This is a genomic window from Gallaecimonas kandeliae (assembly GCF_030450055.1).
Taxonomy (GTDB): domain Bacteria; phylum Pseudomonadota; class Gammaproteobacteria; order Enterobacterales; family Gallaecimonadaceae; genus Gallaecimonas; species Gallaecimonas kandeliae.
In genome coordinates this window covers 1,784,865-2,674,115 of the sequence record NZ_CP118480.1, presented here as the reverse complement: position 1 = coordinate 2,674,115, position 889,251 = coordinate 1,784,865, and the positions used below count along the sequence as shown (strand labels likewise).

The following is an 889,251-nucleotide window of genomic DNA, read 5'->3' as shown; positions in this document are numbered from 1 at the left end:
CGGCCGCTTCTTCCCCGACGCCGCCAGCCGCGAGTACCAGTACCACCTGGAGCCGATCCACATCCTGATGAAGGTGGAGACCCACAACCACCCCACCGCCATCTCCCCCTTCCCGGGCGCCGCCACCGGTTCCGGCGGCGAGATCCGTGACGAAGGCGCCACCGGCGTCGGCGCCAAGCCCAAGGCGGGCCTGACCGGCTTCACCGTCTCCAACCTGCGTATCCCAGGCTTCGAGCAGCCCTGGGAGCAGGATTTCGGCAAGCCCAGCCGTATCGTCACGGCCCTGGACATCATGCTGGACGGCCCCCTCGGCGGCGCCGCCTTCAACAACGAATTCGGCCGCCCGGCCCTGCTGGGTTACTTCCGTACCTATGAAGAGGAAGTGAACTCCTTCAACGGCCTGGAAGTGCGCGGCTACCACAAGCCGATCATGATCGCCGGCGGCCTTGGCAACATCCGTGAGGACCACGTCCAGAAGGGCGAGATCCCGGTGGGCGCCAAGCTGATCGTCCTCGGCGGCCCGGCCATGAACATCGGCCTCGGTGGCGGCGCGGCCTCATCCATGGCCTCCGGCCAGTCCGACGAGGACCTGGATTTCGCCTCTGTGCAGCGTGACAACGCCGAAATAGAGCGCCGTTGCCAGGAAGTGATCGACCGCTGCTGGCAGCTGGGCGGTGCCAACCCCATCTGCTTCATCCACGATGTGGGTGCCGGCGGCCTCTCCAATGCCTTCCCCGAGCTGGTCAACGACGGTGAGCGCGGCGGCGACTTCGAGCTGCGCAATGTCCCCAACGACGAGCCCGGCATGAGCCCCCTGGAGATCTGGTGTAACGAATCCCAGGAGCGCTACGTGCTGGCCGTGCCGGCCGAGAAGCTGGCCCTGTTCGGCGCCATCTGCGAGCGTGAGCGCGCCCCCTACGCCGTCGTGGGTACCGCCACCGCCGAGAAGACCCTCAAACTCAGCGACAGGCATTTCGGCAACGACCCCATAGACCTGCCGCTGTCCGTGCTGCTGGGCAAGCCGCCCAAGATGCACCGCGACGTCGAGAGCCGCAGCGCCGAAGGCAACGAGCTCAGGTTCGACATAGAGGTGCGCGAGGCGGCCGAGCGCCTGCTGCGCCTGCCCACCATCGCCGAGAAGACCTTCCTCATCACCATAGGTGACCGCACCGTCGGCGGCCTTACCGCCCGTGACCAGATGGTCGGCCCCTGGCAGGTGCCGGTGGCGGACTGCGCCGTCACCGCCGCCAGCTTCGACAGCTATTTTGGCGAGGCCATGGCCATGGGCGAGCGCACCCCTGTTGCGCTCTTGAACCACGCCGCCTCCGCCCGCCTGGCCGTGGCCGAAAGCTTGACCAACATCGCCGCCGCCGCCATCGGCGATCTGAAGCGCATCAAGCTTTCCGCCAACTGGATGGCCGCCGCCGGCCACCCCGGCGAAGACGCCGGCCTCTACGCCGCCGTCAAGGCCGTGGGCGAAGAGCTGTGCCCGGCGCTGGGCATCACCATCCCCGTCGGCAAGGACTCCATGTCCATGAAGACCCAGTGGGACGACAAGAGCGTCACGGCGCCCCTGTCCCTCGTCATCACCGCCTTTGCCCGGGTCGAGGACGTGCGTTCCACCCTGACCCCGCAGCTGCGCACCGACAAGGGCGCGACCCGCCTGCTGCTCATCGACCTCGGTGCCGGCAAGCAGCGCCTGGGCGGCTCCTGCCTGGCCCAGGTCACCCGCCAGCTGGGTACAGAGACCCCGGATCTCGACGACGTGGCGACCTTCAAGGCCTTCTTCGAGGCCATCCAGGCCCTGAACCTGGACGGCAAGCTGCTGGCCTACCACGACCGCTCCGACGGTGGCCTCTTCGTCACCGCCGCCGAGATGGCCTTCGCCGGCCACTGCGGCATCGACCTCGACATCAGCAGCCTCGGCGGCGACGCCATGTCGGCGCTCTTCAACGAAGAGCTGGGCGCCCTGGTCCAGGTCCGCGAGAGCGACCTCGAGGCCGTCATGGCCCTGTTCGCGGCCAAGGGCATCCAGGCTCTGGTGCACGACATCGGTACCTTGAGCGGCAACGACAGCATCCGCATCAGCAAGGACGGTGCCGAGGTGCTGGCCGCCGCCCGCGGCGAGCTGCGCGCCATCTGGGCCGAGACCAGCTACCAGATGCAGAAGCGCCGCGACAACCCCGTCTGCGCCGAGGAAGAGTTCGCCCACAAGCAGGACGATCAGGACCCCGGCATCAGCCCCGTCGTCACCTTCGACATGGGCGAGGACATAGCAGCGCCTTACATCCTCAAAGGTGCGCGCCCCACTGTGGCCATCCTTCGCGAGCAGGGCGTCAACTCCCACCAGGAGATGGCCGCCGCCTTCACTCGCGCCGGCTTCCGCGCCATAGACGTGCACATGTCCGACATACTGGCCGGCCGCGAAGATCTGACCAAGGTCCAGGGCCTGGCCGCCTGTGGCGGCTTCAGCTACGGTGACGTGCTGGGCGCCGGCGAGGGCTGGGCCAAGTCCATCCTCTTCAACGAGCGCGCCCGTGCCGCCTTCGAGGCCTTCTTCGGCCGCGGCGACACCCTGGCGCTCGGCGTCTGTAACGGCTGCCAGATGATGTCCAACCTCAAGGACATCATCCCCGGCGCCGAGCACTGGTCCCGTTTCGTGACCAACAGATCCGAGCGCTTCGAAGCCCGTTTCGCCACGGTGCGCCTGGAGAAGACCCCCTCGCTCTTCTTTACCGACATGGAAGGCTCCCGCCTGCCCATCGCCGTCAGCCACGGTGAAGGCCGCGCCGAGTTCCGCGATGAGAGCCACTTCCAGGCCCTCGACGGTTCCGGCCTGGTGGCCGCCCGCTACGTGGACAACCTCGGCGAGGTCACGGCCCAGTACCCCCTGAACCCCAACGGTTCGCCGGCCGGTATCGCCGCCCTGACCACCACTGATGGCCGCGTCACCATCATGATGCCGCACCCGGAGCGGGTGCACCGCACCATCGCCAATTCCTGGCACCCCGATGAGTGGGGTGAGAATGGGCCCTGGATGCGGATGTTCCAGAATGCGCGTAAGGTCATCGGCTGACCTTGACCGCCTTCAAAGCAATAAAAAACCCGCTTCGGCGGGTTTTTTATTGGGTGTGTGGGGGAGGGGCGGTGTTCTTTTCGAAGCTGCTTTAAAGCTGATGATTCCTTTATTCGCCGGGTCCCGGCCCGGCAGCCGGGTTACTTTTTTTTCGGAAAAAGTAACCAAAACCACCGCCCCAACGTTACGCGGTGTCCTTACCTCTGGTCGCTTGCCGCTGACCGCTGCGTACGGTTCCCGACGCGTCCTCCGCTCGCTCGACATCCCTGTCTCGCGTCAGCTCACGCTCCCGACGGTAAGGCGCTCCACTTAAAGGGGCTCCAAGGGCAGGCAGCTTCGGATAATTCTGCTGTCGATTTAGTAATAGGCAGATAAGGGATTAGGGTTTCGGCATGGGTCCTTCTATGAGTTGGTTAATCGAGAATAATCAACCGAGTGACAGGAGGTCGTCATGCATACACCAGTAGAGTTTTACGTAACATTACCTGCCGATTTATTCCGCTCTGGTACCAAATCAAAAGCCAAGTTTGACTACATTCGGACTATGCCGCCAAGGACTGATGATCAGACTTGGGATATTCGGATCTATGACAAAAATGGAGTTCAGTTCGTTGATGCAAGGTCAGGGGGACTGTCTCTCTTTAACTATCGCAATCCACGTTTTGGCAACTTCTGGTGGAAGCTGCCTAAGGGGACTAAGGTACCGTCAGGGCTACATATATCGCTCGACGACGGTGGACGGGATGGCAAGCATCACTTCACTGTGAGGCCCCTGATGGATATGGCGCTGACGACTTTCATAGAAAAGCTGAAAGCCCTAGAATCACAAGCTATTCCAAGCTTTTTAAGTGCTTCGAACGAGAAGGCCAGCTGATGAAACTGACACCGCCAGAATTGAGGATGTTGAGACTCTGCGTGAAGAAGGTCATGCAGCTGGACGAAGCCCGTTTGAAGTCGTTGGATGATGAGTCTGACGCATATGTAGAACTGAGCAACGATCTGATGCTGATGGATACTCTTGTGAGCAAGCTGGAGCATGAGATCAAAGAGCCATCTTGATATTGCTCCGAGCCAGAACGCCAGGAAGTCTATTGGCTAACGCCTTGGGACGATAAAAAACTGCTTCGGCGGGTTTTTTATTGGGTGAGATGGGAAAAACTGCTGTTCTTTTCGAGGCTGCTTTAAAGCGGAGAATTCCTTTATTCGCCGGTTCGCGCACCGGCGGGGCTGCCCAGGCAAAACCATTGCCCTGCGTACTCAGACCATCCATGGTCTTCGCCCTTCGGGCCATCGCAAGCGATGTTCAAACCTGTTCCAGACAGCTTTGTCGCTTATTCTTCGCCTCTGGTCGTTCCCAGGCCACCGGCTCATACGTGCTCCCGGCACGTACTCACCTGCACCTGGGCGGCCCCCTGCCATCCTGTCTCGGTTGTCCTTCCACGTCAGTTCGCGGACAAGCCGCTCTCGTTCGCCAGCTAAAATCAGTCCGCCGGACTGATTTCTTAACGCGCTCACCCCGTCAGCTCAGCGCTGCACTTAACGGGCTCCGGGGCCTTACCAGCAGGACTTGAGAGGTTTGAAAGGCCGCAGCTCCATTGCATCGCTGGCAAGTGCATGATTTTTAATAAAATTGAAAGTGGGTGTCCCATTTAGTGTTCTTTTCGAGGCTGATTTGAGCCATATAGTTCCGTTGTACGCCGGTTCTCGCACCGGCGGGCGAGGCACTTTGTTTTCGCACAAAGTGCCCAAAGGCACCGCCCACGTTACGCTTAATCTTCGCCTCTGGTCGTTCCCAGGCCACCGGTTCATACGCGCTCCCGGCACGTATTCACCTGCCTCGACGTCCTGTCTCGGCTGTCCTTCCACTCCCGCCGTCTCAGCGCTTCACTTAACGGGCTCCGCGGCCTCACCAGCAGGAGTTGAGAGGTTTGAAAGGCCGCAGCTCGGCGTTGTTTCCCAAATCCGGTGAACCAATCCGCCTGACTGTGATCCGATCCCCGACGTATCGATGGGGAACAGCAGATGGGTCAGGCTAAACGCACTATCACCAATTGGGCAGACTACAACCGCGCCTTGGTTAACCGAGGCTCATTAACCTTCTGGATGGATGAAGCGGCTACCCGCCATTGGCATTGCCAACAGCATCACGGCGGTCGGGGTCGTGGTTTCGAATACAGCGACACCGCCATCGAGACAGCGCTGATGCTCAAGGGCCTGTTCGACCTGCCGCTGCGTGCCTTGGAAGGCTTTATCAACTCGCTATTCCAGTTGATGGAACTGCCGTTGACCTCGCCCAGTTACAGCTGCATCAGCAAGCGCGCCAAGACGGTCAACATCCGCTACCGCCTGCCCAGCAAGGGCCCAGTTGCCCACCTGGTTATCGACGCCACCGGGCTCAAGGTCTATGGCGAAGGCGAGTGGAAGCAACGCAAGTACGGCAAGGAGAAGCGCCGTGTCTGGCGCAAGCTACACCTGGCCGTCGATGCGCAGACCCATGAGGCTATCGCCGCCGAAGTCAGCCTGGAAAACGTCGGTGATAGCGAGGTACTGCCCGGCCTGCTCAATCCTCTGCGCCGCCGTATCGACCAAGTCAGCGCCGACGGGGCTTACGACAGCAGAGCCTGCCACCGGCTACTGCAAAGAAAAGGCGCCAAAGCCAGCATCCCGCCTCGCAAGACAGCGGGGTACTGGGAGCAAGGTCACCCAAGGAACGAGGCAGTGGCGGCGCTGAAAGCCGGGCAACTGGCCGAGTGGAAAAGGGAAAGCGGCTATCACCAACGCTCAAAAGCGGAAACGGCTATGTCGCGATACAAGCAGCTCATCAGCCCGAAGCTGAGTCTGCGCGACTACAACGGCCAAGTGGCAGAGGCTTTGGCTGGGGTGAAGGTGATGAACAAAATGCTGGGCCTCGGCATGCCTGTTCGCCAGGTCAGTTAAGGGCAGCAAGCCCTTTAGGAGCAGGCTTTCCAGGCTCTGATTTGATCAACAACGCCCCGCAGCTCCGTTGCATTGCTGGCAAGTGCATGATTTTTAATAAAATTGAAAGTGGGTGTCCCATTTAGTGCCCCGATTAGCTTGGCAGTTTTGAAATGTCTGAATACAGCCGATATAAGCGATGGGCTGACATATCCAGGATAGGCTCGTACATGAACGAGTTGAGGTGAATATTCTCTGGAGTCATCAGGTTTACCTGGTCCAACAAGCTTATAGTTTCTTCATCACCTAGTCGGTCCTCCACATATCGATCAAAGAGTGCCCGTGTCTGATTGGATGTTATGGACTTAACAAAGTCATCGTCGCCGATGCTGTTAATCATGAATTCTTCAGCCTTAATTCTAATCGCCATGGCCAAAATGACTTTGCATTCAAGTTCGGGAGAGTCATTGCTGGCAGCAGTGAGTTCGTCGCTATATTTTAGGATTTTATCAAAAATGCGTTCGTCACCATTCGGGATTACGATCTCTGATAGATCTGTGAATATATTACGGTATACTTCCTGTAAGTGAATTAATTTCATTTCTCTGGTGTCTTCTTTTAAATGCAGCAATGATGTGAGAGTGTTGAAATGATCGTCATGGCCACAATAGTCAGCTATGTTTCTGGCAAATGGTATACTAGCGAGCATATAGCTTTCATTGGTATGTAGTTCTTGCTTCCATGCTTTGAAAACATCGTTCTGATACTTTTCTTTTACAATTTTTATGCTGTCCGGCGACTTTATCGCCATTAGCCGATTGTTTCTTTTTGCACCCAACCTGCTGCTAATAATTCTGTGGAAGTCAAAGTTGTGAGTAAGTAGCAGTAGGTGGAAATTCTCGAACTTGGAAATGTCTCTCAAATATTCAACAATTGCATACTTATTTTTATAGTCAAAAGAATCAGCTATATCATCAATGATAAGAAGAATGGGGTGAGTGACCTGTTTCCGTATCTCTATTTCAAATAGAATGTTAAGTATATAAAGCGCTCGCTTTTCCCCTTGGCTTAGAGCCTCAATAAGGCTCGATTGTTTTACCTGCTTAATTTCTCCTCTACCGTCGTCGAAATCAAATTTTATCGCAGGTGCAGCGCTGTTAAGGATAACTTCATCTTGGTTTTCGATACTTAGTTTGAATGGAACGCTGAAACGTTTGTTGAAAGTATTGACGACCGTTTCCCATGTGGTCTTCTGTTGCCGGGCTTGGACAGTAATCTCTTCGACAATGGTTTTGTTTTGCTTATAGGTGTCAACCAAATCATCCCATAATGCCTTTTGTGATTGCAGATAGGCAATGATTATCTTCTGCTTAAATAACGGGATGTCTTTGTACTCAGGGAGAAGATTTTGATGTTCTGTTATAAAGTCTCTAAAAGCTTGAGTGTCTTTTGTCTTGAGCTTGCTATCTACCTTTCCAAATTTTTCTCTTAGCTCAGGGCTTTGTATAATTTTTTCCTGTTCAGTTTTTAATAGCTCGTTTAGCTTTTCATTTGAATCTACTTCTTGTTTTTCACCCCTGATAGTTAGGTTCACACTGTGTGAAGCTTGAAAGAATCCTGATTCGCCTAAGTTTTTAGATATGTCACCGGCCCTTTGATGGTTAAAGGTCTTCGACAAGATTGTAGATTCGCTGATAAGTTTTTCGTAAGTGTCAACGTATTCTTCTAAGTCTTGGCTGAGGCTGCCTGTGGATATTAAGTCAATAACTTTTTGGTTGAAGAGGTCGCCATATTTCAATCCAGATAATTGAGTATAGTCAGGCTGATCTTCCTGTGATATTTCAGTGAGTAGATCGAGAAGGTTTTTTTCTGACCTATTGAATGCATCACATATGATTTCAGGTATGTTTTTAGCTTGCTTGCCAGAGAGCTTTGAGATGGATTTTATTAATGCTGAACGCTTATCATCAACTTCTTTCAGAGCTAAGTCGTATTGCTGTTTGAGTTCCTCATTAACAAGTAATGTTGAAATTTGCTGAGAACTGTAGCTTTCGTTGTATGAGTCAATGACCATGACTTGGCTAGATTCAATATCTGAGTCATTAACTTTTATATCTCTGGTGCTTGCTCGGTCTGGAAATATTAGATCTTTGCTTTCATTGCCGCTTTCTATGTCTTTAAATATTTTGGCTAGCGATGTTTTTAGAGTGCCGTTAGGGGCATAAAGAGAGTTGACGCCATTGTTGGTATCTGATTTTGTTAGATTTATTTCTTTTGTTAAATGGTTGATACCATAGCAGTTCGCTAGCTCTAGGTTTATTTTCATGAATCATCCTTGGAAAATGTTTATGGATTTTTGTAAGTCAATGGTAGCAAAACTCGTAGGGTACGCTAAATAACTGATCGTAATTGTGCTCCACCTTGCGGATACCGTGATCACTGCCAGGGAGCGGTGAAACGTGCACAAGAGTTGTCACATCGTTTTGCATAGGTGATTGCGGTTGGTGGTTTCGAGAGACCCAACGGGACACCTACCTCAAACTCAACAAACTCAACAGGACACCCACTTTGAGTCTTTTTTGATATCAACCTCTTACCAATTATGGGACGAAGCTGCAGATCTTCTTACCTGCATCCACATCCTGTAGGTGAGGCCCTGGAGCCCCTTTTAAGTGGAGCGCCTTACCGCCGGGAGCGTGAGCTGGCGCGAGACAGGGATGTCGAGCGAGCGGAGGACGCGTCGGGAACCGTACGCAGCGGTCAGCGGCAAGCGACCAGAGGTAAGGACACCGCGTAACGTTTGGGGCGGTGCCTTTGGATACTTTGTGCGAAAACAAAGTATCACGCCCGCCGGTGCGGGAACCGGCGAATAAAGGCGCTTGCAGCGCTAAAGCAACCTGGCGGGAAGGCCAATCCTTGAAAGCCGACAAACTGCTACCATTCCTCCACAAAGCAAAAAAACAAACCGGAAACAGCAAGAACTCAAGAGGACACCCATTTTGAGTTTTCAACAATATCAGGTGCTTAGGGAGTTGCTGGGCGAAGCTGCTGCTTGCTCGGGAACAAACACGCTGGGCAGTTTTACTTGGCCACTACACAACTACGGGACGAAGCTGCAGATTGAATCCACATCCTGTAGGTGAGGCCAAGGAGCCCCTTTTAAGTGGAGCGCCTTACCGTCGGGAGCGTGAGCTGGCGCGAGACAGGGATGTCGAGCGAGCGGAGGACGCGTCGGGAACCGTACGCAGCGGTCAGCGGCAAGCGACCAGAGGTAAGGACACCGCGTAACGTTTGGGGCGGTGCCTTTGGATACTTTGTGCGACAAAATCGTCTGGAACGGTTTTGAATATCGGAGCTTGCTATGATAGCCCGAAGGGTGAGGACCATGGATGGTCCGAGTAAAACAAAGTATCACGCCCGCCGGTGCGGGAACCGGCAAATAAAAGCGCTTGCAGCGTTAAAGCAACCTGGCGGGAAGGCCAATCCTTGAAAGCCGACAAACTGCTACCATGCCAGCCAAAGCAAAACCCAAACCGGAAACAGCGGCATGACAATAGAGCGCATCAACCCCTCCCAACGTTGGTCCGACATCACTATCTACAACGGCATCGCCCACTTTGTCGAAGTGCCGGAGTGCGAAGAGACCGACATCGAAAGCCAGACCAAGGCGGTGCTGGCCCAGGCCGAGGCGAGCCTCGCCAAGGCCGGTAGCGACAAGAGCCGCCTGCTGTCGGTGACCATCTATATCACCGACTTTGCCGATGTGGCCGGCCTCAACGCCGTCTGGGATGCCTGGTTCGAACCCGGCACGGCGCCGAGCCGCGCCTGCGTCAAGGTGGAGCTGGCCGACCCGGCCTGGAAACTGGAGATGGCCTTTGTGGCCGCCGTATAAGCATTCTCGCGGATCAGCAGAGTGCATATAAGCACCACTCTTAAATGGCAATGCCTTTTCAGGGGCGGTGCTCCCTGCATTAGGATCGGTCGCGTGATTTCCCTTCAATGGAGGCAAGGATGCCAGCCATCAAAACCCCAGTTGCGCCCAACGGGTTGCAGAACCGCCAACAGTTGCAAAAAGACTTTGCCGAGAACCAGGTCAACATCTACGCCTTCAACGCCCGCGAGCTGACGGCCCTTTGGGCCGGCATCCAGAGGGCCAAGGGCAAGAGCCAAGAGCAAATCGAGGCGGCCTTCCAGAGCCTGACCGCCATGGACATGACGAAGTTCTCCCTGGGAGTGGCGCGTGACTATGGTTCCTCCATTGCAGACAGCAAGGTGCTGGCAGCTCTGGCCATGGACATGAGGCGGGGTGGCAGCATCCTGGGCAAGTACTACTTCAAGACCACCAACGGCCAGACCTATGTGGTCTTCAAAGGCTATGCCGGCCTTCGCAAGATCCTCACTTCCACCCGCTACCTGGCCAGCAACAGCAAAGTGGTGCAGCTGGGGATCACCGGTCAGACCCTGCGCTCCAGCGTCAAGGGCGGCGTCCTGATCACCGTCGTCTTCTCCATCGCTTTCAATACCATCGACTGGATCTTCAAAGAGAATTACCACTGGAGCAACTGGCTGGGCACCTTGGCGACAGATGTAACCAAGGCAGCGATAGCTAGCACTGCGGGTTATTTTGCCGGTGTAGGAGCTGCTGCCGTGAGCACCGTATTGGCGGGAGCTACTGTCGCTGTAGCGCCGCTCATTGCTGGTATTGTCATAGGCATCGCTGTTGGCTACCTGCTTAATCAGTTAGACGCCAATTTTAAAATTACTCAGTCTCTTATCAATGCCCTGGACAGGGCACAAGCGCAGATTAGTCAGAAAGTAGGAGATACCAAACGCGGCCTTCTAGATGGTGTCTATTACATCGTCAGCGAAGCCGGCCAGGTATTGGTTCGCTCGGCCCAGCAATGGACCAATGAACAGATCCGTGGTTTGCTGCGGAGGATAGAGGGATACCCGATATTAAGATGAAGAAAACTCAATCTCCTGTCCGGATCGCCCTGCTGTTTGGCTTCAGTATGTGGCTGGTGGCCGCTTTGTGTTACTGGGTCTACAGCCTTGACCGGGCAAACAGCCAAGAAGCTTTGGCTAGTGGCAGGCAACTCATCATTCATAGCAGTTCCAACGGTTATATACCTGGGGTGCTGTTAGTGCTTTTTACTTTCGGTTGTTATGCCTTTGCCCTTTTGGCGTTACGCCCCGACAAAGGACGAAACAGGAAAGCCGCCGAGTGGGTACAGAAGGTGACGACCTATGTCTCAGTGGCGGGCTTGATACTGGTTTTTGCAGGCCATTCCTGGTTCTCAAATCGCTGGGAGGCCAAAGCCGAGGCCTTGGGTTACCAGCCCTGTCCGTCCCTGACCTTGCTGATCAACCGCATGACCTACCAGGCCTGGACCAAGAACCTCGACCTCTGTTTCGACCCCGAGGTGTCACGCCTGGTGCAGCGGGGCGGGCCTGAAGAGTCCAAGGCAGTGGAAGCCATGCTGGCCCAACGTCGGCGCCCTTGAGTCCCTCAGCCTGCAAACAAAAAGCCCCGCCTTGGCGGGGCTTTTTGTTGCTTCTTCTGCCCGTCAAGCAAGGAACTCAAGAGGACACCCATTTTGAGTTTTCAACAATATCAGGTGCTTAGGTGGCTTCTGGGCGAAGCTGCTGCTTGCTCGGGAACAAACACGCTGGGCAGTTTTACTTGGCCACTACACAACTACGGGACGAAGCTGCAGATTGAATCCACATCCTGTAGGTGAGGCCAAGGAGCCCCTTTTAAGTGGAGCGCCTTACCGTCGGGAGCGTGAGCTGGCGCGAGACAGGGATGTCGAGCGAGCGGAGGACGCGTCGGGAACCGTACGCAGCGGTCAGCGGTAAGCGACCAGAGGTAAGGACACCGCGTAACGTTTGGGGCGGTGCCTTTGGATACTTTGTGCGACAAAATCGTCTGGAACGGTTTTGAATATCGGAGCTTGCTATGATAGCCCGAAGGGTGAGGACCATGGATGGTCCGAGTAAAACAAAGTATCACGCCGGCCGGTGCGGGAACCGGCAAACAAATAGCCCGTGCCCGCAGGGCATATCTATTGCGCTACCATGCCGGCTAGGAAATCCCAGAACGGCAAACAGCATGACCATTCAAAGAATCAACCCCTCCCAACGTTGGTCCGACATCACTATCTACAACGGCATTGCCCACTTCGTCGAAGTGCCGGAGTGCGAAGAGACCGACATCGAAAGCCAGACCAAGGCCGTGCTGGCCCAGGCCGAGGCGAGCCTTGCCAAGGCCGGTAGCGACAAGACCCGGCTGCTGTCGGTGACCATCTATATCACTGACTTTGCCGATGTGGCGGCCATGAACGCCGTCTGGGATGCCTGGTTCGAACCCGGCACGGCGCCGAGCCGCGCCTGCGTCAAGGTGGAGCTGGCCGACCCGGCCTGTAAACTGGAAATGGCCTTTGTGGCCGCAGGAGGACATGCCAGCGATGCATCTGGGCCCAAGTGACACTGAAGGCCAGAGGCTGGAGTGGAGGCGGGGAGGGGCATCAGATGAGGCGGCCTAAAGCGGCATGCGGCCTCACTTGGACACAGACCCCAGGGGGGCAATATCAAAGAGGCCAACCCCAGTCCTCTCAGGGACGGGGGCTGGCCTTGCTAGACGATCACCAATCCCTAGACTTGAAGACTTTGAGCAACTCAAGAGGCGCATTCTTGCTGCGCCGGGTAAGAATAAAGGCATAGCTCGCATCAAAGGAACCGCCCTCGACACTGTTGTTGAGATTGACGACCAGGTCCTCAATGCCGTCACCGTTGTAGTCACCGGTGGCAAGTACCGAGAGGTGCTGTATGCCACCGGAGCCATCGTAGAAGACTGCCTCATGGTCGTTGATCTTATCGACCTTCTTGATCTGGCTGAATGCGTTCCAGCTCTTGGCGGACTTCGCTTTGGCCTTATCCTCATTTGATATCTGCATGCCAAGGGCGGCAGGGGCCAACCTGGCGAAGCTCTCATCCAAGGGCAGCCCCCTGACAAAGGATCCCTGTGCTTCTCCAAGCTTCAACAATTCTTCATTGACTCGGCAGTTCAGGTCGGTGCCAAAGATATGCTGATTGCTTGGGTCGTCTTCACCTTTCATTCCCTTCTTCAGTGCTGCGATCAACGCTTGGCAGTTGTCGACCGTCATTTTTTTCTTTCCATCCTGGTAAAGGTCGAAGGAAAAATCCCATTTTGCGGATTGAAGGGCCGCAACGTCTGCCTTGGAATGGATGCTGAAGGGATCGGGGTAGCGATAATCAGCCAGCTGTGTGCTGATATAACTGGGTGGAAAAGTTGTTGCACAGGCATTCAGGCTGACAAAGAGTGTGACTGGCAGCGCCAGCCTGGTCAGAGGCAGGATCATTCTTCTGCTCCAAGGAGTAGCTGCTTAACGTAGTGGTTTCTATTGGTAAGTCAATGGGATAGTAACTCAACGGGGCCTCGCTTTTAGTTTTTATCTAAATAAGGCATTTGGACTAAGTGGCTGTGCTCTTGTTTATTTCTGTTCATGATTAGGATGCTTTGATAGAAAAGACAGCCGTGATATCTTGTATTTCATCATTCTGGAAGCAAGGAAAGCACAGTGAATGTTAAGTTTATAAGGTATGCCTATATTTGGTGTGGGGTGATGGCCCTTGCCGGCTTGACTGCATGCAGCAGTGCCGCACCTTCTTCATCCTGCCGCTTGGAGCCTGGATTTTCGGCTATTCAAGTCCTCTCCGCCACCGATTTGTTGGATATGGCGTCAATCGCCGATACAGACAAGCCTATAGGGGAAAGCTACAGCAGTGAACTTGGTGGAGCTGTCCTCACGCTTCATATTGATAAAGAAAAGGGCTACCTTGAGCGGATATTTCAAGAGCCTGGGGACGTTGCAGTCCGTCAGCGTTATCAATTAGATTGTATTAGCGACCTTTACCTGAAGGGTAAAACGATATCTGGGAAAGCCGTCAGGGATGGGCTGATATTGTTGGAGGAGCACCCTAATACAGAGGGGATACCAAACGATATTGGTATTTTATACAAGCGAGATTGATTTTAAAAAAGCATAAGGAGATGCGATCTATGAATCAGACATTACGTAAGGGTATGAAAGGGCTGGAAGTGAAAAAGCTTCAGCTGCTTTTAAATGGTCTTTTGAAGCCGTCGCCGAAACTTTTTATCGATGGTGACTTTGGTAATAAGACCCTTGTTGCCGTGAAGCTGTACCAAAAAGAGGCCGAGCTTGTTGTGGATGGTGTCGTTGGTTCGGCCACATGGAAAGCGCTTGCTCACTCTTCTGCAGAGCCGAAAGATAATAGAAATATCGCCACACCATATGTCCAACTGGTAGACATTGCCAAGCAGTACATAGGTGTGAAAGAAACTGGCAATAATAAAATCGGCAAAAGCGAAAAGATGAGAGAAATCTTCGAGGCTGATGACCTCGCTATCAACGGCGAGACAGACGGCTACCCTTGGTGTGCCGCCTTTGTATCGCTATGTGTGCAGAAGTTGTGCAAAAAATCGAGTTATTTCAGTGCGCTGGTGCCGCCGAGGGAACCCTCTGTAAACCGCTTCCTGACGCAGTGGGCGAAACAACAAGGTTGCTTGATTTTTTCTCCTCACAGTAAGACCTATGCTCCCAGAGCCGGAGATATTGTGGTTTTTACCTTCTCCCATATCGGTATTGTGGAAAGCAATAATGGCAAGCTTGTGTCTACGATAGAAGGCAATACCAATGCCGCAGGGAGCCGGGAGGGGGTCTGTGTTGCGAGAAAGAGCCGATCCTTGTCCATAGTGCGCAAGTTCATCCGACTGCCAATGACCACATCGGCCCTGCTTTCAGATATGGAGCGTTTTCTAAGGACCTGTTGATGAAATAAAAGATGACAATGTGGGACTAAGAGGCGTTGTTGATCAAATCAGAGCCTGGAAAGCCTGCTCCTAAAGGGCTTGCTGCCCTTAACTGACCTGGCGAACAGGCATGCCGAGGCCCAGCATTTTGTTCATCACCTTCACCCCAGCCAAAGCCTCTGCCACTTGGCCGTTGTAGTCGCGCAGACTCAGCTTCGGGCTGATGAGCTGCTTGTATCGCGACATAGCCGTTTCCGCTTTTGAGCGTTGGTGATAGCCGCTTTCCCTTTTCCACTCGGCCAGTTGCCCGGCTTTCAGCGCCGCCACTGCCTCGTTCCTTGGGTGACCTTGCTCCCAGTACCCCGCTGTCTTGCGAGGCGGGATGCTGGCTTTGGCGCCTTTTCTTTGCAGTAGCCGGTGGCAGGCTCTGCTGTCGTAAGCCCCGTCGGCGCTGACTTGGTCGATACGGCGGCGCAGAGGATTGAGCAGGCCGGGCAGTACCTCGCTATCACCGACGTTTTCCAGGCTGACTTCGGCGGCGATAGCCTCATGGGTCTGCGCATCGACGGCCAGGTGTAGCTTGCGCCAGACACGGCGCTTCTCCTTGCCGTACTTGCGTTGCTTCCACTCGCCTTCGCCATAGACCTTGAGCCCGGTGGCGTCGATAACCAGGTGGGCAACTGGGCCCTTGCTGGGCAGGCGGTAGCGGATGTTGACCGTCTTGGCGCGCTTGCTGATGCAGCTGTAACTGGGCGAGGTCAACGGCAGTTCCATCAACTGGAATAGCGAGTTGATAAAGCCTTCCAAGGCACGCAGCGGCAGGTCGAACAGGCCCTTGAGCATCAGCGCTGTCTCGATGGCGGTGTCGCTGTATTCGAAACCACGACCCCGACCGCCGTGATGCTGTTGGCAATGCCAATGGCGGGTAGCCGCTTCATCCATCCAGAAGGTTAATGAGCCTCGGTTAACCAAGGCGCGGTTGTAGTCTGCCCAATTGGTGATAGTGCGTTTAGCCTGACCCATCTGCTGTTCCCCATCGATACGTCGGGGATCGGATCACAGTCAGGCGGATTGGTTCACCGGATTTGGGAAACAACGCCGGACTAAGATGGAAAAGCCCCAATCTCCTGTCCGGATCGCCCTGCTGTTTGGCTCCAGCATGTGGTTGCTGACAGCTCTCGCTGCTTGGATGTACCAGTTAGATTATTTGGAAAGCCAGGAAGCTTTTGCCAGCGGCCGGCAGCTGATTGTCCACAGCAGTTCAAGCGGGTACATCCCTGGAGCAGTCCTTGGGACCTTTATCGGTGGGTTTTATGCCTTTGCCCTTTTGGCACTGCGCCCCGATAAAGGACGCAACAGGAAAGCCGCCGAGTGTGTACAGAAGGTGACGACCTATGTCGCCGTAGGGGCGGTAGTGCTGATCTTCGTAGGCCATGCTTGGCTCTCAAACCGCTGGGAGGCCAAAGCCGAGGCCTTGGGTTACCAGCCCTGTCCGCCCCTGACCTTGCTGATCAACCGCATGACCTACCAGGCCTGGACCAAGAACCTCGACCTCTGTTTCGACCCCGATGTATCTCACATAGTGCAGCGGGGCGGGCCTGAAGAGTCCAAGGCAGTGGAAGCCATGCTGGAGCAGAGAAAGGTCAACTAGCCCCTCGGGACTGGTGCCTGCAAAGTGATCCATGAAGAGCAAGTTGAAACTCTTTTTCCTCGCCCTGGGCCTCGGCACTGTCTTCATGCTGCTGGCTGCGGTGGCCTATTGGCTGTGCCTGGACGCCGCAGACGACAACAGCGAGATGTTTGCCAGCGGCAGGCGGCTCATCATCCACAGCAGTTCCAGTGGCTACCTGCCTGGGGTGGTAATGGGGCTCGTGATCTTTGGGCTGTTTTTCCTGTCGGTGATCGCGTTTTTGCCTCTCGACGAGAAGGCGCGCAAGAGAAAGGGCATGAAGTTGCAAAAAGCGGTGGCAGTAGGGGCCATTGCCTCTTTGGTGCTGACCTTTGCCGGTCCTTTCTGGTTCTCCCATAACTGGGAGGCCAAAGCCGAGGCCTTGGGTTACCAGCCCTGTCCGCCCCTGACCTTGCTGATCAACCGCATGACCTACCAGGCCTGGACCAAGAACCTCGACCTCTGTTTCGACCCCGAGGTGTCACGCCTGGTGCAGCGGGGCGGGCCTGAAGAGTCCAAGGCAGTGGAAGCCATGCTGGCCCAACGTCGGCGCCCTTGAGTCCCCTCTACTGGTAAACAAAAAGCCGCCGCCTAGGCGGGGCTTTTTTCGCCGCTCTGATTCTTCAGCCCGTTAAGTGCAGCGCCGAGCCGGCGAGAGCGAAAGGTCAGGCGAGCCAGGAAGGTCGAGGCAGGTGAGTACGCGTCGGGACACGCGTATGAACCGGTGACCTGGTAGCGACCAGAGGCGAGGATAAAGCGAAACGCAGGGCTAATGCTTTTGGGTACTTTTGGCAAAACAAAAGTACCCCGCCTGCCGGTGCGGGAACCGGCAAACAACAAGCCGTGCCGCAGGCACATTATTTGACCTTAGATAGCCTTCATTTATTAGGAACTGCCCAGTTAGAGCAACCAGTGCCTGGTTCACCTGCTCCAAGGCGCAGTCCCGGCTACGAGCCTTATTTCAAAATCGCGCAATCATGATCCTGCAACTCCTCGGCAGAGGCGTTGCTGAAAAGCCCTGCCTTGGTGGCCATCAGCACCAGTTGGCCGGAGGGCAGGGCGGCCATGGCCATGCCGTAGTCGCCCATGCTTTCCCGGGCGCCGGGCACTTCCTTGGCGAGGCGGATAAAGACGCTCTCCTCGGCCAGCTCTTCGGTGCTCAGGGTGCGCAGCAGGTAGTGGTGGCCTGCCAGCCGTGTCTGCCGCCAGGTCTGGCCCAGGCTGGGGGCCTGGCGGTCCAGGGCCGTACGAACTTCGGGCAGCAGGCAGGAGATGTGGACGTGCAGCTGGTTCTGGGTGCGGCCGCGCTCTGAGTTGATGGCGAGGGAGATGGCCTCTTCCGGCACGGCTTTGCCGCGCTTGGCCGCCATCAGGCCCCTGTGCTGCCAGGCCAGGGCGAAGAAGCGGGGCGACGTGGGCTCGAGGAGTTTGGGGCTTTCCATGCCGGTTATCTTGTTGGTGGGCAGCAGCAGGTATTGCAGGTCACCGTGCCTGTCCTTGATGGTCACATAGCCCCTGGCCAGATCCACCTGCTGGCAGGGGGCCGGCTGCTGGTGGTGCTGCTGGTCCGGTACGCACTGCTGGCTGATGAGCTGCCAGAGGGCGTCGGGATTGTGGGTCTGGGCGCAGCCGGCAAAGAGGGCGGCTAAGGCGACGGCGAGGTACCTGGGGCGGAGCAAGACAGACATGGGTCCTTCCTTATGGCCAAAAAAGGCGCGGCCTTGGGCGCGCGTCGCCGCCTATGGTCCGAAAAGCCGGGGCCTGGGTCCAGCGCCCCGTGGTGATTTTGTTAACTTTGCCAGTTCTTTAGCGCCTCTGGCTGCCTAAGAGCGGGGCACGCCTGAAATATTTTCAGAGGGCCATTTCCTTTGCCGGCGGCGGCGTTATGCTGGGCCATCCGTGGTGGCGGGAGTAGCCATGCATCGCATCCTGTTAGTCGAAGACGATCCCGAAATAGGCGCCCTTATCGCCGGCTGGCTTGGCAAGCACGAGATGGAGGTGCTGATAGAGCCGCGGGGCGACCAGGCCCTGGCCAGGACCCTGGCCGAACAGCCCGATCTGGTGCTGCTGGACATACTGTTGCCGGGGCTGGACGGCCTCTCCGTCTGCCGTGCCCTGCGGCCGCGCTTTGCCGGGCCCATAGTGCTGCTCACCTCCCTCGACAGCGACATGAACGAGGTGCTGGGGCTGGAGCTGGGGGCCAACGACTATATCCTCAAGACCACGCCTCCCTCGGTACTGCTGGCCAGGCTCAGGGTGCAGCTGCGCCAACAGGGCAGGCCCAGCGAGGCGGCGGCCCCCAGCCACCAGCGGCTGCAACTGGGCCGGCTGCATATCGACCAGGGGGCGCGCCAGGTGCGGCTGGACGGGGCGCCGGTGGTGCTGTCCACCAGTGACTTTGACCTGCTCTGGGAGTTGGCCAGCCATGCCGGCCAGGTGCTGGGGCGCGACCAGCTGTTTCGCAGCCTCAAGGGCCGCCCCTACGACGGCAGCGACCGCAGCATGGACGTGGCCGTATCCCGGCTGCGCCACAAGCTGGGGGACAGCGCCGAGGCCCCGACCCGCATCAAGACGGTGCGCCAGAAAGGCTACCTGCTGGTGCCCGGCGAATGGGACTGACCGTGGCCCCGCCCACCGGAGGGGCCGCCTGAATGCGCCGCCTCTTCATCCAGTTCTACCTGCTGCTGATGGCCGGCTTCATGGCGGCGGCGCTGCTCATCGGCGCCCTCTACCAGGGCACCGCCGAGCGGGCCAGCAACCGCTACCTCGAAGGGCTGGTGCAGGATTTTCTCGACCGCTTCTCCCAGGAGCTCTCGACCCTGCCCCAGGCCCAGTGGCCGGGACGCATGCAGGATTTCAGCCGCCAGCTGGGGCTTAGCATGCACAGCGCCGCCCTGGCCGGCCAGCCCTTGGGCCAGGCTGACCTCGATTTCCTCACCGAGGGCAATATCGTCATAGTGGAAGACGACGACACCTTCAGGCAGCGGATCCCCGGCACCGAGACGGTGCTGATCGTCGGCCCCGTGCCTTACCTGTCCTTCCAACACGAGCTGCGCTGGTTCAACATCGGCCTCTTGTTGCTGCTGGGGCTGTCCCTGGCGCTGCCGATCCTGCTCTGGCTACGGCCCCACTGGCGGGGCCTGCAGGCCCTGGTGACGGCGGCGCAGCGGCTGGGGGCGGGAGATCTCTCGGCCAGGGCCCGGTTGCCGGCCAAGAGCAGCCTGGCCGAGCTGGGGGCCACCTTCGACCAGATGGCCCAGCGGCTGCAGGCCTCCATCAAGGGCCGCAAGCAGCTCACCGACGCCATCGCCCATGAACTGCGCAGCCCCCTGGTGCGGCTGCGCTACCGCCTGGCCCTGCTGGAGGCCCCGGCGCCGGCCAAGGCCGACTTGGACCGGGATCTCGATGCCCTGGAGCACCTCATCGAGGAGATGCTGAGCTACAGCCGCCTCAGCCAGCCGGAGCTGCCCCTGAACCTGGGCCTGCATGAACTGGGCCCCTGGGCGAGGGGACGCCTGGCCGACTGGCAGGCCCTGGGGCCAGAGCGCAGCCTGCTGCTCGAGGAGCCCAGCGCCCCCCTTTATTGGCAGGGAGATCTGCGGCTGCTGGAGCGGGCCATGGACAACCTGGTGGCCAACGCCCTGCGCCACTGCGCCAGCGAGGTGCGGGTCCGCGTCGAGGAGGCCGGCGGCCAGCTGTTGCTGACCGTCAGCGACGACGGCCCCGGTATCGCCGCCGACCAGGCCGAACGCATCTTCGAGCCCTTCGTGCGCCTCGACCAGAGCCGCGACAGGCGCACCGGCGGCATAGGCCTGGGCCTGGCCATAGTGCGCAGCATAGCCCTGGCCCACGGCGGCGAGGTGATGCTGCTGCCAAGCCCCAAGGGGGCCCGCTTCCGCCTGGCCCTGCCTGTACATTTGGATACAAACCGTCACCAGGGGCTAACGGAAGCGGGCACCCAGACCCCCTAGAATGGGAACCGTTGGAGCCCGGCTCCTACCCACAATCGAGGTTTGTATCATGAAGAAACTGCTTCCCCTGGGCCTGGCTGCCGCCTTCGCCTTCAACAGCATCGCTGCCCTGGCCGCCGACACCAGTGTCCAGACCCCCGCCAAGCCGGCCGCCAGCCAGCAGATGAAAAAGGCCGAGCACACCGCTGCCACCAAGGCCGAGAACAAGGCCAACAAGCACAAGCCCCAGGTCAAGAAGGTGAAGAAGCATCACCACAAGAAGGCCGCCAAGAAAGCCAAGGCAGCCAAGAAGGCCGAGCAGGGCACCAACTCCTAAGCCCGGTGCATTGAAAAACCCCGCCCAGGCGGGGTTTTTTGTTTGGATTTGGCGATGGTGCCGAGCCAACCAGAGCCGAGATAAAGGCGCTTCAGCAGTAGTTTTTCGCAAATCCATGCTGGTCGAAGCTGGAGGCTAGAGGTGATAAAGGCGCAAGTTGAGGAAGGGGCTTTTGGAGCCCTTTTAAGTGGAGCGCCTTACCGCCGGGAGCGTGAGCTGACGCGAGGCAGGACGCCGAGCGAGCGGAGGACGCGTCGGGAACCGTACGTAGCGGTCAGCGGCAAGCGACCAGAGGTAAGGACATCGCGAAACGTCGGGGCGGTGCCTTTGGATACTTTGTGCGAAAACAAAGTATCACGCCCGCCGGTGCGGGAACCGGCAAACGATAAGCCATGCTGCAGGCGTACCGTTGCTTCGAGTTGGGCCTGGGTTGGGAGCCTTCCCTGGCACCCAGCCCGGCTCGCCCATCCAGAGGCTCGCGTGAAGATGCGCGAAGGCGGCGTCTTCGCTTCGGCCCTCACCCATCCATGGGGCCACATTCCGGCCCGCACTTCCTGTGTGCGGGCGCTCACCTGCGCCTGAGCAGTGCTCAGCCTTCTAGGTTCGCCCAGCTGATCTCCGTCACCAGGCTATGTTGCTGGCCAGGGGCCAGGGTGACGGCGTCTTCCCGCACATTGGCCGCTTCCAGGCAGAGCATGGCCTGGTAGCCGTCGTCGGGGAACTGGCCCAGGGCCTTGGCCTTGTCCACCCAGGGGTTCCAGAGCACCAGGCTGGCGCTGCCCTCCCGTTTGACTTCGATGACGCCGTCGCCCGTGTCGATGCGCTGGACGGGGTTGGCGGTCAGGTATTGGCGGTCCACTTCCCTGTCGATGACCACCTCCCCTTGCTGGGGGAGGAGGCCCTGGCCGAATTCCAGGTAGTCGGCACCTTCCAACCCTTGCACCCGCACTTGCTTGATGTCCGCCACCGGGAAGTAGCTGTGCAGGGCCTGGGTCAGGCGAAAGGGTTGGTCGCCCAGGTTGGTGGTGGTCAGGGCCAGGCGGGCGCTCTTGCCCAGCACTAGGCTCAGGCTCAGCTCGCAGGGATGGGGCCAATGGGCGGCGGGGACGGCCTCCATGGGCAGGCTGAGCTGGATAAGCACTTCACCGTCCCTGTCCTCCACGTCGTCCAGCTGCCATTCGCAGCTGCGGGCATAGCCGTGGGCCGGGGCCTCTGGGGTCGGCTTGTCGTTGCCGAACCAGGGCCAGCAGATGGGCACGCCGCCGCGGATGGCACGGCCGCGGGCGAAGTCCTCATCGGGGGACAGCCACAGCAGCGGCCCCTGGCCCTTGGGCTGGAACTGGGCCAGGTGCGCCCCTTGCAGGAAGACCCTGGCCTTGCAGAGGCGGGAGTCGATATCCAGGTAGGCGAGATTGCTGTCGGTGTGGCCGAGGCGGACGGAAGAAGGCAGGCTCATGGTGGCTCCCTTGCCAGAAACGAGGGCCCATTGTGCAAAGGGCAGGGGCCCTCGGCAAGGGGGGCTTGGGCCGCTTGTCCGACGAGCCTGACGGTGGCTTGAAAATCTGTTAGCGTCCAAGGACTTGCCTTAAAACCAGGAAGCCGCCATGGCAACGGAAAGCAAACTGTCCCGCCCCCAGCTCAAGGTGCTGGCCCTCTCCGCCCTGGGGGGCGCCCTGGAGTTCTACGACTTCATCATCTTCGTGTTCTTCGCCAAGGCCATAGGCCAGCTGTTCTTCCCGCCTGAGATGCCCGACTGGCTGCGCCAGTTGCAGACCTTCGGCCTTTTCGCCGCCGGCTACCTGGCCAGGCCCCTGGGGGGCGTCATCCTGGCCCACTTTGGGGATCTGGTGGGGCGCAAGAAGATGTTCACCCTCTCCATCTTCCTGATGTCGGTGCCGACCCTGCTGATCGGCTGCCTGCCCACCTATGGCGACTGGGGGCTCTGGGCGCCGTTGGCGTTGCTCTTTATGCGCATCTTGCAGGGGGCGGCCGTGGGCGGCGAGGTGCCTGGGGCCTGGGTCTTCGTGTCCGAGCACGCCGGGCGCCGCCACCTGGGCCTGGCCTGCGGCAGCCTGACGGCCGGCCTGGTGGGGGGCATACTGCTGGGCTCCTTGATGGCCGTCTTCATCAACGGCCGCTTCGGTGGCGAGCTGCTGACCTGGGCCTGGCGCATCCCCTTCCTGGTGGGGGGCCTGTTCGGGCTCTTTGCCGTCTACCTTCGCCAGTACCTGCACGAGACCCCCGTCTTTGCCGAACTGGAGGCCAAGCGGGCCCTGGCCGCCGAGCTGCCGCTGAAGCTGCTGCTCAGGGGACACAAGGGGCAGGTGCTGCTGGCCATGGCCGTGACCTGGCTGCTGACTGGCGCCGTGGTGGTGGTGATCCTGATGACCCCGACCCTGATCCAGGCTCAGGCCGGCATCGGCGCCGTGGATGCCTTCAGCGCCAACGCCCTGGCGACCCTGGCGGTGATGCTGGGCGCCGTGCTGGCCGGGCACCTGAGCGATCGCCTGGGCCCTGGCCCTGTGCTGGCGGCCTTCAGCCTGCTGCTGGTGGCCAGCTATGGCCTGATGATGACGCTGTTGCCCTTGCATCCCGGCTGGCTCAAGCCCCTCTACGCCTTGGCGGGCTTCGGGGTCGGCATTACCGGGGTGATCCCGGCCATCGCCGTTGCCGCCTTCCCGGCGCCGATCCGCTTCACCGGCCTGTCCTTTTCCTACAACCTGGCCTACGCCATTTTCGGCGGCTTCACCCCCATACTGGTCTCCCTGCTGGTGGCCTGGCACCCCCTTGGGCCTTTGGCCTACCTGGGCGCTTTGGGGCTGATGGGGCTGGGGTTGGGATTTTGGCTGTGGCCTAGGGGCAGGGCCGCCGAGGCTGGGCTAACCTTCAGGTGAAGTTGCCACCGGGAGAGGGATATGTCGGTCGCCAGCATCATGGCCAGGGAGCTGGTCATAGCTACCATGGATACCAATTTGGAAGAAGCGGGTGCGCTCTTTGCCCGCCATTCCTTTCGCCAGCTGCCTGTCGTGGATGATCTTCACTGTCTCGTCGGGCTTTTCTCCTTCGCCGATTACCTGGCCCAGCTCAGCCCTTTCCTCAATACCCCTGCCGAACGGGGCATGGACAGGGAGCTGCTGCGCCGCCCGGTGCACCAGTTCATGCACCGCTATGTGCCGCTACTGGGGCCGGAGCAACCCTTGCGGGAAGCGGCCAGGGCGCTGCTGGACAGCGACTTCGGCTGCCTGCCTGTGGTGGGTGAGGAGATGCGGCTGCTGGGGATGCTGTCCTGGCGGGACCTGATGCGCTACGGCCTGGAAGGCGCCAAGGCGGGTGCTACCGAGCGGCGGCCTGCGGCTAAGGCAGGCTGACCACCTGGTTGCGGCCGGCGTCCTTGGCCTGGTAGAGGGCCTTGTCGGCACGGCCGGTCAGGGCTGACAGGCTTTCCCCTTTCTGCCACTGTGCCACCCCGAAGGAGGCGGTGAAAGGGATGGCCTTGCCTTCGAAGGTCAGGGGGTTGTTCACCAAGGCCAGGCGCAGCGCCTCGGCCAGTTGGTCGGCCTCCGCCAGGTTGGTGCCGGGCAGGAAGATGACGAACTCCTCGCCGCCGAAACGTCCGAATATATCCCCCTTGCGCAGCCGGCCATTGACGATGGCAGCCAGGTGAGTGAGCACGGCATCACCGCCGCCATGGCCATGGCAGTCGTTGATCCTTTTGAAGTGGTCGAGGTCCAGCATGATGCAGGACAGTTCGTTGCCTGTGCCCAACGCCCTGTCGGCCAGGAAGAGGCTGGAGCGGCGGTTGCGGACCCCGGTCAAGGGGTCCAGGGTGGCCAACTCCTTGAATTTTTGCTGGGTACGCTCGGTGCAGAGCAGGAAGAAACCGACCGTCAGCAGCGGCGGCGCCAGCACCAGCACGAAGGTGGTGATCTTCAGGCCCAGGTACTGCACCGGCAAGCCCTGGTAACCGTAATTGTCGGTGACATAGGCCAGGGCCAGGCGCACGAAGCTGACCAATATGATCGACAGCAATACCAGGGTCATGGCCGCCACATGGGGGGAGGGCCGGCGCCGGTATTCCTGGAAGCAATGGAGGAAGGACAGCACCCATACCACTATGGTCAGCAGCGCCAAAATCGGCATGCGGTAGGCGGCGCTGCCCTGCACTATCTCTGTCCAGTAGAGCAGGGCCGTCCCCAGGGCGATGCTGGCCACCACCAGGCCGAGGATGGTGCGCTGGCCGAACATCCTGGCCAGGGCGATGCTGTAACCGCCGAAGCCGCAGGCGAACAGGAAGTTGCCCAGCACCAACGACAACAGCAAAGGCAGCTCACCGCGGGTGGAAAAGAGGCCGTAGGCCAGGCCGATCAAGAGGTTGGAGGCCGCCCAGATCCGCAGTTCCATGGCGTTTTGCTGCTCGTGTGTGTAGCTGGCCACCAGCATCCAGAGCCCCTTGAACAGGAGCAGGTAGCCCAGGGCGACCAGGGAGGTGACGATATCCAGCTGCATGGCGGCACTGCCGATTGTCTTTGTTGCCTTTTTTGTAACACGGGCGTTAAGGGACCGCCAGCGGGTTGGACCTGTGCCTGGCAAGGAACCGATGGTCGCAATCGCACCAATCAAGTTGATAATCATTATCATTTTTGGCTAGGCTGATAGCATTACCCCTGCTCGAGGTCAGGCCATGGACAATGCGGTTTCAAGCGGCGTCGTGAGCAGTCCCGGCCGGCGCCTGCGCCTGTCGTTGCTGGGCCCTGCCTTCATCGCCGCCATCGGCTACATTGACCCCGGCAACTTCGCCACCAATATCCAGTCCGGCGCCAAATTCGGCTACCAACTGCTGTGGGTGCTGGTCTGGGCAAACCTGATGGCGATGTTGGTGCAGTGGCTCTCGGCCAAGCTCGGCATAGTCACCGGCAAGAACCTGGCCGAGCAGCTGCGCGACCGGCTGCCCCGGCCCTTGGTCTGGGGTTATTGGCTGCAGGCGGAGATCATCGCCATGGCCACCGACTTGGCCGAGTTCGTCGGCGCTGCCATCGGCTTCAAGATATTGCTCGGGGTCAGCCTGCTGGAAGGGGCGGCCCTGACCGCCGTGCTGACCTGGGGGCTGCTGATGCTCCAGGGCCGTCAACCGATGCTGGAGCGGGTCATCGGCAGCCTGCTGCTGCTGGTGGCCGCCGCCTTTATCGTCGAGCTCTTCATCTCCAAACCGGCGGCTGGCCCTCTGCTGGCCGGGGCCTTGATCCCGGGCATCGAAAACGGCGACGCCCTCTATCTCGCCGCCGGCCTGCTGGGGGCTACCGTCATGCCCCATGTGATCTACCTGCATTCGGCCCTGACTCAGCACCGCTACGGCGGCGACAAGGCCCAGAGCCTCAAGGCGAGCCGCTGGGACGTGGCCGTGGCCATGACGGTGGCGGGCTTCGTGAACCTGGCCATGGTGGCGGTGGCCGCCGCCAGTTTCCATGCCAGCGGCAACCAGCAGGTGGCCGAGATAGAGCAGGCCCACCAGATGTTGGCGCCCTTGCTGGGCAGCCATGCCGCTACCCTCTTTGCCCTGGCCCTGATCGCGGCAGGGCTCTCCTCGACTGTGGTGGGTACCCTGGCCGGCCAGGTGGTGATGCAGGGCTTCTTGAATTTCAGCATCCCCTTGTGGCTGCGCCGCCTGGTGACCATGAGCCCTGCCCTGGTCGTCATCGCCCTCGGCTGGAACCCCACCCGTATCCTGGTGGCCAGCCAGGTGGTGCTGAGCTTCGGTATCGCCCTGGCCCTGGTACCGCTGCTGAGATTCACCAACGACAAGGCCCTGATGGGCGAACACGTCAACAAACCCTGGACGGCGCGCCTCGGCTGGCTGACGGTGGCCCTGGTGCTGGGCTTGAACGGCTACCTGTTGCTGAACCTCTGATAATAAAAAGCCCCGCGATGCGGGGCCTGGAATTATCTAACAGCTGAGTCTTGGCTTAATTTGCTTCCGAGCAGCTCATGCGACAATCCCGATACATCTCTAGGCAAAATGCCGAGTTCTCACCACTTGCCAAGCAGGCTTCGGACGCACTTTCACAGTTATTCAGGCAATTTTGATCGATGGTCACGGCATAGGCAGCAGTCATCCCAAAGCTCAGGCCAGCACCTATGAGGCCAAGAAGTACTTTGCGGTTTACCATTTTACTCTCCTTGTTAATTAATTGGGGCACATCATTCGCCCTATTGTTGACCAGTCAGGGTCATCCTTGACGTTATCGACAGCCTTGTTGATAGTCAATAATCGCTTTCAATTCAATCGATTGTTTTGATTTCGCTCTGAGCTGCACTATCCACCGCCTGCCCCAAGTTGCCTCTAAACGGACTCAGGGAGGTCATACAACAACTCCAAGCCCCTTCTATCGTTATTGGCATCTCAGCGCAGCAGATCGGGGCGGTTGAGATCCCTGTCCCGCACGGCCGGCGGCGTCCATTGGTAGAGCCAGGTCTCGGACAGCGCCTGGTCCCCCTTGCGGATGAAGAGGCGCAGGTCCACCGGGGCCTGGTTGTCTTCGGGGGCCAGGTCGAAGCTGGCCCTGTAGCCGCCGTGGCCGGCGATGGGGCGCACCGAGACCAGCTCCACCTTGCCGCTGGACGCGCTCACCTCGGCGGTCAAGTCCGGGTGCTGGCCCAGCATGTTGAAGATGTCCCCTTCGAAGTCCACCACGAAACGGCGGCTGTAATGGCTGCGTTTCTGGCCCAGCACGCCGCCGAGGCCGGTGCGGGTGGCCACCACCTGGGCGAGACGCGGCTGCACCGGCGGCTTATTGCCCCAGTAGAGGTTGTAGCTCAGCAGCAGTTCCTGGCCGGGCTGCACCGCCTGGGCCGGCTGCCAGAAGGCGACGATGTTGTCGAAGGTCTCGTCATTGGTGGGGATCTCGGTGAGATCGACGCTGCCCTTGCCCCAAGGGCCTATGGGCTCGACCCAGAGGCTGGGGCGGCGCTCGTAGAAGACGCCGTCATCCTGGTAATGGTCGAAGTTGCGGTCCCGCTGCAGCAGGCCGAAGCCCTTAGGATCCTGGTCCTGGAAGCTGTTGAAGCGCAGGGTCGCCGGGTTGGTCAGGGGCCGCCAGATCCATTCGCCGTTACCGTTGTGGATGGCCAGGCCGTCCGAGTCGTGGATCTCCGGGCGCCAGTCCCAGGCCATGCGGTGATCGTTCTCCCCCACCTGGTACATGCTGGTGAGCGGCGCTATGCCGAGCCGCTCTATGGGCTGGCGCGGGTAGAGGGCGGCGTCGATACGCATCTTCAGGGGTTCCCCCGGGGTGATGCGGAAATGGTAGGCGCCGGTGACGCTCTTCGAATCGAGCAGGGCATAGACCTCGACGCTGTCTTCCCTCGGCTGGGGCCTGACTAGGTAGAAGCGGGTGAAGACGGGGAACTCCTCGGGGCGGGGCAGGGCGGTGTCCACCGCCAGGCCGCGGGCCGAGAGGCCGTACTGCATGCTGGAGCCCACTGCGCGGAAGTAGCTGGCGCCGAGGAAGGCCACCAGATCCCGCTGCCAGTCGGTCTGGCCGTGCAGGCGAAAGCCGGCAAAGCCGAGATCTCTCGGCAGCTGGCCGGCCTTGAGGCCGGAGCGGCCGTAGTCGAAGTAGCGCCTGGCGTAGGGGATGGGACTGGCCTTGCCGCCGGCCACCTCGAACAGCTTGACCGGGGTGCGGGCGTACATGCCGAGGTGGAAGAACTCGGCCCGGAAGTGGCTGGGCAGATCCCGCCACAACGCCTGGTCGTGCCTGAAGCTGATGGATTGCTGCTGGTCCCAGTTGAGGGTGGCCAGGGCCTTGGGCAATTGGTCGCCCGGGGCCTGGTAAGGCTTGGCGGCCAGGGCCTTGGCCTCGCCCTTGAGCTGGGCGTAGTCGAAGGCGGGGGCCTCGCCGGCATAGGCCTGGCCCAGCAGGGCCAGGGCCAAAAAGGACAGGGCTTTCATCTAGGGTCCTTTGCAATATCAAGGATGGCTACTTTGCCAGATCTGCCTTGCGGATAAATGAATTGAGCATAGGAAAAAGCCCCGCGCTGCGGGGCTTTTTTATCAGTGCCTGTCTTTGGCCCGGGCAGCCTTGAATTCAGACCCCTGGTACCACTTGGGCCAGTCCTGGTTGTTGGCCAGGCGGTCGGCGATACCGAAGATGAGTTTGAGATCTTCATTGAGGCCGGTGAGGTCCCAATCGGGGGAATACTCGTCCGCCGGCTTGTGGTAGCGGTGGGCGATGTAGTCCGGGCTGTTGGCCCCCAGGCTCATGAACAGCAGGCCCGGCACCCCTTTGTGGGCCAGGGCGAAGTGATCGGAGCGGAAGTAGTAGCCATCCTGGGGCTTGGGATCGTCCTTGATGACGCGGCCCTGGGCCTTGGCACCCTTGGCCAGGTAGCGCTCCAGTTCGTTCTGGCCGCGGCCGAACAGCAAGGCGTAGTCCACCTTGCCGGAGACGTTCATGCCGTCCATGTTCAGCAGCGCCACCATCTCTTTGGTGGGCACCGGCGGCTTGGCGGCGAAGGCGGTGGCCCCCAGCAGGCCCTGCTCCTCGCCGGTGAAGGCGACGAAGATCACCGAGCGCTTGGGCGCCTTGTGCTGGAAGGCCTTGGCCAGGCTGATAAGGGCGGCGGCGCCGGTGGCGTTGTCCACGGCGCCGTTGTAGATCTGGTCACCCTTGAGGTCGGGGTTGCGGCCCAGGTGGTCCCAGTGGGCGGAGATCACCACATACTGGTCCGGGTGCTGGCTGCCCTTGATCATCCCCACCACGTTGTGGGAGGTGCCTTTCTTGAGGCTGTTGTTGAGGGTGAGGTTGACCGGCTGGTGCAGATCCACGGCCTTGAAGCCGGGCTTGGCGGCCGCGGCCTTGAGGGCTTCATAGTCCTGACCTGCGGCCTTCAGGATGGCCTCGGCGGTGGCCTTCTGCACCCAGCCGCGAACCGCCAGCGCACCGGCGTTGTCATTTTTATCCACCAGGCTGAACTTGGCACCGATGGCGCCACTTTGCACCACGCCCCAGGGGTAGGCGGCGGGGGCCGTCTCATGGACGATGAGCACCCCGGCGGCGCCCTGGCGCAGGGCCTCTTCGTACTTGTAGGTCCAACGCCCGTAGTAGGTCATGGTGTTGCCGCGAAAGACCTTGGGGTCCTGGGTGGCAAAGCCCGGATCGTTGACTAGCACCATCACCGTCTTGCCCTTGACGTCGATGCCCTTGTAGTCGTCCCAGCCCTGTTCGGGGGCGTGGATGCCGTAGCCGGCGAACACCAGGTCGGAGTCCTTGAGCTGGGTTTGGGGGGCGAAACGCTGGGTGACGGCCACGAAATCCGTGCCGGGCTTGAAGCTGAGATCGCCCACCTTGAGGGTCATGTCCTGGCTGGCCGTGATCTGGCCAAGCTCCACGGGCTGGAAGTAGCTGCCCTGGTAGCCGGGCTTGAGGCCGGCCTGCTGGAACTGGTCCTTGAGGTAAGCGATGGTCTTGGCTTCCCCTTCGCTCAGGGGGGCGCGGCCCTCGAAGGCGTCCGAGGCCAGGGTCTTGACGGCCTGGCGGTACTGGTCGAGGTTGAAGTCCGGGCCCTGGGGAGCTGCGGCCATGGCCGACAGACTGAAGCCGGCCAGCAGGGCGGCGATACGGGAGTAGTGCATGGTGACTCCTCTTGGTGTGTTGTCCTGCCATTGGAGCAGAAGGGGGCGGGAAGTGAAACCTTGGCTTGTCGCGAAAGCCTGGCCGTTGGCCATAAAAAAACCGCGCCAGGGGCGCGGTCTTTGCCATCCAGCCGATGCTTATTCGAACATGGCGGAGATGGATTCTTCGTTGGAAACGCGGCGGATGGCCTCGGCCAGCATGCCGGACAGGGTCAGCTGGGTGACCTTGCCGCAGGCTTTCATTTCGTCACTCAGGGGCACAGTGTCGGTGACTATGACCTGGTCGATGACGGACTCGCTGATGTTCTTGGGGGCGGAACCGGAGAACACAGGGTGGGTGGCGTAGGCGAAGACGCTGCGGGCACCGTGTTTCTTCAGGGCCTCGGCGGCCTTGCAGAGGGTGCCGCCGGTGTCGATCATGTCGTCGACGATGATGCAGTCGCGGCCCTGGACGTCGCCGATGATGTTCATCACCTGGGCTTCGTTGGCGCGGGGACGGCGCTTGTCGATGATGGCCAGATCGGTGTCGTTGAGCAGCTTGGCCACGGCACGGGCACGGACGACGCCGCCGATATCGGGGCTGACCACAACAGGATTGTCAAAATTCTGTGCTTTCATGTGCTCCAGCAGCACGGGGGTGCCGAAGACGTTGTCGACGGGGACGTCGAAGAAGCCCTGGATCTGCTCGGCGTGCAGGTCAACGGTCAGCACCCTGTCCACGCCCACGTTGGACAGGAAGTCGGCCACCACCTTGGCGGTGATCGGCACCCGGGCGGAACGGACGCGGCGGTCCTGGCGGGCGTAGCCGAAATAGGGGATCACGGCGGTGATGCGGCCGGCGGAGGCGCGGCGCAGGGCATCGACCATGACCACCAGTTCCATGAGGTTGTCGTTGGTGGGGGCACAGGTGGATTGGATGATGAAGACATCCAGGCCACGGACGTGATCGTTGATTTGAACGCTGATCTCGCCGTCGCTAAAGCGGCTGACGTCGGCATCCCCCAGGGGGATGTACAGGCGTTCGGCGATCTTTTTCGCCAGTTCGGGGGTAGCGTTACCAGCGAAAAGCTTGATGTCAGGCACGGTAAGGACCTCAGGGGCATTGTGTGTTCAGTTTTGACCGGAAAATCCGGCCCTGCAAATCATGCGCAGACTGCAAGCCGCTCGTGCAAAGGCGAGCGGTTCACACCCTTGGCGACGAAGCCCTGCCAATGGGGCGGTAACAGGGCTTGGGTGGCGGTGGCCGCGACTTGGCTGTCGAATCGGGCGAAAACGCAGCAGCCGGTCCCCGTCATTCTTGCCGGCGCGTATTCTAACAACCACGAAAAAACCTTTTCAATAACGGGGTAGTGCTTAAAAACCGCTGCTTCGCAATCGTTTGCCCATTCTGTGGGCTCGATCGCTGTGATGAGCCGCTTGGGGCTATCCCTTTTCAGATCAGGGGACTGGAACACCAGGCCGGTGTTCACCGACACCGGCGGCCTCACCACCAGGTACCAGGATTCAGGTGGCGCGGCGTCGGTAAAAATTTCTCCCACCCCTTCGGCATAGGCGGCGCGGCCACGCACGAAGATGGGCACGTCGGCCCCCAGGGCCAGGCCCCACTGGGCCAGCTGCTCCAGGGATACCCCTGTGCCCCAGAGATGGTTGAGGCCCACCAGGGCGGTGGCGGCGTCGGAGGAGCCGCCGCCGAGGCCGCCGCCCATGGGCAGGCGCTTGTCGACGCTGATGTCGGCGCCCAGGGGACAGCCGGTCTTTTCCTGCAAAAGTCGGGCGGCCCGCACTATGAGGTTGTCCTCGGCAGCCACCCCTTCCAGCTTGCTTTCAAGGCAGATCTGGCCGTCGGCTCTTGGGCTGAAATGCAGCTCGTCGCCGAAATCGAGGAACTGGAAGAGGGTCTGGAGCTCGTGGTAGCCGTCGGGACGACGGCCTGTGATGAAGAGGAAGAGGTTCAGCTTGGCCGGGGCCGGCAGGCTCAGAGTGGTAGCCATTGGTTTATCTGCAGTTTGATTCGGATGTCGCCGTTGGTCATGTCCATCAGCTCGGGCAGGTAGCGGCCCCCTTCGCGGGTCCAGCTCTTGTAGCGCACAGTCCAGCCCTCGCTGGACAGCTCGCGGATGCGGCCCAGTTCGTCGCGTTCTTTGACCATGCCGCGCTCGCCGCTCTGGCCTTTGAGCCATTGCGGGAAGTCCGCCACCGGCAGCTGCCAGCCGGTCAGCTGGTAGAGCAGGTACTGGGCGTCGGTGTCTTCGAAGGTGCCCTTGTCGTTGGTGAGGCTGACCTTGCCGGGTTGGCCTTCCATCGACAGCACGCTGGTGCCGATGAAACTGGTGAGCTGCAGCTTGAAGTGCTTGGCCTTCTGCTGCCAGAAGAGGTTGGCGGAATTGCGGCTGTCGGGGCCCAATACCGCCACCTTGCCGCGGACCAGATAGCTGTCCAGGGGCTGGTTGGGGGCTGGCCATTGGCCTTGGGGATGGCTGGTACAGGCGCTCAGCAGCACCAGGGCCAGCAACAACAAGAGGGTCTTTTTCATAGGCCGCCAGTATAGCGAGGCTTGCCCCCTTGTTTCCATGGCCGCACAATTTTCAGTAGAATTGCCTCGCCCATTGCAAGAGACCCGCCTCTTCATGACCCTGCTGGCTATAGGCCTCAATCACAAGACAGCCCCGGTGGACCTGCGCGAGAAAGTCGCCTTCGGTCCCGACAGCCTGCCCCGCGCCCTGGCGGAGTTGCCGTCGGTGCCGGGCCTGAGCGAGGCCGTGGTGCTGTCCACCTGCAACAGGACCGAGATCTACTGCCAGAGCGAAGACGCCCAGGCGGTGGAACGCTGGCTGGCCGACTTCCACCAGTTGGAAGCCGAGGCCCTGGGCGAGCATCTCTATGTCTACCGTGGGGACCAGGCCATAGCCCACCTGCTGCGGGTGGCCTGCGGCCTCGATTCCATGGTGCTGGGGGAGCCGCAGATCCTCGGCCAGCTCAAGCAGGCCTATAGCCAGGCCCGCCAGGCCGGCACTGTGGCGCAGCTCCTGGACAAGCTCTTCCAGCACGGCTTCAAGGTGGCCAAGGAAGTGCGCACCAGGACAGAGATCGGCGCCAGCGCCGTGTCCGTGGCCTATGCCGCCGTGTCCCTGGCCAAGCACATATTCCCGGCCCTGGACGATACCAAGGTGCTGCTGATCGGCGCCGGCGAAACCATAGAGCTGGTGGCCACCCACCTGCGCGAGCAGGGGGTGGAGCAGCTGATGGTGGCCAACAGGACACTGGCCAGGGCAGAGAGCCTGGCCAGCCAGTTCGGCGCCAAGGCCATGACGTTGGAGGCTCTTCCCGAGCACCTGCACCTGGCCGACATCGTCATCGGCTCCACCGCCAGCCCCCTGCCCATCATCGGCAAGGGCATGGTGGAGCGGGCCCTGAAGCAGCGCCGCCACAAGCCCATGTTCTTCGTGGACCTGGCCGTGCCCCGGGACATCGAAGGGGAAGTGGCCGGGTTGCGGGATGCCTTCCTCTACACGGTGGACGACCTCCAGCAGATCATCGACGAGAACCGCGCCAGGCGGGAAGCGGCCGCCCAGGAGGCGGAGACCATGGTGCTGGAGCAGGTGCAGGCTTTCGCAGGCTGGATCAAGAGCCTCTCTGCCGTCGACCATATCCGCGACTACCGGCTCCAGGCCGAGGGCATCAAGGGCGAACTGCTGCACAAGGCCCAGCAGCAGCTGCAGGCCGGAGGGGACCCTGCGCAGATCCTCGACCGTCTGGCCAGTCAACTGACCAACAGACTCATTCACGCGCCGACCAAGGCCCTGTCCGAGGCCGGCGCCCAAGGCGATTTGGAAAGGCTGGACGCCATCGCCGGCGTCCTGGGCCTGGACCCTAGAGACAAGACATGAACCCATCCATATTGGCGAAACTGGAAAGCCTGCAAGAACGTTTCGAAGAAGTGCAGGCCCTGCTTTCCGAACCCGCCGTCATCAACGATCAAAAGCGTTTCCAGGCCCTTTCCCGCGAGTTCGGCCAGCTGGAGGAAGTGACCAGCTGCTTCGGCCGCTACCAGGGCGCCCAGGACGACCTGGCCGTGGCCCAGGAAATGCTGGCCGGCGACGACGCCGAGATGCGCGAGCTGGCCCAGGACGAAGTGGCCAGCGCCAAGGAACAGATCCTCAGCCTGGAGCACGAGCTGCAGATCCTGCTGCTGCCCAAGGACCCCAACGACGAGCGCAATGTTTACCTCGAGATCCGCGCCGGTGCCGGCGGCGACGAGGCCGCCATCTTTGCCGGCGATCTCTTTCGCATGTACAGCCGCTACTGCGAGGCGCGCCGCTGGCGGGTGGAAGTGGTGTCCGCCAACGAGGGCGAGCACGGTGGCTTCAAGGAAGTCATAGCCCTGGTCAGCGGTGACGGCGTTTACGGCCGCTTCAAGTTCGAATCCGGCGGCCACCGGGTGCAGCGGGTGCCGGCCACCGAATCCCAGGGCCGCATCCACACCTCCGCCTGCACCGTCGCCATACTGCCCGAAGTGCCGGAGGCCGAGGCCGTCAATATCAGCACGGCGGACCTGCGCATCGACACCTTCCGCGCCTCCGGCGCCGGCGGCCAGCACGTCAACAGGACTGACTCGGCCGTGCGCATCACCCACATCCCAACAGGGGTGGTGGTGGAGTGCCAGGAGGAGCGTTCTCAGCACAAGAACAAGGCCAAGGCCATGTCGGTGCTGGCATCCCGTATCCAGGCCATGGAAGACGAGAAACGCCGCCTGGTCGAAGAGGCGACCCGCCGCTCCCTGGTGGGCTCGGGGGACAGATCCGAGCGCATCCGCACCTACAACTACCCCCAGGGCAGGGTCACGGACCACCGCATCAACCTCACCCTCTATCGCCTTGACGAGGTGATGGAAGGGGGCCTGGACGCCCTCATCGAGCCCTTGATGCAGGAACACCAGGCCGACCTGCTGGCCGCCTTGGCCCAGGGCCAGGCATGACCCTGAGCGAAGCCCTGGCCTGGGGAAGGGCGGCGCTGGCCGGCGGCGAGTCCCCGGCCATCGACACCCAGCTGTTGCTGATGCAGGCCACCGGCGTCAGCCGCACCGCCCTGCTGGCCTTCGGCGACAGGCCCCTGAGCCCCGAGCAGCAGGCCGCCTTCGAGGCCGCCATAGCTCGCCGCCAGGCCGGCGAGCCCGTGGCCCATATCCTCGGTGAACAGGAATTCTACGGCCTGGCCTTGGAAGTGACTCCTCACACCCTGATCCCGAGGCCCGACACCGAGACCCTGGTGGACCTGGCGCTGGCGCTGCCCGAGGAAGCGCTGCGCTTTCTCGATCTCGGTACCGGCACCGGCGCCATCGCCATCGCCATCGCCCACCACAGGCCCCGCTGGCAAGGCGTCGCCATCGACAGGGTGGCCGAGGCGGCGGCCCTGGCGGCCCGCAACGTGGCCCGCCACCAGGTTGCGGTTGAGGTGTTGGCCGGCAGCTGGTTCGAGCCCGTTGCAGGCAAGCGCTTCGGCCTTATCCTCTCCAACCCGCCCTATATCGATCCCGTCGACCCGCACCTTGGGCAGGGGGACGTGCGCTTCGAGCCCCTGTCGGCGCTCATTGCCGAAGAGGCCGGCCTTGCCGATCTCAAGCACATCATCGAGCAAGCGCCCGCTTACCTGCAAAGTCCCGGCTGGCTGATGCTGGAGCACGGCTATGACCAGGGCCAGGCGGTGCGCGAGCTGATGCAGCTAAGGGGCTTTGTGGCGGTGCGTACCCAGCACGATCTGGGCGGCCAGGAGCGGGTCACACTGGGGCGCTGGCAAGACAACTGAGCCCCTTTTGGGGTACAATGGCCGCCTGTTTCAGGCAAAGGCCCTCCCATGGCATTTCTCTATACCGTCCTCAAACATCTGCACGTGCTGGCCGTGTTCGGCAGCCTCTTCCTGCTGACGTTGCGCTTCATCATGGACTGGCGCGGCCGTGACTGGCGTGGCCAGAAGGTGCTGCGGGTGCTGCCCCGGGCTTTTGACGGCGCCCTGCTGCTGAGCGCCTTTGCCCTCTGTGCCGTCATAGGCCAATATCCCTTCCAGACGCCCTGGGTCACCGAGAAGCTGCTGGGCCTGATGGCCTACGTGCTGCTGGCCGTCATCGCCCTGCAGGCCCATCGCGGCAAGCTGATGCGCAGCTTCGCCCTGGGCGGCGCCTACGGCTGGATCCTCTTCAACGCCAAGCTGGCCATCACCAAAGTGCCTGCGGTGCTGGGATGATGCTGTCGGCGGATCTCAAGGACAGGTTAGGCACGGCTTCCGCCAAGCCGGCCATGACCGCCTTGCATCTGGCGGCCGAGCTGGCCCAGGTGGACGTGCGGGCCTTCGAGGGATCCCTGCTTGAATGGCGGGACCTGCTGGCTTTGCGCCTCAAGGATTGCCGTGAGGGGGATCGCCTCGAAGCGCTGCTGGACTTCTTCTACGGCGAACTGGCCTTCTCCAGCAAGGACAGCGTCTTCACCAGCCAGGGCTGCCTGCTCACCTCTGTGATCCGCGAGCGCCGCGGCGGCGGTGCCGCCCTCGGCCTGCTGCTGCTGTTTTTTGCCGACAGCCAGGGCATAGAACTCAGCGCCATCGACTTCCCCGGCCAGCTGTTGCTGACCAGCCCCAAGCGCCCCGGCCGCTTCTTTGACCCTGTCTGCGGGTGCTGGCATCCCCTGGCCGAGCTGGAGCTCTGGCTGCGCGGCAGCCGCGGCAATTGGCAGCGCCTCAAGGACAGCCATGTGCAGCCCCTGGACAACCAGGCCCTGCTGCTGCGCCTGTTCAAGGCCACCAAGGGCGCCCTGACCCGGGACGGCCGCCTGATGGAGGCGGTCAAGGTCACCCAGGCCATGGTGGAGTTGAGCCCCGGCAATCCTTACTTCATCCGCGACCGGGGCTACCTGCTGGCGGAGTTGGACTGCGTGGCGCCGGCCCGCCAGGATATCAACTATTTCGTGGAGCATTGCCCCGACGATCCCGCCTGTGCCCTCCTGAAGAGCAAGGTGGATGGCCTGTCCGGGGGCAGCGCCACCCTGCATTGACAAGGGCGGCATGGTCCGGCCTTTTTTAATTTTCCCTGAGGACGCGCAATGCAAGAGAACATTCAACTGGGCAGTTTCGAGGTGGGCAACCACAAGCCCTTCACCCTCTTCGGCGGCATGAACGTGCTGGAGTCGCGGGAGCTGGCCATGCGTATCTGCGAGCACTACGTGGAAGTGACGACTCGCCTCGGCATTCCCTATGTGTTCAAGGCCAGCTTCGACAAGGCCAACCGCTCTTCCATCAACTCCTACCGGGGCCCCGGCCTGGAGGCAGGGCTGAAGATCTTCGAAGAGATCAAGAAGACCTTCAAGGTGCCTGTCATCACCGACGTGCACGAGCCCTGGCAGGCCGCCCCCGTGGCAGAGGTCTGTGACGTCATCCAGTTGCCGGCCTTCCTGGCCCGCCAGACCGATCTGGTGGTGGCCATGGCCAAGACCGGCGCCGTCATCAACGTCAAGAAACCGCAGTTCCTGGCCCCCCACGAGATGCGCCATATCCTTCGCAAGTTCGCCGAGGCCGGCAACGACACCGTCATGCTCTGCGAGCGGGGTAGCAGCTTCGGCTACAACAACCTGGTGGTGGACATGCTGGGCATGGACGAGATGAAGCACTTCAACGTGCCGGTGATCTTCGACGCCACCCATGCCCTGCAACGCCCCGGCGGGCGCAGTGACAGCGCCGATGGCCGTCGTGCCCAGGCTACCGAGCTGGCCCGCAGCGGCATGGCCCTGGGCCTGGCCGGACTCTTCATCGAGGCCCACCCGGATCCGGACAAGGCGCTCTGCGACGGCCCCTGCGCCCTGCCGCTGGCGAGGCTGGAGCCTTACCTCAAGCAGATGAAGGCGGTGGACGACCTGGTGAAATCCTTCGAACCCTTAGATACCAACAACTGAACACCAGCATCTGAAAAAGGGGGCTCCGGCCTCCTTTTTTCATGGCAAAAAAAAGCCCGGCAGAGCCGGGCCAAGATCACAACATTGGATACGACAGCAGCGTTTATTCGCTCATGGCCAGGGCCGGCAGGGAGGGGCCACCCTTGGCGTTCAGGCTGGCCGTGGTGAAGGCCTGGCCTTGTTGGGGTTCGATGCTTTGCACATCGATGGCGGCCAGGGCATCATGGATGCTCAAGGCCAGTTCCGCCACGGGTGGCGTCAGGGGAGCCTGGGGCTCAGGTTGTTGTACCGGCATCATCAGGGCGGTGGCGGCAATCAGTCCCGCAAACATAAGTCACCTCAAAAGCTTCAATCCGAGAAGACCCTGGAGCCCTTTGACTGGCACAACGAAGCGGTATCCTAACCACTCGTTTTCAAAGACGTTGCTCCAGGAAACGCGCTCACTATAGTTTTGGGTTGGTGGTTTTTCAAACGATGAAATATAATGCCTTGGCATTAGAAAAATTCATGTATTAGCCAGGACTGGACCATGGCCCGCCAACTGCCCCCCCTCAACGCCTTGAAGGCCTTCGAAGCCGCGGCCAGGCACCTGAGTTTCACTCGCGCCGCCGAGGAACTCTTCGTCACCCAGGCGGCCATCAGCCACCAGATCAAGACCCTGGAAGACCACCTGGGGTTGAAGCTGTTTCGCCGTCGCAACCGCTCTTTGCTGCTCACCGAGGAAGGCCAGGGTTACTACTTGGACATCAAGGACATCTTCTCCAATCTGGCAGAGGCTACGGCCAGGGTCCTGGCCCGCAGTGCCAAGGGCACCCTGACGGTGGCCATGCAGCCCAGCTATGCCATCCAGTGGATGGTGCCGCGCCTGGCCCGCTTTGCCGAGGCCCACCCGGACATAGACGTGCGTATCAAGGCTACCGAGACCGAAGAAGGGGGCCTGACCGACGACGTGGATATCGCCATCTATTACGGCCGCGGCTACTGGCCGGGGCTGAGGGCCGACCGGTTGCAGACCGAGTACCTCATTCCCGTCTGCAGCCCCGTGCTGCTGTCCGGCCCCAAGCCGCTGGAGAGGCCTGAGGATCTGGCCCAGCACACCTTGCTGCACGACGGCAGCCGCAAGGCCTGGCAGACCTGGGTCAAGAACCTGGGGTTGTCGCACCTCATCAAGGTCAACCAGGGGCCCATCTTCTCCCACTCGGCCATGGTGTTGCAGGCGGCCATGTACGGCCAGGGCATAGCCCTGGCCCACTCGGTGCTGGCCGAGCCTGACATCACCGCCGGCCGCCTGGTCTGCCCTTTCAAGGAAGTGCTGCGCTCCCCCAACGCCTATTTCCTGGTCTGCCAGCAGTCCCAGGCGGAGCAGGGCAAGATAGTGGCCTTCAGGGACTGGATCCTGTCCCTGGTCAAGGCCGAGGAAGAGCGGCTGCTGCCGGAGGACGCCCATGTCGCAGGCTAAGCTGGTGCTGGCCCACGGCAGCGGCGCCGGCCAGGATCATCCTTTTATGCAGGCCATCAAGGCCGGCCTGGTGGCGGGGGGCGTCGAGGTCGTGGCCTTCGACTTTCCCTATATGCAGAAGGCCATCGCCGCCGGCAAGCCGCGGCCGCCGGACAAGATGCCGGTTCTGGTGGCGGCCATGGCCGAGCAGTGCGCCGGCATCGAAGGGCCGCTGTTCCTGGCCGGCAAGTCCCTGGGGGCCAGGGTCGCCATGACCTTGGCGACCGAACTTCATGAAGCAGGTCAAGCGGTTCGGGGGGTGATGGCCCTGGGCTATCCCTTCCACCCACCTGGCAAGCCCGAACGGCTGCGCCTGGAGCCTATCGAAAATTTGACCCTTCCCGCCTTGATCCTGCAGGGGGAGCGGGATACCTTTGGCGCCCGCTCGGAAGTGGACGGCTACGGCTTGTCCGTTCCGGTGCAATACCTGCCGGACGGCGACCACAGTTTTGTGCCTCGTAAGCGCAGTGGCCACACGCAGGCTAGCAACCTGGATGCGGCGCTGCGTGCCATGCTGGCTTTCATCAAGGAGAACTGCTGATGCGCTTTATCCTGGCCCTGGCGGCCTTCTACGGCGCCACTGGCGTCGCTCTTGGGGCCTTTGCCGCTCATGGTCTGAAGAAGGTATTGAGCCAAGAGATGCTGGCCGTGATGGAGACAGGGGTTCGCTACCAGTTGCTCCACGCCCTGGCCCTGATTGGCCTGGTGGTGCTGGGAGACAAGCTGGCCGGCCCCTGGCTCAATGCTGCGGCCTGGCTGATGGCCGTCGGCATACTCTTCTTCTCCGGCAGCCTCTACCTGCTGGCGACGGCGGGTTGGAAATTTTTGGGCCCCATCACCCCGTTGGGGGGCCTTTGTCTGATCCTGGGTTGGCTTGCCCTGATGGTGGCCGCCCTCAAGGAGACGCTGTGAAGCACCTTTTGCTCTATTGCCGCCCCGGCTTTGAAGGGGAATGCGCCCAGGAGATCGAGGCACGTGCCGCCGAGCGTGAGATCTATGGCTTTGCCCGACTGAAGGGTAATACCGGCTATGTGCTCTTCGAATGCTACCAGGAAGGAGACAGCGCCAAGCTGCTCAACCAGCTGCCGGTCAACAAGCTGATCTTCGCCCGCCAGATGATCCGGGTGGCGCCCCAGGTGCTGGACATGCCTACGGATGATCGCCTCAACCCCCTCTACATGGCGGCCGCCGAAGGCCTGCCCGAGTGTGGACGGCTCTGGGTCGAGACCATGGACACCAATGAGGGCAAGGAGCTCAACCGCCTCTGCCGCTCCATCGCCACCCCCATGAAGGCCTTCTTCAAGAAGGCCGGCAAGCTGACGGCCAAGGATGATCTGGAAAAGCCGGTACTGCATGTCTGCTTTACCGGTACCGACAGCGCCTTCATCGGCTACTCGCTGCCGCGCAGCCATAACCCGCAGCTGATGGGCATCATGCGCCTTAAGTTCCCCAAGGACGCCCCCAGCCGCTCCACCCTCAAGTTGGAGGAGGCCTTCCTGACCTTCCTGTCCAAGACGCAGCGGGAAAAGCGCATGGAGTCGGGCATGAACGCCGTAGACCTGGGCGCCGCCCCCGGCGGCTGGACCTATCAGCTGGTACAAAAAGGCATGATGGTCACGGCCGTCGACAACGGCCCCATGGATCAGAAGCTGCTGGACACTGGCCAGGTCAAGCATGTGCGGGACGACGGCTTCAAGTGGCTGCCCAAGAAGCACAATGTGCACTGGTTGGTGTGCGACATGATCGAAAGCCCCAAGCGGGTGGCCAACCTGATGTGTGACTGGTTCATCGGCGAATGGTGCGTCGAGGCCATCTTCAACCTCAAGCTGCCGGTCAAGCGCCGCTTCCATACCGTCGAAGAATGCCTGGAGCTTATCTATGAGCGCCTGGACGAGGCGGGTATCCCCTATCGGCTGGTGGCCAAGCACCTCTACTATGACCGTGAAGAGATCACGGTGCATTTGAGCCGCAAGTAAGAAGAGGCCCGCAGCAGCGGGCCTCTTTCATTCCAGCATGACGTGGATTTCGTCCAGGTAGTCGAGCAGATCTTCGCTGTCTTCAGCCAACTGTACCCCCAGGCGCAGGCCATAGTCCGTATTGGTGATATAGCTGATGACGCCGGGGAATGACTTGGACAGGTCCTCGTCGAAGATCTCTATGGTGCAGCAGGCCTGCTCTTCCAAGGCCTGGGTCACCAGTATGCCCATGCCCTGTTCATTGACGTCCAGCAGCATCCCATCCACGGGAACAGCGCCAGGATTTTTTAGGGATAGCCGGACTGGCAGGGGGTAGCAGAGAGATTGTCTTGGAGAGTCGCGGAACTGGTGGCTCATGAATCGATTTTATTATTTTCAGCTGATTTAGCGATTGTACATTTTTTTTGCGCGATTTTAAAAAGGCCTTTCGTCTGTTGCTTTGCCATTGGTGTTTGGGAATGGGTCTTTAAAGAGGCGGCAGCTAGCCTTGGCGTCCTCTATAGTTGGCGCCGCGAGCAGGCTAGGTACCGGATGGCGATAAAAAAGCCCGTCTGCGGGCATTTTCATGTCATTTCGACGTAGATCTGTTCCAGATAATCAACGACGTTTTCATTGCCTGGAGTCAGGTGCACGCCGAGACGTAGGCCATATTCGGTTTTGGCGACATAGCTGATGACGCCTTCGAAGGACTTGGTGATCTCCTCATCGAAGATCGACACTGTGCAGTGTTCAGCCGGTCGCCTAGGGGTTGTCACCAGTATACCCATGCCTTCATCACTGGCGTCGAGCAACATGCCTTCCTCTACCTTGGCGTCGCTGTTGTAAAGCGTCACTGGTAAGGGCTGGCAGAGTGCATGCCTTGGAGAAACACGAAACTGTTGAGCCATTGTCTGCTGCCTCTGGTTGAACAGTAAGCCTAATAAACTTACTCCTTGATATTTTAGGATGAGGTCGAGGGTTTCAAAAGTTTGGGGCTGATCACGGTTATTCAGCATTCACTTCAGGAAGGGGGACTACCCCCTTCACTCAAACTCTACCTGAAGCTCTTCCAGGTAGTTGATGATGCTGTCGCTGCCGGGTTCCAGATGCATGCCAAGGCGCAGGCCATACTCCGTCCGAGTAACGTAGCTGACGGTGCCCTCGAAAGACTTGGCCTTGGCGTCGTAGACGATCTCCAGAGTGCATCGTCCAAGGGGTTCCATTGGCCTGTTGATGAGGATGCCCATGCCTTCTTCGCTGACGTCCACCAACATCCCCTCTACCCTTTTGAGCTCGCTGCTGTACAGCGTTACAGGAAAGGGATGACGAAGGAAGTGCCTGGGGAAAACACGAAACTTTTGTGCCATAAACTGCTGCCCTGCATGGAAGTGCTAGTCCTTTAGCCCGCTCCAGGAGTATCTGGGAACAGGCCTGCCCTTGTGCCGAGCCGCCCCTGCTTGGCCGGCTCCCTGCCTATTTCAACTGTGTCTGGAGGCTGTCCAGATAATCCAACACATCGCCCCTGGCTTCCTTGTCCAGTTTGACCCCCAGGCGCAGGCCATATTCGGTCTCGGTGAGGTAACAGCAATCCCCTTCGACATAGCGGGCGTTCTCATCGTCGTACAGTTCGACGGAACAGCGGCTGGCCAGGGGGACTTGCTCCATCACCAATATGCCGAGGCCTTCCTCACTGACGTCCAGCAGCATGGCTTCCACCGACTTGACGTCGTTGCTCTTTTGGTTGCGGTAATAGACCATGACGGGCAAAGGCGTGCCCAGGGGATGCCGGCTCTGTTCTCTGAATTTCTGGTTCATGGCAATAACCACTGCGAGGGGTTTTATTTGGAGTGTAGCCTCCCCTCCTGGCCCTTGCCGGCCACAATCATTACCTTGTGATAAAGAACAAACTGCTTACCATTGGGCGCCGATGCTCTTCAAATAGCCGAGGATGTCGTCATCTTCCACCCAAATACCGAGACGGATGCCATAGTCGGTACGCTTGGCGTAGCAGATCTCTCCTTGGAAGCGCCTGGGACGCTCTTCGTCGCAAAGCTCCAAGGTGCAGAGGCTGGCCAGGGCCACCGGCTCGGTCACCAATATGCCCAGGCCCTGTTCGCTGGCATCGAGCAGCAGCCCTTCGACTGTCTCTACATCCTCCCTGCGTAGGCTCTTATGGTGCAGCAAGACGGGCAGGGCATGGCGCAGGGGATGGCGCAGCTGTTGGCGGCGTTTGTCGTGCAAGGCGGGGTCCGGGTAATGAAGCTGTTTTTGGATAAAGCGGCCGGCCGGTTACAGAACTTTAATGACCGGCGATTGATCCCGGCCACCGCTGTCTATAGGGTGGAACTGGTATGGACAGTTAGGAGAGGGCGTATGAACCGATTTCAACGGTGGAGCCGGGACGGTCTGGCGGTGGTGCAGGATCTGGTGCTGGCCATAGTGGCCGTAGCGACCCTCATCCTCATCGTTTCCGAGGTCTGGTTGATGATCTCCGCCCGGGCCGTGACCCTGGCCGATCTGCTGCTGCTGTTCATCTACCTGGAGGTACTGGCCATGGTCTCCCTCTACCTCGAGTCCGGCAAGCTGCCGATCCGCATGCCCCTCTATATCGCCATCGTCGCCCTGGCCCGGTACATCACCCTGGACATGAAGGAGATGGACAGCCTGAGGGTGCTGGCGGCAGCCACCGCCGCCTTGGTGCTGGCCTTCACCGTGCTGGTGATCCGTTACGGCCACCTCAAGCTGCCTTATCCCTACAAGGATTGAGCCCAGTAGTCCTTGCAGACCCCGATGAAGTCCAGGGCCGCCGGGCTCAGCTCGCGGCCCTTCCGGAAAAAGATCCCCACTTGCCGCTGAATGGCGGCAAATTCGAACTCGCTCAGCGCGCGCAGGTGCTGCACCTGGGGTAGCTCGCAGGTCACCCGGTCACTGACGTAACCCACTGCCAAGCCCCTGTCGATAAGGTTGAGGCGCAGGTTGAGGCTGGAGATCTGCCAGATCATCTGGAAGCGGTCCCGCAGTTTTTCCTGGTAGGGGCGCTGGTCTGGCTCGTCCAGTGACGACACCACCAGCGGTATCTTGCGCAGCTGCGACAGGCTCATCTGCTGCTGGTGCAGGGGGTGGGTGGGGCTGACCAGCAGCCGCCGCGTTTCCTCGTAGATGGGGATGCACTCGAATTGGGGCATGCGGGTCTCGAAGGGCCCCAGCCCCAGCTCCACCTCGCCGCTCATCACAGACTGCACTATATCGCGGGACGGCTGCTCTATGATGCGCAGCCTCGTCTCGGGCCACTGCTGGCTGAACTGGGCGATGAGATCGGGGCCGGCGAACCTGTTGTTGGTGCTGTCGATGGCCACGCTCAGCTGCTGGTTGGCGCCCCTGGCCAGGCGGGCCAGATCCCCCAGCACCAATTGTTCCTGGCGCAATTGGTCGTCGGCGTGGCGGTACAGGCGCCGGCCGGCTTCGGTGAGCTTGATGGGCCTTTCCCGGATCAGCAGCGGCTGGCCCAGCTTGGTTTCCAGCTGCTTGATGGCCTGGCTCACCGCCGACTGGGTCAGGTGCAGCTCCTTGGCGGCGGCCCTGAAACCGCCGGTGCGGGCCAGGGTGTGGAAGGTGCGCAGCTCACCGTTTTCCAATCTCATGATAAGTATGTCTAATCGTTTGTTTATTTAGTTTGATTAGATTAACAACGGGGGCGCGCCTTTAATAGGGCCTCATTTTTCTAACCAGAACAGAGGACCCTATGACCACAGAGATCAATATCGGCCTGGAAGGGGTATTGGTTGGCGCTACCGCCATCTCCAACGTGGAAGGGGACATTGGCCGCCTGAGCTATCGCGGCCAGGACATTCATGCGCTGAGCCAGCAGTCCCTGGCTGCCGTTATCGCCCTGGTGCTGGCCGATAAGCAGCTCACCGAGGACGAGGCCAAGGCCTTCGACGCCTGGCTGGCCGCCGAATCCGAACTGGGCGCCGTGGAACTGCGGGTCCTGGAGCAGTTGGGCCGTGGTCTTCACCCCATGGCCGTACTCCAGGCACTGGCCCCCATCACCGACACCCAGGCCCGCAACCCTTTGCCGGCCTTCCTGCCCAAGGAACTGGAAAAGGCCCTGGTGCTGGCGGCCAAGCAGTCCGCCATTGTCCGCGCCTGGCACAACCTCTGCCAATTCGGCTCCCTGGTGGAGCTGCCGGCCGGCCTCGGCTTTGCCGAAAAGCTGCTCTACGCCTTCAACCGCGCCCAGCCCTCTGCCCATGCCGTGCGGGCACTGGAAACGGTGCAGATCCTGCAGATGGACCACAGCTTCAACGCCGGCACCTTTGCCGGCCGGGTGGTGGCCTCCACCAAGGCCAGCCTTGCCGCCAGCATAGGCGGCAGTCTGGGCGCCCTGTCGGGCCCGCTGCACGGCGGTGCTGACGAGGCTGCGGTGATGATGGCCCGCGAGATCGGCAGTGCCGACCAGGCCGCCGCCTGGGTTAGCACTGCCCTGGCCAACAAGGTCAAGATCATGGGCATGGGCCACCGCGAATACCGCCGCCTCGACCCCCGCGCCGCCATCCTCAAGCCCATGGCCCGCCAGTTCTGCGAAGGCACCCAGTACCAGGGGCTGATGGATACCCTGGTGGCCGTGGAAGAGGCCTGCCAGGACGAATTCGGCAAGAAGGGCAAGGAGATCCACGCCAACTTGGAGTTTTACAAGGGCGCCGTCTATCTGGCGCTGGGGATCAGCGAACCCTACTTCACGTCGCTCTTCGCCTGCGCCAGGGTGTTCGGCTGGACGGCCCATTTCTTTGAATTCAACCAGGATCCGCGCCTGATCCGGCCCCGCGCCCTCTACATCGGCAAGTAAACAAAAGGCCCGCAACAGCGGGCCTTTTTTGTCATTGCTCGAAGGCGTCGGCAGTGCTGGGACAGGCCGGGATGGGTTTGGGCTTGTTGGCGATATCGGTGGCCCAGCACTCGTCGTAGATGGAGCAGTAGCAGAGGTCGATGGTAAGCCGCTTGGCTTCGTTGCCGAACCAGGCCTTGATGAAGGGCTGGTTCTCTGTGCCGAAGGCGGTGATGCTCTGCTGGGCGGGTAGGGTACGGCCGTTGATCTGGGATTGATTCAGCTGGTTGGCGTTACCCGCCACGGCCTTCATGAGATCGGCCCAGTTCTTCACCGCTTTGCCGTCCAGGGTCACCTTGGCGTACTTGATGATGGCTGGCCCTGTGCCGTTGTTGTTGACGCCGTATTGCAGCAGAGAGCCCGCCTCTTTGCCGTCTTCTTTTTTCTGGGTGTAGTTGCGGTAGATCTCCAGACGGGGCCAGACAGAAGCCCTGGCATAGGCCCTGTCGATGCTGGCCGAATAGACCCCGACGAACACCGCCACCAGGCTCACTATCAAGGCCGAAAGGCCGACGATCATCTCCGGGTTCTGGTACCACTTCTTGTGCATTGCTTCCATGACTGTCTCTGGCGGGTTTTGCTGGCCTTAGCTTAAAGCTGCCTGTTTTCTTTGAAAAGCAACCGCTTGATAACCAAGCGCCGAGGGGACCTTCAAGGCCAGGTTGGTTTTCGTTGGCGTCGACGCCGGTAAGCCTCAGCGGCGCTCCAACTGGTGGCGCAGGTGGCGGCGCACCATGGGCCATTCCCCTTCGATGATGGAGAACACGACGGTGTCGCGGTAGCTGCCGTCGGCCATGATCTGGTGGTTGCGCAGTATGCCGTCCTGCCTGGCGCCGAGGCGGGCTATGGCGGCTCTGGACTGGTGGTTCATGAAGTGGGTACGGAATTCCACGGCGATGCAGCCCAGGGCCTCGAAGGCATGGGTCAGCAGCATCAGCTTGGCTTCGGTGTTGATGGCGGTGCGCTGGGCGCTTTTCGCCAGCCAGGTGTAACCGATCTCCACCCGGCGGTTCTTGGCGTCGACATTGGTCAGGGTGGTCATGCCGCAGAGCTGGCCGTTGTCCGTGCGGCGCAGGGCGAAGGGCAGCATCAGGCCTTGCTCCAGCAGCCCCAGGCGCCTTTCTATCTCGGCGGCCATCCGCTCCGGGTGGGGCGCCGAGGTGTACCAAAGCTGCCAGAGTTCGCCGTCGCTGACAGCGGCCTTGAGGCCATCCAGGTGTTCCAGGGACAGGGGTTCCAATACCAGATGCTGCCCTTCCAGGCGGACGGGTTCGATAAAGGCCATGAGGATTCCTATTCAGTGGCGGTAGGAGCCGGCGCGAAGATGGCCCTGAAGGCCAGCAGTGCCGCCGGGTGGTAGATGGTCTGGTGGCGCTCCTTGGGGAAATGGTGGTACTGCCACTGCAGGCCTTGGGGCGCTTGCTTTTGCCAGTCGGTCACCAGCTTTTCGGTGGGCGCCAATATGGTCGGCTCGCCGCTGGTGGCGATGAAGAGGTGCTTGCCCTTGAGCGCCTTGACCGAGGCGGCCTGGGCCACCAGCTGTTCGTGGTTCCACCAGAGGCTGGGGTCCAGGGCGATGTAGTCGTCGAAGAGGCTGGGTTCCTTGACCAGGGTCTCTAAGATGAAGAGCCCGGCCAGGGACTCGCCGACGATGGCGGTTTCGTCCCGGGTAGGATAGCGGCGGCGCACCTCGGGCATCAGCTCGGTGCGGATGAAATCGCGGAACGCCTGGGAGCCGCCCACTACCGGGGCTATGCTCTCGTCCCTGGGGTCGGTGGTGGGGCCAGTGAGGTCCCGTCGGCGCTGGGTGTTCTGGATCCCCACCAGCAGGAAGGGCCTCATGGTGCCGTTCATCACCGACACCTGCAGCAGCCCCGCCACGTGCAGGAAGTCCTCGCCGATGCCGCCGTCCGGCATGTAGAGCACCGGCAGGGGCGCGTCATCGGCCAGGCCATAGGCCTTGGGCCTGAAGACGTTGATATGGCGGCTCTCTCCCAGCACCTTGGAGGGGATGTCGAAGCTCTCTCCTATCACCAGGGGCTGGGCCCAGGCCAGCAGCGGCAGCAGGGCAAGGATAAGGGCGAAGCGGCGCAGCCTGGTCATGGTCGTTCCTGTCGTTGTTGCCAGCGCGCCAGCGGCAGCTGATAGCGGTACTCGGTGCAGAGTTCGCCCTTGAAGGGAGCCGTTTCCTGGCCGGTCCTTTCGAAGCCGAGCCGCTCCAGCACCCGGATGCAGGGGGCGTTGCGGCTGTCCACCCAGGCCTGGAGGCCTTTTAGTCCAAGCTCGGTGAATAGGTAGGCCACCAGGGTGCCAAGGGCCTCGGTGGCATAGCCTTGGCCCTGGTGGGCAGGGGCCAAGGTCAGGCCCAGTTCGGCTTCGCCGTCGGCCAGCCGTTTCAGGGCCAGATCGCCCAGCAGGGCACCGCTGGTTTTGTTTCTTACCGCCAACTGGCACCAATGGTCCAGGCTGGCAAAGGGCTTGGCCTGGACCTCGGCCAGCAGGGCCTTGGCCCTGGCCAGGTCGTAATCTTCCCAGCTCTGGTAACGGGCCACCTCCGGCTTAGCCCTGTAGGCGGCAAAGGCCGGCAGATCCCTTTCGTCCATGGGAAGGATGCACAGGCGGGGGCTATGCAGCATCAGCGTCATTGCCTGGCCTTGCCCAGGGCCCGCTTCAGGGTCCAGCTAATGAAGGGCAGCATCAGCAGCGCACCGGCCGCCATCAGGGCGATATCGAAGTGGGGGAAACGCAGGGATGGGGGCACCAGGCCGAGGTCACCGAAGTGCTCGCCAAGGCCAAGGCCCAGCAGCAGGACGCCGACCATGTCCAGCAACAGCAAGGGGATGGGGGGCCTGGGCTTGGCGCTTTGCATCACAAAATCCCTTTGGTAATGAAGTTGTTAAGGAGCGCCCTTTTTACCATTGTGGAGGCTTTTTGGCCAGGGTGGCGAAGTGCCCCTGGGTCAGGAAACACAGCACCTGGCGGATGACGGCGGGGCTTCGCATCATCAGCGGATGGGTGACGGCAAGGGTGATGTGGTCGGCCATGCCGGCGAGGCGGGTGCTGGCCACCGTCACCTTGCCGTCATTGGGCCATTCAGCCTCCCTGAGCCGGTTTGGGCTCAAGGCTGGCGCCGTGCTGGTGCAGCCATTCCACGCCTATGACCACCACTGTCGCCATCAGCCACCAGACCAACCACTTGAGGCAGTTCTGCACCAGTACCACGGCCAGGGGGTTGCCCACCAGCCAGTCCATCAGGGGTTGGCGCAGCAGGGCGCCATGCAGCGCCGTGAGCAGCACGGCCAGCAACGCCACCCTGGCCGCCAGGCCAAGCCGGTTCCGCATCAGCCAGTAGAGGGCGACTGTGGGCAGGCCGTATTCGAGGCCGCTGGCGAGGGCCGCGTAACGGAGATCCCAGGACGGCTGGATCTGATGCCCCTGCCTCTGGGCGGCGATCCAGGCGTTGAGCCATTTGGCAGAGACGAGGTGGACCACAAAGCCGCAGTTGGCGGCCAGGGCGGCGATAAGCAGTAGCGAGAGGTAGCGCATGGAGCCCCTTTCCTTTTGTTTTCCAAGGTCTTAGAGGGGGTGAGGTTCCCCTAGAGCCAGCGCCTTGTCCGCTTCTGGTAATGACGGTATTGGTCGCCGAAGGCCGCCTCTATCCGCGATTCCTCGGCGGGGATCTGTCGCCAGTTCATCAAGGCGAAGAAGGCGATGGGGAAGAGCAGGCCCAGCAGGGAGTCCAGCGCCAGGGCCAGGCCAAGGAGCATCAGCAGCATGCCGAGGTACATGGGGTTGCGGCTGAAGCGGTAGAGGCCGCTGGTGACCAGCAGATCCGGTGCCCGGGTGGGATCCAAGGTGGTGGCGCGGCGGCGAAAGAGGCCGGCCGAGAGCAGGAGCAGCAAGGTGCCCACTGCAAAGAGGGCGCCCCCGACCAGCATCAGGCCGAGGCCCAGGCCGAAGGAGAGGGGCAGCAGCAGCCACAAGAGGAGGGAGAGGCCCAGCAGGGTCAGCATCAGCAGCAGGGGGTAACGGGTCATTTGGTTTGCTGTTGCTCCGGGCGCCATTCGTAGGCTTTGGTGGGGTGATAGTCGAAGGGGACGAAACGCTTGCCGAGGATCCGCGCCGTGGTGCCGTCGTCGTGCATGGACACCAAGGCGGGGGAGATGGCGTTCACGAAGGCCTGGCCTTCGGGGGTTTTCCAGACCGTCATGTAGTCATATCCCTCCCAGAGGGGGAAACGTGGATCCCAAGAGAGCTTGTCGAGCACCGGCACCAGATCGGGGATGAAGCCGACGAGGGCCGCGATGCGCCCCGCCTCCAGCTTCTTGAGCTGTGTGCTTTCATCCGCCAGGTATTCCACCTTGATGCCTTTTTCCTTGAGCGGCCGGTAGAAGGCCTCGTTACCCAGGACGCCGCCGACGGTCTTGCCGGCCAACTGGGCATAGCGGCTGATGGGGGCCTGGCCCTTGAGGGTAAAGAAGTAAATCTTGAAAGCGCCGACCGGGTAGCTGGCCAGGATCTTGTCCTCGCTTTCATGGGCAAGGATGGCCTCCGTCATCCCGTAGAGGGCCAACACCTGGTGCTCGCGAAAGAGATGCTGGGCCCTCTTCATGGGGTAGACCCGCTCATCCAACTTGATGCCGGCCCGCCTGGCCGCCTCGTGGAGCACCTGCTGGTAAGGGCCTGTACCTTCTGCGTTGGTGAGGCCGGTGAAAATGCCGGCGGCAACAGGGACGCCTTCTTCTGCCATAGCTGGCGGCAGCAGCAACAGCGCCGCCAGCAGGCAGGACATCAGGTTTCGCATCGCGACTCCAAGCTGACCGCTGTCACACCCATGGCTATGACCATAGGCGATGCGTGCTGCCGGGCCAAGTGCGAAAGACGAACTTCGGCTCTGAGGCAGGGGCCACTGAAAATGGCCATCAGGGCCGGGGTGGTTGCCATTCGTAAGGCCGGGATGGACGGTAGTGGAAAGACATGAAGCGTTTGCCCAGCAGCCGTTTCAAGGTGCCGTCCCTGTGCATCTGCTGGAGGGCGGGGGAGATGGCATCGACAAAAGCCTTGCCCCGTGGGGTGTTCCAGACCGTCAGGTAGTCATAACCGGTCATGACGGGGAAGCCGGGATCCCAGGCGAGTTTGCCAAGGTAGGGGATCCAGTCCGGCATGAAGCCAAGGACGGCCGCTACGCGCCCGTTTTCCAACTTCCGCAGTTGGGCGCTTTCGTCCGCCATGAAGTCAATTTGCACTGCCTTGTCCAGCAGGGACCTGTAGTACCTCTCGTAACCCAGCAGGCCACCGACCCGCTTGCCCTTGAGTTGGGCCAGGCTGGAGATCGGCGCCTCGCCTTTGCGGGTGAAGATATAGAGCTTGTAGACCCCTAGCGGGTAGGTCGTGAGGATCTTGTCTTCCCCAAGCAGCGGTGCCAGGGCCTCCGTCATGCCGTAGATGGCCAGGGCCCGGCCATGGCTGAATTCATTGAGCGCCCTCGGTAGCGGATAGACGCGCTCGTCCAAGTGGAGGCCGGCCCGTTCAGCGGCTTCGTGGAGGATCTGCTGGTAGGGGCCGGTACCATCCTCCTTGATGATCCCCAGAAAGAGGCCGGCAGCAACGGGCACACCTTCCTCTGCCCTCGCTGGCGACGCCAGCAACAGCACCGCCAGGAGGCCGAACATCATCATTTTCATTACTGACACAACCCACAGCGACAACAACCTACGTCATTAACATTAGGTGATGCCCCTCGCCGGGCCAAGAGCAAAAGTGCTGCCCTGGCCCTCAGCCCAGGTGGGTGCCCAGCCACCAGATATTGCCCTGGGGGTCCAACACCCCGGCGCTGCGATCGCCGTAGGCCTGGTCCCTGGGCTCGCTGAGGGAGCTGGCGCCGGCGGCCAGGGCCCGCTGGTAGCAGGCGTCCAGGTCCGGCACATAGAGGTGGGTCGAGCAACACAAGGGCTCGCCGGGGCGCTCTCCCATCATGATCACCGAGTCGTCGATGCGGACCTCGGCATGCTTGATGCTGCCGTCCGGCAAGGCCGAGCGGTAGAGCTCTTCGGCGCCGAACGCCTTGACCAGGAAGTCGAGCATGGCGCTGGCATCACTCACCAGCAGGTAGGGGGAGACGGCGTTATGGCCGGCGGGTTTGAAACTGTTCATGGGTTCGCCTTATCAAGGTGGGCCAAGCTGGGCCCTGGGTCATTGCTCGTCCTTGGCGGGGAGCTTTCGCATCGCCTCTTTCCAGGGCGCGGCCTGCCATTCAGGGTGTTTTCGCCAGATGCCCTTGAGGGTGTCGAGCCAGGCCCTGTAGCTGGAAAGGGAGGGCAGCATGGGGGTGTGGCTGAGTTCGAAATGGATGCCCGTGATGGGGTCGTCGAAGAAGACGGCGTAATAGCCGGGGGTATAGGTGGGGTACTCGGCCGGCGGCTCTGTCACTGGTATCTGGTTCTTCAAGAGGAAGTCCCGGTAGAAGGCGTCCACTTCCCGCCGGCTCCTGGCCCAGAGGGCGACGTGGTGGATGCCGGTGGCCCGTTCGCTGTGGTCCAGCTTGCCGCCGCTCTGGGCCGGCTGTATGCCGATGTAGCTGTGGAAAAAGGGGAAACGGGCCATGTAGTAGGTGGAGCGGTAGCCGATGTCCAGGGTCCAGAAGCTCTTGTAACCGAGCCAGCCGAACAGCTTGTCGAAGAAGGCCACAGAGGCGTCGTAGTCCAGTACCGACAATTCGATGTGATGTAGGCCTTTGAATCTCATAGTTTCCTGCCCAGGTTGCTGTCCATGCCCCACCAGCATAGCGGCCCCTTGGCCCTTGGCGAAGAAAAAATCGTCAGCCGGCCTTCTCCTTGGTGAAGTGGATGCCGTCGTAATCCAGGCCTTCGACCTGGCCGCCCTTGACGTCGAAGCGCAGCCACTGGCCCTTGGTGGGCCTGAACTTCACCCGCAGCCGATCCGGCTGGCCTGAGGCCGTGCCCAGGGACTTCACCCGGCCCCAGCGCAGCAGCAGGAACCGGCCGTCGGAGGTCACCTCCATGGGGCCCGCCAGGGGGTGGCGATAGCGGCCGAGGTAAGCGCCGAGGGGCAGGCTGAACTGGTAGGGTTGGGCCTGGTAGGCCGCTTCCTTGGCCAGCAGCTTGTCCCTGGCGGCGAAGGCCATTTTCTTGAGGGCGGCCACTCGGCCGGCCAGGCGCTGGTCCAGCCCCGGCTCATCCAGCATCAGGCCGTAACCGTAGTCGGCGACCAGGTCGGTCAGCTTGTCGTTGAGCTCGCTTTCGTTGTCGAGGATCACCATCCCGAGCTTGGGGGCCGGCATGAAGGACAGATGGGGCCTGTAACCGTCAAAGCTGCCGAAGTGGTGGTAGGTCAGCTGCCCCTTGTATTGGCCCAGGAACCACCCAAGGGCATAGCCGCTACGCTGGAAGTCCCCGTGCTTGTCGTCCAGCGCCACCTGTTGTTGCTGGCTGAGGGCGACGACCTTGGCCGGGAGGCCCTGGTGGCCCTCCACCTTGCCGCCGTTGAGTTCGGCCTCGAGCAGGCGGGCCATGTCGCCGGCCGTGGCGAAGACGCCGCCGGCGGGGTGCTGGGTGCTGTCGGCCTTTTCCAGGTACAGCGCTTTGCTGGGGTGAGGGCTGAAGAAGGAATAGGGGCGGGCGATGTGCCAGCCCTGGCGGCGGGCCTCGGAGAGGGAGGCGGTGCTGTGGTCCATGCCGAGCGTTTTGAAGACGGCCTTTTTCATGGCCTGCTGCCAACTGGGGGCCAGGTTGTCTCCCAACAGGTCGTAACCGAGGTTGGTGTATTGGAATTGGCCAAGGGGGGCCTGCATATTGGGCTCGAGCTTGGCCAGCATCAGGCGCCGGCGCTGGCGGTCGTGGAGCCCACTGACGGCCATGGCGTCCTGAAGCAGCACCTCATCCAGGCCGGCGCTGTGGCTCAGCAACTGGCGCACCTTGACCTGGCTGGCCTGGATGTCGGCGGCGAAGGGGACGCCTGGGTAGAGCCCGGCCAGGCTTTCATCCAGGCTGGCGGCGCCTTTATCTTGCAGCCAGGTCAGGGCGAACAGCGGCTTGGTGATGGAGGCGATGTAGAAGAGGGTCTGGTCGTCCACCTGTACCTGGTGTTCGACGTCGGCGTAGCCGAAGTTGCCCTTGTAGATGACCCTGTCTCCTTCCACCAAGGCGATGGCCATGCCGGACTGGACGCCAAAGCTGTCCCTGAGCGTCGCCAGGAAATGGTCCATCCGCACCTGGATCCTGGCCTGCTCGGCCTGGGGCTCTGCGTTGGGGCCTATGTCGTCCACTGGCGCCAGCATCAGGGCCGTGGTCAGGGCATAAAGGGGCAGGGACAGGGGCATGGGTGAAATCCTTTTTCGCAAAAAGATGCAGTTCTGCAAGGTCCGGGCCAGTCAGTTTATTTCTTTATAATCAATGCATTGTTGCTGGCGCCGTGGCGTGGGCCTGGTATTCTTGGCCAGCTGTTGGCGAGATCCGCCACCGCCTTGTCTGCCCCTTCGCCTTGAGGTTCAATGGTCCGGCCTAGCGTGAAGAGACCAAGAGGAAAGCCGCTTGCAGACAACAGGTTTTGGGGATCCAGGCTTTCGCCTCGCCGTCTATGTGGCCAAGGGCCCCAATATGGCCGAATACCGGGCCCTTAATGGTGTCAGAGCCCTGGTGTCGGGGGAGATAGATCACATCAACAGCCATTGCGGCAACGGCTGGCGCAAGCTGTTCAATGTCTACGCCAAGCTGCTCTATGCGCTGCCGGCCGAGCATTTCCCCCAACGCAGGTTGGAGGCCAGCTGGCAGCAATACAGGGACAGGCACCTGTTGCAGGCGGATTCAGGCACGGCGCTGCTGCTGAGCCCGCCGGATCTGGCCAAGCCCGGGCTGCATGTCATCGCCGGCCGCACCCACGCCAAGGCGCTGCTGGCCAATGGCGAGCTGGCCGCGCAGTTGCAATGGCTGGACGAGGAGTTTGCGGTGGACACCGAGCAGCGGCTGCTGGTCTGCCCCTATTTCGATTACCGCCAGCTCAGCAACCAGAAGATAGACAGGCTGAGTGCCCTGGTGGCGCAGGTGATGGCCTAGACCCGGATCTGGAAGCCGCGCTTGCCGGCCTTTTTCACCTGGTACATGGACTGATCCGCCCTGGCCAGGGCACTGGCGAAATCCTCCCCCGCCGCCACTTCCTCCACCCCCATGGATAGCCCCACAGAGGCCTGGCCATTGGCCAGTTGGAAGGGCTTGTCCAGGGCGTCGATACAGGCTTGGGCCAGGGTCAGGGTGCGGGGGTCTCTGGGCGGCCAGGGCAACAGCAACAGGAATTCGTCGCCCCCCAGCCGGCCCAGCTTAACCTCCTTTGGGCAAGTACTCCTCAGGCGGTCGGTGAGCTGGATCAGCAGCTCGTCACCGCTGCGGTGGCCCAGGCTGTCGTTGACCTGCTTGAAATCGTCCAAGTCGATGAAACAGAGGCTCAGGTGGCCCAAGCCGCGGTGCTCGTCGAAATGCTGGATCAGGGCGGCGCGGTTGAGCACGCCGGTCAGGGGATCCTGGTTGGCCAGGATGGCCAGTTGCAGTTCGTATTCCTTTTCCTGGGTGACGTCGATATGGGTGCCCATGACCCGCAGCGGCTGGCCTTGTTCGTCCCTTTCCACCACCCGGCCCCTGTCCAGCACCCAGCGGACCCCGTTTTTACCCAGCATACGGTGCAGGGCCTGGTAGGAGGGGCTCTTGCCCTGGATATGGCTGTAGAAGGCGTCCAGCACCGTTTCCCTGTCTTCCGGGTGCAGGTGGGCGCGCCAGGTGTCGAAATGGGCTTCCAGCTCCTTGGGCTGGAAACCCAGCATGGCGCCCCAACGGCGGTTGAAGATCACCAGCTTGCCGCTGGGCACATGGAGTTGCCAGATGCAAAGGCCGGTGCCGTCCATGGCCGCATCCAGCTTTTCCTTGGCGTCGTCGGCCAGGCGCTTGAGGCGGGCATTTTCCTGTTGCAGCTTCTGCAGCGCTTCGTGCAGGTCATCCTGCTCCATGGCTATCTGGCTCCTGTGATCCGGCTTGCGGTCCTTTACCCTTTGTCTGGAAAGTGTAACTTGCCTATTCGTTCCTTGTTTCCGGTTTGCCCGGCGGGCTGGACATTTTGACCACAAAAGGAGAATGGCCTTGAGCCAATTTATCGGACTGGTGACCCTGGTGGTGCCGGATTACGACCAGGCCATCGCCTGGTATTGCGACAAGCTGGGGTTCGAACTGGTGGAAGACAGCCCCCAAGGGGAAGGCAAACGCTGGGTGGTGGTCAGGCCCAGAGGCAGCCAGGCCGGCCTCCTGTTGGCCAAGGCCAAGGGCGATGCCCAGCAAGCCGCCATAGGCCAGCAGGCCGGGGGCCGGGTCTTCCTCTTCCTCAACACCGACGATTTCTGGCGCGACTACCAGGCCATGGCGGCCAAGGGCGTGCATTTCGTTGAACAGCCCCGGGAGGAGCCCTACGCCACTGTGGTGGTGTTCGAAGACGGCTTCGGCAACAAGTGGGATCTGCTCCAGCCCAAATAAAAAGCCGCCCTCTTGGGCGGCTTTTTAGTGGCGGCGAGGAAGGCCGCTGTCAGGTTTTATTGCCCCATCAGGACTGGCGGCGCCTGAACAGGCGTACCAGGCCCAGCAGCGCCGTTGCCCACAACGGCAGGGAGCCGCCGCCGGACTTGGGCTGGGTGGCCGGCTCGACAGGCTCTGCCAACACCTGGACCTGGGCTTGGCCCTGGGCGGTGCCGCCCATGCCGTCGCTCACCACGTAGCTGATGGTGGCGGTGCCGGTAAAGCCGTAGGTTGGGGTATAGACCAGTTTGTTTTCGCTGGTCACCGCCACGGCGCCGTGGTCGACGGTCGCCTCGGTCAGGCTCAGCTTGTCGCCGTCCTGGTCGCTGTCGTTGGCCAGCACGTCGATTGAGACCGGGTAGCCGCCATGGGTCTGGGCCGCGTCATCCACGGCCACGGGGGCGTGGTTGGGCGTCTCAGTGGTGATGGCGCCGGGGTCGTCGATGGCGCCGTTGGCGCTGAAGTCGGCGTCGTTGGGGCCGCCGTCCTCTATGACCAGGCGGATACAGGCATCACCGGCGTTGAGGCCCTGCACATAGGCGCTGGCGTCCGGGGCCGGGCACTGGCCGCTGGCGTCAAGGGGCGCAGAGGCGATGCTGTTGCGGGCATCTTCGACGAAGCTGAACCAGCCTTGGCTGCTGTTGTACTTACGGTACTGGGCCCCTTCCGGCAGTTGCTGCCCCTTGGCCAGGGGGATCACCACGGCGGCGGAGTCACCGGCCTGGGCCAGGCCGCTCAGGCTGAAGTCCAGCAGCGGCGTAAAGGGGGCGAAGTGCACGTCGCTGGTGTCGGCGGCGCCCGGTATCTTGGCGGCGAGGGCGGCCAGGGTCTCGGTGGTCATGGCGGCGCCGCTGCTCTGGCTGCCGCCCGCTTCCCTGGCCAGGTTGCCCAGGGACATCTGGATGCCGGCCGCGGCCTGCATCGGCTCGTGGTTGGCGTCCATCGGCAAGCGGCTGCTGTTGCTGTCGTTGTCCAGGTAGTCGGCGATGCCGTCACCGTCGCTGTCACCGTAGCCTTCGTCGGCGTCAGAGATGCCGTCACCGTCGCTGTCGCTGTCCGGGCTCAGGGCCGGCAGGGACTGGACGCTGAAGTGGACCAGGCGGCTGCTGGACAGGGGCGTGGCCCTGTTGGTTTCGGTGGCGGTGACGTTCACGGCGTAGCTGCCGTCGGCCAGGTTGCTGGGGTCGAAGCTGAAGCTGAAATCCCCGTTGCCCTCGTCGGTGGCGGTGCCGGTGAAGGCGCTGTCAACCACTTGCCAGTTCACGGTATGGCTGTCGCTCAGGTTGACGTCGCTGACATGGACGCTGAGGGTCACGGTGCCGGCGGCCGGGTCGATAAGGCTGCCAGCCTTGCCCTGTTGCGCCAGCTTGGTGCTCAGCAGCGGTGCCAGGTCCTGTTCCACCAGCTTGAGCTGGGCACTGGTGCCCTCGGCCACGAAGGCGTGGGACAGGGAGTCGACGGTGACGCTGAGGCGGCTGCTGGCGCTGACGCCGGCAGGGATGCTCAGGGCCAGTTGCCCGGCGGTGCCGCTAATGACGCTGCCGTTACCCTGGCTGACCACTTGGCCGTCCACGGACAGGCTGTAGTTCACAGTTACCGGATAGGCCGGGGCCTCACCGCTCAGCTCCACGGGTAGGCTGTAGTCGCCGCCCGCTTCTACGGCCAGGCCCTGGGCCAGTTTCAGCTCGGGCAATATGCTGACCTGCAACTGGGTGCTGGCCTTGTTGCCGGCGGCGTCTGTGGCCTGCAGCTGCACCTGGTGCAAGCCGGAAACCAGTTTACTGTCGCCTACGACGGTGGCGCTCAGCTCGCCGTCCACCAGGTCGTCTGCCTTGACGGTGATGGCCGGGGCTATGTCGGTGAGGCGGCCTGTGGCATTGAGCTCCAGGGGGGCCGGCTGGGCCAGCTCGGGGGCAGTGGTGTCGGTGATGGTCACCTTCTGCTGGGCCTGGGTCTGGTTGCCGTCATGGTCGGTGGCGGTCCAGGTGACCAGGTGCTCACCCACGGCCAAGGCGCCGCTCAGATCGGAGACCACAGTGGGGGCATAGAGGGTGTTGTTGTCGGTCACCACCGGGGGCGGCAGGGTCACGGATGTGGTGGGGCCAGTGGCCTCGAAGGTCAGATCCTGAAGCTGGGCGATGACGGGGGCCTGGTTGTCACCCTTGGTGGGATCCAGGGGCGCACTGTCCTGGGCATCGGGAATGCCGTCGTTGTCGTCATCGGTATCGGCGTTGTTGCCGATGCCGTCGCCGTCGGTGTCGGCAGACTCCTTGATATCCAAGGGGAAGGCGTCGACGTCGTCGTTGACGCCGTCACCGTCGGTGTCGGCCTTGGTGTAATCGGTGCCTTGGGCCAGCTCGTCGCCGTTGGAGATATGGTCACCGTCGGCATCGGCGTTGAAGAAATCGCTGGTGGCCGTGGTGACGGCGCTGGTCACCGACTCGGCCTGGCCGAAGCCATCGGTGTAGCTGGCGCGGACGCTGATGTCCTGGCCCCTGTCGGCCAGCACCAGGCTGTATTGGTCGCCGGTGGCGATAGCCTGACCGGCCCGCAGCCAGGTGTAGGTCACGGTGCCCATGCCATCGAGGTCGGCCAGGCTGTTGCTGGCCACCAAGGTTGGGCCGTTGGGGCTGCTGGCGGCAATGCTGACGCTGCCGGTGGGGGCGTCGTTGACGTTGGCGACGGTGATGTTGAAGGCCGCCAGGCTGGTGGTCGCCCGGCCGTCGCTGACGGAGATGACGACGTTGGCAGCCGTGCCCACATCAGCCTGGCCCGGGGTGCCGGTCAGGGCGCCGGTAGCGGTGTCGAAGCTGGCCCAGGCCGGCTTGTTCTGGATGCTGAAGCTGAGATTGTCGTTTTCAGGGTCCGAGGCCGTGGGGATGAAGCTGTAGGCCGCGCCCTGGTTGACCGAGGTCGCCGGTGCGCCGCCGATGACGGGGGCCGAGTTCTCGGTGAGGTTCACCAGCAGGGCGCGGTCGTTGGTGAAGTTCAGGTAGGACGCCACCACCAGGTCGCCGTTGGGCTTGAAGGCCATGTCGTTAAAGTCGGCGCCGCCGCCGAAGTCGAAGGTCTGGACGCCGCCGGGTGCATAGCTGTCATCGCTGCTGCCATCGCTGTTGATGCGTGCGACGAAGGAAAAGTCGTAGTTCGAGCGGCTGACCCAACCGCCAACCACCAGGCGGCCGGCACTGTCTTTTAGCATGGTCAGGGGATAGAGCTGCTGGCCGGCGCCGAACTTAGCCGGGGTACCGCCGTTGAAGGTGCTGTCGACGGCGCCGCTGGCGTCGAGGCGCAGCAGGTAGTTGGGGTTCTCGGTGTTGGTGCTGGGTCCAGCCACCGCCAGCCACAGCTTGTCGCCGTCCAGCAGGGCCGTTTGATAATAGGCATCGCCGTTGGCGGAAAGCGTCGTCGGCAGGCTGATGGTGGCAACGCCGCTGGTGGCGAAGCCGGTATCCAGGGTGCCGTCGGCATTGACCCGCATCACCTTGGAATAGCTGTTCGCGCGGCCCGCCAGCACGATGCGGCCCTGGCTGTCTTCGCCGGCGTACTGCAGACGGTCAAAGGTACCGAGGCCGGTGGCAGCGAAAATACCGCCGCTGCCAAAGCCGGTATCCAGGCTGCCGTCGGCATTGAGGCGCGCCACTTGGAACCGGTCGCCGGCCACCATCATGCTGCCATCGCTGTGCAGCATCAGCGCCTTCGGGAACAGGCTGGTGGTGACGGTGGCCACGCCATTGGTGCCGAAGCTGGCGTCCGGCTGGCCGCTGGCGGTCAGCTTGGTCACCACAAAACTACTGGTGTTCGAGCTCGACGTCGGTGTTGCCAGCAGCCAGATATTGCCGCTGGCGTCTATCTGCACATCCTTCGCAGAGTCGCCGATGCCCAGATCCTGCTGGTAAATGCCGCCGGTGCCGAAGCTGGTGTCCAGGCTGCCATCCACGTTATAGCGGTAGACCAGGAGGTCGCTGCCGTTGGTCTTGCTGTCCTGGCCGTCACCTACTGCCAAGGTGCGCCCCTGGGCGTCGACCCTGACCAGATTGAAGTCTTCGTAGTTGTCAAAGGGCAGGGTCAGGTTGTCGGCACCGGGGATCACCACGCCGTCTTTGGGGAAGGGGGTGGTGGCATGGCCGTCGCTATCGACCTTGCTCCAGCCCAGGTCGTCACCTCCCGAGCCGCTCTGGTGGGAGAAGATGTCCAGGTTGCCGTTGGATTGCTGGTGGATGAGCACCGGAGAGTTGTTGGCGTTGCCAGGCTCCAGATGGTAGCTGCCGATGCCATTGCTGCCGAAACTGGTGTCCAGCTGGCCGTTCGCACTCAGGCGCAGCAGCGCCATGTGTGAGAGGCTGTTGTTGTTGCTGCTCTCATAGACCTGGCCGCCGACCAGGATACGGCCCTGGCTGTCGAGGCTGACCTGGGTAGCGGTGTTGGAACCGGTGGTGCCGAGGCCGGCCACGTCCAGGCTAAAGCGGCCGCTGTCGGCAAAGCTGCTGTCCAGGGTGCCGTCGCTGTTGTAGCGGTAAAGGTTGAAGACCTGGGTGGCGTCGCTGTCGCTGACCTTGTCGTCGGTGGTGACCAGGATCTTGCCGTTGGCGTCCAGGGCCAGGCTGTAGGCCTGGCTGGACGGGCTGGTCATTTGGCTGACGCTGACCTGGCCATTGCCGCCGAAGCTGCCGTCAAGGCTGCCGTCTTCGTTGAAGCGAAACAGGGTCGGCGTGAAGTCGAGGTGGCCGGCGGCCAGCAGCTTGCCGCTGCTGTCGATGGCGAGATCATTGATGAGATCGTCACCGCTCGCCCCCAGCAACTGGTAGCCGCTGCTATTGAAGCTGGTGTCCAGGTAGCCGTCGGCGCCAAAGCGGGCGATAAAAGCATCGTGGCCCGTTGCAGATTGATAGAGGCGTCCGCCGACGTACACCCGGCCCTGGGCATCACTGAGGATGCTGGTCACATCGGGAGCCGTGTTATTGAGGGTAAATCGGGTCTCGCCACCCTCGCCGAAACTGGTATCAATGCTGCCGTCCGCCAGCAGGCGGTACAGGCGTAGTTCGTTGTCGTTGCTAAAGCCGGCCACCAGAATGCGGCCCTGGTTATCAACGGTGACAACCGCACCGGAGAGTGAATAATTAGCGTCGCTGAGCTGCACCTTGCCGCCGTTGCCGAAGCTGGTGTCCAGGCTGTAGTCAGGCAGGCGCCGTTCGATATCGATGACGTTGTTCTGTTCGGCAGCCGGCGTCGAATAACCCACCACCAGCACCCGGCCTGCACCGTCCACCGCCACCCGGTCGGACACGTCAAAGCTGCTGTCGAAGCCGCCGTTGCCGCCGTCGAGGGTCACCATCTTAAAGGAGCTGCCGCCGATAGTGGGGTCGCCGTGGATGGCCGCCAGGGCGGCGGGGCTGGCCAGGGCCGCCAAAACACTGGCCGCAACCAGGCTGCGCATTAAAGGTCTTTGCTTACTCAACGACATAGTTCCTCCGCTGGGTGCCGCTCGTTACGGCGCCTTGGATCCAGGTGGTTATCGATAACAGGGGCCTCTGCCTAGTGCTGAACATTGGCAAGAGACGGGCTTATTCCCATAAACGGATTGGCTTCGGCAAAACCGCCAAAAAAAATCCACTTTTTTGCTTTCGGCGCTGAGGCACCGGGCATGGTGCCTGTTGGTCATATGCCTTGATGGCGAATTGGAACAAGGAAATATGCAGTGAATATGCAGAGGGTCCGAGACTGCCGACTGGACAAACCAGAAGGCGCGAAGCCGGGCTTGAAGGCGGCGCTTAAAAGGGGGCGGGGGACATCCCCGGCGCAACGGGAACCTTGGGTTTGCGGGAGATGAGAGCGGGATCACGGCCCTGACGTTTGGCCAAGAATCGCGGGCGCCTAGCTCCTGTCCGCCTGTGGTATTGGCCTTGGCCTTATGCCAGACTGGCCACATCTCAGGCCAGTTAATTTCTTCATGTCTCCTTTCTCATGCCTTGCCAGGTTATGCGCTTGTTTTTTATTGGTTTTTTGCGCAGCAGGCCAGGCGGAAGAGCAGTTTGACGAAAGCCTGTTCGCACCGACCCTCTTTACCGCCGATACCGCCGATACCGCCTTGGCAAGCCAGGAATTGTTGAAGCTGGCGCAGGACGACAGGGGCTTTATCTGGGTGGGAACCCAGCGGGGCCTGTACCGCTTTGACGGCTATGAAAACCGCAAGATGACCTCCGAAGGCATGCCCTTCGACGTCTCCAACATCTACGTCCGTTCCCTCTTGGCCGATGGCGACTTTCTGTGGATCGGCACCATGGCCAGCGGCCTGTTCCGGCTGGACTTGCGCAGTTACCGGTTCGAGCAATTCAAGCCAAACAAGCAAAACCCCGACGGCATCGGCGCCAGCCAGATCAACGCCATCAAGAAGGACAAAGAAGGCAACCTGTGGCTTGCCCACAGCTTCGGCCTCGACAAGCTGGACCTTTCCCGCCGGCACTTCGGCCACTTCGTTTCCGCCGACAACCCCAAGGACAAGTACTTCAATTACCTGCTCGACCTGGCCTTCGACGGCCAAGGGCGGCTCTGGCTGTCCTCGGCCAAGGGCCTGGCCCGCTTCAACCCCGCCGAGGGCCACTTTGCCCTGGCCAAGGGCGGCGACTTCGAGGCCCTTAAAGGGGTGGTGGTCAGGCGCATTCACAGGGCCAAAGACGGCCGGCTCTGGCTGGCGACCCAAAAACAGGGCACCTACCTGGTGGCGCCCGGGCCAGGGACTGTGACCCGGTTGGAAACGCCCGCGTCGCGGCAGGACGCCGCCAATACCGACATCGTCGAAACGGGCAAGGAGGTCTGGCTGTCGGGCGCCCTTGGGGTGGAGATCCGCGACGCCGGCACGGGGCGCCTGAAGAAGGTCTTGCGGGGCAACCTGCTGGATAAACATGGCCTGCGCGGTGACATTGTCCTCCCCATGCTCAAGTCAAGGTCGGGCCTTGTCTGGCTGGGGGTGTCCAACGTCGGCCTGCAGTTCTACAACCCCCAGACACGGCGCTTTCGCTATTTCGACCGCTATGCCCCCCAACTGGAAAGCGCCTTCAGCGCCTACCTGGCCGGCGTCTTGAAGATCGACGATTCGCAGCTGATCGTCATTAACCAGAACCAGACCAGCCGGCTCGACCTGGGCTCAGGAAAGAGCGAGCCCCTGCTCACCTCTCCAGCCTTCAAAAACACCCCCTTCTTCTGCGGCATCAAGGCGCCCGATGGCCATTATTGGTTCGGCGGCGGCAACGGCGATATCTTCCGGGTCGATTTGGCCAGCCAGGACGTGAAGGCTTTCACCTTGCCCCTGGCCAAGACGGCGGGGGTCTTCATCCGCCATTTTGCCCTTGGCAAGAAAGGGGAGCTCTGGATAGGGTCCGACCGCGGCCTGGTGAAGCTCGACCTCAACACCCTGAGTTTCAGCCTGCCGAAAAACCAGGACGGTTCACCTTTCATCACCTATGCCAGGCGGCTGACGGTGGACAAGCAAAACCGGCTTTGGATAGGCACCACCAGCGGCCTAGGGGTGATCGACAGCGGCCAGGACCGGGTCCGCTTCTATTCCCAGGCCGAGGGCACCCAGGGCACCTTGCGCAGCAACCTGATAGTGCAGGTGCTGCAAAACCGTAAAGGCGAGATCCTGGTCTACCACAGGGCCGGCATCGACCGGCTGGTGTCGGAGGATAAGGGCCAGCTGCGTTTCGTGCCTTTCGCCGAGCAGGCGACGGCGCAGGCCGACAGTGAAGACGGCTTGCTGCAACTGGACAACGGCCATTACTGGCTGGGCACCCGCTACCTGCTGGGCGAGGACGGGCAGCTGCTGCAGGCGCTGTCCGAAGCGGACGGTGCCCTGGGCCAGGGCCTGGACAGGGACTTCTTTGCCTTGAACGACAGCCTCCTGCTGCACGCCTCCATGGACGGCCTGGCGCTGATGGACAAGGCGGCGGGACCTGCCTGGGGTTACCTGGCTCCCCTGGCCGTCACCGACCTGGAAGTGGGCAACAGGCGGCTGACCTATGACTATTCGCACCCCGAGATCCGGGTGCCCAGCGACGCCGGCCAGTTTTCCCTGCGCTTTGCCTCCCTCGATTATTCCGATCCCAAGGCAAACCGTTACCGCTACCAACTGGTCGGCTACGACCCGGATTGGGTTTCCACCCCGACCGATGTCCGCCAGGCCAAATACACGGCCCTGCCGCCCGGCGACTACCAGCTCAGGATCGAGGGCAGCAACCGCAAGGGGCAATGGAGCGGCTCACCCTTGACCCTGAAGGTGGTGATAGAGCCCAAGTTCTTCGAGACCCTGTGGTTTCGGCTGCTGATGTTGCTGCTGGGCACCTTGATGCTGGCCTGGCTGTTCCGCTGGCGCTTGGCGGTGGCTAAGGCCAAGCAACAGGATGCCTTCGAGAAGCGTGAAGCCATCCGTAAGGCCGAGATGATGACCGAGCTGATGGAGCAGAAGAACCAGATGCTGGCCGAAGTCACCCATGACCTGCGCACTCCCCTGGCCATGGTCAAGGTGCAACTGGAAGCCATGCAGGACGGCGTCTTGCAGCCCGACGAAAGGTCCTACGAGGCCCTGCAGGCCCGCCTGGCCGGCCTCAACCACCTGGTGGGGGACATCTACCAGCTGTCGCTGATGGACTCCGGCGCCCTGGTGCTGCACAAGGCGCCTGTTGAGCTTGGCAAGCTGGTGGCCTCGGTGGTGGACGCCTTCCAGGCCATGATGCAGCAAAAGCAGCTCCGCCTGGCGCTGGTGGACAGCAGCTCGCCTGGCCTCGAGGTCATGGCTGACGAGGGCCGCCTGGTGCAGGTGCTGAACAACCTTTTGAAAAACAGTTACCGCTACACCGACAACCAGGGCCTGGTGCAGGTCAGCCTCGGTGAGGAAGGGGCCTGGGCGGTGTTGAGGGTCGAAGACAGCAACCCGGGGCCGAGCAGCGAGGAGCGCGAACGCATTTTCGAGCGGCTCTACCGCGCCGAATCCACCCGCGCCCAGAGCCAGTCCGGCTCTGGGCTGGGGCTTTGGATCTGCAAGTCCATAGTCGAGGCCCATGGCGGTGAGATCTCGGCCGACGCTTCCGCTCTCGGCGGCCTGGCCATTACAATCAAGCTTCCCCTGTGAAAGCCCCATGCCCATGACCGACACCATAGTCCTGGTCGAAGACGACCTGGAAATTGCCGACATAGTCCTGATGTACCTGAAGGCCGCGGGCCTGCGGACGCAGCACTTTGCCGACGGCGTCGGGGTGGCCGACTGGGTGAAGGCGCACCGGCCTGCCGTGATGCTGCTGGATCTCGACCTGCCCACCAAGCAGGGGCTGGCGGTTTGTGAGGAAGTCAGGGCCTTTTCCGACATGCCGATCATCATGACCACGGCCAAGATGGAGGAGGTTGACCGGCTGGTGGGCCTGGAGATAGGGGCCGACGACTATGTCTGCAAGCCCTATTCGGTGAAGGAGTTGGTGGCCAGGGTCAAGGTGCAACTGCGCCGCCTGCAGCGCAGCCCGGCACAGGAGCCGGGGCTGAGGGTGGATGCCGACAGCCTCCAGGTGGGCTTCCAGGCCGGCAGCGCCGTGCTGACGGCCATCGAGTTCAAACTCTTCCACCTGCTTTACGCCAATCCCAGCCGTATCTATTCCCGCGGCCAGATCATGGATCTGGTCTACCAGGATTATCGTGACGTCTCTGACCGTACCGTGGACAGCCATATCCGCAACCTGCGCAAGAAGCTGTCGGCCCTGGGCCTTGGCCAGGATGTCATCCACTCCGTCTACGGCGCCGGCTACAAGTTCGAGATGAGCTGAGCCAAGGGGCGCCCCCCTTCTGCATATTCACTGCACATTTTCCTGTTCCAATCCGTCCCCAAGGCGTTTTGCCAACGGATGTGCACCGCGATGAAAGATCCCAAAGGAACACCGCTCGATTTGACGGAGCGCATTCGGCAGCGCTCAGAGGATAACGCTATCCCGTTGAGCGAAGAGGAAATAAAGGACATACAGGCGCAGTTCCTGGCCCAGGTGCTGCACCAGCTGCGCACCCCGCTGTCGGTGATCAAGCTCTACGTCGAAGCCATCCAGGACGGGATGTTCGAGGACAACAACGCCGCCTTCGCCAAGCTGGATGCGAAATTCCAAGAGTTCGAACACTTGATGGATACGCTCTTGAGCAAGGCCAAAGGGCCGAAACATTGATAGCTGCGGCGAAGACCTTTTTGTGAGACCAGGGGAGACTGCTTTTGAACCAGCCTTTGACTTCAGCAGACCTGACCATAAGCCCGGCCCTCTACCGGGAGCTTAAAGCCTGTGCCAACCGGATCCTGGTCCAGTACGGCCACAACCTCACCTTGCAGACCACGGAAGTGGTCCATGAGGCCTGCGTCAGGCTTATCGAATCGGACGGCCACTACCACAACAAGGAACACCTCTACCGCACCGCCGCCAAGGCCATGCGGCACCTGCTGATCGACCATGCCAGGGCCAAGATGGCGGACAAGCGCGGCGGCGGGGCCATCCGGACCCAATGGCTGGACGAGTTGCTGAGCGAAGCCTGCGAGAACGAGGGGCTGATCGCCGTCGACCAGTGCATAGCGCAGATGAGCTGCCTGGGTGAGCGGATGGAAGCCATAGTCGAACTCCATTACTTCGCCGGTTTTCCCCAGCAGAAGGTGGCCGACACCCTGTCCTTAAGCCTGCGCACCGTGGAGCGGGAGCTGACTTTTGCCCGCGCCTTCTTGCAAGACCGCCTGGGCCAGGGAGGCACTGCCGTTTATGCCTGATCTGGTCCGTATCAAGGCCCTGTTCGATGCCTGCCTGGACCTGGCCGCCGAAGCCAGGGCCGGCTTCCTGGCTGAGGCCGACTGCAGCGAGGATGAACGCCAAGAGGTGCTGCGCCTCCTCGAACACGCCACCGCCCAAGGCAGCCAGGCCAGCGTCGCCCAGGCGCTGATCGGCAGCCAGGTCCGCGACTGGGGGGCGCAACTAGAGCCCGGGCAGATGCTGGGCCCTTACCGCATCCTCGAAGAGATAGGCCGTGGTGGCATGGGGGTGGTCTTCCTGGCCGAAAGGGCCGACGGCCAATACCAGCAGTTGGTGGCCATCAAGCTGGCCGCCGCCTTTTCCAGCCACGATGAGGCCGGCCTCTTCGCCGCCGAGCGCCAGCTGCTGGCCAAGCTACAACACCCCCATATCGCCATGCTGCTGGACGGCGGCCTGACCGAGGACCAGCGCCCCTACCTGGTGATGGAATACGTCCAGGGGCAGAACCTGCGGGACTATTGCCAGGCAGAGGGTCTCAAGCTTGCCGATCGCCTGGAGCTCTTCTTGCGGATCTGCGACGCCGTCGGTTATGCCCACAACCGCTTGATCGTCCATTGCGATCTCAAGGCCGAGAACGTGCTGGTCAACGGTGAGGGCCTGGTCAAGCTGCTCGACTTCGGCACCAGCAAGGCCCTGGGCGCCGACAGCCGGGATCCCAAGGACCAGGGCATGACCCTGAGCTGCGCCAGCCCCGAGCAGATCCTCGGCCAGCCCGTCACCACCGCCACCGATATCTACGGCCTGGGGGCCTTGCTCTACCAGTTGCTGACCGGCCAATCCCCCCACCTCCTGGAGGGTGACAGGGCCGCGACCCTGGAGGCCATCTGCCAGCAACAACCCCTGGCGCCGAGCCAAAGGCGCAAGGGCATAGCCCGGGATCTGGACAACATCGCCCTCAAGGCCCTGGCCAAAAAGCCAGAGGACAGGTACGGCACCGTCAGTGAGCTGGCCCGGGACATCCAGCGCTTCTTGAATAACCTGCCGGTGTCGGCCAGCCGCGCCACCCCGAGCTATCGCCTCGGCAAGCTGCTCAAGCGCCATCCGCTGGTCAGTGCGCTGGCAGGGGGCCTGCTGACCAGCTTGATTGGTGGCCTGGCCATCAGCTTTCACCTTACCCACCAATTGGGACAGGAAGCCGCCACCGCCAACCAGGTCATCCAACTGCTGACGGATACCTTCGAAGAAGCCTCCCCCAAAAAAGCCCAGGGGCAGCCCATAGATATCCAGCAGTTCGTGAAGACCATGGTCAAGCAAACCACAGGCGCCCTGGAGGAAAGGCCTGAGGTGAAGATCCGGCTGCTGCAAACCCTGGTGGCCGTGACCCAATCCGTGGGCCAGGTCCAGGAGGCGGCAAAACTGCAAAAAGCCATTGTCGGTCTCAAGGATCAGCATGGCATCAGCCAGGATCTGGCCTTCGACAAGGCCAAACTCGGCAACCTCTATTTAAGTACCAACAGGGTCGAAGAAGGCAGGGCACTGCTGCAACAGGCCCATAGCGAATTGGCTGCCGGCGGTGGCAACAACACCCAGTTGGCCATGGTGAAGGCCTTCCTGAGCCGCGACGCCATCAACCAGGGCAAGCTGGACGAGGCCCTGGCATTGGTGAACCAGGCCTTGGCCCTCTACAAGCGCCTGCCCCAGAAAGATTACCTGGTGCTCAAGCAGTTGCAGCTCGATCTCGCCGCAGCCTATTACCACAAGGACAGGTTTAAAGAGGCGGCGCAGACGGCCCGCGCCCTGGTGACGGATCTGGAGGCGACCCTGGGCGCCAAGGATCCCTTCCTGGTCACCGCCTATGCGGATGCCGGTTTCTTTTCCTTCACCGAGGATCCCGGACTGGCCCTGCAGCTGGTCGAGAAAGGCTACCGTTTGGCGCTGGCTGCCTTGGAGCCCAACAACGGCGCCCGCATCACGGCCGTCACCCGCTATGCCGACGTGCTGAAAAAAAATGGCGATGTACTGGCCGCCATCGCCGTGCTTGATAAGGAACTGTCCCTCGCCCTCGACGAGGACAATGTCTCCTTGCTGTTGCGCCAGCGGGCCCCCAGCTACATGTTGCTCGGCTACTACGACAAGGCCCTGGCGGATCTGCAGCGAGCCTACGACATCAATGCCAGGAAATTTCCGCCCGAGTCGGCCAAGGTCTTCCCCCTGATCGGCATGCGCGGCATAGCGACGGCCATCCTTGGCCAGCCCGCCGCCGGCCGTGAGCTGATCGACCAGGCCATCAAAGACAACAGCATCAGCTACGGCAAAGACACCCCGGGTGTGGCCACCAGCGAGATGTACCTGGCCCATGTGGCCGTCATGCAGCAGCACTATCAAGAAGCCGAGTCCCTGCTGCAGGGGGCCGATAAGATATTCGCTACAGTGGTGCCGGCGGATGCCTTTATTTTCGGGCAAACGGCCTCGGTGTACGTGCTCCGCTATATGGCCCAGGCCAGGTGGGCCGAGGCCAGGCCCTATGCCGAAAAAAGCCTCGCCATCTTCAATAAACGCTATCCCCCCGGCACCCCCACCACGGCACAGGCGGAGTCGCGCCTGGGGGAAATACTCTGGCATCTGGGCGAACGGCAGCAAGGTGCCGAACTTATCGAGCAGAGTTTTGCCAAGGTGCGGTACCTGGGCAGTGAGTCGACCATTTTTTGCGAGCTGCAGCAGCGCAGGGAATGGCTTCAAACCGCCAGTGGAGACAGCAAGGCAGGCAGCGCGGCGGCCCCCTGAGTCGGCGCCAGACGGCGTTCCGTCGACAAGTTCTTGAAGCCACTAAAGCCGCCCACGAGGCGGCTTTTTCATGACGCCGCCCCTGCTAAAGCCCCGGCCGTATCCCCGTGGCTGTGGATGACGCAGCCCAGATCCAGGTGGTTACCCTATTTCCATCGACGTGCTGGCCAACGACAGCGACCCGGACGGCGACGCCCTGACGTTGGCCCAGGCCAGCGTCGACCAGGGCACTGTGGTGGTGACGGGCAAGAGCCTGACCTTTACCCCAGCGGCTGGCTTCACCGGCACCGCCATCATCAGCTACCTGGTGAGCGACGGCCTGGGCGGCACCGCCCAGGGCCAGGCAAGGGTCCAGGTGCTGGCGGCCCCCGAGGAGCACAAATCCAAGGGCGGTTCACTGCAGCTCTGGTCAGTGCTGCTGCTGGGCCTGGCGGGCCTGTTCAGGCGCCGGCTTCGCTGAGGCAACCCCCATTGAAGAAAAGAGCGGCTTTGGTCGCTCTTTTTTATCCATGGCTTAAGCCGTGGCGGTTTTGGCGCCGGGATCCGTAATAGTTTCTGTCGGCCCGCCTTGCCGGGCTTGTATGGATAGACCTTGCAGTGGAGGCGCGCTGTGCCTTGTAGTTTTATCACCGGCTTGGGGGCCGGTTTAGGGAAGGCCTGGCATGGGCTTCTGGCCCTTGACGGCGGGCAAGCTGTGCCAGCGAGCCCCCAGCTTGAAGGGGGCTCGCTGAGCCTCTGGTTCCTGGTGCTGCTGTGCCTGGCATTGCTGCTGAGGGAGCACCGCCGGGACGCCAGGGTCCTGGCCCTGGCGGCGCTGCTGCCGGCCTCCCTGGCGCTGCTGGCGGCCGTGGTTGCCAGTACCGCCTAGGCAGCCGTTTCATGTTTGGCCTTTGGCCAACAAAAAAGCCGCCCAAGAGGGCGGCTTTTTCATGGTGCCAGCTTAGATCTTGCTGGGGTAGATGGGCTGGATGTCCACCGGCACGTCGCTGATGCGCTTGTTGACGGCGCGCACGCCGTCGTCGATATGGGCGTACATGTCCAGGAAAGCCTTGGCTTCCTTGTAGTTGCCGTCACCCTGGACCACCACTACGTCGTGGACCAGGCTGGTGATGGCCTGCTCCAATTTCACGAAATCGATGCGGTAGAGGCCGCTCGGCTCGCGCTTGAGGGCGCCGTGGTCGACGAAGTAGCTGTACTGGTAGGCGGCGCCTATGCCGTGGGCCTCATGGACGCCGAAGCGCATGGAGCGGAACAGGCCGGCGGCGTAGGTGGCCAGCAGGTTGTTCTTCTCCGCCATGGGCAGCTCGCCCTTCTTCATCAGGAAGAGGATGTTGTAGGCGCCCATGACGTCGGCCTTGCCTTCCTCGATGCCCGAATAAAGCTCCTGGAGCTGGGCGGAGACGGTGGTGGGCTTGCCGTCGACGACGATGCTGCCGGGGCCCAGGCTGTGGGACATCTCGTGGAAGAGGGTCTCGAAGCCGAAGTACTTCTGGTCCATGAGCTTGGCCTGCTCGGGCACCAGGATCTGGGCGGCCATGGGTTTGAGGATACGCTCGAACTTGGCGCCCATGACGTTGTTGAGCAGCACCTTCTTGGCGCCCTTGGCCTCGCGGACCCGCTCGTCGTTGGGCAGGTTGAAGGCGATGGTCTGCACGCCCGGGACGTTGTCACCGCCGCCCTGGATCTGGTCGGCCACGGCGATGGGGGAGGCGAAGCCGCGCTTGAAGTTCTTGTAATGCTCCGGCACCGGCAGGTTGGCTTCCATGTCGCGCAGGTACTTCTTGAAGCGGTCAAGCTTGGCGGAGGCCTTGGGATCCTTGATGGTGACGAAGGCCTCGAAGGCGGTCTTGTAGCCGAAGAGGCCGTCGGTGTAGGTCTCGTAGGGGCCTATGGCCACCTCGATGGGGGTGTCCTTGAGGTCCATCCAGGCTATTTCGGACTGGAAGTAGTCGTCGGTGCGGAAGGCCTTGGCGCGCAGGCTCAGGAAGCGCTTGAGGCTGGGGTTGGAGGTGATGGCGGCCGCTTCGTCCAGCAGCTTGGCGGCGGGCTCCAGCCACTCTTTGTAGTACTGGGAATAGGGGATGGCCACCAGCTTGTCGCCGTCACGGCGGATGACGGTGTAGAGGCTGGTGAAGGCGGCCTTGTCTTCGGGGTGCTTGGCAATCCAGGCGTTGAATTCTTCCTTGGTCATGTCTTCGGGGTAGAAGCCGGAGCCGGGGGCGTTGGCCTTGGTACCGAAGAAGGGATGGCCGGCGGCCAGGCTGTCCCAGGGGCCGAAGTGCTCGTCGAACATGTTCAGCAGCAGCGTTTTGTCGGCGCTCTTGGAGTCGGCGATCTGCTGGCGGATCTGGGGGTTGTGCTCGTTGACCTGGCGCAGGTAGATGTCGCTCATCAGGCGGGCGGCCTGGATCAGCTTGTTGACCACGGCCTTCTGTTCGGCGTTGAGGAAGCTGGTGTCGGCCTTCATCTGCACCGGCACTATCTTGTCGCGCTGGGCCTGGAGGTTGTAACTGCTGTTGTCCTGGGCGCTGGCGGAAAAGGCCGGGGCGGCCATAAGGCTGGCCAGGGCCAGGGCGAGGGCGGTTCTTTTCATGAGGTCTTTCCCCTTCTTTTGGTAAACCCGCAGGGTTGTGGCGGCTGACAACATGGCTGAGATAGGCCGCCACTGCAAGGAAAAGGGGCCGAACTGCGGCAATGGTCCTGCCAGTTGTCGTAAAAAAAGCCGCCCGAAGGCGGCTCTTGCTTAAGCGCTGCTCAGCGCTGCTCGCCCCGCAGCTGCTTTACCTCGGCTTCCAGGGCGGCGGCACTGGCGGTCGCGCCGTCCAGGGGCTCGCCCGCCACCAGGGCTATTTTGGACCAGAAGCGACCCTTGCCGGGCTTGAAGGCGCCCTTGCCCTGGTGGCTGAAGAAACTGCCCCAGAGGCCCTTGAGCGCCATGGGCACCACGGGCACCGGGCGCTTTTTCAGGATCCGCTCGACGCCGGGGCGGAAGGGCCCCATGTCGCCGTCCTTGGTCAGCCGGCCCTCGGGGAAGATGCAGACCACCTCGCCGTCCGCCAGCTCGGCGTCGATGCGCTCGAAGGCCCGCTCGAAGGTCGCGGCGTCGTCCTTCTGGGAGCAGATGGGGATGGTCTTGGCGGTGCGGAACAGCCAGTTCAGGCCCGGCATCTCGAAGATGCCCTTTTCCATCACGAAGCGCACCGGCCGGCGGCAGGCGCCGGCGATGAGCAGGGCATCGACGAAGCTGACGTGGTTGCAGACCAGCAGCGCCGGGCCTTCCCGCGGTATGGCCTTGAGGTTGCTGCTGGTGACCCGGTAGAAGCTGTGGCTGAGCAGCCAGATGCAAAGGCGCAGCACGAATTCCGGCAGCTGGCCGTAGACATAGAAGGCCACCACCAGGTTCATCACCGCCAGCACCGCGAAGTACTGGGGGATGCTGAGCTGCATCACCGATAAAAAGAGGATGCCGAACAGGGCGCTGGCCACCATGAAGAGGGCGTTGAAGACGTTGTTGGCGGCGATGACGCGGGCCCGCTCGCTCTCCTCGGCACGGGCTTGCAGGAGGGCGTAGAGGGGCACTATGAAGAGGCCGCCGAAGACGCCGATGAGGGTGAGATCTACCAGCACCCGCCAGCCGAAGGGCTGGGCCAGGTAGCTGCCGATCCCCATCAGGCTGGCGCCGACCTGGTCGGGGGCGGCGAAGGCCAAATCCAGGCCGAACACCGTCAGGCCCAGGGAGCCGATGGGCACCAGCCCCAGCTCGACGTGGTCGCCGGAGAGCCTCTCGCAGAGCAAGGAGCCTGCCGCCACCCCCACCGAGAAGGCCACCAGCAGCGCCGTCACCACGGTGTTGTCGCCCCCCAGCACCTGCTTGGCGAAGGTGGGGAACTGGGTCAGGTAGCCGGCGCCCAGGAACCAGAACCAGCTGATGGCCATCAGGGACAGGAAGAGGGTGCGGTTCTTGCGGCCTATGTGCAGCATGGCCTTGGTCTGCTGCCAGGGCTTGAAGCTGAAACTGGGCGCCTTGGCACCGGCGGGGGCGGCGGGGATAAAGGTTGCGGCCAGGTAGCCGACCACGGCCAGGGCCAGCAGCCCCACTGACAGCCACAGCAGCACCTGCTCGAAGCCCACCACCAGGCCGCCGGCGATGGTGCCCAGCAATATGGCCACGAAGGTGCCCATCTCCACCCAGGCGTTGCCGGCCACCAGCTCTTCGGGTTTGAGCAGCTGCGGCAATATGGCGTACTTGACCGGGCCGAAGAAGGCGGACTGGGCCCCCATCAGGAAGAGGACCCCCAGCAGCCAGAGGTACTGCTGCTGCCAGAGGGCCAGTACCGCCAGGGCCATGATGGCTATCTCGGCCAGCTTTATCTTGCGGATAAGCCAGGCCTTGTCGACGGCGTCCGCCAACTGGCCGGCCGGGGCCGACAGCAGCAGGAAGGGCAGTATGAAAAGGCCGGCGGCGATGTTGACCGTCAGGGAGTTGTCCTGCCAGGGCAGCAGGCCAGTGCTGAAGGTCAGCAGCAGCATCAAGGCGTTCTTGAAGAGGTTGTCGTTGGCGGCCCCGAAGGCCTGGGTGAAGAAGAGGGGGCCGAAACGGCGGCTCCTGATGAGGGCGGTCATGGCTGCTCCTTGTCCAGAAAGTGGCCCAGCAGGGTGGCGATCATGGCCTGGCCGTCGGCGCCGGCCAGGAAAAGTTTGTCGTCGATGTCCAGCAGGCAGATGCCGTGGACGCTGGCCCAGAGGGTGCGGGCCTCCAGGCGCAGGGCGTTTGCCGGCAGAGCGGGGTTGAGCCTGGCCAGGGGCGCCTCCACGGCATGGAAAAGGCCGTCCAGCCGCTGCTGGTAGTCCGCCGGCATGGGCTCGCCTGGGGGCAGCTTGTGCTCGAACAGCAGCCGAAAGGCGTGGGGCCTCTCCCGGGCGAAATCCAGGTAGCCAAGGGCTGTGGCCAGCAGCTGCTGGCGGGGGTCTTTTGTACTTGGGTTGGTGTCGTCCTGCTGGGCCAGGGCGCTTGCCAGGTCGTCCAGGGTCTGGCGGTTGACCCGCAGCAGCAGCAGGGCGTAGCTGCCGTAGTGGCTGACCAGGGTGCTGGGGGCATAACCGATAAGGCCGGCCAGGCGGCGCAGGCTCAGGCCTTCGATGCCCTGGCCCTGCAGCTCTGCCTGCACCGTCTCCAGCACCCTTTGGTCCAACTGGGCCGGGTCGTGGTCCTTGCGTCTACCCATGGTTACATGTCGTAAATGAACAGTGTTTTTTAACCTAAGGCAAAGGCCAGGCCAGGGCAAGCCCCGGCGGCGACTTTTTTGTAGAAGGCGAGGGCTCAGTCCTGGGCCAGTTGCTGCCAGGCCTCCAGGCCGCCGGCCAGGGCCTGGCTTTCGATGCCGTGGGCCTGGAGCTTCTCGGCCAGCAGCGCCGCCGACAGTTCGTGGGGGCAGGCGCAGTAGACAACCACGGGGCGGCCCTTGGCCTGGTCCAGAACCTGGTCCAAGGGGGCTTCCAGGGAGACGGGCAGGGCGCCGGGAATGCCGTCCGGCTGGTCTGGGCTGGGGCCGCGCACGTCCAGCACCAGCGGGGCCTGGCCGGCCAGGTGCAGCTCCTGCAGGGCCTCGGCGCTGATGCGGGGCACCTTGGCGGTGCGGCGCAGCAAGGCGCGCCTCTTGGTGTATTTCCAGGCCAGGAACAGGGCCAGGGCCCCCAGCACCGCCAGCAGCCCCAGGGGGCCGTAGTGGCTGAGCCAGTCCAGCAACCTGTCCACGGCGCTGCTGAAGGCCAGGCCCAGGCCGATGCCGGTGCCGGCCCAGAGCAGGGCGCCGCTGAAGGAGAACAGCCAGAAGCGCGGCCAGGGAGTGCGGTGCAGACCGGCCATGGTGGTGAACAAGGCGCCGGCACCGGGCAGGAAGCGGGACACCAGCAGCGCCTTGGGGCCCACCCTGGCGTAGAGGTTTAGGCCGGTGCGGATGCAGGAGTCCTGGGACAAGGAGAGGCGGCAGATGGTCTTGAGCAGGCCGCCGCCGAAGCGGCGCCCGGCCAGGTTCCAGCTGCTGTCGGCCAGCATACAGGCCAGCATGGCCAGGGCCAGACATTGGCCGGCGTCGATATGGCCCTGGGCGGCCAGGGCCCCCACCAGGATCAGGGAAGGGAAGGACGGCAGCGGCAGCCCCAACTGTTCGGCCAGGACATTGAGGAAGACCAGCAGCGGGCCTTGTTGTACCAGCAGGTGCTCCAGATCGCGCATGGTGGGCCAGTAAAGGGGAGGGAACTGCCAGTCTAGGAGCAGGCCCTTGGCCCGGACAAGGGGCATTTTGCGAACGCTTTTATCGATAAGCTGGTTTAGTCCGCCAGGAGCCCCTTGAGGTAGTCCACCGGATCCTTGCCACAAGGAGGCGCAGTGGCGCCGATCCCGGCTTCGCAACGACTGTAAAGTTGTTAAAAGGATAGGGAGATCAGGGCCTTTGCCGTGCTTTACTGGGGCAAAGGTTGAGGTTGGAACCAAGATGAAAAAGACCGCTTTACGTAAATGGCTGCTGATGGGTGCCGGCGGCCTCGTCATACTGGCTCTCGGCGCCTGGTGGCTGGCCCCGGCCAAGCCCAAGATGGATTTCCTCACCGTCGCCCCCAAGCGGGCCGACATCGAGAGTGCCGTGCTGGCCACAGGTGCCCTGGAGGCCTACCAGCAGGTCAACGTCGGTGCCCAGGTCTCGGGCCAGCTGCGATCCCTCAAGGTCGAGCTGGGGCAGAGCGTCAAGAAGGGCCAACTGCTGGCCGAGATTGACCCCGTGCTGCAGCAGAACGATCTCAAGAAGGCCCAGGCGTCCCTCAACAGCGCCCAGGCCCAGAAGAGGGCCAAGCAGGCCTTGCTGGAGCAATACCGCCTCGCCTTTGAGCGCCAAAAATCCCTGAACCAGGCCGACGCCGGCGCCAGGGCCGATCTGGAGCAAGCCCGCGCCCAGCTGGTCAGCACCCAGGCCGAGCTGTCCTCCCTCGACGCCCAGATAGCCCAGGCCGAGATAGCGGTGGACACCGCCAAGGCCAACCTCGGCTACACCCGGATCACGGCCCCCATGGACGGCGTGGTGATCGCCATAGTCACCAAGGAAGGCCAGACGGTGGTCTCCAACCAGAGCGCCCCCACCATACTGATCCTGGCCAACCTTGACACTATGACCGTCAAGGCCGAGATCTCGGAAGCGGACGTCACCAAGGTCAAGGCCGGCATGCCGGTTTACTTCACCACCCTGGGCGACCCTGACCACCGCTACCAGGCGAAGCTCCGCAGCGTCGAACCGGCCCCCACGACTGTGTCCGATTCCTCCAGCAGCAACAGCAGCTCCTCCAGCTCATCGAGCAGCACCGCCATCTACTACTACGGCCGTTTCGACGTGCCGAACCCCGACCACCAGCTGCGGCTGTCGATGACGGCCCAGGTGCACATAGTGCTGGCCGAGGCCAAGGGCGCCCTATGCATCCCCGTCTCGCAGCTTGGCAAGCAGCTGGGGCCGGACAGCTACCAGGTGCTGGTGATGGGCAAGGACCACCCCATGCCCCGCCAGATAAAGACAGGGGTGCGGGACAACGTCAATGTCCAGGTGCTCGAAGGCCTCACCGAGCAGGACCGCCTGGTGGTGGGCGACAACGCCCTCAAGTACAGCGGTGAGGAACGCCGCCGCCACGGCCCCTTCGGGTTCTGATCATGGCGCTCATCGAACTGCGCGGCATAGGCCGCAGCTTCCCCTCCGGCGACCAGCAGGTGGCGGTGCTCAAGGACGTGAACCTGGACATAGAGGCCGGTGAGATGGTGGCCATCGTCGGCCAGTCCGGCTCCGGCAAGTCCACCCTGATGAACATCCTCGGCTGCCTGGACAAGCCCAGCCAAGGGGCCTACCAGGTGGCCGGCCAGGACGTGGCCGCCATGGACGACGACGCCCTGGCCACCCTGCGCCGGGAATACTTCGGCTTCATCTTCCAACGCTACCACCTGCTGGAACACCTGGACGCCACCGGCAACGTCGAGATGCCGGCCATCTACGCCGGCAGCCCCAAGGCCGAGCGCCGCGCCCGCGCCGAGGGCCTGCTGGGCCGCCTTGGCCTGGGTGAGCGCAGCCACCACAGGCCGGGGCAGCTCTCCGGCGGCCAGCAGCAGCGGGTCAGTATCGCCCGGGCCCTGATGAACGGCGGCGAGGTGCTGCTGGCGGACGAGCCCACCGGCGCCCTGGACAGCCAGAGCAGTGCCGAGGTGCTGGCCATCCTCAAGGAGCTGCACCAGCAGGGCCAGACCATCATCATCGTCACCCACGACATGGAGGTGGCGGCCATCGCCGGGCGCATCATCGAGATAAAAGACGGCGAGATAGTGGCCGACCGCCGCAACGACAGTGCCTTCGAGGCCGTTAGTCAGGCCGGCCACCAGGAACACAAGGAGCCGCGCTGGGTGGGGCTCTGGGGCCGCTTCAGCGAGGCCTTCAAGATGGCGGGCCTGGCCATGGCCAGCCACCGCATGCGTACATTGCTGACCATGCTCGGCATCATCATCGGCATCACCGCCGTGGTGAGCGTGGTGGCCGTGGGCCAGGGCGCCCGCCAGAAGGTGATCGCCGACATCAACGCCATCGGCACCAACACCATCGACATCTACCCCGGCGCCAATTGGGGGGACCGCTTTGCCAACAGCATCCAGACCCTGGTGCCCTCCGATCTCGAGGCCTTGCAGGGCCAGGTGTTCGTCGACAGCGCCACCCCCAATGTCCAGGCCAACGCCAAGGCCCGTTTCGGCAACGTCGACTCCACCGCTACGGTGCGCGGCGTTTCCGAGCAGTACTTCCAGGTGGAAGGCATGACCATGGCCGAGGGCCAGGCCCTGAACCGTGACGACATCCGTCACCTGGCTCAGGTGGCGGTCATCGACAAGAACACCAAGAAGACCCTCTTTACAGACGGCAGCGACCCCATAGGCCAGGTGATCATCCTCGGCAAGGTGCCCTTCAAGGTGATAGGGGTGGCCGAGGACAAGGACAGCAATTTCCGCTTCGACCAGAACCTGCAGATCTACGTGCCCTACACGGCGGTGATGAGCCGCATGCTCAGCCAGCACTATTTCAGCTCCCTGACGGTGCGGGTGGCGGACGGGGTCTCCAGCAAGCTGGCGGAAGAGGGCATCACCCGCCTGCTGACCCAGCGCCACGGCCTCAAGGACTTCTTCACCCGCAGCTCCGACAGCATCTTGACGGCGGTGCAGAAAACCACCTCCACCATGACCTTGCTGATCTCCTCCATCGCCGTCATCTCCCTGGTGGTGGGGGGCATAGGGGTGATGAACATCATGCTGGTGTCGGTCACCGAAAGGACCAGGGAGATCGGCATCCGCATGGCCGTCGGCGCCCGCCAGGCCGACATACTCCAGCAGTTCCTCATCGAGGCGGTGCTGGTGTGCCTGGCCGGCGGCGCCATAGGCGTGCTGCTGTCCCTCGGCCTGGGGCTGGTGGCGAGCCTGGCCGGTAGCGCCCTGCCCATGACCTTCTCGGTGGCGTCCATCGTCGGCGCCTTTGTCTGCTCGACCCTTATCGGGGTGGCCTTCGGCTTCCTGCCTGCCCGCAGCGCCGCCCGCCTCGATCCCATTGAGGCCCTGGCCCGTGAATAAGACCTTTTTCACCCCCGCACTGCTGCTGACCCTGGCCCTGGCCGGCTGCGCCCGCAGCGACTACCAGAGGCCCGAACTGGCCTTGCCGGCCAACTGGGCGACGCCCTTGACCGGCACCACCCTTGCCCAAGGGGCGCGTTGGTGGGACAGCTTCAATGACCCGCAGCTCAGCGCCCTCATCGATAAGGTGCTGAAGAAAAACAACGACCTGGCCGTGGCCGCCCTCAAGGTCCGTGCCGCCTTGGCGCAATCGGGCCTGGCCGATCGCAACCTCTTCCCTGACCTCAGCGCCGGGGTCGACGCCAGCCGCCAGAAGTCCCTGGACGGTGGCAAGGCCAAGAGCAGCTACTCGGCGAGCCTGGGGCTGTCCTACGAGGTGGATCTCTGGGGCCGGCTCTCGGCGGTGCGCGACAGCGCCGCCTGGCAGGCCCAGGCCAGCGAGTACGACCGCCAGGCCGCGGCCCTGGCCCTGGTGGCCAGCACCGCCCAGCTCTACTGGCACCTGGGCTACCTGAACCAGGCCATCAGCGACGGCAAGGCCTCCATCGCCTATGCCCAGCAGAGCCTGGATCTGGTGGAGGTGCGTTACAAGGCGGGGGCCGTCTCGGCCCTGGAGCGCTACCAGGCCCGCCAGGCCCTGGCCAGCCAGCAGGCGGCCCTGGCCGATTTAGAGCGGCAGCGGGCTCAGGACGGCACGGCCCTGGCCATCCTCTTCGACCAGGGGCCGGAGGTCGGCCAGGCCGAGCCCCAGCACCTGCCGGAGATGGCCCTGCCGGCCGTGCCGGCCGGCCTGCCGGCAGACTTGCTGGCCCGGCGCCCGGATCTGATGGCCGCCGAGGCCCGCCTCAAGGCGAGCCTGGCCGATGTGGATCAGGTGACCGACAGCTTCTACCCCAAACTCAGCCTCACCGGCAGCCTGGGCTCCGGCTCCACCGCCTTGAGCGAGCTGCTGCAAAACCCGGTGGCGACCCTGGGAGCCGGGCTGGCGCTGCCTTTCATCCAGTGGAAGACCCGGGATCTCAATATCCAGGTCGCCCAGAACCAGTACCAGCAGGCGGTGCTGGGCTTTCGCCAGCGCCTCTTTGGGGCCTTGAAGGAAGTGGAGGACAGCCTCAGTGCCCGTGACAGCCTGAAGCGCCAGGGCGAGGCCCTGGCGACCTCACTGGCGGCGGCCAAGGAGGCCGAGCGTATCGCCGAAGTGCGCTACCGCAGCGGCGCCACAGACGTGCAGCTCTTTCTGGACCAGCAGGAGAAGCGGCGCAGCGCCCAGTTGGCCTTGGCCCAGAACCATTACCAGCAGCTGGCCAATCTGATGGGCCTCTACCAGGCCCTGGGGGGCGGCGCCGAGAAGGCGCCTGCGGCTTAGGAGACGGAGCGCGCCAGGCGCTGCTGGCGGGCCCGGTAGCGCTGCCAGGCCAGGCGGCTGGCGTGGATGGGGAAGAGGGCGACCAGCCCCAGCCCCAGGTACCAGTGCAGGGCGGAAAGGGGCACCAGGCCTTCCAGGCAGGCCGGCGGGTAGTAGAGCAGGTAGCCGCTCAGCACCAGCGCCAGCCAGAGCCCCAGGTGGATAAGGCCGTCCGGGTGGCGGCGCCAATGGCGCAGCTTCTTGCCGATATGGTCGCTCCACAGGTAGCCCAGCAGCCCCAGGCCCAGCATGGCGAAGGCGCCATGGAGCTGGCGGAAGCTGCCGGCCAGGGGATGGGGGAACTCGTCGAGGCTTTTCGGCAGGCAGAGATAGAGGCCTATGCCGCTGGCCACCAGGCCCAGGAAGCCGAGCCACAGCAGGGCCCGGGACGGATTGACTTTCATCGCGCTCCTCTCTTTTGGCCGGCCATTATAAGGGACCCAGTAACTGGGCGCCCAGCCTCTCCAAGAGCCCAGGCGCCTGGGCCGCCACCTTGGTCAGGGCGTCGGCCCGCCAGGCCCACTTTGCCTGCACCGTCCATTGTCCCGGCGCCAATGGCTGGCCCTTGGCATCCAGCAGCAGGCCGGGGAAATCGGCGTCGCTCTGGCTGCTGGAGCTGGCCAGGGCGCTCTTACTCAGCAGCAGCCGGGGGGCGGCTTCACCGCGGACAGTGACGGGAAGCAGGGCCTGGCCGAAGGCGCGGATATCGCCGCCGGCATTGACCCAGCCGCTCTCGACCCCGGCCCGCTTCATGGCCGCCACCGCCCTGTCCACCGCATAGCCCTTGGCGATACCGTCGAGGCTGATGAGCACCGGCTGGGTCAGGCAGATCTCTCCCGGCCGAAAGGCCAGGGCCCGGGCGTCGCCTTGGTCCAGGCGCGCGCCAAAGCCGTGGTCCGGCAAGATGCCGCGCCTGACCAGGGGCGCCCCCAGGGTGCAGTTGAAGAGGCCGCCGCTTTTTTGCGTCAGGGCCTTGGCCAGGCGCAACACCCGCAGGCTGGGGCCGGGCAGGGCCAGCCAGCGGCCGGGGTTGAGGTTGAGGCGGCTCAGCTGGCTGTCCGGGCTGTGGAAGCTGAGCTGGGCCTGTACCTCCTCAATGGCAGAAAAGCCGGCCACAAAGGCCCGGCTTTTTTGCTCTAGGGTAAGGGGCTGGTCCACCACCAGCTCGACGAAGGTGCCGAGCAGGGGGCGCATCCGCCGGCTCATCGTCATGGGGCCAGCACCAGCTTCTGCAAGGTCAGCAGCCGGCGCACCCCGTCGGTGACGTTGCGACAGGAGAGGGTGGCGCCGCTGATGTTGCTGATGTCCTTGCCAAGGCGGATGGGGCTTGCCAGGGTCTTGCCAAGGAACTGGCCGCGCCAGATGGGCTGGCGAATTTGGCCGCCGTGGGTCTCGCGGTAGCTCAGCACCTCTATGCCCAGCACCTTGCCGGCCATGTCGGTGGCCAGGGCGTAGGTGATGAACTCGTGCTTGCCGATGACGTTGTCCACCATGAACCAGCCGACTTGCTGGCCGTCCTTTTCCGCCCGCCACACCGGCTGCTGTTCGAAGCGCTGGCGGACCCCGGCCTGGTCCTGGATGGCGTCCATCTGGGCCTCGCTCAGCTTGACCTTGGCGTCGGCAAAGCTGGCGCCGGGGAAGAGTTCCTGTTGGGCCTCATTGACCGTCAGGTAGTCGGCGGCCACCACGGCCGGGGCGGCGATCACCAGGGGCAGGGCCAGCAGCTGGGGAAAGTGGCGCATGGCGGTCTCCTTAGAAGTTGTAACCGATCTTGAGACGCCATTCGGTCTCGGTCTTCTCGATGAGGTGCAGGTCGCGGTCGGTCTGTTCGGGGAATTTCTCGCCGCCGCCGCGGATCTGCTGCATGTAGGTGAGGGTGGCCCACCACTGCTGACCGCCGTAGTGCAGGCTGGGGCCGGCAAACCAGGACCAGCGCTCCAGGTTCACCTCGGTTTCGTGCTCTTCCTCGTAGAGGGCTTCGGCGCCCAGGTACCAGTCGGGGGCGAAGCGGTAGGTCAGGCCGGTGCCGGCCTTGAGCTCGATTTCCATCTCGGCGGTGGTGGGCCAGTCGAAACCTTCAGGCAGGTTGTCGATGTGGGCGCGCTTGGCCCAGGTGGTCTCCATGCCGATATTGCCGGCCCAGACCAGCTGGCCCTCCATGAAGTACTTCTGCATCAAGAGGTTGGCGTCGATACTGATGGTGTCTTTGCGTTGGCCCGAATGCTTGTCCACCCAGCTGTATTCGCCGGAGATGTAGGTGGAGAGGCCGAAGTCGTCGAGGGCCGGGCTCAGGAAGTTGTACTTGATGGCGGTCTCGACGCCGGTGAGCTTCCAGCCGAACTTCTTGTCGCCGGGCAGGTAGCCGTCGATGACGAGATCGCTGGTGTCCAGGGCCATGCCGTGCAGGGCGCCGGAGACGTTGAAGCTGTTGGTGACGCCGTATTCGAACTCGGTGTTGGTGTCCAGGGCCCAGTAGTCGCCGTAGCTCTTGCCTTGGCGCTGGGTGAAGAACTGGTAGAACTCGGCGGCACCTTCCGGCAGGGTCTCGGCGCCTTTGACGTAGCCGAGCAGGTTTTCGTCGGCCTGGGCGTTGAGGGCGAAAAGGGCAAGGGGCAGGGCGGAGCAGGCAAGCAGCTTCTTCATAATGCGATACATTTCTATTGGTTAATAAGAATGAATCGCATTATACATTCGCTTTTTTTCCTTGCAACGGCCGATGGACGGCAGGGCAAAAAAAAGGCCGCCGACGGCAGCCTCAGTTTGTCGTGGAGGCCTGCAAGGCCTTGAGCGCTGCCAGGGCCGCGCCGCTCGGCAGGCCATGGCGCTTGGCGGCCAGGTAATGCTCGGAAAAGGCGGCCAGCCAGGCCGCCAGCAGTGCACCGTTGCGAATCTCTCCGGCCTGCTCCAGCAGCAGCGCCGCCACTTCGGCGGTGCAGAGGTGGCCGTCCCTGTGCTGGCTGCGCAGCTGGTAGCCTGAGAGCAGGGCCTCGTCGATGGAGCTGACCTTGAGGGCGTCGAGATAGCGGCTGGCGCGCAGCATCTTGCGGGCCTGCTGCCAGGTGGCATCCAGGATCAGCAGCTTGGCCGGGCCAGACGCGGGCAGGGGCGCCAGGCGCTCGGCTTCCACATAGTGGCTGGGAAAGACGATGCGGGTGTCCGGGGTCAGCCAGTCCAACAGCTCGGCGCCGGGTTCGGTGCGGTGCCAGTCGAAGGCCTGGGTGCCGGGCAGCAGATCGCAGATGAGCTTGCCGGTGTTGCTGGGCTTGAAGGGCTCGTTGTGGTGCATCAGCAGCCCGAATTCCAGGCGGCTCTCCAGTTGCGGCCTGTGGGGGCAGAGGCAATAGTCCGGCACCAGGGCGCAGCTGTCGCAGCGCACCACCCGGGCGCCTCTGGCCAGGTAGGGCCTTTGGCTGCTGCCTTGGAGGCGTTTTTTCAGTTCCAGTACGGCGTTCATGGTTTCCCCACAAAAAAGGCCCCTGACGGGGCCCTTTGTCCTCAAGTCGGTTGCCTTAGAGGCGCTCGGCTTAGAGGTGCTCGGCTTAGAGGCGCTCGAGGATGGACTGGGTGAAGTCGGTGGTGGAACCGGTGCCGCCGAGATCGCGGGTGGTGCGGTCGCCAGACTCGATCACCTCGGTCAGGGCCTTGCGGATCTTCTCGGCCTTGTCCTGCATGCCAAGGTACTCGAGCATCTGGATGGAAGCCAGGATCACGGAGCTGGGGTTGGCGATGTTCTTGCCGGCGATGTCAGGGGCAGAGCCGTGCACTGCCTCGAAGATGGCCGCGCCTTCGCCGATGTTGGCGCCAGGGGCCATACCCAGGCCGCCAACCAGGCCGGCGCAGAGGTCGGAGACGATGTCGCCGAACAGGTTGGTGGTGACGATGACGTCGAAACGCTCGGGGTACATCACCAGGTTCATGCAGCAGGCGTCGACGATCATCTCTTCGAAGGCGATGTCGCTGAACTGCTGGGCCACTTCACGGGCGACTTCCAGGAAGAGGCCTGAGGTGGACTTGAGGATGTTGGCCTTGTGGACGGCGGTGACCTTCTTGCGGTTCTCGCGGCGGGCCAGTTCGAAGGCGAAAGTCACGATGCGCTTGGCGCCTTCGCGGCTGATGACGGAGGTGGCCTCGGCGTGGGTGCGGTCTTCGTTCACCTTCTGGCCGACACCGGCGTACATGCCTTCGGTGTTCTCGCGGACGGTGATGATGTCGATGTTCTCGTAACGGGCCTTGGTGCCCTTGAAGGACAGCACGGGGCGCACGTTGGCGTAGAGCTGGAACTTCTTGCGAAGGGAGACGTTGATGGAGGTGAAACCGCCGCCTACGGGGGTGGTCAGGGGACCCTTGAGGGTCACCTTGTTCTTCTCGATCAGATCCAGGGTTTCCTGGGGCAACAGCTCGCCGGTTTCTTCCAGGGCGGCAAGGCCGGCCTTGGCGAAGTCGTACTCGAAGTCACAGCCGGCCTTGTCGAGGACCTTGATGGCTGAGTCGATGATGTCGGGGCCTATCCCGTCGCCGGGGATAACGGTGATGCGTTGTTTGCTCATGTGCACTGACTCCGTGCGAATGCCTGCTTGGATTCTTGGATAAGGCGACAGCCAATGTCGCCAAGTTTAATAGCGCTGGCGCCTGTGAAGCGGGCTTTTATAGCATAATTTGCCGCCGTTCACCACAAATGCCCTGTGGCCGCCCTTCGACTTATGGCCTATTGACGGCGCCTTGGAACTCGCCTTGTCCGGGCGGCGCGGGCTTTCGTTTGTGCATTCTTATTCAGGGCCTGCCGGGGACCAAGGCCATAGGTGGCCAATCCCTGAGGCTGTGGCGCCAGCCGCGCTCCGTAGGACAACAAGGCATGAAAAAAGCCGCCCTAGGGCGGCTTTTTCTTTACCAGGGCAAGGGCTTGCCGTCGTAGTTGAGGAAGCGCCCCGAGGCCGCTTCGTCCAGCTCTTCGATGCGCTGGGTGAGGCCCGCCACGCTGGTGGCGGTGTCGATGAGGGCCCTGGGGCCGCCCATGTCGGTCTGCACCCAGCCGGGGTGGTAGAGCCCCACCCTGACCCCTTCGGGGGCCAAGTCCACGGCCAGGCTCTTGGCCACGGCGTTGAGGGCCGCCTTGCTGGCGCGGTAGCTGTAATAGCCGCCTGAGCCGTTGTCGCCCACCGATCCCATCAGGGAGCTGATGAAGGCGAGCTTCTTGGCCTTGCCGGCCAAGAGGTTGGGCAGCAGGGCCCGGCTCAGCAGCAGGGGCCCCAGGCTGTTGACCTGGATGCAGTGGGCGAAGTTGAAGGCATCCACCTCGTCGAGGTCTGCCTCGGCGTGCAGCACACCGGCGTTGTTGACGATGAGATCCAGGGCCTGTCCCTTAAGGGCCTCGGCCAGTTCCAGCACGCTGTGCTGTTGGGTGAGATCCAGCTCCAGGGCCCTTATGCCCTTGGTCTCCAGGGCCGCCTTGTGCTGCTTGCTGCGCACTGTGCCCAGCACCTGGTGGCCAAGGGCCTGGTAGTGGCTGGCCAGTTCCAGGCCAATGCCGCGGCCGGCGCCGGTGATAAGGATGTTCATGGTGTTTCCCCCAATCTGAGTTCTGACAGGCTGAACGGCAACGGCAGATCCCCTTTCAAGGTGGCCAGCTCCCTGGCCAACAGGGCTGCCTCGGCATTGTCCCTGACCTTGGCTGCCGCTTTTTCTCCAGCCTCAGTTGCCAGTATGTCAGCAAGATGACGGTGCTGCTGCAAGAGGGCCGCCGCCGTCTTGGCTCCCACCCCAGGCACCCCGGGCACGGCGTTGGTGCTGTCGCCGGCCATGGCCAGGTAGTCGACGAGCTGGGCCGGCCGGATCCCAAGCTTCTGGCGCCAGTGCTCGCCGTCCAGGAACTGGCGGGCGAAGGCGTCGTACTGCACCACGCCTGCGCTCAACAGCTGGGCATAGCCCTTGTCGGTGGAAACGACCGCCACCGAGACGCCGTGGCTGCGCGCCGCCACCGCCAGGCTGGCGATGAGATCGTCCGCTTCTTCGGCTTCCGGCAGCCAGCTCTTGAGGCCGAGGCGCTGCCAGCCGTCGATGACCGAGGCCAGTTGCTTGGCCAGATCCTCTGGCATGGGGCTGCGCCCGGCCTTGTAGGCGGGGAAGCGGGCGTAACGCCAGGAGGGGGCGCCGCCGTCGAACACCGCCAGGGCGTGGGTGGGTTGCAGCTCGGCCTTGATGCGCCGCCAGGCGCCTTCGCAGGCCCCCAGTACCTGGGGGCTCACGGCGTGCAGGCGGCGGATTAGGTTGAGGGCGTCGAGAAGGACCAGTCGCATCAGCGCTGGGCGAGCTCGAAGCAGGGCCTATAGGTGCTGCCGGGCAGCTTCATGCGGCCCTGGGCCACGAAGTCTTTGAGCAGCCTGTCCATGTCGGCCATGATCTTGGCGTCGCCGTCGATGCGGAAGGGGCCGTGTTTCTCCACGGCGCGAATGCCCTGCTCCTTGACGTTGCCGGCCACTATGCCGGAGAAGGCCCGGCGCAGGTTGGCGGCCAGGGAGACCTTGCTCTGGTTGGGGTGCAGGTTGAGCTCGGCCATGGCGTCATGGGTGGGCTCGAAGGGCAGTTGCAACTCGGGCTCTATCTTCAACGACCAGTTGTAATAGAAGGCGTCCCCTTCGGCGCGGCGGTAGGCCAGCACTTCCGGCATGGCGGCCTTGAGGTGGCGGGCCACCATGTCGGCGTCGTCGATGATGATCTGGTAGTGGTTGCTGGCTTCCATCCCCAAGGTGGCGCGGATGAACTCGTCCAGCTTGGCGAAGTAGTCGGCGCTTTCCTTGGGCCCCGTGAAGATCACCGGCAGGCTTTGCTTGTGGTTCTCGGGGTGCATCAGGATCCCCAGCAGGTAGAGGATCTCCTCGGCCGTGCCCACGCCGCCGGGGAACACCACTATGCCGTGGGCCATGCGTACGAAGGCCTCCAGGCGTTTTTCGATGTCCGGCAAGATGATCAGTTCGTTGACGATGGGGTTGGGGGGCTCGGCGGCGATGATGGACGGCTCGGTCAGCCCCAGGTAGCGGGCCCCCAGCACCCGCTGCTTGGCGTGGCCTATGGTGGCGCCCTGCATGGGGCCCTCCATGGCGCCCGGGCCGCAACCGGTGACGATGTTCAGTTCGCGCAGCCCCAACTGGTAGCCCACGTCATGGCAGTAGGCGTACTCGACGTCGCTGATGGAGTGGCCGCCCCAGCAGACGATCATGTTGGGATCTGGGCTGGGCTTCAAGGCGCTGGCGTTGCGCAGTATGGCGAACACCAGGTTGGTGACGTGGCTGGCCTGGGTCAGGTTGAAGTCGTGGCGCTGCTCGAGGTGGCTGGACACGTAGAGGATGTCCCGCAGCACCGAAAAGAGGTTCTCGTGGATACCGCGGATGAGCTTGCCGTCCACGAAGGCATCTTCCGGCGGCCCCACCAGCTCCAGCTTGACGCCTCGCTCGCGGCGCAGCACGTTGACCTCGAAGGTCTTGAATTTCTCCAGAATTTCCTTGGAAGAGTCGGTCTGGCTGCCGGAGTTCAACACCGCCAGGCAGCAATTTCTGAACAGCTGGTAGAGGTTGGATCTGGAACTGGCCTTGAGGCTGTCCACTTCCAGTTGCGACAGCAGACTCATGCTGCCGATGGGACTCAGTTGGACGATCATCCTTACTCCTTGGGCAGGATCACAACCTGGTTTCGGCCGCCGCGCTTGGCCTGGTAGAGGGCCTGGTCGGCCCTTTCGAAGGCCAGCATGGGTTGCTCGTGGGGCGCCACTTCTGTGGCACCTATGGATATCGTGATCCGCACGTCTTCATCCTTGAACTTGAAGGGGATCTGGCGCACCGCCTGGTGGAGTTTCTCCAGCGGGCGATTGATGTCGGTCTCGGTCAGTTCGGGGAAGATGATCACGAACTCCTCGCCACCGTAGCGGGCCACGAAGTCGGTCTCACGCAGGGCGCGCCTGATGGTGTGGGCGATGAAGCGCAGCGTCTTGTCGCCGGCCGTGTGCCCGTACTTGTCGTTGATTTCCTTGAAATGGTCGATGTCCAGCACCGCCAGCCACAGGGGGTGGCCAAAGCGTTGCAGGCGTTTGTGTTCCACCGACAGCCGCTCGTCGAAGGCGGCGCGGTTGGGCAGTTGGGTCAGGCTGTCGTGGAGGCTGTCCAGGCGCTGCTGGGCCAGGCGATCCCGGTATTGCTGGGCCTGGAGCTCCAGCTCCGCTATCTGGTGTTTGAGATCTTCCAGGCGGCCTTGCAGCTGTTGCTGGTGTTCGTCCTCCTGGGCCTGCTTCTGTTGCCAGAGCTGGGTCAAGGCGGCCATGCCGGAGAACATTTCCGGCCAGGAGCGGTTCTCCATGGCCTGGTCCAGGGCGGCCAGCTGGGCCGAGAAGCGGGCATTGAGCTCCTTGCGGCTCTCGTCCAGGGCTTGGCAGTGGGCCAGGGCATTGCAGGTGTGCTGTTGCAGGTTGTGCAGGCTGGCGCCGGCGATACTGAGGAACTGTTTGGCCAGCTGCCGCTCCTGGTCCAGCACCTTGACCAGCACCTGCAGGAAATCCAGGCAGAGTTTCAGCAGGGCGTCCTGGGACAGGGGGGACAGTAACTGGCGGCGGATCTGGTGCAGCTCGTGGTCGGCGCCGGACAGCTTGAGGCTGGAGACCAGGGACATCAGCTGGTCCAGCACCTCGGGGTCGCCCTGGTGGGGGTGGCCGCCGAAGCTGTCGGGGCTGCGCCTCTGCAGGGATACCACCTTGAGCAGCAGGCTCAGGGCTTCCTGGGTGGCGGGCAACAGCCGGTAGAGGGTGACCCTGGGCAGGTGCAGGTCGGTGATCAGGCTTTTCAGCTGGCGGCGCAGGTCCGTCGGCAGGCCATTGATGTGATGCAGCTGCTTGAGGGTCTCGGTGAGGGTCGTCTGCCAGCCGCCCAGGCGCTGTTCCTGGCGGTCCTGCTGCTGGTTGAGCTGGTCGTTGATGGCCAGCAGTTGGGCCAGGCTGCGGCCCAGGTTCTCGGGGTTGAGCACCAGGTTGGTGAGCCGTTTGAGGCTCTCGTCGAGCTCGGGATCCAGGCCAAAGGCCAGGTGGCAGGTCCGTTGCAACAGTTGGCTGACGGCATCCAGCTGGTTCTGGATATCCCGGCGTTGCTGCTCCTGGAGGCGAAGGCTGGCGGCCAGTCTTTCCCGCAGCTTGGCGTCCATATCGATAGGGTCACTCATGATATTGGCAGAGCCTGTTCTTTATTGGGCCAGTTTACCGCGAAAGTCTCTTGGCTTGCATTGAGCTGTTGCAATCTCTGCATCAAATCCGAGTAGGGCAGCCCCGTCACCTTGATGGTGCCCTTCTGGATGGCCTCGCCGAGGCTGTCCCTGACCGGCTCGGCCAGGGCCGAGGGCAGGGTGCAGCTCAGGCCTATCACCCAGATGTCGGCCTGGGGGCTGTCGAGGGCGGCCAGGTGCTGGGCAAAGAGCAGGGTTTCGAGCACCGTCATGGCGCTGCCCACCCTGGGGTGGTAGGGCAGCAGCGGCAGCAGGGTGCCGGTCAGGGTCTGCTGGCCCACGTCCAGGCCCGACTGGCGGGCGGCCTTGTCGAGGATCTGGCGCAGCCGCATGGTGAGGCTGTCCTCCTGGCTGTAGCCGGGGCTGGAGAGCACGAACAGCAGCAGGTCCCGGGAGGGTTGCACCAGCATCCTGGCTTCCGGCAGGGCCAGGGTCAGCTGCTTGGCGAAGTGGCCGAAGCGGCGCCGGGTTTCCTGAAAGCCGAGGCTCTCGTAGACCTCGGCCATGCCGGACAAGCGGCAGAGCACGGCGGCCAGAGGCTGGTGGTTGGCCTGGCCGGCGGAAAGGGGACTGAGATCCATGGCCAGGCGCAGCTCGCTCAGCATCTGGTCCCCTTCCTGGAGGAAAGCGTTGATGTTCATGAAACCGGTGGCAGGGTGTTGGCCGGCACCGGCCAGGTGCCGTTGGCGCTGGTGGCGGCGCCAGCCGGCCAGGCCCAGCCAGCAGCCGCCGGCGCCAAGGGCAAGGCCCAAAGCCACCGCCAGCGGTGGCAGGGCCGGCTCTTTGGCCGGTGGCGCCGCCGGTGGTGGCGCCGAGACCTTGACGGTGATCTGGCTGGGCTTGGCGCCGCTATTCAAATTAGCCAGGGTCTTGGTGACTTCCAGGGCCTTTTGGTACTGGCCCTGGCTTTCATAGAGGCCGGCCAGGGCCTGAAGAGCCTTGCTGTGGAGTTCCCGCTCCACTGTGGGGTTGGCTTCGGCGCCGTCGATGGCGGCCTGGAGGGCGAGGGCCGCCTTGTCGTCCTGGTGCTGGGCCAGGTAGAGCTTGCCCAACTGGTAATTGGCCTTGGGCAGGTAGAGGCTGCCCTGGAGGCGGGTCAGCTGCTCCTTGGCTTGGGTCAGCATGGCCTCAGCCTTGTCCAGTTTACCGAGGCTCAGGTAGCCCTGGCCTATGTCCATCAGCAGCTGGCCGGCGGCCATGGCCTGGCCCAGGCGGTTGACGATGTCCAGGGCGTTATAGAACTGCACCAGGGCCAGTTGCGGCCTGTCGGTGGCCAGCATTAGCTCCCCCAAGTAGCGGAAGCTGATAGCCAGATCGTCCTGGTCATCGAGTTTCTGGAAGAGGGCCAGGGCGTCCATCTGGGCCTGCTCTGCCTGCTTGTACTGGCCCAGGCCGGCGTAGATCATCCCCTGGCGGCTAAGGGCCTTGCCCTGGTAGAGCTTGTCGCCCAGTTGCTCGGCTTCCAGCTCTGTCTCCTTGAGCAGGGTCAGTGACTGGGCCGGCTGGTTCTGGCGCCGGGCCAGGGCCGCTTCCAGCAACTTGAGCTCCAGGTAGATGTTGTTGCGTCCCCCCAGCTTGGCGAAGCGATAGCTGTCGGAGATGAGATTGCGGGCCTTGTCCAGGTCACCGATGAAGGCATAGACATGGGCGGCGCTGGAACTGATCTCGGCGCAATACTGGTAGGCCCGCAGCTGGTTGAAGGGGCGGCAGTAGCTCATGGCCTCTTCCAGCAGTGGCAAAGCGCGGTTGAGATCGGAGTCGAAATAGATCAGCACCTTGGCCTTGAGGTAGGCGTAGTCGGCCTTCTGCAGGGGATCAGTGCCTGCGGCGGCCCGCGTCTTCAACTGGTCGAGGACGGGATCCATGCTGTCTCTGCTGGCATGCTTTGCCAGCAAGGCCCAGCCCTTTAGCAGCAGCGCCTGGAACGCCAAGCCGTCGGCCTTGTCCGCCAGAACCTGGTCGGCCAGGCTGATGGCCTTGTCTGGGGCTTGAAGAACCTGGATCCGGGCGTCGAACAGCTGTTCCTGGTCGAAAGCCAGTACCGGCAGGCTGATGAGCATGAGGCAAAGCAGGACTCTTTTCATGTCCGATTTGTTGTTGTCCTTATACCGGAGGTCGGATCGGCGTTGTGCGCTAGGGGCTTGTCGTTACCATACCAGCCTGATAATCCAAGCATAATGACCCAGGGAGGCGCCATGAAGCCATTTTTGCCATTTTTGTTAACTGTCTGAGCCTTTCGGTGCTGGCCGAGGAGCCGTGCCAGCGTTGAGAGAACCGGTGCGCTTACAATCTTGCCCTCTTGGAGGAAGGCCAGGGAAGCCTGGAGCCGATGCCGCCTACCTGGCCCATGGTGGGAAGGCGACCTTCAATACCTGACAAAAAAGCCCGCCGTTCGGCGGGCTTTTTTGTCACTGGCGGGGCAGGCGGGGGTTACCCATGGCGACAGGCTCGCTTGCCCGCCAGGGGTTGATGTCCAGGCCGCCGCGGCGGGTGTAACGGGCCGACACCAGCAGGAACTGCGGGTCCAGGCGGTGCTTGAGATCCATGTAGATCCGCTCCACGCACTGCTCGTGGAATTCGTTGTGCTGGCGAAAGCTGATGATATAGCGCAGCAGCTTCTCGCGGTCGATGCGCGGGCCTCGGTAGTGGATCTGCACCGAACCCCAGTCAGGCTGAGAAGTGATGAGGCAGTTGGACTTGAGCAGGTGGCTGACCAGCTTTTCCTCCACCATCTCGCTGCCGCCGATGCCGTCCAGCAGGCCGGGGTCGAAGTCATAGTGGCTGACCTCGATGTCCAGCCCGTCGATGCAGTCGCCTTCTTGGTGGCCGAGGGGCAGGGCGTCGAGCTCTTCAGGGCCGTAAAGAGTCACGGTGGCCTCGCCGCCGGCGGTGGCGGACAAGTCCTTTACCAGGGCGGCCTTGACGGCATCCGTGCTCTCGAAGCGGCTCTGGTTGAAGCTGTTCAGGTAGAGCTTGAAGGACTTGGACTCCACCAGGCGCGGGCTGGTGGCGGGGAAGCGAAACTGGGCCAAGGCCACCACCGGCTTGCCGCGGGCATTGAGCCAGGAGAGCTCGTAGCCGTTCCAGATGTCTTCCCCCACGAAGGGCAGGCTGTCGCCCAGCTCGAGGCTGTCGCGGTTAAGGCTGCGCGGCACCCCGTGCAGCAGGCTGGGATCGTACTGGTCCTGGTAGGCCGTGGTCTTGCCCAGCGGCAGATCGGCCAGTTCCTTGGCACCTTGGTAAAGCGGGTTCTTTGGCATTGCTCGCGGCCTTGGCTAAACTGGCCTGCCATTGTATCCCAAGAGCCGCCTTTGATGGACCACAGCCTTGCCGCCCTGGAGCGCCTGTTCGCCCGCCTGCCCCAAGACAACCCCTGCTGGCGATACCAGCCTGATCCCGACTGGCCTTCCCCTTGCGAGGGCGACGGCCGCTGGCAGCCGGTGAAGCGGGACCCCCCAGGCCTATTTACCGATCTCGAAAAAGCCCTGGAGCTGGCGCTGCATCCCAGCGTCAAGGCCTACTATGGCCATTACTTCATGGAGCATCTCAAGGTCCGGCACCAGCGCGGTGAAGTGTTGTTGCTGGGGGCCTGGAACCAGGCCGATTTTGAACGGCTCCAGGAGAACCTCATCGGCCATGTGCTGATGAAGCGGCGACTCAAGCAGCCCATCACCCTCTTTATCGCCTGTACCGACGACGAGGATCTGCTGCTGAGCATCGACAACGAAAGCGGCGCCGTGGTGCTGGAGCCGGTGGGCCAGGAGGCCAGGGAAGTGCTGGCCCCCAGCCTGGCCGAGTTCCTCGACAACCTCAGCGCAAGCGAGGCCTGACAGCCCTTATTGGAAGTCCCAGCTCAGGTTGGATACCAGTCGGCATTCGTCGCATTTGAAATCGATGATGCCGTGCAGGGTGTCCGCCAGGCGCCAGGGGGCGCCGCAGCCTGGGCAGGGGCGGTTTTGCTCCGCCTCCAGGCTCTCACCCCCTACCCGGTACAGGTAGTAGTAAGTGGGGATCTTGGTCAGGTACTCGGTGCGCTTGGCAAAGTCGTGGCCGCGCCTGCCCAGGGGGCTCTTGGGATCGCCCAGCTCGAACAGGGCGGCCTGCTCGGCGCTGACCCCGTTCATCTGCAATTGGTCGCAGGCCATCCAGTCGTCCTGCCAGCGCAGTAACAGCTTGTGGTCGCCGTTGGCGATGGCCGGCACCCGGTAGAGGGGGATGGGGGCCAGGCTGTCGCCGCTGCGCAGCGGGCTGCAGTTGTGCACGAAGGTGGCATAGAGCAGCTGCCAACTGGGGGAGCCTTCTTCGGCCGTGGTATCGGAGAAGAGATCCCGGCCCAGCAGCTTGATGCGGGGCTGGGTCAGGCCGGCCTCGGCGAGCTTGGCCAAGGCGTGGCGGCCGGCCGGTGACAGGTATTTTTGATGCAGGCTATCCGGCTCGGGGCAGACCACCCGCAGGTTGAGGCTGCCTTCTTTTATCCAGGTGGGCAGCTCCCGGCCCAGCACCTGGCCCTGGTGGCGCCAGGCGTCGAAGAGCCGCATCACGGCGCCCTCAACCAGCTGCACCTGGCTGTCCTCAAAGAGATCGAAGCTCACATCCAGCAGGTACATCAGCCCTTGTCCTCAAGAAGTCCGTGGTGGGCCAGGGCCTCTTGGATCTTGGTGGCCACGAAGTCGTCCAACCAGGCTTTTTGGGCGGCACTGAAAGGCTCGGGAGGCGGGGTCTGCTCGGGCAGTGGCTCACCCTGCAGGGCCTTGATGATAACCGGCAGGGGCAGGGGGCTTTTCAGCCGTGCCTTGACCAGGGCCAGGGTCGGCCTGTGCCCTTCGGCCTTGAGGGCCTGGATAACGTCGTTCAGTTCGCTGGACATGGTGAGGGCTCCATTGCGGGAGCCCTATGATCCACAAATTCAGCGCAAACGCACGTCCAGTTCATCGATGCACTCGGCCCAGTCGGAATCTTCGCGCCAGCACTCGCGCAGGAAACTGGCCTGGGCGCGGCTCCAGAAGGGGGCGTCGGCCAGGCTGGTGCGGGCATTGAGGCCCTGGTGACGGGCGATAAAACCTTCGATGTCCTTCTGGCCGCTGGGCAGGCCCAGTTGGGCAAAGAGCTCCGGCAGGCCATGTACGGGCTGTTCCATGACGAACGCCTCCGTGTTGCGAAAATGTTGATATGAGGCTAGCGTCAGTGAGCCTGCACCGCAACGGATGGACCCATGAGCACTGCCCTGAATCAAGAGTATCAACTGACCTGGCTGACTGCCGAAGATTTACGCCAGGCCGGCAGCATTCTTTTCCAGTGTTACCGGGACGATCCCCTGTTCCAGCAGCTGTTCGACGCTCAGCACCCCGACTTCGAAAAGCGGCTGCGTTCGGCCATCCGTGACGAGCTTCAGCACCTGTGGCAGGGGCGGCAAAAGCTGTTCGGCTGCTTCCAGGGGGAAAGCCTGCTGGGGGTGGCCTGCCTGGTGGCCGAGCCCCAGGGCAAGAGCAAGCTGTGGAGTTGGCGGCTGTCCATGCTGCTCACCGCCGGCTTCGGCACCACCCAGCAATGGCTGGCGCTGGAGCAGCAACTGGTGGACAAGGTGGACAAGGACAGCTTCGACTGGCTGGCCTTCCTGGCCGTGTCCCCCGTCTATCGTGGCCTGGGCCTGGGCAATATGCTGGTGGACGGTGCCACCAGGGCAAGCATCGATGCCGGCAGCGGTTGCCTGGCCCTACTGTTGAGCCGGCCTGAAGAGGCCGATTTCTTTGCCCGTCAGGGTTTCAGCCAGGCAGGTAGCCTGGCCTTCAACGATCTGGAGGTCGCCCTTTGGCAGAAGACGCTATGAAGTACCACAGGTTCAAGGAGTTCTACCCTTTTTACCTTGGCGAACACCAAGACCCTTGGTGCCGGCGCCTACACTACCTGGGCTCAACCCTGGTGCTGCTTCTGCTGCTGGCCGCGCTGCTGACAGGCCGCTGGTCGCTGCTGTGGTGGCTGCCGGTCGCCGGCTACGGCTGCGCCTGGGTAGGGCACTTCTTTTTCGAGCACAACAAGCCTGCCACTTTCAGCCACCCCTGGTACAGCTTGCTGGGGGATTGGGTGATGTTCGGGCAGATGCTGCGCCGCTTTTTCGGCAATAGGATGTAAGCCATATCTCACAGGGGCTTGGGCCATCACCACTTTGTGCTGTCGGCATCCGGCGGGCTCTTGTTGTTAAATTCATTATGTAACAGTGTCTTATCTTCATTTTTGGTGCCGTTCTCCCTGGTCCAGCCCCCCTGGAGTCGCCTTGTTCCCCGCTGTCCATCTCTTATTCTTAAGTCGTAGGCAGGATGCTGACAGCCAGGAAGGCAGCAGGGATGCGACCGCAGGAGTGCGGTATTGCCAGGAAGCGAGGCGGGGCAGGAGCCCGGCCCGGTAGGAAGCCGAACAGGACAGTGGCAGGAGCCGCAACCGGAAGGACCCGAGGCGGGGCAGGAGCCCGGCCCGGCAGGAAGCCGAACAGGACAACGGCAGGAGCCGCAGCCGGAAGGACCCGAGGCGGGGTAGGAGCCCGGCCTGGCAGGAAGCCGAACAGGACAGTGGCAGGACGCCATCAGGATATGCCCAGGTAAGGGGCGTCATGGAAGATGCGAGAAGCAGGTAGCGCCAGGAAAGACACCAAGCCGCCAGCCGGGAAGGGAAACCTTTCCGGCTCTTCTTTTTTATGGGGGCTGGACCCTGCTTCCTTAGTAGCTCACTGAGCTTTTATGCCATCCCCTTGTGCGAGATCTCTTACAAAAGCCTGGGAAAATCTCCCTTTGTTGCCTTGGTGATTTCTGCGGGATTTTTAAAATTGTCTTTTAAAACATGCGGTTATTGTTTTGTGCCTTTGCTTTCTTACGCTCTGGAAGTTGCTCTAGGCTCCGTCAGTCGGTTGTTATGGCGCGGTAAAGGGGTAATCTTTGCACTGTCAGCAGGACGCTGGCACAAGGATGAGGACATGGACGACACCGCAGGATGCGGTAATGCCCAGGACGGGTTGGTGAAGCAGGACGCTTGGCCAGGTAAGGATACCGAACAGGACAAAGGCAGGAGCCTTTTAGGGAAGTCCCAAGGATTGGGAGCATCAAGGACTGATGCAAGGAGCATAAAGCGCAGGGAATCGACATCCAAGCCGCTCTCGCCGGGAAGGGGTATCCTCTTCCCGGCTTCTCTTTGTCCCGCTTCTTTGAATTCGCATTGCGCTGCCTTGGCCGTTTATTCCTTTTCCTTGTGCGAAATCTCTTACAAAGCCCTGGGCAAATGCCGCTTTGTTTCCCCCGCCATTTCCGACGTGTTTTATTAATTCCAATCTAAAACAGTGTCTTATGCAAAATGACTGCAGCCAGAGTCGGTTTGGCTCGGGCTTTGAAGGCCCGAGGTCGCCTTGTTATCGGCCGGTAAAAGCTTAGTCTTATCAGTGTCGGCAGGACGCCGATACAAGGATGACAGCAGGGACGACACCGCAGGATGGCGGTAATACCCAGGACGGGTTGGCGAAGCAGGATGCTTGGCCAGGTAAGGAAGCCAAACAGGATCAAGGCAGGAGCCTTTTAAGGAAGTCCCAGGGATAGGGAGCATCAAGGATTGATGCAGGGAGCATAAAGCGCAAGGAATCGACATCCAAGCCGCTCTCGCCGGGAAGGGGTTGCCCCTTCCCGGCTCTTCTTTTTTAAGGCCTGTGCCACCCGTCTCGGCTAGTACTCCCTCATCACCGGCCACTGCACATCAAGCAGCCGACGCCCCGCCATGGCGAAATGGACCTGATAGCGTTCGTCGGCGTTGAGGCTCACTTCCATGACATAGTGGTGCACCAGCCCTCGCCGCCCCAGGCGGCGCCTGTGCAGGGCCACCTCCAGTAATTGCACCTGGTGGCGTTGACAGAGTTGGACGGCCGCCGCCCTGGCCCATTCCTCCTGCTGACGCAGCCGCCAGAAGATGAACAGTCCCAGGGCTAGCAGTAGCAGGGTCAGGAGTTCGCTCAAAACAGGCTCCCCAGGGCTTTGGCCAATGCCACAGAGCGTTCGGGGTCACGGAGTTTGGCCAGCAGCTTTGGCCGCAGGGATGGCAGCATCACCAGATCGGCAAAAAGGGCAGGGAAGTGCCTTCCCTCTTCGAGGGCTGCCGCCAGTTCCAGGAAATGGCCGAGGCGCTTTTCATCCTCCAGGCTCTCCCAGAGCCTGCCGGCTACCACCAGCAAGTCTTGCAGGGCGGCTTCTGCCAAGAGCTTGTCGGCGACTTCGGCGGCCTTGCCGGTTCGTCCCAGGGCTCGCCCCAGTGGGAGAGGAGCTTGGGGCAAGCGCTCCCAGAGCGCTTCGGCCAACTCGGGGGCCAGCTTGTGGTTTTCCAACTGCATGGCCAGGGGTATCAGCACTTCCAGGGGAGCCTCGGCGACAAAGCCTGGGAACCAGGGCTGGTCTTTGTCCCTTGCCACCAGGTCAGCCAGGCCTTGCAGACCAAGGCGTTGCCAGTCCCGCAGCTGGCCACGGGCGTAGGCCAGGGTCTCTTCGTAATAGAGGGATGCCGGCTCGCCCAGCAGCAACTTGGCCTGGCTATGAAAGGCGGCGCGTTTTTCCTCGCTGGGCAGGAAGGTGAAGGGATTGTCCGGCAGGGCATCCCGCCCTTCTTGCATGGCGGCCAGTACCTGGGCCATGAACTGGGCAGCCTGGCCCTGATTGATGAGGCCCTGCTCGTCCAGCCCCAGACGGACGAACCAGACATAGGGCTGGTCTTGCCAAAAAAGAATGCCCAGCCAGGCCTGGCGCTGCAGAGGGTAGGGATAGGGCCGCTCGCCTTCGGCACAGCGCCTGAAGTCGTCTTCGGGCAATGGCACTACCCGTCGGCCCAGATCGAAGATCCGGTAACGGGCGCCGCTGGCGTCGAGAAAATCGGCCAGGTTGGTCAATTCCATGGAAAGGCTCTTCTTGAAAAAGGGGTCATTATAGGTAGCTCGGCTTTGCTATCCTAGACACCCTGTTTTTTCGAGGAGTTTGCCATGCGGGATCGCGCCCTGGATCTCATCAGCCTGATCGAGATGGAAATGCGTCAACACGGCCTCTGGTCTGACGTTGAACCTTCCGCCGAGGCCTTGGCCAGCACCCAACCCTTTGCCGTTGACACATTGGACTTCGAGCAGTGGGTGCAGTTCATCTACCTGCCCAAACTCACAGTGCTTATCCAGGTAGGCAATGTTCCCCATAACGTCAGTGTCTGCCCCATGGCCGAAGAGGCTTGGCGCCACCACGGCGACAAGGTGATGGTGCTGCTGGACCGAATAGCCGACCTGGACGAACTGCTGAGCGGCAAGCGGGTCAGGGAATGATGCTGGAGATCTGCTTCCAGGATGAACACCTGGTGGTCATCGACAAGCCAGCTGGGCTTCTGGTGCACAGATCCAAGATAGCGGCAGGGGAGAGGGTTTTCGCCATGCAGCTGCTGCGGGACCAGTTGGGCCAGCACGTCTACCCTGTGCACCGGCTGGACAGGCCCACCTCAGGCCTGTTGCTCTTTGCGCTGAGCCCAGAGGTAGCCAGGCAGTTGGCCGAGCAGTTCAGCGCCCGCCAAGTCAAGAAGAGCTACCTGAGCCTGGTGCGGGGTTGGGTCAAGGAAGGGGCCGTGCTGGACTACCCCCTGGTGGAAGAATACGACGCCGTCATGGGCCAGCCGCGCAAGGAAAAAGAAGCCCAGGACGCCGTCACTGCCTACGCGCCCCTGGCCCATTGTGAGTTGCCCCATGCCGTCGGCCGTTACCAGACGGCCCGTTACAGCCTGGTGACCTGCTCGCCCCTGACAGGCCGCCGCCACCAGCTGCGCCGCCACTTCGATCACCTGCGCCACCCCATCGTCAACGACACCACCCATGGCGACGGCAAGCACAACCTGCTGTTTCGGGAAGTGCTGGGTTTTCGGGAACTGGCCCTGCGGGCCTGGCGCCTGGCTTTCACACACCCGGTGACGGGCGAGGCGCTGGACATCAGGGCGCCTCTGCCGGCAAGCTGGGAAAATCTTTTCACCGATTTTGGCTGGGACTGCCAAGGCCTGATGGCCAAGGCCGGTGCCTGGCATGACGAGGATCTTTGATGGCCGCTATCCATGTGGTTTATGGCAGCGTCTACGGCGCCGCCGAGCAACTGGCCCAAACCCTGACCGAGGCCTTGACGGAAGGCGGCCACCAGGCCCGCCTCTTCGAACAGCCGACTGTGGCCGAGGTGATCCAGGACAGGCCCGATGCCCTGCTGGTGGTGACCTCCACCACAGGCGACGGCGACATCCCCGACAACCTGCTGCCCTTCTTTGTGGAACTCAAGGACAGCTTCCCTATGCTAAAGAGCCTGCCCTACGGCGTCATTACCCTGGGGGATTCCAGCTACAGCAGTTACTGCGGTGCTGGCGACCAGTTCGAGGAATTGCTGGAAGAGTTGGGGGGCAAGGCCCTGAGCCTCCGCCTCAAGGTTGATGCCTGTGAAACCCTGGAGCCTGAAGAAGAAGCCTTGTCCTGGCTCAAGCACTGGAGTGCGCTCCTCTAGGTGAAACACCAACTCTTCGCCCGCGCCCAGCGTCTCGGCCAGGCGCTGATGCTGCCGGTGGCCATATTGCCGGCCGCGGGCCTGATCCTGGGCCTGGGGGCCGCCAATCCCGGCTGGCTGCCCGACGCCGTCGCCGCCTGGCTCTACCAGACAGGGGACGCCGTCTTCGCCCACCTGGGGTTGTTGTTTGCCGTGGGGGTGGCGACCGGCCTAAGCCGCAACGACGGCAGCGCCGCCCTGGCTGCGGTGCTGGCCTACCTCATCACCATCGCCGGCCTGGACGCCTTTGCCGGCAATGCCGTGGACACCGGCGCCGCCGGTGGGGTGCTGGTGGGGCTGATGGTGGCCTATGTCGCCTCTTTCAGCCGCAACTGGCAGCCGCCATCGGCTTTGACCTTCTTCTCCGGCCCGCGACTGTTGGCGGCCCTGGTGGTGGTGCCGGCCCTGCTGCTCTCGGCGAGCCTCGCTACCCTCTGGCCCAGCCTGTCCCAGCTCATCGCCCACTTCTCCCACTGGGTGTCGGACGGCGAGCCCGTGCTGGCCTGGGGCCTCTACGGGGTGGTGGACAGGCTGCTCTCTCCCCTTGGCCTGCAGCACATCTGGAACGTGCCCTTTTTCACCGAATCCGGCGGCGTCTGCGTGCAGGACGGGCAGGTGCTGCCGGTGGACCAGAGCGCCTGTTACGGCAGCTGGATCCGCGGCGAGGTGCGCCGCTTCCTGGCCGGGGATCCCAGCGCCGGCCACCTGGCCGGTGGTTACCTGACCAAGCTGGTGGGGCTGCCCATGGCGGGCCTGGCCATCTGGCTGCGGGCCAGGCCGGAAGAGCGGGCCAAGGTGGGGGGCATCATGCTCTCCGGCGCCTTGGCGTCCATGGTTACGGGGGTTACCGAGCCCCTGGAGTTCGCCTTTCTGTTCGTGGCGCCTGTGCTCTATGTCTTCCATGCCTTGATGAACGGCCTGGCCTTCGTGGTCTGCATAATGCTGGGAGTCCACCACGGCATGAGCTACTCCCAGGGGCTCATCGACTTCGTGGCCTACTGGCCCCTGGCCCGCAACCTGGCGCCTTTGTTCTGGCTGATGCCGCTCTGGGGCGCCCTCTACTTCGTGGTCTTCTACGTGGCCATAGGGGCCCTGAAGCTGGCTACGCCAGGGCGCACCGTTGAGGTCCAGGCGCCGGTACCGGCCACGGGCCAGGTGATCGCCGAGGCCTTGCTGGCGGCCCTGGGGGGCCGTGACAACCTGCTGCGGGTGGACGCCTGCATCACCCGGCTGCGGCTACAGGTGGCCGACCCCAAGATGGTGGACAAGAAGGCTTGCCGGCGCCTGGGCGCCAGCGGCGTGCTGGTCATAGGCCAGGGGGTGCAACTGGTGTTCGGCGCCAGGGCGGCTGGCCTGAGGGACGCCCTCAACCGCCAGTTGGCATGAAAAAAGGCAGCCCGGGGCTGCCTTTTTGCTGCCGGCTTCCCTCAGTTGTGGGAATGCAGCTCGGCGTTCAGTTCGATGGCGGACTTGTTGGTCTTGACCTCGATGCGGCCGCTCTGGGAATTGCGGCGGAACTGCAGATCCGGCTTGCCGGCCAGGGTGCTGGCCTTGACCACTTCCACTTCCTGGTTCTTGTCATCCAGCACCACCACCTTGGAGCCGCCGGTCACATAGAGGCCGGCTTCGATGGTGCAGCGATCGCCCAGGGGGATGCCGAGGCCGGCGTTGGCGCCGATGAGGCAGCCTTCACCCACCGAGATCACCACGTTGTTACCACCGGACAGGGTGCCCATGGTGGAGCAGCCGCCGCCGAGATCCGAACCGTCGCCCACCACCACACCGGCGGAGATCCGCCCTTCGACCATGCTGGTGCCGAGGGTGCCGGCGTTAAAGTTGACGAAGCCCTCGTGCATGATGGTGGTGCCGGCCGCCAGGTGGGCGCCCAGGCGCACCCGGGAGGCGTCGCCGATACGGATGCCGGCCGGCACCACGTAGTTGGTCATCTTGGGGAACTTGTCCACGGACTGTACGTCCAGCACCCGGCCCTCGGCACGGGCTTTGAGCTGGCGCAGGGGCAGCTCGTCAAGGGCCACGGCCCCTTCGTTGGTCCAGGCCACGTTGGGCAGTAGGCCGAACATGCCGTTCAAGTTGATGCCGTGGGGCTGTACCAGGCGATGGGAAAGCAGTTGCAGCTTGAGGTAGACCTCGGGAGTGGAGCTGGACTGGGCATCGCTTTCGAGGATACAGAGCACCAGCGGCTGCGCGGTGCCGAAAAGGGCCTGGGCTATGGCCTGCTGGTCGCCAAGGCCGGCCTGGGCAAAGGCCTCGGCCAGGGCCGGCAGCTGCTCGGCCTTGATGTCGATGGCCTGGTTGCCGCCGCTGTAACCGGTGACGGCCGCCAGGGCTTCGACCAGCTCTGCCTGCGGGGCCAGTACCGGCTTGCTGTAGAACACTTCCAGCCAGTCGCCGGCTGCGCTGCGGGTACCTATACCCAGGCCCAAACTAAAGTGGTTAGCAGCTGTCACGAGGGTCTCCTAAGGATCTGCTGTGGCGACGCCATGGCGCCGCGCCATGAAAAGGGTCGGCATGGGGCCGACAGGCCCTGGCCAATAGGCCGGGCAAAAGCCGGCCCCAATAGGGCCGGTGCCGAGGGGCAATTGGCTCCTCCGGCGTAGCGGCCGATTATCCCCATTATTGCGCCAGGGCGTCCACCAGCGCGTCCCGCAATTGCTGCTGTTCGTCGTCGCTGAGGGCCTCGCCGTCCAGGGTGGTGAGGATGAAGAAGTCCTCGGCCCGCTCCCCTATGGTGGTGATCTTGGCCGCCTTGAGGGAAACGCCACATTCGGCGAACACCTGGCCCACCTGGGCCAGCAGGCCGGGCCTGTCCAGGGCCGTGAACTCGGCCAGGCTCTGCTTGCGGCTGGACGGCAGGAAGGTTACGTCTGTCGGCACCTTGAATGGCTTGAGCTGGCGGGGCAGGGGCCTTTGCGCCGGCTTGGGCAGTTTGGCCTGCAGCAGCGCCTTTTCCAGGGCGCGCCTGGTGCTCTGTACCCGGGAGGGGCTTTCCACCGGGCTGCCGTCCCGCTCCACCACCACCAGGGAGTCCAGGGCCCAGCCGTCCTTGCTGGTCATGACCTGGGCATCGAAGATGGAGAGATTCTTGCCGTCCAGCACGCTGGCGATGCCGGCAAAGAGCTGGGGCCTGTCGCGGGTATAGACGAAGAGTTCGGTGCCGCCCCGGGTGGTGTGCTTGGACAGCTTCACCAGGGGGCCGTCCTTATGCTGGTGCTTGAGGATGGCCTCGGCATGCCAGGCGATCTGCTCAGGACTGTGGCGCAGGAAATAGTCGGCGCGAAAACGTTGCCAAAGGGCTTTCAAGGCACTCTGGCTGATGGCGCGCTTGGCCAGCAGTCGGCCGGCTTCTTCTTTTGCCTCGCGGATGGCGGGCCTGATGTCGATAGGCTTTTCCAGGCCGCGGCGCAGGGCTTTTTGCGAGGCGAAGTAAAGCTCGCGCAGCAAGGAGCCTTTCCAGTCGTTCCACAGCTTGTCGTTGGTGGCGCGGATGTCGGCCACCGTCAGGCAGTAGAGGTAGTTGAGGTGGGTCTCGTCCCGCACCAGGGCGGCGAACTGGCGGATCACTTCCGGATCCGAGATGTCCCGGCGCTGGGCCGTGACCGACATCACCAGGTGGTGCTCCACCAGCCAGGCGATGAGGCGGGTGTCGATGTCGGAAAGGCCATGGCTCTGACCAAAGGCCAGGGCGTCGGCGGCGCCGAGCTCCGAGTGGTCGCCGCCCCGGCCCTTGGCGATGTCGTGGAAGAGCGCCGCCAGGTACAAAAGCTCGGGCTTGCGCATCTGCCGCACCAGCAGGCTTGCCAGGGGGAACTCCTTGGCCCTGTCCGGCAGCGAGAAACGGTAGGCGTTGCGCACCACCCTGTAGGTGTGTTCGTCCACGGTGTAGGCGTGGAAGAGATCGAACTGCATCTGGCCCACTATCTTGCCCCAGGCGGGGAGGTAGGCGGCCATAATGCCGTGGCGGTGCATCAGCTTGAAGGGCAGGCCCAGGCCCCTGGGGTGACGCAGCAGTGCCATGAAACGCTCCCGGCAGGGCGGATCTTCGCAAAGCGGCGCCTTTATGTCGCGGCGCAGGGCGCGCAAGGCCCTCAAGGTACCGGCGGCGATGCCGGTGAGGTTGGAGTCCCTGGCCAGATGCAGGAAGAGGTCCAGCAGGTAATGGGGCTGCTCGCCCAGTCTCCCCGGCTCGCGGCACAGCAGCTGGCTGCCCTGGGCATCAAAAAGATCGTCCAGGCGGCGGCTCGGCGGGTGCGGCTCCGGGCTCAGCTCTTCGGCCAATATTTCCAGGAGGATGGCGTTGAGCTCCGAGACTCGGCGCAACGTCTGGTAGAGCTGCTGCATCATGGCCTCCACCGCCTGGCGGTTGTCGCCCTCGAAACCCAGCAGCCTGGCCACTTCGGGTTGGAGGTCGAACAGCAGCCGGTCTTCGCTGCGCCCGGCCGCCAGGTGCAGGGCAAAGCGCAGCCGCCAGAGGTGATCGCGGCAGGCGATGAGCTCGTCCAGCTCTTCCTGCTCCAGCCAGCCTTGCTCGGCCAGGGCCGGCAGATCCTTGCGATTGAGGTGGCGCAGCAGCACCCAGACCACCGTCTGGATGTCACGCAGGCCCCCGGGGTTGCCCTTGAGGTTGGGCTCGAGGTTGTAGGCGGTGGAGTCGTAACGGCCGTGGCGGGCTATCTGCTCATCGGCCTTTGCCTTGAAAAAGGCCGCCACAGGCCAGCAATGGGCCGGGGACAGGCCGCGTTTGAGGGCGTCGAAGAGCCCCTGGGGGCCGCACAGCAGCCGCGCTTCCAGCAGGTTGGTGGCGATGGTGATGTCGTCTTTGGCCCTATCCAGGCAGTCGGCCAGGGTACGGGTGGCGTGGCCGATGTCGAGGCGGGCGTCCCAGAGCTCTGTGATGAATTGGCTGATGCTGTCCTGCTCGGGCGCTGTCAGCTCCTTCTCCGACAGCACCAGTATGTCCACGTCGGAATAGGGGTGCAGCTCGCCCCGGCCGTAGCCGCCGACGGCGATAAGGGCCAGTTGCCCTTGTTCCAGCCCCAGGGCCTGCCAGCGTTCCACCAGCAGGGCGTCCATGACGGCGGCCCGCTCGTGGATGAGGGCGATGATGTCTGTATCGGGGCCCAGCCGTGCCTTGAGGCTGTCGGTATGGGCTTTGAGGCTTTCGCGAAGGGCCAGGGCGGCGTTCATTCAGGCTCCACAAAAAAGCCCCTCGGTGAGGGGCTTGTTATCAGTGCTCGATGACGCGGGGCAGGTCTTCGTCCGGACGCAACGTCAGGACCTCCACACCTTTGTCGGTCACCAGCAAGGTATGTTCCCACTGTGCTGACAGGCTACGGTCCTTGGTAACCACAGTCCAGTCATCTTTAAGCACCTTGCAGTGATATTTACCCACGTTGACCATGGGCTCTATGGTGAGGCACATACCGGCCTTGAGCTCGAAGCCGGTCTTGGGCTTGCCGTAGTGCAGCACCTGGGGCTCTTCGTGGAATTCGTTGCCGATGCCGTGGCCGCAGTAGTCGCGCACCACCGAATAGTTATGGGCTTCCACGTGCTTCTGGATGGCATGGCCGATGTCGCCGAGCCTGGCACCGGGCTTGACCATCTTGATGCCGATGTAGAGGGCCTCCTGGGCGACCTTGCAGAGGCGCTCGGCCTGGATGCTTGGCTTGCCGATCAGGAACATCTTGGAGGTGTCGCCGTGGTAGCCGTCCTTGATGACGGTGACGTCGACGTTGATGATGTCGCCGTCTTTGAGCACCTTGTCATCGGCAGGGATGCCGTGGCAGACCACGTGGTTGACCGAGGTGCAGATGGATTTCGGGAAACCGTGGTAGTTCAGGGGCGCGGGAATGGCCTGCTGCACATTGACGATGTAGTCATGGGCAATGCGGTCCAATTCCTCCGTGGTGACCCCGGCCTTGACGTGGGGGGTGAGCATCTCCAGCACCTCGGCGGCCAGGCGGCCCGCCACGCGCATTTTCTCTATCTCGTCAGCCGTCTTGATCTTGGCACTCATTCAACTACTCTTTTGGCGCAAAAACTGCGCTTCACCTTGGTTTCGGTCGGTGCTTTATGGTATAAAGCGCGCCGGCAATTTACAAACCAAGTTGCCATTAACCCTAAACCACACACGGGTCGACACATGCGCCGGGGTGCCCTCAAGGGGTCGGATGCATGGGACTCGTGGAGGCCTAACCCCAATTTTGGAGACGATTATGTCCAAAGTTTCTATGCGCGACATGCTGCAAGCCGGCGTTCACTTCGGTCACCAGACCCGTTTCTGGAACCCCAAGATGAAACCCTTCATCTTCGGTGCCCGCAACAAGGTTCACATCATCAACCTCGAGCAGACCCTGCCGATGTTCCACGATGCCCTGAACTACCTGTCCTCCGTGGCCGGTAAGAAAGGCAAGATCCTGTTCGTAGGTACCAAGCGCGCTGCCAGCGAAGCGGTCAAGGAAGCAGCCCTGAGCTGCGGCCAGTTCTACGTCAACCACCGCTGGCTGGGCGGTATGCTGACCAACTGGAAAACCGTTCGTCAGTCCATCAAGCGCCTGAAAGATCTGGAAACCCAGTCCCAAGACGGCACCTTCGAAAAGCTGACCAAGAAAGAAGCGCTGGACCTGACCCGCGAAATGGAAAAGCTGGAGAAGTCTCTGGGCGGTATCAAGGACATGGGCGGCCTGCCTGACGTTCTGTTCGTGATCGACGCCGACCACGAGCACATCGCCATCAAGGAAGCCAACAACCTGGGTATCCCTGTGGTCTCCATCGTTGACACCAACTCCAACCCGGACGGTGTTGACTATGTAGTCCCCGGCAACGACGACGCCATCCGCGCCATCCAACTGTACGTTGGTGCCGTGGCTGCAACCGTGAACGATGCCAAAGGCGCCGCTCCCGTTGCTGAAGGCGAGTTCGTAGAAGCTGCCGAGTAAGGCATCTGTCTCGCCCTTGATTGACCATCGAGGATGGATTGGTTAACAGGGGCCTCTGGCCCCTGTTTTTTGGCAAGTAAAACCGAGGAATTTAACATGGCAATTACCGCTGCCCTGGTAAAAGAACTGCGCGATCGCACTGCTGCTGGCATGATGGATTGCAAAAAAGCCCTGACCGAGACCAATGGCGACATCGAAGCCGCCATCGAGCTGATGCGTAAGAACGGCCAGGCCAAAGCTGCCAAGAAAGCCGGCCGCATCGCCGCCGAAGGCACCATCATCATCGCCCAGGAAGGCAACAAGGCTGCCGTCCTGGAGATCAACTGCGAAACCGACTTCGTAGCCAAGGACGCTTCCTTCCTGGCCCTGGCCAACGCCGCTGCTCAAGCTGCCCTGGCCAACAACGTCAACGACGTCGAAGCCCTGGGCGCCACCGAAGTCAACGGTGAAACCCTGGACACCACCCGCCTGAACCTGATCGCCAAAATCGGTGAGAACATGAGCTTCCGCCGTGTGACCATCGTTGAAGGTGACAACCTGGGCGTTTACAACCACGGCAGCCGTATCGGCGTTGTGGTCAGCCTGGTTGGCGGCAGCGAAGAGCTGGCCAAGGACGTTGCCATGCACGTGGCCGCTTCCAAGCCCGAGTTCACCAAGCCCGAAGACGTGGCTGCCGAAGTTGTCGAGAAAGAGCGTCAGATCCAGATCGACATCGCCGTTCAGTCCGGCAAGCCCCAGGAAATCGCCGAGAAGATGGTCGAAGGCCGCATGAAGAAATTCACCGGCGAGATCTCCCTGACCGGCCAGCCCTTCGTCAAGGATCCTTCCGTATCCGTTGGCGACCTGCTGAAAGCCGCCGGTGCCGATGTCACCGGTTTCATCCGCTTCGAAGTGGGTGAAGGCATCGAGAAAGAAGTGGTCGACTTCGCTACCGAAGTGGCCCAGCAAGCCGCCGCAGCTGCCGCTGCCGCCGCAGCCAAGCAGTAAGAAATACCGAGGCCGGCTTGCCGGCCTCCTTTTTATCTGGGCCGTGGCCTTGGGCCGCGGTCGATTTGTGTCTGCAAGGTGAGAATGGATCATGAGCACCAGTACCAAGCCCCAATACCGCCGTATCCTCCTGAAATTGTCCGGTGAAGCCCTGATGGGCGATGAAGGTTTCGGCATCGATCCCAAAGTGCTGGATCGCATGGCTACCGAAATCAAGGAGTTGATCGAGTTGGGTGTCCAGGTGGGCCTGGTGATCGGCGGCGGCAACCTCTTCCGCGGCGAAGGCCTGGCCCGTGCCGGCATGAACCGCGTCGTCGGTGACCACATGGGCATGCTGGCTACCGTCATGAATGGCCTGGCCATGCGCGACGCCCTTCACCGCGCCTACGTCAATGCCAAGCTGATGTCCGCCATCGACCTCAAAGGGGTCTGTGACTCCTACAACTGGGCCGACGCCATCGGCATGTTGCGCGACGGCAAGGTGGTGATCTTCTCCGCCGGCACCGGCAACCCCTTCTTCACCACCGACTCCGCCGCCTGCCTGCGCGGCATCGAGATCGAAGCAGACTGCGTACTCAAGGCCACCAAGGTGGACGGGGTTTATTCCGCCGATCCGGTGAAAGACCCCAATGCCGTGAAGTATGATAGGCTGACCTACGCAGATGTACTGGACCGGGAACTGAAAGTCATGGATCTCGCCGCCTTTACCTTGGCCCGCGACCACAGCATGCCCATCCGCGTATTCAACATGAACAAACCCGGGGCCCTGAAAGCCGTGGCGATGGGAGAGCCAGAGGGCACTCTCATTACCCATGAGGCCTAAGACAACGAGGACGACAATCCGTGATCAACGAGATTAAAGCCGACGCCAAAGCGCGCATGGAAAAAACCCTGGACGCCACCAAGAGCCAGATGGCCAAGGTGCGTACCGGCCGCGCCCATCCCAGCCTGCTGGACAACATCCGCGTGGACTACTACGGCACCGCCACCCCCCTCAAGCAGGTGGCCAACATCACCGCCGAGGACGCTCGCACCCTGGCCCTGACCGTCTTTGACCGCGGTATGATCCAGGCCGTGGAAAAGGCCATCATGATGTCAGACCTGGGCCTGAATCCGTCTTCCGCCGGCACCACCATCCGCATCCCGCTGCCGCCGCTCACCGAAGAGCGCCGCAAGGATCTGGTCAAGCTGGTACGCGCCGAGGCGGAAAATGGCCGGGTGGCCATCCGCAACGTGCGCCGTGATGCCAACAACGACATCAAGGCCCTGCTCAAGGACAAGGAGATCTCCGAAGACGACGAGCGCCGTGCCCAGGACGAGATCCAGAAACTCACCGACGCTTTTGTGAAGCACGTCGATGAAGTCCTGGCCGCCAAAGAAGCCGAGCTGATGGAATTCTAAGGCCCGATCGGGTAAGGTTTTGACGCCGCATGGCTTTGCCGTGCGGCGTTTGTTTATTCTGAAACCAAGGTAACCCGTCGATGTCTCAACACCCTGCCTTCGATGCCAGCACCGGCAAGGCCTGTCCCCGCCATATCGCCATCATCATGGATGGCAACGGGCGCTGGGCCGAGGCGCGTGGCAAGGCCAGGATCATGGGACACAAGCAGGGGGTGGAAGCGGTCCGGGAAACGGTACGCTGCGCCAGCCGCCTGGGGGTGGAAGCCCTGACCCTTTTTGCCTTCTCCTCCGAAAACTGGCGCCGTCCCGAAGAAGAGGTGAAGTTCCTGATGGAACTCTTCTTCCTGGTGCTGGGCCGGGAGGTGAAAAAACTCCACAAGAACAACATCCAGCTGCGCATCATCGGCGACACCAGCGCCTTCTCCGACCGCCTCAAAAAGAAAATTGATGAAGCCCAGGCGCTGACGGCAAGCAACACCGGCCTGGTGCTGAACGTGGCTGCCAACTACGGTGGCCGCTGGGACATCACCCAGGCCGCGCGCCGCCTGGCAGATAAGGTCAAGGCTGGTGAGCTGGACAGCGTGCAAATCACCGAGGAGAGACTTGGCCAGCAGCTCTGCCTGGCCGAGCTGCCGCCTGTGGATCTGATGATCCGTACCGGTGGCGACCACCGCATCTCCAATTTCCTGCTCTGGCAGCTGGCTTATGCCGAGCTGTACTTTACCGACACCCTCTGGCCCGATTTCGATGAGCAGGCCTTCGCCGAGGCCGTAGCCGCCTTCTTGAGCCGGGAGCGCCGTTTTGGCTGCACCGGCGCCCAGGTCCGGGCCTGGATGAACGACAAACAACAAGGATAATCATTTTGCTCAAGCAAAGGATCTTGACCGCACTACTGTTATTGCCCCTGGCGCTGCTGGTGATCTTCTGGCTGCCGGTGGATCTCTTTGCCTGGGTGGCGGCGGCGCTCATCGCCGTCGGCGGCTGGGAATGGGCGCCCTTGGCCGGCTTCAAGGGCCGTGGCCACCAGGCCTTGCTGGCGGTCGCCACCTTTGCTTTCCTTGGGCTGATGCAATGGCAGATGCCGGCGTCCCTGCTTTGGGAAGGGGGCCAGCCGGCCAGCCTCTACAGCCTGCTGGTATTGTTGGCCGGGGCCTGGTGGACAGTGGCGGCCGTGCTGATCAGCCAATATCCCCGCCATGCCCGCTTCTGGCAGCAGAGTCAGCGCTGGCGCCTGCTGTTCGGCGCCTTGACCCTGGTGCCGACCTGGGCCGGCCTGGTGATACTGCGTAGCTGGCGCCATGACAGCGACCCCCTGGCTGGCGCCTGGGCCATCCTCTTCGTGCTGCTGCTGGTCTGGGCCGCCGACACAGGCGCCTACTTTACCGGGCGCACCCTTGGCAAGCGCAAGCTGTCCCCCAGGGTCAGCCCCAACAAGACCCTGGAAGGGGCGGTCGGTGGCCTGCTGCTGGCCATGGCCATCGCCACGGGCAGCCTCTATTTCAAACCCGTTCACCTCTCCAGCGGCGCCATTCTCGCCGCCAGCCTGCTGACGGTGCTGGCTTCCATCTTGGGTGACCTCTGTGAGTCCATGTTCAAGCGGGAGGCCGGTATCAAGGATTCCGGCGCCATACTGCCGGGCCACGGCGGCATCCTTGACCGTATCGATTCCATCACCGCCGCAGTGCCGGTGTTCGTGTTGGTGATGCTGGCCATGGGGGTCTGATGCAGGGCGTCGTTATCCTCGGGGCCACCGGCTCCATCGGCGATTCCACCCTGGATGTCATAGCTCGCCACCCGGACCAGTACCGGGTGGTGGCGTTATCGGCCCATTCCAACGCCGAAAAGCTGCTGGCGCTCTGCCTGAGGTTCAAGCCCGAGCAGGCGGTGCTGGTGGATGGGGCCAAGGCGCCCTGGCTGGCGGCCGAGCTGAAAAAGGCCGGCGGCAAGACCGAGCTGCTGGTGGGGGAGGCGGCTCTTTGCGAGATCGCCGCCCATCCCGATGCCGCCCAAGTGATGGCGGCCATAGTGGGCGCCGCCGGCCTGCTGCCGACCCTGGCTGCCGTCAAGGCCGGCAAGCGGGTGCTGCTGGCCAACAAGGAAGCGTTGGTGATGTCCGGGGAGCTGTTCATGGCGGCCGTGCGCGAACACGGCGCCGAGCTGTTGCCCATCGATTCAGAGCACAACGCCATCTTCCAGTCCCTGCCTTATGCCTGCCAGCAGGGACAGGGGCTCAAGGCCCATGGTGTCACCCAACTGCTGCTGACCGGCTCGGGCGGCCCCTTCCGCAGCCGTGAGCTGGCGACCTTCGGTGCCATCACCCCGGCCGAGGCGGTGGCCCACCCCAACTGGTCCATGGGCCAGAAGATCTCGGTCGATTCGGCCACCATGATGAACAAGGGCCTGGAATTCATCGAGGCCCGCTGGCTCTTCGATTGCCCGCCAGCCGACATCCAAGTGGTGCTGCATCCCCAGAGTATCATCCATTCCATGGTGCGCTATGCCGACGGCTCCGTGTTGGCGCAGATGGGCAACCCCGACATGCGCACCCCCATAGCCCACGCCATGGCCTACCCGGAGCGTATCGACGCCGGTGTGAGGCCGCTGGACTTTTTCTCCCTGGGCCAGTTCAGCTTTGAAGCACCGGATCCGGCCCGTTACCCCTGCCTTTATCTCGCTATCGATGCCTGCAAGGCAGGGCAGGGTGCCACTACTGTGCTGAACGCCGCCAATGAAGTGGCGGTGGCGGCCTTCCTGGCCGGCCGTATTCCCTTTACCAGCATCGCCCAGTTGGTGGAAGAGGCCCTGGCCCGTTTTGGCCGGGAGACAGTCAGCGATTTAGCCGGTATCCTGGCCCTTGACCGCCAAGGTCGCCAATTTGTGGAAAACCGCCTGCCATGCTGAGCCTGCTGTGGAACCTCTTCTTCTTTGTCCTCGCCCTGGGACTCCTGGTCACTATTCACGAGTTCGGCCACTTCTGGGTGGCGAGGCGCTGCGGCGTCAAGGTAGAACGGTTTTCCATCGGCTTCGGTCCGGCGCTCTGGCAGCGCCTGGGCCGTGATGGCACCCAATATGTCATCGCCGCCATCCCCCTGGGTGGCTACGTCAAGATGCTGGACGAAAGGGTGGAAGAGGTGGCGCCAGAAGAGCGGCATCTCGCCTTTAACACCCAGTCCCTCAAGGCCCGTACCGCCATAGTGGCGGCGGGGCCTGCCGCCAACCTGGTTTTCGCCGTCCTTATCTATTGGCTGATGTGGCTGGTAGGGGTGCCTGCTCTCAAGCCGGTATTGGAAGGGGTCTTGCCCCAGTCCATTGCCGCCCAGGCCAAGGTAGAGCCAGGGCAGATCACCGCCGTCGACGGGGACCCGACCCGCAGCTGGGACGAGGTGAACCTGGCCCTGGTCGGCCATATTGGCGATGCTGAGCTGACCCTGACAGTGGCGGACGAGCGCGGGATCAGTAGGCACTACCGCCTGGATACCCGCCAGTGGCATTTCGACCCGGACAAAGAGAGCAGCGTCACCAGCCTAGGCCTGGTGCCTTTCAGGCCCAAGATGGACATCGTCATTGCCGAACTGGCGAAGGGCGGCGCCGCCGAACAGGCCGGGCTCAAGGTCGGGGACAAGCTGCTGGCCCTGGGAGATGCGAAACTGGAGTGGGAAAGCTTCGTCGCGAAGGTGCAGAGCTCTCCCGGTAAGCCCCTTAGCTTATTGATACAAAGGGACGGTGAACAAAAGACGTTGACCGTGGTCCCACAGGAGCAAGACGGTAAAGGTGTGGTCGGCATCTACCCCCAGGCCCCGAAGTGGCCGGCGGAAATGCTGACCGAGATCCGCTTCGGTGTTCTGGATGCCTTTACCGAAGGCGCCAAGCGAACCTGGCAGATGGTGACTCTGACCGGTTCCACCCTGGCCAAGCTGGTGACGGGAGAACTCTCCCTGCGCAACCTTTCCGGCCCTGTCGCCATAGCGCAGGGAGCGGGGGCGTCGGCCGGTATAGGCCTGGCCCATTTTCTTGGTTTTTTAGGGCTTATCAGTGTTAATCTGGGGATAATCAATTTACTGCCCCTGCCCGTTCTGGACGGAGGCCACTTGTTGTTCTTCATGTATGAAGCAGTGCGTGGCAAACCCCTTTCTGAACGCGCCCAGGACCTGGCCTTCCGCATCGGGGCCGCGTTACTGTTGACGCTGATGGGCATTGCCATTTTTAACGACCTCGCAAGGTTATAGCGGGGCAAGGACGGATAAATAAAATCAATGAGAGCCGTGCAATCATTGCTGTGCGCAGCCGTACTGGCGGCCGTCTCCGCGCCCAGCCAGGCGATGGACGCCTTTAAAGTCAAAGACATCCGTATCGACGGACTGCAAAGGGTCGCCCTCTCCGCTGCCCTGACCTATGTCCCCGTCAAGACTGGCGATGTTATCAACCAAGCCCGTATCGCCCAGCTGATACGCAACCTCTACAGCTCTACCCATTTCGAAAACATCGAAGTGCTGCGCGATGGCGATACCCTGGTGGTCAAGGTCAAGGAAAGGCCCACCATCAGCTCCATCGACTTCAGCGGCAACAAGGACATCAAGGAAGACCAGCTCAAGCAGAGCCTGAACGACTCCAATGTCCGGGTTGGTGAACCGCTGGACCGCACCATGCTCACCCAGATCGAAAAGGGCCTGGTGGACTTCTATTACTCGGTGGGTAAATACGACGCTACCGTCCACGCCATCGCCACGCCTTTGCCCCGCAACAGGATCGGCCTCAAATTTGTCTTCAAGGAAGGTAAGGCCGCCGAGATCCAGCAAATCAACATCGTTGGCAACAAGGTGTTCTCCAACGAGGAGCTCAAGGACAAGCTGGAGCTCAAGGACAAGCTGGCCTGGTGGAAAGTGTTCTCCGAAAAGCGCTACCAGAAGCAGAAACTGGAGTCGGATCTCGAGACCCTCAAGTCCTACTACCTGGACCGCGGCTACCTGCGCTTCAACGTCGACTCGACCCAAGTATCCATGAGCCCGGATCGCAGCGGCGTCTACGTCACCGTCAACGTCACCGAAGGGGACGTCTACAAGGTCAAGGACGTCAAGCTGGTAGGCAACCTGCTGGACAAGAAGGAACTGCTGGAGAAGCTGATCCCCATCAAGGCCGGCAGCACCTACAGTGGTGCCGAGGTGACCTTCACGGAGGAGATGCTGGCCAAGTTCCTGGGCCGTTTCGGTTATGCCTATCCCAAGGTCAAGACCTATCCGCAGATAGACGACAAGACTAAGGAAGTCACCCTCAACATCAACGTCGAACCGGGTTCTCGGATCTACGTGCACAGCGTCAAATTTGAGGGTAACGAAACCACTTCTGACGAGGTATTGCGCCGGGAAGTGCGGCAGATGGAGGGCACCTGGCTGTCCAACAGCCTGGTGGAGCTGTCCAAGGACCGTCTCAACCGCCTCGGTTACTTCGAGAAGGTGGACACCGACACCCAGCGTTCCACAGACCTGCCTGACCAGGCCGACGTGCTGTTCAAGGTCAAGGAACAACCGTCCGGCTCCCTGAATGCCGGTATCGGCTACGGCTCCTACGGTGGCCTCTCCCTGAGTGCCGGTATTACCCAGAGCAACTGGTTGGGCACCGGCAAGTCGGTGGGCATCAACGTCAACACCAACAGCTACCAGAAGTCCATCAACCTCAGCTACCTGGACCCTTATTTCACCATCGACGCCATCAGCCTCGGTGGCAGGCTCTACTACAGCTCCATCGATTATGGCAGCGCCCAGCTGGAGGCCTATAGCCAGAAATCCTGGGGGGCTAACGCCAGCTTCGGCTTCCCGGTCAACGAATACAACCGCTTGACCTTCGGCTTCGGCTACAAGAACTCCAGGCTGAGTGCCATCTCGGCCCACGAGCAGGCGCTGCGCTTCTACAAGGTCTATTCCGACCAGAATATCCTGGATGGCAAGATCCATTACGACGAGTACGAGCTGAACGCCGGCTGGAGTCGCCGGACCCTGAACCGCGGCACCTTCCCGACGGCGGGCTCGAGCCAGGACCTGGGACTCTCGGTGACCACCCCCAACTCCGAGCTCAACTTTTACAAGCTGAACTTCAATGCCCGCAACTACTGGCCGCTCAACAGGGCCCAGAGCTGGGTGATCTCCACCAACGTCAAGCTGGGTTATGCCCAAGGCTATGGCACCGTCAACGGCAACGACGCCATACTGCCGTTCTGGGAGAACTTCTACGCCGGCGGCAGCCAGACCATGAGGGGCTTCAAGTCCAACTCGGTCGGCTCCCGTGCCATATATCGTTATAAGGTGGGGTACGATGGTTCAACCAATCCACCTAGTGCTCCCTACCTACCTCCTTCTGAAGACAAAGTCTATGTAGGTGGCGCCTTGGGCGGTAACGCCATGGCGGTGGCGACCCTGGAGATGATAGTGCCGACCCCCTTCCTGGACGAGGCGTACACGAACTCGGTACGGACCTCCATGTTCGTGGACGTGGGTAACGTCTGGGATACCGAGTTCAACTACAGCCAGTATCAAAGCCTCGACAAGCTGGATGGTAGCAAGGAGTTCTACGACTACAGCGATGCCGGTGCCTACCGGGCGTCCTATGGCCTGAGCTTGCAATGGATCTCCCCCATGGGCCCCATGGTGTTCAGCCTGGCCAGGCCGCTTAAGAAGCAACCCGGTGACGAGACAGAATTCTTCTCGTTCAACATCGGTACCACTTTTTAAGGACGGAATATGGGACAGTTTCATATCGGCATCGATAAGGCAGACTTGGGCGGCGCCATCCTGGCAATAGTGCCGGGGGACCCGGCCAGGGTAGAACGTATCGCCAAGCTGCTGGACGAACCCGTCTTCCTGGCGGCCCAGCGGGAATTCACCCTCTGGCGTGGCAAGCTGGCCGGCAAGCCGGTGGTGGTCTGTTCCACCGGTATCGGCGGCCCCTCCACGTCCATCGCCGTGGAAGAACTGGCCCAGTTGGGGGTGCGTACCTTCCTGCGCATCGGTACAACTGGGGCAATCCAGCCGGACATCCAAGTCGGCAGTATCATAGTGACCACAGGCTCGGTACGTCTCGACGGTGCCAGCCAACATTTCGCCCCCCTGGAGTTTCCTGCGGTGGCGAGCTTCGATTGCACCGAGGCGCTGGTAACGGCGGCTCGAGATCAGGGCGTCAAGCCCGTCATAGGTGTGACGGCATCGTCTGACACCTTCTATCCCGGCCAGGAAAGGTACGACACCTTTTCGGGCCGAGTAGTACAGCGCTTCCAGGGTTCACTCAAGGAGTGGCAGGCCATGGGCGTGCTGAATTATGAGATGGAATCGGCCACTCTTCTCACCATGTGTGCCAGCCAGGGATTGAAAGCTGGCTGTGTGGCGGGGGTGGTGGTTAACCGAACCCAGCAGGAGATCCCGGATGAGTCGACCTTGGCACAGACCGAGGCGCTGGCTATCCAGGTCGTGCTGGGCGCAGCCAAGAAGCTGCTTTAGCAGTCACAATAAGGAGAGAATCTTGAAGAAGTCACTGATCGGCGCCGGCCTGGCGCTGGCCCTGTCCGCCGGTGTGGCCCTGCCCGCCGCTGCCGAAGCTCGTATCGCCGTGGTCGACATGGCCAAAGTCTTCCAATCCCTTCCCCAGCGGGAAGAAGTTGGTAAGAAACTGGAAAAAGAATTTGCCGACCGCATCGAAGCCGTACGCAAACTCGAAGATCAGATGAAAGACATCCAGGACAAAGCTCATCGCGATGCCTCCATCATGACCGACAGCCAGAAGACCGACCTGTCCCGTAAGATGGAGCAGCTGCAGGCTGACTACCAGCTTAAGCGCAAGGCGCTGGACGAAGACATGCGTAACCGTCAAGGCGAAGAACGCAACAAGCTGCTGGACACCATCCAGAAGGCCGTCGACGCCGTTGCCAAGGGCAAGTATGACGTAGTGCTGCAGCGTGCAGCCGTTGCCTACATCTCCAACGATGTAGACATCTCTGACAAGGTCATTGCCCAGGTCTCCAAAGGTAAGTAAGCATGACCTATAGCCTGGCCAAACTGGCCGAGCTGGTGGGTGCCCGCTTTGTAGGGGACGGCGACCTGGCAATCAGCCGGGTCGCCACCCTGGAGCACGCCACCGAGGGCCAGGTCGCTTTCCTGGCCAACAGCAAATACCGCAAGCACCTCGAAGATTCCAAGGCTTCGGCAGTGATACTGTCCGAAGCCGATTTGCCTTATTGGCAAGGCGCCGCCCTGGTCATGAAAAACCCCTACCTGGGGTTTGCCAAGGTGGCCCAGCTGCTGGATAGCACCCCGGCTCCGGCCGAAGGCATTCACTCCACTGCCGTGATAGCCCCTGACGCCATCATAGGGGAGGGCGTCGCCATAGGACCCTATAGCGTCATCGAGAGTGGCGTCGTGCTGGACAGCGGCGTCAAGGTGGGGCCGCACTGCTTTATCGGCAAGAACAGCCGCATCGGGGAAGGCAGCCTCATCTGGTCCAACGTCGCCATCTACCACGGCGTCAGCCTGGGCGCCTTTTGTAAGGTGCACGCCAACGCTGTCATCGGTGCCGATGGTTTCGGCTACGCCAACGACAAAGGTAAGTGGGAGCCCATCCCCCAGACAGGTGGCGTGCGTATCGGCAGCCATGTAGAGATAGGGGCCGGCACCACTATAGATCGCGGCGCCTTGGATGATACCGTCATCGAAGACAATGTCATCATCGACAACCAGGTACAGATAGCCCACAACGTTCATATCGGCACCGGCAGCGCCGTGGCCGGCACTACCGTCTTCGCGGGCTCGGTGAAGGTCGGAAAATACTGTATCATTGGCGGCGCCTGCGCCATATCGGGCCACCTGGAGATCGCCGACGGCACCACCATCACCGGCATGTCCATGGTGATCAAGAGCATTACCGAGCCCGGTGTCTACAGCTCCGGTATGCCCGTTGCCCAGAACCGCGAATGGCGCAAAAACGCTGCCCGTTACCGGCAGTTGGATGACATGCACAGGCGCCTCAAGGGCCTGGAAGAGAAGCTGGCCGCCATGGAGCAGGCCGGCGAAAAAAAAGAATGACTATTGGACGACGACCTATCATGAATGAAATGAACACCATGGACATCATCGAGGTGATGGACCATCTGCCGCACCGTTACCCCTTCCTGCTGGTGGACAAGGTGCTGGACTACAAGGTCGGTGAAACCCTGGTGGCTTTGAAAAATGTCACCATCAATGAACCTTTCTTCCAGGGCCACTTCCCCCAGAAGCCGGTGATGCCGGGGGTACTGCTGCTGGAAGCCATGGCCCAGGCGACAGGAATACTGGCGTTTAAAACGGCCAACCAGAAGCCCGAAGATGGCGTCCTCTACTATTTTGCCGGTATCGACAACGCCCGTTTCAAGCAGCCTGTGGTACCGGGTGATACCCTGATCTTTGAAGTGGAAATCGTCAAACTCAAGGCGGGCATCGGCAAGTTCCACTGTAAGGCCCTGGTCGATGGCAATCTGGTCTGCGAAGCCGACCTGATGTGCGCCAAACGCGAGATCTGAACGTGATCGATCCTCAAGCTTTCGTCCATCCCGAAGCCAAGCTGGGCAACAACGTCAAGGTTGGCCCCTGGAGCTACATAGGCCCGGGCGTCGAAATTGGTGATGACACCGAGATCCTGTCCCACGTTGTGGTCAAGGGCCCCACCGTCATCGGCAAGCGTAACCGCATCTTCCAGTTCGCTTCTGTCGGCGAAGAATGCCAGGACAAGAAGTACAAGGGTGAGCCAACCCGCCTGGTGATAGGTGACGACAACATCATCCGCGAGTCCGTGACCATCCACCGCGGCACAGTGCAGGACCAGGGGCTGACGTCCATCGGCAACAACAACCTGTTCATGGCCTATGTGCATGTGGCCCACGACTGCGTCATCGGCAACAACGTCATCATGGCTAACTACTCGGCCCTGGCCGGCCACGCCCATGTGGGCGACTGGGCCATCCTCGGCGGCCAAGCCGGGGTGCACCAGTTCGCCAAGGTCGGGGCCCACGCCTTCGTCGGCGCCTGCGCCCTGGTGGTGCAGGACGTGCCGCCCTTCGTGATGTGCGCCGGCATGCGTGCCGAGCCCTTTGGCATCAACATCGAAGGCCTCAAGCGCCGCGGCTATTCCAAAGACAGCATCCGTGCCCTGCGCAATGCCTACAAGGCCCTCTACCGCCAGAACCTGACCCTGGAGCAGGCCAAGGAAGAGCTGGCCAAGCTGGCAGCGGACGAGCCCGCCGTCGGCGAGATGCTGAGCTTCATCGACCAGTCCGAACGCGGCATCATTCGCTGAGATGGCCCTTTCCAGACCGCTGCGCATCGGCATCATAGCGGGGGAGGCCTCAGGCGATCTGCTGGGGGCCGACCTCATGGCCGCCCTCCAGGCCCGACACCCCGAGATCCAGTTTGAAGGCATAGGGGGCCCGCGCATGCAGGCCCTTGGTTTTCATAGCCACTTCGACATGGAAGAGCTGTCGGTGATGGGGCTGGTGGAGGTGCTCAAGCACCTGCCGCGCCTGCTCAGTATCCGCAAGCAGATAGTCCGCCATTTCATCGACAACCCGCCCGACGTCTTCATCGGCATCGATGCCCCTGATTTCAACCTGGGTGTCGAGCGGCGCCTCAAGGAGCAGGGCATCAAGACGGTGCATTACGTCAGTCCCTCGGTTTGGGCCTGGCGGGAAAAGCGGGTGTTCAAGGTCAAGGCCGCCACCGATCTGGTGCTGGCCCTGCTGCCTTTCGAGAAGGCCTTCTACGATCGTCACGACCACCCCTGCGTCTTCGTCGGCCACCCTTTGGCCGATCGCATGCCGCTGGACGTGGATGTCAGCGGTGCCTGGCAGGCCTTGGGGTTAGATGAATCCCACCCGACCCTGGCGGTGTTGCCAGGCTCCAGGGGCGGCGAGGTGGCCCGCATGGCGCCCCTGTTCAAGGAGGTGGCTCTCAGGCTTAAGGCCCAGTTTCCGGGGCTGCGTTTTTTGATCCCGGCCGCCAACGCCAAGCGCCGCGCCCAGATCGAAACCGTCTTTGCCGAGCTCCCCGACACCAGTGTCGTCGACGGCCAGGGCCGGGAAGTGATGGCCGCTTCTGATGCCGTGCTGCTGGCTTCGGGCACTGCCACCCTGGAGGCCATGCTGGCCAAGAAGCCCATGGTGGTGGCTTACCAGGTCCATCCCTTCACCTACTGGCTGGCCAAGAAGCTGGTCAGGGTCAAGCGCTTCAGCCTGCCCAACCTGTTGGCCGATGCCGATTGGGTGCCCGAGCTTATCCAGGACGACGCCACCCCCGAGGCCATAGCCCAGGCCGTGGCCGGCGCTCTTGGCGAGGCGCAGCGCGAAAACCCGGCCCGCTTCCGCGAGCTCCACGAGCAGATCCGCCGCAACGCCTCCGAGCGGGCCGCCGAAGCCGTATTGGAGCTGACATGCTGATCGCCGGTGTCGATGAAGTAGGGCGCGGCCCCCTGGTGGGTGACGTGGTGACGGCCGCCGTCATCCTCGACCCCCATAATCCCATCGCCGGCCTGACCGATTCCAAGAAGCTCAGCGCCAAGCGCCGCGAGGCCCTGGCCATCGAGATCCGCGAGAAGGCCCTGGCATGGTGTGTGGCCAGAGCCACGCCGGCCGAGATCGACGAGCTCAACATCTTCCAGGCCACCATGCTGGCCATGAGCCGCGCCGTCGAGGGCCTGGCCATCCAGCCCAGTGAAGCCCTGATCGACGGCAACAAGGTGCCCAAGCTCACCATGCCTGCCCGGGCCATCGTCAAGGGCGACGCCCTCGAGCCGGCCATTGGTGCGGCCAGTATCCTCGCCAAGGTGGCCAGGGACGCCGAGATGGTTGCGCTGCACCAGCAATATCCCCAGTATGGGTTCGACAAGCACAAGGGTTACCCCACGGCCGAACACCTGGCAAGGCTGGCCGAACTGGGGCCCATAGCGGCTCACAGGCGCAGCTTTCGCCCGGTACGCCTGGCCCTGGGACAGGACGCATGAGCACACCGACTTTTATCCATCTGCGGGTCCATTCCGATTTCTCCATGGTGGATGGCCTGGCCAAGGTCAACCCCATCGTCAAGAAAGCCGCCGAACTGGCTTACCCGGCCCTGGCCATCACCGACCAGGGCAACCTCTGCGGCCTGGTGCGCTTCTATGGCGCTGCCCACGGCGCCGGTATCAAGCCCATTGTCGGTGCCGATCTCTGGCTGCAAAGCGAGTCTATGGGCGAGCAGCTCTACCGGCTGACCGCTCTGTGCCTGGACAACGCCGGCTACCAGAACCTCACCATGCTCATCTCCAAGTCCTACCTGCGCGGCCATGTGCAGGGCAGGCCCGTGGTGGACAGGGACTGGCTGGCCCACCACAGCGAAGGATTGATCCTGCTGTCCGGTGGCAGGGAAGGGGACATAGGGGTAGGGCTGCTCAAGGGCAACAGCGTCCTGGTCGAAGAAGCCGTCGGCTTCTACCAGCAGTATTTCCCCGAACGTTTCTTCCTCGAACTGCTGCGAACAGGACGGCCTGACGAGGAAAACTACCTGCATTATGCGGTGGCGCTTGCCCAGCAGCAGGGGTTGCCGGTGGTGGCCACCAACGAGGTGGTGACCCTGGCCAAGGAAGACTTCGACGCCCACGAGACCCGGGTCGCCATCCGCGACGGCTATGTGCTGGCCGACCCCCAGCGTCCCAAGCGCTACAGCGCCGAGCAATATCTCAAGACCCCTGACGAGATGGCCGAGCTCTTTGCCGACATCCCCGCGGCCCTCGAAAACACCGTCGAGATCGCCAAGCGCTGCAACGTGACTGTACGCCTCGGCGAGTACTTCCTGCCCAACTTCCCCACAGGTGACCTGAGTATCGAGGACTACCTGGTCAAGGTCTCAGAAAAAGGCCTGGAAGAGCGCCTCGAGTTCCTCTTTCCCGACGAAGCGGTGCGGGCCGAGAAGCGCGGCGAGTATGACGAACGCCTCAAGATAGAGCTTGAGGTGATCAACCAGATGGGCTTCCCTGGCTACTTCCTGATCGTGATGGAGTTTATCCAGTGGTCAAAGGATAACGACATCCCCGTGGGTCCCGGCCGGGGCTCGGGGGCCGGCTCCCTGGTGGCCTATGCCCTTAAGATAACAGACCTCGACCCCCTGGAATTCGACCTGCTGTTCGAACGCTTCCTGAACCCAGAGCGGGTCTCCATGCCCGACTTCGACGTCGACTTCTGCATGGACAAGCGTGACCAGGTCATAGACCACGTGGCCGAGCTCTACGGCCGGGATGCCGTGTCCCAGATCATCACCTTCGGTACCATGGCCGCCAAGGCGGTGGTGCGGGACGTGGGCCGGGTCATGGGCCACCCCTATGGCTTCGTGGACCGTATCTCCAAGCTCATTCCTGGCGACCCCGGCATGACCCTGGCCAAGGCCTTCGAAGAAGAGCCTCGCCTCCAGGAAGTCTACGACGGCGATGAGGAAGTGCGGGCCGTCATCGACATGGCGCGCAAACTCGAAGGGGTCACCCGTAACGCCGGCAAGCACGCCGGCGGTGTGGTGATAGCCCCCACCACCATCACCGATTTCGCGCCCATCTACTGCGACGATGTCGGCAACCACCCCGTTACCCAGTTCGACAAGAACGACGTGGAATACGCGGGCTTGGTCAAGTTTGACTTCCTGGGTCTTAGGACCCTGACCATCATCGACTGGGCGCTGGGCATGATAAACCCGCGCCTGGCGAAAGAAGGCCGGGAGCCGGTGGACATCGCCGCCATTCCCCTGGCCGACAAGCTCAGCTTCAAGCGGTTGCAGAACGCCGAAACCACGGCCGTCTTCCAGCTCGAATCCCGGGGCATGAAGGAGCTCATCAAGCGCCTGCAGCCCGACTGCTTCGAGGACATGATCGCCCTCGTGGCCCTGTTCCGCCCCGGCCCGCTGCAGTCGGGCATGGTGGACAACTTCATCGACCGTAAGCACGGCCGGGAGGAGATCTCCTACCCCGACGCTCAGTACCAGCACGAGTGCCTCAAGCCCATACTGGAGCCCACCTACGGCATCATCCTCTACCAGGAGCAGGTGATGCAGATAGCCCAGGAACTGGCCGGCTACAGCCTGGGCGGCGCCGACTTGTTGCGCCGGGCCATGGGTAAGAAGAAGCCGGAGGAGATGGCCAAACAGCGGGCCACCTTCGAGGACGGCGCCAAGGCCAACGGCGTCGACGGCGAACTGGCAATGAAGATCTTCGACCTGGTGGAGAAATTCGCCGGTTATGGCTTTAACAAGTCGCACTCCGCCGCCTATGCCCTGGTATCCTACCAGACCCTCTGGTTAAAAACCCACTTCCCGGCCGAGTTCATGGCGGCGGTGATGTCCGCCGATATGGACAACACCGACAAGATAGTGACCTTGGTGGACGAGGTCAGGCGCCTCGGCATCCAGATAGAGCCGCCGGACGTCAACACCGGCCTCTACAAGTTCACCGTCAACGAGCAGGGCGCCGTGGTTTACGGCATCGGCGCCATCAAGGGCGTCGGCGAAGGCCCCATAGAGGTGATCCTCGAGGCCCGAAACGAGGGGGGGCCCTTCACGGACCTCTTTGATTTCTGCAACCGCGTCGACATCAAGAAGGTCAACCGCCGGGTGCTGGAAAAGCTGGTGCAGGCCGGTGCCATGGACCACCTGGGTCCCATCAAGGGCAGCCTCAAAGGCAAACTGGGTGAGCAAAGGGCCAGGCTCTTTGCCAGCCTGGACGAGGCCATCAAGGCCGCCGACCAGCACGCCAAGGCCCAGAGCGTCGGCCAGGGAGATCTCTTCGGCCTGGTCAACGAGAGCCCGGACGACAGCCAGCAGAGCTTCGCCCAGGCCCAGGCCTGGCCAGACGAGCAATGGCTGATGGGCGAGCGGGAGACCCTGGGGCTTTATCTCTCCGGGCATCCCATAGACCGCTACCTGCCGGAGCTCAAGCACCTGGTGCGTGCCAGGCTGTCGGACGTACAGCCCACGCCCAAGGGCGGCACCGTGGCCCTGGCCGGCCTGGTGCTGGCGGTGCGGCCCATGATCAACAAGCGCAACGGCAAGCGCTGGGGCATAGTGACCCTGGATGATGGCTCGGCACGACTGGATGTCATGCTATATGCTGACACTTACGAGCAATATCAGGATCTTTTGGCACCGGATCTGGTGTTGGTGGTCGAGGGACAGGTCAGCTTTGATGACTTTTCCGGGGGCTATAGAATGACGGCGCGCTCTGTGATGACCATCACCCAGGCCCGGGAGCGCCACGCCAGGGGTCTCAAGCTGGTCCTTAGCGAGGATCTGGAGGCGCAGCAGCTGCTGGCGGTACTGGAACCCTTCAGCCAGGGGACCTGTCCTGTCACCCTTGCCTTGGGTAACAGAGAGGCCCAGGGAGAATTGAAACTTGGGGTCAGATGGCGGGTGATGCCGGAAGATGCATTACTGTACCAGTTGGGTAACCTGCTGGGGAAAGAAGCGGTTACGCTTCAATACGACGCTTAAGGCGAAGCCATTTAAAACGACGGATACAACATGAGCCTTAACTTTTTGGATTTCGAACAACCTATCGCCGAGATGCTGGCCCAGATCGAGGAGCTCAAAGCGGTAGGCGACAGCAGCGGTGTGGATCTCAACCTCAACGAGGAGATCGGCCGCCTCAAGGACAAATGTGACGAGCTGACCAGGAAGATCTTCACCGATCTGACCCCTTGGCAGGTGGCGAAGATAGCCCGCCATCCCCAGCGTCCCTACACCCTGGACTATATAGAGCACATCTTCACCGAGTTCGACGAACTGGCCGGTGACCGTGCCTTTGCCGACGACAAGGCCATTGTCGGCGGTATCGCCCGCCTCGAAGGGGAGCCGGTGATGATCATCGGCCAGCAGAAGGGCCGCGACGTGCGCGAGCGCACCAAGCGCAACTTCGGCATGCCCCGCCCTGAAGGTTACCGCAAGGCCCTGCGCCTGATGGAAATGGCCGAGCGCTTCAAGATGCCCATCATCACCTTCATCGACACCCCTGGCGCCTACCCGGGCGTCGGTGCCGAGGAGCGGGGTCAGAGCGAGGCCATCGCCCGCAACCTCAAGGTGATGTCCACCCTCAAGGTACCGGTGATCTGCACCGTGATCGGTGAAGGTGGCTCCGGCGGCGCCCTGGCCATCGGCGTCGGCGATCGTGTCAACATGCTGCAATATTCCACCTATTCGGTGATCAGCCCCGAAGGCTGCGCCTCCATCCTCTGGAAGAGCGCCGACAAGGCCAGCACCGCTGCCGAGGCCATGGGCATCACCGCCGACCGCCTCAAGGAACTCAAGCTCATCGACAACATCATCGAGGAGCCCCTGGGCGGCGCCCACCGCAACCCGGCGCTGATGGCCGAGCGCCTCAAAGGCCGTATCATCGCTGACCTGGACGCAGTGCGTGGCCTCGACAGCACCAGCCTGCTGGACCAGCGTTACGAGCGGCTGATGGGGTACGGCTACTGCTGATGCAGCCCGTTCTCGACGCCCTCGAGCAACATCTTGGCCCCCGCCTCGGCGGGGGCTCTGTCGTTTTGGCCCTGAGTGGTGGCCTCGACTCCATGGTGCTGCTTCATGGTCTGGCCGCTTATCGGGAGCGCCATCCTGCCCTTAGGCTCAAGGCGGTGCATGTTCACCACGGCCTCTCCGCCAATGCCGATGCCTGGGCGACCCATTGCGAAGGTCAATGCCGGCTTCTTGGCGTGGATTTCGTGTTGGAAAGGCTCAGCTTGGAGAAGGGGCCGCGCCAGAGCCTGGAGGCCCTGGCAAGGGAAGGGCGTTATGCCTTGCTGGCCAAGCATGTTGGCCAAGGGGACTGCCTGGTCACGGCCCATCACCTGGACGACCAGGCCGAGACCTTGCTGCTGGCAGCAAAGCGCGGCGCCGGCTTCGAGGGCCTCTGCGCCATGCCTATCGCCCGTCCTTTCGGCGCTGGCCTGCTGGTCCGGCCCCTGCTGGGGCTGAGCCGCGCCGAGCTGGAGACCCAGGCCCAGGGGCTCTCCTGGGTGGAAGACGAGTCCAACCAGGATCAAGGCTTCGACCGCAATTTCCTGCGCCAAAGCCTGCTGCCCCTGGCACAAAGCCGCCTGCCGGGCTTTGCCCGGGGGCTGGCCCGCAGTGCCGAACTGCTGGCAGAGGAGCGGCCGGCCAGGGACTGGCTGCTGTCACAGGAGCTGAAGCGTCGCCGCCATGCCGACGGCAGCCTGGATATCACCGGCGTGCCCGATGAGGCTGCCGCCCTGCTGCTCAAGGCCTGGGCAGCCGAGAACGGCAGGGCGCTCAGCCATAAGCAGCTCAGGGAACTGCTGGCGCAGCAGCAGGCCAGGGCGGATGCTCAGGCCCAGGTGGGAGGCTTTGGACGTTTCCAGGGGCGCTGGTATCCGCTGCCTGCCGAGACACAGGCAAGCGCCGAGCTGGCTTGGCTGCCGGGAGGTGGCCTGCCTGCCGGCATCCCCTGGCAATTGGCCTTCGACCTGCCGGGCGCGACGCCTTTCCACCCCCAGGACAGGGACAAGGGCCGTACCCTCAAGAAGCTTTGGCAGGAATGGGGCGTGCCACCCTGGCTGCGATCCCGTTGGCCGTTGCTGGTGTCTAAGGACGGCCAGCTGCTGGCGGTGCCGGGCCTGGCGGTGGCCAAGGAGCATTATGAGCAAGGAGGGCTGTTCCCGGTTCCGAATGATCCCGCTTTGATGCCCTTTATGAAAAAACGGCCTTGATGGCCGTTTTTGTCTTTCAAGCGCTCTTCAGGCAACCCCGGCCTGCGTCCTTGGCCTGGTAGAGGGCCATGTCGGCCCGCGCCTCCAGGGACTTGATGTGTTCCCCCGGTTGCCATTGGGCCAGGCCCAGGCTGAAGCCGATGCCATGGCTGTGGAGGTAGTCGTCTTCGGCCAGTGCCGTCAGTAACCTTTCGGCCAGCACCTGGCCCCCTTCTTCATACGTGTCCGGCAACAGCAGGGCAAATTCGTCCCCACCCATCCGGAAACAACGATCTTCCTGGCGCGCCTGGGCGCGCAGCAACTGGCCTACCCGGTAGAGGATGGCGTCGCCGCGCTGGTGGCCGAAGGTGTCGTTGACCGGCTTGAAGTGATCGAGATCCAGCAACATCAGGCAGAACAGATGCTTATGGCGCTCTCCCGTGGCAACCAGCCTTTGGCCTTCCTCGGCGAAGGCGGCGCGGTTGCCGAGGCCTGTCAGGTGGTCGGTGCGGGCCATGGCCAGGGCCTGGCGGTGCAGAAGGGCGTTACCCAGGGCCGGCTCCAGGGCGTCGTGCCAATGGGCCAGCAATTGCTCCTGCCAGAGGCTCAAGGGGCTGGCGAAATGGTAGCTGATGCCGCTCAGCAAGGGGTGCTGGGAAGGCAGGAAACGTTCTTGAATGCCGGAGCGCAGCCGCAGCCGCAGGCTGTCGTCGACCTCGACGCCGGCAAGGGGGAGGCAATGTTTTGCCAGGGCGGCAAAACGCATCAGCACCTGCTGGGGATCCAGGCTCTGGTGGAGGTTGACCACGTCCTCGGGACGGGGCGACAGGGCAGGCACTGGGGCGGCGCTGCTGGCCAGATAGGGTCTGAACTGCATTTTTGACGCTCCTCGAACGACTTAGCATCATCAGGCAAGATCTAGGCCAGGATGCCAAGATGAGGAGCCAGGGCCGCCTTTTGGGCCTCGGCGTCCGCCTCGCCGAGGGCGATCAGTTCCCGGCAATAGGGGCTTTCGAACAAGAGGTAGGACAGCAGCGAGGATTCCGCATCATCCGACACCCCCATGCGGCTCAGCAGCCAGCGTACCGCCCGCGGCAGGTGCTGGTAGAAGCGGGCGGCCAGGGCGTCGAGATTTTGACTGGGCTGGATCACCATGATGTTGAGGGGCCTCAACGCCATATGCTTGAGGCGCCTGGGCGGCACCTGTTCCAGGGTTTGATTGATGCGCCAGGCCCGCTCCAAGTCGGCATTGAGGGCGTCGGTGAAGATGGTGTCCAGCAGGTGGCCCGCTATGGTGCCGGCCGTGGGCGGATGGTGGCGAGCCTGGGGCGGCGGCGGGTGGTGATGCTGGGTGCCCACCACCAGGATCCGTTCCGCCCCCAGGTGGATCACCGGGCTCAGGGGGCTGAGCTGGTGGATGGTGCCGTCGGCAAAGTACTGGTGCTTGATCCGCACCGGCGGGAACAGGAAGGGCAGGGAGGTGCTGGCCAGCAGATGGGCCTCGCTCAGGTGGGTGCGGATCCCCAGCCGTTTGGCCCTGTGCCAGGGATGGCAGTCGTCGGTGGCGGTGAAGAAACTGACCGAGGTGCGCAGGCTGTAGGAAGAGGCGGTCACGGCCAGGGCCCGCAAACGCCCGAGGCGGATCTGCTGATCGACCCGGGCGAAGGGGATACGGTTGGCAAGCAGCTGTTGCAAGGGGGTGGGATCCAGCAGGCTGGGGGGCAACTGGCCGGCGTAGTCGGCCTGGAAGAAGTGCAAAAGGCGCTTGGTCAGGTGCTTCATGATGTGGCCGGCGTCGGCGTAAAACACCTGGCCGGTATTGAACTGGCTCCAGACCCCTTCCAGCTGCCTGACCCCCTTGCACAGGCAACTGGCCCAGGCCGCCAGCACTGTGGCATTGACGGCGCCGGCACTGGTGCCGGAGAGGATCTGGAAGGGCAGGCCCCGGCCCCGGCCCTGCCAGTTGCCGATGGCCTTGAGCACCCCCACCTGGTAGGCGGCACGGGCGCCGCCACCGGAGAGGATCAGGGCTGTGCTGGCTGGACTGGTCATGGTGCCTCGGGCTAAGGTTGCTACAACATCAGCTTAGTTTACAAGCTGTTAGCGTGCATTCTTGGTACGCCCGCCGGGCTTCCCGCCGGGCACAAAAAAGCCCCGCTGTGCGGGGCTTTTTCAAGTAGGGCTGACTCAGCCTTGCAGTTTGGCCTTGAGGCTGGCCACCACCTGATCGATGGCCAGGTTCTCGGTATCACCGCCGCGGCGGCACTTGTATTCCACCTCGCCGTTGTCCAGGCCGCGCTCGCCGATGATGATGCTGTGGGGGATGCCGATCAGCTCCATGTCGGCAAACATGACGCCGGGGCGCTCCTTGCGGTCGTCGAACAGCACGTCGATGCCGGCGGCCTTGAGTTCTTCGTAGAGCTTGTCAGCCGTTTCCTGCACCCGATGGGACTTGTGCATGTTCATGGGGATGATCACCACCTGGAAGGGGGCTATGGCGTCGGGCCAGATGATGCCCTTGTCGTCGAAGTTCTGCTCTATGGCGGCGGCAACGACCCGGGTCACGCCTATGCCGTAGCAGCCCATCTCCAGCACTGTGGCCTTGCCCTGTTCGGACAGCACTGTGGCCTTCATGGCCTCGGAGTACTTGGTGCCGAGCTGGAAGATGTGGCCCACTTCGATGCCGCGCTTGAGCTGGATGACGCCCTGGCCGCAGGGGCTGGGATCGCCTTCCACCACGGAGCGGATGTCGGCGACGTCGGTGAAACTGGCGTCGCGCTCCCAGTTGATGCCGAACTGGTGCTTGCCGTCTTCGTTGGCGCCGGCGGCGAAGTCGCTCATCACGGCGACGCTGCGGTCGACGATGACGGGCATCTTGAGGCCGACCGGGCCCAGGGAGCCGGGGCCGGCACCTATGGCGGCGCGAATGGCCTCTTCGCTGGCGAAGGTCAGGGGGCTGTCCACCAGGGGGTGCTTCTCGGCCTTGATCTCGTTGAGCTCGTGGTCACCGCGTACCAGCAGGGCTACCAGGGAGCTGCCGGCGTCTTCGCTGGCGTGGACTATGAGGGTCTTGACCGTCTTGTCGACCGCCACGCCGAACTGCTCCACCAGCTCGTTGATGGTCTTGGCGTTGGGGGTGTCGACCAGGCGCAGCTCCTCGGCCGGGGCGGCGCGATCAAAGGCCGGGGCCAGGGCCTCGGCCATCTCGACGTTGGCGGCGTAGTCGGACTCGGTTGAGAAGGCGATGAGGTCTTCACCGCTGTCGGCCAGCACGTGGAACTCGTGGGAAGCGGTACCGCCGATGGAGCCGGTGTCGGCCACCACGGGGCGGAAGTCGAGGCCCAACCGGGTGAAGATGTTGCAGTAGGCCTGGTGCATCTTCTGGTAGGTCTCTTCGAGGCTCGCCTGGTCCAGGTGGAAGGAGTAGGCGTCCTTCATCAGGAATTCACGGCCGCGCATCACCCCGAAGCGCGGGCGCACTTCGTCGCGGAATTTGGTCTGGATCTGGTAGAGGTTCAGGGGCAGCTGCTTGTAGCTGCTGACTTCAAAGCGTACCAGGGAGGTGATCACCTCCTCGTGGGTGGGGCCCAGCACGAAATCGCGGTTGTGGCGGTCCTTGAGGCGGCACAGCTCGGGGCCATACTGCTCCCAGCGGCCGGATTCCTGCCACAGCTCGGCGGGCTGGACCACCGGCATGGACACTTCCACGGCGCCGGCCTTGTTCATTTCGTCACGCACTATGGCCTCGACCTTCTTCAGGGTACGAAGGCCGGTGGGCAGCCAGGTGTAGAGGCCGGAGGCGATCTTGCGGATCATGCCGGCGCGCATCATCAGCTGGTGGCTTTTGACCTCGGCGTCGGCCGGGGTTTCCTTGAGGGTGGACAGCAGATATTGGCTGGTACGCATTTTCCTAGGGCCAGACAGTGAAAAAGGGCCTTAGTTTAGCAGCCAGGCCGGCCCCCTAGAAGCCCGGCTTGAGGGCCTGGCGCTGTTCGTCCAACTGGGCCAGCTGCCGGCTGGCCTGGAGGCTGGCGTTGACCGGCTGCACCGCCGCTGACAAGGCCAGGCCCAATGGCGGGCCCAGTTGCAGACAGAGGGCCTCGGCAAAGCCTTCAGCCACGGGATGGTTGGCCTTGGACAGGAACAGCAAGAGCCGGGCGCCGTCGCCCCTGGCCAGGATGTCGCCGGGCAGGCACTCGCGCTTGAGGCGCTCTGCCAGGGCCCTGATGGCCTTGTCGCCGGCGTCAAAGCCCTGGGCCAGGTTGAGGTCCTTGAGGTTGTCGAGGTGGAGCAACATCAACCAGGCCTCTTCCTTGCTTCTTTCCACCAGCCGGCAGAGCCGGCGGCGGCTGGGCAGGCCCGTGATGGGGTCATGTTCCAGGCGGTGCTCGAGCCTGGCCAGGCGGCTCATGTTGCGCTGCAGCCGGCCCAGGGCCAGGCGCCAGCGCCACAGCAGGATCACCGCCAGGGACAGGCTGGCGGTGAGCAGCAGCCAGGGCAGCCAGGTGGTCTTGCCCGGCCCCTGGGGTTGGTAGAGGAAGCCATCGAGGCTCTTCACCTCGGGGATCTGGCCCGTTTCAAAAAGCAGATCGGCGATGTGGCGCCAGCGCCTGGGGTTCATGTGCCCTACCTTGACCAGATCCGGCATGATCAGCTGCCGGGCCGTATCCAGCTCGAAGCGCATGTTGCCCATGGATTTGTCCACCTTGTAGTGGGCGTTGATGATGTCCAACGTCTCCTGGGGATGGTCCAGGGCATAGTTCCAGCCCTTGAGGGAGGCGCGGCGGAAGGCGGCCACTTCGTCAGGGTGGGCGTTCACAAAGTCCCGGGTGGTGAAGAGGATGTCGGAATAGAAATCCAGGCCCTGGGAGCGGGGATCGAGGATGAGGTAGGGCAGCCCCAACTTGTCCAACTGGTAGGGCTCGTTGGAGAGGTAGGCGTTGAAGGCGTCCACCTTGCCGGAGATGAAGTCCTGGATGTTGGTGGAGGTGTCCACCCTGTCCAGTTGGGTCGGGTCAACACCGGCCTTTTTCAGCATGGCGATGATCTCCGGGTCCAGGCCGCCGGGGAAGAACATCACCTTGTGGCCCACCAGATCCTGCACCGTCTTGATGCCGCGGTCGGTGCGGGCCACCAGCACGGAGGGGGAATGCTGGTAGATGGCCGCCAGGGCCACGAAGGGATAGCCCTCGGCCCAGAAGCTCAGCACCTCCATGTTGCCGACCCCGAACTGGGCCCGGCCTTCCTGCACCTCTGTGACCGGGAAGCGGTTGGCGCCTCCCTCGCGGATGGTCACGTCCAGGCCTTCATCCTTGTAATAGCCCTTGTAGAGCGCCACGTAATAGCCCGCGAACTGGGGCTGGTGGTGCCAGCGCAGCTGCAATACCAGAGGATCGGCGAAGAGGGAGAAGGACAGCAGCAGGCCAACCATGGCCAAAGCGGGGCGCAGCATGGAACATCCTGGATTGTTATTGCTTGAAGCCACTATGGTTCAAGCACTTGGCGTAGTAAAGAGCTGGATATCCAGCACCTGCACCCGATCCTGCCTTATCTGGAAACGGACATTGAGCCCGGCCAGCACCACGCCGTACTGGCGCTCGTCGTCGCCGGCTTTCTTGTAGGCGGGCCTGGGATCCTGGGCCAGCACCTCCGAGATGAAGGCCGCCAGCTCGCCCTTGCCGAGGGCCTGAAGCTTGGCCAGGGCCTCTGGTGTCCAGTCCACCGGCAGCAGGGCCGGCGCCTCTGGGGCGTAGCCGCCTTTGGCCTCTGGGTGGGCGTCGGCGTAGGGGATATAGGGCTTGATGTCGAGGATGGGGGTGCCGTCCACCAGATCGACGCCGCCGAGGCTCAGGACCCCGGCCTTGTGGTCCACGTCCAGCAGTTCCACCACGGAGAGGCCTATGGGGTTGGGCCTGAAGGTGGAGCGGCTGGCGAAGACGCCGGTCTTGGCGTTGCCGCCGAGGCGCGGTGGGCGCACCAGGGGCTGCCAGTCCCGGTCCAGGTGTTCGTGGAAGACGAAGACCAGCCAGAGGTGGGAGAAAGCCTCGATGCCGCGCAGGGCGTCGCCTCTAAAGGGGGGCTCCAGCACCAGTTGGGCGCGGGCGGACTTGACCAGCCCCGGCTGGCGGGGCACGGCGAACTTCTCGGCGTAGGGGCTCTGAATGTGGCCAATGGCCGCAAAGGAAAAGGCGCCCATCAGGGCGCCTCTATCTGGATGGCCTGGCCCTGGCAGATGGCCTGGCTGAGGCAGCCTGGGGCCGCCTCCTTGCCGGTGAGGGTCAGGCACTGGCGGATCACCAGGGCATTGGCGCCGAGCTTGGCGGCCTTGGCGCGGGCGTCGGTGCGGGCGTCGCTTTGCTTGGCCGGTGGCTCGTTGGCCTTTTCCTGGCAGGCCTCACCGCTGACCATGCCCAGCACCTGGTAACGCTTGCCGGCCAGGGCGTCGCTGCCGAGCAGCTGCACCTGGCCCGGGGCGAAGTAGTCGTGGATACGATCCTTGTCCAGGTTGGTGTTGACCTCGTAGTGGCTGGCGCAGCCGGCCAGCAACAGGGGCAACAACAGGTGCAGGCGCGGGCCCTTGTTCATTTAGTGTCCTTTGCGTTGGTACTTGCGGTACAGGCGTTTCTGGCGATTATCCAGATCCACGGCGGCGCCGTCGATATAAAGCGCCTTGACGCTGACACCGGCATAGTCGAACAGCGGGTGATCGGTGATCAGCACCGTCGCTGAGCGGCCCACCACCAGGTCACCGTACTGCCGGCCTATCCCCAAGAGATCCGCCGGAACCTGGGTCACGGACGCCAGGGCCTTCTGCTCGGGCAGGCCCCAGGCCATGGCCATGCCGACGGCGAAGGGCAGGTCGCGGGACGACCAGGAACTGGGCAGGGCTATGGCGACCTTGACCCCGGCCTTGTCGAGGATGCCGGCCAGGGCATAGGCCTCGTCGTAGGGGGCGTCGTCGCTGGAGGGCAGGCCTTCGGGGTTGGTCACTTCCACCGCTACGCCGCGCTGGGCCAGCTCGACGGCATAGGCCTCGGCGCCACGGCCCCCTACCAGGGTCCACTTGAGGCCGAAACGGTCGCCGAAGCGGATGGCCTGGTGGATGGCGGCGCTGCCGTCGGCATGGATGAACAGCGGTATGCGCTTGTCCATGACACCGCTCATGGCTTCCAGGCTCTCGTCTACCGCCTGGTCCTCGCTGTCGGCGCGGCGCTGGCGGTAGGCCTCGGCATTGGCGAAATAGGTCTCCAGGCTTTCCCGGGCCGCCTCGTCGCCCACCTTGGGCCAGTAGAGGTGCATGCCGGTGTCGGCGCGCACCAGCATGTCGCGGCGGTTCCAGCCGTCCAGGCGCATGGCGGCGGAGCGGCCTGCCACCAGGCCCCCCTCAGGGGCCACCTCGGCCAGGGCAATGCCGTTGCTGCGGATGGTGGGAATGAGCTCGGAGTCGCCGTTGAAGGCGGTCTCGGCGGCCACTTCGGGGGTGAAGGTACCCACCTCTTCCACGTCGTTGGTGGCCCGCACCGCTTCTATCTCGGAGATACCCAGGTAGGTGGAGAGGGCGATGAGGCCCGGATAGAGGTGTTCGCCGCTGGCGTCCACCACGGTGGCGCCCTGGGGCGCCGCCAGGTTCTGGCCTATGGCGGCGATAAGGCCGTGTTCGAGCAGCAGGTCGGTCTTTTCCTGGGTGCCGCCCTGGACGCTGTGCAAGGTGGCGCCCTTGATGAGGATGGGCGCCGCCTGGGGCTTGCCGGGCAGCATGTCGTGGGCCAGGGCCGGGGTGGCCAGCACCATCAGGGCAGCTATCAGTTTACGCATCACATTTCCTCCAGATGGCTGTCCATGTCTTCACAGTGCCAGTGCACCACGGCAGGGCGGTAACCCTTGCGATCTTCGGCCGGTTTTTCGCCGCTCTTGAGGATCTTGTCGATGAGGGTGGCCTTTTCGGCCTTGATGGCCTGGCGTTCGGCCAGGTCCCGCTCACGGTCGAAGTAGCGCTTGCCGTCCACCCAGGTGTCCAGTACCCGGGCGCGGGCACTCAGGGGGCTGGCGTCCCAGAGCACCAGGTCGGCTTGCTTGCCTTCCTTGATGGAGCCGACGTACTTGTCCACCTTCAGCTCTTTGGCCGGGTTGATGGTGGCCATCTTCCAGGCGTCTTCCGGGCTCATGCCACAGTAGGCCATGGACTTGGCCGCTTCGAGGTTGAGGCGGCGGATGAGGTCTTCGGAGTCGGAGTTGATGGAGGTCAGCACCCCTTTCTGGTTGAGCAGGCAGGCGTTCTGGGCGATGGCGTCATAGACCTCGAACTTGTAGGCCCACCAGTCGGCGAAGGTGGAGGCGGTGGCGCCATGGGCCTTCATCTCGTCGGCCACCTTGTAGCCTTCGAGGATGTGGGTGAAGGTCTGGATGTGGAAGTCGAACTCGTCGGCCACTTCCATCAGCGCCAGTATCTCCGAGGCCACGTAGGAGTGGGCGTGGACGAAGCGCTCCTTGTTCATGATCTCCACCAGGGCATCCAGGCGGTAATCGCGGCGCGGCGGCAGCACCTCGTTCTTGTTGCGTTTGGACAGCAGGTCGTAACGGGTGCGGGCCTCTTGGTATTCGCGGGCCGTCTGGAAGGCGTCTTCCATCAGGCTCTTCACGCCCATGCGGCTCTGGGGATAACGGATGGTGAAGTTGTCACCCCAGTTGGACTGCTTGACGTTCTCACCCAGGGCGAACTTGATGGTGCCGGGGGCTTCCTTGAACTTCATGTCCTCGGCCGTCTCGCCCCAGCGCAGCTTGATCATCTGGGCCTGGCCACCTATGGGGTTGGCGGAGCCGTGCAACAGCTGGGCGCTGGTGGTGCCGCCGGCCAGGGCGCGGTAGATGCTGATGTCGTTGGGGTTGATGACGTCACCGACGCGCACTTCCGAGGTCACGGCTTCGCTGGCCTCGTTGACGCCGCCGCTGATGGCGATGTGGCTGTGCTCGTCGATGATGCCGGCCGTGAGGTGCTTGCCGGTGCCGTCGATGACGGTGGCGCCGCGCGGGGCGTCCAGGTGCTTGCCCAGCTTCTCGATGACGCCGTCGTCGATGAGCACGTCGGTGTTGTCGAGGATGCCGGCCTTCTCAGAGGTCCAGACGGTGGCGTTCTTGATCAGCAGCTTTTCGCTCTTGGGATGTTGGGCAAGGCCATAGGCCTGATCCGGGAAGCTGGCGCGGCTGACCAACTTGGCGTCGTCGGCCTTGTCTTCTTTCTTGGCCTCGGGGGCCTTGGCGGTGACCACCAGGCTCTGCCAGGCACCGCCTTGTTGGGCGCTGATGACTGGGGCCTTGTGGCTGCCGGACAGCACCCAGTAATGGCTGCCGGCATCGTCGGCCCAGCGCAGTTGCAGCTGGCGGTCCTCGTAATTGCTGGTCAGCTGGTCTATGGCCTTGTCGCCCTGCTTGAGGCTGACGCTGCCGTCGTCCTTCACCGTCAAGGCGTAGTCCCCTGCCACCTGGTAGTCGCCCCAGAGGGCGGCCAGATCCAGGGGCACCTGGCTGTGGGGCTGGCCCTGGGTCCAGGTGGACAGCACCTTGCCGTCTTGGAAAATGTCGCCGGAGGCGATCACGAAGTCGGCCATCATGCCGGCCTTGAGCTGGCCGGCGATGCCGTCCACGCCGCCTATCTTGGCCGGCACTGTGGTCAGGGCCGCCAGGGCCTGGTCTTCACTCAGGCCGTCCTTGATGGCTTTTTTCACTTCCGGCCAGATGGAACCTTCCAGGCCGTGGCGGCTGAAGGCCACGGCCACGCCGCGCTGGGTCAGGGCGGCGGCGGTGCTGGGGGCGCGCTCCCAGTGGCGCAGATCGGCCAGCTGGGCCCGCTCCAGGTCCGCTTCCGAGGCGACCTTGGGGGGCTTGGGGAAGTTCAGCGGCAGCACCACTGTCTTGGCGACCTTGGCCACTTCGTCGGCGCGGTCGTATTCGAAGTTGGAACCCAGGTAGACGGGATTGAGGCCAAAACCCTTGAAGAGGTTGGCCGCCGACAGCAGCTCGTCTTCGTGGCGGGTGGCCAGCAGAATGCCCTGCTGCTTGAGGGCGCCGAGGGCGGCCAGATCGGCGTTGGTTTCGAGCTGGGCGCGGGCGCCGTCATGGTTCAGGGCGTCCTTGTACCAGGCGGCGTCGGACAGGGTCTGGCGTACCAAGGCCATGGCCCCCATCAGGGATGTGGGGTAGACCTGGGGGGAGCTGCCCTTGTCGAAGGCCATGAATTGGCGGCCTTTGTCCTGGTAGACCAACTGGTTGCTGGGCAGGTCGGCCAGGGAAAGGGAGACGCTGTAGCCCTGGAAGATGCCGTCCAGACGGGCGCTGGCGACGCTGGTGAAACCGTCCTCCAGGAAGGGCTTGGCGCCCTCCATGTCGGCCTTGGCCCGGCTGCGCCAGACCTCGCTGCCGTGCACGGCGGCGTTATGGGCCTGGGCGCCGGGACGGGGCCAGCGGTAGTGGGGCACCTCGTCCTTGGGACCTTCGTAGGCCTTGGTGGGCAGGCCGTAATTGCTGTAAGGGTCGATGAAACCAGGGTAGATCCAGGCGCCCTTGACGTCGATGACCCGGGCGCCGGCCGGGGCCTTGTCGTCCACGGCCAGGATGCGGCCGTCCCGCACCACCAGGGTGGCATCCTCGCGCTTCTCGCCGGGGGCCGTTATCAGGGTGGCGTGGGTCAGGGCCAGGGTCTGGCCGGCTTTGGGGTAGAGGCCATGCGGATCCTCGGTCTGGATCTGGCTGCCCTGGGAAAGGAAGGGCAGCAGCGCACTGGCGAGAAGAGACAGTTTGACCGTCTTTGTCCTTGCCATCTTTATGAGTTCCCTGTTGGTTTTATTAGCACCATCTCAACACAGGCCTCACAGTGGTGCAACGGCGGCCCGACCAATGGTTGTTTAGACAGGAACAAGGTTGGTTGAGGGGAATTCAGTGGGCCTTGGCACCCAGGTGCTGGCGCAGGAAGTGGCGCAGTTCGCGCAGTTCGTCCTCCCCGACCTCGTCGTGGAAGGGGACGAAGAGAAGCTGGCTGCCGTCGGTGCAGAGCAGTTCCAGCCGGGCCCCGTCCCGGTCCGGCAGCGGCCTTACCTTGGCTATCTCGGCCAGGGGCAACGTGCGGCTGCGGTGGCTGCCGGCATCTTTGATGGACAGGCGGCCGCCCTGGACCACCAGGAATTCCTCGGCGGGATTGTTCAGCACCCAGTAGATGAGGATGGCGGCAAGGGTAGCGCCCAGCAGCGGCAGCCAGTCAGGCAGGCCGGCCAGGGGCAGCAGCAGGCTGAGCAACACCAACGCCAAGGCCAACACCAGGCTGCTGATGTTCATGGGGCGCCTGCGATGCAGGCTATACCTGGGGCTGGGGGGGCTTCCTTGCATGGCGCCAAGTCTGGCCCAGCGCAAGGGGGCGCGCAAGGGCTTTTTCCTCTCAGAAAGGGCTTTTGAAACAAGTGCTTGTTATTCATTCAATGGCAAGTTGTGGAGGCCACGGATCAGCTCTGCCAGCAGATGGGTGCCCGGGCCTGCCTGGTCGGGATCCGGCAGTACCAGGTTGAGCACGGCACTGCGGCTGCCGCCGTCCCTGAGCCTGACGACCTTGAGGCAGCCAGCCTCCAGTTCCTCTTCCACCAAGTGCCGGGGAACCCAGAGGAAACCCATGCCGGCCTTGACCACCTGGAGGGCATCCTGGAAGTGGCCGAAGGTCCAACGGTTCTCGGCCCGCAGCCAGCCCCCCAGCTCCCTCGGCTTGGCAGCGGTGTCACGGATCACCAGTTGCAGTTCCTGGGCCAGTTCCTCGCCGCTGACGGGTCTGCCTATGGTGGCCAGGTGGTGATCCCGATGCACCACAGGCACCATCTCCACGGTGCACAGGGACTGGCCCATGAAACCGCGGGGTATCATGCTGGTGATGGCGATGTCCACGCTCCCGTTCAGGATCAGCTCCTCGGTGCCGGTGATGACGGAGTGGTAGATCTGCAGCCGCGAGCCCCGGCTCTGGGGCTGGAACTGGGCCAGCAGTGCCACCAGTTGGGCGGGGGGATAGATGGATTCCACCGCCAGGCGGATCTCCGGCTCCCAGCCGCATTCGATATTGCGGGCCAGGCCCTCCAATGTCTCGACGGTATCGGTCAGGGCCCGGGAGCGGCGCAGCAGCACTTCCCCCGTTGGGGTCAGGAAGGCCTTGCGGCCCTTGACCTCCAGCAGGGAAACCCCCAACTGGTCCTGGAGCTTGGCCACCGCATGGTTGAGTGACGACTGGCTCTTGTTCAGCGCCGCCGCCGCCTGGGCATAGCCGCCGTTGTCCACGACGGCCTGCAGCATCCGCCATTGTTCGAGGGTGGTCTTGGGCCTGTACATGTTGTGCCTCTCTCGCTTGCTGCCGTCCAGCATGCCTCAAAGTACCGCTATTGAGAAATCTGGTGTCCGGACAACTTTTTCAACGAAAACGTTTTCTTTTTATTTTTGCTATGGCATAGTGCTGCCATTGGTGAGTGAAAACCCACCATTCCTCAAAAGCATGTTTGTTTATCAATCATCCTGTGAAGCCAAAACCCCGTAGGGATTTCCTACGGGGTATTTTTTTATTTGGCCACCAGACAGAAGAGTAAGCTGCTTATTTGGCCAAGTTCCGGGTCGCTGCAACCTTTGGCCGGCCAATCCAGCAAGGCGATGGCCAGGGTCAACGGCTGAACTATGGTGTTGACCCTGCGCCTTTGGCTTTAGGGTGCTAGAGGGAGGGCAGGTCGAGGCTGTATTCCCTGGCCACGTCCACCAGCATCACGTCCTTGAGGATGTTGCGGCCGATCAGCACCGGGAATTCCAAGTGGGAGCGGTCGGACAGGTTGAACTCGGCCTGCTGGCTGATGGGGCCTATGTCGAACTTGAACTCCACCACGGGGCGGCGTTCCCCTTCCTCTGAGTTGGACTGGATCACCCTGACCCAGCGCACCACCTCGCGTTCCACTTCCATGTATTGGCTGCCCTGGTCGTCGGTGGGCACCTGGAAGCGAACCCAGTCGACGCCCTCCCTTTCAAACTTATGGATATCGCGGGCGTCGAGGGAAGCCGAGGTGGCCCCGGTGTCGATACGGGCGGTAAGCACCACGTCGGAAGGGTGAAGGCGCACTTTTTCCAAGGCACCGACCACCAGTTTTTCATCCTTCACTGGCATGGGTTTGGTCTCCGGACATTGTTGTTGAATTGTAGGGGGACAGACGACAGGCCTGGTTTTTTTGTTGCGTCTGGCGGTGATGGCCGCCAGGGCGGCTTTGCTGAGCGGCCAGCCACGGCACAGGGGCTTGGAGCCGCAAGGGGTTGCGCTTTTCCATCAATCCTTTTTTTGTCGTGGCTTGGGGCTCAACCATAAGATCCATCAACGCTTTCTGAATTGCCATAGTAGCGGCTCAGCTCCCTGGGCGCCTTTGCATTTGGCCAGGGGAGAGCGACAATAACGCTTTCTTCCCAACAGGCCCTGACCTTGGATCTGCAGCAACTCCTCGACGACATCAGCGCCGCCGCACCTCAGCACTACGGCAAGGGCAAGGTGGCCGATTATATCCCGGCTTTGGCCAGGGTGCCCGCCAAGCAGTTCGGCATGGCCATCTATACGGTGGACGGCCAACTTTATTTTAGTGGTGAGGCGCAAAAACGCTTTTCCATTCAAAGTATTTCCAAGGCTTTTTCCCTGGCCATGGCCATGAACCGCCACGGCGACGCCCTCTGGGAACGGGTGGGAAAGGAGCCTTCTGGCACCGCCTTCAATTCCCTGGTGCAGCTGGAGTTCGAGAAGGGAGTGCCCCGCAACCCCTTCATCAACGCCGGCGCCTTGGTGGTGGCCGACAGCCTCTGCTCGCGGCTCTCGGCGCCGGTGCACGCCATGCTGGAGGCGGTGCGGCTGCGGGCCGGCGAGGCCTCCATCATCATCGATCGCAAGGTGGCAGACTCGGAGTTCGAGCACCGCTACCGCAACGCCGCCATGGCCAACCTGATGAAGAGCTTCGGCAACTTCGAGAACGAGGTGGACAGGGTGCTGCGGGCCTACTTCAGCTACTGCGCCCTGTCCATGAGCTGTGTGGAGCTGGCCAAGGCCTTCAGCTTCCTGGCGAATGACGGCAAGTGCCAGCAGAGCGGCGAGCCGTGGCTGAGCAAGCGCCAGGCCCAGCAGATGAACGCCCTGCTGTTCACCTCCGGCCTCTATGACGCCGCCGGCGACTTCGCCTACCGAGTCGGCATGCCCGGCAAGAGCGGGGTAGGGGGCGGCATAGTGGCTGTGCTGCCGGGGCGCTTCACGGCCTGTGTCTGGTCGCCAGAACTCAACGAATACGGCAATTCGGTGGCGGGGATCTGGGCGCTGGAAGAATTGTCCAAGGCTCTTGAGGTCAGCCTCTTCTGAGGACTAAAAGACTAGGGGCCCTTAGGGCCCCTAGTCTTAACAGGCGGTGGCGATCAGCACGGCCCTTTTCGGCGCCGGGTAGCCTTCCACCGTCTTGCTGGGATCGCTCGGGTCCAGGAAGTCCTTGAGGGACTCGTTGCGCATCCAGGCCGTGGCCCGCTGCTCATCGGTGCTGGTCTGGTCTATGTCCACCACCTTGATGTCCTTGAAGCCGCAGCGGCTGACCCAAAGCTCCAATGCCGCGGCGGACGGCAGGAACCAGACGTTGCGCATCTGGGCGTAGCGGTCTTTGGGCACCAGCACGGCGTTCTCGTCCCCGTCTATGACCAGGGTCTCCAGCACCAGTTCGCCGCCCTCTTTGAGTTGGGCGCGCAGCTGCTCTATGTGCTCTATGGGGCTCTTGCGGTGGTAGAGCACCCCCATGGAGAAGACGGTGTCGAAGGCCCGCAGCTCCGGCAGCTGCTGGATGCCGAGCGGCAGCAGATCCACCGGCAGGGGCCTGCCGGCACCCTTGGCGAAATGCTTGATGGCCTGGAACTGGATGAGGAAGAGATCCGAAGGGTCTATGCCCACCACCCGCCAGGCTCCTTCACCCAGCATGCGCCAGAGGTGGTAGCCGCTGCCGCAGCCCACATCCAGCACGAAACGGTTCTTCAGCGGCGACAGGTGCGGCAGCACGCGCTCCCATTTCCAGTCGGAGCGCCACTCGGTGTCGATATGGACGCCGTGGACCTCAAAAGGCCCTTTGCGCCAGGGGTGGAACTTCTGCAGCAGGCCTTCGATGGCCTTCTGGGTGCCGGCATCCACCTCCCCAGGCGCCCCTATGGTGACGCCATTCTCGATATCGAGATGCTTGGTCTGCACTTCAGGCAGTTGGCTGAGGATGCGTTGCCAGTGGCGGAACTCGCCGTGGCGGCTTTCTTCTTCCCACTCACGCAGCTGTTTGGGCAGCACTTCCAGCCAGTGGCTGAGCTGGGTCTCGGCGATATCGGCGAAGAAGCGTTGGAACCAGTTCATTGCCCTTCCTTATTTGATGGCCAGCAGGGAGGCGAAGTTGTAGCACTGGTACCAGAACTGGCTGTGGCCGAAGCCGGCCTTGGCCAGGCGCGCCAGGTGCTTCTCCGGGCTGTCGGGGCGCATCACGTTCTCGATGGCGGTGCGCTTCTGGGCGATTTCCAGCTCCGAATAGCCGTTGTCGCGCTTGAAGTCCCAGTGCAGCTCGCACAGGAGGTCGTTGATGGCGTTGTCTTCGAACACCAGCTTCTCGGAGAGCAGCAGCAGGCCGCCCGGGCGCAGGCCGTCATGGATCTTCTGGATGAGGGCATCGCGGTCTTCCGGCGGCAGGAACTGCAAGGTGAAGTTCAGCACCACCAGGGAGGCGTCCTGGATGTCGATGTCGCGGATGTCGGCTTGCTGGACGCTGACCTGGACCTTGCCCTTGTAGGCTTCGAGCTGGCGGCGGGCGCGGCTCACCATGGCCTCCGAGCTGTCGACGGCGATGAGCTCAACCCCTTCGATATCGACGCTGCGCTTGATGGCGAGGCTGGCGGCGCCGAGGGAGCAGCCGAGGTCATAAATTTTGCTGCCGCTCTTGGCAAAGCGCGGCGCCAGCTTGCCGAGGGTGTGCAAAATGGTCGTGTAGCCCGGCACCGATCTGTTGATCATGTCGTTGAAGACGTCCGCCACCTGCTCGTCGAAGGCGAAATCCTTGACGGCGGAGTGGGGCTGGGAATAGATGCGATCCTGGGACATGGGCTCACCCTCTGGTTCAAAGCGGGCGCTATTTTGCCTGAGTTTAGGCCTCGCTGCGAGCGAGGTGCGGCCGGCGAGGCGCTGCCGGCCAGGCCCTTTTCAGATGAGCCCGGCCTGGGCGAAGGCGGCCGAGGAAACTGGCAACCGCCTTTCGCTTAAAAAAGTCCGGGTTGGGCGAAGGGGGGCAGGGGCGGCAGGGGATGGCGCTTGGCCACTTCCTCATAGAACCAGCGGGCCAGCATGGGCGCCTGGTCGTTGTCGGCGCTGTGCACGAAGAAGCTGGGGGTCTTACCCTCGGCCAGCCACTGGACCAACTTGTCCAGCCAGGGGGCGAGGAAGCCGTGGTTGAGACCGGGCTCCGGCAGGGCCACGAAGCGCACCACGGGATTTTGCCCTGTGGCTATGGCGTGGACAGGCACTCTGGGCTTTTTCTGCTGGGCGTCCAGCAGCACCGCATCTGTGGCCGGCACCGAGAAGACGGGCCTGCTGTCCATGATGATGCGGTCACAGTTTCTCTCCAGCAGCAGCCGGTTGAAGGCCCGCTCCGCTTCGCCTTTGTCGAAGAAGGCCCTGTGGCGCACTTCCACCGCCACCGGCAACCCTTTGGGCAAGGCGTCCAGGAAGGCGGCCAGGGCCGGCAGGCGCTCTGGGCCGAACTGGGCCGGCAGTTGCAACAGGTAGTGGCTTATCTGGCCATGGAGGGGGGCGAAGCGGCTCAGGAAGTCGTCCAGTTCCTTGTCGCAGCCGACAAGGGCCTTGTGGTGGCTGATGGCCTGGGGGAACTTGAAGGTGAAGCGAAAATGCGCCGGCACCGCCTTGGTCCAGCGCGCTACAGAGGCTTCGCTCGGCAAGGCATAGAAGCTGGTATTGCCCTCGACGGCGTTGAACACCCGGGCATAATGGGCCAGGTGTTCTGTGCTGGGGGTGCCGGGCGGGAAGAGCCAATGCTTCCAGGCCGGGTGGGACCACATGGGGCAACCGAGGTACAACATGGCGGCCATTATAGCGACCGAATTGAATCCCCCAAGCCCTGCTCGCTATAATCGACGGCCATTATGGCGTGACAGCCACACTTCTTCGTCAAAGGACTCTTAGTTTCATGCGCAGCATCTATTGTGGACAGATCCGTGAAGCCCATGTGGGCCATAGCGTTCAACTGGTTGGCTGGGTCAACCGCCGCCGGGATCTCGGCGGCGTCATCTTCGTCCAGCTTCGTGACCGCGAAGGCCTGGTACAGGTGGTCTTCGATCCGGATCTGCAAGAGGTGTTCGAGCTGGCCAACAGCCTGCGCGCCGAGTTCTGCGTCCAGATCGAAGGCACTGTGCGGGCCCGCCCCGAGTCCCAGGTCAACGCCGACATGGCCACAGGCGCCGTCGAAGTGCTGGGCAAGAAGCTGACCATCATCAACAAGGCGCTGCCGCTGCCCATCGCCTTGGACGACCACCAGAAGAACAGTGAAGAAGCCCGCCTCAAGTACCGTTACCTGGATCTGCGCCGCCCCGAGATGACAGAGCGCCTGATCTTCCGCGCCAAGGTCACCGGTTTCGTGCGCCGCTACCTGGAGGAGCAGGGCTTCCTCGACATCGAGACCCCCATCCTCACCAAGGCCACCCCCGAGGGTGCCCGCGACTACCTGGTGCCGAGCCGCACCCACAAGGGCAAGTTCTTCGCGCTGCCCCAGTCGCCCCAGCTGTTCAAACAGCTGCTGATGGTGGCCGGCATGGACCGCTACTACCAGATCGTCAAATGCTTCCGTGACGAGGATCTGCGCGCCGATCGCCAGCCCGAGTTCACCCAGATCGACCTCGAGACCTCCTTCCTCAGCGCCGAGCAAGTGCGCGCCATCACCGAAGGCATGGTCCGCGAGCTGTTCAAGGAAATGCTGGACGTGGACTTCGGCAGCTTCCCGACCATGACCTACCTGGAAGCCATGACCCGCTTCGGCTCCGACAAGCCGGATCTCCGTAACCCCCTGGAGATGGTCGACGTGGCCGACATCCTGGCCCACGTGGAGTTCAAGGTCTTCAACGGCCCCGCCAACGATCCCAAGGGCCGGGTTGCCGTGATCAAGGTCCCCGGTGGCGCCAGCCTCTCCCGCAAGCAGTTGGACGACTACCAGGCCTTCGTCGGCGTCTACGGCGCCAAGGGCCTGCCCTGGCTCAAGGTCAACGAGTTGGCCAAGGGCATGGATGGCCTGCAATCCCCCATCCTGAAATTCCTGGATGAAAAAGCCGTCCAGGGCCTGTTGGCCCGTACCGAAGTCGCCGACGGCGACCTGCTGCTGTTCGGCTCCGACTCCTACAAGGTCTGTACCGACGCCCTGGGTGCCTTGCGCCTCAAGCTGGGTGAAGACCTCGGCTTTACCCGCACCGAGGAGTGGGCCCCGCTCTGGGTGGTGGACTTCCCCATGTTCGAGGAAGACGACGGCCGCCTCTACGCCCTGCACCACCCCTTCACGGCGCCCCTGAATGCCAGCCCCGAACAGTTGGCGGCCGATCCTTTGTCCACCATCTCCAACGCCTACGACATGGTATTGAACGGTGTGGAACTGGGCGGTGGCTCTGTCCGTATCCACGACAACGCCATGCAGCAGGCCGTGTTCAAACTGCTGGGCATCAGCAGCGAAGAAGCGGAAGAGAAATTTGGCTTCCTGCTCGAAGCCCTGCAATACGGTGCCCCCATCCACGCCGGCCTCGCCTTCGGCCTGGACCGCCTGGTGATGCTGATGACAGGTGCCAGCTCCATCCGTGACGTCATGGCCTTCCCCAAGACCACCACCGCCGCCTGCCCCCTGACCGAGGCGCCGAGCTTCGCCAACCCCCAGGCCCTGGACGAGTTGGCCCTGAACGTGAAGAAGGTCGAAGAGTAAGGGCGGCGCCATGGCGAACTGCCAGCGCCGCGGCCAAAACGGGTGCCAGGGATGAGCCGCATCATCCTTGGCATAGACCCCGGCTCGCGCATCACGGGTTACGGCCTGGTGCGCCAGACCGGGGTTCGTTTTTCCTACCTCGGCAGCGGTTGCATCCGGGTCCAGGGCGATGAGCTGCCGGGGCGCCTCAAGCAGGTGTTCGACGGCGTCTCGGAGATCATCCGCCAGTTCCAGCCAGACGAGCTGGCCATAGAACAGGTGTTCATGGCCCGCAACGCCGACTCGGCCCTCAAATTGGGCCAGGCGAGGGGGGTGGCCATAGTCGCCGGCGTCAACGCCGGGTTGCCGGTGGCCGAGTACTCGGCCCGGCAGGTCAAACAGGCGGTGGTGGGCACGGGGGCGGCGGACAAGACCCAGGTGGCCCACATGGTCACCCAGATGCTCAAGCTCCCCGGCACTCCCCAGGCCGATGCCGCCGACGCCCTGGCCATTGCGCTCTGTCATGGACACACCAGCACCAGCCTGACTAAGATGGCCCTCGATAGCCATAAGCTGGTGCGTGGCCGCCTGCGAAAATAACGGAATTTTATGATTGGAAGATTGACCGGCCTGGTGGCTGCCAAACAGCCCCCCGAGATCCTTATCGACGTGGCCGGGGTCGGCTACGAAGTGCAGTGCTCCATGCAATCCTTCTACGCCCTCGGCGAGATAGGCGCCAAGGCGGTGCTGCATACCCACCTGGTGGTGCGGGAAGACGCCCACCTGCTGTTCGGCTTCGTCACCAAGGAAGAGCGGGCCCTGTTCCGCCAGCTGATCAAGGCCAACGGCGTCGGCCCCAAGCTGGCGCTTGCCATCCTCTCCAACATGACGGTGGGCCAGTTCGTCCAGGCCGTGCACCACAACGACATGTCCACCCTGGTGAAACTGCCCGGCGTCGGCAAGAAGACGGCCGAGCGGCTGCTGGTGGAGATGCGCGACAAGCTCAAGGACTTCGGCGAGCAGGCCTTCGTGGGCCTTGCCATGCCCGAGCTGGCCATGGCGCCCCAGGAAGCGGCCATGGATCCCAAGGACGACGCCCTGGCCGCCCTTATCGCCCTGGGCTACAAGCAGTCCCAGGCCGAGACGGTGGTCAAGAAGGTGGCCAAGGCCGACATGAATTCCGAGGCCATCATCCGAGACGCCCTCAAGGCCATGCTCTGAGGTAAACCATGATCGAAGCAGACCGCCTTATCCGCCCCCAGGCCGACCGCGAAGACGACGTCATCGACCGCGCCATCAGGCCCAAGCTGCTGGCGGACTACCAGGGCCAGGACCATGTGCGCTCGCAGATGGAGATCTTCATCCAGGCCGCTCGCGGCCGGGAAGAGGCCCTGGACCACCTGCTGATCTTCGGGCCTCCCGGCCTCGGTAAGACGACGCTGGCCAACATCGTCGCCTTTGAAATGGGGGTGGGCATCAAGACCACCTCGGGCCCTGTGCTGGAGAAGGCCGGGGATCTGGCGGCCATGCTCACCAACCTCGAGCCCCACGATGTGCTCTTCATCGACGAGATCCATCGCCTCAGCCCCGTGGTGGAGGAGATCCTCTACCCGGCCATGGAGGACTACCAGCTCGACATCATGATCGGCGAAGGCCCGGCGGCCCGCTCCATCAAGCTGGACCTGCCGCCCTTTACCTTGATCGGCGCCACCACCCGCGCCGGCTCCCTGACCTCGCCCCTGCGCGACCGTTTCGGCATAGTGCAACGTTTGGAGTTCTACAAGGTCGAAGACCTGGCCACCATAGTGGCGCGCTCGGCCAGCTTCCTGAACCTGGACTTGGACGAGAGCGGCGCCTTCGAGGTGGCCAGGCGCAGCCGGGGTACGCCCCGTATCGCCAACCGCCTGCTGCGCCGGGTGCGGGACTTTGCCCAGGTCAAGGGCGACGGCAGCGTCAATGCCACCGTTGCCGCCGCGGCCCTGGACATGCTGGACGTGGACAACGAGGGCTTCGACTATATGGATAAGAAGCTGCTGATGGCCATCATCGACAAGTTTCTCGGCGGCCCCGTCGGCCTCGACAACCTGGCCGCCGCCATAGGGGAAGAGAAGGACACCATCGAAGATGTGCTCGAGCCCTTCCTCATCCAGCAGGGCTTTTTGCAGCGCACCCCCAGGGGGCGCATCGTCACGGACAGGGCCTATCGCCACTTCGGGTTGAGCCGCAGCGACTAGTTCACAAAATCGGGAGGCATGTGCGTCTTTTCAAGCTGCCAGCGTTGTTGGGGCTGCTGCTGTGCCTGGCCTTGCCGGCCTGGGCGGCGGCGCCCAAGTTGCAGTACCGGCTGCAGGGGCTGGATGGCGCCCTGGCGGACAACGCCGGTATCTACCTGGATCAGTTGCCCGATATCCCGCCGGAAAAAGCCGACCTCCATTTCGAGGATCTGGAAACCGCCCTGCGCAACGCCTTGAAACCCCTCGGTTACTACCAGCCCAAGATCCGTTTCGGCGAACTGGACGGCGACAGCCTGCCCATCAGTGTCGACCCCGGCGAGCCGGTGCGCTACCGCCACCTCGACATCCAGCTCGAGGGGGACGCCAAGTCCGACGAGCTCTTCCTCGAGCTTTTGAAGAACCTGCCCTTCAAGGCAGGGGCAGTGCTGCGCCACGACCAGTACGAGAGTGCCAAGGGCCGGCTGCAGAGCCTGGCCTTGCAGCGCGGTTACTTCGACGCCCGTTTCACCGCCAACAAGGTGGAGGTGCACCTCGAGGACAATGCCGCCGATCTCAGCCTGCATTTCGACAGCGGCAAGCGTTACCGCTTCGGGGCCATCCGCTTCGACAGCGACAGGGAGGTGGACCATCTGCTGGACGCCCTCTTCACCATCAAGGAAGGCGAGCCTTTCAAGGCCAGTGCCGTCAGCGAGCTGAGCCGCAATCTCTCATCCACCAAGTATTTTCGCAGCGTCGAAGTGCTGCCTCTGGTGGACCAGGCGGGTCCGGACTTGGCCATCCCCATGCTGGTGAAACTGCGCGCCAAGGCCAACAACCAGGTGGAGTTGGGCCTGGGGGCTTCCTCCGACGAGGGCCCCAGGGCCTCGGTGTCCTGGACCAAGCCTTTCCTCAACGAACACGGCCACAGCTTTACCACTGCCCTCAAGGTCTCGGGCCCCCGCCAGGAAGCGACCTTCGAGTACCGGATCCCGAGGCGGGATCCCCTCAACCAGTTCTATACGTTGCAAGGGGGCTTGCAGCGCCTCAACCTGCAGGACACCCAGAGCACCAAGTACACCGTCGCCGCCCACCGCTGGGACAAGCGCAGCCAGGACTGGAGCCGGGATCTCTTCGTGCGGGTGGAAAAAGAGGACTATCGCCAGGCCGACCAGCACGACCAGAGCTTCCTGGTGATCCCCGGCGTTTCTTACAGCCGCACCCGTTTCAAGGGGGCGCCCGAGGTGAGCTGGGGCGACAGCCGGGCCATCACCCTGGAGGTCTCAGACCAGGCCATAGGCTCGGACGCCCGCTTCGTGCGGCTCTGGGGGCGGACCAAGTGGCTGCGCACCCTCGGCAAGGACGGGCGCGTCATAGCCCGCGCCGAGCAGGGGGCCGTCTGGGTCAAGGATGTCGACCAGCTGCCACCCTCCTTGCGTTTCTTCACCGGCGGTGACCAGACGGTGCGGGGCTTTGACTACAAGAGCATCGCACCGCGCAACAGCGATGGCGAGCTGGTGGGTGCCAAGTACAGCACGGCGCTGAGCCTCGAATACGATCACCGCATCGCCGAGAAATGGCGCCTGGCCACCTTCGTGGACACCGGCACCGCGGCCAACAGCTACCAGGGCGGCTTCCGGGAGTGGAAGGTGGGCACCGGCTTCGGGGTGCGTTGGATGACGCCGATCGGGCCCATCCGCCTGGATCTCGCCTTCGGGGTCAGTGAGACCCATGTCCCCTGGCGGTTGCATTTCACCATGGGGCCTGAATTCTGATGCGTTGGCTAAAGTGGCTTGCCTGGACCTTCCTCATACTGTTGGCGCTGCTGGTGGTGGTGCCCACGACCGTATTGCTGACCGACGGGGGTAACCGCTGGCTCTGGGCCGAGGCCAAGGACCTTGTGCCTGGCCTGGATGGCGAGCTGGTGGAAGGCAACCTGGGCCAGGGCTGGCATTTCAAGGGCCTGAGCTATGAAGACAGCAGCCTGAGCCTCAAACTGGCCGAGTTGCAGCTGGCCTGGACCCCCTCGGCATTGCTGGCCGAAAAGCTGCAGCTGGACCGGCTGGTGGCCAGGGGTTTGAAGCTGGATCTCAAGGCCAGCCAGCAGGGCCCGGCGCCGGCCAAGGCCGAGGGCCCTATGGCGCCCCTCGAGTTGCCGATGCTGCTGGTGTTCGACGACGTCGATCTCCAGGACGTCCGGCTTCGCCTGCCAGGCCAGCAGATCCGCCTTAAGAGCCTTGGGTTGTCCGGGCTCTGGGACCAGGACGGCATCATGCTCAACGGCCCCGAGGTGACGGGCCTCGACATCCAACTGAGCGAGACGGCCGGCGACAAGGCCGCCGGGAGCAAAGAAGAAAGCCCTGCGGCCCAGCCCCTCCAACTGCCGGTGGTGCAGCTGCCGGTGGCGGTCAGGGTGGAAGGCATGGTGCTCAAGGACAGCCACTTTAGCCAGGGGGACATGGAGCAGCAGCTGGCCATGCTCAGCCTCTCGGCCAAGGCGGCCGGCAGCGACATCCACATCCAAAAGCTGGCCCTGGAACATGAGCTGGGCACGGCCAGCCTCAAGGGGCAGATCCGCCTCAAGGGCCAGTACCCGCTGTCGCTGGCCCTGGACGCCAGCCTCGGCAAGGGGCTGCTTGACGGCCAGTTGAACGGCGAGACCCTGGCCCTGCGCCTCGACGATTCCCTGGCCGACCTCAAGCTGGGCCTGGCCGCCAAGGGCCCCCTGGCCCTGGCGCTCAAGGCCAGGGCCCAGCCCCTTAAGCCTGAACTCCCCTTCGACGCCGAGCTCAACTGGCAGGAAACCGGCTGGCCCCTGGCCGAGCCCCAGTACCGCCTCGGCGCCGGCGAACTCAGCGCCAAGGGCAGCCTCAAGGGCTACCGCCTCAATATCAGCACCTCCGCCACCGGCCCTTCTGTACCCAACACCACCCTGGCCCTGGACGCCGACGGCGACGCCGGCCAGTTGGCTATCCGGCAACTGGCCCTGACCCTGCCGAGGGGCAAGGCGCAGCTGGACGGCATGCTCGCTTGGCGGCAGGGGCTCAGCTGGCAAGGCAAGCTCAGCCTGGACCAGCTCGACCCCAGCCTCTGGCTGGAACAGTTGCCGGGGGCCATCAGCGGCACTGTGCCGGCCTCCTTCAAACTGGCCGGCGACCAGTGGCAGCTGGCGGCCCAGCCGGCCCTCGGCGGCAGCCTGGCCGGTTTCCCGTTAAGCCTCAAAGGCGACCTGGCCCTGGACCAGGCCCTGGAGGGGCAGTTGCAGCTGGCGCTGGCCAACGGCCCCAACCGGTTGCTGGCCAAGGGCAGCCTCGGCCAGCAGCTGACCCTCAAGGGTGAGGTCCAGGCCCAGGATCTGTCCCTGTACGGTAAGGACTTCGAGGGGGCCCTGGCCGGCCACTGGACCTTGCAAGGGGACAAGGCCAAGCCGCAACTGGACCTGGATCTTGGCGGCCAGCGCCTGACCCTGATGGGCTTCAAGGCGGCAAGGCTCAAGCTGGCGGCCCAAGGCGAGCTGGGCCAGACGCCAAAGGGCCGGCTGCAGCTCAATCTGGCCAGCCTCAAAGAAGGCGGCCTGGATCTCAAGGACATCGCCCTCAGCGCCCAAGGCGGCCTCGCCGACCACAAGTTGGCCCTGAGCTTCAAGGGCGCGCCTGTGGGGGGCGAGCTGCATTTGAGCGGCGGCCTCAAGGGCCAGGACTGGCAGGGCAATCTTTCCGACGCCGCCTTCGATACGGCCATGGGCCGCTGGCACCTCGACAAGCCTTTGTCCCTGGCCTTTGCCGGTGGCCAGCTCCAGGCCGGGGCCCAGTGCTGGCGCTCCGAAGGGGCTTCTGCCTGCCTGACGCCGCTTCTCGCCTCGGCCGACAAGGGCCAGGGCAGCCTGCGCCTGGAGGGCCTGGAGCTGGCCCGCCTCAAGCCTTTCTTCCCGGACCAGTTGCAGTGGCAGGCCAGCCTCAAGGGTGAGGCCAGCTTTGGTTGGCAGCAGGGCAAGCCCAGCCTGGATGCCCATATCGAGACCTCCCCCGGCCGGCTGCTGGTGGGGCAGAACCAGGCCGACTACCGGCAGCTGGCCCTGGTGGCCAAGCTGGCCGGTGACCAGTTGGCTACCCACCTGGATTTCCAGTCCGACAGCCTGGGGCAACTGGCCCTGGCGGCGACGGTCACCGATCCCCAGGCAAAAAGAAAATTGGACGGCCAGCTCAGCCTCAAGGGTCTCAAGCTCGGCTGGTTGGCACCGCTGCTGCCCCAGGTCCATAGCCTCAGTGGCGAGATCAACGGCGAAGGCCGCCTCGGCGGCTCCCTGGCCCAGCCGCTCTTCTTCGGCAAGCTGGCCCTGAGCGGCGGCGGCCTCGACACCAACTCCGACATCCTGACCCTCTCCCAGCTCGATACCGAACTGGCGGTGGACGGCGCCAAGGCGACCCTGTCCGGCTCGGCCCTGGTGGGCAAGGGCAAACTGGCGCTGAGTGGCGACATGGACTGGCAGCAACCGCCCATCAAGGGCCAGGTGCGCATCCAGGGCGACAAACTGGAGGCAGGCTACCCCGGCTACGGCAAGATCAGGCTGAGTCCCGACTTGAGCGTCGGCATAGGCGAGGCCAACAGCGTCGAAGGCAAGGTGGTGATCCCCTGGGCCAGGATCAAGGTCAAGGAGCTGCCCCAGAGCGCCGTCAGCGCCTCCAAGGACGTGGTGGTGGTGACCAAGGACGGCGAGAAGAAAGAAGTGGCCGTGCCCCTGACCATGCACCTGGGTGTGGAGTTGGGGGACGATGTGCGCCTGGAGGCCCTGGGCCTCAAGACCAAGCTCAAGGGCGGCCTGGCCCTGGTCCAGGAGCCGGGCAAGGCGCTGCGCGGCAACGGCGAGATCCGGCTGGCGGACGGCACCTACAAGGCCTACGGCCAGAACCTGCAGATCCGCACCGGCTCCATCCTCTTCACCGGCGCCCTGGACAGCCCCAACCTCAAGCTGGAGGCGATCCGCAACCCCAGCACCATCAGCGATCCCGACATAGTGGCCGGGGTCAGGGTGACGGGGGAGGCCAGCCAGCCCAAGGTGGAGCTCTTCTCCGAGCCCGACATGACTCAGGCCGAGCAGCTTTCCTACCTGCTGCGGGGCAAGGGCCTGGACAGCAACGACCAGTCCGACGGCAACGCCGTGATGCAGGCCATGCTGCTGTCGGCCGGGCTCAACCAGGTGGGCGGCCTGGTGACGGGGGTGGCCGAAGGCCTGGGCCTGAGCGACGTCGCCATCGACACCTCTGGCTCGGGGGACGGCACCCAGGTCAACATCTCCGGCTACCTGGCCCCCGGCCTGCAGCTGGAATACGGGGTCGGTGTCTTCAGCTCTGTGGGGGAAGTGCGGGTCACCTATGAACTGCTGCCCAGGCTCTACCTGCAGGCCGTCAACGGCGTCAACCAGGCGTTGGACATCTTCTACAAGTTCGAATTCTGAGCCGGCCGGCCCTGGGTGCTATGCTCAGGGCTTTAGCGAAAAAGGAGAGTCGCCATGGGATGCCAGCAGGTCTGCAGCGGCGCCACCTTGCAATGCAGTTTCGGGGTGTCGCCGAGCACCTTGACGGTGCTGCCCACCAACCTGGTCAACACCAGCTCCATGCCGGCCGCCAACATCATGGACTATGTGCCCATGGTCAACGTGCTCTCCTTCGGCATGTGCCAGAGCCCTTCCAACCCGACAGTGGCCGCCGCCACGGCCGCGGCCCTCGGGGTCTTGACCCCCATGCCCTGCATTCCCGTCACCGCCGCTCCCTGGACGCCGGGCGCCGCCACTGTGCTGTTGGGGGGCATGCCGGCCCTGGATGCCACTTCCACCCTGATGTGCAGCTGGGGCGGGGTGATCAGCATCACCATGGCCGGCCAGTTCACCACCATGGTGCCCTGAACCCCCCTTATTCGGCCGGTACCCCCAGCAGCTTTTGCCACCAGCGCCGCCAGCGGCCCTGGGGCTTGCCGTCCGGCCCCAGGGGCTGGCCTTTCTCGTCGAAACGCTCCGGCTCCCCCACCGGCAACCCATGCTGGTAGTGCTGGCGCTGGGCCAGCTTGCCGTTCGGGTGGAAACGCTGGTGGAGGCCGTGCAGCCGACCCTGGCGGTAACTGGCCTGCTCCGCCAGGCCGCCGTCCGGGTGGTAATTCTTGAGCTCGCCGTGCAGCTGCCCCTTGTGGTAACCGGCCTGGCGCTGCAAGGTGCCGTCCGGCGCCAGGAAACGGCAGGGGCCGTGCAGCTGGCCGTCCTGGTAATGGAGCTGCGCCGAGGGCCGGCCGGGGCTGTGGAGCAGGGTGGTGGGGCCGTTCAGTTGGCCCTTGGCGAACTGCATCTGGGCATAGGGGGCCCCGTCCCGGAAGATCCTGGCCCTGCCTTCGAGGGCGCCGCCCTCGAGGCTGGCCTCGAAACGGGTCAGCCCCTGCACCAGCTTCACGTCCTGCTGCGCCATGCCGCCTCCTCAGTTGATCTGCACCAGGCCGCCCTTGAGGGTCAGCATGCCGCTGCCTTCCACCGTCTGGTCGGCGCTGCCCTTGTTGACCAGGCTGACGCTGGCCTCGTTGGTGAGGTTGGTGCCGGCCTTGTTGCTGAGCTCGGTGCCGGCCTGGTTGCTCAAGGATGTGCCGGCCTCCTGGGAGAGGGAGGTGCTGGCCTTGACGGCCAGATCGGCGCCGCTCTTGATGCTGAAACTGCCGCTGCTCTCCAGGGCCAGGGTGCCTGAGACCTTGATGGTGAGGTTGCCATCCACTGTCAGATCAAAATTGCCGCTCACCGTATGGCTGTAGTTGCCGCCGGTGCTCTGGCTCTGGTCGCCGCCGACGCTGAGGGTGCGTTTGTCCTTGACGTCCAGGCTGTCGCTGCCGGTCTGGATGGCGACGCTGCGGTTGCCCTTCTCCAGGGTGACTGTCTCGTCCCCTTCCTTGACGGTGCGGGTGCGGGCGTTCTGTACCGTCTCGGTCTGGTCGTGGCCTATGGTGGCGGTGGCGTCGTTGAGCACATTGACGTTGAGGTCCTTCTGGGCCTGGAGGAAGACCTCCTCGCTGTCCTTCTTGTCCTCGAAGCGCAGCTCGTTGAAGCCACCGCCGCCTTTGCTTGATTGGGTCTTGATGCCGCTCTGGGTCTGGTTGCCCGGCAGGGAATAGGGCAGGGCGTTGTCGCCGTTGTAGACGCAGCCCGTCACCAGGGGCCTGTCGGGGTCGCCGTCGATGAAGGTGACCACCACCTCCTGGCCGATGCGCGGCACAAACTGCATGCCGAAACCCTTGCCGGTCCAGGGCAGGGCCACCCGCACCCAGCAGGAGCTGCTCTCGTCATTCTGGCCCTCCCTGTCCCAGGGGAACTGCACCTTGATGCGGCCGTATTCGTCCGTCCAGATCTCCTCGCCGGATTTGCCCACCACCAGGGCCGTCTGGGTGTGGATGCGCGGCTTGGGGGTGAGGCGGGGCGGCCGGTAGCTGGTGGCGCGGGGGATGGCCTCGAAGCTGTTGCGGTAGTGGTTGTGGCTGAGATCGTGGCTGACGCTGGTCACCAGCCAGTCGATGTTGAGGCTGTCGTCGTCATGGCCCGTAAGGCTGAAATAATGGCCCGGCACCAGCCAGCGGCAGTCGCTTTCCCCCACCAGCCGCTGCTGCTGGCTGCGCAGGCCGTCGATGCGCTGCTTGGCCAGGCTGTCGCCTTTGTCCTTGGTGTTGTAGCCGCCCGGGTGTTCGTAGAATGACAAGGCACTGGAGTCGGCCTGGGCCTGGGCGTAGAGGGAAGTGCTGGGGGCCGTGAACTCGTAGTCGGCGGCGCTGTAGCTGCCGGCCACCACCTGCAGGCAGAGCTGGGCGCTGCGGATGCCGTGCAGCTCCCGCTTGCCGAGATCCTGGCCGAGGTAGGACAGCGCTGGGCCGTTGGGGATGGCCGGGCAGGCGTCGTTGCTGTCGGCCAGCACCAAACTGTGCTTGCCGTCCTCATGAGTGAAGAACCAGAAGATCCCTTCCTCCTCCAGCAGCCGCGAGACGAAGGCGAGATCCGTTTCCCCGTACTGGACGCAGTATTCGCGCGGGTCATAGCTGCCGCTGAGCTGGAGCTGGATGTCCTCGAAACCGTGGTCTTTGAAGATGCCGGTGACGATGTCGGCGGTGCTCTGGTTCTGGAAGATGCGGTTGTTGCTGGCGAGGTTCAGCCACCAGAGCCAGGGCCGCAGCACCACTTGGTAATGGTCGGCCGTGGCGTCGGCGGGCAGTTGGCGGACTTCGGCCAGCAGGGCGTCCAGTGGCCGGGAGGCATCGTCATGGTGCAAGGTGGCGGTGAGGTGGCTGGCCAGGGCTGCGTCCAGGCTGAGGCTGGTCAGGCTATGGCCGCCCAGCACCAGCTCCCCCAGGTCGTTGAGCCTTTCAGTGCCGCTCAGGCTGTCGGGGTAGAGGTCGGCCAAGGCCGATGCGTTGATGGAAAAACTGGTGTTGCTGTCGGTGGAACGGGCCATCCTTTCTCCCTGGGGCGCGCTAAGGGCAACTGCCGGTCAGTGCCTGCTGATCCTTCCCTTCCCTCAGCGGTTGAAAATGGTGCTGTCGATATCGGCAGGGAAAGAACCTAACTTGTACAGCCTTAATATGATGCGCTCTATGACGCAGGCCGAAACGTTGTAGGACTCGTCGCTGGGGTGTTTCGAGATCCACCCTTTAGCATGGAAAATTTCCATGAGGCCAGACAAGGTGACCTCTTCGTTGTCGAAGAGGAGCAGCGTGTTTTTTTCGGCCTCGTAAAGGCGACGAAGGGTTTCGACGCGGGCCCCGTTCCAATATTCATTGGAATTGTCTGGCGGTCCTTGAAGGGCCTTCTTCTGGATCTTGGCCGGCAACAAAGCCTCATTGTCGTCCTTGTTATTCAGGCCTAATTGCAGGCCCATGAGCATGTCTTCGCCACCCGCCACCATGTATGACGGGTAGATGCCATCATTGTTTGTTTCTTGAGCATGCGCACGGCTGTTCATCCTTTGCCGGAAAGGGGCTTGGATGGAGACGAATTGCTGCGCAGGCGAGTTGAAGTCCTTTGGGCTAGGAGCACCTACATCGCTGAAAGGTTTGGGCACTGGCACTCGCGTCGGATAGCCGACGCCAAGGCCGACTATGGGCAGTTTGCCATGGGTATGTTTTTTCACCAGTTGCCTGTGCACCTCAGGGTTGGTGTGCCTTGAGGCTTCGGTTTGAACCACGTCCTGATCCATCAGCAAGATCCGCTGTGGTCTATAGGGGAGCGAGTCGGCGAAGGCCAGGGCGGCGGCTCGTGCCGCGCCGAACCCCGTCATGTCTGTACCAGTCCACCCGATCAAATGCATGTTGCGATACTGTGCCATCAGGCCAGCCATGGCCTGGGCGTAATTATTAAAATCGAGCTTATGAACCAGCAGGTAGAGCGGTTCATTGCGTAAATTCATCGGGTGCCAGGCCAGGCTGTAACCCATGCTGAGGTCGAGGGCGAGTTTTTTTGCGCTGCCGCCGCTGATGACGATGACAGGTACGTTGCTGGGGCGCAGGTGCGGTTCATGGGAGGGACCAGCCCTTAGAAACGAGAACCAGCTGGTATTCTTTTGGGCGGCCATTGTCTGGCAGGTGATGACGCGCTTGCGCAGTGCCTGTTGCATGCTGGTTATGGCCCCAGGACTCTGCTTCTTGTCAACGATGACAGGGGAGTACTTGCATGCGGGTCTGGTCTTTTCATTAACCCAATCGGGGTTTATCGAAATGGCTATGGGGTCTGCCATGAAGTCTCTCCTGGTCTCTATTCCATCGCCCACTGGGCCAGTTGCCCTGTGACCTGGGTCATCAGTACATGCTCGATATCCCGGGCGCCGGCGGCGCTGCATCTGGCCAGCACGGCCTGGACTATGGCCGGGTCGAAGTCGAAGTGCTTGCCGGTGGCGGCCTTGTAGCGCTCGCGCAGCTTCTCCAGCTTGGCCAGCACTATGGTTTCCAGGGCCTGGGCGTCCAGCGGCCTGTAGGCCACCACCGTCATCCGCGCCAGGAAGGCGGGCCTGAAGGCGTGCAGCAGCTCGCGGCGCAGCAGTTCCTGGAAGCCGTCGCTGCCCAGGTGTTGGGGCGGGGTGTCGAGGATGAGTTCGGCGCCGACGTTGCTGGTGGCGAGGATCACCGTGTTCTTGAAGTCCACCACCAGGCCGGTGCCGTCCTCCATCAGGCCCTTGTCGAAGACGTTGTAGAAGGCCTCCAGCACGTCGGGGTGGGCCTTCTCTATCTCGTCCAGCAGCACCACCGAATAGGGGCGGCGGCGCACCGCCTCGGTGAGGACGCCGCCGCTGCCGTAGCCTACGTAGCCGGGGGGGGCCCCCTTTAACTGGCTGACGGTGTGGGCCTCCTGGTATTCGGAGAGGTTGATGGCGATGAGGTTGCGCTCGCCGCCGTAGAGGGCGTCGGCCAGGGCATAGGCCGTCTCTGTCTTGCCGACCCCGGTGGGGCCGGCCAGCAGGAAGACACCCACGGGTTTCTGGGGATCGGTGAGGCCGGCCCTGTAGGCCTGGATGCGCTGGGCCAGGGTGCCGAGGGCCTGGTCCTGGCCCACCACCCGCTGGCCGAGGCGCTTGCCGAGGCTGCGGATGGCGTGGGCCTCGTCGGCCAGCATCTTGCCGACCGGGATGCCGGTCCAACCGGCGATCACGGCCGCTACCGTCTTGGAGTCCACCTGCTCCGGCACCAGGGGGTCGTCCTGACGGATGGCGTCCAGCCCCGCCTCCAACCGGGCCAGTTCGGCTCCCAGGTGATCCCGGCGGCCGTCCTGGTCCTGGTCGTCGCCTTCGCCCAGGGCCAGCAGCTCCTGGCGGGCGGCCAGCAGTTCCCTGACCGCGTCCCGCTCCTCGGCCCAGCGTTCTTCCAGCTCGCGGATGGCCTTGGCGTTGTCCGCCGTTTCCCCTTCCAGGGCGGCGATGCGCTGGTCGTGATCCAGGCCTGCGCTCTGCTCCCGGCGCAGCCGCAGCAGCTCTTCTGCGACGGCCAGCTGGCGGTGGCGCAGGCCTTCCAGGGGCGGCGGCACGTCGTGCTGGGCCAGGGCCACCCGGGCGCAGGCGGTGTCCAGCACGCTGATGGCCTTGTCCGGCAACTGCCGGCCCGAGATGTAGCGGTGAGAGAGCTTGACGGCGTCCTGGATGGCCACGTCCAGGATCTGCACCTGGTGGTGTTTTTCCAGGCTGGCGGCGATGCCGCGCAGCATGGCCACGGCCTGGGCCTCGTCCGGTTCCTCTACCTGCACCAGTTGGAAGCGCCTGGCCAGGGCCGGATCCTTCTCGAAGTACTTCTTGTATTCGAGCCAGGTGGTGGCGGCCAGGGTGCGCAGCTCGCCCCTGGCCAGGGCCGGTTTCAAGAGGTTGGCGGCGTCGCTGCCGCCCTCGGAAGCGCCGGCGCCGATCAACGTATGGGCCTCGTCGATAAAGAGGATCACCGGCTGAGCGGAGCTGGCCACGGCCTCTATCACCCCCTTGAGGCGCTGCTCGAACTCGCCCTTGACCCCGGCCCCGGCCTGGAGCAGGCCCAGATCCAGGACCCTCAGGCAGACGTCCTGCAGAGGCGGCGGCACTTCACCGGCGGCGATGCGCAGGGCCAGGCCCTCCACCACGGCCGTCTTGCCGACCCCGGGAGCGCCCACCAGGATGGGATTGTTCTGGCGGCGGCGCAGCAGTATGTCGACGCATTGGCGGATCTCGGGGTCGCGGCCCACTATGGGGTCGATGCGCCCGGCTTGGGCCTCGGCTGTCAGATCTTGGGTGTACTGCTCCAGCACCGAGGGCTGGCCGGCGGCCGGCTGTTGGTTGTTGACCCTGGCCGGGCCGGCCGGGCTCTCACGGGAGGCCGCCAACCAGTCCTTGAGGTGCAGCCGCAGGGCCTCGCGGGGAACGCGCAGCAAGGAGGAGACGCCGTTCAGCAGCAATGAGCGCAGCTCGTCCTTTTCCAGCAGCGCCAGCAGCAAGGTGCCGGAGCGGACCAGCTCCTCCTGGGCCACCACTGTGCTTTGCACCAGGGCCTCTTCCAGCCAGGCCAGGGTATGGGCAGAGAAGGCCGGGGTGCGGGTGGCGCCGCGCTTGAAAGGCTCCATGGCCCTGTTGATCTCGCTGGCCAGCTGGTCCCTTTCCAGGCCGAAGCGGGGCAGCAGGCAGGCCAGATCGCCCCCATCGATGTCCAGCAACTCCAGCAGCACATGCTCTATCTCGATGTAATGGTGGCCTTGCTGCAGGCAGCGCTGGGCGGCCAGCTCCATGGCACCGCGACAAGGGGGGTTGAGTTTGCCGACCAGGGCCTTGAGGTCGATGCTCATCTGCCTTTCTCCTTCTGGGTGCGGCTAAGGGTGGTGCCGGGCCTGCCCAGCCAACTGGTGCGTCCCAGCTGGGGCGGGGCCTGATCCGCCAGTTCGGCCGGTGGCGCCTCGCCTTCGGCCAGCAGCAGGACCAGGGTGCAGTCGAGATCGGGGCCGAAATAGAAGCCGGCCAGGGCCATCAGGGTGCGGTGCTGTTCACCGCCCGGCAGGTACTGGAGGTAGAGCCCAAAACTCAGGGGGCCCAGGGTGACGCGGATGCCGGCGTGCTCGTCCCAGACCCGGTTGCCCACCACGGCCCCCTGGCCCAGGCTGCTGTTGCGGCCCAGGGGGCCGATCTTGGTGAGGCTGGCGGTTGGGATCAGCCGCCAGGCCCCTTCGAAGGGGCTGACCTTGGCCTGCACGCCGAGGTGATGGTGCAGCAAGGCCTGGAAGCCGGCCACGGAGCGGCGCTGGTTGGCAAAAAGCGCCGTCCTCGCCAGCAGGGCCGCGTCCGGCACTCCCTGGCGCTCCTGCAAGGGGACCGGCAGCAGGCCGAGCAGGGCGCGCAGCAGGGGGCGTGCCGGGCTCTGCTCGGCCGGGGCGAAAGAGGGGGCCAACCGGTATTTGGTCTGGGCCCGGTACAAGAGGGACAGCAGCCGGTGCTGGAAGAGATCCAAGAACTCCCCCGGGCCCTGGTCCTTGCTGCGGCGGCGCTGCGCCAGCCATTCCTGGTAGGCGTAGGGCAGGGGGCCGTCGGGGCCGCCCAGGCCGAAGAGCTCGGCCGTCAGCACCGGCAGCGGCTCCTGCTCGGGTTGTTCGAGCCTGGTCAGGGCGCTGGGAGCGAAGAGCGGCGCCAGGGGGCCACGCAGGCGCACCGCTTCCGCCCTGGGGTCCATGCCCCGGCCGAGGGGAATGGCGTCCGGGCGCATCCGCTCCAGCAGCATCACCGCCTGGGCGAATTCGAAGGCGTGGGGCTCGCGGTAGAGCCTGGCCGCTACAGTGTCAGGGGCTCGCCGGTCATGGTCTGCCATGACTTGATCTCCATGCCGGTGGCGGGGTCTTCCAGCACCGTCCGCACGAAGCGGTTGGCGTTGGCGTAGAGGGAAAAGAAGTGGGCCAGGACACCGGAGAAAAGCACTGGGCTGGCGCCGACGAAGCGTTCGGGGTCCACCGCGAGGCGCACCTCCAGGCCGTTGCGCCAGCCGCGCCAGGCATCCTCGCCCACCTGGGCCACCACCCTGTCGCTGCGCACCCGGCTCAGGCCTTCTATCTGGCGGCGCGCCACCTGGCTGTCGCTGAGGTTGTGCAGGGCCAGCATTTCCTGGAGGGCCACCACCGATTTTTCGTCCTCCACCAGGGAGAGGTGGTTGAGGGACAGCTGGGACACCAGCCGCCAGCGCGAGGCCCCGCCGAGGGCCGGCAGCGTCTGGGGGCTGGGCTGGCGCAGCAGGCTGACGTTGGCCACGGGGCCGGGGCGCTCGAAGGACAGCTTGGTGCCGGCCGGCAATGTCTGGGCCAGGTACCTGTTGGTGCAGAGCAGCTCGGCGGTGAGGGTGCTGTCGGTTACGGCGGCCGGTTGGAAATGCGGATCGACGAAGGTCAGCAGCATGTCGCTGCCGAGGCGGTCGGGGTGCAGGCCTGTGACGCGGCGGGCATGCCAGTAGGGGCCGTCCTGGGTGTGGCCGAAGGCGAAATAGGGCTGCACCGGGCTGGCCTTGAGGTTCTTGCTGGCCCTCAGGCTGCGGATGGCGTAGATCTCCATGCTGGCTTCGCGGTGGGCGTCGGCCACCAGGCGGTACTCGCGCTGGGTGCCGTCGGGGCGCAAGGGCTCAGAGGTGCGGGGGAAGAGGTTGACGGCCGGGGTGCAGCCCAGGGCGAAATCTTCCTGGCGCACCGTCAGCCGGCTGGCCGGGGCCTTGTCGAAGGCGATCACCAGCTCCAGTGCCTCCCCTGCGTCCAAAGGCATCCTGATGGGCAGGTCGAAGAAGGCGAATTTCTCGGGGCAGGCGAAGTATTCCACCAGCAGCCGGTAGGCCGGGTGCAGGCCGTCCTCGGCCGGCAGCAGCGCTTCTTCTGCCTCGAAGCCCAGGGGCCTTGGCAGGCCCCGCACAGGGCTCGGCGCCTCGCCAGGTCTTGCCACGGAGACGCCGATGGCGTTGGCGCAGAGCAAGTCGTAGAGGGCGGCCGAGGTCACGGGGGAGCCGGCCAGGTGGATGCGCAGCGTCTCGAGAGGCAAGTCTTCGAAGCGGTGCGGCGCCAGGCAGGACAGGCTCAGCTTGAGGGCGGCGCGGGCTTGCGGATTGTGGCTGACGGCCTGGGCCTCCTCGGCCAGCACCAGCATGGCGGCCTCCACCTGCACCGGCCAGAGAGTCGCCTCTGCGGCAGTGCGGAAATGGATGCTGTCGCCGGCCTGGGTGGTGACATGGAGCGCCGTGCCGCGGGGAATGGGATAGCCAGCGGCGATATTGCCCTTGGTGGGATCGGGGTCGAAACGCAGTATCGCCGTCGAGGGCACGGGGCGCAGGGCATAGGGGTAGAGCTGTTCGAGGAGGGCGTCGGTCAGCTGCGAATATTCGTCGTCGAGGCTCCGGTGCAGGCGGGCGCTCAGCAGGGCAAAACCTTCCAGCAGCCGTTCCACGTGGGGGTCCGGGCATTCGTCCTGGGACAGGGCCAGGCGCCTGGCCACCTTGGGGTAGTTTTCGGCAAAGCGGCTGCCGGCCAGGCGCAGGAAACTCAGTTCCTGCTGGTAATAGTCCAGCAGCAGCTCGTCAATCGAGTCGCTCATGTTCGATCCTGGTTTCCATCCCCTTGGTCACGTCGGCGACAAAGGCCACGGGCCAACGCTCCTGATGCAGCCAGAGGTGGCCGCTGATGCGGATCTTGAGGGCCCAGCGTTTCGGCTCCAGCAGCTCCACCTCCACGGCCGGGCTTTGCAGCCTGGGTTCGAAGGCTGTGATGGCTCGGACTATGCTGGTGGCGAAGCGGCGGCGGTCCGTCTCCCGCTGGCTAGAGAGGCCTGTCCAATCGGCCACCCCGTAGTCGATGACGGTCAGCTCGGCCCGGCGCGGAATGGTGTCGCGCCTGGTGTTGAGCAGCCTGGACAGCTCGGCCCTGACCGATTCGGCCAGGGCCTGGTGCACCAAGGCGGCGGCGCTCGGCCGTTCGGCCGGCTGGAAGGGACTGTCGTCCGCCAGCCGGTCGAACAGGGGAGCCAGCCCAGTGGAAGGGCCTTTGGCCATGCCTAGGATGTGATCACTTTATTGGCTGCCAGATCCCAGGTGGAGGCCGCGGTGCCTTCCTTGGAACCGTCCGATTTCTGGGAAGTGACTTCCCATTTGATCTTGGTGAAATTAAACGACAGGGTTTCCACCGGTTTGCCGCCGGTCCCACCGCTGACGCTGACGTTGGACAACACCACGTTGTTCATGGTGTAGACGATGAAGGGCATCACCTGACCGTTGCTCTCGGCGGCGTTGCGGCCTACCGTCAGCGTCATTTCGGAGATGTCCTTGCCGGCGCAGCAGTATTCGTTCAGGGTCGGGGTCGAGACGTCGACGAACTTGGTGACGGTGAACTCGCCGATGTGGGGCTTGCCCGAGGTCCGTTCGGTGTTGCTGACGTCGTTGGTGACCTGCATGGCGACGTTATGGCTGTAGGACATCAGCTCTATCTTGTCGGTGAAGCCTTCCAGCGTGCAGTCGCCTTTGATATCGCTGCCGAGGTCGAGAATGATCGCATCCATGTTCCGTTGCTCCTGGTGAAGTTAAGGCGTTAGGCCGTGGCCGGCGGCGGCAGCTCGGCGACGAGGCGGATGGAGGCCGTCAGCTCCTCGAGCTGGAAGTGCGGGCGCAGGAAGACCACGGCCTTGTAGGAGCCCGGCTTGCCCTGCACTTCCGTCACGTCGACCCTGGCCTCGCGCAGCGGATACTGGGCCTTGATTGCCTGGGGGGCGTTGTCGTTGACCAGCACATAGTCCGCTATCCAGGTGTTGAGGTAGCTCTGAACGTTGTCGCGGGTCATGAAGCTGCCCACCTTGTCGCGCATGATCACCTTGATGTAATGGGCGAACCGCGAGGCGGCCAACACATAGGGCAGCATGCCGGAGATCCGCGAGTTGGCATTGGCCTCGTTGGTGTTGTAGAGCTTCGGCTTGTTGGTGGTCTGGCCGCCGAAGAAGACGGCGAAATCGCTGTTCTTCTTGTGGCACAGGGCGATGAAGCCCAGTTCGTTGAGCTCCTTTTCACGCCTGTCGGTGATGGCGATCTCGGTGGGGCACTTGAGTGCGATATCCCCGGCCGACGTCTTGAAGGTGTGGGCCGGCAGGCCTTCGACGGCACCGCCCCCTTCCACGCCGCGGATGGCGGCGCACCAGCCGTACTTGGCGAAGGCGCTGGTGATGCGCTGGCCAAGGGCGTAGGCGGCGTTACCCCAGAGGTACTTGCTGTGGTCGGTGCCGCTGACCTCCTCGACGAAGTTCATGCCTTCGGTGGGCTGGGTGTCGGGGCCGTAGGGCAGGCGCATCAGCACCCGCGGCAGCGCCAGGGCCACGTAGCGGGAGTCCTCGCTGGCCCTGAAGGAACGCCACTTGATGAGCTCGGCGCTCTCGAAGATCTTCTCCAGATCCCTGGGCACGGCCAGCTCGGTGAAGCTGTTCATGTCGAAGAGGCGCGGGCTGGCGGCGGCGACCATGGGGGTGTGGGCGGCGGCGGCCACGTTGGACAGCTTCTCCAGCAGGGCCACGTCCTGGGGATGGCGGCCGAACTCGTAGTCGCCGATCAGCACGCTGTAGGGATGGCCGCCGAAGGTGCCGTATTCCTCTTCGTAGATCTTCTTGAAGAGGGCGCTCTGGTCGAACTCCACCGCCTTTTCCAGATCCTTGAGCAGATCCTGCTGGGAGACGTTGAGCAGCCGCAGCTTGAGGCGTGAGCTGGTCTCGGTGTTCATCACCAGGAAATGCAGGCCCCGCCAGGAGCCTTCGAGCTTCTGCATGTCGGGGTGGTGGAGTATGCCGTTGAGCTGCTTGCTGATCAGCTCGTCTATCTGGGCGACGCGGTGGTTGATCATCGCCACAGTGTCTTTGTCGACGGCCATGCCTTCGTCCAGAACCTGGGTGGCGAATTCCGCCAGCAGATCCTTGGCGTAGGCCTGTTGCATGTCGTCGTGGGCCATGCGGCCTTCCTGGACTATGCGATCGAGCAGGCTCAGGGATACCGTCTGGGCGCCGCCTGCTGCCTCTTCTTTTGTGTCAGCCATGATGTGCTCCTGATTCTTCCGTGCTGGGGATCAAGCCTGGGGTTCGGCGTCTTCGGCGGCCGCTGTCTCGGTCTCGGCCTCTGCTTCGGCCGGGCGCGCGTCCTTGATTTCCTTGAGGCCTTCGGTGTTGCTGACCACCTCCTGCAACAGCTTGTCGAGGTCGTCATTGCCGTCGAGTTTGGTCAGCAGGTCGCGCAGCCGCTGGCGGGCCTCGAAGAGGCGGCGCAGGGGGGTTACCTGCTTGACGATGTTGACGGGGTCGAAGTCGTCGAAGTGGTTGAACTTGAGCTCCACATTGAGCTTGCTGCCGTCGTCACTGAGGGCATTGTCCACCTGCAGCGCCAAGCGGGGGCCAATGGAGGCCAGCACTTCGTTGAAGTTGTCGCGGTCGATTTCCACGAAGCGGCGTTCTGTCAGTTTGGGCAGGGGCGTTTCCGGCTTGCCGGACAGGTCGGACAGGATGCCGACCACCAGGGGGAGTTCCTTTTTCTCGATAGCGTCGCCGATCTCCACGTCATAGGTGATTTGCACCCTGGGCGGACGAACCCGGCTCAACTTGTGCTGCGTACTTTCGGCCATTACATACCTCCGTTGTATCGTTGCTGGCGCCTTGAACAGTGTCTCGCAGCTCGCCGACTTCCCACCCTGAGATTGCGGACAACGACCTCCTGGCCGCTTGGTCCATGCGCCCCAAAAGGTCTAGATGACAAAGCGGAAATTTGCAAAGTTTCAAAAGTTTAATAGAGTTAGGCTGCAACTTGCCCAGCAGTCCGGTTGCGCTGATTTCCTTGTGCCTATGCCAGATGGATGCCCATGCCGAAAGGACTTCGAACCGCTGTTGCGGCAGCGTTGACACTGCTGCTCACCTTGCCGGGCTGTTCCATGTTCAGCCCCTCGACTCCCTTGTCCACCATCTCCCTGGATGTGGTGCCCAAGGCCAACAACGACAGCCCAGTGGCGGTCGACATCCTGGTGGTCGCCGACTCCGATCTGCTCAAGACCTTGCTGGCGTTGCCGGCGGCGAAATGGTTCGAACAGCGGGCCCAGTTCCTGCGCGACTACCCCCAGCAACTGCACAGCTGGTCTTACGAACTGGTGCCGGGCCAGCGGCTGGTGGTGGACCCTGTTCCCTTCGAAGGGGACGAGGCGGTCGGGGTCCTGGTCTACGCTGACTACCAGACCCCCGGGGCCCATCGCCTGCGCCTGGAAGGCCTGGAAGACGCCAAGCTTCGCTTGGAATCCAAGGACATACGCCTTGTCGCCAACAAGGATTAAAGGGAGGTGACGTATGCGATTAATCCCTGACGCTGTCTGCTGGCATGACGGCATGCCGCTGCTCCCGCAGCATTTCCAGGTCCAGGCCCTGCGCGCCGAAGGCATGGCGGCCCACTACGCCGCCGTTTGCCAGCCCCACTTCTGGGGCCTGCTGTCGCTGCAACTGGACGAGAGCGCCCTGGTCAGCGGCCTGGTGCGGATCACCGAACTGGACGCCCTCCTGCCCGACGGCCTGGTGGTGCGACTGGTGTCAGGCCGGGACGCGCCTTTGGAGCTGGACGTGACCGAGGCCGTCAAGGCCGCGGCCAACAAGACGGTGACGGTGCAACTGGCCGTGCCGCCCCTCTATCGCGGCGGGCGCCTGGACCCAGGCGCAGGCCGTTTCCGCTCCGCCAGCAGCGAGGCTATACCGGATCTGGCCAGCGGCGAAGGGGCTGCGCCCATGCCGGTGTGGCGGCCGGCCGCGCGGCTGGTGGCAGACAGCGCCAACCTCGATTTCATCCGGCTGCCGCTGCTGCGCCTGCGCCAGCAGGGCGGCGGCCTTGCCCGGGCCCCCTACCTGCCGCCCTGCCCCTTGGTGACGCCCGAGTCCCCGCTTGGCCGCCGCCTGGGCATGCTCTGCACCGCCCTGCGGGAAAAGGGCGTTTTCCTCTCAGGCCGCCTCCAGGCATCTAGCCGGGCGGGGGACCATCAGAGCGTGGCGGAGATCACCCGGCTGCTGACGGCGCTCTGGCAGCGGCTGCCGGAGCTGGAAGCCGCCCTCAACACCGGCACCCACCACCCCAGCCAGCTCTACGTGCTGCTGGCTGGCGTTGCCGGTACCCTGGCCGCCCTCAACCCCGGCGCCGGGGTGCCGGCCTTCCGCCCCTTCGACTACCAGGAAATGCAGGCCTGCTTCGACCCCGTCGTCGACTGGATAGAAGCGGCCTTGGAACGGGTGCGCGAAGGTTACAAGGTGCTGGCCTTCAGCCAGGCCAGGTCCGGTTTCAGCATCGATCTCTCCCAATTGCCACCGCCGGCCAAGGAACTGGTGATAGGGCTGCGGATGCCCCAGGGCAGCGGCGACGGCGTGGCCCAGGACTGGCTGTCCCAGGCCATCATCGCTTCCGAGCCACACCTGCCGGCCCTGGCCAGGCAGCGCATGCGGGGCCTGCCGCGGCGCGCCCTCGGCCGCGACGAGCGGGCGGCCTTCAGCGTCGGCGACGACACCGAACTCTTCCGCCTGGGGGTCGACGCCGACTGGTTCGACGCCAAGGAACAGCTGCATATCGCCCGCCCTGCCGGCGCCACAGAGCCGCCCTGGGAGATCATGCTCTTCGTCCCGGACGAGAAAACCGAGGCCAGAGCGCGGCAGGAGGAGGCCAATGGCTGAGCGGCTGACGGGTTACGGCAGCCCCCTGGCCGCCATCTTCGTCGAGGTGCTGGGGCAGTGGCAGCAGGCCAAACTGGCGGTGCTGGGCAGTGCCTGCGCCGCCGAAGAGATGGTGGCGAGCCTCGCCGAATCGGCGGCCGGCCTGACCCGGACCCTGGGGCGTCTCGCCTCGGCGGCCCTGGGAGCGGCAGAAAGCCGCCAGGTGGAGGCGGTGCAGTTTGCCTTCGTGGCCCTGGTCGATGAGAGCCTCTTGTTCTCCGATTGGCCGGGCCGGGCCTGCTGGGGGGAGGCGCCTCTTGAGGCGCGGCTCTTCGGCTCGCGCAGCGCCGGCGAACGGCTGCCCGACGAGATTGAGAAACTGCTCAGGGAGCAAGAGCCGGCGACCCGGGAACTGGCCAATGTCTACCTGCTCTGCCTGGCCCTCGGCTTTCGCGGCCGGCTGCGGGGGGACGGTGGCGCAGCCAAGCACGAGGCCTGGCGCCGTGCCCTCTTCGCCTTCGTCTATCGCCGCGATGCCAGCCGCAAGCGGGTGGGGATCAGCCTGGAGCAGGGCGCCGTCGTCAAGCCGGCCCGCCTGCCGGTACGGCGCATGTTGCCGGACGGCTCGCGGCTGGGGCTGGTGATAGTGGCGGTGCTGGCGTCGCTGCTGCTGCTTTCACACTTGTTGTGGCGGGATCTGGCCGGCCAGGTCGAGCCTTCCCTTTCCCATTTCCTGAGAGTCAGATGAGGTGAAGGGATGCTAGTCAAAGGGACGCTCGGGATAGTGCTGCTGCTGGTGCTGATCCTGGTGGTGCTGGGCCTCGCCATCTGGTGGCTGCGCCGCCGCGCCGATCTGGGGTGGCGCCGTTTCGGCGGTGCCGTGCGCCACGTCGAAGAGGAAGTGGGCCTGGGGGATCGCTACCTGATGCCCTGGTTGCTGGTGGTGGGCGAGCAGGACAGGGACAACGAGGCCCTCTGCCGGGCCTGGAAGCTGTCATCGGGGGGCGACAGGAGCTGGTTTGGCCGCTGGTGGTACAGCGGCGACGGCGCCGCCCTGGTGGTGCCCGCGGCCGTCTTCAACCACGGTGAGGGGGCCCTGGCACAGCTGTCGAATTGGCGCCGCCTGCTGCGCAGCCTGGCCCGCGCCCGCCCCAACAGGCCCCTGGACGCCATCGTCTGGGTGGTGTCGGCAAAGTGCCTGTTGGGCAACGAAGAAGCCGGCGCCGCCGGCCTGCGCGCCTACAAGAAGTTGACCGATCTGCAGCAGCGGCTGGGCTTGACCTTGCCGGTCTACCTGGTGGTCGGTGAAGCCGAGCAGGTGCCGGGCTTGGACGAGCTGGTCAAGGTGGTGCCCAAGGAAGGCCGGGACCTGATGCTGGGGTGGTCGTCGACTATGGCTCCGGGGGCCGGCTACAGCCCGGCTTGGGTCGACTTGGCCGTCGACCACCTGGTGACCTCGCTCCAAGAAGGCATCGCCGAACTCGGCGCCCTGGAGGACCAGCTCGATGAAAACCTGGTGCTGTTGCCCCGCCACCTGGGCGAGCTGCGCGGCCCCTTGCAATCCCTGCTCGACCCCGTTTTCCACGGCAACGCCCTGGGAGAAGCGCCGGCGCTGCGTGGCCTCTACCTGGTGGCTGCCCAGGCGCCGAAGGCCGAAGCGGAACCCGGCTTCAGCGCCTTGGACGAGGCGCCAGCCCCGCTGGAACTGGCCTTTGCCGGCCGGCTGCTGCGCAAGCGGATATTGGCTGAGCAGGGACTGGCCACGCCCATTCCCCGCATTTTGGCGCTGCGTACCCGCTGGCACCGGGCCGTGCTCACCGGTACTGCCCTGGTCGGGATCTGTTGGCTCGGCGGCATGCTCTGGACCTGGCATAGCGGTGTACCCAAGGCGAGGCTCCTGGCCGGCGGTATCGAGCGTCTCAGCGCCGCCCGTGCCGAATACCAGGGTGCCACCGGTTCCGAAGACGCCGCCAGGGAGGCGACGGGTGCCGTGGCCGCAGCCCTGCACAGCGTGCCGGACTGGCACCTGGCCTCCGGCTGGTTGCCGAGCTCGTTGTGGTCCTCCGACGACGGACAGATCGAAGTGGTGCTGGGCTACGGCTTTCGCGATCTGCTGTTCAAGCCCTTCTCCGACGGCCTGCGTTACCGGATCCAGACCTTGCAGAGCATGGGACAGGGCAGTGCCGCCGTCGGTGGTGCTTCGCCCCAGTCGCCGGAAAGCTGGCCTGACATGGTCAGCGCCACCCAATTGGTGGACGCAGCCGCCCAGCATGAGCAAAGGGCGAGGGAATTCAACAAGCTCCTCGAGGAAGGGGGCGGCAACCTGGATGTGGCTGGCGACCTGGCCCATCACCTGTTCAAGGTCGAATTGATGCCGAGCAAGCTCAACGACAGGTCCCTGGTGGAAAAGGTGTTGCAGCGTACGGCCGGCAGACCCGGGCAAGGACTGGATCTGGCGCAGTTCCAACCCCAGGTGGCAAGCCGCTTCGTCACCCTGTTGCACCATTGGCTGGATACCCTTTATGCCAACAACAATCTGGTGATCAATGCCGAAGCGGTTGAAAAGGGCCTGCAGGCGTTGCAGGCCGGCAGCCAGGTGGACAGGGCATCCCTGGCGCAGCTGGCCGAACAGATCGATCTGTTGCGGCGCTTGGTGACCTCTGCCAACGCCGCCTGGAGCGGGGCCAAGGGGCGCGACCTGGCGCCGGGCTTTGCCGCCACCATGGACAGGGCCAGCCACCTGGCGCTGCTGGGTGAGCAGCCGGTCTCCAAGGTGTTGGCCCATGCCGATGCCGTCAAGCAATCCTTCGCCGACCGCTGGCTGAGCCGCAAGGGCACCCTGCCCGCAGTGCTGCAGTCTTCCCCCAGCGGCGGTATCGAGCTGCAGGGCGATGTCGGCAAACTCGACACAGCCCTGCTGACCCTGCTGGGCCAGTCCTTCTCCCGCCAGGGCAAGGCATTGGGAACAGAGGCGATAGAAGCGGCCTTCAAGCAGATGGATGCGGACACCGCCGGTGCCGCCCTGGCCAGCTTCCAGAGCTACCAGAAATACAGTGACAAGGATCTGCCATCGGCCCCTGAGCGTTACCGGGCAGGGCTGCTTTCGGCCGCCGAGGCCAGTACGGCCCAGGCCATGCTCCAGGCCCTGGTCGGCAGCAAAGGGGAGGGCATCAACCTGCAGGCCTTCCCCCGCAGCCTCCACGACGAGGCCCTGCGCCTGGGCACCCTGATCAAGGAGGCGGCCAACCTGGCGGCCGCCTTCGACGAATTGGGCCAGCGGCAACTGGCGGCCGCCACCACCCAGGAAGTGACGAAGGCGGCCCTGAACCTGCTGCAGCGGGCCGACGGCACCTTGGCGGAGCTGGGCCTCTATGAACCCAGGGAAGGCAGCTTTGATTGGTGGAACGGCAAGACCGGTGCCGCCCTGACCGCCTTCGAGTCGGGCAGCCCCCAGGATCTGCAGGCCTACCTGGCCGCCCAGCAAGGCGCCGTGACCGACCTTGCCGGTGTGGTGCAGGGCGCTGTGGCCTGGCTGGCGGACAAAGAGGGGAGCCTGACCCAGGCGGACTGGCAAAGGGTCAAGCAATGGCAGCAGCTGTCGAGCGAATTGGAGAAGTACAAGGCCAAGAGCGCGACCAGTTCCCTGGTGGCCCTGGAGCGGCTGGTCAACCATGATCTGGATCCGATGGACATGGCTAACTGCCAGGCCAGCCTCGCCCAGATAGTGGCGCCGGGGGGCGGCGATTTCTTTGCCCAGAAAGCCGGCGCCCTGCTGCAGATGATGGCCAGCCGCTGCCGGGTGCTGCGGGCCCAGGCCAGCGTTGCCGCCTACGATCGCCTGGCTCAAGCCTTCAACCAAAACCTGGCCGGGCGCTTCCCCTTTGCCGCCAACCCGGCGGCGCCCGGGGTCAGCCCCCAAGCGGCCGCCGCCTTCCTGCAGGTGCTGGACAGCGACATGGCGATGGCCCGCTTCGGCCTGCCACAAGGGCAGGGGCAATCCCAGCAGGCGCAGGCCTTCCTCGACGGCCTGGCGACGGCCGAGGCCTGGCTCAAGCCGCTGCTGACCCGGGATACCACCGGTGCCTGGGAGGGCGTGGATGTGGCGGTGGATTGGCGTACCGACCGCGACAGGGAAGTGGGGGCCGACCAGGTGATCGAGTGGCGCCTGGCCTCGGACCGCCAGGTCCTGCAGCACCCGGCGACGGCCCAGGGCATGTTGCGCTGGCGCCCCGGCCAACCCCTGTCCCTGGCGCTGCGCTGGGCCAAGGACGCCCCCCAGGGGCCCTTAGAAGATCCCGGCCAGCCCTCTCTCAGCATCGAGGGGGCCATGGCCGTCTGGGAAAGAAAGGACAACTGGTCTTTGCTGCGGCTGATCCGGGCCCACCAGGTACCGGCCGGCAAGCCCCAGCAGGGCATCCCCCTGGAGCTCAAGGTGCCGGTCAGCAATGCCAAAGGCAATGCCAGCCAGGCCCAGCTGTTTCTGCGCCTGGCCTGCTTCGTCGCCGGCGGCAAGGAGCGCTTGCCTCCCCCTGTATTCCCCACCCAGGCTCCGGTCTTGCCCGCCATCGCCGAGGCGGCGCCTGAACCTGACCAGACGGAGGCGCCATGATGGACGACGAAGCCCTGCTTGCGCTGTTGCAGCCTTTTCCCGGCGAGGCGCCCTGTGGGGTGCCGATGCGCTACGAGCCGGAATATGACCAGCTCCGGGAGGCGCGCCGGGCCGAGGACCCGAGCCTGCCCACAGGGGTCTGGCAGTCGGAGCTCAAGCGAGCCGATTGGGACAAGGTGGCACAGCTGGGCCAGGATATCCTCTTAGCGCGAAGCAAGGATCTGATGGTTGCCGCCTGGTTGGGGGAGGCTTGGCTGCACCGCGGCGGCATGGCCGGCCTCAGTTCGGCCCTGGCCCTGGTGGCCCAGCTCTGTGAGCGCTTCTGGGACCAGCTCTACCCCCTGCCTGAGGACGGCGACCAGAGTTTTCGTGCCGGCGCCCTGGGCTGGCTGGACAGCAACTATGCCGCCGCTGTGGCGGCCGAGGTACCGCTGCTTTGCCTGGATGGGCCCTCGCCCCAGGCACTCACCCTCAATGGGTGGTCGGCCCTGCTGCAACGCCAGCTGCCACCGGCCGGTGGCAAGGGGGCCAAGGGCGACCTGGAAGCGGCTAAGAAAGAACTGGCGCAGTTGCACGAAACGGTGCGCAGCGGGCCTTCTGAGCCCATGCGCCAAGCCGCCCAGGAGCTGGCGGCCGCCTCAGCCTGGTTGGAGCGCCTCCAGGGCTGGTGCACTGAGCAGATGGCCGATGAGGCCCCCACCTTTACCAAGCTGCGCAACGCCCTGGCCCAAGCGGATCAGGTGTTGCGGGAGTTTCTTGCCATGCAGCCTTCTTTGCCGGACCCGGCTCCCCAGCCCGACCAAACCGAAACAGCAGCAGCCGTACCTGCCAAGGTGCTTGGTGAACCTGGCAGCCGTGAAGAGGCCTACCGGCAGCTGGCGGTCATCGCCGGCTACCTGGCCAGGGCCGAACCCCACAGCCCTGTGCCCTATCTCATCCAAAGGGCCGTGGAGTGGGGGGGAAAACCGCTCCACCAGCTGCTGGCCGAGTTGATCGACAGCGATCCCCAGGCGCGGCGCCTCTGGGCATTACTGGGCATACTGCCCTCCTGAGCGGCGGAAAAAAGGCAAAAAAAAGCCCGAGACAATGTCTCGGGCCAAACAACCACATTGAAGGAAGGAATTTGTCCAGGGAAGAACAACGTCGACAATGCCCAAAGGGCAAGAGCCAATCAATCACACTACCAAAACAAGTGTCGGACAGCCTGTGGCACCCAAAGTCCTTGGCGCCGCCATCCGACGCTGCGCATTATGCGGACAGCCCCTGGGCGCCTCAACCGAGAAAAATTGCGTCAATTAATAAGAAAAACTAATGTCAAATGGCTATCCAAGTTTCCGTGCGCGTCAACTTGTTCATTTTTTATTTTTAAAACAATTAAAAATCAAATGGATGCGAGTTGGATTAAAAAACGTGCAACATAAGATAATTCATCCCTACGTGCATAAGCTTGCAGTTTGGGCGTGCCATTAACGGCCGTTTTTCATCGGTGAGGGCAGGTGGGGGCTTCCCGGCCTTTTGATATAGTCCCTGGGCTGCCTTCATCGCACAGGGAATACCATGAAAGGAAAACTGCTCGTCATCGCCATGGCCGCCTTGCTGGGCGCCTGCCAACAGACAGTCCAGGCCCCCAAAGCTGCCTCGGCCCTGGTCTACCCCCAAGCCCATATCGTTGACCAGGTTGATGATTATCACGGTACTCAAGTGGCCGACCCCTACCGCTGGCTAGAATCCGACAGCCCCCAGGTGAGCCAATGGGTGAGCCAGGAAAAGGCCCTGGCCGAGCAGTACCTGGCATCCATACCGGTGCGTGCCGAGTTGGAAAAGCGCATCACGGCCTTGTGGAACTACGAGAAGTTCTCCAGCCCCTTCCGCCGCGGCACCAACCTTTTCTATTTCCGCAATGACGGCCTGCAATCCCAGGACGTGCTCTATGTGCAGGACGGTACCGAAGGCGCGGCCCGGGTGCTGCTGGATCCCAACCGTCTCTCCACAGACGGCACCGTAGCCCTGTCCGGGACCAGCGTCTCCAAGGACGGCAAGCTGCTGGCCTTCGGCACCTCCAAGGCCGGCTCCGACTGGCAGCAATGGCAGTTCCTGGACGTGGCCACCGGCAAGCCCCTGGCCGACAAGCTGGACTGGATCAAGTTCTCCACGGCCCAGTGGGACAAGGACGGCAGGGGCGTCTTCTATGGCCGTTACGACAAGCCCAAGGCCGGTGTGGCCCTGACCGGGGTCAACTTCAACCAGAAGCTCTATTACCACCGTATCGGCACGTCCCAAAGCCAGGACCTGCTCGTCTACCGACGCCCCGACCACAAGGATTGGGGCTTTGGCACCGAGGTCACAGACGACGGCCGCTACCTCATCATCTATGTCTCCAAAGGCACAGACTCCCGTAACCGCATTTTCTACAAGGATCTGAAGGAAGGCGGCAAGGTGGTGGAGCTGCTGCCGAACCTGGAGGCCAGCTACAACTTCATCGGCAACGAAGGTCCCCGTTTTTATTTCGAGACCAACCTGGATGCGCCCAGGGGCAAGGTGATCGCCATCGATATCCGCCGGCCGGCCAAGGCCAACTGGCAGACCTTGATCCCCCAAGGGGAAAACCCCATCGCCAGTGTGGTCCTCTTTGATCACAAGCTGCTGGTTCAAGGCATGAAGGACGCCCTTTCCGAGCTCAAGGTCTACGACCTCAAGGGCACCTACCTGCGGACTGTGGCCCTGCCCGGCAAGGGGACTGTGAGCCAACTCTATGGCCAGGTGGACAGCAAGGAGGCCTTCTTCAGCTTCAACTCCTACATCCAGGCCCCCAGCGTCTACAAGCTGGACCTGGAGCAGAATCAGGTCAGCCTCTATCGCCAGCCGGCCCTGGCCTACAACCCGGACGATTTCGTCTCAGAGCAGGTCTTCTACCGCTCCAAGGACGGCACCCGGGTGCCGATGATGATCTCCTACAAGAAGGGCATCAAGCTGGACGGCGCCAACCCGACGTTGCTCTACGCCTACGGCGGCTTCAACATCTCCCTGACCCCGCGTTTCAGCCCGGCCAACATCGCCTGGATGGAGCGGGGCGGCGTCTATGCCGTGCCCAACCTGCGCGGCGGCGGCGAGTATGGCGAGGCCTGGCACCAGGCGGGGATGAAGGAGAAGAAGCAGAACGTCTTCGACGACTACATCGCGGCCGCCGAGTACCTCATCGAAACCGGCTACACCAGGCCCCAGAAGCTGGGGGCCTATGGCCGCAGCAACGGCGGTCTGCTGATGGGCGCGGCCCTGACCCAAAGGCCGGACTTGTTCGCCGCCGTGCTGCCTGCCGTGGGGGTACTGGACATGCTTCGCTTCCAGAAATTCACCATCGGCTGGGCCTGGACCAGCGAATACGGCAGTTCGGACAACGCCGCCGATTTCCCCTACCTCTATGCCTATTCGCCGCTCCATAACCTCAAGAAGCGGGCCTACCCCGCCACCATGGTGATGACGGCGGATCATGACGACAGGGTGGTGCCCTATCATTCCTTCAAGTTTGCCGCTACCTTGCAGGCCGATCAGCAAGGCCTGGCGCCGGTGATCCTGAGGGTGGAACACAACGCCGGGCACGGTGCCGGCAAGCCCACGGCCATGAAGATCCGCGAGGCTTCCGACATCTTTGCGTTTTTGCTAAAAAACATGGGTGAGACCCGCTAACGTTCAGGGGAGCTTAAGCTCCCCTTTTCCATGATGAGGACCTTATGCAGCACCATTGGCCCATTCGGGTGTATTACGAAGACACGGACGCCGGCGGCATTGTCTACCACGCCAACTACCTGAAGTTCTTCGAAAGGGCCCGCACCGAATGGTTGAGGGAATTTGGCATAGAGCAGGACGGCCTGCTGGCCTTGGACCTGGCCTTTGTGGTCCGCTCTGTTAAGATGGATAACCATTTACCGGCCCGCTTCAATGAGTTGCTGACGGTGGTGAGCACAGTGCCGACGCTCAAGCGCGCCAGCCTGGTGTTCCACCAGCAGCTGCTCAGGGAAGGGGGTCAAATTTTGTGTGAAGCCGAGGTGTTGGTGGCCTGCGTCGATCTTGCCAAGGGCAAGGCCAGGGCCATCCCCGAGGCGGTTTTGGGAGTGCTCAAAGGGTGAACGAAATTTCGTTTTTTGGTCTTTTCTGGCAGGCCAGCCTGCTGGTCAAGTTTGTCATGCTGATCCTGCTGGGCTTTTCCATCTTCTCCTGGACCCTGATCTTCCAGCGCCACAAGGTGCTCAAGCAGGCCAAGGGGCAGGCCGAGAAGTTCGAGGACAGGTTCTGGTCCGGGGTCGACCTCGGCAAGCTCTACCACGAGCTCAATGCCCGCCAGGACCAGCTGGGCGGCATGGAGAAGGTCTTCACCGCCGGCTTCAAGGAATTCGCCCGCCTCTCCAAGAACTCCGGCCGCAGCCCCCAGTCGGTGCTGGACGGCGCCGACCGATCCATGAGGGTGACCCTGAACCGGGAAGTGGAACACCTCGAATCCCACCTCTCCTTCCTGGCCACAGTCGGCTCCATCAGCCCTTATATCGGCCTCTTCGGCACCGTCTGGGGCATCATGAACTCCTTCATCGCCCTGGGTAACGTGCAGCAGGCCACCCTGTCCATGGTCGCCCCCGGCATCGCCGAGGCGCTGATCGCCACCGCCATGGGCCTGTTCGCCGCCATTCCCGCCGTCATGGCCTACAACCGTTTCTCCCACAACGTGGAGAAGCTGGAGCAGGGCTACCTCAACTTCCAGGAAGAGTTCGCCGCCATACTGCACCGCCAGGTGTTCGCCAATGACGGGGGCCAGGCCGCATGACAGCAGCGCCGCGCAAGAGGCGCCGCCCCGTCGCCGAGATCAACGTCGTTCCCTATATCGACGTGATGCTGGTGCTGCTGATCATTTTCATGGTGACGGCACCCCTCATCACCCAAGGGGTCAAGGTCAACCTGCCCAAGCAGTCTTCCCAGCCCCTGCCGCCCGACTCCAAGCCGGCGGCCGTTATCTCCATCACGGCCGATGGCCAGTACTTCCTGCAAGTGGGCTCCAAGAAGGCCGAGCATTATGACGACGTCTCTACCGTCGCCGCCGTGGTCAAGGCCCAGCGTGAGGTGGAACCCGCCACGCCCGTGGTGATCCGCGGCGACGGCGCCGTGCCTTACGCCAAGGTGGTACAGCTGATGGGGACACTGCAAGGGGCCGGTGTCGATGACGTAGGCCTGATGACGGATCCGCCAGAGGAGAAGAAGTAACCATGCGCAAAGAAGGCATGGGACTGCCGCTGGGGCTGTCTATAGCGCTGCATGCGTTGGTGTTGCTGTTCCTGGGTTTGCAGCTGGATTTTTCGGAAAAGCCCGAGATGCCCCAGCCCCAAGGGGAACCCATCACCGCCAAGGCGGTCGACAGCAAGGTGGTGGAAGAGCAGGTCAAACGCATCAAGGCCGAACAGGCCGCCGAGCGCAAGGCCGAAGCCGACCGCCAGCAGCGCCTGGAAAACCAGCGCCTGGCGGAGCAGAAACGCATTGCCGACCTCAAGCGCCAGCGCGCCGCCGAGGAGCAGGCCAAGGTCGAGGCCCAGAAGCAGGCCGAGGAAGCCAAGCGCGTCCAGGCCCAGGAAACCCAGAAGGCCAAGGAACTGGAGCTGGCCCGCCAGAAGAAGCTGGAAGAAAAGCGACAGGCTGACGAAGCGGCCAAGGCCGCCGAAGCCAAACGCCAGAAGGAAGAGGCCGCCGCCAAGGCCGCCGAGGAAAAGCGCCAGAAGGAAGAAGCCGAGCGCAAACGCAAAGCCGAGGAAGCCCGTAAGAAAGCCGAGGCCGAGAAGAAACGCAAGGCCGAGGAAGCGCGCAAGAAGGCAGAAGCCGAGAAGCAGCTGGCCGATCAGATGGCCGCCGAGGCCGCGGCCCGCTCCAAGGCCCGCCAAAAGCAGGTGCTGAGCGAGATAGACAAGTTCCGGGCGCTGATCATCGACGCCATACAGCGCAACTGGGTCGTGGACGACAGCATGCGCGGTAAGGAGGCCAAACTGCAGATCACCCTGGCCCCCAGTGGCCTGGTGCTGGATGTGCGCTTCGTGTCCGGCGACCAGGTCATCTTCGAGTCTGCCCAGCGCGCCGTCTGGAAGGCGGAAACCTTGCCGGTATCCAAGGATCCCGAGGTGTTCGCTCAGATGCGGGTATTGAACATCACCATGAAACCACAATTCTGACGAGGTAGCAGTGCGTATTCTCAGCCTGATCTTTTTAGGCCTCTTGACCCTGAGCCAAAGTGCCCAAGCGGCATTGGATATCGTCATTACCGACGGCCTGGACCAGGCTCGGCCTGTGGCCATAGTGCCCTTCAGCTTTGAAGGGGGCCAGTTGCCCATGCAGCCGGCCCAGGTGATAGGGGACGACCTTCGTAACTCCGGCAAGTTCTCGCCCCTGCCCATCAGCGCCATGCCAGAGCAGCCGAGGAGCAGCGACGACATCCATTTCGGCGCCTGGGCCAGCAAAGGGGTCGAGGCCGTGGTGGTGGGTTCGGTCAAGCCCTATGGTGACGGCAAGTACCTGGTGAGTTTCGACCTGGTCGACGTGCTGCGTGGCCAGGTTACCGGGGGCAACTTCCAACGCCAGGCCGACGGCAGCCTGGTGCGTTCCGACGCCCATATCCTCGAGTCCCGCCAGGCCGTGATCAGCGCCAACCAGTTCCGCCAATATGCCCACCGCATCAGCGATGTGGTCTATGAAAAGCTGACCGGCGAGCGCGGCGCCTTCCTGACCCGTATCGCCTACGTGGTGGTGGATAACGACCCCATCTATCCCTACAAGCTGATGGTGGCGGACTACGACGGTTACAACGAAACCGTAGTGACCAAGGCCAAGGAACCCCTGATGTCACCCAGCTGGTCACCGGACGGTTCCAAGCTGGCTTACGTTTCTTTCCAAAACCACGCTTCCGAGATTTTCATTCAGGATCTCTACAACCAACATCGTGAAAAATTGACGTCCTTTCCGATGATCAACGGCAACCCCGTTTGGTCACCGGACGGTAAGAAAATGGCCTTCGTTTTGTCAAAAGATGGCAACCCTGAAATCTATATCATGGACCTGGCCACCAGGCAGATAACCCGCCTGACGGATCACTATGCCATAGACACGGAACCCTCCTGGTACCCTAATTCCGATGCGCTGGTATTTACCTCGGAGCGGGGTGGTCGTCCCCAGCTTTATCGTGTAGATTTGGCTACTAAAGCTGTGAAACGATTGACATTTGAAGGTGAACAGAACCTGGGGGGCTCGATAAGCCCGGACGGAAAATACCTGATCATGGTCAACCGTACCCAGGGTGAATACCGGATAGCCCGTCAGGATCTTCAGAGCGGTGCGCTGCAGGTCCTGACCAATACAGAATTGGATGAATCGCCTAGCCTGGCCCCCAATGGCAGCATGATTATTTATGCCACGCTCTATCGGGGGCAGAAGGTTTTGGGCCTAGTGTCGGTAGATGGGCGTTTCAAAGCCCGGCTGCCGGCCCGCCAGGGACAGGTGAAGGCTCCGGCCTGGTCACCCTTTTTGTAAAAACAATAATTTTTTGCAGTCTTAGCAACATAAGGACCTGACGATGCAACACAATAAACTTCTGAAAGGGATGCTGTTGGCACTGCCAATCCTGGCCCTGTCAGCCTGTTCCTCCACCTCCCAGACCGAAGCTGCCGGCAAGACCGCCAACCAGCAACAACAACAGGAAGTGGTTACCGGTACCGTTCAGCCCGTGATGAGCGCCGAAGAGCAGCGCCTCCAGCACCAAGAAGAGATGCGCCGCGAGCACATCATCTACTTCGACTTCGACAAGTACGAGATCCGCCCCGAGTTTGCCGAGCTGCTGGAAGCCCACGCCGCTTACCTGCGTGACCACGCCGATGTCAAAGTACTGATCGAAGGCCACGCTGACGAGCGCGGCACCCCCGAGTACAACATCGCCCTGGGCGAGAAGCGTGCCAAAGCCGTCAAGCAGTACCTGCTGGGCCTGGGCGTTCTGGACTCCCAGATCACCCTGGTCTCCTACGGTGAAGAGAAGCCCCTGGATCCGGGCCATACCGAAGAGGCCTTCTCCAAGAACCGCCGCGCGGTACTGGTCTACTAAGTTATGAATAAACCGCTGACAAGTTTCGCCTTGTTGGTCGGCCTGTCCGGCGCCGCTCATGCGGCGCCGGCGCCCGTTGTGGAGGCCGGTGGCGATTTGGAATCCCGGGTTGCCCGCCTGGAAGCCCAACTGGAATCCCGTAACAGGGTACAACTGGAAACCTTGCAAAAGATCAGTGCTTTGCAGGATGACCTGCGCGACCTGCGCGGCATTACCGAGGAACACGAGCACAAGCTCAACCAGCTGCTGGACAGGCAGCGGGAGATCTACAAGGAACTGGCTCGCATGCAGTCGGCACCTGCCGCCGAGCAGCCTGCGCCGACCACGGCCGCGCCAGCCGATACCAGCCCCACCTATTCAAGCAACCTCAGCGAGAATGACGCCTATGACCAGGCAGTGGGATTGGTGCTCAAACAGAAGGACTATGGAAAGGCTACCGAGGCGTTCAAAGCCTTCGTGAAGGATTTTCCCAAGTCTTCCTATATCGACAACGCCTATTATTGGCTGGGTCAGCTCTATTACAGCGACCGCAAACTGGATGATGCCATCCAGTCCTTCACCCAGGTGGTGAACCATTACCCCAACTCCAGCAAGCGTGCCGACGCCATGCTGAAACTGGGCATCATCGCCCAGGATAAAGGGGACAAGGCCGGTGCTTCCGCCTTCTTCAACAAGGTGATCAAGGAGTACCCGGACAGCACTTCCGCCCGCATGGCCAAGGAGCGCCTGGGCAAGCATTAAGCGGCTTGTCGGCTTTTTGCGCAATCGGCGCCTGGCCGTGATTTTCTTCTTGCACGGCCAGTCAATTTCAGTAAGATAGGCGCCCGTCGGGTCGTTAGCTCAGTTGGTAGAGCAGTTGACTTTTAATCAATTGGTCGCAGGTTCGAATCCTGCACGACCCACCAGACACCCTAAAGCCTGCCAGCGCGGGCTTTTTTAATCGCCGATGAGGCGAGCCGGAGTCAGGCTGAAAGTCGGGCTCGGCAACACAGAACAAGATGGGTCGTTAGCTCAGTTGGGTGAGATGCGAGGAATACGCAGCATCGAACGCGAGACAGGACGGCGAGCCGGACAGAACGTCAGGATGACTGGCAGCTCTGGACTGCAATCGAAGAACAAGATGGGTCGTTAGCTCAGTTGGTAGAGCAGTTGACTTTTAATCAATTGGTCGCAGGTTCGAATCCTGCACGACCCACCATCTATTCAAGGGGCTTGGCCCGGCATCCTCGCGGTGCATATCCAAGAGACAATTCGGGTCGTTAGCTCAGTTGGGTGAGATGCGAGGAATACGCAGCATCGAACGCGAGGCAGGACGGCGAGCCGGACAGAACGTCAGGATGACTGGCAGCTCTGGACGGCAAATGAAGAACAAGATGGGTCGTTAGCTCAGTTGGTAGAGCAGTTGACTTTTAATCAATTGGTCGCAGGTTCGAATCCTGCACGACCCACCATTATTCAAGGGGCTTGGCCCGGCATCCTCGCGGTGCATACCCAAGAGACAATTCGGGTCGTTAGCTCAGTTGGGTGAGATGCGAGGAATACGCAGCATCGAACGCGAGGCAGGACGGCGAGCCGGACAGAACGTCAGGATGACTGGCAGCTCTGGACGGCAATTGAAGAACAAGATGGGTCGTTAGCTCAGTTGGTAGAGCAGTTGACTTTTAATCAATTGGTCGCAGGTTCGAATCCTGCACGACCCACCATCATCAAGAAACCCCGCTTTTGCGGGGTTTTTTGTTATGGGCGCCCGGGCGTATAATGCCCCTAGTCAAGCAGTAACGTGGTTTCAAGCTCATGACCCAGATCCCCCAGGTGAACCTGGACTTGCCTTTCCCGCCCAAGCCAAAGCCCTTGAGCGACGAACAGAAAGCCGATTACAAGGCCCGTATCAAGGCCCTGCTCAAGGCCCGAGATGCCGTGCTGGTGGCCCATTACTATACGGATCCGGAGATCCAGGCCCTGGCCGAAGAAACCGGCGGCTGCGTCTCCGACTCCCTGGAGATGGCCCGTTTCGGCAAGACGCATCCGGCCAAGACGTTGATCGTCGCCGGGGTCAAGTTCATGGGGGAGACGGCCAAGATCCTGAGCCCAGAGAAAAGGGTGCTGATGCCGACCTTGGAAGCCACCTGCTCCCTGGATCTGGGCTGCCCGGCCGAGGAGTTCAGCGCCTTCTGTGACGCCCATCCCGACCATACCGTCGTCGTCTACGCCAACACCTCTGCGGCCGTCAAGGCCAGGGCCGACTGGGTCGTCACCTCTTCCATCGCCCTCGAGATAGTGGAGCACCTGGACAGCCTCGGTAAGCCCATCATCTGGGCGCCCGACCGCCACCTGGGCGGCTATATCAATAAGCAGACCGGCGCCGACATGCTGCTCTGGCAAAGTGCCTGTATCGTCCATGACGAGTTCAAGACCCGCGCCCTGACAGACATGAAGGCCCTCTATCCCGATGCCGCCGTGCTGGTGCACCCGGAATCGCCGGCCAGCATAGTGGAGATGGCCGATGCCGTCGGCTCCACCAGCCAGCTGATCAAGGCGGCCCAGACCCTGCCCAACAAGCGCCTGATCGTCGCCACCGACCGCGGCATCTTCTACAAGATGCAGCAGCTCTGCCCCGACAAGGAGTTTATCGAGGCGCCGACGGCCGGGGAGGGCGCCACCTGCCGCTCCTGTGCCCACTGCCCCTGGATGGCCATGAACGGCCTGCAGGCCATCTACGAATCCCTGACGGCGGAAAACCTGGGCCCCCATGAAGTGCATGTGGATCCGAGCCTTGCCGAGAAGGCCATGGTGCCGCTGAACCGGATGCTGGATTTCGCCGAAGAGCTCAAGCTCAAGGTGAAAGGCAACGCCTGAAAAAACGCCGCCTCAGGGCGGCGTTTTGCCATCTGCTCAAAACCTCGCCGAACGCACTGAATGAATTGAAAAAGCGGTTGACCGCTTCCGACCTTGCCCCTAATATAGCGCCCCGTTGCAGCGCTAAACGCAGAGCGAAAGCGGTGTAACCACAATATGGTGAGGTGTCCGAGTGGCTGAAGGAGCACGCCTGGAAAGTGTGTATACGGCAACGTATCGGGGGTTCGAATCCCCCTCTCACCGCCATACCAAAAGCAAAAAGCCCGTCCTCAGGACGGGCTTTTTGCTTTTGGCGTGTCGGAGACGGGGGACTCGATTCGAATCCCAGGGTTCGACCGGTTGCAGGAGCAACCGGGACCGCCGTAGGCGCCCGCAGGGCAAAGAACAGGAAGTGCTTTGGTCCATCCCCTCTCACGTCCTATATGTGGTTCCGGCTGGGATTTCATCTTGCTCTGCAAGATGCCGAATCCTCCGGCCAGGGCGGCATTGATGCCGCCCGCTTCGCCCGGTGCAAAGCGGTGCTTTGCCCACTTGCCGGACTGCGCCTGCACCGCCATATCAGCCCGGTCTTTGACCGGGCTTTTTCGTCTATGCGGTTCTGTATTGCCCTGCAAAAGGGGCTCTTGCCTCTCCATTGCCAGACAAAAGGCCGCGCCTCGTGGCGGGTTTCATGGGCCAAATCCGTACTTCCCATTGTTCCCCCTCGTTTTAACAAGCCTTACTTCGAATGAATGCCAGCATGCGGCCACTCCATAAGAACCCTGACAACAAGATGCTCGCCATCCTTGACCGGATCGCCCTCTTCGAAACCCTGACCCAGGAAGAGAAGCTCTCCCTCACGAGGCAGGGATCTGCCTTTTTCCACGCCGCCAAGGGGGCTTCCCTGCTCGACAAGGACAGCGTCCATTGTGCCCTCTACATACTGCTGGCCGGACGGGTGCGCATCAGCAGCAAAGGCGACGAGCAGGGGCCTGCCACCCATGGGCCTGGCGATTTCGTCGGTGAGCAGGCGTTGTTTTTCGGCGACGACTGCAGTTACCAGGCCCATGCCGTGGAGGACTGCATACTGCTCTGCATCGACCAGCGCCTCATCCTCAACCTGCACTGGCGGACCAAGGACAAGATCAAGGACCAGCTGATCCTGGCGTTGATGCGCAAGGTAGCGGCCATCGGCTGCAACAAGGAGGCGTTGCTGGCCGAGCTTGCCGAGGAAAGGGAGAAGGTGGTGCGCCTGCAACAGGACTTGCTGTCTATCCTGCAGCAATATCCTCATATCCGCAGGCGCATCCAGGAGGGGGAGATAGCGGTCAGCTACTGTATCCAGCTGGCCTGAGTAGCCAGTTCCCTACTGGCCTTCCAGTTTCAGCAGCGCCTCCTTGCGCCAGAGGCCGCCGTCGTAGCCAGTGAGGCTGCCGTTGGCGCCTATCACCCTGTGGCAGGGGATGATGATGGAGAGCGGATTGCGGCCGTTGGCGCCGCCGAGGGCGCGCACCGCCTTGGGCTTGCCGAGGGCGCTGGCCAGCTGGCCGTAGCTGCGGGTCTCCCCGAAGGGAATGGCCTGCAGTTGTTGCCAGACGGACTGCTGGAAGGCCGTGCCTTTTGGCGCCAGCGGCAGCTCGAAGCCCCGGCGCTTACCGGCGAAAAACTCCCCCAGCTGCCTGGCCGCCTCCAGCAGTACCGGCTCCTGGCGGCCGTCTTGCCAGTGGCTGTTGCCCGGAAAGTGCTTCTGGTCGTCGAACCAGGCACCGATCAGGGCCCCGTTCTCGGCGACCAGGTGCAGCAGGCCAAGGGAGGTCTCGAGGGGCAGGGCAACTGTCATGGCTTTCTCCTTAGTCGCATTCATAAGGTGCTCCATAGATGCAAGGTGGCATAGGCCCGCCAAGGGCTGTAAGGGGCCATGGCGCCTGCCAGGGCCTTGGGATCGGCAAGGCCTGTCGCCACCTTGAGGCCGTGGTCGCCATAGGGCCAGGCGTCGGGCCAGTGCAGCGCCCGCATGGCGATATAGCTGGCCGTCCAGGGGCCAATGCCGGGCAGCGCTTCCAGTGCCTTGATGGTGGGCTCTGGCTCTGCCGCCGGGCCAAGTTCCAGGCCCTCAATCATGGCCGCCGCCAAGGCGCAGATGGCCTTGCCGCGGCTGCGGATCACCCCCAGTTCCCCCAGTTTGTCCTGGCCGAGGGCCAGCAATGCCTCGGCGTCGGGAAAGTAGTGGCTGAGCCCGGCCGGGGCATCCTGGCAAGGCTCGCCTTGGGCGGCGAGCCGGCCAGCCAAGGTGCGGGCTGCCGCGACAGTCACCTGTTGGCCGAGGATGGCCCTGACGGCCATCTCCAGGCCGTCGAAGGCGCCGGGGACCCGCAGGCCGGGGTTGGCTGCTGCCAGCCCGCCGAGAGCCCCTTTGATCTCGGTCGGATCGGCATCCAGGTCAAAGAGGTGGCGCAGGCCGGCCAGCACGGGAGGTACGGCCATCAGCAGCGAGTCCGAAAGCGTCACGATCAGCTCGGGGCGCTCGGCGTGCTTTTGCATCTTGAGCCAGCCCTTGTGCCATTGGCCCTGGTAGCTAAGCCGCACTGTGCGGCTGTAGCTCTCGCCCCCGATAAGCTCCACCCCTTCGATGGCGCGGCCGGCCAGGAAAGCCAGCATGTCGTGCCAGGCAAAAGGCGGCCTAAAACCGAGGTGAAAGCGGGCTTCGCCTTTCGGGGCCTGGGCCCGCAGTCGGCTTGGGCTGAGGCCATAACGTTCGGCAAAGAGGCTGTTCATGCGCCGAAGGGAGCCGAAACCGGACGCCATGGCGACCTGGGTCACGGGCAGCTGGGTACTGGAGAGCAGTTTCTTGGCGAGCAGCAGCCGCTGGGTCTGGGCGTAGGCGACGGGGCTGATGCCGAAGGTCTCGTGAAAGGTCCTGCGCAGGTGCCTGTCGGTGACGCCGAGCCGTTCGGCCAGCGCCTCGAGACTCGTAAAATCGCCGCTCTTGATGAGCTGTTCGGCTTTTTGGGCAAGGCGTTCTTTGCCGTCGCTCCACGCAAGGCCGGGGGCCCGTTCGGGCCGGCATTTCATGCAGGGCCGAAAGCCTGCGGCCTCGGCGGCGGCGGCGTTGGAGAAGAAACGGCAGTTGTCGGCAAGGGGCTTGCGGGCAGGGCAGACGGGGCGGCAGTAGATGCCGGTGCTTAGGACGCCGGCAAAGAAGCGGCCGTCGAAGCGGGCATCGCGGCTGACAAGGGCCTGGTAGCAGGCGGCATCGTCAAGTTTCATCTGTCACTCCCCAAGGATCTTGAGGAGATCATAGCGAGCCAAGGCGGGCTTGGCTCGCCATTTTCGGACCTGGTCTTGCAGCTTTTAGCGGCCGAGGACGTCCTTGAGGGCGGCAAGGCAGAGGGCGATGTTTTCGCGCCTGGCGCCATAGCCCATCAAGCCGATACGCCAGGCCTTGCCGGCGAGATCGCCAAGGCCGGCCCCTATCTCGAGGTTGTAGTCGTTGAGGAGGGCGGCGCGGACGGCGCCGTCGTCGACACCAGCGGGGATATGGATGGTATTGAGCTGGGGTAGCCGCTCTTCCTTCGGCACGACAAACTCAAGGCCGATCGCCTCGAGGCCCTCGGCCAGCCGTTCGTGCATGGCCCAGTGGCGGGCCCAGCTCGCTTCCAATCCTTCGTGATGGAGCTGCAGCAGTGCCTCATGGAGCCCGTAGAGGGCGTTGACGGGAGCCGTGTGGTGGTAGCTGCGCTTGCCGTCCCCCTGCCAGTAACCCATGACGAGGCTCTGGTCGAGGAACCAGCTTTGGACTGGGCTCTTGCGGCTCTTGAGTTTCTCGACGGCCCTCGGGCCGAAGCTGACGGGGGAAAGGCCAGGGACGCACGAAAGGCACTTCTGGCTCCCCGAATAAATGGCGTCTATGCCCCACTCGTCGACCTTGACGGGGACGCCGCCGAGGCTAGTGACGGCGTCCACTATCGTCAGCAGCCCTGCCTCCTCGGCCATGGCGCAGAGGGCGGCCGCGTCGGTGAGGGCCCCTGTCGACGTTTCGGCGTGGACGAAGGCGAGGACTTTCGCGTCCGGGTGGGCCTTGATGGCCTCCTGGACCTTGCCTGGCTCCACGGCCCGACCCCAGGGACTGTCGACGACGACGGCTTCTGCCCCTATGCGCTTGACGTTCTCGAGCATGCGGGCGCCAAAGACGCCGTTGCGGCAGACGATGACCTTCTCGCCGGGTTCCACGAGGTTGACGAAGCAGGCTTCCATGCCGGCGCTGCCGGGGGCCGAGAGGGCCAACGTCATGGGGTTGGTTGTCTGGAAGGCGTATTGGAGCAAGGCCTTGAGCTCATCCATCATGCCGACGAAGAGGGGGTCGAGGTGGCCTATGGTCGGGCGGGCCTGGGCGGCCAGTACCTGGGGATAGACGTCGGAGGGGCCTGGCCCCATCAGGATGCGGCGGGGCGGGTTGAAGGACTGGAATGGCATAACGCTCTGCTCTTGTCGGACTTTGCCTTATGTTGTGGCGAAAGTCCGACCAGTGCAACAACCCCGGCGACGAGCGGTGCCAGGGAGCCTTTAAAAGGGCAGGGGGGCCACGAGGCGCAGCTTTTCCCCTGTCTTGGGGTGAAGGATCTGCAACCAGTGGGCATGGAGCATCAGCCGGTCGGCCGCCGCCAAGGCCTCGCCCTCGGCATAGAAGCGGTCGCCGAGGATGGGGCAGCCGAGGGCCTGCATGTGGACCCGCAGCTGGTGGGAGCGGCCCGTGACGGGAGTCATCTCCACCCGGCTATGGTCTCCCAGCCTTTCGGTGACCTTGTAGTGGGTAAGGGCCCGCTTACCCAGCTCGAAAGAGACCATCTGCTTGGGCCTGCTCGGCCAGTCGCAGATGAGCGGCAGATCCACCTGGCCCGAGCTTGGCTCCGGGCAGCCCCAGATCAGGGCCTGGTAGCCCTTGTGGGTCTGGCGGTCCTGGAATTGGGTCTTGAGGTGGCGCTCGGCCGCCTTCGTCAGGGCCAGTACCAGCACCCCTGAGGTGTCCATATCCAGCCGGTGCACCGCTTCGGCGCCGGGATGGCGTTCCCTGACCCTGCTCACGACAGAGTCCCGGTGGGCCGGATCTCGGCCCGGCACCGAGAGCAGGCCGGACGGCTTGTTGACGACCAGCATGTCGGCATCTTCGAAAAGGATGTCGAGCCAGGGATCGGTTGGGGGCTGGTAGATAAGGGGCTGCATGATGTCTCCGAGATTCCGGCGACACCTTAGCACATCAGGGCTTGGGCTTGGAGAACTGCAACCAGTAGCTGACGACCCGCTGCTGGTACTGTTTCTTGTACTCGTCCGTCTTCGAGTGATAGCGGCCGACCGCCTCCCAGATATCGCCCCCCGTCTCGTCGAGGTGCTCCCTTAAGAGGCGGGCCGCCACATGGACATTGATGCAGGTGTTGTAGGCCAAGGTCTTCAAGCTGAGGTCGGGGTAGTACTGCTGCATCTCGGGCAGGTGGATGGAGTTGATCTGGGCGACGCCGAGATCCAGGGTGCCGTTGCTGTTGAGGTTCATGCTGCCCTTCTTGCCTCCCTCGGCTTTGATGATGGCCCACAACAAGGAGCTGGCCAGCTTGAAGTCGAGAGCCGCCTTGGCGACACAGAGCCGAAGTTCCTGTTTGGGCACAGCTGTGGGGGGTGGCAGATCCATGGGCAGGCAAGCTGGGTGATTTTGTTAAAAAGTGTAGCCGTCTCAAGTGGCTTTGCTGCATTTATGGGCAATCGGCCTGTCCTTCCTTGCGGCCCCCTGCCTGCTTATGGATAATGGCGCTCGGCGACCTCTCCGGTCCCCTCGCAACGATACCCTGTGAACCTGGTCAGGTCCGGAAGGAAGCAGCCACAGCAGGTGACTCGTGTGCCGGGGTGCGGCTGGAGAGGGAGCCACCTCCTTGCTCTCTCTTCTCCCCTCGCGTAGCCTTCACCCGACAACAGCCACAGGCATAGAAAGGTTATGCGCAAGAACACCCAAGCCTGCTATTACAGCGACTACCTGCAACTGGACAAGCTCCTGGACGCCCAGGCCATGGAAAGCGAACGCCATGGCAACCCGGCCCATGACGAGATGCTGTTCATCGTGACCCACCAAGCCTATGAGCTCTGGTTCAAGCAGATGCTCCACGAACTGCGTTCGGTGATGAGCCTCTTCGAAGGCGAGACGCTGGACGACAGCGCTCTGGCCACCACAGTGCACCGCCTCAAGCGCTTCACGGCCATACAGCGCCTCGTCAACGAACAGATCACCGTGCTGGAGACCATGTCGCCCCAGGACTTCCTGGAATTTCGCGACTACCTGGTGCCGGCTTCCGGCTTCCAGTCGGTGCAGTTCAAGGAGCTGGAGATCCGCCTTGGCCTGCGCCGTGACCAACGCACCGAGGCCGACCGCCAGTTCTTCTATGCCCGTCTCAAGGACGAAGATCGCCAGTACTTGCTGGATCTGGAGCAGCAGGAAACCCTCACCTGCCAGCTCGACCGCTGGCTGGCCCGGTTGCCGCTGCTGGAGTTCGACGGTTTCGCCTTCTGGGAGCACTACCGCAAGGCCTCCCAGGCCATGCTGGACTCCGATGAGGCCATCATCCGCAACACCTTCGACGGCGACGACCTCAAGGTGCAGCTCGAAGAGCTGGACGGCACCCGTGCCCGCTTTGCCGCCCTCTTCGACGAGGCCCATTACAAGCAGATGCGCGAAGAAGGCCAGCTCAGCCTCAGCCACAGGGCGCTGATGTCGGCCCTCTTCATCAACCTCTACCGGGACGAGCCGCTCTTCCACCTGCCTTTCCAGCTGCTCACCACGCTGATGGAGATTGACGAACTGTTCACGGCCTGGCGCTATCGCCATGTGCTGATGGTCCAAAGGATGCTGGGCTCGAAGATCGGCACCGGCGGCTCCAGCGGCTCCGACTACCTGCGCCGCAACACCGAGGCCAACCGCCTCTTCAAGGATCTCTACGCCATCTCCACTTACCTTTTGCCCAAGCACGCCCTGCCGGCGCTGCCAGAAGCGATCAAGAAGAAGGTGGGTTTCAGCCTCGGCTGAGATGGCGTAGCGCCTTCTCCAACTCCTACCCACCTGCCCAAGCACGCCCTGCCGGCGCTGCCAGAGGCCATCAAGAAGAAGGTGGGTTTCAGCCTCGGCTGAGATGGCGTAGCGCCTTCTCCAGCTCCTACCCACCTGCCCAAGCACGCCCTGCTGGCGTTGCCAGAGGCGATCAAGAAGAAGGTGGGTTTCAGCCTGGGCTGAAGCCGCCAAGAGACAAAAAAGGCGATGCCTCAGCATCGCCTTTTCTTTTGGGCCGGCTTCAGGGCCTCAATTCGGCGGCGGCCTGGAACAACAACCGGTGCAGAGTGACGACGGCGTCGAGGTTCTTCTGGTAGCCGCCGCCGATGACGGCGGCGACGGGGATGTCATCCATCAGGCAGCGGCCCAGCACCAGCTTGTCCCGCGCCAGCACACCGGCGCTGCTGACCTGGAAGTGGCCCAGCTCGTCGGCGGCATGGATGTCGACGCCGGCGTCATAGAGCACCAGATCCGGCTGGTAATAGCGAAGGGCAAGGCTCAGCGCCTCCTCGACGGCGGCGAGGTAGGGGCCGTCGGTCAGGCCTTCGGGCAAGGCGACATCCAGGTCCGAGTCGGGCTTGCGGGCCGGGTAGTTGCGCTCGGCATGGACAGAGACGCTGATGCAGTCGGGGTGGCCGGCCAGCATGGTGGCGGTGCCGTCCCCCTGGTGCACGTCGCAGTCGAAGACAAGCACCCTTTTCACCTTGCCGCCGGCCACCAGTGTCTGGGCGGCCATGGCCAGATCGTTGAAGATGCAGAAGCCGCCACCCTTGGCGTAATGGGCGTGGTGATAGCCGCCGGAGAGGTGCAGCGCCAGGCCCTGCTCCAGGGCCAGCTCGGCAGCAAGCAGGGTGCCCTTGTTGGCCGCCAAGGTGCGCTCGATAAGCCTGTCGCTCATGGGAAAGCCGATTCGGCGTGCCATGCTTGGCTCCAGGCGCTGGGCCAGGAAGGCGCTGGCATAGTCAGGGCAGTGCCAGCGCAGGGGGTATTGGGGGTCGGGCTCGGCGGCGAAGTAGCGGTGCGGGACCTTGGCCAGATCCCGCTCCAGGGCCGCTTTCAGCCGTTCGTATTTGCCGACCGGGAAACGGTGGTTGGCCGGCAGGGGAAAGCTGTAACTGGGGTGGTAGACCAGTGGCAGCATCAGTGCTCTTTCAGCCACGCCTTGAAGCGGGCCTTGGTGGCGTCGTCGGCCTGCTGGTACCAGTAGTGAAGCTGCTGCTCGGCCATGTTCTGGTCGGTGGCGCTGAGCTGCTGGGTCATCTCACCCTGGGGGCGGGGCTGCGGCTTGGCGGCCACGGGAGCGGCCAATGCCTTGGCAGCCTGGCTGTCGCCGGCGGCGCTTTTTAGGATGAACTGGGGCTTTTCGGCAAAAGCCTGGGCGGCCTCAAGATCGTCAAGGGGCGGCGTGGTCAGCAGATAGCTGCCTTCGGCCGGCACCTGGATGCTGATCCAGCGCTCGTCCGTATTGACCTTGGTGTAGGACTCGAAGCCGTCGTCAAAGATCTTGGAGTAGCTGACCTTGAGCTGGTGCTTGCCTGGTGCCAGGTTCAGTTTGTCGGTCTTCTGCCAAAGGAAGTTTTTCACTTCCTGGCCGTCCAACTGGTGGACGTAGACGGGCTCGGCCAGCTTCAGTTCGGCGGCGTGCAGGGACAAGGTAACGAGGGACAGGCTGAGCAGGGGGAGTAAACGCATTAGTGCCTCCAGGCGGCTTCGAGTGCCGCAAGACGTTCTTCCAGTTCGGTAATGGCCTGGCGGCAGCGCCCCAGGCGTTGGTACTGGCGCAGTATTTCAGCCTGATGTTGCATTGTCATGAAGCTGTCATTTTTTAAATCGCGGATGCGCAGCTCCAGGCGTTGCTCGAACTCCCGGTATTGGCTGAGCTTCTCATAAAGGGGCCTGTAGCGCCCCACCACCGCCTTGAGGATAGGCGCCTTGTCCCGGCCAAGGTTGTCCGCCACCTTGTATTGCTGGATGGCGCGGGCCAGGGCCGTGGCCTGGTCCCCCAGATGTTCGAGGCGGGCTTCCAGGGCTCTGGGGCTGATGGCGTCGCTTTCTCGCTCCAGCGCATCCAGCGCCTGCTGCATTTCCTCGACATAGGGCACCAGGGCGCGGCCTTTGCTGCGGAAAAGGCCGGCCGGGAACAGCGCCTTGGCCTGGTGCTTGGCGAGCTGGCCGGCGCGGGCCCGGTCGGCGTCGGCCTGTTGGGCATCGACCAGCAGCCGGGCCAGGGCCGTTTTCAAGCGCAGCAGTGCTTGTTCGCTGTTCACCATGCCTCCCAGGCCAGCTTGGCAGCCATGATCAGCACGACGCTGATGAAGATGGGCCTGATGAAACGGCCACCGAAGCGGATGGCCGAATGGGCGCCGAGGTAAGCGCCTACCATCAATGCCGAGCCCATGGCCAGGCCAAGGCCCCAGTGGATATGGCCGAGGATGGCGAAGGTCAGCAAGGAGGTGAAGTTGGACAGGAAGTTCATGGTCCTGGCCACGCCGCTGGCGTGGAGTATGTCCAGCTTGAAGATGGCCAATGTGGAAACGGTCCAGAAAGCGCCCGTGCCAGGGCCGAAAACGCCGTCGTAGGTGCCGAGAGTGAAGCCCTGGATCCCCTGCTTGAGCTTGAGCCTGCTGCCCTGGGGCTGATGGCGGCGGCCGGCTTCGACCTTGGGCATCAGCAATGTGTAAAGGGCGGCGCCGAAGATGGCGATAGGCAGGGCTTTTTCCAGCCAGGCGGCCTTGAGCCAGTCTACCGTCAGGGCGCCAAACAGGGCCCCCAACAAGGTGCCGATAGCCGCTGTCTTCCAAAGCTGCGGGTCGAAGAGGCGCTTCTTGAAAAAGGTCCAGGAGGCGGTGGAGGAGCCGAAAGTGGCCGCCAACTTGTTGGTGCCCAGGGCCAGGTGGGGCGGCAGGCCGGCCGTCAACAGCGCCGGCACCGTTAGCAGGCCACCGCCACCGGCGATGGCGTCGATAAAGCCGGCGGCAAAGGCCACCAGGGGCAGCCAGATCCACACATCGGGTTGCAGTACCAGGTCGGTCACCTGTTGGGCGCTCCTGCATGGCCGCGCTGGCGGGGGAGCGTCAAGGCTTGGGTCACTTATGGATCTCCCGGGTGAAGGGGGGCAGGGCGTCCAGCAGCTGGCGGCCATAACGGCGGCTGACCAGGCGCCTGTCGAGGAGCACTATCCTGCCATAGTCCGACTCGGAGCGCAGCAGGCGCCCGGCGGCCTGTACCAGCCGCCGGGCGACTTGGGGCAGGGCCAGGGTGCTGAAGGCGTTGCCGCCCTTCTTTTCGATGTATTCGGCCTGGGCCTGGCTGACCGGATCGTCGGGCACGGCGAAGGGCAGCTTGGTGATGATGAGGTTGGTGAGCAGCTCCCCTTTGAGGTCCAGACCTTCTGCCAGCGCCCCTGTGCCGAAGAGGATGGAGCCTTGGCCGTTCTTGACCCGCAGCGCATGGGCCTCCAGCATGGCCTGGCGGTTTTCCCTGCCTTGCACCAGGGGCGGGTGGGGCAGGCGCTTGGCCACTTTCTCCAGCACTGCTTCCATCTGCCAGTAGCTGGCAAAGAGCACCAGGGACGCCTGGTCGGCCGGCAACCAGTCTGGCAACACCCTGGCCAATTCGTCGGTGAAATGGGGATCGGCGGGCTCGGCCTGCATCTTCGGGATGACGAGCCTGGCCTGGGCCGGGTAGTCGAAGGGGGAGGGCAGCGCCCTGTATTGGCAGCCTTCGAAATGGTTCAGCCCCAGCTCGCGAGCGGCATGGGTAAAACCCTGGTGGCTGCGCAGGGTGGCGGACACCAGCACGGCACCGGCGCAAGGCTCCCAGAGCTTGTGCCTGAGCTGGGATGCCACTTCTATAGGGGCGGCGCTGAGGGTAATGTCTTTGTCGCTGCGCTCCAGCCATTTGGCCCAGGGCACTGTCTGCTCCGCTGCCAAGGCCCCCCAAAGCTTTTGCAACCGCTCGGCCCCTTCCATGGCCGTCAGCAGGTGCTCTTGCAGCGGCAGCAGTTTGGGAGCGATATCGCCGTCCAGCTGGCTCAGCAGTTGCTGCAGCTTGCCGTTGAGCTTCTGGGCGGCGGCGTGTTGGTCTTCGGCGACATTTTTCAGCCAATCCGGCAGTTTGCCCTCGGGAAAGCGGTAGTTGGCCTCTTGGGCGAAAGGTTGGCGGCCCAGCCATTGGTAGACCCCCTGCTGGCCCCCGGCCAGTTCCAATGCCAGCTCCTGGGCTGCCATGGCAGGGCCTACCAGGCCGTCCCTTTTCATCAGGCCCTGCAGCTCGTCCAGCCAACCGGGCAGCTTGGTCAGCCATTCCTTGTCGGCAAGCAGGCGGCTGTGCTCTTCCATGAAGGTGCGGGCGCTTTCGGCCAGGTGGTGGGCTTCGTCGATGATGTAGAAACAGTCGTCTGGCGCCGGCAGCAATGTGCCACCGCCTTGAGCAAGGTCGCTGAGCAGTACATGGTGGTTCACCACCCAAAGATCCACCTGCTCGGCCTTGTCCCGCACCTGCCAGTAGGGGCATTGGATATGGTGCTTGCCACTGCAGCCAAGGCGGTCACTTTCGATGCCGTGCCAGCGCTCCGGTGCTATGGCCTGGGGCCAGCTGTCCCTGTCACCGTCCCATTTTCCTTTCAGGTAGGTATCTAGGAGCTTTTGATAAAAGCTGGCCTGGCCGAAGAGGTCCGCCTCGCTTGCCGCCGCTTTCAACTTGTGGAGGCAGCAGTAGCGCTGCCGTCCCTTCAGCAGCCGGGCTTCGACCTTGAGGCCGGCCCTGACCAGTTGATGGATGTCCTTCTTTATCAGCTGTTCCTGTAGGGCCACAGTGGCCGTCGCCACTACGACCTTCCGCTTATGATGCCGGGCCACCGGCAGGGCCCCCAAGAGGTAACCAAGGGATTTCCCCACCCCGGTACCGGCTTCCGCCATTAACAATCGCTGCTGGCGGTGGTAGTCGCCTCCCAGCGTTTTTGCCACTTCTGCAACCAGCAACTGCTGGCCCTTGCGGGGGCGGAACTGTGCTGACTGCTCGCCGAGCTGTCGGTAAAAGTGTTTGATTTCATTCTTTATTTTCTCGGAAAGCACGGCATTCAGTGGCTGATGGGGAGGGCGACAGTGTAGAAAGCGCCCAGCGAATTGCAAGTGGTAACATTTTGAAATGAGGAAAAATTTCGGATTTGAACTACTGTTAATTTGCTTCAGAAATATGGCTGTAGTTTTGCCGTGAGCTTAATTAGAGAAAACCGTAGCAGGGAGCAACACCATGTATCGCAAAAACCGCATTGCCAAAGCTGTCAGTGGCATTTTCTTTGTAGGTCTTTCATCAACAATAGCGACATCGGCTGCTTATGCAGCTGATGAGGAAGATAAAGGAAATGTCGAGCGTATTGAGGTGACGGGGTCCCGTATCAAGAGGACTGATCTTGAAACACCGGTACCTGTGACCGTTATTACCCGCCAGGACATTAAGCAAACAGGTGCCATCAACGTCGGCGATATATTGAAACAGTCACCGGTAGCCATCGCCGCATCGGATCAGTCCAACAGTACTTTCTCCACCACCACTGTCGGCCTTAATACCACCGCCTTGAGAAACCTTGGCCAGGAAAGAACCTTGGTTCTGGTTAACGGACGCCGTTTCGTTTCCGGTGTCGATCCATCTACCGGCTATGCGGTGGACTTGAACGCTATCCCGACGGCGCTTATTGAGCGCATTGAAATATTGAAAAGCGCATCATCAGCCATCTACGGCTCAGATGCCGTGGCTGGCGTAGTCAACATCATCACCCGCAAGGACTTTGAGGGCGTTGAGGTTGACCTGCAGACGGGAATTTCTGACCACAGCGATCGCGAGCAAAACACCGTTAATATCACTACAGGCGGCAACTGGTCCAGTGGTAACGCTTGGGTGTCTGTCGGCTACGACAAAGATAATGGCTTGAAGTCCTCTGACCGTAACTTTTCAAAATATGACCAGGCAATATTCCTGGATGACAACGGTAATGAGGTGGTTGACAACCTCTTCTCCTCTTATCCACCTCAGGGACGGATCAGCTATAAAGACTCGGGAGGTAAAAGCCACACTGTCAACGCCGATGGGACCCCCTATTCCGGCGGCTTTAATAGGGCTGATTATCGCCAGTTGGTTATCCCCATTGAGCGGAAATATGCAGCAGCAGGTATCTACCAGAACGTGACCGACAATACCAAGCTTTGGACGGAGTTAAACTGGAACTCTTCGAAGACAATCAACTCCACCATAGAACCGACACCGCTGGACATCATTAACAACGTCTGGCTGAAGGACAGAAATGGCACCGGTGGCATGGATGTCAACTCACCCTTGGTCCCTGATGCACTTCGCCAGCAACTGGTGGCTGCCGGTATTACCAACCTCAATCAAGTCAGCGCCTTTGTTCGCCGAATGGTGGAATTTGGGCCCAGGTCCACCGATGTAACACGAGACACTGTCAGGGTGGCTACAGGGGTCAACTACAGCATTGATGATAACTGGGAATGGGACAGCTATCTGACCTGGGGACGCACCAAGCAAGACCAGTTCGATGGCGGCCAGATCAACGTCGAAAGGGCGGCAACGGCCATGGATGTCATCGACGATGGCAGTGGCAACTTGGTTTGTCGCAATGAGCTGGCTCGCCTGCAAGGCTGTGTACCGCTCAATTTCTTCGGTGCTGGCACCGTTTCCCAAGCAGCAGTGGATTATATTAGGGTGCCTTCCAAAGCCAACGGTGCTGCCGAACAATTCGTGGTAGCTACAGGTATTACCGGGGAACTGCCCTTGGAACTGCCTGGCGGTGCCATGTCTATGGCGGCTGGTATTGAACACCGATTGGAAAAAGGCAGTTTCAATCCAGGCGAGTTGGCTCAAACAGGTGCTTCATCCACCAATGCTGCGGAGCCTACTGACGGTTCTATCCACACCAACGACTACTATTTGGAATTCGTGCTGCCGGTTATCGAGAAACTGGAATTGGATCTTGCTGCACGCTATAGCGATCACAGCATAGTTGGCGGCCAGACCACCTGGAACGCTGGGGTCGAGTATTCGCCGGTAGACAATTTCAAGCTGCGTGCATCAGCCGCTAGAGCGATCCGGACTCCCAATATTTCGGATCTCTATGCCGGCAGAGGGGAGAACTTCGCCACTGTCGTGGACCCCTGTAACGGTATTACCGCGACGACTACGGGTATTGTTGCCGATAATTGTCGGTCCATTCCCGCTGTTGCTGCCAGGATTGCTGCTGAAGGTGCATTTAACCTGACTCAGGCTGAAGTGCAGAGTACCGGTGGTTATCAAGGTGGTAACCCTGACGTTAAGGAAGAAACAGCCAAGACCTGGAGTGGTGGTTTTATCTGGCAGGTGATGGACGGCCTGTCCATGACCACAGATTATTATGACATCAAGGTCGACGATGCTATCAGTACCACCTCTCGCAACGTGGTTCTGACTCGCTGTTTCACCTCGACCGATTTCTCACAAAACTGTAACGGCAACGCCATTCGCGACTCTAACGGTGTATTGACCGAGGTCAATACCGGCACCGGTAACGAAAACAACATCAAAACCCGCGGTCTGGATGTTGAGGCGACTTATACCGCTGACATGGGGCCTGGTGCTTTCAAAGCCGAGCTGAAGTGGAACCACCTGTTTGAATACAAGCAGACCCCCATCGGTGGTGGCGAAACAACCGACTACACAGGTGAAGTATTGTATCCCAGGAACAGGGCCAACCTGAATCTGTCTTACAGCTTCGATGATTTTTCTGTGGCATGGCGGATGCGCTATTGGAGTCATGTAGTTGACTCTAATGACGGTAGCAACCTCAACTTCACCGATGGCAACCCACTGGTCAAGTACAACAGTATCAAAGCTGTCTGGTATCACGACCTCAACGCCACCTACGCTTTGAGCGACAAGACTATGTTCAACGTAGGTATCAGGAACGTCTTCGACAAGAAGCCGCCTGTCCTTAACCAAAGTTCGAACTATGGTTCTACCGGTATTAACACTGCCCCTGAGGCCTATGACGTAACGGGCCGTTACTTCTTCGCTGGTGTGAACTTCAAGTTCTAAACCGGTGCGCTGAATGAGAGGCTACCTTCGGGTAGCCTTTTTTATTTAAAGGGTCTTGATGCGGAACTTTCTTGCCCTCTTACTCGTTGAAGGCTTTACGCACCCGCCACCATTACAGAAGTAGCCTCAGCTGTCCTCGTATGTAACCCTTCATTAATGTCCCATAAGTTCTGCAAATATAGCTGCGAGCAAGTGACTGCTCTGTACTGGCAGAGCCTAGTCTCCAGCCCTAGGTTGTCGGCACCCTGAGCCCCGCGACCGGGGCTGGGTAGTAATCAACGACACTGTTTGTTGATACAAAACATGGCCCTTGTTACCTGAGTTGACGCTACGGTTGCGCAGTAATGGCGCGGTTCTGCTGGTGTTGTTAGTGTTGTGAACGTGGTGTTGACTGTCATCGTTTCGTATGTTTATAGTTGGTCGACGGTTGGGCTAGACCCAATAACAATGACTTGCAAGACATTGCAAGTACGAAACAAGAAGCCATGAAAATGGTCCAGGGAGAAAACTATGTATCGCAATAGTAAGTTGGCGAACTCTGTTCGCTGGGCAATGCTTGCTGGTGCAACCACCGCTGCTATTACCGCCATCCCCACCTACGCTGCGGATGGTGATCAGTCTGTTGAACGTATCGAAGTTACCGGTTCTCGCATCAAGCGCACCGATATCGAGGGCGCTTCTCCGGTAACTGTTATCGACCAGGTTGCTATCCAGAAAACCGGTATTCAGAGCCTGGGCGATCTGCTTCAAGAATTGCCGGGTGCAGGTTCTGCTCTTAACACCTCCGTGAACAACGGCGGTACCGGTGCCACCAACATCGACTTGCGCAACCTGGGCTCTCAGCGTGTACTGGTCCTGCTGAACGGCCGCCGTATGATCAACGGTATCGGTGGTGGTGGTGTCGATGCTTCTGTTGATTTGAACACCATCCCGCTGGCTGCCGTTAAACGTATTGAAGTCCTGAAAGACGGTGCTTCTGCCGTTTACGGTTCCGATGCTATCGCCGGTGTTGTAAACATCATCACCAAGAATGATTTCGACGGTGCCGAGGCTACTGCCTACTGGGGCCGCAACCTGACCAAGAAGGACGGCACTACTCGCTCCTACGATTTCACCGTGGGTTCCAACGGCGAAAAAGGCAACATGCTGATCGCTGCTTCCTACGTGACTCAGGATCCGACCTGGGCTGGTGACCGTGATATCTCCAAGTACGGCTACAGCTCCACTACCCCTCAGGGCCGTTTCACCAACTTTGACGCCATTCCTGGCTCCAACATGCCGCATGTTGCCACCCTGACTACAGGTGAAGATGGCAAGCAATCAAGCGACTTCAGGGCCTTCACTGGCGACGACTACTACAACTACGCCCCTGCCAACTATCTGCAGACCCCGCAGGATCGTAAGAGTGTCTACGCCCTGGGCAACTACGACATCACCGACAGTGTCCGCCTGAACACCGACTTCTTGTTCACCAATCGTCAGTCCAGCCAGTTTTTGGCCGCCATGCCGCTGACCATCGGTTCTCAGTTCGGTATCATCCCTGGCTCCGTCAACGTCGATGCCTCTAACCCCTACAACATCTGGGGCACCACGCTGTGGGCCGATGGTGCTAACAACCCGGGTGATGTTTACACTGGCAACGTGCGTATCCAGCGCCGTATGATCGAAGCGGGTAACCGTGTCTTCCGTCAGGACGTCAACACCTACCGTTGGTCCACCGGCCTGAGCGGCTCTTTCGGTGATACCTCATGGACTTGGGATGTGAACTACATCTACGGTAAGTCCACCTCCACCGATACCACCACTGGCCTGCTGAACTTCGACGCCATCAAAACGGCCCTGGGCCCTGTTGACAAGTGCAACGCCACTGCCGGCTGTGTGCCCCTGAACCTGTTCGGCGGCGTCGGTTCCATCACCCAGGATATGGTCGACTACATCACCTATACAGGTGTTGATAACTCTGGTCAGACCCTGCGCGACTGGACCGCCAACGTGACTGGCGATCTGTTCGAATTGCCTGCCGGCTATGTCCAAGGCGCTTTCGGCATAGAGCGCCGTGATGAGTTTGGTTACGACACTCCCGAGCCGCTGACTCAAAACGGTTCCTCTTCTGGTAGCCAGCGTAGTGCTACCGCCGGTGGTTTCAACATCAAAGAAGCTTACGCGGAATTCTCCGTACCTGTCATCGATAGCTTGAACCTGTCACTGGCCGCTCGTTATTCTGACCACAGCACCTTCGGTTCCAAGACCACCACCAAGGTGGGTATCGAATACCGTCCGATGGATGACCTGTTGCTGCGCGCCACCAAGGCCCAAGGCTTCCGTGCACCGTCCATCTCTAACCTGTATCAGGGCCAGACAGACTCTTTCGATACCCTGAACGACCCCTGTAATGACGGTGGTGCTGGTAAGCCTGGCTGTGCCGGTGTTCCTACAACCTATCATCAGGCTAACTCCCAGATCCGTGCCGTGCGCGTCGCCAACCCCGACCTGAAGCCGGAAACTTCCGACTCCTTCACTGTGGGCGCCGTGTACAACCCCAGCTGGCTGGATGGGTTCGACGTCACTGTCGATTATTACGACATCGAGGTGAAGGACACCATCACCCGTCTGTCGACTCAGCTTATCCTCAACACCTGTGCCGATACCGGCACTACTCTCTGTAATCTGGTCACCCGCGACGCCACTACCGGCGACGTAACCGACCTGCAGGACGGCTTGCAGAACGCCGGTAAGACCCGTGCCAAGGGCTACGATTTCACCGCTGCCTACCGCTTCGGCACTGGCTTCGGTGACTTCAAGATTGCCTTGGACGGCAACTATGTAGATGACTTCACTGATACCGTGGTTGACCCGCAGGGTGGCAGCAAGAAGATCAAACGTGCTGGCATGGAGTTTGGTGACACTGCCGAGGGTGGCTTCCCCCGCGTCAAGGCCAACCTGTCTATTGACTGGAACTACGATGCCTGGTCTGCCAGCTGGGAAACCCGCTACATCAGCGCCATGACTATCGACCAGCCCTATGCTGAAGACGATTTCTACCTGAGCAACCCGGCTGCCGTGGTTTATCATGACGTACAGGCTGGCTACTTCTGGCAAGATTACAACCTCCAGTTCACTCTGGGCGTTGACAACATCTTCAACAAGAAGCCGACTCCGGAGTCTGAGGATGACGAGCTGTCCTCCAACAACTTCGACGTCACCACCTACAGGGCCAACCTGGATCGCTTCGTGTACTTCCGCGTAAGCGCCAAGTTCTAAGCCTCTGAAGGCAATAAAAAAGGCTGCTCTGCAGCCTTTTTTTATTGAAGGAAAACGCGATGAAAATTACCCCCATTTTTGCTTCGCCACTTTGTTTGCATCAGGTAGACAATGCTCAAGCGCTGAATGAGGAACTGAAGGCGGTTATCCTTGAGGCGGAACAAGACCCGCACAAGTACCGCAACCCAGTCCCAACCCAGACTATCCAGGTAGGCATTTTCGAGAGCGAGTTGGATCTGTTTGGCTGGGAGCAGCCTGCTATCAAGACACTTCGTAACATCTGCATGAAGGCCTTAGCGACGCTCATAAAAACCTTGAACGGCTATGATGATGCCACCATGGCCAAGCTGGTGATCCAGAACGAAGCTTGGTTCCACATCACAGAATCGGGCGGATATATCTCTGCTCACACTCATCCGATGTCTTCCTGGTCCGGTGTCTATTTTGTCGATGATGGCCAGCCTGATGAAGGTCGAAAGGACAATGGTGTGCTGCGCTTCCTCGACACCAAGCCGGGTGCGAACATGTTCTTGGACCCTGGTAACAGCGGTCTGCAGGCACCTTTCAATACGGGATCCATTAACTTGCCTACCTCGCCTGGAACCCTGGTGCTCTTCCCCTCATACTTGAATCATGAGGTCACGCCATTTTTTGGGAATGGGAAGCGGATCACAATTGCGTTTAATTCCTGGTGTCGGCTGACGTCGTGAAGCCCGCTTCCTTACTGGGGAGCGGGCTTGGGCCGTGTTGACACCCTGTTACTTATCTGGAATTATCCAGTGCTGGTGTACCCCGGGCGCACTGTGCCTGGCGTGCAATCCTCCGAACTCCTACCGCCCTTAGGTGAGTAGGGATCTATAACGATAAGACGTTGGTTGGGAACTATGTCCAGACTAAGCAAGAGAAGCACACTCGCTGCGGCCCTTGCCGGTGCCTTTATGTTCGCCGGTAGCGCCGCTTTTGCGGCCGATCCTCTTGTCTCTTCTCAAGACGTTGAGAAAAATATCAATGACGCCGCCGCGGCCTCACAGGCCAAGATAGACAAGCTTTCAGATCAGACTCGTGATCTCATCGGTGAGTACCGCTCCACCGTTGCCGAGAACGACAACCTGAAAATCTACAATGACCACATCGCCAAGCTGATTGAGAGTCAGCAGGCCGAAATGGGTCGTTATAACAAGCAGATCAACAACATCACCAAGACGCAGCAAGGCGTCGTGCCGCTGATGTACAAGATGATCGATACCCTTGAGAAATTCGTCGCCCTGGATATTCCTTTCGAGAAGGAAGAGCGTACCCAGCGCGTTCAGAAGCTCAAGGACATGATGGAAGACTCTGCTGTCTCCACCTCCGAGAAGTACCGCCGCATCCTTGAGGCCTACCAGATCGAAGTGGAATACGGTTCCAAGAGCTCCGCCTACCAGGGCGTACTGCCGGTTGACGGCAAGCAACTCTCTGTAGACTTCGTTCACGTTGGCCGTGTGGCCTTCCTGGCTATGTCCCTGGACCAGAAGAATGCCTGGTTCTGGAACAAAGAAACCAAAGCCTGGGAGAAGGTGGGTGACGAATACATCACCTCTATCCGTGAAGCGGTTAAACTGGCTCGTGGCCAAGCTGCCCCGAACCTCATGAAACTGCCCATCGAAGCGCCGGAGTCTGCCGAATGAAAACCGTACTGAAGAGCGTGGCCCTGGCTGCGGGTCTTATGCTGGCTGCCCAGCCGGTAATGGCAGCTGCTCCCCAGGCCAAGACCCTGGAGCAACTGCTGCAACAGGTTCAAAAAGATCGCCTCTCTGATGGCAAGATCAACAAAGAGCGTGAGCAGGAGTTCCTGTCCGAGCGCGCCGACAAGCAGGCCCTGCTGAGCAAGGCCAAGCGTGATCTGGCCGACGAACAGGCTCGTGGCAAGAAGCTGGAAGCCCAGTTTTCTGACAACGAGAAGACTCTGGCTGAGCTGGAAGAGAAGCTGACCCTGGCCGTAGGCAACATGGGTGAAATGTTCGGTGTGGTTCGTCAGGTCGCTGGCGATGCCAACTCCCGCTTCCAAACTTCCATTATCTCTGCCCAGTACCCTGGCCGTGATAAGGAAATGAGCGAACTGGCTCAGAGCAAAGAACTGCCTGAGATGCCCCAGCTGGAAGACCTGTGGTTCGCCCTGCAAAAGGAAATGACCGCTTCTGGTGAAGTCGTCAAGTTCCCTGCTACCGTAACCACCACTTCCGGTGAGAAGAAGCAGATGGAAGTGACCCGCGTGGGTACCTTCAACCTGATGAACGACAAAGAGTTCTTGGTCTACAACGCCGAGGCCGGTGGTATCAGCGAGCTGTCTCGTCAGCCTGAGTCTTACATTACCGACTCTGTTGCCGATTATGCCAAGAACAAGTCTGGCTACTCTGCCCTCTTCGTCGACCCCTCTCGTGGCACCATCCTGACCCTGATGACGCAGAAAGTGACTCTGCTTGAGCGTTACAATCAAGGTGGTACCGTCGGTTACATCATCACCGGCGTACTGGGTCTGGGCCTGCTGATCGTTCTGGAGCGTCTGTTCGTTCTGGGCGGCATCAGCGCTGCTATTCGCAAACAGCTCAAGTCCGACACTCCCAGCGACAACAACCCCCTGGGTCGCATCCTCAAGGTTTACGAAAACAACCGTAACGTTGACGTTGAAACCCTGGAGCTGAAACTGGACGAAGCCATCCTGAAGGAAACTCCCCGCATCGAGCGTGGCGTTGCCATCATCAAGGTACTGGCTGCCGTAGCCCCGCTGCTGGGTCTGCTGGGGACCGTTACCGGTATGATCGCGACCTTCCAATCCATCACCCTGTTCGGTACCGGTGATCCGAAGATCATGGCCGGCGGTATCTCTACCGCTCTGGTAACCACCGTACTGGGTCTGGTTGCTGCTCTGCCGCTGATCTTCCTGCACTCCATCGTGTACTCCCGTAGCCAGTCCCTGATCCACCTCATCGAGGAGCAGGCCACCGGTCTTATCGCGGAACACGCGGAGAAGGAGTCTAAGTAATGATGCTCTTCCTGATAGAGCTTTGGGAATCTGTCAGGGATTTTATGAATACGGGGGGCATAGTCCTCTACTGGCTGGCCCTCGTATTGTGCATCATGTGGGTTCTGATGATCGAACGTTACATGTACGTCACATCCGCTTTTCCTAAACTGGCAAAAGAGGTTGTGGGTAAATGGGACGCTCGGGAGGACACCACATCCTGGTACGCGCATAGAATCCGTGAGGCATGGATCTCCCAAGCCAATGAACAGTTGAACGCGCGCATGCAACTCATCAAGACCCTGGTGGCGGTTTGCCCGCTGATGGGGCTCTTGGGCACGGTAACCGGTATGGTGCACGTGTTTGAGATCATGGCGAATACGGGTACGGGTAACCCCCGACTGATGGCATCCGGCATTTCCATGGCCACTGTCCCCACCATGGCGGGCATGGTCGCGGCCTTGTCCGGGGTGTTCTTCAGCTCCCGTCTTGAGGCCAAGGTTAAAGTTGCAAGCCATCGCCTTGTCGATAGCATGCCGCATCACTAAGAGAGAGTCGCTATGGCACGTAAACGTGTACGGCAAGAGGAAGAAGCCAGCATTGACATGACTCCGATGCTCGACATCGTGTTCATCATGCTGATCTTCTTCATCGTAACCACCTCTTTTGTCAAAGAGTCTGGTATTGACGTAAACCGCCCGACGGCGGCTACGGCTACCAAGAAGAAGTCTGCCAATATCTTTATTGGTGTTTCCGCCAATGGCGAAGTCCACATGGAAAAACGCGTCGTGGATGTCGAGCGTGTTCGTGCCAACGTAGAACGTATGTTGGCTGAGCAACCCGAATCCAGCGTCGTGATCCAGGCCGATAAAGATACCAAGCATGGTGTTGTCGTCCAGGTTATGGACCAAGTCAAGGCAGCGGGTATCGACAAGATCTCCGTGGCTGCAACACCTGGGAGTTAATTATGGCTAGATCCATAGCAAGTATATTGCTGGGGATTGTGGTCACGTTTGCCCTGATTTGGTTCATGGCCTACTTGATTTCCGGCGGTGCCAAGCGCTTCAACCCTAGCGCTGACGCCCCTGTTATCGACATCTCCATGGACAAACAGGAAACGCCTCCCCAGAACAAGACGCGGGAGTTGCCCAAGAAGCCGCCGCCGCCGAAGGAGCCGCCAAAGCCCATGAAGGCGATTCCAGATGATACTCCCAAGGCGCAAACGCCTATGGAGAATCTGAATCTGCCCAAGTTGGACTTCTCCTCCCGTGGAGGTGGCCCTGCTATCGGTGGTGCACCCTCTATCGGTGGTCCCGTGGGTGGTGATGGCGAAGCAACCCCCATCTTCCGTATGGATCCCAAGTATCCTGTGGAAGCGGCCCGTGACGGTCGTGAAGGTTGGGTAAAACTGAGCTTCACCATCAACGAAGTCGGCGGTGTTGAGGACATCGAAGTCATCGACGCCGAACCCAAGCGTATCTTCGACCGCGAAGCCAAGCGTGCGCTGGCCAAGTGGAAGTACAAGCCGAAGATCGTTGACGGCAAGCCTGTTAAACAACCTGGTCTGACAGTCCAGCTGGACTTCAAACTGGAGGGTAAAAAGTAATGAAGATGAAAAAGCTCGCTTCTTCTTTACTGGCTGTGCTGGCACTGGCCGGCGCAGTCACCCTGCCGCAGTCCGCGCTGGCAGATGACAATGTGGTGCAGGTAAAGGAGGTTCCGAAGCGTAAGACTCAGGCTCTGTCCGAGTCCGCCGGGCGTCCCGTCACCAAGGCCTATGACCTCTTCAGCAAAGAGGATTATGCCGGTGCCTTGAAGATCCTGCAGGACATGTCGCCCCACGACGGTTACGACAAGGCCTACGTCGATCGCTTCATCGGTACCATTTACTATTACCAAGAAAAGTGGGACCAGTCCCTGCAGTACCTCAAACGTGCTGCAGACTCTGGCGCTCTGAACCAGACTGAGCAGGAAGGCGTATTGCGCCAGGTCGGCCAGATGCTTCAGCAGCGTGAGAAATGGCGTGAGTCCTTGACCTACCTGCAGAAGTGGATGGACTTTTCCGGTAAGGAAAGTGCAGACGTTTTCACCATGATGGCTCAGGCCTACTACCAGATGAAAGAGCTGGATAAGGTAGTGCCCTTTGCAGACAAGGCCATCAAGCTCTACAAAAAACCGAACAAGAACCCCTATGTGCTGAAACTGGCGGCCTTCTTTGACCGTAAGATGTACAAGCAGATGGTTCCGGTTCTGGAAGAGCTGGTGAAGCTGGATCCCAAGGAGAAGCAGTGGTGGCTGCAACTGGGTCAGACCTACATGCTGGTCAACGACTCAGATAAGGCGCTCGCTACCTATGCACTGGCTTACAAGCAAGGTTTCCTGACCAAGGAAAACGAAGGCAAGGTTCTTGCCCAGCTGTATGCTAGCCAGGACATTCCTTACAAGTCCGCTATCATCCAAGAGAAGTTCATGAAAGCCGGTCTTATTCCGGAAGACGAGAGCTCTCTTGCGATACTGGCCAACACTTGGCACAACGCCAAGGAGTTGGACAAGGCCATTGAATACTATGGTCGTGCCGGTGAGGCTGGTAAGGACGGTAAGCACTTCCTGAAGCAGGGTAACCTGCTGCTGGAGCAGGAGAAGTATGAGAAAGCCATTGTGGCCCTGAACAAGGCCATCGATGCAGGCAACCTGTCTCAACCTGGCAGGGCTTACCTGGCCTTGGCACAGGCTTACTTCTTCAAGCACGACTACAAAGGTGCCATCAAGCAGCTTCGCCTGGCGAAGGGCTTCGATGATACCAAGAAGACGGCTACCAGCTGGGAATCCTACGTCAAGGATGAAGCAACACGTAAAGGTGTTCAGTTCTGATAAAAGCCCCTTCGGGGGCTTTTTTAATTCCTCTCAATAACCTTTCCTTTCGCTTCAGTTGTCTTTACTAAATAACAAAAAACTATCTATTGCCGCTTTATTCACGTGGCTTGCGTTTTTCCTTTAGTGATATTTTATTTAGTTGATGCTGGAGGGTTTTTTTTATTTTTCAAAAGTTGCGTGCTTGTTTTTATTTTGTTTGTGATGCAGTGATTTGGCCGGTTTTTTGTGATGTTGATCTCATAAACGCGCCTGAGACATAAGTTTTTTAATGTCGGTTGAAACTTTATCGATAGACGCTATTTTTTGCTAAGCCATTGCCTAAAAAGGATGTTTTTCTGTCGTCACCCATTTTTCATCAAAGCGGAGATATTTTATTGTTGTAGCGGTGACCTTTGGTTAACGTTTTTAACTTTTTTGCATCCCGTTGTTGCGTTGACATTAATGTGGCGCTGTTTAAGTATCAATGCGGTTTTTTAAAACCAAGAAAACAACCACAAATCCTAATGCGAACAAAATATCGCCAAAGGGAACGATGTCATGATGTCAAAAACCATTACTTCCAAAGCTGTCAGCTGGGCACTGTTCGCCAGTGCTTCCGCTGCGGTCACCATGCCTGTTCTTGCTGCCGATGACGGTTCCGATCTGGAGCGCATCGAAGTCACCGGCTCTCGCATCAAGCGTACCGACATGGAAACCGCTAGCCCGGTTTCCGTTATTTCCGCCAAGGACCTGGCCGCCGGCAGCTACACCTCAGTAGCCGACGTGCTGTCCCAAAGCACCTTCAGCGCCGGCGCTCCTACCGGTTCCTCCACCAATAACGGTGGTGAAGGTGTTTCCCGCGTCAACCTGCGCGGCATGGGCGAAGCCCGTACCCTGGTGCTGGTCAACGGCCGCCGCATGGTGAACTCCGGTTCCGGTGCCGACGCCTCCGTCGACCTGAGCTCCATCCCCGTCGCCATGATCGAACGCATCGAAGTGCTGAAGGACGGCGCCTCCGCCGTCTACGGTTCTGACGCCGTCGCCGGTGTTATCAACATCATCACCAAGAAGGACTTCGAAGGCCTGCAGATGGATGCCAGCTACGGCGGCACCAAAGAGGGCGACGCCAACACCGCCGAGATCAGCATGCTGATGGGTGGTAGCTTCGACCGCGGCAACATCGTGATCGGCGCCAGCTACCTGGACCGCGGCCTGGCCAAGCAGAGCGAGCGCGACTGGTCTTCCTGCGTTCGCAAGAAAAATGCCGAAGGTGCCTGTGGCAGCGGCAGTGCCGTCATCCCCGGTGGTCTCGTTAGCTTCGGCGGCAAAGATTACGAATTCGACCAGGGCAGCCAGCAATGGGTGGAAGCCACAAGCAGGTACAACTACGTACCCTTCCAATACCTGTACACCCCCCAGAAGCGCGCTTCTCTCTTCGGTAGCGGCCATTACGAGCTGACCGACGATACCCAGCTGTTTACCGAGTTCTTCCATACCAAGCGTATGTCCAGCCAGCAACTGGCACCTTCCCCCGTCAGCGGCGTGGAGATCACCGTAAACGATCCGAGCACCCCCTTCGACGGTCAGAAGGTCGAGTACGCTCGTCGAATGACCGATGCCGGCCCCCGTGGCTACGAGCAGACAGTGGACACCACCCGTTTCGTGCTGGGCGCTCAGGGCTCCCTGGACATCCATAACGGCCTGGATTGGGACCTGTCCTACACCTGGGGTCGTAATGACTCTGTCAGCAAGGTTCACAACCTGCAGAACACCCGCAAACTGGCGGAAACCACCAATCCCGACATCTGCGGAGAGAACGGTGTACCCTGCGGTAACTGGCTCGTACCCGAAGGCCAGCTGAGCCAGGACCTGCTGGACTACGTCAACTACACCGATACCTCTACCGGTGGTAACGAGATGAACGTCGTTGCCGGTAACATCTCCGGTGACCTGTTCGAGCTGCCTGCCGGTATGCTGGGCTTCGCCGCCGGTGCCGAGTACCGTCGTGAATCCGGTTGGTTCCAGCCTGACGCCGTGACCGTCGCCGGTGACAGCGCCCAGTCCCAGCAGGATCCCACTTCTGGCAGCTACGACACCACCCAGGTTTACGCCGAATTCGCCGTGCCGCTGCTGTCCGACGTCTTCCTGGCCAAGGATCTGTCTGTTGAAGCGGCCATCCGCTACTTCGACTACTCCACCTTCGGCAATGACAGCACCTGGAAACTGGGTCTGACCTGGCGCCTGAACGACGACCTGATGCTGCGTGGCGTGCGTTCTACCGCCTTCCGCGCCCCCACAGTTTCCGAACTGTACGGCGGTAACGTCGGTAGCTTCGACTACCTGGACGATCCTTGCTCTGGCTACGGTTCCAAAGATCCCAGCACCACTCTGTATCAGAAGTGTAACGCCGAGATCGGTGATACCACTTACGAGTTCGATAACCAGATCGAGAACACCTGGCTGTCCGACAAAGAGCTGAAGCCCGAGCAGGCCGACACCCTGACCCTGGGTGCCGTCTGGAGCCCGAGCTTCATCAACGGCTTCTCCGCCACCCTCGACTACTACGAGATCAAGGTTACCGACGCCATTGTCCGCATCGATGGCCAGCAGTATCTGGACCGTTGCTATGCCGGTGAGACTGCGGCCTGTGACCTGTTGGAGCTGAGCCGTAGCTCTCTGTCCAACAAGATCAACCACATGGTTCGTCCGTTGACCAACGTCGGTGAGCAGAAGAGCAAGGGTGTCGACCTGAACATGCGCTATGCCTTCGACGCCCTGGGCCTGGGCTGGACTGTCACCTGGGATACCAGCTACCTGGATTCCTTCAAGCAGGATGGCCGCGAGTACGCCGGTACCATCAGCGGTGACAACGGCGCCTATGCCAAGTGGAAGCACAACGCCAGCCTGAAGCTGAGCGGCGACAAGTGGGATGCCTCCTGGCGTGTCCGTTTCATCGACGGCATGAAGGATCTGGAGCTGCAGAGCTTCAAGACCGACGCTGTGTTCTACCACGACGTCTCTGCAAGCTATCACTTCAACGACAAGGCTACCGTGACCTTGGGTGTGGACAACCTGTTCGACCAAGATCCGGAGTTCGTGCCGCACTACTCCAACGCCAACACAGTACCGGAAGTCTACGACGTTCTGGGTACCTACGCTTACGCCAAGCTGAGCTGGCGCATCTAAGCGATTGGAGATTGAAAAGGCGGCCTCAGGGCCGCCTTTTTTATTGGTCGATTGAAGATGCCATTCTTATGACGATCTCCTGAAATTTGGGGACTTGCCCATTCTTTTGAAAGAGACAGAAAAACGTCAAGAAAGATGCTGGCCAAACAATTTTATAAATTAAATTCAACATCACCATTAGCCATATCTCCGCACACCTGTCAGCGATGTCCCCGGTCTATACAGTGGCAAAAAAAGCCCCTGCAGGGGCTTTCGTTATTGGGGCAGGGGAGGGCGGGTCGGCTTGACCCGCTCGTCCAGGTAGCAGCCCAGCACCTTGGTGAAGCGAGTCATGGCGGCCAGTTGCTGCCTGGCCTGCTGCCAGGCCTCGCTCTGGTCGTTGATGGCCAGATCCACGTAGAAGAGCTCTTCCCAGGGGTTGCCCGGCATGGGCCTGGATTCGAGCTTGGCGATGTTGATGCCGTTCTGGCGCAGCACCTGCAAGGCGTCCACCAGGGCGCCCGGGGTGTTGTGGGTGGCCATGATCAGGCTGGTCTTGGCCGGCAACTGGGCCGGTACAGTCCGGGCGTCGCGGCTGACCAGGATGAAGCGGGTCTGGTTCTGGTCCTGGTTGGCCAGCTGGTGCGCCAGGGCCACCAGGCCGTAGAGGGCGCCGCCGCTTTCCGGGCCTATGGCGGCCAGGGGCTCGTCGCTTGCCGCCACCAGGGCCATGGCATGGGCCGAGGAGGCGCAGGCCTGCTGGTGCACCTCCAGCTTGCCGAGATAATGGGAGCACTGGGTCAGGGCCTGGGGATGGCCGTGGACCGCCTTGATTTGTTCCAGCGCCAGACCGGGTTTGACCAGCAGGTGGTGGTCCACCGGCAGGTAGGTCTCGCCGACGATATGCAGGTGGGTGTGGCGCAGCAGGTCGTAGACCTCGTTGATGGAGCCCGAGGAGCTGTTCTCGATGGGCAAGATGCCGAGGGGGGCGCGGCCTTCTTCCACGGCTTTCACTATGTCGGCAAAGGACTCACAGGACAGGCCCTGGAAGGGGCGCTGGCGGCGGCTGGCGTAGCCCTGGGCGGCCAGGTGCGAATAGGTGCCGGGCTGGCCCAGATGGGCGATGAGCAGGGCGCCTTGCTCCTGGCCCTGTTGCATCCAAGCCTGCTGCAGCAGTACCGAGTCTTCGATGATGATCTGGTAGAGCCGGGTCAGGTAGGCCGGATCCAGTCCCAGGGCCTTGCCCTGGTCCATCAGCCTGAGCAGCAAACTGGCTTCCCGCTCCTGGTCCCTGACGGCCCCCTGGCGCTCGGCCTTGGTCTTGGCCACTTCCAAGGCGATTTGGCGCCGCCTGGCCAGGCAGCCGAGCAGGTCCTGGTCGAGTTTTTCGATGTCCTGCCTTAACTGATTAAGATCCATTTTGCCTCCAAAACGAAAAAGGCCTCCCTGGGTGGGAGGCCTTCGGACTTGACTGAATTCGATTCAAGCAGCGCCGTCGCCTCCCTTGCGGGCAGCGAAGAACACGAAAAAGAACAGGGCGGCGGTGTTGGTCATGGTGCAAACCCAGGATGCTTGATGACCCCAGCATGCCGGGCCCCTGGCGGCATGGCAAGCTTTTTAAACCTGCCTGTGGCTGCAGGTGCTGCAACGCTGCTCGGCAGGGTCGGCCACCAGCCGCTCCACCTCTATCTCGCCGTCGCAGTCTGAGCAGATCCCAAACAGCCCCAGGTCGAGCTGGCACAGGGCCGCCTCTACTTGGCCAAGGCGCTGGCAGAGGCCGTAAAGCTGGCGGTCCGGCAACAGGGCCAGGCTGGCGCCTATGCCGTCCAATCCCTGGCTGTCGAGGGCGTCCAGCAGGTTCCTGGAGGCCCCCATCTCGATCAGGCGCACCTTGATCTTCTGCTGGAGCTGCTCTTGTTCCTTAACCAGTGCCAATTGGAAATCAGGCATGGATGCATCCCCTCGTTTTTGGAGCACCCAGTCTAGGGCCTGGCTGGGGCGGCTTTGCTGACCTGCATCAAGGTCCGATGCAATCGAGCATCTGGTCCTTGTCTTTGAGGGTGCGGACGCTATCGAAAAGGGCCTGGGCCTCGGGGTATTGCAGGCGCAGGAACTGCAGCCACTGCTTGAGGCGGTTGGGATAGTACTGGCCCTTGTCGCCTTGGATCTCGAAGCGCGAATAACGCTTGAGCAGCTCCCTGACCTGAGACCAGGGCTGTTTGGCCGTCAGGCCCTTGATGCTGGCGGCAAGGCTGGGGCAGGCCAGGGCGCCTCGGCCCAGCATCAGATCCACGCAACCGGATTCTGCCTGGCAGCGCCTGGCATCCTCCGGCGTCCAGATCTCGCCGTTGGCGATGATGGGCAGGGACACCACGTCCTTGATGCGGGCTATCTGGTCCCAGTAGGCCGGGGGGCGGTAGCCGTCTCTTTTGGTGCGGGCATGGATACAGAGCTCGCTGGCGCCGGCGTTTTGCACGGCGCGGGCGTTGTCCAGCATCAGGCAAGCATCGTCGTAGCCGAGGCGGATCTTGGCGGTGACGGGGAAGGCGGCCGGTACCGCTTTGCGCACCTCGGAGATGATGGCATAGAGGGTCTCCGGCTCCTTGAGCAGCACAGAACCGCCCTTGTTGCGGTTCACCGTCTTGGCCGGGCAGCCGAAGTTGAGGTCCACGCCGGGGGAGCCCAGCTCCACGGCCCGCACGGCGTTCTCGGCCAGCCATTGGGGAGACTGGCCCAGCAGCTGGATGCGCACCGGCACACCGCTGGCAGTGCGGGCGCCGTTGTGGAGTTCAGGGCAAACCTTGTAGAAGCTCCGGGCCGGATGCAGTTGCTCCACCACCCGCAGGAATTCGGTGACGCAGAGATCGAAGCCGCCTTCTGCCGTCAGCAGCTCACGCATCAGGTGGTCGACCACCCCTTCCATCGGCGCCAGCAATACGCGCATCACCCGAACCTCGAGACAAAACCGGGCGGCAAGTGTACGGTATTTGATGGCGAATGAAAGAGATAAGGGATGGGTCGGGTCTGTTGCTGTGACCTGACATGACAAACTGGCAACCGGCCATCCATGTCGCAACCTCAGTCAAGTACGAAAAGGAATATCACATGAAAGCACGTAACACTGTCGCGGCGGCGCTGGGCGCTCTGGTCGTTGGCTCACTGGCCACGGCCTCCGAGGCCCAGGCTTCCCCCTTTGCCATGCTGGATCTGGCAAAGGGCTACCAGGTTTCCAGCCTGGAGGCCAAGTGTGGTGAGGCAAAGTGCGGCGGCAGCGCGGCCGAAGAAGGCAAGGCCCAGGCCAGCAAGGCCAAAGAAGGCCAGTGCGGCGGCGACAAGGCCAAGATGAAGGCCGACGACAAAGCCCAAATGAAGGCCGATGCCAAGGCCAAGAAGGAAGGCAACTGTGGCGGCGACAAGGGCAAGGCCATGAGCGATGCCAAGGCCAAAGAAGGCAACTGCGGCGAGGGCACCAAGGCCCACGAAGAAGGCCAGTGCGGCAGCGCCATCTGAGTCTGGCGGCGGGCCTCGGCCCGCCTTTTCTTTGGGGGCTGAGATGACTTTTTCCGTACAGGGGGCCGGCCTTGGGCTGCGCCGGGATTTCATGGGGGAGCTGGAAGGGCAGGCCTTGCCCGAGCCTCTTGCTTTCCTGGAGGTGGCCCCCGAAAACTGGATGCGCCTCGGTGGCCCCTTGGGCCGCCGTTTCCGGGCCCTGACCGAACAGCACACCGTCAACTGCCACGGCCTGTCGCTTTCCATCGGCGGCCCGGCCCCCTTGGACAGGGCTTTCCTCAAGGAACTCAAGGCGTTCCTGGATCTGCACCAGGTACGGCTCTACTCGGAACACCTCTCCTTTTGTTCCGGCAACGCCCATCTCTACGACTTGATGCCCATTCCCTTCACCGAAGAAGCGGTGCGCCATGTGGCCGCCCGGGTCAGGGAAGTGCAGCAGGTGCTGGAGCGGCCCCTGGCCTTGGAAAACGTCTCCTACTACGCCGCCCCCGGCCAGGAGATGGCGGAGAGCGACTTCATCAAGGCGGTGTTGGAAGAAGCGGACTGCCAGCTGCTGCTGGACGTCAACAACATCCACGTCAACGCCATCAACCACGGCTACGATGCCGAGGCTTTCCTCAAGGCGCTGCCCAGCCACCGCATCGCCTGCGGCCATATCGCCGGCCACCACCAGGAGGCGCCTGATCTTATCGTCGACACCCATGGCGCCGACGTCATAGCCCCTGTCTGGGAACTGCTGGAAAAGGCCTACCGATACCACGGCGTCTTTCCCACCCTGCTGGAAAGGGACTTCAACATCCCCTCCCTGGACAAGCTGCTGGCGGAGGTGGGTGAGATCCATGCCCGCCAGCAGCAGGCGCTAAGGCAGGTGGCCTGATGGACTTTCGCGCCTTGCAAGAGGCCTTGATGGCCCATATTCGCGACCCGCAACAACATCCTGCGCCGGCCGGTATTGAAGACCGGCGCCTGGCCATCTACCGGCGGCTCTTTTTCAACAACGTCGAAGGCTTTTTGGCCTCGGCCTTCCCGGTGCTCAAAAGCCTCTACCAGGGCCCCGACTGGCAGGCCCTGGCCCGGCGCTTCTATGCCGACCATGACTGCAAGAGCCCGCTTTTTTTGGACATCAGCGGCGCCTTCCTCGACTACCTGGACTCCCCGGCCTTCCAGTCCGGGGACTGCGATCCGCCCTTTATCCGCGAGCTTGCCCATTACGAGTGGTTGGAGTTGGAAGTGGGCCGCGCCGAGGAAGAAGGGGAGCCGCTGGGGGAACTGCATGACGGGACGGCGCTGCGTTTTTCCGGCGCCGCCAGGCTGGCCGCCTACCCTTGGCCGGTGCACCAGATAAGCATTGATTTCAGGCCCACTGAGCCCCTGGAGAGCCCCCTCTTCCTGCTGGTCTACCGGGACTGGCGGGACGGCATAGGTTTCACCGTCCTCAATGCCGCCACCGCCGCCCTGCTGGAGCTGGTGGTGCAGCGCCCCGGCATCCGCCTGGCGGAGCTCAAGGCCGCCCTGTCCGCCTGGCTGGGCATGAAGGAAGAGGAGCTTGCGCCTGGCCTGCAAGAAACCCTGGCCGACCTCGGCAGCAAGGCGGTATTGCGGAAAAATTGAACAAAAATTGATCTGCATCAATCCATTGGGTAGAATGCCGCCACCTATTCAGAGGAGTACCCCATGGCCGAACAGCATTTCAAAGAAGCTTTCAACATCAAGCACGCCATTGGCATCCTGGCCGTGCTTTGCCTGCCGACTCTGCCGGTGCTCCTGACCCTGGTTAAGCACTTCTCCTGACAGAGAGGCGCTGAACTAAGCCACGCCCAGGCGTGGCTTTTTTATGGATAAAAAATGGTACTGCGTTTTGTTTACCTGGCTGCCGGTTGGCTGGCCATCGCCCTTGGGATCCTCGGCATAGCACTGCCGCTGCTGCCTACCACCCCCTTCATCCTGCTGGCGGCCTGGTGCTTCGCCAAGGGCTCGCCCCGCTGCCACCGGTGGCTGCGCCAGAATCGCTGGTTCGGGCAGATGGTCAGGGATTGGGAAAACAGCCGCGGCCTGCGCCGCCGTTACCGCAACAGGGCCGTGGCCATGATGTTGGTGACCTTCAGCCTGTCCATGTGGCTGGTGCCGCGCTTGGGTTTGAAGCTGATGCTGCTGGCGATCATGGTGGCCGTGCTTGGCTACCTTTACCGCTTGCCGGTCGTGGAAGAAGACAGCCCCTGATTGCCAGGAGCGGCAAAAGACCTTACCCTTTGGCGCTTTGGCTTAGGCACTGTGTGAAAAATGAGCATGAACCAAGACAGCCTGGCGTTGATCAAAGCCGCCATCAAGTCCATCCCCGACTACCCCAAGCCGGGCATCCTCTTCCGTGACGTGACCAGCCTGATGCAGGACCCTCGCGCTTTTGCCGAGAGCATCACGGCGCTGGCCGAGCATTTCGAAGATCAGGGTTTCACCAAAGTGGTGGGCGCCGAGGCCCGCGGCTTCATCTTCGGCGCGCCCCTGGCCCTGGCCCTGGGCGTCGGTTTCGTGCCGGTGCGCAAGCCCGGCAAGCTGCCCCGCCAGACCCTGTCCCAGACCTACGAGCTGGAGTACGGCCAGGACATGCTGGAGATCCACACCGACGCCATAGTCCCAGGTGACAAGGTGTTGCTGGTGGACGACCTGCTGGCTACCGGCGGCACCATCGAAGCCACCGCCAAGCTGGTGCGGGAGCTGGGTGGCGACGCCAGCCAGGCCGCCTTCATCGTTTCCCTGCCGGAGCTGGGCGGTATCCAGCGCCTGGAAAAACAGGGCATCGCCATCTTCGACCTGGTGCAGTTCGAAGGGCATTGATGCCGGCCGCCGCCAAAGGGCGGCGGTCTGCCTGCTGGGCCTTTGCTGTGTTAGCATGATGGCCAGGACAGCTTGAGACGAAGACGGCATGGCATATCAGGTACTGGCGCGTAAGTGGCGGCCCCAGCAATTCTCGGCGCTGGTGGGCCAAGAACACGTGGTGAGGGCGCTCAACAATGCCCTGGCCCAGAACCGCCTGCACCACGCCTACCTCTTCACCGGCACCCGCGGTGTCGGTAAGACGACCCTGGCGCGGATCTTCGCCAAGAGCCTCAACTGCGAGACGGGCGTCACCCCCACCCCCTGCGGCCAATGCAGCACCTGCCTGGAGATAGAGCGCGGCAATTTCGTCGACCTCATCGAGGTGGATGCCGCCTCGCGCACCAAGGTGGAAGACACCCGCGAGATCCTCGACAACGTCCAGTACAGGCCCAGTCGCGGCCGCTACAAGGTGTACCTCATCGACGAAGTGCACATGCTGTCCCGGCATTCCTTCAACGCCCTGCTCAAGACCCTGGAAGAGCCGCCGGAGCACGTCAAGTTCCTGCTGGCCACGACGGATCCCCAGAAGCTGCCGGTCACCATCCTGTCCCGCTGCCTGCAGTTCAACCTCAAGAGCCTGAGCCCCGAGCTCATCAGCAACCACCTGAGCTATGTGCTGGGTGAAGAACAGCTGGGCTTCGAGGCGCCAGCCCTCAAACTGCTGGCCAAGGCCGCCAACGGCTCCATGCGTGACGCCTTGAGCCTCACCGACCAGGCCATAGCCCACGGTAACGGCCAGGTGCTGCTGGACAACGTCCAGTCCATGCTGGGCACCCTCGACAACCGCCACGCCGAGCACTTGCTGGCGGCCGTGGTGGCAGGGGAGGGGGCCACGCTGCTGGCCGCCATAGAGCAGGTGGCCATGATGTCGCCCGACTACCACGGGCTGCTGGGGGATCTGCTGACCTTGCTGCACCAGGCCGCCATAGCCCAGCAGTTGCCGGGCACCCAGGAAGAGGCGGCCGAGCAACTGGCCACCGCCCTGAGCCCCCAGCAATTGCAGCTCTTCTACCAGATGGTGCTGCACGGCCGCCGCGACCTGCCGTTCTGCCCCGATCCGCGCATGGCCCTGGAAATGACGTTGCTGCGGATGCTGGCCTTCGATATCGACAACCAGGCCCAGCCGGTGCCGGCTCCCAGGGCCAAGGCGCCGCTGCCCAGGCTGCAGGCAATGCCTGCAGCGCAGCAAGCAGAATTAAAACCTGTCGTGGTCGAACCGGTAGCCCCTGTGATGGCGACCCCAGCCCAGGCGCCGGCACCGGAAATCGAACCGGCGCCATCGCCTGCGACGGCGCCACGGCCTGTCATGCAGGCACCGCCGGTAGTCCACGAGGACGATCTGGCCGCCCAGCAGGCCCATCTGATGGCCATGGCCGAGGCTCAGGGCTTCAGGCCCCAGGGTGAGGCGGTGAGTCCTTCGGCACCAGCCCCTCAACCGGCGCAACAGCCGGTGGTGGACGCCAAGGCCCCGGCGCCGGCCAACCCCACGGACCAGATGTTGGCGGCCCGCCAAGCCATCAAGGCCCGCCAGGAGGGCGACGGCACAAAAAAGCCTGAAGCCGCGCCGGTGCCCAAGCCGGTGGAGCGCCGCCCTGCCGCGCAGAGCGTGCCGGCCCCAGTAAAGAATGAACCCCAGCCAGCTCCCGCTTTGGTCGAGGCCGGCTGGGACGATGCGCCCCCTTGGCTCGATGACGAACCCCAGCCGATCAGCGAGGGCTTGGTGCCCCCCTGGTTGGAAGACGAACCCCAGGCCGCGACCCTGGCCGAGTTAGCCCCGGTACCGCAGCGTTTCGATGCTCCGGCCCCCGGCCAACCCCTGGCGGGCGGGCCCGCGGCAAACGGAGCTGCAGCCAGGCATGAAGAGGTAGCATCTGGCGCGCCGGCAGGCGCCTTGGGCGAGGACAGCGTCGGCGGCCCAGCGGGCACTCCTTCGGGGGACTCTTTGGGGAGCCCGAAGGGCGCCCCTTACCCCGGGGTGACCAAGGCCCTGGCGGAGGCCCGCGAAGATGACCGTTTCTGGTTCGAATGCTGCGAGCAGCTCCCCATAGGGGGCTTCGTGCGCCAGTTGGCGCTCAATTCGGTCTGGCAGCCGCAAGGCCAGGACTGGCTGTTGCTGCTGACCCCGGCCCAGAAGCACCTGGCGCGTAACCTGGAGGATCTCGCCGACGCCCTGGCCCAGGCCGGGCTCCATGAGGGCCAGCTCCAAGTACAGGTGGCCGAACACCCAGAAGGGCGGGAGAGCCCCCTTGCGCTCTCCAACCGTATTTTGGCAAGCTGCCAGGCCCATGCCGAGGCATCCCTGGCCCAAGATCCCAGGGTAGGCGAATTCATAACCCTGTTTGATGCAGAACTGGTGGCGGACAGCGTCCGCCCGATCATGTGAGGTAAGACGATGTTTGGTAAAGGCGGAATGGGCAACCTGATGAAGCAGGCCCAGCAGATGCAGGAGCGCATGCAAAAGGCCCAGGAAGAGATCGCCACCATGGAAGTCACTGGCGAAGCCGGTGCCGGCCTGGTCAAGGTCACCATGCTGGGCAACCACAATGTGCGCCGCATCGAGATCGATCCCAGCCTGATGGAAGACGACAAGGAGATGCTCGAAGATCTCATCGCCGCCGCCATCAACGACGCCGTGCGCCGGGTCGAGACCGAGTCCAAGGCCAAGATGGCGGGCGTCACCGGCGGCATGAAGCTGCCCGGCGGCATGCAGTTCCCCTTCTAAGCCATGGAGTTCAGCCCGCTCCTGCGTGAGCTTATCGAAGCCTTGCGTGTCCTGCCCGGGGTCGGCGGCAAGTCCGCCACCCGCATGGCCTTCCACCTGTTGGAGCGGGACAGGCAAGGAGGCCTGAAGCTGGCCGGCCGCCTGCAACAGGCCCTGGAAAAGATTGGCCACTGTGGCGACTGCCGGACCTTCACCGAGCAGGACAAGTGTGGCATCTGTGCCAACTCCAGGCGGCTCGAATCCGGCCAGCTGTGCGTGGTGGAGACTCCAGGCGACGTCATGGCCATAGAGCAGACCGGCCTCTTTGCCGGCCGCTACTTCGTGCTGATGGGCCACCTCTCGCCGCTGGACGGCATAGGCCCGGCCGAGCTGGAGCTGGACAAGCTGGACGCCCTGCTGGGCCGTGAGCAATGGCAGGAGCTCATCCTCGCCACCAACCCGACGGTGGAAGGGGACGCCACAGCCCATTATGTGGCCCAGATGGCCAGGCGCCACGGCGTCAAGGTCAGCCGCATCGCCCACGGGGTGCCCGTGGGGGGCGAACTGGAGTATGTGGACGGTACTACATTGTCCCATTCTTTCAGTGGGCGCCAGCCGCTCTGACCTAAAGTGAACACCAAGCCCTCCCTGGCGCCGGGCCCGGCCCGGCCGTCCAGGGCCGGGCGTTCACCTGCACAGGAGCCGTGCTCCTGCTTCGAGGTTCACCCTTTTTCATTTCCTGAGCCTTGAAATCCTTGAGGCCGTCCCCATCTTTCTGCCAGCCCGCAACACAAGAGGACTGTGGAAAGATGACCACCCAAACCCACGGCTTTCAAACCGAAGTGCAGCAGCTGCTGCAGCTGATGATCCACTCCCTGTATTCCAACAAGGACATCTTCCTTCGCGAACTGATCTCCAACGCCGCCGACGCCGCCGACAAGCTGCGCTTCAAGGCCCTGGAGCACGCCGAGCTTTACGAAGGGGATGGTGATCTCAAGGTGCGCGTGCGCGCCGACAAGGACAAAGGCACCCTCACCATCAGCGACAACGGCATCGGCATGACCGAAGCCGAGGTGGTGGAACACCTCGGCACCATCGCCAAGTCCGGCACCAAGGCCTTCTTCCAGAACCTGTCCGGCGACGCCGCCAAGGACAGCCAGCTGATCGGCCAGTTCGGGGTCGGCTTCTACTCCGCCTTCATGGTGGCGGACGAGGTGGAAGTGCACAGCCGTGCCGCCGGCCAGAAAGAGGCTGTGCTGTGGCGCTCCCGGGGCGAAGGCACCTTCGAGACAGGCCCCAGCGACAAGCAGGGCCGCGGCACCGACATCATCCTGCACCTCAAAGAGGAAGAAAAAGGCTTCCTGGACAGCTGGAAGCTGGAGCAGGTGATCCACACCTATTCCGACCACATCGGCGTGCCGGTGGAACTCTACAAGGACGCCAAGAAAGAGGGCGAGGAAGGGGCCTTCGAGGCCATCAACCAGGGCACGGCCCTGTGGATGAAGGCCAAGAGTGAGGTCAAGGACGAAGACTACATCAGCTTCTACCAGCACATTTCCCATGACTTCGGCGAGCCCCTGACCTGGAGCCACAACAAGGTCGAGGGCAAGCACGAATACACCTCCCTGCTCTACATCCCCAAGAACGCCCCCTGGGATCTCTACCAGCGCGAGCGCCAGCACGGCCTCAAGCTCTATGTGAAGCGCGTCTTCATCATGGACGACGCCGAAGTCTTCCTGCCCCAGTACCTGCGCTTCGTCAAAGGCCTGGTGGACTCGGCCGACCTGCCGCTGAACGTCAGCCGCGAGATCTTGCAGGACTCCAAGCTGACCCAGTCCATGAAGGGCGCCATCAGCAAGCGGGTGCTGGGCATGCTGGAAAAGCTGGCCAAGGACAAGCCCGAGGAGTACGCCGGCTTCTGGAAGAACTTCGGTACTGTGCTCAAGGAAGGCCCGGCCGAGGATTTCGCCAACCGCGAAGCCATCGCCGCCCTGCTGCGCTTCCACTCCACGCACCATGACGACACCGAGCACCTGGTGAGCCTGGACGACTACGTCGGCCGCATGAAGGAAGGCCAGGACAAGATCTACTTTGTTGTGGCCGACAGCTTCAACGCCGCCCGCTTCAGCCCGCACCTGGAGGTGCTGCGCAAGAAGGGCTATGAAGTGCTGCTGCTGTCCGAGCGCATCGACGACTGGATGATGAGCCACCTCACCGAGTACCAGGGCAAGCAGCTGGTGTCCGCCACCCGCGGCGAGCTGGATCTCGAGGTGAGCGAGGATGAGAAGGACGCCGAGAAGGCCCTGGAAGGGCTGCTGGCGAGGGTCAAGGACAGCCTCGGCGAGCAGGTGACAGAGGTGCGCTTCACCCACCGCCTGTCCGAGTCCCCGGCCTGCGTGGTGACCAGCGAGCACGGCATGTCCAGCCAGATGGCCAAGCTGCTGGCCTCGGTCGGCCAAAGCGCCCCCACCGTCAACTACGTCTTCGAACTCAACCCCGAGCACCCCGTGGTCAAGGCCCTGGAAAGCCGCGAAGGGGAAGCCTTCGACGACAGCGTCGGCCTCTTGTTCGACCAGGCCCTGCTGGCCGAGCGCGGCAGCCTGGAAGACCCCACCGGCTTCGTGAAGCGTCTCAACAAGTTGATGCTGGGCAGCCTCTGAAAAAGCCCGCATCCATGACATTTTGAGACAAACTAAGGGCGGCCTCGGCCGCCCTTAACCTTTTCTTAAAGGCCCTGGCTGTGTACCCTATGGCCTTTCACGCAACCCGCTGCGTTCGCTTTTCCATTCTATAGAGAGCTACAAATGCGCATTATCCTGCTTGGCGCCCCTGGCGCAGGGAAGGGCACTCAGGCCCAATTCCTGATGAAGAAGTTCGGCATACCGCAGATCTCCACCGGCGACATGCTGCGTGGCGCCATCGCCGCCGGCACGCCCCTGGGCCTGGAAGCGAAGAAGGTCATGGACGCCGGCCAACTGGTTTCCGACGACATCATCATCGGCCTGGTCAAAGAGCGTATCAATCAGGACGACTGCAAGAACGGCTTCCTGCTGGACGGTTTCCCCCGCACCATTCCCCAGGCTGACGCCATGAAGGACAACGGTGTGGCCATCGACGTGGTCATCGAGTTCGACGTGGCCGACGAGGTCATCGTCGAGCGCATGAGCGGCCGCCGCGTGCACCCCGCCTCCGGCCGTGTCTACCACGTCACCTACAACCCGCCCAAGGTGGAAGGTAAGGACGACGAGACAGGTGAGGATCTGGTGATCCGTGCCGACGACGAAGTCGAGACGGTGCGCAAGCGCCTGGCCGTCTACCACGAGCAGACAGAGCCGCTGATCGGTTACTACCAGACCGAGGCCAAGGCCGGTAACAACCGTTACCTCAAGATCGACGGCACCAAGCCGGTTGAGGAAGTGAGCCAGCTGCTGTCCGCAGAGCTCGCTTAAGAAAAAAGGCCCCGACAAGGGGCCTTTTTTTCGTATCCTTGTGGGCAATCAGTCACTTGGCCCCGTAGAAGGGGCATCAAGGTTTCGAGAGCCTCCTATGCGCTACCAGGGAAGTCCCCAGTTCCAGCACGGCCAGCCCCCCAAGATTGGGGTGCTGATCACCAACCTCGGCACCCCCGACGCCCCCACCCCCAAGGCGCTGCGCCGCTACCTCAAGGAATTCCTCTGGGATCCGCGGGTGGTGGAGATCCCAAGGCCTTTGTGGTGGCTTATCTTGAACGGCATCATCCTCAATACCAGACCCAAGAAGTCCGCCCACGCCTACCAGCAGGTCTGGACGGAGCGCGGCTCGCCGCTGCTTTATCACACCGAGGACCAGGCCAAGGGGCTGGCCGAACGGCTCAAGGCCCGCTTCGGCGACCAACTGGTGCTGGCCTTTGCCATGCGCTACGGCAACCCGGCCATCGATACCGCCATACAGCAGCTGCTGGACCAGGGCGTGGACAGGCTGCTGGTGCTGCCCCTCTATCCCCAGTACTGCGCCAGCACCAGCGCTTCCACCCTGGACAAGGTCAATACCGACCTCGTCCGGCGCCGCTGGCTGCCCTCCCTGCGCTTCGTGGCCAGCTACCACGACTTTGGCCCCTATATCGAGGCCCTGGCCCAGAGCATAGAGGCACACTGGACCCAGCACGGCCGGGCCGAGAAGCTGCTGCTGTCCTTCCACGGCATCCCCAAGCGCAACCTCAAGCTGGGCGACCCCTACTACTGCCATTGCCAGAAGACGGCCCGGCTGCTGCGCGAGCGCCTGGGGCTGGATGAGGCCGAGCTGCTGGTGACCTTCCAGTCCCGCTTCGGCAAGGCCGAGTGGCTAAAACCCTACACCGACGCCACCCTCAAGCAACTGGCCAAGGACGGGGTCAAGTCGGTGCAGCTGGCCTGCCCCGGTTTCTCGGCCGACTGCCTGGAGACCTTGGAGGAGATCGCCGTCGAGAACCGCGGCTATTTCCTGGCCGGGGGCGGCGAGCGCTTCGAATACATCCCCGCCCTCAACGCCAACCCGGCCCACCTGGACGCCCTGGATCAGCTGATCGTGCAGAACCTGGGGGGCTGGCTGGGCAGCGGCGAAGAGGACTTTAGCGCCAGCGCCGCCAGGGCCGTGGCGCTGGGCGCCAAGGCCTGATCTCAAGGCCCTGTTTTCCCTGATTTTTTGGAGGAGGGCAGGGCCAAATTTGGCCGGTGTGCCATGCCTTTTTGAAGGCAATCGTTTTCCTAAAATGAAGACGGTGAGTTAGCCTTTGGCTTCTGCTACTATCGCCCGCCTCAAAAAGGGTCCTTGAGAAAAGCACATGAAATTCCCTGGCCAGCGCAAGAGTAAGCACTTTTTCCCGGTTGAGTCCCGCGATCCCCTGCTGAGCGAACTGTCACCGCTCAACAAGCCCATCGCCAGCCATATCTGCGGTATCGACCAGGTGCTGGTGGACATCGAAGCCCATGTGCCTGAGAGCTTCCTGGCCAAGTACGGCCTGTCCAAGGGCCACTCCATGCTGATCGAGCCGGCCAAGGCCGAGGCCATCTACAAGGAGCTGACCGAGAACGACCTCATCGTCTCCGAGTACGCCGGCGGCACCATAGGCAATACCCTGCACAACTACTCGGTGCTGTCCGACGACAGATCGGTGCTGTTCGGGGTGATGAACGAGAGCATCCGTGTCGGCAGTTCCTCCTACCGCTACCTGTGCAACACCTCCTCCAAGGTGGACCTCAACTACCTGCAGCCGGCGGCGGGCTCCATCGGCCAGTGCATCACCCTGATAGCCCCGGACGGCGAGCGCAGTTTCGCCATCAACAAAGGGGTGATGAACCTGCTGGACGTCAGCCACCTGGACAAGACCCTGATCCAGACCGGCTCGGCCCTGGTGATCTCCGCCTACCTGGTGCGCTGCGACGCGCACGAGCCCATGAAGGACACCACCATGCAGGCCGTGGCCTGGGCCAAGGAGGCCGGTGTGCCCGTGGTGCTGACCATGGGCACTAAGTTCATCGTCGAAGACCGCAAGGACTGGTGGCAGCAGTTCATCCGTGACAACGTCACCGTCGTCGCCATGAACGAGGACGAGGCCCTGGCCCTGACCGGTCACAGCGATCCCCTGCTGGCCTGCGAGCAGGTGCTGGACTGGACCGACATGGTGCTCTGCACGGCCGGCCCCGTCGGCCTCTACCTGGCCGCCCACGTGGAAGACGATCAGAAGCGCGACACCAGCCGCCAGCTGCTGCCGGGGGCCATCCCCGAGTTTAACCGCTTCGAATTCTCCAGGCCCATGCGCAAGGCAGACTGCCAGCAGCCGGTCAAGGTCTACACCCATATCTCCCCCTACATGGGCGGGCCTGACCGCATCAAGAACACCAACGGCGCCGGCGACGGCGCCCTGGCGGCGGTACTGCATGACATGGCGGCCAACGACTACCACCGCCTCAACGTGCCGAACAGCTCCAAGCATGTGGCCCAGTTCCTGGCCTATTCCTCCCTGTCCCAAGTGAGCAAGTACGCCAACCGCGTCAGCTACGAGGTGCTGGTGCAGCACTCCCCTCGGCTCTCGCGGGGCCTGCCGGAGCGGGAAGACAGCCTCGAAGAGGTCTACTGGGACCAATAAAAAAGCGCCTTACGGCGCTTTTTTATTGGGGCAGGGCTTAGCGGTTCCAGGCTTCGTCCAGCAAGGCCAGCACCTCTTCGTCCTCGGTCTGGGAGAAATCCCGGTACCACTGGCCTATGGCCATGAAGGGCTCCGGGGCGGCGAGGCAGACCACCTGGTCGGCGGCCGCCTTGAGTTTGTGGAGGGTATCCATGGGCGCCACCGGCACCGCTACCCAGATGGCGGCCGGCTCCTGGCCCCGGGCGGCCTTGACGGCGGCCAGCATGGTGGCGCCTGTGGCGACGCCGTCGTCCACCAGTATCACTGTCTTACCCTTGAGGCTGGGCCAGGGGCGGCTGCCGCGGTAGGCCTTGTCGCGCCTGGCCAGTTCCTGTCGTTCATCCTGGCGAACCCTGGCCAGGGCGTCAGGATTGACGTAGCCACTGGCGACCAGGTCTTCGTTCAACACCTCTATGCCGCCGCTGGCGATGGCGCCCATGGCCAACTCCTTGTGGCCGGGAAAGCCGAGTTTGCGCACCAGCATCAGGTCCAGGCCGGCGCCCAGGCGTTTGGCTATGACGGCCGCCACCGGCACTCCACCGCGCGGCAGGGCCAACACCAGCAGCTCTCCCGGCGGTTTGCGCTCCAGCAGGGCCTCGGCCAACAGCAGGCCGGCGGCCTGCCTGTCATCTAGGGGTAGTTTCACCGCTGCGTTCTCCAAGGGGCCTACTTCAAGGTTAGCCCCTGGGGCTCAGCTTTTGAGCTTGTCGGCGGTGCTGCTCATGGCGTTGCTGTAGACCTTCATCAGCTTGTTGACGGCATCGGAACCGCCGGCCAGCACGGTACCGGTCAGCAGCACATCCACCATCACGAACAGCTGCTGCTGCCAGTGGGGCAGGGCGGCGGCGCTGACCAGGTTGCCGAGGATCCGCACCCCGGCCAGGGATACCAAGGAGCCGATGATGAGGCCTATCCACTGGGCGATACGCCTGGAGCGGGCGCGATAACTGGTGCGCTCCGTCTGGGCCTGCTCCAACTGGCTGTTAAGGGACGTTGGGTCGGTGCCGGCGGCCTTGGCGTCCGCCAGGCTGGTCTTGAGGCTGGCGAGCTTCTGGTCCATGTGGTCCGCTTCGGTGCTGCGCCAGGCGGAGAGGAAGATCTCGGTGGCCCGTTCCACCACCATGGACACCAGCACCAGGTAACCGAACAGGGAGGGGATGGTGGTGGCGGCGTCCTGCTTGTAGGCGAGGGCGACGGGGTCGAGGGCGAAGGCCAGGGCGGCCAGCAGCACCAAAACCAGGGGGCCCCAGATCCTAGGACGCAGGCCTGCTTGGTCGGTCATGGCATTTCCTTATGAAATAAATTAGCGACGTCAATACCTTATCAGAGTTTTCATTTTCGAGAAGCCCCCCGCCCTGGCGGTACGCTGCCAAGGCGTTATCATAGGGGCCCAAATCTTTCGCCATTAGAACAACAAGAATGCAGTCCCTAGATCCCTTTCACGACATCAGGCCTTACCAGGACGAAGAGGTGGCCGAGGTGCTGGCGCGCCTGACCCGCTGTGACGAATTCGCCGCCCTGATCGCCGGCTTCGAGTTTCCCCGCCTGGCCCGATACCTTGGCCCCCTGATGCGGGCCCTGGTCAAGCGCCAGCTGCACCGCCGCTTCGACCCCATCCGCAGCGTGCGGGACTTCCAGCTGCAGGTGGCGGACATCATGGCCCGCATCCTCGACGGCTCCAGCGCCGGTGTGACCAGCTCCGGCCTTGACAAGCTGGACCCGAACAAGGCCTATCTCTTTGTCTCCAACCACAGGGACATCGCCCTGGATCCGGCCCTGGTCAACTGGGTGCGCTACCAGGCCGGCATGGATACGGTGCGTATCGGCATCGGCGACAACCTGCTGAAGCGGCCCTATGCCACCGACCTGATGCGGCTCAACAAGAGCTTCATCGTCAAGCGTTCCGCCAAAGGGGTGCGGGAGCTGGCGGCGGCCCTTGGCCAACTATCGGCCTACATAGACCACAGCCTCCAGGAAGGGCAGAGCGTCTGGATAGCCCAGCGCGAAGGCCGCGCCAAGGACGGACTGGACCTCACAGAGCCGGCTCTGCTGAAGATGTTGTTCCTGGCCCACCGCAAGCAGAGGAGCTTCAGCGAGATGGTGGACCGCCTGGCCATAGTGCCGGTCACCGTCAGCTACGAAATCGACCCCTGCGACAAGCTCAAGGCCCGCGAGCTGGCCACCCTGGCCAGCACCGGCTGCTACGAGAAGGGGGAGTTGGAGGATCTCAAGGCCATAGGCCTGGGCCTGACCGGCCAGAAGGGGCGCATTCATGTGGCCTTTGGCGAGCCCATCCAGGGCGAGGGCATCACCGACCCCGACCAACTGGCGGCCGAGCTGGACCGCCAGATCCAGGGCAACTACCACCTCTTCCCCAGCAACCTGGCGGCGGCAGGGGTAAGCGACGAGGCGGCCCCTTGGCTGGCAGAAAGGGTCAGGGATCTCCCGGCAAAAGAGGCGGCGCTGCTCAAGGCGGCCTATGCCAACCCTGTACTCAGTGCCGAGAAGTTGAAAGCAGAGCCCGCCGAGCGGGCTTGAGGCGGAGGGCTGCGCTTGGCAGCCCTCTCAGTAGTTGCCGAGCGGCAGGCTGATCATGAAGCTGGCCCCGCCCAGCTCCTCGGCCCGGCCGACGGTGAGGATGCCGTGGTAGGAGGCGACGATATCCACCACCACCGCCAGGCCTATGCCTTGGCCGGGGTTGCGTGAGTCGGCCCGCACCCCGCGCTGCAGTATGCTTTCCCGCTTCTCCTCAGGCACGCCAGGGCCGTCGTCGTCCACCTGGATCAAGAGCTGCTGGCGCTGCTTTTCCCCCAGGAAGGCCAGTTTCACCTTCACCTGGCAGACGCAGAGCCTGAAGGCGTTCTCCAGCAAGTTGCCGAGGATCTCCATCAGGTCCCCTTCGTCGCCGTCGAAGTAGCAGCCGGGCTCGACTTCCAGTTCGCACTCCACGTCCTTGTCGCCGTAGACCTTGGTCAGGGCCCGCACCAGTTTCTCGGTGACGGGCCTCGGATCGATGCGGCTCTGGGCCAGGCCCTGGCGGCCCACCACGGCCCTTTTCAGCTGGTAGGTGATGGTGCTGTTCATGCGCTGGGCCTGCTCGATGATGTCGGCCAGGGGATCCTTGGGCACGTCAGGCAATATTTCCAGGCTCTGGGCCGAGGCCTGGATGGCGGCCAGGGGCGTCTTGAGGCTGTGGGCCAAGTCTCCCATGGTGTGCTTGAGGCGCTCCCGCGATTCCTGCTCCCGGTGCAGCAGGGCGTTGAGCGGCCTGGTGATGCGGGCTATCTCGGTGGGGTAATGGTGGGACAGCTGGCCCCGCTCACCGCTCTTCATCTCCGACAGTTCCCCGGCCAGGATCCGCAGCGGGCTGAAGCCCCAGCGCAATGTCCAGGTGATCACCAGCAGCATCAGGAAGAGGCCGCCCGTCATCCACAGCAGCACTATGGTGGCGAACTGGGAGGCGTCCCGCTGGTAGTCCTTGTCCTGGTACATGGTCATCAGGGTGTAGTCCTTGACGCTGTCCCCCAGGGGCAGCCGCACCGAGAACTCGTAGATGAAGAAGCCGTCTCCCTCGATCTCCTTGTGGTAGAACTGGCGGTTGAGGTTGTAGAAGACGGGGTGGAAGTCGAACTCGTAGCGGTAGCTCGACAGGGAGCGCCAGATCAGCTTGCCTTCCTGATCGAAGATGAGGCCTATGTTGTTGGACAAGGGCTGGTTGTAGTTGGGGTTGACCAGTTCGTTGGGCAGCCAGCCGGTGCCCTGGGTGTCTTCCAAGAGGGCGATCAGCTCGTTGACGTCCTGGCCCAGGTTGCGCTCTATGGTGCCTTCGGTGGCGCTTTGGTAAGACTTGATGATGGCGAAGCTGACAAACGCCAAAAAGGCCACCACCGAGACGGTGGTGGCCAGCATTACCCGGCCTTTGAGGGATAAGGGGCGCACTGAGCGGCTTGTCCTCGCCTTAGCGATCTTTTATTTACTGACAGGTTAACCTGAACATGTAGCCCTGACCACGGATGGTTTCGATGGGGGTGAGGGCATTGTCCGGGTCCAGCTTCTTGCGCAGCCGGCCGATCAGCACTTCCACCACGTTGGAGTCGCGCTCTATATGGTCGTCATAGAGCTGCTCCACCAGCCGCTGCTTGCTGACCACTTCCTGGTGGTGGCGCATCAAAAATTCCAGCAGCTTGTATTCGTAGGCGGTCAGGGTCAGGGGCTCTTCGGCGCGGAAGGCCTGCTTCTTGGCCAAGTCCAGCTTGAAGGGCTCGGCCTCTATGGTGGGGCTGGCGAAGCCGGCGGCGCGCCGTGACAAGGCCTGCAGGCGGGCGATCAGCTCTTCCATCTGGAAGGGCTTGACCAGGTAGTCGTCGGCGCCGGCCTCGAGGCCTTCCACCTTGTCCTGCCAGTTGCCACGGGCGGTCAGGATGATGATGGGGAAAGTCTTGCCCTCCTCGCGGAAGGTCTTGATCAGGGTGATGCCGTCCATGCCCGGCAGGCCCAGGTCGACAATGGCCACGTCCAGCTCGTATTCTTCGGCGAAGAAGCGGGCTTCCTCGGCGTTGGGGGCGGCGTGGACGCCGAAACCCCGTTCGGACAGTTGCACCTTAAGGTGATGGCGCAGCAGGTTATCATCCTCAACGACCAGAACTTTCATGTGCTTGTCTCCCTATTGGTGTTGGGGCCAAGGTTAGGCGCCAAGCTGAACGAAGACAATCAACAAAGCTGAACGAAGACAGCCCGCATTCAGTTTTATCCCTGGGGCCGCAGGCCCGGATTTCAGCAGTAAAGGAGTAGTAAATGGGCCTGGTGTACCTGCACAGTTCCATGAGCGACAGCCGCCAGTGGCGGCCCCTGGCCCAGGATTTTCCTGGGCTTCTCCATGATTTCTACGGTTACGGCGAGGCACCGATGGCGCCAGCCGGCCCCTTCTCCCTCGCCTTGGAGGCGGCCCGTATCGCACTGAACGAGCCAATGACGCTTGTGGGACATTCTTACGGTGCGGCTACGGCCCTGCACCTGGCGGTGACCCAGCCGGACAAGGTCAAGGCCCTTTGCCTCTATGAACCCGTGGCCTTCTGGCTGCTGCCCAAGGAGAACGCAGGGCGCCAGGCGGCCGAGGACCTGGGGGCGCGCATGGCCAGGCTCGACGCCAGCCAAGGGGCCCAGGCCTTCGTGGACTATTGGAGCGGCGAGGGCAGCTTCGCGGCCATGCCGGCCAGGCTCCAGCAGCGGTTGGCGGCCCAGGCCCCCAAGGTGCTCAAGGACTTCGAGGCCCTGATCGGGGAAAGTACGGATCCGGCCGCCATCACAGTGCCTCTGCTGCTGATGGTCGGGAGCCAAAGCCCCGCCTCCAGCCGGGCCGTGGCCTTTGAACTGGCCCGCCGGCTACCCCAGGCCCAGTTGGTGGAAGTGGACGCCGGCCATATGGGCCCCATCCAGCACCCCGAATTGGTGCTGCCGCTGATGGCCGACTTCCTCAAGCGCTACGGCTGATAGCCGTCGGACAGGGTCCCGAGGAAGGCCTCGATGTCCTCGATGTCCTGCTCGGAAAAGGCAGGCGCATCCCCCGGCTTGCCGCCAAAGGGCGGGTCCCTGTTGATGTTGCCCCAGTATTCTTGGGGCAGGTCGTTGAATTTCTGCACTTTGCCGTCCGGCCCCTTGGGATACCAGCGGCCGGGATCCGTGTCCCGGGTGGCGTAGAAGGCGATGGCGTCGTGCAGGCTGGTGATGACGCCGTTGTGGAAGAAGTGGGTCCTCAACGCCACGTTGCGCAGGCTCGGCGCCCTGAAGAGGCCGCAATAGCGGGCCTGGTCCTTGAGGTCGGTGCGCAGCGGCCCGCAGAGGCCGAGGTCGAAATGCGTTTTGTCGACGTTTTCCGAGATGGCCATGTTGCGCGGCAGGCCCAGGGCTATCATGCCGAAATCGGTAAACCTGGCCGGCGCCCCCGAGGCGTCGGGGCTCGAGAAATGGCAGCTGGCGCAATTGCCCTTGGCAGGGTCGTTGAAGGCGGCCAAGCCCCTGGCCTCCTGGGCCGTGAAGCTGGCCTTGCCGGCCATGACGGCGTCGAACTTGCTGGAATAAGGGTAGAAGACGGGGCTGTGCAGGTAGGCGGCCAGGCTGTTCGCCACTCCGGCCAGTATCTTGTCAGGGCTCTGTTGCAGGGCCTTGCCGAACAGGGCTTCGAACTGGGCTCGGTAGGGGGCCTTGTCGATGGCGGCGGCGATGATGGCGGGGGAGCTGGCCATCTCGTTGCCTGCAAAGAGCGGGATCTGCACCTGCTGCTGGACCCTGTCCACCCGGCCGTCCCAGGTGAGGCCGCCGGTGGCGCCGTTGTCGATGCTGTCGTCGCCGTCGTTTTCAAAAAAATGCTCGGTGAAGGCGGGCACGCTCTGCAGGTAGGTCAGGCCCGGCACGGCGCGGTTGCCTTTTTGCAGCAGCTTCTTGCCTCCCGGCATCAAGGCCAGGGGGGAGGAAAAACCCAGGCTCTGCTGGTGGCAGCTGGCACAGGCCAAGGCGCCGGAGCCGGACAGGGCGGGATCATGAAAGAGCTTTTCCCCCAGGGCCTGCATGGCCAGCACCTTGGCCCTCTGGGCCTGGATGTGGCTGCGCTGCAGGGCCTGGACGTCCTCGGCAGCCTGCAGGAAAAAGGGCAGCAAGGCGAACAGAAACAAAAGGCGCATTGAAATAATCATTGTAAAAATAGGCTGTTATTGTTGGCAGCTTGCCGCGTAACATCAACAGCGCGGCTCGCTCAGGCGGCACCGGCTGCCCGCCTGGCGGCACAATAGCACTTTGGCATGGACAGGATAATGACAATGAAGCTCAAATACGGCTTGGCGCTGGGCGCCCTGGTTTTGGCGGGGTGCGGCGAGGCGCCCAAGCAGGAGATCACGGCCAAGGATCTCAGCAAGATTGATAACGTTGTGGTGATCTTCGGGGAAAACCGCAGCTTCGATAACCTCTATGGGCTTTTCCCTGGCGCCAACGGCATCGCCGACGCCCTCAAGCAGGAAGGCTACAAGCAGCTCGACCGCAGCGGCCAGCATTCCCTCAAGACCCTGCCTCCCGCCTGGGGCGGCATGAGCGGTGACGGCGTCACCCCGGCCGTGACCGAAGAGATGTCCGCCGGCCTGCCCAACGCCCCCTTCCAGATCAACGATCCCCATGGTTTCAACCTGGGTCTGAACGTGCGTACCCGCGACCTGGTGCACCGCTTCTACCAGAACCAGATGCAGATTGACCATGGCCGCAACGACAGGTTTGTGGCCTTCTCCGACGCCGGCGCCCTGGTGATGGGGTACTACGACGGCAAGGACATGCCGCTGTGGAAGATAGCCAAGGAATACACCCTGGCCGACAACTTCTTCATGGGTGGTTTCGGCGGCTCCTTCTTCAACCATATCCGGCTGATCTGCGCCTGCTCCCCTTACTATCCCGACGCCGACCAAAGCCCGGCCAGGAACAAGATAGCGGTGGTGGACGCCGACGGCGTCACCCTCAAGCTGGCGGACAACAGCCCTGAAAGCGCCTTGCAGGGGCCGCCCAAGTTCGAAAACGACGGCGCCTTGACCCCGGACTTCTTCGCCGTCAACACCATGCAGCCCCCCTACCAGCCGAGCGGCGTGGCTCCGGCGGACGGCGGTGACCCGGCCTACGCCAACCCCGCCGATCCCCATGTGCTGCCGCCCCAGACCCAGAAGCACATCGGCGACATGTTGGACACTAAGCACGTCAGCTGGGCCTGGTACTCAGGTGCCTGGGATGAGGCAAGCGAGGATCGCAGCAAGGTCTACGACTACCCTGTGCCCAACTTCCAGGCCCACCACCAGCCCTTCAACTACTTCAAGGATCTGGCCCCCGGCACCGAGGCCCGCAAGGAACACCTGAAGGACGAGAAGGACTTCATGGCCGCCATCCAGGCCGGCAAGCTGCCCGCCGTCAGCTTCTACAAGCCCCAGGGCAACCTCAACCAGCACTCCGGCTACGCCAACGTGCTGGACGGTGACCAGCACATCGCCGACATCATAGAGCAGCTCAAGAAGAGCCCTCAGTGGAAGCACATGCTGGTGGTGGTGACCTACGACGAGAACGGCGGCTACTGGGACCACGTGGCTCCGCCCAAGGCCGACCGCTGGGGCCCGGGCAGCCGCATCCCGGCCATCATCGTCTCGCCCTACGCAAAGCGCGGCTATGTGGACCACAGCTTCTACGACACCACCTCCATACTGCGCTTCATCACCAAGCGTTGGGATCTGCCGGTGCTGGAAGGCCTGGTGGTACGCGACCAGGCCCTGAAGGCCAACAAGGGCCCTGCCCTTGGCGACCTGACCGGCGCCTTGGATCTCTCCAAGTAAGCCAGCGCCAGATGAAAAAAAGCCCCGCTGTTGCGGGGCTTTTTGTTGCTCAATGCTCCAGGTGCCGGTTTTCCAGCACCTGCACCACGTCCTTGAGGGCGAGGCCTCGCAGGCGCAGGGCCAGCAGCAGGTGGTAGAGCAGATCGGCGCTCTCGTTCAGCAGCGCCTCGTCGCCCTCTGCCACGGCCGCCAGGGCCACCTCCACCCCTTCTTCCCCCACCTTCTGGGCCACCTTGGTGATGCCGCGGGCGGCCAGACGCGCCGTGTAGGACGCCTCCACCGGCTCGGCCAGCCGCTCGCCCTGGATGGCCTCGAGCTTGCCCAGGAAGGCAAGCTGGGGCTTGGCGTCGCCGAAGCAGCTGTCGGTGCCCAGGTGGCAGGTGGGGCCTACGGGCTCGGCCAGGATCAGCAGGCTGTCCTTGTCGCAGTCGCCGTGGACGGACAGCACATTGAGGAAATGCCCGGAGCTTTCCCCCTTGATCCAGAGCCGGCCTTTGCGGCGGCTGAAGAAGGTCACTTTGCCCGTTTCCAGGGTTTGCTCCAGGGCCTCGCTGTTCATGAAGCCCTGCATCCGCAGCTGGCCGGTGGCGGCGTCCTGGACCATGGCCGGCAGCATGCCGCCACACTTGGCGAAATCCAGCTCCTGCAGGTTGTCTTTGGTGATCAGCATGGCCTTACCTCCTGGCCTTGTTGGATGAGCCAGGCCTTGAGCTCTGGTATGGCGATGATGCCCTTGTGGAACACAGAGGCCGCCAGGGCGCCGTCGGCCCCCGCCTCGAAGGCCTCGAGGAAGTGGCGCATCTCGCCGGCACCGCCCGAGGCGATGAGGGGCAGCCGGGTCGCGCCGCGCACCGCCGCCAGTTGTTTTAAATCATAGCCCTGGCGCATGCCGTCCTGGTTCATCATGTTGAGCACTATCTCGCCGGCGCCGCGGCGCTCCACTTCCCGCACCCAGTCCAGAGTCTGGCGGCCCGAGCTGCGGGCCTGCTCTTCCCGACCCGTGTATTGCCAGACCTGCAACTCGCCCTGGTCCGTGACATAGGAGTCGATGCCCACCACCACGCACTGGCGGCCGAATTCCGCGCTCAGGGCGTTGATGAAGTCCGGATTCTCCAGGGCCGGGCTGTTAACGGAGATCTTGTCGGCGCCATAGGCCAGCAAGGTGCGGGCGTCCTCGACAGAGCGGATACCGCCGGCCACGCAGAAGGGGATGTCCAGCACCTCGGCCACGGCCGCCACCCAGGACTTGTCCACGACCCGGGCGTCAGAGCTGGCGGTGATGTCGTAGAACACCAGTTCGTCGGCGCCGGTCTCGCTGTAGCGCCTGGCCAGCTCCACTATGTCGCCCACCACTTCGTGGTTGCGAAACTGCACCCCTTTGACCACCTGGCCGTCCTTGACGTCCAGGCAGGGGATTATGCGTTTTGCCAGCATGAGAGGGCCTCCTCCAGGGTGAATTTGCCGTCCAGCAGGCTCTTGCCGAGGATGACGCCTTTAACGCCGGCGGCCTTGAGGGCCGGCAGTTCCGCCAGGCTGGCTACGCCGCCCGAGGCTTGCAGTGCCATGCCGGGATAGCGCCGGGTGAGGTTGGCGTAGAGCTCGGCGTTGGCGCCGCCCAGGGTACCGTCGCGGTCAATGTCGGTGATGAGGAAATGGCGGGCACCGGCGTCCATGAAATAGGCCAGCAGGCTGTCCAGGTTCTGCTCGGCTTTTTCCTGCCAGCCGTGGCTGGCGGGGTACCAGTCATGGCCGTCAAAGCGCACGTCCAGGGCCAGTACCAGCTTTTCGGGGCCCAGGGCGTCCAGCCAGCCGGCCACCAGGGCGGGGTGTTTGATGGCGAGGCTGCCTACCACCACCCGCTCGGCCCCCAGGGCCAGCAGTTGCTGCACGTCTTCGAAGCAGCGCACGCCGCCACCGACCTGCAGCGGCAGCGGCGACTGGCCTATCACCTCGCGAAGGGCCGCCCATTGGCGCTCGGCGGCGTTGCGGGCACCGGACAGGTCCACCAGATGCAGGTAACGGGCGCCGGCCTGGGCGTAGGCGGCGAAGCGGGCCCCAGGGTCGTCCCCGTAGCGGGTCACCTGGCCGTAGTCGCCTTTGAAGAGCCTGACGACCTGGCCGTCCAGGATATCGAGGGCCGGGATCAACATGGGTCTTTCTCCAGGAAGTTCTTGAGCAGCAGGGCGCCGCTCTTGCCCGAGCGCTCCGGGTGGAACTGGGCGCCGATGAAGTTGCGCTCTTGGATGACGGCGGAAAAGGCCTCGCCGTGCCGGCTCTGGGCCAGGGTGTAGGGGCCGACGGGCGCCATGAAGCTGTGCACGAAGTAGAACCAGTCGTCCTCATTGAGGCCCGCAAAGAGCGGGCTGGGTTTGATGTCGGTGAGCTGGTTCCAGCCCATGTGCGGTAGCCGCGGCGCCTGAAGCTCCCGCACCCTGGCCTGGATCAGGCCCAGGCAGGGCACTTGTGACTCTTCGCTGTAGTCGGTGAGCAGCTGCATGCCAAGGCAAATGCCCATCACCGGCTGGGTCAGGCCCTTGAGGGTGCCGGCCAAGTCCCGCGCCTCTATGGCGCCCATGGCGGCCCCGGCCGTGCCCACCCCGGGCAGGAAGACCCGGCGGGCCTGCTTGATACTGGCCAAGTCCTTGGTCACCAGGGGCTCCTTGCCGAGGCGCTTGACGGCGTTGTAGAGGGAGCGCAGGTTGGCGCAGCCGGTATCGAGGATGACGATCACAGGGCCCCCTTGGAGCTCGGCAGCGCATTGCCGGTCTTGCTGATGGCCTGGCGCAATGCCCGGGCGAAGGCCTTGAAGAGGCCCTCCACCTGGTGGTGGGCGTTGCCGGCCGAGACGCTGAGCTGCACCGTGATGCCGGCGGCGTCAGAAAGGCTCCGGAAGAAGTGCGGCACCATCTCGGTGGCGAGCCCTCCTACTTGATCGCGGGAAAAGTCCGCCTCCACCTTGCAGTAGGGGCGGCCGGACAGATCCAGCAGAGCCTCGGCCCGGCATTCGTCCATGGGCAGCACGAAGCCGTAGCGGCCTATGCCTTTCTTGTCGCCCAAGGCCTTCTTCAGGGCCTCACCCAGGGCCAGGGCGCAGTCTTCGACGCTGTGGTGATCGTCGATGTGCAGGTCCCCCTCGCAGCCCAGGGTCAGGGTGAAGCCGCCATGCACCGCTATCTGCTCGAGCATGTGGTCGAAGAAGCCGAGGCCGGTTTGTATCTGGGCCTTGGGGCCGCCGTCCAGGTCGACAAACACCTCTATGGCCGTCTCGCGGGTCACCCGCTTGACCCTGGCCTGGCGGGGCTGTTCGGTGAGTTCGCGGGCTATCTGGGCCCAAGGCAGGCGCTCTGGGTCATAGCGGAAGGCCTTGACCCCCATGGCCTCGGCCAGGGCCACATCCGTTGCCCGGTCACCGATAACGGCGGAGCGGGTGAAGTCGACGCGACCTGCCGTCAGGTAGTCCCGCACCAGGCCCAGCTTGGGTTTTCGGCAGCTGCAGTTGTCGGCATCGAAGTGGGGGCAGATCAGCACATCGGAAAAGTGCACCCCCTGGCTTTCCAGGATCTGCATCAGCAGCCGGTGGGGCCCGTCGAAGGTGTCCTGGGGGTAGCTATCTGTGCCCAGGCCATCCTGGTTGGAGACCATCACCAGCTCGAAACCGGCGGCCTGGAGCTTGAGCAGCGCCGGTATGACACCGGGTTCGAGGCGGAGCTTCTCGAAGCTGTCTATCTGGAAGTCGTCCGGTTCGGTGATCAAAGTGCCGTCGCGGTCGATAAAGAGGATGGGCTTAGCCATTGAGCGCCTCCTGGACCTTGGCCATCTCGTCGCTGGAGCCGATGGAGATGCGGGTCTGGTTGCCGAGCTTGCGGGCCAGCACGCCGCCGGCCAGCAGCTTGTCGAAAAGTTCGCCTCCTTCGGCCAAGAGGAAGTTGGCGCTGGAGGGCAGCACCTTGTAGCCCTTGTCCTCCAGCTGGCCGGCCAGGGCGCCGCGCAGGGCGTTCACCTCCCGCACCCGGGCGCGCATGGCGGCCAGGCCTTCATTGGTCAAAGCCTGGCGGGCGATGGCGGAAACCGGCGTCGCTATGGGGTAGGGGGCCAGCACCTTGGCCAGCAGGCTGATGCAGTCTTCGTTCGCCACCACCATGCCCAGGCGCAGCCCGGCCATGCCGAAGGCCTTGGAGAAGGTGCGCAGCACCACCAGGTTGGGGAAATCTTCAATCCAGCTCACCACTGAGTCGGCCTCGGAAAACTCGATGTAGGCTTCGTCCACCACCACCAAGGCCCGGCCATTGGCGCGGATCAGCAGCTCCTTCAGTTGCTGGGCGTCCATCATCTCCCCCGTGGGGTTGTTGGGGCGGCAGACGAACACCAGCTTGGCATCGCTCAGATCCGCTTCCTGCAAGGAGACGGTGGTCTTGACCTGGACGCCGCAGGTCTCGCCGCTGATGGCGTACATGCCGTAGGTGGGGGGCTGGATGAGGATGCTGTCCAGCTCCGGCTCGCAGAAGGCGCGGATCAGCACCTCTATGCCCTCGTCGGCGCCGCGGGTGGCCAGCAGCTGGCCGGGTTTGACGCCGATATAGGCGGCGTAGTCCTGGACCAGCTCCAGGGGCTGGGCGCCGGGGTAGCGGTTGATGGCGCCCTCGAAACCGGCCAAGACTGCGCCGCCGGCCTCGTTGGCGTTGACGAAGACGGCCGCTTCGCCGCCGATGCGCCGGGCCGACTGGTAAGGCACCAGCTCGCGGATATTGGGGCGGGCCAAGTCAAAGATGTTCATGCCGTCTCCTCCAGGCGTACTGTCACCGCCAGTCTGTGGGCGTCCAGGCCCTCGGCGTCGGCCAGGGCGATAAGGGTCGGGGCCAGGGCTTCGAGGCCCTGGCGGGAAAGGGTCTGCACCGTGAAGCGGCGCATGAAGTCCAGCAGCCCCAGGCTGGAGTAGCTGCGGGCCAGGCCGTAGGTGGGCAACACATGGTTGGTGCCCGAGGCGTAGTCGCCGGCGGACTCGGGGCTGTAGGGACCGACGAAGATGGAGCCGGCATTGCGGAGCCGGCCCAGCAGCCGCTCGCCGTCCTTGAGTTGCAAGATCAGGTGCTCGGGGGCGTAGCTGTTGGCGATGGCCACCAGCTCGGCCTCGCTGGCCGCCACCAGGGTGCGGCTGTTGCCGAGGGCCTGCATCGTGACGGCCTGGCGGCTGAGCTGGGCGCCGAGATCAGCCAAGGCCTGGTTGACGGCCTGGGCCAGCTCAAGGCTGGTGGTCACCAGCAGCACCTGGGAGTCGGGGCCGTGTTCTGCCTGGCTTAGCAGGTCGGCGGCCACGAAACGGGGATTGGCCGTGGCGTCGGCCAGCACCATCACCTCCGAGGGGCCGGCCGGCATGTCGATGGCGATGCCGTCCAGTGCCACCTGCCGCTTGGCCTCTGTGACATAGGCGTTGCCGGGGCCGAAGATCTTCACCACGGGCCGCTCGCCATAGGCCATGGCGGCGATGGCCTGGGCCCCGCCTAATGCCAGCACCTGGGTGATGCCGGCCAGTTCGGCGGCGGCGAGGATAACGTCCGGTACCGGGCCTGGGGTGGCGAGGACGATCTCCTCGACCCCGGCCAGGCGGGCCGGTACGGCCTGCATCAGCACGGAGGAGGGCAGGGGGGTCGAGCCGCCCGGCACATAGATGCCGATGCGTTCGAGGGGCTGCCAGCGCTGCTCGCAGCGCACCCCAGGCTGGGTCTCGACGCTGACGGCCTGGGGCCGCTGGGCCTCGTGGAAGCGGCGGATGTTGGCCGCCGCCTGTTCCAGGGCCGCCTTCAGCCCGGGGGCTATGCGGGTCAGGGCGTCCTTGGTGGCCACCCAGCGGGGGCCGGCGTAGTTGTCCAGTTCCCGGGCATAGCGCTCAAGGGCCGCATCGCCTTGGCTCTGCACCGCTGTCACTATGGCGCTGACGGTCTGGCGCACCGCCTCGTTCTGTTGCTGGGCCGGGCGGGTCAGCAGGGCTTGCTGCTCGGCGGGCGACTGCTGTGCCCAATCGATGATTTTGAGCATGGCTTACTCCAGCATCTTCTCGATGGGCAGCACCAGTATGCTGGAGGCGCCCAGGGCCTTGAGGGCTTCCATGGTTTCCCAGAACAAGGTTTCGCTGGCCACGGCATGCAGGGCCACCTTGCCTTCCTGGCCGGCCAGCGGCAGCAGGGTGGGGTTCTCGGCGCCGGGCAGCAGCCGGACTATCTCTTCGAGCTTGTTCTTGGGGGCGTGCAGCATGATGTACTTGCTCTCGCGGGCGCTGAGCACCCCCTTGAGGCGGGTCATCAGGGTGTCGATAAGCTTTTGCTTGCGGCTGTCGAAGGTGCCGTCCCGGGCGATGAGGGTGGCCTGGGAGCGGTAGATCACCTCCACTTCCTTGAGGCCGTTGGCCTCCAGGGTGGCGCCGGTGGACACCAGGTCGCAGATGGCGTCGGCAAGGCCCGCCCGAGGCGCCACTTCCACAGAGCCGTTCAGCTGGCAGTTCTTGAAGCCGGCGCCGACCCCGGCGAGGTAGCGGCCCAGCAGGCGCGGGTAGGAGGTGGCGATGACCTTGCCGTCGAGCTGGCGGGCGCTCTCGAAGCTTTCGTCCTCCGGCACCGCCAGTGACAGCCGGCATTTGCCGAAGCCAAGGGCCTGCAACTCGCGGTAACCGGCGGGCAGGGCGTCGGCCTGGCGTTCCAGCTCGCACTCTTCCAGCACGTTCTGGCCGACTATCCCCAAGTCGATGATGCCGTCCATCACCAGGGCCGGGATGTCGTCGTCCCGCACCCGCAGTATGTCGATGGGCAGGTTCTCGGCGTGGGCGATGAGGCGGTTGTCCCGCAGCACGAAGCGGATGCCGAGCTGGGTCAGCAGTTTTTCACTGTCCCGGCTGAGGCGGCCGGATTTCTGTATGGCGATGCGTAAGCGGTTGGTGTCGGTCATTTTCCTGGTCCCGTTAACGAAAAAACCCCGGCTTGTCCTGCCGGGGTTTTTTGTCTGGAAACGGCCTGACCGTTTTGACATCCGCCGGAAGGACCATAGCCTTCCAGACGAATATCCTCCTGAAGGCTACTCGGTGGCGTGATGATGATGGTGCAGCGCGATGTTCAGGAGGACAGTGTTCATGGGTAAAAATTCATCTCATATGGAGCTGCATTCACCATAACCGACGTCTTCATCTGTTGACAAGTCCTAAAGCTCATGAAATTTTGGTCGATAAATGAGCAGAGGTGAAAGGCATGATCAATCTTGATCCCTTTTTGCCCTTTCTGCCCAAGCCCAACCCGGAGCCCACGCAGCCGGAGCGCAAGGTACAGGAAGTGCAGAAGACCCAGCCCACGACGCGGCTGGAGGCCCACCCCGATACGGTGGCCGAGACAGAGGAGCGCCGGCAGAAACGCCAGGAGGTGCCAGACAGGCGCAAGAAAAAGCGCCGCGGCAAGGCCTTGCACTATTACGACAGGCGCGGCCTGGACAGGGAAGAAGAGGACAACAGCGCCCCGGATGTGGACCTTTTTGCCTGAAGGCGGGCCGTGCTAAGCTCGCCCTTCAGACCGCAGCCCATGCCCTTCTATGACCCTCGACGACGCCTTTGCCCTAGACGGCCCCCTGGCCAAAGCCATAGACGGCTTTAGGCCCCGCGCCCCCCAATTGGAGATGGCCCGCCTGGTGGAAGAGGCCGTCGACAAGCAGGAAACCGTAGTGGTGGAGGCGGGCACCGGCACCGGCAAGACCTTCGCCTATCTGGTGCCGGCCCTGCTGGCCGGCAAGAAGGTGGTGATCTCCACCGGCACCAAGGCGCTGCAGGAGCAGCTGTTCCTCAAAGACTTGCCGCGGGTCCGTGACGCCCTTGGCCAGGCGCCGGCGCTCGCGCTCTTGAAGGGCAGGTCCAACTACCTCTGCCTGGCCCGCCTCAAGGCCCGAGAAGCCGACACCAACCTGCTGGACCCCGTGCTGCTCTCCGAATTCAGCCAGGTGGCCCGCTGGGCGCCTCGCACCGAGAGCGGCGACATTGCCGAGCTGCCGCTGCCGGAAGATGCCGGCATCTTCCCCCATGTCACCTCCACGGCGGAGAACTGCCTGGGCCGGGAATGTCCCCATTTCGAGGACTGCCACCTGGTCAAGGCCCGCAAGAAGGCCATGGACGCCGACCTGGTGGTGATCAATCACCACCTCTTCTTCGCCGACATGGCCATCCGCGACACCGGTTTCGGCGAGCTTATTCCCAAGGCCGATGCGGTGATCTTCGACGAAGCCCACCAGTTGCCGGACATCGCCTGCCAGTATTTCGGCGAATCGGTGTCCACACGGCAGATCCAGGATCTGTGCAAGGATCTCGAAGTCTGCGTGCGCACCGAACTCAAAGATCAGCGCCAGCTGGCCCTGGCCGGCGAACGCCTGGCCACCACCAGCATGGACATGCGCCTCGGCCTGCCCGACGAGCCCCAGAAGGGCAACCTGCGCCAGATTGAAAGAGGCCTGGCGCCGGCCCTGGCCAAGCTCAACCAGGATCTCGATTTCGTGGTGGAGGTGCTCAAGGCCAACCTGGGCCGCTCCGAGAGCGCCGACAACCTCTACGAGCGGTTGGCGACCATCAAGGGCCGCCTGGCCAGGGTACTGGACACGGGCAAACTGGGTTTCAGCTACTGGTTCGAGACCACCCGTCGCCACCTGTCGCTGAACCTGACGCCCTTGTCGGTGGCCGACAAGTTTGCGGCCCTGGTGGCCGATCATGCGGCGGCCTGGGTATTTACCTCCGCCACCCTGGCGGTGGACGAGGGTTTTGGCCATTTCAGCAGTCTGCTGGGGCTCAAGCCGGCCCGAACCCTGATCCTCGACAGCCCCTTCGACTATCCCCACCAGGGACTCTGGGTGGTGCCGCGCCAGTTGCCAGAGCCCAACATGCAGCGCTCGGCAGAACAGCTGCTGGCGCCATTGCTGCCGCTGATCCGGGCCGCAGGCGGCCGCACCTTCGTGCTCTTTACCTCCCACCGCATGCTGGGCCAGGCCGCCCGCTGGCTGGAAGACAAGCTGGACTTCCCGCTCTTCGTGCAAGGCACGGCTCCCAAGCGGGCCCTGCTGGAACAGTTCGTCGAGGCCGGCAACGGTGTGCTGCTGGGCACCGGCAGCTTCTGGGAAGGGGTGGACGTGCGGGGCGAAGCCCTGTCCTGTGTTATCATCGACAAATTGCCCTTCGGCCACCCGGACGACCCCTTGCTGCAGGCTCGCAGCGAGGACTGCCGCCTCAAGGGGGAAGACCCCTTCGCCACCCTGCAACTGCCCCAGGCGGTGATCGCCCTCAAGCAGGGGGCAGGGCGCCTGATCCGCGATGGCAGCGACCGCGGGGTGCTGGTGATTTGTGACAACCGCCTGGTGAACAGGCCCTACGGCCAGACCTTCGTCAAGAGCCTGCCGCCTTTCAGGCGCACCCGCGATCTTGACCAGGCCCTGGCCTTTTTCTCGGAGAAAAAATGACCGTATTGCTTGCCCTGGATACGGCTACCGAAGCCTGCAGCGCCGCCTTGGCGGTGGGCGGCGAGGTGCTGGGGCGTTTTGAGATCTGCCCCCAACAGCACACCCAGAAGATTTTGCCCATGGTGGACAGCCTGCTGGCAGAAGCCGGCCTGACCCTCAAGGCTGTAGACGCCCTGGTGTTCGGCCGTGGCCCCGGCAGCTTCACCGGGGTGCGTATCGGTATCGGCATAGCCCAGGGGCTGGCCTTTTCGGCCGACAAGCCCCTCGTCGGCGTGTCCAACCTGGCGGCCATGGCCCAGCAGGCCCTGACCCAGGAAGGGGCCAAGCGGGTCCTGGCGGCCATCGACGCCCGCATGGGTGAAGTCTATGTCGGGGCCTTCGAGGAAGCCGGCGGCCTGATGCAGCTGGTGGGTGAAGAAGCCGTGCTGCCCCCCGAGGCGGTGACCAGCCCCTGGCCAGGCCTGGCGGTAGGGACCGGCTTCGAGGCCTACCCCGAGCTGGCCCATCGCCTGGCACTTCAGATGGGCAAGGTAACGCTGCCGGACGCCCGCTTCATGCTGCCGTTGGCGGCCCGGGCCTATACTGAGGGAAGCTATACGGACGCGCTCCATGTTGAGCCCGTCTATCTTCGTGATAAAGTGACCTGGAAGAAGCTCCCCGGCCGGGAATAACCCATGCGTATTCAGTCGACGCCCTATCAACCCAGTGAACAGCAACCGCCTCAGGCGGTGCTGCCGGCTGCCAGCGCCGAGGCGTCGCAGCCGAGCACCGAGTTGGTCCGCTACAGCGTCAAGGGTGTCGCGGCGGCCGAGGACTACCAGGTCCAGTACGACGCCCCCTCCGGCCGCAACCAAAGGGCCATCAGCCAATACCAGGCCCTGGACCGGCAGCAGCGCAAGGCCCAGGCTTCGGAACTGCTGGGCGTGGATCTCTACGTGTGATCCGCCTGCTGCTGGCCCTGATGGCCGCGGCCCTGCTGCAATTCATCCCCTATCTCGACCGTCCCTTCCTCTGGTTCAGCGCTTTCTTCCATGAACTGGGCCACGCCTTGGCGACCTTGGCCACCGGTGGTCATGTCCAAGCCCTGACCCTGGCCCCCGACGGTTCAGGCCATTGCCTGAGCGGTGGCGGCTGGCCCGTGCTCATCGCCCTGTCCGGCTATCCGGCCGCCACCCTGGCCGGTTTCCTCCTTTGGCAGGGGGTCCAGAAGCCGGCCAATCTGCGCCGGCTCTGGCCCGGCCTTATCGCTCTGGTGCTGACTGTGACCCTGCTCTGGGTCAGGGATGGCCTCACCGCCTTGTTGCTGGCGCTGCTGATGCTGGGGCTCTGGGGCCTTGGCCGGCTGGGGCCCAGAGGCCAATGGCTCTGGGCCCTGCTGGCGGCCACCCTCCTGGTCAACGCCCTGCTGTCGCCCCTGAACCTCTTCTTAACGACCGGCGGCGATGGTGCCATCCTCTATGATTTGACGGGGATCCCTGCCACTATCTTTGTGATTTTTTGGGTTTTCATCGGTCTATCTACAATGCTGTGGTTAGTACGAAAAGGAGGTTAACCATGTGGCGAAAACTCAGTTTGATGCTGGTGGTGCTGGTCACTGGCTGTGCCAGCATGCCGGATGAACTCATGGTGCCGGAGGGCACCAACCTGGCCGCCTATAACCTGGCCCGCCAAGGACAGGAGCTGGGCAAGACGGCCCGCTGGGGCGGCCTGGTGACGGGGGTGACCAACCTTAAGGACAAGACCCGTGTCGAAGTGATGTATACGGCCCTTGGCAGCAGCGGCAAGCCGAGCCTGGACAACCCCAGCCCGGGCCGCTTCTACGCCTACCTGCAGGGCTTCGTCGACCCTGTTTCCATTCCCCAGGGCTACCGCATCGCGTTGGTGGGCAAGGTGATGCCCAGCGAGAAGGGCAAGGTAGGGGACTACGAGTACAGCTACCCTGTGTTGGCGGTGTCCAACTTCAAGCTCTGGGCCCCGCAGCAGGAGACAGACGTCTACTACGACCCCTGGTGGCCTTACTGGGGCGCCCCCTACGGCTACGGTTACTGGGGCGATCCCTTCTTCTACGGCCCCCCCCGTTACTTCCCGCGCCGCGTCCACACCACTGGGCCCAAGGTGCCGAAGCCTGACTATCCCAATCCCAAGCAGGACCAACCGACAAGGAAGCAACAATGAAAAAACCACTGATGATGTTGCTCGGGGCCGCTATGGCCCTGAGTTTTACCGCCGGTGCCAGCACCATGACCCTGCAACAGGCGGTGGACAACCCGGACAGGCCGGCCGCCCAGAAGACCCGCGACCAGTACCGCCATCCCCTGGAAACATTGCAGTTCTTCGGCATCAAACCGGGCATGACGGTGGTGGAGCTCTGGCCGGGTCCCCAGGGCTGGTACAGCGCCATCCTGGCGCCTTACCTCAAGGATCAGGGCCATTTCATCGCCGCCAACTTCAATACCCAGCTGGGGGCCGAGCCGACGCCCACCCAGAAGTATTACGCCAAGGCCGGCAAGGGCTATGAGGCCCTGCTGGAGAGCAACAAGGGCAAGTGGGGCAACGTCAGCCTGGCTGTCTTGGCACCGCCCGAGCAGATGCAGCTGGCGCCGCCCGGCTCGGTCGACGCCGTGCTGACCTTCCGCAACCTGCACAACTGGCACAAGGCCGGCCAGCTCAAGGGTGTCTTCGAGGCGGCCTATGCGGCCCTCAAACCCGGCGGCGTCTTCGGTGTGGTGGAGCACAGGGGCAAGGCCGGCATTACCGAAGAGGCCATGGCCGAGTCCGGCTACATGGGTGAAGACTTCGTCATCGATCTGGCCAAGCAGGTGGGTTTCAAACTGGATGCCAAGAGCGAAGTGAACGCCAACCCCAAGGACGACAAGGACCACCCCAGAGGGGTCTGGACCCTGCCGCCGACCCTGGCCATGGGTGATCAGGACAAGGCCAAGTACCTGGCCATAGGGGAGAGCGACCGCATGACCCTCAAGTTCGTCAAACCCTGATGGAAGCGCTGCGTTTTGCGCTGCCGGGCATGAGCCTGGCGGCGCTGGCCTGTGGTGAGGGCGAACCGGTGTTGGCCCTGCATGGCTGGATGGACAACGCCGCCAGTTTCGCTCCCCTGGCGCCATTTTGGCGCCGGGGCCGGCTCATCGCCCTGGACCTGCCCGGCCATGGCCATTCTGACCACCGCCAGGGAGCCTATTACTTCGTCGATTACCTCTACGAGATTTACCAGGTGGTGGAGCAGCTGGGGGGGCAGGTGCATCTCCTTGGCCACTCCATGGGCGCCATGCTGGCCACCAGCTTTGCCGGCCTTTTTCCCGAAAAGGTAAAAAGCCTGCAGCTCATCGACGGCCTGCTGCCCTTGTCTGATGCCCCCCACAAAGCGGCCCAGACCCTGAAGGCCGCCATCCTCTCCCGCCTCAAGCAAACGGGCCGGCCCAGTAGGGTCTACCCCAGTATCGAGGCCATGGCCCAGGCCCGCAGCGAGGCAGGGGACTTCAGCCCTGAACAAGCCTTGCCGTTGGTGCTGAGGGCCAGCATCGAAAAGGAGGATGGTTTCCACTGGCGCACCGATCCCAAGCTGCGTACCACCTCGCCCATTCGCCTGACCGCCGAACAGGTGGAGTCCCTGCTGGCGGGCCTGTGTTGCCCGGTCAGGGCCTACCTCGGCCGCACCGGCCTTTACAGCGGTGATCCGGGGCGCCTGGACAGGGAACTGGCGCTGCTTGGGCTGAGGGAGCCGGTGTGGCTCGACGGTGGTCATCACCTGCAGCTGGAGGCGCCGGCGGATCTGGTCAGACTGGTTGAAGAGATGTTAACGTTGACGTGAACGGTCAATTTCAGCGGCGCATCTTGAGATAGAGGCGGCCTCTGTGGGAAGATCCGGGAATTCGAGTAAAAACTCAGTTGGCCTGGCGCCCAGGCCAAACCCGATAAAAACAAAAGCGATAATACCGGGATGGCAACCGGAAGGAGACTTTGCGTGGAAAAAATCTGGCTGAACAGCTATCCGGAAGACGTGCCCGCCACTATCGATCCTGACCACTACCCCTCTTTGCTCAATGTCTTGGAAGATGCCTGCCAGAAGTATGGCGATCACACCGCCTTCATCAACATGGGCAAGGGCATCAAGTACCGGGAGCTGGACAAGCTAAGCCGCGACTTTGCCGCCTACCTGCAAAAGGATCTGAAATTGGCCAAGGGGACCAGGGTAGCGCTGATGATGCCGAACCTGTTGCAATACCCCGTGGCCCTTTTCGGCGTGCTGCGCGCCGGCATGGTGGTGGTCAACGTCAACCCCCTCTATACCCCCCGTGAGCTGGAGCACCAGCTCACCGACGCCGGCGCCGAGGCCATCGTCATCGTCTCCAACTTCGCCAGCACCCTGCAAAAGGTGGTGGCCAAGACCCCGGTCAAGCACGTGATCCTCACCAAGCTGGGTGACATGCTGGGCCGCCCCAAGGGCACCATCGTCAACCTGGTGGTGAAATACATCAAGAAGATGGTGCCGCACTACCAGCTGCCGGATGCCATCAGCTTCCGCAAGGCCTTGGCCCATGGCGCGCACCTGGCCTACGACAGGCCAGAGGTCAAAGGCGAGGATCTCGCCTTCCTGCAATACACAGGCGGCACTACTGGCGTATCCAAGGGCGCCATGCTGACCCACCGCAACATGGTGGCCAACCTGGAGCAGGCCACGGCCATCATAGGCCCCATGCTCAACCCGGGGGCTGAGATGATCGTCACGGCTTTGCCGCTCTATCACATCTTCGCCCTGACCGCGAACTGCCTGCTGTTCATGAAGTACGGCGGCCAGAACCTGCTGATCACCAACCCCAGGGACATCCCCGGCTTCGTCAAGGAGCTGGCCAAGTACCCCTTCACCGCCATTACGGCCGTGAACACCCTCTTCAATGCCCTGCTCAACAACGACGATTTCGCCAAGCTGGACTTCACCGACCTCAAGCTGGCCCTGGGCGGTGGCATGGCGGTACAGCGCCCTGTGGCGGAACGTTGGCAGAAGGCCACCGGCCACGCCATGCTGGAAGGCTACGGCCTGACCGAGTGTGCGCCTCTGGTGACCGTCAGCCCTTACACCACCACCGGCTTCAACGGCACCATAGGCCTGCCGGCTCCCAGCACCGACATCCGCCTGGTGGATACCGAAACCGGCGAGGACGTGACCGAACAGGGGCAGGCCGGCGAGATGTGGGTCAAGGGCCCGCAGGTGATGGCCGGCTACTGGAACAGGCCGGAGGCCACGGCCGACAGCCTCAAGGACGGCTGGTTCGCCACCGGCGATATTGCTACCATGGACGACAAGGGCTTCTTCCGTATCGTCGACCGCAAGAAGGACATGATCCTGGTGTCCGGCTTCAACGTCTTCCCCAACGAGATCGAAGAAGTGGTGGCCATGCATCCCAAGGTGGTGGAAGTGGCCGCCGTAGGGGTGCCGGACGAGCATTCCGGCGAGGTGGTGAAGATCTTCGTGGTCAGCAAAGACAGCAGCCTCACCGCCGAGGAGCTGATCCAGCACTGCCGCAAGCACCTGACCGGTTACAAGATCCCCAAGCAGGTGGAATTCAGGGACGAGCTGCCCAAGAGCAACGTCGGCAAGATATTGCGCAGGGCCCTGCGGGACGAGATGGCCAAGAAGGCCAGTTGATAATGAAAAAGACGCCGGCACAAGCCGGCGTCTTGCTTAAGGAGCAGCCGTTGCAATTTGAGATGATCACCACCCAGGAGGGCCTGGCCCTGTGCCTGGACGCCCTGGACAGCCAGGCGCCCCTTTGCCTCGACACCGAATTCATCCGCACCCGCACCTTCTACCCGCAGCTGGCCCTGGTGCAGCTGACCACGGGCAAGGGCATCTTCCTCGTCGACCCCCTGGCCGTCGAGGATCTCTCCCCCCTTTGGCATCGCCTGACCGGCCACCAGACCAAGGTGCTGCACGCCTGCGGTGAAGATCTGGACGTGCTGCCCAAGCCCTTGCTGCCGCTCTTCGACACCCAGGTCGCCGCCGCCCTTTGCAACATGGGCATGTCCCTGGGCTATGCCGCCCTGGTGGAAAAGGAGTTCGGCGTGACCCTGGACAAGGGCCAGTCCCGCACCGACTGGCTGCAGCGCCCCCTGACGGCGGCCCAGTGCCAGTACTGCGTCAACGACGTGCTCTACCTGCCGGAGCTTCACCAGCGTTTGGAGGCCGAGCTCCAGCGCCTTGGCCGCCGTGACTGGCTGACCGAGGAGTGCGAGCGCCAGGTGGCCCAGCGGGCCCAGCTGACGCCCCTGGACAAGGCCTACCTGGACATCAAGAACGCCTGGATGCTCAAACCCCGCTCCCTGGCCGTGCTGCGCGAATTGGCGGCCTGGCGGCTCAAAGAGGCCAGGCGCCGGGATCTGGCACTGAACTTCGTGGTACGGGAGGAAAACCTCTGGGCCATCGCCAAGAACCTGCCTGAGCGGGCCAGCGAGATAAAGGCCCTGGTCGCGCCCCAGGAATGGCGCCACCACGGCCAGTTGCTGCCCAAGCTGGTGGAAGCGGGGCTCGCCTGCCCAGAGTCGCAGTGGCCGGAGCCCGTAGTGCGGCTTATCGACCTGCCTGATTACAAGAGCCGGTTCGCCGCTGCCAAGGACAAGGTGGCCAAGGCTGCCGAGGCCTCTGGTCTGCCTGAGGCCTTTATCGGCTCCAAGAAGCTGATCAACGACTGGTACAGCTACCATTACCGCCTGAGTGAGGCCGAGCGGGCCGAGGCGGGGCTGCCGGTGCTGATGTCCGGCTGGCGCGCCGAACTGGTTGGCGAGCTGTAACAGGCGGATTGGCATTGCGCCAGCGCATGAAAAAGGGGCCCTCTGGCCCCTTCTTGTTATTACCCTTTCGGCAACCTGATGTTGAGCGCCAGCACCGACAGTGCCTTGCCTATGTCCCTGGGCATTTGACGCTGCTCAGCGCTGCCTGCTTGATGACCATCGGGATGCCGCTTTAGCTGCTTGAGGCATAAAAAAGGGGCCTTGCGGCCCCTTTTCTCACTACCTTTCCGGCAACGTGATGTTGAGCTCCAGTACAGATAGCTCGTCGCCCCTGTGTTCCAGGGCCACCGAGATCTGCTCTGGGCTTATCTGCACGTACTTCTTGATGACCTCGAGGATGTCCCTTTCGAGGTCCGGCAGGTAATCGGGGCCTGAGCGGCGGTTGCGCTCATGGGCGACGATGATCTGCAGCCGCTCCTTGGCGAGGCTGGCGGACTTTTTCTTGCTGTCGCGGAAATAATCCAGGAAAGACATGCCTTAACCTCCGAAGATCCGTTTCAGCAGGCCCTTCTTCTCCTCGGTGACAAAACGCATGGGGCGTTCTTCGCCGAGCAGCCTGGCTACCGTGTCCAGATAGGCCTGGCCGGCATCGCTTTCCCTGTCCAGGCTCACCGGTTCGCCGGCGTTGGAGGCGCGCAGCACCGCCTGAGACTCGGGAATGACCCCCAGCAGGGGAATGGCCAGGATCTCCTGCACGTCCTCGACGCTCAGCATGTCGCCGTTGTTGACCCGGGAAGGGTTGTAACGGGTCAGCAGCAGGTGCTCCTTGATGGGCTCCTGGCCCTGCTCGGCGCGGCGGGACTTGGAGGCGAGGATGCCGAGGATGCGGTCGGAGTCACGCACCGAGGAGACCTCGGGGTTGGTGGTGACCACGGCTTCGTCGGCGAAGTAGAGAGCCATCAGGGCACCGGTTTCGATGCCGGCGGGGGAGTCGCAGAGGATGTAGTCGAAATCCTTGGCCAGGTCGTTCAGGACCTTTTCTACCCCTTCCTTGGTCAGGGAGTCCTTGTCGCGGGTCTGGGAGGCGGGCAGGATGAACAGCTTGTCCACCCGCTTGTCCTTGATCAGGGCCTGGTTGAGGTTGGCTTCACCGTTGATGACGTTGACGAAGTCGTAGACCACCCGACGCTCGCAGCCCATGATGAGGTCGAGGTTGCGAAGGCCCACGTCGAAGTCGACGATCACCGTCTTCTTGCCGGCCAGTGCCAGGCCTGTCCCGATAGCGGCGCTGGAAGTGGTCTTGCCCACCCCTCCCTTGCCGGATGTCACCACTATAATGCGCGCCATAGTTTCCTCTTCGATTCCTTAAATCGGCCCCAGGGCCAGTTGTTCTTCTTGTAACCAGAACTGCGTCGGCTGCTGCCACTGGCCACCTTGCAGATCGTCACTCAACCAATAGGTGCCGGCGATGGACACCAGCTCCGCCTCCAGCTTGCGGCAGAAGATGCGGGCCTGGGTGTCGCCGGCGGCGCCGGCGATGGCCCTGCCGCGCAGGTTGCCGTAGATGTGGATGCAACCGTCGGCGATGACCTCGGCACCGGCCCCGACCGAGCCCAGTATGATGAGATCCCTGTCCTTGGCATACAGCTGCTGGCCGGAACGCACCTGGCCTTGGTAAAGCTGGGCGGCAGGGCGTACCTTGGGCTCGTCTGCTTCGGCCTTGGCTTCCCTGGCCTGGGCGCGGCCGGGCTGCATCAGCGCCCAACCGGCTTCACGGGCCTGGCCCTTGAGGGCGTCGGGGCAGTTCACCAGCCCCACAGGCACCATGCCCTGGTCGAGGATGGCTTGGCGCAGGGCGCTCAGATCCGGCGTCTCGGCCAATTGGGCCAGATCCACCACCAGGGGGGCGCCCTGGAAGAAACCGGGGGCCTGCTGCACCTTGGCAGCCAGTTTTTCGCTAAAGGTAGGCAGATCGGCGTCGGTCAAGGCCAGTACCGACAGGGTAAAAGCGGTGCCTTTGAACAGCAATGACATGAAGCGTCCGGGCTCGCGGGTGCTTGGTCCATAGCGGCCATGGTATAGTGAGGGTCCACGCCAGGCAAGACGATGACCCCTTATGTTGTGCGCTGTTTATAAAAGTGCGAAAAAAGCCGACACCTATCTTTACATCCCCAGGAAAGACGACTTTTCCCAGGTGCCGGAGGATTTGATGGCGATCTTCGGCCGGCCTGTCTTTGTTATGCCCCTGTTACTCAAGCCCGAGCGCAAGCTGGCCAGGCTCTCCATCGAGGAGCTGACCGCCGCCTTCGATGACAAGGGCTATTACCTGCAATTGCCGCCGCCCCCCGAAGATCTCCTCAAGGCCCACAAGGCCGGGCAGGGGGCTGCATGAAGCGTTCACTGGCGGCCCTGCTGCTGTTGCTGCCGTCCCTGGCCGGCGCCGAGGAGCAGCGGGATTTTGGCACCTATGTGGCCAAGCTCAAGGCCGAAGCCCTAACCCAGGGTATCAAGCAGCAGACGGTGGACATGGCCTTTACCGACGTCAAGCTGCTTCATCGCGCCATCCAGGCCGACCGCAGCCAGCCCGAGGTGCGGCTGACCCTGGAAGGTTACCTGCACAGCACCCTGCCTGAATGGAAGGTCAAGAAGGCCCGCCAGCTGTTCAATACCCACAGGGCCGAGCTGGATAAAGTGGCCAAGGCCTACGGGGTCCAGCCCCAGTACATAGTCGCGCTTTGGGCCAAGGAGTCCAGCTTCGGCAAGGTGCAGGGCCATTTCTCGGTGATCTCGGCCCTGACCTCCCTGGCGTTCGAAGGCCGCCGCGAGTCCTTCTTCAAGGACGAGCTGTTCGCAGCCCTGAAGATCCTCGAGCAGGGCCATATCGACCTGGCCCACTTCACCGGCTCCTGGGCCGGCGCCATGGGTCAGACCCAGTTCATGCCCAGCTCCTTCCTGGCCCTGGCCGTGGACGGTGACGGCGACGGCAAGAAGGACATCTGGAACGATACCGCAGACGTCTTCGCATCCATCGCCAACTACCTGGCCAAGGCCGGCTGGAAGGACGACCAGACCTGGGGTCGCCAGGTCAAGGTACCTGCCCATTTCGACTGGGCCTTGAAGGAAGAGATCAAGTCCCTGGACGATTGGGCCAAGCTGGGCCTGCGCCGCTACGATGGCGGCCCGCTGCCCAAGGTGGACATGAAGGCCCAGCTCAAGGCCTCTGACGGCCCTGACGGCCGTATCTACCTGGTCTACAACAACTACCAGGTGCTCAAGCGCTGGAACCGCTCCGACTACTTCGCCACCGGCGTCGGCCTCCTGGCCGATCGCATCATCTGGCCACCCGTGGAGGCAAAATGATCGAGCGCTTCTGGGAAACCAAGTCGCTCAAGGAAATGAGCCAGGCAGAGTGGGAGTCCCTCTGCGACGGTTGCGGCAAATGCTGCCTGCACAAGCTCCAGGACGAGGATACCGACGAGATCTACCACACGGCCGTCTGTTGCGAGCTGCTGGATCTGCGCAGCGGCGACTGCTCCGACTACCCCAACAGGTTCAAGAAGGTCCCTGACTGCCTGCAACTCAAGCCCGACAACCTGGACAGCTTCAACTGGCTGCCGCCGAGCTGTGCCTACCGCCGCCTCTCCGAAGGCAGGGGCCTGCCCAGCTGGCACCCGCTGTTGAACGGCGGTAAGAAGCACAAGATGCACGCCGCCGACATGTCCATCCGCCACAAGACGGTCAAGGAAGGCCCTGATCTGGATCCGGCGGATTTCATCGTCCTCTGGCCACTGGAAGACGTGGATTAAGGACATAAAAAAACCGCCACTCGGGCGGTTTTTTTATGGCTTTTTAATCAGGCCTTGGCTGCTTGCCTTTGGGGCAGCAGCTGGCCGGCCAGCACCGCCAAGGCCACCAGCAGGTAGAGGCCGAAGATCACCATCATCCACTGGGGCATGGACAGGCCAAGGAACTGCCAGACGGTCTGGGTGCAGTCGCCACGGGCTTCGAACACGGCCGGCAGCCACTGGTCCACCTTGAACCAGGACGGGAAGTCGGGGATGAAGGCACATTGCTTGAAGGGGGAGGGGTCGAGCTGCAGATCCACATGCTCATAGGCGATCTTCAGGCCCCAACCGGAAGCCACCAGCCAGGCGCCCAGGCCGGAAAAGCGGACCAGGGGCTGGGCCGGGGCCAGGGCACCCAGGATACCGGCCGCGAAGATCCCCAGCACCGCCACCCGCTGATAGACGCACATGACGCAGGGCTCCAGGCGCATGCCGTACTGGAAGAAGAGGGCAACCATCTCCAGGATCAGGGCGCTGGCAGCCAGCAGCAGCCAGGGGGTTCTCATTGTGGCGAGGTGTCTGAGCATAAGGCACTCAATTTCAATGTGATAATGGGAAGCTATTAAACAGAAAAAGCCGTGCTTGCGCACGGCTTTTTGCCGACTTAATGGCCGCTTGGGATCATGGACGCACCGGGCTGGTGGTGGTTGATGAGGCCGTGGTCGTAGAGGCTCTGGGTCATGTCGGGCAGCAGCAGGTAGACGCTGGCCAGGCCCACCAGGGTCAGCACCAGGGTGTAGGGCAGGGCCATCCACACCATGCGGCCGTAGGACAGGCGCAGCAGCGGCGCCAGGGCCGAGGTCAGCAGGAACAGGAAGGCGGCCTGGCCGTTGGGGGTGGCTACGGACGGCAGGTTGGTGCCGGTATTGATGGCCACGGCCAGCATGTCGAACTGGTCACGGGTGATGGTGCCGGCGTTCAGGGCGGCGTGGACCTCGTTGATGTAGACGGTGCCGACGAAGACGTTGTCGGAGACCATGGACAGCAGGCCGTTGGCCACATAGAACATGGCCAGCTGATGGGTGCCTTCGAAGGTCAACACCCAGTCGATGACAGGCCTGAACAGCTGCTGGTCGATGATGACGGCCACTACGGTGAAGAACACGGCCAGCAGCGCCGTGAAGGGCAGGGACTCTTCGAAGGCCTTGCCGAGCTGATGCTCTTCGGTGACGCCGCAGGCGGAGGTGGTGAAGATGATGACGGACAGGCCGATGAGGCCGACGGCGGCCAGGTGCAGGGCCAGGCCGAGGATCAGCCAGACGGCCACCACGGCCTGGACATAGAGCTTGGCCTTGTCGCGGTTGCTGCGCTTGGCGTCCTGGGCCTGGGCGTAGTCCAGCAGCACCTGGCGCACGGCGCCGGGCAGCTTAGCGCCGTAACCGAACAGCTTGAATTTCTCCACCACCAGGCAGGTGGCCAGGCCGCAGATCAGCACCGGCAAGGTGACGGGGCCCATGCGCAGCAGGAACTCGACGAACTGCCAACCGGCGTTCTCGGCGATGATGAGGTTCTGGGGCTCGCCCACCATGGTGCAGACGCCACCCAGGGCGGTGCCGACGGAGGCGTGCATCATCAGGCTGCGCAGGAAGGCGCGGAAGATGTTGAGATCTTTACGGGTCAGCTCGTGGACGGCGTCGTCTGAGGTGTGGTCGTGGTCGTCATTGTGGGGGTCTGTGCCCGAGGCCACCTTGTGGTAGATGGCGTAGAAGCCGGTGGCCACGGCGATGATCACCGCCACCACCGTCAGGGCGTCGAGGAAGGCGGACAGGAAGGCGGCCGCCAGGCAGAAGGCCAGGGACAGCAGGCTCTTGGAACGGACCCTGAGCAGCATCTTGGTGAAGATGGTCAGCAGCAGATCCTTCATGAAATAGATGCCCGCCACCATGAAGATCAGCAGCAGCAGCACTTCCAGGTTGGCCAGCATCTCGGCCTTGACATGGGCCGGGCTGGTCATGCCGATGATGACCGCTTCTATGGCCAGCAGGCCGCCGGGCTGCAGCGGGTAGCATTTGAGGGCCATGGCCAGGGTGAAGATGAATTCGACGATCAGGACCCAACCCGCGAGAAAGGGGCTCAGATGGAAGAGGATGGGGTTGACGATAAGGCAGCCGACTATGGTCAGCTTGTACCAATCGGGGGCATGGCCAAGAAAGTTGGCCATCAGTGCCCGAGGCATTGAAAGGGTGGACGACATGCAAGTTCCCCAGAAGCGGATTGTGTTTGTTTTTCAGCTATCTTAAGGACAGTCAAAGCTGATTGCACTCCTACCTGTTACCTAGGATAGGCCCTTGGTCGCAAAAGCGGGCAAAAGTTTATTTTTGTGGGCGCCGCCGCTAGAATCGGCTTTCGTTATCGAATAATGACAACAGGCAGCACTACTCGCATGATTATCAAAGCGCAAAGCCCAGCAGGATTCGCTGAGGAATACATCATTGAGTCGATCTGGAACAACAGGTTTCCCCAAGGCTCAATACTGCCGGCGGAGCGTGAGCTGTCAGAGCTGATCGGCGTGACCCGTACCACGCTGCGTGAAGTGTTGCAGCGCCTGGCCCGCGACGGCTGGCTGACCATCCAGCATGGCAAGCCGACCCGGGTGAACAACTTTTGGGAAACCAGCGGCCTCAATATCCTCGAGACCCTGGCCCGCCTTGACCAGGACCGTTTCCCCGAGCTGGTGGATCACCTGCTGTCCGCCCGCACCAACATCAGCGCCATCTTCATCCGCAGCGCCCTCAAGCACGCCCCCGAGAAGGCGGTGAAGGTACTGGCCGAGGCCGAGGCCCTGGGTGAAGATCCTGTGGCCTTCGCCCTCTATGACTACCACCTGCACCACGCCCTGTCCGCCGCCAGCGGCAACCCCATCTACGTGCTGATCCTGAACGGTTTCAAGAACCTCTATAGCCGCGTCGGCAAGTTCTACTTCTCCAATCCCAAGGCCCGGGAGCTGGCGCTGAAGTACTACGCCACCCTCAAGGAGCTGGCTGCCGCCCACAAGTTCGAAGAAGCCCTGCCGGTGGTGCGCAAGTACGGCCTGGACTCCGGCCGGGTCTGGGTCAGCATGCGCTCCGATATCCCTTCCGATATCGTCGACTGAGCAGACCCTAAGAGAAAAGGCGCCGTCAGGCGCCTTTTTCATTTGAGGCTGGGTGGGCAGGAGAGTCGAGGCTCCACCTCGCCGTTGGCGTGTTCCACTTCCAGGTGCACGTCGAACTTCCACAGGTAGTAGAGGTGCTTGAGTACCTCCTGGGCCGTGCTCTCGTGCAGGGGGATGCGGTTGTGGGGCACGTAGCGCAGGGTCATGGACCTGTCGCCTCGCACATCCACCTGGTAGACCTGGATGTTGGGTTCGTTGTTGGCCAGGTTGTACTGGGCCGACAAGGTCTGGCGCACCTGGCGGTAACCGTCGTCGTTGTGGATGGCGGTCACGTCCAGGTAGTTCTTGGCGTCGTCGTCGCGGATGGCGAAGAGCCGCAGGTCCCGCATCACCTTGGGCGACAGGTACTGGCCCACGAAGGACTCGTCCTTGAAATTCTGCATCGCGAAATGCACCGCCTCCAGCCAGTTGCTGCCGGCCAGCTCCGGGAAGAAGGCCTTGTCTTCTTCCGTGGGGGCCTCGCAGATGCGGCGGATGTCCCTGAACATGGCGAAACCCAGGGCATAGGGGTTGATGCCGCTGTAGTAGGGGCTGTTGTAGTCGGGCTGGAACACCACGCTGGTGTGGGAATGCAGCACTTCCAGCATGAAGCGTTCCGTGACCTTGCCCTCGTCGTAGAGGTGGTTGAGCAGGGTGTAGTGCCAGAAGCTGGCCCAGCCCTCGTTCATCACCTGGGTCTGGCGCTGGGGGTAGAAGTACTGGGCTATCTTGCGGACTATGCGCACCACCTCCCTTTGCCAGGGCTCCAGCAGGGGGGCGTTCTTCTCGATGAAATAGAGGATGTTCTCCTGGGGCTCCTCGGGGAAGCGCCGCTCCTGCATCGTCTGCTCCTTGGGCTGGGGCAGGGTGCGCCACAGCTCGTTGACCTGGCTTTGCAGGTAGGCTTCCCGTTCTTCCTGGCGGCGTTTTTCCTCGGCCAGGGAGATCTCCGAAGGCCGTTTGTAACGGTCCACCCCGAAATTCATCAACGCATGGCAGGCGTCCAGCAACAACTCCACTTCGCGGGCGCCGTGGCGTTCCTCGCAGGCGCGGATGTAGTTCTTGGCGAACACCAGGTAGTCGATGATGCTCTCAGCGTCGGTCCAGGTCTTGAACAGGTAGTTGTTCTTGAAGAAGGAATTGTGGCCATAGCAGGCATGGGCTATGACCAGGGCCTGCATCGGCAGGCTGTTTTCCTCCATCAGGTAGGCGATGCAGGGATCGGAGTTGATGACGATTTCGTAGGCCAGGCCCATATGGCCGCGGCGGTAGGACTGCTCTGACTGGATGAATTTCTTGCCGAAAGACCAATGGCTGTAGCCGATGGGCATGCCCACCGAGCTGTATGCGTCCAGCATCTGCTCGGCGGTGATGACCTCCATCTGGTTGGGGTAAGTCTCAAGGCCATAATGCTCGGCGACCCTGGCTATCTCCTTGTCGTAGAGCACCAGGTCGTCAAAGGTCCAGTCGGGCCCGTCTGGCAGCGGCGTGCGCACTTTCGCCATATTCCCTCCTAGGCGGCCTGCTTGCGAAAGAGTTCTCTGAATACGGGATAGATATCCCCCACGTCCTGGATATGCTGGATGGCGAAGTTATGGAACTGGGCCGCCAGCCCTTCGTATTCCCGCCACAGGGTCTGATGGGATCTGTGGGTGATCTCGATGTAGCTGTAGTAACGGACGAAGGGCAGTATCTGCTCGGCCAGCAGCTTGGCGCAGGTGGGACTGTCGTCGGCCCAGTTGTCACCGTCCGATGCCTGGGCGGCGTAGACGTTCCACTGGTCCGGCGGGTAGCGCTTGCGCATGATCTCCACCATCATGGTCAGGGCCGAGCTGACGATGGTGCCCCCCGTCTCCTGGCTGTAGAAGAACTCGTGTTCGTCCACCTCCTTGGCCTGGGTGTGGTGGCGGATATAGACCACCTCTATGTGCTTGTAGGTACGGGTCAGGAAGAGGTAGAGCAGTATGTAGAAGCGCTTGGCCATGTCCTTGGTGGCCTGGTCCATGGAGCCCGACACGTCCATCAGGCAGAACATCACGGCCCGGCTGGAGGGAATGGGGATCCGCTCGAAGTTGTTGTAGCGCAGGTCGAAGGTGTCGATGAAGGGCACCTTGTCGATGGCGGCCTTGAGGGTGGCTATCTCTTCCTTGATGGCGCTGATGGCCTCCTGGGTGGCGGTGGGGTCAGCTTCCAGTTCTGCAAGCTGGGCCAGCAGTTCCTTGAGATGGCGTTTTCGCCCGGCGGTGATGGCCATGCGCCTGGCCAGGCTCTGCTTGAGGGAGCGCACCACGTTGATACGGCTGGGCACCCCCTGGTTGACGAAGCCGGCGCGGCGGTTTTCCCATTCCACCAGTTGCGCCAGCTGGCTCTTCTCCAGGTTGGGCAACTCCAGATCTTCAAACAAGAGATCCAGGTACTCGTCCTTGGAGATCTCGAACACGAAGTCGTCCTGGCCTTCGCCACTGTCCGATGCCTCCCCCTGGCCGGCGCCACCACCGCCGCCTCCGCCCTGGGGCCTGGCTATCTTGTCGCCGGGCAGGAACTGGTCGTTGCCGGGGTGGACCCGCTCCCGCAGGCCCCCCTTACCTTGGTGGAAGATGGGTTCGGAGATGTCACGGGCCGGTATGGACACCGACTCCCCCGAGTTGATGTCCTCCACCGAACGCTTGGTGATGGCGTCCGACATCGCCTTCTTGATCTGCGTCTTGTAGCGGCGCAGGAAGCGATTGCGGTTGACCGTGCTCTTGCCCTTGGCGTTTTGCCGCCTGTCGATGAAATGGGACATGGGCCCTCCTCAAGAGGATTTACGCACCCGCAGATACCAGTCGGACAGCAACCGGACCTGCTTGCGGGTGTAGCCTTTGTCCATCATCCGTTCGACAAAGTCATCGTGTTTCTTGCGCTCTTCGGCCGAGGTCTTGGCGTTGAAGGAGATGACCGGCAGCAGCTCTTCGGTGTTGGAGAACATCTTCTTCTCGATGACCGACTTGAGCTTTTCGTAGCTGGTCCAGGTGGGGTTCTTGCCGTTGTTGTTGGCCCTGGCCCTGAGCACGAAGTTGACGATTTCGTTGCGGAAATCCTTGGGATTGGAGATCCCGGCCGGCTTCTCTATCTTCTCCAGCTCGGCGTTGAGGGCGGCGCGGTCGAACAACTGGCCGGTTTCCGGATCCCGGTATTCCTGGTCCTGGATCCAGAAGTCGGCGTAGATGACATAGCGGTCGAAGATGTTCTGGCCGTACTCGGAATAGGATTCGAGGTAGGCGGTCTGGATCTCCTTGCCGATGAAGTCCACGTATTTGGGGACCAGGTAGCCCTTCAGGAATTCCTTGTAGCGCTCGGACGTTTCCTGGGGGAACTGCTCGCGGTCTATCTGCTGTTCCAGCACGAAGAAGAGGTGCACCGGGTTGGCCGCCACCTCCGAGTGGTCGAAGTTGAACACCCTGGACAGGATCTTGAAGGCAAAGCGGGTGGAAAGCCCTGTCATGCCCTCGTCGACCCCGGCGTAATCCCGGTATTCCTGGTAGCTCTTGGCCTTGGGGTCCGTGTCCTTGAGGCTCTCGCCGTCATAGACCCGCATCTTGGAAAAGAGGCTGGAGTTTTCCGGCTCCTTGAGGCGGGAAAGCACCGAGAACTGGGCCATGGTCTCCAGGGTGCCGGGGGCGCAAGGGGCCTCGGCCAGTTCGGAGTTCTCGATGAGCTTGTTGTAGATGCGGATCTCTTCGGTGACCCTCAGGCAGTAAGGCACCTTGACGATGAAGACGCGGTCGAGGAAGGCCTCGTTGTTGCGGTTGTTGCGAAACGCCTGCCATTCGGACTCGTTGGAGTGGGCCAGGATAATGCCTTGGAAGGGCAGGGCCGAGAGGCTCTCGGTGCCGTTGTAGTTACCTTCCTGGGTGGCGGTCAGCAAGGGGTGCAACACCTTGATGGGGGCCTTGAACATCTCCACGAACTCCATGATGCCCTGGTTGGCGCGGCACAGGGCGCCGGAGTAGGAATAGGCGTCGGCGTCGTTCTGGCTGAATTCTTCTAATTTGCGGATATCCACCTTGCCCACCAGGCTGGAGATGTCCTGGTTGTTCTCGTCACCGGGCTCGGTCTTGGCCACCGCCACCTGGTTGAGGATGGAAGGGTTGACCTTGACCACCCGGAACTTGGAGATGTCGCCGCCGTATTCCTTGAGGCGCTTGGCGGCCCAGGGGGACATGATCACCTCCAGGGCGCGGCGGGGAATACCGTACTCGCTGAGGAACAGCTCGGCGTCCTCGTTGGGATCGAAGAGGCAGAGGGGATGGTCCTGCACCGGCGAGCCCTTGAGCATGTAGATGGGCTCTTTCTGCATCAGGTACTTGAGCTTCTCGGCCAGGGAAGACTTACCACCTCCCACAGGGCCAAGAAGGTAGAGAATTTGTTTGCGCTCTTCCAGGCCCTGGCCAGCGTGCTTGAGGTAGGCCACTATCTGCTCTATGGATTCTTCCATGCCGTAAAATTCGGAGAAGGCCGGGTAACGGGCCACGACACGGTTGGAGAAGATGCGGGACAGGCGAGGATGTTTGGCCGTGTCCACCATTTCCGGCTCGCCTATGGCGGCCAGCAGCCGCTCGCTGGCGGTGGCGAAGGCCATCTTGTCGTGCTTACAAAGTTCGAGGAATTCTTCCAGTGAATATTCTTCCTCGCGCGCCTCCTCATAGCGCTGCCGGTAATGCTCGATAATGCTCATGACTCCCCCTGACTCAGTAATGAGATGACCGGTCAATGGTCCAGTTTCCCTATAAGCGTAGACGGGCCTTATGGATTTGCCGTTAATTTAAGGCTCGGAAATCTAAGTTAAAATTTCACATTCCCTTAAACTGGCTGCAGCTAAAGGGGAGGGTGGTGCCGGCCTGGTGGGAAAATACAAGCGGTGGATCAGGCTCTTGGCGGCCCAAATAAAAAGCCCTCCGAAGAGGGCTTTTTGACAAGGGGTCTATCGACGGGCAGATCAGCCGGCGAGGTTCTGGTTCACGAAGTCCCAGTTGACCAGGGCCCAGAAGGCTTCCATGTACTTGGGACGCAGGTTGCGGTAGTCGATGTAGTAGGCGTGTTCCCAGACGTCGACGGTCAGCAGCGGGGTGACACCCTCGGTGATGGGGCAGCCGGCGTTGGAGGTGTTGTGGATGGCCACGGAGCCGTCGGCTTTCTTCACCAGCCAGGTCCAGCCGGAACCGAAGTTGCCCACGGCGTTCTTGGTGAACTCTTCCTTGAAGGCGTCGAAGGAGCCGAAGGCGGCGTTGATGGCGTCAGCCACGGCACCGGTGGCAGCGCCGCCGCCGTTGGGGCTCAGGCAGTGCCAGTAGAAGGTGTGGTTCCAGACCTGGGCGGCGTTGTTGAAGAGGCCACCTGTGGAGGACTTGATGATGTCTTCCAGGGACTTGCCTTCGTTTTCGGTGCCGGCAGTCAGGTTGTTGAGGTTCACCACGTAGGTGTTGTGGTGCTTACCGTAGTGGTACTCCAGGGTCTCGGCAGAGATATGGGGTTCCAGGGCGTTTTTCTCGTAGGGAAGTGCAGGCAATTCGAAAGCCATGTTTCCTCTCCTTTGGTTGCGTTCGACATTGGCTCGTCGGACATTGTACTCAGAGTCCGGCGGCTGTGAATATATAAAGTGATTATTTTGTTTAGCTGGCGCTTTGCGCGGCTGGCCTCTTGGGTGTGGCGGTCAGTCACAGTACAATAGCGCCACGCACTCATTCTAGAGGTTGTCATGGACACCATCGAAGACACCATTGCACGCATCAAAGGCCAAATCGCCGAACACCACATACTGCTGTACATGAAGGGCTCCCCCAAGCTGCCCAGCTGCGGCTTCTCCGCCCAGGCTTCCCAGGCCCTGATGGCCTGCGGCGAGGCTTTCGCCTACGTGGACATACTGCAGAACCCCGACATCCGTGCCGAGCTGCCCAAGTACGCCAACTGGCCCACCTTCCCCCAGCTGTGGGTGGAAGGGGAGCTGATCGGCGGCTGCGACATCATCCTGGAAATGTACCAGCGTGGTGAGCTGCAGCCCCTGATCAAGGAAACCGCGGCCAAGCACAAGAAGGAAGAGGCGGCCGAGTAAGGCCCTGCCTTGAGAAAAAGCCCGGGCAGGTCCCGGGCTTTTTTGTCGCTGGATGTTGGCCCTAGAGCACCATGGCCGCCACCCAGCCCGCCACCAGCAGCGGCAGGTTGTAGTGGATGAAGGTGGGCAGCACCGAATCGCGGATATGGTCGTGCTGGCCGTCGGCGTTGAGGCCGGCCGTGGGGCCTACTGTGCTGTCCGAGGCCGGCGAGCCGGCGTCCCCCAGGGCCGCGGCCGTGCCGACGATGGCGGCGGTGGCGAGCGGCGAGAAGCCGAGGCTCATGCAGAGCGGCACATAGAGGGTGGCGATGATGGGCACTGTGGAGAAGCTGGAGCCGATGCCCATGGTCACGAAGAGCCCCACCAGCAGCATCAGGGCCGCCGCCATGGGCTTGGACTGCAGATCCCCGGACAGGCTCTGCACCAATGTGTCGACGGCGCCCGTGGCCTTGACCACCTCGGCGTAGCCGGAGGCGGTGATCATGATGAAGCCGATGAGGGACATCATCCGGACCCCGTCGGTGAAGGCGTCCTGGCTCTCCTTCCAGGGCACCACGCCGCCAAGGATGAAGACGCAGAAGCCCACCAGGGCGCCGAGGATCACCGAATCGGTGTAGCGCTGCAGGGCAAAGGCGATGCCCAGCGCCAGCACAGAGACGGTCAGGGTCTTCCAGTCCGGTTTGCGGTGGTCAGGCGGCTCGCCCGGCACATGGCTGGTGTCATAGTGGCGCGGCTTGCGGTAGCTGAAGAAGACGGCGATCAGCAGGCCCACCACCATGCCGAGGCCCGGGATCAACATGGCCTTGGGCAGCAGGGCCGCATCGATATGGAGGCCGTTGTTGGTGAGGTTGGGCAGCAGCAGCTTGTTGAGGAAGATGCCGCCGAAGCCCACCGGCAGCACCATGTAGGGGGTCACCAGGCCGAAGGTCATGATGCAGGCCACCAGGCGGCGGTCCACCTTGAGGTCGCTGAGCACCCCCAGCAGCGGCGGTATCAGTATGGGGATGAAGGCGATATGGATGGGCACCAGGTTCTGGGACATGATGGCCATGCTGAGGATCGCCAGCAGCAGTATGTTCTTGACCACCAGGCGGCGGCGCGGGCTGGGCGTGGCCCCCAGGCGGCCAATGATCTCGGCCGCTCCCCATTCGGTGATGCCGGAGTGGGCTATGGCCACGGCGAAGGCCCCCAGCATGGCGTAGCCTAGGGCGATCTCGGCGCCGTTGCCGAGGCCGCCGGAGAAGGCCTTGAGGCTCTCGTTGATGTCGAGGCCGCCACAAAGGCCTGCGGCCAGGGCCGACAGGGCCAGGGCCACCACCACGTTGATGCGCAGCAGGCTCAGCACCAGCAGCAGGGTGACGGAAAGGATGACGGGATTGAGTAACATCGTCTTATTTTTATTGTGGAAAAGGCCAGCCTAGCAGGGGAGCGGCCGCCTTGTCGACGCAGCCCTCGGCCGTTCGACCCGCGGCGGCGCCGCTTGGTCCCCCTGCGCGAAGCGACGCCCCTTGTGCCACGGCGGCCAGTCCTTATAATCAGCCCCTGATAAATTGCATGCCCCGGCATGCCAAACCCCCAACTGGAGAAGTGCAATGAGCGTACTCGTAGGCCGCGCTGCCCCCGACTTTACCGCTGCCGCCGTACTCGGCAACGGTGAGATCGTCGACAACTTCAACCTCAAGTCCCACATCAGCGGCAAATACGCTGTGCTGTTCTTCTACCCCCTGGACTTCACCTTCGTGTGCCCCTCGGAGCTGATCGCCTTCGATCACCGCCTGGAAGAGTTCACCAAGCGTGGCGTGGAAGTCATAGGTGTTTCCATCGACTCCCAGTTCACTCACCACGCCTGGCGTAACACCCCGGTCGACAAGGGCGGTATCGGCCAGGTTGGCTACCCCCTGGTTGCCGACGTCAAGCATGCCATCTGCCAGGCCTACGACGTAGAGCACCCCGAAGCCGGTGTTGCCTTCCGCGGCTCCTTCCTGATCGACAAGGCCGGCAACGTCCGTCACCAGGTCGTCAACGACCTGCCGCTGGGCCGTAACATCGACGAGATGTTGCGCATGATCGATGCCCTCCAGTTCACCGAAGAGCACGGCGAAGTCTGCCCTGCCGGCTGGAACAAAGGCGACAAGGGTATGAAGGCCGACGCCGACGGCGTTGCCACCTACCTGGCCGAGAACGCCGACAAGCTGTAAGGCTTGCCTGCCTCGAGAAAAGCCCGGGCCCAGCCCGGGTTTTTTTGTGTCAGTGGTCCGACAACTTTGATATAAAACAACGGCTTCATCTTTGTCTGCCGCTACCATCGCCGAAAAAGGAGTTCATCATGCGTAAAGGGCTAGTGCTGGCCGCCCTCGTCGTCGCGGCCCTGGCCGTCTGGCTGGGGCAACATTGGCTGCTCAAGGGCAGCCCCGAAGGCTTTGCCTCGGGTAACGGCAGGATAGAAGCGGTGGAACTGGACGTGGCCAGCAAGTACGGCGGCCGCCTGGACCAGCTGCTGGTCAACGAAGGGGACTTCGTCACCAAGGGCCAGATCCTGGCCAGGATGGACAGCGCCACTTTGGAAGCCCAGCTGCGCCAGGCCCAGGCCAAGGCCCGCCAGGCCGGCGACAACCTCCTGTCCGCCCAGGCCCAGGTGGAGCAGGCCCAGAGCCAGCTCAACCTGGCCGAGTTGCAGTACAAGAGGGCCAAGGAGCTGTTGGCCAAGAAGCTGGTCGCCCGCGCCCAGTATGACGAGGCCGAGTCCGGCTTCCAGGTCGCCAAGGCCAATGTCACGGCCGCCAAGGCCAGGGCGGTAGCGGCCAAGGGCGCCATAGACGAGGCCGAGGCCGGGGTCGACAGCCTCCAGTCCCAGTTGGACGAGACGGTATTGCGGGCCCCCCGCGACGGCCGTATCCAGTACCGCCTGGCCAACGTCGGTGAAGTGCTGGGGGCCGGCGGCCGGGTGCTGACCTTGCTGGATCTCACCGACGTCACCATGTCCATCTTCCTGCCCCAGACGTTGGCCGGCAAGCTGGCCCTGGGCAGTGAAGCCCGCATAGTGCTGGACGTCATCCCCGACAAGCCCATCCCCGCCACCGTCAGCTTCGTGGCCAGCGACGCCCAGTTCACCCCCAAGCAGGTGGAGACCCAAGACGAGCGGGAGAAGCTGATGTTCAGGGTCAAGGTGCGCATTCCCAAGGCCCTGCTCGAGGCCCATATCCAACAGGTGAAGACGGGCCTGCCCGGCGTGGCCTGGGTGCGCCTGGACGCCACCAAGCCCTGGCCGGCCAACCTTGAAACCCCCTTCAAGTCATGAGCGCCATCCGCCTCGAAGGGGTCAGCCACCGCTACGGCGACAACCTGGCCCTGGATGAGGCCAGCCTGCGCCTGGCGCCCGGCCAGAGCCTCGGCATCATAGGGCCGGACGGGGTCGGCAAGTCGACCCTGCTGGACCTCATCGCCGGCACCAAAGCCTTGCAACAGGGCAAGGTACAGGTGCTGGGGGCGGACATGGCCAGGCGCAGCCAGCGGCGCAAGGTCTGCGCCGACATCGCCTATATGCCACAGGGCCTTGGCAAGAACCTCTACCCCACCCTCTCGGTCTGGGAGAACATCGATTTTTTCGGCCGCCTCTTCGGCCAGGGCCGGGCGGAGCGGGAGCGCCGCGCCCGCCAGCTGCTGGAGGCCACCCACCTCTGGGCCTTTCGCGACAGGCCGGCCGGCAAGCTCTCCGGCGGCATGAAGCAGAAGCTGGGCCTCTGCTGCGCCCTTATCCACGATCCCAAGCTGCTGCTGCTGGACGAACCCACCACAGGCGTCGACCCTTTGAGCCGCCGCCAGTTCTGGACCCTGGTGGCCAAGATCCGTGAGGCCCGGCCCCAGATGAGCCTGGTGGTGGCCACCGCCTACATGGAAGAGGCCATGATGCTGGACCAGGTGATGGCCCTGGACGCCGGCAAGGTGCTGGCCCTGGACAGCCCCCAGGGGCTGCTGGCGCGCACCGGCAAGGCCGACCTCGAGGCCGCCTTCGTGGCCCTCAAGGGCGGCGACGGCCAGCCCTTCCAACCGCTGCCCCTTAAAGACGGTGGCGGCGAGCCGGCCATAGTGGCCGAGGCCCTGACCTGCCGCTTCGGCGATTTCACGGCCGTGGACCAGGTGAGCCTTAGCATAGAGAAGGGGGAGATCTTCGGCTTCCTCGGCTCCAACGGCTGCGGCAAGACCACCACCATGAAGATGCTCACAGGTCTCTTGCCCCCCACCGAGGGCAGCGCCACCATCTTCGGCGAACCGGTCACGGAGCACAGCCTGGCCATGCGCGCCAAGGTCGGCTACATGACCCAGGCCTTCTCCCTCTACGGTGAGCTGACGGTCAGGGCCAACCTGGAGCTGCACGCCAGGCTCTACGCCATCGCCGAGCCCCAGGCGCGGATAGCAGGGTTGCTGGCCCGCTTCGGCCTGGACGGCGCTGCAGAGCAGGGCGCCGAGGCCCTGCCGCTCGGCCTCAAGCAGCGCCTGCAGCTGGCCGTGGCCGTGCTGCACGGCCCCAGGCTGCTGATCCTCGACGAACCCACCTCTGGGGTGGATCCCCAGGCCCGCGACCAGTTCTGGACCTTGCTCCACGAGCTGTCCCGCCAGGAAGGGGTGACCATCTTCATCTCGACCCACTTCATGAACGAGGCGGGGCGCTGCGACCGCATCTCCCTGATGCACGCCGGCCAGGTGCTGGCCCAAGGCAAGCCGGAAGCGCTGGTGGCCGAAAGCGGCGCCGGCGATCTGGAAGGGGCCTTCATCCATTACCTGGAGGCTGCCCAGCCGCCCCAGGAGAGTGGCGACCTGGGGGGCGAGGTTGAAACCGAGGGCAGGGCGGTGGCCCCCTTCTCCTTGAAGCGGCTCTGGGCCTATGCCCGCCGCGAGTCCATGGAGATCAAGCGCGACCCCATCCGCCTGGCCTTTGCCCTGCTGGGCACCTTGCTGCTGATGGTGGTGTTCGGCTACGGCATCTCCTTCGACGTGGAGCACCTACCCTTCGCCGCCTTCGACCAGGATCAGAGCCCCTCGAGCCGGGCCTACCTGGAGGAGTTCCGCGGCTCCCGTTACTTCCAGGAACAGGCCCCGGTGGCCAGCGAGCAGGAGGCCATGGCGCGGCTGCGTAGCGGCAAGCTGCGGCTGGTGCTGGCCATACCGCCGGGCTTTGGCCGCGATCTCAAGGCCGGGCGCCACCCCCAGGTAGCGGCCTGGTTGGACGGCGCCATGCCCTTTCGCGGCGAGACGGCGAGAGGCTATGTGCTGGGGGTGCACCAGCAGTTCCTGGCAGACCGGCAGCTGGCCGGCCCCAATCCTGTCGATCTCGAGCTGCGCTTTCGCTACAACCAGGCCTTCAAGAGCGTCAACGCCATGGTGCCCGGGGTGCTGATGCTGCTGCTGGCCGTGATCCCGGCCATCCTCACTGCCGTCGGCGTGGTGCGGGAAAAGGAGCTGGGCTCCATCCTCAACCTCTACGCCACCCCTGTGACGCGCCTGGAGTTCCTGCTCGGCAAGCAGCTGCCCTATGTGCTCATCGCCTGCGTCAACGGCCTGACCATGCTGCTGCTGGCCCTCTGGCTCTTCCAGGTACCGGTCAAGGGCAGCTTCCTGGCCTTGGGGCTGGGGGTGCTGCTCTATGTCACCGCCACCACCGGCTTTGGGCTGCTCATCTCCGCCTTCGTGCGCACCCAGGTGGCGGCGCTCTTCGCCGCCGCCATCCTCTCCATACTGCCGGCCGTGAACTTCTCCGGCTTCATCGTGCCCCTGGCCTCCATGACGGGGGTGGCCAAGTGGATGGGGGTCCTGTTCCCGCCCGCCTATTTCCATACCCTCAGCGAAGGGGTCTTCGCCAAGGGCCTGGGGCTGGCCGAGCTGGTCCCCAGCCTGCTGGCCCTGGCGGCCTTTGCCGTACTCTTCGTGGCCCTGGCGGTGTCGGTGATGAAGGAGCAGGAGTCATGAGCCCAAGCCCATGGCCCCTCGAGGAGGGCTCCTTATGAAATGGCGCAACGTCTATGCCCTGGGGGTCAAGGAGCTGTGGAGCCTCTTGAAGGATCCGGTGATGATGGTGCTGATCCTTTACACCTTCACCCTGGCCCTCTACGCCATCAGCAAGGGCGCCAACACCGATGTGCGCAATGCCGCCATAGCGGTGCAGGACCTTGACCAGAGCCCGCTCTCGGCCAGGCTCACCGAGGCCTTCCTGCCCCCCTATTTCCGCCCCGCCGTCCAGGTGCAGGGGGACGGCGAGCTGGACCGGCTGCTGGAGCAGGGCAAGGTCACCTTCGCCCTGCAGATCCCGCCCCGCTTCTCCGCCGATCTCCACGCCGGCCGCCATCCCGAACTGGGGCTGCAGGTGGATGCCAGCGCCATCAGCCAGGCCGGCACCGGCGCCGGCTACATCAAGGCGATACTGGCCCAGACCCTGGCCGAGGCCTTCGGCCAGGACCAGGTGCCGGCGGTGGCGCTGGTGACCCGCGCCTATTTCAACCCCAACCTCAACACCGGCTGGTTCATGGCGGTGATGCAGCTCATCAACAACGTCACCCTGCTGGCCATCATCCTCACCGGCGCCGCCGTTATCCGCGAGCGGGAGCACGGCACCTTGGAGCACCTCTTGGTGATGCCGCTCTCGGCCATGGAGATCATGCTGGCCAAAGTCTGGGCCAACGGCCTGGTTATACTGCTGGCGGCGGTCGTCTCCCTCTACGCCATGGTCGAAGGGGTGCTGGGGGTGCCCATCAACGGCTCTGTGCCGCTGTTCGTGCTGGGCTCTTTGGTCTACCTGGGGGCCGTCACCTCCCTTGGGATCTGGCTGGCGACCCTGGCCCGCACCATGCCCCAGTTCGGCCTGCTGGCCATTCCCGTGTTCGTGGTGATGCAGCTGCTCTCCGGCGGCATTACCCCCCTGGACTCCATGCCGGTCGTGCTCCAGTACCTGATGCAGCTGCTGCCCTCCACCCACTACGTGGCCCTGGCCCAGGCGGTGCTCTACCGGGGCGCCGGCCTTGCCATCATCTGGCCCCAGCTCTTGGCCGTGGCCTTGAGCGCCCTGGTCTTCTTCGCCCTGGCGCTGGGCCGCTTTCGCAAGATGGTCAGCGGCTGAGGCTTTGACTTCCCCCCGGTGGCGCGGCAAGGTGGGGCTCCCTTCCCTGGAGGTCCAGCTTGTCGCGCCTTAACGCCTGGGCAGCCCTGTTGCTGCTGTCGCTGCTGTTCACCCTGCCCCTCGAGGCCCTCAAGCTGCCCGCCGCCCTGCTGCTGGGGCCCATGCTGGCCGCCATGGTGCTGGGGGTGAGGGACGCGCCCCTGGCCCTGCCCAAGGCCGGCTACTCGCTGGCCCAGGTGTTGATCGGCCTGATGGTGGCGGCCAGCATCTCCCTGGGGCTGCTGCACAGCCTCAAGAGCCAGTTGCCCCTCTACCTGCTGGTGGTGCTGGCGATACTGGTGCTGAGCGGCCTGATCGGCTGGTGGCTGTGCAAGGGGCCCTGGTTGCCCGGCACCACGGCCCTTTGGGGCATATTCCCCGGCGCCGCCTCGGCCATGGTGATGATGGCCCAGAGCGGCGGCGCCGACATGGGCCTGGTGGCCTTGATGCAGTACCTGAGGGTGCTGCTGGTGGCCCTGAGCGCCTCCCTGGTGGCCCATGTTGTGGGCACGGCTCCCCATGAACTCCAAGTCCCGCCCTGGGACGGCCTGGGCTTTGCCCTGACGGCGCTGCTGGCCCTCGCCCTGATGCTGGCCGGGCGGCGCTTCAAGCTGGCGGCGGCCCCTTTCCTCCTGGCCATGGGCCTGGGGGCGGCGCTGCACCTGGGGCTGGGATTTGAGCTGGTGCTGCCGCCCTGGCTGCTGGGGGCCGCCTATGTGGTGCTGGGCTGGCAGGTGGGCCTTGGCTTTACCCGCGAGACCCTGGCCTTGGCGAGGAAGGCGCTGCTGCCCATGCTGCTGGCCATAGGCCTCCTGATGGGGCTTTGCGCCCTTATCGGCCTGGTGCTGGTGTGGCTGCTGGGGGTCTCGCCCCTTACCGCCTATCTTGCCACCAGCCCCGGCGGCATGGACGCCATCGCCATCATCGCCGCCGGCAGCGGCGTCAACCTGCCCTTCGTGATGGCTATCCAGACGCTGCGCTTTGTCTTGATTTTGCTGTTTGGACCCAGTTTGGCGGCCTTCTTGGCGAGGCGTTTCGAGCGAAGGCAGGCCCGCTTGGGGCCGCCTTGAAAAAAGAGGTGCTTGGCACCTCTTTGGGGTCTTCAGGGGGCGACGAGAGTCAGGCAGTCACCGCCCGTGGTGGAGCCGTTCATAAAGAAGATGGCGGTGTCGAAGCACCACTTGGGGGCACTGACCGAAACGGAATAGTTGTCGGCGATATGCCCCTCGACGCCGTCAGGGTTCCTCGGCGACTTGAGGTTGAGGGCGTTGCCGTTGCCGTCGCAGGCAGTGTCGTCGACGTCCCTGAACGGATGCTCGGGGTAGGCCCAGTCGCCCATTATCCAGTCGCTCTGTGAGCCGTCGGCGTACTTGGCCACCACGAAGATGGGGATCTTGCGCAGCACGGGCATGAACTTGTTGCTGATGTTATCCCAGATGCCGGAGGCGAAGTTGAGGCTGAGCAGCTTGGAGACCTGGCTCCCGCCCATGGTTGGGTGGTTCAGCACCGCCTGGACGCTGCTGGTGTCGACGCCGTTGAGGGAGGCCGGGATCTGCAGGGTCTTGGCAAAGGGCTGGTTGGCGTAGCTGTTCTTGCAGCTGTCCACGGTGGCGTTTTGACCCTGGGCCTTGTACGCCATCAGGGCGCTCATGAAATTCCTGGCCTCGGCCGGCACCGTCATCTGGTCGGCGAATTTCATCTGGGAGCCGGGCTCGGTTTCCCACATCACCAGGTAGGCCCGCAGTTCGCCGGTGTTGATGTTGGCCAGCACCACTTCCTCGTTCTTGAAGGCTTCTGAGATGGCCGCCCGCTCGAAGCTGTAGTCGCTGGAGCAGTCGTTGCAGAACTCGAAGTGGTAGCCGAGGGCGTCGAAGTCTTCCCTGTCGTAGCCATAGGAGAGGCAGGAGATCAGGGTCAGACCCAGGGCCAGTATTTTCGCTATCTGTCGCATGGATATTCCTTTTTTATGTGTTTTTCCGTGGCGTTGCGTTGATCGCCGCCCTTGGGCGGCAGCGCGCTATACCCTTAGCACGGGGTGTACATTTGTTGCAAATATGTAGGTTTTGTTGCCGTTTGGGGGGCTTGGTAGCCGTAAGCTGGGCGCTTGCCCTGAGTGCTCTGCTATCTTTGGTTGCTGCTGTTGGAGTAGGGCAGTGAGGTGGTAAGTGCTCTCCCCATGCAGCTAAGGAAGATGCGATCCACATTAAAAGGAGATTTGCATGGCCGTTAAACATACCCCCACTGGTGTTGTACATAAGGGAGCCAAAGGCGGGACGACCGGATGTGGCACCGATACCAAGAAGCACGCCGATCACTGGGTATCATCCAGTGAAAAGGTAACCTGCGATAAGAATGGCTGTAAGAACTAAGCCGTTCTTTGGCTTGTAGCCTCGCCATGGCGGGGCTTTTTAGTCTCTATTGCATTTACCCTGATAACGCCTTTATTCGCCGGGTCCCGGCCCGGCAGGCGGTTTAACCAGCCCCTTGCTAATGAAACTCAGTCATTGCCTAAGGTTGCTATACCTAAAGGATTCATCATCCATCCCAATGCCTCGTTGAAAATATATCAAACCTCATTTACTTGACCTGTTGAACAATTATGGAACATGCTAACTTGGAATTTTTTGGAGTCTCATGAAATGGAAGATAAATTATTTTGCGTCCTTGATGATTTCGAATTCTTTGGAGAGTTTTTTCAAAGTGAAGATTCTTATGCAACAAGGTTCCCAGGTAGGGTAACCTACTCACCAGAAGATGGGCTAATCCTTCACTATAACATTGCAGATAACGATATTAAGTTTGAGTACAAATATCTAATCGGGGTTTTAGATAATGGGAAGAGATGCACTCTCATAGGTCCATTTGATTTCAGGAACAGTGGATTAAGATTTGGGCAGCTAACAACCAGATATGGGAAGCACAAGATTCGTTATTTGGTTGTCGGTGAATTTTTAGATGGAGATACAAAATATAATTACTGCTCTTTTGCGACAAACCACATGCAGGCATTTTTCAATGATGTGGATAATTTAGAGGTCGTCCCCTATCAGGACGAATCTTTGATGAGAATCTGTGGCGATAAATGGAATCTTAGTTTAGAAAATAGAGCATCTTTTTCTGATGTGACGAATCGCCTTAAAAATTTAGTTAGAATAGAAGATGATAATGCAAGAATGATTTTATCTGACGCGTTGGAAAAAATAGATGGGCTTGACCTTAGTGAACGGATGTACCTAAGGAAAGAGTTGGAGGTTGTCTTTGTATATGAAAAAGAAAATCAATCAATAGAATCGCTTTTTAATATAATGAGGATAATTTCATCGATGTTCTCTATGCTTGTTGGCGCTCCAAATTTTCCTGAAAAAATTCTATTAGGCCGTCAAGATGGTGATGGAAAGATAAGTGTTATTTCTAATGTCGATCTAGAGTCAGGCACAATAGCATTGGCAAAGAGGAAAATTAACCATCACCAAATGCCAATAAATTGCAAAGGCATTGACTTGGATAAGGTTGTGAAGAAATGGATTTCTCTTCATGATGAATATCAAGTTATCGCTACTGTCTTCAGCTATGAGAAAAACTATAGAACCCTACACGAGGCTCACTGTGACATAGTTCTCTACGCAACAAACTTGGAGGCTATATCTTATAGGGATAAAGAAAAGCTAAAGTATGAATACCCTGTGTGTAAATACTCCTCACCAAGCCTACTGGATTTTATAAAACGGTCTCTTTCGAAAGCTGAATGTGCTTCAATAGGAGAAGCTATCGGTAGTCTGAGAAATGAAATAGCTCACGTGGGCAAGCCTAAGAAAATAATGAGTAAATTGAATATTAGAGACTACGTGAACATTGGTTTTGGTATGAAGTTAGTAATAGTTTCCTATCTTTTTGGAGAGCTGGGGATAGAAATGGAAGTCATTCACCGATATCAAGAGCGTTCATTACCATAGATTTTAGCGGGTGAATGTTTTTTTTCACCAACACATTATTCCCATGCTCTAATTTTAGGGGAGTGTCCTAACTATTTTTTAAAGATATCTTTGTGAAACTTAACTTTTTGACCTAGAGTTATATTTTATATCCAAGAAATATAAATTAGTTGGCGTGTTTACTTATTCCTATCGCTTGTTGAGCATTCTTCTTAACCTTTGGTTATGAACTCATAACTCATTTATATGCAGGGGGGCGCCCCTGCACGCGCCCTACTTTTTTTTCGGAAAAAGTAGGCAAAACCATCGCCCTGCGTTTCGCTTGATCCTCGCCTCTGGTCGTTCCCGGTGCACCGGTTCATACGCGTGTCCCGACGCGTACTCACCTGCCTCGACATCCCTGTCTCAGCTGTCCCTTCACTCCCGCCGGCTCAGCGCTGCACTTAACGGGCATAAGAGCGGGTAGCTTCGTTGAAGGCATGGTGCGTTGCGATATGAAAACAAATCTATCGAAGCTGCCCGCTGTTGGAGCCCCTTTTTAGTGGAGCGCCTTACCGTCGGGAGCGTGAGCTGGCGCGAGACAGGGATGTCGAGCGAGCGGAGGACGCGTCGGGAACCGTACGCAGCGGTCAGCGGCAAGCGACCAGAGGTAAGGACATCGCGGAACGTCGGGGCGGTGGTTTTGGGTACTTTTGCCGAAACAAAAGTACCCCGGCTGCCGGGCCGGGACCCGGCGAATAAAAGAGCATGACAATAGTTCTAAATCTGATAACGAGCCTGTCCGATTCTACTTAATGGGGTGTAGATGATATAGAAAACTTCATTTGTTATATTCTTTTGGTAAGGGGCAGTCATAGTTGATATCAATCATATCCAAGTTGGATATAGAGAAATTAGCGTATCTGTTTCCAGATTTTGATTCTTTTTGCTCGGGTTTTCCATAAATAAATACAAAGGCTGTCGGCTTCTCACTAGTGAATATTTTCTGAAGCCTTGTTGATACAAGTTTCTTTATTTTATAACTCTCTATTAATCGATCACTAATCATAATGGTTGAAGTGAAGTCATCACTTTCTTTTTTAAATTTCTTTTTGAACTTAATTTGATATCCCTGACCTGAAGGAAGTCTATTAACAAATGCCCATCCGTAATAAATTACAGGATGGTCTGGAAGGTAAGATAGATCTTGCTCCCATATGCATTTGAAAATGCTCTTGTACTGCACATCCTTTCCTTGGATGTTAACTCGTCTTAGGTCCAGAGAGCCTTCTTTTCTATACCGAATATATCGACTGACGACGGTTCTCACAGAGTATATGTTACCGATGCTTCCATTCTCTCTGAGAGTCTTTTTCTTTATGGATTTTGTTGAATCTGATTTAATGATTGCTTTTTGAGCGCCTTCGTTGGTTTGCTTGGGCTCGTCATAGTAAGAGTCTGGCCTTTCTAGTAAAAAAACATCTACGACTGACTCGTCAATGGATCGTCTTTCTTCTTTCTCGGAAAGTCCATTCTCATAATGTAAGTTGAGTGGGATTTGATTAAAGACTTCACAGCATTCATTATGCTTTCCATACACCCTATAATGGGGGACTACCTTCATGTCTTGGAGGTCTTCATCCAAGTTCGCACAAGTGACTTGCGCACTGCAATCAGTTCCCGGGCATAGAAACATTTTCTTGTCACTTATGATTCCTGCCCAGTAAAGATCGTATGCTCTATCCGGATCTAAATAGTCTTCCGCTTCGATGCTGTATGCGATATCTAGTGACAAAGCTAGCTCCTATTTCATCTGTGTTTTTTGCCACACTTCCCATTAAAACTGCTGCCGTTCTGCTGCTGAAACTTGTGCAATCTCAGCAACTACTCTGACCAAAAAATACAAACTTGTAAACTGCCAATGTCCACGGCAGCTTCAGCTGTAGCTCTTGGTAATCGGCTATGTATGAGTAGTAAGCTAAAGCAGCGGATGATTCGAAGCCTCTAAGCTGCTTTCACGTACCTAAATGCTAGGCCCAGGCTGCCGGGGCGGGACCCGGCGAACAAAGGAGCTTAAAGGTCAATCAGGACGCTAAAAGGAAACGATGCCAGTCAGTTCCGGCGCCAGCCGATCAAGCAAAATAAAACCGGGATAAACCCGGCTTCCTCACCATCCCAAATCGCGCCATCAGGCAGTGAAGCCATCACAAAGGCGCAAAATCACTCTCATCCAACCGTTCAAGATTGTCATAGAAATGAGGCAAAGACGCCTCGACCTGATCGGCCTTCTCGGTGTGGGCGACGTTGAACAGCGCCTCCCCCTCGTGGACCAGGGGCAGGGTCGCCTGGCCTATGACGATGCCGTCGACAGGGCTTCTGATCACCAGGGGGCGGCTGCCGAGGGGATCGGTGATGTGGGCCATCACTTCGTTCTTCTGGACGGCGTCACCGATGTTCTTGGTGCTGAGCAGTATGCCGGAGCCGTTGGCGCGCACCCAGCGGCTCTCCTGGGCTATCTGCGGGGCTATGGAGCGGCCCTGGACCTTCTTCTCGGGCAGCATGCCGAGGTGGCGCATGACGTTGACGATGCCGCGCAGGCCGGCGCGGATGGCGAACTCGTCGAAGCGCAGCGCCTCGCCTGCCTCGTAGAGCAGCACAGGGCAGCCGCTCTCGGCGGCCGTGGCCCGCAGGGAGCCGTCGCGCAGCTCGGCGTTCAGGATCACCGGCACCCGGAAGGCCTTGGCCATGGCCAGGGCCTGGTGGTCGTTGAGGGAGGTGCGGATCTGCGGCAGGTTGGTGCGGTGCTTGGCACCTGTATGGAGATCGATGCCGTGGCTGGCGTTGGCCACTATCTCGGTCATGAAGCTGTGGGCCAGGCGGGCCGTCATGGAGCCCTTGGCGGAGCCGGGGAAGGCGCGGTTGAGATCGCGCCTGTCCGGCAGGTAGCGGCTCTTGGAGACGTAACCGTAGACGTTGACCACGGGCACCAGGATCAGGGTGCCGGTGATGCGCTTGACGAAGGAGCTGGCCAGGAGGCGGCGCACTATCTCGACGCCGTTGATCTCGTCGCCGTGGATGGCGGCGCTGACGAAGAGGCGGGGGCCGTCCTTCTTGCCGCGGATCACCGTCACCGGCATGTCCATGGCGGCGTTGGTGTAGAGGGGCGGCACAGGCAGCTTCAGCTCGACACGGGTGCCGGGAAGGATGTTGAGGCCGCCCAGTTTCATGCTCAGCCCTTGCCCTTGGTTCTGTTGCTGTGGGGCTTGGCCTTCTTCTCGATGTGCTCGATGATGGCGCCGGCCACGTCCACGCCGGTGGAGTTCTCTATGCCTTCGAGGCCGGGGGAGCTGTTCACTTCCATCACCAGGGGACCGTGGTTGGAGCGCAGCAGATCCACACCCGCCACCCCCAGGCCCATGATCTTGGCGCTGCGCACGGCCGTGGAGCGCTCCTCAGGGGTGATGCGCACCGGTATGGCGCTGCCGCCACGGTGCAGGTTGGAGCGGAACTCCCCGTCTTTGGCCTGGCGCTGCATGGAGGCCACCACCTTGTCGCCGACGACGATGCAGCGGATGTCGGCGCCGCCCGCCTCGCGGATGTATTCCTGGACCAGGAAGCGGCCGCCGAGGCTACGGAAGGCCTCGATGGTACTCTCGGCCGCCTTGCGGGTCTCGGCCAGCACCACGCCCTTGCCCTGGGTGCTCTCCAGCAGTTTGACCACCAGGGGCGCGCCGCCCACCATCTCGATGAGATCGTCCGTGGCCTTGGTGGAGTGGGCGAAGCCGGTGATGGGCAGGCCTATGCCCTTGCGGGCCAACAGTTGCAGGCTGCGCAGCTTGTCGCGGGAGCGGGAGATGGCCACCGATTCGTTGACGCAGTAGACCCCCATCATCTCGAACTGGCGCACCACGGCGGTGCCGTAGAAGGTGACAGAGGCACCGATGCGGGGAATGATGGCATCCGGGTTCTCCAGCTCAACGCCACCGTAGTGGATGCTGGGACGCAAGGAGGTGATGTTCATGTAGCACAGCAGGTGGTTCAACACCTGCACCTCATGGCCCCGGGATTCGGCGGCTTCGACCAGGCGGCGGGTCGAGTAAAGGTCCGCCTTGCGGGACAGGATGCCAATTTTCATGGGAGGTTCCCTGTTAAAGTAGGGGGGCCGACGGGCGGAGAACTCCTTTTCCTGCCGGCGGAAAAAAGGTGCTGCATCATATAGCAGAGCTTGCTTCTAACCTAGTGGATCGAGATGACTTTTTAAACCGGAGTTGCGATGGAAAGCCTGGCCGTTTTTTGTGGTTCCAAGGCGGGCAAGGACCCGCGCTTTAGCGATGCGGCAAAGGCCCTAGGCACCCTGCTGGCCGAGCGGGGCATCACCCTTGTTTACGGCGGCGGCCATGTGGGGCTGATGGGGGCAGTGGCGGATGCGGCACTGAGTGCCGGCGGCAGGGTGATAGGGGTCATACCCCAGGCGCTGATGGACAGGGAGGTGGGCCACAAGGGCCTCACCGAACTGCACGTGGTGCGGGACATGCACGAGCGCAAGGCGCTGATGGCGCAATTGGCCCAGGGCTTCGTGGCCCTGCCTGGCGGCGCCGGCACCCTGGAGGAGCTGGCCGAGGCTTGGACCTGGGCCATGCTCGGCTACCACCACAAGCCCCTGGGGCTGCTCAACCTGGCCGGCTTCTACGACGCCCTGCTGGCCCAGGGCCGGCACTTTGTCGACCAGGGCTTCCTGGAGCCCCGTTACCTCGAGATGCTCCAAGTCGAGGCAGAGCCCGGGGCCCTGCTGGACGCCCTGGCGGCTTACCGCCCGCCGGCGCCGAAGTGGGCCTGAACACCCCTTAAGAAAAGCCGCCCAAGGAAGGGCGGCTTTTTTGTCAGGCGGCGGCCACTTGGCGCTTGTCGAAGAGCCTGGCGTGCAGGCGCTGTATGGCCAGGGGGCCGTCTTCCCCCGCCACCAGGAAGCAGAGGTTGTGGGGGCTGGCGCCGTGGCAGATGAGGGGCACATTGATGCCGTCCAGGGCGTCGAAGACATCGGCCGCCACTTTGGGGGTGCTGTTGAGGTCGTCTCCCACCAAGGCCACCAGGGCCAGGCCTTCCTGCACCTCTATGGTGCCCAGTTCGCGTAGTTCCTCCAGCACCGCCTGGGACAGCACCTGCTCAGAGCCGCGCTCGTCCAATGTCAGGGCGATGGAGATCTCCGAGGTGGTCACCAGATCTACCGAGATATGGTGCTTGGCCAGCAGGCTGAAGGCGCGGGCCAGGAAGCCGTAGCTGTAGAGCATCTCGGGGCTGGTGATCTTCACCAATGTCTGGTTCTTGCGAAGGGCCAGGGCCGCGTACCGGCGCTCGCCCTGGACCTCACGGCGAATGACGGTGCCGCCGCTGGCGTCCAGGGTGGAGCCGATGAAGACGGGGATGTCGTGGCGCATGGCCGGCCAGAGGGTCTTGGGGTGCAGCACCTTGGCGCCGAAGGTGGCCAGCTCCGCCGCCTGGGCAAAGGACAGCTCCGCCAGGGGCCTGGCGCTCGGTACCAGCCGCGGATCCGTGGTGTAGAGGCCTTTGACGTCTGTCCAGATCTCCACCCAGTCGGCGTCGGCCGCCTCGGCCAGCAGCGCCGCCGAATAGTCGGAGCCGCCCCGGCCCAGGGTGGTGAGGTTGCCCTGAGGGTCGGCGCCGACGAAGCCTTCGGTGACCAGGATCTCGCCCTGGTGGTCGGCGAGGGCGACCTGCACCTGCTGGCGGGTGCGGGCCACGTCCGGCTCGCCGTGGCCAAACTGGCTGTCGGTGGCGATCAAGAAGCGGGCCGGCAGCTGCACGGCCGGCAGCCCCAGTTGGCGCAGCCGTTCGGCGAAAAAGAGGCTGGAGAAGCGCTCGCCGAGGGAGAGCAGGCGGTCGCGGGCCTGGCCTTCACAGGGGCCGCTGCCGTCCAGTTCTTCGAGCAGGGACCAGTAGTTGGCCTTGAGGGCGTCGGGGCTGCCGAGGGCCTCGAAGAAATGCTGTTGGCGGTCGTGGATGAGGGTACGGAAGTTCTCGGCGGCGCCGGCGTCGACGGCCTGGCTCAGGCCAACGAGGGCATTGGTGACGCCGGCGGCGGCGCTGACGACGACGATACGGGATTCGGCCTGGTTGGCGACCAGCTGGGCGCTGCGGCCCTGGGCGTCGAAATCGGCTACTGAGGTGCCGCCGAACTTGAGTACGCGGCTGGGGGGGATGTTCATAGCTCTCCTTGAAATCAAGCAAAGAGAGCGCCTGGGACCGGCAGGCACAGATGTGCGGGACTGCTTGTACCAGAAGCGCTCCACCAACAGGTGACAGTCAACAGGATTCAACCTGTCTGACCGATGATCCGCGCGCCCCCGCGCGGATCATCTCGGCGTCAGCCCCCTGGCCAGCCGTCAAAGGGAAAGGGCCCCTCTGGCTGGTTACCTGGTTAACGCACCTCTTCTGGTCCTAAAAATTCAGGACGGCCGCAGTGTTCCAGAATGCGGGGCGCAAATCAAGCCCCGCAGCAGGGCCGGCAGGGCCCGCTATGCTTGGAAGGATTTTCAAATGGAGAATGGCATGCACATCCTGATGGTAACCACCTCCCATGACCAATTGGGGGACAGCGGGCACAAGACGGGGCTTTGGCTGGAAGAGCTGGCGGCCCCCTACTATGTCTTCATCGACGACGGCTGCAGGGTGACTATGGCCTCCCCCAAGGGCGGCCAGCCGCCCTTGGATCCCAAGAGCGACGCCCCGGACAGCCAGTCCGAAGACACAGAGCGCTTCAAGGCCGACGCCAAGGCCCAGGCCAGTTTCGCCGAGACCCTGAAGCTCAGCACGGTGCAGGCGGCAGGCTTTGACGCCCTCTTCTATCCCGGTGGCCACGGCCCGCTCTGGGATCTGGTTGACGACCCCGACTCGCTGCGCCTCATCCGCGACTTCCTGGCCGCCGGCAAGCCGGTGGCGGCGGTCTGCCACGGCCCCTGCGTGCTGGTCAATGCCGTGGACGCCGAGGGCCGGAGCGTGCTGGAAGGCAAAGAGGTGACGGCTTTCACCAATGCCGAGGAGGAGGCGGTGGGCCTGACGGCCGTGGTGCCCTTCCTGCTGGAGGACGCCCTCAAGGCAAAAGGCGGGGATTTCCTCTGCGGCGGCGACTGGGAGGATTTTGTGGTCACCGACGGCCTGCTGATCACAGGCCAGAACCCCCAGTCGTCGGCCAGTACGGCCAGGGCTGTACTGGCCAAGCTCAGCCGGCTGACCAACTGGCCTGGGCAAGGGGCCGGTTAGGCCTCTTCGTTGTTCCCTTCGCTGGCGGCGCCGGCGGCAGGCAAGGGCCAGCCGCCGAGATCCTTCCAGCGGTTGACGATATGGCAGAACAGCTGGGCGGTGCGCTCGGCGTCGTAGTCGGCGGCATGGGCCTCGGCGTTGTCAAAAGCCAGGCCCGCCGCCGGACAGGCCTTGGCCAGCACCGTCTGGCCCAGGGCCAGGGCCGCCATGGTGGTGGTGTCGAAGCTTACGAAGGGATGGAAAGGGGAGCGCTTCTGGTTGGTGCGGGCTATGACGGCGTTCAAGAAGCCGAGGTCGAAGGCGGCGTTGTGGCCCACCAGTATGGCGCGCTGGCAGCCGGCGGCCTTCATGCCCTTGCGCACCGCCTTGAAGATCGCCTTGAGGGCTTCGTCCTCGTCCACGGCGAAGCGCAGCGGATGCCAGGGATCGGTGATGCCGGTGAACTTCAGGGCCGCCTCTTCCAGGTTGGCCCCCTCGAAGGGCAGCACATTGTGGAAGTGGGTCTCCTTGACCACCAGCCGGCCCTCGGCGTCCATGTCCACCAGGGTGGCGGCGATCTGCAACAGCGCGTCGGTCTGGGCGTTGAAGCCGGCGGTTTCTACGTCGATGATAACGGGGTAAAAACCGCGAAAGCGTTGGCTGAACAGAGCTGACATGGGGTACTTTGGCTGGGTGACGGCCGCCTATTATGGCAAAAGCTGACAGAAGCCTAAAGTTTGAAAGCGCGCGGCCGACACAGTTTTCGAGGTAGGGGAGGGGCCATGTCCAAGTCGTTCAACATCAGCCTGATAGCAACCCTGGTCGTTCTGGCCGGCACACCGGCGGACGCCGGGGTGCGCTATTACGCGGCCAGCCTGGGCCAGTCCCAATGGCAGGTGACGGCGGCCAACCCCCTGCAGTGCCGCCTGGAGCACAGGATCCCCAACTACGGGGTGGCGGTATTCAGCGCCCATGCCAACCGCAAGGAAAACCTGCGTTTCGCCCTCGACGTCAAGGACGCCCCATCCAAGCAGACGGTGGCGAGCCTCGCCAGTGTGCCCCCGGCCTGGCAGCCGGGCCTGGCGGCCCAGCCCCTCGGCAAACTGCCCCTCTATCCCCATTACCCGGCCGAGCTCAACAACGACAGGGCCTGGGATCTGCTCTCCGAGCTGGAATCGGGCCGGTTGCCGACCCTGACCTACCCGGACCGCCTCGGCCGCAACAAGGTGTCGGTGGCGCTGTCCACCGGCAACTTCAAGAAGGGCTACGAGGATTTCGTCTCCTGCCTGGGCGGCCTGCTGCCGGTGGACTTCGAGGACATCTCCTTCTCGGTGCTGACCTACAAGAAGAACTCGGCCGATCTCACCGAAGACTCCCAGCATCGCCTGGATCTGGTGGGCCAGTATCTGGCCAACGACAACCAGTACAGCCGCATCGACATCGACGCCTATTCCGACTCCTACGGCGGCCGCTGGCTGAACGAGGAGCTGTCCAAGAAGCGGGCCAAGGCCATCAAGGACTACCTGGTGGCCAAGGGGCTGCCGGCGGATCGCATCAGCACCGAAGGCTACGGCGAGAAGCGCCACGTGGCCTCCAACGAAACCGAAGAAGGCCGCGCCCTGAACAGGCGGGTGGTGCTGCACGTGCAGCGCTGAGTAGAGGCGCTTAGAAGCGCCTCTTCCATATCCCCTCCAACGAAACCGAAGAAGGCCGCGCCCTGAACAGGCGCACCTCAGCCGGCCGCGTGGTGCTGCACGTGCAGCGCTGACAATCACCAACAAAAAAGGCGCCCTGAGGCGCCTTTTTTCATGCCGGTTTTCAGCCGCCGAGGCCCTGGCCGGCGTCCTTCTTGGCGATGAACTCTATCTTGTAGCCGTCGGGATCTTCGACGAAGGCGATGACGGTGCTGCCGCCGAGCACCGGGCCCGGCTCGCGGGTCACCTTGCCGCCCTTGGCCTTGACGGCCTCGCAGATGCCATGGATGTCTTCGGCTTCGATGGCGATATGGCCGTAGGCGCTGCCCAGATCATAGCTGTCCACCCCCCAGTTGTAGGTGAGTTCGAGGACGGCCTCGTCCTTTTCCTCGCCGTAGCCGACGAAGGCCAGGGTGTATTTGTATTCACTGTTCTCGGAGCGGCGCAGCAGCTTCATGCCGAGCACTTCGGTATAGAAGGCGATGGACCTGTCCAGATCGCCGACGCGGAGCATGGTGTGGAGAATTCGCATCTTGTACCTCGTTCAGATTTCCGTCTTGTCCTTGTACTCGCACAAGTCTTCGATGATGCAGGAGCCGCAGCGGGGCTTGCGGGCTATGCAGGTGTAGCGGCCGTGCAGGATAAGCCAGTGGTGCACGTCCACCTTGAATTCCTTGGGCACCACCTTCTCCAGCTTCTCCTCCACGGCCTTGACGTCCTTGCCGGGGGCGAATTTGGTGCGGTTGGAGACCCGGAAGATATGGGTGTCCACCGCTATGGTGGGCCAGCCGAAGGCGGTGTTGAGCACCACGTTGGCGGTCTTGCGGCCGACGCCAGGCAGGGCCTCGAGGGCCTCACGGCTTTGTGGCACCTCGCCGCCGTGCTGTTCCAGCAGTATGCCGCACATTTTGTGGACGTTCTCGGCCTTGGAATTGAAGAGGCCTATGGTCTTGATGTAGTCCTTGAGGCCCTCGACGCCCAGCTCCCAGATGGCCTTGGGGGAATTGGCCACGGGGAACAGCCGGGCTGTGGCCTTGTTGACCCCCACGTCCGTGGCCTGGGCCGAGAGGGTCACCGCCACCAGCAGCTCGAAGGGCGTGCTGAAATGCAGCTCAGTGGTGGGGTGGGGATTGGCGTCCCGCAGGCGCGTCAGTATCTCGAGGCGTTTTTGCTGGTTCATCAGTCTGCCGTGACCCTTACCCGCTGCGCCTTGGCCACGGGCTCGGCCACCTTCTTCTTGTCTTTTTGCTGGTCTATGACCTTCTTGAGGGCGATGAGGAAGCCCATGCCGATAAAGGCCCCGGGCGGCAGCAGGGCCACCAGGAACTTGGCGTCGAAATGGAAGACCTCGATGCGCAGCCCCTTGGCCCAGGGGCCCAGCAGCAGGTCGGCGCCGTCGAAGAGGGTGCCCTGGCCTATGACTTCCCGCAGGGCCCCCAGCACGGCCAGCACGGCGGTGAAGCCGAGGCCCATCATCAGGCCGTCGAAGGCGGCGAGGCCCACGCTGTTCTTGGAGGCGAAGGCCTCGGCGCGGCCCATGATCACGCAGTTGGTGACGATGAGGGGGATGAAGATGCCCAGGGACTGGTAGAGGCCGTAGGCGAAGGCCGTCATCACCAGCTCAACGGCGGTGACGAAGGCGGCGATGATCATCACGAACACGGCCATCCGCACTTCCTTGGGCACCAGGCGGCGCACCAGGGAGATGGTGGCGTTGGAGGCGATCAGCACCAGCATGGTGGCCACCCCCAGCCCCAGGGCGTTGGTCAGGGTGTTGGTGACGGCCAGCAGCGGGCACAGGCCCAGCAGCTGCACCAGGCCGGGGTTGTTACCCCAAAGGCCCAGGCGGGCGATGTCTTTCATCTGGCTCATTGGCTGCCTCCACATTGGCTGGGCGCCGCGAAGAGGGCGTCCTTGTTGCGGCGGAAATACTGCACCGTATTGCCCACGGCCCTGACCACGGCCCGCGGCGTGATGGTGGCGCCGGTGAACTGGTCGAACTGGCCGCCGTCTTTCTTCACGGCCCAGGCCGGATCTTTCTCCCCGGCCGGGCTCTTGCCGGTGAATTCATCCAGCCAGCTGGTCTTGCGGCGCTCTATCTTGTCGCCGAGGCCGGGGGTTTCCTTGTGCTCCAGCACCTCCACCCCCAGCACTGTGCCGTCGGGGTAGGAAAGGCCCACCAGCAGGTTGATGGCGCCGTTGTAGCCGTCCGGGGCTACTGTCTCCATGCCCACGGCCACCGGCTTGCCGTTCTTGCGGGCGCGGAAGGCCGGCAGGGGCGCTTCGGTGCCCAGGTACTGGTGGGAGCGCACCAGGGTGCAGTCCCGGTAGAGGTCGTTGTCATGGCTGGCCTTGGGGATCATGGTGTTGAGCACCCCCAGGCGCTGGGCTTCCTTCTGCTGCTCGATGCGGTCCTTGGTCAGCTCATGGGTACCGGCGAGCAGCGCCGTGGCGGCCAGGGCGAAGAGGCCAAGCACCAGACCGTTCTTGCGGGCGGCGGAAATCATCATGGGTTCTTGCCCTCCCCGAAACTCTGGGGCCTGGTGTAGTTGTCCAGCAGCGGCGCCGCCATGTTGCCCAGCAGCACGGCGAAGGCGATGGCGTCGGGATAGCCCCCCAGCACCCGGATAAGGTAGGTGAGCACCCCTATCATCAGGCCGAAGATGAGCCTGCCCTTGGGGGAGGTGGCGGCCGTCACCGGATCGGTGGCGATGAAGAAGGCCCCGAACATGGCGGCGCCACTGAACAGGTGAAAGAGCGGCGAGCCGTTACCGTCAGGGTGCAGCATGAAGCCGAGCAGGGAGGCGACGAAGAGGCCCCCCAGCACGCCGCCGGGGATCTGCCAGTCGATGACGCCCCGCCACAGCAGGAAGAGGCCCCCCAGCAGGAAGCCGAGGTTGGCCCAGTTCCAGCCCAGGCCGCCGATGCCGGCGAAGAGCGGCTTGGCCATGGACTCGGAGGCGGTCATGCCGCGCTTGAGGTCCGTCTTCAACGTATCCAGGGGGGTGGCCTGGGTGACGCCGTCGGCGCCCTGGCTGAGTTGGTGGGCGGCAAAGCCGTCGGTGCTGTAGCCGGTGAAGGTCAGGCTGATGCTGTCGGCGAGGGTCGGAGCGTGCTGGGCAAGCTCCCGTGCCGGCAGCCAGTTGGTCATCTGTACCGGGAAGGAGATAAGCAGCAGCACATAGGCGGCCATGGCCGGGTTGAAGAGGTTCTGGCCGAGGCCGCCGTAGAGCTGCTTGGCCACCAGAATGGCGAACACCGAGCCTATGACCAGCAGCCACCAGGGGGAGGTGGGGGGCAGGGCTATGGCCAGCAGCACGGCGGTGAGCAGGGCAGAGCTGTCGCCGAGCTGCCAGAGGCTCTTCCTGCGCAGCAGCAGCACCAGGGCCTCGGTGGCCAGGGCCGAGAGGCTGCACAGCACCAGGTTGATGAAGACGCCGTAGCCGAAGAAATGGAAGAGGGCGGCGATGCCGGGCAGGGTGGCATAGGCCACCAGCCGCATCACCTGGCCTGTGCTGCGGTGCTTGTGGGTATGGGGGGAGCTGGCAATCAACATCAGTCCTGACCTTCTTGGGCTTTCTTGGCCTTGGCTTTGGCCACGGCCGCCGCTATGGCGGCTCTTTTACGGGCGGCGGCGTTATCGGCTTGCTCTGCACCGGCATCGGCCTGGGGGGCCTCTGGCGCGTCGGCTTGCTGCTCGGCGGCCTGGGCTTGGGCCGCCTCGGCCTTCTTGGCCTTGGCGCGGGCTATGGCGGCGGCCACGGCCGCCTTCTTGGCATCGGCGGCCGGGGCTGGGGGCTCTGCTGCCGGCTGGGCCTCGATGGGCTGCTCGGTCGCGCCGGCGTCAGCCTGGGCACCTTCGGCCTGGGCTGCTTCCGCTATGGTGCTCCCCGCCTTCTTGGCCTTGGTGCGGGCTATGGCGGCGGCCACGGCCGCTTTCTTGGCATCGGCTACCGGTTGGGCCTCTCCTGGCTGGTCGGCAGTGCCTTCGGCTTGGGCGGCTTCGGCAATGGTCCCCCCCGCCTTCTTGGCCTTGGCGCGGGCTATGGCAGCGGCCACGGCCGCTTTCTTGGCGTCGGCTGCCGGTTGGGCCTCTCCTGGCTGGTCGGCAGTGCCTTCGGCTTGGGCGGCCTCGACAATGGTCCCCCCCGCCTTCTTGGCCTTGGCGCGGGCTATGGCAGCGGCCACGGCCGCTTTCTTGGCGTCACCGCCTTCGGCTTCCTCAGGCGCGGGCTGGGCGGCGGCCTGCTGGGCTTCCAGCTCGGCCTTGCGCTCCCGGGCCTGGCGCTTGCGCTCTTCGCGCAGCCTCGCCATCTCGCTGTTGTCCGGCACCAGCTCGCCTTTGTCGAGGCGGGCATTGGCCTCGGCGTCCTTCTGGATCTCCGCTACCTTGGTGTCCTGTTGGGCCTTGACCCTGGCCAGGGCGGCGGCCACGGCATCCTGGGCCTTGTCCCCTTCGCCGCGGGCGGCCAGGGCCGCTTCGCGCCGGGCTACCGCTTCCTGGTGGCGGGCTTCGCGTTCCTGCTTGTCCCGCTCCAGGCGGTCCTTGCGGGCTTCGAAACGCTCCCTGGCCTTGTCGGACTTGCGCTTTTCCTCGGCGGCGGCGCGGCCTTCGGCCTTGGCCACCCGGTAGTACTGCACCAGGGGGATCTGGGAGGGGCAGACGAAGGCGCAGGCGCCGCATTCTATGCAGGCGGAGAGCTTGTATTCGTCCAGCTTGTCCTGGTCCTTGGCCTTGGCGTACCAGTAGAGCTGCTGGGGCAGCAGTTCGGCCGGGCAGACGTTGGCGCACTCGCCGCAGCGGATGCAGGCCATCTCCTTGCCGGCCGGGGGCAGCTCTTTCTTGGCCGGCAGCAGCAGGCAGTTGACCGTCTTGGTGACGGGGGCGGCCGGGTCTGGGAGGGTAAAGCCCATCATGGGCCCGCCGATGATGAGGCGCTGCTGCTTTTCCGGGTTGAAACCGGCCTGCTCGAGGACGTGTGCTATGGGGGTGCCGATGGGCAGCCAGTAGTTGCCGGGCTTGCCTACCTTGGTGCCGGTGACGGTGACCACCCTTTTGATCAGGGGCTCGCCATGGACGAGGGCGCGGTAGGCGGCGTAGGCGGTGCCGACGTTCTGCACCACCAGGCCCAGATCGGCCGGTATGCCGCCGGCCGGTACCTCGACGCCCGTGAGCAGCTTGAGCAACTGGCGCTCGGCCCCCGAGGGATACTTGGTGGGCACCACCTTCATGGAGACGTCATCGAGGTTTTCGATGACGGCCTCCAGAGCGGAGATGGCCTCGGGTTTGTTGTCCTCGATGCCGACCACTACCAGCTTGGCGCCGACGACGCGGGCCATGAGGCGGGCGCCCGTGACCACGGCCTCGGCTTCTTCGCGCAGCAGGCAGTCGTCACTGGTGATGTAGGGCTCGCACTCGGCGGCGTTGATCACCAGGGCGTCGATGGCCCTGGAGCCCCCCAGCTTGACGGCGGTGGGGAAGCCGGCGCCGCCCATGCCGGCGAGGCCGGCGGCCTTGAGGGCCCTGAGCAGCACGGCCGGCTCGGCCTCGAAGGGGTTGGCGACGGGGTGCTTATCGGTCCAGCGGTTCTGGCCGTCCGCCTCTATGACCACGGCCAGGTCCCAGAGCCCGGAGGCGTGGGTCAGGGGGCGCGGTTCCACGGCCAGCACGGTACCGGAGGTGGGGGCATGGACGGGCACGCCCATCACCGAGGTCGCCTGGGACAGGGGCTGGCCCTTGAGCACGGTATCGCCGGCCTTGACCAGCACCTCGCCCAGCTCACCCAGGTGCTGGCGCAGCGGCACTACCAATGTCTTGGCCGGGGCCAGGCGGCCTATGGGCCTGTGGTTGGAGAGATCCTTGTGTTCCGGCGGGTGTATGCCGCCGAAGAAATCGAAGACCTTGTCGCTGGTCAGCCTTTCCATCAGGGTCAACATCAGGCTCCCTCGCGCACGCTGATTTCTTTGACCGGAATGGCTTTGAGCTGCCATTTCCAGTTCTGGACTGTGGTCTTGACGGGCCGCATCTCGATGCAGTCCACCGGGCAGGGCTCGACGCAGAGGTCGCAGCCGGTGCACTCGCTGCTGATGACGGTGTGCATGTGCTTGGCGCTACCGAGGATGGCGTCAACTGGGCAGGCCTGGATGCACTTGGTGCAACCGATGCACTCGTCTTCGCGGATGAAGGCCACCTTCTTGATGTCTTCCTCGCCGTGGGCGGCGTCCAGGGGCTTGGCCTCGACCCCCAGCAGATCGGCCAGCTTTTCAATGGTCGCCTGGCCGCCGGGGGGGCACTTGTTGATGTCGTCGCCGCCGGCGATGGCCTCGGCGTAGGGGCGGCAGCCCGGGTAGCCGCACTGGCCGCACTGGGTCTGGGGCAGGATGTTGTCTATCTGGTCGACGATGGGGTCGGCTTCGACCTTGAACTTGACCGAGGCGAGGCCAAGGACGACACCGAACACCAGCGCCAGCAGGGCGAGGGCGAGGATAGCGTAGAGCATGGTCATCTTATTTCACCAGGCCGGTAAAGCCCATGAAGGCCAGGGACATCAGGCCGGCGGTGACCATGGCGATGGCCGGGCCCTTGAAGGGCAGGGGCACGTCGGCGGCGGCCAGGCGCTCACGCATGGCGGCGAAGAGCACCAGCACCAGGGAGAAGCCGACGGCGGCGCCGAAGCCGTAGATGAGGGACTGCATCAGGCTGTGGTTTTCGTTGATGTTCAGAAGGGCCACCCCCAGCACGGCGCAGTTGGTGGTGATCAGGGGCAGGAAGATGCCCAGCACCCGGTAGAGGATGGGGCTGGTCTTCTGCACCACCATCTCGGTGAACTGCACCACTACGGCGATCACCAGGATGAAGGAGAGGGTGCGCAAATAGCCCATGCCCAGAGGCTCGAGCATGTAGGTGTTGACCAGGTAGCTGCAGAGGGAGGCCAGGGTCAGTACGAAGGTGGTGGCCAGGGACATGCCGATGGCGCTTTCCAGCTTGTTGGACACCCCCATGAAGGGGCAGAGCCCGAGAAATTTCACCAAAACGAAGTTGTTGACCAGCACTGTACCTATCAACAACAGCAGATAATCGCCCATGGGTGGCAAGGTCCCCTTCGGCCAAAGTAGAATCAACGGGTTATTATCGTGGTTTGTGGTCCCCTAAACAACAGTGGACCTGTGGGGTTATTATGCCGTTCCTCGCTCTCGTCCTGGCCATGGCCCTCTGGGCCAGCACCTTCGTGGTACTGAAACTGGTCTTTACCGAAGTATCGCCCCTTTGGGTGATCTGCGCCCGCATGTGGGTGGCGGCCCTGGCGTTGGGGCTCTGCTACCGCTTTTGGGGCAAGGCCAGCTACCGCAAGGGGGACTGGCGGCTGCTGTTGGCCATGTCCCTGGCCGAGCCCTGCCTCTATTTCGTGTTCGAAGCCAAGGCGCTGCTCTACACCTCGGCCGGCCAAGCTGGCATGGTCACGGCTGTGTTACCGCTGCTGACGGTGGCCGGCGCCGTGCTCTTCCTGAAGGAAAAAGCGTCGCTGCGGCTCTGGCTGGGCCTCGGCATGGCCCTGGTGGGGGTACTTTGGCTAAGCGCCGGCGGCGAGGCCTCTCTAGATGCCCCCAACCCCTGGCTCGGCAACGCCCTGGAGCTGGTGGCCATGCTCTGCGCCTCTCTCTATTCGCTGTCGCTCAAATACCTGTCGGACCGCTACTCGCCACTCTGGCTGACCGCCATCCAGGCCATCAGCGGGGCTCTCTTCTTCCTGCCCCTGGCGCTCTGGTCGGCGCCTTGGCCTGGCCAGGTCAGCAGCCAGGCCTTGGGCGCCATGCTCTATCTCGGCCTGGGGGTGACCCTCGGGGCCTACGGCCTTTACAACTTCGCCATGGCGCGGCTGGCGGCGGCCAAGGTGGCCATCTTCGTCAACCTGATCCCGCTGTTTTCCCTGCTGCTGGCCATGGGCTTGCTGGACGAACGCCTGAGCCCCAACCAGTGGGTCGCCAGCGCCTTGGTGCTGGCCGGGGTCCTGGTCAGCCAGGGGAACAAGGACAGGGCCCTGGAAACGGCCTAAGCTGCGAAAAAGCCGCCTCTATGGGCGGCTTTTTTGTGGCTGCGACTGGCGCTATCAGGTGCTCAGGGTCAGGGCAGTGGGGCCGAAGGGCACCGGCCTTGCCAGGTAGTAACCTTGGAGGCCGTCCAGGCGCAGCTCGGTCAGCACCATCCTTTCTTCGGAGTTCTCCACGTTCTCGGCCAGCACCTTGACCCCCAGGCGGTGGGCTATGTCCACCAGGATGCGCAGGTAATACTGGCCGTCGCTGTCCTGGTCTATGGCGCGGGACAGGGCCGCATCCACCTTGACGAAGTCGGGCTTGAGGGCCCGGAAGAAGCGGATGGCGCCGAGGCCGGTGCCGAAGCGCTCTATGGTGATGCGACACGCCATCTTGTGGATGAGCTCGATAAAGCGCTGGCTGGCACCGACTTGGCGCACCAGGCCGGCTTCCGGCACCTCGAACACCAGGTGGCGGGCCAGCTCAGGGTGGGCCATCAGGCGCCGCTCCAGCCAGATCACGAAGTGGGGATCCTGGACCGTCAGGGCGTTGAGGTTGATGGCGTAGAGGCTGTGGCCCAGAGGCTTGCCGACCAGTTCCTTGATTGCCTTGTCCAGTACCAGCTTGTCCAGCTGCTGGATAAGGCCCAGGCGCTCGGCCATGGCCATGACGGTGGCGGTGGGCAGTACCCGGCCGTCCCTGTCGAAGCAGCGGGCCAGGATCTCGGTGTAGTGCACCTGGTTGCGGTTGATGCCTTGCACCGGCTGTGCCATCAGGGCCAGGCCGCGGTCGCTGAGCAGATAGAGCAGGTGCTCACGCCATTCGTGCTGGGTGCGCTGTTCCAACTCCTTGTGGAGACCGAGGCCGGTATCCAGGTGCCAGCCCGGCTGGCCCTGGGCCATGGCCAGGGAGAGGGCGTTGTCGGCCTGGGCCAGGGCGGGCCCGACGGCGCCGTCCCGCACCAGCACGGCACCCAGGTAGGCGGGCTGATGTTCGTGGGCGAGGGTACGCAGGGACATCAACTCGGCCATCAGCTGCTTGGCCAGTTCACTGAGCTGGCCCAGCTCGGCTGGGCTCAGCAGCAGCAGGAAGTCGCTGCCGGAGAGGCGGAAGGCCTTGATGGGCATCTTGGGGCTCTGCTGGCGCTTCAATATCTCGCCTATGCCCTTGAGGTAGTCGTCACCAGCCTGGTAGCCATCGTCGTCGTTGATGGCCTTGAGGGAGCTGGCCCTGACCAGCAACAGGCCGGTGGGGGTGTCGGCTTCCAGCAGTTTGCCCAGGTGATCGTAGAGGGCGCGCCTGTTGGGCAGGCCGGTCAGGGGATCGCTGATGGCCTGCAGGCTCAGGGCCTTGATCAGCCGCTGTTGCTCGTGGGCCTGTTGCAGCAACCGGGAGCGGGCCTCCCCTATGGCGGCCAGGGTACCGTTGAATTCCTCCTGGGGCAGGCTGTCGGGCAGTTCTTCGGCCTCCAGCAGGTGGTCCAGGTAGCGGCTCAGGGTCTGGCTCAGCTTGCCGAGCTGGCGGTTGACCCTGGTGCCCATGATCAGGTACTGCGCCAGCAGGGCCAGCAGCACCAGCAGCTCTGCCGACCACTGCCATTGCAACTGGGTGACGAAGGGGGATGTGTCCAATCGGAGGCTGAGCCGTTGCTCACCTTGGTGGATCTGTAGGGGAGAGGCGTCCAGCACCTTGGCCAGCAGGGGAGCCATCAAAGGGGATTGCCTGGGCGGCTGGGCCTCGCCTGGCTGGCCACTGCGCTGCCATTGCAGCCAGTCGCGGGGGGCCGGCATGTTTTCGGCTTGCAGCCAGGTCCGGGCATAGCTTTCGGCCTGCAAGCGTTGTTCGGTGATGCCAGCCCTGATGCCTTGCAGGCTGACCAGCATCAGCGAAAGGCAGAGAACCAGCGCGACCGCTATCCCTGTCCTGGTGAGTTTGGCACTCAATTTCATCGTGATGGTTTCCTCTCCCGTTACTTCAACATAAACCAGAAAGATAAAGCCGCCCAGCGCCAATTGACGCCTTTACCTGCCTCCCTGCCCGGGCCTGGTAAAGGGCGCTTATCATAATGAAAGCGCTCTTTTTGGGCAAAAAATGACCTCCGCTTTGTGAGCGGCCCCACTATATAGCGGGCCTGGATGCCTTAGGCGGGGGAAAGGAAACCGGAAGCTTGGCTGAGCCCAAAGGGCCAGGCGTTGCCAGACGGGGCTTAGCGCGAGGCCCTGGAAGGTCGAGTTGGAAGGAACCACCAAGGATGGCACCGACTCTGGACAAGATCTGGGATAGGTAAAAGAGAGGGACCCTTGCGGATCCCTTCTCTATGTTGTTGGTTCCCAGGCTGAACTTGGACGGGGCCGCCGAGGTCAGTGACATGGGCACGCTTAGGCGGGCCTGGAAAAAGAAAAGGGCCTGCAGTTGCAGACCCTTAGTGTTGGCTCCCCCGACTGGACTTGAACCAGTGACATACGGATTAACAGTCCGCCGTTCTACCGACTGAACTACGGGGGAATAAATTGTCTCGCTTGCGCGAACCGCCTGGGCGGTGATTTGGCTCCCCCGACTGGAGTTGACGGGGCCGCCTAGGTCGGTGACAGCAGCTTATTTGGCTGCTTCTCTTTCCTGGCGCTTAAGCCTTGTTTGGCTCCCCCGACTGGACTTGAACCAGTGACATACGGATTAACAGTCCGCCGTTCTACCGACTGAACTACGGGGGAATAACTTGTCTGCCTTACGGCCCGCCACCAGCTTTGGCTCATGGCGTTGGAATTTTTTTGGCTCCCCCGACTGGACTTGAACCAGTGACATACGGATTAACAGTCCGCCGTTCTACCGACTGAACTACGGGGGAGCAACGGTGGCGAATCTTATCCACGCCCCCTGGGGCTGTCAACACCCAATGCCGACCTAAGTGCCTGACTGCTTGCCTTTTGGGCAAGCTGCTCGGTCCTTGAACAGGGCGGCCCGGTTCTGGTGTAACCAGTCATAGAGATTGATTAATACGGGAATAGGTGAAAATTGGCGGAAATTCGCGGGAGGCCTTATGGGGCTTGGGCTGCTGGTGATGAGGCCGGAAACGGAACAAATCGTGGGTTTTGGTTATCGGGTGGGGGAGGTGCTGGCGGTGCCGTTAGAACTGATAAACGGCACCGGAACCGTGAAGCCTGCTGAAAACGGCTATAAATGCCGTTTACGACTTTAGCTGATGTCCTTTCCTATCCACGCCACCTGACCGACGATATGGAGTTGCTCAAGCTCTGCTGCCGGCACTGTCTGAGGGCGATATTCCTTGTTGTCGGAAATCAGCTCTATGGCACCGTCCCAGCGGATCTGGATGCGCTTTGCATAGAGTTCGTCTCCCAGCCTTACCACGAAGATCTTGCCATCAAGGGGCTTCGTGCTGTCCAGGTTCACCAGCAGGCTGTCGTTGTCATTGATGGTGGGCTCCATGGAGTCACCCTTGGCAAAGACCACGGCTAAATTTGCCCCGCCAAGCTTCTTAAAGCTCAGCCACTTGCGGCGGAAGGCCAGGTGGCGCTTCACCGGCTCATCGCCGTTTATGGCGCCGTGCCCAGCGCTCACCGAAACGTGGTAACCGGGTACCAACACATACTCTTCGTCGAATTCGCGCACCGCTACCGCAGCAGCAGTGCCAGCTGCATTCCCTTTAGTGCCAAGGATCAGCTCATCCAGGGAAATGCCGCCCTCTCTGGCGATAGCCACCAGCGTCTCAAGCTTGGGGCTGCCTCCCTTCAACATATTACGCACAGTGCCTTCGCTGACACCGATCCTGTCACCAAAATCCCGGTAACTGGCAGTTCCTATTACTTCCTGTAAACGCTTTGGGAAGGATCCGATTTGCTCAAGCGTCATCGGATCCAGAACTGGCCCGTCATTCCTCATTTCCGTTTCCTGATTTTCTCTTTTTGCATCAATGAGTTGGCAGATTTCTGCATTTCAGTGCGTAAAAACATGAACCGGAACCGTAGAAAGTTGTTGAAACGGAACTTTCTACGCTATAGGCTTTAAAAAGTTACGCAGTGCGTAACAAGTTGAATCGCGAATATACGTTCGCCTCGCGAACGTTCTAACAATGTTATCACGGTAGCAATTCATGAAGATACAAAGCGCAAGGCACATACACGCAGCACTGATGGCCAAGGGCTACAGCTGCTGCTCCTGGGCGCTGGAGCATGGCTACAACCCTCGAACCGTCCAGAAGTGCATCCAGTGGTTTGCGCCAGACCAAAACCGCTATCCCAAGCGGAAGATGGCCCAGCAAATCATGGCCGATCTCTCGCGCACCTTGGGCGTCCGTGTTTCCAGGAGGCCCAAATGAGCAAGGATTGGCTCACAGCGCAGGAAATTGCAAAGGCTGCCGGTGTTACCGAGCGCGCTGTCCGCAAGCGGGCAGATGTTGAGGACTGGGAACGCCGCAAAAAGGAAAAGGGAAAGGGCTTCGAGTTCCTATTGGCCTGCCTTCCGGGCGAATGGCGCCAGAAGCTCGCAAGGGAAGAAGTGGCAAAGGCTACTTCTGCCGGTGCCGTTGCCGGCCGGATGATGGCCCAGGTAGCCGGCACCAGTGCTGACAAAGGCAAGAGCCTTCAAAAGCTGGCCTTGCTGGATGAAGTACCACGCCGCCGTGCCGAAGCTCGCATGTTGATAGTGCAGGCTGCTTCGACCTTCTGCGCTCCCTATGAGGAATTGCGGCAACTGGTCAGTGGCCAGAAGGCGTTTTGCGAGGCTTACAACAAGCACGAACTGGAGCTGCCTTCCTGGATCTATAAAACGGTAGGTTCCGTTTCCTTCATGAGCGTCCGCCGCTGGCAGACCACGCTGGAGAAGGAAGGCCCGGCAGCTCTGGCTGGCCGCTACAAGGCGGACAAGCAGCACAAGGTTGAAGCCGTCCCTGAAATGGCGGACTTCCTCAAGGCACTGGTCACCAGCAAGCCCCACTTGGCCAACAAGTGGCGCCAGTTGCACAGCCTGTTGGAGGTCTACGTCAACAAGCAGGGCTTGCCCTGGGAGATCCCCAGCCCATCCAGTATCCGCCGTTGGTTGGTGACCTGGATCGATGCCAACAAGGTGGCCTTCACCTTTACCACCAACCCCAAAGGCTTCAATAACAAGTACCGCACAGCCGTCGAGAGGATGTACCCCTGGATGGCGGCTCCCAATGACGTTTGGGAGTTCGACTCCACCCCGGTGGACGCCATGCTCAAGGAAGGGCGCCACAGCATCATTGCCGTGATCGACTGCTATACCCGTCGCGTCAAGCTGCTGGTGTCACCCACCTCCAACTCGGAGGGGATCTGCCTGCTGCTGCGCAAGACGCTGCTCAGCTGGGGAACCGTCAACGAAGGCGGCCTGATCCGCACCGACAACGGCTCTGACTACGTCTCAACCCGCACCACCAGCATCTGTTCGTTGTTGGGGTTGGAAGTGAGCCGGGCCGCACCTTACAGCGGTTGGGAAAAGCCCTTCATCGAGCGCTTTTTCAGGACGCTAAGCCACGACCTTATCGAACTGCTGCCGGGCTTCATCGGCCACAACGTGGCTGACCGCGAAGTCATCGAAGCTTGCAAGGAGTTCGCCAAGCGACTGGCTGAAAAGCGCAAGCCGGAAGCCGAGCGTGAAGGTTTTGAGCTGCGCCTCACCAGGGACGAGCTGCAACAGTTCCTCGACAACTGGGTGGAGGCGTTCTACCACCGCCGCGCCCATGACGGCCTTAACGGCAGGACCCCCTTCGAGGTGTACCAGGGCTGCCATTACCAACCGCGCATGGTCAACGACGCCGAAGCACTGGACATCCTGCTCAACCACGCCGGCACCGCCGTGGTGCTCAAGGGCTTCGTCAAGGTTGGCGGCCTGCGTTACACCGCGCCTGAGCTGTTGGAGCACGAATGGAAGGCCAAGAAGGTCACCGTCTTCCTGGATCCCTCAGACGTGGGCCGGGCCTTCATCTACCGCGAAGGAGACTGGACCCACCGCGTCGAGGCGGTAGACGCCGACATGCTGGGCCGGGAGATCAGCCCCGACGCTTACCGCACCAAGAAGCGCGAAGAGGCCAAATCCCTGCGTGGCTTCCGCCGCCAGATGCAGGACCTGGCCAAGACCTTTGGCGTGGACGAACTGCACAAGGACTTGGTGGACCAGTTCACCGAGCAGGCCAAGCAATTGGTGGCCATGCCCAAACCCACCCAAGACCACGGCAACGAGGCCATCCAGGCGCTGTCCGGCGCGGCTGACCGCATCAAGAACCCCCTCAGCAACCAGTTTTCCGATGCCGAGCTGGAGCACTTGGCCGCCAAGCGCGAAGCCTTCCAGAAGCGGCAGGAGGAATTGCATCAGCAGCAAGGCCTGCTTCTGCGCAATGAACACGACAAGGCAAGGCACCTGGCCCGAGAAAGTCTGCACAGGACGCTTACGCCGAAAGAAGAGGCATTCCTGGACCAGTACAAGAAGGGCAACCAGTTCGGTGCCAAGGAAGTGGAAAAGATTATGGCGGGCCGGCACCAGGGCAATGGATAAGCCGGCCGCCATAGGGCTCAGCGCCCACCAGTAAAGGCACCAAGGTGCCCTCACAAGCTCAAGGAGAAAAACATGAAAGAAGCCATAGCGCCAGTGAAAAATGTCATCGCCACCCAGGATGTCTTCGACTCCCTGGCTGGCCGTTCCTACGGTGTCCCCGGTATCGGCCTGATCCATGGCTCCACCGGCCTCGGCAAAACCACCGCCGTTACCCACCTCTTTAACCAGGTGAACGGCATCTATGTGGTGGCCCGAGCCACCGACAGCGCCACCAGCCTCCTGAGCCGCATCATGGACGAACTGGGTGCCGATCCCATGCCCAGGGTGTCCAGGATGGTGGATCACATCATCGAGCAGATGAGCATGCACGAGCGCTCCCTGTTCATCGACGAGGCAGACCACCTCATGCGCGACGTGCGCATGCTGGAGACGGTGCGCGACATCTACGACGCCACCGAAGTGCCGGTAGTGCTTATCGGCATGGACCAGATCGCCCGCCGTATCAGCAGCCGCAAGCAGTTCTACAACCGCATCTCCGAGTGGGCCGAGTTCCGCCCGGCAGACCTCGAAGACGTGATGATCATGGCCGAGACGCTGCTGGAAGACGGCATCCAGGTTGACCCGGACCTGCTCGACCAACTCCGCAAGAGCGCAGGCGGTGAAATGCGGCGCTTGGCCATCGGCTTGGGCCGCATCGAGAAGCTCGCCAAGACCAATGAACTGGACTTTGTCACCTGCGCCCACTGGGGAGACCAGCCCTTCTTCGGCAGCAGCTACCGACCAGGCATGTGAGGTCCAAATGTCGAAGAGGCAAGACGCCTGGCGCTTCGTCTGCTGCTGCTTCAAAGCGGGAGACAGTTTCTCGGTAGAGCAAATCGCAGCCGCCACCGAGATGCACACCGAAAACGCCAAGGCATTCATTCGCAAGCTGGTTCAGCACGGCCGGGTGGAGCGGACTTGGCAGGGGCGTTGCTCCCTGACCCATCGCTACCGCCTGCTGGACGACAAGCCATTGCCTCATCAGCAGACCAGGAAACAGCTCCGGCCCAACGCCAGGCAACGCGCCTGGAACAGCTGCCGGATGCTGCGCACCTTCAGGCCGGAGGAAATCACCGCCACCTCAGGGGTGGCCAGTTCCACGGTACGTCGGTATCTGCGGGCTCTGGAGCGAGCCCGGATCCTGCGTCGCATTCACGACACGGAAGTTGGAGAGCTGTTGCGGCTGAACCTGGACCTGGGGGCCAAGCCTCCAGAGCCGAGGCTGGACGGGGTCTATGCCCCCAGCCGTGACCGCTTCTACCCCTACAAGGAGGAAGCATGAGCAAGCATTGGCTCGTTGTACTGCAAGAACAAACTGAAAAGGCCAGCCAGCGTCAGGTGGCCGCGGCCCTGGGGGTCAGCGCCTCCATGGTCAACCAGGTGCTCAAGGGCACCTACAAAGGCGACCTCGACACCCTGCGGGTCAAGGTGGAAGGGCACTTCATGCACAGCTGCGTGAAGTGCCCAGTCATGGGGGAGATCCCTATCCATGAGTGCAAGAGCAACCAGGAACGGCCTTTCAAGAGCAGCAATCCCCTGCGGGTAAAGCTCTTTCGGGCTTGCCGGGCCGGTTGCCCACACTCGCAGCTGGAGAACACCGCCAAGACCCAGCGCATTACCCCTGTGCAGGGCCAGGACGACGAGCGCTATCCCCTGGACACCCAGCTCGACTACTGCCGCCGCATGGCCCAGAGCCCAGCCGAGCATGCCGAACTGCTGGAGCGGGAATTGTCCCGCCTGGCCAACCGTTACAACGCCCTGGTTTGGGCCAAACGCCATCAGAGGAACAAGGGATGAGACCCAGCACCGCCAACATCAAGGCGCGTTTAAGCGCTGCCCAAAGGGCCGTCAACGGCCTGGCTGCCAACGGCTTCGACGTCCTGGACGTGCAGCTCGGCAACAGCCAGCCGGTCATCGAGATCAGCAGGCCCACCAGGGACCTGTTCAAGGGCCAGGTCGCCGCCGTCAGCAGCCGCTCAGGCGGCCAGCTTCACCACCGTATGGTGAGCCGCTATCTCGGCTGCCTGGTGCAGTGGGAGGAAGAGCGCCAATGAACGCCGCAGCCCAAAAACACGACAGCAGCTTTGAACCCGTTTTGAACAAGGAGAAACCCATGACCAACAACCCCCACGGCTACCGCAAGAACGCCCTCGGCCATCTGGTGCCGGAAGACCAAGTCAAGGGCATCGACCTGCTGCGCGACGACCTGGTGATGCGCCTGGTTCAGCAGGCCCAGGTCGAGCAGCAGCGCCTGGCTGCCTTCAAGGCCGGCGCCATGAGCGAAATCAGAAGCTTCGTTGAGCTGAGCGCCGAGCAGTACGACGTCAAATGGGGGGGCCGCAAAGGCAATGTCAGCCTCACCAGCTACGACGGCGAGTACCAGGTGCAGCTTGCCCAGGGCGAGCACAAGAAATTCGATGAACGGATCCAGGCAGCCAAGAGCCTCATCGACCAGTGCATCGGCGAGTGGTCGGAAGGTGCCAGCTCCGAACTGCGGGCCCTGGTGGACCACGCCTTTAGGGTCAACAAGGAAGGCCACATTGACGTCGGCCAGGTGCTGAGCCTGCGCCAGCTCGCCATCGAACACCCCAAATGGAAGGAAGCCATGGACGCCATCGCCGACTCCATCACTGTGGTGGGCACCAGCAGTTACCTGCGCCTCTACAAGCGTGACGAACAGGGCCGCTACAAGCAGCTCTCCCTCGACATCGCCAAGTTGTGAGGTGACCCGTGACCCAACCCGCGATCCAACTGAACCCCGCCATGAGCGTTGCCGACCTAGTCCGGGCCTGCATGAAGGCCATGGGCGAGCAATGCCGCGACGACGTCTCCCTGGACCTGCAAATGGGCGCCATGACCATGCGCCTGGAGGTGAAGCTGACCGAGCTGAACGGAGGCCCGCTCCGCTAAGCGAAACGTCCAGGGACGGACGTCTGCCGGGCGTGGTGGCCCGGCACTGATGAGCAGCCATACCGAGGAACCGATGGAATACGTTGCAGCAGCCATGAGCCTGGAGTGCCAGGTGGTGACACAGAAGGGCAAGCCGGTGCGGATAGCCCTTGGCGACCATGCCAGCCTGCCGGCGGCCCTGGCGGCCGGAGCCGAGCAGCTCCAGGCAGAGCCCTTTGCCGACGTGCTGCTGTGCAAAGGCAATAAGCGCTGGCTGGTGATGCCGGCACAGGAGGGGAAAGCGTGAAAGCAAATACGACAGAGCAGGTGGCCCGCTTGCTAATGAAGACAGGGCATTACTACGGCGCCGCCGATCTGCGGGTTGCCTTTGGCTTCAGTGCCAAGGAGGCCAGTACAGTGGTGAACAACCTTCGCAGCAGCCGGCGGTATCAAACAGCGATACGGTGTCAAAGGCGCCGCGCAGCCGGCCATGTTGGGTAAGGAGTAAAGCATGGCCTCTAAGCAGCAAATCACCCTGATCCATGTGGCCCGCAGCCAGTTGGGCCTGGAAGAGGAGGTCTACCGGCAGATCCTGGTGGACATCACCGGCAAGGATTCCAGCAAGGCCTTGACCCTCAAGGAGGCAGACCAGGTGCTGGCGCACTTCGAGCAAAAAGGCTTTAAACGCCTGCCCAAACAGGGTTCAAACGGCAAGCGTCAGAGCCCCAAAGCAGGGCAGGGCAAGCACCCGGCCGTGGATAAGCTCCGCGCCATCTGGATCACCATGGCCCGCCAGGGCATCGTGCGCGACGGCTCCGAGACCGCCCTGGATAAATGGGCGGCCAAGGTCACCGGCATCCAGCACGTCGGCTGGCTCAAGGGGGCCAAGGCCGAGAAGGCCCTGGAGGCCCTCAAGCAGTGGCACGGGCGGGAACTGGAGCGGCCGCTGGCCAGGCGCTGGCCCATGCTGCCCGAATCCAGCCAGTACGCCACCCTGGCGGACTACCGCCGCCTGAATGACGGGCGCTGGTACGAGACGCTGTGCGACCTTGCCGCCAAGTACAGCGCCACGGGGGCAGCCCTGCAATGAAGTTGTCCCGCTGTCCCGTTTGTAAGACCAACCTGCACCTGGACGCCATGGTGAGCGACGAGGCCACCCGCGACTTGCTGAGCTTCGCCGTGCGCCTGCCAAAGCGGCTGGGCCAGGCCCTGGTGCAGTACATCGCCCTGTTCAGGCCCGAGAAATCCGACCTCACCAACGCCCGCGCCCTACGGCTGATGCAGGAGGCCCTGGCGCTGAGCGCCAACGAACGGCGCCTGGCCGAGGCTTTGGAGGCGACGGTGGCCAGCCTGGCCAAGCGCCGCTTAGAGCGCGGCTGGCAGCCCCTGACCGGGCATCAATACCTGAATAAGGTGCTGGAGACGCTCCCCCTGGAAAGCGTCTCCGCACCCCAAACCAAGAGCCAATCGCTGGAGGTGCGGGCCCATAACGAGCTGCCCAAGGAGGTAAATGACCGCCTTTGGCAGGAGCAAATGGACCGCTTTGGAGGTAACCGTGAGTGAAGAGCAACTGGACATGCTGGGCACCGACTTGGATCAGATCATCGAGAACTTGGACAAGCTCACCGATGACGATCTCAAGTCCGCCTGGCCCGTGACCCTCGCCAACTTGGTGGAGGTGTTCAAGGCCGCTTTTGCCCGCAAGGGCCTGAGTGAGAAACAGGCCCTGGAGCTGGCCCAGCATGCGGTGGTTGCCCAGGCCCACTACATGGGTGGCCGCGAATTCTATCTGCCGCGCGGAGACAGCCTGCAAAGGGCCCTGCGCAACATGCAGGTGTGGCAGGAGTTCAACGGCCGCAACATCGACGCGCTGATGGCCAAGTACGGCTTTACCCGCCAGGGCATTGCCAAGATCCTGCGTGAGCAGCGCAGCCTGGCCCGAAAGAAGGTGCAGCTGCCGCTGCTGTGACCCTGGACCTGAGCACTACATACCCGCCTGATGGCGGGTTTTTTGTTTTCAGGGTGGGGACGTGGTGTGACAAGGTTCACATTTTAAATAATGCTCGCATTTTTTTTTCGATCTACAGCGAAATTCTATTACTTTCTGCGCATTTGAAATCGGTGTTATGGTAACGCAAGTCATTGAATTTATTGGTTAAATATAAATCATTAAATCCTTAATAATGTGTTTTGTGTGTCTTTTTCGTATATTTGCATTCAAATAGGGCATTTTGTCCTGTATTGAACATCTGTCCTCGGGCTGTTATCTATTTTTTAGGGCATGTTTAGAGGCAGTAAACACTATGAGTGGCCAGGCAATTTCTTCTGAGTTGGTAGACCAAACCGCCGTTCTAAATGAACTGTCGGTAGTAGAGGCCATGTTGCGAATTTTTGGGGCTTTGCTGAACCAGGCGAGTGACCTTCATGGCTCACAAGTGGCGGATCTGGGTTTGGTGATCAGTGAGTTGGCGGAGCGGCTCGAAGCGCTCCATGGCCTATTGCGTAAACTTTGCCGAACTTGAGCCCGCCTCCCGTCCATGCGTAAATAAAAGGCCCTGGTATCAGCCAGGGCCTTTCCCATTCCAGGACGGTGAACAAGGATGAACAAGGTATCGGTTACGGCGGTAGTATTGTTGTTAGCTGGCTGCAAGTCTGACGTCGCTGGCAGTTGGCAGGAGGATGCCTGTAAGAGCGCCATCGAGCGAACAGCGCAGTACGCCTTCGAAGTCACCGAGATCAGCTCCTTCCACAACGGCCACGGCACCGATGTCTTCGGTAAGGTCAAGCTGCAAAATGGATTCGGCGCTTGGCTGGCGCCCAGGAGTTTCAGTTGCCGGGTTAGGGACGACGCCAAGGGCAACTACCAGGAACATGAGGTCGTGGCTCACTTCTATTGAGCGTCGCCATGTCCCTCTAGCATTCCTCGCCCGCCCTGAATTTTAAGGAACGCGTTTCATCCCAGCCTAAACACCGCCTTTAACACACTGGAGCCTCGATCCCCGAGCCCAGTGTGTTTATGCCCATCCCAACCCTGACGCTGCACCGCCGCTATTTCTTCCACGGCACCTTCGGCGAACTCAAAGACGAAGCCGGCGAGCTGCTGGCGGCCACCATCGAATGCCCCTGGCAGAACAACAGGCCTGGCCTCAGCTGCATCCCTGAGGGCACCTACCTCATCAAGCGCCACCAGAGCCCCAGCAAGGGGCTCTGCCTTGCCATCGAAAGCCCCGACCTTGGCGTGACCCTCGACGGCCCCAGCCTGCGCACCCATTGCCTCATCCACGTTGCCAACCGCGTCTCTGAACTCAAGGGTTGTATCGCCCCTGGTGACCGTTTCGGCGTGCTGGACGAGGACTGGGCCGTGCTGGGCAGCCGCCATGCCATGAACCACCTGCTGGCCGTCGTCGGCGACCAGGGCGCCGTGCTGCGCATCAGGGGCCAGTGATGGGCCGCAACTGGCAATGGAGTTTCGACAAGGGCAGGGCAGACCGCCTGGCCGCAGAGCTGCGCCACTACCACACCGGCGAGCCCGTAGGTCGCCCCGGCCTGCACAGCCATGACGGCACCATGCAGGCCAAGTACCAAGGCGGCTGGGCCAGCCCCACGCCCGTGGACATCTACCAGCACATCCACCAGGGCGAACCCGCCCGCCACCACCGAGGACAACCCCATGCAAGCCTTGCTCGCACTGCTTCTCCAAGCCGGTAAGAACATCGTCGCTGCCCTTATCACCCGCCGCATGGTGCTCTGGGCCCTGGAGCGTTACGCCAAGAGCACCGAGAACCACCTGGACGACTACGCCGTGCAGCTCATCGAAGCCGGCCTGGCGGGTGATGAGGCCGCTATCCAGGCCGCCGTTCAGGGCCTGGCCGACACCTGGCTGAAGGACAAGACCCATGCCTGATCTGTTCGACGCCGCCCAGAACCTGGAAGAAAACCAGCGCCAGCAGGCGCTTTCCAACCACAAGAACCGGCCGCACGAGCGGCAGGACATCGACGCTGAGGGCCGCGTCTGGTGCCTGGACTGTCCCGTCCAGGTGCCGCCCGAGCGCCTGGCCAAAGTGCCCGATGCCTGCCGCTGCATCGACTGCCAGCAAATCACCGAACTGAAGGACCGCCAACTGCATGGACTGGCTCGATAAAGACCTGCTGCCCCTCTACATCGCCCTGGCATCCCTGGTGCTGTCGGTGGTGGTGGCGCTGTTGCAACTGACCTTTGCCAAGCGCACAGAGATGGCGGCCCTGGCCGCCACCGTCACCACCCAGGGGGCACTGATGGCCGAACTGGAGCGCCGTATCGACGACCTGCCAGGGGAAAAAGACCTGCACGAGCTGAGCCTGAAGATCTCCGACCTCAAGGTGGAGCTGGCCGCCGTGTCCCCGGCGCTCAAACGCCTGGAGCGCCTGGGGGACTTGCTGTTGGAGAACGAACTGTTGGAGGGCAAACGCAAATGAGCATGGCCGAACTACGCAGGCAACACCGCCGCCTCACCATACTGCGGCTGCTGCACGAGGAGCCGGGCGGCACCATGAACGACTCCATGCTCCAGGATGGCCTGGGCATGTTCGCCCTTGAGGTCAGCCGGGACGCCCTCCATGTGGAGCTGGCCTGGCTGGAAGAGCAGGGGCTGGTGAAGATGGAGCCGGTACTCAGCTCCAAGGTAGTCACCATCACCGGTCGCGGCGAAGACGTGGCCCTGGGCCGTGCCCGCGTGCCCGGCATCCAGCGCCCCAGGGCCGGGGAGTAAGCATGGCCGACAAGCCCACCCGAGGCCGCCGCTCCAAAATCGACCTGCTGCCTGAGCATATCCGCCGCGAGCTGGACGCCATGCTGCGCGACGGCCGCCTGAACCAAGGCGACATCCTGGACGCCGTCAACGAGCTGATCGAGGGCGCTGAACTGCCCGAAGACATGCAGCTGTCCCGTTCCGGGCTCAACCGTTACGCCACCCGTCTGGAGTCCATCGGCAAGGACCTGCGCGAATTGCGGGAGGTCAGCAACGCCCTGGTGGCCCAGCTCGGCGATAAGCCGTCCGGGGACCTCTCCAAACTCATCCTGGAGATAGGCCGCACCCAGCTGTTCAAAGCCATGATGCGCCAGGCCGAGGACCCGGAGGCCGAAGTGGATATCGGCATGATCAAGGATGCCATGCTCGCCGCCCAAAGACTGGAGAGCGCGGCCATGAGCAGCCACAAGCGCGAGAAAGAGATCCGCCGCGCCTACGCCGAGGAAGCGGCCAACGCCGTGAGTGAAGAGCTACGCGGCGAAGACGGCATGAGCGAGCAGCTCGAAGACCGCATCCGCCAGATCCTGTTGGGGAAAGCCTGATGAGCCAAGCCTTCCACCAGGTAATGGCCGCCGTCTGGGGGACGCTCTTTGCCTTGCTGTTCCTCTCGGCCCTGGCCACACAGGCCTGGGACATGGCCCTGTTCTTCGGCGGGGCGCTCTACCTGGTTGCCAAGTCCTGGCCCTGGATAGGAGGCCGCCATGGCCACCAATAAGCTGCACCTCACCGCCATCAGCGAACCGCGCAAGATAAACCTCGCCGAGGAGTTGGAGCTGGCCGGGGTGGACGTGCCCCAGGAGATGGTCGACGCCCAGCCCGGCGGTGAGCCAGTCTTCCTGCCGTACCAGCAGCGCTGGTTCGAGGACGAATCCCAGGTGATGATCGCCGAGAAGAGCCGCCGCACCGGCCTGACCTGGGCCGAGGCCGGCCGCAACGTCATCAACGCCGCCAAGCCCCGCCGCCGGGGCGGCTGCAACACCTTCTACGTGGGCAGCAAGAAGGAAATGGCACTTGAGTACATCGCCGCTGCCGCGCTCTTCGCCAAGGCCTTCAACCAGTTGGCCGAGGCCGACGTCTATGAGCAGACCTTCTGGGACAGCGCCAAGAAGGAAGAGATCCTCACCTACATGATCCGCTTCCCCAAGACGGGGCGGAAGATCCAGGCCCTCAGCTCCCGGCCGTCCAACCTGCGCGGCCTGCAAGGGGACGTGGTCATCGACGAAGCTGGCTTCCACGAGAACCTCGAAGAGCTGCTCAAGGCCGCCCTGGCGCTCACCATGTGGGGCAACAAGGTGCGTCTGATCAGCACCCACAACGGCGTTGATAACCCGTTTAACACCTACATCCAGGACGCCCGCGAAGGCCGCAAGGACTACAGCGTCCACCGCATCACCCTGGACGACGCCATAGCGGACGGCCTCTACAAGCGGATCTGTTATGTCACCGGCCAAGACTGGAGCCTGGCAGGCGAGGCGAAGTGGCGCGAGAACCTCTACAAGAACGCACCCAACCAGGAATGCGCCGACGAGGAATACGGCTGCGTGCCCCGCAAGTCCGGGGGCAGCTACCTGTCCCGCATCCTCATCGAAGCGGCCATGGTGGCCGACCATTCCATCCCCATCCTGCGCTTCGAAGCCCCGGAAGACTTCATGGCCTGGACGCCGGACATGCGCGAAGCCGAGGTGCGGGACTGGTGTGAAGCCAACCTCAAGCCGCTGCTGGCCCAGCTCGACCCCGAGGACCGCCACAGCTTCGGCGAGGACTTTGCCCGCCGGGGTGACCTCACCGTCTTCGTGCCCCTGGCCATCAAGCCGGACCTGCGCAAGCGGGTGCCCTTCGCCGTCGAGTTGCGCAACGTCCCCTACAAGCAGCAAGAACAGATCATGTTCTACATCACCAGCCGCCTGCCGCGCCTGGTTGGCCTGGCCTTTGACGCCACCGGCAACGGCGGGTATCTCGCCGAGCAAGCCGCACTCAAGTACGGCGTCGAGATGGTGGACCAGGTCAATCTCAGCCAGGGCTGGTATCACGAGTGGATGCCCAAGCTCAAAGGCGAGTTCGAGGCCTTCAACCTGGAGCTGCCCCGCCACCAGACGGTGCTGGACGACCTCCAGCACATCAAGCTTGTGAACGGCATTCCCAGCATCGACAAAGGCCGCAAGGACGACCTGCAATCCGGCAAGGGCAAGCGCCATGGCGACTTCGCAGTCGCTCTGTGCATGGCCGTGCGGGCCTCCTTCATGGAAGGGGGCACCATCGAATACACCCCATTGCCCAGCCACAACAGCCGCTGGGACGCCACCAAAGACGACGATTTGACAGTACCGATGAAAGGGGGCTGGTAAGTGAGTATCGACAAAATCAAGGCCCGTCTGGGCCGCAATACCCAGGCCCTGACCAATCAGCAGACTGACAAGGCCGAGGTGGGCCTGGTGCGCAAAGAGTGGGCCGAACACCCCACTTCCGGCCTCACCCCGGCCCGCCTGGCCGAGATCATGTTAAACGCCGAACATGGCGACCTGCTCGGTCAGTTGGACCTTGCCGACGACATCGAGGAAAAGGACGGCCACGTCATGGCCGAACTGGCCAAACGCAAGAATGCCCTCCTCAGTAAGACGTGGCAGATAGTGCCGCCGCCGAACGCCAGCCGCGCCGAACAGCGCGATGCCGACATGGTCAACGAGATCCTCAGGTCGGTGCCGGACTTCGAAGACCTCATCCTGGATATGGGCGACGGCATACTGCGCAGTATCAACAACAGCCAGGTCCACTGGGCCAGGGACAGCAAAGAATGGTATCCGCAGCAGTTTGAAACCCTGCCGGCCAGGCGCTTCACCGTGAGCGAGACCAACCCCAGCCAGGTGCTGCTGCGCCTGGACGGGGGCAGGGCCGAGCCGCTTTGGCAATTTGGCTGGGTGCAGCACCGCCACAAGGCCAAGTCGGGCTATATCCCCCGCTCTGGCCTTATCCGCACCCTGGCCTGGCCCTTCCTGTTTAAGAACTACAGCGTGCGGGACCTGGCCGAGTTCCTGGAGATCTATGGCCTGCCGCTGCGCCTCGGCAAGTACCCGGCCGGTGCCAGTCAGGCCGAGAAGTCCACCCTTCTGCAGGCGATCATGAGCATCGGCCACAATGCCGGCGGCATCATCCCCAAGGGCATGGACATCGAGTTCCGCGAAGCGGCCAAAGGCGCCTCCGACCCCTACATGGCCATGGTGGAGTGGGCCGAGCGTACCCAGTCCAAGGTGATCCTGGGCGGCACCCTCACCAGCCAGGCGGACGGCAAGTCCAGCACCCATGCCTTGGGCAACGTCCACAACGAGGTGCGCGAAGAGCTGCGGGACTCCGACCTGCGCCAGATCGGCTCAACCCTGACCCGCGACCTGGTATGGCCGCTGCTGCTCCTGAACGGCAGCACCTACACCGACCAGCGCCGCCGGGCCCGGCTCCAGTTCGACACCCAGGAGCCGGAAGATCTGGTCAGCTTCAGCCAGGCTATACCGCCCCTGGTCCAGGCCGGCGCCCGCATCCCTGCCGCCTGGGTCAATGACAAGCTGAAGATCCCCCAGCCCAAGGACGGCGAAGCGGTGCTGGGAGCCCCAACGGGCGCACCGGCACCGGCGACGCCGCAAAGCCCTGCGGCCCTGCGCTTTGCCGCCCTCAAGGCGGCCCCGCCACAAGGTGACGGCCTCGGCAGTTTCACCGACCAGTTGGCCAACGAGGCCGGCACCGAGCTGGACCAGCAACTGACCGCCATTGCCGACCTGGTGGATAAGGCCCAGAGCTGGGAGGAAGTGGAGCAGGCCCTGATCCAGGCCTACCAGGGCCAGGGCGCCGCCGCCCTGGCCGGGGTGATGCAGCAGGCCATGGCGGCGGCCAGCCTGGCCGGCCGCTATGACGTGGAGCTGGGCAACTGATGGGGTCCGCGCAGTACGGCGGCGTGCAGTTCGCCCAGGCCATCGACTTTTTCCGGGGCAAGCTCAGCATGCCCACGGCCGCCTGGGACGACCTCTGGGGCGCCATGCACAGCCGCGCCTTCGTGGTGGCCGGCGCCATGCAGGCCGACCTGCTGGCGGACCTGCGCCAGGCCGTGGACGGCGCCATAGCCGATGGCGTGGCCCTCGGCGCGTTCAAGCAGCAGTTCAAGGCCATCGCCGCCAAGCACGGCTGGGAGCACAAAGGCGGTGCCGACTGGCGCGCCCGCGTGATCTACGACACCAATATGCGCCAGGCCTACAACGCCGGGCGCTGGGAGCAGCTCCAGGGCTTCCCCTACTGGCAATACCGCCATGGCCACTCCGGCACCCCCCGCCCTGACCACCTGTCTTGGGACAAGCTGGTGCTGCCTAAGGACGACCCCTGGTGGCGCACCCACTTCCCCCAGAACGGTTGGGGCTGCACCTGCACAGTGCGCGGCTACACAGAAGGCCAGTTCCAGCGGCTGGGGCTGGAGATAGGCCAAGCGCCGGAGCAGGGCACTTATCAGTGGACTAACAAGAAGACCGGCGAGGTCCTGGAGGTGCCCAAGGGCATAGACCCCGGCTTTGACTACTCGGTGGGGGAGGCGAGCCTGGGACGGCGCCTCACCGACCAGGACATGGCCGACTGGCAGGCCGGCAAGGGGGAGGCCTGGGAGCGGCTGACGCCGGGTTCTTGGAAGACCTACGGCCGGCCCGAGCTGCTGCCCATCCATGAGGCCAAGGCGCCTCTGGCGGCCAGGGCCCAGACCCGCGACGAGCTGGTGGCCCTCGCCACCCAGGTGTTGGGCGGGAGCGAGGTGATCTGGCAGGGCGGCCCCATGCCGGTCTACCTCAACGCGGCCAGCCTCGCCGACCATATCGACATCGCCAGGGCGCCCATGCTGCCCCTGGTGCCTGAGGTGCTTACCAAGCCGGACGAAGTCTGGGCCGCCTTTGAGCGCCACAAGGGCACCGGCAAGGTTGAGCTGCGCTGGCGGTTCCTGCGCATGGTCTCGGCGGGCAAGTACAAGGGGCAGTTGCTGGTGGCCCAGGTGGCCAGGGGGATCTTGGAAGCCTGGACCTTTATCCCGGTTAAGCAGCTTGGCTACGTCAACCGGCAGCGGCAAGGAATGCTGGTGTTCCTGGAAGGCAAAGCGGTGGGATCTCGCCCCGGCATCGGCGGTGCGGACAGCAGTGCAGGGAATTGAGCCGAACCTCACCCTGCATCACTTGAGGAAACAACCATAGCATGGCCGGAACCCAAATCAACATCGCCCCCCAGGGCTTTGCCGAAACCCACAAGACCCTCCAGGATCTTATCGACCAGGGTGAGGACCTCCAGCAGCCCATGGCCGCCATCGGTGAGTACCTGCTGGGCAGCACCCAGGACCGCTTCGATGCAGGCGTCGCCCCGGACGGCACCCCCTGGGCGCCCTTGAGGCCCTCGACCCTGGCCCGCAAGACCAAGAACCTGGACAAGGTGCTCATCGAGAACGGCTACCTCTACAACCTGGTCTACCAGGCCACCAGTCACGATCTGTCCCTGGGCACCCCCATGGTCTACGGCGCCATGATGCAGTTCGGCGGCACCAGGGCCCAGTTCCCCCACCTCTGGGGCGATATCCCGGCCCGCCCTTTCCTCGGCGTCACCCCCGAAGACGAGGCCGAGATCCTCGCCATCGTCGCCGACTTCCTCAGCGGCGCTGTAAGCGCCTAACGCCCCCTTGGGCCGTGCCGAGCTAGCCGCCAGACCCTTTTAAACGTTTTGCGGGCGATTTAAACGCCCTATACTGCGAACGATGGGCAAGGATCCGCGAGGCAAGGACATGGAAGAGCAACAAAGGCGAGGCAATGATGCTTAGTCTGGTGGTGCTGATGCTGGTCACCCTGGGGTCGGCGCAGGTTGCCCTCGACGAGCCCGCCACGGCCTCGGCCTACAGCACGGCCCCTGGCTTCCCCCTCGGTGAAGCCGCCATCCTCAAAGCCCTCCCCGACCACTTCGCCCTGCTGTCCAGCAGCACAGGGCGGCGCGTCTACGAAGGCGAACCCAACCAGCAAGCCATTGCCTTCACCGGCAGCCGGGAGCATCCCCACCGGGTGGATCTGTACCTCACCTGGCCGGACGACAACGACAGCCTCTTGATGCGCAACGTGCGGGTGATGATGGCCGCCACCCAACTGCTGGCCCCGGACCTGCCCGGCGGCCCCAACTGGGTGGCGCAACAGCTCAAGGCTTCAGACCAGGCCCAGGGTAAGCACAGTAGTAAGGACACCCCCACCCGAACGGTGGAGGTATGGACAGACGCAGAGACCGGCTTTGGCCGGATACGGATAACGGCACATGAGTGATATGGAACAACCCCAGCTCGACCAAGCAAACGACACCAACAAAGTCAAACCCATCAGCCGTTGGTACTTCATCGTGCCTGTTGTGGCTGCATTGTTATTGCTGGGGGCCTACCTGCTGAAATTTCACGGAGCCTTATCCCCCAAGCATGAAGACTTCGGCACCTTCGGGGATTACTTGGGTGGTGTGCTCAACCCCATCCTGTCATTCGTGGCCATAGTGCTGCTGGTCAATCAGCTGCGCATGCAGGCAGAAGAACTGCAACTGGCAAGGGAAGACGCCAAACTGACTCGCCAAGAAATGGCGGATGCCCGAGTTGAAGCCGCCAAGGCTGCTGTGGCGCAACAGGATATGGTCCTGGCCGCACACAGAGAACAGAAACTAAGCGAAATAGGACTGTTTTTAACAGACTTGCTAGCCAACTTGACTACTCTTGAGAGTCAATCCAGAACCCAAATAGAGACAGAATATGTAGAGCGGGCAGCCGACACGCTGGCTGAGATAGTAGAGTGGGTCTACGCGTATCAAAGTGAAGGCGGCAGCATCAGGTATTGTGCAAAAGTGATTGATAGCTCGATACGGAGCTATCACCAAATATGGAACACGTATTTAAAACATAGGACTGGCTTTGATTCCCTTCATTCCCGAATGGTTGAATGCAGAAGGTTGCCTGATCTAACCTCGGTTCAGTTGGCTAAAGCTACCGTTGAGGTGTATTCAAAGCGAGAAAATCTGCGAATGCGTCGAGAATATCAGTCAAAAGACGGGAAGATGACCACGCTTACGGATTTGATAGGAACACCAGTGGATGCATTGCTTGAGCTGGCGCTCAATAAAGGTCTGGAAAGAACGTCTGACTGTTTCAAATGGCTGGAAAAATCACTAATAAAGACGTCCGAAATTCACCCTTAAAACCCAATAACGACTCAGCCTAAACCCCACGGGCCTGCATGGCCCATTTTTCAGTAACGCGTTTCATCCCACCCCCTGACTCCCTGGGGCCACCATGGCCCCATGAAAAAACACCCCCTTGAAGCCGCCGTCGCGGCACTGAACAACCAGACCAACGCCGCCGTGGTTGGCATCGTCGCCTGTAGCCTCTCCCTGGAGCAGGCGGGCGCTGTGCAGCTGTTGCCGGACGGTCTGTTCAAGGCCAAGGACGGTCGCCCCTTTGATGTACCTGGTGGCCAGTGGCTGCTGGACGACACCGCCTGGCAGGCCATCCAGGCCGCCGCTGCCGAGCGCAGCAACGACTACCACTTCGACTACGAACACCAGACCCTGCGCACCAGCGACAACGGCCAGCCCGCCCCGGCCGCCGGTTGGGTCAAGCCGTCCGCCCTGCGCTACGTGCCGGGCCAGGGCCTCTTCGCCGATGGGGTGGAGTGGACCAAGAACGCGGCCCAGATGATCCGCGACAAAGAGTACCGCTACACCAGCGCCGTCTTCGCCTACGACAAGGCCAGCGGTCGCCCCCTGGCGCTGCTGCATATCGCCCTGACCAATGACCCGGCCCTCGACGGCATGAAGGCCATTGCCGCCCTCAAGGCCTCCTTTAACCCCACCACCCACCATGGAGATCCCGCCATGAACGAAGCCCTGCGCCTGCTGGCGGCGCTGGGCGTCAGTACCGAGGGCATAGACCCTGCTGACGCCGCCGCCTGCAAGACCGCCGTTGACCAAGGCACTGCTGCCATCACCGCACTCAAGGCCAAGGCCGACAAGACCGGCCCCCTGGAGACCGAAGTAGCGGCCCTGAAGGCCAAGACCGGCCCGGACATGAGCCAGTTTGTGCCCAAGGACGTGCACGCCGAAGCGCTGCAGCAACTGGCCGCCCTCAGTGCCCAGCATGGCACCGTGACCCTGGACGCCACCATGGAGGCCGCCACCAAGGCTGGCAAGGTCTTCGGCGAGAAGGACAAGGCCTACCTGTTGGCGCTCGGTAAGACCCAGGGCGTGGCTGCCCTCAAGGCGGTTGTCGACGAGCGCCCGGCCATCGCCGCCCTGACCACCACCCAAACCACGGCCAAGCCGCCCGAAGGCGAAGACACCGCCATCGCCGCCTTGACCGCCGAAGACAAAAAGTTCGCTGACGCCATTGGCTGCTCCTACGAGGAGTTTGCTAAGGCCAAGGCCGAGCAGAACAAGGAGTAAGCCAGCATGTTGATTACCGCCTCAGCTCTGCAGTCCCTTCGCACCACGGTGAGGATGGAGTTCGCCAAGGCCTTGGCCAACGTCGAACCTCAGTACCAACTGGTGGCCACTGTGGTGCCGTCCACCAGCAAGTCCAACACCTACGGCTGGATCGGCGCCATGCCCTCCTTCCGTGAGTGGGTGGGTGACCGCGTAGTGAACTCCGTCAAGGAGCATGGCTACAGCATCACCAACAAAACCTGGGAAAACACCATCGGCATCAATCGCGATGACGTTGAGGACGACAACATCGGCATGGTGCCCACCGTTGTTCAGTCGTTGGCCCAGGAAGGGGCCGAGTTCCCCGACGAACTGGTGTTCGGCTTGCTCCCCAACGGCTTTACCACCGCCTGCTACGACGGCCAGAACTTCTTCGACACCGACCACCCCGTCAATAGCAAGCACGATGGCACCGGCGCCGATAGCTCCGTGGCCAACATGGTGGACGAAACTGGCTCTGGCTACACCGGCGAGCCCTGGTACCTGCTGGACACCAGCCGGCCGCTCAAGCCGCTGATCTTCCAGGACCGCCGCAAGCTGGCCATCAACACCCTGTTCAACCCCACCGACCCGGCGGTCTGGACCAGCAATGAGTTCGAGTTCGGTGCAGACATGCGTTGTGAAGCGGGCTACGGCTTCTGGCAGATGGCCTTCGGTAACAAGCGTGACCTGACCGCCGCCAACCTCTGGGACTCCTGGAAGCGCATGCGCGCCTTCACCCGCGACGGCGGCAAGAAGCTGAAGATCCGGCCCAATCTGCTGGTGGTCCCCCCCAGCCTTGAAGAGGAAGCCACCAAGCTGCTGGAGCGCGACTTCATCGACGAAGGCGGTGTCACCGTCAAGAACGAGATGAAAGGCAAGGTCAAGCTGCTGGTCGTTGACGTGCTGTAACCGCCCTCATACGGGGCCTTTAAGGCCCCGTAAACACCCTGTTCAACCCCATGGAGACCCCATGTTATGTCCAAGACGATCGTTTACGCGCTGGTGGTTGCGAGCCTTGCCCATGATGGTTATCGCCGTGCTGGCCTGGCCTTTAAAAAGGGTGACAACACCTTTGATGGCGTTGCCCTGTCCGATGCCCAACTGGCGGCCCTCAAGGCGGACACCCGCCTGGCAGTCAAAAAAGCCGAGCCGCTCCGTGAAGCTGACCAGAAGGGCAGGACCCTGGAACCTCAGTTGGTGGGCAGCCTGAATGGCACCGTCGGCGGTGTAGTGACCCTGGATGGGGAGCACAAGACCCTGGCCGAGCTGACGCTGGCTGAGCTGCGGCCCTTGGCCGAAAGCCTCGACATCGAGGGCGCCAAGACCCTGAAGAAGGACGAACTGGTGGCCGCCATTGAGGCCACCCAGGTTGAAGTGCATGACGAAGGCCAGGACGCCTAAGCATGTACGCGGCCCTGGCTGACATGCAGGCCCGCTTCGGTGAGGACGAGCTGATCGTCCTCACCGACAGGGCCCAGGCCGGCGTCATCGACCAGGCCGTCTTGGATGGTGCCCTGGCAGACGCTACCGCCACCATAGACGGCTACTTGGCCGGCCGCTACCCGCTGCCGCTGGCCCAGGTGCCGCCTGTGCTGGTGCGCCTGTGCTGTGACCTGACCCGCTACTACCTGTACGACGAGCAGGCCACCGATCAGGTGACCAAACGCCATGACGCCGCCCTCAAGATGCTGGACCAGATGGCGAGCGGCGCTATCAGTCTCGGCCTGGACGCCGCCGACGCCCCCGAAGGCAGCAACCTGTCCGAGATCCAGTCCGCCGGCACCGTCTGGGCCCGCGCCAATAGCCAGGGGTTCTTGTGATAGCCGTGCCCGATCTGCTCATTGCCCGCCTCAAGGACCAGTTCAAGGACGTGGAGGGGCTGCTGGCCCTGTCTGGCTTCCAGGACCGCCAGGTGAGCAGGGAAAAGCTGTTCGTGGTGGAGCTGTCAGAGCGCCCCCATGGGGTAGTGGACGGCACCGGCCTTTATCGCCAGGACATGACCCTGACCCTGGGCGTGTTGCTGGTGCTGCCGGCAATCAACTGCAAGACACCGGATCTCACCACCCCCAGGAACCTGGTGCGCCAGTTGCTGTTCAGCTGGGCCCCGGATCCGAGCCTGACCCCCCTGGCCCTGGCCGGCGGGCAGCTGCAACCCAGCCGCGCCGGCACCGTTGCCTGGCTGGACCGTTTCACAACCGATTACACCGAGGACGCCAACTATGCGTAATACCAGAAAAAAGGTGCTGGTTTTCGCCACCGAAGTCACCTACGGCGTGGACGCCATCGCCGCCGCTGAGCCGAGCGTTGGCGTACTGGGCCGCAACGTCAAAATCACCCCCATGGCGGGGGAGAACTCCAAGCTGGACTATGACGACGGCACCCTGGGCAACGCCCCCGAGCTGGCCACTGAAGTGTTCGGCACCGTCGAGTTCGAGGTGGATTGGGCCGGCAGCGGCACCGCCGGCACGGCGCCGGCCTGGGCCCCTCTGATGAACGCCTGCCTGCGCAAAACCGTCGAGACCGCCGGCACCTCCAGCGTGCACAGCATCGACGACACCGCCACCGACTCCCTGACCTTCTACTTCTACCAGGACGGGGTGCTCCACGCCTTTGTCGGTGCCCGTGGCACCTTCAAGCTCAAGGCCGAGGCCAAGAGCTTTCCCAGCCTGATGTTCACCTTCACCGGCCTGTTCGTGGCGCCCTTGGCCGCCGCCGCCGCTGCCCAGGACTTCAGCGTCTGGAAGAAGCCCCACAAGGTGGGCGTCGAGTTCTCCTCCTGCGTGCTGGGCGGCCAGGCTGCCAAGGTCATCTCCCTGGAGTACGACCAGGCCAACCAGGTAGTGCATGCCGAGTACGTCGGCCACGAGGAAGTGGAGATCACCGACTTCCAGCCCACCGCCAAGCTGGTGCTCGAAGCCGATACCCTCGCCGGCTTCGACCCCTTCACCGCCGCCAAGGACGGCACCGAGCTGGCCATCCAGTTTACCCACGGCGTTGCCGGCAATCAGGTGCAGTGGGAGTCCAGCCGCGTACAGCTCGGCCGCCCAACCTATGGCGACAAGGACGGCACCCTGACCTACGAGATCCCGCTGATCCCGGTCAGCGACGTTGACACCTTCACCTGCCTGTAAGGAGCACCCATGTTCAAGTTCGTCAAAGACCGCATCATCAAAAACTGGCCCGCCGTGGCCCGCATCGCCTTGGATAACGGCGAGGTGGCCGAGTGCCCCTTCCAGGTAGACCTCAAGCTCTTGAGCGCCGAGCGCTATGCCGAACTGGCTCCTCAAGGGGATGCCGCCCTGCTCAAGGAAATGGTGACCGGCTGGTCCGGCATCCAGGGCGAAGAGGGCAAGGAACTGCCTGCCACCGCCGAGAATAAGGCCGCCCTGGCCAACGACAGGCCCTTTGTCCATGCCGTGCTGCGGGCCTACCAGGACGCCCTCAACGGCGAGGCCGCCGTAAAAAACTAACCGACGCGATAACGGCCGCCCTGGAGCGGGCGCCGTTGTCGCGCAAGGAGCAAAGCGAACTCGATAAGGAAGCCGCCGCCTTCGGGCTGGTCATCGAGAGGGAAGAACCCCCGGACATTGAGGTCTGGGAAGAGCACAGGGACGCGCTCACCTGGTGGATGGAGATCCGCGACCTGCTGCGTTGGACGCCGAGCCCCATAGGCAGCATCTGCGATGGCTTGGACGTGCAGGCCGTGGAAGCCGATGCCCGCATGCGCGGCCGCACCATCAACCCCGACGACTACGCCAGAGTGCGCCTGATCGCGGCGACTGTGGCAGACCACTTTAACGAGCGCCTGCAATGAACAAAGAGCTGAGCCTATCGCTGAAACTGAGTGCCGACGGCCGCCAACTGGTGGCCACGGTCGCCAATGCCGACCGGGTGGTCGAGGCCCTCGGCCAGACCAGCGACAAGACCAGCGGCCAGGCCGCCCACCTCGGACAGGGCCTGGACAAGGCCGCCGGTGGCGCCCGCCACGCCAGCCAGGACGTGGGCCGCCTGCAAAGCACAGCCGGCAGCGCCGGCAACGAGCTGGGCAAGCTGTCACGCATCGCCGCCACGGCCTGGGCGGCCATGGAAGGGGCCAGGGGCCTGGGTGACGTGGTGGACCAGTTGGCGGGGTTCCAGGACATCCGCACCCGCCTGGAACAGCTCTCAGGCAGCACTGCCGCCTATGCCGACAACGAGCAGTACCTGATCCGGCTCAGCCGGGACCACCACAAGGTGCTGAGCCCCCTGGCCGACAGCTACGCCAAGCTGTTGGTCCTCCAAGACGCCGGCCTGGTCAGCCTGGGGCAGGCGCGGGCCCTGACCGAGGGGCTGTCCAACGCCCAGTCCGCCCTCGGCGCCAATACCAACCAATTGGAGCAAGCCAACTATGGCTTGGCCCAGGCCCTGGCCAGCCCCATCGTCCACGCTGAAGAGTTCCAGCAGGTCATGGATCCGCTGCCTGGCCTTATCAACGCCATGGACAAGGCCGCCCAGCTCCCCGCCGGGGGCTTTCGCCAGTTGGTGTTGCAGCAGAAGGTCACCAGCAGTTACTTCCGCGATACGCTGATCAAGGCTCTGGCCACCTTCGACGGCGCCGCCGCCCGCACCGGCGACAACATCAACGCCCTCAAGCGCGACATCGAGAACGCCTACACCCAGGCGGCCGTCGCCTTCGAGACCCCTATCAACAGCGCCTGGACGCCGGTACTCAAGGCCACGGCAGAAGGCCTGCTGGCGGTGGCCGACAACGCCGACGAGGTGGCCAACGTCATGGAAACGGTGCTGGCCGTGGCCATGGCCAGGGGCGCAGCGGCTATCGTCAATGCAGGTGTTGAACTGGCTAAGAAAGCCGTTGCCAGCCGGGCCGCCTCCCTGGCTGCCGTCCAGGAGGCCGAGGCCGAGGTGGCCCTGGCCACCGCCTACCGCAACGGCACCCTGGCTGGCCTCAACCGCACCGCCGCCGAGGAACGGCTGGCGGCTGCCCGCGCCAACCTGGCAACGACGACGGCCCGCGCCAACATCGCCACCGCAGCCATGACCGGCGCCCGTGCCCTGGGTGCCCGCGCCCTGGCCCTGGTAGGTGGTTGGCCTGGCCTCATTCTGGGGGCAGTGGCGGCTTGGGCGACCTTCGATGCCAGCGCCGGTGACGCCGCCAGGTCGGTGAAGTCGGTGGACGAACGCGTCCAAGAACTGAAGACGTCCATGGGCAGCCTGGACGGTTTCGATGACCGGGCCGCAAAGAACCGTCCCCTGGAAACCAACCTCAAGTCCACCCTGGACAAGATCAACCAGGCGGATGCGCAGATCCGAGCCTTAGAGTCCCGCGCCACCCAAATCACCTCTACGCCGGTTAGACCTGGCAACGAAGGCGCCAGGCTCCAGCAGATACTGGACATCGGTGGGCAAATCAAGGCGCTGAAGGAGGCCCGTCAGCAGCTCATCACCGAGAAAGAGGCCATCAGCAAGGTGATGAATGAGTCCTTCAACCAAGGGCTCAAGGGCATCAACTGGCAGTCCCTATCTGACACCGGCCCCCAGTACAGCGCAGCCGCCGCAACCAAGGCCCAGGACCTCATCACCAAGCTGCAACGCCAGGTTCGTCTTTATGGTGATGTTTCCAACGTCGCCAAACTGCGCTACGAGCTGGAGAAAGGCGAGCTCCAGAACCTGGACCCGGCCCTGGCCAAGCAGCTGCTGACCCAGGCCAAGCTGCTGGACCAGAAGGACAAGGAGAAGAAGGCCACCGCCGCTGCCGCTACCGCCCAAAAGGAGTACCAGCGCAACCTGAGCAGCTTGCTCGGCACCCTGGACCCGTTCGGCCAGGCCCAGAAGAAACTGGCCGCGAACGAGGTGCTGCTGAAGAAATACTTCGAGCAGGCCAACGTGCCACTGGCCGAGCGCAAGCGGCTGCTGGATGCGCTGAAGGGCCAATACGATGCCGGCACCGGCTATGAGGCTCTGAAGCAGCAGCTGGACCCGACGTATGCCGAAAACCAGCAGCACCAGCAGAACCAGGGGACTCTCCAAAACGCGCTGGCAGCGACCCCGGACAGCGACCTGGCAAAGCGCCAGGAAATCAACGGCCTCATCGAAGCGGAGCAGCGCCGGCACACCAAGGCGCTCAATGAGATAAACCAGCAGTCAGCCAATGACTTTGACCTGCTTTGGGACCAGACCTTCGACCGCTTCGCCTCCGGCATTGGCCAGGCGGTAGGGCAGGGGATCATCTACAGCGAGAACCTGGGTGATGCGACCAAGAAGGTGATCAACCAGGTGGGTGCCCAGTTGATCTCGACTCTGGTCGAGATCGGCATCAAGAAGGTGGCCTCCATCATCATGGGGCAGACCGCCGAGAAGGCCGCCCAGGCGTCGTCCCTTGCCACAGGGACGGCTACCGCCACGACGTTGGCCACAGCCTGGGCGCCAGCCGCTTCGATGGTGTCCCTGGCAACCATGGGCAGCAACGCCGTTGGCGCTATGGCTGGCATTGCCTCCACCACCGCCATGGCAGAAGGCCTGTCCGTTGCCGGCGTCTTCCACGGCGGCGGCACCATACCCCGCGAGGGCACATACCTGCTGGACGGTGGCGAGACCCTCTACACCCGCAGCCAGCATGCCCGCCTGATGCAGGCCGTGGACAACTCCAGCCGTAACACCAGCATCGGCGGCACCTCCGTCAAGCAGGAAAACCATTTCAACTTCGACGCCGGCGGCTCGGTGCGCGACCAGGTGCAGCAGATGCTGCCCACCATCGTGGACGTCACCCAGAAGGCGGTGATCGACAGCTACCGCAGCCGTGGCGACCTCTACAGGGCCATCAACGGATGAGTGTTTTGACCTTTCCCCAGGGGATCTACCCCAGCAGCTGCGACTGGCGTTTGAAGACCCGTTCAGCGGTCTTTGAATCGCCGTTCAACGGCGGCGTCCAGACCCTGGAGATGCCGGGCGCCTATTGGGAGGCGGCCCTGACCTTCACCAACCTCAAGAAGGACAAGGCCGCCGAACTGGACGCCTTGATCCTGGCCCTGGACGGCATGGCCGGACGCCTCTTTCTCTGGGACCACGCCTTTGCCACACCCAGGGGCCCGGCCGGCGGCGTGGCGGTGGTGGACGGCGGCCCCCAGGCCGGCACCCAACTCGCCATCCGGGGCTGTACCCCGGACCAGCTGTTCCTTAAAAAAGGCGATTACTTCCAGACCGGCGCCCAACTGTGCCGCCTGACCGAGGATGCCACCGCCGACGGCGCCGGCAAGACGGTGCTCAACTTCCGTGCCGCCATCCGTGCCGCCGCCAGTGACGGCCAGGCCATCGTTACCACCCAGCCCAAGGCCCTGATGATGCTGGCCGACGACAACCAGGCGCCGCGCCGTAGTGGCCGCAGCCTGGTGCTGAGTTCTTTCACTCTGAAGTTCCGGGAGGACATCTACGGATGAACCAAGACTGGCTTACACCCGAGATGCAGCAAATGCTGCGCAGCAAGTACATTACCGCCATCCTCATGGTCCGCTTGGACTTCGCCTCCGGGGTTGTGGCCCTGCATTCCGGCACCGGCGACGTGGTCCATGAGGGCACCGTGTACCGGGGCGTCGGCGTCCTGGGCCGGGTCAGCCAGGTGCGCCAGGAAAACGCGGTGCGCCCCTACACACTGCGCCTCACCCTGTCGGGCATTCCCCAGGAACTGGCCCAGACGGCCCTGACCGAGAAGTACCAGGGCCGTGATGGCCAGCTGCTGCTGGGCGCCATGGACAGCTTCCACCAGGTCACTGCCACCCAGCTGCTGTTCAGGGGCCGCATGGACGTGATGCCGGTCAACCTCGGCAACCCCAGCACCATCGCCCTGGACATCAACAGCCGCTCCACCGACTGGAAGCGCCCCCGTAACGCCCGCTACACCGACGCCGACCAGCAGGCCCGCCATCCGGGCGACCGCTTCTTCGAGTTCGTCGGCCAGATGGCCGAAAAGGAGATCTTCTGGGGTGTGCCGGGCAAGGCCGTGGCCAGCGGTGGCGGCGGCAGCGCCCGAGGCCGGGGCCAGGCGGTGAACGAGCGATGACCTTGCATGACTTCATCCAGCAGCGCCGCCTGGCCCGTTTTGTGTGGGGCCAGGCCGATTGCTGCCTATTGGCCGCCGACTGGGTGCAAAGCCAGACCGGCACCGACTTCGCCGCCGCCTTCCGGGGCCGCTACCGCACCGCCCTGGGCGCCAAGCGGGTGCTGGCCAAGGCGGGCCTCAAAGACATCGAGGACGCCGTCACCCAAGCCCTGGGCAAGCCCGTGGGCCGCCTGCAACTGCACCGGGGCGATCTGGCCCTGATAGAGCAGTTCCGGGGGCCGGCTCTTGGCATCGCCAGTGGCGACCGCGTCTGGGTGCCGGGCGAGTATGAGCTGGTAACAGTGCCACTGGCCCAGGCCCTCAAGGGATGGAGGTTGCCATGCCGCCAGTCGTAGTCGGTGTCGCCGCCTATGTGGCCGCCGGCGCTGCCGGTTATGCCGCCGCCGCTGCCATCGCCATTGGCGTGGGCGCGGCTGCCCTGACCTATGCCGCCACGCCCAGCATGCCGGGCACCGGCTACGCCAATGACGCCTATGCCCAGCAGCAGATGATCCGCAGCCCGGCCGAGCCGCGCCGCTCCATCTACGGCCGTGCCCAGGTATCCGGGCCTCTGGTGTTCATCAGCGAGTCCGGCCAGGACCGCAAATACCTGCACCTGGTGATCCCCCTGGCGGGGCACCGCTGCGACGCCATCGAACGGGTTTACTTCGGGGATGAGGTGGCCATGGACGGCCTGGTGGTGGCCGACAAGTACGCCGGCAAGGCACGGGTCAAGGTCTACCTCGGCAATCAGGTGGCCGCCGACCCTGACCTGGTGGCCGAGTGCGCCGAGTGGACATCCGCGCACGTCGGCTATGGCGTCACCTACCTCTACGTGCGCCTGGAGCATGACACCGAGCTATTCCCCAACGGCGTGCCCAACATCAAGGCCCTGGTACGAGGCAAGCGCATCTATGACCCGCGCCTGGACGACACCGCCGGCGGTCTAGGCCCGCACCGCTGGGACGACGAGACCACCTGGCAGTGGAGCCAGAACTGGGGCCTGTGCCTGCTGGACTTCACCCGCTATGAGTCCGGGGTAGGGGCCCTGGCCGACGAGATAGACTTGGCCAGCTTCGCCACGGCCGCCAACGACTCGGACCAGCAGGTGCCCACCGAGGGCGGCAACACCGAGCCGCGCTACAGCTGCAACGGCACCTGGCCGGCGGACCAGAGCCCATCCTCCGTCTTGGAGCAGATGCTGACGGCCGGCGCCGGCACACACGTCTACGTCTACGGCCAATACCGCCTCTATGCCGGCGTCTACCAAGGGCCGCCGGCCATCACCCTGACCGAGGACGACGCCGCCGGGCAGATAGAGGTGCGACCCACCACCCCCAGGGCAGATCTGTGCAACGCCGTGCGCGGCACCTTTGTGGATCCGGCCCAGGGCTACCAGGCCACCGACTTTCCGCCTCTGGAGTCCGCCGAGTTCCAGGCCGAGGACAACGGCGAGTACATCGATCACGACCTCGACCTGCCCTTCACCCAGAGCGTCTGGGCGGCCCAGCGCATCGCCAAGCTCTACCTGCTGGAGAAGCGCTCCGGCATGCAAGTGAGCATGCCGGTGAAGATGATCGGCCTCTCGGTCAGTGTCGGCCGTGTCGTTACCCTGGACCTGCCCCGCATCAATTTGAACGGCAATTTCCGGGTGGTGGACTGGCAGTTCGAGTACGGCAAGCCGGTCTCCGTGGTGCTGCAATACCACACGGCAGAACTCTACGACCAAGCCGAAACAGGCGGCACCGCCCTGGCCCCGGCCAGCCCGGTCAACTACCCGGACCCCAGCAAGGTGCCGACCCCCAGCAACCTGGCCTTTGCGGACTACGGCCCGGACGCCAGCCTGCAAGGCATGCTGAGCTGGGACGCGCCGGGCGGCTCCAATGCCTACCGCTTCCGGGTGGAGGTCAGCTCAGGCCCGCTGCTGGCCTACCAGGCCAACCCTACCGGCACCAGCCTGCCGCTGCCGCGCCTGGATGCCGGCAACTACCTGGTGCGCGTCTGGGCCCTCAACCTCTTCGGCAACAAGTCCAACCTGCCGGCCGAGCTGGCCCTGGCCGTGGACACGGCGCCGCCGGTCACCGCCATCGACGTCACCGCGTCCTTGTTCGAGCTGGCCATCTACCCGCGCACCAGCGTCGCCACCGCCACCAGCACCCAGTTCGAGGTGCTGGGCGGTGACACCAACGACCGCCAGGCTGCCGAGAACCTGGGCACGGGCAAGAACCTGGTCTGGACCAAACGCCGGGCCGGGGCCACCTACTACCTCTGGGCCAGGACCGTCAACGATTACGGCCTGTCGGCCTGGTTCGGCCCTGTGCAGGTGGCCACCAGCACAGACTCCGCCGCCCTGGTCGAAGCCCTCCAGGGCCAGCTGGGCAGCGATGCCCTGGACGCCAACACCAAAGCCACCCTGGACCGCATCAAGCAGGCCGCGACCGCCGAGGAAGTGGGCCGGCTGCGCAACGCCGTGGATGACGCCCGTGAGCAGCTGTTGCTGGCCCACGGCGGCATCGCCGCCCAGGAGCAGTTGTCCGTGGAGCTAATGGCCAAGTCGGCCAAAGCCGAGTCCAGCCTGGTGGAGATGAAACAGGTTGCGGACGACCAGGCCCAGGCCGTGCTGGAGCTGCAAACCAAACAGGACTCCACCGAAACCCGGGTGACCGAGCTGGTGAGAACGGACCTCACCAGCGCTGAGCGGGCCGCCTTGCTCCAGGTACAGCAGGACGACGCCCTGGCAGAGGTGCTGCTGGCGGAAGCGGCCAGCGCCGACACCGTGCGCCGTATGGCGAGCCTGCGGGTACGTGTGGGAAAGGCCGAATCCAGCCTGACCCAGGTCCAGGAAGTCACCGCCGAACAAGCCCAGGATCTGCTCAACCTCCAGAGCCAGCAGGGCGACAACGCCACGGCCATCACCCAGCTCAACCAGACCCAGGCCAACCAGGCCCAGAGCCTGACCCAGATCACCGCTACGGTGAACGGCCAGCAGGTCAACATCGACAGCCTGCTGGGCGTCTTCGAAGACGTGGACGGCAACCTTGTGGCGCGGGGCGGTTGGGTCAGCGACAGCGACGGCCTGCTGAACGGCGTGCTGGGCTACAACAACGGCCAAATCAGCCAGCTCGACATCCTGGCCAACGTCTTCCGCCTGGTAGTCAAGCGCAGCAACGGCACCATCTTCGAGGGCCTCAAGGTCAACCTGACAGACCCGGCCAACCCAGTGATGGAGTTCGCCGGCAAGATAACGGCCGGCTCCAGCATCGAGTCCCCTGTGGTTACCGGCGGCACCCTCAGCGGCACGTTGCTCAAGGGCGGCCGCCTGGAGCTGGTGGGCTCCGCCTATATGGAAGTGCTCTCCGGCACGCCTTTCGGCCCGGACAACCTGCTGCACTGGTACGGCCCCCGCAGCGGCAACGTGGACGCGGGCGGCAACCCGGTGCTGACCAGCCTCACCAAGGCCAAGGCCGTCAGCTGCCGCGACAACGCCGGCTCTGAGAAAATTGGTGGGACTCTGGACGTCAACCAAATCACAGGCAACGTCACCAATATCCAGCGCGTCAACGCCCCCAGCGGTGGCTACTGGTACAAGGAAACCATCACCAACTCCAACGCCGTGCCGTACCGCAAGGTGCTGACGTTGACCCTGCCTGCCGTGGGCCATAACCGCTACGTCAGCCTGATGAACCTGATGTTGGGCATCAACAACAGCAACACCGTGCTGGGCACCAGCTTCGGCGGCTGGGTACAGGCCCGCCTGGCCGACGGCACCGTCTTGCAGACTTGGGGTATCGCCTTGGACGGCTCCTCAGGTGGCGGTGACTACCAGCAGGCAGGCAGCCTGGTCACCCTCGGCACCGGAACTATGGTGCGGCAGTTGCGCGACCTCTACCTGCCAAAGAACCAGAGCCAGATCCAATTCTGGATCACCATCGACACCCCGGCCGGCAGCGGCGTCACCAGTTACGACATCGTCGCCAGCTGTGGGGCACCCGGCTTCACATCTGCTCGCGTCTACGGCCAATACGTGGACGTGACCTCCATCCTGGCCGGCTCAGAGTCCGGCGTCACCCTGGCCTGACCGCCTTAAACGAGGACCATCCATGTCAATCTGGACCAAAGCCGCCCAAGCCTCCGTCGCCGCCGCCGGCACTATCGTCACCGTCAATTCCGGCGAGAGCCTGGCCGCCGTCATGCCCGGCGATGCCGCCATCATCAACAACCAGCCCGCCGTGGAGGTGCTCGCCACCCAGCAAGAAGCGGGCACCGGCAAGTGGCAACTGGTGCTGGCCGACCCCTGGCCAGGCGCCGCCGTCACCAACCAGGCCCTGCGCGTCCAGCCCAACGGCTCCCGTTTCAGCGCCGCTATCGACGCCCTCAAGGCCGTCAACACCTACGCCGCCAACACCCATGCGGCTATGAATGACTGGCTTACCAGCACCGCCCCCACCATCGACATCGAGCTGGCAGACGGTACTACCACCACCATCCCCACGCTGCACTACTACACCAGCAGCTGGGGGACGGCTGCGCAGCGGGATGTGGGCACTGCTGCCGGCAACCTCATGGAGGTGGGGTCCTTTGGGCTGGGTGAAAATGGTGCCACCGGTGGATTTAAGAACTACTTGTTACCGACGTTCAGCATGGGTGCGGGTGGCGTAAACGATGAGTATCTTGTCCTCATGCCATACCAAACCGTCGAGGCCAATTTCGTGCTGGGTCAGCTGCTCTTTTGCAGGGGTGGGGTTGGGGCGTACAACACGCTGGACTGCATCACGATAACCGCACAGTCGGCCTATGGGGTCAGCCTGTTGCAGGCCTTCAGGCAATTTAGCACCGCTGCCAGATGGCAGGGCGTGTCATTGATAACCGTCAGTGGGACGCAATATGTGGCACTGAAAGCGGCTTCAATTGGTGGCGGCCAGACATCTTTCTGCGTATTCAGGGGGATAGCTGCTGGGGACGGAAACCTCTTCACCGTGGTTAGGGCCTCTGACGCCAACGTGCAGGTCATAAACGACTCCTATCAAAGCATCAGTTACGGCCGCACTACCGAAAACACCACAGTGGACGGTAACGGCTTTGTTAAGGCGGCGTCCCCCATCATTCGGCTTTATGCCGACCGCATTGAGAGCAACGACGAGGCCAAGGCCATGGGGCCGGCACTGAAGGTCAACGGCCCTGGCAACTACAGCATCATCGGCACCTTGGGGTTTGCCAAGGAGAGCTGGTATATCGGGACACCGACAGACGCGAACGGCAACAGGAAGGTGGTTGTGGCCTACCAGGAAGAGGCCCAGCCGGACGGCACTGTCACCATCCACATCCAGACCTTCGAGCCCGACTACAGCACCGGCCCCGCCACCGCCGGCGCCCCCGCCGACATCCCCGCCGGCCGCTGGATAGACATCCGCCTCCAGGCACCAGAGCCTGCACTAATTGAAGAGCAGCCTGCCAACTAGGCAAGCGTGGTCGCGTTGCTTGCCAGTGATTGCTACAGTCATCTGGATTCAATCACATGGAGATAGGTGGATATGGGCGTTTCACTAGAACAACAAATCTATAGCCTTGGGATCGGCATTGGCCGGGCAGGAAGGTTGAGGAAGTTATTCGCAGAGAGCTTGGAAGAATCGGCAACCTACTTCCAACGCGAACTCCCTGCGATGGATTTTTCCTTTGGAACTGATGGAGATGATCGTTGGGTGATGCGTCTCTGGGGAAGGGAGGTTGTCTGGCATTCCGTCATGCGAGGAATGCCTGATGAATCGGGGGAGACCAGAGGTTCTGTGTGGTTCGAGTTCATCGCCACAGTTTCGCAACCCTGGGAGCCTGATGTTGCTAATAAGAAGCAGTTGGCAACGGTGAGACTCCAGGCGGATGGCATTGCCAAACTGGTAGCCCGTGGAGCAGAAGGCGAATACACCTTTGAAGCATCACGCGATACAAGGGAATTCGCTGCAAGGCTTGGCCTCGCCTTACTCAAAAGCGATTTGTAACCTCGCGAATACTGACGAAGGGGGCTAGCCCCCTTCTGATTGACCCATGAATACCGATTTCTTCTCCCCCAACGGCTCTGCGGTATCCATGCTGGTGGTGCCGACCATCAGCACCTACCCGCAAAACGCCTACTGCCTTTCCCACGGCGTCAGGTTCACCCCTGAGGATCTCGGCTGCTACCTGATCGGCTGGTTGGAAGCCGGCCGTCCCGTTCTGCTCACCCCCATGGGCACGGGAGCGTCCCGAATTGAGGGAGACGAGGTCCTGTTCATCAGGGATGCCGTATGGCTCACAGCAAGTCTCGATGAGGCCAGGAGTCGGGCAAAGGAGCTTGGGCTAGGGGGTAGGGCCAGGTGCTGGCGTTTGTCCCTCCAGAACCGTCTCCTGCACGTTGAGATGGTCACCAAAGCCCAAGAGCCCGGCACCGAGTAAGCGCCGTTCAAAAGCCGTTCTCAAATTCTGATGACCGATGTGGATAGATGGTGGTGGCATTTTTTGACCACCAGGCCTTCAAGGCGCGTCCGCAAGGTCTGATAAACCCGCGCCGCTGTGTTGAGAAAGAGTTACAAACCTCGCGGCACCATTATTCAAAGTGCGCGGCGGGCTACATCTGGGGCTGAAGGTATCAGCTGGTGAACTTTTTTCGGTTTGGCGACAGCCGGGGAGGCCCGAGATCCGGCCAGTGCTTGTGGCATAAGGGCTGGCTTCAGTTATCCACTTTTTCTGTGGATAAGTCTGTGGGGAAAGGCGCAAGGCCCATGTTTGACGCGGCCTCCCTTGGTTTTTGCGAAAAAAAACCGCATGCCGTGCTTCTTAGTAAAGTTCTTTTTAATCAAATGGTTGCGAAGTAAGAAAATTTCTTACGTCTGCGGATTATTGGGATTGTGACGCAACTGTAACGGAGGTGAGACAGTGTGAATTGTCGCGGGGAAAATACGGCTTGGAAGGCCGGGGGCGCGTAATCTACCGCCTGGTTAATGGCTTGGCAAGGGGAAAGGTACAAAAGCAGGGGAAACCTTGGTTGTTTTCCTTTAAGGGGCGTAAACTGCCGGCTTTCATCTTTTTTCCCGGCCCGGTATTGCCATGGCGCGCACTCCTCACAACCTGCTCGAAGGCGACATCCAGGTCACCCTGAAGCAGATGACCATTTCCCTGCTCTGGGGTATGGCGACCATGATGACCTTCAACCTGGTGGACACCCTCTTCGTCAGTCGCCTGGGCACCCATCCGTTGGCCGCCATCAGCTTCACCTTCCCGGTCAGTTTTACCCTGATCAGCCTCACCATAGGCCTCGGCATCGGCACCTCCGCCGTCATAGGCCATGCCCTGGGATGCCGGCAGGAAGGGCAGGCCAAGGAGCAGGGCAACGCCGCCCTCTGGCTGGGGGTGTTGCTGGTGGCGCTGCTGGCGCTGCTGGGCTGGCTCTTCCATGATCCCTTGTTCGAGGCCATGGGTGCCAGCAAGGAACAGCTGCTGCTGATCCAGCAATACATGGGGGTCTGGTTCCTGGGCAGCCCGCTGCTGGCGGTGCCGATGATCGCCAACGCCGTGATGCGGGCCAACGGCGACACCCATACCCCCAGCCGCTTCATGATGTTGGGGGGCCTTATCAACGCCGTCATGGATCCCATGCTGATCTTCGGCTGGGGGCCTTTTCCGCGGATGGAACTGCAAGGGGCGGCCCTGGCGACGGTGCTGGCCTGGCTGGGGGGCGCCGTGGGCGTGCTCTTCCTCCTCTATAAGCGTCAGCTGGCCCGCTTCAGCCTGCCCGGCAAGGCCATGCTGGCCCATTGGCAGTCGCTGCTGCGCATAGGGCTGCCGGCGGCCGGCGCCAACATGATGACGCCGCTGGCCATGGCGCTGCTGACGGCCATGGTGGCCAGCTACGGCCCCACTGCGGTGGCCGCCTTCGGGGTGGGCACCCGCCTCGAGTCCATGGCCACCTTGGTGGTGCTGGCCCTGTCCATGACGCTGCCGCCCTTCGTCAGCCAGAACCTGGGGGCCGGCAACCTGGACAGGGTGCAGCAGGCCTACCGCGCCGTGGTACGCTTCGTGATGGGCTGGCAGGGGGCGCTCTACCTGCTGCTGCTGGCCCTGGCCTTCCCCATCAGCTGGGTGTTCGGCAAGGATCCCAAGGTGGCGGAGCTTATTCGCCTCTTCATCTTCATAGTGCCGTTGGGCTACGGCCTGCAGGGAGTGGTGATCCTCACCAATTCCTCCTTCAACGCCGTGCATAAGCCGGCCAAGGCGCTGCTGCTTTCCAGTTTGCGTTTCTTCGTGGCGGCCGTGCCCCTGGCCTTTGTCGGCGGTAAGATAGCGGGGCTGCCCGGCTTCTTCGCCGGACTTGTAGTGGCCAACCTGATGACGGCCTCCATCGCCTACCGTTGGTTTACCCGGGAGACGGCATGAGCAAAGATTTCATCCTGCATTCGGCCTACCAGCCCGCCGGTGACCAGCCCACCGCCATAGCCCAACTGGTGGAGGGCCTGGAGGCGGGCCTGGCCCACCAGACCTTGCTGGGGGTGACGGGCTCCGGCAAGACTTTCACCATGGCCAACGTCATCAAGACCCTGGGCCGGCCCACCATCCTCATGGCCCCCAACAAGACCTTGGCGGCCCAGCTCTACGGTGAGATGAAGGAGTTCTTCCCGGAAAACGCCGTCGAGTACTTCGTCTCCTACTACGACTATTACCAGCCCGAAGCCTATGTGCCATCCTCCGATACCTTCATCGAGAAGGACGCCTCCATCAACGACCACATAGAGCAGATGCGGCTCTCGGCCACCAAGGCGCTGATGGAGCGCCGCGACGTGGTGATAGTGGCCTCGGTGTCGGCCATCTACGGCCTGGGTGACCCCCAGAGCTACCTGTCGATGATGCTGCACATCCGCCAGGGCGACATCATCGACCAGCGCGCCATGCTGCGCCGCCTGGCAGAATTGCAATATACGAGGAACGAGGTGGCCTTCAGCCGCGGCACCTACCGAGTGCGGGGCGAAGTCATCGACATCCACCCGGCCGAAAGCGATACGGAAGCGGTGCGCATCGAGCTGTTCGACAACGAGGTGGAGCGCATCTCCACCTTCGACCCCCTCACCGGCCAGGTGCTGCGCACTGGCCTTGGCCGCATCACCATCTACCCCAAGACCCACTATGTGACGCCGCGGGAGAAGGTGCTGGAGGCGGTGGAGAACATCAAGGTGGAGCTGAAGAGCCGCCTGGAGGAGCTGCGCGGTGCCAACAAGCTGGTGGAAGAGCAGCGCCTGGCCCAGCGCACCCAGTTCGACATCGAGATGATGGTGGAACTGGGCTACTGCTCCGGCATCGAGAACTATTCCCGCTATCTCTCGGGCCGCGGCCCGGGCGAGCCGCCACCGACCTTGATTGACTACCTGCCGCCGGACGGCCTGATGATCATCGACGAGTCCCACGTGACGGTGTCGCAGATAGGGGCCATGTACAAGGGCGACAGATCCCGCAAGGAAACCCTGGTGGAATACGGCTTTCGCCTGCCCTCGGCGCTGGACAACAGGCCGCTCAAGTTCGAGGAATTCGAGGCCATATCGCCCCAGACCATCTATGTCTCCGCCACCCCAGGCAAGTACGAGCTGGAGCGCTCAGGCGGCGAGGTGGCCGAGCAGGTGGTGCGTCCCACAGGGCTCTTGGATCCTGTGGTTGAAGTGCGGCCAGTGGGCACCCAGGTGGACGATGTCTTGTCGGAGATAGGCAAGCGGGTCGAGGCCGGGGAGCGGGTGCTGATCACGACCTTGACCAAGAAGATGGCCGAGGATCTCACCGAGTACCTGGACGAGCACGGGGTCAAGGTGCGCTACCTGCACTCGGACGTGGATACGGTGGAGCGGGTGGAGATCATCCGCGACCTGCGCCTCGGCGTCTTCGACGTGCTGGTGGGCATCAACCTGTTGCGCGAAGGCCTGGACATGCCGGAGGTGTCCCTGGTGGCCATCTTCGATGCCGACAAGGAAGGCTTCCTGCGCTCCGACCGTTCGCTTATCCAGACCATAGGGCGGGCGGCCCGTAACCTCAACGGCAAGGCCATCCTCTACGCCGACAAGATAACAGGCTCCATGCAGCGCGCCATGGACGAGACGGCCCGGCGCCGCGCCAAGCAGGAGGCCTTCAACGCCGAGCACGGCATCATCCCCAGGGCGCTCAACAAGAAGATCGCCGACATATTGCAGCTGGGGGACAAGGCCGGGAGAGAGGACGGCAAGGCCAAGGGCCGCAAAGGGCGCAAGGAGGAACATATCCACCTGGACGCCAAGTCCCTGGCGGCCGAGATGGCAATGCTTGAGAAACAGATGTACCAGCACGCCCAGAACCTGGAGTTCGAGGAAGCGGCCGCCGTGCGCGACCGCATCGCCACCATGAACGAACAACTGAAGGCCCTCTGAGGGCCTTCTTCACAAGGTGCTGCTGTAGTAATAGGCAGCCAGGGCCAGCAGGATAAGGACGATGAGCACCGCCGCCTGCCTGAGTTTGCGCATCCTTTCCTCCACGCTGAGCGCTTGAGCGCCTACGTCTTATTCTATGTCATATTTTTCAAGGCGATAGAGTAGGGCTTTGTAGCCAAGCCCCAGGTAGCGAGCCGTCTGGCGGCGGTTGCCACCGTTGAGGGCCAGGGCCTTTTCCAGGCAGTGGCGCTCGAAGGCCTCCCAGTCGAGGCCGCCAGGGGGCAGGCTGAAGGCAAAATCGCCGTTGCCCCCGGCCAGGGGCGCCATGGGGCTGTCTTCCCCCAGCAGCACCAGCCGCTCCATGCGGTTGGCCAGCTCCCGCACGTTGCCGGGCCAGTGGTGGCTTTGCAGTTTGGCCAGCAGGGGGTGGGTCAAGGGCGGCTCGGCCTGGCCGTGGCGGCGGGCGTAGAGCCCCAGGAAATGGCGGCTAAGGGCCGGGATATCGTCCTTGCGTTCGCGCAGGGGCGGCAGCAGCACAGGCACCACGTTGAGGCGGTAGTAGAGATCCTCGCGAAAGCGCCCGGCCTGCACCTCTGCCTTCAGATCCTTGTTGGTGGCGGCGATGATGCGCACATCGAGCTGCCGCTCATGATGCTCGCCGAGGCGGGTCACCTTGCCTTCCTGCAAGACCCGCAGCAGCTTGCTCTGCAGCAGCAGCGGCAATTCCCCTATTTCGTCGAGGAAGAGGGTGCCGCCGTTGGCGGCCTCGAACTTGCCGGCCCTGGCCTGGGCGGCGCCGGTGAAGGCACCCTTGTCGGTGCCGAACAGCTCGCTCTCGGCCAGCTGCTCGGGAATGGCGCCGCAGTTGACGGCCACGAAAGCCTTGTCGCAGCGCTTTGAGAGCCGGTGCAGGGCCCTGGCCGCCAGCTCCTTGCCGGTGCCCGATTCCCCTTCGATGAGCACTGTAGCGTCGGTGTCGCCGACCTTGGCCAGGCGCGCCTGCACCCGCTGCATGGCCGGCGAGCCGCCGATGATGTCGGTGAGCCTGTTCTGGTCGGTCAGGGCCTGGCTGAGCTTGCGGTTGTCGTGCTTGAGGCGCTGGGCGCGGCTGACCTTCTCCAGGGTCAGGGCCAGCTCCTGGCGGGAAAAGGGCTTGGACAGGTAATCGTCGGCGCCTTGGCGCATGGCCTCCACGGCGTGGCTGATGGTGCCGTAGGCGGTCATCATCACGAAGGCGGGGGCGTTTGGCAGCCGCTGGATCTTGCGCAGCAGCATCAGGCCGTCGCCGTCCCCCAGCTTCCAGTCGGACAGCACCAGATCCACCTTGGGCAGCCAGGGCTCGGCTTCCGCCACGGAGCCGGCCGCCGTCAGCTCAAAATCGGTGAGCAGCTCGCTCAGCAGCTGGCGCTGATCGGCGTCGTCTTCAACCAGCAAGAGGCGCATTTTGGCTCTCCTTGGGCAGGATCAGGGTGGCGACGGCGCCGCCTTCCGGGGCGTTATCCAGGTGCAGGCTGCCGCCGTAGCGCAGCCTGATCAGCCGCTCGGCGATATAGAGCCCCATGCCGGCGCCGTCCGCCTTCTGGGTGGCATGGGGGGTGAAGAGCCGCTGCTTGACGGCATCACTGAGGCCCGGGCCCTGGTCATGCACCTGGATGACGGTGGCCTGGTCGTCCTGGCTCACCTGGATGCTGGCCGCTTTGCCGGGGGCCGCTTCCAGGGCGTTGCTCATCAGCGAGTGCAGTATGGCCCTCAGTTCGCTCTCGTCCCCCTGTATGGTGCAGTGCTGGGGCAGGCTCAGTTGCCACTGGCCCCCCAGGGTCAGGCGCAGGTCGGCCAGCAGCTCCGACAGCACCAAATTCTGGTGGCGGTTGACGCCGTTGGCCGACAACGTCAGCAGGGCCTTGATGTTGCCGTCCATCTGTTTGAGCTTCTTGCGGATGGCGGCCTTGCGGCTTTCGTCCAGCTCCCCCTCGAGGCTGAGGCCTATGGTGTGGATGGGGTTGCGCAGGCTGTGGGCCAGGGCGCGGGCCACCTCACCCAGCTCGGCCAGTTGGGCCTGGGCCTGCATCCGCTCTTCCTCCTCGCGCAGCCGGGCCAGGTCGATACTCATGCGGTTGAAGCCTTCCATGGCGGCCCTGACTTCCTTCATGCCGGTGGGCTTGAGCTGGACTCCGGCTTCGCCTTTGGCCAGCCGGGACAGGCCGGCGGCCAGCTGTTCCAAGGGCTTGGAGAAGGCATGGGCCAGCAGGTAGATGCCAATGAGGGCCACCAGGAAGCTCAGGCTCAGGCCCAGCCAGAGTTTTTTATTGGCGCTGCGCACCACTTGTACCGCTGGTGGCGCCTCCCCCGGCCCCAGGCGTTGGGTGAAGTGCCTGTTGTTTTCCTGGACCTGGCGCAGGGCCTGATCGGCGGCGCGGCGGGCCTTGATGATCTCGATCCGGACCTGCTGGCGGCTGCGTTCCAGTTCGCGCTTTTTGATTTCAGCGGCCTGCTGATGAAGCCGAGCCGCTTCTTGGGGATCCAGCCGTTCCAAGTCGGCCGGGATCTCGATATCCGGCAGTGGTGGTTCCGGCACTTGGAAGTTGTCCAGCACCTTGTCCAGCACCTGGCTGCTGACGTTGGCCACCTCGAAGTTGATGTCGTCCTTGAGGCTGTGCAGCAGCCAGGTTTGGGCGGCCCCCAGCAACAGGAACAGGGCCCCGAAGAGCAGAAAGAGACTGTATCTGACGCGCATCCGTCCTCCTTTTGCCAAAAGGCTAACAGAGGCCAGGACCTTTACCCAGGGGAGCCGCCGCTGGCCGTGGCAGCCATTTGCTGTCCTTATTTGCGACCCTGTTCCCCATATGGGGATATTTCGGCGCCGTGATTTTTGTTAAACATATTTAATTTCAAATGGTTATCTATTGGCATGGCTTTCTCATAGGGCTTTTCAACCAACCAAGGAGAGAAGACCATGAAAGTACTGCCTTTGATTGCCCTGCTGGCTCCCTTGAGCCTGCAGGTGGCCTGCTCAGCCCAGGCCGCCCTGGCCGAAACGCCGGCCTCTGCCCAGGCCACGGTACCGCCCCCTGCCGCCGGGCGGACTCCGCCCGAGGAGGGGATGAGGCAGCCCCCTGCCGAACCTGCGCCGGCCCCGCCTGCCGTCAAGGAGGAGCGACGCATCGTCATCGAGGATGACCAGCGGCATATCCGCGTCAGCGGCCGGGACAAGGCGGAGTTGCATCGGGCCCTGGTCAAGGAGCTGGGCAGCGAAGAAGAGGCCCGCAGGGTCGAGGCCGATATCGACAAGGCCATGGCCCAGGCCGAGAAGGAAAGGGCCAAGGCCCTCAAAGCTGCCAGGGTAGAGCGTGTCAAGGCCCAGAAGATGGCCAGGGAAGCCATGAAGCGGGCCCAGGCGGAATTGCAGCGGGTGCAGGTGGAGTTGGAGGCCAACAACGAGCAGCTGCGGGTACCGCCGGCGCCCCATTTTCGTGAGCATGAGGACGGCCAGGATCTGGAGGTGATCCTCGACTTCATCGAAGACGCCGACCTGAGCGCCGACGACAAGGCCGCCATCGACAAGGCCCTCAAGGCCAAGAAGCCGGTGGCCAAGGGCCAGCCGCCCAAGCCCTGATCACCCCTGGCGCTGCCCCTTCTTGAGGTGGCGCCAGAGCCCCTCGACGCTGGGTTTGTGCACCAGGCTGCAGCGGTAGAGGCGGATCTCGAGCCCGGTCTGGTAGCGCTCAGGGCCCAGCTCTACCAGCCGGCCCTCGGCCAGTTCCTGCTCTATGCAGAGCCTCGGCAGCCAGGCCACCCCCAGCCCCTTCAACGCCATGCCCTTGAGGCCGTCGGCCATGGCCGTTTCAAAGACGGTGCGCAGCCGCAGCCTGAGCTCATCGTTGGCCAGCATCAGCCGCACAGTGCGGCCGAGGAAGGCCCCCTGGCTGTAGGCCAGCAGCGGCACCGACTCGTCTCTTTCCAGGTCGAAGCGGGGCCTGCCCTCGGTGTCCGGGGTGCAGACCGGTACCATCTGGGTCTGGGACAGGGCGAGGGAAGGGAAGGTGGTGGCGTCCAGCTGCAGGGCCGAGAGGGGATCGTAATAGACCAGCATCAGGTCGCAGTGACCCTCGCGCAGCTCATGGACGGCGTCTTCCACGTTCATGGCCGCCAGCCGCATGGACTGCGCCCGCCAGGGTTCACCTAACTCGGCCACCCAGCCGGGGAAATAGCTGTTGGCCAGGGAGTGGGCAGCGGCGATATCCAGCACCTGGGCCTTGGCCGGTTGCAGGCCGCGAAGCCTGGCCGCTGCCTCGTGGAGCTGGTCCACCACGGCCCTGGCCGTGATCAGGAACAGCTGGCCTTCTGCCGTGAGGTCGATGGGGACGGCGCTGCGGTCCACCAGGGTCACCCCCAAGGCCTGCTCCAGGGCGCGGATACGGCGGCTGAAGGCGGGCTGGGTTACGTGGCGGCGGCCGGCGGCCTGGGAAAAGCTGCGGCAACTGGCCAGGGCCATGAAGTCTTCCAGCCATTTGCTGTCGATGTCCAAGAGGGGCTCCTGTGCGGACTATGCCGAAACGGCATAGCTCAGGAGACAATAGCATTGGTAAAGGCGGGGGCCAAGGCGGCAGCATAGGCGCCAATTTCCACTACCAGAGCCCTACCGTGACCGCCTTTCCCCCTCCCGCCAGTGACCAAAGCCTGTTCCGCCAAGAAAAAGATCTGCTGGGCATCCTCGATGTGCCCATGGCTGCCTATTACGGCGTCCAGACCCAGCGGGCCCTGGACAACTTCCAGCTAACCGGCGTGCCGCTCAGCCACTTTCCCAAGCTGATCATGGGCCTGGCCATGGTCAAGAAGGCGGCGGCCCTGGCCAACGCCGAACTGGGCCAACTGCCGGAGTTCAAGAAGGACGCCATAGTGCTGGCCTGTGACCGCATCATAGGCGGCGAATTCCACGACCATTTCGTGGTGGACATGATCCAGGGCGGCGCCGGCACCTCCACCAACATGAACGCCAACGAGGTGATCGCCAACATCGCCTTGGAACAGCTGGGTCATGCCAAAGGCGCATACAAGGAGCTGCACCCCAACAACGACGTCAATCTGTCCCAGTCCACCAACGACGCCTATCCCACCGCCATCCGTGTCGGCCTGCAACTGAGCCATGCCGAACTGGTGGACAGCCTGGCGGCCCTGCGCGACGCCTTCGCCGCCAAGGCAGGGGAGTTCAAGGACGTCATCAAGATGGGCCGCACCCAGCTCCAAGACGCCGTGCCCATGACCCTGGGCCAGGAGTTCGGCGCCTTCGCCACCACCTTGGGGGAGGACATAGAACGCATCGAAGGGCTCTATGACCTGCTGCGGGAAGTGAACCTGGGCGGCACCGCCATCGGCACCGGCATCAACGCCGATCCCCGCTACGGCGCCCTGGCGACCCGCCATCTGTCCGCGATCTGCGGCCAGCCGTTGCGCCTCGCCAAAGACCTCATCGAGGCCACCTCCGACATGGGCGCCTTCGTGCTCTTCAGCGGCATGACCAAGCGCCTGGCGGTCAAGCTCTCCAAGATCTGCAACGACCTGCGCCTCCTGTCCTCGGGCCCCCGCACCGGCTTCGGTGAGATCAACCTGCCGGCCCAGCAGCCCGGCTCCAGCATCATGCCCGGCAAGGTCAACCCGGTGATCCCCGAGGCGGTGAATCAGGTGGCCTACCAGATCATCGGCAACGATCTCGCCATCACCATGGCCGCCGAGGCCGGCCAGCTGCAGCTCAACGTCATGGAGCCGCTGATCGCCTACAAGATTTTGGAATCCATGCGCCTCTTGCGCCGGGCCATGGACATGCTGCGCGAGCGCTGCGTGACCGGCATCACCGCCAACAAGGAACACTGTGAGGCCCTGGTCAACCATTCCATCGGCCTCATCACGGCCCTCAACCCCTATATCGGCTACGACAACGCCACCCGCATCGCCAAGGCCGCCCTGGTGACGGGCCGCGGCGTGCTGGAGCTGGTACGCGAAGAAGGGCTGGTGGAAGAGGCGCTGCTGGCCCAGATCTTAAAGCCCGCCAACATGGTCAATCCCAGGCCTCTGAGCTGAAAAAAAGGCCCCGAAAGGGGCCTTTTTTATGGGGAACAATATTGCTCAGTGGGCGAAGATGCCGTCCAGCACCTTGGCCAGGCGCTTGGAGCCCAGCGCCATGCGCTGTTCCAGCACGGGGCCGAAATGGTCCACGTAGTCCTGGCCCATGACCTTCTGGCCCTGGTAGTAGCGGTAGATGGCCTTGGTTTCCTGCATGGACTCGTTACCCCAGTCCAGGGGCTGGCCTGTGGCGGTCATGCCTTGGGCCATGGCCGCCAGCTTGTGGCCGAAATTCAGCCAGTCGTCACCGCCCATGTGGCTCAGCATGCCGTAGTCCCAGATCCCGTGCAGGTTCTTGTCTTCGCCGAAGAACTTGCCCATGGCCTTGTTGCCGCCCCAGTCGTCGGCGTAGCTGACGTGCAGCGGCTGGTGGATATCGCCGATGAAGTGGGACAGGAAGAAGAGCGCCTGCCAGTCGTTGTGATCCTCGGTCAGCACATCCTCATAGTGGCGGATGCCGAACAGCACACAACTGTTGTTGTGGCAGTCGGCCTGGGTCAGCACCTTGGCGCTGCGGGGGATGTTGACGTAGTGCAACGGCTTGGACCAGTCCCAGCGCTTGTCGCCCTTGATGTCGTCGGCCCAGGTGCAGCTCTCGGCGTAGGAGCCGTACTGGCCTTGGGCCTTGACCAGTTGGTCGAGGGCGGCGCGGGTCTGGGGCTCAACCTGGTCATAGGCGGCCTGGCAGAAGGCCTTGTGGCCGTTGTAACCAAAACCCCAACTTGGGGCCGTCATTGCCAGGGCCAGCAGCCAAAAAAAGTGTCGCATTATTGTTATCTCCTGTTGTGAAGCCTGGGCATTGTACCGGCCTTTTGTGGCGGCGCCATTATTGTCTGCTGGGCAAAAAAAAAGGCTTTCCTGGTCTAGGCTTAGCGGTAATTCCAGGCCAACAGTGGCCCTTTGAGGACGACCCATGTTAAATCACGGCCCTTACCGGACACTCGGCGCCAGCCTCTGCTGCCTGCTGATCTTTGCCACGGCCTTCCCCGGCTCAGACCCAGCCTGGCGTTACCTGCCCCTTGGCATGGCCCATATACTCCTTGGCCCCGACCACCTGCTGTTCCTGCTGGCCCTGGCGCTGCTGGTGCCTGAGCGGCGCCGGCTACTGCTGGCCGTGACCGCCTTTGCCCTGGCCCACAGCCTCACCCTGGCCCTGACGGCCCTTGGCGTTGTCCCGATCCCAGAGCCGCCGGTGGAGGCCGGCATTGCCCTCAGCATCGTCATCCTGGCCTTGGAGCTGCGCCGCAGCCAGCAGGGGCACCTTGGCCTGGTGGTCTCTTCCCCCTGGCTGGCGGCCTTCGCCTTTGGCCTCGTCCACGGCCTTGGCTTCGGGGCCGCCCTTGGGGACTTGGGCCTGCCGCACGGCGCCGAGGGCCGGGCCCTGGTCGCCTTCAACCTGGGGGTGGAAGGGGGGCAACTGGCCTTTGTGCTGGCGGTGCTGGGCGCTTGGCAGCCGCTGCGCAAGGCGAGGCTGCCCCGGTGGACGGCGGCGCTACCGGCCTACGGCATGGGGGCCCTGGGCCTCTACTGGCTGGGGCAGCGGCTGCTGGTCATGGTGGCCTAGTCATTCGCCGAGAGGGGAGATCCGAAAGGCCTTGATGTCGTCCCGCTGGCGCAGGCTCTCGGCAAGGGCGGCGCCGCGGCCCGACTTGTCGGTGCGGATCAGCATCCGGTACTCGAAGTCCAGGCCAGTGGTGGAGGTCCTGTGCTCTGTGCTCAATACGGTGAAGCCGTGCTGGGCCAGTAGCTCCCTGACGCTGTCCTCCGCCAGGGCCTGGCGGCGCTCGAAGCGCAGCACGAAGTGGGCAAAGCTTTGGGACGGCAGCCGGCTTTCCAGCCAGCGCAGCAGCACCAGCACCGCCAGGGTCAGGGGCGTGGCGATCAGCGCCGCCACGTAGAAGCCGATGCCGATGAGGATGCCGATGGCGGCCGTGGTCCAGATGGTGGCGGCCGTGGTCAGGCCGCGGATGGTGAAATGGTCCTTGAAGATGACCCCGGCCCCCAGGAAACCTATGCCGGTCATGATGCCCTGGGCCATGCGGGTGGGGTCGGTGCGCACCTCCTCCACCAGCCCCGCCGGTAGCCACTGGGCCTGGTAGAGGGTCACCAGCATCAGCAGGCAGGAGGCCAGGCACACCAGCATATGGGTGCGCAGGCCGGCTGGGCGGGCATAGAGGCTACGCTCCAGGCCGATGAGGCCCCCGGCAAGCAGGGCCGCCAACAGGTGCAGTGTGATGACAAGGGGGCTGGCGTTCATGGGGCTCTCGGGATGGACTTTAGCTTGAGTCTAGTTCCCTGCGAACCACCTGAAATGCCAAGGCTTTTCTAGACTGTGAGCAGGGCTGCAACGAGGAAGGGCCATGACGACCAAAAGCAACAGCCGGCACCGCTGCGCCGTCTGCAACCAAAGCCTGGCAGAGCGGGAGCTGGTGGCGGGGGAGCTGGTGCGCGAAGGGGTAGCGGCCGAGATCCAAAAGGCCGTCCCCGGTTGGGGCCCCGGCAGCTATATCTGCCATCCCTGCCTGGCGGAAGCCAGGGGCCGCTATGTTCACCGGCTGCTGGAGTCGGAAAAGGGGGAGCTGTCGGGGCTCGAGCAGGAAGTCTTGGAGAGCCTCAAGCAGCACGAACTGGTGTCGGAAGACATCGAGGCCCAGTTCGACCGGCAGTGGAGCCTGGGGGAGCGGCTGGCCGACAAGTTGGCCGACTTCGGCGGCAGCTGGACCTTCCTGGTGTTGTTCGCCTTTTTCCTGCTGGCCTGGGTGGCCCTCAATTCCTTTGCCCTGCTGACCCGGCCGCCGGACCCCTATCCCTACATCTTCCTCAACCTGATGTTGTCCTGCCTCGCCGCCATACAGGCACCCATCATCATGATGAGCCAGAACCGCCAGGAGGCCAAAGACAGGGCCCGCTCCCAGCACGACTACCAGGTCAACCTCAAGGCGGAGCTGGAGATAAGGCATCTCCATGAAAAGATGGACCATCTCATCTTCCACCAATGGCAGCGGCTGGTGCGCATACAGGAATTGCAGTTGGAGCTGCTGGCCGAACTGGAAAACCGCAAATGAGGTGCCGGCCTATGCCGGGCTTATCCTGAAGCCGGGGAGCTGGCGAAGCGGCAGGGTTATTCGCCTCAAAATGGCATGACCGTATCCCGCTTATCGTTTCGGCATTGGCGATAGGCGAAGGCCAAGATAAACATCCAGAGGGCCGTCATCATCATATTGAGAACACCCAAAAGCACAGTGCCGGCCAAGGTAGTGGAGAGGTCTTGGAAGCTGTTCAGTATGATCCCCTGCGAGGCTTTGACGACAAACACCAAAAACGAAAGGGGTAACCAATATTGCCTGCCCAAATTCAGGCCCGTCTTGAACCACCCCGTTCCTCCTACAGCCGCCCCCGTCAGCACCAGATACCAAGGGGCCAGCAGGGCATAACTCAGCCACTGGGGCAGCTTGAGACTAATTGCAGTGGGAAGAGGGGCGGCCATGCTGAAAGTAAGGATGAATTGATTAACCACTATGGCCGCAAGGGTCAGCATCACTGTCAGTAAGAGGAATAGGCCGCTTGTTCGAAACAGCGATGACAGTGGCGCCAAAGGCGTTTCCAATACCAGCCTGAGGCATGAGACACAAAACAGCGAGGTCAGGCAGGCGTTGGCGATAAAGAAGAACCAGTAGCCAAGGGGATTGAGCTGCCATTGGAAAAAGCTGTTGAGGAAAGCGAGGAGTAATTGCAGCGACAGCGGCAACGCCAGGGCCCGGATCAAGGCCACAGGGTTTTGAAATGGATAGCGCAGTCCCAGGTAGAGGACGGACGTTATTTTCATTCCATGAGCCCCATGGTCATGGCTATTTTGCCTGTCACTTTAAAATCCGAGTCAAAATGGTGGCCAGGGCTTCGGGTTGCTCCAAGGGCAGCATATGGCCGCTGCCGTCTATGATGTCCAGGCGGCTCTTGGGGATGGCCTTGTGCATGGCATCGAGCTTGGCCGGCGGCACCAACTGGTCGTCGCTGGCGCCGATGATATGGACAGGGAAGGGGGCCTTGGCCAGGGCCGGGCGCAGATCGGGGCGCTGGGAGCTGGCCTCGAGCTGGTATTTGAGCACGCTGCCCCCCAAGTCCGCCTCCATCTCCCGCACCTTCTCACGGGCCTCCTGGGCCAGGGGGCCGCTGCCCACCAGTTGGCCGAGGCGGGCCTCGTTCATGGCTTTGAAGCGGCCCTGCTCCAGGCCCTTGATGATGTTCTGGCGGGCAACCCGCTCGTCCTGGCCTAGGCCGGCGGCGTCGAAGCCGATGAGGGTGAGGCTTGCCACCTGTTCGGGGTTGTCCAGGGCGAAGCGGCTGGCGATGAAGCCGCCCATGGAAAAGCCCACCAGGTGTACCTTGTCCCCTTCGGCGCCGTACTCGGCCAGGCCCAGCATCTGCTCCAGGGTCTCGGCCCATTGCAAAGGCACATAGCGCCTGTCGGCCAGGTCCAGTTGCCGCCATAGGGGCAGCCAGAGCCGTTCGTCACATTGGGTGCCGGGCAGGAAGAGGGTGGGGCTGGGTCTTGGCATGGGATCTTGGCTTTCCATCAGATTCAGGCTGACCCTATCATAGGGGAAATCAGGCCGTTACCGAAAAAAAGCGGCAAGGCGGTTATTGGGCGGAGACAAGTGGTATGAACGAACAACATCATAAGGATCCGCTGCACGGCGTGACCCTGGAACAGCTGCTGGTCCGGCTGGTTGAGCATTACGGCTGGGAAGGGCTGGGGCAGCGCGTCGCCATCCGCTGCTTTACCCATGAGCCGTCCATCAAATCCAGCCTCAAGTTCCTGCGCAAGACCCCCTGGGCCAGGGCCAAGGTGGAAAGCCTCTATATTGAACTGGTCAGCCCCTGGGGGCGCTAGCCCGGGTGGGCGATACAACAAGGAGCATCGACCATGCACTACGTCCTTATCTACGACACTGCCCCCGACTACCTGCAGCGGCGCGGCGACTACAGGGCCGAACACCTGGCCCTGGCTTGGCAATGGGCCGAGGCGGGGGAGCTGGTGCTGGGGGGCGCTCTGGGTGAGCCGGTGGAACGGGCCATGCTGCTGTTCGACTGCGACAGCCCGGAAGTGCCGGCCAGCTTTGCCCGCCAGGACCCTTATGTGCGCAACGGTCTGGTGGATCATTGGCGGGTGCTGCCCTGGCATACGGTGGTGGGGGAGAAGGCCGCCACCCCTGTGCTACCGGAGTGACAGGCTTCAACGCCTTGTTCTGCTGAGAAATAGTCCTTGGGAAAGGACTGCCTTTTGTGCCTAAATGGATGGCGATTTCTGCCAGGAGGGCCAGATGAAAGTCGCCATTCTCGATGACTACCAGGACGCCGTGCGCCGGCTGCCCTGTTTTTCGCAGCTCCAAGGTTTCGACGTCAGCGTCTTCAACGACAGCCCGCCCAGGGACGAACTGGTCAAGCGCCTTAAGGACATGGACGCCCTGGTGCTCATTCGCGAGCGCACCAGCATCGACGACGCCCTCCTGGCGCAGCTGCCGAGGCTGCGCCTCATCAGCCAGACCGGCAAGATAAGCAACCACCTGGCTCTTGGCGCCTGCAGCCGCCACGGCGTGGCCGTGGCCGAGGGCGTGGGCTCGCCCGTGGCGCCGGCCGAACTTTGCTGGACCCTGATCATGGCGGCCAGCCGCCAGTTGTTGCCCTATGCCGAGGCCCTCAAGGCAGGGCACTGGCAGCAGGCCCCCAGCCTAGGCCGCACCCTGGACGGCCTGACCCTGGGCATCTGGAGCTACGGCAAGATTGGCAAGAGGGTGGCCCATTACGGCCGTGCCTTCGGCATGAGGGTGCTGGTCTGGGGCGGCGAGGAAAGCCGGGCCCAGGCCTTGGCCGACGGCTTCGAGCTGGCCGAAGGCCGGGAAGCCTTCTTTCGCGAAAGTGACGTGCTCAGCCTGCACCTTAGGCTGGTGGATGCCACCCGCGGCCTGGTGACGGCGGCGGATCTGGCGCTGATGAAGCCGGACGCCCTGCTGGTCAACACCAGCCGCGCCGAGCTCATAGCCCCCGGTGCCTTGCTGGCGGCCCTCGAGGCCGGCCGGCCCGGCTTTGCGGCCCTGGACGTCTTCGAGACAGAGCCCCTGGCGGAGGCCGAACCCTTGCTGGCCCTGCCCAATGTGCTGTGCAGCCCGCACCTTGGCTATGTGGAGCAAAGCAGCTACCAGCTCTACTTCAAGGTGGCCTTCGAGAACCTGCTGGCCTTCAAGGAGGGCCACCCTGCCAATATCGCCAACCCCCAGGTGCTGGCCTTGGCCGACGCCTGACAACAGACAAGGACAAAAGATGATACATGTCGCCTGCGTGGTCGTGGCCCTGGTGGCCCTGGAACACCTCTATTTCCTGGTGCTGGAGATGTTCCTCTGGGACAAGCCAATGGGCATGAAGGCCTTCGGCCTGACCCCGGAGAAGGCGGCGGCTACCAAGGTGATGGCCGCCAACCAGGGGCTCTACAACGGCTTTTTGGCCGCCGGCCTCCTCTGGGGGGGCTTTCGCGGCGATACCGATGTTCAGCTCTTCTTCCTGGGCTGCGTGCTGGTGGCGGGGATCTTCGGCGCCATGACGGTGAGCCGCAAGATCTTCTTTATCCAGGGGCTGCCGGCCGCCATCGGCATGGCCCTGATACTGACCCAATAAAAAAGGCCGCTGCTGCGGCCTTTTCTCTGGCTTCCGGTTTTATTCGCCCTGGTAGAGGCAGCCGGAAGTGCAGGTTTCCTTGACCCAGACCGAGGACAGCAGTGGCAGGCGCGGCTTGACCTTGTCCCAGATCCACTTGGCCAGCACTTCCGAGGTGGGGTTGTCCAGGCCTTCGATGTCGTTGAGGTAGCAGTGGTCCAGCTGGTCGATCAGCGGCTTGACCACGGCTTTTATCTCGGCGAAGTCCATCACCCAGCCGGTATGGGGATCCACCTCACCCGTCACCTCGATGCGCACCCCGAAGGTGTGGCCGTGCAGGTTGCCGCACTTGTGGCCAGCCGGTACGTGGGGCAGGCGGTGGGCGGAGTCGAAGGAAAACTCTTTGAACAACGTGCTTTTCATAGGATCTCGCGGGTCAGGTAAGGCAGGGGATCTTCCAGGCCATTTTCGCGGAAGGCTTCCAGCCTCTCCTGGCAGGCGCCGCAGCGGCCACAGGCCTGCTCGCCGCCTTGGTAACAGGTCCAGCTCTTGCTGTAGTCGAGCCCCATCTTGAGGCCGTCGGTCAGGATCTCGCCCTTGGTGGCCATCAGGTAAGGGCTCTCGATGCCCACCGGCTCGTAGTTGGCGACCATGGACACGGCGTTCATGGCCTTGACGAACTCGGGGCGGCAGTCGGGATAGATGGCGTGGTCGCCGCCGTGGGCGCCGTAGTAGACCTTGTCGGCACCTATGCTGACCGCCTTGCCGATGGCCAGGGACAGCAAGATCATGTTGCGGTTGGGCACTACCGTCTGCTTCATGTTGGCTTCGGCGTAGTGGCCTTCTGGCATGTCCATGTCCGAGGTCAGGGCGGAATTGGCGATGAGGCCCTGGATGGCGCTGATGTCCACCACCTCGTGGGCAATGCCAAGCTCTTCTGTCACCTGCCTTGCCACCACCAGCTCACGGACGTGGCGCTGGCCATAATTGAAGGACAGGGCATGGACTTCATGGCCGTCCTTGATGGCTTTGTGCAGCAATGTGAACGAATCCATGCCGCCGGAATAGATGACTACGACTTTGCTCATGACGCCTCGCCTCGGTTGGGGCAAGCATTTTATGGTAGCATCCGCCCCCTCTCAACCTAAAGGCACAAAAGATGCGCTATCCGGTCAACGAAATCTTCGAAACCCTGCAAGGGGAAGGGCGTTTCAGCGGCGTTCCGGCCATTTTTGTGCGCCTCCAGGGGTGCCCGGTGGGCTGCAGCTGGTGCGACACCAAGCACACCTGGGAGCAGAAGGAAGAGGACCAGCGCCCCCTGGGGGACATCCTCGTCAAGACGGCGGCCTCCAGCTGCTGGGCCTGGGCCGAGCCCCAGACCATCCTCAAGACCTTCGAGGACAGGGGCTTCAAGGCGCGGCTGGTGGTGATCACGGGCGGCGAGCCCTGCCTGTTCGACCTCAACCCCCTCTGCGAGACCCTGCACCAGGCCGGCTACCAGACCCAGGTGGAAACCTCAGGCACCTTCGAGATCAAGGCGCCCTTGGATACCGTCATTACCCTGTCACCCAAGGTGGCTATGAAAGGGGGCTTCGAGGTACTGGATTCGGCGCTTAACCGTGCCGACGACATCAAGCACCCGGTGGCCCGCGAAAGGGACATCGAAGAGCTGGATGCCCTGCTGGCCCGCTGTGGCGACAAGCCGGTCTACCTGCAACCGGTCAGCCAGGGGAAAAGGGCCACACAGCTCTGTATAAAGACCTGTATTGAAAGGAATTGGCGCTTGTCGGTTCAGTTACATAAGTACCTTGGCATAGAATAAGCCATCGAAAGAATTACCAAGCCAGGGAGCGCCTATGATCAATGCCTACGTGCGCAACGGCCAGTTGCTGGACGTACAAGAACTCTCCACCGAGGACAGGCTGCCCGCCAACACCATCTGGCTTGACGTTTTCAAGCCCACGGACGAAGAGCGCCAGTGGATGTCCACTTACTTCCAGGAAGAAGTGCCGGAAGAGGACGACATCAACGAGATCGAGGCCTCGGCCCGCTTCTATTCCGACAAGGACGGCCTGCACATCACCTCGCTGTTCCCCCATCGCCTGGGCAAGGAACTGCGGGGCGTCAACGTCTCCTTCACCTTGCGTGACAACCTGCTGATCACCTTGCGCGAGGAAGATCTGGGCCTGATGCGACTGTTCCGCGCCTACCTGCGCCAGGGCAAGATCGACGCCACCGATCCCGCCACCCTGCTGGTGGAGATGCTGATCCTCAAGGTGGAATACCTCTCTGACCTCCTCGAAGACGTCTACACCGTGCTGGAGTCCACAGGCCAGGAAGTCTTCGAAGCGGAAGAGCTGGACGAGATCCTCAAGAACATCACCCTGCAGGAAGACACCAACGGCAAGATCCGCCTCTCGCTGCTGGATACCCAGCGCTCCCTGCGCTTCATGACCCGCAGCCAGCGCGGCCGGATGTCGGAAGAGAACAGGAAGGAAATCAAGGATATGCTGGCGGATATCGAGTCCCTGCTGCCCCATACCCAGTTCCTGTTCGACAAGATCAACTTCCTGCTGGACGCGGCCATGGGTTTTACCAGCCTCAAGCAGAACAAGATCATCAAGATCTTCTCGGTAGCGGCCGTGGTCTTCCTGCCGCCGACGGTGATCGCCTCCGCCTACGGCATGAACTTCGACCTGATGCCCGAGCTGCACTGGCGCTTCGGCTATCCGTTGGCCATAGGCCTGATGTTCGCCTCCGCCGCCGGCACCTATTTCTTCTTCAAGCGCAAAGGCTGGCTCTAAGGCCTCAACCTCGCCAAAGGCCCGGCTATTGCCGGGCCTTTTGTTTTAAGGCAGTTTAAGTCTCTGTAGAACATGGAAAGGAGTCTGTTATGGCGAATGTGTCAGGGCCTCAGCCGGATATTCAGTTCTGTCCTATATGCAAAGGTAACTTGAGGAATGTGCCTAGAGGAGAGATGCGTTCTAGGGCTTATGTCAGGCGTGATGGGACGGTCGCAGAGCACACTCATACCTACGACTGCATTGAGTGTCATACTCGCTTTGAAATAAACCAAGAAAGATAGAGTCTCTAGCCCAAACCCGGCAGTTGCCGGGTTTGGTATTTTAAGGCATGGTGCTGAAAAGCCTTATTTTTTAGATGCCATGCTGCTCGAGACGCCACGCCTGCTGTTGACCCCCATCACCCCGGCCGACCGGGACTTCTTCTTTGCCGTCCAGCAAGACTCGGAGCTGATGCGCTTCGTCTCGGACCCACGTAGCCCCGCCGACATCGCCGCCCGCTTCGAGGCCGCCTGCCAGCCCTGGGACAAGGAGCAGGATCAATGGCTGAGCCTGGTGGTGCGGGACAAGGCCTCCAGGCAGCCCTTCGGCATCAACGGCTTTCGCAGCGACTGGCCCAACCGCCAGGCCGAGCTGGGCTTCTTGTTCCTGACCGCCGGCCAGGGCCAGGGTTATGCCCTGGAGTCCACCCGCGCCGTGCTGGCTTTCGCCGTAGCCCAGGGCTACCACAAGCTCTGCGCCCAGGTCACAGCCGGCAACCTGGCCTCGAGCAGGCTGCTGGAGAAATGCGGCTTCAAGCGGGAAGGGGAGCTGCGCGAGCACTTTTGGCTTGGCGGCTGCTGGCACGATGACTGGCTCTATGGCCTTCTGGCCAGGGAATATCCCCCGGAAGGCTAGCTCGGGCTTTCGTGTGAAGTTTTTTCTTTTTAATTATCCAGAACCCTGTTTAACTCAAGTCATTTATCCGGACGACCGACTTAGCTATGTACATAACAGCCTTTAAACCTAACCTGCTCTGTTTACAAGAGAGATGTTGGAATGGCCACGAAGGTAACGAGGCTGTGGTTGCTTAGTAACGCTTCTTAAGCGAAAGATGGATTGCCAATGAAGTCTGGTTCTGACAGTGCTTTATCCACATCATTGGTTAAAAGGAGGATCTTAAGTGATTAGTCGAGTAGTATTTTTTGGGGTTATATTCGCGCTGTACAGTATTCCGGCTTTCTCGGCAGGGGTTTTGTACTCGAACATTTACGGAGATTGGCTCTCTATCGATGGAGACAAGAAGACGTCGGTAATGGCTGGAGATGTAGATACCATATCTTCATTCTCTGATTGTTCGCCTGAAAATCTCTGTTTTTATGCAGGAGGTTTTTTTGTGGATGTTCCTTATGATTTTCTCGGAAAGAAAAGCTATTCATTAAGGGACGGAAGTTATTCCGTGAAGGTTAAAAAGCTGGAGAGCTTCAAGGCTTTTGGTATCTCTTTTGGAGAAGCCTATTCTGTGGATATCGATGCAAAGAAGGCAAATAAATTCGATTATAAAGGGCATCTTATTTATAGTTACAAGTACGGGGTGATACTTTTTTCTCCACCAAATGTTGCCATTGCATGGCTTTCAAAAGAAAAATGTGGGTTTCTTAATCACTGCGGTTCGCAGTAGGCATTAGATATGCCATTCAGTGGGAAAAGGATTGGCTTCTAGAGTAGATAGATGGAGTTCACCTGGACAAATAAAAAAGGCCCTGCAGGGCCTTTTTTAAGCTCATCAGCGTCTTAGATGCTGATCCCTTGCTCGTCGAAGTAGTCGGCGAAGAGCGGGGAGCTCAGGTAGCGCTCGGCGGAGGAGGGCAGTATCACCACTATCCTCTTGCCGGCGAAGTCGGGACTTTCGGCCAGGCGCTTGGCGGCCACCACGGCGGCGCCGGAGGAGATGCCGGCGAGGATCCCTTCTTCCTTCATCAGGCGGTGGGCCATGGCCATGGCGTCTTCGTTGCTGACCTGCTCGACGCGGTCGACAAGGCTCAAGTCCAGGTTACCGGGAATGAAGCCGGCGCCGATGCCCTGGATCTTGTGGGGGCCTGGCTTGAGTTCTTCCCCGGCCAGCTTCTGGCTGATGACGGGGGAGTCGGTGGGTTCCACGGCCACGGACAGCACCTGCTTGCCCTTGGTGTTCTTGAAGTAGCGGGAGACCCCTGTGATGGTGCCGCCGGTGCCGACCCCGGCCACGAAGACGTCGATGTCGCCGCCGGTGGCGTCCCAGATCTCGGGTCCCGTGGTCTGCTCGTGGATGGCGGGGTTGGCCGGGTTTTCGAACTGCTGCAGCAGCACGTACTTGTCCGGGGCGCCGTCGCGGATCTCGGTGGCCTTGTCGATGGCGCCCTTCATGCCCTTGGCGGCCTCGGTCAGCACCAGCTTGGCACCCAGGGCGCCCAGCAGCTTGCGGCGCTCCAGGCTCATGGACTCGGGCATGGTCAGGGTGATGGGGATGCCGCGGGCGGCGGCCACGAAGGCCAGGGCGATGCCGGTGTTGCCGGAGGTGGGCTCGATAAGCTCCTTGCCGGGGCCCAGCAGGCCTTTTTCCTCGGCGTCCCAGATCATGGAGGCGCCGATACGGCATTTGACGGAGAAGCTGGGGTTGCGGGCTTCGACCTTGGCGTAGACTTCGCCACCGGTGACGCGGTTGAGTTTGACCAGGGGGGTATTGCCGATGGTCAGGGAATTGTCTTTAAATATCTGGCTCATAACGGGTATTCGCCTTTGGGTATGATTGACACAAGGTAGCGAGCGGGCTGCTGGCTGTTAAGGATTTTCTGGTTATAAGGATATAAAAAGATGATAAAGCACGATCCTGAACACCAATCGGCCCTGGAGGCCTGGCGCGAGGGCCGGGAGACCAGGACCATAGTCACGCCTTTCGCTTTCAAGGTAGACGAAAGCCTGCTGGGCCGCCCCCTGGGCAAGCCCTGGCGCCGGGGCTTGGCGATACTGCTGGACCTCTGGCTCATTTCCCTTTTGACCTATGTCCCCGACGTGGCCGTGGCCTTGGCGGCGGCCATCGCCACCTGGATGTTGGCCAGGCGCCGCGACCAGGTGGTCCACGCCTGGGCCAGGCGCTGGCTGCGGGCCCTGGCGGCCCTGACCATCTTCGTGGTGGTCGTGGTGCTGGGCTCCATGGTCAGGGATTCACTGCCGTCCAAGTCCCACAAGGAAAAGAGCCAGTCCCACTCGGCCCTGGAAGTGCTGCAGCTGGGGGCCACCAGCCTGGGCCTGGCCGCCTGTAAGGACAAGTCCTGTGTCGATGATCTGATGCCGCCCCTGAAGCAGGTGATGGACGAGAAGTTCGCCGACCAACCGGACGCCAAGGCCGATCTGGCCAAGGAGCTGTTCGAGGACATGGATTTCCTGAGCGCTGAAGACAAGGCCGGCTACCGCCAGCAGCTGCTGGGCACGCCATCCCAGCCCCAGGCCGAACTGGACCTGCCGGCCTGCCAGGCCAAGCTTGCCGATGTGGAGGCCAAGCTGGCGAGCTGCAAGGCCGATCCGCCCAAGGCCAAGAAGGCGGACAAGTCCTTTTCGCTGCTGGGGTGGATCAAGGGCGTCGCCAAGGATCTGGGCCTGGGCCTGAGCTGGGCAGCTCTTTATTTCAGCCTCTTCACGGCCTTGTGGCGGGGCCAGACTCCAGGCAAGAAGCTGTTCAAGCTGCGGGTGGTCAGGCTCAACGGCGAGCCTTTGACCCTCTGGGGCGCCTTCGGCCGCTACGGTGGTTACGGCGCCGGCCTTGCCACCGGCATGCTGGGCTTCCTGCAGGTGTACTGGGACAGCAACCGCCAATGCATCCAGGACAAGATAGGGGAGACGGTAGTCGTTCAGGACGGACCAGTGGTTTGTTATACTGACGGCCATTCCGGCGACGCCATACAACAGCAAGAGGACAAGGCGTGAGCGACATCGTCATCAGCGGCACAGGGCTTTATACCCCTCCCAATGCCATCAGCAACGAAGAACTGGTCAAGGCCTTCAACCAGTATGTGGACAACTTCAACGAGGAGAACGTCGCCGCCATAGAGGCGGGGCAGCTCGAGCCCCTGGCCCATTCCAGCAGCGAGTTCATCCTCAAGGCCTCCGGCATCAAGAGCCGCCATGTGGTCAGCAAAGACGGCATCCTCGACCCCGAGGTGATGATGCCGCTCATCCCAGAGCGCAGCAACGACCAGCCCTCGGTGATGGTGGAGATGGCCATGCACGCCGCCGACGAGGCCCTCAAGGCCGCCGGCCGCGAGCCTGAAGAGGTGGACTTGGTGATCTGCGCCGCCTCCAACATGCAGCGCCCTTATCCGGCCATGGCCGTGGAACTGCAGCACTTTCTCGGTGCCAAGGGCCTGGCCTTCGACATGAACGTGGCCTGCTCCTCCGCCACCTTCGGTATCGCCACGGCCGCCGGCCTGCTCAAGGCCGGCAACGCCAAGCTGGCCCTGGTGGTCAATCCCGAGATCTGCTCCGGCCACCTCAACTTCCGCGACCGCGACAGCCATTTCATCTTCGGCGATGCCTGTACGGCCCTGGTGCTGGAGCGGGCCGAGGACGCCACTGCGCCCGAGCAGTGGCATATCCGCGGCGAGAAACTGATCACCCAGTTCTCCAACAACATCCGCAACAACTTCGGCTTCCTCAACCGCACGGCGCCCCTGACCCAGTTCGACCTGGACAAGCTGTTCGTGCAGGAAGGGCGCAAGGTGTTCAAGGAAGTGGTGCCCATGGTCAGCGAGCTGATCAGCAGCGAACTGGCCCGCCAGGCGCTGAGCCCCGACCGCCTCTGGTTGCACCAGGCCAATATCAACATGAACCAGTTCATTGCCCGCAAGGTGCTGGGCCGGGACCCCGAGCCTGCAGAGGCGCCGGTGATCCTGGACGAATACGCCAACACCTCCAGTGCCGGCTCCATCATCGCCTTCCACAAACATCGCGGCGATCTGCCGAGCGGCAGCGTCGGGGTGATCTGCTCCTTCGGCGCCGGCTATTCGGCCGGTTGCATCACGGTTCAGAAAGGTTAAGCGCCGGTAACGGCAGAAAAAGGGCCCGCAGGGCCCTTTTTTATGGAACAAATCCAGGCTGGCCGGGCCTTAGCTGCGTATTCTTCCGTGATACAGTCTCGTACACATTTTGCAAAACATTAAAATATGGGGCCTGTATAAGCCGCCTTTGCCTTGGGCTATAAAGGCCGCAGCGTACAGCACCAGACTAGAAAAACAGGGAAGCGTCCGAATGAAGAAAGTTGCCGTTGGTTGCCTGATCCCCCTCGCCGTATTGGTGGTTGCCGTCGGGGGATTCTTTGCCTTGAAGTCCATGAAGAAGCCGCCCCAGAAGGCCGAGGAGGCCAAGCCGCCGCTGATGGTTTCGGTGGTGCAGGCCAAGGCGCAAGAGGTCAACTACCAGGTCCATTCCCAGGGCACCATACAACCCAAGACCCAGACCACCCTGGCGGCCCAGGTGGGCGGCCGCATCGTCTCGGTCTCCGGCAGCTTCCGCTCCGGCTCCATGGTGCAAAAGGGCGAGTTGCTGGCGCAGATCGACCCCGCCGATTACCAGACCGCCCTGAGCATGGCCGAGGCCGAACTGGCCCAGGCCCAGGCTGCATACGAGCAGGAGAAGGCCCAAGGGGTAGTGGCCGCCAAGGAATGGCGCCATGTCTCCCCTGACAAGGTCACCGACATAGCCCTGCGCAAACCGCAGCTGGCCAGCGCCAAGGCCGCCGTCGAGGCCCAGAAGGCCCGCGTCGAAGAGGCCAAGCGCAACCTGGCCCGCACCGAGATCCGTGCCCCCTATGACGGCCTGGTCCGTTCCCGCCTGGTCAACCTGGGCCAGTACGTGGGCCCCAGCAGCCAACTGGGGATCATAGACGATACCGCCATCGCCGAAGTGCGGCTGCCGGTGTCCGACCAGGAGCTGAACTGGCTGGGCCTCAACGACAACGACGGCTCCACCGTCAGCATCACCTTGAGCCACAGCGTCAACGGCCACAGCTACAGCTGGCCCGCCACCCTGGTGCAAAGCTCAGGGGTGTTGGACGACAAGTCCCGGATGAGCTTCATCATCGCCGAAGTGCGTGACCCCTACCTGCGCCACCAAGGCAGGGGCCAGTGGCTCAAGTTCGGTACCTTCGTGGAGGCGCAGCTGCGCTCCAGCACCCAGCGCCCCCTGATAGTGCTGCCCAAGGACGCGGTGCGCGGTGACGAAGTGGTCACCGTTGACAAGGACAACCATATCCACCGCATCCAGGTGCAGGTGGATCGCAACGACGACAAGTTCGCCTACATCGCCAGTGGCCTGGAGGCCGGCGCCAAGGTCTCACTGACCGCCCTGACCAACGTGGTGGACGGCACCCTGGTGGCCCTGGCCGATGACCAGCCCAAGACAGAGGCCCAACCCCAACTGGCGGTGAGCGATAAATGATGGAAAAGCAAAAAGGCGTCATCGCCTGGTTCACCCATAACACCGTCGCCGCCAACCTCTTGATGTTCATCATCATTGTCGGCGGCCTGGTGGCGGGTTTCGGGATCCGCAAGGAAGTCTTCCCGCAGCTGAACCTGCCCTATATCGCCATCAATGTGCCTTATCCCGGTGCCGCGCCCCAGGAGGTGGAGGAGGGCATCATCCTCAAGGTGGAAGAGTCCATCAAGAACATCGAGGGCATCAAGGAGATCAGGTCCAATGCCGGCGAGGGCAACGCCTCCATCCAGGTGGAGGTGCAGCAGGGCTACGACACCACCCAGGTGCTGAACGAGATCAAGATCCGGGTCGACGCCATCCCCTCCATGCCGGCCGAGGCCGAGAAGCCGGTGATCTACGAGATCCGCCCCGAGCGGGAGGTGATCTGGGTGCAGGTCTATGGGGACTTGAGTGAGCGCGGTTTCAAGGAATACGCCAAGTCCATAGCCGACGACCTCAAGGCGTTGCCTGGTATCACCCGCGCCGACGTCAACGGTGCCCGCAACTACGAGGTGGGCATCGAGGTCTCCGAAGACCAGCTGCGCAAGTACGGCCTGACCTTGGACGAAGTGGCCTCCAAGGTGCGCCAGAGTTCCATCGATATGCCGGGCGGTGCCATCAAGTCCAGCACCGGCGACATCATGCTGCGCGCCAAGGGCAAGGCCTACCGCGGTTACCAGTTCGACAAGTTGACCCTGCTGACCCGCCCCGACGGTACCCGGGTGCTGGTGGGGGACGTGGCCAAGGTGGTGGACGGCTTCGTCGAGGAAGACAACTATGCCCGCTTCGACGGCAAGCCTGGCCTCTCCATCGGCGTTGTCGCCGTCGGTGAGCAGGACGCCCTGGAGATGGCCAAGGCCGTCAAGAGCTACGTCAACGAGAAGCAGAAACACCTGCCGGCCGGCGTCAAGCTGGCCTGCTGGGGTGACAGCTCCAAGTTCCTCAACGACCGCCTGGACATGATGTTCAGCAACATGCTGATGGGCGGCATACTGGTGCTGCTGGTGCTGAGCCTCTTCCTGCAGGTGCGCCTGGCCTTCTGGGTGATGATGGGGATCCCGGTCTGCTTCCTGGGCACATTGCTGTTCATGCACATGCCCTTCATCGGCATCACCATCAACCTGATGAGCCTCTTCGGCTTCATACTGGTGCTGGGGATAGTGGTGGACGATGCCATCGTCATCGGCGAGAGCGTCCACACCGAGATAGAGGAGCGGGGCGCCGGCGTCGAGAGCGTCATCCGCGGCGCCAAGAAGGTGGCCATGCCCGCCACCTTCGGGGTGCTGACCACCATCGCCGCCTTCCTGCCCATGCTGCTGGTATCGGGCTTCATGGGGGCCGTGTTCAAGGCCATCGGCATAGTGGTGATCCTCAGCCTCATCTTCTCGCTTATCGAGTCGAAGCTGATACTGCCGGCCCACCTCAAGCACGTACGCATCGACAACAAGCCGTCCAACAACGTCTTCGTCAGGGCCAAGGCCAGCTTCAACCGCGGCTTCGACCATTTCGTACTCAAGATGTACAAGCCGGCCCTGCAATGGTGCCTGCATTACCGCTACGTTACGGTCGCGGCTTTCCTGGGCATGATGCTGCTGGTGGCCGGCATGGTGGCCGGCGGCATAGTTCGTATCGTCCAAATGCCTAATATCCCGTCCGACTTTGTCAACGGCAACCTGGAGATGGTCAGCGGTACTTCATCTACCCAGACCAACGCCACCCTGGAGAAGATCCAGGAGGCCCTGTGGCGGGTGGACGACAAGATCAAGGCCCAGACCGGCAGCCGCGTCGTCAGGCACGTCAACGTCTGGAACCAGTCCACCACCACGGGCCGCTTCGTGGTGGAGCTGACCAGTTCCGAGAACCGCAGCATCAACACTTTCAAACTGGCCGACATGTGGCGTAAGGAAGTGGGGCAGTTGCCTGGAGTCAAGACCCTCAAGCTCAACGCCTCCATCAACGGCGGCGGCGGCGGGGCCATCGCCTTCACCATCAGGGGCAAGAACCTGGAAGAGCTGAAGGCGGCCACCGACGAGCTCAAGGGCATCATGGCCGGCTATGAAGGGGTCTTCGACATCGAAGACAGCATGTCGTCCGGCAACCTGGAAGTGCAGCTCAAGGTCAAGCCGGCCGCCGAGGCCCTGGGCATCACCCTGGCCGACCTGGCCCGCCAGGTGCGCGAAGGTTTCTACGGCGCCGAGGTGCAGCGCATCCAGCGTGACGATGAAGAAGTGAAGGTGATGGTGCGCTATCCCCTGGCCGAGCGCCGATCCCTGGCCCATTTGGAGAACATGCGCATCCGCACCGCCAGTGGTGACGAAGTACCTTTCTCATCTGTGGCCGACGTCCAGCTGGGTGAGGGCTATTCCCGCATCACCCGGGTCGACGGGGTGCGGGCCGTCACCGTCAGCGCCGATGCCGACAAGAACAAGGTGGAGCCAGGCAAGGTCATAGGCGAGATCACCAAGAACGCCCTGCCCAAGCTCCAGGCCAAGTACCCCGGCATCAGCTTCAAGATGGCCGGCGAGGCCAAGGACGAGGCGGAAAACAACAGCCAAATGCTGCTGGGGGCCCTGGCGGCGCTCTTCGTCATCTATGCGCTGTTGGCCATACCGCTCAACTCCTACCTGCAGCCGCTGATCATCATGTCGGTGATCCCCTTCGGCATCATCGGCGCCATCCTCGGCCACTGGATGCTGGGGCTCAGCGTGTCCATGTTGTCCATGTTCGGCATCATCGCCCTGTCCGGGGTGGTGGTGAACGACTCCCTGGTGATGGTGGACTTCGTCAACCAGGCCCGTGAGGAAGGGGTGCCGATCCGCACCGCCGTCGTGGACTCAGGGGTCAAACGCTTCCGCCCCATACTGCTGACCTCCCTGACCACCTTCCTCGGCCTGGTCCCCATCGTCTTCGAGACCAGCCTGCAGGCGCAGATCATCATCCCCATGGCCGTGTCCCTGGCCTTCGGTATCCTCTTCGCCACCGTCATCACCCTGGTGCTGGTGCCGGCCTTGTACCTGATGCTGGACGATGCCAAGTGGGCCTTCAGGCGTTATGTCCATTGGACCTTCCGCAGTGGTCGGTCTTCTGCTCCTGCTCAGGCGGCGCAGGGGGCCTCTATGGCCTCCGAGGCTGAGGCCTCTAGCCAGTAAGGGTGCTGTCCTCTATGAAAAAGCCCCGCGTCAGCGGGGCTTTTTGTTTGTGAGGCTGTACTAGAACGAAGCAGCACCGCTGGTCGTTATAGCGGAGTTTGAGATGTGGCCCTGGGGCCCCTTTAAGTGCAGCGCTGAGGCGCCGGGAGCGAAAGGCCAGCCGAGACAGGGATGTCGAGGCAGGTGAATACGTGCCGGGAGCGCGTATGAACCGGTGGCCTCCGAGCGACCAGAGGCGAAGGAGAAGCGGAACGCTGGGGTGGCCTTCTTTGCCTACTTTCTTGGCCATCAAGAAAGTAGGTCGCCCGCCGGGGCGAGTCCCGGCATCTAAAGCAACTTTCCGCTTTAAAAGACGGGTGAAGTTGAAAAACTGAAACGGGGAGGGCTTCTTCCTACAAGTCGGCAGGAGCCTTCAAGCGCCTTTATTCGCCGGTTCCCGCACCGGCGGGCGGGTTACTTTTGTTTCGGCAAAAGTAACCAAAACCATTGCCCTGCGCTCCGCTTCTCCTTCGCCTCTGGTCGCTTGCCGCTGACCACTGCATACGCGGGTCCGACCGCGTATTCCGTTCGCTCGACGTCCCTGCCTCGCGCCAGCTCACGCTTCCGTCGCCTCAGCGCTGCGCTTAACGGGCTTTTTGGCCTCACTAGCCGGCCTTAGTGGGTGAGCCGATGGACTGGCTTCCTAACGTGCTCGTCCGAAAGACTGAATGCAGTGCGTAATTGGATGAGCGGCTGGCTAATCAAGGCGATTTGTTGCTACCTTTAGTAAGCTTTCGAATGACCCATTTATTTTTACATGAGTAAGGGATGTCATGGAGTTACAAGATAAGTTTGCTATCTTCAAGGAATCTAATCTGTTAAAGACAGAAAAGATAGTTTTTCTTGATTTATGTCATTGGTATCGACTACTAGAGGAAAAAAGATATGAAAGGTTGATGAGGACTTTAACATCGCAAGTGGAAGATGGAAAAGTTATATGTCCAGTGAGCTTTTCGATAATTAATGAATTCCAAAAGCACAAGGATAAGGATTTAGTACTAAAAAGAATTCGCTTTGCTGATAGGCTATCCAAACGATTTGCTATTATTCATTATCGTAGGCTCCCCCGTATAGAGTTTGTGAAATATAGCAATGACTCTTGTGCTCTAGAAAAATATGATGCATTGACTCATTGGTTTGATTTTTTCCCTGAGGAGCTTCGTTTTGAGCAGAACGGAGCTACAGATGAGCAGTATGATGTTTTATGTTCACAGCTTCTTGCAATGTCTCCAGACATTTGGTTGAAGTATGATGAATTCTGGAGAATGACGGAAACACTAGATAAAGAAGTCTATGGCCGTCTCCGCAGCTTGGTAAATGACGGGCATTACATTGGTAAAGGTCGTAAATTAATTGAAAAGGAAGAGATGGACTTTTTGATTGATCTATTACTTTCTGAGTTGATTGCAATCAAGAACTTTAAAGCTGAAGAACTCGACGCAATTCGAAACTTCCATGAAAAAACGGCAAAGACAAGTGAAGGAAGGCGATCTTTTTTCAGGAATCTTCCTTCACTATTTATGCGAAGTAAAATAAACACTTCTCTTCGTTATGATAAAAAGACAGTAAAGGTCAATGATTTCTGGGATTTAGAGCATGCAATGGCATTGCCCTATAGTCATATTTATGTCACAGATAAACCCACTGCACATACGCTGAAAAATACACTGAAACTGGAAAGTAAGTTTGGAGTTTCTATACTCAATAGCTTGGATGACCTTGAGTTCTTTATTAATAATGTTGATGTTAATTGATGCGGTTCGTAGCAGCGCCGGATGAGTGTAAAATAGTTCACGCATTAAAATGTGGAGCAACTAATATATCTTTGCTGAAAAAATAAATATCTTTGATTGGTAAAAATATGAAGAAGTGATATGTCTTAGAACTTTCTTTCTATTGTCCTCAAAATTTAGTTAGTTCCGCAATAAAAGCGGCCCACCTACTTGGCGGTGGAGCTGCATTCGGACTGGGTATGACCTCGCACTCGTTATCGGTTCTATAGCGTGGATACTGAATCAGCCAAGACTCCTCCCATTCAAGTCCGAACCGACACAACCACCCCAGGCCGCGGCGGCAGGCAGCCGAGGCCTCGCAGGGTGGCTTCGACGGCCTCGTCCAACGGCGTGTGGGGCTCATAACCGAGGAAAGCCTTCAAACGACTGTTGTCCATACGCACCGGCTGGCGCCAGAGGTAGCGCATCTCCTGGAGTTCGCGCAGGGTGGGGATGAAGGGGGAGAGCAGGCGGGTGAGCCACCAGGGGAATGCCTTGAGCTTGGCCTGGCCGCCGTGGCGCCGCACTGCGCGGTGGATGGCGGCGGCCACCTGGGTGCCGTCTTCGTCCCAGTGGCCGGCCATGTGGAAGCGGGCGAAGGGCGGCAACTCGGCCCGGCGGGCCAGCAGTTCGACCATGGTGCGGGCCACGTCGGGCAGGTAGGACCATTGGTGGCCGACCCCCGGCGCTCCCGGCAGCTGTATGGCCTTCACCGGCTGGCCGGGTTTGACCAGGCCCTGGGAGAACCAGTTGTTGCCGGCATTGGGGCCGAAGTAATCACCGGCCCGCACCACTATAGTGCGTACCCCTTGCGCGCTGGCGGCCTCCAGCCGTGCCTCCAGTTCGACCCGGATGGCGCCTTTGCGGGTCAGGGGGTGTTGGGGGGACGCCTCGCTCAGCATTGGGAAGGCGTCCGGGCCGTAGTTATAGAGGGTGCCCGGCAACACCAAGGTGGCGCCCTCTGCCTTGGCCGCCGCCAGGCTGTTGTCGACCATGGGCAGCACCAGCTGCCCCCAGTTGCGGTAGCCGGGCGGGTTGACGGCGTGCACTATGACGCTGCAGTCGCGGGCGGCTGCCAGTACGTCAGCCAGTTCCATGGCATCGCCACGCAGCCAGCTGATGCCGTCGCGCCGCTCCACGGGGGCGGCCAGGCCGCGTTTCAGGGCCACCAGTTCCCAGCCGGCGCCCAGCAGTTGCCGGGCGACTTCGCCGCCGATACCGCCTGTGGCGCCCAGTACCAGGGCCTTGTTGTCTTGGGGATCGCCAGTCGTTTCCATGTCCATTCTCTTTATCTGAGTTCAGTGGCCTTCATTGTGGTTTTGACTTTGCTTTAAATAAATTGGCTAATATCTGCTTTCTGATATTCATTTTTGTATGGGTGGCGGCATGGGCTGGGAGCAATACCGGACCTTTCTGGCGGTGCTGAACGAGGGCTCCTTGTCCGGGGCGGCGCGGGCCCTGGGGATCACCCAGCCGACGGTGGGGCGCCATATCTCGGCGCTGGAAGCCTCCTTCCAGCAGGTCCTCTTCACCCGCTCCCAGACAGGGTTGTTGCCCACAGAGGCGGCGCTGGCGCTGCGTGGCTATGCCGAGGCCATGCAGAGCAATGCGGCCGCCCTCGAGCGCGCCGCCAGCCGCCGCCAGGGCGAGGGCCTGACGGGCACGGTGCGGGTGTCGGCCAGCGAGGTGATAGGGGTAGAAGTGTTGCCGGGCGCCATAGCCCGGCTGCGCCAGGACCATCCCGGTCTCAAGGTCGAGTTGGTGCCCACCAACAAGGTGCAGGATCTGTTGCAGCGGGAGGCGGACATCGCCGTGCGCATGACGGCGCCCAGGCAAGAGGCGCTGGTGGCGCGCAAAGCCGGGGATGTGGAGATAGGCCTCTTTGCCCGCAGCGACTACCTGGAGATGCACGGCACACCGGCCCTGCCCGACGAACTGGCCGGCCATGCCTTGGTCGGCTTCGATACCCAGACGCCCTTCCTGCGCGCCGCCACCCAGGCCTTTCCCCTTTGGCGGCGGGATGCCTTCTCGGTACGCACCGACAGCGACCTGGGCCAGCTGGCGCTGATCCGCGCTGGTGCCGGTATCGGCGTCTGCCAGGTGGCCCTGGCCAGGCGGGATGCGGCGCTCAAACGGGTTCTGGCGGAGCACTTCAGCTTTCGGCTGCCGGCCTGGATCACCATGCATCAGGACTTGCGCGACAGCCCCCGTTGCCGGGCGACCTTCGATGCCCTGGTGGCCTGCCTCCAGGCCCATACGGCAACAGCCTGAAGCTCAAGCCTGGCAGCGCCTTGCAGCGCTGCCAGGATAGTTTAATGGCAGACTTTTACACCGCCTCTTTAAGCTGGCAAGAGGCAAACATCGACAGCGCTATGGTGGTGGGGATCAGCAGGTCGCTGCCTATCCCCAGGCGGATGAAGTAGGGCTTCAAGAAGAAGATATAGAGGGCCGCCATCGCCGATGCGATGAAGAAGAAGCGGACGTTGTTGACCCTCAAAGACAGCCTGGCATGGCAATGCTGGCAGGTTACATTGCGGTTGCTGCCGACAATCAGGCTAAAAAAACTGGCTGATTCAGTTCCGCATTTCGAGCACTTCACGATAAAAATCCTTTTGAATGTTCCTGGTGTGGTTTGTGGCCATCTTGGCCGGGTTGTCAGCGCCTCAGCAGGTGCGGCCTGAAGCGCTCCACCCACATGGCGGTGGCGCCGCAGACGGCGACGGGCATGACGATGAGGTTCAAGATCGGCACCATGGCCAGCACTGTGGCCAGCATGCCGAAGCTGAAGCTGGGGCCGCGCTGGTACTTGAGGGCCAGCTTCATGTCCTCGAAGGGGATCTTGTGGTTGTCGAAGGGGTAGTCCAGGTACTGGATGGCCATCATCCAGGCCGTGAACAGGAACCAGAGCACGGCCCCCAGGGTCTGGCCGACCACGGGGACGAGGAACAGCAGCAGGAAGCCGATGGCCCTCGGCAGGTAGTACTTGAACTTGGCCCATTCCCGGCCGAAGAGGCGCGGCATGTCCTTGGCCAAGTCCAGCAGGCCGCTGTTGGGCAGCGGCTCGCCGGTCAGCAGCAGTTCCACCCGCTCGGCCAGCAGGCCGTTGAAGGGGGCCGCTATCCAGTTGGCGATGGCGCTGAAAACGTAGGAAAAGGCTACCAACACCAAAATGACGGCCAGGGGCCAGAACAGGTATTCCAGCCAGGCGAGCCAGCTGGGCAGCCAGTCCATAACCTTGTTGACGATATCCTGCATCTGGTACAGCAACCAGCTGAAGGCGCCGGCGAACAGCACCAGATTGACCATCAGGGGGATGAAGACGAAGCGCCTCAGGCCTTTCGTCTGGATAAGGGAAAAACCGCGCATCAGGTACTGGGCGCCAGATACCGGGTTGGCCAAGGCAGACCTCCTTTGCATAGCCGTTGCATTCATTGAGCCAGGCAGTATAAAAAGACCAAAAGGCGGCTGCCTAGCCCGGATTTGTTACACAATCTGTGTTAGATTGCCAGCTCAAGCCGATGCCACCACCATAACGAGAGCGCCACCCCGGGATGCGCCTTAAAAGTATCAAACTGGCTGGATTCAAATCCTTTGTGGACCCCACGACTGTGCCTTTCCCCAAGGCCATGACAGCCGTGGTGGGGCCCAATGGTTGTGGCAAATCCAATATCATCGACGCCGTGCGCTGGGTGCTGGGTGAATCCAGCGCCAAGAACCTGCGCGGCGACGCCATGACGGACGTCATCTTCAACGGCTCCTCGGGCCGCAAGCCCGTCTCCCAGGCCAGCGTCGAACTGGTGTTCGACAACCATGACGGCACCGCCACGGGCCCCGTGGCCCAGTACGCCGAAATTGCCGTCAAGCGCCTGGTGACCCGGGACGGCCAGTCCCAGTATTTCCTCAACGGCAGCCGCTGCCGGCGCCGCGACATCACCGACATCTTCCTCGGTACGGGCCTGGGCCCCCGCTCCTACGCCATCATCGAGCAGGGCATGATCTCCCGGCTCATCGAGTCGCGGCCCCAGGAACTGCGGGTCTTCATCGAAGAGGCGGCCGGCATCTCCAAGTACAAGGAGCGGCGCAAGGAAACCGAGAACCGCATCCGCCATACCCGCGACAACCTCGAGCGCCTCACCGACGTGCGCGAAGAGCTGGGCCAGCAGCTCGACAAGCTGCGCCGCCAGGCCGACGCCGCCAGGCGCTACCGCGACTACAAGGCCCAGGAGCGCACCAACAAGGGCCAGTTGGCGGCCCTGCGCTACCGCCGCTACCAGGACGCCATCACCCAGCTCATGGGTGAGATCCGCCATTTCGAAACCGAGCTGGAGCGCTTCATCGCCCAGAGCCGAGGCGACGAGAAGGCCATGGTGGCCCTCAAAGAGGCCCAGCATGACGCCAAGGCCAAGGTGGAGTCGGCCCAGGGCCGTTACTACCGCCTCGGCTCCGAGATAGCCCGCGCCGAGCAGAACCTGCTGCACGCCAAGGGCCGCCGCGGCCAGCTCGAGGAGCAAGTCTCCAAGCTGCGCCAGCGCATGGAGCTGGCCCGCCAGACCCTGGCCGAGGACGAGCAGCGCCTGGAAGAGGCCGACGAAGAGCTGGCCATGCTGGCCCCCGAATTCGAAGAACGCCGCGAGCAGCTTGCCGAGGCGCGCCTGGAACGCGAGGCCCTGGAAGGGCGCCACCGCGCCCAGCAGCAGGCCCTGGCGGCCCGGCTGCAGCGCCAGGGGCAGATGCAGACCCGCCTCTCGGTGCTGGCCACCCGCATCGACAACCTCGGTGCCAACATCCAGCGCGACAGCGAACGGCTGGCGGCCATGGCCGGCCAGGACGACGAAGCCCTCTTCGAGGCTCGCGAGCGCCTGGCCGAGCAGCAAGAGCTGGCCTTGGAAGCGGCCGAGGCCTGGGAAGCGGCGAGGCTTCAAAGCCAGGCCGGCCGGGAGCGCCTGACCGGTGCCAAAGACGAGCTCAAGGCCCGGCTCGAGGCCCAGCGCCAGGCCGAGCGGGGCCTGGACGGCCAGCTGAGCCGCATCCAGCAGCTGCGCGCCCTGGTGGCGGCCAGCCGCCAGGAGGCGGTGCCGGGGCTAGACGCCTTGCCGTCATTGCTGTCCCGGCTCCAGGTACAGGCTCCCTGGCACCAGGCCGTGGAGCAGGTGCTGGGGGCCTGGCTGCAGGCCGCCGTCGGTGACGACAGCCCCTTCGTGGAACTGACCCAGGCCGCCCTCTTGCTGCGCCCCGGCCAGCACCAGCCGAAGCCCGGCAGCCTCGGGGCCCAGGTGCAGAGCCCGGTGCCGCTGCCCTGGCTCGACAAGGTCCGCACCGCCCCTGACCGCGCCGCTGCCCTGGCCTTGCGCGCCGAGCTGGCGGCCGACGAATCGGTTGTCTGCGCCGACGGCTTCTGGCTGGGCCCGGCCTTCCTGGCCACGGCCCCGGGCCAGGGCCAGGGGCTTAGCCTGGTGGCCGACCTCGAGGCCCTGGAAGCGGGCCTGCCTGCCCTGGAAGAAGCCCTGGCCGGCGCCGAAGCCGGCCTTGAGGGCGCCGAAGCGGCCGTCCAGGCCGGGGAAGTGGAGCTTGAAACGCTGCTGCTGGCAGAGCAGGGCGCCCAGCAGGGCAACCAGGAGGCCCGCCAGCAGCTCGCCATCTTGCAGGCCCGCCTCGGCGACCTCGAGGCCCAGGCCAGGGCCCGCCAGGCCGAGAAAGCCCTGCTCACCGAGGCCCTGGAGGCCCAGCGCCTGGAGCGCCAGGAGCTGATGGAAGAGCGGCTGATGCTCGAAGAAGAAGCCGAGCAGGGCCAGGACGGCGACGACGCCCACCCTGATCTGGAGCCCGAACTTGCAGAGGCCAGGGCCCTGGAGGAACAGCTGCGCGGTGAAAGCCAGCAGCTGCAGATCCGCCTCGAGACCCTCAAGTCCCGGCGCCAGGGCCTGCTGGAATCGAGCCAGCGGGCGGCGGCCCAGGTGGAGGAAGTCACTGAGCAGATGGAGGCGCTGCGCGAAGAACAGCAGCTCCTCGAAGAGCCGGGCTGCGAGCAGCAGGAGCAGCTGGCCCTGTGGCTGGCCGAACACCGGGAGGTGGAAGAGCTCCTTGGCCGCCTCAACGGCGAGCTGGCCGAACTGGACGAGCGGCTGGTGCTGCTGGAAGACGGCCAGGCCGCCGCCTTTACCAAGGTCCAGGCCCTGCAAGGGGAGATAGACAGGCGCAAGGTCGAGATAGAGGGCAACAAGGTCAGGGCCGACGGCGCCCGTGAACAACTGGATGAGCTGGAGCAGGATCTCGACCAGGTGCTGGCCAGCCTCGGTGACCAGGACGAAGAGACCCTGGCCAAGGAAATCGACAGGCTGGTCAATGCCGTGGCCCGCCTCGGCGCCATCAACCTGGCAGCCATCGAGGAATTCGAGCAGCAGGCCGAGCGCAAACAGTATCTGGACGCCCAGCACGACGACCTCAATGAGGCCCTGGAGACCCTGGAAAACGCCATCCGCAAGATTGACCGGGAGACCCGCGCCAAGTTCAAGGACACCTTCGAGGTGGTCAACGCCGACTTGCAGCGGCTCTTCCCCAAAGTATTCGGCGGCGGCAGCGCCTACCTGGAGCTGACCGGCGACGATCTGCTGGATACCGGCGTCACCATCATGGCCAGGCCCCCGGGTAAACGAAACGCCACTATCCACCTCCTCTCCGGTGGTGAAAAGGCGCTGACCGCCTTATCATTGGTGTTCGCCATTTTCCGGCTCAATCCGGCACCTTTTTGTATGCTGGACGAGGTGGACGCACCGTTGGACGATGCCAATGTCGAGCGTTATTGCCGCCTGGTCAGGGAAATGTCAGATAGCGTCCAGTTTATTTACATCAGTCACAACAAGGTGGCCATGGAGATGGCGGACCAACTCACGGGTGTCACCATGCATGAACCCGGGGTGTCGCGCATCGTCGCCGTGGACATTGAAGAAGCCGTCGCATTGGCGGAAGCAGGCTAAAAAAACGAGACAGGAAGCCTAGATGGATATCGCACTACTGGTTTTAGGGATAGTGGTCATAGTCGGCATTTTCGCCCATGGCCTTAGGACCATTCGCCGCCAGGGCCAGGCCAAGATGAAGACCAAGGCCATCAAGCCCATGCCCAAGGTCAAGGACGATAAGGGCTTTGACGACGACGGCATCGGCGAGGTGCGGGTGGTGGCCCGCAAGCGCCAGGAGCCCAAGATGGAGCAGATGGACCTGAACCTGGCCGAGTCTGCACAAGCCGCCCCTGCAGCAGCTCCCGCTGCGGCTGCCGTGGCCGAGGAAGTCCCGGCACAAGCTGCCGAACCCGAGCTGCCGAGCCTGCAGGCGGTGGCCGAAGACATCGAACCCGAGCCGGCCCCCCAGCAAGAGGCCCCCGCGCCCCAGCAGGTGCTGGTGCTGCACGTGGTGGCCAGGGAAGAAGAGCCCGTCGAAGGGGCCGAGCTGCTGCCGCTGCTGCTGACCCTGGGCCTGAAATTCGGTGAGATGGACATCTTCCACCGCCACCTGGAGCCCTCCGGCCGCGGCCCTGTGCTGTTCAGCCTGGCCAACATGGTCAACCCCGGCACCTTCGATTTGGACAACATGGAGCAGTTCAGCACCAAGGGCCTGGCCCTGTTCATGACCCTGCCCAACGAGGGTGACGCCATGAAGGCCTTCGCCATGATGCTCTCCGCCGCCCAGAAGCTGGCCGAAGAATTCGGCTGCCAGGTGCTGGACGGCGATCGCAACCTGGTTACCCAGCAGACGGTGCAGCACTACCAGGGGCAAATTCGGGAATTCACGCGGCGCCAGTTGCTGGCGGCCGGCGGCCATTGATTGCAAGGCCCGGCAGTGCCGGGCCTTTTTCTTTTCAGCATGAGAACCATGAGCGACATCCAGAACCAGCTAGAGCAGCTTCGCCGCCAAATCGACGAGCACAACTACCGCTACTACGTGGAGGATGCTCCCAGCATCCCCGACGCCGAATACGACCGCCTGCTCCGTGAGCTGCAGGCCCTCGAAGAGGCCCACCCGGATCTGGTCACCCCCGAGTCCCCCACCCAGCGGGTCGGGGCCAGGCCGGCCAGCGCCTTCGGCGAGGTGGCCCACGAGGTGCCCATGCTTTCCTTGGGCAACGCCATGACCCCGGACGAGTTCCAGGCCTTTGCCGAGCGGGTGGAAAAGGGCCTGGGCCGGGCCGCCGCCTGGTGCTGCGAGCCCAAGCTGGACGGCCTGGCGGTGAGCCTCCTCTATGAAAACGGCGTCCTGGTGCGGGGCGCCACCCGCGGCGACGGCAGCACCGGCGAGGACATCACCCAGAACGTGCGCACGGTGCGGGCCATACCCTTGAAGCTGCGGGGCGACTTCCCGGCCCGCCTGGAAGTGCGGGGCGAAGTCTTCATGTCCAAATCCGGTTTCGAGGCCATGAACCAGAAGGCGTTGGAAACAGGCGACAAGCTGTTCGCGAACCCCCGCAACGCCGCCGCCGGCTCCCTGCGCCAGCTCGACTCGCGCATTACCGCCAAGCGGCCCCTGGCTTTCTACGCCTATGGCCTGGGGGTGGTGGAAGGGGCCGCGCTGCCGGCCAGCCAGTTTGGCCGCCTGCAGTGGCTCAAAACCCTGGGCCTGCCGGTTTCCCAGGAGGTGCAGCAGCGCACCAGCCTGGCAGAGGTCGAGGCCTACCATGCCCAGCTGCTGGCCAAGCGCAACGATCTCGATTTCGACATCGACGGCGCCGTCATCAAGGTGGACGCCGTCGCCGACCAGGACGAACTGGGCTTCGTCTCCCGGGCGCCGCGCTGGGCCATCGCCTGGAAATACCCGGCCCAGGAAGAACTCACCGTCCTCGAAGACGTGGAGTTCCAGGTGGGCCGCACCGGCGCCATCACCCCGGTCGCCAAGCTCAAACCCGTGTTCGTCGGCGGCGTCACCGTGTCCAACGCCACCCTGCACAACGCCGACGAGATAGCGCGCCTCGGGGTCAAGATTGGTGACACCGTCATCATCCGCCGCGCCGGCGACGTCATACCCCAGGTGGTGTCGGTGGTGGAAGAGCGCCGCCCCTTGGATGCCCGCGACATCCAGTTCCCGGCCCGCTGCCCCGTCTGCGGCGCCCATGTGGAGCGGGAAACCTTGAAGACCCACCTCAAGACCCGCGTCATAGAGCGCGAAGGCACCGCCTACCGCTGCTCAGGCCGCCTGACCTGCTCGGCCCAGCTCAAGCAGGCCCTTATCCATTTCGCCTCCCGCAAGGCCCTGGACATCGAGGGCCTCGGGGACGTGGTGGTGGAAAAACTGGTGGACGCCGGCCTGGTGGCAAGCCCCGTGGATATCTTCACCCTGAGCCGCGAGGCCATCCTGGGGCTGGAAGGCTTCGCCGAGCTGTCCACCGACAAGCTGCGCGCCGCCATATTGCGTAGCAAGGCCACCCCCTTCGCCCGGGTGCTCTACGGCCTCGGCATCCCCGAAGTGGGGGAGGAGACCGCCAAGCTGGTGGCCGCCAAGATGGGCAATGTCGACAACATCCGCCTGGCGCCCCTGGAACTCTTGACCAGCATCCCGGACGTGGGCCGGGAAGTGGCCTTCCACATCAGCGAGTTCTTCGTTGAAGCCAACAACTGGCGGGTGGTGGACGGGCTGCGCAGCCAGGGCCTTAATTTTGGCGAGCCGGATGCCAAGGTGGCCCTGGCGCCCCTGAGCTTTGCCGACTTCATCAACAAGCTGGATATCGTCGGCGTGGGCCCGGGGGCGGCGGAAAAGGCCGCCGCCCGATTCGAAAGCCTGGAGCAGCTCATCAAAACGGCCGAGGACGAGCAGGATCTCTTCAACGCCCTGGGGGGCACCAAGGCCGCGGCCAAGGGCCTCTTCAGCTTCTTTGCCGACGCCGCCAACCGCGACCACGCCCTGGAGATAGAGCGGCGCCTGCTGGCGCTCGAGGTGCACTGGACCTCTGAGAGGGAACTGGTGGAGGAGGGCGGCCTGCCCCTGTCCGGCCAGACCTTTGTCATCACCGGCACCCTGTCGGTGCTGTCCCGTGATGAGGCCAAGGCGCACTTGGAAGCCCTGGGGGCCAAGGTGGCGGGCTCGGTGTCCAAGAACACAGACGTGCTGGTGGCCGGCGAGAAGGCCGGCTCCAAGCTGGCCAAGGCCGAAAGCCTGGGGGTCGCTGTCTGGGACGACAACGCCTTGATGGCCTTCCTGCGCGAACAGGGGGTGACCGATGCTCAATAAATGGCTGGTCCGCTTCCTGACCCTCTTGCTGCTGGTGCTCTTCTACGAGCAATTCCTGGTGCTGGCCATCACCCTGGTCGGCTGGCTGCTGACCAAGATGCCGCTGGACTGGTTCTGGGATAACCAGGGCCAGCCCTTCAGCCTGCTGCTGGTGGCACTGTTGCTGCAGCCGGTGGGGGCCCTGTTCGGCTACCTGGTGGTGCGTTTCGAGAAGCAGATGCCGCTGTTCATGGCGCTGCTGGTGGCCATACCCAGGCCCGTGCTCTTCCTCTGGCCGGACTGGGCCGCCCAGCACAGTTTGCTCGGCTACCTGCTGGAGCCGGCGGTGGAGCTGGTGACCCTGCCGCTCTGGACCTGGCTCTGGCTGCGCTGGAAAAGGCATAAGGACGCCTTCAAGGCCTGAAGAAAGCCGCCCCAGGGGCGGCTTTCTTATTGGCTGGTGCTGCCGGACTTGGTTAACCCTTGACCAGGCTGATTGCCGGCGGCTAACCCATCAGACCAGCGGCAAAGGCCGCCGAATGGGGCGCCGCGACCATCTGGTACAAATTCAGGGAGGTGAGGGGATTGCCCAGAGCCACCGGCATTTGCTAATTTCGGGGTAGATCCCTTTTCGAGACCAATACCTTGCCCGTACTGCCGCAGTTTCGCCAAGCCCATCTGGAGGATGCCCCCGCCATCGCTGACCTCCTGGTGCGGGCCTGGCAGCAGAGTTATCGGCAATTCCTGCCGGCCAGCTTCCTGGAGAAGCTGAATGTGGCAGGGCGTATCGGCCTGGTGGAAAGCCTGCTGCGCCAGCCCCAGAGCCAGACCTGGCTGGTGGAAGACGACGGCCGCCTGCTGGGCTTCGTCAACACGGGCCGCTCCCGTGACCCCGACGTGTCACGCCGCACCACGGCGGAACTGCGGGCCCTCTACCTGGACCCGGAACTGGTGGGCGGCGGCCTCGGCAGCCAGCTGCTGGACAAGGCATTGCCGCCGCTACGTGAACAGGGCTTCGTGTCCTTGAACCTCTGGGTGCTGGAGAACAACCAGGCCGGGATCCGCTTCTGGCTCAAACACGGTTTCAAGGAGGACGGCTGCCACCGCATCGATGAACGCGACGGCACCGAGCTCAAGCAGATCCGTCTGCACCGCCTGCTGAACAAGGCCATCTAAGGCTCCTGGCAGGTAAAAAAGAAGGCGGCCCAGAGGCCGCCTTTTCTTATCCCGCCAGCTGCGCCACCGTCACCAGCAGCGCCACCCCCAGCATCAGGGCACCTTCGAGGTGCCTTTTTTGCTGGTGGCTGAGCAGGGCCGGCAGCACCAGGGCAACCATGGCCAGGGCCAGGGCGGCAAAGCCCAGGGCGCTGATGAAGGCGCCGGGGAAGTAGAGGGCGATGGCGAGCGGTGGGATGAAGGTCAGCAGCGCCGTCTGGCCGCGGCCGGCCAGGGTGAAGCGGCGGTTAAAGAGGGCCGCCAGGAAGTCGAACATGCCCACGGCGACCCCTAGGAAGGAGGTGGCCAGGGCCAGGTCGGCAAAGAGGTGGATGCACTGGCTGAGCCAGCCGCCCTGGCCGCCGGTGAGGGCGGACACCAGCTTTTCCAGGGCGCCGTCGGTCTGGACCAGGGCCTGCTGGTCCAGGCTGCCCAGCACCACCAGTTGCCAAATCAGGTAGAGGGCCAGGGGCAGCAGGGTGCCGCCGGCGATGGCCTGGCGCAGGGCCTTGCGGTCCTTCTCCAGGTAATTGACCAGGGTCGGGATGGAGCCGTGGTAGCCGAAGGCGGTGTAGATGATGGGCAGGGACGCCAGAGGCAGGGCGCTGTCACCCTGGAGATTATGGAGGCTGATGCCGGGCAGCAGCCCGGCCACCACCAGGGTCAGCGCCACCATCTTGAGGCTGAACAGCAGCCGGTTGCTGATGTCCACCACCCGCACCGACAGCGTCACCAGGGCCGCCACCGCCAGGCTGGCCAGCAGCGCCGCCGCCCCCTGGCTGATACCGGTGCTGGCCGCCAGCAGGCTGGCACTGCCGGACACATAGGCGGCCATCAGCGAGTAGTAGAGAAAGCCCATGCTGATGGCGACAACCAGCCTGCCCAGGGGGCCGAAGGCGCTCCGGCCGAGGGCGTCCAGGGAAGCGGGGCCGTCGAGGGCGATGCAGTGGTCCACCATCATCCAGGCGGCCTTGACGGCCAAGAGGGCGAAGACGATAAGGAGGGCCGTGCTGAGGCCGAAGCCCAGTTTGGCGGTGGCGAGCGGTAGGGCGAGCATGCCGGCGCCAATGGTGGTACCGGCCACGATAAGGGCTGAGCCCAGGGTCTTGTTCATCCGATCCTCGACTGCTGGATCGGGAGGGGCTTGGCCTTCCCGCCAGTCTTTACTGCTGCTGACGGCGCCTCGGCTTGTGATGCTGTTGTTAATTTGCCGGGCTTCGTTGTTAGAATGGGGCTCAACTTAAAAGACCCAAAGAGCGGGGTCAAGCATGGCCGACAGTCCCGTTATCAATATCCAGAAGCTGACCTACCGCAGCCACAGCCACGGCGATCAGTATTTCGCCAGGGTGGCTTCGGTGGCCGGTGCCATCGGCGCCAAGGAGCTGGGCTACCGGGTGGTGCGGGTTCAGCCCGGCAAGAAGGCCTGGCCCCGCCATGCCCATCTCAACAACGAAGAGATGTTCTTCATCCTCGAAGGCACCGGCACCCTGCTGATGGGGGAGGACAGCCACCCCTTGCAGGCCGGGGACTTCGTGGCCTGCCCGGCCGGGCCCGACCAGGCCCACCAGATAGTGAACAGCGGCAGCCGTGAGCTGGTCTACCTGGCGGTATCCACCATGAAGGAGCCGGACGTGATGCTCTACCCCGACTCCAACAAATACGGCGTCATCGCAGGCTCAGCCCCGGGCGGTGACAGCCAGGACAGGACCTTCGCCATCTTCGGCCGCCAAGGCCAGGGCCTCAACTATTGGGACGGAGAATGAAAAAACTGCTGCTCTGCCTTTGCTTCCTGGCCGCGCCGGCCATGGCCCGCTTCGACGAGCTGGGCCCCGCCTTGGACAGGCTGAGGACCGCTACCCTGAATGGCGACTACAAGACCTTGGTGGCCCTGACCCACCCCAAGGCCATCCATGCCCAGGGCGGTGAGGACGCGGCCCTGGTCAATGCCCAGAAGGCATTGCTGGAGCTGACCCGCAGCGGCATGAAGCAGACCGACTACCGCCTCGACAAGCCCACGCAGTTCTACCCCGCCGGGGACGACTGGCTGACCTTCGTGCTGACCCACAGCCGCTATGAGAACGCCAGCCAGATCATCGAAGAGGACAGCTACCTCATCGCAGTGCGGCCCAAGGCGTCGCCGGACTGGCATTTCATCGACGGCGCCGGGGTGGATTTCCCCCAGCAGATCTACGATTACTTCCCTGGCCTGCAACCGGGCATCGCCATCCCGGAAAAACACAGTAAAATCCGACTCATCACTCCCTGGACCCCCAAGAAGAAACAATGAAAGTTGCAACCTGGCAAGGAGAATGGCGGACCCACAAGCTGGAAGTGCAGCTGCTGCCGAGGCTGATGCTCGGCGAAGTCAGGCTGCTGGTGGACGGCGAGGAGCGGGACAGATCCCTGCTGTTCCGCACCCTCAAGCTGCACCGGCTCTGTGCCTTGGCGGTGCCGGAAGGGCGCCTTGGCCTTATCGAGGTGACAGTCCAGGACGGCCAGCTGGCGGTGGCGGTGGATGGCGAGGCCCTGACCGAAGCTCCCCTAGCCGAGGACGAACAGCCTGCCCAACTGGCCTTGCAGAACGGCCTTTTCTGCGGCTTTGGCTTCTTCGCCATGGCGGCGCTCTTCATGCTGCTGTTCAACGTCATAGCCCAGGGCTTCCCGCCCAGGGTGCTGCCGTCCCCCATGCCGCCCCTGGTCCTGGCGGTGGTGATGGGCCTTTACTACTTCATCGATACCCGTAAACGCCTGGATTTTCGCGCCACCCTGAAAGGCCGCTAGCCTTGGCGGGCGGGGGCCGCATATACTGCGGCCAATCCGTCGTCAGTCACCGGTATCCATGACCCAGAAAGCCCCCGTCGTCCATAAGACCCGTACCTCCTACGTGCTGGACAGCCTGCGCGACCGCATCCTCTCCGGCGAACTCAAGGCCGGCGAGCCGCTACGCCAGAACCTGCTGGCCGAGAGCCTCAACGTCAGCCGTATCCCGGTGCGCGAGGCCCTGATGCAGCTGGAGGCCGAAGGCCTTATCGACTTCGAGGCCCACAAGGGTGCCAGGGTCACGCCTTTGTCGGTAGAGCAGGCCGAAGAGCTGTTCGATATCCGCCTGCTGCTCGAACCCGACCTCCTGACCCGCTCCATCCCCAACCTCACGGCCCTGGATCTGCACCATTCCCAGGGCTACCTGCTGCAGATGGATGCCGCCCTCAAGCAGGGTTCCATCCAGGATTGGGCCGGCCTCAACCGCCAGTTCCACCTGAGCCTCTACGCCGGCGCCAACAGGCCCCGCACCCTGGAGCTGGTACAGACCCTTAATACTCACGCCGACCGCTACGTGCGGCTGCATCTGCTGCTGGACGGCGGCGTGCAGCGCGCCGAAGGGGAGCACGAGGCGCTGCTGGCCTGCTGCCGCGACAAGCGTATCGATGAAGCCGTGGAACGGCTCAAGGCCCATATCTGTGACGCCAAGCAGGACGTGCTCAACATGATCCTGGCCGGGCGTCATGCCTAAGCTGGAATTTCATCCCAGCCAACTGGACGCCAAGGGCCTGCTGTCGATGCCGCGGCCGCTCTGGGTGCTGCTCTGGTGGCTGATGCGTTACCCCATCATCTGGCTCGGCTCCCTGATGGGCGGCCAGGCCGGCGGCCGTTTCCTGGAGCAACTGATGCCGGATTTTGAAAAGGCCTGGCCCTGGCTGCTGCCGGCGCTACCGGCGCTGCTCTGTCTCTGGCTCAACGGCCACCGCCAGGTGGACGGCTCCGACAAGCTCTGGTGGTGCTGGCGCCAGCAGGGCTGGCTGCTCAAGCTGACGTTGGTCGGCGACCTCGGCCTTATCGTCGCCGCCATCATCAAGACCCACGGCCGTTACGATCCCTGGCTGGCCATCCAATTGGCGGTGACCAGCTGGGGCCTCGTCTACCTCTTGAGTTCCAAGTACCTGCCGCTGCTGTGGCGCGACAGGCCCCGTTTCTGATGCTCTCCAGCCAGCTGCACATGATTGGCCACTTCTTGGTGCCATTGCTGGTGGCGCTCGCCTGCTGGCGGCCCCAGTGGCGCAAGGCCACCCTGGTGATGTGGGCCACCATGGCGGTGGATCTGGACCACCTGCTGGCCAGGCCCGTCTTCGACCCGCTGCGCTGCTCCATCGGTTTCCACCCGTTGCACCAGTCCTGGGCCATAGGCCTCTACGCCCTGCTGGCGCTCTTGCCCCGGACCCGTTGGGTCGGGGTGGGGCTGCTCATCCACATGGCCCTGGACGGCCTGGACTGCCTGAAGCTGGTTTAGGGACGCTCTGTTTCGTGCCGCTGCGGCCTTCTGGTGTTATGGTGGTCACAGCCTCCATGCCAAGGAATGAAGCATGAAACTCTCGCTCTTCAGCCGCTACGCCTTCTTCGTCGGCTGTATCCTCGTCACCCTGATCTGCCTGCCGCTCCTGGATCACCACCCCTGGCTCTGGTCCTTGACCATCCTCACCGGCCTCTTGAGCCTGTTGGGGGTCTACGACCTTATCCAGAGCCGCCACTCCATACGCCGCAACTACCCGGTGCTGGGCAATATCCGTTACCTGGTGGAGTTCGTGCGCCCCGAGCTGCGCCAGTACCTGCTGGAAGGGGACGACGACAAGCTGCCTTTCTCTAGGGCCCAGCGTTCCCTGGTCTATGCCCGCGCCAAGGATCAGAACTCCGCCAAACCCTTCGGCACCCTCATCGACGTCTACGAGCCGGGTTTCGAGTTCATCAACCACTCCATGTGCCCCAAGGCAGTGCAGGAGCACCAGGGCTTCAGGGTGAAGATAGGGGGGCCCCAGTGCAGCCAGCCTTATTCGGCCTCCATCTTCAATATCTCCGCCATGAGCTTCGGGGCCCTGTCCGCCAACGCCATCCGGGCCCTGAACAAGGGCGCCAAGCTGGGCGGCTTTGCCCACGACACGGGGGAGGGCAGCATCAGCCCCTACCACCGGGAATTCGGCGGCGACCTCATCTGGGAGCTGGGCTCGGGCTATTTCGGCTGCCGGACCCCGGACGGCCATTTCGACCCGGTACGCTTTGCCGAGCAGGCCAAGGATCCCCAGGTCAAGATGATAGAGATCAAGCTCAGCCAAGGGGCCAAGCCAGGCCACGGCGGCATCCTGCCCGCCCACAAGGTCACGGCCGAAATCGCCGAGACCCGGGGCGTGCCCAGGGGCCAGGACTGCATATCGCCGTCCAGCCACAGCGCCTTTTCCACCCCGCTGGAACTGCTGGCCTTTATCCAGCAGCTGCGTGAGCTCAGTGGCGGCAAGCCGGTGGGCTTCAAGCTTTGCCTGGGCCACCCCTGGGAGTTCATGGGCATCGCCAAGGCCATGCTGGAGAGCGGCATAGTGCCCGACTTCATTGTCGTCGACGGCAAGGAAGGGGGCACTGGGGCGGCGCCCCTGGAATTCTCCAACCATATCGGCGTGCCGCTGCGTGAAGGGCTGTTGTTCGTCCACAACACCCTGGTGGGGCTCAATCTTCGCGACAAAATAAAGATCGGCGCCAGCGGCAAGATAGTCTCGGCTTTCGATATCGCCAGCGTCCTGGCCATAGGCGCCGACTGGGCCAACTCGGCCAGGGGCTTCATGTTCGCCGTCGGCTGTGTCCAGTCCCAGTCCTGCCACACCAACAAGTGCCCGACCGGTGTCGCCACCCAGGACAAGCTGCGCCAGCGTGCCCTGGTGGTGCCGGAAAAGGCCGAGCGGGTGCGCAATTTCCACCACAACACCCTCCATACCCTGGCCGAGATGATGGCCGCCGCCGGCCTGGACCACCCGGACCAGCTGGAGGGCAAGCACCTGGTGCGCCGCACCAGCAGCACCGAAGTCAGGCTCTTCTCGCAGATCCACGTCTTCTTGAAGCCCGGCGAGCTGCTCCAAGAGCGCATTGAGGGAGATTTCTACGCCAGGGTCTGGCACATGGCCCGCAGCGACAGCTTCGAGCCGGCCAGCGTCGAGCTGGAAAGCCTGGCCCGCAGCAGCCGCAGCCTGGATAGCGAGCCGGTGATGAGTTAGGCCTTGCCGGGGGCGCCGGCTATGGTCAAAATAGCGCCCCCATAACGAGAGGAGCTGTCCATGGCCACCGCCAGTGCCTACCACATCCTGGTCAAGACCCGCGAAGAAGCCGAGAAGCTGTTGGCGCAGCTCAAGAAGGGCGCCGACTTCAACAAGCTGGCCAAGCAGCACTCCCTCTGCCCCTCCAAACGCCGCGGCGGCGACCTGGGGGAGTTTCGCAAGGGCGACATGGTCAAGGCTTTCGACGACGTGGTGTTCAAGAAGCCGCTGTTCGAGGTCCAGGGCCCGGTCAAGACCAAGTTCGGCTGGCATCTGATCAAGACCGTCTACCGCTCTACCGATATCAAGTAAAGACGCCGTCCGCCCAGGTCTTGCCAATAGGGCAGGGCACTGAGGTATCGAGGCTCCACCTAGGTAGACAGAAAAGGCCGCTTTATAGCGGCCTTTTTGAAATGGTGGGTGATGCCGGGTTCGAACCAGTGACGCCCGGTTCTTGTAAGAAGCGGGAGGTGCCACACCTTCCGGCTCGTATTCTGGATAAAGAAAAAGGCCGCTTTGCAGCGGCCTTTTTGAAATGGTGGGTGATACCGGGTTCGAACCGTGATACCCGGTTCTTGTAAGAAGCGGGAGGTGCCACACCTTCCGGCTCGTATTCCGGATAAAGAAAAAGGCCGCTTTGCAGCGGCCTTTTTGAAATGGTGGGTGATACCGGGTTCGAACCAGTGACGCCCGGTTCTTGTAAGAAGCGGGCGGTGCCACATCTCCCGGCTCGTATTCCGGATAAAGAAAAAGGCCACCTTTCGGTGGCCTTTAAGTAGATGGTGGGTGATACCGGGTTCGAACCAGTGACCCCCTCCTTGTAAGGGAGGTGCTCTCCCAGCTGAGCTAATCACCCAAATTCTGTAGTGGCGTCCTGGGAAGTGTGACGGCACGTTGTCTGGTTACCAAAAGTTTTGACAACCAATTTGTATGGTGGGTGATACCGGGTTCGAACCAGTGACCCCCTCCTTGTAAGGGAGGTGCTCTCCCAGCTGAGCTAATCACCCTAAATCTGTAGTAAAGCCCTGGGTTGTCGGCTTTACGTTGTAAATGGTGGGTGATACCGGGTTTGACCCGTTATCCCCGGTTCTTGTCACAGCGGGAGTTGCTCTCCCTCTTTGCTCCAGGAACCAACTTGTATGGTGGGTGATACCGGGTTCGAACCAGTGACCCCCTCCTTGTAAGGGAGGTGCTCTCCCAGCTGAGCTAATCACCCTAAATCTATAGCAAAGCCCTGGGTTGTCGGCGTTGCGTTTTCAATTTGGTTGGCAGGTCCTGAATCATCAGGAAATTGGTGGGTGATACCGGGTTCGAACCAGTGACCCCCTCCTTGTAAGGGAGGTGCTCTCCCAGCTGAGCTAATCACCCCTGCCATGTGGAGCGGTATTATAGGGAGGGTGTTTTTAGTGTCAACCCAATTTTCCGCAACCCCGCTTGAGTGCTGGTTTTTTCTACGCCTTGGGGTGCTGGGAGCCGCTGCCGCCCGGTGCTAGAATAGGCGCTTTCCCAAGGCCAAGCCGTCAACCTAATAAGTGCTTCCATGAAAGTCAAAACCCGTTTTGCCCCCAGCCCCACAGGTTACCTGCACGTCGGTGGTGCCCGCACCGCCCTCTATTCCTGGCTCTTTGCCCGCCACAACCAGGGCGAGTTCGTGCTGCGTATCGAAGACACCGATCTCGAGCGTTCCACCCCGGAGGCCATCGAGGCCATCCTCGACGGCATGAACTGGCTGGAGCTGGGCTGGGACGAAGGTCCTTACTACCAGACCAAGCGTTTTGACCGTTACCGCGACGTGGTCGCCCAGATGCTGGAAGCGGGCACCGCCTACAAATGCTACTGCTCCATAGAGCGCCTGGACGCCATGCGCGAAGAGCAGATGGCCAAGGGTGAGAAGCCCCGTTATGACGGCAAGTGCCGCCACGGCAACACAGAGCATGCCGCCGACGCGCCTTATGTCATCCGCTTCAAGAACCCGGAAGAGGGCAGTGTCATCTTCGACGACCAGATCCGCGGCCCCATCGAAATAGGCAACAAGGAACTGGACGACCTCATCATCCAGCGCACCGACGGCAGCCCCACCTACAACTTCTGTGTGGTGGTGGACGACTGGGACATGGGCATCACCCACGTGGTGCGCGGTGAAGACCACATCAACAACACCCCGCGCCAGATCAACATCCTTAAGGCCCTGGGTGCCCCCGTGCCCCTCTATGCCCACGTCTCCATGATCCTGGGCGACGACGGCAAGAAGCTGTCCAAGCGCCACGGCGCCGTGTCCGTGATGCAGTACCGCGACGAAGGCTACCTGCCCGAGGCCCTGCTCAATTACCTGGTGCGCCTGGGCTGGTCCCACGGTGACCAGGAGGTGTTCAGCATGCCCGAGATGATCGAGCTGTTCACCCTGGAAGCCGTCAACAAGGCCGCCAGCGCCTTCAACACCGAGAAGCTGAACTGGCTGAACAACCACTACATCCGCACCCTGCCGGCTGAAGAGGTAGCCAAGCACCTCGAATGGCATATGGCCGACCAGCAGCTCGACACCAGCAAAGGTCCCAGCCTGGAAGCCCTGGTGGGGGTCATGGGCGAGCGGGTCAATACCCTGCGCGAGCTGGCCGCCCAGAGTCGCTACTTCTATGAGGACTTCAGCGACTTCGAAGAAGGGGCTGCCAAGAAGCACCTGCGCCCCGTCGCCCAGGAGCCGCTGCAACTGGTGCAGAAGAAGCTGGCGGAGCTGGCCGACTGGACAGTCGAAGCCATCCACAACGCCATCCAGGCCACCGCCGACGAGCTGGAAGTGGGCATGGGCAAGGTGGGCATGCCGCTGCGCGTCGCCGTCACCGGTGCCGGCCAATCCCCCTCCTTGGACCTGACCCTGCACCTCATCGGCAAAGAGCGCAGCCTGGCCCGCCTGGACCAAGCCGTTGATTTTATCGTCAAACGCGCCGCAGACTGAGAAAAGCCGGTTGACAGGAAAAAGGGGGCTGCATAGAATGCGCCTCGCACTGAAGGGGAGCGCGGCTCCCCTGATTCAGGGGCTATAGCTCAGCTGGGAGAGCGCTTGCATGGCATGCAAGAGGTCGGCGGTTCGATCCCGCCTAGCTCCACCAAATTCAAGTGTTTGATGGTGTAGGATATATCGGAAAAGAGGTCGGCGACAAAGGTTGCCCCGTTCGATTCCGCCTGGCTCCACCAAACAGTGGTCATGGCTTGTAAGCGGTGACCAGCTCTGAAAAGAGCGACAATTTGGCCTGCACCAGCACAGCAGGTTCGATACGGTAGTTTCGGGGCTATAGCTCAGCTGGGAGAGCGCTTGCATGGCATGCAAGAGGTCGGCGGTTCGATCCCGCCTAGCTCCACCAAATAAGTCACCGATGTCCTAGCATCGGTGCGGGTGAAGGCAGAAATGCCGTTCGGTTTTGCCAGCAAAACCTCACCTTAAAAAATTTGGCTCGATTGATGTAAAGGAAGAAGCCGCATGGCTTCGTTGGCTCAGCCAAGCCTTTACAAAAATCAGTGCAAAGCGAGGCTTTGCAAAGCCTGATTTTTGTCCCCTTCGTCTAGAGGCCTAGGACACCGCCCTTTCACGGCGGTAACAGGGGTTCGAATCCCCTAGGGGACGCCACATCGAAGAACTGAGGTGAACGCCATTCCAGTAGCGTCACCAAGGGTGAGAAACCCTGCAGTTCGACCAAGGCGCGTAGCGTCTTGGAACAGCCGAAAGGCTGGCCCGAAGGGCGAAATGCCGAAGGCATTTCGTGATCCCCTAGGGGACGCCACAATTTGGGGTTATAGCTCAGCTGGGAGAGCGCTTGCATGGCATGCAAGAGGTCGGCGGTTCGATCCCGCCTAGCTCCACCAAATAAGTCACTGATGTCCTAGCATTAGTGCAGGTGAAAGGCAGAATTGCCGTTCGACTTTGACCAGCAAAGTCTCACCTTACAAAATTTGCCGCGACGCAACGCGTCGCAGACTGCAAATTTTGTCCCCTTCGTCTAGAGGCCTAGGACACCGCCCTTTCACGGCGGTAACAGGGGTTCGAATCCCCTAGGGGACGCCACATCGAAGAACTGAGGTGAACGCCATTCCAGTAGCGTCACCAAGGGGTGAGAAACCCTGCAGTTCGACCAAGGCGCGTAGCGTCTTGGAACAGCCGAAAGGCTGGCCCGAAGGGCGAAATGCCGAAGGCATTTCGTAATCCCCTAGGGACGCCACAATTTGGGGTTATAGCTCAGCTGGGAGAGCGCTTGCATGGCATGCAAGAGGTCGGCGGTTCGATCCCGCCTAGCTCCACCAAAACCAAAGGCCGCTCGAAAGAGCGGCCTTTTTCTTTGCGTTTTTTAAGGCATTACCGTCAGTTGAGGCTGTCTTATGGTTGGTTGGGACAAGCCGTCCCTGGCGCCGCCTTCCGGCTCGGCCGTCCTGTGGCCTCGCGCTCGGCAGCGCAGAAGCGGCGCTTCTGCTTCGAGCCTCGCCCCGCCTAGCTCCACCAAAAACAAAGGCCGCTCGAAAGAGCGGCCATTTTCTCGTCAGGGCTCGTCTAATCCAGCCGGTCCTTGAGGTCGGCCCAGATGTTTTCCATCAGGGCCGGCTGGGCCTGGGCTGTGGGGTGCAGGCCGTCGCCTTGGACCATGCCGTCCTTGCCGAACAGATCCTTGAGGAAGAAGGGCAGCAGGGGCACGTCCTTGGCTTTGGCCACCTGGCCGAAGCTGGCCTTGAAGGCGTCCAGGTAGCGGGGGCCGTAGTTGGGGGGCAGCCAGATCTCCATCAGCAGCACCTGGCTGCCGGCCTGGCGGCTGAGGCTCACCAACTGCGCCAGGTTGGCCTTCATGCGGCCAAGGGGGTAGCCGCGCAGGCCATCGTTGCCCCCCAGCTCGATGAGCACCAGGTCGGGCTGATGTTCCTTGAGGATGGCGGGCAGGCGGCGCAGGGCACCGCCCGTGGTCTCGCCGCTGATGCTGGCGTTGACCAGCTGCCAGTCCGGTGCCTCCTTGGCCAGCCTGTCCGACAACAGCTTTACCCAGGTCTGCTCCGTCTGGAGCCCGTATCCGGCGCTCAGCGAATCCCCCAGCACCAGCAGGGTCTTGGCCTGGCCCAGGGGGCTTATCAGCAGCAGTATCAGCAGCAGGGCTCGCATGGGGCCTCCTAGTGGGTGGTGCCGGCGACGGCCTCTATCTCGGTGGTGCCGGCCAGCAGTTCGTCACAGAGCCTTTTCAGGGCCGCCACCAGGGTCGGCAGCGCCATGCTGGGGCTGCCGGGGTGGCGGGCCGCCTGCTCGGGAAGGTAGGGGATGTGGACGAAGCCGGCCTTGGGCCCCCAGGGCAGGGCGGCGGCCAGGTGGCAGGCGCCGTAGAGCACCTGGTTGCAGACATAGGTGCCGGCGCTGTAGGAGATCTCCGCCGGAATGCCGGCCGTTTCGAGGGCGGCCCGAAGCCGCTTGACGGGCAAGGTGCTGAAGTAGGCGGTGGGGCCGCCTGCCACCACAGGCTGGCCGCTCGGCTGCTGGCCCTGGTTGTCGGGAATGCGGGCCTCGATGAGGTTGATGCCCACCTTTTCCAGGCTGATGGCGGCCCGGCCCCCGGCCTGGCCGACGCAGAGGATGATGTCCGGCTCCAGGGCGCGGGCCGTCTGGCCCAGCACCGCCAGGCTTTGGGCGAAGGTGCAGGGCAGCATCAGGCTGATGACGCTGTCCTTGTAGCCGGCCAGTTGTTTGACCGCTTCCCAGGAGGGGTTGATGGCTTCGCCGCCGAAGGGCTCGAAACCGGTTAAGAGGATCTTCACAAGAGCCACCATAAAAGCGCGATATTGGCGGTGAGCAGCAGCAGGGCCGTGGGCACCTGGGCTTTTATCACCGCGTTTCTGTCGTCCAGTTCCAAGAGGGCCGCCGGCACCATGTTGAAGTTGGCGGCCATGGGGGTGAGCAGAGTGCCGCAATAGCCGCTGAACATGCCGATGGCGGCCATGACGGCGGCGTCGCCGTGGTACTGGTTCACCAGGAAAGGGATGCCGACGCCGGCGGTGATGACCGGGAAGGCGGCAAAGGCGTTGCCCATGATCATGGTAAAGAGTGCCATGCCGACGGCATAGGCGACAATGGCCCAGAAGCGTACGCCCTCAGGCAGCACCTGGCCCACCAGGGCGGCGACGGCGTTGCCGATACCGGCGTGGGCGAAGAGGATACCCAGGGTGGCCAGCATCTGGGGCAGCAGCAGGGCCCAGCCGATGGCGTCCATCAGCCTGGCGTTTTCCTTGAGGCCCTGCAGCGGCGACTCCCGGGTCAGGCGGCAGGCGAGGGCAAAGGCGATAAGGCAGGCCAGGCCCAGGCTGATAAGGGTGGCGCTCTTGGGGGCCACCCACACCAAGCCCTGGCCGGCCAGCCAGGGAAAGCCCAGCGCCCCCACCAATGTGATGCCGGGGATGGCCAGCGCCGGCCAGAAGAGTTTGGCACCCAGGCGCTCGGCCCCCTGGTCGCGCCTGGCCTGGTCCAGCTCGCCCTGGAGCCTGGACTTGACCAGGTTCAGGCCACCCAGCAGGCCCATGGCCAGCACCAGGGCGCCGCTGAGCTTGGCCGGCAGCCAGCCGCCCACCAGGAAGAGAAGGCCGTAGAGGCTCCAGAAGAGGGCCGTGGGCCAGCGCCTGGGGTGGGCCCTGTCCAGGGCCGTCAACACGCCGTTGGCCAGCAGCAGCACTCCTGCAAGGCCATAGAAAAACTCGATGCTAAGCACGGGGCGCCTCCTGGAGGGCCGCCCTCGCCCGGGCCAGCTGGCGGTCCAGGTAGAGCACCCGGCAGCCGTGGATCAGCAGGGCGCAGAGGGCGGTGGGGATCCCCCAGAAGGCGATGTGCAGGGGCTCGACGTCGATGCCGTTTTCCTTGAGGAAGCTGTGCATCAAGAGCACGGCGCCGAAGGCCACGAAGATGTCCTCGCCGAAGAAGAGGCCGACGTTGTCGGTGGCGGCCGCCATGGCCCGCAGGCGTTGGCGCTCGGCGTCGCTCAGGGGCCCCAGCACCCGGCCGGCTGCCCCTTCGGCCATGGGCGCCAGCAGTGGCCTGACCATCTGCGGGTGGCCGCCAAGGCTGGTGAGGCCGAGGGCGGCGCTCAGTTCGCGCAGCAGCAGGTAGAGGGCCATCAGCCGCCCGGCGGAGATCTGCTTGAAGCCCGCTATCCAGCGGCCCGCCTGCTCGCGCAGGCCGCTCCGTTCCAGAAGGCCGATGACGGCCAGCGGCAGCACCAGGATCAGCGACAGGGTGCGGGTATGGGTGAAACCTTCGCCCAGGGCCTTGAGGATGTCGCCAAAGGGCAGGGCGGCGGCCAGGCCAGTGACCACCCCGGCCAGGGTCACCACCAGCAGCGGGTTGGCCCTCAGCCCAAAGCCGATGATGATCACCGCCACCCCCAGCAGGGGCCAGTAGGATACGGCGTCCATCAGGGGGCCTCTATGACGATCTGTCGCTCGAGCAGGGCTTGGCGAAGGGTCCTGGCCAGGCTCAGGGCATGTTGGTTGTCGCCGTGCAGGCAGAGGCTGTCGGCCTTGACCTGGATCTTGCCACCGCCCTGGGCCTGCACCTCGCCATCCATGGCCAGGGCCAGTACCTGGGCCTGGACCTCGGCGTCGTCCTCCAGCACGGCGCCGGCCTGGCTGCGCGGCACCAGGCTGCCGTCGCCCTGGTAGCGGCGGTCGGCAAAGACTTCGGAAACGGCCTCAAGGCCGGCCTTTTCGGCGGCCACCAGCAGTTGGCCGCCGGCCAGGCCATAGAGCTTGAGGCTGGGGCCCAGGGCCTTGACGGCCGCGGCGATGGCGGCGGCCAAGGCCGGGTCACGGGCGGCCTGGTTGTAGAGGGCGCCGTGGGGTTTGACGTGGTGGAGCGCCGCGCCCCTTGCCTCGCAGAGGGCCTTGAGGGCGCCGCACTGGTAGAGCACCAGGTCGAAGACCTCTTGTGGGTCCAGGGTCATCTCGGTGCGGCCGAAGTTGGCCCTGTCGTCGAAACTGGGGTGGGCGCCGATGGCGACGCCGTGGCGGATGGCGAGATCCACAGTCCTGGCCATCAAGGCAGGGCTGCCGGCATGGAAGCCGCAGGCGATATTGGCCGAGCTGATGAGCGGCATCAGCTCGGCGTCGAAGGGGGCGCCTTCGCCGAGATCGGCGTTGAAATCAATGCGCTGCAACGAATTCCTCCAGGTGTTTCAGATAGGCCTGTTGCTGTTGCCAGGCCAGACGCGCCTCGGCCATGGTCACGGGGATGAAGCCCAGGCGCCGGCCCGGCCCCAGCTGCCCCAGCTGCCAGAGATCGGCGGCAATGATCACCCCCAGCTTGGGGTAGCCGCCTGTGGCCTGGGCGTCCATGGCCAGCACTATGGGCTGGCCATTGCCGGGCACCTGTATGGTGCCGGGGATCACGCCGTGGGAGGGCAGTTCGTCCCCCACCAGCCGGGTCAGCTTGGGGCCGTTAAGGCGGTAACCCATGCGGTTGGACAGTGAGCCTATGGTCCAGTCGTTGTGCCAGAAGAGGGTCTTGGCCTCCTGGTCGAAGCTTTCGTATTCGGGCCCCGGCAGCACCCGCAGCCGGCCCGTGCCCGGTACCCGCACGAAAAGGGGAGCCTGGAAATCGCCTTCTGGGCGCCAGCCCAGCTCGTCGCCTGTGGCCAGGGGGGCATTGAAGCCGGAGCTGATGTCGGTGCTGGCCGAGCCCAGCACCTGGGGCACCTCCAGCTCGCCGCTGACCGCCAGGTAGGCCCTGAAGCCCTTCTTCGGCTGGCGGAAATGGAGGACTTGCCCCGGCTCTACGTGGAAACGCCAGCCCGGGGTGACGGGTTCGTTGTCGAAGCTGGCGCCCAGATCGGCGCCGGTCAGGGCCACCCAGCCACTTTTCTGGAAGCGCAGCTGGGTCTGGCCGAAGGTGATCTCGATGGCCGGGGCCAGGGGCGGCTTTTGCAGCAGCAGGTTGGCCGCCTGCAAGGCCAGGCTGTCCATGGCGCCGCTGACAGGTACCCCCTGGTTGCGAAGGCCGGGTCGGCCGCCGTCCTGGATGGTGGCGAGGATGCCGCCCTTGAGCACTTCAATCATGGCGCACCTCGAACTGGATCCGGTGTCCAGGCTGGGATGGGATGGTGGCGAGGATGCCGCCCTTGAGCACTTCAATCATGGCGCACCTCGAACTGGATCCGGTGTCCAGGCTGGGATGGGATGGTGGCGAGGATGCTGTCTTGCAAAACCTCAATCATGGCGCACCTCGAACTGGATCCGGTGTCCAGGCTGGGATGGGATGGCGGCGAGGAAGCTGTCTTTCAGAGCCTCAGTCATGGCGCACCTCGAAACGGATCTGGTCACCGGGCTGGATCAGCGCCGGCGGCTCCCGGGTCACGTCGAACAGGGGCTGCTCCATGTAGCCGATGATCTGCCAGCCGCCCGGGCTTTGGCGAGGGTAGATGCCGGTCTGACTGCCGGCGATGCCCACGGCGCCGGCCGGCACCTGCACCCTGGGTTCGGCCCGGCGCGGCACCGCCAGGCGCCTGTCCATGCCGGTGAGGTAGGCAAAGCCCGGCATGAAGCCTACGAAGGCCACCTCGTAGGTGGTACCGCTGTGGCGGGCTATGACCTCTTCCTCGGTGAGCCCTGTGTATTCGGCCACCAGGTGCAGATCCGGGCCCTTGTAGCGCACCGGCAGCAGATGCAGCTTGCCGGAATGGCTCTGGGCTGGCCTTTTTTCCCAGAGCGCCAGGCAATGCCCGGCCAGGGCGTCGAGATCGGCCCCGGGGGCCTTGAGCAGCAGGGTCAGGTTGCCCATGCCGGGTACCGCCTCCAGCAGCTCGGCCTTGCCTGCCAACTGGCCGGCCAGCCAATGGAGCTGGCGCTGGGCCTCCACGCCGGGATCGTTGAGGTTCAATACCAGGGCGCTGTCCCCAAGGGGCGACCAGGTCAGGGTCATGATGGCTCTCGTCGATAGGTTCTGGCACTAACCTATCTATAACAGCTTCTGATTGCATCTCTATTGTGGGCAAGGACTTAACTGGACTGACCCCTTGGCCGGGGATCCAAAGCCGGTTAAGGTCCTATCAAAGGATCTCGCTGGAGTTCGCCATGAGTCACCCCGTGATAGCAGCGCAGCAGCTGGCCAAGTCGGTCGTCAGTGCCGACGGCAACCAGCTGACCATTCTCAAGGGCCTGGATCTGCAGGTGGGGGCAGGGGAGACACTGGCCATCATGGGTGCCTCAGGCTCCGGCAAGTCGACCTTGCTTGGCCTGCTGGCGGGGCTGGACAGCCCCAGCTCGGGCAGCCTCTGGCTGGCCGGCCAGGAGCTGGCGGCGCTGGACGAAGACCAGCGGGCGGCGCTGCGGGCCAGCAAGCTCGGCTTCGTCTTCCAGCAGTTTCTGCTGATCCCCAGCCTCAATGCCCTGGAAAACGTGATGATGCCCGCCGAGCTCCAAGGCATGAAGGACGCCCGGGCCAGGGCCCAGGAACTGCTGGCCCGGGTCGGCCTCGGCGAGCGGCTGCACCACTTCCCAGGCCAGCTCTCCGGCGGTGAGCAGCAGCGGGTGGCCCTGGCCAGGGCCTTCATCACCAACCCGGCGCTGCTCTTCGCCGACGAACCCACAGGCAACCTGGACCGCCACACAGGGGAGCACGTGGCGGACCTGCTCTTTGCCCTCAACCGGGATTTTGGCACCACCCTGGTGCTGGTGACCCATGACGAGACCTTGGCGCGGCGCTGCGGCCGGGTGCTCAGCCTCAAGGACGGCCACCTGGAGGCCTTGGGTGATGCGGCCTGAGCTGGTCTGGCGTTTCTTCTGGCGTGAGCTCAAACGCATGGACGTGCTGATCATGGTGCTGGCCATCGCCCTGGCGGTGGCGTCCGTGGTGTCATTGGCACGCTTCGCCGAGGTGCTGAACCAGGCCTTCGATCGCAAGGGCGCCAGCTTCCTGGCCGCCGATCTGGTGCTGCGCAGCAGCCAGCCCCTGGACCAGGCGGTGGAAAAGGCCATCCAGGCCAGCCCCCTGGACAAGAGCCACCAGACCCGTTTCACCACCATGCTGATCCATGGCGACGCCATGCAGCTGGCGGCGGTGGCTGCCGTCGATGCCCACTACCCCTTGCGGGGCCAGCTCAAGGTGGCGGACAGCCCCTTCGGGACCAAGGTGGTCACCGGCCATGGCCCAGGGGCCGGCAGCATCTGGCTCGACAGCCGCCTGGCCCAGGCCCTCGGCGCCAAACTGGGGGACAAGGTGGAGCTGGGCTACGCCAGCCTCAAGGTGGAGCGCTTCCTTATCGAGGCCCCCGACCTGGGGCTCAACCTCTTCGCCACGGCGCCGCCGGCGCTGATGAACGAGGCCGATCTCGCCGCGACCAAGGTGATACAGCCGGGCTCCAGGGTCGGCTGGCGCTGGCTGTTCAGAGGGGATGCCAAGGCCCTCAAGCAGCTGGAAGCGCGCTTCAAGGACCAGCTGCCGCCCGGCGCCGAGTTCACCGACATCCACCGCAGCAACTCCCCCATAGGCACGGCCCTGGACAGGGCCAGGCGCTTTTTGCTGCTCTCGAGCCTGCTGGGGGTGCTGCTGGCGGCCGTGGCCATAGGGGTGGCGGCGCGGCGTTTTTGCGACGCCCACGTGGAGACGGTAGCGTTGATCAAGGCCCTTGGCGGCAGCAGGAACAAGGTGGTGGCGCTCTTTGCCGGCCAGATGGGGCTGGTGCTGGTCCTGGGCTCGCTGCTGGGCCTGGCCCTGGGATTGGGGCTGGTGCAGGGGCTCTTGGCCCAATACGGGGCCCTCTTGCCGGCCGAGCTGCCGCCGCCCACCGCTGAGCCCCTCTGGCTGGGCATGGCGGTGGGGGCCCTGTGCACAGCTGCCTTTGCCGCCTGGCCGCTGTGGCGGCTCCTGAAGGTGCCGCCGATCCGGGTCTGGCGGGAAGGGGAAGGCGGCGACGGCGGGGGCCGGACCCACTACCTGCTGGTGCTGGCGGCCCTGTTTGGTGTCATTTACCTCTTCACTGGCGATCTCAACCTGACCTGGGCTGTGGGGGCCGGGGTCGGGGCCGCCGCCCTGGCCGTGGGCCTGTGCAGTTATGTGCTGCTGCGCCTCCTTGGCCGGACCCGCAGTATCGGCGGGGCCTGGCGGCTGGCGGTGGCGGGGCTGCAACGGCGCCGCGGCGCCAGCCTGGTGCAACTGGGCAGTTTCACCCTGGCGCTGATGCTGATGCTGCTGGTGCAGCTGATCCAGCATGATCTCCTGGCGGACTGGCAGAAGAGCCTGCCGGATGATGCCCCCAATTATTTCGTGGTCAATGTGGCCCCGGACGAGGTGGCGCCGGTCAAGGCCTTCCTGGCCGGCCACGGCAGCAGCGCCAGCGACCTCTATCCCGTGGTGCGGGCCAGGCTCACCGCCATCAACGGCGAAGCGCTGCGCCAGGGGGACGAAGAGCCGGCCCAGGGCAAAGCGCCGCAGCGGGGCGGCCGGGTCGGCATAGACCGCGAGCTCAACCTCACCTGGCGCACCGATCTGCCGCCCCAGAACAAATTGGTGCAGGGCAGCTGGTGGCAGGCCGGCGGCGGCAAGGCGGTATCGGTGGAGGAAGGGGTGGCCAAGCGCCTCGGCATCAAGCTGGGGGACGAGCTGGCCTTCCGCCTCGGCGGTGAGGATTTCTCTGCCCCGGTCACCAGTATCCGCAAGGTGGACTGGCAGTCCATGCAGCCCAACTTTTTCATGATCTTCAGCCCGGCCGTGCTCAAGGACTTCCCGGCCAGCTACATCGCCAGCTTCCACCTGGCGGACGACCAGCGCCCGGCCCTGGGCACCTTGCTGCGTGACCATCCTACCCTGACCCTTATCGACGTGGACGCCATCCTCGGCCAGATCCGCAGCCTCATCAACCAGGTGGCCTTGGCGCTGCGTTTCGTCTGGTTACTGGTCTCGGCGGCGGCGCTGCTGGTGCTGCTGGCGGCGGTGCAGGCCAGCCTCGACGAGCGGCGCCGGGATCTGGGGGTGCTGCGTACCCTGGGGGCCTCCAACCGCAGTCTGCGCCAGGCCCTGGGCCTGGAGTTCCTGCTGCTGGGGGGCCTGGCCGGGTTGATGGCGGGCCTGTGCAGCCAGCTCAGCCTCTATCTTCTGCAGACCAGGGTGCTGGATCTCCCTGTGAACCTGCACTGGCCGCTATCCTTGCTGGCCCTGGTCGGTGGTGCACTGGGAGTGGCGATACCGGCCCTGCTGCGGCTCTGGCCGCTGCTGCGCCGCGCGCCGCTGCGCCTTATCCGCAGCTGAGGAGGCAGGCCCTGGGGCCGCCTCTCCCTTCATGGCTTATACCCTTGGGGGTATGTTGATCTTTGCAGTCTTCACATATACCCTTGGGGGTATATAAGGAGGTGTCTCATGCCATTGCCCGTATCCTATTGCCACCAGGTCAACGATGCCCTGTTCTGCGCTGGCCTGCCGACCCAGGCTGAACTGGAAGCCTGCCAGAAGAAGGGGATCAAGACCGTCATCAACCTGACCCTGCCAAAGGAAGTGAGCTTCGACGAGGAAGCCCTGGTCCGCTCCCTTGGCATGGCTTACCACGCCCTGCCCATAGCGGGCCCGGGCGATATCGACAAGGCCCGCTGCGAGCGGCTCAAAACCCTGCTGGAAGAGGCAGAGGGCCCTGTGCTGCTGCACTGCGGCACTGCTAATCGCGCCGGCGGCATGCTGGCCGCCATGGCCTATCTCTGTGAGGGCCAGGATCTGGAAAGCGCCATGGCCGCAGGCCGCCAGGGCGGCATGACCAAGCTCGAAGCGCCCCTGCGCCAATGTCTCTGTGGAGGTGAATGATGAACGTCGATAAATTTGTACTGCGTTTTGCCGGCTCTGTGGTGCTGCTCAGCCTGCTGCTGGCCTATCTAGTCAGCCCTTACTGGCTCTGGCTGACCGCCTTCGTGGGCGTCAACCTGGTGCAGTCGTCCTTTACCGGCTTCTGCCCCCTGGCCATCATCCTCAAGAAGCTGGGCGTCAAACCCGGCTGTGCCTTCTAAGGAGCTTTGCATGAAAGGGCTTTGGCTGCTGGGCGCCCTGGCGCTGCCGGTGCTGGCCACCGAACTGACCCTGGAACCCCAGCCCCTGGCTGACCAATTGGTGTTGCAGGGGTTGGTGGAGGCCACCAACCAGGCCACAGTGTCGGCCCAGACCTCGGGCCGGGTGGAGCAGGTGCTGGCGGACGTGGGTGACGAAGTGCCGGCCGGCGCCGTCATCCTCACCATCACCTCGGTGGAACAGCACCAGGCCCTGGACCAGGCCCAGGCCGCCGAGGCCGCCGCCCAGGCCACCTTGCTGTCGGCCCAGCAGGACTGGCAGCGGGTCTCGGATCTGGTGGGGCGCAAGCTGCTGCCGGTGGCCGAGAAGGACAAGGCCAGGGCGGCCCTGGACAACGCCAAGGCCGCCCTCAAGGCCGCCAGTGCCGCGGCGAAAAGGGCCAGCGAGCAGCTCTCTTACACCGCCATCCGCGCCCCTTACGGCGGCGTGGTCAGCCAGCGCCTGGTGGAGCCCGGTGAGCTGGTCCAGCCCGGCACGCCGCTGATGACAGGCTTCGACCCCAGATCCATGCGCATCCACGTGGATCTCCCGGCCAGCCTGGCCGAGGGAGCCGGCCATTACCACTGGGCCAGGGTCGGGGAGCTGACCCCCAAGAGCTTCCTGCTTTTCCCCACCGCCGACAGTTTGAGCGGCACAGTGCGGCTGCGCCTGGTGCTGCCCGACGACGCCAAGCTGCTGCCCGGCCAGTGGCAACAGGTCAGGGTGCAGGTGGGGGAACACCAGGGGCTGCTGCTGCCCAAGGCGGCGGTGCAGCACCAGGGCGAGCTCAGCCTGGTACGGATGCAGAACGGCGACTGGCGGGCGGTGCGCCTGGGCCAGTCCAGGGATGGCCAGGTGGAGGTGCTGAGTGGCCTCAAGGCGGGCGAGGTCATCCAATATGACTAAGCTCGGACTGGCAGGGCGCCTGGCCGCCTGGGGGGAGCGCTCCCGTCTCACCCCCTTGCTGGCCCTGTTCGGCCTGGTGCTGGGGCTGCTGGCCGCCAGCATCACTCCCCGTGAAGAAGAACCCCAGATCGACGTCACCATGGCCGATGTCATGGTGGCCTTCCCCGGCGCCCGCAGCCAGCAGGTGGAGACCGAGCTGCTGGTGCCCCTGGAGCAGCATTTCTCCCGCATGAGCGGCATAGACCACGTCTATTCCCAGGCCCGTCCCGGCCAGGCGCTGGTGACGGTGCAGTTCAAGGTCGGGGTGGACAGGGACAAGGCCCTGGTCCAGCTCTTCGACAGCCTGGCCAGTTGGCGTGAAGCCCATCCGGGGATCAGCCAGCCCTTGGTCAAGGCCAGGGGCATAGACGACGTGCCGATCCTGGCGTTGACCCTCTCGGGGGACGGCCTCGACCTCAAATCGGTGGCCGATACCCTGACCGAGCCATTGAAGAACGTCGACGGGGTGCGTGACCTCAATATCATCGGCGCCGAGCCCGAGCAGCTGGAGGTGCGCCTCGACGCCACCGCCATGGCGAGGGTAGGGCTCGACATCAACGCCTTGGCCCAGGCCCTGTCCTCCCAGAACCAGAGCGGCCAGGCCGGTTACCGGCTGGCGGGAGACAAGCTTGTCAGCGTGCAGGCCGGGAGCTTCATCGACAGCGTCGATACCCTCAAAAACCTGGTGGTGACTGTCGTGGACGGCAAGCCGGTCAGGCTGTCGCAGCTGGCCACCATCAGCCAGGGCAGCACTGTGCCCAGCCAGTATATCTGGACCAGGCCCAAGGGCGGCCAGGCGGTGCCGGCCCTGACCCTGACCCTCACCAAGAAGGCCGGTGAAAACGCCGTTGTGGTGGCGGACAAGGTGCTTAAGCGCCTGGACACCCTCAAGGAGCAGTGGTTGCCGGCCGGGCTCAAGGTGGACGTGACCCGCAACTATGGCCAGACCGCCGACGACAAGGCCAGCAAGCTCATTCATAAGCTTATCTTCGCCACCCTGTCGGTGGTGGCCCTGGTGCTCTTCACCTTGGGCCGCCGCGAGGCGGTGGTGGTGGGCAGCGCCGTGGTGCTGACCCTGGCCCTGACCCTCTTCGCCTCCTGGGCCTGGGGCTTTACCCTCAACCGGGTGTCGTTGTTCGCCCTTATCTTCTCCATCGGCATACTGGTGGACGACGCCATAGTGGTGGTGGAGAACATCCACCGCCACCTGGCCCTTGGCGGCAGCCTCAAGACCGCCATTCCCGGCGCCGTCGACGAAGTCGGGGGCCCCACCATATTGGCGACCTTCACCGTCATAGCGGCGCTGCTGCCCATGGCCTTCGTCAGCGGCCTGATGGGGCCCTACATGAGCCCCATCCCCATCAACGCCTCCCTGGGCATGTTGCTGTCGTTGCTCATTGCCCTCACCGTCACCCCCTGGCTGGCCAGGCACCTGTTGAAAGACCAAGGCCATGACCAGCAGCACAGCCACAGGTTGCTGGCCTTCTTCGGCAAGCTGATGCTGCCGCTGCTGCGCAGCCGCAAGAAGCGCTACCTGATGGGCTTTGGCCTCATCGGCCTCATCGTCCTGGCCATGGGCCTGGCGGTGGTGGAGGCCGTGGTGCTGAAGATGCTGCCCTTTGACAACAAGAGCGAAGTGAAGCTGGTGGTGGACATGCCGGAGGGCACGCCGCTGGAGGACACCAACGCCTTGCTGCAGGCCATGGCCCGCAAGCTCGACCAGATGGATGAGGTGGAGGAGACCCAGGTCTACGCCGGTACCGCTTCCCCCATCGGCTTCAACGGCCTGGTGCGCCAGTACTACCTGCGCCGTGGCCCCAACCTCGGCGACATCCAGGTGACCTTGAAGGACAAGCACCACAGGGATCGCTCCAGCCACGAGATAGCCCTGGCCATCAGGCCGTTGCTGGCGCCCCTGGCCCAGGCGGCCGGCGCCAGCCTCAAGGTGGTGGAAGTGCCGCCTGGGCCGCCGGTGCTGGCGCCCATAGTGGCGGAGATCTATGGCCCTGACCGCCAGAGCCGGGAGCAGGCCGCCGCGGCCGTGCTCAAGGCCCTTAGCGGGACCGACGGCATAGTGGACCAGGACAGCACCCTGGTAGCCAAAGGCAGTGACGAGATCTGGCAGGTCAAGCGCCAGAAGGCCATGCAGCTCGGCGTCAGCCCGGCCCAGGTGGTCAAGGCCCTGCAGGGTGCCCTGGCCGGCATAGACGTGACCTATGTGGCCATCCCCGGCCAGACCCAGCCGATCCCCGTGACCTTGCGCCTGCCCGGCAGTTGGCAGGGCCAACTGGCCCAGCTTGAGGGCCTGACCATCAAGGCCCAGGGCGGCCAGGCCGTGCCGCTGGCGGAATTGGTGGAGCGGGTCAAGGTGCCCCTGGACCAGCCCCGCTACCACAAGGATCTGCGGCCCGTGGTCTACGTGACGGCGGACATGGCCGGGCGCCTGGACAGCCCCCTCTACGGCCTCTTCGCCGCCGCCGGCAAGCTGGAGCTGCCCCAGACCTATACCGAGAAACCGGATATCTGGAACAAGGCGGCCCTCAAGTGGGACGGCGAATGGCAAATCACCTATGAGACCTTCCGCGATATGGGCATCGCCTACGCCGTGGGGCTGCTGCTGATCTACCTCTTGGTGGTGGGGCAGTTCGGCAACTATATGGTGCCGCTGGTGATCATGGCCCCCATCCCCCTGACGCTCATTGGCATCATGCCCGGCCATGCCCTCCTGGGGGCCCAGTTCACGGCCACCTCCATGATCGGCATGATCGCCCTGGCCGGCATCATAGTGCGCAACTCCATACTGCTGGTGGACTTCATCCGCGAAGCGGTGGCGGAAGGGGTTAGCCTGGAACAGGCGGTGATCCAGGCCTCGGCCATCAGGGCCAAGCCCATCATACTGACGGCGGTGGCGGCCATGCTGGGGGCCTTCTTCATCCTGGACGACCCCATCTTCAACGGCTTGGCAGTGAGCCTCATCTTCGGTATCGCCATCAGCACTGTGCTGACGTTGGTGGTGATACCCCAGCTCTATGCGGCACTGCTGCGCCGGGCTGGACACTGAGGGCCGAGGGCGGGATCATGTCGGCCAAACCCAAGTTGGAGTCCTTGCCCTTAATGCAACCCACACCACAGCAACAGGACAAGATGATCAAGCGCCTGGCCCGCATAGAGGGCCAGCTGCGCGGCATCCAGAAACTGATCCGCGACCAGGCCGATTGCGAGAAGGTGGTGCAGCAGCTCACCGCCTCCCGCAAGGCCCTGGACAAGGCCTTCTTCGAGCTGATGGCCTGCGTCATCGAAGGCTCGGTGCTGGAGGACGGCAAGCCGGAAACAGAGGAACGGATGGGCGAGATCCGAAGGTTGCTGGCCAAGTACGCATGAAAAAAGGCCCCTCGGGGCCTTTTTTGTTGCTTATCCCCTCTCGAACAACCTGAATCCCTTCTTGCCCGTCTTCTTGACCTGGTACATGGCCGTATCGGCCATGGCCACCAGGCTGTCGGCGTCCGAGGCCTGAGTAGGGAAGACGGCGATGCCGATGCTGCAGCCCACCTGCACTGTGCCCAGGGGCAGCTCCAGGGGTTGGCTGCTGGCTTCCAATATACGCTTGGCCAGGGGCTCCACCGCCAGGGTGCCCGGCGCCTCGATGAGGAAGGCAAATTCGTCGCCACCCAGTCGGAATACCAGATCACCCTCCCGTTGGAGCTGTCGGTAGCGGTGGGCCAGGGTCACCAGCAACCGGTCACCGGCCTGGTGGCCCTGGCTGTCGTTGACCGCTTTGAAGCCATCGATGTCCACCAGGTAGAGGGCCAGCTGGCAGGCCGGCTCCCGGCCACAAAGGCCAATGGCGTCGGCCAGTTTTTCTTCGAAGGCGGCGCGGTTGCAGAGATCGGTCAGGGGGTCGTGCAGGGCTCGGTGCAATATCTCCGCCTCGCTACGTTTGCGGTCGGTGATGTCGCGGGCGATGGCGTAGAGGTTGGTGGTGGCCTGGGTCAGGGCCGGACAGTGCCAGGCTATCCAACGCCATTGGCCTTTGGCGTCACGGTAGCGGTTCTCGAAGTTGATGCTGTCCTGGCCTTCCCCCAGTGCCGCCAGCTCCTGGCGGGTGTTCTCTATGTCGTCTGGATGGATGAAGTCGGTGAAGGGGCGGGCCAGCAGCTCGTCGGTGCTGTAGCCAAGGACTCGGGAAAAGGCGGGGTTGACCCGCTTGAAATAGCCGTCCAGGCCGGCGATGCAGAGCATTTCCAGGGAGTTCTCGAAGAACCACTCCCATTCCTGCCGCTCCTTGCGGTAGTGGCCCAACTCCTGGCTGAGTTGGTGGGCCGAGTCCTGTAGTTGGCGGCGTTCATGCTCCAGCGCCTTGATGCGCCGCTCCAATTCCTCCCGCTTGCTGATCTCGCCTTGCAGGCGGCTGATGAGTTCCCTGTCATCGGCTTCGTAGGGACTGCTCATAAGATGGGCCCATTTCTCCCCCCCTGCCGGGGCCGCCGTGCCGCCGCTAGGGGATGGCGCCAAGCGCCTTTACCACCAATGATCGGCAAAAAAGGTCCAAGCCGCCGCCGATCAAGAACAAAAGAGACTAATAAAAAGCGTAGCCCAGGCGGGGCAAGCCAAAAAATCTGGGCTTTGACAAAGAGCAATCAGCAGGTGAATGAGGGACAAACACCAGAGGGAAGCGGGCCGCTTGGCTTCGTATCAATGCAGCTTCTCGCCCCGCTCCAGCATGGCCAGGAACTGCTCGAAGCGCTTCTGCCGGGTTTCTGCCTTCTTGGCGCTCTGGAGGCGGTAGGCGATGGCGTAGCGGTTGTGCTTGTTGAGGGTGTCGAAGAAGGCTTGGGCCTCGGGGCGGCTCTTCAGGGCGGCCAGGAAGTCGTCCGGTACCTGCATCTCGCTGGGGGGCGCATAGGCGGCGTCCCAGCGGCCGTCGGCCTTGGCCGCCTGGACCTGGGCAAGGCCGGGGGGCTGCATCCGCCCTTCGGCCATCAGCCGCTCGGCATGGGCCTTGTTGCGCCGTGACCAGGGGCTGCCTGGGCGGCGCTGGGTGAAACGCTGCAGGTAGGCGTGCTGGTCCAGGGCCTGCTTCTGGCCGTCAATCCAGCCCCAGCAAAGCGCCTCAATCACCGCTTCTTCCCAGCTGATGGTCCGGCGTCCCGATCCTTTCTTGTAGATACGCAGCCAGAGCACCGCTTCAGTCTGGTGGTTGGCCGCCAACCAGGCCGAGAAGGCGGCCGGGGTGTCGAAGGCGAGCTCGAGGCTGTCATCCATGGTCATTGTCCTTTGGCCAGTCAGGCGAGCCGTTCCAGCAGTGCGGCGCCCTTGGCGCTGAAAAGCAGCCAGCAAAGGGCGGCGATGTTCAGCGCCACCGTCAGCCAGTAGCCGCCTCTGAACTCGGCCTTCTGGGACTTGTGGCGAAAGAGGTACTGGGCGCAGGCCGCGCCTGGCCAGCCTCCGGCCAACGCCAGCAGGTGCAGGTTGTTCTCCTGCGTGCGCCAGCGGCCTTTTTTGGCTGCCCATTTGTCCCGGCCATAGGCAAGGAAGGTCAGGAAGCTGAGCAGGCCATAGGCGCCAAGCAGCACCGCCGGCGCCTTCTGGCTGACGCCCATAAGGGCCAGGAAGGCCAGGCCCAGCAGGGCATTGAAGGCGCCGCTGCGCCCCCGCCTGATCTGGTACCGGCGGCCCTCGGCGGCGAAGCGGACCTGCCTGGCCTGGGGCCTGCCGCCGCCGTCCTTTTGCAGCTCATAGACGAGGACGTCGCCCTCGACAGGGCGGCGGCCACCGCGCTTGAAGGCCTTGATATGGACGAAGGCGCGGACGCCGCCGCCATTGGGCTCCACGAAGCCAAAACCCCGTTCGTCGTTCCAATCGCTCAGTTTTCCCTGGTAACGCATGTCTCTCTTCGCCCTTCTCGTTAGCCGCTGTTGCTGGCCCAGAAGGCTTCCAACTGGGCCTGGGTGCCGTTGAACTGGTCGCGGTCGCAGCGGCCTATGCCGGGCACCTGGTGGGGCTCGGGGCCGTAGGCGCCGTCCGTGTATTGCCAGAGGGTCCAGCTTTCCCAGGCCTTGGGGATAAGGGGCGCCTGGCTGTACTGGGCCAGCCAGAGCCAGCATTTTGATAGCACCGTCTGGTCAGGGCTGGTGATGCCGGCCTGGGCCAGGGCTTCCTTGATGCTGTGGCCGGAATAGAACCCCGGGTAGCGCCCCGTCACCGCCTGGATATGGCTGACGAAGTGCTCCGCTTCCTCCAGGCTCATGTCCCGGCCCTGGGGGTTGCCCTCGAAGTCCAGCACCAGCAGGCTGTCCTTGCCTGCCACGGCCAACAAGGATTCGGCCTGGGCTATGGGGTCGCCGGCGGTGCCGAAGTGGTAAGCCCCCACTTTCAGGCCGGCCGCCAAGGCCATCTCGCGGTGTTCGCGAAAGGTGGGATCCTGGTAGGTCGCACCCTGGGTGGCCTTGTGGATGATGGCGAAGATCCCCGCATCCTTGGCGGCCTGGAAGCTGGAAATGCTGTTGTGGTGGGAAAGGTCGATGATGGCGTTGAGCATGGTTGCTTCTCCTTGCTTGGCCCGCGAAGGGCTCCTGCGTATGGCCTTAGGTGCCTGGCGTCAGGCCGGCTCGTGGCAGACGGCCTCGATATTGTGGCCGTCCGGGTCCAGCACGAAGGCGCCGTAGTAGTCAGGGTGGTAGTGGGGCCGAGGCCCTGGGGCGCCGTTGTCGGTGCCGCCGGCGTCAAGGGCGGCCCGGTGGAAGGCGTCCACCTGGGCCCTGTTGGCGGCGCGGATGGCGACATGGATGGGCGGCCTGTTGGGGGTACCCTGGCTTATCCAGAAGTCCGGTTTGGGGGGCTCACCGAAGCCCGCCACATCGGTGCTGCCGGTGACGGCCTTGGGCAGGCTCATCAGCAGGCTGTAACCGAGGGGGGCCAGGGCGGCCTGGTAGAAGGCTTTGCTTTTTTCGAAGTCACTGACGGTAACGCCGGTATGGTCGATCATGGCATGGCTCCTTTGCCTGGGTTGTGGTGCTCAGAGGGAGAGGCTGATGTCGTCAATCTTCCAGCCATCTTCCCTGACCAGCCGCACCTTCTGGGTTTCGGGCACCGCGGTGGGATTACCGCAGACATCCTGCTGATTGTAGGTAAGGTTAGCGACGTCGCCGTCCTGCTGCTGCGACACCAGGGTGATCTTCTTGCACTTGGCGACGGCGTGGGAAAAGTCCAGGTAGAAGGCGATGGCCTGGGCCTTGGTCTTGTGGCTCTGGGCCATGAAGGCCTCGAGGTGGGCGGCCATCTCCTGGCGCTTGCGCGCCGAATAATAGGCGGCGTCTTCTTCCAGGGAAGCCATGCCGGCGATCACCTTCTGGTTGTAACCGCGGTAGAAATCGTCGGGACTCTCTTGCTGTTGGCAGGCCGTGGCGGCCAGCGCCAGGAACAGCAGGGCCAGGTAACGCATGGGGTCTCCTTAGGGGATCAGGGCGCCGGTGGCTGCTCCCAGCAGTCAGGGTTCCTTTCCAGGCCGATGTGGGGATAGTAGTCCCTGGCGGCCGGCGCCGCTATCAGGGTCAGCCAGCAATGGGGGCCGAGCTGTGCCTTGGTGTGGTGGATAAGGGCCTTGCCGATGCCGCCCTTCTGGTAGCGGCTGTCCACCGCCAGTTCGGACAGGTAACAGGCGTAATGGAAGTCGGTCACCGAGCGGGCCAGGCCCACCAGGAGATCGCCGTCCCAGGCGGTGACGCAGAGGTTGCCGTGCCGGACCATGGCCTCCATGCAGGCCCTGTCTTCCAAGGGGCGGCGTTCCCCCAGGGTCGAGCGGTTCAGTATGTCGATGAAGTCTTCGGTGCTGATGGGATCATTGACCCTGTATTGAATCACCACTATGTCCTTTTAAAAAACAGCCGCTTGGCTTCAAGCTCCCTATCTTAAGGCCAAGGCGGCGCCCCTTGGAATGCCCTTCAGGCCTCGAACAACCGGTAGCCGCTCTTGCCGCTTTTCTTTATCTGGTACATGGCGGCGTCGGCTCTGTCCATCAGCTGCTGCAGCTGGTCGCCGTGCTGGGGATAGAGGCTGATCCCTATGCTGGCTCCCAGTTGGTAGGCCTTGCCGCCCACCAGGACAGGGGCCGAAAGCTGCTTGAGCAGCTTGTCTGCCACCTTGTGGATCTGGGGTTCGCTGTCGAGCTGGGTGGCGAGCACCACGAACTCGTCGCCGCCGATGCGGGCGCAGATGTCGGTGCTGCGGCAATGCTCGAGCAGCCGCTTGGCCACCTCCTTTAGCACGGCGTCCCCCACCTTGTGGCCGGCGTTGTCGTTGATGGGTTTGAAGTTGTCGAGATCGATATAGAGCACCGCCAGGAACTGGTGGGGGCGGGTGGCCAGCAGCAGCGCCTGGTCGAACAGCAGCGTCATGTAGCGCTGGTTGTTGAGGCCGGTCAGGGGGTCGTGGTAGGCCATATCCAGGGCCTTCTGCTCGGCGTCCAGCAGCCGCTTTTCGAAGCGTTGCAGTATCAGGGCCAGCAGCGTCAGGTACAGGAGCAGGTTCAGGGCGGACCCGGCCAGGAAGCCCCAGGTCCCCCAGGCGGTGTCGAAGCGCAGCAGGGGGTAGCTGAGCCAGTGCAGGCCAAGGAGGCCGCTGAACAGGGCGGTGAACAGCAGCATGGGGCCCGCCAAGAAATGGCGCTGCCTGACGCTGAACCAGGCCAGGAGAAAGAGCGCATAGGCGTGGAAGGCGCCCACCCCCAGGGCCTGTTCCTGGGGGGCAAGGCCAAGGAGCCGGGCCAGGACCAGCCACAGCAGGGCCAGCAGCACAGGCCAGCGGATCAGCGGCAGTTGCCTGTCCAGGCCGAAGCACTTCAGGGCGCCGGTCACCAGGAACAGCTTTTCCAGCATCGTCAGGGCGCCGTAGGCGGCCTCGGCCAACTGGGGGCTGGCAAGGCTTGGCAGTAACAGCAGGGAAAGCCTGGAGAGCAGGGCGCTGAAGATGGCGGCCGACCACCAGCCTGGGCCGGCTGGCGTCCGCGGCACCCGGCTCAGCCAGAGGAAGAGCAGGGAAAAGACGAAATAGACGGTCGAGCCGATGAGCTGGACCTGGTCGAACGGCTGCATGGCAAGCCCTTCATGCAAGGGGACCCTGCATTCCAGGCCCCGCCACTTCCCTGTCCGTGATTGATCCCGACTCTCTTATATGGCACCGGGATCGCCCAGGCGCAAAGGGCTGGGCTACTGGGATTGCCGGTAGAGGGTGGTCACTTCGCCTTCGTCACTCTTGAAGACGAAAGTCTTGTCGTTGATGTCGATAAGGGTATCGCAGATGCGGCTGCCGACCGGCACCAAGGCAGGAGCCGAGGTCTTGGTGACGGTGACACAGCTGAGAGTGCCGAACTTTTCCTTTATTTCGTACCGTCCTTCTATCTCGTAACTGAACTCGGAATTCGGCACCGTACCCCAGGATTTGGTGCTGCCGTCGGCAAGGTATTGGTCGTAGCCCCAGAAGGTTTTTCCGCCGTCTTCGGAGTTGCCCCAGATGCCGACCAGCTTGCTGATATCGAGGGACGCCGCCATGGCCGGCAGGCTAAAGGCAAGGAGCAGGGGGATAAGGGCGATGGGGCGTTCCATCAGGCCACCCCGACGCAGCGCGCTGCCTGGCGCTGCTCGGCAAAGGCAGCCAGTACCTCCCTGGCGAAGGGCACCCAGCCTTCGGCGCTGAAGGCGATGTCCCGCACCTTGAACACCTCGTCCATGGCTTCTTCGACGCCAAGGCCTTCGAAGGCCATCAGGCTGGCGGCCAGCACCAGGCCCGTCCTGTCCTTACCCGACCGGCAGTGGACCAGCACTGGGCCGGCCTCGAACTGGCTTTCGATAAAGGCCAGCGCCTGGGGCAGGTTCGCCAGGCACTGCGCCTTGTCACCGGGGCGGATGGGGGCGTTGGGCGACATGGGGATATTGGCGTAGGCCATGCCGAGGGCCTCAATCTGGCTGCCGTGGACCATCTCGCCGTCATTGACGCTGAGGATGGCGGCGAAGCCGGCTTCCTTGAACTGCGGCAGCTCCCAGGGGTCGAGGTTGGGCCCGGAGCGGCCGGCGAGCCGGGCTTCCCTTAGCCAGAAAATCTTTTGCATGGGTCATCCTTATGCGACAGGGCGCTCAGCTGTTGGCCAGCCAGGCCGCGCCCACGAAACAGAGCAGGGAGATAAGGATGCCGAAGAAGGGCACCCTGAACCAGTACTGCTTGGCCAGGTAGAGGTAAGCGGCGCTTAGCACCACCGGCAGCAGGGAAAACCAGAGGGAGCCGGCGATCAGGGCAAAGTGGCCCGCCGCCAGGGGGATATAGACGGCCGCCAGCAGCATGGCGCCCAGGCTGTGGCTGGCGTTGAAGCCGATCCAGGCCCGCCAGATGCTGGTTTCCTTGGTCAGGCGTGGCGAGGTGCTTTTCATGGCGTCGGCCACGGCCCTGTCATAGGGGCTGAACTTCTCGGTGAAAAAGGTGTAGAGCAGGTGGATAGTCCCCAGGATGCCGAAGATGGCGGCGCCGGCGATCAGCAGTATTTGGGCCATGCAGTGTCATTCCTTTGATGCCTTGGTGGTAGAGGATTGGGCCAGTGCCATGCACAGGTCAAGGGGCCTGTTCAACAGAGCTGGCCCTTTCCCCGGTCAGGCCATGCCCGGCAGCTTGATGAAAGCCAGCACACCGGCCATGGCCATCTGGGTGCCGATGACGGCCAGGATCAAGCCCATCAGCCGGGTCACCATACCCAGGCCGCTCTGGCCGATCAGGGCCAGGATCCTGGCGCTGAAGATAAAGCAGATGAAGGTGATAAGACAGAGCAGGGCGAAGACCGACAGTGTCACTACGATGCCGGTCAGGCCGCCCGAGGCCGAGTAGTTCATGGCCGTGGCTATGGTGCCGGGGCCGGCCAACAGGGGCACGGCCAAGGGGGAGACGGCCACGTCCGTTTCCTCGCTGCTGCCGGCGCTGTGCAGCTTGGAGCCGCTGCCGTTGAGCATGTGGTAGCCGATCAGGAACACCAGTATGCCGCCGGTGATGCGCAGCGCCGGCAACGTGATGCCGAACAGCTGGAAGATGGCCTTGCCCAGCAGGGAAAACGCCAGGATCACGGCGAAGGTGATCAGCAGTGCCTTGGCGGCGATGCGGTACTGGTCTTTCTTGTCCCTGTCTCCCACCAGGCCGGCAAAGGCGGCCGTATTGGCGACGGGGTTCATGATGGCGAAGAAGCCGAGGAAGACGGTGACCAGTTGCGTGTAGAACGAATGCATGGAGAACTCCGTTGTGGGCAGAGGCGTATCGGTGCCAAGCCCTCTGTTTGGGCAAGGGCGGCCTAGAGGTAGGTGCCGACAAAATCCTTTGCCGGCACGGGTTTACCCAGCAGATACCCTTGGACATAAGAGACCCCCAAGGCCTTCAGGGTCTGTAATTCGGCGTCGGTTTCCACCCCCTCGGCAACGGTCGTCGCCTTGACGGCCGTTGCCAGGCGGCAAATGGCCTCGACGATGTTCTGGTTGACGGCCGACTGGTCGATGTCGCGGATGAAGGCCATGTCGATTTTGACGACGTCCGGGGCCATGGCCTGCATGTAGGACAGGGTCGAATGGCCGGTGCCGAAGTCGTCCAGGGCGACTTTAAAGCCAAGGGTTTTGATTTTATTTATGTTTTTAACAAATAAAGCCAGCTTGTCGGTGGAGGCGGTCTCGGTGATTTCGAAGGTGACCTGGCCGCGCTTGAGGGGGAGCGAGTCCGAGTAGGAGTGGATGTCGTCGAAGAGTCCGGGTTCGTTGAAGTCCTTGACCGACAGGTTGATGGACAGGGCGAAACCAGGCGGCAGGGCGTCGTCGTACCGCACCAGCCAGTCGAAGGAGCGCTTGATGACCTGCCTGGTGATCTGGGAAATGATGTTGGCGTCTTCGGCCAGGGGAATGAAGACGTCGGGGCTCACAAAGCCGAGATCGGGGCTGAACCAGCGGACCAGGACCTCACCTCCCAACAACTGCCCCTCGAAGCCGTATTGAGGTTGTATGTGCAAAGCCAGTTCTTCGGCTTCGATGGCCTGGTACAAGCGGCGCGCCAGGGCCGCGGACGAACCATGCACCGCCGGTGTGGATGACGAGGCGAAGGCGATCTTGTTCCCGGCCTTGGTGCCGTCGATCAAGGCCGTATCCGCCAAGCGGTGGGCGTCCTCCAGGTCGAAGAGCACCTTGGTTGAAGGATCGTAGAGGCGGGCTATGCCGGCTTGGATGCTGACATGGGTTTCGATACCGGCGATGGAGAGCGGAGATTCCAGCGTGTTCTGCAGCTTGGTTAAGAAGTCCGCCTTCAGGTTGCCTTGTGCCAGTATCGCAACCTCCCCGCCTGGGAAGCCGACCATGGTCGCGTATTCGGACGGGGTGATAGGCAGCCGGATGCAAGCCGGGTGGAGGCTGAGGGCGTCACGGGCCCTTCTCATCAATTGTCGGTAAGCCTCTTTGGAAACGGACATGCCAAAGATGGACGCGATGCGATCCAATTCACCGATGCGGAGCAGCACCAGCCAACAGTCGACATTGCGTCGGCGAAGGTGGTCACCGAGATCCTCTTTATAGAGGTCTACCAGGTAATCGAAGGTGGGCACGCCCGTGCTGCCGTCCCGGTAGGCCCTGATGGTGCTGCGCAAGGAGCGATAAAGGCTGACGTCGCCTATGCCTATCGACAGTATCGACAGCACCAGCACCATGGACAGGCCGTAGGCATTGAGGGTGAAGCCACCCGCCTCAATCAGCCCCATGTAGGCCGAGGTGTTGATGAAAGAGCCGATGCAGATGATCACCCAGCAGGCGAGGAACAGCTTGGCCGGCCTGCTGTTGTGCTTTATGCCCTCCAGACACACCCAGACAATGGTCACCGTTGACAGCAGGAAGCTGAATACGAAGGGATAGAAGGCCGCCCTTTCGGACAGGAAAAAGGTCGACGCCATGACCAGGGTGTTGATGGCCAGACTGCTGGCGAAGGGCTTTTTGACCTGGGGCAAGCGGTGTTGGCAATCCAGGTACACCCAGCAGATCAGCTGGATCATCACGACGCCGACCATGTTGATCTGGGGAATACGGGTGACCAGCGCCAAGTGCACCCCAAAGGGCACTGTGCCCCGGGTGAGTCCCGTCATTACGGAGACGGCCAGCAGCACGTAGAGGAAGTAGGCGATATACATGATCGCCCGCCGGTCGCGGTTGATTGACCCCAAGGCTGTGGTGTAGGCGGCCAGCAGTAGCAGCGCCGATATCAGCATCCCCAAGGTGAAGTAGCGGAACTTGACATGCCTTTCCATGGCTTGGTCGTCGGCAAGTACCAGGGGAATGGCGCCAGGGCCCGGTGTCTGCTTGCGTAGCAGCAGATAATAGTCGTTGCCGCCGCTGACCTCGAAAGTAAAAGTGGGCAACTGCAACGAGCTGGCGGTGCCCGGGTTGGTTACCCCCAAGGCTTGCGATCTTACCAGGTTGCCGTTGCGGAAAAGCCCGACCTCGAGGTGCTGCACTATGTTTGACAGCATCATCAGGTGCAGTTGCCTAAGGCGGCTCGCGGGCAGCTGGTTTGTCAGGTCCAGGCGGTAGAGATAGCTGTTGGTGCTAGGCAGGAGGGAAGGCCGGTACCGGTCCAGGGAAAAGGGGGCGCTGTTGCCGTCGCTGACGATGGCTGTCGGCAGCGGACCTAGGGGGATGTCCAGGGGAGAGGTGTCGATCACGACACTGGTGGCGTCCTGTGCGGCGCTCACCGCCGAGAAAAAGAGCAGGAGCAGTAATGGGAAAAGTCTCTTCAGCATTGCTATCAGCCAGTTGAAAATCCTTGAGCTCTTTCAGGGATAGCGAGGGAAAGGATATCTTTATGAATTTCTTGGAAGTTTTGGAAGTATAGATGATGTGACCCTGGCAGAGGCTTTTTTGGGGGCCCTTGTTGTCCGAAAAAATGTAAGCGGTAGCCTTTCATCACAGGCTGTGCCGGTAAGGGCGGGGGGCTGTGAAAGGCGTCAGGCTCCGGTATTGGACAGCCCCTGATGCTTTGCCCAACCGGCGGCTTGCCTGGGCGGAAGGCTAAGCCCCAGGTTGACTTAGCTCGGCACCTGGACGTGCTTGCCTCGCCAATAGAGGGGCAGGCCCGCGGCCAGCAGCAAAAGGCCATAGAGGTCGTCCTTCCAGCCGGCGCCGACGATGGCAACGACGGAAAAGGCCAGGGCTGCGGTGGCGATGGCTGCGGCTCCCCAGTGGCGCCGGCCTTTGGCCGCATCCTGACGCTGCAAGACCAGCTCGGCAACGGCCGAGGCCGCGTAGGGCAGCAGCGTGGTCAGGGTTGAGAGCACTATCAGCATCCGGTAGACGGCGACCAGGCCCTGGGTATGGTTCATCACGATCAGCACCGAGCCCACCATGGCGCTGATCAGCAGCGCATAGGCGGGGGCCTGGTGCTGGTTCAGCCTGGCGAAGCGCGCCGGGAAGAGGCCCTCCAGGGCTATGGCCCTCGGCATCACGCCGGCCACCAAGATGGTGGCATTGAGGGCGCCGGTGATGGAGATGAGGGCCCCCAGGGCAACCAGATCGGCTCCCCAAGGGCCGAACAGCAAGGAGGCCGCGTCTGCGAAGGGAGAACTGGAGCCCGCCAGTCTTGAAGGCGGGATCAGGGCCATCAGGCCATAGGTGGCCAGCAGGTAGACGAGGGTGACGGTCAGGGTGCCGGCCAGCAGTGCCCTGGGGATGTTCTTCTTCGGCGCTATGGTGTCGTCGGCGGGAATGGTGGCCACCTCGAAGCCGAGGAAGGGCCACATGGTCAGCAGCGCCAGGGTGGATATGAGTGCCGGCCAGGATTGGTTGCCGGGGTTCTGTGCCGGTACGGCGCCGGCATCCCCCAGCAGCAGGCCAGAGCCCGTGATGAGGAAGAGCGGCAGCAGCTTGAGCAGGGTGGTGACCAGTTGGAAGATCCCTGCCGAGCGGACCCCGGCCAGGTTGATGCTGGTCAGCAGCCAGATGATGGCCAGGGCCGAAGCCGCCCCCAACATGGGGTCCTGGGCCAGCCTGGGCACGAAGACGGCGAGGTAGCCCACGGCCGCCACCGCCATGGCCGGTATGGCCGTGCAGATGGCGATCCAATAACCCCAGGCCACCAGGAAGCCCGGCAGCTCGCCAAGGGCCGAGCGGGTGTAGGCGTAGGGCCCGCCGACGGCGGGAATGCGCCTGGCCAGGGAGCCCAGGGTCAGGGCGATCAGCAGGGTGCCGGTCCCGGAGACCGCCAGCCCCAGCAGGCTGAGGCTGCCGTAAGGGGCCAACACCGAGGGCAGCAGGAAGATCCCCGTCCCTATCATGCTGCCGACCACCAATGCCCAGAGCCGCCAGAACCCGAGAGACGCCGCCATCACAGCCGCCCTTTGCCGATGAGCCTCTGCTCAGGTTAGTCCCCTGGGCCTGGGCTGTCCTTGAGCGGCCTGGTGAAAACCACGGAGGCAGAGCGGCCTAGCGGACGGGCTCCTGGGCTTTCCTGCCGCCTGGCCTGTAGCGGTCCATGACGGCGTCGAGCATCTCGTTGGTGATCTTGGGGTTGGCCTGCTGCAGGCAGGGAAGCAGCACCGCCTTGTTGGCGTGGACCCTGGCCATGGACTCGGGCCTGGCGCCGCCCGGGGTGGGGTTCACCTTGGCAAAGCAGCCGACAAATTGCGCCACTGAAACCCCCAGATCCCGGCTTATCGCTGCCACGGGGCGCTTGGGATCGTTCTTCAGGATGGGGGGCTGGCCGGCATGGGCCGTCGCAACCAAGCTGAGGCCGGCAATAAGGCAAAGTGAGCGGATTGTCATCTAAAGCACCTGCTGTTCAAAGGGATCTGGTACGCCGCCGAGGCGGGCCTAACCAGCATAGGCGGCCTCGAAACCCAGGGTCAACGCCAGGCTCAAGGCGACAAAAGCCAGGTTGCAGGCCATACGCAGCGCCCAGGGGCGGCCGCCGTAGGTCAGGTTGAACTGTTTTGCCGCCAGCACGCCGGCGCCCATCAGCACAAACCAGGGAGTGAAGAAACAGGTCAGCCGCCACTTCACCAGTGTCACCGCCAGGTCGTGCAGGGCGCCGCTGACGGCGAAGGTCAGCAGGATGGCCGACCACATCGGCAGCCACTTGCCGAGCGGCTTCATCACATGGCGGGACAGGTAGTAGCCCCAGATGGGGTTCCAGTAGTGCCAGAAGGCGGGGAAGGACGCGGCGCCCAGGGAGCGCCTGAGCATGTTCCTCATGGAACCCGGGGCGCCAAGGGGCAAGCCGTTGCGGCGTTTGACATAGTCGGACAGGGAAAGGGTGTCAGGCATGCCGGCCTTGTCAGGTGAGGAGCTTGATGCCTACAGGGATACCCTTTATGGCGCCCCAGGTCCAGGGCGCCTTTTGGTGCCGCCCCGCCGTCAGCCCAGCAACTGGGGGTTCAATTGCCACAGCGAAAAGGTCAGCGCCGAGGCGAAAGCCACCCACAGCAGGTAGGGCAGCAGCAGCGCACCCGCCAGGGGGCGCCGTTTCCAGAAAGCGACCAGGGTCGCCAGGATCAGCAGCCACAGCGCCAGCACCTCGACGAAGGACCAAAGGCCCTGGTGCCAGGAGAAGAACAGCCAGCTCCACAGGGCGTTGAGGCCAAGCTGCACCATGAACAAGGCGAGGGCAGGCTTGGGGCTGCGCGCCTCTGACCGCCATACCAGCCAGGCAGCGACGCCCATCAGGGCGTAGAGCACTGTCCAAACCGGGCCGAACAACCAGGGGGGCGGCGCCCAGCCCGGCTGGGTCAGTTGGCCGTAAAAGGCTTTGGCCTCTATGGACGCGAGGGCGCCGATGGCCGAAGCGGCAAAGCTCGCCAGCAGCCAACAGACCAGCCCCAGGAGCTGCTTTTGTTTTGTCATGGGCGGCATCCAATACTCCCTTCTTTACCGGTGACAGGCGCTGAACATGGCCGGCCACGCGTGGTTTCAGTTGGTCAGGCTTACGCCTGGGACCTGCCGGTGGATCTTGCCGATGGTGGTGAGATCTTATTGGGACTTGCCCCGTCATCCCTAAAGACCAGTAGCCATTTCAAGAACTGGGCCTAGGCTTAGGGAATGCCCAATCTGGACAGGGCAACCGGATATGGCTCCCCACAAAAGGGGGCTGTCCCTTTCACAAACCGGAGGTGAAAACCATGTCTACGTCCACGTTCGTCAATTTTTATAAAAGCCAGGAATACGAGGGTGAGCTGCACCGCTACACAGGGCCCCAGGCCCAAAGCAGCCCCAGCATCAGTGGCGTCAGCTCAGTGGAAACCGGCTCCGAGACCTGGCTTATCGTCTACCAGGGCAAGAACTTCGATGGCGATGCCATGCAGCTGGGCCCCAATACCAGGATTTACGATTTGACCAAGGTCCACACCAACCGCGACGGTGGTGACTGGAACAACCAGATCTCCAGTTTCGTGATGTACGACCACAAGCCCAGCTTCTGGGCCAGCGGCGCCACCCGCCCCGAGCTGGATCTGCAAGACGGCGAAATCATCTTCGCCGAGAACGCCGATTTCGAGGGTGACTGCAAGATCTACCACGGCACCAACTACGCCAGGGATCTGAACAACTGCCCCTACGGCACCAACGGCACCAGCCGTGACTTGAAGAACAACATCAGCTCCCTGGCCACCGGTAGCAATGCCTGGCTGGAGGTCTACGACGCTACCGACTACCAGGGCAACGTGCTCAAGGTGCACCCCAGCACCGAATACCGCGATCTCAGCAGCGCAAAAAGGGGGAGCATCGGTAACTGGAGTAACCAGCTCCAGAGCTTTCGCTGCATCTATTCGACCAGTGAACCGGCATCCTGGTCCATGGGGCTGGACGAGTCCCGCTTCAAATCCCTCTATCCCGACAACTACAGCGACAACACCTTGAACGGCAATGCCATAGGTTATCGCACCCAGGACGCCCAGTACCGCATCTACGACCCGGTAGTGGACTATCCCGATGTGGACACCATGGCAGCGACCATCCAGATAGACCACATCATCAGCGCCTCCACCGACGACCATACCAAGCTGGTGCTGACCTACAACACCCACCGTGAGCTTATCCAGGTGAGCCAGGACTGGCAGGCCGGCTCGGCCTATCAGGTGCCCTCCTGGGTCATAAAGACGGTGGACGTCGGCGCCGAAGTGCTGGGGGCCGTGGGCGCCCTGGAAACCGCCGGTATTTCGGAGGCGGCGGCCAACGAGTTCGTCGAGACCTTCGACGCCGCCTGCAAGACCTTCAACAAGGTCTGCCAGGTCATCGCGAACTTGAGCGAAAGCGACGGCGGCCGTTTCTACATGATACCTGTGGCCTGCCACACCATAGTGCGGGCCAGCCTGGCGGTGTCGAGCAGCGAGCCCGGCGGTGGCACCCCCATCAACTTCGACCACCAGGCCGTTGCCCGCATGCTGGGGGGCAACTGGCTGCAGTGGCAGGGCACAACAGGGGCGCTCAACCAGAGGGTGGAGTATCGCCAAGGCGACTACGACTACCGGACCTGGTACCAGGAGCTGTCGGTGATGCGCCAGAACGCAGGCATGCTGGTCACCTGCAAGGTGGATTTCGAAAGGGGCAGCTTTGATGACCACATCATCCTGATGGTGGGCTTCATGGCCACGGCCTCTGGCCCGCGCGCCGTCTTTGCCCAGGCCTCCATCCAGTTCCACGTCACCGACGACAGCGACTTCAGCAACATCCTCGGCGAGCCCATCTACAGCACCGCCGCTGCCCCCATCAGCGACCTGGGCCAGGCCGTGGCCGATTCCCTGGCCAGCCAACTGGCGGGGATGGACTTTGGCAGCAACGACAACAACCAGGCCAGGGCCACCCTGCCCAATATCGCCAAGCTCAACGTCAATACCATCATCGAAGCCACCAGCAACGGCTAGCCGATGTGGGCAGTCCAAATACCAAGGCGGCCTGTGGCCGCCTTTTTGGGAAGCGACCGCTAAAGCTGGCCATGGCCAGGCTCTCAGGAGCGGGTTTTGTCATGGACTGCATCCAACACTCCCTTCGTTGAGGGGGGCGGCCCGCCACCCAGGCTTTTACATATCCTGGATGAACCGAGGGCCGCGTTTGAGGCCATCTCGTGCCCCTTTTAGCGGCTGGATCTTGCTAATGCCCAGCCAATCCCTGCATCCAGAACTGGCTGAGCTGCTCGGCAGAGATCGTCGGAGCGGAAGAGGGGGGCTTCGTATCCGCCGTTGATGACCCAGCAAAAATCATCTTGGCCACCTGCCTGCCACTGGCCTGGGCCGCGGTGGTCTTGGCGATCCGTTGCCGGTAAAAACCGGCCAAAACGTCCTCCAATTCACCGCCCGTCTTTAACAAGCGGACAAGATGCCAGGCATCCTCCAACGCCTGGCATGCCCCCTGGCCCGACGTCGGCAAAGGTGCGTGGGCCGCATCACCGAGGAGCAAGACATTACCTTTATGCCAGTAGGGGAGGGGGTCCAGGTCGTGAACGAAGATGCGGTTGAGTGACCTCTCCTCATAGCCCTCCAGAACCTCCTGTACCTTGCCTGGCCAGTGTTGAAAACGCCGGTGCAGCTCTTCATACCAGCCAGGCAAGGGCCGCTCTTTGTCCACTGCTGTAGTCCAGGCCGCCGCCCAGAAACACAGACCCGCCTTAATGGGCACTATGCCAAAGCGCTCGCCCTGGCCGCGAAAATCCATGATGGCGTCGTCCAAAGCGCCTGGTTGCAGCTGGCTGATACCTATGATGTTGATAAAGCCGTGGTAGCGAGGATAGGGGGCATCGTTGTACAGGGACTGACGTACGGCCGAGTTCATGCGTCCGTCCGCCCCTACCACCAGGTCAAACTCTTGCTTTAAGTCGTCGATGTCCTGCGGCGTGACGGCACATCCGAAGCGCATTTCCACGCCTAAAGGCACCAGCGCAGCGGCCAATATGCCCATCAGATCGCGGCGCAACAGGGTCACGCTGGGGAAGCCGCTCAGCTCGTTGACCCTTTCAATGTCGAATTCGCCTTGCAGGGCGCCATGCCGGTCAAACTGGCGCATAAAGCCGGGCGTGCCGCCGACCGCTTTTACCTGCTGTGCCAATCCCATCTGCTGCAATACAAAGACGGCGTTAGGCCACAAGGTTACGCCCGCCCCTATGGTGGAGACGCCCTCATCGCGCTCATAGAGGCTTACCCGATAGCCTTGCTTCGCCGCCAGTATTGCCAGCGCCATCCCCGCTACGCCTGCGCCAATGATGGCAATGCGGCCGCTGTTGTTCATCTGTCCCTGCCTCTGAGTGAAGTTCGGCTGGGATAGTCACAAAACCATTAATCGGGATAAAGATGCTAGCATTGCGTTGTTAATCCTATTCGGCGGGATAATGGGTGATAGATAAGATCGAACTGCAGTGGCTGCTCAGCTTCCAGGCCGTTTATGAACAGCTGAGCTTCAAGAAGGCGGCAGAGCGATTGTCATTGCCTAGCTCCAACGTCAGCCGCCATGTGGCCTTATTGGAGCAACAGCTTAATTTGCGACTGCTGGAGCGCACCACCCGCAAGATGATCCCGACGGCGGCGGGCAAGCAGCTTTATCTGTCCCTGGCGCCATTGACGCAAGCCCTGGATGACGCCCTGGAAGAAGCCTCCCAGCACGGCGACAGCCTGTCAGGCCACCTCAAGCTCATCATGCCGGATATCCCCTTCCTGGCCGAGGTGGCCGCCGACTTTTGCCTGCGGCATCCGCAGATCCAGCTGAGCTGCGATACCCAGCTCAACCCCACTGAAGGCTTGCTGGAAGGCTTTGATCTTATCCTGCGTTTTGCCCGTGGGTCCCTGGACGATTCCGGCTGGGTTGCCAAGGAAGTGATGCGTTGGCCAAGTGCCGTAGTGGCAGCACCGCAGCTCCTTGACCAGGTTCCCTTGCCGCGCTCCTTGGAGGAACTGAGCAAAGGCCCCTGCATCACCAGCCTGACCGCCTTGCAAGGCATGCCCTGGCGGTTCAAAGAGGGGCACAGCATCCAGGTGCAGTCTGGCTTTAAGGTCAACAGTGGGAACATGGCCAAGGCCGCGGCACTGAAAGGGCTTGGCTTTGCCATCTTGCCCACTCATGCCTGCCAGGCTGAGCTAGACAAGGGCACCCTGGTGCAAATCGACCTCGAGTACGAGCCTGAGGATCTCGTACTCCATGCCTTTTATTCCGGCCGTAAATACCCCCTTGAGAAGGTCAGGGCATTCTTGGCGCATCTCATGGATATGTATCGTGAAGAACTAAAAAGGGGAGCTTAGGCTTCCTTAGCGCCGTGTTTGGTGTCAAATGGTGGCGCAGGTACCCAGCAAGGGAGCCAACAGCAGGTAAAGAGGAAGTTTCATGGCGAGAAGTCCTTTTCTGTTCAAGTGAGGCATCCTCTGAGAAGGCCGCGATGAAAGCAAGCCCTGGATAACGCGTTTTTCCTGGCGTCAGGACCAGGGGCAATGGAAGGTGCTTTCGGTTTGTTCCATTGCCGGAAGAGCATTGTTGCTAACCAGGCTCAAAGTGGCTGTCCTGTTGGCACCAAATCAGGGTTTGGAGCTGAGGTGGCATGTGCCTGTTGCCGTCTTGACGACATAGGGGAAATATTTTCTCTTGAACCAAAATGCCAGGTTCACCAGGCTGATGAGGACTGGCACTTCGACAAGGGGCCCGATAACGGCCGCAAAGGCTTCCCCCGAGTCGATGCCGAAGACGGCGATGGCGACGGCAATGGCCAATTCAAAGTTGTTCGACGCCGCCGTGAAAGAAAGCGTGGTTGCCTGCTCATAGGTTGCACCCACCTTCCTGGACATATAAAAGGATGCCAGGAACATCACGAGGAAGTAGATCGACAGCGGTATGGCGATGCGGATCACATCGAAAGGCAGCTGGACTATGTACTCCCCTTTGAGGGAAAACATGATCAGGATGGTGAACAAAAGAAAGGCCAAGGTCAGGGGGCTGATCTTGGGGAGCAGCTTCTTCTGATACCACTCTTCACCCTTGGTCTTGAGGCCGATAAACCGGGTCAGCATTCCTGCCAGGAACGGGATCCCAAGGTAGATAAAGACCGACTGGGCGATTTGCCCCATGGAGATATCGACTATAGCCCCCTCCAAACCAAGCCAGCCGGGCAGCTTGGTGATAAAGAACCAGGCGTAGACCGAGAAGAACAGCACCTGGAAGATCGAATTGAAAGCGACGAGTCCGGCGCAATACTCCCGGTCACCGGCGGCGAGATCGTTCCAGACGATAACCATGGCAATGCATCGCGCCAAACCGATAAGGATCAAGCCGACCATGTATTCATGGTGCTCGGACAGGAAAGCGACGGCCAGGCCAAACATGAGGAAGGGGCCTATAAGCCAGTTCTGGACAAGGGAAAGCGCCAACACCCTGTATTCACCGAACACTTCATGCAGCTTCTCATAACGGACCTTCGCCAACGGCGGATACATCATCAGGATAAGGCCGACAGCGATAGGGATGTTCGTAGTCCCGACCTGAAAGGCGTTGATGACGTCCTTCACGCCAGGAAAGAGATAGCCCCCCATCACCCCTATGAACATGGCAAGAAATATCCAGAGCGTCAGAAAGCGATCTAAAAAGGGTAGTTTCTTTCGCTCACTCATAAGTGCCTCTATGCTGGGATTGCTGATGCAAGGATACTATCAATTTCTATATGGCGCCTGCGGCAGGGAGGGCGAAGGTAAACAGCGAGATTTCCCTATCACGAATCTTAACGTTTGACTTAAGCGGCGCCGTTAGGCGTCCGCTTGAAGGAATGGTTAGACATCATTCGCTTCTTGGCAGAAGCCGAGCTGCATTGTGGCGAAATAGCGCATGCGCCAGAAGCACACCGACTGCATCGATCAACAAATGGGCGACCATGCAAGCGAGAATGTTTTCTGTGAGAACGAATAGGGCGGATAACAAGGCACCTGCCCAAACGACGGAAAGCATGTGCGCGGCGCCCCAGCGAAAGTGCGCGACCGTAAACGAGATCAGCGAGAGCACTACCGCTGCATGTGTGCTGTGTAGAAGCACGCCACCAACCCCAATGGCATAGCCTCGGTACAAAGCTTCTTCGGTCACGGCTGCAGTGCATATAACGAACACTTTTGACCGAAGTGAGCGGCTGAGTAGAGCTCGTAGGGGCACGGAATCAGTTGTGTTCGTTCTGGTCGTTTGCCGCTGAAGTAGTTGACAGAAAGGCCATCCGGCCAAGACGGCAAGGGCAGTGGCAATGCCACTTCCGAATACGAGCCATGACAAGCTGGACAAGCCGAGCAGATGGGGCCAGTTTTCCCCAGCTGTAGAAGCAATCGCGAAGGCAGCTCCCGCTACGAGCCATAAGCAAATCCGGGTTGGGAAAGCCATTGGATCCGCTTTCAATGTACGCGCGAAAAGCAGCAACAATGGCGCGCCAAACAGAGATAGCAGCAAGCCGACGGCTAACAGCGTGTCCATGTGATGATGTGAGGTCTAACGCCCTGGTAAGGGGCAAATTGAGCGCAGCTTAATTTGTCCCGCGCAGCCCCGATGGGGCGGAGTGAACTTGACCAGATTGTTATGTTTTATAGCCATGAACCAATATACCTGAATCAGTTTCTTCTATGGGAAAGCTACCTATTTTATTGAGCTCCACTAAAAAGCGGCCTATATTCATTTATCGATTTTTCAGAGGAGCATTATTATAGGATCTATAAGAAAATACTCTTGGTATAAAAATATATTCAATATGCTTGTACTCAACAGGACCGCCAATACCCTCTACAGGGTCGTCAATAGCTGTTTCCCACACTTGCTGCTCACAAGGGGCATGACCATAGAATACATTCTGGGTATCGGTGAAATGATACTCGATACCTGAGAAATCCCTCCCGTGCTCGGCCATGACCAAAAACAGTTTGTTCCACTTTTGGTTCGACATTAATGCGGAAGAGTATTTCTTCCTTATTGATTGATCTTTATGTGCGTCCATACTCTCTCTAAAACATAACGCCTCAAGAAGAGGCGCGGTTTACCGCGTCCTTCTTGCTTGAATTGTTATGACTTTCGATCCACTGTTCTACAACTACCAATTGAGCTTCTAAGTCTGATTTTAGGTGCGGAGCACTGTCACTTGTCCATGTTTCGTCGCACCAATCACAACTATCATATAGGTTACCCAACCAATTGGGATAATAGGCAACATTTTTTGGTAACCCTCTTGGGGCACCCAAAAATCCACTATCGATTTTTCCAACAACTCTACAGACATCCACTGGAGTTAATTTGCCTTCGAGGTAATTTGCAGCCACTTTAATTAGATGTTTAGCCGCCAATATCTCCGCTCCTACTGATTGGCTAGAGAAATCTTTCTCTATTGTCATTGACAATTTCAAAAGTAAACTTTCAAATTGATATTTGTCCGCATCCAGCAGTTCAAATAGTTCTTCAGGAATATCGTCATTTTCAGAAATATACGAATATGCCCATTTCTTGATTGATTCAAGATCCAATTGGTCATACCAGTATTCGATTAATAATTCTTGAAGAGTTCTCATAGTTTAATTTTAGTCATAACAGCGTAATAGTGCGCATGCTCGCTTTGTCTCATTAGATCAGCGCCATAAACTTTAAGCAAGGTACTGATCTCCCATTACATTTCTCTACTGCCATAATATGTCCAAGAATGAAAACGAGCATGCGCGTTATCATTCCAGCCCTGGCTCGACTATCTACTCATCGGATCACGATAAAACCCGCTCCATCAACCACTTACTACTGGTTGGAGGTGTAAAACGCGCATTGCTCGGGGAGGATGGTGCGCATCTGTCTGCGTCCAATGCCGTTCATACTGTATGCCCATCCAAAAAACTGAAGGGAGCTGGCCTCTGCCCAACGGCCAGCCGTTTCAAACCGTCTTGACTTAGCCAAAAGGGCGGATGATATGCCTGCGGCATGGCTTATTGCTTGCCGGGTCCCGCCCCGGCGGGCGGGATACTTTGTTTTCGCACAAAGTCAGCGGGGCTGCCCATCCAAAGGCACCGCCCCTGGCGTTACGCGATGTCCTTACCTCTGGTCGCTCGGAGGCCACCGGCTCATACGCGCTCCCGGCACGTATTCGCCTGCACTTGGGCGGCCCCCTGCCGTCCTGTCTCGGCTGGCCTTTCACTCCCGGCGGCAAGGCGCTTCACTTAAAAGGGGCTCCGGGGTCTCACCTGCCAGCTCGGTTAGCTGTACTGGGCTCTTGTTTCTTCCTTGTGTTGTGCAGAAGCACGAACGGAGCTGCGGGACCTCAGGCCAGAAACTTAAGCCAATGGTGATGGCGCTTTTGCCCCGTTAAGCGCAGCGCTGAGCCGCCGGGAGCGTGAGCTGACGTGAGGCAGGACGCCGAGCGAGCGTAATACGTGGTTGGACCCGCGTATGCAGCGGTCAGCGGCAAGCGACCAGAGGCGAAGGAGAAGCGCAGCGTGGGGCCGGTTTTTGCCTACTTTTGACCCCAAAAGTATGGCGCTGCGGGGCGCCCCCCGCGAACAAAAGCCGCGCCGCCGGGGCCAAGCTAGAAATGAAAGCGCTGCTTTCATGCAGCTTCGCGCTCGCCTCTGGAAGGGCGAGCCGGAATGAACCGCCATGGACGGCTTCCAACTCGGGACCTGTTTGTTACGGCAAGCTACCCTGGCACATCAAAATCCCACGCTACCGCCCTGCCGATCCTCCTTGATAGCCGCCGCAGACATCCCTAATTCCCTGAAAGCAAACCACAATAACCCCCTCTTAACAAGAGAGCTTAAGGAAGCAGCAAGGGGCCACCCAGGCAAAGACTCTACTCAGCCGTCTCTTCGCCAAGCTCCTCCAGATGACGGTAATAGAGGTCAGAGACACCCAGCACATAGACAGGCTTGAGCAGCAGCAGGTTGAAGGCCACGGCCGCCAGCAACGGCAGGCCGGCCCAGAAGAGGACGCCCAGGACGGCGTCGTAAGGCTTGCCGTTTGCGGCAGGCGACAGCCCTTGTTTGTGGAAGAGCACCAGCACGGCGACGAAGACGAGGACGCCCAGCCACCGGCTCAGGCTGCGGTAGCCGGCCCTGAGCCTGGCCAGCTGCTCTGTGTGGCGACTGGCGAAGAAGACGGCCTCCCGGCCGGCCCTGACCAGGGGCGTGCCGTTCAGCAGGGCAGGGGGCAGGCCGCAGAGGGCCAGCTTCCAGGCCAGTTGCTGTTCCCTGGCCTGTGCTGCCTTGGCGCTGCCGAGGGCCGCCAGCAGGCGGCTTGCGGCCAGCTTGACGCAGAGCCAGACATCCAGCCAGTGCAGGGCCCAGAGTTGCAGGGCCCTGGGCAGCACCAGGCGCCAGCAGGCCGAGGCGCTGGCCTGCCCCTGGGTGCGACGCAGCAGCAGCACCGCACTCATGCCGGCCCCGGCCAGGGACAGGGGCAGGGCCGCCAGCCAGATGCAGACGAAAGTCCAGCACAATGCCAGGGCCTGGCCACCGCCGTTGCCCTGGAGTCTGTACCAGCTGTCGGTGGGCATCAGCTGCAGGGCCGGCAGCCACAGCAGCACGCCCAGCAGCAGGGCGGCCCATTGCAGCAGCACGAAGAGCCACCATGTTTTTTCCTGAAAACCCAGGGCCAGGGCCGGCTTGTAGAGGCGCAGCAAGCCCATGAGGCCGCCGCCTGGAGCCTGGCGCAGTTCGCCTGATCGGAAGAGGTTGTATTGTGCCGTGCTGAGGCCATTGAACAGGGTCATGAGAGCCGCCTCCCTTGGGGTTTTCCTCATTGAGCCAAAAGGAAGGGCGGGCGGCCAGGGCTTGTCCGGGGCTTGAGTACAAAAAATGTCCAGCATTGCTCAGGCCAGTATCGCCTCCAGCGCCCTGTCCAGCTCTGGGTAGAGGAACTCGAATCCTGCCTCCAGCAGCCGCTTGGGAATGACCTTCTGGCCGTCCAGCAGCAGGGTGGCCCCTTCCCCCAGCAAGAGCTTGGGCACAAAGGCGGGCAGGGGCAGCAGGGCGGGCCTGTGCAGGGCTCGGCCCAGGGCCTTGGCGAAGTCCCGGCTGGAAACGGGGCTGGGGGCCGTGCAGTCGAAGGGGCCAGAGAGATCGTCGCGGTCAAGCAGGAAGACGATGGCCCGCACCATGTCGGCATGGGCTATCCAGCTCAGGATCTGCTCCCCCTTGCCTACGGGGCCGCCGAGGCCCAGGCGGAAGGCGGGCAGCATCTTCTTGAGGGCCCCGCCGGAGCGGCCCAGCACCATGCCGGTGCGCAGCAGGCAGACCCGGGTGAAGCCCTGGGCCTGCCGGGCCCTGGCCTCCCAGCCGGCGCAGAGGGCGTGGCCGAAGTCCTCGGTGACGCCGGTGAAGGCCTCTGAGACCACCACCTCTGGCGGCTGGGGGCCGTAGTAGCCGACAGCGGAGCCGCTGATGAAGACCCGTGGCGGTGCCTTGGCCTGGGCCATGGCCGCCACCAGCTCTTCGGTCAGGCGCCAGCGGCTGTCCTGCATCCGCTGCTTCTGGCGGGGTGTCCAGCGTTTGTCGGCGATGGGCTCACCGGCCAGGTTGACCACGGCGTCGAAGCCGCCTAAGTCCGGCACCCGGTCGCAAAGGCTGATGTCAGGGCCGAGGCGCTTCCTGGCCTTGTCCTTGTCACGGGTCAGGACTGTGATCGCGAAGCGGCCTTCCAGGGCCTGGCAGAGCCCCTGGCCGATGAAGCCGGTGCCGCCGGTCATAAAAAGTTTTGGCTTGCTCATCCCTTCCTCCAAGCCTGGGCCTGTCCTTGAGTATTAAGGAAAAAACCGGGAAACTCACCCTGCCGGCAGCCTTGGGGCCGGCGGCCTTGAAGAGAAGGATCTGATATGACCCGTTCCTGGATGCTGGGGCTGGCCGCCCTGGTGGTGATACTGGCCGGCATCAAGCTGTCGCTGGCGCTGCTGGTGCCTTTTTTGCTGTCGGCTTTCATCGCCATCAGCTGCAACCCCCTGGTGAACTGGCTGGCCCGCTACAAGGTGCCGCGGGCCCTGGCGGTGGTGCTGATCATCGCCCTCATCGTGCTGGTGGGGCTGATGCTGACCGGCCTGGTGGGCAGCTCCCTGACCCAGTTCTCCGCCAATATTCCCGGCTACCGTGAGCGCTTGCTGACCCAGTTCAGCTGGGTGACAGAGACCCTGGCCAGCCACAACATCAACCTCGACCGTCACCAGCTGCAGACCATACTCGACCCCGGCGCCGCCATGAACCTGGCCGCCAACACCCTGAGCAGCCTCGGCGGCCTGCTGACCAACTTCTTCCTGATCCTGCTGACGGTGGTGTTCATGCTGTTCGAGGCCGAGGAGCTGCCCCGCAAGCTGCACCAGGCCACGGGCGGCGCCGTCCATGTCTACAAGGCCATAGACCGTTTCTTCGCCTCAGTGAACCATTACCTTGGCATCAAGACCCTGGTAAGCCTGGCTACCGGCCTGCTGATCTGGGCCTGGCTCTGGGCCCTGGGGGTGGACTTCCCGCTGCTATGGGGGGTCTTCGCCTTCCTGCTCAACTACATCCCCAACATCGGCTCCATCATCGCCGCCATACCGGCGGTACTGCTGGCCCTGGTGCAGCTGGGCCTGGGCCATGCCGGCCTGGCGGCCCTGGGCTTTTTGCTGGTCAACACATTGATGGGCAATCTGGTGGAGCCGCGGCTGATGGGCCGGGGCCTGGGGCTCTCGACCCTGGTGGTGTTCCTGTCTTTGGTGTTCTGGGGTTGGCTGCTGGGTACCGTCGGCATGCTGCTGTCGGTGCCCTTGACCATGATCATCAAGATCGCCTTGGAATCGAGCCCGAAGAGCGCGCACCTGGCGGTGCTGCTGGGGGGCGCCCTGCCTCAGGAGGAGGAGGCCCGCAGCTGATCGCAGAGGAAGCGCAGGGCCTGCTGGCAGTCCTGGCCGCCGATAAGGCCCTGGCGCTCGGGCCCTGACAGGGGCAGCAGTTCGAGCCAGCGGGCGCTGAGCCAGGCGGCGTCGTCGAAACGCGGCGCCGGGTAGAGCTCGGCCAGCTCGGGGTGTTCGCCAAACACCTGGCTCAGGAGGTCGCGCAGCGGCTCGGCCCCTGTGGGCAGGGGGGCGGCCGGCCAGTTGGGCAGCAGCTCCACCTGGGCCACATGCAGCTTGTCTTCCTCCTGCTCGCTGGAGAGGATATGGTAGCGCTGGCGCCCTTCGACGATGATGCCGAGGCGCCCGTCCTTCAAGGAGGAAAAATCCACCACTTCGACCAGGGTGCCCAGGGGGCAGAGCCGGGCCGGGGTGTCGGGCTCGGCCTTGGGATCGGGCATGCAGATCCCGAAGGGGCGGCGCCCGGCCATGGCGTCGGCCACCATGCGCAGGTAACGCGGCTCGAAGACCCTGAGCGGCATGCGGCCGCCGGGCAGGAGCTGGGTGTCGAGGACAAACTGAGCCACTTCCATTCGTTTTTCTCGTTAACGGGGACAACCTTTATACCCCCAAGTATGTAAAAGCAGATCAGGAGTAGGGATGCTGAAAGTGATTTTTACGGTGTTGGGCCTGGCTCATCTCTGGGCCTGTGATAGGCAAAGGGGCTGGCTTTTCTACCTGACCAAGCCCGGCGCCATGCTGGCGCTGCTGGCCCTGGCCTGGCAGCTGGGTGCCCTGGGCAGCCCCTACGGGCGCTGGCTGCTGGCAGGGCTGGCGCTGTCGACTGTGGGGGACATCTTCCTGATGCTGCCCAAGGAGCGCTTCATCGCCGGGCTCTCTGCCTTTTTGCTGGCTCACCTTTGCTATGTGGCGGCCTTCTGGCCGGGCCTCGGCGCCCCGCACTGGCCCTGGCTGGCCTTGCTGGTGCTCGCGGCCGCTCCCGTGGCCTGGTTGCTCTGGCCCGGCCTCGGCGTCCTCAAGGGGCCCGTCGTCGGCTACATGGCGGCCATAGTGGCGATGGCCTGGCTGGCCGGGGAGCGCTACCTGGGGGAACCCAATGTCGGTACGGCGCTGGCGGCGGCGGGGGCCCTGGTGTTCATGCTGTCGGACAGCCTGCTGGCCTTGGATCGCTTCCGCCGGCCTTTCAAGGGGGCCCAGCTGCTGGTGATGGCCACCTATTTTTCAGCCCAGTACCTGCTGGTGCTGTCCCTGGCCTGAGGACGGCGCAAAAAAAAAGCCCGGCTTTTGCCGGGCTTTTTGCTGGTTGCTCAGTAGGCGCTTTTGATGAAGTCGCGCACCCTCTGGTTGAGCTTGGCGCGGGATTCGGGGTTTACGTACATCATGTGGCCGGCCGGGTAGTAGCTGAAGCTGACATGCTTGGCTATCTCGGGTTCCAGGCCCATGTGGTCGAAGGTGTACTCGGTGGCGAAGAAGGGGGTGGCCAGATCGTAGTAGCCGTTGGCCACCATCACCTTGAGGTGGGTGTTGGTGGAGAGGGCATGGCGCAGATCTTCGGCGACGTTGGTGTAGCCCTGCCAGCCGCCTTGGCCCCAATCCCAGGACATGTTCACCTTGCCGGACAGGATCTGGTACTCGTCGTCGTCCTTGAAGTTGAGTTCGCGGCGCACGTAGTCGTTAAAGGCGGCGGTATAGGGGCCCATGATGGCGGTGTAGCTGGGGTCGTGCTCGAAGGTCTCGCCGGCGGCGTCGTGGTCTATGCCTTCGAAGCGGCTGTCGAGGCGGCCCACGGTGCGGCGCTGGTCACGCATCAGCTCCTTGGTGAAGCGCATGATGTCGATGCGCAGGTTGGTGCGCTCCAGGTAGTCGGTGGACAGGCCGGTGTACTGGTGCAGCTTGTCGGCGATGCGGGCCTTTTCCTCGGCGCCCAGCTTGTCGCCCTTGAAGAGGGCGGCGGCGTAGTCGGTGCCGGCAAATTCACGCACTTCCTTCAAGAAGGCGGGCAGATCCTTGGGCTTGTTGGGCAGCCTGTCGTGGTACCAGGCCGTGGCGGCGTAGGACGGCAGGTAGGTGACAAAGGGCAGATCGTTGCCGGGGTTGAAGCCGACGGTGCTGAAATCCAGCACGCTGGACACCAGGATCACGCCGTTCATGTAGACGCCGCGGCCTTCCAGTTCGTCCACTACTGCGGCACTGCGGGTGGTGCCGTAGGACTCACCGGCCAGGAATTTGGGGGAGTTCCAGCGCTCGGCCTTGGTCAGCCAGAGGCGGATGAAGTCGGCCATGGCCACCTTGTCGGCCTTGACGCCCCAGAAATCCTTGCCCTTGGCGTCGCCCTGGGCCTTGGAGAAGCCGGTGCCGACCGGATCGATGAATACCAAGTCGGTGGTGTCGAGGATGCTGTCGTCGTTATCCACCAGATCGAAGGGGGCGTTGGCGGGCTGCTGGGCGTCGGGGAACTGCACCCGGCGCGGGCCGAAGGTGCCCAGGTGCAGCCAGACGGAAGAGGAGCCGGGGCCGCCGTTGAAGGCGAAGGTCACGGGCCTCTTGGCGGGGTTGTCCACGTCGTCCTTGGTGTAGGCCACATAGAAGAAGCTGGCGCGGGGCTTGCCGTCCTCGTTCTTGAGCACCAGGGTGCCGGTGGTGGCGTGGTAGCTCAGCTTGCTGCCCTTGATGCGGACGCTGTGTTCGGTGACGACCTTCTCTTCCTTGACCTGGGGCGCGGGGGCCGGGGCTTTTTCCTTGTCGGCGGCTTGGGCCAGGGCCGGGGTCAGCACCAGGGCCAGGCTCAGTAGCAACGTTCTCACAGGCAAATCTCTTGTGGTTGTGAATTTAGGCCAGTATTGACGTCCTTGGCCGCCCTGCAAAGAGGCGATCCGACAAAAAGTAAAAGGCCCGCGATTGCGGGCCTTTTTGCTTGGGGTTCAATCAGCTGCGGGTCACGTCCACCAGCAGTTTGAGCACCTGGCCCGGCTGCAGGTAGCCGTTGTCGTCCAACTGGTTCCATTTGCGCAGGTCGGCAACGGACACCTTGAACTTGCTGGCGATGAGGGACAGGGAGTCGCCGCGGCGCACCTTGTAGCTGACGTTGCGGCTGACACCGGACGGCTGGGCGCTGGTCAGCCAGACGGTCAGCTTGCGGTTCAGCGACAGGGTGTCGGTCTTCTTCATGCCGTTCCACTTGGCCAGATCGGCGGTGGAGACGTTGTACTTGTGGGCTATGGTCCAGAGGCTCTCGCCGCTTTGCACCTTGTGGGTGATGGTGGCGCGGCGGTTGGCCACGGCCTGGCTGGGCCTGCCGTCGGCCAGGGCCTGGCTGGACAGGGGGATCATCATCTCCTGGCCGACCCGGATCATGTTGCCCTTGATGTTGTTGGCCTTGCGCAGGGAAGCGACGTCGGTCTCGTACTCGTGGGCGATCTTGAGCAGGCTGTCGCCGCTGCGCACCTTGTGGCGGGCCCAGCGCAGGCGATCCTTGGCGGGCAGGGCGGCCAACTGGGTCTCGAACTGGTCGGCCTTGGCGACGGGCAGCAACAGCGTCTGGGTGGCGTCCGGGCTGGTGGCCCAGCGGTTGAAACCGGGGTTCAACGCATGCAGTTTCTTGACGCTGATGCCGGCCAGATCGGCGGCCACGGACAGGTCCAGCTGCTTCTTGACCTTCACTTCGGCCAGGCGCTGCTCGTTGGCCACGGCCTTGAAGTGGCTGCGGCCTTCCTCGCTCTTGAGGATCTCCACCAGGGCCAGCAGGCGCGGCACATAGGAGCGGGTCTCGCGGGGCAGGTCCAGGGCCCAGAAGTCGGTGGCTTTACCCTTCTTCTTGTTGTGGGCTATGGCCTTGAGCACCCGGCCTTCGCCGGAATTGTAGGCGGCCAGGGCGTTCAGCCAGTCGCCGTCGAACATCTGGTTGAGGTACTTGAGGTAGGCGGCGGCGGCCTTGGTGGAGGCCAGCACGTCGCGGCGGCCGTCATACCAGTAATCCTGCTCCAGGCCGAAACGGTCGCCGGTGCCGCTGATGAACTGCCACATGCCGGCGGCGCGGCCGCGGGAATAGGCGAAGGGGTCGAAGGCGCTCTCCACTATGGGCAGCAGCGCCAGCTCAGCCGGTACCCCGGCGTCCTTCAGCTCTTTGGTGATGAGGTAGAGGAAGGGCTCGGCCCGCTGGGAGACGCGCTCCAGGTATTTGGGGTGCTTCTCGAACCAGCGCTTCTCGGTGAGGATGCGCGGCTCCTGGGCGTTGTAACTCAGGCTGAAGTCGTTGCTGATCTGGTCCCAGAGGTCGTCGAAAGGGGCCACCTGGGCCTGGCTTTCCTGGTCGCCGTCGGCCAGCACGTCCACGTCCGAGCTTTCGGGCTCGGCGGGTAAGGTGTCTGTGCCGGCGGCGGCCACTCCGGTGTCTTCCTGGGTGTCAGTGGCCAGGGAAACGGGCACGGCCTCTTCTTCCTGGGCACCTTTGGTCATCTGGCAGCCGGCCAGTACGGCCGGCAGCAACAAGGCTAATAAGGTTTTTTTCATCAATGTCATTTTTGGTGTTGGGGCGGTACTCAGCTCACGTCCTTGTAACGTCTCAGGGCCGCAAAAACCGAGACTGCCGTCTGGCAGGGGGCCTGGGCAAAGGCCTCGGCCGCTGTCTTGATGGCGGTCTGTTCAACGCGCAAGAAAGGATTGATGGCCTTTTCTTTCGCCAGGGTGGAGGGCAGTGTCGGCTGGCCTTGTCGGCGCAGTTCGGCGACGTCCTCCGCGTACGCTTTCAATGCCTGGTTGGCCGGTTCGACCTTCAAGGCAAACCCCAGGTTGGCCTGGGTGTATTCATGGGTGCAATAAACCCTGGTCTGGTCCGGCAGCGCTGCCAGTTTCTGCAGCGAGCCGTACAGGGTGGCGGCATCACCTTCGAACAGGCGCCCGCAACCACCGCTGAACAGGGTATCGCCACAAAAAAGCATTCCCTGACCGAAATAGGCGATGTGGTCCAGAGTATGCCCGGGAACGGCCAGTACCTGCAAAGGGCCAAGCCCTTGAAGTTGAACCTGATCACCTTCTGCGAGGGGCACAGTGATGCCCTCGATGGCCTCATTGGCCGGCCCATAGACGGGTACGGCGTGGCGGGCCACCAGCGCTTTGATACCGCCGGTGTGGTCCCAGTGGTGGTGGGTGATGAGGATGGCGTCGAGGGTCCAGCCCTTGGCATCCAGCACCGCCTGCACGGCGGCGGCGTCGCCCGGGTCCACCACCGCCAGGCCGGCCGGCCCGGTGCGGATGGCCCAGATGTAGTTATCCTTAAAGGCAGGGATGGCAAAAACCGGATCCCCACTGGCGCTTGTCTTGTTCATTGGCTCCTCCCCAGGCATTGTGTCATCAGTCCCAGCGGATGCTAGCGAAGATGCTGTTCAAACCCGTTACCCGAGATCACAGCGGCACCATGCCCCAGTCCTGGCAAAGTCTCAAGGACGGCGACTGGTTGCTCGAACAGGAAGCCTGCCGGCTCAGCCTCTGGTGGCCGCGTTTCTACGGCTATTACCTGGTCAAGCTGGGGCCCCTGGCCGGCGCCTTCGACACCTCGGCGGCCCGGGTGCAGCGCCATTGGCAACTGGGCGGGGCAGGGCAGGTACTGTATGCCGGCCCCGAGCTGCCGCTGCAGGAGCGCAGCGTCGACGTGCTGGTGCTGTCCCACAACCTCGAATACAGCAGCGATCCCCACCAGCTGATGCGCGAAGCGCAAAGGGTGCTGGTGGACGGCGGCCACCTGGTGCTGACCGGCTTCAACCCCCTCTCCCTGCTGAACCTTTGCGGCTTCTGGAAGAAGACGCCACCCTTCGACGGCCGCTTCTACCACCCGCTGCGCATCAAGGACTGGCTGGCGCTGCTGGGCTTTGAGATCTTGAGCGACGAGCGGCTGCTGTTCGGCCCCTCCTTGTCCAAGAGCCCCCAGTGGCTGGAAGCCATGGGCGAGAACTACGCCCACTTCCTCGGCGCCGTCTATGTGCTGGTGGCCCGCAAGCGCAGCCTGCCGGCGATTGCCAGCCCGGCCCTGAACAGGCGCAAGGTGCGGGTGGTATCCCCCATCGCCGGCCCTGTGACCGGAAGGGTGGCAAGGCAAGGTTCTTCTGGCGCCAAGGGCTGAGGAAGGGCCCTGCTAGTGGCGCTGCAGCCAGGCGGGCAGGGCGGCCAGGTTGTCGAGCACGGCGTCCGGCACCACCTCGCCGCCCAGCTGCTCTGGGCGGAACTTGCCGGTTTTGACCAGCAGCCCCTTGAGCCCCGCCTGTTGCGCCGCCGCCACGTCGCTGTGGATATCGTCCCCCACCATGGCCACCTCCGAAGGCGCCAGCCCCAGCAACTCGGCCCCCAGCACGAAGGCCCTGGGATCGGGCTTGCCGCAGACCACCAGCTCGGCGCCGGTAGCGCCTGAGAGCAGCTTGCTGAAGGGGCCCACGTCCAGCTTGAGGCCGGCCGGGCCCTGGTAGAAAGTGCTGAGCCCCAGGCTGATGATGGGCAGCTCCGGCTGGCTTTTCAGCAGGTTGAAGAGGCGGTTCAGCAGCTCGTAGTCCCAGCGCGCGCCAATGTCCCCCAGCACCAGGGCTTGGGGGCGAGCGTCGCTGAGTTCAAAACCTGCAAAGGCGGCCAGGGCCTCTGGCTCCACCAGGGGCCAGATGCGGCTGATGCCGCGCTTGTGAAGCTCCAGGGTCGCCAGGCTGATGGGGGTCAGCACCTGCTCTGGCGCCACGATGAGGCCCAGGCGGCCAAGCAGCTCGGCCAGGCCTTGCGGGCTGCGGCTGGTGGTGTTGGTGAGGAAGGCCAGCGGCAGTTCGCCGAGGGCCTGGATGGCATCCAAGGCGCCAGGCAGCGGCCTTTCCTGCAGGTAGACCACACCGTCCAAGTCGCAGAGGATGCCCTTGACCATCTCAGCCCTCGAAGCCGCTGTCTTCCAGTAAAGTATTGGACTCGGCGGCGGCCCGGGCCAACTGGTCCACCTTTTCGTTCTCCGGGTGGCCAGAGTGGCCCTTGACCCAGTGCCAGCTGATTTGGTGCGGGGCCTGGGCCTTGTCGAGGCGCTGCCAGAGATCCTGGTTTTTCACCGGTTGGCGGGCGGCGGTGCGCCAGCCGTTCTTCTTCCAGCCGGCCATCCACTGGGTGATGCCCTGGCGCACGTACTGGCTGTCGGTCCAGATGTCGATGGTGCAGGGCTCCTTGAGCACCTCCAGGCCGACGATGGCGGCCAGCAGCTCCATGCGGTTGTTGGTGGTCAGGCGGTAGCCTTGGCTCAAGCATTTCTCATGCTGCCGATAACGCAATAGGACCCCATAGCCGCCAGGGCCGGGGTTGCCGAGGCAGGAGCCGTCGGTATAGAGGGTGATCTGTTTTTGCACGGGTCTTTCGTTGGTAAGATGCGGCTAATGAGCCAAGTGTGCCCTGCCAGGCGCCCATCAGCAAACCCAAGGACAACATGAGCGAGCATATTCACCGCCAGGTGGTACTGGATACCGAAACTACGGGTATGAACCAGGACGTGGGTCCCCACTGGCAGGGACACCGCATCATCGAGATCGGTTGCGTCGAGGTGATCAACCGCCGCCTGACCGGCCGCCACTTCCACGTCTACCTCCAGCCGGACCGGCCGGTGGACCCGGAAGCCATCGAAGTCCACGGCATCACCGACGAGTTCCTGCGTGACAAACCCCGCTTTGCCGAGGTGGCCCAGGAGTTCATCGAGTTCATCCGCGGCGCCGAGCTGGTGATCCACAACGCGCCCTTCGATATCGGCTTCATGGACCACGAGTTCCGGATGTGGAACCCGCAGCAGCAGCCCACCCAGGAGTTCTGCTCCGTCACCGACACCCTGGTGATGGCCCGCAAGCTGTTCCCGGGCAAGCGCAACAACCTGGACGTGCTCTGCGACCGTTACTTCATCGACAACTCCAGCCGCACCCTGCACGGGGCCTTGCTGGATGCCGAGATCCTGGCCGACGTCTACCTGGCCATGACCGGCGGCCAGACCAAGCTCAACCTGGTGGCGGCAGGCAGTGGTGACGGGGCCGACGCCGGTGGTGACGGCATCCGCCGCCTGGCCTTGGAGGCCGGCGCCCTCAAGGTGTTGCGGGCCAGCGAAGCCGAGCTGGCGGCCCACGAAGGGCGCCTGGACCTGGTGATGAAGAAAGGGGGCAAGTGCCTGTGGCGCGAATAAGGCTGCTGGCACTGGCCCTGCTGCCAGGCCTGCTCTGGGCGGCCGAGGCGCCGCCTGCGCCGCCGGAGGAGCCCACCTTCCTGCGTAACCTCTTCCATATCGATCAGGGGCCTTTCCAGCAGGTGTTCCGCCGCGAACCGGATACCGATGCCGTGATACTGGTGGGGCCCCAAGGCAACAAGTTCTACGCCGAGCGCCACCCCAAAGAGGTGCAGTGGTACAGCACCGATCATCTCGACATCATCCGCATCCCCGATCCCAAGCCGGGCCCCTGGCAGGCCCTGGGGGAAGTGCAGGACCACAAGGACTTTGCCGGTGTCCATTTTGCCGAGCCCCGTTGGCCCAGCCCCCGCTACGTGGGGGAGCAGGTCCAGCTCTGCCAGTCCCTGGCCGAGCCCAGCGGTGCCCTCACCCAGGACGAACTGCACGGCTTGGTGCAGGTGAGCACCTTCCTGACCAGCGCCCACCTGGGCGAAGACGACAACTTCGGTTTCAACAGCACGCCCAAGACGGCCCTGGCGCCGCAAGGCAAGGGCTATTGCACCACCTTCGCCCTGCCGGTGCTGGCCGGCCATTACCACTGGCGCGTCGAGGACAGGGCGGGCTTTGACAAGATGAGCTTCGGCCAGGACGTGGAGCTCAAACGCCTGCCGATCAAGGTGGAGGTGCCGACCCTGGACGACCCTCTGGCGCCCCACCTCTACCGCCTGACCTTGACCGACGACAGCATCCCGGCCGATTCGGTGCGGGCCGTGCTGGAGCTGCATCTTGGCAACAGGCAAAACGCCAAACGCATAGTGCGGCTCACCGGCAAGGTAGGGGAGCTGCGCTATCCTCAGACCCTGGGGCACAACATCAGCGTGACCGGCATCCTGAACTTCGAAGACAGTGACGGCCAGGCGCGCACCGTCAAGCTGGCAGACCAGATCCTGGTGGCCACGCCTCCTCCTCCCGTGGTCCGGGCACCTGCCCCTGAGCAGCCCAAGAAGGCCATTTTCTCGTGGTGGTGGCTGTTAGGCCTGCTGCCCGTGGTTTTTGCCATGTTTTGGTGGCGAATGAGGGCGCCTAGCCGCCAGGTTGATGTGGTTGAAAAGTCGCCCGAGAGGCCGGAAATTCAGCAGCAAGCATCGGAAAATGATGGCTTTTTGCTCGATCTAAGCCGCCCGGACGATATCGACGAAAAAATTTAAGAAAAGAGGTTGACGCAGGCTCGGCCCCAACCGTAGTATTTGCGCCGCACCGGGGAGACAGCCTCCCAAGCAAGGTGCTGTGCGGAGTGGTAGTTCAGTTGGTTAGAATACCGGCCTGTCACGCCGGGGGTCGCGGGTTCGAGTCCCGTCCACTCCGCCAACTTATAGATACGATGCGGCCTAAGGGCGGTGTCGTCGCGGAGGAAAGCCAAGGCTTTCCGGGGTCGCGGGCCTAGCCGGCCGCGTTGAGTCCCGTCCACTCCGCCAACTTACAATGTATCGATGGGTCGCACGCCGGTCGGTAAAAAAGAACAAGTGCGGAGTGGTAGTTCAGTTGGTTAGAATACCGGCCTGTCACGCCGGGGGTCGCGGGTTCGAGTCCCGTCCACTCCGCCACGAATTTAAACGCTGAGACAGCAGCGTTGCAGGGGAAAGCCAAGGCTTTCCGGGGCTTCAAAGTCCCATCGACCTGCCAGTGACAATGTACCGCCAGGTTGCACGCCGGTCGGTAAAAAGAATAAGTGCGGAGTGGTAGTTCAGTTGGTTAGAATACCGGCCTGTCACGCCGGGGGTCGCGGGTTCGAGTCCCGTCCACTCCGCCAGCTGCAAGACGCGATACGGCCCAGTGCGGTATCGAAGCGGAGGAAAGCCAAGGCTTTCCGGGGTCGCGGGCCTAGCCGGCCACGTTGAGTCCCGTCCACTCCGCCACTAATTTGATTTACAGCGCCAAGGCGCTGAGCGTGAAGAATAAGGTTCGGCCTTGAGCCGGACGAACAAGAATAGCGCGGAGTGGTAGTTCAGTTGGTTAGAATACCGGCCTGTCACGCCGGGGGTCGCGGGTTCGAGTCCCGTCCACTCCGCCAACAACCCCTAAGCCCGACCATCAGGTCGGGCTTTTTTATTGCCTGTCTCCGGCGGGGGCAAGCCGTTGGCTTGCTGGGGCGCGGGGCTAGGCGCCCCCACCTGGCTGGCCGCCTTGAGTCCCGGCTACTCTGTCAACAGCTCCTAAGCCCGACCATCAGGTCGGGCTTTTTTATTGCCTGTCTTCGGTGGGGAACAAGCCTGTTGCTTGCCTCGCTGCGCGTCTTGAGTCCCGCCTTCTGCTCTGTGGTTCCCGGCTTTCTTGTTCTGGATCAAGCCGCTGGGGATTTTTTGACCTACTCTTAACATGTTTTTTGTCTGCCCAGGATAGGGCGCTTTGGTTGTCGCAGCGCTGCTTGGGCTGAATCACAACGACAAAGGGAAAGGCAATGACCACCATAGGCTCTCTTTCATCCAGGATACTCTGCTTGCTGATCTTGGCATTGGCCCCCTGCCTGGCCCAGGCGGTGCCGGCCTATGCCAGGCAGACGGGGCAAAACTGTCAGGCCTGCCATGCCGGGGGTCAGTTTCCCGAGCTCACCCCCTACGGCCGCCTCTTCAAGATGACCGGCTATACCCTGGGCCGCCGCGCCCTGCCGTTGTCGGTGATGGCAGTGGCCAGCTCGGTCAGTGTCAACAACACCAGCAAGAGCGACGACCCCGGCGATGACTTCCAGAAGCGGAGCAAGCTTATCTTCGCCACCGGCAGCGTCTTCCTGGCCGGCAAGGTCACCGACAACCTGGGCCTGTTCAGCCAGTTCACCTACGACAACTACGGCAACCAGGCCGATGACGGCAGTTTCCAGGGCACCACTACCACCGACAACGTGGACATCCGCTACGCCGACCATTTGATCATGGGGGACCAGGATCTGATCTGGGGGATAAGCCTCAACAACAACCCCTCCATCTCCGATCCTTGGAATGCGGTAGCGGCCTGGATGCAGTACGTGCCCGTGCCTTCCCCCAGTGCCTACCGCTTCGTTGACGGCGAAGCCCCTTATCCCGGCTTCGGCTCGGACGGCAACATCGCCGGCCTCACCGCCTACCTGTTCTGGAACCAGAGCCTCTACGCCGAGCTGGGCTTCTACCGTTCGGCCGACCGCATCTTCTCGCCCTTCAGGGCCGGTATCACAGGGGAAGACAGGACCTACCTGGACGGCAACAACAACCCCTACTGGCGCCTGGCCTATTCCCGTGACTGGGGGGCCAACAGCCTGGAAGTGGGGGCATCGGGCATGGTCGCCCATATCTTTGACCCCGGCGCCGAGCGTAGCGATCACAACAACCTGGGGCGCACCAACAATACCGGCGTCGACAGCCAGTACCAGTACCTGCTGTTCCCCCATGCCGTGACAGTGCAGCTTTCCTACATGCACCAGGTGCAGCACTACTCGCAAAACAGCCTGGCCGACGGCTCTCCCTACTTCCAGGCCGACGGCCTGACCCCGGTGGCGCCGGTGGACGGAACCGATACCACCAACGTGCTGCGCCTCAAGGCCTCCTATATCTACCAGGCCAAGTACGGGGCCAGCCTGTCCTATTTCTCCCTGACCGGCTCCACCAACAGCCTCAACCAGTCATCGGGTTATGACAGCAACGGCCAGATCACCTCGGACGATCCCTTGGGTACCGGCATCAGCTCCAGCCGGGTCGAGGGTAACCTGAGCGGTGACCCCGAAACCCGGGGCTTTACCGGCGAACTGTTCTGGACGCCGATCCAGTACTTGCGCCTTGGCCTGCAGTACACGGCCTACAACAAGTACAACGGCGCCAGCCACAACTACGACGGTTTTGGCCGTAATGCCAGTGACAACAACACCCTGTTCTTCTATGCCTGGGCGGCTTACTGAGCAGCGCGAGGAGAAAAAACATGAAGCCTCTCAAGATGGCTGTGACCCTGGCCCTTGGCCTGGTAGCCGGCGCCTGCTCAAACACAGAGCGCTCCCGTAACCTCGATGATCCGGCCGTCCCGGCCCAGGCCATGGCGCAGCAGGCTTGCGCCCTCTGCCATGGGCAGGGCGGCCGTTCCACCAACCCGGGCTTTCCAAAACTGGCCGGCCAGCAGGCCCCTTACCTGGAGGGCCAGCTCAAGGCGTTTCGCGGCAAGAACCGCAGCGATCCTGCCGGTGAACAGTACATGTGGGGCCTCAGCAAGACCCTCACCGATGAGCAGATCGCAGGCCTCGCCAGCTATTACGCCGCCCAGACGCCAGGGGCCGCGGACGCTGGTGCCGATCCGGCCCTGGCCGCCGAGGGCAAGACCATTTTCGAAAAAGGGGTACCCGAAGAGCAGGTACCTGCCTGCAACAGCTGCCACGGCAGTAGCGGCCAGGGCAACGGGGTCATCCCCAGGATCGCCGGCCAACATGGCGACTACCTGCGCAAACAGCTGCTGATCTTCCAGGGTACCGAGCAGCGCCCCGACGGGGTGGCCATGAAGATGGTGACCCACAAGCTCAGCGACCACCAGATGCAGGCCCTGGCCGCCTATATCCAGGGGCTGTCAGCGGGCTGAGCGCCGCCTGACTAGGCTAAAGGGTGAGACGGCCGGAGGTATCGCCATGATGGAGTTTGCTTATCGCCCTTTGACCCTCCAGGTAGGGGAAGCCCGCCTGGAGGGAAACCTGACGCTGGTGCCGGCCAGCCGGGCCCTGGTGGTCTTTGCCCATGGCAGTGGCAGCAGCCGCTTCAGCCCCCGCAACCGCCAGGTGGCGCAATTTCTGAACCAGGCCGGCCTCGGCACCCTGCTGTTCGATCTCCTGACCCAGGAAGAGCACAGGGTGGATGAGCTGACCCGGGGGTTTCGCTTCGACATACCGCTGCTGGCCCGCCGCCTGGTGGGCACCCTGGATCAGCTGGCGGCCACCCCCCAGACGGCCTCCCTTAGCCTCGGCCTCTTCGGCGCCAGCACCGGCGCTGCCGCTGCCCTTATCGCCGCCGCCGAGCGGCCAAAGCGGGTTGCCGCCCTGGTGTCCCGGGGAGGCAGGGTCGACCTGGCAGGCCAGGCCCTGGCCGAGGTCCAAACGCCCAGCCTCTTCATCGTCGGCGGCGAGGACAGGGAGGTGCTGGCCCTCAACCGCCAGGCCATGGCCAGGATCCCAGGCCCCTGCCAGCTGGAGGTGGTCGAGGGGGCCACGCACCTCTTCGAGGAGCCCGGCGCCTTGGAGCAAGTGATGGCGCTGGCTGCCGCCTGGTTTGAGCGCCACCTGCTGGCCGAGGCCTGAATGCAGGAACTGGCCCGCTTCGTCTGGGAAAGCAAATACCGCCAGCCAGGAGAAAAGGGCATAGAGGACAGTTGGTGGCGGGTCGCCAGGGCCCTTGCCTCGATCGAGCCCCATGATCAGCCAGGCTGGGCCGAACGTTTTTATGAGATCCTGGCCGGCTTTCACTTCCTGCCCGGTGGCCGCATCTTGGCAGGCGCCGGCACGGCCAGGCGTGTCACCCTCTGCAACTGCTTCGTGATGGGACTCATCGAGGACGAGATGGCGGCCATCTTCGAGCACCTCAAGGAAGGGGCCCTGACGCTGCAACAGGGCGGTGGCATAGGCCTGGATTTTTCCACCCTGAGGCCGGCGGGCAGCGCCGGCGGCGCCTGTGGCACCGTCGCCTCTGGACCCATCTCCTTCATGAAGGTGTGGGACGCCATGTGCGCCACCTTGCAGTCCACCGGCAGCCGCCGCGGCGCCATGATGGCCACACTGCGCTGCGACCATCCCGACATCCTGGCCTTCATCGACGCCAAGCGCGATCCGGCAGCCCTGCGCCACTTCAACCTCTCGGTGCAGGTCACAGACGCCTTCATGGCCGCCTTGGCAGAGGGCGCCGACTGGCCGCTGCGCTTTCCGGCCCAAGGTGAGGAGCTGGTCAGGCTGCCTGCCCGCGAACTCTGGCAACGCTTGATGCAGGCCTGCTATGACAGCGCCGAGCCCGGGGTGCTTTTCATCGACCGCATCAACAGCGAGGACAACCTCCGCTACTGCGAGGCCATCTCGGCCACCAACCCCTGCGGCGAGATCCCTTTGCCGCCCTATGGCGCCTGCGATCTGGGTTCGCTCAACCTCACCGCCTTTATCCAGACCCCCTTCGGCCCCCAGGCCCACCTGGACTGGCCGGCCTTGGAAAAGGCGGTGGCCCTGGCGGTGCGGATGCTGGACGACGTCATTGACCTCTCCCACTACCCCTTGCCGGCCCAGGAGGCGCAGGCCAAGGCCTCGCGGCGCATCGGCCTCGGTGTCACCGGCCTTGGCGACGTCCTGCTGATGCTGGGGCTGCGCTATGACAGCGAGGCGGCGAGGGACTGGGCGGCGGCCCTGCTGCGGCGTATTCGCGATGCCGCCTACCAGGCCTCCATCGACCTTGCCGCCGAGAAGGGGCCTTTCCCCCTCTTCGAAGCCGGGCCCTATCTCGCCAGCCCCTTCGTGGCCAGGCTGCCAGAGGCCCTGAAAGCGGGCATAGCGAAGCAGGGCATTCGCAACAGCCATCTCCTGGCCATGGCTCCGACCGGCAGCATCAGCCTGCTGGCCGGCAACCTCTCCAGCGGCATAGAGCCGGTCTTCGACTTCCACCACCGGCGGCAGGTGCTAACGCCAGGGGGCGGCATCTGCTTCGAGGTGGAGGACTGGGCCCACGCCCTTTGGCGCCAGGGCGGCGCCAAGGCCCTGCCCGGGCACTTCGTCACCGCCCGCCAACTCAGCCCCAGGGCGCACCTGGCCATGGTGGCGGCCCTGCAGCCCTTCGTGGACAACAGCATTTCCAAGACGGTGAACATCCCCGCCGACTACCCCTTTGCCGATTTTGCCGCCCTCTACCAGGACGCCTACCGTCTTGGCCTCAAGGGCTGCACCTGCTTCAGGCCCAATGCCGTTACCAGCGCCGTACTCAGCACCGACAGCGAGCCCTGCTGTCAGCTGGAGGCGCCATGAGTCTCTGTATCCTCGGCATTGGCAATCCCCTCCATGGAGATGACGGCTTCGGCCAGGAGGCCCTGGCCCAACTGGCCGCCTACCCCTGGCCGGAAGACACCCAACTGCTGGACGGCGGCACCGGCGGCGTCACCTTGTTGCCAAGGCTCAAGGGCTGCCAACGGCTGGTGCTGCTGGATGTGGGCCGGGGGGGCAAGCCTGGGACTGTGCGCCACTACCGGCGCTTGCGGCCCTGGGCCTTGGGGGACGCCGGCTGCCTGGACCACGGTGGTGGCGCCGCCGAGCTGCTGGCGCTGCTGGCCTTGCAGCAGGCGCCGCCCCAGGTGGATCTGGTGGTGGTGATGGGCAAGCGCTTCAAGCCCTATAGCCCTGGTCTGAGCCCCGAAGTGGCGGCCGCGCTGCCGGGGCTTTGCCATTACCTTTATCACTACCTAACGGGCTTCTAGGAGGCGGCATGGCTATGGATGGGAAGGACGCTGCTGCCGGCACCCTGGCTGTGGAAGGGGTCCTTGGCACTGCGCTGCGGGTCAGGGGGGCGGTGCAGGGCGTGGGCTTCAGGCCCTTCGTCTACCGCCTGGCGACACAGATGGGCCTGGCAGGCTCTGTCCATAACGGCGGCGATCATGTGGCCATCCACCTGGCTGCCGAGGGCGCCGTGCTGGAGCGCTTTTGCCGGCGCCTGGTGGCCGAGGCGCCGCCTCATGCCCGGATCCAGGCCCTGGAGCAGGCCCCCTGGCATTTCGAGGAGGCGCCTTCTGCCTTCGTGGTGGCCCCCAGCCAGGGCTGGGCGGCCGGCGCCCTGCCGCCCCCGGATCTGGCCTGCTGCCCTGCCTGCCTGGCCGAGCTCGAGGCGTCTGGCGACCGCCGCCAGGGCTACCCCTTTATCAACTGCAGCCACTGCGGCCCCCGTTACAGCCTGGTGGCGGCCATGCCCTACCAGAGGGGCGCCACCGGCATGAAGGCCTTTGCCCTCTGCCCTGCCTGCGAGAGCCAGTACCAGGACGTCCTGGACAGGCGCTTCCATGCCGAGCCCATCGCCTGCCCAAGTTGCGGCCCCAGGCTCTGGCTGCAAGGACCACAGGGCCGTATCGAGGGCGAGCCCCAGGCACTGCTGGCCCAGTGCTGCCTTTGGCTGGCCCAGGGCAAGGTGCTGGCAATCAAGGGTATCGGCGGCTTCCAGCTGGCCGTGGATGCTCGCGCTCCCGAGGCCATAGCGCGGCTAAGGGGGCGCAAACAGCGGCCGGCCAAGCCCCTGGCGGTGATGGTCAAGGATATCGATGAGGCCAGGCGCTACTTCACGTTGAGCGCCGAGCAAATACAGCTGCTGCAAAGCCGCGCCGCCCCCATAGTGCTGCTGCCAAAGGTCGCCGCCCTGGCGCCGCTGCCTGAGCTGCTGGCCCCGGGTCAGGTCCATATCGGCCTGATGCTGGCCTACAGCCCCTTGCACTGGCTGCTGCTGGCGGCCTTCGACGGCCCCCTGGTGATGACCTCGGGCAACGCCAAAGGCGCGCCCCTTTGCACTGGCAACGACCAGGCCCTGGCCGATTTGGCTGGGTTGGCCGACGCCTTTTTGCTCCACGACAGGCCCATCTTGCGCCGCTGTGACGACTCTGTGTTGGCCTTGGAAGCAGGCCGGCCCCGCCTTATCCGCCGTGCCCGCGGCTATGTGCCTGAGACCCTTGAAATGCCTGGCCTTGAAGGCGCCGTGCTGGCCCTGGGGGGCGATCTCAAGAACGCCTTCTGCCTGACCCAGGGCGGCCAGGGGCTGTTGTCGGTACACCAGGGGGACCTTTCCCACCCCCAATGCCTCTCGGCCCTGGAAGAGGAGATAAAGGCTCTTTCTGCCCTCTGGGGCTTCAAGCCAAGATGCATCGCCGTCGATGCCCACCCCGACTATTTTTCCAGCCGCCTTGGCCGGCGCCTTGCCAAGGACGCCGGCCTGCCCCTGGTGGCGGTGCAGCACCACCATGCCCACCTGGCGGCCTGCCTGGTGGAAAACGGCCGCCAAGGGCCGGCCCTTGGCATCATCCTCGACGGCCTCGGCTATGGGGATGACGGCAGCCTCTGGGGCGGCGAGCTGCTGCTGGCGGATCTCAAAGGTTACCGTCGCCTCGGCCGCCTCAAACCCTTCCCGCTGCTGGGAGGGGACAAGGCCAATCGCCAGCCCTGGCGAAACCTGCTGGCCCAACTGGACCAGGCCGCTTGCCTCGAGGCCGGCCAGGCCCTGGTGCCGGCGCTTGCGAGCTTGGATGCCCAGGCGCTGCTGAAGGTGGCGCCCAAGGCCATGTCTACCTCTTCCATGGGCCGCCTCTTCGACGCCGTAGCGGCCTTGCTGGGGCTGGCGCCATTGGAGCTCAGTTTCGAAGGGGAGGCGGCCATGAAGCTTGAGGCCCAGGCCCTGAGCGGCCGGGAAGAGCGCTGCTATCCTTTTGATATCGCACCTGTTGATGGGCTCTGGCAGCTGGACCCGGCACCCTTTTGGCGCTCGTTGCTGGCCGACCTGAATGCCGGGTTGGACAGGGCCACGGCGGCCCTTGGCTTCCACCTCGGCCTGGCCCAGAGCCTGGCGGCCCTGGTGGCGAAGTTGCGGGATGAGGCGGATTTTACTGCTGTGGCGCTCAGCGGCGGCGTCTTCCAGAACGCCCTGCTGGCAGCCGAGCTGGAGCAGCGGCTCAAGGGCCAGGGGCTGGAGGTGCTGCGCCACGGCCTGGTGCCCTGCAACGATGGCGGCCTGGCATTGGGGCAGGCCGCCGTGGCCCTGGCCTGCAGGGGGGGAGCTTGATGGACGGGAGCCAGAGGCCGGTAGGCCATATCGAGGAGGTCCATGGCCCTGTGGTGGTCATCGCCTGCGAGGCGCTGCCGCCCCTGCGCCAGGCCCTCTGCGCCCACCTGGATCACGAGACCTACCTCTTCGAGGTGCACCAGCACCTGGACGGCCGCCATCTGCGGGCCATCACCCTGCACCGCAGCGCCGGCCTCAGCCGCGGCATGCCCGTCTTCGATACCGGGGCGCCGCTCCATGTGCCTGTCTCGCCGGATTGCCTCGGCCGGCTACTCAACATCTTCGGCGAGCCTTTGGATGGCGGCCCGCCCTTGCCAAGGCAGGCCTTTCGCAACGTCCACGAGAGGCCCATGCCGCTCTTCGAGGCCTGCGGCACAGGCGAGGTGCTGCAGACAGGCATCAAGGTCATCGACCTGCTCTGCCCCTTCGTCAAGGGCGGCAAGACGGGGCTCTTCGGCGGCGCCGGCGTCGGCAAGACGGTGTTGATCATGGAGTTCATGCACGCGGTGGCGGCGCTGCACAAAGGGGTGTCTGTGTTCGCCGGGGTTGGCGAGCGCATCCGCGAGGGCCACGAGCTCTGGCACGCCATCAAGGACGCCGGCGTCCTGCCCCAGACGCTGATGCTGTTCGGCCAGATGGACGAGTCACCTGGGGTGCGCTTTAGAGTCGGGCTCTCTGCCCTGAGCTACGCCGAATACCTGCGTGACAGCCTGCACAAGGAGGTGCTGTTCGTGATGGACAACATCTTCCGCTTCGTCCAGGCCGGCTCGGAGGTGTCGAGCCTGCTGGGGCGCATGCCGGCCACCGTCGGCTACCAGCCCACCCTCACCACCGAGGTGGCGGAGATGGAGGACAGGATCCTCTCCAGCCGCCGCGGCGCCATCACCTCGGTGCAGGCCGTCTATGTGCCGGCGGACGACATGACAGACCCCGCCGTCAACACCATCCTCAGCCATCTCGACACCCGCGTCATCCTCTCCCGCAGCCAGGCCGGCAAGGGCATCTACCCGGCCGTGGATCCCTTGCAGTCCTCCAGCAAGATGATGGACAGGCACACCCTGGGGGAACGTCACCACGGCATCGCCGAGGGAGTCAGGGAGCAGTTGGCCCGCTACCAGGAGCTGGAGGACATCATCACCATGCTGGGGGTGGAGGAACTCTCCCTGGCCGATCAGCAGACGGTCAAGCGGGCCCGCAAGCTGCAGCGCTACCTGACCCAACCCTTCTGGGCCACGGCCGCCCACACCGGCATGGCCGGCGTTTCTGTGCCGCTGGAAAAGACCCTGGCCGACTGCGAGGCCTTCCTGCTTGGCCGCCATGACGAGTTGCCGGAAGAGCAGTGTTATATGCGCGGTGCCCTGGAGGCGGCGCCATGAAGGGCTTCGAGCTCAGGCTGCTGGACACCGGCGGCACCAGGACCATCACCGGCGTGAGCCGCTTCGTCGGCGAGGACGGCTCCGGCTCCTTCGGCATCCTGCCCGGCCATGGCCGCTTCATGGCCAGCCTGGTGATGGGCCTCGCCAGATTCCGGGTGCAGGAGGGGGGCTGGCAGTACCTGGCCCTGCCCGGGGCCCTGCTCTATTTCCAGGGCGGCCGCCTGACCCTGGTCAGCCGCCACTACCTGCTGGATGACGACTACAACCGCATCAGCGAGGCCCTGGCCCGGCAGCTGCTGGCCGAGGAGGAGAAGCTGCACGGCATCAAGGAGAGCCTGGAGCGGATGGAGGAGGCGCTGATGAAGCGGCTCTGGGAAATGGGGCGACGCTGATGACGGACAAGGAAAGCCTGCGCCGCCAGGTGGAGCGCCAGGCAAAGCGCATGAAGAAGGCAGAGCAGGAGCGCTCCGGCCTTATCGGCCAGACCGTCTACATCGGCACCCTGGGGCTCATCTTCGTGCTGCCGGTGGTGGCCGGCGCCTACCTGGGGCACTGGCTGGACGGCCTGGTGGCGGGCTACTCGGTGCGTTGGACCCTGAGCCTGATCCTGTTGGGGGTCTTTGTCGGCGCCGTCAACGTCTACTTGTTCGTGAGGGACTGAGCATGGAACCCGAATCCGTCCTGCTGACCCTGGGCCCCCTGGCCATCACAGATACGGTGGTGACCACCTGGGGCATCATGGCGCTGCTCTGGCTGCTGGCCTGGCTGGCCAGCCGGCGCCTTGCCGACAGCCCCGGCCTCTGGCAGACAGCCCTGGAGGCGGTGGTGGCCACCATGGAGGAGGCGGTGCTGGCCGTCACCCCCCGTTTCGGCAAGCAGATCCTGCCTTTCGTGGCCAGCCTCTGGGTGTTCCTGGTGCTGGCCAACCTCTGCGGCCTGGTGCCTGGCCTGCATTCACCGACCCGGGATCTGTCAGCCACCGGCGCCCTGGCATTGCTGGTGTTCCTGGCCAGCCACTGGTACGGCATCCGCCTCCAGGGCCCCAGGGCCTACTTCCGCCACTACCTGGCCCCCAGCCCCATTTTGTTGCCCTTCCATCTCATCAGCGAGGTCAGCCGCACCCTGGCCCTGGCGGTGCGGCTGTTCGGCAACATCATGAGCCTGGAGATGGCGGCGCTGCTGATCCTGCTGGTGGCCGGCTTCCTGGCCCCCGTGCCCATCTTGATGCTGCACATCGTCGAGGCCCTGGTTCAGGCCTATATTTTCGGCATGCTGGCGCTGATCTACGTCGCCGGCGGCCTGGAATCACAACAAGAGCGCCAAGCGCGGGAGGAATAGATGCCCGATTTAACCGCCTTTACCCTGGCCTCGACGGTGGCCGCCGTGCTGGCCATGGCCCTGGGGGCCATGCTGCCGGCCCTGGCCATGGGCCTGGCCATCTCCAAGGCCCTGGACGCCCTGGCCCGCCAACCCGAGGCGGAGAAGGCCATCATGCGCACCCTCTTTATCGGCCTGGCCATGATCGAATCCCTGGCCATCTATGTGCTGGTGATAGTGCTGATCGTGCTGTTCCGTAATCCCTTGCTGGAATACCTGATCAAGTAGGGGGCAACTTGGAACTGAGCTGGTCGACTTTCCTGCTGGAAGGCATCAACTTCCTGGTACTGATCTGGATCCTGAAACGCTTCCTCTACGGCCCCGTGCTGGCGGTCATGGCCAGGCGCCGCGCCGCCATAGAGGCCCAGCTGGCCGAGGCCCAGTCCCGCCAGCAGCAGGCCGAGGCCATGAGCGTCCAGTACCAGGGGCGCCTGGCCGACTGGGAGAAGGAGCGGCAGCGGTTGAAGGCAGCCTTGGCCCTGGAGCTGGATGCCCAGAAGCAAAGGCACCAGGCTGCCCTCGAAGAGGAGCTGGCAGCAAGCCGGGCCCAGGCCCAGGCTGCTGATGCCCGCCAGGAGGCCCAGCGCCGGCGCCAACAGGAACTCCAGGCCCTTGCCCAGGGGGCAACCTTTGCCAGCCGGCTGCTGGCCAAGGCCGCAGGGCCCGAGCTGGAAGCGAGGCTCTTCGAACTGCTGCTGGCCGGCCTGGCGGGGCTCGATGAGCAGCAGCAGGCCGCCCTGGCCGGCCAGGGAGCTGTGCAGCTGGCCAGCGCCTATCCGCTGCCCGAGGCGGCAAGGGCCAGGCTGGAGGCCGAGCTGGCCCGGCTCCTTGGCCAAAAGCCGGCGCTTAACTACCGGGAGCAGCCCGAGCTGCTGGCCGGCTTCGAGCTCAAGTTGGGGGACTGGCTGCTGGAGGCCAACCTGCGTGAGGAGCTGCGCGGCCTGGCGGAGCTGGACCATGGCTAGGGTGCCCCGGGCTAAGGCGCCCCCGGCTAAGGCGCCCCCGGCTAGGCCCACTGAAGCAGCCCAGGGCAAGGGGCCCCTGGCGCAGCAGGCCGAATGGCTGGCGGCCTACCAGCCGGCCCTGCGCTTTCGCGAGCAGGGCAAGGTACAGTCGGTGGGAGACGGCATCGCCTGGCTGTCCGGCCTGCCGTCGGCGGCCATGGATGACGTCCTGAGCTTCGAGGACGGCAGCAGCGCCATGGTCTTCGACCTCAACCAGGATCGCCTCGGCGCCGTGCTACTGCACCAGACCGACAGCCTCAACGCCGGCACCCTGGCCATGCGCACCGGCCGCCGGCTCAGCATGCCGGTGGGGGAGGGTTTCCTCGGCCGCGTCATCGACCCCCTTGGCACTCCCCTTGACGATCTCCCGGCCCCCGAGCCGGACGGCTGGCTGCCGCTGGAGCGGCCTTCGCCGCCCATCATCGAAAGGGGCCCCGTCCAGTCGCCCCTCTATACCGGCACCAAGATCATCGACACCCTGATCCCCATAGGCCGCGGCCAGCGCCAGTTGCTGGTGGGGGACGACGGCCTTGGCCGCAGCGCCCTGGCCCTGGACGCCGTCATCAACCAGAAGGGCAAGGGGGTCTACTGCATCTATGTGCTGATCGGCCAGAAGCGCTCCACCGTCGTCAACACCATAGAGACGCTGCGCCGCTACGGCGCCCTGGAATACAGCACCCTGGTGGTGGCCGAGGCCAGCAGCCTGCCCGGCCTGCAACACCTGGCCCCCTTCGCCGGCTGCACCCTGGCCGAATACTGGATGGCCAGGGGCCAGCACGCCCTGGTGATCTATGACGATCTGGCCACCCATGCCCGCACTTACCGCGAGCTGTCCTTGCTGCTGCGCCGCCCCCCGGGCCGCGAAGCCTACCCAGGGGACATCTTCTCGGTGCACGCCAGGCTGCTGGAGCGGGCCACCTGCCTCAGCCCCGAGCTTGGCGGCGGCAGCATCACGGCCCTGCCCATAGTGGAGACCTTGCAGGGGGAGATAGCGGCCTATATCCCCACCAACCTCATCTCCATCACCGACGGCCAGATCTATCTGGACAGGACCCTCTTCGCCGGCGGCTTCAAGCCGGCCGTGGACATAGGCCGCTCCGTGTCGCGCATCGGCGGCCAGGCCCAGCACGTCGCCATCAAGGCGGAAGCGGGGCGCATGAAGCTGGACTACCTGCAGTTCCTGGAGCTGGAGGTCTTCACCCGCTTCGGTGCCAAGCTGGAGGCCAGCATGGAAGCGGCCATCAGGCGCGGCCGCATCTTGCGCGAACTGCTGAAGCAGGAACGGTTGGCGCCGGAGTCGGCCCGCTTCCAGCTGGCCTGGCTGGTGGCCTTCAACGACGGCCTCTTCGACGGCCTTGAGCCCAAAGCGGTGACGGCGCTGCTGGACAGGCTGAGGGGGTGGACGGCCCAGGGCAGCCTGACCCTGGACAGCCCCAGGGAGGCCTGGCACCAGGCCCTGGCGGCCTGGCTGGCATCGCCATGACCCGCCGCCAGGAGCTGGAACGCCACCGCCAGGGCCTCGCCGATATCCGCGAGATCATGAGCGCCATGAAGACCTTGGCGCAGATGGAAAGCCACAAACTGGTGCCGCTGCTGGCCGCCCAGGAGGCGCAGCTGGCCGCCATCACGCAGGTGGCGGCGGACTTCCTGGGCTTCCATTCGGACTGCCTGCCCCTTGCCAAGGGAACCACCCCGGTGCTGTTGCTGCTGGGCACGGAGCGCGGCTTCTGTGGCGACCTCAACCAGGCCCTGGTGCGCCGGCTGGAAACGCTGGCACCGCCGCCGCTGCTGGTGGCGGTGGGGCGCCGCCTCAAAGGTTTGGTGGCGGGCCGGCCCGAGCTGCTGGTCGCCCTGGATGGCGCCAGCGTCGCCGAAGAAGTGCCTGTCGTGCTGGAAAAGCTGGTGCCGGCCCTGGCCGCCTTGCAGATGGAGCGCGGCCCCCTGGCCTTGACGGCCCTTTTTCCCGGCTGCGAGGCGCCGCTGGCCTTGTTGCCTCCCTTCGAGGCCCTGCGCGGGGCCAAGGCCGCCTTCGCCTACCCGCCCATATTGCAGGTGCCGCCGCCCCAGTTCCTGCTGGAACTCACAGAGCAGTACCTCTTCGCGGCCCTCAACGCCCTGCTGTACCAGGGGCTGATGGCGGAGAACCACAACCGCGTCACCCACCTGGACGGGGCCGTGCGTTTCCTGGATCAGCGGGCCGAGGAGCTGGGGCGGCGCTGCAACGCCTTGCGCCAGGAGGAGATCATCGAGGAGATAGAGGTGATCCTCTTGAGCGCGGCCAGCCTGGAGGAAGCTATGGTTGGAAGAGAAAAACCGGCAGAGGAGGGCGCCCATGTGCCTGGGAGTACCGGCCCAAGTGGTGGCCATCTTGGATAGCGATCAGGCCCTGGCCCTGGCCGACAGCGGCGGGGTGCGCCGCCCCGTCAGCCTGGCGCTGCTGGCCGGCGAGGGATTGGAGGCCCTGGTGGGGCAGTGGGTGTTGCTGCACGTCGGCTTCGCCCTGGCAAGGATTGACGAGCGAGAGGCCAGGCAAACCCTGGCGCTGCTGGCCAAGATGGGGCAGGAGGGGGAGCTGTGACGTTGGAAGACTTTCGCGACCCCGGCCGGGTCAGGGTGCTGCTGGGGGCCATCCGCCAGGAGGCCGAGCCCTTGGCCCAGCGCCTTGGCCGGCCGCTGCAGATCATGGAGGTGTGCGGCGGTCATACCCACGCCATCTTCCGCTTCGGCCTCGACCAACTGCTGCCAAAGAGCATCGAATTCATCCACGGCCCCGGCTGCCCCGTCTGCGTGCTGCCGGTGGCGGCCGTCGACCAGGCCCTGGCCCTGGCCGAAAGGGGCCTGGTCCTTGCCAGCTTCGGCGACCCCATGCGGGTGCCGGGCACCCATATGAGCCTCTTGGAGGCCAAGGCCAAAGGGATGGACGTGCGCATCCTCTATTCGCCCCTCGACGCCCTGGCCCTGGCCAGGAAGGAGCCTGGACGCCAGTTCGTCTTCTTCTCCATCGGCTTCGACACCACCATGCCGGCCGCCGCCTGCTCGCTGTTGGCCGCCGCCAGGGAGGGCCTTGGCAACCTTCGCTTCCTCTGCCACCACATCCGGTTGATGCCGACCCTGGAAGCCCTGCTGACGGCAGGGGAGCTGAGGCTCGACGGCTTCGTCGGCCCAGGCCATGTGGCCACCGTCATCGGTGCCGGGGCCTTCGCACCAGTGGCGGCGCGCCATGGCAAACCGCTGGTCATCGCCGGCTTCGAGCCGGTGGATTTCCTCCAGGCCCTCTACCAGCTGCTGTTGCAGCTCAAGGAAGGGCGCTGCGCCATAGAAAACGCCTATGGCCGGGTGGTGAGCGAGGCGGGCAACCTGGCCGCCCAGGCCGCCATAGCCCAGGCCTTCGAGGAGGGCGTCGATGCCGAATGGCGCGGCCTTGGCCTGGTGCCGGGCTCCGGCGTCAGGGTCCGCGAGGCCTTCAGGGACTGGGACGCGGCGCCGCTGCTGGCTTTTGATACCTTGCCCCAGCGCCGGCCCGAGCCCTGCCAGTGCAGCCAGGTGCTGATCGGCAGGCTCAAGCCCAACCAGTGCCCCCACTTCGGCAAGGGCTGCAGCCCCCAGCATCCCCTCGGCGCCCTGATGGTGTCCACCGAGGGGGCCTGCGCCGCCTACCACCAGTACAAGGAGGCCATCCATGGCTGAGGTGACCCTGGCCCACGGCGCCGGCGGCGGCGCCATGCAAGAGCTCATCGAGGAATGCTTCCTGAAGGCCTTCGGCGATCTGCCGCTCGAGGAAAAGGAGGACCAGGCCAGGTTCAACCTCGCCGAACTCGGCGCCCAGGGCGGGGAGCTGGCCTTCACCACCGACAGCTTCGTGGTCAGCCCGCTGCGCTTTCCGGGCGGTGACATCGGCAAGCTGGCCGTCTGCGGCACCCTCAACGACCTGGCCGTCGGGGGCGCCAGGCCTCTGTACCTGAGCGCCGCCTTCATCCTCGAAGAAGGCCTGGCCCTGGAAGAGCTCCATGCCCAAGTAGCCTCCATGGCCCAGGCGGCAAGGGAGGCCGGGGTCAGCATAGTGACGGGGGACACCAAGGTGGTGGAGAGGGGCCAGGCCGACAAGCTCTTCATCACCACCACCGGCATAGGCGTCATCCCCAAGGGCCTGGCGCTGTCCATAGCTTCGGCGCGGCCGGGGGACAAGGTGCTGGTGACGGGCCCCATAGGGGATCACGGCGCCGCCGTGATGCTGGCAAGGGAAGAGCTGGGCCTGGCCGGGGATCTCGAGAGCGACTGCGCCAACCTCTATCCGCTGCTGGCCCCTGTGCTGGCTCAATGCCCTGGGGTGCGCGCCATCAGGGACGCCACCCGCGGCGGCCTGGCCGCCGTCTTGACCGAGATGGCCGCGGCCAGCCAGGTCGGCATAGCCTTGGAAGAAAGCGCCCTGCCGGTGCGGTCCCAGGTCAAGGCGCTGTGCGAGCTTTTGGGCCTGGAGCCGCTGCTGCTGGCGAACGAAGGCATGGCGGCACTGGTCGTCGCCCCCGAACAGGCTGAATTGGCCCTGGCATTGCTGCGCGAGCATCCCCTTGGCCGGCAGGCGGCCCTGGTGGGGGGGGTGAGGGCAGAGATGCCTGGCAGGCTCTGGCTGGGCACCGCCTATGGCGGCCAGCGGCTCCTTGAGCTGCCCTATGGCCTGCAGCTGCCGAGGATCTGCTGATGCACGAGCTGTCTGTGGTGCGGGCCTTGCTGGACCAGTTGACGCCCTACAGGGACAGGGCCATCGCCAGCATCCGTATAGAAATGGGGGCCCTTTCCTGCGTCGACGCCGAGCGCCTTGGTTTTTGTTTCGAGATGGTCAAGGACGAGGCGGGGCTGGCGGATGCCGAACTCCACATAGACAGGGCCCAGGCCGAGGCCCGTTGCCAGTGTTGCGGCCAAGTCTTTGAAGTCGTTGCCCTTGGCAGTCCCTGCCCCTGCGGCAGCCATGACTATACTCTGCTCACAGGACGGCAACTGCTCCTCACCGAAATAGGATTTTCCTGATGTGCGGCCACTGCGGATGTTCCAGCGATAAAGCCAGGCTCTCTGCCCCCTGGGCACCACCTGCCCTCGAACTCAAGCTCGATGAAGGCAGCCTCAAGCTGCACCAGGCCCTGCTCTCGGGCAACGACGCCCTGGCCGCCGACAACAGGCGCTGGCTGGCCGAGCACCGGATCCACTGCGTCAACCTGATGGGCACCCCAGGGGCCGGCAAGACGACGCTGCTGGAAGCCACCTTCAAGGGCGCTCCCCAAGACTGGCCGCACATGGCGGTACTGGAAGGGGACCAGCAGACCCAGAATGACGCCAGGCGCATCCATGCCGCCGGCGGCCAGGCGCTGCAGATCAACACCGGCACCGGCTGCCACCTGGATGCCGAGATGATAAAGGCCGGCCTCGATACCCTGGCCCCCAAGCCAGGTTCGCTGCTGTTCGTGGAGAATGTCGGCAACCTGGTCTGCCCGGCCCTCTTCGATCTCGGCGAGACGCGGCGGGTGGCCATGATGGCGGTCACCGACGGCGAGGACAAACCCGAGAAGTACCCCCATCTCTTTGCCAGCTGCGAGCTGGTGATCCTCAACAAGTGCGATCTGCTGCCCCATCTGGATTTCGACCTTGACAAGGTCAAGCAAGGCCTCGACCGCCTCAACCCCAGGACCCGCTTGCTGCAACTGTCCGCCAGGACTGGCCAGGGCCTGGACGCCTGGTTTGCCTGGCTGGCGGAGGGCCGCCATGGCTAAGGCCTGGTTGCCGAGGGAAAGGCTGGCAGCCCTCTTCGAAGCCTTGAAGACGGCCGGTTTCGAGGTGATAGGGCCCAAGGTCAAGGACGGCGCCATAGTGCTGGCCCCCCTCGAAGGCCCGGAGGAACTGCCGAGCGGCTGGCAGGAAAAGGCGGAGGCGGGCAGCTACCGCCTGGAAAAGACGGCCAGTCAGCGCTGCTTTGCCTGGAACACGGGCCCCCAGGGGTTAAAGCCTTTCCTGTTCAAGCCGGAAGAGGTGCTGTGGCGGGCCCACAAAACAGCGGACGGTATCGTCTTTCGCCAGGAGCAACCCCAGCAGAGCCCCAAGGCCTTTATCGGCGTCAGGGGCTGCGACCTGGCGGCCCTTGCCATCCAGGACCGGCATTTCCTTGAAGGCCTGGAACCCGACGCCCATTACCAGGCCCGGCGCCAGGGCATCTTCATCGTCGCCGTCAATTGTGCCAGGAGCGCCGCCACCTGCTTCTGTGTCTCCACCGGCGACGGCCCCCAGGCGAGCACCGGCTTCGATCTGGTGCTGGACGAGTTGGAAGCGGGCTTTTTGGTCGAGGCGGGCTCACCAAGGGGCAGGGCCATCGCCGCAAGCCTGCCCTTAGAAAAAGCCAGCCCCGCCCGGTTCCAGGCGGCGGAGAAGCAGCTGCAAGGGGCCAGAAAGCAGCAGCGGGTCATGCCGGCCCAGGCCGAACTGGCCAAACTGGTTGACGCCCTGGACCATGAGCGCTGGCAACAGGTGGCCGAGCGCTGCCTCGCTTGCGGCAACTGCACCTCCGTCTGCCCCACCTGTTTCTGCTCCAAGCAGCAGAGCCTGGGAGACATCCATGGCCTGGAGGCACAGCAGCAGCGGCTCTGGGACTCCTGCTTCTCGGTGCAGCACAGCTATGTGGCCGGCAAGGTGGTGCGGTTCGATATCAAGCACCGCTACCGCCAGTGGCTGGTGCATAAGCTCGCCACCTGGCAGCAGCAGTTCGGCCGCAGCGGCTGCGTGGGCTGCGGCCGCTGCATCGCCTGGTGCCCCGTGGCCATCGACCTGGTGGAAGAGGCCAAGGCCATCTTGGAGGGCGGCCATGACTGAGCCCCTGGCCGTGACCCTGGTCAAGAACGTCGAGGAGATCCCCGGCACCCACACCCTGCACCTGGCCTTGCCGCCGGGCCACCCCTTCGACTTCCACTTCGGCCAGTTCAACATGCTCTACCTCCTGGGGGTGGGGGAGGTGCCCATCTCCATCATGGGCTGGCAGGACGAACTGCTGCTGCATACGGTGCGGGCCCAGGGCCTGGTCACCAAGCCGCTGCTGGCACTAAAACCCGGAAGCCAGCTGGGGCTGCGCGGCCCCTATGGCCAAGGCTGGCCCCTGGCCAAACTTAGGGGCAAGGAACTGCTCTTTATCACCGCAGGCCTCGGCTGCGCCCCTGTAGTGGCGGCCATCCGTCACGCCGTCAGCCACAGGCAGCAGTTTGGCCGGATCTGCATACTTCAAGGGGTCAAGCACCACCAGGATCTGCTCTGGCAGCCCCAGTACGAGGCCTGGCAGCGCCAGGGCTGCCAGGTGTTGCTGGCGGCCAGCGAGGAAAAGAAGCGCCGCCACCACTGGAAGCTCGGCATGGTCACAGAGCTGCTGGACCAGGCTCAGCTGGACGTCGCCAACTGCGCCGTGCTGATGTGCGGCCCCGAGATCATGATGCATGCGGCCATCAAGACCCTGGCGGCCATGGGAATGCCGGATGAGGCCCTCTATTTGAGCCTGGAGCGCAACTTCCAATGCGGCATCGGCTCCTGCGGCCATTGCCAACTGGGCCCCTATTTCGTCTGCAAGGACGGCCCCGTCTTCCACTACCCCGTCATCAAAAACTGGTTCGGCCGGGAGGGGATATGACCAAGCTGCGCCTGGCCGTCCATAAGCTCACCTCCTGCTCCGGCTGCCAGTTGGCGCTGCTGAACCAGGGCCCCGGGCTGTTGGCGCTGCTGGAGGAGGTGGAGATCCTCCATTTCATCGAGGCGGGGGCCGAGGATCCCGACGCCCAGGTGGACTTGGCCCTGGTGGAGGGCAGCGTCTCCACCCCGGCCGACCTCGAACGGCTCAAGCGCATCAGGAGCAACAGCAAGCTGCTGGTGACCATGGGGGCCTGCGCCACCAGCGGCGGCGTCCAGGCCCTTCGCAACCTGGCGGACGCCAAGGATTGGATGGCCGCCGTCTACGCCAGGCCCGACTTCATCGCCACCCTGGCCAGCTCCACCCCCGTCGCCGAGCACGTCAAGGTGGACTTCGAACTCTGGGGCTGCCCCATCACGGCCCAGCAGCTCAACCATTTCGTCCGGCTGCTGCGCCTCGGCACCCTGGCCCGTGACGACGCCGAGAAGCTGTGCATGGACTGCAAGCGCCGCCAGCAGGTGTGCGTGGTGGTGACACAAGGGGCCCCTTGCCTGGGGCCTGTGGTGCGCACCGGCTGTGGCGCCCTCTGCCCGGCCTTCGGCAGGCCCTGCTACGGCTGCTTCGGCCCCTCGGAGCAGCCCAACGGCGACAGCCTCGCCAACCGCTTCGCCGGCCTTGGCCTGCTGCCAGAAGAGGTGGCCAAGCGCTTCGCGGCCATCCATAGCCACAACCCTGCCTTCAATGCGCAATACCGGCGCTGGCAGGGCATCGACGTCAGGGAGCTGGAATGAAGAAGCGCCGCATCCAGCTCAAGGTGCCCTTCGTCACCCGCCTGGAAGGGGAAGGGGCCCTGGAGCTGTCCGCCAGGGGCGACAAGATAGAGGCGCTGCATCTGGCCATCTTCGAGCCGCCGCGGCTCTTCGAGAAGTTCCTTGAGGGCCGCGCCTTTCACGAGGTACCGGATCTGGCGGCCCGGATCTGCGGGATCTGCCCCATGGCCTACCAGCTCACCGCCATCCAGGCCATGGAGAGCCTCTTCGGTCTTGAGCTGCCCGAGCCCCTGGTGCGGCTGCGGCGCATCATGAACCTGGGGGAATGGGTGCAGAGCCACGCCCTGCATATCCACTTCCTGGCAGCCCCGGATTTCCTGGGTTTCGACCACGCCATGGCCATGGCCAAGGTGTACCCTGATGTGCTGGCGCGCGGCATGCAGCTGCAGGCCGCGGGCAATGCGTTGATGGCCCTGCTGGGGGGGCGCTCCGTACACCCAGTGGGGCTGGTGGTGGGGGGCTTTGGCCGGCTGCCGGACCTTGATGCCTGGCGGCAGGCCCAGGAGCTGGTGGACAAGGCCCTGCCGGCAGCGACAGCCCTGGTGCGTTGGACGGCGGCACTGGAGCTGCCCGACTATGGCCAGGATTTCATCTGGGTCAGCCTCAAGGACGAAAACCAGTACCCCATCAACGGCGGCGCCATCGCCTGCTCAAACGGCCTGGAACTGGGCTACGGCGACTATCGGCAGCATTTCCATGAACACCAGGTGCCCCATTCCACGGCCCTCTACTCGCTGCTGGACGGCAAGGACTATCTGGTGGGGCCCCTTGCCAGAGTCAACAACAACTTCCCCGTGCTGCCCGAGGAGACAAGGGCCTTGGCGACGGACTGCGGCCTTGGCTTTCCCAGCCGCAACATGTTCCAGAGCATCCAGGCGAGGGCCCTGGAGATCCACGGCGCCCTGGTGGAGGTCAGAAGGCTGATGGCCCTTGGCCTGCCGGCTGGCCCGGCCAATCTGCCGGCCGAGCCGAGGGCAGGGGACTGCTGCTTCGCCACAGAGGCGCCGAGGGGCCTCATCTACCACAGCTACCGGCTGGACGGGCAGGGCAGGGTACAGAGCTGCACCATAATCCCCCCCACCAGCCAGAACCAGGCCAGGATAGAACAGGACCTGCATCACTGCGTGCCCCGCTTCGGCTTCGACAGGAGCGACGAAGAGCTCAAGTTTTTCTGCGAGCGGCTCATTCGCAACTACGATCCCTGCATCTCCTGCTCCACCCATTTCCTGGATTTTCGGATAAGGCGCCTCGGCGCCTGACATTCACCAGATAAGGGAAGGCAAGACATGGACTTTCCGATCATCACCAAGGCCAAGGGGGCTGGCCCCGCGCCCAACCTGGCGGACTATCGCCAGTATTGCCAGGACTTCGACTGGCAACAGGCCAGGGACGCCATCCAGGGCCTTGGCGGCGGCATCAACATCGCCTTTGAGGCCCTGGACAGGCAGCTTGAGGAAGGCCGGGGCAGCCAGACCGCCCTCATCTGGCTGGGCAAGGCGGGGCAGCGCCAGGCCTTCAGCTATGCCGAGCTGACCAAGCTTGCCAACCGCTTCGCCAATGTACTGACCGGGCTCGGCATCCAGAAGGGCGAGGCCGTATTCAGCCTGGCCGGCCGCACCCCCCAGCTCTACGGCGCCCTGCTGGGCAGCCTCAAGGCCGGGGCCGTCTTCTGCCCCCTCTTCTCCGCCTTCGGCCCCGAGCCCATCCAGGCCAGGATGACGTTGGGGGACGCCAGGGTGCTGGTGACCAGCGCCCACCACTACAGGCGCAAGGTAGAGGCCTGGCGGGAACAAGTGCCCCATCTCAAGGCGGTGCTGCTCTACGACTGCAAGGGGGAGTGCCCGCAGGGCTGCCTGGATCTGGACCAGGCCCTGGCGGATGCAAGCGATGCCTTCGTGACCCTGGTAACGGCCCCAGAGGACAGGGCCCTGCTGCATTTCACCAGCGGCACCACCGGCAAGCCCAAGGGCGCCATCCATGTCCATGAGGCTGTGGTCTACCACCAGTATTCGGGGTGGCTGGCCCTGGATCTGCACCCCGGCGACATCTACTGGTGCACGGCCGACCCCGGCTGGGTCACGGGCACCACTTACGGGGTGATCTCGCCGCTGTGCAACGGCGTCACCCTGGTAGTGGACGAGGCGGACTTCGAGCCGGAGCGCTGGTACCAGATCCTGGAGCGGGAAAAGGTCAACGTCTGGTACACGGCCCCCACCGCCATCCGCATGCTGATGAAGGTGGGTGAGCAGATGCTGGCCGGCCGGGACCTCAGCGCCCTGCGTTTCCTGGCCAGCGTCGGAGAGCCCCTCAACCCCGAGGCGGTGGTCTGGAGCAACCGGGTGTTCGGCAAGCCCTTCCACGACAACTGGTGGCAGACGGAGACGGGGGGCATCATGCTGGCCAACTTCGCCGCCGAACCCATCAAGCCCGGCTCCATGGGCAGGCCCCTGCCCGGCATCGAAGCGGCCATAGTGCAGCTGGACGACAAGGGGGAACTCCATGAGCTGGCCGAAGGCCAGGCCGGGGAGCTGGCCCTGCGCCCCGGCTGGCCCTCCATGTGCCGCGGCTACCTCAACGAGGAACAGCGCTACCAGGAATGCTTCAAGGGCGGCTGGTACCTCTCAGGCGATCTCGCCTACCGGGACGGCGACGGCTACTACTGGTTCGTCGGCCGCAGCAAGGATCTCATCAAGTCCGCCGGCCACCTGATAGGCCCCTTCGAGGTGGAAAGCGCCCTGCTGGAGCACCCGGCCGTGGCCGAGGCCGGTGTCATAGGGGTGCCGGACGAGGTGGCGGGGGAGGTGGTCAAGGCCTTCGTGGCCCTCAAGCCCGGCTTCGAGGCAAGCATTGAACTGCTGGACAGCCTCATGGCCCATGCCCGCAAGGCCCTGGGGGCGGCGGTGGCGCCGCGCACCATCGCCATCAAGGACAACCTGCCCAAGACCCGCAGCGGCAAGATCATGCGCCGCCTGCTCAAGGCCCGCGAGCTGGGCCTGCCCGAAGGGGACATCTCCACCCTGGAAAGTGACGAAGGAGGCCGCCATGAAGTCCAGGAATGAAAAGCGGCTCCCACCCGAGGGAGACATCTCATCCGCTGCTGGAAGTGACGAAGGAGGCCGCCATGAAAGCCAAGGCTGAGGAGCTGGATCACCAACTGACGCTGCTCAGGGAGATGCTGCGCATCCGCCGTTTCGAGGAGCGCTGCGCCGAGCTCTACATGGCGGAGAAGATCCGCGGCTTCCTGCACCTCTACATCGGTGAGGAAGGGGTGGCGGTGGGGATGATGCAGGCCCTGGCGCCGGACGATGCCGTGGTGGCCACCTACCGCGAGCACGGCCATGCCCTGGCCAGGGGCCTGGACATCAAGGCGGTGATGGCCGAGATGTTCGGCAAGGCCAGCGGCTGCAGCAGGGGGCGGGGAGGCTCCATGCACATCTTCGACGGCCCCAGGCGCTTTTTCGGCGGCAACGCCATAGTGGCCGGCGCCCTGCCCATGGCCGTGGGCCTGGCCCTGGCCGACAAGCTCAAGGGGCTGAGCAGGGTCACCTGCTGCTTCTTCGGCGAAGGGGCGGCGGCGGAAGGGGAGTTCCACGAGAGCCTCAACCTGGCCCAGCTCTGGCAGCTGCCGCTGCTGCTGGTGTGCGAGAACAACGGCTACGCCATGGGCACGGCCCTGGCCATCTCCGAATCCGAGCAGCGGATCAGCCACAAGGCCGAGGGCTACGGCATGGTAGCCCGGGAGGTGGACGGCATGGACGTGCTGGCGGTGGAGGCGGCGGCCCGGGAATGCGTGGACGCCATCAAGCAGGGCAAGGGGCCGCGCTTCCTTGAATGCCACACCTACCGTTTCCGCGGCCACTCCATGTTCGACACCCAGCTCTACCGCAGCCAGGACGAGGTGGCGGCCTGGCAGGAGAAGGGCCCCATAGTGCGGCTGCGGCGCAAGCTGGAGGCGGCGGGCGCCTTGGACGAGGCCAAGTGGCAGCAACTCGAGGACGAACTGCGCCAGGAACTCAACGAGGCGGTGGCCTTTGCCGAGCAGGCCGCCCTGGAGCCCGTTGAAAAGCTGACCTGGGGTGTCTACCAGGAGGGGGCGTCATGAACGGCGACAGCATCAGCTACCGCGAGGCGGTGCGGGAGGCCATCCGCGAGGCTATCCGCAATGACGACAGGGTCTTCCTGATGGGGGAGGACGTGGGCCATTACGGCGGCTGCTACGCCGTCACCAAGGGCCTGTTGCAGGAATTCGGCGAGGCCAGGGTCAGGGACACCCCCCTGTCCGAGTCCGGCTTCGTGGGGGCCGGCATAGGGGCGGCCCTGGGCGGCATGAGGCCCATAGTGGAGGTGATGACGGTCAACTTCAGCCTGTTGGCCTCTGACCAGATCGTCAACAACGCCGCGACCCTGCGCCACATGTCAGGCAACCAGGTGGGGGTGCCGCTGGTGATCCGCATGGCCACAGGCGCCGGCAAGCAGCTGGCGGCCCAGCATTCCCACAGCCTGGAGAATTGGTACGCCCATGTGCCCGGCCTCAAGGTGCTGGCCCCCGCCACCCTGGCCGACGCCCGCTACCTGCTGGCCCAGGCCCTGGCCGACCCGGACCCCGTGCTGATCTTCGAGCATGTGCTGCTCTACAACGAGACGGGGCCCCTGCCCAAGGCCGAAGACTGCCCCGACATGCACAAGGCCCTGGTGCGAAGGCCGGGCAGCCAGCTGAGCCTGGTCACCTACGGCGGCTCCCTGCCCAAGGCAATGCAGGCGGCCGAGATCCTGGCCGGCCGCGGCCTGGACGTGGAGGTCATCGACCTTCGCTGCCTGAGGCCCTTGGACACCCAGACCATCTTCACCTCGGTGAAGAAGACCAAGCGGTTGCTGGTGGTGGACGAGGGTTGGCGCACCGGCAGCCTGGCCGGGGAGATCTGCGCCCAGGTGGCCGAGCACTGCTTCTGGTCCCTGGACGCGCCGCCCCAGCGGCTCTGCAGCCAGGAAGTGCCCATTCCCTATCCCAAGCACCTGGAGCTGGCGGCGACTCCCCAGGTAGAGCAGATAGTGGCGGCGGCCGCCGCCATGCTGGAGGCCAGATGAAGACCATCAAGATGCCGTCCTTCGGCTCAGACATGGCCAAGGGCACTGTGGCCCAGTGGCTGGTCAAGGAAGGAGATCAGATCGAGCGCGGCGACGTCATCGCCACCATAGACACCATGAAGGGCCTCATCGACATGGAGGTGTTCGACGACGGCATCCTCCACAAACTGCTGGTGCCGGAAGGAACCCAACTGGCCGTGGGGGAGCCCATCGCCGAGCTGCGGCTGACAGGGGAGGCGGCCGAGGCCGAAGCGCAGGCCGAAACGAAAAGGCCGGCCGAAACCCCGGAAGCCAGGCCCAGGATCTCCCCGGCGGCCAGGCACAGGGCCGAGGAACTGGGCATCGACTGGCAGAAGCTTGGGCCCGGCAGCGGCCCAGAAGGGGCCCTGGTGCTGGAGGACATAGAGGCGGCGCCACGACAAGGGGCGCCAGGGGCAGAGCCTGGCCAGCAGATGCGCCAGGCCATCGCCGCCGTGGTCAGCCGTTCCAAGCGCGAGATCCCCCACTACTACCTGGAGCAGGACATCCCCCTGGAAAAGGCCCAGCTGTGGCTGGCGGCCTACAACCAGGACAAGGGCCCAGAGCAGCGCATCCTGGCCAACGCCCTCATCTACTGCGCCCTGGCCAGGGCCGTCGCCGAGTACCCCCAGTTCAACGGCTTCTTCAGGGACGGCGCCTTCGAGCCGGCCGCCAAGGTGCACCTTGGCAACATCATCAGCCTGCGCCAGGGCGGCCTCTTGGTGGCCGCCATCCACGACGCCCCCAGCCTGGGCCCGGCCGAGATGATGGCCCGGCTCAAGGATCAGGTGCAAAGGGCCAGGGAAGGGGGCCTCAAGGGCTCGGAGATGCAGGACGCCACCTTGAGCGTCTCCAACCTGGGGGACAGGGGCGCCGACCGCTTCCAGGGCATCATATTCCCGCCCCAGGTGGCGCTGCTGGGCCTGGGCCGGCTGCGCCAGGTGCCCTGGGCGTCGGAAGGCAAGCTGGTGGTGATGCCGGTGGTGACCTTGAGCCTGGCCGCCGACCACAGGGTCAGCGACGGCCATGACGGCAGCCGGCTGCTGGCCCACATCGACAAACTGCTGCAACAACCGGAGCTATTGTGATGAAAGACAAAGCCGCCCTGGCCGAGGAAGTGCGCCGCCAGCTCAAGCACATAGCCCCGGACGTGGAGCCGGACGAACTGGGCCCGGACCAGGACATGCGCGACGAGCTGGATCTCGACTCCATGGACTTCCTGCGGCTGCTCGAAGCCCTGTCGAAATCGGTGGGGGTGGCCATCCCCGAGGCGGACTACGCCAAGGTCACCACCCTCGCCAAGATGGTGGACTACCTCGCCGCCCACCAGCCATGAAAAAAGCGCCCCTGGGGGCGCTTTTTTAGCGAGGCGCTTTGCCTCAGGGCTTGTAGTCCTTCTTCTGCAGGCGGTGGGCAAGGCGCTCCACCAGCACGAAGAAGAGCGGGGCGAAGAAGATCCCCAGCGCCGTGGAAGCCACCATGCCCCCCAGCACCCCTGTGCCGACGGCGTTCTGGCTGCCGGAGCCGGCGCCGTTGCTGATGGCGAGCGGCAACACCCCCAGGCCAAAGGCGAAGGAGGTCATCAGGATGGGCCTCAAACGCATCCGCACCGCCTCCAGGGTCGCCTCCACCAGGCCCTTGCCTTCCTCGAACATGTTCTTGGCGAACTCCACTATCAGGATGGCGTTCTTGGCGCCGAGGCCTATGATGGTCAGCAGCGCCACCTGGAAGTAGATGTCGTTGGTCAGGCCGCGGATATCGGTGGCCACCAGGGTGCCGAGTACGCCCAGCGGTATCACCAGCAGTATGGCGAAGGGGATGGACCAGCTCTCATAGAGGGCCGCCAGGCAGAGGAAGACCACCAGGATAGACAGGCTGTAGAGCATGGGGGCCTGGTTGCCCGCTTCCTTTTCCTGGAAGGACAGGCCTGTCCACTCCAGGCCGAAGCCGGTGGGCAGCTTCTTGACCAGCTCTTCCATCTTGGCCATGGCTTCGCCCGAACTGCGGCCAGGGGCAGCGGCGCCCTGGATCTCCACGGCCGGCAGGCCGTTGTAGCGCTGCAGCTGCGGCGAGCCGTAGCTCCAGTGGCCCTGGCTGAAGGCGCCAAAGGGCACCATCTCACCCTGGTTGTTGCGCACGTACCAGCGGTTGATGTCCTCGGGCTGCATCCGGTAGGGGGCGTCGCCCTGGACATAGACCTTCTTGACGCGGCCGCGGTCGATGAAATCGTTGACGTAGGTGCCGCCCCAGGCGGTGGTCAGCACCGAGTTGATGTCGGCGACGCTGACCCCCAGGGCACCGGCCTTGGCGTGGTCGATGTCGACCTTGTACTCGCTCTTGTCACCCTGGCCGTTGGGGCGCACCGCCACCAGGCCGGGCTCCTGGGAGGCCATGCCCAGCAGTTGGTTGCGGGCCGCCATCAACTTGTCATGGCCCTGGGCGTTGCGGTCCTGCAGGTACATGTCGAAGCCGTTGGCGGTGCCCAGCTCCAGCACGGCCGGGGGCACGAAGGCGAACACCATGGCGCCTTTTATTTGGGAGAAGGCGCCCATGGCCCGGCCGGCGACGGACTTGACGTCGCTGCCCGGGGCCGTGCGCTCGCTCCAGTCTTTGAGCTTGACGAAGGCGATACCCATGTTCTGGCCCTGGCCGGCGAAGCTGAAGCCGCCGACGGTCAGCACAGAGTAGACGTTGTCCTTCTCCTTGGTCTGGAAGTAGTCCTCCACCTGCTTGAAGACCTTGGCCGTCTGCTGCTGGGTGGAGCCTTCCGGCAACTGCACCTGCACGAAGAGCACGCCCTGGTCCTCGTCGGGCAGGAAGGAGCTGGGGGTGCGGGTGAAGAGCCAGCCTACAGTGGCCACTATCACGCCGTAGACCAGCATGAAGCGGAAGCCGCGCTTGAGGATGGCGGCGACGCTACTGCGGTAGTTCTGGGTACGGCGCTCGAACCAGCGGTTGAACCAGCCGAAGAAGCCCTTCTCGCTGATCATGTGGCCCTTTTCGATGGGCTTGAGCAGGGTGGCGCACAGCGCCGGGGTCAGCACCAGGGCCACCAGCACCGACAGGGCCATGGCCGAGACGATGGTCACCGAGAACTGGCGGTAGATGACCCCGGTGGAGCCGGTCATGAAGGCCATGGGCACGAACACGGCCGACAGCACCAGGCCTATGGCCACCAGGGCGCCGGTGATCTGGTCCATGGAGCGCCTCGCTGCTTCCAGGGGCGAGAGCCCTTCCTCGCTCATCACCCGCTCCACGTTTTCCACCACCACTATGGCGTCGTCCACCAGCAGGCCTATGGCCAGCACCATGGCGAACATGGTCAGGGTGTTGATGGAGTAACCGAAGGCGGACAGCACGGCGAAGGTGCCCAGCAGCACCACGGGCACCGCTATGGTGGGGATCAGGGTCGCCCTCAGGTTCTGCAGGAACAGGTACATGATGAGGAACACCAGGGCCACCGCCTCGATGAGGGTATGGACCACCCCTTCGATGGAGAGCTTGACGAAAGGCGTGGTGTCATAGGGCACCACCGCCTTGAGGCCGGCGGGGAAGAACTGGGACAGTTCCTTGATCTTGGCGTTGACGGCTTCTGCCGTGTCCAGGGCGTTGGCGCCCGTGGCCAGGCGGATACCGAGGCCAGTGGCCTGCTGGCCGTTGAAGTGGGTGGTAAAGCCGTAGTTCTCGGAGCCCATCTCCACCCTGGCCACGTCCTTGAGGTAGACGTTGGCACCGCCTTGGGCGGTGCGCAGCAGGATGTTCCTGAACTGCTCAGGGGTCTGGAGCCGGCTCTGGGCCGTGACGGTGGCGTTCAGCTCCTGGCCTTCCACGGCCGGGGTGCCCCCCAACTGGCCGGCGGACACCTGGGCGTTCTGGGCGCGGATGGCGGTGATGACGTCGCTGCTGGTCAGGTTGTACTGCTTGAGCTGGTAGGGGTTGAGCCAGACGCGCATGGCGTACTGGGCACCGAACACCTGCAGCTCACCGACGCCGCGGACCCGGCTCAGGGGCTCCTTGATGGAGGAGGTGACGTAATCGGAGATGTCGCTCTTGTCCATGGAGCCGTCTTCAGAGACGAAAGCCACCACCATCAGGAAGTTACGCACCGACTTGGTGACCGTAATGCCCTGGCGTTGCACCTCTTCCGGCAACAAGGCCGTGGCCAGCTGCAGCTTGTTCTGCACCTGCACCTGGGCGATGTCCGGGTTGGTGTCAGAGCTGAAGGTCAGGGTAATGGTGGCCTGGCCGTTGGAGTTGGAGGTGGCCGACATGTAGTTGAGGCCGTCGATGCCGTTCATCTGCTGCTCTATGACCTGGGTCACGCCGTCTTCCACCGTCTTGGCCGAGGCTCCGGGGTAGTTGGCGGTGATGGTCACGGTCGGCGGCGCTATGCTCGGGTACTGGGCCACCGGCAGGCGGGCAATGGCCATGGCCCCGGCCAGCATGATCAGCAGGGCTATCACCCAGGCGAAGATGGGCCTGTCTATGAAAAAACGTGGCATTGCTGCTTGTCCTTAATGGTCGCTGGCTTCGACTGTGGTGACGGGGGCGCCGGGACGGACCTTCTGCAGCCCGTCCAATATGACCTTGTCGCCCGCCTTGAGGCCGCTCGTTACCCGCCATTGGTTACCGACGGCTTCTTCGGTGACCACGGGGCGCGCTTCGACCTTGTTGGCGGCGTCCACCACCAGCACAGAGGCCTCGCCCTTGGCGTTGCGGCTGACCCCTTTCTGGGGCACCAGTATCGCCTTGTCGTCGGTGCCGGTGACGGCCTGGGCGCGCACGAACATGCCGGGCAGCAGCTTGCCGTCCGGGTTGGGGAAGAGAGCCCGCAGCGTCACGGAGCCGGTGCCCTCGTCGACGTTGACCTCGGAGAATTCCAAGGTACCTGTCTGGTCATAGGTGGAGCCGTCTTCCAGGGTCAGGGTCACCTTGGCCTGGGGAGCCCGCTGGAGGTCGCCCTTGGCCAGCTTGGCCTTGAGGGCCAACAGTTCGGCGCTGGACTGGGTGAGGTCCACGTAGATGGGGTCCAGCTGCTGCACCAGGGCCAGGGCCTGGTCCTGGTTCTTGGTGACCAGGGCGCCGGCGGTCACGAAGGACTTGCCGATGTGGCCTGTGATGGGGGATTTGACCTGGGTGTAGCCGAGGTTGATCTCGCTGGTCTTGACCGCCGCTTCGGCGACCTTGATGTCGGCCAGGGCCAGCTTGTAGGCGGCCTCGGCGTCATCGAGATCCTGCTGGCTGACGTAGTGGGTCTTGACCAGGTTCTGGTAGCGCTTGAAGGTCAGCTCCTTGCTGTGGGCACTGGCCTGGGCCCGGGCCAGGCTGGCCTTGGCCGAGGCCAGGGCCGCCTCGAAGGGGGCCGGATCTATCTGGTAAAGAGGCTGGCCTGCCTGCACGGTGCCGCCCTCGGTGAAGAGGCGTTTTTGGATAACGCCGTCTATTTGCGGGCGGATCTGGGCTTCGAGGAAGGCGCTGGTGCGGCCTGGCAGCTCGGTGGTGAGGTCAATGGGCTGGGCCTTGACTGTCATGACACCCACCTGCTGGGGGGGCCTTGCCGCCTTTGCTTCCTGCTTGGCGGGGCTGCACCCCATCAAGGTGGCCAGCGCTAATGCCAATACCGCGCTTCTGTGTTGTCCCATGACAAAACCTCTGTGTTCGAAATGACTGTCTTCGGCAGGGCCGTTTTCCAAGGCCTGCCATGATAGCAGTAGGGAATGAACGTTCATTCCCAAAAACCGTTACAGTGCGTTACGCCGGCCGGTCGAAAAGGCTCAGGCGCCGCCCTGCAGAGCCCTCAGCCTGGTATCCAACCAAGTGGCGGCCTGGCTCCAGTAGGACTCTGGCACCAGGCAGGGACTGTCGGCGGTGAGTTCCAAGGGGCCCTGGCCTGTTGCCTGGGGCACTGCCCTGGCAAAGAGGCCGCTGGCGCTATGGTAGACAACATAGTCCTTGTCGCTGTCCATGGGGGCATAGGCAGAAGAGCCGTAGTCGCTGTCCACCAGAAAGTGCAGGCTATCGAGCCAGGCGGGTTTTACCCAGGTCTGGGGCGACAGGGCGTAAGCCTGGTGCGGCGTTGCGTTGGCCTGTTCAATATCGCGAAAGCGCCCTTCGACCCTTTCCAGCCGGTATTGGGGCTGAAGGCCCAGTACGGTCAGCCAGTTGGGCCACTTGATGAAGCGGGCGTCCAGGCGCCAGTCGTCGCCGCGCACCGGGAAGCTGCGCTCCTGGCAGAGCCCTGGAGTGCGCAGGTGCAGCTGATAGAGCTGGTCGTCCAGCTTTTCGAAGCGCAGCCTGGCCACCGGCACTTCCATGCCCAGGCGGTCATAGGTGCGGTAGAGGGCGAAGAACAGCAGGCTACTGGCCAACAGGCCGCTGGTAAGGGTCAGGAAGAAGAGGCGCCAAAGCCATTTCATCGCAGGGGGCATCCTTGGGTATTGCCAGCCTCTACCCTAAACCAAGGGGAGTCCTGCGTCACGGGGGCAAAATAAACCCGGCATTGAAGCCGGGTTCGAGCGGCGTCATCGGCCGTTATTTGAGGATGAACTTGCCGTTCATCACCGCGAAGTGGCCGGGGAAGGAGCAGAAGAAGCTGTAGTCGCCGCCCTTGTCCAGCTTGTTGACGTCCACTGTTACCGAGGTCTCTTCACCACCGCCGATGATGGGGGTGGCGGCCAGCACCCTGGCGTCCCCTTCGGGCAGGTAATTCTTGTCGAGGCCTGCCTGGGCGCCGGCCATGGCCAGGGCCTGGTAGTCGGCGGTCTTGGACAGTACCCAGTCGTGGCCCATGGTGTTCTTGGGCAGCTTGCCGACGTGCTTGAGGGTCACGGTGAAGCTCTTACAGCTGGCCGGCACCGTCATTTCCTTGAGGTTGTACTGCATGGCGTCGTTGGCTTCGATGGTGGCGGCGCAATCGTCCGCCCAGGCGGCGGTGCTGCCGAGGGCCAACAGTACTCCGAGAATCGCTTTTTTCACTCTTCACCTCCGTTTGGTGTTGTCATTGGCAGGGTGGCATCTGGCACCTGGCCTTGCCTTGTTATAGGTCAAATTTACCGTTCTGGGATCAGAACATAAAAAAAAGCCCTGCAATAGCAGGGCTTTAGCTTCATGGGTTGGGGCTTCAGGCGGCCTTGCCGGCGGCTTTGCGCTCCTTCTGGACCAGCTCCTTGTTGGCGGCCAGGTAGAGGGGATCGAAGTCGTCGACGTTGATGGCGCGCAGGCGGCCGGCTTCGGCGCGGTTGAGCAGGGCTGCTTCTTCCTCGCTGATGAGGCCCAGATCCAGGCCTTCCTCGGCTACCTTGTCCAGGCGCCAGAAGAGACGCTTGGGATCCGTGGCCTTGGCGACCTTGTTGAACAGGGGCTCGACGGCCAGCACGTCTTCCAGGGTCTGTTCCAGCATGCCCACGACGTTGTTGTCGACGCGGGTCAGGTACTGGCTTTGGCCCAGGCGGGTACGGACGTCGGACGGCTGTTGCAGCAGGGTGGCGACCTTGTAGTCCAGCTTGTCGCTGGGGCGGCTCACGGGGCGGCCGAAGGGCATGATCACCAGGCGCAGCGCCTTGCCTACCCATTTGTTGGGGAAGTTGCGCAGCAGTTCGTCCAGGCTGTCCTGCAGCTTGTAGAGCGCATCTTCCACGCCCCATTGCAGCAGCGGCAGATCTTCCTTGCGGCGGCCTTCGTCGTTGAAGCGCTTGAGGGCGGCAGAGGCCAGGTAGAGCTGGCTCAGCAGGTCGCCGAGGCGGGCCGAGACACGCTCGCGGCGCTTGAGCTCGCCGCCCAGCACGCCCATGGCGACGTCGGACAGCAGGGCCAGGTTGGCGCTGAAGCGGTTCATCTGCTGGTAGTAGCGCTTGGTCTGGTCCCTGAAGGGGCTTGCGCTGAAGCGCGCGCCGGTCAGGCCCAGCCACAGGGAGCGGAAGAAGTTGGACATGGCGAAGCCGATGTGGCCAAACACGGCCTTGTCGAAGGCCAGCAGCGCCTGCTTCTGATCTTCAAGGCCGGCGGCTTCCAGCTCGGCCAGCACGAAGGGATGGCAGCGGATGGCACCCTGGCCGTAGATCATCATGGAGCGGGTCAGGATGTTGGCCCCTTCGACAGTGATGGCCACGGGGGCGCCCTGGTAACCGCGGGCGAGGTAGTTCTCGGGACCCATGCAGATGCCCTTGCCGCCGTGGATGTCCATGGCGTCGATGATGCCTTTTTGCATGCGGTCGGTGAGGTGGTACTTGACGATGGCGGTGATGACGGACGGCTTCTCGCCGAGGTCGAGGCCGGTGGTGGTCAGCTCACAGGTAGCGCCCATCAGGTAGGCGTTGCCGCCGAGGCGGGCCAGGGGCTCTTGGATGCCTTCCATCTTGCCGATGGGCAGGCGGAACTGGCGGCGGACTCGGGCATAGGCGCCGGAGGCCATGGCCAGGGACTTGATGCCGCCGGTGGCGTTGGAGGGCAGGGTGATGCCGCGGCCGACGGACAGGCACTCGACCAGCATGCGCCAGCCCTGGCCGGCCATCTTGGGGCCACCGATGATGTAGTCGATGGGGACGAAGACCTCATTGCCGCGGGTCGGGCCGTTCTGGAAGGGCACGTTCAGCGGGAAGTGACGGCGGCCGGTCTCGCAGCCTGGGGTGCTGGTGGGGATAAGGGCACAGGTGATGCCCAATTCTTCCTCGCCGCCCAAGAGGCCGTCGGGGTCACGGAGTTTGAAGGCCAGGCCCAGCACTGTGGCCACCGGGGCCAGGGTGATGTAGCGCTTGTTCCAGGTGATCTTCATGCCCAGCACTTCCTTGCCTTCCCACTGGCCTTTGCAGACCACGCCGAAGTCGGGGATGGCGCCGGCGTCCGAGCCCGCTTCGGGGCTGGTCAGGGCGAAACAGGGGATCTCCAGGCCCTTGGCCAGGCGGGGCAGGTAGTGGTCCTTCTGCTCCTTGGTGCCGTAGTGCTGCAGCAGCTCACCCGGGCCCAGGGAGTTGGGCACGCCGACGGTGGAGGAGAGCACCATGGAAACCCCGGTCAGCTTCTGTAGCACCAGGGATTGGGCGTAGGCGGAGAACTCCAGGCCGCCGTACTCCTTCTTGATGATCATCGCGAAGAAGCCGTTGTCCTTGAGGTATTGCCAGACTTCCGGGGCCAGGTCGGCGCGCTCATGGGTGGTTTCCCAGTCGGACACCATGCGGCAGACTTCTTCGACGGGGCCGTCGATAAAGGCCTGCTCTTCGGCACTCAAGTGCGGCTTGGGATAGGCGTGCAGCTTGTTCCAGTCGGGATTGCCGCGGAACAGCTCGCCGTCCCACCAGGTGGTGCCGGCTTCGATGGCTTCCCGCTCGGTGCTGGACATCTCCGGCATGATCTTGCGGTAGAGCTTGAGGAAGGGACCTGAGATGTAGTTGTGGCGAATGCTGGTGATGTTCAGCGGCACCAGTACCAGCAGGGCCAGCAGCCACAGCCAGACGGAGAAGCCGCCGAAGAGGCTGCCAAGGATCAGGGCCGCGAAGGTCGCGACGGTAAAAGTCATCAGGGAGGCCCTGTGGTAGGCCAGAGCCCAACCACCGCCGAGGACCGCCAGAGTCCATATGAGAGTCAACACGATTCCCTCCTTTAACGGGTTCGTTATTTCTTAGAGGTCAGACCTCTGTCTTGTTGAGCACTTTGTACTGGATACGGCTCTGTGGATCAAGAAGGATTTGTTCAGTATGGCTGGTTATAATCGCCAGCCTGAGAGCCCTGAACGAGATGCCAAGATGGAATTGAAAGAGATAGTGCGCCAGCAGCTTACCGAGGCGGCAGCGGTGCTGGCAGCCTTCCACCAGGACGAGGCACAACTGGACGCCGTGGCCAAGGCGGCCGAACTGTTGGCGGCCAGTTTCAAGGCCGGCGGCAAGGTGATTTCCTGCGGCAACGGTGGCTCCCACTGTGACGCCATGCATTTTGCCGAGGAGCTGACCGGGCGCTTTCGCGACAACAGGCCGGGCCTGCCGGCCATCGCCATCTCCGATGTCAGCCACCTGTCCTGTGTCGGCAACGACTACGGCTTCGACTTCGTCTTCTCCCGTTACGTCGAAGCGGTGGGCCGGGAAGGGGACCTGCTTTTCGGCCTCTCCACCTCGGGGAATTCCGCCAACATCATCAAGGCGGTGGAGGCGGCCAGGGCCAAGGGCATGAAGGTGATCCTCTTGACCGGCAAGGACGGCGGCAAACTGGCCGGCGCGGCCGACGTGGAAGTGCGGGTGCCGCATTTCGGCTATGCCGATCGCATCCAGGAGATCCACATCAAGGTGATCCACTCCATCATACTGATGGTGGAAAAGCTGATGGCCTGAAGGCCGGCCAAAAAGAAAGCCCGCATGATGCGGGCTTTTTTTCAGGCGCCTTTCTTGAGGCTGGCCATGTCGATGACGAAGCGGTACTTGACGTCCCCTTTCTTCATCCGCTCATAGGCCTGGTTGATGTTCTGGATATCCAGCATCTCCACGTCACAGCTGATGCCGTGCTCGGCGCAGAAATCCAGCACTTCCTGGGTTTCCGGCAGGCCGCCGATCAGGGAGCCGGCGATGATGCGGCGCTTGAGCACCAGGTTGGCGGCATGGACGGGGGGCTCCATGGGCTCGATGAGGCCCACCAGTATGTGCACGCCGTCGTACTTGAGGCAGGCCAGGTAGGGGTTGAGGTCGTGCTGCACCGGTATGGTGTCGAGCAGGAAGTCGAACTGGCCGGCGGCCGCCGCCATCTGGGCCGGATCGGTGCTTATCACCACATGGTCGGCCCCTTGCTTGTGGGCCTCGGCCACCTTGCTCTCGGAGCGGGTGAAGATGGTGACCTCGGCGCCCATGGCCTTGGCGAACTTGACCCCCATGTGGCCGAGGCCGCCCATGCCCAGCACCCCGACCTTGTGGCCGGCCTTGACGCCGAAATGCTTGAGGGGCGAGTAGGTGGTGATACCGGCGCAGAGGATGGGGGCGGCGGCGGCCGGGTCCAGGGCCTTGGGTACGGACAGCACGAAGCGCTCATTGACGACAATCTTGTCACTATAGCCGCCGAAGGTGATGGTGCCGTCAATCTTGTCCTTGCCGTTGTAGGTGCCGACGAAACCGTTCAGGCAGTACTGCTCCAGGCCAGCGTTACAGGCCTGGCAGTCTTTGCACGAGTCCACCAGGCAGCCGACGCCGACGATGTCGCCGACTTTGAAGCGGGTCACCTTGTCGCCCACGGCGGTGACGTGGCCGACGATCTCGTGGCCCGGCACCACGGGGTAGACGGAGCCGCCCCAGTCGTTCTCGGCGGTGTGGATGTCGGAATGGCAGACGCCGCAGTAGTCGATGTCGATGGCCACGTCGTCGGCGCGCAGTTCACGGCGCTCGAAGTTGAAAGGGGCCAGGGGGCTGGTGGTGGACTGGGCCGCGTAACCTTTAGCTTGTGCCATGGTAGGGGGATCCTCTGTTCCGGCGAATGAAATTTGCCCCGTCATTGTGGTTGGGCTTGGCTATCCAGGCCACCTCCATTTCTGCGGATTAGTTGTCCATTCCTCCGAAAGTGCCTGTTTAAGCCTGCCAGGGTGGCGCCGCCCTGGCATAATAAATCCTGTCTTTAACCGCCGTTTTTACTGGGGTATCCCATGTCGTCACCCATGGTCGAACTGATGAAGCCGCTGATGGTGGGTGCCCAATCCTCCATGGCGGCGATGCCTGTAGCGGCCCTGCCCGAGGTGGTGCTGTTCAGCTGCCACCAGCAGATGCCAAGGGCGCCCCTCATCTACCAGCCGAGTCTTATCCTCATCGCCCAGGGCCACAAGGTGGGCTACCTGGGGGACAGGGAGATCCACTATGGGCCAGGCAACTACCTGGTGCAGACGCTGCCGCTGCCCTTCGAGTGCGAGACCTTCGCCAGCCCACAGCTGCCGCTGCTGGGGCTGTCGGTGCGCATCGATCCCGTGATGCTGGCCGAACTGGTGGGAGAGAGCGGCCCTGTGCAGGACTTGGGCAGCCCCAGTCCCATGGCGTCGGTGGCCATGACCCCGGCCATGGAAGGGGCCGCCATCCGGCTGCTGGAATGCCTGCAAGACGAGCGGGACGTCCGGGTGCTGGGCAAGGGGCGGGTGCGGGAGCTTATCTACCAGGCCCTCAAGGGCGAGCAGGGGCCGGCTTTGCGGGCCCTGGTACAGGGCCAGGGCCATTATGCCCGCATCGTCCAGGTGCTGACATTGATGAACAACAAGCTGGACGAGGAATTCAAGGTGGAGCAGCTGGCCGGCCAGGCCAACATGAGCCTGTCCAGCTTCCACCAGCACTTCAAGGACGTCACCCAAAGCTCGCCGCTCCAATACCTGAAAAGGCTGCGGCTGCTCAAGGCCCAGCTGCTGCTGAGCCAGGACAGTCTCAACGTCGGCCAGACGGCAGCGGCCGTGGGCTATGGCTCCGTCAACCAGTTCAGCCGCGACTACAAGCGCTACTTCGGGACCAGCCCCAACAACGAGCGGCGTAGCGCCTGAACGAAAAGGCCCGCTACTGCGGGCCTTTTTTATGGTCATTCATGTCCTTGGGCTTCTTGGGCCAAAGCAGCCAGAGGTTGCCAAGGATAAGGGCGAGGGCTCCCAGGGCTATCCACCAGCCGGCGCTCATGGTCGTCCTACCCGCTGCACGTAGCGCGCCAAGAGAGCGCCGAGGCGCGGCAGTATGGCTTCTAGGCCTGCAACTTGGCCACCTGTGAGGGCGACGGCCAGCTTGTCCTCGGTGAGCCTTTCCAGGAGCGGCACTGCCTCGATATGGCTCAGATGCCAGGGCTCGACGGCGACGCCGTCGCGGTCGATGTCATAGGGCAGGAAGAAGCCTTGGCTGCCGGCGTTTTCAGCAAGCCACAGGGCCAGGCGGTGTTGGGGGCCGCCTGGGCCGTACTCCTGTGGGCTCAGGGCCAGGGGCTGCTCTCCCTGGGCCTCTTGGCAATAGACATCGAGGTCCGTACCCCAATGGTGGCGGCTGGCGCCAGGCAGGGCCGAGAAGCGCAGTATGGCCTCCAGCTTCTGCTCTTCACTCATCTGCTCCAGATCCAGGGGCCGGCCTACGTCGTTATGAACGGGGCGCAGGCCCTGCCACTTGCCGTTGAAGATGGCTGCCTGGCGGCCAAAGTCCCTGAAACCGGAGGCGATGGCCAGGGCAAAGCCGTCTTTCGCCGCCGCGCGCTGCAAGGCGGCAAAGGCCTGGGTCGTGGGTGCGGCCAAGAGCTTGCCACCCAGCTCCACCAGGTGGCCTTGATAGCGGCCGGTGAGGACGGCGTCAGGCCAGGAGGTGCTCGAGGAGGCGTTCATAGATGAGTGCCAGCTGGTCCAACTCGTCCACCTTGGTGCACTCGTTGACCTTGTGGATGGTGGCGTTGACGGGCCCCAGCTCCACCACCTGGGCGCCGGTGGGGGCGATGAAGCGGCCATCCGAGGTGCCGCCGGAGGTCTCGAGGCGGGTGGCGCGGCCAGTGACTTCCTCTATGGCCAGCTGCACGGCGCCAAGCAGGGGGCCTGATTCGGTGAGGAAGGGCTCGCCGTTCAGCTTCCAACCCAGCTCATAGTCCAGGCCATGGGCGTCGAGGATGCCGATGACCCTGGCCTTGAGGCTGTCGCTGCTGGATTCGGTGGAGAAGCGGAAGTTGAACTTGGCCTCCAACTCCCCCGGCACCACGTTTTCGGCGCCGGTGCCGCTGTTGAGGTTGGAGATCTGGAAGCTGGTGGGGGGGAAGAAGGCGTTGCCCTGGTCCCACTCGATATTGGCCAGCTCGGCCAGGGCCGGGGCGGCCAGGTGCACCGGGTTCTTGGCCAGATGCGGATAGGCCACATGGCCCTGGACGCCTTTGACGGTAAGGTAGCCGGACAGGCTGCCGCGACGGCCGTTCTTCACCACGTCGCCGACGCTGTTGGTGGAGGATGGCTCGCCGACGATGCACCAGCTGATCTTCTCGTTCCTGGCTTCCAGGGTGTCCACCACCCGCACCGTGCCGTTGATGAAGGGGCCTTCCTCGTCGGAGGTGATGAGGTAGGCGATGGAGCCCTTGTGGTCGGGGTGCTTGGCCACGAAGCGCTCAGTGGCCACCACCATGGCCGCCAGGCTGCCTTTCATGTCGGCGGCGCCGCGGCCGTGCAGGTAACCGTCCATCACCACCGGCTCGAAGGGCGGGGTATGCCACTGCTCCAGGGGGCCCGTGGGCACCACGTCGGTGTGGCCGGCGAAGCAGAACAAGGGGCCTTCGGTGCCGCGCCTGGCCCAGAGGTTGGTGGTGTCCTCGAAGATCATGGGCTCAAGGTTGAAGCCGGCGGCGGCCAGGCGCTCACCCATCAGCTGCTGGCAGCCTTCATCTTCCGGTGTCACCGAGGGGCGGCTGATGAGATCAGCCGCCAGTTGCAGGACGTCGCTCATGCTTTCACCCCGAACAGGGCAGCGTAGTCTTCGGCCTTGAAGCCCAGGGACAGGGTCTCACCCCTGGCCAGCAGGGGACGCTTGATGAGGGCAGGGTGCTCGAGCATCAAGGCCACGGCCTTGTCCTGATCGAGGTCGGCCTTGTCGCCTTCAGGCAGTTGGCGGAAGGTGGTGCCGCGCTTGTTGAGCAGGGTCTCCCAGCCCAGGGTCTCGGCCCAGCCGGTCAGCTTGTCGCGGCTCAGGCCGTCGACGCGGTAGTCATGGAATTGGTAGGGGATGGCGTTGCCTTCCAGCCACTTGCGGGCTTTCTTGATGGTGTCGCAGTTCTTGATGCCGTAGAGAATGGTCATTGCGCTTTTGGGTCCGCTGTTACCTTGGTGGCATGGTAACAGCAGCGGCCCTTCAGCGGTACAGGGTGAGGATGATGTCTTCCCCGGCTTTGACCTTGCCGGTTTTCTTACGGATGTGCTTGAAGTCGTCCATGTTGGACACCACCACTGGGGTCAGGGTGGAGCGGGCCCGGCCTTCAAGGAACTTGAGGTCGCATTCCAATATGGGGTCGCCCTTGCTGACCTGCTGGCCTTCGCTGGCGACGCGCAGGAAGCCTTCGCCCTTGAGTTCCACTGTGTCGATGCCGATGTGGACGAACAACTCGACGCCGTCTTCGGACTCGATGGAGAAGGCGTGGTTGGTCTCGAAGATCTTGCCGATGGTGCCGTTGACCGGCGCCACCACCAGATGGGAACTGGGCTTGATGGCGATGCCGTCACCGACGATCTTCTCGGCAAAGACCACATCCGGTACCGACTCTATGTCCACCAGCTCGCCGCTGACGGGGGCATAGATGTCGATGCCGTCCCCTTGGGGGCCGTCGCCGAGAAGTTGTTTGAGCTTGTCCAGAAGGCCCATGGCTGCCTGCGATGTCAGTTTTTTTTCAAGCTTATCATGCTTTTTGCAAAAGGGCGCTGAGTTCGGCTGTGGTCCGAGCCGCCAGCAGTTCGCCCTTGTCCGGCAGGGCCATCTGGTTGAGCAGGCGCTGGCGGATGGCCGGCAGGGCCGTGCCCTGCATGGACAGGTCGGAGAGGCCCAGGGCCAGCCACAGCGGCAGGTAGAAGGGGTTGGCGGCCAGCTCACCACAGAGGGTGACTGGCAGGCTGCGGGGCTGGGCGGCGGCTACCACGGCCGCCATCAGCCGTACCAGGGCTGGGGAGACGGCGTTGAGCCGGTCCGCCACCTTGGGGTTCTCCCTGTCCACGGCCAGGGTGTACTGGGCCAGGTCGTTGGAGCCCACCGAGAAAAAGTCCACTTCTTCTGCCAGCACGTCGGCCAGCAAGGCCGCCGAAGGGGTCTCCACCATGGTGCCGAGCGGCGGCACCGGCAGCGCCATCTCATCGGCCAGCTCTTTCAGCCGCGCCTTGACCGCCAGCACCTCGTCCAGCTCCGAGACCATGGGGATCATGATCCGCAGCGGGTACTGGCGCGACACTTCCAGCAGGGCTTTGAGTTGGGTGTCGAGCAGCTCTGGGCTGTCCAGCAGCACCCTGATGCCGTGCCAACCGAGGGCCGGATTGGGCTCGCTGCCCTTGTTGAGCCAGGGTAGGGGCTTGTCGCCGCCGGCATCCAGCAGCCGGAAGGTGACCAGGGCCGGGCTGCATTCCCGGGCTATGTGCAGGTAGATCTGGGTCTGGCGCTCCAGGGTTGGGGCCTGCTGGCGGGTGGGGAACAGCAGTTCGGTGCGGCAGAGGCCGACGGCGCCGGCGCCGGTGCGGGGCATCTGCCTGGCTTCCACCAGGGTGGAGATGTTCACCGCCAACCCTATGGGGGAGGCGGCGGGAATGACCTCGGCGTCCCCCAGCTGGGCGTCCTGGCGGTGGGTGGGAAAATCCGGCAAGGGCTCACCGTGGAAGAGCCAGCCGTTGTCGCCGTCTATGGCCACCCAGTCGCCGTCGCTGACCTTGTCCAGCACCTCGCAGCCAGCCAGGGCCGGTATGCCGAAGGCGCGGGCCAATATGGCGGCATGGGAGTGGCGGCCGCCCTTGCGGGTGACTATGCCCAGCAGCTTGTCGTTGTCCAGCAGGGTCAGCTGGGCCGGGTAGAGTTCGTCGGCCAGCAGTATGACGGGCTCGTCCAGCAGTATGTGGTCAGGGGGCATGCGCCCCTGCAACAGGTGCACCAGGCGCCCTGCCAGTTCGCGTAGATCCGCGGCCCGTTCGGCCAGGTAGTCGTTGCCGATGTTGATGAGGGTCCGGGCCTGCTGGTTCAGCACCTGATAGACGGCGGCCTCGGCGCGGGCGCGCTTGTCGAAGATCTGGGCCCGCACTTCGTCGACGAGTTCGGGATCCGTGACCAAGAGGTGCAGACCCATGAAGAGGGCGGCGATGTCGTCACCGAGCTTTTCCTGGGCCTGCTGGTGCAGGGCTTCGAGCTGCTTTTCCGCCAGGCTCAAGGCTTCCTGGAAGCGCTGCCATTCACCGTCACGCTCACCGGCCTTGCAGGGGGTGAAATCCAGGCGCAGATCCTGGCCGGGCAGGGTCAGGGCAGGGCCCTTGATGCGGCCGGCGCTGACACAGATCCCCTTAATGCTGGCCGTCATTGAATTGCTCCAGCCATTGGCGAAGTTCCTGGAGGGCGGCCTGGGCGTCGTTGCCCTTGGCGCAGACCTCTATGGTGGCACCGCTCACCAACGGCAGTTTCTGCAGGGCGAAGAGGCTCTTGGCATTGGCCTCGAGGCCGGCGCAGCGGACCAGGACGTCGGCGTCGAAACGGCGCGCCAGGGCCACGAAAAGGGCCGCAGGGCGCGTATGGAGGCCGTAGGGGGCCAGGATCTCTATGCAACAGCTTTCCATCTGTACCTGACTGCAGGGGAAACCCCCGCAGATTACCATTAAGGCTTTTGGCCGCCAACTGCACGCAAAAGCGGGCCACTTCGGCGGTGTTCCCTGCCCAAATTCCAGGCAATAAAAAAGGGGCCCTTGGCCCCCTTTCGATGCGATGCGCTTAGAAGCGGTAGTTGGCCTGGAGGCCGACGATGTTGGCGGTGCCGTCGCCGGTACCGTCAAACTGGCCGGTCAGGGAAGGGGCACCGTTCTCGATGAACTCGCCTTCGTGGACAGTGACGCTGTTGATGCTGAGGTAAGCCCACCCGAAGTCCACGTCGAAGTTGTCGTTGAACTTGTAGCTCAGACCCAGGCTGTACCAGGTACGGCTGTTGTCGGGGATACGCAGGGTACGGTTCTGGGTATCGGTGGGACTTTCGTCGTATTTGATACCGGCGCGCAACGTCAGATCGGAGGTCATCTGGTAGGTCAGGCCCAGGGCATAGGCCCAGGTGTCGTTCCAGTTTTCCGGCTGGTTGAGCAGCATGGCGCCGCGCTGGCTATTGGCCACCAGCTTGTCGAAGTTGGACCAGCCCAGGTGGAATACTGATGCCTGGAGGGAGAGGCCGTTGGGCAGCTTCTGATCCAGGGCCAGTTGCCAGATGTCCGGCGTGGTCAGGTTGACGGTGTCGTTGAAGCTGGCGGGCAGGCTGGCCAGGAACTTAGCGGTCTGGTTATTGGGATCCTGCTGGAGCAGGGCACTGCCCAGGCTCGGCAGTATGCCGGTGTTGACGTGGCCGTCCAGCTTGAAGTCGATCTTGGAGCGGTAGCTCAGGCCGATGGTGGTGTCCGGGCTGAAGTTGTAGGTCAGACCCAGGTTCCAGCCGTAGCCATAGTCGTTACCTGTCATCTCGGTAATTTTCTTACCGGCGAAGGGGGCGAACTGGCTGTTCTGGATGTTGGCCGGCATGCTGGAGTTGATGGTGGCATCGGCGTAGGCGATGTCGAAACCGATACCGATGGACAGGCTGTCGTCCACCTTGTAGGCCAGGCTGGGGTTCAGGGTCGCGATCTTGAGATCGGTCTTGTCGGCCAGGGGCGCTGTCATGGCCTCGGCGCTGTAGTCGGTCTTGAGGCCGTAGTCGGAGAAGCCGCCGATGCCGAAGGTCCACTGCTCATTGATCGGCATCACGAAATACATGGCGGGCACGAAGGCGTTGGGGGCCACGTCGTGCTCTTTGGAATAGATGGGGGTGCCGCCGGTGGTGAAGTAGTTGGTGCTGGTGCCTTCGACGTTGATGTCGGGCATGATGTAGGCACCCAGCACTGTCAGGGTCGGCTTGGTGAGCTTGGTCATGAGCGCCGGGTTGGCGGAGACGACGGAGGCATCCTCTGCTATGGCGGCGTCACCGGCGTTGGAGCGACCCAGGCCCTTGGCGGAATGTTCTGTAACCTGGAAGCCGGCTGCCATGGCGCCAGAGCAGATACTGAAGATAGCGCTGGCAAGAAGTGATTTTTTCAGGAGCTGCATAATATTTTTTCTCTCTCTTATGGACGTCCTTGATGAAAGTCCGCTCAGCGGACCTGTTGCGATACTATCAAAAGTTCCAGAAATACTCATAAAAATCCAGTGTTTCCGACCAGATTTTTGCGATGGGCGATAAATGAGAGAGGGTGGCTTCCTGCCTGGCCTTTAAAAAGGAAGCGGGGCCTTGGCCCCGCTGCTCAGGTCGACCAGCGCAGGCTGGCCTTGAGTTTGTTTTCCATGTCCTGCAGGGGTTCGCCTTTCTCGCCGATGATGATCAACTGGTGGCTGCCCAACTGCTCGGCCATGCCGTCGAACTTGCCGTCGCCAAAGTAGGCTTTTTCCTTCTCCCCCGCCTTGGCCTTGGCGTCGACGAAAAAGACGGTCACCCGGCCCTTTTCCCCGGCCATCACCGAGTGCAGGCTGGACACCCCTTCGAAGTCGCAGAAGTTGACGTAATAGATGTGGCCCACCGACTGTTCCAGCTTGCCGCCGTAACTGGCCAGTTTGCTGTTGAAACTGGCCAGGGTGGCATGTTCGTCCACGGCCCCTGTCATGGTGGGGTACTCGTGGTAGACATGGGCCAGGGCATTCTGGCTGAAGCCGAGCTGGTTGCGGTCCAGGGTGAAAAAGCTCAGGAAGGAACCGGCCAGGAAGGCGAATGAGGCGGCCAGCCCCAACTGCCAGCGGCTGCGCCGGCGCTGGCGCTGCTCGAAGTCCTTGAGGGTCTGGCTGAGGATGATGCGGTTGGCGAGGTTGCCGGGGCTAGGCACCTTGAGGGCGGCCTGCAACTCGGCGTCCTGCTGGCGCACTTCGGCCAGCAGGCGGCTGTTGGCGTCGTTGCCTTTGGCGGCCTGCAACAGTTCCGGATCCTGGGGGTCTGCCAGGAGGCGGCGCCTAAATTCCAGTTCGTTCATTCTGTTGCCCTCTTGGTACTGCCGGCAGGGGTAAGCATGTCCCGCAACTGGTTGCGGGCCCGGAACAGCCTGGTCATGACGGTGTTGGTATTGAGCTCCAGCAGCCCGGCTATCTCTTCTCCCGAGTAGCCGAACAACACTTGCAGCACCAGGGGTTCGCGGTATTCCACCGACAGCTGAGCCATGCAGCGCCTGAGCTCAAGCCGGCTCAACTCGCCGTCGGCGTCCAGGCTGTGCTCGTCCATCAGTTGGCCTTCGTCATAGTCGGCCATGTCGAAGCGCTTGCGCTCGAAACGCCTGGCGTTTTCCCGCCTCAAGATAGTGATAAGCCAGGAACGGGAGGATTTCTCGTCCTTGAGGTCGTCCAGGTATTTCCAGGCGCGCAGGAAGGTCTCCTGCACCAGATCCTCGGTCACGGCCACATCGCCGGTGAGCCAGAGGCCGTACCGGTAGAGGTCGGTGGACAGGGCCCCCACCAGGGCCTCGAAACGTCGTTGTCTAGTGTTCATGGCTTTATCGACCGGTAAGGGGGCTATTCCCTTTCGCCCCAACTTGTTTTTTTTCAGGCCTAGAGGCGAAAAGCGGCGTAGAGGCCAGAGCCTGGGGGCGGCGGCTCCGGCGCCTTGGCGTGCTGCAAGGCCTGCCAGAGGGCGTCACCCTGCCAGGACTGGCCGCTGGGCGCGAAGCGGCTGGCTTGCAGCTCGGTTATGGCCTGGGACAGGGCTGGGGACTGGAGGTGCTGGGCCAGCTCCTCCAGGGAATGAACGCCGTACTTGTCGCCGGCCCAGGCCAGCAGGGCCTGGCCGGCCTTGGCCGGATCCTTGGACAACACGGCCTGGCGCAGCCGCAGCCAGCCCGGGCTTTCCTGCTCAGGGTTCTCTTTGATCTTGGTCTTGCCGAGGCGGGATTTTAGCCAGAAGGCGAGGCTGGCCAGCCAGCCCAGGGCCAGGGTGGCGCTCAGCCAGGGCCAGAAGCCTGCTGTGGTCTCGACCTTGGCCGGCGGCGGCTGGACTTGTGACTGGCTGGCGGCCCCCGGGGCTATGGTGAGGGTCCGGGCGGGCAGGGTGGCCACCCGGTATTTCTTGGCCAGGGTGTCGAACCAGGTCACGTCCACTTCCGGCAAGGTGAAGCTGCCGGCCTTGGTGGGTACCAGGGCGGCGGCGGAGAGTTGCTGGGCCATCATCCAGCCGTCGTTGATGTAGCTCTTGCGGTCCTTCTGGTCGGGGTAGACCTTGAGGCGGTCCGGTACCGGCATCTCCAGGGGCGGCAGGTTGGTGGCCTGGGTGCCGGTGGCGGTCAGCACCAGGGTGCGGGTGATGGGCTGGCCCACTTTCCAGTCCTTGGGATCCTGGCTCCAGCGCTCTTCGAGGGTGAGATCCCGGGCCGGTAGCCAGGGTTTGCTCGGATCCGGCACCGGCAGCACGGTGAAAGTCTGGGGCTGGCCCACCTTGCCCACCTCCCGGTTTTGGTAGAAGCCGCGGCTATCCTGAGTGGCAATCACGCCTGTAAACATCGGCGGTTCTATGACCTGGGTGCCTGTGTCCTTGGGGAAGAAGGCGTAGCTGCGCTCGAAGCTGTGGTAGCGGCGGCCCTGGCGGACCTGGCTGGATTCCTTGTCGTCCCCCAGGCGCTTGATGTCGGCCTTGTCCAGCTTGGGATCGGAGATCTGCCCGGAGTTGAGAGCCTGGCCCACCAGCAAGGTCACCTGGTAGTTGAGCTGGGCGCCGGGGTAGACCTGGGTGTCGGAGAGCTGGGTGTCGAGGATGAGATCCTGGGCCTTGGTGCTGGCGCCTTCGGCCACCACTTCCAGCTTGATGGGAGCCGTCATCAGGTCGTCCACCTTGAGAGCCGGCACAGTGTAATGGCCCGGTTTGGTGGCGATCAGGCTGATGTCCCAGCGGGTCTCGCGGCTGACGTTGAAGTTGTTGATCTGGGTGGAGCGGCTGGTGCTGATGTTGCCCACCATGAAGTCTTTTTGCAGCGGCGAGGTATCGAGGGCGTCGGCGGCCATGTCGTCATTGACCACCACCTCCAGGGTCACGGCTTCGCCTGCCGGCACCGGGTTGCGGTTCAGGGTGGCTTCCACCTTGGTGGCCGCCAGCAGCGGCATTGGCAGCCCTATGGCCAGCCAGGCGGCCGCCAGCAGCAAAAGGGGGCGCTTTACCATTGTTGTTCTTCCTTCCCTTTCTTGGCCCGCGCTTCATAGGCGCGGCGCATTTTCTGTTGCAAGAGGTAACCCGGATCGTCGTTGACGGCGTCCAGCAGCTTGTCGGCGTTGAGCATGGGACCATTGGCCTGGTCGCCGTCACCCTTGCCGAGACGCCCTTGTTGGCGGCTGGCCTTGTCCTTGCCTTTATCGTCGGCCCCCTGGGGCTTAGGGACCTGGTCCTGGCCGTCCTTCTGCTGGCCCTGTTTCTTCTGCTCGGGCTTCTGGCCGGCGTCCTGGTTGCCCTTCTCGCCGCCCTTGGGCTCTTTGGGCTTCTGGGCATTGTCGCCCTTGTCCTGGGGGTTGCCCTGGTCGTTGTCCTGCTGCTTGCCAGGATCTTCGCTCTTGTCGCCGTCCTTCTTGTCCCCGGAGCGGCCCTTGTCCTTGTCCTGCTGCTCTTTGCCCTTGTCCTTCTGCTTGTCCTTGCCCTTATCCTTGCCTTTCTGATCCTGGGGCTTTTGCTGCTGCTTCTGCTTTTCCAGGAGGTCGCGGTTGAAGCGGGCGTCTTCAAAGTCGGGCTTGAGCTTGAGGGCCTCGTCGTAGGCCTTTATCGCCGGGTCCAGTTGGCCGGCCTTGGCCAGGGCGTTGCCCTGATTGTAGCGGGCCAGGGGGCCTTGTTCCTTGGCCCAGAGCTGGGCGGCCTGCTCGAACTTGCCGTCGCGGTAGAGGGCGGCGGCTTGCCAGTTGGCGTCCTTGAAGCCCTTGGCGGCCTTGCCGTAGGCCTTGTCCTGGTATTGCTGGTAGGCGACCTGGTTCTGGTTTTTGAAGAGGCCGTCCAGCACCGCCGCCTGGCTGGGGTGGGGCAGGACCAGCATCAAAGGCAGCACCAGCAGGCCGCGCCTGAAGGCCAGCAGCGCCAGGGGCAGCAGCAGCCACAGCAGGTAGCGGCCGCCGTCCTTGGGCAATGTCATCACCTCGTCACTCTTACGCTTGCCGTCGTCGGGGCGGGTGAGCAGGGCGTCGAGGTCGCCGTCGTCGAGGCCCGCCTTGGCACAGAGGCCGTTGACGGCGCCGCAGGTCAGGTTGAGGTCGGTCTGGGGGATGATCACCTGGCCCTTGCCGTCCTTGAGCAGCTCACCCGAGAGGGTGCGGATGGGGGCGCCCTGCTCGGTGCCGAACACCAGGGCCGAGAGGGTGAAGGGGCCCAGATCCAAGTCGCGGATGGCGCTGGCCTCTTTGTCCGACAGGCCGTCGGTGAAGAGCAGTATGTCGCCGCGGCGGTAGCCGGCCTGCTTCAAGAGGGCCAAGGCCTTGGCGACGGCCAGATCCGCCCTGGAGCCCTGGGCCGGCATGATCTCCGGCGACAAGGCCTGGAGCAGGTGCTCCAGGGTGCCCCCGTCCCGGGTCAGGGGCGCTATGGTAAAGGGCTGGGCGGCATAGGCGATGAGGCCCGTTTCCCCTTCCTTGATGCGGCGCACCAGATCGATGGCCTTGTACTTGGCCTGGGTCTGGCGGTCCGGCGCCAGGTCAGTGGCGTGCATGGACAGGGACATGTCCATCAGCAGCACCCGCCCGCCCTTGAGCTGGTAGAGCGGGTACTCGTCCTTGTTCCAACTGGGGCCGGCCATGGCCAGGGTGGCCAGCAGCCAGGCGCCGGCCAAGACCAGCAGCGGCCAGCGGTTATGTACCCCTTCGCTGCCGGTGAGCAGGTGTTTGGCGAGATGGGGGGGCAGCAGCTTTTGCCAGCCGGTGCCGGCCGGGCGGCGTTGCCAGCACCACCAGAGCAGCACGGCCAGGGGAATAAGGGCCAGCAGCCAATAGGGTCTGAGTAGGATCATCGGGTCCTCCACAGCGCCACGGCGGCGCTCAACAGCAACAGCAGCCCCAGGGGCCAGAAGAAGATGTCCTTGCGGGGCCTCAAGGTCTGCTGGTTGTCGGCCAGGGGCTCGAGATTGTTGAGCTCGCCGTAGATGGCCTCCAGGCTCTTGGCGTCCCGGGCCCGGAAATACTTGCCGCCGGTCTCCTCGGCCAGGCGGGTCAGGAAGGCCTCGTCCGGCGGATCTTCATTGGGTGCTTTCCTATTGCCCCATATAGTCCGCTTGATCTGGTAATCGGAGCCGAAGCCGATGGTGTAGAAGGTCACGCCCTTCTCCTTGGCGGCGGCGAGGGCATCAAGAGGGTCTATACCGCCTGCGGTGTTGTGGCCGTCGGTGAGCAGTATCGCCACCTTCTTCTTACCCTTGCGCCCGGCCAGTTGCTTGGTGGCCAGGGCCACCGCCTCGCCGATGGCGGTGCGGGTGCCCACCAGGCCCTGCTGCGCCTCTTCCATCAGGGTGGCGATGGTCCTGAGGTCATAGCTCAGGGGAGCCTGCACATAGGCGTGATCGGCAAAGAGGATGAGGCCGAGGCGGTCGCCCTTGCGTTTCTTGATGAAGTCCAGCAGCACCCCTTTGGCGGCGCTCAAACGGTCGGTGATGTGGCCGTCGTACTCCATGTCGGTTTCCTGCATGGAGCCGGAAAGGTCCAGCACCAGCGTCATCTCCCGGCGGCTGTCGGGCAGGCTGACCGGTGCGCCGACCCAGACGGGGCGGGCCAGGGCCGCCAGCAGCAGCAGCCAGCCCACCCATTTCAGCCAGGCCGGCAACAGGCGGCGGCTCACCCCCTGGGTCTCGGCATCGGCCTGGGCCAGGATGGCCATGGGCACCTTGAGGCGGGTCAGGCTGGGCTGGGGATGGGCCGGCAGCAGGGCCCACAGCAGCGGCAGCGGCAGCAACAGCAGCACCCAGAGGGCTTCAAACTCAAGCATCCTTGCCCTCCTGTTTGGCTATCCAGTCGTGGCTGAAGGCCTTGAGATCCCGGAACAGCTCGTAGCGGATGGGAAAGCTCTTGGCGTAAGGGCCTGCTTCCAGCAGCTCGATGAGGTGCTTGTCGACGGGGCCCGGGGCCTTGTCTTTGAGGAAGGCCAGCCAGGCCTTGCCTGAAAGGGGGGCCACAAAGGCGGTGCCGTGGTAGTAGCAGGCCGCTTCTTTGAGCAGTTGGTTGAGGGCGGCCAGGAAATCGTCGCCGTTGCCCAGCTCCTGGAGGCGTGCCTGGAGGCGGTCGGCGGCGCTTTGGTGCTCGCGGCGCCACCACCAGAAGAGGGCGCTGGCGATACCGGCCAGCAGCAGGGCCAGCAGCAGCCACCAACCCAGGGCCCAGGGCCAGGCTGAGGGGGGCAGGGGTTCGTGGATGTCTTTGAGTTTGTCTAGCATGGCTGCACCCTGTCCAATTGGAACTCCAGGGACTGCTGGGCGCCGACGGCGCAAAAGCGGATGTCCAGGGACTTGAGGGTCTGGCGTATGGCTTGGATCTGGGTCAGGCGGCTGCGCTGGTAGGCGGTGCGAAAGCGGTTCGAGCCTATGGGCAGCAGGCCTTTCTGGCCCGGACCCTGTACCGGCAACGTCAGGGGCAAGCGGCTCTGGGGTACCGTCAGTTCCAGCGGATCCGTGACCATGAAGACGGTGACGTCGGCGTGCTTGTGCAGCCGGCTCAGCAGCCACTGGCTCTCGCTGTCCCAGCCTTGCAGGTCGGTGACTAGCCAGATCTGGCTGCCGGGAGAGGCCAATTTCAGGCTGCGCCTGAGCAGCTCGTTCATCAGGCCGGGAGCCTGGTGGTGCAGATCGGGAGCCTGGCCCTGCACTTCGATAAGGCCGTGCAGCAGGGCGAGGGCCCCTTGCTGGCGGCCCTTGGGCTTGATCTCCCTGTGGCCAAGGCCGTTGCCGATAAGGGCGCCGATGCGATCGCCCCGCTCGGCCACATGCCAGGCCAGGAGCGACGCCAGATGACCGGCTTGCACCGCTTTGAGCAGCAGCTTGGAGCCGAACTGCATGGTGGGGCCGAGATCGACGATGAGCTGCACCGGCCTTTCCCGCTCTTCGCGGAACATCTTGGTGTGGGGCTTGCCGGTACGGGCCGTGACCCGCCAGTCGATGGTGCGGATATCGTCCCCCACCTGGTACTGGCGCACCTCGTCGAAGTCCATGCCGCGGCCACGGGCCCTGGCCAGGTGCTGGCCGGCCTGGTGGGCGCGGGAGGCCGTTTTCGGGGTGAGCTGGACCTGGCCTGCCAGGCGCCGGTAGGGCACCAGCTCCTCCAGGCACAGGGTGACGCCGTCGGCGCCACTGGGCAGGGCCGCACTCATGGGCAGGGAACGCGGGAGAGGATACGATCCAGTACCTGGTCCATGGTGATGCCGCCGGCCTCGGCCTGGTAAGAGAGCAGCAGGCGGTGGCGCAGCACGTTGGGCAGCAGGGCCTGGACGTCGTCCGGGGTCACGAAATCCCGGCCCGCCAGCCAGGCGCGGGCGCGGGCGCAGCGTTCCAGGGCGGCGGTGGCACGGGGGCTGGCGCCGTAGGCCAGCCAGCCGGCCAGCTCTTCATCCACCTGGGCGGGCTGGCGGGTGGCCATGACCAGGGCCACCATGTACTGCTCGACGGCGTCGGCCAGGTGCAGGCTGAAGATCTCGCGCCGGGCGGCAAAGATCTCTTCCTGGCTCAAGGGTTCTACCGGTACCGGCTTGTCTTCGATGGCTTCCTGGCGGTTGAGGCGCAGTATGGCCATCTCGGTCTGGGCGTCGGGGTAGTCGACCTTGACGTGCATCAGGAAGCGGTCCAGCTGGGCTTCCGGCAGCGGGTAGGTGCCTTCCTGCTCCAAGGGGTTCTGGGTCGCCATGACCAGGAACAGCTTGGGCAGGGGGTAGGTCGTCTTGCCGACGGTGATCTGGCGCTCGGCCATGGCTTCCAGCAGGGCCGACTGCACCTTGGCCGGGGCGCGGTTGATCTCGTCCGCCAGCAGCAGGTTGTGGAAGAGAGGACCGTTCTGGAAGGAGAACTCGCCGGTCTCTGGCCTATAGATGTCGGTGCCGGTGAGGTCGGCCGGCAACAGGTCAGGGGTGAACTGGACACGGTGGAAGTCCGCTTCCAGCCCCTGGGCCACCGCCTTGATGGCACGGGTCTTGGCCAGGCCCGGCGGGCCTTCCACCAGCAGGTGGCCGTCGGCGAGCAGGGCGATGAGGAGGTTCTGGGTAAGCTGGCTCTGGCCTACCACTTGCTTGTCAAGATGGCTCTTGAGGCGGGTAAATGCGGCGCGTGTCATTGATTTAATGATTATTCTGGAGTGTTGACCTGTTGTAACGGAAAACGCCTTTGAGGTCCATATCCACTCCACGGGGAGGCGTTTCCATTTTGCCGGGGACTGGTTACAATCGGCCTTTACAGGTCAGACCTCTGATGGGTCGAGACGAGATAACAGAAGAGAGAGGAAAGGGATGACGGCGAGAACCCAAAACCTGAAGACCGGCAGCGGCGAACGCATCGCCGTCGTGGCCGGTCTGCGTACGCCTTTTGCCCGCCAGGCCACCTATTACCACGGGGTGCCGGCGCTGGATCTGGGCAAGATGGTAGTCAACGAACTGCTGACCCGCAGCGAGCTGGACCCCAAGCTGGTGGACCAACTGGTGTTCGGCCAGGTGGTGCAGATGCCGGAAGCCCCCAACATCGCCCGTGAAATCGTGCTGGGCACCGGCATGAATGTGCACACCGACGCCTACAGCGTGTCCCGTGCCTGCGCCACCTCCTTCCAGTCCACCGTCAACGTGGTGGAATCCATCCTCAGCGGCACTGTGGAGATCGGCATCGCCGGCGGCGCCGACTCCTCCTCTGTGCTGCCGATTGGGGTATCCAAGAGCCTGGCCCGCGCCCTGGTGGATCTGACCAAGGCCCGGACCCTTGGCCAGAAATTCCAGATCTTCCGCCGCCTGGGCCTCAAGGATCTGCTGCCGGTGTCACCGGCCGTGGCCGAATACAGCACTGGCCTGTCCATGGGCGATAACGCCGAGCAGATGGCCAAGAGCCACGGCATCAGCCGGGCTGCGCAAGACGAGCTGGCCCACCGCTCCCACAGCCTGGCCGCCAAGGCCTGGGCCGACGGCCTGCTGCGTGACGAAGTGATGGTGGCCCACGCCGAGCCTTACAAGGGCTTCTTGGACAAGGACAACAACGTCCGCGAAAACTCCGAACTGGCCAGCTACGCCAAACTGAAGCCGGTCTTCGACCGCAAGTTCGGCTCAGTGACGGCCGCCAACGCCACCCCGCTCACCGACGGTGCTTCGGCCGTCATACTGATGCGCGAGGGCAGGGCCAAGGAACTGGGCTACGAGCCCCTGGGCTACATCCGCTCCTATGCCTTTGCCGCCATCGACGTCTGGGAAGACATGCTGATGGGCCCCTCCTACGCCACACCCATGGCCCTGGACCGCGCCGGCATCACCCTGGCGGATCTGACTCTCATCGAGATGCACGAGGCCTTCGCCGCCCAGACCCTGGCTAACGTCAAGATGTTCGCCTCCGACAAATTCGCCCGTGAGAAGCTGGGCCGCGACAAGGCCACAGGGGAGATCGACATGGACAAGTTCAACGTGCTGGGCGGCTCCATCGCCTATGGCCACCCCTTCGCCGCCACCGGCACCCGCATGATCACCCAGACCCTGCGTGAGCTGAAACGCCGCGGCGGCGGCCTGGGTTTGACCCCCGCCTGCGCCGCCGGCGGCCTGGCCGCCGCCATGGTACTGGAGGCCGAATAATGACTGACAAGACTTTCAGCTTCGAGCTGCGCGAAGACGGCATCGGCATCATCAGCATGGATGTGCCAGGCGAGTCCATGAATACCCTGAAAGCCGCCTTCGCCGAGGAGATCCGTGCCATCCTCGACCAGATCCGCCACGACAGCGCCGTCAAGGGCCTGGTGCTGGTGTCCGGCAAGCCCGACTCCTTCATCGCCGGCGCCGACATCGGCATGCTGGATAAATGCGAGACCAGCGAGGATGCCGAGGCTCTGTCCAAAGCCGGCCACGCCATCTGCGCCGAATTGGAGGCCCTGAAGGTGCCGCTGATCGCCGCCATTCACGGCCCCTGCCTTGGCGGTGGCCTGGAGTTGGCCATGGCCTGCCATGGCCGGGTCGCTTCCGACTGGGACAAGACGGCCCTGGGCCTGCCGGAAGTGCAGCTGGGCCTGCTGCCTGGCTCCGGTGGTACCCAGCGCCTGCCGCGCCTGGTGGGGATCCAAAAAGCCCTGGACATGATGCTGACCGGCAAGCAGCTGCGCCCCAAGCAGGCCAAGAAGACCGGCCTGGTGGACGAAGTGGTACCGAAAAGCATACTGCTGGACGTGGCCATAGCTTTGGCCAAGAAAGGCAAGCCGCAGCGCGTGGGCGTCAAGCATGGTCTCAAGGACAAGCTGCTGGAAGACAACGGCGTCGGCCGCAACATCGTCTTCGATCAGGCCCGCAAGGCGGTACTGAAGAAGACCGGCGGCCATTACCCGGCGCCGCTGAAGATCATCGACTGCGTGCGCGTCGGCATGACCGACGGCATGGCGGCGGGCCTGGCCGTCGAAGCCAAACATTTCGGTGAACTGGTCAAGAGCCCCGAGAGCAAGCAGCTGCGCGGCCTCTTCTTCGCCACCACCCAGATGAAGAAGGAAACCGGCGCCGAAGGCGTGGCGCCCAAGAAGGTCCACAAGGCGGCGGTCTTGGGCGGCGGCCTGATGGGCGGTGGTATCGCCAACGTTACCGTCACCAAGGCCGGCATCCCCACCCGCATCAAGGACATCTCCGAGCAGGGCATCAGCCACGCCTACAAGTACAGCTATGACCTGCTGATGAAGAAGGTCAAGCGTCGCCATCTGAGCAAGGCCCAGGCCCAGAAACAGATGATGATGCTGAGCGGCGATACCCAGTACCGTGGCTTCCACGACGTGGATCTGGTGGTCGAGGCGGTGTTTGAGGACTTAGAACTCAAACACCAGATGGTCAAGGATGTGGAAAGCCATTGCCGCCCCGACACCATCTTTGCCTCCAACACTTCCTCCCTGCCCATAGGGCAGATAGCCCAGGCGGCTGAGCGCCCCGAGAACGTCATTGGCCTGCACTACTTCTCGCCCGTGGACAAGATGCCCCTGGCCGAGATCATCGCCCATGAAGGGACCTCGCCCCAGACCATCGCCACCACAGTCGCCTTCGCCCGCCGCCAGGGCAAGACGCCGATCGTGGTGAAGGACGGCGCCGGCTTCTATGTCAACCGTATCCTCGGCCTCTACATGAACGAGGCGGCCTACCTGCTGATGGAAGGGGAGCCGGTGGAGAAGCTGGACAAGGCTTTGACCGCCTTCGGCATGCCGGTTGGCCCCATGACGCTGCTGGACGAAGTGGGCATAGACGTGGGCGCCAAGATAGCCCCCATCCTCGAGAAGGAGCTGGGCGAGCGCTTCCAGGCACCGGCCGCTTTCGACAAGCTGCTGGCTGACGGCCGCAAGGGCAAGAAGGTCCAGAAGGGCTTCTACCAATACAAGGACTTGCCCAGGTCTTGGAACCCCTTCAAGAAACAATCCAGGAAGCCGGTGGACGAGTCCGTCTACCAGGTGCTGGGGATCAGCCCGGCCGGCAAGCTGGATCCTGAGGCCATCGCCGAGCGCACCCTGCTGCAGATGCTCAACGAGGCGGCCCGCTGCCTGGAGGAAGGCATCATCCAGAGCGCCCGTGACGGCGACATAGGTGCCATCTTCGGCATCGGCTTCCCGCCTTTCCTGGGCGGCCCCTTCCGCTATATGGACAAGCTGGGTGCCAAGGCGGTGGTGGCCAAGCTCAAGGCCCTGGAGAGCCAGCACGGCGGGCGCTTTACCCCCTGCGCGCTGCTGGAGAAGATGGCCGAGGAAGGCGGCAGCTTCTATCAGGATTGATGATGAAAAGGGGAAGCTGTGCTCCCCTTTTTTGTCGGCCTGCTGGCTGCCATGGCCTGGTCATAAAATCGCCGCCGTGCTAAACTGCGCGCCTTCGCTGTAAGAGGTATTCCATGTCCTGGTTGCTGTTGCCTTTCCTGTCCCCAGTCTTTGCCTTGTTGTTCTATGTGGAAGCTTGGAAAGGGGGGATAAGGCCCAATCACTGGGCGCTGGTGGGCTTTTTTGCAGGTCCCCTGGCCTGGCCCATGCTGCAGGCCAGCAAACGCCTCTGGTGGCGGAAAGTCTGCGGCTTTTCCGGGGTCCTGTTCCCGGCCTGAAGAACAGCGAAAAGAAAAGGCGCCTAAGGCGCCTTTTTTCATATCAGGACCACCACCGCTGGGCCGGGGTCACCGTAATTGCCAGTGTCTCCAACCCTTCAGGCAGCCTGCTGCGCCTATGGCGCTTGTTAAGCCAAGCCTTCAGAAGGGTAAACATGGTTAGATCCCAACTTCTTCATCTGTCATCGCTGTAGCCGTGACTTGGATGCCGGCTGAAGATTTCAGCTGCACAGGGTCATTACCCGAAGTGGTGACTTGACCAGAGAAGAAGTTCAGCAAAGTACTCAGCAGAATAACGTTAAACATGTCGGTATCCTCTTAATGATTGCAATAGGGTCGAGCAATCATTAGCGATACAAACTACATGCCAATATCTAAAAGCTTTAACGTTTCAGCCGCACCACCTCGGCCGGGCCCAATTTCCCGCCCCTTTTGATTAACAATTGCTCGAAGTCCATTGCAGCCATGGGTTTACCGAACAGGAATCCCTGGCAGACAGGGCAATTGAGGTTGCGCAGCGCCAACAATTGCTCCTCGGTTTCCACCCCTTCTGCCACCACATGGAGTTCCATGTTCTTGGCCAGGGAAATAATGGCGGCGGTCAGGCTGCGGGCGCTGGAATCTACCGTCAAATCCTTGACGAAGGACCTGTCGATTTTCACGCTGGTGACAGGGAATTGGCGTAAATGGGAGAGGGAGGAATAGCCAGTCCCGAAATCATCCATGGCCAGGGTAATACCCCTTTCACGAAGCCTTTCCATTACGGCTATGGCACGGATGGGATCCTCCATCATGGCCCCTTCGGTAATTTCCAGCTCCAACATGTGTGGTGGCAGGCCACAGTTTTCCAGGACCTCGTCGATACGGGCTACCAGATCCTGCTGACGGAATTGCCGCGCCGAGAGGTTGATTGCGATACGGCCGGGGAAAAGCCCATGGTCATACCATTTTTTGACCTGTTGGCAACTGGCGTTTAGCACCCAGGCGCCCAGGTCGAGGATGAGACCACTTTCCTCGGCAATGGGGATAAAGTCGGCAGGAGAGATATAACCCCCTTTGCCGTCGGGCAGCCGCAGCAGGGCCTCGGCCCCTTTGCATTGGCCGCTGAAGGTATCGGCCTTGGGCTGGTAAAAGACCTCGAACAGGTTTTCGCGAAGCCCTTTCCTGACCCTGTTTTCCAAGGCCAGGCGGGCATGGGCTTGTTCGTTCATGGTACTGGAGAAGAACTGGCAGATGTCGCCACCCACGTGCTTGGCGTGGTACATGGCGGCGTCGGCGTTACGGAGCAGGTTTTCCGGGTTATCGCCGTCTTCAGGATAAAGCACGGCGCCTATGGCACTGGTCATGTTGATTTCTTCGCCGCGCAGGTAGAAGGGGGCGAAGAGTTGGCGATGCAGCAGGCCAGACAGGCGAGTCACTTCTTCCAGCTTGCCCAGGTTGTCGATGATGATGGCAAATTCGTCGCCGCCGAGGCGATAAAGGGCGTGGTTGGTGCCCAGCACATATTGCAGGCGGTCGGCGATTTCGATCAGCAACTGGTCGCCATACTGGTGGCCAAGGGAATCGTTGACCTGTTTGAAGTTGTTGAGATCCAGTACCAGCAGGGCGAAGGGCTGTTTACGCCTGACCAAGGTGGCCAAGGTCGTCATGAAGAAGCTGCGGTTGGGGAGGCTGGTCAGGGGGTCAGTGTTGGTCAGCCTTTCCAGTTCCCTTTCCTTTTCCTTGCGTTCGGAGATATCGGAGAAGACGGCAACGAAGTGATAAGAGTCCTTCTCTTCGTCCATGACCCTGTCGATGGTGATCTCTATGGGGTAGTAATCGCCGTCCTTGCGTTTGGCCTCCAGCTCGTCATGCCAGCGGCCTGACTTATCCAGGGTGGTTTTTATCTGCTCAAGGAAGCTGTCGCTATAGAGGGAGAAGTTCCAAGGTTTGCCGATAGCCTCGTCCCTGCTCAGACCGGTAATACGGGTAAAGGACTCGTTTATCTCCTGGATCACGAAGTCCGGTGATGTGATACAGATGGCGTCTGAGATGTTACGGAAGGATTGGGCCAGGAGTTTGAGCATCTCCTCCGTCTTTTTCAGCTTGGAGATGTTTTTTATGGTACCCGTCATACGAATGGGGGCACCTTTTTCGTTGTACTCGACGACCCGTCCCCTATCCAACAGCCAAATCCAGTCTTCATCTTTACCCTTTACGCGGTAGGCGATCTCGAACTCATCCTGCTCTCCCGAAAAGCAGGCGTTGAGCACTGATGTCACTCTAGGCAGATCTTTTGGGTAGATGTTATTTCTGTTATCCAAGCTCCGGACACCGTCGTCGGGAAGTTGCAGCGAGTCCCATATGTTGGAGCGGTAGATGTTGCCTTTCTCTATGTCCCAGTCCCAAAGCTCGTCGCCGCTGCCCCAGAGGGCCAATTTGAGACGTTCCTCGCTCTTCACTATTTTTGCGTGCTGCCGGCGCCTGGTCCTGACGATGGAGCTAATATGGGCGGCAATAAAGAACAGCAAGAAGGCATAGAAGCCTATGGCGATATTACTTCGCCACCAGGGAGGTAGTACTTGAATGATGATGGGGTCTGATTGAGCAATCACTTGACCGTTGTCGACTGCTCTGAAGATCAGGTGGTGACTGCCAGATTCCATTTTGCTAAGAACGAGCTTGTTTGAGCTGTCCAGTTCATACCAATGGTTATCAAAACTTGACAGCTGGTATTCAATTTCTGCCCTGTCCGGGAAAGGGGTGTTGACAAAGGAAAGCCCTATCGAAAGTGGGTATGCATGGTAGGGGACCGTAATTTCTCTGTCTTGGTTCAACTTGTCCAAAAGATCAAAACGTTCATCGCCAAATATCTTTAGATCCGAAATGGTGAGGGTGCCACTCAAGTTGTCTTTTTGAAGTGCAGGTAACCAAACCTGGGTATAACCTCCCGTTCCTCCAAGAAGAACAGTGTCTTGATCGAGCACTGTGATGGCCGTAGAGGTGTACTCCTGCAGGCCATTATAGCGGGAGTCGATAAGTGCGTAGCGGTTTAGGTCAAGCAAATTTTTACCAATTTCATAAAATCGGAAGCCTAAAGATGTGACTACTAAGAAAATGTCACCAACAGGCCTGGTGATGAGTTCGCTTGAATAGATTTCTTCACCAGGCTTGAGTTTTATCTTGAAGCTTCCTTTGCTCTTGATGTCGAGCAGAGAGCCATCCTTCTGCACTGCATAGATGGCATCTTTGTAGTTATGAATCCTCTTGGTCCAATTGCCATCTATTTTATCTTCGAAGCCACTCTTTAAATTTTTCCTGCAGAGACCTTCGGCTCCAGCAACATAGATGTTTTCTGAGGTTAGATTGACAGAATTGATGTAACCAGGATTGCACTTCTCTAGAGAAGATATACTGATTAATTTGGAATTTATTATTTTGTAAATATTATTGTTTTTGTCCGACAGCAACCAATAGCCAGAGTCAAACTTGGCGAAATTTATGTCATCCTTCACATATTTTTCTGTGATTTTACCATCGCGAAAGAGGTAAAAGCCTGCTTTGGTGATAGCTAGAAAACCGTTGTCGCCTGGAAAAATTCTTATCACTCCTGAATCATCAAGGTCAGTGATGTCGCCAGTTTGTAAGTTTTGACTATGGTAGCCGTTGTTATCCAAGAAGAAAAGCAGATTTCCAACATTTGCCAGAGACTTTATGTAGTAACCATCAGTATTGTCAAGAATATGATTCATTACTCCAGGTTTTATTTGTTTTAATACGAATAACCCGCTGGTATGAGTACCGATATAAAGGTCCGAACCATCCTTGAAAAGAGACCAGGATTTTCCTGACTGCAATAGTATTTCCTTGCTGTCCTGCAGAACGAAGGTGCCGTTGTCAGTTGCAAGTACATAACTGCCATCTCCTTCTTGTAAAAAATCGTGAGTTTTTTGCTTTGAAAGGCGATGAGTCCCATTCTTGTTAGAGAAGTAGAATCCTCCTTCCGAAGCAACAAAATAACCGTCGGTTGTCGTTTTTATTTTGTTTATATTGCTGCCAAATTCCTTTGTGTTCTGGAAGTTACTCCAGTGATTTGTGGCAGTAAAAAAGCCATCGGCATAGGTCCCGATCAAGTATTCACTCTTGTATGGCTCGACCGATTTTACTTGAGCTAGTGGGTAGTGACTCTCTATCTTTTCTTTTTCTGGAAAATAGAGATAAAGCATTTCAGTTGTACCAACAAGGATTTCCTTGTCGGAGATGGGGGTTACTGACCAAATTGTCTTTCCCTTAAATGCATTAACGATAGTGAAAACAGAGCGATCCTTTTCTTTTTTAAGTAGCCCTCCTTGAGTTCCCACCCAAATTTTTCCGGATTTATCGACGGTGATATTTCGAATGAAGGCTGATTGGAGAGGAAATAGCTCGCTTCCGGGCAGATAGTTTGTAATGTTGCTGCCGTCATAACGGCTCAATCCCCCGGCCGTTGCCAACCAGAAAAAACCTTCGTTGTCTTTAGCAATATCGAATACCGTTACCTGGGGCAGGCTGTCTTCCTTGGACACTTTCTTGTAGGTGTAGAAGGCGGGGGGCGATGAGGTGGATGACCATGCTTGTGGCATGTTAAAGACACAAAGGGCAAGCGCAAAGTGGATTGTGATTGTTATTGCTTTTCGCCACATCAGGGCAACCTGGGCCGAGGTGTATAAGTTCAGTACTTCCTTATAACTTAGGCACCTAGGGCTGTCAAAGGCGCCTCGGTAAGTTGATGAAGACGTAGGCTGAAATCAGTCTCCCAGGCCCGCTCGGTACAGGGAGGAAGATTGAAATTAGGGTGGGCAGGCGCATTTTTGAACCGATTTGTAGCAGTACGACCGAAAGCGAGGAGATTTTCCCCACAGTTTGTTTTGATTATTGAAGACGAATGCCCCTCTGGCGCCAGCCTCAGGAAAGAGGCCAGTGCTGCTGATGGGATTGGCTCTTGAACAGCGCCAGGTCGGTAATGAGGCGATAACCTTCCAAGGGCTGCAGGTTGCGGTGCCGCTCGCCGACGCTGGCCAGCAGCAGCCTGTCCGACTGCTTGGCCTTGAGGCGCTTGACCATCATCCGGATCAGCTGGGTACGGCTGAAACCTTTGACGGCCGCGGCCAGCCGCTGGCGCCAATCGAAGGTGAGATCCCCCTGGCCTATGGCGTGCCAAAGTCTGGCGCTGCGGTCTGCCAAGGTGGCGTCGGGCTGGGCCAACTGATGCAGCAAAACCCCTTTGGCGGCCCGCCATTGCCCTTCGGTCAGGCCCAGCAGCAGCAGGGAAAAGTCCGCGATGAAGTCGTCTATGGCGTCCAGCAGCTGCACCGGGCCAGCCACCGGGCTCTGCACATAGAAGAGCAGCCCCGGCAGGCGCTGCATGGGAAAGAGGCTGATCCCCAGCAGGTACCCCAGTTGTTGCTTGTTGCGAAGCTCGTCGAAGAAGGTGGCACTCATCAGCTGCTGGGCCAGCATGAAGAAGGCATGCTCGGTGGCCGAAGCCCGGTGGCCTTGGTAGTAGACCAGCAGCGCCGAGTCGGGGTGCTCCACGGCCCGGGTTCGCAGCAGGGGGCCGCGCTGCTGCAAGGTAATGACCCGGCGTGTCGGTTCGCTGCCAGCGGCTCTCGAGGTCACTTCCTCCAGCCAGGGCTCCACTTCCTCGAGGGGGGCGCTGCCATGGACCAGGCCTTCGACGAAAAGCGAGCCCGTCACCAGCGCCTTGTGCTCGAGCAGATCCTCGTAATCCAGGGTGACCATTTCTTGCGCCAGGCGCTCATAGCCGGGGTGGGACGGCTGCAACAGCCTTGTCAGCTCGGCCAGCAGCTGCTGCACCGGTTTCTGCTGCTTTAGTGAGCGGTATTGGCGCAGCAGGGCCTGGCGGCAAAGCTCCATCACCCCTTGGGGCGGGGCCTTGTCCAGCAGCCGCTGGGTGATGTGGCTGAACAGCCGGTGCTGGCGGCCGAGAATGCCCCCCAGTTGCAGTGTGATGCCTGCCTGCTGTGGGTAGAGTTGCCAGTTGAGCCCCGCCAGCTCGGCATCGTAGAGCTCGCCGCCCAGGGATTCCGAGACCATGTCCAGCCAGAGGCGGGTGAGGGCGATGTGTTTGGGCGACTGCATGGCCCAGGGGCTTTCCATGGCCAGGTAGAGATGACCCTTGGGCAGCCTGAAATCCGGGTCCTGCCAGTGCCAGAGGCGCTGGTGGGGGCCCCGGTTGACCTTTTCCGGCTTGTTCTGCACCCGGCCGAGGGGGGCCGGATCCGGCGCCTGTCCCAGGAAGGGGTTAGGCCCCGGCAGTCGCAACTCGGCGATGAGGGAGGGGTGCTTCCAGCGGCCCAGCCATTCTTTGCTGATGGGCCTGGTCAGGAAAGGGGTGTGGTACCAGGGGGCTTCCATTTCCCCCTCCACCGAAGGTGAGACCAGCCCCAGGCGCAGGTTGTCCGGGCTGAGGAAGTCCAGCCAATAGGAAACCCGCAGCGGGTCGAATCCCGCCATCACGAAGTCGCCGTAGAGCACATCTTCGGGTGGGAATTGCAGCAGGTTCACCGCCAGGTGGCTGCTGTAGTCCATGGGTTCAGTGACTTCCATCAGCCGGAAGGACTGCTCCGCCAGCTGCTGGCGCTCCTTGAATCGCCACTCTTCCAGTCCCTGGTCGCGGATCAGCGCCAGCATGGCAAAGAGGGCCTCGACGATCTCCGCCTGGCGGCCTTCCCCTTCTTCGGTGAGCAGGAACTGCACCGCATATTCGCGAAAGCCGCTGCCGCTGATGCCGCCACCGGCAGACATGGCCTCCACCCAATTCTTGGCTTTGAGGTAGGCCAGCAGGCTGCCCGGTCCTTCATGCCCCAACAGGTGGCTGATGAAAGTCAGGGGTTTTTGGCGGTACTCGGCCTGCACCGAGGGCAACGGGAAGTTCACCGCCAGGCGCCGCTGCTCTTTCAAAGGGCGGGCCGAGACTTGGAAGGGCAGGCTCTGGTAGAGGCGGGTGCCTTCCCAGAAGGCAGGCACCTTGTGGCCGCTGGGCAGCTCCGAAAAATAGCTGTGGGCCCAGGAAGAGAGTTCTGCCACGGCTTGGGGGCCGTAGAGCACCAGGGTCATGTTGCCGGCATGGTAGTGACGCTCGAATAGATCCCTGGCCTCGGCGGCCAGCTCGGCTGGGTCCCCGGCCAGGGTCTCGAGGTTGCCCACCGAGAACTTGCTGAAGGGATGCTCGGGGTTCACCACCGCCTTGTGCACCTGGTAGATGCGGCGGGTGTCGTCCTGGATCTTCAACCGGTATTCGGCGTCGATGGCGTGCCTTTCCTTGTCAACGGCATCGGGGGAGAGCAGGGGGCAGACGAAGAAGCGGGAGAAGCGCCATAGTGCCTCGGCGAAATGCTGTGGCTGGACGTCGAAGAAATAGCTGGACTGCTCTGTGCCTGTCCAGGCGTTGTGGTTGCCGCCCGCTTCCTGGATGAAGTTTTGATACTCCCCTGCGCCTGGGTGCGTATCCGTGCCCAGGAACAACAGGTGCTCGACAAAGTGGGCCAGGCCTTCCCTGTGAGCAGGGTCGAAGAAATGCCCCACCCGCACGGCCACTGCCGCCGCCGCCCTGTGGCTCTTGGCGTCCTCCACCACCAGTACCGGCAGGCCGTTGGCCAGGGTGATGTGTCGGTAAGTACGGTGATCGAAAGGACTTTTACGCACAGTTGCCCCTGTTGGGAGGTCGAATAGACATTATGACCGCCCTTATCGAGATTGGAAACGCCGATACCTTTCTGTACACTGCGCGACCATCTTTGTTGGGAGAAAAAAGATGCAGATCCTGGTCATGCGCCATGGCGAAGCGGAGCCACAGATAGCCCGTGACGCCGAGCGCCGCCTCACCGAATACGGTCAGCACCAGGCATTGGCCCAGGGCCAATGGCTCAAAAGCCAGGGCTGGCAACCGGATGCCCTCTGGGTCAGCACCTACCTGCGGGCCCAACAGACGGCCGACCAGGTGGTGGCTGGCCTTGGCCTGGCGCCGCCGCGGCTGGTGTTGCCCGAGCTGGTGCCGGCCGGAGACATCGAAGCCGTGGCCGACCTATTGGCCGGCTCCCCGGAGCTGAAGCGGGTGCTCATCGTCTCCCATATGCCGCTGGTGTCCTACCTGGTGGAAAGGCTGGTGCCGGGGGAGATGCCCATGGCTTTTGCCACGGCCCAGATCGTGGTGATCGACATCGAGGACGGCAAAGCCAGCATCAGCCTGCGGCAGTTTTCCTCAGTGGACTGAGTCCACCAGCACCAACAGCGCCCCCTGGCCGCCGTATTCGAGGGGGGCCGAGTGCATGGCCATCACCCTGGGGTGCTGGGCCAGCCAGGCCGGCACCTGCCGCTTCAAGGTTCCGCCCCCTATGCCGTGCAGTACACAGAGGCAGAACACCTGATCTTTGACAGCCCTGTCGATAAGGGCAGCCAGCTCCAGCTTGGCTTCCTCGCGGTTCATGCCGTGCAGATCCAGGGTCATCTCGGGCGCATAGTCGCCGCGCCGCAGTTTTTTCAGCTCTCCCGCCGAAACTCCTTCACGGACATGGTTAGGCCAGTTCTCGCCGAAATGGGGTTGGTAGCTGTCGGAAAAATAGAAGCTCGCCTCACGGGCCGCCTTCTGCTCGGCCAGCTGCCGCTTCTTGGGGCGTCGCGGGCGCTCGTGGCCTATGGTATCCTGCGCCAGCGGCCGGGTTCCGGCCATGGCCTCGAGGAAAAGGGCCTGCTCGTCGTTGTCGATGGGGGGCTTTTTCATGGGGCCATAGTGTAGCCCAGCGTGGTGCCGGGCTGAAATGGGAGGCAGAGTTGGACAAGATTTTTCTGGATGAGGCCGTCGCCGAGCTTCATACCATTCAGGACATGATCCGTTGGGCAGTCAGCCGTTTTAGCGCCGCCAACATCTATTACGGCCACGGTACCGACAACCCCTGGGACGAAGCCGTCGCCCTGGTGCTGGCCAGCCTCTACCTGCCCATGGACATCGACAACGACACCCGTCATGCCCGCCTGACCCTGTCCGAGCGTCAGCGCATCGTCGAGCGCATCATGGTGCGCATCCAGGAACGCAAGCCGGTGCCTTACATCACCAACCAGGCCTGGTTCTGCCACATGCCCTTTTATGTGGACGAGCGGGTGCTCATTCCCCGTTCTCCCATAGGCGAACTCATCGAGAACCAGTTTTCTCCCTGGCTGGACGGCCGCGAGGTGACCCGCATCCTGGATCTCTGCACCGGCTCCGGCTGCATCGGTATCGCCTGCGCTCACCATTTCCCCGAAGCGGAAGTGGATATCACCGATCTGTCCAAGGACGCCCTGGCGGTGGCCGAGCGCAACATCGAAGAACACGGCCTGCTGCACCAAGTGACCCCCATCCACTCGGATCTGTTCCGCGCCATTCCGGAAGGGGAGAAGTACGACCTCATCGTCACCAACCCTCCCTACGTGGACGCCGAGGACATGGGTGACCTGCCGAACGAATACCACCATGAGCCCGCCGTGGCCCTGGCCGCCGGTAGCGACGGCCTCAAGCTGGTCAACCGCATCCTCGCCAACGCCGGCAAGCACCTCAAAGACGGCGGCATCCTCATCTGCGAAGTGGGCAACAGCGAAGTGCACATGAACCACCAGTATCCCGAGCTGCCCATCACTTGGCTCGAGTTCGAGCGCGGCGGCAGCGGCGTCTTCCTGATCACCAAGGAAGATCTGGACGCACACGCGGACCTGTTCAGCCTCTACAAGGATTAAGGATGGCCGGTAATACCTTCGGGACTATCTTCACCGTCACCACCTTCGGCGAGAGCCACGGCCTGGCCCTGGGGGCCATCGTCGACGGCTGCCCCCCTGGCCTGGAACTGACCGAAGCGGACTTGCAGCACGACCTCGACCGCCGCCGCCCCGGCAGCTCGCGTTACACCACGCCGCGCCAGGAGGCCGACCAGGTCAAGATCCTCTCCGGCACCTTCGAGGGCAGGACCACAGGCACCCCCATAGGGCTGCTCATCGAGAACACCGACCAGCGCTCCCAGGATTACTCGGAGATAGCCAGGCAGTTCCGCCCCGGCCACGCCGACTATGGCTACCACCACAAGTACGGCCTGCGCGACTACCGCGGCGGTGGCCGCTCCAGCGCTCGCGAGACCGCCATGCGGGTGGCCGCCGGTGCCATCGCCAAGAAGTGGCTGGCCCAGCAGGGCGTGACCATTCGCGGCGCCCTCACCGCCATGGGCGAGGTGGACTGCCCTGTGGTGGACTGGAGCCAGGTGGAACAGAACCCCTTCTTCTGTGGTGACGAGAGTAAGCTGGCGTCCCTGGACGAGCTGCTGCGCGCCATCAAGAAAGAAGGCGATTCCATCGGCGCCAAGCTGGTGGTGGAAGCCAGCGGCGTGCCTGTCGGCCTGGGGGAGCCGGTCTTCGACCGCCTGGACGCCGACATTGCCAAGGCCATGATGTGCATCAACGCCGTCAAGGGCGTGGAGATAGGGGACGGCTTTGAGGCCGCCCGCCAGCGCGGTTCACAGCATCGCGACGAAATAACCCCAGAGGAAGGCTTCTTGACCAACCATGCCGGTGGCATCCTCGGTGGCATCAGCACAGGCCAGACCATCAGCGTCAACATCGCCCTCAAGCCCACCTCCAGCATCAAGGTGCCGGGGCGCAGCATCGACGTGGACGGCAATGCCGTCGAAGTGGTCACCAAGGGCCGCCACGACCCCTGTGTCGGCATCCGCGCCGTGCCCATCGCCGAGGCCATGCTGGCCCTGACCCTGATGGATCACTGGCTGCGCCACAGAGGACAGACCGGACGCATTTGAGTCGTATGCACCAATACCCAGACCTCATCTCGCTCTTCAATGCCACCTTCCTCGCCAGCCACAATACCGAGCTGGTGAGGGGCGATGACGAGCCCATCTACCTGCCGGCAGACGGCGAGCACCCTCACCACAGGGTGGTTTTCGCCCACGGCTACTACGCCTCGGCGCTCCACGAAATCGCCCACTGGTGCCTGGCCGGCGACCAGCGCCGCGAGCTGGTGGATTACGGCTACTGGTATTGCCCGGACGGCCGCGATAACGCCCAGCAAAAGGCTTTCGAGGAAGTGGAGGTCAAGCCCCAGGCCATCGAATGGGGCCTTTGCGCCGCCGCCGGTTTCCGCTTCAATGTCAGCACCGACAACTTGAACGGCAGCGCCGAGCCGGACCGCCAGGGTTTCCAGCAGAAGGTCCATGCCCAGGTGCTGGCCTACCTCGAGCACGGCTTCCCGCCGAGGGCGGCCCGCTTTATGGAAGTGCTGGCGGAATTCTATGGCCGCGGCCCTGTGACGGCGGCGGATTTTGGCTGGGAGCAGGCGGCATGAAGCTGGGCCTTATCATCAACCCCGTGGCCGGGGTCGGCGGCAGCGTGGCCCTCAAGGGCAGCGACGGCGTCGTCGAAGAGGCCCTGGCGCGCGGCGCCGTCAAGCAGGCCAACAACCGGACCCGCACAGCCCTCGAACCCTTGCTGGCCCTCAAGGACCAGCTCTCCTTCGTCACCGCCTCCGGCGAGATGGGGGCCGATCTGCTGGCCGAGATGGGCTTTACCTTCGAGGTGGCTTACCAGGCGCCCCTCGAGACCACGGCCGAGGATTCCAAGGCGGCGGCCCAGGCCTTGCTGGCGGCCCAGGTGGAGCTGCTGCTCTTTGCCGGCGGCGACGGCACGGCCAGGGACATCTGCTCTGTGGTGGAGGAAAAGCTGCCGGTACTGGGCGTGCCCGCCGGCTGCAAGATCCATTCTGGCGTCTACGCCGTCACTCCCAAGGCGGCCGGCGAACTCATCGCCTCCCTGCACCAGGGGGAGCTGTTGAGCCTCATCGAGGCGGACGTCATGGACATAGACGAAACCCAGTTCCGTGAAGGCGTGGTGCGGGCCAAGCGTTTCGGCGAGATGTGCATCCCGGCCTCGCTGCGCTATGTGCAGGCGGTCAAGCAGGGCGGCAAGGAATCGGACGAACTGGTGCTGCACGACATAGCGGCGGAAGTCATCAGCCGCATGGAGCCGGGCCGGCGCTACGTGATGGGCTCGGGCAGCACCGTCGCCTTCATCATGGCGGAGTTGGGCCTGCCTAACACCCTCTTGGGCGTGGACCTGGTGGAGGACGAGCAGCTTATTGCGAGCGATCTCACCGAAGCCCAGCTGTTCGAGGCCCTTCGCCCCGGCACCCAACTGGTGATCACCCTTATCGGCGGCCAGGGCCACCTCTTCGGCCGCGGCAACCAGCAGCTGAGCCCGCGCGTCATCCGCGCCATAGGCCGGGAGAACATCCTGGTGGTGGCCACCAAGCGCAAGCTCCAGGCCCTGGAGGGCCGGCCCCTTATCATCGATACCGGCGACGCGGCCTTGGACGTTGAGCTGACCGGCATCTATCCCATCATCACCGGCTACCGGGACAGCGTCATGTACCGGGCCGCCAACCCTACGGACTGACCATGGCCTACGACCAATTCCTCGACAACATCCAAGAGCAGCTGGACCAACTGGTGGTGACCGGCAATGACGACGAGCTCTTCGCCGGCGGCTACCTGCAGGGCCACGTCATGCTTTCCGCCGGGCAATACGAGCTGGAAGGGGACGAGCGCTGCGTCGACACCCTCAAGGGCCGGGTGCGCCAGAGCCTGGACGGCGCCATCGCCAACGGCGAACTCAATCCCCAGGATCAGCAATTGGTGGTAGGCCTCTGGGAGCGCCTCAGCCAATAAGGTAGCTACTGCGCTCGCCAATCTGGCGTTAAAAAGGCCCTGGGGAATGCTCATTTACGCTATGTAAACTCCGCTTCCCCAGGGCCTTTTTGCCTTATCTTGGCTTCGCTCGCGACGCTCCCAGCCTTCTGTGGATCTTCCTTAGATCAATAAATTGGCTGGCCTTTCTTAAGGCGCCTTACCCAGAACCGGTTCGGCATCAGGGCGTCCAGCACCACCTGTGGCAGGGGCTGGGGCTCGTCCAGCAGCTGGGACACCAGCACGTCGGCGCAGAGCAGCCCTGAGGTGACGCCGCGGGCGCCAAGGCCCCCCAGCAGCCAGAGCCCCTGGTGTTCGGTAGTCTCCATATCGTCTAACCCTTTGCCTTGGTAGCCGGCCTCGTCCGGCAAAGCGCCTACCATCGGCAGGTGATCCCGCAGCACCACCCGGGTGCCGGCGTTGCCGCCTTGGATGGCTTTCTCCGTCGGCAGCCAGGGTGCATCGGGGAAGCTGCCCTGGAGTTTCTCCAGGTTCTCCTGGTGCTCGTTGTACCGTATATCCGTATCCAGATCCTGGCGCACAAAGCTGGCGCCGATGCAGAGTGCCCCTTGATGAGCCGGGGTCATATAGCCGTTGTGGCAGAGCACCGTCTTGAGCCCGGCCAGCTCCCCTTTGGCCTCCACCTGACTGATCTGTCCTCGGACGGCGGTCAGCGGCAGCTTGCCGGCAAGGACTATGTTTCCGGCGCCGGCGGCCAGCAGTACGTTGTCGAATTCGCCCAGCTCTTCTTTCCCGGCCATCAGCCGCCAGCCGCCCGCTGTCTTGTCGATGGCGGTGATATCAAGACCGAAGCGCACCTGGTTTTCGCCAAGCAGCCAGTCCACCAGGGCCGGGGGCTTGAGCCAGCCGGCGTCTTCGAAATAAAGGCCGGGATAGGGCTGGGCGATGCCGGCCAGGGTGCCAGCTTCATCGGCGTCCACATAACGGCAAAGGGCTTTGAAGCGTTCGGCAAGGCGCCGGTAGCGCTCCTCCAGCTTGTCATCCAGGGCCAGCTGCAAGAGGCCGTCGAGGCCCTGAGGTACAGGGCTTTTTTCTATGATGCGGCGGCTGTAGCCGAAGGCGGCGGCAAAGAGCTGGCTGACGGCGTCGTGCTCGATGTTCAAAAGCGGATAGAGCGCCCCCTGGGGGTTGCCGGAGGCACCGACGGCGGGCTCTTTGTCCTTGCAGAAAAGCAGGGCTTCGATACCCCGGCGGCGCAGCTGCCAGGCCAGGGCACTGCCGGCCAACCCGGCGCCTATGATGGCCACCTTGCCAAGGGACTTGGCCGGCTGCCTTTCATAGGAGCCTGGCGCAACTTGTTCCTGGAACTCGGTCAGGCGGCCGGCCAGCATCTCCCGCTTGCTGCCAAAACCCGGCACCTTCCTGGCCTCGAAGCCGGCGGCCAGGAGGCCTCGGCGCACGAAGCCGGCGGCGGTAAAGGTGGCGAAGCTGCCGCCGGGCTTGGCCAGGCGCGCCATGGCGTCGAAAAGGCTCTGCTGCCACATTTGTGGGTTCTTGGCTGGGGCGAAGCCGTCCAGGAACCAGGCGTCCACCAGGCCCCCTTGAGGCCTGTGCCAGGCCGGCAGCAGCTCGGCGATGTCTCCCAACCAGAGATCCAATGTGACGCGCCCGCCACAGAACAGCAGCCGGTGGCAGCCGGGCAGGGCGGGGGGATAATCCTTTATCAGCTGCGCCGAGAACTCGGCCAGCTCGGGCCAGGCGGCCAAGGCGGCGGCGAGGTCGGCCCTAGTGAGGGGAAACTTCTCGGTGCTGATGAAATGCAGCCGGGCATCGACCCCGGCGTGGGCGTCGAAGGCCTGCCAGGCGGCCAGGAAGTTGAGGCCCGTGCCGAAGCCCGTTTCGGCGATGACGAAGGCGCCCTGATGGTGCGCGAAGCGTTCCGGCAGGCCATTGTTTTTCAGGAAGACGTGACGGCTTTCCTCCAACCCTGAGGCGTTGGAGAAGTAGACGTCGCCGAAGTCCGCCGCTACCGGCGTACCCTGCTCATTGAAATGGATGGTCGCTTGTCGCATCTTTGTCATCTGGCCGAGGCTCGGGGGGCGTATTCTACCCCCCTGGGCAGTACGGGACCATGGGGAAAGCCGACCACTTGGGTCGGCCCCTTTGCGTACCATAGGCTTAACCAAATGGAATCCAAGTGAGGCAAGATGAAACGCGTCGTGATCACCGGTCTGGGGATCGTTTCCAGCATCGGCAACAACGCTGAGGAAGTCCTGGCTTCCCTCAAAGCCGGCAAGAGCGGTATCACCCGCTCCGAGCAATTTGACGAAATGGGCCTGCGCTCCCAGGTTTGGGGTGACGTCAAGCTGGACATCAGCGAGCACATCGACCGCAAGGCCATCCGCTTCATGGGGGAAGCGGCCGGCTATGCCTATATCGCCATGGACCAGGCCATCAAAGACGCCGGCCTGAGCGAAGAGCAGGTATCCAATCCCCGCGTCGGCATAGTGGCCGGCTCCGGCGGCGCCTCCAGCAAGAACCAGAGCATCGCCATCGACACCTTGCGTGAGAAGGGCGTGAAAAGGGTCGGCCCCTACATGGTACCCCGCACCATGTCCTCCACCGTCTCCGCCTGCCTGGCCACCCCCTTCAAGATCAAGGGCGTGAACTACTCCATCAGCTCCGCCTGTTCCACCTCTGCCCACTGTATCGGCCACGCTGCCGAGCTTATCCAGATGGGCAAGCAGGACATGGTCTTTGCCGGTGGCGGTGAAGAAGTGGATTGGACCCTGGCCATGATGTTCGACGCCATGGGTGCCCTGTCCACCAAGTACAACGAGACCCCACAAAAGGCCTCCCGTACCTATGACGCCGACCGTGACGGCTTCGTCATCTCCGGTGGCGGCGGCATGGTCGTGGTCGAGGAACTGGAGCACGCCCTGGCTCGCGGCGCCAAGATCTACGCCGAGATCGTCGGCTACGGCGCCACCTCCGACGGTTACGACATGGTTGCCCCCAGCGGCGAAGGCGCCCTGCGCTGCATGCAGCAGGCCCTGCACGGTGTCGAAGGCGACGTGGACTACATCAACACCCACGGCACCTCCACCCCTGTGGGTGACGTCAAAGAGCTGGAAGCCATCCGCACCCTGTTCGGCGACAAGATACCGGCCATCTCCGCCACCAAGGCCATGACAGGCCACGCCCTGGGCGCCGCCGGTGCCCATGAGGCCATCTATAGCCTGCTGATGATGGAGCACGGCTTCATCGCCCCCTCCATCAACGTCGAGAACCTGGACGAGAAGGCCGAGGGCATGCCCATAGTGCGTCAAGCTCAGGAAGCCAAGCTGGATCTGGTGATGTCCAACAGCTTCGGCTTTGGCGGTACCAACGCCTCCCTGGTGCTGAAACGCTACCAGGGCTAAGGCTCCAAACAAGGCCGGTTTGGGGTAGACTGCCCCAAACCGGTTTTTTTGTGCCTGCAATATGCCCCAGATCCTGGCCGACGGCCTCATGCCCCTGGTCGATGAACTCTTCAGCGAACTCGGCCCCATTGCCCGTTTCGAGGGCCGTATTCCCAGCGACGAACAGCTGGCTGAGGCCGAGGTGCTGCTGGTCCGCTCCGTGACCAAGGTGGACGCCACACTTTTGGACAAGACGCCCAAGCTTCGCTTCGTCGGTAGCGCTACCATAGGCACCGAGCACCTGGACACTGCGCTGCTCGAGCAAAAGGGCATCCATTGGTGCGCCGCCCCCGGCTGCAACGCCGATGCGGTGGCCGACTATGTGCTGTCTGCCGTCCTTAATTGGGCCTTCCTTAGGGGCAAAGAGCTCAGCGGCCTTAGCGTCGGCATAGTGGGGGTGGGTAACATCGGCTCTCGGCTGTCTAGACGGCTAAATGCGCTCGGTGTTAAGGTGCTGTGCTGTGACCCGCCAAGGGGCGAGCCGGATTTCATCAGCCTGGAGGCCTTGCTGCCGCAAGTGGACGTGCTGACCCTGCATGTGCCGGGTGGCGAGGGCACCCGCAAGATGTTGAGGGAAGCGCAGCTGGCGGCCCTGAAGGCGGGGACCTTGCTGATCAACAGCTGCCGCGGCTCAGTGGTGGACAACGCCGCCCTGGTGGCCTGGCTCGAGGCCGGGCGCGGCGAGGCGGTGTTGGATGTGTATGAGGCCGAGCCGGATTTCGACCGGCGCCTCTTGGCCCTTGCCCTCTGGTTGACGCCCCATATCGCCGGGCACAGCCTGGAAGGCAAGCGCCGCGGCAGTTGGATGCTCTATGAGCAGCTCTGTGCCCAACTGGAGCGGCCCGTGGCCGGGAACTTCAAGGCGCAGCTGCCTGCGCCTTCCGTGGCCAGGGTGACAGCTGCCAGGCCCGACCCCAGGAAGCTTGGCAACCTGATTTACGATATTCGCGACGACGATGCCTGGTTTCGTGCCGGCCTCGCGTCCGGCCAGACCTTCGACGCCCTGCGCCGCAGCTACCCGATGAGACGGGAATGGGCCAGCGTCGAGATTGAAACGCAAGACGAGCGCTGCAAAGCATGGGGCTTTGGGGCGAATTGACGAGGTAATGATGACGATCAACGTGGCTATCCTGGGCGCCTCCGGCGCCGTTGGTGATACTCTGCTGGAGCTGTTGGAAGAGCGGGATTTCCCGGTCGGCGAGCTCCACCTGTTGGCCTCCAGCCGCTCCGCCGGCCAGACCCGTCAGTTCAAGGGCAAGACCCTCATCATCGAAGACGTGGAGCATTTCGACTGGTCCCAGGTGGAGCTGGCCTTCTTTTCCGCCGGTGGCAGCGTCTCCCGCCACTGGGCGCCCATCGCCGCCGATGCCGGTGTGCTGGTCATCGACAACACCTCCGAGTTCCGTTATCAGCCGGAGATCCCGCTGGTGGTGCCGGAGGTGAACCCACAAGCCATCGCCGACTACCGCAACCGCAACATCATCGCCAACCCCAACTGTTCCACCATCCAGATGCTGGTGGCCCTCAAGCCCATCCATGACCGCTATGGCATCAGCCGTATCAACGTGGCCACCTACCAGGCCACCTCGGGCGCTGGCCACAGCGCCATGGCAGAGCTGGCCAAGCAGAGCGCCGACGTGCTGAGCGGCCGTCCGGCAGAACCCAGCAAGTTCCCCAAGCAGATCGCCTTCAACTGCCTGCCGCAGATCGATGTCTTCCAGGACAACGGTTTCACCAAGGAAGAGATGAAGATGCACTGGGAAACCCAGAAGATCCTGGGGGACGAGGGTGTCGCCGTGAACGCCACCTGCGTACGGGTGCCGGTCTTCTATGGCCATGCCGAGGCGGTACACCTGGAGGCGCTGCAACCGGTGGACGTGGACGAGGTCAAGGCGCTGCTGGCCAATGCTCCGGGGGTCGAGCTGGTGGACGATGAAGACTATCCGACCCAGGTCACCCATGCCTCCGGCAAGGACACCGTCTTCGTCAGCCGGGTGCGGGCCGACTTCACCCACCCCCACGGCCTCAACCTCTGGGTGGTGGCGGATAACGTCCGAAAAGGGGCGGCGACCAACAGTGTGCAGATAGCCGAGTACTGGCTCGCCAACTACAGATAGGCAAAGCCGCCCAGCAGGGCGGCTTTTTGTTATTGGCGAGGGTGAATAGCGTTGTTTATGATAGCTTCAGTTAACAATTAAAATGAAAGGCTCACAGGAGCCTCGGGGATCGGCATGAAATTTTCTCGGATCGCTGCCTTGGTCATGGCCGCAGGCATCAGCGGCCAGGCGCTTGCACTTGAATTGGGTGAACTGAAAGTCAGCTCCACCCTCAACCAACCTTTCTCGGCCAAGCTGGAGCTGGTGGGGCCTGAGGCCCTGGATCCGGCCAAGGTCCGTATCGACCTGTCGGCGCGCCAGGCCTTCGAGCCCAAGGGCCAGCACCTGGCCGTCAAGGTCGACGACATCGTCTTCGAAAAGGGCCGGCGCTACCTGGTGCTGTCCTCCAACGACAAGGTCTCGGCGCCTTTCGTGTCTTTGCAGGTGGAAATAGCAGGTCTGCCCAATGGCAGGGTCAGCAACGACTACGACCTGCTGCTGGACGACAAGAGCGGCAGCAGCGTACCTGTGTTGCCCCAGGAGGCCAGCTCCAAGCCGGCGGCCAAACAGAGTCCCACTGTCACCGTCAACAGCCCCCCGGCCAATGCCAGCACCCTGACCGGCAAGACGGCCAAGGGTAGCGACATCTACGGCCCCATTTCCCCCAGCGACACCCTCTGGAGTGTGGCCAACAACCTGCGCCCGGATGACAGCGTTTCCGTCTACCAGACCATGATCGCCATCCAGCGCAAGAACCCCGATGCTTTCCTGAACGGCGATATCAACCGTATGGTCAAGGGCTCCATCCTCAAGGTGCCGACCCTTCTGGAAGTGCAGCAGGTGGACGCCGATGAGGCTCGTCGCCGCTTTGTGAAAGGCACCGCTGCCAGCCAACCCAGCCACCTGGATACCAAGCCCATAGTCACCAAGGCCGAGCCTCAGGCGGAAGCCCCGGCTCCGGCCAAAGCGCAAGCCCAGGGCACTCCTGCCGTGGTCAAGGCGGCCAGCAACGGCCCTAAGGTGGACGAGTCCCTGCTGCAGCAGAAACTCAACGAGCAGGCCCAGCGCCATGCCGAGGAGATGGACAACCTGCGCAAGGAGCTGTCTTCCAGCACCGACAACCTCGAACAGGTGCTGGCAGAAAACCAGCAGCTCAAGACCAAGATAGGCCAGGTCAGCGAGGAGCTGACCAGCCTCAAGCAGCAGTTGGCCGACGAGGTCAAATTGCAGGAAGAGCTGCGCCAGGTTATCGCCAAGCAGAATGCCCAACTGGCCGAACCCAAGGAAGAAGGCAAGGGCGGCTGGCAGGACATGCTGCTCAATTCCACCTGGGGCCTGGCGGCGCTGATCGCCGTGCCCGGCCTCTTGTTGTTGTTCCTGCTGCTGCGTTGGTGGCGTAACCGCGAGCCTGAACCTGCCCAGCCGGAGCGCAGCCTGGCCAGTCGCATGGTGAACAAAGACGCCGAACAGCCCAAGGACAAGGCCGAGGGTGAAGAGGCCCTGGCTGCCGCCGCCGTTGCGGGGGCTGTGGCTTCTGCCGCGGCCCTTGCCAGTGAGGAAGAGCCGGAGATCCAGGATGATCCCCTGAGCGACAGCTCGCTGGACGACATGCTGGCGGCACTGCCCAGCGAGGATGAAGAGCCTCAGGAAGCCGAGAGCGCCGAGGAAGACGATTTTGCCATTCGCCTGGACGACGAAGGTGACCTGGACGACTGGTTGGCCCAGGAGCAACAAACCACCCAGCAGCGTCTGGACGAAGCCGAGGCCATGCTGGCCGAGCAGGAAGGCGCCCAAGCTGAGGCCACCGACGAGTTGCTGATGCCTGCCGAAGACGAGGCCTTGGACAGTTCCCTGGACGAAGCGGCGGCCCTGCTGGGCGGTGGCTTCGAAGAAGGGGCCGAGATCCGCCTCGATGAGCCAGAGGAAGAGGGCGGTAACGAACTGGCCGCCCTGAACGATCCAGCGGCACTGGAAGACACGGCGGCGCTGGACAGCGAAGACGGCAACCTGACCGGACTGGACGAGGCCGGGGATCTGCTGGCCCTGGGCGGCGAAGAAGAGGATTTCCTTGCCCAATCCGATGACAGCGACATGCTGCCTGCCTTTGAGGAAGCCGAGAACCTGCTGGCCGAAGGCGCCGATGAGGATCTGCTGTCCCTTGGCGCTGAAGAAGATCAACTGCCGGCCCTGGACGAAGCCGAGGCCCTGTTGGCCGAAGGCGCGGACGAGGATCTGCTGTCCCTTGGCACTGAAGAAGACCAGCTGCCGGCCCTCGATGAAGCCGAGGCCCTGCTGGCCGAAGGCGCCGATGAAGACTTGCTGTCCCCGGGCGGCGAAGAAGAACCACTGCCGGCCCTGGACGAAGTCGAGTCACTGCTGGCCGGAGGCGCGGACGAGGACTCGCTGACCCTTGGCGCGGAAGACGAACAACTGCCGGCCCTGGACGAAGTCGAGGCCCTGCTGGCCGAAGGCGAAGATGAGGACTTGCTGTCCCTGGGCGCTGAAGAAGAGCAACTGCCGGCCCTGAACGAAGTCGAGAGCCTGTTGGCCGAAGGCGCCGACGAGGATCTGCTGTCCCTTGGCGGCGAAGAAGAGCCGCTGCCAGCCTTGGACGAAGTGGAGAGCCTGCTGGCCGAGGGAGCTGACGACGAGCTGCTTTCCGCTGGCGGCCTTGAAGAGGACGCGCTGCTGGGCCTTGGCCAGGATGACGCCTTGCTCGACCTCGGCGGTGAAGACAGCCTCTTGGATCTCGGCAAGGCCGAGGACGAAGAGCTGCCGGGCCTCGACGGTCATGACGACGAAACCCTCGAACTGATGGACGAGAACCTGGCGCTGATGGCCGGTGACGACGATCTGCTGGCCGAGCTGGAAAAGCCTGCCCAGCCCGAAGCCCATAAGTGGGATGCCGAACGCACCCTGCACTGGGAAACCCCTGAGCTCGATGCGGCGCTTGAGGAACAACAGAGCGCTGAATTCCACGGTGAGGGCCTGGACTGGACGCCGACCGAGGCAGATAAGGCCGAGGGCAAGGACGGCTTCATCGACATCGACGAGCTGATGAAGGACGCAGACGGCGACCTCAGTGAGGAAGATCCCTACGGCGACTGGTCCCTGGATCTGGACATGCAGGGCTATGAAAAGCTGGTCTCCAAAGGCGATGAGGAGATAGAAGGGATGATGGCCTCCAAGCTGGATCTCGCCCGAGCCTACCTGGAGATAGACGACCTGGATTCGGCGCGTGAGCTGCTGGATGAGGTGCAAGGCAAGGGCACCGAGGAGGAGAAGGCGGAAGCCATCAAACTCCTTGGCCGGCTGGGCCAGGCCTGAGAAAAAGCGGTGGCATGCCACCGCTTTTTATTTATGGCTATAATGCCCGCCCCTGACATGGCTCGAGAAAACAGATGCGCATCGCCCTGGGCATTGAATACGACGGCAGTCGCTACTACGGCTGGCAAAGGCAACAGGAAGTGGACAGCGTCCAGGAACGGCTGGAAGCCGCCATCAGCAAGGTGGCCAACGAGCCGGTAGAGATATTCTGTGCCGGCCGTACCGATGCCGGCGTCCACGGCACCGGCCAGGTGGTGCATTTCGACACCCAGGCCGTGCGCGGGGAGGGGGCCTGGACCCTGGGGCTCAACTCCAACTTGCCGGACGATATCGCCGTGCGCTGGGCCATGCCGGTGGCGGACGACTTCCATGCCCGCTTCTCGGCCACTGCTCGCCGCTACCGCTACATCATCGTCAACCAGCCTTTCAGGCCCGGGCTGATGCGTCATGGGGTCACCCATTACCACAGGCCCCTGGACGAGAAGGCCATGCACAGGGCTGCCCAGGCGCTGCTTGGCGAGCAGGATTTCAGCGCCTTTCGGGCCATCCAATGCCAGTCCAACAGCCCTTTTCGCAACGTGATGGCGGTGTCGGTGGGGCGTTTCAACCACTATGTGGTGGTGGACATCCAGGCCAATGCCTTCCTGCACCACATGGTGCGCAACATCGTCGGCACCCTGCTCAAGGTGGGTGACGGCGAGTTGCCCGAGTCGGTGGTGGCCGAGCTTCTGGCCGGCAAGGACCGTAACCTGGCGCCGGCGACGGCCCCTGCCAACGGCCTCTACCTAGTGGCCGTCAGCTACCCGGACCACTTCGGCCTGCCGGCCCCCCAGCCCGGCCCTTTGTTCCTGCCCGACCCCCTCAGCTGACCAGTTTTTGCTGTAAGCCACTCCCTTATCTATGCTTTAATGCCATGAGTTATAAGGTTTCAGCGGCGCCACAGAGGGCGCCGCTTTAAATGGCTCTTACAGGTGTCTTATGAGCTGGATTGAAAAGATCCTCAACAAAACAAAAACCGTTTCCCAGGACCGCAAAAACATTCCCGAAGGGGTCTGGACCAAGTGCAGCGCCTGCGATCAGGTGCTGTACCGCGCCGAGCTGGAGCGCAACCTGGAAGTCTGCCCCAAGTGCAACCACCACATGCGCATCAACGCCCGCGCCCGTCTGGACGCCTTCCTGGACCAGGACGGCCGTGAAGAGCTGGCCGGTGATCTGGAGCCCCAGGACGTACTGAAGTTCCGCGACTCCAAGAAGTACAAGGACAGGATCGTCGAGGCCCAGAAAAAGACCGGTGAAAAGGACGCCCTGATCGTCCTCAAAGGCTCGCTCAAGGGTCTGCCCGTGGTGGCGGCCAGCTTCGAATTCGACTTCATGGGCGGCTCCATGGGCTCGGTGGTGGGTGCCCGTTTCGTGCGCGCCGTCGAGACCTGCATCCGTGAAAACCGCGCCATGATCTGCTTCAGTGCCTCCGGTGGTGCCCGCATGCAGGAAGCCCTGATGTCACTGATGCAGATGGCCAAGACCTCTGCCGCCCTGGCTCGCCTGACCGACAAGGGCCTGCCCTTCATCTCCGTGCTGACCGACCCCACCATGGGTGGCGTTTCTGCTTCTTTCGCCATGCTGGGCGATATCCACGTGGCCGAGCCCAAGGCGCTGATCGGTTTCGCCGGTCCCCGCGTCATCAAGCAGACGGTGCGTGAAGATCTGCCTGAAGGTTTCCAGCGCGCCGAATTCCTGGTGGAAAAAGGCGCCATTGACATGATCGTCGACCGCCGCAAGATGCGTGATACAATCGCCCGCCTGCTGGCCAAGATGATGGGGCAGCCCAGCACCGAATCGGCTGCCTAAGGGCAAGGAATAGAATGACCGCATTTTCAGGCCAGTCCCTCAAGGACTGGCTTTTTCATTTGGAAAACCTGCACCAGAGCACCATCGACATGGGCCTGGAGCGGGTTAAAGCCGTCGCCGACCAGGCGGCCCTGCTGCCGTTGCCGGCCAAGACGCTGCTGGTCGGGGGCACCAACGGCAAGGGTTCCACCTGTGCCATGTTGGAAGCCATGCTGATGGAGGCGGGCTACAGCGTCGCCGTCTACAGTTCCCCCCATCTCGTCGACTATCGCGAGCGCCTGCGCATCAACGGCAAGCTGCTCAGCGAGGCCGACCATTGCGCCGCCTTTGCCGCCATCGAACAAGCCCGGGGCGAGACCAGCCTTACCTATTTCGAGTTCAGCACCCTGGCCGCCCTCTGGCTCTGCCGCAAACACAGGCCAGACGTGGTGATACTGGAAGTGGGGCTTGGCGGCCGCCTGGACGCCACCAATATAGTGGACGCCGACGTGGCCCTGGTGACCAGCATCGACCTTGACCACCAGAGCTTCCTCGGAGACAGCCGCGAGTCGGTGGCCAGGGAAAAGGTGGGCATAGCCCGCGCCGGTAAGCCTCTGATCTGCGGGGAGCCCGAGCCTACCGCCGTCTTTTTCAGCGAAGCGATGCGTATCGGGGCCGAGCTCAAGCTGGTGGGCCGGGATTTCCAATACCAGGCTCAGGGCGAAGACTTCAGCTTCAACGGCAAAGCCTGGCCAAGGCCCTCGCTACCCCTGCCCAATGCCGCCACGGCCCTGGCCGCCTTAGATGCGCTGGGCCTGGCCGTGCCTGACGAGGCCAAGGCCCAAGGGCTGGCCAAGGCCCGCCTGGCAGGGCGCTTGCAGCAGATAGCGGATAGTCCCCTTATCCTCATCGACGTGGCCCACAACCCCCATGCGGCCCGCTACCTCAATAGCGAGCTCAAGCGGCGTTTTGCGGGGCGGACCATCCATGGGGTCTGCGCCATGCTGGCCGACAAGGATATCGAAGGGACCCTGGCGGCGCTAAACGCCATAGGGCACTGGTACCCGGCCGAGTTGCCTGGGGTAGGGCGGGCGGCGCCGGCCCAGCGCCTGGCCAAGGCATTGGGGAGTGATGCCGTTTTCGACGACGTTCAGCTGGCCCTGCAAGCCGCTGTTCAGGCCGCCGCTGCCGATGACGTGGTCATCGTCTTCGGTTCCTTTTACACTGTGGCTCAGGTTTTGCCCCAGGGGGAATGACGGTGTCCAGTCCTGTTACCAATCGCATAGTCGGCACCTTGGTGCTGTTGGCCCTGCTGGCACTGATAGTGCCGGAGCTGCTCAAGGAGCCGGCGGCCCCCACCCCCGAGAAATTCGAGGTGATACCGCTGCGCCCGGAATTAGGCTCAACGCCGCCCCCCGCTACCTATCCCAAGGACGCCCTGGCGACCACGGAGCAGCCTCCCCAGGCCAAGCCCCTGCCAGACGACAATATCCCGGCAGGAGAGGCTGCAAGCGGCCAGACGGCCGCCGAACAGCCCAAGGCTTCCCAGCCCCAGCCTGCCACCGAACAGGCCAAGGTGGAAACCAAGCCCAAGACCGCGCCGGCACCCTTGCCGGCCAAACCCAAGCCGGTGAGCCGGGATGCCTGGGTGGTGCAGATGGGGGCTTTCGGCAACCATCAATCGGCTGACAGCCTGGTGCAGAAGCTGAGAAGCAGTGGCTATAAGGCCTTCCTGGTGGAGGAGAAGGGGTTGTCCAAGGTGCTGGTGGGGCCTGAGCTCGACAAGGGCCGCCTGGAAGGCCAGTTGGACAAGCTCAACAAGCTGACCGGCCTCAAGGGCCGGGTGTTCCAGTACGACCCCTTGCAGTGAGTTGTCCTTTTGCGCCCAGTCTCTGTTAGAATACGCCGCCGTCGAAATCTAAACGTTTGCGTGACTGCATGAATTGGGTCGATATAGCGATTTTGGCCATCATAGGCCTCTCCACCCTCATCAGCCTGGTGCGGGGTTTTGTCAGGGAAGCCATGTCCCTGGTGGTGTGGGTTGCTGCCTTTTTTCTCGCCAGCGCCTTCTACACCAAGCTGGCGCCTCTCTTCACCGGCCTCAGCGATCCGCTGTTCCGTAACGCGGCGGCCATCGCCTCCCTTTTTCTCGCCACCCTGGTTCTGGGGGGGCTTCTGACCTACATCATCGGCCAATTGGTGGACAAGACAGGCCTGTCCGGCTTTGACCGGCTGCTTGGCATGATCTTCGGCGCCCTGCGTGGCGTGCTGGTGGTGTCGGCACTGCTTTTTGCCCTGGACAGCTTCACGGCTGCCGCCAATGCCCATTGGTGGAAGTCGTCCCAGCTGATCCCCCAGTTTGGGGTGGTGATCCAGTGGTTTTTTGAATACCTGCAATCCAGCTCCAGCTTTTTGCCCAAAGGCTAAGGCCTTAACCGAGAGGAACGAAACATGTGTGGTATCGTCGGTATCGTTGGCAAGTCAGCGGTCAACCAAGCCATCTATGATGGCCTGACCGTACTCCAGCACCGCGGACAGGACGCTGCCGGTATTGTCACTATTTCTGACAACACCTTCCGTCTGCGCAAAGCCAACGGCCTGGTCAAGGACGTTTTCGAACGCCGCCACATGGAACGGCTGGCCGGCAACATCGGCCTTGGCCATGTGCGTTACCCCACCGCCGGCTCTTCATCCAGCGCCGAGGCCCAGCCTTTCTACGTGAACTCCCCCTTCGGTATCGCCGCTGCCCACAACGGCAACCTGACCAATGCCCAGGAACTGAAGGAAAGCCTCTTCCGTGAGGCGCGCCGCCATATCAACACTACCTCGGACTCCGAGATACTGCTGAACGTCTTCGCCCACGCCCTGACTGCCTGCACCGCCATTTCGCTGCAGCCGGAAGATATCTTCAAGGCAGTGGCCGAGACCCACCGCCGCTGCCGCGGCGCCTATGCAGTGATGTCCCTCATCATCGGCCATGGCCTGGTGGCCTTCCGTGACCCTTACGGCATCCGTCCCCTGGTGCTGGGCCGTCGCGAAGGGCCAGAAGGCGTCGAGTACATGGTGGCTTCCGAGTCCGTGGCCCTGGACGTGGTGGGCTTCGAATTCATCCGTGATGTGGCCCCCGGCGAGGCGGTCTACATCACCGAAGACGGCCAGCTGTTCACTCAGCAGTGTGCCGACAACCCGGTGCATTGCCCCTGTATCTTCGAGTACGTCTACTTCGCCCGTCCCGACTCCTCCATCGATGGCATCTCTGTCTATGCCGCCCGTGTCCACATGGGCCGCAAACTGGGCGAGAAGATCAAGAAGGAGTGGAGCGATCTGGATATCGACGTGGTCATTCCCATCCCCGAAACCTCCTGCGACATCGCCCTGGAGATCGCCGGCGTACTGGAACTGCCTTACCGCCAGGGCTTCGTGAAGAACCGCTACATCGGCCGTACCTTCATCATGCCGGGCCAGACCATCCGCCGTAAGTCGGTGCGCCGCAAGCTGAACGCCATCAACGCCGAGTTCAAAGGCAAGAACGTGCTGCTGGTGGACGACTCCATCGTTCGCGGCACCACCTCTGAGCAGATCATCCAGATGGCCCGTGACGCCGGCGCCAACAAGGTCTACTTCGCCTCTGCCGCTCCCGAGATCCGCTTCCCCAACGTCTACGGCATCGATATGCCCTCGGCCAACGAGCTCATCGCCCACGGCCGCGAAGTGGACGATATCTGCCAGCAGATCGGTGCCGACGGCCTCATCTTCCAGTCCCTGGGTGACCTCATCGACGCTGTCCGTGAAGAGAACCCGGCCGTGCAGCGCTTCGAGACCTCCGTCTTCGACGGTGACTACATCACCGGCGATGTGGACCAGGCCTACCTGGATGCCCTGGACCAGGCCCGCTCCGATTCGGCCAAGACCAAGAGGGCTGGCGTAGAGGACCCCAACCTCGAGATGCATAACGAAGAAGCTTAAAAAAAGGCGGCCCAAGGGCCGCCTTTTTTGATGGTCGTGTTTTTAGCTGCTGTACATGGGTCCGAAGCCAGACCCCCAGAGGATGGCGGTGATGGCGAGGATACTGACCAGCAGCACCAGACCTACGGTGACCAGAGAGCTGGCGTAGATGAAGCCGCGCTCCTCTGGAATGTGCATCAGTATGGGCACCCCCACATAGAGCAGGTACACGGAGTAGGCGACCCCGGCCAGGCCCACCAGCATCACGAACCACAGCAGGGGGTAAAGGCTGGCGAAGCCCACCATGAACAGGGGCGTGGAGGTATAGGCCGCCAGTTCCAGGGTCTGGATGTAGGAAGGATTGGAGCCGAAGGTCTGAGCCATCCACTTGGCGAGGTAGGCCAGGGCAAAGACCCCTGCCACCAGGGCGAAATACATGGCCACTGCCAACAGCAGGGCGCTGTCGCTGGTGAGGCGTACCGGGTCGCCGACACCGATGCGCCAGCCAATTTGGCTGGCCGAGTAGAAGCCGCAGATGGATGGGATAAGGGCGACAAGCAGTATGTGGGTAAGGCTGTAGGTCAGGCTCTCATGGCGCTGCTCTATGCTGTGCCATTCGTCCCGAGGATGGGCATAGAGCCCCCAGATATGGTTAAGGATCATGGTCTTGTCCTTTAATAGATGTTTACGCTTTTCCCCAAAGCCAAGATGAGCAAATTCTTCCCACCTGATTAGAATTAAGTGTAAATAAAATGTTTCGTCAAGGTGGGTCCATGCGTCTATGGCTATTGCTGGTACTGATATTGCCCGCCTGCCGGAGTCTGCCGCCTGAACCTCACCCGCCTGTTCCACAGGGTTATTGGCAGGATGCCCATTTCAGTGTCCATCCCGCTTTGCCCAGCCAGGCAGAACTCTTCCAGATCACGCCACAGATGCAGTCCCTGCTGGATAGCAAACACGCTGAGCCCAATAAGGCCGACCGGCTGCAGGAACTGCTGATCTTGCTTTTCAAAACGATTCAGCCACCTATCCGATACCACGCCGAGATGACCCTGCCGGTGTCTGAGGTGATGACGTTGCGCCGAGGCAACTGCCTGTCTTTGTCCATGTTCACTACTGTCATGGCCAGGGCCTGGGGCCTCAAGGCGGAACTGCAGCGGGTGGCCATTCCCCCCAGATGGAGCCGCAGCGGCGACCTCATCACCCTCTCCCAGCATGTCAATGTGCGAGTCAAGACGGGAGAGCCTGGCGATAATGTGCTGGGCAGCAGTTACTACAGGGTGGTGGATTTCCAGAAAGGCTACGAGCGTTACGGCCTGCGGGCTCAACCCATCAGCGATGAGGTGGCGGCATCCTTCTTCTACCATAACCTGGCCGCGTCCTGGCTGGTGAACGGCAAGCTGTCGGAGAGCTACTGGGCGGTGAAAAAGTCCTTGGAGTTGGCCCCCTTGGAAGGGGACAGCTGGAACCTGTTGGGGGTCATCTATCGCCGTGCCGATCTGCTGCCTGAGGCGGAGGCCGTTTATCGCCATGCCCTGGTTTTGGAAGCCAAACAGCCCTCTGTCTGGCAAAACCTGTCGGTGCTTTACCATCAAGAAGGGAAGGAGGCCATGGCCAAGCAGGCGCGGCAGGAATCCTTGAAGCTGATGCCGGAAAATCCCTTTGATTATATCGACCAGGGAGAGCAGGCCTTGCAGGACGACCATATTGCCAAGGCCAAAGACCTTTTTGGAAAGGCCTTGGAGATAGACGACATCAATGAAGAAGCCCTTTGGGGCATGGCCAAGGCCTATGCCGCTTTGGGGCAGACTTTTCTTGCCAGGAAGTTTCTGGATAAGGCCGTGGCGCTGGCAAGCACGCCAGAGATGGCAGCGGCCATGGCGGCCTGGGGCGACCATTACCTCTAGTCCCGGTTTGCCTCCAGGCCTTGTCCTGTTCCAGGGACTTCTTTAGGATCCGCCTCGTTGTTCAAGGAGGGTCCATGGCCGTCAGTCTTTCTCACTACCAGTCCTTGCTGGAACCCATAGAGGCCTTTCTGGGCTGTGCCACTCCCGACGCCTGGCTGGCCGAGGCGACTGAGCCCGGCAACCTGCCGCTGCTGCTCATCGACCACTGCAACTGCGAACTCAAGGCCGCCCAGACCGCCATCTGGCTGATCCGTCGTTATGCGGTGGATGGTGAGAGCGGCAAGGCGTTGCTGGCCTGGGTCAAGCCCTACGAGGATTTCGTCTACCGTCGTGCCCAAGGGGACTTCGGCGGCGCCAAGAACGCCCTCATTGGCGAGCTCAAAAGCAAGGACGGCTTCAGCCACGGCCCCGAGATCCTCGACAAGATGATCAGGCTGATAAAGGAAGAGCTGCACCATTTCGAGCAGGTGCTGGAGATACTGGCCGAGCGCCAGATCCCTTATGCAACCGTCACGGCGGCCCGCTATGCCAAGGGGCTGATCGCCGAGGTGCGGGACCATGAGCCCTGGACCCTGGTGGACAAGCTCATCGTCGGTGCCTTCATCGAGGCCCGCTCCTGCGAACGTTTTGCGCGCCTCGCCCCCCTGGTGGACGAGGAGCTGGGGCGCTTTTATGTGTCCTTGCTGCGCTCTGAAGCCCGCCACTACCAGGACTACCTCAGCCTGGCCCGCCAGGTGGCAGGTACCGATATCGATGAACGGGTTGCCTTATTCCGGGCCAAGGAGGCCGAGCTTATCCAAAGCCCTGACAGCCAACTGCGTTTTCACAGCGGTATCCCGGCCACCACGGCGGCATAAAAAAGCGCCCTCAGGCGCTTTTTTCAAAAGGGCGGCTTTCCAGCCTGATGCCATCCGGCGTCACTTGCAGCACCGAGCCTTGCTCATACCAGTCTCCCAGCACTATGCGCTCACCGGCTTCGAGTGGGTGCCGGGCCGGCCTATGGGTATGGCCGTGGATGAGCAGCCCCACCCGGTACCGGGCCATCACCTTGTCCACCTCGGCCGGGGTCACGTCCATGATGGACGCGCTTTTCATGGCGTTGGCGGCCTGGCTGCGGGCCCTGTAGTTGCGGGCGATACGCCGGCGCAGCCAGAGCGGCAGCAGTTGCATCCGCCATTGCCAGAAACGCGAGCGACTCTTCTTGCGAAAGGCCTGGTAGGCGACGTCCTGGGTGCAGAGGCTGTCACCGTGCATGATGAGGGCAGGGGTGCCGTAGAGGTCGACGATGGCTTCTTCCGGCAGCAACGTCAGGCCCGCGCTGCCCGCAAAGCGCTTGCCCAGCAGGAAATCGCGGTTGCCGTGGATGAAGTACTGGGCCACGCCCTTGGCGGCGTTGTCCTTGAACAGGTCGGCGATCTCCCTGTTGAAGGGGCTGTCGTCATCGTCCCCTATCCAGGTCTCGAAAAGGTCCCCCAGCACGTAGAGGCGCTCGGCTTTGGGGGCCTCCTCCTGCATGAAGCGCCGGAACGCCGCCGTGATGTCGGGGCGTTCCGGGCAAAGGTGCAGATCGGCGATAAAGAGGATCACGCCAGCTCGGCACCCTCGATGACGACGTCTTCCAGGGGCACGTCCTGGTGGAAGCCATGGGAACCGGTAGCCACGGCTTTGATCTTGTCGATGACGTCCATGCCTTCCACCACTTCACCGAAGACGCAGTAGCCGTAGCCCTGGCTGCTGGCGGATTGGAAGTTCAGGAAGTCATTGTCCTTGACGTTGATGAAGAACTGGGCGGTGGCGGAATGGGGATCCGGGGTACGGGCCATGGCGATGGTGCCTTTCTTGTTGGTCAGGCCGTTGTCCGCTTCGTTCTTGATGGGCGCGCGGGTGCTCTTTTGCTTCATGCCGGGCTCGAAGCCGCCGCCCTGGATCATGAAACCGTCGATGACGCGGTGGAAAATGGTGTTGTCGTAGAAGCCGTCTTCCACGTACTGCTTGAAGTTGGCGACGGTTTGTGGGGCTTTATCGGCATCCAGTTTGATTTTGATGTCGCCGAAATTGGTGTGCAAAATGACCATGAATTCGTTCCTCTTGGCTTGTCGGGGCGCATTCTACCTAATTTGCCGGTGACGCAACCAGCCGCTCGCAATACAATGACGCCATTGTCCGTTATTGCCAATGGTTGTCATGCTGAAAGTCTTCAACACCTTGAGTCGCGAAAAAGAACCCTTCAAGCCCCTGGTTCCCGGCAAGGTGTCCCTCTACGTCTGCGGTATCACCATCTACGATCTGATGCACATCGGCCACGCCCGTACCTACGTGGCCTTCGACGTCGTCAATCGCTACCTGCGCCACAAGGGCCTGGATGTGACCTATGTGCGCAACATCACCGACGTGGACGACAAGATAATCAAGCGTGCCAACGAGAACGGCGAGAGCTGCGAGGCCCTGACCGAGCGTTTCGCCAAGCTGATGCACGAGGACTTTGCCTCCCTCAACATACTGCCGCCGGACATCGAGCCCAAGGTCACCACCCACATGGACGAAATCGTATCCATGGTCGGCCAGCTGATCGACCGCGGCCATGCCTATGTGGCGGCCAACGGTGACGTGTTGTTCGAGGTCAAGTCCTTCTCCGAATACGGGCGCCTGTCTCGCCAGGATCTCGACGCCCTCCAGGCCGGTGCCCGGGTGGATGTGGACGAGGCCAAGCGTGATCCGCTCGACTTCGTGCTCTGGAAGCAGGCCAAGCCTGGCGAGCCCCACTGGGCGTCGCCCTGGGGCCAAGGCCGACCCGGCTGGCACATAGAGTGTTCCGCCATGTCCTCCAAGCACTTGGGGGCCGTGTTCGACATCCATGGCGGTGGTTCGGATCTGACCTTTCCGCACCACGAGAACGAGATAGCCCAGAGCTGCTGCGCCAGCGGCGAGCAGTTCGCCCGCTACTGGCTGCACTCCGGCATGGTGCAGGTCAACAAGGAGAAGATGTCCAAGTCCCTCGGCAATTTCTTCACTGTCCGTGATGTGCTCAAGGTGTTCGATGCCGAGACGGTGCGCTACTTCCTGCTGACCAGCCATTACCGCAGCCAGCTCAACTACTCCGAAGACAACCTCAATCAGGCCAAGGCGGCCCTGGAGCGCCTCTACACCGCCATCAAGGGTGTGGATGGGCAGGGCGATGTCGCCGGTGACTGGGTGGCCCGTTTCGACGACGCCATGGACGACGACTTCAACACCCCCGAAGCCCTGGTGGTGCTTTTCGACCTCGCCCGCGAGCTCAACAAGGCCAAGCAGGAGGGCAGGGAAGATGTGGCGTCCCTGGCCGCGACCCTCAAGCACCTGGGTGGCCTGCTGGGCATCATGCAGCAAGAGCCTGAAGCCTTCCTGCAGGGCGGCGACGAAGGTCTGGACGTGGCCGAAGTTGAAGCCTTGATCGCCAAGCGCAACCAGGCCAGGGCCGATAAGGACTGGGCCGCCGCCGACGCCGCCCGTGACGCCCTGACCGCCCTCGGCGTGGTACTGGAAGACGGCCCCCAGGGCACGACCTGGCGCAAGGCCTGACAAGAAAAACCCGGCATCAGCCGGGTTTTTTAATGCCTGGTGTTTGGACAGTAGGCCTAGAGCTTGGCGCCGCACTGGCTGCAGAAGCGGGCATCCGGCTCATGGCCGCTCTGGCCACAGGCCGGGCAGGCGCGGCTATAGCGCTGCTTGGCCATCTCGTTGGTAAGGATGCCGGTCGGCACCGCTATTACCGAATAACCCAGCAACATGACGACGGAGGCCACCGCCTGGCCCAGGGGCGTTTGGGGGCTGATGTCGCCGTAGCCGACAGTGGTCATGGTCACCACGGCCCAGTACATGCTGCGCGGTATGCTGGTAAAGCCGTGCTCTGGGCCCTCGATCAGGTACATCAGGGCACCGAAGACGGTGATGGTGCCCAGTAAAGATGCAAAAAACACGAAGATCTTGGGGGCCGACTGCACTAAGGCGCTTATCAGCCGTTTCGAGGCGTCCGAGTATTCCATCAGCTTCAGGATCCGGAAGATCCGCAGCACCCGCAGTACCCGCACTATCAACAACGTATTGGCCCCCGGCAGCAGCAGCGCCAGGTAGCTCGGCAAGATGGACAGGAGATCTACCAGGCCATAGAAGCTCAAGGCGTAGCGCCGCCGCTCCTGCGTGCAGTAAAACCGGGCCAGGTATTCGAGGGTGAATAGGGCGGTAAAGCCCCATTCGAGCAGGGACAGCGTTTCCTTGAAACGCAGGTGGAAGCCGGCTACCGAGTCCAACATCACCGCCATGACGCTCAGCACTATGGCGATGATGAGGACAATATCGAAAGCACGCCCGGCGGGCGTGCTGTAGCCGAAGATGATTTCGTTAAGCTTAGCCTTCAGCGTCATGGAAACGTTCACAGGCTTCCAGGGTGTTTTCCATCAGGGTAGCCACAGTCATGGGGCCCACGCCACCGGGAACCGGAGTGATGTAGCTGGCGCGCTGGGCGGCCGCTTCAAAGCCGATGTCACCCACCAGCTTGCCCCCTTCCATGCGGTTGATACCCACGTCGATGACGATGGCCCCTTCCTTGACCCAGTCGCCAGGAATGAATTCCGGCTTGCCCACGGCCACTACCAGTATGTCGGCGCGGCGCACATGGCCTTCCAGATCCTGGGTGAAGCGATGGCAGGTGGTGGTGGTGCAGCCGGCCAGCAGCAGCTCCAAGGTCATGGGGCGGCCGACGATGTTGGAGGCGCCCACTACCACGGCGTGCTTGCCGTAGGGGTCATAGTTGATGGATTCGAGCAAGGTGATGATGCCCTTGGGGGTACAGGGGCGCAGGGCCGGGATGCGCTGGGCCAGGCGGCCGACGTTGTAGGGGTGGAAGCCGTCCACGTCCTTGTCGGGGCGTATGCGTTCCAGCACCTTGGTGGCGTCGAGACCGGCCGGCAGGGGCAACTGCACCAGTATGCCGTCTATGCTGGGGTTCTGGTTGAGCTCGTCCACCAGGGCCAGCAGCTGATCTTCACTGGTGTCGGCGGGAAGATCGAAAGACTTGGACAGGAAGCCCACTTCTTCGCAGGCGCGGCGCTTGGAACCCACATAAACTTCGGAAGCCGGGTCTGAACCCACCAGTACCACGGCCAGGCCAGGCTGGCGTTTTCCTTTGGCAAGGCGCTCGGCAACGGCGCCTTTGATTTTTTCACGAACAGAAGCAGCGACCGCTTTGCCATCGATGATTTGAGCAGACATGCAGCAAAATTCCTTCAGGAAATCGTTTGAGTGGGCTTGGGCGGCCATATTGTCGCAAAGAATACGGCCTGAAACCATGCTCTCTTGGAGGTTGACCGCAAGGGGGCATCTTTGTATGATGCGCCCCGCTTTTCAGGCATTGTCTGTGCGTCTGAAGGATTTGCGCCCTTAGCTCAGTTGGATAGAGCAACGGCCTTCTAAGCCGTGGGTCACAGGTTCGAATCCTGTAGGGCGCGCCATTTCTATGGTGGGCGTAGCTCAGTTGGTAGAGCCCCGGATTGTGATTCCGGTTGTCGTGGGTTCAAGTCCCATCGTCCACCCCATTTTCCCTCCTTTGCAATCAATGAGCCCTTGAGAATATGCTGGTGCCGTCCGGGCACAGGGCAGGGCCATGTACCATATTCGTTTCCTCTCCAGTATCCATGAACTGAACCAGCCAAGCTGGGATCGGCTGTTGGGCTGCGACTACCCCTTCCTGTGCTTTGCCTTCCTGGCAGCCTTGGAAGACAGCGGCGCCGTAGGGCCGGGCACCGGTTGGCAGCCGCGGTATCTGGTGGCTTTCGATGAGGGCAAGCCGGTGGCGGCCTTGCCTCTTTACCTCAAGCAGCACAGTTTCGGCGAATACGTCTTCGACCAAGGCTGGGCCCAGGCCTACCAGCGTCATGGCCTGCCTTATTACCCCAAGTGGGTCAGCGCCGTACCCTTCACCCCTGTGGCCGGCCCCAGGTTGTTGCTGGCCGAGGGCTTGGCACCAGGGCCGATTTGCCAGGCCATGCTGGATGCCCTTATCCGCAAAAACAGCGTGGTAGGCGCCTCTTCCTGGCATCTGCTCTTCGCCAAGCTCGAGGCCTTGCAGCCCTGGCTGGCTCAGGGCAGGGTGCTGCCCCTTAGGCGCGGTGTCCAATATCACTGGTTCAACCAGGGTTACGGAGGTTTCGATGACTTCCTGGCAAGCCTCAAGGCCCGCAAGCGCAAGATGATCGCCAAGGAGCGGGCGGTGGTGGCGGCAACAGGTGTGGAACTCCAGGTGGTGGAAGGGCCGGAGATCACCGAAGAACTCTGGCGGCGCTTCTTCCTTTTCTACCAAAACACCTATGCCAAGCGCAGCGGCCACGGCGGCTACCTGCCGTTGGCGTTTTTCCTTGAGGTCGGCCAGGCCATGGCCGAGCAATTGCTGCTGGTGGGGGCCTGGCTCGGCGGTGAGCTGGTAGCGGCCTCGCTGTTCTTCAAGGACGGGGAATGCCTGTATGGCCGCTACTGGGGAGCCTTGGCCGACTTCGACAAGCTGCACTTCGAGTGCTGTTACTACCAGGGTATCGATTACAGCATCCGCCAGGGGCTCAAGCGCTTCGATGCCGGCGCCCAGGGGGAGCACAAGCTGCTACGGGGATTCGAGCCGGTGGACACCTGGTCGCTCCATTGGCTGGCCGAGCCCGCTTTCGTTGAGGCGGTACAGCGCTTCGTGGCAGAAGAATCCCTGATGCTCGAAGACTATTGCCGTGACGCCAGGACACTGTTGCCCTACAAGTCGCCACAAGGCGGCGCCTGAGGGCCTGTTACAGGGCTGTTGCCGCAATATTGACCAGGGTGTCTCCCCTTCCTCGACTCTCCAGAAAAGCGCCGCTATAATGGCGCGTCATTCTGTAAGCCAACGCTGGCCCGGCCTTGATTTGCCTGGGCTGCAAGAACATCGGGGCAGGGCGAAGACCGTGCCTTTCAGTCAAGATAAAGGCGCTGCACCGGCTGCGCCGATGATCACAATATCGAGGTAAAACGATGCAAGTTTCCGTCGAAACGACACAAGGCCTGGAGCGCCGCCTGACCATCACTGTGCCGGCCAACACCATCGACAGCGCCGTAGAAGCCGGCCTGCGTGAAGAGGCCAAACGCGCCAAGGTCGACGGTTTCCGTAAGGGCAAGGTACCGGTCAGCGTCATCAAGAAGCGCTATGGCCAAGCCATCCGTAACGATGTGACCCAGCGCGTTGTCGAGCGTCACTTCATCGAAGCCATCGTCAAGGAAAAACTGAACCCGGCCGGCGCCCCCCGCTTCGCCGTGACCAAAGACGAAGACGGCAGCGATTTCGAGTTCACCGCCACCTTCGAAGTCTACCCCGAGGTAGAGCTGAAGGGCCTGGACACCGTTGAAGTCGAGAAGCCGGTTGTTGAAGTTACCGACGCCGATCTGGCCAAGATGCTGGAAACCCTGCAAAAGCAGCACGCCACCTGGAGCGATTCCGACAAGGCCGCAGCCAGTGGCGACCGTGTCACCATCGACTTCGTCGGCAGCATCGACGGTGAAGAGTTCGAAGGCGGCAAGGCCGAAGGCTTCCAGCTGGAGCTGGGCAAAGGCCGCATGATCCCCGGTTTCGAAGACGGCATCATCGGCAAGAAAGCAGGTGAAGAGCTGGTTTCCGAGGTGACCTTCCCCGAGGACTACCATGCCGAAAACCTTAAGGGCAAAGCCGCCAGCTTCGCCATCAAGGTAACCAAGGTTGAAGTCCAGGAGCTGCCCGAACTGACCGACGAGTTCGCTACCCGTTTCGGCGTGACCGAAGGTGGCATCGAAGCCCTGAAGGTCGAAGTGCGCAAGAACATGGAGCGTGAGCTCGGCAACGTGCTGCGCAACAAGATCAAGGACCAGGCCCTGAACGGTCTGATCAAGGCCAACGAAGTGGCGCTGCCCTCCGCCCTGGTCGACCAGGAAATCGACAACCTGCGTCGTCAGGCCCTGAGCCGCTTCGGTGGTAACGTCAACGCCAACAACCTGCCCGAGCTGCCGGCCGAACTGTTCGAAGAACAGGCCCGCCGCCGCGTCCAGGTTGGCCTGCTGCTGGGTGAAGTCATCAAGACTGAAGACATCAAGGTTGACGACGCCCGCGTCCAGACTCTGATTGAAAACCAAGCTTCTGCCTACGAAGATCCGGCTGAAGTGGTTAAGTACTTCAACGAGACCAAGGAAATGCTGGACCAGATGCGCAACCTGGCTCTGGAAGAGCAAGCCGTTGACGCCATCCTGGCCAAGGCCAAGGTGACCGAGAAGGCCGCCAGCTTTGATGAAATCATGAACAACGGCAACCAGGGCTAAGCCCGGTCCGTTGACTTAGCTGAACAAAGCGACGTTATAATGGCTCGAGCAACCCTCGAGCCATTTTCATTTCAGGAACATTAATGAAGCTCAACGCCGAGAACGACCCCATCAATGCCCTGGTGCCCATCGTCATAGAACAGACGGCTAGGGGTGAACGCTCCTTCGACATCTATTCTCGTCTGCTCAAGGAACGGGTGATCTTCCTGACCGGCCAGGTCGAGGATCACATGGCCAACCTGATCGTGGCCCAGTTGCTGTTCCTCGAAGCGGAAAACCCCGAGAAAGATATCCATATCTATATCAACTCCCCGGGCGGCTCCGTGACGGCCGGCATGGCCATCTACGACACCATGCAGTTCATCAAGGCCGACGTCAGCACCTTGTGCATAGGCCAGGCTGCTTCCATGGGCGCCTTCCTGCTGTCCGGCGGTGCCAAAGGCAAGCGCCACTGCCTGCCGAACGCCCGTGTGATGATCCACCAGCCCTTGGGCGGTTTCCAAGGCCAGGCCTCTGACATCGAGATCCATGCCCGTGAGATCCTCTTCATCAAGGATCGCCTGAACCGCCTGCTGGCCGAACACACCGGCCAGGATCTGGAAACCATAGCCCTGGATACCGACCGCGACCGTTTCATGACCGCCGAGCAGGCCATGGAATACGGCATCATCGACTCCGTGCTCAGCAACCGTTGAGCGATCCGGTAGTCCGGTCCTATCCTACAATGAAAGTGAAAGCCGGGCAGGCCAGGCCTGCACTGCATGAGGTAAGCAATGACTGAGAGCTCTAAAGGCGGTGGCGACGGTAAGCTGTTGTACTGCTCTTTCTGTGGCAAGAGCCAGCATGAGGTCCGGAAGCTGATCGCGGGGCCATCCGTCTTTATCTGCGATGAGTGCGTTGATCTGTGCAACGACATCATCCGTGAAGAGATAAAGGAAATCGCCCCGCGCCAGGCAAAGGACGCCCTGCCCACGCCCAAGGAGATCCGGGAACACCTGGACGACTTCGTGATCGGCCAGGAACACGCCAAGAAGGTGTTGTCCGTCGCCGTCTACAACCACTACAAGCGCCTGCGCAATCCCAGCCACGACGACGTCGAGCTGGGCAAGAGCAACATACTGCTGATAGGTCCCACCGGCTCAGGCAAGACATTGCTGGCCGAGACCCTGGCGCGCCTCTTGGACGTGCCCTTCACCATGGCCGACGCCACCACCTTGACCGAAGCCGGTTACGTGGGCGAGGACGTGGAGAACATCATCCAGAAGCTGCTGCAAAAATGCGACTATGATATCGACAAGGCCCAGCGCGGCATCGTCTACATCGACGAGATAGACAAGATCTCCCGCAAGTCCGACAACCCCTCCATCACCCGTGACGTCTCCGGGGAAGGGGTACAACAGGCCCTGCTCAAGCTTATCGAGGGCACCGTTGCTGCCGTACCGCCCCAGGGCGGACGCAAACATCCCCAGCAGGAGTTCCTGCAGGTGGACACCTCCAAGATCCTCTTCATCTGTGGCGGCGCCTTCGCCGGCCTCGACAAGATAGTGGATGCCCGTACCGCGACCTCCAAAGGGATTGGTTTCGGTGCCGAGGTCAGGGGTGACAAGGACAAGGCCTCCATCTCCGAGCTGTTCCGCAAGGTCGAGCCCGAGGATCTGGTCAAGTTCGGCCTGATCCCCGAGTTCATCGGCCGTCTGCCGGTGGTGGCCACCCTGGACGAGTTGGACGAGTCTGCCCTGGTGCAGATCCTGTCCGAGCCCAAGAATGCCCTTACCAAGCAGTACCAGGCCTTGTTCAGCCTGGAAGGTTCCGAGCTGGAGTTCCGCGAGGACGCCCTCAAGGCCATCGCCAAGAAGGCCATGGAACGCAAAACCGGGGCCCGTGGCCTGCGCTCCATCGTCGAAGGGGTGTTGCTGGACACCATGTATGAGCTGCCCAGCCTCGACAACGTCGACAAGGTGGTGGTGGATGAAGCCGTTATCCGCGGCGAGTCCAAACCCATCCTCATCTACCGCTCGGAAGACAAGGTCGCGTCTTCCAACTAAAAAACGGGGCAGCAGCCCCGTTTTTTTTCTTGAAATTCGTCACACCCGTCCCCATCTTGAGCCTATCAGCCTCCCCCGGAGATCAGCATGACTCTCGAGCGTTCAGAACGCATCCAAATTCCCGTACTGCCACTGCGTGACGTGGTGGTTTATCCCTATATGGTGATCCCGCTGTTTGTTGGGCGCGACAAGTCGGTCAACTGCCTGGAAGCCGCCATGGCCCAGGACAAGCAGGTCTTCCTGGTGGCCCAGAAAGACGCCGAGCTGGACGATCCTGAACTGGACGACATCTACCCGGTCGGCACCGTTGCCACCATTCTGCAGATGCTCAAACTCCCCGACGGCACCGTCAAGGTGCTGGTGGAAGGGAACCAGCGTGCCCAGATCAACAGCCTGCAGACGGCCGACGACTACCTGCACGGCGAAGTCACCTTCCTGGCTTCTACTCCTATCGAGGAGCAGGAACAGGAAGTGCTGGTGCGCACGGCCATCAACCAGTTCGAGGGCTACATCAAGCTCAACAAGAAGATCCCGCCCGAGGTGCTCACCTCCCTGAGCGGTATCGATGAGCCGGCGCGCCTGGCCGACACCATGGCCGCCCACATGCCCATCAAGCTGGAAGACAAGCAGAAAGTGCTGGAGATCATCCCGGTCGGGGAGCGCATCGAGTACCTGCTGGGGTTGATGGAAAGCGAGATCGATCTGCTGCAGATCGAGAAGCGCATCCGCAACCGCGTCAAGAAGCAGATGGAGAAGAGCCAGCGCGAGTACTACCTCAACGAGCAGATGAAGGCCATCCAGAAAGAGCTGGGTGAGCTGGAGGAAACCCCCGACGAGTTCGAGGGCCTGCAGAAGAAGATAGACGAAGCCGGCATGCCCGAAGAGGTCAAGGCCAAGGCCACCGGTGAGCTGACCAAGCTGAAGATGATGTCACCCATGTCGGCAGAGGCCACAGTGGTGCGCTCCTACATCGACTGGCTGGTGTCCGTGCCTTGGTCCAAGAAGACCAAGGTCAAGAAGGATCTCGCCAAGGCCGAGGAAGTACTGAACTCTGACCACTACGGCCTGGAGAAGGTCAAGGAACGGATCCTCGAGTACCTGGCCGTACAGGCCCGCTCCAGCAAGCTCAAGGGCCCCATCCTCTGCCTGGTGGGCCCGCCGGGGGTCGGTAAGACCTCCCTGGGCCAGTCCATCGCCAAGGCGACGGGCCGCAAGTATGTGCGTGTGGCCCTGGGCGGCGTCAGGGACGAAGCCGAGATCCGCGGCCACCGCCGTACCTACATCGGCTCCATGCCCGGCAAGCTTATCCAGAAGATGGCCAAAGTCGGGGTGCGTAACCCGCTGTTCCTGCTGGATGAAATCGACAAGATGGCGTCCGACATGCGCGGCGACCCGGCTTCGGCGCTGCTGGAGGTACTGGATCCGGAGCAGAACGTCACTTTCTCCGATCACTACCTGGAAGTGGATTACGACCTGTCCGATGTCATGTTCGTAGCCACCTCCAACTCCATGAACATTCCCGGCCCCTTGCTGGACCGGATGGAGGTGATCCGCCTGTCCGGCTACACCGAGGACGAGAAGCTCAACATCGCCCGCAACCACCTGCTGCCCAAGCAGATAGGCCGTAACGGCCTCAAGAAGGGCGAGCTGGAGGTGGACGACAGTGCCATCGTCGGCATCATCCGTTACTACACCCGCGAAGCCGGGGTACGGAGCCTGGAGCGCGAGCTGTCCACCCTCTGCCGCAAGGCGGTCAAGAAGCTGTTGCTGGAGAAGGACACCAAGACGGTGCGCATCGACGGCGACAACCTCCACGATTACCTGGGGGTACAGCGCTTCGATTACGGCCGTGCCGACGAAGAGAACCGCATTGGCCAGGTCACTGGCCTGGCCTGGACCGAAGTGGGCGGGGACCTCCTGACCATAGAGGCGGCCAGCGTGCCCGGTAAGGGCAAGCTCACCTATACCGGCTCCCTGGGTGATGTCATGAAGGAGTCAATACAGGCGGCCATGACAGTGGTCCGTTCCCGTGCCGAGAAGCTGCGCATCAACAGCGACTTCCACGAGAAGCGGGACATCCACATCCACGTGCCGGAAGGGGCCACGCCCAAGGATGGTCCTTCAGCCGGTATCGCCATGTGTACCGCCCTGGTTTCCAGCCTCACCGGCAATCCGGTGCGGGCCGATGTGGCCATGACAGGGGAGATCACACTGCGCGGCGAGGTGCTGCGCATCGGTGGCCTCAAGGAGAAGCTGCTGGCGGCCCACAGGGGCGGTATCAAGCATGTGCTGATCCCCTATGAGAACGAAAGGGACCTCGAAGAGATCCCGGAAAACGTCAAAGCGGCGCTCACTATCCATCCTGTGAAATGGATTGATGAAGTGTTAAAACTGGCCTTGGCCGAGGATCCGGCGGGCTTTTCGCCACAATCTGCGGCATGAAGGTGACTTTTTGCGTTAGAGGGCTTTCCAGCGGCGACCGCTCTGGTATAGCCTAGGCGAGGTCGCTAGTCTGGAGGGCCTGTTCTGCCGGGGTTTGCCGACGTGGAATACATACTTTTGTATGCTTGCACTGGGCAAACAGGCTTGATATAAAAACCTCCGCTAGGCCGCAGTTTCTGGGAGATCTTAACTGCGGAGCAAAAATAACAATTGAAGGGGATGATATTGTGAATAAGTCACAACTGATCGATAAAATTGCTGCAGGTGCTGACATTTCCAAAGCCGCTGCCGCTCGTGCACTGGATGCTTTCACTGACGCCGTAACTGAGTCCCTGAAAGACGGCGATTCTGTTGCTCTGGTAGGTTTCGGTACTTTCACCGTTCGTGAGCGCGCTGCCCGTTCTGGCCGCAACCCTCAGACCGGTGCAACCATCGACATCGCTGCTGCCAAAATCCCGTCCTTCAAGGCCGGTAAAGCACTGAAAGACTCCGTCAACTAAGACGCCTTACCCGGGCACGACGGTAGGGTCCATGACCCTGATGTGCCCAGGAATATGAGGAGTGGTAGTTCAGTCGGTTAGAATACCGGCCTGTCACGCCGGGGGTCGCGGGTTCGAGTCCCGTCCACTCCGCCAAAACCAAAGGGCGCATCATGAGAGTGATGCGCTTTTTTCATATAAGAGAGATAACAGCAAATGATGGAACAGATCCGGGAAGGGTCACAGAACTGGGTGGTGAAAATCATCCTTGGGTTCATCATCCTTTCCTTCGCCCTGACTGGTGTTTATTCCTACCTCAGAGGCGGGCCGCATGGCAACGCAGCAGCCGAGGTCAATGGTCAATCCATCAGCCGGGTTGAGCTGGAGCGTGCCTACCAGAACGAACGTGCCCGCATGGAAGCCCAGAGCGGTGACATGTTCAAGCAGCTCTCCGGCAACGACGCCTTCATGCAGCAGCTGCGCAAAGGCGCCCTGGAACAACTGGTCAACCAACACCTGGTGGCCGACGCCATCAGCGACATGGGGCTGCGGGTTTCCGACAGCCAGGTCAAGGACGCCATCCTTGGCTACGACGCCTTCAAGATCGACGGCAAGTTCGACAACGACCGCTACCTGGCCGTGCTGCGCAACCAGGGGCTGACCCCCAGCAAATTCTCCGAGATGGTCCGTGTCGACCTGGCCCGCCAGCAGTTCGTCGACGGCGTCATCTCCTCCACCATAGTGCTGCCTGAAGAGGCCAAGACCCTTTACGCCGCCAGCCGCCAGACCCGCGACATCCAGGTCGCTACCGTCAAGGCTGCCGACTTCGTGGGCAAGGTCCAGGTCAGCGACGACGAGATCAAGGCACGCTACGACAGCCAGCCCCAGGGCTACATGGCCCCGGAGCAGGTAGCCATCGACTACCTGGAACTGTCCGAGAAGGCCCTGGAGCCGTCCGTCACCGTTTCCGACCAGGAGATCAGTGACTACTACAAGGACAACGCCAACCAGTTCAAGCGTCCCGAGAAGCGCCGTTCTTCCCACATCCTGTTCACCGGTAAGGACGCCGAGGCCAAGGCCGCCGCTGCGTTGAAGGAGATCCAGGGCGGCAAGGACTTTGCCGATGTGGCCAAGGCCGAATCCCAAGACACCTTCAGTGCCACCAAGGGCGGTGACCTGGGCTGGAACGAGCAAGGCGTACTGGACCCCGGTTTCGACAAGGCCCTCTTCGCCATCGCCAAAGAAGGTGACGTCGCTGGCCCCGTGAAGTCCGCCTTCGGTTACCACCTCATCAAACTGACCGGCATCCAGGCCGGCGAGACCAAGTCCCTGGACGAGGTCAAAGCTGAGATCAAGGCCCAGCTGACCAAGAAGGCTGCCGAGGATCTCTTCTACAAGAAGCAGGACGAACTGGAGCGCCTGGCCTTCGAGAACCCGGACAGCCTGGTTGACGCCGCCAAGGCCGTTGGCCTGGAAGTCAAGCACCTGCCCCTGTTCGCCCGTGCCAAGGCGCCGGCGGCCTTGAACTATCCCAAGGTGCTGGATGCCGCCTTCTCCGAGAGCGTCAAGCTGGACAAGGTCAACTCCGAAGTCATCGAAGCCGGCCCCGAGCACGTCTTCGTGGTTCGCGCCAGCGACTTCAAGGACGCCCACCGCAAGTCCCTGGACGAGGTGAAGGCCGAGATCCAAGCCAGCCTGCAAGGCGAGAAAGCCAAGGCCAAGGCCGAAGCGACCGCCCAGGCCCTGCTGGACAAGCTCAACGCCAAGGAAGATGTCACCGCCTGGCTGACCGAGAATGGCCTCAAGTTCGAGACCTTTGACGGCGTCAATCGCAACGACACCAAGGTGGCCCCGGCCGTCGGCCGCAGCGCCTTCAGCCAGCAGCCCGGTGGCCGTGAGCTGGTGAGCCTGGCCGACGGCGACAGCGCCGTGGTAGAGGTCAAGGCCGTCCACGCCTATGAGCCCAAGGCCGAGGACCAGCCGGTCATCGACATGTGGCAGAAGCGCTTGGCCCAGCAAAGGGAAGGGGATGCCAACCGCCAGTTCATCGATGCCCTGCGCAAGACGGCGGATATCAAGGTCTTCAACACCGATAAAGGTTGATGAAAAACCCCGGCTTGCCGGGGTTTTTTCTTAGGAGAACGGATGAGTAGAAAATGGCTGTTGCTGGCCCTGCTGTTGGCCGGTTGTGGCGACGACAGTGCCAGGGTGTCCCTGGGCTGGTTCACTACCAAGGACGTGGTGGTCAGGGGCTTTGTGGATCCCAAGATCCCCGGTGTGACCTGCCACGTGGCCCACGTGGAAGCGGACCTGGATTTTGCCGATCCGTCGGACATGTCCATCGCCTGCCGTCAGACGGGGCCCATCGACAAGACCATGCTGGCCCACATAGATAGGTCCAAGTCCGGTGAGCTGGTGTTCAAGGAATCCCTGTCGGTGCTCTTCAAATCCCTCAAGGTGCGCCGGATCTGGGATGCGGAAACCCAGACCCTCATCTACCTCTCCTACTCCACCAAGGAGACACAAGGCAGCCATCACCACGCTATCTCGACTGTGCCGCTCTATGGCACTGCAGCATGGACGGCGCCGAGCTAAGGTATCGTCAGCCGATAAAAAAGGCCGCTCAACGCGGCCTTTTCTTTTTATAGCTGGCTAAGGCGCCGGGCTGCCTCTTTCAAGGTGTCGTCTTCCTTGGCGAAGCAGAGGCGGATCAGGCGCTGGCCGGCCGGCGGCTCGGCGTAGAAAACGCTGACCGGGATGGCGGCGACGCCGATGTCCTTGACCAGGCGCTGGCAGAAGCTCAGGTCGTCCTCGTCCGAGATGGCGCTGTAATCGAGCAGCTGGAAGTAGGTGCCGTCGCAGGGCAGCAGCTTGAAGCGGCTGCCGGCCAGGAGATCCCGCAGCAGGTCCCTTTTCTGGCGGTAGAAGCCGGCCAGGGTGAAGGTCTCTTCGGGCAGGGCCTTGAGGTGCTCGGCCATGGCGGCCTGCAGCGGCGTGGCGGTGCAGAAGGTCACGAACTGGTGCACCTTGCGCAGCTCAGCGCTGAGGGCAGCAGGCGCCACCACATAGCCCAGCTTCCAGCCGGTCAGGTGGAAGCTCTTGCCGAAGGAGGACACCACTAAGGCGCGGTCACGCAGCTGGGAGTGCTTGTGGACGCTCACGGCCGTTTCGCCGAAATGGATGAACTCGTAGACCTCGTCCGAGATCAGGTAGCAGTCCTGGCTCTTGATGGCCTGCCAGAGGGCTGCCAGGTCCTGCTCCTGCCAGCAGCTGCCGGTGGGGTTGTGGGGGCTGTTGATGATGACGAGGCGGGTCTTGGGGCCGAGCACTGCCTCGAAGGCCTGCCAGTCGGGGCGGAAGTCCGGCGCCGTCAGGGCCAGGCGCCGCCAGACACCGCCGGCCAGCAGCACAGCCGGCTCGTAGAGGTCGTAGGCTGGGTCGAACAGCACCACTTCGTCACCGGGGCGCACCAGGGCCGCTATGGCGTCGAAGATGGCCTCGGAGGCGCCGCTGGTGACCGTCACCTCCAGGTTGGCATCCACAGTCCTGCCGTAGTGTTGGCTGATCAGCCCCGCTATGGCCTCCCGCAAGGCCGGCAAGCCGGTCATGGGGGCATATTGGTTGTTGCCTAGGGTGATGGCCGTGGCGGCCCTGTCCAGCAGCCGCTGGTCGGGGGCGAAGTCGGGGAAGCCCTGTGACAGGTTCAAGGCGCCGAATTCTGCGGCCAGGGCCGACATCTGGGTGAAGATGGTGGTGCCCACCAAGGGCAGCTTGGAAGCGAGGGTCAAGGTGAGGCCTCTTCAGAAAAGCGTTTGGCGACAGGGTAGCAGAATGCTAGGATTTGGCAACTTAGACGTCTATCTATCCAAACGGAGCGCTTTTATGTCCCAAGGGGGACTCACCCAAAGCCTGCTGCGCTATTGCAACCAGGCGGCCGCCCGCCATTGGCTGCCCGCTACCGGTGGCAATCTCTCTGTCCGCATCGCTGCCGATCGCTGCCTTATCACCGCCTCCGGGGTCGACAAGGCCAGCCTCACCGAAAACGATCTGGTCACCGTGGATCTGCAAGGCAAGGTCGTCGCTGGTCCCAAGCCCTCCGCCGAGACCTTGGTGCACTGCGCCCTCTATGGCAGCGACCCTGCCATCCAGGCCGTTTTCCACACCCATTCGGTGGCCGCCACTGTGCTGTCCCGCAAGGTGGAAGGGGATACCCTCTGGCTGGAAGGCTTCGAGATGCAAAAGGCCATCCGCGGCGTCACCGACCACCTGGCTCCCCTGGGCATCGCCTGTTTTGACAATACCCAGGACATGCCTGCCTTGGCCGAGCAGATCCGCAGCCGCTACCAGGCCAAGCCCTTTGTGGGCGGTCTGCTGCTCAAGGGCCATGGCCTCTACGCCTTCGGCCAAAGCCCGGAGGAGGCCTGGCGCCACCTCGAGGGGCTGGAATTCCTGCTGCAATGCGAATGGGAGCTACGCCGATGATCAAAGCCGTTGTGATGGATGTGGAAGGCACCACCACCGATATCGCCTTCGTGCATAAGGTGCTCTTCCCCTATGCCAGGACACGCCTGGCCGCCTTTATCGAGGAGCAGGGCGATACGCCGGCGGTGGCCGAGATCCTGAGGGCGGTCAGCCTTGAGGCCGGCCTTGCCGAGGACGACAGGGCAGGGCAGTTGGCGGCGCTTATCCGCTGGATAGACGAAGACAAGAAGGTCACACCCCTCAAGGCCCTGCAGGGGCTCATCTGGCGCTGCGGCTACGAGGCCGGCGACTTCACCGGCCATGTCTATCCTGAAGTGGCCCCCGTGCTCGAGGCATGGCGCAGGCGGGGGCTGCGCCTGGCCGTCTATTCCTCAGGTTCGGTGGAGGCCCAGCAGCTGCTGTTCGGTTATTCCGACGCCGGCGATCTGCAGGGGCTCTTCGAGGCCAACTTTGACACCCGCATCGGCCACAAGCGGGAGCAGGGCAGCTACGACAACATCGCCAAGGCCCTGGCCCTGCCGGCTGAGGCCATTCTGTTCCTGTCCGACATCAAGGAGGAGCTGGCCGCCGCCAAGCTGGCGGGTTTTAAGGTCTGCCAACTGGTCAGGCCCGGTACCCAGGCCGCCGAGGGCTATCCTCAGGCTCATGATTTCAAGGAGATAAACCCATGACCACCTTGCGCCTCTGCGACGAGCAGGGTACCGAGCTGGCGCTGCTCACCGAGCGTGCCGACATCGCCGCCACCCTGGCGGAACAGGGCATCGATTACCAGTACCTGCCCACCCGACCCCTTGCCGACCTCAGTCCAGGCGCCGTGCTGGAGTGCTACCAGGACGCCATAGCCCAGTGGCAGCAGCAGGGCGGCTACCAGAGCGTGGACGTGGTGTCCCTGCAGCCGGACAACCCCAATGCGGCCGAGCTGCGTAAGAAGTTCCTCGACGAGCATATCCACGCCGAAGACGAGGTGCGCTTCTTCGCCGCCGGCAGCGGCATCTTCTACCTGCACCTGGGGGACAGGGTCCATGCCCTGACCTGCACCCAGGGGGACTACCTGTCGGTGCCGGCCGGCACCAGGCATTGGTTTGACATGGGCCGCGAGCCTTACTTCGTGGCCGTGCGCCTCTTCACCAACCCCGATGGCTGGGTGGCCCAGCATACGGGAGACAAGGTGGCGGCGAACTTTATCGCGGCCTGAAAAAAAGGCGCCTCAGGGCGCCTTTTTATGGGGTTGTCTTGGCTCAGCGGCAGTACTGGGCCGTCTCTACGACGGCGACCACCTTGGCGCTACTGCCCTTGGGCAGCACCAGCTCGGTGGGGCCCACTTCAGAGGCGCCGGCGTTGTAGTTGTAGGTGTAGCCAAGGCGGGTCCAGGGGAAGCCCTTTTCCTGGTAGGAGGCGGCGGTCTGGCCGGCGAACCAGGCCCTGTAGGCGGGGCTGACGTCCTTGGGAAAATCCGGGCCGCACTGGCTCTGATCCAGGCTGGGGTTGGCGCAGGGCCGGAACAGCTCCTCCCTGTCCACTTCCAGGGTCACGAAGCTGCGCTGCTCGCCGGCCACCACCGGCAGGCCCAGCAGCCGTTGGGTCTGGGCCGTCTTGTCCTGGTAGCCCTTGCAGAAGCCTCTGACGGCCCCATCCAGTGTTACCCAGGTTTCGCCCCAGCTGAGCTGCACATCCTGGCCAGTAGGAAAGCTCGCCGGGTATTTGCTCCAAGTCACCACCAACACCTTGCCCTGGGGTATGGGGGCCAGTGGCATGGCTTCTCCCGGCTCTATGACGGCGGCGTCCGCAATGGCGGCCTGGTAGCCGTCTTGGGGGGAGGATTGGAGGTTGGCGCAGGCCCCCAGCAGCAGGGCCAGGGGCAGGATGAGTCCTTTCATCTGTTGTCCTCTTCAGGAGTGGTGGAAGGCGGCCGCTTCGGTGATGAGGCCGCGATCTGTGACCCAGCCGCTGATAAGCGTCGCCGGGGTCACGTCAAAGCCTGGATTGTAGGTGGTGGTGCCTTGTGGCGCCAGCTGCCTGTCGCCAAGCTGGCAGATCTCCTCGGCACTGCGCTCCTCTATTGGGATGGCATGGCCGCCGGGGCAGGCGGGGTCGACCGTGGTCCAGGGGGCCGCCACATAGAAGGGCACCCCGTAGTGCCTGGCCAGCACGGCCAGCATCAGGGTGCCCACCTTGTTGGCGGTGTCGCCGTTGGCGGCGATACGGTCGGCCCCCACCAGCACCAAATCCACCTGGCCGCTGGCAAAGAGGCTGGCGGCGGCGCTGTCCACCTGCAGCCGATGAGCCACCCCGGCCTGTTGCAGCTCATAGGCGGTGAGCCTGGCACCCTGCCAAAGGGGACGGGTCTCGTCCACCCAGACGAAGGGCGTAAGGCCTGCTTCCTGGGCGCGGGTGATGATGCCAAGCGCGGTGCCGCGCCCGGCCGTGGGCAGGCCGCCGGTGTTGCAGTGGGTGAGGATCCGGGCCCCGTTTTTAACCAGCGGCAGGCCGGCCTCGGCGATCTTGTCGCAGAGCTGCACGTCCTCGTCGAAGAGGGCCAGGGCCATGGCTTCCACCTCGGCGGCGCCCTGGTCCAACACAGGATTGATGCGGTCGAGCAGGTTCATCAGGTTGACCGCCGTGGGGCGGCTTTCCCGCAGCGCCTGGCTGGCTATCTTGAGGGCCGGCGCTGGCTCACCTTTCCTCGCCAAGACCGCCAGGTAGAGGACGGCCGCGATGCCGATAAGGGGGGCGCCGCGGATGGCCAGGCTCTGGATGAGCTGGACCAGGTGCTCGGTGCTTTCCACTGCTACCCAGAGGCGCTCGGCAGGCAGGGCGCGCTGATCGAGGATGCTGAGCTGGCCGTCGTCATAGCGAAGGGCGGTGGCGGTTCTTTGGGTCATGGGCGCTGGCTGTCGGTGAAAAAAGGCATTTTGCCATTCTTACGGCAAGAGGTGTAGACGTCTAAACGTTTTTGCGTTTAAATTTCCAGACGTTCATTTTCCAGGTCCATGCCATGCCTTACCAGACCTTCGACAGCGCCGCTGCCATCGCTTTCGCCCAGTCCCGGGGCTTCCTGCCCCAGCACGCCGAAGTCAGCTGTACCGAGATAGGGGACGGTAACCTCAACCTGGTGTTCCACCTGCGCGCCGAAGGAAGGGGCCTTATCGTCAAGCAGGCGCTGCCCTATGTACGCTGCGTAGGTGAATCCTGGCCTTTGACATTGGACAGGGCCCGCATCGAGGCCGAGACCCTGCTGGCCCACGCCAAGGTGGCCGAGCCCTTCGTGGTCAAGGTGCTGGATTTCGACCCCGAGCTTTACGCCATGGTGCAGGAAGACTTGTCGCACCTGGTGCTGCTGCGCCGGCGGCTGATCGAAGGGGAGCGGGTGGATGGCTTGTCGGCGGATCTGGCCGATTACCTGGCCCAAAGCCTTTACGCCTATTCGGATTTCGCCCTGGCCGGCAAGGAAAAGAAAGCCCTGGTCAGCCAGTTCAGCAACCCTGAGCTTTGCCAGATCACCGAAGATCTCTTCTTTACCGACCCCTTCCGCGAGCACGAGCGCAACGACATCTTCCCCGCCACCCGGCCCCTGGCCGAAGAACTGTGGCAGGACGTGATGCTGCTGGATGCGGTGGCCGAGCTCAAAGCCCGTTTCCTGTCCTGCCCCCAGGCCCTGCTGCACGGCGATGTGCACTCCGGTTCCGTGTTCTCGGGCCCGGGGGAGCTCAAGGTCATCGACGCCGAGTTCGGCTTCTTCGGCCCCATGGGCTTTGACGTCGGTTCGGTGATTGGCAACCTGCTGCTGGCCTGGTGCCGCCACAAGTGCCTCGGCAACCAGGACTACGCCGACTGGCTGGAAGAGGAATGCATCAACTTCTGGCAGCATTTCGAAGACCGCTTCAAGACGCTACTGGCCGGCACCGAGGATCTGGCCCTGGCCAGCGAGGGCTACCAGAGCCGCTTCATCAACCAGGTCCAAAAGGACGCCCTGGGCTATGCCGGCTGCGAGCTTATCCGCCGCACCCTGGGGCTGGCCCATGTGGCGGACATCGCCAGCCTGGAAGGCGGGCAGCGGACCGAGGCCGAGAAACGGGCCCTGGCCCTTGGCCGCAGCCTGATCCTGGCCAGCCAGGGGACTTGCGATATCGGCCTGGTGCGGCGCCTGCTGCACCCCAGCCCTGTCCGCTTCGCCGCATGAAAAAGGGCCGCTGTTGCGGCCCTTTTCAATAGCCCAGCAGGTTTTGGGCCATCAACATGCGCTTGGTGACTTCGTGTTTGGGCTCCCGGAACACCTGCTCCGTCGGGCCCCGTTCCACCACTTCGCCGTGGTGCATCACCAGCACGTAGTCGGAGATGTGCCGCACTATGCCCATATTGTGGGACACGAACACGTAGCCCAGCTGCTGCTTGCGCTGCTCCTCCAAGAGGAAGTTGAGGATCTGGCCGCGCAGGGAGACGTCCAGGGCCGCCAGGGCTTCGTCGCAGATGAGGATCTTGGGGTTGAGGATCAGCGCCCTGGCCAGGGCCACCCGCTGCTTCTGGCCGCCGGAGATCATGTGCGGGTAGTAGTCGGCGTGTTCGGCCAGCAGCCCCACCCGGATCAGGGTGGCTTCCACCTTGGCCAGGCGCTGGGCCGGGGTCAGCTCGGTGTTGAGCTTCAAGGGCTCTTCCAGCTGGCGCCCTATGGTCACCCTGGGGTTCAGGGAGGTGGAGGGGTCTTGGAAGATCATGCGGATGGTGCGGCAGGACTGGGCTGAATGCAGGGCCAGGGGCTCGCCGTCCAGCTTCACCACGCCGGTGCTGGGCACTTCGGCCCCCACCAGCAGCTTGGCGACAGTGGTCTTGCCCGAACCCGTCTCCCCTACGATGGCCAAGGTCTTGCCTGCCTCCAGACTGAAGCTGAGCGGCGCCACGGCCTGGATCTCTTCTTTTCGGAACAGGCCGCTGCGTTTGATATAGGTCTTGGACAGGCCTTCCACTTCCAACAAGGGCACGCTCAGTCCTCCATGTTGATGGGAAAGTGGCAGGCGAAACGGTGGCCCTTGAGGTCCTTGACCAGGGGTTTTTCCACGCACTTACGCTGGGCCCTGGGGCAGCGTGGCCCCAGGCGGCAGCCGATGGGCAGGTGCTGCAGCGGCGGTATGGCCCCCGGCAAGGTGTGCAGCCGGCACTTGTGGTCGAGGCCTTCCTCGAAGTGGGGCACGGAGCGCAGCAGCGCCTCCGTATAGGGATGGTGGGGCCGCGCCAGTATGCTTTGGGTGGGGCCGGCTTCCACCGTCTGGCCTGAATACATGACGGTGATGCTGTGGCTCCACTTGATGATGGACTCCAGATCATGGGTGATCAGCAGCACCGACATGTTGCCGAGCTGGTTGAGTTTGGCCAGCAGGCTGAAGATCCGTGCCTCGGTGGTGGCCTCCATCTGGGCCGTGGGTTCGTCGGCGATCAGCAGCTTGGGGCCGCTGGCGATGGCCATGGCGATCATCACCTTCTGGCAGAGGCCTTCCGACAGCTCGTGGGGGTAGCTGGCCAGCACCCGCTTGTGCTGGGTGATGCCGACCCTGTGCAGCAGCGCCTTGGCCTCGGCCGCACGCCAGCGGTGCCTGGCCAGCAGGTTCCAGTAGGGGTAGGGGCACTGGTGGTGGGGCAGCACTTCAACGAGCTGTTCGGCGACGGTGAGCATGGGGTCCAGGCAGCTCATGGGTTCCTGGAAGATGAAACCCAGTTCCCGGCCTATGAGTTCACGCCTGTCGTCTATGGGCAGGTCCGACAGTTCCACCCCTTTCCAGTGCATGCGGTCGGCATGGACATGCCAGCTCTCGCTCTGCAGCCCGAGTATGGCCTTGGCCACCAGGGATTTGCCGGAGCCGGATTCCCCCACCAGCCCCTGTATTTCCCCCTCGTTGATGAGGAGGTTGACCTTTTCCACCGCCTGCACCCGGCCCTGGGGGGTCTCCAGCTCTATGGTCAGGTTGCGGATATCCAGCAAGGCACTCATTTACTGCTCCAGGCGCTCGCTCAGGGCCTGACGAAGGCCGTCGCCGATGAGGTTCACAGCCACCATTGTCGTCAGTATGGCAAGGCCAGGCAAGGTCACCGTCCAGGGGGCCAGGTAGGCCAGATCGGTGGCGCCGGCCAGCATGGCGCCCCATTCCGGCAAGGGGGCCTGGGCCCCCAGGTTCAAAAAGCCGAGGGCGCTGATGTCCAGCACCGCTGCCGACAGCCCCAGGGCGAACTGGTGCACTATGGCGTCGGCCACGTTGGGCAGTATCACGTCCCACAGCAGCCGGAAGCGGCCGGCGCCGTCCATGCGTGCCGCCACCACATATTCCTTTTCCATCTCCGAGGCCACGGCGTCATGGGTGGCGCGGATGAACTGGGGTACCAGGGCCAGCCAGACTGCCAGCAGGGCGGCAGACAGACCCGGGCCCTGGATGGCCACCAGGGTGATGGCCAGAAGCACCGAAGGGATGGACAACAGGGTGTCCAGGAAATGGTGAAGAATGGAGCCTTGCAGGCCCTTCAAGGTGCCTGAAATGGCCCCCAGCACAACGCCGATGAGGGCGGCGGCCAGCACCACCAGCAGTGCCGAGCCAAAGGTATAGCGGGCGCCGTAAAGCAGGCGGGACAGCAGATCCCGGCCCAGATCGTCGGTGCCGATGAAGAAATCCACATGGCCAGCCTGGGCCCAGGACGGCGGCACCAGCAGGGCATCGGGGTGCTGGGCATCGGGGTTGTAGGGGGCCAGGTAGGGGCCTATCAGGGTCGCCACCAGTAACCCCAGCATCAGGTAAAAGCCGACCATGGCCAGGGGGCTCTTGCGAAAAGCCCGCCAGGTCTGGATCAGGGGCGAGGGGATGCGCTCGTCGGCGTAGAGGTTAGGGCTCAGCATGGAGACGCTTCCGGTGTAGGGGATCCAGGGCGGTAAAGATGATGTCGGTCAGCACGCTGACCAGGATCACGAAGCTGGACAGCAGCAGCAGGCAGCCCTGGATCGCGGGGAAATCCCGGGAATAGATGCTGTTGATAAGGTAGTTGCCGACCCCTGGCCAATTGAAGATGCTCTCGGTGATGATGGCGCCGGACAGCAGCGCCGCTATCTGCAGGCCAAGGATACGGCCCACCGGCACCAGGGCGTTATGCAGGCCGTGGCGGCGTACCACCTTCCACATCGACCAACCCCGGGCGCGGGCGGCGCGGATGTAGTTTTTCTTCAGCACTTCCCGAAGTGAGCTGCGGGTGAGGCGGGCCACCACGGCCGTGGGCACCGTGGCCAGCACCAGGGTGGGCATCACCAGGTGGGCCAGGGCATCGCGCATGGCCTCGAGACGATAGGGCACCTTGGAAAGCCAGATATCCACCAGCAGGAAGCCGGTCTTGGGCGGTATTTCATAGACCAGGCTCAGGCGCCCCGACACCGGCAGCCAGCCCAGCTTCAGGGAAAATACCAGTACCAGCAGCAGCGCCCACCAGTAGATGGGGATGGAGTAGCCCACCATGGCCAGGCCCTGCACCGCGTAGTCGGTGGCGGAGCGCTTGTACATGGCGGCGAAGGCGCCGGTGGGGATCCCTATGACCAGGGCCACCAGCATGGCGCTGAAGATGAGCTCCAAGGTGGCGGGCAGGGTGCGCATCAACACCCCCAGCACCGCCTCGCCGTTACTGAGCGAATAACCCCAGTCACCGCTGAATATGCGCTCCAGGTAATAGCCGAACTGCACCACCAGGCTGTCGTCCAGGTGGTAGTGGGCCCGCAGGGCCGCTATCTGGCCCGGGCCCAGGCCGTCGGTGTTGACCAGGTGGCTCAAGGCATCTCCAGGTCCCAGGTGGGTCAGGCTGAAGGCGACCAGGGCCAGCAGTACGAAGGTGATGATGAAGAGGTTGATGCGGCGCAGGGTGTAGGACAGCATCAGTCGGTCCTCCTCGCCTTGGCGAATCCGATGCCGCCGAAGGGGCGCAGCGTCACACCTTCAACATCGGCCTGGCTGGCCGAGAAGCGCAGGCCATGGGCCAGGGGCACCACCGGCATGGCTTCCTGCAGGTAGGCTTGGGCCTGCTGGTAGTAGACCTTGCGCTGAGCGCGGTCCTGCACCAGCAGTGCCTTGGTCAGCAGGGTGTCAAATTTGGGATCGCACCAGTTGGCCCTGTTGTTGCCGCCGGCCAGGGCCGCACAGGACAGGGTGGGGCTGAAGAAGTTGTCCGGATCGGTGTTGTCGGCGGACCAGCCGATCAGCACAGAGTCGTGTTCACCGTGGGCCAGGCGGCGGCGGAAGTTGGTCCAGTCGTAGGTGATGATGCGTACCTTGACCTTGATGGCGGCGAGATCCGATTGGATCAGCTCGGCCATCTTGCGGGCATTGGGGTTATAGGAGCGGGACACCGGCATGGCCCAGATGTCGAGGTTGAAGCCGTCTTGAAGCCCGGCTTTTTTCATCAGCTCCCTGGCCTTGTCCAGGTCCCTTTTCATGGGAGGGATCTTGTCGTTGTAGGCCCAGGAGCTTTCCGGCAGCAGGGTATTGGCGGCGGAGCCGGTACCGTAGAACACCGCCTGCATTATGGTGTTCTTGTCGATGGCCAGGGCCAGGGCGTGGCGCACGTCAGGGTTGTTGAGGGGCGGCCTTTCGGTGTTGAAGGCCCAGAAGCCGACGTTGAGGCCAGGGGTGGACTGCAACTTGAGGTTGGGGTGCTTCTTGATCTCCCCTATTTCTGAGGCCAGGGGCAGGCCTGTGACGTCACATTCGCCGGTGATGAGCTTGGCCAGGCGCCGGGAGCTGCGCTTGGTGATGTCGAAGATGAGGGGATTGACCGCCACCTTGCCGTCCCAGTAGTGAGGGTGGGCGTGGTAACGGATATAACTGTCTTTACGGTAGCTCTCGAAGACGAAGGGGCCTGTGCCTATGGGCTGGGTGTCGATACGCCCCGGCAGGCCCTGGGCCAGCAGCTGCTTGCCATATTCGGCGGAGAGGATCACCTCGTAGTCGGTGGCCAGGTTGGCCAGGAAGGAAGCGTCCGGCCTGTTCAGCACGAAGGTCACCTGGTGAGCGTTGTCCCGCACTATGTCGTGGAGCAGGCTACCCAGGCCCACGGCCTCGAAGAAGGGATATTCACCCCCCGACACCTTGTGGAAGGGGTCGTTCTTGTCCCACTGGCGGCGGAAGCTGAAGATGACGTCATCGGCATCGAAATCACGGCTGGGGGTGAAATAGGGGGTCTGGTGGAACTGCACCCCGCGGCGCAACTGGAAGCTGTAGCGCAGGCCATCCGGGCTCATTTCCCAGCTCACCGCCAGGCGGGGGATCACCTCGCCGGTCTTGGCGTCGATGTCGATGAGCTTGTCGTAAAGCTGGTTGGAGGTGGCGTCGACCGTGGTGCCCGAGGTCACCAACTGGGGATTGAAGGTCTCTGGGCTGCCTTCGGCGCAATAGACCAGGCCCTGGTGGGCCAGGCCCGATTTGCCGTCGGAGCAGGCCCCCAGCAGCAGTCCCAGTAACCCCAAGAGCAGGGTGCGATTAACCAGCATAAGCCATGCCGTGAGTCGATGTTAAAGAACAAGGGCGGCAAGATACCACCCTTGGCCCCGTCCTTCCAAACCTGGGATCCATCTGCCCTTAACCTTCCTCTGCGCCGAGCAGCTCGTATTTGCGCAGTATGCCCCGCAATTGGTGGTAGGTCAGCCCCAGGGCGTCGGCGCTGCGCTTCTGGTTGTACTGGTTGGCCTTGAGGGCCTCGGTCAGCACCTGGATCTCGAATTCCTGGGTCAGGTTCTTGAAGTCCAAAGGGAAACGTAGCGAAGAGCCGGCCGGCTTGGCCACCGCTACCGGCGCCTGGGTCTCCTGGGCCTTGGGTTGGCGATCGGTGGTGCGCACCTGGGTCTGGGGCCGCCAGGGGGACTCGAAGGGATCCAGCACTATCTGGTGCACCGGCAGGTCCGGGTTGTCGTGGCGGTAGACGCTGCGCTCCACCACGTTCTTGAGTTCGCGGATGTTGCCGGGCCAGTCGTAATCCAGTATCAGCTGCTGGGCCTTGCGGGTGAAGCCGGAGAACAGCGGCTGGCCCAGCTGGCGGGCCATGTTGATGGCGAAGTTCTCGGCCAGCATCAGTATGTCTTCCCGGCGCTCACGCAGGGGCGGCAGGGTGATGACGTCGAAGGCCAGGCGGTCCAGCAGGTCGGCGCGAAAGGCCCCCTGTTCGGCCAGGGTCGGCAGATCTTCGTTGGTGGCGCAGATGAGGCGCACGTCCGTCTTCAAGGTCTGGGAGCCGCCCACCCGCTCGTACTCGCCATATTCGATGACCCGCAGCAGCTTTTCCTGGATAAGGCCGGAGGTGTTGGCCAGCTCGTCCAGGAAGAGGGTGCCGCCATCGGCCCGCTCGAAACGACCGCTGTGGCGTTTGGCGGCGCCGGTGAAGGCGCCCTGGTCGTAGCCGAACAGTTCGGATTCCAGCAGGTTCTCGTTCAGTGCCGCGCAGTTGAGCTTGAGGTAGCTCTGGTCCCAGCGGCTGGACAGGAAGTGCAGACGTTCGGCAATGAGTTCCTTACCCGTCCCCCTTTCCCCTATGATAAGCACCGGCTTATTGAGGGGGGCGACTCTCGAGACCTGATCCATGACCTCCAGGAAGCTGTTGGCCTGGCCTAGGAGGTTGTCGTGTTGCCTTGGTGCCATGAGTGGTGATTTTCGCCAAATAGTGGTTGAACCTATGATAAGCCAAATCTCTTCACATAGGATCAACAAAATTTTCTTTTTTAATTCAGTGTGTTATTGTCTTTGGCAAAGTGGCACGCTTTTCGGATAAGGGAGAGCAAGGAACTCCCTTAGATCAGACGAGGAAACTGAAATGGGTATTTTCTCTCGCTTCACCGACATAGTGAATGCCAACCTGAACGCCTTGCTGGACAAGGCCGAAGACCCGGAAAAAATGGTGCGCCTGATCATTCAGGAAATGGAAGACACCCTGGTTGAGGTGCGTTCCCTGTCCGCCAAGGCCCTGGCCGAGCGCAAGGATCTGGAACGTCGCATTCAGAAGCTGGCCGAGAAGGCCAACGACTGGCAGGCCAAGGCCGAGCTGGCCCTGACCAAGGACCGCGAAGATCTGGCCAAGGGTGCCCTGGTCGAGAAGAACCGCGCCGAAGATGCCATGACGACCCTGCAGGTGGAACTGACTCACGTCGAGGAGACCATCGCCAAGCTGAGCGAGGAAGTGGGCCAGCTGAACGAGAAGCTGACCGACGCCCGCGCCCGCCAGAAGAGCATCGTCATGCGCAAGCAGTCCGCCCAGACCCGCCTGGATGTGCGCAAGCGCTTCGACGGTGGCAAGGTCGAAGACACCATGGCCAAGTTCGAACAGTACGAGCGTCGCATTGACGACATCGAAGCCCAGGTCGAGTCCTATGATTTGGGTAAAGGCAAAGGCCTGGACGCCGAATTTGCCGCCCTGGCCGCCGACGACAAGGTCAATCAGGAGCTGGACGCCCTGAAGGCCAAGCTGGCCAAGAAAAAGTAAGCTAAGGAGCAGATGATGGAGGATGTGGTTTGGGCTTTTTCGGTGCCGCTGATCATCTTTATGGTTTTCGTGGCACCCATCTGGCTCATCCTGCACTACCGCAGCAGACGCCAGGTAGGGCAGGGCTTGAGTGAAGATGAAAGGGTGCAGCTGGTCGCGCTGTCCCAGAAGGCGGAAAAGATGGCCGAGCGTATCGCCACCCTGGAACGCCTGCTGGATGCCGACAGCCCCCAGTGGCGCAACAAGGCCTAAGGGCAGGGATGCCCTGCCCAACGTGAAGGAGATCAGGCTATGAACAATGCAAGAGGCCCTCTGTACCGTTACCCCGACGAAGCCCGCCTCGGCGGTGTCTGCGCCGGCCTGGCCCACTACTTCGGGCTGGAAACCTGGCTGGTGCGGGTCTTGGTGGTCAGCGGTATCCTGCTGTCCGGTTCCTTCTTCGTGGTGGCCTATATCGCCCTCTGGTTCATCCTGGAGAAGGCCCCCGGTACCAGCAATGGCCGCAAGGAAAAGCCCATCCATGTGAAGGAGCAGGTCTGGCAGTCCGGCGAGCCGCCCCGCCAGGCCATCCACGACATCAACAGCCAGTTCGACCGCCTGGAAGGCCGGCTGAGGAGCCTGGAAAGCTACGTCACCTCCACCGAGTTCCAGTTGAACCGGCAAATCAGCCGGCTCTGAAAGGGGCGCCGCAAGGCGCCTTTCGCTTTTGGATACCTCCATGTTCGACAGTTCCAGCTTCAAATCCCTGGCCCAGGCCGCCGGCGACACCTTAAGGCGCGGCCTCGACCAGCACGTCCGGCTGGCGGTCACAGGCCTGTCCCAGGCCGGTAAGACCGCCTTCATCACTTCCCTGACCGACCAGCTGCTTCACGGCAGCCCCAGCCACCTGCCATTCTTCCCTGTCGTGGCCGAGGGCCGCTACCAGGGGGCCAGGGAAATGCCCCAGCCCCATCCGCTGGTGCCCCGTTTCCGTTATCGTGACAACCTGGCCCAGCTGACGGCAGAAAGCCCGGCCTGGGCGCCCTCGACGGACGGCATTTCCGAACTGCGCCTGCACCTGCGCTACCTGCCGGACAGCGGCCTGCGCGGCTTCTTCAAGGAGCCGGTGACCCTGGTGCTGGACATCGTCGATTACCCCGGCGAATGGCTGCTGGACTTGGCCATGCTGGAACTGGACTACGGCCAGTGGAGCGCCCAGCAACAGGTGTTGCTCAGCCAGGAGCCACGAAAGGTCCTGGCCGGCAGCTGGTGCCTTGATGCCCGGGCCTACGGTGAGGGCGGGGTGCTGGATGAAGCCAGGGCCGAAGCCCTGGCCCAGGACTATGCGGCTTTGCTGACAAGGCTTCGCCAAGAGCTGGGCCTTTACTACCTGCAACCGGGGCGCTTCCTGCTGCCGGGGGCCTTGAAAGGGGCTCCCGTGCTGGCCTTCTTCCCCTGGCAAGGGGAGCCTGATGCCACCAACCCCTGCTACCAGGCCCTGGCCAAGGTGTTCGAGCAGTACAAGCAGGAGGTGGTCAAGCGCTTCTACAAGGAGCACTTCGCCAGCATGGACCGCCAGGTGGTGCTGATCGACACCCTGGCGGCCCTTAACCATTCCCGGGCGGCCTTCCTGGATCTGCAGCTGGCCCTGACCGAGATCTTGCGGAGCTTCCAGTACGGCCGTTCCAATCTGCTGCAGCGGCTTTTCTCGCCCCGCATCGACAGGGTGCTCTTCGCCGCCACCCAGGCCGATCGCCTGACCCCTGAACAGCGCCCGGCCCTGACCAGCCTGCTGGAGGAGCTTATCCGCCCGGCCCTGGAGCCCATCCGCTATGCCGGCATCGAGGTGGGGGTCGAGACCCTGGCCGCCGTCTGCACCACCTTGGCCGGGCACAGCAGCCTGGAAGGGGAGCTGCTGCCTTGCCTCAAGGGCCGCTTAGCCGATGGCCGCCAGGTGACCCTCTTTCCCGGCGATCTGCCGGCCAGCCTGCCGGGCAGCGATTTCTGGCAGCGCCAGGGCTTTGCCTTCCCGGCCTTCGCGCCGCCCCTGGGCCTCGGCTCACCCCTCAAGCACCTGCGCATGGACAAGGCCCTGGCCTTTTTGCTTGGAGACAAGATGACATGAGTTTGCGACCCAGCCGCCTGGTGGAAGAAGAAGAGGTCCTGCCTGAGCTGCGCCAGGCCGTGGAGCTCAGCGATGCCAGCTTCACGCCGGAAGAACCCAGCGCCGCCGAACAGGGCCTGGAGCGGGCCCTGGCCCCGCGCCGCCGCCCCTGGCTGGCCTGGGGCCTGTGCTTCCTGACTCTGGGCGTCTTCGGCCAGACCGGCTACTGGCTCTACGACCTTTGGCAGAGCACGCCTGCGCTGGCGCTGCTGTTCAGCCTGGCCACAGTGCTGCTGGGGGCAGGGGCCCTGCGCGCCCTGTGGCGCGAATGGCGGGCCCTGGCTCGGCTCAAGCGCCTGGAGCGGGACGCCGACAAGGCGGCCAAGGCCAGCACCGGGGACGGGGCCCTGACCCATATCGAGCGCAGCATGAAACTGCGTGGCCTGGACAAGGGCGCCGATATGCAATCCTTCCTGGCGACCCTCTCCAGCCATGACAGCGGGGAAGAGGTGCAGCAGCGTTTTCGCCAGCAGGTGTTGGTGTCCTTGGACGACAGGGCCCAGGCCCTGGTGCGCCGCTACGCCCTGGAAGCCACTGTGCTGGTGGCGGTGAGCCCCCTGGCGCTGACCGACATGGCCATCATCGCCTGGCGCAACCTGCGGCTCATTCGCGACATCGCCAAGGTTTACGGTCTGCCCCTCGGTTACTGGAGCCGGGTGCGTCTGGTGCGCCAGGTGTTCATCAACCTCATCTATGCCGGCGCCTCCGAACTGGTGGTGGATATCGGCATGAGCACCCTGGGGGCCGACTTGCTCGGCAAGCTCTCCGGCCGTGCCGCCCAAGGCCTGGGGGCGGGGCTGTTGACCGCCCGCCTCGGTTGGCAGGCTATGCGCCTGTCGCGGCCTTTGCCCATGGATGAGGCGGAGCGCCAGCGCTTGAGTAAGGCCCGCTCGCGGCTCATCGTCGACATGGGCAAGGATCTGATGAAGCTGCCCGGCATGGTGCTGGGCCGCAGCAAGGAAAAGCTCCCCAGGGAGGATTGAAAAGAGGCGCCAAGGCGCCTCTTCTTAACTGTCTGCCCAGCGGCGGACCAGGTTGTGGTAGACCCCGGTCAGGGCCGTCACTTCCTCGCTGCCTGCGGCAGCCAAGCGCTGGATGCAGTTGTCGAGCTGGTAGAGCAGCCGCCGCTGGCCCTCGTCCCTGACCATGCTCTGCAGCCACATGAAGGCACTCACCCTGGCGCCGCGGGTCACGGGCGTTACCCGGTGCAGGCTGGTGGCGGGGTAGAGCACCAAAGAGCCGGCGGGGAGCTTGACGCTGTGGCTGCCGTAGCTGTCTTCCACCACCAGTTCGCCCCCTTCGTACTCCTCTGGCTCGGTCAGGAAGAGGGTGGCGGAGAGATCGGTGCGCACCAGGCCGTCCGGGGTATTTCGAATGGCGTTGTCGATGTGGTTGCCAAAGGCCTGGCCCCCTTCGTAGCGGTTGAACAGCGGCGGGTAGAACTTCAAGGGCAGGGCGGCCGAGACGAAGCGGGGATCGGCCAGCAGCTTGTCCATGATGGCCTGGCCCAGCTGGTTGGCGACGGCATTGTCCCGCGCCAGCTGCAGGTTGCGCTTCTGGGTGGCGGCCAGGGGCCCAGAGGTCTGGTTACCGTCTATCCAGGTTTCGCTGTCCAGCAGGCGCCGGCAGTGGACCACTTCCTCGGCAGTCAACACACCTTCGATGGCGACAAGCATGGGGTTCTCCTCATCAAAAAGGCACCGCCAGCGGCGGTGCCTGTGTTCTTGGAATGCGCCCTTAGAAACGCAAGTCGGCGGTCAGGGTCACCAAGCGGCCCGGTGCCACTGTGGCGAAATGGGCGGCATAGGCCTTGTCGAAGTAGCGCTTGTCGGTGAGGTTCTGCACGTTGAGGCGCAGCGTCATCCAGGAATTGACCTCCATGCTCGCCATGGCATCGAAGCGCCAATAGGCCGGTACCGACAGGGTGTTGGCGGTGTTGCCGTAGACCTTGGACATGTAATAGGCGCCACCGCCGACCTTGAGGCTGTCGGTCAACCCGTAATTGGTGAAGAGGCTCAGGCTGTGCTTGGCGGTGTTGGGGAAGGCATTGCCGTCGTACTGGCTGTTGATGCCGTTGCCCTCGAGGGTGGCGTCCAGGTAGCTGTAGCCACCGAACAGCTGCCAGTTGGCGGTCAGCATGCCGGACAGGCCCAGCTCGAAGCCGTCCACCTTCTGCTTGCCGACGTTTTCCTGGGGCGCGCCGCGGCCGGCTTCCACCGCCACCCTGGCGTTGTTCTTCTCGGTGCGGAACACCGCCACTGTGGCGGAGAGGGCGTCGCCGAACAGATCCCACTTGCTGCCAAGCTCTAGGCTCTTGGTGTCTTCGGGGGCCAGGTCGTCGTTGCTGGTGCTGAGGCGGTCAGCGCCGTCACCGTTGGAGGTGCCTGGCGGGTTGGAGGAGGTGCCGTAGGACAGGTAGACGCTGCCGTTACCCGCCGGCTTGTAGACAAGGCCCAACTGGTAGTTGAGGAAGCCGTCGCTGTTGCCCAGGGTCTCGCCGCCGTAAGGGGTGCTTTCGGTGTCGTACTCATCCCAGCGCAGACCCAGGCTCAGCAGCCACTGCTCGCTCAAATCGGTGCTGTTGAAGCCGTAGAGGGAGCGGCTGGTGGTGCGGGTGTGGGTGGGAGTGCCCTTGCGTTCTATGCTGCCCACCCAGGGATCGCTGGGGTTGGGGTTGGAAAGGGGAGCGCAGAAATAGCCCTCCAGCATGCCGGCGTCCTGGCAGTGGGTGGAACTGGCGCCGCTCGGCAGGATGACACCCGTGGTGACCCGGTAGCTGTCGGCGTCGGTTTCTTCCTTGGACAGTTCCAGCCCCACGGCGAAGCGGTTAGCGAGGCCCCCCAGGTGGTAGCTGCCGGACAGATCCAGGCCCGTGGCCAGGCTGTCGGTGACCGAGTAGCGGGACTTGACGCCGCGAAAGACGGTGCCGCTGGCCACGTTGCCCTTGGAGTCGTCGGGGTTGGTGACCACGTAGTCGTTGCTGGAGCGGCCATAGCGGCTGGTGCTGGTCAGCAGCAGATCCGGGCCGAGGTCGTGCTCGATTTTGATGAGGCCGCTGTCCACCGTATTGCGGCGAAAATCCCGGTTCAACAGGCCATAGAAGTTGTCCCTGTCCACCGCCGCCGGCTGGCCTGTGGCCTGGTCGTAGGGGATGCCGTAGTCCGGCATGTCGTGGCTTTCAAAATGGTAATAGGCCAGCTTGGCGCGGGTCTGGGTGGTCAGGCCCAACGCCAGGGAAGGGGCTATGCCCCAACGGTCCCCGTCTACGCCGCTTCGGCCCGGCATGTCGGCGTCATGGCTCATCAGGTTGAGGCGCACCGCCGCTTCGTTCCCTACGACCTTGTTGGTGTCCAGGGTGGCGCGCTTGAGGTTGTCGGTACCGGCGGTCAGGGACAGGTGGTTGAAGTCCCTGGCCCCCGGGGTCTTGGTGACGATATTGATGCTGCCGCCCACGGCGCCGCGACCGGCGTAGGCCGAGTTCGGGCCCTTGAAGACCTCCACCTGCTCTATGTTGAACACCTCCCGGCTCTGGGAGCCGATGTCCCGCAGGCCGTCGGCAAAGGTGGAGGACTGGGCGTCGTAGCCGCGGATGAAGGGCCTGTCACCGTAGGGATTGCCCCCTTCGCCCGAGCCCAGGGTAATGCCCGGGGTGGCGCGCAAGGTGTCGCTGAAGCTCATGGCCCCCATGTCCTGGATGAGGTCGCTGCCGATCACCGTTACCGACTTGGCGGTGTCGCCGAGGCTGTCGGTGAATTTGCTCGATTGCACCTGATCTATCTTGTAGCCCTGGTGCTGGCCCACCACTTCGATGCGCTCCACGGCGCTCTTCTTGGGGTTGCTATTGTCGGCCAGGGCCGGGGCGGTGACCGCCATGCCGAGGGCTATGGTCAACAGGGACTGGGCAGGCAAAGGGGTTTTGGATGATGCAGCCATGGTGTTCTTCTGTACTCCGTCACGTCAGGCGTCAGGGCGCCGGGTTGTCATTGGCTGCAGATGATAATCATTACCATTTATGCAATCAAGAATGATTCTCATTAAAGTGTTCAAGTGGAGGTGAGGGTGGCTGGACTTCAGGCCTTTTGGATGGCTGGAAATCCATAAATTTCTTTATTTATCAATATGATAAGTGGTAAGACCATGGCCCTATTGTGGTCATGGAAAGAGCGCTCTATGGTGGCAACGACTCTTTAACATCCGAGGTTGTCATGTCCCAGTGGACACACCCTGAAACTGCGGCCATCCATGGCGGCAAAGACCATTCCGATCCCCAGCGCGCCCTGGCCACGCCTTTGTACCAGACGTCCACTTTCGCTTTTGAGAACACCGCCCAGGGGGCGGCCCGTTTTGCCGGGGAAGACGAGGGCCCCATCTACAGCCGCCTCGGCAACCCCACGGTGGCGGAGCTGGAAAGGCGGGTGGCGGCCCTGGAAGGCATGGAGGCGGCCGTTGCCACGGCATCCGGCATGGCGGCGGTATCGGCGGCCCTGCTGGGGGTGCTGAAAAGCGGCGACCACCTGGTGGCCTCCAAGGCCGTCTATGGCTGTTCTTTCGCGCTGATGAACCACATGCTGCCGCGCTTCGGCATCGAAGTGAGCTTCGTGGACATGACCAAGCCAGAGGAGGTGGCGGACGCCATCAGGGACAACACCAAGGCGCTGTTCCTGGAGACCCCGGTCAACCCCAACCTGGAAGTCATCGATCTGGAGGCTATAGGCGCCCTGGTCAAACGCCACGGCCTTATCGGCATTGCCGACAACACCTTCCTGACCCCGCTTTTGCAAAAGCCGGTGCAATACGGCTTCGAGCTGGTGCTGCACTCCGCCACCAAGTACCTGAACGGCCACGGTGACGTCATCGCCGGCATCCTCTGCGGCAGCAGCGAACGCATCGCCGAGATCCGCGGTACCGCCATCAAGGATATCGGCGGCGTACTGGGGCCCTTCGAGGCCTGGCTGATACTGCGCGGCCTCAAGACCCTGCCGGTACGCATGGAGCGCCACTGCCAGAGCGCCCTCAAGGTGGCCCAGTGGCTGGAGGCCCATCCCAAGGTCAAGGCCGTCTATTATCCGGGCCTTGAGAGCCATCCCGGCTACCGCTTCCTCGGCGGCCAGATGCTGGGGGCAGGTGGCGTCATCGCCTTCGAACTGGAAGCCGGTCTCCAGGCCAGCGCCAATTTCATCGACCGGCTCGAACTTTTCACCCTGGCCGTCAGCCTGGGGGATGCCGAGTCCCTCATCTCCCATCCGGCGTCCATGACCCATTCCCCCTACAGCGCCGAAGAAAGGGCCATGGCGGGGATCAGCGACAGCCTGATCCGGGTCTCTATCGGCCTCGAGCACGTGGAGGATCTGGTAGCCGATCTGGCGGCCAGCCTCGACAAGCTGTAATCAATACTTTACGACCGTAAAGCCCTCGGACCAGTGCCGGGGGCTTTTTCATGACGCAGCCGCTGCGTATCGTCAGGGGGTGATGTAACGAAAAGACTACCGAGCATGAAAGGCACCCAATACGTATCGAAAATGCCGGGGCCGGATGGGCGTATCCAATACACCGAAGAAGAAAACGCCATCTGGAACACCCTGATCACCCGCCAGCTCGCCTGCATAGAAGGGCGCGCCTGCCAGGAATATATCGACGGCCTCAAGCTGCTGGACCTGCCGCTGGACCGTATTCCCCAGTTGGACGAGGTCAACGCCGTCCTTGCCCGCACTACCGGCTGGCAAGTGGCCCAAGTGCCGGCCCTGATCCCCTTCGACGAATTCTTCCGGCTGCTGGCCAACAAGCAGTTCCCGGTGGCCACCTTCATCCGCACCCGCGAAGAGCTGGACTACCTGCAAGAGCCCGATATCTTCCACGAGATCTTCGGCCACTGCCCGCTGCTGACCAACCCGGATTTTGCCCACTTCACCCACCTCTATGGCCAACTGGGCCTGGCGGCCAGCAAGGAAGACCGCGTCTTCCTGGCACGCCTCTACTGGTTCACCGTGGAGTTCGGCCTGGTCAAGACCGAAGATGGCCTGCGCATCTACGGCGGCGGTATCCTCTCATCCCCGGGTGAGACCCTGTATTCCATGGATTCCGACAAGCCCGAGCGCCAAGCCTTCAGCGTGGTGGATGCCTTGCGTACCCCTTACCGCATCGACATCATGCAGCCTGTCTACTATGTGCTGGATGCCGTACACCAGTTGTTCGACATCGCCCAGATGGACATCATGGCCAAGGTAGAGGAAGCCAGGGCCCTTGGCCTCTTTGCCCCTAAATTTCCACCAAAAGAAAAAAAAGCCAGTTAAGGAGAGACAAGTGAACGCACTTGCCCAACAAAAATGCGAAGCCTGCCAGGTAGGCGCCCCCAAGGTCAGCGATGAAGAACTGGCGGAACTGATCCGCGAGATCCCCGACTGGGTGCCTGTGGCCCGTGACGGCGTGCTGCAACTGGAAAGGGTTTATAAATTCAAGAACTTCAAGCTGGCCTGGGCCTTCGCCAACAAGGTGGCAGAGCTGGCAGAAGAAGAATTCCACCACCCTGGCATACTGCTGGAATGGGGCAAGGTCACAGTCACCTGGTGGACCCATGCCATCGGCGGCCTGCACCGCAACGACTTCATCATGGCGGCCAAGACCGACCAACTGCTCTGATCTGAGCCCCTGGAAAATGCCGCGCCTAGCGCGGCATTTTCTTTATTCCCCATGGCGTTATATGATCGCGCTCTCAACAAAAGGCCTTTGTGAGCGCCATGCGTCTGGAGATCTTCTGTGAGGACAGGCCCGGTATAGCCCGGGAAGTTCTCGATATCCTTGCCGAAAAACATATCGACCTGAGGGGCATCGAAGTCGACCCCGTCGGTAAGATGTACCTGCACCTGCCCGATCTGAGTTTCGAGGAACTCAAAACCCTGTTGCCGGCCATCCGCCGCATCAAGGGGGTCCAGGACGTGCGTACCACCGCCTTCATGCCCACAGAGCGGGATCATTTCGAGCTGGCCACCTTGCTGGAAACCTTGCCGGATCCGGTGATCTCCATCGACGACAAGGGCCGCATCCTCATCATCAACCCCGCCGCCGCCAGGCTGCTCAAGGGCAGGGTGGAGGAGCTGCAGGGGCAACTGCTGGCCAACTGGCTGTCCGGCTTCAACCTGCACCGCTGGCTGGAAGACGAAGAGCCGGCCCCTGTCACCATGCTGGTGAAGCTGGGCGGCCAGCGGCTCTTGACCGACTTCCTGCCGATCTGGGTCTGTGACGAGCAGGAACGCCAGACGTTGGCCGGCGCCGTTGTCACCGCCAAGACGCCGCACCGCCTCAACTCCCAGCTCAACCAGGCCCAGGAATCCACGGCTTCCCTGGACGCCATACTGGCCCAGTCGTCGGTGATGAAGCGCCTTATTCGCCAGGCCAAGAAACTGGCCCAACTGGACGCGCCGCTGCTGGTGCAGGGGGAGACGGGCACCGGCAAGGAACTGCTGGCCAGGGCCTGCCACGACAGCTCATTGCGCCGGCAAAAGCCCTTCCTGGCGCTGAACTGCGCCTCCTTGCCCGATTCGGTGGCCGAGACCGAGCTGTTCGGTTATGGCCCCAACGCCTTCTCCGGGGCCCCGGCCAGCGGCAAACGCGGCGTCTTCGAGGTGGCGGATGGCGGCACCGTCTTCCTGGACGAAGTGGGGGATCTGGCCCCGGCCATCCAGGTGAAACTGCTGCGCCTCTTGCAGGACGGCAGTTTTCGCCGGGTCGGTGACGAGGCCGAGCGCAAGGTCAATGTGCGCATCATCTGCTCCACCCAGCGGGATCTGGCAGCCCTGTGCCGGGACGGCCAGTTCCGCCAGGATCTCTACTACCGCCTCAACGTGCTGAGCCTGACCTTGCCGCCGCTGCGCGAGCGCCGCGACGACATACTGCCCCTGGCCGCCCACTTCCTGGAACGTCACTGTGCCGCCCTTGGCCGCGAGCCGGTGGCGCTGAGCCAGGCCACCCAGAACCTGCTGCTCAACTACCCCTGGCCGGGCAACGTGCGCCAGCTGGAGAACTGCCTGCTGCGGGCCGTGTCCCTGCTGGACGGCGGCCAGATAGAGCCAAAGCACCTGGAGCTGCCCAGCCAGACCCCGTCGGTCAGCCTGGGGGATGCGGCCCTGGACGGTACCCTGGACGAGGTGATGAAGCGCTTCGAGAAGAGCCTGCTGGAAAGGCTCTATCCCGCTTATCCTTCCTCGCGGCAGCTGGCCAAGAAGCTGGGGGTGTCCCACACCGCCGTCGCCAACAAGTTGCGCGACTACGGCATCAACAAGAAGAAATGAAAAGGGCCGCATCGCGGCCCTTCGCTTTTAAAGCCCCAGCTCGGAGAGGCCGGGATGATCGTCCGGGCGCCGCCCCTGTGACCAGCGGAACTTACGCTCGTGCTCAAGGATGGGCAGGTCGTTGATGCAGGCGAAGCGGTTGACCATCAGCCCCTTGTCGTCGAATTCCCAGTTCTCGTTGCCGTAGGAGCGATACCAGTTGCCCGAATCGTCGTGCCATTCGTAGGCATAACGCACGGCGATGCGGTTGCCGTCATAGGCCCACAACTCCTTGATAAGCCGATACTCCAGCTCCTTGGCCCACTTGCGCTCCAAGAAGGCCTGGGCCTCCTCGCGGCCATGGATGAATTCGCTCCTGTTGCGCCAGTTGGTGTCCAGGCTGTAGGCCTGGGCCACTTTGGCCGGGTTTCGGCTGTTCCAGCCGTCCTCGGCGAGGCGCACCTTTTCCCTGGCGGACTCGAGGGTGAAAGGGGGCAGGGGGTGGCGTACTTCGGTCATGCTCTCTCCTAAAGCCCTTGGCTGGCAAGCAGGGCGGCAGCGGCGCGTTGTGCGTCCACGGCGACGCTGGCCCGGTTTGAGACCAGGGCGTTGGTGATGGCGCCATCGATGAGCAGCAGCAGTTGGCTGGCCAGCGCATCGGGATCAAAGGCGCCCAGGGTTTGGCAGCGCAGCCTGAGGCAGTGGCGCAGCTTTTCCTTGTGCAGTTTGGCGACTTGCCGGACCGGGTCGTCCGGGCTCGACACCTCCCCTGCGGTATTGATAAAGGCGCAGCCGTTGAAGTCGTCGCTGGCGAACCAGCCTTGCAGCACCTCGAAGGCTCCCAGCAGTTGGGCCCTGGGGCCATCGAAGCGCTCCAGTCCTCCTTCGAACCAGGCCATCCAGCGCTCATCGCGACGCTTTAGCGCCGCGGTCACCAGTTGGTCCTTGGTGCCGAAGTGCTTGTAGAGGGTCTTTCTCGACACCCCGGACGCCTTGACTATGGCGTCCATGCCGGTGGCACAGATCCCGCCCTGGTAGATGAGCTGTTCTGTGCAATCGAGGAGCCGGTCGAGGGGCTCGGCCTGTGTCGTGCTGTTCATGGCTACAGGGTAGAACGATCGTTCTCTCTTGTTCAAGGCTTTTTGTCGACGGTGAAAAAGTCTCCTGTATTGCCAAGTTGCCGCCTTGTCACCCTTGGCGGGCCCTTGGCGGCTGAGGTTGGCGCTTTGTAAGCATAAGTTGCCACTTTTTGCTTTCCGTACACGTCAAGGGCGGCCCTTAACCTTGGCGCCGGGGCGCGTTATACCAAGGCTGTACAGTTGCACCACCAAACAGATAAGAGAGGAAGCACCCATGTCAGCCGATACCAGCTTCAACCCCCTGGGTACCGACGGTTTCGAATTCGTCGAATATACCGCCGCCGACGCCGAGGGCATCCAGAACCTGAAAGGTCTGTTCGAGTCCCTGGGCTTTGCCGAAGTGGCCAAGCACAAGCACAAGGACGCCTGGTTGTTCCGCCAGGGCGGCATCAACTTCATCGTCAACGGCCAGCCCCACAGCCACGCCCTGGAGTTCGCCAAGAAGCACGGTCCTTCCGTCTGCGCCATGGCCTTCCGCGTCGAAGACGCCAAGCACGCCATCGAGCATGCCGTGGCCAACGGTGCCAAGCCCTTCCAGAACGAAGTCGGCCCCATGGAGCTGAACATCCCCGCCGTCTACGGCATCGGTGAGTCCCTGCTGTACTTCGTCGACATGTATGGCGAGAAGGACATCTACACCATCGACTTCGATTTCTACCCCGATTTCAAAGAGCGCATGGCCCGCAACAACGCCGGCCTCTACGAGGTGGACCACCTGACCCACAACGTGCGCCGCGGCAACATGGCGGTCTGGGCCGACTTCTACGAGCGCATCGGCAACTTCCGCGAGATCCGCTACTTCGACATCGAAGGCAAGCTGACCGGCCTGGTCTCCAAGGCCATGACGGCCCCCTGCGGCAAGATCCGTATTCCGATCAACGAATCCTCAGACGACAAGTCCCAGATCGAGGAATTCATCAAGGAATACAACGGCGAAGGTATCCAGCACATCGCCCTGACCACCGACAACATCTACAAGACCGTCTCTGATCTGCGTGCCCGTGGCACCAAGTTCATGTCCACCCCGGACACCTACTACGAGAAGGTCAACGAGCGCGTCGTCGGCCACAGCGAAGATCTGGCCAAACTGCACGAGCTCAACATCCTCATCGACGGCGCCCCCGAGAAGGACGGCATCTTGCTGCAGATCTTCACCGACACCGTCATAGGCCCCGTCTTCTTCGAGATCATCCAGCGCAAGGGCAACCAGGGTTTCGGCGAAGGCAACTTCAAGGCCCTGTTCGAGTCCATCGAGGAAGATCAGATCCGCCGCGGGGTGCTGAGCGATGCGTAAGTGGGCCAGCATTCCTCATCGTGAAGGGGTGCACTCCCGCCAGGCGCACGCCGACCTGCCCGAAGAGGGCCTGTACGAGCGGGAGATGGGCAAGGAGGGCTTCTTCGGCCCCACCGCCCACCTGCACCACAAGCACGCCCCCACCGCCTGGACCAACTGGGAAGGGCCGCTGCGCCCACGCCTCTTTGACCTCAACGAGGTCAAAGGGGAGGGCAACAGCCCCTGGAGCGCCGAGATGGTGCTCCATAACCCCCATTGCCGCTATCGCATCTGGCGCCCCAGCAGCGCCATGGAGCGCCTGGCCCGCAACGCCGACGGCGACGATCTGCTGTTCGTCCACGACGGCGAGGCCGAGTTCTATTGCGACTTCGGGCACCTGACGTTGCGGGACGGGGATTACGTGATGATCCCCCGTGGCACCATGTGGCGCATCGAGCCCAAGGGCGAGATGTACCTGCTGCTGATCGAGGCCACCAACGGCTCCTACCAGCTGCCCGACAAGGGCATGTTGGGGCCCCAGGCCATCTTCGATCCGGCCGTGCTCGACATCCCCAAGATGGACGACGCCTTCCGCGCCCAGCAGACCGAAGACAGCTGGCAGGTCGAGGTCAAGCGCCACAACCAGGTGAGCGTCATCACCTATCCCTTCAACCCCCTGGATGCAGTGGGTTGGCACGGGGACCTGACGGTGCTGCGCCTCAACTGGCGGGATATCCGGCCGCTGATGAGCCACCGTTACCACCTGCCGCCCAGCGCCCACACCACTTTCGTGGCGCCGCGGTTCGTGATCTGCACCTTCGTGCCGAGGCCCATCGAATCGGACCCCGGCGCCCTCAAGGTGCCCTTCTACCACAACAACGACGACTACGACGAAGTGCTCTTCTACCATGCCGGTGACTTCTTCAGCCGCGACAACATCGAACGCGGCATGATGACGTTCCATCCGGCTGGCTTTACCCATGGGCCGCACCCCAAGGCCTTCAAGGCCGGCCTGGAGTATAAGAAGAAGTTCACCGACGAAGTGGCAGTGATGCTGGACACCCGTGACGCCCTGGAAGTGGGCGACGCGGCCGCCGTCACCGAGAACACCGCCTACGTCAACAGCTGGAAGAGCCCGGAGTAAGGATGAAATTAGCAACATTGAAAGACGGCAGCCGTGACGGCTGCCTGGTGGTGGTAAGCCGTGACCTGACCAAAGCCGTCAAGGTCCCTGCCATCGCCAAGACATTGCAGGCGGCCCTCGACGACTGGTCTGTCGCCAAGCCCAAGCTCGAAGAGGTCTACCAGGCCCTGAACGCCGGCAGCGTCGAAGGCGCCGTCGCCTTCGATGAGGCCCAGTGCGAATCGCCGCTGCCCCGCGCCTACCAGTGGGCCGACGGCTCCGCCTACGTCAACCACGTCGAGCTGGTGCGCAAGGCCCGTAACGCAGAGATGCCTGAAACATTCTGGACCGATCCTTTGATGTACCAGGGCGGTTCCGACAGCTTCATCGGCCCCCGTGACGTCATCCCCATGGGGTCCGAGGACTGGGGTATCGACTTCGAATCCGAGGTGGCCGTCATCACCGGCGACGTCCCCATGGGCGTCAGCGTCGAAGAGGCCGCCAAGGAAATCCGCCTCTTCATGCTGGTCAATGACGTCTCCCTGCGCGGCCTCATTCCCGGCGAGCTGGCCAAGGGCTTCGGCTTCTTCCAGTCCAAGCCCTCCAGCGCCTTCTCGCCGGTGGCCATCACCCCGGACGAACTGGGCGACAAGTGGCAGGACGGCAAGGTCCACCTGCCCCTCATCACCCACCTCAACGGCCAGCTGTTCGGCAAGCCGGACTGCGGTGTCGACATGACCTTCAACTTCCCGACCCTGGTGGCCCACGCCGCCAAGACCCGGCCGCTCGGCGCCGGCGCCATCATCGGCTCCGGCACCATCTCCAACTACGACAGGTCCAAGGGTTCTTCCTGCCTGGCCGAAGTGCGGATGCTGGAAACCATCGAACATGGGGCGCCCAAGACGTCCTTCATGAAATTCGGTGACCGGGTACGGATTGAAATGCTGGACGACAATGGCGACAGCCTCTTTGGCGCCATCGACCAGCAGGTGGTCAAGCACGGATGAAGCTGCACGGCTATTGGCGCTCATCCGCAGCCTACCGGGTGCGGATCGCCCTGGCCCTGAAGGGCATCGACTACCAGCAGGTGCCGGTGCACCTGGTCAAGGACGGCGGCCAGCAGCACAGCGCCGGCTATCGCGCCTTGAACCCGGCCGAGCTGGTGCCCTGCCTGGAAAACGAAGGCCTGGCTTTGGGCCAGTCCCTGGCCATCCTCGAATACCTCGAGGAAACCCAGGGTGGCCCGGCGTTGCTGCCGGCCGAACCAGGCCCCCGGGCCCTGGTGCGGGCCTTCTGCCAGGATATCGCCTGCGACATCCACCCCCTCGACAACCTGCGGGTGCTGCAGTACCTCAAGGGCGAGATGGGGGTGAGCGATGAGCAGAAGGATAGCTGGTACCGCCACTGGATAGCGGTGGGCTTTGCCGCCCTGGAGCAGCGCTTGGCGAAGACGGCGGGCCAGTACTGCTTCGGCGATACCCTGACCCTGGCCGACTGCTGCCTGGTGCCCCAGGTCTACAACGCCAGGCGCTTCAACCTGGATCTGGGCCCCTATCCGACCCTGGTGGCGGTGGCCGAGCGGTTGGAGGCCCTGCCTGCCTTCATAGCGGCGGCGCCGGAAAACCAGCCGGACGCCCAGTAAAGTCCTTATAAAACGCCGGCTTAATGCCGGCGTTTTTCTTCCCTTCCCCCGCCTGACTGCTAACCTCAAATCGACACCTGATTTTGAGGCGGACCATGGCGGCATCACCTTTATCCCTGCGTTCCCGGCTTTTCCTTGGGGCCCTGGTGGCCCTGCTGGTGCTGACGGTACCGGCCCTGGTCGGCAATATCCGGCACCGGAGCGACCGCAGCCCAGAGCAGATGGTGGAAAGGCTGGTGCTGACCCTGGACACCGCCAAGGAGGTGGCGGATCACACCGCCAGGGTGCTGGAACTCAATGGCGGCGGCAGCACCGACTTCCGCTGGGCCCTGGTGCGCCAGAATGTCCAGAGCCAGCCCATGGTGTTTGGCTCCACCATCTCCTACCTGCCGGAGCATGCCCCGGATCCCAAGGTGCCCACCCCCTATGCCTACCGCTCCGGCCAGAAGATCCAGACCCTGGATCTGGTGGATTCCTACGACTACACCCACGGCTATCCCTGGTTCTCCGAGCCGCTGCGGCTGCGCCAGCCGGTGTGGAGCCCGCCTTATTTCGACGAGGGCGGCGGCAATGTCTGGATGATCACCTATTCGGTCCCCTTCTTCGACGGCGAGACGGCCCTGGGGGTGGTGACTGTGGATGTCACCATCGACTCCCTGGTGGCGGCGGCCGGTGGTGAAGGGGTGCTGCTGACGGGCCCAGATGGCCGCCACCTCAACAACTCTCCGCTGTCCGACAGCACTCCGGCCCTGCCGCTGGGGGATACTGGCCTCAAGCTGCACCTGGCCCCGGCCAGGATCAGCTTCAACTGGCCTTTGTTGCTGACCCTGGCCAGCGCCCTGGTGCTGGGGGCAGTGGGGCTCTGGGTGTGGATCAGCTTCCAGACCCGGCCTGTGTTCCGCCTCGGCAGGGCCTTCAAGGGGCTGCAACTGGGGCTGGCCACCGAGGCCCTGCGGGAAGAAGGCACCCCTGAGCTGGACGCCATCACCCAGGTCTTCAACAAGCTGCGCCGAGGCAGCGGCCTGTCCGAGCAGGGGGAACTGGAACAGGCCCTTTTAGCCAACCTGCCGGGGGTGGCATTGCGCCGGGGCCCAGAAGGCCAGGTGCTGGCCATCAACGAGAAATGCGGCCGCCTGCTGGGCTACAACGCCAAGGATGTGCTGGCCAGCCATTACCTGGACGGCAGCCGCGGCGCCGTCGACGAGGACCAGCAACTGCTGGCCGCGGCGCTCGGGCAGCAACAGGGCTACGAGCTACGCTACCGGCTGCGCCACCCCAGCGGCCGCCTGCTCTGGGTGGAGGAGCGGGGCATGCCGGTGCTGGGCCCTGAAGGCCAGTGGCTGGGCTTTGACTGCCTGTTGCTGGATATCACGGCCCGCCAGGAAGATCACCTGCGGCTGGCCAGGCGCGAGCAGCTGCTGGACAACCTGTTCCGGGCGGTGCCGACGGGCCTACTGACCCTGGACGGCCGCGGCAAGGTGCTGGCCACCAATCCAGCCTTGTCGGGCCTCCTTGGCTGCGAAGAACCGGATCTCCAGGGCGCCAACTTCATCAGCCTGCTGGCGCCGGAAGAGCGCGGCGCCATGCAGGGCCAGCTGCAGGCCCTGATGGAAAACCAGGCCAGCCTGGCCTGGGAGGGGGAGCTGATCGGCCACAGTGGCCCCAGCCGCTGGGTGCAGGTGGCGGGCCGGCGCATCGATCGGGAGCTGGCGATACTGGTGGTGACCGATCTCGACGAGCGGCGGGCCATGGAGAAGGCCGTAGGGGAGGCCCGCGAGGCGGCCGACGAGGCGTCCAAGGCCAAGAGCGATTTCCTGGCCAACATGAGCCACGAGATCCGCACCCCCATGAATGCCATCCTCGGCTTCACCCAGCTGGCCATGGAGCAGGGCCAGGGTGGCGAATACCTGGCCAAGATTGACCAGGCCGCCCAGACCTTGCTGCGCATCATCAACGACATCCTGGATTTTTCCAAGATAGAGGCGGGCAAGCTGGACATAGAGCAGGTACCTTTCCGCCTCGACGGTAGCCTGCAGCAGCTGCGGGATCTCTTTGCCGACAAGGCCCGCGACAAGGGCGTGGAGATCATCTTCAACGTCGCCCCCGAATGCCCCACCCATCTCAAGGGCGACCCGCTGCGCCTGGGGCAGATCCTCATCAACCTGGTGGGCAACGCTCTCAAGTTCACCGACAGGGGAGAAGTGGTGGTGGGGGTGAATCCGAGCCAGCAGGCCGGTGCTCAGCGGCTGCTGTTCAGTGTCCGCGACACCGGCATCGGCATGACGCAGGAGCAGGTGGCCAAGCTGTTTTCCGCCTTTTCCCAGGCCGACAGCTCCACTACCCGCCGTTTCGGCGGCACTGGCCTGGGCCTTGCCATCAGCCAGCGGCTTTGCCAACTGATGGGTGGGGAGCTGGAGGTGCGTTCCGAGGCCGGCAAGGGCTCGGTGTTCAGTTTCAGCCTGCCTCTGGAGGTGCTGGATCAGGAGCGCATCGGCGCCGAGGTGGAATCCCTCAAGGGCAAGCGAGCCCTGGTGGTGGACGACAACGACACCCACCTGGCGGTGCTTGAGCGCCAGTTGGAGGCCTTCGGTTTGACGGTGCGCAGCGTCGACAGCGGCGAGAAGGCCCTGGCGGCCCTGGCGGAGACGCTGCCGGATCTGCTGCTGCTGGACTGGCAGATGCCGAAGATGGACGGCCTGGAGCTGCTGGCCCTGCTGAAGGAAAGGCAGCTGGAGCCCAAGGTCACCATCATGGTGTCCGCCTTCAATGACGACAAGCTCAATGGCCAGGCCCTGGCCCTGGGAGCCAGGGAAGTGCTGCTCAAGCCGGTCAGCCCCTCCACCTTGCATGACAGCCTGGCGGCAGCCTTCGGCGCCGGCAACGGCCGCCCCGTGCTGCGCAACCAGAGCGCCAGGACCACCCGTTATCCCGACCTGCGCGGCCAGCGCATCCTGCTGGTGGATGACAACGATCTCAACAGGGAAGTGGCGGAGCGCTTCCTGCGCCGCAGCCAGGCCGAAGTGGTGGTGGCCAAGGACGGCCAGGACGCCCTGGACAAGCTGGGCGCCAAGGCCGTGGATCTGGTGCTGATGGACTGCCAGATGCCGCTGATGGACGGCTTCGAAGCCACCAGGCGCATCCGTCAGGAGCCCAGGTGGCAGGACTTGCCGGTGATCGCCATGACCGCCAACGCCATGGAGGGGGACCGCCAACGTTGCCTGGATGCCGGTATGAACGATCATGTGGCCAAGCCCCTGGACGTGCAGCTGATGTTCGAGGTGATAGGGCACTGGCTGGGCAGGCCCCTGGAGCTGGCCGCAGAAAATGGGCTGGCACAGGGCGACTGGCCAGATGCCGAAGGCCTGGACGTGGCCCAGGGCCTGCAACGGGTGCTGGGGGACGAAGAGCTGTACAGACGCATACTGGTGCGTTTTGCCGAGCAGGCCGAAGGGCTGCTGGCGCCGGCCGATCAGCAAGAGCAGGCTCGTAACCTCCATACCCTCAAGGGGCTGCTGGGCAACCTGGGGGCCGAAACTCTGATGGGCCGCGCCGCCGAGCAGGAAACCTTGCTCAAGGCCGGCGACGACAGCCAGCTCGGCGCCTTCGCCGATGCCGTGCGGGCCCTGGTGGCGGCCATAGAGGCCTGGCGGCCCAAGGAGCAGGAGGTAGCCGGCGCCAAGCTGGACACGGCCACCCTGGCAAGGCTGGCGTGCTGGCGCGAGCCCATAGCCCAGGCCGATGCCGCCGTGCTGGATGAGCTCTCGGCCCTGCTCAAGGAACAACCGGCCCTGGCCGGTAGCCTGGCACCGATGAAGAAGGCGCTGGAGGCCTTTGATTTCGATAAGGCCATGGCCCTGCTGGACGGCCTGGAGGAGCAAGCATGAACCCCGCGACACTGTTGCTGGTGGACGACGTACCCGAAAACATCCACGTGTTGCGCGAGGCCCTCAAGGACAGTTACCAGATCAAGGTGGCGACCAGTGGCGAGAAGGCCCTGGCCTTGGCCAGGACAATGCCGAGGCCGGATCTGATCCTGCTGGACGTGATGATGCCGGGCATGGACGGCTGGACCGTCTGCAAGAAACTCAAGGCCGATCCCATGACGGCGCCGGTGCCGGTGATCTTCGTTACCGCCATGGGGGAAGTGTCGGACGAGTCCAAAGGCTTTGCGGTCGGCGCCGTGGACTACATCACCAAGCCCATCAGCCCGGCCATAGTGCGGGCCAGGGTCGCCACCCACCTGCGCCTCTACCAGCAGGAAAGGGCCCTGGAGGCCCTGGTACAGAAGCGCACCGAAGAGCTGGAGGCGACGAGGGAAGCGGTGATCATGCGCCTGGGAAGGGCCGCCGAATACAAGGACAACGAGACCGGCATGCATGTGCGGCGCATGAGCCATTACGCCTATGAGCTGGCCCTGGCCCTGGGGCTGCCCGAGGACTGGGCCAAGGTGCTGCGCACCGCTGCCCCCATGCATGACGTGGGCAAGATAGGGATCCCCGACGCCGTGCTGAAAAAGCCGGCCCAGCTCGATGAAGGCGAGTGGCAGGTGATGCGCCAGCATCCGGCCATAGGGGCCGAGATCCTGGCCAACGACGACTCGCCGCTTATGACCATGGCCAGCCGCATCGCCCTCTGCCACCACGAGAAATTCGACGGTAGCGGTTACCCCAGGGGTTTGAAGGGGGAGGAGATCCCCCTCGAAGGCCGTATCATCGCCGTGGCCGACGTCTTCGACGCCCTGACTTCAAGGCGGCCATATAAGGAGGCCTGGTCCATCGAGGATACGGTGGCTTTCCTCGATAAGGAGTCCGGCCACCATTTCGACCCCAAGGTGGTCAAGGCCTTCGCCCAGGTGCTGCCCAAAGTGCCGGCGATCCGCCAGGCCTTCTCCGATGCTGATGCGGCAGCAAGCAGCAAGGCCGATCCACAGGCGCCTCAGTCGAAGGCGTAGCAGTCCATGGCCAGCACCCCGTTGCTGACGCTCTGATGCAGCAGTCTCGCCTTGCCGCCAGCCCCCTGGGCCACCAGCAGCGGCAGGAAGTGCTCGGCGGTGGGGTGGTTCTCGAGAGCCCCCGGCGCCTTTTGCCAGGCCAGCAGCGCCTCGCTGTCTCCCGCCTCCAGTTTCGCCTCTATCCAGCGTTGGAAGGCCAGCACCCAGGCCGGCGCCGGGCTGCCGTCCGGCTGCAGGGCCCGCAGGTTATGGGTCAGGTTGCCTGAGGCAAGGATCATCACCTCTTCGGCGCGAAGCGCCGCCAGCTTTTCCCCCAGCGCCACCAGGGCCTGGTTGGGCCAGGTGACCGGCAGCGACAGGCTGAGCACCGGAATGTCGGCGCCTGGGTACATCAGCGACAAAGGCACCCAGGCGCCGTGGTCCAGGCCGCGCTCCACCAGGGTGGCGCCCAGCTCGTCGGCCAGCCGGGCCGCCAGCTCGGGGGCACCGGGGGCGGGGTAGCGGCACTGGTAGAGGGCCGGGGGGAAGCCGTAGAAATCGTGGATGGTTTCCGGCCCTTGGCTGGAACTGACCGCCAGCTCCCGGGTGGCCCAGTGGGCCGAGACCACCACTATCGCCTTGGGCTGATAACGCTCGCCCAGTTCCTTCAGGAAATCATGGGCCGGCCCCGGGGTCAGGGCCAGCATGGGGGAGCCGTGGGAGATGAAGAGGCTGGGTTGCATGCGGTTCTCTCCTCAATGAGGCATGAAAGGAAGCCGCGCCCCTTGGGGCGCAGCCTTGTGCCTTAAGCGAAGCGCTTGCTGAGGACGGCGGCGCCGCCACCCAGGCCTGCCTGCACCAGCAGTACCAGGGTCCAGAAGGCAGGGAATTCCCAGCCGCCGCCGTTGTTGGAGAAGACCCAACCGTTGCCGGCGTGGACCGACAGGGCGCCCAGCAGCACCGGTACCAGGGCCAGGCTCACCCAGCGGGTGTAGACGCCGAGGATCAGGGCCAGGCCGCCGCCCAGCTCCGCCGCTATGGTCAGGTAGGCCAGGAAACCGGGGAAGCCGAGGGATTCGAAGTAGCCCACTGTGCCCGGTACTGTGAAGACGAAGATCTTCAGCAGGGCGTGGGACAGGGTCATGACGCCCAGGGACAGGCGCAGCAGGGTAGTGGCGTAGGCTTGCATGATGTGTTCCTCAAAGTTGGATGCTTGACGTCCTTCACTCTAGCCTCCAACTGATTGGGGATAATCATGCCCATTGGAACAACATTGGTTCCTATTTGGAGATAATATCTTTCTCCCAGTAGGGCGGGTTGCCCCAGCTCTCGGCCAGGAAGTCCAGGAAGAGGCTGACCTTGGCCGGCAGGTGGCGCCGGGCCGGGTAGATGCCGTAGACGCCGAGGCGCCTGTCCAGCTGCCCCGCCAGCAAGACCCGTAGGCGGCCGCTGTGGATGCTGTCTTCCACCAGGAAGCTGGGCTGGAAGGCGATGCCCAGGCCCGCCTCCGCGACATGGGTCAGCACCTCGCCGTTGTTGCTCTCCAGGGGGCCGTCCACGGTCAGGGTCCTGTCGCCGAGCTGCCAATGGGTGCTGCCGCCACTGCCGCGGTACTTGAGGCACTGGTGCCCGGCCAGGTCGTCGACGCTCTGGGGCTCGCCTTTGGCGGCGATATAGGCGGGGGCGGCGCAAAGCAGCATGCGGCATTGGGTCAGCTGCCGTGCCACCAGGCTGGAGTCGGGCAGGGTGCCGATGCGGATGGCCAGATCGTAACCTTCTTCCAGCAAGTCCACCCGCCTGTCGTTGAGATCCAGCCGCACCTCCAGCTCAGGGTGCTGGGCCATGAAGCGCGCCACCAACGGCGAGAGGTGGCGGGTGCCGAAGGACATGGGGCCATTGATGCGAAGGCGGCCCCGCACCTGGTCCAGGCCCTGGCCCAGCTCGGCCTCTGCCTCGCCTATGGATTGCAAAATGCCCTGGGCCCGGGCCAGGTAGTGTTCGCCTGCTTCTGTGAGGTGCAGCCGGCGGGTGGTGCGCTGCAAGAGCCGCACCTTGAGGTGCTCTTCGAGCTGCAACACCAGCTTGGAAAGCTGGGTGCGGGAGATGTCCAGCTGCTCGGCGGCGCGGGTATAGCTGCCGCATTCGGCCACCTTGACGAAGGCTTCCATGGCCGAGAGCAGGTTCATGAGGCGCCCTGCGGCTTGGCCTCGAAGGGCGGTGGCGGGGCGGCCAGAAAGTCGGGCGGGGCCACCAGCTCGAATTCCTCGCCGAAGGCTTTGAAGCGCAGGGCGTAGGCGTGGAGGCAGGTACGCTGGTAAGGGCTGCCGCCGTAGAGCTCGTCGCCGAGGATGGGGGCGCCCAGGCTCTTCATGGCCACCCGCAGCTGGTGGGTCTTGCCGGTCTGGGGCCAGAGCCGGTAGAGGCGCAGCCCGTCCCCCAGGCTCTCGCTGTCGAAACGGGTGACGGCGGGGTTCTGGGCGCTGCGCAGCAGCCGCCAGGCGCCGCGCCTGGCCTTGGCCATATCGCCTTTGATAAGGCCTTGTTTCTTTGAAGGCTTTTTATCGCTAAGGGCCAAGTAACATTTCTGCACCTGGTGCTGTTCGAAGGCCTGGCCGAGGAGGGCGGCGGCTGCGGCATCTCGGGCGAAGAGGATGAGGCCGGTGGTGACCTTGTCCAGGCGGTGTACCGGCCAGAGCTTGCAGCACAAGGCCTCTTCCACGGCCACGAAAAAGCCCGGGCCCTCTTCGGCGTGAAAGCTCATGGGGGCGCATTTGTTGACCACCACGAAACGGGGGTGGTCCAGCAGCAGTTCAAACAAAGGCCAGCTCCTCGAGTTGGTGGAAAAGGGCGAAGTCCTTGAGGGCCTTGTTAAAGCTGCCTTCCAAGGCGCTGCCGGGCTTTTGCAGCCAGTGCAGGGCCTTGACTTGCAGCTGGCCCTGGCCGCGGTCGGCCTTGAGATCCACCACCCCCTTAAAGCTGTCGCCGAAGAGGATCGGCAGGCAGAAGTAGCCGAAGCGGCGCTTGGGGGCCGGCAGGTAGCATTCCAGCTGGTAGTCAAAACCGAACAGCCGGTTCAGGCGCTTGCGCTGCAGCACCAGGGGGTCGAAGGGGGAAAGCAGCCGGACCTTGCGTGGCGGCGCCTTGGGCTCATGGTGCTGATCTTCTGCCAGCAGCAACTCGCCACTGCGTTCGATGAGCTCGCCGCTCTTAAGCATGGCCGCCACCGCCATTTTCACCAAGGGGCCGTCGCCCTTGCGCAGGTAAGCCATTTCCTCGGCCTTGCCTAGGCCCTGGCAGCGCAGGAAGCCGCGCACCAGGTAGCGGCCGTGCTCCAGATCACTGGCCCTGGTGGTCTGAATATGGCTTGGCAGCACGCGCTCGGGCAGATCGAAGACCTTCTGGAAACCCTCGCGGCGGGTCACCATCAGCTCCCCTTCGTGGAAAAGCTGCTCCAGGGCCTTTTTTTCGTCCGACCATTGCCACCAGCCGCCCTTGGCCCTGACGAAATCCGAGGCCTTGAGGGGGCCCTCGGCACGGATCCTATCCAGCACGAAACGGCACAGCTTGGCGTTCTTCTCGAACCAGTGGCGCTGGCCTTCACGGATGCGATCCATGCGCACCCTGGCATGGGGAAAGGCGTCCATGGGCAGGAAGGCGGCGGCGTGGGACCAGTATTCGAAGATCGCGCGGCTCGCCTCGGCCTTGTCCAGCAGTGGCTCGCGATAGCGGGGCAGGCGGTTGTAAAGCTGGTGATGGTGGGCGCGGCTGATCACCTGGATGGCGTCCAGCTGCAGGGCGCCGAGGTGGCGGATTAGGCCGGGCAGATCCTGCTGCCAGGGGCTGAAAAGGTGCTGGCGTTCCAGCACCAGGGCGCGGGCAAAGTCCATAGAAGCCGTCAAGTCAGATCAATGGCGCCAGCTTACCACAGCCTAAAACCAGCGTCTGACCCTGGCTTTGTAGTCCAGGTAGGCCTGGCCAAAGCGCTCTTCCAGGTGCCGCTCTTCGCGGCGTATGGCCAGCCACCAGAGGCTATAGAGCACGGCCGGCAAAAGCAGCAGGGAAAAGAGGCTCTGCAGCCAGAGCGCCAGCCCCAGGTAAACGAGGCTCAGGCCCAGGTACATGGGGTTGCGTGAGAAGCGGTAAGGCCCCTTGGTGACCAGGGCGTTGGCGTCCTTGGTGGGGATGACGGGGGTCTTGGCGGCCCTGAAGGTCAGCAGGGCCCAGGTGATGACCACCAGGCCCGCCGCCACCAGCAGCCAGACCAGGGGCCGCAAGGGCGCCGGGTAGAGCTGGTCCAATCCCAGGCCGAGCAGGAACCCCAGCACGAACAGCAACGGGGGAGGGAAGCGAATACCGGGACCGGCCATGGTGGGCTCCTTGTGGTTATGGGGTTACTTGTCGCTCCAGACCGCCAGCAGGTTGCCGTCGGGGTCGGCGAAATGGAAACGGCGGCCACCGGGGAAGCTGAAGATGGGGGCTATGATACGCCCGCCCTCGGCCTGCACCTGCTGTAGCTTGCGCTCCAGCTCGGGGTGGTAGATCACCACCAGGGGCCGGCCGGCGGGGATGAAGTTGTCTTGGCGGGCAAAGCCCCCCTTCAGCCTGCCATCATCGAAGCTTGTGTAGTCCGGGCCGTAGTCGGTGAATTCCCACTGGAAGACCTTCTCGTAAAAGGCTTTGATTTTCTTAAGGTCCTGGGCGGGAAATTCGATATAGTCGATGTGGTTTCTCATGGTGGGAACATCCGTTTTCGGTTTTGCATGGAGCATAGTATGAAAGGGATCTTGAGTCACTTCCCGACCTTGGCCATAGGCTTTGGGTTGGCGGCTCTCCCTTCCGTCAAAGCCGCTGCCGTAGCGGCACCTTCAAGACCTGTGACAGTGTTTTTCCTCCATTTCAACACCTGACGAATTGAACCGCACCGGGGCGTCGCTGTCCCTGGCATGAAGAAGTTTGTTACACACATGATAAGGACATCACTCATGAAAGGGATCTTTAGCCATCTCGTAGCCCTGTTGCTGGGCGCCGCCCTGGCCTCGCTTTGGTTCGCCGGACCCGGCGGCCAGCGGCCCAGGCAGGCCGCTGTGATCAGCCAGCCAGGACCCGCCGCTGAGCCGGTGATGAATGCGCCATCTTTTGCGGTTGCCGCTAATCCAAAGGCCGAGGCTAAGAACAACCAGCCTGACAAGGGGCAGGCCGATAAGGTGAAGACGCAGCTCTCGGCGCAACTCGCCGCCCAATTGGCCGCCATGGGGGTGGATGCCGGTGCCATGCCTCCGGCGCTGCCCCATTACAACGATCTGGCGGTTTTTCATAAGGACTTCAAAAGCTTTGCCGATAAGCGGATCGTAGATGAAGCAAGCCAGGCCAACGAAAAAGCGATCTGGGACAGCGTAGCGGCCCTGCAGCAAAAAGTGGATGTGGATATCCAGGATCTTGCCTGCCAGGGCGACCAGAAATGCCTGTTCAGCCTGCGCATTGCCGACGGGGACGATAGCGGCAAGGTGGACCAGTTGCTGATGAACAGCCTGGCCCGGAAGGTCGGGTATGGCTGGTTCACGGCCACCGACTACACGACGCGTCCAAAAAGCGGTGAGCCCTTGATCATGGTGATCCAGAGGGTAAAGAGGGAACAGGTGCAGTCCAAGGAAGCTGGCCGTTAGGGCCGGCTCCCACCCAAGCTAGGTACGGCTCGCTTCCAGCAGGTGCCGCCCTTGGACTATGCCCCGCACTTTGAGGCCCGGGCAAAGCCCCACCAGTTCGGCCTTCATGCCCGGTTGCAGCCGAGGCAGGCCAAGGGCCAGGCGGGGATTGACCCCGGCCATGGCCAGGGCGGCCGGCAGGGCTATACCCATGTCCACCAGCCTGCGCACCCCCTCTATCATGGTCAGGTTCGAGCCGCCCAGGGTGCCGTCAGGGCCGACGCAGTGGCCGTCTTTCACCTTTATGGTCTTGCCGGCGAACTCGAAAGCGGTGAGGGCAGGGGCGCCGCTGGCGGGGGTGGCGTCGGTGACCAGAAACAGCTTTTCCCCCAGCAGCCTGTGGGCCAGGCGCAGGTTGGCGGGGCTGACGTGGACGGCGTCGGCGATGATGCCGCAGTGGATGCGCTGGTCCAGGGCAGTGCCGGTAAAGCCCGGGGCGCGGGCGCTGATGGCCGGCATGGCATTGAAGAGGTGGGTGGCCATTGACAGGCCGGCATGGATGGCGGCCAGGCTTTGTGCCTCATCAGCCAGGGTATGGCCCCCCGCCACCTTGATGCCGGCCCCTGTCAGTTTGCTAATGGCTTCTTTCGGGGCCAGCTCCGGTGCCAGTGTCACCAACCTGACCACGTCGGCCGCCTCCAGGATGAGGTTCAAAAGGCTGTCTGAGACAGGGCGGATCAGGCCCTTGTCGTGGATGCCGGCCCTGTCCTTGTTCAACCAGGGCCCTTCCAGGTGCAGGCCCAACAAGCCCTGGCCCTTGTAGTCGCGGGCAGCCTTGATGGCGGCGGCGACCTTGGCGTCGTCGTCTGTAATGAGGGTGGCCAGGAAGCCGGTGGTGCCCTGGGCCAGGTTGCCCTCGTTGAGGTTTTCCAGGCAGCGGGGACTGGGGTCGTCGTTGAACAGCAGGCCATAGCCGCCGTTTTGCTGCAGATCCACGAAGCCCGGCGCCAGGGTCAGCTCCGAGCAGTCCAGCCAGGGCCTGGGCGGCACCTGATGGTAGGGCAGACGCGCCTCTATAAGGCCATCGCGGATCACCAGGTGGCCGGGATTGAGGCCATCCCTGGTCAATAAAGTGGCGCCTGTCAGGCTATATCTGCAATGGGCCATGGCTCTATTGTTTCACTGCCTTGTTTCATGGATCATAAGGGTAATTATCACGTAAAAAGTATCAGAGGACTCGCTATGAGCAATGCGGGCGACACCCGTCCCAGCAACTTTATCCGCCAAATCATCGATGCGGATCTGCAAAGCGGCAAACATCATAGCGTTCACACCCGTTTCCCGCCCGAGCCCAACGGTTACCTGCACATTGGCCATGCCAAGTCCATCTGCCTGAACTTCGGCCTGGCCGAGGACTACAAGGGCAAATGTAACCTGCGTTTCGACGACACCAACCCGGCCAAGGAAGAGCAGGAGTATGTGGACGCCATCAAGCGCGACGTGCATTGGCTGGGCTTCGAATGGGATGGCGAAGTGCGCCATTCCTCCGATTATTTCGAGCAGCTCCATGACTATGCGGTGGAGCTCATCCAGAAGGGCCTGGCTTACGTCGACGAGCTGAGCCCCGAGCAGATCCGTGAGTACCGCGGCACCCTCAAGGAGCCGGGCAAGAACAGCCCTTACCGCGACCGCAGCGTCGAGGAAAACCTCGAGCTGTTCAAGAAGATGCGTGACGGCGGCTTCAAGGAAGGCGAGGCCTGCCTGCGCGCCAAAATCGACATGGCCTCCAGCTTCATCGTGATGCGCGACCCCGTGCTGTACCGGGTCAAGTTTGCCCACCACCACCAGACCGGTGACAAGTGGTGCATCTACCCCATGTACGACTTCACCCACTGCATCTCGGACGCCATCGAAGAGATCACCCACAGCCTCTGTACCCTGGAGTTCCAGGACAACCGCCGGCTCTACGACTGGGTGCTGGACAACATCTCCATCCCCTGCCATCCCCGCCAGTACGAGTTCTCGCGCCTGAACCTGGAGTACACAGTGACTTCCAAGCGCAAGCTCAACCAACTGGTGGTGGAGAAGCACGTGTCCGGTTGGGATGACCCGCGCATGCCCACCATCGCCGGCCTGCGCCGCCGCGGCTACACCCCGGCCGCCATCCGCGAGTTCTGCCTGCGCATCGGTGTGACCAAGATGGACAACACCGTCGAGATGGCCATGCTCGAGGCCTGCATCCGTGACGACCTCAACGACAACGCCCCCCGCGCCATGGCGGTGCTGGACCCGGTGCGCCTGGTCATCGAGAACTACCCGGAAGGCGAAGTGGAGTGGCTGGACGCCCCCAACCACCCCAGCAAGCCCGAGATGGGTTCCCGCAAGGTGCCCTTCAGCCGCGAGCTGGTGATCGAGGCCGAGGACTTCCGCGAGGAAGCCAACAAGAAGTACAAGCGCCTGGTGCTGGGCAAGGAAGTGCGGCTGCGTAACGCCTACTACGTCAAGGCCGAGCGGGTCGAGAAGGACGAGGCGGGCAACATCACCACCATCTACTGCACCTACGACTCCGACACCCTGGGCAAGGACCCGGCCGACGGCCGCAAGGCCAAGGGCGTGATCCACTGGGTCAGTGCGGATCACGGCGTGCCGGCCGAGGTGCGCCTCTACGACCGTCTCTTCAAGGTGCCGAACCCCGGCGGCGCCGAGGACTTCCTCGGTACCATCAACCCCGAATCCCTGTCCGTGATGCAGGGCCTGGTGGAACCTTCCCTGGCCCAGGCCAAGGCCCAGGCCGGCTACCAGTTCGAGCGCCTCGGCTATTTCTGCCGCGACGCCGACGAGGGTCCCCTGGTGTTCAACCGCACCGTCGGCCTCAGGGATACCTGGGCCAACGGCGGCTCCGAAGACTAAAAGGCAAACGCCGCCGCAAGGCGGCGTTTTCTTGTGATGAGTATCGCGTCCCCCTGCATCGCCTGCTGCGCCCTCAATGACGACCAGGTCTGCGTCGGCTGCTACAGGACCATTATCGAAATCGCCAACTGGACCAGGCTGTCTCCTGCCGAGCGGGCCGAGGCGCTGCGGGCCCTACCTGGGCGCAAGGCGGCCATGCCGGCCTGGGGCGAGCAAGACACCCAGCCCATCACCGGCGACTTGCACCGCGCCGCCAAGGCCGCTTACCGGCAAAAAAACGGCGGCGGTTGAAAGCCAAAGGCCATGGCCTGGGTCTATGGAGGACAACCTTCACCGAGCCAAGCCATGACCGCCTTTCTCATCCGTGCCCAGCAGCTGCTGGACCAGACACGTCGCCTCGACTTCCTCGCCCCTTTGGCCCTGCGCCTCTACCTGGTGCCCATCTTCTGGATGGCCGGCAGCCACAAACTGGCGGATTTCGCCGGTACCGTCGAATGGTTCGGCAATGCTGACTGGGGCCTGGGGTTGCCGCTGCCGGGGCTGATGGCTTTCCTGGCCACCGCCACCGAGCTGGGGGGCAGCGTACTGTTGCTGATAGGCCTCGGGGTTCGCTGGGTCAGTATCCCGCTGATGGTGACCATGCTGGTGGCCATTTTCACGGTGCACTGGCCCAACGGCTGGCAGGCCATCGCCGATCCCGGTGCCCCCTTCGCCAACGCCCAGGTGCTGGCATCAAGCGAGAAGCTGGCCAAGGCCAAGGCGTTGCTGCAGCAATACGGCCACTACGACTGGCTGACCAGCTCAGGGCCCTTGGTCGTCCTCAACAACGGGTTCGAGTTCGCCGCCACTTATCTCATCATACTGCTCAGCCTCTTCTTTACCGGCGCCGGCAAGTACCTGTCCCTGGACCATTGGCTGCGCAGGCGCTTCATGGAGTGATACCCTAAGGCCTTTCTGTTTGACGTCGAGATCCCCATGGATGCCCTGGAGCTGTTGTTAAGCCGCACTTCCGATCCCCAACTCACCGAGCCCGCCCCCAGTGGCGAGGCCTTGGAAACCCTGTTCCAGGCCGCGTTGCGGGTGCCGGACCACGGTGGCCTCAAGCCTTTTCGTTTCGTGCTCATCGAGGGGGAGGGCAGGGGCCGCCTTGGCAAGGTCTGTCAACGGGCCCTGTTGGCCGACCAGCCAGACGCCGACGAGGCGGCCAGGACCAAGGCGCTGCATCTGCTGGAGCGGGCGCCATTGGTGATCGCCGTCATCTCGCGGATCCAGGCGCATCCCAAGGTGCCGGCCTTCGAGCAGCAGCTGACGGCTGGGCTTGCCGTACAGGCCATGCAGATGGCGGCTGTGGCCCAGGGCTTTGGCGGTATCTGGCGCACCGGCAGCTACGCCACCCATGCCCTGGTGCGGCAGGCCCTGGGGGTGGAAGGGGAGGACGAGATAGTGGGCTTTCTCTACCTGGGCACCCCGGTCAAGACCAAGCTCAAGGTGCCAAGACCGGACAGCGCGCCCTTCGTCAGCCGTTTCTGAACAAAAAAAGGTTCGCCGAAGGCCCGCCAGGGCCTTCGTTTCATGCCATCAGCTGCTCGCGGAAGATGAAGAAGACGGCGCCGAGGATGCAGCAACCGGCCCAGAGGTAGTCCCACTTGAAGGGCTCTTTGAGATAGAAGAGGGCGAAGGGCACGAAGATCAGCAAGGTGATGCACTCCTGCACTATTTTGAGCTGGGCGGCGCTGGCCACCTGGTAACCGATGCGGTTGGCCGGCACTTGCAGCAGGTATTCGAACAGGGCTATGCCCCAGCTCAGCAGGGCCGCCACTATCCAGGGCTTGGCCGACAGGCTTTTGAGGTGCCCGTACCAGGCGAAGGTCATGAAGATGTTGGACAGGCTCAAGAGCAGCACTGTGATGGCGAGTGGCGGCATGGACATTCTCCTGGGATGGCGCCGCTATTGTGCCGCCACAATCCCTGCTTTGATTGATGAAATTTTTTCATCTTGACGATGCGGTAGTGAAATTGCCGCTGTAGGGGCCTGCCCCCACAATCGCGCCATCCTTGCCTGGCGTTTTCCCCATGTCCCTTCGCCCCCTGCTGTTGCTGCTTGCCGGCCTGCTGCTGCTCACCGTCAACATCGCCGTGCTCAACACCCTGGTGCCTTTGTGGCTGGCCAGGGACGGCGTCGCCACCTCAGAGATCGGCCTGGTGGGTTCCGGCTATTTCGTCGGCAACCTGGTCGGCACCTTGCTGGCGGGTTCCTTTATCCGCCGCCTGGGCTTTGCCTGGGCTTACCAGTTGGCTTGCCTGTTGTTCCTGCTGGCCCTTGGCGGCTTGGCCCTGGGGCCCTCCCTTGCCGGTTGGCTGGGCTGGCGTTTCCTGGCCGGCGTGGCCTGTGCCTGCATCTGGGTGGTGGTGGAGTCCTGGCTGATGCTGCGTGGCGAGCCCAGGTTAAGGGGTCGGCTGCTGGCCGCCTATATGGTGACCTATTACCTCGGCACCCTGGCCGGCCAGCTGCTGCTGTCGGTCGCCGACACTGCCCTGGTCGCAGTGCTGCCTTGGGTTGAGGCCCTGGTGGGCCTGGCCATGCTGCCGGTGGCTCTGGCCGGCGGCGGGGCCGTGCCTGTCGCTAAAGGGGGGCGGGCCAGCCCTTGGGCGCTGCTGGCCCTGAAACCGGCCCGCATTGGGGTGCTGGGCTGCGTGCTGGCCGGGGTGGTGCTGGGTTGCCTCTACGGCCTGTTGCCGCTCTATCTTGCCCGCCAGCATTTCGACGATGCCGAGGTAGGGATCTGGATGGCGGTGCTGGTGGCCGCCGGGATCCTGGGCCAATGGCCTTTGGGGCGACTGGCCGATCGCCTGGGGCGCCTGCCTGTGCTGCTGGGGCAGATGGCGTTGATGACGGCCAGCGCCTTGTGGCTGGCACTGCTGGGCAAGGGGGCAGGTTTTGCCCCGGCCTTGGCTATCCTGGGGCTGGTGGCCTTCAGCCTCTATCCGGTGGCCATGGCCTGGGCCTGTGAACAGGTGGGTAGCGAGCAGCTGGTGGCCATGAACCAGGGGCTGCTGCTGGCTTACTGTGTTGGCAGCCTGGCTGGGCCTGCCTTTGCTGCCTGGCTGATGGAGGCGATAGGCGATGGCGCCCTCTTTGCCCTTATCGCCGCCCTGAGTCTGCCCGTCGGCCTCTGGTGCTGGTGGCGGGAGCGCAATGCTCTTGCTATTGTGGTGTAACTTTTGACTCATCTGTGCCTATAATGTCTCCAAAGAGATGTGGAGGCCCTGATGCAAGCGCTAGCACAACTGGATCCCAAGGCGGTACTGAGCAAGGCCCTGCTGGCGGCAGGCAAGGAACTGGGCCTGACCCAGGCGGAGGTAGGGCAGGTGGTGGGTCGCAACCGCACTCGGCTGCGGGACGGCCTGGAGCCGGCCAGCAAGGAAGGGGAGCTGGCACTGCTGTTGATCCGCCTGCACCGCAGCCTCTTTGCCCTGACCGGCGGTGAGCCGGCCGACATCCGCCACTTCATGAATACCCACAATCACCTCAGCCAAGGGGTGCCCAAGGATCAGGCCCAGACTGTGCAGGGCCTGGTGCGGCTGGTCAACCTGCTGGACGGCCTGAGGGGCAAGATCTGATGCAGCCCATACAGGGCCTGGCCTGGCGCCTGGTGGAGTCCCAGGAGCAGGTGGCCACTTCCCACCTGGTGGACAGCCTGGCCGAGCAGCAGCTGCTGGAAGATCTCCTCGATTACGCCAAGCCGCCGCGCCTGCCCGGCACCGAGCACCTTCATTACCTGCTGGCCACCCCCTTTCGCTATCCACCCCTGCCCTGGGGCTCGCGTTTTGGCCGCAGCCATGAGCCCAGCCTCTTCTACGCCGGCAAGTCCATCAATGTCACCCTCACCGAGGGGGCCTATTACCGGCTGGTGTTCTGGCACTCCATGAGCGAACCGCCTCCCAGCCAGCTGCTGCGCACCCAGCATCACCTCTTTGCCTTCCATTACCGCACCGGCAAGGGCGAGAAACTGCAGGACTGGCCTAAGCAGGAACAACTCACCGATCCGGTGAACTATGGTCATTGCCAGGCGCTGGGCAGCCGTTTGCGCGCCGACGGGGTAGAGGCCTTCGAGTACCGCTCGGCCAGGAGTGAGGAAGGGGAGCTCAACGTGGCCCTCTTCACCCCCAAGGCTCTGGTCAGCCAGAGGCCCAAGCGGCTCAGCCGCTGGCTGTGCGAGGTGAGCGGGGCCGGGGTGACCTTCCTGGGCGGCGAGGGCAACGATCTCTACCTCTTCCCCGCCGAGCTGTTCGAAGTGGAAGGCCTGCTGCCCCTGCCGGCCTGAGGCACTTCCCGCCGGTGCTGGCCGGCATTAAAATGCGGCCTCCACCAAGGAGTCGCCATGCCGCGCCGCGCTGCCACCGCCATCATCTTCATCGGTTTCTGCCTGCTGGGGATGGTCTTCATCCTCTGGGGCATACTGCTGCCGAACATGGCGGCGAGCCTGGCCATGGACGAGGTGGTCAGTGGCGCCTTCTTCACCCTGATCTCCGCCGGCTCCTTGCTGGGGGCCTTCCTGGCCGGCAAGTACGTGCAGAAGTTCGATTTCCTGGCCCTGTTTGCCTCCCTTAGTGCGGCTGTCAGCGGCTTGCTGCTGGGGCTGTCCTGGGTGACCCAGTGGGGCTGGTTGCTGGTGGGGGCCTTCTGGGTGGGGTTGGTCAGCGCCGTGCTCTTCACCATAGGCCACACCCTGATCGCCCGGCTGCACCTGGCCAGGCGCTCGGCCATGATGGGGCTGATGGACTTCATGTTCAGCCTCGGCACATTGCTGGCCCCCTTCTATGTTTCGGCTCTTTATCTCTGGCAGCACGACTGGCGCTGGCCGCTGCGGTTGCTGGCCCTGGCCTTGTTGCTGCTGGCCGCCTTCAGCTGGCGTACGGCCCGCCAGGCCAAACAGCTGCCCCCCTTGCCGGGAAGCGCCTCCCGCCAGAGCCTGTCCTACGGCGAGGCGCTGCGCCACAAAGCCTTCCTGCTGCTGGCCCTGGCCGGCTTCGGCTATGGCGCCGTGGAGTTTGGCAACGGCAACTGGTTTGTCAGCTATGCCCAGCAGGGCCGGGGGCTGGAGGGGGACGAGGCCCGTTTCGTCTTCGCTTTTTTCACGGCCGGCATGGTGCTGAGCCGCCTGGGCTTCTCATCGCTGCTGCGCTTTTTCGCGCCGTGGCAGTTGATGCGGCTTTTGGCGGGGATGATGCTGCTGGGGGCCTTGGTCATCAAGCTGGGGGCGGCGTCCGTGGCGCTGTCGACCGGCAACCTGCTGCTGGGCCTGGGGCTGGGAGGCCTGTTCCCGCTGCTGTTGTCGTCGGCCATGGACATGGACAGCGACAAGGGCCCTGTGCTGTCGGGGCTCATCTCCATCGGCGCTTCCCTTGGGGTCCAGGCCGCCTCCTTCGGCACCGGCCTCTGGGCCCATTATGCGCCCCTGGCCACCGCCTTCTGGACACTGCCCCTGGGGGCGTTGTGGCTGGCGGCCTTCGTCTGGCGCTACAGCAGCCAGGTGAGGCCGGCCGAAGGTCAATGAAGGGGCAAGTCGCTCAGCACCACACCGTTGAGGTCGGCGTAGAGCCACTGGCCGGGTTTGATGGTCAGGCCGCCCAGCTCAAGGGAAACTTGGGTTTCTCCCAGGCCGCGCCGCGCCGTCTTAAAGGGCGTGGTGCCCAGGGCCTTGACCCCCAGCGCCAAGGTGGCGAGGGTGCCGGCGTCGCGGATGGCGCCATGGATCACCACCCCGGCCCAGCCGTTGTCCACGGCGCTCTGGGCGATGAGGTCTCCCATCAAGGCCTGGCGCAAGGAGCCGCCGCCGTCCACCACCAGCACCTTGCCCTGACCCTGGCCTGCCAGCAGTTCCTTGACCCTGGAGTTGTCCTCGAAGCAGCTCACCGTCACCACCTGGCCGAAGAAGCAGGCCTTGCCGCCGAGATCCCGCAAGGGCAGATCCAGCAGCGCCAGCTTGTCGCCGTGGCTGTCGCAAAGGTCGGGTAACAGGTCCAGCATCTGGCCTCCTCATCATTTCTGTGGGATGGTTAGCACAACTCATAAGACCAGTTAAAAGCCCCATGTTCAACCTGCCTTATATCCAACCCCTGTTCCGGCCCCCCTCGGAATGGCGCTCCCTCATCCTCCAGGTCACCAACGGCTGCAGCTACAACCAGTGCACCTTCTGCGACATGTACACGGCGCCCCAGAAACGCTTCAGGGCCCGAAAACTTGAGGAGATCGAAGCGGAGATCCGGGCTGTGGCCGGCAGCGGCGTGGCGGTGCAGCGGGTGTTCCTGGCCGACGGCGACGCCATGACGCTGCCGGTTCATCGCCTGCAGGCCATCTGCGAGCTGATCGGCAAGCACCTGCCCGGCGTCAGGCGCATCAGCAGCTACTGCCTGCCGCGCAACCTCAAGAACAAGAGTGTCGATGAACTCAAGATGCTGCGGGCGCTTGGCCTCGATCTGGTCTATGTGGGCTGCGAGAGCGGTGACGACGAGGTGCTGGCCGGCATCAACAAGGGGGAGACCTTCGAGAGCTCCAAGGCGGCCTTGTTGAAGCTGGGGGAGGCGGGCATCAAGCGCTCCGTGATGATCCTGAACGGCATGGGCGGCGCCGAGCGCTCCCGCCAGCACGCCCTCCAGTCCGCTCGGCTGATGAACGCCACCCAGCCCGAATACCTGTCCACCCTGGTGGTGTCCTTCCCCTTGGGCATGGACAGGGTCCTGGCCGGATTTGGCGGCGCCTTCACGCCGCTGGCGGTGCCGGATCTCATCGACGAGCAGGCCTGGCTGCTGGGCGAGCTGGGCCTGGAACAGACGATTTTCCGCTCCGACCACGCTTCCAACTACCTGGTGCTCAAGGGCACCCTGGGCCGGGACAAGGCGGCGCTGCTGGCGCAGATCGAAAGGGCGCGAGAAGGCCTGGTGCCGCTCAGGGCGGAGTGGCAGCGGGGCCTCTGAGCTTGCCAGGAGTTGGGGCCTGGTCTTTCCTTGAAAGACAGTGGCACTCAAGGGAATGGGCCCATGAAAACCTTCATCCTGATCTGTTGCCTGCTCTGCCAAGCGGCCCTGGCCGAGGTGCAGCTGGCCAACCAATACCATCAAGGGGTCGACCTCTCCCAATACTGGGTCAGCGAAAAGCTGGACGGGATCCGGGGTGTCTGGACGGGCCGGAAGCTGCTGAGCAAGGCCGGCAAGCCATTGACGGCACCGGCCTGGTTCACCCAGGCCCTGCCGCCTGTGCCGCTGGATGGGGAGCTTTGGACGGGGCGCAGCGCCTTTGCCGAGGTGGCGGCCATAGTCCTTGACGACGAACCCGACGACAACGCCTGGCACAAGGTCCATTACCTGATCTTCGACATGCCAGGCGAGCCTGGTCCCTTCGACGAACGGCTCAAGGCCATGAACAAGCTCATCCCCGCCCAAAAGCTGCCCTGGCTCGAGGTCATCACCCAGTTCAAGGTCAAGGACCAGGCCGACCTCATGGCCAGGCTTGAGGCGGTACTGGCCAAGGGCGGCGAGGGCCTGATGCTTCACAAGGGCAGCGCCGCCTACCATGGCGGCCGGGACGACGATCTGCTCAAACTCAAGCCCTACCAGGACATGGAAGGGACGGTCATCGCCGTGCTGCCTGGCAAGGGCAAGTACCAGGGGATGATGGGCTCACTGGTGCTGAAACTGGACAACGGTGTGGAGTTTCGCCTCGGCACCGGCTTCAGTGATGCCGAGCGGCGCCAGCCACCGGCCCCGGGGACCAGGGTGACCTTCCAATACAACGGCCTGACCCAAAGCGGCAAGCCGCGCTTCGCCCGTTTCCTGAGGGTAAGGCCAACGGGGAGCTGAAACAGAACCGGCGCCTGATGGCGCCGGAAACAGGGTAAGGGCAGGCCCTTAGATAGGAGTGACGTTTTCCGCCTGGGGACCTTTCTGGCCCTGGGTTACCACCATGGTCACCTGCTGGCCTTCGGCCAGGGTGCGGCGGCCATTGCCGTTGATGGCGCTGAAGTGGACGAAAACGTCCTTGCCGCCTTCCTGCTCAATGAACCCGAAACCTTTCTCGTCATTGAACCACTTGACGGTGCCTTTCACTTGATTTGACATGACTTTTTTCCAAATTTGATGCCGGCCTGCCGGCTGAAGCTTTTCCCCGGCCCTCTTGGGCTGGAGCGAGCCCGGTCCCTGCACTGCTTGGCGTTCCGGGCTCAGGAGCCATCATCCTAAGATCTGGCCACAAAGTAAACTGTTGTCAGGGTTGTCACAGGTCCAACCTTTTAGCTGGCTGGACCATCTTTGCCAAGCTTAAGGGGTAGACTAGCGCCAGTCTCGCCAGAGGTTTTAACTTAAGACCATGTTTTTAAAAGACTATCACCAGGATAAGCCGGAAGGTTTCGCTTTCACCCGGGCCCAGGCCAGCCTGTTCGCCAAAGGGGTGGCGTCCGACTTCAACCCCATCCACGACGAAGACGCCAAGCGCTTCTGCGTGCCGGGCGATCTGCTGTTCGCCATGCTGGTCAGCAAGGTTGGGCTGCACCAGAAGATGCGCTGCAACTTCAGCGGCATGGTGGGCAGCGAGGTCACGCTGCACCTGGAATGTGGCCAAGACCATGCCCTTATCAAGGACGCGGCCGGCAAGGAATACCTGGACATGGCTTACAGCGGCGAGTTGAGCCGGGACGAAGCGCTCATCGAGCATTTGATCCGCCGCTACGTCTATTTCTCCGGCCAGAACTTCCCGCCGATCCTGCTGCCGCTGATGAAGGACAAGGGCGTGATGCTCAACCCCGCCCGCCCGCTGGTGATGTACCAGAACATGGCGATTGACCTCAAACGGGTGGATCTCAAGGCCCCGGATATCGTCTTCACCGGCGCCACCCTGGATGTGGAAGGCAAACGTGGCAATGCCCTGCTGCGCTTCGACTTCGTCGAGGACGGCGAGGTGGTGGGCAGCGGCGAGAAGCTGATGGTGCTGTCCGGCCTGGTGCCCTATGAGCAGGCCGAGATGGACAAGATGGTGGCCTTCTACTTCGAACGAAAGGCCGCCTTCGCCGCCTGAAGAAAACCCCGCCGTGGCGGGGTTTTTATTTCAGCTGCCTGAATGGCATTTTAGCTGGGATTGTGCCAGACACTGAGCCTTGGCTTTACCCTCACTTTGACTGTCGATGCAGAAGTCCAACCGAACCTGTTGTGAGGCGGCCTGCGCCTTGCCCTCTTTACTCGGTATCCAGTGCCATCCCTTAATCAACTGGGCGGCAGGTTTCTCCAGTCCGCGACTGGGGATAGCGTCCACCAGCTGAACCTTGTCCGTGTTACCGTCTTTGTCGATGTTAACGTTAAAAAGTGCGCAACCACGAATGCCGGCTTTTGCCAGCGGTAGAGGATAAGTGGGTTCAGTCTGTTCACTGCGCACCCAGGGGGCTGGGGTTTGTGGATAGCTGACCTGTACCTTTCCAAAAAGTTGCACCGAGGTCAGCATGGAGAGCAAAAGCATCATAAATACATTTCCTTATGTTTAGATGATCTTACCTTACCCACCCCCTCCGATGGGAGTCAAGCGAGCGCTGGGGCGTCGTAATCTTCGGGCTCGTCGGAGTAGACGCAGACGTTGTAGCTGGCCACCAGGCCGTCAGGGCTCAGGCACTGGGCCTCGAAGAAGGCGCCAATGTCGCGGCGCTGGCAATGGGCCTCGAAGCTGACCATGTCTGCCCAGATCTCATTGAAAACCAGTGGCTTGCTGCTGCCTTCGGCGAAGGGGCTGGGGATCTGGCGGGTCAGGCGGTATTGCAGGCAGCCGTCCTCGCGCAGGGTGTCGGCCTCCAGGGCCTGCAATACCCGGAACAGCTCCTTGTCCTTGCCCGGCTTGGGCTCGAAACTGGCGATGCAATAAACCTTCTTGGACATCTTATGACTCCTTGGATGCGAGGCCGCCATCATGGCAACAGCGGCCGGGGCGCACAGTGACAGCTCCGCAACAGGCGTTGACACTGTTCATTTCAATGAAAAAGGCGGCCAGGGCCGCCTTTTTCAGGACAGTATGATGTAGTCGCTTTGCTGGATGATGCCGCCGTGGGGGCCTTCCAGCAATTGCACGTAACGGCCACCGGCCTGATCGACGGGGACGCAGTCATCCAGGTCCAGCAGGGCGTCGGTGTGGGGCTTGTCCCAGTGGCTGGCCAGCTGCTGCTTGCCCTTGGCCTTGGCTTCGACCTTGTCCTTGGCCACCACCAGCAGGTAGTGGTGGGCCTCTCCGAACTGGCCGTCCTCGTAGCCGCCGAGGTTGATGAAATAGAGCCGGGGTTCGCCTGGGGCCGGGGCCTGGTCGCTGAGGCGCACCTGAAACTCGTCTATGCCGTCCACCGCCAGCCAGGAATCGATGTGCAGGCCCTTGGCGGCGCCAAACCACTGTTGGCGCAGCTGCTCGAAACAACCTTCGAACTCGTCCGCCACGGCGAAGACGACGTCATGGACTTCTATCTTGGCCCTGGGGTGGCGGCCCCCCAACATCACCACGTAAAGCATTGAGACCTCTCCTTGAATGCACCGGCATGGTAATGCAGCCAAGGCCCTTTGTCAGCCTGCCAGCAGGCACTGGGGCAAGGGGTTTTCGGCCTTGAGCTCTTCGGTGATTTCCGCCATGGCCTGGCGTAGCCAGCGGTGGGCCGGATTCCGCTCGTTGCGCTCATGCCATATTAGCGACACCGGCTTGGTGGGCAGCTCCACCGGTGGCTTGGTGACCCAGAGCTCGCCGCAGGTGCTGTATTCGAAGATGGCGGAGAAGGGCAGGGTGGCGATGAGGTTGGTTTCCTTGAGCAGCTTGGGCACGGCCGAGAAGTGGTTGGTGGTCATGGCCACCCGACGGCACAGATCCTGGTCGCTGAGGATGCAGTCCACCACCCCCTGGGTGTCGCCGGACAGGGACACCATCAAATGGTCGGCCTGGGCATAGTCCGCGAGGGACAGCGGCTTTTGCGCCAGGGGATGGTGGTTGCCCATGGCGCAGGCGAAGTAGGAGTCGAACAGGTGCAGGTGCTTGAGCTGGGGGGCCATGTTGGGGCCGGCCTGGGCCACCACGAAATCCACCTCGGCGTTGAGCAGGCTGCTCTCCACCGTGGCCATGGTGAAAGGCACCGCCACTATGTCCACCCCAGGGGCTTCTCTTTCCACCCGGCCACGCAGCCGGCTCCAGTAGATGTCCACGATCAAGTCAGAGACCCCCAGCCGGAAGGCCTGGCGGGTGTTCTGGGGATCGAAGGGCTGGGGATCGACGGCGTCCCGCAGTTGCTGGAGGTTGGCCCGCACCTGCTGCCAGAGACTGGTGGCGAAGGGGGTAGGGCTGACGCCGCGCCCGTCCTTGATAAAGACGGGGTCGCCGAAGGTGGCCCGCATCCGCGACAAGGCGTTGGATACCGCCGGTTGGGTCATGGCCAGCTGGCCGGCGGCCCGGGAGACGGAGCCTTCGCGCATGATGGCGTCGAAGATCACCAGGAGGTTGAGGTCCAGCTTCATATCATCACCAAATCCAATGAGTGCTATTCAATTTATAAATTAGACGTTATGGGATCTCGCCGCAAGAATATGTGACCTAAATCACCCTTTCTGCCAGGAGTCCCCCATGAGAGCCCTCATGCCCTTTGCCCTTACCCTGTTGGTGTTGGCCGGTTGCTCCCCCCAGGCCCAGACCCAGGGCGGCGCTCCCCAGGCCCCCGCCGTGTCGGTGGCCCAGGTGCTCAAGACCCCCATCAACGAATGGGACCAGTTCACCGGCCGCCTGGAGGCGCCGCAGCAGGTGCAGATCCGCCCCCGTGTCTCCGGTTACATCGACAAGGTGGCCTTCACCGAGGGCAGCCTGGTGAGCAAGGGCGATCTGCTGTTCCAAATCGACCCCAGGCCCTTTGCCGCCGAGGTCAAACGCCTCGACGCCGAGCTGCTGCGCGCCCGCGCCCAGGCCCACCAGGCCGAGAGCGAAGCCAAGCGCGGACGCCAACTGGGGCCCAAGGTGATGAGTGTCGAGCAGGCCGATGCCCGCCAGACAGCGGCCATGGCCGCCGAGGCCCAGGTCAAGGCCACAGAGGCGGCCCTGGACGCGGCCAAGCTCAACCTGGAATACACCCAAGTGCGGGCCCCCGTGGCCGGCCGGGTGTCCAGGGCCCTCATCACAGAGGGCAACCTGGTCAGCAGTGGTGACAGCCTGCTCACCACCCTGGTGTCTACCGACAAGGTCTACGCCTACTTCGACGCCGACGAGCAGCTCTTCCTCCACTACAACGAGCTGGCCCGCCAGGGCCGGCGCCAGGGCACCCGTGACGACAGCCAGGTGGTGCTGATGGGCCTGGCCGGCCAGCAGGGCTTCCCCTACCAGGGCCACATCGACTTCGTGGACAACCAGGTGAACCCCGACACCGGCACCATCCGCGCGCGCGCCCTCTTCGACAACACCGACGGCCTGCTGACCCCCGGCATGTTCGCCCGTCTCAAACTGGCCGCCAGCAACAGCCACCCGGCGCTGCTGATCCAGGACAAGGCGGTGGGGACCGATCTGGGCCGCAAGTTCGTGCTGGTGGTGGACGGCAAGCAGCAGGTGCAGTACAGGCCCGTGACCCTGGGCCGCCGCCTGGAAGGGGGCCTGCGCATCGTTCAGCAGGGCCTGGAAGCCGGTGACCAGATCGTCGTCGACGGCCTGCAGCGGGTGCGCCCCGGCATGACAGTCCAAAGCGAGGCCGTGGACATGGCCAGCCCTGACCTGGTCCAGCAATTGGCGCAAAGGGCCGCCCTGACGGCAGCGCCCGGCAGCAGCGCCCAAAAAGCGCTGGCCAACCGTTAAGGAGACGTGAGTGAATTTTTCCCAGTTCTTCATCCGGCGGCCGATCTTCGCCGCCGTCTTGTCGCTGATGCTGCTGATCGCAGGCCTCTTGGCCGTGTTCAAGCTGCCCATCAGCGAATACCCCGAAGTGGTGCCGCCCACTGTGGTGGTCACCGCCAACTACCCCGGCGCCAACCCCAAGGTGATCGGGGAGACGGTGGCCACGCCTCTGGAGCAGGCCATTAACGGCGTGGAAGGCATGCTCTACATGTCTTCCCAGTCCACCGCCGACGGCCGCATGACCCTGACCGTCACCTTCGCCCTGGGCACGGATCTCGACGACGCCCAGGTGGCGGTGCAGAACCGGGTGGCCCGGGCCCTGCCGCGCCTGCCGGAAGAGGTTCAGCGCCTGGGGGTGGTGTCGGAGAAGTCATCGCCCGACCTCACCATGGTGGTGCACCTCACCTCGCCCAACAACCGCTATGACATGCTCTACCTGTCCAACTATGCGCTGCTGAACGTCAAGGATCAGCTGGCCCGCATCGACGGGGTAGGGGACGTCAAGCTGTTCGGCGCCGGCGACTACGCCATGCGCGTCTGGTTGGATCCGGACAAGATAGCGGCCCGCGGCCTCACCGCCGATGATGTGGTGGGTGCCATCCGCGCCCAGAACCGCCAGGTGGCCGCCGGCTCCCTGGGGGCGCCGCCCAACGCCAGCGCCTCCGACTTCCAGCTGCTGATCAACGTCAAGGGCCGCCTCACCACCGAGGAGGAGTTCGGCAACATCGTTGTCCATGTCGGCAAGGACGGGGAGATCACCCGGATACGCGACATAGGCCGGGTCGAACTGGGGGCCGATTTCTACGCCCTGCGCTCCCTGCTGGACAACAAGCAGGCCGTGGCCCTGCCCATCTTCCAGCGCCCCGGCTCCAATGCCATCGCCATCTCCGACGCCGTGCGCGCCAAGATGGCCGAGCTCAAGAAGACCTTCCCGGAAGGGGTGGACTACGACATCGTCTACGACCCCACCGTCTTCGTGCGGGGCTCCATCGAGGCGGTGGCCCACACCTTGCTCGAAGCCATAGCCCTGGTGGTGCTGGTGGTGGTGCTCTTCCTGCAGACCTGGCGCGCCTCCATCATTCCGCTGGTGGCCGTGCCCGTGTCCCTGGTGGGCACCTTCGCGGTGATGCACATCTTCGGCTTCTCGCTGAACGCCCTGAGCCTCTTCGGCATGGTGCTGGCCATCGGCATAGTGGTGGACGACGCCATAGTGGTGGTGGAGAACGTCGAGCGTAACATCGCCCTCGGCAAGGCGCCCTTCGAGGCGACCCAGCAGGCCATGCGCGAGGTGACGGGTCCCATCATCGCCACCGCCCTGGTGCTGGCGGCCGTGTTCATCCCCACCGCCTTCATCTCCGGGCTGACCGGCCAGTTCTATCGCCAGTTCGCCCTGACCATCGCCATCTCCACCTTCATCTCGGCCTTCAACTCCCTGACCTTGAGCCCGGCCCTGGCGGCTATCCTGCTCAAGCCCCACGGCGCGCCCAAGGACAGGCTGACCCGCATCATCGACGGCCTCTTCGGCTGGCTGTTCAGGCCCTTCAACCGCTTCTTCAACAGGGCCTCTGGCGGCTACGTGTTCGGGGTCACCAAGCTGGTGCGCGGCAGCGCCATCACCCTGCTGATCTACGGCGGCCTGCTGGCCCTGACCGGCGTCAGCTTCAACAAGGTGCCCACCGGCTTCGTGCCCAGCCAGGACAAGCAGTACCTGGTGGCCTTCGCCCAGTTGCCGGACGCCGCCACCCTGGACCGCACCGAGGCGGTGATCCGCCAGATGAGCGACATCGCCATGAAGCACCCCGGCGTGGCCCACGCCGTGGCCTTCCCGGGCCTGTCCATCAACGGCTTCACCAACAGCCCTAACAGCGGCATCCTGTTCACGCCCTTGAAACCCTTTGACGAGCGCACCGATCCCAGCCTGTCGGCCGGGGCCATCGCCGCCCAGCTCAACGCCGAGTTCGCCAAGATCAAAGGGGCCTATATCGCCATATTCCCGCCGCCGCCGGTGATGGGCCTTGGCACCATAGGGGGCTTCAGGTTGCAAATCGAGGACAAGGGCAGCCTGGGTTTCGAGGACCTCTACAAGACCACCCAGGGCATAGTGCAGAAGGCCTGGCAGACCCCGGAACTGGCCGGCGTCTTCTCCAGCTTCCAGGTGAGCGTGCCGCAGCTGGACGTGGATGTGGACCGTGAGAAGGCCATGACCCATGGCGTGTCGCTGCCCAGCATCTTCGACACCTTGCAGATCTACCTGGGATCCCTGTACGTGAACGACTTCAACCGCTTCGGCCGCACCTTCCAGGTCAATGCCCAAGCGGCCCCGCAGTTCCGTCAGGATCCACAAACCATCCGCCAGCTCAAGGTGCGCAATGACAAAGGGGAGATGGTGCCGCTCGGCTCCTTCGTGACCCTGACCCAGAGCGCCGGTCCGGACCGGGTGATGCACTACAACGGCTACCCCACCGCCGAGATCAACGGCGGCCCGGCTCCCGGCTACAGCTCCGGCCAGGCCCAGGCGGCCATCACCAAGCTTTTGAACGAGAACCTGCCCAACGGCATGAGCTTCGAATGGACAGAGCTCACCTATCAGCAGATCCTGGCCGGCAACACCAGCTACCTGGTGTTCCCCCTGGTGATCCTCCTGGTGTTTCTGGTGCTGGCCGCCCTCTATGAGAGCTGGTCGCTGCCGCTGGCCATCATCCTCATCGTGCCCATGACGCTGCTGAGCGCCATGCTGGGGGTCATGATCCAGGGCGGGGACAACAACATCTTCACCCAGATAGGGCTGATAGTGCTGGTGGGACTGGCCTGTAAGAACGCCATCCTGATCGTGGAGTTCGCCAAGGAGCAGGAAGAGCACCACGACAAGGGCATAGTGGAGGCGGTGCTAGAAGCCTGTCGCCTACGCCTGAGGCCTATCCTGATGACCTCGGTGGCCTTCATCATGGGGGTAGTGCCCCTGGTCACCTCCACCGGCGCAGGCGCCGAAATGCGCCGGGCCATGGGGGTGGCGGTGTTCTCCGGCATGATAGGGGTCACCTTCTTCGGCCTGCTGCTCACCCCGGTCTTCTACGTGGTGATCCGCAAGCTGGTGGCGCGCCGCCGTGCCAAGACTACGTCTTGAGCCTGGCACTAGCCAATAATATGCCGGCCCCAAGGGGCCGGCTTTTTTATGGGCCTGACAGCGGCAAGCAAGGTGCCTGGCCCTTGGGATCAGATGCTGTCGATGATGTCACCGACCTTGTTGGGATCTATGGTGAACTCGGGCCGGCGCTGCGTTTTGGCCTGCTCCTCCTCGATGAGCCAGAAGGGTTGGCGTTTGAAGCCGATGTGGTAGGCCACGGCCTCCAGCACCACCTGGTGTTCGCCGATGCGCAATATGGAAAAGCTGCGTTCCATGCCGAGGATGCGTCCCTTTGGGGCTTCGCTCAGGCAACGGTTGATCAGCCTGAGCTTTTCCTGGTTTTCCTCTTCGCTGGGTATGGACTGGGGGTCCACTGTGCCCACCACTATGCGCTTGACGTAGCTCACTTCGGACAGGTCGAAGGTGTTGACCGTACTGTTACCGGGGATCACCGGAACCTCCTTTATCCACGCTGTTTAAGGCCTAGCCCCCTTGGGGGGTGGTGGCCGGCACAGGGGCTATGGTCTGTTGCAGTATGTCCATCACCCTGGACAGCCCTTCAGGGGTCCCTGTCTGCTTGGCCGTGACCCGCACCGCATACTTGGCCGAGTTGTCGCTGGCGCGCTGGGACTGGCTGCTGGAGGAGATGGAACCACTGACCTTGACGCTGACCTTGAAGGGGCCGATGCTGCCACCCCCGGAGGCCGAGAAGGCGGCTGCCCTGTCGGACTTGTTGGACTCGGAATAGGACGACTTGACCTCCATGTTGAAAGAGACATCCACGTTGTCTACCTGCAGGGTCGGCACGGAGATGATGGAAATGAAGGGCACGCTGAGGTTGTAGTCGGTCTTGACTATTTCGACCGAGCCGTCGGCTTTGCTTATCTGTTCCGGTTTGGAAAAGGCAAAGTCCACCATGCGGACCTTCTTATTGTCGTCAAAACCCACTTGGGAGATGAAGTCCGAGGTGGCCTTGGCCAACATGATCTGGGAATTGCAGGCCGCGCTGAGGGGGCCGCCGATCAGGTTGTCCATGGGCAAGCCTTGGAACTGATCCGACATTTTCACTAATTCATCACTCATTGTCTTTCTCCTACTGTCGTCAAGTTAGAAGAGCTTAAGAAGGTGACTGTTGAGTTTGATGTAACCTTCCGGTGGTTCTCCGCTTTCAAAGGTGATCTTCACCTTGGCGTTTCGGTTTTTACTGCCTCCGAAAAGGGAGCCACTGAACAGCTCAGTGGCCATGAGTCTTTTCCTGGCGCGCCCCCGCAGGCTGTTGCTGCTGGTGGTGTCCAGCAGGTTGTTCTTGGGGACCGCCTGCTCTTTGGCGGCCACCTCTTCCACTTTGCCCACCATCTCCAGCGAGACGTCGAAGTCGACGGTCATCTCCTTGATCTTGATGGGGTTGATCTGCAGAAGTGACAGCAGGGGCACCTCTACCACCCTGTCCTTGGCCAAGTTGCCTTCGCCCTCGTCCACCAGGTGCAGCCCCTGTTGGGGAACCCGCACCCGCACTACCTCGGGGTTGCCATCGCCGTCGAAGTACTGGCTGATATTGAGCAGGTTCTGCTTTTCTATCTCGTCCTGGGCGTTGGCAACGGAGGTCATGATGGCCTCCACCAGATCCTGTAATGTCATGACGCCTTCCTGTCAGTCTTTATTGATTGGCCTGGCCTCCCCGACTTCCAGCGGGGCTATGCAGAGGTGCAGTATGTCGAACAGCCTGGACAGGCCCTCAGGGGTGCCCATCTGCTTGGCCTGCAGGGAAACCTGGTAGGTGCTGGTGCTGTCGGTCTTATGGCGGGTGACGGCCCCCACTATGGTGGATTTCTGGCGGGGCTTGAGGCTGTCCTTTAACGGCAGTTGGCTGCCGTCCTGCTCTGGAAGCTCGCTGCTCAAGGCCGCCTTGACCTCCATGGTGAAGTCGATGTTGGCGCTCTCCACCTGCAGGGTGGGTACGCTGACCAGGGCGATGAAAGGCACGCTTACCTTGTAGTCCTGGAGCACCTGGCTCACTGAACCGTCGGGTTCTTCTCTGGTCAGGGGGCGCTGGAAGGTGAAGTCCAGCATGCGGATACGGCGGTTCTCGTCGAGCCCAACCGATTCGATGTAGTCGCGCATGGAGGCGGCCAGCATGGCCTGGCCATCGCAGATGGCCGAGAGGGGAGCGCCTATCAGCTGCTCCATCGGTAGCCCTTGGAATTGATCCTTCATAACAGCTCCTTGTCGCTGTTCCTTTACCCTTGCCATCCCTGCGGAACCCGAGGCAGACGAAGTATAGGAGAGCATGGCGCTTTGTCACGCCGGGAGGGAAAAGCACAGGGAACGCCGGGACAGGCCCGCTTTGGGCTAGAGTTAGGGGGATGTTGCTGTAGGGTTGTAGTCCGATGAAAATGTCCGCCGAAGCGCTGGAGTGGTCCAGCGCACCGCCCCTTGATGCCTCTCTCCCTTACGTTTTTACCAACGGTTTGCTATTCAACGGACTGAACAGCCAATGCGGTCACTGTGGTAGCCGGATCCCGCCGCCCGCCATGCGCGGGCAGTTGCACCGGCTGGCCGACGACCGCTGCCTGATGGTCGCCAAGGGGTATTGTGAGGCCTGCCGCAGCCTGACCTGCTTCAACTTCGTCATTGAAAGCAGCGACCCGCCGAAGATCCACAACCTGGAGATGGCGCCGGCCGCCCAGCGGCTGTCCTAGTCCTTCAGGCGGGCGGCCAGCAGGCCCTGGAGCAGGGCCTCGTCTTCGATGGGGGCGGGGTCGATAAGCTCGATACGGCTGTCGCCCTCGACTCCCAGCTCGGTGATGGCGAGAGCCCCGTCCACGGCGTTGAAGGCCATCATGCCCTTCTCGGTCATCAGCACCGCCTTGAGGCGTAGCACATCGAAGGCGCTCAAGAGGAACCACAGCTCCCGAAAGTCAAAACAGACACCGGGGGCGAAGAGGAAGCCCAGGCTGTGCATGCCGTCCTGGTGCTGCTGGCGGCGAACGAAAAGCTCGCCCTCCGGCACTTCGAGGTTGGCCGGCAGCACGGCCGGCTGGGCTGGCGCCTCGGCCTTGACCAGTTTCTGCCGCACCGGCCTGGCATTGCCCTCAAGGGCGGCCGGGGGCACCTGCCCCTGGGTCAGCCAGAGACGGTCTGCGGTGAGCCCCAGTTCGTCGGCCAGGGCATAGGCCTGCTCCTGGGTGGGGCAGCCGGGGAGGTCTGTCTTGTTGAAGACCAATACGTCGGCCAGGGCCAGCTGCTGGCGGTAGGTGTCGTTATGGCGGTAGCGGGCATCCAGCAGGGCCTGGGGGTTGACCAGGCAGAGGCTGGCCCCCAGGGCCAGTACCCCCTGATACTGGCTGGCGGCCAGTTGTTCCAGCAAAGTGGCGGGGTGGCCGAGGCCTGTGGGTTCGATGAGCAGCACATCCGGGCGCTGCTCGCGGATGAGCTGGTTCAGGGCCACCTGCATCGGCAGGCCCTGGGCGCAGCAGATGCAGCCCCCCGGCACTTCGCGGATGGCGGCGCCGCTGGCGGAGAGCAGGGCACCGTCTATACCTATTTCCCCGAACTCGTTGACCAGCACCGCCCACTTCTCTGTGGCCGGCTTGCTGGCCAGCAGGTGGCGGATGGTCGTGGTCTTGCCGGTGCCGAGAAAGCCGGTCACCACATGGGTGCGGATGGGGGCCTGGAGTTTCATGCTTTCCACTTCAGCAAGGGGGCCATGCTGCCATCCAGGGCGACCAGCAGGCGGCAATAGACCACCTCGAACTCGTCATCGTTGCCCACCAGGCCAACCTGGATCTCGGTGAAGTTGTCGGCGGCGAAGGGGCCGCCCAGCTCCTGCATCCAATGGGCGCCGGGAAGCACCGCCTCAACGGCACCGCGCTCTTCGAATTCCAAGGTGATATCCACCAGATCTTCCGGTGGCAGCTTGTCGGCGGCCTGGGCCAGGAACAACTCGTAACCCCAGTCGATGGCATCGTCGATGGACATAAACAGCTCCTTGATAACGAGGGGCTATTGTCGCGCAAAACGGGGTTGGGGTGGGGGCTTTTATCGCCGCTTCCGAAAAGTGCCATCCATGGCAGACGGAAGACTAAACACCAGGGAGAAAAACGGTGTTAGAGCCAATCTAGTCCTGGCTTGGCCCCGCCAACAGGGCAAGCGCTGCTTCAAAGTTCCGGCGAATGCTTGCCAGTGCGCTGTTGTGACGGTCAGGCTTTTGGGCCGATAATGACCCCACGCCAGCCAGAGCCTAAGCCCCATGACCTACCCCCTAAGCCAACTGCTCAAAGACGCCGAGGAACGTGCCCGCCAGTCTGGCCGGCAGTGGACCAGCCAGAGGGCCGACGTGCTGAGGGTGATGGCCGACCAGGCAGGCCCCGTTACCGCCTACGAGCTGCTGGACGCCATAAAGGTGGTGCACCCCAATCCCAAGCCCGCCACCGTCTACCGGGCCCTGGAGTTCTTCATGGAGCTGGGGCTGGTGCACAAGCTGGACTCGGCCAACCGCTTCGTGCTCTGCCAGCATCAGCATGGCCAGTTGCACCACAGGGCCCAGTTCCTGATCTGCGACGACTGCGGCCAGGTCAAGGAGATCCCGGTGGCGCCCAAGCTGCTGGCGGCCTTGGAAGAGCAGGCGAGGGTGCAAGGCTTCCAGATGGCCGGCAAGGGCCTTGAAGTTCACGGCCGCTGTGGCCAGTGCCGGCAACGCCACTGACAGCCCCTGCGACAGTTGGCCGATAAATGGCCGAACGCACTGAAGTCCCTCAACAAATTGCTACGTTGGTCGTTATAGTCCTGGACGGACCTCTATTCAGGATGTGCCATGAGAACGAACCTGCCGGTGACCGGCCGCGAGCGCACCTTCGGCGCCAACACCAAGCTGATCTCCACCACTGACCTCAACAGCCTGATCACCGACTGTAACGACGCCTTTGTCGATGTCAGCGGCTTCGCCCGGCAAGAACTCATCGGCCAACCCCACAACCTGGTGCGCCATCCGGACATGCCCCCCGCCGCCTTCAAGGTGATGTGGGAACACCTCAAGGCCGGCAAGGCCTGGATGGGCCTGGTCAAGAACCGTTGCAAGAACGGCGACCATTACTGGGTCAATGCCTATGTTACCCCCATCACCGAAAACGGCAGGCTGGTGGGCTACGAATCGGTGCGCAGCTGCCCCAGCCGCGAAGACGTGGCCAGGGCCGAAAAGCTCTACAAGGCCATAGGCACCAGGGATGTCAGCGAGCGGCGTTTCCGCTTCGAACCCCAACTGGTGGCCATAGCCCTCGCCGTCGCCGTCATGCTGGCCTTCTACGCCCTCGGCTGGCGCCTGGCCGCCGAACTCTGGGTGATGCTGGCCTTCGCCGTCTACAGCCTGTGGAGCCGTTTCAAACGTAACGCCATCTTCCAGGGGCTTTCCGATCTGCTGCCCGGTGCCTTCAGCCACGACCTGGCAGTGCAGACCTACACAGACGACAAGGATCTGCTGGGTCTGCTCAAGGTCAAGATCCTGGCCACCAAGGCCCATCTGGATACCGTCATGACCCGCATCGAGGAAGCCTCTGCGAAGGTGGCCAGCCAGTCCGGGCAGGGACTCAGGCAGTCCGAACAGGCCTGCGAGCAGATGCAGCGCCAGCAGCAGGAGACGGAGCAGGTGGCCACCGCCATGCACCAGATGACCACCACCATCAGCGAGGTCTCAGAGCACGTGCAGACCACGGCCAGCAAGGCCGAAGAGGCCAACCGCCTGGCGGGCGAGGGCCGGCAGGTGGCGGGGGTGACCCGCGGCTCCATAGAGCAACTCAAGACCACGGTGGACGCCATCGGCGGCTCTGTGACGGCGCTGTCGGAGCAGAGCCACAGCATCGCCAAGGCAGCGCAGATGATCGAGCAGATAGCCGAGCAGACCAACCTGCTGGCCCTGAACGCCGCCATAGAGGCGGCCAGGGCCGGTGAACAGGGCCGGGGTTTTGCGGTGGTGGCCGACGAGGTGCGCCAGTTGGCCAAGCGCACCCAGGATTCGACCCAGGAGATCCACCAGATCATCCATGCCCTGACCCAGCGCGCCGAGGAAGCGGTGCGGGTGGCCGACACCGGCAAGGTGGACGCCGAGCAGGGCCTGGAGCGGGTGCGGGAGGCCGAATCCATGCTGTCGGGCATCTCGGAAGCGGTGGGCAGCATCGCCGGCATGTCCTTGCAGATGGCCGCCGCCGTGGAAGAACAGGCCCACGTGGCCGAAGAGATCAACCGCCAGGTGGTGACCATAGCCGGCCTGGCCGAAACCAGCCTGGGCCAGGCCGAGGCCAGTGCCGGCAGCGTCCGCGAGCTGCGGGACGTCTCCGACCAGCTCCACGAACTGGTGGTGCGCTTTCGCCGTTGAAGGTGCGGCGGACAAACCTCAACAAAAAAGGCGCCCTGGGGCGCCTTTTTTCTTTGCCTTGGTTCAGCGGTTGCGGCCAAGGATGCGCAGTATGCGCAGGAAGAGGTTGATGATGTCGATGTAGAGGGCGGCGGCGCTGTCGATGGCGTTGTCCACCGTCTTGGGAATGGCGTTGGCGCGGCCCCAGTCATAGCCGATGTAGCCGCAGAAGATGAGGGCCACTATCCAGTCGAGGATGCCGTGGTGCATCTTGAAGATGAAGATCTCCACCAGCTCCACCACTATCACCAGCAGCAGGGCCAGGGTCAGGGCGCCGCCAATGCGGGCGAAGAAGGCCGGGAACAGGGTGCCGAGGGCCATCATGCCGACGGTGACAAAGCCGGTGATGCGCACCGCTTCGGCCACCACTTCCGGGTTGTAGCCCGCCACCACCAGATTGATCACCAGGCCGAAGGGCACCACCACCAGGTTGTAGCCGATGAAGCTCACCAGGGGATTGTCGGACTTGCGGAACAAGTAGATGCCGGCGAAGCAGGAGGCGAAGTAGCCGAGGAAGAACACCCAGGGGTTGATGCCGGCGATGCTCCGGGGATCGATGTTGGTCACCATCCACCAGTTGGCGAGAAAGCCCCAGCAGAGGGTGAGGCCGATGATGAGGTTGTAGAGGGGGGCGCTGATCAGCTGGTCGCTGGTCTCGCGGCGGTCGAAAACGCTGACGTCCATGTAGTCTCCTGGTCGGGTGCCTGACGGCGACATGCCGTGGGCCGATACTGACGGCGGCGAAGGAGGCTGTCAATTGGCCGGTGCCCCTAGGGCACCGGCCTTGCGTCTCGGCAACTAGTTGCCGCCAAACTGGCGTTCTGGGTGTCAGGGCCCAGTTGCAGGGAAGGGCTTTGCTGGAAGCTGGGGTCGAGTTTGAGCATGGTCTTTCTCCTTGTGGTTTGATTTGACGAGAAAAACCACGCAAGGCCAGGGCCAGGACGGCGTTTTTGCACCCTTTTTCCCCATTTGCCTTTTTGTTCCTTATCCTTGCCGGATCGCCGACAATAGCCCTTTGCATTCATGAAGATGGAACCCCGAATGTATCAGGATTTCGCCGCCGAACTGGCCTGGGCCAGGCGCCACATGCCACGCACCGCCAAAGCCTTGGCGGCTCTGCCTGATCTCAGCCAGGTGCGCCTGGCCTGCAACATGCACCTGGATCTCAAGATGGCGCCCCTGGTGGAGGGGCTGATCGAGCGAGGCGCCAAGCTGTTCCTGACCACCTGCAACCCGACGACGGTGCAGGATCAGGTGGTGGCACACCTGGTGGCCAAGGGCGCCGAGGCCATGGCCTGGCGCGACATGAGCGATGCCGACTGGTCCGCCTCCTTCGACGCGGCCCTGGCCTGGGGGCCGACCCATCTTTGCGAGATGGGCGCCGACCTCACGGCCAGGTTGCACCAGTTTGCCGACGGCCCTGCCATCAAGGCGGGCCTCGAGGCCACTGGGTCTGGGATCAGCCGCCTCGGCGGTGTGGCACCCCGCTACCCCATCTTCAACTGGGACGATCTGCCGGTAAAAGAAGGGCTGCATAACCGCCACATGGTGGGGCTGACCGCCTGGCACACCTTCTTCCAGACCACCCACCTGACGCTGCATGAAAAGACGGTGCTGGTGATCGGCTACGGCCTGGTGGGCCAGGGGGTGGCGGCTTCGGCCAAGGCCTACGGCGGCCAGGTGCTGGTGGCGGAGACCGATCCCGCCAGGGCCCTGCAGGCCCGCTACGACGGCTGGCCGGTGGTGACTTTGGACGAGGCCGTGGCCAGCGCCGAGGTGGTGGCCACAGCCACCGGCGCCAAGCATGTCCTCGGCCGGCAACAGCTTGCCGCCATGAAGGACGGGGCCTTCATTCTCAACGTCGGCCATGTGGCCGAGGAGATAGAGGTGCCTTTCTTGAAGGCCCATCCCCACAGCCAGCCCATGCCCTTCGTGAACGCCTATGCCTTGCCGGGCCGGACCCTTTACCTGCTGGCGGACGGCTCCATGTTCAACCTCACCGCCGGCTACGGCGACAGCCTCAACGCCTTCGACGTCACCCTGGCGGTGATGGTGGCCGGCATAGGCCATGTTGTGGGGGCGGGGCAGGGGGCCGAGCCCGGCCTGCATCTGCTGCCGGAGCCCGCCTGGCGCGCCGTGCTGTGATAAAAAAAAAACCGGGGCTTGCCCCGGTTTTTTTATCGCGCAGCGCTATTTACCAGGGTTGGGGCCTGGAGCCCTTGGCGCCGTAATAGGCGATGTAGAGGTAGCAGAGGGCCGGCAGGGTCAAGGCCAGTTGCAGACCCAGCACATCGACCAGGGTGCCGGTGAGCAGCGGCACCACGGCGCCGCCGACGATGGCCAGGCAGAGCACGCCCGAGCCCTGGCTGGTGTGGCGGCCAAGGCCCTGCAGCGCCAGGCTGAAGAGGGTGGGGAACATGATGGAGTTGCAAAGACCCACCGCCAGCACGGCCCACATGGCGAGGGCCCCCTGGCCTGTGATGGTCAATGCCAACAGCACCACGGCGGCCAGGGCGTTGAAGGCCAGCACCTTGCCGGCGCGGATATGGCGCATCACCAGGGCGCCGGCGAAACGGCCCACCATGGCGCCGCCCCAGTAGTAGCTGACGTAATGGGCGGCATCGCTCTCGGCCAGGCCGGCGATGTTCTTCTCGCCCAGGAAGTTGACCAGCAGGCTGCCGATGCTCACCTCGGCCCCCACGTAGACGAAGATACCCAAGGCGCCCAACACCAGGTGGCGGTACTGCCAGGCACTGTGCAGGCCCTGGTCGTCGGCCTGGGACTGCTGGGCTTCCTGGTCACGGACGTCGGGCAGTTTCAGGGCGGCGAAGATGAGGGCCAGCAGGGCGAAGGCGCAGGCCAGCAACAGGTAGGGGAACTTGACGCTGTCGGCGCCGCTACCGGCGGCGCCGAGGATCAACAGGGCGCCGAACCAGGGGGCCACAGTGGTGCCCAGGGAGTTGAAGGCCTGGGTCAGGGTCAAGCGGGCCGAGGCGGTCTCCGCCTTGCCCAGCACTGTCACATAGGGGTTGGCCGCCACCTGCAACAAGGTGACGCCGCTGGCCAGGATGAACAAGGCGCCCAGGAAGAGCACATAGACCTTGTAGCTGGCCGCCGGTATGAAGAGGGCGCAGCCCAGGGCCGCCAGCAACAGGCCAGCCACCAGGCCGCCCTTGTAGCCGATGCGCTTGACCAGTTTGCCCGCCGGCAGGGACACCACGAAATAGGCGCCGAAGAAGCAGAACTGGATCAGCATCGCCTGGGTGTAGTTGAGGCTGAAGACGCTCTTGAGGTGGGGGATCAGGATGTCGTTGAGACAGGTGATAAAGCCCCACATGAAGAAGAGGCTGGTCAAGGCCACCAGGGCGAAGCTGTGCTGCTGGTGGTGTTGGGCAAGGGGGCGGGTTGAGTCCTGGGGCAGTGCTCCGGCCACGGCGGCTTCCTCGTCGTTGTCGTTGTGATAATGGCCGGCCTTTGGGCCGGCGCGAGAAGGAGCCGCATTCTGGGCGGCCCCCTTCGGCGCTGTCAAATTGACATTGACGTAAACTAACGCATTTTTGCCTGAGCGGTCCTGAGAGGCTGGCCAGCGGCAGCAGGTTTTTGAGAAATGTTGATGAAATAAAACAACAATGGGTCAATCCTTGCCCAGGCTGGCGAAGCGCCCCCGGGTCAGGGCGCAGAGGGCCTCTGGGGCCAGGGCCAGCTCCAGGCCGCGGCGCCCGCCGCTGACGTGGATGACCTCGAAAGCCTTGGCGCTGTCGTCGAGGAAGAGGGGCAAGGCCTTCTTCTGGCCCAGGGGACTGATGCCACCCACCACGTAACCTGTGGCCTTCTCTGCGTCATGGGGCGGCGCCATCTGGGCCTTCTTGGCGCCAGCGGCTTTGGCCAGCAGCTTGAGATCCAGCTGCCGGTGCACCGGCACCAAGGCCACCACCAGCTTGCCGTCATCCAGTTTCGCCAGCAGGGTCTTGAAGACCTGCTCCACCGCCAATCCCAGGACTTCGGCGGCCTCCAGGCCATAGGCCGGGGCCTTGGGGTCATGCTGGTAGCTCAGCACCTGGTGGGGGGTCTGGGTCTTTTGCAGCAGCACTATGGCAGGGGTCATAACAGCACCTGATCCTTGGGCTCCAGTTGGGGCGGCAGTTCGGTCTCGTCCAGCAGGGACCGCAGATTCACTTCGATATTGCGGCTGATGGCGTCCAGGGGCAAGTCATTGGGATCGGCGTCGAAGGGATCTTCTATCTCGTCCCCCAGGGCGTCCAGGCCGAAGAAGGTATAGGCCAGCACCAGCACCAGCAGCGGCGTCAGGTAGCCCACCGAGTCCACCAGGCCGAAGGGCAGCAGCAGGCAGTAGACGAAGACGGTCCTGTGCAGCAGCAAGAGGTAGGAATAGGGGATGGGGGTGGTCTTGATGCGCTCGCAGCCGCCGAGGATGTAGGAAAGCCGCGTCACCTGGTCGTCGATGCGGGCCATCAGATCCGGCGCCACCTTGCCCTGGTGGCTAAGGGCCGCAAAGCTTTTGGCGGTGAACAGCAGCACCTTGTTGGGCCTGTTGGGGGCGGCCTCGACGGCGGCCAGCTCCCCGGCCGGCAGCAGGGCCGAGAGATCGGTTGGGCCGTCGCCGCGCAGGTGGTCTTTCAAGGCATGGACGAAGGCCAGCAGCCGGTAGATCTGGGCCCTGGCCTGGGTTTGGTCGACGTCGGCGGGCAGGGACAGGGCCTGGCGGGCCAAGTTGCGACAGACGATCAGCAGTTCGCCCCACTGGTTGCGCCCCTCCCAGAAGCGGTCGTAGCCGACGCTGTTGCGAAAGCCGAGGAAGATGGCGAGCGGCAGGCCCATCAGCAGGAAGGGGGTGAAGCTCAGGGTCACCTTGTAGTGGTAAAGCCAGCCGCCGGCCAGGGTCACGGCCACCGACAGCAAGGTCACCAGCAGCAGCCGGCCGCGGATCTGTTTGAGCACAGAGCCCTTGTTGGAGAGCAGCAGTTTGAAATGGGACTGGTGGCGGGGTCTGATGATCATGAGCGGGCCGGGCCTGGGGAAAGCGCCATTGTTCCACAAAGCGCGGCCATAAAAAAACGGCCCCGGAGGGCCGTTTTTGGCGAGCGGTGTCGTTATTCCACCAGGCCGCGGCGCTTGAGCAGGGCGTCTGTGGTGGGTTTTTGGCCGCGGAAGTTGATGTAGTCCTGCATCAGATCCTGGCTGTTGCCTTTGGAGAGGATCTCTTTGCGGAACTTGTCGCCGTTCTCGCGGGTCAGGCCGCCGTGGTCCTTCATGTAGGCGAAGGCGTCAGCGGCGAAGACTTCGGTCCACAGGTAGGCGTAGTAGCCGGCGCTGTAGCCGCCAGACCAGGTGTGGCTGAAGTAGGCGGACTTGTAGCGCGGCGGTACCGGCGCGTAGTCGATGCCGTGCTTGGCCAGGGCCTGGTGTTCGAAGGCCTCGATGTCCTTGATCTCGGTGCCGGCCGGGATGGAGTGCCACTCCATGTCCAGCAGGGCCGCGGCCAGGTACTCGGTGGTGTCAAAGCCCTGGTTGAACTTGTGGGCCGCCAGCACCTTGTCCAGCAGTTCTTTGGGGATGGGCTCGCCAGTCTTGTAGTTCTTGGCGTAGTGGCCGATCACCTCGGGATTGATGTCCCAGTCCTCGTTGAACTGCGACGGGAACTCCACGAAGTCGCGGGCGGTAGCGGTACCGGCCAGACTCGGGTATTTGACGTCGGAGAAGAGGCCGTGGGCAGCGTGACCGAACTCGTGGAACATGGTGGTCACTTCGTCGAAGGTCATCAGGGTGGGTTGGCCTTCGGCGGGCTTGGGAATGTTCAGGGCGTTGTAGACCACCGGACGGGTGCCCAGCAGGCCGCTCTGGGTCACGAACTCGTCCATCCAGGCGCCGCCGTTCTTGCCGGTACGGGCATAGGGGTCGAGGTAGTAGAGGCCGATGGACTTGCCGCCTTGGTCGAAGACTTCGAAGGCCAGGACGTTGTCATGCCAAACCGGCAGGTCCTTGCGCTCTTTGAAGGTGATGCCGTACAGCTTGTTCATGGCGTAGAAGAGGCCGTCGTGCAGCACTGTGTTGAACTCGAAGTAGGGCTTGACCTGGCTTTCGTCCAGATCGTACTTGGCCTTGCGCACCTTCTCGGCGTAGTAGGCCCAGTCCCAGGGCTGCAGTTCGAAGTCGCCGCCGTCTTTCTTGATCTCGGCCTGGATGTCGGCCGCTTCGGCCTTGGCCTTGGCTACGGCTTTGGGGGCCAGGTCGTCGAGGATGCCGTAGACGGCGTCCGGGGTCTTGGCCATCTGGTCTTCCAGCACGTAGGCGGCCCAGGTGGGGTAGCCCAGCAGCTTGGCCTTCTCGGCGCGCAGTTCGGCTTCCTTGAGGATCACGGGGCCGTTACTGCCCATGGCACGGTGGGCGGAGGTTTCCCAGATCTTCTGGCGCAGCTCACGGTTTTCCAGGCTGCCGAGGATCGGCTGGCGGGTGGTGTTGACGAGGCTGATCAGGTAGCCCTCTTTGCCGGCGGCCTTGGCGGCGGCGGCCAGGGAGGCGATTTCGTCGTCGGCCAGGCCGGCCAGTTGGGCCTTGTCGGTGACCAGGATCACGTCATCCTTGAAGGATTTCAGGATGTTCTGGCTGAACTCGGTGGACAGCTTGGCCAGCTGGCTGTTGAGGTCGCGCATCTTGGCCTTGTCGGCGTCGGAGAGCTTGGCACCGGCGCGCACGAACTGCTTGTAGTAGAAGTCCACCAGGCGTTGGTCTTCAGCGCTCAGGCTGTCCTTGGTGTTGTAGACGGCTTCAACCCGGGCGAACAGCTTGGGGTTGAGGTAGATGTTGTCTTCGTGCTCGGAGAGCTTGGGCGCCATGTCGGCTTCGATGCGCTGGAACTGCTCGTCGGAGATGAGGCCGGCCAGGTTGAAGAAGGTCTTGGCAACACGGGTCAGCAGCTCACCGGTCTTTTCCATGGCGACGATGGTGTTGTCGAAGGTGGGGGCGTCGGCGTTGTTGGCGATGGCGTCGATCTCAGCCTTGTGCTCTTCGATACCCTTGGTGAAGGCCGGCTCGTAATCGCTGGTCTTGATCTTGTCGAACTGGGGAGCCTGGTCCTGCAGGGGGCTCTTCTCCATCAGCACGTTGGTGGCAGCGGCAGGAGCGGCTTTCACAGTGCTTTGCTCGGCGGCGGGGGCCGGAGCCTGGGTCTGGGTTTTCTCGTCTTTCTTATTGTCAGAACAGGCGCTGAGGGCCAGGGCCGCTGTGATGGCGGTGGCGATGAGGGTCTTGTGCATTGGGGTCTCCCTTGGGTGTTGCTGCGTCCTTCCTTGTTTTTCTTGACGAAAGGTGCGGCAGAACTGTGGTTAACCGTACCACCATAGCAAGAGAAACGAAGGCCAGACAATGGGTTCTGGCCGGTAATGAGCGGCGGTTCATCCCGCTAATTTGTAACGAAAGGTGCTGTTTTTCCGAAATTTAACATCGCCATAGCCTGACCAACACAAAAAAGGGCGCCTTGCGGCGCCCCAAAGTTGGGTTGGGAAAACTCAGTCCACCAGGCCGCGGCGCTTGAGCAGGGCATCCACCGTGGGCTCGGCGCCCTTGAAGTTGATGTACTGTTGCATGGTGTCGATGCTGTTGCCCTTGGAGAGGATGGCTTTGCGGAACTTGTCGCCGTTCTCACGGGTCAGGCCGCCGTGCTCCTTCATGTAGGCGAAGGCATCGGCCGCGAAGACTTCTGTCCAGAGGTAGGCGTAGTAGCCCGCGCTGTAGCCACCGGCAAAGGTGTGGCTGAAGTAGGGGGACTTGTAGCGGGGCGGCACCACGTCGAGCTTGACGCCGTGCTTCTCCAGGGCCTTGGCCTCGAAGTCGGCGACGCTGCCCACGTCGGTACCGGCCGGGAAGCTGTGCCATTCCATGTCCAGCAGGGCCGCTTCGATGTACTCAAGGCTGTCAAAACCCTGGTTGAACTTGCGCGAATCCATCACCTTCTTCAGCAGCTCGGCCGGGATAGGCTCGCCGGTCTGGTAGTGCTTGGCGTAGTTAGCGATGACCTTGGGGTTGATGGCCCAGTCTTCCTCGAACTGCGAGGGGAATTCCACGAAGTCGCGGGGCACGGCCGTGCCGGCGACGCTGGGGTATTTCACCTTGGAGAAGAGGCCGTGCAGGGCGTGGCCGAACTCGTGGAACATGGTGGTGGCTTCGTCGAAGGTCAGCAGCGCCGGCTGGCCAGGGGCGGGCTTGGGAATGTTCAGCACGTTCACCACCACCGGCTTTTTGCCCAGCAGGTCGTTCTGGCTGACCATGGCGTTCATCCAGGCACCGCCGCGCTTGCCGTCACGGGCGAAGTAGTCGGCGTAGAAGAGGCCTATGCTGTTGCCCTTGTCGTCGAACACCTCGAAGGTGCGCACGTCTGGGTGGTAGACGGGCAGGTCGTGACGCTCCTTGAGGGTGATGCCGTAGAGGTTGTGCATGGTGAAGAAGACCCCGTCCTTGAGCACCTTGTCCAGCTCGAAGTAGGGGCGGATCTGGCTTTCGTCCAGGTCGTACTTGGCCTTGCGCACCTTCTCGGCGTAGTAGGCCCAGTCCCAGGGCTCAAGCTGGAAGTCGCCGCCTTCGGCCTTGATCTCGGCTTGGATGTCGGCCGCCTCCATCTTGGCCTTGGCAACCACCTTGGGTGCCAGGTCGTCCAGCATCTTGAAGACGGCGGCCGGCTTCTTGGCCATCTGGTTGTCCAGCACGTAGTCGGCCCAGCTGTTGAAGCCCATCAGCTGGGCCTTTTCGGCGCGCAGCTCGGTGAGGCGCTTGATGACGGGGTCGTTGAGCTCGCTGGCGCGGCCAGCGGAAGCCTTCCACACCTGCTCACGCAGGGCGCGGTTGTCGAGGCTGGAGAGGATCGGCTGGCGGGTGGTGTTCATCAGGTTGATGACGTACTTGCCGTCCATGCCTGCGGCCTTGCCGACGGCAGCCAGGGAAGCGATGTCGGCGTCGGAGAGGCCTTTCAGCTCGGCCTTGTCGTCCACCACCACGGCGGCGTCCTTGGTGGCTTTCAGTACGTTCTGGGCGAAGTCGTTGGTGAGCTTGGCCATCTCGCCGTTCAGCTCACGCACCTTGGCCTTCTGGGCGTCGTCCAGCTTGGCGCCGGCACGGACGAACTGCTTGTAGTAGATCTCCACCAGGCGCTTGTCTTCGGCATTGAGGCTGTCGCGGCTGTTGTAGACGGCCTCGATGCGGGCGAACAGCTTGGGGTTGAGGTTGATGTTGTCCTGGTGGGCGGACAGCTTGGGGGCCATCTCGGACTGGATGGCGCGGATCTTGTCGTTGGAGATGGTGCCGGTGAGGGCGAAGAAGGTGCTGGCGGTGCGGTCCAGCAGGGCGCCGGTCTTTTCCATGGCCACTATGGTGTTGTCGAAGCTGGGGGCATCGGCGCTGTTGGCGATGGCGTCCACTTCCGCCGCCTGGTCCTTCATGCCCTTCTCGAAGGCCGGCACATAGTCGTCGAGGCTTATCTTGTCGAATTCGGGGGCCTCATACTGCAGGCTGCTCTTGTGGAACAGGGGGTTGGCCGCTGCGGTGGCCGGTGCCTGGGGCTTGGCGGCCTGGGCGCTGGTCTGCGCCTTGGCTTCGGTGGCCTTGTCGTCGGAACAGGCACTCAGGGCCAGGGTGGCGCCTATGGCGGCGGCTAACAATGTCTTGCGCATGGGGTTTTCCCTCAAGGTTGTGTTGCCGGGCTGTTTCTTCCATCCAGCCCTTTGGAATAACCGCCACCTTAACAAGGCGGCAACCCCCTGGACAATGGCCGCTGGGCGGGCCTGACAGGCCGTTTGGCCCGCTATTTGTAAGGGGATGTGTAGCTTTGCCAAGGCCTGTAAATCCGCGGCCTTGCACCAGGGAAGTCAAGGCCCGGATGCTTCGTTTTATCGTGAGTGAAAGGGCGATTTTTCCTGGGTTTTGCTGACCTGGGTCAAGGTGGCGGCAAGGGCCCGTGGCTAAGCTCCAAACTGATGATGTGGGCTACCACATCATCCCTGGCCCGGCTTAGCTGGGCGCTTTTTTACCAGCTTTCAGGGAGTGACCTGGATGACGCTGCCCCAAGGCCCTGCCGCCAGCGAGGAACACTTCGTACTGCTCTTTGCCCTCTATCACGACAGGGCCGACACCGGCCCCTGGCCGGGAGCCTCGTCAGGGTTGCTGGTTAAGGAGGTTGGCGGGCGAATACTGGTCGGTCAGCACCCTGGCGCCCTGGTCCCAGTCCGGCGTGCTGGACAGTAAGGCAGGGTAGCTCGCTATGGGGATGCCGTAGGGCGCCAGCAGCGCGACCAATGCCTTGGCCCTTTGCTGCATCTGGGCCCGGCTTGGCAAGGGGGCCAGGCTTGCCACTATCACCCGGCTCAGGGTGACTTTGGGTTGGCGGAAGTTGAAGAAGGGCCCGAACACTGCAGCGTAAGTGGCGGACTCGTGATCGTAGAGCTTGCTGGTGGAAAAGGTATTGGCCACCAGCACGGCGCCCGGACTCATCAGGGCTTTGACCTCTTCAAGGAACTCCCGGGTCATCAAATGCTCGGGGATGTAGTCGCCGTTGAAGGCATCGAGGAGGATGAGATCGAAATGCTCCCCTTTGAGACCGGCCCTTTTCACATAGACCCTGGCGTCACTGAGGGTGACCTTCATCTGGGGCGTCTCCTTGAAACCGAAGTAGGCCTTGGCCACCTTCTCCACCGCTTCGTCCAGCTCCACCACTGTGATCTCGGCCTTGGGTAAGAGCCGGGACAACGTCATGGGCAGGGTGCCGCCACCCAGGCCCACCACCAGTATCCGCTTGGGGGCCGGTTGCAGCAGCAGGGCGGCAAAGCTCATGCGGGTGTAGGGGAACACCAGTTGTTGGCTGCCATCGAGGTATTGGCAGCTTTGGTTGAGATCGCCCCTTACGGCGGCGAACACCAGGCAGCGCCTGCCCTTGGCGTCGATGACGGAGATGTCCCTGTACAGGGAGCGCTCCTGGTGGACGACGGTGGCGCCAAGCAGGGGGCTAGCCAGGGCCAGCAGCAGGAGCAGGCTACGCATCAGTCGCCTCCAGGGGCTTGGCGGCCAAGGCCAGCAGGCCTCCCGCCACCAGCAGGGCCACCAGGGTCCAGAGGATCTTGTCCACCTCGAACCAGAGCACCAGGTAGAAGGAGGTGGCCAGGGTACCGAGGGCGCTGCCCAGGGTGGAGACGAAATAGAGGACGCCCGCCACCTGGCCGCTGTGCTGCTGGTGGCGCACCAGCAGGCGCACCGAGTAGGGGGAGATCATCCCCAGCACCAGGGTGGGCAGCAAAAAGAGCCCCAGGGCCGCCACCAGGGAGCCGTAGCGGGGATCGGTGATGTGCAGAAACACCTGCTTCATCAAGCCGTCACCCAGCAGCACCAAAGGCAGCAAGGCCAGGGCCGAGGCCAGGTAGAAGAGGGCGAAGCGGCGCAGGCTGGGGCCAGCCAGGGAGAGCCTGCCGCCGATAAGGTAGCCAAGGGCCAGTGCCACCATGAATACCGTGATGATGCTGCCCCAGACATAGATGCTGGAGCCGAAGTAAGGCGCCAGTATGCGGCCCCCCAGCAGCTCCACCGCCATGACGCAAAAGCCACTGGTGAAGGCCAGGGTGAATACCAACAGGTTGAAGGACGACATGGTTATCCTGAAATAAGTGCTGGTATTTCAAGATAGTAGCCGGTGGCGGCGGCAGGGGGGGAATAAACAAAAAGCCCGCTCAATGAGCGGGCTTTTTGCGATTTGGTACACCCGAGTGGACTCGAACCACCGACCCCTACCATGTCAAGGTAGTGCTCTAACCAACTGAGCTACGGGTGTATAGCAATCTGAATTTTGGTACACCCGAGTGGACTCGAACCACCGACCCCTACCATGTCAAGGTAGTGCTCTAACCAACTGAGCTACGGGTGTACAGCAATCTGTATTTTGGTACACCCGAGTGGACTCGAACCACCGACCCCTACCATGTCAAGGTAGTGCTCTAACCAACTGAGCTACGGGTGTACTGGACTGGCCTTGGCCAGCGGACGCCAATAATAGCGATGCCCTTGGTCCTCGGCAAGTGCAAAACAGCCCCCAAAGGTTTGTTTGGCGAGCTTTTATGCAAAGCTCCCGCTTTCCACCGGGGGAAGGGGCGCCCTTATTGCCCCGGTCTCAGGCCGCAGCGGCCGAGGAAGGCCTGCCAGGCCTTGGTGTGGCGGCCAAGGGCGGCGAGGAAGTCGCCGGACAGGGTGCCTTCGCCTGTGCCGGCCAGGAAGCGGATCTGCGGGTTGTCCGGGTGGGGCAGGGCCTGGATCAGCGGCCAGAGCTCGCCCTTGAGGCCCCTGTCGGTCTGGACCAGGTCGCCGAGGTAGGGTTGGACCTGCTTGCCGTAGTAGCTGAAGAAGAAATCCCTTACCTCCTTGGCCTGGCGGCCGGGATGGCCGTTCAGGCACACCACCGCCGGGCCGCCTTGTTCCAGTGCCTCGGTGACGGCGTCCAGCTCGAGGCGGGCGTCACTCAGCGCCTGGTTGAGCCGGCCCAGTAGCCGGCCCTCGCCGAAGTGCCCCAGTTCCTCTTCGAGCCTCGCCATCCGTTTGGGATCGGGCGTTTTGAGCAGCTCACGAAGGTCGTGCAGCAGGGCGGTGGCTTCACCCAGGCCGGCAAAATCCCCCATGGGGGCGCGGTCGAAACGCCAGTTGGCGCGAAAGGCCTCGTCGTCGCTCACCAGCTGCCAGGCCACGGCTGGCAGGGCCTGGCGCTTTTCCTCGAGCAGCTGCGCCACCAGGGCCTTGAGCTCGGGGTCGGCCGGTTGGCAGCGTGCAAGGCCGTCCAGCAGTTTGAGGTCGTAGAGGAAGCGCTGGGAGGGGGGCGCCGTCTTGCCGAGGGGGCCGTTGCGCTCGCCGATAAGGCCCAGCAGGCCGCAGTGGCGCAGGGCAAAGGTCTGGCGCAGGCTGATGGTGGTGGTGGGCACCGCTTGTGCCCAGGCGCGGCCGCCACCCTTTTGCAGCAGCGGCGTCTCCAGGTTTTGTTCCGGCATGGCCAGCAGGTAGCGCAGCCTGGCCGGATAGTCCGCCAGGGGGCTGGCGTTTTGGCCGCAGCCGGCCAGTAACAGCGCCAGCAGCGGCCAGGCTTTCATGCGATGACTTCCAGGGGGATCTGGGCCTGGGCGCTGCGCCTGTGCAGTACCCGCAGGCGCCACACCATCATCACGGCGGCGCTGGACAGGCCGGCGATAAAGCCTATCCAGAAGCCGTGGGGGCCCATGGCGGGGCGGATAAGGTCGGTCAGCCCCAAGGTGTAGCCGAGCGGCAGCCCTATGCCCCAGTAGGCCAGCATGGTGATGAGGAAGAGGGCGTGGCTGTCCTTGTAACCGCGCAGGGCGCCGCCGGCCACCACCTGGCAGGCGTCCGGCAGCTGGTAGATGGCGGCCAGCAGGATCAGCTGGCCGGCCAGGGCCAGCACGGCGCCGTCGTCCGAGTAGAGGGTGATGATGTGTTTGGAAAAGAGCACCGTCAGCACACAGGTGCTGATGGCCACCAGTTGGCCCAGGGCAAAGCCGGCGTAGGCCACGGTTCGGGCCTGGGCCGGGTGGCCTTCACCCATGCGGTGACCGACGCGGATGGTCACGGCCATGGCCAGGCTCATGGGGAACATGAACACCAGGGAGCTGAAGTTGATGGCGATCTGGTGACCGGCCACCACTACGCTGCCGAGCGGTGAGATCAGCAGCGCCACCAGGGCGAAGAGGCTCACTTCGAAGAAGATGGACATGGCGATGGGGATCCCGATCTTGGCCAGGTGCACTATCTGCTGCCACTGTGGCCAATATAGCCGTTTATAGAGGCCGATATGGGCAAAGCGGCGGGTAAATAGGCTGTAGATCAGGGCCGCGAAGAACATGAACCACATCACCAGGGCCGTGGCCAGGCCGCAGCCGGCGCCGCCAAGTTCAGGCATGCCGAAGAGGCCGTGGATGAAGATGTAGTTGGCCGGGATGTTCACCAGGAGCCCGGCGAAGCCGATGATCATGGTGGGGATGGTGTGGCTCATGCCTTCGACGAAGTTGCGCAGGCTGTTGTAGAGCGCGAAGGCGGGCAGGCCGGCGCAGATGAAGTAGATGTAGAGCTCGGTTTTCCTGGCCAGGGCCGGCTCCACGGCCATCTTGTCCAGCACCCAGGGGCTCAGTGGCGCCAGGGCCATGATGAGGACGGTGATCCCCAGGGCCAGCCAGGCACCTTGCTGCACTATGGGGGCTATGGCGGCATCGTCCTTGGCGCCGTGATGATTGGCCACCATGGGGGTCAGGGCCATGCAGATCCCCAGCACGAAGAGGGCCATGGGCCACCAGAGACTGGCCCCCACGGCGACGCTGGCCATGTCGGTGGCGCTGACCTGGCCGGCCATGACGGTGTCGACGAAGCCCATCAGGGTCTGGGAGAGTTGGGCGACCAGTATGGGGGCGGCGAGGCGCAGCAGGCGCCCCATTTCGTTCAGCATAAACGGCATCCTGAAGTTGGAACCGGCCATTGTAAGGCAGGGGGGGCGGGCCGCCACCCCTTAATCGACCAATGCCCCTTGAGGGGCGTTCAGCCCTGGTGGTAGAGGCTCAGCAGCAGCTGGCGCTCGAAGGCGGTGAGGCGGTCCTTGGCCGCGTCGCTGTCGTCCCCGAGGCTCAAGGAAGAGGTCATCAGCACGAAGAGGTAGCGCTGGCCCGAGGCACCGGTGAAGTAGCCGGCCAGGTTGGTGCTGCCGTTGAGGGTACCGGTCTTGGCCTTGATGTTGCCCTTGAGGGGAGGGCGGGTCACGGAGTGGCGGAACTTCAGGGTGCCGGAGAGCCCCGCCACCGGCAGCCCCTGGTAGACCGCCATCTCCTGATGCTGGGCGAGGTAGTCCAGTACCGTGGCCAGCTGGCGGGGGCTGACCAGGTTGTCGCGGGACAGCCCAGAGCCGTCCTTGATGGTGGCAGGATTCAATGTCAGGCCCAGCTTGTCCTTGAGGGCGGCCTTGACGGCCCGCACCCCACGGGCGAAGTCGCCCGGCTCGCCGCCCTGGCGGCCCAGGGTCTTGGCGATGTTGTCGGCGAAGAGGTTGTCCGACTCCTCCAGCATTTCCTTGAGCAGGTCGGCCAGGGGCGCCGAGCGCAGCACCGCCAGTTGCGGCCAGGGCTTGCCGGGTTGGCGCTGGCGGCGCACCCGCCCGTCCAGGTGGATGCCGGCGCGGCTGAGTTCGGCGCTCAGCACCGACTGCACATAGGCGGCCGTGTCGTTGACGGCGAAGTTGAGGGGCCAGACGCTGCGCTCGTCGGTGACGCAGCCGTGCAGCTGGTAATGGTTGCCTGGGCCGCGGTCCAGCATCAGCTCGCAGAGGCTCTGCTGTTGCTGCTCCGGGCTCACCACCTGGACGACGCTTTTCACCTCCACCGGCTGGTGGGGCGGCACGTAGAAGCGGGCCTGGCTGCCCGGCTTGCCGGCGTCGAGGCTGGCGGCCACGCAGTTGTGTTCCAAGGTCAGGCTGGAGGACGGGGCGCTGTAGCATACGCCGAGGTTGTCCCAGGGCCAGCCCGGGCCCCGCTCGTAACCGTCGAAGGCGCTGCCGTCGAGGAAGAGGTCGCCGCTGATGCTGCGGATCCCCTTGGCCTTGAGGCTGGCCAGGAGATCGGCCAGGTCGTCGCGCTTGAGGTCAGGGGCGCCGCTGAACACCAGCCGCAGATCCCCCTGCCACTGGCCGCCCTGGGGGTGGCCCCGGCCTTCGAGGCGGGTCTCGAAACGAAAATCGTCCCCCAGCACCAGCTCGGCGGCGGTGGCGGTGAACAGCTTCTGGGTGCTGGCCGGGGGCAGCAGGAGGGAGGCGTTGTATTCCACCTTGAGCTTGCCCTTGCCCAGCGGGGCCACCAGCAATGCCACCTGGCTGCCGGCGGGGCGCTCCTGGACTATGGTCTGCCAGTCGGCGGCCAGCAGCAGGGGAGAGAAAAGGGTCAGCAGCAGGCCGGGCAGGAAATGACGCATGGAATGGATGATCCTGAGGAAAAGGGCTGGCCCATGATGCCATGTTCGCCCCCGCCTTGCAGGCCGTGTTACCTTGCCGGTCATGAACAACCCCCTCAACGACGCCATACTGGCGGTGCTGGCCGAGCATCCGCAGGGGCTGAGCGAATTTGCCCTGCTGCAGGCCCTGGCCGGGCATCCCTTCCTCGAACCCTGGGCAGGGGCGGGGGAGCTGGCCCTGTTTCGCCGCCATTTCGCCCTGATGAACGGCCTCTATCAGCTGCGCCAGCAGCTCTGGGGCGAGGGCTGGGCGCTGGCCGTCTCGGCGCTTCATATCCAGTTGCAGCCCCTGGCGGCAGAGGGCCCGGCCCTGGTGCCGCAAGACCCCCTGGCCGATTACTACCTGGACTGGCAGCAGCTGGAAAGCACAGGCCAGGCCGAGGTGGAATCCTTGCTGGCCGCCTTCTGGCGCTGCTACGCAGGCCTCGAGGGCCGCCAACAGGCCCTTGCGGTTTTGGGGCTGGAAGCGGACGCCGACTGGCGTATGATCAAGGCCCGCTACCGGGCCCTGGCGGCCCGGCACCACCCCGACAAGGGCGGTGACAGCAGCGACTTCATCCGTATTCGCCGCGCCTTCGAGCAGTTGGCCGGCCGCCGTTAAGGAGCCTCAATGTTTACCGGCATAGTACAGGGCAAGGGCCAGCTGGTGGCCGTCACCGAAAAAGACGCATTCCGCACCCATGTGGTGCGCTTTCCCCAAGAACTGCTGGGCGGCCTGGAGCTGGGCGCCTCCGTGGCCCACAACGGCTGCTGCCTGACGGTGACCCAGGTGGCAGGGCAGGAGGTTGCCTTCGACCTTATCCGCGAGACGCTCAGGGTGACCAACCTCGGCGCCCTCAAGGTGGGGGACTGGGTCAACCTGGAACGGGCGGCCCGCTTCGGCGACGAAATAGGCGGCCACGCCATGTCCGGCCATATCCACTGCACCGCCAGCTTGGCCGAGGTGCGGCAAAGCCCCGACAACCGCACCCTGAGGTTCAGCCTGCCGGCGCCCTGGCGCAAGTACGTGCTGGCCAAGGGCTACATCGGCGTCGACGGCATCTCCCTGACGGTGGGGGCCGTCCATGACGACGGCTTCGAGGTCAACCTCATTCCCGAGACCCTGGCCCGCACCACCCTGGGCGACAAGCAGGTCGGCGACGCCATCAACATCGAGATCGATCCCCAGACCCAGGCCATAGTCGACACCGTCGAGCGGGTGTTGGCCGCCCGCGGCTAGGCCTGACCTCGAACAAAAAAGGGCCCCTAGCGGGCCCTTTTCTTTTCTGCCCCTGGCATCCCGGTTTCCTTTCCAAGACAGCTCCACATGGTCTCGCCAAGGCTTTTGCCTGGCCAGGGCGGCGCCACTCAAAAAACGGAACAAAAAATTTGTACAGATGAACAAAATGAATTATTAAAAATCCATAACATCAGCAGAACATCCAATGGGGCAAAGAATGGAATACGACTACGTCATCGTCGGCGGGGGCTCGGCCGGGGCGACCCTGGCCTCCAGGCTCAGCGAGGATCCCGGCAACCAGGTCTGCCTCTTGGAGGCGGGGGGCGCCGGTAAGAGCCTGCTGGTCCGGATGCCGGCGGCCGTGGTCGCCGTGCTGCCCGGTTACGGCAAGCTCAACAACTGGGCCTTCGAGACGGTGCCCCAGGCCGGCCTCAAGGGCCGCAAGGGCTACCAGCCCCGCGGCAAGTGCCTGGGAGGCTCCTCGGCCATCAACGCCATGCTCTATATCCGCGGCCATGAGCGCGACTATGACGACTGGGCGGCACTGGGCTGTGAAGGCTGGTCCTGGCAGGAGGTGTTGCCTTATTTCCGCCGCGCCGAGGCCAACGAGCGCGGCAGCGACGCCTTCCACGGCGGCGAGGGCCCCTTGCAGGTCAGCGAGCAGCGCTCCCCGCGCCCCGTCACCCGTGCTTTCATCGAGGCCGCCAAAGAGCGCCAGATCCAAGAGGTGGACGACTTCAACCGCGGCGACAACGAGGGGGTAGGGCTCTACCAGGTCACCCAGTTCCACGACGGTGCCAAGCGCGGCCAGCGCTGCTCCGCTGCCGCCGCCTACCTGCATCCAAATGAGGGGCGCCCCAACCTCCACATCATCACAAGCGCCAACGCCACCAAGGTCCTCTTCAAGGACAAGAAGGCGACAGGCGTCGCCTACCGCCAGGGCCAGGAAGACAAGGTGGTGCTGGCCCGCAAAGAGGTGATCTTAAGCGGCGGCGCCTTCGGCTCGCCGCAGCTGCTGCAGCTCTCAGGGGTGGGGCGGCCAGAGGACATCCAGCCCCACGGCATCGAGATGGTCCACGCGCTGCCCGGCGTCGGTCAGAACCTCCAGGACCACCTGGATCTCACCCTGGCCTACAAGACGGCCGACACCGACAACTTCGGTATAGGCCTGATGGGCAGCCTCAATGTCATCAAGCACCTGCTGCGCTGGCGAAAGGACGGCAGCGGCATGATGGCCACCCCCTTTGCCGAAGGGGCCGCCTTCATCAAGTCAGACCCCGGCCTGGACAGGCCCGATCTGCAACTGCATTTCGTCATCGGCATCGTCGACGACCATGCCCGCAAGCTGCACCTGGGTTACGGTTATTCCTGCCACGTCTGCCAACTGCACCCCCATTCCCGGGGCTCTGTCTTCCTGCAATCGGCCGACCCCCTGGCCGCTCCCGGCATAGACCCCAAGTTTCTGGACGACAGGCGGGATCTGGAGGCCCTCATCAAGGGTGCCAAGCTGACTAGGGAGATCATGCTGGCCCCGGCCCCGGCCCTGGCCCCTTATCGCAAGAAAGAGATCTTCGGGGTGCGGGACGGCATGACCGACGCCGACTGGGAAGCCCTGATCCGCCAAAGGGCGGACACCATCTACCACCCCATAGGCACCTGCAAGATGGGCACCGACGAGATGGCGGTGGTAGACCCTGAGCTCAAGGTGCACGGCCTGGAAGGGCTGAGGGTGGTGGACGCCTCGGTGATGCCCAAGCTCGTCAGCGGCAACACCAATGCCCCCACCATCATGATCGCCGAGAAGGCCGCCGACCTGATCCTGGGCCGCAAGCCCCTGGCCGGCGAAGGAGACAAAGCATGAGCGAGCAGTTGAAGGCAGCAGGCGAGGCCGCCCCCTTCGCCCCCTATGACGAGGCCCTGGCCGTGCTTCACGGTGCCAAGGACGACTGGGCGCGCCTGCCGAGCAAGGAGCGCGTTGCGCTCTTGGAAGAGGTCAAGGATGCCCTGATGGCCGTGGCCGAAGACTGGGCCCTGGCGGCCGGCAGGCAAAAGCAGTTGCCGGCCGACTCGCCCCTGGTGGGGGAGGAGTGGATCTCCGGTCCCTACGCCCTGATGGCGGGCTGCAACGGCCTTATCCACGCCCTATCGATGCTGGACGGCAAGGAGCACATCGACGCCGTGCCGACCCGCACCTTGCCGACGGGCCAGTTGGCCGCCAAGGTCATGCCCCATTCGTTCTGGGACCAATTGCTGCTGTCGGGGGTGACGGCGGAGATCTGGATGCAGCAAGGGGTCAACAAGGCCAACCTCAAGGACAATGTGGCCGGCGCCCACGATGTTTCGCCAGCCGAACGTGAAGGCAAGGTGGCCCTGGTGCTGGGGGCCGGCAACATCGCCGCCATAGCTCCCCTGGATGTGTTCCACAAGCTGTTCGTGGAAAACCAGGTGGCGCTTTTGAAGATGAACCCGGTCAACGACTACCTGACCCCCTTCCTGGAGCAGGCGCTGGCGCCGCTCATCCGCCGCGGCTTAGTGCGCGTCATGAAAGGCGGCGGGGCCGAGGGGGCCTACCTGTGCAACCACCCCCTGGTGGACGAGATCCACATCACCGGCTCCCAGGCTACCCATGATCTCATCGTCTGGGGCCCGGGAGAGGAGGGGGAGCGCAACCGCCGGCAAGGCACCCCGCGCCTTGGGAAGAAGATCACCTCAGAGCTTGGCGCCGTCTGCCCCACCATAGTGGTGCCGGGCCCCTGGAGCCAGGCCGATATCGCCTTCCAGGCCGAGCACCTGGCCACCCAAAAGCTGCACAACTCCGGTTTCAACTGCATCGCCTGCCAGGTGCTGGTGATGCCTAAGGGCTGGGCGCAGGGCGAGGCGTTACTGGCCGCCACCAAGGAGCAAATTGCCCGCTCCACCAGGCCCGCCTATTACCCCGGCGCCGAGGCGCGCCTCGAGGCCTTTGCCGGCCAGGGCCGCCAGGTGGAACAGATCCGGCGCGGCCAGGCCCCGGCCCTGGTGATGACCAAAACCGAAGAGGCCGACTATTTCCGCCACCAGGAGGTGTTCGCCCCGGCCCTGTCGGTCACAGAGCTGGAAGCCGAGGATGCCGAAAGCTACCTGCGCAGCGCCATCCGCTACGCCAACGAACAGCTGCACGGCACCCTGGGGGCCAATATCCTCATCCACCCCAAGACCCTCAAGGCCCTGGGCCGTGCCCGCTTCGAGGCGATCATCGCCGAGCTGCGCTACGGCACCATCGCCGTCAACGCCTGGTCCGGCCTCGGCTTCCTGCTGGCCACCTGTCCCTGGGGCGCCTTCCCAGGCCATACCTTGGCAGATGCCCAGAGCGGCATAGGCCATGTCCACAACTGCCTGATGTTCGACAAGGTGGAGCGCTGCGTGGTGGAGGCGCCTTTCAGGCCCTTCCCGAGGGGCCTGCTGTCAGGCCAGTTCAGCCTGCTGCCGCGGCCGCCTTGGTTCATCACCCACAGCCGACAGCACCAGGTGGGTAAACTGCTGGTGGCCTTCCAATACCGGCCCAGCTGGTTCAAACTGCCGCGCATCTTTTTCAACGCCCTGTTGGGATGACGGCTAACGGATGGACGGGATGCAGCAAGGCCCTGACAAGCTGACCGAACGCGCCGAGCGCAAGCGCCAGAAGCGCGAAGCCAAGAAAGCCGAGATAGCGGCCAGCACCCTGGATACGCTCAAGCAACTTGGCTACGCCAACACCACCCTGAGGGACATAGCCCAGCAGTCCGGGCTGTCCCTCGGCAGCCTGACCTACTACTTCGTCGACAAGACGGAGCTCATCACCTACTGCGTCCAGCTCTACAAGGCGCAGTTCCTGGCCCGGATCTCGGGCGCCCTGGTGGGTGAGGACGGGCCAGAGGCGGTGTTGGGGCGCTTTGCCGAGGCACTGGCCCTGTCCATCAAAGAGGAACATTCCACCCACAGGCTCTGGTACGACATCCGCGCCCAGGCCCTCTTCGATCCGGCCTTCCGCCCCGTGGTGGCCGAGATCGAAGCCAAGCTGATGGAAACCCTGGCTTTGGCTGTCCAGGCCGCCCGCTTGAACCCGCCTGGGGATCTGGCGCTGCGCTTTGCCATGCTCGAAGGGGCCTTCCGCTACCAGTTGCAGCGGGCCCTGTTGGAGGGGCCGGCGCCCCTGGCGCAGCTGAAGGGAGAATTCAGGCAGGTGCTGGACTTGATCATCCGGCCATGAAAAAGCCCGCCTGCGCGGGCTTTTTCATGCCAGGCGATCAGCCCTTCAGCAGCTGCTGGCAGAGGCGCACGAAGTCGGAGGAGGTGAGGATCCCCACCAGGGTGCCGCTTTTTTCCAGCACCGGCAGGCAGCCGTGTTTGTGGGCGAGGAAAAAGTCCGCCACCTGGTCCAAGGGCTGGTCAGGGGCCAGGGTGGCGCAGTCGGTGGCCATCAGCTCCGCCACCGGCAGCTGGCCTTCCCGGCGTTCCAGGGCGTTGCCGCCGTATTTCACCAGCAGCCGGATCACGCTGGCCATGATGATCTTCTGGGTGAGGATGCCGGCGAAGCGCTCCCCGTCCATGACCGGGATATGGCGGATGCCTTTCTCCCGCATCAGGTCGTGGGCGTCCAGCAGGGTGCTGCCAAGGGGCAGGGTGATGAGATCCCGGGTCATGATGTCGGCGACGGTTTTCATAGGGGCTCCTTGCACAAAAGGCCATTGAAAGCTCTAGCCGAGATAGCCGCACTGATCCAGCGCAAGCTTGCACGAAGGCCTTAGCCGGCGAAGGAAAAGCGCACCAGCGCCAGGGATAGGGCCAAGAGGTAGCCGTAGCCGAAATGGTCTATCTGCAGCCGTACCTGCCCTCTCTTGGCCCGCCACATCCCCCATGCCCGCCATGCAGAGGCCGGCGGCGATTGGGGTGATGGCGAGGTTGAGCAGCCACCAGCAGCTTGGGTAGCAGCGCCAGGCTGACGGCGCCGAGCCCGACGCCTATCAGCACAAAATATCAGGCGCCCAGCCAGGGGCTGATGGGCTTCTTGGCGCCTTTGGACCAGGCATGGGAGCCCAATTCCACCAGCAACTCACCGAAGAGCTCGAGGAAAAACTCCCCGAGCAGGGACAGTACTATCTCTAACAAGGTTTGGCTTTCTTACCAGGGTTGAATGAGGGCGGCGCTTGGCTCAGCGGCTGCAAAGCCGCGGGTTGGCAGTGGACAATCTTTCCCTGCTGCCCAAACGGGATCAGCCGCTGCTACTTGGCGGTGGCGACGTCCTTGGCGATATAGGGCAGTAATTGGGTCCAGCTGCTGAGGCAGCGCTGGTAGAGGCCCGGCTGGCAGTCCTTGGCGCCTTTTCGCTTCAAGGCGAAGACCCTTTCCTTGGGAATGCCGGCGGCGGCATAGGCCGCGAAGTCGGTGCTGGAGTCGCCGAAGCCGTAGGCCAGTCGCCAGCCCTGCTTGACGTAGGCATTGAGGATCTGCGCCTTGAATCTGGCGGGATTGCCTCTGTCCTCGCTGCTTTGGGCGACGTGAAGGCTGCCTTCGGGAAAGCCGTTTTTCCTGAGCCAGGCCGGCAGGCCGGACTGGAAGAGGGGGATGCGGGTGCTGACATAGACTATCCGATACCCCTTTTCGGCAAAGGCGCGCAGGGCCTTGGCGGCATCGGGCCTGGCCTGGTTGACGGCCAGTATCTCTGGGGTCAGGGTGCCGTCGATGTCGGAAACGACCAGGCTTGCCTGGCCGGGGGAGGGCAAGGGCACCTCGGCGGCGGGGAGCTGGCTGCAGCCCATGAGTGACAGTGCCAGCAGGGAAGGGTAAAGAAACTGCATGTTTTTCCTTTGAAAATGGCGCTTTGGATACGTTGCCAAAGTCACCCGGAGCTGGGTAAGGCCTACTTCTTTTTACCTGCGGCGTTAAGGGCGATAGCGGCGCGGATCAGCGCCTTGAAGGCGTCTTGGTCGAGGGTTTCGCCCTCCCGGATATCGATGGCGCGCCGGGCATTACCGGCCAGGCTGGCGTTGAAGAGGTTGGAAGGGTCGGGCAGGGCGGCGCCCTTGAGGAAGGTCAGTTTGACGTACTCTTTGTAGGTTTCGCCGGTGCAGATCATGCCTTGATGGGACCACACGGGCACCCCCAGCGGATTGCTGGGTTTGACCCATTTGCGCTCTTCCACCACCTGCGGCTCTGCTTCCTTGATCAGGCCACGTAGCTTGTTCAGCAGCTCGACGCGCCAATCGCCATTTGCCCTGAATGGGGCCATTACGGCTTCCCTGTCAGCCATCTGAAATTCCTCCTTGTGAACAGGCCTCTACTATAGCCCAGGGCCGCCAACTGGCGATGGGCATTGGCTTTTTCGGTTGCAACAGCAAAACGGCGCAGTCAGGCGGCTAGAAAAGGGCTTTGGTCAGCAGCTCGGAGGCGCTCAGTACCCAGCCTATGCAGAGCAGGATAAAGAGAAAGAACTTGAGGCTCTCCCAGCCGTCTTGCAGATATTCGCCTCGCAACAGCGAAATGATTTCGGGTGTAAAGAAAAGTCGGATGGCATTGGCAAGGCCACCGAGGCCCTTGCCAAAGAACATCCTGGCCAGAGTGCTGTAGACGGGCAGGCTGGCCAGGGCGACCAAGAGCATCAATAGGGGATGGTCAACACAATTCATATTGGCAACTTGGCGAAGAGCTTTCGCCGCTGATGAAGCGATTCAGAGGAGCCATGACGCGATAACGCCAAGACCTAAGATGGGTAGCAGTAGAAGCCAAACAAAGAGAACGAGGTTAAATGTGATCTCTTGCCACTTTGGCAAGGATGGACCTTCTGATTTCTCCCATGGGTCATCGGTGCAGACGATCGTCAAAAAATCAGATTTGAATGTTGGGGAGTCGGATTGTTGTGCGATTGCCTTATCGATGGATGATTTCAGCGCCAGTAGTCCATCGCGATTTCCCACGATACAGTCTTCGTATCTTTCACTTGCCGTTTTCACCCAGGGTTCGTTATTGCGGTTCAAACTGAATCATCCTTAGTTCCTCTGGCCCTTCATAAACCTGCCGTGTCGAAGCGTTTTTGGGCAGGTGCAGATCCTGCCGCCAACATTGCAGGCTATCAACCAGGGTTGGAGTGGAAATTAAAAATAGCTAGATCAGGTAGTCAGGCGATTGGATGTTGGTGCGCAGCAGATCTTGCCCCACCTCAAGCGCCCTTGTTCTTCTCGTCCCAGCGCCTGGGCTCCCAGAGCTCAAGCTTGTTGCCGTCCGGGTCCATCACCCAGGCGAACTTGCCGTTCTCGTGGGACTCTGGGCCGCCGACCACTGTGACGCCGGCCGCCTGCAGCTGGGCCAGCATCTCGTCGAGGTCATCGACCCTGTAGTTGATCATGAAGGACGACTGGCTGGGGCTGAACCACTGGCTGTCCTTATCCGCCAGGTGCCATACGGTCAGGCCGCCGTCTTCGGCCTTGTCCTCGGGCCAGCGCAGGACGGCGCCGCCGAAATCCTCCAGTGCCATGCCGAGATGGTCCCGGTACCAGGCTGCCAGGGCTTTGCTGTCGCCCTTGCACTTGAGGAATACCCCACCTATGCCGGTGATCTTTGCCATGTAGGCCTCCGCTTGTGAGTGGTTGATGGTTTGCCGGGTACGATCTGGGGTTGCCGTGTCGCCTTTGCATCATGGCAGCGCCTGGCGAGGGCCAAGGGCCCCTCTGGTTTCGGTTAGTCCGGCACCCTGCCGAGCATGGCCTTGGCGATCAGTTCAAAGTCGGCCCGGGGTATCTCCAAGTGCCCGAACCTGAAGGCGTATCCCCAGCGGCCTTTGTCCCGTATGAAGGAAAGCTGCTCCAGCAGCGGCCGAATGGGGACAGCCCGGCTGTCGAGAAAGCGGATATCGCGCCTGTGGGGCACAAAGCCGGGGGCCATCTCGAAGGGGTAGGCCTCTGCCCCCACCACTTCCCCTATGGCGGTGAATTGCTGGCAGGGCCTGGCTTCGCCGGAGGCCTCCTCGAAAGTTTCCCTGGGGGAGTAGTAAAGGATCCAATCCCCCACCGACATCCGTTTGAGGGGCTGTGCCTTGCCGTGGCAGAGCTGGCAAAAGCCGCCCGCCACGCCCCGCTCGACGTGGTCCTTTGAGGCGACGCCTATCCAATAACGCATCTTGACTGCTCCTCTACCGCCGCGCCCTGGGCCAGCGTCGCCTGCTGCAGCGCCCTGATCTGGCGGCAGAACTCAATAAGGCCGGCTTGCAGGGAGCCTGCCAGAGCCGGGTTTGCCAGTATGCCGTCCCTGGCCAGGCCGCTGCCCAGCAGGGGCAGGGAGAGGCAGGCACTGTCGATGATGATCCCGGACATGGTCACCAGCACCTCCCGCAAGGCGGCCTGGGCATGGGAGGCCCTTGGGGAGGTGTTGACGAGCATGATGGGCTTACCGGGGAATTCCTCGCCGCTGACCAGCCAGTCGAGAGCGTTCTTCATGGGGCCGCTGATGCCGTGGGCATATTCGGGGCTTGCGATGATGAGGCCGTCGGCCCGGGCCAGGGCCGACTTCAGCGCGGCCAGGGCAGGGATGGGGCTGTCTTCCAGATCCGGGTTGAACAGCGGCAGCGCCCCTATATCGCCCAGCTCGATGCTGATTCCGCTGGGGCTAAGGGCCCTTAACGCCTCAAGCGCCGTCCTGTTGTAGGAGAGCCGGCGCAGGCTGCCGGACAGGGCCAGCAGGTTACATCTTTCCATGGTATTAAGCCTTGGCTGCGCCCTCAGGCGCCGAGCGCCTGGTAGTTGGCGATGTCGGCCTCTATGCCGAGGCGGGCCAGGGTCTCCTGGGGGTTGAAGCCGCTCTCGGTGTGGACCTTGGCCACCTCGGCGCGGGCGGCGTCGATGGCGCCTTGGCTTTCCCACTCGGCGATGGTGACGATGTTGAAGCGGCCGGGGCCCGCCACCTGCTCGAGGAGGGCGTCGCGGATAAAGCCAGGCTGGCGGCGCAGCACGGCATGGGTTTGCTGGACCCGCTGCAGGAATTCCTCGCGGGCACTTTGCGGCACCACGAACTTGTCGACGCGATAGATGCTGTTGGCTGACATGTAACCTCCGTTGTTATTGATGGGGCAGGGTCCCTGCCAGTGCACACCCTAAGTTAGGCGCAGCCGGGCGGACACACCAGCGTAAATTCCCGCCTTGGCGCACCTGGCCGGCACCCGCTGGCCTTAGCGGCGCAGCTCCCCAACCAAGAGCGTGACCAGCCTGGCGATTTCGCCGAGCTCCTGGCGCTGATGAAAGCGCAGCTCTATGTACTGGGAATTCGGGCTCCGCTTGGGGTGGACGGTCGAATCGGCGGGGTGGCGCAGGCCTTGCTGCTGTATGAGCCTGCGACCGAGCTTGAGGTCGAGCTCGTTGCCGCTGTGAAAGTGACCTATCTCTTTGCCCCTAAAGCCAAGGCCGCAGAAGCCGTCGTCCCTATCAGGGTAGGGGATCCGCTTGACCCCCGGGATCTGTTCGAGCAGCGCTATCAGCTCGGCTTTCAGTGCGTTCATCGGGGAAAAGCCCTCCTGTCCGTCAGACCGCCCAATGCGCTGGGTGGCTGAGGGCTCTTAGCGGCGCGCCAAATGTGAAGCCTGGCTCTCTCCAAGCACCTTCTCTATCGCTTGGACGACGGTCTCGGGGGCGTCTTTCTGGATATAGTGCCCTGAACCGCTGACCTCGCTGCTCTGCACCTGGGTGAAGAAGTTGGGCCATTGTTTGCGCAGCGCTTTTACGAACTGCTGGTAGCTGCCAAGCTCCTCTGGCCGGAATTCGGTGCTGAACAGCAGCCGGGTCGGGAAGGTCAGGGGCTGCTTCAGGTCCAGCTCGGTGAGGCAGTCTTCCTGGGCGTCAAACTCCTGCTTCATGGCGCTGCTGAAGGCCACCAGCCTGAGGCTTTTCAAGATGTTGGCGCTGAGGGGCGCTTCGACCTGCATTTTCGACCAATGGTGCGGGTAGGTGGGGTCCAGCAAGACCATGCCGGCCACCTCATGGGGGTAGAGGGTCGCGAAGCAGAGCTGGTCCAGGCCTCCCAGGGAGTGCCCGACCAGGAGGTAGGGCGGGGCGACCTTGGCCGCCTTGAGCAGGGCGTGGAGTTCCCGGGAAATGGCACAGGGGCTGCGCTTATCCTGGGCGAGTGGGCTGTCGCCGTAACCTGGCCTGTCATAGGCGAAGAGGGCAAGGCTGCCTGGCAGCTGGCCTATGACCTTGCCCCACACATCCTTACCGTCACCGAGGCCGGCTTGGAAAACCACCGTCGGCCCGGTACCGGGCCTCTGGTAGTAGGCGATGCTGTTTGAGGCGACCTCGGCCTTTTTGCTGGAGGGCACAGTCGCGCAGCCCGCCATCAAGGCCAGGGCGGCGAAGCAAAATGCCATGAGTGCAGTCTTGATACTGTGCATAGTTCCCTCTAACGCTGACGCCCTGCCTTGGGCTGATGTGTGGCGGTGTGGCCTGTGGGAGCGATAACAAAGGCGGCTGACCTCGGCTGTCGTCTCGCTCCTTATCGCATCGCCGCTTTGCAGTTCGATGACGCCGCGATTTGCCCTGCTGCGGGCGGAAAGCCCTTTTGATACCGATCGCCAGCCTGACCACGCCGGCCTTTTAAGATCACTTGATCAGCTGCACCAAGAGCTTGAAAAGGAAGTCCAGCTGGGGAAAGCCGTCGGCTTCGCCCTCCTGCTCGCGGTGCATCTCGGCCCTGTCATTGGCGGCCTGGACGGCCTGGGTATTCTCGATATTCCCTTCTTCCTGGCCGATGGTATAGGCCTTTTCCTGTTCGTTTTTTGCCATGGCCGCGTGGGCCCTGCCGGCTGAAGTGGAACAGGAGGTGACGGTCAGCAGGGTCAGAACAATGACGGCGATTCTCAAGGTGTTATCTCTCAAAATGGAATGTCGCAGCACAGGGGCGCTGCGAAAGGATGGCATGGTACGGCAGATGTCTTGTGCCTTTTTACTTATCTGGTGAGCACCTGGTACAGGGTGTAAAGCACCATGGCGATGATGGACAGTGAACTGAAAGTCCAGAAGGTGGCCCTGACGTCGTGCAGCTGCGCCGTGGCGTAGGCGACGAAATGGGCCGCCCGGGCCAGGACGTAGGTCCAGAACAGCACCTCGGCCAGCAGCAGCGGCGGGCCCACCAGCACGAACAGCAGGCCTGCCACCAGAAAGGCGGGAATGCTCTCCAGGTCGTTCAGGTTCATGCGCCGCGAACGCTCCACATACTCGTTCGGCTCCAGCTGGCCTGAGACTGGCGCCGGGTTGAGGGGGCTCTGCTTGGCATCCTCGGGGCTGCGAAAGCCGGCACGTACCTTCATCATCCTGATCACCGTCATCCAGGGCTGCAACAGCAGCTTCAACAGCATGACCGACGCCGCCAGCACATAGGCGGCGAAGACGGGGTTATCCAGGCTCAAGACGGTGCTTTCGATGGTCATGGCATGCACTCCTTCCAAACCGGCATCGAGGCTCAGTTGGCGGTTCGGCCAAGCAGGTAGCGGTTAACGACATAGCCCCAAGGTACAGCAATTATAGGCAGTGCCACCCACAAGAAGGCTTGCATCATGTCGGTGACCTCAGGGCTTATGGTTTGGCCGCTTCTTACCAGCGGGAGCACCACTATGGCGAGCCAAAGCACCTTGTAGAAGATCTCCAGAAGCAATATCGGGAGCATGCGCACCGTCCTGAATATCCCGATCAATGCCAAAGAGGAGAAGGCCGCCCAGACGCACCAGACCATGGCATCCTTGGAGCCCCAGGCACCCTCATGAAAGAGGATCTTGCTCCACACATCCTTTCCCAACACGAAGAACATAAGTCCATAGATCGCCCTCATGAGGTAGATGCTGATGGGGCGTATGCCGTCATATTTGGGGTTAGGCATAAAGGCATATTTCAGCTTTTGCATGATTTTCCTTAATCACAGGTAGAGGGGCAGCATTGGCCCCTGAGTTCATTTGGTGAAGGCCAAAGCACATTCAGGGCATTGGGGGGCTATCCGTCTTCGTCAGGCAGGACAGAGGCGGCCGTGACCGGTGAGACCATAGACCAGCCAAGGGTTTTGTAGAGCGCGGCGCCGGCTTCTGTCGCCACCAATACCCCCTGTGTCGCCCCGCAATCTTGGGCGCATTGGGACAGCACCGCCATGATGTACCGGCCAAGCCCCTTCCTCCGGTGAGTTTCGGCCGTCACTATCTGGTCGAAAGTCGCAAAGGCGCCAACGATGGCGGCTTGGCCGCTGGCCGCCAGTTCGCCTGTGTCGGCAAAGAGTCTGGCAAACACCAGTGCTCCCGTTTGCTCGGTATCGAGGTGGTAGCCCGTTATGGCGGGGGCCGGACGGCCTGCCAGAGCGGTGCTCATCAGGAACTCCGGTTCATGCAGCGTCCAGTGGCTCGGGAGCAGGGGAGACAGGCTCTCCATCGGGGCGCAGACCTTCAGCCAGGTGCCGGGGCCGGCTTCGCCGACAAGCCTTTGGACCAGCTCGTGCTCAAGCCGGGGGAGGACGTAGCGAAGGGTCTGCCCCGGCTTGCCGACGGCTACCTGAAAGTACCCTGAGCCTGGGACAGGGGCCTGGGTGTGCCGGGAAATGGCCCAGCCATATGTCCAAGCGCGAACAGCGGCGCAGAGCTCGAGCGCGCCGGGATCAGGCAAGGCCGTTGCGTGCGGGGATGGTGACGTTATGGGGCTGGGACTGAAGTGGGGCATTTGGGGACTCCAAATCTGTGAGTTGGCTTAGCCAGCCGGTTAATCCTTTCTTATCCAGCCGAGGCTCAGCAGATAACGGTTGCCTGAAACCACCTTGGATACCGAATGCCCGCAAAGATCCGGGCGGAAGAACTTGATCCTGCTGCTGCAGTAGATGGGGGACTGGCAGATAAAGTCTCCCCCTTCCTTTGCCTTCTTCAAGACGATATTCAACCTGAAGTGCTTCCCGCTCTGGACAGCGTCCCTATGGGGCGGCACCTCGCAGCCCTCCGGAAACCGGAGCAGGTAGAGGTCAAACTTGACTGGCCAGGTCGCGCCCGCCAACAGCATCTTTTCGTAACCGGACTGCTGCCGGCCTTTTTGCCACCGGAATAAGGTTTTAATGATGCTCATTTCTATGAAACATACAATGTCTAAGTTAAACTTTCGTGAGGATCACGAACGATTATTAAATCTGGGGCTGATCCTGGCCATCCGATAAAGACCTATGTACTCACCGTCTTTGAATGACGCGAACTTGGACTCACCTTCGATATCGAATCCAAACTTCTTATACAGAGATATGCCACGCTCATTATCTGTATAAACCTCTAACTCCAGACGGATGATGTTTAACCAATTATCGGCAAGGTCAATCGCCTCTTCCAAAAGATGGCTGCCGACGCCTTTTCCGTGGCAGTCTGGATGCACTGCCATGCCAAAGCTGGCCACATGCTTTGCTCTAGGTTTGGCACTAAGGTTTAACCCGATATAACCTTGCACCTCATTTTCTATCTCGGCGACCAGCACGACAGAGCTTTCCTTGCTCTCTTGAAACAGCCGGCACACTTTTTCGGTGCCAAGGTAGGGATGCTGAGAACTTTGAGCGACTACCGAAGGATGGTCAAATATTTCCGAAATTCTTTCATGATCTTTGACGTCGGCCGCTCTTATTTTCACTTCCATTATCCGTCCACTCTCCGATTGGAATTCAAGGTATGGGTGCCGGTAACCAGTTTTTTAAGCGCAGACCAGTTTATAAATCCTGAGCTCTTCAGCGTCTTTCATGAAGCCGGTCTTGCCTTTTTCTGTAGACATGTAGGTTAAACCGCACTTCTCCATAACCCTGCCCGAGGCTGGGTTTATGGCAAGGTGCTTACCATAGATGGCTTTGAAGCCGAAAGCCTCTATGCAGTGATCTATGAATGCCCTACAGGCCTCGGTACAGAAGCCTTTTCCCCAATAATCGACTCCGATCCAGTAGCCCAGCTCAGGTTGGCCTGAATTCAGGTTAAGCATGCTTACGCAGCCTATTAAATCGCTGCTATCTTTCAGCGTTACTGCGTAAGTCACAGTAGCTCTATTAGCAAAATTATCTTCGTGAGTGGCAATCCACTTTTCAGCCAAACCATCAGGATAAGGGTAAGGTATGCTCGCTGTTGTATTGGCTACTTCCTTATTACCTGCCAGGCTCTGAACACGCTTGGCATCAGAAATTACAAACCTTCTTAGCAGTAACCGTTCGGTGACAATCTCTCTCTGGTTCATTTAACTAACCTAATGCATAGGGCCGCACTAAGTGGAAAGCAACACTTAGCTAGAATCAACGAGGTACAAGCGAGAGCCAAGTATAGCGTATCTGATATTCACCCAATAAAAATGACACGCCATAATTTTTAGGTTTGTTGTTCATTAGTCTCATTGAACTTTCTTTTCAGGTATTTAAGGCTGGCGTTCAGCTCCTTGATTTCAATGCGTGATTCTCTTGCTATATCGCGCATTTCCTTGACACGCTTTGAAATCAAAAAGACAAAAACTGGGACCAACATCCACAAAATGATAAGCGCAATGTAGATAAGTGCACCGGCGACACCAAAGCCTCCAAACACATTTTCCATAATTATATCTCCCTCAAAAAATCCCCTGCTAGGGATATAAAGTGATATTCATTGCCATTATGTCGGCCATCCAATGCAACCCGGTTTTCAGCCGTTACTATGCCCACCTGAAGGCCGCCGGGAAGCTGCCCCAAGTGGCGCTCATCGCCTGCATGCGCAAGCTCGTCGTCACCTTCGACACCCTGGTCAAAAATGGCGAAAAATGGTGCGAGAAAACGGCCTGATCTATTGACGAAATGCCACAGTCAGTTGTTAGGCTCAGTGTTGGCTCCACACGAGCAGGCGACTTGGCGGAGATGCTATTGCCTGGGAGGCCAGCAGTGTAAAGCTCCATCTGTTTCGCCCATTGCTTTGCGCCAAACATGCTCAGGAAACAGAGCACGCTTGGTGAGTGCTCCCAAAAACTGCGACCCACCCTGAGCTTCGAGCAAAACCGGAACCGGCTCATCTCGGCCCTTTACATATATGAAGAGAATATCCGAGCTGGTCATACCTCCATCCTTGAAGCACACACGCTCCACGTCAGACCATTGAAATGATTGATTCCAGCCGGACTCAAGCCTTGCAAGTACTTTTACGTGGACGGTTCTTTCGTCGAATTCGACCGCCAGTAACTCGTTGAGTGGGCGCGGCTTACGACTCTCCCACCAAGCCCTGAGAGTTTCGAGTATTCGCATGTGTTTTTTCCTGTGGGAGTGCCTAACGTTTGACTTAAGCGGCGCCGTTAGGCGTCCGCTTGAAGGAATGGTTAGACATCATTCGTTTCTTGGCAGAAGCCGAGCTGCATTGTGGCGAAATAGCGCATGCGCCAGAAGCACACCGACTGCATCGATCAACAAATGGGCGACCATGCAAGCGAGAATGTTTTCTGTGAGAACGAATAGGGCGGATAACAAGGCACCTGCCCAAACGACGGAAAGCATGTGCGCGGCGCCCCAGCGAAAGTGCGCGACCGTAAACGAGATCAGCGAGAGCACTACCGCTGCATGTGTGCTGTGTAGAAGCACGCCACCAACCCCAATGGCATAGCCTCGGTACAAAGCTTCTTCGGTCACGGCTGCAGTGCATATAACGAACACTTTTGACCGAAGTGAGCGGCTGAGTAGAGCTCGTAGGGGCACGGAATCAGTTGTGTTCGTTCTGGTCGTTTGCCGCTGAAGTAGTTGACAGAAAGGCCATCCGGCCAAGACGGCAAGGGCAGTGGCAATGCCACTTCCGAATACGAGCCATGACAAGCTGGACAAGCCGAGCAGATGGGGCCAGTTTTCCCCAGCTGTAGAAGCAATCGCGAAGGCAGCTCCCGCTACGAGCCATAAGCAAATCCGGGTTGGGAAAGCCATTGGATCCGCTTTCAATGTACGCGCGAAAAGCAGCAACAATGGCGCGCCAAACAGAGATAGCAGCAAGCCGACGGCTAACAGCGTGTCCATGTGATGATGTGAGGTCTAACGTCGCCAACACAGGCCGAGCGTAGCGAGGTCCAGTGCAATGCGCTTTTTGCATTGCACGATTGTGCTTGGCTTTGTTAGTGGCTTATGCAATTTGAACCTCATTGAAATTTGGGTTTTCTTCCAGCAGTTCTAAAAAAAATATAAAGCAGCCATCCGAAACATTCATTTTATTCTTGCCGAAGAGCTTTTCTTTAAAGCTTCGGCGTTTATCAACCTGGAATGCCCACTCGATTTCATCTTGTGGGTTATCGCCTTCTTCGAAATAGGCACAAGCACCAATTAAGTAGTTTTTCCCATCAAACTCTAGTTCACTATACCAGCCCCAATCTTCAGCATCTGGTTCAGAAATCTCAAATTTTCCCGCGAGCTCTGTTTTGAGCCATGCAAGCAGTGATATTCCGTAGATTGGATTTATGGGATTCTTCCTCTCTTTAGAAACATCAAACATAGATGTCTTAAAGTGTATGGCTTGGTTCATGACTCTCCTCGCCCACTAACGCCCAACAACACTGGACCGAAAAAGCGCAGCTTTTTGGGGTCCAGTGCTTGTTTTTGTTATGGCCGCAACGTGTGCAGCCCGATAAGAACTCGTTTCCGGAGCGGTAGCGGAGGACACAGTTGAACAGTGCGAGGCTTTGGCGCACGGAGCACTGGGCCGAATATGATTTCTCTGACTGGCACGAAGAACGGTGCGCCGCATTTCAAAACTCCCTCTTCACTTGAACAACACCTCGAAGAACAAGGCACTATTCATTCCGCTGATCACTACTATTTCTAAGCGGTTGCCACGTAAAGCGGCCAACTCAATTTATACCGCGTTTTCACCAAGCCAGGAACGTGAATCTGGCACATTGCCGACCAAACCTTCAAAAAAGGCAGCAGCGCCATAACGACTCCACGTAACCGGCGGCCAAGAGCGGCAGTGCGAAGCGCCGCCGCACTTGGCCGTCCGAGTTGACGCGGTTGTTAGCAGTCAGTCCCACAACACCTTCCCCGTGATAGCCTTTACATGGGTGTTAACTGCGCCCCCGGTTTTCGCCGCCGCATTCTTAATAAAATCGAGATAGTCCTCGACTTGGCTCTTTTTGACAGAAGTTTTTGCTTTTCCACGGTGTGCTATTTCCCCTCTAAGCTCAACGAACTTGTCGAGTTTGTCACGGGCCTTTGCCGCAGTGAGCTTCTTCGCCCATACCCACTTACCGGACACATTCGTGAGGCCGATAGCGGATTCAAAAAGATCGTCGATGTTCTTGTATTTCGGGGTATTCAATTTCCTGTTTCGGCTTTCCTTGAGCGTTTGGAGCCGCTGCTGTAGGAGTTGCCTCCATTTGTCATCGGACAACTTCCACACTGCTATTTCGTTATTCTCGGCCTTGAGCTCCTTCGCGATTATCTTCTTTATCTCTGTTGGAAGGACGTCAGCCGTTGCGGCATGAGCAACAATGTGTTCGAGACCCTCTTCAGCGATGTCTTCGCAATATGCTTCCCAGTAAGAGGTAATCAGGACTATCGCTGACTTGTTCAGAACTTCGAGACCGAAACGCCTTCCTGGGGCATTGCCGCCCTGTAGGGTATGTAGGTCAAGCAGGCCCTCCACGTCTTTAAGGTTCTCGTCTAGTGCAATCCTGGCCTTGCTCGGCATTTCCCCTCCTTTTCCTCTGCTAACGCCCGGCTTTGGGGCGGACTTGTAGCTGCGGAGCAGCGGAAAGGCCGTCCCAGCCCCGAAGGGGCGACAACAGCCGATTGTTAGAGACTATCAGCATGCTAGCTTCATATTCCAAGCTGATAGCCGCACTCAGCAGCACTTCGAAACGGTACTTGACTACCGTATATTTATACCGTACATTTATACGCTCCCTTGCATAGCAGCTCAAAACACAACGCTCTCCTTCAGGGAACTAAAAGGACTGACCGATGATTGACCACTTGCACCGCGCCAAAGAAAAGAAAATGGCATACGTCCTCCACTATGACTTTGGCTATACCAAATCTTCAATAGCCACTTTGATGAAAATTAGCCCCCAACAAATGGGACAATGGATCAAAGAAGTTCATTATGAAGTCCAGATACATCGACTTAACCAAGAACTTGATAGCATTAAACAAGAACTAATCGGCATGGGCTATCAACCTCAAAAAGCCTTAGACCACAATGACTTTAACTTCTAAACGATGTATTGGCACTGTCGAAATTGCGCAGTGCCTCCCTCTAACGCCCAAAGCAGCGGCGCGCGTTAGCGCGTCCAGCCCGTAGGGCGATGCTGCCTTTGTTTGTTATGTGATTTAGCACTCAGCCACCTTTAGTTTGCTAGCTGCAACTTTGAGCTGTTCTTTGGTGAGGCCGATGATATTTTGAAAATCGTTATCGTCCAAACCAAACCCTAGATTGTGAGCATTTAGCGCATTGATAATGCCACTAAGTTCTTGTGACGTGAGCATATTTGGTGAGACTTCTTGCATGACTGCATAAAGCTTATTAGCCACTGCATTTTCAATAGGGTTAACCACAACAATATCGCCAGTATCCTCTAGCTCTTTTATTGCCTTGACTAGAACTTCCTTAAGCACGGGTTCACTCATACGTTTTATTCACATAACGCCCAGCGAAGGGGCAATTTTGGAGCGCAGCGGAAAAATTGTCCCGCTTGCGCTGTTTGTTAAGCACTGATTCCAAGCTCCCTTCGTACTCTGTTTCTTACGAGAGGAACCAGAACTTTCAAAGTTTTATTTGCCTCTGAAACATTGCCTGACTCAACAGCTGCGATAAATTCCTCAATTGTTTCGATTTCATCTTTGTACCCATATAGATGAAAGTTAGACCTAGCTGTAGCCAACTTTTGGACTAGATCCTTATCCTCTTCAAATGGCTTTTCGCTATTCTGGAGAGAAAACCACACTGGCAAGAATGAACGCAACGCTTCTAACCGATGTTCAGTTCGCTTCTTGGCCATCTCGTGACGGCGGCTTAAATGGCTATTTACGAACCAACCGGCCACGACAATTATTGCCGAAGAAATAAGAATCCAGTCACGAATTTCCATAAGTTGCACAATTTCTCTTTAGGTGCTTAACGATGAGTTGAAAGGCCGCTTTCGGCATCGCTGAAAGCGGTCCAGTGGAGGCCGTAGGCCGGAACGGTTTCGAACGTTTTGTTATGTGCTGGGCGCAACTGGAAAGCCTTCTAATTGTTCAGGAAAGTGTTGAATCGGCATTTTTTCATCTCTACCGACCCAGTAGATAAGTTTGCTGGCCTCGTACTGTAGCGGAATGCTGCATGCCTCAGACATAAATGAACCGCAATAGGCATGAGATGCCAACACTTTGTATTTTTCATAAGTAAACGAAAAGCTGTAGATGTTGGGTTCGGCGCCGTTAACACTAACGGACAGCTGCCATATTGGTGAACTACTGTCTTGAGACAGTGGGATGTTTACTGAGGCACGTGCCGCGATTTTGTAGCACGTTGGGCTTGTTTTGTTGATGTTGCAAGCTTCTAGTATCGTGTCTGTATTGTTAAATAGCTCAATTGTGCCAATTACAGAGCAACTGGAGAGCAGTAGGCATAAAAAAGTAATAATGGCGACTTTGATCATGTTTGCACATAACAGTTTTATTAGCGACCCGGGTCGCTTCTACTCATTAGACCAGTGTGGGTGCTAGATCCAAGCCACTGATCCCCTTGATAATGTCATCCTGACATATTATGTCACTGCGTGAAAGCGAGCGGTCTCCTTATCACGCAAGAGGCTGGCTCTTTATCATCACATCGGATGAGTGATAACTCTCACTATATCAGTCTCTTATAACTGGTCATACCGATAAAAGCGAGCCCTGTCAGCTGTCACATTAGGCCCGTTCGCAATTAGTGGTCTAGATATACTGTGTATCCATACAGATGTCAGGCTTGTTATGGCCAGTCAGTTTATTGAGTTAGTTCGCCGAGAGATCAGGTTGCGCCAATACAGCATTCGCACCGAACAAAGTTATCTGTATTGGATCCGCTTCTATATTCGTTTTCACCGAATGGTACACCCTGCCCAGTTGGGGGACGATGACGTCAGAGCCTTCCTGACTTGGTTGGCCTCTGAGCGCCGGGTGGCGGCCAATACCCAGAAAGTCGCTCTCAACGCCTTGAACTTTCTTTATCGCAACGTACTGGACAGGCCCTTGGGGGAACTGGGTTTTAAGATGGCGAAAGCAAGTCGCTACCTACCGACAGTACTAACAGGCGACGAAATGGCTGCAATTTTTCGCCAGTTGCATGGCATTTACCGGCTGATCTTTCCGCTGCTCTACGGTACTGGAATGCGGATCAGCGAGTGTTTGAGGCTGCGATTACAGGACCTCGATTACCAGCGCCTCACCATTACCATTCATGATGGAAAAGGCAAAAAGGACCGGGTCACATTGATGCCTTCATCATTGTCGTGTCCTTTATACAACCAGCAAACCGAGGCTCTTAAACAGCATGAGCAGGATCTCACGGACGGGGTTGGACCATCCTTGCCTCTGGCTTTGTCCCGTAAATACCCCAATGCTTGGAGACAGACTGGCTGGATGTTCCTGTTCCCTTCCTCAAGCCTTTGCCAACACCCTCACAGTGGTGTTCTGTGTCGCCACCACCTTCATCAGACTGCGTGCAGAAAAGCCCTGAAGCAAGCAGTCGTCGCCTTACCCTACCTGCATAAAAGAGTCAGCTGCCACACCTTCCGGCACAGTTTCGCCAGCCAGTTGCTGGCGGCGGGCTACGACATAAGAACGGTGCAGGAGCTGTTGGGCCACAGCGATGTCAGGACCACCCAAATCTACACCCACCTGCTGGGCCAGCACTTCAGCGGCGTAGTCAGCCCGATGGACCGATGCTAAGCCACAGTGCTGGCCGTAATGGCTCCTGAACGGGCGACTAGCTTCCTGGCTGTCAGCCGTGCCTGCTGGGGTAGGGCTCTTGGGGCCCCTTTAAGTGAAGCGCCGGGATGGAAGCCGCGAGAGGGCAGTTGAGCCAAGGATGGCGAAACAGGTGAGTATTCGTCGGGACACGCGTACGAACCGGTGCCCGGCAAGCGGCTTACAGCACGGATTGAGCGTAACGCTGGGGTGGCCTTCTTTCGGTTCCTTTCTTTGGCCAAGCAAGAAAGGAACCCGCCCGCCGGTGCGGGAACCGGCAAACAACAAGCTGTGCCGCTGGGGCGAAGCTAGAAATGAAAGCACTGCTTTCATGCTGCTTCGCGCGAGCCTCTGGAAGGGCGAGCCGGAATGAACCACCATGGACGGCTCCAACTCGGGACTCGCTTGTAGCAGCAAACTACCAGGCAAGACCAAAACCCACGCTACCGCCCCTGGAATGCACTAATCCAGTCATCCGTGACTCGTTGTGTTCTTCCTAAACAGTCCCCTTCTATGGGTCCCGACTCTTGCCCCATCCCTGGTGGGCCTTCCGGCTCGGCCATCCGGTGATACTCAGACCTTCCATGGTCTTCGCCCTGCGGGCCATCGTCGTTGCCTCCGACGTTCAAGCCTCGGCGGCCCCAATCGTTCCTGACGAATTTGTCGAAGCTCACCCTTGCCGAGCATCAACAATAAGCCTCTGAAACCCCTAGGTAAATACCCCTGCACAAATCGCAAACAAGCGGGGAGGGCGGGGGCCTGGCCAAGGCAACAAAAAACCGGCCAGGGGGCCGGTTTTTTCAGGCTGCCGCCGAGCGGCAATCAGCGTCCATCACTTGGCAGGCTTGGCCACCAGGGAACGGGTGTCTTCGTTGGCCTCGGTGAGCTGCACCTGGATAAGGTCGGCCAGCTTGTAGCTCTCCTCGCCCTTGATGAGGATGGTGCCGGCCTCGAAGTTGACGTCCAGCTCGGCCTTGACGTCGTGGATCTGGGAGGCGGGTACGAAGGCCACGGCGCCGTTGTCCACCAGCCGCACCTTCATGCCGCCGCGGTTGACGTCGATGATCTCGGCGTCGAAGCGGGTCTCGGTACCGGCCTCGGGCCCCAGCCAGCGCACATAGAGCCAGTCGCCCATGTCGCGCTCGGCGAGGCGGTTGAGGCGGCGGTGCTCTGAGAGGTGCTCGGCCAGGCTTTCCTTGGGCTTGGCGACCTGCTCACCCTGGAGTATGGCCTTGATGATGCGGTGGTTGACCATGTCGCCGTACTTGCGGATGGGGCTGGTCCAGGTGGCGTAGGCGGGCAGGCCCAGGCCGTAGTGGGGGCCGGCTTCCAGGGTGATGGCGGCGTAGCTCTGGAAGCGGCGCAGACGGCCGTCCAGGAACTGCTTCTTCTCGGCGTCCAGCCAGCGGCGCATGGCGGCGTAGCCTTCCAGGGTGTGCACCTGGTCGATGTCCACCGGTACCTCGTACTGGGCCAGCAGGGCCTTGGCGTCTTCCAGCTTCTCGTCTTCGAAACCGTTGTGGACGTTGTAGACGCCGATGCCGCCGTGACGGCGCAGGTACTGGCCGCAGGCGACGTTGGCGGCGATCATGGCCTCTTCGACGATGCGGTTGGCGATGCGGCGCTCTTCCCTATGGACAGTGACCACGTTGCCGTCCTGGTCCAGCTCGAAGCGGTAGTCGGGCCTGTCGCCGAACACCAGGGCGTGGGCCTGGCGCCAGGCGGTGCGGGCTTCGGTGAAGTCGCGCAGAAGCTTGAGGGTGGCGGCCTGGGCCTCGTCGTCCGGCTGCCAGCCGTCCTTGCCTTCCAACCAGTCGGAGACGTTGTTGTAGACCAGCTTCTGGCGGGACTCGATCCAGGCCGGGGTGAATTCGGTGTCTTCGCCCAGGGTGCCGTCGTCGGCGACGAAGGTGCGGGCCACCAGGGCAGGGCGCTTCTCGCCGGCCTTGAGGGAGCAGAGATCGTCAGACAGCACTTCCGGCAGCATGGTGACGTTGCGGCCCGGCAGGTAGACGGTGAAGGCGCGCAGCTCGGCGGCCTGGTCCAGGTCGGAGCCGGCCACCACGTAGGCGGTGGGATCGGCGATGGCGACCCACAGCTGGTAGCCGCCCTCGACCTTCTCGACCCAGATGGCGTCGTCCATGTCCTGGGTGGAAGCCGCGTCTATGGTGGCGAAGGGAATATGGCTGAGATCCTGGCGCTCCAGGCCGTCGATGAGCGTCAGTTCGCCGTCGAACTGGGGAGCGGCCTTTTGCAGGTTGTGGCGGGCCAGGGTGACGTGCCAGGGGGCGTAGCCGTCGTTGTTGTCGGCCACCTTCTCGAGGATGTCGGCGCTGAAGCCGTTGTCACCCTTGAGGGGGTGGCGCTTGAGTTCGGCCACCACCCAGTCGCCCTGGGCCAGCTCGACCTTGAGGCCCTTGGCCGGGCGGCAGCGGATGCTGTCCTTGATGAGGGGGTGGTCCGGCACCACGTACTGGCGGTCGTCGCGCTGCTTGATGCGGCCGACGAAGCGGGTCAGGGACGGCTCCAGCAGGCTTTCCGGCTCGGCCACTTCCTTGTCCTTCTCGCTGCGTACCACCGCCTTGACCTTGTCGCCGTGGATCACCTTCTTCATGTAGGGGGGCGGCACGAAGTAGGATTCCTTGCCGTCCACATCCAGGAAGCCGAAGCCCTTGTCGGAGGCCTTGATCTGGCCCTCCACCGTCTTGAGGTTTTCGCGGATCTCGGCCTTTAGCTGGGCCAGCAGCGGGTTGTCTTTGAACATCAAGGTCGCTCTAAAAGGAAGTGCCGGCGCGCCTTGTGCCGCGCCGCTGAAAAACCCGCCCACTATAACGAAAAGCCCTGTAACAAGGCAAAGAAAAGGGCGGCTTTGACCCGCTGCCGACTGAACGAAAAGCCCGCTCCCAAGGCAAAGAAAAGGCGGGTAGGCCCGCTGCCGACTGAAAACGAAAAGCCCGCTCTCAAGGCAAAGAAAAGGCGGGGTGGCCCACTGCCGACTCAAAACGAAAAGCCCAGTCCCAAGGCAAAGGAAAGGACGGTTTGACCCGCTGCCGATTGAACGAAAAGCCCGCTCTCAAGGCAAAGAAAAGGCGGGTAGGCCCGCTGCCGACTCAAAACGAAAAGCCCGCTATCAAGGCAAGGGAAAGGGCCGCTTGACCCCGCCACGGCCTGGGTGAAAACTACCTGGCTTATGGCAGGGCAAGAGGCCTTAGCCGTGCCGAGGTGGAAGAGAAATCCCTCGGTGTCAGGGCACTTGTGCTATTGATTGATCAGCCTGTTCCAGCCAAGGAGGCTTGATGCGCTTTCCATCCTTTCTATTGGCCGCCCTGGTGGCCGGCCAAGCCCTGGCGGCCCCGGCCCAGCTGTCGCTCTGCGCCAGCTGCCACGGCAGCGACGGCCAGGGCATAGATCCCGCTGGCCCGCGCCTGGCGGGCCAATCGGCCCAGTACCTGGCCAATCAATTGCACCTCTTCCAGGCCGGTTCCCGCCAGAACCCCATCATGCAGCCCATGGCGGCCATGGTGCAGGGCGACGCCGTCCAGGAGCTGGCCGACTATTTCGCCGGCCAGAAGGTGGCCGAGCCGCCCCTGCACAAGCGCGGCGAGCAGCCGGTCATCGAGGGCATTGGCGAGAAGCTGGCCTACCAAGGGGACTGGTCGAGGGAGCTGCCGTCCTGCGTCAGCTGCCACGGCCCCTCCGGCATCGGCGGCGGCATCTTCCCGCGCCTGGCCGGCCAACAGCAGCAATACCTTGAGAACCAGCTCAGGGCCTGGCAGCAGGGCACCCGCAAGGGCGACCCCGACGGCGTCATGGCCCACTTGGCCGGCAAGCTCAGCGCCGAGGAAGTCACGGCGGTGGCCCATTACTTTGCATCGCTGAAATAGGAGGCGCCATGAAACTGCGATACCTGATATTGCTGTTGCCGGCGCTGCTGGCAAGGGCCGAGGACAAGCCCATTACGCCCAGAACCCTGGATAAGGTCCCCGCCGGCGCCTTCGGCGACAAGGTGCGCCTCGGCTACAAGCTGTTCGTGGACAGCCAGCAATTGCGCGGCAAGTTCGTGGGCAACAACCTCAACTGCGTCAATTGCCACATGGACGCGGGGCGCAAGGCAGACGCGGCGCCGCTCTGGGGCGCCTGGTTCGCGTACCCGGCTTACCGCAAGAAAAACAAGAAGATAAACACCTTCGAAGAGCGCCTGCAGGGCTGCTTCCAGTACTCGATGAACGGCAAGGCGCCGCCCCACGACAGCCCCGAGCTGGTGGCCATGTCCGCCTATGCCTACTGGCTGGGCATGGGCGGCCTGCTGGACAGCAAGGGCAGTGCCGAGGCGGTGCCGGAACTCAGCGACGAGCAGCTGCTCAAGGGCGGCCTGGACAAGGACTTCACCTTGCCCAAGGCGTTGGCGGGGATGGACTCCAAGGCGCTTTCGAAGTTGCCTGGCCGGGGCTACCCGGTGCTCAAGGCGCCGGACAACGGTGGTGACCGCCAGGCCGGCAAGGCCCTTTATGCCCAGCACTGCGCCTTCTGCCACGGCGTCGACGGCCAGGGCCAGCAGATGGGCGGCAGCACAGTGTTGCCGCCGCTCTGGGGCGCACAGAGCTTCAACTGGGGCGCCGGCATGCACAGGGTGGACACGGCGGCGGCCTTCCTGCACGCCAATATGCCGCTGGGCAAGGCCTTGCAGCTGACCGAGCAGCAGGCCTGGGATCTGGCCGCCTTCATCGACAGCCACGACAGGCCCCAGGACCCGCGCTTCAACGGCGACGTCAAGAAGACCCAGGAGGCTTTCCACAAGCACAAGGGATTCTACGGCCAGAGCCTGGACGGCGCGCCGCCCCTCGGCAGCCAGTCGCCCCCCAACATGCCAAAAGCGCAATAACAAAGGCGCCCCAGGGCGCCTTTTTCATGGCCGAGAAGGCGACTCAGGGGGTCAGCAGGCTGTAGCCCTGCTGCTGCAGTATGGTCAGTTCGGTAAGGGCCGACAGCGCCTTGGTGACGTCCCCGCGCAGCTCCTCGTCGCCGTAGTCGTGGGCGGCGTAGGCCTGGCCGCAGACGTAGATCTTGACCCCGGCCTTGGCCAGCTCGTCGAGCAGGGCCGCCGAGCCGTCTTTTTCCTTGAAGCGCTTTTCATGGGCGGCGTCTGACAGGGCATGGCGGGTGGCGGGGCCGTGCAGCACCACCGCCAGCTCCATGTCTTTCGGCTTGAGGCCGACCTGGGCGTGCATGTTGAGGTAGCGGGCCACGGATTCGAGGCGGCGGTCCAGCTCGCCGGGGGCCGGAGCCTCGATGATGTCGAAGACCGCCTTCAGGTGCACGCCGGCCGGCAGGGGGGCTGCGTGCTTGACGGTGAAGACGGGGCCGTAATCTTTGATGATGGGCCCCATGGTGGTGGCGGCCGCCAGGGCGATGCTGAGCATGGACTTTCCTTAGTTGTGCAGGGTCAGGGTAAAGAGATCGCGGCGCCTGTCCTTGAGGTTGCGCACCGAGCCTTCGGAGCGCACCACCTTGAGGCGGTCGAGATCCAGGTCCGAGAAGAGGATCATCTCGGTGTTCGGGGTGGCCTCGGCCATGACGGCGTCATGGGGGAAGGCGAAATCGGACGGGCTGAACACGGCGGACTGGGCGTACTGCACGTCCAGGCTTTCCACCTGGGGAAGGTTGCCGACAGAGCCGCACACCACCACGTAGCATTCGTTCTCGATGGCCCTGGCCTGGGCGCAGTGGCGCACCCGCAGGTAGGCGTTCTTGGTGTCTGTCCAGAAGGGCACGAAGAGCACCTCCAGGCCCTGGTCGGCGAGGATGCGGCCGAGCTCAGGGAACTCCACGTCGTAACAGATGAGGATCCCCACCTTGCCGGCGTCGGTGTCGAAGGCCGCCACCGCATGGCCCCCCTCTATGACCCAGTCGCGGCGCTCGTGGGGGGTGATGTGCAGCTTGTACTGCACCTCGGTGGAGCCGTCGCGGCGGCAGAGGTAGGCGACGTTGAACAGCTCCTTGCCTTCCAGCAGCGGCATGGAGCCGGTGATGATGTTGATGTTGTAGCTCACCGCCATCTGGGAGAGCTGTTGGCGAAAGTGGTCGGTGAAGCTGGCCAGGTAGCGGATGGCCTCCTGCTGTTGGGTGGTGTTGGCCAGACCCATCAACGGCGCGTTGAAGAATTCGGGGAAGACCACAAAGTCGGACTTGTAGTCGGAGACGGCGTCGACGAAGTATTCCACCTGCTTGAGCACCGCCTCGGCACTGTGGAACTCGCGCATCTGCCACTGCACGGCGCCGATGCGCACCTGGCGCTTCTGGCTGAGGGGCTTTTCCTCGGGGTCGAAGAGGATGTTGGACCATTCCAGCAAGGTGGCGTAGCCCTGGGAGCGTTTGTCCTCCGGCAGGTACTGGCGCAGCAGGCGCTTGACCTGGAAGTCGTTGGCCAGCTGGAAGGAGAGGATGGGGTCGTAGATGGCCTTGCGGTCCACTTCCTCTATGTATTGGGCCGGGCTCAGGTTGTCGGCGTGCAGGTGGTAGTTGACGATGCGCCCGCCGGCCAGGATGGCGCGCAGGTTCAGGCCCCGGCACAGCTCCTTGCGGGCCTCGTAGAGGCGGCGCCCCAGGCGGTAGCCGCGGTATTCGGGGTCGATGAAGATGTCCAGGCCATAGAGGGCGTCGCCGTCCTCGTCGTGGGCTATGGTCATGCGGTTGGTGATGAGGTCGTCGTAGGTGTGGGGGTTGGAAAAACGCTTGTAGTCGACCTGGACGGTGAGGGCCACGGCCACCAACTGGCCCTGGTCTTCGATGCAGATCTGCCCTTCGGGAAACTGGTCGATAAGGGTGGCGATGGTGTGTCTTGGCCAGGAGCCACCGATGTCGGGGTAAACCTTGTCCATCAATACCTTGAGAGCGGGGAAATCTTCCTTGTTGAGCTCGCGGACTTTCAGTATCAGATCATCTGTGCTCATGGCTTTTCCTCTGGCCAGCGTCCTTCCACGCTAACCCAAAATGTTGCCTTTGTCACAAAGACACTTGGCAGATCGCGGCCTTAAGTAGTTTGAGATGATATTCAGCCTGGTCGCCAGGCGAGCTAGTTTGTCATCAGCCCCTAGAAGTGAAGACAGGCACCATGAAAACTTCAATATGTGCGGGCCTGGTGGCGGTACTGCTGCTGGCAGGCTGTGATGCGAATCCCAAGGCCAGATCCCAGGTCAAGGCTCCGGAAACGACGGTGGAAAAGGCCGCACCTGAGGCGACGCCCCAGGCCAAGGCTGGCACATTGTCAGACGAGTTGAGCCCACGCCAGTTGGCCCTGGCCATGACCTTGCTGGACGCGCCCCTGCACTATGCCCCCGGGCGTTACAGCCAGTTCATGGTGCCCACCAATAAAGACAGCTTCCCGCTGGTGCTGGGCCGCAAGACAGGCAGGCCCCTGGCCGCCGCCGGCATCAGCCAGCAGGGCCGCCGCTACATCGCCTTCGGCACAGTGCCGGTCAGCTATGAGCTCCAGTCCTTCCACCACAACCTCCAGGAAATGGTGGGCTGGTTGCTGTCTGGCCAGCCTGGCCTGGTCTACAAGCCGGGTGCCGTGGTGGCCACCCTCTACCTGGGGGCCCAGGAGTCCAAGGTCACCAGTTGGCTGCGCCACAACATGAAGGACGTCGCCCTGGTGCGCTGCGAGGTGCTGGGGCTCAAAGAGTGCCTGTCTGCCGCCGATCTGGTGGTGACAGGTGCCGAAGGTGACGGCAAGCAGGCCAAGGAGCTGGTGGCCATGCTGGCCCAGCGCGCCAAGCTGCCGATACTCTATTTCCATACGCCTTATTGGAAGGAAAGCGAATTCGCCACCACCATGCTCGATAGCATGCACCTCAAGCAGGGCGAGGCCGGCGGCAACTACTGGGCCCAGGACGCCGCCAACTGGGATAACCTGGGCGACATGTTCCAGACCCGCCTGGCCATGAACGCGCCCAAAGACGAAGGCAACAGATCCGAATAAAAAAGCGCCCTAGAGGGCGCTCAAGGAAGAGGGTAGGGCAGCTTCGGCTGCCCTTTTTTATGCCTGTGCTGTGGTGAGGCATTGCCTCAAAGGGATAAAGAAAAAGGGCCGGCAATGCCGGCCTTTCTGTTCGCCTCACTCGTAGCGCAGCGCTTTGATGGGGGGCAGGTTGGCGGCCTTGCCCGGTTACAGGCAGTGGCTGCCGGCCTTTTTGTTGGCATCACTCGTAGCGCAGCGCTTCGATGGGATGCAAGTTGGCCGCCTTGCCCGGTGACAGGCAGCGGCTGCCGGCCTTTTAGTTTGCCTCACTCATAGCGCAACGCTTCGATGGGATGCAGGTTGGCAGCCTTGCCCGGTTACAGCAGCGGCTGCCGGTCTTTTAGTTTGCCTCACTCGTAGCGCAGGGCTTCGATGGGATGCAGGTTGGCCGCCTTGATGGCCGGCAGCATGCCGAACAGCACACCCACACAGGCGGAGAAGCTCAAGGACAGGGCCACGGCCCACCAGGGCACGGTGGCGCCGGGCAGGGAGGGGATCATGGCCGTCACCAGGGCCGCCAGGCCATAGCCCAGCACCAGGCCTATGACCCCGCCCAGCAGGCACAGCAGCACCGCCTCGGCCAGGAACTGCCAGAGGATGTGGCTGCGGGTCGCTCCCAGGGCCTTCAAGATCCCGATCTCCCGGGTGCGCTCTGTGACCGACACCAGCATGATGTTCATGATGCCGATGCCCCCCACCAGCAGCGAGACCCCCACCACGCCGGCGGCCACCATGGTGGTGGTGCCGGTGATCTTGCCGACCTGCTCCTGCATCTGCTTGGCGGTCTGTAGCTCGAAGTCGTCGGGGTCGCCCTTGGCCAGGTGGTGGTTGCGCCTGAGCAGCCTTTTCAGCTGATCCATGATCTGCGGCTGCTTGGAGAGATCGTCCATGGCCATGGCGATGGAGAGGTTAGGGGTGCTGACGAACCCCTGCAGGGCCCGGGCCGTTGCGAAGGGGACCAGAACCTGGTCGTCCTGGTCGAAGCCGAAGATCTTCCCCTTCTCTTCCAGCACGCCGATGATCTTGAACCACTCCTGGCCCAGCTGCAGGTATTGGCCCACCGGGTTGCCCTGGATCTTGAGGTTGTCCACCACCGTCTTGCCCAGCACCGCCACCCGGCGGCGGTACTGCTCGTCGCTCTTGGAGAAGAAACGGCCCTGGGTGGTGTAGACGCTGTAGAGATCCTGGAAGGCGTAGCCGGTGCCGGAGACGATGGTGCTGGCCTTGCGGCCCTGGTAGTTGAGGGTGCTGATGCCGCCCACCAGGGGGGTGGTGACGGTGACACTGTTGACGCCGCTCAGGTTGTTCTTGATGCTCTCCAGATCCTGGTCGGTGAGCTTGGCGAAGTTGCCGGTGATCCTGTCCTTGAGGGGCGTCGAGGCCCGCACCGACAAGAGGTTGGTGCCCATGCCCTCCATCTGCTTGTTGATGCTGGCGGTCAGGCCCTGCACCACGGCCACCACGGCGATGACAGAGGCGATGCCGATGACGATGCCGAGGGTGGTGAGCACGGAGCGCAGGCCGTGGGCGCGGATGGCGCTGACCGCGGCCCTCAGGCTCTCGAGGCCTATGGCGATGACGTTAGACAAGGCGGGCTCCCTCCCTGTGCAGCGGGTAATGGCCGCCGGCTGTGCCAACGGTCGGCGACGGAAAGTCTTGCCCTGTGATGAAGATGTCAGACAACGCGGGAGCCCTCTCCGTCGACCAGGCTGTCGCTGGTGATGACGCCGTCCATGACCTTGACCACCCTGTCGCAGTGGTTGGCGATATCCTGCTCGTGGGTGACTACCACTATGGTCTGGCCGTCTCTGTGCAGCTCGTCGAACAGGGCCATGATGTCCCTCGTTGTCTGGGAGTCCAGGTTACCGGTGGGCTCGTCCGCCAGCAGTATGGCCGGGCGGGTCACCAGTGCCCGGGCTATGGCCACCCGTTGGCGCTGGCCGCCAGAGAGCTGGTTAGGCCTGTGCTGGGCGCGCTCGGCCAGGCCGACCTTGGTCAGGGCCTCCAGGGCCAGCCTGCGCCGCTCGGCCAGGCCCAGGCCGCGGTAGACCAGGGGCTGGGCGACGTTGTCCAGGGCCGAGGCCCTGGGCAGCAGGTTGAAACTCTGGAAGATGAAGCCGATCTGCTGGTTGCGTACTGCGGCCAGGGCCCCCTGGTCCAGCTTGGCCACGTCCTGGCCTCCCAGCCAGTAGTGCCCCTCGGTGGGCACGTCCAGGCAACCGAGGATGTTGAGCAGGGTGGACTTGCCTGAGCCGGAGGGGCCTATGATGGCCAGGTAGTCGTTCTGGCGGACATTGAGCTCGATGCCGCGCAGGGCCCAGAAGGCCTCACCGGCCATGGCGAAGGCCTTCTTGATGCCCTCGAGGCGGATCACATCAGCCATTGGCGGCAACCTTGTCCCCGTCCTTGAGGCCCTTGAGGGCCCGGGCCGGGCCACGCACCAGCTGCTCACCTTCGGCCAGGCCCTGGGTCACCACCTGCTGGGTGTCGTCGGACAGCCCCAGGCCCAGGGCGACGCGGTGGGCGATACCGTCCTTGACGCTCATGGCGAAGGGCTTGTCGTCGGCGTCGTAGCGCACCGCTTCCAGGGGCACCAGCAGCACGTCCTTGGCGGTCTGGGTGAAGATCTCGGCGCGGCAGCTCATGCCGGGCCTGATGGCCTTGCCCTTGAGGTCATCGAGCAGGATCTTGACCTTGAAGCTCATGCCTTGGCGGCCCACGGCCTGGCGGGCCGTGGTGGCGATGGATTCGACCTTGCCGGCGAGGGCGGTATCGGGGAAGGCCACGGCGTAGATGTCGGCGTCCTGGCCCAGCTTGACGCCGGCGATGTCCGCCTCGTCCACTTCCACTTCGGTAAGGATGGCGGAGGTGTCGGCCAGGGTCATCAGGCTGGAGCCGACGATGTTGGTGGTGCCGGGAATGACGGTTTCACCCACCTTGACGTCCACGGCCGTGACCACACCGTCCATGGGGGCGATGAAGCGGGTCTTGGCCAGCAGCTCCTTGACCCTGTCCAGCTCGGCCTGGGCCTGGTTGAGGGCTTGTTCCTTGTTCTGGAGATCAATCTTGGCCAGGGTCAGTTCGGACTTGGCGGTCTCGAAGGCGTCGGTGTCCAGCAGGCCCTTGGCGTGCAGGGCCACCTTGCGGTCAACCTGGCGGCCCAGGGTCTCCAGGTAGCTCTGCTGGCGCTCTATGGCGATGCGGCTCTGGTTGACGTAGGCGGTCTGGGCGTCCACCTGGGCCTGGTAGCTCTGGGGATCCAGGGCCAGCAGCAGCTGGCCTTTCTTGACGTGATCCCCTTCCTCCACCAGCACCTGCTTGACGATGCCAGAGACCTCGGAGCGCAGCTGCACCTGTTCGCGGTAGGCCAGCTTACCCGAAGCCAGCACCGAGTGCTTGAGGGTGCCTTTCTCGGCCTTGACCAGATCCACCTTGACGCCGGCTTGGCCCTGGCCGACCTTGGCCCAGACCAACAAGGCGCCCAGCCCCAATATGGCCAGGCCTATCAGAAGACGGCGCATCTCAACTTCCCTTGACGACGAGGACCAGGGCCCAGATGCCGTAGATGACCACGTAGGGCAGGGCGGCGATGACCCAGGCGCGGGCCTTGTCTATCTTGGTCCAGAGCTGGATGCCGAGGCCGGTCAGGAACAGGCTCCAGATGCTGAAGAGGCCGAAGGTGGTGGCGAAACTCTGCCAGGGGTGGCCCGGGGGCAGGTTGAGGATGCCGTTGAGGCTCAGCATGTTGAGGCTGTTCAGATCCGGCACTGTGCTGGAGGCCAGTACCAGTACGAAGGACAGCACAGTACCTATGATCTCCGGGAAATGGGCCCAGACGGTCAGGGCGAACCAGTCCGGGAAGCTGCGGATATTCTCAGGATCCACCTTGGTGGCGAACATCAGGTAGAGGCCCTGCATGCAGAACATCAGCAGCGAGAAGAGGCTGAAGAAGAGGGTGCTGGTCACCAGCACCGTATGGGGAGTCAGGAAGTTGGCGGCCTGTTCCTTTTCGGCCGGGCTGCGATCGCCCATGGCGGCCAGCATCTGCTCCTTGATGGACTCAAAGTCGTGGCCCAGGAAGTAGAAACACAGGAAAGCGATGGGCAGGCCCATGTAAAGAAGGAAGGGCAGGAAGGTCCAGTATTTACTGTCCTTGACGCCGTTCAGTGCCCGGCTGGGGGCGACAAAGATGTCCAGCACGGCCGCAAAGGGTGAAGAGCTTTGCATGGGGTGACTCCTTTATTGTGTTCTGTGGTGCGGGGTTTCGCACTGTCCTCTGCCGGAGTTTCCCGGCTGTGGCGCGCCCCGTCAAGGCGCTGGCCCTGTTGTTTACAGTTTGTAACAGCTTATGGATGCAGAGTATTTTGCTACAGGTGATGATAAGGCAACCCGTTGAGCAGGAGCTAAAGGATGATCAAGGTAACAGGGCTGGCCAAGCGTTTTGCGGTGGCCGATCCCAAGAAACTCACGGAAGAGGAGAAGATGGACCCCCGCCTCAAGGGCCGTTTCTTCCATTCAGTCCGATCCATCGACTTCGAATGCCAACAGGGCCAGGTGCTGGGTCTGCTGGGCCCCAACGGCGCCGGCAAGACCACGACCTTGCGGATGCTGTCCTCGGCCATCAAGCCGGACGCCGGCAGCATAGTCGTCGGTGGCATCGACGTGGTGCGCGACCCGGCCGCCGCCCGCAAGGAGATAGGTTTCCTTTCCTCCAGCACCGGCCTCTACGGCCGCCTCACCGCCTATGAGAACGTCGCCTACTTTGGCCGTATGCACGGCCTGGAAGGGGAAGCCCTGGAGCAGCGACTGGCCGGGCTCTTCGAGCTCCTGGACATGAAGGCCTTCCTGCACCGCCGCGCCGATCAGATGTCGTCCGGCATGAAGCAGCGCACCTCCATCGCCCGGGCCCTCGTGCATGAGCCCAAGGTCCTTATCCTGGACGAGCCCACCACTGGCCTCGACATCATGGCTACCGAAACGGTGCTGACGGTGGTGCGCCACCTCAAGGACAAGGGCGTGCCGGTGATCTTCTCCACCCACCACCTGGACGAGGTGGCGGCCCTGTGCGACAGGGTGGTGGTCATCGACAAGGGCGAGACGGTGTTCAACGACAGCCTGGCGCGCTTTGCCGCCCAGAATGGCGACCTGCGCCAGGCCTTGTTGAATCTGGTGGTGAGCAGGGAGGCGGCCTGAGATGTGGACCCTTTACCGGAAAGAACTGCTGGAACTGGTGCGTGACAGGAAGACGCTGTTTTTCGCCATCGCCATGCCGCTGCTGATCTTCCCCCTGATCTTCGGGGGCATAGGCTTCATCACCGCCAAGCAGATCAAGAAGGCCGAGACCCAGGAACTGCGCATCGCCTTCACCCGTGAACTGCCCGAGGTGGCGGCGGCTTTCACCGCCAAGGACAACTTCAAGGTGCTCAAGGGCGTCGACCTGAGCGACATCCGCGGCGCCATCCGCGGTGACAAGGTGGACGTGGTGCTGGTGGTGCCGGCCGAATACGACGGCAAGCAGCCCAGCCAAAGCCAATGGCAGCTCTACTTCAACGACGCCTCCAGCATCAAGTCGGTGATGAGCCGGGTGGAGAAGGCGCTGGCGCCTCTGGAAGACAGCCTCAAGAGCCGTTACGCCGGCGGCCTCGGCATCAGCGAGCAGGTGCGCCTGGCCCTGGCCGAGCCCTTCGTGCTCAAGAAGGTATCGGTGGCGGACAAGCGCGAGTCCATCGGCGAACATATCGGTGGCTTCCTGCCCTATGTGCTCTTTTTCACCTGCCTGATGGGGGCCATGATGCCGGCCATCGATCTTGGCGCCGGTGAAAAGGAGAGGGGCACCCTGGAAACCCTACTGCTGTCGCCTGTGCCGCGCACCCAACTGGTGCTGGGCAAGTTCCTGGTGGTGTTCACCACGGCCGTGCTGGCGTCATTGCTGTCGGTGCTGAGCTTCGCCCTCTGGGGCCTGCTCATAGGCCAGCATTTCGCCATCGAGGCCATCGTCAAGGTGTTCTCCTCCATAGGCCCGGGGGACGTGGCCCTGGTGCTGCTGATGCTGATCCCCATCGCCGCCATCTTCGCCTCCGCCATGCTGACCCTGTCGGTCTATGCCCGCAGCTACAAGGAAGCCCAGAACTACATGGGCATGCTTAACCTGCCGCTGATCATGCCGATAGTGGTGGCCATGCTGCCCGGCGTGACCCTGGACGCCCACTGGGCCCTGGTGCCCATCACCAACGTAGCCCTGGCCATCAAGGAGATATTGAAGGGCACCATAGACTACGGCCTGCTGTGGTTGATCCTGGCCTCCACCCTGGTGATAGCGGGGCTGCTGATCAGCTTCTGCGTCTACTGCTTTAGGCAGGAGAAGGTGTTGTTCCGCTGATAAAAAAGGGCGCCGATGGCGCCCTTTCCATTCACGTCTTTTACTTGCCCCCGGCCGCAAGGTCCGGCTGGGTTTTTTTGACGAGCCGGTCTATGGTGGCCTGCTGGGAGGCGAGGTTCAGCTTGTCCACCTCCCCCTGCATCTGCAGATCCAGGTTCTCCTGGGTGATCTGGCCTATCTGGTACTGCTGGAAGGCGTTAAAGCCCACCGAGGCCACAAAGAGCAGGCCTATCACCAGCAGGGCGTCGAGGTGGAGGGTGAATTTCTTCTTCAGCATGGGTGTTTCTCTTGCTTGCCTGGCCCCAACTTAGCAAAGCAGGCCAGGGCCGGCCAAGGCATGGCGGCCATTAAAAAGCCCGGCCAAGCCGGGCTTCTTGTCACCTGAAACTCTGCACCAGCAGCCCCGCTATCAGCACTGGGCAGATCCATTTCACATACCAGCGCCAGAAGGCCAGGGCGCGGCTGTCTGCCAGGGCGCTGCTGCCCTCGGCCAGGGACTCGAGGCAGCGCTTTTGCTGCCACACCCAACCGGTGAAGAGGCACAGCAGCAGGCCGATGAAGGGCTGCAGGTACTGGGTGGAGAGGCTGATGACGAAGCCGAACAGCAGGTTGAACTGCCAGAGGATAAGCGCCGCCAGGGCGCTGACCCCCAGGCTGATGACCAACGCCGCCTGTTTGCGGTCAAGGCGGGTCTCCTCGACCACGAAACTCACCGGCAGCTCCAGTATGTTGATGGAGGAGGTGATGGCCGCTATGCCCATCAGCGCGAAGAAGGCCAGGGCCACCCAGGGCCCCAGCATTCCCAGCTTGGCAAAGAGCGCCGGCAGGAGGTCGAACACCAGGGTCGAGGAGGACACCAGGGAGCCGTCGGCGCCGTGGATGTTGACCCCCAGGTTCTGGGCCGCGTACATGGCCGGCAGTATCAGGAGCCCGGCCAGGAAGGCGACGCTGGTGTCCACCAGGGTCACCGACAGGGCCAGCCCCGGCAGGCTGCTGTCGGGCTTGAGGTAGGAGCCGTAGACCATCATGGCGCCCACCCCCAATCCCAAGGAGAAAAAGGCCTGGCCTGTGGCGGAGAGCAGCAGGGCAGGATCTGCCAGGCGGCTGAGATCCGGGGTCAGGTAGCGGGCCAGGCCGTCCAGGGCGCCGTCCTGGGTCAGCATGAAGGCGATGAGGGCCAACAGCAGCGCGAACAGCATGGGCATCAGCCGCCTTGACCAGTCTTCCAGGCCCTGGCTGACGCCGCGCATCACCACTGCCGCCGTCATGGCCATGAAGATGAGCATGAACAGCAGGTTACGGCCGAAACCGAAATGTTCCGACCAGGTCGCAGCGCCGTCCAGGGTCGCCAGCCTGAAGCCGGCGCCCAGCAGGTAGCTCAGCAGCCAGCCGGCGACTATGGCATAGAAGGACAGCACCAGGCAGACGGTGAAGATGCCGCCAAGGGCGGTGGCCACCGCCAGCTTGCGTTCAACACCGTTCCTGGCCAGCTTCATCAGGCTGCGCACCGAGTTGGCCTGGCCGTGGCGGCCGATCAGCAGCTCGGCCACCAGCACCGGGTAGGCCAGGGCGAAGACCAGCAACAGGTAGACCAGCAGGAAGGCGCCGCCGCCGTGTTGGGCTGCCTGGGTGGGAAAGCCCCAGATGTTGCCAAGGCCCACGGCGGCGCCGGCGGCGGCCAGCACGAAGCCGAGGCGGGAACTGAATTGTCCGCGATTGTTGGTGGTCATCAGGCGCTCTGGATCATGACAAGGAGGATAAGCAGGGGGCAGACCAGCTTCACATAGCTGGGCCAGAGCCGCCAGAACCAGGAGCTGGCGAAGGCTTTGTCTTCTTCGGCCAGGGCCTTGAGCAGGCCGTCACGGCGCCACAGCCAGCCCACGAAGAGGCAGAACATCAGCCCCAGCAGCGGCTGGGCGTATTGGGTCACCACTTTCACCACCAGGCCGAACAGCCAGCTGAACTGCCAGCAGATGAGGGCCATCAGCACCAGTACGGCCCCCAGCACCAGGCCGCTGGCCTGGCGGCGGCTGCTGCCGGTGCGGGCCACCAGGGAGGCGGTGGGCACTTCCAGCATGGACAGGGTGGAGGTCAGCGCCGCCACCGTCAGCAGCAGGAAAAAGCCCAGGGACAGCAGCTGGCCGGCGGCGCCGAGGCTGTCGAAGAGCCGGGGGAAGAGGTCGAAGACCAGGGTGTCGGAGGAGATGAGCTGGCCTTTGGCGTCGAGGATCTGCAGGCCCTGGGCCTTGGCCACGTACATGGCCGGCAGCACCAGCAGGCCGGCCAGGAAGGCGATGCCGGAATCGATGAGGGTGACCTGCAGGCCGAGCCTGGGCAGGGAGGCGTCGCGGTCCAGGTAGCTGGCGTAGACCATCATCACGCAGACCCCGATGGACAGGGAGAAGAAGGCCTGGCCGGTGGCGGCCAGCCAAAGGCCCGGATCCTTGAGTTTTTGGGGATCCGGCGTCAGGTAGGCGGTCAGCCCCTCGCTGCCACCGGGCAGGGTCAGCACGTAGCAGGCCAGCACCACCAGCACCACCAGCAGGGCCGGCATCAGCCGCCGGGACCACTTCTCAATCCCTTCCTGCAGGCCGCGCTGCACCACGTACCAAGTCAAGAGGCCGAAGAGGCTGCCCAGCACCAGATTGCGGCCCAGGCTGAAGTGGGTCAGCCAGGGCCAGTCGAGCCCCAGCAGTTTGAGCACCGCATCCCCCATGTAGCCCAGCAGCCAGCCGGCGATGATGAGGTAGAAACTCAAGATGGCACTCACCGCCAGGAGCCCCAGCACTCCGGTCAGCCTGCCGAGGCCCCCGGCCAGGGAGCCGAGATCGGCGATGGGCTCCTGGTGGCCGCGCCGCCCTATGGCCATTTCCGCCACCAGGGCCGGGTAGGCCAGGGCAAAGACCAGCAACAGGTAGAGCAGCAGGAAGGCGCCGCCGCCATGCTGGGCGGCCTGGGTGGGAAAGCCCCAGATGTTGCCAAGGCCCACGGCGGAACCGGCCGCCGTCAGGACGAAGCCGAGGCGGCTCGAGAATTGGGTTTTAACCATTTTTAACAAGGATTTAAAAAAACGATGCCGCATCATACCCATCTGCTTCGGGCGGCGTCCATTCGGCGGGGTAGCATTCGAATTTTTGGAAAGGTAGTGGCGATTTTTAGCAATTTTCTTTTGCTTTATGGAAGGTAAAGTGAGCCTCAATCCCATTGAACTGAGGTATCCACCATGAAAAAAGTCCTGCTCCTGACCAGCTCCCTGTTTGGTGACAACGGTAACTCTTCCCAACTGGCCGCCGCCTTCAAAGCCGAAGTGGCCGACAAGAACATCAGCCTGACCGAGAAGGATCTGGTGGCCCTGAACCTGCCCCACCTGGACGCCGCCGAACTGGTGAGCTGGATGACCCCGGCCGAGCAGCGCAGCGAAGAGCAGGCAGCCCTGGCCCAGCGCTCCGATCTGCTGATCGAAGAGCTGCTGGCCCATGACGTGGTGGTATTGGCGGTTCCCCTCTACAACCTGGGGATCCCCAGCCAGGTCAAGGCCTACTTCGATCGCCTGGAGCGCGCCGGCGTGACCTTCAAGTACACCGAACAGGGCCCCAAGGGCCTGGTGGAAGGCAAAAAGGCCGTGGTGCTGGCCGCCCGTGGCGGCGTCTACGCCGGTACCGACTGGGATTCCCAGACCCCGCACCTGGCCAGCCTGTTCGGCCTGATGGGGATCAGCGACCAGCGCTTCATCTACGCCGAAGGCCTGAACATGGGCGAAGAGAAGAAAGCCGAAGCCATCGGCAGCGCCAAGGCCGAAATCGCCGAGCTGGTAGCGGCCCTCTAAATCCCGATTGTTGTTGTCCCTCTATGGACTGCCTGGCCCTTGCGGCCAGGCTTTTTTTTAGAACAGCAACCTGAGCAGGGGATTGGCCAGGCGGCCCAGGGGCCCGGTGAAGACCAGCGGCGCCGTCAGCACCGAGAAGCACAGGCAGGGCGCCTCTTCGGTAAAAGGCTGGTGTTCGTCGGTGGGGCCCTTGCGGATGAAGTCGCCCTCACGGTAGAGGCCGCCTTCGTCTTTGAGGTGGCCAGCCAGTACCACCGTCAGCTCCTGGCCGCCGTGGCGGTGGCGGGGAATGCGGGTATGGCTGTCGATATAGAGGAAGCTGGCCTTGGCGCCCCTGTCCCCCAGGTCCAGGTCGGCCGACCAGACCTTGGAGCCGAGGCGCCGCCAGCTGCCGAGCCGGCCTTGCAAGCCGGCCAGGGCCCTGGGCAGCTCGAAGCTGTCGCCGTTGACGCTGAGCCGGGTCTGGGGCGCCGGCGGGGCCGGTGGCGCCGGTTCATCCAGCCGGGCCAGCATGGCTTCCAGCAGGCCTTGGTCCACGGTTTGGCTCTCCTCCAAGAACGCCTGGCCGGCCTCGGCCTCGGCCTCCGCCAGGTTGTCGCGGCACCGGGTACACTGCTCCAGGTGGGCGGCCAGGGCGGCGCTGATGGCGGCCGGCAGCTCGCCCCTGGCGTGGCCGGCCAGCAGGGCGATATCGGGATGATGCTTAGTCTTCACTGCCAAGATGCTCCTTCAGACGCTCCAGGGCCAGGCGTACCCGGGACTTGACGGTGCCCAGCGGCACCCCCAGCTCGTCGGCCGTTTCCTGCTGCGTCTTGTCCTGCACGTAAATCTTCTCGATGACCTGCCGCTGCGCCGGCGGCAGTATGGCCAGGCAGGCCAGGGCCTGATCTCCCAGCACCTGCTGGTCCAACTCGGGGTCGTCGCCGCTTTGGTTTTCCAGGGGCCAGAGGTGGTCCCCGGCCAGGGTGTCGGGGCGGGCCGCCTTGCGGCGCATCATGTCGAAACTCTGGTTGCGGGCCACCCGGTAGACCCAGGTGGTCACGGCCGCCTTGTCAGGGTCATAGAGATGGGCCTTGTTCCAGAGGGTCAGCAGGGTTTCCTGGACCAGCTCCAGTGCCTGCTGCTCGTTGCCGAACTGCTTGAAGCCGAAGGCCTTGAGACGGGGGGCGAAATAGGTAAATACCCGCCGAAAGGCCTGCTTGCAGCGCCGGTTTGCGATCTCGGCAAGGTCGTTTGCCAGGGGATCCGTACTCACTTTGCCATCCGCGCGTTTCAGGCTGTCCTTGCCAGTGTATCCGCTATTTTTCGCTGTTGTTATCAACATGGCTCCTGCTCCACTTCAGAGCGCCGAAACGGACTTTGGCAGTTTTACGGCTGGGCGTCGTGGCCAGATCAACACGCCATGCTCAACAGCGGGCAGGGGCGGGCGGCTTAAAGCGCTGCTTCTATGGCTTTGTGCAGCGCTTCGCTGTCCGGTGTGGTGCGGCTGGAGAACAGCTCTATCACCTTGCCGTCCTTGCCCACCAGGTACTTGTAGAAGTTCCACTTGGGAGCGTCGCCGCCGGCCTGGCGGGCCAGGATGCGGTAGAGGGGATCGGCGTCGTCACCGCGCACGTGGAGCTTTTCGAACATGGGGAACTTGACCTGGTACTTGGTGAAGCAGATGTCGGCCGTGGTCTTCTCGTCGTCCGCCTCCTGGTAGAAGTCGTCAGAGGGGAAACCCAGCACCACCAGGCCCTGGTCCTTGTACTGGCTGTAGAGGGCCTCAAGGCCGTGGAACTGGGGCGTGAAGCCGCAGTAGCTGGCCGTGTTGACGATCAGCAGCGTCTTACCCTTGTAGGCCTGGCAGAGGTTGACGGTCTCTTCGGAATTGAGCTTGCGCTTCAAGAACTTGAGGGTGGAAGGGCAGTCGTCGGCCAGGGCCGGCAGCGCGGCCAGCAACAGTGCGGGCAACAGGGATTTGAACATGGTGGTGCTCCTTTGGGGTTTGATTGTCGTACGGCGCCAAGGGTGCGACAGATCAGGCGCTTTCCATGTTTCACCATCTTCCCCATACCTGCAATGTCCCGGTGATTTTCCGTTTTACAAACAGCCGTTTATTACTATCAACAAAAACTGGGGGCAAAGCTGTGGATAAGTTGCGGGGCTGGGCGGCCAGGGCCTGAAGTCAGGGCCGCCTCCTTTGCTGGTCGCACTTTGACCAACAGGTTCCTGGCGACGGGGACACAAAAAACCCGGCGTCAGGCCGGGTCTTTTTCAGCGGATCAGGTTTAAGAATTCCTGGCGCGTCTGGGCGTGCTCCCGGAAGGCGCCCAGCATCACGCTCGACTTCATCACGCTGTGCTGCTTCTCGACGCCGCGCATCTGCATGCACATGTGCTTGGCTTCGATGACGACGCCAACGCCCCTGGCACCCGTGACTTCCTGCACGGCCAGGGCGATCTGACGGGTGAGGTTTTCCTGGATCTGCAGGCGGCGGGCGAACATGTCGATGATGCGGGCGAACTTGGACAGGCCCAGCACCTTGCCGTTAGGCAGGTAGCCCACATGGCACTTGCCGACGAAGGGCAGCAGATGGTGTTCGCAGAGGGAGTAGAGCTCCACGTCCTTGACGATCACCATCTCGTCGTTGTCGGAGCTGAAGACGGCGCCGTTGACCAGCTCGTCCAAGGACTCGTTGTAGCCCTTGGTCAGGTACTGCATGGCCTTGGCGGCGCGCTCCGGTGTCTTCACCAGGCCTTCGCGGGTCGGATCTTCCCCCAGGCCGCGGATGATGGCTTCAAAGTGGTTGGCCAGTTGTTCGGTCATCAGTTGCTCTCTTAGCGGATATGGCGGCCGCCATCCACGTGGATGGTGCGGCCGGTAACGTAACGGCTGGTCAGCAGGTAGTGTACGGCGAGCCAGATCTCCTCGCACCCGGGCTCTATGCCCATCACTGACTTGGCCAGTGTCTTGGCCTTGTAGGCCTCGTCGTCCTCTTCATTGAAGATGATGAGGCTGGGGGCTATGGCGTTCACCCTGATCCTGGGGCCAAGCAGCTTGGCGAAGGAGAGGGTGAGGTTGGCCAGGGCCGCCTTGGAGGCTACATAGGCGATGTGTTTGTCGCTGCCCTTTTCTACGGTGTAGTCCGTGACATGGATGATGCTACCGCCATCTTCGAGCTGGGGCGCCAGGTGGCGGTTCAGCAGGTAAGGGGCCTTGGCATGGATCTGCATCATGGCGTCGAAGTGCCGGGCGGCGTCATCCAGGCCCCCTTCCTGCTCCCAACTGGAGGCGTTGTGGATGATGGCGGCCAGCGGCTGGCCTGCGAGGGCCTTGGCCAGTGCCAAGACGCCGTCGTCGGTGGCAAAATCCGCCTGTATGCAGCGGACGCCCTGGGCGGTCAATGGGTCTATCACTTCCCGGTGGCGCCTGTAGGTCAGGATCACAGGCTGGCCGGCTTCCAGAAAGCGACGCACCAGGTGCAGGCCGACGCGCTGGGCGGCGCCGGTGATAAGCACGGGATTGGCCGTCATTTGGCTTTCTCAACGGTTAGGGTCAAACTGGGCAGTCATAGTACCTGCTTGGCCATTAAGGATCACCTTTGCCGTCGATTTTGTGGAGCCGCTGCCGCCTGGCCGACCTCGAAGGGCTGTTGGACCCCGGCCTTTCGCTGCGCCAGCAGCAGCGCCAGGGGGCCAGGCTCTTGGCGGCCTGGCTGATGGGCCGGCTGCTTGGCCGCAAGGTTTCACCGCAAGACATAGTCCGGCTGGACGATGGCGCCCCCAGCCATCCTGAAGCCTTCGTCAGCCTCAGTCACAGCGGCCCCTGGCTGGCCGCGGCCGTGGCCCTGGCGCCCGTCGGTATCGACATTGAGCAGCCCAAGGCCAAGCGTCCATTGGGGGAGATGGCGGCCCTGCTGGGCTGGCCTGAAGAAGGCTTTTACGGCAACTGGTGCGCCTATGAGGCGGCCGTCAAGGCCTGGGGGGCCGAACTGCTGCCAGGGGAGCTGCAATGGGGCAGGGGGGAGCTGCGCCATCAGAGCCTCGGCCAACTGCAGCTCTACCGCCTGCGATCTCCTTTACCTTTGGCCATTGTCTGTACAGGTAAAATGCGGCCTAGGTGGCAAAACCCCATGTTAATGAAGGCTGAATATCTGTTACACTAGCCGGCCATTTTAACCCCTGTTTTGCCCTGCCCGGGATGGGCGGCATGGCCCGGCCTGAGCGCTTTCCAGGCCAGGGAAGAGACGATTTTCGATACCACATGGACGCAGCCTTTTATTTCCCTCTCACAATAGCCACGGCGCCCCAGGCGAGGTGTTGGCCATGAGCTTGCGCTTTGCCGTCAAGGCATGGTCCGCTTGGGCCCCGGGCTTGGCCAACGCCGACGAGTGGCGCCACTGGCGGCGATCCGGTGAACTGGCCGAGGAAAAGCCTGTGGATCTGTCCTGGGTGCCGGCCGGCCAGCGTCGCCGCCTTTCAGCCCTGACCCGCATCCAGCTCGCCTGCGCCCATCAGGTACTGGGCGAGGACAGCCTGCCGACCGTCTTTGCCACCCGCCACGGCGAGCTGCACCGCACAGTGCAGCTGCTGGGCGATCTCGGCATTGAAGAGCCCCTTTCCCCCACCGCCTTCAGCCTGTCGGTGCATAACGCCGCCGCCGGCCTCCTGAACATCCTTCGTGGCGACCAGGCCCCCAGCACTGTGGTGGTGGCCGGCGACGACAGCCTGGTGCTGGGGCTGGTGGAGGCCTGCGGCCTCCTCGGCAGCGGTGTCGAGGAAGTGGTGCTGGTGGTGGCCGACCAGGCCGTGCCTGTCCTCTACGAGGGCGCCATGGCCAACCGCCAGTGCGACCACGCCCTGGCCCTGCGCCTGGCAAAAGGGGAGCAGTTCAGCCTGGATGGGGGCGCATCCTGCCAGGATGACTGCCCGGCCTGGCCCCTGGCCATGCAGCTGGCGGCCTTGTTGGCGACGGATGAAAGCGGCGAGCTGCGGCTGGCCGGCAGGAGGTGGCAATGGGCAAGAGCCTGAACAAGGCCTGGCGGGTGCTGGCCACCGGTTTGGCCTTTTCCCTGTTCGGCATCGGCGGTGTCTGCCTGAGCCTGACCGTCTTCCCCTATCTCAACTGGCGCTACCCGGATGAGGTTGTGCGCAAGCGTATCGCCAGGAGCGTGGTCAGCCGCAGTTTCCGCTTCTTCCTCGATACCCTGCAGTGGCTGGGGATCTGCCGTTACGAGGTCAAGGGCGGCGACAGCCTCAACGCCCAGGCCGCCGTGGTGGTGGCCAACCATCCCTCGCTGCTGGACGTGGTGCTGCTGATCGCCGCCATGCCCAAGGCCGATTGCGTGGTCAAGGCCGGCATCTGGAAGAACCCCTTCATGCGCGGCGTGGTCAGGGCCACCTGCTACATCAGCAACGCCCACCAGGGGGAGGACTTGATCCAGGCCGCCAAGGCCAGCCTCGACCAGGGTTATTCGCTGATCATCTTTCCCGAAGGCACCCGCACCGAGCCGGATGTCAACCTCAATCCCCTTACCCGCGGCGCCGCCCAGCTGGCGCTGCGCACCGGCTACCCCCTGTTGCCGGTGCATTTGACGGTCGAACCCCGCACCCTGACCAAGCAAAACCCTTGGTACCGGGTACCGGAGCGGCCCTTCTTGCTGCAGGCAGAAGCGGGGCGGCCCCTGGCGCCCACCGATTTTGCCGGCAACGACCCCAGTACCGCCCTGTCCGCCCGGGAGATGACCCGGCAGCTGGCCAGGGTGCTCAACAAGGAAAAACACACAGATGACCAATCTGGAAAACGAGCTGAAAGCGCTGATCATCAATGCCTTGGAGCTTGAAGACGTCACGGCCGATGATATCGACACCACCGCGCCCCTGTTCGGCGACGGCCTGGGCCTGGATTCCATCGACGCCCTGGAGCTGGGCCTGGCCATCCAGAAGCGCTTCCAGGTGAAGATCGACGCCAACGCCGCCGACACCAAATCCCATTTCGCCAGCGTCCGGGCGCTGGCCGACTTCATCCGTTCACAGGAGGCCGTGGCATGACGCGCGACCAGGTTTTTGCCGAACTCAAGACCATTCTGGTGGAAGACTTCGAGGTGGAGGCCAGCAATGTCACCCCCGACGCCCACCTCTACAGCGACCTGGATCTCGACTCCATCGACGCCGTCGACCTGGTGGTCAAGCTCCAGGATCTGACCGGCAAGAAGATCCAGCCCGAGCAGTTCAAGGCCGTGCGCACCGTACAAGACGTGGTAGACGCCGTGCTGAGCCTGGTGGCCGCCGCTTGAGACCCAGCGCCCTCCTGTGGCTGCTCTACCCGGTCGCGGTGCTGCTGGGCCTGAAATGGCTGGCGCCCTGGCAACTGGCCCTGGGGCTGTTGGCCCTGGTGGCCTTGCGCTGGAAAAGCGCCAGCGGTGCCGAGCGGCTCTGGCTGCCCATGGCGGTGCTGGCCCTCGGCGCCTCGGCCATCGGCAACAGCGCCCTTGGCATCAAGCTCTACCCGGTCTGGGTCAATCTGGGGCTGCTGGCCAGCTTCGGCTGGAGCCTCTACCAGGGGCCTTCTGCCATAGAGCGGCTGGCCAGGCTCAAGGAGCCGGAGCTGCCGCCAGAGGGCGTGGCCTATACCCGCAAGGTGACTTGGATCTGGTGCGGCTTTTTCGTCGCCAACGGCGGCGTCGCCCTCTGGACAGCGCTCTATGCCAGCCAAGGGACCTGGGCCCTTTACAACGGGGCCATCAGCTATGGCCTTATCGGACTGCTGCTTGGCGGTGAATGGTGTTACCGACAATGGATGATACGATCCAGCGCCTAAGGGCCCGCCTGGCCCAGGACAGCCCCTTGTTCAGCGCCCCCGCCATGACGGGCCAGGCGCTGCTGGCCCATGCCGCCGGCCTGGCGACAAGGCTGAACTCTGGGGATCGCTGGGTGCTCTTCGACGCCGACCCGGCCGCCTTCCTGGCCGGGCTGCTGGCCTGTTGGCAAGCAGGCGCCGTGCCCGTGCTGCCGGCCAACGGCCAGAGCGAGACCTTGAAGGCCATCGACGCCAAGGGCCTGATCAGCCGAAGCCTTGCCGGCTTTGAGGGGCCTGTGCTGGACCCCCTGGGCTTCAAAGGCGAACCTCAGTCGGTCAGTGTCGGCGATTTGGTCCTTTTTACCTCCGGCAGCACAGGCCAGCCCAAGCAGGTGGCCAAGACCGCCGCCCAGCTGCTGACCGAACTCAAGGTGCTGGAGCAGAGCTTCGGGCCCCTGGAAGGCGAGCAGCTTTCCACCGTTAGTCACCAGCATATCTATGGCCTGCTGTTTAGGCTGCTCTGGCCGGTTATGAGCGGGGCCATCGTCAACCGCACCTTCTTTGCCTATCCGGAACAGCTGGCCGGCGCCGCCGAGACGCTCGACGGGCCCTTGCACCTGGTGTCGAGCCCGGCCCAACTGGAACGCCTGCCCAAGGGGCTGCTGGGCTGTCTTGCCGGCAAGCTCGGGCAAGTCTTTTCCTCCGGCGGCCTCCTGAGCCGCGCCGGCGCCGCCCTGGTCCAGGCCGAGCTTGGCCAGTTGCCCATCGAAGTGCTGGGCAGCACCGAGACCGGCGGCGTCGCCTGGCGGCGGCAAGAGGGGCAGGGGGCCTGGACCCCTTTTGCCGGCGTCCATTGCCGCCTCGACGAAGAAGGCGGCCTCTGGGTGGACTCCAAAGTTGCCGGTGGCCCCCAGGCCATGGGCGACAGGGCCGAGCTGCTGGCGGACGGCCGGCTGCAACTGCTGGGCCGGCGTGACCGCATCGTCAAGCTGGAGCAGAAACGCCTGTCCCTGGACGCCATGGAGGCGGCGCTGTGCCGCCACCCCTGGGTGGACAAGGCCCGTTGCCTGCTGCTGCCCGGCCGCCGCCAGCAATTGGGGGCCGTGTTGGTGCTGACCGAGGCCGGCGAGGCGCAACTGGCCGCTCAAGGCCGCCGCGCCCTCGGCCTTGGCCTGCGCCAGGCGCTGCTGGCCCACTTCGAGCCCGTGGTGCTGCCGCGCCGCTGGCGGACCCTGGCCGCCTTTCCCGTCAGCAGCCAGGGCAAGATTGAACACGGGGCCCTGCTGGCCCTCTTTGAAGAACAGCGAGATGTCATTGCTACCCAAGATCCTTGAACGCCGGCAGCAGGCCCAGCGCCTCGAACTGGTGCTGGACATGGACCCCGGCCTGACCGTTTTCCAGGGCCATTTCCCCGGCGCGCCCATAGTGCCGGGGGTGGCGCAGCTGGACTGGGCCATCCGCCTGGGGGCCGCCCATTTCGGGTTGGCCCTTGCCAGCCAGCGCCTGGAGGCCATCAAGTTCCAGCGCCTCATCACCCCTGGCCTGCCCCTGACTCTGACCCTGGAATACCACCAGGACAAGGGCAAGCTGCACTTCCAGTACGACTCAGAGCACGGCTGCCACGGCTCGGGCCGGGTTCTGCTGGCCGAGGAGGGCCCATGAGCTTCAACCCCTGCCTGGTGGTGCCCGTCTACAACCACGGCCCCCTGGCGGCCCGCACAGTGCCGGCGCTGCTGGCCTTCGGGCTGCCGCTTTTCCTGGTGGATGACGGCTCCAGCCCCGAGCACGCCGCCATCCTCGACGCGCTGTCGGCCAGCCACCCCCAGGTGCGCCTGGTGCGCCACGCCCAGAACCAGGGCAAGGGCGGCGCCGTCATGACCGGCCTCAGGGCGGCCTATGAGGCGGGCTTCAGCCACGGCCTGCAGGTGGACGCCGACGGCCAGCACGCCCTGGACGACGTGCCGCGCTTCCTGGCCGCCGCCGAGGCCGAACCCCAGGCCCTTATCGCCGGCCGCCCCCAATACGACGGCTCAGTGCCCAAGGGCCGGCTCTACGGCCGCTACCTGACTCACTTCTGGGTCTGGGTGGAGACCCTGGGCTTTCACATCCAGGACGCCATGTGCGGCTTTCGGGTCTACCCCCTGGCCGAGACCGTGGCCTTGCTGGACAGCGCCCGGCTCGGCAAGCGCATGGATTTCGACATCGAGGTGATGGTGCGCCTGGACTGGGCCGGGGTGCCCATCCGCCAGCTCCAGACCAAGGTGATCTACCCCGAGGACGGCGCCTCCCATTTCCAGGGCCTGAGGGACAACTGGCTCATCTCCAAGATGCACACCAAGCTGGTGCTCGGCATGCTGTGGCGGCTGCCGAAGCTGCTGGGCCGGCGCCTGGAAAAGGCCAGGCACTGGGCCAGCGCCGAAGAGCGGGGCAGCCGCCTCGGCATGAAGTGCCTCTGGCAGGCCTACCGCCTCTTCGGCCGCCCTGGCTTTCGCTGCCTGCTCTACCCGGTGATGGGCTATTTCTTCCTGTTCGGCCAGAGCCGGCGCCATTCCATGGACTACCTGCGCCGCTTTTATCTCGCCAACGGCCCCACCCCCGAGCTGCCCCGGTACCCCAGCCTCTGGGACGGTTTTCGCCACCATTTGGCCTTCGGCGAGGCCATCCTCGACAAGCTGGCCGCCTGGGCCGGCGACATCCAGGTCGGCCGGGATCTCAGCTTCCCGGGCCAAGGCTGGCTCAACCAGATCAAGCAATCCGGGCGCGGTGCCCTCTTGATCGGTGCCCACCTCGGCAACCTCGAGCTGTGCCGGGCCCTGTCCGACACCCCCATGACGGTGCTGGTGCTGACCGAGAACGCCGCCAAGTTCAACAGCCTGCTGGCCGAAATCAACCCCGGCGCCCGGCTCAACATGCTGCAGGTGACAGAGCTGGGCCCGGACACCGCCATGCTGCTGCGCCAGCGCATCGACGCCGGTGAACTGGTGGTGATGGTGGGGGACAGGACTTCGGCGTCCAAGGCCGGCCATACGGTGGCTGTGCCTTTCCAGGGGGCCCCGGCGCCTTTGCCCATAGGCCCCTGGGTGCTGGCCCACGTGCTGGAATGCCCCGTCTACCTGCTGTTCTGCCTGCGCGAGGGGCGCGGCCACCGCCTCTACCTGGAGCCCTTCGCCCTGGACGGGATCAAGCTGCCCCGCAAGCAGCGCGCCCAGCAGCTCGGCCAACTGGCCGGCCAATACAGCCGGCGTCTCGCCTGGTACTGCCGCAAGGCGCCGCTCCAATGGTTCAACTTCTTCGATTTCTGGCGTGCCGACGAGGGGCGCCCGCAGGATAAATCCCAATGACAGTCATCTTCGGCCAAGGGCCGCTCTGTATCGAGGACATCAACGCCCTGGCGACCGGCCGGCAAAAGGCGGCTCTTAGCATCGAGCCCGACTTCAAGGCCCTCATCGACAAGGGCGCCGCCTTTTTAGAAAGGCTCTGGAAGGAAGAGGGCGCCATCTACGGCGTCACCACCGGCTACGGCGATTCGGTCACCGTCGGCATCCCCAAGGAACTGGTGGAGGCGCTGCCCTTAAACCTGACCCGCTTCCACGGCTGCGGCCTCGGCCGCCATTTCGACCTGGAAGAGGGCAGGGCCATACTGGCGGCGCGCCTGGCCTCCCTGAGCCAGGGCCATTCCGGGGTCAGCTGGGAACTGCTGGAAAGGCTGCAATGGCTGCTGGCCGAAGATCTGGTGCCCCTCATTCCCGCCGAGGGCTCAGTGGGGGCCTCAGGGGATCTGACGCCCCTTTCCTACGTGGCGGCGGCCCTGGTGGGCGAGCGCCAGGTCTACCAGCATGGCCAGGTGCGGGACATGGCCCAGGTGCTGGCCGAGAAGGGCCTGGCGCCGCTGACCCTCAAGCCCAAGGAAGGCCTGGCCATCATGAACGGCACCGCCGTGATGACGGCCCTGGCCTGCCAGGCCTTCGGCCGCGCCCAATATTTGTCGGCCCTCTGCACCCGCATCACCGCCCTGGTGAGCCTGGCCATGAAGGGCAACGCCTATCACTTCGACGAGCAGCTCTTCGCCGTCAAGCCCCACCCCGGCCAGGCCAGGGTGGCGAAAAGGCTGCGCGGCGATCTGAACTACCAGGGCCAGGGCGCCCACGACAGGCTGCAGGACCGCTACTCCCTGCGCTGTGCCCCACACGTGATAGGGGCCCTTGAAGACGCGCTGCCCTGGCTGCGCGGCCTTATCGAGACCGAGCTCAACAGCGCCAACGACAATCCCATCATCGACGCCGAGAACGAGCAGGTGCTGCACGGCGGCCACTTCTACGGCGGCCATATCGCCATGGCCATGGACACCCTGAAGACCCAGGTGGCCAACCTGGCCGACCTTGCCGACCGCCAGCTGGCGGCCCTGGTGGACACCAAGTTCAACAACGGCCTGCCGTCCAACCTGACCGGTGCCAGCGGCCCCCGCCAGGCCATCAGCCACGGTTTCAAGGCGGTGCAGATCGGCGCCTCTGCCTGGACGGCGGAAGCCCTCAAGCACTGCATGCCGGCCTCCGTCTTCTCCCGCTCCACCGAATGCCACAACCAGGACAAGGTCAGCATGGGCACCATAGCGGCCAGGGACTGCCTGCGGGTGCTGGAACTGGCCGAGCAGGTGGCCATCGCCACCTTGCTGGCGGCCTGCCAGGGGGTCTGGCTGCGCCAGCAGCAGGAAGCCGTGCCCCTGACCGGCGAGCTGGCCGACTTCGTGGCCACCTTGCACGCCGCCTGTCCGCCACTGACAGAGGACAGGCCCCTGGAAGCCGAGCTGCGCCAACTGCTGGCGGCCCTCAAGACCCAACCCTGGAGGCTTTATGACGAGGCGTGAAGCCGAAGTGGAAGTGGAGGTCCCCTTCTACGATCTGGACCCCATGAACGTCACCTGGCACGGCAACTACCTCAAGTACTTCGAGCGGGCCCGCTGCGCGCTGCTGGACAGCATCGACTACAACTACCCGCAGATGCAGGCCTCCGGCTACGTCTGGCCCATCGTCGATTTGAAGGTCAAGTACGTCAAATCGGCCGTCTTCGGCCAGAAGCTGCTGGTCAGCGCCGCCCTGGAGGAGTTCGAGAACCGCCTCAAGCTGAGCTATGTGGTGCGCTGCAAGGAGAGCGGCACTGTCCTGACTAAAGGCCAGAGCGTCCAGGTGGCGGTGACGTTGGAGGGCGGCGAGATGCAGTTCGTTTCCCCCAAGGTGCTCTTCGACAAGCTGGGGGAGCCATGGCCCTACTGAGCACCCTGGCCCTGGCGGCCAGCCTGGCCCAGCCCTGCGGCGAGTTCAGCCAGCAAAAGACCTTGCAGGGCCTGTCCAAGCCCCTGGAAAGCCGCGGCCATTACAGCGCCGGCCCAGGTGGCCTCGACTGGGTTACCGACAGCCCCTTCCCCAGCACCCTGTCGGTGCGCAAGGACGGCCTCTACCAGGCCCTGCCGGGCCAGGGAGAGAGCCGCCTGGCTTCCATGGACAATCCGTTGGTGGCCAGCCTCGGCCGGCTCTTGGCGGCCGTGGTCAGCGGTGACACCTCGTCCCTGGCCCAGGACTTTGAGCTGAGCCAGGACGGCGAGAAGCTGACCCTCAAGCCCAAGGATCCGACCCTTGCCAAGGCCGTCACCGAGATGCAGGTGCAAGGCCGGCCGGCCCGGGAAGTGCGCCTTATCGAGCCGGGCGGTGAGACCCTTATTAGCCTGAGCCCGGGGCAGTGCCGGTGAGAGCCTGGTTGCTGCTCATCGCCCTGACGGCGCTGCTGGCACTGAGGCTGCTGCTGGGGGTACATCCCTCTTCGCAGCTCGCAGATCTCCTGCCGGACGGCTTCCAAGGTGCTCCGGCCGGCGAGCGGGCCAGCTTCAAGGCCCTGCGCCAGCGCTTCGACCGCCAGCTCTGGCTGCTGGCCGAAGGCCAAAATCCCGGCCAGCTGGTGGCCCTGGGCCGAAAGCTCGGCAAGTCCCTGGACGCCGCCTCCTTCGTGGCCGGCTGGCAGGGTGGCGACAGCGACGCCTTCAAGGCCCTTGGCCGCTACCGTGGCCAGTTGCTGGCAGACAGCGACCGCGCCCTGCCAGACCAAAGCCTGCTGGCGCGGGCCCAGGCCCTCTGGTTCGGCCCCATGCCGAGCAGCCTGCGCCTGGACCCGCTGCTCAGCTTCAGCCATTTCCTCGAACAGCAGCGCCCCAGGGGCAGCCAGCTGCACCTGGTCGGCGGCTGGCCCCTCTGGCGCCAAGGTGATGATTACGCCCTGGTGCTCTCCGTCACCCTCAAGGGTTCTGCCTATGACGGCCAGGTGCAGGCGGCGGTTAAGCAGTGGCTGGGGGCCCAGCCCCAGGCGGTCAAGGCCACAGGCACTGTGCTCTACGCCGCCGCCGGCGCCCGCCAGGCCCAGGTTGAGGTGAGCCGCTTCGGCACCTTGGCGGCCCTGGGGGTATTGGCCCTTATCTGGTGGGGCTTCGGCGGCTGGCGGGCCCTTGGTTACATGGGCGGCCTGCTGCTGGCCTCCGGCCTTGGCGCCCTTACCGCCCTCTGGTGGTGCTTCCCCGGCGCCCATTGGCTGGCCCTGGTGATGGGCGCCAGCGTCATCGGCATCTGCGCCGACTACGGTTTCCACCGCCTGGCGGCGGGGCCTGACGGCAGCGCCATCCACAAGCCGCTGCTGCTGGGGCTGCTCTCCAGCCTGGCCGCCTACGGGGTGCTGAGCCTGTCGCCCTTTCCTGGCCTGGCCCAACTGGGGGTGACGGCCATCGGCGGCCTGCTGGTGGCCTATGGCTATGTGCGCTTTGTGGCCAAGGCCCCGGCTGTGCCGGTACGAACCTGGCCCGCCAGGCTGATGGCCCGCCTTGAGCCCCGTCGTACAAAGGCGGCCTGGGCCCTGGCCCTGTTGCTGCTGGCCTGGTTGGCCCTGGGTGTCAGCCGCCTCTCCTTTGACGACGACATCCGCCAGTGGCAGCCCAAGGATCCGGCGCTGAGTGCCGTCGAGGCCCGCCTCGGCCACTACCTTGGCGTCTTGCCTGGCGGCCAGTACCTGCTGTTGCAGGGTAAGGACGTGCAGGAATTGCTGCAAAAAGAAGAGGCCCTGGCCCCCAGGCTTGAGGCTTTGGAAGCCAAGGGGCAGCTGGCCGGCTACCTGGCGCTGAGCCAGGCCGTGCCGTCCAAGGCACGCCAGCAGGCGGACCATCAGCGCCTGGCGGGGCTCTGGCAGCAGCTGGACGCTCAACTGGGCGGCGCCCTGGGCCAGGCCCCGGCCTTGGATGCTTACCTGTTGCCCGGCGCCTTGCCGGCTTTTGACGCCCGCCGCCAGTTGCTGCTGGAGGGCACTAAGCCCGCCACCGTCATGGTGTTACGGGGCCTGACCCCGGCAGGGCAGGCGGCCCTTGGCGACCAGCGCCTCATCAGCCCGGCCTTGGAAGCCAGCAGGCTCTTCAGCCATTACCGCGACCAGATCCTCAAGCTGCTGGGGCTGGCCTTCCTGGCCCTGGCGCCGCTGCTGTGGTGGCTGCAGGGGAAAAAGGCCGGCCCTGTGCTGGCCAGCGCCGGCGCCGCCGTGCTGGCTGCTGCCATGGCTCCGGCCATGCTGGGCCAGGCCTTCAACCTGGTCCACGCCCTGGCCCTGGTACTGGTGCTGGGCCTGAGTCTGGACTACGGCCTCTTCTTTGCCGGCGATCCCAAGGGCCACCACAGCCTGCTGGCCACGCTTTTATCGGCCCTGTCTTCCCTGCTGGCCTTCGGCCTGCTGATCGCCTCCTCCACCCCTGTGCTGGTTGGCTTTGGCGCCGTGGTGACTGTGGGCCTCTTCACCGGCTGGTGGACCAGCCTGCTGTGGGCGGGCAAGTCATGAAGCGCTGTTTACTGCTGCTCACCCTGCTGCTTTGCGCCTGCCAGAGCCTGCCGGTGGCCAAGGCCCCCAGAGCCGTGCTGGCCAAGGACGTGGAATGGACGCTGCCGAGCCTTGGCTGGGTACAAGCCGCCTCGGTGCGCCAGCAGCAGGTGGTGGCCTGGCACGGCAAGGACAGGTGGCAACTGGTGGGAGAGCTGCAACTGGCCCCAGGCCAGGTGGGACTGGTGGCGCTGTCCGGCTTCGGCAACTTCCTCTTCCAGGTGGGCTACGACGGACGCCAGCTCACCGAAAAGCGCTCGCCCCTGGTGCCGGCCAGCGCCAAGCCCGGCCAACTGCTGTCGGATCTGCTGCTGGCACTGATGCCCAAGGCGGCCCTGGCCAAGAGTCTTGAGGGCACCGGGCTTGAACTGGAAGAAAAACAAGGCGTAAGGACGTTGTCCATGAAGGGTAAGCTCCTGATCCGCATTCATTACAACCCCCAGGGCTTCCGCTTTGAGCAACTGGCCCTGGGCTACGGCTTCGAGGTGACCTATGGCTGATCTCTATCTCTCGGCCCCCGGCCTGGTCAGCCCCTTTGGCCTTGGCCTCGAGGCCAACGCCGAGGCCCTCTTCACAGGGCAAAGCGGCCTGGTGGCAAGGAACGACCTGCTGCTGGGCAGGACCGCCTGGGTCGGCGCCGTGACGGCGGACTTGCCGCCCTTGCCGGCCGACTTCGAACAGCAGGATTGCCGCAACAACCGCATGTTGCGCCTGGCCATGGAGCAGATCCGGCCGCAGCTGGACGAAGCCCTGGCGGCCTATGGTGCGGAGCGTATCGCCGTTGTACTGGGCTCTTCCACCGCCGGCATGGACAAGGGCGAGGCGGCCCTGGCCCACTGGCAGCGCGAGGGAGCCCTGCCCGCGGATTTTGACTACGAGCGCCAGGCATTGGGCTCAGTGGCCCGCTTTGCCGCCGACTACCTTGGCATCAAGGGGCCGGCCTACAGCATCTCCACCGCCTGTTCTTCCTCCGGCAAGGCCTTTGCCAGCGGCCAGCGCCTCATAAAGGCGGGGCTCGCCGACGCCGTGCTGGTGGGCGGGGTGGACAGCCTCTGCCGCCTGACCCTGAACGGCTTCAAAGCCCTCGAGTCCGTGGCACCAGGCCCCTGCACCCCCTTCGGCGAAGGGCGCCAGGGGATCAGCATCGGCGAAGGGGCGGCGGTGTTCCTGCTGTCAAAGAAAAAGGGTGAGGTGCGCCTGGCCGGGGTGGGGGAGTCCTCAGACGGCTACCATATCTCAGCCCCCGAGCCAGAGGGCAAGGGCGCCAGGCTCGCCATGGACCAGGCCCTGGCCCAGGCCGGTATCCAGTATGGGGACATCGGCTACGTCAATCTCCACGGCACCGGCACCCCCAAGAACGACGAGATGGAGGCGGGGCTCATGGCCCGCTGTTTCGGCGCAGCCACCAAGGTCAGCACCAGCAAGGCCCAGGTCGGCCATGCCCTGGGGGCCGCCGGCGCCCTGGAGGCGGCCTTCGGCTACCTGGCCCTGACCGACCCAGAGGGCCGGTTGCCGCCCCAGCTGTGGCGCGGGCCCCAAGATCCGGCCCTTCCCGAACTCAATTACGCCGCCCTTGGCGACAGGCAGCCGGTGCGCTACCTGATGTCCAACTCCTATGCCTTCGGCGGCAGCAATGTCAGTGTGGTTTTGGCAAATGACACAAGAAATTAATAGCTTCGGCCCCCCCGAACACTACGTGGCCCACAGGGCGCCCATGCTGCTGCTGGACAGGGTGCTGGCGGCGGACGAGGAGAGCGCCCGCTGCGAGGTGCACATCCACCCCGGCAGCCCCTTTGCCGACGAGCGCGGCGTGCCCATGTGGGTGGGCATCGAATACATGGCCCAGAGCATCGCCGTCTTTGCCGGCATCCAGGCCGAAAAAGCCGGCGAGCCCATCAAGCCGGGCTTTCTGCTGGGTACCCGCCGCCTGGAGTCAGAGGTGCCTTACTTCGGCTTCGGCGAGGCGCTGGTGGTGGAAGTGCGCCAGGCCCTTAGCCAGGAAGACGGCCTCAGCGTCTTCAGCTGCACAGTGACAGCCAGCCAGGGTGCCCAGCGTGCCCAATTGACCGTATTTCAACCCAGGGATGCAAAGGCCTACCTGGCAGGAGAGCAAGCATGAGACAAGTCCTGGTGTCAGGCGCCAGCCGCGGCATCGGCGCCGCCATCGCCACTACCTTGGCCAGCGAGGGCTTCGGTATCGTCATCCATTACCGCAGCCGGCACGAAGAGGCCGAACAGGTCCGCACCCAGATAGAGGCGGCGGGCGGTAAGGCCCGGCTGCTGCCTTTCGACGTCAGCGACAGGACGGCGGCCAAGACGGCCCTGGAAGCGGACATCGAAGCCCATGGTCCCTACTACGGTGTGGTGGTCAACGCCGGCATCACCCGTGACGGCGCCTTCCCGGCCCTGACCGACGAGGACTGGGACAGCGTCATCCACACCAACCTGGACGGCTTTTACAACGTGCTCAAGCCGGTGGTGATGCCCATGGTCCAGGGTCGCAAGGGCGGGCGCATCGTTACCCTGGCCTCGGTGTCCGGACTTATCGGCAACCGCGGCCAGGTCAACTATTCGGCCTCCAAGGCCGGCATCATAGGGGCCACCAAGGCCCTGGCGTTGGAGCTGGCCAAGCGCAAAATCACCGTCAACTGCGTGGCCCCCGGCCTTATCCAGTCCGACATGACCGACAACCTGGAGGCGGCCGAGCACATCAAGGAGCTCATTCCTTTGCGCCGGGCGGGCCTGGCCCAGGAAGTGGCGGACGCCGTCGCCTTCCTCTGCTCCGACAAGGCCGGCTACATTACCCGCCAGGTGCTGGCCGTGAACGGGGGGCTTTGCTGATGCGCCGCGTCGTGGTCACAGGTATGGCCGGTATCAGCTCCCTCGGCCAGGACTGGCCAACCGTCAAGGCGGCCATGGAGCAGGGCAAAAGCGGCATAGTGGCGATGGACGGCTGGCAGGCTTTTGAGGGCATGAACACCCGCCTGGCCGGGCCCGTGGCCTTCGAGCGGCCGAGCCATTATTCCCGCAAGCAGGTGCGCTCCCACGGCCGGGTCAGCCTGATGGCCACCCGCGCCACCGAGCTTGCCCTGGAACGGGCCGGGCTGCTTGGCCATGAATGCCTGAACGACGGCCGCACCGGCATCGCCTACGGCTCTTCCATCGGCTCCACGGCCCCCATCACCGCCTTTGCCGCCATGCTGGAGCGCAACGACAGCTCCAAGATCACCGCCACCAGCTACATCCAGATGATGGGGCACACCACCTGCGTCAACGTCAGCCTCTTCTTCGGCTTGAAGGGTAGGGTGATCCCCACCTCCAGCGCCTGCACCTCCGGCTCCCAGGCCATCGGCTATGCCTATGAAGCCATCAAGTACGGCAAGCAGGAGCTGATGGTGGCCGGTGGCGCCGAAGAGCTCTGCCCCACGGAAGCGGCGGTGTTCGACACCCTCTACGCCACCTCCACCCGCAACGGCGAGCCGGGGCTCACCCCCAGGCCCTTCGACGCCGGCCGCGACGGCCTGGTGATAGGGGAGGGGGCCGGCACCCTGGTGCTGGAATCCCTGGAGCACGCCAAGGCCAGGGGCGCCAACATCCTCGCCGAGATCGTCGGCTTCGGCAGCAACTGTGACGGCGCCCACGTCACGTCCCCCACCTCCGAGACCATGGAAGTGGCCATGCGCCTGGCCCTTAAGGACGCCGACTTGGCACCCCAGGCAGTCCAGTACGTCAGCGCCCACGGCACCGCCACCGAGCAGGGGGACATCGCCGAGAGCCAGGCCACGAGCCGGGTCTTCGGCGCCGCCACCCCGATCAGCTCCCTTAAGGGCTATTTCGGCCATACATTGGGTGCCTGCGGCGCCTTGGAGGCCTGGCTCGGCATCGAGATGATGCACGACAACTGGTTCGCTCCCACCCTGAATCTGGACGTGCCCGATCCGCGCTGCGGCGAGCTGGACTACATCCAGGGCCAGGGCCGGGCCTTGGCGCTGGACTGCTGGATGAGCAACAACTTCGCCTTCGGCGGCATCAATACCTCCCTTGTCTTCAAGCGTTTCAAGGACTCACCATGACTGTCGTGAAAGAAAGGGTGCAGGTGCTGGTGATAGGGGCAGGCCCGGCCGGGGTGCTGGCCGCCACCTTGCTGCACAGGGCAGGGATAGGCGTGCGGGTGCTGGAAAAAGCCCGGTTCCCGCGCTTTTCCATCGGCGAGAGCCTGCTGCCCCAGTCCATGGCCTTTTTGGCCGAGGCGGGGCTGCTGAAGGCCGTCAACCAGGCCGGTTTCCAGTACAAGGAAGGGGCCGCCTTCGGCCACCAGGGCCGCTATGTGGATTTTGATTTTCGCGACAAATTCAGCCCAGGCCCCGGTACCACCTTCCAGGTGAAAAGGGCCCAGTTCGACAAGCTGCTGGCCGACGAGGCCCTGAAGCAGGGGGTGGATATCCGCTTCGGCCAGAGTATCGAGGAAGTGGACCTCTCTGTGAGCCCGGCCCGGATCTGGGCCAGGGGCGAGGACGGCGAGCCTTACCAGTTGGAAGCGGATTTCGTGCTGGACGCCTCCGGCTTCGGCCGGGTGCTGCCGAGGCTGCTGGATCTGGAGATCCCCTCCGGCTTCGAGCCCCGCCAGGGCGTCTTTACCCATGTGGTGGACAACGCCAGCGAAGGTTTCGATCGCGACAAGATCCTCATCAGCGTTCACCCTGAGCACAAGGACGTCTGGTACTGGCTCATTCCCTTCAGCGACGGCACCAGCTCCCTGGGGGTGGTGGCCAGCCAGGCCTACTTTGAAGGGCGGGCCGAGCAGGACAATGAAGCCTTGCTCAAAGCCCTGACCTTCGAGGAGCCGGGCCTGGCCAAGGTGCTGGCCCAGGCCTCGTTCGAGCAGCCGGTCAACTGCCTCAAGGGCTATTCGGCCAAGGTCAGCCGCCTCTGTGGCCCTGGTTTTGCGCTGCTCGGCAACGCCGGTGAGTTCCTGGATCCAGTGTTCTCCTCCGGCGTCACCATCGCCTTCAAGTCGGCAAGCCTCGCCGCTCAAACCCTGGTGCGCCAGTTCAAGGGCGAAACGGTGGACTGGCAGGCGGATTTCGCCGCGCCGCTGCAGGCCGGGGTCGATGTTTTTCGCACCTATGTGGAAGGCTGGTATGAAGGCAGCTTCCAGGACGTCATCTTCTACCCCGAGCCCCAGCCCCAGGTGAAACAGATGGTCTGCTCCATACTGGCCGGCTATGTCTGGGACAAGGGTAACCCCTTCGTGGCCGAGTCGCGGCGCCGCCTGCGGGCCCTGGCGGAGATCTGCCGCCCCGGCTAGCCCTTGGCAAAGGCGCCATAAAGGTGCAACAGTGTAGGCAGAACATAGGGAGGGCCTGGCCTTGAAAAAACTGCTGTTGTTGCCGCTGTTGGTGCTGGGCGCCTGCAGCACCGTGCCGCCAGAAGGGGTGGATGCCCGGATGCGCCAGTGGCAGGGCTATACCGCCGAGGCGCTGATGGACAAATGGGGCGTACCGGCCCAGACCACCAAGGTGGAAGACCAGGACTGGCTTATCTACCGCGACAGCCGCTCCAGCCACAGGCCGGCGGTGAGCGTTGGGGTTGGGGGCGGCTCAGGCCATGTGTTCGGCTCCATCGGCACCCTCTTCGGTGGAGGCGCCAAGGTGGACGGCTGTGTGCGCCAGGTCCAATTATTGAATGGAAAAGTGGCCCAGATCCGCTGGCAGGGGGATCCCAAGCTATGCTGGGAATTGACGCCCTCGCCGGTGGGGGCCACTGGCGACTGAAATTTCCGGCCGATGAAAAGGAGTTCGCGATATGGACAAGAAGTTCGTGATGATGGCCGTTCTCTTGCTGGCAGGATGCCAGCACCCCAATGACCCCGGCTTCTATGACGCCACCTGGTATCTCAGTGGCGCTACCGTCGAGGGCCCCCTGAAAACGGCTGCCAACGCCACCAAAGGCATCACCCTCAACCTCACATCCGATGGCAAGCTCAGCGGCGTTAGCGGCTGCAACCGCTATTTCGGAGGCTACAAGCTGGTCAACGGCGCGGCCATCAAGGTAGGTAATATCGGCAGTACCAAGATGGCCTGCATGGGGGAGCTGATGCAGGCCGAGGGGCTTTACCTCGACCGGCTCGGCAAGGCCAACTGGATAGAGCTGGACGGCGATACCCTCAAGCTCTATTCGGACGGCTTCGAGGCGCCGCTGCGCTTCAGGCAGGGCCGCTAAACCGTCGTTTAGTCCGACTCCAGCACTTCGTCTCTCTGGCGCAGATCCAGGTTAACCCGCAGCAGGCCGTCTTCCATGATGGCCCTGACCGGCAGGCCGCTGGCGCGAAAAACCCCCATCATGCCGCGGTTTTGGGGTAGCACCTCGGCCACGAATTCCTCTATGCCCTGTTCGCGGGCGATCTTCACAAGGTGTTTGAAGAGAATGGAGCCCACCCCCTGGCCTTGGAGGCTGTCGATGACGGCACAGGCGAACTCGGCCCTTTTGACCTTGCTGCCCGGCAGCAGTATGTAACGGCCTATCCCCAGCGCCTCTTCCTCGCCCTTGTCGCTGTAATGGCCGACGGCGATGGCCACATGGTTTTCAAAGTCCACGTCGGTGAAGCGGGCGGCCTCGTCCAGGCTCATCTGCCACTTGGGCCTCATGAAGCGGTAGTAAATGGAGCGCTCGGACATGTGCTTGTAGGCCTTGAGCAGGGCGTACTTGTCTTCCCGGCGCACGGCCCGTACGAAGACGGGGGTACCGTCTTTGACGCGGTCGAAGGAGAGGTAGTGGCGGCTGTTGATCATGGCCTTCCCTGCACTGTAACGCTGTCAGTTTAACCATTGCGGTGGGACGGCGTCAGCGTTCAGATCAAAAAAGCCTTCCATAACCTGACCCAGGGGGAGCTGGCCGAAGCCATAGGGTGTCGCGCAAGACCATCAGCACGGTGGAGACCGGCCGCCTTACTCCTTCGGTGACCATCGCCCTCAAGCTGGCCCGCTGTTTCCAGGTACCGGTGGAAGACATCTTTTCGCTGCCGATGGAATAGGGCAGACCCGCATTAAAAAACCCCGCAGAAGCGGGGTTTTTTGTTTAGAGGTCGAAGTCGTCCAAGTCGTCCAAGTCGACGTTGGCGTCGATCTGGCCTACCAGGTAAGAGCTGATCTCCGATTCCTGGGGAGCCACCTGCACGTTGTCCGATTCCAGCCAGGCGTTGATCCAGGGGATGGGGTTGGAGGTGGTGGCGAAGGCCGGAGTCAAGCCAATAAAGTTCATGCGGAGATTGGTGATGTACTCCACGTACTGGCTGAGAATGGACTCGTTGAGACCGATCATGGAGCCGTCCTTGAACAGGTACTTGGCCCAGGCCTTCTCCTGCTCGGCGGCGCGCTTGAACAGGGCCTCGGACTCGCTGCGGCACTCGGCGGCTATCTGGGCCCATTCGGCCCCTTCCTTGCCGTCGCGCATCAGGTTCAGGATCTGCTGGGTGCCGGCCAGATGCAGGCCCTCGTCCCGGGCGATGAACTTGATGATCTTGGCGTTGCCTTCCATCAGTTTGCGCTCGGCAAAGGCGAAGGAGCAGGCGAAGGAGACGTAGAAGCGGATGGCCTCGAGGGCGTTGACCGCCATCATGCAGAGGTACAGCTTCTTCTTGAGGTCATGCAGGTTCACCTCGACGGTCTTGCCGTCGATCTGGTGGCTGCCCTCGCCGTGCAGTTGCCAGGCCTGGCTGTGCAGTATGAGGTCGTCGTAGTAGCCGGCTATCTCGTCGGCCCGTTTCTGGATCTCTTCGTTGACGACGATGTCGTCGAACACCTTGGCCGGATCCGCGACTATGTTGCGGATGATGTGGGTGTAGGAGCGGCTGTGGATGGTCTCAGAGAAGGACCAGGTCTCTATCCAGGTCTCGAGCTCCGGAATGGACACCAGGGGCAGCAGGGCCACATTGGGGCTGCGGCCCTGGATGGAGTCCAGGAGCGTCTGGTATTTGAGGTTGGACAGGAAGATGTGCTGCTCGTGCTCGGGTAGCTTGTTGAAGTCGACGCGGTCCTTGGAGACGTCCACTTCTTCCGGGCGCCAGAAGAAGGACAGCTGCTTTTCGATCAGCTTTTCGAAGACTTCGTATTTTTGCTGGTCGTAGCGGGCCACGTTGACCGGTTGGCCGAAGAACATGGGCTCGGCCAGGGCATCATTTTTGGTTCGACTGAAAGTGGTGTAACGCATCTTATCCTCAACGGTAAAAAGGGGCCTGGCGGCCCCTGATTTCCTTAAATCTTACAGGCGCCGCCGGCGCAGCCGTCGTCTTCCTCGACCATAACTTCGGTCGCACCGGTGCTGGCCTTGAGGTCAGTCTGGACGTCCGTCGCACCGTCGCGGGTGTTGTGGTAGTAAAGGGTCTTGACGCCCATCTTATAGGCGGTCAGCAGATCCTTGATCAGGGTCTGCATCGGCACCTTGCCACCGGGGAACTTGGCCGGATCGTAGTTGGTGTTGGCGCTGATGGATTGGTCCACGAACTTCTGCATGATGCCAACCAGCTGCAGGTAGCCGTCGTTGTTGGGGATGTCCCACAGCAGTTCGTAGGCGTCCTTGAGTTCTTCGTAGTCCGGCACCACCTGGCGCAGTATGCCGTCCTTGGAAGCCTTGACCGAGATATGGCCACGGGGCGGCTCTATGCCGTTGGTGGCGTTGGACATCTGGGAGCTGGTCTCGGACGGCATCAGCGCGGTCAGGGTGGAGTTGCGCAGGCCGTGGTCGACGATGTCCTTACGCAGGGTTTCCCAATCCAGGTGCAGCGGCTCATCGACAATCTTATCCAGATCCTTCTTGTAGGTGTCGATGGGCAGTATGCCCTTGGCGTAGGTGGTCTCGTCGAACATGGGGCAGGCGCCACGTTCCTTGGCCAGCTCCATGGAGGCTTTGAGCAGGTAATACTGGATGGCCTCGAAGGTCCTGTGGGTCAGGCCGTTGGCGGAGCCGTCGGAATAGCGCACGCCGTTCTTGGCCAGGTAGTAGGCGTAGTTGATGACGCCTACGCCCAGGGTGCGGCGGCCCATGGTGGCGATGTGGGCGGCCTTGACCGGGTAATCCTGGTAGTCCAGCAAGGCGTCCAGGGCGCGCACGGCCAGCTCACCCAGCTCTTCCAACTCGGACAGGTCGCTGATGGCGCCGAGGTTGAAGGCAGAGAGGGTGCAGAGGGCGATTTCGCCGTTCTCGTCGTTGATGTCTTCCAGCGGCTTGGTGGGCAGGGCGATCTCCAGGCAGAGGTTGCTCTGGCGTACCGGGGCCACTTCCGGATCGAAGGGGCTGTGGGTGTTGCAGTGGTCAACGTTCTGCACGTAGATGCGGCCGGTGGAGGCGCGCTCGGACAGCAGCAGGGAGAACAGCTCCACGGCCTTGAGGGTCTTCTTGCGGATGGCCGGGTCCTGCTCGTACTTGGCGTAGAGCTCTTCGAACTTGGCCTGGTCGGCGAAGAAGGCGTCGTAGAGGCCGGGCACGTCGGAGGGGCTGAACAGGGTAATGTCGCCGCCCTTGATCAGGCGCTGGTACATCAGGCGGTTGATCTGCACGCCGTAGTCCATGTGACGGACCCGGTTTTCCTCGACGCCACGGTTGTTCTTCAGTACCAGCAGGGATTCCACTTCCAGGTGCCACATGGGGTAGAAGAGGGTGGCGGCACCGCCGCGCACGCCGCCCTGGGAGCAGGACTTAACGGCGGTCTGGAAGTGCTTGTAGAAGGGGATACAGCCGGTGTGGAAGGCTTCGCCGCCACGGATGGGGCTGCCCAGGGCACGCAGGCGGCCGGCGTTGATGCCGATGCCCGCACGCTGGGAGACGTAGCGGACTATGGCGGACGCGGTGGCGTTGATGGAATCCAGGGAGTCGCCGGTCTCGATCAGCACGCAGGAGCTGAACTGGCGAGTCGGGGTGCGCACGCCACTCATGATGGGCGTAGGCAGGGAGATCTTGAAGGTGGACACCGCGTCGTAGAAGCGCTTGACGTAACCCAGGCGGGTGTCATGGGGGTAACCGGCGAACAGGCAGGCACCCACCAGCAGGTACAGCATCTGGGCGGATTCATAGATCTCGCCGGTGACCCTGTTCTGGACCAGGTACTTGCCTTCCAGCTGCTTGACCGCGGCGTAGGAGAAGTTGAGATCGCGGCTGTGGTCGATGAAACCGTTCAGGGTGTCGAAGTCGGCTTCTGAGTAGTCCTCAAGCAGGTGCTCGGCGTACTTGCCCATGGCCACCATCTTCTTGACGTGTTCGAAGAGGTGCGGCGGCTCGAATTCGTCATAGGCCTTCTTGCGCAGGTGGAAGATGGCCAGGCGGGCGGCCAGGTACTGATAGTCGGGCGCTTCGTCGGAGATCAGGTCGGCGGCGGCCTTGATCAGGGTCTCGTGGATGTCGGCGGTCTTGATGCCGTCGTAGAACTGGATCTGGGCACGCAGCTCCACTTGGGAGACGGATACGTTGTTGAGACCATCAGCGGCCCAGGTAACCACCCTGTGGATCTTGTCCAGATCGATGGCTTCCTGTTGGCCGTTGCGCTTGGTGACGAGGAGGTGATTGTTCATGGCTTACCTTATCTGCGCTATTCCCTGATGTACCGCCGGCAGCACTACTACGACACTGGCGTGTATTTCTTGTGCATCAGATACACAAGATATTGGGTTTGTTTAAGTTACGAGGAACAAGATAGTGAGGTCGGGGGCTGCTTTCAAGGTCCAAGAACGGCGCCTTTTTAATCCCGTTAGTGTTCACTAACGCAAAGGCGGCGAACATCGCCGCCCTTACCAAATTGCAAGCCCCGTTAAAAAAAAACGATCACGCGTCTGATCGACTGATCTTGCACCATTCCAGCAGGGCCTGGGGCCTTGCCAGCACGGCCCTGGCGGGCCAATGGGGGTGATCCTGGTCTACATAGCCCCAGCTGGCCACCAGGCCCTGCATGCCGGCATCCCGGGCTGCTTCCATGTCGGTCAGGGCATCCCCCAGGTAGAGGCAATGGCGGGGATCGCTGCCCAGCAGGGCGGCGGCGTGCAGCAAGGGGGCCGGGTGGGGTTTACGTTCGGCCAGGGTGTCGCCACAGACCAGGGCCTGGCAGGCGTCGAGCTCGGGAAAATGAGGCAGGGCGGCCACCGTCAACTGGGTGATCTTGTTGGTGACTATGCCCCAGGGAATGGCCGCGGCATTGAGGGCGGCCACCAGCTCGGCGACGCCGGGAAAGAGCCGGGTCTCCTGGGAGATGTCACGCAGGTAGGCGGCCCAGAAGGCCTCGCGCAGCTCCTGGCGTTCGAAGGCCCCTTCGCCAAAGCCCAGGTTCAGCAGGCTCTTGGTGCCGTGGGTGGCATGGGGGCGCACCTCGTCCAGGGACTTGAGCGGCAGGCCCTGGGCGGCCAACACCTCATTGAGGGCCCGGCGCAGGTCCGGGGCCGTGTCCAGCAGGGTGCCGTCGAGGTCGAAGAGGACGGCGGTCATGCGTCTTTCCTGGCCGCCACCAGGTAGTTCATGTCCAGACGCTCGGAGCGGCTGAACTGGCCGGTCAGCAGGTTGTAGCCCATGCCCACCGCCTTGGTGGGGACCAGGCCGGCTTCATCGCAAAAGCCCATCAGCTCGGCGGGCTTGATGAACTTCTGGTAGTCGTGGGTACCGGCAGGCAGCCACTTCAGGATGCGCTCGGCTGCAAAAACGCCCAGTGCCCAGGCCTTGAGAGTGCGGTTGAGGGTGGAGAACACCAGGGTGCCACCCGGTTTGCAGAGCTTGGCGCAGGCGCTGACCACGGATTGCGGATCCGGTACGTGTTCGAGCATTTCCATGCAGGTGACGACATCGAACTGGCCGGGCAGCTCTTCGGCCAGCTCCTCGGCGGTGATCTGGCGATAGTCCAGCTCCACTCCCATTTCGGCCGCGTGGGCACGGGCCACGTTCAAGGGTTCGCCTCCCATGTCGATACCGGTGACCTTGGCGCCGAGGCGGGCCATGGACTCGGAGAGGATGCCACCGCCGCAGCCGATATCGACGATGCGCTTGCCGGCCAGGCCGTCCGCCATTTCCTCCACAAAGGCCAGGCGCACCGGGTTCAGCTGATGCAGGGGTTTGAACTCCCCATCCTTATCCCACCAGCGATGGGCCATGGCTTCGAATTTGGCGATTTCGGCGTTGTCGACGTTGCTGTTCATCTATCCTGTTCCGGCGTTTGGCTGACGGCGCATTATAGCCCTGATGGCGTTGCCTTTTCATGGTCAACTTCAGGCGTTGTGGTATAGTGGCTCACTTTGTTGGAAGACCTGCTAAAAGGGACGACTGAGATGAGCGATCTGGCCAAAGAAATTGTGCCGGTCAACATCGAGGACGAGCTCAAAAGCTCCTACCTTGATTACGCCATGAGCGTCATCGTCGGGCGTGCGCTGCCCGACGTCCGTGACGGCCTCAAGCCCGTTCACCGGCGCGTACTGTTCGCCATGAACGAGCTCGGCAACGACTGGAACAAAGCCTATAAGAAATCGGCCCGCGTAGTAGGGGATGTGATCGGTAAGTATCACCCCCACGGCGACTCGGCTGTGTACGACACCATAGTCCGCCTGGCCCAGCCTTTTTCCATGCGCTACACCCTGGTGGACGGGCAGGGGAACTTCGGTTCCGTTGACGGCGACTCCGCCGCCGCCATGCGTTACACCGAAGTGCGCATGGCCAAGATCTCCCACGAACTGCTGGCGGATCTGGACAAGGAAACCGTCGACTTCGTCCCCAACTACGACAACACCGAACAAATCCCCGACGTGCTGCCGACCCGGGTGCCGAACCTGCTGGTCAACGGCGCCGCCGGTATTGCCGTGGGTATGGCCACCAACATCCCGCCCCACAACCTGCGTGAGGTAGTGGGGGGCTGCGTGGCCCTCATAGACAACCCGGAGCTGTCCATCGACGAACTGATGGAATACATCCCCGGGCCCGACTTCCCCACCCAGGGCATCATCAACGGCAAGAGCGGCATCCGCGACGCCTACCACACCGGCCGCGGCAAGATTTACATCCGTGCCCGCGCCGAGGTAGAGGTCAACGAGGACAATGGCCGTGAGACCATCGTCGTCCACGAGCTGCCCTACCAGGTGAACAAGGCCCGCCTCATCGAGAAGATCGCCGAGCTGGTCAAGGAAAAGCGCCTGGAGGGCATCAGCGCCCTGCGCGATGAGTCCGACAAGGACGGCCTGCGGGTCGTCATCGAACTCAAGCGTGGTGAAGCCGGTGAAGTGGTGCTCAACAAGCTCTACTCCCTGACCCAGATGCAGGTGGTCTTCGGCATCAACATGGTGGCCCTGGACCAGAACCAGCCGCGCCTGTTCAACCTTAAAGATGCCCTCGAGTGCTTCATCAACCACCGCCGTGAAGTGGTGACCCGTCGCACTATCTTTGAACTGCGCAAGGCCCGTGAGCGTGCCCATGTGCTGGAAGGCCTGGCCATCGCCCTGGCCAACATCGACCCTGTCATCGAGCTTATCCGCCGCAGCCCGACCCCGGCCGACGCCAAGGCTGGCCTGGTCAGCACCCCCTGGGAGCTCGGCAACGTGGCGGCCATGCTCGAAGGCGCCGGCACCGACGCCGCCCGCCCCGAGGGCCTGGAGCCGCAGTTCGGCATCCGCGACGGCAAGTATTACCTGACCGAAGTGCAGGCCCAGGCCATCCTGGATCTGCGCCTGCACCGCCTGACCGGCCTCGAGCACGAGAAGATCCTCGAGGAGTACAAGGGCCTGCTGGATCTCATCAAGGGCCTGCTGCACATCCTGGCCTCTCCCGAGCGCCTGATGGAAGTGATCCGCGAAGAGCTGGTGGCCGTGGCCGACCAGTACGGCGATGACCGCCGCACCGAGATCAGCGAGTCTTCCGCCGACATCTCCATCGAAGACCTCATCAACGAGGAAGACGTGGTGGTGACCCTCTCCCATGAGGGCTACGTCAAGTACCAGGTGCTGGCCGACTACGAGGCCCAGCGCCGCGGCGGCAAGGGCAAGGCTGCGACCAAGATGAAGGATGAAGACTTCATCGAGCGTCTGCTGGTGGCCAACACCCACGACACCATCCTCTGCTTCTCCAGCCGTGGCCGCCTCTACTGGCTCAAGGTCTACCAGCTGCCGCTGGCCAGCCGTACCGCCCGTGGCCGGCCTATCATCAACCTGCTGCCCCTGGAAGCGGACGAGCGCATCACTGCCATACTGCCGGTGCGCGAATACGAGGAAGGCAAGTACATCTTCATGGCCACCGCTTGCGGTACCGTCAAGAAGACGGCCCTCACCGAGTACAGCCGCCCCCGCTCCAGCGGCATCATCGCCGTCAACCTCAACGAGGGTGACGCCCTGATCGGTGTCACCATCACCGACGGCAGCAACGAAGTGATGCTGTTCAGTGACGAAGGCAAGGTCGTGCGCTTCAGCGAAGACCAAGTGCGGCCCATGGGCCGTGGTGCCACCGGCGTGCGCGGCATCAACCTGGAAGACGGCCAGCGGGTCGTGTCCATGGTGATCCCCAACGCGAACGTGGACATCCTGACCGTCACCGAGAACGGCTACGGCAAGCGTACCGAGCAGCTCGAATACCCGGCCAAGAGCCGCGCCACCAAGGGCGTGGTCTCCATCAAGGTGTCCGAGCGCAACGGCAAAGTGGTTGGCGCCGTGGCGGTGGAAGAGAATGACGAGATCATGCTCATCACCAACGGCGGCACCCTGGTGCGCACCCGTGTCAACGAGGTGTCCCGCGTGGGTCGTAACACCCAGGGTGTCACCATCATCCGCACCACCAAAGATGAGAAGGTGGTGGGCTTGCAACGCATAGCCGAAGTGGATGAGGATGTCGCTCCAGAGGTCGAAGGCGAAGGCGCCGACGAATAAGTCAAAGCGGCCGCGAGGCCGCTTTTTGCGTTTAGAAAGGGTCGTATGAAAAGAGTATTCAATTTCTGTGCTGGCCCGGCCATGTTGCCGCCGGCCGTGATGCAACGCGCACAAAACGAATTTATCGACTGGCAGGGCTTGGGCGTGTCGGTGATGGAAGTCTCCCACCGCGACAAGCCCTTCATGGCCATTGCTGCCAAGGCCGAGGCCGATCTGCGTGAGCTGATGGCCATCCCCGACAACTACAAGGTGCTTTTCCTGGCCGGTGGCGGCCGTAGCCAATTCACCGCCGTGCCCCTGAACCTCTTGAAAGAAGGGGAGCAGGCCGACTACCTGGTCACAGGCCAGTGGTCCAAGCTCGCCTATGAAGAGGCCAAGCGCTTCCGTGATGTGGCCATCGCCGGCGAAATCGACATGAGCGCCCGCCCCATCCGCCTGCCCATCGAGATAAGGGTGCGCGAAGGCGCCAAGTACCTGCACTACTGCCCCAACGAGACGGTGGACGGCATCGAGATGTTCGAGGAGCCGGCGGTGGACGTGCCCCTGGTGGCAGACATGTCCTCCTGCATACTGTCGCGCCGCATCGATGTCAGCAAGTACGGCCTCATCTATGCCGGTGCCCAGAAGAACATAGGCCCCTCAGGCCTCGCCGTGGTCATAGTGCGCGAGGATCTGCTGCGTGACGACATGCAGGTGCCCTGCATCTGGGATTACGCCCGCCAGGCCAAGGAAGACTCCATGGTCAACACCCCGCCCACCTACAGCTGGTACCTGGCCGGGCTGGTGTTCGAGTGGCTGAAAGAGCAGGGCGGTGTTGCCGCCATGGAAGCCCTTAACGCCGCCAAGGCCGAGCTGCTCTACGGGGCCATCGACAACCTGCCGCTCTACCAGAACCAGGTGGACAAGTCCTGCCGCTCCCGCATGAACGTGGTCTGGCAGCTTGTGGACGAGAGCCTCAACGCGGCCTTCCTGGCCGAGGCCGAAGCACTTGGCCTGCTGGCGCTCAAGGGGCATCGTTTCGTGGGCGGCATGCGCGCCTCCATGTACAACGCCATGCCGCTGGCAGGGGCCCAGGCCCTGGTGGATTTCATGCGTGATTTTGCCGGGCGCCATGGCGCTTGAGGCACTGCGCCGGGAGATAGACCAGGTCGACGAGGCGCTGCTGGGCCTGCTGGCCAGGCGCCTCGAACTGGCCGACGCCCTCGGCGAGCTAAAAGGGGGCCGGGTGTTCGACCCGGCCCGCGAATTCGCCCTGGTGGAAGCCAGGGTCAATGCCTTCCCTCAGCTTCCTGCTGCCGTGGTCAGGCAATTTTGCCGCGACTGGGTGTCCCTGTGCCGGGGCCACCAGGGCCGTTTCTGCATCGCCAGCAGCGAGCCTCATTGGGCCGAAAAGCTGCTGGGCCGTTACACCCAGACCCTGCAAACCGCCGATCCCCTGGCCGCCGTCTTCGATGGCCTGGCCGATGGCGCCCTTTGGCTTGGCCCCTTGCCGGCCAGTCTCAAGGGGCTCTTGCCCGCCGCCACCTTCAAGGCCCAAGGCCGCCATGGCTTTTTGCTCACCGCCGATGGCGCCAAGGCCGGTGCCCAAGCCCTGAGCCATCAGGGGCCGGGCGAGCCGGTGGGCGACAACTGGTATTTGATTTCCGGGCATCAGTTTGATGCCTGGCCCTTGCTTTCGGATGATTAGATGGAATTGCTGAACCTCGCCGCCGGTGGCACCGTCACCGGCACCCTGGCCATGCCAGGCTCCAAGTCCCTGTCAAACCGGGCCCTGCTGCTGGCGGCCTTCTGCGCTGAGCCGACCCGCCTTGCCAATGTGCTGGATGCCGACGATATCCGTCATATGCGCAGCGCCTTTGCGGCGCTGGACGTGTCGGTGCGTCAGGACGGCGAAGAGCTGCTGGTGCAGGGCCCCTGGCAACCGCAAAGCCCGGCCCAGCCCATCTTCCTCGGTAACGCCGGCACCGCCATGCGCCCCCTGACAGCGGCCCTGGCCTTGATCCCTGGCAGTTTCGAACTGACCGGTGAGCCGCGCATGTACGAGCGGCCCATAGGTGACTTGGTAGACGCCCTGCGCCAGTTGGGTGCCGACATCCAGTACCTGGGCGAGGAGGGCTATCCGCCCCTTAGGATCAACGGTAAAAGGCTCGCTGGTGGTACCGTCAAGGTGCGCGGCGACCTCTCCAGCCAGTTCCTCTCTGCTCTGTTGATGGCGGCGCCGCTCTGTGAAGGGGAGGTGCGCATCGAGGTGGAAGGGGAGCTGGTCTCCAAGCCCTACGTGGAGCTGACCCTGGGGTTGATGGCCAGGTTCGGCGTGGTAGCCGAGCGCCCAGACGAGCACAGCTTCGTGATAGCGGCTGGAAGCCAATACCAGAGTCCTGGCCAGTACTTCGTGGAAGGGGATGCCTCTTCTGCCTCTTATTTTGCCGCCGCCGGCGCCATCGCCGGTGACGTGACCATCAAGGGCCTCTTCAAAGGCATGCTGCAGGGGGACGTGGATTTCGTCGACGCCTTGGAGAAAATGGGGGCCCAGGTGGAGTGGGGAGAGCATCAGGTCAGGGTGCGCAAGGGCGCACTCAAAGGCATAGATCTTGACGCCAACGCCATTCCCGATGCCGCCATGACTCTCGCCACCACGGCCCTTTTCGCCGAAGGTGAGACCTGTATCCGCAACATCTATAACTGGCGCCTCAAGGAAACGGACAGGCTGCATGCCATGGCCACCGAGCTCAGGAAGGTGGGTGCCGAGGTAGAAGAAGGGCGGGATTTCATCCGGGTCAGCAAGGGCAATGCCATCCGCTACGCCGAAATTGACACCTACAACGATCACCGCATGGCCATGTGTTTTGCGTTGCTGGCACTGGGGGAGAGTGCCATGGGGATCCGCGATCCCAAGTGCACCGCCAAGACCTTTCCCGATTTCTTTGAACGATTTGCCGCGATCAGACAAGGTATTTGACAGCCAATTACCCTATAATGCGCGCCCGACGCCTGTGGGTTTCCACCCACATCCGTAGAAATGGAGGATTTTATGGCTGAACTGGTACCCGTCGTCACGGTGGACGGACCCAGTGGGGTAGGCAAGGGCACCCTTTGCCACCACCTGTCAGAACGACTGGGCTGGCATTTTCTCGACTCCGGCGCGATTTATCGCGTGCTGGCCCTGGCGGCGTTGCATCACCAATGCCCCTTGGAAGATGAAGAAGCGCTGGTACCCCTGGCGGCACATTTGGACGTGCAGTTCGAACCCGGCGAAGGCCAGGTCAAGGTGATCCTCGAAGGGGAGGACGTGACCAGCGCCATCCGTACCCAGGAAGTGGCCAATGCCGCTTCCAAAGTGGCTGCCTTTCCTCGGGTGCGCGAAGCGTTGCTACGCCGCCAACGCGCCTTTCAGAAGGCTCCGGGCCTGGTGGCCGACGGCCGCGACATGGGCACTGTGGTGTTCAAGAGCGCGCCGGTGAAGCTGTTCCTGACCGCAAGCGCCGAAGTGCGCGCCGAGCGCCGCCTTCAGCAGTTGCTGGCGTCTGGCCAGGATGCTAAAATTGAACGTCTTTTAACCGAGATACGTGAGCGTGACGAGCGCGATGCCAATCGCGCCGTGGCGCCGCTGAAGCCAGCGGAAGATGCGGTGATCATTGACACCAGCCATCTTTCCATCGAGCAGGTGCTCGAAGCCGCCTGGCAGGAGGTCAGTGCCAAGTTGGCACCGGCCAATTGAGAAGCCTTCCGCACCAGGGACCGGCGCGGAAAACATGAACAACCCCATGCCGGACGGATGCCGCATGGTTTGTTAAATAAGCAGACACACATGACTGAATCATTTGCTCAACTGTTCGAAGAAAGCCTGAAAGAAATCGAAACCCGCCCGGGTTCCATCGTCAAAGGTACCGTTGTCCGCGTTCAGAAGGACATCGTACTGGTTGACGCTGGTCTGAAATCTGAGTCCGCTATTCCTGCCGAACAGTTCAAAGACGCCAACGGCGAAATCACCGTAAACGTCGGTGACGTTGTTGACGTGGCCCTGGACACCGTAGAAGACGGCTTCGGCGAGACCATCCTGTCCCGCGAAAAAGCCAAGCGCTACGAAGCCTGGCTGGTTCTCGAGAAAGCCTACGAGAACAACGAAACCGTCATCGGTATCATCAACGGCAAAGTCAAGGGCGGCTTCACTGTCGACCTGGACGGCATCCGTGCCTTCCTGCCCGGCTCCCTGGTTGATGTACGTCCTATCCGCGACACCGCTCACCTGGAAAACAAAGACCTGGAATTCAAGGTCATCAAGCTGGACCAGAAGCGTAACAACGTCGTGGTTTCCCGTCGCGCTGTGATCGAGTCCGAGAACAACGTTGAGCGTGAGCAACTGCTGCAAAACCTGCAAGAAGGTATGGAAGTCAAGGGTATCGTTAAGAACCTGACCGACTACGGTGCCTTCGTAGACCTGGGTGGCGTTGACGGCCTGCTGCACATCACCGACATGGCTTGGAAGCGCGTCAAGCATCCTTCCGAGATCGTCAACGTCGGCGACGAGATCACCGTCAAGGTACTGAAGTTCGACCGCGAGCGTACCCGTGTGTCCCTGGGCCTCAAGCAACTGGGTGCCGATCCTTGGGTCTCCATCGCCGAGCGTTACCCTGAAGGTCACAAGCTTAAAGGCCGCGTGACCAACCTGACCGACTACGGCTGCTTCGTTGAAATCGAAGAAGGCGTTGAAGGCCTGGTACACGTTTCCGAAATGGACTGGACCAACAAGAACATCCATCCCTCCAAGGTTGTCAACCTGGGCGACGAAGTGGAAGTCATGGTTCTGGACATCGACGAAGAGCGTCGTCGTATCTCCCTGGGCCTCAAGCAGTGCAAACTCAACCCCTGGGAAGAGTTCGCTGGCAAATTCAACAAGGGCGACCAAGTCTCCGGTAAGATCAAGTCCATCACCGACTTCGGTATCTTCATCGGTCTGGACGGCGGCATCGACGGTCTGGTTCACCTGTCCGACATCTCCTGGAACGCTACCGGCGAAGAAGCCGTACGCGAGTACAAGAAAGGCGAAGAAATCACCGCCGTTGTACTGCAAGTGGATGCCGAGCGCGAGCGCATCAGCCTGGGCGTCAAGCAGCTGGAAGCCGATCCTTTCAACAACTACCTGAGCGATAACAAGAAAGGTGCTATCGTTAACGGTACCGTGATCGCCGTTGACGCCAAAGGCGCCACCATCGATCTGGGTGAAGGTGTTGAAGGCTACCTGCGTGCTTCCGACATCTCCCGTGAGCGCATCGAAGACGCTTCCACCGTCCTGAAGGTCGGTGAGTCTGTCGAAGCCAAGTTCATGGGCGTTGATCGCAAGAACCGCACCGTCTCCCTGTCCGTCCGTGCCAAGGATGAAGCAGACGAGCGTGATGCCATGGAGCACCTGAACAGCCAGGAAGACGCGGTTATCCCGAACGCTATGGCTGAAGCCTTCAAAGCGGCCAAGAGCGAAGACTAATCAGGCGGACGGGGCCTTGTGCCCCGTCTCTTTGGCGCAGAGGACAATTCCATGACCAAATCAGAACTCATTGAGAGCCTGACGACCAAATATCCTGACCTGCCTGCGCGGGATCTGGAAATGGCGGTCAAGGAAATTCTGGAACAGATGGCCAATACCCTGGAAGCAGGTGAGCGCATCGAGATCCGGGGATTTGGCAGCTTCTCCCTGCATTACCGGGCGCCGCGTGTTGGGCGTAACCCCAAGACCGGTGACTCTGTTGAATTGCCCGCCAAACAGGTGCCGCATTTCAAACCGGGTAAGGAATTGCGGGAAAGGGTCAACCTGAGCGTCCAATCCTGAACAGTCAACTCAAAAAAAACGGCATGCGAGAGCATGCCGTTTTTGTGTCTGAAGCCCTTTTCAGGCAATAATACCGGCGTTTGATCATGCCCACAGGAGGTGCGGTGCTCACCCTCATCAAATGGCTGCTAGCCATTCTCATTTTCGCCCTGGCACTGGCCGTGGGAGCCCAAAACGCCCAACCCGTTGCCGTCAATTACCTCATTGCCCAGAAGACGTTCTCCGTCGGCCAATGGCTGGGTATCGCCTTTGCCCTGGGAGCCGTGCTGGCTTTCCTGGTATTGGGGACCCAATGCTGGCTGCAGCGCCTCAAGATAAAGGCCCTGCAGAAAAAATTGCGCTCAATGAGCAAAGACGCCTGATCCATGGTTGAACTCCTGTTCCTGCTCCTGCCCATCGCAGCCGGTTACGGTTGGTACATGGGGCGGCGTAGCGTACGCCAGGAACGGGAGGTTCAGCGCAATCGCCTGTCCAGACGCTATTTCAAAGGCCTGAATTTCCTGCTGTCAGACCAGCCAGACAAGGCCGTCGACCTTTTTATCGACATGCTGGCGGTAGATGCCGAGACCTTGGAAACCCATATGGCACTGGGCAACCTCTTTCGCCGTCGCGGCGAGGTGGACAGAGCCATCCGTATCCACCAGAACCTGGTAGCCAGGCCTTCCATCAGTGAAGAAGACCGGCGCCTGGCCATGTTCGAACTGGGCCTGGATTTCATGGTGTCCGGCCTCTACGACAGGGCCGAAAACATCTTCACCGAGCTCAAGGACGATCCTGACCACCAGCAGCAAGCCCAGGAGCAACTGCTGGCCATCTATCAGCACACCAAGGACTGGTACAACGCCATCAAGGTGGCCAAGGCCATGGGCAAGGATAGGCCTCCGGCCATTACCCGTGCCCTGGCCCACTTCCACTGCCAACTGGCCGAGCTGGCGCTGGACAAGGGCAAGGCGGGCGAGGCCATCAAGGAGTTCAAGAAAGCCTTGGAAGTGGACAGTGCCTGCACCAGGGCCCGCGAAGGCCTGGCCCAGTGTCATCGCCAGTCCGGCCGCACCGAGGAGGCCCTGGCGGCACTGATCCCTGTGGTGGACACGGATCCCGACAATACCTCTGAGCTGCTGCCTTTTATCGCCGATCTCTTCAGCCGCCTTGGCGACAGCGAAGGCTACCACCAGTTCCTGGCCAGGGCCGTGGTCCGAGACAGCGGCGTCTCTGTGGTGCTGGCCCTGGCCGACCTTATCCAGTCAGAGGCGGGGCGTGACAACGCCGAAGACCTGTTACTGGATGAACTCAAGCGCCATCCCACCCTCAAGGGCTTTCGCCGCCTGATCCAATACCAGAGGGAGAAGGTGGCCGAACCTTCTGCCAAGGCCAGCCTGAATTTGTTGGCGGAGCTGGTGGAACAGCAGATCCGCATCCGCCCCACTTACCGTTGTCGCCACTGCGGCTTTAGCGCCAACAAGCGCTATTGGCTATGCCCGTCCTGCCAGCAGTGGGGGCAGATCAAACCCATCCGCGGTTTGGATGGAGACTGAGGAACCTTTATGACGAGCAAGCCCGTAGTAGTGGCCCTGGATTTCGATGACAAGAACAAGGCCCTGGCCCTGGTTGACAGGCTGGACCCGGCCCAATGCCGCCTCAAGGTGGGCAAGGAGATGTTTACCCTCTTCGGTCCTGACTTTGTCCGCGAGCTGGTGGCCAAGGGCTTCGATGTCTTCCTGGATCTAAAATTCCACGACATTCCCAACACCGTCGCCAAGGCCGTGGCCGCCGCCGCCGAGCTTGGCGTCTGGATGGTCAATGTCCATGCCAGCGGTGGCAGCCGTATGATGAGTGCCGCCAGGGCGGCCTTGGCTCCCTATGGTGACAAGGCCCCGCTGCTGATCGCCGTGACAGTGCTGACGTCCATGCAGGACGAGGAGCTGGCCGAACTGGGGGTGGAGGCTGAAACGGCACAGCAACAGGTGCTGCGCCTGGCTCGCCTGGCCAGGGAAGCCGGTATGGACGGAGTCGTGTGTTCTGCCCGCGAAGCTAGCCTGCTCAAGACCGAGCTGGGTCAGGATTTCAAGCTGGTGACCCCCGGCATTCGTCCGGCCGGCAGCGACGCAGGCGACCAGCAGCGGATCCTGACACCCGCCGAGGCCATTGCCGCCGGTTCAGATTATCTGGTGATCGGACGTCCCATCACCCAGGCCGCCGAGCCCCTGACGGCCCTGGCCGCCATCAATGACAGCCTGAAAAACTGACTATACTTAAGGCGAGCTTGGGATGTGCTCACAGGGACAAACCTTGGTGAAGGACATACCGATGAAAAGGAACTTTCGTAGTGCGTTTTTAGTGGCCAGCCTCCTGGCCTTGAGTATGGTCCCGGCTATTGGCGCCGAAACCCAGTCAGGCAAATCCGCCATGGCGCAAACGGTGGCCGAGACGGTAAACGTAAATTCTGCTTCGGCAGAGCAAATCGCCCACATTCTCAAGGGCGTCGGAGCGAAAAAGGCAGCGCTCATTGTGGAATACAGAGAGGCCCATGGCCCTTTCAAATCCCTTGACGAGCTCAAGGCAGTGAAAGGCCTTGGAGATAAGCTTCTCAGCGCGAATGCCGATAAAATTCGCTTCAAATAACAAGGGGCCGAAAGGCCCCTTTTCTTTAGCTGCTGCTCAGTTTTGAGCGGCTTTCTTTTTGTTCAAACCATAGGCCACCAGCAGCCAAGGCAGGGTGGACAGGGCCCCAAACAGGTGGGCCTGGGTAGCGACGGGCGCGTTGATGAGGCTGGCGGTCTCGGCCGGTGCCCCGAAGATCTGCTCCCAACTGATCTTGGCGATGACACCCAGTAGGATAAGCCAGCCTGTCTTCTCACCCACCCTGATGTCCTCATAGGCTCCCATCAGGATGAGGCCGTGCAATACCCCGGAAAGCCCGACGTACCAGCGCAGCTCTGGGCAGAAGATCAACAGGCCCAGGCTGGTCATCAGGCCGAGATAAGCCAGGCGCCCCCACCAGGCGGCGAAGCTGTAGTAGCGGCCATGCAGCCAAGCAATCACCAGGGTACCGGCGCTGTTCATGGCCAGGTGCCAAAAATTGGTGTGCATCAGGTGGCCTGTCAGTACCCGCCATAGCTGGCCATCGAGTATCGCCTGGCGGTCATAGATCAGGTATTGGTGCAGGGAAGCGGGCAATAAGGCCAAGAGACCCGCCACCAGGATCAGACTAAAAGCTCCGACCAGATATGGCATCCGACGTTAACTCTTCTTAGAATGGGCCTCCATCCTAAGGGGGAGTCATGGGACGAGCAAGCTGTCCGGACTGCGAACGACTGCGGATCCATTGTATCTGCGCCCTGGTTGGGCCTGTGCCGGCGAAGACGCGGGTGCTGTTGGTGCAGTACCCGGGGGAAGAGCGGCATCCCCTGGGAACAGCCGCCTTGGTGAAGAAGGCCTTGCCCCATAGCCAGTTGCTGAGGACCCAGGCCGTAGAGGCCTTGCCTCTGGAATGGCGGGATGCCGCGCTGCTGTTCCCTGGACCTCAATCAAGCTGCCTCAGCCAAGTACCGGCGCCGCCTCGCCAACTGGTGGTGTTGGATGGCACCTGGCGCAAGGCACTTCGCCTTTATGAGCAGAGCCCCGCCCTCAAGGTTTTGCCCCAAGTGAGCCTGCCGATGGGGGAGGGCAGCCGTTACCTGCTGCGCAAGAGCCGCAAGGACGGCGCCCTCAGTACCGTCGAGGCTGTCTGCCAGGCGCTGGCCCTGTTGGAACCAGGCCTCGATCTCAGTCCCCTTGAGCAGGCCTTTGACGACCTTATCCAGAGAGCCCTGGTCCGTATGCCGGCCGAGGCCAAGCGCCATTATCAATGAAGGACCGATAACAACATGCATCACACCCACATCAAGGTTCGGGGTTATCACCTGGACGTCTACCAACACGTCAACAACGCCCGTTACCTGGAATTTCTCGAAGAAGCCCGTTGGGGCTGGCTGGAAGACTCAGGGGATATGGCCTGGTTCCAGCAGCACCAGATAGCCTTTGTGGTGGTGAACATCAACATCAACTACCGCGCCGCCGCTACCCTGGGGCAGCAACTGCGCATCGACACTTGCCTGGGCAAACTGTCCGAACGCTCCGGGGTCGTCAGCCAGCAGGTGTTCCTGGAAGGGACCGACACCCTGGTGGCCGACGCCGCCATCACCTTTGTCTGCCTTGACCAGAAGACCGGCAAGGCGCTGCCCATGACAGGGGAGCTTGCCGAATTCCTGCAAAAACACCTAGAGCAGGGCTGACGAAAACGTTACAATGCGCGCCGACCCTACAAGAGAGGCCAAGCAACCATGGAATACCATGAGAGCCATGAGCCTTATTACCAGCTCCAGGATGAGGTAGTCAGAGAACTGCCCGTGGAGTTGGAGGAAGATGCTCATCTTTGCTAGAAGCATTACGTGAAACAAAGGCAACCCTCGCGGGTTGCCTTTTTTATTGGCCCCTGTCAGCATCCCTTTGATTGTAAAGAACCGAAGGAGTGCTGCCGTGCGACATTGGCTTTGGCTTGCCCTGATACCGACCCTGGTCTTGGCCAAGGGGGAAATTCGCGAGCCGGAAGCGGCCACGGGCCGCCACCAACAGCAGGCTGTGGTAGGCAACAAGCTGATGATGGCTACCGCCAATCCCCTGGCTTCGCAGGCGGGATTTGCCATTCTCAAGCAAGGTGGCTCGGCCGTGGATGCCATCATCGCCGCCGAAATGGTCTTGAACCTGGTCGAGCCTCAGTCGTCCGGGGTCGGTGGCGGTGCCTTCATGCTGGTCTGGGATGAGAAGGCCAAGACCATCAAGACAATGGATGCCAGGGAAATGGCGCCCAAGGCCGACACCCCCGAGCTGTTCATGGAGAACGGTAAGCCCATGGACTTCTTCAAAGCCCTGGTAGGAGGGCGCTCCGTCGGGGTGCCTGGGGTCGTCAAGGGCTTTTGGGAAGCGCACCAGAAATACGGCAAGCTGCCCTGGGCCAGCCTTTTCCAACCGGCCATCAAGCTGGCAGAAGACGGCTTTATCGTCAGCCCACGCCTGGCCGAGCTGCTGCGCATCGAGATGAACCCGGGCCTGCGCACCTCGCCGACAGCCAAGGACTATTTCTTCCCCGGCGGTCAGGCCCTGAAAGCCGGCCAGCGCCTGAAGAACCCTGCCTTTGCCAAGACCCTCAAAGCCATTGCCAAGGACGGACCCAAAGCCTTCTACGAAGGTGATCTGGCCAAGGCCATAGTGGCTACGGTGCGAGGCCATGCCAGCAACCCGGGGCAGATGGCCTTGGGCGACCTGCGTGACTACAGGCCCATTTGGCGCGGCGTCGTCTGTGGCCCCTACCGCCAATATCAGGTGTGTGGTGCGCCGCCCCCGGCTGGCGGCCTGGTGGTGACTCAACAGCTCGGGATACTCAACAAGCTGCCGCCCATCAGCAACTGGGATCTGGCCGGTGTCCACCGCTTTACCCAGGCTTCCCGCCTGGCCTTTGCCGACCGTAACCGCTACGAAGGTGACCCGGCCTTTGTCCCGGTACCCATGAAGGCCATGCTGGACGACAAGTACCTGACCCGCCGTTCCGGCCTGGTAGGGGATTCTGACAAGTTCGCCCTGCCAGGCGATTTTGGCCCCAGGGCCGATACCAAGAGCCCGGAGCTGCCTTGTACCAGCCACCTGGTGGCCATCGACAAGGACGGCAACGCCGTGTCCATGACCGCCAGCATCGAGATGGGCTTCGGCTCCACCCTGATGGTGGGGGGCTTCCTGCTCAACAACGAGCTTACCGACTTCAACTTCGGTGACAAGGACGCTCAAGGCCGCTGGGTGGCCAACAGGGTCCAAGGGGGCAAGCGTCCCCGCAGCTCCATGTCGCCGACCATGGTGCTCTACAAGGGTGAGCTGCAGGGCATGGTGGGCTCTCCCGGCGGTTCAAGGATCATCAACTACGTCACCAAGACCTTGGTGGGCGTCATTGACGGAGGCCTCGACATCCAGGCTGCCATCGACCTGCCCAACGTCACCAACCGCAACGATTACACTGCCGTGGAAAAGGGCACTGTGGCGGAAGACTGGGTCCAGGGTCTCAAGGCCAGGGGCCATGACGTGCGGGTTATCGACCTGAACTCCGGCCTGCAGGGGATCTGGCGCTTGCCGGATGGCCGCTGGCAGGGCGGGGCGGATCCCCGCCGTGAAGGTAAGGTCCTGGCGCAGTAAGCCACTGGCCGTCATGCCAAAAACAAAAAAGCCGCTCACTGAGCGGCTTTTTTCATGGCTTGGCCTTAGAGCACTTTGACGATGGCGTCGGCCAGGTAATCGGCATTCTGGTGGTTGATACCGGCCAGGTTCATGCGGCTGGAGTCCACCATGTAGACGGAGAACTCTTCCTTGAGGCGGCGCACCTGCTCGGGGCTGATGCCGAGGAAGGAGAACATCCCGTACTGGCGGGTGATGAAGCTGAAGTCCTTCTGGTCCTGACGGGCGTGGAGTTTTTCCACCAGCAGGGCGCGCAGATCGTGGATACGGCCACGCATCTCGGCCAGTTCCTGCTGCCACAGGGCGCTGAGCTCGTTGGAGCCGAGGATGATGTCGATGATGGCGGCGCCGTGGACAGGGGGCATGGAGTAGATGCAGCGGGCCACGTTCTGGATGACGCTGGAGAGGATCTCGGCGCGGGTGCCGTTCTCCGCCACCATGGTCAGGGCGCCGACGCGCTCACGGTACATGCCGAAGTTCTTGGAGCCGGAGGTGGTGAGCAGCAGCTCGGGCAGGGTCTCGGCCAGGTAGCGGGGGCCAAAGGCGTCTTCTTCCAGGCCCACACCGAAGCCCTGATAGGCCATGTCCAGCAGTGGGGTGAAGCCCTTTTCCTTGGCCAGCTCGGCAAAAGCCTTCCATTGCTCCTGGCTGAGATCGGCGCCAGAGGGGTTGTGGCAGCAGGCGTGCAGCAGTACGACATCCCCTTTGGGTATGGCTTTGAGTGCTTCCATCATGCCGGCGAAATCGACACAGGAATTGTCCTTGTCGAAGTAGCGGTAGGACTTGACCACCAGGCCTGCATCTTGGAACAGGGCGGTATGGTTGGCCCAGGTGGGGTTGGTGACCCAGACGGTGGCGCCAGGATGGCAGCGCTTGATGAGCTCGGCTGCCATGCGCAGGGCGCCTGTGCCGCCCGGGGTGGTGACGGTGCACTGGCGGGCCAGCACCGGGTTTTCTGCGCCGAACACCAGCTTGGCAAGTTTGTCGTTGAAACCGGCATCGCCTGCGGAGCTGACATAGGTCTTGGTGGTTTCGGTGTCGATGCGCTGGCGCTGGGCCAGGGCGACCGCCTTCATGATCGGGGTTTCACCGGTCTCGGTCTTGTAGACACCTACACCGAGATCCACTTTGTTGGGGTTGCCGTCTTTCTGGTAGGCAACGGACAGGCCAAGGATGGGATCGGCGGGCAGGGCGTGCAGGCTCTCGAACATGTTCGGATTTCCAAAATTGGGGGTGGGTTCGGACTTCCCTTTAGCCTAAGGCAAATAGGGGGCAAGGTTAAGTGGGTCAGGGGCGCAATTAAGGGTAAAATGCCGCTCCCTAGCGTTTAAGGTTCGTTACAGATGCGTTTGGATAAGTTTATCGCCGACAACTCAGACTACTCCCGTGCCCAGGTAAAAAGGCTGATGCACAAGGAGCTGGTGTCGGTGAACGGGGAAGTGGTCAAGGATCCTGGCTTCAAGGTGACAGAGCAGGATCAGGTACTTCTGGACGGCGAGCCCATGCGCTCCCTGGGCAGCCGCTACCTGATGCTGCACAAGCCCAAGGGCTACGTCTGCTCCACCGACGATCCCGAACACGCCTCGGTACTGTTGCTGCTGGACGACAGGGAGCGCTTCGGCCTGCATATGGCGGGGCGCCTAGATCTCGACACCACAGGTCTGGTGCTGCTGACCGATGACGGCCAGTGGTCCCACCGTGTCACCAGCCCCAAGCATCAGTGCCAGAAACGTTACCGGGTTTGGTTGGACGAGCCCCTGGTGGCCGACGCCGAGGCCCGCTTCCTGGAAGGAGTGCAGCTGCGCGGCGAACGCCACCTCACCAAACCGGCCCAGCTGGAGCGCATCAGCGATACCGAGGTGCTGCTGACCATCAGCGAAGGCAAGTACCACCAGGTCAAGCGGATGTTCGCCGCCCTGGACAACAAGGTGGTAGATCTGCACCGCGAAGCCGTAGGCGCCCTGGAGCTGGATCCGGATCTGGCCGAGGGCGAATACCGTCCCCTCACCCCAGAAGAAGTGGCCAGCCTGGTCTAACGGGCAAACTCAAAGGCCTGGGCCAGCCACTGGCCCAGTTCGTCGTCCAGTTGGCTGACGTCAGTCAGCCGCACCTTGTGGGTGATCCTGTCTTTCCTGGCGAGGCCCCCCGTATCTTCCAGTCGCCTGCCGAAAGGCACAGCAGTGCCCAGAGCCAGCCCCAGGTCGATGGCCGACTGGCTGGCGACTTTGACTTGGGCGAAGAGCTTGTTGTGGTAGGCCGATACCAGGGTCTGGGTGGGGCAGAGCTGGACCTCGTCCGAGATGGATAACAGCAGATCTTCGACGGCGTCATAGAGGGGCCGCAGCGCCGCCATCTTGCCGCTGTACTGGGCGTCCACCCACTTGGGGGCCATCTCCAGGTAATGGTCTTCATCTGCGCTGTAAGGATCCAGGATAAGGCCTACGGTGGCGCCGCCAAGGCCGTACTCGGCCTTCAACCAGGCCTTTGGGTCGTTGGGAGCTTCGGCCGCCACCAGGGCGCGCCAGTCGGTGAGTTCTCGGCCGGTATCGGCGGCCAGGTTCTGGGCCATGGCTTTGGCATGCTTGATAGCGGGGTGGGGCTGGTACATGGGATGATGATTTCAGGTGACCGTCGTTTTAGAATGCCCCGAACTTTTCCTGCGGGCCAGTACCATGCTTAGTTATCGCCACGCCTTCCATGCCGGCAACTACGCCGACGTCCTCAAACACGCCGTCATCACCTTCATCCTCGATTACCTCAAACAGAAGGACAAACCCTTCTATGTTCACGACACCCATGCCGGGGCAGGTCGCTATTTGCTGACCGACGACAAGGCCCAGAAGACGGGGGAATACAAGGAGGGTATCGAGAAGGTGTTGGCCAAAGGGGATGCGCCAGCGGCCCTGCAACCCTACCTGGATCTGGTCAAGGCCATGAACCCGGGCGAACTGCTGCACTACCCGGGTTCCCCCTGGCTGGCCAAGGCCATGCTGCGCGATCAAGACAGGCTTTTCCTCACCGAACTGCACCCGGCCGACTTGGCCCTGCTGCAACAGGCTTTTGGCCGCGACCGCCAGGTGCGCATCGAACAGGCCGACGCCTACGAAACCCTGGTAGCCAAGGTACCACCCAAGGAAAAGCGCGGCCTGGTGATCATGGATCCACCTTATGAGATCAAGGAAGACTACCAGGCGGTGGTGGCGGCCATCAGCGACGCCTACCGGCGCTTTGCCACCGGCACCTACCTGCTCTGGTACCCGGTGGTGGAAAGGGCCAGGGTGGAAGCCATGATGGCCGCCTTCAAGGCGACCGGCATCCGCAAACAGTTGCGCATCGAGCAGGGGATAAGGCCGGACACCGACCAGCATGGCATGACGGCAGCAGGGGTATTGGTGATCAACCCGCCCTGGACCCTCAAGGCGGCAATGGATGACGCCTTACCCTGGCTTGACCAAGTGCTGGCAGGCGGTGCCGGGCAGTACCGTTGCGATTGGCTGGTGGAAGAGTAAGTCAGTAGAGCTGCTCGTCTTCGCCGTCCACCTGGACGGTGAGGACGCCGTCCATATCCTCGGTCACCAGGATATGGATGGGGCTGCAGCAGTTGGCACAATCTTCGACAAAATCCTGGCCAACGTCGCCGGGTTCTATTGTGACGAAGGTGGGGTGCCCGCAGTTGGGGCATTCCACCCGCCAGCTCTTTACGGAATCCATAAGGCCTCCGCCAGGGCGATGATCCCAATTATGGCACCGGCGAAGGGCTTTTACGTTACTTTACGGCTCGGCGTTCATCGCCGTTTAGGCGACCTCCGCATACTTGACCCTGTGTGAAGAAGGAGGAAACCGCCATGAAACGCACTCTCATCTTAAGCCTCGCCATAGCGGGCATGACCCTGGCCCCCCTTGCCGCTAATGCCGACGAGTACGACAGCGGCAAATTTCATCATGACCGCGGCCATGATCGCCAAGATGATCACCACAGCCGGCACTACTACCGCTCCGAGCATCGCGGCTGGGGGCATGGTCATGAGCGCCGGACCGAGCACCGTGGCTGGGAGCATGGCCGCCGCTACCAAGACAACAGGGTGATTGTCGTTGACCGCCGTTACCAGCACAGGGCGCCACAACCCCGGTATCGCTATTACCACAGGGACAACCTGGCCAGGATAGCCACTTTTGCCGTGCTGGCCGGTGTGACCTACGCCATAGTGGATAACGTCTACTACCGGCAAAGAGGGGACGGCTTTGTATACGTCCCCGAGCCGCCTGCCGGGCGTTACCAGGTCATTGAGGGCCGCTGAGGTCGAACCTGAGGCGCCGGCAACGGCGCCTTAACCGCGCTTTTACGTTACTTTACCCTGGTTTGTTCAGTTCCGTTAAAGGGTGCCCTGCATAATGAAAGTGTGCAGAAAAAGAGGAAGCAGCCATGAAAAATGCCCTGATCACCACCCTGACCCTTGCCAGCCTGGCCGCGGCTCCTTTGGCCGCCAGCGCCCATGACAATGGTCGCGGCCACGGTTACGCTCATGGCCACAACGACAAGGTGATAGTGGTCAAATCTGGCTATCACCACCATGGTCCTGCGCCGCGTTATCGCTCCTATCACGGTAATGCCCTGGCAGGGTTAGCGACTTTCGCCATACTGGCCGGCGTGACCTACGCCATAGTGGACAACGCCTACTACCGCCAGCAGGGCAATAACTATGTCTATGTGGATAGGCCTCCGGCTGGCACTTACAGAGTCGTGGACAATGGCAGTGCCGATCTGAGCCCCGGCACTGTGGTGGACACGATAGTGGGCCCCACCTCCAAGGTGGCCTACGAAGGCAGGCTTTACCTGGTTGCCAACGGGATCTGGTACCTGCCGGTAGACGGCGGCCGCCAATACGTGGTCGTCCAGCCTCGCTACTGATGACGATGCAGGTCCAGCAGGCGCTTGGCGCTTTGCTGGGCCTGGGCCAGGTAAGGCCCGCCGAAGAGGTTGGCGTGGTTGAGCAGGTGATAGAGGTTATAGAGTTCCCGCCTGGATTCGTACTGTTCATCCAGGGCTAAGTCGTCGTCATAGGCGGCGTAGAAGTCGGGATCAAAGCGGCCGAACAGCTCTGTCATGGCGAGATCCACCTCCCTGTCCCCGTAGTAGCAAGCCGGATCGAACACCACCGGCTGATCGTCGACAAAACCCACATTGCCTCGCCAGAGATCCCCGTGCAGCAGACTGGGGGAGGGTTGGTGGTGCTTGAGCAGCCGTCCCGCGCAGTCCAGCAAGGCTTCGCTTTCCACCAAGGCCTGGCCCTTTTCTGCCAGCAATTCCAATTGATAGGCCAGGCGCTGTTCGCCGAAGAAGCGGTACCAGTGCTTGTGCCAGGGGTTGGGCTGGGGGTTGTCACCGATGAAGTTGTCTTGGTCGAAGCCATACTTGGCCTGGTCCTGGCGCTGGTGCAAGGCGGCCAAGCCCTCACCGAGGCGTTGCCAGCCGAGGCGGCTGGGCTCTTCCATGTTCAGCCACTCCATGACCAGATAACTGAAGCCCTTGGTCGCACCGACACAGACCACCTCGGGCGTGCGCAGGGGGCCAAAGCGGGACAGCTCGGCCAAGCCGAAGGCCTGTGCCTTCAACAGTTCCTGCAGCTCGGTATCCCCAATCTTGACCAGCAGGCTGAGTTTGCCGTCGCTGAGCCTGTAGATCTGGCGACGGGCGCTTTGCTCCTGGAGGTCACGGTCAAGGATGCGGTAGGGGCGCCCCAGAAAGGCGCCTATCTCATTCTCAAGGGCATGCCACATAGGATCATCTCGCCGGAAGCCGATGTTAACAGCTTAGCGCGGATTTCTGAGCCTGGCGGCGGGCCTCAAGCTGTGAAAGGGACTTCAGCAACGGCAGCAGGCGAGGGCATTGGCCGCCCTTGGCGCTGTGGTGGGTGGGTCTTTGGGTCGAGGTCTTGGCCAGCATGTTCCTTGCCTCCCTGGGCTGTACTGACAGACACAGTCTAGTTGCTCAGCATGACACTAATACGACGGCCTACCTTAATCCAGGTCAAGATTTGACCTCTTCGCTGCGGGTACGGGTGGCAGGAGGTTCGGTAACGAAGGGGTAGCGGCTGTCTTGGTAGCGCAGCCCCTGGATACGATGGCAGAGCCTGCCGAGGGTCTTGGCGGTGGACTTGACGGCTATCTGGTTGACCAGCCAGTGGGGCAGCCAGCCGGCAGGGTCGGCCAGGCCCTGGTAGCGGATCTGCACCAGGCCACCGCCCTGGGGGCTCAGGATCCACTCTCCCTCGACCTTTTCCATGCGCACATAGCCCTTGGTCTTGGGGTAGGCCTGGCCTTGGTCCTCAAGCTTGAGGTGCAAGGTGAAATCGCTGTCCTGGGACCAGCGGGACAGGGTGACCATGTCCCTGTTCCTGGCCGGCCAGGGTAGGTCGAAGCGGCTGTGGATGACGTCTTCCTGGGAGGAGGGCTTGGCCAGGCGCTCGACACCGCTGCTGTAGGCCACCCAGTCGGGCATGGCGGCCATGTCTTCCATGATCGCCACGAAGGCCGAGAGGCGGGTCACCACCTCGCATTGGGCCCTGACCTCCACCAGGCCGGCCTCGGCCTGGCGGGTCCAGAGGCTGACCCCTTTGTCCTGGCTTTGCTGTTCCCAGTCGGCCAAGGCCTGGCCAGAGAGCAGCAACAGCAGGCACAGGGCCTTAGAAGGCCCCAGCAGGACCTGGGAAGACCACAGGGCTTTCGGTGCCGTCCTTGGCGACGGCGGCAACGCCGAAGAAATAATTGTCAATGACCACTCCTTTGAGGCTGAAGTTATCCACCTTGCCCAGATACCGACTGTGTGTCCAGGTGGGCTCCGTGGTCAAGCGCCAATAGATCTTGTAGCCGGCCAACTGCTTGTCCGTACCCAGCTTCCAGCGAAGGTCAGTGTCGGGACTGACGGCGCCCTTGATGTCCACATCCTCCGGCGGCTTGGGTGCCCAGGCCAGGGAAGCCAGGGTGATGGCGTCCAGGGCCGTCACCTTGCGGGCATAGTCGAAATCCACCCCTGCCAGCACGTCACCGTAATGGATGCCGTTCTCCACCCGCACGTCCTGGTGCTGGCGGTTGTAATTCTCGTGGGTCTCCATTAGCCGCACCCCGGGGTAGCCCACTTCGTTGAAGGGCCTGTGGTGGCCACCGCGGCCGAAGCGGTCCAGGCGGTAGACCATCATCACGTCCAGCATTGGCATGTACTGGTGGGCCAGGGCCTTGATGTAACGGCCAAGGTTGCGGGACGGGGAGTCCAGCTCGCCGCCTGTGAAACGGCGCAGCCTGGCCTCTTCGGGTGTCTCCACGGCGCGGGTACCTTCTGAGAAGACCCGCACCGTGTGGTTATCCACTATACCGTCGATGCCGCTGGTGTTGCCTATCATGTCGTTGTTGATAACGGCGTCGATGTTCCAGCCGTGCTTTTTGGCGTAGTCGGCCAGGATCTTACCGCCGAAGAGGCCCTGTTCCTCGGCCGAGAGGGCGGCGAAGACAATGGTACCGGGGTAGTCGTGCTTGGACAGCACCCTGGCTGCTTCCAATGTAGCGGCGACGCCTGAGGCGTTGTCATTGGCGCCGGGAGCGTCTGAGGTGGCGTCCATGACGTCCGTGACCCGCGAATCGATGTCGCCGGTCAGCATGGCGATGCGTTTTTTGTCCTCGCTGCCCCACTTGATGGCGATGACGTTGGTCACCAGGGTCGGATTGGGGATCCGCTCCTCGCCGCTGATGGTGCCGGAGACGGTGGTTACCTCCAGGCAACCACCGCACTGGGCGCTGATGGCCTTGAACTGGCTTTCCACCCATCGGGTGGCGGCGCCGATGCCACGGGTCTCGGACTTCTGGTCGGAAAGGGTATGACGGGTGCCGAAGCTCACCAGCTTGGCGACGTCTGCCTCCATGTTTTTGGCGGAGATGGCCTCCGCTATCTGGTAGAGCTCGGGCTTCTCTGCCGGCGGCACCTGGGCCTGGTTAAAAAAGGGCAGCAGGGCGGCGGCAAGCAGGGTCTTTTTCATCGTCTTTATTCTCCTGTCTTTGGTGCCCTTACCCTAGCAGGCCGGCACAGGGCCGCAGGCCGGGACTGCGCTGTCACGCTCCTAGGGTGCGACCAAAAGGGGCAGGGGAGAAGCGTTGCATGGCGGCCTTTTTCACCGCTATCATTGACGCTCTTTAGGTCAGGGCGGGGATCCCGCTGCCGAGACGCCCTTGGTTTGGGTGGTAAGCAACTGACATTTCAATCTGTTAGCTCTCATGTGGCCCTTGGTACGGGTCACCACTGACAAAGGACATCTCATGCCTGCTATTACCCTGCCAGACGGCTCCGTTCGCCATTTTGACAACCCCGTATCCGTGATGGACGTGGCCCTCGACATAGGCCCCGGCCTGGCCAAGGCCACCATCGCCGGCCGTGTCAACGGCGAGCTGGTGGACGCCTGCGATCTTATCAGCGAAGACGCCAGCCTCTCCATCATCACCGCCAAGAACGACGAAGGCCTGGAGATACTGCGCCACTCCTGCGCCCACTTGCTGGGCCACGCCATCAAGCAGCTCTGGCCCCAGACCAAGATGGCCATAGGCCCGGTGATCGACAACGGCTTCTACTACGACGTGGATCTGGACTTCCCCCTGACCCAGGAGCACCTGGACCAGTTGGAAGCGCGCATGCATGAGCTGGCCGAGAAAGACTACGACGTCATCAAGAAGAAGGTGAGCTGGCAGGAAGCCCGGGATGTCTTTGAATCCCGCGGCGAGAGCTACAAGATGGCTATCCTCGACGAGAACATCAGCCGCGATGACAAGCCTGGCCTCTACCACCACGAAGAATACATCGACATGTGCCGCGGCCCGCACGTGCCGAACATGAAGTTCTGCCACCACTTCAAACTGATGAAAGTGGCCGGCGCCTACTGGCGCGGCGATGCCAAGAACAAGATGCTGCAGCGCATCTACGGCACCGCCTGGGCCGACAAGAAGGCCTTGAACAGCTACCTGGTGCAGCTGGCCGAGGCCGAGAAGCGCGACCACCGCAAGATAGGCAAGCAGCTGGACCTCTTCCATTTCCAGGAAGAAGCCCCGGGCATGGTGTTCTGGCACAACGACGGTTGGATCATCTTCCGCCAGCTCGAGACCTTCATCCGCGAGAAGCTGCGCGAGTACGACTACCAGGAAGTCAAAGGCCCGCTGATGATGGACCGCGTGCTCTGGGAGCGCTCCGGCCACTGGGAAAAGTACGCGGACGCCATGTTCACCACCAGCTCCGAGAACCGCGACTACGCCATCAAGCCCATGAACTGCCCGGGCCACGTGCAGATCTTCAACCAGGGCCTGAAATCCTACCGCGACCTGCCGCTGCGCATGGCCGAGTTCGGCTCTTGCCATCGCAACGAGCCGTCCGGCGCCCTGCACGGCCTGATGCGGGTTCGTGGCTTTACCCAGGATGACGCCCACATCTTCTGTACCGAAGATCAAATACAGGCCGAAGTGGCCAGCTGTATCGACATGGTTTACAGCACCTACGCCACTTTTGGTTTCGAGAACATCAAGGTCAAGCTGTCAACCCGCCCCGAGCAGCGCATCGGCTCCGATGCCATCTGGGACAAGGCCGAGAAGGGCCTGGCCGACGCCTTGGCCGCCAAGGGTATCGAGTTCGATCTGCAGCCCGGTGAGGGCGCCTTCTACGGACCCAAGATTGAATTCACCCTGCACGACTGCCTGGGCCGCGCCTGGCAGTGCGGCACAGTGCAGCTCGACTTCGCCCTGCCGGGCCGCCTGAACGCCAGCTTCGTGGCCGAGGACAACGACCGCAAGGTGCCGGTGATGATCCACCGCGCCATCCTCGGCAGCCTGGAACGTTTCATCGGGATCCTCATCGAAGAGTACGCCGGTTTCTTCCCTGCCTGGCTGGCCCCGACCCAGGCCATGGTGATGAATATCACCGATGCCCAGGCCGATTATGTGCAGGAAGTGGTAAAAACCCTTGAAAGCGCGGGCATTAGAGCCAAGGCCGACTTGAGAAACGAGAAGATAGGCTTTAAAATCCGCGAGCACACCCTTAGGCGTGTCCCTTACCTGCTGGTTGTAGGTGACAAGGAAAGAGAGAGCGGCGAAGTCGCTGTCCGTACGCGCAAGGGGCAAGACCTCGGCACCTTCAAGCTGTCCGACATCATCGGCAAGCTCAAAGGCGAAATCGATAGCCGAGCCCAACAAACCGTGGAGGAATAACTATTAAAGGCGGAAGACGAGGCCCTCTGGTCCAGCAGAAACCGAAACACCGTATCAATGATCTGATCCGCATTCCTGAAGTGCGCCTTATCGGCGCCGAAGGCGAGCAGCTCGGCGTTGTTCAAATTCAGGAAGCCCTGCAGAAGGCAGAAGAGGCTCAGTTGGACCTGGTGGAAATCAGCCCCAACGCCGAGCCGCCGGTCTGCCAGATCATGGACTACGGCAAGTTCCTCTACGAAAAGCAAAAAAGCGCAAAAGAACAAAAGAAAAAGCAGAAACAGATCCAGGTGAAGGAAATCAAGTTCCGCCCTGGCACGGATGAAGGCGACTATCAGGTAAAACTGCGCAACCTGATTCGCTTTCTGGAAGACGGTGACAAGGCCAAGATCACGCTGCGGTTCCGCGGCCGTGAGATGGCTCACCAAGAGCTCGGTCGCGACCTTCTGGAACGCATCAAGGCCGATCTCGAAGAACTGTCTGTTGTCGAGTCCTTCCCCAAATTGGAAGGCCGCCAGATGGTGATGGTGCTGGCACCCAAAAAGAAATAACCAGGCGCCCACAAGAAGTGGGCCGCTTCGGCCCGCTCGCCCTGGTTGTTGTTTATTAACAATGCGGAGTTATTCGTAATGTCAAAAATGAAGACCCATCGTGGCGCTGCCAAGCGGTTCAAAAAAACTGCTTCTGGTGGCTACAAGTTCAAGCAGTCTCACCTGCGCCACATCCTGACCAAGAAATCCTCCAAGCGTAAGCGTCAGCTGCGCGACACCCACATGGTTGCTGCAGCGGACAAGCCGCTGGTCGACCGTATGCTGCCTAACCTGTAATTGAGGGGGATTTCAAATGCCAAGAGTTAAACGTGGTGTAACTGCTCGCGCTCGTCACAAGAAGGTCATGAAGGCCGCCAAGGGTTACTACGGTGCCCGCAGCCGCGTCTATCGCGTTGCCTTCCAGGCCGTGATCAAGGCCGGTCAATATGCTTACCGTGACCGTCGTGCCAAGAAGCGTCAGTTCCGTCAACTGTGGATCGCCCGTATCAACGCGGCTGCCCGTCAGAACGGCCTGTCCTACAGCCGTTTCATCAACGGTCTGAAGAAAGCTTCCGTGGAAATCGATCGTAAGATCCTGTCTGACATCGCTGTTCACGACAAAGCCGCCTTCACTGTCCTGGTTGAAAAAGCCAAGTCAGCCCTGTAAGACGGAGGGGGGCGCTTGCCCCCCTTTTTTGCTTGGATGAGAAACATGCAACTGAACCGGTTTTTCTTTAGCTTCTTCTTTACTTCCTGACAGTCAGGAGGCCTTCCCTTGGTGAAGAAGAAGCTAAAGGAAACCCAAGGCCTCCCGGACGGGAGGCTTTTTTGTTTGTGATACGAGGACGCCATGCAACATCTTGACGAGATCGTCAGCCAGGCCAAGGCCGCCATAGAGGCGGCCGCGGACATGGCGGCACTGGACGCCATCCGGGTCGATTACCTGGGCAAGAAGGGTCTGTTGACCCTGCAGATGCAATCCTTGCGGGATCTCAGCCCCGAGGAACGCCCCAAGGCGGGCGCCGTCATCAACGAGGCCAAAGAAGCGGTGCAGACCGCCCTGAACGCCAAGAAAGACGCCATGACGGAGGCCGAACTCAACGCCAAGCTGGCCGCCGAGCAGATTGATGTGACCCTGCCGGGCCGCCGCCAGGCCCTCGGCGGCCTGCACCCCGTGACCCGCACCATAGAGCGCATAGAGGCGTTCTTCAGCGAGCTGGGCTTTGCCGTCAAGGAAGGCCCGGAAGTGGAAGACGCCTTCCACAACTTCGATGCCCTGAACATCCCGGCCCATCACCCGGCCCGGGCGGATCACGACACCTTCTACTTCACTCCCGACCTGCTGCTGCGCACCCAGACTTCCGGCGTGCAGATCCGCACCATGGAAGTGGAGAAGCCGCCGCTGCGCATCATCTCCCCTGGCCGCGTCTATCGTAACGACTACGACCAGACCCATACCCCCATGTTCCACCAGGTGGAAGGTCTGCTGGTGGACGAGAACATCTCCTTCGCCGAGCTCAAGGGCATACTCCACGACTTCCTGTTGAACTTCTTCGAAGAGGAACTGGAAGTGCGTTTCCGCCCCAGCTTCTTCCCCTTCACCGAGCCCTCCGCCGAGGTGGACGTCAAGGGTAAGGACGGCAAGTGGCTGGAAATATTGGGCTGCGGCATGGTGCACCCCAATGTGCTCAAGTCTGTGGGCATAGACCCGGAGAAATACACCGGCTTCGCCTTCGGCATGGGCGTGGAGCGCATGGCCATGCGCCGCTACGGCGTCAACGACCTGCGTGCGTTTTTTGAGAACGACGTGCGTTTCCTCAAGCAGTTCAACTAAGGCAGGGAGTCCGATTATGAAATTTTCCGAAAGCTGGTTGCGCCAGTGGGTCAACCCCGCCATCGACACCCAGACCCTGTCCGAACAGCTATCCATGGCCGGCCTGGAAGTGGACGGCATCGAACCTGTTGCCGGTAGCTTCCACACCGTCGTCGTCGGTGAAGTGGTGGAATGCGCCCAGCACCCGGACGCCGACAAGCTGAGGGTGACCAAGGTCAACGTCGGCGAAGCCGAACTGCTGGACATCGTCTGCGGCGCCCCTAACTGCCGCCAGGGCTTGAAAGTGGCCGTGGCCAAGGTCGGTGCCGTGCTGCCCGGCGACTTCACCATCAAGAAGGCGAAGCTGCGCGGCCAGCCCTCCCACGGCATGCTCTGCTCCTTCTCCGAGCTGGGTATCGATATCGAAGCGGACGGCATCATTGAACTGGCCGCTGACGCCCCCGTAGGCACCGATGTCCGCGACTACCTGGAGCTCAACGACAGCACCATCGAAGTGGATCTCACCCCCAACCGCGCCGACTGCCTCGGCATCCTGGGCCTGGCCCGGGAAGTGGGGGTGCTGAACAACCTGGACGTCACCGAAGTCGCCGAGACGGTCGTTGCTCCCAGCATCGATGCCCAGCGCGCCATAAGCCTCCAAAACCCCGAGGCCTGCCCCCGTTATCTGGGCCGGGTCATCAAGGGGGTGGACGTCAGCCGCCCCAGCCCGCTGTGGCTGACCGAGCGCTTGCGTAAGAGCGGCGTACGCAGCATCGACGCCGTAGTGGACGTCACCAACTATGTGCTGCTCGAGCTGGGCCACCCGCTGCACGCCTTCGATCTGGCCAAGCTGGATGGCGATATCCAGGTGCGCCTGGCCAAGGCCGGCGAGAAGCTGACCTTGCTGGACGAGTCCGAGGTGGAGCTCAAGGACAACACCCTGGTCATCGCCGATGCCAACAAGGCCCTGGCCATGGCCGGTATCTTCGGCGGCCTGCACTCCGGCGTCACCGCTGCCTGCCAGGACATCTTCCTGGAAGCGGCCTTCTTCGCCCCCACCGCCATCGCCGGTCGTGCCCGCCAGTACGGCCTGCACACCGATGCCTCCCACCGCTACGAGCGGGGCGTGGATCCCAAGCTGACCCGCCGCGCCATGGAGCGCGCCACCGAGCTGTTGCTGGCCATCGTCGGCGGTGAAGCCGGCCCCGTGGTGGAAGCCGTCAGCCCCGAGCACCTGCCGGTGCACGGCGAGATAGTGCTGCGCAAGGCGCGCCTGGCCAGGGTGCTGGGCGCCGAGATAGCGGACGAGAAAGTCACCGAGATCCTCGCCCGCCTGGGCACGGCCCCCCGTTTCGACGGCAGCGCCTGGACAGTCACAGCCCCCAGCTACCGCTTCGATATCGCCATCGAGGAAGATCTCATCGAAGAAGTGGCGCGGGTCTATGGCTACAACAGCATTCCCAACAAGGCGCCCCTGGGCCATCTGGCCATGAACCACCACCGCGAGGCCGAGCTCAGCCTCAAGCGGGTGCGTTCCCTGCTGGTGGATCTGGGCTACCAGGAAGCCATCACCTACAGCTTCGTCGACCCCAAGGTCCAGCAGGTGCTGTTCCCGGCCGAGGACGTGATGGTGCTGCCGCACCCCATCTCGGTCGAGATGTCGGCCATGCGCGTCTCCCTCTGGCCCGGCCTGCTGCAGGGCGTGCTGCACAACCAGAACCGCCAGCAGGGCAGGGTGCGCTTCTTCGAGAGCGGCCTGCGCTTCATCACCCGCGGCGGCGAGCTCAAGCAGCAGAAGATGCTGGCCGGCGTCATCACCGGTTCCGCCCATGGCGAGCATTGGACTCTGGAGCAGCGCACCAGCGATTTCTTCGACCTCAAGGGCGACCTCGAGCAGCTGCTGGCCCTGACCGGGGCGCTGGGCGAGTTCCGCTTCGAGCGCAGCGATCTCGGTGCCCTGCACCCAGGCCAGAGCGCCAGGATCCTGCGCGGCGACCAGGTAGTGGGCCACTTCGGCATGCTGCACCCGGCAGCCGCCAAGGCTCTTGGTCTGAAGTCCCAACCCTTGGTCTTTGAATTGCAATGGGAAATGCTCGGCGACCGCCGGATCCCCGAAGCCAAAGCCGTTTCCCGCTTCCCCGCCAACCGCCGCGACCTGGCGTTGGTGGTGAAAAACGAGGTGGCTGCCGGTGATATTCTCGAGGCAGTGCAAAAAATTGGCGGAAATCAGGTAGTTGACGTAAACTTGTTTGACCTGTACTGCGGTAAGGGCGTCGCCGAAGGCCACAAGAGCCTCGCCGTCAGCCTGACGCTTCAGGACACGGCGCGGACGCTGGAAGACAGTGAGATCGCTGAAGTGGTCAACAAGGTGGTCGACGCGCTGAAGAGCCAGTTCAATGCATCCTTGAGGGAGTGATCTATGGCGCTGACCAAGGCAGAGATGGCCGAGCACCTCTTTACCAAACTGGGGATCAACAAACGGGTTGCCAAGGAGCTGGTGGAATCCTTTTTTGAGGAGATCCGGCAGGCGCTGGAAAACGGCGAGCAGGTCAAGCTCTCCGGCTTCGGCAACTTCGAGCTCAGGGACAAGAACCAACGTCCCGGCCGTAACCCGAAAACCGGTGAGGACATTCCCATTTCTGCCCGGCGCGTTGTCACTTTCAGGCCCGGCCAGAAGCTGAAGAGCCGAGTGGAAGAGGTCTGAGTCTCAGACGCGAAAAAGGGAGCCCAAGGGCTCCCTTTTTTATTGCCTGAAAGCTGCCGTGGCTGGCCTAGTCACCTGCCGGCCAGCCGTCCGGCACCAGGAAATGGCGCCGCCACTGGCCGCCTTCCTGGCGCACTATCATCACGGGTCCTCGCTCGCTGCCTAGGGGCTCCAGGTTGGCTTCGTCCAGCTTTGCCAACCATTGCCAGCGGGGCAGGGCGTACCAGTCGCCTTTTGGCAGGGCGCTGGCGTGGAACCAAAGGCCCTGGCCGTGGCCGGCGGCGAGGTAAGGATGCCGAGGCCCTTGCCCAAACAACAGGCCCCGGCTCAGCAGCCGGCTGCGTTTTATCCGCCAGCCCTTTTCTGCCAACCAAGGCTCTGCTGCCGGTTTGGTCAGCAGCGGCAGCTGGTGCTGGCGCAGATGCTCGGCCTTGTCTTCCAGCCAATCCTGCCGCCCCGGTCCCAGCCAGCCCTCCGGCAACCCCAGGTAGAACTTCACCGTCAGCTCCCAATGTTCGATGTCGCCGCTGTGGCAATCTTCAACGATGAGGTCCGGTGCCCCCAAGGTGAGGCCGCCGCTGCGAATGGGCAGATCCCGTGCCAATAGCCGGTAACGGGAATTGTGCTCGATGAGATGGGCCACCAGCAGTTCGAAGCGTTGGCCAAGGCGCCGGCACTGACCGAGGCGAAGGCCAAGGCCCGCCAGGTCGCTGCTATCCACCAGGGGCAATTCTGGCTCTGGGCCGAGGTCGAGCAGAGGAGGGCTGTTCGCCACCCAATCGAGCATGGCCAGGCATTGGGAGGAGCTGAAGAAGGTCAAGGTCGCTCCTTGGTGGGCTGCATCGTCTAAGGAGCATGATGCCACCACTGTGTATCGGGGCCCAAACCAGGCAGGGGTTAATGCCCCCCAAAAAAATATCGCTGCCGGTGATCCGGATGAAAACCTCTACACGTAATGCCTTACGAACCCAAAAAGTTGTACAAGAATTTTTATGCGTATAGGTATGGAGGCAGTCGATGAGCATTTGGGTCGGGATCAGTGCCTGTGTCCTCGGTGACAAGGTCCGTTTTGACGGCGGCCACAAACTGTCGCGTTTCGTGGCTGACGAGCTAGGCCGCCATTTTCGCTTCCATCCCCTTTGCCCGGAGATGGCCATAGGCCTGGGCTCGCCGAGGCCGGCCATCCGCCTGGTGGGTGACCCGGACCATCCCCGGGTCCAGGACAGCAAAGGGGCAGGGCTGGACGTCACAGACCAGCTGGACGCGTTCAGCGACAAGGTGCTGCCCGGCCTCCAGCACCTGGCCGGTTATATCCTCTGCGGCAAGTCACCGACCTGCGGCATGGAGCGGGTCAAGCTCTACAGCCATGAAGGGGAGGGGCTGGGCAAGGTCGGCGTCGGCGTCTTCGCTCGCCGGCTGATGGCCGCCTATCCCGAGTTGCCGGTGGAGGAGGATGGCCGCCTCCACGACCCCCTGCTCCGTGAAAACTTCGTGATGCGGGTCATGACCTACCACCAATGGCTGCAGCTGCTGGCCGAAGGGCTCAGCGTCCAGGGGCTGATGGACTTTCACCGCCGCAACAAGTTCCTGTTGTTGGCCCACCACCAGCGCCTCTACCGGGAGCTCGGACCCCTGATCGCCAAGGCCTGCCAGAATGACCTGGCCCAAGTGGCCGGCGACTACATCCGACGCTTCATGGCCGCCTTGGCCAGGCCCGCCAAGCGGCGCGACCAGGCCAACGTGCTGATGCACCTCCAAGGCTTTTTCAAGAAGGTGCTGGAGCCGCAAGAGAAGGCCGAACTCGCCGCCCTTATCGACGATTATCGCCAGGGCCTGGTGCCGCTGATGGCGCCTTTGACCCTGCTCAATCACCACTTGCGCCGCCATCCTTTGCCTTACCTGGCCGAGCAGCGCTACCTGCAACCTTATCCTTCGGATCTGAAACTGCGTTATGGACTCTGAACTGCTGAAAATAGGCGAGCTGGCCGAGCTGTCCGGCGTTTTGCCCGTTACCCTGAGGGCCTGGGAGCGCCGCTATGGCCTGCTCAAGCCCCAGCGCACCCCCAAGGGCCACCGCCTCTACCCCCGCAGCGAACTGGACAAGGTGGCGCAGATCCGCCGCTACCTCGGCATGGGGGTGGGCCTGGCCGACATCAAGGCGCTGCTGGCCGGCATCAGCGAGCCCAAGGCCACACCCCTGGCGCGGCCCCTGTTGGCCCTGGCCCAGAGCCTCAAGGTCCAGGGGCTGCGCCATTCCCTGGACCAGTTCCTCAAAGAGCAGCCCCTGGATCTCGCCTGTGGCGCCCTCTGGCAGCAACTGGAGCAGTGGCCGCCCGGACCTTTTTCCGCCGCGGCCAAGGGCCTCTTGGAAGCAGAACTTAGCCAGCGCCTGGCCGCCATCTGCCGACTCCAACAGCAGTCGAAAAAGCCCCTGGCCTTGCTGGCCGGCAAGCTGCCGCCCCTGTGGCGGCTGATGGTGGCGGCCGTGCTGTCCCATCGTCACAACCTCGTGGATCTCGGAGAAGCCCTGGATGGCCAGGAACTGACCCTGGCCTGTGCGGCCCTGGCGCCAGAGGCCTGCTTCCTGGGGGCCTGCAAAGGCGAGCTGCCTCCCCACCGCTCGGTGCTGCCCGGCGCCTTCAACCTCGAGGAGGCCCCATGACCCAGCTCATCTGGTTCCGAAACGACCTGCGCACCCTGGACAACAGTGCCCTGGCGGCGGCCGCTGCGGCAGGACCGGTGCGGGGGCTCTTTATCGCCACTCCCGGCCAGTGGCAGCGGCACCCTATGGCGCCCGTCAAGATGCGGCTCATCAACAAGGCGGTAGAGGCCCTGGCCGGACACCTGGCCGACATCGGTGTCGAGCTGGACGTAGCGGTGCTGGAGGATTTTGCCGCCGTACCCGCCTTCCTGCAGGGCTATTGTGCAAAGCACCAGAGCGAAGCCCTCTACGCCAACCGTGAGTACCTGGTCAACGAGATGGCCAGGGATAGCGCCGTGGCTAAGGCACTCACCATCCCCTGCCATTTCCTGCACGACAGCCTGCTGGCACCGCCGGGGGCCGTCATGACCCTGCAGGGCCAGCCTTACAAGGTCTTCACCCCCTTCAAGAAGCAGCTCAAGGAGCTGCTGCTGTCGGCACCGCCCCAGGTCCGCCCCCGGCTCAAGGGCCAGGGGACAGCGGCCGCCCCCGTGCCCTGTTTTTCCGATCCCCAATGGGACCCGATGCTGGCTCCCTGGCCCCAGGACGAAGAGGCGGCCCTTGTGGCCATGCGCCGCTTCGTGGTGGAGGAGGTGGCCGACTACAAGGCCAGGCGGGACTTTCCCTCTCAGGAGGCCACCTCCCGGCTGTCGGCTGCCCTTAGCCTGGGCCTCGTCTCGGTGCGCCAGTGTTTGTGGCGGCTGCTGCACGAGCATGGAGACAGCACCTGGGATGACGGCAGCGGCCCCGGGACCTGGCTCAACGAGCTGATTTGGCGGGATTTCTACCAGCACATCGCCTTCCATTTCCCCACTGTGGTCAAAGGCCGCGCCTTCCAGGAGGAGACCGACGCCATCCCCTGGTCAAGTGACCAGGCGGTCTTTGCGGCCTGGTGCGAAGGGCGTACCGGCTTTCCCATCGTCGATGCCGCCATGCGCCAGCTGGTGCAGACTGGCTGGATGCACAACCGGCTGCGCATGATAGCGGCCTCCTTCCTGGTCAAGGATCTGCACCTGGACTGGCGCTGGGGGGAGCGTTTCTTCATGGCGCACCTGATTGACGGCGACTTCGCCGCCAACAACGGCGGCTGGCAGTGGGCGGCCAGCACCGGCACAGATGCCGCCCCCTATTTCCGCATCTTCAATCCCACGGAACAGGGCAAGCGCTTTGATCCCGACGGCCACTTCATCCGTAAATTTTTGCCAGAGCTTCAAAGACTTGACGACAAGTACCTGTTCGAACCCCACCGTTACCCCGGTCGGTTGGATTATCCGCAGCCCCTGGTGGATCACAAGGTGGCAAGGAACCAGACCCTGGCCCTTTTCAAGGCCATCAAGGAGGCCTGATGCAAGCGGCACTGGAACGATTTTTAGGCCACTACCAGCGGCTGGATAAAGAAAGCCTGCACCTGCTGGCCGAGATGTACAGCAGCGATCTGGTATTTGAAGATCCGGCCCATCGCATCACCGGCCTGCCTGCCCTGGAGCGCTATTTCGAAGGGCTCTACCAGCAGGTGGAGGACATCCACTTCGACTTCCACGCCGTCCGCCTCTTTGGCGAGGAAGCCTGGGTGCAATGGACCCTCAAGCTGCGCCATCCCCGGCTCAGCGGCGGCAGGTCTTTCAGCCTGGACGGGGTCAGCCTGCTGAGCTTCGACTCGGACGGCAAGGTCTGTCAGCACCGGGATTATTTCGACCTTGGCGCCATGCTTTACGAGCGCCTGCCCCTGCTGGGGCCCTTGGTGCGTTGGCTCAAGGGGAGGCTGGCCCCATGAAAGTGCTGATAACAGGTGCCAGCTCCGGCATAGGCCGCCAGTTGGCCCTGGATTACCACAGGGACGGCCATCAGATCTGGGCCCTTGGCCGCAACCCGGCGGCCCTGGCCGAGCTGGAAGTACTCGGCATCCGTACCCAGGCCCTGGAGCTCACCGACAGGGCGGCGGTGCTGGCCTGGTGCCAGGGTCTTGGCAGCCTTGACCTTGCCATCCTCAATGCCGGTACCTGCGAATACCTGGAGCTGCCGGCTTTCGATTCGGCGGCCTTTATCCGGGTGATGGAGGCCAACCTGGCGACCCTTGCCATCTGCATCGAGGGGGTGCTGCCGGCGCTGCAAAGGGGCAACAACCCCCGCCTTGCCGCCATGAGCTCCAGCGCCGCCTTCGCGCCGCTGCCAAGGGCCGAGGCCTATGGGGCGTCCAAGGCCGCCATCCGTTACCTGATGGATTGCCTGGAGGTAAGCCTACAGGGGCAGGGCATAGGGGTCAGTACCCTCTTCCCGGGTTTTGTCAAAACGCCACTCACCGACAAGAACGATTTTCCCATGCCGCTGCGGATCAGCGCCGAGACGGCCTCCTTGCGGATCCGCCAAGGCCTGGCCAAGGGGCGGCGGCACATCCATTTCCCCAAGACTTTCACCTGGCCGCTGCGGCTCCTCGGGGCCTTGCCCCAGGGGCTTTGGCGCCACCTTGCCAAAGGAATGCTCAGAAGATGAAACGTATCGCCGTGGTCGGCTCCGGCATCGCCGGCATGAGCGCCGCCTATTACCTGTCCCGCCAATACGAGGTCAGCCTCTTCGAAGCCGGCCCCCGCCTCGGTGGCCACACCCATACGGTGGACGTGGAGCTGGAAGGGGAGAAGAGCGCCATCGATACCGGCTTTATCGTCTTCAACGACAGGACCTACCCCAACTTCCTGCGGCTGCTGGCCGAGCTGGAGGTGGACTACCAGCCCACCGAGATGAGCTTCTCGGTGCGCAACGACGCTGAGGATCTCGAGTACAACGGCCATAGCCTGGCCACCCTCTTTGCCCAGAAGCGCAACCTGCTGCGGCCCCGCTTCTGGCGGTTGCTGCGGGACATACTGCGCTTCAACAAGGCCGCCAAGGCCGAGGCAAGAAGGCCGAGTGCCGAGACCCTTGGCGCTTTCATCGACCGCAACGGCTTCGGCCCCTGGTTCGTGGAGAGCTACCTGCTGCCCATGGGGGCGGCCATCTGGTCCATGGGCCTGGACGAGATGCGGGAGTTTCCGCTGCATTTCTTTGCCCGCTTTTTTGAAAACCACGGCCTGCTGGACGTGGCCAACAGGCCTCAGTGGTTCACCATCAAGGGCGGCTCCCGCCAGTACATAGCGCCCCTGACGGCCCCCTACAAAGAGCGCATCCATCTCGCCACCCCCATCGACCAGGTGGCCCGCCAAGGCGGCCAGGTGCGCCTTGCCAGTGGCGACAGGGAGTGGCTGTTCGACGAAGTGGTGCTGGCCTGCCATTCGGACCAGGCTCTGAAGATGTTGGCCGCGCCGAGCGACGCAGAGCGTAAGGTGCTGGGCCGGCTCGGTTTCAACGACAACCAGGTGTTGCTGCACGTCGATACCGCCCAGTTGCCCAAGAGGCGACTGGCCTGGGCCAGCTGGAACTATTGCCTCGGCCGCGGCCGGGCCAAGCCGGTGGTGACCTACGACATGAACATACTGCAGCGACTCAAGAAGCGCTTCACCTATCTGGTGACCCTCAACGACGATGTCTCAGAGCCCAAGGTGCTGGGCCGCTTCGACTACGCCCATCCCGTTTTCAACCTGGCGGCCCTGGAGGCCCAGGCCCAATGGGCCGAGATCTCGGGCCGCGATGGTATCCACTACTGCGGTGCCTACTGGTTTAACGGCTTCCACGAAGACGGGGTGCGCAGCGCCTTGCGGGTCTGCGAGGCTTTGGGGGTGGCGCCTTGACTTCGGCCCTCTATGTCGGCTCGGTGCGCCATCGCCGCCACCAGCCGAAGCGGCACCAGTTCAGCTACCCCTTTTTCATGTGGTACCTGGATCTCGACGCCCTGCCGGCCAGCCTTGGCCCCTGGTTTTCCTGCGAGCGTTTCGCCCTGGCCCGCTTCTACCGCCCCGACTACCTGGGGCCGGCGGAGCAACCCCTGGGGGAGGCGGTCAGGGACAAGCTGGAGGCGCTGACCGGCTCCCGGCCCCAGGGGAAAGTCTGCGGGCTCTTGAACCTGCGCACCCTGGGGCTCTATTTCAGTCCGGTCAATTTCTACTACGGCTTCGACGCCGAGGGGCGCTGGAGCCATTTCCTGGCGGAGGTCTCCAACACCCCCTGGAACCGCCGCCATTGCTACGGCTTCAAGGTGGAAGACGGCCAGGTGCCGGACCATGACAAGGCCTTCCATGTCTCGCCCTTCAACCCCTTGGAGCAGCGCTACAGCTGGCGGCTCAAGGCTCCCGGCGACCAGTTGCTGGTGCACCTGCAAAACCAGGACGGCCGCGGCTGCGTAATGGATGCAACACTGGCGCTGCGGCGCCACCCCCTGACCCTTGAGGCGGTCCGCCGGCAGCTGCTGCGCAGGCCCGCAATGACCCTGACAGTGGTGCTCGGCATCTACTGGCAGGCCCTGAAACTGGCCCTCAAGGGCGTGAAATTCTACGGCTACCCCAAGGAGACGGCATGACGGACTCGGCCACCCAGACCAAGACCCAGCCCCTGCAACCCCTGTTGACCCTGCCGCAGCGGGTGGCCAGGAAAACCCTGTTCGCCCTGCTGGCACAGCTCCAGCAGGGCCAGCTGAACATCCGTGACGCCGAGGGCCTGGTCAGGTTCGGCCAAGGCCAGCCCAGCGCCACCCTGGAGGTGCTGGACGGGGCCTTCTATACCCGGGTGCTGCTGGGCGGCAGCATAGGGGCGGGGGAGGGCTATGTCGACGGGCTCTGGCGCTGCGACGACCTCACCGCCCTGGTCCGCATCATGGTGCTCAACCTGCCGCTGCTGGACGGCCTGGAGCGGCGCCTGGCCTGGTTGACCTGGCCGCTGCAACGGCTCAAGCACCTGGCCAATCGCAACAGCAAACGCGGTTCGAAGAAGAACATCCTGGCCCATTACGATCTGGGCAACGCCCTCTACGAGCGCTTCCTTGACCCCACCATGATGTATTCCTCGGCGCTCTATCCCCATGCCGAGGCCAGCCTGGAGGAGGCGCAGCGCCACCGCCTGGACAGGATCTGCACCCGCCTCGATCTTAAGCCGGGGGACAGGCTGCTGGAGATCGGCACCGGTTGGGGCGGCCTGGCGATCCATGCCGCCCGCCATTACGGCTGCCATGTCACCACCACCACCATCTCCGACGCCCAGTATGAAGAGGCCGCCAGGCGGGTGGCCGAAGCGGGGCTGGAAGACAGTATCTGCCTCCTCAAAGAGGACTACCGGGAGCTTGGCGGCCAGTACGACAAGCTGGTCAGCATCGAGATGATCGAGGCGGTGGGCCACGGCTACCTGCCGGGCTTTTTCAAAAAATGCCAGTCCTTGCTCAAGGACGATGGCCTGATGCTGCTCCAGGCCATCACCATCAGCGACCAGCGCTACGACAGCTATGCCCGCTCCGTGGACTTCATCCAGCGCCACATCTTCCCCGGCGGCTGCCTGCCCTCCAACACCCGCATGTTGTCCTTGATGACGGCCCATACCGACCTGGTGGTGCGCGATTTGCTGGACTTCGGCTTCGACTACGCCCGCACCTTGAGGGAGTGGCGCCGGCGCTTCCACGGCGCCTTCGAGGAGCTTCGCCAACTGGGTTATGACGAGCGTTTTCGCCGCCTCTGGGACTACTACTTCTGCTATTGCGAAGGGGGCTTCATGGAGCGGGCCATCAGCGTGGTGCAGCTGGTCGCCACCCGGCCCGGTAACCGCACATGCCTGTCTGGCTGAACCTGCTGCTGTTCCAGCTGGCTTGGCTGGCCGCCGTGCTCTGGCAAAGCCCCTGGGCGGTAGCCGCCTTGCTGGCCTTGCACCTGGCCCTCAGCCCAAAGCGGCGCAACGACGCCCTGCTGATGGCGGCCCTGGTGTTGGCCGGCCTGGCGGTGGACGGCAGCCTCAGTGCCGCCGGTGTGCTCGACTTCGGGCCTGGGCCTTGGCCTGTGCCCCCTTGGCTGCTGGCGCTCTGGGCCGCCTTTGGCATGTTGCCCAACCATGGCCTGGCCTGGCTGAAAACCAGGCCCTGGCTGGCGGCGGTGTTGGGGGCCCTGGGCGGACCTTTTGCCTACTGGGCCGGAGTGCGGTTGGGGGCGGTCAGTTTCGGCTGGCCCCTGGGCTCGAGCCTGGCGGTACTGGCCCTGGTCTGGGCCCTGCTGTTGCCGCTGCTGATGCGGCGCGGTACCGGGAGCCTGTCATGAAATGGCTTGGGCTCTTGCTGTTTTGCGCCCTGCCGGCCTTCGCCCAGTGGCAGTTGGTGGGGCAGGGGCGTTACCAGTACCTCTTCTGGGATCTCTACCAGGCCCGCTATTACCGCAGTGACCAGGGCCAGGCCCTGGCCCTTCGCTACCTCAAGCATTTCGACGCCGACGACATCGTCAGCCAGACCGGCAAGGAATGGCGCCACCTGGGCCTTTTCAACCCCGACTGGCTGGCCTGGTTCCAGGCCCACTGCCCGAACGTGCGCAAGGGGGACGAGCTGCGCCTGGAAGTGCTGCCCAGCCAGAGCCGGCTCTATTTCAACGGCACCTTGGTGGCCACCAACGGCTCGCCGGGGTTCGGCCCGGCTTTCCTGGCCATCTGGCTGTCACCCGAGACCCGGGCCCCCGGGTTGCGAAAAGCCCTGCTGGGTAAGGAGTGATGATGCGAACATGGTTGATGGCGATACTGCTGATGCTGGGGGGCTGCAGCGCCAGCCTGGAGGATTACCAGGGCACGGCGCCACCGCTGCGTCTGGAGACCTTCTTCCAGGGCCCCCTGGTGGCTAGAGGCGTCTTCCAGGACTACTCGGGCAAGGTCATCAGGCGCTTTACCGTCAAACTGCAAGGGCAGTGGCGGGACGGTGTCGGCACCCTGGACGAGCATTTCACCTATGCCGACGGCAAGACGCAGCACCGCCTCTGGACGCTCAAAGCCCTGGGCGGCGGCCGGTACAGCGGCAAGGCCAGCGACGTGGTGGGGGAGGCCCAGGGCCGGGCCGTCGGCATGGCTTTCGAGTGGCATTACCGGATGCAGCTCAAGCTGGACGACGGCTCCGAGATGGAGGTCGGCTTCGAGGACTGGATGTATCAGTTGGACGACAAGCACCTCTTGAACCGCTCCGTGATGAAGAAATTCGGCCTGGCGGTGGGGGAAGTGACCCTCTTTTTCGAAAAGCGGTAAAATCGGCGGCCCTTGCGTATAATGCGCCGCCATGCAAAACCACGCCGCCGAACTTCGCCAACTCAGCCAGGTGCTGTCCGCCCACAAGGCGGATTGGCAGTTCCTGCCCTTCGACCGCTTCCACTGGCCCTGGCCGGAGCTGGCTTTTGTCACCGACCTGGAGCCCGATGCCCTGGAGGCCATGGGCGTCGCCGAGCACCTGGCCCTGGTCCGGCGTGTCAGGCCAGCCCTGGCCCCCTGGTTGGCCATGTCCCTGCCGAGGCTACCGCAGGCGCAGCTCAAGCTGCCGCCCCGTATCGAAGTGGGCATGCCGGGGCGCAAATGGGCCCAGGTGCGGGACTTTGCCGGTGCCATAAGCCCGCTTGGTCCTGTGCTGGAATGGTGCGCCGGCAAGGGCCACCTGGGGAGGCTGCTGGCCAGCCAGGGGCAGCGGGTGACGGCCATCGAATGGCAGGCCGAGCTGTGCCGCCAGGGCGAGGCCGAGGCGCAGCGTTGGCAGCTGCCACACAGCTTTGTCTGTGCCGACGCCCTGGCCCCCGACAGCAGCCAGTTCTTCAAGCAGGACATCCATGCCGTTGCCCTCCATGCCTGTGGCGAGCTGCACCTGAGCCTGCTGCGCCAGGCCAGCAGCGCCGGCGCGGCCGCCATCAGCCTGTCCCCCTGCTGTTACCACCTTATCAAGACGGAGCGCTACCAGCCTTTGTCCAGGGTGGGCAGGGAAGGGGATCTGGGCCTCACGCCTTTTGATCTGCGCCTGCCCCTGCAGGAACAGGTGACGGGGGGCGCCCGCATAGCGAGGCTGCGCCACACAGAACAGCACTACCGCCTGGCCTTCGACGCCTTGCAACGGCAGCTGCTGGGGCGCGACAGCTACCTGCCTGTCCCTCCTGCTCCCCAGTCCCTCTTTTCGGGGCCCTTCGCCGACTTTGCCGCCTGGGCCGCCGGCCAGAAGGGCCTGGCCCTGCCCGCCGGCATCGACTTAGCCCCTTGCCTGGCGCGCGGCGCCGAGCGCCAGCGCTTCGTGCGCCAACTGGAATGGGTGAGGCACTGGTATCGCTGGCCCCTGGAACTGTGGTTGCTGCTCGACAGGGTCTGCTTCCTGGAGGAGCAGGGCTATGAAGTCCGGCTCGGCACCTTTACCGACAAACACAACAGCCCGCGCAACGCCCTTATCGACGCGCGCAGAGGAGATGCCTGATGTACCTGCCCGTCACCCTGGAAAGCCGCCATTACGCCAAGGCCAGACTCTCTGCCCGCCAACGCCTGGCCACAGGCCTTCTGGTGCATTGGCAAGCCGGCCTTGGGGCGCTTCGCCTCGGCAAGGCCTACCATCCGCTCCGGACCGGCGATCTGCTGTGGTTGCCTGCCGATACCCTCTTCGCCCTCGGTGCCAGTGACGACAGCACCTTCGATTGCGCCTGGCTCTCTGCCCGCCTGGATCTGCCGATGCCCGAGAAGCTGGGGCTGCTGACCGACCCCTGGCTGGCCCTGACTCTGGACAAGGCCAAGTCGAAACAGGGCGAGGCCAGGGCACTGCTGCTGCGCTGCCTGGCCCTGGGCCTGGAAGGGCAAAAACTGAAGGCGCTGCCGGCCCCCCTGGCCTGGCCGGCCCAGGGTAGCCTGGCGCCATTGGCCCTTATCGAGGCCGGCCGCCAAGGCCGCCACCAGGCCGGCGTCGATATCGACCCCAGGCCCTTGCCCCTCAGCCCCGAGGGCTGAGCAGGGCTCCGTTTTTTTTCCAGGCGGCCTTGCACAGCAGGGCTTGGACGGCATTACAATGCCGTTACTTCCCCCCTTTTCGGAACCTCCGATGCAAGCGGACTGGCTGAGCATTACCCCCTTTTCCTGGACCGATATCGGCATGTCGGTGCTGTGCGGCGCCATCATAGGCCTGGAGCGGCAACTGCGCGGCAAGCCGGTGGGGATCCGCACCTCGGCGCTGGTGGTGCTGGGCACCTATTTCTTCGTGATGGCCTCCCTGTCCATCACCAACAGCAGCACTGATCCGTCCCGGATCATCGGCCAGGTCGTCACAGGGGTCGGCTTCCTCGGGGCCGGCGTCATGATGGCCAGGGACGGGGTGGTGATAGGGGTCACCTCGGCCGCCGCCATCTGGACCCTGGCCAGCATAGGGGTGGTCATCGCCATCCACCATGACAGCACAGCTCTCAAGCTGAGCCTGGTGATAGTGACGGTACTGGTGGGAGTGGACATGCTGGAGGCCAGCTTCAAGTCCCTGCGCCGGGGCGTGCACCAGCGCTACCAGAGTTGGCGGCAAAAGCCCCCCGTCGACCCCTGGGAAGAAGGTCAGTGAGGCTGGCGGTCACGGGCGCCTCCGGGCGCCTTGGCCGCCACCTGGTTCAGGCCGCCCTGGCCGAGGGCCACCAGGTGGTGAGCCTGGACTTGGCCGGGCAAGAGCCTGTGGACATCCGCCGCGATGATCTGGCGCCCTGGCTCGACGGTTGCGACGCCGTCATCCACAGCGCCGCCCTCCATGGCCGCCACCTGGATCTGGGGCTTTCCCGCCAGGCCTTCATCGACACCAACGTCAGCGGTACCCTGCGCCTCTTGGAAGCGGCCAAGGCGGCCGGGGTGGGGCGCTTTCTCTACACCAGTACCACCTCCATCTACGGCGCCGCCATGGACTGCCCTGACAGAGCCGTCTGGGTCGACGAAGACCTCGCGCCCAGGCCCAGGGATATCTACGACATCAGCAAGCAGGCCGCGGAGCACCTGTGCCGGGACTTCTTCGCCCCGGGCTTCACCACGGCCGTGCTGCGGGTGTCGCGCTTCATGGACGAGCCGGCCAACGCCATGGCCAACTACCGGCTTTACCGCGGCCTGGACGAGCGCGACGGTGCCTTGGCCCATCTCAAGGCCTTGTCGGCCCCCTTGGCAGGCTTTGAAATATTCAACATCTCCAACCGCTCACCCTTCCAGCAGGCCGACCTTGGCGAGCTCAAGCGGGACGCCGCCGCCGTCGTACTCCGCTATTACCCTGATGCCAAAGCCCTTTATCGGCAAAGAGGCTGGCAGCTGCCAGCCAGCATCGACAGGGTTTATGTCACCGCCAAGGCCGAACGCCTGCTCGGCTACAGGCCAAAGTTCAACTTCGACCAGCTGCTGGGCCTTTAGGGTCCCTGAAGCCGCGTCCTGCCTGGCCTGGCACTGCCTATACTCAATGCTGGGCGTTGACGAAGGAGGTTGCTATGAGCATGTCAGAGTCCTTGCGCAATTACCTCGCGGCACGGAACATCAGGGCGGAACACATCCACCATCCGTACAGCGAAGGGGCGCTACAGAGCGCCATCGCCAGCCAGGTGCCATTGAAATACATGGCCAAGGCGGTGGTGCTGGAAGATCACGAAGGCCGCCAGATCATGGCGGTGGTGCCGGCCAGCCATAAGGTCAGCCTCTCCAGGGTCAATTTGTTGTTGGAAAGGGATTGCCGGCTGTTGACCGAGCGGGAACTGGCCGATCGCTTCCGCGATTGCGAGCTGGGCGCCATACCGGCCCTGGGCGAAGCCTTCTCCATGGAAACCCTGGTGGATGAAAGCCTCTGGTGGCGTGACGATGTCTTCCTGGAAAGCGGCGATCACAAGGATCTGCTGCACATCAAGGGGGAACATTTTAGGGCCCTGTTGCCCCACGCCAAGCAGGGGGCCATCGCCTTCGAGGAACAAACCTGGCATTGAAAAAAGGGCCGCATTCGCGGCCCTTTTCTTGGGTTCTTGGGGCTCAGTCGGCCCGGCCCATGAAACGCTTTTCGCCGGTGTGGATCCGCACCCTGTCACCCACCTTGATGTATTCCGGCACCTGGATGCTGAGGCCGCTGGCGAAGCTGGCCGGCTTGGTGCGGGCCGTGGCGGAGGCGCCCTTCATCTCGGGGGCCGTATCGACGACGGTCATTTCCACCGTCTGGGGCAGCTCCAGGCCCACCACCTGGTCGTCCACCATCAGCAGCATCATGCCCTTGGTGTTCTCGTCGATGAACAGCAGCTCGTCGCTGATGTCCTTGCTCTTGAGGGGGAACTGGCTGTAGTCGGCCTCGTCCATGAAGACGTGCTCGTCGCCGTCGGCATAGGACAGCACCACGTTGTGGCGCACCATCTCGACGGTGTTGAGGATATCGTCGCCCTTGAAGCGCTCCTCCACCTTGAGGCCGGTGCGCAGATCGGAAAAGCGCATCTTGTAGAGGGTGGTGGCGCCGCGCGCGCTGGGGTTCTGCACTTCCACGTCGCGCACTATCAGCAGCTTGCCGTCCAGTTCGACGACCAGGCCTTTCTTGATTTCGTTAGCCCTTGGCATGGGTATTTCTCCTGGAAAGATGGCGCATCTTAAGCCAGGAAAAGCCCTTTTTGCCAGTCAGTCGTGGCGCCGTTGCAGCCAGATGTAGATGAGCGGTACGAAGCCCAGCAGGGCGGAGAACAACAGGAAGACCCCTTCGAGGATCACCGGCAGCCAGAAGGCGTTGAAGCCGGCCAGACGGGCCTGGTTGGGGGTGTTGGGCAGGTAATAGAGCCAGAGCCGCTCACCGACCTGGGGCGGGGTGGCGAAGGGGTTGTATTCGGTGAGATCGCTCTTGGACACGAACTCGTGCCAATGGCCCTTCTTGTCGTTGTAGTAGATGGCCAGCTGCAGCTTTTCCTTCATGCCGAAACGCTGGGGAACGTGCTTGATGAGGTGCTGGCGCACCACGCCACGGGTCATCTCGGCCTGGTTTAACCAACTGAACCTGTCGTGGAGGGAAAAGGCGAATTTGACGGCCATCAACAAGGCGATGATCGCAAAGACCACGAAGGGCACCAGCAGGAGGCGCTGCAGCCATCGACTATCGTTGTTGGGAGACACTGCTGTCTGCATCAGGACCGAAACACGCCGTTACAGAATGACGTCTGAGTAAAGCATATTTTCGCCCCGAGTTCACGTCCGTATTTGTACTACATTTGTTTAACAAAGCATTTGATTTGCCTGGATTTTGCTTCGATGTTACGCCGCCTTTTAGGGTTGTTGCTCCTGCTTTGCCCAGTCGTAACCCTGGCCTGTGATCAGGCCCTTTGCCTCGACTTGGACGAACGTACGCACCAGATGACCCTGGTGGCGCAGAACCGCAGCGCCGCTCCCATGACGGTGAAGATCCAGGCGGTGTTCAGCGGCCTCAAGGCCGCTCCTGAACTGCCGCTGGTGGCGGAGCTGGCGCCAAGGGAGAGCCGGGCATTGGTGGTCTTCACCAAGCTGACCAGCTGGAAGCTGCGCTACTGGTCCCAGTGGTCAAGGGGCTCGGCCAGCGCCCGCCAGGATACCCAGATCCTCTACCGCCTGCCCTGGCAAAAAGGCCGCTTCAAGGTGATCCAGGGCTGGGGCGGCCGCTTCAGCCACGACGAGCCCCACAGTTTTTACGCCGTGGACTTTGCCATGCCCCAAGGCACCCCTGTGGTGGCGGCGAGGGCAGGGCGGGTGGCCATGGTACGGATGGACTCGACCCAGGGCTGCGGCGACAAGCGCTGCATCGAGGAGGCCAACTACGTGGTGATAGAACACGACGACGGCACCCTGGGGGAATATTTCCACCTGATGCCCCACAGCGCCAGGGTCAAGGTGGACGACCAGGTGCAGGTGGGGCAGGTGCTGGCGCTGTCAGGCAATACCGGCTTTTCCACCGAGCCGCACCTGCATTTCGTGGTCAAGACCGCCAACAAGGATGCCAGGCCCCAGTCGCTGCCTTTTAAGTTCGAGACAGCGCAAGGGCCCGTCTTTGGGCCTGTGCCAGGCCATTGGTACAGCGCAGCCGGCGACGATAACCAGGCCCTTGGCCAGCAACCTTAGAGGCTTTGGGCGTACTGGTAGAGGCTCTTGAGGATGGCCATGGCCTTTTCGTCTTGGGCCCGCTCTTCGGCCAGGCTCTCCAGCTCCAGCATGAAGTCCTGCAAGCTGAAGCCGCGGCTGCCCTCCACCAGCACTTCCTGGCGGTAGCAGCGCCAGCGCTGCTGTTCTTGCTCGGTCAGGGTCTGGGCGAAGTGGCGGGCCCGGTAACGGAACAGCAAGGTGTTGAGCCGCTCATCCTTGAACCGGATCTGGCCAAGCTGGTTCGGATCCTGATTGTCGCGGACCAGGGCCATGGCGGCTTTGTCGGCATCGCTGATAAAGCCGCCATAGAGGGCTTCCTCGGCATCCTGGCTGGCGAACTCCCCTTCAGCTGCAAAGAGCTCGACCAGCTTGTCGCGCAGTTGTGGCCGCTGCTTCAGCTGCTCCAGGTTGTCGCGGCAGCGGCCGCGGTCTATGCCGAGCTCGTCAGCCCGCTCAGGGCCCAGAGTCTTGGCGGGGGCCAGTATGGGGCACTTGTTGATGTGCACCAGCTTGACCGGCAGCCGCGACTGGCCGGCTTCCAAGTCGGCGTTGCGGGTGTAGAGCCTCGCCTTGAGGGCCTCGCCTTCCAGCTCCAGCAGGGGCGCGAGGTCGCCGTTGAGGTCGACGACGATGACGGCGTTCTTGTTGACCGGGTGCCAGGCCAAGGGCACCACGTAGGTGGTGCAGCCCTGGAGGGCGGGGAAACGGCTGGAGGTGTGCACCAGAGGTTGGAGGTTGATGACGTCGATGAGCTGGGCCACGGCCTGCTTGCGGCGCAGCTTGAAGAAATAGTCGTAGAGCTTGGGCTGGCGCTCGCGGATCAGTTTGGCCAGGCCTATGGTGGCCTCGACGTCAGAGAGGGCGTCGTGGGCGCGCTGGTGGGCCAGCTCGTTGGCGGCGCTCAGCAGCTCCAGTTTGAAGCTGGGGCTGCCGTCCTCGTTTTCAGGCCAGTGGATGCCTTCTGGCCTCAGGGCATAGGTGGCCCTGACCAGATCGATAAGATCCCAGCGGCTGTTGCCGTTCTGCCATTCCCGCTCGTAGGGGTCGAAGAAGTTGCGATAGAGGGTGAAGCGGGTCACTTCGTCGTCGAAGCGCAGGCTGTTGTAACCCAGGCTGCAGGTCTGGGGCTGGCTCATCTCGGCATGGATGCGGCGGATGAACTCCGGCTCCGGCAGGCCCTTGGCCAGGGCCTGCTGTGGGGTGATGCCGGTGATAAGACAGGCCAAGGGATGAGGCAGGTAGTCGTCCGTGGGCTGGCTGTACCAGGTGAGCGGCTCTGCTATGGGGTTGAGATCTTCGTCGGTACGGATGGCCGCGAACTGGCAAGGCCTGTCCCTCTTGGGATCGGCGCCAAAGGTTTCAAAATCATGGAATAAAAGGCTGGCGGTCATCGGTGGGGATTTTCAGTGGGCGAAAAACACAGTCTATCTTAAAGGAGGCTTGTGAGCCAAAGGCCGGGAAAAGGGCAAAAAAGAAGGCCGCAGAGGTGGGAAAAGCGGCCTGAATAAGAGGGGTCTCGACAGGGTCGATTACCTTGCTTGCAGAACTAAGTTTACTCAGCAAAGCATCGCTGGGAAGTGTGATGCGGGGCGCTGTTTAACAGCGATTCAGTATCAACAAAAGGGCAAAGGGCCAAGGCCTGGGCTACATTTGCCTATCGGGGAGGAACCCCTTTTTTTGACAAGGACGGACATATGGATTTGCGCACCTCAGTGGGAACAGTCTTGGTATTGGGATACGGTCTCTGGATGGCCGCCGTGATGGAAAACTATTACGGCAACAGGGCCGGCTACCAGACCATCAGCTGGCAGGGCCTGGCTGCCAGGCAATGTGAGACCCAGGTCAAGCAATTGGAGAAAGGGGCCTTCACCCGCCAAGTCTCCCTCAGGACTACGGACGTAATGGAGCAGGACGAACGCCGTTTCCGTATCCAAGGCACCCTGTCCCGGGAAAACTACCTGGGGGAGCGGCAGGATCTGGCTTACCACTGCGAGTTGGCCCTTTCCTACAGCCTGGTTGACCCTTTCGACAGCAGTGCCTGGTTGGCCAAAGCCATAGAAACCGAGACGCGGCCTGCAAAGCGGGACAGCTTGACGGCGTCACTGCGCTGATAGCTTTCCCGATAAAAAGAAGGCGGCCCCTGGGCCGCCTTTTTTCATGGGTTGGACAAGGCCGCTCAGTGGTCTTGCTTCAGGTCCAACAGCTCAAATTTCACCAGCTTGAGACGCTGGTGATCGTCCAGTTTGAACTCGCAGATGAAGGTGAGGGGCTTTTCCTGGCGCAGGGCCTGGCCGCTGGCCACCACCAGCTGATCTTTTTGCTGCACATTGATGTAGTCGGTGGGCACCATGCCGAGGCGGGCATGAACGGCCAGCTCGCAAAGGCGGCTGGCCTCCTGCTGGAAGGGATGCAAGGGGACTGTTGTCTGGCTGAGTAGCAGCAGGGCGGCAAGCATGGAGTTCTCCTGTTGTTATCTTTTTAGTTTGCCTTCGCTGGCCGCTAAAGGCCATGGCCATGATGTCTGTGAGCTTCCGGCTTTAATGGCGGCAAGCCTTGGCGTACTGTGTCAAAGGCCGCCCATGCATCAAGGAGGGACGCCTTGCATCACCATCATCACCATGAGCACGACGACGTGGCCAACATCAAGGCCGCCTTCTTCCTCAACCTGGTTTTCACTCTGGTGGAGTTCGTGGGGGGGCTGCTGACCAACTCTGTGGCCATACTGAGCGATGCCGTTCATGACCTGGGGGACAGCCTGGCCCTTGGCCTCGGCTGGTGGCTGGGAGACAAGGCCAAAGAAGGCCCCAAGGGGCGTTTCAGCTACGGGCCCAGGCGGCTCAGCCTGCTGGCGGCCTTCATCAATGCCCTGGTGTTGGTGGCAGGGGCCGTCTTGGTGCTGAGCCAGGCTATACCGCGGCTCTGGGCACCTCAGATGCCCAACGCCAGCGGCATGATTTGGCTGGCGGTGCTGGGAGTACTGGTCAACGGGGCAGCGGTCTTTCGCTTAAAGGGAGCCCGCAGTCAGAATGCCAAGGTGGTGAGCTGGCACCTCCTGGAAGACGTGCTGGGCTGGGTGGCGGTGTTGGTGATAGCGGTGGTGATGCTGTTTGTCGACTGGCCCATACTGGACCCGCTGCTGTCGGTGCTTTACACCGGCTTTATTCTCTACAACGTGGTCAAGTCCCTTTGGGCGACGGTGATGCTGTTCCTGCAGGCCACCCCGGAGGACTTGGACATGGCCGTCATAGAGGCGGAGATCCTGGCTCTGGATGGGGTCAGGGGAGTGCACCACCTCCATGCCTGGTCTTTTGACGGCGAGCACCATGTGCTCACAGGCCATGTGGTGACCGACGATGGCTTTGACGTTACCGCTTATGCCCGGCTGAAAAATCAGTTGGCCGGCCTCAGCCGGCGCCATGCCTTGTCCCACACCACCTTCGAGGTCGAATTTGCCGACGAGGCCTGTCGCATGGCAGAGCCTCATCCCCACTGAGAAAAAAGGCCGGGTTGCCCCGGCCTTTTTTGTTACTGGAAGCTCAGCGACCAGTAATCCAGGTAGCCAGTGTCCTGGCTGTAGAGATCCGCCACCTTGAGTTTCCAGGTGCCGTTGCTGTCGATACCGGCGGCGTTGACGCTGTAGGTCTCGTGCACGTCATCGGCGCTGTCGGAGCCGCTGCTCTTGAGCCTGAAGCTCTGGCCGTTGGGCGCGATGAGGTCGATCTGCAGATCGCCGCGGTAGGTGTGGATGATGTCCACCTTCACGGAAACGGTGCCGCTGTCGCCACTGCGATCCACATTGATGGCGCTCTGGATACCGGTGGCGTTGTTGTCCGGGATGGAGGTGTTGGTGCCGTTCTCGTAGGTGCTGCCACCGCTGCTGCCGTCACTGTAGCTGCCGGTCAGGGTGACGCCAGAGTAGCTGCTGTAGCCCTTGAGCATCACATGGTAGGTACCGGCCTGGGGCGCGCTGATGGTACAGGTCTCGTTGTTGCCACCGACGTAGGGACGGCAGTCGTAGCTGCTGGTTGTGGGGTCGCTGCCAAAGCGCACATAGAGGTCGGCATCACCGCTGCCGCCGCTGGTGGTGAACACCAGGTTGGAAGCGCCGGCGGGTACGTCCAGGGTCCAGAACTGCTCGGAGCCGCTGGCGCCGCTGATGTTGGAGACCGGTACGCCATTGGTCAGGACGCCGCCGGTGGGGGGCGGTGTAGTACCGCAGGAGGAATCCACACCGACTGTAGTGAAGGCGTTCTGCACGTCGGTCACGTTGTAGCCCAGGTCAGTAGTGGCCTTGACCACACCGCAAGCGGCGTCGTTGTAGTCGGAGTTGGCGTTCCAGTAGAGCTCGTTGGCGGTGGCGAACACCTCGAAGGCCTTGCGGGTGTCCCAGCCGCTGCTGGTGGCCACCAGGTAGAAAGCGCGGTTGTAGACACCTGAGCTGTAGTGCACGTCCAGGCCGTCGTAGTAGTCGGCGGCGTTGTCGATGGAGGTGCCGTCACGGCTGGGTTGGTCCATGTAACGCAGGGCGCCCGAGCCTTTGAAGATGTCGGCGCCGACCATCCAGTCATTGCTGCCCTTCATGTAGTACTCGACAGCTTCACCGGCCATGTCGGAGAAGGCCTCGTTGATGCCGCCGCTCTGGCCGGAATAGGTCAGGCCTGAGTGCTGCTCGGTAAAGCCGTGGGACACTTCGTGCCCAGAGACGTCCAGGCTCACCAGCGGGTAGAAGGTGGAGCCACCGTCACCGAAGTTCATGGCCGAGCCGTCCCAGAAGGCGTTCTCGTAGTTGCTGCCGTAATGCACCTTCATGACCAGCTTGAAGCTGAGGGGAGTGGTGTTCAGCCAGTCGTGATACATGTTGAAGATGACGCCGCCGAAGTAGTGGGCGTCGTTCAGCGGCGAGTAGGCGCCGTTGACTTGCTTGTAGGTGTTGTTGGGACAGGTGAACTGGTAGACGCTGCCGCCGGAGGTGGCGTTGTTCATGTCCACCGTCTGGACATTGGTGTTGTCCATGCGGCAGTTGGCGTCCACGTCCAGGTAGCCGTAGTCGGTACCGTAGAAATATTCCCCTGTCTTCTGGTTGCCGCCCGGGCCTGTTGCGTTCTGGAAGGCAAGCTGATCCCAGCTTTTCAGCACCTGGCCGCTGTGGGCGTCGATCAGGGTGAAGGGGCGGCTCGGGTGTTGGCCGGCGATGAACTGGTCAACCTGGTAAACCAGGTGGGCCTGTTGCTGGTCGTCCAGCCAGATGAAGAGCTTGGCCTGGCTGCGGTCAACCTTCTTGAGGCCATGGTAGGCCTGGGCCTTCTTGAATGCTTCTTTGTCGTCGAAGGCGGGGGTGACGTCGGCCAGATCGGTATCCAGGCCCTCGGCATAGTTACCCAGCATCTGGTGGTAGAGCCCCAGGCTGTCGATGTCGGCGGTCATGGACAGGCCGTAGACCTCGACGCCTTTGTAGAACTGGCGAAAGCGTGCTTTCGCCAAGTTGCCGCGGCGTACTTCGGTGGCCTTGAGGCTTTGGGTCTTGGGCAGGCCCAGCATCTGGGCCGCGTCCAGGTTAGGCTTCAGGGCCTGGACCCTGGGGCTGCCGGCCTTGAGATGGACTATGTTGGCCGCCATGGCCATAGGAGTGGTAGTGGCAGCGCAAAGCACCGCCAGTGCGATCTTGTTCATGGATAAGTTCCTTCGTTATAGGTTTTTTCCTTATCCGTCCTCCCTTAGAACGGACGCGTTTACATCTAGGCAACATATTGAGGCAAGTCAACTAAAGATAAAAAAATGAGCAAATGTGTTTGTGCTGTCGGCGAAAGTGCCTGCCTGGGAAAGGTGAGGGAAAAGGTGGACCAAAACGGGTGAAAAGCGGGGGACGGGGCTAGGCAGTCAGGGGCGCGGGTGTTAGTGTGCAGCTGTTGCGTAGGCTGGTTTTAATCAAAGTCAATATTCACAAAATTAAAACCTTGCCATTTTCTGTAAACAAAACTTTAAGCAAGGTGTAAGCATGCAAAAGGATGCCCTCAATAACGTCCATATCAAGGCCGAACAGGTCCTGATCTCCCCCCAGCAACTCAAGGCACAGCTCCCCGTCGCCAGCGCCTCCCTGGCGCGGATCATCGAGGCTCGCCAGGCCATCGCCGACATAGTCCAGGGGCGCGATCCCCGCCTGCTGGTGATCTGCGGTCCCTGCTCCATCCACGATCTGGAGGCGGCCAAGGCCTACGCAACCCGCCTCAAGGCCCTCCACGATCGTTACCAGGACCGGCTCTATATCGTGATGCGGGTCTATTTCGAGAAGCCGCGCACCACAGTGGGCTGGAAGGGTCTTATCAACGACCCGCACCTTGACGGCAGCTTTGATTTGGAAGGCGGCCTGCGCCTGGCCAGGGAGCTACTGGTGTGGCTGGCCGATCTTGGCCTGCCGGTGGCCACGGAGGCGCTGGACCCCATCAGCCCCCAATACCTGGCCGATCTCTTTGCCTGGTCGGCCATCGGCGCCCGCACCACCGAATCCCAGACCCACAGGGAAATGGCGTCGGGCCTGTCCATGCCGGTGGGCTTCAAGAACGGCACCGACGGCAGCCTGGCGACGGCCATCAATGCCCTTCAGGCTGCCTCCCAGCCACACTGTTTCATGGGCATCAACCAGGAAGGCCAGGTGGCGGTGATGCAGACCGAAGGCAACCCCGATGGCCATGTGATCTTGCGGGGAGGCGCCGAGCCTAATTATGACGAAGTCGCTGTAAATGAATCGCTACAAATGCTGGTGAATTCCGGCCTCAATCAAGCCATCATGGTGGACTGCTCCCACGCCAACTCCGGCAAGGATCATCGCCGCCAGCCCCTGGTAGCGCGTGAGGTCTTGCGCCAGCGCCAGAATGGCCAAAAGGCGTTGATGGGGATCATGCTCGAATCCAACCTGGTGGAGGGGGCCCAGGCCGCTGGTCCCAAGGCTCAGCTGATCTACGGCCAGTCCATCACCGATGCCTGCATCGGCTGGGAGGCGACCGCCGGCCTGCTGGCCGAGCTGCACGGCGGCTTGCAGGCTGTGGCGGAGGCTTGCTGATGCTGGAGGAACTGCGTGGCCAGATTGACCAGTTGGACCAGCAACTGCTGACCCTGCTGGAGCAGCGCCTGGCCTTGGTGCGGGAAGTGGGTGAGGTGAAGCGGGAGCAGGGCCTGCCCATCTACGCCCCCGACCGAGAAGCCAGCATGCTGGCCCAGCGCCGGGCCGAAGCCGAAGACCGGGGGCTTAACCCCGACCTTATCGAAGACATATTGCGCCGCTGCATGCGCGAGTCCTACCAGCAGGAGGTGGGGGCCGGCAGCAAGTGCCTGCGGCCTGGCCTGGGCAAGGTGGTGGTGGTCGGGGGGGCGGGCCGCCTGGGCCACCGCTTCGTCCAGTATTTCCAGGCTTCAGGCTATGAGGTTACCGTGCTGGAGAAGGACGACTGGCCAAGGGCCGAGGCCTTGCTGGCCGGTGCCGGCCTGGTGGTGCTGAGCGTGCCCATCGACCAGACCCTGGCGGTGATCGAGGCCCTGCCACCTTTGCCTGAAGGCTGCACCCTGGTGGATCTCACCTCCACCAAGGTCGGCCCCCTGGCCGCCATGCTGGCCAAGCATCCCGGCCCCGTGCTGGGACTGCACCCCATGTTCGGCCCTGATGTATCCAGCTTTGCCAAGGAGGTGGTGCTCTATTGCCAGGGCAGGGGCGACAACCAATGGCTTGTCGAGCAGATGATGCTGTGGGGCGTCAAGATGGTGGCCGTGGAGGCCGCCGAGCACGACGGCGCCATGGGCTTTATCCAGGCGCTGCGCCACTTCACCAGCCTGGCCTACGGCATTCACCTGATGGAAGAGGGCGCGGATATTCCGGCCCTGCTGACCATGAGTTCCCCCATCTACCGGCTGGAGCTGGCCATGGTCGGCCGCCTCTTCGCCCAGTCCCCCGAACTCTACGCCGACATCATTTTGAGCAACGGATCACATCTTGAACTCATCAGGCGTTTTCAGCTCAGGTTGGCAAAAGTGACGGAGCTGCTGGAAAGCCGCGACAAGGCCGCCCTGGTCGCACGCTTTAAAGAAGTGGCGGCTTTCTTCGGCCCCCGGGCCCAGGAATTTTTGCGGGAAAGTCGGCTACTCTTAGCTCAGAGCAAGGATAGCCGCCGCGGTTGAGTCGATACCTTGCACTTGCCATGCTCTTTCCGCCCAGGCAGCTCGCATCAAAACAGATCCAGGATTAACATATGGTCGGTGCCAGGATGGCGCCCTCGACATCAAGGATTGGATTATGAGAAGCCTCCTCTTTATCTGTTATGGCCTGCTGCTGGGTGTCTATCCCCTGGTGGCTCTGGTCACGCCCTACCTGGCGTTCAACCCCTACTTTGCCGTCTTGCTGCCGCTGCTCTGGCTTGGCCTCTTCGGCCATGGCCGCCGTATCCCGTTGCTGACCCCAGGCAGCTGGCAACTGATGGCTGTGGCACTGCTGATGCTGCTGCTGTTCATGGGGCTGGGTGCCTGGCAGGACCACATCCTCACCCCCAATGGCGCCTGGCATGATTTTTCAGACTCCAGCAGCCTCTCCACCTATCTGCTGCAGCTGACTTTGTTGGTGCCCTGGGTGGCGTTGATGCTGCGCTACGGCGACTGGCAACACCCTGCCTGGCTCAAGAGCCCCAAGGGCCAATGCGCTTATTGGCTGGCCGGCCAGTTCGACAGCCAGGGCCAACTGCACCTCAAGACCCTGGGGTACGATCTCAAGGCCGAAGTGCATAAGGACGGCATTGCCGTCGTCCTGCAACGCGGCCGCCAGCAGTTCCACCAATTACTGCCGGACATCTTCCAACTGGTGGATTTTGTCAGTGCCAACAGCCCCTTGCTTGACGAGGTCATGGACTGGCAGTTGCCGCACGGCAGGGACAAGGTGCGGGCCTTGCCCTGAGCATGAACTGGCGTTTCCCGGCCCTGCTGGTGGCGCTGCTGCTGGTAGGGCTCTGGTGGTACCAGCAGCTGTCGCCTGGGGCAAAAAAGAGCCCTCCTGCGCCATCCCCTGTTGAACCTCCAACCCTGCCCGGCGCTGCGTCACCTTCGGCCACGCCGCCCCTTGCCGAGTCCGCCCCTTCCCGGCGTGGACAGTCCAAGGAAGCTCCCCCAGATCCCATGGCTTACCTCAGGGCCAAGGTAGTGGAACTGCATCATGATTTCGATCCTGCCCTGAGCCTTTCCGCCCTCGAAGCCTGGCCCAACCTGGATGCCGAACAGGCCTATCGCCTGGCCGAAGGTATCCAGTACTGCCTCAACCAACCCAAAGACGTCGCCAAGCCCAGCCCCGGGCTCAGCCAGTGGACGGCGCGCTGTGCCGGCCTGCCGGGGCAGTGGCGCAGCCGGGATTTCATCGAGCAGCTGCAAAAGCAGTCTGCGGAAGGGGGCTTTTTGCTGGCGCAGCTGATGCTGGGTTTCGAACTCAGTTACCAGGCGGACAGGGCGGCGTTGAGGGGGGAGGGCAGCGCCTCCGAATTGCGGGGCCAATCGCTGGCCTGGTTCGAAAAGGCAGCCGACCAAGGGGTCATCATGGCGCTGGCAGTGCTGGCCAGCGAGTATGCCGATCCTGACAGCGGCGAGTTCTACCACCCGGTCAAGGCCCTGGCATACCTGGATTTCCTTAAAGCATTGCTGCCGGGCTTTTCTGCGCCCGGGCTGGAGGACGGGATCAAGGATCTGCCCTATTACGACAGGGACGCCGCCCTGGCCCAGCAGGCGGCGTTGGAGGCGAAGTGGCAGGCTCTGGACCAGCTCTGGCGCTGATTATTTCACCGCTTGCTGCGGCCAAGCTGAACGTCCTCTCCCTTTCCACACCCCAGGCCCCTCTTCGTTCAGCCTGGCCAGGGCAGGGCCTTGCTAGGGTTGCCCGGGAGAAACGAAGAGGATAAGCCTATGAACAAGTCCATGATGGTCGGTATGGCCCTTGGCGTGGCGGTAGCCGCCGGCGGCGGCGTCGCTGCCTACAGCCTGGGGGAGAAGGGCCCGGCTTATGCCAAGGTGCTGAGCGCCAAAGCAGTGATGCAGAATGTCCGCACCCCGCGCCAGGACTGCCAAGACGTGACCCGCACAGTGCCAAAGCCGGTGCAGGACCAGAACAGGGTGGCGGGCTCAGTGATAGGGGCCGTGGTTGGCGGCGTACTGGGCCACCAAGTCGGTGGCGGGGACGGCAAGAAGCTGGCCACTGTCGCCGCTGCGGCGGCTGGCGGTTATGCCGGCAACCAGGTGCAGAAGAACCTGCAGCAGCAGGACCTGACCACTGTTACCGAGCACCAGTGCCAGACCGTCTACGACAAGTCCCAGAAACTGGTGGGTTATGACGTGAGCTACCAGATAGGCGACAAGGTCGACCATATCCGCATGGACCATAAGCCTGGCGACCGGATCCCCCTCAAGGACGGCCAGCTGGTGCTGGATGGCCAATAAAAAAGCGCCCTAGGGCGCTTTTTTATTGGTTGGCTCAGGCCGGGTCCGGGGTGCCCCTTTTCCAATCCCAGAGGATGACCAGCACCAGCAGGATAAGGCCGGCGATGCGCAGCAGCGGGTAATGCACCAGCATCACCACGGCGATGGCCAGCAGCAGGACGCGGGTCCAGGGTTTGAGGCGGTTCACCAGCCGTCCTTCCACGCCACAGGCAAAGGCGACGATCAGGCCTATGGTGGCGAGGATAGCCAGCAGGAATTCCCAGCCCGTCTCGTCGGCACGCCACAGCAGTCCTGAGTAGGCCATCATCAGCGGGATGATGAAGAAGCCGAAGGCCAGCTTGAAGGCCTCGACGGCGGACTTCATGGGGGAGGCGCCGGCGATGCCAGCCCCGGCAAAGGCGGCCAGGGCTATGGGGGGCGTGACGTTGGAGGTCTGGGACAGCCAGAAGACGATGAGGTGGGCGGTCAGCACCGGCAGTCCGAACTGGTTGAGGGCCGGTACCGCCATCACCGACAGCACTATGTAGGCGGCTGTGACCGGCAGGCCCATGCCCAGCACGACGGCGGCCAGGGCGATGAGGGCAAAGGCCCCCAGCAGGTAGCCGCCGGACAGGGCCAGCAGCGCCTGGGTGAACTGCAAGCCTATGCCGGTCTGGCCCACCACGCCGACGACTATGCCGGCGGTGGCACAGGCGGCGCTGATGGGCAGTATCATCAGGGCGCCGTCACGCAGGCCCGACAGCAGGGCGCGCAAGGGGATCCAGGTCTTGCGGCGGCTGAAGGTGGCAACGACGATGGCCAGGCAGCCCGCCAACCCCACCAGTACCGGCGAGTAGCTCATCAGCAACAGCACTGTGATGAACACCAGGGGCACCAGGTAGTGCCAGCCCTCCTTGACCACTTTTCCGACCTTCTCGACGTTGTCCATGCCCTTGAGGCCCAACTTGCAGGCCATCAGGTGCACGTACATCAGGGTGCAGAAGAAGTAGAGGATGGCCGGGGCTATGGAGACCAGCAGGATCTCGGAGTAGGGCAGGCCGGTGAACTGGGCCATGACGAAGGCGCCGGCGCCCATGACGGGGGGCATGATCTGGCCGCCGGTGGAGGGGGGCGCCTCTATGCCGGCCGCCTGCTCAGGCTTGTAGCCGAGCTTTTTCATCATGGGGATGGTCAGGGCGCCCGTGGTCACGGTGTTGGCGATGGCCGAACCCGTGATGGAGCCAAGGGCCGCCGAGGCCAGTACCGAGGCCTTGGCGGGGCCGCCGCGATAACGGCCGGCCAGGGCGAAGGCGCAGTCGATGAAGAACTGGCCGGCGCCCGTGACCTGCAGCAGGGCACCGAAGAGCACGAACACGAACACCACGCCGGCGGAGATGGCGAGCGGCGCGCCGAAGACGCCGTTGGTGGAGAAGATGTGGAAGCGGATGATCTCCTGGAGGTCAAAGCCCTTGCTGGCGAACTCGTCAGGCAGGTGGTTGCCCCACATGGCGTAGACCAGGAAGAGGATGGCGATGCCGCTCATCACCCAGCCCACGGTGCGGCGGGTGGCTTCGAGCAGCAGCAGGATCAGGGCAGTGCCGGTGTAGAGGTCGACCTTCTGCAGACCCTCGAGCAGGAAGCTGAGATCGTCGTAGTCGAAGCGCGACAGGTCGAAGCCGGCCCAGACGGCGATGACGGCGAAGAGCAAGTCAAGCAAGCGGCCGAACTGGTATAGGGGCTTGGGCGCCGAGGGGGCGAAACTGGGTTTGACCATGAAGATCAGCACCAGCACCCAGCTCAGGTGAATGGGCAGGAAGATGGGGGCCGACAGCTCCGCCGTCAGGCCCTGCCAGATCTGGAAACAGGTAAGGGCTATGGCCACAGCCCCAATCAAATAATCGAACCCGCCAAGCTTGACGGGTTCTTTTACGGCTTCTGTTTGCTGCATGGAGCTTACTTGCCTTTCATCTCATTCATGAAAGCGACGCTGGCCGGATGCAGCGGCACGCCTTGCAGCCTGTCGATATTGGCGATGGTGGTGTTCTTGGCATCCGCGATGACGTTCTGGATCTTGTCCATGTTGGCAAAAGCGGTCTTGAGCATCTCGCCGGCCAGCTTGGGATCCATGTCCTTCTTCACCACCAGCACGTTCCAGACGGCGGGGGCGGTGAAGGCCGGTACCTTGTTGTAGGTGTTGGCGGGGATGTCCATGCCGGCATAGGCGGGCAGGGCCTCGTGGATCTTGGCCAGCTCGTCCTTGCTGAAGGAGAGGATGCGGATGTCGCGGGTCAGGGCCAGCTCGGTGATGGCGCCGACACCGGCACTGCCTATGATGACACCGGCGTCGATCTGGCCGTTGGCCAGGGCCTCGGTGGTGGCGGTGTAGTTCAGGCTCTGGGCCTTGTAGTCACCGTCGTTGATGCCCAGCGCCTTGAGGATGGCGGTGGAGCCAACGCGGGTACCTGAGCCGGGGGCGCCGACCGACACCTTCTTGCCTTTCAGATCAGCCACGGAATGGATGTCTGAATTGGCCGGCACCATGAACTGCACCACGTTGGGGTAGAGGGCGAAGAGCACGGCCACGTCCACGGGGCGGCGGAAGGGCGGCTCACCCTTGATGGCGGCGACTACTGAGTCGCCCATGGCGATACCGGCCAGCTGCTGGCCGGCGGCCACCTTGATGATGTTCTCGACGGAAGCGGCTGTGACTTCGGCGCGCATGTTGAAGCCGTCGATGTTCTCGCTCCAGACTTTGGCAAGCATGCCGCCAAAGGGATAGTAGGTGCCGCTTTGGCTACCTGTGCCTATGGTGTAATTGGCGGCAGCTGCGGGCAGGGCCACGGCGAAAGACAGGGTCACCAGGGCGCGTTTCAACCAGGGGGTCATAGTGGATTTCCTTCTGGGTATTGTGATCTCTGCCAGTTTATGAAGATCTGGCTATTTGTCTGTGAGACTTTAGTTTAATGCGCTTTACCCCGGCCGCCAGGACGGTTTAGCTTAATGGTCGCGTTGCGCAACTTAACGGTTGTCTTACCCAGAGGCCTGTAAGATGAAGAGCTTAAGAAAACCCTGGCTGTTGTTGTGCCTGTTTTTGCCGCTGTCGGCGTTGCCGGGTTGCTCACCCCAGGGAGACGACGAGTCGGAGGCGACTTTCGAGAAGGCGGCCCTGACCCTCAAGGGGATGATGAGCTACAAGGAGCGTATTGCCCTGCCGCAAGGCAGCAAGGCCAGAGTCTGGATGCGGGACCTCGACGACCCGAACAGCAAACCCCTGGCGGAAGATCAGGTGGCGGTTGACGGCCAGGTACCCATCCCCTTCCAACTCAGCATGAACCCCAACAGCATCCAGAAAGGCCACCACTATGGCCTGAGCGCCGAGATCCGGGTTCCGGACGGCACCCTGGCCTTCGCCACCCCCGAAGAGGTGACGGTAGAACCCTTCGGGATCAGCCTTATCCAGCTGGAGCTGGTCAGGGTCAAGCCGAAGCCCTAGGGTACGTCGTGGCCGCGACAGGCCACCCAGAGCCGGTACCAGTCTTCGCGGCTGAGGTCCACCTTCAGGGCGTCAACCGCTTCCTTGACGGCGGCAATGCGTCCTGAGCCGGTGAGCGGCAGCGGCTTGCTGGGGTGGCGCAAGATCCAGGCATAGGCCAAAGTCGCCGGTGAGACCCCATAATCTTTTGCCAGGGCTTCCAGCAAGGCCCGCACCCTCAGCGCCTGGGCGTCCTTGCCGGTGAAGAGCCTACCGCCACCCAAGGGTGACCAGATCATCGGCCTTATCCTTTTTGCCTGGCACTGCTCCAGGGTGCCGTCGTCCAGGGCCTTGTGCTCCAGCACCGACAACTCCAGCTGGTTGGTGGCCAAGGGCCACTGGCGGTCCAGCAGTTCGAACTGGCTGGCGCTGTGGTTGGACACCCCGAAGTGGGCCACCTTGCCTTCCTTTTTCAAAGCGTGGAAAGACTCGGCCAGCTCGGCCGCATCCATCAGGTAGTCGGGCCTGTGGATCAGCAGTAGATCCAGCCGTTCCACATCGAGCCGTTTCAGTGACGCGTCCACCTGGGCGCGCACATAGGCGGCGGACGTGTCGTAATGATTGACCAGGTAAGGGTGGGCCTTGCCCTTGAGGCGGATGCCGCACTTGCTGATGACTTGGATCTGGCCCTTGAGGTGGGGCGCCGCCTTGAGGGCCTCGCCGAACAGCGCCTCGCAGCCGTAGTCGCCGTAGATGTCGGCGTGGTCGAAGCTGGTCACCCCTAGGGCCAGGGCCTCTTCAAGCCAACGCACCCTGGCCTGGACATTGAGCCGCCAGTCGTTGAGGCGCCACATGCCGGCGACGATGGGGGAGAGCAGGGGACCATTGGGGGCGATTTCGACAGCCATCACGACTCCAAAATGTGGATTAGGGGACAGAGTGTGCCAACTTAAGAGGAGGTGCTCAATTAACAAAGTTGACAAGACGAAAACGGTCAAATTTTAAACCGTGGTTGGTTGTATATTGCGCGAAAAGGCCTTCCGCAAGCCCCGAAATTTACCGTGCGTTAACGAATTTTACCTCGAGTTATCCTTTTTTGTACCACTGGGGGCATTCCCAGGCAAAAGTTCCCTTTTCCACTGGAAATCCAGGGGAATTTCTTGGTACATTCCGCGGCTAATAATTAGAACGCCAGCCCCCCGTAGCGAGCTTCCGTGTTCCTCGAGGCAGTCATTTGAGGTGAGGTTATGATATGAAAAATAAGAGGTTAACCAGTCTGGTTAAGATGCTATCGCTTGGCGGTGCATTCTTATTGGCTGGGTGTGACAACATGGTATTGCTGGACCCGAAAGGGCCTGTGGGCCAGGGCGAAAAATCCCTGATCCTGACCGCGACCTGGCTGATGCTGCTGGTAGTGGTTCCCGTCATTATCATGACCATCGCATTCGCTTGGCGTTACCGCGCCTCCAACACCAAAGCTACCTATCTTCCCAAGTGGAACCACTCCACCGCCATCGAGGCGACCGTCTGGAGTATTCCTCTCATCATCATCGCCATCCTGGCGGTGCTGACCTGGAAATCCAGCCACGAGCTGGATCCCTACCGTCCCCTGGACTCCGATAAGAAGCCGATGACCATCCAAGTGGTTTCCCTGGATTGGAAATGGCTTTTCATCTACCCCGAACAGAAGATCGCCACTGTCAACGAACTGGTATTCCCCAAGGGTGTACCCGTCAAGTTCGAGATCACCTCGGGCACAGTGATGAACTCCTTCTTCATTCCGCAACTGGGCGGCCAGATCTACGCCATGGCCGGTATGACTACCCAGCTGCACCTGCAGGCTGATGAAGCGGGCACCTATGCCGGCCTCTCCGCCAACTACAGCGGTGCTGGCTTCTCCGACATGAAGTTCAGCGCCATTGCGACCCCCACCGACCAGGACTTCGACAACTGGGTGGCCAAGGTCAAAGCAGGTTCCGCGGTGCTCGACAATGCCAGCTATCAAAAGCTGCTGAAGCCGAGCGAGAACAACCCGGTGGAATACTTCTCTGCTGTTAAGCCGCAGATGTACGACCAAATCGTTGCCAGCATCATGCACGGCTCTGCCAAAGGCCAGATGCACCATGAAGGCAAGCACGAGATGGCTGAAGAAATGGGCGCTGAGGAATAACGATGTTTGGAAAATTAACTTGGGACGCAATACCGTTTCATGTGCCGATTGTCATGTGCACATTGGCAGTGGTTGCGGTCCTCGGTCTGGCCCTGGTGGCCGCTCTGACCTATTACAAGAAATGGGGCTATCTCTGGAAAGAGTGGCTCACCTCCGTTGACCACAAGAAGATCGGGGTGATGTATATCATCGTCGCCCTGGTGATGCTGATCCGCGGCTTTGCTGACGCCATCATGATGCGTTCCCAGCTGGCCGTGGCTCACGACGGTGCCAAGGGCTTCCTGCCCCCCGAGCACTACGACCAGATCTTCACCGCCCACGGCGTCATCATGATCATCTTCATGGCCATGCCTTTCATGGTCGGCCTGATGAACATCGTCGTGCCGCTGCAGATCGGCGCCCGTGACGTGGCCTTCCCCTTCCTGAACAGCATTTCCTTCTACCTGTTCCTGGTGGGTGTGGCCCTGGTCAACATTTCCCTGGGTGTAGGTGAATTCGCCAGGACCGGCTGGGTAGCCTATCCGCCGCTGTCCGAGAAGATCTTCAGTCCCGGGGTCGGTGTCGACTACTACATCTGGTCGCTGCAGATATCGGGCCTCGGTACCCTGCTGACCGGTGTGAACTTCTTCACCACCATCATCAAGATGCGCGCCCCTGGCATGAAACTGATGCAGATGCCGGTCTTCACCTGGACCATCCTCTGTACCAGCGTCATCATCATGGCCGCCTTCCCCATGCTGACCGTCTGTCTGGCCCTGCTGACTTTCGACCGCTACCTGGATTTCCACTTCTTCACCAATGCCCTGGGCGGTAGCCCGATGATGTACGTCAACATCTTCTGGGCTTGGGGTCACCCCGAGGTGTACATCCTGATCCTGCCGGCCTTCGGTGTCTTCTCTGAGGTGATCTCCACCTTCAGCCGCAAGCCGTTGTTCGGTTACAACTCCATGGTCTACGCCACCGTAGCCATCACTGTGCTGTCCTTCGTCGTATGGCTGCACCACTTCTTCACCATGGGCGCCGGCGCCAACGTCAACGCCTTCTTCGGTATCGCTACCATGATCATCGCGATCCCGACCGGTCTGAAGATCTTCAACTGGCTGTTCACCATGTTCCGTGGCCGTGTGGAATTCACCGCCCCTGTCATGTGGACCCTGGGCTTCATCATCACCTTCTCCATCGGTGGTATGACCGGCGTACTGCTGGCTGTTCCCGGCGCTGACTTCCTGCTGCACAACAGCCTCTTCCTGATCGCCCACTTCCACAACGTCATCATCGGCGGCGTGGTATTCGGTTACCTGGCAGGCTTCTCCTACTGGTTCCCGAAAGCCTTCGGTTACAAGCTCAACGACAAGCTGGGCAAGGCCGCCTTCTGGTGCTGGTTCACCGGCTTCTACCTGGCCTTCATGCCGCTGTATGCCCTGGGCTTCATGGGCATGACCCGTCGTCTGAACCACTATGACAACCCGGCCTGGACTCCCTGGCTGAACGTTGCCGTGGTCGGTGCCGCCGTCATCTTCCTGGGTATCATCTTCCAGGTGGTCCAGCTCTACGTCAGCTTCCGTCAACGTGAGCAGAACCGCGACCTGACCGGTGACCCGTGGAACGCCCGTACCCTGGAGTGGTCCATCTCCTCTCCGCCGCCTTTCTACAACTTCGCCACCACCCCGCACGTCCACAGCGTGGACGCCTGGTATGACGAGAAAGAGAAGGGCACCGCGTACGCCAAGCCGGCTTCCTATGCACCTATCCACATGCCTAAGAACACTGCTGCCGGTGTCTTCATTGGCCTGTTCAGCCTGACCCTCGGCTTCGCCCTGATCTGGTACATCTGGTGGATGGCCGCCGTCAGCGCCCTGGGCATCCTCGGCACCGTCATCGTACGTTCCTTCGTCAAGGACGTGGACTACTACGTCCAGGTTGACGAAATCGAGCGCATCGAAGGTGCCAATCACGAACAGCTTGCAGCAGTACAGGGGTAAGCCATGTCTAACATGTCGAGTGAAGTACTCAACGTCGATGCTCATGACCATGAGCATCACGATGCAGGAGCCCTGAAGGTTTTCGGCTTCTGGATCTACATCATGACCGACTGCGTCCTGTTCGCGACCCTGTTTGCGACCTACGCGGTGCTCTACACCCATACCGCCGGCGGCCCCAGCGGCAAGGACATCTTCGAACTGCCCTATGTGCTGGTCGAAACCTTCCTGCTGCTGGTCTCCTCCTTTACCAGCGGTCTGTCCATGCTGGCCGTACACGCCGGCAACAAGCAGAAGACCATCTTCTGGCTGGTCGTCACCGCGCTCCTGGGCGCGGGCTTCGTGGGCATGGAAATCAACGAGTTCCACCACCTCATCGAAGAGGGGATGGGTCCGGATCGCAGCGCCTTCCTGTCTGCCTTCTTCACCCTGGTCGGCACCCACGGTTTCCACGTGAGCTGCGGTCTGGTCTGGATGGTACTGATGATGGTTCAGGTTGCCCGTGAAGGCCTGACCGACGTCAACAGCACCCGTCTGCAGTGCCTGAGCCTGTTCTGGCACTTCCTGGACATCGTCTGGATCTGCGTATTCACCGTCGTCTACCTGATGGGGGTTATCTAATGAGCGGACATTCCCATACCGCCGCCGGCGCCAGCCACGGTGATTTCAAGACCTACCTGAACGGGTTCATCCTGTCCATCATCCTGACAGTGATCCCCTTCGGCATGGTGATGTTCCCCGGCGTGGTTTCCCCCACCGTCGCCATCGTGACCATGGTGGTGCTGGGCCTGGCCCAGGTGCTGGTGCAGCTGGTCTACTTCCTGCACATGAACACCAGCTCCGAGCAGCAGTGGAACGTGATCGCCTTCGTCTTCACGATCCTGATCGCGCTCATCCTGATCGCCGGTTCCGTCTGGATCATGTGGTACCTCTACGGTCTCACCATGCCCGGCATGTAAGGCCCCAGGGCCAACAGGGGGCAGCGACGCTGCCCCCTTTTTTCCACCCTTAACCGGTGCATCCCATGATTAAGAAGTTCATTACCATCACCAAGCCAGGGATCATTTTCGGCAACTTGATTTCCGTTGCCGGCGGTTTCTTCCTGGCCGCCAAGGGCACTTTTGACTGGGTTACCCTGGTCGGCACCCTGGTGGGGGTCTCCCTGGTGGTGGCCTGCGGTTGCGTGTTGAACAACTGTATCGACAGGGACATCGACAAGAAGATGGAAAGGACCCGCACCAGGGTGCTTGCCCAAGGCGAAATGCCTCTGGGCTTGGCCCTGATCTACGCCCAGTGGCTGGGCATAGTGGGCCTCACCACGCTCTACCTCACCAGCAACCTGCTGGCGGTGGGCGTAGCCTTTGGTGGCCTGGTGATCTACGTGGGTTTCTACAGCCTGCTGTTCAAGCGGAACTCGGTGCATGGCACCCTGATCGGCAGTTTCTCCGGCGCGGCGCCGCCCCTGGCGGGCTACGTGGCCGTGACCAACCAGCTGGATCTGGGGGCCGGGATCCTGTTCCTCATCTTCAGCCTCTGGCAGATGCCGCACTCCTACGCCATCGCCATCTTCCGCCTCAAGGACTACTCGGCCGCTTCCATCAAGGTGCTGCCGGTGGCCAAGGGGATCTTGGTGGCCAAGCACCACATCGTCGCCTACATAGTGCTGTTCGTCATGGCCAGCCTGGCCCTGACCCTCACCGGCTATACCGGTTACTTCTACCTGGCTGCGGCCATGGTACTGGGGGGGTACTGGCTGTGCCTGGCCGTGCGCGGCTACAAGGCCCAGGATGATGTCAGCTGGGCGCGCAAGGTGTTCGGTTTCTCTATCCTGACGGTGACCCTGCTGAGCTTGATGATGTCCATCGACGCGACTGTCGCTGTTTAAGTGTGGAAAAAAGTAAAAAGGCGCCCTAGGGCGCCTTTTTTCATAGGGCTATTGGGCAATCCAGGCAGACCGCCAATACCCGGAAGAACTCCGCCTCCCGCGGGGTTATCTCCCCGTCCTGCTGTACCGCCTTCAAGGCACCGCGCAAAAACTGCTGGCGCACCGGCTCGCTGGCCTCCTGCAGCTTGTTGAGGGCGGCGCCAAGCTGGCTGGGCTCGGGGTTATCCAGCAGCTGGCCGCTGTAAAGGCCCATGCTGTTAGTCCCCATGCCGAAGGCCCTTTCGGCTTTCTCTTGGCTACCGCTTTGCCAGGCCAGGGCCGAGAGCAGCAGCAGGGCTTCGGGCTCCAGGGCACTGAGTTTTTTGAAGCGCACCTTGGGTTCCACCCGCTTGTGGTACTGGCGGCCAAGGTGATGGTCAACCAGTCGGTAGAGCAGCCACTCGAAGAGATCCAGCTTGCCGTCGGCCTGGGCCAGTTTCATCAGCAGATCCCGGAAGATCCGGTACTGGTCGTCGGACATGGCCTTGAGGCTGGGCAGCACCTTTTCCACCAAGAGCAGCCGCTGGCCTTCTTGCAGCTGGCCCAGTTGCCTGTGGTGGTAGAGAGCCAGTTGCGGCTTGGCCAGCAGCGCCAGCTGCCGCTCCCGCACGGTTTCGTTGTCATCGAGCAGCAGGGCGAACATCAGGTAGCAGGCGTCCAGGGGATCGCGGCTGGACTCGATCAGCGCCTGGGGCAGGGCGGCCAAGGCCACTCCCGCCTGTACTAACGCCTCAGGGGCAGCGCTGCGCTTGACCCTGGGGCTTACCGTCTCGCCGTGGTTGGGGGTGGAGCGGATGTACTGGCCGTCCCAGTTTGGCTCCAGGCGGCGGATGCGATCAGCCAAGGGCGGATGGCTGGCCAAGAGGCCGGCGAACTGGGCCGTCAGGGCCGGCCCGAAGAAGAGGTGGCTGTAGTTCTGGACGCCGTCACCCAGCATCACCGAGGCCTGGGCATGGCCACCCACCTTCTTGAGGGCTGAAGCCAGGCTGTCCGGCAGGCGGGTGAATTGCACCGAGGAGGCGTCCGCCAGGTATTCCCGCTGCCGGTTGATGGCCGCCTGCATGATGCGGGCCCAGAGCACGCCGAGATAGCCCATGATCACCAGCCCCAGGCCCAGCAGGGCGATGCTGTTGCCGTCCTTCTTGTTGCGGCCGGAGCCGCCGCTGTAGAGCAACAGCCTGCCCAGCTCACCGACGAACAGCAGCCCGAACAGCAGCGCCACCAGGCGCAGGTTGAGGCGCATGTCGCCGTTGAAGATATGGCTGAATTCGTGGCCGATGACGGCCTGCAGCTCGGCCCGGTCGAATTGCTCCACGGCGCCCCTGGTGACGCCGATGACGGCGTCATTGACGGTGAAGCCGGCGGCGAAAGCGTTGATGCCAGGCTCTTGGTCGAGGAGATAGACGGGGGGCACCGGCATACCGGCGGCGATGGCCATCTCCTCCACCACGTTCAGCAGCTTGCGCTCGTCAGGATCCTGGGTATGGGGGCTGACCCGGCGCCCGCCCAGGGCTTCTGCCACCTTGCGGCCGCCGCCGCGCAGGCTCATGTACTTGACGAAGGCGGCCAGGAAGGCGGCGGTGCCGATACCGGCCGTCACCCAGCCGTAGAGGCTCCAGCTGAGCAGAGGCAGGGGAGCTTCACCCTGCTGCTGCTCGGCCCTCAGGCCAAAACCCAGAAGGGCGGCGGTGACCAAGGAGAGCAGCAGCAAACCCAGGATGAAGAGCACCAGCAGCTGGGTGGTCTTCTTCCTGGCCTGATCCTGGTGGCTGAAAAAGTCCACGGCTTAGAAGCTGACTTTGGGGGCGGCCTGGATGGCGGCGCTGTCTTCGAATTCCAGCAGGGAGCCGTCCTGGGTGTGGCCGAAATTGTTGGCCACCATGACGTTGGGGAAGGACTTGCGGTAGATGTTGTAGGATGTGACGGCGTCGTTGAAGGCCTGACGGGCAAAGGCGACCCGGTTCTCGGTGGCGGTCAGCTCCTCGCTCAGCTGCATCATGTTCTGGTTGGCCTTGAGTTCGGGGTAGGCCTCCACCTGCAGGTTGAAGCCGGCGAGGCTGGTGGTCAGCTGGCGCTCGGCCTGGCCCAGGGCATTGATGGCTCCGGCATCGCCAGGGTGGGCGGCGGCGGCCTTGAGCGAGGCCAGGGCCTGGTTGCGGGCTTCGGTGACCTTGGTCAGGGTCTCGCTCTCGTGCTTGAGGTAGCCTTTGGCCGTTTCCACCAGGTTGGGGATCAGATCGTAACGGCGTTTGAGCTGCACTTCGATCTGGGAAAAGGCGTTCTCGAAACGGGCCTTCAGTGTCACCAACTGGTTGTAGATGGATACCAGCCAGAACACCAGCACGGCGACGATCACCAAGAGTACTATCAAAGCAGTCATTGTTTTTTCATCCTTGTGAGACAGTTAGGGTCACTTTACTGACCCTGAGCCTAAAAAGAAAACCCCGCTGGCGCGGGGTTTTTTGTATCAGAATTTGGCGTTGCCCGGTGAGCGGGGGAAGGGAATGACATCCCTGATGTTCTGCACCCCTGTCACGTAGGACACCAGGCGCTCGAAGCCGAGGCCGAAACCGGCGTGGGGGACAGTGCCGTAACGGCGCAGGTCCCGGTACCACCAGTAATCTTCCTTGGGCAGCTTCATCTCTTCGAGGCGCGCATCCAGCACGTCCAAGCGCTCTTCACGCTGGGATCCGCCGATGATCTCGCCGATGCCGGGAGCCAGGACGTCCATGGCCGCCACCGTCTTGCCGTCGTCGTTGAGGCGCATGTAGAAGGCTTTGATGTCCTTGGGGTAGTTCTGCAGGATCACGGGGGCACCCACGTGCTCTTCGGCCAGGTAGCGCTCGTGCTCGGACTGCAGATCCACACCCCATTCCACCGGGAACTCGAACTGCTTGTCGCAGTTCTTGAGGATCTCGATGGCGTCGGTGTAATCCATGCGCACGAAGGGGGCTTCGATCATCTTCTCGAGGCGGCTGACGGCGTCTTTGTCGACGCGCTCGGCGAAGAAGGCCATGTCGTCAGGGCACTCTTCCAGCACCGCCTTGAACACGAACTTCAGCATGTCTTCGGCCAGTTGGGCGACGTCCTTGAGTTCGGCAAAGGCCACTTCCGGCTCCACCATCCAAAACTCCGCCAGGTGGCGGCTGGTGTTGGAGTTTTCGGCGCGGAAGGTGGGGCCGAAGGTGTAGACCTTGCCGAGGGCACAGGCGTAGGTCTCGGCGTTCAGCTGGCCGGATACGGTCAGGAAGGTCTCCTTGCCGAAGAAGTCCTGGCCGTAGTCCACCTCACCCTTGTCGGTGCGGGGCAGGTTGGCCATGTCCAGGGTGGAGACCCGGAACATCTCGCCGGCGCCTTCGCAGTCGGAGGCGGTCAGGATGGGGCTGGCCATCCAGAAGTAACCGTTCTGGTGGAAGAAGCGGTGGATGGCCTGGCTCAGGCTGTTGCGGACCCGGAACACGGCACCGATGAGGTTGGTGCGCGGACGCAGGTGGGCCACTTCCCGCAGGTACTCGATGCTGTGGCGCTTGGCCGCCATGGGGTAGGTGTCGGGATCCTCGACCCAACCCAGCACTTCGAGGCTGCTGGTCTCCAGTTCGAAGGCCTGGCCGGAGGCCGGGGATTCCACCACCTTGCCGGTCACCACCACGGAGCAGCCGGCGGTGAGGCGCTTCACATCGTCTTCGTAATTGCTGAGCGAATTGGGCACGACGGCTTGCAGGGGATTGAAACAGGAGCCGTCATAGACAGCCACGAAAGAGATCCCGGCTTTGGAATCCCGGCGGGTGCGCACCCAACCTTTAACCTGCACTTCGGTACCTACCGGGAACTCACCGGCCAGTACCGCTTTTACCGACGCTTGCGTCATGCCTTTTTCCTTTGTTGGCTCAACTTCTGATAAGGAGCAGACATCATACCTGCACGGTGGCCCAAGACAAGGCTCAGCAGGGGGCAATTTACACCGCGGCAAAATGGGTTACATTAGAGGCGAGTGTTCCATTTTTTCATTTTTGAAACAGGAGTGTAAAAGATGACCTTGCTGGACTTTTTGAAGCAACTGGGAAGCGATGCCGCCTTGGCCGAAGCCTACAAACGGGATCCCAAAGGCGTATTGGCCAAGACGGGCCTGTCCGACGAGGAAAAAGATGCACTCCTGGCCGGCGATACGGAACAGGTCAAGCTGTTGGCGGGCTCGGACAACGTCAACATGATCGATTCCATCATCGTTACGTACGAGGAATAACATCTTGCCGTTCTGGCGCCGGTTCTGCTGTCTGGCATTGGTGGGGCTCTTGCCCCACTTTTGCCTGGCGGATCAGGCGCCAGTTTCAGGCATCGATGCCCAGCTCAGCCAGGCTGAGCAACTGCGTTTAAAAGATCCCACCAAGGCCCAGGCGCTGCTGGCCGAGCTTGCCAATGAGCAGGCCCAGTTCAACCAGGATGAAAGCCGGCGCTACCAGCTGCTGGTGGCCCATCAGCTGGCCCTCAAGGGACAGTACCAGGAGGCCAGGGAGAGCCTGGAATCCCTGTTGCGAGATCCCGGCCTGGATGCCAACAAGAAGATGCGCGCCTACTACCTGCTGGCGCAGATGGCGGAGATCCAGGACGACTTCGGCCAGAGTGTCCAGTACCTGTTGGCGGCCACCGACCTCTATCCCCAACTCACCGAGCTCCAGCCCAAGCTGGAATACCAGCTCATCATTTCCCGCATGTACAGCAGGGTCGGGGACTATGACGCCGCCCTCAGCCACGCCAAACAGGACATCGCCCTGGCCAAGGATGCGGCGCCCTACTGGCAATGTGTGGCCCAGAATGCCCTGGCCGCCGTCTACGCCATCAAGGGCGACATGGAAGCGGCCTTTAGGGAAAAGCAGAAGCAACTCAGCCTCTGTCAGGGAGTCGGTGGGCCCGTGATGGTCAGCGAGGCCCAGGATTTCATGGGCCGTTATTACCTGGAAAAGAAAGATACCAAGGCCGCCCTGGCCGCCTTCATGTCGGCCCAGAACGGTTATGACGATGCCGGCTACAAGGACGGTCAGCTGGGCGCCGCCATCGGCATCGCCGAGAGCTTCGATGCCATGGGCGACGAGAGCATGGCCAATAACTGGGCCAAGCGGGCCCTGGCCCTGTTGGCGGGGGGGGACCGCCAGTGGCAGGAACAACAACTGCTCTATCACTTGCTGGCCAAGCTGGCTCGCCAAGGCGGCGACTACGACGCCATGATCAAGTACCAGGACAATTACCTCAAGGCGGCCAAGGCCGGCTTGGAAGAAGCCAAGGGCAGCCGCATGGCCTACCTGCAGGCCAAGCTCAATGTCGACAGCCAGCGCCAGAAAATCGCCCTCCTAGAGAAGGAAAACAAGCTGCTGACCCTCAAGGACAACAATGGCCGGCAGCGGCTCTGGCTGGTGATCCAGGGGCTGTTGGGGGCTGGAGGCCTCTGCCTGATGCTGGCCGCCGTCCTTATCCGCAACAACAGGCAGCAAAGGGGCCTGGTCAAGCTGTCCCAGACCGATAACCTGACCGGCGTCTTGACCCGTTCGGCCTTGCTGGAGCGGGCCAAGTTGCTCTTTGACGAGGCCAAGGCCAAGGACGAGCCGCTGACCCTGGTGGTGGCCGACGTCGACGAGTTCCACCTGCTCAACCGCCAATACGGCCTGGAGACAGGGGACAAGGCCCTGAAACGCTTTGCCTCCTGCCTCAAGGCCCAACTGGGCAAGAGGGATCAGGTGGGGCGCACCAGCGGTGCCGAGTTCCTGCTGGTACTGCCGGGCAAGGACAAGGCCGGGGCCCGCGAGCTGGTGCGCAACTGCCAGGGCCGGGGGCCGGCCGGGGATGATGCCCACCTGGACCTGTTGCTGTCGGTCAGTTTCGGTATCGTCGAGGCGCTGCCGGGCTGCCATAACCTGGAAGAGGGGTTGCATAAGGTGGCCCAGGCGCTGGTCAAAGCCCAGGACAAGGGCTACAGCAGCGTTGAGATTCTGGAAAAATCCGTGGAGACGTCATGAGCCTGGTAATAGTGGGCCTGGGGATCACCCTGGGGCAGCATGTCAGCGAGCGCGCCCTGTCTGAAATACAGAATGCCGACAAGGTATTGGTGCTGGTTGACGGGGTGGCGCTGGAGTGGTTGAAGACGGTAAGGCCCGATCTGGTTTCCCTGCATCCTTGTTACGGGCGGGACAAGTCCCGCAAGCTGGCCTACCAGGACATGCGTGACCTCATCATGGCGGAAGTGAGGCAGGGCTTTAAGGTCTGCTGTGTCTTCTATGGCCATCCGGGGATCTTCGCCGACGTGCCCCATATGGCCATCCAGGCCACCCGAGCGCTGGGGCTTGAGGCCCGTATGGATCCCGGCATCTCCGCCGAGGCCTGCCTCTATGCCGATCTGGGGTTGGATCCCGGCAAGCGCGGCGTGGCCAGCATGGAGGCCACCCAGTTCCTCGTCTTCAAGCGCCAGATAGACCCTTCCGCCCTGCTGCTGCTTTGGCAGGTGGGGATCTGCGGCGATCTGAGCCTCAAGCGCTTCGACACCCAGGAAGCCAAGCTGGCCCTGCTGGTGGAAAAGCTCAGCCAGTACTATCCGCCGGACCATGAAGTGATCCTCTACGAGGCGGCCCAACTGCCGATACAGGACTTTCGGGCACAGCGCCTGGCGCTGAAGGATCTACCAAGGGCCCAGACGGCCCAGATCACAACCCTGGTCGTGCCTCCCTTAACAGCGCCTTTAGAGCGGGACGAATTCTGGCTGCAGCGGCTGGAGCCCCTGCAGTAAGGCGGTTATGCTTGTGCATGTTTTATCAAGGAGATATGGCATGAAACGTTGGTTGCTCCCCCTGGCATTGGTCGCCACCCTGGCGGCTTGCTCCAAGATCACAGTGGAAAATTACGACAAGCTCAAGGTCGGTATGAAAAGGAGCGAGGTGGAAAGCATCCTCGGTAAGGCGGACAGCTGCGGCGACGCCGTACTCAAGGCCCAATCCTGCCAATGGAAGAGCGGCAGCAAGGTGATCAGTGTCCAGTTCCTGGGGGACACTGTCGCTGTCTACAGCCGCGAAGGCTTCTAAAAGCAAAGCCGCCCGAGGGCGGCTTTTTCATAAGGCGGCAGCAATGGCCGCCGTCAGCTGGCTGAGCTCGTCAGGTTGGATCACATAGGGCGGCATCAGGTAGATGAGGCGCCCGAAGGGGCGGATCCAGACCCCTGCCTCCACGAAATGGCGTTGTAGCGCCGCCATGTCCACCGGCTTGTCCACTTCCACCACCCCTATGGCTCCCAGCACCCGCACGTCCAGTACCCCGGCCTTGCCTTTGAGGGGCAGCAATTCGGCTTTGAGCTGTTGCTCTATGGCCGCCACCTGCTGCCGCCACTGGCCTTCCTCCAACAGCGCCAGGCTCTGGCAGGCTATGGCGCAGGCCAGGGGATTGCCCATGAAGGTGGGACCATGCATGAAGCAGCCGGCCGGTGAATCACTGATGCCGTCCGCCACGTCCTGGGTGGTCAGGGTCGCCGCCAATGTCAGGTAACCGCCGGTGAGCGCCTTACCGAGACAGAGGATATCCGGGCTGATGCCGGCCCATTCCATGGCGAACAACTTGCCGGTACGGCCAAAGCCGGTGGCGATTTCGTCGAGGATCAGCAGCACCTGGTAACGGTCGCAGAGCGCCCGCAGGCCTTTGACGTAGTCGGCGCTGTAGATGCGCATGCCGCCGGCCCCCTGCACCACAGGCTCGAGGATCACCGCCGCCAGCTCCTGGTGGTGGGCCTCGAAATACTGCTCGGCGACCGCCAGGTCGGCCTCGGCGCTTTCACCAAACTTGGCTTCAGGCATGGGCATGAAGAGGTGGCCAGGCAAGAGGCCCTTGAACATCCAGTGCATGCCCGAGTCCGGATCCGTCACCGACATGGCCCCGAAGGTGTCGCCGTGGTAGCCGCGGCGCGGGGTTAGGTAGCGGCATTTGTCCGGCTTGCCGCGGCCCTGCCAGTACTGGACGGCCATCTTCAGCGCCACTTCGACGCTGATGGAGCCTGAATCGGCCAGGAACACCTTCTCCAGGGGGGCCGGGGTCATGGCCACCAGCTTTTCACAGAGGCGGATGGCCGGCTCGTGGGTGATACCGCCGAACATCACGTGGCTCATCTTGCCCAGCTGCTCGGTGGCGGCGGCGTTGAGGGCAGGGTGGTTGTAGCCGTGGATGGCGGCCCACCAGGAGGACATGCCGTCGATAAGGGCCCGGCCGTCTTCCAAGAAGAGGCGCACGCCTTCGGCCCTGGCCACGGGGTAGGTGGGCAGGGGCTCGCGCAGGGCCGTGTAGGGGTGCCAGATCTGCTGGCGGTCGAAGTCGAGGTCGGAATTGGATATGCTCACAAAATAACCAATGGTAAATGCACTTTAACTGGTAGGCGTTGACAGCTTAAGGGCTATCCCTACACTAGCCAAGCAAAGAGAACCAAGAAGGACTGCCCGTGAGCCTGCGTAACGATTGGACCATCCCCGAAATCGAAGCCCTTTTCCAATTGCCATTCAATGATTTGCTCTTCAAAGCCCAGAGCACGCACCGGGAAAACTTCGCCCCCAACGAAGTCCAGGTGAGCACCCTGCTGTCCATCAAGACAGGGGCCTGCCCGGAAGATTGCAAGTATTGCCCCCAATCCGGCCACTACCACACCGACGTGGAGCGTGAGCGCCTGCTGGAAGTGGAGAAGGTGCTGGAAGAAGCCCGCAAGGCCAAGGCCATAGGGGCGACCCGCTTCTGTATGGGCGCCGCCTGGAAGAACCCCAAAGAGCGGGACATGCCCTATGTCATGACCATGGTCAAAGAGGTCAAGGCCCTGGGCCTCGAGACCTGCATGACCCTCGGCATGTTGAGTGCCGATCAGGCCAGCCAGTTGGCCGGAGCCGGCCTCGATTATTACAACCACAACCTCGATACCAGCCCCGAATTCTACGGCCAGATCATCACCACCCGCACCTACCAGGACCGCCTCGACACCCTGTCCCATGTGCGCGACGCCGGCATGAAGATCTGCTCCGGCGGCATAGTGGGCCTGGGTGAGAATGCCCGTGACCGCGCCGGCCTGCTGCAACAGCTGGCCAACCTGGACGTGCAGCCCGAGTCCGTGCCCATCAACATGCTGGTCAAGGTCAAAGGCACGCCGCTGGAAAATGTCGAGGATCTGGACCCCATCGAATTCGTGCGTACCATCGCCGTGGCCCGCATCCTGATGCCCAAAAGCCATGTGCGCCTCTCCGCCGGCCGCGAAAAGATGAGCGACGAGATGCAGGCCCTGTGCTTCTTCGCCGGCGCCAACTCCATTTTCTACGGTGACAAGCTGCTGACCACCGGCAACCCCGAGGCCAACCGCGACCTGCAGCTCTTCAAGCGCCTCGGCATCAATGCCGAACAGCGCCACGGCGCCGACGACGAGACCACCGAAGCGGTACTGGCCGCCCAGGTGGCCATGGAAAATGCGCCGACCAACTACTACGAAGTGCGCTGATGCTCGACCATTGGCTGGCGCCGCGCCTGGATGAGGTGCGCCGGGCCGGGCTCTGGCGCCAGAGCCGGCCAGTCAAGCGCCTCGGTGGCGGCTTGGTGGAGGTTCAGGGCCAGAAGGCCCTGGATCTGGCCAGCAATGACTACCTGGCCCTGGCCGCCGAAGGCGGCGCCCTGGGGGGCGGCAGCGCAGCCTCGCCCCTGGTGTCGGGGCATAGCAGCGAGCACCAGCGGCTTTGCGACCGCCTGGCCGATTGGCTGGGTTTCGAGAGCGTCAGGCTGTTCAGCTCCGGCTTTGCCGCCAACGTGGGGACGCTGTCGCTCTTCGGCGAGGTGCCCGTCTTTCACGACCGCTTGAACCATGCCTCTCTGCTGGACGGCAGCCGCCACAACGGCGGCACAGGCCGGGGCGGCCCCGCGCGTTTTCGACGCTACCGTCACCTGGACGTCGGCCAGCTTGAGGGCTGGCTGAAGGCACCCAGCCTCATCGTCACCGATGGCGTCTTTTCCATGGACGGCGACAAGGCGGACCTGCCGGCCCTCAAGGCCCTGGGGCAGACCCTCTATGTCGATGACGCCCATGGCTTGGGGGTGCTCGGGGACAATGGCCGCGGCCTGATGGAAGAGCAGGGTGCCAGCCCCGATATCCTCATGGCCACCTTCGGCAAGGCCTTGGGCGCGGGCGGAGCTTTCGTCGCCGGCCCCAGGATACTGGGGGAGGCCATCGACAACCTCTGCCGCGAGTACATCTACTCCACGGCCCTGCCGCTCAGCACCGTCAGCCTGGTCGAGGCCAACCTGGACAAGGTGCAGCAACAGCCCTGGCGGCGCCAGAAGCTGGTAGAGCTGGTAGGCCGCTTCCAGGCCCAATGTGAGGCCAGCGGCATACCTGTGCTCGCCTCCCAGACCGCCATCCAGCCGGTACTGTGCAAAGACAGCGATAGTGCCCTGACCCTTAGCGCCCACCTGCTGGCCGCCGGCTATTTCTGCCCGGCCATCAGGCCGCCGACCGTGGCTCAGGCCCGCCTTCGCATCAGCCTCAACGCCGGCTTGGAATGGCCACAGCTGCAGGGGCTGCTGGCGCTGTTGGAGGCCGGCCGTGACTGCCTTGCCTAGTGTCCCCCGGCCCGATGTGGCCCGTGCCTTTGGCCTGGCGGCCGAACAGTACGACACCCATGCCGCCCTGCAGCGGCGGGTGGCAGATTGGCTCCTTGAGCAGGTAACCCAAGCTGCCGCCATAGCCCTGGATCTCGGCTGCGGTACCGGTTACTGCCTGGCGCGGTTGCCGGCCTTCAAGCGTATCGGCATCGACATCAGCGCTCCCATGCTGGCCACAGCCCGCCAGAAGCTGCCTCAGGCCGATTTCATCCAAGGGGATGCCGAAGCCTTGCCGCTGCCATCCCATTCCGTGGATCTGCTGGTCTCCAGCCTGGCCTTGCAATGGTGCCTTTCCCTGGATAAGGCCCTCCTTGAGGCCCAGCGGGTACTGGCGCCGGGCGGCAGGCTGCTGATCGCCCTGCCCATGGCCGGCAGCCTCTTTGAACTGGCCGAGGCCTGGGGCGGCGGCCAGGGGCACCTCTTGCCCCTGCCTGAACCTTCCGCCGTCCGTGCCCTCTTGCCCCCTGGCGCCAGCCTGGTGCTCAAGGACTTTGTCTGCCACTTTGCCGACCTCAAGGCACTGCGCCAGAGCCTCAAGGGCATAGGTGCCCACCAGGTGCCGGGCCGGGCCAGGGGCCTAACCGGCAAGGCCAGTTACCGCCAGTTCCTGGCCGGCCTCGAGGCCCAGCGCACCGAGAGGGGTCTGCCCCTGACCTACCGTATAGGACTCATCCAATGGCAAAACGCCTCTTCGTAACGGGCACCGACACCGATGTGGGCAAGACCCATATGGGTTGTGCCTTGCTGTCGCACCTGGGCCGCTTGGGCCTGAAGGCCGCCGGCCTCAAGCCCATCGCCTCCGGCGGCCGGATTGATGCCGAGCGGCTCTGGCGCCATTCCAGCCTGCAACTGCCCCTCGACAGCCACAATCCCTTCCATTTTGCCCCGCCCATAGCGCCGCACTTGGCCGCCGCTGAGGCCGGCGTTGCCCTGGGGGTGGACGAGGTGCTCAAGCGCCTCGAGCCCTGGCAACGACAAGAAGCCGACTGGCTGCTGATGGAAGGCGCCGGTGGCTGGCGGGTCCCGCTCAACGACAATGAAACCTTCGCCGATCTGGCCAAAGCCTGGGGCGGCCCCGTGGTGCTGGTGGTGGGCATGCGCCTTGGCTGCGTCAACCACGCCTTGCTGACGGCGGAGGCCATCCGCAGTGACGGCCTGGAGCTGCTGGGCTGGGTGGCCAACCGCGGCCTGGGGGAGATGGATCGCCTGGAAGACAACCTGGCCTACCTCAAGCGCCATATGGGGGCGCCGCTATTGGCATTGGCCGGCCAAAGCCCGGAGCCAGCCGCTATCGAAGTGGACTGGAAAGGCTGTTAGCATTGGCCGCTTTGTTGAGCCCGGAGTAGCTGATGCAATATCAATGGGTGCTGTTTGACGCCGATGAGACCCTGTTCCGCTTTGATTCCCAAGGGGGCTTGAAGAGCCTCTTGGCCCGTTACGGCCATGAGATGACAGAGCAGTGCTACAGCGACTTCCAGCGCAAGAACCTGGCCCTCTGGGAGCAGTACCACCAGGGCGAAATCGACATGCTGGCCCTCCAGAAACAGCGCTTCGCCCATTTCGGGGAGCGGTTCGGGGTCAAGCCAGTGGCACTGAACGCCCAGTTCCAGGAAGCCATGGTGGAGAACAGCCCGCCCATGGACGGTGCCCATGAGCTGCTGCTGAGCCTCAAGGGCCGGGCCAGGCTTGGTATCATCAGCAACGGTTTCAAGGCCTTGCAACCCGGGCGCCTGGCGAGGGCCGGCTGGAGCGAATTCTTCGAACTGGTGGTGACCTCGGAAGAAGCCGGGGTGGCCAAGCCGGATCCCGCCATTTTCCATTTCACCTTCGACAAGATGGACCAGAAGCCAGAGAAGGCGCTGATGGTGGGGGACAATCCCCACGCCGACGTGGCCGGCGGCGCCGGTGTGGGCCTGGATACCTGTTGGTTCAACCGCCATGGCAATCCCAGGCCGGACGGCATCAGCCCCACCTATGAAGTCGGCTCTTTGCTGGAGTTGAAAGCGCTGCTGGCTTAAAGCACCCGCCTGGCGGTCCAGTAATGAGCCTGCCAGTAGGGGTCGGCCAGGGACGAGATGGTCACCCCCAAGCGGGTGGACACGTGCAGGAAGCGCCCCGCCTCCAAGTAGATCCCCACATGACGATAGCGGCCTATCCGGAAGAACAGCAGATCTCCGGGGGCCAGCTTTGCCTGGCTGACGGGCCTGCCTTCACGGACCTGGGCCTGGGTGGTGCGCGCCAGCGCCAGGCCAAACTGGTCCTTGAAGGTCTCCTGGGTGAAGGCGGAACAATCAATGCCGCCTTTGTCCGTGCCCCCAAAACGGTAACTGACGCCGCGCCATGCCTGGTACTGGGCTTGCAGTTTGGCAAGGGCGGGGCTCTGATACTCGGGCGTTGACGTTGACGTTGACGTTGACGTTGACGTTGACGTTGGCGCCGGTGGCGACGAGGCGCAGGCCGAGAGCATCAGGCAGAGGAAGGGCAGGGCTTTGTTCATGGGCTCGGCCTGGGAAGAGGGTGGAACCAGCCTAGCATCGGGCTATGGCCCCGCCAAAGGCAGCGGGGCCGTTTTTTCAGCTCGCCTTCAGGGCCAAGACTTGGGCCAGCCACTGGCCTATGTCCTTGATTTGGGGCAGGCAAAGGCTGTGCTCCATGGGGTAGCGGCGGTATTCCACCTGGTAACCCCAGTCTTTGAGGCATTGTGCCGCCCTTTGGCCCAGTAGCTCCGGCACCACAGGGTCCTGGACGCCGTGGTGGATGGCGACCGGCAAGGCTTTGTTGGCGTCGTTCAGCTCAATGCTGCCCTGGGTCGCAAAATAGGTGGACAGGGCCAGCAGGCCCGCCAGGGGCTTGTCCAGGCTTAAGGCCGCTTCATAGGCCACGGCGCCGCCTTGGGAAAAGCCGGCCAGCACTATACGTTGGCTGGGGATGCCTCTGGCCAGCTCCCGCGCGATCAGATCTTTTACCGCCTGGGCCGAGGCCCGCAGCTGGGTTTCGTCCACCTTGCGGTCGATATCCAGGCTGAGGATGTCGTACCAGGCCGGCATCAGGTAGCCGCCGTTGACGGTGACCGGCATCACGGGAGCATGGGGGAAGATAAAACGCACCCCGGCGCCCTGGGGCAGGCCCAGTTCCGGCACCACGGGGGCGAAGTCGTTACCGTCGGCACCCAGGCCGTGCAGCCAGATCACGCTGGCCTCGATGTTGTCGCCTGTGGTCAGTTCCAGGCAGGGCAGGTATTGCATCAAGCGATCCCAAAAAGAAAGGCAGCTTGCGCTGCCTTTATGACTTACTCGATACCCAGCAGTTCGACTTCGAACACCAGCACGGCAAAGGGTGGTATGGCGCGGCCAGCGCCTTGCTCGCCGTAGGCCAGATCGTGGGGAATGGTCAGGCGCCACTTGGAGCCGACTTTCATCAGTTGCAGGGCTTCTACCCAGCCTTTGATGACGCCGGTCACCGGGAAGCTGATCGGCTCGCCGCGGGCGACGGAGCTGTCGAAGACGGTGCCGTCGATCAGGGTGCCGTGGTAGTGGACCTTGACCTTGTCGGCGGCGCTGGGGGTAGCGCCTTCGCCTTCGGCCAGGACTTCGTACTGCAGGCCGGAGTCGGTGACCACGACGCCGTCTTTCTTGGCGTTCTCGGCCAGGAAGACGTCGTTGGCCTGGGTGAAGGCGGCCTTGCGGGCCTTGTCTTCTTCTTCCAGGCGGCTGCGGATGACGTCGAAGGCGGCGTTGATGTCGTCAGGAGAAACAGCGAATTCCTCGCCGCGCAGGGCGTCGGCCAGGCCTTGCTGAACGGCAGGGATATCCAGGCCGTCGAAAGCCTGCTGGGCCAGTTGGTCACCCATCTGGCGGCCTACGCCGTAGCTGGCCTTTTGTTCTGTGGTTTGGTAATCGGCCATGGTGGCGTCACTCCGTCATTGCAAAAAAAAGAGGGGGGATCTTAACAGAGCCCCCTTTTAACCGCGACCCGTCAGAGCCAGTGGCTGAGATCGCTGCCGGCTTCGATGCTCTCGGTTTCGCCAAAGCGCATCAGGTAGCAGACCTTGCCGCCCAGCAACGTCAGTTTGTCGCCGTTGCGCCTGAGGGCAGTGCCTTCCGGCAGGCAGAGCACCCTTTCCTGGGGATTGAGGGTCAGGAACTCGGTGAGGCGCTCGGTGCGGGTTTCGCCGTTGTGGCCGGGCTGCACATAGTCGGTGAAATGGGGGTTTAGCTGGAATGGCACCAACTGGATGGCGTCGAAGCTCGGCGGATAGATGATGGGCATGTCGTTGGTGGTGCGAATGCTCTTGCCCGCGACATTGGAGCCGGCGCTCCAGCCGATGTAGGGCATGCCTTCGGCCACCTGGTCGCGGATGGCGGCCACCAGCTCGCGGCCGTAGAGCTCGGTGAGCAGCCTGAAGGTGTTGCCGCCGCCGATGGCGATGGCCTTGGCGTCTTTCACGGCTTGCACCGGGTCGGCGGCCTGGTGGATGCCGGTGACACTGATCCCGAGCGGCGCCAGGGCTTCAGCGACCTTGGCGGTATAGTCGTCCCAGCTGATGGTGACGCCGGCAAAGGGCACGAACAGCAGTTCCCTTTCGTTGCTCTTAAGCAGAGCGTCGATAAAGGGCAGGGCATGGGTCAGGTAAGGGGTATCACCGGCACGGGAGGCGGAAAGCAGCAGGGCACGCATGGCAGGAAACCTTGTTGGCTGGAGAAAGTCACAGATGATAACGAATTTTCTGTGGCTGTGGACTTGAAAAGCCAAAGCTCGGACATATTATGTCATCAGTCCCACGCGTCTTTGGCTTAAGGAGTCCTATCGTGAAACGCGTCGTCCTGTTCCTGGCCACCAACCTGGCCGTGATCCTGGTGCTGTCCATCGTCCTCAACCTGGTGATGTCGGCGCTGGGGATCCAGAACCAGTCCACAGCCGGCTATCTGGTCATCGCCGCCGTCTTCGGTTTTGGCGGCAGCTTCATTTCCCTGCTGATGTCCAAATGGATGGCCAAGCGCAGCACCGGTGCCTATGTGATAGAGCGTCCCCGGGACCAGATGGAGCAATGGCTGGTGGACACCGTGGCCCGCCAGGCCCAGAAGGCCGGCATCAAGATGCCGGAAGTGGCCATCTACGATTCCCCCGACATGAACGCCTTCGCCACAGGCCCCAGCAAGAACGACTCCCTGGTGGCCGTGTCCACAGGCCTGCTCTACAAGATGGACAGGGACGAAGTCGAAGCGGTACTGGGCCACGAGATCTCCCACGTCGCCAACGGCGACATGGTGACCATGACCCTGATCCAGGGCGTACTTAATACCTTCGTCATCTTCTTCGCCCGCGTCGTCGCCGGCGTGATCTCCAATGCCATGCGCGGCAATGACGAGGAAGAAGGCCAGGGCTTGGGCGGCCTTGCCTACTTCGCAGTCGTGATGGTGCTGGAAATGGTGTTCGGCATACTGGCTTCCTTCATCGTCGCCTGGTTCTCCCGTCAACGTGAGTTTCGCGCCGATGCCGGCGGTGCTGCCCTGGCCGGACGCCAGAAGATGATCAGCGCCCTGGAGCGCCTGGGCCGGGCCCACGAAGAACCTCATCTGGAAGGCCAGCTGGCCGCCTTCGGTATCCAGGGCAAACGCTCTTTGGCCGAGCTGATGATGAGCCACCCGCCCATCGAGAAACGTATCGCCGCCCTGCGCGCCCTCTGATTTTTCACCAGCGTCAACCCACCTTTTAAGGCCGCCTAAGTGCGGCCTCTTTTTTGCCTTGGGCTCACCAGTATGGGTCGCCATGTCTTGGGCGGCGACCACGAGAAAGCCGGCACCCTTTGCCGACAGCGCCTAGTCTGAACGGGTAAACCCCTTGGGAGAAGCCCTTGGATATGCTCTTTCGTGGACCCTGGCAAAGCCTGGAATACCTGAGTGTCGACGACCATGCCCTGCGCGTCGACGCTCAGGGCACTGGTCCAGCGCTATGGGGAACTCTGGCTGATACCCGATCACCCATGGTGTCTTGCCCAGCTGGCCGCGTTGCGGCCGCCCCTGTCCCAATCAGAAAAGTCTCTATGAAAGGCGCTTCATGGCATTGACTGCATGGGCGCTTGGCGTAAAACTGTGTGTAATGTAACTATTACAGCTTGATGTAAAGGTACGATATGCCCAATAACCCTTTCGGCCAGCAGCTCAGGGCCAACCGCGACAACGTCTGGAAGGCGGCCCAGGCCCTGGTAGAGCAGGGTTCACAGCCATCGGTAAACAATGTGCGCAACTGGCTGGGGGGCGGCTCCAACAGCTCCATCAGCCGCTACCTGCAGGAATGGCATGGCTCTTCCCAGGAAGAACGCAGTGTCAGGCTGGCGACACCTTTACACCTGCAACAGTCACTGGATGCCCTGTTCCAGCAGTTGGAGCAGGAGAAGCAGGACGCCATCGCCGCCGCCGGCCAGGGGGTCCAGGACAGCTTGGCTGCCTTGGCAGCCGAGCGGGATCAGGCCCTGGCCGCCGAGGCCGAGGCCAAAGGGCAGCTGGCGGCGTTGCAGGCACGGCTCAGCGACAGCCAAAATGCCCAGGCCCAAAGCCAGGAAGCATTGGAGCACCAGCAGAAGCTGCTGGCCGAGACCCAGCGTCAGCTGGCCCTGGCCAAACAGCAAAGCAGCCAGTGGCAACGTGAGGCCGAGGATAACCGCGCCCAGGTCAGTCATCTCTTTCACCAGCAGCAGCACTTCCAGGAGCGCTGGCAGGCGCTGAGTGCCAAGGAGCGGGAAGAGCATGAGCAGGCCCGCCGACAGTGGCAGCAGGAGCAAAGCCAGCTCCAGGCGCAGTTGCAAATCCTGCAATCCGAGCTGGGCCAGAAGGACAGGCAGATGCAAGGCCAGCAGGCCACACCGGCCGGCCAGTTGGGCGAGCGTCTCGAACAGCAACAGCAGCTGCTGGAAAAACTGGTGGTGGAGGTGGACTTCCTGGCCGACCAGGTCCGCAAACGCCAGCAGCTCAAGGTTGAACTGGAAGCCTTGAAAAACGCCCTTGGTAATTCATGAAGCCCCCCTTTTTTAAAGCAAACGGCGGCGGTGCACAGATCTCGTCAGAGGGTACCTTTGCCGCGGTCTGGTCATGAAACTCAGGCCCTATCAACAGGAGGCCGTCAAGGCCACCCTGAGCTACTTCAGGAAGAGCAGGGCACCGGCATTGCTGGTGCTGCCCACCGGCGCCGGCAAGAGCCTGGTGATCGCCGAGCTGGCCCGCCTGGCCAAGGGCCGGGTGTTGATGCTGACCCATGTGGCGGAGCTGGTGGCCCAGAATGCCGACAAGTATCGCCAGCTTCGGGACGACGGCAGCATCTTCTCGGCCGGGCTCAAGGCCAAGGATGCCAGGGGCAAGGTGGTATTCGCCTCCATCCAGTCCGTGGCTCCCAACCTGGACGCCTTTGAGGACGATTTCTCTCTTGTGGTCATCGACGAGTGCCACCGTATAGGCCCCACAGAGGAGAGCCAATACCGGCAGGTGCTGGCCCATTTCGCCAAGAGCCTGGTGCTGGGGCTGACCGCTACCCCTTACCGCCTCGACAGCGGCTGGCTTTACCGTTTCCACGCCAAGGGCCAAGTACGCAGTACCGAGCCCAAGCTTTTCGACTACTGCATCTTCGAGCTGCCCCTGCGGCGCCTTATCGATCAGGGCTACCTGACGCCGGTGCGGCTCATTCCGGCCCCGGCCATCCGCTACGACTTCAGCGAGGCCGTAGAGAGCTGGACCGAGGCCGCTCTTGACCGCGCCTTGGCTGGCCAAGGCCAGCTGACCCCCGCCATAGTGGACCACCTGGTGGCGCTCTGCGAAGGCCGGCGCGGGGTCATGATCTTCGCCGCCACCCGAAAACACGCCTGGGACATCCTGGCCAGGCTGCCGGAAGGTGAGGCGGCCCTGGTGCTGGGAGATACCCCTGGCCCAGAGCGCAAGGCCCTGATCGCCGCTTTCAAGGCGCAGACACTCAAGTACCTGGTCAATGTCTCGGTGTTGACCACAGGTTTCGACGCCCCCCACGTGGACGTCATAGCCCTGATGCGGCCCACCCAGTCGGTGTCCCTTTTCCAGCAGATGGTGGGCCGTGGCCTGCGCCTCTTCGAAGGCAAGACGGACTGCCTGGTGCTGGACTATGCCGGCTCTGGCTTCGATCTCTTCAGTCCAGAGGTGGGGGAGCCAAGGCCTGCCGGCACAGTGCCTGTGACAGTGCCTTGCCCTGTTTGCGACTTCCCCAACCAGTTTTGGGGCAAGGTGGACGAGGATGGCGACGTCATCGAGCACTTTGGCCGCCGTTGCCAGGGCATGACGGGGCCTGAGCAGCAGTGCGACTACCGTTTTCGCTTTCGGCTCTGCAACCAATGCGGCGGCGAAGCCGACATCGCGGCCCGCCACTGCCCCCACTGCCAGGCGGTGATGGTGGATGTGGACAAGCAGTTGCGCGAGGCCATGAAAAGCCGCGATCAGCATTTGTTCCGGGTCGCCGAGATGGAGACTGGCCTGGACGACAGCGGCCTGCGGCTTTGTTACCGGGACCTGGACGGCCAGCCCTTCACCGAGTACCTCAAGTTCAAGACCAAGGCCCTGAGGCGCTTCCTGGCAGAGGCCAACCCGGCGCCTGGCACCCTGTTCCTGCCCGACGACAAGGGCCTGGCCGCCCACTTGGCGCGGCTGCGGCAACCCCGTTTTCTGCTGCTCTCTAAACAGAGAGGTTGGCGCCTAGGCCAGCGGATCTTCGACTATCAGGGCCGCTTTGCCGATCACCAGGACCTGGGTTAGCCGCTGGCCGCTAAGGCTGCTGCAACCGGAGCGGCTGCAGAGGGATCGGTTCCATAGGGCATACCGATAACTGGTTATATGCACAGTTCAAATAAAGGCCCAAATGGGATGTACCTAAAGCCTCCACAAATGGTCAAATAACGCATGCGGTGGTCGCATTTTGCCCATTTACAAGGGTTTTGACCGTGTTATTCTCTCCAAAACCGTCTGCATCTATTTGATTTTGAACGGATTCAAATTCATTCGTTGCGACGTATCGCGACGGGCCTAAATCGGGGTTAACCGTATGAAAAGCAAGGAAAAATGGAAGCTCCTTTTTGTGTGCATGGGCAACATCTGCAGATCACCCACGGCAGAGGCGGTGGCCAGGAAGCGCCTGCAGGATGCCGGCCTCGAAGTGCTGGTCGAGTCGGCAGGCACCATCGGCTATCACGCCGGCGAGAGCCCGGATCTGCGGGCCCGCCAGGCCGGTGAAGCCAGGGGCTATGACTTTTCCGGTATCCTCGCCAGGCAGGTGGCCAGCGAGGACTTCGTTCATTTCGACCTGATCCTGGCCATGGACAGGCGCAACTTCAGCGACCTCACCAGCCGCTGCCCTGAACGCCACAAGCACAAGATCAAGCTGCTGCTGAGCTATGCGCCCAAACTGGGGGTGGACGAAGTGCCAGATCCCTATTACGGCGGGGCCCAAGGCTTCGAACAAGTGCTGGATCTGGTGGAGTCCGCCACCGACGGCTTGCTGGCAAGCCTCAAGACCCACGTCTAACCCTGCACTTCGACTAATAAAAAAGGCGCCTTTCGGCGCCTTTTTCAATGGGTCTTGATCAGACCTTGGTCATGGGGCTGGAAACCCGGCTGGCAGGTTGGCCAAGGCCACCGGCTCGGCCACTGTGGGCAACGGCTTTGCGCTCGAAAGGCTGAGGATTACGCACCACGGGCGGCAGTGCGACCTCGGCCGGACGGGCCATGGGCGCCTGGGCACGGCCCTGGGTTTTGGCCTTCTTGGGCTGGGCGGCTTTTTCCTTCTTGGCAGGCTTGGCCTTGGCTATCGGCTCCACAGGCGCTTCGACCTCGGGTTCTGCAACCACTTCAGCAGCAGTAGTTGCGGCTGTTTCGGCCTCAACAACAGCCTCCTCAGCCTCGGCCTTGCTTTCGACCAGGACAGGTGCGGCTTCTTCGACGGCCTCGACCTGGGCTTCTATCTCGGCTTGGGGCGCTTCGGCAACCACTTCGGCCGCTTCAGGTGCGGCTGTGGTTTCAACCACGGCAGGCTCAGCTTCTGGGGCCTCGGCTGTCACAGCTACAGCGGCCTCTTCGGCGACAGGAGCCATGGCTTCAACCGGCTCGGCAACAAGGGCCTCTTCCTGCTCGCCATTTTGACGCTCGGGACGGGGGCGGCGATGGCCACGCAGGTGGCGGGGACCACGGCGACGCTGACGGTCGTCATTGCGCTCTTCGCGTTCCTCGACCAGGGCCTCGGTGACGGTTTCCACGGCTTCCAGTTCAGCCTGAGGCTCTTCCACCGGCTCGACCTTGGGCTGTTCGGCCTTGGGCGGCTGGGGCTTGAGCTCACCGTCCATACGCACGGACTGGGTCAGCTGGCGGCGCTCACGGCGCTGCTGCGGCACCTTCTCCTCGACCTGGTCTTCGGTTTCCTCGACCTTGTCGGTTTGGTCTTCGCGGCTACGCTGCTGGCGCTTGGCGCTCTGCTGCTCGTCGTCGCGCTGGCGGCGCTTGTTGCGCTCTTCCTCGCGGCGGCTTTCGCGCTGCTCGGCGGCCTTTTCGTCGCGGGCACGGTTGTCCCTGGTGCGATCGTCACGACCACGCTGTTCTTCACGGCCCTGGCGCTGTTCGTCACGACCGCGCTGCTCTTCGCGACCTTGACGCTGTTCGTCACGGCCACGGCCCTGTTGGCGCTCGCGGCGCTGTTCGCCGTCCTGGGCGCGCTTGTCGTCACGGCCTTGGCGTTGCTCGTCGCGGCCACGGCCACGGCCTTTCTGCTGGCGGCGGGCATCCACGCCTTTGCGGTTCTGCTGGCGCTTGTTGTCCTTCGGCTGCGGCTTGGCTTCTTCTTTCTCGGCGGAGGAGAAGAGGCTGCCCAGGGCCTTCAGCAGACGGCTGACCAGGCCAGGCTGTTCTGCAACAGGAGCCTTCTTGGCAGGCGCCTTGGCTGCAGGGGCAGCACTGGGGGCCGGCGCGGCAGGGGCCTGCAGGCCTTTGAGGGCAGGCTCGTCAGCCTTCTGGTGCTTGGCGGCGACAGGGGGAACATAGACAGGCGCACGCTTGTCCTGGCCCTTGGTCATGTCGTAGGAGGGCTCTTCCAGCTCCTCGTCTTCGCGGTGACGGAGCACTTCGAAGTGTGGGGTCTCCAGGTACTGGTTGGGAACTATGAAGACGCGCACGTCATGGCGCTGCTCGATGAAGCGGATGGCGCCGCGCTTCTCGTTGAGCAGGTAGGCGGCAACGGAAACCGGTACCTGGGCCTCGACCTGGGCGGTGTTGTCCTTGAGGGACTCTTCCTCGATGAGGCGCAGTATGGACAGGGCCAAGGACTCGGTGGAGCGGATGTAACCTGTGCCGGTACAGCGGGGGCAGACATGGTTGGAGGAGTCACCCAGGGAGGGGCGCAGGCGCTGGCGGGACATCTCCATCAGGCCGAAGCGGCTGATGCGGCCGAGCTGTACCCGGGCGCGGTCGGCGCGCACGGCGTCCGCCAGGCGGTTTTCCACTTCCCGCTGGTGACGGGCCGGGGTCATGTCGATGAAGTCGATGACCACCAGGCCGCCCAAGTCGCGCAGGCGCAGCTGGCGGGCGATTTCGTCGGCCGCTTCGAGGTTGGTGTTGAGGGCCGTCTCCTCGATGTCACCACCCTTGGTAGCGCGGGCGGAGTTGATGTCGATGGCGGTCAGGGCCTCGGTGGAGTCGATGACGATGGAACCACCGGAGGGCAGGCGCACTTCGCGCTGGAAGGCCGACTCGATCTGGGACTCGATCTGGTAGTAGTTGAAGAGGGGGATCTCACCCTTGTAGTGCTTGACCCGGCTCAGGAAGTCGGGACGCATGGTCTGGATGTGGTTCTTGACCTCTTCGAAGACCCGGGCGTGGTCGATGACGATCTCGCCAACATCACGGCGCAGGTAGTCGCGGATGGCCCGCACTATGACGTTGGATTCCTGGTGGATCAGGAAAGGGGCAGGGCGGCTGGCCGCCGCTTCCTGGATGTTGTTCCAGTGGTGCAGCAGCACGTCCAGGTCCCACTTCAGCTCTTCGGCAGACTTGCCGACGCCGGCGGTACGGACGATAAGGCCCATGCCTTCCGGCGGCTCAAGATGGGAAAGGGCTTCTTTGAGCTCGGTGCGCTCATCACCCTCGATGCGGCGGGAAATACCGCCGGCGCGGGGGTTGTTGGGCATCAGCACCAGGTAGGAACCAGCCAGGCTCAGGAAGGTGGTCAGGGCCGCGCCCTTGTTGCCACGCTCTTCCTTGTCGATCTGCACTATGACTTCCTGGCCTTCCTTGAGCACGTCCTTGATGTTGGGACGGCCTGAGACCTTGGCGCCTTCGACAAAGTAACTGCGGGCGATTTCCTTGAGGGGAAGGAAGCCGTGACGCTCGGCGCCATAGTCGACGAAGGCGGCTTCCAGGCTGGGTTCTACGCGGGTGATCTTGCCTTTATAGATGTTGGCTTTTTTCTGTTCGTGGCCGGGGTGCTCGATGTCCAGGTCATAAAGTTTTTGACCATCCACCAAAGCCACCCGCAACTCTTCGGCCTGAGTTGCGTTGATTAGCATTCTTTTCATAAGTGACTCATTACCTTGTAATGGTCACAGCACTCGCACCCTGATGGTGCGCATCCTCTGGGCCTGGCCCCGTGCAGGTAGTACAGCAGCCTCCCGGCTGGGTGAGATGATGGGGCGCTGTCGGCGTTTCCACTTGTTTTTGCGTTTGAACGATGTCTGGTGAAGGGACAGGCCTTCTGCCTGCCACAAAGCGTTTCACCAAAAAGGCATCCAGTCGTTTTCAAGTCCAGTGACGCGCTCATCGGGCGCGAAGCTGTGCCTTTTCTCAATATCGGGCCCCGGTGATTGGCCGGGCCCCGGAAAAATTTGGCGTCTGTCAGCTAATCCTAGCCGAATACAGACTGTTGCATTATCCCATTGATTTTGGAATTTCGGCAAGCATACTTCGGCGAAATCCCCTGTGTTAGAATGCGCGCCCTATGAGCACAGCCAACAACACCGCCACAGTGCAGTATGTGGCCGTTGAACCGGACCTTGCCGGGCAACGCATCGACAACTTCCTGCGCACCTTCCTCAAAGGGGTGCCGAAGAGCCTTATTTATCGTGTCCTGCGCAAAGGCGAGGTGCGGGTCAACAAGAAAAGGGTCAAGCCCGAGTACAAGCTGGAGGCTGGTGATCAGATCCGTATTCCGCCGCTGCGGGTGGCCGAAGAAAAGGCGCTGCCCAATGCCAACCTCAGCCAGGTGGCCCGCCTCAACGACTGCGTGCTTTACGAAGACGACAGCCTGATGGTGGTCAACAAGCCGGCCGGCCTTGCCGTGCACGGCGGCTCCGGGCTGTCCTTTGGCCTCATCGAGGGGCTGCGCGCGCTGCGCCCCGATGCCCACTTCCTGGAGCTGGTTCACCGCCTGGACCGCGACACCTCCGGCTGTATCCTCATCGCCAAGAAACGCTCGGCCCTGCGCGGCCTGCACGAGGCGCTGCGTGAAAAGACCATGCAGAAGGACTACCTCTGCCTGGTGCGGGGCGATTGGCCCAGCGCCAAGCGGGTGATCCGGGCACCTTTGCAGAAAAACACCCTGCAATCCGGCGAGCGCATGGTACGGGTGGATGCCGAAGGCAAGGCCAGCGAGACCCGTTTCAAGGTCGAGCGCCGCTTCAACGGCGTCGCCACCCTGGTCAATGCCTTTCCGGTCACGGGCCGTACCCACCAGATCCGCGTCCATACCCAATATGCCGGCCACCCCATCGCCGGGGACGACAAATACGGCGACAGGGACTTCGACGCCCGCTTGAAAGGCCAGGGCCTGGAGCGGCTGATGCTGCACGCCTGGCATCTTTCCTTTACCCACCCCAATACCGGCGAGCCTGTGTCGGTGACCGCCAAGCCGGACGGCAGTTTCGCCGCTTTGGTGGCAGCCCTGGGTAAAGGCCAGTGAGAGACGTCCGCCTCGTCATCTTCGATTGGGACGGCACCCTGATGGACTCGGTGGGGCGCATCGTCTCCAGCATGCAGGCCACGGCCAGGGCCCTGGCGCTGCCGGTACCCACTGAACAGCAGGTGCGGGACATCATAGGGCTGAGCCTGATGCCGGCCTTCGACGCGCTCTTTCCCGGCCTCGACGAGGCGGGCAGGGATGCGGTGCTGGCCGTCTACCGCGACCAGTACGTGGAGCTGGATCCGACGCCGACGCCGCTTTTTCCCGGTGTCGAGGCCATGCTGGCGACCCTCAAGACGTCGGGCCGGCAACTGGCGGTAGCCACTGGCAAGGCGAGGGCAGGGCTGACCCGGGTCTTTGCCGAGACCGGCCTTGAGCCCTTCTTTATTACCAGCCGCAGTGCCGACGAGGCCCACTCCAAGCCCCACCCTGACATGCTCGAGCAGATTTTGAGCGAGACCGGCGTCGCGGCGCACCAGGCGTTGATGATCGGCGACTCGGAGCTGGACATGAAAATGGCCAGGGCCGCCGGCGTGCGGGCCCTGGGGGTTGGCTTCGGTGTCCACGACGAAACGCGACTCAAGGCCGCCGGTGCTGAAGCCGTGCTCGGCGACTGGCCGTCCCTGGCCGAGGTCCTGGCTTAAGCCAGCACATCCAGGCCTTCGGCCTCCAGCATCCTCACCAGGGCGATGAGGGGCAGGCCGACCAGACTGTTGGGGTCCCGGCCGTTAAGGCTCTCGAAAAGGGCTATGCCCAAACCTTCGCATTTGAAAGAGCCCGCACACCAGAAGGGCTCTTCCTTATCCACGTAACCCGCTATCTGGCGGTCGGATAGTTGCCTGAAACGCACCTCGAACGGTTCCACCAGGGATTGGCAGCGGCCGCTCTGGCTGTTGTAGAGGGCGAGTCCCGTATAAAAGGTGACCGCTTTGCCGCTGGACCTCTGCAATTGAGCTATGGCCTTGTCCCGGGTCAGGGGTTTGCCGCAGACTTCTTCTTCCACCACACAGAGTTGATCCGACCCTATCACCAGGGCAGGCCCTTCAACCATGTTGGCCGCCGCCTTGGCCTTTTCCACCGCCAGCCTTTCCACCAGGGCGGTGATGGACTCGCCGGGCAGGGCACTTTCGTCGATGTCGGGGCTGACACAGGAAAAGGGAATTGCCAGTTTTTCCAGCAGGCTCTTACGGAAAGGAGAGCTGGACCCTAAAATCAGTTGCATCTGGGCGCCTTTTTATCTTCACTTGCCGCCGCATTTTCCCGTAAAATGCGCGGGCATAACAGGGCGGTGTCACTGCTTTGTTCAACACTGCAGGCCCAACGGGCCTGTTGGCTTTTTTGACAGGGACTTAGGTCCCGAGTAAGATGCGCGCCTTATGCGAAAAGTTAAGCTGCCCTTAACTCTCGATCCGGTCAAAGCTGCCCAGCGTCGTGACGATTATGACGGTGTGGTACCCGTGACCGAATTGACGCGTTTGATGGAATTGACAGAGACCCGGCAGGGTGAAGTGGATGTCCAGCTGCATTGCGGTGTAGACGCCCAGGGGTTGGTCTTTACCAGTGGTAAAGCCGCCGCGGAGCTCGAACTGGTGTGCCAACGCTGTAATGGACTGATGCCCTTCCTCGCAGAGGTAGACTTCGCCTATACGCCAGTCTTTGCCAAAACCGAAATAGAAGAGCTCCCGGAAGCTTATGAGCCTGTCGACCTCGACGAAAATGGGGAGATCGACGTGCGGAAGCTAATAGAAGATGAGTTGATCCTGGCACTGCCCTTGGTCGCAATGCATGCTGAAGACCAGTGTGCAGTGTCTTCATCCGATATGAGTTTCGGCAAGATCGAACCTGCTGATGAGCGTCCGAATCCCTTTGCTGTTCTCGAACAGCTAAAGAAGAAGTGATCACGTTTTAAGGAGACTAGTCAATGGCCGTTCAACAGAACAAAAAGTCCCGGTCCCGCCGCGACATGCGTCGTTCCCACGACGCTCTGACCGCCGCCAGCCTGTCCGTGGACAAGACTTCCGGTGAAACTCACCGTCGTCACCACGTCACTGCCGACGGTTTTTACCGTGGCAAGAAGGTCATCGGTTAATCACCGGTAGCTGACTTGCAAGCGTTTACCATTTCGGTAGATGCGATGGGCGGGGACCTAGGCCCCGCCGTCACAGTGCCCGCCATAGCGCGGGCACTGTCGCTTCACCCCTCTTTATCCATCCGTGCCTTTGCCTGCGGCGATATCAGTCGTGAGCTGCATCTCTACGGTTTGGACAAGCATCCCAGATTCAGCCTCCACCTGGCCCAATGCTCAGTGTCCATGGACGAGCGGCCCTCCAGCGCGCTGCGTTCCAAGCGCGACTCGAGCATGGCCGAGGCCATCAAAGATGTCGCCGAAGGGCGCTCCCAGGCCTGTGTCAGCGCCGGCAATACCGGTGCCTTGATGGCGCTGTCCCGCCATTTCCTCAAGACCCTGCCCGGTATCGACAGGCCGGCCATCATCTCCGCCATGCCGGCCATGAACGGTAAGAAGGTCTATATGCTGGATCTCGGTGCCAACGTGGCCTGTGATTCCGAGACCCTCTACCAGTTCGCCGTCATGGGCTCGGCCATGGCCCACACCGTCGAAGGCCTGGCCGAACCCAGGGTGGCGCTGCTCAACATCGGCGAAGAAGAGGTCAAGGGCAACGACCAGGTGCGCCATGCCGCCAGCCTGCTGCAGGACAACCCCCATCTCCATTACGTCGGTTACCTGGAGGGGCATGACATCTTCACCAACAAGGCCGATGTCATCGTCTGCGATGGCTTTGTCGGTAACGTGACCCTCAAGACCTGCGAGGGCATAGCCCAGTATTTCCTGGCCGAACTCAAGGCCAGCTTCGGCAACAGTTTCTGGGGACGGCTGCTGGGCAGGCTGGTCCGCCCTTTCATCAAGGCCATCTACGCCCGGGTGAACCCCGACCAGTACAATGGGGCCAGTCTGGTAGGATTGCGCGGTATTGTCGTGAAGAGCCACGGAAATGCCGGCGTTGATGCTTTTTTCAACGCTATTGGGCAGGCTCTGCACAGCGCTGAGCGCAAGCTGCCGGATGGCATCGAAGATGCCATCGGTACCGTTTTATTGGACAAGCACTGAGCCTTATTCATGCACGCAAAAATTCTCGGTACAGGCAGTTACCTGCCTGCCAAGGTGCGCACCAACGCCGATCTGGAAAAGATGGTGGAGACCACAGACCAGTGGATAGTGGAGCGCACCGGGATCAGCGAGCGTCGTATCGCCGCTGAAGACGACACTGTCGTCACCCTGGCCACACCGGCCGCCAAGGCCGCTCTTGAGGCCGCCGGCATCAAGGCCACCGACCTCGACCTCATCATCTTCGCTACCACCACGGGGTCCGATTCTTTCCCCTCCGCTGCCTGTTGGTTGCAGGCTGAACTGGGCGTGCCTGGCATCGGCGCCTTCGACGTGGCCGCCGCCTGCGCCGGCTTCACCTATGGCCTGTCCATTGCCGAACAGTTCATCAAGACGGGCGCAGCCCGCCACGTGCTGGTGGTGGGTGCCGATATCCTGACCCGGGTCTGTGGCCCTGAAGACAGGTCCACCATCATCCTCTTCGGTGATGGCGCCGGCGCCGTGGTCCTGGGTGCCAGTGAAGAACCCGGCATCCTCGGCAGCTGCATCCATGCCGATGGCAGCTACGGCGAGCTGCTCTGTGCGGCCCTGCCGTCCCGTGTCGATCCCAGCATCGACCCCTGGCTGCACATGAAGGGCAACGAGGTGTTCAAGGTCGCCGTCACCAAACTGGCCGATGTGGTCAGCGAGATCCTCGACAAGGCCGGCCTCGAGAAGCAACAACTGGACTGGCTGGTACCGCATCAGGCCAACCAGCGCATCATCAGCGCCACCGCCAAGAAATTGGGCATGGGCCTCGATAAGGTGGTGCTGAATCTCCATAAGTACGGCAATACCTCTGCCGCTTCCGTGCCCATCGCCTTGGACGAGGCGGTGCGGGACGGCCGTATTCAACGTGGCCAACTCCTGCTGCTGGAAGCCTTCGGCGCCGGCTTCGCCTGGGGTGCGGCCCTGATTCGTTATTAAAAGGCCAAAAAAATGCAAAGAACTGCCTTTATATTTCCGGGACAAGGCTCTCAGAGCGTTGGCATGCTGGCCGAGCTGGCCGCCGACTTCCCGCAAGTGCTGGACACCTTCAAGGAAGCCTCGGACGTGCTGGGTTATGACCTCTGGTCTTTGGTGCAGGACGGCCCCGAGGCCGTTCTGAATGCCACAGAGCGTACCCAACCGGCCCTGCTCACCGCTTCTGTCGCCACTTACCGCGTCTATGAAGCCCTGGGCGGCGCTATGCCTGAGCTGATGGCAGGCCACAGCCTCGGTGAATATTCCGCCCTGGTCTGCGCTGGCGCTTTGGATTTCAAGGATGCCGTTGCCCTGGTAGAGGCCCGTGGCCAGTTCATGCAGGCCGCCGTGCCGGCCGGCACCGGTGCCATGGCCGCCATCATAGGCCTGGACGATGCCGCCGTCGTTGAAGGTTGTAGCGAAGCCGCCCAAGGCGATGTCGTGGAAGCGGTCAACTTCAACAGCCCCGGCCAGGTGGTGATCGCCGGCTCCAAGGCGGCTGTCGACCGTGCCTGCGAGGTGCTCAAGGAAAAAGGCGCCAAGCGCGCATTGCCGCTGAGCGTCTCAGTGCCCAGCCACTGTGCCCTGATGAAACCGGCCGCCGAAAAGCTGGCCGAGCGTCTGAACCAAATCGAGATCAAGGCACCCAAGGTGCCGGTGGTGAACAACGTCGACGTGGCCCAGGCCAGCGACCCTGCCGCCATCAAGGATGCGCTGGTACGCCAGCTGTTCAGCCCGGTGCGCTGGACAGAGTCTGTCGAGGCCATGGCCAAAGAAGGCGTCACCGAAATGTTTGAATGCGGCCCGGGCAAGGTGCTCTGCGGCCTGGTGAAACGGATAGACAAGGCGCTGAACGCCAGCGCCCTGCATAGCGGCGACGACCTGCGCGCCCTGGTCAAGTGAGGGAATCATGTCTGACTTTTTATCTCTGACCGGCAAAATCGCCCTGGTCACCGGTGCCAGCCGTGGTATCGGCCGTGCCATCGCCGAGCGCCTGGCCGCCCAAGGCGCCACCGTTTTCGGTACCGCCACCTCCGATAAGGGCGCCGATGCCATCAGCGCCTTCCTGGGCGAAGGCCGTGGCCTTTGCCTGAACGTCACCGATGCCGACAGCATCGACGCCGCTCTTGCCGCCATCAAGGAGCGGGCAGGGGAGCTGGATATTCTGGTGAACAACGCCGGTATCACCCGTGACAACCTGCTGATGCGTATGAAAGACGAAGAATGGGATGATGTCATCGACACCAATCTCAAATCCCTCTATCGTCTGTCCAAGGCCGTACTGCGGCCGATGATGAAAAAACGCGCAGGACGCATCATTTCCGTGGGCTCAGTCGTGGGCACCATGGGTAACCAGGGACAGGTCAACTACGCTGCCGCCAAGGCAGGCCTGCTTGGCTTCACCAAATCCCTGGCCCGTGAAGTCGCCTCGCGCAACATTACTGTCAACGCGGTCGCTCCCGGCTTTATCGACACCGATATGACCCGCGAACTGACCGAAGAGCAAAAATCCGGGATCTTCGGGCAAGTGCCGCTGGCACGCCTGGGAAGTCCCGCTGAAATTGCCAGTGCGGTAGCCTTCCTGGCCTCGGAAGAAGCCGGCTACATCACGGGTGAAACCTTGCACGTCAATGGCGGCATGGTGATGGCGTAAGTGATGGGAAAATGCGCGAACAAGAGGCGAACACCGGCCTAATGCCGTGGTTTGACCAGCAACTTCGCGGTTTTCCTTTCCCTTGCAAAGATTTGGGGATCGAATACACTAGCCCCAATTCGCTATTCACAGCGTACTGCTAAGGAAACAACAAGCTATGAGCACTATCGAAGAACGCGTTAAGAAAATCATCGTCGAGCAACTGGGCGTTAAGGAAGAAGAAGTCAAGAACGAAGCTTCTTTCGTTGACGACCTCGGCGCTGACTCTCTGGACACCGTTGAGCTGGTGATGGCGCTGGAAGAAGAGTTCGATACCGAGATCCCGGACGAAGAAGCCGAGAAGATCACCACCGTTCAAGCGGCTATCGACTACGTCACTGCCCACCAGGGCTAATCTTTCAACAGGCGGTCTTCGGGCCGCCTGTTTCCTGTATCGACCCTCGATTTTTTCCTTTCGGAGGCAAACGCCGTGACCAAGCGTCGTGTCGTTGTAACCGGTATGGGCATGCTGTCCCCCGTGGGCAACAGCGTCAATGCTTCCTGGCAGGCCCTGCTGGCCGGTCAAAGCGGTATCGATACCATCAGCTGCTTCGATACCAGCGCCTTTACCACCCACTTTGCCGGTAACGTCAAAGAATTCGATGTCACTCAGTACATGTCCAGCAAGGACGCCAAGAAGATGGACTTGTTCATCCAGTATGGTGTCGTGGCCGGTATCCAGGCCTTGCAAGACAGTGGTATCGAGTTGGACAAGACCGATCTGAGCCGCTTCGGCGTGGCCGTCGGTTCCGGTATCGGTGGCCTTGGGCTTATCGAAAAGAACCATGAGGCCCTGCTGGCCAATGGTCCGCGCAAGATGTCGCCCTTCTTCGTGCCCAGCACCATCATCAACATGGTGGCAGGACACCTGTCCATCATGTACGGCCTGCGCGGCCCCAATATCGCCATCACCACTGCTTGTACTACCGGCGTTCACAACATCGGCCATGCGGCGCGGATGATCGCTTATGGTGATGCCGACGTCATGCTGGCCGGTGGTGCCGAGATGGCCTGTACCGCCCTTGGCATGGGCGGCTTCGGCGCGGCCCGCGCCCTGTCCACCCGTAATGACGATCCCAGGGCCGCCAGCCGCCCTTGGGACCGCGACCGCGACGGTTTCGTGCTGGGTGACGGTGCCGGTGTCATGGTGGTGGAAGAGTACGAACACGCCAAGGCCCGTGGCGCCCGCATCTACGCCGAGCTGACCGGTTTTGGCATGAGCGGCGATGCCTACCACATGACCTCACCGCCGGACAACGGCGCTGGGGCCGCGGCTTCCATGGCCAACGCCATCCGCGATGCCAGGTTGGATCCCAGCCAGGTGGGCTACGTCAACGCCCACGGCACCTCCACCCCGGCCGGCGACATCGCCGAGACCAACGCGGTGAAGTCCGTGTTCGGGGACCATGCCTACAAGCTGATGGTGAGCTCCACCAAGTCCATGACCGGTCACCTGCTGGGTGCCGCTGGCTCGGTCGAAGCCATCATCTCTGTGATGAGCCTGGTGGACAATGCCATACCGCCCACCATCAACCTGGACAACCCGTCTGAGGGGTGTGACCTGGATTACGTGCCTCACGAGGCGCGCCAGGCCAAGGTGGAGCACGTGCTCTGTAACTCCTTCGGTTTCGGCGGTACCAACGGCTCCTTGCTGTTCAGCCGTATCTAAAGGATGTAACTTGGCAAAACGCCTGATAACCTAGCGGCTTATCAGGCGTTTTTTATTACCTATGTTCAGGCTCGAACCCCATCCCAGCCGCCTCCAGTATGGCGACGGCCATTTCACCACCTTGAGGGTCCACCAGGGAGCCCCCCTGGACTGGCCTGCCCACTTGGACAGGCTGCAGGAAGGCTGTGGCCGCCTGCACCTGGCCCCCGTCGATTGGCCTGCCCTGACCCAGGCGGTTACAAACCAGGCCAAGGCCCTGGGGGAGGGCGGCATAAAGGTGCTGTTGGTACGGGCCCAGGGTGGCCGCGGTTATGCCCCCAATGAGGGGGACACCGAAGTCTGGCTGAGCCACTTTGCCTTGCCGGCCCATTATCCGGCCTGGCGCGAGCAGGGTATTCGCCTTGGCCTCAGCCCAGTCACCCTGGGTACCAGCCCCATGCTGGCCGGCCTCAAGCACTGCAACCGCCTGGAGCAGGTGCTGGCTGCCCAGGCGCTGAAGACCCTGGACTGCGACGAGGCGGTGCTGCTGGACGGGCAGGGCATGCTGGTGTCGGTCACCAGCGCCAACCTCTTCTGGGCCAAGGGCGGCCGCCTCTACACCCCCAAGCTGGATGGCAGTGGCGTGCTGGGCACCATGAGGGCCAGGGTCATGGCCGAGGCTGACGTCCACATCATCAAGGCGCCTTTCGAGGTGCTGCTGGATGCCGACGAGATCTTTATCACCAATGCGCTGATGGGGCTGGTTCCGGTTCGTGAACTGGAGGGCCGGCCTCTGCCGCCTGGCCACATCGGCCAGGCCCTTTGCCGTCAGTTGAACCCATGAAGAAACTTTTCTGGATAACGGCCCTGCTGCTGAGCGCCCTCGGCGCCCTGCTGCTGACGGCCAGTTGGCAATACCGCCAGGCGCTTAAGATGCCCCTGGCCCTGGATGCGCCGCGCACCCTGGAGTTGACCCCTGGCACCAGTGCCCGTCACCTGATCAAGGATCTCAACCGCCAGGGGCTTATCAAGGAAGGCTGGCCATACCGGCTGCTGCTGAAACTTGAGCCCGATCTTGCCCAGATCCGGGCCGGCTGCTACGAGCTGACCCCCGGCATGACCGCCAAGACGTTGCTGCAAGACGCCGCCGCCGGCCGCGAGCAGAGCTACCAGGTGACTTTGGTGGACGGCGAGCGTTTCAGCGAATGGCAACAGCGGCTGGCCGACGCGCCGCACCTGGCTGGCGTTGCCGACGAGCAAGAGCTGGCCAAGGCCCTGGGCCTTGCCAAGCTGGAAGGCTGGTTGATGCCGGACACCTACCAGTACCGCTGTGGTGATACCGAGGCAGCGCTTCTTGAGCGGGCACATAAGGCCATGGCCCATTACCTGGAGGTCAGTTGGGAAGGGCGCGACAAGGGCCTGCCGTTCGAAAGCCCCTACCAGGCGCTGATCCTGGCCTCCATCGTCGAAAAGGAAACGGCGCTGCCGGCCGAGCGGCCCCTTATCGCCTCTGTCTTTATCAACCGCCTGCAAAAGGGCATGCGGCTGCAGACGGATCCTACGGTGATCTACGGCCTGGGGGACAGTTTCGACGGTAACCTGACGCGGGCCCACCTCAAGCAGTCGACCCCATACAATACCTATGTGATCAAAGGACTGCCGCCGACCCCCATCGCCATGCCGTCCAGGGCCGCCATTTTGGCGGTGCTGCACCCGGCCAAGGCCGATTACCTCTACTTCGTGGCCAAGGGGGACGGCAGCCATGTATTTTCCAAGACGCTGCGCGAACACAACAACGCAGTGAACCGTTACCAGAGAGGACGTGGATGAAGCAGCTCAAAGCCCCGGGGTTCGTGGTCATAGAGGGTTTGGAGGGGGCCGGCAAGTCCACCGCCGTGGCGCAAGTGCGTGCCTTCCTGGAAAACCGTGGCGCCACCGTGGTGCAGACCCGCGAGCCGGGCGGCACGCCCCTGGCAGAAGCCATGCGCGACCTGGTGAAAAATGTGCACGACGAACCCCTGACGCCCCAGGCCGAACTGCTGCTGATGTATGCCGCCAGGGTGCAACTGGTGGAGAACGTCATCAAGCCGGCCTTGCAGGCTGGCCACTGGGTGGTGGGTGACAGGCACGATCTGTCCAGCCGCGCCTATCAGGGCGGCGGCCGTGGCCTTGACTGCGCCCTTATCGACAGTATCCGCCAGGCGGTGTTGGGGGATTTTCGGCCTGTGCTGACCCTCTACCTCGACATCGATCCGGCCCTTGGCCTGGAGCGCGCCAAGGCGCGGGGGGAGCTGGACCGTATCGAGCGGGAACAGCTGGCCTTTTTCTTGCGCACCCGGGCGCGATACCTTGAACTGGCCGCCCAGGATCCCAGCATCATCGTGATAGATGCGGCCCAGCCCCTGGAAGCCGTGCACGCCGCTCTCCATGAAGCCCTGGCAGCTCATCTGGAGCAGCGTTGATGCTGCCCTGGCTGGCGCCCTTTCTTGACCAGTTCGGTCAGTGGCAGGCCCAGGGACGCCTGGCCCACGCCTACCTGCTGACAGGCCCTGCCGGGGTCGGCAAGGGGCTCTTGGCCGATGCCTTGGCCCAGCGGCTGCTGTGCAGCAATGGCATCGCCTGTGGCCAGTGCCATGGTTGCCATTTGTTCCGTGCCGGCACCCACCCGGATCTGCACAGGGTCGAGCCGGACAACGGCTCCATCAAGGTGGACGCCATCCGCGCCCTGATGGGGCCTGTCTACGGCGCGCCCCTGCTGGGGGGAGCCAAGGTGGTGATCATGAACGAGGCCGACAGCCTCAACCTCAACGCCGCCAATGCCTTGCTCAAATCCCTGGAAGAGCCGCCGGCAGGTACCTTCTGGCTGTTGGCAAGCAGCAGGCCGGGACAGCTGCTCCCCACCATCCTCTCCCGTTGCCAGCAGCTGCACCTGCCGGCGCCTCTTGAGGCGGAAGCCCTGGCCTGGCTGCAAGGGCAGGGCATTGGCGCCAGCGTGGCCCTGCTGCGCCGTTTCCACGGCGCGCCCCTGGCCCTTAAAGCCGCCCTGGAGACGGGCTACCAGGACAAGGTCGCCAAGCTGCAGGCCGATCTGGTGGCGCTGGAAACCCGTCATCTCTTTCCCGAACAGTTTGCCGACCGCTGGCACAAGGAAGCGCTCTTGTGCCTGGACGAGCTGGCCCACCGCCTGCTGGACCAGGCCCGTTTGGCACGGGGCCTGCCACCCCTGTATCATGAGCGCCTCGACCGCCAGGAACTGCTGGACGAGGGCGCCTTGACCGCCCTCTGGCAGTCGGTGCTGGGCAGCCGCAAATTGCTGCTGGAACAGCCCGCCATCAACAGCAAGTGGCTGCTGATGGACATCGCCTGGCAATTGACCGAAGGAAGGAGTGACAGCGTTGTTGGTTGATTCCCACTGCCACCTGGAAAGATTGAAACTGGCCGAAGGCGACAACCTGGCGGCCGCCCTGGAAAGGGCCAAAGACCGCGGCATTGAACGCTTCCTCTGTGTCTGCGTGACCCTGGAAGGCTTTCCGACCATGATGGACGCCATCCGCGACTTCGACGAGGTGGCGGCCAGCTGTGGCGTGCATCCCCTTGATCAGAAGGAAGCTCAGGATCTGGACAGGCTTTTTGAGCTGTCGCTGGATCCCAAGGTGGTGGCCATAGGGGAGACGGGCCTCGACTATTTCTACGCACCCGAGACGGCCGAGCTGCAGAAGGCCTCTTTCCGCCACCATATCCGCGTCGCCCGCCAGCGCGGCCTACCGCTCATCATCCACACCCGCGACGCCAAGGAAGACACCCTCAACATACTGCGCGAGGAGAAGGCCGAAGAAGTGGGGGGCGTGCTGCACTGCTTCACCGAAGATCTGGACATGGCCCAGCAGGCCATAGAGCTGGGCTTTTACATCTCCATCTCCGGTATCGTCACCTTCCGCAATGCCGAGGCCCTGCGTGAGGTGGTCAAGGCGCTGCCGTTAGAGCGCCTCTTGGTGGAGACCGACAGCCCTTATCTTGCCCCTGTGCCGCACCGCGGCAAATCCAATGAACCCCAATTTGTGCGGGACGTGGCCGAGTTCGTCGCCAAGCTCAAAGGCGTCAGCCTCGATGAGCTGAGCGAGGCGACCACCGCCAACTTCCAACGCTGCTTCCCCGCCACCCAAGCCTTGTTTGGGTAATAAAAAAAGCCCGAAACGAGGTCCTTGTTTCGGGCTCAGGGGAATGGCTCTTTGGTAAGAGCCGTGCGCTAATGAAGGGGTGTCGCTTGTGCATAAAATGTGCAAAACCTGTGTTTTAGGGTAGAACAAGCTCCGCCATTTTTCATGGCGGCACCTCAATTTACTTTTTGTGACACAGTTAGGAGCCTTCTGGCCCTCACAGCTTGTCCCGCACCAACTCCCGGGGAAAGCGGTTCTTGAGCTTGCCCGCCAGGGCCTTGGCCGAGCCAATGGGGTGCCCGTCCAGGGCCAGTACCTTCTCGCCTGCCGCCTTTTGACCGGGGGCCTCCAGATCCCGGCCGCAGAAGAAAGCCCGCGCCCGCTCTTCATCGAGGGCCATAGGCGCGCAACCGGCGCCCAAGGCCATCACGAAGTCCTGGTGCAGCTTCCATTCCTTGCCGGCCACGTCGGCCACCTTGATGCCAATCCTGTCCAGCCGTACCCGGCCGATGAGGGCTTCGGCCTCTGCCGGGAAGTGCCAGTACTCCTTGTCCCTTTGCCAGAGGTTGAGGCGACTGGCGTCGAAGCCGAACTGCTGCTTTAGGTAGTGGCGGAAGGCATCCGCCTCCTTGCCGCGGGCGGGCACGAAGGGGAAGCGCCCTACCTTGAAGTCGGGCTCGGGGCTCGCTACCTGGGCCTGCTTGCGAAGAGCGGCCACGAAGAACCCTTCCGAGTCGAAGATCTGCGGCCAGATGTGCAGGAAGCCCTCGGGGGTCAGGGCCTTGTCGGCACCCTCGAAGAGGCCGCCCAGGGGCAGTACCTCGGCGGCGCCGGGGTATTCGGCCTGCAGCCAGGCGATGACCTCCTGGTTTTCCTGGCGATTGAGGGTGCAGGTGGAATAGACCAGCACCCCGCCCACCTTCAATGCCCTGAAGGCGGAGAGCAGCAGCTCCCGCTGCAGGGTGCTGACCTCGTCGATATGGGCCTGGGACCAGTTCTTGAGGGCGTTTTCGTCTTTGCGGATGGTGCCCTCGCCGCCGCAGGGGGCGTCCAGCAATATGGCGTCAAAGGTCTCCGGCAAAGCGCTGCCGAAGACCCGACCGTCGAAGTGGGTGATGGCGCTGTTGGCCACCCCCAACCGTTGCAGGTTGGCGTGCAGCCCCTTGATGCGCGACGCCGACAGCTCGTTGGCCAGCAGCAGTCCCTGGTTGTTCATCAGTGCCGCCAACTGGCTGGTCTTGGAGCCGGGGGCGGCGGCCATGTCCATGGCCAGGGCAGGGGTCTCGTCCAACTGCTGCCAAAGCGCCTGGGGCGGCAGCATGGAGGAGGCTTCCTGGATGTAGAAGAGCCCCAGCAGGTGATCCAGTTCGCTCCCCAGGGGCAGGGTCTCGTCGGGCCTTTGCAGCCAGAAGCCGGTGTCGCACCAGGGAACGGGGTCAAGGCGCCAGCCCTTGGCGGCCATGCGTTTTACGAAATCGGCGACGCCGATCTTCAATGTGTTGACCCTGATGGCCCGGCGCAGCGGCCGCTGGCAGGCGGCCAGGAAGGCCTCGCGGCTGAGTTCTGCGGGCATGATGGCGTCCATGGCCGCCAGGAAGTCGGAGGGAATATGAACCTTGGGATGCACGGCCTGTTCCAGGCTGGGGGAACCAGGCCGCGATTGTAGCAAAAGCCTCAGCCCTGGGGCACGGCCTCTTGTGGTGCCTGCTCCGGCGACCAGTCTTCCCAGCCTTGAGGCTCCGCCTTGAACAGCGGCAAGGGCCTCTCCACCGGCTGGCCGCCGCTTTGGGTGGCGAACTGGATTCCGCCCTGGGCGATGCTCTGCAGGCTGGCGCTTTCCACCTTGAGGCCGTCGAAGAAGCCGAAGCTGGCCTTGACCCCGGACTTGAGCCAGAAGCGGCTCTTGCTGGTGACCCAGGCGGCGGCCTGGTCGCGGATGGCGAGCTTGATGAAGACGCCGTCACCGGTCGGCATCAGGCTGATGTCCAGCACTTCCCCGACCGGTAGCTCCCGGTACCAGACAGGGGCGCCCGGGCTTAAATTGGCGGCGCTGGCGGCGGCCAGCGTCACCAGCTTGTGGGGATAGAGGGCAGGGGAGAGGCGGAAATCGAGTCGCCTGGCCGCCTTGGGCGCCTTGGGCGCCTTGGCCGGCATGACCGCCAGATAGCTGCCCAGCAGGGCGTCCAGATGGCTGATCCCGGACAGGGAAATGTTGGGTTTGACCAGGCTGAACTGGCTGCCCTCATGGGCAAAGCGGGCGCCGAGCTCCCCGTCGAAGGCCAGGGTCAGGTAGCGGCCGTCCGGCTTGTCCAAAAGCGCCTTGACCTTGCCTACGGGGTAGCCCAGGTACTTGATGGCGGTGCCCACTTGGATCTCGGTATCCGCCGGCACCCAGAGACTGAGGGTGGGGCCTTGGGCCAGGGCGCTGTCCTTGTCGGGATAGAGCACCAGGCTCTTGGCCTTGCCCGGCGCCTTGGCCAGCTCGATGGAGCCGGCAACGGCGCTTTGCAGATCAGGCAGCGTCACCGACAGCCCCTGGAGGCTGGCATCCACCTTGAGCGCCGGCTGCCAGTAGAAGCGGCTGTTGTTTATGGCCAAGTCCTTGCGCAGCTCGATGCGCACCCTGGCGCTGTCGCCGCCCTTGCCGAGCTGGCTGTCCAGCACCCGGCCCACGGTAAAGCCGTCCTTGCGCACCGGTGTGCCCTTGGGAAGGTCGCGGGGGGGCTTGGCTTCCAGCACCAGTTGGCGCATCGGGGCCTGGACAACCTTGTCCAGTTCGAAACGGCTGTCAAAGGGGGCGGCCTTGCCCTTGCCGGGCTCCAGGCGCACGGCTCCTTGCCACCAGGCTTCCAGGGGCGCTGCCTTCACTTTGACGCCGGCGAGGCTGGCATCGAGTTCGAGGGGATCGCTGGAGGCAAAATGGGCGTCCGCAGTCACCAGGTGGCGATAGCTCTTCCGGATGCTGGCCTCGGCCACCGCCTTGTCACCGCCCAGGTGGGAATAGATCACCTCGCCAACCGTAAAGCCCTTGTACTGGATGGGGGTGCCGTCGGCCAGCTTCTTGTCGCTGATGAGCTTGACTAACAGCTCGTCATCATTGGCGCTGGGTAGGGGAGGGGTATTGTGGAGTATGTGGCGGCCGTCCACCCCTTGTAGCAGGCGGATGTAGTGGCTGTGTAAGAGGGTCTCCACCTGCAGATCCTTGAGGCTGCGTTCGGCCACCCAGGCGTAGAAGGGATCCATAGGCTGTTCGGAAAAGCCGAGCAGCACGCCGCTGTCGTTGCTGTCCATCACCTCGCCTATGACATGCTGGCGAGCGATGATGGGGGTGCCGGCCGGCAGGTAGAGGGGCTTTTCCAGGTTAAGGTGCACCTGGTGGCTGAAGCGCCGCTCCTGGGCCAGCACGAAACGCTGGCCGTATTCGGCCGCAGGTGAATCGTCCGGCGAGTCCATGGTCAGGCCGCCGGTCAGCATGGGCACCAGCCCCTGGCTATCCACCTTGATGCCGGAGAGATCCGCTTCCACCTTGATGCCGGAGACGTCGCGGAAGCGGCTGTCACGGCGTACCAGATCGGCATAGTTTTCATCGAAGGTCAGCTGCAGCACAACGGCGCCCGCTTCCTTGTCCAGCCGGTAGCTGTGCACTTCCCCTATGGGGACGCGCCTGTAATAGACCGGGGAGCCTTCCCCCAATGAGCCGAGGTTGCGAAGGGCAAGCTCCACCATGAAGACGCCGTCTGGCACCGGCTCAGGGGGCGGGGTACGCCTGGCGATGAAATGGCGCCGGCCCTTGCCGTCACCTGGCAGCATGGCGATGTAGTTGCCGGAGAAAAGGGTGTCGAGGCCCGATACCCCCAGGAGGCTGGCCTTGGGCTTGACCAGCCAGAACTGGGTCTTTTCCTTGAGCAGGGGCTCGAGATCGCGCATGGCGTTGATGTGGGCCGTGAACTGGCCGCTCTGGGCATCGAAGCTCAGGTGGCTCACCACCCCCACCTTGAAACCCTGGTAGCGCAGCTCCGTCTTACCGGGCACCAGGCCCTTGGCCTCGGGGAAGACCAGGGTCAGGGCCAGGCCCCTTTCCACGAACTGCTGGTAGATGAGGTAGCCGGCTAACGCCAGGGCCAAGAGCGGCACCACCCACACCAGGGACAGGCGCTTGACCTTGCGGACATCAGGTTTGTCCAACGTTTTGACGGCGTCTTTTTTCATCTTGGATCCATAACCAGCGGGTATCGAAGCGCATCGCCGCCACCATGGTCAGCACCACGACGAGGGCGAAGGGGGTGGCGGCAGGGCCAACCCGGAATTGGGACAAAAACCCTTGATCTACAAGGGTAACCATAATGGCGATCACGAAAATATCCAACATCGACCAGCGGCCGATGAAATGCACCAGGCGGTAGATCTTCTGGGCCGTTCTTGGCGCCAGGGACTTGTGATCCGACAGATAAAGGATGGTGCTCAGCAAGAGGATCTTGCCGATGGGCACCACCACGGAGGCGATGAAAACGATGGCCGCTATGGTCGGGCTGCCGTTCCTGGCCAGGGTCACTACCCCGGTAAAAATGGTGTCTGAGCCGGTGGAGCCGAAGCTGGTAGTGAAGGACATGGGCAGCACATTGGCCGGCACCAAGAGGATCACCGAGGCCAGCAGCAGCATCCAGCAAAGCTGCTTGCCTTGCCTGGGCCGGCTCTCGAGCAGCCGCTGGCAACGCCAGCAGTGCACGGCCGTGGGTACATTGAGGGCATGGCAACCAGCGCAGGGCCGAAGCCCCTTGATAGGGGTCATAGGCTGTTCGGCGATGCTCTGCCAGAGCATCACGGGGCGGATCCCCTGGATGAGGGCGGCCATGGCCAGTTGACCCATGATGAGGCAGGCCATGCCGGCCTTGATGTTGAGGTCGCCAATGTCGGCCAGTTTGACCATGCTGACGCAGAGCCCCACCAGCAATATATCCAGCATGCACCATTCCTTGAGGTGACCCAGGGCCACCAGGCTTTGGCGGCGCATGTAGCCGTCAGGGGCGAAGAGCACCACCAGCAGCAGCACCGACACCAGCACGGGGGCGGCAAGGGCCGTCAGGAACACCATCAGGCTGGGCAGCCACTGGCCTTCCTGGGCGAGCTTGGTGATGCCGGAGAGCAGGGTGGCGTCGGTCTCAAGGCCCAGGACGTCGAAGCTGATGAGGGGCATCACCAGCAGGCTGAGGCTGGCCCCAAGGAGCACCAAGGCCAGGGACACCATCCAGCGCACGGCCAGGTGCGGGCCCTCTGCAATGGCGCTGCCGCAACGGGGGCACCAGGCGTTGTGGCTGGTATCGAGCACACAACCGCTCATCTGCAGTTGGCAATAGGGGCAAACCAGTTGGGGTTCCGACATGAAAGATGGGCCGCCAGAGGTGATCTGGCCCATGCTAGCCCCAAGGGCGCTTCGCCTCAAGGGTTGGCCGGTCCGACAAGCCATTGTTGACGTTTACGTAAAGGGCATTTAGGCTGGTGGCACTCACTCTGGACATAGAGGTTTGTCATGTCTCAAGGACGCCGTTTTCGTGAGGCCGTCGCCCGCTCCAAGCCGCTGCAAATCGCCGGTACCATGAACGCCTATTTCGCCCTGATGGCCAGGGAGGTGGGCTTCGAAGCCATTTACCTGTCCGGCGCCGGTGTAGCCAATTCCGGTTTCGGCCTGCCCGATCTGGCCGTGACCACCCTCAACGACGTGGTCGAAGATGCCCGTCGTATCACCGGCGCCGTAGAGACGCCGCTGCTGGTGGATATCGACGTGGGTTGGGGCGGCGCCTTTAACATCGCTCGCACCATCAAGGAGATGGAGCGCGCCGGTGTTGCGGCCGTCCATATCGAAGACCAGGTCAGCCAGAAGCGCTGCGGTCACAGGCCCAACAAGGAAATCGTTTCCACTATGGAAATGCAGGACCGCATCAAGGCCGCCGTCGATGCCCGCCAGGACGAGAACTTCGTGATCATGGCCCGTACCGACGCCCTGGCCGTGGACGGCCTGGAAGCCGCCATAGAGCGCTGCGCCGCCTATGTGGAAGCCGGTGCCGACATGATCTTCGCCGAAGCCATGACCGACCTCGGCCATTACGACCGCATCAAGGAAGCGGTCAAGGTACCGCTGCTGGCCAACATGACCGAATTCGGCCAGACCGAGCTCTACCACAGGGACCAGTTGGCCGAGCACGGCGTCGACATGGTGCTCTATCCGCTGAGCGCCTTCCGTGCCGCCAACGCCGCCGCTCTCAAGGTCTTCCAGGCCATACTGCGCGACGGCAACCAGCAGGCCGAAGTGCCCAACATGCAGACCCGCGACGAGCTCTACAAATTCCTCAATTACCACTATTACGAGCAGAAGCTCGACGCGCTCTTTGCCAAGGATAAATAAGGACCAGAACCATGGTAGATAAAGCCCTGGGCGGCGCCGGTCTTCGCGGCCAGGTCGCCGGTCAAACCAGCATCTGTACCGTCGGCACCGCCGGCAACGGCCTGCACTATCGCGGCTATGACATCGAAACCCTGGCCGAAAAGGCTTCTTTCGAAGAAGTGGCTTACCTGCTGCTGCGCGGCAAGCTGCCCAACGTCGCCGAACTCGAAGCCTACAAGGCCAAACTCAAAGGCCAGCGCAAGCTGCCGGCCGTGCTCTGCGAAGTGCTGGAGAAGATCCCCGCTGACGCTCACCCCATGGACGTGCTGCGCAGCGGCTGTTCCATCCTGGGTAACCTGGAGCAGGAAGGGGATTTCGCCAACGAGATGAACGTGGCCGACCGCATGCTGGCCACCTTCCCCGGCATCATCAACTACTGGTACCGCTTCAGCCACGACGGCGTGCGCATCGACACCGATTCCGACTCCGACAGCATCGGCGGCCACTTCCTGGCCCTGCTGCACGGCAAGGCGCCGAGCAAGCTGCACGAGAAGGTGATGAACGTCTCCCTCATCCTCTACGCCGAGCATGAGTTCAACGCCTCAACCTTCACCGCCCGTGTCTGTGCCTCCACCCTGTCCGACATGCACTCCTGCGTGACCGGCGCCATCGGCTCCCTGCGCGGCCCGCTGCACGGCGGCGCCAACGAGGCGGCCATGGAGCTTATCGAGAACTGGAAGGACGAAGCCGAAGCCGAGGCCAGCCTCAAGGCCAAGCTGGAGCGCAAAGACAAGATCATGGGCTTCGGCCATGCCATCTACCGCACCAAGGATCCGCGCAACGCCGTGATCAAGCAGTGGTCCAAGGAACTGGCCGGCGAATTCGGCGACGACCGCCTCTACCGCGTCTCAGAAACGGCGGAGCGGGTCATGTGGGAAGAGAAGAAGCTGTTCCCCAACGCCGACTTCTTCCACGCCAGCGCCTACCACTACATGGGCATTCCCACCAAGCTGTTCACCCCCATCTTCGTGTGCTCGCGGGTGTCCGGCTGGACTGCCCACATCATGGAGCAGCGGGCCAACAACCGCATCATCCGCCCCTCGGCGGAGTATACGGGCCCGGGTGTGACCGAGTTCGTGCCCATCGAACAGCGCCCCTGACAATGACGGCGACCGCGATGCGGTCGCCTTTTCACCTTTTAGACCCCAGGTTTTGTCGTCATGAACACCCAATTCCGTAAAACCCTGCCGGGCACCGGCCTGGACTACTTCGACACCCGTGCCGCCGTGGACGCCATCCGCCCCGGCGCCTATGACAAGCTGCCCTACACGGCCCGTGTCCTGGCCGAGAACCTGGTGCGCCGCGCCGAGCCGGCCCGCCTCAATGATTTCCTGGGCCAGCTCATCGACTGCAAGCGCGAGCTGGACTTCCCCTGGTTCCCGGCTCGGGTGGTCTGCCACGACATCCTCGGCCAGACGGCCCTGGTGGACTTGGCCGGCCTGCGCGACGCCATCGCCGACAAGGGCGGCGACCCGGCCAAGGTCAACCCCGTAGTGCCGACCCAGCTCATCGTCGACCACTCCCTGGCCGTCGAGCACGCCGGCTTCGAAAAGGACGCCTTCGAGAAGAACCGCGCCATCGAAGACCGCCGCAACGAGGACCGCTTCCACTTCATCAACTGGTGCAAGACCGCCTTCGAGAACGTGGACGTGATCCCCCCCGGCAACGGCATCATGCACCAGATAAACCTGGAGAAGATGTCCCCCGTGGTCCAGGCCCGTGACGGCGTCGCCTTCCCGGACACCCTGGTGGGCACCGACAGCCACACCCCCCACGTCGACGCCCTGGGCGTCATCGCCGTCGGTGTCGGCGGCCTCGAGGCCGAGAGCGTCATGCTGGGTCGCGCCTCCTGGATGCGCCTGCCCGACATCGTCGGCGTGGAATTGACCGGCCGCGCCGCCCCCGGCATCACCGCCACCGACATTGTCCTGGCCATCACCGAGTTCCTGCGCAACGAGAAAGTGGTGGGGGCCTACCTGGAGTTCTTCGGCGAAGGGGCCGAGAGCCTGACCCTCGGCGACCGCGCCACCATCTCCAACATGACCCCGGAATACGGCGCCACCGCCGCCATGTTCCATATCGATCAACAGACCATCGACTACCTGCGCCTGACCGGCCGCGATGAAAAGCAGGTCCAGCTGGTGGAAAGCTACGCCAAGGAAGCCGGCCTCTGGGCCGACAGCCTCAAGGGCGCCCAGTACGAGCGCCTCTTGAAATTCGACCTCTCGACCGTAGTGCGCAACATCGCCGGCCCCTCCAACCCCCACAAGCGGGTGGCCACCAGCGACTTGGCCGCCAAGGGCATAGCCGCGCCTTGGGTGGAAGAAGAGGGCAAGATGCCGGACGGCGCCGTCATCATCGCCGCCATCACCAGCTGCACCAACACCTCTAACCCCCGCAACGTCATAGCGGCAGGCCTGCTGGCCCGCAACGCCGTTGAGAAGGGCCTGGTGCGCAAGCCCTGGGTCAAGACGTCCCTGGCCCCCGGCTCCAAGGCGGTGCAGCTGTACCTGGAAGAGGCGGGCCTGCTGCCTTATCTGGAGCAGCTGGGTTTCGGCATAGTGGCCTTTGCCTGCACCACCTGTAACGGCATGTCCGGCGCCCTGGATCCCAAGATCCAGCAGGAGATCATCGACCGCGACCTCTACGCCACCGCCGTACTCTCCGGCAACCGTAACTTCGACGGCCGTATCCACCCCTACGCCAAGCAGGCCTTCCTGGCGTCGCCGCCGCTGGTGATCGCCTACGCCATTGCCGGCACAGTGCGTTTCGACATCGAGAAAGACGTGCTGGGCCACGACGCCGACGGCAAGCCGGTGACCTTGAAGGACATCTGGCCGGCGGACAGCGAGATCGACGCCATCATCAAGCAGAGCGTCAAGCCCGAGCAGTTCCGCGCCGTCTACGAGCCCATGTTCGACATCAAGGTGGACTTCGGCGACAAGGGCAGCCCGCTTTACGACTGGCGCCCCATGAGCACCTATATCCGCCGTCCTCCCTACTGGGAAGGGGCCCTGGCCGGTGAGCGCAGCCTTAAGGGCATGCGGCCTCTGGCGGTGCTGGGTGACAACATCACCACCGACCACCTGTCGCCCTCCAACGCCATCCTCGCCAGCAGCGCCGCCGGCGAGTACCTGGCCAAGATGGGCCTGCCGGAGGAGGACTTCAACTCCTACGCCACCCACCGCGGTGACCACCTGACCGCCCAGCGCGCTACCTTCGCCAACCCCAAGCTGCTCAACGAGATGGTGCGCGGTGAAGACGGCGAGGTGAAGCAGGGTTCCCTGGCCAGGGTCGAGCCCGAAGGCAAGGTGATGCGCATGTGGGAAGCCATAGAGACCTACATGGAGCGCAAGCAGCCGCTGATCATCGTCGCCGGCGCCGACTACGGCCAGGGCTCCAGCCGTGACTGGGCCGCCAAGGGCGTGCGCCTGGCCGGTGTCGAGGCCATAGTCGCCGAAGGCTTCGAGCGCATCCACCGCACCAACCTCATCGGCATGGGTGTGCTGCCTCTGGAGTTCCAGGCCGGCACCGACCGCAAGGTCCTGGGTCTGGACGGTACCGAGACCTATGATGTTTCAGGCTCCCTGTCGCCCCGCGCTACCCTGACCCTGGTTGTCCACCGCCAGAACGGTGAACGCCTTGAAGTGCCTGTCACCTGCCGCCTGGATACCGCCGAAGAGGTGTCCATCTATGAGGCCGGTGGCGTGCTGCAGCGTTTTGCCAACGACTTCCTGGAAGCCGAAGCGGCGCACTAAGCTCCTGTTCAAGCGCCGCCTGCGGGCGGCGCTTTTTGTTGAGGATTGCATTGCATGAGTTTCAAACCCCAGATCCGTATTCCCGCCACCTACATGCGCGGCGGCACCTCCAAGGGCGTCTTCTTCAGGCTCGACGACCTGCCGGCCGCGGCCCAGGTGCCGGGCAAGGCCCGCGACAACCTGCTGCTACGGGTCATCGGCAGCCCAGACCCTTACGGCAAGCAGATAGACGGCATGGGCGGCGCCAGCTCCAGCACCTCCAAGACGGTGATCCTGAGCAAGAGCAGCCAACCCGGCCACGATGTGGACTACCTCTTCGGCCAGGTGGCCATCGATAGGGCCTTCGTGGACTGGAGCGGCAACTGCGGCAACCTGTCGGCGGCCGTCGGCGCCTTCGCCATCCATGCCGGGTTGGTGGACGCCGGGCGCATCCCTGAAAACGGCCTCTGCACAGTGCGTATCTGGCAGGCCAACATCCAGAAGAGCATCATCGCCCATGTGCCCATTACGGGCGGCGAGGTGCAGGAGACAGGGGACTTCGAGCTGGACGGCGTTACCTTTCCCGCCGCCGAGTTGCAACTGGAGTTCCTGGACCCGGCCGACGGCGAAGGGGCCTTGTTCCCCACTGGTAAGCTGGTGGACGAGCTGGAGGTACCCGGCGTCGGCACCTTCCAGGCGACCCTGATCAACGCCGGCATCCCCACCATCTTCGTCAACGCCGCCGACCTCGGTTACAGCGGCAGCGAGCTGCAGGACGACATCAACAACGATGCCGAGGCCCTGGCCCGTTTCGAGCGGATCCGCGCCCATGGCGCCGTCAAGATGGGCCTGATAAAGGACCTGGCCGAGGCCGAGAGCCGCCAGCACACCCCCAAGGTGGCCTTCGTGGCGCCGCCCAAGGACTATCAGGCCTCCAGCGGCAGCGCCGTCAAGGCAGCCGATATCGACTTGCTGGTACGGGCCCTGTCCATGGGCAAGCTTCACCACGCCATGATGGGCACGGCCGCTGTGGCCATAGGCACGGCCGCCGCCATCCCAGGCACCCTGGTCAATCTCGCCGCCGGCGGCACCGAGCGCGAAGCGGTGCGCTTCGGCCACCCCTCAGGCACCTTGAGGGTCGGCGCCGCCGCCGAGTTCAAGGACGGCAGCTGGACTGTCACCAAGGCGATCATGAGCCGCAGCGCCCGCATCCTGATGGAAGGCTGGGTGCGGATCCCCGGCGACAGCTTCTAAGGGGCTATCCTTCAGGGGGACAGCTTCCCCCTGAAGGAGCCCAAGATGGCCGACAGCACAGGCAGCAGTGCACTCCCTCCCTTCGATCCCCTGATCCGCGACATCGCCGACTACGTCTGTCACGCCAGCATTACCTCGGCAGTTGCCATGGAAACGGCCCACCATTGCCTGATGGATAGCCTGGGCTGCGCCTTACTGGCCTTGCGTTTTCCCGAATGCGCCAAGCTGCTGGGGCCCCATGTACCGGGCACACAGGTACCTTTGGGCGCCCGGGTGCCCGGTACCCGTTTCGAGCTGGATCCGGTCAAGGCCGCCTTCGACATCGGCTGCTGCATCCGCTGGCTGGATTACAACGACACCTGGCTGGCGGCAGAGTGGGGGCATCCTTCCGACAACCTCGGTGCCCTCTTGGCGGTAGCCGACTTCCAGTCCAGGCGCGCCCGCAGCCAGGGTAGGGTGCCGCTTTTGATGCAGGAGCTGCTTACAGCCATGGTCAAGGCCCATGAGATCCAGGGAATATTGGCCCTTTCCAACAGTTTCAATGCCGTCGGGCTGGATCACGTGCTGCTGGTCAAATTGGCCAGCACCGCCTTGGTGACGCAGCTGCTGGGCGGCAGTCATGAGCAGGTGATGGCTGCCCTGTCCCAGGCCCTGGTGGACGGCCAGGCCCTGCGCACCTATCGCCATGCCCCCAATGCCGGGCCGCGCAAGTCCTGGGCAGCCGGGGACGCCGCCAGCAGGGCGGTGCGGCTGGCGCTCATCACCCTGGCCGGTGAACCCGGTTATCCCAGCGCCCTCAGCGCCAAGCCCTGGGGTATGGAAGCGGTGCTGATGCAGGGCAGGGCCCTGACCCTGGCTCAGCACCTGGGCTCCTACGTGATGGAAAATGTGCTGTTCAAGATAGCCTTTCCCGCCGAGTTCCACGGCCAGACGGCAGTCGAATGCGCCTTCAAGCTACATGCGGAAGCGGTGGCCAGGCTGGAGGAGTTGGACCGCATCGAGATCCAGACCCAGGAAAGCGCCATGCGCATCATCAACAAGGCAGGGCCGCTCAACAACTTCGCCGACCGGGACCACTGCCTGCAGTACATGGTGGCGGTGGGCTTGTTGTTCGGTGAGCTAAGGGCAGAGTATTTTGAAGACGGCTTCCACCAGGCCCACCCACAAATCGACAACCTTAGGGCCAAGATGACGGTCAGCGAGGACAAGAGCTACAGCCGCGATTACCTGGACGGGCGCAAGCGATCCATCGCCAATGCGGTGCAGCTCTTCTTTAAGGACGGCAGCCACAGCGCCAAGGTGGAAGTGCAGTACCCCCTTGGGCACAGACGCCGCCGCGCCGAAGGTATACCGCGGCTCAAGGCCAAGTTCGAAGCTAACCTCGCCAGCCGCTTCCCCAAGGGGCAGGCCGAGGCCATCTGCGCGTTGCTGGACAGCGACGCGGCCCTTCGCACCCTGCCGGTGGATGACTTCATGGCGCTGCTGCAGATCTAGGGCCGTTCATAAAAGCCTCAGCCTTGGCTGCGATACTGGGTTTGACCCTTGTGCCCTGAAAAAGAGGGCGTGACCTTCAGTCATTTCCAGGATACTGTATAAACGAACAGTTAAATGGGAGTCATTATGGCCGTTGTCATTCAGTACGTGGTTGTACGCAAGGGGATAGAAAAAATGACCTTCACCAGCAAACAGGAAGCCGACGCCTACGACAAGCTGCTGGACAGCGCCGAAGTGCTGGCCGAGTTGCTGGAGCAGGCGCCTGTGGAGCTGAGTGAAGAGGACCGCGAACAGCTGGGGCTGTTCCTGGCCACCGAGAAGGAACAGGTGCTGGCGGCCTTCAAGGGCAAGGTGGCACCCAAACCGAGTAAAGGGAAAAAGGAAAGCACATGAAGATAAAAGCGATAACCCTGATGCTGGCCCTGGTCAGCCCCCTGGGTCTGGCCATGGACAGGTACATAGCGGTGCAAGGGGAGGCCAGCCGCGCCGTGACTCCGGACGAAGTGACTTTCAGCGTCACCTTCATCGCCGACGGCCAGGATCCTGACCAGTTGCTGAGTGCCATTGAAGCCAGGGCCAAGCCACTGCTGGCGAGGCTCAAGAGCCTGGGGCTGGTGGACAAGGACATCCAGGGTTATCGCTTCGAGGTCTTTCCCCGCTATGAAAAAGACAAGCCGGTAGGCTTGCGGGTCCAGCAGCGCTACCAGCTCACAGTCCATGGGTTCGACAAGTACCCTGCCGTGCTCAAGGCCACTACCCAGGCCAAGGTCGACCAGTTGGGCCAGGCGAGCCTCGGCTATTCGGGGCAAGAGCAGCTCTACCAGGAGCTCTTGGCCGAAGCCGTGACCAAGGCCAGGGCCAAGGCCAAGCTGCTGGCCAAGGCCGGTGACGCCCAGCTCGGCAAACTGGTCAGCGTGGACGAGCAGGGCAGTTACAGACCCCCTGTCATGTTCCTCAAGGCCGCGGCCATGAGCGATGCCAGGGAAAGTGCCCAGACGCCCGGAGAGATCCAGGTCCAGGCCAATGTTTCTGCCCGTTTTGCCCTCAAGGACTGAGGCGCCGCCTGCCGCAGCAGGCGGCCTTCAACCTTGCCAGGGCTGGACAGGGCCAAGGCCGGTAAGTTATACCGACATCCTGATGAAAAGCCGCCACGGCAGATTAGAGTAGAGATGAGCAACAAAGCCGCGTTTTACGCTGAACTGACCCAGATGACCCTGGGCCTTATCGAAGGCGAACCCGACCTTATCGCCAACCTGGCCAATGTCAGCGCCCTGCTGAACGAACACCTGGATGACCTCAACTGGGTGGGCTTCTACCTGCTGCAGGGCGACACCCTTGTGCTGGGGCCCTTCCAGGGCAAAGCCGCCTGTGTGCGCATCCCGGTTGGCAAGGGGGTCTGCGGCACCGCCGTCTCAGCGGCCGCCACCCAGAGGGTGGAAGACGTCCATGCCTTCCCCGGCCACATCGCCTGCGACGCCGCCTCCAACTCCGAGATAGTGGTGCCCCTGGTCGTAGACGGCGCCATCATCGGTGTCCTGGATGTCGACTCCCCCTCATTCAGCCGCTTCGACGAAGCCGATGAAGCCGGCCTCGACAGCCTGGTGCTGGCCCTTGGCCAAGCCCTGGGCAAAGCTGGTAAATAAGCCGGCTGTCCTTATAGAATAAGCCGCTGCGCCTGCCCCAAGGCGGGCGTATCTGGCAAAGGAACTCTCATGGAACAAACTGAAAGCTCGGTCAAACTCCCCGACACCAAGGCGGTCCTCGCCTTCCTGGTGGAAAACTTCCCCTCCTGCTTTTCCCAGCAAGGCGAAGCCAAGCCCCTGAAGATCGGTATCTTCCAGGAGCTGGCTGAACGCCTCGATGGTGACGAGCGCGTCTCCAAGACCCAACTGCGGGTGGCGCTGCGCCACTACACCAACGCCTGGCGCTACCTCAAGGCCGTCAAGGCCGGTGCCAAGCGGGTCGACCTGGACGGGGCAGAAACGGCCGAAGTGACTGAAAGCGAAGCGGAACACGCCAAGACCAGCCTGCATGAATCCATGCGCAAGGCCGGTGTCGACCCGGACAAAAAGCCTTACAAAAAACCGGCCGACAAGGGCTCCCGTAAACCAAACCAAGGCGCTAGGGTCAAACCTAAAGTCAAGGCGCCCCGCCTCGACATCAATGCCCTGAAAGTAGGGGACGATGTGCGGGTCGTGGGCGGCCAAAAACCATTGCCGGGTACTGTAGTTGCCGTCGACAAGGATTCAGTGCAAGTACAGTTGGTTACCGGCATGGTCATGCACGTTAAAGGCGAGCACCTGATTGCCGCCAAAGGGGAGTAAGTATGGTTAAGGTGATTCGAATGGCCGCCCTGGCGGCGGCAGTGGCGGTGGCTTTTGGCAGCTATGCCGTGGAGCCGAGCCTCGGCATGGACGCGCTGCCCAAGCTGGCGCCCGAAGCCCAGCACGAAACGGCGACCAAGCGGATCACCACCTTGCTCCGGCGCTCCCACTACAAGCATTTTGCGATGGACGACGCCCTGTCGTCCGCCATCCTTGACCGCTACCTGGAAAACCTCGACTACAACCGCAGCGTCTTCCTGCAAAGCGACATCGACGGCTTCCAGAAGTACCGCACCGAGATCGACGACGATCTCATCAAGGGCGACACCCACTTCGCCTACGACATCTACCAGTTGGGCATGAAACGCCGCTACGAGCGTTTCGCCTACGCCTTGTCGCTCCTCGATAAGCCCATGGATTTTACCAAGGACGACAGTTACACCTACGACAGGACCAAGGCCCCTTGGGCCAAGGACGAGGCCGAGCTCAACGAGATCTGGCGCGAGCGGGTCAAGTACGACGCCCTCAACCTGAAGATGGCCGGCAAAAACTGGGAGCAGATCAAGGACACCCTGACCAAGCGTTATGACAACGCCATCAAGCGCCTGAGCCAGTCCCAGAGCGAAGACGTCTACCAGCTGGCCATGAACGCCTTTGCCCAGCAGGTCGAACCCCACACCAGCTACATGTCTCCCCGCAACGCCGAGCGTTTCCAGATGGAGATGAACCTGCAGCTGGAGGGTATAGGTGCCGTGCTGCAGTCGGTAGACGACTACACCGTCATCGCCTCCCTGGTGGACGGCGGCCCGGCGGACAAGTCCGGCGAGCTGAAGGTGGATGACAAGATCATCGCCGTTGCCCAGGACAAGGGCGATTTCGTGGACATCGTCGGCATGCGCCTGGACGACGTGGTCGAGCTTATCAAGGGACCCAAGGGTTCCAAGGTGCGCCTGGAAGTGCTGCCCGGTGGCTCGGTATCCGCCAAACCCAAGGTAGTGACCCTGGAGCGCGACAAAATTCGTTTGGAAGACCGCGCCGCCAAGGGCGAGGTCTACACCATCCCTTATGGCGAGTACAAAGGCCAGACCATTGGCGTCATCAACGTGCCCAGCTTCTATGTGGGCCTGTCCGAGGACGTCAAGAAGGAGCTGGGCAAGCTCAAGGACAAGGGCGTCAGCGCCATCGTCATGGATTTGCGCGGTGACGGCGGCGGTGCCCTGACCGAAGCCTCCGCCCTGTCCGGCCTCTTCATCGACGAAGGCCCAGTGGTGCAGGTAAGGACCGCCAGCGGCCGTGTCGAAGAGGAAGGGGATGACGACGGCAAGACCAGCTACGACGGCCCCATGGCGGTCCTCATCGACCGTTACAGCGCCTCGGCCTCCGAGATCTTCGCCGCCGCCATGCAGGACTACGGCCGGGCCCTCATCATCGGCCAGAACTCCTACGGCAAGGGCACAGTGCAGCAGCACCGCAGCCTGGGTCGCCTCTACGATCTCTTCGACAAACCCCTTGGTCACATCCAGTACACCATCGCCAAGTTCTACCGCATCAACGGCGGCAGCACCCAGCACAAGGGTGTCGAGCCCGATGTCCTGCTGCCGGCCGAGATAGACCCCACCAAGGTCGGGGAGAGCACCGAGAGCAATTCCCTGCCCTGGGACCACATCGACCGCGCCGACTACCAGAGCCTGGGGATGGTCAGCAATGTGGCCGAGCTGAACAAGCTGCATCAGCAGCGCATGAAGGACGACCCCCGTTACAGCTATATCCTCGGTGACATCAAGGACTACGAGGCCCACAAGGACGACAAGACCGTCTCCTTGAACGAGGCCAAGCGGGAGACCCAGCGGGACGAGGATGACCAGAAGCGCCTGGCCCGCATCAACAGTTGGGCCAAGTTCGAGGGCAAGGACAGCTTCAAGACTTTGGACGACGTGCCCAAGAACTTCGAGCTGCCGGACGTGGATCTGGCGGAGGCGGCCCGCATCACCTTGGACTACGTCAAACTCGGCCAGTTGGCCAAGAAATAAGATAAAAGCCTAAGGCCCCGATTTCGGGGCCTTTTTTCATGCCGTCCCCTCTGTTAGGGTTTAACAGGACAATAACAACAAGGAAGGCGGCATGCAGAAAGCCACTCGCCAGACCAACCGCTGGTCAAACCGGCTCGCTTACATACTGGCGGCCACGGGGGCCGCGGTGGGCCTCGGCAACATCTGGAAGTTTCCCTATATCACGGGCCAGAACGGCGGCGGCGCCTTCGTGCTGGTCTATCTCGTCTGCATCCTCTTCATCGGCATTCCGGTGATGATGGCGGAAGTGGCCCTTGGCAAGCATGGCCGCCACACCCCGGGCCGCTCTGTGCTGGAGGTGGCCAAGAGTTCCGGCAAGTCGCACTGGTGGAGCCTGGTGGGTTGGATGGGGGTAGTCTCTGGTTACCTGATCCTGTCCTTTTACGTGGTGATCACCGGCTGGGCCCTTGCCTATATCTACAAGGCTGGGGCAGGGGACTTCGGCACCGGCGATCCCAAACAGGTACAGGCGCTCTTTGCCGATCTCACCAATGACGGCTGGGCCCTGCTGGGCTGGACCAGCACCGTTGTCCTCGCCACTGTGCTGGTGATCGGCAAGGGGGTCAAGGCGGGTTTGGAGCGGGCCGTTTCGGCGCTGATGCCGCTGCTCTTCCTGCTGCTGCTGGGGCTCGCCATCTACGCCGCAAGTGAAGGGGACTTCTGGGCTGCCTTCCACTTCATGTTCGCGCCGGATTTCTCCAAGCTCAGCATCAACGGCGTAGTGGTAGCCCTGGGCCATTCCTTCTTCACCCTGAGCCTGGCCTCGGGGATCATGATCATGTACGGCGCCTATCTGCCGGAAGGGGTCTCCATCGCCAAGAGCTCGGTGTGGATAGCCTTCTTCGACACCCTGGTGGCCCTCATCGCCGGCATGGTGATCTACCCCGTGGTCTTCGCCAACCACCTTGAGCCTGGTGCCGGCCCTGGCCTTATCTTCCAGACCCTGCCCATCGCCTTCGGCCAGATGCCGGGCGGCCGCCTGGTGGGGGTATTGTTCTTCATCATGCTGGTGTTCGCCGCCTTCACCTCGGCTCTGGCCCTTATCGAGTCTTCTGTGGCCTGGCTGGTGGAAAAGCGCGGTTTTGGCCGCTGGCAGGCCGCCTTCGCCGCGGGCTTTGGGATCTGGCTGCTGTCCCTTGGCACCATAGCGTCGGTGTCCAACATGCCCATCGCCATCTTCCACACCCCCTGGGGCGAGGTGCATTTCTTCGCCATCCTCGATTACCTGACGGCCAACATAGCCCTACCCATCGGAGGTCTGCTGATCGCCATCTTTACCGGATGGGTGGCCAACAAGGCCCTGATGGCTGATATGATTGACGCACCCTGGGTATTCAGGCTCTGGCATCCGGTGATTAAATACCTGGCGCCACTGGCCATACTGCTGGTGTTTTTACAACTGACCGGGGTTATCCACCTCTGAGACCTTGAAGTACAGGGGCGCCCAGGCGCCCTTGGAGAACAATAATGACCAAGACCATCAAGACCCCTTCGCTGCTGGACGCGGTGATCCCCGTAGTGGTGCTGATCGCCATGCTGGCAGCCTCAGTGCAGCTGTTCCACGACAACTCCTCATCAGGGCCCAACCAGATAGCGTTGCTGCTGGCCGCCATGGTGGCCGCCATCATCGCCCTCAAAAACGGCCATCAATGGATGGATATCGAGAAGGGCATCGTCAAGGGCATCAGCATCTCCCTTGGCGCCGTGCTTATCCTGCTGGCGGTAGGGGCCCTGATCGGCACCTGGCTGCTGGCGGGCACAGTGCCGAGCCTCATCTATTTCGGCCTCAAGCTGCTGAGCCCCAACATCTTCTATTCCGCCACCTGCCTCATCTGCGCCTTGGTGTCCCTGTCCATAGGTTCCAGCTGGACCACGGCGGCCACCATAGGGGTAGCGCTGATGGGGGTGGCGAATGGCCTTGGCCTGAACCCCGCCATCACCGCCGGCGCCGTGGTGTCCGGTGCCTATTTCGGCGACAAGATCTCGCCCTTGTCCGAGACCACCAACCTGGCCCCGGCCGTGGCCGGCTCCGAGCTTTTTGCCCATATCCGCCACATGATGTGGACCACGGTGCCGTCCTTCGTGCTGGCGCTGCTGATCTTCCTGGGCTTCGGCATGGGTATCAAAGGGGAAGCCTCCACGGCCCGTATCGACGCCATACTGACCGGCCTGAACGGCACCTTCGACATCTCCGTCTGGCACCTGGTGCCCCTGGCGCTGCTGTTGGTGATGGCCATGCGCAAGATGCCGGCCTTCCCGGCCGTGTTCATCGGCGCGCTCTTCGGCGGCCTCTGGGCGCTGCTGTTCCAGCAGCCGCTGATCCACAAGCTGGCCGGCGGCACCGATCTGGTTTCTTCCCTCAAACTTATCTGGTCCACCCTCTTTGACGGCGTCAAGATCAACACCGGCAACGAGACCCTGGACTCCCTGCTGTCCGGCGGTGGCATGGCCTCCATGCTCAACACCGTATGGCTTATCATGTGCGCCATGTCCTTCGGTGCCGTCATGGAGCGCACCGGCCTGCTGCGCCGCCTGATCCAGGGCCTACTGGGAGCCGCCAAGAGCGCCGGCAGCCTGGTGGCCGCCACCATCGCCACCTGTATCGGCACCAACATCCTCACCGCCGACCAGTACATGGCCATCGTCATGCCGGGTCGCATGTTCAAAGAAGAGTTCGAGAACCGCCACCTGGCCTCGGTCAACCTGTCCCGGGCCCTGGAAGACGGCGGCACCATCACCTCGCCCTTGGTGCCCTGGAACACCTGCGGCGCCTACATGCATTCGGTGCTGCTGGTTTCCCCGGCCGACTACTTCATTTATGCTTTCTTCAACCTCATCAACCCGGTGCTGGCGGTTGTTTACGCCTACCTGGGAGTGAAGATCCTAAGGCTCAGCCCCCCCGCCGAGGGGTCAGCCCAATAATCAAAAGAAAGAGCCCGGCACAGCCGGGCTCTTTGCAAGGAGAAGACATGGCCAAGAAGCCTGTAAAGCGCCTGTCGGACTACCAAGCCCCGGCTTTTTTCGTCGACACCCTGGATCTGCATGTGGAGCTACACGACAGCGCCACCCTGGTCACCGCCACCAGCCGCCTGAAAAAAGCGGGCACCGACAGCCTGCTGCGTCTCGACGGCGAGCAACTGGAGCTGGTGAGCCTTGAGCTGGACGGCGTTGCCGTCGAACCCCGCTTTGAGAACGACCAGCTGCTGCTGGACGTGCCGGGGGAGGGCGCCGAACTCAAGGTGGTGACCCGCATCAATCCCGAAGCCAATACCGCCCTCGAAGGCCTCTACAAGTCTGGCGGCGCCTTCTGTACCCAGTGTGAGGCCGAGGGTTTTCGCCGCATCACCTATTTCCCCGACCGCCCCGACGTGCTGGCCGTCTATACCACCACCATAGTGGCGGACAAGGCCCTCTACCCGCAGCTGCTCTCCAACGGCAACCTGGTGGCCAGTGGCGACCTCGAGGGTGGCCGCCATTTCGCCACCTGGCAGGATCCCCATCCCAAGCCCTGCTACCTCTTCGCCCTGGTGGCTGGTGACTTCGATCTTCTGGAAGACGGCTTCACCACCAGCAGCGGCCGCGATGTGCTGCTGCAGATCTTTGTCGACAAGGGCCGCAAGGCCCAGGCCCGCCACGCCATGGACGCCCTCAAGGGCGCCATGAAGTGGGACCAGGACAACTACGGCCTGGAATACGATCTGGACCGCTACATGATAGTGGCGGTGGATTTCTTCAACATGGGGGCCATGGAAAACAAGGGCCTCAACATCTTCAACGCCAAGTACGTGCTGGCCGACGACGACACCGCCACCGACCAGGACTACGACGCCATTGCCGCCATCATCGCCCACGAGTACTTCCACAACTGGACCGGCAACCGCGTCACCTGCCGCGACTGGTTCCAGCTCAGCCTCAAGGAAGGGCTGACGGTGTTCCGCGACCAGCAGTTCAGCGCCGACTGGGCGGGCTCCAGCGCCACCCGCATCAAGGAAGCCCAGGTGATCCGCACCAACCAGTTCGCCGAGGACGCTGGCCCCATGAGCCACCCCATCCGGCCCCAGGCGGTGGCGGAGATGAACAACTTCTACACCGTCACCGTCTACAACAAGGGCGCCGAGGTGATCCGCATGCTCCACGGCCTGCTGGGCAAGGCGGGCTTCCGGGCCGGCATGGATCTCTATTTCGAGCGCCATGACGGCCAAGCCGTGACCTGCGACGACTTCGTGGATGCCATGGCGGACGCCAACGACCGGGATCTGACCGCCTTCAAGGGCTGGTACAGCCAGTCTGGTACCCCTGTGGTCAATGTCGCCGAGCATTGGGATGGCAGCCAATACAGCCTGGTGCTGACGCAACACACCCCGCCAACGGCAGACCAGCAGCAAAAAGGCCCGCTGCCGCTGCCCTTCGCCATAGAACTCTTGGGCCATGGCCGCCAGGTGTTGCAGCTGGACGGCGCCGAGCAGCGCTTCGAACTGGGCAGCTTCGCCGAAAAGCCGGTGCTGGCGCCGCTCTGCGGTTTCTCGGCCCCGGTCAAGCTGGTGTTCGAACAGAGTGATGCCGAGTTGGCCGCCCTGGTGGAAAAGGCCAGTGACGGCTTTGTGCGGGTGGACGCCGCCGAGCGTCTGCTGCAGCGCCTGGTGGAAGCCTGGCTCAAGGGCGAAGAACATGCCGCCCTGGATCTCTGGCTGGGGGCCCTGGAAGCCATAGCCAAAGGGCCTTTGCAGGACGCCTTCTTGGAGAGCGAACTGTTCAAGGTGCCCGGCATCATGGCCATGCAGGGCTGGTTCGAGACCATAGACCTGGACGGCCTGGTGGCGGCCCGCGACCGGCTGCGCCAGGCGGTGCGTGAGCGCTGCTTCGGGGCGCTCAAAGCCCGTTACCAAGAGGTGCAGGGGCTTGCAGACAAAGGGGCCAGGGCGCTGACCAACAGCCTCCTGGCCTTGCTGGCAGAGAACCTGCCCGAGGAAGTGGCTCGCCGCTACCACCAGGCCGCCAACATGACCGAGCGCCAAGGGGCCTTGGCAGCAGCCGTCGCCGGCGAGCTGGCTGAGAGTGAGGCGCTGCTGGCCGAGTTTGCCGAGCGATACCAGGACAATCCCCAAGTGCTGGACAAGTGGCTGATGCTGCAAGGCCAAAGGGCAGGTGCCCTGGAGCGCATGGACCAGCTTAGCCGCCACGGCGCCTTCAACTGGCAGAACCCCAACCGCACCCGAGCGCTGTTCGGCACCTTCATCGCCCATAACCCCCAGTGCCATACCGAGGCCGGCTATGCCTGGCTGGGCCTGGTGCTGCCGAAGCTCGATGCCATCAACCCCCAGGCCACGGCCCGGATGGTGGCACCCTTGCTGCAATGGCGCCGCTTCGACGCCGGCCGCCGGGCACAGCTCGAGCAGCTGCTGACGGCGCTGCGGGCCAGGGACAGCCTGTCTGCCGATGTGGGCGAACTGCTGGACAAGGCCTTGGCCTAAGGTGGGGCCCGGTTTAGGCCGGGCTTTTTGATGCGCCAATATCTCTTGTCCATCCATTTCAGCTACAGCGAACTGGAGGCCGCCTACCAGCGGCCCGACATGCGGCTGCTGCTGCGCGCCGACGGCGGCCAGCTGCTGTCGGTGCCTTTTCGCTACCTGAGGCCCTATGTCGGGCCGTCCGGGATCCAGGGGCGCTTTGCCCTGGAGCTGGACGAGCAAAACCAGATCCGGCGTTTGTACGCCTTGCCTTGAATGTGCGCCCGGTCACCAAAAGTAGTGCTCTAAAGTCTGGTTGCCGGGTATTACTGAAATTAATGGCACTTTGATCTTGCCGAAAGAGGGCGCCAGCCCAGGCCCAGGCTGGCTTGCAGCCCCCGTCAACGCTGCTGGTCGCACCAGTCCCATCCGCAGCGGGATTTTCTCTCCTCCCCCTCGCAACATGCGACACAAAGGCATAAAATTGTCACGGCTTTCAAGCGCCTTGACGCTTGCGTAAAGCACCATAATTTCACTCACCACAACGGGGTAAGCGGTAATCCGCTACGCAGTACCTAAGGGAAGAGAGTCTCATGGCACTGATCGACGGTCATTCGTCCGTACTGCTCGACAACGTCTGCAAATTAATAGAAACCAAGGTTCCCTCCGATCGCGCCCCGCTCATCACCGCCTTTGTCCAAAAAATCTACGGCACCATGTCCATCGACGATTTCCAGGGTCGTAACGACGCTGATCTCTATGGCGCGGCCCTGAGCCTGTGGAATGCCTTACAAAAGAAAAAGGCCGGTGAGAGCTATATTCGCGTCTTCAACCCGGAAGTCAGCCGTGACGGCTGGCAGTCAAGCCATACCATCATCGAGATAGTCCATGATGATATGCCTTTCCTGGTTGACTCGGTGCGTATGGCGCTCAGTCGCCGCGGTATCACCTCCCACCTGATGTTGCACTTGCCGATGGCCTTTGTCCGCGACAAGCACAACCAGGTCACCGCCATTCACCGCCTCTCTGAGCGCAAGGCCGGCGACAGCGCCGAAACCGTCTTCCTCATCGAAGTGGACCGCCAGACCGAACAGGACGTCATCGACGGCCTGCTCGAAGAGCTGAAGGTGGTGCTGGCCGATGTGACCCTGGCGGTCACCGACTGGCAACCGATGCAGGACCGCCTGGACGACGTCATAGCCCGCATCGAGAAGGCCAAGTTGCCGGTGGGCGAGGATGAGCGCGCCGAGGCCGACGCCTTCCTCAAATGGGTGAACGATCATAACTTCACCCTGATGGGCTATCGCTATTACGCCATCGAAGCGGTGAAGGGCGACTACGAGTTGCGCCCGGACATCGACTCCAGCCTGGGTCTGATGCGCGCTTCCAAAGAGGTGCACAAGCGCAGCCTGTCCGCCCTTGGCGACAGCGCCTGGGAAGAGGCTCTGAGCCCGCACCTGCTGGTGCTGACCAAGACCAACTCCAAGTCCCGCGTCCATCGCCCGGCCTATATCGACTATATCGGCGTCAAGCGTTTCGACGACAAGGGCAAGGTCGTCGGTGAAGACCGCTTCATCGGCCTCTACGCCTCCAGCGTCTACAACAACTCCGCCATGCAGATCCCGCTCATTCGCCAGAAACTGCAGCGGATCATGGACAGCTGCGGCTTTGCCGACGGCAGCCACGCCTTCAAGGCGCTGCTCAACATCCTTGAGACCTATCCGCGCGACGAGCTGATCCAGGCCAAGGAAGAGGAGCTGCAGCAGGTGGGCCTGGGCGTACTGCAGATGCAGGAGCGGGACAAGACCCGCCTCTTCATCCGCAAGGACCCCTTCGGGCGCTACTACTCCTGCATGGTCTACGTGACCAAGGAGCGCTACAACACCCAGCTGCGCATCGCCACTCAGCGCATCCTGGCCCAGGCCCTGGGCTCTACAGAAGAAGTGGAATTCACCACTTACTTCTCCGAATCAGTCCTGTGCCGCACCCATTACCTGGTGCGGGTCAAGGACGCGGATAAAGAAATCAACGTGAAAGAAATCGAAGCCAACCTCATCGAGGCGGCCCGCTCCTGGGAAGACAAACTGGAAGCGGCCCTGCTGTCCATCCACGGCGAATCCAACGGCAAGAAGCTGGCCCGCAAGTACGTGCAGGCTTTCCCCCGTTCCTACAAGGAAGAGGTACTGCCCTCTACCTCCGCCGTGGACATCGCGCAACTGGAAGCCCTGAACGACGACCACCAGCTGGGCATGTTGTTCTACCGGCCCCAGGAATTCCGCAACCCGCGCCTGGTCAAGCTGAAGCTGTTCCACAAGGACCAGCCCATCTACCTGTCCGACGTGATGCCGATGCTCGAAAACATGGGTCTGCGCATCATGGGCGAGCGCCCCTGCGAGGTGCATACCTCCGACGGCGAGCGTTACTGGGTACTGGACTTCTACATGGAGCACGGCGGCGCTACCGAGCTGAACCTCGAAGAGAGCCAGCACCGCTTCCAGGACGCCTTCGCCAAGGTTTGGAGCGGCGACTTCGAAGACGACGGCTTCAACAAACTGGTACTGGGCGCCGGCCTGACCGGCCGCGAAGTGGTGATACTGCGCGCCTTTGCCAAGTACATGCGCCAGATCGGCTCTTCCTTCAGCCAGTCCTATATCGAAGAGACCCTGGTCCGCTACCCCCACATCGCCCAGATGCTGGTGCAGCTCTTCGTCAAGCGCTTCGATCCCAAGAAGCCGGCGGCCGAGAAGACCCTGGAGAAGATGGCCCAGCAGATCAACGACGAGCTGGAGCAGGTGTCCAACCTGGACGATGACCGCATCATCCGTTCCTACATGGAGCTGATCCAGGCCACCCTGCGCACCAACTACTTCCAGAAGAGCAAAGACGGCGGCGACAAGCCCTACATCTCCATCAAGATGAAGCCGGAGCTGATCTCCGACATGCCGCTGCCTCTGCCGGCCTTCGAGATCTTCGTCTACAGCCCCCGCGTCGAGGGTGTACACCTGCGCGGCGGCAAGGTCGCCCGGGGTGGCCTGCGTTGGTCAGACCGCCGCGAAGACTTCCGCACCGAGGTCCTCGGCCTGGTCAAAGCCCAGCAGGTCAAGAACACCGTCATCGTGCCCGTGGGCGCCAAGGGCGGTTTCGTCTGCAAGAAGCTGCCCACCACAGGTGGCCGCGAAGCCTTCCTCAACGAAGGTAAAGAGTGCTACCGCACCTTCATCCGCGCCCTGTTGGACATCACCGACAACATCGTCGCCGGTGAGATAGTGCCCCCCGTCGACGTGCTGCGTCACGACGAGGACGACCCCTACCTGGTGGTGGCCGCCGACAAGGGCACCGCCACCTTCTCCGACATCGCCAATGCCATCGCCGAGGAATACGGCCACTGGCTGGGTGACGCCTTCGCCTCCGGCGGCTCCGTCGGTTACGACCACAAGAAGATGGGCATCACCGCCCGCGGCGCCTGGGAATCCGTCAAGCGTCACTTCCGCGAGATGGGCATCGACTGCCAGAGCACCGACTTCACCGCCATTGGTGTGGGTGACATGGCCGGCGACGTCTTCGGCAACGGCATGCTGCTGTCCAAGCACATCCGCCTGCAGGCCGCCTTCAACCACATGCACATCTTCATCGACCCGGATCCGGATGCGGCCAGCAGCTTCGAAGAGCGCGAGCGCCTCTTCAACCTGCCCACCTCCACCTGGGACGACTACAACAAGGACCTCATCTCCGAGGGCGGCGGCATCTTCAGCCGTAGCCTCAAGGCCATCAAGCTGACCCCGCAGATGAAGCGCATGCTCGACACCAAGAAAGTCAGCATGACCCCCAACGAGCTGATGAAAGCCATACTGCAGATGGAAGTGGATCTGCTGTGGAACGGCGGCATCGGCACCTACGTCAAGGCCAGCAGCGAAAGCCACGCCGAAGTGGGTGACCGCGCCAACGACGCCATCCGCATCAACGGCGGCGAGCTCAGGGCCAAGGTGGTAGGCGAGGGCGGTAACCTGGGTTGTACCCAGCGTGGCCGTATCGAGTACGCCCTCAAAGGCGGCCGCCTCAACACCGACTTTGTGGACAACGTCGGCGGCGTGGACTGCTCCGACAACGAGGTCAACATCAAGATCCTGCTCAACACCCTGGTGCAGAGCGGCGACATGACCCGCAAGCAGCGCGACCAGCTGCTGTACGAGATGACCGACGAAGTCTCCCGTATCGTGCTGGAAGACTGCTACGAGCAGACCCACTCCATCTCCATCACCGAGCTCAAGGGCGGCACTGCCCTCAAGGAGCAGGTGCGCTTCATCCAGGAGCTGGAAAAAGCCGGCAAGCTGGACCGCGCCCTGGAGTTCCTGCCGTCTGAAGACGAGCTGGCCGAGCGCTTGGCCCAGGGCAAGGGTCTGACCCGCCCCGAGCTGTCCGTGCTGGTGGCCTACGGCAAGATGGTCCTCAAAGAGCAGTTCAACGTGGTGGAGATCACTGAAGATCCCTATCACTCCCGCCTGCTCAAGGCCAACTTCCCGCAGCCGCTGCAGGAGAAGTTCAGTGATGCCATGGCCAACCACCCGCTGAAGGGCGAGATCATCGCCACCCAGCTGGCCAACCGCATCACCAACGACATGGGCCTGAACTTCGTGCACCGCATGATGGACGAGACCGGCGCCAGCGCTGCCGACATCGCCCACAGCTATGCCCTGGCCGCTGCCATCTTCGACCTGCGCCGCCTCTGGGGTGAGATCACCGCCCTCGACAACGTCGTCAGCAGCGATGTACAGACCGAGATGCTGTTTGAGCTGCGCCGCACCATCCGTCGCGCCACCCGCTGGTTCCTGCGCCATCGCAACAAGGCCATGACCATCGAGGAAGGCATCGCCTTCTACCGCGATGCCTCCGCCCAGATAAAAGACCAGTTGCTGGACTTCATGGTGGAAGAGGAAGCCGAAGGAATCCGCGAAGAAGCGGCCCGCTTGGTGGAAGCCGGTATCCCTGCCTCCCTGGCAGCCGAAGTGGAACAGCTCTCCAGCCTGTTCTGCGTGCTGGATATGGCCGAGGTGGCCCATGCCCAGGCCAAGCCGGTGGCCCTGGTGGCCAGCACCTACTTCAAACTGGGTGCCAAGCTGGGTCTGCACTGGTTCCTCGAGCAGATCATCAGCCAGCCGGTCAACAACCACTGGCAGGCCCTGGCCCGCGCTTCCTACCGCGAAGAGCTGGACTGGAACCAGCGCCAGCTGACCGCAGTAGTGCTGCTGGCCTGTGCCGACGACAGCTGCCCCACCGAAGACGTGGTGGAAGGCTGGCTGGAAGGCCACGAGATGGTGCTGACCCGCTGGAACCAGATGTTGTCCGAGTTCCGCTCCAGCCAGGCCAACGAGTTCGCCAAGTTCTCCGTGGCCCTGCGCGAGCTTGGGATCCTCATCCATCATTGCCAGCCCGCTGCGGCATAAGTTGTTGTTATAATGAAAAACCTCGGCCCAGCGCCGAGGTTTTTTTTGGAGGTGACATGTATTCCTTGCTTAAGCCCTTGTTGTTTCGGATGGATCCGGAGTCTTCCCACGATCTGACCCTGGGCCAGTTGGCCTGGCTGGGCAAAAGCCCGCTGAAAGGCCTTATCGCCCAGTCCGTCCCCGACAAGCCGGTGGAGCTGATGGGCCTCAGGTTCAAGAATCCCGTTGGCCTCGCCGCGGGCCTCGACAAGAACGGTGCCGCCATCGACGCCTTTGCCGCCATGGGCTTTGGCTTTATCGAAGTGGGCACTGTGACGCCGCGCCCCCAGCCCGGTAACCCCAAGCCGCGGCTGTTCCGCCTGCCCCAGGCCCAGGCCATCATCAACCGCATGGGGTTCAACAACCTGGGTGTCGACAACCTGGTGGAGAACGTCAAGGCGTCGAACTACAAGGGCGTGCTGGGCATCAACATCGGCAAGAACAAGGACACGCCGGTAGAAGAGGGCACCAACGACTACCTGATCTGCCTGGACAAGGTCTACGGCCATGCCTCCTACGTGACGGTCAACATCTCTTCCCCCAACACCCCCGGCCTTCGCAGCCTGCAATACGGCGAAGCCTTCGACGAACTGCTGTCCAGCGTCAAGGCCCGCCAGGAAAAGCTTGCCGACCAGCACGGCCGTTATGTGCCCATCGTCGTCAAGATAGCGCCGGACATGAACCTGGAGGAGTTGCAGTCGGTGGCCGATTGCCTGCGCCGCCACCACCTGGATGGGGTCATCGCCACCAACACCACCTTGTCCCGCGAAGGGGTGGAAGGGCTCAAGCACGGCGATGAAGCCGGTGGCCTGTCTGGGCGTCCCGTGCGCCAGAAGAGCACCGAAACGGTGAAAAACCTCAAGGCCATGCTGGCCGGCGAGCTGCCCATCATCGGCGTCGGCGGCATAGATTCGGCCCAAAGCGCCCGCGAAAAGCTGGCTGCCGGTGCCGATCTGCTGCAGATCTATACCGGCTTCATCTACCAGGGGCCGGCGCTGGTGAAGGCGATCGTCGAAGGGATCGAATGATCGCGCCGCGATCGCGAAGATTGTAGAAAAAATCTTTAAATTTCAGGATCATGCTGTATAATTTTTAGCAACCTCAAAGGGAGTTATGCACATGATTCTGGAACCGGCCCACAACTGGGCCTGGCAATACGACCCAGCACAGGACCGCCTCAGCATCGCGCTGGGTGGTGACTGGCTGTTCGTGACGCCCTACGGTTCCAAGTGGCTTATTCCCGATGCCCGCTCTGGCGGTGCCTTCGATGTGGATGACGCCCGCTATTACGAGGCGGTGCTGGAAGTGTTGGCCGGTGCACAGGCCTGGTCCGACGCCCAGATGGTGCAGATAGCGCTCAACGCCTGTGCCATACGCCGCTTCGCCAAACCCTCCATGCCCAAGAGCTGGTTCTTCGCCGAAAACCCCCAGGCCCAGCAACTCGGCGCTTGCCCGGCGCTGCTGAGCCTGCAAAGCGCCTTTGGCCGAGGCCAGTGCCTGGCGCTGGAGTCCTTCGAGTCCTCCACACTCTGCATGTTGTTGGACGCGTCCCTGGCCCTGTCCGACAGCCAATGCCTGGAGCCTTTCCAGGTGGTCAAGGTGATGAACAACCGCCTCTGGCCGTCTCAATGGCAAGGGCAGGGCACCAGCCTTCGCCAAGTCGGCTGATCCCGGCAAGCCTTTCCTGCCGCTGCTAGGCTAAGCGGTGGCAGGAACCACCTCCTGCCAGCAAAAGGCCATTCTGGCCTCAATGGAACCCCTGTCAGGAGGACAACGGCATGAATCCGTCCAAACGCCCCAATATCCTCGTCATCATGACCGACGAGGAACGCTTCCCGCCCCCTTACGAAAACGCCGAAGCCAAGGCCTGGCGCCTCCAGCATTGCCCTGGCCGGGAAGCCATAGCGCGCAACAGTATCCGCTGCCAAAACCACTACACGGGTGCCACCGCCTGTTCGCCGGCCCGGGCGACCCTCTTCACCGGCCAGTATCCCTCCCTCCATGGGGTCAGCCAGACCCCGGGCATGGGCAAGTCCTCCTTTGACCCGGCCATGTTCTGGCTGGACGCCGCCAGCCTGCCCACCATGGGCCATTGGTTCCAGGCCCTGGGCTACCAGACCTACTACAGGGGAAAGTGGCACCTCTCGGACGAAGATCTGCTGGTGCCGGGTACCCGCACCGCCTTGTTGACCACGGACACCGAGGGCAATCCCATTCCCAGCAAGATGCGCAACTACCAGGCGGCCAACCGGCTCAAGCCCTATGGCTGGGACGGCTGGATAGGCCCAGAGCCCCACGGCGCCCTCGAGGCCAACGACGGCACCAACAGGGACCCTGGCTTTGCCGACCAGGTCTGCCGCACCCTGGATGAGCTGGAAGCGAAAGCCAGGGCGGGGGATGAGCGGCCCTTCGTGCTGGTCTCCAGTTTCGTCAACCCCCACGACATCGTCTTTTTCGACGTTGACTGGTTCGATGAATTCCGGGAGCAGCTCAGGGAAGGGGACTTGCCCCAAGTCGACCCAGCCCCCACGGCCGGCGAAGACCTCAGCAGCAAACCCAGTTGCCAGGCCGACTACGCCAGCCAGTATCCGCTCTTTTACCTGCCACAGCCGGACATCGCCCGCTACCGCCAGTTCTACTACTGGCTGATGGCCGAGGTGGACAGCCATATCGACAGGGTCTACCAGAAGCTTCAGCAGTGCAGCTTCTTCGAGGACACCATAGTGGTCTTCACCTCGGACCACGGGGAGATGCTGGGCGCCCACGGCGGCCTGCATCAAAAATGGTACAACGCCTACGAAGAGACCCTGCACGTGCCCTTTTACCTGTCCTACCCGGCGGGGCTCAAACCTGGGGAGCACCAGGGCCTGACCAGCCACCTGGACCTGCTGCCGACCCTGCTGGGCCTGGCCGGTGCCGGCACCAGGGAACAACAAGCGTTGGCCGAGACCTTCAAGGCTCGTTACACCGAAGCCGCGCCCCTGGTGGGCCAGGATCTTTCCCCCTGGCTCAGGGACGCCGATGACGGCCAGCCCCGAACCCTCTATTTCATGTCCGACGACACGGTGGAAACGGGGGCCGACATGAGAGGGGCTCACAGCGGCAAGCCCTACAGGCCCGTCACCGAGCCCAAGCACTTGGAGACCATCATTACCACCGAGATCCCGGGCGGGCGCTGGAAGTTCTCTCGCTATTTCGACAACCCCCGCTTCAGCGAAGGCCCGGGCAACGCCGATGGTTTGCCGGTGCCCACAGGGGTACCCGAGCAGTTCGAGTGCTACAACCTGGACAGCGATCCCTTGGAGCTTATCAACCTGATGGCGGAAGAAAACCGCAGCCAGCTCCCTGATCAGGTGCTCGGTCAGCTTCGCCTCCTGCTGGCAGAGCAACGGGTCAGCAAGCGACGCCTTCCCCAGAACCTCAACCAAGAGCCGGCCCAGGACCTGGGCTAGGTTAAGGGGTGCGGTGCTACTCGGGCCTATAAACTGAGGGCCCGATAATCTGCGTATCGGGGGCGTCAGGATGCTGGTCCAGGCGCCCCCGGCTTTTCTGGGACAAGCTCTGAGGCGGCTATCGGCCCCGCCAGAGCAGCCAGTTCCACCAGCTGCTGTGGAACCTATACCGGCGTCACCGCAGCCTTTGAGGTATGGGGGCCCAAGGCGCTATAATCGCGGGCTAACCCGGTCAGGATCTTCTCATGTCTCAACTCTTTATTAGCTGTGCACCAGCCATGGAACCTTTGCTGGTGGACGAGCTGGCCACCCTGGGTATTCCCGCCAAACCCGGCCGCGGCGGTGTCCGCGCCGAAGCCACCCTGGAAAATGCCTACCGGATCTGCCTCTGGTCCCGCCTGGCCAGCCGGGTGCTCTGGCCCCTGATCGAGGGCCCCGCCCAAGACGCCGAGGACATCTATGCCCTGGCGTCCCAAGTGCTCTGGCCCTCCCATTTCGACGTATCCTGCCGCTTTGCCGTTGATTTCACCGGGTCCAACAACGAGATACGGCACACCCAGTTCGGCGCCATGAAGATCAAAGACGCCATAGTGGACGTCTTCCGGGAAGAGCGGGGTAAGCGCCCCGAGGTAGACCTCAAGCAGCCTAACATTCGCGTCAATGCCCACCTTGGCAAGCAGGGCCTGGCCATCTACCTGGACCTGGCCGGTAAGCCTCTGCACCAGCGCGGCTACCGCGCCAGTGCCGGCGAAGCGCCGCTCAAAGAGTCCCTGGCCGCCGCCATCCTCTACAAGCTTGGCTGGCACAAGGACGAGAGCCTGGAATACCTGGTCGACCCCATGTGCGGTTCCGGCACCCTGGTTATCGAAGCGGCCTTGATGCGCGGCAAGCGGGCCCCCGGCCTGAAGCGCGATTTCGCGTTCATGAATTGGGCCAAGCACGATCCCGCGCTCTGGAACCAGGAAGTCAAAGCGGCCATCGAAGCAGCCCTGCCCATCGAAGCCAAGTTCTTCGGCTTTGACAGTGACAAAAAAGTTATCGAGAAGGCCCGCAATAACGCCAAGGCTGCAGGTGTGGGCCGGGCCTTGACCTTCAACCACCAGGCCTTGAAAGACCTGGGCGACAAGCCCGGCCAGCGCGGCCTTATCCTCTGCAACCCGCCTTATGGCGAGCGCCTGGGGGACATGGCAGAGGTGCTCTACCTTTACAGGGAGCTAGGTGTCAAAGCCCGTAACTTCATGGGTTGGCGCCTGGGAGTTTACACCGGCGCCCCTGAAAGCCTGCGCCAGCTCAAGCTGCTCAAGGCCAACCAATGGCAGCTCAACAACGGCGCCATCGAATGTGTGCTGGCCAGCTACGAGCTGGACGAGCGCCAGGGCGAGGCCAAGCCCGACACCGAAACGGTGCAGCAGGCGGTGCTGACAGGCCCCGTCGAGGCCTTTGCCAACCGCCTCAAGAAGAACATCAAGGCCCTGGAAAAATGGGCCAAGCGCGAAGGTATCGATGCCTATCGCCTCTATGATGCCGATCTGCCCGAGTACAACGCCGCCGTGGATCGCTACGGCGACTGGATTGTCATCCAGGAGTACGCGCCGCCCAAGACCATAGAGCCTGAGAAAGCGGCCAGGCGCCTGCAGGATCTCATCGTCGCCACCGTCGCCGTGACCGGGGTCAAGGCCGACAAGATCGCCGTCAAGACCCGGGCCAAGCAGAGTGGCAGCAACCAGTACGAAAAGCTGGAGAGCCGCCAGCAGTATTTCTGGGTGGAAGAATACGGGGTGCGCTGCAAGGTCAACCTCTTCGATTACCTGGACAGCGGCCTCTTCTTGGACCACCGCCTGACCCGCAAGTGGGTAGGGGAGATGGCCAAGGGCAAGCGCTTCTTGAACCTCTTCTGCTATACCGGCACAGCGACAGTGCATGCCGCCAAGGGCGGCGCCATGTCCACTACCTCTGTGGACATGTCCCGCACCTACCTGGACTGGGCCGAGGCCAACCTGCGCGGCAATGGTTTTACCGGCCGCGAGCACCAGCTGGTGCAGGCCAACTGCCTGGATTGGTTGAACCGGACCCAGGAGAAGTTCGACCTGGTGTTCGTGGACCCGCCCACCTTCTCCAACTCCAAGCGCATGGAAGGCAACTTCGACGTGCAGCGCGACCACGTGGAGCTCTTGGAACGGATCAGCCACCTGCTGGTGCCGGGGGCCGTGGTGGTGTTCTCCAACAACAAGCGCCACTTCAAGCTGGAGAAGGAGACCGTCGAAGCCCTGGGTTACCAGGTCGAGGACGTCAGCAAGAAGACGCTGCCGGAGGATTACAAGCGCAATCCCCATATCCACGTCTGCTTCAAGCTGGTATTTCAGCCTTGAGCCTGACACTCTACTCCACGGCCGGCTGCCACCTGTGCGAAGAAGCCCAGGTACTGCTCGCCGGCCTTGGGGTCAGTGCCGCTGTGGTGGATATTCTTGACGAGCCGTCCCTGGTGGCGGCCTACGGGGAGCGGATCCCCGTCCTTAAACGTGATGGCGGCCAGGAACTTGGCTGGCCCTTTGACTCGGAACAATTGAAAGCATTTCTATGGCAGCAGTCCTGACCCTGAGTAACGCCTACCTGTCCTTCTCCGACGCGCCGCTGCTGGACCACGCCGGCTTCAGCCTCCAGGAAGGGGAGCGCCTCTGCCTGGTCGGCCGCAACGGCACCGGCAAGTCGACCCTGATGAAGGTGATCAGCGGCGACATGACCCTGGATGACGGCGCCGTGCAGTTCCACCTGGATGCCAGGGTGGCCAGGCTCTCCCAAGATCCGCCCCCACGCGACGACATGACCAGCTACGCCTTCGTGGCCCAGGGCCTGGCCGAAGTCGGGCAACTGGTCATCGAGTACCACGAGGTCAGCGCCGCCCTCGCCCATGACAGTGACGAGAAGTTGCTCAAGCGCCTGGCGACGCTGCAAAGCCAGCTCGACGCCTGCAACGGCTGGCAGCTGGAAACCCAAGTGCAAAGGGCCCTGAACCTGGCAGGCCTGACCGGTGACGAAAAGCTCAATGCCCTGTCCGGGGGCTGGCTGCGCCGGGTGGCCCTGGCCCAGGCCCTGGCCGGCGACCCCAAGATATTGCTGCTGGACGAGCCCACCAACCACCTGGATATCGATTCCATCCAGTGGCTGGAACAGTTCTGTAAGAGCTTCTCCGGCGCCATCCTCTTCATCAGCCACGATCGCCAGTTCATCCGCCAGGTCGCTACCGGCATCCTTGATCTCGACCGTGGCCAGCTGACCCGCTACGAGCTGGGCTACGACGCTTACTTGGACGCCAAGGCCGAGGATCTGCGCGTCGAAGCCGAGCAGAACGCCCTCTTCGACAAGAAACTGGCCCAGGAAGAGACCTGGATCCGCCAGGGCGTCAAGGCGCGCCGCACCCGCAACGAAGGCCGGGTCAGGGCCCTCAAGGCCCTACGCGAGACCCATGCCGAGCGCCGCAACGTCATCGGCAAGGCCCGTGGCCAGGTGGAAGAAGCAGACCGCTCAGGCAAGCTGGTGTTCGACGTCCAGGACATGAGCTACAGCTATGAAGGCAAGCCCATAGCATCACACCTGGATCTGGTGGTGCAGCGCGGCGATCGCCTGGCCCTGGTGGGGCCCAACGGCTGTGGCAAGACCACCCTTATCAAGCTGCTGATGGGCGATCTCGCCCCCGACAGTGGCAAGGTACGCCAGGGCACCAATCTGGAAGTGGCCTATTTCGACCAACACCGTGCCGTACTGAACCCGGAGCTTTCCGCTGCCGAGCAGGTGGCTGACGGCAAGCAGGAAGTGCAGCTGGGCAGCCGAAGCCGCCATGTGCTGGGTTACCTGCAGGACTTCCTCTTCACCCCGGCCAGGGCCAGGGTGCCGGTCAAGGCCCTTTCCGGCGGCGAGCGCAATCGCCTGCTGCTGGCCAAGCTGTTCGCCAAGCCATCCAACCTCCTTATCCTTGACGAGCCGACCAACGATCTGGATATTGAGACCCTTGAATTGCTTGAGGAAATGCTGGCCGAGTACCAGGGGACCCTGCTGCTGGTATCCCACGACCGCGCCTTTATCGATGCCAGCGTCACCTCCGTGCTCTGGTTCGAAGGGGAGGGCAGGCTGGTGCTCCATGCCGGCGGCTACAGCGATGCCGCTGTGGCCAGGACCCGCCAGGCCGCTCCGACCTTGAAACCGGCCGATAAGCCTGAGCAGGCAGTCGCCAAGACGACCGATAAACCCAAAACGGCCGCGCCCAAGGCGGCCAAGTTGTCCTACAAGGACAAGCGCGAATTGGAAAGCCTGCCAGGACTTATTGAACAACTTGAGCAGGCCATGGTCGAAGTGCAGGAAAAAATCAACGAGGCGGACTTTTTTACACGCCCTGTCAGCGAGACCCAGCCGGTGCTGGACAAGCTGGCCGAACTGGAGCAGGCCCTGGAAGAGGCCTTTGCCCGGTGGGAAGCATTGGACGCCCAACAATAAGCTGTGTGCAGGAATTTGGATTTCATGAAAAAACACCTCTTCTCCCTCTCCCTTGTCGCCCTGGCCACCAGTCAGACCCATGCTGCCACCAGCTACCGCCTGGAGATCCTGGACCAGCCCGTCGGTAAATATCAAACCACGGCATCCGCCATCGCCGCGGATGGCACCGTGCTAGGAGCTGTCTCCTCTCGGGTTCAGTTAACCGACACGACCAATAGCATCTATTCCGACCTGCTGGGGCTCTATGACAGCGATACCGTCTCAGCCTTGGTAACGGATCTTGGCTTGAGCCACTTCAGCAGCAGCAATGCCTTTACCAGCCAACCTAGCCTGACCCTGGTGCCTGGCCTGGGCGGTGATGGCAATGATTTGACCGTCGACAGCTATGTGACAGGCAGCCTTGATGGCCAGGCTTTTGGTTCTTCCAGCGCGCCCTGGCTCTCCCCTGTCACCTACACCAACAGCACCGGGACGGAAATTACCGCCTACCCACGGGACTTTAGCCTGCGGGGTTTTATCGGTAACGACAGCAGCGCCCAGCCATTGCTGCCTCTCTATACCTTTCCCGAGACGACCCGCAACGGTGAAACGGTACTGACGGCAGACGAGCACTTTGGCGGTAGCTCCCAGGCATCAGGTGCCTCGGGACAATGGGTGGTCGGCTCCAGTTCTAGCGCTTTGTCTAGCGGCTCTGAAACGACCTATGAGAACTGCCAGAGTGCTGATTCGACTGTACCTATTAAGGTCTGCCTAGCTAGTGAAAGTTATCAGATCACCGCCACTGCCTGGCAATTGGTGAATGGCGTGCCCCAAGCGCCCAAGTCCCTGGGCGCTCTGGCCACCGCCAACAGTGACGAGGATCCGGCTAAAATCTACTCAGTTGCCAATGCAGTCAATGCCAGCGGTCTGGCCGTCGGTAACTCCATCTACCGCGATGGCAACACCTTGCGAAGCGTTGCTACCCTGTTCGACGTTAACCAAGGCAAGGCCCTCAAGGCCCTTACTGCCACTGACAGCAGTATCGTCGGTTCTGATGCCACTGGCATTAACGATGCCGGTTTGGCAGTTGGTTACACCTATTCTGTAGGTAGTTATCACCCGTACAAATTCTTTGTCTATGACACCAATAACGACAGCATCAGCTATCCCGGCACCTTCTATGACAATGCCCGCTCTAGAGCCAATGCCATCAACAGCAGTGGCCTGGTGGTAGGTGCTGCCGATTGGGAAAAGTTGCCTCCCTCTGCGACTCGCCGCCAGCACGCCTTTGTCTATGACACCAACAACCAGTCTTTCAAGGATCTCAACGACATGTTGGAGTTCGACGGTTCATTGCTGACCCAGCGTTACAACGGTGATGCCTGTGCGGCCCGCGAAGACTGGGTGCTCGAAAACGCGTCTGGTATCAACGACAACGGCGAGATTGCCGCCACTGCCCTGACGACCCTGCGTGACAGCAGCGGCAACCTGGTGCTGGACAGCGACGGCAAGACGCAATACGTCATCAGGGCCGTCAAGCTGGTGCCCACCGACGATACCCCCGCCACTTGTGAGGCCGCACAGGATGCGACTTACCAGCGCAAGGGCGGTGGCAGCTTCGGCTTCCTGAGCCTGGGCTTCCTGGGCCTGGTAGGCCTGAGGCGCCGCCGTTAAGCCGAGCCCCTAAAAAAGCCGCCCTTGAAGCGGCTTTTTTGTAAGAGAAAATTAACCTTATTCTCAACCGCTTGGCTGTTGTCAACTGCTATATTTGCCGATCCGATTTGATCGCCTCTTTCTCCTCTTCTAAAGATGAAAGTACGGGGCCCGGGCTAGGCCCCGTTTCATCCATGTAGGCCGAAAGAGGATGTCTGTAATGAGAAGACAAAAACGTGACCGTCTTGAGAGGGCGCAATCTCGAGGATACCAAGCCGGGATTGGCGGAAAGCCCAGGGAAGCCTGCCCTTATCAGAACCTCGACGCCCGCAGCTACTGGTTTTCCGGTTGGCGAACGGCGGTAGAAGACAGAGTCATTAACGGCGTAACCATGAAGTAAAAGAAAAGGCCCTGCGATGCAGGGCCTTTTCTTGTCTATGAAGGGGCTTAGAAGCTGGAGGTGTCCTTGAAGAGGCCCACCTTCATATCCTGGGCGGTGTAGATCACACGGCCGTCAACGGACACTTCGCCATCGGCGATCCCCATCACCAGGGAGCGGTTGATGACCCGCTTCATGTGGATGTGGTAGGTCACCTTCTTGGCGGTAGGCAGGATCTGGCCGGTGAATTTAACCTCGCCCACACCCAGGGCCCGGCCCTTGCCAGGCGCGCCCATCCAGCCAAGGAAGAAACCGGTGAGCTGCCACATGGCATCCAGACCCAGGCAGCCCGGCATGACGGGGTCGCCCGGGAAGTGGCACTGGAAGAACCAGAGATCGGGATTGATGTCCAGCTCGGCGATGATCTCGCCCTTGCCGAAGTTGCCGCCTTCTTTGTGGATGAGGTTTATCCTGTCCATCATCAACATGTTGGGGGCGGGAAGCTGGCTATTGCCGGGGCCGAAGAGCTCGCCGCGGGAGCAGGCCAAAAGCTCTTCTCGACTGAAACTGTTTTTATCTGTCAACACGCTGGTCTTTCCTTCAATTCGCGAACGGCGCCAAGATTAGCGAACAACTGTACGCTAGACAACGCAGACCAGCGACAGGTTCAATGGCGCCCCAGTCCCAGCCAGCTCCAGAAACGCCGGCCCAGGGTCATGATCGGCTCCTCCAACTCGGAAATAGCCTCCAAGCGTCCGTGGATACGGCCGTACACCGAATCTTCGGGGAACTGCCCATGGGCGTCCGCCTCGCCGGCCTGGGTGCCCATCATCAGCGCCATGGCCTGGTCGACGTGGCTGACGCTCCAGATGTGGAAGCGCCCCTCGGCAACGGCCTGGATCACCGGGCTGGACAGGTTCAGCTGGTCCAGGTTGGCCTGGGGCAACACCACACCTTGGCTACCGGTCAGGCCGCGGGCGGCGCAGACCTCGAAGAAGCCTTCGATCTTGGCGTTGACGCCCCCTATGGCCTGGACATTGCCGAACTGGTCGATAGCACCTGTGATGGCGATGTCCTGGCGCACCGGCAGCTCGCTCAAGGCCGACAGCAGGCAGATGAGCTCCCCGGCCGAGGCCGAATCGCCATCCACCTCGTGGTAGGACTGCTCGAACACCAGTGACGCTGAGAGGTGTAGCGGCCCGTCCTTGGCGAAACGGTGTGCCAAGAAGGCCGAGAGTATCATGACGCCCTTTGCATGAATGTTACCGGCCAGCTCCGCCTTACGTTCGATGTCGATGACATCGCCATCGCCATGGTGGACGGTGGCGGTGATCCGGGACGGTTCACCGAACTCGGCGTTGCCCATGTCCAGCACCGTCAGGCCGTTGACCTGGCCGATCCTGGCGCCTTGGGTCTCGATCAGGATCTGGCCCTTGGCCATGGCGCTGCGGCTGAACGCTTTCGGCAGGGCATGGGCCTGCTCGCGGGCCTTGATGGCGGCCAGGATGTCGGCCTCGGTGATCTCGCTGCCTTTGCTGAAGTAGTGGGCGCGGGTCAACAGCTCGTTGTAACGGTGATGGGCGAGGGCGATGCGCTGCTGGTCTTCGAAGAGGCGGCAACCATGGCAAAGCAGGGTAGCGATGGCCTCCAGGGTCGGAACCTTGAGGCCGGCCTTGTCGCACTGGCGCAGCAGGTGCCCGGCCAGCTCAGCGGCCTGGTCCTGGGTGGCGTAGGGAACCCATTCCACGAAGTAGGGGAAGAGCTGGGACAGATCCCTGTCCATGGCCAGCATTTCCAGGTGGTCCTGGCGGTCGCCGAACAGCACCAGCTTGATGTCCAGGGGCATGGGGTCGGGCATGAACAAGGGGTTGCCCGGCATCTGGCCCCGGTATTGGGTCCAGTGGATGCTCTGGGCAAAGAGGGATTCCTTGATGCGGCGCCACAACTCAGGATCTTCCAGCAGCTCCGAGGCGGACAGCAGCAGGTAACCGCCGTTGGCCCTGTGCAGATCCCCAGGCCTGAGCAGGTGCTGATGCGCCGAGACGGTGCCTTCCTGGATCTCGAAGGTGATCTCCCCAAAAAGCCCCACCTCCGACAGATCCCTGTTGTGGATGATGGGTACCCTGCCTGCTTCAGGCTGGTTGACCAGCAGGTTGATCAGCACCGGGTGGTTGAATTCTTCCCCGCTGGCCATGGCGTCCAGCAGGCCTTCGAGGTACTGGGCCAGGCGCCCTTCCTGGGGCTGGGAAGCCACCAGGCTGTCCAGCTCGGTCTGGAACGCCTTTTCTTCCAGCTTCAGCTGCAGCAGTTGGGTGACGCCCTGGCAAAAGGCGTCACCCGAGCCGGCCTTGAGCCGCAGGCAAAGGGGACGGCGGGCGTCGGCCAGGTTTTCCGCGTAACACCAGTCCCAGACCTTGCCCAGCCGGTTTTCCTTGGGTTGCTGGCGTATGGCCGCCTTGAACATGGCGATGGTGTCCACATAGGGCGGCGCGCTCATGAAGATATGACCAAGGGGGCCTGTGTCGGCGGCGGCCTGGGCCAATTCGGTGGTGCCGGTATCCTGGCCCAGCAGGAAACGGGAGCGGACCTCTGGCTGGGACAGGGTCAATTTCGGGCTGAGCTGCGCGGCGGTCAGGGCGGTGGGCATTGAAGGCGCAGTACTGGAGGTTTGATCCATCGAATAGGTCAAATAAAGGTAAGTAGATCAATCATAACATGACAGGGCCTTTAAACGTGGCAAGGGCCCCGGTAAGGATGCAATTCCCCAAAGGGCCAAGGATCGAGGAATTTTCCCGATAGGGGAGCGCCAGCCCCAGGCTTTACCATACTCACCATGTGATGAATTACCAGGAGTGCCACTGTGACCCTCAAAGCCGGCCGCCCCAAGGGGGACTCTGACGCTCGCACCCGGCTGATCGCCGCCGCCTTGACGCTGTTCAGCAGCCAGGCCTTCCAGAATGTCTCAACCCGGCAATTGGCCAGGGAAGCCGGCGTCGATGCCGCCATGATCCGTTACTACTTCGGCTCGAAACTGGGGCTCTTCGAGCAGATGGTCAGGGAGACCCTGGAGCCGGTACGGGCAAAGTTCCGTGCCCAGTCCCTGCAGCCGTCCCCGACAGCGCTGGCCGAACTGATGAAGATCTATTACGGCATCATGGCCCCCAACCCCGGCCTGCCCAGGCTGATAGTGCGAGTGCTCCAAGAAGGCGAGGGCACTGCTCCTTTCAAGGTGATGTTCTCCGTCTTCAGCGAGATCATGGTGCTGTCCCGCCAGTGGCTGGGCCGGGCCTTGAAGGAGACAGGCCGAATAAGACCCGACGTCGACCCTGAACTGGTCAGGCTCAGCATCGCCAGCCTGATGGTTTTCCCCCTGATAGCCCCGCCGGTCTTGATGCGCCAATTCGGCGTCAAGATGGAAGGACCCTTTCTCGACACCCTGATACAACACAACGTAAGGCTGCTGGAGCAGGGTCTGCTGCTCGGCGCCGATGAGAACAACCAGAGGACAAGATGATGAGAGTAGTACTGGTATTGGGCCTGCTGATGCTCTGCGCCTGCTCGGATGGCGGTGACAGGGTGTTCGGCACTGTGGAGCGCGACCGCCTGACCCTGACGGCACCGGTGGGCGATCTGGTCGCTGCCGTGGCCGTCAGCGAAGGCCAACAGGTCAAGGCCGGCCAGGTGCTGTTGCAGCTGGACGACACCGCGGCCAAGGCCAGGGTCGGCCAGGCCCAAGCCGAACTGGCCAGGGCCAAGGCGGCCCTGGAGGAGTTGACCAACGGCGCCAGGGCCGAGGAGCTTGCCCAGGCCAGGGCCGCCTTGGATGGTGCCCTGGCAACCCTCATCGAGGCGCGCCAGCAGTATGAGCGCACCGAACGTCTCTTCAAGAGCCACGTCCTCACCCAGGACGACCTCGACAAGGCCAAGGCCGGCAGGGACAAGGCCCTGGCTGGGCGCGACCAGGCCGCCCAGCACCTCAAGGAGCTGGAAAACGGTACCCGCCAGGAGCAGCTGCGCCAGGCCGAAGCCCAGGTGGCCGCTACCCAGGCACAACTGGATGAGGCCAACAAAGCCCTCAAGGATCTGACCCTGGTGGCCGGCAAGGATGCCGTGGTGGACGTGCTGCCCTGGCGCGCCGGCGACAGGGTGGCCGCCGGTACCCAACTGGTCAGCCTGGTGGCGACGGACAGGCCCTATGTACGCGCCTACCTGCCCGCCACCGATCTCACCAAGGTGAAAGTGGGCGACAAGCTCCAGTTGAAGGTGGACGGCCAGCAAGACACCCTGACCGGGGTGGTGCGCAACATCCGCAGCCAGCCGGCCTTCACCCCCTATTACGCCCTCAACGAGCGTGACAGGGCGCGGCTGATGTACCTCACCGACATCGACCTCGGTGCAGAGGGCGCCAAGCTGCCCACAGGCCTGGCCCTTGAGGTGGTGCTGCCATGACCACCACAGAGCTGGCCGTGGAAACCCATGGCATGAGCCGCTACTTCGGCAACTTCAAGGCGGTGAGCGACCTGAGCCTCGCCATTCCCAAGGGCAGCATCTACGGCTTCCTGGGCCCCAACGGCAGCGGCAAGTCCACCTCCATCCGCATGCTGACCGGCCTGCTCAGGCCCTCCGAAGGCAAGATCCGAGTGTTGGGGGAAAACCTGCCCGGCGCCGAGGAAAAGCTGCGGCTGCGCTTTGGCTACATGACCCAGAAGTTCTCCCTCTACGACAGCCTGAGCGTGCTGGAGAACCTCCAGTTCGTAGCCAAGATCTACGGCTTCGGCGGCCGCAGGGCCAAGGCCCGCATCGACGAACTGTTGGCCCTCTACGAGCTGGCCGGGCGGGAGAAGCAGATGGCCGGCTCCATGAGCGGTGGCCAGAAACAGCGCCTGGCCCTGGCCGCCGCCACCTTGCACAAGCCCGAGCTGCTGTTCCTGGACGAGCCCACCTCGGCCGTGGATCCTGAGAACCGCCGCGAGTTCTGGGAACGGCTCTTCGACTTGAGCTCCGCCGGCACCACCATCCTGGTGTCCACCCATTACATGGACGAAGCGGAGCGCTGCCATGGCCTGGCCATCCTCGAAAACGGCATCAAGCGCGCCGACGGCTCCCCCGAACAGCTGATGGCAGACATGGGCGCCAGTGTGGTGGAAGTGGCCGGTGAGGATCTGCGGGTGCTGAAAAAGACCCTGACGGCCCAGCCGGAAGTGCTGTCGGCCGCTCAGATTGGCACCAGGCTCAGGGTGCTGGTCAAGCAGCAGGTGGCCGATCCTCTGGCCTGGCTCGAGCCCAGGGTCGAGGGCAGGGCGCTGGAGGCCGTCAGGCCCAGCCTCGAAGACGTCTTTGTCAGCTGCACCGGAGGTCGCCATGTGGCTTAGGATAGGTGCCATCCTCTTCAAGGAATTCAAACAGTTGGCTCGGGATCGCATGACCTTCGCCATGATAGTGATGATCCCGCTCGCCCAGCTGATGCTGTTTGGCTACGCCATCAACACCGACGTGCGCCACCTGCCGGCCGGCCTGGTGGATCTCAGCGACTCCAGCTACAGCCGGGCCCTGACCCAGGCCGTGGCAGCCACCCAGGTGGTGGACTTCACCAAGACCTATCACAGCAGCAAGGAGGCAGAGGCGGCCATCACCCGTGGCGAGGTGAAAGCCGTACTCTACCTGCCGCCGGATCTGGGGGAGCGGCTGCTCCATCATCCCGGCGCCAGCGGCGGCCACTACCTGGCCAGACCCGTCGGCCAATGGCTGGTGGACGGCTCCGACACCATGGTGGCGGGGGCCATCAAATCATTGCGGCAGATGCCCCTGGACGAGGTGATGGGCTTCGAGGCGACCCGCGCCGTGCCCAGCCTGGAGGTGGTGCAGTACTTCAACCCCGAGCAGCGCACCGTGGTCAACATAGTGCCGGGGCTCTTGGGGGTGATCCTCACCATGACCATGGTGCTTTTCACCTCGGCGGCCATAGTGCGGGAGCGGGAGCAGGGCAACATGGAGTTCCTGATCACCACCCCTGTCCGGCCCCTGGAGCTGATGCTGGGCAAAATAGCGCCCTATGTGCTGGTGGGCTTCATCCAGGTGGGGATCATCCTCGGCACCGGCCACTGGCTGTTCGCCGTGCCCATCCGTGGCGGCCTGGATTCCCTGGCCCTGGCCTCCTTCCTCTTCATCTGCGCCAGCTTGACCCTGGGCCTGGTGATCTCCACCCTGGCCCAGACCCAGCTCCAGGCCATGCAGATGACGGTCTTCATACTGCTGCCGTCCATACTGCTGTCGGGCTTCATGTTCCCCTATGAGGCCATGCCTGTGGCCGCCCAGTGGATAGCGGAAGTGCTGCCGGCCACCCACTTCATGCGCATGGTGCGCGCCATAGTGCTGCGGGACGCCGAGGTGGTGCAGCTGCGCTTCGATTCCCTCTGGTTGTTGGGCTTCACCGCCCTGGGCCTCTTGGTGGCGACCTTGAAGTTCAGCAAGCGGCTCGACTGAGAAAAGCCCGGCAATGCCGGGCTTTTTTGTCAGTCCCGCAGCCGCTCCTGCAAGAATTCGATATAGCGCTGGGTCTTGGCCGGCAGCAGCCTCGTCTCGGTAAGGGCATAGACGGGGATGGCCTTGCCCTGCATAGTGCACCAAGAGGTGCCGGCCGAGCCGGGCAAGACGGTCCATCCCCTGCAGATCTTCGTCGCCCTGCCACACCCTGCGGCTTATCAAGGTGCTGGCGGCCTCATCCGGCCGGGGCTGAAGTCCGCCCCGGCCTGGGGTCAGCTGATAAGGGCGCCGCCGTCGATGTCGATAACGGCGGCCTGGTGCGGTACTGGGCGCTGCAGGGGCTGGGGCTTTGCATGAAATCGGTCTGGGACGTGCAGGGGGATCTGGACGCCGGCGCCTCGAGGAAGTGCTGGCGCCATTCTCCGCCGGCAGCACGCCGCTGCAGATAGTCTATCCGCCCAGCCGGGTGCAGCCGTGGCGGGTGAGGGCGCTGATCGATGCCATAGCGGCGGACTTCGAGGCCAATGGCTTGAGGGACCAAGGCCAGGGGCAAGGGGGATGCCCACTTCTTTAGGTCGCAAGGATCCCGTTCCTGCACTCTATACTGGCTAGAGGAGTACCGGAAAGCGCAAGGAGGCATTCGCCATGGACGCACTTCGCATTCTCTACCTTGAAGACAATGCCGATGATGTCTTCTTCGTCACCAGGGCGTTGAAAGAGCATCAATTAAACCCGGACATCATCCACGTCACGTCCGAAAAGGAGTTCGTTGCCGCTATTGATAGCCGCCCTCCGGACATGATCCTCTCCGATCACGGCTTGCCCGGCTTCAGCTGCGACAACGCCTTGGCTCTGGCCCAATCCCGATGCCCAGAAGCCGCCTTTGTGATCCTGTCGGGAGCGCCCAACCTGGCCAACATCGCTGAACAGCTGCAAGGGCAGATTTATGGTGTGGTTTCGAAAAACCACCTCGAAGATCTGGTAACCCTGGTCCGTGATTTCCAAGCGAAAAACGGCGCTTCCCCCCAGGCAATGAGGCGGCTGGTGGACGCGGTTCAGGCGCTGTCCCTGGCCCGGGACCTCGATACCATCATGTCCATAGTGCGGCTGGTCGCCCGCGAACTGACCGGGGCCGATGGAGCCACCTTCGTGTTGCGCGACGGCGACCAATGTCACTACGCCGAAGAAAACGCCATCTCGCCCTTATGGAAGGGGATGCGCTTCCCCATGTCGGCCTGTATCAGCGGCTGGGTGATGCTCAACCGGCAAACGGCCTGCATCGAAGATATCTACGCGGACCCGCGCATTCCCGGTGACGCCTACAAGCCCACTTTTGTGAAAAGCCTGGTGATGGTGCCCATACGCACAGAGGCACCCATCGGCGCCATCGGCAACTACTGGGCAAAGACACATAAGGCGACCGACGCCGAAATCGAACTGCTCCAGGCACTGGCCAATACCACGGCCGTTGCCATGGAAAACGTCCAGGTCTACCAGGAGCTCGAGAGCCGCGTCGAAACCCGCACCAGGCAACTGGCTGAAGCGAACAAGGATCTCAAGGCCTTTTCCTATACCGTCTCACACGACTTGCAGGCGCCGCTTCGGGCCGTCAAAGGTTTCAGCAAGCTGCTGACCAAGGAAATGGCAGGGCTCCTGGACAAGGATGCGCAATTTTATCTTCAGCGCATCATCTCGGAGAGCGACAGGATGGAGGGGCTTATCGAGGACATGTTGCAGCTGTCCCAGCTCAGCCAAGCCGAACTGGACTGTCGCCCGGCCAACCTAGGGAGTCTGGCCGCCGACATCATTACCCGTCTGCAAAGCCGGGACCCCGAGCGTGAGGTCGTGTTCGAGAACTACGACGATGAGCTGGTGGAATGTGACGTCGGCCTTATCACCATAATGCTGGAAAACCTCTTGGCCAACGCCTGGAAATATTCCGCCAAGAAGGACAGGGCGCGGATCGCGTTCTCATCCAAGGCCGGGCCGGACGACACCGTCGAGTATGCGCTGCGGGATAATGGCGCCGGCTTTGACATGCAGTACGCGGACAAGCTCTTTGCGCCGTTCCAGCGCCTGCACGACAACAGCGAATTCGAAGGTACCGGCATAGGCCTGGCGACTGTCCAGCGCATCATCAGCAAACATGGCGGCACCATCAGGGCCGAGGGCGCCCCAGGACAAGGGGCGACCTTTTACTTCAGGCTGCCGCGCCAGCAATCTCGGTAACCCCTGGGAGCCGTAGCAGATATAGTCCAACACCAGCCCGCTGCCGATGACGACCTGCTAGGCGGGCATTCCCCTTTCGTGGGACAACATCCAATGTCTTCACGTCGGTTTTAAGGCCAACGGCTAGCTCAGCCACTCCCCCTCTCGCACCCCGAGCGACGATGTCTTGTGTTGTCCTTTTTTAATGAGGATAATCTCAATATTGACATGATAATCAGTTTACGTTAACGTCATCTTCAACGTGCCCTGACCCTGGCTCTTCATGGTCGACGCGGAACTTTACAGCTACGACAGTTAGCCCCAGAAGGTGATGATGATGACTCAACTCAAGACAGGACAGCCGGCAAGACACCCGGCTCCGAGAGTCAAGGCGAAACGACTGGCCTATTTGATCTTTGAAAGGCCCGACCTGGATGAAGCCCAGCGCTTTCTTGAAGATTTCGGGTTGAAAGCAGCAGCACAAACGTCCGACACCTTGTACATGCGTGGTACCGACAGCACGCCTTTCTGCTACTGCGTGAAACTCGGGAAGAAAGCGCGTTTCCTCGGCTTCGGACTAGAAGTCGATTCGCGAGAAGACCTTGAGTTGCTGCGTACCCTGGCTGGTGCTTCCTGCATAACGACAGCGCCTTTTCCTGGTGGAGGCGAGGTGGTGAGCCTGTCCGACCCTTCCGGTTTCAGGGTCGACGCCATTCACGGCCAGCAGCAGGTCAGTCCGCTGGCTCATCGCGCTGAATTGCCGTTGAACTTTGACGAGCAGCGCAGGCGCATCAACGACACCCAGCGACCTCCGGTGGCCGCACCTGAGGTATTAAGGCTTGGGCACGTGGTGCTCGAGGTAGCGGATTTTCAAGCGACCTGCGCCTGGTACACAGAGCTGTTCGGCTTCATTCCAAGTGATGTGCAGCTTCTACCCGATGGTTCTCCGGCCGTGGTCTTCATGCGCCTCGACCTGGGTGCTTCGCCCGCCGATCACCATACCTTGGCCATTGCCCAGGGATTCTTTCCGACCTACAGCCACAGCGCATTCGAGCTGGTGGATGCCGACGCCGTCGGCATGGGGCAACGTGTGCTGCGCGAACGGGGTTGGAAACATGCATGGGGTATAGGGCGGCACATCTTAGGCAGCCAGATCTTCGATTACTGGCAGGACCCTTGGGGGGCCAAGCATGAACATTATTGTGACGGTGATCTATTCACCTCCGATGTCCCTATGGGTGTCCACCCAGTGAGTCGGGAAGCCATGGCTCAGTGGGGGCAAACCATGCCTGCCAGTTTCACCAGACCCAAGTTGACTATCGCTGCCCTGAGCGGCTTGGTGAAAAGCCTGCGCCGCAGCCCTGACCTTACCCTTAAAAAGCTCATGACCCTTGCCAAGCTGTTTGGTTGAGCGGAGAAAAGTATGGCCCTTCATATCGTTCGTTTTCGTCATCATCAGCAGGTTCGCTGGGGCTTCAACCATGAGTCAGGTGTGCGGCCTCTCCCTATTCCCTGTACCACCACGGCTGAGTTATTGGCGATCGGTTATGCCGGAGTAGAAGACATCCTCGATCGCGCCGGGGCGCCAATTGCTCATGAGGAGGTCGAACTCCTCAGTCCCATCACTGCGCCTACCAAGGTTCTCTGCCAGGGTGCCAACTATCGCCAGCACATGATTGATTCGGGCATGGATCCGGACGCCAAGAAATTCAACATGTTCTTCACCAAGTCAGCGGCGTCCATCACGGCTCCAACTGGCTGGGTCGTCAAGCCTAAGCCTGTGCAACTGCTGGACTATGAGCTGGAGCTGACCTTGGTGCTTGGAAAGAGAACCCAAGGTCCGGTCGACGTCAACTCCGTCAATCTTCATGAGTACGTCGCCGGTATTTGCATTGGCAACGACTTCTCGGCCCGCGACATCCAGATACCGCAAATGCAATTCCATAAGGGCAAGAGCTACCGCACTTTCTGTCCTCTGGGGCCTGTACTGTGCCTGCTTGACCGCGATGAAATGCGATACCTCGACGAGATGCAGCTGATGCTGACCGTCAATGGCGAACGTCGCCAATTCGACAGCACCGCCAATCTCGTTTTCAAACCGGCAGAAACGCTGACCGAGTTTTCGCGCATTCATGACTTCGAACCAGGAGACGTGCTGATGACGGGGACACCCTCTGGCTGCGCCCTGGGCTTGCCGTCGCCGTTGCTGGTAAGGCTGCTGGGCTTGTTACCGGAGGAAAAGAAATGGGCCTTGTTCCTCAAAGCGCAAAAACGGCGTCGGCAGTACTTGAAGGTCGGGGACAAGGTTGAATCCTGCATTGCCAGCCATGATGGCCGTATCAACCTAGGTATGCAGCGCCATGAGATCGGAGGCGAAGCCTGAGCATGAAGAATGGAATTAGTTGCCTGGCCGATGTCTTGGCCTTGGAGTCTTTGAGCGAGGAATTGAAACTCCCCAGGAGCACCTATGATGCGATCCTTGAGGGGGCTGCACTCGCTCCCGAAGCACCGGCGCTGTCTTTCTTTCTGCAGGCGGATAGCCACACTCGGCCTTTGACCTGGTCCTACGGTGAACTGGTCGAGAAAATCCACCAAACCGCCAATTTCTTTGGGCATTTGGGAGCAGACACAGACACTGTCATCGCCTACCTGCTGCCCAACCTTCCCGAAACCCACTGGGTGATTTGGGGAGGCCAGGCCGCCGGGATAATTTGTGCCATAAACCCGCTGTTGGAGCCGGTGGCCATTGCCGAACTCCTGCGCGCATCCGGTGCCAGCATATTGGTCACCCTGGCGCCCTTTCCTGGCCTAGATCTCTGGCCCAAAGCGCAACAAGCGCTGCAAAGCGTTCCTGGTTTGCGCCACCTGGTGCTCGTCAACCCGGCGAACCTGGGGGGCGTCGATGGCGTTGCGGACCTTGTTTCCAGCGAACTGCAGGTACACGACTTCAATACGGCCATTGATGGCCAGGACGGACAAAGGCTGCAAAGCCAGCGCGTCATCCAACCGGGGGACATCTCTTCCTACTTTTGCACTGGTGGCACCACAGGCACTCCGAAGCTCGCCATGCGGACCCACCGCAACGAGGTGGCCAACGCCTGGAGCGTGGTTCAAATCTTGGGTGATGGGGTCGGCAGCGGTAAGAACTTTTTTTGCGGTTTGCCCCTGTTCCATGTCAACGCCGTAGCCGTCACAGGGCTGGTTCCCTTTTCAAGGGGGGCACACGTCATACTGGGTACCCCACAGGGGTACCGTAGCAACGGCGTGATCGAACGATTCTGGGAAATCGTGGCGCACCATCGCATCAATTTTTTCAGCGGTGTCCCAACCATCTATTCCGCCTTGTTGAACGTCCCTGTCGCCGATCATCGTATCGACTCGCTGGAATACGGTCTCTGCGGTGCGGCTCCCATGCCGGTGGAATTGCTCCGCCGCTTCCAGGAAGGCACCGGTCTCAAAATACTGGAGGGATACGGCCTGACCGAAGGCACCTGTGTCAGCAGCGTCAACCCGCCTTTGGGAGAGCGGCGCGCCGGCTCGATAGGGCTGCGGGTACCCGGCCAGCAGATGAAAACCGTGCTCCTGGATGAGGAAGGCCGCTATGTCCGTGACTGCGAAACTGGAGAGGTCGGTCTGCTGATCATTTCCGGTTCCAATGTATTTGCCGGCTACAAGCTGGCCGAACAAAACCAGGGGTTGTGGATTGAGACCCAAGACTGTCGGCGCTGGCTGAATACCGGGGACCTGGGGTACCAGGACGCCGACGGCTATTTCTGGCTGACGGGCCGAAAGAAGGAACTCATCATCCGGGGTGGACACAACATCGATCCCGCCACCATCGAAGCGCCACTGCATCGCCATGACGCAGTGCAAGTCGCAGCAGCCGTTGGCCGACCAGACGCTCATGCAGGTGAACTGCCCGTGGCTTACGTCCAGCTCAAGGCGGGTGCCGTTGCAACAGAGGAAGAGCTGCTGACTTTCGTCAGAAAACAGATAGTCGAGCGGGCGGCCATACCCAAGTTCATCAGGATCGTTGAGGAAATGCCCTTGACCGGCGTTGGCAAGATCTTCAAGCCCGAGCTCAAGCGGCGTGAAGTGACAGACGCCCTGACCTCGGCTCTCCTTGAGGCAGGCATCGCTGTGCAGGCGCTGTCAGCCGAAGACGACAAGGCTCGAGGAACCACCATTCATGTCTCGCTGGAATGTCCTTCTCAAGAGGCGACAGCCTCGGTTGTGTTGGGGCAGTTCCCATTTCACTCCCTTATCGAGGTGATATCGCATGAGGTTGAAACAGTCGATAGCGATATAGCGCCATAGAAAAGCCCGGGCTGGCGGATATTCCGCTGTGGCGCCCAGGCAATTTCAATAGTCACAGCATTTATCACCGACAGGTGGACGTAAAAAAAGGATGAATGCTGGACTGGGAAAACACAATCCGCAAGGTTCCGCCTTTGTTGAAAGAGATTGTTATGAAAACTGAAAATGCGAGTTCTCTGCCCGAAAAAGTTGATGTCTTAGTCGTTGGCTTTGGGCCTGTTGGTGCAGCCTTGGCCTCCTTGCTTGGCCGTTATGGCGTAAAGACCCTGGTCGTGGAAAAATCACCAGAGATATTACTGATGCCCCGAGCCATAGCGCTGGATAATGAAGCGCTGCGGATCTTGCAGATGGCCGGACTCAACGAGACGGCCTTCGAACGCATTGAAATCCAAGAAGTGAAGATGCACTGCCCCTACCTTGGACAATTTGCTCGCATCAATACGAGCGGCAGCATTGACGGCCATCCTAAACTCGTGACCTTCTACCAGCCCGAACTGGAAAGGGCCCTGCGTCGTCAGGTCAAAGAGTATCCCTGTATCGCCGTTAGCAGCGGCTGTGAGTTGGTTGGTTTTGAACAAAGCGACGAAGGCGTGCTGGCTTCGATTAAGGAGGATTCGGGCCAGGTTCGCCAAGTCGCAGCGCGGTACCTGGTTGGGGCGGATGGCGCCAGCTCAAAAGTCAGGCATCTCATCGGCCAAGGATTCCAAGGGCAAACGTTCACCGAGGATTGGTTAATCGTCGACGCCAAAGGGCGAGAGGGCAAAGCCATAGACCATGTCGAGTTTCTCTGTAACCCAGCCCGACCAGTGCCACATATGCCAGCCCCGGGCGGGCGAGAGCGATGGGAATTCATGCTCCAGCGTGGTGAGAAGAAAGAGGAGATGGAGCACCCCGACAAGATTGCCGAACTGCTGGCCCCTTGGATCCCGCGTGAAGGGTTGACCATTGAACGCAAGGCCGTCTATCGGTTCCACGCCAGGTGCTGTGAAGCTTTCCAGAAAGGGCGTGTCTTTCTGATTGGGGATGCGGCACACATAACCCCTCCCTTTGTGGGGCAGGGGTTGGTGGCGGGGCTTCGCGATGCTGCCAACCTTGGCTGGAAGTTGGCTTGGGCCTTATCCGGTAAGGCGACCCCCGCGATCCTTGACAGCTACGACCAAGAACGGCGGCCACATGCGATGAAGATGATCAACTTGGCTCGATTCATGGGACGGCTGGTCATGCCGAGCAGTAAGGTCACCGCTGTCCTCATACACGGCCTGATGCGTATGACGCGCCTGCTACCTTCTCTGCGCAGATATTTTGAAGAGCTGGAGATGAAGCCAGCCAACCGGTTCGATAAGGGACTGTTTTTGCAAGGCAATAAGTCATTGCCTCTGCATCGGGGCGGGCAGCTCGCTCAGGGCCAGGTTCGCCAAGGCGATCAGGTCGGACTCAGCGATGATTTCATTGGTGACCACCTGGCATTGATCGGGTTCGGCGTAGATCCACAAGAATATCTTGACCCGGAGCTCAGAAGGAAATGGCTGCTTGCCGGAGGACGTTTCCTGGAGATTGGCAGGCAAGGCCAGAACTCAGAGACGGACACTCTTCTGTTGGAGGACTTGAACGGCACTTTCCGCCAGGAAATCAAGAAAAAATTGGTCGCTGCGGTTAGACCCGACAGAGTGGTTATGCATACCGGCGATGGCGATAATACTTCTCGCGTCGTCACCGATTGTCTTACCCTCTTAAAGACCGGGAATACAGTGCAGCTTCGTAAAGAAAGCGACGCTCAGAAAACGGTCTCTCACGCAGTCCCTGAATAGTTTCAAAGCATCCCACGGCCATGGTGCACTCTACAGAGTGCCCATGCCGAGGTCGGCATTCTGGGCGCGCATTGAAAGAAACCTCAATATTGAGTAATATCCGAGCATTGTCGTGAAATAAAGCTAGGCAGCTGGCTGACTCAGAGTGATGACGGAAAACACATCCAATTCAAATCCCAAGAGCGAAGCAAAACTGACCCGCGGCCATAAAAAGAAAGCCCGGACCCGTCAGCAATTAGTCGACGCTGCGCTGAGGATCTACGCGAACAAAGGTGTCGCAGAATTGACCCTGAATGAGCTGGCAATAGAGGCAGGTGTTGCCAGCGGCACTATCTACAACTATTTCCGTACCAAAGAAGAGGTACTCAATGCCGTCGGTATTTCACTGGCCGAGGCATTGTCACTGCAAATCACATCGCTGACCGATGGCATCATCGATGGGGCAGAACGATTTTCCATTGGGGTGCGTACCTTTGTTTTGATGGCTGAGCAGGATCCCGATTGGGCAAGTGCACTACTCAACGTCTTTCGTTATGCCGAAATGGTGCGCTCGACGCTGGCCGATAACATCCGAGAAGATCTGCGCAGAGGGCAGGACCAGGGACAGTTCAAGTACGACGACGAAGAGGTTGCCGTGAATCTGGTTGTTTCGGCGGTCATGGGCGTTTTCAGGAGCATCGTCGAAAGGCGTAAGCACCAAGGACAAGACCAGGTCATCACCAAGATGTTGCTCCAGGCGTTGGGGATGAATGGCGATGATGCCGAGGTGCTTGTCGGCCGTCCTGTGCCAGCTCTTGGGTAGTCAAACGTAACGCGCTTATACGCAGGGGGGACTGTGTGCTCACCCCATACAAACCCGGTCTCTTCCCGTCGCTTTTGCCTGGTAGAGCGCTTGGTCGGTGATGTGCATCCAGTCCTGGCAGCTCATGGGGTGGTCAAGCCTGAGTTCCGTTAGACCAGCAGAGAAGGTGTATTGGAAACCGGGGCTGATTTCCTCCAGGTTTTCAGATGCCAGCGTTTTTCTAATGCGCTCCAGCAAAACCGATGCTTCCTGTTGGGTTGTTTCCGGCAGCAGTATGGCGAACTCCTCCCCACCAAGGCGCCCGATAACGTCTTCCTTTCGTACATTCTGGCTGAGTAAGTCGGCAAAGTGCCGCAGCACAGTGTCGCCTGAAGCATGGCGTTGTTGATCAAATCAGAGCCTGGAAAGCCTGCTCCTAAAGGGCTTGCTGCCCTTAACTGACCTGGCGAACAGGCATGCCGAGGCCCAGCATTTTGTTCATCACCTTCACCCCAGCCAAAGCCTCTGCCACTTGGCCGTTGTAGTCGCGCAGACTCAGCTTCGGGCTGATGAGCTGCTTGTATCGCGACATAGCCGTTTCCGCTTTTGAGCGTTGGTGATAGCCGCTTTCCCTTTTCCACTCGGCCAGTTGCCCGGCTTTCAGCGCCGCCACTGCCTCGTTCCTTGGGTGACCTTGCTCCCAGTACCCCGCTGTCTTGCGAGGCGGGATGCTGGCTTTGGCGCCTTTTCTTTGCAGTAGCCGGTGGCAGGCTCTGCTGTCGTAAGCCCCGTCGGCGCTGACTTGGTCGATACGGCGGCGCAGAGGATTGAGCAGGCCGGGCAGTACCTCGCTATCACCGACGTTTTCCAGGCTGACTTCGGCGGCGATAGCCTCATGGGTCTGCGCATCGACGGCCAGGTGTAGCTTGCGCCAGACACGGCGCTTCTCCTTGCCGTACTTGCGTTGCTTCCACTCGCCTTCGCCATAGACCTTGAGCCCGGTGGCGTCGATAACCAGGTGGGCAACTGGGCCCTTGCTGGGCAGGCGGTAGCGGATGTTGACCGTCTTGGCGCGCTTGCTGATGCAGCTGTAACTGGGCGAGGTCAACGGCAGTTCCATCAACTGGAATAGCGAGTTGATAAAGCCTTCCAAGGCACGCAGCGGCAGGTCGAACAGGCCCTTGAGCATCAGCGCTGTCTCGATGGCGGTGTCGCTGTATTCGAAACCACGACCCCGACCGCCGTGATGCTGTTGGCAATGCCAATGGCGGGTAGCCGCTTCATCCATCCAGAAGGTTAATGAGCCTCGGTTAACCAAGGCGCGGTTGTAGTCTGCCCAATTGGTGATAGTGCGTTTAGCCTGACCCATCTGCTGTTCCCCATCGATACGTCGGGGATCGGATCACAGTCAGGCGGATTGGTTCACCGGATTTGGGAAACAACGCCCTGAAGCATGGCCATATAGGTCATTTATTTTTTTGAAGTGGTCCAGGTCAATGGCCGCCAGGCTTGTTGGGTGTCTGTGGCGCAAGGCGCGCTGGTGCTCATTTCCCAGCTGTTGCATGAAGTGACGCCGATTGGGCACGTTGGTCAATTCGTCTGTTAATGCCAATCGTTCCAACTCTTTTTGTGCTCTTCTCAGCGCCTGCTCTGTTTCTTTTGAACCCGTGATGTCGTTACAGACCAGAACGACCTCTCCACTCTTATTGAGCTGCTCAGTCATCAGCAGCCAGCGGCCGTCAACAAGGTCCACTTCGAAATGGCGGAAGCTGACAGACCTGAACTGCCCATGCACGAACTCAAGCCATTCCTCGGTTGTAGCCCCATGGGTATTGGCGCCAACTCCCTTGGCATGCATCCAGAGCAGCAGGTCGTTGAAACTGTGTCCCAGCACTGGGTGCTCTTCAAGACCGAACAGCGAGATGAAGGTACGGTTGTAAAAGATGAACTTATCGTCTTTATCTAAGACCGCTATACCGTTGCTGCTGTGCGTTACATGCTCGACCAGTATCTCAAGCTTTCCGCCGTACCGTTGCCGTACCGTCCAGGCACAACTCCTACAGCAACGCTCAATTGGAAGACATCCTGTTGCCAAGGGATGGGGCTGCCCAGCGTCGTCCAAAGCTGTTCGGCCAACAGCAAGGGTTCTGGTTCATCACAGACGATAGCAAAGAGCTCTCCGTGAATATGGGCGGCAAAGCCACGGCCTTTGATGACCTGCCTGATGCGGTCGGAGCAGGTGCGTAGGGCATGGAGTGCAGCCGCTACCCCCTGGTATTCGCCGATCTCGACGATCCCGTTCACCTTTAAGAACAGTAGAGCACAGGGTTCTCCTTGGTTAAGGGCGCGGTTTGTCTTCTCCATCAGCAGATCCAGGTTGGGCAACCCCGTCTGTAAGTCGTGATGCATCAGGTAATGCAGAGTCTGTTCGACGATAGGGCAGGTGCACCCTATCTCCTTCCAAAGGATGCGTCCCCACTCATCTTTGGGAAGCGCGAAGAGGGCGCCGGCTCTGCCCACTACAGCAGGGGCCTCAAGCGAATGTTCTGTCATGGCTGCTCTGGCCCTAAAGCGAATTTTCGAAGCGGCTGGTCATATGGTGCAGTTGGTGCGCGGTTTCCCCCAACCGGGCCGCCGCCTCACGGATGGACTCGACGCTGCTGCTGTTTTGCACCATCAATAGGCTGATCTGCTCTATATTTCCCGCGACCTCGGTAGAGGCAAGCTCCTGTTGCCCAAGCATTTCAGCGATGCTGTGCGCAGATGATTGGATGTCATGGTTGGCCACCTTGATCGCGTCGTAGGTGCGCCGGCTCTCTTCCATCATGTCATTGCTACGCAGCATCTCCTTCGAAGCCGCTGCCATGGCAGCGAGGGTCTTGGCAGTACAGGTGTCTATGCGTTCCACCGCTGTCGCGATCTCAACTGTGCTGCCGCTGGTCCTTTCTGCCAGCTTGCGTACCTCGTCCGCTACCACCGCGAAACCACGCCCCGATTCGCCGGCGCGCGCCGCCTCGATCGCCGCGTTCAAGGCAAGGAGATTGGTCTGGTCAGCAATCTCCTTGATGATCAGCGCAAGTTGTTTTATCGAACTCACCTCAGCTTCCAATTCGGTGATCAGCTGTTGCGAATTATCCATCCGCGCCTCCACCCCCCGTGAGGCCTCCAGGGTTGCACAGATCTGGCTAACGCCCAGGTCTACCTGGCCGGCAGCAGCTGTTGCGTGATCGGCACTGTGGCGCGTGGAGTGGGATATCTCAGTGACCGACGCAGACAGCTCTTCTGTGGCTGCAGCCATCATACTGACACTGTCTGCCCCCTGACGTATGCGTTGGGTAGCCGTCTCGACCTGGTTATTGAGGGCATTGGATTGTGTTTCGATGTCGCCCGCTATCCCCAGCATGTCGGCAAACATGGCGCGAAGATGGACCTTCATTGACTGGAAGCCGAGCAGCAAGTGGGTAAACTCCGTGGCTGCTCTGGTGTCTAGCTCGAAGCGCAAGTCCCCGGCCGCAATACGGCTCATGGCATCGCCGATCCGTTTCAGTGGTGACAGGATGCCAAGTCCCATCCACAGCCCGAGGGCAAGGGCTGAAGCGACGCCGGCAAGGCCAGCGAGCCAACGCCAAGGGCCGCTCATCAGGAGAGCGGCGCAGAAACAGATGGACGGGCAAAGAGCCAGCAGCGCCACCCTTGCCGTCAGCGACAGGTCTCGCCGGTAACGCGTGGCAGGGAAGGGAGCTTCGCCCCGCCTGACGGCGGCGTACAGCGCTTCAGCTCTGGCGATCTGCTGTGGCTCTGGCCGAACACGCACCGACATGTAGCCGGTTTTCTGCCCTTGCTCGAAGACGGGGGTGACATAGGCATCGACCCAGTAGTAGTCGCCGTTCTTGCAGCGGTTCTTCACCAGCCCACGCCAGGGGAAATCGGACTTGATGGTGCGCCACATATCGGCGAAGGCCTCAGGCGGCATGTCCGGATGGCGGATGATGTTGTGCGGGTGCCCTACCAGTTCTTCAGGGGTGAAACCACTGACGTCGATAAAGGCCGGATTGGCGTGCAGGATGTTGCCCCTAAGGTCGGTTACGCTGACCAGAGGCCGCCTGGGATCAAGGTGTCGAGCCTGGTTGGTGACAGGTAGGTTGTTGCGCATGCAGGCCTCTCGTCAGAGTTGCTTTGACAGTTGTGTTAGGGATCGCAGCGGCGGAACCGGCCTAGGCTCAGACCGGTTCCGGTTGTCGTTCAAATTTCGTCAGTGTCCTACCGAGGCGGCGTCCACGGTCCGGGCAGCCTTGGGAGCCAGGGCGATGGCGAACGCCGATACGAAGAAGATGACGGCGATGCTCAGCATCAGGCCGTTGGTGGCCAGCATCATGCTTTGCCCCGTCACCGCCTTGTCGAGCGCATCGCGGCCGAACTCACCAACCAGGGACGGTACCTGCTGGACCAGCACGTGGAATTGGCCGGTCGGATCGATGACGCTGGTGAGTTGGTCGTGGGCGATGTAGCGGCGGTCCTGCCAGAAGGTGGTGACCAGGGAGGTGGCAAAGGCGCCGGCGATGGTCCGCACGAAGTTCATCAGGCCAGCCGCCGAGGCCATCTCCTCCTCCTCAACAGAGCCCATGGCCAGTCCGGTGATGGGAATGTAGTAGAGCGGCATGCCTACCCCCATGAAGAACAGCGGCAGGCAGATGGACCACAGGTCCATGTCCGGTGTGGCAATTGCCCGCCACAGCGTGTCGCAGCCCAACCAGGCGCAGCCGATGAAGATCAGCCAGCGCGAATCGATCCGGTTCGACAGATTGGCCGAGATCGGCGAGAAGATGACCGAGAGCAGTCCCCCCCAGGCCACGACAATGCCTGACCAGGTGGTGGTGTAGCCCATGTTGGATTGCAGCCACATGGGCGTCAGCACGTTGAGGCCGAAGAAGCAGCCGAAGGCCAGGGCCAACACCACCATGCTGGCGCTGAAACCACGGTGGCGGAAGACGCGCAGGTTGACGATGGGATGCTCTTCGGTGAGTTCCCAAATGAGGAAACTGACGAAACCGATCACGGCGACGGTGGCCAGGATGCGGATCTCGTCTGAGGCGAACCAGTCGAGGTCTTTGCCCTCATCGAGCATGATCTGCAGGGCTGCGACCCAGATAACCAATAAGATGAAGCCGACGACGTCCATCTTGTCCCTGACCAGCGGATCCTCATAGCGTTTGAGCAGAGCCCAGGCGAACACGCCAAAGGCCAAGGCAAAAGGCACGTTGATGAGATAGACCCATGGCCAGCTGTAGTTGTCACAGATCCAGCCGCCCAGCACAGGGCCACACACGGGCGCCAGCAAGCTGGTCATAGCCCAAAGGCCAGTTGCCAACATGGCCTTGTCCTTGGGGAAGATGCGCAGCAACAGGGTCTGGGACAGCGCCATGATGGGACCGCCGGCCATGCCCTGGAGCACGCGCATCAGCAGCAGCATGTTCAGAGAGGTGGACATGCCGCACAGCAGCGAGGCTACGCCGAAGGTGAACACCGCCACCGAAAACACCCTGACTCCGCCGAAGCGGGAGGTGAGCCAGCCGGTCATGGGCACTGTGATGGCTTCCGCCACGGCATAGGCGGTGATGATCCAAGTGCCCTGGCTGGTACTGGCGCCAAGGGCCCCAGCCATGTTCGGCTGGGTGACGTTGGCGATGGTCATGTTGAGCACGGCAAAAAAGTTGGACATTGCCAGAATGATGGCGCCGACCCAGAGCATCCCGCCTTGCAAGGCGGGAATGTCTTTGCGAGCAGTCGGAGTGTTTGACATCTTGGGCTCCTCGTCAGGACCTGTCGCTGAGATCGACCTTTGCCGTCATCGTCAAGCCGACTCGCAGCGGATGGGCTTGCAGTTCGGCGGGGTCGAGCTGCACCCTTACCGGCAGGCGCTGCACCACCTTGATCCAGTTGCCGGTGGCGTTCTGTGCCGGGATCAACGCAAAGGCCGCGCCTGTGCCACCGTCGAAACCCGTGACTGTACCGTGGTAAACGACGTCTTCACCGTAGATATCGCTGACCAGTTCGACCCGTTGGCCGACGCGCACATCTTTCAGCTGAACTTCCTTGAAGTTGGCGTTGACGTGCATGTTCTGGATCGGAACCACAGTGACCAATGGGGCCGACGGCTGGACACGCTGGCCAAGCTCGACCTCGCGGCGGGCCACTATGCCGTCGACCGGGGAGCGGATGATGGTCCTGTCCAGATCCAGCTTGGCCTGGTCGCGTTTGGCGCGGGCCAACGCCACTTCGGGGTTATCATCAAGGGCGGCGCCTTCGATCAGCACGGCATTGGCCTGCTTGGCGGCAAGGGCGGCTGCGTGGCTGGCACTGGCTTGCGCCACCGCGGCTTTGGCGGCATTCAGCTGGGCCTCGGCCGAGGCGTAAAGGTTCTGGACCTTGGTCAATTCGTCGCCGGAAATGGCGCCTGAGCTCGCCAATGCCTGGCGGCGCTTGAGGTCGGTGGCGGCCCGTTCGAAGTCGGCCTGGGCGGAAGCCAACTGTGCAGAGGCGCGTTTCTCTTCCTCTTCGCTTGCAGCCACTTGCGCTTTCAGGCGTGCATCGTTGGCTTCATACCCCTTCACCCGGCGGATGGCACTGTTGAGCGCTGCTTCGGCCTGGGCCAGCGCCAGTTTGGCATCGGCGGGATCGATGACCACCAGGACGTCACCTTTCTTGACGGCCTGGCTGTCCTTGACCCTGACGTCGGCGACGGTGCCGACGATCGCCGAGGTCACCAGTGCTGATTCCACATCGGTATAGGCGTTGTCGGTCTCGACGTAGTGCGAGCCCATGAGCTCCCAGTAGCTCGCCGCACCAGTCCCGCTGGCGATCATGGCAAGGGCCAGCAGGGAAAAGAGGCGCTTGCGTTTGCTGCGGTTGCTACTGGCCGTTTTGGTCCCGGTTGCGGCTTCGGACGTCACTGCGTTGACAGGCATATTCATAAGTTGCTCCTCAATCTCTTGGTTGGTTTATTCGGGAGTACCGGATGTCGGGGTTGGATTGCCGGGCGCTTGATAGCCGCCGCCAAGGGCGCGCACCAGGGCCACGTTGAGGACCAAGGCGCGGCTTGTCATGTCGGCCAGGGCGCGTTTTGCCGAGATCAATTCGTCCTCTGCGGACAACACATCCAGGTAAGTGGCCAACTTGCCCTGGTAGCGCTTGCTGACGAGTCGATGCGCCTCCTCGGCGGCAGCGACTGCGGCGCGGGAGGCGGCAATTTCCCCGGCCAGGGCCTTGCGGCTGGTCACGGCATCCGCCACTTCACGCAGGGCTTCGGAGAGGGTGCCGTTGTAGCTGGCTACGGCGGCGTCGTAATCGGCACGGGCACCGCGCAGCTGCCCTTGCAGCCGTGCGGTATTGAAGATGGGCAGCGATATCGCCGGACCTACGGCGCCGATGTCGGAACCCGATTTGGTCAGGTTGTCGATGCCAAGTGATTGATAGCCGGCGAAAGCCACCAGGTTCACACTGGGGTAGAAGCCCGCCTTTTGCTGGTCGATGCGCTTGGCAGCCGCCTCGGTAAGCCGCCGCGCCGCGACGATATCGGGGCGACGACCTATGAGCTCCAATGCCAGATTAGCGGGCAGGCCCTTGGGATCAGTGAGGCGGGCAGTAGGACGCGTGATGGCAAGGCCACGATCAGGGCCTGCGCCCAACAAGGCCGCTATGGCGTTTCTTTGCAGCGCGACCCTCTCCTTTGCGAGGAGTAAAGCTGCCTGGGCGGCCGACTGGCGCGCCTCTACCTGCTTCAGGCTCGCCAGGTTTTCCAAACCCTGCTGGTGCCGCTGTTGAAACAGCTCCACCGTCTTGGTGCTTATGCTGAGCGTCGCTTCGGCGGTGTCGAGGACGGTAAACAGGTGAGCCAGTTCGGCATAGGCTGAGGCGATGCTGGTGGAGAGGACCAGGCGGGTCTGCGCTAGCTCAGCCTGGGCCGCCTGCTGTGTCGAGATCGCCGCCGCCAAGGCAGCCCTGTTCTTGCCCCAAAAATCCAGTTCCCAGGTAAGATCCAGCGTCGCCTGGCCGTAATCGTTCCAGCCCTGCGGCACGGCGGATCTTGGCATGAGGGCGTTGTAACTCTGCTTCTCCTGGGTGAAGGCAGCATTTGCCGAGACTTGTGGCAGCAGGGGGGCACCGGCCCCCTGGACGGCGGCGCCGGCCTTGCGCAACCTGGCCTGGGCCAGCGCGAGATCAGGGGAGCCCCGCAAGGCTTCTTCAATCAGTTCATTGAGTTGAGTGTCACCAAAACTTTCCCACCAGTGATCCCCTGGCCAGTGTGCGAACGGAGCAGAGAAAGACTTCACCGTTGCCAACTGCCCGGCAGCTTTTAATTGGGGGGCCGGGCCGAGGTCGGGTATCTGGGCACAGCCACTGGCGGCGACAACACCTGCTGTCAGCCATGCCCATAGAAGGCATCGGTTGACCGAAGAGAGTGGGAATCTGATGTTATTCATAAGGACTCGCTAAAGGTGCCTTGTCTTAGTTGCGTCCTTGGCGCCAAGATCGGCCAAGCACAAGTAAACTGAACGGTTCAGTTTATAAACTTGACCCCGGTGCGCTGTCAAGTGACAATTGAACTGTACGGTTTAGTTTGTGGAGGCCTTATGAAGAAGAGGAACACCAAGCGGCAAACCATCTTAGAGACCGCTTACCGGCTGTTCCGGAACAAGGGATTTGACGCGACATCGGTTTCCGAGATCTCCGCCGAGGTAGGGGGATCCAAGGCAACGATCTATAACCACTTCCCATCGAAGGAAGTGTTGTTCGTCGAATGCATGATGGCGGCCACGGAGGATTACATCTCCAGCATCATCGCGCTATTGGACCAGTCGGAAAAAGATCCGGAGGCCCTGTTGCGGAATTTCGGCGACAGTTTCCTGAGTTTTGTCGCCTCCTCCCGCTGGGTTGCGGTGCAACGGTTGCTTATTGCTGAGGCGGATCGTTCAGGCATAGGCAAACTGTTCTTCGCCAAGCTCACGGCCTTGCGTGGGCACGTTGAGGTCTTCCTGGAGCAACTCATGGCCTCTGGCGTCTTGCGCCGTGACGATCCCCGGCTTGCCGCCAGTCACCTTAGGGCTCTCCTTGAAGCAGAGATACTCGAACCCCTGTTGCTTCAGGCAACGGAAGTAGCACCAGGCGAACAGGAGATCAGACAAGCGGCGGATAGGGCTGTGACGACGTTCATACGAGCCTATGCTCCGGCGGGATAGAAGGGCAGGGGGCACATGCCGACGCCCAAAAATCACCAGCTCGGATTGACTCTGGCAAACTACCAAGAGAGGCTATACCGTACAGTCTGGTTTGATGTGTGAATTACCATGAAAAAAAGGGACGCAAAGCGGCAGGCTATCCTAGATGCCGCTTACCGATTATTCCGGACCCAAGGATTTGACAGAACCTCTGTCTCCCAAATCACCGTCGAGTTTGGCGGTTCAAAGGCAACGGTCTACAACCACTTTCCTTCAAAAGAAGAGTTGTTCGTCGAATGCATGACGGCGAGTGCGGAAGATTTCATCACCGACATCACGACCCAGGCCGCCGAACAACTGGATGCATCAGGGACAGAGCCTGAACAGGCATTGCTTGACTATGGCATACGTTACCTGAGCTTCGTTTGCTCTCCCGAGGTAATAGAAGTCCAGCGCCTGATGATCGCAGAGGCACACCGCTCGGACATCGGTAGATTGTTCTACGCCAAACTGGCGGCGTTGCGGGAGCCTGTCGAGAAGTTTCTGTCTCAGCTGATGGCATCAGGTGTCCTGCGCAACGAGGATCCCCGGCTTGCCGCCGAGCATTTTCGCAGCTTATTGGAAGCTGAAATTCTTGAACCATTGCTGTTGCAGGTGAGAACAGAGTCACCAGACGAAAAAGAGATCACCGTAGTGGCCAACAGAGCTGTGGCAACATTTTTAAGAGCCTATGTACCTTAACTAATTGATGTGAAATAAAACATAGAGACCCATCCCAAATCTCGTCTCGGATGCCAATTGTAACTTCATGTCTTGCCAAGATATCGGTGTCGCTGCGCCATGGCGCAGCCGGCCCGCTCGGCGGTACAGGTGACGGACCTGGCTGTGACTCGAGATTGAGATTTTGGCGGTGCGGCCATGAACAAGGGCCCCACGACCCTTTTTTAGGCTTCCGTTTAGAAGCGGTAGTTGCCCTGCAGCGATACTATGTTGACGCTGCCTTTGGCGGTACCGTCGAAACGGCCGCCCAGGCTGGGGGCGCCGTCTTCGATGACTGCGCCTTCGTGGTCGGCTATGGCTTTCGCTTGCTGCGCAAAGCCTCCACTGAACTCAAGCTGGCCAATATCTCCAAACACTTAATTTAACATAATATACATTATGCGCAATTCAATGTAGCCCGTTAACAATCAGGGGGTCTGGGTGCCGGACGACAACAATGCCTTGGGTTTACAAGCCCTTGAGACCGCCGCCCCTTGGCCCAAAGCCAGCCCTGGCCGACACGGTGTCCCACCCGGTTGTGTTTTGCCGGCGCTGCACTATACCTCTGTCTGTCCATCAATCTAGGGAGCGACAATCATGGGCGACTACTTCGGGGATGCGCAGCAAGCGAGATCAATTGCCGATGAACTTGGGATCAGCGTCGAGGAATGGCTGCAACTGGACGTCGACCTTAATGCCGACACCGGCCACGATGGCGACATGGTGTACGGTTACTACTTCATTGTTCCCGACAACGCCGAGCCGAGCCTGCTGGCCAAGACCGGCTGGCACCATGGCCAGACTGTCAGGATCTCTGCCACGGCCGTGGATTCGGAGCCAGATTTCTATGAGGAACCCAAACACGACTGAGGCACTTCGGCCTTAGTCGGACTGTCTCAGAAGTTACACGGAGAGAACATGGAAAACCTGCACATCTACTACCTGAATCTGAATGAAGACGATTCTGGCAGCTACATAGACCATGAAGTTCATCGTGATGATTGTCATTTGCTGCCGAAGAACACCAATAAATTGAAGCAGATCGGGATGTTTGATTCTTGTGAGCCAGCTGTAGCTCAGGCAAAACTGATCATGCCCAATGCTGATGGCTGTGGGATCTGCTGTCCGGGTTGCCACACAAGCTGATCTAAGATGCCGATAAATGACGTTATCGGCATTAGTTCTGGTGGCGTAACGGCAAGGGGTTGATGGTGTGCAGATGGGCTATGTCATCGCATTCAGAGACGACCAGCCGGTCCTGGGTGCTGAGGTGTTTGCGCAACTCGTCGAGTAGCGGCTGGGCTAACTTGGTGATGCCCGATTCCAGATACCAAAGCCCTTCTTGCAGCTTGATAGCCCGCCAAGCCACCAGCACGTCGTGCAGCTGATGATTGTATTCACCGTTGCGGTTTTCGATGGCGACAAGATAGCGATGAGGCATGATGGCAGCGGCTTGCTGTTATTTTTCCCTGACTGCCATCCTCACATGTGCCGCCCTGCACTAATGTGACGCAGGTCACCAAAATCACCCTAGCCTATACCGCCCAGGCGGTTCAGGGATTTGTTCTCGGCGCTCTGGTGACGCTCTTCCCTGGCGGTATGCAGATAGAGGCTGGTGGTATGGATGCTGTCGTGGCCGGCGTCGGCCTGCACATGGGACAAGGGCCTGCCGACCAGGTTGATGTCGTGGGTGATGCCGGTATGGCGGATGCTGTGGGCGGTCAGGCCACGCATCTCCCTGGCGTCCTGGGCAAAGCCCTCCTTTTCCATGGCGTCCGCCGCTGCCTGGATCAGCCCCTCGACTTCGTCCCTGAGCTGGCGCACCCCCAGGTTGGCATTGAGCTCCCCTACTTCCCTGCCCCGCCCGGCAGCCTTGCGCCGGACAAAAAGGGGCGCCCTGTCATCGGGGGCCGGCAATGCCGGCAGGCCCAGGAAGCGCCGGTAGCGTTTGAGGGCCGCCAGCAATGCCTTGGAGACCGCCACTGTGCGCTTCTTGCCGCCCTTGCTCTGGGGCACGAAAAAACCCCAGATCCCGGTCTTTTGGTCCCGGCGGAACTGGCCCATGCCGGGTGAAAAGCCGGGCCTGGCCGCCACTTCCGAGAGGCGCAGGTAGCAACCATAGAGCAGGCTCACCAGGAACAGGGTTCTTTCGTGTTTCTGCGGCTCTGCCGACGCCAGGGTTTCGGCCACCTCCATGATGTAAGACCACTGTAACTCGCTGAAGATCTTTATCTCTTCTTCATGCGCCGAGAAGCGGCCCTCATTCCTGGCATTGCTGCCATGGTGCCTCAGCCAGAGGGCGGCGGGATTGTGCTCCGTATATTCCTCGCCGATAAGGTAGCTGTAAAAGGAAGAGAGGATGGCCAGCTTGGTGGTCAGGGCCTTGGGGCTCAGCCGATAGGGCTGCTCTACCCCACCCTGGCGTTTGCCGAGGAAAGGCCGCCACTGGGGGTTGGGCAGCCGGCACTGCCACTCCTTGTCGAGGACAAACTGGGCCACGTTGCGGTAGGCGATAAGGGCCTTGGGGGGTGATTGGCAATAGGCCACGTAGCGGCCCAGGTTACGCCGCCGCACCGCCCCTGGGCTGATCTGCTCCACATCGAAGCACCAATGCAGGTAAGTGGTGAGTTCGGATCTGTAGGTCTTGTAGTTGTTGTCGTTGTGGGCAGCCTCGAGCAACCAGTCCAGGGCATGCTCGTAGACGAGGCCGGCATCTTCGACCTGGCCCAGGCTGATCTCGGCCAGGTGCTGGTTGACGACGGGGTTACCGTCTTCCAGGTGCTGGGGGGCGTCGAACAAGGGCAGTACGGGGGGACGTGGCAGCATGGGACAGGACCTTGGCAGGAAAGGCCCTGATTATATGGATTTTTCTTCCACCAAAAAGATTTAACTGTAAATAAATACAGTGTCAATCGGCATCCATGGTGAAAGCGAAGCGTCGCCCTTGCACCTCCAGCACCCAGCGCATGGCGCCGTGGCTGCAACGGGCCAGTTGGAACTGGCCCTGGTAGCCGTCCCCTTCCCCCTTTTTCAGCAGCACCGGCACCTCGCCCATGTACATGGACAGGCCCTCTATCTTGCCCAGCAACTCGGCCTGCTGCTGGCCGGGCAATGACAACTGGACTTGGATGGGGGTCATGGAGCGAAGCGGCAGCGGGCCCAAGGCCAGGGTGGCGCCATCCCGCTGGCAGGGCCCCTGGCTGAAATCGCAGGGGAGCGGCGCCGCCAGGGCTGGGGCCGAGCTTAACAGCATTAAGATGATGGCATTCCTTCTCATGCTTTTCCCTCCGTGCTTCCGGCATCAAAGCCGGCGCTACCTTGATCTGGCACAAATTGCATCATTGCTACGCACTCTAACATGCGCTGCTATGCTGTTGTGTGAAATGGCTAAATTGCTAAAAAGCTGTAGAAATTCAGTTATCGCCCGCTGCCGTTTTAGGTAGACTGGCGAAGATGTGAGCATCTGCCCAGGGTTGAGCGGCACCGGGTGGGAAGAAGTAGAACGATAGCAGCGGAAGCCTAACGATGAGTCAAACAACTCCTCATGCTGACTACAACTACCGCGTCGTCCGCCAATTTGCCCTGGTGACTGTGCTCTGGGGCATTTTCGGGATGGCGGTAGGGGTGTTCATAGCGGCCGAACTGGTGTGGCCGCAACTGAACTTCGACACGCCCTGGCTGACTTTCAGTCGCCTGCGTCCCTTACATACCAACATGGTGATCTTCGCCTTTGGTACCAGCGCCCTGTTCGCCACTTCCTATTACGTGGTGCAACGGACCTGCCAGGTGCGGCTGTTCAGCGACAAGCTGGCCGCCTTCACCTTCTGGGGCTGGCAGGCGGTGCTCATAGCGGGGGCCATCTCCCTGCCCTTGGGCTACACCACCTCCAAGGAATACGCCGAATTCGAGTGGCCCATCGACATCGCCATCGCCGTGGTCTGGGTGACCTACGCCGTGGTCTTCTTCGGCACCCTGGTCAAGCGCAAGACCAGCCACATCTATGTGGCCAACTGGTTCTTCGGCGCCTTCATCCTGACGGTGGCGGTGCTGCACATCGTCAACTCGGCCGAGGTGCCGGTCAGTGCCATGAAGTCCTACTCCATGTACTCCGGCGCCGTGGATGCCATGGCCCAGTGGTGGTACGGGCATAACGCCGTGGGCTTTTTGCTGACGGCGGGCTTCCTGGGAATGATGTACTACTTCGTGCCCAAGCAGGCCGGCCGGCCCGTCTATTCGTACCGGCTGTCCATAGTGCACTTCTGGGCGCTGATCGCCACCTACATCTGGGCCGGCCCCCACCACCTGCACTACACCGCCCTGCCCGACTGGACCCAGTCCCTGGGGATGGTGATGTCCATCATCCTCTTCGCCCCCTCCTGGGGCGGCATGATCAACGGCATCATGACGTTGTCGGGGGCCTGGCATAAGCTGCGCAACGACCCCATCCTGCGCTTCCTGATCGTCTCCCTTTCCTTCTACGGCATGTCCACCTTCGAAGGGCCCATGATGGCCATCAAGACGGTGAACTCCCTGTCCCACTACACCGACTGGACCATAGGGCACGTACACTCCGGGGCCCTGGGCTGGGTGGCTATGGTCTCCATCGGCTCCCTCTATCACCTGATCCCGGTGCTGTTCAACCAGGGCCGCATGTACTCGGTCAAGCTCATCAACGTCCACTTCTGGCTGGCCACCATAGGGGTGGTGCTCTACATCGTCGCCATGTGGATCAGCGGCGTGATGCAAGGCCTGATGTGGAAGGCGGTGAATCCCGACGGCACCCTGGTCTACTCCTTCGTGGACTCGGTGGTGGCTTCCCATCCTTTCTATCTGATGCGCTTTATCGGCGGCTGCTTCTTCGTGACCGGCATGCTGGTGATGGCCTACAACACCTGGCGCACCGTGTTCGCGCCCAAAGGTGCCCTGCAGGCAGAGCCGATTGAGCAAATGGCCTAAGGAGAGGACAGGTGAAAAACAAGCACGAGTTTTTGGAAAAGAACGTCGGCTGGCTGGCGATCATGATCCTTGTCGTCATCTCCTTTGGCGGCTTGGTGGAGATCACCCCGCTGATGTTCCTCAAGCAGACCACCCAGCCGGTCAAGGGCCTCAAGCCCTACAGCGCCCTGGAGCTGGAAGGCCGCGACATCTACATTCGCGAAGGCTGCGTCGGCTGCCACAGCCAGATGATCCGCCCCTTCCGCCACGAAACGGAGCGCTACGGCCATTATTCGGTGGCCGGCGAATCGGTCTGGGATCACCCCTTCCTCTGGGGCTCCAAACGCACCGGGCCTGACTTGGCCAGGGTCGGCGGCCGTTACTCCGACGACTGGCACAGGGTCCACCTGACCGACCCCCGCGCCGTGGTACCCGAATCCATCATGCCCGGTTTCCCCTGGCTGAATGACAACATCCTGGACGGTTCACTGACAGCCAGGAAGATGACGGTGCTCAAGGGCCTTGGCGTGCCCTACACAGACGAGCAGATCGCCAATGCCCAGAAAGAGGTGAAAGGCCATACCGAAATGGATGCCCTGGTCGCCTACCTGCAATCACTGGGCAAGGCCCTGCAATAAGGGGTGTTATGGACTTGCAAATCATCAGGGGCCTGATCACCTTGCTGCTGTTGGTGATCTTCATCGGCATCTTCCTGTGGGCCTATTCGTCCCGGCGTAAGCAGGCTTTCGACGAAGCCGCCAACCTGGTCTTCGAGGACGACACCAAGGCCCCACCTAAGGAGCAGGAGTCAAAACAATGAGTAGCTTCTGGAGCATCTGGATCACCGTACTGACCTTGCTGGTGATCGCCGGTTGTGCCGTGGTGCTGTTCTGGGCCAGGCACAACACCACTGACATCAAGGAAGGGGAGCTGATGCACCACTCCTTCGACGGCATAGTGGAGATCAACAACCCCCTGCCCAAGTGGTGGTACTACATGATGTGGTTCACCATCGCCTTCGCCCTGGGTTACCTGCTGTTGATGCCGGGCCTTGGCAACTACAAAGGCCTGCTGGGCTGGCAGTCCTCCATCCAGGACGCCCGCTCCCTGGCCGAGATCCAGGCCAAGGAAGCCGCGGCCCAGAAGGCGGGCGGCATAGTGGAATACAGCCGCGAGATGGCCGCCGCCGACAAGAAGTACGGCGCCATCTTCGCCGCCTACGCCAAGAGGCCCATCAAGGAGCTGGCCTACGACAAGGACGCCATCAAGGTGGGCCAAAGGCTTTTCCTGCAAAACTGCTCCCAGTGCCACGGCTCCACCGCCAAGGGCGCCAAGGGTTTTCCCAACCTGACCGACAGCGACTGGCTCTATGGCGGCACCCCCGAGATCATCGAACAGACCATACTGCATGGGCGCATGGCGCAGATGCCGGCCTGGGGTGATGCCCTCGGTGATCAAGGGGTCAAGGAAATGACCGCCTATGTGCTGAGCCTGTCCGGCCGCAAGGTCGACCAGAAGTTGGCCGATGCCGGCAAGGCCAAGTTCGCCATGTGCGCCGCCTGCCACGGCCCGGACGGCCGCGGCGCTTACCTCAACGGCCTGCCGGTGGCGGCAGGAGCGGCCCCCAACCTCACCGACGACATCTGGCTCTATGGCGGCTCCGAGAAGACGGTGGAAGAGACCATCCGCTACGGCCGTCACGGTGTCATGCCCCATTGGGTGGAAAGGTTGGGGCCCGACAAGGTCCATGTGGTGGCGGCCTACGTCTACCGCCTCTCCAACCCCGAACCCAAGGCGGAGTGAGGCGCTTGGCGCCCTGCCCTTGTCCTGACGCCAGGCCTTGGCCTGGCGTTTTCCTGTGTCCCCCACATCATTGCAAGCCCCTGCCATCGAAGCACTTTTTCCCCTATGCTGGGTTTATGACAAGGAGGAGTGTCCATGCAGCCCTGGTATAAACAATTCTGGCCCTGGTTCCTGATGTTCCTGCCCGCCTGCGCCGTGGTGACCAGCCTTTACACCTTCTACATTGCGGCCAGCCATCCCCCCGACATGGTGGTGGACGACTATTACAAGAAGGGCCAGGCCATCAACCGGGATCTCACCGAGCTCAATGCCGCCTACAGCCGTCACATCCAGGCCCGGCTCGACCAAGGCACGGCGGGCTTCGAGCTGGTGCTGAGCGGCAAAGGCATAGAGCCTGGCCAGCCGCTCAAGCTCAACTTCCACCACGCCACCCTGGCCAGCAAGGACTTCAGCGAAACCCTGACCGCCGACGCCCACGGCCATTACCGCTTCACCACGGCCAAGCCCATCAAGGGCCATTGGCACCTGCGCCTCGAGCCCCTGGATGGCCGCTGGCGGGTGCAGACCCTGGCCGATTTCGACGAGGAGCGCGAGGTGGTGCTGACCGGTGAGCCCTGAGATGCGCTGCTTCCACTGCCACCAGCCATTGCCGGCCGGCAGTCCCTTTTCCACCCTCATCGATGGCCAGGACAGGCCCATGTGCTGCGCCGGCTGCCAGGCGGCCAGCCGGGCCATAGTGGATGGCGGCCAGGGCAGCTACTACCGCTTCCGCTCCGAGCCCGGCAGCCCGGCCCAAGGCCACTGCCATTCCCTGGACGCCTACGACAGCCCCGCCTTGCAGCAGCGCTTCGTCCACCAGCAAGGTGAGCTGAGCGAGATCAGCCTGTCGGTGGAGAACCTGGCCTGCGCCGCCTGCGCCTGGCTTATCGAGCGTCGCCTGGCGGCCCTGCCTGGGGTGGCCAGGGTCAGCGTCAACGCCACCAGCCAGCGGGTCTTGATCCGCTGGGACCAGGCCCAGAGCCCGCTCTCCACACTGCTGGCTGAGCTCCAGGCCATCGGCTATCCCGCCCTGCCCTTCGAGCCAGACCAGTTGGAAGCCAGCCAGGCCAAGGCGATCCGCGGCCTGCTGCTGCGCCTGGGCCTGGCGGGCCTGGCCGCCATGCAGGTGATGATGTTCGCCTTCGCCTTCTATTTCGGCCTGGACGCGGCCAGCCCCGACATAGCCCGCTATTTCCGTTACGTGTCCTGGGGCCTGGCGACCCCTGTGGTGCTCTACTCGGCCCAGCCTTTTTATCTGGGAGCCTGGCGTAGCTTGAAAGCTGGCCAGGCCGGCATGGATGTCCCCGTGGCCATCGCCATCCTCGGCGCCTATCTTGCCTCCAGCTACGCCACCTTTTCTGGCCGCGGCGAGGTCTATTTCGAGTCCATCGCCATGTTCAGCTTCCTGCTGCTCACCGGCCGGCTGCTGGAGCTCAAGGCCCGCCAAAGGGCGACCCAGAGTTCGGCCAACCTCCTGAAATTGGTGCCGGCCTTGGCCTGGCGGCTGGAGGGTGGCCAGGCGGTGCAGGTGGCCGTTTCTGAACTGGCCCTTGGCGATCGCATCCAGATCCGTCCCGGGGAAAAGGTGCCTACCGATGCCGAACTGTTGGCCGGCAGCGCCGAGTTCGATGAAAGCTTTCTCACCGGCGAGTCATTGCCCGTCGCCAAGGCGCCAGGAGACCGCCTCTTTGCCGGCAGCCTCAACCTGCGTTCGCCGGTGGAGGCCAGGGTCAGCGCCCTGGGGGCCGCCAACCTGGTGGCGGCCATAGTCCGCCTGCAGGACGAAGCCGCCGCCAACAGGCCGGCCGCCGCCCAACTGGCCGACAAGGTGGCCCGGCGCTTCGTGCTCTGGCTGCTGGCCATCGCCACCCTCAGCTGCCTGGGCTGGCTGCTGGTGGACCCCGGCAAGGCGCTCTGGGTGACCCTGTCGGTGCTGGTGGCCAGCTGCCCCTGCGCCCTTTCCCTGGCGACCCCGGCGGCCCTGACCTGCACCATGGGCAGCCTCGCCAAGCTGGGCTTCCTGGCCCGCCGAGGCGACAGCCTGGAGACCCTGGGCCAGGTGGATACGGTGCTCTTCGACAAGACAGGCACCCTGACCCAGGGCCGACTGAAACTGGGTCGTATCGAGAGTGAGGATGGCCAAGCCCAGCATTGGCTGGCCCTGGCGGCCGCCCTGGAACAGGGCTCTGAGCATCCCCTGGCTCTGGCCTTCAAGGGCCATCAAGGCCGGCTTCAGGCCGAGGACATCGAAGCGGTACCTGGCTTTGGAGTCCAGGGCACTGTGGATGGGGTGCGCTACCGCCTTGGCAGCAGTGCCTTCACCGGGGCCGCCGATAAGGGCGCTACCCTCTATCTCAGCGCCGATGGCGAGCTCAAGGCCTGCTTCTGGCTGGTGGACGAGCTGAAGGCGGGTGCCCCTGAGTTGGTGGCATCGCTCAAGGCCAAGGGGCTGACCCTGGCGCTCTTGACCGGCGACGGTTCGGCCCTGGCCGACCAGATAGCGGCGGAACTCGCCATTCCCCTGCGTAAGGGCCTGAGCCCCCAGGCCAAGCTGGCCGAGGCCAGGTGTCTGCAGCAGCAAGGCCACAAGGTGATGATGCTGGGAGACGGCGTCAACGACGCCCCCGTATTGGCGGGGGCCGACCTCTCTGTGGCCATGGGCTCAGGCACTGATCTGGCCCGCAGTTCGAGCGACGTGGTGCTGCTGGGCGACGACATCGGCAGGCTGGCGCCGGCCTTGGCCTTAGGCCGCCAGTGCCGGCGCATCATCCGCCAGAACTACGGCTGGGCCCTTGTTTATAACCTTGCCATAGTGCCGGCGGCTGTGCTTGGCCATGTCAGCCCCTGGATGGCGGCCCTCGGCATGTCCCTGAGCTCCCTGCTGGTACTCGTCAACTCCTTGCGACTCTTGAGGGCTCCATGAGCATTCTCGGCCTCCTTATCCCCCTGGTGCTGGTGCTGGTGGCCCTGGCGATTGGCCTCTTCTTCTGGGCGGTGCGCAGCAACCAGTTCGAGGATCTGGAACGCCAGGGCCACAACATCCTCTTCGATGAAGACGAGCCCACCGAGGACCCACCCAAGGACAAGGCGCCATGAACCTGGGGTTCTGGCCCGCCGTCATCATGGGCCTGGCCGGCGCCGGCCATTGCCTTGGCATGTGCGGCTCCATGATGGGGGCCTTTGCGCTGACTGTGCCACAAGAGGCACGGCTCGGCACCCTGCTGCTCTATAACCTCGGCCGCGTCAGCGCCTATGCCCTGGCCGGAGCCCTGGTGGGGGCGCTGGGCGCCTATGTGGGGGCCATAGGGGCGCCGGTGCTGCTGATGCTGCGGCTGGTGGCGGCGCTACTGCTGGTGATGCTGGCCCTCTACCTGCTGCGCTGGCACCTGGGGCTCCTGAAGCTGGAGGGCCTGGGCCAATACCTTTGGCGCTACCTGGGCCCCCTGGCCAAGAGCTTCTTGCCGCTGCAAAGTCCCTGGCGGGCTTTGCCCCTGGGTTTTCTCTGGGGCTGGCTGCCCTGTGGCCTGGTCTACTCGGCGCTGTCCTGGGCGCTGCTGTCGGGCACGGCGACAAGCGGCGCGCTCAGCATGGTTGCCTTTGGCCTCGGCACTGTGCCGGTGATGCTGGCCACCGGCCTGGTGGCGGACAGGGCCAAGGCCTTGCTGGCCCATCCGGGCTTCAAAGGCGCAGCGGCGCTGCTGTTGCTGCTGATGGCCGCCAACCTCCTCTATACGGTCTGGCAACAGTGGAGTGCCGGTTAGGGCGGTGTTATAGTCATGCCGTTGCCTTAAAAGCCAAGGAAGTCAGTGATGCACCCGAAGCCCTCCTGCGCCATCCATTGCCACGACTGCGCCATGAGCGAACTCTGTATCCCTTTCACCCTTTCGGACAACGAAATGGATCAGCTGGACAGCATCATAGAGCGCAAGAAACCCGTGCATAAGGGCGATACCTTGTTCGAGGCCGGCAAACCCCTGGACAGCCTCTTTGCCATCCGCTCCGGCACCATCAAGAGCTACACCCTCACCAAGGAAGGGGAAGAGCAGATCACCGGCTTCCACCTGCCCGGCGACATCATCGGCTTCGACGCCATCAACAAAGGCAGCCACGTCTCCTTTGCCCAGGCCCTGGAAACGGCCATGGTCTGCGAGATCCCCTTCGAAACCCTGGACCGGCTCTCCGGCAGCATGCCGAGGCTGCGCCAGCAGATCATGAGGCTGATGTCTTCCGAGATTAAGGGCGACCAGGACATGCTGTTGCTGCTGTCCAAGAAGACGGCCGAAGAGCGCCTGGCCGCTTTCCTGATGAACCTCTCTACCCGCTTCGGTGCCAGGGGCCTGTCACCCCGCGAGTTCCGCCTGACCATGACCCGCGGCGACATCGGCAACTACCTGGGCCTGACCGTGGAAACCATCAGCCGCCTGCTTGGCCGTTTCCAGAAGCTGGAATTGATCGCCGTATCCGGCAAATTCATCACCGTCACCGACCTCGATGGCCTGCGACAACTGGCCGCCGATCCCATAGACGTCTGAGCCGGCATGGCAACAAAAAAGGGGCCGTTGGCCCCTTTTTTGTTGCCATGCCGCCCTTGCCTCTTGATGTGGATCAAAGGCATCAACAGGCCAGGCCAAGGCTCCTTTTCCTTTTGATCCAGAACAACTTAAGGAGGCTTCCCTGCCCCTACTCTCAGCGCAGGTTCTTACATATCTCTGCGTTATAGGGAGTCTTTATGCGCTATTCCATGCTGGCCCTGGCGGCCGCCCTCTTCTGTGGTTCCGCCCTGGCCGACGACACTGGCCTGCGGGTGACGGTCGGTGCCGTCAACGTCAATCCCAATGCCGGTTCCGGCCACCTCGGCAACGTCGAAGCCGCCGCGGGCCTGCCTGCCGGCTCCACCGAACTGGACGTCAGCAGCAACACCCAACTGGGCCTCATCTTTACCTACGACATGGATCCCAACTGGTCGGTTGAACTGCTGGCTGCCACCCCTTTTTCCCATGACATCACCCTCAAGGCCGGCGGCACCCCTGTCGATGGCATGAAGGTGGGCAAGACCAAGCAACTGCCCCCGACACTGAGCCTCCAGTACCGCTTCATGGAAGGCCAGGATGTACGCCCCTACCTGGGCCTGGGCATCAACCACACCATCTTCTTCCAGGAAAAGGTGGACGGGGAGCTGGCCAGCACCCTCGACAGCCTGGGCTTGACCGGCGACAAGGAGCTCAAGCTCTCCAGCAGCACAGGCCTGGCAGCCCAGGCGGGTTTTGATTGGAAAATCAATGAGAAAACCTACCTGAAAGCGGCCATCTGGTACGCAGACATCGACACCGATGCTAAAGTGAAAGTTGACGGGCAGACGGTCCAGAAAGTCAAGGTCAACGTTGACCCTGTCGTTGCCTTTATCGGCGTGGGTTATCGATTCTAAACCACAGAGGGGGCCGCAGAGGCGGCCCCAAACAGGTGATAAACATGGCAGATTTCAAGAAGATCCTCGTCGTAGCGGACCCCAACCAGAACGAGCAACCGGCCCTGTCCCGCGCCGCCTTCCTGGCCAAGCGCACCGGTGCCCACATCACGCTCTTCCTCAGCATCTATGACTTCTCCTACGAGATGACCACCATGCTCTCTTCCGACGAGCGTGAGGCCATGCGTAACGGTATTCTCAACCAGCGCCGGGAGTGGTTGGAGGAAGTGGCCAAGCCCTTGAGCGATGCCAAGCTGGACTATGAGATCAAGGTGACCTGGCACAACAGGCCCTACGAAAGCATCATCCACGAAGTGCTCGAAGGTGGCCACGACGTACTCTTCAAGTCCACCCATGAACACCACACCTTGAAGGCGGTGATCTTCACCCCCACCGACTGGCACCTGCTGCGTAAGTGCCCGGTGCCGGTGATGCTGGTCAAGGACCACGAGTGGCCCGCCAAGGGTGTGGTGCTGGCCGCCGTCAACTGCGGCTCGGAAGACGAAGCCCACCAGCAGTTGGACGACAAGATCACCCGCCAGGCCCAGGCCCTGGCCAAGTGCATCGAAGGCGATCTGCACCTGGTGACCGCCTATCCCGGCACTCCGGTCAACATCGCCATCGAGATCCCCGAATTCGATCCCCACGCCTACACCCAGGCCATGAAGGAGCACCATGAGAAGCAGGCCAAGAGCCAGGCCGAATCCTTCGGCATCGCCTCTGACCACATCCATGTGCGCGAAGGCCTGCCGGAAGACGTGATCCCCGCCATCGCCGAGGATCTCGACGCCGAACTGGTGGTGATGGGCACAGTGGGCCGCACCGGCATCTCCGCGGCCCTTATCGGCAACACCGCCGAGCATGTCATAGACCGCCTGGTCAGCGACGTACTGGCCCTGAAACCGGACGGTTTCAAGAGCCCCCTGGACAAGTAAGGCCAGGCCTTTCCAACTAAGACGCCGCGCATAGCGCGGCGTTTTCTTTTGCGTATAATAAGCGCCCCGAGAAAGGCAGTGAGGGTGCGGGATGTCCGGCCAGAAGCAACAGTACAATTTCAACAAGCTGCAGAAGCGGCTGCGCCGCAACGTCGGCCAGGCCATCGCCGATTTCAACATGATTGAAGACGGCGACCGCATCATGGTCTGCCTGTCAGGCGGCAAGGACTCCTATACCCTGCTGGACATCCTGATGAACCTCCAGGCCTCGGCGCCGGTTCGCTTCGAGCTGGTGGCGGTGAACCTGGACCAGAAGCAGCCCGGTTTCCCCGAGCATGTGCTGCCCGCCTACTTGGACGGCCTGGGGGTGGAATACCTCATCGTCAACGAAGACACCTACTCCATCGTCAAGGACAAGGTGCCACAAGGCAAGACCACCTGCTCGCTGTGCTCACGCCTGCGCCGCGGCATCCTCTACCGCACCGCTACCGAGCTCAAGTGCAACAAGATAGCCCTCGGCCACCACCGCGACGATATCCTCGAAACCCTGCTGCTGAACATGTTCTACGGCGGCAAGATGAAGGCCATGCCGCCCAAGCTGGTCTCCGACGACGGCAAGCACATGGTGATCCGCCCCCTGGCCTACAGCCGGGAAAAGGACATCGTCAAATACGCGGAAGCCCGCGAGTTCCCCATCATTCCCTGCAACCTCTGCGGCTCCCAGCCCAACCTGCAGCGCCAGGTGATAAAGGAAATGCTCCAAGGTTGGGACCGCCAGTACCCTGGCCGCATCGAGACCATGTTCAAGGCGTTGCAGAACGTGGTGCCGTCCCATCTGGCCGACACCGAACTGTTCGACTTCAAGGCCCTGACCCGTGAGAACGCCACCGGCCTCGAAGGGGACATCGCTTTTGACAAGCAGGACATAGTGCCGCCGGAGTTGGAAGAAGAGGACGACGAAGGTCCGCTGGTGGATCCGGCCCTGACCCTGGCGGTCAAGGTGGTCTAAGAAAGCCCCAAAGAAAAACGCGCCTGGTGGCGCGTTTTTTTATTCGGCCATGTAACGCCTGTTGTGGCCAATCATGTCCAGCAGCTCGTCCACGTAGGCGCCGCCGCGCTCCGAATAACGGCCCAGGCCCTGCACCAGGGTTTCGGCCTTGGGATCCAGGCCCTTGCTGCGCGCCGCCTGGCGCAGCTGGCGCAAGTCCTTATAGGCAAAATTGGTGTTGATGTTGTGGATGTAGCTGCGCACCGACGCCTGGGGATTGGGGAAGCGGGCCACTTCGTGGTTGGCGCCCTGATCCCGCTCTTCCGGCACCAGGCCACAGCCTGCCACGTAGCACCATTGGCCGAAGAAGTTGTTGCCTTCCACCGCGAAGCGGGAGGTGCCCCAGGCCGACTCGTTGGCGGCCTGTACCAGCACCAGGGGAACCGGCAGCTTGTCGACCCGGCGCAGCAGCATGTCGCGGCCGGCCTCGTCCAAGGGCTCGGGCACATCATAGCGGTCCGCCAGGCTGCTCAACCACTGCTGTTCGGCCAGGCTCAGCTTCTTCTTGGCCAGCAGGGTCTTGAGGCGGTTGCGTTCGCTGAGGATGCGGGCGTTTTCCGCCTCCACCAGGGGACGCAGGTAACCGAAGAAGGCTTTCTTCTTCTCCGCCACGTCGTTGTACTGGCTGAAGTCCGGCACTGCCCCGTTACCTGGCCCCAGGCCACGGGCAGGCTCGGGCCCGGCCAGGCGCAACCAGGCCAGCAGCCCCATCAACAGCCCCAGCAGCAGCAGGGGCGCCTTGAAACTCGCCCTCATCATGCGTTGAAGGTGGCCTGAGGTTGTGCCTTGCCCAGGCGCATGCTGACCCCGAACAGTTCGCGGTAGAGGATGCCCTGGAAACGCAGGTACAGCGGCATCAGCCAGATCATGGCCAGGCCAAAGGTCAGGGCGCCGGTGATGACGGCCAGCAGCGCCAGCAACTGGCTGAGCAGCAGCGGCCTGAAATACTTGAGGCTGATCTGAAGCGCCGTCTTGATGGCGGCGATGGGCGACAGCCCCTTGTCCGCCACCAGCATCAGCACAGGCCAGAGGGCCACCTGCAGGAAAAGCCCGGGCAGGATGAACAGCGCCGTCCCCAGGTTGACCAAGGTCAACATCATCAGGGCGGCAAGGCTCAGCACAGGCCCCTGGCGGTACCAGTGCCAGAGTATCGGCAGCGGCGGCTTGAGTCCCACCACCAGGTGCACCGCCATCAGCTGCAAGCCGGCCAGGGCCGGGGCCAACATCACCACCAGCACCAGTTGCAGCAAACTCTGGCCTTGAACCGTTTCGACGGACCAGCCCCAGAGCCCCATCAGCTCCATCAGCACGGCGCCGAGGGCCAGGGAGATGCCGATCAGCATCAGGAAAGGGGCCACCAGGTAACGGTCGAAACCGCGGGCGCCGCCCCAGGCTTCCTTGAAGATGGCGCCGATATCCAGCTTCAGCTCCCCTTTGAGGGCCTGCTCTATGCTGCCCCCCACATGGATCTGTTGTTCTTGTTCAGTCATGTTGCTGTGCCTGCCTTTGGGCCTCGAGCCGGGCTTCCTTCTGGGCTTTAAGCTCGCCGACGTCGGCGGCAATATGGACCTGGTTGCGGGCCTTGGCCAGGGCGATTTGCTTCTGGCGCTCGGCAAAGCGTGCCTTCTGCTCTTCGCTCATCTCGTCAAAGCAATGGGGACAGGCGATGCCCTGCTGGTATTTATCTGAGGTCTTGTCCTCGTCGCTGATGGGGCGGCGGCAGGCAAAGCATTGGTCGAAACTGCCCTGCTCCAGGCCGTGCTTGACGGTGACCCGCTGGTCGAAGACGAAACATTCCCCCTCCCAGAGGCTCTGCTCGGCCGGCACCTCTTCCAGGTATTTGAGGATGCCCCCTTCGAGGTGGTAGACCTCTTCGAAGCCCTGCTCCCGCAAGTAGGCGGTGGATTTCTCGCAGCGGATGCCGCCGGTGCAGAACATGGCCACCTTCTTGTGCTTGGCGGGATCCAGGTTCTCCTTCACGTAGGCGGGAAACTCGCGGAAGGTCTTGGTGTCGGGGTCCAAGGCGCCCTTGAAGGTGCCGACGGCCACCTCGTAGTCGTTGCGGGTATCCACCAGCAGCACGTCCGGGTCGCTGATGAGGGCGTTCCAGTCGGCCGGCTTCACATAGGTACCCACCACCTGGTTGGGATCTATGCCCTCGACGCCCATGGTGACAATCTCTTTCTTGAGCTTGACCTTGGTGCGGTAGAAGGCCTGCTCGTCGCTGAAAGATTCCTTGTAGCTCATGCCGGCAAATTCCGGCTGGGCGTCCAGGAAGGCCTTGACGGCATCGATACCGGCACGGAGGCCGCAGACGGTGCCGTTGATGCCTTCTTCGGCCAGCAGCAGGGTGCCTTTGACCTCCTGGCTGGTCATCAGATCCAGCAGCGGCTTTTGCAGTGACTGGTAACGGGGAAGGCGGGCGAATTTGTACAGGGCGGCGACCACGAACTGGGCCATGGCATTTTCCTCTTTCCTACGGCTGACCGGCCCGTAAAGCCGGCGCGAAAACAAGGGGCGCCAAGGCGCCCCACAACAATATTCGGCTATTTTACCAGAAAAGTCCGTAAATGAGACGCCCTGCCAGCAGCACCAGGAAAACCCCCAGCAGCCTGTCTATCCAGTAGCCCTTGTCGGCCAGGAAACGGCCGAGGGGGCCGGCGGTCAGCAGGCAGCTCAGCACCACGAACCAGAGGCCGGTGGCAAAAGCCAGATAGGCGCTGATGCCGACCATCTGCCAGCCGGTGGGGCTGGCGTTCAGCACAGAGCCGAACAGGGCCAGGAAAAAGAGGGTCGCCTTGGGGTTGAGGGCATTGGTCAAGAAGCCGCGGCGAAAGGCCTGGCCCCTGGCCGGCGCCAGGCCGGACTCGCCTTGCAAGGTCATGCCGTGGCTTGAGCGCAGGGCGCCCCAGGCCATCCACAAGAGGTAAGTGGCGGCGGCGATGGAGAAGATGACTTCCAGCCAGTGATAGGTTTTCAGCAGCAGCGCCACCCCGGCCCACGTATAGCTCATGTGCACCAGTATGCCGGTGCCGACCCCCAGGGCCACCCAGATGCCGGTGCGCCGGCCAAAGGCCAGGGCATGGCGGCTGACCACGGCGAAATCCGGGCCCGGGCTGATGACGGCCAGCAGGTGGGCCCCGGCCAGGAGCAGGAATTGTTCAAGTGTCATGGGAAGGCGCCTGTTAACAGGGTTTGCCTGGCTTTTTACCCTTATTGCCCTTACCAGTGCCAGCCCATTTCATTAAAATGCCGCCTTTTGGCGACAAATGCAGCGCAACCTATGACCCCAGCCCAAGACAAGGCACCGGTAGTGGTGCTCCAAGGCGTTGAGAAACGCTTCGACGGCAAAGCCGTGCTGGCCGGCCTGGACCTTGAGATCCAGGACGGGGAATTCTTCACCATCCTCGGCCCCTCCGGCTGCGGCAAGACGACGGCGCTGCGCCTTATCGCCGGACTGGAAGAGGTCGACGCCGGCCGTGTCCATATCGGCGGAATCGACAACACCGAGCTGCCCGCCGAGAAGCGCAACGTCAATACCGTCTTCCAGAGCTACGCCCTCTTTCCCCACATGACGGTGTTCGACAACGTCGCCTTCGGCCTAAAAATGCAGAAGGTAGCCAAGGGCGAACTGGAAGAGCGGGTCTGGGAAGCCTTGAGAATGGTGCAGCTGGACGGCTTTGCCAAGCGCAAGCCCCACCAGCTCTCTGGCGGCCAGCAGCAGCGGGTGGCTATCGCCAGGGCCGTGGTCAACAAGCCCAAGGTGCTGCTGCTGGACGAGTCCCTCTCGGCCCTCGATTACAAGCTGCGCAAGGCCATGCAGTGGGAGCTCAAGCAGCTGCAGCGCCGCCTCGGCATCACCTTCGTGTTCGTCACTCACGACCAGGAAGAAGCCCTGTCCATGTCGGACCGCATCCTGGTGATGAACGGCGGCCGCGCCGAGCAGCTGGGTACGCCGCGGGAGATCTACGAGACGCCCAAGAGCCTCTTCGTGGCCCGCTTCATCGGCGAGATCAACATCTTCGACGCCACAGTGCTGGGCCGAAAGGACGGCCGCCTGGCCGTCGAGATCCTCGGCCAGCATTTCGAGGTGGGGGACAACGACGCCGTCAGCGATGGCCAGGCGGTCAAGGTGATGCTGAGGCCGGAAGACTTGCGCCTCGATGCCGTGGCCCCCGAGCAGGGCCTGGCGGGCCGGGTGATAGAGCGCACCTACAAGGGCGCCACCCTGGACTCCCTAGTGGAGCTCAGCGACGGCAACCGCATCCAGGTTTCCGAGTTTTTCGACGAGGACGACCCCGACTTCGACCACGGCCTCAACGAGTCGGTGGTCGTGAGCTGGGTACCCAACTGGGAAGTGGTGTTGGCCGATGCAGAGGCTTAAGTCTTTCCGTTTCTGGGCCATAGGCCTCATCAGCGGCTGGCTGTTGCTGTTCGTGCTGATGCCCAACCTGATGATCCTGGCCTCCAGCTTCCTGTCCAAGGGCGACAAGTCCCTGGTGGCGCTGCCGCTCAGCCTCGGCAGCTACGCCCGCCTGCTGGACCCCCTCTATGCCGAGGTGCTCTGGCTGTCCATCAAGCTCTCGGCCACCGCCACTTGCATCTGCCTGGCGGTGGGCTACCCCTTCGCCTTTTGCATCGCCCGGCTCAGCCCCAAATGGCGGCCGCTGATGCTGTTCCTGGTGGTGGTGCCCTTCTGGACCAACAGTCTGATCCGCACTTATGCCATCAAGATACTGCTGGGCAAGAAAGGCCTTTTGAACGGGGCCCTGCTGGCCACCGGCCTTATCCAGGAACCCATCACCTGGCTTTACAGTAATGGCGCCGTCATCTTTGGCCTGGTCTACATACTACTGCCATTCATGGTACTGCCCCTTTACAGTGCCATCGAAAAACTGGACGGCCGCTTGCTGGAGGCGGCTGCCGATCTCGGCGCCGGCAAGTTGCGCACCTTCATCCACGTGGTACTGCCCCTGACGGCCCCCGGCATAGTGGCGGGCTGCCTGCTGGTATTCCTGCCGGCCATGGGCATGTTCTACGTCTCGGATCTGTTGGGCGGCGCCAAGGACATGCTGGTGGGCAACATCATCAAACGCCAGATCCTCCTGGTGCAGGATTGGCCCTTCGGCTCGGCGGCCAGCGTGGTGATCACTGTCTTCATGGGCCTGCTGCTCTGGCTCTACTGGCAGGCGGCCAAGCGCATCAACCGCAAGGAGGCCCTGGATGGCTAAGCTGCTGCGCACCGCCGTGCTGGCCCTGGTGCTGGTCTACCTCTATGTGCCCATCGCCATACTGCTGGTCAACGCTTTCAACAAGCAGCGCTTCGGCCTCAGCTGGAAAGGCTTTACCTGGCAATGGTTCGACAAGCTCTGGCACAACCACGGCCTGATGACGGCGGCCGGCCATTCGCTGCTGATCGCCCTCTTGGCGGCCAGCTTCGCGGCGCTCATCGGCACCCTGGCGGCGGTGGCCCTGTTCCGCTACCAGTTCAAGGGCAAGGGGCTGCTGTCCACCTTGCTGTTCGTGGTGATGATGTCCCCGGACATCGTCATGGCCGTGTCCTTCCTGGCGCTGTTCGTGCTGATCGGCCTGGGCCAGGGCTTCTGGCCGCTGCTGTTCGCCCACATCACCTTCTGCCTGCCCTTCGTGGTGGTCACCGTCTATTCGCGGCTCAAGGGCTTTGATGTGCGGATGGTGGAAGCGGCCCGGGATCTCGGCGCCAGCGAATTCGTGGTTTTTCGCAAGATCCTGATGCCACTGGCAAAACCGGCCATCGCCGGGGGTTGGCTGCTAAGCTTTACGCTGTCGCTGGATGACGTCATCATCTCCAGCTTCGTGACGGGCCCCAGCTTCGACGTCCTGCCCATCAAGATCTATTCCATGGTCAAGGTCGGGGTGTCCCCTGAGGTGAACGCCCTGGCCACCGTCATGCTGGGCACGTCCCTGCTAATGGTGCTGTTGTCGCAATGGTTGATGAGGGAGAAAAAATGAATAAACAGGCTCGCCAGGCGCTGCTGGCGCTGGCAATGGGGGCTGCCGCCTTCGGCGCCCAGGCCGCCGACAAGACGCTGAATCTCTATGTCTGGTCCGAATACATACCCGAAGAGGTGATAGACAACTTCACCAAGGACACCGGCATCGAGGTGAACCTCACCACCTACGAGTCCAACGAGGCCATGTTCGCCAAGCTCAAGCTCACCGAAGGCGCCGGCTATGACGTGGTGGTGCCCTCCACCTATTACATCAGCCTGATGCAGAAGGACGGCCTCATCCAGAAACTGGACAAGAGCAAGCTGGCCAACTTCAAGAACCTGGACCCGGCGCTGCTCAACAAGGCCTATGATCCGGGCAACCAGTACTCTGTGCCCTACTTCTGGGGTTCCACCGCCATCGGCGTCAATACCGACGACATCGATCCCAAGGCCATCACCAGCTGGAAGGATCTGTTCAAGCCCGAGTACAAGGGCAAGCTGCTGCTGACCGACGACGTGCGGGAAGTCTTCCAGATCGGCCTCAAGCTCAACGGCTATTCGGCCAATTCCACGGATCCCGAGCAGATCAAGAAGGCCTACGAGACCCTCAAGCCCCTGGTGGCCAACACCCAGGTGTTCAACTCTGACGCGCCGCGCATGCCCTACCTCTCAGGTGACGTGGACATCGGCATGATCTGGAACGGCGAGGTCTACATGGCCAACAAGGAAGGGGGCAAGCTGGCCTACGTCTATCCCAAGGAAGGCGCCATCTTCTGGGTCGACTCCTTCGCCGTCCCCTCCCACGCCGAGCACCCTGACGCCGCCCTGCAGTTCATCAACTACATGATGCGCCCACAAGTGGCCAAGGCCTGCGTCGAGTACGTTGGCTACGCCACCCCCAACGTGCCGGGCCGGGCCCTGCTGCCGGACGAGCTCAAGAACTCGCCGGTGATCTTCCCCAGCAAGGACATCGTCGCCAAGGGCGAATTCCAGACCGATGTGGGGGACGCCATCAGCCTCTACGAGTCCTACTGGACCAAGCTGAAAACCGGCAAATAAGCCAAGGGCCCCATGGGGCCCTTTTCTTTGGGACTATGCTTGAAATGAGGCTGTTGTGGGAGGCCCTATGTTCAAGCGTATCTTTCTGGTCATGGCCCTGGTGTTGATGGCCGCCTTCGGCCTAAGTTACAACTATTACAAAGACTTCCAGCAAGCCGCCTACCATAAATGGGCGGCCGGCAGCCGGCTCCTCGACACCCCCTCAGGCCCCCTGGAATACCAGAGCAAGGGTAGCGGCGTACCGGTGCTGCAGTTCCACGGCACCCCGTCCAGCTACCGCGGCAACCTCAACTTCGCCCTTTACGACGGTCTTTTCACCAGCGGCTACCGCCTGGTGTCCGCCAGCAGGCCAGGCTATATGCGCAGCCCCCTGAGTACCGGCAAGACCCCGGCAGCCCAGGCCGATGCCTTTTCTTCTTTGGCTGATGAGCTGCACCTGGGCAAGGTGGTGGTGGTGGGGATATCCGGTGGCGGCCCCTCGGCCCTGGCTTTTGTCCATCGCCACCCCAACCAGTGCCGGGCCCTGGTGCTGATCGAAGCATTGGCGCTGCCGATCTCCAGCGACGGCGAGCAGAAGACCGGCTATGGCCGGCTGCTGGAATGGGCCCTGGACAACAACTACCTGACCTGGCTGGCCTCAGGCCCCCTGTTCCGCCACCTCTTCCCGCAACTGGTGGACAACGACGACAAGATGGCCGAGGACTTCGGGGAATACCTGGCGCTGTTCCCCCACTTCGAGGCGGGGCTGCGCAACGACGTGGCCCAGTTCCAACAGCTAAAACCCCTGCCCCAGCCCATCACCTCCTGCCCTACCCTGATCCTCCACGGGCTGGATGACCAGGTGGTGCCCTTCGGCAATGCCACCGCCGTGCTGGCCCATATCCCCGGCGCCAAGCTGGTGCCCTTCGCCGGCAGCGGCCATGAGATGTTCTACAGCCGCGCCGGCGAGATACAGCAGCAGATCCGCGCCTTCCTGGGTGGCCTCAACGCCGGCCGATAAGTTCGGCCACCAGTTTGGGCACTTCCACCGCCGCCATGCCGCGGCGGTGCTCATGAAAGCGGTGGCTGACATGGGAGCTGTCGGCGTTGATCTCGATGCTGTGGGCGCCCTGGGCCACGGCCTCGTCGACAAAGCCTGCCGCCGGGTAGACCTGCCCAGATGTGCCTATGGCGATGAAGAGATCGCACTGGGCCAGGGCCTGGAAGATCCTGTCCATCCCCAAAGGCATCTCCCCGAACCAGACCACATGGGGCCGCAGCACGCTGGCCGGCACGCAGCAGGTGCAGAGGCTGTGCTCGGTGAGGGGTTCTGTGACCCGGAACAACTGCCCTGTCTTGACGCAGCGGGCCTTGGTCAGCTCGCCGTGCATGTGGATGAGGTGATGGCTGCCGGCCCGCTCGTGGAGATCGTCGATGTTCTGGGTGACGATGAGGGTGCCGGGAATGGCCTTCTCCAGCTCCGCCAGGGCCAGGTGGGCAGGGTTGGGTTTGACCAGGGGCAGCTGGGCGCGGCGCTCGTTGTAGAAACGCTGGACCAGGGCCGGGTCGCGGTGGAAGGCTTCGGGGGTGGCCACGTCCTCCAGGCGATGGGACTCCCAGAGCCCCCCTTGGTCCCTGAAGGTGCGGATCCCGGACTCGGCGCTGATCCCGGCGCCGGTCAACACCACTATCTCGCTGTAACGGCCATGGCTCACTTTTACATTTCCTTTTCTTCTATTGGATTGGCGCTCCCGGTGCCTCAGCCCCCGGAACGACCGCTCGATACCTTATCCCGACCGGACAGCGCCTGCCGTACTTTTTTTGCTGCAACATTGCCGATACACTCAAGCTGCCGATCCTATAAGCCGAAAGTGCCCATGAACCAGGTCCAGATCCTGATAGCCGATGACCACCCGCTGCTGCGCGCGGCTGTCCGCCTGACCATAGAGGCGGCCCTGCCCGGTGCCGTCATCCGCGAGGCGGCGGACGTCCAGGCCATGGAAGCGGCTATCGGTGAGGGGCTGCCGGATCTGGTGTTGCTGGACCTGACCATGCCGGGGGCCAACGGCTTTTCCAGCCTCATCCTGCTGCGCCAGCAGCACCCGGCCCTGCCGGTGGTGGTGCTTTCCGCCCATGAGGACGACAGCAGCGTCAACCGCGCCTACCATCACGGCGCCCAGGGGTTCGTGCCCAAGTCCGCCAACGCCGACGCCATAGGCCAGGCCCTCAAGGCGGTATTGGCGGGGGACAACTGGTTCCCCCCCGGCTTCGTGCCGGACGCGCCCTGCGATCAGGAAACCAGGCTGGCGGAAGGCCTGGCCGCCCTGACGCCACAGCAGTACAAGGTGCTGGTGATGTTCGCCGACGGCCTGCTCAACAAGCAGATCGCCTATGAACTGGGGGTCTCCGAGGCCACCATCAAGGCCCACGCCACCGCCATCTTCCGAAAGCTGGACGTGCGCAACCGCACCCAGGCCGTCATCGCCTTGCAGAGCCTCGGCCCAGTGCCTGATCCATCATGGCACGCAGTGCCGCCGGCTTGACCATCTTGGCCATATAGCCAAAGCCCGCCTGCTGGGTCTCGCTGATCAGCTCCTGACGGGTGTCGGCGGTGATGAGGATCCCCGGCAAGTGCCCGCCCTGACGTTCCCTTAGCGCCTGCATCACCGAGAGGCCGTCGTCGCCGCCGTCCAGGTGGTAGTCGGCCAGCACCATGTCCACCTCTTCCCCGGCCAAGACCTCTTGTGCCTCGCTGCGGCTGCGGGCCGTGCTGACCCTCATGTTCCAGCCGCCGAGCAAGGAGCGCATGGCCTGCAATATGGCCTCTTCGTTGTCGATGCAGAGCACGTGGCGGCCGGATAAAGCCCGGCCGTTGACCGTCATCACCGGCTGCACTTCCGGGCTGGCGCTTCGGCTCCTCGGCACCCTCACCGAGAACATGGAGCCCCTGCCTTCCCAGGAGCGTACCGCCAGGCTGTGGCCGAGGATCCGGCTCATGCGGTCGGCGATGGCCAGGCCCAGTCCCAGGCCTTTTTCCCCTTTGTCGAAGCGCTTGAACTCCTCGAAGATGCTGGCCAGGTGTTCCTGGGCTATGCCGGGGCCGTTGTCCCAGACCTCGATGCAGAGATCCTGGCCCTGGCGGCGGGTACCCAGCAGCACCTTGCCGCCACGGGCGTAGCGGAAGGCGTTGGTGAGGAAGTTCTGGACGATGCGGCGCAGCAGCATCTTGTCGGAATCGACGATGGCCGAGGAGCCGACCCAGCGAAATTCGATCTGTTGCTCGTCCGCCAGGGCCTTGAATTCGTTGGCCAGGTTGTCCAGCACCTCGCGCATGGGGAAATGCAGGCGGCGCACCTTCATGGTGCCGGCGTCCAGTTTGGAGATGTCCAGCAGATCGGTGAGCAGCTCACCGGCAGCCTTCAGGGAACTCTTGGTGTTGTCCAGCAGCATGGCCTGCTCGGTACCGGTCTCCACGCGCTGCGACAGGGCCGATACGAAGAGCCGGGCGGCGTTCAGCGGCTGCATCAGGTCGTGGCCACAGGCGGCCAGGAAGCGGCTCTTGCCCTGGTTGGCCTTGTCGGCGGCCGCCTTGGCGGCCTGCAGTTCCCGGGTGCGCTCCTCCACCCTGTCCTCAAGGGCCTCGTTGGCCTCCTTGAGGATCTTCTCGGCCTGGCGGTAAGGGGTGATGTCCGAGAAGGTCATCACGAAACCGCCCCCCGGCATGGGGTTGCCCTGGAGCTTGATGACCCGGCCGTCGGGGCGGGAACGCTCCGAACTGTGGGGGCTGCCTTCCTTCATGAAATTGACCCGCCGGGCCACATGCTCTTCCATGTCGCCCGGGCCGCACCAGCCTCGCTCGGCGTTGAAGCGGATGAGGTCGGCCACGGAGCGGCCGGCGTAGATGAAGCCGGGGGGATAGTCGAACAGTTCCAGGTAACGCCTGTTCCAGGCCACCAGGTGCAGATCCCTGTCCACCACCGACATGCCTTCAGAGGCATGCTCTATGGCCCCTTGCAGCAGTTCGCGGGAAAAATGCAGTTGCTCCGTGGCCTCGTCCACCAACGTCACGACGTCGTCCAGGCCGATGTCCCGGCCCTCCAGGGCGCTGCGCAAGACCAGGGCGGCGCTGGAGGCACCGATCACCGAGGCCATCAGCCGCTCGGCCTCGCTGAGCAGCTCGTCCGGGCTCAGCCTCGGCATGGCGGAAATGATGATGCCGCTGTCGCGGCAGTAGCGGTCCAGCATCCGCTCGGCCCGCTCAGGGCCCACGAAGCGGCTGACCAGCAGCCGCAGATCCTGGACGCTCAAGTGCCCCTGGTGGCGCCCACCTGGACTGGCTGCGTGGCTGACGAAGGCGGCGGCCTGCAGCCTGTCCCGCACCCCGGCCCGCAGGGCCATGGAAGAAAGCACATAGACCATGGCGTTGATGACCAGGGACAGCACTATGACGTAACTGCTGAGCCAGAGGCCCGACAGGGCCCACCAACTGCCGAAGCCGGCGATAAGTCCCAGGAAGACCCCCTTGCGGTGGCCCTGGCTCCAATAGAGGCCGCCCACCAACGCCGGCGCCAGCTGGGCGAAGGCGCCGAAGGCGAAGAGGCCGAAACCGGCCAGCCCTTCCTGCTGGCCAAGCAGCCAATAGGTGACGAAACCCAGGGTCATCAGCAGCAGGATGATAAAGCGGCGCAGCCGCAGCAACAGCCGGGAAAAACCTTCGAAGTTGCGCCCCGCCATCTGCCCCGTCTTGAGCATCAGGGGCACCACCATCTCGTTGGAGACCATGATGGCGATGGTCACGGCCGCCACCACCACCATGCTGGTGGAAGCAGAGATGGCCCCCAGCAGCGCCAGGGCCGCCACCCAGGGGTGGCCTTGGACCAGCGGCAGGGAGATGACATAACCGTCAGGGCTCTGGCCCGGGAAGGCGACCAGGCTGCCGGCGAAGGTCAGGGGCAACACCGGCAGCGCCATCAGCACCAGGTAGAGGGAGAAGAGCCAGCGGGCCGTCTTGAGATCCCTCGGCTCCTGGTTTTCCACCACCATGACGTGGAAGAGCCGCGGCAGGCAGAGGAAGGCCCCCGCCCCCACCAGGCTCTGGGACAGCACCGCCGGCAGGCTGGAATCCTGGTCGGTGCCGACGCTGTGGGTCACCAGCACCTGGGTCAGCAGATCCCCAAAGCCGTCGAAGCTGGAATAAACCACCACCAGGGCCACCAGTACCAGGGCCACCAGCTTGACAACCGACTCGAAGGCCATGGCCAGCATCAGGCCGGGGTGGTGCTCGGTGGCGTCCAGCTTGCGGGTACCGAACAGGGAGGTGAAGAGCACCAGGGCCACCGCCACCACACCGGCGATAACGAGATCCGGCAGCGGCCAGCTGCGGGCCAGCAGCTTGAAGCCCATCACCATGGCTTTGAGCTGCAGGGCTATGTAGGGCAGGCTGGCGACGATGGCGATGAGGGTTACGGTCACCGCCAGCAGCTGGGACTTGCCGTAGCGGGCCGCCAGCAGGTCGGCGATGGAGGTGATGCTCTGGTCCTGGCTGGTGCGCACCAGTTTTTTCAGCAGCGGGTAGCCGAGGGCAAAAAGGGCCAGGGGCCCGAGATAGACCGGCAGGAAGGACCAGAGAGAGCGGTGGGCCTGGCCGACAGTGCCGAGAAAGCTCCAGGACGAGCAGTAGACGGCCAGGGACAAGGCGTAGATCACCTTGCGCCCGGTCGGCCCAAAGCCGCTGCTGTGCCTGTCGCCCCAGTAAGCCACGGCAAAGAGCGCCAGCACATACCCCAGGGCACAGAGCCCCATCAACCAAACCGGCATCGACACACCTCCCAAGACACCCCTCCTTTTTACCACAGCCCTTGGCCGGCAGGGGTTCGACTAAAGTCGACTGGCTGAAAGAATGCCAAGGGGACTAATTTGTGAACATTCTGTAAACAAGGAGTCCCGTCATGGACCACCCGCTCTACGAGAAGATCCACAACAGCCCGCGATTCCAGGAGATGGTGGCAAAGCGCGAACGTTTCGCCTGGCAGCTGTCGGCCGTGATGCTGGTGATCTACTTCACCTTCATCCTCATCATCGCCTTCAGCCCCGGCGTCTTCGGCACCCCCATCAGCAAGGGATCCGTGATCACCTGGGGGATCCCGGTCGGCCTTGGGGTCATCATCAGCGCCTTCGTGCTGACCGGCATCTATGTGCGCAAATCCAACCGCGAGTTCGACGCCGAGAACCAGTCCATCATCGAGGAGGCCAAGAAATGAAACTCCGAACGCTCCTGCTGGCAGCCCCCCTGCTGCTGCCCGGCCTGGCCTCTGCGGCCGGCGCCATCGAAGGGGAGGTACACAAACAGCCCCTCAACATCTCTGCCATTGTCATGTTCCTGGTGTTCGTGGCCTTGACCTTAGGGATCACCTGGTGGGCGGCCAAGCACACCAAGAGCACCTCCGACTATTACGCCGCCGGCGGCGGCATCACCGGCTTCCAGAACGGCCTGGCCATCGCCGGCGACTACATGTCGGCCGCCTCCTTCCTGGGGATCTCTGGCCTGGTCTACCTGTCCGGTTTCGACGGCCTCATCTATTCCATCGGCTTCCTGGTGGGTTGGCCGCTGATCCTCTTCTTGATCGCCGAACGCCTGCGTAACCTCGGCCGCTACACCTTCGCCGACGTCGCCAGCTACCGCCTTAAGCAGCAGCCCATCCGCACCTTGGCGGCCAGCGGCTCCCTGGCGGTGGTGGCCCTCTACCTCATCGCCCAGATGGTGGGCGCCGGCAAGCTGATCCAGCTGCTGTTCGGCCTGCCCTACCACTACGCCGTGGTGCTGGTGGGCATACTGATGGTGCTCTACGTCACCTTCGGCGGCATGCTGGCCACTACCTGGGTGCAGATCATCAAGGCAGGGCTCTTGCTGTTCGGGGCCACCTTCATCGCCGTCATGGTGCTCTACCACGTGGGCTTCAGCCCCGAGCATCTCTTCGAGGAATCGGTCAAGGTGCATCCCAAGGGCAATGCCATCATGGCTCCAGGCGGCCTGGTGTCGGACCCCGTCTCCGCCATCTCCCTCGGTATCGCCCTGATGTTCGGTACCGCCGGCCTGCCCCATATCCTGATGCGCTTCTTCACCGTGGCCGACGCCAAGGAAGCCCGTAAGTCGGTGTTCTACGCCACAGGCTTCATCGGCTACTTCTACATCCTCACCTTCATCATCGGCTTCGGCGCCATATTGCTGGTGTCCACCAATGCCGAGTTCAAGGACGCCGCCGGCGCCCTCTTGGGCGGCAACAACATGGCGGCGGTGCATCTGTCCAAGGCCGTGGGCGGCGACCTCTTCTACGGCTTCATCTCCGCCGTGGCCTTCGCCACCATCCTGGCGGTGGTCTCGGGCCTGACCCTGGCCGGCGCCTCGGCGGTCTCCCACGACCTTTACGCCAGCGTCTTCCGCCACGGCAAGGCTTCCGAGCGTGAGGAGCTGAAGGTGTCCAAGATGGCGACAGTGGCCCTCGGCATCGTCGCCATACTGCTGGGTATCGCCTTCGAGAAGCAGAACATCGCCTTCATGGTGGGCCTGGCCTTCGCCATCGCCGCCTCCACCAACTTTCCGGTGCTGTTCCTGTCCATGTACTGGTCCCGCCTCACCACCCGCGGCGCCAAGATCGGCGGCTGGATGGGCCTTATCACCGCCGTCAGCCTGGTGATCCTGGGCCCGACCGTCTGGGTGGCGGTGCTGGGCTTCGAACATGCCATCTTCCCCTACAAGTACCCTGCCCTGTTCTCAGTGGTGGTGGCCTTCGCGGGGACCTGGTTCTTCAGCGTCACCGACAAGTCAGAGTCGGCCGCCGAGGAGCGGGAGCGCTTCATTCCCCAGTTCGTGCGTTGCCACACTGGGGTGGGGGCGGCGGGCGCCGCCGAACACTGACCGCCAAGCTTTATTGCAAGCCATTGAAAAGCCCGGCCTTGGCCGGGCTTTTCTACTTTGGTCTAATGGTTCGGAGGTACCCTGCTATACATACTCGAACCAACAATCCGATAACAAGATAGGGAATGCCATGCTGAACGAACGCTACCCCGTCATGCCGCACATCGCCGAGAAGGCGCTGGTGGACAAGGCCAGCTACCAGGCCCAGTACCAGGCCTCCGTCGACAACCCCGATGCCTTCTGGGGCGAACAGGGCAAGCGCATCGACTGGATAAAGCCTTACACCAAGATCAAGAACGTCTCCTTCGATCCCCACAACCTCCATATCCGCTGGTTCGAGGACGGCACCCTGAACGCCAGTGCCAACTGCCTGGACCGCCACCTCGAGGACAAGGGCGACGTCACCGCCCTCATCTGGGAATCGGACGACGGCAATACCGTCACCCACGTCAGCTACCGCGAGCTTCACGAACGGGTCTGCCGCTTTGCCAATGTGCTCAAGGCCCAGGGGATCCAGAAGGGTGACGTGGTCACCATCTACATGCCCATGGTGGTGGAGGCCGTGGTCTCCATGCTGGCATGCGCCCGCATCGGCGCCATCCATTCCGTGGTCTTCGCCGGCTTCTCTCCCGACTCCATCGCCGGCCGCATTGTCGATGGCGAGTCCAAGCTGGTGATCACCAGTGACGAAGGGCTGCGCGGCGGCCGCGCCATTCCCCTCAAGGCCAATGTCGACGAGGCCCTGGCCAACCCCGAGGTCAAGACGGTCGACAAGGTGATCGTCTTCAAGCGCACCGGCGGCGACATCCAGTGGCATCAGGGCCGGGATCTCTGGTGGCACGAACTGGAAGCGGCCGTCGGCAACGACTGCCCCGCCGCCGAGATGAACGCCGAAGATCCACTGTTCATCCTCTACACCTCCGGCTCCACCGGCAAACCCAAGGGAGTGTTGCACACCACCGGCGGTTACCTCGTCTATGCCTCCCTCACCCATGAGGTGGTGTTCGACTACAAGCCGGGCGAAGTCTACTGGTGCACGGCCGACATCGGCTGGATCACCGGCCATTCCTACCTGGTCTACGGCCCCCTGGCCAACGGCGCCACTTGCCTGCTCCACGAAGGGGTGCCCAACTGGCCTGGCCCCAGCCGTCTGGCCGAGATCGTGGACCGCCACCAGGTAGCCATCCTCTATACGGCGCCGACCCTCATCCGTGCCCTCATGGCCCAGGGCGAGGAACACTTCGCCAAGCTCGACGGCAAGAGCCTGCGCATCCTCGGCACCGTCGGCGAGCCCATCAACCCCGAGGCCTGGCGCTGGTACCATGAGGTGATCGGCAAGGGCCGCTGCCCCGTGGTGGACACCTGGTGGCAGACCGAGACCGGCGGCATCATGATAGCGCCCCTGCCTGGCGCCGTTGACGCCAAACCGGGCTCCGCCACCCTGCCCTTCTTCGGTGTCCAGCCGCAGCTGGTGGACGCCACCGGCAATACTGTGGAAGACGAAGGCAACCTGGTGATAGCGGACTCCTGGCCTGGCCAGATGCGTACCGTCTATGGCGACCACGAGCGCTTCGTACAGACCTACTTCTCCACCTTCCCCGGCAACTACTTCACCGGTGACGGCGCCCGCCGCGACGCCGACGGTTACTACTGGATCACAGGCCGAGTGGACGACGTCATCAACGTCTCAGGCCACCGCATGGGCACCGCCGAAATCGAGTCTGCCCTGGTGGCCCACCACGACGTGGCCGAAGCGGCTGTGGTGGGTTATCCCCACGACATCAAGGGCCAGGGGATCTACGCCTATGTGACCTTGAACGCAGGCGTCGAGAGCACCGAAGAGCTGCGCCAGGAGCTGCGCCAATGGGTGCGCAAGGAAATAGGCGCCCTGGCCAGCCCCGACCTTATCCAGTGGGCGCCCAGCCTGCCCAAGACCCGCTCCGGCAAGATCATGCGCCGCTTCCTGCGCAAAATCGCGGCCAACGAGTGCGAGGCCCTGGGCGATACCACCACCCTGGCCGATCCGACCGTCATCGACACCCTGATCCACAGCCGCCTCAACAAGTAGATCGTCAGCCGTCCCTGCCCGCCGCAAGGCGGGCTTTTTTATGGGCAGTATTCGACGCCCATAAAAAAACGCCGCATTAAGCGGCGCTTTTTGTCTGTGCCTTTCGGCTTAGAAGACGTACTTGGCGGCGAACTGCAGCCGGTCCAGGCTACCCTTGGCACCGTTTTCCAGCTTACGCTCGCCGAAGATGTATTCCACACCGAAGGTGATGGGTTTGACCGGGGAATACATGATGTTGGCATGCCAGGACTGGACGCTCTTGGTGAGGCCGGTAGCGCCGCTGTCGTTGTTGTTGGCGAAGGTGCCGGAATACATCACGGTGGAGCGCAGCTTGTCGTTCCACATGTGACGGTAAGCGGCAAAGCCACCGACTGTGCTGATGGTGTTGAGGCCGCCGTCAGCATCGGCGTTGGCGCCGTTGATGGCGTTCAGGGCCACGTAACGGCCCATGCCGTCACCACCTGAGACCATGAAACGGAAGTCGTCCATGGAGCCGACCTTGAACAGGCCAGAGACGCTGATGCCGTAGCCGGTAGCTGTCTGGTTGTTCTGCTTGTTGCCGTTCATGTCGACGGTGTCGGCGCGCAGCTGGCGTACCAGGCCGGCCACCACCAGGTGACCCCAGTCACCTTTCATGTTGTAGCGGGCGACCAGATCAGGCATGACGCTGGTGTCCTCGTCCACCTTGCCGGTAGAGCCGTAGGCGCTGTAGGTGGTTTCCGGGTTCTCGGCGGCGAACTGCCAGTTGCCGCTGGTGTAGCGGATCTGCACCTGGCGGTTGAACACTGTGCCGTCGGCCGGGCCAAGGAAGTCCACGGTCTCGGCCAGGGCGCCGGTGTTCTGGAAAGTGGTGTAGGTCTGGCCGAAGAGCCAGTTGTCGTAGGTGAAGTAAGCGTGGCGGACGCGGGGGGCGTTGGAGTTGGAGACCCGCTCGTCACCCGTGTAGCTGGACAGGAAGTCCATCTCCAGATAGGTGGTCAGGGTATGGCCTTCCAGCTCGGTCTTGGTACCGAAGTTGAAGCGGGTTTCCTTGGCCGTGAAATCCAGCACCGGGTTGTTGTCACCGCAAGAGGCAGTACAAACGGTGACTGTGCTGGGGACATAGTAGTTGCGGCCTACGCTGTTGCTGGCCGGGGTACCGTCGCTGAACTTGCTGTACATGACGCTGGCCTTGGCGTAGCCGCCGAAGGTCACAGTGGTGTTGTCGGTCTTGAGCAGCTCGAAGGCCGCGTGGCTGGGCATGGACAGGACGGCGCCTATGGCACCTGCGATAAGGCTCTTGTTCATCTTCTCTCTTCCTGTAGTGGTGACTGGCGAAGGCAGTCTTTTGACACGCTGCCAAGGCTCACTAAAGAAATATTGCAAAGAATCAAAAAATTGCCTATTCGCCTTTGGTCGAAGCCAGGTGCTGCTCCAGGGTGAGGACGGGGGAAGCGTCGATGTCTTCGGCGTCCATCATGCTGGCCACCCGCTGCAATGAGCTCAGGATCAAGTGCTGCTCCCACTGGGCCAGCTCGCCGAACTGTTTGATGAAGGCGTTCTGCAGCAATGCCGGCGCCGCCGCCAGGGCCGCCTGACCTTCTTCGGTCAGGGTCAACTCCACCTTGCGCTTGTCCTGCATGGAGCGCTCACGGCATACCAGGCCCCTGGCCTCCAATCGGTCGATGATGCTGGTGACCGTCGCCTGGGACAAGTTGACCAGCCGGGCAATGCTGCGGGTGGTGTCGCCCGGATTGTCGGCGACGGCCCGCATCAGCATCAGCTGGGGGCCGGTCAGGGAGGTCTCCTTGGTGAGCTGGCGCGAATGCAGATCGATGGCGCGGATGATGCGCCTCAGGGCTGTCAAAACCTCGTCTACCGGTTCCATGAAGCTGCCTCTACGGGAAAAACGCCATTTTAGACCGCAAGCCAGGGCTTTGATAAGCCCTATGGTCATTCCCGGGCAAACGTGAGCGGCAGCTGTTCGCCTGCGAACAGCCTGGCAAAGCGCAATGCCCAGAATTTCACAGCGTTTGGCTTTCGCACTCCCCTCGGCACAGGCGTTATTGAATTGCATACTGATGTTTTGTGTTCTGCCAAAGACAGGACAGCAGGCATTACACTCGGCACGAAAGGAAAGGCGGCTTACAGATAGAAAAATGAATAGATGATTACACAAGCCATGACACTTCAATCAAACTGGATTCCTCCCTGCTTTTACCGCCTTGCTGGTAAGCCACAGCAAAAAAGCCTTGACAGACACCCATCCCTTTTGCCAAGGATAGAAGCGCAATCAGGAGATTTTTTTGATGAAACTTCGCAACCTCGGCATTACCACCACCACCATTACCGGTACCACCCTGTGGCACCGGTGGGCGTTGTTGGAAAGCTGAGCAGTTTCATCCTTCCAAGAAAGCCCGCCCTCCCCGGCGGGCTTTTTGTTTATCTGGAGACAAGAAAAATGCAGGTCATGAAATTCGGTGGTAGCTCCCTGGCGGATCCCAAGCGTTTCGACGCCGTCGCCGCCCAGGTCACCCAAGCCCTGGCCCAGGGGCCTGTGGCAGTGGTGCTCTCGGCCCCTGCGGGTGTCACCAACGCCCTAGTGGCCCTCTGTGACAGCCGGGACAGCACCGAAATTCAGGCCATCACCGCCACCTGGACACAAAACTACCCTGACCTTGCCGAACCCCTGGCCCAATGGGCCAAGCAGCTCGACGCCTGGTGCCAGGGGATCCGCCTTCTGGATGCCTGCCCGGACAGCACCAGGGTAGCCATCGCCAGCGCCGGCGAGCAGCTGTCGGTACTGGTGCTGAGCCACCTGCTGGCCAGCCATCAGCCCCAGGTGCTGGACCCCGCCGGCCTCTTCCTCGGCTTCGGGCCCCGCCTCGACGCCCTGGTGGATCTCGACGCCTCCCGCAACAAGTGCCGCAGCCTTAGAGACAGGCCGCCGCAGCTTGCCATCATGGCCGGCTTCTACGCCGGGCACCGCGACGGCGGCCAGTGCCTGCTGGGCCGCAACGGCTCGGACTATTCGGCGGCGGTGCTGGCCGCCTGCCTCGACGCCCAGGAACTCATCATCTGGACCGATGTGGACGGTGTCTACCAGTGCGACCCCCGGCTGGTGCCTGAGGCCAAGAAGCTTCGCCAACTCTCCTTCGCAGAGGCCCTGGAGCTGTCCCACTTTGGCGCCAAGGTGCTGCATCCCAAGACCCTGGGCCCCGTCGGCCGTTTCCAGATCCCGACCTGGATCCGCTCCAGCCTCGCCCCCGAACTGCCCGGCACCCGCATCGACAGCAATGCCGAGCCGTCCGACAAGCCGGTCAAGGCCCTGTCCAGCCTGTCCGACGTGGTGATGGTGTCGGTATCCGGCCCCGGCCTCAAAGGCATGGTGGGTATGGCCAGCCGCATCTTCGCCGCCGTCAGCCAGGCCGGGGTCTCGGTGCTGCTGATCACCCAGTCGTCCAGTGAATACAGCATCAGCTTCTGCCTCAACGCCTGTGACGAGCGCCAGGCGGTGACCCATATCGAGGATGATTTTTCCCTGGAGCTGGCGACTGGCCAACTGGAGCCGGTCTCGGTGCAGCGCGATCTGGCGATCCTCACCCTGATCGGCGACAACATGTGCCAGGCCAAGGGGGTGGCGGGCCGCTGCTTCACCCAGCTCGGCCGTGCCAACATCAACGTCGTGGCCATAGCCCAGGGTTCCAGCGAGCGGGCCATCTCCGCCGTCATCCCTGGCAACTGCGCCAGCCGCGGCCTCAAGATGGTGCACCAGGCCTTCTTCGACAGCTCCATGCCCCTGGAGCTGGTGCTGCTGGGTTGTGGCAATGTCGGCGCCGAGCTGGTGCGCCAGCTGGCGGATCAGCAGCAATGGCTGGCCCGCCAGGGGATCAGCGCCAAGGTGGTGGCCCTGGCCAACAGCCAGCGGATGTTGATGGCGCCCCAAGGCCTGACCCTGGCCCACTGGCAGAACCAGTTGGCCGAAGCCGGCCAGCCGCTGGACCTGGATGCCCTCAAGGCCATGAGCCCGGATCTGCTCAACCCCGTATTGGTGGACTGCTCGGCGAGCGACGAGCTGCCCCTTGACTACCAGGCCTTCCTGGAAGCGGGCTTCCACGTGGTCACCCCCAACAAGAAGGGCAACAGCGGCCCCCTGGCCCAGTACCAGGCCCTCAAGGCCACCGCCAAACGCCACCGCCGCCGCTACCTCTACGACACTACTGTCGGCGCCGGCCTGCCGGTCATAGAGACATTGCAGAACCTGCTTCACGCCGGCGACGAGCTGCAGAGCTTCAGCGGCATCCTATCCGGCTCCCTGTCCTTCCTGATGGGGCGCCTGGAAGACGGCCTGCCTTTTTCTGCCGCGGTACGGGAGGCCATGGACAAGGGCTTTACCGAGCCTGATCCCAGGGATGACTTCAGCGGCCTGGACGTGGCCCGCAAGGTGCTGATCCTGGCCCGCGAGGCAGGCTATGCCTTGGAGCTGGCCGACATCAGCCTCGATGGCCTGTTGCCCCCCGCCTTTGTGGAGATGGACAAGATGGAGTTCCTGGCCCGGCTGGAAGAGCTGGACGCCGCCTTCGCCGCCCAGGTTGCCGAGGCCCGTGCAGGCGGCAAGGTGCTGCGCTTCGTGGGGGAGATCGCAAAGGGCCGGGGCCGGGTCGGCCTCAAGGCCGTCGAGGACAGCCATCCCTTGCGCGCCGTGCGGGACGGCGAGAACGCGCTCGCCTTCCTGACCCGCTACTACAGCCCGGTGCCGTTGCTGCTGCGGGGCTACGGCGCCGGCGCCAATGTCACTGCCGCCGGTATCTTTGCCGATATCCTGAGGACCCTCAATTGGATGCGCGAGGTGTAATGATGATGTGCTTTGTTAGGGATCTGGGCCGCCACCTGGCCCGCCATGACCGGAGGGAGGCCTGATGCTGCGCTATTTTGCCCCTGCCACGTCCGCCAACCTCAATGTCGGCTTCGACAGCCTGGGGGTGGCCCTCCAGCCCCTGGAAGGTCCGGCCCTCGGCGACCACTTGGCGATAGCCAAGGCCGGCCAGGACAGCCTGAGCGTCACAGGCCCCTATGCCCATGAACTCAAGGGCACCAACATAGTGGAAAAGGCACTAACGCGCTTTCGCGAGCTGACCGGCATCGATGAGCCCGTGGCTTTGCATCTGGACAAGGGCATGCCGGTGGGCTCGGGGATCGGCTCTTCGGCCGCCAGCGTGGTGGCCGCCGTGCTGGCCATCAACGCCCACTTCGGCAAGCCTCTGGACGCCGAGGGGGAGAAACGGCTGATGGCGGAGCTGGAGGGTGAGCTTTCCGGCGGCGTGCACTGGGACAACCTGCTGCCCTGCCTGCAAGGGGGCCTTTGCCTGCACGATGCCAAGCTGCCGGTGCCGCCGGGCTGGATCTGGCTGCTGGCCTACCCCGGCATCCGCCTGGAAACCAAGGCCATGCGCGCCATACTGCCCAAGGCCCTGCCCTTGGGGGATGCCGTCGCCCAGGCGGCCCGGCTCGGCCGCTTCGTCGACGCCCTGCACAGAGGCGACGGCGCCCTGGCGGCCAGCCTGATGGTGGATCCCATCATAGAGCCGCACCGCGCCCCCCTGGTACCTGGCTTTGCCGACCTGAAAGACAGGCTGATGGCCAGGGGCGCCCTGGCTGCCGGGCTTTCAGGCTCGGGGCCCAGCCTCTTTGCCCTTTTTGACAATCAGGCCAGCGCCTTGGCTGCCCTCGACGCCGCCAAGGCCTGGGTTTCCCCCAACGCTGGCTTTGCCCACCTCTGCCGGGTCGACGACCGCGGCGCCCGTCTGCTGGAGTGACAATGGATTTTTACAACCTTAAGCATCCCGAAGAAAAGGTCAGCTTCGGCCAGGCGGTCCGCCAGGGCCTGGGCCGGGATCAGGGGCTCTTCTTTCCCGAGCGGCTGCCGCACCTGGACGCGAGGATGCTGTCGGTATTGCCCCGCCACCAGCGCTACCAGGCCATCTTGAAACCCTTCGTGGAAGGCACCTTCAGCGACGGCACCCTGGCCCAGATGGTGGCCGAGGCCTTTCCCTTCGAGGCGCCCCTGGTGCCGGTGGGGCCCCATTTCGCCCTGGAGCTCTTCCACGGTCCCACCCTGGCCTTCAAGGACTTCGGCGCCCGCTTCATGGCCCAGTGCCTCAAGCGCCTGGGCAGCGGCCAGCCCATCACCATACTCACCGCCACTTCGGGGGACACAGGCGCCGCCGTTGCCCATGCCTTCCACAACCAACCCGGCGTACGGGTGCTGGTGCTCTACCCCAAGGGCAAGATAAGCCGGCCCCAGGAGCAGCTCTTTTGCACCCTGGGGGGCAACATCGAGACCCTGGCCGTGGAGGGGGATTTCGACCAGTGCCAGGCCTTGGTCAAGACCGCCTTCGACGACGAGGAGGTCAAAGGCCGCTGCGGCCTCAACTCGGCCAACTCCATCAACATCAGCCGGCTGCTGGCGCAGATCCTCTATTTCTGGGATCTGGCCCTCAGCCAACCAGATCTGGTGGTCAGCGTGCCCTGCGGCAACTTCGGGGATCTCACCGCCGGCCTGATGGCCAAGGCCATGGGGGCGCCCATCAAGCGCTTCGTCGCCGCCACCAACAGCAACGATACGGTGCCGCGCTTCCTGGCCGGCGGCCAGTGGCAACCCCGTGACACCGTCGCCACCCTGTCCAACGCCATGGACGTGTCCAGGCCCAACAACTGGCCGAGGGTGGCAAAGCTCCTGGACAGCCAGGGCTGGACGCTGGCGGCCGGCGCCGTCAGCGAGGCCGATACCAGGGCGGCGGTGCAGGCGTTGCAGCTCCAGGGCTATCTCGGCGAGCCCCACTGCGCCGTGGCCTTCAAGGCCCTGCTCGACCAGCTTGAGTCCGGCGAAAGGGGCGCCTTTCTCTGCACGGCCCACCCGGCCAAGTTCGCCGAAGCGGTAGGCGCCATTCTCGGCATGGAGCTGGCGCTGCCGGGCCCCCTGGCAAGGGCCATGGAAAAGCCCAACCTGTCGAGGACCATAGCCGCCGACTGGCAGGCGTTGCGCGCCCAGCTGCTGTCATGAAAAAGGCCCCTTCGGGCCTTTTTTACAGCCTGGCCACCAGGTAGCGGCCATCGTCCAGGGGCAGGAAGAAGATGCCGTCCACCTGGAGGTAGAGGGTGTTGCCGACCCAGACCTCGACGGCCGGGCCAGGCAGCAGATCCACTATGGTGCCCGGCACCCAGATAAGGTCGGGATCCACCTGTTGGTAGTAGCCAAAGTCCGGCGCCCAGCGGTAGTAGTTGTCATAGGCACTGTAATAGGTGACCCCCCCCACTGCGAAGGAAATCGCCAAGACTGGCAGGCTGTAGAGGTAGTAATGGTGGCGATAGCTGTTCCAGTAGCGGGGACCTTGGTAGGGTCTGTGATAAGGACGCTGGATGTAACGGGGCTGCTGGTGGCTGTAATAACGGTCATGACCGCCTCGCCAGTGCCGGTCGTCCCTGTCCCGATCCCTGTCCTGATGGCGGTCTCTATCCTGGTACTGGTCGCCATGATGGCGTTGGGGGACGGCGCCGTGGCCTTGGTTGTCGAAGCGGTGGCGCTGCATTTCGCCGCCGCGGCGGTCGCTGTGCTGCTGTTCCTGGCGGGGCTGGGACTTGCCGTGATGTTCGTCCCTGGCCAGGGCTGGGCTGACGGCAAGGCCGAGGCTGAGGCCTAAGCTGAGTATCTTTCTCCACATGACAGGCCCTCCTTTTGGGAAGCCTGTTCATAAGACCGCAGCCAGGTCCCTTTTCGCGAACCTTGCGGCCCTTTCGTTTAGGAGAGGGTCAGCTTTCGAAGGCCACAGCCAGCTGGTAGCGGTTTCCCTGGGCGTCGCACCGCACCACCCGCCCCTTGGCCTCAAAGGGTGGCAAGCGGCCCATGCCGCCGTCCATCCTCACCTCGACCTGGGTGCCGGCCGCCAGGGGCTCATCGGCCACCAGGGCCAGCCCTGAACCGCTGAGATCCAGGCACTGGCCCCTGAGCTCTGCTGCCTCGCTTACCAGTACCACCTGAGCCTCTACCGCCAGGCGTTTGAAGTCTCGCTGCTCATCACCTTGGATCATGGGTTCCCTGCCTCGTATCTGTTTGGCTAACGGCGACATTATTCCCATACCATCCTGTCAGCCGACCCAAAAGGCAAGTGAGCTTTATCACAGCCTGGATGCAAAAAAGGCCGCTGTGGCGGCCTTCTTGATCAGTCGTTGCTGAGGCGCTTTTTCAACTGCTCGCGCAGGTTGGCGGGGATGCCCTTGATGGTGAGGGTGTCGGTGGCCATGTCGTAAAGCACCCGGCTGCCCAGGTGTTTTTCCTCGAAACTGAGGGTGACGCCAGCGCCGGTTCCGGAGAATTTCACCAGCGCCTTGAGGGCGCTCTGCTCCACCGGGAAGCGATCTTCCAGGCCATAATCGCCCTGGACGGCGAAATCGGCAAAGCGGCTCTCCCCTTCCCAGGGGGGCAGGCTGTCGGACAGCTCGGCCACGCTCACGTCCTCACCGGTGCTGGCCTTTTCCTTGCAGTAGCCGAACACCTGCTTGCCGAGCTCCTGGCGCTCTTCCCCCTCCAGGCCCACGGCGGCGCAGTAGTCGTCGACGGCGGTCAGCAGCGCCTTGCTCTGGGCCTTGGCGTCAACCCCTTCCTCGCAACCGAGGAAATCGAGGAAGAAATCCGAGACCTTGCGGCCGGCACGGCCCCGCACGAAGCTGATGTACTGGCGCCGCTCCGGCTCCACCTGCCAGGCGGTGAGGTCGACACTGGCAGCCAGTTGCAGGCTTTTCAGCTCCAGGAAACGGGTCTGGCCCAGCTCCAGGGCGTCGGTGATGGTTACCGATTCCTGGGCCTTGAGTTGCAGCACCAGCAGCTTGTCCACGGCCAGGTGCTTGTAGTGGGCCAGCAGCAGGTAGCCGGTTTCCAGCAAGCCGTAGTGGTTGAGCTGGGCCTGCAGGAGATCGGCCGCCGTCAGGGTAAAGGGCACGAAGTCGGACTGGCCGTCCAAATAGCCGGCCAGGGCCTCGGCGAAGGGAGAGCCTTCGTCTTTGAAGGCGGCAAAGCCCTTGCCGGGCTTGGAGGCATAGCTGGCGTGCAGCTCGGCCACCAGCTTGGCGACGGCCTCGGTGGCGGGCAGGCTGTGCTGGCGGGGGCTGACGGCCAGCAGGCCTTCCTGGTTGAGTTCGAGGCGGTGCAGGATAAGGGCTTTGACGTCTATGCTCATGGGTATCTGGCTGGCTGTTGGGGCGTGCTATCATAGCAGCTTTGCTGACAACGCCGAGAGCATCATGCCCTTTCAATCCAAATACGACCCCGAGCGGATCACCCACCTTTCCACCGAGATCCTGGCCCTGCTGGCCAGGGAGAAGACCCCCGTGGACCTGGGGCTGATGGTGCTGGGCAATGTGCTTAGCAATCTGGTCAACGACAACCTGCCTGCAGGCAAACGC

At 62.7% G+C, this 889,251-nt stretch carries 876 protein-coding genes, 28 tRNA genes, 2 other RNA genes, 1 pseudogene, 1 riboswitch and 1 other annotated feature (2 of these 909 running past the window's edge); of the genes and pseudogenes, 533 read left to right on the top strand and 374 right to left on the bottom strand.

Features of this window, described 5'->3' with window-relative positions:
• From purL to PVT67_RS13250, 3 genes are all read left to right on the top strand, one after another.
• Positions 1-3,076, top strand: partial view of a phosphoribosylformylglycinamidine synthase gene (purL, locus tag PVT67_RS13260; protein WP_301499704.1) — the 3' portion only. 797 nt of this gene lie to the left of the window's left edge; the window shows 3,076 of its 3,873 coding nt (coding positions 798-3,873); its start codon lies off the left edge, out of view; its stop codon occupies positions 3,074-3,076.
• Between the two features lie 451 nt (positions 3,077-3,527).
• Positions 3,528-3,950 (top strand): Tse2 family ADP-ribosyltransferase toxin, encoded by a 423-nt coding sequence (locus PVT67_RS13255; RefSeq protein WP_301494243.1) that lies wholly within the window; start codon positions 3,528-3,530, stop codon positions 3,948-3,950.
• 53 nt (positions 3,951-4,003) lie between these two features.
• Complete coding sequence (locus tag PVT67_RS13250; RefSeq protein ID WP_301494241.1) at positions 4,004-4,135, top strand: hypothetical protein; 132 nt, start codon at positions 4,004-4,006, stop codon at positions 4,133-4,135.
• Here the strand turns inward: PVT67_RS13250 and PVT67_RS13245 are convergent.
• The gene (locus tag PVT67_RS13245) at positions 4,119-4,346 is read right to left on the bottom strand and encodes a hypothetical protein (RefSeq protein ID WP_301494239.1); all 228 of its coding nucleotides are present in this window, start codon (positions 4,344-4,346) and stop codon (positions 4,119-4,121) included. The genes PVT67_RS13250 and PVT67_RS13245 overlap by 17 nt on opposite strands.
• 752 nt (positions 4,347-5,098) lie before the next feature.
• Here PVT67_RS13245 and PVT67_RS13240 point away from each other — a divergent pair.
• Complete coding sequence (locus PVT67_RS13240; protein ID WP_301494219.1) at positions 5,099-6,013, top strand: IS5 family transposase; 915 nt, start codon at positions 5,099-5,101, stop codon at positions 6,011-6,013.
• Positions 6,014-6,146: 133 nt separating this feature from the next.
• Here PVT67_RS13240 and PVT67_RS13235 read toward each other — a convergent pair whose 3' ends face one another.
• Positions 6,147-8,318: an ATP-binding cassette domain-containing protein gene (locus PVT67_RS13235; protein ID WP_301494237.1), complete on the bottom strand. Its 2,172-nt coding sequence runs from the start codon at positions 8,316-8,318 to the stop codon at positions 6,147-6,149.
• A 1,221-nt stretch (positions 8,319-9,539) separates the two neighbouring features.
• Here PVT67_RS13235 and PVT67_RS13230 point away from each other — a divergent pair.
• From PVT67_RS13230 to PVT67_RS13215, 4 genes are all read left to right on the top strand, one after another.
• Positions 9,540-9,884, top strand: coding sequence for a RidA family protein (locus PVT67_RS13230; RefSeq protein WP_301494235.1), 345 nt, complete (start codon positions 9,540-9,542; stop codon positions 9,882-9,884).
• Positions 9,885-10,003: 119 nt separating this feature from the next.
• Positions 10,004-10,957 carry a hypothetical protein gene (locus PVT67_RS13225; RefSeq protein ID WP_301494233.1) on the top strand — a complete coding sequence of 318 codons (954 nt, stop codon included), beginning with the start codon at positions 10,004-10,006 and terminating at the stop codon, positions 10,955-10,957.
• The gene (locus PVT67_RS13220; protein WP_301494230.1) at positions 10,954-11,496 is read left to right on the top strand and encodes a hypothetical protein; all 543 of its coding nucleotides are present in this window, start codon (positions 10,954-10,956) and stop codon (positions 11,494-11,496) included. Before PVT67_RS13225 ends, PVT67_RS13220 begins: the two co-directional genes overlap by 4 nt.
• Positions 11,497-12,104: 608 nt before the next feature.
• Entirely contained in the window at positions 12,105-12,479 is a 375-nt protein-coding gene (locus PVT67_RS13215; RefSeq protein WP_301494228.1) for a RidA family protein, read from the top strand.
• 157 nt (positions 12,480-12,636) lie between these two features.
• Here PVT67_RS13215 and PVT67_RS13210 read toward each other — a convergent pair whose 3' ends face one another.
• Entirely contained in the window at positions 12,637-13,374 is a 738-nt protein-coding gene (locus tag PVT67_RS13210; protein WP_301494226.1) for a hypothetical protein, read from the bottom strand.
• Positions 13,375-13,593: 219 nt separating this feature from the next.
• Here PVT67_RS13210 and PVT67_RS13205 point away from each other — a divergent pair, with 219 nt between their 5' ends.
• Positions 13,594-14,046: a hypothetical protein gene (locus PVT67_RS13205; protein WP_301494224.1), complete on the top strand. Its 453-nt coding sequence runs from the start codon at positions 13,594-13,596 to the stop codon at positions 14,044-14,046.
• A gap of 29 nt (positions 14,047-14,075) precedes the next feature.
• Positions 14,076-14,867, top strand: a complete 792-nt coding sequence (locus tag PVT67_RS13200; protein ID WP_301494221.1) for a peptidoglycan-binding protein — start codon at positions 14,076-14,078, stop codon at positions 14,865-14,867.
• Positions 14,868-14,954: 87 nt separating this feature from the next.
• On the opposite strand, the gene PVT67_RS13195 is transcribed toward PVT67_RS13200, so the two are convergent.
• Positions 14,955-15,869, bottom strand: a complete 915-nt coding sequence (locus PVT67_RS13195) for an IS5 family transposase (RefSeq protein WP_301494219.1) — start codon at positions 15,867-15,869, stop codon at positions 14,955-14,957.
• An 85-nt stretch (positions 15,870-15,954) separates the two neighbouring features.
• On the opposite strand from PVT67_RS13195, the gene PVT67_RS13190 reads away from it, so the two are divergent.
• Together PVT67_RS13190 and PVT67_RS13185 are read left to right on the top strand one after the other, a co-directional pair.
• Positions 15,955-16,497, top strand: a complete 543-nt coding sequence (locus tag PVT67_RS13190; RefSeq protein WP_301494214.1) for a hypothetical protein — start codon at positions 15,955-15,957, stop codon at positions 16,495-16,497.
• 31 nt (positions 16,498-16,528) lie between these two features.
• Entirely contained in the window at positions 16,529-17,074 is a 546-nt protein-coding gene (locus tag PVT67_RS13185) for a hypothetical protein (RefSeq protein WP_301494212.1), read from the top strand.
• Between the two features lie 397 nt (positions 17,075-17,471).
• On the opposite strand, the gene PVT67_RS13180 is transcribed toward PVT67_RS13185, so the two are convergent.
• On the bottom strand, positions 17,472-18,203 hold the full coding sequence (locus PVT67_RS13180) for a CDP-diacylglycerol diphosphatase (RefSeq protein WP_301494210.1): 732 nt from the start codon (positions 18,201-18,203) through the stop codon (positions 17,472-17,474).
• A gap of 229 nt (positions 18,204-18,432) precedes the next feature.
• Between PVT67_RS13180 and rstA the strand changes: the two genes are divergently transcribed.
• The 3 genes from rstA to PVT67_RS13165 are packed head-to-tail and all read left to right on the top strand — an operon-like array spanning position 18,433 to position 20,802.
• Positions 18,433-19,134 (top strand): two-component system response regulator RstA, encoded by a 702-nt coding sequence (rstA, locus tag PVT67_RS13175; protein ID WP_301494208.1) that lies wholly within the window; start codon positions 18,433-18,435, stop codon positions 19,132-19,134.
• 32 nt (positions 19,135-19,166) lie between these two features.
• Positions 19,167-20,486, top strand: a complete 1,320-nt coding sequence (gene rstB / locus PVT67_RS13170) for a two-component system sensor histidine kinase RstB (RefSeq protein WP_301494206.1) — start codon at positions 19,167-19,169, stop codon at positions 20,484-20,486.
• Positions 20,487-20,535: 49 nt separating this feature from the next.
• Positions 20,536-20,802, top strand: a complete 267-nt coding sequence (locus PVT67_RS13165; protein WP_301494204.1) for an acid-shock protein — start codon at positions 20,536-20,538, stop codon at positions 20,800-20,802.
• A gap of 589 nt (positions 20,803-21,391) precedes the next feature.
• Here PVT67_RS13165 and PVT67_RS13160 read toward each other — a convergent pair.
• Positions 21,392-22,258, bottom strand: a complete 867-nt coding sequence (locus tag PVT67_RS13160; RefSeq protein ID WP_301494202.1) for a D-hexose-6-phosphate mutarotase — start codon at positions 22,256-22,258, stop codon at positions 21,392-21,394.
• Between the two features lie 148 nt (positions 22,259-22,406).
• On the opposite strand from PVT67_RS13160, the gene PVT67_RS13155 reads away from it, so the two are divergent.
• Both PVT67_RS13155 and PVT67_RS13150 read left to right on the top strand, forming a co-directional pair.
• Positions 22,407-23,696, top strand: a complete 1,290-nt coding sequence (locus PVT67_RS13155) for an MFS transporter (RefSeq protein WP_301494200.1) — start codon at positions 22,407-22,409, stop codon at positions 23,694-23,696.
• Positions 23,697-23,717: 21 nt separating this feature from the next.
• A complete protein-coding gene (locus PVT67_RS13150) occupies positions 23,718-24,170 on the top strand; it encodes a CBS domain-containing protein (RefSeq protein ID WP_301494198.1) in 453 nt (150 codons plus the stop codon).
• Here the strand turns inward: PVT67_RS13150 and PVT67_RS13145 are convergent.
• Positions 24,157-25,308 carry a GGDEF domain-containing protein gene (locus PVT67_RS13145; RefSeq protein ID WP_301494196.1) on the bottom strand — a complete coding sequence of 384 codons (1,152 nt, stop codon included), beginning with the start codon at positions 25,306-25,308 and terminating at the stop codon, positions 24,157-24,159. The two genes, PVT67_RS13150 and PVT67_RS13145, sit on opposite strands and share 14 nt — an antisense overlap.
• A 175-nt stretch (positions 25,309-25,483) precedes the next feature.
• Here PVT67_RS13145 and PVT67_RS13140 point away from each other — a divergent pair, with 175 nt between their 5' ends.
• Positions 25,484-26,707 (top strand): Nramp family divalent metal transporter, encoded by a 1,224-nt coding sequence (locus PVT67_RS13140; protein ID WP_301494194.1) that lies wholly within the window; start codon positions 25,484-25,486, stop codon positions 26,705-26,707.
• Positions 26,708-27,199: 492 nt separating this feature from the next.
• Here PVT67_RS13140 and PVT67_RS13135 read toward each other — a convergent pair whose 3' ends face one another.
• The 5 genes from PVT67_RS13135 to lolB form a co-directional block, all read right to left on the bottom strand.
• Positions 27,200-28,750 (bottom strand): OpgD/OpgG family glucan biosynthesis protein, encoded by a 1,551-nt coding sequence (locus PVT67_RS13135; protein ID WP_301494191.1) that lies wholly within the window; start codon positions 28,748-28,750, stop codon positions 27,200-27,202.
• Positions 28,751-28,852: 102 nt separating this feature from the next.
• On the bottom strand, positions 28,853-30,433 hold the full coding sequence (locus PVT67_RS13130; RefSeq protein WP_301494189.1) for a M28 family peptidase: 1,581 nt from the start codon (positions 30,431-30,433) through the stop codon (positions 28,853-28,855).
• 138 nt (positions 30,434-30,571) lie between these two features.
• Positions 30,572-31,516, bottom strand: a complete 945-nt coding sequence (locus PVT67_RS13125; protein ID WP_301494187.1) for a ribose-phosphate pyrophosphokinase — start codon at positions 31,514-31,516, stop codon at positions 30,572-30,574.
• A 59-nt stretch (positions 31,517-31,575) separates the two neighbouring features.
• Positions 31,576-32,424 carry a 4-(cytidine 5'-diphospho)-2-C-methyl-D-erythritol kinase gene (gene ispE, locus PVT67_RS13120; RefSeq protein ID WP_301494185.1) on the bottom strand — a complete coding sequence of 283 codons (849 nt, stop codon included), beginning with the start codon at positions 32,422-32,424 and terminating at the stop codon, positions 31,576-31,578.
• Entirely contained in the window at positions 32,409-32,966 is a 558-nt protein-coding gene (gene lolB, locus PVT67_RS13115; protein ID WP_301494182.1) for a lipoprotein insertase outer membrane protein LolB, read from the bottom strand. The genes ispE and lolB overlap by 16 nt, the downstream gene beginning before the upstream one ends.
• A 94-nt stretch (positions 32,967-33,060) precedes the next feature.
• Between lolB and hemA the strand changes: the two genes are divergently transcribed.
• Genes hemA through kdsA form a run of 6 tightly spaced genes read left to right on the top strand, consistent with a single transcriptional unit; the run spans position 33,061 to position 38,367 of the window.
• Positions 33,061-34,320, top strand: coding sequence for a glutamyl-tRNA reductase (gene hemA, locus PVT67_RS13110; protein ID WP_301494180.1), 1,260 nt, complete (start codon positions 33,061-33,063; stop codon positions 34,318-34,320).
• Positions 34,317-35,408, top strand: coding sequence for a peptide chain release factor 1 (prfA, locus tag PVT67_RS13105; RefSeq protein WP_301494178.1), 1,092 nt, complete (start codon positions 34,317-34,319; stop codon positions 35,406-35,408). The genes hemA and prfA overlap by 4 nt, the downstream gene beginning before the upstream one ends.
• Positions 35,405-36,235 (top strand): peptide chain release factor N(5)-glutamine methyltransferase, encoded by an 831-nt coding sequence (prmC, locus tag PVT67_RS13100; protein ID WP_301494176.1) that lies wholly within the window; start codon positions 35,405-35,407, stop codon positions 36,233-36,235. The genes prfA and prmC overlap by 4 nt, the downstream gene beginning before the upstream one ends.
• 48 nt (positions 36,236-36,283) lie before the next feature.
• Positions 36,284-36,670, top strand: a complete 387-nt coding sequence (locus PVT67_RS13095) for a SirB2 family protein (RefSeq protein ID WP_301494172.1) — start codon at positions 36,284-36,286, stop codon at positions 36,668-36,670.
• On the top strand, positions 36,667-37,473 hold the full coding sequence (locus tag PVT67_RS13090; RefSeq protein ID WP_301494169.1) for a transglutaminase family protein: 807 nt from the start codon (positions 36,667-36,669) through the stop codon (positions 37,471-37,473). Before PVT67_RS13095 ends, PVT67_RS13090 begins: the two co-directional genes overlap by 4 nt.
• A gap of 48 nt (positions 37,474-37,521) precedes the next feature.
• Positions 37,522-38,367, top strand: a complete 846-nt coding sequence (gene kdsA / locus PVT67_RS13085; protein WP_301494167.1) for a 3-deoxy-8-phosphooctulonate synthase — start codon at positions 37,522-37,524, stop codon at positions 38,365-38,367.
• Between the two features lie 103 nt (positions 38,368-38,470).
• Here the strand turns inward: kdsA and PVT67_RS13080 are convergent, their stop codons facing one another.
• Complete coding sequence (locus tag PVT67_RS13080) at positions 38,471-38,698, bottom strand: hypothetical protein (RefSeq protein ID WP_301494165.1); 228 nt, start codon at positions 38,696-38,698, stop codon at positions 38,471-38,473.
• 198 nt (positions 38,699-38,896) lie between these two features.
• On the opposite strand from PVT67_RS13080, the gene PVT67_RS13075 reads away from it, so the two are divergent.
• The 4 genes from PVT67_RS13075 to rlmM are packed head-to-tail and all read left to right on the top strand — an operon-like array spanning position 38,897 to position 41,841.
• Positions 38,897-39,826: a transcriptional regulator GcvA gene (locus PVT67_RS13075; RefSeq protein ID WP_301494163.1), complete on the top strand. Its 930-nt coding sequence runs from the start codon at positions 38,897-38,899 to the stop codon at positions 39,824-39,826.
• Positions 39,813-40,406: an alpha/beta fold hydrolase gene (locus PVT67_RS13070; protein WP_301494161.1), complete on the top strand. Its 594-nt coding sequence runs from the start codon at positions 39,813-39,815 to the stop codon at positions 40,404-40,406. Before PVT67_RS13075 ends, PVT67_RS13070 begins: the two co-directional genes overlap by 14 nt.
• Positions 40,406-40,777, top strand: coding sequence for a DUF423 domain-containing protein (locus PVT67_RS13065; protein WP_336407749.1), 372 nt, complete (start codon positions 40,406-40,408; stop codon positions 40,775-40,777). The genes PVT67_RS13070 and PVT67_RS13065 overlap by 1 nt, the downstream gene beginning before the upstream one ends.
• Positions 40,774-41,841, top strand: coding sequence for a 23S rRNA (cytidine(2498)-2'-O)-methyltransferase RlmM (gene rlmM / locus PVT67_RS13060; RefSeq protein WP_301494159.1), 1,068 nt, complete (start codon positions 40,774-40,776; stop codon positions 41,839-41,841). The genes PVT67_RS13065 and rlmM overlap by 4 nt, the downstream gene beginning before the upstream one ends.
• 27 nt (positions 41,842-41,868) lie before the next feature.
• On the opposite strand, the gene PVT67_RS13055 is transcribed toward rlmM, so the two are convergent.
• The 5 genes from PVT67_RS13055 to PVT67_RS13035 all read right to left on the bottom strand — a co-directional run bounded on the left by PVT67_RS13055 (position 41,869) and on the right by PVT67_RS13035 (position 44,061).
• Positions 41,869-42,198 (bottom strand): PilZ domain-containing protein, encoded by a 330-nt coding sequence (locus PVT67_RS13055; protein ID WP_336407748.1) that lies wholly within the window; start codon positions 42,196-42,198, stop codon positions 41,869-41,871.
• 206 nt (positions 42,199-42,404) lie between these two features.
• The gene (locus PVT67_RS13050) at positions 42,405-42,836 is read right to left on the bottom strand and encodes a PilZ domain-containing protein (RefSeq protein ID WP_301494155.1); all 432 of its coding nucleotides are present in this window, start codon (positions 42,834-42,836) and stop codon (positions 42,405-42,407) included.
• Positions 42,837-42,863: 27 nt separating this feature from the next.
• Positions 42,864-43,187 carry a PilZ domain-containing protein gene (locus PVT67_RS13045; protein ID WP_301494153.1) on the bottom strand — a complete coding sequence of 108 codons (324 nt, stop codon included), beginning with the start codon at positions 43,185-43,187 and terminating at the stop codon, positions 42,864-42,866.
• 106 nt (positions 43,188-43,293) lie between these two features.
• On the bottom strand, positions 43,294-43,635 hold the full coding sequence (locus tag PVT67_RS13040; RefSeq protein WP_301494151.1) for a PilZ domain-containing protein: 342 nt from the start codon (positions 43,633-43,635) through the stop codon (positions 43,294-43,296).
• A gap of 96 nt (positions 43,636-43,731) precedes the next feature.
• Positions 43,732-44,061, bottom strand: a complete 330-nt coding sequence (locus PVT67_RS13035) for a PilZ domain-containing protein (protein ID WP_301494148.1) — start codon at positions 44,059-44,061, stop codon at positions 43,732-43,734.
• A 132-nt stretch (positions 44,062-44,193) separates the two neighbouring features.
• On the opposite strand from PVT67_RS13035, the gene PVT67_RS13030 reads away from it, so the two are divergent.
• A complete protein-coding gene (locus PVT67_RS13030; RefSeq protein ID WP_301494146.1) occupies positions 44,194-44,586 on the top strand; it encodes a phosphate-starvation-inducible protein PsiE in 393 nt (130 codons plus the stop codon).
• On the opposite strand, the gene PVT67_RS13025 is transcribed toward PVT67_RS13030, so the two are convergent.
• Positions 44,574-45,461, bottom strand: coding sequence for a LysR family transcriptional regulator (locus PVT67_RS13025; RefSeq protein WP_301494144.1), 888 nt, complete (start codon positions 45,459-45,461; stop codon positions 44,574-44,576). The genes PVT67_RS13030 and PVT67_RS13025 overlap by 13 nt on opposite strands.
• A 101-nt stretch (positions 45,462-45,562) precedes the next feature.
• On the opposite strand from PVT67_RS13025, the gene PVT67_RS13020 reads away from it, so the two are divergent.
• Positions 45,563-46,666: a citrate/2-methylcitrate synthase gene (locus tag PVT67_RS13020; protein WP_301494142.1), complete on the top strand. Its 1,104-nt coding sequence runs from the start codon at positions 45,563-45,565 to the stop codon at positions 46,664-46,666.
• A gap of 31 nt (positions 46,667-46,697) precedes the next feature.
• Here PVT67_RS13020 and PVT67_RS13015 read toward each other — a convergent pair whose 3' ends face one another.
• The 13 genes from PVT67_RS13015 to PVT67_RS12955 form a co-directional block, all read right to left on the bottom strand.
• Entirely contained in the window at positions 46,698-47,264 is a 567-nt protein-coding gene (locus PVT67_RS13015; protein WP_301494140.1) for a hypothetical protein, read from the bottom strand.
• A 135-nt stretch (positions 47,265-47,399) separates the two neighbouring features.
• A complete protein-coding gene (locus tag PVT67_RS13010; RefSeq protein WP_301494137.1) occupies positions 47,400-47,990 on the bottom strand; it encodes a GNAT family N-acetyltransferase in 591 nt (196 codons plus the stop codon).
• Positions 47,991-47,998: 8 nt separating this feature from the next.
• Positions 47,999-48,808, bottom strand: coding sequence for an alpha/beta hydrolase (locus PVT67_RS13005; RefSeq protein WP_301494135.1), 810 nt, complete (start codon positions 48,806-48,808; stop codon positions 47,999-48,001).
• Positions 48,805-49,350, bottom strand: coding sequence for a GNAT family N-acetyltransferase (locus tag PVT67_RS13000; protein ID WP_301494134.1), 546 nt, complete (start codon positions 49,348-49,350; stop codon positions 48,805-48,807). Before PVT67_RS13000 ends, PVT67_RS13005 begins: the two co-directional genes overlap by 4 nt.
• Positions 49,347-49,574: a chemotaxis protein gene (locus PVT67_RS12995; protein ID WP_301494132.1), complete on the bottom strand. Its 228-nt coding sequence runs from the start codon at positions 49,572-49,574 to the stop codon at positions 49,347-49,349. Before PVT67_RS12995 ends, PVT67_RS13000 begins: the two co-directional genes overlap by 4 nt.
• 43 nt (positions 49,575-49,617) lie before the next feature.
• On the bottom strand, positions 49,618-49,827 hold the full coding sequence (locus PVT67_RS12990; protein WP_336407747.1) for a hypothetical protein: 210 nt from the start codon (positions 49,825-49,827) through the stop codon (positions 49,618-49,620).
• Complete coding sequence (locus PVT67_RS12985) at positions 49,799-50,251, bottom strand: hypothetical protein (RefSeq protein ID WP_301494130.1); 453 nt, start codon at positions 50,249-50,251, stop codon at positions 49,799-49,801. Before PVT67_RS12985 ends, PVT67_RS12990 begins: the two co-directional genes overlap by 29 nt.
• 50 nt (positions 50,252-50,301) lie before the next feature.
• Positions 50,302-50,742: a methyltransferase family protein gene (locus PVT67_RS12980; protein WP_301494128.1), complete on the bottom strand. Its 441-nt coding sequence runs from the start codon at positions 50,740-50,742 to the stop codon at positions 50,302-50,304.
• Positions 50,739-51,509 carry a substrate-binding periplasmic protein gene (locus tag PVT67_RS12975; RefSeq protein WP_301494126.1) on the bottom strand — a complete coding sequence of 257 codons (771 nt, stop codon included), beginning with the start codon at positions 51,507-51,509 and terminating at the stop codon, positions 50,739-50,741. The genes PVT67_RS12980 and PVT67_RS12975 overlap by 4 nt, the downstream gene beginning before the upstream one ends.
• A gap of 118 nt (positions 51,510-51,627) precedes the next feature.
• On the bottom strand, positions 51,628-52,380 hold the full coding sequence (locus tag PVT67_RS12970) for a substrate-binding periplasmic protein (protein ID WP_301494124.1): 753 nt from the start codon (positions 52,378-52,380) through the stop codon (positions 51,628-51,630).
• A gap of 100 nt (positions 52,381-52,480) precedes the next feature.
• The gene (locus PVT67_RS12965; RefSeq protein ID WP_301494122.1) at positions 52,481-52,858 is read right to left on the bottom strand and encodes a VOC family protein; all 378 of its coding nucleotides are present in this window, start codon (positions 52,856-52,858) and stop codon (positions 52,481-52,483) included.
• A 39-nt stretch (positions 52,859-52,897) separates the two neighbouring features.
• The gene (locus PVT67_RS12960) at positions 52,898-53,449 is read right to left on the bottom strand and encodes a VOC family protein (RefSeq protein WP_301494120.1); all 552 of its coding nucleotides are present in this window, start codon (positions 53,447-53,449) and stop codon (positions 52,898-52,900) included.
• Positions 53,450-53,522: 73 nt separating this feature from the next.
• Positions 53,523-55,043 (bottom strand): serine hydrolase, encoded by a 1,521-nt coding sequence (locus PVT67_RS12955; protein ID WP_301494118.1) that lies wholly within the window; start codon positions 55,041-55,043, stop codon positions 53,523-53,525.
• Positions 55,044-55,254: 211 nt separating this feature from the next.
• On the opposite strand from PVT67_RS12955, the gene PVT67_RS12950 reads away from it, so the two are divergent.
• Positions 55,255-55,776 carry a DUF6942 family protein gene (locus PVT67_RS12950; protein ID WP_301494116.1) on the top strand — a complete coding sequence of 174 codons (522 nt, stop codon included), beginning with the start codon at positions 55,255-55,257 and terminating at the stop codon, positions 55,774-55,776.
• Here PVT67_RS12950 and PVT67_RS12945 read toward each other — a convergent pair.
• Positions 55,773-56,717: a sensor domain-containing diguanylate cyclase gene (locus tag PVT67_RS12945; RefSeq protein WP_301494114.1), complete on the bottom strand. Its 945-nt coding sequence runs from the start codon at positions 56,715-56,717 to the stop codon at positions 55,773-55,775. The two genes, PVT67_RS12950 and PVT67_RS12945, sit on opposite strands and share 4 nt — an antisense overlap.
• Positions 56,718-56,841: 124 nt before the next feature.
• Between PVT67_RS12945 and PVT67_RS12940 the strand changes: the two genes are divergently transcribed.
• Positions 56,842-57,234, top strand: coding sequence for a VOC family protein (locus tag PVT67_RS12940; protein WP_419181015.1), 393 nt, complete (start codon positions 56,842-56,844; stop codon positions 57,232-57,234).
• Positions 57,235-57,301: 67 nt separating this feature from the next.
• Here PVT67_RS12940 and PVT67_RS12935 read toward each other — a convergent pair whose 3' ends face one another.
• The gene (locus PVT67_RS12935; protein ID WP_301494109.1) at positions 57,302-62,710 is read right to left on the bottom strand and encodes an Ig-like domain-containing protein; all 5,409 of its coding nucleotides are present in this window, start codon (positions 62,708-62,710) and stop codon (positions 57,302-57,304) included.
• Between the two features lie 558 nt (positions 62,711-63,268).
• Between PVT67_RS12935 and PVT67_RS12930 the strand changes: the two genes are divergently transcribed.
• The 7 genes from PVT67_RS12930 to PVT67_RS12900 all read left to right on the top strand — a co-directional run bounded on the left by PVT67_RS12930 (position 63,269) and on the right by PVT67_RS12900 (position 71,682).
• Positions 63,269-66,397 carry an ATP-binding protein gene (locus PVT67_RS12930; RefSeq protein ID WP_301494107.1) on the top strand — a complete coding sequence of 1,043 codons (3,129 nt, stop codon included), beginning with the start codon at positions 63,269-63,271 and terminating at the stop codon, positions 66,395-66,397.
• A gap of 13 nt (positions 66,398-66,410) precedes the next feature.
• On the top strand, positions 66,411-67,079 hold the full coding sequence (locus tag PVT67_RS12925; RefSeq protein WP_301494105.1) for a response regulator: 669 nt from the start codon (positions 66,411-66,413) through the stop codon (positions 67,077-67,079).
• 90 nt (positions 67,080-67,169) lie between these two features.
• The gene (locus PVT67_RS12920) at positions 67,170-67,466 is read left to right on the top strand and encodes a histidine kinase dimerization/phospho-acceptor domain-containing protein (RefSeq protein ID WP_301494103.1); all 297 of its coding nucleotides are present in this window, start codon (positions 67,170-67,172) and stop codon (positions 67,464-67,466) included.
• 44 nt (positions 67,467-67,510) lie between these two features.
• On the top strand, positions 67,511-68,050 hold the full coding sequence (locus PVT67_RS12915) for an ECF-type sigma factor (protein WP_301494101.1): 540 nt from the start codon (positions 67,511-67,513) through the stop codon (positions 68,048-68,050).
• Positions 68,043-70,814: a serine/threonine-protein kinase gene (locus PVT67_RS12910; protein WP_301494099.1), complete on the top strand. Its 2,772-nt coding sequence runs from the start codon at positions 68,043-68,045 to the stop codon at positions 70,812-70,814. The genes PVT67_RS12915 and PVT67_RS12910 overlap by 8 nt, the downstream gene beginning before the upstream one ends.
• A 160-nt stretch (positions 70,815-70,974) precedes the next feature.
• Entirely contained in the window at positions 70,975-71,274 is a 300-nt protein-coding gene (locus PVT67_RS12905) for a cadherin-like domain-containing protein (RefSeq protein ID WP_301494097.1), read from the top strand.
• 234 nt (positions 71,275-71,508) lie between these two features.
• The gene (locus PVT67_RS12900) at positions 71,509-71,682 is read left to right on the top strand and encodes a GlyGly-CTERM sorting domain-containing protein (protein WP_301494095.1); all 174 of its coding nucleotides are present in this window, start codon (positions 71,509-71,511) and stop codon (positions 71,680-71,682) included.
• A 72-nt stretch (positions 71,683-71,754) separates the two neighbouring features.
• Here the strand turns inward: PVT67_RS12900 and PVT67_RS12895 are convergent, their stop codons facing one another.
• The 4 genes from PVT67_RS12895 to PVT67_RS12880 form a co-directional block, all read right to left on the bottom strand.
• Positions 71,755-73,407: a dipeptidyl-peptidase 3 family protein gene (locus PVT67_RS12895; protein WP_301494093.1), complete on the bottom strand. Its 1,653-nt coding sequence runs from the start codon at positions 73,405-73,407 to the stop codon at positions 71,755-71,757.
• A gap of 161 nt (positions 73,408-73,568) precedes the next feature.
• Positions 73,569-75,437: an MFS transporter gene (locus PVT67_RS12890; protein ID WP_301494090.1), complete on the bottom strand. Its 1,869-nt coding sequence runs from the start codon at positions 75,435-75,437 to the stop codon at positions 73,569-73,571.
• Entirely contained in the window at positions 75,434-76,039 is a 606-nt protein-coding gene (locus PVT67_RS12885) for a TetR/AcrR family transcriptional regulator (RefSeq protein WP_301494088.1), read from the bottom strand. The genes PVT67_RS12890 and PVT67_RS12885 overlap by 4 nt, the downstream gene beginning before the upstream one ends.
• Positions 76,040-76,134: 95 nt before the next feature.
• Entirely contained in the window at positions 76,135-77,049 is a 915-nt protein-coding gene (locus tag PVT67_RS12880) for a rhodanese-like domain-containing protein (protein WP_301494086.1), read from the bottom strand.
• A gap of 259 nt (positions 77,050-77,308) precedes the next feature.
• On the opposite strand from PVT67_RS12880, the gene macA reads away from it, so the two are divergent.
• The 3 genes from macA to PVT67_RS12865 are packed head-to-tail and all read left to right on the top strand — an operon-like array spanning position 77,309 to position 81,814.
• Positions 77,309-78,502 carry a macrolide transporter subunit MacA gene (gene macA, locus PVT67_RS12875; RefSeq protein WP_301494084.1) on the top strand — a complete coding sequence of 398 codons (1,194 nt, stop codon included), beginning with the start codon at positions 77,309-77,311 and terminating at the stop codon, positions 78,500-78,502.
• The gene (locus PVT67_RS12870) at positions 78,502-80,448 is read left to right on the top strand and encodes a MacB family efflux pump subunit (RefSeq protein ID WP_336407850.1); all 1,947 of its coding nucleotides are present in this window, start codon (positions 78,502-78,504) and stop codon (positions 80,446-80,448) included. Before macA ends, PVT67_RS12870 begins: the two co-directional genes overlap by 1 nt.
• Complete coding sequence (locus PVT67_RS12865) at positions 80,441-81,814, top strand: efflux transporter outer membrane subunit (protein WP_301494082.1); 1,374 nt, start codon at positions 80,441-80,443, stop codon at positions 81,812-81,814. The genes PVT67_RS12870 and PVT67_RS12865 overlap by 8 nt, the downstream gene beginning before the upstream one ends.
• On the opposite strand, the gene PVT67_RS12860 is transcribed toward PVT67_RS12865, so the two are convergent.
• The 12 genes from PVT67_RS12860 to queF all read right to left on the bottom strand — a co-directional run bounded on the left by PVT67_RS12860 (position 81,811) and on the right by queF (position 94,368).
• Positions 81,811-82,257 carry a hypothetical protein gene (locus tag PVT67_RS12860; RefSeq protein ID WP_301494079.1) on the bottom strand — a complete coding sequence of 149 codons (447 nt, stop codon included), beginning with the start codon at positions 82,255-82,257 and terminating at the stop codon, positions 81,811-81,813. The two genes, PVT67_RS12865 and PVT67_RS12860, sit on opposite strands and share 4 nt — an antisense overlap.
• A 25-nt stretch (positions 82,258-82,282) precedes the next feature.
• On the bottom strand, positions 82,283-83,047 hold the full coding sequence (locus PVT67_RS12855) for an FAD:protein FMN transferase (protein WP_301494077.1): 765 nt from the start codon (positions 83,045-83,047) through the stop codon (positions 82,283-82,285).
• Positions 83,048-83,061: 14 nt separating this feature from the next.
• Positions 83,062-83,595 carry an FMN-binding protein gene (locus tag PVT67_RS12850; protein ID WP_301494075.1) on the bottom strand — a complete coding sequence of 178 codons (534 nt, stop codon included), beginning with the start codon at positions 83,593-83,595 and terminating at the stop codon, positions 83,062-83,064.
• A gap of 10 nt (positions 83,596-83,605) precedes the next feature.
• Positions 83,606-84,508 (bottom strand): DUF6662 family protein, encoded by a 903-nt coding sequence (locus tag PVT67_RS12845; RefSeq protein WP_301494073.1) that lies wholly within the window; start codon positions 84,506-84,508, stop codon positions 83,606-83,608.
• Positions 84,509-84,608: 100 nt separating this feature from the next.
• On the bottom strand, positions 84,609-85,307 hold the full coding sequence (locus tag PVT67_RS12840) for a tRNA-uridine aminocarboxypropyltransferase (protein WP_301494071.1): 699 nt from the start codon (positions 85,305-85,307) through the stop codon (positions 84,609-84,611).
• A gap of 85 nt (positions 85,308-85,392) precedes the next feature.
• Positions 85,393-86,400, bottom strand: a complete 1,008-nt coding sequence (locus PVT67_RS12835; protein WP_301494069.1) for an isocitrate dehydrogenase — start codon at positions 86,398-86,400, stop codon at positions 85,393-85,395.
• A 337-nt stretch (positions 86,401-86,737) separates the two neighbouring features.
• Entirely contained in the window at positions 86,738-87,409 is a 672-nt protein-coding gene (locus PVT67_RS12830; protein WP_301494068.1) for an SDR family oxidoreductase, read from the bottom strand.
• Positions 87,406-88,146, bottom strand: a complete 741-nt coding sequence (gene xni, locus PVT67_RS12825; protein WP_301494065.1) for a flap endonuclease Xni — start codon at positions 88,144-88,146, stop codon at positions 87,406-87,408. Before xni ends, PVT67_RS12830 begins: the two co-directional genes overlap by 4 nt.
• Positions 88,146-89,504 (bottom strand): nucleotide 5'-monophosphate nucleosidase PpnN, encoded by a 1,359-nt coding sequence (gene ppnN / locus PVT67_RS12820; protein WP_301494063.1) that lies wholly within the window; start codon positions 89,502-89,504, stop codon positions 88,146-88,148. Before ppnN ends, xni begins: the two co-directional genes overlap by 1 nt.
• Positions 89,505-89,506: 2 nt before the next feature.
• The gene (locus PVT67_RS12815; RefSeq protein ID WP_301494061.1) at positions 89,507-91,048 is read right to left on the bottom strand and encodes a GGDEF domain-containing protein; all 1,542 of its coding nucleotides are present in this window, start codon (positions 91,046-91,048) and stop codon (positions 89,507-89,509) included.
• A complete protein-coding gene (locus PVT67_RS12810; RefSeq protein ID WP_301494059.1) occupies positions 91,045-93,192 on the bottom strand; it encodes a tetratricopeptide repeat protein in 2,148 nt (715 codons plus the stop codon). The genes PVT67_RS12815 and PVT67_RS12810 overlap by 4 nt, the downstream gene beginning before the upstream one ends.
• A 324-nt stretch (positions 93,193-93,516) precedes the next feature.
• Positions 93,517-94,368, bottom strand: coding sequence for an NADPH-dependent 7-cyano-7-deazaguanine reductase QueF (gene queF, locus PVT67_RS12805; RefSeq protein ID WP_301494057.1), 852 nt, complete (start codon positions 94,366-94,368; stop codon positions 93,517-93,519).
• Between the two features lie 54 nt (positions 94,369-94,422).
• Here queF and syd point away from each other — a divergent pair, with 54 nt between their 5' ends.
• On the top strand, positions 94,423-94,938 hold the full coding sequence (gene syd / locus PVT67_RS12800) for a SecY-interacting protein (protein WP_301494055.1): 516 nt from the start codon (positions 94,423-94,425) through the stop codon (positions 94,936-94,938).
• Between the two features lie 6 nt (positions 94,939-94,944).
• On the opposite strand, the gene PVT67_RS12795 is transcribed toward syd, so the two are convergent.
• The 3 genes from PVT67_RS12795 to PVT67_RS12785 are packed head-to-tail and all read right to left on the bottom strand — an operon-like array spanning position 94,945 to position 96,245.
• Entirely contained in the window at positions 94,945-95,715 is a 771-nt protein-coding gene (locus PVT67_RS12795; protein WP_301494053.1) for a Zn-ribbon-containing protein, read from the bottom strand.
• Positions 95,715-95,975 (bottom strand): hypothetical protein, encoded by a 261-nt coding sequence (locus PVT67_RS12790; RefSeq protein ID WP_301494051.1) that lies wholly within the window; start codon positions 95,973-95,975, stop codon positions 95,715-95,717. The genes PVT67_RS12795 and PVT67_RS12790 overlap by 1 nt, the downstream gene beginning before the upstream one ends.
• A gap of 39 nt (positions 95,976-96,014) precedes the next feature.
• On the bottom strand, positions 96,015-96,245 hold the full coding sequence (locus tag PVT67_RS12785; RefSeq protein ID WP_301494049.1) for a DUF2789 domain-containing protein: 231 nt from the start codon (positions 96,243-96,245) through the stop codon (positions 96,015-96,017).
• 75 nt (positions 96,246-96,320) lie between these two features.
• On the opposite strand from PVT67_RS12785, the gene PVT67_RS12780 reads away from it, so the two are divergent.
• The 3 genes from PVT67_RS12780 to PVT67_RS12770 all read left to right on the top strand — a co-directional run bounded on the left by PVT67_RS12780 (position 96,321) and on the right by PVT67_RS12770 (position 98,417).
• A complete protein-coding gene (locus PVT67_RS12780) occupies positions 96,321-96,935 on the top strand; it encodes a GNAT family N-acetyltransferase (RefSeq protein WP_301494047.1) in 615 nt (204 codons plus the stop codon).
• Entirely contained in the window at positions 96,917-97,237 is a 321-nt protein-coding gene (locus tag PVT67_RS12775) for an Mpo1-like protein (RefSeq protein WP_336407746.1), read from the top strand. The genes PVT67_RS12780 and PVT67_RS12775 overlap by 19 nt, the downstream gene beginning before the upstream one ends.
• Positions 97,238-97,850: 613 nt before the next feature.
• A complete protein-coding gene (locus tag PVT67_RS12770; RefSeq protein ID WP_301494045.1) occupies positions 97,851-98,417 on the top strand; it encodes a hypothetical protein in 567 nt (188 codons plus the stop codon).
• A gap of 391 nt (positions 98,418-98,808) precedes the next feature.
• Here the strand turns inward: PVT67_RS12770 and PVT67_RS12765 are convergent, their stop codons facing one another.
• Together PVT67_RS12765 and PVT67_RS12760 are read right to left on the bottom strand one after the other, a co-directional pair.
• Positions 98,809-99,096 (bottom strand): DUF3301 domain-containing protein, encoded by a 288-nt coding sequence (locus PVT67_RS12765; RefSeq protein WP_301494043.1) that lies wholly within the window; start codon positions 99,094-99,096, stop codon positions 98,809-98,811.
• Positions 99,093-100,022, bottom strand: coding sequence for a DUF3549 family protein (locus PVT67_RS12760; protein WP_301494040.1), 930 nt, complete (start codon positions 100,020-100,022; stop codon positions 99,093-99,095). The genes PVT67_RS12765 and PVT67_RS12760 overlap by 4 nt, the downstream gene beginning before the upstream one ends.
• An 84-nt stretch (positions 100,023-100,106) precedes the next feature.
• Between PVT67_RS12760 and PVT67_RS12755 the strand changes: the two genes are divergently transcribed.
• The 4 genes from PVT67_RS12755 to PVT67_RS12740 are packed head-to-tail and all read left to right on the top strand — an operon-like array spanning position 100,107 to position 103,062.
• On the top strand, positions 100,107-100,433 hold the full coding sequence (locus PVT67_RS12755; protein ID WP_301494038.1) for a YqcC family protein: 327 nt from the start codon (positions 100,107-100,109) through the stop codon (positions 100,431-100,433).
• Complete coding sequence (truC, locus tag PVT67_RS12750) at positions 100,430-101,191, top strand: tRNA pseudouridine(65) synthase TruC (protein ID WP_336407745.1); 762 nt, start codon at positions 100,430-100,432, stop codon at positions 101,189-101,191. The genes PVT67_RS12755 and truC overlap by 4 nt, the downstream gene beginning before the upstream one ends.
• On the top strand, positions 101,191-101,637 hold the full coding sequence (locus PVT67_RS12745; protein ID WP_301494036.1) for a flavodoxin: 447 nt from the start codon (positions 101,191-101,193) through the stop codon (positions 101,635-101,637). Before truC ends, PVT67_RS12745 begins: the two co-directional genes overlap by 1 nt.
• Entirely contained in the window at positions 101,638-103,062 is a 1,425-nt protein-coding gene (locus PVT67_RS12740; RefSeq protein WP_301494034.1) for a PTS transporter subunit EIIC, read from the top strand.
• Positions 103,063-103,103: 41 nt separating this feature from the next.
• Here the strand turns inward: PVT67_RS12740 and dapD are convergent, their stop codons facing one another.
• The 3 genes from dapD to map form a co-directional block, all read right to left on the bottom strand.
• Positions 103,104-104,144 carry a 2,3,4,5-tetrahydropyridine-2,6-dicarboxylate N-succinyltransferase gene (gene dapD / locus PVT67_RS12735; protein ID WP_301494032.1) on the bottom strand — a complete coding sequence of 347 codons (1,041 nt, stop codon included), beginning with the start codon at positions 104,142-104,144 and terminating at the stop codon, positions 103,104-103,106.
• 166 nt (positions 104,145-104,310) lie between these two features.
• On the bottom strand, positions 104,311-106,881 hold the full coding sequence (glnD, locus tag PVT67_RS12730; protein WP_301494029.1) for a [protein-PII] uridylyltransferase: 2,571 nt from the start codon (positions 106,879-106,881) through the stop codon (positions 104,311-104,313).
• 40 nt (positions 106,882-106,921) lie between these two features.
• Entirely contained in the window at positions 106,922-107,710 is a 789-nt protein-coding gene (gene map, locus PVT67_RS12725) for a type I methionyl aminopeptidase (RefSeq protein ID WP_301494027.1), read from the bottom strand.
• Between the two features lie 199 nt (positions 107,711-107,909).
• On the opposite strand from map, the gene rpsB reads away from it, so the two are divergent.
• The 19 genes from rpsB to tilS all read left to right on the top strand — a co-directional run bounded on the left by rpsB (position 107,910) and on the right by tilS (position 128,763).
• On the top strand, positions 107,910-108,632 hold the full coding sequence (rpsB, locus tag PVT67_RS12720) for a 30S ribosomal protein S2 (RefSeq protein WP_301494025.1): 723 nt from the start codon (positions 107,910-107,912) through the stop codon (positions 108,630-108,632).
• A 96-nt stretch (positions 108,633-108,728) separates the two neighbouring features.
• Positions 108,729-109,619 carry a translation elongation factor Ts gene (tsf, locus tag PVT67_RS12715; RefSeq protein ID WP_301494023.1) on the top strand — a complete coding sequence of 297 codons (891 nt, stop codon included), beginning with the start codon at positions 108,729-108,731 and terminating at the stop codon, positions 109,617-109,619.
• A gap of 91 nt (positions 109,620-109,710) precedes the next feature.
• Positions 109,711-110,442: a UMP kinase gene (gene pyrH / locus PVT67_RS12710; protein WP_301494021.1), complete on the top strand. Its 732-nt coding sequence runs from the start codon at positions 109,711-109,713 to the stop codon at positions 110,440-110,442.
• A gap of 20 nt (positions 110,443-110,462) precedes the next feature.
• Positions 110,463-111,020 (top strand): ribosome recycling factor, encoded by a 558-nt coding sequence (gene frr, locus PVT67_RS12705; RefSeq protein ID WP_301494019.1) that lies wholly within the window; start codon positions 110,463-110,465, stop codon positions 111,018-111,020.
• Between the two features lie 80 nt (positions 111,021-111,100).
• Positions 111,101-111,877, top strand: coding sequence for a polyprenyl diphosphate synthase (gene uppS, locus PVT67_RS12700; protein WP_301494017.1), 777 nt, complete (start codon positions 111,101-111,103; stop codon positions 111,875-111,877).
• Positions 111,878-111,900: 23 nt separating this feature from the next.
• On the top strand, positions 111,901-112,743 hold the full coding sequence (locus tag PVT67_RS12695) for a phosphatidate cytidylyltransferase (RefSeq protein ID WP_301494015.1): 843 nt from the start codon (positions 111,901-111,903) through the stop codon (positions 112,741-112,743).
• Positions 112,743-113,921, top strand: a complete 1,179-nt coding sequence (gene ispC, locus PVT67_RS12690; protein WP_301494013.1) for a 1-deoxy-D-xylulose-5-phosphate reductoisomerase — start codon at positions 112,743-112,745, stop codon at positions 113,919-113,921. The genes PVT67_RS12695 and ispC overlap by 1 nt, the downstream gene beginning before the upstream one ends.
• Positions 113,915-115,246, top strand: coding sequence for a sigma E protease regulator RseP (gene rseP, locus PVT67_RS12685; protein WP_301494011.1), 1,332 nt, complete (start codon positions 113,915-113,917; stop codon positions 115,244-115,246). The genes ispC and rseP overlap by 7 nt, the downstream gene beginning before the upstream one ends.
• Positions 115,247-115,273: 27 nt before the next feature.
• Positions 115,274-117,742 carry an outer membrane protein assembly factor BamA gene (gene bamA, locus PVT67_RS12680; protein WP_419181014.1) on the top strand — a complete coding sequence of 823 codons (2,469 nt, stop codon included), beginning with the start codon at positions 115,274-115,276 and terminating at the stop codon, positions 117,740-117,742.
• A 9-nt stretch (positions 117,743-117,751) separates the two neighbouring features.
• Positions 117,752-118,504, top strand: coding sequence for a uridine phosphorylase (gene udp, locus PVT67_RS12675; RefSeq protein ID WP_301494007.1), 753 nt, complete (start codon positions 117,752-117,754; stop codon positions 118,502-118,504).
• A gap of 22 nt (positions 118,505-118,526) precedes the next feature.
• Positions 118,527-119,036 carry an OmpH/Skp family outer membrane protein gene (locus PVT67_RS12670; RefSeq protein WP_301494004.1) on the top strand — a complete coding sequence of 170 codons (510 nt, stop codon included), beginning with the start codon at positions 118,527-118,529 and terminating at the stop codon, positions 119,034-119,036.
• Between the two features lie 2 nt (positions 119,037-119,038).
• Positions 119,039-120,082, top strand: coding sequence for a UDP-3-O-(3-hydroxymyristoyl)glucosamine N-acyltransferase (lpxD, locus tag PVT67_RS12665; protein WP_301494001.1), 1,044 nt, complete (start codon positions 119,039-119,041; stop codon positions 120,080-120,082).
• 20 nt (positions 120,083-120,102) lie between these two features.
• Positions 120,103-120,555 carry a 3-hydroxyacyl-ACP dehydratase FabZ gene (gene fabZ / locus PVT67_RS12660; protein WP_336407744.1) on the top strand — a complete coding sequence of 151 codons (453 nt, stop codon included), beginning with the start codon at positions 120,103-120,105 and terminating at the stop codon, positions 120,553-120,555.
• A 2-nt stretch (positions 120,556-120,557) separates the two neighbouring features.
• A complete protein-coding gene (gene lpxA, locus PVT67_RS12655) occupies positions 120,558-121,328 on the top strand; it encodes an acyl-ACP--UDP-N-acetylglucosamine O-acyltransferase (protein WP_301493999.1) in 771 nt (256 codons plus the stop codon).
• 1 nt (position 121,329) lies between these two features.
• Entirely contained in the window at positions 121,330-122,463 is a 1,134-nt protein-coding gene (lpxB, locus tag PVT67_RS12650) for a lipid-A-disaccharide synthase (RefSeq protein ID WP_301493997.1), read from the top strand.
• Positions 122,457-123,026 (top strand): ribonuclease HII, encoded by a 570-nt coding sequence (gene rnhB / locus PVT67_RS12645; protein ID WP_301493995.1) that lies wholly within the window; start codon positions 122,457-122,459, stop codon positions 123,024-123,026. Before lpxB ends, rnhB begins: the two co-directional genes overlap by 7 nt.
• Positions 123,023-126,529: a DNA polymerase III subunit alpha gene (gene dnaE, locus PVT67_RS12640; protein ID WP_301493993.1), complete on the top strand. Its 3,507-nt coding sequence runs from the start codon at positions 123,023-123,025 to the stop codon at positions 126,527-126,529. Before rnhB ends, dnaE begins: the two co-directional genes overlap by 4 nt.
• A gap of 30 nt (positions 126,530-126,559) precedes the next feature.
• Positions 126,560-127,516: an acetyl-CoA carboxylase carboxyl transferase subunit alpha gene (gene accA / locus PVT67_RS12635; protein WP_301493991.1), complete on the top strand. Its 957-nt coding sequence runs from the start codon at positions 126,560-126,562 to the stop codon at positions 127,514-127,516.
• Positions 127,516-128,763 (top strand): tRNA lysidine(34) synthetase TilS, encoded by a 1,248-nt coding sequence (tilS, locus tag PVT67_RS12630; protein ID WP_301493989.1) that lies wholly within the window; start codon positions 127,516-127,518, stop codon positions 128,761-128,763. Before accA ends, tilS begins: the two co-directional genes overlap by 1 nt.
• Before the next feature lie 16 nt (positions 128,764-128,779).
• Here the strand turns inward: tilS and PVT67_RS12625 are convergent, their stop codons facing one another.
• The 12 genes from PVT67_RS12625 to PVT67_RS12570 form a co-directional block, all read right to left on the bottom strand.
• Positions 128,780-129,619, bottom strand: a complete 840-nt coding sequence (locus PVT67_RS12625; RefSeq protein WP_301493987.1) for a GGDEF domain-containing protein — start codon at positions 129,617-129,619, stop codon at positions 128,780-128,782.
• A gap of 41 nt (positions 129,620-129,660) precedes the next feature.
• On the bottom strand, positions 129,661-130,794 hold the full coding sequence (locus PVT67_RS12620) for a patatin-like phospholipase family protein (protein WP_301493986.1): 1,134 nt from the start codon (positions 130,792-130,794) through the stop codon (positions 129,661-129,663).
• Positions 130,795-130,929: 135 nt separating this feature from the next.
• Positions 130,930-132,648: a proline--tRNA ligase gene (locus tag PVT67_RS12615; RefSeq protein ID WP_301493984.1), complete on the bottom strand. Its 1,719-nt coding sequence runs from the start codon at positions 132,646-132,648 to the stop codon at positions 130,930-130,932.
• 55 nt (positions 132,649-132,703) lie between these two features.
• Positions 132,704-134,194: an ABC transporter substrate-binding protein gene (locus PVT67_RS12610; protein WP_301493982.1), complete on the bottom strand. Its 1,491-nt coding sequence runs from the start codon at positions 134,192-134,194 to the stop codon at positions 132,704-132,706.
• Between the two features lie 39 nt (positions 134,195-134,233).
• Positions 134,234-134,938, bottom strand: coding sequence for a tRNA (N6-threonylcarbamoyladenosine(37)-N6)-methyltransferase TrmO (gene tsaA, locus PVT67_RS12605; RefSeq protein WP_301493979.1), 705 nt, complete (start codon positions 134,936-134,938; stop codon positions 134,234-134,236).
• Positions 134,938-135,327, bottom strand: coding sequence for an Rcs stress response system protein RcsF (rcsF, locus tag PVT67_RS12600; protein ID WP_301493977.1), 390 nt, complete (start codon positions 135,325-135,327; stop codon positions 134,938-134,940). The genes tsaA and rcsF overlap by 1 nt, the downstream gene beginning before the upstream one ends.
• On the bottom strand, positions 135,328-136,557 hold the full coding sequence (locus tag PVT67_RS12595) for an amidohydrolase family protein (RefSeq protein WP_301493974.1): 1,230 nt from the start codon (positions 136,555-136,557) through the stop codon (positions 135,328-135,330).
• Entirely contained in the window at positions 136,557-139,556 is a 3,000-nt protein-coding gene (locus tag PVT67_RS12590; protein ID WP_301493972.1) for an amidohydrolase family protein, read from the bottom strand. Before PVT67_RS12590 ends, PVT67_RS12595 begins: the two co-directional genes overlap by 1 nt.
• A 115-nt stretch (positions 139,557-139,671) precedes the next feature.
• The gene (locus PVT67_RS12585) at positions 139,672-140,067 is read right to left on the bottom strand and encodes a hypothetical protein (protein ID WP_301493970.1); all 396 of its coding nucleotides are present in this window, start codon (positions 140,065-140,067) and stop codon (positions 139,672-139,674) included.
• A gap of 129 nt (positions 140,068-140,196) precedes the next feature.
• Positions 140,197-141,096, bottom strand: a complete 900-nt coding sequence (locus PVT67_RS12580; protein WP_301493968.1) for a LysR family transcriptional regulator — start codon at positions 141,094-141,096, stop codon at positions 140,197-140,199.
• 370 nt (positions 141,097-141,466) lie between these two features.
• Positions 141,467-141,910: an ATP-dependent zinc protease family protein gene (locus PVT67_RS12575; protein WP_301493966.1), complete on the bottom strand. Its 444-nt coding sequence runs from the start codon at positions 141,908-141,910 to the stop codon at positions 141,467-141,469.
• Entirely contained in the window at positions 141,894-142,133 is a 240-nt protein-coding gene (locus PVT67_RS12570; protein WP_301493964.1) for a hypothetical protein, read from the bottom strand. The genes PVT67_RS12575 and PVT67_RS12570 overlap by 17 nt, the downstream gene beginning before the upstream one ends.
• Before the next feature lie 77 nt (positions 142,134-142,210).
• Between PVT67_RS12570 and glsB the strand changes: the two genes are divergently transcribed.
• On the top strand, positions 142,211-143,131 hold the full coding sequence (gene glsB / locus PVT67_RS12565) for a glutaminase B (protein ID WP_336407848.1): 921 nt from the start codon (positions 142,211-142,213) through the stop codon (positions 143,129-143,131).
• Positions 143,132-143,167: 36 nt separating this feature from the next.
• Here glsB and cmoB read toward each other — a convergent pair whose 3' ends face one another.
• The 3 genes from cmoB to PVT67_RS12550 form a co-directional block, all read right to left on the bottom strand.
• On the bottom strand, positions 143,168-144,148 hold the full coding sequence (cmoB, locus tag PVT67_RS12560; RefSeq protein WP_301493960.1) for a tRNA 5-methoxyuridine(34)/uridine 5-oxyacetic acid(34) synthase CmoB: 981 nt from the start codon (positions 144,146-144,148) through the stop codon (positions 143,168-143,170).
• 9 nt (positions 144,149-144,157) lie between these two features.
• Entirely contained in the window at positions 144,158-144,883 is a 726-nt protein-coding gene (gene cmoA / locus PVT67_RS12555; protein ID WP_301493958.1) for a carboxy-S-adenosyl-L-methionine synthase CmoA, read from the bottom strand.
• A 155-nt stretch (positions 144,884-145,038) separates the two neighbouring features.
• Positions 145,039-145,854, bottom strand: coding sequence for a DUF72 domain-containing protein (locus PVT67_RS12550; RefSeq protein ID WP_301493956.1), 816 nt, complete (start codon positions 145,852-145,854; stop codon positions 145,039-145,041).
• 128 nt (positions 145,855-145,982) lie between these two features.
• Between PVT67_RS12550 and aspS the strand changes: the two genes are divergently transcribed.
• The 7 genes from aspS to PVT67_RS12515 are packed head-to-tail and all read left to right on the top strand — an operon-like array spanning position 145,983 to position 155,843.
• Positions 145,983-147,752, top strand: a complete 1,770-nt coding sequence (gene aspS, locus PVT67_RS12545; RefSeq protein WP_301493954.1) for an aspartate--tRNA ligase — start codon at positions 145,983-145,985, stop codon at positions 147,750-147,752.
• Positions 147,753-147,803: 51 nt separating this feature from the next.
• Positions 147,804-148,331 carry a crossover junction endodeoxyribonuclease RuvC gene (gene ruvC, locus PVT67_RS12540; RefSeq protein WP_301493952.1) on the top strand — a complete coding sequence of 176 codons (528 nt, stop codon included), beginning with the start codon at positions 147,804-147,806 and terminating at the stop codon, positions 148,329-148,331.
• Positions 148,332-148,340: 9 nt separating this feature from the next.
• Positions 148,341-148,952, top strand: coding sequence for a Holliday junction branch migration protein RuvA (ruvA, locus tag PVT67_RS12535; RefSeq protein WP_301493950.1), 612 nt, complete (start codon positions 148,341-148,343; stop codon positions 148,950-148,952).
• Positions 148,953-148,960: 8 nt separating this feature from the next.
• Entirely contained in the window at positions 148,961-149,965 is a 1,005-nt protein-coding gene (gene ruvB / locus PVT67_RS12530; protein WP_301493948.1) for a Holliday junction branch migration DNA helicase RuvB, read from the top strand.
• A 20-nt stretch (positions 149,966-149,985) separates the two neighbouring features.
• Positions 149,986-151,716: an autotransporter assembly complex protein TamA gene (gene tamA / locus PVT67_RS12525; RefSeq protein ID WP_301493946.1), complete on the top strand. Its 1,731-nt coding sequence runs from the start codon at positions 149,986-149,988 to the stop codon at positions 151,714-151,716.
• Positions 151,716-155,396, top strand: coding sequence for an autotransporter assembly complex protein TamB (gene tamB, locus PVT67_RS12520; RefSeq protein ID WP_301493944.1), 3,681 nt, complete (start codon positions 151,716-151,718; stop codon positions 155,394-155,396). Before tamA ends, tamB begins: the two co-directional genes overlap by 1 nt.
• A gap of 54 nt (positions 155,397-155,450) precedes the next feature.
• Complete coding sequence (locus PVT67_RS12515; protein WP_301493942.1) at positions 155,451-155,843, top strand: DUF4280 domain-containing protein; 393 nt, start codon at positions 155,451-155,453, stop codon at positions 155,841-155,843.
• A 7-nt stretch (positions 155,844-155,850) separates the two neighbouring features.
• On the opposite strand, the gene PVT67_RS12510 is transcribed toward PVT67_RS12515, so the two are convergent.
• From PVT67_RS12510 to tssB, 10 genes are all read right to left on the bottom strand, one after another.
• Complete coding sequence (locus PVT67_RS12510; RefSeq protein ID WP_301493941.1) at positions 155,851-156,393, bottom strand: toxin-antitoxin system YwqK family antitoxin; 543 nt, start codon at positions 156,391-156,393, stop codon at positions 155,851-155,853.
• A 9-nt stretch (positions 156,394-156,402) separates the two neighbouring features.
• Positions 156,403-158,409, bottom strand: a complete 2,007-nt coding sequence (tssI, locus tag PVT67_RS12505) for a type VI secretion system tip protein TssI/VgrG (protein ID WP_301493940.1) — start codon at positions 158,407-158,409, stop codon at positions 156,403-156,405.
• A gap of 63 nt (positions 158,410-158,472) precedes the next feature.
• Entirely contained in the window at positions 158,473-159,687 is a 1,215-nt protein-coding gene (locus tag PVT67_RS12500) for a hypothetical protein (protein ID WP_301493939.1), read from the bottom strand.
• Between the two features lie 17 nt (positions 159,688-159,704).
• Positions 159,705-162,242, bottom strand: a complete 2,538-nt coding sequence (gene tssH, locus PVT67_RS12495; RefSeq protein ID WP_336407743.1) for a type VI secretion system ATPase TssH — start codon at positions 162,240-162,242, stop codon at positions 159,705-159,707.
• Entirely contained in the window at positions 162,239-163,252 is a 1,014-nt protein-coding gene (gene tssG, locus PVT67_RS12490; protein WP_301493938.1) for a type VI secretion system baseplate subunit TssG, read from the bottom strand. The genes tssH and tssG overlap by 4 nt, the downstream gene beginning before the upstream one ends.
• The gene (gene tssF / locus PVT67_RS12485; RefSeq protein ID WP_301493937.1) at positions 163,216-165,006 is read right to left on the bottom strand and encodes a type VI secretion system baseplate subunit TssF; all 1,791 of its coding nucleotides are present in this window, start codon (positions 165,004-165,006) and stop codon (positions 163,216-163,218) included. Before tssF ends, tssG begins: the two co-directional genes overlap by 37 nt.
• On the bottom strand, positions 164,990-165,460 hold the full coding sequence (gene tssE, locus PVT67_RS12480) for a type VI secretion system baseplate subunit TssE (protein WP_301493936.1): 471 nt from the start codon (positions 165,458-165,460) through the stop codon (positions 164,990-164,992). The genes tssF and tssE overlap by 17 nt, the downstream gene beginning before the upstream one ends.
• Before the next feature lie 2 nt (positions 165,461-165,462).
• Positions 165,463-165,963, bottom strand: coding sequence for an Hcp family type VI secretion system effector (locus PVT67_RS12475; protein WP_301493935.1), 501 nt, complete (start codon positions 165,961-165,963; stop codon positions 165,463-165,465).
• 29 nt (positions 165,964-165,992) lie between these two features.
• A complete protein-coding gene (gene tssC / locus PVT67_RS12470) occupies positions 165,993-167,474 on the bottom strand; it encodes a type VI secretion system contractile sheath large subunit (protein WP_301493934.1) in 1,482 nt (493 codons plus the stop codon).
• A 30-nt stretch (positions 167,475-167,504) separates the two neighbouring features.
• Complete coding sequence (tssB, locus tag PVT67_RS12465) at positions 167,505-168,053, bottom strand: type VI secretion system contractile sheath small subunit (RefSeq protein WP_301493933.1); 549 nt, start codon at positions 168,051-168,053, stop codon at positions 167,505-167,507.
• 234 nt (positions 168,054-168,287) lie between these two features.
• On the opposite strand from tssB, the gene PVT67_RS12460 reads away from it, so the two are divergent.
• The 21 genes from PVT67_RS12460 (at position 168,288) to PVT67_RS12360 (ending at position 187,014) form a co-directional block, all read left to right on the top strand.
• Positions 168,288-168,749: a type VI secretion protein gene (locus tag PVT67_RS12460; protein WP_301493932.1), complete on the top strand. Its 462-nt coding sequence runs from the start codon at positions 168,288-168,290 to the stop codon at positions 168,747-168,749.
• A gap of 13 nt (positions 168,750-168,762) precedes the next feature.
• Positions 168,763-170,121 carry a type VI secretion system baseplate subunit TssK gene (tssK, locus tag PVT67_RS12455; protein WP_301493931.1) on the top strand — a complete coding sequence of 453 codons (1,359 nt, stop codon included), beginning with the start codon at positions 168,763-168,765 and terminating at the stop codon, positions 170,119-170,121.
• Positions 170,114-170,848 carry a DotU family type IV/VI secretion system protein gene (locus tag PVT67_RS12450; protein ID WP_301493930.1) on the top strand — a complete coding sequence of 245 codons (735 nt, stop codon included), beginning with the start codon at positions 170,114-170,116 and terminating at the stop codon, positions 170,846-170,848. The genes tssK and PVT67_RS12450 overlap by 8 nt, the downstream gene beginning before the upstream one ends.
• Positions 170,849-170,857: 9 nt before the next feature.
• A complete protein-coding gene (locus PVT67_RS12445; protein WP_301493929.1) occupies positions 170,858-174,709 on the top strand; it encodes a type VI secretion system protein in 3,852 nt (1,283 codons plus the stop codon).
• Complete coding sequence (gene tssA, locus PVT67_RS12440) at positions 174,706-175,761, top strand: type VI secretion system protein TssA (protein ID WP_301493928.1); 1,056 nt, start codon at positions 174,706-174,708, stop codon at positions 175,759-175,761. The genes PVT67_RS12445 and tssA overlap by 4 nt, the downstream gene beginning before the upstream one ends.
• Positions 175,762-176,266: 505 nt before the next feature.
• Positions 176,267-178,393: a prolyl oligopeptidase family serine peptidase gene (locus PVT67_RS12435; RefSeq protein WP_336407742.1), complete on the top strand. Its 2,127-nt coding sequence runs from the start codon at positions 176,267-176,269 to the stop codon at positions 178,391-178,393.
• A gap of 44 nt (positions 178,394-178,437) precedes the next feature.
• Entirely contained in the window at positions 178,438-178,833 is a 396-nt protein-coding gene (ybgC, locus tag PVT67_RS12430; RefSeq protein ID WP_301493927.1) for a tol-pal system-associated acyl-CoA thioesterase, read from the top strand.
• Complete coding sequence (gene tolQ / locus PVT67_RS12425; RefSeq protein WP_336407741.1) at positions 178,830-179,522, top strand: protein TolQ; 693 nt, start codon at positions 178,830-178,832, stop codon at positions 179,520-179,522. Before ybgC ends, tolQ begins: the two co-directional genes overlap by 4 nt.
• Positions 179,519-179,956, top strand: a complete 438-nt coding sequence (gene tolR / locus PVT67_RS12420) for a protein TolR (RefSeq protein WP_301493926.1) — start codon at positions 179,519-179,521, stop codon at positions 179,954-179,956. The genes tolQ and tolR overlap by 4 nt, the downstream gene beginning before the upstream one ends.
• Before the next feature lie 2 nt (positions 179,957-179,958).
• Positions 179,959-180,909 (top strand): cell envelope integrity protein TolA, encoded by a 951-nt coding sequence (tolA, locus tag PVT67_RS12415; RefSeq protein ID WP_301493925.1) that lies wholly within the window; start codon positions 179,959-179,961, stop codon positions 180,907-180,909.
• 10 nt (positions 180,910-180,919) lie between these two features.
• A complete protein-coding gene (gene tolB / locus PVT67_RS12410) occupies positions 180,920-182,260 on the top strand; it encodes a Tol-Pal system beta propeller repeat protein TolB (protein ID WP_336407740.1) in 1,341 nt (446 codons plus the stop codon).
• A gap of 43 nt (positions 182,261-182,303) precedes the next feature.
• Entirely contained in the window at positions 182,304-182,825 is a 522-nt protein-coding gene (gene pal, locus PVT67_RS12405; RefSeq protein ID WP_301493924.1) for a peptidoglycan-associated lipoprotein Pal, read from the top strand.
• A 3-nt stretch (positions 182,826-182,828) separates the two neighbouring features.
• On the top strand, positions 182,829-183,566 hold the full coding sequence (gene ybgF / locus PVT67_RS12400) for a tol-pal system protein YbgF (protein WP_301493923.1): 738 nt from the start codon (positions 182,829-182,831) through the stop codon (positions 183,564-183,566).
• An 88-nt stretch (positions 183,567-183,654) separates the two neighbouring features.
• Positions 183,655-183,730: transfer RNA gene (locus PVT67_RS12395), tRNA-Lys, on the top strand.
• A gap of 217 nt (positions 183,731-183,947) precedes the next feature.
• Positions 183,948-184,023: transfer RNA gene (locus PVT67_RS12390), tRNA-Lys, on the top strand.
• A 177-nt stretch (positions 184,024-184,200) separates the two neighbouring features.
• A tRNA-Lys gene (locus tag PVT67_RS12385) sits at positions 184,201-184,276 on the top strand.
• A 176-nt stretch (positions 184,277-184,452) separates the two neighbouring features.
• Positions 184,453-184,528, top strand: a tRNA-Lys gene (locus PVT67_RS12380).
• A gap of 91 nt (positions 184,529-184,619) precedes the next feature.
• Complete coding sequence (gene nadA / locus PVT67_RS12375; protein WP_301493922.1) at positions 184,620-185,681, top strand: quinolinate synthase NadA; 1,062 nt, start codon at positions 184,620-184,622, stop codon at positions 185,679-185,681.
• Positions 185,682-185,839: 158 nt separating this feature from the next.
• A tRNA-Ser gene (locus PVT67_RS12370) sits at positions 185,840-185,927 on the top strand.
• A 176-nt stretch (positions 185,928-186,103) separates the two neighbouring features.
• A complete protein-coding gene (locus PVT67_RS12365) occupies positions 186,104-186,412 on the top strand; it encodes a hypothetical protein (protein ID WP_301493921.1) in 309 nt (102 codons plus the stop codon).
• A 41-nt stretch (positions 186,413-186,453) separates the two neighbouring features.
• Positions 186,454-187,014, top strand: a complete 561-nt coding sequence (locus PVT67_RS12360) for a cyclic nucleotide-binding domain-containing protein (protein ID WP_301493920.1) — start codon at positions 186,454-186,456, stop codon at positions 187,012-187,014.
• Between the two features lie 12 nt (positions 187,015-187,026).
• Here PVT67_RS12360 and PVT67_RS12355 read toward each other — a convergent pair whose 3' ends face one another.
• From PVT67_RS12355 to PVT67_RS12335, 5 genes are all read right to left on the bottom strand, one after another.
• Positions 187,027-187,500: a methylated-DNA--[protein]-cysteine S-methyltransferase gene (locus PVT67_RS12355; protein WP_301493919.1), complete on the bottom strand. Its 474-nt coding sequence runs from the start codon at positions 187,498-187,500 to the stop codon at positions 187,027-187,029.
• 20 nt (positions 187,501-187,520) lie between these two features.
• Complete coding sequence (locus PVT67_RS12350; protein WP_301493918.1) at positions 187,521-188,927, bottom strand: AlkA N-terminal domain-containing protein; 1,407 nt, start codon at positions 188,925-188,927, stop codon at positions 187,521-187,523.
• A gap of 84 nt (positions 188,928-189,011) precedes the next feature.
• The gene (locus tag PVT67_RS12345) at positions 189,012-190,133 is read right to left on the bottom strand and encodes a pyridoxal-phosphate-dependent aminotransferase family protein (RefSeq protein WP_301493917.1); all 1,122 of its coding nucleotides are present in this window, start codon (positions 190,131-190,133) and stop codon (positions 189,012-189,014) included.
• A gap of 90 nt (positions 190,134-190,223) precedes the next feature.
• Complete coding sequence (rluA, locus tag PVT67_RS12340; RefSeq protein WP_301493916.1) at positions 190,224-190,880, bottom strand: bifunctional tRNA pseudouridine(32) synthase/23S rRNA pseudouridine(746) synthase RluA; 657 nt, start codon at positions 190,878-190,880, stop codon at positions 190,224-190,226.
• Positions 190,881-190,914: 34 nt separating this feature from the next.
• Entirely contained in the window at positions 190,915-191,340 is a 426-nt protein-coding gene (locus PVT67_RS12335; RefSeq protein ID WP_301493915.1) for a lytic transglycosylase domain-containing protein, read from the bottom strand.
• 130 nt (positions 191,341-191,470) lie between these two features.
• Between PVT67_RS12335 and ffs the strand changes: the two genes are divergently transcribed.
• Positions 191,471-191,567: signal recognition particle sRNA small type (gene ffs, locus PVT67_RS12330), an RNA gene on the top strand.
• Between the two features lie 73 nt (positions 191,568-191,640).
• Positions 191,641-192,723, top strand: a complete 1,083-nt coding sequence (locus PVT67_RS12325) for a tryptophan 2,3-dioxygenase family protein (protein ID WP_301493914.1) — start codon at positions 191,641-191,643, stop codon at positions 192,721-192,723.
• Positions 192,724-192,985: 262 nt separating this feature from the next.
• On the opposite strand, the gene PVT67_RS12320 is transcribed toward PVT67_RS12325, so the two are convergent.
• The 5 genes from PVT67_RS12320 to dinG are packed head-to-tail and all read right to left on the bottom strand — an operon-like array spanning position 192,986 to position 197,819.
• Positions 192,986-193,885 carry a histone deacetylase family protein gene (locus PVT67_RS12320; RefSeq protein ID WP_301493913.1) on the bottom strand — a complete coding sequence of 300 codons (900 nt, stop codon included), beginning with the start codon at positions 193,883-193,885 and terminating at the stop codon, positions 192,986-192,988.
• Entirely contained in the window at positions 193,885-194,436 is a 552-nt protein-coding gene (locus PVT67_RS12315; protein WP_301493912.1) for a DUF2057 family protein, read from the bottom strand. Before PVT67_RS12315 ends, PVT67_RS12320 begins: the two co-directional genes overlap by 1 nt.
• Positions 194,436-195,011, bottom strand: a complete 576-nt coding sequence (gene priC / locus PVT67_RS12310) for a primosomal replication protein PriC (RefSeq protein WP_301493911.1) — start codon at positions 195,009-195,011, stop codon at positions 194,436-194,438. The genes PVT67_RS12315 and priC overlap by 1 nt, the downstream gene beginning before the upstream one ends.
• Positions 195,008-195,778: a TSUP family transporter gene (locus PVT67_RS12305; RefSeq protein WP_301493910.1), complete on the bottom strand. Its 771-nt coding sequence runs from the start codon at positions 195,776-195,778 to the stop codon at positions 195,008-195,010. The genes priC and PVT67_RS12305 overlap by 4 nt, the downstream gene beginning before the upstream one ends.
• Before the next feature lie 52 nt (positions 195,779-195,830).
• Positions 195,831-197,819, bottom strand: a complete 1,989-nt coding sequence (dinG, locus tag PVT67_RS12300; protein WP_301493909.1) for an ATP-dependent DNA helicase DinG — start codon at positions 197,817-197,819, stop codon at positions 195,831-195,833.
• A gap of 178 nt (positions 197,820-197,997) precedes the next feature.
• Here dinG and PVT67_RS12295 point away from each other — a divergent pair, with 178 nt between their 5' ends.
• From PVT67_RS12295 to PVT67_RS12250, 10 genes are all read left to right on the top strand, one after another.
• Positions 197,998-200,829: a TonB-dependent receptor domain-containing protein gene (locus PVT67_RS12295; RefSeq protein ID WP_301493908.1), complete on the top strand. Its 2,832-nt coding sequence runs from the start codon at positions 197,998-198,000 to the stop codon at positions 200,827-200,829.
• 510 nt (positions 200,830-201,339) lie between these two features.
• Positions 201,340-204,090: a TonB-dependent receptor gene (locus PVT67_RS12290; RefSeq protein WP_301493907.1), complete on the top strand. Its 2,751-nt coding sequence runs from the start codon at positions 201,340-201,342 to the stop codon at positions 204,088-204,090.
• A gap of 59 nt (positions 204,091-204,149) precedes the next feature.
• A complete protein-coding gene (locus PVT67_RS12285) occupies positions 204,150-204,800 on the top strand; it encodes a TIGR02466 family protein (RefSeq protein WP_301493906.1) in 651 nt (216 codons plus the stop codon).
• 174 nt (positions 204,801-204,974) lie between these two features.
• Positions 204,975-205,757, top strand: a complete 783-nt coding sequence (locus tag PVT67_RS12280) for a DUF3450 domain-containing protein (RefSeq protein ID WP_301493905.1) — start codon at positions 204,975-204,977, stop codon at positions 205,755-205,757.
• The gene (locus PVT67_RS12275) at positions 205,754-207,112 is read left to right on the top strand and encodes a MotA/TolQ/ExbB proton channel family protein (RefSeq protein WP_301493904.1); all 1,359 of its coding nucleotides are present in this window, start codon (positions 205,754-205,756) and stop codon (positions 207,110-207,112) included. The genes PVT67_RS12280 and PVT67_RS12275 overlap by 4 nt, the downstream gene beginning before the upstream one ends.
• Positions 207,112-207,639, top strand: coding sequence for a MotA/TolQ/ExbB proton channel family protein (locus tag PVT67_RS12270; protein WP_336407739.1), 528 nt, complete (start codon positions 207,112-207,114; stop codon positions 207,637-207,639). Before PVT67_RS12275 ends, PVT67_RS12270 begins: the two co-directional genes overlap by 1 nt.
• A 12-nt stretch (positions 207,640-207,651) precedes the next feature.
• Complete coding sequence (locus PVT67_RS12265; RefSeq protein ID WP_301493903.1) at positions 207,652-208,056, top strand: ExbD/TolR family protein; 405 nt, start codon at positions 207,652-207,654, stop codon at positions 208,054-208,056.
• Positions 208,057-208,058: 2 nt separating this feature from the next.
• Complete coding sequence (locus tag PVT67_RS12260) at positions 208,059-208,697, top strand: energy transducer TonB (RefSeq protein WP_301493902.1); 639 nt, start codon at positions 208,059-208,061, stop codon at positions 208,695-208,697.
• 5 nt (positions 208,698-208,702) lie between these two features.
• Entirely contained in the window at positions 208,703-209,962 is a 1,260-nt protein-coding gene (locus tag PVT67_RS12255) for a tetratricopeptide repeat protein (RefSeq protein ID WP_301493901.1), read from the top strand.
• Between the two features lie 540 nt (positions 209,963-210,502).
• Entirely contained in the window at positions 210,503-213,130 is a 2,628-nt protein-coding gene (locus PVT67_RS12250) for a TonB-dependent receptor plug domain-containing protein (RefSeq protein ID WP_301493900.1), read from the top strand.
• A 255-nt stretch (positions 213,131-213,385) separates the two neighbouring features.
• On the opposite strand, the gene PVT67_RS12245 is transcribed toward PVT67_RS12250, so the two are convergent.
• The 3 genes from PVT67_RS12245 to PVT67_RS12235 all read right to left on the bottom strand — a co-directional run bounded on the left by PVT67_RS12245 (position 213,386) and on the right by PVT67_RS12235 (position 216,053).
• Positions 213,386-214,528 carry a chorismate mutase gene (locus tag PVT67_RS12245; RefSeq protein ID WP_301493899.1) on the bottom strand — a complete coding sequence of 381 codons (1,143 nt, stop codon included), beginning with the start codon at positions 214,526-214,528 and terminating at the stop codon, positions 213,386-213,388.
• Between the two features lie 198 nt (positions 214,529-214,726).
• Positions 214,727-215,059, bottom strand: coding sequence for a TraR/DksA family transcriptional regulator (locus PVT67_RS12240; protein ID WP_301493898.1), 333 nt, complete (start codon positions 215,057-215,059; stop codon positions 214,727-214,729).
• A 67-nt stretch (positions 215,060-215,126) separates the two neighbouring features.
• On the bottom strand, positions 215,127-216,053 hold the full coding sequence (locus PVT67_RS12235) for a tRNA-dihydrouridine synthase (protein WP_301499693.1): 927 nt from the start codon (positions 216,051-216,053) through the stop codon (positions 215,127-215,129).
• Between the two features lie 161 nt (positions 216,054-216,214).
• Here PVT67_RS12235 and PVT67_RS12230 point away from each other — a divergent pair, with 161 nt between their 5' ends.
• The 12 genes from PVT67_RS12230 (at position 216,215) to PVT67_RS12175 (ending at position 228,297) form a co-directional block, all read left to right on the top strand.
• Positions 216,215-216,619, top strand: a complete 405-nt coding sequence (locus PVT67_RS12230; RefSeq protein WP_301493897.1) for a hypothetical protein — start codon at positions 216,215-216,217, stop codon at positions 216,617-216,619.
• 43 nt (positions 216,620-216,662) lie between these two features.
• The gene (locus PVT67_RS12225) at positions 216,663-217,496 is read left to right on the top strand and encodes an HvfB family MNIO-type RiPP peptide maturase (RefSeq protein ID WP_301493896.1); all 834 of its coding nucleotides are present in this window, start codon (positions 216,663-216,665) and stop codon (positions 217,494-217,496) included.
• Positions 217,496-218,230, top strand: a complete 735-nt coding sequence (locus tag PVT67_RS12220; protein WP_301493895.1) for an HvfC family RiPP maturation protein — start codon at positions 217,496-217,498, stop codon at positions 218,228-218,230. The genes PVT67_RS12225 and PVT67_RS12220 overlap by 1 nt, the downstream gene beginning before the upstream one ends.
• A 234-nt stretch (positions 218,231-218,464) precedes the next feature.
• A complete protein-coding gene (locus tag PVT67_RS12215; RefSeq protein WP_301493894.1) occupies positions 218,465-218,839 on the top strand; it encodes a YbaN family protein in 375 nt (124 codons plus the stop codon).
• Positions 218,840-218,899: 60 nt separating this feature from the next.
• Positions 218,900-219,451, top strand: a complete 552-nt coding sequence (gene apt / locus PVT67_RS12210; RefSeq protein ID WP_419181013.1) for an adenine phosphoribosyltransferase — start codon at positions 218,900-218,902, stop codon at positions 219,449-219,451.
• An 88-nt stretch (positions 219,452-219,539) separates the two neighbouring features.
• Positions 219,540-221,876 carry a DNA polymerase III subunit gamma/tau gene (gene dnaX, locus PVT67_RS12205; RefSeq protein ID WP_301493892.1) on the top strand — a complete coding sequence of 779 codons (2,337 nt, stop codon included), beginning with the start codon at positions 219,540-219,542 and terminating at the stop codon, positions 221,874-221,876.
• Between the two features lie 9 nt (positions 221,877-221,885).
• On the top strand, positions 221,886-222,215 hold the full coding sequence (locus PVT67_RS12200) for a YbaB/EbfC family nucleoid-associated protein (protein WP_301493891.1): 330 nt from the start codon (positions 221,886-221,888) through the stop codon (positions 222,213-222,215).
• A 3-nt stretch (positions 222,216-222,218) separates the two neighbouring features.
• On the top strand, positions 222,219-222,818 hold the full coding sequence (gene recR / locus PVT67_RS12195; protein WP_301493890.1) for a recombination mediator RecR: 600 nt from the start codon (positions 222,219-222,221) through the stop codon (positions 222,816-222,818).
• A 185-nt stretch (positions 222,819-223,003) separates the two neighbouring features.
• The gene (gene htpG, locus PVT67_RS12190; protein ID WP_301493889.1) at positions 223,004-224,854 is read left to right on the top strand and encodes a molecular chaperone HtpG; all 1,851 of its coding nucleotides are present in this window, start codon (positions 223,004-223,006) and stop codon (positions 224,852-224,854) included.
• Between the two features lie 144 nt (positions 224,855-224,998).
• Positions 224,999-225,643, top strand: coding sequence for an adenylate kinase (gene adk, locus PVT67_RS12185; protein ID WP_301493888.1), 645 nt, complete (start codon positions 224,999-225,001; stop codon positions 225,641-225,643).
• A gap of 97 nt (positions 225,644-225,740) precedes the next feature.
• Entirely contained in the window at positions 225,741-226,826 is a 1,086-nt protein-coding gene (hemH, locus tag PVT67_RS12180) for a ferrochelatase (protein WP_301493887.1), read from the top strand.
• Positions 226,827-226,992: 166 nt separating this feature from the next.
• The gene (locus PVT67_RS12175; protein WP_301493886.1) at positions 226,993-228,297 is read left to right on the top strand and encodes an inosine/guanosine kinase; all 1,305 of its coding nucleotides are present in this window, start codon (positions 226,993-226,995) and stop codon (positions 228,295-228,297) included.
• 37 nt (positions 228,298-228,334) lie between these two features.
• Here the strand turns inward: PVT67_RS12175 and PVT67_RS12170 are convergent, their stop codons facing one another.
• Both PVT67_RS12170 and PVT67_RS12165 read right to left on the bottom strand, forming a co-directional pair.
• A complete protein-coding gene (locus PVT67_RS12170) occupies positions 228,335-228,982 on the bottom strand; it encodes a phosphoribosyltransferase (protein WP_301493885.1) in 648 nt (215 codons plus the stop codon).
• 45 nt (positions 228,983-229,027) lie between these two features.
• On the bottom strand, positions 229,028-229,618 hold the full coding sequence (locus tag PVT67_RS12165; protein ID WP_301493884.1) for a hypothetical protein: 591 nt from the start codon (positions 229,616-229,618) through the stop codon (positions 229,028-229,030).
• Between the two features lie 137 nt (positions 229,619-229,755).
• On the opposite strand from PVT67_RS12165, the gene PVT67_RS12160 reads away from it, so the two are divergent.
• Entirely contained in the window at positions 229,756-230,874 is a 1,119-nt protein-coding gene (locus tag PVT67_RS12160; RefSeq protein ID WP_301493883.1) for a 1-acyl-sn-glycerol-3-phosphate acyltransferase, read from the top strand.
• Positions 230,875-230,901: 27 nt separating this feature from the next.
• On the opposite strand, the gene PVT67_RS12155 is transcribed toward PVT67_RS12160, so the two are convergent.
• Together PVT67_RS12155 and PVT67_RS12150 are read right to left on the bottom strand one after the other, a co-directional pair.
• Positions 230,902-232,275 (bottom strand): ATP-binding protein, encoded by a 1,374-nt coding sequence (locus tag PVT67_RS12155; protein WP_301493882.1) that lies wholly within the window; start codon positions 232,273-232,275, stop codon positions 230,902-230,904.
• 34 nt (positions 232,276-232,309) lie between these two features.
• Positions 232,310-232,987 carry a response regulator gene (locus tag PVT67_RS12150; RefSeq protein WP_301493881.1) on the bottom strand — a complete coding sequence of 226 codons (678 nt, stop codon included), beginning with the start codon at positions 232,985-232,987 and terminating at the stop codon, positions 232,310-232,312.
• A 143-nt stretch (positions 232,988-233,130) separates the two neighbouring features.
• Between PVT67_RS12150 and PVT67_RS12145 the strand changes: the two genes are divergently transcribed.
• Positions 233,131-233,826, top strand: coding sequence for an alpha/beta fold hydrolase (locus tag PVT67_RS12145; protein ID WP_301493880.1), 696 nt, complete (start codon positions 233,131-233,133; stop codon positions 233,824-233,826).
• Here PVT67_RS12145 and PVT67_RS12140 read toward each other — a convergent pair.
• Positions 233,817-235,013, bottom strand: a complete 1,197-nt coding sequence (locus PVT67_RS12140; protein ID WP_301493879.1) for a cytochrome-c peroxidase — start codon at positions 235,011-235,013, stop codon at positions 233,817-233,819. The two genes, PVT67_RS12145 and PVT67_RS12140, sit on opposite strands and share 10 nt — an antisense overlap.
• A gap of 135 nt (positions 235,014-235,148) precedes the next feature.
• Between PVT67_RS12140 and acpA the strand changes: the two genes are divergently transcribed.
• Positions 235,149-236,687, top strand: coding sequence for an acid phosphatase (gene acpA, locus PVT67_RS12135; RefSeq protein WP_301493878.1), 1,539 nt, complete (start codon positions 235,149-235,151; stop codon positions 236,685-236,687).
• Positions 236,688-236,736: 49 nt separating this feature from the next.
• Here acpA and hisIE read toward each other — a convergent pair whose 3' ends face one another.
• From hisIE to hisG, 8 genes are read right to left on the bottom strand one after another with little or no spacing between them, the layout of a single operon-like run.
• Positions 236,737-237,354 (bottom strand): bifunctional phosphoribosyl-AMP cyclohydrolase/phosphoribosyl-ATP diphosphatase HisIE, encoded by a 618-nt coding sequence (gene hisIE, locus PVT67_RS12130; RefSeq protein ID WP_336407847.1) that lies wholly within the window; start codon positions 237,352-237,354, stop codon positions 236,737-236,739.
• Complete coding sequence (gene hisF, locus PVT67_RS12125) at positions 237,351-238,121, bottom strand: imidazole glycerol phosphate synthase subunit HisF (protein ID WP_301493876.1); 771 nt, start codon at positions 238,119-238,121, stop codon at positions 237,351-237,353. The genes hisIE and hisF overlap by 4 nt, the downstream gene beginning before the upstream one ends.
• Positions 238,103-238,837: a 1-(5-phosphoribosyl)-5-[(5-phosphoribosylamino)methylideneamino]imidazole-4-carboxamide isomerase gene (locus tag PVT67_RS12120; protein ID WP_301493875.1), complete on the bottom strand. Its 735-nt coding sequence runs from the start codon at positions 238,835-238,837 to the stop codon at positions 238,103-238,105. Before PVT67_RS12120 ends, hisF begins: the two co-directional genes overlap by 19 nt.
• Positions 238,831-239,418, bottom strand: coding sequence for an imidazole glycerol phosphate synthase subunit HisH (hisH, locus tag PVT67_RS12115; RefSeq protein WP_301493874.1), 588 nt, complete (start codon positions 239,416-239,418; stop codon positions 238,831-238,833). The genes PVT67_RS12120 and hisH overlap by 7 nt, the downstream gene beginning before the upstream one ends.
• Positions 239,415-240,479, bottom strand: a complete 1,065-nt coding sequence (hisB, locus tag PVT67_RS12110) for a bifunctional histidinol-phosphatase/imidazoleglycerol-phosphate dehydratase HisB (protein WP_301493873.1) — start codon at positions 240,477-240,479, stop codon at positions 239,415-239,417. The genes hisH and hisB overlap by 4 nt, the downstream gene beginning before the upstream one ends.
• Positions 240,472-241,461 (bottom strand): histidinol-phosphate transaminase, encoded by a 990-nt coding sequence (gene hisC, locus PVT67_RS12105; RefSeq protein WP_301493872.1) that lies wholly within the window; start codon positions 241,459-241,461, stop codon positions 240,472-240,474. Before hisC ends, hisB begins: the two co-directional genes overlap by 8 nt.
• Positions 241,458-242,720 (bottom strand): histidinol dehydrogenase, encoded by a 1,263-nt coding sequence (gene hisD / locus PVT67_RS12100; protein WP_301493871.1) that lies wholly within the window; start codon positions 242,718-242,720, stop codon positions 241,458-241,460. Before hisD ends, hisC begins: the two co-directional genes overlap by 4 nt.
• Positions 242,721-242,723: 3 nt before the next feature.
• Positions 242,724-243,623 (bottom strand): ATP phosphoribosyltransferase, encoded by a 900-nt coding sequence (hisG, locus tag PVT67_RS12095; protein ID WP_301493870.1) that lies wholly within the window; start codon positions 243,621-243,623, stop codon positions 242,724-242,726.
• Positions 243,624-243,919: 296 nt separating this feature from the next.
• Between hisG and PVT67_RS12090 the strand changes: the two genes are divergently transcribed.
• The 10 genes from PVT67_RS12090 to rnd all read left to right on the top strand — a co-directional run bounded on the left by PVT67_RS12090 (position 243,920) and on the right by rnd (position 252,959).
• Complete coding sequence (locus PVT67_RS12090; RefSeq protein WP_301493869.1) at positions 243,920-244,204, top strand: hypothetical protein; 285 nt, start codon at positions 243,920-243,922, stop codon at positions 244,202-244,204.
• Positions 244,205-244,253: 49 nt separating this feature from the next.
• Complete coding sequence (locus tag PVT67_RS12085; RefSeq protein WP_301493868.1) at positions 244,254-246,155, top strand: DNA repair helicase YoaA; 1,902 nt, start codon at positions 244,254-244,256, stop codon at positions 246,153-246,155.
• Positions 246,152-246,826: a tRNA (adenosine(37)-N6)-threonylcarbamoyltransferase complex dimerization subunit type 1 TsaB gene (gene tsaB, locus PVT67_RS12080; RefSeq protein WP_301493867.1), complete on the top strand. Its 675-nt coding sequence runs from the start codon at positions 246,152-246,154 to the stop codon at positions 246,824-246,826. Before PVT67_RS12085 ends, tsaB begins: the two co-directional genes overlap by 4 nt.
• Before the next feature lie 3 nt (positions 246,827-246,829).
• Entirely contained in the window at positions 246,830-247,096 is a 267-nt protein-coding gene (locus PVT67_RS12075) for a hypothetical protein (protein ID WP_301493866.1), read from the top strand.
• Positions 247,093-247,707, top strand: coding sequence for a M50 family metallopeptidase (locus PVT67_RS12070; protein ID WP_301493865.1), 615 nt, complete (start codon positions 247,093-247,095; stop codon positions 247,705-247,707). The genes PVT67_RS12075 and PVT67_RS12070 overlap by 4 nt, the downstream gene beginning before the upstream one ends.
• 2 nt (positions 247,708-247,709) lie before the next feature.
• Positions 247,710-248,330, top strand: coding sequence for a Slp family lipoprotein (locus PVT67_RS12065; protein ID WP_301493864.1), 621 nt, complete (start codon positions 247,710-247,712; stop codon positions 248,328-248,330).
• Positions 248,327-249,151 carry a class I SAM-dependent methyltransferase gene (locus PVT67_RS12060; protein ID WP_301493863.1) on the top strand — a complete coding sequence of 275 codons (825 nt, stop codon included), beginning with the start codon at positions 248,327-248,329 and terminating at the stop codon, positions 249,149-249,151. Before PVT67_RS12065 ends, PVT67_RS12060 begins: the two co-directional genes overlap by 4 nt.
• Entirely contained in the window at positions 249,151-249,981 is an 831-nt protein-coding gene (locus PVT67_RS12055; protein ID WP_301493862.1) for an alpha/beta fold hydrolase, read from the top strand. The genes PVT67_RS12060 and PVT67_RS12055 overlap by 1 nt, the downstream gene beginning before the upstream one ends.
• A gap of 153 nt (positions 249,982-250,134) precedes the next feature.
• Positions 250,135-251,817 (top strand): long-chain-fatty-acid--CoA ligase FadD, encoded by a 1,683-nt coding sequence (fadD, locus tag PVT67_RS12050; RefSeq protein ID WP_301493861.1) that lies wholly within the window; start codon positions 250,135-250,137, stop codon positions 251,815-251,817.
• A 50-nt stretch (positions 251,818-251,867) separates the two neighbouring features.
• Positions 251,868-252,959 (top strand): ribonuclease D, encoded by a 1,092-nt coding sequence (gene rnd, locus PVT67_RS12045; RefSeq protein ID WP_301493860.1) that lies wholly within the window; start codon positions 251,868-251,870, stop codon positions 252,957-252,959.
• A gap of 219 nt (positions 252,960-253,178) precedes the next feature.
• Here rnd and minE read toward each other — a convergent pair whose 3' ends face one another.
• Genes minE through minC form a run of 3 tightly spaced genes read right to left on the bottom strand, consistent with a single transcriptional unit; the run spans position 253,179 to position 254,933 of the window.
• Entirely contained in the window at positions 253,179-253,433 is a 255-nt protein-coding gene (minE, locus tag PVT67_RS12040; RefSeq protein WP_301493859.1) for a cell division topological specificity factor MinE, read from the bottom strand.
• A gap of 3 nt (positions 253,434-253,436) precedes the next feature.
• Positions 253,437-254,246: a septum site-determining protein MinD gene (minD, locus tag PVT67_RS12035; protein WP_301493858.1), complete on the bottom strand. Its 810-nt coding sequence runs from the start codon at positions 254,244-254,246 to the stop codon at positions 253,437-253,439.
• A gap of 18 nt (positions 254,247-254,264) precedes the next feature.
• Positions 254,265-254,933, bottom strand: coding sequence for a septum site-determining protein MinC (minC, locus tag PVT67_RS12030; protein WP_301493857.1), 669 nt, complete (start codon positions 254,931-254,933; stop codon positions 254,265-254,267).
• 82 nt (positions 254,934-255,015) lie between these two features.
• On the opposite strand from minC, the gene PVT67_RS12025 reads away from it, so the two are divergent.
• From PVT67_RS12025 to PVT67_RS12015, 3 genes are read left to right on the top strand one after another with little or no spacing between them, the layout of a single operon-like run.
• Complete coding sequence (locus tag PVT67_RS12025) at positions 255,016-255,291, top strand: YcgL domain-containing protein (RefSeq protein WP_301493856.1); 276 nt, start codon at positions 255,016-255,018, stop codon at positions 255,289-255,291.
• Complete coding sequence (locus PVT67_RS12020) at positions 255,288-256,259, top strand: lytic murein transglycosylase (RefSeq protein WP_301493855.1); 972 nt, start codon at positions 255,288-255,290, stop codon at positions 256,257-256,259. The genes PVT67_RS12025 and PVT67_RS12020 overlap by 4 nt, the downstream gene beginning before the upstream one ends.
• A complete protein-coding gene (locus tag PVT67_RS12015) occupies positions 256,256-256,705 on the top strand; it encodes a YcgN family cysteine cluster protein (RefSeq protein ID WP_301493854.1) in 450 nt (149 codons plus the stop codon). Before PVT67_RS12020 ends, PVT67_RS12015 begins: the two co-directional genes overlap by 4 nt.
• A 47-nt stretch (positions 256,706-256,752) precedes the next feature.
• On the opposite strand, the gene dsbB is transcribed toward PVT67_RS12015, so the two are convergent.
• Together dsbB and nhaB are read right to left on the bottom strand one after the other, a co-directional pair.
• The gene (gene dsbB, locus PVT67_RS12010; protein WP_301493853.1) at positions 256,753-257,271 is read right to left on the bottom strand and encodes a disulfide bond formation protein DsbB; all 519 of its coding nucleotides are present in this window, start codon (positions 257,269-257,271) and stop codon (positions 256,753-256,755) included.
• Positions 257,272-257,348: 77 nt separating this feature from the next.
• Positions 257,349-258,938: a sodium/proton antiporter NhaB gene (gene nhaB / locus PVT67_RS12005; protein ID WP_301493852.1), complete on the bottom strand. Its 1,590-nt coding sequence runs from the start codon at positions 258,936-258,938 to the stop codon at positions 257,349-257,351.
• Positions 258,939-259,127: 189 nt separating this feature from the next.
• Here nhaB and fadR point away from each other — a divergent pair, with 189 nt between their 5' ends.
• Complete coding sequence (gene fadR, locus PVT67_RS12000; protein ID WP_301493851.1) at positions 259,128-259,838, top strand: fatty acid metabolism transcriptional regulator FadR; 711 nt, start codon at positions 259,128-259,130, stop codon at positions 259,836-259,838.
• Between the two features lie 38 nt (positions 259,839-259,876).
• Here the strand turns inward: fadR and PVT67_RS11995 are convergent, their stop codons facing one another.
• From PVT67_RS11995 to sodB, 4 genes are all read right to left on the bottom strand, one after another.
• The gene (locus PVT67_RS11995) at positions 259,877-261,382 is read right to left on the bottom strand and encodes a SpoVR family protein (protein ID WP_301493850.1); all 1,506 of its coding nucleotides are present in this window, start codon (positions 261,380-261,382) and stop codon (positions 259,877-259,879) included.
• An 8-nt stretch (positions 261,383-261,390) separates the two neighbouring features.
• Positions 261,391-262,662 (bottom strand): YeaH/YhbH family protein, encoded by a 1,272-nt coding sequence (locus PVT67_RS11990; RefSeq protein ID WP_301493849.1) that lies wholly within the window; start codon positions 262,660-262,662, stop codon positions 261,391-261,393.
• A gap of 9 nt (positions 262,663-262,671) precedes the next feature.
• The gene (locus tag PVT67_RS11985) at positions 262,672-264,594 is read right to left on the bottom strand and encodes a PrkA family serine protein kinase (RefSeq protein ID WP_301493848.1); all 1,923 of its coding nucleotides are present in this window, start codon (positions 264,592-264,594) and stop codon (positions 262,672-262,674) included.
• Between the two features lie 261 nt (positions 264,595-264,855).
• Complete coding sequence (gene sodB, locus PVT67_RS11980; protein WP_301493847.1) at positions 264,856-265,437, bottom strand: superoxide dismutase [Fe]; 582 nt, start codon at positions 265,435-265,437, stop codon at positions 264,856-264,858.
• 177 nt (positions 265,438-265,614) lie between these two features.
• On the opposite strand from sodB, the gene PVT67_RS11975 reads away from it, so the two are divergent.
• Positions 265,615-265,968 carry a Grx4 family monothiol glutaredoxin gene (locus PVT67_RS11975; protein ID WP_301493846.1) on the top strand — a complete coding sequence of 118 codons (354 nt, stop codon included), beginning with the start codon at positions 265,615-265,617 and terminating at the stop codon, positions 265,966-265,968.
• Between the two features lie 61 nt (positions 265,969-266,029).
• Here the strand turns inward: PVT67_RS11975 and PVT67_RS11970 are convergent, their stop codons facing one another.
• A complete protein-coding gene (locus PVT67_RS11970) occupies positions 266,030-267,355 on the bottom strand; it encodes a Na+/H+ antiporter family protein (RefSeq protein WP_301493845.1) in 1,326 nt (441 codons plus the stop codon).
• Between the two features lie 205 nt (positions 267,356-267,560).
• Between PVT67_RS11970 and PVT67_RS11965 the strand changes: the two genes are divergently transcribed.
• The 5 genes from PVT67_RS11965 (at position 267,561) to PVT67_RS11945 (ending at position 274,185) form a co-directional block, all read left to right on the top strand.
• Complete coding sequence (locus PVT67_RS11965) at positions 267,561-268,166, top strand: peroxiredoxin (protein ID WP_301493844.1); 606 nt, start codon at positions 267,561-267,563, stop codon at positions 268,164-268,166.
• 128 nt (positions 268,167-268,294) lie between these two features.
• Entirely contained in the window at positions 268,295-269,266 is a 972-nt protein-coding gene (locus PVT67_RS11960; protein ID WP_301493843.1) for an HlyD family secretion protein, read from the top strand.
• Entirely contained in the window at positions 269,263-271,932 is a 2,670-nt protein-coding gene (gene rbbA / locus PVT67_RS11955; protein ID WP_301493842.1) for a ribosome-associated ATPase/putative transporter RbbA, read from the top strand. Before PVT67_RS11960 ends, rbbA begins: the two co-directional genes overlap by 4 nt.
• Before the next feature lie 34 nt (positions 271,933-271,966).
• A complete protein-coding gene (locus PVT67_RS11950; RefSeq protein ID WP_301493841.1) occupies positions 271,967-273,076 on the top strand; it encodes an ABC transporter permease in 1,110 nt (369 codons plus the stop codon).
• Between the two features lie 59 nt (positions 273,077-273,135).
• Entirely contained in the window at positions 273,136-274,185 is a 1,050-nt protein-coding gene (locus PVT67_RS11945; RefSeq protein WP_301493840.1) for an AbrB family transcriptional regulator, read from the top strand.
• Between the two features lie 32 nt (positions 274,186-274,217).
• On the opposite strand, the gene PVT67_RS11940 is transcribed toward PVT67_RS11945, so the two are convergent.
• A complete protein-coding gene (locus PVT67_RS11940; RefSeq protein ID WP_301493839.1) occupies positions 274,218-275,066 on the bottom strand; it encodes a hypothetical protein in 849 nt (282 codons plus the stop codon).
• Positions 275,067-275,754: 688 nt separating this feature from the next.
• Here PVT67_RS11940 and PVT67_RS11935 point away from each other — a divergent pair.
• A complete protein-coding gene (locus PVT67_RS11935) occupies positions 275,755-277,068 on the top strand; it encodes an ApeA N-terminal domain 1-containing protein (protein ID WP_301493838.1) in 1,314 nt (437 codons plus the stop codon).
• Positions 277,069-277,867: 799 nt separating this feature from the next.
• On the opposite strand, the gene PVT67_RS11930 is transcribed toward PVT67_RS11935, so the two are convergent.
• From PVT67_RS11930 to rimK, 3 genes are all read right to left on the bottom strand, one after another.
• Positions 277,868-278,821: a hypothetical protein gene (locus tag PVT67_RS11930; protein WP_301493837.1), complete on the bottom strand. Its 954-nt coding sequence runs from the start codon at positions 278,819-278,821 to the stop codon at positions 277,868-277,870.
• Between the two features lie 409 nt (positions 278,822-279,230).
• Positions 279,231-280,253, bottom strand: a complete 1,023-nt coding sequence (locus tag PVT67_RS11925; protein ID WP_301493836.1) for a succinylglutamate desuccinylase/aspartoacylase family protein — start codon at positions 280,251-280,253, stop codon at positions 279,231-279,233.
• Between the two features lie 2 nt (positions 280,254-280,255).
• A complete protein-coding gene (gene rimK, locus PVT67_RS11920) occupies positions 280,256-281,161 on the bottom strand; it encodes a 30S ribosomal protein S6--L-glutamate ligase (RefSeq protein ID WP_301493835.1) in 906 nt (301 codons plus the stop codon).
• Between the two features lie 138 nt (positions 281,162-281,299).
• On the opposite strand from rimK, the gene PVT67_RS11915 reads away from it, so the two are divergent.
• Complete coding sequence (locus tag PVT67_RS11915) at positions 281,300-281,863, top strand: LOG family protein (protein WP_301493834.1); 564 nt, start codon at positions 281,300-281,302, stop codon at positions 281,861-281,863.
• A 43-nt stretch (positions 281,864-281,906) separates the two neighbouring features.
• Here PVT67_RS11915 and lysC read toward each other — a convergent pair whose 3' ends face one another.
• Positions 281,907-283,250 (bottom strand): lysine-sensitive aspartokinase 3, encoded by a 1,344-nt coding sequence (gene lysC, locus PVT67_RS11910; protein WP_301493833.1) that lies wholly within the window; start codon positions 283,248-283,250, stop codon positions 281,907-281,909.
• A 65-nt stretch (positions 283,251-283,315) separates the two neighbouring features.
• A riboswitch (Lysine riboswitch) is annotated at positions 283,316-283,484 on the bottom strand.
• A gap of 109 nt (positions 283,485-283,593) precedes the next feature.
• Here lysC and PVT67_RS11905 point away from each other — a divergent pair.
• Positions 283,594-284,304: a type 1 glutamine amidotransferase domain-containing protein gene (locus PVT67_RS11905; protein WP_301493832.1), complete on the top strand. Its 711-nt coding sequence runs from the start codon at positions 283,594-283,596 to the stop codon at positions 284,302-284,304.
• Here the strand turns inward: PVT67_RS11905 and rnt are convergent.
• Positions 284,301-284,960, bottom strand: a complete 660-nt coding sequence (gene rnt / locus PVT67_RS11900) for a ribonuclease T (RefSeq protein ID WP_301493831.1) — start codon at positions 284,958-284,960, stop codon at positions 284,301-284,303. The two genes, PVT67_RS11905 and rnt, sit on opposite strands and share 4 nt — an antisense overlap.
• A 105-nt stretch (positions 284,961-285,065) precedes the next feature.
• Here rnt and PVT67_RS11895 point away from each other — a divergent pair, with 105 nt between their 5' ends.
• Positions 285,066-285,938 carry a flagellar protein MotY gene (locus tag PVT67_RS11895; protein WP_301493830.1) on the top strand — a complete coding sequence of 291 codons (873 nt, stop codon included), beginning with the start codon at positions 285,066-285,068 and terminating at the stop codon, positions 285,936-285,938.
• A 163-nt stretch (positions 285,939-286,101) separates the two neighbouring features.
• Here PVT67_RS11895 and gloA read toward each other — a convergent pair whose 3' ends face one another.
• Genes gloA through rsxA form a run of 8 tightly spaced genes read right to left on the bottom strand, consistent with a single transcriptional unit; the run spans position 286,102 to position 293,063 of the window.
• Positions 286,102-286,509, bottom strand: a complete 408-nt coding sequence (gene gloA, locus PVT67_RS11890) for a lactoylglutathione lyase (protein ID WP_301493829.1) — start codon at positions 286,507-286,509, stop codon at positions 286,102-286,104.
• 12 nt (positions 286,510-286,521) lie between these two features.
• Complete coding sequence (gene nth / locus PVT67_RS11885; RefSeq protein WP_301493828.1) at positions 286,522-287,157, bottom strand: endonuclease III; 636 nt, start codon at positions 287,155-287,157, stop codon at positions 286,522-286,524.
• Positions 287,157-287,849 carry an electron transport complex subunit E gene (locus tag PVT67_RS11880; RefSeq protein ID WP_301493827.1) on the bottom strand — a complete coding sequence of 231 codons (693 nt, stop codon included), beginning with the start codon at positions 287,847-287,849 and terminating at the stop codon, positions 287,157-287,159. Before PVT67_RS11880 ends, nth begins: the two co-directional genes overlap by 1 nt.
• Complete coding sequence (gene rsxG / locus PVT67_RS11875) at positions 287,846-288,484, bottom strand: electron transport complex subunit RsxG (RefSeq protein ID WP_301499692.1); 639 nt, start codon at positions 288,482-288,484, stop codon at positions 287,846-287,848. The genes PVT67_RS11880 and rsxG overlap by 4 nt, the downstream gene beginning before the upstream one ends.
• Entirely contained in the window at positions 288,484-289,533 is a 1,050-nt protein-coding gene (rsxD, locus tag PVT67_RS11870; protein ID WP_336407737.1) for an electron transport complex subunit RsxD, read from the bottom strand. The genes rsxG and rsxD overlap by 1 nt, the downstream gene beginning before the upstream one ends.
• Positions 289,533-291,914, bottom strand: a complete 2,382-nt coding sequence (gene rsxC, locus PVT67_RS11865; protein ID WP_301493826.1) for an electron transport complex subunit RsxC — start codon at positions 291,912-291,914, stop codon at positions 289,533-289,535. Before rsxC ends, rsxD begins: the two co-directional genes overlap by 1 nt.
• Entirely contained in the window at positions 291,914-292,483 is a 570-nt protein-coding gene (gene rsxB / locus PVT67_RS11860) for an electron transport complex subunit RsxB (protein ID WP_301493825.1), read from the bottom strand. The genes rsxC and rsxB overlap by 1 nt, the downstream gene beginning before the upstream one ends.
• Before the next feature lies 1 nt (position 292,484).
• Positions 292,485-293,063: an electron transport complex subunit RsxA gene (gene rsxA, locus PVT67_RS11855; RefSeq protein WP_301493824.1), complete on the bottom strand. Its 579-nt coding sequence runs from the start codon at positions 293,061-293,063 to the stop codon at positions 292,485-292,487.
• A gap of 92 nt (positions 293,064-293,155) precedes the next feature.
• Between rsxA and PVT67_RS11850 the strand changes: the two genes are divergently transcribed.
• A complete protein-coding gene (locus PVT67_RS11850; RefSeq protein WP_301493823.1) occupies positions 293,156-294,031 on the top strand; it encodes a DMT family transporter in 876 nt (291 codons plus the stop codon).
• A 54-nt stretch (positions 294,032-294,085) separates the two neighbouring features.
• Here the strand turns inward: PVT67_RS11850 and PVT67_RS11845 are convergent, their stop codons facing one another.
• From PVT67_RS11845 to PVT67_RS11830, 4 genes are all read right to left on the bottom strand, one after another.
• The gene (locus PVT67_RS11845) at positions 294,086-295,891 is read right to left on the bottom strand and encodes an EAL domain-containing protein (RefSeq protein ID WP_301493822.1); all 1,806 of its coding nucleotides are present in this window, start codon (positions 295,889-295,891) and stop codon (positions 294,086-294,088) included.
• A gap of 546 nt (positions 295,892-296,437) precedes the next feature.
• Positions 296,438-296,513: transfer RNA gene (locus tag PVT67_RS11840), tRNA-Asn, on the bottom strand.
• A 130-nt stretch (positions 296,514-296,643) separates the two neighbouring features.
• Positions 296,644-296,719, bottom strand: a tRNA-Asn gene (locus PVT67_RS11835).
• Between the two features lie 58 nt (positions 296,720-296,777).
• Positions 296,778-296,853: transfer RNA gene (locus PVT67_RS11830), tRNA-Asn, on the bottom strand.
• A gap of 192 nt (positions 296,854-297,045) precedes the next feature.
• On the opposite strand from PVT67_RS11830, the gene PVT67_RS11825 reads away from it, so the two are divergent.
• The gene (locus PVT67_RS11825; protein WP_301493821.1) at positions 297,046-297,204 is read left to right on the top strand and encodes a hypothetical protein; all 159 of its coding nucleotides are present in this window, start codon (positions 297,046-297,048) and stop codon (positions 297,202-297,204) included.
• Here PVT67_RS11825 and PVT67_RS11820 read toward each other — a convergent pair.
• Complete coding sequence (locus PVT67_RS11820; RefSeq protein WP_301493820.1) at positions 297,201-297,905, bottom strand: XRE family transcriptional regulator; 705 nt, start codon at positions 297,903-297,905, stop codon at positions 297,201-297,203. The two genes, PVT67_RS11825 and PVT67_RS11820, sit on opposite strands and share 4 nt — an antisense overlap.
• Positions 297,906-298,520: 615 nt before the next feature.
• On the opposite strand from PVT67_RS11820, the gene PVT67_RS11815 reads away from it, so the two are divergent.
• The 45 genes from PVT67_RS11815 (at position 298,521) to uvrB (ending at position 335,230) form a co-directional block, all read left to right on the top strand.
• On the top strand, positions 298,521-300,533 hold the full coding sequence (locus tag PVT67_RS11815) for a DDE-type integrase/transposase/recombinase (protein ID WP_301493819.1): 2,013 nt from the start codon (positions 298,521-298,523) through the stop codon (positions 300,531-300,533).
• A 72-nt stretch (positions 300,534-300,605) separates the two neighbouring features.
• The gene (locus PVT67_RS11810) at positions 300,606-301,325 is read left to right on the top strand and encodes an AAA family ATPase (RefSeq protein WP_301493818.1); all 720 of its coding nucleotides are present in this window, start codon (positions 300,606-300,608) and stop codon (positions 301,323-301,325) included.
• Positions 301,326-301,332: 7 nt separating this feature from the next.
• Complete coding sequence (locus PVT67_RS11805; protein WP_301493817.1) at positions 301,333-301,854, top strand: helix-turn-helix domain-containing protein; 522 nt, start codon at positions 301,333-301,335, stop codon at positions 301,852-301,854.
• Entirely contained in the window at positions 301,851-302,369 is a 519-nt protein-coding gene (locus PVT67_RS11800) for a helix-turn-helix domain-containing protein (protein ID WP_301493816.1), read from the top strand. Before PVT67_RS11805 ends, PVT67_RS11800 begins: the two co-directional genes overlap by 4 nt.
• A complete protein-coding gene (locus PVT67_RS11795) occupies positions 302,366-302,626 on the top strand; it encodes a hypothetical protein (protein WP_301493815.1) in 261 nt (86 codons plus the stop codon). Before PVT67_RS11800 ends, PVT67_RS11795 begins: the two co-directional genes overlap by 4 nt.
• A gap of 59 nt (positions 302,627-302,685) precedes the next feature.
• A complete protein-coding gene (locus tag PVT67_RS11790; RefSeq protein ID WP_301493814.1) occupies positions 302,686-303,294 on the top strand; it encodes a DUF3164 family protein in 609 nt (202 codons plus the stop codon).
• Between the two features lie 8 nt (positions 303,295-303,302).
• Entirely contained in the window at positions 303,303-303,482 is a 180-nt protein-coding gene (locus tag PVT67_RS11785) for a hypothetical protein (RefSeq protein WP_301493813.1), read from the top strand.
• Positions 303,481-303,545: hammerhead ribozyme type II (locus PVT67_RS11780), an RNA gene on the top strand. Before PVT67_RS11785 ends, PVT67_RS11780 begins: the two co-directional genes overlap by 2 nt.
• Before the next feature lie 10 nt (positions 303,546-303,555).
• Entirely contained in the window at positions 303,556-303,768 is a 213-nt protein-coding gene (locus PVT67_RS11775; protein WP_301493812.1) for a hypothetical protein, read from the top strand.
• Positions 303,769-303,972: 204 nt separating this feature from the next.
• The gene (locus tag PVT67_RS11770; protein WP_301493811.1) at positions 303,973-304,551 is read left to right on the top strand and encodes a gp16 family protein; all 579 of its coding nucleotides are present in this window, start codon (positions 303,973-303,975) and stop codon (positions 304,549-304,551) included.
• Positions 304,548-305,024, top strand: coding sequence for a hypothetical protein (locus PVT67_RS11765; protein WP_301493810.1), 477 nt, complete (start codon positions 304,548-304,550; stop codon positions 305,022-305,024). The genes PVT67_RS11770 and PVT67_RS11765 overlap by 4 nt, the downstream gene beginning before the upstream one ends.
• The gene (locus PVT67_RS11760; protein WP_301493809.1) at positions 305,017-305,430 is read left to right on the top strand and encodes a Mor transcription activator family protein; all 414 of its coding nucleotides are present in this window, start codon (positions 305,017-305,019) and stop codon (positions 305,428-305,430) included. Before PVT67_RS11765 ends, PVT67_RS11760 begins: the two co-directional genes overlap by 8 nt.
• Positions 305,431-306,061: 631 nt before the next feature.
• Positions 306,062-306,358 (top strand): hypothetical protein, encoded by a 297-nt coding sequence (locus PVT67_RS11755; RefSeq protein ID WP_301493808.1) that lies wholly within the window; start codon positions 306,062-306,064, stop codon positions 306,356-306,358.
• A 119-nt stretch (positions 306,359-306,477) separates the two neighbouring features.
• A complete protein-coding gene (locus PVT67_RS11750) occupies positions 306,478-306,906 on the top strand; it encodes a DUF5675 family protein (protein WP_336407735.1) in 429 nt (142 codons plus the stop codon).
• Positions 306,906-307,169, top strand: a complete 264-nt coding sequence (locus PVT67_RS11745) for a hypothetical protein (RefSeq protein ID WP_301493807.1) — start codon at positions 306,906-306,908, stop codon at positions 307,167-307,169. The genes PVT67_RS11750 and PVT67_RS11745 overlap by 1 nt, the downstream gene beginning before the upstream one ends.
• On the top strand, positions 307,132-307,365 hold the full coding sequence (locus PVT67_RS11740) for a hypothetical protein (RefSeq protein ID WP_301493806.1): 234 nt from the start codon (positions 307,132-307,134) through the stop codon (positions 307,363-307,365). Before PVT67_RS11745 ends, PVT67_RS11740 begins: the two co-directional genes overlap by 38 nt.
• Positions 307,358-307,603, top strand: a complete 246-nt coding sequence (locus tag PVT67_RS11735; protein WP_301493805.1) for a TraR/DksA C4-type zinc finger protein — start codon at positions 307,358-307,360, stop codon at positions 307,601-307,603. The genes PVT67_RS11740 and PVT67_RS11735 overlap by 8 nt, the downstream gene beginning before the upstream one ends.
• Positions 307,587-307,916: a DUF2730 family protein gene (locus PVT67_RS11730; protein WP_301493804.1), complete on the top strand. Its 330-nt coding sequence runs from the start codon at positions 307,587-307,589 to the stop codon at positions 307,914-307,916. Before PVT67_RS11735 ends, PVT67_RS11730 begins: the two co-directional genes overlap by 17 nt.
• 2 nt (positions 307,917-307,918) lie before the next feature.
• Positions 307,919-308,209, top strand: a complete 291-nt coding sequence (locus PVT67_RS11725; RefSeq protein ID WP_301493803.1) for a VpaChn25_0724 family phage protein — start codon at positions 307,919-307,921, stop codon at positions 308,207-308,209.
• Between the two features lie 2 nt (positions 308,210-308,211).
• Positions 308,212-308,790, top strand: coding sequence for a DUF3486 family protein (locus PVT67_RS11720; protein ID WP_301493802.1), 579 nt, complete (start codon positions 308,212-308,214; stop codon positions 308,788-308,790).
• Positions 308,790-308,963: a hypothetical protein gene (locus PVT67_RS11715; protein ID WP_301493801.1), complete on the top strand. Its 174-nt coding sequence runs from the start codon at positions 308,790-308,792 to the stop codon at positions 308,961-308,963. Before PVT67_RS11720 ends, PVT67_RS11715 begins: the two co-directional genes overlap by 1 nt.
• Positions 308,950-310,593 (top strand): hypothetical protein, encoded by a 1,644-nt coding sequence (locus PVT67_RS11710; RefSeq protein ID WP_301493800.1) that lies wholly within the window; start codon positions 308,950-308,952, stop codon positions 310,591-310,593. Before PVT67_RS11715 ends, PVT67_RS11710 begins: the two co-directional genes overlap by 14 nt.
• Positions 310,594-312,165, top strand: a complete 1,572-nt coding sequence (locus tag PVT67_RS11705; protein WP_301493799.1) for a DUF935 domain-containing protein — start codon at positions 310,594-310,596, stop codon at positions 312,163-312,165.
• On the top strand, positions 312,165-313,415 hold the full coding sequence (locus tag PVT67_RS11700) for a PBECR2 nuclease fold domain-containing protein (RefSeq protein WP_301493798.1): 1,251 nt from the start codon (positions 312,165-312,167) through the stop codon (positions 313,413-313,415). Before PVT67_RS11705 ends, PVT67_RS11700 begins: the two co-directional genes overlap by 1 nt.
• A gap of 41 nt (positions 313,416-313,456) precedes the next feature.
• Positions 313,457-313,924 (top strand): phage virion morphogenesis protein, encoded by a 468-nt coding sequence (locus PVT67_RS11695; protein WP_301493797.1) that lies wholly within the window; start codon positions 313,457-313,459, stop codon positions 313,922-313,924.
• A gap of 134 nt (positions 313,925-314,058) precedes the next feature.
• Entirely contained in the window at positions 314,059-314,556 is a 498-nt protein-coding gene (locus PVT67_RS11690) for a hypothetical protein (protein WP_301493796.1), read from the top strand.
• Positions 314,549-315,466 carry a hypothetical protein gene (locus tag PVT67_RS11685; protein WP_301493795.1) on the top strand — a complete coding sequence of 306 codons (918 nt, stop codon included), beginning with the start codon at positions 314,549-314,551 and terminating at the stop codon, positions 315,464-315,466. Before PVT67_RS11690 ends, PVT67_RS11685 begins: the two co-directional genes overlap by 8 nt.
• A gap of 102 nt (positions 315,467-315,568) precedes the next feature.
• Positions 315,569-316,708: a phage protease gene (locus PVT67_RS11680; protein ID WP_301493794.1), complete on the top strand. Its 1,140-nt coding sequence runs from the start codon at positions 315,569-315,571 to the stop codon at positions 316,706-316,708.
• Between the two features lie 6 nt (positions 316,709-316,714).
• Entirely contained in the window at positions 316,715-317,638 is a 924-nt protein-coding gene (locus tag PVT67_RS11675; protein WP_301493793.1) for a Mu-like prophage major head subunit gpT family protein, read from the top strand.
• A gap of 66 nt (positions 317,639-317,704) precedes the next feature.
• The gene (locus PVT67_RS11670; protein ID WP_301493792.1) at positions 317,705-318,130 is read left to right on the top strand and encodes an HI1506-related protein; all 426 of its coding nucleotides are present in this window, start codon (positions 317,705-317,707) and stop codon (positions 318,128-318,130) included.
• A gap of 2 nt (positions 318,131-318,132) precedes the next feature.
• A complete protein-coding gene (locus PVT67_RS11665; protein WP_301493791.1) occupies positions 318,133-318,549 on the top strand; it encodes a gp436 family protein in 417 nt (138 codons plus the stop codon).
• Positions 318,546-318,956: a phage tail terminator protein gene (locus PVT67_RS11660; RefSeq protein WP_301493790.1), complete on the top strand. Its 411-nt coding sequence runs from the start codon at positions 318,546-318,548 to the stop codon at positions 318,954-318,956. The genes PVT67_RS11665 and PVT67_RS11660 overlap by 4 nt, the downstream gene beginning before the upstream one ends.
• On the top strand, positions 318,949-319,860 hold the full coding sequence (locus tag PVT67_RS11655) for a phage tail tube protein (RefSeq protein WP_301493789.1): 912 nt from the start codon (positions 318,949-318,951) through the stop codon (positions 319,858-319,860). The genes PVT67_RS11660 and PVT67_RS11655 overlap by 8 nt, the downstream gene beginning before the upstream one ends.
• Positions 319,861-319,869: 9 nt before the next feature.
• Complete coding sequence (locus PVT67_RS11650; RefSeq protein WP_301493788.1) at positions 319,870-320,199, top strand: hypothetical protein; 330 nt, start codon at positions 319,870-319,872, stop codon at positions 320,197-320,199.
• 35 nt (positions 320,200-320,234) lie between these two features.
• Positions 320,235-320,543, top strand: a complete 309-nt coding sequence (locus PVT67_RS11645; protein WP_301493787.1) for a DUF1799 domain-containing protein — start codon at positions 320,235-320,237, stop codon at positions 320,541-320,543.
• A complete protein-coding gene (locus tag PVT67_RS11640; protein ID WP_301493786.1) occupies positions 320,540-323,557 on the top strand; it encodes a tape measure protein in 3,018 nt (1,005 codons plus the stop codon). The genes PVT67_RS11645 and PVT67_RS11640 overlap by 4 nt, the downstream gene beginning before the upstream one ends.
• Positions 323,554-324,162 carry a hypothetical protein gene (locus PVT67_RS11635; protein ID WP_301493785.1) on the top strand — a complete coding sequence of 203 codons (609 nt, stop codon included), beginning with the start codon at positions 323,554-323,556 and terminating at the stop codon, positions 324,160-324,162. Before PVT67_RS11640 ends, PVT67_RS11635 begins: the two co-directional genes overlap by 4 nt.
• Complete coding sequence (locus PVT67_RS11630) at positions 324,159-324,782, top strand: hypothetical protein (protein WP_301493784.1); 624 nt, start codon at positions 324,159-324,161, stop codon at positions 324,780-324,782. Before PVT67_RS11635 ends, PVT67_RS11630 begins: the two co-directional genes overlap by 4 nt.
• Entirely contained in the window at positions 324,779-325,177 is a 399-nt protein-coding gene (locus tag PVT67_RS11625; protein WP_301493783.1) for a DUF6950 family protein, read from the top strand. Before PVT67_RS11630 ends, PVT67_RS11625 begins: the two co-directional genes overlap by 4 nt.
• Positions 325,162-328,899, top strand: coding sequence for a phage tail tip protein J-related protein (locus PVT67_RS11620; protein ID WP_301493782.1), 3,738 nt, complete (start codon positions 325,162-325,164; stop codon positions 328,897-328,899). The genes PVT67_RS11625 and PVT67_RS11620 overlap by 16 nt, the downstream gene beginning before the upstream one ends.
• 22 nt (positions 328,900-328,921) lie before the next feature.
• Positions 328,922-330,280: a phage tail fiber protein gene (locus tag PVT67_RS11615; protein WP_301493781.1), complete on the top strand. Its 1,359-nt coding sequence runs from the start codon at positions 328,922-328,924 to the stop codon at positions 330,278-330,280.
• A gap of 66 nt (positions 330,281-330,346) precedes the next feature.
• Positions 330,347-330,814, top strand: coding sequence for a hypothetical protein (locus PVT67_RS11610; protein ID WP_301493780.1), 468 nt, complete (start codon positions 330,347-330,349; stop codon positions 330,812-330,814).
• A gap of 46 nt (positions 330,815-330,860) precedes the next feature.
• Positions 330,861-331,247 (top strand): hypothetical protein, encoded by a 387-nt coding sequence (locus PVT67_RS11605; protein ID WP_301493779.1) that lies wholly within the window; start codon positions 330,861-330,863, stop codon positions 331,245-331,247.
• A 651-nt stretch (positions 331,248-331,898) separates the two neighbouring features.
• Positions 331,899-333,224: an MATE family efflux transporter gene (locus PVT67_RS11600; protein WP_301493778.1), complete on the top strand. Its 1,326-nt coding sequence runs from the start codon at positions 331,899-331,901 to the stop codon at positions 333,222-333,224.
• Positions 333,221-335,230: an excinuclease ABC subunit UvrB gene (gene uvrB / locus PVT67_RS11595; RefSeq protein WP_301493777.1), complete on the top strand. Its 2,010-nt coding sequence runs from the start codon at positions 333,221-333,223 to the stop codon at positions 335,228-335,230. The genes PVT67_RS11600 and uvrB overlap by 4 nt, the downstream gene beginning before the upstream one ends.
• A 129-nt stretch (positions 335,231-335,359) precedes the next feature.
• Here the strand turns inward: uvrB and PVT67_RS11590 are convergent, their stop codons facing one another.
• Positions 335,360-336,673 carry a sigma-54-dependent transcriptional regulator gene (locus PVT67_RS11590; protein ID WP_301493776.1) on the bottom strand — a complete coding sequence of 438 codons (1,314 nt, stop codon included), beginning with the start codon at positions 336,671-336,673 and terminating at the stop codon, positions 335,360-335,362.
• Positions 336,654-337,964, bottom strand: a complete 1,311-nt coding sequence (locus tag PVT67_RS11585; RefSeq protein ID WP_301493775.1) for an ATP-binding protein — start codon at positions 337,962-337,964, stop codon at positions 336,654-336,656. The genes PVT67_RS11590 and PVT67_RS11585 overlap by 20 nt, the downstream gene beginning before the upstream one ends.
• A gap of 219 nt (positions 337,965-338,183) precedes the next feature.
• On the opposite strand from PVT67_RS11585, the gene PVT67_RS11580 reads away from it, so the two are divergent.
• Entirely contained in the window at positions 338,184-338,843 is a 660-nt protein-coding gene (locus tag PVT67_RS11580; RefSeq protein WP_301493774.1) for a hypothetical protein, read from the top strand.
• On the opposite strand, the gene PVT67_RS11575 is transcribed toward PVT67_RS11580, so the two are convergent.
• Positions 338,844-339,755 (bottom strand): LysR substrate-binding domain-containing protein, encoded by a 912-nt coding sequence (locus tag PVT67_RS11575; RefSeq protein ID WP_301493773.1) that lies wholly within the window; start codon positions 339,753-339,755, stop codon positions 338,844-338,846. It abuts the gene before it with no gap.
• A gap of 197 nt (positions 339,756-339,952) precedes the next feature.
• On the opposite strand from PVT67_RS11575, the gene PVT67_RS11570 reads away from it, so the two are divergent.
• Positions 339,953-341,305: an aspartate ammonia-lyase gene (locus tag PVT67_RS11570; RefSeq protein WP_301499689.1), complete on the top strand. Its 1,353-nt coding sequence runs from the start codon at positions 339,953-339,955 to the stop codon at positions 341,303-341,305.
• Between the two features lie 45 nt (positions 341,306-341,350).
• Here the strand turns inward: PVT67_RS11570 and PVT67_RS11565 are convergent, their stop codons facing one another.
• A complete protein-coding gene (locus PVT67_RS11565; protein WP_301493772.1) occupies positions 341,351-342,115 on the bottom strand; it encodes a S1/P1 nuclease in 765 nt (254 codons plus the stop codon).
• Between the two features lie 145 nt (positions 342,116-342,260).
• Between PVT67_RS11565 and PVT67_RS11560 the strand changes: the two genes are divergently transcribed.
• A complete protein-coding gene (locus PVT67_RS11560) occupies positions 342,261-342,911 on the top strand; it encodes a HupE/UreJ family protein (RefSeq protein WP_301493771.1) in 651 nt (216 codons plus the stop codon).
• On the opposite strand, the gene PVT67_RS11555 is transcribed toward PVT67_RS11560, so the two are convergent.
• On the bottom strand, positions 342,912-343,604 hold the full coding sequence (locus PVT67_RS11555) for an MgtC/SapB family protein (RefSeq protein ID WP_301493770.1): 693 nt from the start codon (positions 343,602-343,604) through the stop codon (positions 342,912-342,914).
• 103 nt (positions 343,605-343,707) lie between these two features.
• On the opposite strand from PVT67_RS11555, the gene PVT67_RS11550 reads away from it, so the two are divergent.
• Positions 343,708-344,412, top strand: a complete 705-nt coding sequence (locus PVT67_RS11550; RefSeq protein WP_301493769.1) for a DUF1003 domain-containing protein — start codon at positions 343,708-343,710, stop codon at positions 344,410-344,412.
• A gap of 65 nt (positions 344,413-344,477) precedes the next feature.
• Here the strand turns inward: PVT67_RS11550 and PVT67_RS11545 are convergent, their stop codons facing one another.
• Both PVT67_RS11545 and PVT67_RS11540 read right to left on the bottom strand, forming a co-directional pair.
• A complete protein-coding gene (locus PVT67_RS11545) occupies positions 344,478-345,173 on the bottom strand; it encodes a hypothetical protein (protein ID WP_301493768.1) in 696 nt (231 codons plus the stop codon).
• 34 nt (positions 345,174-345,207) lie between these two features.
• Positions 345,208-345,921, bottom strand: coding sequence for an alpha/beta fold hydrolase (locus PVT67_RS11540; RefSeq protein ID WP_301493767.1), 714 nt, complete (start codon positions 345,919-345,921; stop codon positions 345,208-345,210).
• Positions 345,922-346,007: 86 nt separating this feature from the next.
• Between PVT67_RS11540 and PVT67_RS11535 the strand changes: the two genes are divergently transcribed.
• The 4 genes from PVT67_RS11535 to PVT67_RS11520 all read left to right on the top strand — a co-directional run bounded on the left by PVT67_RS11535 (position 346,008) and on the right by PVT67_RS11520 (position 348,016).
• Complete coding sequence (locus tag PVT67_RS11535) at positions 346,008-346,238, top strand: VF530 family protein (protein WP_301493766.1); 231 nt, start codon at positions 346,008-346,010, stop codon at positions 346,236-346,238.
• A gap of 33 nt (positions 346,239-346,271) precedes the next feature.
• A complete protein-coding gene (locus tag PVT67_RS11530; RefSeq protein ID WP_301493765.1) occupies positions 346,272-346,574 on the top strand; it encodes a YciI-like protein in 303 nt (100 codons plus the stop codon).
• Between the two features lie 94 nt (positions 346,575-346,668).
• Positions 346,669-347,646, top strand: a complete 978-nt coding sequence (locus tag PVT67_RS11525) for a D-2-hydroxyacid dehydrogenase family protein (protein WP_301493764.1) — start codon at positions 346,669-346,671, stop codon at positions 347,644-347,646.
• Positions 347,647-347,665: 19 nt separating this feature from the next.
• The gene (locus PVT67_RS11520; protein ID WP_301493763.1) at positions 347,666-348,016 is read left to right on the top strand and encodes a DUF1304 domain-containing protein; all 351 of its coding nucleotides are present in this window, start codon (positions 347,666-347,668) and stop codon (positions 348,014-348,016) included.
• 39 nt (positions 348,017-348,055) lie between these two features.
• On the opposite strand, the gene queD is transcribed toward PVT67_RS11520, so the two are convergent.
• Positions 348,056-348,418, bottom strand: a complete 363-nt coding sequence (gene queD, locus PVT67_RS11515) for a 6-carboxytetrahydropterin synthase QueD (RefSeq protein WP_301493762.1) — start codon at positions 348,416-348,418, stop codon at positions 348,056-348,058.
• The gene (gene queC / locus PVT67_RS11510) at positions 348,415-349,083 is read right to left on the bottom strand and encodes a 7-cyano-7-deazaguanine synthase QueC (RefSeq protein WP_301493761.1); all 669 of its coding nucleotides are present in this window, start codon (positions 349,081-349,083) and stop codon (positions 348,415-348,417) included. The genes queD and queC overlap by 4 nt, the downstream gene beginning before the upstream one ends.
• A gap of 71 nt (positions 349,084-349,154) precedes the next feature.
• Between queC and queE the strand changes: the two genes are divergently transcribed.
• From queE to PVT67_RS11490, 4 genes are all read left to right on the top strand, one after another.
• The gene (gene queE / locus PVT67_RS11505) at positions 349,155-349,817 is read left to right on the top strand and encodes a 7-carboxy-7-deazaguanine synthase QueE (RefSeq protein ID WP_301493760.1); all 663 of its coding nucleotides are present in this window, start codon (positions 349,155-349,157) and stop codon (positions 349,815-349,817) included.
• Between the two features lie 34 nt (positions 349,818-349,851).
• The gene (gene corA / locus PVT67_RS11500) at positions 349,852-350,799 is read left to right on the top strand and encodes a magnesium/cobalt transporter CorA (RefSeq protein ID WP_301493759.1); all 948 of its coding nucleotides are present in this window, start codon (positions 349,852-349,854) and stop codon (positions 350,797-350,799) included.
• 360 nt (positions 350,800-351,159) lie between these two features.
• Positions 351,160-351,693 carry a GNAT family N-acetyltransferase gene (locus PVT67_RS11495; protein WP_301493758.1) on the top strand — a complete coding sequence of 178 codons (534 nt, stop codon included), beginning with the start codon at positions 351,160-351,162 and terminating at the stop codon, positions 351,691-351,693.
• Between the two features lie 265 nt (positions 351,694-351,958).
• Positions 351,959-352,456 (top strand): hypothetical protein, encoded by a 498-nt coding sequence (locus tag PVT67_RS11490; protein ID WP_301493757.1) that lies wholly within the window; start codon positions 351,959-351,961, stop codon positions 352,454-352,456.
• A gap of 113 nt (positions 352,457-352,569) precedes the next feature.
• Here the strand turns inward: PVT67_RS11490 and cysK are convergent, their stop codons facing one another.
• On the bottom strand, positions 352,570-353,538 hold the full coding sequence (cysK, locus tag PVT67_RS11485) for a cysteine synthase A (RefSeq protein WP_301493756.1): 969 nt from the start codon (positions 353,536-353,538) through the stop codon (positions 352,570-352,572).
• 90 nt (positions 353,539-353,628) lie between these two features.
• Here cysK and PVT67_RS11480 point away from each other — a divergent pair, with 90 nt between their 5' ends.
• From PVT67_RS11480 to PVT67_RS11460, 5 genes are all read left to right on the top strand, one after another.
• Positions 353,629-354,738 carry an RDD family protein gene (locus PVT67_RS11480; RefSeq protein ID WP_301493755.1) on the top strand — a complete coding sequence of 370 codons (1,110 nt, stop codon included), beginning with the start codon at positions 353,629-353,631 and terminating at the stop codon, positions 354,736-354,738.
• Complete coding sequence (locus PVT67_RS11475; protein WP_301493754.1) at positions 354,735-355,847, top strand: beta-ketoacyl-ACP synthase III; 1,113 nt, start codon at positions 354,735-354,737, stop codon at positions 355,845-355,847. Before PVT67_RS11480 ends, PVT67_RS11475 begins: the two co-directional genes overlap by 4 nt.
• Before the next feature lie 211 nt (positions 355,848-356,058).
• Positions 356,059-357,246: an efflux RND transporter periplasmic adaptor subunit gene (locus PVT67_RS11470; protein ID WP_301493753.1), complete on the top strand. Its 1,188-nt coding sequence runs from the start codon at positions 356,059-356,061 to the stop codon at positions 357,244-357,246.
• On the top strand, positions 357,243-360,431 hold the full coding sequence (locus PVT67_RS11465; protein WP_301493752.1) for an efflux RND transporter permease subunit: 3,189 nt from the start codon (positions 357,243-357,245) through the stop codon (positions 360,429-360,431). Before PVT67_RS11470 ends, PVT67_RS11465 begins: the two co-directional genes overlap by 4 nt.
• 812 nt (positions 360,432-361,243) lie before the next feature.
• Positions 361,244-362,224, top strand: a complete 981-nt coding sequence (locus PVT67_RS11460) for a hypothetical protein (protein ID WP_301493751.1) — start codon at positions 361,244-361,246, stop codon at positions 362,222-362,224.
• 281 nt (positions 362,225-362,505) lie between these two features.
• On the opposite strand, the gene PVT67_RS11455 is transcribed toward PVT67_RS11460, so the two are convergent.
• Complete coding sequence (locus PVT67_RS11455; RefSeq protein WP_301493750.1) at positions 362,506-363,519, bottom strand: NAD-dependent epimerase/dehydratase family protein; 1,014 nt, start codon at positions 363,517-363,519, stop codon at positions 362,506-362,508.
• Between the two features lie 97 nt (positions 363,520-363,616).
• Here PVT67_RS11455 and PVT67_RS11450 point away from each other — a divergent pair, with 97 nt between their 5' ends.
• Positions 363,617-364,513 (top strand): LysR family transcriptional regulator, encoded by an 897-nt coding sequence (locus tag PVT67_RS11450; RefSeq protein ID WP_301493749.1) that lies wholly within the window; start codon positions 363,617-363,619, stop codon positions 364,511-364,513.
• A gap of 55 nt (positions 364,514-364,568) precedes the next feature.
• Here the strand turns inward: PVT67_RS11450 and PVT67_RS11445 are convergent, their stop codons facing one another.
• Both PVT67_RS11445 and cysZ read right to left on the bottom strand, forming a co-directional pair.
• Positions 364,569-364,739, bottom strand: a complete 171-nt coding sequence (locus tag PVT67_RS11445) for a hypothetical protein (protein ID WP_301493748.1) — start codon at positions 364,737-364,739, stop codon at positions 364,569-364,571.
• Positions 364,740-364,897: 158 nt separating this feature from the next.
• Positions 364,898-365,659, bottom strand: a complete 762-nt coding sequence (gene cysZ, locus PVT67_RS11440) for a sulfate transporter CysZ (RefSeq protein ID WP_301493747.1) — start codon at positions 365,657-365,659, stop codon at positions 364,898-364,900.
• Positions 365,660-365,835: 176 nt separating this feature from the next.
• Here cysZ and smc point away from each other — a divergent pair, with 176 nt between their 5' ends.
• From smc to PVT67_RS11415, 5 genes are all read left to right on the top strand, one after another.
• Positions 365,836-369,216, top strand: a complete 3,381-nt coding sequence (gene smc / locus PVT67_RS11435; RefSeq protein WP_336407734.1) for a chromosome segregation protein SMC — start codon at positions 365,836-365,838, stop codon at positions 369,214-369,216.
• 22 nt (positions 369,217-369,238) lie between these two features.
• Positions 369,239-370,060 (top strand): cell division protein ZipA, encoded by an 822-nt coding sequence (gene zipA, locus PVT67_RS11430; RefSeq protein WP_301493745.1) that lies wholly within the window; start codon positions 369,239-369,241, stop codon positions 370,058-370,060.
• A 48-nt stretch (positions 370,061-370,108) separates the two neighbouring features.
• Complete coding sequence (ligA, locus tag PVT67_RS11425; protein WP_301499688.1) at positions 370,109-372,454, top strand: NAD-dependent DNA ligase LigA; 2,346 nt, start codon at positions 370,109-370,111, stop codon at positions 372,452-372,454.
• Entirely contained in the window at positions 372,444-372,857 is a 414-nt protein-coding gene (locus PVT67_RS11420; protein ID WP_301493744.1) for a hypothetical protein, read from the top strand. Before ligA ends, PVT67_RS11420 begins: the two co-directional genes overlap by 11 nt.
• A 221-nt stretch (positions 372,858-373,078) precedes the next feature.
• Complete coding sequence (locus tag PVT67_RS11415) at positions 373,079-373,609, top strand: GNAT family N-acetyltransferase (RefSeq protein WP_301493743.1); 531 nt, start codon at positions 373,079-373,081, stop codon at positions 373,607-373,609.
• A 46-nt stretch (positions 373,610-373,655) separates the two neighbouring features.
• On the opposite strand, the gene PVT67_RS11410 is transcribed toward PVT67_RS11415, so the two are convergent.
• The gene (locus PVT67_RS11410) at positions 373,656-374,762 is read right to left on the bottom strand and encodes an aromatic amino acid transport family protein (RefSeq protein WP_301493742.1); all 1,107 of its coding nucleotides are present in this window, start codon (positions 374,760-374,762) and stop codon (positions 373,656-373,658) included.
• Between the two features lie 154 nt (positions 374,763-374,916).
• Here PVT67_RS11410 and PVT67_RS11405 point away from each other — a divergent pair, with 154 nt between their 5' ends.
• The 8 genes from PVT67_RS11405 (at position 374,917) to PVT67_RS11370 (ending at position 380,028) form a co-directional block, all read left to right on the top strand.
• Positions 374,917-375,411 carry a cupin domain-containing protein gene (locus PVT67_RS11405; protein ID WP_301493741.1) on the top strand — a complete coding sequence of 165 codons (495 nt, stop codon included), beginning with the start codon at positions 374,917-374,919 and terminating at the stop codon, positions 375,409-375,411.
• Positions 375,408-375,935 (top strand): hypothetical protein, encoded by a 528-nt coding sequence (locus PVT67_RS11400; RefSeq protein WP_301493740.1) that lies wholly within the window; start codon positions 375,408-375,410, stop codon positions 375,933-375,935. The genes PVT67_RS11405 and PVT67_RS11400 overlap by 4 nt, the downstream gene beginning before the upstream one ends.
• Positions 375,932-376,429, top strand: a complete 498-nt coding sequence (locus PVT67_RS11395) for a hypothetical protein (RefSeq protein ID WP_301493739.1) — start codon at positions 375,932-375,934, stop codon at positions 376,427-376,429. The genes PVT67_RS11400 and PVT67_RS11395 overlap by 4 nt, the downstream gene beginning before the upstream one ends.
• 58 nt (positions 376,430-376,487) lie before the next feature.
• Positions 376,488-377,159, top strand: a complete 672-nt coding sequence (locus PVT67_RS11390; RefSeq protein ID WP_301493738.1) for a GntR family transcriptional regulator — start codon at positions 376,488-376,490, stop codon at positions 377,157-377,159.
• Positions 377,152-377,622, top strand: a complete 471-nt coding sequence (locus PVT67_RS11385) for a DUF2919 family protein (RefSeq protein ID WP_301493737.1) — start codon at positions 377,152-377,154, stop codon at positions 377,620-377,622. The genes PVT67_RS11390 and PVT67_RS11385 overlap by 8 nt, the downstream gene beginning before the upstream one ends.
• Positions 377,622-377,933, top strand: a complete 312-nt coding sequence (locus tag PVT67_RS11380; protein ID WP_301493736.1) for a DUF6122 family protein — start codon at positions 377,622-377,624, stop codon at positions 377,931-377,933. Before PVT67_RS11385 ends, PVT67_RS11380 begins: the two co-directional genes overlap by 1 nt.
• A gap of 73 nt (positions 377,934-378,006) precedes the next feature.
• Positions 378,007-379,677 (top strand): FMN-binding glutamate synthase family protein, encoded by a 1,671-nt coding sequence (locus PVT67_RS11375; RefSeq protein ID WP_301493735.1) that lies wholly within the window; start codon positions 378,007-378,009, stop codon positions 379,675-379,677.
• A 60-nt stretch (positions 379,678-379,737) separates the two neighbouring features.
• Positions 379,738-380,028, top strand: coding sequence for a peptidylprolyl isomerase (locus PVT67_RS11370; protein WP_301493734.1), 291 nt, complete (start codon positions 379,738-379,740; stop codon positions 380,026-380,028).
• Between the two features lie 468 nt (positions 380,029-380,496).
• Here PVT67_RS11370 and PVT67_RS11365 read toward each other — a convergent pair.
• The 4 genes from PVT67_RS11365 to PVT67_RS11350 form a co-directional block, all read right to left on the bottom strand.
• Positions 380,497-380,572 (bottom strand) — tRNA-Val (locus tag PVT67_RS11365).
• Positions 380,573-380,647: 75 nt separating this feature from the next.
• A tRNA-Val gene (locus tag PVT67_RS11360) sits at positions 380,648-380,723 on the bottom strand.
• 133 nt (positions 380,724-380,856) lie between these two features.
• Positions 380,857-380,932 (bottom strand) — tRNA-Val (locus PVT67_RS11355).
• Positions 380,933-381,008: 76 nt separating this feature from the next.
• Positions 381,009-381,084: transfer RNA gene (locus PVT67_RS11350), tRNA-Val, on the bottom strand.
• 172 nt (positions 381,085-381,256) lie between these two features.
• Between PVT67_RS11350 and gltX the strand changes: the two genes are divergently transcribed.
• The 7 genes from gltX (at position 381,257) to PVT67_RS11315 (ending at position 384,009) form a co-directional block, all read left to right on the top strand.
• Positions 381,257-382,669, top strand: a complete 1,413-nt coding sequence (gltX, locus tag PVT67_RS11345; protein WP_301493733.1) for a glutamate--tRNA ligase — start codon at positions 381,257-381,259, stop codon at positions 382,667-382,669.
• A 78-nt stretch (positions 382,670-382,747) separates the two neighbouring features.
• Positions 382,748-382,823: transfer RNA gene (locus PVT67_RS11340), tRNA-Ala, on the top strand.
• 176 nt (positions 382,824-382,999) lie between these two features.
• Positions 383,000-383,075, top strand: a tRNA-Ala gene (locus tag PVT67_RS11335).
• Positions 383,076-383,262: 187 nt separating this feature from the next.
• A tRNA-Glu gene (locus tag PVT67_RS11330) sits at positions 383,263-383,338 on the top strand.
• 160 nt (positions 383,339-383,498) lie between these two features.
• A tRNA-Ala gene (locus PVT67_RS11325) sits at positions 383,499-383,574 on the top strand.
• A gap of 123 nt (positions 383,575-383,697) precedes the next feature.
• Positions 383,698-383,773: transfer RNA gene (locus tag PVT67_RS11320), tRNA-Glu, on the top strand.
• A 160-nt stretch (positions 383,774-383,933) separates the two neighbouring features.
• Positions 383,934-384,009, top strand: a tRNA-Ala gene (locus PVT67_RS11315).
• A gap of 244 nt (positions 384,010-384,253) precedes the next feature.
• Here the strand turns inward: PVT67_RS11315 and PVT67_RS11310 are convergent.
• The 7 genes from PVT67_RS11310 to pxpB form a co-directional block, all read right to left on the bottom strand.
• Complete coding sequence (locus tag PVT67_RS11310; RefSeq protein ID WP_301493732.1) at positions 384,254-384,850, bottom strand: arylesterase; 597 nt, start codon at positions 384,848-384,850, stop codon at positions 384,254-384,256.
• A gap of 8 nt (positions 384,851-384,858) precedes the next feature.
• The gene (pcp, locus tag PVT67_RS11305) at positions 384,859-385,506 is read right to left on the bottom strand and encodes a pyroglutamyl-peptidase I (protein WP_419181012.1); all 648 of its coding nucleotides are present in this window, start codon (positions 385,504-385,506) and stop codon (positions 384,859-384,861) included.
• Complete coding sequence (locus PVT67_RS11300) at positions 385,491-386,438, bottom strand: DUF979 domain-containing protein (protein WP_301493730.1); 948 nt, start codon at positions 386,436-386,438, stop codon at positions 385,491-385,493. The genes pcp and PVT67_RS11300 overlap by 16 nt, the downstream gene beginning before the upstream one ends.
• Positions 386,431-387,138 (bottom strand): DUF969 domain-containing protein, encoded by a 708-nt coding sequence (locus PVT67_RS11295; protein WP_301493729.1) that lies wholly within the window; start codon positions 387,136-387,138, stop codon positions 386,431-386,433. Before PVT67_RS11295 ends, PVT67_RS11300 begins: the two co-directional genes overlap by 8 nt.
• Positions 387,138-387,818, bottom strand: a complete 681-nt coding sequence (locus PVT67_RS11290) for a 5-oxoprolinase subunit PxpA (protein WP_301499687.1) — start codon at positions 387,816-387,818, stop codon at positions 387,138-387,140. The genes PVT67_RS11295 and PVT67_RS11290 overlap by 1 nt, the downstream gene beginning before the upstream one ends.
• Before the next feature lie 46 nt (positions 387,819-387,864).
• Positions 387,865-388,776: a 5-oxoprolinase subunit C family protein gene (locus PVT67_RS11285; protein WP_301493728.1), complete on the bottom strand. Its 912-nt coding sequence runs from the start codon at positions 388,774-388,776 to the stop codon at positions 387,865-387,867.
• A 229-nt stretch (positions 388,777-389,005) separates the two neighbouring features.
• Positions 389,006-389,638, bottom strand: a complete 633-nt coding sequence (gene pxpB, locus PVT67_RS11280) for a 5-oxoprolinase subunit PxpB (protein WP_301493727.1) — start codon at positions 389,636-389,638, stop codon at positions 389,006-389,008.
• A gap of 152 nt (positions 389,639-389,790) precedes the next feature.
• Here pxpB and PVT67_RS11275 point away from each other — a divergent pair, with 152 nt between their 5' ends.
• The 7 genes from PVT67_RS11275 to PVT67_RS11245 all read left to right on the top strand — a co-directional run bounded on the left by PVT67_RS11275 (position 389,791) and on the right by PVT67_RS11245 (position 398,068).
• The gene (locus tag PVT67_RS11275) at positions 389,791-390,480 is read left to right on the top strand and encodes an ABC transporter ATP-binding protein (protein WP_301493726.1); all 690 of its coding nucleotides are present in this window, start codon (positions 389,791-389,793) and stop codon (positions 390,478-390,480) included.
• Positions 390,470-392,962 carry an ABC transporter permease gene (locus tag PVT67_RS11270; RefSeq protein ID WP_301493725.1) on the top strand — a complete coding sequence of 831 codons (2,493 nt, stop codon included), beginning with the start codon at positions 390,470-390,472 and terminating at the stop codon, positions 392,960-392,962. The genes PVT67_RS11275 and PVT67_RS11270 overlap by 11 nt, the downstream gene beginning before the upstream one ends.
• 108 nt (positions 392,963-393,070) lie before the next feature.
• Entirely contained in the window at positions 393,071-393,505 is a 435-nt protein-coding gene (locus tag PVT67_RS11265) for a protein tyrosine phosphatase family protein (protein WP_301493724.1), read from the top strand.
• Positions 393,505-393,705, top strand: a complete 201-nt coding sequence (locus tag PVT67_RS11260; protein WP_301493723.1) for a YgaP family membrane protein — start codon at positions 393,505-393,507, stop codon at positions 393,703-393,705. Before PVT67_RS11265 ends, PVT67_RS11260 begins: the two co-directional genes overlap by 1 nt.
• 10 nt (positions 393,706-393,715) lie before the next feature.
• Positions 393,716-394,648, top strand: coding sequence for an efflux RND transporter periplasmic adaptor subunit (locus tag PVT67_RS11255; RefSeq protein ID WP_301493722.1), 933 nt, complete (start codon positions 393,716-393,718; stop codon positions 394,646-394,648).
• Entirely contained in the window at positions 394,641-397,748 is a 3,108-nt protein-coding gene (locus PVT67_RS11250; RefSeq protein WP_301493721.1) for an efflux RND transporter permease subunit, read from the top strand. Before PVT67_RS11255 ends, PVT67_RS11250 begins: the two co-directional genes overlap by 8 nt.
• Positions 397,749-397,765: 17 nt before the next feature.
• Positions 397,766-398,068 (top strand): metal-sensing transcriptional repressor, encoded by a 303-nt coding sequence (locus tag PVT67_RS11245; protein ID WP_301493720.1) that lies wholly within the window; start codon positions 397,766-397,768, stop codon positions 398,066-398,068.
• 30 nt (positions 398,069-398,098) lie between these two features.
• Here the strand turns inward: PVT67_RS11245 and PVT67_RS11240 are convergent, their stop codons facing one another.
• The 17 genes from PVT67_RS11240 to PVT67_RS11160 form a co-directional block, all read right to left on the bottom strand.
• On the bottom strand, positions 398,099-399,136 hold the full coding sequence (locus PVT67_RS11240; protein WP_301493719.1) for a sensor domain-containing diguanylate cyclase: 1,038 nt from the start codon (positions 399,134-399,136) through the stop codon (positions 398,099-398,101).
• 243 nt (positions 399,137-399,379) lie between these two features.
• Positions 399,380-399,949 carry a YdeI/OmpD-associated family protein gene (locus PVT67_RS11235; RefSeq protein WP_336407732.1) on the bottom strand — a complete coding sequence of 190 codons (570 nt, stop codon included), beginning with the start codon at positions 399,947-399,949 and terminating at the stop codon, positions 399,380-399,382.
• 20 nt (positions 399,950-399,969) lie between these two features.
• Complete coding sequence (locus PVT67_RS11230; protein ID WP_301493717.1) at positions 399,970-400,572, bottom strand: DUF1294 domain-containing protein; 603 nt, start codon at positions 400,570-400,572, stop codon at positions 399,970-399,972.
• A gap of 20 nt (positions 400,573-400,592) precedes the next feature.
• Positions 400,593-401,225 carry a glycoside hydrolase family 25 protein gene (locus PVT67_RS11225; protein WP_301493716.1) on the bottom strand — a complete coding sequence of 211 codons (633 nt, stop codon included), beginning with the start codon at positions 401,223-401,225 and terminating at the stop codon, positions 400,593-400,595.
• A 60-nt stretch (positions 401,226-401,285) separates the two neighbouring features.
• Complete coding sequence (locus PVT67_RS11220) at positions 401,286-401,672, bottom strand: VOC family protein (protein WP_301493715.1); 387 nt, start codon at positions 401,670-401,672, stop codon at positions 401,286-401,288.
• Between the two features lie 30 nt (positions 401,673-401,702).
• Positions 401,703-402,128: a hypothetical protein gene (locus PVT67_RS11215; protein WP_301493714.1), complete on the bottom strand. Its 426-nt coding sequence runs from the start codon at positions 402,126-402,128 to the stop codon at positions 401,703-401,705.
• A gap of 17 nt (positions 402,129-402,145) precedes the next feature.
• Positions 402,146-402,547 carry a GNAT family N-acetyltransferase gene (locus tag PVT67_RS11210; RefSeq protein WP_336407731.1) on the bottom strand — a complete coding sequence of 134 codons (402 nt, stop codon included), beginning with the start codon at positions 402,545-402,547 and terminating at the stop codon, positions 402,146-402,148.
• 80 nt (positions 402,548-402,627) lie between these two features.
• On the bottom strand, positions 402,628-403,776 hold the full coding sequence (locus PVT67_RS11205) for a GGDEF domain-containing protein (RefSeq protein WP_301493712.1): 1,149 nt from the start codon (positions 403,774-403,776) through the stop codon (positions 402,628-402,630).
• A 114-nt stretch (positions 403,777-403,890) separates the two neighbouring features.
• Positions 403,891-404,286 (bottom strand): hypothetical protein, encoded by a 396-nt coding sequence (locus tag PVT67_RS11200; RefSeq protein WP_301493711.1) that lies wholly within the window; start codon positions 404,284-404,286, stop codon positions 403,891-403,893.
• Complete coding sequence (locus tag PVT67_RS11195; RefSeq protein ID WP_301493710.1) at positions 404,286-404,789, bottom strand: protein-tyrosine phosphatase family protein; 504 nt, start codon at positions 404,787-404,789, stop codon at positions 404,286-404,288. Before PVT67_RS11195 ends, PVT67_RS11200 begins: the two co-directional genes overlap by 1 nt.
• 25 nt (positions 404,790-404,814) lie before the next feature.
• Positions 404,815-405,225, bottom strand: coding sequence for an LIC_13387 family protein (locus tag PVT67_RS11190; RefSeq protein WP_301493709.1), 411 nt, complete (start codon positions 405,223-405,225; stop codon positions 404,815-404,817).
• A gap of 96 nt (positions 405,226-405,321) precedes the next feature.
• The gene (locus PVT67_RS11185) at positions 405,322-405,945 is read right to left on the bottom strand and encodes a MarC family protein (protein WP_301493708.1); all 624 of its coding nucleotides are present in this window, start codon (positions 405,943-405,945) and stop codon (positions 405,322-405,324) included.
• Positions 405,946-406,007: 62 nt separating this feature from the next.
• Positions 406,008-408,479: an EAL domain-containing protein gene (locus tag PVT67_RS11180; protein ID WP_301493707.1), complete on the bottom strand. Its 2,472-nt coding sequence runs from the start codon at positions 408,477-408,479 to the stop codon at positions 406,008-406,010.
• 285 nt (positions 408,480-408,764) lie between these two features.
• Complete coding sequence (locus PVT67_RS11175) at positions 408,765-410,060, bottom strand: APC family permease (protein WP_301493706.1); 1,296 nt, start codon at positions 410,058-410,060, stop codon at positions 408,765-408,767.
• A 97-nt stretch (positions 410,061-410,157) separates the two neighbouring features.
• A complete protein-coding gene (locus PVT67_RS11170) occupies positions 410,158-410,496 on the bottom strand; it encodes a hypothetical protein (RefSeq protein ID WP_301493705.1) in 339 nt (112 codons plus the stop codon).
• A gap of 48 nt (positions 410,497-410,544) precedes the next feature.
• Positions 410,545-410,997, bottom strand: a complete 453-nt coding sequence (locus PVT67_RS11165; RefSeq protein ID WP_301493704.1) for an MBOAT family O-acyltransferase — start codon at positions 410,995-410,997, stop codon at positions 410,545-410,547.
• A 90-nt stretch (positions 410,998-411,087) separates the two neighbouring features.
• On the bottom strand, positions 411,088-411,573 hold the full coding sequence (locus tag PVT67_RS11160; RefSeq protein ID WP_336407730.1) for a TspO/MBR family protein: 486 nt from the start codon (positions 411,571-411,573) through the stop codon (positions 411,088-411,090).
• 275 nt (positions 411,574-411,848) lie between these two features.
• On the opposite strand from PVT67_RS11160, the gene PVT67_RS11155 reads away from it, so the two are divergent.
• Positions 411,849-413,588, top strand: a complete 1,740-nt coding sequence (locus PVT67_RS11155; protein ID WP_301493702.1) for a hypothetical protein — start codon at positions 411,849-411,851, stop codon at positions 413,586-413,588.
• A gap of 226 nt (positions 413,589-413,814) precedes the next feature.
• Here the strand turns inward: PVT67_RS11155 and PVT67_RS11150 are convergent, their stop codons facing one another.
• Entirely contained in the window at positions 413,815-414,945 is a 1,131-nt protein-coding gene (locus tag PVT67_RS11150; protein WP_301493701.1) for an FAD-dependent monooxygenase, read from the bottom strand.
• Positions 414,946-415,049: 104 nt separating this feature from the next.
• Here PVT67_RS11150 and PVT67_RS11145 point away from each other — a divergent pair, with 104 nt between their 5' ends.
• Positions 415,050-415,949, top strand: a complete 900-nt coding sequence (locus PVT67_RS11145) for a LysR family transcriptional regulator (RefSeq protein WP_301493700.1) — start codon at positions 415,050-415,052, stop codon at positions 415,947-415,949.
• 270 nt (positions 415,950-416,219) lie between these two features.
• Here PVT67_RS11145 and arsB read toward each other — a convergent pair whose 3' ends face one another.
• From arsB to PVT67_RS11115, 6 genes are all read right to left on the bottom strand, one after another.
• Positions 416,220-417,305: an ACR3 family arsenite efflux transporter gene (gene arsB, locus PVT67_RS11140; protein WP_301493699.1), complete on the bottom strand. Its 1,086-nt coding sequence runs from the start codon at positions 417,303-417,305 to the stop codon at positions 416,220-416,222.
• Positions 417,306-417,468: 163 nt separating this feature from the next.
• On the bottom strand, positions 417,469-417,768 hold the full coding sequence (locus tag PVT67_RS11135; RefSeq protein ID WP_301493698.1) for a CPBP family intramembrane glutamic endopeptidase: 300 nt from the start codon (positions 417,766-417,768) through the stop codon (positions 417,469-417,471).
• 574 nt (positions 417,769-418,342) lie between these two features.
• Positions 418,343-418,657 carry a hypothetical protein gene (locus PVT67_RS11130; protein ID WP_301493697.1) on the bottom strand — a complete coding sequence of 105 codons (315 nt, stop codon included), beginning with the start codon at positions 418,655-418,657 and terminating at the stop codon, positions 418,343-418,345.
• Between the two features lie 22 nt (positions 418,658-418,679).
• Positions 418,680-419,222 (bottom strand): hypothetical protein, encoded by a 543-nt coding sequence (locus PVT67_RS11125; RefSeq protein WP_301493696.1) that lies wholly within the window; start codon positions 419,220-419,222, stop codon positions 418,680-418,682.
• A gap of 1,262 nt (positions 419,223-420,484) precedes the next feature.
• A complete protein-coding gene (locus tag PVT67_RS11120) occupies positions 420,485-421,402 on the bottom strand; it encodes a hypothetical protein (RefSeq protein ID WP_301493695.1) in 918 nt (305 codons plus the stop codon).
• 99 nt (positions 421,403-421,501) lie between these two features.
• Positions 421,502-422,398 (bottom strand): TIGR01777 family oxidoreductase, encoded by an 897-nt coding sequence (locus PVT67_RS11115; protein ID WP_301493694.1) that lies wholly within the window; start codon positions 422,396-422,398, stop codon positions 421,502-421,504.
• A 105-nt stretch (positions 422,399-422,503) separates the two neighbouring features.
• On the opposite strand from PVT67_RS11115, the gene PVT67_RS11110 reads away from it, so the two are divergent.
• A complete protein-coding gene (locus PVT67_RS11110; RefSeq protein ID WP_301493693.1) occupies positions 422,504-423,532 on the top strand; it encodes an AI-2E family transporter in 1,029 nt (342 codons plus the stop codon).
• On the opposite strand, the gene PVT67_RS11105 is transcribed toward PVT67_RS11110, so the two are convergent.
• Positions 423,508-424,086 (bottom strand): LON peptidase substrate-binding domain-containing protein, encoded by a 579-nt coding sequence (locus tag PVT67_RS11105; protein ID WP_301493692.1) that lies wholly within the window; start codon positions 424,084-424,086, stop codon positions 423,508-423,510. The genes PVT67_RS11110 and PVT67_RS11105 overlap by 25 nt on opposite strands.
• A gap of 67 nt (positions 424,087-424,153) precedes the next feature.
• Here PVT67_RS11105 and PVT67_RS11100 point away from each other — a divergent pair, with 67 nt between their 5' ends.
• The gene (locus PVT67_RS11100) at positions 424,154-424,771 is read left to right on the top strand and encodes a lysoplasmalogenase (RefSeq protein ID WP_301493691.1); all 618 of its coding nucleotides are present in this window, start codon (positions 424,154-424,156) and stop codon (positions 424,769-424,771) included.
• Between the two features lie 50 nt (positions 424,772-424,821).
• On the opposite strand, the gene PVT67_RS11095 is transcribed toward PVT67_RS11100, so the two are convergent.
• From PVT67_RS11095 to gloB, 3 genes are all read right to left on the bottom strand, one after another.
• A complete protein-coding gene (locus tag PVT67_RS11095; protein ID WP_301493689.1) occupies positions 424,822-426,318 on the bottom strand; it encodes a S10 family peptidase in 1,497 nt (498 codons plus the stop codon).
• 121 nt (positions 426,319-426,439) lie between these two features.
• Entirely contained in the window at positions 426,440-428,023 is a 1,584-nt protein-coding gene (locus tag PVT67_RS11090) for a lytic transglycosylase (protein ID WP_301493687.1), read from the bottom strand.
• A 29-nt stretch (positions 428,024-428,052) separates the two neighbouring features.
• On the bottom strand, positions 428,053-428,838 hold the full coding sequence (gloB, locus tag PVT67_RS11085) for a hydroxyacylglutathione hydrolase (RefSeq protein ID WP_301493686.1): 786 nt from the start codon (positions 428,836-428,838) through the stop codon (positions 428,053-428,055).
• 50 nt (positions 428,839-428,888) lie between these two features.
• Here gloB and PVT67_RS11080 point away from each other — a divergent pair, with 50 nt between their 5' ends.
• Positions 428,889-429,629, top strand: a complete 741-nt coding sequence (locus PVT67_RS11080; protein WP_301493684.1) for a class I SAM-dependent methyltransferase — start codon at positions 428,889-428,891, stop codon at positions 429,627-429,629.
• Between the two features lie 12 nt (positions 429,630-429,641).
• Here the strand turns inward: PVT67_RS11080 and PVT67_RS11075 are convergent, their stop codons facing one another.
• Both PVT67_RS11075 and rnhA read right to left on the bottom strand, forming a co-directional pair.
• Positions 429,642-430,406, bottom strand: a complete 765-nt coding sequence (locus tag PVT67_RS11075) for an HAD-IIA family hydrolase (protein WP_301493682.1) — start codon at positions 430,404-430,406, stop codon at positions 429,642-429,644.
• A gap of 1 nt (position 430,407) precedes the next feature.
• Positions 430,408-430,872, bottom strand: a complete 465-nt coding sequence (gene rnhA / locus PVT67_RS11070) for a ribonuclease HI (protein WP_301493681.1) — start codon at positions 430,870-430,872, stop codon at positions 430,408-430,410.
• 77 nt (positions 430,873-430,949) lie between these two features.
• On the opposite strand from rnhA, the gene dnaQ reads away from it, so the two are divergent.
• The 34 genes from dnaQ (at position 430,950) to PVT67_RS10900 (ending at position 460,122) form a co-directional block, all read left to right on the top strand.
• Positions 430,950-431,687, top strand: coding sequence for a DNA polymerase III subunit epsilon (gene dnaQ / locus PVT67_RS11065; RefSeq protein ID WP_301493680.1), 738 nt, complete (start codon positions 430,950-430,952; stop codon positions 431,685-431,687).
• Entirely contained in the window at positions 431,675-432,877 is a 1,203-nt protein-coding gene (locus PVT67_RS11060) for a hypothetical protein (RefSeq protein ID WP_301493679.1), read from the top strand. The genes dnaQ and PVT67_RS11060 overlap by 13 nt, the downstream gene beginning before the upstream one ends.
• A gap of 83 nt (positions 432,878-432,960) precedes the next feature.
• Positions 432,961-433,037 (top strand) — tRNA-Asp (locus tag PVT67_RS11055).
• Positions 433,038-433,196: 159 nt separating this feature from the next.
• Positions 433,197-433,273: transfer RNA gene (locus PVT67_RS11050), tRNA-Asp, on the top strand.
• Positions 433,274-433,402: 129 nt separating this feature from the next.
• Positions 433,403-433,479 (top strand) — tRNA-Asp (locus tag PVT67_RS11045).
• A 184-nt stretch (positions 433,480-433,663) separates the two neighbouring features.
• A tRNA-Asp gene (locus PVT67_RS11040) sits at positions 433,664-433,740 on the top strand.
• Positions 433,741-434,166: 426 nt separating this feature from the next.
• Entirely contained in the window at positions 434,167-435,591 is a 1,425-nt protein-coding gene (locus PVT67_RS11035) for a cytochrome C (protein WP_301493678.1), read from the top strand.
• A gap of 20 nt (positions 435,592-435,611) precedes the next feature.
• Complete coding sequence (locus PVT67_RS11030; protein WP_301493676.1) at positions 435,612-436,256, top strand: c-type cytochrome; 645 nt, start codon at positions 435,612-435,614, stop codon at positions 436,254-436,256.
• A 46-nt stretch (positions 436,257-436,302) separates the two neighbouring features.
• Positions 436,303-436,965 carry a dienelactone hydrolase family protein gene (locus PVT67_RS11025; RefSeq protein ID WP_301493674.1) on the top strand — a complete coding sequence of 221 codons (663 nt, stop codon included), beginning with the start codon at positions 436,303-436,305 and terminating at the stop codon, positions 436,963-436,965.
• Positions 436,966-438,663 (top strand): adenosylcobalamin-dependent ribonucleoside-diphosphate reductase, encoded by a 1,698-nt coding sequence (locus PVT67_RS11020; RefSeq protein ID WP_301493672.1) that lies wholly within the window; start codon positions 436,966-436,968, stop codon positions 438,661-438,663.
• Positions 438,660-439,109, top strand: coding sequence for a hydrogenase maturation protease (locus tag PVT67_RS11015; protein WP_301493671.1), 450 nt, complete (start codon positions 438,660-438,662; stop codon positions 439,107-439,109). Before PVT67_RS11020 ends, PVT67_RS11015 begins: the two co-directional genes overlap by 4 nt.
• A gap of 8 nt (positions 439,110-439,117) precedes the next feature.
• Positions 439,118-441,445 carry a carbamoyltransferase HypF gene (hypF, locus tag PVT67_RS11010; RefSeq protein ID WP_301493670.1) on the top strand — a complete coding sequence of 776 codons (2,328 nt, stop codon included), beginning with the start codon at positions 439,118-439,120 and terminating at the stop codon, positions 441,443-441,445.
• Positions 441,445-442,821 carry a F0F1 ATP synthase subunit beta gene (gene atpD, locus PVT67_RS11005; protein ID WP_301493669.1) on the top strand — a complete coding sequence of 459 codons (1,377 nt, stop codon included), beginning with the start codon at positions 441,445-441,447 and terminating at the stop codon, positions 442,819-442,821. Before hypF ends, atpD begins: the two co-directional genes overlap by 1 nt.
• On the top strand, positions 442,818-443,213 hold the full coding sequence (locus PVT67_RS11000; protein WP_301493668.1) for a F0F1 ATP synthase subunit delta/epsilon: 396 nt from the start codon (positions 442,818-442,820) through the stop codon (positions 443,211-443,213). Before atpD ends, PVT67_RS11000 begins: the two co-directional genes overlap by 4 nt.
• Positions 443,213-443,482, top strand: a complete 270-nt coding sequence (locus PVT67_RS10995; RefSeq protein ID WP_301493667.1) for an AtpZ/AtpI family protein — start codon at positions 443,213-443,215, stop codon at positions 443,480-443,482. The genes PVT67_RS11000 and PVT67_RS10995 overlap by 1 nt, the downstream gene beginning before the upstream one ends.
• 2 nt (positions 443,483-443,484) lie before the next feature.
• On the top strand, positions 443,485-444,159 hold the full coding sequence (locus PVT67_RS10990; RefSeq protein WP_301493666.1) for a F0F1 ATP synthase subunit A: 675 nt from the start codon (positions 443,485-443,487) through the stop codon (positions 444,157-444,159).
• Positions 444,160-444,426, top strand: coding sequence for an ATP synthase F0 subunit C (gene atpE, locus PVT67_RS10985; RefSeq protein ID WP_301493664.1), 267 nt, complete (start codon positions 444,160-444,162; stop codon positions 444,424-444,426).
• 8 nt (positions 444,427-444,434) lie between these two features.
• On the top strand, positions 444,435-445,163 hold the full coding sequence (locus PVT67_RS10980) for a F0F1 ATP synthase subunit delta (protein ID WP_301493663.1): 729 nt from the start codon (positions 444,435-444,437) through the stop codon (positions 445,161-445,163).
• Complete coding sequence (locus PVT67_RS10975; protein ID WP_301493661.1) at positions 445,156-446,685, top strand: F0F1 ATP synthase subunit alpha; 1,530 nt, start codon at positions 445,156-445,158, stop codon at positions 446,683-446,685. Before PVT67_RS10980 ends, PVT67_RS10975 begins: the two co-directional genes overlap by 8 nt.
• On the top strand, positions 446,682-447,578 hold the full coding sequence (locus PVT67_RS10970; protein WP_301493660.1) for a F0F1 ATP synthase subunit gamma: 897 nt from the start codon (positions 446,682-446,684) through the stop codon (positions 447,576-447,578). The genes PVT67_RS10975 and PVT67_RS10970 overlap by 4 nt, the downstream gene beginning before the upstream one ends.
• On the top strand, positions 447,535-447,780 hold the full coding sequence (locus PVT67_RS10965; RefSeq protein WP_301493659.1) for a HypC/HybG/HupF family hydrogenase formation chaperone: 246 nt from the start codon (positions 447,535-447,537) through the stop codon (positions 447,778-447,780). The genes PVT67_RS10970 and PVT67_RS10965 overlap by 44 nt, the downstream gene beginning before the upstream one ends.
• Positions 447,777-448,889 (top strand): hydrogenase formation protein HypD, encoded by a 1,113-nt coding sequence (hypD, locus tag PVT67_RS10960; protein WP_301493657.1) that lies wholly within the window; start codon positions 447,777-447,779, stop codon positions 448,887-448,889. The genes PVT67_RS10965 and hypD overlap by 4 nt, the downstream gene beginning before the upstream one ends.
• Positions 448,882-449,901 carry a hydrogenase expression/formation protein HypE gene (gene hypE, locus PVT67_RS10955; protein ID WP_301493655.1) on the top strand — a complete coding sequence of 340 codons (1,020 nt, stop codon included), beginning with the start codon at positions 448,882-448,884 and terminating at the stop codon, positions 449,899-449,901. The genes hypD and hypE overlap by 8 nt, the downstream gene beginning before the upstream one ends.
• A complete protein-coding gene (locus PVT67_RS10950) occupies positions 449,901-450,227 on the top strand; it encodes a hydrogenase maturation nickel metallochaperone HypA/HybF (protein WP_301493653.1) in 327 nt (108 codons plus the stop codon). The genes hypE and PVT67_RS10950 overlap by 1 nt, the downstream gene beginning before the upstream one ends.
• The gene (gene hypB, locus PVT67_RS10945; RefSeq protein ID WP_301493651.1) at positions 450,227-450,964 is read left to right on the top strand and encodes a hydrogenase nickel incorporation protein HypB; all 738 of its coding nucleotides are present in this window, start codon (positions 450,227-450,229) and stop codon (positions 450,962-450,964) included. The genes PVT67_RS10950 and hypB overlap by 1 nt, the downstream gene beginning before the upstream one ends.
• Positions 450,957-452,054 carry a 4Fe-4S dicluster domain-containing protein gene (locus tag PVT67_RS10940; protein WP_301493649.1) on the top strand — a complete coding sequence of 366 codons (1,098 nt, stop codon included), beginning with the start codon at positions 450,957-450,959 and terminating at the stop codon, positions 452,052-452,054. The genes hypB and PVT67_RS10940 overlap by 8 nt, the downstream gene beginning before the upstream one ends.
• A complete protein-coding gene (locus tag PVT67_RS10935; RefSeq protein WP_301493647.1) occupies positions 452,047-452,856 on the top strand; it encodes an FAD/NAD(P)-binding protein in 810 nt (269 codons plus the stop codon). Before PVT67_RS10940 ends, PVT67_RS10935 begins: the two co-directional genes overlap by 8 nt.
• Positions 452,853-453,644, top strand: a complete 792-nt coding sequence (locus PVT67_RS10930) for an NADH-quinone oxidoreductase subunit B family protein (RefSeq protein ID WP_301493645.1) — start codon at positions 452,853-452,855, stop codon at positions 453,642-453,644. Before PVT67_RS10935 ends, PVT67_RS10930 begins: the two co-directional genes overlap by 4 nt.
• On the top strand, positions 453,641-454,942 hold the full coding sequence (locus PVT67_RS10925) for a Ni/Fe hydrogenase subunit alpha (protein ID WP_301493643.1): 1,302 nt from the start codon (positions 453,641-453,643) through the stop codon (positions 454,940-454,942). The genes PVT67_RS10930 and PVT67_RS10925 overlap by 4 nt, the downstream gene beginning before the upstream one ends.
• A gap of 27 nt (positions 454,943-454,969) precedes the next feature.
• Positions 454,970-456,742 (top strand): acetate--CoA ligase, encoded by a 1,773-nt coding sequence (gene acsA, locus PVT67_RS10920; protein WP_301493642.1) that lies wholly within the window; start codon positions 454,970-454,972, stop codon positions 456,740-456,742.
• Positions 456,743-456,804: 62 nt separating this feature from the next.
• Positions 456,805-457,785 carry a pyruvate dehydrogenase (acetyl-transferring) E1 component subunit alpha gene (pdhA, locus tag PVT67_RS10915; protein ID WP_301493640.1) on the top strand — a complete coding sequence of 327 codons (981 nt, stop codon included), beginning with the start codon at positions 456,805-456,807 and terminating at the stop codon, positions 457,783-457,785.
• Positions 457,782-458,768: an alpha-ketoacid dehydrogenase subunit beta gene (locus PVT67_RS10910; protein ID WP_301493638.1), complete on the top strand. Its 987-nt coding sequence runs from the start codon at positions 457,782-457,784 to the stop codon at positions 458,766-458,768. Before pdhA ends, PVT67_RS10910 begins: the two co-directional genes overlap by 4 nt.
• Positions 458,765-459,874: a dihydrolipoamide acetyltransferase family protein gene (locus PVT67_RS10905; RefSeq protein WP_301493636.1), complete on the top strand. Its 1,110-nt coding sequence runs from the start codon at positions 458,765-458,767 to the stop codon at positions 459,872-459,874. The genes PVT67_RS10910 and PVT67_RS10905 overlap by 4 nt, the downstream gene beginning before the upstream one ends.
• Positions 459,874-460,122, top strand: a complete 249-nt coding sequence (locus PVT67_RS10900; RefSeq protein ID WP_301493634.1) for an acyl carrier protein — start codon at positions 459,874-459,876, stop codon at positions 460,120-460,122. The genes PVT67_RS10905 and PVT67_RS10900 overlap by 1 nt, the downstream gene beginning before the upstream one ends.
• Before the next feature lie 43 nt (positions 460,123-460,165).
• Here the strand turns inward: PVT67_RS10900 and PVT67_RS10895 are convergent, their stop codons facing one another.
• From PVT67_RS10895 to fadE, 5 genes are all read right to left on the bottom strand, one after another.
• The gene (locus PVT67_RS10895; RefSeq protein WP_301493633.1) at positions 460,166-463,288 is read right to left on the bottom strand and encodes an efflux RND transporter permease subunit; all 3,123 of its coding nucleotides are present in this window, start codon (positions 463,286-463,288) and stop codon (positions 460,166-460,168) included.
• Between the two features lie 12 nt (positions 463,289-463,300).
• Positions 463,301-464,428 (bottom strand): efflux RND transporter periplasmic adaptor subunit, encoded by a 1,128-nt coding sequence (locus PVT67_RS10890; RefSeq protein WP_301493631.1) that lies wholly within the window; start codon positions 464,426-464,428, stop codon positions 463,301-463,303.
• Positions 464,429-464,560: 132 nt separating this feature from the next.
• The gene (locus PVT67_RS10885) at positions 464,561-465,202 is read right to left on the bottom strand and encodes a hypothetical protein (RefSeq protein ID WP_301493629.1); all 642 of its coding nucleotides are present in this window, start codon (positions 465,200-465,202) and stop codon (positions 464,561-464,563) included.
• 115 nt (positions 465,203-465,317) lie between these two features.
• The gene (azu, locus tag PVT67_RS10880) at positions 465,318-465,761 is read right to left on the bottom strand and encodes an azurin (RefSeq protein ID WP_301493627.1); all 444 of its coding nucleotides are present in this window, start codon (positions 465,759-465,761) and stop codon (positions 465,318-465,320) included.
• A gap of 145 nt (positions 465,762-465,906) precedes the next feature.
• Positions 465,907-468,372 (bottom strand): acyl-CoA dehydrogenase FadE, encoded by a 2,466-nt coding sequence (fadE, locus tag PVT67_RS10875; RefSeq protein ID WP_336407845.1) that lies wholly within the window; start codon positions 468,370-468,372, stop codon positions 465,907-465,909.
• A 151-nt stretch (positions 468,373-468,523) separates the two neighbouring features.
• Between fadE and lpcA the strand changes: the two genes are divergently transcribed.
• Complete coding sequence (gene lpcA / locus PVT67_RS10870) at positions 468,524-469,102, top strand: D-sedoheptulose 7-phosphate isomerase (protein ID WP_301499686.1); 579 nt, start codon at positions 468,524-468,526, stop codon at positions 469,100-469,102.
• A 41-nt stretch (positions 469,103-469,143) separates the two neighbouring features.
• Here lpcA and PVT67_RS10865 read toward each other — a convergent pair whose 3' ends face one another.
• Positions 469,144-470,202, bottom strand: a complete 1,059-nt coding sequence (locus PVT67_RS10865) for an NAD(P)-dependent alcohol dehydrogenase (RefSeq protein WP_301493623.1) — start codon at positions 470,200-470,202, stop codon at positions 469,144-469,146.
• 204 nt (positions 470,203-470,406) lie between these two features.
• Between PVT67_RS10865 and PVT67_RS10860 the strand changes: the two genes are divergently transcribed.
• Positions 470,407-471,267 carry an AraC family transcriptional regulator gene (locus PVT67_RS10860; RefSeq protein ID WP_301493621.1) on the top strand — a complete coding sequence of 287 codons (861 nt, stop codon included), beginning with the start codon at positions 470,407-470,409 and terminating at the stop codon, positions 471,265-471,267.
• Positions 471,268-471,393: 126 nt separating this feature from the next.
• On the opposite strand, the gene PVT67_RS10855 is transcribed toward PVT67_RS10860, so the two are convergent.
• From PVT67_RS10855 to PVT67_RS10785, 15 genes are all read right to left on the bottom strand, one after another.
• Entirely contained in the window at positions 471,394-472,080 is a 687-nt protein-coding gene (locus PVT67_RS10855) for a M15 family metallopeptidase (protein ID WP_301493619.1), read from the bottom strand.
• On the bottom strand, positions 472,049-473,176 hold the full coding sequence (gene dapE, locus PVT67_RS10850) for a succinyl-diaminopimelate desuccinylase (RefSeq protein WP_301493617.1): 1,128 nt from the start codon (positions 473,174-473,176) through the stop codon (positions 472,049-472,051). Before dapE ends, PVT67_RS10855 begins: the two co-directional genes overlap by 32 nt.
• Complete coding sequence (locus tag PVT67_RS10845) at positions 473,173-473,526, bottom strand: ArsC family reductase (RefSeq protein WP_301493615.1); 354 nt, start codon at positions 473,524-473,526, stop codon at positions 473,173-473,175. The genes dapE and PVT67_RS10845 overlap by 4 nt, the downstream gene beginning before the upstream one ends.
• Positions 473,527-473,578: 52 nt before the next feature.
• Positions 473,579-474,085 (bottom strand): PTS glucose transporter subunit IIA, encoded by a 507-nt coding sequence (crr, locus tag PVT67_RS10840; protein WP_301493614.1) that lies wholly within the window; start codon positions 474,083-474,085, stop codon positions 473,579-473,581.
• Positions 474,086-474,119: 34 nt separating this feature from the next.
• A complete protein-coding gene (gene ptsP / locus PVT67_RS10835; protein ID WP_301493612.1) occupies positions 474,120-475,769 on the bottom strand; it encodes a phosphoenolpyruvate--protein phosphotransferase in 1,650 nt (549 codons plus the stop codon).
• Positions 475,753-476,022: an HPr family phosphocarrier protein gene (locus PVT67_RS10830; RefSeq protein WP_301493610.1), complete on the bottom strand. Its 270-nt coding sequence runs from the start codon at positions 476,020-476,022 to the stop codon at positions 475,753-475,755. Before PVT67_RS10830 ends, ptsP begins: the two co-directional genes overlap by 17 nt.
• 151 nt (positions 476,023-476,173) lie before the next feature.
• Complete coding sequence (locus PVT67_RS10825) at positions 476,174-477,523, bottom strand: OmpP1/FadL family transporter (RefSeq protein WP_301493608.1); 1,350 nt, start codon at positions 477,521-477,523, stop codon at positions 476,174-476,176.
• Positions 477,524-477,717: 194 nt separating this feature from the next.
• Positions 477,718-478,434 carry a DUF3379 family protein gene (locus PVT67_RS10820; RefSeq protein WP_301493606.1) on the bottom strand — a complete coding sequence of 239 codons (717 nt, stop codon included), beginning with the start codon at positions 478,432-478,434 and terminating at the stop codon, positions 477,718-477,720.
• A complete protein-coding gene (locus PVT67_RS10815; protein ID WP_336407728.1) occupies positions 478,431-478,985 on the bottom strand; it encodes a sigma-70 family RNA polymerase sigma factor in 555 nt (184 codons plus the stop codon). Before PVT67_RS10815 ends, PVT67_RS10820 begins: the two co-directional genes overlap by 4 nt.
• 17 nt (positions 478,986-479,002) lie before the next feature.
• Positions 479,003-480,601: a BatD family protein gene (locus tag PVT67_RS10810; RefSeq protein WP_301493604.1), complete on the bottom strand. Its 1,599-nt coding sequence runs from the start codon at positions 480,599-480,601 to the stop codon at positions 479,003-479,005.
• Positions 480,595-482,418: a VWA domain-containing protein gene (locus PVT67_RS10805; RefSeq protein ID WP_301493601.1), complete on the bottom strand. Its 1,824-nt coding sequence runs from the start codon at positions 482,416-482,418 to the stop codon at positions 480,595-480,597. The genes PVT67_RS10810 and PVT67_RS10805 overlap by 7 nt, the downstream gene beginning before the upstream one ends.
• The gene (locus tag PVT67_RS10800; protein WP_301493599.1) at positions 482,415-483,386 is read right to left on the bottom strand and encodes a VWA domain-containing protein; all 972 of its coding nucleotides are present in this window, start codon (positions 483,384-483,386) and stop codon (positions 482,415-482,417) included. The genes PVT67_RS10805 and PVT67_RS10800 overlap by 4 nt, the downstream gene beginning before the upstream one ends.
• Positions 483,379-483,831: a DUF4381 domain-containing protein gene (locus tag PVT67_RS10795; RefSeq protein WP_301493597.1), complete on the bottom strand. Its 453-nt coding sequence runs from the start codon at positions 483,829-483,831 to the stop codon at positions 483,379-483,381. Before PVT67_RS10795 ends, PVT67_RS10800 begins: the two co-directional genes overlap by 8 nt.
• Positions 483,825-484,760, bottom strand: coding sequence for a DUF58 domain-containing protein (locus PVT67_RS10790; RefSeq protein WP_301493595.1), 936 nt, complete (start codon positions 484,758-484,760; stop codon positions 483,825-483,827). Before PVT67_RS10790 ends, PVT67_RS10795 begins: the two co-directional genes overlap by 7 nt.
• A complete protein-coding gene (locus PVT67_RS10785; RefSeq protein WP_301493592.1) occupies positions 484,757-485,713 on the bottom strand; it encodes an AAA family ATPase in 957 nt (318 codons plus the stop codon). Before PVT67_RS10785 ends, PVT67_RS10790 begins: the two co-directional genes overlap by 4 nt.
• A gap of 172 nt (positions 485,714-485,885) precedes the next feature.
• On the opposite strand from PVT67_RS10785, the gene fadI reads away from it, so the two are divergent.
• From fadI to PVT67_RS10770, 3 genes are all read left to right on the top strand, one after another.
• Positions 485,886-487,199 (top strand): acetyl-CoA C-acyltransferase FadI, encoded by a 1,314-nt coding sequence (fadI, locus tag PVT67_RS10780; RefSeq protein WP_301493589.1) that lies wholly within the window; start codon positions 485,886-485,888, stop codon positions 487,197-487,199.
• A complete protein-coding gene (fadJ, locus tag PVT67_RS10775) occupies positions 487,199-489,352 on the top strand; it encodes a fatty acid oxidation complex subunit alpha FadJ (protein WP_301493587.1) in 2,154 nt (717 codons plus the stop codon). The genes fadI and fadJ overlap by 1 nt, the downstream gene beginning before the upstream one ends.
• 113 nt (positions 489,353-489,465) lie before the next feature.
• Positions 489,466-489,669: a hypothetical protein gene (locus PVT67_RS10770; protein WP_301493584.1), complete on the top strand. Its 204-nt coding sequence runs from the start codon at positions 489,466-489,468 to the stop codon at positions 489,667-489,669.
• Positions 489,670-489,828: 159 nt separating this feature from the next.
• On the opposite strand, the gene PVT67_RS10765 is transcribed toward PVT67_RS10770, so the two are convergent.
• From PVT67_RS10765 to PVT67_RS10755, 3 genes are all read right to left on the bottom strand, one after another.
• Positions 489,829-489,975 carry a hypothetical protein gene (locus PVT67_RS10765; protein WP_301493582.1) on the bottom strand — a complete coding sequence of 49 codons (147 nt, stop codon included), beginning with the start codon at positions 489,973-489,975 and terminating at the stop codon, positions 489,829-489,831.
• 77 nt (positions 489,976-490,052) lie between these two features.
• Positions 490,053-494,330, bottom strand: coding sequence for an EAL domain-containing protein (locus PVT67_RS10760; RefSeq protein ID WP_301493580.1), 4,278 nt, complete (start codon positions 494,328-494,330; stop codon positions 490,053-490,055).
• A gap of 262 nt (positions 494,331-494,592) precedes the next feature.
• The gene (locus tag PVT67_RS10755; protein WP_301493579.1) at positions 494,593-497,355 is read right to left on the bottom strand and encodes an insulinase family protein; all 2,763 of its coding nucleotides are present in this window, start codon (positions 497,353-497,355) and stop codon (positions 494,593-494,595) included.
• Between the two features lie 109 nt (positions 497,356-497,464).
• On the opposite strand from PVT67_RS10755, the gene sixA reads away from it, so the two are divergent.
• On the top strand, positions 497,465-497,923 hold the full coding sequence (gene sixA, locus PVT67_RS10750; protein WP_301493578.1) for a phosphohistidine phosphatase SixA: 459 nt from the start codon (positions 497,465-497,467) through the stop codon (positions 497,921-497,923).
• Here sixA and smrB read toward each other — a convergent pair.
• Positions 497,912-498,430: an endonuclease SmrB gene (gene smrB / locus PVT67_RS10745; protein WP_301493577.1), complete on the bottom strand. Its 519-nt coding sequence runs from the start codon at positions 498,428-498,430 to the stop codon at positions 497,912-497,914. The genes sixA and smrB overlap by 12 nt on opposite strands.
• Positions 498,431-498,480: 50 nt before the next feature.
• Here smrB and prmB point away from each other — a divergent pair, with 50 nt between their 5' ends.
• The 5 genes from prmB to PVT67_RS10720 are packed head-to-tail and all read left to right on the top strand — an operon-like array spanning position 498,481 to position 502,406.
• A complete protein-coding gene (gene prmB, locus PVT67_RS10740) occupies positions 498,481-499,419 on the top strand; it encodes a 50S ribosomal protein L3 N(5)-glutamine methyltransferase (RefSeq protein ID WP_301493576.1) in 939 nt (312 codons plus the stop codon).
• Between the two features lie 2 nt (positions 499,420-499,421).
• The gene (gene aroC, locus PVT67_RS10735; protein ID WP_301493574.1) at positions 499,422-500,486 is read left to right on the top strand and encodes a chorismate synthase; all 1,065 of its coding nucleotides are present in this window, start codon (positions 499,422-499,424) and stop codon (positions 500,484-500,486) included.
• Between the two features lie 5 nt (positions 500,487-500,491).
• Positions 500,492-501,028: an elongation factor P hydroxylase gene (locus PVT67_RS10730; RefSeq protein WP_301493572.1), complete on the top strand. Its 537-nt coding sequence runs from the start codon at positions 500,492-500,494 to the stop codon at positions 501,026-501,028.
• Positions 501,025-502,134, top strand: coding sequence for an ATP-NAD kinase family protein (locus tag PVT67_RS10725; protein WP_301493571.1), 1,110 nt, complete (start codon positions 501,025-501,027; stop codon positions 502,132-502,134). The genes PVT67_RS10730 and PVT67_RS10725 overlap by 4 nt, the downstream gene beginning before the upstream one ends.
• Before the next feature lie 2 nt (positions 502,135-502,136).
• Complete coding sequence (locus PVT67_RS10720; protein ID WP_301493569.1) at positions 502,137-502,406, top strand: YfcL family protein; 270 nt, start codon at positions 502,137-502,139, stop codon at positions 502,404-502,406.
• Between the two features lie 146 nt (positions 502,407-502,552).
• Here PVT67_RS10720 and mnmC read toward each other — a convergent pair whose 3' ends face one another.
• Positions 502,553-504,457 (bottom strand): bifunctional tRNA (5-methylaminomethyl-2-thiouridine)(34)-methyltransferase MnmC2/FAD-dependent 5-carboxymethylaminomethyl-2-thiouridine(34) oxidoreductase MnmC1, encoded by a 1,905-nt coding sequence (mnmC, locus tag PVT67_RS10715; protein WP_301493567.1) that lies wholly within the window; start codon positions 504,455-504,457, stop codon positions 502,553-502,555.
• A gap of 135 nt (positions 504,458-504,592) precedes the next feature.
• Between mnmC and fabB the strand changes: the two genes are divergently transcribed.
• From fabB to purF, 10 genes are all read left to right on the top strand, one after another.
• Positions 504,593-505,807: a beta-ketoacyl-ACP synthase I gene (fabB, locus tag PVT67_RS10710; RefSeq protein WP_301493565.1), complete on the top strand. Its 1,215-nt coding sequence runs from the start codon at positions 504,593-504,595 to the stop codon at positions 505,805-505,807.
• 61 nt (positions 505,808-505,868) lie between these two features.
• Positions 505,869-506,945, top strand: a complete 1,077-nt coding sequence (locus PVT67_RS10705) for a 4-phosphoerythronate dehydrogenase (RefSeq protein WP_301493563.1) — start codon at positions 505,869-505,871, stop codon at positions 506,943-506,945.
• A gap of 10 nt (positions 506,946-506,955) precedes the next feature.
• A complete protein-coding gene (locus PVT67_RS10700; RefSeq protein ID WP_336407727.1) occupies positions 506,956-507,963 on the top strand; it encodes an aspartate-semialdehyde dehydrogenase in 1,008 nt (335 codons plus the stop codon).
• 114 nt (positions 507,964-508,077) lie between these two features.
• The gene (locus tag PVT67_RS10695; protein WP_301493560.1) at positions 508,078-511,269 is read left to right on the top strand and encodes a FimV/HubP family polar landmark protein; all 3,192 of its coding nucleotides are present in this window, start codon (positions 508,078-508,080) and stop codon (positions 511,267-511,269) included.
• 74 nt (positions 511,270-511,343) lie between these two features.
• Positions 511,344-512,138, top strand: a complete 795-nt coding sequence (truA, locus tag PVT67_RS10690) for a tRNA pseudouridine(38-40) synthase TruA (protein ID WP_301493558.1) — start codon at positions 511,344-511,346, stop codon at positions 512,136-512,138.
• A gap of 109 nt (positions 512,139-512,247) precedes the next feature.
• Positions 512,248-513,117 (top strand): acetyl-CoA carboxylase, carboxyltransferase subunit beta, encoded by an 870-nt coding sequence (gene accD, locus PVT67_RS10685; protein ID WP_301493556.1) that lies wholly within the window; start codon positions 512,248-512,250, stop codon positions 513,115-513,117.
• A 14-nt stretch (positions 513,118-513,131) separates the two neighbouring features.
• Complete coding sequence (gene folC, locus PVT67_RS10680) at positions 513,132-514,352, top strand: bifunctional tetrahydrofolate synthase/dihydrofolate synthase (RefSeq protein ID WP_301493555.1); 1,221 nt, start codon at positions 513,132-513,134, stop codon at positions 514,350-514,352.
• A gap of 2 nt (positions 514,353-514,354) precedes the next feature.
• Entirely contained in the window at positions 514,355-514,966 is a 612-nt protein-coding gene (locus PVT67_RS10675; RefSeq protein ID WP_301493554.1) for an SPOR domain-containing protein, read from the top strand.
• A 68-nt stretch (positions 514,967-515,034) separates the two neighbouring features.
• Positions 515,035-515,523, top strand: a complete 489-nt coding sequence (locus PVT67_RS10670; protein WP_301493552.1) for a CvpA family protein — start codon at positions 515,035-515,037, stop codon at positions 515,521-515,523.
• A gap of 24 nt (positions 515,524-515,547) precedes the next feature.
• On the top strand, positions 515,548-517,062 hold the full coding sequence (purF, locus tag PVT67_RS10665) for an amidophosphoribosyltransferase (RefSeq protein WP_301493550.1): 1,515 nt from the start codon (positions 515,548-515,550) through the stop codon (positions 517,060-517,062).
• 42 nt (positions 517,063-517,104) lie between these two features.
• Here the strand turns inward: purF and PVT67_RS10660 are convergent, their stop codons facing one another.
• Complete coding sequence (locus tag PVT67_RS10660; protein WP_301493548.1) at positions 517,105-517,704, bottom strand: Yip1 family protein; 600 nt, start codon at positions 517,702-517,704, stop codon at positions 517,105-517,107.
• A 110-nt stretch (positions 517,705-517,814) separates the two neighbouring features.
• Here PVT67_RS10660 and PVT67_RS10655 point away from each other — a divergent pair, with 110 nt between their 5' ends.
• Together PVT67_RS10655 and miaE are read left to right on the top strand one after the other, a co-directional pair.
• Entirely contained in the window at positions 517,815-518,948 is a 1,134-nt protein-coding gene (locus PVT67_RS10655) for a tetratricopeptide repeat protein (protein ID WP_301493546.1), read from the top strand.
• A 74-nt stretch (positions 518,949-519,022) separates the two neighbouring features.
• Positions 519,023-519,805: a tRNA isopentenyl-2-thiomethyl-A-37 hydroxylase MiaE gene (gene miaE, locus PVT67_RS10650; protein WP_301493544.1), complete on the top strand. Its 783-nt coding sequence runs from the start codon at positions 519,023-519,025 to the stop codon at positions 519,803-519,805.
• A 10-nt stretch (positions 519,806-519,815) separates the two neighbouring features.
• On the opposite strand, the gene PVT67_RS10645 is transcribed toward miaE, so the two are convergent.
• Together PVT67_RS10645 and PVT67_RS10640 are read right to left on the bottom strand one after the other, a co-directional pair.
• Entirely contained in the window at positions 519,816-520,535 is a 720-nt protein-coding gene (locus PVT67_RS10645; protein WP_301493542.1) for a UDP-2,3-diacylglucosamine diphosphatase, read from the bottom strand.
• The gene (locus PVT67_RS10640; RefSeq protein WP_301493540.1) at positions 520,532-521,023 is read right to left on the bottom strand and encodes a peptidylprolyl isomerase; all 492 of its coding nucleotides are present in this window, start codon (positions 521,021-521,023) and stop codon (positions 520,532-520,534) included. The genes PVT67_RS10645 and PVT67_RS10640 overlap by 4 nt, the downstream gene beginning before the upstream one ends.
• A gap of 109 nt (positions 521,024-521,132) precedes the next feature.
• Between PVT67_RS10640 and cysS the strand changes: the two genes are divergently transcribed.
• Positions 521,133-522,506 carry a cysteine--tRNA ligase gene (gene cysS / locus PVT67_RS10635; RefSeq protein ID WP_301493538.1) on the top strand — a complete coding sequence of 458 codons (1,374 nt, stop codon included), beginning with the start codon at positions 521,133-521,135 and terminating at the stop codon, positions 522,504-522,506.
• A 56-nt stretch (positions 522,507-522,562) separates the two neighbouring features.
• Here cysS and PVT67_RS10630 read toward each other — a convergent pair whose 3' ends face one another.
• The gene (locus tag PVT67_RS10630; protein ID WP_301493536.1) at positions 522,563-523,348 is read right to left on the bottom strand and encodes an ion transporter; all 786 of its coding nucleotides are present in this window, start codon (positions 523,346-523,348) and stop codon (positions 522,563-522,565) included.
• A complete protein-coding gene (gene folD / locus PVT67_RS10625) occupies positions 523,332-524,195 on the bottom strand; it encodes a bifunctional methylenetetrahydrofolate dehydrogenase/methenyltetrahydrofolate cyclohydrolase FolD (protein WP_301493535.1) in 864 nt (287 codons plus the stop codon). Before folD ends, PVT67_RS10630 begins: the two co-directional genes overlap by 17 nt.
• 162 nt (positions 524,196-524,357) lie before the next feature.
• On the opposite strand from folD, the gene PVT67_RS10620 reads away from it, so the two are divergent.
• From PVT67_RS10620 to PVT67_RS10570, 11 genes are all read left to right on the top strand, one after another.
• Positions 524,358-524,434 (top strand) — tRNA-Arg (locus PVT67_RS10620).
• A gap of 8 nt (positions 524,435-524,442) precedes the next feature.
• A tRNA-His gene (locus tag PVT67_RS10615) sits at positions 524,443-524,518 on the top strand.
• 68 nt (positions 524,519-524,586) lie between these two features.
• Entirely contained in the window at positions 524,587-525,744 is a 1,158-nt protein-coding gene (locus PVT67_RS10610) for a GNAT family N-acetyltransferase (RefSeq protein ID WP_301493533.1), read from the top strand.
• Between the two features lie 227 nt (positions 525,745-525,971).
• The gene (tig, locus tag PVT67_RS10605) at positions 525,972-527,282 is read left to right on the top strand and encodes a trigger factor (protein ID WP_301493531.1); all 1,311 of its coding nucleotides are present in this window, start codon (positions 525,972-525,974) and stop codon (positions 527,280-527,282) included.
• 83 nt (positions 527,283-527,365) lie between these two features.
• Positions 527,366-527,977, top strand: coding sequence for an ATP-dependent Clp endopeptidase proteolytic subunit ClpP (gene clpP, locus PVT67_RS10600; RefSeq protein ID WP_301493529.1), 612 nt, complete (start codon positions 527,366-527,368; stop codon positions 527,975-527,977).
• Positions 527,978-528,055: 78 nt separating this feature from the next.
• Positions 528,056-529,327, top strand: a complete 1,272-nt coding sequence (gene clpX / locus PVT67_RS10595) for an ATP-dependent protease ATP-binding subunit ClpX (RefSeq protein ID WP_301493527.1) — start codon at positions 528,056-528,058, stop codon at positions 529,325-529,327.
• A gap of 87 nt (positions 529,328-529,414) precedes the next feature.
• Positions 529,415-531,769 (top strand): endopeptidase La, encoded by a 2,355-nt coding sequence (lon, locus tag PVT67_RS10590; RefSeq protein ID WP_301493525.1) that lies wholly within the window; start codon positions 529,415-529,417, stop codon positions 531,767-531,769.
• A 227-nt stretch (positions 531,770-531,996) separates the two neighbouring features.
• The gene (gene hupB / locus PVT67_RS10585) at positions 531,997-532,269 is read left to right on the top strand and encodes a nucleoid-associated protein HU-beta (RefSeq protein ID WP_301493524.1); all 273 of its coding nucleotides are present in this window, start codon (positions 531,997-531,999) and stop codon (positions 532,267-532,269) included.
• 58 nt (positions 532,270-532,327) lie between these two features.
• Positions 532,328-532,404: transfer RNA gene (locus PVT67_RS10580), tRNA-Asp, on the top strand.
• A gap of 60 nt (positions 532,405-532,464) precedes the next feature.
• Positions 532,465-534,351 carry a SurA N-terminal domain-containing protein gene (locus tag PVT67_RS10575; RefSeq protein WP_301493523.1) on the top strand — a complete coding sequence of 629 codons (1,887 nt, stop codon included), beginning with the start codon at positions 532,465-532,467 and terminating at the stop codon, positions 534,349-534,351.
• Between the two features lie 42 nt (positions 534,352-534,393).
• Positions 534,394-534,843 (top strand): CreA family protein, encoded by a 450-nt coding sequence (locus PVT67_RS10570; protein WP_301493522.1) that lies wholly within the window; start codon positions 534,394-534,396, stop codon positions 534,841-534,843.
• Between the two features lie 47 nt (positions 534,844-534,890).
• Here PVT67_RS10570 and PVT67_RS10565 read toward each other — a convergent pair whose 3' ends face one another.
• Positions 534,891-536,036 (bottom strand): methionine aminotransferase, encoded by a 1,146-nt coding sequence (locus PVT67_RS10565; protein WP_301493520.1) that lies wholly within the window; start codon positions 536,034-536,036, stop codon positions 534,891-534,893.
• 94 nt (positions 536,037-536,130) lie between these two features.
• On the opposite strand from PVT67_RS10565, the gene PVT67_RS10560 reads away from it, so the two are divergent.
• Genes PVT67_RS10560 through PVT67_RS10550 form a run of 3 tightly spaced genes read left to right on the top strand, consistent with a single transcriptional unit; the run spans position 536,131 to position 537,925 of the window.
• Complete coding sequence (locus PVT67_RS10560; RefSeq protein WP_301493518.1) at positions 536,131-536,730, top strand: methylthioribulose 1-phosphate dehydratase; 600 nt, start codon at positions 536,131-536,133, stop codon at positions 536,728-536,730.
• Positions 536,727-537,401 (top strand): acireductone synthase, encoded by a 675-nt coding sequence (gene mtnC / locus PVT67_RS10555; protein WP_301493516.1) that lies wholly within the window; start codon positions 536,727-536,729, stop codon positions 537,399-537,401. The genes PVT67_RS10560 and mtnC overlap by 4 nt, the downstream gene beginning before the upstream one ends.
• A complete protein-coding gene (locus tag PVT67_RS10550; RefSeq protein ID WP_301493514.1) occupies positions 537,398-537,925 on the top strand; it encodes a 1,2-dihydroxy-3-keto-5-methylthiopentene dioxygenase in 528 nt (175 codons plus the stop codon). The genes mtnC and PVT67_RS10550 overlap by 4 nt, the downstream gene beginning before the upstream one ends.
• Before the next feature lie 43 nt (positions 537,926-537,968).
• Here the strand turns inward: PVT67_RS10550 and PVT67_RS10545 are convergent, their stop codons facing one another.
• Positions 537,969-538,607 (bottom strand): hypothetical protein, encoded by a 639-nt coding sequence (locus PVT67_RS10545; protein ID WP_301493512.1) that lies wholly within the window; start codon positions 538,605-538,607, stop codon positions 537,969-537,971.
• Positions 538,608-538,619: 12 nt separating this feature from the next.
• Entirely contained in the window at positions 538,620-539,612 is a 993-nt protein-coding gene (gene mtnA / locus PVT67_RS10540; protein ID WP_301493510.1) for an S-methyl-5-thioribose-1-phosphate isomerase, read from the bottom strand.
• 113 nt (positions 539,613-539,725) lie between these two features.
• On the opposite strand from mtnA, the gene mtnK reads away from it, so the two are divergent.
• Positions 539,726-540,910: an S-methyl-5-thioribose kinase gene (gene mtnK, locus PVT67_RS10535; protein ID WP_301493509.1), complete on the top strand. Its 1,185-nt coding sequence runs from the start codon at positions 539,726-539,728 to the stop codon at positions 540,908-540,910.
• A 25-nt stretch (positions 540,911-540,935) separates the two neighbouring features.
• On the opposite strand, the gene PVT67_RS10530 is transcribed toward mtnK, so the two are convergent.
• The 6 genes from PVT67_RS10530 to pspF form a co-directional block, all read right to left on the bottom strand.
• On the bottom strand, positions 540,936-541,712 hold the full coding sequence (locus PVT67_RS10530) for a peptide ABC transporter ATP-binding protein (protein WP_301499684.1): 777 nt from the start codon (positions 541,710-541,712) through the stop codon (positions 540,936-540,938).
• Entirely contained in the window at positions 541,709-542,710 is a 1,002-nt protein-coding gene (locus PVT67_RS10525) for a peptide ABC transporter ATP-binding protein (RefSeq protein ID WP_301493507.1), read from the bottom strand. The genes PVT67_RS10530 and PVT67_RS10525 overlap by 4 nt, the downstream gene beginning before the upstream one ends.
• Positions 542,711-543,604 carry an ABC transporter permease subunit gene (locus PVT67_RS10520; protein WP_301493505.1) on the bottom strand — a complete coding sequence of 298 codons (894 nt, stop codon included), beginning with the start codon at positions 543,602-543,604 and terminating at the stop codon, positions 542,711-542,713.
• Positions 543,591-544,622, bottom strand: coding sequence for an ABC transporter permease (locus tag PVT67_RS10515; RefSeq protein ID WP_301493504.1), 1,032 nt, complete (start codon positions 544,620-544,622; stop codon positions 543,591-543,593). The genes PVT67_RS10520 and PVT67_RS10515 overlap by 14 nt, the downstream gene beginning before the upstream one ends.
• Complete coding sequence (locus tag PVT67_RS10510) at positions 544,622-546,232, bottom strand: ABC transporter substrate-binding protein (RefSeq protein ID WP_301493503.1); 1,611 nt, start codon at positions 546,230-546,232, stop codon at positions 544,622-544,624. Before PVT67_RS10510 ends, PVT67_RS10515 begins: the two co-directional genes overlap by 1 nt.
• A gap of 88 nt (positions 546,233-546,320) precedes the next feature.
• Positions 546,321-547,373 (bottom strand): phage shock protein operon transcriptional activator, encoded by a 1,053-nt coding sequence (pspF, locus tag PVT67_RS10505; protein WP_301493502.1) that lies wholly within the window; start codon positions 547,371-547,373, stop codon positions 546,321-546,323.
• A 172-nt stretch (positions 547,374-547,545) separates the two neighbouring features.
• On the opposite strand from pspF, the gene pspA reads away from it, so the two are divergent.
• From pspA to PVT67_RS10480, 5 genes are read left to right on the top strand one after another with little or no spacing between them, the layout of a single operon-like run.
• Entirely contained in the window at positions 547,546-548,211 is a 666-nt protein-coding gene (pspA, locus tag PVT67_RS10500; RefSeq protein WP_301493501.1) for a phage shock protein PspA, read from the top strand.
• 15 nt (positions 548,212-548,226) lie between these two features.
• Positions 548,227-548,463: an envelope stress response membrane protein PspB gene (gene pspB, locus PVT67_RS10495; RefSeq protein WP_301493499.1), complete on the top strand. Its 237-nt coding sequence runs from the start codon at positions 548,227-548,229 to the stop codon at positions 548,461-548,463.
• 39 nt (positions 548,464-548,502) lie between these two features.
• Positions 548,503-548,889 (top strand): envelope stress response membrane protein PspC, encoded by a 387-nt coding sequence (pspC, locus tag PVT67_RS10490; protein WP_301493497.1) that lies wholly within the window; start codon positions 548,503-548,505, stop codon positions 548,887-548,889.
• A 40-nt stretch (positions 548,890-548,929) separates the two neighbouring features.
• Positions 548,930-550,315: a YcjX family GTP-binding protein gene (locus PVT67_RS10485; protein ID WP_301493495.1), complete on the top strand. Its 1,386-nt coding sequence runs from the start codon at positions 548,930-548,932 to the stop codon at positions 550,313-550,315.
• Entirely contained in the window at positions 550,312-551,337 is a 1,026-nt protein-coding gene (locus PVT67_RS10480; protein WP_301493493.1) for a TIGR01620 family protein, read from the top strand. The genes PVT67_RS10485 and PVT67_RS10480 overlap by 4 nt, the downstream gene beginning before the upstream one ends.
• Positions 551,338-551,361: 24 nt before the next feature.
• Here PVT67_RS10480 and PVT67_RS10475 read toward each other — a convergent pair whose 3' ends face one another.
• Both PVT67_RS10475 and PVT67_RS10470 read right to left on the bottom strand, forming a co-directional pair.
• Positions 551,362-552,030 (bottom strand): Fe2+-dependent dioxygenase, encoded by a 669-nt coding sequence (locus tag PVT67_RS10475; RefSeq protein ID WP_301493491.1) that lies wholly within the window; start codon positions 552,028-552,030, stop codon positions 551,362-551,364.
• Between the two features lie 61 nt (positions 552,031-552,091).
• Positions 552,092-554,287, bottom strand: coding sequence for a TonB-dependent receptor (locus tag PVT67_RS10470; protein WP_301493490.1), 2,196 nt, complete (start codon positions 554,285-554,287; stop codon positions 552,092-552,094).
• 272 nt (positions 554,288-554,559) lie between these two features.
• Here PVT67_RS10470 and megL point away from each other — a divergent pair, with 272 nt between their 5' ends.
• From megL to tyrR, 4 genes are all read left to right on the top strand, one after another.
• On the top strand, positions 554,560-555,741 hold the full coding sequence (megL, locus tag PVT67_RS10465) for a methionine gamma-lyase (protein WP_301493489.1): 1,182 nt from the start codon (positions 554,560-554,562) through the stop codon (positions 555,739-555,741).
• A gap of 105 nt (positions 555,742-555,846) precedes the next feature.
• The gene (gene phhA, locus PVT67_RS10460) at positions 555,847-556,644 is read left to right on the top strand and encodes a phenylalanine 4-monooxygenase (protein ID WP_301493487.1); all 798 of its coding nucleotides are present in this window, start codon (positions 555,847-555,849) and stop codon (positions 556,642-556,644) included.
• Between the two features lie 10 nt (positions 556,645-556,654).
• On the top strand, positions 556,655-556,990 hold the full coding sequence (locus PVT67_RS10455; RefSeq protein WP_301493485.1) for a 4a-hydroxytetrahydrobiopterin dehydratase: 336 nt from the start codon (positions 556,655-556,657) through the stop codon (positions 556,988-556,990).
• Between the two features lie 98 nt (positions 556,991-557,088).
• Positions 557,089-558,639, top strand: coding sequence for a transcriptional regulator TyrR (gene tyrR, locus PVT67_RS10450; protein ID WP_301493483.1), 1,551 nt, complete (start codon positions 557,089-557,091; stop codon positions 558,637-558,639).
• Between the two features lie 27 nt (positions 558,640-558,666).
• Here the strand turns inward: tyrR and PVT67_RS10445 are convergent, their stop codons facing one another.
• Positions 558,667-559,137, bottom strand: a complete 471-nt coding sequence (locus PVT67_RS10445; RefSeq protein ID WP_301493475.1) for a nuclear transport factor 2 family protein — start codon at positions 559,135-559,137, stop codon at positions 558,667-558,669.
• An 8-nt stretch (positions 559,138-559,145) separates the two neighbouring features.
• Positions 559,146-559,718, bottom strand: a complete 573-nt coding sequence (locus PVT67_RS10440; protein ID WP_301493474.1) for a TetR/AcrR family transcriptional regulator — start codon at positions 559,716-559,718, stop codon at positions 559,146-559,148.
• A gap of 253 nt (positions 559,719-559,971) precedes the next feature.
• On the opposite strand from PVT67_RS10440, the gene hppD reads away from it, so the two are divergent.
• The 6 genes from hppD (at position 559,972) to PVT67_RS10410 (ending at position 568,746) form a co-directional block, all read left to right on the top strand.
• Positions 559,972-561,051, top strand: a complete 1,080-nt coding sequence (gene hppD / locus PVT67_RS10435) for a 4-hydroxyphenylpyruvate dioxygenase (RefSeq protein WP_301493473.1) — start codon at positions 559,972-559,974, stop codon at positions 561,049-561,051.
• Entirely contained in the window at positions 561,044-562,174 is a 1,131-nt protein-coding gene (locus tag PVT67_RS10430; RefSeq protein ID WP_301493472.1) for a homogentisate 1,2-dioxygenase, read from the top strand. The genes hppD and PVT67_RS10430 overlap by 8 nt, the downstream gene beginning before the upstream one ends.
• Positions 562,175-562,176: 2 nt before the next feature.
• A complete protein-coding gene (locus PVT67_RS10425; protein ID WP_301493471.1) occupies positions 562,177-563,160 on the top strand; it encodes a fumarylacetoacetate hydrolase family protein in 984 nt (327 codons plus the stop codon).
• Positions 563,157-563,795, top strand: a complete 639-nt coding sequence (gene maiA, locus PVT67_RS10420; RefSeq protein ID WP_301493470.1) for a maleylacetoacetate isomerase — start codon at positions 563,157-563,159, stop codon at positions 563,793-563,795. Before PVT67_RS10425 ends, maiA begins: the two co-directional genes overlap by 4 nt.
• Before the next feature lie 95 nt (positions 563,796-563,890).
• Positions 563,891-567,679, top strand: coding sequence for a response regulator (locus PVT67_RS10415; protein WP_301493469.1), 3,789 nt, complete (start codon positions 563,891-563,893; stop codon positions 567,677-567,679).
• A complete protein-coding gene (locus PVT67_RS10410; protein ID WP_301493468.1) occupies positions 567,676-568,746 on the top strand; it encodes a response regulator in 1,071 nt (356 codons plus the stop codon). Before PVT67_RS10415 ends, PVT67_RS10410 begins: the two co-directional genes overlap by 4 nt.
• Here PVT67_RS10410 and PVT67_RS10405 read toward each other — a convergent pair.
• The 7 genes from PVT67_RS10405 to PVT67_RS10375 all read right to left on the bottom strand — a co-directional run bounded on the left by PVT67_RS10405 (position 568,731) and on the right by PVT67_RS10375 (position 573,458).
• Entirely contained in the window at positions 568,731-569,468 is a 738-nt protein-coding gene (locus tag PVT67_RS10405; protein WP_301493467.1) for a dioxygenase family protein, read from the bottom strand. The two genes, PVT67_RS10410 and PVT67_RS10405, sit on opposite strands and share 16 nt — an antisense overlap.
• Positions 569,469-569,530: 62 nt before the next feature.
• Complete coding sequence (locus tag PVT67_RS10400) at positions 569,531-569,914, bottom strand: DoxX family protein (RefSeq protein ID WP_301493466.1); 384 nt, start codon at positions 569,912-569,914, stop codon at positions 569,531-569,533.
• 91 nt (positions 569,915-570,005) lie between these two features.
• Complete coding sequence (locus PVT67_RS10395; RefSeq protein ID WP_301493465.1) at positions 570,006-570,911, bottom strand: LysR family transcriptional regulator; 906 nt, start codon at positions 570,909-570,911, stop codon at positions 570,006-570,008.
• On the bottom strand, positions 570,908-571,543 hold the full coding sequence (locus tag PVT67_RS10390) for a TIGR01621 family pseudouridine synthase (RefSeq protein WP_301493464.1): 636 nt from the start codon (positions 571,541-571,543) through the stop codon (positions 570,908-570,910). The genes PVT67_RS10395 and PVT67_RS10390 overlap by 4 nt, the downstream gene beginning before the upstream one ends.
• Positions 571,536-572,612: a winged helix-turn-helix domain-containing protein gene (locus tag PVT67_RS10385; protein ID WP_301493463.1), complete on the bottom strand. Its 1,077-nt coding sequence runs from the start codon at positions 572,610-572,612 to the stop codon at positions 571,536-571,538. Before PVT67_RS10385 ends, PVT67_RS10390 begins: the two co-directional genes overlap by 8 nt.
• A gap of 42 nt (positions 572,613-572,654) precedes the next feature.
• Positions 572,655-573,092 (bottom strand): methyltransferase family protein, encoded by a 438-nt coding sequence (locus PVT67_RS10380; RefSeq protein WP_301493462.1) that lies wholly within the window; start codon positions 573,090-573,092, stop codon positions 572,655-572,657.
• Between the two features lie 24 nt (positions 573,093-573,116).
• The gene (locus tag PVT67_RS10375; protein ID WP_301493461.1) at positions 573,117-573,458 is read right to left on the bottom strand and encodes a VOC family protein; all 342 of its coding nucleotides are present in this window, start codon (positions 573,456-573,458) and stop codon (positions 573,117-573,119) included.
• A 249-nt stretch (positions 573,459-573,707) separates the two neighbouring features.
• Here PVT67_RS10375 and PVT67_RS10370 point away from each other — a divergent pair, with 249 nt between their 5' ends.
• Positions 573,708-574,388, top strand: a complete 681-nt coding sequence (locus PVT67_RS10370) for a hypothetical protein (protein ID WP_301493460.1) — start codon at positions 573,708-573,710, stop codon at positions 574,386-574,388.
• An 18-nt stretch (positions 574,389-574,406) separates the two neighbouring features.
• Here the strand turns inward: PVT67_RS10370 and nagA are convergent, their stop codons facing one another.
• Positions 574,407-575,534: an N-acetylglucosamine-6-phosphate deacetylase gene (nagA, locus tag PVT67_RS10365; RefSeq protein ID WP_301493459.1), complete on the bottom strand. Its 1,128-nt coding sequence runs from the start codon at positions 575,532-575,534 to the stop codon at positions 574,407-574,409.
• 75 nt (positions 575,535-575,609) lie between these two features.
• On the opposite strand from nagA, the gene glnS reads away from it, so the two are divergent.
• The 4 genes from glnS to PVT67_RS10345 are packed head-to-tail and all read left to right on the top strand — an operon-like array spanning position 575,610 to position 578,807.
• The gene (gene glnS, locus PVT67_RS10360; RefSeq protein ID WP_301493458.1) at positions 575,610-577,277 is read left to right on the top strand and encodes a glutamine--tRNA ligase; all 1,668 of its coding nucleotides are present in this window, start codon (positions 575,610-575,612) and stop codon (positions 577,275-577,277) included.
• Positions 577,278-577,313: 36 nt separating this feature from the next.
• Positions 577,314-577,568 carry a DUF1289 domain-containing protein gene (locus PVT67_RS10355; RefSeq protein ID WP_301493457.1) on the top strand — a complete coding sequence of 85 codons (255 nt, stop codon included), beginning with the start codon at positions 577,314-577,316 and terminating at the stop codon, positions 577,566-577,568.
• A gap of 54 nt (positions 577,569-577,622) precedes the next feature.
• Entirely contained in the window at positions 577,623-578,216 is a 594-nt protein-coding gene (locus PVT67_RS10350; protein WP_301493456.1) for an HvfX family Cu-binding RiPP maturation protein, read from the top strand.
• A gap of 36 nt (positions 578,217-578,252) precedes the next feature.
• Positions 578,253-578,807, top strand: a complete 555-nt coding sequence (locus PVT67_RS10345; protein ID WP_301493455.1) for an NAD(P)H nitroreductase — start codon at positions 578,253-578,255, stop codon at positions 578,805-578,807.
• A gap of 40 nt (positions 578,808-578,847) precedes the next feature.
• On the opposite strand, the gene PVT67_RS10340 is transcribed toward PVT67_RS10345, so the two are convergent.
• Complete coding sequence (locus PVT67_RS10340; RefSeq protein ID WP_301493454.1) at positions 578,848-579,201, bottom strand: DMT family protein; 354 nt, start codon at positions 579,199-579,201, stop codon at positions 578,848-578,850.
• A gap of 149 nt (positions 579,202-579,350) precedes the next feature.
• Between PVT67_RS10340 and PVT67_RS10335 the strand changes: the two genes are divergently transcribed.
• The 4 genes from PVT67_RS10335 to PVT67_RS10320 are packed head-to-tail and all read left to right on the top strand — an operon-like array spanning position 579,351 to position 582,835.
• Complete coding sequence (locus PVT67_RS10335; RefSeq protein ID WP_301493453.1) at positions 579,351-580,496, top strand: MFS transporter; 1,146 nt, start codon at positions 579,351-579,353, stop codon at positions 580,494-580,496.
• A 51-nt stretch (positions 580,497-580,547) separates the two neighbouring features.
• Positions 580,548-580,898 carry an MbcA/ParS/Xre antitoxin family protein gene (locus PVT67_RS10330; protein ID WP_301493452.1) on the top strand — a complete coding sequence of 117 codons (351 nt, stop codon included), beginning with the start codon at positions 580,548-580,550 and terminating at the stop codon, positions 580,896-580,898.
• Positions 580,898-581,602, top strand: a complete 705-nt coding sequence (locus PVT67_RS10325) for an RES family NAD+ phosphorylase (RefSeq protein ID WP_301493451.1) — start codon at positions 580,898-580,900, stop codon at positions 581,600-581,602. The genes PVT67_RS10330 and PVT67_RS10325 overlap by 1 nt, the downstream gene beginning before the upstream one ends.
• 57 nt (positions 581,603-581,659) lie before the next feature.
• The gene (locus tag PVT67_RS10320) at positions 581,660-582,835 is read left to right on the top strand and encodes an MFS transporter (protein WP_301493450.1); all 1,176 of its coding nucleotides are present in this window, start codon (positions 581,660-581,662) and stop codon (positions 582,833-582,835) included.
• On the opposite strand, the gene PVT67_RS10315 is transcribed toward PVT67_RS10320, so the two are convergent.
• The gene (locus tag PVT67_RS10315; RefSeq protein WP_301493449.1) at positions 582,829-583,308 is read right to left on the bottom strand and encodes a putative 4-hydroxy-4-methyl-2-oxoglutarate aldolase; all 480 of its coding nucleotides are present in this window, start codon (positions 583,306-583,308) and stop codon (positions 582,829-582,831) included. The genes PVT67_RS10320 and PVT67_RS10315 overlap by 7 nt on opposite strands.
• 62 nt (positions 583,309-583,370) lie before the next feature.
• On the opposite strand from PVT67_RS10315, the gene PVT67_RS10310 reads away from it, so the two are divergent.
• Positions 583,371-584,255, top strand: coding sequence for a radical SAM protein (locus PVT67_RS10310; RefSeq protein WP_301493448.1), 885 nt, complete (start codon positions 583,371-583,373; stop codon positions 584,253-584,255).
• A gap of 63 nt (positions 584,256-584,318) precedes the next feature.
• A complete protein-coding gene (locus PVT67_RS10305; protein WP_301493447.1) occupies positions 584,319-585,137 on the top strand; it encodes a DNA ligase in 819 nt (272 codons plus the stop codon).
• Between the two features lie 48 nt (positions 585,138-585,185).
• Here PVT67_RS10305 and PVT67_RS10300 read toward each other — a convergent pair whose 3' ends face one another.
• Positions 585,186-585,395, bottom strand: a complete 210-nt coding sequence (locus PVT67_RS10300) for a cold-shock protein (protein WP_301493445.1) — start codon at positions 585,393-585,395, stop codon at positions 585,186-585,188.
• A gap of 247 nt (positions 585,396-585,642) precedes the next feature.
• Between PVT67_RS10300 and PVT67_RS10295 the strand changes: the two genes are divergently transcribed.
• Entirely contained in the window at positions 585,643-586,347 is a 705-nt protein-coding gene (locus tag PVT67_RS10295) for a DUF3581 family protein (RefSeq protein WP_301493443.1), read from the top strand.
• 30 nt (positions 586,348-586,377) lie between these two features.
• Here PVT67_RS10295 and PVT67_RS10290 read toward each other — a convergent pair whose 3' ends face one another.
• From PVT67_RS10290 to PVT67_RS10275, 4 genes are all read right to left on the bottom strand, one after another.
• A complete protein-coding gene (locus PVT67_RS10290; protein WP_301493441.1) occupies positions 586,378-586,785 on the bottom strand; it encodes an energy transducer TonB in 408 nt (135 codons plus the stop codon).
• Between the two features lie 56 nt (positions 586,786-586,841).
• Positions 586,842-587,192, bottom strand: coding sequence for a putative quinol monooxygenase (locus PVT67_RS10285; protein ID WP_301493439.1), 351 nt, complete (start codon positions 587,190-587,192; stop codon positions 586,842-586,844).
• Positions 587,193-587,315: 123 nt separating this feature from the next.
• A complete protein-coding gene (locus PVT67_RS10280; protein WP_301493437.1) occupies positions 587,316-587,810 on the bottom strand; it encodes a DUF1543 domain-containing protein in 495 nt (164 codons plus the stop codon).
• A 51-nt stretch (positions 587,811-587,861) separates the two neighbouring features.
• Positions 587,862-588,797: a LysR family transcriptional regulator gene (locus PVT67_RS10275; RefSeq protein WP_301493435.1), complete on the bottom strand. Its 936-nt coding sequence runs from the start codon at positions 588,795-588,797 to the stop codon at positions 587,862-587,864.
• A 106-nt stretch (positions 588,798-588,903) separates the two neighbouring features.
• On the opposite strand from PVT67_RS10275, the gene PVT67_RS10270 reads away from it, so the two are divergent.
• Together PVT67_RS10270 and PVT67_RS10265 are read left to right on the top strand one after the other, a co-directional pair.
• A complete protein-coding gene (locus tag PVT67_RS10270) occupies positions 588,904-590,112 on the top strand; it encodes an efflux RND transporter periplasmic adaptor subunit (protein WP_301493433.1) in 1,209 nt (402 codons plus the stop codon).
• 10 nt (positions 590,113-590,122) lie between these two features.
• Positions 590,123-593,275 carry an efflux RND transporter permease subunit gene (locus tag PVT67_RS10265; RefSeq protein ID WP_301493431.1) on the top strand — a complete coding sequence of 1,051 codons (3,153 nt, stop codon included), beginning with the start codon at positions 590,123-590,125 and terminating at the stop codon, positions 593,273-593,275.
• 89 nt (positions 593,276-593,364) lie between these two features.
• Here the strand turns inward: PVT67_RS10265 and PVT67_RS10260 are convergent, their stop codons facing one another.
• The 4 genes from PVT67_RS10260 to PVT67_RS10245 are packed head-to-tail and all read right to left on the bottom strand — an operon-like array spanning position 593,365 to position 595,489.
• Positions 593,365-593,727, bottom strand: a complete 363-nt coding sequence (locus PVT67_RS10260) for a hypothetical protein (RefSeq protein WP_336407726.1) — start codon at positions 593,725-593,727, stop codon at positions 593,365-593,367.
• A 31-nt stretch (positions 593,728-593,758) separates the two neighbouring features.
• Positions 593,759-594,358 (bottom strand): DUF2589 domain-containing protein, encoded by a 600-nt coding sequence (locus tag PVT67_RS10255; RefSeq protein ID WP_301493429.1) that lies wholly within the window; start codon positions 594,356-594,358, stop codon positions 593,759-593,761.
• A gap of 24 nt (positions 594,359-594,382) precedes the next feature.
• On the bottom strand, positions 594,383-594,913 hold the full coding sequence (locus PVT67_RS10250) for a DUF2589 domain-containing protein (protein WP_301493427.1): 531 nt from the start codon (positions 594,911-594,913) through the stop codon (positions 594,383-594,385).
• A gap of 12 nt (positions 594,914-594,925) precedes the next feature.
• Positions 594,926-595,489, bottom strand: a complete 564-nt coding sequence (locus PVT67_RS10245) for a DUF2589 domain-containing protein (protein WP_301493425.1) — start codon at positions 595,487-595,489, stop codon at positions 594,926-594,928.
• Between the two features lie 173 nt (positions 595,490-595,662).
• On the opposite strand from PVT67_RS10245, the gene PVT67_RS10240 reads away from it, so the two are divergent.
• A complete protein-coding gene (locus PVT67_RS10240; protein ID WP_301493424.1) occupies positions 595,663-595,974 on the top strand; it encodes a hypothetical protein in 312 nt (103 codons plus the stop codon).
• Here PVT67_RS10240 and PVT67_RS10235 read toward each other — a convergent pair.
• Together PVT67_RS10235 and PVT67_RS10230 are read right to left on the bottom strand one after the other, a co-directional pair.
• Positions 595,971-596,957, bottom strand: coding sequence for a CobW family GTP-binding protein (locus PVT67_RS10235; RefSeq protein WP_301493423.1), 987 nt, complete (start codon positions 596,955-596,957; stop codon positions 595,971-595,973). The two genes, PVT67_RS10240 and PVT67_RS10235, sit on opposite strands and share 4 nt — an antisense overlap.
• Positions 596,954-597,253: a DUF440 family protein gene (locus PVT67_RS10230; RefSeq protein ID WP_301493422.1), complete on the bottom strand. Its 300-nt coding sequence runs from the start codon at positions 597,251-597,253 to the stop codon at positions 596,954-596,956. The genes PVT67_RS10235 and PVT67_RS10230 overlap by 4 nt, the downstream gene beginning before the upstream one ends.
• A 271-nt stretch (positions 597,254-597,524) precedes the next feature.
• On the opposite strand from PVT67_RS10230, the gene PVT67_RS10225 reads away from it, so the two are divergent.
• Both PVT67_RS10225 and PVT67_RS10220 read left to right on the top strand, forming a co-directional pair.
• The gene (locus tag PVT67_RS10225) at positions 597,525-597,980 is read left to right on the top strand and encodes a Fur family transcriptional regulator (protein ID WP_301493421.1); all 456 of its coding nucleotides are present in this window, start codon (positions 597,525-597,527) and stop codon (positions 597,978-597,980) included.
• A gap of 108 nt (positions 597,981-598,088) precedes the next feature.
• Positions 598,089-599,642, top strand: a complete 1,554-nt coding sequence (locus PVT67_RS10220; RefSeq protein WP_301493420.1) for a methyl-accepting chemotaxis protein — start codon at positions 598,089-598,091, stop codon at positions 599,640-599,642.
• A gap of 63 nt (positions 599,643-599,705) precedes the next feature.
• Here the strand turns inward: PVT67_RS10220 and PVT67_RS10215 are convergent, their stop codons facing one another.
• Positions 599,706-600,365 (bottom strand): Bax inhibitor-1 family protein, encoded by a 660-nt coding sequence (locus PVT67_RS10215; protein WP_301493419.1) that lies wholly within the window; start codon positions 600,363-600,365, stop codon positions 599,706-599,708.
• Positions 600,366-600,722: 357 nt separating this feature from the next.
• On the opposite strand from PVT67_RS10215, the gene PVT67_RS10210 reads away from it, so the two are divergent.
• Positions 600,723-601,826 (top strand): adenosylhomocysteinase, encoded by a 1,104-nt coding sequence (locus tag PVT67_RS10210; protein ID WP_301493418.1) that lies wholly within the window; start codon positions 600,723-600,725, stop codon positions 601,824-601,826.
• Between the two features lie 49 nt (positions 601,827-601,875).
• Here the strand turns inward: PVT67_RS10210 and PVT67_RS10205 are convergent, their stop codons facing one another.
• The 13 genes from PVT67_RS10205 to dacB all read right to left on the bottom strand — a co-directional run bounded on the left by PVT67_RS10205 (position 601,876) and on the right by dacB (position 615,674).
• Positions 601,876-603,210: a sugar MFS transporter gene (locus PVT67_RS10205; RefSeq protein WP_336407725.1), complete on the bottom strand. Its 1,335-nt coding sequence runs from the start codon at positions 603,208-603,210 to the stop codon at positions 601,876-601,878.
• Between the two features lie 105 nt (positions 603,211-603,315).
• On the bottom strand, positions 603,316-603,786 hold the full coding sequence (gene ybaK / locus PVT67_RS10200) for a Cys-tRNA(Pro) deacylase (protein WP_301493417.1): 471 nt from the start codon (positions 603,784-603,786) through the stop codon (positions 603,316-603,318).
• On the bottom strand, positions 603,783-604,700 hold the full coding sequence (locus PVT67_RS10195; RefSeq protein WP_301493416.1) for a bestrophin family protein: 918 nt from the start codon (positions 604,698-604,700) through the stop codon (positions 603,783-603,785). The genes ybaK and PVT67_RS10195 overlap by 4 nt, the downstream gene beginning before the upstream one ends.
• A gap of 92 nt (positions 604,701-604,792) precedes the next feature.
• Entirely contained in the window at positions 604,793-606,955 is a 2,163-nt protein-coding gene (locus PVT67_RS10190; RefSeq protein WP_301493415.1) for a M3 family metallopeptidase, read from the bottom strand.
• Positions 606,956-607,207: 252 nt separating this feature from the next.
• Entirely contained in the window at positions 607,208-609,361 is a 2,154-nt protein-coding gene (locus PVT67_RS10185; protein WP_301493413.1) for a M3 family metallopeptidase, read from the bottom strand.
• A 481-nt stretch (positions 609,362-609,842) separates the two neighbouring features.
• Positions 609,843-610,724 (bottom strand): spermidine synthase, encoded by an 882-nt coding sequence (locus PVT67_RS10180; RefSeq protein ID WP_301493412.1) that lies wholly within the window; start codon positions 610,722-610,724, stop codon positions 609,843-609,845.
• Positions 610,717-611,325, bottom strand: coding sequence for a fused MFS/spermidine synthase (locus PVT67_RS10175; protein WP_301493411.1), 609 nt, complete (start codon positions 611,323-611,325; stop codon positions 610,717-610,719). The genes PVT67_RS10180 and PVT67_RS10175 overlap by 8 nt, the downstream gene beginning before the upstream one ends.
• Positions 611,326-611,428: 103 nt before the next feature.
• Positions 611,429-611,505: transfer RNA gene (locus PVT67_RS10170), tRNA-Val, on the bottom strand.
• A gap of 16 nt (positions 611,506-611,521) precedes the next feature.
• A tRNA-Val gene (locus tag PVT67_RS10165) sits at positions 611,522-611,598 on the bottom strand.
• A gap of 16 nt (positions 611,599-611,614) precedes the next feature.
• Positions 611,615-611,691 (bottom strand) — tRNA-Val (locus PVT67_RS10160).
• A 136-nt stretch (positions 611,692-611,827) separates the two neighbouring features.
• A complete protein-coding gene (locus PVT67_RS10155; protein ID WP_301493410.1) occupies positions 611,828-612,805 on the bottom strand; it encodes a DUF3080 family protein in 978 nt (325 codons plus the stop codon).
• The gene (locus PVT67_RS10150; protein ID WP_301493409.1) at positions 612,802-614,166 is read right to left on the bottom strand and encodes an MATE family efflux transporter; all 1,365 of its coding nucleotides are present in this window, start codon (positions 614,164-614,166) and stop codon (positions 612,802-612,804) included. Before PVT67_RS10150 ends, PVT67_RS10155 begins: the two co-directional genes overlap by 4 nt.
• 89 nt (positions 614,167-614,255) lie before the next feature.
• A complete protein-coding gene (gene dacB, locus PVT67_RS10145; protein WP_301493408.1) occupies positions 614,256-615,674 on the bottom strand; it encodes a D-alanyl-D-alanine carboxypeptidase/D-alanyl-D-alanine endopeptidase in 1,419 nt (472 codons plus the stop codon).
• An 82-nt stretch (positions 615,675-615,756) separates the two neighbouring features.
• Between dacB and PVT67_RS10140 the strand changes: the two genes are divergently transcribed.
• The 5 genes from PVT67_RS10140 (at position 615,757) to PVT67_RS10120 (ending at position 621,160) form a co-directional block, all read left to right on the top strand.
• Entirely contained in the window at positions 615,757-616,314 is a 558-nt protein-coding gene (locus PVT67_RS10140) for a DNA-J related domain-containing protein (protein ID WP_301493407.1), read from the top strand.
• A gap of 9 nt (positions 616,315-616,323) precedes the next feature.
• On the top strand, positions 616,324-616,932 hold the full coding sequence (locus PVT67_RS10135) for a riboflavin synthase subunit alpha (RefSeq protein WP_301493405.1): 609 nt from the start codon (positions 616,324-616,326) through the stop codon (positions 616,930-616,932).
• 217 nt (positions 616,933-617,149) lie between these two features.
• A complete protein-coding gene (locus PVT67_RS10130) occupies positions 617,150-618,793 on the top strand; it encodes a GMC family oxidoreductase (protein ID WP_301493404.1) in 1,644 nt (547 codons plus the stop codon).
• Positions 618,790-620,523 (top strand): aldehyde dehydrogenase family protein, encoded by a 1,734-nt coding sequence (locus PVT67_RS10125; RefSeq protein WP_301493403.1) that lies wholly within the window; start codon positions 618,790-618,792, stop codon positions 620,521-620,523. Before PVT67_RS10130 ends, PVT67_RS10125 begins: the two co-directional genes overlap by 4 nt.
• Before the next feature lie 19 nt (positions 620,524-620,542).
• On the top strand, positions 620,543-621,160 hold the full coding sequence (locus tag PVT67_RS10120; protein ID WP_301493402.1) for a TetR/AcrR family transcriptional regulator: 618 nt from the start codon (positions 620,543-620,545) through the stop codon (positions 621,158-621,160).
• 37 nt (positions 621,161-621,197) lie between these two features.
• Here the strand turns inward: PVT67_RS10120 and PVT67_RS10115 are convergent, their stop codons facing one another.
• From PVT67_RS10115 to PVT67_RS10020, 20 genes are all read right to left on the bottom strand, one after another.
• Positions 621,198-621,614: a CBS domain-containing protein gene (locus PVT67_RS10115; protein WP_301493400.1), complete on the bottom strand. Its 417-nt coding sequence runs from the start codon at positions 621,612-621,614 to the stop codon at positions 621,198-621,200.
• Positions 621,615-621,927: 313 nt separating this feature from the next.
• Positions 621,928-622,059, bottom strand: a complete 132-nt coding sequence (locus PVT67_RS10110; RefSeq protein WP_301493399.1) for a hypothetical protein — start codon at positions 622,057-622,059, stop codon at positions 621,928-621,930.
• 113 nt (positions 622,060-622,172) lie between these two features.
• Entirely contained in the window at positions 622,173-622,748 is a 576-nt protein-coding gene (locus tag PVT67_RS10105) for an LNS2 domain-containing protein (RefSeq protein ID WP_301493398.1), read from the bottom strand.
• A gap of 62 nt (positions 622,749-622,810) precedes the next feature.
• Complete coding sequence (locus tag PVT67_RS10100; RefSeq protein ID WP_301493396.1) at positions 622,811-623,200, bottom strand: DUF1801 domain-containing protein; 390 nt, start codon at positions 623,198-623,200, stop codon at positions 622,811-622,813.
• A gap of 106 nt (positions 623,201-623,306) precedes the next feature.
• Entirely contained in the window at positions 623,307-623,543 is a 237-nt protein-coding gene (locus PVT67_RS10095) for a hypothetical protein (RefSeq protein ID WP_301493393.1), read from the bottom strand.
• A 75-nt stretch (positions 623,544-623,618) separates the two neighbouring features.
• Positions 623,619-623,924, bottom strand: coding sequence for a hypothetical protein (locus PVT67_RS10090; protein ID WP_301493391.1), 306 nt, complete (start codon positions 623,922-623,924; stop codon positions 623,619-623,621).
• A 182-nt stretch (positions 623,925-624,106) separates the two neighbouring features.
• Positions 624,107-624,511 carry a VOC family protein gene (locus tag PVT67_RS10085; RefSeq protein WP_301493390.1) on the bottom strand — a complete coding sequence of 135 codons (405 nt, stop codon included), beginning with the start codon at positions 624,509-624,511 and terminating at the stop codon, positions 624,107-624,109.
• Positions 624,512-624,624: 113 nt separating this feature from the next.
• The gene (locus PVT67_RS10080; protein WP_301493389.1) at positions 624,625-625,062 is read right to left on the bottom strand and encodes an EVE domain-containing protein; all 438 of its coding nucleotides are present in this window, start codon (positions 625,060-625,062) and stop codon (positions 624,625-624,627) included.
• The gene (locus tag PVT67_RS10075; RefSeq protein ID WP_301493387.1) at positions 625,047-625,637 is read right to left on the bottom strand and encodes an NADPH-dependent FMN reductase; all 591 of its coding nucleotides are present in this window, start codon (positions 625,635-625,637) and stop codon (positions 625,047-625,049) included. The genes PVT67_RS10080 and PVT67_RS10075 overlap by 16 nt, the downstream gene beginning before the upstream one ends.
• 23 nt (positions 625,638-625,660) lie before the next feature.
• Positions 625,661-625,984 carry an antibiotic biosynthesis monooxygenase family protein gene (locus PVT67_RS10070; RefSeq protein WP_301493385.1) on the bottom strand — a complete coding sequence of 108 codons (324 nt, stop codon included), beginning with the start codon at positions 625,982-625,984 and terminating at the stop codon, positions 625,661-625,663.
• 123 nt (positions 625,985-626,107) lie between these two features.
• A complete protein-coding gene (locus tag PVT67_RS10065) occupies positions 626,108-626,434 on the bottom strand; it encodes a luciferase domain-containing protein (protein WP_301493383.1) in 327 nt (108 codons plus the stop codon).
• 57 nt (positions 626,435-626,491) lie between these two features.
• Entirely contained in the window at positions 626,492-627,298 is an 807-nt protein-coding gene (locus PVT67_RS10060) for an alpha/beta fold hydrolase (protein WP_301493381.1), read from the bottom strand.
• A gap of 232 nt (positions 627,299-627,530) precedes the next feature.
• The gene (locus PVT67_RS10055) at positions 627,531-627,848 is read right to left on the bottom strand and encodes a hypothetical protein (RefSeq protein ID WP_301493379.1); all 318 of its coding nucleotides are present in this window, start codon (positions 627,846-627,848) and stop codon (positions 627,531-627,533) included.
• A 29-nt stretch (positions 627,849-627,877) separates the two neighbouring features.
• Positions 627,878-628,357, bottom strand: a complete 480-nt coding sequence (locus tag PVT67_RS10050; protein WP_301493377.1) for an MAPEG family protein — start codon at positions 628,355-628,357, stop codon at positions 627,878-627,880.
• A 32-nt stretch (positions 628,358-628,389) separates the two neighbouring features.
• Entirely contained in the window at positions 628,390-628,827 is a 438-nt protein-coding gene (locus PVT67_RS10045) for a hypothetical protein (protein WP_301493375.1), read from the bottom strand.
• A gap of 86 nt (positions 628,828-628,913) precedes the next feature.
• On the bottom strand, positions 628,914-629,279 hold the full coding sequence (locus tag PVT67_RS10040; RefSeq protein ID WP_301493373.1) for a GNAT family N-acetyltransferase: 366 nt from the start codon (positions 629,277-629,279) through the stop codon (positions 628,914-628,916).
• 384 nt (positions 629,280-629,663) lie between these two features.
• On the bottom strand, positions 629,664-630,017 hold the full coding sequence (locus PVT67_RS10035) for a 2OG-Fe(II) oxygenase (protein WP_301493371.1): 354 nt from the start codon (positions 630,015-630,017) through the stop codon (positions 629,664-629,666).
• Positions 630,018-630,059: 42 nt separating this feature from the next.
• Positions 630,060-630,569, bottom strand: a complete 510-nt coding sequence (locus PVT67_RS10030) for a GNAT family N-acetyltransferase (protein WP_301493369.1) — start codon at positions 630,567-630,569, stop codon at positions 630,060-630,062.
• 54 nt (positions 630,570-630,623) lie between these two features.
• Positions 630,624-631,151: a GNAT family N-acetyltransferase gene (locus tag PVT67_RS10025; protein ID WP_301493367.1), complete on the bottom strand. Its 528-nt coding sequence runs from the start codon at positions 631,149-631,151 to the stop codon at positions 630,624-630,626.
• Between the two features lie 128 nt (positions 631,152-631,279).
• On the bottom strand, positions 631,280-631,501 hold the full coding sequence (locus PVT67_RS10020; protein ID WP_301493364.1) for a hypothetical protein: 222 nt from the start codon (positions 631,499-631,501) through the stop codon (positions 631,280-631,282).
• A 59-nt stretch (positions 631,502-631,560) separates the two neighbouring features.
• On the opposite strand from PVT67_RS10020, the gene PVT67_RS10015 reads away from it, so the two are divergent.
• A complete protein-coding gene (locus tag PVT67_RS10015) occupies positions 631,561-631,725 on the top strand; it encodes a hypothetical protein (RefSeq protein ID WP_301493363.1) in 165 nt (54 codons plus the stop codon).
• Positions 631,726-631,800: 75 nt separating this feature from the next.
• On the opposite strand, the gene PVT67_RS10010 is transcribed toward PVT67_RS10015, so the two are convergent.
• The 4 genes from PVT67_RS10010 to PVT67_RS09995 form a co-directional block, all read right to left on the bottom strand.
• Positions 631,801-632,178, bottom strand: coding sequence for a hypothetical protein (locus PVT67_RS10010; RefSeq protein WP_301493362.1), 378 nt, complete (start codon positions 632,176-632,178; stop codon positions 631,801-631,803).
• Between the two features lie 78 nt (positions 632,179-632,256).
• On the bottom strand, positions 632,257-632,556 hold the full coding sequence (locus PVT67_RS10005) for a CPBP family intramembrane glutamic endopeptidase (RefSeq protein ID WP_301493361.1): 300 nt from the start codon (positions 632,554-632,556) through the stop codon (positions 632,257-632,259).
• A gap of 478 nt (positions 632,557-633,034) precedes the next feature.
• The gene (locus tag PVT67_RS10000) at positions 633,035-633,430 is read right to left on the bottom strand and encodes a hypothetical protein (protein ID WP_301493360.1); all 396 of its coding nucleotides are present in this window, start codon (positions 633,428-633,430) and stop codon (positions 633,035-633,037) included.
• A 495-nt stretch (positions 633,431-633,925) separates the two neighbouring features.
• Positions 633,926-634,594 (bottom strand): MAE_28990/MAE_18760 family HEPN-like nuclease, encoded by a 669-nt coding sequence (locus tag PVT67_RS09995; protein ID WP_301493359.1) that lies wholly within the window; start codon positions 634,592-634,594, stop codon positions 633,926-633,928.
• 272 nt (positions 634,595-634,866) lie between these two features.
• Between PVT67_RS09995 and PVT67_RS09990 the strand changes: the two genes are divergently transcribed.
• Entirely contained in the window at positions 634,867-635,121 is a 255-nt protein-coding gene (locus tag PVT67_RS09990; protein WP_301493358.1) for a hypothetical protein, read from the top strand.
• Between the two features lie 114 nt (positions 635,122-635,235).
• On the opposite strand, the gene PVT67_RS09985 is transcribed toward PVT67_RS09990, so the two are convergent.
• From PVT67_RS09985 to PVT67_RS09975, 3 genes are all read right to left on the bottom strand, one after another.
• The gene (locus PVT67_RS09985; protein WP_301493356.1) at positions 635,236-635,532 is read right to left on the bottom strand and encodes a hypothetical protein; all 297 of its coding nucleotides are present in this window, start codon (positions 635,530-635,532) and stop codon (positions 635,236-635,238) included.
• A 77-nt stretch (positions 635,533-635,609) separates the two neighbouring features.
• Positions 635,610-636,002 carry a hypothetical protein gene (locus PVT67_RS09980; RefSeq protein WP_301493355.1) on the bottom strand — a complete coding sequence of 131 codons (393 nt, stop codon included), beginning with the start codon at positions 636,000-636,002 and terminating at the stop codon, positions 635,610-635,612.
• A gap of 102 nt (positions 636,003-636,104) precedes the next feature.
• On the bottom strand, positions 636,105-636,545 hold the full coding sequence (locus PVT67_RS09975; protein ID WP_301493353.1) for a hypothetical protein: 441 nt from the start codon (positions 636,543-636,545) through the stop codon (positions 636,105-636,107).
• Positions 636,546-636,861: 316 nt separating this feature from the next.
• On the opposite strand from PVT67_RS09975, the gene PVT67_RS09970 reads away from it, so the two are divergent.
• Positions 636,862-637,818 carry an integron integrase gene (locus PVT67_RS09970; RefSeq protein WP_301493351.1) on the top strand — a complete coding sequence of 319 codons (957 nt, stop codon included), beginning with the start codon at positions 636,862-636,864 and terminating at the stop codon, positions 637,816-637,818.
• A gap of 850 nt (positions 637,819-638,668) precedes the next feature.
• Here the strand turns inward: PVT67_RS09970 and PVT67_RS09965 are convergent.
• A complete protein-coding gene (locus PVT67_RS09965) occupies positions 638,669-640,600 on the bottom strand; it encodes an exoribonuclease II (protein ID WP_301493349.1) in 1,932 nt (643 codons plus the stop codon).
• A gap of 532 nt (positions 640,601-641,132) precedes the next feature.
• Here PVT67_RS09965 and PVT67_RS09960 point away from each other — a divergent pair.
• Positions 641,133-641,720, top strand: a complete 588-nt coding sequence (locus tag PVT67_RS09960) for a c-type cytochrome (protein WP_301493347.1) — start codon at positions 641,133-641,135, stop codon at positions 641,718-641,720.
• 8 nt (positions 641,721-641,728) lie between these two features.
• Positions 641,729-642,718 carry a c-type cytochrome gene (locus tag PVT67_RS09955; protein ID WP_301493345.1) on the top strand — a complete coding sequence of 330 codons (990 nt, stop codon included), beginning with the start codon at positions 641,729-641,731 and terminating at the stop codon, positions 642,716-642,718.
• Between the two features lie 43 nt (positions 642,719-642,761).
• On the opposite strand, the gene PVT67_RS09950 is transcribed toward PVT67_RS09955, so the two are convergent.
• Together PVT67_RS09950 and PVT67_RS09945 are read right to left on the bottom strand one after the other, a co-directional pair.
• A complete protein-coding gene (locus tag PVT67_RS09950; protein ID WP_301493344.1) occupies positions 642,762-643,256 on the bottom strand; it encodes a DsrE family protein in 495 nt (164 codons plus the stop codon).
• 9 nt (positions 643,257-643,265) lie between these two features.
• A complete protein-coding gene (locus PVT67_RS09945) occupies positions 643,266-644,786 on the bottom strand; it encodes a bifunctional GNAT family N-acetyltransferase/carbon-nitrogen hydrolase family protein (protein ID WP_301493342.1) in 1,521 nt (506 codons plus the stop codon).
• Between the two features lie 161 nt (positions 644,787-644,947).
• Between PVT67_RS09945 and PVT67_RS09940 the strand changes: the two genes are divergently transcribed.
• On the top strand, positions 644,948-645,814 hold the full coding sequence (locus PVT67_RS09940) for a hypothetical protein (RefSeq protein ID WP_301493340.1): 867 nt from the start codon (positions 644,948-644,950) through the stop codon (positions 645,812-645,814).
• 389 nt (positions 645,815-646,203) lie between these two features.
• Here PVT67_RS09940 and PVT67_RS09935 read toward each other — a convergent pair whose 3' ends face one another.
• The 4 genes from PVT67_RS09935 to PVT67_RS09920 form a co-directional block, all read right to left on the bottom strand.
• Entirely contained in the window at positions 646,204-647,442 is a 1,239-nt protein-coding gene (locus tag PVT67_RS09935) for an ABC transporter permease (RefSeq protein ID WP_301493339.1), read from the bottom strand.
• 86 nt (positions 647,443-647,528) lie between these two features.
• On the bottom strand, positions 647,529-648,236 hold the full coding sequence (locus PVT67_RS09930) for an ABC transporter ATP-binding protein (RefSeq protein WP_301493338.1): 708 nt from the start codon (positions 648,234-648,236) through the stop codon (positions 647,529-647,531).
• Positions 648,229-649,374: an efflux RND transporter periplasmic adaptor subunit gene (locus PVT67_RS09925; RefSeq protein ID WP_301493337.1), complete on the bottom strand. Its 1,146-nt coding sequence runs from the start codon at positions 649,372-649,374 to the stop codon at positions 648,229-648,231. Before PVT67_RS09925 ends, PVT67_RS09930 begins: the two co-directional genes overlap by 8 nt.
• A 1-nt stretch (position 649,375) precedes the next feature.
• On the bottom strand, positions 649,376-650,080 hold the full coding sequence (locus PVT67_RS09920; protein WP_301493335.1) for a YIP1 family protein: 705 nt from the start codon (positions 650,078-650,080) through the stop codon (positions 649,376-649,378).
• Positions 650,081-650,263: 183 nt separating this feature from the next.
• Between PVT67_RS09920 and PVT67_RS09915 the strand changes: the two genes are divergently transcribed.
• Together PVT67_RS09915 and PVT67_RS09910 are read left to right on the top strand one after the other, a co-directional pair.
• Entirely contained in the window at positions 650,264-651,046 is a 783-nt protein-coding gene (locus tag PVT67_RS09915) for an ATP-binding cassette domain-containing protein (protein WP_301493334.1), read from the top strand.
• Between the two features lies 1 nt (position 651,047).
• Positions 651,048-652,232 (top strand): ABC transporter permease, encoded by a 1,185-nt coding sequence (locus PVT67_RS09910; RefSeq protein ID WP_301493333.1) that lies wholly within the window; start codon positions 651,048-651,050, stop codon positions 652,230-652,232.
• Between the two features lie 40 nt (positions 652,233-652,272).
• Here PVT67_RS09910 and PVT67_RS09905 read toward each other — a convergent pair whose 3' ends face one another.
• The 3 genes from PVT67_RS09905 to PVT67_RS09895 all read right to left on the bottom strand — a co-directional run bounded on the left by PVT67_RS09905 (position 652,273) and on the right by PVT67_RS09895 (position 655,281).
• Positions 652,273-652,509, bottom strand: coding sequence for a hypothetical protein (locus PVT67_RS09905; protein WP_301493332.1), 237 nt, complete (start codon positions 652,507-652,509; stop codon positions 652,273-652,275).
• 100 nt (positions 652,510-652,609) lie between these two features.
• Positions 652,610-653,962 carry a sodium-dependent transporter gene (locus PVT67_RS09900; RefSeq protein WP_301493330.1) on the bottom strand — a complete coding sequence of 451 codons (1,353 nt, stop codon included), beginning with the start codon at positions 653,960-653,962 and terminating at the stop codon, positions 652,610-652,612.
• Positions 653,962-655,281, bottom strand: coding sequence for a sodium-dependent transporter (locus PVT67_RS09895; protein ID WP_301493329.1), 1,320 nt, complete (start codon positions 655,279-655,281; stop codon positions 653,962-653,964). The genes PVT67_RS09900 and PVT67_RS09895 overlap by 1 nt, the downstream gene beginning before the upstream one ends.
• A 174-nt stretch (positions 655,282-655,455) precedes the next feature.
• Here PVT67_RS09895 and PVT67_RS09890 point away from each other — a divergent pair, with 174 nt between their 5' ends.
• The gene (locus tag PVT67_RS09890) at positions 655,456-656,058 is read left to right on the top strand and encodes an FMN-dependent NADH-azoreductase (protein WP_301493327.1); all 603 of its coding nucleotides are present in this window, start codon (positions 655,456-655,458) and stop codon (positions 656,056-656,058) included.
• Positions 656,059-656,115: 57 nt separating this feature from the next.
• Here the strand turns inward: PVT67_RS09890 and PVT67_RS09885 are convergent, their stop codons facing one another.
• From PVT67_RS09885 to folM, 5 genes are all read right to left on the bottom strand, one after another.
• Positions 656,116-656,772, bottom strand: coding sequence for a ChrR family anti-sigma-E factor (locus tag PVT67_RS09885; protein ID WP_301493326.1), 657 nt, complete (start codon positions 656,770-656,772; stop codon positions 656,116-656,118).
• Positions 656,762-657,313 carry a sigma-70 family RNA polymerase sigma factor gene (locus tag PVT67_RS09880; RefSeq protein WP_301493324.1) on the bottom strand — a complete coding sequence of 184 codons (552 nt, stop codon included), beginning with the start codon at positions 657,311-657,313 and terminating at the stop codon, positions 656,762-656,764. The genes PVT67_RS09885 and PVT67_RS09880 overlap by 11 nt, the downstream gene beginning before the upstream one ends.
• Positions 657,314-657,489: 176 nt before the next feature.
• A complete protein-coding gene (locus PVT67_RS09875; protein WP_301493322.1) occupies positions 657,490-658,026 on the bottom strand; it encodes a glutathione peroxidase in 537 nt (178 codons plus the stop codon).
• 288 nt (positions 658,027-658,314) lie between these two features.
• A complete protein-coding gene (gene folE / locus PVT67_RS09870; protein ID WP_301493320.1) occupies positions 658,315-658,866 on the bottom strand; it encodes a GTP cyclohydrolase I FolE in 552 nt (183 codons plus the stop codon).
• An 11-nt stretch (positions 658,867-658,877) separates the two neighbouring features.
• Positions 658,878-659,573 (bottom strand): dihydromonapterin reductase, encoded by a 696-nt coding sequence (gene folM / locus PVT67_RS09865; RefSeq protein WP_301493318.1) that lies wholly within the window; start codon positions 659,571-659,573, stop codon positions 658,878-658,880.
• 68 nt (positions 659,574-659,641) lie between these two features.
• On the opposite strand from folM, the gene PVT67_RS09860 reads away from it, so the two are divergent.
• The 21 genes from PVT67_RS09860 (at position 659,642) to PVT67_RS09760 (ending at position 676,956) form a co-directional block, all read left to right on the top strand.
• Positions 659,642-660,205, top strand: coding sequence for a 4'-phosphopantetheinyl transferase family protein (locus PVT67_RS09860; protein WP_301493317.1), 564 nt, complete (start codon positions 659,642-659,644; stop codon positions 660,203-660,205).
• A gap of 160 nt (positions 660,206-660,365) precedes the next feature.
• Positions 660,366-661,070, top strand: coding sequence for a beta-ketoacyl synthase chain length factor (locus tag PVT67_RS09855; protein ID WP_301493316.1), 705 nt, complete (start codon positions 660,366-660,368; stop codon positions 661,068-661,070).
• Positions 661,055-661,882, top strand: a complete 828-nt coding sequence (locus PVT67_RS09850; RefSeq protein ID WP_301493315.1) for a lysophospholipid acyltransferase family protein — start codon at positions 661,055-661,057, stop codon at positions 661,880-661,882. The genes PVT67_RS09855 and PVT67_RS09850 overlap by 16 nt, the downstream gene beginning before the upstream one ends.
• A complete protein-coding gene (locus PVT67_RS09845) occupies positions 661,827-662,090 on the top strand; it encodes a phosphopantetheine-binding protein (RefSeq protein WP_301493314.1) in 264 nt (87 codons plus the stop codon). The genes PVT67_RS09850 and PVT67_RS09845 overlap by 56 nt, the downstream gene beginning before the upstream one ends.
• The gene (locus PVT67_RS09840) at positions 662,087-662,335 is read left to right on the top strand and encodes an acyl carrier protein (protein ID WP_301493313.1); all 249 of its coding nucleotides are present in this window, start codon (positions 662,087-662,089) and stop codon (positions 662,333-662,335) included. The genes PVT67_RS09845 and PVT67_RS09840 overlap by 4 nt, the downstream gene beginning before the upstream one ends.
• Positions 662,332-662,859, top strand: a complete 528-nt coding sequence (locus PVT67_RS09835) for a COG4648 family protein (protein ID WP_301493312.1) — start codon at positions 662,332-662,334, stop codon at positions 662,857-662,859. Before PVT67_RS09840 ends, PVT67_RS09835 begins: the two co-directional genes overlap by 4 nt.
• Entirely contained in the window at positions 662,835-664,172 is a 1,338-nt protein-coding gene (locus PVT67_RS09830) for an AMP-binding protein (protein WP_301493311.1), read from the top strand. Before PVT67_RS09835 ends, PVT67_RS09830 begins: the two co-directional genes overlap by 25 nt.
• Positions 664,147-664,500 (top strand): ApeI family dehydratase, encoded by a 354-nt coding sequence (locus PVT67_RS09825; protein WP_301493310.1) that lies wholly within the window; start codon positions 664,147-664,149, stop codon positions 664,498-664,500. The genes PVT67_RS09830 and PVT67_RS09825 overlap by 26 nt, the downstream gene beginning before the upstream one ends.
• Positions 664,497-666,179, top strand: coding sequence for a glycosyltransferase family 2 protein (locus tag PVT67_RS09820; RefSeq protein ID WP_301493309.1), 1,683 nt, complete (start codon positions 664,497-664,499; stop codon positions 666,177-666,179). Before PVT67_RS09825 ends, PVT67_RS09820 begins: the two co-directional genes overlap by 4 nt.
• Entirely contained in the window at positions 666,176-667,702 is a 1,527-nt protein-coding gene (locus PVT67_RS09815) for an HAL/PAL/TAL family ammonia-lyase (protein WP_301493308.1), read from the top strand. The genes PVT67_RS09820 and PVT67_RS09815 overlap by 4 nt, the downstream gene beginning before the upstream one ends.
• Positions 667,689-668,108 carry an acyl-CoA thioesterase gene (locus tag PVT67_RS09810; RefSeq protein WP_301493307.1) on the top strand — a complete coding sequence of 140 codons (420 nt, stop codon included), beginning with the start codon at positions 667,689-667,691 and terminating at the stop codon, positions 668,106-668,108. Before PVT67_RS09815 ends, PVT67_RS09810 begins: the two co-directional genes overlap by 14 nt.
• On the top strand, positions 668,096-668,581 hold the full coding sequence (locus tag PVT67_RS09805) for an outer membrane lipoprotein carrier protein LolA (RefSeq protein ID WP_301493306.1): 486 nt from the start codon (positions 668,096-668,098) through the stop codon (positions 668,579-668,581). Before PVT67_RS09810 ends, PVT67_RS09805 begins: the two co-directional genes overlap by 13 nt.
• Positions 668,578-670,695 carry an MMPL family transporter gene (locus tag PVT67_RS09800; RefSeq protein WP_301493305.1) on the top strand — a complete coding sequence of 706 codons (2,118 nt, stop codon included), beginning with the start codon at positions 668,578-668,580 and terminating at the stop codon, positions 670,693-670,695. The genes PVT67_RS09805 and PVT67_RS09800 overlap by 4 nt, the downstream gene beginning before the upstream one ends.
• The gene (locus PVT67_RS09795) at positions 670,692-671,234 is read left to right on the top strand and encodes a DUF3261 domain-containing protein (protein ID WP_301493304.1); all 543 of its coding nucleotides are present in this window, start codon (positions 670,692-670,694) and stop codon (positions 671,232-671,234) included. The genes PVT67_RS09800 and PVT67_RS09795 overlap by 4 nt, the downstream gene beginning before the upstream one ends.
• Entirely contained in the window at positions 671,227-672,405 is a 1,179-nt protein-coding gene (locus PVT67_RS09790) for a beta-ketoacyl-[acyl-carrier-protein] synthase family protein (RefSeq protein ID WP_301493303.1), read from the top strand. Before PVT67_RS09795 ends, PVT67_RS09790 begins: the two co-directional genes overlap by 8 nt.
• Positions 672,389-672,853, top strand: a complete 465-nt coding sequence (locus PVT67_RS09785; protein WP_301493302.1) for a hotdog family protein — start codon at positions 672,389-672,391, stop codon at positions 672,851-672,853. The genes PVT67_RS09790 and PVT67_RS09785 overlap by 17 nt, the downstream gene beginning before the upstream one ends.
• Complete coding sequence (gene fabG, locus PVT67_RS09780) at positions 672,850-673,575, top strand: 3-oxoacyl-ACP reductase FabG (protein WP_301493301.1); 726 nt, start codon at positions 672,850-672,852, stop codon at positions 673,573-673,575. Before PVT67_RS09785 ends, fabG (PVT67_RS09780) begins: the two co-directional genes overlap by 4 nt.
• Entirely contained in the window at positions 673,575-674,807 is a 1,233-nt protein-coding gene (locus PVT67_RS09775; RefSeq protein ID WP_301493300.1) for a beta-ketoacyl-ACP synthase, read from the top strand. Before fabG (PVT67_RS09780) ends, PVT67_RS09775 begins: the two co-directional genes overlap by 1 nt.
• The gene (locus PVT67_RS09770) at positions 674,804-676,042 is read left to right on the top strand and encodes an NAD(P)/FAD-dependent oxidoreductase (RefSeq protein WP_301493298.1); all 1,239 of its coding nucleotides are present in this window, start codon (positions 674,804-674,806) and stop codon (positions 676,040-676,042) included. Before PVT67_RS09775 ends, PVT67_RS09770 begins: the two co-directional genes overlap by 4 nt.
• Positions 676,043-676,103: 61 nt before the next feature.
• The gene (locus PVT67_RS09765; RefSeq protein WP_301493296.1) at positions 676,104-676,508 is read left to right on the top strand and encodes a hypothetical protein; all 405 of its coding nucleotides are present in this window, start codon (positions 676,104-676,106) and stop codon (positions 676,506-676,508) included.
• 31 nt (positions 676,509-676,539) lie between these two features.
• Positions 676,540-676,956, top strand: coding sequence for an META domain-containing protein (locus PVT67_RS09760; protein WP_301493295.1), 417 nt, complete (start codon positions 676,540-676,542; stop codon positions 676,954-676,956).
• An 8-nt stretch (positions 676,957-676,964) separates the two neighbouring features.
• Here the strand turns inward: PVT67_RS09760 and PVT67_RS09755 are convergent, their stop codons facing one another.
• Entirely contained in the window at positions 676,965-677,525 is a 561-nt protein-coding gene (locus PVT67_RS09755) for a GNAT family N-acetyltransferase (RefSeq protein ID WP_301493292.1), read from the bottom strand.
• 116 nt (positions 677,526-677,641) lie between these two features.
• On the opposite strand from PVT67_RS09755, the gene PVT67_RS18800 reads away from it, so the two are divergent.
• Entirely contained in the window at positions 677,642-677,767 is a 126-nt protein-coding gene (locus tag PVT67_RS18800) for a helix-turn-helix transcriptional regulator (protein ID WP_336407723.1), read from the top strand.
• Between the two features lie 44 nt (positions 677,768-677,811).
• Here PVT67_RS18800 and nrdB read toward each other — a convergent pair whose 3' ends face one another.
• The 4 genes from nrdB to ubiG form a co-directional block, all read right to left on the bottom strand.
• Positions 677,812-678,942, bottom strand: coding sequence for a class Ia ribonucleoside-diphosphate reductase subunit beta (gene nrdB, locus PVT67_RS09745; protein WP_301493291.1), 1,131 nt, complete (start codon positions 678,940-678,942; stop codon positions 677,812-677,814).
• 44 nt (positions 678,943-678,986) lie between these two features.
• Positions 678,987-681,296: a class 1a ribonucleoside-diphosphate reductase subunit alpha gene (gene nrdA, locus PVT67_RS09740; protein ID WP_301493290.1), complete on the bottom strand. Its 2,310-nt coding sequence runs from the start codon at positions 681,294-681,296 to the stop codon at positions 678,987-678,989.
• A 250-nt stretch (positions 681,297-681,546) separates the two neighbouring features.
• On the bottom strand, positions 681,547-682,200 hold the full coding sequence (locus tag PVT67_RS09735) for an HAD family hydrolase (protein WP_301493289.1): 654 nt from the start codon (positions 682,198-682,200) through the stop codon (positions 681,547-681,549).
• Positions 682,197-682,901 (bottom strand): bifunctional 2-polyprenyl-6-hydroxyphenol methylase/3-demethylubiquinol 3-O-methyltransferase UbiG, encoded by a 705-nt coding sequence (gene ubiG, locus PVT67_RS09730; RefSeq protein WP_301493287.1) that lies wholly within the window; start codon positions 682,899-682,901, stop codon positions 682,197-682,199. The genes PVT67_RS09735 and ubiG overlap by 4 nt, the downstream gene beginning before the upstream one ends.
• A 129-nt stretch (positions 682,902-683,030) precedes the next feature.
• Between ubiG and gyrA the strand changes: the two genes are divergently transcribed.
• The 11 genes from gyrA (at position 683,031) to PVT67_RS09675 (ending at position 694,050) form a co-directional block, all read left to right on the top strand.
• A complete protein-coding gene (gene gyrA / locus PVT67_RS09725) occupies positions 683,031-685,604 on the top strand; it encodes a DNA gyrase subunit A (protein WP_301493285.1) in 2,574 nt (857 codons plus the stop codon).
• 45 nt (positions 685,605-685,649) lie between these two features.
• Entirely contained in the window at positions 685,650-686,726 is a 1,077-nt protein-coding gene (serC, locus tag PVT67_RS09720; RefSeq protein WP_301493283.1) for a 3-phosphoserine/phosphohydroxythreonine transaminase, read from the top strand.
• Entirely contained in the window at positions 686,716-687,291 is a 576-nt protein-coding gene (locus PVT67_RS09715) for a chorismate mutase (RefSeq protein ID WP_301493281.1), read from the top strand. The genes serC and PVT67_RS09715 overlap by 11 nt, the downstream gene beginning before the upstream one ends.
• Positions 687,292-688,563 carry a 3-phosphoshikimate 1-carboxyvinyltransferase gene (aroA, locus tag PVT67_RS09710; RefSeq protein WP_301493280.1) on the top strand — a complete coding sequence of 424 codons (1,272 nt, stop codon included), beginning with the start codon at positions 687,292-687,294 and terminating at the stop codon, positions 688,561-688,563.
• Between the two features lie 72 nt (positions 688,564-688,635).
• Entirely contained in the window at positions 688,636-689,322 is a 687-nt protein-coding gene (gene cmk / locus PVT67_RS09705; RefSeq protein WP_301493278.1) for a (d)CMP kinase, read from the top strand.
• Positions 689,323-689,412: 90 nt separating this feature from the next.
• Positions 689,413-691,086 (top strand): 30S ribosomal protein S1, encoded by a 1,674-nt coding sequence (gene rpsA, locus PVT67_RS09700; protein WP_301493276.1) that lies wholly within the window; start codon positions 689,413-689,415, stop codon positions 691,084-691,086.
• Between the two features lie 51 nt (positions 691,087-691,137).
• A complete protein-coding gene (locus PVT67_RS09695; protein WP_301493275.1) occupies positions 691,138-691,428 on the top strand; it encodes an integration host factor subunit beta in 291 nt (96 codons plus the stop codon).
• A gap of 86 nt (positions 691,429-691,514) precedes the next feature.
• The gene (locus tag PVT67_RS09690) at positions 691,515-691,790 is read left to right on the top strand and encodes a LapA family protein (protein WP_301493273.1); all 276 of its coding nucleotides are present in this window, start codon (positions 691,515-691,517) and stop codon (positions 691,788-691,790) included.
• Positions 691,791-691,793: 3 nt separating this feature from the next.
• Complete coding sequence (lapB, locus tag PVT67_RS09685) at positions 691,794-692,963, top strand: lipopolysaccharide assembly protein LapB (protein WP_301493271.1); 1,170 nt, start codon at positions 691,794-691,796, stop codon at positions 692,961-692,963.
• A gap of 9 nt (positions 692,964-692,972) precedes the next feature.
• Positions 692,973-693,674 (top strand): orotidine-5'-phosphate decarboxylase, encoded by a 702-nt coding sequence (pyrF, locus tag PVT67_RS09680; RefSeq protein ID WP_301493270.1) that lies wholly within the window; start codon positions 692,973-692,975, stop codon positions 693,672-693,674.
• A gap of 61 nt (positions 693,675-693,735) precedes the next feature.
• On the top strand, positions 693,736-694,050 hold the full coding sequence (locus PVT67_RS09675) for a ComEA family DNA-binding protein (protein ID WP_301493269.1): 315 nt from the start codon (positions 693,736-693,738) through the stop codon (positions 694,048-694,050).
• A gap of 36 nt (positions 694,051-694,086) precedes the next feature.
• Here PVT67_RS09675 and rrtA read toward each other — a convergent pair whose 3' ends face one another.
• The gene (gene rrtA / locus PVT67_RS09670; protein WP_301493266.1) at positions 694,087-694,662 is read right to left on the bottom strand and encodes a rhombosortase; all 576 of its coding nucleotides are present in this window, start codon (positions 694,660-694,662) and stop codon (positions 694,087-694,089) included.
• 47 nt (positions 694,663-694,709) lie between these two features.
• Between rrtA and PVT67_RS09665 the strand changes: the two genes are divergently transcribed.
• The 3 genes from PVT67_RS09665 to ggt all read left to right on the top strand — a co-directional run bounded on the left by PVT67_RS09665 (position 694,710) and on the right by ggt (position 697,647).
• Positions 694,710-695,279: a tRNA-uridine aminocarboxypropyltransferase gene (locus PVT67_RS09665; RefSeq protein ID WP_301493265.1), complete on the top strand. Its 570-nt coding sequence runs from the start codon at positions 694,710-694,712 to the stop codon at positions 695,277-695,279.
• A gap of 15 nt (positions 695,280-695,294) precedes the next feature.
• Complete coding sequence (locus PVT67_RS09660; protein WP_301493263.1) at positions 695,295-695,702, top strand: acyl-CoA thioesterase; 408 nt, start codon at positions 695,295-695,297, stop codon at positions 695,700-695,702.
• A gap of 244 nt (positions 695,703-695,946) precedes the next feature.
• Positions 695,947-697,647 carry a gamma-glutamyltransferase gene (ggt, locus tag PVT67_RS09655; RefSeq protein WP_301493261.1) on the top strand — a complete coding sequence of 567 codons (1,701 nt, stop codon included), beginning with the start codon at positions 695,947-695,949 and terminating at the stop codon, positions 697,645-697,647.
• Positions 697,648-697,712: 65 nt separating this feature from the next.
• Here the strand turns inward: ggt and PVT67_RS09650 are convergent, their stop codons facing one another.
• Positions 697,713-698,897 (bottom strand): amino acid aminotransferase, encoded by a 1,185-nt coding sequence (locus tag PVT67_RS09650; protein WP_301493258.1) that lies wholly within the window; start codon positions 698,895-698,897, stop codon positions 697,713-697,715.
• Between the two features lie 132 nt (positions 698,898-699,029).
• Between PVT67_RS09650 and rsuA the strand changes: the two genes are divergently transcribed.
• On the top strand, positions 699,030-699,722 hold the full coding sequence (gene rsuA, locus PVT67_RS09645) for a 16S rRNA pseudouridine(516) synthase RsuA (RefSeq protein ID WP_301493256.1): 693 nt from the start codon (positions 699,030-699,032) through the stop codon (positions 699,720-699,722).
• On the opposite strand, the gene PVT67_RS09640 is transcribed toward rsuA, so the two are convergent.
• Positions 699,719-700,294 carry a DUF5655 domain-containing protein gene (locus PVT67_RS09640; protein ID WP_301493255.1) on the bottom strand — a complete coding sequence of 192 codons (576 nt, stop codon included), beginning with the start codon at positions 700,292-700,294 and terminating at the stop codon, positions 699,719-699,721. The genes rsuA and PVT67_RS09640 overlap by 4 nt on opposite strands.
• Positions 700,295-700,358: 64 nt before the next feature.
• Here PVT67_RS09640 and PVT67_RS09635 point away from each other — a divergent pair, with 64 nt between their 5' ends.
• Positions 700,359-701,195, top strand: a complete 837-nt coding sequence (locus tag PVT67_RS09635; RefSeq protein WP_301493253.1) for a 23S rRNA (adenine(2030)-N(6))-methyltransferase RlmJ — start codon at positions 700,359-700,361, stop codon at positions 701,193-701,195.
• A 1-nt stretch (position 701,196) separates the two neighbouring features.
• On the opposite strand, the gene PVT67_RS09630 is transcribed toward PVT67_RS09635, so the two are convergent.
• Positions 701,197-701,397, bottom strand: a complete 201-nt coding sequence (locus PVT67_RS09630; RefSeq protein WP_301493252.1) for a zinc ribbon domain-containing protein — start codon at positions 701,395-701,397, stop codon at positions 701,197-701,199.
• A 134-nt stretch (positions 701,398-701,531) separates the two neighbouring features.
• Between PVT67_RS09630 and PVT67_RS09625 the strand changes: the two genes are divergently transcribed.
• On the top strand, positions 701,532-701,984 hold the full coding sequence (locus PVT67_RS09625) for a hypothetical protein (RefSeq protein WP_301499738.1): 453 nt from the start codon (positions 701,532-701,534) through the stop codon (positions 701,982-701,984).
• A 125-nt stretch (positions 701,985-702,109) separates the two neighbouring features.
• Positions 702,110-702,595 (top strand): hypothetical protein, encoded by a 486-nt coding sequence (locus PVT67_RS09620; RefSeq protein WP_301493251.1) that lies wholly within the window; start codon positions 702,110-702,112, stop codon positions 702,593-702,595.
• Here PVT67_RS09620 and PVT67_RS09615 read toward each other — a convergent pair.
• The 3 genes from PVT67_RS09615 to PVT67_RS09605 all read right to left on the bottom strand — a co-directional run bounded on the left by PVT67_RS09615 (position 702,589) and on the right by PVT67_RS09605 (position 705,713).
• Positions 702,589-703,464 (bottom strand): fructosamine kinase family protein, encoded by an 876-nt coding sequence (locus tag PVT67_RS09615; RefSeq protein WP_301493250.1) that lies wholly within the window; start codon positions 703,462-703,464, stop codon positions 702,589-702,591. The two genes, PVT67_RS09620 and PVT67_RS09615, sit on opposite strands and share 7 nt — an antisense overlap.
• Before the next feature lie 250 nt (positions 703,465-703,714).
• On the bottom strand, positions 703,715-704,458 hold the full coding sequence (locus PVT67_RS09610; RefSeq protein ID WP_301493249.1) for an START domain-containing protein: 744 nt from the start codon (positions 704,456-704,458) through the stop codon (positions 703,715-703,717).
• Complete coding sequence (locus PVT67_RS09605; RefSeq protein WP_301493248.1) at positions 704,370-705,713, bottom strand: M20/M25/M40 family metallo-hydrolase; 1,344 nt, start codon at positions 705,711-705,713, stop codon at positions 704,370-704,372. Before PVT67_RS09605 ends, PVT67_RS09610 begins: the two co-directional genes overlap by 89 nt.
• A 277-nt stretch (positions 705,714-705,990) precedes the next feature.
• Between PVT67_RS09605 and thrS the strand changes: the two genes are divergently transcribed.
• From thrS to ihfA, 7 genes are all read left to right on the top strand, one after another.
• Positions 705,991-707,919, top strand: coding sequence for a threonine--tRNA ligase (gene thrS / locus PVT67_RS09600; RefSeq protein ID WP_301493247.1), 1,929 nt, complete (start codon positions 705,991-705,993; stop codon positions 707,917-707,919).
• Between the two features lie 2 nt (positions 707,920-707,921).
• Positions 707,922-708,467, top strand: a complete 546-nt coding sequence (infC, locus tag PVT67_RS09595) for a translation initiation factor IF-3 (RefSeq protein WP_301499682.1) — start codon at positions 707,922-707,924, stop codon at positions 708,465-708,467.
• A gap of 78 nt (positions 708,468-708,545) precedes the next feature.
• A complete protein-coding gene (rpmI, locus tag PVT67_RS09590; protein ID WP_301493246.1) occupies positions 708,546-708,743 on the top strand; it encodes a 50S ribosomal protein L35 in 198 nt (65 codons plus the stop codon).
• 16 nt (positions 708,744-708,759) lie between these two features.
• The gene (rplT, locus tag PVT67_RS09585; protein ID WP_301493245.1) at positions 708,760-709,113 is read left to right on the top strand and encodes a 50S ribosomal protein L20; all 354 of its coding nucleotides are present in this window, start codon (positions 708,760-708,762) and stop codon (positions 709,111-709,113) included.
• Between the two features lie 44 nt (positions 709,114-709,157).
• Positions 709,158-709,279, top strand: a sequence feature (Phe leader region).
• A gap of 17 nt (positions 709,280-709,296) precedes the next feature.
• A complete protein-coding gene (pheS, locus tag PVT67_RS09580; protein WP_301493244.1) occupies positions 709,297-710,280 on the top strand; it encodes a phenylalanine--tRNA ligase subunit alpha in 984 nt (327 codons plus the stop codon).
• A 16-nt stretch (positions 710,281-710,296) separates the two neighbouring features.
• Positions 710,297-712,675 carry a phenylalanine--tRNA ligase subunit beta gene (gene pheT / locus PVT67_RS09575; protein WP_301493242.1) on the top strand — a complete coding sequence of 793 codons (2,379 nt, stop codon included), beginning with the start codon at positions 710,297-710,299 and terminating at the stop codon, positions 712,673-712,675.
• Between the two features lie 3 nt (positions 712,676-712,678).
• Positions 712,679-712,963, top strand: a complete 285-nt coding sequence (ihfA, locus tag PVT67_RS09570) for an integration host factor subunit alpha (RefSeq protein WP_301493240.1) — start codon at positions 712,679-712,681, stop codon at positions 712,961-712,963.
• 67 nt (positions 712,964-713,030) lie between these two features.
• Here the strand turns inward: ihfA and PVT67_RS09565 are convergent, their stop codons facing one another.
• Positions 713,031-713,783, bottom strand: a complete 753-nt coding sequence (locus tag PVT67_RS09565; protein ID WP_301493239.1) for a DUF1853 family protein — start codon at positions 713,781-713,783, stop codon at positions 713,031-713,033.
• Between the two features lie 197 nt (positions 713,784-713,980).
• On the opposite strand from PVT67_RS09565, the gene PVT67_RS09560 reads away from it, so the two are divergent.
• From PVT67_RS09560 to PVT67_RS09485, 16 genes are all read left to right on the top strand, one after another.
• Positions 713,981-714,925, top strand: coding sequence for a YbgA family protein (locus tag PVT67_RS09560; protein WP_301493238.1), 945 nt, complete (start codon positions 713,981-713,983; stop codon positions 714,923-714,925).
• Positions 714,915-715,625, top strand: coding sequence for a MerR family transcriptional regulator (locus PVT67_RS09555; protein WP_301493236.1), 711 nt, complete (start codon positions 714,915-714,917; stop codon positions 715,623-715,625). The genes PVT67_RS09560 and PVT67_RS09555 overlap by 11 nt, the downstream gene beginning before the upstream one ends.
• Positions 715,622-717,010, top strand: a complete 1,389-nt coding sequence (gene phrB / locus PVT67_RS09550) for a deoxyribodipyrimidine photo-lyase (protein ID WP_301493234.1) — start codon at positions 715,622-715,624, stop codon at positions 717,008-717,010. Before PVT67_RS09555 ends, phrB begins: the two co-directional genes overlap by 4 nt.
• Entirely contained in the window at positions 717,010-717,438 is a 429-nt protein-coding gene (locus PVT67_RS09545; RefSeq protein ID WP_301493233.1) for a nuclear transport factor 2 family protein, read from the top strand. Before phrB ends, PVT67_RS09545 begins: the two co-directional genes overlap by 1 nt.
• On the top strand, positions 717,435-718,154 hold the full coding sequence (locus tag PVT67_RS09540) for an SDR family NAD(P)-dependent oxidoreductase (RefSeq protein ID WP_301493232.1): 720 nt from the start codon (positions 717,435-717,437) through the stop codon (positions 718,152-718,154). The genes PVT67_RS09545 and PVT67_RS09540 overlap by 4 nt, the downstream gene beginning before the upstream one ends.
• Positions 718,151-719,383: an NAD(P)/FAD-dependent oxidoreductase gene (locus PVT67_RS09535; RefSeq protein ID WP_301493231.1), complete on the top strand. Its 1,233-nt coding sequence runs from the start codon at positions 718,151-718,153 to the stop codon at positions 719,381-719,383. The genes PVT67_RS09540 and PVT67_RS09535 overlap by 4 nt, the downstream gene beginning before the upstream one ends.
• A complete protein-coding gene (locus tag PVT67_RS09530) occupies positions 719,380-720,108 on the top strand; it encodes a DUF1365 domain-containing protein (protein WP_301493230.1) in 729 nt (242 codons plus the stop codon). Before PVT67_RS09535 ends, PVT67_RS09530 begins: the two co-directional genes overlap by 4 nt.
• The gene (locus tag PVT67_RS09525; protein WP_301493229.1) at positions 720,105-721,358 is read left to right on the top strand and encodes an SAM-dependent methyltransferase; all 1,254 of its coding nucleotides are present in this window, start codon (positions 720,105-720,107) and stop codon (positions 721,356-721,358) included. The genes PVT67_RS09530 and PVT67_RS09525 overlap by 4 nt, the downstream gene beginning before the upstream one ends.
• A complete protein-coding gene (locus PVT67_RS09520) occupies positions 721,343-721,822 on the top strand; it encodes a DUF2878 domain-containing protein (RefSeq protein ID WP_301493227.1) in 480 nt (159 codons plus the stop codon). Before PVT67_RS09525 ends, PVT67_RS09520 begins: the two co-directional genes overlap by 16 nt.
• Positions 721,819-722,262 (top strand): chalcone isomerase family protein, encoded by a 444-nt coding sequence (locus tag PVT67_RS09515; protein ID WP_301493226.1) that lies wholly within the window; start codon positions 721,819-721,821, stop codon positions 722,260-722,262. The genes PVT67_RS09520 and PVT67_RS09515 overlap by 4 nt, the downstream gene beginning before the upstream one ends.
• 2 nt (positions 722,263-722,264) lie before the next feature.
• Positions 722,265-722,783, top strand: a complete 519-nt coding sequence (locus tag PVT67_RS09510; protein ID WP_301493224.1) for a DUF3833 domain-containing protein — start codon at positions 722,265-722,267, stop codon at positions 722,781-722,783.
• Positions 722,784-722,814: 31 nt separating this feature from the next.
• Positions 722,815-723,981 (top strand): methyltransferase, encoded by a 1,167-nt coding sequence (locus PVT67_RS09505; RefSeq protein WP_301493223.1) that lies wholly within the window; start codon positions 722,815-722,817, stop codon positions 723,979-723,981.
• On the top strand, positions 723,981-724,502 hold the full coding sequence (locus tag PVT67_RS09500) for an AraC family ligand binding domain-containing protein (RefSeq protein ID WP_301493222.1): 522 nt from the start codon (positions 723,981-723,983) through the stop codon (positions 724,500-724,502). The genes PVT67_RS09505 and PVT67_RS09500 overlap by 1 nt, the downstream gene beginning before the upstream one ends.
• Positions 724,503-724,593: 91 nt before the next feature.
• The gene (locus PVT67_RS09495) at positions 724,594-725,097 is read left to right on the top strand and encodes an MgtC/SapB family protein (protein ID WP_301493221.1); all 504 of its coding nucleotides are present in this window, start codon (positions 724,594-724,596) and stop codon (positions 725,095-725,097) included.
• Entirely contained in the window at positions 725,094-725,918 is an 825-nt protein-coding gene (locus PVT67_RS09490) for an NAD-dependent epimerase/dehydratase family protein (protein ID WP_301493220.1), read from the top strand. Before PVT67_RS09495 ends, PVT67_RS09490 begins: the two co-directional genes overlap by 4 nt.
• 74 nt (positions 725,919-725,992) lie before the next feature.
• Entirely contained in the window at positions 725,993-726,478 is a 486-nt protein-coding gene (locus PVT67_RS09485) for an aminoacyl-tRNA deacylase (protein ID WP_301493218.1), read from the top strand.
• Positions 726,479-726,521: 43 nt separating this feature from the next.
• Here the strand turns inward: PVT67_RS09485 and efpL are convergent, their stop codons facing one another.
• On the bottom strand, positions 726,522-727,091 hold the full coding sequence (efpL, locus tag PVT67_RS09480) for an elongation factor P-like protein EfpL (RefSeq protein ID WP_301493216.1): 570 nt from the start codon (positions 727,089-727,091) through the stop codon (positions 726,522-726,524).
• Between the two features lie 57 nt (positions 727,092-727,148).
• Positions 727,149-727,646, bottom strand: a complete 498-nt coding sequence (locus tag PVT67_RS09475; RefSeq protein WP_301493215.1) for a DUF3592 domain-containing protein — start codon at positions 727,644-727,646, stop codon at positions 727,149-727,151.
• Positions 727,647-727,850: 204 nt separating this feature from the next.
• Between PVT67_RS09475 and PVT67_RS09470 the strand changes: the two genes are divergently transcribed.
• Positions 727,851-728,609 (top strand): M23 family metallopeptidase, encoded by a 759-nt coding sequence (locus PVT67_RS09470; RefSeq protein ID WP_301493213.1) that lies wholly within the window; start codon positions 727,851-727,853, stop codon positions 728,607-728,609.
• Here the strand turns inward: PVT67_RS09470 and sbcB are convergent.
• A complete protein-coding gene (sbcB, locus tag PVT67_RS09465; RefSeq protein WP_301493212.1) occupies positions 728,606-730,021 on the bottom strand; it encodes an exodeoxyribonuclease I in 1,416 nt (471 codons plus the stop codon). The two genes, PVT67_RS09470 and sbcB, sit on opposite strands and share 4 nt — an antisense overlap.
• A gap of 303 nt (positions 730,022-730,324) precedes the next feature.
• Here sbcB and PVT67_RS09460 point away from each other — a divergent pair, with 303 nt between their 5' ends.
• Positions 730,325-730,741 carry a hypothetical protein gene (locus PVT67_RS09460; protein WP_301493211.1) on the top strand — a complete coding sequence of 139 codons (417 nt, stop codon included), beginning with the start codon at positions 730,325-730,327 and terminating at the stop codon, positions 730,739-730,741.
• Between the two features lie 65 nt (positions 730,742-730,806).
• On the opposite strand, the gene PVT67_RS09455 is transcribed toward PVT67_RS09460, so the two are convergent.
• Complete coding sequence (locus PVT67_RS09455) at positions 730,807-731,085, bottom strand: hypothetical protein (protein WP_301493209.1); 279 nt, start codon at positions 731,083-731,085, stop codon at positions 730,807-730,809.
• Between the two features lie 144 nt (positions 731,086-731,229).
• Here PVT67_RS09455 and PVT67_RS09450 point away from each other — a divergent pair, with 144 nt between their 5' ends.
• Complete coding sequence (locus PVT67_RS09450) at positions 731,230-732,123, top strand: cation diffusion facilitator family transporter (RefSeq protein ID WP_301493208.1); 894 nt, start codon at positions 731,230-731,232, stop codon at positions 732,121-732,123.
• A 32-nt stretch (positions 732,124-732,155) separates the two neighbouring features.
• On the opposite strand, the gene PVT67_RS09445 is transcribed toward PVT67_RS09450, so the two are convergent.
• Positions 732,156-734,300 (bottom strand): M4 family metallopeptidase, encoded by a 2,145-nt coding sequence (locus tag PVT67_RS09445; protein ID WP_301493206.1) that lies wholly within the window; start codon positions 734,298-734,300, stop codon positions 732,156-732,158.
• Positions 734,301-734,625: 325 nt separating this feature from the next.
• On the opposite strand from PVT67_RS09445, the gene PVT67_RS09440 reads away from it, so the two are divergent.
• From PVT67_RS09440 to PVT67_RS09420, 5 genes are all read left to right on the top strand, one after another.
• A complete protein-coding gene (locus tag PVT67_RS09440) occupies positions 734,626-735,687 on the top strand; it encodes a 3-deoxy-7-phosphoheptulonate synthase (RefSeq protein WP_301493204.1) in 1,062 nt (353 codons plus the stop codon).
• Positions 735,687-736,796, top strand: coding sequence for a bifunctional chorismate mutase/prephenate dehydrogenase (gene tyrA, locus PVT67_RS09435; RefSeq protein WP_301493203.1), 1,110 nt, complete (start codon positions 735,687-735,689; stop codon positions 736,794-736,796). Before PVT67_RS09440 ends, tyrA begins: the two co-directional genes overlap by 1 nt.
• Before the next feature lie 115 nt (positions 736,797-736,911).
• Complete coding sequence (locus tag PVT67_RS09430) at positions 736,912-737,562, top strand: hypothetical protein (RefSeq protein WP_301493201.1); 651 nt, start codon at positions 736,912-736,914, stop codon at positions 737,560-737,562.
• A 2-nt stretch (positions 737,563-737,564) separates the two neighbouring features.
• Complete coding sequence (locus PVT67_RS09425; RefSeq protein WP_301493199.1) at positions 737,565-738,425, top strand: hypothetical protein; 861 nt, start codon at positions 737,565-737,567, stop codon at positions 738,423-738,425.
• A 129-nt stretch (positions 738,426-738,554) separates the two neighbouring features.
• Positions 738,555-739,085 carry a glycine zipper 2TM domain-containing protein gene (locus PVT67_RS09420; protein ID WP_301493198.1) on the top strand — a complete coding sequence of 177 codons (531 nt, stop codon included), beginning with the start codon at positions 738,555-738,557 and terminating at the stop codon, positions 739,083-739,085.
• 34 nt (positions 739,086-739,119) lie between these two features.
• Here PVT67_RS09420 and PVT67_RS09415 read toward each other — a convergent pair whose 3' ends face one another.
• Together PVT67_RS09415 and PVT67_RS09410 are read right to left on the bottom strand one after the other, a co-directional pair.
• Positions 739,120-740,946 (bottom strand): TRAP transporter permease, encoded by a 1,827-nt coding sequence (locus tag PVT67_RS09415; protein ID WP_336407722.1) that lies wholly within the window; start codon positions 740,944-740,946, stop codon positions 739,120-739,122.
• 71 nt (positions 740,947-741,017) lie between these two features.
• Positions 741,018-741,950: a TAXI family TRAP transporter solute-binding subunit gene (locus PVT67_RS09410; protein WP_301493196.1), complete on the bottom strand. Its 933-nt coding sequence runs from the start codon at positions 741,948-741,950 to the stop codon at positions 741,018-741,020.
• Between the two features lie 163 nt (positions 741,951-742,113).
• Here PVT67_RS09410 and PVT67_RS09405 point away from each other — a divergent pair, with 163 nt between their 5' ends.
• Complete coding sequence (locus tag PVT67_RS09405; protein WP_301493195.1) at positions 742,114-742,557, top strand: YbaY family lipoprotein; 444 nt, start codon at positions 742,114-742,116, stop codon at positions 742,555-742,557.
• Here the strand turns inward: PVT67_RS09405 and PVT67_RS09400 are convergent.
• On the bottom strand, positions 742,554-743,444 hold the full coding sequence (locus PVT67_RS09400) for an aldo/keto reductase (RefSeq protein WP_301493194.1): 891 nt from the start codon (positions 743,442-743,444) through the stop codon (positions 742,554-742,556). The genes PVT67_RS09405 and PVT67_RS09400 overlap by 4 nt on opposite strands.
• Before the next feature lie 344 nt (positions 743,445-743,788).
• On the opposite strand from PVT67_RS09400, the gene cyoA reads away from it, so the two are divergent.
• From cyoA to cyoE, 5 genes are all read left to right on the top strand, one after another.
• Positions 743,789-744,706, top strand: a complete 918-nt coding sequence (gene cyoA / locus PVT67_RS09395; RefSeq protein ID WP_301493193.1) for a ubiquinol oxidase subunit II — start codon at positions 743,789-743,791, stop codon at positions 744,704-744,706.
• A 2-nt stretch (positions 744,707-744,708) separates the two neighbouring features.
• Positions 744,709-746,688, top strand: a complete 1,980-nt coding sequence (cyoB, locus tag PVT67_RS09390; RefSeq protein ID WP_301493192.1) for a cytochrome o ubiquinol oxidase subunit I — start codon at positions 744,709-744,711, stop codon at positions 746,686-746,688.
• A 3-nt stretch (positions 746,689-746,691) separates the two neighbouring features.
• Positions 746,692-747,306, top strand: coding sequence for a cytochrome o ubiquinol oxidase subunit III (cyoC, locus tag PVT67_RS09385; protein WP_419181011.1), 615 nt, complete (start codon positions 746,692-746,694; stop codon positions 747,304-747,306).
• Positions 747,306-747,644 (top strand): cytochrome o ubiquinol oxidase subunit IV, encoded by a 339-nt coding sequence (gene cyoD / locus PVT67_RS09380; RefSeq protein ID WP_301493191.1) that lies wholly within the window; start codon positions 747,306-747,308, stop codon positions 747,642-747,644. Before cyoC ends, cyoD begins: the two co-directional genes overlap by 1 nt.
• Before the next feature lie 65 nt (positions 747,645-747,709).
• Positions 747,710-748,570 carry a heme o synthase gene (gene cyoE / locus PVT67_RS09375; RefSeq protein WP_301493190.1) on the top strand — a complete coding sequence of 287 codons (861 nt, stop codon included), beginning with the start codon at positions 747,710-747,712 and terminating at the stop codon, positions 748,568-748,570.
• Between the two features lie 40 nt (positions 748,571-748,610).
• Here cyoE and PVT67_RS09370 read toward each other — a convergent pair whose 3' ends face one another.
• From PVT67_RS09370 to asnS, 3 genes are all read right to left on the bottom strand, one after another.
• Positions 748,611-750,392 carry a M48 family metallopeptidase gene (locus PVT67_RS09370; RefSeq protein WP_301493189.1) on the bottom strand — a complete coding sequence of 594 codons (1,782 nt, stop codon included), beginning with the start codon at positions 750,390-750,392 and terminating at the stop codon, positions 748,611-748,613.
• 3 nt (positions 750,393-750,395) lie between these two features.
• Positions 750,396-750,989 carry a LemA family protein gene (locus PVT67_RS09365; protein WP_301493188.1) on the bottom strand — a complete coding sequence of 198 codons (594 nt, stop codon included), beginning with the start codon at positions 750,987-750,989 and terminating at the stop codon, positions 750,396-750,398.
• An 87-nt stretch (positions 750,990-751,076) separates the two neighbouring features.
• A complete protein-coding gene (gene asnS, locus PVT67_RS09360) occupies positions 751,077-752,477 on the bottom strand; it encodes an asparagine--tRNA ligase (RefSeq protein WP_301493187.1) in 1,401 nt (466 codons plus the stop codon).
• A gap of 162 nt (positions 752,478-752,639) precedes the next feature.
• On the opposite strand from asnS, the gene PVT67_RS09355 reads away from it, so the two are divergent.
• From PVT67_RS09355 to PVT67_RS09340, 4 genes are read left to right on the top strand one after another with little or no spacing between them, the layout of a single operon-like run.
• Entirely contained in the window at positions 752,640-752,852 is a 213-nt protein-coding gene (locus PVT67_RS09355) for a hypothetical protein (RefSeq protein WP_301493186.1), read from the top strand.
• A gap of 4 nt (positions 752,853-752,856) precedes the next feature.
• Entirely contained in the window at positions 752,857-754,617 is a 1,761-nt protein-coding gene (locus tag PVT67_RS09350; RefSeq protein WP_301493185.1) for a diguanylate cyclase, read from the top strand.
• Positions 754,614-755,381, top strand: coding sequence for an SAM-dependent methyltransferase (locus PVT67_RS09345; RefSeq protein ID WP_301493183.1), 768 nt, complete (start codon positions 754,614-754,616; stop codon positions 755,379-755,381). The genes PVT67_RS09350 and PVT67_RS09345 overlap by 4 nt, the downstream gene beginning before the upstream one ends.
• A 40-nt stretch (positions 755,382-755,421) precedes the next feature.
• Entirely contained in the window at positions 755,422-755,673 is a 252-nt protein-coding gene (locus PVT67_RS09340) for a DUF3862 domain-containing protein (RefSeq protein WP_301493182.1), read from the top strand.
• Between the two features lie 27 nt (positions 755,674-755,700).
• Here the strand turns inward: PVT67_RS09340 and bioA are convergent, their stop codons facing one another.
• Positions 755,701-756,966, bottom strand: a complete 1,266-nt coding sequence (bioA, locus tag PVT67_RS09335) for an adenosylmethionine--8-amino-7-oxononanoate transaminase (protein ID WP_301499680.1) — start codon at positions 756,964-756,966, stop codon at positions 755,701-755,703.
• Positions 756,967-757,070: 104 nt separating this feature from the next.
• On the opposite strand from bioA, the gene bioB reads away from it, so the two are divergent.
• Genes bioB through yjjG form a run of 5 tightly spaced genes read left to right on the top strand, consistent with a single transcriptional unit; the run spans position 757,071 to position 761,277 of the window.
• Positions 757,071-758,105: a biotin synthase BioB gene (gene bioB / locus PVT67_RS09330; protein ID WP_301499619.1), complete on the top strand. Its 1,035-nt coding sequence runs from the start codon at positions 757,071-757,073 to the stop codon at positions 758,103-758,105.
• Positions 758,105-759,217 carry an aminotransferase class I/II-fold pyridoxal phosphate-dependent enzyme gene (locus PVT67_RS09325; RefSeq protein WP_301499618.1) on the top strand — a complete coding sequence of 371 codons (1,113 nt, stop codon included), beginning with the start codon at positions 758,105-758,107 and terminating at the stop codon, positions 759,215-759,217. The genes bioB and PVT67_RS09325 overlap by 1 nt, the downstream gene beginning before the upstream one ends.
• Entirely contained in the window at positions 759,201-759,956 is a 756-nt protein-coding gene (locus PVT67_RS09320) for a methyltransferase domain-containing protein (RefSeq protein ID WP_301499617.1), read from the top strand. The genes PVT67_RS09325 and PVT67_RS09320 overlap by 17 nt, the downstream gene beginning before the upstream one ends.
• Positions 759,935-760,576 (top strand): dethiobiotin synthase, encoded by a 642-nt coding sequence (bioD, locus tag PVT67_RS09315; protein ID WP_301499616.1) that lies wholly within the window; start codon positions 759,935-759,937, stop codon positions 760,574-760,576. Before PVT67_RS09320 ends, bioD begins: the two co-directional genes overlap by 22 nt.
• Positions 760,577-760,608: 32 nt before the next feature.
• Entirely contained in the window at positions 760,609-761,277 is a 669-nt protein-coding gene (gene yjjG / locus PVT67_RS09310; protein WP_301499615.1) for a pyrimidine 5'-nucleotidase, read from the top strand.
• Here yjjG and PVT67_RS09305 read toward each other — a convergent pair.
• The 4 genes from PVT67_RS09305 to pepE all read right to left on the bottom strand — a co-directional run bounded on the left by PVT67_RS09305 (position 761,274) and on the right by pepE (position 763,936).
• Positions 761,274-761,756 carry an NlpC/P60 family protein gene (locus PVT67_RS09305; protein WP_301499614.1) on the bottom strand — a complete coding sequence of 161 codons (483 nt, stop codon included), beginning with the start codon at positions 761,754-761,756 and terminating at the stop codon, positions 761,274-761,276. The two genes, yjjG and PVT67_RS09305, sit on opposite strands and share 4 nt — an antisense overlap.
• 76 nt (positions 761,757-761,832) lie before the next feature.
• The gene (locus PVT67_RS09300; protein WP_301499613.1) at positions 761,833-762,504 is read right to left on the bottom strand and encodes an alpha/beta hydrolase; all 672 of its coding nucleotides are present in this window, start codon (positions 762,502-762,504) and stop codon (positions 761,833-761,835) included.
• A 44-nt stretch (positions 762,505-762,548) separates the two neighbouring features.
• Positions 762,549-763,163 (bottom strand): BamJ family beta-barrel-assembly machinery protein, encoded by a 615-nt coding sequence (locus PVT67_RS09295; RefSeq protein ID WP_301499612.1) that lies wholly within the window; start codon positions 763,161-763,163, stop codon positions 762,549-762,551.
• Positions 763,164-763,234: 71 nt separating this feature from the next.
• Complete coding sequence (gene pepE, locus PVT67_RS09290) at positions 763,235-763,936, bottom strand: dipeptidase PepE (protein ID WP_301499611.1); 702 nt, start codon at positions 763,934-763,936, stop codon at positions 763,235-763,237.
• 131 nt (positions 763,937-764,067) lie between these two features.
• Here pepE and htpX point away from each other — a divergent pair, with 131 nt between their 5' ends.
• The 4 genes from htpX (at position 764,068) to PVT67_RS09270 (ending at position 768,793) form a co-directional block, all read left to right on the top strand.
• Complete coding sequence (htpX, locus tag PVT67_RS09285; RefSeq protein WP_301499610.1) at positions 764,068-764,946, top strand: protease HtpX; 879 nt, start codon at positions 764,068-764,070, stop codon at positions 764,944-764,946.
• Positions 764,947-765,392: 446 nt separating this feature from the next.
• Entirely contained in the window at positions 765,393-766,274 is an 882-nt protein-coding gene (locus PVT67_RS09280) for a DNA-binding protein (protein ID WP_301499609.1), read from the top strand.
• A 67-nt stretch (positions 766,275-766,341) separates the two neighbouring features.
• Positions 766,342-768,027: a DNA repair helicase RadD gene (radD, locus tag PVT67_RS09275; protein WP_336407844.1), complete on the top strand. Its 1,686-nt coding sequence runs from the start codon at positions 766,342-766,344 to the stop codon at positions 768,025-768,027.
• A 325-nt stretch (positions 768,028-768,352) separates the two neighbouring features.
• The gene (locus PVT67_RS09270) at positions 768,353-768,793 is read left to right on the top strand and encodes a low molecular weight protein-tyrosine-phosphatase (RefSeq protein ID WP_301499607.1); all 441 of its coding nucleotides are present in this window, start codon (positions 768,353-768,355) and stop codon (positions 768,791-768,793) included.
• Positions 768,794-768,851: 58 nt separating this feature from the next.
• On the opposite strand, the gene rne is transcribed toward PVT67_RS09270, so the two are convergent.
• On the bottom strand, positions 768,852-771,827 hold the full coding sequence (gene rne, locus PVT67_RS09265) for a ribonuclease E (RefSeq protein WP_301499606.1): 2,976 nt from the start codon (positions 771,825-771,827) through the stop codon (positions 768,852-768,854).
• Between the two features lie 419 nt (positions 771,828-772,246).
• Here rne and rluC point away from each other — a divergent pair, with 419 nt between their 5' ends.
• A complete protein-coding gene (rluC, locus tag PVT67_RS09260; protein WP_301499605.1) occupies positions 772,247-773,206 on the top strand; it encodes a 23S rRNA pseudouridine(955/2504/2580) synthase RluC in 960 nt (319 codons plus the stop codon).
• Positions 773,203-773,850, top strand: a complete 648-nt coding sequence (locus tag PVT67_RS09255; RefSeq protein WP_301499604.1) for an HAD family hydrolase — start codon at positions 773,203-773,205, stop codon at positions 773,848-773,850. Before rluC ends, PVT67_RS09255 begins: the two co-directional genes overlap by 4 nt.
• Here the strand turns inward: PVT67_RS09255 and PVT67_RS09250 are convergent.
• The gene (locus tag PVT67_RS09250; RefSeq protein ID WP_301499603.1) at positions 773,847-774,428 is read right to left on the bottom strand and encodes a Maf family protein; all 582 of its coding nucleotides are present in this window, start codon (positions 774,426-774,428) and stop codon (positions 773,847-773,849) included. The genes PVT67_RS09255 and PVT67_RS09250 overlap by 4 nt on opposite strands.
• Before the next feature lie 154 nt (positions 774,429-774,582).
• Between PVT67_RS09250 and yceD the strand changes: the two genes are divergently transcribed.
• The 13 genes from yceD to PVT67_RS09185 all read left to right on the top strand — a co-directional run bounded on the left by yceD (position 774,583) and on the right by PVT67_RS09185 (position 784,851).
• The gene (gene yceD / locus PVT67_RS09245) at positions 774,583-775,104 is read left to right on the top strand and encodes a 23S rRNA accumulation protein YceD (RefSeq protein ID WP_301499602.1); all 522 of its coding nucleotides are present in this window, start codon (positions 774,583-774,585) and stop codon (positions 775,102-775,104) included.
• A gap of 23 nt (positions 775,105-775,127) precedes the next feature.
• On the top strand, positions 775,128-775,295 hold the full coding sequence (gene rpmF, locus PVT67_RS09240) for a 50S ribosomal protein L32 (RefSeq protein WP_301499601.1): 168 nt from the start codon (positions 775,128-775,130) through the stop codon (positions 775,293-775,295).
• A gap of 15 nt (positions 775,296-775,310) precedes the next feature.
• Positions 775,311-776,333, top strand: coding sequence for a phosphate acyltransferase PlsX (plsX, locus tag PVT67_RS09235; RefSeq protein ID WP_336407830.1), 1,023 nt, complete (start codon positions 775,311-775,313; stop codon positions 776,331-776,333).
• A gap of 9 nt (positions 776,334-776,342) precedes the next feature.
• Complete coding sequence (locus PVT67_RS09230) at positions 776,343-777,296, top strand: beta-ketoacyl-ACP synthase III (RefSeq protein ID WP_301499599.1); 954 nt, start codon at positions 776,343-776,345, stop codon at positions 777,294-777,296.
• 12 nt (positions 777,297-777,308) lie between these two features.
• A complete protein-coding gene (fabD, locus tag PVT67_RS09225; RefSeq protein WP_301499598.1) occupies positions 777,309-778,235 on the top strand; it encodes an ACP S-malonyltransferase in 927 nt (308 codons plus the stop codon).
• A gap of 7 nt (positions 778,236-778,242) precedes the next feature.
• Positions 778,243-778,986 (top strand): 3-oxoacyl-ACP reductase FabG, encoded by a 744-nt coding sequence (gene fabG / locus PVT67_RS09220; RefSeq protein WP_301499597.1) that lies wholly within the window; start codon positions 778,243-778,245, stop codon positions 778,984-778,986.
• A 157-nt stretch (positions 778,987-779,143) separates the two neighbouring features.
• Positions 779,144-779,380, top strand: a complete 237-nt coding sequence (gene acpP, locus PVT67_RS09215) for an acyl carrier protein (RefSeq protein ID WP_050658220.1) — start codon at positions 779,144-779,146, stop codon at positions 779,378-779,380.
• A gap of 75 nt (positions 779,381-779,455) precedes the next feature.
• Positions 779,456-780,694 (top strand): beta-ketoacyl-ACP synthase II, encoded by a 1,239-nt coding sequence (gene fabF, locus PVT67_RS09210; RefSeq protein ID WP_301499596.1) that lies wholly within the window; start codon positions 779,456-779,458, stop codon positions 780,692-780,694.
• A 61-nt stretch (positions 780,695-780,755) separates the two neighbouring features.
• Positions 780,756-781,517 carry an aminodeoxychorismate lyase gene (pabC, locus tag PVT67_RS09205; RefSeq protein WP_301499595.1) on the top strand — a complete coding sequence of 254 codons (762 nt, stop codon included), beginning with the start codon at positions 780,756-780,758 and terminating at the stop codon, positions 781,515-781,517.
• A complete protein-coding gene (gene mltG / locus PVT67_RS09200; protein ID WP_301499594.1) occupies positions 781,514-782,503 on the top strand; it encodes an endolytic transglycosylase MltG in 990 nt (329 codons plus the stop codon). The genes pabC and mltG overlap by 4 nt, the downstream gene beginning before the upstream one ends.
• A complete protein-coding gene (gene tmk, locus PVT67_RS09195; protein WP_301499593.1) occupies positions 782,500-783,135 on the top strand; it encodes a dTMP kinase in 636 nt (211 codons plus the stop codon). The genes mltG and tmk overlap by 4 nt, the downstream gene beginning before the upstream one ends.
• Positions 783,135-784,079 carry a DNA polymerase III subunit delta' gene (holB, locus tag PVT67_RS09190; protein ID WP_301499592.1) on the top strand — a complete coding sequence of 315 codons (945 nt, stop codon included), beginning with the start codon at positions 783,135-783,137 and terminating at the stop codon, positions 784,077-784,079. Before tmk ends, holB begins: the two co-directional genes overlap by 1 nt.
• On the top strand, positions 784,069-784,851 hold the full coding sequence (locus PVT67_RS09185; RefSeq protein WP_301499591.1) for a TatD family hydrolase: 783 nt from the start codon (positions 784,069-784,071) through the stop codon (positions 784,849-784,851). Before holB ends, PVT67_RS09185 begins: the two co-directional genes overlap by 11 nt.
• A gap of 196 nt (positions 784,852-785,047) precedes the next feature.
• On the opposite strand, the gene rsmF is transcribed toward PVT67_RS09185, so the two are convergent.
• The 3 genes from rsmF to PVT67_RS09170 all read right to left on the bottom strand — a co-directional run bounded on the left by rsmF (position 785,048) and on the right by PVT67_RS09170 (position 790,210).
• Positions 785,048-786,415 carry a 16S rRNA (cytosine(1407)-C(5))-methyltransferase RsmF gene (gene rsmF, locus PVT67_RS09180; protein WP_301499679.1) on the bottom strand — a complete coding sequence of 456 codons (1,368 nt, stop codon included), beginning with the start codon at positions 786,413-786,415 and terminating at the stop codon, positions 785,048-785,050.
• 89 nt (positions 786,416-786,504) lie between these two features.
• Positions 786,505-789,039: an MlaD family protein gene (locus tag PVT67_RS09175; RefSeq protein WP_301499590.1), complete on the bottom strand. Its 2,535-nt coding sequence runs from the start codon at positions 789,037-789,039 to the stop codon at positions 786,505-786,507.
• On the bottom strand, positions 789,002-790,210 hold the full coding sequence (locus PVT67_RS09170) for a PqiA/YebS family transporter subunit (protein WP_301499589.1): 1,209 nt from the start codon (positions 790,208-790,210) through the stop codon (positions 789,002-789,004). Before PVT67_RS09170 ends, PVT67_RS09175 begins: the two co-directional genes overlap by 38 nt.
• Positions 790,211-790,357: 147 nt before the next feature.
• Between PVT67_RS09170 and prpB the strand changes: the two genes are divergently transcribed.
• From prpB to rmf, 23 genes are all read left to right on the top strand, one after another.
• Positions 790,358-791,230, top strand: coding sequence for a methylisocitrate lyase (gene prpB, locus PVT67_RS09165; RefSeq protein WP_301499588.1), 873 nt, complete (start codon positions 790,358-790,360; stop codon positions 791,228-791,230).
• An 11-nt stretch (positions 791,231-791,241) separates the two neighbouring features.
• On the top strand, positions 791,242-792,369 hold the full coding sequence (gene prpC / locus PVT67_RS09160; protein ID WP_301499587.1) for a bifunctional 2-methylcitrate synthase/citrate synthase: 1,128 nt from the start codon (positions 791,242-791,244) through the stop codon (positions 792,367-792,369).
• A 60-nt stretch (positions 792,370-792,429) separates the two neighbouring features.
• Positions 792,430-795,027 (top strand): Fe/S-dependent 2-methylisocitrate dehydratase AcnD, encoded by a 2,598-nt coding sequence (gene acnD, locus PVT67_RS09155; RefSeq protein WP_301499586.1) that lies wholly within the window; start codon positions 792,430-792,432, stop codon positions 795,025-795,027.
• 54 nt (positions 795,028-795,081) lie between these two features.
• Positions 795,082-796,260, top strand: coding sequence for a 2-methylaconitate cis-trans isomerase PrpF (gene prpF / locus PVT67_RS09150; protein ID WP_301499585.1), 1,179 nt, complete (start codon positions 795,082-795,084; stop codon positions 796,258-796,260).
• Positions 796,261-796,305: 45 nt separating this feature from the next.
• The gene (locus PVT67_RS09145; RefSeq protein ID WP_301499584.1) at positions 796,306-797,754 is read left to right on the top strand and encodes a bifunctional 2-methylcitrate dehydratase/aconitate hydratase; all 1,449 of its coding nucleotides are present in this window, start codon (positions 796,306-796,308) and stop codon (positions 797,752-797,754) included.
• 126 nt (positions 797,755-797,880) lie between these two features.
• Positions 797,881-798,147 carry a YebG family protein gene (locus PVT67_RS09140; RefSeq protein WP_301499583.1) on the top strand — a complete coding sequence of 89 codons (267 nt, stop codon included), beginning with the start codon at positions 797,881-797,883 and terminating at the stop codon, positions 798,145-798,147.
• Positions 798,144-798,809, top strand: a complete 666-nt coding sequence (locus PVT67_RS09135) for an SIMPL domain-containing protein (RefSeq protein WP_301499582.1) — start codon at positions 798,144-798,146, stop codon at positions 798,807-798,809. Before PVT67_RS09140 ends, PVT67_RS09135 begins: the two co-directional genes overlap by 4 nt.
• A gap of 114 nt (positions 798,810-798,923) precedes the next feature.
• Positions 798,924-799,397, top strand: a complete 474-nt coding sequence (locus PVT67_RS09130; RefSeq protein ID WP_301499581.1) for a GAF domain-containing protein — start codon at positions 798,924-798,926, stop codon at positions 799,395-799,397.
• A gap of 69 nt (positions 799,398-799,466) precedes the next feature.
• Complete coding sequence (gene proQ, locus PVT67_RS09125; RefSeq protein ID WP_301499580.1) at positions 799,467-800,078, top strand: RNA chaperone ProQ; 612 nt, start codon at positions 799,467-799,469, stop codon at positions 800,076-800,078.
• Positions 800,079-800,080: 2 nt separating this feature from the next.
• Positions 800,081-802,108, top strand: coding sequence for a carboxy terminal-processing peptidase (gene prc, locus PVT67_RS09120; protein WP_301499579.1), 2,028 nt, complete (start codon positions 800,081-800,083; stop codon positions 802,106-802,108).
• A 91-nt stretch (positions 802,109-802,199) separates the two neighbouring features.
• Positions 802,200-803,570, top strand: a complete 1,371-nt coding sequence (locus PVT67_RS09115; protein ID WP_301499578.1) for a sodium-dependent transporter — start codon at positions 802,200-802,202, stop codon at positions 803,568-803,570.
• A gap of 44 nt (positions 803,571-803,614) precedes the next feature.
• Entirely contained in the window at positions 803,615-805,069 is a 1,455-nt protein-coding gene (gene nhaC, locus PVT67_RS09110; RefSeq protein WP_301499577.1) for a Na+/H+ antiporter NhaC, read from the top strand.
• A gap of 47 nt (positions 805,070-805,116) precedes the next feature.
• Complete coding sequence (gene pepN, locus PVT67_RS09105; RefSeq protein ID WP_301499576.1) at positions 805,117-807,618, top strand: aminopeptidase N; 2,502 nt, start codon at positions 805,117-805,119, stop codon at positions 807,616-807,618.
• A 30-nt stretch (positions 807,619-807,648) separates the two neighbouring features.
• Positions 807,649-807,870: a DUF2835 family protein gene (locus PVT67_RS09100; RefSeq protein ID WP_301499575.1), complete on the top strand. Its 222-nt coding sequence runs from the start codon at positions 807,649-807,651 to the stop codon at positions 807,868-807,870.
• Positions 807,871-808,187: 317 nt separating this feature from the next.
• Entirely contained in the window at positions 808,188-813,035 is a 4,848-nt protein-coding gene (locus PVT67_RS09095) for an NAD-glutamate dehydrogenase (RefSeq protein WP_301499574.1), read from the top strand.
• Positions 813,036-813,091: 56 nt separating this feature from the next.
• On the top strand, positions 813,092-814,102 hold the full coding sequence (pyrD, locus tag PVT67_RS09090) for a quinone-dependent dihydroorotate dehydrogenase (RefSeq protein WP_301499573.1): 1,011 nt from the start codon (positions 813,092-813,094) through the stop codon (positions 814,100-814,102).
• A 91-nt stretch (positions 814,103-814,193) separates the two neighbouring features.
• Positions 814,194-814,742, top strand: a complete 549-nt coding sequence (locus PVT67_RS09085) for a cell division protein ZapC domain-containing protein (RefSeq protein WP_301499572.1) — start codon at positions 814,194-814,196, stop codon at positions 814,740-814,742.
• A 110-nt stretch (positions 814,743-814,852) separates the two neighbouring features.
• Complete coding sequence (locus PVT67_RS09080) at positions 814,853-816,526, top strand: sulfatase family protein (protein WP_301499571.1); 1,674 nt, start codon at positions 814,853-814,855, stop codon at positions 816,524-816,526.
• A gap of 245 nt (positions 816,527-816,771) precedes the next feature.
• A complete protein-coding gene (gene rlmKL / locus PVT67_RS09075; RefSeq protein ID WP_301499570.1) occupies positions 816,772-818,895 on the top strand; it encodes a bifunctional 23S rRNA (guanine(2069)-N(7))-methyltransferase RlmK/23S rRNA (guanine(2445)-N(2))-methyltransferase RlmL in 2,124 nt (707 codons plus the stop codon).
• On the top strand, positions 818,892-819,119 hold the full coding sequence (locus PVT67_RS09070) for a glutaredoxin family protein (RefSeq protein WP_301499569.1): 228 nt from the start codon (positions 818,892-818,894) through the stop codon (positions 819,117-819,119). Before rlmKL ends, PVT67_RS09070 begins: the two co-directional genes overlap by 4 nt.
• Positions 819,104-821,014, top strand: coding sequence for an ATP-binding cassette ATPase Uup (gene uup / locus PVT67_RS09065; RefSeq protein ID WP_301499568.1), 1,911 nt, complete (start codon positions 819,104-819,106; stop codon positions 821,012-821,014). The genes PVT67_RS09070 and uup overlap by 16 nt, the downstream gene beginning before the upstream one ends.
• 24 nt (positions 821,015-821,038) lie before the next feature.
• Positions 821,039-822,667: a DUF3466 family protein gene (locus PVT67_RS09060; protein ID WP_301499567.1), complete on the top strand. Its 1,629-nt coding sequence runs from the start codon at positions 821,039-821,041 to the stop codon at positions 822,665-822,667.
• Positions 822,668-822,866: 199 nt separating this feature from the next.
• Positions 822,867-823,046: a ribosome modulation factor gene (gene rmf / locus PVT67_RS09055; RefSeq protein WP_301499566.1), complete on the top strand. Its 180-nt coding sequence runs from the start codon at positions 822,867-822,869 to the stop codon at positions 823,044-823,046.
• A gap of 47 nt (positions 823,047-823,093) precedes the next feature.
• On the opposite strand, the gene fabA is transcribed toward rmf, so the two are convergent.
• Together fabA and PVT67_RS09045 are read right to left on the bottom strand one after the other, a co-directional pair.
• Positions 823,094-823,612: a 3-hydroxyacyl-[acyl-carrier-protein] dehydratase FabA gene (gene fabA, locus PVT67_RS09050; RefSeq protein ID WP_301499565.1), complete on the bottom strand. Its 519-nt coding sequence runs from the start codon at positions 823,610-823,612 to the stop codon at positions 823,094-823,096.
• A gap of 80 nt (positions 823,613-823,692) precedes the next feature.
• Complete coding sequence (locus PVT67_RS09045; RefSeq protein ID WP_301499564.1) at positions 823,693-825,672, bottom strand: AAA family ATPase; 1,980 nt, start codon at positions 825,670-825,672, stop codon at positions 823,693-823,695.
• A gap of 213 nt (positions 825,673-825,885) precedes the next feature.
• Between PVT67_RS09045 and PVT67_RS09040 the strand changes: the two genes are divergently transcribed.
• Genes PVT67_RS09040 through PVT67_RS09025 form a run of 4 tightly spaced genes read left to right on the top strand, consistent with a single transcriptional unit; the run spans position 825,886 to position 829,508 of the window.
• Positions 825,886-826,539 carry a TetR/AcrR family transcriptional regulator gene (locus PVT67_RS09040; RefSeq protein WP_301499563.1) on the top strand — a complete coding sequence of 218 codons (654 nt, stop codon included), beginning with the start codon at positions 825,886-825,888 and terminating at the stop codon, positions 826,537-826,539.
• The gene (locus PVT67_RS09035) at positions 826,539-827,474 is read left to right on the top strand and encodes an HlyD family secretion protein (RefSeq protein ID WP_301499562.1); all 936 of its coding nucleotides are present in this window, start codon (positions 826,539-826,541) and stop codon (positions 827,472-827,474) included. Before PVT67_RS09040 ends, PVT67_RS09035 begins: the two co-directional genes overlap by 1 nt.
• Positions 827,471-828,397, top strand: a complete 927-nt coding sequence (locus PVT67_RS09030) for an ABC transporter ATP-binding protein (RefSeq protein ID WP_301499561.1) — start codon at positions 827,471-827,473, stop codon at positions 828,395-828,397. Before PVT67_RS09035 ends, PVT67_RS09030 begins: the two co-directional genes overlap by 4 nt.
• Complete coding sequence (locus PVT67_RS09025) at positions 828,387-829,508, top strand: ABC transporter permease (protein WP_301499560.1); 1,122 nt, start codon at positions 828,387-828,389, stop codon at positions 829,506-829,508. Before PVT67_RS09030 ends, PVT67_RS09025 begins: the two co-directional genes overlap by 11 nt.
• Positions 829,509-829,780: 272 nt before the next feature.
• Here the strand turns inward: PVT67_RS09025 and PVT67_RS09015 are convergent, their stop codons facing one another.
• Positions 829,781-829,927, bottom strand: a complete 147-nt coding sequence (locus PVT67_RS09015) for a hypothetical protein (RefSeq protein ID WP_301499559.1) — start codon at positions 829,925-829,927, stop codon at positions 829,781-829,783.
• 226 nt (positions 829,928-830,153) lie between these two features.
• Here PVT67_RS09015 and PVT67_RS09010 point away from each other — a divergent pair, with 226 nt between their 5' ends.
• The 6 genes from PVT67_RS09010 to PVT67_RS08985 all read left to right on the top strand — a co-directional run bounded on the left by PVT67_RS09010 (position 830,154) and on the right by PVT67_RS08985 (position 838,643).
• Positions 830,154-831,737 (top strand): ATP-binding protein, encoded by a 1,584-nt coding sequence (locus PVT67_RS09010; RefSeq protein ID WP_301499558.1) that lies wholly within the window; start codon positions 830,154-830,156, stop codon positions 831,735-831,737.
• Positions 831,738-832,053: 316 nt separating this feature from the next.
• Positions 832,054-833,127 carry a VOC family protein gene (locus PVT67_RS09005; protein ID WP_301499557.1) on the top strand — a complete coding sequence of 358 codons (1,074 nt, stop codon included), beginning with the start codon at positions 832,054-832,056 and terminating at the stop codon, positions 833,125-833,127.
• 12 nt (positions 833,128-833,139) lie between these two features.
• Complete coding sequence (locus tag PVT67_RS09000; protein WP_301499556.1) at positions 833,140-834,099, top strand: fumarylacetoacetate hydrolase family protein; 960 nt, start codon at positions 833,140-833,142, stop codon at positions 834,097-834,099.
• A 2-nt stretch (positions 834,100-834,101) separates the two neighbouring features.
• On the top strand, positions 834,102-836,033 hold the full coding sequence (locus tag PVT67_RS08995) for an acyl-CoA synthetase (protein ID WP_301499555.1): 1,932 nt from the start codon (positions 834,102-834,104) through the stop codon (positions 836,031-836,033).
• Between the two features lie 95 nt (positions 836,034-836,128).
• Positions 836,129-837,841, top strand: coding sequence for a bifunctional 3-(3-hydroxy-phenyl)propionate/3-hydroxycinnamic acid hydroxylase (locus PVT67_RS08990; protein WP_336407829.1), 1,713 nt, complete (start codon positions 836,129-836,131; stop codon positions 837,839-837,841).
• A 148-nt stretch (positions 837,842-837,989) separates the two neighbouring features.
• Entirely contained in the window at positions 837,990-838,643 is a 654-nt protein-coding gene (locus PVT67_RS08985) for a TetR/AcrR family transcriptional regulator (RefSeq protein WP_301499554.1), read from the top strand.
• A 39-nt stretch (positions 838,644-838,682) separates the two neighbouring features.
• Here PVT67_RS08985 and PVT67_RS08980 read toward each other — a convergent pair.
• From PVT67_RS08980 to PVT67_RS08945, 8 genes and pseudogenes are all read right to left on the bottom strand, one after another.
• Positions 838,683-839,021, bottom strand: a pseudogene (locus PVT67_RS08980) (GGDEF domain-containing protein); the annotation flags it as partial.
• A 55-nt stretch (positions 839,022-839,076) separates the two neighbouring features.
• On the bottom strand, positions 839,077-839,991 hold the full coding sequence (locus tag PVT67_RS08975; RefSeq protein ID WP_301494219.1) for an IS5 family transposase: 915 nt from the start codon (positions 839,989-839,991) through the stop codon (positions 839,077-839,079).
• Between the two features lie 39 nt (positions 839,992-840,030).
• The gene (locus PVT67_RS08970) at positions 840,031-840,717 is read right to left on the bottom strand and encodes a GGDEF domain-containing protein (protein WP_301499553.1); all 687 of its coding nucleotides are present in this window, start codon (positions 840,715-840,717) and stop codon (positions 840,031-840,033) included.
• Positions 840,615-841,175 (bottom strand): GGDEF domain-containing protein, encoded by a 561-nt coding sequence (locus PVT67_RS08965; RefSeq protein WP_301499552.1) that lies wholly within the window; start codon positions 841,173-841,175, stop codon positions 840,615-840,617. The genes PVT67_RS08970 and PVT67_RS08965 overlap by 103 nt, the downstream gene beginning before the upstream one ends.
• Positions 841,176-841,188: 13 nt before the next feature.
• The gene (locus PVT67_RS08960; RefSeq protein ID WP_301499551.1) at positions 841,189-842,775 is read right to left on the bottom strand and encodes a methyl-accepting chemotaxis protein; all 1,587 of its coding nucleotides are present in this window, start codon (positions 842,773-842,775) and stop codon (positions 841,189-841,191) included.
• A gap of 99 nt (positions 842,776-842,874) precedes the next feature.
• Complete coding sequence (locus PVT67_RS08955) at positions 842,875-844,422, bottom strand: DHA2 family efflux MFS transporter permease subunit (protein ID WP_301499550.1); 1,548 nt, start codon at positions 844,420-844,422, stop codon at positions 842,875-842,877.
• Positions 844,423-844,435: 13 nt separating this feature from the next.
• Positions 844,436-845,593: an HlyD family secretion protein gene (locus PVT67_RS08950; protein WP_336407828.1), complete on the bottom strand. Its 1,158-nt coding sequence runs from the start codon at positions 845,591-845,593 to the stop codon at positions 844,436-844,438.
• Between the two features lie 27 nt (positions 845,594-845,620).
• Positions 845,621-847,102 carry an efflux transporter outer membrane subunit gene (locus tag PVT67_RS08945; RefSeq protein WP_301499549.1) on the bottom strand — a complete coding sequence of 494 codons (1,482 nt, stop codon included), beginning with the start codon at positions 847,100-847,102 and terminating at the stop codon, positions 845,621-845,623.
• A 150-nt stretch (positions 847,103-847,252) separates the two neighbouring features.
• Between PVT67_RS08945 and PVT67_RS08940 the strand changes: the two genes are divergently transcribed.
• Together PVT67_RS08940 and PVT67_RS08935 are read left to right on the top strand one after the other, a co-directional pair.
• On the top strand, positions 847,253-847,858 hold the full coding sequence (locus tag PVT67_RS08940; RefSeq protein WP_301499548.1) for a TetR/AcrR family transcriptional regulator: 606 nt from the start codon (positions 847,253-847,255) through the stop codon (positions 847,856-847,858).
• Between the two features lie 108 nt (positions 847,859-847,966).
• Positions 847,967-848,578 carry a TetR/AcrR family transcriptional regulator gene (locus PVT67_RS08935; protein ID WP_301499547.1) on the top strand — a complete coding sequence of 204 codons (612 nt, stop codon included), beginning with the start codon at positions 847,967-847,969 and terminating at the stop codon, positions 848,576-848,578.
• Between the two features lie 215 nt (positions 848,579-848,793).
• Here the strand turns inward: PVT67_RS08935 and PVT67_RS08930 are convergent, their stop codons facing one another.
• Positions 848,794-848,973, bottom strand: coding sequence for a hypothetical protein (locus PVT67_RS08930; protein ID WP_301499546.1), 180 nt, complete (start codon positions 848,971-848,973; stop codon positions 848,794-848,796).
• A gap of 220 nt (positions 848,974-849,193) precedes the next feature.
• Here PVT67_RS08930 and PVT67_RS08925 point away from each other — a divergent pair, with 220 nt between their 5' ends.
• A complete protein-coding gene (locus PVT67_RS08925; protein WP_301499545.1) occupies positions 849,194-849,466 on the top strand; it encodes a hypothetical protein in 273 nt (90 codons plus the stop codon).
• Positions 849,467-849,514: 48 nt separating this feature from the next.
• On the top strand, positions 849,515-849,742 hold the full coding sequence (locus tag PVT67_RS08920) for a hypothetical protein (RefSeq protein ID WP_301499544.1): 228 nt from the start codon (positions 849,515-849,517) through the stop codon (positions 849,740-849,742).
• Positions 849,743-849,773: 31 nt separating this feature from the next.
• Here the strand turns inward: PVT67_RS08920 and PVT67_RS08915 are convergent, their stop codons facing one another.
• The 3 genes from PVT67_RS08915 to PVT67_RS08905 all read right to left on the bottom strand — a co-directional run bounded on the left by PVT67_RS08915 (position 849,774) and on the right by PVT67_RS08905 (position 851,873).
• Entirely contained in the window at positions 849,774-850,037 is a 264-nt protein-coding gene (locus PVT67_RS08915; RefSeq protein WP_301499543.1) for a hypothetical protein, read from the bottom strand.
• An 89-nt stretch (positions 850,038-850,126) separates the two neighbouring features.
• On the bottom strand, positions 850,127-851,422 hold the full coding sequence (locus tag PVT67_RS08910; RefSeq protein WP_301499542.1) for a tyrosine-type recombinase/integrase: 1,296 nt from the start codon (positions 851,420-851,422) through the stop codon (positions 850,127-850,129).
• An 82-nt stretch (positions 851,423-851,504) separates the two neighbouring features.
• Positions 851,505-851,873, bottom strand: coding sequence for a hypothetical protein (locus tag PVT67_RS08905; protein ID WP_301499541.1), 369 nt, complete (start codon positions 851,871-851,873; stop codon positions 851,505-851,507).
• 248 nt (positions 851,874-852,121) lie between these two features.
• On the opposite strand from PVT67_RS08905, the gene ccoN reads away from it, so the two are divergent.
• The 12 genes from ccoN to ttcA all read left to right on the top strand — a co-directional run bounded on the left by ccoN (position 852,122) and on the right by ttcA (position 862,781).
• Entirely contained in the window at positions 852,122-853,552 is a 1,431-nt protein-coding gene (ccoN, locus tag PVT67_RS08900; RefSeq protein ID WP_301499540.1) for a cytochrome-c oxidase, cbb3-type subunit I, read from the top strand.
• 11 nt (positions 853,553-853,563) lie between these two features.
• On the top strand, positions 853,564-854,169 hold the full coding sequence (gene ccoO, locus PVT67_RS08895) for a cytochrome-c oxidase, cbb3-type subunit II (RefSeq protein ID WP_473092209.1): 606 nt from the start codon (positions 853,564-853,566) through the stop codon (positions 854,167-854,169).
• A gap of 8 nt (positions 854,170-854,177) precedes the next feature.
• On the top strand, positions 854,178-854,351 hold the full coding sequence (locus PVT67_RS08890) for a cbb3-type cytochrome oxidase subunit 3 (RefSeq protein ID WP_301499539.1): 174 nt from the start codon (positions 854,178-854,180) through the stop codon (positions 854,349-854,351).
• Positions 854,348-855,334: a cytochrome-c oxidase, cbb3-type subunit III gene (gene ccoP, locus PVT67_RS08885; RefSeq protein WP_301499538.1), complete on the top strand. Its 987-nt coding sequence runs from the start codon at positions 854,348-854,350 to the stop codon at positions 855,332-855,334. Before PVT67_RS08890 ends, ccoP begins: the two co-directional genes overlap by 4 nt.
• A 135-nt stretch (positions 855,335-855,469) precedes the next feature.
• A complete protein-coding gene (locus PVT67_RS08880) occupies positions 855,470-855,952 on the top strand; it encodes a FixH family protein (RefSeq protein WP_301499537.1) in 483 nt (160 codons plus the stop codon).
• Positions 855,942-858,296: a heavy metal translocating P-type ATPase gene (locus PVT67_RS08875; RefSeq protein ID WP_301499536.1), complete on the top strand. Its 2,355-nt coding sequence runs from the start codon at positions 855,942-855,944 to the stop codon at positions 858,294-858,296. Before PVT67_RS08880 ends, PVT67_RS08875 begins: the two co-directional genes overlap by 11 nt.
• Positions 858,293-858,469: a cbb3-type cytochrome oxidase assembly protein CcoS gene (ccoS, locus tag PVT67_RS08870; protein WP_301499535.1), complete on the top strand. Its 177-nt coding sequence runs from the start codon at positions 858,293-858,295 to the stop codon at positions 858,467-858,469. The genes PVT67_RS08875 and ccoS overlap by 4 nt, the downstream gene beginning before the upstream one ends.
• Complete coding sequence (locus PVT67_RS08865) at positions 858,466-859,134, top strand: sulfite exporter TauE/SafE family protein (RefSeq protein WP_301499534.1); 669 nt, start codon at positions 858,466-858,468, stop codon at positions 859,132-859,134. Before ccoS ends, PVT67_RS08865 begins: the two co-directional genes overlap by 4 nt.
• A gap of 48 nt (positions 859,135-859,182) precedes the next feature.
• Positions 859,183-859,905: an FNR family transcription factor gene (locus tag PVT67_RS08860; protein WP_301499533.1), complete on the top strand. Its 723-nt coding sequence runs from the start codon at positions 859,183-859,185 to the stop codon at positions 859,903-859,905.
• Between the two features lie 197 nt (positions 859,906-860,102).
• Positions 860,103-860,798 (top strand): OmpW/AlkL family protein, encoded by a 696-nt coding sequence (locus tag PVT67_RS08855; RefSeq protein WP_301499532.1) that lies wholly within the window; start codon positions 860,103-860,105, stop codon positions 860,796-860,798.
• A gap of 44 nt (positions 860,799-860,842) precedes the next feature.
• A complete protein-coding gene (gene uspE, locus PVT67_RS08850; protein WP_301499531.1) occupies positions 860,843-861,772 on the top strand; it encodes a universal stress protein UspE in 930 nt (309 codons plus the stop codon).
• A 91-nt stretch (positions 861,773-861,863) separates the two neighbouring features.
• Positions 861,864-862,781 carry a tRNA 2-thiocytidine(32) synthetase TtcA gene (gene ttcA, locus PVT67_RS08845; protein WP_301499530.1) on the top strand — a complete coding sequence of 306 codons (918 nt, stop codon included), beginning with the start codon at positions 861,864-861,866 and terminating at the stop codon, positions 862,779-862,781.
• 39 nt (positions 862,782-862,820) lie between these two features.
• On the opposite strand, the gene PVT67_RS08840 is transcribed toward ttcA, so the two are convergent.
• From PVT67_RS08840 to PVT67_RS08825, 4 genes are all read right to left on the bottom strand, one after another.
• Positions 862,821-863,579: a glucosaminidase domain-containing protein gene (locus PVT67_RS08840; protein ID WP_301499529.1), complete on the bottom strand. Its 759-nt coding sequence runs from the start codon at positions 863,577-863,579 to the stop codon at positions 862,821-862,823.
• Positions 863,576-864,310 carry a hypothetical protein gene (locus PVT67_RS08835; RefSeq protein WP_301499528.1) on the bottom strand — a complete coding sequence of 245 codons (735 nt, stop codon included), beginning with the start codon at positions 864,308-864,310 and terminating at the stop codon, positions 863,576-863,578. Before PVT67_RS08835 ends, PVT67_RS08840 begins: the two co-directional genes overlap by 4 nt.
• On the bottom strand, positions 864,303-865,280 hold the full coding sequence (gene trhO, locus PVT67_RS08830; protein ID WP_301499527.1) for an oxygen-dependent tRNA uridine(34) hydroxylase TrhO: 978 nt from the start codon (positions 865,278-865,280) through the stop codon (positions 864,303-864,305). Before trhO ends, PVT67_RS08835 begins: the two co-directional genes overlap by 8 nt.
• Before the next feature lie 91 nt (positions 865,281-865,371).
• Positions 865,372-865,992 carry a LysE family translocator gene (locus PVT67_RS08825; RefSeq protein ID WP_301499526.1) on the bottom strand — a complete coding sequence of 207 codons (621 nt, stop codon included), beginning with the start codon at positions 865,990-865,992 and terminating at the stop codon, positions 865,372-865,374.
• Between the two features lie 111 nt (positions 865,993-866,103).
• On the opposite strand from PVT67_RS08825, the gene potA reads away from it, so the two are divergent.
• The 5 genes from potA (at position 866,104) to PVT67_RS08800 (ending at position 870,851) form a co-directional block, all read left to right on the top strand.
• Positions 866,104-867,204: a spermidine/putrescine ABC transporter ATP-binding protein PotA gene (gene potA / locus PVT67_RS08820; RefSeq protein WP_301499525.1), complete on the top strand. Its 1,101-nt coding sequence runs from the start codon at positions 866,104-866,106 to the stop codon at positions 867,202-867,204.
• The gene (potB, locus tag PVT67_RS08815) at positions 867,191-868,051 is read left to right on the top strand and encodes a spermidine/putrescine ABC transporter permease PotB (protein ID WP_301499524.1); all 861 of its coding nucleotides are present in this window, start codon (positions 867,191-867,193) and stop codon (positions 868,049-868,051) included. Before potA ends, potB begins: the two co-directional genes overlap by 14 nt.
• Complete coding sequence (gene potC, locus PVT67_RS08810; RefSeq protein WP_301499523.1) at positions 868,044-868,811, top strand: spermidine/putrescine ABC transporter permease PotC; 768 nt, start codon at positions 868,044-868,046, stop codon at positions 868,809-868,811. The genes potB and potC overlap by 8 nt, the downstream gene beginning before the upstream one ends.
• Entirely contained in the window at positions 868,808-869,851 is a 1,044-nt protein-coding gene (locus PVT67_RS08805) for an extracellular solute-binding protein (RefSeq protein WP_301499522.1), read from the top strand. The genes potC and PVT67_RS08805 overlap by 4 nt, the downstream gene beginning before the upstream one ends.
• Before the next feature lie 67 nt (positions 869,852-869,918).
• Entirely contained in the window at positions 869,919-870,851 is a 933-nt protein-coding gene (locus tag PVT67_RS08800) for an alpha/beta fold hydrolase (protein WP_301499521.1), read from the top strand.
• On the opposite strand, the gene cobB is transcribed toward PVT67_RS08800, so the two are convergent.
• Positions 870,835-871,614, bottom strand: a complete 780-nt coding sequence (cobB, locus tag PVT67_RS08795) for a Sir2 family NAD+-dependent deacetylase (RefSeq protein WP_419181036.1) — start codon at positions 871,612-871,614, stop codon at positions 870,835-870,837. The genes PVT67_RS08800 and cobB overlap by 17 nt on opposite strands.
• 93 nt (positions 871,615-871,707) lie before the next feature.
• Here cobB and PVT67_RS08790 point away from each other — a divergent pair, with 93 nt between their 5' ends.
• Positions 871,708-872,373: a response regulator transcription factor gene (locus PVT67_RS08790; protein ID WP_301499519.1), complete on the top strand. Its 666-nt coding sequence runs from the start codon at positions 871,708-871,710 to the stop codon at positions 872,371-872,373.
• Here PVT67_RS08790 and PVT67_RS08785 read toward each other — a convergent pair.
• The gene (locus PVT67_RS08785; protein ID WP_301499518.1) at positions 872,309-875,647 is read right to left on the bottom strand and encodes a PAS domain-containing hybrid sensor histidine kinase/response regulator; all 3,339 of its coding nucleotides are present in this window, start codon (positions 875,645-875,647) and stop codon (positions 872,309-872,311) included. The two genes, PVT67_RS08790 and PVT67_RS08785, sit on opposite strands and share 65 nt — an antisense overlap.
• 131 nt (positions 875,648-875,778) lie before the next feature.
• On the opposite strand from PVT67_RS08785, the gene PVT67_RS08780 reads away from it, so the two are divergent.
• The 3 genes from PVT67_RS08780 (at position 875,779) to acs (ending at position 879,813) form a co-directional block, all read left to right on the top strand.
• Positions 875,779-876,090: a DUF485 domain-containing protein gene (locus PVT67_RS08780; RefSeq protein WP_301499517.1), complete on the top strand. Its 312-nt coding sequence runs from the start codon at positions 875,779-875,781 to the stop codon at positions 876,088-876,090.
• Positions 876,087-877,745, top strand: coding sequence for a cation acetate symporter (locus tag PVT67_RS08775; protein ID WP_301499516.1), 1,659 nt, complete (start codon positions 876,087-876,089; stop codon positions 877,743-877,745). The genes PVT67_RS08780 and PVT67_RS08775 overlap by 4 nt, the downstream gene beginning before the upstream one ends.
• A 130-nt stretch (positions 877,746-877,875) precedes the next feature.
• A complete protein-coding gene (acs, locus tag PVT67_RS08770) occupies positions 877,876-879,813 on the top strand; it encodes an acetate--CoA ligase (protein WP_301499515.1) in 1,938 nt (645 codons plus the stop codon).
• A gap of 108 nt (positions 879,814-879,921) precedes the next feature.
• On the opposite strand, the gene PVT67_RS08765 is transcribed toward acs, so the two are convergent.
• Positions 879,922-881,100 carry a DcaP family trimeric outer membrane transporter gene (locus PVT67_RS08765; protein ID WP_301499514.1) on the bottom strand — a complete coding sequence of 393 codons (1,179 nt, stop codon included), beginning with the start codon at positions 881,098-881,100 and terminating at the stop codon, positions 879,922-879,924.
• A 94-nt stretch (positions 881,101-881,194) separates the two neighbouring features.
• Positions 881,195-881,680 (bottom strand): MarR family winged helix-turn-helix transcriptional regulator, encoded by a 486-nt coding sequence (locus PVT67_RS08760; protein ID WP_301499513.1) that lies wholly within the window; start codon positions 881,678-881,680, stop codon positions 881,195-881,197.
• 573 nt (positions 881,681-882,253) lie between these two features.
• On the opposite strand from PVT67_RS08760, the gene thrA reads away from it, so the two are divergent.
• The 3 genes from thrA to thrC all read left to right on the top strand — a co-directional run bounded on the left by thrA (position 882,254) and on the right by thrC (position 886,855).
• The gene (gene thrA / locus PVT67_RS08755; protein ID WP_301499512.1) at positions 882,254-884,647 is read left to right on the top strand and encodes a bifunctional aspartate kinase/homoserine dehydrogenase I; all 2,394 of its coding nucleotides are present in this window, start codon (positions 882,254-882,256) and stop codon (positions 884,645-884,647) included.
• A gap of 64 nt (positions 884,648-884,711) precedes the next feature.
• Positions 884,712-885,608 carry a homoserine kinase gene (thrB, locus tag PVT67_RS08750; protein ID WP_301499511.1) on the top strand — a complete coding sequence of 299 codons (897 nt, stop codon included), beginning with the start codon at positions 884,712-884,714 and terminating at the stop codon, positions 885,606-885,608.
• A gap of 2 nt (positions 885,609-885,610) precedes the next feature.
• A complete protein-coding gene (thrC, locus tag PVT67_RS08745) occupies positions 885,611-886,855 on the top strand; it encodes a threonine synthase (protein WP_301499510.1) in 1,245 nt (414 codons plus the stop codon).
• 22 nt (positions 886,856-886,877) lie between these two features.
• On the opposite strand, the gene PVT67_RS08740 is transcribed toward thrC, so the two are convergent.
• The 3 genes from PVT67_RS08740 to yejK form a co-directional block, all read right to left on the bottom strand.
• Positions 886,878-887,513: a hypothetical protein gene (locus PVT67_RS08740; RefSeq protein WP_301499509.1), complete on the bottom strand. Its 636-nt coding sequence runs from the start codon at positions 887,511-887,513 to the stop codon at positions 886,878-886,880.
• A gap of 88 nt (positions 887,514-887,601) precedes the next feature.
• Positions 887,602-887,880: a PilZ domain-containing protein gene (locus PVT67_RS08735; RefSeq protein WP_301499508.1), complete on the bottom strand. Its 279-nt coding sequence runs from the start codon at positions 887,878-887,880 to the stop codon at positions 887,602-887,604.
• A gap of 131 nt (positions 887,881-888,011) precedes the next feature.
• Positions 888,012-889,025, bottom strand: coding sequence for a nucleoid-associated protein YejK (gene yejK / locus PVT67_RS08730; RefSeq protein WP_301499507.1), 1,014 nt, complete (start codon positions 889,023-889,025; stop codon positions 888,012-888,014).
• Between the two features lie 64 nt (positions 889,026-889,089).
• On the opposite strand from yejK, the gene PVT67_RS08725 reads away from it, so the two are divergent.
• Positions 889,090-889,251, top strand: the 5' portion of a protein-coding gene (locus PVT67_RS08725; RefSeq protein ID WP_301499506.1) for a YejL family protein. 63 nt of this gene lie beyond the right edge of the window; the window shows 162 of its 225 coding nt (coding positions 1-162); it begins with the start codon at positions 889,090-889,092; the stop codon falls past the right edge of the window.

Excerpts from the sequence above, each read along its gene's own strand:
- PVT67_RS11380 (WP_301493736.1), top strand. The coding sequence starts at position 377,622 with ATGCTCTCCAGCCAGCTGCACATGATTGGCCACTTCTTGGTGCCATTG.
- PVT67_RS09045 (WP_301499564.1), bottom strand. The coding sequence starts at position 825,672 with ATGCCCACCGCCCTGACCGCCGCGCAGCTCAGCCCGAAATTGACCCTG.
- tssI (WP_301493940.1), bottom strand. The coding sequence starts at position 158,409 with ATGGCCCGTTCCACCGACAGCAACACCAGTTTTTCCATCAACGCATCG.
- PVT67_RS08975 (WP_301494219.1), bottom strand. The coding sequence starts at position 839,991 with ATGGGTCAGGCTAAACGCACTATCACCAATTGGGCAGACTACAACCGC.
- PVT67_RS10575 (WP_301493523.1), top strand. The coding sequence starts at position 532,465 with ATGATGGAACAGATCCGGGAAGGGTCACAGAACTGGGTGGTGAAAATC.
- PVT67_RS11155 (WP_301493702.1), top strand. The coding sequence starts at position 411,849 with ATGTCTACGTCCACGTTCGTCAATTTTTATAAAAGCCAGGAATACGAG.
- PVT67_RS11585 (WP_301493775.1), bottom strand. The coding sequence starts at position 337,964 with ATGCGCGTCAGATACAGTCTCTTTCTGCTCTTCGGGGCCCTGTTCCTG.
- PVT67_RS09820 (WP_301493309.1), top strand. The coding sequence starts at position 664,497 with ATGAGCTTCAACCCCTGCCTGGTGGTGCCCGTCTACAACCACGGCCCC.
- PVT67_RS11265 (WP_301493724.1), top strand. The coding sequence starts at position 393,071 with ATGCCATTGCCCGTATCCTATTGCCACCAGGTCAACGATGCCCTGTTC.
- PVT67_RS10925 (WP_301493643.1), top strand. The coding sequence starts at position 453,641 with ATGAAGAAGCGCCGCATCCAGCTCAAGGTGCCCTTCGTCACCCGCCTG.
- sodB (WP_301493847.1), bottom strand. The coding sequence starts at position 265,437 with ATGGCTTTCGAATTGCCTGCACTTCCCTACGAGAAAAACGCCCTGGAA.
- PVT67_RS10550 (WP_301493514.1), top strand. The coding sequence starts at position 537,398 with ATGACCACCTTGCGCCTCTGCGACGAGCAGGGTACCGAGCTGGCGCTG.
- PVT67_RS12060 (WP_301493863.1), top strand. The coding sequence starts at position 248,327 with ATGAAAAAACCACTGATGATGTTGCTCGGGGCCGCTATGGCCCTGAGT.
- PVT67_RS12350 (WP_301493918.1), bottom strand. The coding sequence starts at position 188,927 with ATGAAACTTGACGATGCCGCCTGCTACCAGGCCCTTGTCAGCCGCGAT.
- recR (WP_301493890.1), top strand. The coding sequence starts at position 222,219 with ATGGAGTTCAGCCCGCTCCTGCGTGAGCTTATCGAAGCCTTGCGTGTC.
- PVT67_RS12295 (WP_301493908.1), top strand. The coding sequence starts at position 197,998 with ATGTATCGCAAAAACCGCATTGCCAAAGCTGTCAGTGGCATTTTCTTT.
- bioD (WP_301499616.1), top strand. The coding sequence starts at position 759,935 with ATGGCAAAACGCCTCTTCGTAACGGGCACCGACACCGATGTGGGCAAG.
- glnS (WP_301493458.1), top strand. The coding sequence starts at position 575,610 with ATGAGCAATGCGGGCGACACCCGTCCCAGCAACTTTATCCGCCAAATC.
- PVT67_RS10825 (WP_301493608.1), bottom strand. The coding sequence starts at position 477,523 with ATGCAGCTCCTGAAAAAATCACTTCTTGCCAGCGCTATCTTCAGTATC.
- PVT67_RS09810 (WP_301493307.1), top strand. The coding sequence starts at position 667,689 with ATGACGAGGCGTGAAGCCGAAGTGGAAGTGGAGGTCCCCTTCTACGAT.
- PVT67_RS10115 (WP_301493400.1), bottom strand. The coding sequence starts at position 621,614 with ATGAAAACCGTCGCCGACATCATGACCCGGGATCTCATCACCCTGCCC.
- PVT67_RS08945 (WP_301499549.1), bottom strand. The coding sequence starts at position 847,102 with ATGAATAACATCAGATTCCCACTCTCTTCGGTCAACCGATGCCTTCTA.
- PVT67_RS12360 (WP_301493920.1), top strand. The coding sequence starts at position 186,454 with ATGCTCGCCATCCTTGACCGGATCGCCCTCTTCGAAACCCTGACCCAG.
- PVT67_RS12315 (WP_301493912.1), bottom strand. The coding sequence starts at position 194,436 with ATGCGTTTACTCCCCCTGCTCAGCCTGTCCCTCGTTACCTTGTCCCTG.
- ubiG (WP_301493287.1), bottom strand. The coding sequence starts at position 682,901 with ATGAACAGCAACGTCGACAACGCCGAAATCGCCAAATTCGAAGCCATG.
- pyrH (WP_301494021.1), top strand. The coding sequence starts at position 109,711 with ATGAGCACCAGTACCAAGCCCCAATACCGCCGTATCCTCCTGAAATTG.
- PVT67_RS10695 (WP_301493560.1), top strand. The coding sequence starts at position 508,078 with ATGAAATTTTCTCGGATCGCTGCCTTGGTCATGGCCGCAGGCATCAGC.
- potC (WP_301499523.1), top strand. The coding sequence starts at position 868,044 with ATGGCTAAGCTGCTGCGCACCGCCGTGCTGGCCCTGGTGCTGGTCTAC.
- PVT67_RS09950 (WP_301493344.1), bottom strand. The coding sequence starts at position 643,256 with ATGCTCAGCATCGCCCTGGCGGCCGCCACCACCATGGGGCCCATCATC.
- PVT67_RS09475 (WP_301493215.1), bottom strand. The coding sequence starts at position 727,646 with ATGCAGACAGCAGTGTCTCCCAACAACGATAGTCGATGGCTGCAGCGC.
- tyrR (WP_301493483.1), top strand. The coding sequence starts at position 557,089 with ATGCGTCTGGAGATCTTCTGTGAGGACAGGCCCGGTATAGCCCGGGAA.
- PVT67_RS13165 (WP_301494204.1), top strand. The coding sequence starts at position 20,536 with ATGAAGAAACTGCTTCCCCTGGGCCTGGCTGCCGCCTTCGCCTTCAAC.
- PVT67_RS10185 (WP_301493413.1), bottom strand. The coding sequence starts at position 609,361 with ATGCGCAAGACATTGTTAGCCGCCGCCATAGGCGCCACCCTGGCCCTG.
- PVT67_RS12940 (WP_419181015.1), top strand. The coding sequence starts at position 56,842 with ATGGCCTTGAGCCAATTTATCGGACTGGTGACCCTGGTGGTGCCGGAT.
- tssF (WP_301493937.1), bottom strand. The coding sequence starts at position 165,006 with ATGAGCGACTCGATTGACGAGCTGCTGCTGGACTATTACCAGCAGGAA.
- holB (WP_301499592.1), top strand. The coding sequence starts at position 783,135 with ATGCTGCCCTGGCTGGCGCCCTTTCTTGACCAGTTCGGTCAGTGGCAG.
- PVT67_RS10070 (WP_301493385.1), bottom strand. The coding sequence starts at position 625,984 with ATGTCAGCCAACAGCATCTATCGCGTCGACAAGTTCGTGGTGCCGCAA.
- PVT67_RS13195 (WP_301494219.1), bottom strand. The coding sequence starts at position 15,869 with ATGGGTCAGGCTAAACGCACTATCACCAATTGGGCAGACTACAACCGC.
- PVT67_RS09485 (WP_301493218.1), top strand. The coding sequence starts at position 725,993 with ATGAGCATGTCAGAGTCCTTGCGCAATTACCTCGCGGCACGGAACATC.
- PVT67_RS09525 (WP_301493229.1), top strand. The coding sequence starts at position 720,105 with ATGACGGACTCGGCCACCCAGACCAAGACCCAGCCCCTGCAACCCCTG.
- sbcB (WP_301493212.1), bottom strand. The coding sequence starts at position 730,021 with ATGACCGCCAGCCTTTTATTCCATGATTTTGAAACCTTTGGCGCCGAT.
- PVT67_RS13235 (WP_301494237.1), bottom strand. The coding sequence starts at position 8,318 with ATGAAAATAAACCTAGAGCTAGCGAACTGCTATGGTATCAACCATTTA.
- PVT67_RS11480 (WP_301493755.1), top strand. The coding sequence starts at position 353,629 with ATGATAAAGCACGATCCTGAACACCAATCGGCCCTGGAGGCCTGGCGC.
- PVT67_RS13255 (WP_301494243.1), top strand. The coding sequence starts at position 3,528 with ATGCATACACCAGTAGAGTTTTACGTAACATTACCTGCCGATTTATTC.
- PVT67_RS11630 (WP_301493784.1), top strand. The coding sequence starts at position 324,159 with ATGAACCAAGACTGGCTTACACCCGAGATGCAGCAAATGCTGCGCAGC.
- PVT67_RS09295 (WP_301499612.1), bottom strand. The coding sequence starts at position 763,163 with ATGGCCGATTACCAAACCACAGAACAAAAGGCCAGCTACGGCGTAGGC.
- PVT67_RS08915 (WP_301499543.1), bottom strand. The coding sequence starts at position 850,037 with ATGCCTCATCGCTATCTTGTCGCCATCGAAAACCGCAACGGTGAATAC.
- PVT67_RS09635 (WP_301493253.1), top strand. The coding sequence starts at position 700,359 with ATGCTTAGTTATCGCCACGCCTTCCATGCCGGCAACTACGCCGACGTC.
- PVT67_RS09175 (WP_301499590.1), bottom strand. The coding sequence starts at position 789,039 with ATGAAAAAAGACGCCGTCAAAACGTTGGACAAACCTGATGTCCGCAAG.
- acsA (WP_301493642.1), top strand. The coding sequence starts at position 454,970 with ATGGACTTTCCGATCATCACCAAGGCCAAGGGGGCTGGCCCCGCGCCC.
- PVT67_RS11375 (WP_301493735.1), top strand. The coding sequence starts at position 378,007 with ATGAAACTCTCGCTCTTCAGCCGCTACGCCTTCTTCGTCGGCTGTATC.
- hppD (WP_301493473.1), top strand. The coding sequence starts at position 559,972 with ATGTCAGCCGATACCAGCTTCAACCCCCTGGGTACCGACGGTTTCGAA.
- PVT67_RS11655 (WP_301493789.1), top strand. The coding sequence starts at position 318,949 with ATGCGTAATACCAGAAAAAAGGTGCTGGTTTTCGCCACCGAAGTCACC.
- minD (WP_301493858.1), bottom strand. The coding sequence starts at position 254,246 with ATGGCGCGCATTATAGTGGTGACATCCGGCAAGGGAGGGGTGGGCAAG.
- PVT67_RS11550 (WP_301493769.1), top strand. The coding sequence starts at position 343,708 with ATGACGACCAAAAGCAACAGCCGGCACCGCTGCGCCGTCTGCAACCAA.
- hemA (WP_301494180.1), top strand. The coding sequence starts at position 33,061 with ATGACCCTGCTGGCTATAGGCCTCAATCACAAGACAGCCCCGGTGGAC.
- lapB (WP_301493271.1), top strand. The coding sequence starts at position 691,794 with ATGGTTGAACTCCTGTTCCTGCTCCTGCCCATCGCAGCCGGTTACGGT.
- PVT67_RS09140 (WP_301499583.1), top strand. The coding sequence starts at position 797,881 with ATGGCCGTTGTCATTCAGTACGTGGTTGTACGCAAGGGGATAGAAAAA.
- PVT67_RS10410 (WP_301493468.1), top strand. The coding sequence starts at position 567,676 with ATGAACCCCGCGACACTGTTGCTGGTGGACGACGTACCCGAAAACATC.
- PVT67_RS09325 (WP_301499618.1), top strand. The coding sequence starts at position 758,105 with ATGCTCGACCATTGGCTGGCGCCGCGCCTGGATGAGGTGCGCCGGGCC.
- PVT67_RS12570 (WP_301493964.1), bottom strand. The coding sequence starts at position 142,133 with ATGGCAATTCAGAAAGCGTTGATGGATCTTATGGTTGAGCCCCAAGCC.
- PVT67_RS12445 (WP_301493929.1), top strand. The coding sequence starts at position 170,858 with ATGCTAGTCAAAGGGACGCTCGGGATAGTGCTGCTGCTGGTGCTGATC.
- PVT67_RS12265 (WP_301493903.1), top strand. The coding sequence starts at position 207,652 with ATGGCACGTAAACGTGTACGGCAAGAGGAAGAAGCCAGCATTGACATG.
- PVT67_RS11670 (WP_301493792.1), top strand. The coding sequence starts at position 317,705 with ATGTCCAAGACGATCGTTTACGCGCTGGTGGTTGCGAGCCTTGCCCAT.
- ppnN (WP_301494063.1), bottom strand. The coding sequence starts at position 89,504 with ATGATCGTCCAACTGAGTCCCATCGGCAGCATGAGTCTGCTGTCGCAA.
- pxpB (WP_301493727.1), bottom strand. The coding sequence starts at position 389,638 with ATGACCCTGACCTGGTCGCCCCTTGGGGACAGCGCCCTGGTATTGAAC.
- pabC (WP_301499595.1), top strand. The coding sequence starts at position 780,756 with ATGTTCAGGCTCGAACCCCATCCCAGCCGCCTCCAGTATGGCGACGGC.
- tolA (WP_301493925.1), top strand. The coding sequence starts at position 179,959 with ATGCGCAAAGAAGGCATGGGACTGCCGCTGGGGCTGTCTATAGCGCTG.
- hisG (WP_301493870.1), bottom strand. The coding sequence starts at position 243,623 with ATGACCGACACCAACCGCTTACGCATCGCCATACAGAAATCCGGCCGC.
- PVT67_RS08800 (WP_301499521.1), top strand. The coding sequence starts at position 869,919 with ATGTTCAAGCGTATCTTTCTGGTCATGGCCCTGGTGTTGATGGCCGCC.
- PVT67_RS09145 (WP_301499584.1), top strand. The coding sequence starts at position 796,306 with ATGGCCGACAGCACAGGCAGCAGTGCACTCCCTCCCTTCGATCCCCTG.
- PVT67_RS11205 (WP_301493712.1), bottom strand. The coding sequence starts at position 403,776 with ATGCAGCCGTTCGACCAGGTCCAGCTCATCGGCTCGACCGTCTATTTC.
- PVT67_RS12435 (WP_336407742.1), top strand. The coding sequence starts at position 176,267 with ATGAAAGGAAAACTGCTCGTCATCGCCATGGCCGCCTTGCTGGGCGCC.
- PVT67_RS11405 (WP_301493741.1), top strand. The coding sequence starts at position 374,917 with ATGGCCGACAGTCCCGTTATCAATATCCAGAAGCTGACCTACCGCAGC.
- tilS (WP_301493989.1), top strand. The coding sequence starts at position 127,516 with ATGCAGCCCGTTCTCGACGCCCTCGAGCAACATCTTGGCCCCCGCCTC.
- PVT67_RS12925 (WP_301494105.1), top strand. The coding sequence starts at position 66,411 with ATGACCGACACCATAGTCCTGGTCGAAGACGACCTGGAAATTGCCGAC.
- PVT67_RS11115 (WP_301493694.1), bottom strand. The coding sequence starts at position 422,398 with ATGAGCAAGCCAAAACTTTTTATGACCGGCGGCACCGGCTTCATCGGC.
- PVT67_RS09960 (WP_301493347.1), top strand. The coding sequence starts at position 641,133 with ATGCGCTTTCCATCCTTTCTATTGGCCGCCCTGGTGGCCGGCCAAGCC.
- acpA (WP_301493878.1), top strand. The coding sequence starts at position 235,149 with ATGAAGCTCAAATACGGCTTGGCGCTGGGCGCCCTGGTTTTGGCGGGG.
- PVT67_RS12835 (WP_301494069.1), bottom strand. The coding sequence starts at position 86,400 with ATGAGCAAACAACGCATCACCGTTATCCCCGGCGACGGGATAGGCCCC.
- PVT67_RS11460 (WP_301493751.1), top strand. The coding sequence starts at position 361,244 with ATGGAGTTACAAGATAAGTTTGCTATCTTCAAGGAATCTAATCTGTTA.
- PVT67_RS09300 (WP_301499613.1), bottom strand. The coding sequence starts at position 762,504 with ATGCAATACCTGCCCTGCCTGGAACTGACCACAGGCGACAACATCGAG.
- PVT67_RS11270 (WP_301493725.1), top strand. The coding sequence starts at position 390,470 with ATGCGGCCTGAGCTGGTCTGGCGTTTCTTCTGGCGTGAGCTCAAACGC.
- PVT67_RS08985 (WP_301499554.1), top strand. The coding sequence starts at position 837,990 with ATGACGGAAAACACATCCAATTCAAATCCCAAGAGCGAAGCAAAACTG.
- PVT67_RS11470 (WP_301493753.1), top strand. The coding sequence starts at position 356,059 with ATGAAGAAAGTTGCCGTTGGTTGCCTGATCCCCCTCGCCGTATTGGTG.
- rseP (WP_301494011.1), top strand. The coding sequence starts at position 113,915 with ATGCTGAGCCTGCTGTGGAACCTCTTCTTCTTTGTCCTCGCCCTGGGA.
- PVT67_RS10640 (WP_301493540.1), bottom strand. The coding sequence starts at position 521,023 with ATGGTCATTTTGCACACCAATTTCGGCGACATCAAAATCAAACTGGAT.
- PVT67_RS10885 (WP_301493629.1), bottom strand. The coding sequence starts at position 465,202 with ATGAAATGGCTTTGGCGCCTCTTCTTCCTGACCCTTACCAGCGGCCTG.
- PVT67_RS12280 (WP_301493905.1), top strand. The coding sequence starts at position 204,975 with ATGTCCAGACTAAGCAAGAGAAGCACACTCGCTGCGGCCCTTGCCGGT.
- PVT67_RS09095 (WP_301499574.1), top strand. The coding sequence starts at position 808,188 with ATGGCACTGATCGACGGTCATTCGTCCGTACTGCTCGACAACGTCTGC.
- PVT67_RS09545 (WP_301493233.1), top strand. The coding sequence starts at position 717,010 with ATGCAAGCGGCACTGGAACGATTTTTAGGCCACTACCAGCGGCTGGAT.
- PVT67_RS12795 (WP_301494053.1), bottom strand. The coding sequence starts at position 95,715 with ATGTACCTGCTGGATGTGAGCTTCGATCTCTTTGAGGACAGCCAGGTG.
- thrB (WP_301499511.1), top strand. The coding sequence starts at position 884,712 with ATGCTGCGCTATTTTGCCCCTGCCACGTCCGCCAACCTCAATGTCGGC.
- PVT67_RS10935 (WP_301493647.1), top strand. The coding sequence starts at position 452,047 with ATGACTGAGCCCCTGGCCGTGACCCTGGTCAAGAACGTCGAGGAGATC.
- PVT67_RS09000 (WP_301499556.1), top strand. The coding sequence starts at position 833,140 with ATGGCCCTTCATATCGTTCGTTTTCGTCATCATCAGCAGGTTCGCTGG.
- PVT67_RS11495 (WP_301493758.1), top strand. The coding sequence starts at position 351,160 with ATGCTGCTCGAGACGCCACGCCTGCTGTTGACCCCCATCACCCCGGCC.
- PVT67_RS11580 (WP_301493774.1), top strand. The coding sequence starts at position 338,184 with ATGAAAGTACTGCCTTTGATTGCCCTGCTGGCTCCCTTGAGCCTGCAG.
- PVT67_RS10520 (WP_301493505.1), bottom strand. The coding sequence starts at position 543,604 with ATGCTGAGCCCTAACCTCTACGCCGACGAGCGCATCCCCTCGCCCCTG.
- PVT67_RS08935 (WP_301499547.1), top strand. The coding sequence starts at position 847,967 with ATGAAAAAAAGGGACGCAAAGCGGCAGGCTATCCTAGATGCCGCTTAC.
- PVT67_RS11600 (WP_301493778.1), top strand. The coding sequence starts at position 331,899 with ATGGCGCGCACTCCTCACAACCTGCTCGAAGGCGACATCCAGGTCACC.
- PVT67_RS10760 (WP_301493580.1), bottom strand. The coding sequence starts at position 494,330 with ATGTGGCGAAAAGCAATAACAATCACAATCCACTTTGCGCTTGCCCTT.
- fadR (WP_301493851.1), top strand. The coding sequence starts at position 259,128 with ATGATTATCAAAGCGCAAAGCCCAGCAGGATTCGCTGAGGAATACATC.
- PVT67_RS11295 (WP_301493729.1), bottom strand. The coding sequence starts at position 387,138 with ATGGACGCCGTATCCTACTGGCCCCTGCTGGGGGTGGCGGTGATCATC.
- PVT67_RS11720 (WP_301493802.1), top strand. The coding sequence starts at position 308,212 with ATGGCCGACAAGCCCACCCGAGGCCGCCGCTCCAAAATCGACCTGCTG.
- PVT67_RS10325 (WP_301493451.1), top strand. The coding sequence starts at position 580,898 with ATGCAGCCCATACAGGGCCTGGCCTGGCGCCTGGTGGAGTCCCAGGAG.
- aspS (WP_301493954.1), top strand. The coding sequence starts at position 145,983 with ATGCGCAGCATCTATTGTGGACAGATCCGTGAAGCCCATGTGGGCCAT.
- acs (WP_301499515.1), top strand. The coding sequence starts at position 877,876 with ATGCTGAACGAACGCTACCCCGTCATGCCGCACATCGCCGAGAAGGCG.
- PVT67_RS10355 (WP_301493457.1), top strand. The coding sequence starts at position 577,314 with ATGAGTATCGCGTCCCCCTGCATCGCCTGCTGCGCCCTCAATGACGAC.
- PVT67_RS09930 (WP_301493338.1), bottom strand. The coding sequence starts at position 648,236 with ATGGCTGATGTGATCCGCCTCGAGGGCATCAAGAAGGCCTTCGCCATG.
- tsf (WP_301494023.1), top strand. The coding sequence starts at position 108,729 with ATGGCAATTACCGCTGCCCTGGTAAAAGAACTGCGCGATCGCACTGCT.
- PVT67_RS11895 (WP_301493830.1), top strand. The coding sequence starts at position 285,066 with ATGTCCAAGTCGTTCAACATCAGCCTGATAGCAACCCTGGTCGTTCTG.
- htpG (WP_301493889.1), top strand. The coding sequence starts at position 223,004 with ATGACCACCCAAACCCACGGCTTTCAAACCGAAGTGCAGCAGCTGCTG.
- PVT67_RS10055 (WP_301493379.1), bottom strand. The coding sequence starts at position 627,848 with ATGCCATCCTTTCGCAGCGCCCCTGTGCTGCGACATTCCATTTTGAGA.
- PVT67_RS09505 (WP_301493223.1), top strand. The coding sequence starts at position 722,815 with ATGCAAAACCACGCCGCCGAACTTCGCCAACTCAGCCAGGTGCTGTCC.
- pspA (WP_301493501.1), top strand. The coding sequence starts at position 547,546 with ATGGGTATTTTCTCTCGCTTCACCGACATAGTGAATGCCAACCTGAAC.
- PVT67_RS12855 (WP_301494077.1), bottom strand. The coding sequence starts at position 83,047 with ATGCGCCCCCTGCTCGGCACCTTCGTCGAGCTGGTGGTGGACCAGCCC.
- PVT67_RS08995 (WP_301499555.1), top strand. The coding sequence starts at position 834,102 with ATGAAGAATGGAATTAGTTGCCTGGCCGATGTCTTGGCCTTGGAGTCT.
- mtnC (WP_301493516.1), top strand. The coding sequence starts at position 536,727 with ATGATCAAAGCCGTTGTGATGGATGTGGAAGGCACCACCACCGATATC.
- tsaA (WP_301493979.1), bottom strand. The coding sequence starts at position 134,938 with ATGGGCGCCTTTTCCTTTGCGGCCATTGGCCACATTCAGAGCCCCTAC.
- PVT67_RS12325 (WP_301493914.1), top strand. The coding sequence starts at position 191,641 with ATGCGCAAGAACACCCAAGCCTGCTATTACAGCGACTACCTGCAACTG.
- PVT67_RS12025 (WP_301493856.1), top strand. The coding sequence starts at position 255,016 with ATGTTGTGCGCTGTTTATAAAAGTGCGAAAAAAGCCGACACCTATCTT.
- serC (WP_301493283.1), top strand. The coding sequence starts at position 685,650 with ATGAAAAGAGTATTCAATTTCTGTGCTGGCCCGGCCATGTTGCCGCCG.
- PVT67_RS12845 (WP_301494073.1), bottom strand. The coding sequence starts at position 84,508 with ATGTATCGCATTATGAAGAAGCTGCTTGCCTGCTCCGCCCTGCCCCTT.
- cysS (WP_301493538.1), top strand. The coding sequence starts at position 521,133 with ATGCTGAAAGTCTTCAACACCTTGAGTCGCGAAAAAGAACCCTTCAAG.
- PVT67_RS10045 (WP_301493375.1), bottom strand. The coding sequence starts at position 628,827 with ATGCAAAAGCTGAAATATGCCTTTATGCCTAACCCCAAATATGACGGC.
- rsuA (WP_301493256.1), top strand. The coding sequence starts at position 699,030 with ATGCGTTTGGATAAGTTTATCGCCGACAACTCAGACTACTCCCGTGCC.
- cmoB (WP_301493960.1), bottom strand. The coding sequence starts at position 144,148 with ATGAACTGGTTCCAACGCTTCTTCGCCGATATCGCCGAGACCCAGCTC.
- PVT67_RS09920 (WP_301493335.1), bottom strand. The coding sequence starts at position 650,080 with ATGCAAAGCTCTTCACCCTTTGCGGCCGTGCTGGACATCTTTGTCGCC.
- PVT67_RS10700 (WP_336407727.1), top strand. The coding sequence starts at position 506,956 with ATGACGATCAACGTGGCTATCCTGGGCGCCTCCGGCGCCGTTGGTGAT.
- thrS (WP_301493247.1), top strand. The coding sequence starts at position 705,991 with ATGCCTGCTATTACCCTGCCAGACGGCTCCGTTCGCCATTTTGACAAC.
- PVT67_RS13155 (WP_301494200.1), top strand. The coding sequence starts at position 22,407 with ATGGCAACGGAAAGCAAACTGTCCCGCCCCCAGCTCAAGGTGCTGGCC.
- trhO (WP_301499527.1), bottom strand. The coding sequence starts at position 865,280 with ATGGCCCAGTTCGTGGTCGCCGCCCTGTACAAATTCGCCCGCCTTCCC.
- rsxD (WP_336407737.1), bottom strand. The coding sequence starts at position 289,533 with ATGTTGATTGCCAGCTCCCCCCATACCCACAAGCACCGCAGCACAGGC.
- dapE (WP_301493617.1), bottom strand. The coding sequence starts at position 473,176 with ATGAGCGACGTCCTGCAACTGGCGGCTGATCTCATCAGCCGCCCCTCG.
- PVT67_RS13005 (WP_301494135.1), bottom strand. The coding sequence starts at position 48,808 with ATGACCAGGCTGCGCCGCTTCGCCCTTATCCTTGCCCTGCTGCCGCTG.
- PVT67_RS13020 (WP_301494142.1), top strand. The coding sequence starts at position 45,563 with ATGACCACAGAGATCAATATCGGCCTGGAAGGGGTATTGGTTGGCGCT.
- pcp (WP_419181012.1), bottom strand. The coding sequence starts at position 385,506 with ATGGTGGCTCTTGTGAAGATCCTCTTAACCGGTTTCGAGCCCTTCGGC.
- PVT67_RS10105 (WP_301493398.1), bottom strand. The coding sequence starts at position 622,748 with ATGCAGTTTCTTTACCCTTCCCTGCTGGCACTGTCACTCATGGGCTGC.
- prpC (WP_301499587.1), top strand. The coding sequence starts at position 791,242 with ATGGTAGATAAAGCCCTGGGCGGCGCCGGTCTTCGCGGCCAGGTCGCC.
- uvrB (WP_301493777.1), top strand. The coding sequence starts at position 333,221 with ATGAGCAAAGATTTCATCCTGCATTCGGCCTACCAGCCCGCCGGTGAC.
- PVT67_RS11715 (WP_301493801.1), top strand. The coding sequence starts at position 308,790 with ATGAGCCAAGCCTTCCACCAGGTAATGGCCGCCGTCTGGGGGACGCTC.
- PVT67_RS10720 (WP_301493569.1), top strand. The coding sequence starts at position 502,137 with ATGGCCTACGACCAATTCCTCGACAACATCCAAGAGCAGCTGGACCAA.
- PVT67_RS09555 (WP_301493236.1), top strand. The coding sequence starts at position 714,915 with ATGGACTCTGAACTGCTGAAAATAGGCGAGCTGGCCGAGCTGTCCGGC.
- asnS (WP_301493187.1), bottom strand. The coding sequence starts at position 752,477 with ATGACGCAAGCGTCGGTAAAAGCGGTACTGGCCGGTGAGTTCCCGGTA.
- thrA (WP_301499512.1), top strand. The coding sequence starts at position 882,254 with ATGCAGGTCATGAAATTCGGTGGTAGCTCCCTGGCGGATCCCAAGCGT.
- hisB (WP_301493873.1), bottom strand. The coding sequence starts at position 240,479 with ATGGCTAAGCCCATCCTCTTTATCGACCGCGACGGCACTTTGATCACC.
- PVT67_RS08990 (WP_336407829.1), top strand. The coding sequence starts at position 836,129 with ATGCTGGACTGGGAAAACACAATCCGCAAGGTTCCGCCTTTGTTGAAA.
- PVT67_RS10100 (WP_301493396.1), bottom strand. The coding sequence starts at position 623,200 with ATGGCTGACAGGGAAGCCGTAATGGCCCCATTCAGGGCAAATGGCGAT.
- PVT67_RS11560 (WP_301493771.1), top strand. The coding sequence starts at position 342,261 with ATGTTAAATCACGGCCCTTACCGGACACTCGGCGCCAGCCTCTGCTGC.
- PVT67_RS10220 (WP_301493420.1), top strand. The coding sequence starts at position 598,089 with ATGAGAACGAACCTGCCGGTGACCGGCCGCGAGCGCACCTTCGGCGCC.
- PVT67_RS12345 (WP_301493917.1), bottom strand. The coding sequence starts at position 190,133 with ATGCCATTCCAGTCCTTCAACCCGCCCCGCCGCATCCTGATGGGGCCA.
- PVT67_RS08835 (WP_301499528.1), bottom strand. The coding sequence starts at position 864,310 with ATGACTGAACAAGAACAACAGATCCATGTGGGGGGCAGCATAGAGCAG.
- PVT67_RS11690 (WP_301493796.1), top strand. The coding sequence starts at position 314,059 with ATGATGCTTAGTCTGGTGGTGCTGATGCTGGTCACCCTGGGGTCGGCG.
- PVT67_RS10140 (WP_301493407.1), top strand. The coding sequence starts at position 615,757 with ATGAACAACCCCCTCAACGACGCCATACTGGCGGTGCTGGCCGAGCAT.
- PVT67_RS11030 (WP_301493676.1), top strand. The coding sequence starts at position 435,612 with ATGAAGCCTCTCAAGATGGCTGTGACCCTGGCCCTTGGCCTGGTAGCC.
- lolB (WP_301494182.1), bottom strand. The coding sequence starts at position 32,966 with ATGAAAAAGACCCTCTTGTTGTTGCTGGCCCTGGTGCTGCTGAGCGCC.
- PVT67_RS12580 (WP_301493968.1), bottom strand. The coding sequence starts at position 141,096 with ATGTACAGGCCCAAGACCACCCTCGAACAATGGCGGATGCTGCAGGCC.
- PVT67_RS11755 (WP_301493808.1), top strand. The coding sequence starts at position 306,062 with ATGAACAAGGTATCGGTTACGGCGGTAGTATTGTTGTTAGCTGGCTGC.
- nrdB (WP_301493291.1), bottom strand. The coding sequence starts at position 678,942 with ATGCGTTACACCACTTTCAGTCGAACCAAAAATGATGCCCTGGCCGAG.
- PVT67_RS10335 (WP_301493453.1), top strand. The coding sequence starts at position 579,351 with ATGTCCCTTCGCCCCCTGCTGTTGCTGCTTGCCGGCCTGCTGCTGCTC.
- PVT67_RS12140 (WP_301493879.1), bottom strand. The coding sequence starts at position 235,013 with ATGCGCCTTTTGTTTCTGTTCGCCTTGCTGCCCTTTTTCCTGCAGGCT.
- PVT67_RS10230 (WP_301493422.1), bottom strand. The coding sequence starts at position 597,253 with ATGTCCATCGACGATGCCATCGACTGGGGTTACGAGTTGTTCCTGGCC.
- PVT67_RS11410 (WP_301493742.1), bottom strand. The coding sequence starts at position 374,762 with ATGAACAAGACCCTGGGCTCAGCCCTTATCGTGGCCGGTACCACCATT.
- PVT67_RS11180 (WP_301493707.1), bottom strand. The coding sequence starts at position 408,479 with ATGCTGAAGAGACTTTTCCCATTACTGCTCCTGCTCTTTTTCTCGGCG.
- PVT67_RS12260 (WP_301493902.1), top strand. The coding sequence starts at position 208,059 with ATGGCTAGATCCATAGCAAGTATATTGCTGGGGATTGTGGTCACGTTT.
- pepN (WP_301499576.1), top strand. The coding sequence starts at position 805,117 with ATGGCCAAGAAGCCTGTAAAGCGCCTGTCGGACTACCAAGCCCCGGCT.
- PVT67_RS12085 (WP_301493868.1), top strand. The coding sequence starts at position 244,254 with ATGACCCTCGACGACGCCTTTGCCCTAGACGGCCCCCTGGCCAAAGCC.
- PVT67_RS12290 (WP_301493907.1), top strand. The coding sequence starts at position 201,340 with ATGTATCGCAATAGTAAGTTGGCGAACTCTGTTCGCTGGGCAATGCTT.
- ccoS (WP_301499535.1), top strand. The coding sequence starts at position 858,293 with ATGAGCATTCTCGGCCTCCTTATCCCCCTGGTGCTGGTGCTGGTGGCC.
- thrC (WP_301499510.1), top strand. The coding sequence starts at position 885,611 with ATGGATTTTTACAACCTTAAGCATCCCGAAGAAAAGGTCAGCTTCGGC.
- PVT67_RS11825 (WP_301493821.1), top strand. The coding sequence starts at position 297,046 with ATGGGGCTTGGGCTGCTGGTGATGAGGCCGGAAACGGAACAAATCGTG.
- PVT67_RS11385 (WP_301493737.1), top strand. The coding sequence starts at position 377,152 with ATGCCTAAGCTGGAATTTCATCCCAGCCAACTGGACGCCAAGGGCCTG.
- PVT67_RS11395 (WP_301493739.1), top strand. The coding sequence starts at position 375,932 with ATGAAAGTTGCAACCTGGCAAGGAGAATGGCGGACCCACAAGCTGGAA.
- PVT67_RS12815 (WP_301494061.1), bottom strand. The coding sequence starts at position 91,048 with ATGAGTGACCCTATCGATATGGACGCCAAGCTGCGGGAAAGACTGGCC.
- PVT67_RS09925 (WP_301493337.1), bottom strand. The coding sequence starts at position 649,374 with ATGCGCCGTCTTCTGATAGGCCTGGCCATATTGGGGCTGGGCGCCTTG.
- gloA (WP_301493829.1), bottom strand. The coding sequence starts at position 286,509 with ATGCGAATTCTCCACACCATGCTCCGCGTCGGCGATCTGGACAGGTCC.
- PVT67_RS10085 (WP_301493390.1), bottom strand. The coding sequence starts at position 624,511 with ATGGCAAAGATCACCGGCATAGGTGGGGTATTCCTCAAGTGCAAGGGC.
- PVT67_RS09900 (WP_301493330.1), bottom strand. The coding sequence starts at position 653,962 with ATGACCACCAACAATCGCGGACAATTCAGTTCCCGCCTCGGCTTCGTG.
- PVT67_RS09850 (WP_301493315.1), top strand. The coding sequence starts at position 661,055 with ATGGGCAAGAGCCTGAACAAGGCCTGGCGGGTGCTGGCCACCGGTTTG.
- mltG (WP_301499594.1), top strand. The coding sequence starts at position 781,514 with ATGAAGAAACTTTTCTGGATAACGGCCCTGCTGCTGAGCGCCCTCGGC.
- PVT67_RS11675 (WP_301493793.1), top strand. The coding sequence starts at position 316,715 with ATGTTGATTACCGCCTCAGCTCTGCAGTCCCTTCGCACCACGGTGAGG.
- PVT67_RS10790 (WP_301493595.1), bottom strand. The coding sequence starts at position 484,760 with ATGAGTGCGGCCCTGCCCAGTGGCGCCGACGGCGTCACCCTGTGCCTG.
- cmoA (WP_301493958.1), bottom strand. The coding sequence starts at position 144,883 with ATGTCCCAGGATCGCATCTATTCCCAGCCCCACTCCGCCGTCAAGGAT.
- fabD (WP_301499598.1), top strand. The coding sequence starts at position 777,309 with ATGCAAAGAACTGCCTTTATATTTCCGGGACAAGGCTCTCAGAGCGTT.
- PVT67_RS09895 (WP_301493329.1), bottom strand. The coding sequence starts at position 655,281 with ATGGTTAAAACCCAATTCTCGAGCCGCCTCGGCTTCGTCCTGACGGCG.
- nhaC (WP_301499577.1), top strand. The coding sequence starts at position 803,615 with ATGACCAAGACCATCAAGACCCCTTCGCTGCTGGACGCGGTGATCCCC.
- cyoA (WP_301493193.1), top strand. The coding sequence starts at position 743,789 with ATGAAAAATAAGAGGTTAACCAGTCTGGTTAAGATGCTATCGCTTGGC.
- PVT67_RS10395 (WP_301493465.1), bottom strand. The coding sequence starts at position 570,911 with ATGAACCTGCTCTCGGCCATGGAAGCCTTCGTCAAGGTGGCCGAATGC.
- PVT67_RS10910 (WP_301493638.1), top strand. The coding sequence starts at position 457,782 with ATGAACGGCGACAGCATCAGCTACCGCGAGGCGGTGCGGGAGGCCATC.
- nagA (WP_301493459.1), bottom strand. The coding sequence starts at position 575,534 with ATGGCCCATTGCAGATATAGCCTGACAGGCGCCACTTTATTGACCAGG.
- PVT67_RS10445 (WP_301493475.1), bottom strand. The coding sequence starts at position 559,137 with ATGACCGAAGTACGCCACCCCCTGCCCCCTTTCACCCTCGAGTCCGCC.
- PVT67_RS11735 (WP_301493805.1), top strand. The coding sequence starts at position 307,358 with ATGCCTGATCTGTTCGACGCCGCCCAGAACCTGGAAGAAAACCAGCGC.
- PVT67_RS11290 (WP_301499687.1), bottom strand. The coding sequence starts at position 387,818 with ATGCCGCTCATCAGCTCGGCCAATATCGCCTGCGGCTTCCATGCCGGC.
- PVT67_RS10015 (WP_301493363.1), top strand. The coding sequence starts at position 631,561 with ATGTCGGCCATCCAATGCAACCCGGTTTTCAGCCGTTACTATGCCCAC.
- PVT67_RS12550 (WP_301493956.1), bottom strand. The coding sequence starts at position 145,854 with ATGTGGTCCCACCCGGCCTGGAAGCATTGGCTCTTCCCGCCCGGCACC.
- PVT67_RS10375 (WP_301493461.1), bottom strand. The coding sequence starts at position 573,458 with ATGAGAAACCACATCGACTATATCGAATTTCCCGCCCAGGACCTTAAG.
- queE (WP_301493760.1), top strand. The coding sequence starts at position 349,155 with ATGCGCTATCCGGTCAACGAAATCTTCGAAACCCTGCAAGGGGAAGGG.
- pepE (WP_301499611.1), bottom strand. The coding sequence starts at position 763,936 with ATGCGTGCCCTGCTGCTTTCCGCCTCCCGTGCCGGTGATACCCCTTAC.
- hisF (WP_301493876.1), bottom strand. The coding sequence starts at position 238,121 with ATGCTGGCAAAACGCATAATCCCCTGCCTGGACGTCAAGGACGGCCAG.
- PVT67_RS10275 (WP_301493435.1), bottom strand. The coding sequence starts at position 588,797 with ATGAAGCTGGACCTCAACCTCCTGGTGATCTTCGACGCCATCATGCGC.
- PVT67_RS09400 (WP_301493194.1), bottom strand. The coding sequence starts at position 743,444 with ATGGCTGTCGAAATCGCCCCCAATGGTCCCCTGCTCTCCCCCATCGTC.
- PVT67_RS11725 (WP_301493803.1), top strand. The coding sequence starts at position 307,919 with ATGGCCGAACTACGCAGGCAACACCGCCGCCTCACCATACTGCGGCTG.
- ruvB (WP_301493948.1), top strand. The coding sequence starts at position 148,961 with ATGATCGAAGCAGACCGCCTTATCCGCCCCCAGGCCGACCGCGAAGAC.
- PVT67_RS11765 (WP_301493810.1), top strand. The coding sequence starts at position 304,548 with ATGAAGTTGTCCCGCTGTCCCGTTTGTAAGACCAACCTGCACCTGGAC.
- macA (WP_301494084.1), top strand. The coding sequence starts at position 77,309 with ATGAAAAAGACCGCTTTACGTAAATGGCTGCTGATGGGTGCCGGCGGC.
- folM (WP_301493318.1), bottom strand. The coding sequence starts at position 659,573 with ATGACGGCCAATCCCGTGCTTATCACCGGCGCCGCCCAGCGCGTCGGC.
- PVT67_RS08740 (WP_301499509.1), bottom strand. The coding sequence starts at position 887,513 with ATGTGGAGAAAGATACTCAGCTTAGGCCTCAGCCTCGGCCTTGCCGTC.
- lon (WP_301493525.1), top strand. The coding sequence starts at position 529,415 with ATGACTCTCGAGCGTTCAGAACGCATCCAAATTCCCGTACTGCCACTG.
- PVT67_RS11950 (WP_301493841.1), top strand. The coding sequence starts at position 271,967 with ATGAAATGGCGCAACGTCTATGCCCTGGGGGTCAAGGAGCTGTGGAGC.
- hisD (WP_301493871.1), bottom strand. The coding sequence starts at position 242,720 with ATGCTCAAAATCATCGATTGGGCACAGCAGTCGCCCGCCGAGCAGCAA.
- PVT67_RS10150 (WP_301493409.1), bottom strand. The coding sequence starts at position 614,166 with ATGCTGAACGAAATGGGGCGCCTGCTGCGCCTCGCCGCCCCCATACTG.
- PVT67_RS10795 (WP_301493597.1), bottom strand. The coding sequence starts at position 483,831 with ATGCTAGACAAACTCAAAGACATCCACGAACCCCTGCCCCCCTCAGCC.
- PVT67_RS11775 (WP_301493812.1), top strand. The coding sequence starts at position 303,556 with ATGGAATACGTTGCAGCAGCCATGAGCCTGGAGTGCCAGGTGGTGACA.
- PVT67_RS09540 (WP_301493232.1), top strand. The coding sequence starts at position 717,435 with ATGAAAGTGCTGATAACAGGTGCCAGCTCCGGCATAGGCCGCCAGTTG.
- acnD (WP_301499586.1), top strand. The coding sequence starts at position 792,430 with ATGAACACCCAATTCCGTAAAACCCTGCCGGGCACCGGCCTGGACTAC.
- pdhA (WP_301493640.1), top strand. The coding sequence starts at position 456,805 with ATGAAAGCCAAGGCTGAGGAGCTGGATCACCAACTGACGCTGCTCAGG.
- PVT67_RS11390 (WP_301493738.1), top strand. The coding sequence starts at position 376,488 with ATGACCCAGAAAGCCCCCGTCGTCCATAAGACCCGTACCTCCTACGTG.
- tssK (WP_301493931.1), top strand. The coding sequence starts at position 168,763 with ATGCGATTAATCCCTGACGCTGTCTGCTGGCATGACGGCATGCCGCTG.
- PVT67_RS12320 (WP_301493913.1), bottom strand. The coding sequence starts at position 193,885 with ATGCTGCCACTGGTCTACCACCCCAGTTACAGCTTTCCCCTGCCGGCC.
- PVT67_RS09615 (WP_301493250.1), bottom strand. The coding sequence starts at position 703,464 with ATGTGGCATGCCCTTGAGAATGAGATAGGCGCCTTTCTGGGGCGCCCC.
- megL (WP_301493489.1), top strand. The coding sequence starts at position 554,560 with ATGTCCCAGTGGACACACCCTGAAACTGCGGCCATCCATGGCGGCAAA.
- PVT67_RS12890 (WP_301494090.1), bottom strand. The coding sequence starts at position 75,437 with ATGACCGCCCTCATCAGGAGCCGCCGTTTCGGCCCCCTCTTCTTCACC.
- PVT67_RS11710 (WP_301493800.1), top strand. The coding sequence starts at position 308,950 with ATGGCCACCAATAAGCTGCACCTCACCGCCATCAGCGAACCGCGCAAG.
- PVT67_RS11120 (WP_301493695.1), bottom strand. The coding sequence starts at position 421,402 with ATGACCCTGTTCAATGGCCTCAGCACGGCACAATACAACCTCTTCCGA.
- PVT67_RS12160 (WP_301493883.1), top strand. The coding sequence starts at position 229,756 with ATGCAGTCCCTAGATCCCTTTCACGACATCAGGCCTTACCAGGACGAA.
- PVT67_RS12285 (WP_301493906.1), top strand. The coding sequence starts at position 204,150 with ATGAAAATTACCCCCATTTTTGCTTCGCCACTTTGTTTGCATCAGGTA.
- pspB (WP_301493499.1), top strand. The coding sequence starts at position 548,227 with ATGGAGGATGTGGTTTGGGCTTTTTCGGTGCCGCTGATCATCTTTATG.
- PVT67_RS08735 (WP_301499508.1), bottom strand. The coding sequence starts at position 887,880 with ATGATCCAAGGTGATGAGCAGCGAGACTTCAAACGCCTGGCGGTAGAG.
- PVT67_RS13070 (WP_301494161.1), top strand. The coding sequence starts at position 39,813 with ATGTCGCAGGCTAAGCTGGTGCTGGCCCACGGCAGCGGCGCCGGCCAG.
- PVT67_RS11770 (WP_301493811.1), top strand. The coding sequence starts at position 303,973 with ATGGCCTCTAAGCAGCAAATCACCCTGATCCATGTGGCCCGCAGCCAG.
- tolR (WP_301493926.1), top strand. The coding sequence starts at position 179,519 with ATGACAGCAGCGCCGCGCAAGAGGCGCCGCCCCGTCGCCGAGATCAAC.
- PVT67_RS10340 (WP_301493454.1), bottom strand. The coding sequence starts at position 579,201 with ATGCCGCCACTCGCCATCACAGTGCTGCTCTTGAGCCTGTCCAACATC.
- PVT67_RS11535 (WP_301493766.1), top strand. The coding sequence starts at position 346,008 with ATGAACGAACAACATCATAAGGATCCGCTGCACGGCGTGACCCTGGAA.
- ybgF (WP_301493923.1), top strand. The coding sequence starts at position 182,829 with ATGAATAAACCGCTGACAAGTTTCGCCTTGTTGGTCGGCCTGTCCGGC.
- PVT67_RS09970 (WP_301493351.1), top strand. The coding sequence starts at position 636,862 with ATGGCCAGTCAGTTTATTGAGTTAGTTCGCCGAGAGATCAGGTTGCGC.
- PVT67_RS11970 (WP_301493845.1), bottom strand. The coding sequence starts at position 267,355 with ATGTTACTCAATCCCGTCATCCTTTCCGTCACCCTGCTGCTGGTGCTG.
- PVT67_RS13055 (WP_336407748.1), bottom strand. The coding sequence starts at position 42,198 with ATGAGCCACCAGTTCCGCGACTCTCCAAGACAATCTCTCTGCTACCCC.
- PVT67_RS12935 (WP_301494109.1), bottom strand. The coding sequence starts at position 62,710 with ATGCGCAGCCTGGTTGCGGCCAGTGTTTTGGCGGCCCTGGCCAGCCCC.
- PVT67_RS10280 (WP_301493437.1), bottom strand. The coding sequence starts at position 587,810 with ATGCTTTACGTGGTGATGTTGGGGGGCCGCCACCCCAGGGCCAAGATA.
- PVT67_RS08775 (WP_301499516.1), top strand. The coding sequence starts at position 876,087 with ATGAAACTCCGAACGCTCCTGCTGGCAGCCCCCCTGCTGCTGCCCGGC.
- pyrD (WP_301499573.1), top strand. The coding sequence starts at position 813,092 with ATGTATTCCTTGCTTAAGCCCTTGTTGTTTCGGATGGATCCGGAGTCT.
- PVT67_RS13215 (WP_301494228.1), top strand. The coding sequence starts at position 12,105 with ATGACCATTCAAAGAATCAACCCCTCCCAACGTTGGTCCGACATCACT.
- PVT67_RS11015 (WP_301493671.1), top strand. The coding sequence starts at position 438,660 with ATGAGTCTCTGTATCCTCGGCATTGGCAATCCCCTCCATGGAGATGAC.
- PVT67_RS11455 (WP_301493750.1), bottom strand. The coding sequence starts at position 363,519 with ATGGAAACGACTGGCGATCCCCAAGACAACAAGGCCCTGGTACTGGGC.
- rluA (WP_301493916.1), bottom strand. The coding sequence starts at position 190,880 with ATGCAGCCCCTTATCTACCAGCCCCCAACCGATCCCTGGCTCGACATC.
- PVT67_RS12515 (WP_301493942.1), top strand. The coding sequence starts at position 155,451 with ATGGGATGCCAGCAGGTCTGCAGCGGCGCCACCTTGCAATGCAGTTTC.
- nrdA (WP_301493290.1), bottom strand. The coding sequence starts at position 681,296 with ATGAACAATCACCTCCTCGTCACCAAGCGCAACGGCCAACAGGAAGCC.
- PVT67_RS10480 (WP_301493493.1), top strand. The coding sequence starts at position 550,312 with ATGAGTTTGCGACCCAGCCGCCTGGTGGAAGAAGAAGAGGTCCTGCCT.
- rluC (WP_301499605.1), top strand. The coding sequence starts at position 772,247 with ATGAGCACAGCCAACAACACCGCCACAGTGCAGTATGTGGCCGTTGAA.
- PVT67_RS09340 (WP_301493182.1), top strand. The coding sequence starts at position 755,422 with ATGAAACGTTGGTTGCTCCCCCTGGCATTGGTCGCCACCCTGGCGGCT.
- PVT67_RS13150 (WP_301494198.1), top strand. The coding sequence starts at position 23,718 with ATGTCGGTCGCCAGCATCATGGCCAGGGAGCTGGTCATAGCTACCATG.
- pyrF (WP_301493270.1), top strand. The coding sequence starts at position 692,973 with ATGACGAGCAAGCCCGTAGTAGTGGCCCTGGATTTCGATGACAAGAAC.
- aroC (WP_301493574.1), top strand. The coding sequence starts at position 499,422 with ATGGCCGGTAATACCTTCGGGACTATCTTCACCGTCACCACCTTCGGC.
- aroA (WP_301493280.1), top strand. The coding sequence starts at position 687,292 with ATGGAATTGCTGAACCTCGCCGCCGGTGGCACCGTCACCGGCACCCTG.
- hemH (WP_301493887.1), top strand. The coding sequence starts at position 225,741 with ATGCGCTACCAGGGAAGTCCCCAGTTCCAGCACGGCCAGCCCCCCAAG.
- PVT67_RS13050 (WP_301494155.1), bottom strand. The coding sequence starts at position 42,836 with ATGCTGAATAACCGTGATCAGCCCCAAACTTTTGAAACCCTCGACCTC.
- PVT67_RS09965 (WP_301493349.1), bottom strand. The coding sequence starts at position 640,600 with ATGTTCAAAGACAACCCGCTGCTGGCCCAGCTAAAGGCCGAGATCCGC.
- PVT67_RS11650 (WP_301493788.1), top strand. The coding sequence starts at position 319,870 with ATGTTCAAGTTCGTCAAAGACCGCATCATCAAAAACTGGCCCGCCGTG.
- tig (WP_301493531.1), top strand. The coding sequence starts at position 525,972 with ATGCAAGTTTCCGTCGAAACGACACAAGGCCTGGAGCGCCGCCTGACC.
- PVT67_RS09460 (WP_301493211.1), top strand. The coding sequence starts at position 730,325 with ATGGATTTGCGCACCTCAGTGGGAACAGTCTTGGTATTGGGATACGGT.
- PVT67_RS13160 (WP_301494202.1), bottom strand. The coding sequence starts at position 22,258 with ATGAGCCTGCCTTCTTCCGTCCGCCTCGGCCACACCGACAGCAATCTC.
- prpF (WP_301499585.1), top strand. The coding sequence starts at position 795,082 with ATGAGTTTCAAACCCCAGATCCGTATTCCCGCCACCTACATGCGCGGC.
- PVT67_RS10470 (WP_301493490.1), bottom strand. The coding sequence starts at position 554,287 with ATGGCTGCATCATCCAAAACCCCTTTGCCTGCCCAGTCCCTGTTGACC.
- PVT67_RS11285 (WP_301493728.1), bottom strand. The coding sequence starts at position 388,776 with ATGATTGAAGTGCTCAAGGGCGGCATCCTCGCCACCATCCAGGACGGC.
- PVT67_RS11805 (WP_301493817.1), top strand. The coding sequence starts at position 301,333 with ATGTCGAAGAGGCAAGACGCCTGGCGCTTCGTCTGCTGCTGCTTCAAA.
- PVT67_RS13090 (WP_301494169.1), top strand. The coding sequence starts at position 36,667 with ATGATGCTGTCGGCGGATCTCAAGGACAGGTTAGGCACGGCTTCCGCC.
- rsxC (WP_301493826.1), bottom strand. The coding sequence starts at position 291,914 with ATGTTGACCCTGATGGAAAGGCTGACCAGCGACAAGGTCTTCGATTTC.
- PVT67_RS11975 (WP_301493846.1), top strand. The coding sequence starts at position 265,615 with ATGGACACCATCGAAGACACCATTGCACGCATCAAAGGCCAAATCGCC.
- rstA (WP_301494208.1), top strand. The coding sequence starts at position 18,433 with ATGCATCGCATCCTGTTAGTCGAAGACGATCCCGAAATAGGCGCCCTT.
- PVT67_RS12985 (WP_301494130.1), bottom strand. The coding sequence starts at position 50,251 with ATGCGCTACCTCTCGCTACTGCTTATCGCCGCCCTGGCCGCCAACTGC.
- PVT67_RS11090 (WP_301493687.1), bottom strand. The coding sequence starts at position 428,023 with ATGAAAAAAACCTTATTAGCCTTGTTGCTGCCGGCCGTACTGGCCGGC.
- PVT67_RS12175 (WP_301493886.1), top strand. The coding sequence starts at position 226,993 with ATGAAATTCCCTGGCCAGCGCAAGAGTAAGCACTTTTTCCCGGTTGAG.
- PVT67_RS11750 (WP_336407735.1), top strand. The coding sequence starts at position 306,478 with ATGCCCATCCCAACCCTGACGCTGCACCGCCGCTATTTCTTCCACGGC.
- PVT67_RS09085 (WP_301499572.1), top strand. The coding sequence starts at position 814,194 with ATGATTCTGGAACCGGCCCACAACTGGGCCTGGCAATACGACCCAGCA.
- PVT67_RS13210 (WP_301494226.1), bottom strand. The coding sequence starts at position 13,374 with ATGATCCTGCCTCTGACCAGGCTGGCGCTGCCAGTCACACTCTTTGTC.
- atpD (WP_301493669.1), top strand. The coding sequence starts at position 441,445 with ATGGACGGGAGCCAGAGGCCGGTAGGCCATATCGAGGAGGTCCATGGC.
- PVT67_RS10310 (WP_301493448.1), top strand. The coding sequence starts at position 583,371 with ATGTTCAACCTGCCTTATATCCAACCCCTGTTCCGGCCCCCCTCGGAA.
- PVT67_RS10730 (WP_301493572.1), top strand. The coding sequence starts at position 500,492 with ATGCACCAATACCCAGACCTCATCTCGCTCTTCAATGCCACCTTCCTC.
- PVT67_RS11250 (WP_301493721.1), top strand. The coding sequence starts at position 394,641 with ATGACTAAGCTCGGACTGGCAGGGCGCCTGGCCGCCTGGGGGGAGCGC.
- PVT67_RS13200 (WP_301494221.1), top strand. The coding sequence starts at position 14,076 with ATGAATCAGACATTACGTAAGGGTATGAAAGGGCTGGAAGTGAAAAAG.
- tmk (WP_301499593.1), top strand. The coding sequence starts at position 782,500 with ATGAAGCAGCTCAAAGCCCCGGGGTTCGTGGTCATAGAGGGTTTGGAG.
- PVT67_RS09775 (WP_301493300.1), top strand. The coding sequence starts at position 673,575 with ATGCGCCGCGTCGTGGTCACAGGTATGGCCGGTATCAGCTCCCTCGGC.
- PVT67_RS11915 (WP_301493834.1), top strand. The coding sequence starts at position 281,300 with ATGGAAAGCCTGGCCGTTTTTTGTGGTTCCAAGGCGGGCAAGGACCCG.
- PVT67_RS09815 (WP_301493308.1), top strand. The coding sequence starts at position 666,176 with ATGACAGTCATCTTCGGCCAAGGGCCGCTCTGTATCGAGGACATCAAC.
- PVT67_RS11845 (WP_301493822.1), bottom strand. The coding sequence starts at position 295,891 with ATGCTGGTCAGCCTGCAAGGCATCAGGGCTGGCATCACCGAACAACGC.
- PVT67_RS09875 (WP_301493322.1), bottom strand. The coding sequence starts at position 658,026 with ATGTTCAAATCCCTGTTGCCCGCACTGTTGCTGGCCGCGCTGCCGGCC.
- pheS (WP_301493244.1), top strand. The coding sequence starts at position 709,297 with ATGCAACATCTTGACGAGATCGTCAGCCAGGCCAAGGCCGCCATAGAG.
- PVT67_RS08925 (WP_301499545.1), top strand. The coding sequence starts at position 849,194 with ATGGGCGACTACTTCGGGGATGCGCAGCAAGCGAGATCAATTGCCGAT.
- PVT67_RS09115 (WP_301499578.1), top strand. The coding sequence starts at position 802,200 with ATGCAGAAAGCCACTCGCCAGACCAACCGCTGGTCAAACCGGCTCGCT.
- PVT67_RS09445 (WP_301493206.1), bottom strand. The coding sequence starts at position 734,300 with ATGAACAAGATCGCACTGGCGGTGCTTTGCGCTGCCACTACCACTCCT.
- hisC (WP_301493872.1), bottom strand. The coding sequence starts at position 241,461 with ATGAACATCTTTGACTTGGCCCGCCCCAATATCCGCGAGCTGGTGCCT.
- PVT67_RS10820 (WP_301493606.1), bottom strand. The coding sequence starts at position 478,434 with ATGAACGAACTGGAATTTAGGCGCCGCCTCCTGGCAGACCCCCAGGAT.
- cyoD (WP_301493191.1), top strand. The coding sequence starts at position 747,306 with ATGAGCGGACATTCCCATACCGCCGCCGGCGCCAGCCACGGTGATTTC.
- PVT67_RS11820 (WP_301493820.1), bottom strand. The coding sequence starts at position 297,905 with ATGAGGAATGACGGGCCAGTTCTGGATCCGATGACGCTTGAGCAAATC.
- PVT67_RS10350 (WP_301493456.1), top strand. The coding sequence starts at position 577,623 with ATGACCGCCTTTCTCATCCGTGCCCAGCAGCTGCTGGACCAGACACGT.
- PVT67_RS09500 (WP_301493222.1), top strand. The coding sequence starts at position 723,981 with ATGTACCTGCCCGTCACCCTGGAAAGCCGCCATTACGCCAAGGCCAGA.
- PVT67_RS11530 (WP_301493765.1), top strand. The coding sequence starts at position 346,272 with ATGCACTACGTCCTTATCTACGACACTGCCCCCGACTACCTGCAGCGG.
- PVT67_RS12595 (WP_301493974.1), bottom strand. The coding sequence starts at position 136,557 with ATGCGTAAACTGATAGCTGCCCTGATGGTGCTGGCCACCCCGGCCCTG.
- PVT67_RS11555 (WP_301493770.1), bottom strand. The coding sequence starts at position 343,604 with ATGAACGCCAGCCCCCTTGTCATCACACTGCACCTGTTGGCGGCCCTG.
- dnaX (WP_301493892.1), top strand. The coding sequence starts at position 219,540 with ATGGCATATCAGGTACTGGCGCGTAAGTGGCGGCCCCAGCAATTCTCG.
- PVT67_RS09915 (WP_301493334.1), top strand. The coding sequence starts at position 650,264 with ATGATCAAGGTAACAGGGCTGGCCAAGCGTTTTGCGGTGGCCGATCCC.
- PVT67_RS12510 (WP_301493941.1), bottom strand. The coding sequence starts at position 156,393 with ATGGCGCAGCAGGACGTGAAGCTGGTGCAGGGGCTGACCCGTTTCGAG.
- PVT67_RS10300 (WP_301493445.1), bottom strand. The coding sequence starts at position 585,395 with ATGTCAAATCAAGTGAAAGGCACCGTCAAGTGGTTCAATGACGAGAAA.
- yejK (WP_301499507.1), bottom strand. The coding sequence starts at position 889,025 with ATGAGCATAGACGTCAAAGCCCTTATCCTGCACCGCCTCGAACTCAAC.
- pal (WP_301493924.1), top strand. The coding sequence starts at position 182,304 with ATGCAACACAATAAACTTCTGAAAGGGATGCTGTTGGCACTGCCAATC.
- PVT67_RS13180 (WP_301494210.1), bottom strand. The coding sequence starts at position 18,203 with ATGTCTGTCTTGCTCCGCCCCAGGTACCTCGCCGTCGCCTTAGCCGCC.
- PVT67_RS10725 (WP_301493571.1), top strand. The coding sequence starts at position 501,025 with ATGAAGCTGGGCCTTATCATCAACCCCGTGGCCGGGGTCGGCGGCAGC.
- gltX (WP_301493733.1), top strand. The coding sequence starts at position 381,257 with ATGAAAGTCAAAACCCGTTTTGCCCCCAGCCCCACAGGTTACCTGCAC.
- PVT67_RS11960 (WP_301493843.1), top strand. The coding sequence starts at position 268,295 with ATGCGTAAAGGGCTAGTGCTGGCCGCCCTCGTCGTCGCGGCCCTGGCC.
- PVT67_RS09845 (WP_301493314.1), top strand. The coding sequence starts at position 661,827 with ATGACCAATCTGGAAAACGAGCTGAAAGCGCTGATCATCAATGCCTTG.
- atpE (WP_301493664.1), top strand. The coding sequence starts at position 444,160 with ATGCCCGATTTAACCGCCTTTACCCTGGCCTCGACGGTGGCCGCCGTG.
- rrtA (WP_301493266.1), bottom strand. The coding sequence starts at position 694,662 with ATGCCATATCTGGTCGGAGCTTTTAGTCTGATCCTGGTGGCGGGTCTC.
- PVT67_RS10770 (WP_301493584.1), top strand. The coding sequence starts at position 489,466 with ATGTCCTGGTTGCTGTTGCCTTTCCTGTCCCCAGTCTTTGCCTTGTTG.
- PVT67_RS11020 (WP_301493672.1), top strand. The coding sequence starts at position 436,966 with ATGCAGGAACTGGCCCGCTTCGTCTGGGAAAGCAAATACCGCCAGCCA.
- PVT67_RS11965 (WP_301493844.1), top strand. The coding sequence starts at position 267,561 with ATGAGCGTACTCGTAGGCCGCGCTGCCCCCGACTTTACCGCTGCCGCC.
- PVT67_RS12230 (WP_301493897.1), top strand. The coding sequence starts at position 216,215 with ATGAAAGCACGTAACACTGTCGCGGCGGCGCTGGGCGCTCTGGTCGTT.
- PVT67_RS10800 (WP_301493599.1), bottom strand. The coding sequence starts at position 483,386 with ATGCTTGAGTTTGAAGCCCTCTGGGTGCTGCTGTTGCTGCCGCTGCCG.
- PVT67_RS10075 (WP_301493387.1), bottom strand. The coding sequence starts at position 625,637 with ATGGAAAGATGTAACCTGCTGGCCCTGTCCGGCAGCCTGCGCCGGCTC.
- PVT67_RS09100 (WP_301499575.1), top strand. The coding sequence starts at position 807,649 with ATGCGCCAATATCTCTTGTCCATCCATTTCAGCTACAGCGAACTGGAG.
- PVT67_RS13220 (WP_301494230.1), top strand. The coding sequence starts at position 10,954 with ATGAAGAAAACTCAATCTCCTGTCCGGATCGCCCTGCTGTTTGGCTTC.
- PVT67_RS09030 (WP_301499561.1), top strand. The coding sequence starts at position 827,471 with ATGACCACCACAGAGCTGGCCGTGGAAACCCATGGCATGAGCCGCTAC.
- kdsA (WP_301494167.1), top strand. The coding sequence starts at position 37,522 with ATGCAAGAGAACATTCAACTGGGCAGTTTCGAGGTGGGCAACCACAAG.
- PVT67_RS11940 (WP_301493839.1), bottom strand. The coding sequence starts at position 275,066 with ATGCGACAGATAGCGAAAATACTGGCCCTGGGTCTGACCCTGATCTCC.
- PVT67_RS12225 (WP_301493896.1), top strand. The coding sequence starts at position 216,663 with ATGACTTTTTCCGTACAGGGGGCCGGCCTTGGGCTGCGCCGGGATTTC.
- tssG (WP_301493938.1), bottom strand. The coding sequence starts at position 163,252 with ATGGCAGACCATGACCGGCGAGCCCCTGACACTGTAGCGGCCAGGCTC.
- tssB (WP_301493933.1), bottom strand. The coding sequence starts at position 168,053 with ATGGCCGAAAGTACGCAGCACAAGTTGAGCCGGGTTCGTCCGCCCAGG.
- rsxB (WP_301493825.1), bottom strand. The coding sequence starts at position 292,483 with ATGACCATGCTCTACGCTATCCTCGCCCTCGCCCTGCTGGCGCTGGTG.
- PVT67_RS09760 (WP_301493295.1), top strand. The coding sequence starts at position 676,540 with ATGGACAAGAAGTTCGTGATGATGGCCGTTCTCTTGCTGGCAGGATGC.
- PVT67_RS13135 (WP_301494191.1), bottom strand. The coding sequence starts at position 28,750 with ATGAAAGCCCTGTCCTTTTTGGCCCTGGCCCTGCTGGGCCAGGCCTAT.
- tssE (WP_301493936.1), bottom strand. The coding sequence starts at position 165,460 with ATGGCCAAAGGCCCTTCCACTGGGCTGGCTCCCCTGTTCGACCGGCTG.
- PVT67_RS11310 (WP_301493732.1), bottom strand. The coding sequence starts at position 384,850 with ATGCGAGCCCTGCTGCTGATACTGCTGCTGATAAGCCCCCTGGGCCAG.
- PVT67_RS10545 (WP_301493512.1), bottom strand. The coding sequence starts at position 538,607 with ATGAAAGGACTCATCCTGCCCCTGGCCCTGCTGCTGGGGGCCTGCGCC.
- PVT67_RS12240 (WP_301493898.1), bottom strand. The coding sequence starts at position 215,059 with ATGCCTGATTTCCAATTGGCACTGGTTAAGGAACAAGAGCAGCTCCAG.
- lpcA (WP_301499686.1), top strand. The coding sequence starts at position 468,524 with ATGGAATTGAAAGAGATAGTGCGCCAGCAGCTTACCGAGGCGGCAGCG.
- rsmF (WP_301499679.1), bottom strand. The coding sequence starts at position 786,415 with ATGGACGCCATCATGCCCGCAGAACTCAGCCGCGAGGCCTTCCTGGCC.
- PVT67_RS09995 (WP_301493359.1), bottom strand. The coding sequence starts at position 634,594 with ATGCCGAGCAAGGCCAGGATTGCACTAGACGAGAACCTTAAAGACGTG.
- PVT67_RS09080 (WP_301499571.1), top strand. The coding sequence starts at position 814,853 with ATGAATCCGTCCAAACGCCCCAATATCCTCGTCATCATGACCGACGAG.
- lpxB (WP_301493997.1), top strand. The coding sequence starts at position 121,330 with ATGGCCCTTTCCAGACCGCTGCGCATCGGCATCATAGCGGGGGAGGCC.
- PVT67_RS10295 (WP_301493443.1), top strand. The coding sequence starts at position 585,643 with ATGTTTTTAAAAGACTATCACCAGGATAAGCCGGAAGGTTTCGCTTTC.
- PVT67_RS11540 (WP_301493767.1), bottom strand. The coding sequence starts at position 345,921 with ATGGAAAGCCAAGATCCCATGCCAAGACCCAGCCCCACCCTCTTCCTG.
- PVT67_RS10155 (WP_301493410.1), bottom strand. The coding sequence starts at position 612,805 with ATGAAAGCCTGGCCGCTGCTGGCGCTGTTACTGGCCGGCTGCGGCCAA.
- PVT67_RS10290 (WP_301493441.1), bottom strand. The coding sequence starts at position 586,785 with ATGATGCTTTTGCTCTCCATGCTGACCTCGGTGCAACTTTTTGGAAAG.
- PVT67_RS09510 (WP_301493224.1), top strand. The coding sequence starts at position 722,265 with ATGCGAACATGGTTGATGGCGATACTGCTGATGCTGGGGGGCTGCAGC.
- nth (WP_301493828.1), bottom strand. The coding sequence starts at position 287,157 with ATGAACCAGCAAAAACGCCTCGAGATACTGACGCGCCTGCGGGACGCC.
- PVT67_RS12145 (WP_301493880.1), top strand. The coding sequence starts at position 233,131 with ATGGGCCTGGTGTACCTGCACAGTTCCATGAGCGACAGCCGCCAGTGG.
- PVT67_RS11665 (WP_301493791.1), top strand. The coding sequence starts at position 318,133 with ATGTACGCGGCCCTGGCTGACATGCAGGCCCGCTTCGGTGAGGACGAG.
- PVT67_RS11905 (WP_301493832.1), top strand. The coding sequence starts at position 283,594 with ATGCACATCCTGATGGTAACCACCTCCCATGACCAATTGGGGGACAGC.
- PVT67_RS10020 (WP_301493364.1), bottom strand. The coding sequence starts at position 631,501 with ATGGAAAATGTGTTTGGAGGCTTTGGTGTCGCCGGTGCACTTATCTAC.
- PVT67_RS09715 (WP_301493281.1), top strand. The coding sequence starts at position 686,716 with ATGGCGCTTGAGGCACTGCGCCGGGAGATAGACCAGGTCGACGAGGCG.
- PVT67_RS09345 (WP_301493183.1), top strand. The coding sequence starts at position 754,614 with ATGAGCCTGGTAATAGTGGGCCTGGGGATCACCCTGGGGCAGCATGTC.
- tsaB (WP_301493867.1), top strand. The coding sequence starts at position 246,152 with ATGACCGTATTGCTTGCCCTGGATACGGCTACCGAAGCCTGCAGCGCC.
- PVT67_RS11545 (WP_301493768.1), bottom strand. The coding sequence starts at position 345,173 with ATGAAAATAACGTCCGTCCTCTACCTGGGACTGCGCTATCCATTTCAA.
- map (WP_301494027.1), bottom strand. The coding sequence starts at position 107,710 with ATGAGTGCCAAGATCAAGACGGCTGACGAGATAGAGAAAATGCGCGTG.
- truA (WP_301493558.1), top strand. The coding sequence starts at position 511,344 with ATGCGCATCGCCCTGGGCATTGAATACGACGGCAGTCGCTACTACGGC.
- PVT67_RS10385 (WP_301493463.1), bottom strand. The coding sequence starts at position 572,612 with ATGGACTTTGCCCGCGCCCTGGTGCTGGAACGCCAGCACCTTTTCAGC.
- prfA (WP_301494178.1), top strand. The coding sequence starts at position 34,317 with ATGAACCCATCCATATTGGCGAAACTGGAAAGCCTGCAAGAACGTTTC.
- rpsB (WP_301494025.1), top strand. The coding sequence starts at position 107,910 with ATGTCCAAAGTTTCTATGCGCGACATGCTGCAAGCCGGCGTTCACTTC.
- PVT67_RS11170 (WP_301493705.1), bottom strand. The coding sequence starts at position 410,496 with ATGACAATCCGCTCACTTTGCCTTATTGCCGGCCTCAGCTTGGTTGCG.
- PVT67_RS09430 (WP_301493201.1), top strand. The coding sequence starts at position 736,912 with ATGAGAAGCCTCCTCTTTATCTGTTATGGCCTGCTGCTGGGTGTCTAT.
- PVT67_RS09690 (WP_301493273.1), top strand. The coding sequence starts at position 691,515 with ATGCCCACAGGAGGTGCGGTGCTCACCCTCATCAAATGGCTGCTAGCC.
- ybaK (WP_301493417.1), bottom strand. The coding sequence starts at position 603,786 with ATGACCCCTGCCATAGTGCTGCTGCAAAAGACCCAGACCCCCCACCAG.
- fadI (WP_301493589.1), top strand. The coding sequence starts at position 485,886 with ATGACGGCGAGAACCCAAAACCTGAAGACCGGCAGCGGCGAACGCATC.
- PVT67_RS12955 (WP_301494118.1), bottom strand. The coding sequence starts at position 55,043 with ATGCCCCTGTCCCTGCCCCTTTATGCCCTGACCACGGCCCTGATGCTG.
- PVT67_RS11640 (WP_301493786.1), top strand. The coding sequence starts at position 320,540 with ATGAACAAAGAGCTGAGCCTATCGCTGAAACTGAGTGCCGACGGCCGC.
- rmf (WP_301499566.1), top strand. The coding sequence starts at position 822,867 with ATGAGAAGACAAAAACGTGACCGTCTTGAGAGGGCGCAATCTCGAGGA.
- PVT67_RS12090 (WP_301493869.1), top strand. The coding sequence starts at position 243,920 with ATGATCAATCTTGATCCCTTTTTGCCCTTTCTGCCCAAGCCCAACCCG.
- PVT67_RS10080 (WP_301493389.1), bottom strand. The coding sequence starts at position 625,062 with ATGCGTTATTGGATAGGCGTCGCCTCAAAGGACCACGTCGAGCGGGGC.
- PVT67_RS10765 (WP_301493582.1), bottom strand. The coding sequence starts at position 489,975 with ATGTTTAACGTTATTCTGCTGAGTACTTTGCTGAACTTCTTCTCTGGT.
- PVT67_RS12895 (WP_301494093.1), bottom strand. The coding sequence starts at position 73,407 with ATGAAAAGAACCGCCCTCGCCCTGGCCCTGGCCAGCCTTATGGCCGCC.
- PVT67_RS12810 (WP_301494059.1), bottom strand. The coding sequence starts at position 93,192 with ATGAAAAGAGTCCTGCTTTGCCTCATGCTCATCAGCCTGCCGGTACTG.
- PVT67_RS10860 (WP_301493621.1), top strand. The coding sequence starts at position 470,407 with ATGGTCGAACTGATGAAGCCGCTGATGGTGGGTGCCCAATCCTCCATG.
- dsbB (WP_301493853.1), bottom strand. The coding sequence starts at position 257,271 with ATGCTCAGACACCTCGCCACAATGAGAACCCCCTGGCTGCTGCTGGCT.
- PVT67_RS10345 (WP_301493455.1), top strand. The coding sequence starts at position 578,253 with ATGGATGCCCTGGAGCTGTTGTTAAGCCGCACTTCCGATCCCCAACTC.
- PVT67_RS10250 (WP_301493427.1), bottom strand. The coding sequence starts at position 594,913 with ATGACATTACAGGATCTGGTGGAGGCCATCATGACCTCCGTTGCCAAC.
- PVT67_RS09230 (WP_301499599.1), top strand. The coding sequence starts at position 776,343 with ATGCACGCAAAAATTCTCGGTACAGGCAGTTACCTGCCTGCCAAGGTG.
- PVT67_RS09250 (WP_301499603.1), bottom strand. The coding sequence starts at position 774,428 with ATGCAACTGATTTTAGGGTCCAGCTCTCCTTTCCGTAAGAGCCTGCTG.
- PVT67_RS09945 (WP_301493342.1), bottom strand. The coding sequence starts at position 644,786 with ATGAGCACAGATGATCTGATACTGAAAGTCCGCGAGCTCAACAAGGAA.
- PVT67_RS09855 (WP_301493316.1), top strand. The coding sequence starts at position 660,366 with ATGAGCTTGCGCTTTGCCGTCAAGGCATGGTCCGCTTGGGCCCCGGGC.
- PVT67_RS12585 (WP_301493970.1), bottom strand. The coding sequence starts at position 140,067 with ATGAACATCAGCAGCCTGGTGTTGGCCTTGGCGTTGGTGTTGCTCAGC.
- rpsA (WP_301493276.1), top strand. The coding sequence starts at position 689,413 with ATGACTGAATCATTTGCTCAACTGTTCGAAGAAAGCCTGAAAGAAATC.
- PVT67_RS11165 (WP_301493704.1), bottom strand. The coding sequence starts at position 410,997 with ATGCCTGACACCCTTTCCCTGTCCGACTATGTCAAACGCCGCAACGGC.
- cysZ (WP_301493747.1), bottom strand. The coding sequence starts at position 365,659 with ATGCAAAGGAGGTCTGCCTTGGCCAACCCGGTATCTGGCGCCCAGTAC.
- rpmI (WP_301493246.1), top strand. The coding sequence starts at position 708,546 with ATGTCAAAAATGAAGACCCATCGTGGCGCTGCCAAGCGGTTCAAAAAA.
- bamA (WP_419181014.1), top strand. The coding sequence starts at position 115,274 with ATGAGAGCCGTGCAATCATTGCTGTGCGCAGCCGTACTGGCGGCCGTC.
- PVT67_RS10660 (WP_301493548.1), bottom strand. The coding sequence starts at position 517,704 with ATGATCCTTAACCATATCTGGGGGCTCTATGCCCATCCTCGGGACGAA.
- PVT67_RS08905 (WP_301499541.1), bottom strand. The coding sequence starts at position 851,873 with ATGAGAAGGAATGCCATCATCTTAATGCTGTTAAGCTCGGCCCCAGCC.
- PVT67_RS11730 (WP_301493804.1), top strand. The coding sequence starts at position 307,587 with ATGGACTGGCTCGATAAAGACCTGCTGCCCCTCTACATCGCCCTGGCA.
- PVT67_RS12880 (WP_301494086.1), bottom strand. The coding sequence starts at position 77,049 with ATGCGCGATCTGGAGCACCTGCTGGTACAACAAGGCCCGCTGCTGGTC.
- PVT67_RS12235 (WP_301499693.1), bottom strand. The coding sequence starts at position 216,053 with ATGCGCGTATTGCTGGCGCCGATGGAAGGGGTGGTCGACCACCTGATG.
- PVT67_RS12945 (WP_301494114.1), bottom strand. The coding sequence starts at position 56,717 with ATGGAGCAGGATGACCTGCACGAAGCGCTGCAGAAGCTGCAACAGGAA.
- PVT67_RS11195 (WP_301493710.1), bottom strand. The coding sequence starts at position 404,789 with ATGCAAAAGATTTTCTGGCTAAGGGAAGCCCGGCTCGCCGGCCGCTCC.
- ccoN (WP_301499540.1), top strand. The coding sequence starts at position 852,122 with ATGAGTCAAACAACTCCTCATGCTGACTACAACTACCGCGTCGTCCGC.
- PVT67_RS10810 (WP_301493604.1), bottom strand. The coding sequence starts at position 480,601 with ATGGTAAAGCGCCCCCTTTTGCTGCTGGCGGCCGCCTGGCTGGCCATA.
- PVT67_RS12275 (WP_301493904.1), top strand. The coding sequence starts at position 205,754 with ATGAAAACCGTACTGAAGAGCGTGGCCCTGGCTGCGGGTCTTATGCTG.
- PVT67_RS08965 (WP_301499552.1), bottom strand. The coding sequence starts at position 841,175 with ATGACAGAACATTCGCTTGAGGCCCCTGCTGTAGTGGGCAGAGCCGGC.
- PVT67_RS11565 (WP_301493772.1), bottom strand. The coding sequence starts at position 342,115 with ATGCGACACTTTTTTTGGCTGCTGGCCCTGGCAATGACGGCCCCAAGT.
- PVT67_RS08910 (WP_301499542.1), bottom strand. The coding sequence starts at position 851,422 with ATGCTGCCACGTCCCCCCGTACTGCCCTTGTTCGACGCCCCCCAGCAC.
- PVT67_RS10130 (WP_301493404.1), top strand. The coding sequence starts at position 617,150 with ATGGAATACGACTACGTCATCGTCGGCGGGGGCTCGGCCGGGGCGACC.
- PVT67_RS13130 (WP_301494189.1), bottom strand. The coding sequence starts at position 30,433 with ATGCACTACTCCCGTATCGCCGCCCTGCTGGCCGGCTTCAGTCTGTCG.
- truC (WP_336407745.1), top strand. The coding sequence starts at position 100,430 with ATGATGCTGGAGATCTGCTTCCAGGATGAACACCTGGTGGTCATCGAC.
- PVT67_RS13015 (WP_301494140.1), bottom strand. The coding sequence starts at position 47,264 with ATGGAAGCAATGCACAAGAAGTGGTACCAGAACCCGGAGATGATCGTC.
- PVT67_RS12020 (WP_301493855.1), top strand. The coding sequence starts at position 255,288 with ATGAAGCGTTCACTGGCGGCCCTGCTGCTGTTGCTGCCGTCCCTGGCC.
- PVT67_RS08865 (WP_301499534.1), top strand. The coding sequence starts at position 858,466 with ATGAACCTGGGGTTCTGGCCCGCCGTCATCATGGGCCTGGCCGGCGCC.
- PVT67_RS08950 (WP_336407828.1), bottom strand. The coding sequence starts at position 845,593 with ATGAATATGCCTGTCAACGCAGTGACGTCCGAAGCCGCAACCGGGACC.
- hypF (WP_301493670.1), top strand. The coding sequence starts at position 439,118 with ATGGCTATGGATGGGAAGGACGCTGCTGCCGGCACCCTGGCTGTGGAA.
- PVT67_RS11220 (WP_301493715.1), bottom strand. The coding sequence starts at position 401,672 with ATGATCGACCATACCGGCGTTACCGTCAGTGACTTCGAAAAAAGCAAA.
- ybgC (WP_301493927.1), top strand. The coding sequence starts at position 178,438 with ATGCAGCACCATTGGCCCATTCGGGTGTATTACGAAGACACGGACGCC.
- PVT67_RS10210 (WP_301493418.1), top strand. The coding sequence starts at position 600,723 with ATGTATCAGGATTTCGCCGCCGAACTGGCCTGGGCCAGGCGCCACATG.
- cyoC (WP_419181011.1), top strand. The coding sequence starts at position 746,692 with ATGTCTAACATGTCGAGTGAAGTACTCAACGTCGATGCTCATGACCAT.
- PVT67_RS13065 (WP_336407749.1), top strand. The coding sequence starts at position 40,406 with ATGCGCTTTATCCTGGCCCTGGCGGCCTTCTACGGCGCCACTGGCGTC.
- sixA (WP_301493578.1), top strand. The coding sequence starts at position 497,465 with ATGCAGATCCTGGTCATGCGCCATGGCGAAGCGGAGCCACAGATAGCC.
- purF (WP_301493550.1), top strand. The coding sequence starts at position 515,548 with ATGTGTGGTATCGTCGGTATCGTTGGCAAGTCAGCGGTCAACCAAGCC.
- arsB (WP_301493699.1), bottom strand. The coding sequence starts at position 417,305 with ATGAGTGAGCGAAAGAAACTACCCTTTTTAGATCGCTTTCTGACGCTC.
- PVT67_RS11795 (WP_301493815.1), top strand. The coding sequence starts at position 302,366 with ATGAGACCCAGCACCGCCAACATCAAGGCGCGTTTAAGCGCTGCCCAA.
- PVT67_RS12270 (WP_336407739.1), top strand. The coding sequence starts at position 207,112 with ATGATGCTCTTCCTGATAGAGCTTTGGGAATCTGTCAGGGATTTTATG.
- PVT67_RS13010 (WP_301494137.1), bottom strand. The coding sequence starts at position 47,990 with ATGGCCTTTATCGAACCCGTCCGCCTGGAAGGGCAGCATCTGGTATTG.
- PVT67_RS10990 (WP_301493666.1), top strand. The coding sequence starts at position 443,485 with ATGGAACCCGAATCCGTCCTGCTGACCCTGGGCCCCCTGGCCATCACA.
- rimK (WP_301493835.1), bottom strand. The coding sequence starts at position 281,161 with ATGAAAATTGGCATCCTGTCCCGCAAGGCGGACCTTTACTCGACCCGC.
- PVT67_RS12760 (WP_301494040.1), bottom strand. The coding sequence starts at position 100,022 with ATGGAATTGACCAACCTGGCCGATTTTCTCGACGCCAGCGGCGCCCGT.
- PVT67_RS12335 (WP_301493915.1), bottom strand. The coding sequence starts at position 191,340 with ATGGATCTGCCACCCCCCACAGCTGTGCCCAAACAGGAACTTCGGCTC.
- PVT67_RS11105 (WP_301493692.1), bottom strand. The coding sequence starts at position 424,086 with ATGGAAGTGGCTCAGTTTGTCCTCGACACCCAGCTCCTGCCCGGCGGC.
- PVT67_RS10380 (WP_301493462.1), bottom strand. The coding sequence starts at position 573,092 with ATGGCCGGTCCCGGTATTCGCTTCCCTCCCCCGTTGCTGTTCGTGCTG.
- PVT67_RS10285 (WP_301493439.1), bottom strand. The coding sequence starts at position 587,192 with ATGTCCAAGAAGGTTTATTGCATCGCCAGTTTCGAGCCCAAGCCGGGC.
- PVT67_RS09170 (WP_301499589.1), bottom strand. The coding sequence starts at position 790,210 with ATGTCGGAACCCCAACTGGTTTGCCCCTATTGCCAACTGCAGATGAGC.
- PVT67_RS08880 (WP_301499537.1), top strand. The coding sequence starts at position 855,470 with ATGCAGCCCTGGTATAAACAATTCTGGCCCTGGTTCCTGATGTTCCTG.
- adk (WP_301493888.1), top strand. The coding sequence starts at position 224,999 with ATGCGCATTATCCTGCTTGGCGCCCCTGGCGCAGGGAAGGGCACTCAG.
- PVT67_RS10895 (WP_301493633.1), bottom strand. The coding sequence starts at position 463,288 with ATGCCACGTTTTTTCATAGACAGGCCCATCTTCGCCTGGGTGATAGCC.
- rlmKL (WP_301499570.1), top strand. The coding sequence starts at position 816,772 with ATGTCTCAACTCTTTATTAGCTGTGCACCAGCCATGGAACCTTTGCTG.
- PVT67_RS08920 (WP_301499544.1), top strand. The coding sequence starts at position 849,515 with ATGGAAAACCTGCACATCTACTACCTGAATCTGAATGAAGACGATTCT.
- PVT67_RS10315 (WP_301493449.1), bottom strand. The coding sequence starts at position 583,308 with ATGCTGGACCTGTTACCCGACCTTTGCGACAGCCACGGCGACAAGCTG.
- PVT67_RS11230 (WP_301493717.1), bottom strand. The coding sequence starts at position 400,572 with ATGCGTTACCAGGGAAAACTGAGCGATTGGAACGACGAACGGGGTTTT.
- PVT67_RS12015 (WP_301493854.1), top strand. The coding sequence starts at position 256,256 with ATGATCGAGCGCTTCTGGGAAACCAAGTCGCTCAAGGAAATGAGCCAG.
- PVT67_RS09620 (WP_301493251.1), top strand. The coding sequence starts at position 702,110 with ATGAAAAATGCCCTGATCACCACCCTGACCCTTGCCAGCCTGGCCGCG.
- PVT67_RS11370 (WP_301493734.1), top strand. The coding sequence starts at position 379,738 with ATGGCCACCGCCAGTGCCTACCACATCCTGGTCAAGACCCGCGAAGAA.
- tyrA (WP_301493203.1), top strand. The coding sequence starts at position 735,687 with ATGCTGGAGGAACTGCGTGGCCAGATTGACCAGTTGGACCAGCAACTG.
- PVT67_RS13190 (WP_301494214.1), top strand. The coding sequence starts at position 15,955 with ATGGAAAAGCCCCAATCTCCTGTCCGGATCGCCCTGCTGTTTGGCTCC.
- PVT67_RS10805 (WP_301493601.1), bottom strand. The coding sequence starts at position 482,418 with ATGATCCTACTCAGACCCTATTGGCTGCTGGCCCTTATTCCCCTGGCC.
- PVT67_RS09890 (WP_301493327.1), top strand. The coding sequence starts at position 655,456 with ATGAAAAAAGTCCTGCTCCTGACCAGCTCCCTGTTTGGTGACAACGGT.
- PVT67_RS10405 (WP_301493467.1), bottom strand. The coding sequence starts at position 569,468 with ATGCAACCCAGCCTCTTCATCTCCCACGGCTCCCCCATGCTGGCCCTG.
- cysK (WP_301493756.1), bottom strand. The coding sequence starts at position 353,538 with ATGAGCCAGATATTTAAAGACAATTCCCTGACCATCGGCAATACCCCC.
- PVT67_RS09305 (WP_301499614.1), bottom strand. The coding sequence starts at position 761,756 with ATGAACAAAGCCCTGCCCTTCCTCTGCCTGATGCTCTCGGCCTGCGCC.
- gloB (WP_301493686.1), bottom strand. The coding sequence starts at position 428,838 with ATGAACAAGACAAGCGCCAGTGGGGATCCGGTTTTTGCCATCCCTGCC.
- PVT67_RS09910 (WP_301493333.1), top strand. The coding sequence starts at position 651,048 with ATGTGGACCCTTTACCGGAAAGAACTGCTGGAACTGGTGCGTGACAGG.
- minC (WP_301493857.1), bottom strand. The coding sequence starts at position 254,933 with ATGTCATTGCTGTTCAAAGGCACCGCTTTTACCCTGTCGGTACTGGCC.
- tssH (WP_336407743.1), bottom strand. The coding sequence starts at position 162,242 with ATGAGCATCGACCTCAAGGCCCTGGTCGGCAAACTCAACCCCCCTTGT.
- PVT67_RS11590 (WP_301493776.1), bottom strand. The coding sequence starts at position 336,673 with ATGCGCCTCTTGCTGGTTGAAGACGACGCCGATCAGCGCCAGCTGCTG.
- PVT67_RS11275 (WP_301493726.1), top strand. The coding sequence starts at position 389,791 with ATGAGTCACCCCGTGATAGCAGCGCAGCAGCTGGCCAAGTCGGTCGTC.
- PVT67_RS13230 (WP_301494235.1), top strand. The coding sequence starts at position 9,540 with ATGACAATAGAGCGCATCAACCCCTCCCAACGTTGGTCCGACATCACT.
- PVT67_RS08765 (WP_301499514.1), bottom strand. The coding sequence starts at position 881,100 with ATGAACAAGAGCCTTATCGCAGGTGCCATAGGCGCCGTCCTGTCCATG.
- udp (WP_301494007.1), top strand. The coding sequence starts at position 117,752 with ATGGGACAGTTTCATATCGGCATCGATAAGGCAGACTTGGGCGGCGCC.
- PVT67_RS10845 (WP_301493615.1), bottom strand. The coding sequence starts at position 473,526 with ATGACCATTCTCTACGGCATCAAGAACTGCGACACCATCAAGAAAGCC.
- PVT67_RS10900 (WP_301493634.1), top strand. The coding sequence starts at position 459,874 with ATGAAAGACAAAGCCGCCCTGGCCGAGGAAGTGCGCCGCCAGCTCAAG.
- PVT67_RS12980 (WP_301494128.1), bottom strand. The coding sequence starts at position 50,742 with ATGACCCGTTACCCCCTGCTGCTGATGCTGACCCTGCTGGGCCTCTCC.
- PVT67_RS11200 (WP_301493711.1), bottom strand. The coding sequence starts at position 404,286 with ATGGAACGCCCCATCGCCCTTATCCCCCTGCTCCTTGCCTTTAGCCTG.
- PVT67_RS09405 (WP_301493195.1), top strand. The coding sequence starts at position 742,114 with ATGAAGAGCTTAAGAAAACCCTGGCTGTTGTTGTGCCTGTTTTTGCCG.
- ttcA (WP_301499530.1), top strand. The coding sequence starts at position 861,864 with ATGTCCGGCCAGAAGCAACAGTACAATTTCAACAAGCTGCAGAAGCGG.
- PVT67_RS10135 (WP_301493405.1), top strand. The coding sequence starts at position 616,324 with ATGTTTACCGGCATAGTACAGGGCAAGGGCCAGCTGGTGGCCGTCACC.
- PVT67_RS12450 (WP_301493930.1), top strand. The coding sequence starts at position 170,114 with ATGGCTGAGCGGCTGACGGGTTACGGCAGCCCCCTGGCCGCCATCTTC.
- PVT67_RS12575 (WP_301493966.1), bottom strand. The coding sequence starts at position 141,910 with ATGCCAGTGAAGGATGAAAAACTGGTGGTCGGTGCCTTGGAAAAAGTG.
- PVT67_RS10485 (WP_301493495.1), top strand. The coding sequence starts at position 548,930 with ATGTTCGACAGTTCCAGCTTCAAATCCCTGGCCCAGGCCGCCGGCGAC.
- PVT67_RS09010 (WP_301499558.1), top strand. The coding sequence starts at position 830,154 with ATGGACGCACTTCGCATTCTCTACCTTGAAGACAATGCCGATGATGTC.
- PVT67_RS10705 (WP_301493563.1), top strand. The coding sequence starts at position 505,869 with ATGCCCCAGATCCTGGCCGACGGCCTCATGCCCCTGGTCGATGAACTC.
- PVT67_RS11110 (WP_301493693.1), top strand. The coding sequence starts at position 422,504 with ATGACCCGTTCCTGGATGCTGGGGCTGGCCGCCCTGGTGGTGATACTG.
- PVT67_RS12620 (WP_301493986.1), bottom strand. The coding sequence starts at position 130,794 with ATGACCAGTCCAGCCAGCACAGCCCTGATCCTCTCCGGTGGCGGCGCC.
- PVT67_RS10430 (WP_301493472.1), top strand. The coding sequence starts at position 561,044 with ATGCGTAAGTGGGCCAGCATTCCTCATCGTGAAGGGGTGCACTCCCGC.
- PVT67_RS11240 (WP_301493719.1), bottom strand. The coding sequence starts at position 399,136 with ATGAGCAGTCCCTACGAAGCCGATGACAGGGAACTCATCAGCCGCCTG.
- clpX (WP_301493527.1), top strand. The coding sequence starts at position 528,056 with ATGACTGAGAGCTCTAAAGGCGGTGGCGACGGTAAGCTGTTGTACTGC.
- PVT67_RS08780 (WP_301499517.1), top strand. The coding sequence starts at position 875,779 with ATGGACCACCCGCTCTACGAGAAGATCCACAACAGCCCGCGATTCCAG.
- syd (WP_301494055.1), top strand. The coding sequence starts at position 94,423 with ATGGACCACAGCCTTGCCGCCCTGGAGCGCCTGTTCGCCCGCCTGCCC.
- PVT67_RS10060 (WP_301493381.1), bottom strand. The coding sequence starts at position 627,298 with ATGGCATTTTGCTTCGCCGCCCTGGCCTTGATGGCGGGCTGCGCGACT.
- PVT67_RS11745 (WP_301493807.1), top strand. The coding sequence starts at position 306,906 with ATGGGCCGCAACTGGCAATGGAGTTTCGACAAGGGCAGGGCAGACCGC.
- queD (WP_301493762.1), bottom strand. The coding sequence starts at position 348,418 with ATGAAAAGCACGTTGTTCAAAGAGTTTTCCTTCGACTCCGCCCACCGC.
- PVT67_RS10440 (WP_301493474.1), bottom strand. The coding sequence starts at position 559,718 with ATGAACAGCACGACACAGGCCGAGCCCCTCGACCGGCTCCTCGATTGC.
- corA (WP_301493759.1), top strand. The coding sequence starts at position 349,852 with ATGATCAATGCCTACGTGCGCAACGGCCAGTTGCTGGACGTACAAGAA.
- PVT67_RS13030 (WP_301494146.1), top strand. The coding sequence starts at position 44,194 with ATGAACCGATTTCAACGGTGGAGCCGGGACGGTCTGGCGGTGGTGCAG.
- PVT67_RS09515 (WP_301493226.1), top strand. The coding sequence starts at position 721,819 with ATGAAATGGCTTGGGCTCTTGCTGTTTTGCGCCCTGCCGGCCTTCGCC.
- PVT67_RS10865 (WP_301493623.1), bottom strand. The coding sequence starts at position 470,202 with ATGGCACAAGCTAAAGGTTACGCGGCCCAGTCCACCACCAGCCCCCTG.
- PVT67_RS10245 (WP_301493425.1), bottom strand. The coding sequence starts at position 595,489 with ATGAAGGATCAATTCCAAGGGCTACCGATGGAGCAGCTGATAGGCGCT.
- PVT67_RS09805 (WP_301493306.1), top strand. The coding sequence starts at position 668,096 with ATGGCCCTACTGAGCACCCTGGCCCTGGCGGCCAGCCTGGCCCAGCCC.
- hypE (WP_301493655.1), top strand. The coding sequence starts at position 448,882 with ATGGCTGAGGTGACCCTGGCCCACGGCGCCGGCGGCGGCGCCATGCAA.
- PVT67_RS10855 (WP_301493619.1), bottom strand. The coding sequence starts at position 472,080 with ATGAACGCCTCCTCGAGCACCTCCTGGCCTGACGCCGTCCTCACCGGC.
- PVT67_RS10525 (WP_301493507.1), bottom strand. The coding sequence starts at position 542,710 with ATGAGTGCCTTGCTGGATATCCGCAACCTGACCATAGAGCTGGAGACC.
- tssA (WP_301493928.1), top strand. The coding sequence starts at position 174,706 with ATGATGGACGACGAAGCCCTGCTTGCGCTGTTGCAGCCTTTTCCCGGC.
- phhA (WP_301493487.1), top strand. The coding sequence starts at position 555,847 with ATGAAAGGCACCCAATACGTATCGAAAATGCCGGGGCCGGATGGGCGT.
- queC (WP_301493761.1), bottom strand. The coding sequence starts at position 349,083 with ATGAGCAAAGTCGTAGTCATCTATTCCGGCGGCATGGATTCGTTCACA.
- PVT67_RS09060 (WP_301499567.1), top strand. The coding sequence starts at position 821,039 with ATGAAAAAACACCTCTTCTCCCTCTCCCTTGTCGCCCTGGCCACCAGT.
- PVT67_RS12610 (WP_301493982.1), bottom strand. The coding sequence starts at position 134,194 with ATGCTGCGCCCCGCTTTGGCCATGGTTGGCCTGCTGCTGTCCTTCTCC.
- PVT67_RS11850 (WP_301493823.1), top strand. The coding sequence starts at position 293,156 with ATGCCGTTCCTCGCTCTCGTCCTGGCCATGGCCCTCTGGGCCAGCACC.
- PVT67_RS10785 (WP_301493592.1), bottom strand. The coding sequence starts at position 485,713 with ATGACACGCGCCGCATTTACCCGCCTCAAGAGCCATCTTGACAAGCAA.
- ruvC (WP_301493952.1), top strand. The coding sequence starts at position 147,804 with ATGAGCCGCATCATCCTTGGCATAGACCCCGGCTCGCGCATCACGGGT.
- rsxG (WP_301499692.1), bottom strand. The coding sequence starts at position 288,484 with ATGATTTCCGCCGCCCGCAAGAACGGTCTGGTGCTTGGCCTCTTCGCC.
- PVT67_RS08840 (WP_301499529.1), bottom strand. The coding sequence starts at position 863,579 with ATGATGAGGGCGAGTTTCAAGGCGCCCCTGCTGCTGCTGGGGCTGTTG.
- PVT67_RS10975 (WP_301493661.1), top strand. The coding sequence starts at position 445,156 with ATGGCTAGGGTGCCCCGGGCTAAGGCGCCCCCGGCTAAGGCGCCCCCG.
- PVT67_RS09440 (WP_301493204.1), top strand. The coding sequence starts at position 734,626 with ATGCAAAAGGATGCCCTCAATAACGTCCATATCAAGGCCGAACAGGTC.
- PVT67_RS09605 (WP_301493248.1), bottom strand. The coding sequence starts at position 705,713 with ATGAAAAAGACCCTGCTTGCCGCCGCCCTGCTGCCCTTTTTTAACCAG.
- PVT67_RS11620 (WP_301493782.1), top strand. The coding sequence starts at position 325,162 with ATGCCGCCAGTCGTAGTCGGTGTCGCCGCCTATGTGGCCGCCGGCGCT.
- phrB (WP_301493234.1), top strand. The coding sequence starts at position 715,622 with ATGACCCAGCTCATCTGGTTCCGAAACGACCTGCGCACCCTGGACAAC.
- fabG (WP_301493301.1), top strand. The coding sequence starts at position 672,850 with ATGAGACAAGTCCTGGTGTCAGGCGCCAGCCGCGGCATCGGCGCCGCC.
- PVT67_RS12755 (WP_301494038.1), top strand. The coding sequence starts at position 100,107 with ATGCGGGATCGCGCCCTGGATCTCATCAGCCTGATCGAGATGGAAATG.
- PVT67_RS09640 (WP_301493255.1), bottom strand. The coding sequence starts at position 700,294 with ATGTACCAGCCCCACCCCGCTATCAAGCATGCCAAAGCCATGGCCCAG.
- PVT67_RS10670 (WP_301493552.1), top strand. The coding sequence starts at position 515,035 with ATGAATTGGGTCGATATAGCGATTTTGGCCATCATAGGCCTCTCCACC.
- PVT67_RS10025 (WP_301493367.1), bottom strand. The coding sequence starts at position 631,151 with ATGAACCAGAGAGAGATTGTCACCGAACGGTTACTGCTAAGAAGGTTT.
- PVT67_RS11185 (WP_301493708.1), bottom strand. The coding sequence starts at position 405,945 with ATGCATTCGTTCTACACGCAACTGGTCACCGTCTTCCTCGGCTTCTTC.
- PVT67_RS11080 (WP_301493684.1), top strand. The coding sequence starts at position 428,889 with ATGCTGTTCAAACCCGTTACCCGAGATCACAGCGGCACCATGCCCCAG.
- PVT67_RS11465 (WP_301493752.1), top strand. The coding sequence starts at position 357,243 with ATGATGGAAAAGCAAAAAGGCGTCATCGCCTGGTTCACCCATAACACC.
- PVT67_RS13145 (WP_301494196.1), bottom strand. The coding sequence starts at position 25,308 with ATGCAGCTGGATATCGTCACCTCCCTGGTCGCCCTGGGCTACCTGCTC.
- PVT67_RS13025 (WP_301494144.1), bottom strand. The coding sequence starts at position 45,461 with ATGAGATTGGAAAACGGTGAGCTGCGCACCTTCCACACCCTGGCCCGC.
- potA (WP_301499525.1), top strand. The coding sequence starts at position 866,104 with ATGACCCCAGCCCAAGACAAGGCACCGGTAGTGGTGCTCCAAGGCGTT.
- PVT67_RS09520 (WP_301493227.1), top strand. The coding sequence starts at position 721,343 with ATGCCTGTCTGGCTGAACCTGCTGCTGTTCCAGCTGGCTTGGCTGGCC.
- yceD (WP_301499602.1), top strand. The coding sequence starts at position 774,583 with ATGCGAAAAGTTAAGCTGCCCTTAACTCTCGATCCGGTCAAAGCTGCC.
- PVT67_RS10120 (WP_301493402.1), top strand. The coding sequence starts at position 620,543 with ATGCAGCAAGGCCCTGACAAGCTGACCGAACGCGCCGAGCGCAAGCGC.
- xni (WP_301494065.1), bottom strand. The coding sequence starts at position 88,146 with ATGCGACTGGTCCTTCTCGACGCCCTCAACCTAATCCGCCGCCTGCAC.
- PVT67_RS09770 (WP_301493298.1), top strand. The coding sequence starts at position 674,804 with ATGACTGTCGTGAAAGAAAGGGTGCAGGTGCTGGTGATAGGGGCAGGC.
- PVT67_RS11150 (WP_301493701.1), bottom strand. The coding sequence starts at position 414,945 with ATGAACAACAGCGGCCGCATTGCCATCATTGGCGCAGGCGTAGCGGGG.
- pheT (WP_301493242.1), top strand. The coding sequence starts at position 710,297 with ATGAAATTTTCCGAAAGCTGGTTGCGCCAGTGGGTCAACCCCGCCATC.
- PVT67_RS09495 (WP_301493221.1), top strand. The coding sequence starts at position 724,594 with ATGCAAGCGGACTGGCTGAGCATTACCCCCTTTTCCTGGACCGATATC.
- potB (WP_301499524.1), top strand. The coding sequence starts at position 867,191 with ATGCAGAGGCTTAAGTCTTTCCGTTTCTGGGCCATAGGCCTCATCAGC.
- PVT67_RS12590 (WP_301493972.1), bottom strand. The coding sequence starts at position 139,556 with ATGGCAAGGACAAAGACGGTCAAACTGTCTCTTCTCGCCAGTGCGCTG.
- PVT67_RS09985 (WP_301493356.1), bottom strand. The coding sequence starts at position 635,532 with ATGAGTGAACCCGTGCTTAAGGAAGTTCTAGTCAAGGCAATAAAAGAG.
- PVT67_RS10235 (WP_301493423.1), bottom strand. The coding sequence starts at position 596,957 with ATGAAACTCCAGGCCCCCATCCGCACCCATGTGGTGACCGGCTTTCTC.
- proQ (WP_301499580.1), top strand. The coding sequence starts at position 799,467 with ATGGAACAAACTGAAAGCTCGGTCAAACTCCCCGACACCAAGGCGGTC.
- PVT67_RS10035 (WP_301493371.1), bottom strand. The coding sequence starts at position 630,017 with ATGAGCATCATTAAAACCTTATTCCGGTGGCAAAAAGGCCGGCAGCAG.
- dnaE (WP_301493993.1), top strand. The coding sequence starts at position 123,023 with ATGAGCACACCGACTTTTATCCATCTGCGGGTCCATTCCGATTTCTCC.
- PVT67_RS11700 (WP_301493798.1), top strand. The coding sequence starts at position 312,165 with ATGGGGTCCGCGCAGTACGGCGGCGTGCAGTTCGCCCAGGCCATCGAC.
- PVT67_RS11175 (WP_301493706.1), bottom strand. The coding sequence starts at position 410,060 with ATGGCGGCGTCTCTCGGGTTCTGGCGGCTCTGGGCATTGGTGGTCGGC.
- rpmF (WP_301499601.1), top strand. The coding sequence starts at position 775,128 with ATGGCCGTTCAACAGAACAAAAAGTCCCGGTCCCGCCGCGACATGCGT.
- mtnA (WP_301493510.1), bottom strand. The coding sequence starts at position 539,612 with ATGACCCAAAGAACCGCCACCGCCCTTCGCTATGACGACGGCCAGCTC.
- minE (WP_301493859.1), bottom strand. The coding sequence starts at position 253,433 with ATGTCTTTCCTGGATTATTTCCGCGACAGCAAGAAAAAGTCCGCCAGC.
- PVT67_RS11605 (WP_301493779.1), top strand. The coding sequence starts at position 330,861 with ATGAATACCGATTTCTTCTCCCCCAACGGCTCTGCGGTATCCATGCTG.
- ispE (WP_301494185.1), bottom strand. The coding sequence starts at position 32,424 with ATGGCTACCACTCTGAGCCTGCCGGCCCCGGCCAAGCTGAACCTCTTC.
- PVT67_RS10175 (WP_301493411.1), bottom strand. The coding sequence starts at position 611,325 with ATGTCGTCCTTCAACCTGTTGGTATTCACCCTGGCCTTCACCAGTGGC.
- PVT67_RS08955 (WP_301499550.1), bottom strand. The coding sequence starts at position 844,422 with ATGTCAAACACTCCGACTGCTCGCAAAGACATTCCCGCCTTGCAAGGC.
- clpP (WP_301493529.1), top strand. The coding sequence starts at position 527,366 with ATGAAGCTCAACGCCGAGAACGACCCCATCAATGCCCTGGTGCCCATC.
- PVT67_RS11225 (WP_301493716.1), bottom strand. The coding sequence starts at position 401,225 with ATGCTCAACGCCATCATCGACCTTTCCCACCACAACAGCATTTCCAGC.
- PVT67_RS11260 (WP_301493723.1), top strand. The coding sequence starts at position 393,505 with ATGAACGTCGATAAATTTGTACTGCGTTTTGCCGGCTCTGTGGTGCTG.
- PVT67_RS10930 (WP_301493645.1), top strand. The coding sequence starts at position 452,853 with ATGACCAAGCTGCGCCTGGCCGTCCATAAGCTCACCTCCTGCTCCGGC.
- PVT67_RS09785 (WP_301493302.1), top strand. The coding sequence starts at position 672,389 with ATGACACAAGAAATTAATAGCTTCGGCCCCCCCGAACACTACGTGGCC.
- tssC (WP_301493934.1), bottom strand. The coding sequence starts at position 167,474 with ATGGCTGACACAAAAGAAGAGGCAGCAGGCGGCGCCCAGACGGTATCC.
- PVT67_RS09355 (WP_301493186.1), top strand. The coding sequence starts at position 752,640 with ATGACCTTGCTGGACTTTTTGAAGCAACTGGGAAGCGATGCCGCCTTG.
- PVT67_RS13095 (WP_301494172.1), top strand. The coding sequence starts at position 36,284 with ATGGCATTTCTCTATACCGTCCTCAAACATCTGCACGTGCTGGCCGTG.
- dnaQ (WP_301493680.1), top strand. The coding sequence starts at position 430,950 with ATGAGCGAGCATATTCACCGCCAGGTGGTACTGGATACCGAAACTACG.
- PVT67_RS12065 (WP_301493864.1), top strand. The coding sequence starts at position 247,710 with ATGTGGCGAAAACTCAGTTTGATGCTGGTGGTGCTGGTCACTGGCTGT.
- PVT67_RS11615 (WP_301493781.1), top strand. The coding sequence starts at position 328,922 with ATGTCAATCTGGACCAAAGCCGCCCAAGCCTCCGTCGCCGCCGCCGGC.
- queF (WP_301494057.1), bottom strand. The coding sequence starts at position 94,368 with ATGCCAAAGAACCCGCTTTACCAAGGTGCCAAGGAACTGGCCGATCTG.
- PVT67_RS10400 (WP_301493466.1), bottom strand. The coding sequence starts at position 569,914 with ATGCAAGCCTACGCCACTACCCTGCTGCGCCTGTCCCTGGGCGTCATG.
- PVT67_RS10655 (WP_301493546.1), top strand. The coding sequence starts at position 517,815 with ATGCGTCTATGGCTATTGCTGGTACTGATATTGCCCGCCTGCCGGAGT.
- PVT67_RS12250 (WP_301493900.1), top strand. The coding sequence starts at position 210,503 with ATGATGTCAAAAACCATTACTTCCAAAGCTGTCAGCTGGGCACTGTTC.
- PVT67_RS11995 (WP_301493850.1), bottom strand. The coding sequence starts at position 261,382 with ATGGCGAAAGTGCGCACGCCGCTGCCAGACGGGCCCGACTGGACCTTT.
- PVT67_RS10905 (WP_301493636.1), top strand. The coding sequence starts at position 458,765 with ATGAAGACCATCAAGATGCCGTCCTTCGGCTCAGACATGGCCAAGGGC.
- PVT67_RS08960 (WP_301499551.1), bottom strand. The coding sequence starts at position 842,775 with ATGCGCAACAACCTACCTGTCACCAACCAGGCTCGACACCTTGATCCC.
- PVT67_RS09695 (WP_301493275.1), top strand. The coding sequence starts at position 691,138 with ATGACCAAATCAGAACTCATTGAGAGCCTGACGACCAAATATCCTGAC.
- PVT67_RS11075 (WP_301493682.1), bottom strand. The coding sequence starts at position 430,406 with ATGGTCAAGGGCATCCTCTGCGACTTGGACGGTGTGGTCTACCTGCAG.
- hypB (WP_301493651.1), top strand. The coding sequence starts at position 450,227 with ATGTGCGGCCACTGCGGATGTTCCAGCGATAAAGCCAGGCTCTCTGCC.
- PVT67_RS12460 (WP_301493932.1), top strand. The coding sequence starts at position 168,288 with ATGCCGAAAGGACTTCGAACCGCTGTTGCGGCAGCGTTGACACTGCTG.
- PVT67_RS09420 (WP_301493198.1), top strand. The coding sequence starts at position 738,555 with ATGAACAAGTCCATGATGGTCGGTATGGCCCTTGGCGTGGCGGTAGCC.
- PVT67_RS12200 (WP_301493891.1), top strand. The coding sequence starts at position 221,886 with ATGTTTGGTAAAGGCGGAATGGGCAACCTGATGAAGCAGGCCCAGCAG.
- lysC (WP_301493833.1), bottom strand. The coding sequence starts at position 283,250 with ATGAACATCCCCCCCAGCCGCGTACTCAAGTTCGGCGGCACCTCAGTA.
- PVT67_RS11570 (WP_301499689.1), top strand. The coding sequence starts at position 339,953 with ATGGCTGCCTATTACGGCGTCCAGACCCAGCGGGCCCTGGACAACTTC.
- PVT67_RS09795 (WP_301493304.1), top strand. The coding sequence starts at position 670,692 with ATGAAGCGCTGTTTACTGCTGCTCACCCTGCTGCTTTGCGCCTGCCAG.
- rnt (WP_301493831.1), bottom strand. The coding sequence starts at position 284,960 with ATGTCAGCTCTGTTCAGCCAACGCTTTCGCGGTTTTTACCCCGTTATC.
- PVT67_RS10570 (WP_301493522.1), top strand. The coding sequence starts at position 534,394 with ATGAGTAGAAAATGGCTGTTGCTGGCCCTGCTGTTGGCCGGTTGTGGC.
- cyoE (WP_301493190.1), top strand. The coding sequence starts at position 747,710 with ATGATTAAGAAGTTCATTACCATCACCAAGCCAGGGATCATTTTCGGC.
- PVT67_RS11880 (WP_301493827.1), bottom strand. The coding sequence starts at position 287,849 with ATGAGCCAGATGAAAGACATCGCCCGCCTGGGCCTTTGGGGTAACAAC.
- fabZ (WP_336407744.1), top strand. The coding sequence starts at position 120,103 with ATGAATGAAATGAACACCATGGACATCATCGAGGTGATGGACCATCTG.
- PVT67_RS09365 (WP_301493188.1), bottom strand. The coding sequence starts at position 750,989 with ATGACTGCTTTGATAGTACTCTTGGTGATCGTCGCCGTGCTGGTGTTC.
- PVT67_RS13245 (WP_301494239.1), bottom strand. The coding sequence starts at position 4,346 with ATGGATGGTCTGAGTACGCAGGGCAATGGTTTTGCCTGGGCAGCCCCG.
- PVT67_RS12850 (WP_301494075.1), bottom strand. The coding sequence starts at position 83,595 with ATGCGCCACTTTCCCCAGCTGCTGGCCCTGCCCCTGGTGATCGCCGCC.
- PVT67_RS11520 (WP_301493763.1), top strand. The coding sequence starts at position 347,666 with ATGATACATGTCGCCTGCGTGGTCGTGGCCCTGGTGGCCCTGGAACAC.
- PVT67_RS12075 (WP_301493866.1), top strand. The coding sequence starts at position 246,830 with ATGCGTATTCAGTCGACGCCCTATCAACCCAGTGAACAGCAACCGCCT.
- cmk (WP_301493278.1), top strand. The coding sequence starts at position 688,636 with ATGGCTGAACTGGTACCCGTCGTCACGGTGGACGGACCCAGTGGGGTA.
- PVT67_RS09735 (WP_301493289.1), bottom strand. The coding sequence starts at position 682,200 with ATGACCGCCGTCCTCTTCGACCTCGACGGCACCCTGCTGGACACGGCC.
- PVT67_RS12885 (WP_301494088.1), bottom strand. The coding sequence starts at position 76,039 with ATGGGTAGACGCAAGGACCACGACCCGGCCCAGTTGGACCAAAGGGTG.
- PVT67_RS10225 (WP_301493421.1), top strand. The coding sequence starts at position 597,525 with ATGACCTACCCCCTAAGCCAACTGCTCAAAGACGCCGAGGAACGTGCC.
- PVT67_RS10125 (WP_301493403.1), top strand. The coding sequence starts at position 618,790 with ATGAGCGAGCAGTTGAAGGCAGCAGGCGAGGCCGCCCCCTTCGCCCCC.
- rnhB (WP_301493995.1), top strand. The coding sequence starts at position 122,457 with ATGCTGATCGCCGGTGTCGATGAAGTAGGGCGCGGCCCCCTGGTGGGT.
- PVT67_RS12220 (WP_301493895.1), top strand. The coding sequence starts at position 217,496 with ATGGACTTTCGCGCCTTGCAAGAGGCCTTGATGGCCCATATTCGCGAC.
- PVT67_RS13040 (WP_301494151.1), bottom strand. The coding sequence starts at position 43,635 with ATGAACCAGAAATTCAGAGAACAGAGCCGGCATCCCCTGGGCACGCCT.
- PVT67_RS11740 (WP_301493806.1), top strand. The coding sequence starts at position 307,132 with ATGCAAGCCTTGCTCGCACTGCTTCTCCAAGCCGGTAAGAACATCGTC.
- crr (WP_301493614.1), bottom strand. The coding sequence starts at position 474,085 with ATGGGCCTTCTGGACAAGCTCAAACAACTTCTCGGCGACGGCCCCCAA.
- PVT67_RS10560 (WP_301493518.1), top strand. The coding sequence starts at position 536,131 with ATGTCCCAAGGGGGACTCACCCAAAGCCTGCTGCGCTATTGCAACCAG.
- fabB (WP_301493565.1), top strand. The coding sequence starts at position 504,593 with ATGAAACGCGTCGTGATCACCGGTCTGGGGATCGTTTCCAGCATCGGC.
- PVT67_RS09990 (WP_301493358.1), top strand. The coding sequence starts at position 634,867 with ATGATTGACCACTTGCACCGCGCCAAAGAAAAGAAAATGGCATACGTC.
- PVT67_RS09940 (WP_301493340.1), top strand. The coding sequence starts at position 644,948 with ATGAAAACTTCAATATGTGCGGGCCTGGTGGCGGTACTGCTGCTGGCA.
- PVT67_RS11625 (WP_301493783.1), top strand. The coding sequence starts at position 324,779 with ATGACCTTGCATGACTTCATCCAGCAGCGCCGCCTGGCCCGTTTTGTG.
- PVT67_RS08855 (WP_301499532.1), top strand. The coding sequence starts at position 860,103 with ATGCGCTATTCCATGCTGGCCCTGGCGGCCGCCCTCTTCTGTGGTTCC.
- PVT67_RS11130 (WP_301493697.1), bottom strand. The coding sequence starts at position 418,657 with ATGGACGCACATAAAGATCAATCAATAAGGAAGAAATACTCTTCCGCA.
- PVT67_RS12365 (WP_301493921.1), top strand. The coding sequence starts at position 186,104 with ATGTGGTTCCGGCTGGGATTTCATCTTGCTCTGCAAGATGCCGAATCC.
- PVT67_RS12860 (WP_301494079.1), bottom strand. The coding sequence starts at position 82,257 with ATGAAAGTCAATCCGTCCCGGGCCCTGCTGTGGCTCGGCTTCCTGGGC.
- PVT67_RS08940 (WP_301499548.1), top strand. The coding sequence starts at position 847,253 with ATGAAGAAGAGGAACACCAAGCGGCAAACCATCTTAGAGACCGCTTAC.
- PVT67_RS10940 (WP_301493649.1), top strand. The coding sequence starts at position 450,957 with ATGGCTAAGGCCTGGTTGCCGAGGGAAAGGCTGGCAGCCCTCTTCGAA.
- PVT67_RS09270 (WP_301499607.1), top strand. The coding sequence starts at position 768,353 with ATGGGCAACATCTGCAGATCACCCACGGCAGAGGCGGTGGCCAGGAAG.
- glnD (WP_301494029.1), bottom strand. The coding sequence starts at position 106,881 with ATGAACGCCGCCCTGGCCCTTCGCGAAAGCCTCAAAGCCCATACCGAC.
- ptsP (WP_301493612.1), bottom strand. The coding sequence starts at position 475,769 with ATGACGGCCAGCATTAAGGGGATCTGTGTCAGCGCCGGCCGCATCAAG.
- miaE (WP_301493544.1), top strand. The coding sequence starts at position 519,023 with ATGGCCGTCAGTCTTTCTCACTACCAGTCCTTGCTGGAACCCATAGAG.
- PVT67_RS13045 (WP_301494153.1), bottom strand. The coding sequence starts at position 43,187 with ATGGCACAAAAGTTTCGTGTTTTCCCCAGGCACTTCCTTCGTCATCCC.
- PVT67_RS09650 (WP_301493258.1), bottom strand. The coding sequence starts at position 698,897 with ATGTTCGAGAGCCTGCACGCCCTGCCCGCCGATCCCATCCTTGGCCTG.
- cyoB (WP_301493192.1), top strand. The coding sequence starts at position 744,709 with ATGTTTGGAAAATTAACTTGGGACGCAATACCGTTTCATGTGCCGATT.
- prc (WP_301499579.1), top strand. The coding sequence starts at position 800,081 with ATGGTTAAGGTGATTCGAATGGCCGCCCTGGCGGCGGCAGTGGCGGTG.
- PVT67_RS10195 (WP_301493416.1), bottom strand. The coding sequence starts at position 604,700 with ATGATCATCAGACCCCGCCACCAGTCCCATTTCAAACTGCTGCTCTCC.
- PVT67_RS11160 (WP_336407730.1), bottom strand. The coding sequence starts at position 411,573 with ATGACAAAACAAAAGCAGCTCCTGGGGCTGGTCTGTTGGCTGCTGGCG.
- PVT67_RS09560 (WP_301493238.1), top strand. The coding sequence starts at position 713,981 with ATGAGCATTTGGGTCGGGATCAGTGCCTGTGTCCTCGGTGACAAGGTC.
- uup (WP_301499568.1), top strand. The coding sequence starts at position 819,104 with ATGGCAGCAGTCCTGACCCTGAGTAACGCCTACCTGTCCTTCTCCGAC.
- PVT67_RS08805 (WP_301499522.1), top strand. The coding sequence starts at position 868,808 with ATGAATAAACAGGCTCGCCAGGCGCTGCTGGCGCTGGCAATGGGGGCT.
- PVT67_RS09025 (WP_301499560.1), top strand. The coding sequence starts at position 828,387 with ATGTGGCTTAGGATAGGTGCCATCCTCTTCAAGGAATTCAAACAGTTG.
- PVT67_RS12625 (WP_301493987.1), bottom strand. The coding sequence starts at position 129,619 with ATGCAGTTCAGACCCTATCTGGCCAGCAGCGCCGCCCCAGTGCCTGCC.
- PVT67_RS11985 (WP_301493848.1), bottom strand. The coding sequence starts at position 264,594 with ATGAGCATTATCGAGCATTACCGGCAGCGCTATGAGGAGGCGCGCGAG.
- PVT67_RS12475 (WP_301493935.1), bottom strand. The coding sequence starts at position 165,963 with ATGGATGCGATCATTCTCGACCTCGGCAGCGATATCAAAGGCGACTGC.
- PVT67_RS09035 (WP_301499562.1), top strand. The coding sequence starts at position 826,539 with ATGAGAGTAGTACTGGTATTGGGCCTGCTGATGCTCTGCGCCTGCTCG.
- PVT67_RS13000 (WP_301494134.1), bottom strand. The coding sequence starts at position 49,350 with ATGACGCTGATGCTGCATAGCCCCCGCCTGTGCATCCTTCCCATGGAC.
- PVT67_RS12780 (WP_301494047.1), top strand. The coding sequence starts at position 96,321 with ATGAGCACTGCCCTGAATCAAGAGTATCAACTGACCTGGCTGACTGCC.
- PVT67_RS08825 (WP_301499526.1), bottom strand. The coding sequence starts at position 865,992 with ATGACACTTGAACAATTCCTGCTCCTGGCCGGGGCCCACCTGCTGGCC.
- PVT67_RS09825 (WP_301493310.1), top strand. The coding sequence starts at position 664,147 with ATGTCATTGCTACCCAAGATCCTTGAACGCCGGCAGCAGGCCCAGCGC.
- rne (WP_301499606.1), bottom strand. The coding sequence starts at position 771,827 with ATGAAAAGAATGCTAATCAACGCAACTCAGGCCGAAGAGTTGCGGGTG.
- PVT67_RS11125 (WP_301493696.1), bottom strand. The coding sequence starts at position 419,222 with ATGAGAACTCTTCAAGAATTATTAATCGAATACTGGTATGACCAATTG.
- PVT67_RS08785 (WP_301499518.1), bottom strand. The coding sequence starts at position 875,647 with ATGCCGGTTTGGTTGATGGGGCTCTGTGCCCTGGGGTATGTGCTGGCG.
- PVT67_RS11525 (WP_301493764.1), top strand. The coding sequence starts at position 346,669 with ATGAAAGTCGCCATTCTCGATGACTACCAGGACGCCGTGCGCCGGCTG.
- apt (WP_419181013.1), top strand. The coding sequence starts at position 218,900 with ATGAGCATGAACCAAGACAGCCTGGCGTTGATCAAAGCCGCCATCAAG.
- PVT67_RS12910 (WP_301494099.1), top strand. The coding sequence starts at position 68,043 with ATGCCTGATCTGGTCCGTATCAAGGCCCTGTTCGATGCCTGCCTGGAC.
- PVT67_RS11235 (WP_336407732.1), bottom strand. The coding sequence starts at position 399,949 with ATGGATGACAGCCTCGAGCTCGCCTTCGACACCCCGGCCGCCTTCTCG.
- PVT67_RS12500 (WP_301493939.1), bottom strand. The coding sequence starts at position 159,687 with ATGGCAGACCCCATAGCCATTTCGATAAACCCCGATTGGGTTAATGAA.
- dacB (WP_301493408.1), bottom strand. The coding sequence starts at position 615,674 with ATGCGTCATTTCCTGCCCGGCCTGCTGCTGACCCTTTTCTCTCCCCTG.
- PVT67_RS11190 (WP_301493709.1), bottom strand. The coding sequence starts at position 405,225 with ATGGCCCAAATACTGCTGATCGCCGGCGCCGCCATCTTCGGCATCCTG.
- PVT67_RS09905 (WP_301493332.1), bottom strand. The coding sequence starts at position 652,509 with ATGCTGAAGAAGAAATTCACCCTCCACCTCGACGCCCTGCTGGTGATA.
- folE (WP_301493320.1), bottom strand. The coding sequence starts at position 658,866 with ATGACCGAACAACTGGCCAACCACTTTGAAGCCATCATCCGCGGCCTG.
- nhaB (WP_301493852.1), bottom strand. The coding sequence starts at position 258,938 with ATGTCGTCCACCCTTTCAATGCCTCGGGCACTGATGGCCAACTTTCTT.
- PVT67_RS11680 (WP_301493794.1), top strand. The coding sequence starts at position 315,569 with ATGAAAAAACACCCCCTTGAAGCCGCCGTCGCGGCACTGAACAACCAG.
- pspC (WP_301493497.1), top strand. The coding sequence starts at position 548,503 with ATGAACAATGCAAGAGGCCCTCTGTACCGTTACCCCGACGAAGCCCGC.
- PVT67_RS11635 (WP_301493785.1), top strand. The coding sequence starts at position 323,554 with ATGAGTGTTTTGACCTTTCCCCAGGGGATCTACCCCAGCAGCTGCGAC.
- PVT67_RS09665 (WP_301493265.1), top strand. The coding sequence starts at position 694,710 with ATGGGACGAGCAAGCTGTCCGGACTGCGAACGACTGCGGATCCATTGT.
- PVT67_RS10030 (WP_301493369.1), bottom strand. The coding sequence starts at position 630,569 with ATGGAAGTGAAAATAAGAGCGGCCGACGTCAAAGATCATGAAAGAATT.
- PVT67_RS09830 (WP_301493311.1), top strand. The coding sequence starts at position 662,835 with ATGGATGATACGATCCAGCGCCTAAGGGCCCGCCTGGCCCAGGACAGC.
- PVT67_RS10965 (WP_301493659.1), top strand. The coding sequence starts at position 447,535 with ATGTGCCTGGGAGTACCGGCCCAAGTGGTGGCCATCTTGGATAGCGAT.
- PVT67_RS10050 (WP_301493377.1), bottom strand. The coding sequence starts at position 628,357 with ATGACCATCGAAAGCACCGTCTTGAGCCTGGATAACCCCGTCTTCGCC.
- PVT67_RS13240 (WP_301494219.1), top strand. The coding sequence starts at position 5,099 with ATGGGTCAGGCTAAACGCACTATCACCAATTGGGCAGACTACAACCGC.
- PVT67_RS10255 (WP_301493429.1), bottom strand. The coding sequence starts at position 594,358 with ATGAGTGATGAATTAGTGAAAATGTCGGATCAGTTCCAAGGCTTGCCC.
- PVT67_RS09660 (WP_301493263.1), top strand. The coding sequence starts at position 695,295 with ATGCATCACACCCACATCAAGGTTCGGGGTTATCACCTGGACGTCTAC.
- PVT67_RS13140 (WP_301494194.1), top strand. The coding sequence starts at position 25,484 with ATGGACAATGCGGTTTCAAGCGGCGTCGTGAGCAGTCCCGGCCGGCGC.
- PVT67_RS12995 (WP_301494132.1), bottom strand. The coding sequence starts at position 49,574 with ATGCAAAGCGCCAAGCCCAGGCCCCCCATCCCCTTGCTGTTGCTGGAC.
- PVT67_RS08760 (WP_301499513.1), bottom strand. The coding sequence starts at position 881,680 with ATGGAACCGGTAGACGAGGTTTTGACAGCCCTGAGGCGCATCATCCGC.
- rsxA (WP_301493824.1), bottom strand. The coding sequence starts at position 293,063 with ATGGGCGATTATCTGCTGTTGTTGATAGGTACAGTGCTGGTCAACAAC.
- ihfA (WP_301493240.1), top strand. The coding sequence starts at position 712,679 with ATGGCGCTGACCAAGGCAGAGATGGCCGAGCACCTCTTTACCAAACTG.
- PVT67_RS11100 (WP_301493691.1), top strand. The coding sequence starts at position 424,154 with ATGCTGAAAGTGATTTTTACGGTGTTGGGCCTGGCTCATCTCTGGGCC.
- PVT67_RS09630 (WP_301493252.1), bottom strand. The coding sequence starts at position 701,397 with ATGGATTCCGTAAAGAGCTGGCGGGTGGAATGCCCCAACTGCGGGCAC.
- PVT67_RS11025 (WP_301493674.1), top strand. The coding sequence starts at position 436,303 with ATGATGGAGTTTGCTTATCGCCCTTTGACCCTCCAGGTAGGGGAAGCC.
- PVT67_RS12745 (WP_301494036.1), top strand. The coding sequence starts at position 101,191 with ATGGCCGCTATCCATGTGGTTTATGGCAGCGTCTACGGCGCCGCCGAG.
- PVT67_RS10515 (WP_301493504.1), bottom strand. The coding sequence starts at position 544,622 with ATGCTGTCCTACACCCTGCGCCGCATCAACCTCTTCATCATCACCTTC.
- PVT67_RS12970 (WP_301494124.1), bottom strand. The coding sequence starts at position 52,380 with ATGATGTTCGGCCTCCTGGCGGTGCTGTTGCTGGCGTCGCCAGCGAGG.
- PVT67_RS09015 (WP_301499559.1), bottom strand. The coding sequence starts at position 829,927 with ATGGCGCCAGCACTTCCTCGAGGCGCCGGCGTCCAGATCCCCCTGCAC.
- PVT67_RS11255 (WP_301493722.1), top strand. The coding sequence starts at position 393,716 with ATGAAAGGGCTTTGGCTGCTGGGCGCCCTGGCGCTGCCGGTGCTGGCC.
- PVT67_RS10890 (WP_301493631.1), bottom strand. The coding sequence starts at position 464,428 with ATGGGACAACACAGAAGCGCGGTATTGGCATTAGCGCTGGCCACCTTG.
- rbbA (WP_301493842.1), top strand. The coding sequence starts at position 269,263 with ATGAGCGCCATCCGCCTCGAAGGGGTCAGCCACCGCTACGGCGACAAC.
- PVT67_RS12165 (WP_301493884.1), bottom strand. The coding sequence starts at position 229,618 with ATGACCGACCAAGCAGGCCTGCGTCCTAGGATCTGGGGCCCCCTGGTT.
- PVT67_RS11450 (WP_301493749.1), top strand. The coding sequence starts at position 363,617 with ATGGGTGGCGGCATGGGCTGGGAGCAATACCGGACCTTTCTGGCGGTG.
- PVT67_RS10010 (WP_301493362.1), bottom strand. The coding sequence starts at position 632,178 with ATGCGAATACTCGAAACTCTCAGGGCTTGGTGGGAGAGTCGTAAGCCG.
- PVT67_RS11400 (WP_301493740.1), top strand. The coding sequence starts at position 375,408 with ATGAAAAAACTGCTGCTCTGCCTTTGCTTCCTGGCCGCGCCGGCCATG.
- PVT67_RS09790 (WP_301493303.1), top strand. The coding sequence starts at position 671,227 with ATGGCTGATCTCTATCTCTCGGCCCCCGGCCTGGTCAGCCCCTTTGGC.
- gyrA (WP_301493285.1), top strand. The coding sequence starts at position 683,031 with ATGAGCGATCTGGCCAAAGAAATTGTGCCGGTCAACATCGAGGACGAG.
- PVT67_RS11000 (WP_301493668.1), top strand. The coding sequence starts at position 442,818 with ATGAAGGGCTTCGAGCTCAGGCTGCTGGACACCGGCGGCACCAGGACC.
- zipA (WP_301493745.1), top strand. The coding sequence starts at position 369,239 with ATGGATATCGCACTACTGGTTTTAGGGATAGTGGTCATAGTCGGCATT.
- accD (WP_301493556.1), top strand. The coding sequence starts at position 512,248 with ATGAGCTGGATTGAAAAGATCCTCAACAAAACAAAAACCGTTTCCCAG.
- PVT67_RS13185 (WP_301494212.1), top strand. The coding sequence starts at position 16,529 with ATGAAGAGCAAGTTGAAACTCTTTTTCCTCGCCCTGGGCCTCGGCACT.
- fabG (WP_301499597.1), top strand. The coding sequence starts at position 778,243 with ATGTCTGACTTTTTATCTCTGACCGGCAAAATCGCCCTGGTCACCGGT.
- rstB (WP_301494206.1), top strand. The coding sequence starts at position 19,167 with ATGCGCCGCCTCTTCATCCAGTTCTACCTGCTGCTGATGGCCGGCTTC.
- PVT67_RS10000 (WP_301493360.1), bottom strand. The coding sequence starts at position 633,430 with ATGAACCAAGCCATACACTTTAAGACATCTATGTTTGATGTTTCTAAA.
- PVT67_RS09975 (WP_301493353.1), bottom strand. The coding sequence starts at position 636,545 with ATGATCAAAGTCGCCATTATTACTTTTTTATGCCTACTGCTCTCCAGT.
- PVT67_RS11790 (WP_301493814.1), top strand. The coding sequence starts at position 302,686 with ATGACCAACAACCCCCACGGCTACCGCAAGAACGCCCTCGGCCATCTG.
- smrB (WP_301493577.1), bottom strand. The coding sequence starts at position 498,430 with ATGAAAAAGCCCCCCATCGACAACGACGAGCAGGCCCTTTTCCTCGAG.
- PVT67_RS09130 (WP_301499581.1), top strand. The coding sequence starts at position 798,924 with ATGAGCAACAAAGCCGCGTTTTACGCTGAACTGACCCAGATGACCCTG.
- uppS (WP_301494017.1), top strand. The coding sequence starts at position 111,101 with ATGTCTCAACACCCTGCCTTCGATGCCAGCACCGGCAAGGCCTGTCCC.
- PVT67_RS10305 (WP_301493447.1), top strand. The coding sequence starts at position 584,319 with ATGAAAACCTTCATCCTGATCTGTTGCCTGCTCTGCCAAGCGGCCCTG.
- PVT67_RS09280 (WP_301499609.1), top strand. The coding sequence starts at position 765,393 with ATGCCCAATAACCCTTTCGGCCAGCAGCTCAGGGCCAACCGCGACAAC.
- PVT67_RS08890 (WP_301499539.1), top strand. The coding sequence starts at position 854,178 with ATGGACTTGCAAATCATCAGGGGCCTGATCACCTTGCTGCTGTTGGTG.
- PVT67_RS09455 (WP_301493209.1), bottom strand. The coding sequence starts at position 731,085 with ATGCTTGCCGCCCTGCTGCTACTCAGCCAGACAACAGTCCCCTTGCAT.
- maiA (WP_301493470.1), top strand. The coding sequence starts at position 563,157 with ATGAAGCTGCACGGCTATTGGCGCTCATCCGCAGCCTACCGGGTGCGG.
- PVT67_RS12150 (WP_301493881.1), bottom strand. The coding sequence starts at position 232,987 with ATGAAAGTTCTGGTCGTTGAGGATGATAACCTGCTGCGCCATCACCTT.
- PVT67_RS10950 (WP_301493653.1), top strand. The coding sequence starts at position 449,901 with ATGCACGAGCTGTCTGTGGTGCGGGCCTTGCTGGACCAGTTGACGCCC.
- PVT67_RS08860 (WP_301499533.1), top strand. The coding sequence starts at position 859,183 with ATGCACCCGAAGCCCTCCTGCGCCATCCATTGCCACGACTGCGCCATG.
- PVT67_RS12785 (WP_301494049.1), bottom strand. The coding sequence starts at position 96,245 with ATGGAACAGCCCGTACATGGCCTGCCGGAGCTCTTTGCCCAACTGGGC.
- mtnK (WP_301493509.1), top strand. The coding sequence starts at position 539,726 with ATGCCTTACCAGACCTTCGACAGCGCCGCTGCCATCGCTTTCGCCCAG.
- PVT67_RS10240 (WP_301493424.1), top strand. The coding sequence starts at position 595,663 with ATGAAAATGTCCGCCGAAGCGCTGGAGTGGTCCAGCGCACCGCCCCTT.
- PVT67_RS09410 (WP_301493196.1), bottom strand. The coding sequence starts at position 741,950 with ATGACCCCCTGGTTGAAACGCGCCCTGGTGACCCTGTCTTTCGCCGTG.
- efpL (WP_301493216.1), bottom strand. The coding sequence starts at position 727,091 with ATGCCAAGGGCTAACGAAATCAAGAAAGGCCTGGTCGTCGAACTGGAC.
- PVT67_RS12960 (WP_301494120.1), bottom strand. The coding sequence starts at position 53,449 with ATGAGATTCAAAGGCCTACATCACATCGAATTGTCGGTACTGGACTAC.
- PVT67_RS11695 (WP_301493797.1), top strand. The coding sequence starts at position 313,457 with ATGGCCGGAACCCAAATCAACATCGCCCCCCAGGGCTTTGCCGAAACC.
- PVT67_RS10415 (WP_301493469.1), top strand. The coding sequence starts at position 563,891 with ATGGCGGCATCACCTTTATCCCTGCGTTCCCGGCTTTTCCTTGGGGCC.
- PVT67_RS11245 (WP_301493720.1), top strand. The coding sequence starts at position 397,766 with ATGTCGGCCAAACCCAAGTTGGAGTCCTTGCCCTTAATGCAACCCACA.
- PVT67_RS10475 (WP_301493491.1), bottom strand. The coding sequence starts at position 552,030 with ATGCTTGTCGCCATCGAAGGTGTGTTGACTGCCGAGGAAGTGGTCCAC.
- nadA (WP_301493922.1), top strand. The coding sequence starts at position 184,620 with ATGACCCAGATCCCCCAGGTGAACCTGGACTTGCCTTTCCCGCCCAAG.
- PVT67_RS12840 (WP_301494071.1), bottom strand. The coding sequence starts at position 85,307 with ATGAACGCCGTACTGGAACTGAAAAAACGCCTCCAAGGCAGCAGCCAA.
- rplT (WP_301493245.1), top strand. The coding sequence starts at position 708,760 with ATGCCAAGAGTTAAACGTGGTGTAACTGCTCGCGCTCGTCACAAGAAG.
- PVT67_RS09755 (WP_301493292.1), bottom strand. The coding sequence starts at position 677,525 with ATGATCAACAGCCGCCACTACCTCTCCTTCGACCGCGTCAAAGACGGT.
- PVT67_RS10270 (WP_301493433.1), top strand. The coding sequence starts at position 588,904 with ATGAGAGCCCTCATGCCCTTTGCCCTTACCCTGTTGGTGTTGGCCGGT.
- PVT67_RS12245 (WP_301493899.1), bottom strand. The coding sequence starts at position 214,528 with ATGGATCTTAATCAGTTAAGGCAGGACATCGAAAAACTCGACCAGGAC.
- PVT67_RS13075 (WP_301494163.1), top strand. The coding sequence starts at position 38,897 with ATGGCCCGCCAACTGCCCCCCCTCAACGCCTTGAAGGCCTTCGAAGCC.
- PVT67_RS10970 (WP_301493660.1), top strand. The coding sequence starts at position 446,682 with ATGACCCGCCGCCAGGAGCTGGAACGCCACCGCCAGGGCCTCGCCGAT.
- PVT67_RS10330 (WP_301493452.1), top strand. The coding sequence starts at position 580,548 with ATGCAAGCGCTAGCACAACTGGATCCCAAGGCGGTACTGAGCAAGGCC.
- PVT67_RS11990 (WP_301493849.1), bottom strand. The coding sequence starts at position 262,662 with ATGTCCCATTTCATCGACAGGCGGCAAAACGCCAAGGGCAAGAGCACG.
- ispC (WP_301494013.1), top strand. The coding sequence starts at position 112,743 with ATGCAGGGCGTCGTTATCCTCGGGGCCACCGGCTCCATCGGCGATTCC.
- PVT67_RS09675 (WP_301493269.1), top strand. The coding sequence starts at position 693,736 with ATGAAAAGGAACTTTCGTAGTGCGTTTTTAGTGGCCAGCCTCCTGGCC.
- PVT67_RS13250 (WP_301494241.1), top strand. The coding sequence starts at position 4,004 with ATGCAGCTGGACGAAGCCCGTTTGAAGTCGTTGGATGATGAGTCTGAC.
- PVT67_RS12975 (WP_301494126.1), bottom strand. The coding sequence starts at position 51,509 with ATGCGAAACCTGATGTCCTGCCTGCTGGCGGCGCTGTTGCTGCTGCCG.
- PVT67_RS09135 (WP_301499582.1), top strand. The coding sequence starts at position 798,144 with ATGAAGATAAAAGCGATAACCCTGATGCTGGCCCTGGTCAGCCCCCTG.
- PVT67_RS10190 (WP_301493415.1), bottom strand. The coding sequence starts at position 606,955 with ATGCACAAGACCCTCATCGCCACCGCCATCACAGCGGCCCTGGCCCTC.
- PVT67_RS09535 (WP_301493231.1), top strand. The coding sequence starts at position 718,151 with ATGAAACGTATCGCCGTGGTCGGCTCCGGCATCGCCGGCATGAGCGCC.
- ligA (WP_301499688.1), top strand. The coding sequence starts at position 370,109 with ATGAGCGACATCCAGAACCAGCTAGAGCAGCTTCGCCGCCAAATCGAC.
- PVT67_RS12355 (WP_301493919.1), bottom strand. The coding sequence starts at position 187,500 with ATGACAGTTGCCCTGCCCCTCGAGACCTCCCTTGGCCTGCTGCACCTG.
- PVT67_RS12790 (WP_301494051.1), bottom strand. The coding sequence starts at position 95,975 with ATGTCCAGCGAACTGAACGACGTTATCCAGGCCCTCAAGGCCGAAGGG.
- fadJ (WP_301493587.1), top strand. The coding sequence starts at position 487,199 with ATGACTGACAAGACTTTCAGCTTCGAGCTGCGCGAAGACGGCATCGGC.
- mnmC (WP_301493567.1), bottom strand. The coding sequence starts at position 504,457 with ATGCGACAAGCGACCATCCATTTCAATGAGCAGGGTACGCCGGTAGCG.
- accA (WP_301493991.1), top strand. The coding sequence starts at position 126,560 with ATGAGCCTTAACTTTTTGGATTTCGAACAACCTATCGCCGAGATGCTG.
- PVT67_RS10610 (WP_301493533.1), top strand. The coding sequence starts at position 524,587 with ATGTACCATATTCGTTTCCTCTCCAGTATCCATGAACTGAACCAGCCA.
- PVT67_RS10180 (WP_301493412.1), bottom strand. The coding sequence starts at position 610,724 with ATGCGTAGCCTGCTCCTGCTGCTGGCCCTGGCTAGCCCCCTGCTTGGC.
- PVT67_RS09625 (WP_301499738.1), top strand. The coding sequence starts at position 701,532 with ATGAAACGCACTCTCATCTTAAGCCTCGCCATAGCGGGCATGACCCTG.
- PVT67_RS09005 (WP_301499557.1), top strand. The coding sequence starts at position 832,054 with ATGACTCAACTCAAGACAGGACAGCCGGCAAGACACCCGGCTCCGAGA.
- PVT67_RS11685 (WP_301493795.1), top strand. The coding sequence starts at position 314,549 with ATGAGTGATATGGAACAACCCCAGCTCGACCAAGCAAACGACACCAAC.
- ruvA (WP_301493950.1), top strand. The coding sequence starts at position 148,341 with ATGATTGGAAGATTGACCGGCCTGGTGGCTGCCAAACAGCCCCCCGAG.
- PVT67_RS09955 (WP_301493345.1), top strand. The coding sequence starts at position 641,729 with ATGAAACTGCGATACCTGATATTGCTGTTGCCGGCGCTGCTGGCAAGG.
- PVT67_RS08790 (WP_301499519.1), top strand. The coding sequence starts at position 871,708 with ATGAACCAGGTCCAGATCCTGATAGCCGATGACCACCCGCTGCTGCGC.
- pspF (WP_301493502.1), bottom strand. The coding sequence starts at position 547,373 with ATGGCACCAAGGCAACACGACAACCTCCTAGGCCAGGCCAACAGCTTC.
- yjjG (WP_301499615.1), top strand. The coding sequence starts at position 760,609 with ATGCAATATCAATGGGTGCTGTTTGACGCCGATGAGACCCTGTTCCGC.
- PVT67_RS11810 (WP_301493818.1), top strand. The coding sequence starts at position 300,606 with ATGAAAGAAGCCATAGCGCCAGTGAAAAATGTCATCGCCACCCAGGAT.
- lpxD (WP_301494001.1), top strand. The coding sequence starts at position 119,039 with ATGACCTATAGCCTGGCCAAACTGGCCGAGCTGGTGGGTGCCCGCTTT.
- uspE (WP_301499531.1), top strand. The coding sequence starts at position 860,843 with ATGGCAGATTTCAAGAAGATCCTCGTCGTAGCGGACCCCAACCAGAAC.
- folC (WP_301493555.1), top strand. The coding sequence starts at position 513,132 with ATGACCGCATTTTCAGGCCAGTCCCTCAAGGACTGGCTTTTTCATTTG.
- PVT67_RS10040 (WP_301493373.1), bottom strand. The coding sequence starts at position 629,279 with ATGAGCACCGCTCTGGCAGGCCGTCCGGCCCCCGCCATAACGGGCTAC.
- PVT67_RS10425 (WP_301493471.1), top strand. The coding sequence starts at position 562,177 with ATGAAATTAGCAACATTGAAAGACGGCAGCCGTGACGGCTGCCTGGTG.
- PVT67_RS10370 (WP_301493460.1), top strand. The coding sequence starts at position 573,708 with ATGAAAGGGATCTTTAGCCATCTCGTAGCCCTGTTGCTGGGCGCCGCC.
- PVT67_RS11215 (WP_301493714.1), bottom strand. The coding sequence starts at position 402,128 with ATGCGTTACCTGGCCCTGCTGTTCCTGGCGCTGGCCGCCACGGCCTGC.
- folD (WP_301493535.1), bottom strand. The coding sequence starts at position 524,195 with ATGTCTGCTCAAATCATCGATGGCAAAGCGGTCGCTGCTTCTGTTCGT.
- PVT67_RS12920 (WP_301494103.1), top strand. The coding sequence starts at position 67,170 with ATGAAAGATCCCAAAGGAACACCGCTCGATTTGACGGAGCGCATTCGG.
- acpP (WP_050658220.1), top strand. The coding sequence starts at position 779,144 with ATGAGCACTATCGAAGAACGCGTTAAGAAAATCATCGTCGAGCAACTG.
- PVT67_RS10215 (WP_301493419.1), bottom strand. The coding sequence starts at position 600,365 with ATGGACGTCAGCGTTTTCGACCGCCGCGAGACCAGCGACCAGCTGATC.
- PVT67_RS09425 (WP_301493199.1), top strand. The coding sequence starts at position 737,565 with ATGAACTGGCGTTTCCCGGCCCTGCTGGTGGCGCTGCTGCTGGTAGGG.
- PVT67_RS10320 (WP_301493450.1), top strand. The coding sequence starts at position 581,660 with ATGCCGCGCCGCGCTGCCACCGCCATCATCTTCATCGGTTTCTGCCTG.
- rcsF (WP_301493977.1), bottom strand. The coding sequence starts at position 135,327 with ATGAACAAGGGCCCGCGCCTGCACCTGTTGTTGCCCCTGTTGCTGGCC.
- ccoP (WP_301499538.1), top strand. The coding sequence starts at position 854,348 with ATGAGTAGCTTCTGGAGCATCTGGATCACCGTACTGACCTTGCTGGTG.
- PVT67_RS12615 (WP_301493984.1), bottom strand. The coding sequence starts at position 132,648 with ATGCGTACCAGCCAATATCTGCTGTCCACCCTCAAGGAAACCCCGGCC.
- PVT67_RS10510 (WP_301493503.1), bottom strand. The coding sequence starts at position 546,232 with ATGCTGGTTAATCGCACCCTGCTCTTGGGGTTACTGGGACTGCTGCTG.
- PVT67_RS12965 (WP_301494122.1), bottom strand. The coding sequence starts at position 52,858 with ATGAACAGTTTCAAACCCGCCGGCCATAACGCCGTCTCCCCCTACCTG.
- PVT67_RS11935 (WP_301493838.1), top strand. The coding sequence starts at position 275,755 with ATGGAAGATAAATTATTTTGCGTCCTTGATGATTTCGAATTCTTTGGA.
- PVT67_RS13225 (WP_301494233.1), top strand. The coding sequence starts at position 10,004 with ATGCCAGCCATCAAAACCCCAGTTGCGCCCAACGGGTTGCAGAACCGC.
- PVT67_RS12120 (WP_301493875.1), bottom strand. The coding sequence starts at position 238,837 with ATGTTGATCCCGGCCCTCGATATCCTGGACGGCCAGGTCGTCAGGCTC.
- PVT67_RS11420 (WP_301493744.1), top strand. The coding sequence starts at position 372,444 with ATGCTCAATAAATGGCTGGTCCGCTTCCTGACCCTCTTGCTGCTGGTG.
- PVT67_RS11925 (WP_301493836.1), bottom strand. The coding sequence starts at position 280,253 with ATGAAACTGGGCGGCCTCAACATCCTTCCCGGCACCCGTGTCGAGCTG.
- tamB (WP_301493944.1), top strand. The coding sequence starts at position 151,716 with ATGCGTTGGCTAAAGTGGCTTGCCTGGACCTTCCTCATACTGTTGGCG.
- PVT67_RS12055 (WP_301493862.1), top strand. The coding sequence starts at position 249,151 with ATGGAAGCGCTGCGTTTTGCGCTGCCGGGCATGAGCCTGGCGGCGCTG.
- PVT67_RS10630 (WP_301493536.1), bottom strand. The coding sequence starts at position 523,348 with ATGACGCTGAAGGCTAAGCTTAACGAAATCATCTTCGGCTACAGCACG.
- prpB (WP_301499588.1), top strand. The coding sequence starts at position 790,358 with ATGTCTCAAGGACGCCGTTTTCGTGAGGCCGTCGCCCGCTCCAAGCCG.
- prmC (WP_301494176.1), top strand. The coding sequence starts at position 35,405 with ATGACCCTGAGCGAAGCCCTGGCCTGGGGAAGGGCGGCGCTGGCCGGC.
- PVT67_RS10065 (WP_301493383.1), bottom strand. The coding sequence starts at position 626,434 with ATGAACGCACTGAAAGCCGAGCTGATAGCGCTGCTCGAACAGATCCCG.
- PVT67_RS09840 (WP_301493313.1), top strand. The coding sequence starts at position 662,087 with ATGACGCGCGACCAGGTTTTTGCCGAACTCAAGACCATTCTGGTGGAA.
- PVT67_RS11800 (WP_301493816.1), top strand. The coding sequence starts at position 301,851 with ATGAGCAAGCATTGGCTCGTTGTACTGCAAGAACAAACTGAAAAGGCC.
- PVT67_RS13080 (WP_301494165.1), bottom strand. The coding sequence starts at position 38,698 with ATGTTTGCGGGACTGATTGCCGCCACCGCCCTGATGATGCCGGTACAA.
- PVT67_RS12255 (WP_301493901.1), top strand. The coding sequence starts at position 208,703 with ATGAAAAAGCTCGCTTCTTCTTTACTGGCTGTGCTGGCACTGGCCGGC.
- PVT67_RS10995 (WP_301493667.1), top strand. The coding sequence starts at position 443,213 with ATGACGGACAAGGAAAGCCTGCGCCGCCAGGTGGAGCGCCAGGCAAAG.
- PVT67_RS12215 (WP_301493894.1), top strand. The coding sequence starts at position 218,465 with ATGGTACTGCGTTTTGTTTACCTGGCTGCCGGTTGGCTGGCCATCGCC.
- PVT67_RS12830 (WP_301494068.1), bottom strand. The coding sequence starts at position 87,409 with ATGAACATCCTTATCACCGGCGCCGGCCGCGGCATTGGCCTGGAACTG.
- PVT67_RS10830 (WP_301493610.1), bottom strand. The coding sequence starts at position 476,022 with ATGGAAAGCTGTTGCATAGAGATCCTGGCCCCCTACGGCCTCCATACG.